The following is a 922746-nucleotide window of genomic DNA, read 5'->3' on the forward strand; positions in this document are numbered from 1 at the left end:
AATTTTCTAGTTTATTTCTTTTTCTTTTGTCTTGAAATCGAAGATTCGACGTAGTCAAACAAAAGAAACAAAAGATCAAGACTGGAAAGAAAGGCTAAAAATAAACGCTGTGCTCTAAAAATTCTAAACTTGCGCGGATCAGCTATGGGCGCTGTCTTTGAATTGTTTGTGCCGCGCTTCGGACAGAAGAATTTTCTTAACGTTCACAGCCTTTATTTTCTTAACACCTTTCTTTCCCAGGTCGATTTTAATGCCTGTTAATGAATAGTAGTCAAATTTAAAATCCGTTTACGATCTTAATCTAAAATTTAAAATCTAAAATTCAATACCCTTGTCTATCATCTCTCCGTCTATTATCTTTCATCTAAAATTCAAAATCTATAATCTATAATTCATAGTTCCCTGTCTATCATCTCTCCGTCTCTCATCTAAAATCTATAATCAGACTTCGAATTCTCCATCTAAAAAGGCTGCCCGTTTCCGGACAGCCTTTCACATCAATTAAGTTATAAAGATTACTGTTTAATAAATCTCTTGCTTACATCGCCCATACTGATTGTGTAAACGCCTTTAATCAGGCTGCTTACATTAACAGCACCGCGTTCGATCTGTCCGGACTGGATCAGTTTTCCGCCCATATCAAAAATCTTGTAGTCTTTAGCCGGGGCATTGGAAATGTTCAGGACATCTTTAACCGGGTTTGGATAGAGTTTAACGTCGGTCAGAAGGTCACCTGTACTGATTTCTCCTCTTCCTGATGAGACGATGTTCAGGGTATAGTCTTCTACCTGTCCGTAAGTATACGTTCCGCATGAAGATGAAGGGATAGAGTTGTACTGCATCATGACTCTCATTCTGGTGGATCCCAGTACTGCTGTAGACGGAATCGTAATACTTCCTGTCGCCGGAGAAGTGGTAGACCCGGATTTGGACCAGGCGAGTTCTCCGCTGTCGGTAAAGTCTCCGTCTCCGTTATAGTCAATATAGACTGCATAGGCTTCATTGTATTTTGTAGAAGTCCATACCGGGGTTACGGAGATGGTATAGGCTGTTCCTCTGGTTACATTCGTGGAAACTGAGGTGAAGTTTTCGTATCCTGCTGTTCCTGTTGACGAATTATTGATGGATCCGAACTTCACATTACTGATTCTTTCATCAGCCGTATTGCTGGCGGAAGCAGAACAGTACATAACGGTACTTCCTGCACTGGTGGTTACGGATACGGTATTGCTGGAAGATGAAGTATTTCCTGCGGCATCTTTGGCCTTTACGGTAAAGCTATAGGTTGTTGACGGGCTTAGGCTGGTAACGGTGTAGGATGCGGAGGAGGTAGAGCCCAGTAAGCTGCCCGCCTGGAATACATCATATCCGGTAACTCCGGTGTCATCTGTTGCTCCGGACCATGAAAGATTCGTGCTGGTTGCCGTGGTTCCGGAAGCTGAAAGTACCGGGGCTGTAGGCGCTGTAGTGTCTGTGGTACCGGATCCTGCATTGACCGTAATATTTGCGTTATTGACATCAAAGAAAATGTGGTTGGAACCTTTTACCATGATCCTTCCGGTAGAAGTTGATGCATTCGGGATGGTAACTGCCTGGGAACCGTCGTTAGGAGTACCGGACAAAAGGGTAGTCCATGTCGTTCCGCTATCCGTGGACCATAAAATATCAACATTGGATGCATTGACGCCATTGGATGTGGTTCCCGCTACATTCCAGGTAATGGTCTGGCTGGTTCCGCCGCTGTATGTCGTGGCGGAATTCTGTGAAGTTATACTGAAAGGCCCTGCCGTTCCGTTAACAGTAACCACCATATCATCAGAGTTGTTGCCGGAGCCTCCGGACCTGTTATCGCGAACCGTAAACCGGAAGTTTAAGGTACGGGCCACAGTAGGCACTGCTTCAACAGTAATTTCAGATCCCGCTGTAGTGGTTGACCCTGCTAATACGGAAGCCATTCTCGGGAAATACCGGACCGGAGAAGCGGTAGGCGTCCATGACCTGAACGTAGGCCCTGAAGTTTTGGTCCCGCTGGCCGCTGAGCTGGCTCCGGTCTGGGAATTGGAAGCATTGTCCATTTGTTCCCATACATACGTCAGTGCATCGCCGTTGGCATCGGTCCCCGTTCCGGTCAGCATAAATGGCGTTCCTTTAGGAACTGTATAATCTGCACCTGCGTTAGCGGTAGGAATGGAATTCCCTGTGCTGGTACTCACAGGGCATGTTTTCGATTTTATATTATCGGTAACCTGCTGAATGCTTACGGCATGGAAGAAGGCATCAGAATGCGGCTGTACGTCCTGGCTGGTAATTCCGGCGTATCCCATAATCGTTGATCCGGATCCCGGTTCCATATTTACCCCGGTTCCTTCATTGCTCATGGAGAAGGTATGGTTTCCTCCGAACTGGTGTCCCATTTCATGGGCTACATAGTCGATATCGAAGTTGTCTCCGGAAGGAACGGAATCTGCCGGAGAAGTATAGCCGCTTCCTTTGGAGCCGTTAACGCATACACAACCGATACATCCTGCATTACCGCCACCGCCAGAAGCTCCGAAAAGGTGTCCTATGTCGTAATTGGCTTCCCCGATTACGGAAGTCAGCGTATTCTGAAGCTGGGAATTCCAGTTGCTCATGCCGGAAGCCGGCGAATAAGGATCCGTAGAAGCATTGGTATAGATCACTGCGTCATTATTGGAGATCAGGACCATCCTCGCAGAAAAATCCTTCTCAAAAACGCCGTTTACGCGGGTCATGGTATTATTCATGGCTGCCAGGGCATTGGCTTTTGTGCCTCCGAAATAAGAAGCATATTCTCCCGTACAGGATAAGGCAAGCCTGAAGGTCCTCAGTTTGGCATCATCAGCATTGGGCCTCGCAGCGAGATCACTTCCCGCAACCCCTTTCTGGGCTACATCGATAACCGTACACTCGAACTTATTGAGGTTGTCTTTTTTGTCAGACTTCTTATAAACCACATAAGAAGATAAATCTTTGGTATAGGGTTCAATAAAAACCGCGGATTTGTCTCCGTAGATTTCCATGGATGACAAGCCTAATGGTGAGATACTGAAATATACCGTAGAGGAGGGATCTTCCAGTCCTTCCCCGACATAAGATTTTATTTCGGGATACTTTGCAGCAAGCTGAGGATCAAAGTTAGGGTTTTCACGGACTTTGAAGTTTTCCATTCTTCCATCGGCATTGGGAAATGAAATGATTACTTCTGATTTTTCTCCGATAGAAAGTCTCTGGGGTGCCGTGGCCAAAGTATTTTTTAATCCGTTGATGTCCAGGCTGAAAATTCTCGGCTGCAGGATACCGGTTTTATTTTCAAAGATGTCTGAAGATGTTTTTGGGGATGATGCTGACCACAAACGGTCGGTTTGCGCTGATGAAATACCGGATATAACAAGCATTCCAATCAATAATAATTGTTTTTTCATAAAATACCTATTTTGGTTATGGATTATCAAATCTAGTAAATTTAATACTACTAAAAATATATTATTTTAAGAAATATTTAGATATTCCGTCTAAATAGTTATGTTATGAATATGAAATCTGTGGTTTATGCTTTCTGTAAAAGAAATAGCACATGCATACAACATGTGCTATTCATGAATATAGGATAAGCCTGATCCGGAGAACCGACTGATACAATGTTTAAATTTTATTTTGTGATATCCCTTCCGATGACAAGCCTCTGGATTTCGGAAGTTCCTTCTCCGATGGTACATAACTTAGAGTCCCTGTAGAATTTTTCAGCCGGGAAATCTTTGGTATATCCGTATCCTCCAAAAATCTGAACTGCATTGTTTGCAATTCTTACGCATGCTTCAGAAGCGTACAGCTTGGCCATTGCACCTTCTTTAGTCATTTTCTGTTTGGTATTTTTCAGGGTAGATGCCCTTTGGATCAGCAATTCAGCGGCGTCGATTTCCGTTGCCATATCTGCGAGCATGAAGTTGATGGCCTGGAATTCTGAAATCGCCTTCCCGAACTGATGTCTTTCTTTAGCATATTTCAGGGCTGCTTTATAAGCACCTCTTGCCGTTCCTAAACTCAGGGCTGCAATAGATATCCTTCCTCCGTCAAGGATTTTCATCGCCTGTTTGAAACCTTCGCCTACTTCCCCTAAACGGTTGGCATCCGATACCCGTACATTGTCAAAAATAAGTTCTGCAGTTTCGGAGGCACGCATCCCCAGTTTATTTTCTTTTTTACCGGAACTGAATCCCGGCATCCCTTTTTCCAGGACAAACGCCGTGGAATTGTTCTTGGCACCTTTTTCACCCGTTCTGGTCATCACTACGGCGATATCCCCGGAAATAGCATGGGTAATAAAGTTCTTGGCACCGTTAATGATCCAGTCGTCACCGTCTCTTACCGCAGTAGTAGACATCCCTCCGGAATCTGATCCGGTATTGTGTTCGGTGAGTCCCCAGGCTCCGATTACTTTTCCTGTTGCCAGCTGAGGAAGCCATCTTTTTTTCTGCTCTTCATTCCCGAATTCATAAATATGATTGGTGCATAGTGAATTGTGTGCCGCTACAGAAAGCCCGATTGAAGGATCTACCTGTGAAATCTCATCCAGGATGGCAACATATTCATGATATCCCAAACCGGAACCGCCATATTCTTCAGGAATTACAATACCCATGAAACCCATTTCTCCCAGCTGATGAAACAGTTCCTTAGGAAAAGTCTGGCTTTCATCCCACTCCATAATATGGGGTCTGATGTTTTTTTCAGCAAACTCCTTTGCCGTTTCCGCGATCATTTTAATATTGTCAATAGTCTCTGTACTCATAAAGATTATAGTTAGTTCCCAAAGATACTTAAATTGCTGAAATGCCAAAAAAAATTATTCCTGTCATAGGATTTTGAGCATAAGCCTTTAGCTTTCAATTTTTTGAGCCTTAATATTTAATGGTTTCTTAATAAATAATACCGTATTTTGAGTTGGTTAATTTACTAATTTAGCCTCCCAATTATATAACATGAAAAAACTACTCCTCTCTGGTATTATATTTTCATCTTTGCTGCATGCACAGGCACCATCCGGTTATTATGACGGAACAGCAGGCCTCAGCGGGTATGCCCTGAAATCCAAGCTTCATGATATTGTCTCGGCCAGGAATATCAACTGGAATTACGGAGACCTTACCAATTACTATAACCAGACCGATCTGGACCGGTATTATGACCATGGCGCCAGCAATACCACGATTCTCCTGGATATGTATTCTGAAATTCCTTCCGGACCGGATGCATACGAATATACCACTGCCAATATCATAGGAAGTGCGAGTGCAGAGGGACAGGGCTGGAACAGGGAGCACATGATGCCTCAGAGTACATTTTACAGCAATTACCCGATGTATTCGGATCTTTTCTATGTTGTACCTACGGATGCGAGGATCAACCAGCTCAGGAGCAATTATCCGTACGGGATTTCAACCACAACCGCTTCCAATATCTATTATACATTTACCAACACATCGAAAATAGGGAAGAGTGCCATTCCCAACTGGGTGTATACCGGCCGTGTCTATGAGCCTATCGATGAGTTCAAAGGGGATGTAGCGAGGAGCCTTTTGTATTTTGCGGTGAGGTATGAAGGAAAATTAGGGACTTTCAATTTCGATAATAATGTAAGCCCTGCTTCGGATACCAATCCGCTGGACGGCACAGAAGAAAGGGCTTTTGATCCTGCCTATATTGCCATGCTTATGCAGTGGCATGCCCAGGATCCGGTTTCCCAGCGGGAGATTGACCGGAATAATGCTGTGTATGCTATTCAACATAACAGGAATCCCTTTATTGATAATCCGGCATGGGTCAGCGCCATCTGGGGACAGGCTCCTGATGCCGTTGCCCCTCAGGTACCGGGAAATGCAGCGGCGATCCAGACGGGAGCCCATTTTGCTACTTTAAGCTGGTCTGCCAGTACAAGCAGCGATGTCATCGGGTATAAAATCTATCAGAACGGCAATCTGGCAGGCGCTACCAGAGGTACTTCCATCAGTATAGATCATCTTACTCCTTCCACAGCCTATACATTTACGGTGAAAGCGTATGACAACGGCTATCTGTATTCCGCGGACAGCAATACGGTATCCGTGACCACGGCAGCATCTGATGCCTACGCTAAGGATCTGTTTATTTCAAAATACCTTGAAGGCACTTCCAATAATAAGGCACTTGAAATCACCAATAAGACCGGACACCCGGTTAACCTGAGTGATTACAGGCTTTCCATACAGATGCCAAGCAGCAGCAGCTTTTATTTTCCGGACCCTTACGAACTTGAAGGCATCCTCCAGAACAATCAAACGGCCGTCATCCTGAATCCCGGAGCGAATTTCTCCTGTTACACTCTTGATCAGGCAAGATTTGTGACGGCAGCTCCCCAGATGACCTTCTCCGGGAACCAGTATGTTGAGCTGAGATATAAAAGTAATGCGACTGTTGATGCCATCGGAGTGACAGGACAGAACAATTCCTCAGTGCTTGCCAATGTTTCCTTATATAGAAAGAGCAGCATTAACCAGCCTGCTGTTACATTCGATATCAACGAATGGGAGGTATACGGAACCAATTACTGCCAGAATTTAGGCGTTTTAGGAACTTCCGATATCCTGTCTGCGTCCAATGAAAATAACAACCTGAAGCTCTATCCTAATCCTGTTTCCGAAACTATTTTCGTGAACGGAAAAACGGATGCGGTCCGTACCGCAGAAATACTGGATTATTCAGGAAAACAGATCTACCTTGAAAAAGATCCTTTCAGGTACAAAAATAGTATTCCGGTTCAGGGATTGCCTACGGGATCTTATCTTCTAAGGCTTGACGATAAAACCTATCCGTTTATCAAAAAATAAGATCCTTACAATATCTGCACTACATGCTCTGATCTTCGGATGGGCAACAATACATAGACTGTTTCAATAGAAGCGGTCTTTTTTGTTCCCGATGCACCTCTGCTCTTAATGGTATGCGCATTGCTGCATTATATCCATTATCAATCATCAATTATTACTCATGAACATACAGCTTAATTCAAAAAATGCATTGGTCGGTGCTGCAACAGATGGTATCGGAGCAGGTATCGCAACAGAACTGGCCAGGTGTGGAGCCAATGTAACGGTCATGGCCCGAAATGAAGAGAAACTCAAAAGCTTTACGGCATCCCTTCCCATTGTACATCAAGGGCAGCACCATCGTTACCTGGTAGCTGACTTTTCCGATTTTGACAAATTCAGACAGATTATTACTGACTATTTCAATGAATCTGAAGTAGATATCCTGGTCAATAATACCAACGGTCCGAAAGCGGGTAAGGATTCAGATCTGAACACTGAAGATTACCAGTCTGCCTTCGACCTTTTATTCAAGACGGTTTGTGAAACGACCCATCTGGCCATTCCCGGCATGATTAAAAGGGGGAGCGGACGCATTATCAACGTATCTTCATCGTCGGTGAAAGAACCGATCCCGAATCTTGCTTTGTCCAATTCCATCCGTTCAGCAGTAGTGGCATGGGCTAAGACATTATCCCTTGAAGTGGGAGCGCATCAAATTACCGTCAATACTATCCTGACCGGATCATTCGATACCCGGAGGATTGAAAGCCTGATCAATGAAGAAGCTGAAAAAACCGGAAAAAGTATTGAAGAAATCAGAAAAGCCAGGGAAGACAAAATCCCGATGAAAAGATTAGGCAAACCTGAAGAATATGGCCATCTGGTTGCTTTCCTCGCTTCGGATTATGCATCTTATATTACCGGAACCAGTATTCCTCTGGATGGAGGAATGATGAATACGTATTAATGCTTTTACAAAGATAAACTTACAGCTCATCGCGTGCAGGTTCGGACAGAGTATAATGCAAAGCCTGCTGCCATAAGCTGAACATCTTTTCAAACTGGTAGCAGTTAATCTTGATTTAACCGGTTTGTATCACAATGCATTTTTATATTTTCAAATGTGATCATAATTCTTACGTGCGTTATCAGGTAATCACGGATGAGGTGGCAAAGTCGCTTCTGCGCTTGCTCAATCCCTCAATAATTTTTAAATTTACTCCTTAGTAAAAATAAAACACCAGTAATGGAACAAAAAATACATCAGGGACGCAATGTCAAACGCTTCAGGGAGATGCTGGGCGTTAAGCAGGAAGCCCTCGCTCTTGACTTAGGCGATGAATGGAATCAAAAGAAAGTTTCTCTCCTGGAACAAAAAGACGTCATCGAAGAGGCGATTCTTCAAAAAATATCCGAAATACTGCATATTCCCGTAGAGGCGTTTCAGAATTTTGATGAGGAGCAGGCGATAACAGTTATTGCGAATACATTTAACACTCATGACCAATCCAGTGGTGTAAGTATACATCCCATCAACAACATCAACCCAATTGAAAAATGGCTTGAAGCATTGGAAGAAATAAAGAAGATTAATGATGAAAAAATGAGTCTTTATGAACGAATGCTTAGAGAGAAAGATGAGGTGATAGTCAGATTAGAGAAGCTGATACAGGATAAATAATATCTGCCACAAACTAAATCTTAGTAAAACACAAGTAATGAAACACAAGATACACCAGGGGCACAATGTCAAACGCTTCAGGGAGATGCTGGGTGTCAAGCAGGAAAATCTTGCACTGGACTTAGGTGATGGATGGGACCAAAAAAAAATCTCCCTTCTTGAACAAAAAGATCTTATAGAAGAGATCCTGCTTCAAAAAATATCCAAAGTATTAAATATTCCCATAGAAGTTTTTCAGAATTTTGAGGAAGAACAGGCAGTGAATGTAATTGCGAATACGTACTCTTTCCAGGATTTTAAAGATCATGCTGTTGCTTCAGGATTCAGTTACCAGCCTTCATTCAATCCTATTGATAAAATAGTTGAATTATATGAACGTATGATTCAGCAGCAAAAAGAAATGATTGATAAGCTGGAAAATCTGATGCAAAATAAATAACATATCACCTGCTACAAAGCAAGGGTAGTGTATCATAAAGAGGGTCATCCGGTAATTCTTCTACTTTATATTCTTCAGTTCATGAAGCAAAGTATTCTGCTTGTTGATAAAACTGATCAGGCTATCCGGTTTCAGGCTATGGGCATCCTGATATTTCCTGATCTCCGGAAGGGTTTTTGAAATCATAAAGAGGGTGTGCTGATCATTGATCATAACCGCATTATTCTGAATGCTGCTGATCAGATCCCGGATGTGCTTTATCCTTGCATTGTACTGTTCTGAACTGGATGAAATCTGCTGTTCAATAGCCTGCCGGGAGACGGAGTCGGTAACCGATTTCGCAAGAGTACGCGCATCCTCATAATAGGTTTCGGACTGGGTAATGATATCTGTATATTTTGACGTCACCGCTGAGGTCTCTTCTTTTATGGCATCAATTTTTTTCTCAAGAGCCTGAAGTTGCGGGTCCTTTTTGACCAGTTCATTATAAATGCTGATCACACGGTTAACATTCCGGGAATAACTGTCGATCGAAGCGACGGATTCTGATTTGTTGATCGCCTGGTCTACAGCCGTCTTATTTTCCGCTGCAGGGCCTCCGCACGAAAGCACCACTAAAAGCAAACATGGAATTATTATTTTTTTCATAACCGGTTTTTGTATTCTGATTAGACTATACGAATATATAAAAAAAGCGGAGCCTGAAAAAATCAGGCTCCGCTAATGGTTATGTATCTTATTTACCCAGATAAGATTTAAGGATCTTGCTTCTGGTGTTGTGCTTCAATCTTTTGATTGCTTTTTCTTTGATCTGTCTTACACGTTCCCTCGTAAGATCAAACGTTTCCCCGATTTCTTCCAACGTCATCGGATGCTTTCCGTTAAGACCGAAATACAGTCTTACCAGATCCGCTTCTCTTGGCGTAAGGGTATTCAGGGCTCTTTCAATCTCAATCTGAAGAGATTCCAGCATCAGGTCTTTATCCGGGCTTGGAGATTCTCCTGAACGCAGTACGTCATACAGGTTGGAATCTTCTCCTTCCACCAACGGAGCATCCATCGACAAATGCCTTCCGGAATTTTTCATGGATTCCTTGATGTCTTCCTCACTCATGTCCAGAACTTCAGCCAGCTCCTCCGGGGAAGGCGGTCTTTCATTTTCCTGTTCAAGGTGGGCATATGCTTTATTGATCTTGTTGATTGAACCGATTTTATTCAACGGTAATCTTACAATTCTGGACTGTTCTGCCAAAGCCTGTAAGATTGACTGACGGATCCACCACACGGCATAGGAAATGAATTTGAAACCTCTGGTTTCGTCATATCTTTTGGCCGCTTTCATCAACCCCAGGTTTCCTTCATTAATCAAGTCGGGCAGTGAAAGACCCTGGTTCTGGTACTGTTTGGATACGGAAACCACGAAACGAAGGTTGGCCTTGATCAGCTTCTCCAGTGCGGCTCTGTCGCCGGCACGGATCCTTTGTGCCAATTCCACCTCTTCGTCTGCGGTAATCAGTTCCACTTTACCGATCTCCTGCAGATACTTGTCTAATGAAGCAGTTTCCCTGTTGGTTACCTGCTTAGTAATTTTTAACTGTCTCATTTATTTTTCCTCAAAAAAGAGTTAGTATATATAATACGCCTGAGAAGATGAAAAGGTTACACCATTTTTGAAAATATTTGTTTTTTTATGGATACCGATGAAAAATATGTTGTAATTTGTGCCTTGACATGATCTATGCGCTACTGCAATAAAAAAAGGTGAAGCATTCACTCCACCTGATGATATCTTAATTCTGATTATCCTGTCCGTTTCCTAGAACAGATCATTCAGCCATTTTGCCAGTCTCAGTCCTCCGTACAGCAATTGTCTTTCCACGGTGTCGTTGAATTTATACTGATAGTCGAAAGACAGTTTTGAACCGTCAGGTGTCTGAGCATAAATTCTGTTGGCAATGGTATGGGAATCATACAGCCAGTCTTCCAGGGTACCGGACTGGATTTTTTTCACTTCATCATCAGACTTGATGTCCAGAAGCCTGGAGTATTCCGTATAGCTGTATTTTTGCGAATCTACCAGTTTGCCGTCCCATACGGAATGAAGGTTGGTCTTTTCCCCGAAATAGGTAACGTTGATCTTGTTTCCGCCCAAATCTTCTGCGCGTCCCACATGCAGAGGCTGGGCAAGGTCACCCATAATGTGGATCAGGAAAATAAGCGCAATTTTACGGTCCTTTTCAGAGGTCCTGCTGTCTTTAATCTGGCTGGACAGGGTATTGACCTGTGTATACAGGCTTGGTCCTGCCTGCATCTTAAGTTTCTGTTCAAACGTTTTGAAGTCGGTCTGCGGGTCAATGTTCACATAATGCCATGCTGATGCCTGCTTCCATGCTCCCGTGGTATCGGATTTAATGAAATCCGGCCAGTTGGCCCAATACGCCAGCCTTTCGCGGCCCATCATCTTTTTGATTTCCCTCCTGGCTTTCCCGGAAAGGTGGTTTTCTGCAATTTCTGCAATAATCCTGTGCCCTGTCAGTCCCCACGCATAGCTGTATAACGAAGAGGAGATGAATGCAAGCATCAGTAATTTAGAATACATACTTTTCATTGTTCAGTAACATTTTGAGATGCAAAGATACGCTTCACACCGGTACAATGTATTCTGTACAATCAATTTATTGCAATAATAATTCTTAATATGGGTTTTTATACGGGCATTATCACAGTGTTTAATTATTGGACGGTCTAAGGCGGCTACTCTGTAAGCTATATATAATGTTCTCATAATCATAGGTAATGATTATCAGGTTATGATTTATATTTTCCTTTTTTGGCCTGACTGTTTTAAGATTAATAAAAAATGATTAATTTTAGGATGATATACAGGAAAAGTGTTTTTCTGTAGAAAGAGAAATATTACCTTTATCAGCCAAATTATCACAGAAACTATGATGTATGAAAATTCTGTTGCAACCCTGCATTATAATCAGCTCCAGACTGATTTTAAGGCGGAGGCAGTAGCGGTAAATCTTTTGAAATACCACAGGGCTGTCAGCAATATATTTATAGAACGCCTCGGCATCAATGACCGTGCTTATCTCAAAGATATCAGAAGGATTACCAGCCAGTACCTGGGATTCGATGAAGAGGTGTACACAATAGAGACTTACCGCGAAGGCATTTATGACTACCTTCCGGAAGGGCTTTTCCATCCGCCTTCGCTGGGCGCCTCACGTAAGAATGTAGACCATATCGTGAGGGAGATCCGTAAACAGAAAAAAGTAGAGGAGGATGCCCGGAAATTTTTCCGGCCTTTTGAGCTTGAAATTTTCTTTACGGAAGTCAGTGCGCTGCTGAAGGAATTCGACTTTGATATTGCCAGCGATACCCATACGCTTCTGAATACAGTCAGTGAGCTCTGGCCCCTGCTCCGCATGCTGGACCGCCATCATGCTTCCATCTTCATCTACATTCTTCCATTCTTCCATCAGATCCGCGGTGACAAGGCCTGGTTCGAGCGCTGTATGAGCGCATTTTTAATGGTCCCTGTGGAAGTAACCTTTGCCCCGAATGTCATTGATAGGATAGAGCAGGAAGATGATTCCATGCTTCTGGGCAATTCAAGGCTGGGGGTAACGTATATTCCAAGCGGCAGACACATGGACGGAGAACGCAACTGGGTAGTGAATATCGGGCCTATTCCATACATGGAAATGAAAAATTATATAGAGGGGAGCCCGTTTCGAAATGTACTCAGGGCGTTGTATGATCATTTCCTTCCGGTAACGGTAGATGTAGAGGAAAACTTCATCACGGAAAAACAGGATTTTTCTTTCTCCCTGGAAGATGATGAAAGAAATGCCAGCCGCCTCGGATACTCTACATTCCTGTAAAATATTTTAGTATATTTACATTGACCAACATAATATAAATTTGAAAAATTAAACATGGAAATTTCTTCAGTAAAAGGAGTCTTTTTAAGGTATATTCTTATGCCGTTACTGGCGGTAATCATGATGACCGTTCTCGGGGTTATCCGAAGGAACAAACCGGCCATCAAGATCAAGGTGATCATCGTATATGTTTTATTATGCGGCCTATGCCTTGCCTTACCCGGATTTTTCGGTTTTGCAGGGAACCTTTTCAATCCTTACTGGTATCTTATCGCACAGATTATTTTCCTGATTTTCGGAATCATCCATGTGAACCTGATGGACCATTATTTTAAGAAACACATTGAATCCGTTTCCATGAGCATCCTGTTTGAATCCCTGCTTACTCTTACCTGTATGGTAATCGGAGGGTATCTGTTCACGTTGATTTTCAACTGGATGGGCAAGGGAACGGGTTATGCAGCCATGGCGGCAACCAGCATGCTGATCTTCCTGGTGCCGATGGTTTTTTATTACTGCTACATCCAGTTCATTACGATTCCGTTCGATATTTATAAAACATGGCGGTATTCCCCGGATCAGAAGCTTCCTGATTTTGAAGGCGCGGATTTCGATCGCCTGATGGTACTGAACGTAGAACTGAGCAAGAACCTTGAAGATGCCAACCGATTCAGGATAAAAGCCAAGACGCTTCCTACGGGGGTAACGTTCGGCGACTGGTTTTACCGTGTGGTAGATGATTACAACCATAAAAACCCGAATTCGATCATCCATCTTACCGACCAGCAGAAAGAACCGTACTACTGGATCTTTTACACCAAGAAATCGTTTTTCAGCTTCCGTAAATACATTGACTTCAACGAAGATATAACAGCCAACAGCATTTCTGAAAATGAAGTGGTGATCTGCAAGCGGGTGATCCAGCATGAAGAGGAGGGAGCCAGAAAATCATAATCACACAATTTAAAAGGATATACTATGATACAGCCAATAAAACATTTTGCAATCAACTGGGTAGACGGCATGAAGGTTTCCCAGCGGCACCTGAATGACCAGGATAATTTCCTGACGGATATGATCCGGGATTCCAATTCCTTAGAAATCACCACTTACAATTACGGTTTGCTGCCGATTTCCAATGAATTTACAGACCGTACGATCTTTGATGTCCACAATACGGCAACCAATGATGTACAGCTGGTCATCAAACGCTGCAGTGCCCTGACGCTGGCCGGATACCGGATTGAACTTACCGACAGGAGAGTGAGTGTAAAGTCCCTGGCCCGGTCTATGAACGAAGAACAGGCAGACGGAGACTATTATATCCTGATTTCTGTCAATCCTTTTGATAAAGTCCCATTCGGTGATATCGACCCGGAAGAAATTCCGCCGCGCCACCCGAATGCACAACCGAATTACCATATTGAACTGCTTCCGGTAACTTCCCTGAACAGCAGCTTCTCGGGAGGAAATTACCTGATCATCGGTAAGGTAGACCTGAAAGGCAATATCGCCCAGGTAGATTCATCGTTTATCCCGCCATGTACCTCCATTCAGAGCCATCCGGCTTTGCTGGACTATTATAACGGCTTTGCCAAATCCATCGGTAACCTGCAGCAATATGCATTCAAGATCATCCAGAAAGCTTCCCATAAAAACCAGAATACAGCTTTAGCCCAGAATGTGAAGTTTTTATGTACCACGATGGTGAATACGTTCGGGGATATGTATTTCCAGTTCAGGAATATCATTCCGTGGCAGCCGCCTGTATTTCTGATTGAAAGCTTTGCCAAACTGGCCCTTCATCTGTACAATTCCACGCAAGTACTGGTTCCTGCAGAACTGGAAGAAATGCTGAATTACAGCCTTGAATGGAGCGAGATTGCACCGCATACGCTGCTCAACCAGCTATCCATTGTAGCGGAAACAAATTATGACCACCACAACTGCGGAGAACCGCTGATCTACATCCAGCAGATGCTGCGAAGCCTGGAAACGATTTTTTCCAAGTTAAGCGAACTGGATTACATCGGACAGAGAAAAGAAAATATCATCGTCAACGAACAGGAAGTTTCATCCAACAACAACCCGAAAAGAGGGTGGAGTGTGCTGGATTAAGCTTTGTGTCTATATCATCCTCCCGGTCTTGTGGCCGGGATTTTTTTTGTCCTGTGGAAAGGGAGTTCTACCGGATGAGGCTATTTCCTGACCAGGATTTTTTCAGTGGCTTTTTTGCTGAGGATTTCTTTTTTTCCTTCAATTTCTATAGTCATGGATTTATCAAAGTTCTCAATTTTGATGACCCTTATTTTGGTATCCAACAGAAGGTTGCGTTCATTGAGATAACTCAGGAAGGCATCGTCGGAAAGGGTAACAGAAGTGAAAACTACGGTCTCGCCGGTTTCACAGCTGCTGAGTTTCTGCAGGTCCTGGGCAATGATGTTACCGTCTTTATCGGGAATGGGCTCACCGTGCGGATCAAATTTAGGATAGTTAAGGATCTCATCCATTTTGTCAAAGAAAACCTGTGAATGGACATGTTCAAGCTGTTCGGCAATTTCATGGACATTTTCCCATCCGAAATTCATATTCTTTACGAGAAACATTTCCGTAAGGCGGTGCTTACGGACGACCAGCGCAGCTTCGCGCCGGCCTTTTTCCGTGACCAGGAGCGGTTTGTACGTTTCATAGACTACCCAGCCTTTATCAGCGAATTTCTTCATCATATTGTTGACACTCGGCATCTTTACATTGAGGAACTTGCTGAGCTCATTGATGGTCACTTTACCTTCTGGGTCAACAACATGAAACAGGGCTTTCAGGTAATTTTCTTCGGTTAAGGTTATTTTCGGCATGTTAGACAGTTTTCCTTACAAATCTAACAAAATAATAATTCAAACGCGGCCTTGCTATTTTAAGTTTTTTTAATTTTGTACCATGAAATTTTCATTTAAAAACGATTATTCCGAAGGCTGCCACCCGAATATCCTGCGGGCACTTTTAGAACATAATGAGGATCAGCAGGCGGGTTACGGAGAGGATCAATATTCCATGCAGGCTAAAGAGCTGATCAGAGCGCGCATGAACAGCCACACTTCAGATATTTATTTTATTTCAGGAGGGACGCAGGCCAACCTGATTGTTATTTCTTCCGTCCTACGGCCTTATCAGTGTGCAATTTCAGCTGCTACCGGGCATATTCTCAATAATGAAACGGGAGCCATTGAGGCTACCGGACATAAAGTTTTAAGCATTGAAACCAGCGATGGGAAACTGAAACCATCCGACATCGCTCCTGTTTTAGAATCGCACCGCAATGTACCGCACCAGGTAATGCCTAAACTCGTGTATATTTCCAATTCTACCGAACTCGGGACGGTGTACGACAGGGGAGAACTGGAAGCTTTATCAGCGTTCTGTACACTGCATGATCTGTACCTGTTCATGGACGGTGCCAGGCTGGGGCATGGGCTTACCGCTGAAACCAGTGATCTTACGCTGGAAGATGTGGCCCGGCTGACCGATGTTTTTTATATGGGCGGAACCAAAAACGGCGCATTGATAGGAGAGGCAGTGATCATCAACAATCCTTTGCTGCAACAGGATTTTGCGTTCAATATCAAGCAGAAAGGCGCATTGCTGGCTAAAGGCAGGCTGCTGGGAATCCAGTTTCTGGAACTGATGAAAGAAGATTTGTATTTTGACCTGGCGAGACATGCCAACGGACAGGCGATGAAGATTAAAAATTTCCTGAAGGAGCGGGGAGTACAGTTTCTGTCCGATACCTATACCAACCAGATTTTTCCTGTTCTCAGCAATACCCTTATTGAACGTTTATCCGAAAGCTTTGAGTTTTACATATGGAAAAAGATAGATGACCAGTCTTCTGCCATACGCCTGATCACTTCCTGGAATACCGGCGATGAATCGGTAAGCCGTTTTATACAGGTAATAGAACAGGCAATGCCTGAAATATAAAAACAGCCGGTAGGGCTGTTTAAACAGGGTAAAATTCCCCTGAAAATTTTTCTGCAATGCATAGGTTGTGATGATTCAATATATTGAAAATCAGCCTATTATTTTGTTTTTTAATCCTTTTTAGCCTTATTTGGGTTTCAGACCCGAAGAAAGTAGGGGAGTCAAAAAAATTTCAGGGGGATTCTGATATGTTCTCCGGCTGATTTATTTCAATGCCCTGGCCACAAGAGCACAGTCGGCAGCCTGTAATGTCTGGCCGTCTTTATAACTGATTTTCTTATCGCTTGAATATTTCATCTGCCCGTTTTCAGTCTTATGTTCGCCTATACCTTCGGTAAGCGTATTCCCTTTCTGTAGAAAATAAATATCGCTCTTGCTCTTGGTTCCCTCCGATGCAAATTCGTAAGTCAGTTTCAGTGTATCGCCGGACTTGAATCCTGTGATATCCCCTTTGGAACTGTCCTTTTCAGCATTTTTATACCGTAATTTCCCGGTAATGGTTCCCAGATTGTCATCAATGCTTGCAAAAACAGTATCTTTTCCCATTACTCCCATATAGCAGAATGTTTTCGGGCCTAATGTGTCTACCACAGGCTCCTCCGTCATGGCTGTTGAATCCGGCTTTTCTTCCGGGACCGGAGCTTCCGCCTTTTTGTTACAGCTGAATGCAACAACCGCTATTGCACCCATTAAAACCAATGTTCTCATATCTTATCTTATTTTCAATTGTACTGCTAAAATAATCATCCTGAACATTATAACCATCAATATAAATGAAAAATAACATATTTTCCATAATATTATGCTAAATAATAGAGAGATCTGCTTACAATTTCCACATGAAGAACAGGATATTCATACATAAAAATATGATGGTCATCGTATGGATCATATCTTCAGGCAACCTCTGAAACCTCTGGCTGCATAATAGGAATCGGCGCCATTATGATAGGTGAAGACCATGTCATAACGGAAATCACAAAATAAGGCTCCGCCCAGGTTCCGTACGGAATCAGGGGTTTTGATCCAGCTGGATGTTTTGCGGTCGAATTTTCCCAGCAGCTGAAGCTCACGGTATTGCTGTTCACTGAGGATTTCAACGCCCATTACTGAAGCCATGTCTACAGCGTTACCAAACGGTTTATTGGCTTTTCTGGATTCCCATGCCTGATGGTCGTAGCATAAACTTCGCCGCATCGGACTTTCCGGCGAACAGTCGATAAACAGATAAGTATGCGAATCCTGATCACATCGGATCACATCAGGCTCGCCGCCGGAGATTTCCATCTGATCCAGGGACCAGAGCTTTTCGGGATGCTGTTGAAGTTTTACAAGGATCTGCTGCCAGTCAAGATCTTTATGACGGTGCATATTGCTTGTAAAACGCTCCGAAAGGATTTCAATCAGCTCAAAAGTCCTTTCTGCAGATAGGTTATTTTTATGCATAATATATTATAATGGTTATTACGGGATAAATATAATAGAAGTTGATAGCCTGTACAAGACTTCTACACCATAATTATAAAAAGTCCTATAATTTATATTATGTTAAATTGTATATATTTCAAGATTATAGAAATCTGATTTTCGCTATCCTAATTAATTTGCTTTATGAATAAGTTCTGTATGTAAAAAGCTGCTGTTACCAAACGAACTCTATACTTGTTGATATTATCTGAGCCGATTTATCATTGAGAACTTTTATTCTGTTCTTTCATTAAGGAATTAATGATACATGATCATTCTTACTTGCTGCAATGCAGCATTTATTTTTGTATCTGAAGTATTCTGAAGAATTATTATTGTTTTGTCATTGTCCAGATGCCTTTCTATAAAAGTCGAATATCCTGGCCAACCTCCGGAATGATAGACAATTTTGCCATATTTTTTTGAATTTCCTATGAACCAGCCAAATCCGTATTGTGTTTCTTCTCCGTTTTTTGTCTTCACAGAATTGAATATAAGCTCTTTATCCCTTGAGTTAATCAGCTTGTCAGTATACAGTGCTCTGTCCCATTTTAACAAATCCTCCGTGGTAGAATTCACTGTTCCGTCACCCACAATTCCATCCAGATAATAGGTGTAAAACTCTTTCCCCAGACTGTCCGGAAGTATTTTATGACCTGAACTGTCAGTGATATACCCAAGAGCATAATTCTTTATTTCTTTTGTTTCAAATCTCCTTCTGTACACAAACGTATTTTCCATTTTTAACGGTTTAAAAATGCTTTCCTTCAAAAACTGTCCAAATGTTTTTCCTGACACTTTTTCTATGATCAGTGCCAGTACAGTATATCCTGTATCACTATATTCATATTTTTCGCCTGGTTGAAAGACAGGTTTGGGTTGGTATTGTACTAACAGATTGACAATATCCTGATTCGTGGCAATTTTTGTTTTATCCCATTTTTCTTCAAAAATCTTGATATAGTCAGGAAGCCCGTTGGTATGATTAAGCAGGTTTCTTATACTGATATTTCCATAAAAGCTTAATTCAGGAATATACTTCGAAATGTTATCGTCATATTTCAATTTTCCCTGTTTTTCCAACAGAACAATTCCCATAGCAGTAAATTGTTTAGAAATTGATGCTAACTCAAAAACAGTATTATTATCGAGTTTTTGTCCGGTCTCTTCATTCGCTAAACCATAATTTTTCTCGAATGTGATTTTTCCCTGATCTGCAATCAATACATTCCCGTTAAACATTTTTTTTACATACAAAGATGTAAATACGCTATCAATGCGTTGGCTCTGAGTTTTTTGCCCAAAAGAAATGTTTGAAATTGATACGATCAAGATGAGTGAAAATATTTTTCCCATACTCCCGCTTTTTAAATTACCTATCAGGGAAAACAGATTGGCGAGGGTAATGGATCTGAATAAAAACCGATTCAGACCGACACTGAGCCCATGTGTTTTCGCTGGGCTAACTTACAAAAATAAAGTGAATCCGGCATGCTCTAACAGATCAGCAGCCAGAGCATTTGAAGTTACCACTACTCTTCTATACGCCGCTTATTTATACCGCTTAATGTATGTATTCTACTGTCTTGCCTGTTATAATCAATTATATATTAATTCAATAGGATTATTGTCATGTATTTTACTTGCTTTTATTTTATCGTCCATATTTTTTAAAAATCCCTGCTTTTCTTCCTCAGTCTTAAAGATGATATCTCCTGTAAAAGCCTTTTTCTTAAATCTTTCCAAAGGGCTTTCCTGTGATATTTTTTCATATTCAGCCAGCGTCACACTTTTCGCCACTTTGTACGTAGGATCATTCAAAACAAGGTAATCGGATTTATTTTTCTGTATGGATACGATACTGAATGTATGGGTATTTGTATCATCAGATACTTCAAGAATAAGTCCGGGTAATCCGTGGAATTTATAAGGCCCGTCCGAAATAGGAAGTTCAGCAGTAAACCAGGCAGCCCATTGTCTTCCGCCAAATGTTGTCGTTGCTTTCCGGACGGTATACCCCATCAGGTTCCTTTTTTCATTGGATATCTTCCAGTTTAATTTTCTCTGTTCTTTAACTTTTACCACAGCATCCGGCGTGTGGTTGGGACTGTAAAAATATATCGGACCATCAGCAGATTTTTCTACTACATACCTGACTTTCATGGAAGGATCGGGAAATGCCATCACTCCCCTTTCTGCCTGTACCCTCATGGTTGAATCGGAAATGATATGCTTAAGGCCGGTAAATACAGAATGTTTTTCTTTTTCATTAAAATCTAAGACCACGAGTTCGTCGGAAACCGTATTTTTCTCCAAAGTATCCGCAACGAATTTATAGTTATAGGTAAATCTGAAATCCTGCGAAAAATACAGGAATGGCAAAAACAGACAGAAAAGAAGTATATATTTCATACGCTGACCAATAGATTAAAAGACCACTTATTTTAGCATTTTTTCAGATGAGTTCCAGCACCAATACAGAACAGGTCCTTATCATTACCATAGATCGCTGTACTGCATCCCATATAATTACAACAGCACCAATGATCCGATTCTTCCAAACATTTTTCTGCCTGTATATCTTTCATCCCGTTTCTTGAGATTCTCTTTAGGTATTTCATGGATATAGTTTTAGGATTAAGCGGTAAATATACAATTAATATGTCACTTGTAAGAGATTTTAAATTATAAACTCAGCTTTGATGATAATATTCCCCCTATTGAACAAAAGTGTATTATAAAAATACAGGGATATGAAACAAAAAAAAGAGACCCGAATGTACGGATCTCTCTATATATACAGCAGTATCAGTTATAAAGCTTTGCTGTTCAGATTGGTGTCGGCCACCTTTGTCAGGAGCTCATCACATTTCTTTTCTTCTTTCAGTGTCTGGAGAAGGTGCTGAAGGCACTCCTCTTCTTTCAGGACTTTGGCAAAAGCAGAAATGGTTCCGTAGGTAGCAATCTCATAATGCTCCACTTTCTGTGCAGCGGCAATGATTCCTGCATCCCTTACTGCTCCCGGCTCTGTTTCTTCGATGATGCTTTTCCCTTCATCCAGGATCCCCTGCATAGCATCGCATTTCTTGGCCTGTGCTTTTTTTTCCAATGCTTCAAAGCAGGCTTCCAGACGCTCTACATGGGTTTCTGTTTCTGCAAGGTGATCTTCGATCGCTTTTTTAAGCTTTTCATTGGTGGCATTTTTCATCATGTTCGGCAATGCTTTTACCAGTGCCTTTTCTGCCCAATAAATATCTTTTAATGAATCTTCGAAAAGATCTTTAAGTTCTTTGGCAGCATCTTTTTTGGCAGGTGTTTTCGCACTTGTTTTAGATGCTGTTGTTTTAGACGATGTTGTCTTTGATGCGGTTTTCGCAGGTGCTTTTTTAGCTGATGATTTCGTTTCCATAATACTATTTGGTGATTAATTGTGATTGCTGGTTATGATACAATTATAAGACCATTGTAAAGTAAAATATTCTTATTTAAGGAGATGTGGTATGTAATTTTTTTTTATTTGACTGCTGTCTGCTCTGATTGCTCTTATTTTATCGGTCAGAATATAGGTAATACAATAATAATTGCTATGACATGCGGCAACTCATAAACCTGCCTGAATTTTCCGGATACCTTTAGCTTACCATAACAAAGATCACAACTTATGCATACCCGTAAAAAACTTAATCTGACCCTGAAAATATGGCGCCAGAAAAACAGGAATACGAAAGGCCGTTTTGAAACCTACAGTCTTTCTGATGTCTCTACCGAATCTTCTTTCCTGGAAATGCTCGATGTCCTCAATGAACAGCTGATCAACGATGATAAGGAACCGATTGCCTTTGATCATGACTGCCGCGAAGGGATCTGCGGCATGTGCTCCCTGTATATTAATGGAAGAGCGCATGGTCCCGACCGGGGAATTGCTACCTGTCAGCTCCATATGCGCCGGTTTTCAGATGGAGAAACCATTGTGGTCGAACCCTGGCGCAGCGTTGCGTTCCCGGTCATTAAAGACCTGATCACAGACCGGAGTGCGTTTGACAGGATCATGGCATCCGGAGGCTTTATTTCCGTCAATACTTCCGGAAGTACGCTGGATGCGAATGCCATACTCGTTGATAAAGATGACGCCGACAAATCTATGGATGCCGCCGCATGCATCAGTTGCGGTGCGTGTGTGGCCTGCTGTCCCAACGGAGCCGCGATGCTGTTCGTAGGCGCTAAAGTTTCTCATTTTGCTCTTCTCCCGCAGGGTAAGGTAGAAGCGCAAAGGCGTGTCCTGAATATGGTAAAGGCAATGGATGAGGAAGGTTTCGGGAACTGCTCCGTTATCGGTGCGTGTGAAGTGGAATGCCCGAAGAGCATTTCCCTGGACAATATAGCCCGGCTGAACAGGGAATATATGAAAGCCTGGGTTAATAAGGGATAATATTTGACGCTTTATTTTTCGAGCCGGGCCCACGTCGGTGCATGGTCGCTTGTCTTTTCCCATCCGCGTACATATCGGTCTACGCCACCGGATTGTAGTGCAGATTTCAGATAAGGACTCAGTAAGATATGGTCCAGGCGCATTCCGGCATCCCGGTCATACGATCGGTACATATAATCCCAGAAAGTATAGATTTTTTCTTCCGGGAACAGGTTCCTGATAGAATCAAGCCATCCTTTTTTGAGCAGGCCCTGATAGGCTTTTCTCACTTCCGTCCTGTACAGGGCGTCATTTTCCCAGCGCTCAGGTTTATGGACGTCAATGGGTTCTGGAATGATATTGAAATCGCCTATAATAATGGCGGGGAGATCCATCTTTATCAGTTCATCGGTTCTTTTTTTCAGTCGCTTCAGCCAGGACAGCTTATACTCGAATTTGGGTCCGGGATAGGGATTTCCATTAGGCAGGTAAAGACAGCAGATGACCATCTGGTCTATAATGGCTTCCAGGTAACGGCTCTGTTCATCATCAGGATCTCCGGGCAGGGTGTCCTGCACTTTGGTAATATCCAGGCCTTTGGTGAGGATCGCTACGCCGTTCCAGCTTTTCTGTCCTTTCCAGATCGCATGATACCCTGCAGCATTGATCTCCTTTTCCGGAAAACGGTCCTGTGGTGCTTTCAGTTCCTGAAGGCATACGACATCCGGTCTGGATTCTTCCAGCCAGCGCAGCAGTACGGGAAGCCTGGCATTGATCCCGTTAACATTATAGGTGGCGATTTTCATATGCTCTGTTTTTAGATAGAACTTTTAAAAACGCAAGAAGTATTCCAGCAGTACGATAAAAACAGGCTTGTTGTGCATTATTTTTGCTCTCATATTTACCTGATAATACATAAACCCCGATTGATTAATGCTTATGAAGTTACCTGAAACCTACTACAGAAATCCTGATACGCTTTTCCTTGCCAAAGACCTTCTAGGAAAAGTACTGTACACCTGTTCAGACGGAAATATTTCAGCCGGCATCATCGTTGAAACGGAAGCTTATGGTGGAATATCCGACCAGGCATCCCATGCCTACGGCGGGCGGCGTACCGGCAGGACCGAAACCATGTACCGGAACGGCGGTGTCTCTTACGTTTACCTGTGTTATGGCATCCACTACCTTTTCAATGTCGTTACTTCTGTGGAAGATGATCCTCAGGCGGTGCTGATCAGAGCTATAGAGCCTCTGTCTGGACAGGAACTTATGCAGCTGCGCAGGAATATGCCGGTTTCCAAAACAGCCATTTCATCAGGACCGGGATCGGCAGCAAAGGCATTAGGCATAGACCGCTCTATGAACGGAAAAGAACTGACCGGAGATGAAATCTGGATTGAAGACCATGGAATTTCCTATGCTTCCGACCAGGTTGTATCCGGTCCGCGAATCGGGGTAGCCTATGCCAGGGAAGATGCGCTGCTGCCGTGGCGGTTTTATGTCAGGGGCAACCGGTATGTCAGTAAGCCCAGAAGCTGATCTGAAACTTAGAAAGGACATCAATGACTGGAATAAAAGAAACAGCTGACGTTGATTCAGCTGTTTCTGCATGAACTACAGTGAACAGTGTTTAAAAAGCAGTATTAGTATCTCTGAATATAATGACATAAGTATATATTATCCGGTGATATACTTACTCTTTTCACACGTGAAAAAAGGTTGTCAGCAACCTTATTAAATAAATTTCTCAAGATACAGTTATTCGTTATCGGTCTGTACATTGACCTTGTCTTGCCCATGTCTTGCCGTATCGGATACTTCATTCAGGTTCCGTATGGTATCAGATTCAGCATCATTGATGGTTTTACCCTCATTCTGAGTGCCGGGATATTGAGTTTCTGATTTGTTACAGGCCGTTACAGCACCTGCTAACAAAAGTATATACAGTAGATTTTTCATAATATTATAATTAGGTGATTTCAAACTTAGGAATTAATGCACTACCATGGATATGATGCCAGTCACAAAAATTCTATTTTTTTCGGTATTATAAAAATAGCCCGTCCGTGTATGACCGGACAGGCTATTTTATTTCTTTATGTACATTATTTACTGGAATCGATCAGCATATGCATATCCTGTTCATCCAGTTTTATATCCACTGCTTTGAACAGTGCCTGCAATTGGGAATCGCTCGTAGCACTTACAATGGGAGCCGTTACCGCCGGATTTGCCAGCAGCCAGGCTAACGCTATGGATGCCTGCCCTGCCTGATGCTTTTCACTGAGTTCATCCAGCGCTTTTAGCACTTTCATGCCTTTGTCATTCAGGTATTTCTTCATGCCGCCTCCTCTGGAGCTTTTGTCGAAATCAGATTCATCACGGTATTTACCGGTCAGAAACCCTCCTGCCAGAGAAAAATACGGGAAAACACTTAAACCGTATTCTTTAACCAGTGGGTGATAATCCTTTTCAAAGCCTTCCCTTTCCATGAGGTTATAATGTGGCTGCAATGCTACATACTTCGGCAGAAGATGCTTTTCAGCTGCTTCAAATGACTGCCGGATACGTTCCGGTGAGACATTGGATACTCCGATATATCGGACCTTGCCTGCTTTAATGATTTCATCGTAGGCTTCCAGGGTTTCTTCTACCGGCGTTTTACCATCATCAAAATGCGTGTAATACAGATCTATGTGATCGGTGCCGAGCCTTTTCAGCGAATCATCCACGGATTTCAGGATATGCTTTTTACTGATGTCAAAATCATGTTCACGGGTTTCAGAACCTACTTTGGTGGCAATAACCATGTCATTTCTGTTGGAGCGGCTTTTCATCCATTTTCCGATGATTTCCTCAGACTGTCCACCCTTGCCGTTGACCCACCAGGAATAGGTATCTGCGGTATCAATGAAATTGAAGCCGGCATCTGCAAACCGGTCCAGGATATGAAAGGACTGCTTCTCATCCAGGGTCCACCCGAATACATTCCCTCCGAAATTAACCGGCGCTACTGTTAAGTCTGTGTGGCTGATTGTTCTTTTTTCCATAACATTTACTGATTACTATTAGAATGATCACCCGGAACCTGTGCTTTTTCATAGATCAGTCCTTCGGATTTCAGCTCTTTCCAGAAGTCCGAAGGAATTTCAGCGTGAAGGGCAATCACGTTGTCCTGTACCTGTTCAGGCGTACTGGCGCCCGGTATAATGGAAACAAACTCGTCTGCAGCGAGGACGAACTGAAGGGCTGCATGCACGATATCGGTATTGTATTTCTGTGCGATTTCCTTAATTCTGTCGCGTTTTTCAGTCATTCCTTTAGGAATAAGCTCCTTGTAATTGTACCGGTTCCTGCCGGCAATAAACCCGGAATTGTATCCTGCTCCGGAAACCAGCTTCACACCAGCTTTCTTTACGGCCGGAAGCAGTACGTCTACGGCGAAATCATGATCGAGGATGGAATACTGGGTTGCAGACAGGCAGATGTCGGGGTCAGCATCATCAATACAGTCGAGGATGGGTTCTATTTTATTAACGCCCATTCCCCAGCCTTTGATAACCCCCTGGTCACGCAATTCCGAAAGCACTTTGAAAGCCCCTTTCTTAGCCTGCTCAAGAAAGTAAGGATAGCGGTCTCCCACCTGGTCTTCGGAAAGGTCATGCACATAGACGATATCAAGACGGTCCATTCCGGTCCTTTCCAGGCTTTCTTCAATTGATCTTTTAATGGCATCTGCAGTATAATCATGCCTGAAATCATAATTCAGCGGGTTTTGCCACATGGTTGGCGGCACATCCGATTCCGGCACTTCGGTAAAGATTCTTCCTACTTTGGTAGAAAGGATGAAATCTTCCCTGTTTTTATCCTGTAAAAAGGCCCCGAACCTCCTTTCACTTTTCGTAAGCCCATACCATGGAGAGGTATCATAATACCTGATGCCTAAATCCCATGCTTTAGAGAATATTTCATTGGCCTGTTCATCGGTAATATCGGCGAAAGCAGTTCCTATGGCAACTCCTCCCAGCCCAAGCCTGTGGTTTTCATTTAAAATTTCTGGTTTCATATTTCTTATATTTAAAAATTTGGCTGTTATGGACGTGCAAACATCGTGCACATCTACGATGCCACAGGTTTAATTTCACGATTTTTACAGGGTGTTTGGTCTTATTATTGAATGAAAATAGGCACACACCACAGAATATTAATCATATGAAAAAGCATATCGTCATCGTAGGCGGAGGTTTTGCAGGGATTAACATGATCAAATCTCTTAAAAACGATCCCAGGTTCAGAATTACTCTGGTCGACAAGAACAATTATCACTTCTTTCCCCCGCTGATCTACCAGGTAGCCACATCATTTATAGAATCATCCAACATCAGCTATCCGTTGCGGAAGATGTTCGCCAATTATAAGAATGTCCATTTTCATATGGGTAGCCTGGAAAGTGTAGATACGGCTGCACAGCTCCTGCACACGGATACGGGAAGTATCGGTTATGATTACCTTGTTCTTGCTCTGGGAACAGAGACCAACTTCTTCGGAATGAACAATGTACAGCGCTGTGCCCTTCCGATGAAAACCATTGAAGAAGCCCTTTACCTGAGGAATTATATGCTTCTTACCCTTGAGGAGGCTGCGCGGAATAAAGATGTTAAAAAAGCTGAAAAGCTTCAAAATATCGTGATTGCCGGTGGAGGTCCTACCGGAGTGGAACTGGCCGGGATGATCGCCGAAATGGGACAATATATTGCCCAGAAGGAATACCCGGAAATTAAAATGAGTTTGTCTAACCTCTATCTTATTGATGCACTTCCCACCCTGCTGTCTCCAATGAGCAAAATGGCTCAGGAAGATGCGTATGAAACACTGACCAGGCTGGGGGTGAAAATCCTGCTGAATGTATCGGTAAAAGATTATGTAGATTGTAAAGTCATTCTTTCTGACGGCAGAACGATAGAAACAGAAACCCTGATCTGGACATCCGGAGTCATAGGACGCGAGGTCAAAGGTTTACCGGAAGACAGCATTGGCCGTGGCCGCAGGATTCTCACAGATGCCTACAATAAGGTCAAAGGAACAGAAAATGTCTATGCTCTTGGAGATATTGCTCTCCAGCTAACCGATCAGGAATATCCGAAAGGACATCCGCAGCTCGCGCAGGTGGCTATACAGCAGGGAAAAAACCTGGCAGGAAACCTGATCCGGATGGAAGAAAATAAAGAACTCAAGCCTTTCAGTTATCATAATAAAGGAAGCATGGCCATTATTTCAAAATTCAGGGCGGTAGTGGATCTCCCGAAATTTTCCTTCAAAGGCTTTATAGCATGGCTTACCTGGCTGTTCATCCATATTATTCCGCTGGTAACTTTCGGAAGTAAAATACGTTTGGCATTAGATTGGATGCGCTTATTCGTAACAAATAATCCTTCGATCAGGCTTATTTTAAGGCCAAAGAAAAATACAGGTAAGGATTAGAAACATTAACCATGAATACTCATTAACATCAGAATAAATATCTATGAACTGACTTCACCCATCACATACATGTTTTCCATCGTTGGAACATCGCTGCCCCCTTTCTTTTCAAGGGTAATAGCGAAGGCCTGAGCCTGAGGGATGGTAGAGAGCGCAATTTTAGCGTCCTTATCCTCTGAATACATTCCTGCACTCACCGGCTTACCCCCTTGTATAGCCCAGAGCTGATACTGCATGCCTTCAGGCGCTTTCGGTAAAGTTTCTGCGGATAGGTATACTTCTTTTGTTCGGGTATCCCAGAAAACCATGGCTTTAGAATCCGTATGCTTTTCAACACCCTTCAGCATCACCATTTTCATTTCAGGACTTGAAATCATTGTCCATTTCTGCTGCATGTTCTGCAGGGCAAGCGCATTGTTTTTCTGTTGAGCCTCAAGCTGTGCAATCTGCTTTTTGCTTTCGGAACGCTCATTCATCCAAAAAAGGTTAGCCGCTGTACTCACAAGGAATAATGCTGTTGCAGCAACCGCGTACGTCTTCCAGCCGGTTTTCCTTTCAGGAGCTGTACGGATATCATGAACCGGTTTTATATGCGGTTCATGCTGCACGTCATTAGCAATAACAGGTTTTGGAAGTTCAACAGTCTGTTCTTCTTGGATTTTATCCCATATTTTGGATTTCAGATCAGCAGGTGGTGCTACAGCCTGAGCTGTGGCAAGATCTTCCAATACTTTCTGTGCTTCTTCAAATGCTGCTTTTACTTCAGCATTGTTCTTCATCACACACTCCAAAATACCTGCTTCTTCAGGGGAAGCAAGACCTAGAATATAAGATTCTATAATTCCGGATGATATGTATTCTTTAGTATTCAATTTATTGGTAATCTTTTAGCAAGTCTTTTAATTTCATCAGTGCGCTTCTCATTTTGGTCTTTACGGTTCCCAATGGCATCTTCAGTTTTTCGGAGATTTCATTCTGCGTATATCCCTGGTAATAGGCCATATCTATGAGTTGCTGCTTATCTTTTTCAAGACTTCCGAGTATACTGCTGAATCCGATATGATCAGACGTATGGTCCTGAACAGAAAGCTCTGCAGAATCATATACGAAATCCGGAAGCGATTGGTTTTTAAGTTCGTTCTGAAAAGATTTTGATTTTAAATAATCGATCGCGGTATTTCTTGCAATATTGATCATCCATGTATAAAACCTTCCTTTGCCGGCATCATATTGGGCAATGGAGTTCCATATCTTAACAAAAACGTCCTGGATGATTTCTTCAGTATACTCTTTGGATTGTACGATCCGGAGGATGACCCCATATAAAGCGCCCGAATAATGGTCATAAAGGTAATGAAAACCATTTTCGTTTTTATCCTTAAGTAGAAGGATAAGCTGCTCTTCCGAATAGTAGTTTGTTTTAATAAGTAAAGTATTTCCGTTCAAATGTAGTGAATAAAATTCATATCATACAAAAACCGGGCAATCTTTTATGTCGTACATAAATTTTATAGAATTTAATTTCAACGATATGAAAAACATACTCATAAAAGCAATGGCGATATGTCTTCTGAACATGGCTGCAGCCGGCTCGGCACAGAATACCCGTTTTAAAACGAAGAATCCTTATTATTCACGCACTTCCACTACTCCGCTTAAAGTAAGCAACAGCGAATGGAAAAAGATACTAAAGCCAGAGCTGTACCAGGTAGCCCGGGAAGGTGCCACTGAGATGGCATTCACAGGGAAATACAGTGAGTTTGATGAGAAAGGAACGTACTACTGCGCCGTCTGCGGAAATCCTCTGTTCATGTCTACTTCCAAATTTGCCACCACGTGCGGATGGCCCTCTTTTTACCAGCCGATGGCTAAAAACAGTGTAAAGTACAGAAAAGACACTTCCTATAATATGGAAAGAACGGAAGTTTTATGCGGAAGATGTGATTCCCACCTGGGACACCGATTCGATGACGGACCAAAACCAACCGGAAAACGTTACTGCATGAATTCTGTTTGCCTTGATTTTGTTCCGTTTAAGAAAAAATAATATTCTGTTTATCAGTAATTTACATAAAAAAATAATAAAGTTTTCAATAAAGTAAATCCGGATGAAAACCGGTCTCGTAAATGACAGTAAGAGTTTAATACAACAATAGTTTAACACATTAATTAAAATAAAGATGAACACTAGAACAAAAATCACAGCATTGACCATGGTCGCATTATCATTCGCATTCAGCGGACATGCAAATGCACAGATGGCAAAAGAGAAAACAGTAATGGTAGGCGGTGCACCGATGTACCCTTCCAAGAATATTATTGAAAATGCGGTCAATTCCAAAGACCATAAAACATTGGTAGCCGCTGTAAAAGCAGCAGGATTGGTAGAAACGCTTCAGGGCGCAGGACCATTCACTGTGCTGGCTCCAACAGATGCAGCATTTGGCAAGCTTCCTAAAGGTACTGTTGAGACCCTGGTAAAGCCTGAAAATAAGGAAATGCTGACTAAAATCCTTACCTATCACGTACTTCCCGGAAAATACAGCGCCAAGCAGATCTGGGCAGCCGTGAAAGCAGGAAACGGAAAGAGTATGATGAAGACTGTGGAAGGTGAAGAACTGACGTTCTGGACAAAAGGTAAAGACCTGTATGTAAAGGATGCCAAAGGTAACAGCGCTAAAGTAACGATTGCTGATGTTAATCAGTCCAATGGTGTAATTCATGTAATAGATACAGTGTTGATGCCGTAAGAGTGGTTTGTTAATTGAAACAGCATAATTCCATTTATGCTGTTTTTTTCTTTATCGTTTACAATTGTATAGATCAGTTATATCTTCATACAGACTGGTCTCAGCATATTTAACCATTAAAAAATAATATTATGAAAAAAACGATCAGTGTGTCTAACCAGGGAGCGACTCTGGATACAGGCAGAAGAAACTTTCTAAAGCTCAGCGGCATCGGGCTTGCTATGGCAGGACTTACGCTGGTAGGCTGTAACGATGACGATTTCGAGGATATGAACGGAAGAGTGTTCGACCTTGGAAGCGGTGATATAGGTGTACTGAATTATGCCTATGCTCTTGAACAGCTGGAAGCCGATTTTTATACAAAAGTGGTAAACAATTTCTATTCCGGCATTTCAAGTGTTGAAAAACAAGTGTTTACGGATCTGTATAATCATGAGGTGATCCACCGTGATTTCTTTAAGGCTGCGATCAGCGGTGCAACGTCCAATGTTCTGCCTACGCTTGAATTCCAGTATCCTAATGTGAATTTCAACAGCAGGGACTCTGTTCTGGCTACAGCTAAAGCCCTTGAAGATACAGGTGTTGCTGCCTATAACGGTGCCGGTAAATATATCACCAATGCAGCCTATCTTGTGATCGCGGGTAAAATTGTTTCTGTAGAAGCGAGACATGCGTCTGCGATCAGGGACCTTATTAATCCTGGAACAGCAGCGTTCTCCGGTGATGATGTTATCGATTCCAACGGGCTTGACCTTGCGAAAGAGCCTAAAGACATCGTGGCAGCAGCCGGCGGCTTCATAAAAACTCCTTTTACCTGGATAGAAAGAGGCATCATGTAATTAACCACCTTAAAAATCACTATTATGAACATTCTTAAATTACTCGATAAGCTTTCTGATGATCAGTTTTTTTCTACAGAAGCGACCAGATTGCAGACCATTACAAAAATATCCTCATTTGGAAAGAAAGCAGCCGTAGCTGCGGTTCCCCTTGGGCTCGGAACCTTATTGTCCACTCCGGCAAAAGCAGCAGAGACTGAAACTTCAGCTTCTTCTTCTTTCCTGAAGTCTACTTTGACGGATGCCCTTCAGCTGGCATTGGTTCTGGAATACCTGGAAAATGAATATTATGCCATCGGGCTTTCTACCGCAGGACTGATCCCGAATTCCGACAGGACTGTTTTTATGCAGATTGCCAAACATGAATCTGCCCACGTTACTTTCCTGAAAAGTACATTAACCTCTCTTGGGGTAACACCGGGTGCAAAACCTACATTTGATTTCACCGCTAACGGCAGTTTCACTCCTTTTACCAATTACAACCAGTTTCTGGTGCTTGCACAGGCATTCGAAGATACCGGAGTGAGAGCCTATAAAGGCCAGGCAGGGAATGTGATGTCCGACAAAACCGTATTGCAGGCTGCATTGCAGATTCATTCTGTAGAGGCAAGGCACGCTTCCCAGGTAAGAAGGATGAGAGCCAACAAAGGCTGGATCGAGCTTGCCAACGGCGGAAATATGCCGGCTGCAACCAATGCGGTATACAACGGTGAAGATAATACCAATCAGGCAGGATACAACACTGCAGCCGCATTCGGAGCTGCTGCGGGTTCTGCTTCATTTGACGAAATACTCACTGGAAGTGATGCCCAGACAATAGCCTCTTTATTTATTGTCTGATCCTTTCATAATATTTAGGTGTGATCCTTTCCCGGCTGTCCAGGAAAGGATTTTTTATGCTGTAAATCAGGGATATTTTTTTATCCTAATGATAATATTCCTTACATTTACTGCTTATAACAATTCGGTTACCCTAATCTTACACAGGTGAATATTCATAACAGGAAGAAATATCTGAGCTTTCTTAAATTTAAAAGAGATTTTCAAAAGTACGGACTGGAAAAGGCACGCAGTTATGAGCTTGTATTGCACTGGCTGAGCAACCGGCTGAGCAGGAACCAGTTTCTGATCCTCTCCGGGATCATTGTGGGATGTACCGCAGGACTTGCCGGAGTAGTGCTTAAAACACTGGTTCATGACATCCATTATTTCATTGTCAATAAAGTCCATTTTGAATACCAGATCCTGTTTTATATTGTTTTTCCGTTCCTTGGGATTGTTCTGACCACATTGGTAGTCCTTACGATCTTTAAAGGACAGGATAAAAAGGGAATCGGGGCAATACTGTATGAGATTGCGCGGAATTCGAGCATTGTCTCTTCAGTAAAAATGTATTCCCAGATTGTGCAGAGTGCCATAACGGTCGGACTCGGAGGATCCGCCGGATTGGAAAGCCCGATTGCGGTTACCGGGGCTGCCATTGGCTCCAATTACGCCCAGACCTACCGTCTGAGCTATAAAGAACGCACCCTTCTGCTGGCAGCAGGTGCTACTGCGGGGATCGCCTCTGCATTCAATGCGCCTATTGCAGGAATTATGTTTGCTTTTGAGATCCTGTTGACCGGTGTTGTATTTACCGATTTTATTCCCCTGGTGGTTGCTGCGGTCTGCGGAAGTCTTTTATCCAGGATCTTATTGCAGGAAGATATCCTTTTCAGGTTCCATACCCGGGAAGCTTTCAATTATAAAAATGTGCCCTATTATCTCCTGCTGGGTATTGTTACCGGACTTTATGCACGTTATTTTGTGATCATTTCCCAGAAGGTCGAGCATTTTATGAAAGGCCTGAATATGTCACGCCTCCGGAGAGCCATGGTAGGTGGTGCGGTTCTGTCATTACTTTGTGTGCTTTTCCCGCCTCTTTTCGGGGAGGGTTATGAGACAGTGAAGGAATTTACGAATGGCGATACAATTTCTATCATAGAAAACAGCCTGTTCAAATATTTTGATATTACAGACTGGACGGTGATCATATTCCTGCTGATGATTGTATTGCTGAAGGCTTTTGCCACTTCCATTACCATCTTCAGCGGAGGGAACGGAGGTAATTTTGCCCCATCGCTTTTTGCAGGCGGCACGGTAGGGTTTTTATTTGCGGTGATCTGCCGTAAAATCGGGTTTGAGGAAGTTCCTGTTACCAACCTGATCCTTGTAGGCATGGCCGGTGCCATGAGCGGTGTCTTATATGCCCCGCTGACCGCAATTTTCCTGATTGCAGAATCCAGCTCCGGTTACGACCTGTTTATCCCACTGATGATTGTTTCGGTTATTTCCTATCTGATTGCCAGATGGTTCTCCCCTATTTCCCCGGAACTGAAATCACTGGCCGATCAGGGTAAGATATTTACGAATGAACATGATAAAAACCTTTTGTTCTCACTGAGGACAGAAGACTTTATAGACCGCCAGTCACAGACGGTGCCGAAAGACATCTCTGTTACCGAACTGTTCGAACTGCTTAAAGATGGCAACCGTAATATTTTTGCGGTCGTGGACGACCAACGTATTTTAAAAGGTATTTTCAGTATTGATGATATTAGACCGTATCTTTTTGGGAACAGTGACCAGCTGAAAAGCATCGGTCAGATCATGAGGGCTCCTGCTGCGCTCATTAGCCCCGAAAGCAAGCCACTGGAAATTTTACAGGTATTTGATAATACAGGAGTGTGGAACCTACCTGTGGTGGACAGCAATAATATGTTCATAGGATTCATATCGAAATCATCAATCCTGATGAGCTACAGGCAGCTTCTGAAAGACTACTCTAACTGATTCTCTTCTTATTGCTGGAAAGGACCCATTCATCCTTACCGCATTTATCACATCGGGTTTCATCCTCTGCCGGCTTCAGTTTGGTATTGCCGCAGAATATGCATGAATAATGCCCTGCCGAAGGTACCCGTGTAAAGGGATGATCCAGAGATTTAGGCATAATGGGAAGACCATATTTTGTCTCTTCAACCTCATAAAAAAAGATGCTGATCTCACCGGAAATCTCTACGATAGCCTCTTCTACCTGCCCCAGATGGGAGATGTTGTTGATTCTTAATTCCGCAAAAAACTCATCAATTCCGAAATTTTCTTTCCTGAAATCCCCGATGGAAAACTCGCCGTCTTTGATCAGGCACATCGGTTTACCTTCCACTACTTTTTCAAAGTTCTTGCTTTTTGCAATGAAGAAGGTAATGACACTGTATAAAAATATGATCACTATGAAGACGACAAGGGATGAAACTATTCCTACTTCTTTGTAGAACATGGGATCGCCGGCGGCAGATCCCAGCCCGATAATGACGACCAGTTCAAAAACCGAAAGCTGCTTAACTCCTCTTTTTCCCAACAATCTCAATCCAAGAATGATTGCAAGGAACATAATCACCGTACGAAGCACAATTTCGATCAGGAACGGCCAGTCTTCCTGTCCGAGTAACAGCTCTTTCCAGTCGATCTGCAGAAGAAGTAATGATTGCATAAAAAGTTTATGACAGAAGTTCAAAAAACAAGCCAATCAACTGTTGTTTTTCAAGCTTGTTATCTTCTTGAAGCTACATCTGGGAGGTATTGAAAAGATCCATGACTTCAAGGATATTCCGGTACAGAAAATCCAGTTCTTCTGAGGTAATGCAATACGGCTGTACCAGATACATGATGTTTCCAAGCGGACGCATAATGATTCCTCTGTTCAGAAAAGCATCATAAATCCTCTGCCGGTCTGTATTGAAATAAGAAACCGATTCGCCTGATGCGAGGTTCCACGCCAGAATAGTGCCGGTCTGCCGGACTTCTTCAGCAAGCGGATGGTTTTTCATGACTTCTGCAAACTGGGCATGCTTTTCTGTAATCATCCTGATTTGTTTCTGCGTATCTTCCAGCAGCAACAGTTCCATGCTTGCCAATGCCGCAGTACAGGCCAGAGGGTTAGCTGTAAATGAGTGTCCGTGGAATAATGTCCTGTGCTGGTCGTCCGAAAGGAATGCATTAAAGATTTCCTCTGAACAGCTGGTAATTCCCATCGGCATCGTGCCGCCGGTTAAGCCTTTTGAAAAGCACATGATATCCGGCTTTTCCGTCAGGTGATCTGCCGCGAATAGCTTTCCCGTCCTTCCGAAACCGGTGAATACCTCATCCTGGATCAGCAGGATTCCGTTCATCCGGCAGCATTTCATCAGCTGCGAAAGTTCTTCCGGATTGTGCATCAGCATTCCCGCTGCTCCCTGGACCAATGGCTCATAGATCAGGCATATCGTATCATCGGCCAGGGATTCAATCTGCGAGAGGATTTGTTGTATATTTCCGGGTTCAGGTGTATCGATAAACACCACTTCAAACAGCATTTCACCGAATGGTTGTGTCCAGGTGCTCCTGCCGCTTACAGACATGGCGCCGAAGGTGTCACCGTGATAGGCATTCCGGAATGCCATGATTTTTTTCTTCCTGCTGCCGGCATTGAATGCGTACTGAATGCACATTTTAAGGGCCACTTCAACCGCCGTTGAGCCGTTATCCGAATAAAAAACTTTTTTCTGGTTGGCAGGCAGCAGCGCAAGCAGGTTTTCAGCGAGTTTTACGGCCGGTTCGTGGGTAAAACCGGCAAAAATCACCTGTTCAAGCGTATGCAGCTGTTCCGATACTCTTTGGGCAATATACGGATGGGCATGGCCGTGCAGCGTCACCCACCATGAGGAGACAGCATCCAGATATTCTGTTCCGTTTTCGTCATACAGGTAAATTCCTTTTCCTCTGGTTATGGGAATGCTTGTTCCGGCCGTTTTCATCTGGGTATACGGATGCCAGACAATGGCCGCGTCTCTTTGTTGTAGGTTGGGCATGGATGATTGATGATAAATGATGATTGATGATCGATATTGATAATTGATAATTGATAAGTAATAGGTAATGAGTAATGGGTAATAGATGGATGATATAATTTAGAATCTATAATTTAAAATTCAAAATTAATCAACTCCTACCTCTTCCCGGCTCCCCATCGGTTTCAGGCCCAGCGTATTGAGCAGGTGCATGTCTTCAGAGACGCCAGGATTCGGGGTAACGAGTAATGTTTCCCGTTCACCCGTGAAAATGGAATTGGCTCCAGCCATGAAACACCAGGCCTGTTCAAATTCAGTCATCTCTACCCTTCCGGCACTGAGCCTCACCATGGATGAAGGCATGATGATGCGCGCAGAAGCAATCATTCGCACCATCTCCCAGGTATCCACCTTCGGATTTTCTTCCAGTGGCGTCCCGGCAACTCTTGCCAGCGCATTGATCGGTACAGATTCGGGATGTTTCGGCATGGTAGCCAGTGTCAGCAGCATCGAAATACGGTCCGCATGGGTTTCTCCTAATCCGATGATCCCGCCTGAACAGACGGTAATTCCGGCTTTCCGCACATTATTGATCGTATTGATCCTGTTGTCAAAAGTCCGGGTGGAAATAATCTCTTCATAATACTGTTCAGAAGTGTCCAGGTTATGGTTGTAGGCATATAAGCCGGCTTCCTGAAGCCTGGCTGCCTGTTCTTCCGTAAGCATGCCGAGAGTGCAGCATACTTCCATCCCCAGGTCATTGACTCCCTTCACCATATCGATGACACGGTCGAAATCCCTGTTGTTGCGTACTTCCCGCCATGCAGCGGCCATACAGAAGCGGGATGAACCGCTGTCTTTGGCTTTTCTCGCATGTTCCAGAACAGTTTCAGTGGAAAGCAGTGCCTGGACTTTGATATCAGTGTGGTATCTCGCTGCCTGTCCGCAGTAAGAGCAGTCTTCAGGGCATCCGCCGGTTTTGATAGACAGCAGGGTTGACATCTGTATCTTTTCCGGATCATGCCACTCCCGGTGCACCGTCGCTGCACGGTACACCAACTGCATTAACGGTGAATGGTAAATTTCTTCTATTTCCTGCTTGGTCCAGTCGTTTCTTACTGATGCTTTGTCATTCATGATTTTCAATACTTATTTTTTTTGCTATGTTTGTAATAGATGCTCTGTCCGGGTTTTTAGTCTCCGGAATTCTTATGATAGCGGTGCTTTTATCGGTGTGCTTAAGAATAATGCGTTCTGTATCAGAAGGAAAAGATCCGTTCAGGATGAGGTATTTAAGGTACAGTCCGCGCTGCTGTAAAGCCATTAATGACAACAGCGTATGGTTGATGCAGCCCAGATAATTCCTGACCACCAGCGCTACCGGCAGAGCCAGTTTTTCGATCAGGTCAATCATCAGCGCGTTGTCAGAAAGAGGAACCATAAGTCCGCCGGCCCCTTCTATGATCAAAGGATGTGAAGTTTCCGGGAGCCTGAAATCATCCAGGCGGATGGTCAGTCCTTCTGCTGCTGCAGACTGGTGGGGTGATGCCGCCAGTTGCAGGCGGTATGTTTCCGGATAAATGGTTACATCCACTCCTGCCCAATCATCTATCTTCATGCTATCTGTATACTGTAAATCTCCCGATTGTACAGGCTTCCAGTAAGCCGCCTGATAACAGGCAGTAAGAATGGCAGAGCAGACAGTTTTACCGACTTCGGTACCAATTCCGGTAATAAAAATTTTCATGATATTCTTTTATGCTGATTCTTTTATGATTTCGCAAAGCCTGATGATCTCTTTTTCTGTATTAAAGCTGTGCAGGCAGATCCTGAGCCTTTCCGTCCCTTCTTTCACGGAAGGACTGTATACCGCATACGTCAGAAACCCTGATTCAGCCAGACGGTTTTGTAATGATTTCAAACGGTTTCTGTCTGGAATAATGACCGCCTGTACCGGACTGCCCACTGCAGAAGGTGTTACGATTCCCTGTTGCCTGAATATCCTTATGTTGTTTTGCAATGCCTGCTGAACCGGTTGATGCTTCGAGAGGAATTCATACCCGGATCTGATGCCCAGCCATTGTACATCGGGAGATGACGTCGTATAGATTAGCGGTGCAGCGAAATTGATCAGATAATTCCTTACAAGGTTACTGCTCAATACGGCTGCTCCATGCATACCTAAAGCTTTTCCGTACGTGACAACTGCGGCAGTCACCTTATCCTGCAATCCGTAACGGTCTATCAGTCCGTATCCGAAAATACCGAAAGCATGGGCTTCATCTACAATCAGGCCGGCTCCGTAATATTCTGCAAGGGCAGCAATCTGTGCTAATGGGGCAAGATCGCCTTCCATGGAATATAAACTCTCAATAGCAATAAGGCAGTTTCCTGATTCTTTCTTCAGAAGCTGTTCCAGATGGTCCGTATCATTATGCCTGAACTTCAGTTTTTTTGCAAAAGAAAGCCTGCATCCGTCATAGGCTGAGCGGTGGATCTGTTCATCCGTAATGATGGTATCCTGCCTTCCCGGCAATGCAGAGAACAGTGCAAGGTTAGCCTGGTATCCTGATGAAAAAAGCAATGCCGCAGGAAAACCGTGTACTTGTGCGATGTATTGTTCGGTTTTGTTTATATAAGCCGTATTGCCGCTGATCAGCCTTGATCCTGTAGTTCCTGACAGCCATTCAGTATGTCTTGAAACCTCATCCAGCATGATATTCTGCAAATCAATGTTGCGCGCAAATCCAAGATAATCATTAGAGTAAAAGTCACTACCCTGGGATACTGGTTTTACTATCCTTAAGGTTCCGTTTTCGCTTCTTTTATCCAGTTCTTTCTGCCACCGATCAAACATAATCATGATGACGGATTTCATTGCTGATAGAATTCAGCCATTCATAATAAAGTTCTTCTTCTATGTTTACAATACAGTTCGCATGGTCTTGCCAGTTTGAAGAAAATTCATACAGCTGGCTGATCATTTCTTCCAGATGGCCTTCTTCTTCCAGAATAATGGATTTTACCATGATCTTTGACCCTGCTTCGGTAAGGATGTCCTGATAGACCGGATAGAGCCGGTCTGCCCTGACTTCTATAGCATACGTGACAAAAAGATAGGCCGCATACTTTAATTCATCAGGACTAGGCCTGTAGTGGTTACGGAGGTAACGGCAGGTTTTCACGTCAAGCGCATGAAGGTACTGCCTGGTGGCTCTGGCCGCAAGCAATTCATTATTCTCGTAGCTTTTGCACAGATCAGGGCTGAGTTTGCCGATCTGCTTTTTGAGGTAATAGGCATGCCGGTGTTCTTCCGCGGCGTGCTTCAGCTGGATCAGGCTTACTTCAGAGGCATGTTCAGAAGCGGAAATTTTCCTAGCACCTGCATTTTCCATAAAAGAAAGGGTATTGAGCCATTTGGCATGGAGTTCCGTATGTGAAATGATGTTCTTTAGCAGGCTGTACACGTCCATATGTTTTAATTTGGTTTCAAAAGTAGTATATTGCCGGATGGTTCAATAGTGCCAGTTTTAAGATTATGGATAGTCCGGTTACTGTTCCTTATACCAGTTTTATCAAAATAGACCGAAAATCTACTACTCCTGTATATATGCAGGTCAGTAATCAGCTGATTAATGCCATCCAGCGGGGCGTTCTTCCCACCGGCACAAAACTACCCGGCACGCGGTCCATGAGCCAGCTTCTGGAAGTGCACAGGAATACCATTGTCAACGCATATGATGAACTGCTGGCGCAGGGATGGATCGAAAGCCTGCCTAACAAAGGAACTTTTGTTCATGGAGAACATACAGAGATAAAAAATCCTTACAGGAATTTTCATAAAACCGACCTTCAGAATTATCCTAAAACAACCGGATTCACTTTCAAACACTCAAGCATCCTGGACAATCCGTTTGAAAAATCGGGATGTGAATATATCTTCAATGACGGTATCCCGGATATCAGGCTGACGCAGATTGACCAGCATTCAAGGATTTACAGCTCTATCCTTAAACGCAAGGCCCATAAGATCAACCAGTACAATCATGACGGAAGTGAATTTTTCAAAGAAAACCTTTCAAGGTACCTCACCCTTTCCAGAGGGCTACCCATAAGTACAAGTAACCTGCTGATTACCCGCAGTACGGAAATGAGCATTTATATTGCTTCCCAGATCCTCCTTTCAGAAGGCGATATTGTATTGGTGGGCGAACTGAGCTATTTTTCCGTGAATATGATTTTCCAGCAGTCGAAAGTTGATATACGCCGTATTCCTGTAGACCGTGATGGCATTGATGTGGAAGCCGTACGTGAAATCTGCAGCAGGCAGAAAGTACGGATGCTCTACCTTACACCGCATCACCACTATCCTACTACGGTTACCCTGAGTGCGCAGCGAAGGCTGGAACTGCTGCGCCTCGCCGATACGTATGGCTTTATCATCCTGGAAGACGATTACGATTATGATTTCCATTATGATAAATCCCCCATCCTGCCGTTAGCAAGTGCAGATACTGCAGGGATGGTCATTTACATCGGTTCTTTCGGGAAGTCACTGGCTCCCGGATTCCGTACGGGCTTTATCGTTGCCCCGGAAAACCTGATGGATGAAATGCGTAAGTATCTTGGGATCATCGACCGGCAGGGCGATATCCTGATGGAACAGGTTTTGGGTGAAATGATCGCAGAAGGTGAGATTCACCGGTACCTGAAAAAATCGGTTAAAGTATACCGGGAAAGGCGGGGTGCTTTTGCGTTGCTGCTGAGGGAATACCTGGGTAGTCATATTCATTTTGAACAGCCCTCCGGTGGTCTGGCAGTCTGGGCAGAATGGAAAACCCCTGTTAACCTGATGCAGCTCAGCCGTCACTGTGCGCAGCACAATCTGTTTATCCCTAAAACATTATTATACCAGAACCGGAATCTCACTGCCCTACGGCTGGGATTCGGAAACCTGAATCCGGAGGAAATGGAGAATAGTGTGAAAATACTCTCAGGGTGCGTGGCAGGACTGATATAAGGATTTCAACGATAATCCATACAGGCATCGACACGATGTCCAACCACATCCAACCTGCTAAAAAAGATCTGCCTGAAAAATAAATCAGGCAGGTGTATCTTAATAAAAACAGATTATTCCAACGGTTTTTTCATCATGAGATCAGTCTGTTCCTGGCTGCCGAGCCTGAAGACATGTTTCCCGAACTCGGAAAAGCCGTTCTTACGGTAAAAGCTGAGTGCTTTATGGTTTTCTTCCCAGACCCCGAGCCAGATGTAAGATTTCTGAAGCTCACGGGCAACTTCAATGGCTTTGTTATATAACAGCTGTCCGATTTTTTTACCCTGATGGCTGTTTTTTACATAAATCCGTTCAATTTCCAGGGCAATTTCATCCTGAAGTTCCGTCTGGGCAGTACCGGAGTTGAGCTTAAGGTACCCTACCGGACGGTCTTCTTCCCAGGCAATGAAGAAAAGAGAATCGGGATTGCTGAGTTCCGACTGTACTTTTTCCGTAGCGAAACTTTCATCCAGGTATCTCTTCATTTCCTCTTCATCATTGCTTGCTGAGAAGGTTTCCGAGAAGGTCTGCCTTCCTGTCTGCTGAATGGTTTCAAGATCGCCTGAAGAGGCTTGCGTTATAATTACTGACATGATATGCTGGTATTAATCAAACAATATTTTTTTAAATGCTAATGAGGCCAGATGGACCTGAACTGCCCAGTCTGCTGCGGCATCGCTTCCGGCATCATCAGAAATATATTTCAGGCATACGAAAGGGATGCCTGCCTTCTGAGCGATCAGCGCCAGAGGATATGCTTCCATATCCACGATATTGTAAGCCGTTTCGGCATGGTTCATTTCAAAGCTGTCGCCACTCCCGCAGATGCCCTGAGGCAGACGGTCAACAGGAAGGCCATATTCCAGCACAGGCGGAATTCCTGAAAGCGGTGTTTCATACAATGCAAAGCCCAATCCTCTTACATCCATGTCCCGCTGGATAAATTTTGTACAGCAAACCACCTCACCTTTGATGAAGCCTTTACTGCCTGCGGAACCTAAATTGACAATGAGAGAGGGCTTCCTGACCTGAATTTCTTGGGTAAGGGCAATCGCTGCATTTACTTTCCCGATTCCTGTTATCAGCTTATTGGTGTGGTCAAATTCTTTTCCCGCTTCAGAATCCAGGGCAAAGACAAAAAGCGTTTCCGAAACGGGAAAGTGAAGGTGTTCGTTGATTCTGATCATAATGCCAATTTATATCGTGCATCCGTCCGTATCACAGGTACCGCCCTGTGCTGAAGGATTTTTTTTCCCTGTTTCTTCATAGGTCTGCTGGAGCGCATCTTCAAAAAGTGCAGTAGGCTGGGCTCCGGAAACGGCATATTTCCCGTTCAGGATAAAAAAAGGAACACCTCTTACATTGTTATGCTCTGCCTCCATCATATCCTGGTCGACCTGTTCGTCAAACTGATGCGACGTAACCGCTATTTTGGCCTCATCCCTGTCCATTCCTACGGATGCTGCAATGCTGAGAAGCACTTCCGTATCCGCAACATTTTTTCCATCTGTAAAATGCGCACGGAAAAGAGCTTCTTCCGTTTCAGATGAGCAATGGTATTTTTTTGATAAATGCAGTAGCCTGTGTGCAGGGTATGTATTGGTAATCTGAACATCACTGAAGTTAAAGTCGATCCCTGCATTTTTACCTGCCTGGGTGACCTGGGAGATCATCTGTTCGGCCTGGGCTTCAGGAAAGCCTTTTTTCTGTTTAAAATAATCAAATGTACTGATGGTTTTTGCGGGATCCAGTGTACGGTCCAGCTGGAAGCTCTTCCATTCTACCTCTACGTCATCCCTGAACGGCAGTTTTTCCAGTGCCGCCTCGAAATTCTTTTTACCGATATAGCAGAAAGGACACATCACATCCGACCAGATCTCTATTTTCATTGCCATGATATCATTGTTTTAAAAGATCAAATTTAGCCTAAAAATTCCACACCTCCGAATCCTGTACGAACTCTCATCCCAGTAATTTGTCCGGCCAGTGAACCTGATATAAATGAAAACGGCAGCACAAATCCGTATTAAGGATATGTACCGCCTTCTTTATCTGACATCTGGGACCATGTCCCGTGATTACAATGAGACTATAAATCGTTAAACCATTTGTAGATATCCATCTCTGATGGGATGGAAAGCTTTTTCCTAAGCCTGTTTTTACGGTTCTGGATAGCTTTCGGGGTTACGAATGTATAGGTTGCTATTTCCTTTGTCGTTAAGTTTAACTTCAGGTAGATGCAGAAAATCAGTTCGGAATTTTTAAGATTTGGCTGTATAACAGATATTCTTTCAAAAAAATCCGGGTGTACAAGTCTGAATTTATTCAGAAGGCGCGGGGAATTCTCCTTGGCCAGCACAATAATTTCATCTTGAACAAAACTTTTCTGGTTTAAATCTTCTAAACTGAATTCAGGTTTTTCGTTTTTCATAATGTTTTTCTCATCTCTACTAATTTCTGCAGTGCTCGTACTGCAGAATAAATCCGCTTTTCTCTTCATACCTCGTCTGTTTCTTCATGGATACAGGTAGCCGGCACGTTCTTCATCTGACATTAATTTTCACACGCTATCACTAGTCGTTTTCTTTATCTGTTTTTTAAGCCAAGTCCCATCAGGAATGAAAATTCCGGAATTATAAATGAAGACAAAGAAAAAAAAAATGATTAGAATTTTGTTAAATTGAAATACCACATAGGTACCACGCGTCCTGCAGAAACCTCACAATTTTTTAATTTTGATGATTTTTAAGCCTTTGATGGCTGTTTATTTTTTTTTAATTATACAAATTTAGGCTAATGCTCATTTATTTTTTATGATTCTGATCAATGTTTATCATTTTGTTAAATATATGCTTGAAATATATTGAAAAAATTCATAACCTTACATTGTGTGGTAGATTTGTGGTATGCTTTTTTATAGTTAATATTGTAAAAAGTTATTTCTTTATTATTGAATCTGAAATCTTATCCTGTTGAACATTATCTGTTACGGTAATGGGCATGCAGAAAAGGCAACGGAACATCACACCAAAACCATAGTAATAGTAAACAATAACCAATTTCAACTCATGGACATTCATCTACTACATACCAGTTTCTGGACCGCACAGAAAATAGAAAGTACTTATATACTCAGTATCAAAGATAATATCAGCATCGTAGCTGCATTCAAAGATTTTATCACCCGGCAGAAGATTCATTCTGGATGCATTTCCGGCATGGGACTCGTCAAGGAAGCCCGGCTGCGACTCAATGATCCGTTTTCAAAAAAATCCATTGATGCAGTCACGGAAGATGTCATGGAAGTTCCGGAAATATCGGGCTGCATCAATCATAACGGAGCATCGGCGGAAATTCATCTCAATGCAAGGCTCGTCTCTAATGACACCAGCCTTTCCGGATCTCTGATCGATGCGAAAGTATATGATAAAATGGAATTCATTATCCGCCCTGCCAGGAGCATCACCACTTTTTTCGGACAGGGAGACCCTTATTGTAACTGATCAGTCTGCTATCACCGTAATAATATTCTGTTATTCCATATCCTGAGATATTAAAATAATCCTAATTTTTATTTTCCTTGCTTGCTCATTTGTGCGTTAATTTCTAACTTGAATTGGATTTAAAAAATAGAACATGGAAAAATTAGGATTTATAGGATTGGGCAATATGGGACATCCTATGGCCAAAAATCTTGAAAAAGCGGGATTCCCGCTATCAGTATACAACAGGACACCGGAAAAAGCAGCCGGTTTCAGGGAGCAGTCAAGAGTGTGCACCAGTATTGCAGATCTGGTGGAGAACAGTGATGTGGTTTTTACGATGCTCACCAATGATGATGCCCTGAAAGCAGTATATGAAGAAATACTTTCCCTGAATATTACCGGTAAACTCTTTGTAGATATGAGTACGGTATCCCTTGAAGCAACCGCGCATACTGCTGCTGCTATCATTGTAAAAGAAGCCTCTTTTATAGACGCTCCGGTAGCAGGAAGCACCAAACCGGCAGCGGAAGGAACCCTGATCATCATGGCCGGCGGTGAAGAAAAAGATATTAAGCGTGCCGAACCCTATCTTCAGAAGATGGGAAAACTGATTAAGCACCTGGGTAAGAATGGTAACGGAATTGCAGCTAAGTTATCGGTGAATTACTTTATATCGGCTATTTACCAGGGATTGGCAGAAACCGTTCTCTTCTCCGAACGTCTGGGTCTTGACCGAAGAGATATGCTTGAAATCATTAATGAAAGTGCAAGCGGAAGCGGGGCAACAAAGGTAAAAACCCCTTTGCTCATCGAGGATCATTACCCGCCAGCATTTACACTGGACCTGATGCTGAAGGATATTTTGCTGGCCCATAAAGCAGGTGCAGATTATCCCCTGTCAGAATCACTGATCAAAACCTACCAGTCGGCTCATGATGCCGGTTTCGGAAAGGATGACGTAATTGGCATTATCAATTACCTCAAAACGCTTTAAATGACCCTGAAATAAATACAAGTACAAATCAAATCTACCTCATATGAGCTCTGAAGACACCTCCCCTGAAACCTATCTGTTTGAAAACGATCGAAATATCCCTAACAGCGACTATCCGCTTCTGGTATACCGGAATGTTTTTTCCGGCACAGGCGGTGAGGGTGCTGCCTGGCTGGAACATCTCTTCAGTGAAAACGGGTGGGATAACTGCTGGAGGTGGACCATCTACCCCTTCCATCATTATCACAGCAATACCCATGAAGTACTGGGAATCTTTCAGGGGTCGGCAGACCTATGCATTGGCGGTCCGGCAGGAAAAAAGATGACGGTTAAATCAGGAGATATCCTGGTTATTCCGGCGGGTCTGGCCCATCGCTGCATTTCCTCTTCTGACGGTTTTACGGTGGTCGGAGCTTATCCGGGAGGAAAAAGCCCGGATCTGATCAGGGCAGAAGAATCCGACCATGATACTGCCGTAAAGCGTATCCGGCAGGTTGCCGTTCCTGACCGTGATCCTGTATTGGGAATAACAGGGGGTCTGGTTAAACTTTGGAAATAATTTACTATGAGAGATTTTAAAACAGCCTATTTCTTTTTACGCCTTCCCATTGCCATATCACTGGCGGGCCACGGGCTGGTACGGCTGCCCAAACTTCATGCTTTCAGTGACTGGATGGTGAAAACCATGGAAAAATCGGTCATACCTGACCTATTGATTATTCCTTTTAGCTATCTTCTCCCTGTTGCAGAAGCGGTAATCGGGATTTTCCTGTTGGCAGGATTTAAAAACAAGCTGACGATATATTCAGGTCTAACGCTGATGAGCATCCTGGTTTTAGGAAGCTGTTCCATCGAAAACTGGAGTGCTGTAGAGTCACAGCTGCTGCATTCTGCTTATCTGGTGGGCCTGTTCTGGTTTTTCAGCAGATATGCAGATGAAAGATCTGATCCGAAAATTTCAGCATGATCCTATTGATGAAATAAAAACAGGTATACTTATCATCACCGGATCTGAAACGCAGGTCCGGTGATGATTTTTAAGACTTTGGTATACTGGTCATCCGCATTCATTTATATCCTGAATTTTCTTTGGGAAACGCTGCTTTAAGGCGCAGAAACGGCATTTTCAGTGACCATTAATGATTGGTTAGGTTTTTGAAGCATGATAGTAAAATCAACCACACTTTGAAACTGATCACTTTTACCAATAAAGGCATTTACTGTCCGAGAGGCAAGTTCTACATTGATCCATGGCGACCTGTAGATTTTGCCGTCATTACACACGGGCATGCCGACCATGCCCGCTGGGGAATGAAAAAATACCTCTGCCATCATTTTACCAAGCCGATCCTGCATCAGCGCATCAGCCCGGATATTGTTTGTCAGAGTGTGGAATACGGTGAAGCCATCAATATCAACGGAGTAAAAGTTTCCTTCCATCCTGCGGGACATATCATCGGGTCTGCACAGATCAGGCTGGAATACAAAGGTTATGTAAGTGTGATTTCAGGTGACTATAAAGTACAGGAAGACGGATTGAGCACACCTTTTGAGCTTGTCAGATGCAACGAATTTGTTTCGGAAAGTACTTTCGGGCTTCCGATATATAACTGGCTCGAGGTGGATGACCTTAACAAAAGGCTCCAGAGCTGGGTCCTGAAAAACAAAGAGAACGGAAAAACTTCCGTATTTGTAGGATATTCCCTGGGAAAAGCACAACGGATCATGAAAGCGGTGGAAGAATTGGGCAAAATCCATGTCCACTATTCCATCGGTAAGCTTAATGAAGCTTTTGAAACCGTCGGAATAGATCTGCCGGAATATGAAATCCCCGATTTCAGGGAAAGCGTGAAACATCTCCTGGGCGAAATAGTCATTGTTCCGCCCGCGTTGCTTGACAGTAATGTGATAAAAAAGATCCCGGAAGCCGCAACGGCCATCTGTTCCGGATGGATGCAGGTGCGCGGGGCCAGGAGATGGCGCAGTGCGGATGCCGGTTTCCCGATGAGCGACCATGCCGACTGGAAAGGCCTGTTACAGGCTATCAAAGCAACGGAAGCAGAGATTGTGCATGTGACCCACGGACAGACGGAGGTATTTTCAAAATACCTCAATGAAATCGGGATCAAAGCCGATGTGGTAGAAACCTTATATGGCAATGATGATGAAGAGGCAGAAGCAGAAATCCCAGAAACCCAAAAGGAACAGCCATGAAACATTTTGCAGATCTCATCAATGCCCTCGAAAGCACGAATAAAACCAATGCCAAGATCGATGCCATCATAGATTACCTTGAACGTGCCCCGGATGAAGACAAAGTATGGTTTATCGCTTTGTTTACCGGTAAAAGGCCGAAAAGGAATATCAATACCAATTATATGAAAGAATGGGCGCTGGAAATTACAGGCCTACCCTTCTGGCTGTTTCAGGAAAGCTATTCGTCGGTAGGTGACCTGGGAGAAACCATTTCCCTCATCCTGCCGGCACCGACACAAAAAATAGACCGTTCCCTGACGGAATGGATGACCGATATCCTTCATTTGAAACAGAAAACCGATGCGGAAAAGAAAGAATTCGTACTGAGTTCATGGGACGGACTTGATTATACCGAGCGCCTGATCTTTAATAAGCTGTTAGGCGGCAGTTTCAGGATTGGGGTATCGGATAAGACCCTTATCAATGCGCTGACAAAGTTTTCCGGTCAGGAATCAAGTGCTTTAATGCACAGCCTGATGGGAAAATGGCAGCCTGAAGACGCTTCATTCCGTGAACTCATCTCTGCTGAAAACATCAATCCTGACAATTCCAAACCTTACCCGTTCTGTCTTGCTTATCCGCTGGAAAAAGACCTGCACGACCTGGGGAGTCCCGATGAATGGCTGGTAGAATACAAATGGGACGGAATCCGGGGGCAGATCATCCGCAGGAATGACGAGGTATTTATCTGGTCGCGCGGAGAAGAACTTGTTACCCCTCAGTTTCCTGAAATCGAGGAGACCGTAAAAGCCATGAAAGGCAATTTTGTGATTGACGGCGAGATCCTTGCGGTGAGCCACGGAAAAGTTTTAAATTTCAATGAGCTCCAGAAACGGCTGAACCGTAAAACCCTGACTAAAAAAATGCAGTCGGAAATCCCAGTGGAAGTATTTGCGTATGATCTTCTTGAACTGGAAAATAATGATCTCCGGGAAAAGCCGATTTCAGCCAGAAGGGCGATGCTGGAAGAGCTGCTGCTCAATCAGGCTCCCGGGAATATAACGCTTTCCCAAACCGTGGATTTCGGTGAATGGAAAAATCTTAACCTGATCCGTGAGGGATCCCGGGACATCAACAGTGAGGGACTAATGCTGAAACATAAAGATTCCCCTTACCATTCAGGACGTAAAAAAGGCGACTGGTGGAAATGGAAGATCAATCCGTTGACGATCGATGCCGTACTGATCTATGCCCAAAAAGGAAGCGGCCGGAGAAGTGCCTATTACACCGACTACACATTTGCCGTCAAAAACGGAGAGTCTCTGGTTACGATTGCCAAAGCATATTCCGGCTTAACCGATAAGGAAATCATGGAAGTGAGCCGGTTTGTGAATAAAAATGCCATCGAAAAATTCGGTCCGGTCCGTACGGTTAAAGCAGAGCTTGTCTTTGAAATCGCTTTTGAGGGCATCGGTTTCAGTAATAGGCATAAAAGCGGTGTAGCCCTGCGTTTTCCAAGGATCTTAAGGTGGCGGAAAGATAAAACGGTGAATGAGATCGACGACCTGGAAGAAATTAAAAAACTGATACAATAATAACTTGGCTGCATTCGAAGATACCAATGGTTACAGGATCATCCGTCAATGGATGGATGATAAAGGGAATTACCCATTCAAATTCCAGGTGGATACCTGGAAAAAATTCGGCAATGGATACAGCGGAATGGTGATCGCCCCAACCGGTTTCGGAAAAACATTTTCTGTATTCTTAGCGCTCGTCAGTGATTTCTTAAGCCATCCCGAACAGTACGGCAAAGGCCTGAAGATGATCTGGGTCACTCCTCTGCGTTCACTGGCGAAAGATATTGCCAAAGCGATGCAGGAAGCAATGGATGAAATCGGCCTGGACTGGGTCGTCGGTGTACGAAACGGCGATACAGATCCTAAAGTACGTCAGCAGCAGGTGAAAAGCATGCCTGAAATCCTTGTGGTAACCCCGGAAAGCCTTCATTTACTGCTGGCACAGAAGAACCATGAACGGTTTTTCACCGATCTGAACTGTATCGCTGTCGATGAATGGCATGAACTCTTAGGATCCAAACGCGGAGTAATGATTGAACTGGGGATTGCCCAGCTGAAAAAATACGTCAGAAACCTTAAGATCTGGGGGATCACGGCTACCATAGGCAATCTGGATGAAGCGATGGAAGTCCTTATTCCTTATGACATAAAAAAAGTAAAAATTACAGCCAAGGAACATAAGAAGATCGATATCCTGCCGGTCTTCCCGGATGAAATAGAAATCCTTCCCTGGGCAGGGCACCTCGGTGCCAAGATGGCGGATAAAATCGTTCCGATCATCCTGAACTCACAATCTACCATTGTATTTACCAATACCCGGAGCCAGAGCGAAATGTGGTACCAGCTGCTGCTGGATGCTTACCCGGATTTTGCCGGGCAGCTCGCCATCCACCACAGTTCCATCGATGCGCACCTGCGGATCTGGATCGAGGAAAACCTCAGCAATGGAAAGCTGAAAGCGGTTGTTTCCACTTCATCCCTGGATCTTGGTATCGACTTTAAACCGGTAGACACGGTAATCCAGATCGGATCCTCCAAAGGTGTGGCTAGGTTCCTTCAGCGAGCCGGGCGGAGCGGTCACTCCCCTTTTGAAACGTCACGGATCTACTGTGTTCCTACCCATTCCCTAGAACTGATTGAAGTAGCCGCCCTGAAAGAAGCGGTAAAACAGAAAGTGATCGAACCGAGGGAACCTCAGGTACTGTGCTTTGATGTGCTCGTTCAGTTCCTCATGACACTAGCCGTAGGAGACGGCTTTAAGCCTGATGAAGTCTATCACAGGGTGAAAGAAACCTTTGCCTTCCGGGATATGAATGACGAGGAATGGAAGGGCATGCTCGACTTCCTGACGATTGGCGGGAGCGTCCTTAAAAGCTACGAGGAATTCCACAAAGTTGTGATTACGGATGAAGGATTGTATAAAGTAACATCCCGGAAAATCGCCATGCTCCACCGGATGAATATGGGAGTGATTGTCAGCGATGCCATGCTGAAAGTTAAATTTATTTCCGGCGGCTACATCGGGATGATTGAGGAATACTTTATTTCGAGGCTGAAAAAAGATGAAAAGTTCATCCTTGCCGGGCGCACACTCGAAGTAGCCATGATCAAGGACATGACGGTATTTGTGCGCGCCACCAGCGGAAAAGCCCTGGTTCCAAGTTACCTGGGCGGAAGGCTGCCTTTAAGTTCCAACCTGAGTGTATTCCTGAGGGAAAAACTGTCCGGAGCATTGAATCCCAAAGCTTCCGAAAAGGAGCTGAAATTCCTGCATCCTTTACTCGCAAAACAGGAAGAGCGCTCCCATATTCCTAAAGATGATGAATTTCTGGTGGAACTGATTAAAAACCGGGAAGGCTATCACCTGTTCATGTATCCTTTTGAAGGACGACTGGTACATGAAGTGATGGCTGCGCTTATTGCCTACCGCATTTCCAAACTTGCACCGATCTCATTTTCCATGGCGATGAATGATTACGGATTCGAGCTTTTCAGTGACAAGGAAATCCCGTTGAATGAAGATAACCTCCATAAGATATTGACCCGGGAAAATCTGATGACCGATGTGATCTCCAGCATCAATGCCGCTGAAATGGCCCGCCGGAAATTCCGGGATATTGCCGTAATTTCAGGAATGGTCATTCAGAATTATGCAGGGAAACAACGCTCGAATAAATCGCTGCAAAGTTCCGCCGGCCTGATTTTTAAAGTGCTTGAAGATCATGACCCGAACCATTTCCTGGTGCGGCAGGCCTACACGGAAGTGTTTAATATCCAGCTTCAGGAACCCAGGCTTGTAGAGGCTTTCAAGCGGATTGAACATTCGAGGGTCATCCTTAAACAGGCCAAAACATTTACACCGCTCAGCTTTCCGATCAAAATTGATAGCTTACGGCAGACTTTATCCAGTGAAGGCCTGGACGCAAGGATCCAGCGTTTGCTGAAACAGGCCAACAGAAGCGGATAATAAAAACCATCAACGAATTAAACCTGTCCTTCAAAAGATCCAGATACATGAAATCAATGGAGCACTTCTTTTGAATGTTCCGGTGAATGTTTAATTTTGCACATCCCTTAATGGCTGAAATGCGGACACGAAACAGATTGAAGCCGGCCGTTGAAGCTTACATTATGAATATCGCAACCAAACCTATATCCATCCAGCAACAGACTTTTATACTCACCAATCAGCGTGCAGCCTTCTGGCCGGGACAAAAGGCACTGATCCTTTCGGACCTGCATATCGGGAAAACCGCCCATTTCAGGAAAAACGGCATTGCCCTCTCCGACCAGGTAATGAAAAAGGATCTTGATCGTCTTTCGCAGCTGATCAGCCACTTCCGGCCGGAGAAATTCATTGTTGTAGGAGACCTGCTGCATGCAGGCGACAACTCAGATGTAGACCAGTTCTGTGCCTGGAAGGAACAGTATCCTGAGGTCTGCTTCTACCTGGTGGAAGGGAACCATGACAGGATCTCCAGATCGCTTGAGCAGAAGCTGTGTCTCGAATTTAAACAAAACAGTTTAGACCTCGATGACTTTACTTTTCTCCATGATTTCAAAAAAGGACATCCTAAATTTCAGATTACGGGGCATATCCATCCTGGTATTGTGCTCAATTCCAGAGTAAGAAGATTCAGGCTGCCGTGTTTTGCGCTGACGCCCCATCAGCTGCTGCTTCCTGCCTTCAGTGAATTTACAGGGCTGGACACATTGAATACGCCTAAGAAAGGTACCTTTTTTGTTTTTACGGATTCAGAAATCCATGAAGTTTAAAGGATGTAATTTAGTGCAGCCAGGTTTTATTGATGACCTGTAATTTCGTTAATGCATTCAGGCATCTTCTGATACAGGTCCTGTATTTGACTTTCATTAAAATTAATCGTTCCTTTGTCAACATCTTATCCAGCCATTATGAAAAAATCTGAAACAACCCGTCTGATGATTCTCCGCAAAGCTTTTGAGCTGATCTATATCCACGGCTATCAGACGACCAGTGTGGATGAAATTATTGCCACCACGCAGGTTACCAAAGGAGCCTTTTATTATCATTTCAAAACCAAGGATGAAATGGGACTGGCTATCATTAATGAGCTGATGAAACCTACCATGGCCTCCGCTTTTATTGAGCCATTAAGCGGTGGAGGCCATCCGCTGGATATCATTTATGACCTGATGCATGCCCTGCTGATGGATAATGAAAATTTAAAGGTGGAATACGGCTGCCCTGCCTCCAATATCACTCAGGAAATGGCTCCCTGGAATACTGAGTTTACAAAGTCGCTGAACAGCCTTTCCAGGCAGTGGGAAGAAGCCATGATAGAAGCCATTGAGAGCGGCAAACAAAAAGGACTGCTTAAAGCCGGAACAGATGCCAGGGAAGTGGCGGTTTTTGTGATATCAGGCTATTGGGGAGTCAGAAATCTGGGTAAACTGGAAAATTCCAAGAATGTGTATCTTATTTATTTAAAGGGACTTCAATCGTACCTCAGTTCATTAAGATAATTTTTTTCATTAAAAACATACTAATTAGTATGTTTTTAATTTACCTTTGCTGCATGATAAATTTTCAGATCATGTATCAGACGCTTACATTTTTACATTCCATCGTCCGATGGTTGGTTTTAGTCAGTCTGGTGTATGCTTTATTCAGGGCATACCGCGGTTATTTTTCCAACAGGCAATATTCAGCAGCGGATGATTCGGTACGCCACTGGACGGCAACCATTGCCCACATCCAGCTTATTCTGGGAATCCTTCTGTATTCCAGGAGCCCCATTATTTCTTATTTCTGGAAAAACTTCCATACGGCCAGGGCGGATTTCGAGCTTCTGTTCTTCGGGTTGATCCATATTTCACTGATGCTCATATCTATCATTATCGTAACCATTGGATCAGCACTTGCGAAACGTAAAGAAACGAGCCGGGAAAAGTTTAAAATCATGCTGATCTGGTATGGCATCGCATTACTGATTATTTTCATAGCCATCCCATGGCCATTCTCCCCTCTTGCAAACAGACCTTATTTAAGATAATTATGACTGATCTATTAAAAACCAAGACCGGAAGGCTGAGAATTCTCGCCCTGTTGGAAGGCATTTCCTTATTGATCCTGCTGTTCGTTGCCGTTCCTTTTAAGTATTTTTTGCACCGGCCTGACTTTGTCAGTATTATGGGGCCTATCCACGGTACCCTTTTTCTTCTTTTCCTTTTTAATACACTGAGTGTGGGTGTGGAGCAGCGATGGAAATTCAGAGAAACAACCTGGAAAGTTATTCTTGCCTGTTTTATTCCTTTCGGGACTTTTTATATTGACCATAAAATCCTGAGCAGGGTATGAAAGGAGTATTTATTTTTTGCGGAATACTCATCGCAGTGTATACAGCATACAAGATTTACCGGTACCAGACTCTTGATGACGGATTGGATAAAAAGCTGCGGAACGGAGCGGTAATCCTGGATGTACGGACAGAGAAAGAATATCACACCGGACATATCAGCGGCTCACTGAATATTTCTTTAGGCACGATACGGGAAAGGTATACGGAACTGGATCCCAATACCACGTATATTACCGTATGTTCCCACGGACTGCGCAGTGTGAAGGCAGAAAAAATACTGAAAGAAAAAGGATTTAAAAAGGTGTACAACGGCGGTGCCTGGACTGACCTCCGGCACAGCCTGAAACTGAATTAAATATCGGAAAGGTGATCAAGCCTTTCCGATCCTGATGGCTGCAAGATGAAAAATTATGATTTACTTTCCAGGATGGACCCAAAAGCAGCTATTCCTGAAATTATGAGAATTCAATTCTGATCTTCTTCCGGTTTCAGCCAAATTACTTTCTGTTCAGGCTTGTGTTCCATACCGATGATCTCCCGGTACAGATCCGGCCTTCTGGCTTTAAGATAGCGGTAGCCTCCTGCCTGAGTCAGTTTTTCAGGATTGAGTACTGCGGTAACAAAGCTGTCTTCAAAGGAACGGCACTCTGCGAGGATGTCCCCAAAAGGATCAATGATCATCGAACAGCCGTTTTTAAGCTGGTCATCATCCATGCCGACAGGATTTGAAAATACCACATAGATACCGTTGTCGTAAGCGCGGGCAGGCAGCCACTTTATCAGCCAGTCCCTGCCCTTCATCCCGTCAAATTCCAGGCGTAAAGATGTTGGATCTGTTTCACGGTTTTTCCAGAGCAAAGGATCAACAAAGCCGGCTCCGGGCCTGGAAGAAGGCGTACACATCGTTACATGCGGCATAAAAATTAGGTCTGCGCCCAGAAGTCTTGTGGCGCGGACATTTTCGATGATATTATTATCATAACATATTAAAATTCCGCACTTCCATCCGTGGATTTCAAAGATGCAGTATTCAGTCCCTGCAGTGAGGTAAGGATTGATGAAAGGATGCAGCTTCCTGTATCTGGCTACCAGCCCGTTCTGATCTACACAGACGTAAGCTTTGAACAGGTTATACTGTTCATCTTTTTCAAAAAGGCCCGCGAGTATGGTAATATTGAATCTGGCAGCAATTTCCTGTAGCCTCCGCAGGCTTTTTCCTTCCGGAATGGTTTCAGCTAGATCCAGCATCTGTTTCCTGCTGAGCTTTCTGGCAAATGTATAACCGGTTACAGAACATTCATGAAAGGCAATCACTTGTGCGCCTTTTGCAGCAGCCTCACCGCTCAGTTTCTCAATAACTGAGAGGTTATAGGCTTTATCGCCGCTCCTGTTTTCAAACTGTGCCGTAGCAATTTTAAGATTGACCATTTTTTTAGGTAAAACTAAATGATCCCGAACTTAAAAAATTGTAAAAAACCGACATGCCGTTTTAATCTTTTTACCAGAATTTTAAAATAATCAGATGCTACCTTATGGTACTTTCCGCATCACCTGGAATCTTCACCAGTCTACAATCTCAATGCAGCTCGATAAAGTTGACGGCCAGTTTGTTTTTTGTTTTTATATACTGTGTAGGCGTTAATCCGGTGATGCTTTTACAATCCCTGATCAGATGGGACTGATCAAAATATCCTGCTGAATAGCAAAGTTCTGCCATGTTTTGTTCAGGCGCTTTATTTTTGGCCAGGCTTAAAAAATGATGAAGCCTTATGATTGAATTGTACTTTCGGGGAGCTATTCCGATATGGTTTTGAAAGGTTCTTTCAATATGGCGTTCGGAATACCCTGAAAAATGTTCCAGCATTCTCAGCGATGCCATTCCTTTATTCAGGAGCATATATTGCTGGAGTTGTATTACCCACAGATCAGCATTGTTTTTTGAAGCAATTAAATGGGTAAAAAAACTGTTGAGTCCGGAAATTAACATCCGGGGAGCCGATTTTCTGTCCATAGCTTCCTGGAACGGAGCCAGCCGGTCTTGTATAATGTCTTCTGCGGGAATGATCTCATTTCTGATTTCTTTCGCGGCAATACCGAAAAGGAGATTGAAAAAGTAAGGCTGGAAAACCACGGCCAGCAGGGAAAAGGGACCCTCTGTACCAAGATTTTTATAGGACGTGGGCTGTCCGTAAAAAAATGATAACGGCAGGAAATTCCCTTCAGCATCATGCATGTGCATATCGGCAGAGATGATCATCCCCGTGTTTCCGTCAGCAAATAACCGCAGGTTTCTATTGTTCTTCTGGGAGTTTTCCAGAAAAATATAGTGTTTGATGAACCCGGCTAAATGCTTTGGCGGAGAAATCTGCATAGCCAAAATTAAGTAAAATACACAATAAGCCGGCTTATTCTTTTTTGAACTAACTGTAATTTTTTAGCGGGTATATTTTTCTTTAAGAATTACAACTTTTATGGGACCGATTACCCTTTTCTACCTGAAAGAAATTTTTTACTTCGTATTTAGCGGTAACAACGTACAAGCTTAAGATTTCGCATACATAAGAATGTCCCGGTTTTGCCGGGGTATTTTTTGTTGATACTACTGGATTTAATTTATCTAATGAAAAATACATCCGTAAAATCCCGGATGCATTTACCGTGAAAATCCGGATACCTTACTAGGAAATTAATTGTTATATTTGTGCCGAAAATTTTAACAATACATAGCGTAAGCTATCGTGTAGGATAAGGAAAACTGCGAATCTTCTAACGCCCGAACTCGATAGACTTACGCCCGTGCTTACGATATGGGTGCGGGCTAAGTCATTCTGGGCGTAAGGTTCTTCGCAGTACCTCCTTGTCGGTTTGTATTTAGTCCCGCACCTTCTGCTATTTCGGAACCAGGAAAACAGTGAACTTAAAAGTATTGTAATATTCTATTTTTAAGAGTATGACTGTTTTATGATAGAATAAAAGTAAACTGGAACAGTGCTTATTGTGTATATAGATCTGAATTAATACGAAATAAATTTTAATACGACATAGTTTCTCGCTTTATGATAGTAGCTTTGCGTCAGACCGATAAGTCAAAGAAAACGAAATGATTCTAAAGGTTCCATTAGAAATAAAACTAGAAAATAGGTTTAAAGATAGAAATTTAATAACGATGAAAACTGTTTGAAATTTATATGGCTTAAGGGTTCCCGTATTTTAATTAATAGAACTCTTTTTAATTTGCAAATGAAATGAAAAATAAAATGTAAATATAACATGAGAAAACTTTACACAAGTGCAATTTACTTATCTGCATTCCTGGGAGTACCTGCTCAGACTGTACTTTGGCAGAAAGACATTAAATCTTCCTCACAGGATTTCCTGTCCCAGGTAACCACCACCATTGACCAGCAGTACTTAATTACCGGAAGTTCCATTCAGTCCAGAAAGCTTTCTGGGGAAAGCAATCAAAACCTGGGCTACGACTATCACCTGATAAAACTTAACCAGTCAGGAGAACAGGTTTGGGAAAAATATTTCTCAGGACAAAACCATGATTTTCTTTCGGCTACGGTGAATACCCAGGAAGGAGGATTCCTTCTGGCAGGGACGAGTTTTTCAGGCAAAGGCTTAGATAAGAAGGATGATTCTAAAGGTGGATCAGACATTTGGTTGGTTCGGATCAATGAGTTTGGAGACGAAGTCTGGCAAAGGACTTTAGGCACTTCTTCGGATGAAGAAGCCAGGTCGGTGATCCAGACCACGGACTTAGGCTTTTTTGTGGCCGGGAATATCCATAACTCAGAAAAAGGCTATGGTTCCAAAGATGCCTGGATCATCAGGCTGGATAAAAACGGTAAGGAAATCTCCCAGTTGATCTTAGGCGGCAGAGGCCTGGATGAGGTGGAAAAGATGATCCCGACAAAAGACGGCGGTGCCTTATTAGGGATATACTCCAGAAGTGGAAAGGCTAATATAAATGATGATCGATCATTGATAAATGATAAAATCACTCATCAATCATCACTCATCAATTATGCTAAGTCGGTTGAAAACTACGGTGAAGGTGACTATTGGATTGTCAAGCTGTCTAAAGAAGGCAAGGTCGAGTGGGAAAAGAATTTTGGTGGCAAAGGTGACGATCATTTAAGAACCCTTGCACTAACTTCCACCGGCTATCTGATTGGCGGGGAATCCAGATCGGAAAGATCAGGGAATAAGATGGTAGGCATAGAAGAAGGGACTGATATATGGCTTATCGCGTTAAATGAGAAAGGAGAAGAAAGCTGGCAGAAGTCCTACAGCTTTAAGAACCGGGATGTGCTGATGGGGATGAGTGTGGTGAGTAAGGTTAAGAGCCAAGAGTCAGGAGCCAAGAACCAGGATGGGCAGGATACTACTAAAGGGATTTTATTAGGTGGTTATACGCAGGCAGAAGGAAGGATAGAATCTGATGATGAAAAATTCTGGATGCTGTACTTAGATCAGAATGGTAATGAGCAGTGGCGCAAGCATGTGAAGGGAGAATCTAACAAGAAAGAAGAACGGCTATCAGATATTAAGCTGAACCGTGACGGCTCCATTATCCTGGCCGGAACCAGCGCAGAGGAATTGGGTAAGGAAAACTGGAAGATCGTGAAGCTTGGCGACAGCCATATCGACCAGCTGATCGAGAAGCAGGACATTAAGATCTACCCGAACCCGGTGAGTGATTATGCGTACGTTGAGTTAGGGTTTGAGGGTCACAGAGCGGGAGTGTCTGAGGCTGAGATCAGCGTGTATGATATGGGGGGAAGGCAGCTGCAGAGCATCAGGACGAAGACTCCGGTGACTAAAATTAATACCCAGGCCTTGGTGCAGGGCGCTTACCTGGTGAGCGTAAAGACCAGCGATAACAAAACAGCAAGTGCTAAACTGATTAAAAAATAAACTGAGATGAAGAAAATAACAATACTGTTTTTAACTTTGTTATTAACTATAACAAACGCTCAAAATCAACCAGCTTCGAAATCAATTATACAAAATGCAGTAAATAATACCGCTGTAATATCTCCTAATGCTGCGGCATTATTCAGATATAGTGAAACTCCTGTTTCATTATACACAGGGGTTCCTAATATTACAATTCCCATCTATACAATTAAAGAAGGTGATATTGAAGTTCCAATTTCAATTTCTTACCATGCAGGAGGTATAAAGGTAAATGATGAAGCTTCTTCAGTAGGTTTAGGTTGGTCCTTAAATGCTGGTGGTAGAGTTTCTCATATCGTAGCTGGAGCAAATGATTTTAATATGTATGGCTATTATAACATTTTTCCTAAAAGTGCTTCAGGATATGTAGGATCGATACTAGGTTGTCCAATAACAACTTGGAATAATAGTTCTCAAACAAATTCTTTTTATACCAATGACTTTAACTCAAATAATGCTAATTCAGGGATTTATACTGGAATGGATTTCCAACCAGATTTGTTTCTGATAAACCTTCCTAATAAAACGCATAAAGCATATTTAGATATGTCAAAAACAGTTAAAACCGACTATCCTAAATTTGCTATAGCTGAACAAGATAATATTGATTTTAAATTACTTCCTACTGGAGGAAATTCCTTATACAGACCGGGTAATAGTGGCAATTATAATTTTAAAGTAACTGATGAAAAAGGAATACTTTATTCTTTTGATGGTATAAGAGAAGTCAGTTCTTCAGCAACGGGAAATTATGGAGGTGTCACAGGAGTGTCTAAATATCTAACAAAAATTATAGATCCTGCAGGTAAACAAGTTAGTTTTTATTATACACCAGTTTTACGAAGTGACCGATTAGCAGGGTGTAAAAATACTAGAGCAGCTGTAAGTTATTCAACTGACTTTCCTGGAAGTGTAACTGGAATAAAGGAAAATGGTTTGACTCGTTGTAATAAAGAATCAATAGATGAAAGTTTTATTGAAAGAATTGAATTTTCTAATAGAAAGATAGAATTTTATTGGTCTAATAGGGATGATGTCAATAATTCAAAAAAGTTATCAGCAATCAAAATTTATAATAATTATAGATTAATTAAACAATATGATTTTAATTATTCTTATTTTGTTGCAACAGATAATCTTGATACTAGTTCATTAGTAAATTGGTTAAATTCGAATCCCCTGATTGGGTGGTCTGGTGCAACAAGTAAGATCTTCACCCATAGGCTTAAACTATTAGGTGTGACTGAATCCTTATCAAATGAAAAATATACATTTGATTATAATACCACATATAACCTACCAAATAAATTAAGTTATTCAAGTGACTTTTGGGGTTATTATAATGGACAAAATAACAGCGATACCTTTATACCTGACCCAAACAAATATTTAAAAGGACAAAATATTTTTAATGTAAATTCATTTAATAATGATCAATCTGGTTACTGGTATAGTGAAACAGGACCAGCACCAGGGTCAAACGTATATGATAGTGATCAAACATATGTAAATTTTTCATCTGATGGTAAACATTATCTATCAGATAGAAGAGCATCATTGGCTTCCTTAGCAAATATTTTAACTAGTATTTCATATCCAACCGGAGGCAGAACAGAGTTTGAATATGAGCTTAATACATTTTCTAATTTTCCACTACAATCTTTATTAGATTCTAATTTACCAGGTATATTAAAGGAATACAGTTATGGTGGTGGAGTGAGAATAAAGAAAATAAAGTCAACGGAGAAAGTCGGATCAACGCCTATAATTAAAAATTATGTATACGATGAAATCTCTGAAAATGGCACAAAAATAATTTCAAATGGAAATTTGGCTGAACTTCCCAGATTTTATGAAATAGAAAATAGGTGCTATAAAAAAAGTGACTATTTGATAGCGAGTATGGGACAAGTTCACGATGCTTATACTCAGTTTACTTCTCAGCCAAACTGTATATTTTTTAAAGAGATGTTTAAACTATCAATTTATGAAGGATCACCATCTTCTGGTGTGTCCACCCTACCTCAAGGAAGTCATGTAGGTTATTCTAAAGTTATAGAAGAAGTTTCAGGGAAAGGAAAAACTGAAACATATTTTACAAATAATTATAACCAAACGTGTTTAAGTATGAAGCCTAGAGGAAGTTATTTAAATATTGGGAATGGTGATGTCAAAATTCAACGTTATTACGATAATAATAATAGATTAATAAAAGAGTTAACATATAATTATAAATTAAATTACCCTGATAATTTAAATACATATTTTATAAATGCAGCCATTATAGAACCACTAACATCGTTCGTTTCAGGTTCATTGGGAACAGCTTATGGTAATAATACTATTTATAGTGGAAATTTTCGGATTGACGAGCCTGTTCCTGGATTAATTCATAATTATAGTATTAATCTTTATAAATCTTTATTAGAGACAACAACAACGAAAGAATATTATCCAGCAGGATCCAATAATTTTGTAGAAACAAAAACTTCGACGACCTATAATAATAAGTACCAGCCAAAAGTGCAGAAGATTATTCATTCTGATAATTCATATACTGAAACCGCTTACAATTATGCCCAAGAAAAAGGAAACCAATTATTGACGGATAAAAATATGGTTGGGATCCCGTTAGAAACAATTATAAGCAAAACGGATAATGGAGTTACAAAGACTTTGTCAAAAACAGAAATAATTTATCCAACTTCTTTACCCGATGCTTAAACCGGCGATTCTGCATTACCAAAATCTGTTGCAACCTTAAATCTTATAGACAATTCAATTTCGGCGGAAGTTACTTTGGACAGATATGATATCAAAGGAAATTTAATTCAGTATACAACTAAAGATAGCAATATTCCTGTTTCTGTTGTCTGGGGATATAATTATACATTACCTATAGCAAAAATCGAGGGTGTACAATATGATAATATTGGAATGTATGTGAATGACATTATATCTTTATCAAATGCAGATGCTTTAAATCCGAACAAAGAGCAGGAATTACTAAATGCGGAGGATAATTTGAGAAAGAATGCTAATTTGGTAAATTATCAGATTACGACTTATACATATGACCCTTTGATTGGCGTAACAAGTGTAACACCTCCTTCTGGCATTAAAGAGTATTATAGATACGATACTACCAACAGATTAGAGAAAATTGTAGATGCCAATAACAATATACTTAAAGAATTTAAATACAGATATGCAACTGCTTCACCGATAACCTACTTTAATACTGAAAAAAAACAGACTTTTACAAGGACAAACTGCTCAAGTAATCAAGTAGGAGGCACTTATACGTATACTGTTCCTGCAGGAACATACACTTCAGATATAAGTCAACTGGCAGCAGATCAAAAAGCTTTGGACGATATTAATAATAACGGACAAAATATAACCAACCAGAATGGATCATGCAGTACAAATGTTTCCTGCCCATTTACTTTTTCATCAGTGGTATCCGGTGCTCAGTACAAGTATAATAATATTTCAACTTTAAATAACAATGTGAATTTTAATGTTACTTTCTCACCCTATGGAATCTGGCAGAACTGGTCAAGCGGAGTGAGTATTGGTACGATTAACGGTGATTGCAAACCTGCAGTCAACAAGGAAATTGTATATTCTGAACAAAGCAATAACAGGCAATGGAAAGTCTTTATTAACGCAAACGGTAATTGTACTGTTATGTTAATCTCTGGAAACTTAGATGGCTCCTCTAGCAATCCTGTCGCATTCAATTTTCAATATCAAAAGTAAAAACCAAATCATGAAAAAAATACTCATTCCGGTAGGAGCACTTCTTATCTCAGGGCTCTATCATGCACAAATTAGTTCTTCGGAAAATTATATACAAAGCCGGACCTATTTAGAACCCGTTTCTTCAAGTAGTTCCACAGCTAGGCAAATCGAGACCGTCCAGTACTTTGACGGTCTTGGAAGGCCAAAACAGGTCGTGAATGTCAAGGCCTCTCCCTCAGGGAAAGATTTAGTGACCCCCATTCCCTATGACGGGTTTGGAAGGCAGGCAGACTCCTTTCTCCCTGTTCCCATGGCTACCCAGAACGGAGGCATCCAGTCAGGAGTGGAAGTCTCGGCCCAGGGCTATTATAACGATAGCTTTCCGTTTACGCATAAAAACCTGGAGAACTCCCCATTGGACCGGGTACTCTCCCAGGTCCAGCCCGGCTCGGACTGGCAGAATCATCCGGTCAGCTTCCGGTATGACGCCAATGCAGCAGGAGAAGTAAAAAAATATGCAACCACCACCACTACGGTAAATAATGCCACTTCTTCTTCCTTGAGTTCTTCCGGTACTTATGGAGCCAGCCAGCTGTATAAAAACACCGTAACCGATGAAGACGGCAATATAACCACAGAGTTTAAAAACGGACAGGGCCAGACCGTACTGGTCAGGAAAGTACTGAGTGCCACAGAAAATGCTGATACGTATTATGTGTACAATGAATATAATCAGCTGGCATTTGTGATACCTCCCCTGGCTTCTGTGGGCTCAGCTTTAGATCAAAGCACTCTGGATAACTTATGTTACCAATACCGTTATGACGGCAGGAACCGTCTGGTAGAAAAAAAGCTTCCTGGGAAAGGCTGGGAGTATCTGGTCTACGATAAAGCAGACCGGCTTATTTTCACCCAGGATGCTGTGATGCGTCCTACGGCCAAATGGCTGTTTACCAAATATGATACTTTTGGGAGAGCTATTATCACCGGGATTGTTCAGGGAGGAAGCAGGCTCGAGATGCAGGATATGATCGTGGGTGTGGTTACGGAAAACCGTGACAATACAGGTTTTGCCAAAAGTGACGGGATGCAGATCTATTACACCAACGGGCACTTCCCTTACTTTGATAAGGCATTTTCCATTAATTATTACGATACCTATCCTGCGGGTTCTCCTATAACGACTTCCCAGGTGCTGGGCCAGGCTCTACTTCCCCAGGCAGGACCGGGCGTAGCAGTAAGTACCAAAAGCCTTCCTTTAGCGTCTTATCTAAAAAATATAGAAGATGACAACTGGACCAAGAATTATACAGGCTATGATATGAAAGGAAGACCGGTCATTACTTATTCCATTAATCATTTAGGCGGTTATACCCACACGGAATCCCTGCTTGATTTTGCAGGGATTCCTCAGCAAACCATTACCAAACATAAAAGATTATCTACGGATACGGAGCGGGTCATTACCGAGACCTTCCAGTATGACAGCCAGAACAGGCTTCTGGTCCATAAGCATAAAGTGGATAATAATCCTGAGGAAATCCTGGCGCAGAATACCTACAATGAGCTTTCACAGCTAACCAATAAGAAAGTAGGCGGCGTATCTGCTTCAAATCCGTTACAGAGCATAGATTATGCGTATAATATCCGCGGATGGATGACCAAGGTCAATGATCCGGATAACCTGGGAAGTGATCTGTTTGGGTATGCCATGAAATATAACAATCCTGAGAACACAAGCCTTTCAACCGGCAGGTTCAACGGGAATATTGCAGAGATCGACTGGAGAACCTCTACGGTAGCCAATGACAATAAAAGAAGGTACTCTTTTACGTATGATAAACTTAACAGGCTCCAGCAGGGCATTTACTCCGAACCGGGATCATCGGTGGTCAATAACAATAATTATAATGAACAGCTCACTTATGATTTGAATGGCAATATCCTTACCCTGAAAAGGTTCTCCAAACCTTATTCAGGCACAACCCCGGAGCTGATTGATGACCTGGTCTATAATTACACCGGGAACCGACTGGATAAGATCACCCTTCCTTCGGGAACGGTAAATAATGCTTCGGGATACAATGCCTTACAGAATGCCATTACCTATAATGCCAATGGCAGTATGGTCAACCAGCTGGATAAGAACATCGCTTCTATTGACTATAACCATTTAAATTTACCAAGGCTGTTTACTACAGGAAGCGGAAAGTTTAAACAGACTATCGCTTATACCTATAGGGCTGATGGTGTAAAAGTTGGAAAAAACGTAGGAGGAAGGCTTTTCTTCAGCACCACTACGGATTACCTGGATGGGTTCCAGTATCAGGTGTCATTGGTAGGCGATGGTCAGGATTCAAGTAATTTCCTTCAATTCTTTCCTACTTCGGAAGGCTATTTTGATTTCCAGCAAAATAAGTATATTTACAACTATACAGACCATTTGGGAAATGTACGATTGAGTTATTTCAATAATGGAAGTGGCACAGAAGTTCTTGAAGAGAATAATTATTATCCATTTGGTCTGAAGCACGGAGGATACAATGAATTGGCGGGAAACCCGTCATATCAGTATAAGTATAACGGAAAGGAGCTGCAAACAGAGACAGGAATGTACGATTATGGGGCAAGGATGTATATGCCGGATATTGGTAGATGGGGTGTGGTGGATCCTTTAAGTGAAAAATACCGAAGACATTCTACTTATAATTACGCTGTAAACAATCCAATAAGATTTATTGACCCCGATGGTCGTGGTGTAGAATGGTTTGGTAAAGAAGCAGAGAAAAAAGCCCAGGCTCTTGAAAAAAAATTAGACAGTCAAATAGCAAAATTAGACAAGGGCAATGCTAGTGATAAAGCTGATAGAATTGCTGAATTAAATAAATCGAAATCTGACATTTCTGATATGAGAAATGATAAGAACACAGAATATAAATTTAGCGAAGCAGGTGGAAAATCTGATGAAAATAGTATCAAAGGAACATATAATACTAAACAAACGAGCGATGGTGTTGTGACAATGTTCGTTGGAAATGATACGGCATTAACTCTTCACGAAGTAAAACACGGAGGACAAAACGCAAGAGGTGAATACAATGTTGGAACAGGTCAAGGTTATGGTGTTAATGATGAAGTTGCTGCATACAAAGCGCAATATTCGTATGATGGAAAATTTATTTATAACTCACATAATATTAAAGACCAAGGAAATGTTTTAAATCAAACTTTGTTTAAAAACGGAATATTTCCAACGACTTCTGTTTCCAATGTTAATAATGTTAATGCTAATATGGTTAATGATATTGGCGTACCCGCTCAATCACCACGCATTCCTGGATTTATTGGGGTTATTCCATTATATCCGCCTGAAGGAATAACGGAAGAACAATTTAATTCAAATTAATAAAATGAGAGAAAAAATTTTATTCCTATTTTTTTCGTTAAGCTTAATATCTTGTAATAGTTATTCTGAATATGTTTTTAAAGATAACTTTGAGAATAATTATCAAATTAAATTATTGAGCAACACTAAAAGTGTAATTTATTTAATTGAAAATGAGAAAAAAATAGACTCTACTGAATTTGCTTACAAAAAAAGTTTATTGAAACTAAATTTATCGAAAATTAAATTTAATTCTTATACGCAAAGTAATAAATATGTAAAAGTTGGAAAAAAATTTAAAACAATTTCTTTTGGTAAAAATTTATCAAATAACTTGCATTTTAAATTTTTCGAAAACACTCGTTTTGCTATTGTAAATAATAACCTTTCAACAATTGATAGTATCTGGCTCAAGAATTCTGAAGATAATAATATGTCACAATAGAGAGCCTCCCCGCTAACCGGGCAAAATGAGGTAAGGAATGTAAAATTAGATTACCTGTACCGGGCCGATGAATTAAAGCTCAGAAAAAAATACACCTATTTTTTTCCAAAAAGCTCTACAGAAAGGTTAATGGTGACCGATTATCTTGATGGCTTTCAATATACAATTTCATATAATGGAAGAACATCATTAGATTTTATTTCCACTTCAGAAGGTTATTTTGATTTCCGGCAAAATAAGTATATTTACAACTATACAGACCATTTGGCAAATGTACGTTTGAGTTATTTCAATAATGGAAGTAGCATAGAAGTTCTTGAAGAGAATAATTATTACCCTTTTGGACTTAAGCACGGAGGATATAATGAATTGGCAGGAAACCCGGCATATCAGTATAAGTATAACGGAAAGGAGCTGCAAACAGAGACAGGAATGTATGATTACGGAGCAAGGTTCTATATGCCGGATATCGGAAGATGGGGGGTAGTGGATCCACTGGCGGAAACTTCGAGAAGATGGTCAACTTATACGTATGCTTACAATAATCCGATTAGGTTTATTGATCCGGATGGAAGAAAGCCGTTAGATTGGTTTGTGAATAAGTATACAGGAAATGTTGTAAAGATTCAAGGTGTTAGTAACTTATCTCAATTAAGCAGTTCACAAATAGAAAAACTTGGTTTGGGTAATCCAAAAGCATATGAAAGATTAGGAAAAGACAATATGTTTGGCAAAGATGTGCAATACAAGGGGATGAAATTGGGAGAATCGAAATTCGTTATGTTGAATAGCGAGTCAAAAGGTTTTATGAAAGAGAATGGGTATGTCTCAGCTGATAGAGTTGTTGTAAAGGAAACTTTAAGTATTCAAAAAGGAAGAATGGGTTCTGAAGAGAATATAACTCATTCGCAAAGTTCCTTAAAAGAAATAAGTTCAACAAAAACATATGTCAAGCCAGAAAAAATCAATACAAGAGAGAACGAAATGTTGAAAGTTAGTAACTACACTTTTAGTAGTGTTTCAACCGCAACTTATGATTATCTAAGATATGGTACAGACATTGGACAGACCCCTCAAAGTATTACAAACACATATTTTTATGATAATAATCCACAAAAGACATCAGATGGAGAGAATATCATATTACAGACTGCTAAAGAAGTAATTAATGTGTTGTCCAGTTTTTTAAATAAGTAAAAAATAAATATGTATAAATTAATATTACTAAGTATATTGTTGTTAATATTGTCATGCGAACCAAAAAAGATGTCTTCAAATGATAACAGATTAAATAATAAAATATCAAAGTTTGATAGTAAGTTAGTAAATCATTTTCCTGCGAAGAAAAGCGGTAATAATTCTGATACTATTGTAAACGAAAATATAAGAAAGAATACAGTAGGAATATTGCTTTATGAATATGAAGTGCCTAACAGCGCGCTTGATAGTTTAAACAAAATATATACTAAAAGAGCAATTGCTAAATATAGTAGTGCAGATACTTGTTTATTAGTTATAAATAAATTTGAAACTCCAAAAACATATTCAGAATCTGAAAATGTATATATAGATTTTGAAAAAAGGAAAAATTTAGTTAATAAAAATTGTTACTTAAATAAATATCCAATTCCAAAATTTCTTGATTATAGATTTCTTGAAAAAAATACCGAAACATATTTAAGCAATGATTTTGATCTTTATATTCTTGAAGCTAATAATAGTGATTTTTTTGAAAAATATAATTTAATTCCTAATCCACAAATGTCAGATAATTGGAGTAATGGATATTCAAAGGGGGTTGCAATAAGCAAAAAATCTAAATGTGTAATATTTTGGGGTGTAATTTGGTAAATATAGAACAGTAAAATTTATATGTTCCTTGAAGTAAAATCCTCGCAAAATGCGAGGATTTTTGTTTTATAGTGCAGCTACATTTTATTAAAGAAATCTTTAAATTTTTAGTGAGATTCGATAACCTGGGAAATGATCTGTTTGGGTATGCCATGAAATACAACAATCCTGAGAACACAAGTCTTTCAACCGGCAGGTTCAACGGGAATATTGCAGAGATCGACTGGAAAACCTCTACGGTAGCCAATGATAATAAAAGAAGGTATTTTTTTACGTATGACCATTTTAACAGACTCCAGCAGGGCATCTACTCCGAACCGGGCTCATCAGTGATCAACAATAACAATTATAATGAACAGCTCACTTATGATTTGAATGGCAATATCCTTACCCTGAAAAGGTTCTCCAAACCTTATTCAGGCACAACCCCGGAGCTGATTGATGACCTGGTCTATAATTACACCGGGAACCGACTGGATAAGATCACCCTTCCTTCGGGAACGGCAAATAATGCCTCAGGATACAACGCCTTACAAAATACCATTACCTATGATGCCAATGGCAGTATGATCAACCAGCTGGATAAGAACATCGCTTCTATCGAGTATAACCATTTAGATTTACCGAGGCTGTTTACTACAGGAAGCGGAAAGTTTAAACAGACTATCGCTTATACCTACAGGGCTGATGGTATCAAAGTTGGAAAAAACGTAGGAGGAAGGCTTTTCTTCAGTACCACTACGGATTACCTTGACGGGTTCCAGTACCAGGTATCATTAGTAGCCGAGGGTGATGATTCAAGTAATTTCCTTCAATTCTTTCCCACTTCGGAAGGTTATTTCGATTTCCAGCAAAATAGGTATATTTACAACTATACAGACCATTTAGGAAATGTACGTTTGAGTTATTTCAATAACGGAAGTGGCATAGAAGTTCTTGAAGAGAATAATTATTATCCTTTTGGACTCAAGCACGGAGGATACAATGAATTAGCTGGAAACCCGGCATATCAGTATAAGTATAACGGAAAGGAGCTACAAACAGAGACTGGGATGTACGATTATGGAGCGAGGTTCTATATGCCGGATATTGGAAGATGGGGTGTGGTGGATCCGCTGGCGGAAAAGATGACAAGATATAGTCCTTATAACTATGCTTTTAACAATCCTATAAGTTTCATAGATCCGGATGGTAGAGAAGGGAAAGGTTGGATACATCAACAGTTTGAAGATGGCAGTACTAAATTAACTTATAAATCTAATATTAATACTGTTCAAGAAGCAATGGAAGCCGGTTATGTAAATGTTTATGGAGTTTCTGAAACAGGTGAGATAACAAATACAAATGATGGCTCAGTTGCATATTCTTTAAATGCAGATGGAACCGTCACTGATGCAGCAGGAGAAACAACCAAAGGGTATTTATCTACTTCAGGTGGGATTAATATACAAGCAAAAGACGCTTTTGATCTTACAAAATGGTTATCGCATTTAGGTAATGAAGGTGGGGACTTTTATGCAAATCTTGGAGGGGCGGCTCCTCAGGAATATAGTAATCCTTTCTTTAGAGGTGATATAGATAAAATAGTTGATGCCGGAGGTTACTTTGGAGGAATGCTTAATAGTTTAAGCAGAGGAAATGATGGTAGAGACCTGTTAGGGGGCATGGGGGATATTATGTCGTTAATTGACTCCGGTGTTAATGCCTTAAAAGGAAATAAGAAAATTGATTCTGTTTATTATAATACTTGGACAGTTGACAAAGAGGGTAAAATTAAAGATACACTTCCGGGGATTCCTATGGGAAAAAAATGGGATAGTGAAAGATATATTCGTTTTATGACAACAACAGATTCTGCAAGAAGTGCAAAAATTAAAGCTTTAAAATAAGATGAAAATTAACTTGCTTAAAAGATTATTTCTTCTAATAATCACGATTATATTATTATCATGTAAAAAAGATAATAAAAAAGATGTTCTATCTTCAGATTATTTTTCAATTGCTACTAATTTAAAGACATTAACAAATTATAAGGATGTATCCATAAATGATACAGTAAAAAAAGTATCAGGTAATTTCAATCAGTATGAAATTAGGGGATTTATAAATAATTTAGGTCAAAAAATAAATTGGTGGAATATTGTTGATTTAAAAAAAGATGCCGGATATAATGTAAGGCTTGAATACAGGATTATTGATAATAAAGAAAAAGTAAACCAATTTATTTTTTATCATCCTAAACACGGCATTTACAAAATAAATAGTAAATTTTATTTAAAGAAAAAAAATAAAAATATTTTGACATACTCTTTCTATACTCCTAGTGAATACGAAAAAATTAACTCTGTAGGTAAGTTTGAATATTATATTTTTATTGACAATAAGTTATTTATAAGTAAAATTGCTGAATGCAAAAAGCAGGATAATGCTTTTTTTATTGATATTCCTTTTCCTAAAACAAACAAGCATGTTATTTTAAAAGGTTTATTTTCGGAATTATTTGAAGATAAAGATAAAAAACTCGGGCAAAATGATATTTATGTATTGGATAATCTGAGTGTAGGTCAAAAGCCTCCACTCCAAAGTGTTCAGCTTTTTACTCCAAAATAAATAGACTGCACTCAAAAGTTTAGGCAAAATTAAACAATAAATTTAGGAAAGAGTTCGGTACTGTACTGGGCTCTTTCCTTTTAAATTAATTCTTATTCTATTGCTGTTATAGTTAGATCAAATTTAGAAGCTATTAATCACTGATAAAATGATACCTTCGGGAGAGCCATTATCATCGGGATTGTTCAGGGAGGAAGCAGGCTGGAGATGCAGGATATGATCGGTGGGAATGTGATTACGGAAAACCGTGACAGTGCAGGCTTTGCCAAAAATGACGGGATGCAGATCTATTACACCAACGGACAATTCCCTTATTTTGATAAGGCCTTTTCCGTTAACTATTACGATAACTATTCTCCGGATTCTCCAACTGTGCATTCCCAGATCATAGGTCAAAATGTCCTTCCCCAGGCAGGAGCGGGCGTAGCAGTAAGTACCAAAAGCCTTACATTGGCATCTTATATTAAGAATATAGAAGATGATAGCTGGAACAAAAATTATAATTGTACGATGTAAAATCAAGAAGTATCCGGAGCTATTCAATCAATTATCTGAGTGGTTATACTAAGACAGAATCGCTTTTGGACTTTGCAGGAATAGTACAGAGAACTAAGACTTATCATCAGAGAAAAGCATGTGATATAGGTAATTATTCAGGAACGATTTATTTATGATGGCCAAAACCGGCTCTTGCAGCATTTCCATCAGGTAAACAACAAACCTGAGGAGCTACTGGTAGAGAATTCTTATAATGAACTTCCCAGCTTACTAATAAAAAAATCTGCAAAACATAGATTATGCCTATGATATACGCGGATGGATGACAGGGATCAATAAAGATCAGATGACTTTGGCGGACCTTGGCGGAAAACTCTTTTTTTACAAGATCAGGTATAACGAGAAGCTGAGTATTGATAATCCTGACCAGGGGATGTTTCCAGATAAGAATGTGATGCCTAGGTAGAATGGCAATATTGCCGAGATAGACTGGAAGAGCATTGATAACATCGATCAGTAACAGGTCATTTACAAAATATAATAAACAGGTACATAACAATCGTTTACCTCTGTTTTTATGCTCTGTTTCCCGATTGGTCGGATTTTTGAAGCGTACTAGTAAAAATAATCACTAAAATATTACTATTATGTCTACAGAAAACCTAACGCACGCTGATGCGATCAAAAAAATCAAGGAACTTTCCGAAAATGCCAAAATCTGTATGTTCTGTACGGAACTGGATAAAGCACCGATCAATTCCCGCCCGATGAGCCTGCAGGAAACTGATGAAGAAGGAAACCTTTGGTTCATCAGCAGCGATACGAGCAATAAGAACTTTGAAATCAAGGAAGATAAAAAAGTTCAGTTATTCTTCATGAATAACGGTGACTACCAGTATCTTTCCGTATACGGCGATGCCTCTGTTTATAAAGACAAAGCAACCATTGACGAAAAATGGTCTGAAAAAGCCAATGCCTGGTTTGACGGAAAAGATGACCCTACCGTTTCCATTATCCGGGTAGAACCTAAAGAAAGTTACTACTGGGATACTAAAGCCAGTAAGCTGGTAAGCATCCTGACTTTTGTAGCGGCAGCCATTACCGGGAAAAAAGCAGACAATTCAGATGGTGTGGAAGGAAATGCTACAGTGTAATACCACATTACTTCAGTTATAAAAAATAAAAAGCAGTGAAGATTTTTCACTGCTTTTATTATGAACTGCTCAACCGGAATTTATGCTTTTTGAGTGACCGGTGGTGGTATATGAGATAAAAGATTCAAGACATAAAAAACAGACCTCAATAATAAAATCTACATAATATATTCCTCTGAGCGTACCTTGCAGGTAATGGTAAAGTTCAATACATCCGATCCCGAATGCAATCAGGCTACCCACTACGGCATGAACCTGTAGAAGCCTCCTGGTAAACGCCATATAAAAAAGGATGCTGTATGAAAAGATCAGCACATCAACCATTTGCACCAGCCACACATCCGTCCTCGGTCCGGTCACTTCAAAAAAAACTTTTCAGGTGGATCAGCGGCCATAACCCTGTTACAAAATAATAAACAGCCTGTAAAAAGGGTGTGAAACGGAGCTTTACCATATTTTTTCTCTTTATGGATTTTCATGATGCGGCATATCTACCGGTTTGGATTCCGGAGATCCTTTTTCCCTGAGCCAGATCGATAAAATCACAATGGAAGCTACTGCCAGAAATTCGCTCTGCCAGTTCTGGAAAGATTCAAACCAGAACCTTGATCCTGAAATATATTCCAGCACATGGACCTGAGGTTCCTTTTTAGCCACCTGTTCATTATTATATGTCAAGAGGCTTCCGTAAAAGTGCATGGAGAAACTCGCAATGAACAACAAAGCAAAAGCAATGGACAGCGAATGTTTATAGAGCTTTAACCATACACCGCCTTTACGTACCGGCCACGGCGCATCAGGATGCGGCTTGGGCTCCCGGTCCACTTCTTCTTTTCCGGTCAAGGATTTTGATTCACTGGAACCTTTCTGCCTGAGGGATACCGTAAGTACAATATACAGCATCATCTGCAGGAATTCACTTTCCCAGTTTTCGAAAGTTGCCTGGATAAAATGCCCGCTGTACAGGTATTTTCCTAATGATAATGCTGCCTGCCCATTTTCAGCCAGTTCCCTGTTATGGGTTGACCAGCCTGTAAAAAACTGCCCCAGCAGACAGAAAAGCATCATGATGACCAGGACAATGCTCAGCCCGTTACGGTAAAAAAAACTCTGCTTATCCATATATGACTTTATTCAACTGCTGAATCTTCTTCAGGATCAATTCTCTGGAGGTCTTTGACTGTCGGTCCGGTAAGCACTTTTCCGTTCACATTGAACCTTGATCCGTGGCAGGGACAATCCCAGGAGATTTCTGCGCTGTTCCACCGTACCTCACATAAAGCATGGGGACAGGTGCTCTTTACCAGGTGCACTGTCCCCCCCTTTTCTTTGTACAAGGCAAAAGATTCACCTTCATATTGAACTACTTTGGCTTCACCTTCACTGATTTCGGCAAGCGATGTAATCTTCTCCCTGAATAGTTTGTCTTTCACAAAATCAAATGCCACTACGGCATTTTCCTTGACAAAATCCGTAAATCCTGCTACAGGCTTGATCCTTGAAGGACTGAAAAGATGTTCATATGTACTGGATCCATGGACGATGATATCAGTCAGGATCTGGGAAGTAAGAGTCCCGAAGATCATTCCGTTCCCCCTGAATCCTGTAGATACATAAATCCTTCCGCTGCTTGACGGAAGCTTCCCGATATACGGAAAACCGTCAGACGGCTCATAATACTGGCTCGACCAGCTGTAATGTACCGTTTCTACGTCAAAATGTTCCCGGACATAGTTTTCAAGCCTTGAAAAGCATTCTCCGGTATCTTCCTCATGACCGGTCTTATGGTCCTCGCCGCCTGCGATAAGCAGCTGCTGCCCGTCAATTTCCTGGAAACGGTAGTACCGGTAAGGATCGCAAAGGTCATAACCCAGCTCCTTCTCCTGAGGTTCTTCCTTCATGCTGAAAGCCATGGCATAACTCCTGTACGGAGCATTCATGGTATGAAGGATGCTGATTCCGGGTGGGATATGCGTCGCATAGATCACATGCATAGCCTGCACTGTTCCTTTTGTAGTATTCAGCTGAACAAAATCTTCCTGTTCATCATGGCTTTCACAAAGGCAATCCTCATGAATTACCCCTCCCGCATTCCGGAATGCTTCACTTAAAGCCCGGATGTACTTTATCGGATGGAACTGTGCCTGATCGGGGATCATCACTGCATCCTTGAAAGGAATCGGGAACGGTACCTCACGGGTATAAAGCATCTCATGCCCGACCTTATAAGCACCGTCTACAATGTCAGCCAGTTCTTTCTGCTGTTTATCGTCGAGTGCGAAAAGGTATCCCTTTTTCCTCATGAAATCACAGTCGATTCCATATTTCTGAATATTATTCTCTATAATAGAAATGGCTTCCTGTCCGGCTCCTGCAAATAATTTTGCATTGTCAAGCCCAAAATCGCTGATCGCCTGGGAAAATGTCGTATCGAAAAAATCGTTCAGATGCGCGGTAGTACCACCGGTAGTCCCGAATCCGATATTGGAGGCTTCCAGAATGATGCATCTTTTCCCTGATTCCTGTAGTTTGATGGCGGTGGAAATACCGGTGATCCCTCCGCCTACGATCGCAACATCAAATAATTGCCCCATAGCGCTTTCCGAAGGAAATCTTTTGATTTCTTCCTGCCATATGCTTTTTCTTGCACCGTCTCTGTACATGATTGTATTGTTTTAGTTTATAAAATGATCAGTAATGCCTGATCCCTATCGTGTCATTCACTGTCCTTTCGGCCGGGTCTGATTGTTCTGTTCTCACAGGCTCATCCTCTTCGATCTCGCATTCCGCACATAAGTTCAGGCTCATCAGACCCAGGATACTCAGAATTAATGTTGTTGTTTTCATATCATATTTGTTATCAGTGATATTCACTTATCCGTTCACTACGATCCCGCCATTGGGATGCAGTACCTGGCCGGTAATCTGAGCAGCATCATCTGAAGCCAGGAACAGGAAACTGGAAGCTACTTCCTCCGGAGTTGCATTTCTCTCGAAAGGCGGCTTATTCGGATCATCTTCTTCCTCTCCGAAGGTGTCTTTGGTAAGCGGTGTCGCTACCGGACCCGGAGCAACGGCATTGACGCGGATGTTTTTAGGTTTGGACTGTAAAGCCAGTGAGCGGGTAAATGCCACAATGGCTCCTTTGGTTGCCGAATAATCCACCAGCTCTTCATGGCCCTGATAGGCCGTGGCAGAGGTGGTATTGATGACACTGCTGCCGGATGAAAGATAAGGAAAGACTTCTTTGGTCAGCATGATCATACCAATGATATTAGCATCAAAAGTTTTCCTGATGTTTTCTACTTCCAGTTTTTCAATGTCATCGCATGGTGTTTGTGTTCCTGCATTGTTGACAAGAATATCTATTTTCCCGAATGCATCAGCTGCCTGTTTTGCTGCCTGTTTACAGAATTCATGGTCACTGATATCTCCCGGTATGATGATGCATTTACGGTTCATAGACTCAATCTCCTTCTGTACTTCTTCGGCTCTTTCCCTGTCCTCGTGATAAATGATCGCGATATCGGCTCCTTCTTTGGCGAACCGTAAAGATACCGCCTTACCGATTCCACTGTCTCCTCCTGTGATCAATACCGATTTATTCTCTAATCTCATACAATTTATTTTTCTGTTTTTGGTTTCTGCATTTCTGACATTCTGTGGGCAGCCATACTGTCTGTTGTGATATTGGTCATGGCAACCATCATTTTATTTTTTACTCCTGAAACTATTTTGTCATCACCGTTCATCAGGGCATCGAAGCCGTCCTTAGCTACCTCTTCCGGTGAAGAAAGGTTGCCCGGATCTTCCAATATCTTGCTTTCGTTCATGCCGGCTTTATTGAAAAAGTCGGTTGCTGTAGGACCAGGCAAAAGTGCTGTTACAGTGATTCCCGTATCTTTCAGCTCTTCGCGGATGGCCTCAGACCATGACAGGACGAATGCTTTGGTTCCGTGGTATACGGAATGCCAGGGCCCGGGTGCCTTGCTGGCTATGGATGCCAGATTGAGGATTTTTCCGGAACCTTTTGCTATCCGGTCTTTCAGAAAGAGTTTAGTGAGTATGATTACCGAAAGGATATTCAGGTTCACGATATTGATCTCTTTCTGTATATCGGTGTCAATGAATTTACCGTAAGCGCCCTGTCCCGCATCATTGACCAGAACCGAAGGGCTTATGCCGTTCGCTTCCAGCTCAGTATATATTTCATATACCTGATCCTGGCTGAAAAGGTCTTTGCAGATGACGGTAACTCTAGCCCCAAGTGACTTAAATTCTTCTGCCTTGTGATTCAGTTGCTGCTCATCTCTGGAGACGATAGCAAGGTCATACCCGTTTTTGGCCAGCAGCTTGGCCAGCTCATACCCGATGCCGCTTGTAGCACCGGTAACCAGAGCATATTCATTTTTACGTTCCATGTGGTTTATTTTAAAATTAACAGCTGATTGATCTCACTCTTAAAGCAGCCCAGGATAAATTCTGTATAATACAGCTGTGCATTCAGCGCCTGGGTTTTAGGATGAAGCTCAAGTTTTTTGGTAACCACTACTTCTCCTCTGAAGGAAATACAGTAGTAGGCAAAAATTTTATACAGCGAACTCCGGTTAGGCGTGCAGTATCCCGTAGTGGCAATAGACCAGTCGGTTTCAAAAAGCCTGGCCACATTCAGGGCCATAGTCTTTGCAATATTTTCTGATACACAGTCACACTCTTCCGCCTCCTGTTTGTCGACCTGAAGAAGTTTTACTTTTTCAGACAAAGCATACGCCGTAACTCCTCCCCTGTAAAATAGGGAGGCATTCGGCATTTGTGAAAAGGCTAACTGTAAAAAGCCTGACGTCACACTTTCTGCTACAGAGACGCTCTGATCAGCTGTGATCAGCGAATGGCTTATGTATTCTAAAAGATTCTTCTGAAAATCCATAACATCATATTTAGGTGGTTTGTTGGGTGATAGATCTCTCTGACGGGTTTATTTCCACGGATCAAGGACTACTTTTACGCAGCCGTCATCCTTCTTATCGAAAATTTCGTACCCTTTGGATACTTCATCCAGCGAGAGGCGGTGGGTAATGATGTCATCCAGGACTACCCTTCCGGACTGTATATGGTCCATAAGCTCATCGATGATCGGATGTACATTACACTGGCCTGCCTTGATGGTTATTCCTTTGTCAAAAATCTGCCCAAGCTTGAAATTGTCATAATTCACCGGGTATACTCCGACAATGGAAACAATCCCGCCGCGTTTCACGGCACTCATACAGGCTTCAAGAACCTTAATGGACCCTTTCTCAAAATTTACGACGGCTTTTGCCCTGTCCAGAAGGTTTCTTTCCGGCTCAAAACCTACAGCATCAATACAGACATCGGCGCCTCTTCCGTGGGTCAGGTCCCGGATCTTTTCTATGGTGCTTTCAGCATCTTCCCAAAGGATGGTTTCGCAGCCGGTCAGCTTTTTAATCTGGTCCAGCCTGTATTGCAGGGTATCTACAACAATAATTTTCCCGGCATTATAAAGGATAGCACTTTTCACTGCCATGGAACCCACTGGCCCCGCTCCGAAAATAGCTACGGTTTCCCCGCCTTTCAGTTCACCCCATTTAACGCCGGTATACCCTGTCGGGAAGATATCCGTAAGGAATAGCACCTGCTCATCCGTTAAGTTATCGGGGACAATCCTCGGTCCGAAATGAGCGTAAGGAACCCGCACATATTGGGCCTGTCCGCCGTCATATCCTCCATAGAGATCCGTATATCCGAACAGCGCACCCCCTTTTTCAGTGAAAATGCCGCCTTCCGGGCCGTAAAATTCAGGATTGCTGTGTTCACAGGCTACAGGAAGGTCGTTCTGGCAGAAATGGCAGCTTCCGCATGCCACCGGGAATGGGACTACTACCCGGTCGCCAACTTTTAGGTTGGTGATATTTTTTCCTGTTTCTTCCACAATCCCCATGAATTCATGGCCCATCACCATAGGACGTGCCTGAGGAATCCCGCCTGAGTAAATATGAAGATCGCTCCCGCATATTGCAGTAGAAGTTACTTTTAAAATTATATCATTGGCATCCTGGATCTGCGGATCATCTATCGTATCACATGTAATATGGCCAGGTGCATGAAAAACTGCCGCTTTCATAATATTACTATTTAGTGTTTGATGTTTACTTTTTCTTTACGAATTCCTTTCAAGCTCCAGGTCCCAGACCCTGTGATTCGCAATGGCATTGATGAACTTTGTTGCCTGGTCTGCATCTTCCGACGTAATGATCGCAGGATCTTCATGCTGCCTCATGGAAGGATTGCTGAGGTTATAGATAGCCTCTGTACCTTCTCCGAAATAAATGGATTTACAGTGCTTATAGGCATCGTTGATGAAGCTCAGCACAAGGTGTTTATTTTCGGCGTTCATCAGCTGTAAAGTGGACTGCTCGCCGGCACAGATGTACAGGGCATCAAAGCAAACACTACCCGTTGTGGTCAGGGAATGCTTCGGAACCAATACAGATCCGTCATGCGCAGTAATAGGAGCTACACTGGTTCCTATAATTTCCACTACAGCTCCTTTTCCTTCCAGCGTAATCATCAGCTCTTTAGCGGCTGCTCCGTCAGCCCCGTTGGCCATTATAAAACCTACTTTACGGCTGCTGATCGTATTTTTGATGGTATTCATCATGCTTAATGCTTCCGAATATTTGGTTTCCGGCTCTCTTTCCTCGCTCTGCAGTGTAGCAGGATCAGCATCTGCCGGGATACTCTGATTTGGCATGTCCAGAGCCAGTACTTCAACCCCCAGTTTTTGCGCTACATTGGCGGCCAGGACCTGGTCAACATAGGCCAGCTGGGATACCATCCTTTCGCGGATTGCCGGAATGGTTACTTTCGACAGTTCAAAAACAAGGGCATTCTGAAGGTGCATTTTTTCCGGTTCCGACTGGCTGTTGTAAAACAGTTTAGCCTGCGAATAATGGTCCACAAAGCTCCTGCTTCTCCTTCTTACTTTAGGGCCGGAAACGGTTTCCTGGTGAGAAGCAAAACCATCTTCAGACATCATGGCCTGGAACGGGCAGCCTCCGCCCATGGAATTGGGATGATAACTTACTTTCCCTTTATCAATCTGTTGCCTCATGTAGCCTTCGCGCTGGTTGTTGTGAACCGTTTTGACGGAACGGTTAATCGGGATCTCATGGAAATTAGGTGAACCGAGCCTGATCAGCTGCGTGTCGGTATAAGAGAAAAGCCTTCCCTGTAACAGAGGATCATTGCTGAAATCTATTCCGGGAACGACATGGCCCGGGTGGAAAGCAATCTGTTCCGTTTCACAGAAAAAATTATCCGGGTTCTTATTCAGGGTAATGGTTCCTACCAGTTCAACAGGCACCACTTCTTCAGGGATGATTTTGGTAGGGTCAAGAAGGTCAAAATCAAATTGGTCTTCATCTTCTTCCGGAATAACCTGAACCCCGAAATCCCATTCAGGATACTGGCCGTTCTCAATAGCTTCCCAAAGATCACGTCTGTGGAAATCCGGGTCAAGCCCTGAAATTTTCTGGGCTTCGTCCCAGGCTACGGAATGGACCCCAAGTCTGGGTTTGAAATGGAATTTAACGAAATGTGCCTTACCTTCATCATTGATAAACCTGAAAGAATGCACTCCAAAACCTTCCATCATCCTGTAGCTTCGCGGAATGGACCTGTCACTCATGACCCACATGATCATATGCATGCTTTCCGGCACCAGCGAGATGAAATCCCAGAATGTATCATGGGCAGAAGCTGCCTGCGGGATTTCATTGTCCGGCTCCGGCTTCAGGGCATGGACAAGATCGGGGAATTTGATGGCATCCTGGATAAAGAATACCGGTATATTGTTCGCAACAAGATCATAGTTTCCTTCATCAGTATAGAATTTTACGGCAAATCCCCTTACGTCCCTGGCCAGGTCGGTACTTCCCCTGTTTCCTGCTACCGTTGAAAAACGGATGAAGACAGGCGTTTCCTTTTCTGTATCCGTCAGAAATTTAGCTTTCGTATATTTTGAAAGGCTTTTGGTAAGCTTAAAAACACCGTGCGCTCCCGAGCCACGGGCATGAACGACTCTCTCAGGAATCCGTTCATGATCGAAATGCGTCATTTTTTCCCTGAAGATGAAATCTTCCATCAGTGTAGGGCCACGGTCGCCGGCGGTAAGGGAATCCTGATCATTATTGATTTTCAGTCCCTGGTTGGTAGTCAGTTTTTCGTTTTCGTTGGATACGCTGTGCTGATCCAGCTGGTCGGTTTTTTTGTTGTTTGGTGTGAAGTCTTTCATATCAATTCATATGGTTTGTGGTGTGTTATGGTGATCAGCCTATGCTGTTGCAGAAGGTTATTTTTCTGCATCCTGAATAAGCTTGCTGATAATTTTGTTACGGTACTCTTCTTCCTTCAGGACTTTCTGATAGGCGGTTTTTGCATACAGGGAGAAAGAGGGATTATCCATCTTTATTTCTGCTTCCAGATCCGGAAGGCCGGTTTGGTCATGATTGCCCACATCCAGGATATATTCTTGAATATAATGATCAATAACGCCCCTGATCACCTCACAGTGGGTGCTGACCTTGATTTTTTCCAGGGACTGGATTAAAAAGGCGGTGACTCCGTAGGAGTTAACGGTACCCGGAAATGAAGATTGGTATTCATCTTTCTGATCAGGGAGTCCGGAAAGTGGTAAAGCGTCGTTTTCAGGGATCATACAGTGTATCAGGTTTATCAGTTATCAGATGCGTGAAGGAAGGTCTCGAAATGCCTGAGGTCTTTCTTGTTTTTAATGGTCAGGCAGAACATGATCTGTTCAGGTTCTTCAAAACCAATATTCTGAAAACGGTCGAAGCAGGCAATCTGCGCCTGTACATTTTCTATATCCGTTTCCTTGAGGATAATGAAGAGCAGGAAAACATGGTCCTTTATTTCTTTTGCATATACGGTTGCGTCTTTTTCAAAGCAGTTTCCCCGATGGTTTACCTGGATAAAATGCTCAGACTTCAGTGTTTTTACTATTTGTTGGCAGTTCATACCGTAAGTATTCAGGGTTAAAAACAAGCCATACAGAACAGAAATCTGTTCCATATGGCTTTAAGTAAAACTAATCTTCTTGTTCTGCATCAAAATTGATGAATGTCTCTGCGATGTCCGTAAGATTGTAATCTGTATCTTCTTCTTCCTGCAGTGTTTTTTCCAGAAGGTCGGCCACTTTATCATGTCCCATGGTAATAGCCAGCTGAGCAAGTCCGCCGTAGGTGGCAATCTCGTAATGCTCCACTTTCTGTGCGGCAATGATTAATGCGGCATCACGGGTCATGCTGCCTTCTTCTGTTGATTTAATGATTTCCTCACCTTCCCTGATGATACCTTTGATGGCCTCGCATTCTTTTTTCTCTGGAGTTTCCTCAAGGAGCCTGAATATTTTTTCAAGGCGGCTTACATGCTTCTGGGTTTGAAGCTGATGGTCTTCAAAAGCTTCTTTCAGCTCTTCCGTGGTTGCCGCTTCCTGCATTTTTCCCAGTGCTTCGATAATCGCATTTTCTGCGAAATAAATATCTTTCAGGGCGCTCAAAAAGAATTTATGCAGCGGTGAGTTTTTCATTTTGTCTTCATTGACCGTTGCATTGTCTACCTGTGTTGTTTTTTTTGAAGATGCCGTTGCAGGAGAATTGCTGCCGGCTGTGGTGTTAGTATCTGTTGTTTTAGTTGCCATAATGTGAAGTGGTGTTTGATGGATAAAGATTACCTCTTTAAAAATAGTAAAGAGGTAATCGTTTAAATAGAATTATGAATTATTACGTCTGCCTCCGAATCCTGATCTGCCTGAAGATCTTCCGCCTCCATGGGAAGCCTGGCCTCCCATACGGGCAATTCTGGTACGCTCAGCTTTGCTCATGGAAGCAAAACCTCTTCCTGAAGAACCGGATCCTGAATTCGATCCCCTGCCTGAACCTCCGTTGCCGGAATTGGAACCGCGTCCTGAATTACCATTGGATCCCGATCTTCCCCTTCCTGATCCTGAACCTGATCCACGGCCCGAATTTCCGGAACCGCTGTTTCCTGATCCTGATCCTCTGTGGGAAGCCTGTCCGCCCATACGGGCAATTCTTGTTCTTTCAGCTTTGCTCATCGAAGCAAAACCTCTCCTGGAAGATCCGTTACCGGATGAAGAAGACCTTCCTCTGCCGCTGCCGGACCTTGATCCTCCTGATCCCGATCCTGAACCTGAACGGCCTCTGGAACCTCCTCTGCCGCCACCGGATGTGAATCTTCCCTGATTATCTCTCTGCTGGTTTCCTCTTCCTCTGCCCCTGCTGCCATTGTCATCTTCATCGTCTTCATCGTCATAATCCTCATCATCATAGTCTTCGTCGTCATAATCTTCATCATCGTAGTCCTCATCATCATAATCTCCGTCGTCATAGCTGTTGTCAAAGTCATCTTCATAATCTGAAAAATCGTCATCATATTCTTCATCATTGGATCCGTCTTCGTACCCATGCTCATAGCCTAGCTGGTAAATTTCCTCGAAACTGTCTGATGCGTTGGAATTGCCTCTTGAACCACGATTGTTTGAATTTCTGTTGTTCATAACTGAATTTTTTAGTATTAATATTAAGTGATGGTTATTGCAGTCCGTGACTAGTATGAGACGGCAATAGATTTGGTTTAAAATGAATTAATTTCCCGATACCGGGTGAGGGAATATGAAGTAATGTTCTATTTCAAATATAGCAGACAAATAATTCACACTATTATGACTTCAGTCATAATGGAGCCTGTTTAATATAAAATTTTGCGGCCCTGTATTTTCAAGATGTTATTTTTCTCCATGGCCTTGATAGTCCTTATAGCTGTTTCTACACATAATCCGGTGAGGCTGGCCATTTGTTTTCTGGTTAAAGGAACCATAAATGAATAAGGCTTTTTGTCACTCTCGAAACTTTTCAGGTAATCCATCAGCCCTTTCAGCCTGGTGGTAGGATTCTGGGAGGAAATGTTTTGCATCATGATAAACTTGTGGTACAAACCCTGTGAAATGACATTGCTTATTTCCAGGCATAATTTTGGAGATTCATTCAGAAGGCTAAAGAAGGCAGCCTTTTTAAGCCTGATTACCTTACAGTCTGTAATGGTTTCAGCGTTCATCGGATAGGGCTTGTCAATAAAAAGAATGCTTTCGCCGCAACTCTGGCCGGCAGCCAGGATATCCTGAATGAATTCCTTGCCGTCTTCATTATAATTGTTAAGCTTAATCTCTCCGCTTATAATCTGGTAGTAATAATTGGGCTGCTCACCTTCATTAAAAATGAATTCCGAAGGACCATAGTCTTTTGCAGTAGCTCCCATTGAATATAATATCTCTTCTTGAATAACCATAGCTTTACTTTTAGTTGTGCATCATTTACTTAATGTTAAAGTAAATTCATTGGGAAATACATAAAAACACATACAAATATCGAACCGTCAGTTATGCATAAAATCGTTAAATATTGTTAAATAAATAAATTTTTAAGTATATAAATATTTATATTTTTAATTAAAAATAAATATTTAGTTTATTTATTAACTAATATCTTACCACGTCCGTATGTTTTTCACACTGGACGAATCATATGTCAGATTGTTGCATAATTAGTCTGTTATTCAACTAGAAACTATCAATTTTCTGAATATCGAAAGATACTGGTATAAAGAAATGATCCTGATTATGAAGACAGGTATTCCGGGCAGCTATATCCTCATGTGGAATGAATGATATTGTATATTTCATAATATTTAATTTGATGGTGTATTTCAAATGTATAAAAACCCCTATTTAATATTTATGACCTAAATCATAAAATCCTGTTATATAACATAATTTTAAGGCTAACCAGCTAAAAATATGAAATTTTAACACAAAAAAAAACAGAGTATATAACTCTGCTTATATGAATATATGATGATATTTCTTTAATCCGGAACAAAATTCTTCCGTGCCAGTTCTTTCCTTACACGGCTTAAGCTCTCAGGCGTAATGCCAAGGTACGAGGCTATCATCCATTGCGGAACCCGTAAAAGTAGATCAGGATACATTCTGATGAACTTCAGATACCGTTCTTCAGCGGTCTCTCCCAATAAGGAATTGATCCTGTCCTGAAGGCTCCTGATATGTTTCTGGGCAATAATGTCACTCTTTTCAATGCTGTTCGGGAACTGTTCTACCAGCCGGCTGAAAAAATCAGGATGCAGGAATAAAACCTCAGAATCTTCTACGGCTTCTATATAGTAGATTGATTTTTCATTGAAGTAGAGGCTGCTCCGGTCGGAAATCAGCCAGCTTTCCGGTGCAAACTGTATGATGTGCTCCTTACCGTTTTTATCGATAGAATACATTTTCAGCAACCCTTTTTCAACGAAATATATATTCCTGCATATTTCACCGTACTCCAGGAGAAACTGGTTCTTGGAAACCTTCCTGCTCTCATAGTGCAGGCTGCACATATTGACCTTCTCTAAAGGGACTTCCAGTACCCTGGCGAGGTAAGCATTAATATTGTCCATCAGTCAAGTTGGCTTATAGATATACTTTGGTGGGAAGCATTATTTAAAGCTTTCCCATGTTCAATAACAATCAGCTGCGGGCTTTGATGCGTGATGCCGAAATCCTCCGCAATCTTATTTGAAATCGGCCTGTATGCCAGCAGGTCCAGGTAATACAGTTCTGCATCGGGTGCTGCCTCGGCTATTTCTTTTTCAAAGTTCCTCAACACCGTTTTACTGATGAAACAGCTGGTGGAGTGCTTGAAGATTGCGATCTTTTTATGATGGGACTGTTCAATGGCTTCGGCCAGTTCCTGTTCAGATTCTATCGGTTTCCAGAATGATTTTGTTTCCGGCTTATCTTCATTACCGCCGAATATTTTATTAAAAAAGCTCATACGTCGAATTGTTTAAGGTGATGGTCGAGATGTTTAAATTCCAGAAAGCCCCAGTCTTCAGTGGTCATGCTGCCGAAAAGAATATGCCGGCCCGGCAGACGCTTGTGGTCATATGCAGTCAGATATTCTTTCATGGTTTTCAGCAGGTTTTCTTTCGATTCCTTAAAGTCACATTCAAAATTAACGATTAGTTTTTGAAAAGTGGGCATATTTCTCGGAATTCCGTTATTAAAAATTTTCATTTCATATTTAGTGACCTTGCCTATTGTCCTGAAAATCGGGTTAATTTCGGGAAGATTTATCTTATACAGAGGAATCTGAAGGACCAGGTCACAATGCCTCATCATCTGGGAGACATCCATTTTACCCCATTGTGCTTCTGACTCTTCTGTTAAACATGAAATCCTGCTGATCAATTCTCTGAAACAGGCAGGATCATGCAGGCTTTTCTTTACCAGCATTGGTCTCGTTTCAGATTCTCAATATGGGCGAAATGATGGTTGCAGTGCCATACGTACAAAGCAAGATAATATCTCAGGTCATGGTCTTCATGATGTTCAGGATGATGGAAAGTCCTTTCAAACTGCCGGTTGGTAAGGGTTTTAAGAAGGAAATACCATCGCTGATGCGTGCCTTTGAGCATTCTCATAGCCGGCTTTACGGAGATTCCCGTGCTGTCCTGAAGTTCGGCCCATCGGGCTTCATCATAAGGTTTTATGGTCGGATTATCTTCCGTAAGCGCCAGTTTGAAGCGGATAAAGCTGTTGGCATGGCTGTCTGCAAGGTGGTTAACCAGCTGCCTCACCGTCCAGCCCCCCGGCCGGTACTGGGTATCCAGTTGTTCATCGCTGAAATCCTCAATCAGGTTTTTCAGCCTGCCGGGAAAATTTTTGATTACCCTGATATGCTGCTCCAGTTCTGCATCTGAAATGGATGCCGGTGCAGTGAATTGCCCGATAGGAAATTTCTTTTTTTCTAGATCATTCATTGTTGCTGATGGTATTGCTCTATTCTGTTATTCATGCGGAAGGCACACATTTTTCCTGAGTGGCCGATTTGTCCGATTATTCTTTTCTGGACAATTTTTTGAGGTTAGTTTTTGTAAATTTATCAAAAATTCGAGAAATCTAAATATGAAAAAAGCGTTAATCATCGTAGATGTGCAGAATGATTTCTGCGAAGGGGGTGCCCTTGCAGTTCCTGAGGCCAACCAGATTATCCCGTACATCAATCTGCTTATGGAGGAAAACGAATATGACCAGATTGTCCTTACCCAGGACTGGCATCCTGCCAACCATAAAAGCTTTGCCAGCAATAACGGCAGAAAAGTGGGAGAAAGCATCATCCTGAACAGCATCCCGCAGTTTATGTGGCCGGACCATTGCGTGCAGGGCACTTTCGGGGCAGAATTCCACAAAGACCTGAACCGCGATAAAGTAACCCACATCATCCAGAAAGGCAAAAATCCCGAAATCGACAGCTACAGCGGTTTTCAGGACAATAATCATTTTATGAAAACCGGATTGGACGACTTCCTGAAATACCATGACATCCAATTGCTTGAAATTGTCGGGCTGGCTATGGATTACTGCGTAAAATTCACGTGCCTGGATGCCGTAGCTAATGGTTATGTAACCTGCCTGCACTTCAACGGGACCAAAGCAGTGAATGTAAAACCGGATAACGGCAGGGATGCGCTGTATGAAATGATCCAGAAAGGGGTTACGGTACTTGGGTAACCTTATTTAGTTATGAGTTTTTGCAATGCACATCATTATGTAGACCTTATATAATCTTAGTTATCTAAAAAATAAGAGTGCAGATTTAGTTACAAGTTATGAGTTTCTGCAATACTCCTGATTTTTTCAACTTTATAAAAAAATAAAACCGCAGGAAATTCCCGCGGTTTCTTCTATTTTGAAATAAAATTACAAAGTGAAAACTAACTCATCACTCATAACTTTTAACTCATAACTCTTAAAGCATTTTAAGGTTATTCACCTCAAGCTCAGTCAAAATCCTCCAGTGGCCTCTTTTGATATTTTTCTTGGTAAGGCCTGCAAACATCACCCGGTCCAGAGCTTCCACTTCATAGCCCAGCCTTTGGAATATTCTCCTGATGACACGGTTCCATCCGATATGGATTTCGATTCCGATTTCATTTTTAGGCTTTCCTTCAATATAGGAAATCTGGTCTACGGTGGCTATCCCTTCTTCAAGACGGATCCCTTCGCCAATAGCCTTCATATCTTCACCGGAAAGCTTCCTGTCCAGCGTTACATGGTAGATCTTCTTAATATCGAAAGAAGGGTGCGTCAGTTTCTTGGTCATGTGCCCGTCATTCGTCAGCAGGATAACCCCTGTAGTGGAGCGGTCCAGTCTTCCGACAGGAAATACGCGGTAAGGTGATGCGTTGGCAACCAGATCCATTACCGTTTTTCTTGCTTTGTCGTCTTTGGTGGTAGAAATATACCCTTTTGGCTTATTTAAAAGCACGTATACCGGTTTTTCCGGCGTAATGTTCTGTCCGTCAAAAACCACACGGTCTGTTTTCTGTACCTGGTATCCCATTTCCGTCACTACCTGGCCGTTTACTTCTACAAGGCCCTTGATGATCAGGTCATCCGCTTCCCTCCTGCTGCAGATTCCGGAATTAGCGATGTACTTATTCAGACGGATGGTATCTTTATGAAGGTCCTTGCTTATTTTATCAAGCTTTCTCTTCTGGATGTAAGATTTTGCACGGTCATCATCCCTGTCCGTTTTACCGAAAGGTTTTTTGCCGAATTTAAGGTTGCCGCGTTCGTATTTGTCCCTGCTGTCGAAGCTTTTACCGCCTCTTCCGCCGGATCTGGAATTACCGAACTGCTTACGCTCCTCACTTTTATGCGTGATATAAGATCTGCTCTCAGATTTGGATTCACCAGAGTTGTCGTTCCTTTCAGAACTTTCCTGAGGCTTTTTGAAAGAAGTCTTCGGGAACTTGCTGCTGCTGCCTTTATGCTCACTGTTTCTTTCTCCTGCTTTCGGGAAAGGTTTTTTAAATGATTTCTGTCCTGAAGAATTTCCAGACTGAGAACCACGAGAACTTTCAGAACTTTTCCTGGCTGAAATTCTTGGTCTTTTCGGTTTTTCTGAATTATTATTGTCTCTGCTCATTCTAAAAATTTCTGCAAAGATAGTAATTTAGTTACGAGTTAAAAATTAAGAATCATAACTTTGTAGCTTTTATAAGTAATAATCTGAAGAAATACAGAACCCATGATAACATTCCTAGATGACCAGTTCTCCCAGCTGAATGATTTTCTCCTCGAAAAGCCTTTCAGTAAAATTTTTATTCTCACAGATGAAAATGTCCATGAATATTGCCTTCCGGTACTGCTGGGAAACCTGAATACCGATATTGCCTTTGAAATTCTGGAAGTAGAACCGGGTGAAGAAATGAAAAATGTGCAGACGGCCAACCAGCTCTGGGAAATCCTTACGGAAATGCAGGCAGACCGGCAGGCGCTTGTCATCAATCTTGGCGGAGGCGTTATCACGGATATGGGCGGATTTGTCGCCTCAACCTACAAGCGTGGCATACGGTTCATCAATATCCCCACTACCCTGCTGTCCATGTGTGATGCATCCATAGGGGGCAAAACAGGCATTGACCTAATGCATTACAAAAATATGGTAGGGACTTTTTCCTTTCCCGAACAGATTTTCGTCTATCCTAAATTCCTGGAAACCCTTCCTTTCAAAGAACTGAGAAGCGGTTTTGCAGAAATGCTTAAGCACGGACTGATTGCCGATAAAATCCACTGGAATGAACTTACCCAGCTGAGCAAACCGGACAGTGAGTCGCTGATCCCGTATATCCAGACTTCCATGGACATCAAACAGGATTTCGTGAATAAAGACTTTCAGGAAAAAAACATCAGGAAAACGCTGAACTTCGGGCATACTATAGGCCACGCCATCGAAAGTCTATGCCTGGAGCAGGGAAATCCGGTACTGCACGGCGAGGCGGTAGCCGCCGGCATGATCTGTGAAGCGTATCTTTCTTATCAGGAAGGACTGATCTCAGAGGAAGAATCCGATATCATCATTGATGCATTAAAAAAATATTACACTTACCTGGACATCAGTGATTTTGATGATGAGGCTATTCTATCACTTCTGTTAAATGACAAGAAAAATACAGACCGCAGGATCAATTTTTCATTGCTTACCAGTATAGGTTCATGCAATTTTGACTATCAATGCGATGAAAAGATGATCAGAATGGCATTGAAATTCTATCGTGAAATGAATAATATCTGACATTTTAAAGCATAAAAATCCTCTAAAAACCCAATTTTATTGACTCTATAGCCGTATTGGTTATAACTGTATTATATTCAGTTATTTAAGCATAAAAATTTTTATATTTCAGGCTCAAAAACACGTGATATTTATCATGAAAACCGATTTTGGCAAGCAATTTGAAAGATACTGTTCGTCCAAAAGGACAAGAGTAAAATTTAAAATTAGAGAAATAGTAAATATTAAAAATTTAGGTCATGAAAAAAGTAATTTTAGGATTAGCTATCACAGCAGGATCTTTAGCATTTGCTCAGACAACTTCTAACTCGTCGATGTCAGGATCTCCTGTAGCATTCGGTATTAAGGCTGGTATGAACGTATCTTCAATCACTAATGATGGAGGTCTTGAAGATCAGGGGTCTAAAATCGGATTCAATGCAGGTGTATTCGCCAACATTCCAGTAGCTGAATCATTCAGCATCCAGCCGGAAGTTTTATATTCTCAATATGGGGATAAATATGACAGAGTTATCGCAGGAAACAGATATTCTTATGCAAGAAATCTCGATTATATTACAGTACCTGTAATGTTCCAGTATAACTTCATTCCTAACCTTTATGTAGAAGCTGGTCCTGAATTCGGGTTCTTAGTGAATGCAAAAAATAAGCTTAAAAATGAGACCAATAACAATACCATTACTGAATCTGGTAACTATAAAGACCAGCTTAGTGGATTTAACTTTGGTCTTGGATTAGGTGCTGGGTATTATTTCACGCCTAATATAGGAATTACCGCAAGATATGTAGCAGGTCTTACAGATATTGCTAAAGACAGACCAAGCAATTCAGATGCGATCAGAAATAATGTGTTCCAAGTAGGATTAGCATTTAAATTCTAATTGCAGAATACAGAAATTTAAAGAATTTTGATTTCAATAAGGCTCAGGTTTATTCGTAAGCCTGGGCTTTTTTTAGATAAAATGCAGAGCATAATGATAACAGGGTAGTTTCTTAAAAAACCCTTAAAAAGCTCATTCAGAAAGCATTTTGGCAAGTCTTTTGCAAAATATACCCGGTGTGATTGATATCACACATTTTCAAATAGTAAAATTTAAACGTAAAATTATGAAGAAGTTATTTCTAGGACTGGCTGTGATGGCCGGTGCTGTTACCTATGCACAGGAAACAACTACTACTACGGTAGCCGTTATGTCTACCCTGAAAGAAAAAGAGCCGGTAAGATTCGGTATTAAAGGAGCAGCCAATGCATCCCAGTTCAGCGAACAGCAACTGAATACCAAAAATCAGAAGTTAGGATTTAATGCAGGTGTTTTCGTCAATATTCCCCTTGCCAAACAATTCGCATTGCAGCCGGAAGTTTTGTACAACCAGATGGGTGCTAAAAGTGTTCTGACTTCCTCTGAAGTGCAGAGTGGAAATACTACAGTAAAAACAGAGCAGAACGTAAGCACTACCCTGAATTACATTTCAGTGCCTTTAATGGTTCAGTTTAAACCTACAGATAATTTTTATTTTGAAGCAGGCCCTGAATTCAGTTATTTTATCAACGGTAAAGATAAGGGTGAATCCATGGTTTCATCCACAACCAACGGAATAACCACCACACAAATCCAGTCTGCATCCAGAGATATAGATAAGGATGCCATCCAGCGTTTTAACTTTGGCTTGGGACTTGGACTGGGATATTACTTTACGGATCATTTAGGAGTCAATGCAAGATATGTGAACAGTCTTACCCATATCTACAAAGATACTCCTGTAGGACAAAACCCGAATACCAACAGAGTATTCCAGTTAGGATTAAATTATAAATTCTAATCAACTCTAAAGATACCCAATTAACCTTTTATAAAAATCCGGATCTGCCTATTTTGCAGATCCGGATTTTAATTATTATCATCAACCTGAATCAGGTTTTAAAAAAGTTCAACTTCCTCTCCTTTTCCTACCGGATACTTTTCTGTAAAGCATCCGAAGCAGTGGTCTGAAGATCCCAGGATTTCCTTCAGGTTATCCGTGCTCAGGAATTCAAGAGAATCTACGCCCAGATAATCTCTAAGTTCTTCCGTGGTCATATTGGCGGAAATCAGGTCATCTTTTGACGGAGTATCGATTCCAAGGTAACATGGTGCGATAATCGGCGGCGATACACTTCTGAAGTGGATTTCTTTGACGCCGGCTTCCTTAAGGATTTTAACAAGCCTTTTGGAAGTGGTACCCCGTACGATGGAATCATCAATGATAACCACCCTTTTATCTTTGATCTCAGAAATAATAGGATTCAGCTTCAGGTTGACTACCCTTTCCCTCATTTCCTGGGTCGGAACGATAAAGCTCCTTCCGATATACCTGTTCTTAATCAGGACAGGCCGGAACGGTATTCCTGATGCTTTGGAAAAACCGATTGCCGCAGGAACGCCGGAGTCCGGAACTCCGATTACCACATCAGCTTCCACCGGTGCCTGGTGCCAGATTTTCTCCCCGGATTTCTCCCGGATTTCATATACATTGATGTTCTCCAGGGTGGAATCGGGCCTGGCAAAATAAATATATTCAAATGAACATATCCTCTGCCGCCCTTTTTCGCTCACCATATAAGAATGCAGTTTACCCGGTTCATTTTCATTGGTGTAAATGATTTCTCCCGGTAAAATGTCACGTACGTACTGAGCTCCTACCGCATCCAGCGCTACGGATTCAGAAGCAACCACATATGATTTCTCATCAATCGCTCCTAAAACCAGAGGACGGATCCCGTTGAAATCCCTGAACGCAAAAAATTTATTCCTCGTCATCCCTACCACGGAATAGGCACCCTGGATTTTTTCCATGGTGATTTTAATTGCAGCGCGAAGTCCGAGGTCAAGGTTTTTCTGGATCAGTCTCAGGATTACTTCAGAGTCTGAAGTGGCACGGAAGACGACGCCTTCCGCTTCCAGTTCTGCTTTAAGTTCCTTGGCATTCGTCAGGTTACCGTTGTGGGCAATAGAAAGGATGATCTGGTCGTATTCATTTTTGGCAAAAAACGGCTGGAAATTATATTTCTTCTTATCTCCTGCTGTTGTATACCTTGTATGTCCGATGGCAGAGTTCCCCATATAGGCTTCAGGGTCCTGAATTTCTTTATAAACATCCAGTACAAGGCCTTCATCTTTCAGGTTGGTAATTCTTCCGTTTTTTAAAACCGAAATACCACAGGCTTCCTGGCCTCTGTGCTGTAGTGCAAAGAGCCCGAATTGTGAGAGGGAAAATGTATCAAGATCATTATCCGAATACATTCCGAAGATCCCGCATTCTTCATTAGGGGCATCCAGTCTCTCCTCTTCCTGAGTCCTGAAAAGATTCCGTCCGTAAGGCTGATCTTTAAACTGTTTTAAATATTCACTTTTATGAATGTCTAAACTTTCCATTTTTTCTATATGTTAGAAGTTACATATTAGATGCCTCAACGGCGGCTAAGTTAACTTCAAATTTAATTTTGTTTGATGAACGGGTCCGTTCGGTGCTGAAGATCAGCTGTTATATCCGTATGGGTACCAGATTATTGAGCCAACAGATTTTTCAGCCTGTTGTAAATCTCCACATAGGCTTCCGTTACTTCCCCAAGATCCCTTCTGAAACGGTCTTTGTCCAGTTTTTTCATGGTATCTTTATCCCACAACCTGCAGGTATCCGGAGAGATTTCATCTGCAAGGATGATCTGTCCGTCTGAAGTTTTACCTAATTCAATTTTAAAATCTACCAGGATAATGTTGATCTGGTCAAAAAGATCGATCAGGATTTCATTGATCTGTCCGGTAAGCTGGTACATCTCGGCAAGTTCCTCATAGGTAGCAGCACCCAGGAAAACGGCATGGTGGTCATTGATCAGCGGATCCCCCAATTCATCTTTCTTATAACAGATATCGAATATGGTTACCGGCGACTTGATTCCTTCTTCCACACCCAGCCTCTGAGCCATACTTCCGGCAGAATAGTTCCTTACTACCATTTCCAATGGAATGATAGATACTTTTTTTACCAGCTGCTCTCTCTCATCAAGCTGCTTGATGAAATGGGTTTTAACTCCTTTGGCATTTAAGTATTCAAAAATCAAAGTTGTGATGGCATTGTTCATTTCCCCTTTCAGATCCACCTGTCCTTTCTTCTGAGCGTTAAATGCTGTAGCATCGTCTTTGAAGCGTACGATTACTTCATCAGGATTATCAGTAGCAAATACCTGTTTTGCTTTACCTTCATACAACATTTCTTTTTTTTGACTCATAATTTTACTTTTCTAGATTGTCGTTAGATTTATTGATTGTTTTATTACAATTCCCGTTAAAACGGCCAGCCCGAAGCTGAGGAGCGTACCGATAAGCACGTATTCCGTAAGTTTTCTCTGTTTGGCCTGGGCCAGGTCGCTGAACCTGAATACAGATTTCGCCGCCACCATAAAACCTACGCCTTCCCAATGGTTTACCATAATAAAAGTAAAAACCAGGAGGCGTTCCAGGTAGCCGATGTATTTTCCTGCATTGCTTAAAGATTCGGTCTGCAGGTGGTCTTTCGTATCCGGGACCGGAGTCCAGGAAGACAGAAGTATTTTGATGAAAACAGATGCTGGTGCCGTTAAAAATAAAGCAGCAGCAATAATTTTCAGCAATTCTCTATTCATCAGGGTGTTGATGCTGAATTCGCCGAAGTTCCAGGAGAATCCGGCAATAACCAGGATATGCAATATCTGGTCTGCGAAAAACCAGCGCTTCCTGGTTTTGATGGTCTGAAAGCTCAGTTTGCAGGCATCAATAATAAAATGGGAAAAGCCGTTCAGTAACGCAACCCACCAAAGATCTGCATCCCAGAGAAAAATAAAGCTTAGAATGGTATGCAGCAGTACATGAATATAGAGATAACGGCTTTTTAACTGATGATTTTCTTTGTCCCGTACCCATGAATCCGGCTGCAGAACAAAGTCTCCGAGTAAATGGGCCAATATGAGTGGAGTAAAAATCATGTTAGAGTTCTGCAATTTTCTTTTTGAAATACTGGTTGGTTTCTACGATCAGGTCATAATGTGCCCTTTTCAGCCTCTGGCTTACCGAGGACTGGGAAATAGCAAATTTCCTGGCTAGGTCTTCCTGCGTGCTGCTGTTGTTCATAATCATCTCATGGATGATTTCCGAAGTAGCTACCGTCCAGCTGTCAAAATCTTTGGATGACCATTTCAGGAGGATATTCAGATCGCGGTTAACAGAATCGCTGGAGGTTTTAATAGCCACAGTGCAGCCGTCTTTTTTAAGCTCGTCCAGCAGCCTGCCGGAATTGATATAGGCAGTCCCGTTGGATTCCGTAATCTTTCCTGCTGAATAATTCTCTTCCCCGATGCCGATGGCAATCCTTACATCCAGGTTTTCCTGACTTCTGATTAATGATTTGATGGCCAGAAACCGCCAGAACGCATCATCTATACCGCATTTGAGCTGGAATTCATCTCCTCTGTAGATCTCCCATGCGTCCGGTGCATTTCCCCAATGTTGCAGAAGATCTTTCAGCCTGGTAATCCAAACTTCTGTCTCTGCCTGTTGCGAATTTATAATATCACCGGTAATGACCGCTATCATGATGCAAATATAAGCATATTTACTTATATATAAAATATTTTATCAAGAAGGCGTATAGAAAAACATAATCACCCGTACTTCTTCTATCAATGATTCAAGATAGATCAGAAAAATATGAATTATCTTCAGGATTTCAAATCTCTTTCAATGGAGGGTTTAAATGGGAACTGTGGTATTAAATCAATAAAAATCCTGATTAGCACAACCGCAATGATCAGGATTACTTGTATTTTTAAAAGTAAGGACTACTTAATCGTACTTTTCACTGTTCCGCAGGTCAGCATGGAACTTCCGTAATACGGATTCACAATTTTTTCTTCGTTGCTCAGCCAGCCTGCTTCTGCCATAGGGCAATACTGCAGGTATACAGGCTTTTCGGAAAAGCTGAACTGCCTTGATAAAGCGTACATATCGTCTGAAAGATGGTGGAATATTTCCCTTTGTGACGATATATTTCCCGTTTTTGCAATGCCCGCAGCCTCATTTTTTAATGTAGCCAGGTTCTTTACAGGTATGGTATTGTTTTTCACCGTTGAAGCGGTCTGAACAAATTCAGAAGCTGATTTTGCTGCTTTACCGGCATCATCGGAAGCCAGTGCAGCTTTAATGGCAATATAATTCTGGTACAACTTTGAAACCTGCGCATCCTTTTTCTTCTGCGCTGCTGCAAAGCTCATTGCCAGTATGGTAAAAGTTGCTGTAATGATCTGTTTTTTCATTGTATGATACTCATGAGGCCAAACGCCTATAGACGCAGGCTGATTGATATTTTATTTAATTCTGAACTCAAGCTTTACATTAAAAAACCTTCCGGTAAGCCGCACCGGGACAGGGTACATCAGGCTGGTGGTAGCATCGGTAATCCATTGGTTGGATACGGTATTCCTGATGTTGAATGCATTGAATACCTGAACACCTAGTGTAAGTTCTTCAAAATTCCCCCAGAAGCCGTATGCTTTGTCTTTGCTTTTAGGATCAATGAATACTTTGGAAAGCCCGATATCCACCCTTTTGTATGACGGAAGGGTTTTCTGGTACGTATACGGATTGGTAAATACAGGTGCTCCGGTCGGAAGTCCCATAGCGTATACCAGCGTCAGGTTAACCCGCATGGACGGAAATTTCGGCATATAATCCTGGTAAAACATAGCAAATCTGAATCTCTGATCCGTAGGCCTCGGGATATCGCCCTGTCCGTTGATATTCTCAAACACCCTGGCATAGCTGGCCGAAAGCCAGGAATCCACTCCCGGTACGAATTCCCCGAATAGCCGGGTATCAATACCATACGCATATCCGGTGGCATTGTTTTTCCCTGTATACCGGATCCTTACGTTGTCCATATAATACGGGATCAGGTTGTCCATTTTTTTATAGTAGGCTTCAGTAGTCAGCTTAAACGGCCGGTCATACATCTGAAACTCGTAGTCATTGGCCATGATGACCTGAATGGAACGCTGGGACTTGATATTGCTGTTAAAGTTTCCTTCCAGGTCTTTGATTTCCTTGTAAAAAGGAGCCTGGTAATAGATTCCTCCGGAAAGCCTGAACAGCATATCCGTATCCCAGTCCGGCTTGATGGCAAACTGCGCTCTCGGGGAGAAGATGGTTTCATTATTGAAGCTCCAGTGAGCAACCCTTGCTCCGGCATTCACAAAAACCTTGCTCGCACCCCAGAAAAACTTCTGTGAATACTGGGCATAGGCCGATAATCGCGTCGGCTGGATATGGTTGTTTCCGGCAATACTGTAGAACAGTTTAAGGTCGGAAATATTGCCAAGCCTCGGATCGTCTACCGGAATCGGAGTGCTGTAACCGGCAGAATCTACCAGCTTCCATTCATTCGTAAGGTCTTTCAGGTTTTCCTTCTCATATTTGAATCCCACCTCAATATCCGTATTCACATTAGGAGAAAACCGGGTTCGGAACTGGGTTCCGTACGTCCTGACGAACAGGTCGTTCCTGGCACTTTCAATCTGACCACCCGCATCGTACGAGGTTACAGGGTTTCCGGTAATAGGATCAAAGGTCTGAAGGATATAGGCAGAGGCGATGGAATAATATTCACGCTCACGGTTCTGGTACGCAAAGCTGTCCAGCGTAAACCTCCATTTGTCAGAAGGCTTATAATTCATGGAGAAGGTCCCCATCATATTTTTATACTTGTCATCTTCGCGGCCGGCATAGTTTACCGTGACATTAATCGGCCTCTGAAGCGATCCGAAGTCCACACTTCTTTCCTTTGGGATCATCTCATAATCATTCTTGGAATAATATCCGATGAATGACATGGTAAATTTCGGGCTGAGATGATAATTGATATAGGACTGGAAGTCATAATACTTAGGATTGAAATCCGTATCTTCATTCAATGTATTGAGGACCAGGTTGGTATTCCTGTACCTTCCGGAAAATATAGCGGTAAGCTTTTTGTTTTCCGAAGCGAACCCGGTCGTCAGGCGTCCGCCGATCAAACTTCCCTCCCCGGAAACTTCGAATTTTTCCGGCTCACGGTAATAAATATTCAGTGCAGAAGACATTTTATCACCGTATCTCGGTTCAAAACCTCCAGCAGAGAAGTTAACGGTTGACACCATATCAGGGTTGATAATACTGAGTCCCTCCTGCTGTGAATTCCGGATCAGGAAAGGACGGTAAATCTCAATATCATTAATATAGATCAGGTTTTCGTCATAGTTTCCACCACGCACCATATACTGGGAAGAAAGTTCCGTATTGGAGTTAACGGAAGGAAGGGTCTTGATTATCCCTTCGATCCCTCCCGAAATACTGGCCACATTCTGAGCGTCCTTCGCCGAAATTTTCACCGTCGTTATATCCGTGGTCTGTCCGGTGACTTTTTTCTGGAAAACAACCTCCTCAATATCGGTTACTTTTGCGGTATCTCTTTTTTTAGTCTGGGAGAACACCAGTACGGGAACCATAAGGCTTAGCGGTAAAACTAGTTTTTTCAAAAGAAATGTTTTAAGAATTTCTAAAATTAAGTAATTTTTAACAATTACAAAATCGATTCTCTAATTCTTGTCAATTTTTGTAACAAATCTTCTAATAAATCCAGCCTTAACATATTGGCTCCGTCTGATAGGGCCGTTTCCGGTGTAGGATGCGTTTCAATGAAAATCCCGTCTGCTCCTACAGCAATTCCCGCTTTGGCTACGGTTTCAATGAGATCCGGCCTTCCTCCGGTAACGCCTGAGCTCTGGTTAGGCTGCTGTAAGGAATGGGTGACATCCAGGATCACGGGAGCGTATTCCCTCATGGTAGGAATTCCGCGGTAATCCACGATAAGGTCGGTATAGCCGAATGAATTTCCCCGTTCGATGATCGCTACTTTATGATTATCGGAATCCGTTACTTTCTGTACGGCAAATTTCATGGATTCCGGAGACAGGAACTGTCCTTTCTTAAGGGTTACGCATTTTCCGGTTTTGGCAGCCGCTACCAGAAGGTCTGTCTGACGTACCAGAAATGCCGGGATCTGCAACACATCTACATATTGCGCTGCCAGAGCCGCATGCTCATTCTCATGGATATCGGTTGTCGTAGGAATATTAAAAGTCTCGCCCACTTTTTTCAGAATCTCAAGCGATTTCTCTTCTCCTATGGATGTAAAAGAATCCACACGGCTGCGGTTGGCTTTTTTAAAGCTTCCCTTGAATATATAAGGAATTTGATACTTATCGGTGATCTGAATTACTTTTTCGGCAATCCTCAATGCCATATCCTCGCCTTCTATAATGCATGGGCCGGCGATCAGGAAAAAGTTTTTGGAATCTTTGTGACGGATGTTATCTAAATACTGGATCATTTTTATTGTAATTAAAAAGTTCAGTAAAATTACTGGAAAAATTATACACTAGGAAATTAATTTCCTGGGGGTGGTGATATCATGCTCATACTCAATATTTACAGGTCAGCAATTTCCCGGAATTGTGTATCTTTATGGTATGAAACCCAAAGAAACATTATCGGAATTTTATGCTTTGCACGGGCAGGAACATGCAAAGTCCGGGCAGTTTAATGTGTATCGGAGGGAAGACTTTACCTGCAGCCGGCAGCTTGATCCGGTGTACCGGAGGGACTTTTATAAAATCTCATTGATTGCTGAAGGAACAGGCGTCATCCATTATGCAGATCAGTCGGTTAAGGTTGAACAGCCTGCGCTTACTTTCATGAATCCGCTCATACCCTATTCCTGGGAACCGGGATCTGAAAGACAAACGGGCTACTTCTGTATTTTCACGGATGATTTCGTCAATGGATCGTTAAAAAATGAAAGCCTTTCCCAGTCTACTCTGTTTAAAGCAGGCGGAAACCATGTCTTTTTTCCTGATGAAACCTCCCTGAAAATTGTACAGGCTACTTTTGAACATATGATGCATGAAGTAGAGTCAGGATATTCTCATAAATATGAGCTTGTCCGCAATTATGTACAGATTATTATGCACGAGGCGATCAAAATGCAGCCTTCAGACCGGGAATACCCTCATGCTAATGCCTCGGAGCGTATCAGCTCATTATTCCTGGAGCTGCTGGACCGGCAGTTTTCCATCGATGCGCCACACCAGACCATAGCCCTCAAAAATGCCAATGAATTTGCGGCACAGCTGAATATCCATACCAATCATTTAAACAGGGCCTTAAAGGAAACCACAGGAAAAACAACTACCCGTCTGATTTCGGAACGCTTGGTCAGGGAGGCTAAGTCGTTACTACAGTTCAGTCACTGGAATGTCAGTGAAATAGCTTATTGCCTGGGGTTTGACTATTCTTCCAACTTTATTGTGTTCTTTAAAAGGCAGACCGGCGAGTCGCCCAACCAGTTCAGGAGTAAGATTGTTTCAATTTCATAATTTCCTGTTTGTTTCAAATATTCCTTTTATCCTTCAGATCCTGAACTTTGTTCTTATAAAATCACAGGATTATGTTACAGGAAACTTTAAAAGGAAAAACAGCCCTTATTACGGGTGGAACTACAGGGATCGGCTTTGCTGCGGCGAGTTTATTCCTTAAGCACGGAGCACAGGTCGTTGTTGCGGCCAGAAGACAGGAACAGGGAGAAAAAGCACTGGAAGTTTTACAGCAAATCAGTGCTGAAGTACGCTTTATCAGTACCGACGTATCAGAAAGCCGGGAAATTCAATACCTTATCAATGAGACCGTAAAACAATTCGGAAAACTGGATATCGCATTCAACAATGCCGGGATTGAAGGAAGTTTTTCTACGATCGGTCAAACTCCTGAGGAAGAATATGACCGGGTGATGGGAATCAATACCAAGGGCGTATGGCTTGCCTGCAAATATGAAATAGAACAGTTTAAAAAGCAGGGAACCGGAGGATCCATCGTGAATACTTCTTCATGGCTGGCCAAGGGAGCAAATTCAGGATCAGGGGTTTATTCTGCAAGCAAAGCTGCATTAGACGGATTAACAAGGGCATTGGCTGTAGAAACTGCCGGGGATGGCATCCGGATCAACAATATCCGTCCGGGCTATATCCGGACACCGATGTTTGACCGTTTCTTTCCGGAAAATGCTGCTGAAAAAGAACAAGCTATTGAACCTTTTAAGAAACATGCACCGATTGGGCGTTTTGCAACACCGGATGAAGTAGCGGAACTGGTGTTATGGCTCAGCAGCCCGGCCGCATCTTTTGTTACAGGCGAAAACATCCTGATAGACGGAGGACTCGCTATTGCAGGGCAAAGGTAATTGAAAAGTACGCATGAAAACAGGATGCATTTTGGGATTGTTGATCTGTATAATCCCTATTCACGCACAGCTCACCATTAATACCCAACATAACATGTCTGATCATCAACCAAACACCATAGTATACAACAGGCTATACCAGTATGGGATAGCAGATGCATTTGTAGGCGGGATCTACAGAGGTACGCTTCCCCTGGAAGATTTGAAACGGAAAGGTGATTTCGGATTAGGAGCTCCCGATCTGGTAGATGGAGAGCTGACCATGTTCGATGGCAGGTTTTACCAGACCAAAGCTACAGGAAAGACGGCAGAACCGGACGGCCATCTGAAAACCTCTCTATTCTTTATCACCTTTTTCAAGCCGGAAATATTTTTCTCCGTCAACAGCAGAACGGATGAAAAATCATTGCAGCAGAGGATTACAGATGAGCTTAAGCATAAAAACAATATCTATGCGATCAAAGTATCCGGAAAATTCAGCCGTATGGAAACCAGAGCATTCCCTCCGATGGAAAAGGAACCGTTTCCACCTTTGAGTTCTGTCGCCAATACACAGAATGTTTTTGATTTTTCTGATGAAAAAGGTATTCTGGTAGGATATTATATTCCGGAGTATTTAAACGGGATCAATGTAAAAGGTTTCCACTTCCACTATCTTTCCGAAGACAGAACGCATGGCGGACACGTGTTAGCTTTTACCGGGGAACACCTGAACATAGAGATCGCAGAAATGAAAAGCTTTGAACTGGAAACCTCAAAGGACGATAATTTCCAGAATTTCAGATTCAAGACACAGGGACATGAAGATCTTGAACAGATAGAACAAAGGGATTGATTTCCCCGTTATTTTTAAAAACAGGCTGTCTTAAAGGGCAGCCTGTTTCTATTGTCCCATCTTTTTAAGGATTTTCTCAAACGTATTGATGTTACGGCTCGTGAACCGTTCCTTAAGATTTTTCCTTCCTAAAATTTTTCCGAAGGAAGAGTCTAATATATTGCCTTTAGGGACCTGCCAGTACAATGCATGATTGACCACGGCAGCCTTTTCATGTTCTGCTTTGGACGCATCGTTGAACTCCTGCATCAGTATTTGCTCTATGCCCTGATCACCAACAAAAACATAGACATGGAGGTCATCATTTTTTTCAAAAGGATTTCCGTTCCTTAGGTTCTCTGTTTCTTCCTGAGATTTGATAAAGAGGAAAGCATCGTAAGAAAAATTTTCTGACATTGCTTTTTCAAGAACCGGCCTTAATTCTTCAGCGTTTTGATCAGAACTGAAGATAATGTTTCCGGAGGCCAGTACGGAGTTGACGTCTTCCATTCCGGCACCGGCAAATACCTGACAGACCTCTGCCATCTTCGTATTGGTTCCTTTTACATTGACGCCGCGGAGAAATGCACAGTATTTCATGATTTATTTTAATGGTATGGTTATTTTATTTAATCCCTGGTTTTTACATACAGATTGTAATCTGTGCCTGAAGGCTTCAGAATATAAATCTTTTCCAGCAACGGATTGCTGCTTTTCAGGTGGTCCTTCACCCTGAACTCTTTCAAAAGCCTGTAATGCATTCTATAATAGGCAGCATCCTTTCGTTCAAACAGATTATCATACGAAAGCAGGTATTTGGGTTTTCTTTTCTTTACGGTATTGATCCAGTAATTTTTTTTGTCCTTTCTGATCTCGTTCTGTATCCCCTTGTCTACCAGCCCCACTTCATCAATGGCTTTCAGGCCTGAAAAGTACGGTACATAACCGGCAGGTTCCAGCAGAATCCATTGGTTCTTATCTTTTTCATAGCGATTAAGAAATAATCCGATGGTCCTGCGGTAATTCCATTCTCCATTGCCTGTGGCAATAGAATGTATGGTCTGGAAGGCCAGCATCGGCAGGATGTAAAACAGGATAAACAGTCCCAGCCAGAGGTATTTCCGTGTTTTCTGTTCCAAGATAAAAATGACTGCCGGAACAAAAAGCAGGATCTGCGGCACCCAGTAGTACCAGTCGAAAAGGCTTTTCTGAGAAATGAAGATCAGCTGCTTGGCCCATCCGAATAAAAAGATCATCCACAAAAAATAGTTCCTTTTCTTCGGCTGCCGGATCAGGTAGATGAAACACAGCAGCTCAAAAATCAGGACCAGTATGGTAAAAGGATTGAAATTGCCCGGTAATTTCAGCATACCCCAGAAATTCCCGTAATTCATAAGGAAATAATCGATGTTCTGAGCCAACGTGTAATCGCTTCCGTACATCAGTTTTTTGGCGATAATGGTATTGTTAACAAGTTCACCGAAATAAAACCAGTTGAAAGCCATTACAGAAGCCAGTCCGATAACTCCTCCCAGGATATAGTTCCACCTTACTTTCTTAGAATAGAAAATGTCCACGATGAACACCACGCCTAAAAATATGAGCGTATCAATACGGGTCATGATGATCAATACCGGAAATACAATCAGGGCCCATTTTTTACCTTTCTGAAATCCGTAGTATAGCAAGGCCATTTCCAGGAAGAACAGCAGTCCGTATTCCATTCCGAGGATTGAAATTTTAATGGAAGGCGGCAGGATTCCGATCAGGAAAATAAATAAAGCTTTATGAAATGGATTTTTAAGGATGAGATGGGATAAAAATAAGGTTCCTACCGTGAAGAGGACGGAGTTAACAATCAGCAATGGTTCTATGAAATGTTCTTTTCCAAATACCAGATTGAACAGATACGAAACAAATACATACAGATGGGTAGTGGAAGCCGATATTTTCGTAGCCCCATTAAAACCGATCACTCCGTAATCCATCAGGTTCTGGGCTACCCTCCAGGTAATAAAAGCATCTTCCTGAATATAGTGAGTAAGAAGAAAAATCAACTTGAACAGCACTGTAAAAAGTACAGCAAAAAAAGGAAGTTTGGGATGGTTAATTCCTGTCATCATGTATTTATGTTGCACAAATATAATCCTAAAATTTTTGAATCCCATAACAAAAAAACGGAACCGAAGTTCCGTTTTAAAGTTTTTACTGAGTCGCCTTGATGATGGCGTTGGTAATTTGCGATTCTTTCTCTTTAGAATAGGTGGAATCAAAAGGTTCCATTATGTCAAACAGATACTGGTAGAAAGGCGTGATCTTCTGTACGTTCTCAGACTCCGACATAGCTTTCTCCTTGCCCATCTGCTGGAGATCCTTGATGAAGACATTGAATTTCTTGTCAATCGGTTCAATTGATTTCACCAGGTAAGCATAGGCTTTGTCTTTCTGTCCGAGCTTTTCATAAGCATCGGTCACTGCTGAAACAACAAGCGAATACTCCATCGGTTTTGCCCTCATCTGCCTCCTGACATAAATCTGATCGGTTTTATTAAGGCTCAGGTAATAATCATATTCGCTGAAAATCCCTTTCTTAAGGATTTCTGCCAGCTGAAGTCCTTTCTGCTCCTGTCCGGCAACGATGTATCCGTATACCATAGAACTTAAAGAACGCGGGTCATTGTATTTTTCAGCAGGAATTTCTCTTGCAGCAAGATCAAGAAGTTCGATGGCCTTCCCTTTCTCTCCCATCGTTGCCAGTGCAGCTGCCGCTCTGCTCGCCGAACCTCTGTAACTGATAATATTGGATGTTGCCGTTTCATCGAAATGGGCATTCAGATCCTTAAAGTTCCCCCATCGGAAGTTTTTCACTACATTATATAATGAATTGGCATCTACCCTTCCCATATTACCGTCAGCCGTCGGCGGCGTATGGATCGGTACCAGTCGGTAGCTGAATCCGTCAAACTGAAGGTATTCGTCCAGGTAAAACACATTTTCGCTGTCGTAAATTCCTCCTGAAGAAAAGTTGATCGGCCTTTTCCAGTCGAAATTCGCCAGGATGTCCATCATAATCAGGTTATTCTTATAGAGGGTATTTGCTTTATAGGTAACCATGATCTGGTTAACGGTACTGCCAAGGTCAGAAGCATTGATGATTCCTGCTCTTACAGCATTGTCCTTATTCACCGGGAGGATGAATTTGTGCACCGGCAGGATATTGTATTTTTCATATTTTTCCTCTCCAAAGTACAGCTTCAGCAGCTCATCTTTGGCCGGAGATTTATATTTGATGAACCTCATGGCATCTTTCAGGGTCATGGAATCCTGAACCAGGTATTTCCTGAATTCTGCAAAAGTGGATTCTGCGCCCTGCTCTTTCGCCATAGAGAATAGTCCCTGCCAGTCTTCTTTCTTCATCATGTAGATCTGGTCGTTCACTCCGTCCCTGTAATCATCATGGGTCAGCTGGCTCGGAATAGGCTCTGCATTATATGTCTTTCTTTTGATCTGGTCGATATTCCACGGTGTGGATGCCAGGGTGAAGTTAACTACTTTTACATCATCCCTGAACCTTTGTGTTTCCTGAATGGCCCAAACCGGATAGGTATCATTATCTCCGTATACGAACAGGATATCTTCTTTCGGTAATGATTTCAGTACTGAATAGGCATAATCGTATGCGGTATACCGGTTGCTCCTGTCGTGAACATTATAGTTCTGGAAGCCCATCATAAAAGGGACTCCAAGCAATACAACCCCTGCCGCAATATTGGCCGCATTGGATTTAACCTTAGATTGAAGGAACCATAAAATAGCACCTGCTCCCAGTCCGATCCAGAGGGCAAAAGCATAGAAGGAACCGACCATTGCATAATCTCTTTCTCTCGGTTCAAAAGGCTTTACACCGGTGTAGAATACGATCCCGACACTGGTCAGGATGAACAGCGACAATAAAGCATAGAACCTTCCGAAATCTTTATTCAACTGGAAGAAGAAGCCGATCAGTCCTAAGATCAATGGCAGGAAGAAGAATTTCACCGTGCTTTCATTCTTGAATTTTGCCGGCATCTTATCCTGGTTTCCCCATAACGCATTATCAATGAAAGAGAACCCTGAAATCCAATTGCCTTTGGTATTCTCCATATTTCCTTCAAGATCATTCTGACGGCCTACGAAGTTCCACATCAGGTAACGGATAAAGTAATAGCTGTTCTGGAAGCTGATGAAATAATCCATATTCTGTGCAAATGAAGGCTTCTGAACGTTGATCAGGTTGTAAGGCTTCACTTTGAGATAATCTGAAGCGGTGATCGACCTGTCCTCATATTTCTTTCTCAGCTCTTCAAAAATTTGCTTGGCTTCAGGGCTGTTGGCCACATCTTCATTGTCATAATTGAAGGTAAAATCAGGAGCACCATACATCGAAATATAATTGGCCATCACATCTTTGTCTTCGCTGAACATTCTCGGCATCAGGCTGACCTGTGATTTGCTGAATACATAGTTAAAACGGTCTCCGGTTTTTCTGTAGGTACCGGTCTTTTCGTCCTTTTCATAAATTTCCCCGGTCTTGGTCGTTTTGAAACTTCCGTCTTCATTCTTTTCAATTCCGTTGGCATCAAGGAAAGCGGTATAGTTCTGCCCGTAGAACGTTGGCCAGTCACCGTACTGCACCCTGTTGTAATAATCCAGCATACCGATCGCCGTATCCGGGTCATTCAGGTTCATTGGCGGATTGGCATTTGCACGGATCGGGATAACCATCCAGCACGAAAAACCGATCAGCATGAATACAATCGATAGTGCTGCAGTCTGATAGATCTTCTTCTGAATCTTCCTTGCATACTTAAGTAATAAATAGCAAAGCACCACAGTTATGATAAACGCGGCGATGGTACCTGAATGGAACGGCAGCCCCAGTCCGTTGACAAAGAATATTTCCAGCTTCCCGAACATGGTCATGATCAGCGGGAAGATAATTTTAAATACAAGGGCAAGGATCACCAGGGTGATAACGTTCGCCCAGATGAAGTTTTTCCACGTGAATGTATAATTCCTGGCGTAATAAACCAGGCATACAGCAGGCAGCGCGAGCATACACATCATGTGTACGCCTACGGACAGACCCAGGATGAAGAAAATCAGGATGATCCATCTTTCATTTCCCGGCTCTTTATATTCATTTTCCCATTTGGTAATGAGCCAGACCAGCAAGGCAATAAACATGGAAGCCATGGAGTATACTTCCCCTTCCACGGCAGAAAACCAAAAGGTATCTGAAAAGGTAAAGCATAAAGCCCCAATGGCTCCTGCAAATAAAATAGATATTTCCTGATGCCTGGTTACTTCTTCAAAATCCTTATTCAGCAACCTTCTGAGGAAATGCGTAATGGTCCAGAACAGGAACAGGATAGTAAGCCCACTGAACAGGGCAGACATGGCATTGATGACGATCGAATAATTTTCGCCATTCCCGAATGCAAACATGGCTGCAACCGCACCTACAATCTGAAACAAAGCCGCTCCGGGAGCGTGGGTAACTTCAAGTTTTACGGCAGAGGAAATATACTCGCCGCAATCCCAGAAGCTGAAATTGGGTTCTATGGTTGAGAGATAGGTGAAAAATGCAATAAAGAAAATGATCCATCCCGAGACGGTATTCCATTGCCTAAAGGTCCAGTTTTTCATAGTAGTAATATCAATTACGCGAAAATAACGCTTTTATATGATTTTATATTCTTTTTAACAAAATTTAAAAATTTGGCTCGCTTTTTGAAAACTCTCATCTTTGATGACAGCTGTAAAAATAAATTTTATCTCCTGCACGCTGAGAAATCAAACAAAAGTTTAGAAATTATTTATTTTTTTGTATTTTTGCCGTCAGATTTTTATTGAAAATAACACACTAATGAGCAATGTTTACGATAATATCCTTGGCCTGGTAGGAAATACTCCTATGGTGAAGCTAAATACTGTTACTAAAGATATTCCTGCAACCGTTTATGCCAAGTTAGAGTCATATAATCCTGGACATTCCACTAAAGATAGAATTGCGCTTCATATTATAGACAACGCCGAGAGAAAAGGTTTATTGAAAGAAGGTTCTGTAGTTGTAGAAACCACTTCCGGAAATACAGGGTTCTCTCTTGCCATGGTATGCATCATCAAAGGATATAAATGCATCCTCGCAGTAAGCGATAAAACCAAGCCTGAAAAGATTGCCTATCTGAAGGCTCTGGGCGCTACCGTTTATGTATGCCCGGCCAATGTTCCGGCTAATGATCCGCGTTCCTACTATGAAGTAGCTAAAAGGATAGCCGCAGAAACACCGAATTCAGTTTATATTAACCAATACTTCAATGAACTGAATATTGATGCACACTACCAGACCACCGGACCGGAAATATGGGAACAGACCCAGGGAAAAATCACCCATCTTTTTGCATGTACAGGAACCGGAGGAACCCTATCGGGGTCCGCTAAATTTTTAAAGGAAAAGAATCCGGATATCAAAATCATCGGAGTAGATGCCGACGGTTCTATTCTTAAAAGCTATCACGAAACCGGAGAAATCCATAAAGAAGATGTACATCCGTACCAGATTGAAGGTATGGGAAAAAACCTGATCCCTTCTGCCCTTCTCTTTGATAAAGTAGATGAGTTCGTACGGGTAAATGATGAAATGTCTGCCTACAGAACAAGGGAGATTGCCTTAAAAGAGGCCATAATGGGCGGATATACTACCGGAGCGGTTACACAGGCCCTCATCCAGTATGCACAATCTCACCAGTTTGCTGAAAATGACCTTGTGGTACTGATCTATCCTGACCACGGCTCAAGGTATATCACTAAAGTATACAGTGACAAATGGATGGCTGAACAAGGATTCATCAACAACTGTGTTCACAACTATGATGAAGTTTTCAAGACAGAATTCATTAAGTAATAAAACAACCACGATACAAATCAGGCCTTTTGATTATAAAAGGCTTTTTTAATTAAAAAAATATTATTGAAATGTTGGATATTTTTGAAAGAATAAAACAAAATCCTGGTCCTTTAGGACAATTTGCCGATTACGCTGAAGGATATTTTGTTTTTCCCAAGCTGGAAGGTCCTATCGGTCCGAGAATGAAATTTCAGGGTAAAGATGTTATCTTCTGGAGTGCCAATGATTATCTGGGACTCTGCAACCATCCGGAAGTTCTGGAAGCTGACGCCAAAGCTGCGGCAGAGTACGGAATGTTCTATCCGATGGGAGCCAGAGCCATGTCCGGAGAAACAGAACAGCACCAGCAGCTGGAAAAAGAACTGGCAGAGTTCACCCAGAAGGAAGCGGCTTATCTGCTTAACTTCGGGTATCAGGGAATGGTTTCCACTATTGATGCTCTGGTGACGAGACACGACGTTATTGTATACGATGCAGATTCACATGCGTGTATCGTGGATGGTGTACGCCTGCACATGGGAAAAAGTTTTACTTTCAAACATAATGATATTGCCAGTCTAGAAAAGAACCTGGAGCGTGCTACTAAGGTAGCGGAAGAAAACGGAGGCGGAATCCTGGTCATTACGGAAGGCGTTTTCGGAATGCGCGGAATGCAGGGGAAACTGAAAGAGATATGTGATCTCAAGTCAAAATTCAACTTCAGGTTATTGGTAGATGACGCACACGGATTCGGGACTTTGGGTAAAACCGGTGCAGGAGCAGGTGAAGAACAAGGCTGCCAGGACCAGATCGATGTCTATTTTTCTACATTTGCCAAATCTATGGCCGGTTTCGGAGCATTTATCTCCGGGAATGAAAATATCATCCGATACCTGAGATACAACCTTCGCTCCCAGATTTTTGCCAAATCCCTTACCATGCCAATGGTTATCGGCGGACTGAAAAGACTCGAACTGTTAAGGACCCGTCCTGAAATCAAAAATAAATTATGGGAAAATGTCCGTAAACTTCAGAACGGACTTAAAGAGAGAGGATACAACCTAGGAAATACGAATACCTGCGTAACGCCTGTTTTCATTCAGGGAACCACCATTGAGGCTACCCTTCTGGCTAAAGACTTACGTGAGAATTATGGTATTTTCACTTCTGTAGTCGTTTATCCGGTAATTCCTAAAGGCATGATCCTGTTGAGATTAATCCCAACCGCTTCCCATACTGACTCCGAAATCAACGAGACATTAGAGGCATTTGACGGAATCAGGGAAAAATTAACGTCCGGTCACTACAGGGAAATGGAAAAACAGATGGATATCGAATATAAACAGATGTAGATTGCATTATCCATTAAAAATATACTGCCGCTGAAGTTTTTCAGCGGTTTTTTATTTCTTTAAGGTTTAAATTTTAAATAATTAGCAATTCCAAAATTTTAACTTTTTTTAACTCAATATCGCCGGATATGATCGTAATCATGTTATATTCTGTTAAAAATTAGGCTCTTAACATTAGTAAGGGTACATTTGCTGGCATAATTTCAGAACCTACAATTATGAAACAACCCTTAAAGTACTTAAGAATTGTAATTTTGAGTTTAGTGTTAAGTTTAACTTCTACAGTGAGCCAGGCGCAGACCCATAAATACTTAGAAAAGAACAGAGCCATCGCTTCTGAACTTTCTGCAAAATACGGAATCCCGGCAGCCGTCATTCTTTCTGTAGCATTCGTTGAAACCGGTGGCGGTACCAGTAAAAGTTCTACCGTATACAACAACCACTTCGGCATCGTTGGAAAAAACAACTCTCATTCCAAATACAGAAGCTTTTCCTCAGTCAGAGAATCTTACGAAGCTTTTTGCCAACTCATCATTAAAAAAGATTATTATTCAGCCCTGAAAGGCAGCTTAGACTTCTCAAAATGGATCAAAGCCATTGCTTCAGCAGGATATTCCACACGCCCCGCGGAATGGATGCGAAGAATTAACCTGATTATTTCAAAATACAAGCTCGCAGATCAGTAAATCAATGAATACAGACTATCAATAAGCCCCATCACCGGGGCTTATTTTTTTGGATTGCTATTGTAGGGATTAAATTATCTGATTAAATTAGCTAAAAATTTCCTGGAGCTTTATGAATGCAAACAGAAATTGGAGGGTAGTCGTTTTACTCACCTTATGCTTTGTTATTTACTTCCTTACCTCGATAGCCATTTCTGTTTTGGATGTACACTGGAAACCATTACAGAATGTAAACCTGATATCGGAAGTCATCAATCCTGATAAAATAAAGGACAGAAATCTGTCACACGACAGCCTGGCGAATCCTAAGCTGCAACAGGCAAACAGGGAAAAAGATTTTGAGCTCTACGAGAAAGCTGATCTGATCACCGATTTTTCCAAGGGAGACAGCCTGACTGCATTGCCACATCTGGCAGAGAAGCTGTACCAGCTGAAAAAGACCGGAAAAGGAAAAATAAGGATTGCCTATTTCGGGGACAGCATGATCGAAGGGGATTTGCTGACACGTACATTAAGGAAACTGCTTCAGAAGGAATTCGGAGGCAGCGGCGTAGGCTTCCTCCCGATTCAGAGCAAGGTAGCTCCGGTACGGGAATCTGCTGAGATTAAAGCATCCGGCTGGAAAACAGTCAACTTTATGGATAAGAGTGCCCATAATATGTACATATCCGGCTTCAGCTTTACAGGACCGGGAAGTACCCATTTCACCGATAAAACTTTACAGAAAGGTATTATTACCAATAAATATTTTATTTTCGGACGCGCTTCCGGCGGAGCCGCAATCAATTATGACGGCAGCAATATTCCCCTGACCGGACCTGGATTGGTTAACAGACAGCTGATGGCTAAAGATACCCTGCAGTCTTACACACTTAAAAGCGGCAATTCACAGGTGCCTTGTTATGGGGTAAGCTTTGAATCGGATAACGGTATTTTTGTAGACAATTTTTCGTTCCGCGGAATTACAGGGGTAGAATTCAAGAAAATAGATGAAGATTTTTTAAAGGCTGTACAGCAGGAAAATAAATATGACCTTATTGTGATGCAATATGGCGTGAACCTTCTTTTCAGGCCAAATGATACGGATTATTCCTATTATGCCAAAATTATGACGCCCAACCTGGTAAAGTTCAAAAGTGCATTTTCAGGAAGTGATATCCTGATGGTCAGTACTGCTGACCGTGCTTTCCGGTACAATGGCGAATACCAGTCTGCAAAAGGGATCCATCAACTGGTACAGACCCAGGCTCAGATGGCATTTGATAACGGGCTTTGCTTCTTTAACCTTTTCAAAACCATGGGAGGTGACAACTCCATTGTTCAATGGGCTTCAGCTGACCCGCCGCTTGCCAATAAGGATTATGTGCATCCCAACGGTAAAGGAGCAGACATCCTCGCAGAAAAACTATACCGTGTTATGATGAAAGATTACCATAATTATACTTCTAAAAAAAGAACTGTACAATGAACCGGGTACAAGATCTCCTCTCTACTTTCGACTGGAAAATGTTTTTACACCAGTTCGTATACGACAGCAAAAACCCCTTGCTCTTCAACAATGGGTTCTTTGTGTACTTCTTTACGCTATTCATCATTCTTTTCTATATTTTAAGGAACCATTATACCGCCAGAAGGTATGTTTTTACATTCTTTTCCCTCTACTTCTTCTATAAGGCCAGCGGATGGTTCGTAGGACTGGTGATTGTTTCGGCCATTGTCAATTATGCGCTATCCAATGTCATCTTTCACAGCCGGAAGAAAGGCTGGAAAACCATGCTCCTGGTCCTGAGTGTCATCTTCAATCTTGGACTGCTGTTTTATTATAAGTACACCAATTTCTTTATTACACTCTATAATGAATTCACCAATGCTAATGTCCACCCGCTGAACATCCTGCTGCCGATAGGGATTTCTTTTTTCACGTTTGAAAATTTAAGCTATACCATAGATGTGTACCGGGGAGATTTCAAGCCGGCAAAAAAATTTACGGATTACCTGCTCTTCCTTTCCTTCTTTCCTAAGCTGATGATGGGACCTATCGTGCGTGCCCACGATTTTGTGCCACAGATCAGCCAGCCGTATTACCTGTCTGAAAGGGATTTTGCCATGGGTTTTTACCTGATTATTTCAGGGCTGATCAAAAAACTTATTATTTCCGATTATATTACGCTGAATCTCGTCAACTATATCTTTGATAACCCTGCCCTGCACGTGGGCCTGGAAAACCTGTTTGCCGTATACGGTTATGCGATGGTGATTTACTGCGACTTCAGCGGTTACAGTGATATTGCGATCGGGATTGCCTTATGGCTGGGAGTTAAAATTCCGGCCAATTTCAGGTCGCCGTACCAGAGTAAGAATATTACCGAATTCTGGCGCAGATGGCATATTTCATTGTCTTCCTGGCTGAAGGATTACCTGTATATTCCTTTGGGCGGAAACCGGAAATTTTCCATCGCTTCGTTTATTTTCGTACTGGCATTCCTGTCTGGGACGTATTTCATGTCTGTTAACCTCTTTAAGCTTGCCCCGCTGTATGCCGGCCTGATTACGTTGCTGATGCTCATGATCTTCATCCTTCCGGCTATCATCACAAAAAATACTAAAGGTATTGCTGCGAATTTCAACCTGCTTACGACCATGCTTCTGGGCGGATTCTGGCACGGTGCCAGCTGGAATTTCATCATTTGGGGAGCCATCCACGGAATCGGTTTAGGACTGCATAAAATATGGATGTTGCTTACCGGAAAGTCATTTTCCCGATTCAATAACCATATCGTTTACAGGGTTTTTATGGGAATCATTACCTTTCATTTTGTCTGCTTCGGATGGATTTTCTTCAGGGCAGAGGACTTTGATATGGCAGTCTCCATGCTGAAACAGATCTTCTTTAACTTTGATATACAGGCTTTTGCGCCGTTCTACGAAAATTATAAAGGCGTTTTGGGAATGATTGTCCTGGCAATGGCTATCCATCTTATTCCGGAAGATACCGTCGACAAGCTGATCGCCAGAAGGGAAAGATTCCCGATGATCATCTACATCATCATTTTCTTTGCCTTCCTTCTGCTATACGGATATTTCAAGTCTGCTGAACAGGTGCTGCCGATCTATCTGCAATTCTAGTTCCTCCCATCAGTAAAGAGTTTGGAAAAAGCTTTCCAGATCAGTTCAGCCTGGCTTTCGTAACCGGGCTTTACATAATGTACGCCATCGCCACTCGCCTGCTTCTTTACCTGCGCTTTTCTGAATGATCCCTTCCCTCCGCTTGCTGTGTACAGATCAAAAAATGCTGTTTGATTGGATACTGCGGCTTCCTTCATCCAGCTGATGATCTCAGGAACCCGGTTCTGCTTCGGCATATTATCCGGAGGCGAAACCAGCAGGACCGGCAGGCCGGGTGATGCTTCCCTGAATTTCCGGATCAGCGTGGAGATATTACTCTGGAATTCCTCTTTTTCAATGGGTGCAAATGCTTCATTGGTTCCCAAAGCAATAATCAGGATATCAGGAGCAATCGTCTTTAGCTGCTCCACCTGCAAAGGATATTTAAGGAAATCGCCATAGGTTGCTCCGTTAACGCCTACCGTATTGAAGACGACCCCTCTATCTGTGTTCTTCAGGAACTGGAATCCGTAAAATATACTTCCGGGAAGGCTGGTACGCATCAGAAAAACATTCCGGGGCTGTGTAAAATCTACCTCGGTTTTAAATCCGGTAAATTTCTGTTTACGGATCAATGTGATGTAATTTTCAAAATCAGAATTGTAATCGAAATAATTTCTTTCCACTTTATATACGTTTCCCGGTACCGGATGCATGATCTGATCCCCGTTAAGCTGCCTGAACCTGGTCGTTGTATTATTATACTTTGAGACTATTTCATGGAACGTTTCTCCCTCTGCAGCCGTATGATTAAGCCGTTCTGTCTTCTTCACGATAAAATTCTTCAGCGGCTGCTGCTCAGTGTATACGCTGAATTCCTGTCCGTCCATACTTCTGTCATGATAGATAAAAAGTTTGTCGAATCGGTCTGCAGGGTTTTTAAAGGTGATTTCCAGGAAAGGGTTTTGTTTGCTGCCGATGACGAATCCGCTGGCTCCCATTTCAGGAAACAACTTCTGTTCGTGAACCAGACGGAAAGTTTCCCAGGCCTGATTGCTCGCAGATTCAAAATCTTCGGCGCCATTCGTATTGGCAACATGGTACGGAAAAACAAGCCCTCTGCCTGCATTGCCGTAACGGTCCTGGAATTTTTTCCTCAAATATGAAGTGAGCCAGTCGGCCTGGATGTGGGAATCTCCCATGAACAGGATTGTGGAAACCGTATTTTGTTTCAGTTTTTCTGTGAAAGGTTTAAGGACCTCACTGTTCTCTATTTCCTGAGCCTGGCCGTTGAATAAAAACAATATAAAAAGAAAGCTGATGCTTTTTCGGGTAATTTTCATACCGTGAATTTATACATTTTTCTGCAAAACCTACAGTAGCAAACAAAATAAGTAAGTCTGAATTTTAAATCTTAACTTTGCAAAAATTTTCCTGTTGAAAGACCTGCTCCTGATTACTCCCCCTTTTACGCAGCTGAATACTCCCTATCCGGCTACAGCCTACATCAAAGGTTTCCTGAATACCAAAGCTGTTTCATGTTATCAGTCAGATTTAGGTATTGAAGTCATCATTGCGCTATTTTCTAAAAAAGGACTGGCCAATATTTTTGATGTGCCGGTTAACCTTCATGAAATTTCAGACAATTCGCAAAGGATTTTCACACTGAAATATGAATATATCAAAACCATCGATCAGGTTATTCTCTTTTTGCAGGGTAAAAATCCTACTTTAGCACGGCAGATCTGCAGCATGAACTTTCTTCCCGAAGCTTCGCGTTTCAACCAGCTGGATGATATGGAGTTTGCTTTCGGGAACATGGGGATGCAGGACAAGGCCAAACATCTGGCGACCTTGTATTTGGAAGATATTTCGGATTATATTGTTGAAAATATTGATAGCGATTTCGGATTCAGCAGGTATGCGGAACGGCTGGGAAAAAGTGCGTATTCCTTTGATGAATTATATGCAAAGCTCACCGGAAAGACAACTTTTATTGACGGGATCACCCTACACATCCTTAAAGAAAGAATGGAAACGGTACAGCCGAAACTGGTTTGCTTTTCCGTTCCATTTCCGGGAAATTTATATTCGGCATTCCGGTGTGCACAGTGGATCAAAACCCATTATCCTGATGTGAAAACCGCTATGGGAGGAGGATTTCCGAATACGGAGCTTAGGGAAATCAAAGACACAAGGGTATTTGAGTTTTTCGATTTCATTACCCTTGATGATGGGGAACTTCCTCTTGAACTTTTATGTCAGAATATTCATGCATCGGAAAATCAGGAATTCAAAAGGACTTTCCTGGTGGAAAACGGACAAGTAGCCTATAAAAACAATTCTACGAGAAAGGATTACCGGCAGGCGGATATCGGGACACCCGATTATTCGGATCTGTTGCTGGACCGGTATATTTCCGTGATCGAGATTGCCAATCCCATGCACAGCCTCTGGAGTGACGGCCGTTGGAATAAATTAACCATGGCCCATGGATGTTATTGGGGGAAATGTACTTTCTGTGATATTTCCCTGGATTATATTAAAATCTATGAACCGATCTCTGCGAAGATCCTGGTGGACCGGATGGAAGAACTGATCCTTACCACCGGAGAAACTGGATTCCATTTTGTAGATGAAGCGGCCCCGCCGGCACTGATGCGCGAAGTAGCCCTCGAAATCCTGAGAAGGAATCTGGTGGTTACCTGGTGGACGAACATACGCTTCGAAAAAAGCTTTACCCGAGATCTTTGCTTTCTGTTAAAGATGTCCGGATGCGTTGCGGTTTCCGGCGGACTGGAAGTAGCCGGTGACCGGCTGCTGAAACTGATCGATAAAGGAGTTTCCGTAGCTCAGGTTGCCGATGTAACGCGTAATTTTACCGAAGCCGGAATTATGGTCCATGCCTATCTGATGTACGGTTACCCTACGCAGACCGTTCAGGAAACAGTTGACTCCCTGGAGATGGTACGGCAGCTGTTTGAAATGGGTATTGTACAAAGCGGTTTCTGGCACCAGTTTGCCATGACGGCCCATTCCCCTGTCGGGCAGAACCCTGAGGCCTTTGGCGTCATCCCGGTACGGCAGGAAATTCAGTTTGCTCACAACGATGTAGATTTTAAAGACCAAACAGGAATTGACCATAACCGTTTCAGCTTCGGACTGAAAAAATCCCTGTTCAATTATATGCATGGGATTAATTTCGAACTGCCGCTTCAGGAATGGTTTGATTTTAAGATTCCGACCACTACCATCCATCCGGATTACATTCATGACTGTCTGCTGGACAACGAAGACTTCAAATTCAAACCCAACTCAAAAATCGTCTTTTTAGCCAAAAACGTAATCGCTGAGAATCGCGTAAAAATAAAAAAGAAATACTCTGGTGCATATACGCTGCTTACATTCCACTTAAAAACCAATATTGTAAAAGCGGAAATGGAACAGGAACATGCAGAGTGGCTAATGGGCATTTTAGAAGAACATGATATAGAAAACCCTAAAAAGCTTATGCTTCAGCAACTTAAAGTTTATTTTGAAGAGCAGTTTGAAAATTTTGAGCTGTTCTGGTTTTCAAAACCGATGCAGCAATTGAAGGAAAACGGTGTCATTCTGTGTCTTTAAATTTTCGCAAAACCTGACCGCAATTTTCTCTTATTAAATTTTTTTCGGATATCAATCAGAATTTTATTCCTTTTTTAAAGTCTATCTGCAATAAGGACATTATAATCATAAAAATTCCCGGATTAACCGGGAATTGTTTTGTACTATAGTCAGGATTATTTCTGCACGCCGTCTTTTGTCACTTCCCCTACAATCACTTTTTCCTGAACTTTAATAAAGTTCGGATCCATGATGGCCAGACGTTCCGCAATGGCTTTATAGGTCGGGACTTTCAGAAGAGAAGCTCTTCCCGATATTTCGCGGTATAAGGTAAAGGTTTTACCTCCGGCGGTCTTAATCTGTTTGGTCGTCGTAATGTATTTGCCGATATACTTGCTTTTCGCATCATATATTTCAAGGTCGACAAATGTCTTTTCAGAAATGGTATTATCCGATCCGAAACTGACCGGAAGATTGGTAAAATATCCCACGGGTACACCATTGCTGAGGATTTCGCCAACATTATTGACCTCAATTTTAAGCTTGTCAATTTTACTCCTTACCGTATAGGCATCTTTCGTTTTCGCATCCAGCTTCCTTTTAGGTGGGTTTTTGAAAAGCTCATCCAGGTTCCTGATGTTGATTCCCCGGTTATCAATGATCTTAAATCCCTTTACGGAAGTATACACCGCTGATTTTTCTTCACCCGAAAATGCAGATGGCGAAATGTAGTCCAGTTCTAGCGTCTTGTCGTTATTGTAGATCCGGGTTAATTTAATGTAGCTGTCGCGGACGGAATCCACAATACTTTTATCAATAAACTCCATGGTATAAGTAGGAGTTTCCTTGAGATCCATAAAAGTATATTCACTGGATCTGTGGGATATTTTGGCTACCGGAATGCCATCCAGCTGTATCACGCCATGTTTGGTTTTTATATTCTGGGCATTGAGAAACAGGCCCAACACTGTAAAGAATATGATAATACCTCCTTTCATACAATCAGATTTCTACATCACAAAAAAAAGTGTAACCAAAGTTACACTTTCTTGAAAATATATTTAGCTTTTCATTTAATTATTCGCAAAGAATGATTCCTTTGTTATGATTAAATTCTACAACACCACTGGTAATAGGATAAGAAAAAACAGAATCTTTTTCATTTTCTTTGGTGAAATTCTTAGCATAAGCTTCATTGATGGCTTTCGCATACAGCTTTACTTTACCTCCCACTAAAGAAGAAACGATGCCTGCGTGGTTTTTCATGATGTGAAATTCACCATGCTTGCCCGGCAACAGTACAGAATCTACTTCTCCTTCAAAAACTACGTATTCTGGTGTTAAAATTTTTATATTCATTTTTTATGAATTATAGATTATAGATTTTAAATTTTAAATGATATTATCAATCTAAAATCTAAAATTTAACATTTAAAATTTCTTAAGCGTTTTCAGCTAACATTTTTTGTCCGGCTTCAATAGCTTCTTCAATGGTTCCTTTAAGGTTGAAAGCAGCTTCCGGTAAGTGATCCAGTTCTCCGTCGATGATCATGTTGAAACCTTTGATGGTATCTTTGATATCTACCAATGATCCCGGGATCCCTGTAAACTGTTCTGCAACGTGGAAAGGCTGAGATAAGAATCTCTGAACTTTTCTTGCACGGTATACAACAGATTTATCTTCTTCGGAAAGTTCTTCCATACCAAGGATAGCAATAATATCCTGAAGTGCTTTATATCTCTGAAGGATTTCTTTTACTCTTTGTGCACAGTTGTAATGCTCTTCACCGATGATTTCCGGAGCAAGGATTCTTGACGTGGAAGCCAAAGGATCTACCGCAGGATAGATACCCAGTGAAGCGATCTTTCTGTCCAGTACTGTAGTGGCATCCAAGTGGGCAAACGTTGTAGCAGGAGCCGGGTCAGTTAAGTCATCCGCAGGTACGTAAACCGCCTGTACGGAAGTAATGGATCCGTTTTTAGTGGAAGTAATCCTTTCCTGCATCGCTCCCATCTCAGAAGCAAGTGTCGGCTGGTAACCTACCGCAGAAGGCATACGTCCAAGAAGTGCAGATACCTCAGAACCTGCCTGGGTGAAACGGAAGATGTTGTCTACGAAGAACAGTACATCTCTACCCTGTCCGCTTTCTCCACCGTCTCTGTAATATTCAGCCAAGGTAAGACCGGAAAGGGCTACTCTCGCTCTTGCACCTGGTGGCTCATTCATCTGTCCGAAAACGAAAGCTGCTTTAGAATCTTTCATGGCTTCTGTATCCACTTTAGAAAGATCCCATCCTCCGTTTTCCATAGAATGCATGAAATCGTCACCATACTTGATGATTCCGGATTCCAGCATCTCTCTTAAAAGGTCATTTCCTTCTCTCGTTCTTTCCCCTACACCGGCGAATACCGAAAGACCTCCGTGTCCTTTAGCAATATTGTTAATCAACTCCTGGATCAGTACGGTTTTACCTACACCGGCACCACCGAACAAACCGATTTTACCTCCTTTTGCGTAAGGCTCAACAAGGTCGATTACTTTGATACCTGTAAATAAAACTTCTGCAGAAGTTGAAAGCTGATCAAATTTAGGTGCTTCTCTGTGGATTGGTAAACCTCCCTCTTTGGAAACATTCTGCATTCCGTCGATAGCATCACCTACTACGTTGAAAAGTCTTCCGTTTACAGCCTCACCGATAGGCATGGTAATAGGATTTCCGAACCCGATGACATCCTGACCTCTTTTAAGACCGTCAGTCGCGTCCATTGCGATACATCTTACTGTATCTTCTCCAATATGCTGCTCTACCTCTAAAACTACTTTTTCACCGTTTTCTTTGGTAATTTCTAACGCGTCATAAATACTTGGAATAGCTTCCACATCTGTAAAGACTACGTCGATTACCGGACCAATAATTTGAGAAATTTTTCCTTTAATTTGGTTTGCCATTGCTAAATTTTTTCTTGGTGCAAATATAATGATTCTTCATTAACCCGCAATTGTTAAAAAACAGATTTTTATCATACTTTTATCAATGCAGGAAAATAAGAATTTAATGCGGTCCCAACGGATAAATCCACCGCTGTTATTGGTCAGCCGTTATCTCGGTACATTCTTACATTATTTCCTATATTTGCAGTCAAAATTTTTCCGTTTTGAACGTTTATAAAAATTTCAGCGATTATACTTCACACAGACCTCTCGCATTGTCTTTAGGGATGTTTGACGGTGTGCATATCGGCCATAAAAGCATTATTGATGAACTGAAAAAGACCGGACATGAGAAAGATCTGGAAACCGCTATCCTTACTTTCTGGCCGCATCCGAGATTTGTTTTCAATCCTGACGAAGACCTGAAACTCCTGAATACACTGGATGAGAAGACTGTCCTGATGGAAAAGTACGGCATTCAGAACCTCTTCCTGAAAGAGTTTGATGCCGGGTTCAGGAACCTTACCGGTGAAGAATTTGTCCGTCAGATCCTGGTTGATGCCCTGCATGTAAAATATCTGATTATCGGTTACGACCACTCCTTCGGGAAAAACAAAAGCGGAAACTTTGAACTGCTTCAGAAGCTTTCCGGGGAGCTGGGCTTTGAAGTCGAACAGATGGAGGCGATCAATATCCACGAAAATAACATCAGCTCCACTAAAATCCGTAAGGCACTTTTAACGGGAAACATCAGGGAAGCCAATGAAATGCTGGGATATTCCTATTCCGTTTCGGGAACTGTTGTTCACGGGAAGAAGATCGGGAGGACCATCGGCTATCCTACCGCTAATATTGAAACGGATTCCATTAAGCTTCTTCCTAAAAAAGGAGCGTATATCGTTGAAGTCTTTGTACAGGGCAAGCACTACAAAGGGATGTTGAGCGTGGGAACCAATCCGACCGTTAACGGAGAGAAACTTACCGTAGAAGTATACATCCTTGATTTTGCAGGAGATATTTACGGAAAAGACATCACGGTGAGATTCCGGGATTTCCTGCATGACGAAATTAAGTTCGAAGGCATGGACAAGCTAATTGAAAGACTGGATGAAGATAAAAGATTAACCGAAGAATTTGAATTCTAACGATTTATAATTTCTTCTTTCGCTTTTTTCGTCAGCGAATTAAATACCAATTCATACGACTGATCGATTAATTTAAAAATCAGGTCTCTCTTTAAACCATCCGTCATCACCGAATTCCAGTGGGTTTTATTCATATGAAATGCTCCGTTGACCTGCGGATATTGCTCCCGAAGTTCTGCACTCCATTCCGGATCTGTTTTTACATTGATCTGAAGCGGCATTCTTTCCAGCGGCATCAGAAGGAACATTTTACCGCCAACCTTTAAAACCAGGGTTTCATTATCGAAAGGAAAACTTTCGGTTACCCCTTTCTTCGCGAGGCAGTAGTCAAGAATTTCATTGGCATCCATACGGTAACAGCATAGTATTTGAATAACCAATATTATTAAAATTTTATAAATTAAAGCAATCAATTTGCGATTAATTTCAACCCATAACCCTTCAATGATATGAAAGCCCTAGTTATCGGCGCTACAGGTGCCACAGGAAAGGATCTGGTACATCAGCTGTTAGAGGATCACGACTTTGATCGCGTCGATATATTTGTAAGAAAACCGGTGGATATCCGGCATCCGAAGCTTACCGTTCACGTCATCGATTTTGATGCCCCTGAACAATGGAAACCGCTTGTTACCGGTGATGTCGCATTTTCATGCCTTGGTACCACACTTAAGGCTGCCGGAAGTAAAGAAGCGCAGCATAAGGTGGACTATGATTATCAGTACCGGTTTGCAAAAGCTGCAAGAGAAAATGACGTGGAAGATTATGTGCTGGTTTCGGCCTATGGCGCGAATCCGAAATCCAAAATATTTTATTCCAGGATGAAAGGCGAGCTGGAAGAAGCGGTGAAGAGATTACATTTCAATAAAATCACCGTTTTTAAACCGGGAATGCTGGAAAGAAAGGATTCAGACCGCACCGGAGAAGTCCTGGGAAGCCGGATCATTAAATTTGCCAACAGGCTTGGCCTTCTGGAAAGCCAGAAACCATTGCCAACTGATGTGCTGGCTAAAGCCATGATTAATTCATCGAAAATAAAAAGCAATGGCTACTCCAGTATTAAGCTGGGAAATATTTTTGGTTTTGCGGAAAAAGCTCATAATACTGTAACAATGAAATAATGTAACAGTGTAACAGTGTCAAGATTGGTCAATTTTAACACTGTTACATTATTACATTGAATGATCTATTTCAGGTATTTCGTAATGGCCTCGTCCGTAGGTTTTGTAGTACTTACGAAAGAATCAATCAGCTTACCGTTTTCATCGATCAGGAATTTCGTAAAGTTCCATAGGATGGTCGTATTTTTAACACCGTTCAGATCTTTTTCAGTAAGATACTTGAAGATCGGTGCAGTATCATCCCCTTTTACCGAAACTTTAGCAGCCATCGGGAAGGTTACCCCATAATTTTTCTGGCAGAAAGCACCGATTTCCTTATTGGTTCCCGGCTCCTGTCCGCCAAAGTTGTTGGCAGGAAATCCAACAATGACCAGTTTGTCTTTGTATTCCCCGTACAGTTTCTCAAGATCTGCATACTGAGGCGTAAATCCGCATTCTGATGCCGTATTGACCACAAGGATTTTCTTTCCTTTGAAATCTGCAAAATTGATTTCTTTTCCGTCCAGACTTTCTACTTTGTAGTCGTAAATGGTCTTTCCCATAAGCGCTTTGGTTTTTGTTTTGGATGCTTCACTTTTCTTCTGGGCACAGCTGTTGAAAAAAGCCATGAAAGAAAGCAGCAGTAAAAAGATTTTTTTCATAATGGATGTATTATTTAAATTTGAAGGTATTCGCCGGGAATACTTTATTGGTATCGATCCTGTTGATCAGCATTACGTAATCCCCGTCTTTCTTGGAACTGGAAGACTCTATCCTAAACGGCATCATCAGGTTGCCTACTTTTTTGTAGTCTGAATAATTCAGGGTTTCATCTTTCTTGATTTCCTTTAAAAGCATATAGGTTTTGGTATCGAAATAATAGATGTTATTATTGAAATTTTTAGTCAGCTCGACTTTATGGCAATAGATATTCCCGATTTTTTCCTTTCCCAGGTATTGTGCAGTAAATCCTTTGTTGTCCCAGTCGATAAAGTCATTATCAAAATTTTCAGGGACATATTCGGCGTACTCCTGCAGCTTATTGGCTGCATAGTTCATGGCATACCCTTTCGTACCGTCATATCCTTCAATCGCAGTCTCCTTATTGCCGATGGTAATCACCGTTTTAGTGAGGTTGGGACGTTCCTGATAGATCCTGATCGGGTATTCATCTTTAACGCCCAGAACAACCTTTCCCTGAAGCATTACCGAGTTAAGAAGCTTCCAGTTCGTAAGTCCTCCGGACAGTTCAATATTTTTATCGATAATTTCCTTTGCCGTCTGAGCCAAACACCACTGGGAACAAACCAGAATAAATGCCAACAGTAATTTCTTCATTAATTCTTTTTATAAGTTCAAATATAATGCTTTTTAATTTGAAGTTTTTAATTAGGTTATTTGAAAATGTGGTGCTTGTCTGATATTTTCAAATTGTTTCACGTTCAAATGTTCAAATTAATTGTCTGGCTTTCTCCAGATCTTCCGGTGTATCGATGCCTACTCCGATAAAATTGGTTTCTATCATCTTGATTTTCATTCCGTATTCCAGGTATCGGATGCATTCGATCTTTTCAGCAATTTCCAAAGGCTTCATTTCGAGGCTTGAAAACTGGATGAGCGCATGCTTCCTGAATGCATAAACCCCGATATGCTTAAAATAACTCACCTCGTAAGCCGTTTCCCTGTGAAAAGGAATGACAGAGCGGCTGAAGTAAAGCGCAAAGCCATTGTTATCCGTAATTACCTTTACATTATTCGGGTTTTCAATCTCTTCTTTGTCATGCAACCTTATTTTTAAGGAAGCGAGGGAAATCTCCTGGTTATGGTCTTCCCTGAAAACTCCGATCAGCTGCTGTAAAGGTTCCAGCTTCAGAAATGGTTCATCACCCTGAACATTGATGACAATATCACAATCGATGTTCTGGACAGCTTCTGCTATACGGTCGCTGCCGGTTTCATGCTGGCCGGTCATCACCGCTTTTCCACCATTACCGACAATCTCATTGAAGATTATTTCCGAATCCGTAGCGACAAAAACTTCTTCAAACAAACCGGTCTCCACCACATTCTGATAGGTGGTAGTAATGACTGTCTTGTCTCCCAGTGTCTGCATCAGCTTGGCCGGAAAACGGCTGGCTTCATACCGTGCAGGAATTACAGCAATGATTTTCATAAAATAATAAAAATGTAGCAATATAACAGTGTAATAGTGTAGTAATTGATTATTAAACTATTACATTGTTACACTGTTATATTGGTATATTAAAATAATAACTATTTAAGATTATTCAAACTATTCTCAAGCTTCGGCATCATGGCTGAAATTTCCTCTGTAGCCAATCCTCCTACGGAAGCTCTGAACCAGGGCTCGGATTTTTCCTCCCCGAAAGCTGAGAATGGAACCAAGGCAACCCCCGCTTCGTTAATTAAGTAGAATACCAAATCGGAAGAATTTTCGATCACCGTTCCGTCAGGCTTCGTTTTTCCGATATAGTCAAATTTTATCGTAAGATACAGGGCTCCCATCGGTTCGATGCTGTCTACGGCAAGGCCTTTATTTTTAAGGTCCTGGATCCCACTGTGAAGTACTTTCAGGCTCTGTTCCAGTTTCCCTTTGAAATCTTCCACAAAGGCATTCACGTCTTCAGGGTTTTCATAATATCTTGCCGTGGCCTCCTGCTCCGGTTTCGGTGCCCATGCACCAACGTGCGTAAGGAGCGCTTTCATTTTGTCAATGATAGGTGCAGGACCGAATCCCCATCCTACCCGTACTCCGGTTGCAGCCAGGCATTTGGAAATCCCGTCGATATAAATGGTGTAGTCTTTCATTTCCGGGAAAAGGGAAACAGGATCTACATGCTCTGCCCCAAACGTAAGGTTGGAATAAATCTGGTCATACATCAGGTAAAGCGGCTTTTCATCTTCGCCTCTTTTTTTGTTTTCGGCCAGGATCAGTTCACAGATCTCAGAAAGCTGTTCCCTGGTGAACATGGTTCCGGTAGGATTCAGTGGAGAACAAAGTGCTACCAGTACAGCACCATCCAGATGCGGTTGAAGATCAGCAGCAGTCGGAAGGAAGTTATTCTCAGGCGTTGTCTTTACTTCTACAGCGTCGGCTGAAGTAAGGTAGGCGTAGTGGTTATTGTTCCATGAAGGGATCGGATAGACTACTTTATCCCCTTCATCAACAATGGTCTTGTAAACGGCATAAATCAGGGGTCTTGAACCTGCTGTAATGAGGATGTCATCAGGCGCATAATCCAGGTTCCATCTGGTTTTAAGGTCTTTGGAAACCTCTTTTCTCAAAGATAAAAGTCCGTTAGCCGGCGGATAATTCGTCAGGTTATTCTGATAGGCTTTCTGAATTTCTTCTTTCAGTTTTGCCGGTATCGGATAGATATTAGAATTCAGGTCTCCAATGGTAAGGTTGGCAATTTCAGCACCTTTTGCTTTCAAATCATTGACTTCATTACCAATTTTTACAATTTCGGAACCAATCAGGTTCGCCGCTAATTTTGAAACTTTCACTTTATTTTTATTTAATAGGATTAATGGAATAACTTATCCATGCAGCAGTTTAACAATCATTGGTATATTATTAAACTGCTGTACAGGTGCATTATTTTATGTTAATTGCAGGTCTCTTTTTACCTGCTCTGCTTTTTCTTCGAGTGCCTGAAGGGTATCTGCAAACTCAGCTTCTGAGGCCAGTGCTCCTTTCACAGAAATGTAGAATTTAATTTTAGGTTCTGTTCCCGAAGGCCTTACGCAAACTTTTGTCCCGTCCTGTGTATAATAAATCAATACATTGGATTTAGGAATGTCGGTGATAGCCTTACGTTCCCCTTTAGAGATCAGGAAGCTGGTCTGCTCTTTAAAGTCCTTTACTTCTTCCACAGGTGAACCGGCCAGTTCTTTCGGCGGATTTTCCCTGAAGTTTTTCATCATGTCCAGAATTTCTTCTGCTCCTTCCCTGCCTTTTCTGACCAGGTTAACCAATGCTTCGTAGTACATTCCGGTTTCCTGATAGATCTCCATCAGGTACTGGTACATGGTCCTGCCATTGGCTTTGCACCATGCTGCAATCTCGCAGGCCAGGAGGATGCTTCCGCATGAATCTTTATCTCTCACAAAATCGCCGGTCATAAACCCGAAGCTTTCTTCGCCTCCGCATATAAATTTTTCTTTACCTTCGAAATCACGGATCATCTTTCCGATCCATTTAAATCCGGTCAATCCAACTTTGCAGCCTACGCCAAACTTCTGGGCAATATCAAAGAAGATATCGGAAGTTACGATGGTAGAACCGATGAATTCTTTTCCGGTAATTTTTTCCTGCTTTCTCCACTCATTAAGAATGTAATAGGTCAGAATCGTGTTGGTCTGGTTACCGTTCAGCAATTGCATTTCACCTTCAAGGTTCCTTACGGCAATTCCAAGACGGTCTCCATCCGGGTCAGTACCGATCACGATATCCGCATTGGTGATCTTAGCAAGATCCATCGCCATTTCCAGGGCAGCAGGCTCTTCCGGGTTCGGAGAGTCTACCGTAGGGAAATTCCCGCTTGGGATCATCTGCTCAGTCACCAGGTCGATTTTTTTGAATCCTGCTTTTTCCAGTGCTTTGGGAACGGTAGTATACGTAGTCCCGTGGATGGACGTGAACACGATGTTCAGGTTTTCTTTCCCAACATTCTGATAGGTGGAATGTTCAATGCAGGCATCGATATAGACATCATCCTGCTCTTCACCGATCCATTCGATCAGGTCATCATTTCCGTTGAATTTAATTTCATCAAATTTTACGGAATATACTTCACTGATGATGGCTTCATCATGCGGTGGAACAATCTGTGCCCCGTCATTCCAGTATACTTTGTAGCCGTTATATTCCGGCGGGTTATGGGAAGCCGTAAGAACAATCCCTCCGTTGCATTTTCTGTCACGTACGGTAAAAGACAGCTCCGGTGTCGGCCTGTGATCTTTGAAAAGAAGGACTTTTATTCCGTTGGCTGTTAAAACATCAGCAACCAGTTTTCCGAACTCTTTTGAATTATTTCTTACATCGTAGGCAATCGCTACTTTAATTTCTTCATTGGGAAACTGCTTTAACATATAGTTTGCAAGTCCCTGTGTAGCTTGACCTAACGTGTATTTATTTAAACGATTGGTTCCTACACCCATTACGCCACGCATCCCTCCTGTCCCGAATTCCAGTTCCCTGTAAAAAGAGTCTTCAAGATCCGGAGAATTGCCTTCAATCAGAAGCTGGACGGCTTTTCTTGTTTCTTCATCGAATGATTCGTGCAACCAAAGTTGTGCTTTTTCTAATGTTGTCATATTATATTTTGTAGTCGTTTGTAATGTATTGAATTTTGAATAAAATAAGTATTATCTGAATAATAAAACAGATCAGTTCAGCAGTTTCCGTTCGATACGCGCAGTTTTATCTGCCTTAAAAGCTTTGATCGGCTCATTGTAATACAATAGTTTTGCCGTGTTCTGAACATTTCCAGATAAAGAATCTTTTACATTGAGTTCAGCATAATTTCCGTTTTTCGAGTCGAGTTTCAGGTTGTCTATTTTCCAGTAAGGAGCGATAAGGCTTGCCGTATCTGAAATCTTAATGACTGCCTGTTTGGTCTGACCTAAAAAATTAGCCCTGCTTTTGTTCAGCATTTCTACTTCTGCTTTTCTGGTGTTGATGGAACCCATGAAAATAGCATTATTTTTAAGACTGAGCTTAAAATTATCGGTTTTGATCTCGCTGGAAATATTCATCTCCACGGAATCCGAAATACTGATCTGTGCCGGACTGTATTTTGAATAAACAGTCACGTTATAGAAATCCACTCCTTTCACGCCTCTCTTTTCTTTAATGGAAAGGGTTTTGTTGTCAACATCTACGTCGAGGTTACCGGCAATATTCGGATAGGTTTCTATCTCAACAAAATTTTTCGGTCCCCGGGCATAGAACACCCGGAATTTACCTTCCAGGTTAATGTTGTTAAAATCTTCGACCTCAAGATCTTTCTTTGTAATATTTCCTTCCGGTGATATTTTACCGCAGGAAATCAGAAATAAAAATACAGTGAGGAGTATATAAAAATATCTTTTAGTCATCTTAATAAAGGGTAGAATAAATTAAAACTGCTACAAAAATCGTACACAATACGATCCCGATGATTAACGGTTTCCATATCGGCTTTTTATCATACTGGGTTTCATCCGGAAAATATTTCGGGAAGAAGTAAAAAGCCAGTAAGCATCCTCCTGTAAACCCGCAAAAATAAGCATACGTGCTTTTGGGGTTTTCCTGAAGGTTGCCGATCACGATGGTAATAATGGTCACCAGTACAGAAACAGCCAGGACAATATAAGATTCCCTGTCTTTTTTGGCTTCCCTTAAATTCAGGAATAATAAAATACCACCAAAAAGCGTAGAGAAAAACACAGAAAAACCGATGATGGCCTGCTTGGAATATATTCTCGGCCTGTTGTGATCCATACTCATTAAATTACTTCGTCGATATTGTAATTTTTATGCTCTCTGTTGGTCCTGATGATCATTTCTCCCAGGAAGCCGGCAATGAACAGCAATGTTCCCATAATCATCATGGTCAAAGCGATGAAAAACCATGGATTATTGGTGATCAGGTGTCCGTAAATACCTCGCGCAACATCAATCAGCTTGGACAGTCCCAGCCATAATGCAGACAGAAATCCTACAATGAACATGATGGTTCCTACGGCACCGAAAAAATGCATCGGCCTTCCGCCAAAACGGCTGACAAACCACAGGGTTACCAGGTCCAGGAAACCTCGGATAAACCTTTCGGTTCCAAATTTAGAGGTTCCGTACGGCCTTGCCTGATGCTGTACCTCCTTTTCCGTAATTCTCCTGAATCCTGCATTGGCAGCCAGTACAGGGATGTACCGGTGCATGTCGCCATAGACATCGATCGACTTCACCACCTGTTTTTTATAGGCTTTCAGCCCGCAGTTGAAATCGTGGAGATGGACACCGGATACTTTTCTCGCTGCTGCATTGAAGAGTTTGGACGGAATATTTTTGGTCATGACATTGTCATACCGTTTTTTCTTCCACCCGGAAACAATATCGTAGTTGTCTTGCATGACCATGGCATACAGCTCCGGGATTTCTTCCGGAAAATCCTGAAGATCGGCATCCATAGTAATCACCACTTCCCCGTTGGCCCGGGCAAAAGCGGCGTGAAGAGCCTGGGATTTCCCGTAATTCCTGGAAAATTTAATACCGTGGATCTGCGGATGCTGTATCTTAAGATTTTCAATAATATTCCATGAAAGGTCTGTGCTGCCGTCATCTACAAACCAAATTTCATAGGTTAACTGGCTGGTTCTGCACACGGTATCGATCCTGGAAAAAAGTTCTTCCAGGGAAGCTTCTTCATTCAGCAGCGGAATAATGATGGATAAATTCATTGAATGGTAATACGTTTATTCTTGACTGTTTTCCTGGTACACGGTTCTCGTTCTGAAAAATGCTCCGAAAAACAATGACAAAACTACGTAAAATATCAGTATTGCGGCAAAATATCCTGAAAAATGACTCGCCGTAAGCATATCTTTTCCTTTAACGGCATCCGGTGAAAAACTCTGCACCCTTTCTTTGTATTTCTGGTCCAGCTCATCAATGTCTTTCTGGTGCTTTAAAATTGTACGGGCAGAGGTATATTCTTTGTCCAATTCGGATTTCTGCCTTTGCACATACTGGTAATTCAGAAGCTTTTTGGCATCAGGATCTGCAAAATTCAGATAGGCATATATGCTTACAATGGAAAGGATGCCCCCGATGAACATGGGAACAAAAGCTCTTTTGAATGCCTGCTTGAAGCTTACTGTGCTGTGATTGTTCCAATAGGATTTCACAGACCAGAAAGCGGTACCGGCATACAGTATCGGCAGCACGAAAGCGTTCACTTTCAGGGTGGTATCGAAATAGTCTACACCTGAGAAAAAATAATAGACCACAAAGAAGATGATCATAGTGGCTGCGAAAAGTATAATTCCTAATGTTGAAGGGCTTTTTGTCATGTCTTTTGTTTTAGAAAAATCCTGAAAAATTATTGCGCTTAATCTCAGCATTTTAGCACTGAAAGCTATTTTTTAGCAGAATTTTTCTTTGATAATATTTTTAAGTTTACAATTTATTCCTATCTTTGCACCGGCAAGTCCTACACAACCAGCTCCTGAGAATCCTCCAGGGTGGGAACGCAGCAAAGGTAATTGGTCGTAGCGGTGTGATGTAGATAGCTTGCCATTTTTTTTTGGTACTAAGTGAAGAGAGGTAATTTGAAAATTATCTTTTTTTGTTTCCATACGGTCCAACATTTTCATTTTCAAATTACCTTTATTTCTATATTAAAATTCGAACTCCTCGCCCAGTTTCGGTAAAACAAGTTCCGTATTCTTATCGGCAAAATGCTTTAATGCTTCCTCGTGGCTGATTTCAATAGCCGGGAAAGTATCAAAATGACATCCGATTACTTTAGGCGTTCTCAGCAATTCAGCAGCCGCAAATGCCGCCAGTTCCGCATCCATGGTATAATGTCCTCCGATAGGCAGGATGGATACATCCAGGTTACCGTACAGCTTCTGGAAAAGGCCCATATCCGCCATAAGTCCGGTGTCCCCTGCCAGGTATATGTTTTTACCTTCAGGAAGCCTGAAAATATAGCCTACAGGCACGCCGCCATAGCTACCGTCTGAAAATGAACTGGTATGCTGGGCAGGAACCATGGAAATCTTTAAATCATCAATGTCTGCTGTACCCCCGAGATTGAGGTCAATTGTATTGGCCGCATTTTTAAAGTGACCGCAAACTTCCGGAACCCCGATCACTGCTGCCTGCGGATGGTATTGCAATACTTCTTCCACATCTGCGGTGTGGTCCCCGTGCGCATGGGTGAGAAGGATATAATCTATCTTCTGTGCGGTAATATCGAATCCAGATTCCGCTTTTTTGTAGCTGTAAAAAGGATCTGCCAGGATAGTTTTATCCTTGTAGGTAAACAGAAAACAGCTTTGTCCTAAAAATTGTATTTTCATTTTTTATTATTATTTAAAATTACTCCATCAGTGTATGATGGTTTGGGATTAAATTCCGTTGACTGCCAGCCGGAAACATGGATGACAGCAATCTGAAAGACCGCCAGAAAAGTCCCGGCTATAAGCTTTTCCGGAAAATCAGTATAAATAGAATACTTTCAATGGCTGTAAAGACCATCACAACATAAGCCCCAATAGACATTTCAGCGATAGTCAATCCCATTAGCCGGCTCCACCTTCAATCACAGAAAAAATACTGCAGCCGGCAAAACGATATCCTTGAGGGTATCTTAGGCGGCATATGTAAAAGATCTAATGACTTACCTGAAGAAATTAAGCCCGATAGCAGTAAGCGCAGCCATTGCAAATGTCATGATGCCTACCTGCTTCAGGAAAGGATCTAATTCTCTTGGTTCCTTAATGGCCATTATTTTCCTTCTGACCTTCATCATCGGCAACAGCAGGATCATCACGATAAATACGTAATAATTTTGTGACTGGAAAAATCCGTTAACCCCTAAAAACATCAGCATCAAAATTAACGGAAGCTGTAGCAGCACCATTTCGTAGATCATGGCATTTTTGTAGCCGATCCTTAAAGCAAAGCTGTGTTTCCCGGATAAACGGTCGCTTTCTATATCGCGCATATTATTGAGGTTCAGTACGGCCATGCTCATCATTCCAACAGCTGTCCCCGGAAGAAGCATGTCCCAGCTGAACGTTTTGGTAAACAGGAAATAACTTCCGCATACGGAAACAAGCCCGAAAAAGATGAAGACAAAAAGATCTCCCAATCCCATATAGCCGTAAGGCTTTTTCCCTATCGTGTATCCGATGGCCGCCAGAATACAGGCTACGCCCAATCCGATGAATAGATAAAATTCATTAAGGTATCCGCCCGGAATAAAAGCCAAGTACAATAATGCAACGGTTGCCAGAAACGAAAAAACCGATAAAATAATTACCGCATTCCTCATCTGGCCGGCTGTGATCCTTCCTGAGGCCACTGCCCTCGATTCCGCTTCCACTACTCTTTTGGCATCGGTTCCTTTTACTCCGTCACCATAATCATTGGCATAGTTAGACAGGATCTGGTACAGTAAAGTAACCAGAAGAGCCAGGGCAAATATCCTCCAGTCCCAGGTTCCTCCTTCTCCGTACAGCCTCCATTTGGCAATGAAAGACCCCATAATAATTCCGCTTAACGACAGCGGCAGTGTTCTCAGCCTTGCGGCTTTAATCCAATCCTTCATAGTTTATAAGTAATGGGCAATGAGTAATAGATAATCAATAATGGAATTAAAATTGCTCATTACTCATTACCTATTACTCATAATTTTATGTTACGATATCCATTGATCTTCCCCGAAATTGGGCTTTCTCTTTTCCAGGAAGGCATTTCTTCCTTCTTTAGCTTCCTCCGTCATGTAGGCCAGCCGGGTAGCTTCTCCGGCAAATACCTGCTGCCCGACCATCCCGTCATCGGTAAGGTTCATGGCAAATTTCAGCATCCTGATGGAGGTAGGTGACTTCGCCAGGATTTCCTGGGCCCATTCATAGGCGGTATCTTCAAGTTCGGCATGAGGAACGACTTTGTTGACCATTCCCATTTCAAGAGCTTCCTGTGCGGAATAATTCCTTCCGAGAAAGAATATCTCACGGGCTTTTTTCTGGCCCACCATTTTAGCCAGATAAGCAGATCCGTAGCCTCCGTCGAAGCTGGTTACGTCCGCATCGGTTTGTTTGAAGATCGCATGCTCTTCACTCGCTAAGGTCAGGTCGCATACCACATGAAGCGAGTGCCCACCGCCTACAGCCCATCCCGGAACTACGGCAATCACTACTTTAGGCATAAAGCGGATCAGGCGCTGAACCTCCAGGATATTGAGGCGATGCCTTCCGTCTTCTCCTACATATCCCTGATGGCCCCTGGCTTTCTGGTCTCCCCCGCTGCAGAATGCCCAGCCTCCGTCTTTAGGGCTCGGCCCTTCACCGGAAAGCAATACTACTCCGATCGAAGGATCTTCATAGGCATCATAAAAAGCATCGTACAGCTCAGAAGTGGTTTTCGGGCGGAAGGCATTTCTGATTTCCGGCCTGTTGAAGGCAATCCTTGCCACCCCGTTGGATTTTTTATAGGTGATATCTTCGTATTCCTTAGCGGTTTTCCACTCGATCATTTTGTAAAAATTTTCCTCAAAGATACGGAATTGGAAAGAATTTCGGGATTGTAATTTCAGGATTATCACCGGGAATCTGCGGTTTTTTAAACACAAAAAACCGGGACTGCAAGATCCCGGTTCCATATGATTTTCTTAAAGAATTCTTATTTAGGCTGTTTGGCCTGAAGAGCGGCTTCTTTAGCCTTCATTTCAGTCATTTTTGCCTGGTTTTTGGTAATCCCGTAAATATCCTTCAGCATGGATACAGCATCCAGGTTTTCAGGGTTGGACTGATACCATTTTTCAGCATAAGGAAGCGCTTTGTCAAACCTTGCTCTTCTCGCTTCGATCAACTTGGTTGCTTCATCCGGCTTGGTTTTTCTCAGCGCATTGATCTCTTCTACTGCTTTAGAATCATCACCGATGGAAGTCAGCACCAGGTTCTGGTAAGCATTGGAGAAATCCGGCTTAAGCTCGATTGCTTTTTTGAATGAAGCTTCCGCCTCTGAAGCAGTAGCAGGATTTTTAGACTGTAATACCCCAAGGTTATACCAATTGGTTGCATCATTAGGATTTTTAGCCAGCTGCTCCTTAAGATTAGCCATAAACTTATCCGTATTGCCGGAAGCATATAGGGCAGATCCCTGATATTCCTTTAATTTGGCACTATTAGGGAATTTGGCAAGCCCTTTTTCAATGATAGCCAGTGCCTCGTCATTCTTTTTGGCGTTGATCAGCAAGGTAGACAGCGTTTCATACAGGTCAGACTCTACACTTGGGGTCTGTTCTGTTTTGAAATCGGAATAATCCTTGGAACTTTTCTTAAGCAGGTCCCAGGTATTCTTATCATACGTCATTACCTGACCGGTCTTGTTATCCTTTGCGGTATACGTAGTCTGAACTCCCGTATATCCGGAGTTGATAAGATCACTATATATTTTGATCGCCTGTTCTGAGTTGTTTGCCAAAGCATAGCTCAGTCCCGCGTAATACATATATGTTTTATCATCCTGGCCGTTAGTCTTCAGCAGGTTATACACTTCCATAAACTTGGGAGCCGCCCCTGCGTAGTTTTTAGCGTTGTAGGCATCCATAGCTTCTTTGTTGGCAGCCTGTAACTGGGCATTGACATCCCCTTTCTGTCCAAAAACAAATGATGATGCTATGATCGCCATTCCTAAAATCAGCTTTTTCATAATCACTATTTTATAATTAATTGTACAATATTATTCTTCAGAACCCGGATTCTCAGTGTCCGTTGCCGGATTTTCATTTTCCGGATCAGCAACTGAAATGTTTTCCTGGTTATTTTCTACAGTACCGCCTTCTTCATTTTCTTCTGCATCATCTTCCACATCTTTATCTTTCTCCACTTTGGCAATCGCTGCAATTTCATCGTTTTTCTTCAGGTTGATCATCCTGACACCCTGGGTATTCCTGCCCATCACACGCATTTCATCCATTCCCATACGGATGGCAACACCGGATTTGTTAATGATCATCAGTCCGTCTTCATCCGTTACATTCTGGATGGCGATCAGGTCTCCTGTCTTTTCTGTGATATTCAAAGTAATAACACCTTTTCCGCCTCTGTTGGTTTCCCTGTAATCGAGAACGGCTGTCCTTTTACCATATCCTTTTTCAGATACCACGAGAACCGTATCATTGTCAAGATCATTGACCACAATCATGCCGATTACTTCATCATTGTCTTCCAGTGTAATTCCGCGCACCCCGATAGAGCTACGGCCCACTTCCCTTACTTTTTCTTCCGGGAAACGGATACATTTACCTTTTTTGGTTGCAATCATGATCTGGGATGTACCGTTGGTAAGGTATGCACTCAGAAGCTGGTCATTATCCCTGATTTCGATAGCATTTACCCCGTTTACCCTAGGCCTTGAATACGCTTCAAGCGAAGTTTTCTTAATGGTTCCGTTCTTCGTTACCATCACTACGCTCATCTGGTTCACATACTCGGTATCTTTAAGGTTGTTGGTACGGATGTATGCTTTGATCTTATCATCCGGTTCGATATTGATCAGGTTCTGAACGGCTCTTCCCTTGGAAGTTTTGGATCCTTCCGGAATTTCGAATACCCTCAGCCAGTAACATCTTCCTTTTTCCGTAAAGAACAGCATGTACTGGTGGTTGGTTGCAGATACAATGTACTCCAGGAAGTCTTCGTCCCTGGTGGTCGCTGCCCTGTTTCCTACACCGCCCCTGCTCTGGATCTTATATTCTGAAAGGGAAGTCCTTTTGATGTATCCTGCGTGGGAAATCGTAAGAACGACGGATTCGTTCGGGATGATGTCTTCAATAGACATTTCACCACCGGAATAGTCGATTTCCGTTCTTCTGTCATCTCCGTATTTTTCTTTTATTTCGATCAGCTCATCTTTAATTATCTGGAATCTCCTTTCTTCATTGGCTAAGATATCTTCAAGGTTGTCGATCTCTTTCATGATCGCCTCATACTCATCACGGATCTTATCCAGCTCCATTCCGGTTAAACGCGCCAGACGCAGATCAAGGATCGCCTGGGCCTGGAGGTCCGAAAGCTCGAATGCTTCTATCAACCCTTCTTTGGCGGCCTGCGGATTAGCGCTGTGACGGATAATGGAGATCGCTTTATCAAGAGAGGCTTGGCTTCCGATCACTTTCATGAATCCTTCAAGGATATGGGCCCTTTCTCTTGCTTTCTTAAGCTCAAACTTAGTCCTTCTTACGATCACCTCATGTCTGTGCTCTACAAAATGATGGATAATGTCCTTCAGGTTCAGCTGCTCCGGCCTTCCGTTCACCAAAGCAATATTGTTAACGCTGAAAGAGGTCTGAAGAGAGGTATATTTATATAAAAGGTTAAGAACGACATTAGGAATAGCATCGTTTTTCAGCTCGTATACTACACGAAGCCCTTTTCTGTCCGATTCATCCCTGATTTCATAAATGCCCGGGATCTTTTCGTCTTTTACCAGCTCTGCCGTCCTGGCAATCATTTCGGCTTTGTTGACCTGGTAAGGAATCTCAGTAACGATGATGGCATTACGGTTGCCTATTTCTTCAAAATTAACCTTAGCCCTCAATACAACCCTTCCCCTTCCTGTATGGAAGGCATCCCTTACGCCGTCGTAGCCGTAAATGATTCCTCCGGTAGGGAAATCCGGGGCAATGATGTGCTGCATCAGCTCATCAATGGAAATATCTTTGTTATCTATATACGCACAGATCGCATTGATTGATTCTGAAAGGTTATGTGGAGCCATATTGGTCGCCATCCCCACCGCAATCCCGGAAGTCCCGTTCACCAGGAGGTTCGGAACTTTGGTTGGCATAACAGTAGGTTCCTGTAAGCTGTCGTCAAAGTTATTCTGGAAATCAACCGTTTCTTTATCCAGATCGGAAAGAATTTCGTCGGATATTTTTTTCAGCCTGGCTTCGGTATAACGCATTGCTGCCGGCGGGTCGCCGTCCATGGAACCGAAGTTCCCCTGTCCGTCTACCTGAGGGTAACGCAGACTCCATTCCTGGGCCATCCTTACCATAGCATCATATACAGAGGAGTCCCCGTGCGGGTGATACTTACCCAGAACATCCCCTACAATTCTCGCGGATTTTAAATATTTTCTGTTAGAAAAAACCCCCAATCCATACATACCGTAAAGAACTCTTCTATGAACGGGTTTCAAGCCATCTCTTACGTCAGGTAATGCTCTGGAAACAATTACAGACATCGAATAATCGATATAAGATGACTTCATTTCATCAACAATGTTGATAGGAATCAGTCTTTCACCTTCTTTTTGCATAAACAAATTATTACAATGATCATCAGGCCCTTAGCAGGAAGCCTGAAAATTATTTATTTTCCATTTTAATTAACGGGCTAATTTACGAAAAAATTACCGATTTTTGGCTCAGAATTTGTCTTAAAATTATTAAAAATTCATAAAAAATGAGCGTACTGAGCATCACCTTTCACTGCACTAAAAATAATCTTGAGGAATGGGAAAATTATATGGATGATACCCTTGCCCTGATGGCAGAAAACCTGATGGACGTTAACCAATATATCCTGTCTGAAGTAGGAAGTGATTATATTGAAGACGGAAAAAACTATAACCTTCTCCTGGTGTTTGATACTGATGTACTGAGGACTGATTTTATGGAAAGTGAGCTGCTCAATATTACGGAAAGGATAGAGACCAGGTTCGGGCAGGAAGTTATGATTTTTAATACATTCCTGAACCCGAGGATCAACAAACTGTAAAACCTGTATCAGATAAAAAAAGCTGCACCGGTATGAATCGGTGCAGCATTTTAGCGTGGTCCGGGCGGATGCGGATGCGCAGGAAGCCCTCTTTCATGCGGAGGAACCGGCGGTTTACCATGTGGCGGACGCGGCGGTGCGGCACAGGATCCAACGGCAAAGATCACAACCGCTAAAACAGACATTTTTGTTAACTTTTTCATAGGTATTACATTTGTTCCTTTCTGACAGATCAACACTGATGCCAAAAACAGAAGTATAAAAAAGCACCAGCTGTACAGCTGGTGCTAACTTTTTGATTACCGGTGCCTGTGATGCCCCGGAGGATGATGCCCTCTCGGCGGACCCGGATGCCTGTGCCATTTCTTATGCATATGCTTGCGGTGCCCGGGAGGTGGTCCACGATGCGGACGTGGCGGTGGCGCGACACATGATGCCATCATCAGGACGACGATCATCATACTGATCATTTTCATTAAACCTTTCATTATTTTCATTTTTCAAATTCAGCGTAGATAGGATCAAGGGTGATGCCAAAGATGTTTAATTGTACATTGTATGCTGTAAAATGTACAATGTAAAAAGTAAAATGTATTTATGTATCTTGTCGGATTAACATGGCCAGTAATGCTTCATTTCTTCAGGATTCTGAGGTAATTTTCAATTTAGGTAACAGTCCGGCACAGTTTTATGGCATGGATCTTAACCGTATCCGGATGGCATTTTATTGTTAACCGTATTTTCCTTATTCTTTTTTGAACTGATGCTGAATCACGATCAGGGTGTACAGCATTTGATCACGGCAATTTCCGGCATAAAAGAAATTTATAGACCGCGTTTACGGGCAAACAGATTAATTGTTCTATATTCGTTCAAAATTAATTTTAAATCTAAAATAACAGGACACAATAATGAAAGCACTCTTCTACTCTTTCTGTACTTTTTTAGCCCTTGTAAGTTGTAACAACAATAAACCCGAGGCGGCCAATGCGAAGGCTGAAATTTCAAGAAAGGTCAACCAGCTCTATACGGTATACGGAAAATCCGGGAAAGATATTTATTCACAACCTGTGCCAGGTGACTTATTTACGTCTGATCTTAGCAGAATGCTGGACCAGTCTATTGAAATCTCCAAAACAGATATCGAACGGGTTAAAAATAGCCTTCATCCTGAAGATAAGCCATTGCTGCTTGAAGGACCTTTATTTACAGGACTTTATGAAGGGTTTACTTCCTATCATATTCAGTCTATCGATGTTTCCGAAAGTATTCCTTCCGTATATACTGCAAAAGTGCAAGTGGAAATGGAAAATTCAGAAGTTTCCCCAACTGTGAAATGGACAGATACCGTATTGTTAACCGACGGACCGGATACCGAATGGAAGGTGGACAACATCAACTTCGACAGTATCGGCAGCAGTACCGACCTTAAAACTGAACTTAAGAATTTTATTGAAGCTGCAAAAGCGAATTAAAATTCATTCATCATAAAAAAGGCTGCTTTGAAATTTCAAAGCAGCCTTTTATTTTTTAAGGACACTGGACGATATGCGCTTCACTGCATACCAGCTTGTTGAGCCTTTCACAAAATACACAGTATTTCTTCGGTTCGCCTCCATATACGGATTTCAATTGTGCTTTGTTAAGCTTTTTCAGATTTTTCATAGGTTTTGATTGAATGATTTGTATCTGTTAAACGAAAATTATATCTAATTATTGTTTTTAAAATTTAAATTATCATCAAAACACAATTTTAAAATTAAAATAAGAAAGCTCAACCTGTACGTTGAGCTCTTATAATTTTTAGGAAAAATAATCTACAGTTCCCTTTTCAAAAATTTCCCCGTAAGGCTTTTCTTTGATTTTATAATTTCTTCCGGGGTTCCCTGCACCACAATCTGTCCGCCGTGCTTTCCGCCTTCGGGGCCTACATCAATAATATGGTCTGCCAGTTTAATTACATCCATATTATGTTCAATGATGATGAATGAATTCCCTAAGGATACCAGCTGATTGATGGCGTCCATCAGGATCTTCACATCCTCAAAATGAAGCCCTGTGGTAGGTTCATCCAGGATGTACAGCGTATTCCCGGTCTGGCGCTTGGCCAGTTCCGTAGCCAGCTTGATCCTCTGTGCTTCCCCACCGGATAATGTGGTTGACTGCTGTCCTAAAGTAATGTATCCTAAACCGACATCCTGCAAGGTTTTTACCCTGGCAAAAATCTTCGGAATCGGCTGGAAGAATTCTACGGCTTCATCAATGGTCATATCCAGGACGTCAGAAATTGACTTTCCTTTATACCGCACTTCCAGGGTTTCCCTGTTGAATCGTTTTCCGTTGCAGGTTTCACAATGCACATATACATCCGGCAAGAAGTTCATTTCAATCACTTTCAGTCCGCCGCCCTGACAGGTTTCGCATCTTCCCCCTTTTACATTGAAAGAGAATCTTCCCGGTTTGTATCCCCGGATTTTACTTTCCGGAAGCTCCGAGAACAGGTTTCTTATATCGGTAAACATTCCGGTATAGGTTGCCGGATTGGAACGCGGGGTCCTTCCGATCGGGGTCTGGTCTACGTCTACGATTTTGTCAATATGCTCCAATCCTTCTATAGATTTGTACGGCAACGGTTCCTGTACCGCACGGTAAAAATGTTTATTGAGGATCGGATAAAGTGTACCGTTAATAAGGGATGATTTGCCGCTTCCTGAAATTCCAGTTACCACCACCAGTTTACCCAAAGGAACATTCAGGGTAACATTCTTAAGGTTGTTTCCGCTTGCTCCTTTCAGAATGATATGCTTGCCGCTTCCTGCTCTCCTCTCCGCAGGAATTTCTATTTTCCTTTTTCCATTGATGTACTGAGCCGTGATGGTATCTGCCTTCACAAGATCCTTCGGTTTACCCTGCCACAGGATTTCACCACCGAATTTACCCGCTCTCGGACCTACATCCAGCACCTCATCAGCTTCCAGAATCATATCTTTATCATGTTCTACGACCAGAACTGAGTTTCCAATATCCCGGAGATTCTTCAGGGAATTGATCAGGCGCTCGTTGTCTCTCTGGTGCAGCCCGATGCTCGGTTCATCAAGAATGTACAGTACGTTTACGAGTTGGGAACCAATCTGCGTTGCCAGACGGATCCTCTGGGACTCTCCTCCGGAAAGGGTCCTGGAGCTTCTGCTTAGACTGAGGTAATCCAATCCGACATCAAGAAGGAACTGGAGTCTGGTTTCAATCTCTTTCAGGATTTCATGAGCAATGATCTGTTTTTTCTCGGAAAACGTCCCTTTGATATCGCTCAGCCATTCTTTAAGGTCCGAAAGGCTCAGCGCATTCACTTCAGCAATATTTTTACCGTCGATCTTGAAGCTCAGGCTCGATGCCTGCAGACGCGTACCTTTGCATTCAGGACAGGTTTCTTCTGTGGTAAAATGCCTTTCCAGCATCACAGCTTCATAGGAATCTTTTTCGTCGATAATTTCTTCCATGAAAGAAATAAGGCCATCGAAACTGATTTTGATTTTTTTAGTAATGCCTGCATACTTCAGGTCTTTGTTAAATTCTTTATGGCATCCATTGTAGATATAATCCAATGCTTCTTCCGGAATATCCTGAATAGGCGTAGCCAGTCCAAGCCCGAAAATTTCAAGGATATTTTTAACCTGCGTAAGGATCCATTTATTGGATTTGATATCCTCCAGCGGAAGCAATCCTCCCTGGTTAACGGATAATTTAGGATTGTCTACGAAATAATCGGTATTGATCTTCTTGATTGTTCCCAAACCTTTGCAGGAAGGGCAGCTTCCCTTAGGCGAGTTGAATGAAAAGGTATTCGGCTCCGGCAGCGCCAGTGAATGACCTGTTTCTGCATCCATCAGGTTTTTGGAAAAATATTCAATATCGCTGCTTCCCAGTTTCTGGATCCCGATAATTCCTTCACCCATATCCATCGCCGTGCGCAATGACTTTTCCATTCTGGCTTCGGAAGCGCTTTCCCCTATAATCCAGCGGTCGATCACAATATCGATATCATGGGTTTTATAACGGTCGAGTTTCAGGTCATATTCGATATCCTGAAGTTCGCCGTCAATTCTAGCCTGCCCATACCCTTTTTTAGCCATCTGTACGAACAGCTCATGGTAGTGCCCTTTCCTGGAACGGATCACAGGAGCCATCAGCATGATCTTTTCTCCCTGATAGTTTTCTTTAATAGCATCGAGGATCTGGTCTTCCGTATAACTGACCAGTTTTTTCCCTGTAGACAGAGAATATGCATCCGAGACTCTCGCAAAAAGCAATCTCAGGAAGTCATACAGTTCTGTAACGGTTCCTACGGTAGATCTCGGGTTTTTATTGGTTGTCTTTTGCTCAATGGCAATCACCGGGGAAAGCCCTTCGATCTTATCTACGTCAGGACGCTCGAGACCGCCTAAGAACTGCCGTGCATAGGCAGAGAATGTTTCGATATACCGGCGCTGCCCTTCGGCAAAAATAGTATCAAATGCCAATGATGATTTCCCGCTTCCCGATAGTCCGGTAATGACTACCAGCTCATTGCGGGGGATTTTCACATTGATATTTTTCAGGTTGTGTTCACGGGCTCCGTAAACTTCAATATATTCTGTTGATTTGCTCATAATTTGTGGCGATCTTACCTTAAAATCACGCAGCGCAAAATTACGGATTTTTTATGGAATCTTTTGTGTTAAAAACCGTTATGAATTAAAGCCATTAATACATTCTATGGCCGTATTGTCTGCTGCTGTTCAAAGGGGAAAATATCATTGAGCATTCAAAAAAAATGCCGGTGAAAATCACCGGCCCTATTTTTTTAAATGTGCTATTTTACAAAGATGTTGTAAGAATTCAGTACGGCATCATAAGCATAGCCAATACTCTGGATATCACTATCCGAAATCTTTCCTGAATCCTTGGCATTTCTCATCAGTCTCCTGTACGTATCCAGGAAGCTCTCGGCATTCTTGTTGACACTTTCAAAATTACTTTTTTTGTGGGTATACATAGTATTGCTTACCTTAAAATCCAGTTTGGAGTTCTGCTCAACAGCGGCAGCCAGTTCATCATACTTCTTCTGGGCTTCTGCGGCATTGAAATCGGTTTCATGCTGCTTGTTCAGGGTGTCATATGCACTGTCCAGTGCATTCATCACTTTTTTGGAAGAGATAATGTACTCCTTCATCGGATGATCTTTCAGGATGGTTTCCTCAGCAGCATCCGTTGCAGGCTTGATATTGGTGATAATACGTTCTCCTGTTTCAAACAGTACCTGTGCTTCAGCCTGGATTTCCTGGTTGAGCGTTTCGGCCTTTGCTCCTTTGTCATCCTTGAAGTCTTCGGCACTCATATAAGATTTGAGCTCCTCAAACTTCTTGTCGATGCTTTCCTTTTTAGCTTTGTAGGTCTGGAAATCCTTTTCGATGGCAGCTCTGTTTTTATCAAATCCGGAAGGCACATCTTTGATTTTACTAATGGCATAGTCTACGGACCCGGTTACCATCGGCATGATCAGTACGTCTCCGCCTTTGGCTTTCGTCACGGCGGCATCAGCATATTTCATGATGCTTTCCACACGATCAGAGGTCATTTTGTAAGAATCGAGGAAATCATTATTGAAACCTATGACGGCATCCGCTTCATTTTTCCCTCCGTTGAGGACCGTACTCCCCAATTTTCCGATTTCTTTTTTACAGCTTACCGGCACAGCGCTCAGCGACAGTGCTACAGCAAGCATCATTAATTTTTTCATATGTGATATTTAGGTTGAAATTCTGTTTTTTACAATTCCGCGTCCTCATTGGAAACGGTAACGCGGTATTCAATTCCGTCAATGGCTTTGGAAACGATCTGGTTTCGCAAAATATGGGCCATATTTTCCCAGTAGGCCCTCCCGTAAAAGGTATAGTTCTGTGGGATGATTTCAACCTCCACAGTCCTGATAAATCCTTCCTTGGGTTTATTACTGATCATGGTGCCTCTCTTTACGCGTACTTCCTTTAGCTCATCTTTCAGCATCATCCTGCAATAGCTTTTCACATCTTCCAGGGAAATGATTTTGTCCCTTGTGGTCAGCGCGTACCGGTAGGCCTGAATACTGTCTGAACCTTTCTGTTCTTCGGCGCCTCCTATGGTTTCCGTAAGAAGTACCAGGGACTGGGATTTCAGCTGGTTGGAGAGTTCCGTTCCCGGGCGCATATGGTTGGCAAGGGTACAGTGCGTTATCCAGAATGCAGCATAAGTATGGTCTGTTTTTTCTACGGGTTCCATGATCACATAATTCAGTTCCTGCCTGATGTTTCTTTTGGCATTGTTCACTTTCTGGACCATGGATTTCATTTTATCTGACATTTCGCTCAGAATGCCTTTTACATTATCCCGGTTCAGGAGTGAAAAAGCGGCGATTTCATCCCGCGTCAGTTCAAGGACGTTCGCAATCATATCCACAGCATTCCTGTTGGTAAAACGTTCCATTCCGCCCTTTCTTACGGTATACAACCCTTTGCTGAGCTGGTCTCCCGGCGTGAATGGAATTTCCTTGTACTTCCTCCCTTCTCCGTCCTGCACTTCGTCTACATACAAAAAATGTTCGCCTTCATCTGTCACCAGCGGAATATTATTGCCCATGATATCCAGGCTGTATTCCGTTTTCTTCCAGCCACGGTTATAGACCGGGAAAGCATTCAGTACAAAAGAGAAATTATCCAGGATTTCGGCGGAGAACTGCGGCGGAAATTCAAATGTCAACCACAGGTAGCGTTTTCCTTCCAGGTATTTCAGTATCTCGTCTTTATAATCGAGGAAATCCAGATTCTGCGGAAGGGCTCCTGCTTCTGAAATCAGGCTGTCTGAGATTCCGGTTATTTCTATGAATTTATGACGGTAAATGCTCTGGATGTCCTGAACGGTCTTTACCCTGATGGACTGCTCGTGGAACATCTGCTCATAGCCTTCTGCCTGCTGGCCTTTAAGGTAGGTGATGCCTTCCTTCACAAAGAGCGGATTTCCGTTAGCCGTTACCGTGAGATACGGAAGCAGCCTGTAGACAAAATCGAGGTGTTCAAAAGCCGGGTTTGAGCAGAATATACTGAGCGATTTGGGAAAGTTTTCACTGATGTATTTAGACGCATCGATCCCTATCGTTACCTTTCGGTAATCCTCAGGCCTGCCCTGGAACCTTGCGACAGGAATTTTATTCAGCCGTTCATCGATACTGTAACAGGTATTGCCTACAAACATTACAGCCGTCTGCATTTTATGGATCCTGACATTGCCTACCGGCGTAAAAGGAATATTGATCTGCTTATCTGATTCTGATTTTATGGTGGATGTCATCTGCTTCCTGAAAAAGAATTCCGTATGCTCCAGCAAAATCTCCGAAGATTCCTGCGGATGGGTAAAAGCTACGGCATGGGCCGGAAGCGGATGGGTATAGATGGATGGCGTAAGAAGCTTGGCCATCTTTTCCAGGATCCGTGCATTGACGGTCTGGATCTCATTATTGGCCTTAAAGACTTCGGTGCTGAATGCATCAATAAGCAGTTTGACAAAGGGATCCAGAGACTGCGGGCTTTTCAGCCCCCATACTTTGGTGGCATTCTGAAGCATTCTGGCTTTTACAGATTCTTTGGAATAGATATTCTGATCTAAATTCATATCAATATTAAATGTGGTGGAATATTAATCGATGGACATCGGGCTCAGGAACAGCTCGGTGGAAAAAGTAAAGCGTTCGCCACTGGACTCCATTTTGGCATTGATCGCAATTTTCACTTTCTTCTTGATCTCCGTATGCTCTTTGGTATCGTAGTTATGCTCTACAAACTGGATATGGGCATCAATCTGGGGCTGAACGATCCGGGGTTCATATTCCTGGATCTGCCGTTTAAGGCTTTTCACAAAGATGCTTTCCCAGGTCGCACTGGTCACTCCGTTATCAAACTCGAGGTTCCATACATCATTGCCGTAATTTTCATCATACCTGTTCTCCCCCTTCTTGGTAGTGATGAGCAGCATAATGTTATGGGCAATGCTTTCGCCCATGTCGCAGGTATCTATGCTGCCGCCTTCCGTCATCAGGGTAGACGGTACAAAAGGCATTCTGTAATTGGGTGTGTCCATAAACTGTGTCTTTATTGGTATATCATAGCAAAATGGAATACCAAGTTAAGCAAATTCGGATAATTAAAGAAACAGATAAGCCAATATTCTTTGATACATCCATCATTTGTACCACAAATACCACATCCTCAGAATAGCTGGTACTATACTTGTTCTGAGAATCTGCAAATCTAAAACTATTACTATGGTTCCAAAAGGAAGATTATTGATTATTGGTGGAAAGGAAGACCGTCACGGATCTTCTTCGGAAATGGAAGATAAAAACCATAATTTTTCACCCCATGAGATCCTCAAAGACCTCATTACCTCAAAGGATGACCGTATTGAAGTTATAACAACCGCCAGTTCGGAGCCGGAAAGTATGCGGGATACTTACAGGAAAACGTTCAACGAGATCGGGTACAGCAATTTCGGATTTATTCATATCACCGAAACAGATTCAGAGCATAAAAAGGAATATATGGACCGGATCAGAGCTGCTAAAACCGTCTTTTTTACCGGAGGAGACCAGGCTAAGATCTGCGGTATCCTTAAGAATTCGGAAATCAGTAACCTTCTGTACGAAAAATACCGGCATGAGGAAGGTTTTATGATTGCCGGAACCAGTGCAGGAGCCATGTGTATTCCTGAAATCGTTATTTGTGAAGCAGAGAATGGTGAAGCTATTATAAAAGATGATATTGAAATTTCTTCCGGACTCGGTTTTATTAAAAACTGTATCGTGGACACCCATTTTGTGCACCGCGGCAGGTTCGGCCGGCTGGCCCATGCGGTAATGCTGCATAAAGAATGCTGGGGACTGGGCATAGGGGAAGATACGGCACTGCTGATAGAAGAAGGTGCAGTGGCCACCTGTAAAGGTTCAGGGATGGTGGTTGTGATCAGTGCCGGCGAGATCAGGCAGACCAATATTGAATTCGTCAGTAAAGGATGCCCGGTCTATGCTGAAAACCTAAAAGTGCATATCCTTACAGACGACTGTATCCTGAACCTGGATACCGGAGCCTTTAAAGGAGATAAAAGCGAAAACTGCTGACCCTGGTCAGCAGTTTTTATATTATTTGGCAGAAGACTGTTTCCGGTTGATCAGGTAATATACCGGAAGTCCCAGCAGTACGATGATAAAACCTGGCCATGTGTACTGCTGCTTGTAAATCAGCAATAAAATACAGAAGCCTGTCCCGATGATGAGGTATACAATAGGCGTTACGGGATACAGCCATGTTTTGTACGGCCTTTGCAGTTCCGGCTGTTTAATCCTCAGGTAAATCACTCCGAAGACTGTAATCATATAGAACAGCACGATAACGAAAGAAATCATATCCAGAAGGTTTCCATACTGCCCGCTCAGGCATAACAATGACGCCCAGATACCCTGCATCCACAGTGCATTGCCCGGAACTTCATTGGTATTGTTTTCTGCAGCGGACCTGAAAAACATCCCGTCCCTGGCCATGGTCTGAAAAACCCGTGCCCCGGCCAGGATTAACCCGTTGTTGCAGCCGAAAGTGGAAACCATCACCAAAAGAGCGATAATAATGGTGCCCGCACTCCCGAAAATATTCTGTGACGCGGCCACTGCTACCCTGTCATTAGCTGCAAATGCCACGGTATCCCTGTCCAGCGCATTAAGGTAAACCACATTCGCGGCGATGTATAAAACCATTACGGCAGACGTCCCGTATATCATGGACTTTACCACATTCTTTTTGGGATTATCAATTTCTCCCGATACGAAAGTCACGCTTTCCCAGGCAACGGAGCTGAATACGGAGCCTACCATAGCGGCGGCAATCCCACCCAGCAAAGTCATGCCGCCTATACGTTCCCAACCGTAATTAGTAAGGTTTCCAAGCGCATCTTTTCTGATGTTACTGAATGCATCCCAGCCAAAGCTGAAATTTTCGGAAAGGTGGGAAACATTTACGAAAAAGAAACCGGCCGCAATAAGCCCCAGCAAAGCCAGGATTTTAGAGCCGGTAAATATATTCTGCAGCAGCTTGCCGCTTTCTACGCCACGCGTATTGATGTAAGTAAGCAGCAGGATCACCAGGATCGCTACGATCTGTATCCAGGTAATCTTAAATTCCCCGCTCTGAAAAATGGGTGCTGCGTCATTGAGCGCCGGGATCAGGTAGGCGGTATATTTCCCGAAAGCTACGGCAACTGCTGCAATCGTACCGGTCTGGATAACGGTAAACAGTCCCCATCCGTATAAAAATCCCATTTTCTTGCCGAAAATTTCTTTCAGGTAGGTGTATTGTCCGCCGGCTTTAGGGAATAATGCCGACAGTTCACCGTAACTGATGGCTGCTGCAATCGTCATGACCCCGGTAATGATCCAGACTACAATAAGCCAGAATCCGGAGCCCAGGTTCCTCATGATGTCGGCACTTACAATAAATATCCCGCTCCCGATCATGGATCCCATAACGAGCATGACGGCGTCCCAAAGTTTTAGTTTTTTATGCATATTCAGATATAGGTGCCAAATATAAACAATTATGGAATGTTTTTTATCAATCTGCTATTGAGATTGAGATTCAAATTTTATTAGTATTTTTGAAAAAATATTAAACATGAAATATAAAGCAGTACTATTTGCCGCTGCCCTGAGTGTTTCGGCACTGGCTTTTTCACAGGAATCTTCATCAAAGAAAATAGGACCGCCTGCCGGTAATGCTATGGTTGGTGATACGTACGGGTCCGCAGTAAATGCGTCTGTAGAATCAAAAGCGATCAGCGTAGAAAAACTGAACAAAAAACTTAAAAAAGAGAACAAGAAAGTAGAGAACGTTGCCATCAAGGGAAAAGTAACGGATGTATGTGACAAAAAAGGCTGCTGGCTGACCATTGAAACGGAAGACAATTCTCAGTTTTTTGTTAAGATGAAAGACTACGCATTCTTTGTTCCTACTGCTCTCAAAGGTAAAAATGTGGTCCTGGAAGGAAGTGCTGAGAGAAAAGTAACTTCGGTTGATGAACAGAAGCACTATGCAGAAGATGCCAAAAAAACTCAGTCCGAAATTGATGCCATTACCCAGCCGAAAGAAGAAATCAGGTTTGTGGCTAACGGAATAAAAGTGGTGAACTGATTTCAATAGGTTTCAATTCACTCATTAGATATAGAACATCCTATAGCAGGCATTTTAAGGCCTGATAAAACAATTAAACCGACTGCCACTAGGGTCAGCCGGTTTTTTAATTTTTAGTTCATTTTTGCACCGTTTACTTTCGAAATTAGTTTCAGGCAGACTATAGCTGTAAATATTTTAATCTTCAAACGTAAAGTCAGCGATCGAATCCAGTTTCGGATATTTCTTTTCCGATCTGAATTTCTTTCCGGTACAGTCTATTTCCACCCAGCCTTTTTTCTTTTTCACATCCCCGGCTTCCATGACATAGGGTACAAATGAGATCTCCTCTTTGTCGTCCTCCTTGACTTCCCTGTATTGCACGGCGATATCCAGGACGCATTCATGTTCCGTATTCAGTTTGACATTACGGTAAATGATATCATAATGGGTTTCCTTGTTTTCCGGAATCTCAAAATACGTTTCCCAGCCCTCCGTGCCGGACTTAAGATCAGCCATGGCTTTCAGTGCATAGTATAGAGCAACCGTATAATACTTCCGTGTTCCCTTTCTGGTGTAATCATTTTCAAAATGTCCGCCTTCGAATAAAATAACCGGCAGCCCTTCCCTGATGAAATTATCGCCCGTTGAAGAAGGATAGAATTCATCCGTATACCTTCCGATCTGTTCCGGGATAAGATCTTTGAGATGATGATACACCTCTGCAATCACAGCCATGCATTTTTTCCTGTTTTCGGTTACGGTACGTTCCACATTTTCGGAAGGGGCAAGAAACGAAAGCGTGGCAGGATGAATGCCGTCCGTGGTGAATATGGTCCGCTGCTCATGAAGATTCAATGCGTAGTCATATTTTTTGTCAGCGACGGCCTGCTTCAGGTATTTGATCTCAACGCTCGCTTCATTATGGAAATCACGATTGAGATCAATGTCCATGGCATTGAGCCGCGTCCATCTTTCCGAACCGTCAGGATTCAGCATAAAAATAAAATCAAACTCCAGCTGCCTCAGTATTCCTTCTGCAAGTTCAGGGTATTTGTGCCAGGTCTCAAGAAGGTCTAGCATGGCATGGGTAGCATTTGACTCATTGCCGTGCATCTGAGACCAGGCAAGAACTTTAACCGGACCTGAGCCGATGGTAAGCTTATAAACAGGCTTTCCTAAAAAAGAAATGCCTATCTGTTGCAGCGAGTTACTAAAATTAGCCCGGAGATACACAAAAAGTTTTTCAGGGAGAATATAGCGATGTAAAAAATCAGGATGTGAAGTATAAACGTGTTCAAATTGCATTTACAAAAGTTTACTGTATTCAAAGGTAAAAATTTTTATCAACTTGATAGGTGATTTACATTTGTAAATAAATTAAACAAATAGATCTGCCAGATTGTCTGTTGATAAAATTGTGGATTGCTAAATTATTAATGATAACGTTTCAAAGATTTATAAATCAGATAATTATAAATTTTAACTAGATGATTTATTTAATGTTACTTTAAGTATAAAATCACGTATTTATCCATATTTAAGGGTTATTCACTTAAACATAGGGATGCGGATAATTATTGTTTATAATTATCATATACAAATGTAAACTGTTAGTAATTTTACGATTCCTGGTGCGGAGTGTATATAAATTTTGTTCAGTTTACCGTTCCTATTTGTGTTCAGTCTTTCCTGATTGCATCAGACAGCGGATTGATGTATACTGTTGCAGTATGATATAGATTATAGAATACAGTAGTTTATTCATTCCTTTTAAAACGAGGTATAGCACTTATAATAGCTCATACCCTTCCCCTGCCCTATAATCAGGTATCCAGATGATCCTGATTCATTTTTAATGGCATTATGCAGCCCATAAATCAGGATTTTCCTGATGCAAAAGTATCATATCATTTAGATTTTCAGTTAAAAATTTAATAACACCCATTGCGGAAAAGATGTTTAATAAAATATGCAGTATAATTTTATCAACAATAATAAGTACTGTAAATCAAGTCATTAAATAGTTTACAGCTGTACATTTTAATAATTTACATTTGTTTACAAATGTATTTTGTTGTTTTATATTTATTCTTTACATTTGTAAATACGTAAATATACAAATGTAATGGGCTTAAATGAGCGGATTTCCAAGGTCATTGAATATTCTAAACTCACTCCCTCTGAATTTGCAGATGAGGTGGATGTACAGCGATCATCCATCTCGCATATTACCTCGGGAAGGAACAAACCGTCCCTGGAATTTATTATTAAAATCAAATCGCGTTTTCCGGAAATCCTCTGGGATTGGTTAGTCAATGGCGAAGGGGAAATGCTGAAATCCGAATTGCCTGAGGACAGCGATCCGGATCTGGAACCTGAGCCGGAAGAAGAGATCATCGCTGACGAAAAAACAAAACCTACTCCTTTGTCAGATCTTTTTACGATGATGAATGATGAAGAAGATTTCGGATCAGATGAGCCGCTTACGGAGCCTTCTGTACAAGTGCCCCGAGAAGCCGTTATACCGGCCAGGACTGAAAGCATCCCTAAAATATCGGATTCTCAGCGATTAGCCCCTACTAATGAAGAAATATTAGGTCAAGTCATTGAAAAACAGACCAGTAAGATAAAGCGTATTGTGCTCTTCTATGAAAACGGAAAATTTGAAAGTTTTGAACCTTAACATGCGCTGTTAAGGGTATTATTCAATACCTGTTCAATACAAAAAAAGTAAACCCCGCATAGTTGCGGGGTTTACTCTTATATAAAGATTGAAAATTATCTGCTTCTCTTCCTTCTCTCCAGTTCTTTGCTGATCAGCCCGAGTTCCCGTCCGGTTTGCCCTGCTACGGAAGTATTTTCCTGGGCCCTTCTTGTCAGGTAAGGCACAACATCCTTCACGGGTCCGTACGGAAGGTATTTGGTGGCATTATATCCTTTATCTGAAAGGTAAAAAGTGATATTGTCACTCATCCCGTACAGCTGTCCGAAAAAGATATGAGGATTGTCATTGTCAAGGCCTCTGGCCTTCATTTTATCCATCACCAACTCAGAAGAGATTTCATTATGGGTACCGAAAAATGCCGAAAGCCTGTCCGGATGATCCATTACAAAATCAATTCCAGCATTGTAGTTTTTGTCCGTAGCTTCCTTATTCGGCTGGATAGGATCCGCATAACCTTTCTCTGCTGCTCTTGCCCGTTCCTTTTCCATATAGGCTCCTCTAACGATCTTATATCCGATAAAATAGCCTTTTTCATGTGCCCTCTGAAGATGGGACTGCATGTATTCGAGCCGTCCAGTCCTGTACATCTGGATGGTATTCCAGACGATCGGTTTTTCGCGGTTGTACTTTTCCATCATCTCCTCGCACAGGTGATCTGCTGCATCCTGCATCCATGTTTCCTCCGCATCTACCATTACTTTTTTATCATGCTCATGGCAAAGGCTGCATACTTCATCAAACCTTTTGACCACCCTTGTCCATTCTTCTTTCTGGCTGGAAGTAAGCTCTACGTTCTTCCCCACAGCTTCATACAGATCTATCCTCCCGAATGCCGTAGGCTTGAATACGATGAACGGAATGGCAGGATTTCCCACTGAAAATTTTACGATATCCTTGATTTCCGTGCAAACTGCATCAAACGTTTCCTCATCTTCTTTTCCTTCAATGGAATAATCGAAGATGCTTCCCACGCCTCTCTTGAAAAGCTGTTTCACAACTTTCATGCTTTCCTCACGCGTTTCGCCACCGCAAAACTGTTCGAACAGGGTATTTTTTACAATTCCGGTTACCATCGGAAAATTATTGTGGACAGTAAAATTCAGAACGGATGTTCCGATTTTGGTAAGGGCCGGCTGTTCAATCATTTTGAACATCCAGTATGCTTTCCTTAGCTGTGCATCAGATTTGTCTGCAAAAGCAATTTTAGTATCGTTAAAAATGGGCATTACTCGTATTAGATTAGTTCTGCAAAGGTAATGATAACCCCTGTTTTATTAAAGGATTTTTTTACAATTTGTTCTCAATTCCATTCAGGAGCATGGCAAGGATGCCGATAAAAACCCAGAACCGCAAAATATTGAGGGTAATGAATTTAGTCTTTCTGGTATACCTGATCATCAGATACATGCATACAGCCATAACCAATAATCCCGCTTCAAAATAATATCCCATGATTCCGGAAATACCCTCTTTATCAATCAGCTTCACGGAAACCCCCATAATCACAACGAGCAGTGCGCCGATAATGATCTTTGAGGTTTGCGGCTGGAAACTGTTTGAAATCGTATGATATCCGAAAGCCTTGTCGACACTCCTGGTAAGTGTATCTTTTACGATATCAATGCATAACAGGACTAGGAAAAGGAAAACAGCCATCAGCAGCACCTTCCAGGAAAACGTCTCATAATAGACCATCATCCCGAAAAACGGATATAACGTAAGGCTGACAAAAGTAAGGTTGTTAAGGATCAGGATACGGCTCAGCTTATGGCTGTAGAACCACATAAAAAACTGGTATACAAGGAAAAAAAGGAATACCCGGTAAGAGATGACAAGTGCCACACCTAAGGAAATGATCCCTAAAAACAGATAGACATAGAGGAAATACCGCTGCGATATAAAGCTCTGGATCCTTGTCCTGAACGGCTTGACCACATGGTCTTTCTCAAAATCGTAAAACTGGTTGATGATTCCTCCTGCCAGAATAGTGAGGACGGTACAGAAAATAATGCCGTGAACTTTGAAATCGAAGACGAATTTCCTGAAGGATTCATCCCGGTTAAAGAGGAAAAACGTAGACACATACAAGGCAAAAGTAAGCAATGCAGCTACGAAGAACCTGGTGCCGACCATGAAGCCCACCAGTTGTGAAAATCTGTAAAAAAGAGATTTGGATGCAGGAGACGGGGTCCGCAAATTTTCTTTTTCAGAATTCATTCAGGTCTTTTAAAATCTGTATATCACTTCTTTCTGGAATCCTTCAAGCATTTTTTCAGCCTTCTCGTAGTCTTTGGTAAACCCGAGGATATAGCCACCGCCTCCGCTTCCGCAAAGTTTCAGGTAATAGGCATTGGAATCCAGGCCTTTCTTCCAGATGTTGAAAATACTTTCCGGAATCATCGGGCGGAAATGTTCATAGGCCCAATGGGATAGCTTTTTCAGATTTCTGAAAAACGGATTCATGTCTTTTTTAAGGAATGCGTCAATACACGCATTGTTATAACGGATAAATTCTTCTTTCAGCGTTTTACGGAATCCTTCGGTTTTCATCTTCTCGAAGAAAATCTGGATCATTGGTCCCGTTTCACCGGTCATTCCCGAATCGATAAGGAAAATGGCTCCTTTTCCTTCCTCTCCGTCCGGTATAGACACCCGGTCAAGATTTTCCCTGTTCTCAATCAGGATCGGCAAGTTCATATAACAGATCAGAGGATCCATACCTGAGCTCTTACCATGGAAATAGCTTTCCATTTCGCCGAAAACAGCCTTTAAATTTTTCAGGTTCTCTTTGGAAATGTTTTCAGGATCGTGCTTGATCAGGGAATATTTCTCAAAAATGGCAGCAACAAGTGCACCTGAGCTTCCTACGCCGTATCCCTGAGGAATATTGGAATCGAAGAAAAGCCCTGCGGCAATATCATCTTTGAAACGCTGTACATCCAGGGTAAAGTCTTCCGGCAGCTGCAGTTCCTGAAGGAAATCAGCATACTTCTGAAGGTGTCCGTTGGATCTGGCCTCAAATTCCGAATGGCTTTCTGAGAACTTTAAAGTACCCTTATAGAAACTGTAAGGTACCACAAGTCCCTGGGAATCTTCAATCATTCCGTACTCCCCGAATAAGATAATCTTAGCGTAAAATAGAGGGTTGGTCATACCGTTAATAAATCTTTTGCAAATTTAGCAATTATTCCATTCATTACCGCAAAATCCGCGCCGAATATGACCAGAGTCACCTTTTACAGGAATTTTTAAAGCAATCAGATCAGATCACAATCAAAACGGTATGCAACAGTAATCATATCGTCTAAGATTTATTTCAAAATGGATCATTCAGGTGCATAAAAAAAGCTGTTGTAAAACAGCTTTAAATCTTATAACGTTTCCTTATGGCTAAGGGTTTTTAATTTCAGAAACCGGATCAGCACCAGCCCGACTCCAAAGAAAATGGTCATGGAGAGTGCTGCAATCCGCATATTATTGAAATGCTCAATCAAAGTAGCAAATATGAATGTTCCCAAAATGATCGCCAGCTTTTCCAGCACATCATAAAAACTGAAAAAGGTTGTGTTTTCCATGGAATCCTGCGGCAGGAGCTTGGAATACGTGGAACGCGACATCGCCTGAAGCCCTCCCATAACCAGACCTACAACGGCAGCAACCCCGTAGAACTGATATTCTACCGTAGGGTTTTCCTTGTTCAGGAAAAAAGCCCAGATACAGGCAATGATCCATAAAAATACGGCAATGGAAATCACGTTTTTATTACCGATCCTTCTGGATAGCCTGGAGAAAATCACGGCACCTATGATGGCCTCGATCTGAATGACCAGCAAAGTACCAATCAGCCTATCCTGTGCAAGGTTGATCTCACTTTTCCCGAATAAGGTCGCCATCAGGAAGATGGTCTGCATTCCCACACTGTAAAAGAAGAAGCTTGAAAGGAAAAACTTAAGGTTCCTGTCCTTGAACAGTTCTCTTCCCACTTTAAACAGTTCATGGAAACTCTCTTTGGCAATATCCTTATAAAAACAAAGGTTGTCTTTCAGCACTTCCATAAATCCGCCCTGGTCTTCATGTCTTTTGAAGAGGTTTTTGTAATTCAGCAATACCAGGTCTTTCGGCAGTTTATCCTTGACATCCCCGAACTGCGGCAGATGCTTGAAGGTATACTGTGAAAACCCGAACCACCATGCTCCCGTAAACAGGAAGCTGATCCTGGTAAAGAGCAATTGCTGGGCAGCGCCTTTGGCAAAAACCTGGATCAGGAGCAGACAGATCACCACAAGGATCACAGAACCTATATACCCATACACATATCCTTTGGCAGAAAGGGCATCCTGCTTATCCTGCGTAGCGATATCCGGTAAAAACGAATTATAAAATACAAGGCTCCCCCAGAATCCCACACTGGCCGTTATACTGAATAAAAGCCCGAGGAAGACATTCTGCATGCCGGTAAACATAGCAAGCCCCATACAGGAAGTCGCTCCGAGATAGCAGAAAAACTGAAGGAAAGATTTCTTATTCCCGATAGTATCTGCCAGTGAAGACAGAAACGGGGACAGGAAAACCACGATCAGGAAGGAAATGGTTAATGAATATCCATACACTGCATCCGGCTGGTATTCTTTCCCGAATATGGTGATCATATGCCGTACCGGGACATCAATCCAGCGTTTGCTTTCTGCTACATATTCCTTTTTCTCATATGCAGTGGTAAGAATAGAATAGTAGATGGGAAATATGGTTGATGTAATAACCAGTGAATAGACGGAGTTCGCCCAGTCATAGACCGCCCAGGCCTTCATGATCTTCGGGTTATTTTTTATATTCTGCGGTTGCGGATTCTCAATTTCAGACATTTCAAATAAAATATTAGTTGCACAAAAATAGAAAAACCATTAAGAAATGGATAAAGTTTTATAAAAATTATCCGTTTCTTAATGGTAGTATATTCTTAAGCAGTCGGTTATATATTCTCAATAACAATGGCAGAAGCCCCGCCGCCGCCGTTACAGATGGCTGCAGCACCATATTTACCGTTGTTCTGCTTCAATGCATTGATCAGGGTAACGATGATCCTAGATCCTGAACTTCCCAGCGGGTGTCCTAATGCAACCGCCCCTCCGTTAACATTTACTTTCGCAGCATCAAGGCCAAGGATTTTGTTATTGGCCAGGCCAACTACGGAAAATGCCTCATTGAATTCAAAGATATCAATATCAGCGATTTCAAGGCCTGCTTTTTTCAGCGCGATCGGCAATGCTTTAGCCGGTGCTGTAGTAAAGTTTTCCGGTTCCTGGGCAGCATCAGCATAAGAAACAATCTTAGCCAGAGGCTTCAGTCCGAGTTCCTCCATTTTTTCCTTTGATACCAGGATGAGGGCAGAAGCTCCGTCATTCAGCGTGGACGCATTGGCAGCCGTTACCGTACCTTCTTCTTTTTTAAATACGGTAGGAAGGGTAGAAATCCTGTCAAAGTTTACCGCTTTGTATTCTTCATCTTCGGCAAAGATTACAGGTTCTCCTTTTCTTTGTGGGATTTCCACCGGCACTACCTCATCCGAAAATCTGCCTTCGCTCCAGGCTTTTGCAGATCTTTTATATGATTCAATAGCAAAATTGTCCTGATCTTCTCTGGAAAAGCTGTAATCTGCTGCACACTTTTCAGCACAAACGCCCATATGCACTTTATTATAAACGTCGGTTAGGCCATCAAGCACCATACCGTCCTGCATTTTCACATCCCCCAGTTTGGTGGCTGTCCTGGCATGGTAATAATGCGGAACCATAGACATGTTTTCCATTCCTCCAGCTACAATCACCTCAGCATCACCGGCTTTGATAGCCTGCGCTGCCATGGTTACCGCTTTCATTCCGGACGCACATACTTTATTAATGGTGGTTGCCGGGGTACTGATGGAAAGTCCTGCTCCGATAGCAACCTGCCTTGCCGGTGCCTGGCCCTCTCCTGCCTGCAACACGTTCCCCATATAAATTTCCTGAACTTCTTTAGGATCAAGGCTGATCTTATCTAATGCTCCCTTTACAGCCACGGTTCCCAGCCTGGTGGCCGGAACAGCGGATAAACTCCCCATGAAACTTCCTATAGGTGTTCTAACTGCAGAAACAATGAATACTTCTTTCATGTGTATATAAATCTTTTTATTGTAGTATTAATTAGAAATGCTGATCCTATTCTATCGGCTTCTTATTTTTAGCCAGAAGCAGCAACAGAGCGCCTGCAAACTCCACCATCCATCCCCACTGCAATTTCACCACTCCGGCCAGGGTTTCGCTCCAGGACTTAAACGGCATAAAGCTGAAATACTGTAATGCCTGTACCTTAACGGCAAAGAGTGTAAAAATGAAGAGAAGGATCAGCAGGATTGCCGAAATCCTGATTATTTTTGACCGGCTGTTGATAATTCCCCATAGTGCCAGCGCACAGAGCATCCAACATCCTGAAGCCAGGAAATGGTCAAGCTTCCAATAGTTCCAGTTCCCGATTACAGGAATGTGGACGAGCGGAAGAAAACTGCCGATGACCACCAATAAGACTGCTGATAACTGAATATTTTTCATATTTCTTATCTTGCCAAAATACAAAAAAAATTATATTCCTCGTCACAGTAATATAAAAATGAACCTTGCAGAGCTATTTGCTCTAATACTCGAAAATACTTCATCTATAATTAAACATTCCATACTTTTTAAGCCTTATCATTGAGGATTTGACACATCCGCATTTTGATTGATAGGGTCCAAACAGACATTTTAATGTACATATGCTAACGGTGCATGAACATTTTTCATATTTTTGCTTAAAAATTAGCAATATGAAAAAAAAGGTTGTGCTGATTCAGGATAATGAAGACATCCTTAATATTATGGATGAAATCCTGGAAGACAAGGGTTTTGATGTAACTTCATCCCTGACTACGGAACCTATTGACAATATAGAGGAAATTGATCCCGATGTAGTTATTGTGGACGACTATATCAAAGGCGATAAAAAAGGTTCTGAAGTGATCAAAGACCTTAAAGAAGACCCTGAAACGGAAGATGTTTCCTCCGTATTAACCTCCACGTCTACTGAGCTCCCGCAGATTGCCAAGGAATGCAAAGCCGATGACTTCATTGAAAAACCTTTCGATATTGATCATATGGTAGATGTAGTCAAAAGGAATACATAAAATATTTAAATGCTGCCGTTTCATACCGGTACAGAAACCTTTGATTTCTTCTATCCATACCCTGATATTTAGATATGGATAATCATTACACCCATTATTTAAGCAATTGAATTGATATCTTCCGCAAAAGCTATATTTTCCGGATCCTCCTGAAGATAAAAAATCTCCCTTTCTTTCTGCCGTATGGTTTGCAGTTTTATCAACGGGACAATTCTGGTCAGTGTAACCTGATGTATTTTCCCTGAAGAATCCGCATATTCCAGGGTAAACCTGAACTGTGGGTTCTCATTGATATACGTTCCTGTCTGTTCTGTTTTGAAGATCTTTGCCATTGTTTTGAGGCCGGCAAATTTCAATCTCAGCAGGTCTTTACCAGCGATGAAACCGCCTCCTTTTCCCAGGAGCTTAAAAAAGATCAGCCATATCAGCAGGATGATCCCATAAATTACGAACGGAGATACAATCAACGGATGCCCGATCTCCAGGAAACGCCATCCGTACCCATGGTTCTCCAAAGAATATGCATATAAGAAATATCCGGTTACCAAAACAGCAAACATCAGCCACGCAACATAGAGACGATAATTGATCCGGGTCTGTATGCCATCCAATACTATATAAGGTTGTTTTCTAAAGGTTTCGTCTACCCATAAATAGATCGTGTTTCCTGTTTCGAACCTTTTCTGTGCCGGTTTTGAATCATTGATTTCCATGGTGTGCCATACTGTTGTACCGCGCAGGTTGTCAAACTCCATGATAATGGATCTACGTTCAAACTTACTTGAAATAGATCCCAGCGTCTTGGACTCAATGATTTCCGCACTTATTTTTTTGCCGTGTTTTGAAATGTAGCCAATATTCCGCTGCGCCTGAAAAGAATACTTGTAAATCATGTACAATGCCAGCAGGAAAATACCCGTCCAGAGCGTAATGCTGAGGATCAGGTAGAAAATGGCCGTACTGCCGCTTCTGTTTGCCAAATCACTGTAATGAACCGTACTGTAATAGATAATAGCAGGATGGACAAAAATAAAATACAGAATGATGATCACCCAAAATAATCCTAAAGCTCTTTTAATCATACCCCTTTTTCATGTGTTTAACCGGATCATGAAATGTAAACTTCCGGAATCAAATAGTATGCCTATTGCAGGGATACAACAGGCATAATGAGGTCCTACGACCGATAAGACCAGTTCAACAGTTCTTTATTTCGGCAGATCGATAGCACCAAAACCAATTATAAATACTGTTATGCATACTTTGAGATCCTGTATTATTTTAAACCATCCAGGATATTTTTCACGATCATTTCCGCATCTTCTCCCGCACCATACACCAGTCCGGATTTCTTCTTCCTTACCCATGGAAAACCCAGGCAGTAGACACCGTCTTTTATTTTGCCTTCTGTGTACCTGGGAATTCCACTGGTATCAAGCCAGGAGTCCGGCAGATAGGTAAAATCAGATCCGAATCCCGTTGCCCAGATGATGGTACTGATGTGATCCGAATCAAAAGCCAGCTTATGAATCCCAGATGCAGCGTGGAAATGTTTATCAGGAATGTCTGCTTTGTCATGCTCTACAGGAGGCATGGAAATCGCACCAGACTGATGTTTCAGGTAAGCATCGATTGCCTTTTTTATTGATGTTGAAGCCTCATCAGCAAAACGGATATGCTCTTTTGCATTGTCAGCAAAATATAAACTTCTGTTTCCCGTATCTTCCATATTCCCTAAGACACTCACACCAAGCTGAAACAGCCCTCCGTTTCCAATATCTTTAAGGCTTCCTAAAATAGTTACGCCGAGGTGATGCAAAGACTGGTAACTTACCGTATGTCCCAGAATGCCTACACCTGAGCTCTGCGGCTGTGTGGCACCCAATTCCGGCTTCTCTTTCAACTGGGACGCTGTGATGTCGTGACTACCGATCATTTCCATCCATTCCATGATATCTTTTCCCCTGTAGCGTCTGGGTGCACGCGGTACTTTGCTGCTTGCCAGATATACGTTGCGTCCTGAAACGGCGAGTTCTTCTGCGATCTGACAGCCCGACTGTCCTCCTCCCACCACTAAAATATTCCCGTCAGGAAGCTGACCCGGGTTTTTATATTCTGAAGCATGCAGCTGAAGTATATCCTGAGGGACATTTTCGGATAATTCCGGAAACCGGCTGCGGTTCATCATTCCCGAAGCAATAATGACTGCTTTGGCACTCCACTCACTACAATAACCTCCTCTTTCAGCCGTGATAATAAAGCGGCTGCCTTCATCATGGATACTCATTACTTTACAGTGTTCCTTTATCGGCAACTGAAAGGTGTTTACGTATAATTTAAGATAATCTGTAAAGCTGTCTTTTGTCATGAACTGATCCCTGATCTTTTCCTGAAGCTTCAGTCCCGGAAGCCATGTCATCCAGTTCGGCGTATTCATTTTGAATGAATTCCACCGCTGTGTGCTCCATGAGCTGCCAATGGTATGCTGCTCCAATACACAATGTTGTATTCCTTTTTGATGAAGAAAATAACTGGCGGCCAATCCTGCCTGTCCGGCTCCTATGATAATCACATCCTGTTTAAAATCCATTTGATTATAGAATAAATTATTACTTTTGTACAAAGTTGGGCGTTGAGGTTGGGATAGAGATAACGCAGGAATGATTAAAAATGACGCGATCATGCAAAAACGTAAAAACGTATGTATAGAACGGCAGAATCTGCAGGACAGTTTTTTTGTGCCATATATCGAAAAACAGCATTCGCTTACCAGGGATTCCAGCTCCTTTTCTTTCCGCGAAACAAGTTTCAACCATCTTCAGTTCATTGAATGCGGCTATCAGTTATACAGTGATGAAAACATATGCATAGACGTTGAAGATGAAGTACTGGAAATGCACTTCCGCCTGCAAGGGTCCAGCAGCATAACGAGGAATGGCAGACCGGTAAAACTTCAACAGGCAAACCATATGCTGACCTTTCAGCAGGAAAACCGGCAACAGGTTCAAATGCATCCGGTACAGAATGGAGACTTTTATGAGATCAGGATCGGTGTTTCCCATTTTGAGAAACTGCTGAGTGATTTTTACCAGCCTTCTATGGGGTATTCAGGAGCACCTTTACTTCTTACTCCGGAAATGCATCTGCTGATTTCCCAGATGAAAGGAACTGCCTACACCGGCAAGATGAAATCTTTATTCCTTGAGGCAAAGATGACTGAATTATTTCTCCTCCAACTGCAGCAGAACCAAGCACTTGCTTCGGGCAGAGATTTCAACATCAGAAATTCGGAAAAAGAAAAAATGCATCAGGTCAAAGAACTGATTGAACAGTATACTGATCAGTTTTTAACCGTTTCGGAACTGGCCCTACATTCTGATCTCACCCCCCGAAAACTCATGCAGGGATTTAAAGCATTATTTGGCTGTACGGTATATCAGTACATCATAGAACTGAAAATGCAGACTGCAAGAAGACTTTTACTTAATACAGATAAGTATGTCAATGAAATAGCACAGGATGTAGGATATCAGAACCCCCAGCATTTTATTGCTGCTTTCAAAAGAAAATTCGGTATCTCACCGGGGAAATTGAAAAATTGATCGTGTTTATATACCTATTTACATACAAAACCAATATCACAGAGTATGAATCCAAAACTTAAAAATGAAATCCTTCAGCTGTACAGAACGTTAAAGGAAGAAGACAACAAGAAAGAAAACAGGTTAGACCGCTGGAGGAACCTTGAGCCTGAATCAGCAGAATTTATTTCGATCATTATCAAAGGACAAAATACCCGCAATATGCTGGAACTGGGAACGTCTAACGGTTTCTCGACATTATGGTTTGCGGATGCCCTTGGAAAAACAGGAGGCCAATTGGTTACGGTAGAGATAGACCGCCAAAGGACGCAGCTGGCCAAAGATCATCTGGCTGCCTACGCTATTGAATCCGATGTTGAGTTCATTACCGGTGACGCCAAAGAATTCCTACATACTGCGGAGCCGGTTTATGATATTATATTCCTGGATGCCGAAAGGAAGTTCTATACGGAATACTGGAAAGACCTGAAAAGGCTGCTCAGCTTGAAAGGTTCTATGCTGATCGTTGACAATGTAGTTTCGCACAAAGATGAAGTACAGGACTTTATTGCCCTTATTGAACAGGAGCATGCCTATTCCCTTTCGATACTGCCGGTAGGTGCAGGATTGTTATGGGTAACTCTAGACTGAACACAGGATATGCTAATATTAATTTAAAAACTACACCCTGGCTTTCGTTCATAAAAAAATTGCACCTGATCAGGTGCAATTTGTATTGAAGTTACATGTATTATTTTAATGCTTTACCTTAGAAATCTCCTCAGGATGATGCTTATGCTTAAATAATACTGCGAACAGGATGGCTAAAACCAATGCATAAGCTGCAAAAGAAAGCCAGATCTGATGCCAGTCTTTTACCATGACGATGGATGATAATGTCCCGTCCGGCTGAACCGCTGCATTGAAGCTCTTTTTAAGGATTTCCAGGAATGTAGGGTTATCCGGCGTTGTCTGGAGATAAGCGGAAAGTTCCGATGCGCTGGTGAATTTATGGGTGAAAAAACGGTCAATAGCCCAGCCAGCGATATAGCTTCCCAATACGGCTCCAAAACCGTTGGTCATCATCATAAACAGCCCCTGTGCAGAGGAACGGATCTTTTTATCCGTGGTCGTCTCAACAAACAGAGAGCCTGAGATATTAAAGAAATCGAAAGCCATTCCGTAAACGATACACGAAGCAATAATAAGTATCAGGCCGAATCCATCAGGAATCCCGTAAGCAAAAAGCCCGAACCTCAATACCCATGCAAGCATGGACATCAGCATTACTTTTTTGATCCCGAATTTCTTCAGGAAAAAAGGAATCGCAAGGATAAACAGGGTCTCTGAAACCTGTGATATGGACATGATGATGGTTGAACGCTGTACCACGAAGGAATCTGCATATTTCGGGAAATGCTCAAACTCGCTGAGGAAAACATCCCCGTAAGCGTTTGTTAGCTGCAGCGCAGCACCCAGAAGCATGGAAAACAGCAGGAATAATGCGGTTTTATAATTCGCGAACAATTTAAAGGCATTCAGGCCCAGCTGCTGGTACAGCGGTGCTTTCTCGTCAATGAGTTTCTGTGGAGGACATTTCGGCAGCGTCAGGGCGTAAATCCCAAGGACAACAGCTACAGTCCCGGCAATATAAAACTGCCCTTCCGTCGCTTTGTTACCGGTAAGATTAGTGATCCACATGGCCACGATAAATCCTACGGTTCCCCATACGCGGATCGGTGGGAAATCTTTAACGACATCCAAGTCACTGTTTTTCAGGATCGTATAGGAAATGGAATTCGCCAGAGCGATGGTAGGCATGTAAAAGCACATGGCAAGCAGCATCACATAGAAGAAAGAATCCGGGGTGAGGGTATGCGGCAAAATAAACAATACCACACCATACAAAATGTGGAGTACCGAGAAAATCCTTTCTGCATTCACCCAGCGGTCTGCAATAATCCCGGTGATGGTCGGCATAAAAATGGAAGCTATCCCCATGGTTCCGAATACGGCTCCAAACTGGGTTCCATCCCAATGTTTTGTTCCGAACCAAAAATTGGCCATCGTAATCAGCCATGCTCCCCAGACAAAAAACTGGAGGAAACTGAGGATGGTCAAACGTAATTTTAAATTCATAAGTCAGTTATCAGGTATCTTAATCTATTTTTTTCTTTCTCCTCTTGATCTCCTCCTGGATTTCAAGTGCCGTATCATAATCTTCATCTTTAACAGCTTCATCAAGCAATTTCTGCAGCTCTTCCATTGAAATAGACTTCAGGTTGTCTTCAGCAGGCAGTGTTTCTGAAAATGACTCCTCCTCTTTTGAAACATCTTCAAGTTCCAGAAGGATTCCGGCCTCATTCAGGACCTGCTGGGTGGTGAAAATAGGGGCATCAAACCGTACTGCCATGGCAACGGCATCCGAAGTTCTGGCATCAAGGATCAGCTCTTCGTCATTCACCTTATTTCTGAAATTGATATTCGAAAAGAAAACACCGTCTACGATCTGGTAAATAATTACTGAAACCAGCTCATACCCCGTAGAAGCGATGAATTTTGAAAAAAGGTCATGGGTAAGTGGCCGCGGAGGATGGATATCTTTCTCCAGGCCCAGAGAAATGGATTGTGCCTCAAAATTTCCTATCACAACAGGTAATTTTATATGAGATTCTTCATGTTCCAATAGCAATGCGTACGCTCCTGATTGTGTCTGGCTGTACGATATTCCGCGAATAATTAACTGTTTGTAATCCATAAGTACAAATATAGATTAATTTTTCAAAGTTTTTTTTACTTTTTAGACAAAAATAAAAGCCCGGAAACGGGCTTTCATAAGCGAATGGTGAATTAACTCTGTTGTCAATTTTGCTTCGCAGGTGAATCTCTAAATTGACTTTAAAATTGACAGGCAAAGCGAATTGACTATTGACGATTCACTTTTTTTATCCTTTCAGGGCTTTGATCTTCTGCGTTAATGCCGGAACGATCTGGAATAAATCTCCTGCTACCCCGTAATCTGCAGATTTGAAGAACGGTGCTTCAGGATCATTATTGATCACGACGATGGTTTTGGATGAATTCACCCCTGCAAGATGCTGAATAGCTCCAGAAATTCCTACAGCGATATACAGATTAGGTGCGATCGCTTTACCGGTTTGCCCAACGTGCTCGGAATGCGGTCTCCATCCGATATCTGATACCGGTTTTGAACACGCGGTAGCTGCTCCCAGTACATTGGCAAGGTCTTCAACCATGCCCCAGTTTTCAGGCCCTTTCATTCCTCTTCCTGCTGAAACTACTACTTCCGCTTCCTTCAGGTCCAGCTTTCCTGAACTTTGCTCATGCGAGATCACTTTGGTATCTTCATTGGCAACAGAAAGATTTTTTACCTCTTCCGAACCTGATACTGCATTCTCTTTCACTCCGAAAGCGTTCTGCGAAACGGTAACGATTACTCCTGTTCCTTCAGCTTTTGCATGCATGAAACCTTTACCCGAAAATGCCCTTCTTTTCACCTGGAATGGGGATGTGCTTTCCGGAGCTTCAAGAACATTGGTAATTAAAGAATAGTTCTTCATTACAGCAAGCATCGGCGCAATGGATGAAGCATCTGTAGTATGAGGGAATATGATGATATTACCATCTGCTACTTCATGAACTGCCTGTGCATAGGCTTTTGCTGAAAAGCTCTTAAGGCCTTCGTCTTTGATATTGATCACATGGGATGCACCGTATTTATACAATGCGTCTGAAGAATCGGTTGGGTTTACCGTGATTGCTGTAACAGTATCTCCTGTCTGGTCTGCTACTGCTTTTGCGTATGATACAGCTTCAAAAGCCGCCTTTTTGTAAACTCCGTTTATATTTTCTGCGTATACGAATACTGCCATTTTTTTGGATTTAATAATTAACAATTAAAATATTAAAAATCGAGAGCCTAACAATCAGCCCCTGATTTTGAATTTAGATTACTTTAGCTTCCTCGTGCAGCAATCTTACCAGTTCGTCAAGGTTATCTGCAGAAACCATTTTGACCGCAGCCCTAGGCGGAACACTGTCAAATGATACTCCCTGAACTTTCACTTCTGAAGAAGAAGGCTCAACCACCTGAAGAGGCTTGGTCCTTGCAGACATAATTCCCCTCATATTCGGAATGATGAGTTCTTTCTCATCTACCAGCCCTTTCTGTCCTGCAATAACCGCAGGCAGCTTTACGGAAATTGTTTCCTTCCCTCCTTCAATCTCTCTCACTGCTGTTGCCTCGCTTCCGTTGACATCCATTCCTACCGCAGCATTTACGAAAGGCAGGTTCAGCAATTGTGCCAACATCCCCGGTACAGAACCTCCGTTATAGTCAAGGGATTCTTTTCCGCAAAGAATGATGTCGTATCCTCCGTTCTGAGCCACTGCAGCAATTTCCTTAGCAGTAGAAAAGCTGTCCTTAGGATCAACGTTGATCCGAATAGCATCATTTGCACCGATAGCTAGAGCTTTCCTGATCACAGGCTCGGTAGTAGCATCCCCTACATTAAGTACCGTTACGGTAGCTCCCTGAGATTCCTGAAGCTTTACGGCTTTTGTTAAAGCGAACTCATCAAGCGGGTTGATTACCCACTGAATTCCGTTTTTGTCGAAGGCAGATTTATCTGCTGTAAAGTTAATTTTGGAAGTAGTATCCGGAACACTACTGATACAAACTAATATTTTCATATGTTGTTTTAATTTTTTTATTGCCTTATGCAGCCGTGAGGCCGTATGCGGAAATTCTTATATTTAACTCCTGCTAATATAATTAAAAAATATATTATGCATGCATAATACTTATAGATTTATTATTCAATACATTAGAACTTTCATCAGGCCGGTTTGGTCGCCCTGAATTCGATCTTGCTCGGTAAAACTCTCGGATTCATCTTTAAAATGTCCAGGATAAGGTTTCCCATATCTTCGGGCTGGATTTTCCAGCTGTCTTTTTCTGAAGGGATATTCCCGTTAAAGTTCGTGGCAACGGATCCGGGCATGATCACTGTGGATTTGATATCGTATTTCCTGAGGTCGATCATGGCTGCCTGGGTGAAGCCTACCACCCCAAATTTGGATGCATTATATCCTGCTCCGTTTTCAAAGAAATTGGCTCCCGCAAGGCTTGCAATGGTAATATAATATCCTTTGCTCTTCTTGAGTTCTTCCACGGAAGCTTTCAGCGTGTAGAATACACCGGTAAGATTGGTTTCTATCATATCGTTCCATTCTTCTGCTGTAAGCTGATCTACAGGTTTAAAAACACCCAGTCCCGCATTGGCTATGACAAAGTCCAGCCTGCCGAATTTTTCTTTTGCAGCATCAACAGCCTGCTGCTCGCTTTCCAGGCTTCGTACATCAGAAACAATTCCCAGAACATTCCCGGAATACTGTTTCAATTCTTCTTCCGCTTTCAGCACATCTTCCTTTTTCCTTCCTGAAAAGGCTACAGATACTCCGTTTTTCAGTAAAATTTCAGCAATTCCGAAGCCGATTCCTTTTGTTCCTCCTGTAATATAAGCGACTTTATTTTCTAACATAGTATTTTGGATTTAGTTCCTAAAAATAAGAAAAACGCTCCAAACGGAGCGTTTTTACTAACTAAGATTTGTCAGTATTTATTTTTTAATGAATTTTTCAGATACCTTTCCGGCCTTTGTCTCAAAACTGATGATATACGTTCCGGCATTGAGGTCTCTTACATTTATTCTGTTTCCTTCCAATGCCACTGGTACTTTTCTGCCTGTAACATCAAAAATCTCAACAGCATTGATTTTTTCTTCTGTAAGAATATTTAAGTAATCAATAGCCGGATTTGGTCCTATGGCAATTACTGAGGTCTTAGTATTTTTAACATCGTCTGTAGCTAATGTAGCATTACTAGAAGCTTCCACCACATAATTGTCGATACCAAAAGTTGTAGGTCCTGTATTGGCAGGATCCGTTGCTGAAGATACCGTAGGAGAACTATATACATCGAATTCCGATGGATCCAATCCCGCAACTGTGCTTGCTCCAGTAACAGCTAATGTTTGAGAGCTTCCCGCAATATTATAAGTAATTGCTCCTGTCGTTTTGTTATAACTGTACCCCACTTTAATCCACGTATTGGCAGGATATGTATTGGTAGTTAATCCCGTAATACTGTAATATCCATTCGATGGTGGATTTCCATTAACTTGTAAATAGGCTAGTCCATTGATGGTTTTTGTCTGAGAATTATATCTGATTCCTACAATTCCATTTGTTGCACTTACAACAGATACCCCTGAAGAATGTTTATTGGTAGAGGTCCCTGTATAAATTTCGACAGATCCTTTTATAATGTTATTGCCAGAAACCCTGTTAGACCAGGCAGTAGCCAATCCACTTTTAAAAACGTATCTTGAAGAAGTAGCAGTTCCGTCACTACCTCCGGTAACTTGCAAATATTTAGCGTGGGTAGCATCACCTGTCACAATTTGATAATTAGCGGCTGTTCCACCGTAAGCATACATTCCCCCTTGTCCGACAGTAGTACCGTCTACTGCAGTTGTTAAATTTCCAACATTGTAAGAATTATAATTATCTGATTCCAATACTTGAGCAGATAAAGAAAAACTAGCTGAAAGAGATAAAGCAATTAATAAAGTTTTATTCATAATAATGATTTTTTTTGTTGTTTAGTAAATGTAAATAAAAAAATATATTCATTAAAAAAAATTATGTTAAAATTTTATTTTTAAATACTGATAATCAGATAGCAATACTAATTATATTAAAAAATCCCTGAGTTTTGCTCAGGGATTTTTAATTTATTTATTATTTCGCATAATTCTCAAAAAACAGCGGTATACTCTCAATTCCTTTATAGAAATTAAAGAGGCCGTAATGCTCATTCGGGGAATGGATGGCATCGGAATCGAGACCGAATCCCATCAGGACAGATTTGGCACCCAGGACTTTTTCAAACATGGCTGTGATCGGGATGCTTCCTCCTCCCCTGTACGGAAGAACTTCTTTGCCAAACGAAGACTCCATTGCTTTTTTGGCCGCCTGGAACTCTTTTGTATCCGTAGGCAATACGTATGGCATTCCACCATGATGAGGAGTGACTTTTACTTTTACGGTATCCGGAGCTATTTTTTTAAAGTAAGCCGTAAATTTCTCAGTAATCTCTTCAGGAGTCTGATACGGGACTAAACGCATCGAAATTTTGGCAAATGCCTTGGAAGGAATTACCGTTTTGGCTCCTTCTCCTGTGTAACCGCCCCAGATTCCGTTGCAGTCCAATGTAGGACGGATGGAGGTTCTTTCCAGAGTGGTAAATCCCAGTTCACCTTCTACATTACTCAATCCGATTGATTTTTTAAATTCTTCCGGATTGTCTTTCAGCTTATTCATTTCAGCTCTTTCTTCATCGGAAACATCTTGGACATTATCATAAAAGCCATCGATGGTGATCTGACCGTCTTCATCAATCAGCTGCGCAATCATCCTGGAAAGCACGTGGATCGGGTTAGGTACAGCTCCACCGTACAACCCTGAATGGAGATCCCTGTTCGGTCCTTCCACTTCTACTTCCACATAACTCAGTCCTCTTAATCCTGTAGTTACCGTAGGCTGTTCGTTGCTGTAGATATGGGTATCTGAAATCAGGATGCAGTCACACGTTAATTTATCTTTATTTTCGTTCACAAAATCACCCAGGCTTACAGAACCTACCTCTTCCTCTCCTTCCAGAATGAATTTGACATTGCAAGGAAGTGTATTGGTCTCCATCATGGCTTCAAATGCCTTCAGGTGCATAAAAAACTGGCCTTTGTCATCCGCAGATCCCCTGGCAAAGATGGCCCCTTCAGGATGAAGCTCGGTTTTTTCAATATAAGGTTCAAAAGGAGGTTTTTTCCATAGTTCCAGCGGATCTGCAGGCTGAACGTCATAATGTCCGTAAACCAATACGGTAGGAAGGCTCTGATCCAGTATCTTTTCACCGAAAACAATAGGATATCCTTTAGTCTGGCATACTTCAACGTTATCGGCACCGGCATTTTTCAGGTGCTGTGCACATACTTCAGCGCATTGTAAAACATCATTTTTATAGGCAGGATCTGCGGAAATGGAAGGAATTCTCAGTAATTCAAATAATTCATCCACGAAACGCTGTTTATTTTCGTGAATGTAATTTAGGGTCTCTTGCATCGTAAAATTTATTTTGTTAAAAATAAAAAAAATGCCCTGCTCGGGCAACAAAAAACTGAGAATTCTGGGCTATTGTCTCTAAAGGATTACAGACAAAAAAATATCCTGCAGATCAGCAGGATATTTATGATGTATGGGTAATATTAATGTCCGGTTTGTGGAGTATTCGTTTCAGCCGGCTTTCCAGCTTCCGCAGGTTTGGCTTCATCAGCAGGTTTTGTAGCTGCAGTATCCGTTTTGGCAGGGGTTTCATGGCCTCCGTGCATATCTGCCCTGTAGTCTGAAAGTTTATCCTGTTCACCGCTGGTCTGCTCATCATCAGAATACCTTTCCACACCTTCTTCCAGCTTGATTACTTTTTTATTACCGCCGGCCTGTACTTTCTTACAGCTTACGGCCATGGCTGCAATAGCTGCACATATGATTAATTTTCTCATGCTCCAATTTTTGATTGTCCAAAAGTAAGAAATATTGCATTTTTCGGCAACATTTTCAGACTGATTTTAAAATAATTTTACCTTTTTTGGATTGTGTAAAAATAAGATAGTGTTCCCCTCCATCTTTCAGCTGGTATTTCTTCCTGATTTCCTCAGGTTTGAGAGGATGGTTTCTGGAAATAATATTAAACTGGCTTTTTTTCTTAATATCCTTGCTTTCAACACATTCTACTTCCAGGATCCTTCCCGGAAAATCTCCTTCCCTATGATCTGAAGTATAAAAATGGGTATTGGGATGCAGTTTTTTCAGGTTAAATCTTTGGGAGACCAGATTAAAAGTTCCGGCCTTCAGTATTGCATTATTCGGGATGTAAAGGTATTTTCCGGGCTCCGCATATTCTGCATGGGCAGTTTCTTCATCACCAATGGTATAGGTAAACGGTGGTTCACCGCTTTCCAGATTGACACACCAACAGCTGATCTGATTATTCTGGCGGCCCGACAGGAATATCACCACTTCTTTGACATCATTTTTTACGGCAATAATATCGATCCTGAAAGTTGAAGGAAGGACCGAAAGAAGATAGGTAAGGTCAATAAGGGGTGACAGCTTGATAACAACAGTTTCGGAAATCGCCAACAGCCTGTCCTGGATATCCAGAATATTCGGGGAAAGGTCTTCCAGAAGGAAAACTTTATTTTTCTGTTGGTCGCGCCTGGCCGGATCGAGATAGATAATATCAAAATGCTCTTCATTACCCTGTAAAAAATCCTCAAGCTGACCACTGATAAACCGTGCTTCCCTGCCAAGTATATACCAGTTATGTTTAACCGTTTCCAGCAGTACGGAATTTTGTTCTACCAGGGTAACTTCTTCAAAACCTTCTGAAAGGTAAAAGGCATCAATGCAGAAACCGGCAGTAAGATCAATAAATTTTTCACCTTTGAGAAGGTCTGCCTTATACCGTGCTGTTTTTTCAGATGATGCCTGCTCGAGATTGATCTGAGGTGGAAAAATAATACCTTCTTTAAGCAAGAAAGGAAATTTCTTTTCCGCAACCCGTTTCCCTTTGATCTGCTGGACGATTTCCTGCATGGTCACTTCAGGGAATGGGGACTTTTTTAATAGTAATGAAGGAAGATCAGCATTGATATTCGTCCGGATATATTCCTGAATGGTAGGGTCTAAAATCTTAGTCACAAATGTATTATAAACTGTTAGCAGCAATCTTATGGTTACCTATATAAAGGTCCGATCTCATGATGACAGATCATTTGCGGGTAATTACCAATTATAAAAAATATAATCTGCCGGTACAGGATCAATACCGCTGCTTTTCATCAGCATATTAATCTGCCCTCTGTGATAGGTAGAATGATTAACGGCATGAAAAAGCATTTCGAAAATACTGTTTTCAAAGGTTGTTCCTTTTGAATTATGATACTGAATTCTCTGATCTAAATCGGAGTCCCTGATGATTCCGGTACTTTTCTGATGGTTGCTGGTATTGATTTCTTCAAGATTTCCAAAAGGATTGATCTGCCAGACATCAAATGTCTTTTCACCAAGGATCCTTGCGTTCCATATTTGCTGGGCATTCAGGGTATGGTTGATCAGTCTGATTATTTTTTCATCGGTCTTGGAGATATTTCCTGCAATGGCCTTGATCACTTCATGGTTGAAATAATGGGTATATTCAAATATATCGATCAGCTTTTCCTTCATTACTCAAACATTTCTGCCCACCGGACAGGTTGTATTTCTTTTTCGCTGTAGAGTTCCTCTGCTGTTCTTTTAACCTCCAATTTCGGATACAGATTGACCCCGATCAGTTTGATCCTGCCATCCTGCACCCACTTCTGTTCTTCAACAGCATGGTTATAGATTTCTTTCTGGATCCAGCCTTGTCTCAGGAGCTTAAGATATCCTCCTTTTTCTTCAACAGACACAAAATAGGCCCAGGATTTTTCAGCGATCTGCCTCGTTAGGTCTTCCACATAATAACTGCCGTTGGCTGCATCTTCAAAGACATTGATGATGCTTTCATAAGCCAATACAATCTGCTGTTTAAAGGATATTTCTTCTGAGTTTTCCGTGCTTCGATCCACCAGGTAATTAGTGCTGAAGACCGCATCTGCCCCTCCGATCATTGCCGCAGCCAGCTCCAGGGAAGACCGGATAAGGTTGTTTTCCTGATCGGCCACAGATTTGTTTCTTAGGGAAGTTTCAGCGAAAATATAAGGGATATCGTCTTTTCCGTATTCTTTTGAAAGCTGGTTGAAGGCCAGCCTGAATGCTCTGAGCTTGGCCATTTCAAAAAAGTAGCTGGCTCCTACTGCAAGCCTGAATATCAGCTGATCCAGGATATCCGGTCCGTATACTTCAATAAGTTCTTTGGTTTTCGCCAGCGCCATTCCTAATTGCTGGGTGATGGATGCACCCGCATTCTGATGCAGTGAAACATCCACTGCGATCTTTCTCCTGAAGTTTTTGGCCAGCAGTTCTTTGGTCAGCTGGTCATCGATCCGTGCTTCATGTTCATCAAAACCATCAATCAGGGAAAAATACTGATCTTCCTCTTCGGGACTGATGTGTCCGGCAAGATCTTTATTATTAACGAAGATCGTCTTCTGCTCCAGATTTTCAACATTATGATCAATCAAAAAGGCAAAAACATCTTCCTCAAGGCTTTCATGATACCGGGCTACAAGATGGGTATTTTCCTCAACTTTGGCTATATTGGGCAGTGGTTCCTGAACGGCATCGTAAAAGGGCTTTACTTCAAGGCCTTCCAGATTTTCTTTTCTGAGAACGGCATCAATATCTTCAGTCTTCAGTTGTTTCTTTACCAGGCTTTCCCAACGGGTGAATGTATCTGACATAATTTGTTTATGATTTATCAATGGCGGATAACGGACGGTTAACAGTCAATGGTGAATGGTCAGTTAGTATCAGCATGATTCATTCACGATTGATTTCTAACAGTTACTTATTTTTCGCAATATGCGTACTGTCGGCAACGAGGATAAAAATCTCTTCATTCGGTTTTTTCATGAAGTAATTCTCCCTTGCGTATTTCTCTTTTTCAGATTTGTTGTTCATGAGCTTTTTATAAAACGCATCGTTTTTCTCGTATTCGGTTTTATAGTACTGCAGCTGTTCTTCATATTTCCCGATCTCACCGTTAAGCTCATTGATCACGAGAAATGAAGTTTTATCAAAGAAAACCATCCATACCAGGAACAAAGCTATGGTAATCGTATATTTATTCAGAACATATTTCTGAATCAGTCTCAGCGTCTCTGATTTCGGCTGGATGTCTTTAATTAATTTTTTTGCTGACATGTCTAATGTTTTCTCAGTGAATTCTTAATGACGGTCGTTAGAAAATCAATGGCAACGGAGTTCTGTCTCATATTCGGGATGATCAGATCCGCTTCGTTTTTTGAGGGTTCGATGAATTCCTGGTGCATCGGCTTTAAAGTGGTCTGGTACCGGTGTAGTACTTCATTCAGGTCCCTTCCCCGCTCCTGTGTATCTCTCCTGATCCTTCTGATCAGCCGTTCATCCGAATCAGCGTGAACAAAAACCTTCAGGTCAAATTCTTTCAGCAGTTCCTTGTTGGTCAGAACAAGGATTCCCTCTACAACCAGTACATTTTTAGGCTCTACCGTTACATGGTCTCCGGTCCTGGAATGGGTGACGAAGCTGTAAATCGGCTGCTCAATGGGCTGGCTGTTTTTAAGTGCCCTCACATGCTGTATCAGGAGATCAAAATCTATGGATTTCGGGTGGTCGTAATTCAACGCTTCCCGCTCTACCAGGGTTAAGTTATGGTTGTCGTGGTAATAATTATCCTGTGAAAGGATATTCATTCCTTCAATGTCAAGCTGCTGAATGATTTTATCAACAACCGTAGTTTTGCCGGATCCTGTTCCTCCTGCAATTCCTATTACAAGCATTATTTTATCTTTTCTTATCTTTTTACAAATATAGTATTTTCGATAAGACGGGAGAAGGGCGGAAATTAAAAGATTGAATTAATTGAAAAATTAAAAGGATTTAATATTTAAAAAATTGAAAAATTGAAAAATTGAAAGATTGCCGGATGACAAAACGAGTGCAAGTTTTATTATTTTAAGCATAAAAAATCCGGCATACTGTGGTGCCGGATAGTTTTTTATACGATTTCGCTCGTCAGTTCCCTTGAAAGCAGTTTCTCATGCATGGGTTTCAGAAGATCCATTGAACCTGTCTTTACCGTACACTTGCCTTTGTAATGCACCAGCATGGTACATTGTTCGGCCTGTTCCAGGGTATGTTTGCATATTTCTATAAGACTGTCGATAACGTAATCAAATGTATGCACATCATCATTATGCAGGATGAGCTTATATACATCATCGGTATCATCCATTACGAGAACTTCTTCTTCATACTGGCGTTTCGGATCTTCATAATCTCTAATGCTGTTATAAAAAATCATTTACTTACGTATTTTTATACTTCACCGATGGTATCGGCTAAATTGTTTATGATATTAGGTTCTTCATAGACCAGTTCCACGAGCTCCACACTTTTGTTATTCATCTTCAGAATTTTAAAATGGTAGCTTTCCAGATCAAATTCCTGATTCTCTTCAGGGATATCTTCCAGCGCGTGGAGGATAAATCCTGCAAGGGTATTGTATTCACTCTCCTCCGAAAGGGTTAGTTTCTTAGGTAAATGTTCGTTGATTTCGTCCAGTGGCTGGGTAGCCTGTACCCAATAGGTATTGTCACCGATTTTATCCACCACTTTGTCCTCTTCATCTTCTTCATCCTGAATTTCTCCTACAAGCTCTTCCAGGATATCTTCCAGGGTTATGATCCCTTCGGTACCGCCGAATTCATCAATAACAATGGCTAAATGCTGTTTCTTCTGCTGAAAGATTTTAAGAAGGTCAGAAATTTTCTTGCTTCCGACTACGAAGAAGGCATCACGCATCAGTTCTTTAAGGTCCTCATGGGTCAGCTCCCCTTTCCTGCGTACAAATTCCCTTATAATCTCCTTAGTATATAAAATACCGATGACATTATCTATGGAATCCAGATACACTGGAATACGCGAATATCCGCTTTCCATAATGGTATTGATGATCTCATTGACGTCTTCTTCAAAATCAATGGAAGTTATATTCTGCCTCGGAACCATAATCTGCTTGGCAGAGTGATCCGTAAAATCGAAAGCATTTTTAATGATCTCATAATTTTCCTCTTCAATTTCCCCGCTGTCGGCACTCTGCTTTACCAGCAACTGCAGTTCTTCAGTGGAGTGAATCTCCTGTTCGGAAGCAGGATGGATCTTAATAAGCCTTAAGAAACCGTTGGACATTAAGTTCATCAGCCATATAAACGGTTTGAATACCGTATAGAAAACCCTCAGGGGTACGGCTGTAGCCATAGTGGTGGCTTCAGACTTACGGATCGCAATCGATTTTGGGATCAGCTCACCGAATACGATATGCATAACTGTGATCAGTACAAAACTGGTAATCACAGAAATGGAGGTTATGGTCGCTGCACTTAAAGTAATATGCAGGGAGTTGAATGTATTTTCCACCACATGATGCAGGGCGCTTTCTCCTACCCAACCCAAGGCAAGAGATGCTAAGGTAATACCTAATTGTGTGGCGGAAAGGTATTCATCAAGGTGTTTGATGATATGTTCCGCCTGCTTGGCCATAGAATTCCCTTCTGCGGCTTTTATCTGGATTTGTGAGTAACGAACTTTAACAATCGAAAATTCTGCGGCTACGAAAAAGCCATTAAGTAAAACAAGAAATACGGCTAACAGTAGCCTGACTATGTCCGAGTCCATTTAGAAATGAATATAAAATTTATGGGTACAAATATATACAAAATAAAAATAACAAAAAAAGCACCGAATCATCGGTGCTCTCGTATTTTATTGGTATTGTCCGTTAAGATCCTTTCAGTGCCTCCGCTCCGGAAACAATTTCAAGGATTTCATTGGTAATAGCCGCCTGTCTTGCTTTATTATAAAAGATCACAAGATCATTTTTCAGCGCCTGTGCATTATCTGTCGCTTTATGCATTGCGGTCATTCTTGCCCCGTGTTCAGATGCTACGGAATCAAGGATGGCCTTAAATACCTGGGTCTTGATGGACTTAGGGATCAGGTTATCCAGGATTTCAGCCCTGTTAGGTTCAAAGATGTAATCCGTTTCCACCTGGGGTTCTGTAGTTTCAGGCATTGAAATCGGAAGAAGCTGCTCTGTGGTTACTTCCTGAGTAGCCGCATTCACGAACTTGTTATAGATAAGGTACACTTCATCAAACTTCCCTTCTCTGAAGCTGGTCATTACCCCTTCGGTAACGTTAGCCACTACATCAAAGTTCAGATTGTCATAAACCGCACTTTCATTAGCAAATACCTTACGATTTTTTCTTACTGCATCATACGCTTTCTTACCGATAGGCAGTACTTCAACTTCATACTGGGACTGATTCTGGAACTGGATGTTCAGTTCTTTCACAATGGATGAATTGAAAGCACCTGCAAGACCCCTGTTTGATGTAACAGCAATGAAAAGCACTCTTTTCACAGGTCTTTTCTGGGCATATATGGAAATCTGATCAGGATCTGAGCTGGAATTTACATTCTCAATCAGTTCCTGCAGTTTTTCTGAGTACGGTCTCAACATCACGATGGCATCCTGTGCTTTCTTCAGTTTCGCTGCCGAAACCATTTTCATGGCACGGGTAATCTGCATCGTTGATGAAATTGACGTAATTCTGCCTCGTATTTCTTTTAAGTTTGCCATATTGGGTTTAGTTGTTGGTTGTCGGCTGTTGGCTGCTAGTTCTAGAAAATTCTGTCAACTATCAGCCAACAACCATCAACTAATTTTAGTTATATTTTGAAGCCAGATCATTAGCGGCCTGCTTAAGGACGCTGGTAATAGAATCATCGATCTTACCTGCTTTGATTGCAGCCATAGTATCCGGATGCTTGGATCTTAAGAAGTCGATATATTCTATCTGGAATTCTTTTACTTTTCTGATCGGAACGTTTCTCAATAAGTTTTCTGTACCTGCGTAGATCATCGCTACCTGGCTGTCTACCGGAAGCGGAGAGTTTACCGGCTGCTTAAGGATCTCCACGTTTCTTTCTCCTTTGGAAATTACCGCAAGAGTGGAAGCATCAAGGTCAGAACCGAATTTAGCGAATGCTTCAAGTTCCTTGTACTGAGCCTGGTCAAGCTTCAATGTACCGGATACTTTCTTCATAGACTTGATCTGAGCGTTACCTCCTACCCTGGAAACAGAGATCCCTACGTTGATCGCAGGACGTACTCCTGAGTTGAATAGATCGGATTCAAGGAAGATCTGCCCGTCTGTAATGGAGATTACGTTGGTCGGGATATACGCGGAAACGTCACCAGCCTGAGTTTCAATGATCGGAAGGGCTGTTAAAGATCCTCCTCCTTTCACGATTGGCTTAAGGGATTCCGGTAAGTCATTCATCTGGCTCGCGATATTGTCGTCAGCAATTACTTTAGCTGCTCTTTCTAATAATCTTGAGTGAAGGTAGAATACGTCTCCAGGATATGCTTCACGGCCCGGTGGTCTTCTTAACAGAAGGGAAAGCTCACGGTAAGCAACTGCCTGCTTGGATAAATCATCATAAACGATCAAAGCCGGTCTTCCGGTATCCCTGAAGAACTCACCGATCGCAGCACCTGCCATAGCAGAATATACCTGCATAGGAACCGGATCTGATGCGTTAGCCGCAACAATTACCGTATAAGCTAAAGCTCCTTTATCAGAAAGGGTTTTAACGATCTGTGCAACGGTAGAAGCTTTCTGTCCGATCGCTACATATATACAATATACAGGCTTGCCTGCTTCATAAAATTCTTTCTGGTTGATGATCGTATCGATCGCCACCGTAGTTTTACCGGTCTGTCTGTCACCGATGATCAGCTCTCTCTGTCCTCTTCCTACAGGGATCATAGAGTCGATCGCTACGATACCGGACTGTAACGGTTCGGTTACCGGCTGCCTGTAGATTACTCCGGGAGCCTTTCTTTCCAATGGCATTTCATATAAATCCCCGGTAATAGGGCCTTTACCATCGATAGCGTTACCCAGGGTATCCACTACTCTTCCTAACATTCCTTCTCCTACTTTGATAGAAGAGATTCTGTTGGTTCTTTTTACGGTATCTCCTTCTTTTACCAATTTACTTTCTCCTAATAAAGCAACACCTACGTTGTCTTCCTCAAGGTTAAGTACAATACCTTCCACATCACTAGAAAACTTTACCAACTCTCCGTATTGTACGTTTTCTAACCCGTAAACACGGGCAATACCATCACCGATGGTTAAAACTGTACCTACTTCCTCAACATTGGATTGAGTGTCGAAGTTGGCCAATTGCTGTTTTAAGATCGCAGATACTTCTGCCGGATTTATTTCTGCCATTGTATGGTTGTTTTTTCTTAATTATCAATAATGTATATTCAAATTAATTTGAATATTAATTAGTTCAAACGGAAATCTTTCTTAATGTTGTTAAGCTTAGACTTTACCGATGCGTCTACCTGCTGGTCACCTACTCTCAGGATGTAACCACCCAGGATTTCAGGATTCACATTTACTTGAAGATCAAATTTAGAATCATGTTTAACCAGATTGGTAGATTTTAAGATCTGATCGATGTTCTCTCTGGATAACTGTGTAGCAGTAGTAAGAGTAATTCTTTGTACTCCGTTGATATCTTCTACTTTTTTAATGAATTCCTGAGCAATATTTTTGATCTGATTTTCACGTCCGTGTCTGATGACCAAGGTAATCAGGTTTTGAGAAGAAGCAGAAAGTCCTTTAAAAATCAGGGATGCCACTTCCACTTTCTTTTTGGTATCTATATAAGGGGTGAGGAAAAACTTATTGAGGTCTGTGGACTCAGACATCAGTTTTGCCACATCCTTCATTTCAGAAAATACGGTAGCCGTCTGGCCTGATTCGTTGGTAAAATCAAGCAAACCCTGTGCGTATCTTTTAGCTACTTTAGAGGTAAGCATTCTTAGTTAAGGTTTGATTGGTTTAAATAATTCTGAACTAATTCGTTCTGTGCTTCACTGTTATCCAGTTTTTGCTTCAGGATAGACTCGGCAATATTTACAGAAATAGCTCCGATCTGAGTTTTGATATCAGCCATTGCTGCATTTTTCTCAGTCTGAATCGTTTGCTTGGCTGCCTCGATCATTCTGTCTCCTTCTGCTTTAGCTACATCTTTAGCTTCTCCTACAATTCTGTCTTTGATTTCTCTCGCCTCTTTAAGGATCGCATCTCTTTCGATTTTAGCCTCACGGATAATTCTTTCGTTATCTTCTTTCAGCGTTTCCATTTCTTTTCTGGCCAAAGTAGCCTGATTAAGGGCGTCCACTATAGAAGTTTCTCTGTCATTAACCGCATTAACGATAGGTTTCCATGCAAATTTTGCCAGAAGAAACAATAGGATAACAAACGTAAGCGTCATCCAAAACAAAAGTCCAATTCCAGGTTCAATAATTCCCATATCTGTAAATTCTTTTTTTGATACTAATTTTTTATGGATTGTTTAAAAATTCTTAGCAGCAGCCAACCGCTCACTGCTAAGAATATTTTTTCTGAGGATCGATTACTTGATGAAAGCACCGAAGATGATCGCGATAAGACCAGCACCCTCAATAAGACCAGCAGCAATAAGCATTGCTCCCTGAATCTTACCAGCTTGTTCTGGTTGTCTAGCGATAGCATCCATTGCGTGACCACCGATTTTACCGATACCAAGACCTACTCCTAGTACTGCTAAACCGATACCTACGTAAATTAATCCTGCTCCAGTTGATAAATCCATAATGATAAATATTTATAGTTAAAATTTATTTTCTTATTAATGAGCTGCTGAATGTTCGTCGTGATGACCATGTTCGTGCTCGTGTTCTGCTACTGCGATACCTATGAATAGGGCAGATAAAACAGTAAAGATATAGGCTTGTAGCGCTGCAACCAATAATTCAAGTACAGATACAAATAATGCCAATGGTACAGATGCAAATCCTAAATAAGGCGTTTTAAAAATAAAGATCAGGGAAATGATCGCAAGGATCATAATGTGACCTGCTGTAACGTTGGCGAAAAGTCGCATCATCAAAGCAAAAGGCTTTGTAAATACCCCGATGATCTCAATAGGAACCATAATCGGATATAGCAAGATCGGAACCGGCGGCATGAAAATATGCTTCCAGTAATCTTTATTAGCGCTGAACAAGGTAATTAATAAAGTGATAATAGCCAGTACAGCTGTTACAGCGATATTTCCGGTAAGGTTAGCTCCTCCAGGGAAGAAAGGGATCAATCCGAAAAGGTTATTGAACCAGATAAAGAAAAATGCGGTTAGAAGATAAGGCATATATCTTTTGTACTTTACAGATCCGATATTCGGGATCGCTACTTCATCTCTGATGAATACAATAACCGGCTCCATTACTTTCCCGATACCTTTAGGAAGCTGTGATTTTTTATATCCTCTCGCCATTCCCATAAATACGACTGCCATAAAAATAACAGATAATAACATGGAAGCTGTATTCTTAGTAATTGACAGATCGAAGAAAACTTCATTTGATTTTTGTTTTCCGCTGATCAGCGCAAAAAGAGTTGCTTTCTGGATTCCTTTGGTAGAAACAACCTGTCCGTGCTCTAAAGTATATCCGTCATGTTCGTGACCGTGGGCGATATCTTTAGAAAGAAACGTATGCCATCCTTCATTATCCTTAATGATTACCGGCAACGGAATTGAAACATGATGTTCTTCACCGCTATCATCTTTTGTAGTCCACAAATGCCATTCATTGGAATCGCCAATGTGCTCCATGATCATTTCAGTAGCATTAAAACCTTCCTTATGTTCAATTTTTTCAGCCGGCATCTCGCCTTCAGAAGTATCTTGAGCAGTAGCAAAACCACTCAGCAATACAAATAAAAATGCGAAAAATAATGAAGAAATCTTTCTGTTCATATCTCTTTTTTAATCGTGTGCAAATATATTGATTTTATTAAACTTTACCAATATTAAAAATTGATTTTTATCATCAAAAAAATCACGATTTATTAATGCGTTTTATTACCGATCCATAAATAAGTATGGAAGCAGCAATGAAGCAGATGACAATAAATAAGAAATTCTCTCTGGTCTGATCAACAATCATCAGGGAAACGACAAGCCAGACGATATCTTTGAAAATGTTAACAGCTAAGAATTTCATACCTGCATCCGGCTTTCCGTAGAAGTATTTACGAAAAACCATATATACAATAATATTCAGCAAAACTGCCAGGAGCAGGACAATTAAACAGTTCCCAATATTCATACTGCGAAATTAGCATTATAATATATATAAAAAAAGCCCGTCGATGTGTTAGAGAAGATTATGATGAACATAATGGCAGGTTCAATCATTTAAAAATACTGCATTTGAAATATTTTAAAAATTATTCCGTATTTTTGTACACCTATAATGTACAATAGATTATGTTTAATAGTTTACAGGAAAAATTAGACAAGGCGCTTCATAATATTTCCGGACGTGGAAAAATTACGGAAATCAATGTAGCGGAAACCGTAAAGGAGATCCGGAGAGCATTGGTGGATGCCGATGTTAATTATAAAGTAGCCAAGGATCTTACCAAAAGGGTTCAGGATAAAGCTTTGGGACAGGACGTTCTTACTTCCCTGACTCCGGGACAGCTGATGACCAAAATTGTTCACGATGAGCTGGTGGATCTTATGGGAGGTTCTCAGGAAGGCATCAACCTTTCGGGAAAACCGTCCGTTATTCTTATTGCGGGACTTCAGGGTTCCGGTAAGACCACCTTCTCCGGAAAGCTGGCCAATTATTTAAAAACGAAAAAAAATAAAAAACCTTTATTGGTTGCGTGTGACGTATACCGTCCTGCTGCAATTGACCAGCTTAAGGTTTTGGGAGGCCAGATCGGTGTTCCCGTATATACTGAAGAAGGAGCAACCAATCCTTCTACGATTGCTGAAAACGGAATTAATTTCGCTAAATCAAATGGTCACGATGTGGTAATCGTGGATACCGCCGGACGTCTGGCGATTGACGAGCAGATGATGAACGAGATTAAATCGGTTCATTATTTCATCAAGCCTAGCGAAACACTGTTTGTGGTAGACTCCATGACGGGCCAGGATGCCGTGAATACAGCCAAGGCATTCAATGAAGCCCTGAACTTTGATGGTGTGGTCCTTACCAAACTGGATGGGGACACCAGAGGGGGTGCCGCCTTAACGATCCGTTCCGTCGTTGAAAAGCCGATCAAATTCATCTCTACAGGAGAGAAAATGGAAGCGCTTGACCTGTTCTATCCGGAAAGGATGGCCGACAGGATTCTCGGGATGGGAGACGTTGTTTCCTTAGTGGAAAGAGCACAGGAGCAGTTTGACGAGGAAGAGGCCAAGAAGCTTCATAAAAAAATTGCCAAGAATGAATTCGGTTTTGATGACTTCCTGAAACAGATCAACCAGATCAAAAAAATGGGGAATATGAAAGACCTGATGGGAATGATCCCTGGTGTTGGAAAAGCTATCAAGGATGTAGAGATCAGCGATGACGCATTCAAACATATTGAAGCCATCATTTACTCTATGACCCCGGATGAGAGAAGAAGACCTTCCATCATCAATACACAGAGAAAACAAAGGATTGCCAAAGGCGCAGGAAGGAAGATTGAAGATGTGAACCAGCTGATGAAGCAGTTTGATCAGATGGGTAAAATGATGAAAATGATGCAGGGGCCACAGGGAAAACAGATGATGCAGATGATGAGCAAAATGCCGAATATGCCAGGTATGGGAGGCATGTTTGGAAAATAATTACTAAGACTTTTTATAAAATATCAAATCCGGTTCTGATGAACCGGATTTGTTTTTGTACCCAGACCTGACATGTTCATCATTTTAAAAGGCTGATGCGCCTGAGCCATCAAGCCTTTCTGTTCTGCAACAATCCAGTCCCATTACAACGTAATCCAACAAAAAAGCCCCGGGAAAACCCGGGACCTTTACAGATATATGTTCGTTTATTATTTTGCGAATACATATTTAACACCGAAGGTAACAGAAGACAATTTTAAACCGAAGTTATAATTGTTGATCGATTCACCGTCTTTTGGTTTTGTATTGCTGTAACCAAATTCACCGATAGTAGCTTCGATTGACCAGTTTTTGTTAAGGAAATAATCCAGACCTGGTTTTACGGTTACACCAATCTTAGTGTATTTAGCTTCAGTAGAAGTTGAGCTGGTCCCGGTAGTACCGTTTGTATTGGTAAGTGTAGTGCTGTTTTCAGTTTCAGTTTTCCCGAATTCCATTGGTACAGCCAGTTGTCCGAAGATGTATAATTTATCACCTAAAGTCCAGTACTTTCTTACAAAAGGGCTTGCTACAAAAGCAGGTCTTTTTACTTCATTCTTAGCAGTAGCTGTTGTATTAGCCAATACTGTAGTAGAAGTTGTCGTTGTTTTTTCAGTCTGATATCCTATTCCAACACCAATTGCTACATTTGTTCCTACGAAATACCCTACTGTTGGCAATACATTGAAATTTTCTTGTTTAATGTTTCCGTTTTCTCTTTCTTCCTGAGAATACCCAACTGATCCTGAAAGATAAGTTGTACCTTTAGAAATCTGAGCGTTAGATAAACCGAATAGTGCGATTGCACCTGCTAATAATACTTTTTTCATTGTATAAAATTTAATACTTTCAGGAGGCAAATTTAGAGTGACCACCTCTAATATTAAAATTTGTTAACATGATTGAAATCACCCATGAATATTAGCTTTTTCAACATTTAATTCTACTCTGCGCTATCCTTTTTTGTATTGTCATTTTTTTCAATAAAAAAACTCCAATTTTTCAATTGGAGTGAAATATGGCTGATTTTTTAATTCTTCTATTTTAAGAAGAAATTGTATCCGATGTTCACTGCACCTACATTCCAGCTGTATCGTACAGGTCCCAGATCACGTTTATTGCTGATGGTCTGATAGCCTAGGTAAAGCTCTCCGGTAGACATCTGATACCCGAACTTCGGCTGTGCATAAAAACCTCCGTCTACACCATCTTTAACGGAAATACCATATCCCAGGTCCAATCCTACAAATATAGGTGCCCCAGAAAACCTGTACTTCCCTGCAACGGCTACAGGAATAAATCCGAAATCATCGAAATGGTCTTTTCCGAAAAAGTGGGAATATCCGGTAGCGACTCCCAGATCAAGTCCTTTTACGATGTTCCACATATAGGCTCCATCAATACCTAATGTAAATGAAGATGCATCTCCTGCATCTGAAACCGGAATACCGATATGCCCTCCCAGTTTAAAACCTTCCTGGGCATGCGCTGCTCCACCGAGCAATGCAAATGCTCCTAGTAATAATAACTTTTTCATGTTCTAATAATTTAATTTGATACCCAAAAATAAGAAATTATTTTGGAAAGAAAACCAACCGCAATAAAAAAGCAGAACCTGCTGGTTCCGCCTTATCATATACTTTACTCATTTCTTAGAAAGCAAAAAACCTTAAAAGGTGACCTATCAGTCCTTTTTTACCCGCTTTTCTTCATCATTATAAGCTAGGATAATCTTTCTGACCACCGGATGCCTTACTACATCCTCTTCAGTAAGGTGTACAAAGCCTATTTCTTTCACGTCCTTCAGGATTCTCATCGCCTCCTTCAGGCCTGATTGCTGCTTCGGCGGCAAATCCACCTGGCTCGGGTCGCCGGTGATGATGAATTTGGCATTCATCCCCATCCTTGTAAGGAACATTTTCATCTGCGAGTGGGTCGTGTTCTGTGCTTCATCAAGAATGACAAAGGCATCATCCAATGTCCTTCCTCTCATAAAGGCCAGAGGCGCAACCTCAATGACTTTTTTCTCCATAAATCCTTCCAGCTTCTCGTGTGGAATCATATCGCGGAGTGCGTCATATAAAGGCTGTAAATAAGGATCCAGCTTTTCTTTCAGGTCACCGGGCAGGAATCCAAGGCTCTCCCCTGCTTCTACGGCCGGCCTTGTCAGGATGATCCTTTTAACCTCTTTATCTCTTAATGCCCTTGCAGCAAGTGCCACACTGGTATAGGTTTTTCCTGTACCGGCAGGTCCTATCGCGAAAACCATATCTTTTTTCTCTGTCTCTTTAACGAGTTTTTTAAGGTTGGTGGTTTTAGCCTTAATGATTTTGCCGTTCACACCTTTTACAATGATATCCTGATCGAATACCAGCTGTTTTTCGTTTTCATCCTTGATGTTAAGGATGTTTTCTACGTCTTTAAGCTCGATAGAATTGTTTTTGGAAATAAATTTTACAATATCATCAAGTTTCTGCCTGAATATATCCAAAGCCTCCTGATTGCCCATTGCAAATATATAATGGTCTCTGCCGGTAATTTTCAGAGTGGGAAAAGTAGATTTAATTACATTGAAATATTGGTTATTAACTCCATAGAAGATTTTTGCGTCTATATCTTCCAAATCATACGTCAATTCAAACATGCAAATAGTTTTATATTAGATTTTAAATTTAAAGTTTTTTTCTAGATTAATATCAAATTCTTATCCACAATCTTCAGAGCTTTCTTTAATTTTAGATAAATTTGCATAACGACCTTCTATCAAGTACAATGTCAATAATTACGCTTACGTCAGATTTCGGAAATGTAGATTACAGAGTTTCGGCTATGAAAGGCAAAATCCTTTCCCTGAACCCGGAGGTCAATATTGTTGACATCAGTCATGACATCCAGGCATTTAACCTCATCCAAACCTCATATATCGTGAGGAATGCCTATAAATACTTTCCTAAAGGAACCATTCATATCATTTCTGTAGACAGTTTTTTTCATAAATCAAGGAAGAACATCCTGTATAAAGCAGACGGATCTTATTTCCTGGCTGCCGATAACGGACTGCTGAGCCTGGTGTTCTTTGACATCAAGCCGGAAAGCATTTATGAAATCACGCTGAACAACAGGTTTGATGATATCGTTAACTTTACTTCTACGGACATCCTGGTTCCTGCAGCGGTACATCTTGCCAACGGGGGGCTTCCTGAAGTTATCGGAAGGAAAATTGACACCGCCAAACAACTGCTGTTCCCTAAGCCTGTATTCAACGAATCTGAAAAAATGATTATCGGTGAAGTGACTTATATTGATAATTTCGGAAATATTATTTCCAACATCAATCAGGACATGTTTGAAACCATCAGTAAAAATTACGACAATTTCACGATCAAATTCCGTAACCTGAGCCTTTCAAGAGTCTTTTCCAGCCATACCGAAGTGGTGTCCGACTGGGATCGGGAAACTGAATTTCATGGGCAATCCGCAGCAATCTTTAACGACAGCCAGCTCCTGGAACTTACCATTTACAAAGGCAGCCGCAAGAACGGAGCAAAGACCCTTTTCGGACTGAATGTGGGGGAAAATATCTATATTGAGTTTTCCTAAAATTAAATATTTCATAAAAAAATCGTTTTTTTTTATATATTTGTCAAAATCTAAAAATTAAAAATGGCAGAATACAAATTATTGCTTCCTTCCATGGGAGAAGGTGTTATGGAAGCGACAATTATCACCTGGTTATTTAATGAAGGTGACAGTGTAAAGGAAGATGACTCTGTAGTAGAAATTGCAACAGATAAGGTAGATTCAGATGTTCCGACACCAGTTTCGGGGAAAATTGTGAAAATCTTAAAACAAAAGGATGAAGTTGCCAAAGTAGGTGAAGCCATAGCTATTTTAGAAATTGAAGGGGAAGGCGGAAATGCTGCACCTGAGGAACTTGCCGCAGAAACCGCTGCTGCTCCGGATACTGAAACATTAAAAACTATCGAACAGCCGTTACAGGCCAATTCAGGTCAGAGCACCGAATTTTCGGGTGATCTGTACCTGTCTCCGCTGGTAAAATCCATCGCACAACAGGAAAACATTTCCGAGTCTGAACTGAAGTCCATCAAAGGAAACGGTCTGGAAGGAAGAATTACCAAAGAAGATATCCTGGCTTATGTAGCCAACAGAGGAAACCAGCCGCAGCCAGCCGCACAACAGGCTGCGCCGGCCGCTCCTGCCCCACAGAAGACTGCAGTTTCATCTCCTGCCTCTACGGTAACAGCTGCTGCGGGTGATGAAATCATCCCTATGGACAGAATGAGAAAGATCATTGCTGAAAATATGGTTAAGGCCAAGCAGATTGCTCCTCACGTAACTTCTTTTATTGAAACGGATGTGACCAATGTGGTGAAATGGAGAAATAAGAACAAAGGACCTTTTGAAAAACGTGAAGGCGAAAAACTGACGTTCATGCCGATCTTCGTAAGAGCTGTTGTGAAAGCCATTCAGGACTTCCCTATGATCAACGTTTCAATTAACGGAGAGAACATCATCAAGAAGAAAAACATCAATATCGGTATGGCAACTGCCCTTCCGGACGGAAACCTTATTGTTCCGGTGATTAAAAATGCTGACCAGCTGTCACTTTCAGGACTGGCAAAAGCCATCAATGACCTGGCCTACAGAGCGAGAAACAAGAAACTGAGACCTGAAGATACGCAGGGAGCAACCTACACGATTTCCAATGTAGGAAGTTTCGGAAACCTGATGGGAACGCCTATCATCCCTCAGCCACAGGTGGCCATTCTGGCTATTGGTGCAATCGTTAAGAAGCCTGCAGTTCTGGAAACCGCAGACGGAGACGTTATTGCCATCAGGAACCTGATGTTCATGTCCCATTCATATGACCACAGAGTGGTAGACGGTTCTCTTGGCGGAATGATGCTGAAGCACGTTCATGACTACCTTGAAAACTGGGATCTGAACACAGAAATATAAGCAATGAGTAATTGGTAATGCGTAATCTTTACCGGTTTAAAAATAAAGGCCTTCGGATTTTCCGGAGGTTTTTTGTTTGATTCATTATTAAAATAATTCTATCTTTAAGCAAATGATCCCTCTGCATGGATCCTGATTTAAGAAGATAGCTCAATTAACAAAAATTAAAATAAGACCTTTATCAACAATACATTTTACATTTACAATAAAAAATAATGCTGAAAGTCATCACCCGCCTCCGCGAAAGCATCAGGAGATCATTTGACAACATCCGGAATGAACAGCTGAAACATAATTTGCTTCAGGCTATTCCGTTCTGGATCGGTTCTGTGATTACCGGTTTCATAGCCGTGCTGTATGCGAAACTGTTTGCGTGGGGAGAGAGCCTTTTGCATTTTATCCTGAACTGGCACGACTGGATGATATTTATTATGGCTCCCATCGGGTTTGTTCTGTCATGGTGGCTGGTCAAAGAGTTTGCACCTAATGCCAAAGGCAGCGGAATCCCTCAGGTAATGGCTGCCGTGGAACTGGCGAATCCTAAAGAGCACAGAAAGATCCGGAGCCTTCTGAGTTTGAAGATCATTGTTTTTAAAATTCTTTCATCAGTAGTATTGGTCATCGGTGGTGGTGCTGTAGGTCGTGAGGGTCCTACTATTCAGATTGCAGGATCGGTATTCCGTAAAGTCAATGAATACCTGCCTGAATGGTGGCCTAAGATCTCCAAGAAAAATATGATTATGACCGGCGCAGCGGCAGGTCTGGCGGCAGCGTTCAATACACCGCTGGGCGGAATTGTCTTTGCCGTGGAAGAGCTGTCCAAAACCCACATCAATTACTTCAAAACAGCGCTCTTCACGGCTGTTATTATCGCTGGGCTCACCGCACAGACGCTTGCCGGCTCTTATCTTTACCTCGGTTACCCCAAGACGAATGATGTATCTCTGATGGTGATGTTTCCTATCATCCTCGTGGCAGGTATTGCCGGCATCCTGGCCAGTCAGCTTTCGGTAAACATGATGAAAATCAATGCATGGAAAAAGAAAACCCTTACATCAGATCGTTCTCAGATATTATTTTTAATCGGCTGTGCCCTGGTGATCGCTTTTGTATCCGTATTCATCAGCCGGGAAATCCTGGGATCCGGAAAAGAAATCATGGAACGCATCCTGTTCACTGAAAATAAACATGAAGAATGGTATATTCCCGTACTCAGGATTTTTGGCCCTGCCCTGTCCTTCACGTCAGGAGGAGCCGGCGGTATCTTTGCTCCTGCCCTTACGGCCGGGGCCAGCATAGGCTCTGTGATTTCAGGAGCGCTTCATTTAACGCCGCACGAAACCAATGTCGTGGTACTTGGCGGTATGGTTGCTTTTCTGACCGGAATTACCAGGGCTCCTTTTACTTCTGCCATTATTGTGCTTGAAATGACCGACAGGCATTCCCTGATCTTTCACCTGATGCTGGCAGGGATGGTCTCTTCCATTGCATCCCTCCTGGTTGTACGCCACTCACTCTATGATATGATCAAAACCCAGATGCTGGCTGAACTCAGAGGAACTAAAAACTGAATGTGGATTACAGATGTTATGATGCTACTGATCATGTCTGTTTGAAGTAATTCTGAATTCTTATTGCACAACATAAATATTTTATTTATTTTTGCACCTCGAAATAATTACTAAATTTATTTACATTATGAACAATTACGAAACTGTTTTCATTTTAACTCCCGTTCTATCTGACTCACAGGTGGAGGAAGCAGTGAAAAAATTTGAAGATCTTTTAAAAGAAAGAAACTGCGAAATCGTTGTCAGAGAAAACTGGGGACTTAAGAAACTTGCGTATCCAATCCAACTGAAAAAGAACGGATTCTACACATTGATCGAGTTTAAAGGAGAAGGAAACGTTGTTGCTGATCTTGAATTGGCATTCAAACGTGACGAGAGAGTAATCCGTTACCTGACTACAAAACTGGACAAGCATGCTGTTGAGTACGCTGTAACTAGAAGAGCTAAAGCAAAAGCAGCTAGAGCTTAATTATTAACCCAATTTTATTAAAAAAGACAAGACATGGCAATAGACGAAATGGCTAAACAAGCCTCAGCTGGAGGGGAATCTGAAGTGAAATTCCTTACTCCGCTTGATATCAATACAAAATCTGAAAAGAAATACTGTAGATTCAAAAAATTCGGAATTAAGCACGTTGATTACAAAGATGCTGATTTCTTATTACAGTTCGTAAACGAGCAGGGTAAAATCTTACCAAGAAGATACACCGGGACTTCTTTGAAATACCAGAGAAAAGTTTCTGCTGCTATCAAAAGAGCAAGACACCTTGCATTGCTTCCTTACGTAGCTGACTTATTAAAATAAAAAATATTGCAATCAGCCATTAGCCTTGTGCTTTTGGCTTTTTGTTGCTGAATACATCATTAATTCTAACTTGATTTTAGAATTCTAAAATCTAAAAAAGGACAACAACAATGGACATTATCCTAAAAAAAGACGTAGAGAACTTAGGACTTGAGTTTGATACAGTAAGCGTAAAGCCTGGTTATGCCAGAAACTTCCTGATCCCTCAGGGATACGCTCTTTTAGCAACCCCTAAGAACAAAGCAGCTCTGGAAGCTACTTTGGAAGCAAGAAAAGAGGAAGAAGCTAAATTAATCGCAACAGCTAACGGAATCGTAGATCAGTTGAAGAAAACGTCTATCACCATCCCTGCAAAAGTAGGTTCAGGTGATAAATTATTCGGATCTATCAACAATGCAGACCTTTCTGCTGCTCTTGAAAAAGCTGGTGTTTCTGTAGAGAAAAAATACATCAAAATTCCAGGAAACACAATCAAGAGAACCGGTAAAGTTACCGCAAACATCAGACTTCACAGAAATGTTGAGTACAATTTCGAATTTGATATTGTATCTGATGCTCCAGTTGCCCCTCAGGCTCCTGCTGCTCCTAAAAAGGAAGCTGCTCCGTCTGAAGAAGCTTAATACAAAGCAGAATACTATATTCGCATATTTGCTGTCTCTCCGGAGACAGCATTTTTCATTTACACCTGTCTGAAATACAACAGATAAAAAATGGTAGACATTATATAGCTTCAAAACCACGCAATACAAATCCTTCCTAAAACCTGCTTTACGACATCTTTCATTTTCGATACTTTTGTCACATCTTTTAGAAAAAAGAATAGATCCGACTTTATATAAAGACTGTAAAAGAGATCGCTCTACCTTCAAAAGATTTCACCTAAAATTATAATAACCGGCTAATGAAAGTACATCTATCTGGAGTCCTGCTATTGGGAAGCATAGCTTTTATGCATGCTCAGTATGACAAAAATGTAGGGATCAATATTCCCACCCCCACGGCCACCCTGCACCTTAAAGGGAAAGGATCTGACAACACCACCCAAAGTTTAAAGATTGAAAATTCCGTCGGCACCAATTTGCTTACGGTAAATGATGACGGTACTGCTTCCGGATCTGTCCTGGCCGGTCTTGGCGGCGGAAGTAATGGTAAAAATGCTCTGGTAAGAACCACCCAGGAATCTGCAGGCAGCAACTGTGCGAATGGAGGGATCAAAGTTGAAACCGGTCTCGATACCAATGGGAACGGAACACTTGATACGTCAGAAATCACCGATACACGCTATGTCTGCAACGGAAGCAACGGACAGGGCCTTTCCAATGGCTCAGCAGGCGGACAGGTTTACCTTACTTCAGCAACATCTCCTTATTCGGTTCAGGCTCCTAAAACGATGACAGGAGATATCAGCATTACCGATAACGGTGCAACCACCATTGCAGCGAGTGCAGTGACTACCGCAAAACTGGCTAACCAATCCGTAACCGTTGGAAAAATATCAGCAACCGGTACGCCTGGCTCGTCTACTTTCCTGCGGGGAGACGGATCATGGGCTGCAGCCGGGGGCAGTGGCGGAGGCTCTTCTGCCATACCTTTCAAAAAAATAACCATGACTACCGGTAATAATAATTATACGGTAACAACAGCAGATTTTGGCGGAATCCTTCTTTTCGACTGGGCAGCCATACAGGGAAACAATACAGGAACGATCAATTTAACATTACCTTCACCTGCTACCGCAGGGAGCGGAGTGAAATTTAAAATTTCGTATACCTCCTTTCAGGGTGGAACGAATTGGGCCTGTAATGCAAGAACGCCCTCCGGATCTATGTATGCAGGCAACTCTGTAGCTCCTGCCAATACGTACGTTTCCGTTTATTTTACTTCAGAATTCTTCTGCGACGGAACCAACTGGTATGAGATTCCTGAAAGCTAATCGTATAGAGGTAATATCAATAAGTTCACAAGACAATACTACATAAGAAAACCGGGATAATCCCGGTTTTTTTTATGATTTTGACACCCAGTTTTGAAAAAATGTTTTGACTTTCTCCAAACTGTATCCTTTACCTTCTTCAAGAACATCGCTTGGCTGTACATGAATCATTTTGCCTCTTTTATCAAGCACGATAAACACCGGATAGCCGTACTTATCACCAGGATTTCCATATTGGGAAAATATTTTCTCATTTTTATTATCCGGAGAATAATTTAAATGATAATACAGGTAATTATCGTCTACTATCTTCTTAAGCTCCGGGGTGGTCTGTACAAAATTATTGAAGCGCAGACACCAGATACACCAGTTGCCTCCTGCCTGGATCATAATATTTTTGTTCTCTTTCGCGGCTTTTGAAATCAATTGCTGAAGATCAGCCCCTGCATCTGCTTTCGCATCGTAGGGTTTAGGCAACTGTGCCTTTTCCTGAGCAGCTTTTATTCTGGCTTCAGTGTCTGCATCCGTTTTAGCCGGCACAGCCTTTGAGCTGTTGCTTTTGTTTTCCGTATTGCCCTTTACTTTCTGTGAGAACACCGCAGTGCTCAAACTCAGGAAAGCAATTAATGATAACTTTTTCATTATATAAATGTAAAAAAATAATACTTATGCGCATCAAAAAGAGCACCATAATTTTATAATGCGTAAATTTGTACGTTTTATGAATTTTCTTATCCGCATCATTTATCTGGTCTCAAAACTTCCCCTGAAAATCCTGTATGTTTTTTCAGACATCATCTTTTTCCTGAACTATTATATTGTAGGATACAGGAAAAATGTCATCACCCGGAATCTTGAACGATCATTTCCCGATAAAAGCAAAGCTGAAATCCGGGACATCAAAAAGAAATTCTACCGTAATTTTTCAGATTACCTGGTGGAAACCATTAAATCTTTCAGCATTTCCGAAACTGAGTCCAGGGTGAGGATGCAGCATATCAACCAGGAAGTCTTCCATGAAGCCAAAGCAGAAGGCAAGAACATCATCCTCCTTGCCGGACACGTCTTCAACTGGGAGTGGATCAACGCACTGGCAACCCTTGTCCCACAGGATCACTGCCATCCTGTTTACCGTAAAGTAAACAGCAATTTCTGGGAAAACCAGATGAAAAAGCTGAGGAACAGGTTCGGGAATGAAGCCCTGGAAGCCAATGAAGTGATCCTGAATATATTCAGATCTAAAAATGATGGAAGTTCTGCGTATATGTTTGTTGCGGACCAGACCCCACACTTCGCACACATCACTTACGGAACGGAGTTCCTGAATCAGAAAACACCTGTTTTTAACGGTTATGATAAACTGGCCACCCGTATGAACCTGGTCTTTATTTATTGCGAGATGAAGAAAGTAAAACGTGGGTTCTACCAGGTTAATTATCACAGGATCCATCCGGAAGGGGAAAAATTCCAGGAGCATGAGGTAGTGAAAAAATTCCATAAGCTGCTGGAAAATACATTGCATAAACATCCCGATAATTACCTTTGGTCACACCGTAAATGGAAGTATGAAGATTCAATTAAAAACATGATTTAATTATGGCACAGATACAGCAAAAACTCGCTGTTGTCATCCTAAACTGGAACGGGAAGAACTGGCTGAAGAAATTTCTGCCGGATATTGTACGATTCACTAAGGATGCAGAAATTTTTGTCATAGACAATCTGTCTACAGACGATTCCGTCCCCTACCTGCTACAGAACTTCCCATCCGTTAAAATTGTTCGAAATGCCAAGAATTATGGTTTTGCCGGAGGATATAATGAAGGGCTTAAATCTATTCAGGCTGAATTTTACTGCCTTCTTAATTCTGATGTGGAAGTTACAGAGGACTGGACACAGCCTGTCCTCCGATTATTGGATGCTATGCCTGAAGTTTCTGCTGTGCAACCGAAAATACTGTCCTATGATCGTCCGGAGTATTTTGAATTTGCCGGGGCTGCCGGTGGCCTGATCGATAATTTAGGCTATCCGTACTGCCGCGGAAGGGTTTTTGATGATCTTGAACAGGACCACGGACAATATGATGATGAAACCGAAATTTTCTGGGCATCAGGCTGCTGCTTTTTTATCCGTTCGGAAGATTTCTGGGAACAAAACGGTTTTGATGAGCGGTTTTTTGCCCATCAGGAAGAAATCGATCTTTGCTGGAGGCTGATTAATTCAGGAAAGAAAATCTATTACACGGGAAAATCCAGAATATATCATGTAGGTGGCGGTACCCTTAACAAACAGAGCCCGACAAAGACCTATCTGAATATCCGGAACAACCTTTCCATGCTGCTTAAAAACATGCCCTTTCCAAAGCTTATTCTGACGCTGTTTTTAAGGATGTGCCTGGATGGTTTGGCTGCGCTTTATTTCGGCTTTAAATACGGCTTTCCTCACTTCTGGGCTGTAGTGCGGGCGCACTTTGCCTTCTACGGACAAGTACCCGGAACATGGAAGAGGAGGAACAGCCATCAGAAAGAAAACTTCTACCAATCGAAATGGTTGATCTTCAAACATTTTTCCGGCACAAAGATCAACTCTTAATGTATAATTCATAACTTTATCCAATGGATTTCTGCGCTATAGACTTTGAAACGGCTACCCATGACAGAAGCTCTGCCTGTGAAATGGGAATCTGCATTGTGCAGGACTCAAAAATTGTGGAGACCAGGACCTGGCTGATCAAGCCGCCAAGCTTCCCGTATTTCAGTCCGAGGAATATTGCCGTTCACGGTATTAATCCGGAAGATGTTCAGGATGCACCTACTTTTGATGAAATCTGGTATGAAGCAGATGAAATGATGTATGGCACCCTGATGATTGCCCATAATGCGAGTTTTGATGCAGGGGTACTCAGGGGATGCCTGGGCCATTACGGAATGTTTTCCCCTAAACTCAACTATTTATGCAGCATCCAGCTGGCTAAGCAGTCATGGAATTACCTTCCAAGATATGGATTGAAACACCTGGCAGAATACCATGAGATTAAATTCAACCACCACCGTGCCGGTGCTGATGCAGAAGTCTGTGCAAAAATTTCCCTGCTGGCCTTTGAAAAACTGTTTCTTACCAGTAATGATGAAATCCATGACTTTATGAAACTGAAGATTAAAAAGCTGTAAGTTTCAAAGCACTGTCAATGCCTTAAGTGTACAATAAGATAAGGCTTTAATTGCTCAATACCTCAGAAAGCAGATTGAATTTAGGGATATCCACTTCAAAGCTTTCTTCTGTTTCCATATTTCTGATGAGGTATTTCCCGCTCATATTCCCCACTCCGGAGCGGAGCATGACATTGGAGAAATAATCGAACTGATCACCGACAGCAATTTCAGGAGTGAGTCCGATAACCCCGTCGCCTACGATTTCCGTATAGCCGAAGCCGACATCGAAAACCAGCCATTTTCTCTTCAGGATTTTTATGGGAAAACTACCTGAATTCTCAATGGTGATGTTGTACTTAAAAACGTACCGGTTTTCCGAGGGATAACTGTTTTTAGTGTCGTATTCAGGAACCACTGAAACTTTAATGTTTGAAGTCGTTTTTGAGAACATACCTGGTATTTTCTCAAATCTATACAAAAATCTCGCCTTTTGCAAGGCGAGATTATAAGTTTATCTGATATTGATGAAAATTAAAGCTCTAGTGCTTTTCTCTCATCACCTCCCATTAATACTGCTACAGGGTTGTCGATAGCTTCTTTTACAGCTACCAGGAATCCAACAGATTCCCTTCCGTCAATAATCCTGTGGTCATAAGACATCGCTACGTACATCATCGGGCGGATTACAACCTGTCCGTCTACGGCAACCGGTCTCTGGATGATGTTGTGCATGCCCAAGATAGCAGACTGCGGCGGGTTAATGATCGGAGTAGAAAGCATAGACCCGAATACTCCTCCGTTAGTGATCGTAAACGTACCTCCGGTCATTTCGTCTACGGTAATCTTTCCGTCTCTTACTTTTTCAGCAAGATTCTTGATGTTTGCTTCCACTCCTTTAAAGGTCATGTTCTCTGCATTCCTCAATACAGGAACCATCAATCCTTTAGGTCCTGAAACCGCTACGGAAATATCGCAGAAATCATAATTTACTTTGAAATCACCATCAATGGATGCGTTCACATCAGGATACATTTGTAATGCTCTGGTTACCGCTTTCGTAAAGAAAGACATGAAACCAAGGCCAATCCCGTGTTTCTGAGCGAATTCGTCTTTATATTGTTTTCTGATTCTGAAGATTTCAGACATGTCTACCTCGTTAAAAGTCGTCAGCATGGCAGTCTCATTCTTCACAGAGACCAATCTTGACGCTACTTTTCTTCTTAAAACAGAAAGTTTAGTAGTGGTTGTAGATCTTGATCCGGTTGCAGTAAGGGAAGTTCCCCCCATAGCAGGAACAGCAGCCAGTTCTGCGTCAGTCTTAGTGATTCTGCCGTCTCTTCCTGTTCCGGATACCTGACCAGCATCCATTCCTTTTTCATCTAAAATTTTCTTTGCGGCAGGAGACGGAGCACCTGTAGCATATGTCTGTGTTGCAGCTGCCGGCTGAGCAGCAGGTTTTGGAGCTTCCTGTTTTGCAGGCTCAGCTGCTTTAGGAGCTTCTTCTTTTTTCGGAGCTTCGGCAGCAGGAGCCGCAGGGCTTCCTCCTTCAGGTTTAGCAGCGTCCATATCAATTAAACAAACGACCTGGCCTACCTGTACCACGTCTCCCTCTTCTGCCTTTAAAGTAATTATACCGCTTTGTTCAGCAGGCAATTCAAGGGTGGCTTTGTCTGAGTCTACCTCAGCGATTGGCTGATCTTTTTCTACATAATCACCATCTTTCACAAGCCAGGTTGCAATTTCAACTTCTGTAATTGATTCGCCCGGTGAAGGAACTTTCATTTCTAAAACTGACATATCGAGTATTTTTATTTTTAATGGATTATTATTTAATTAAGCGGTTACCGGTCTTTTAGCAGGCATATCTTCTCTGTCGAACACCCTGTTGATTACCATATTCTGATTTTTCTCAAACATTTTATGGCTTCCAGGTGCCGGTGCTCCGCTCGGTACAGGGGCAATTACCTGGATTCCTGTATCTCTGAAGTTTCTCAGGATGTAGGACCATGCTCCCATGTTTTCAGGTTCTTCCTGAGCCCAGATCAGCTGTTTCCTGTTTCCGTATTTGCTGAAGATCTGTTCGATGGCATCGGCCTGTAACGGATACAACTGCTCAAATCTTACCAAGGCTACATTTTCAGCATTCAGTTCTTCTTTCTTCGCAAGGAGTTCGAAGTAAAGCTTACCTGAACACAGAACCAGTTTCTCAACTTTATCAGGATTAGCGGTAGCATCATCCAAAACAGGCTGGAATGAACCGTTGGCGAAATCTTCCAGCGGAGAAACCACTTTCGGGTGTCTCAGCAATGATTTCGGGCTCATAACGATCAGCGGCTTCCTGAATGACCATTTCAGCTGTCTTCTCAACAAGTGGAAGTAGTTGGCTGGTGAAGTAATATTGGCCACCACCATATTCTCATTGGCACAAAGGGTAAGGAATCTTTCCAGTCTGGCGGAAGAATGCTCTGCACCCTGCCCTTCCGAACCGTGAGGCAACAGCATTACCAACCCGTCCTGGATTTTCCATTTCTCTTCTGCGGCAGCCAGATACTGGTCTACAATAATCTGCGCCCCATTCACGAAATCACCGAACTGTGCTTCCCAGATCGTCAGGGTATTGGGTGAAGCCATGGCGTATCCGTAATCAAATCCTAACACCCCGTATTCTGAAAGGTGGGAATTGTACACGTCAAACCTGTTGTCGGAAACATGCCTTAAAGGGATGTATTCTTCTTCCGTATCTTCCGTTTTCACAACGGCATGCCTATGGGAGAATGTACCTCTTTCCACATCCTCACCGGAAATCCTTACATTATGTCCTTCAGTAAGAAGAGTTGCATAAGCAAGCCATTCCCCTAAAGCCCAGTCAAGGGAATTCCCTTCAATTGCTTTGATACGGTTATCGAACAGCCTCGTAATCTTATTGATGAATTTCTTGTCTGCCGGAAGCGTGGACATTTTAATGGCCAGTTCCTTCAGTTTCTCAGGGTCATACTGAGTATTAACAGCTTCCTGAACGGCTCCTCTTTTGGCAATCGGATAATTAGTCCAGTCGTCTGCCATGAATACATCCATCACGTTCTTTTCAATTTCTTTGGATGCGTCAAAGTCTTTATCTAAAAGCTGCTTGAAGTTTACTTCCATATTCTTAAGAACATCGTCGGAAATAACACTGTCGTTGATCAGCTTGTCTTTATAAATTTCTCTCGGGTTCGGATGCTTGGAGATCAGTTTATACAAATTAGGCTGTGTGAACCTTGGCTCATCACCTTCGTTGTGTCCGTATTTTCTGTACCCTAGCAGGTCGATGTAAACATCTTTCCCGAATTTCGCTCTGTAATCTGCAGCGAAATGGATGGCATGCACCACTGCTTCAGCATCATCTGCGTTCACGTGCATCACCGGTGATTCCGTTACTTTGGCGATATCCGTACAGTATGTTGAAGACCTTGCATCGGCATAATTCGTGGTAAATGATACCTGGTTATTCACTACGATATGAACGGTTCCTCCTGTCCTGTAGCCTTCCAGGGTCATCATCTGGGCAACCTCGTAAGCAATACCCTGTCCTGCGATAGCTCCGTCACCATGGATGACAATCGGTAGGATCTTGGAATAATCCCCTTTGTATTTATCATCCACTTTAGCACGGCAGATCCCCTCTACAAGAGCGGCAACCGTTTCCAGGTGGGATGGGTTCGGAGTAAGGTTGATGGAAACTTCTTCTCCAGACGCTGTTTTTATTTTTTTAGAAGAACCTAAGTGGTATTTCACGTCACCGGAAAATACATCTTCCTCAAATTCTTTTCCTTCAAATTCTGAGAAAATCTGTTTGTAGGATTTCCCGAAAATATTGGAAAGCACATTCAGCCTTCCTCTGTGGGCCATGCCTAAAACCACTTCATCCACACCCAGCTGGGAAGATCTTGAGATCAGCTGATCCAATGCAGGGATCAGTGTTTCTCCTCCTTCGAGGGAGAACCTTTTCTGGCCTACGAATTTGGTGTGAAGGTAATTTTCAAAAGCAACTGCCTGGTTGAGCTTTAAAAGAATTTCCGTTTTTTCGTTTGCCGAAAGGTTCGGATGGTTCTCATTAACCTGCAGCCATTGCTTGATGAAGTCCTTTTCTTCCACATTGTTAATGTGCATGTACTCTACTCCGATGGAATCACAGTAGATGTTCTCAAGATGGTGGATCAGCTCCTGTAATGTAGCAGGACCTTTCATTCCGGTTTCCGTAGCGCAGTTGAATTTGGTATTCAGGTCTTCTTTGCTGAGACCGAAATTTTCAATATCCAGAGTTGGGGCATAATGCCTTCTCTCTCTTACCGGATTGGTTTTAGTGAAGAGGTGTCCTCTTGTTCTGTATGCTTCGATAAGGTTAACAACCTTAAATTCTTTTTTGATATGTTCAGGAACTTCTCCGTTGGAAACCGCCTGAGCCATTTGATTTACCGCAGGGGCTGACTGAGCTGCGGGTGCCTGAACGTACTGGACATTATCTTCATCACCGTAAGTCTCCAAAGCAAAATCAAAGCCCTGAAAGAAGGCTTTCCATGATGGTTCCAGAGAATCCGGATATTTTAAATACTGTTGGTATAAATCCTCAATTAACTGAGAATGAGCTGCGTTTAGGAATGAAAATCTGTCCATTATTACAGTTTATCTGTTATTAAAATTTGTTTGTCGAATTAATCTTCAAATGTAATAAAAAAAACCGAGGTGGCACAGGCTCAAACCATTTAAAAAAACTATGGATACAGAAACTATTTATAGACAGAGAGAGACAGTTTCATATTGACTTCCTGGTCTTCCAGAGGGCGTTCTATAAACATCTGGCGGATATCCCCGAAACGCATTTCATTCTTCTTTGCCTGTTGGATAAGCTGCTGAATTGCTTTCACCCTTCCTGCATAGGTCCCTTTATAATACATGACGTAATTTTCCGTCGCATTAATCGTCCTGAAACTGAAATTATTGTCGCTGACTCCGGTTTTGTTAGACAGCGGAATCCCCATAAAATAAGATACTTCTTTGTCTTTGTAATTATCGGCATCGGTAACCAGGACAGCATACCCGAATTCATCATCTTTCTTACCCAGGTCCATTGTTACATAGTTGTACACTTTATTGTAGTTCATGACAATATTTTTGTACAGGGCATCATTTTTATTCGATGCACTTACATTGACCCCCAACAGCAGCTGGGATTCGTCCTTTTCCACCATAAGGCTGTCGTACTTTATGGACGCCAGCTGATTGTCTTTTTCAACCTTATTCCCCAGGACATTTTTGAGCTTAATCATGCTTTTGTCAATATTATCGGCAAAACGGTCTTCCGTCCAGAAATTCTCTACACGCCTGAACAGTGAAAGTTTGGGTGTAGAAACGCGCCAGGTAATGCTTGTTTTCTGTGGCGACAGGGATTTAAATTTCACATCAACCAAAGTAGGGTTTTCATTGCGGTCTTCAAAAAGCTGGTATCTAAGGGTTTTTCCCGGATTTTCATACCGGATGAACATTTCGCCATCGGTTTCATTTTTTGGATCGACATAGCTTATAGAGCTTCCCTGTCCTTCGTAGGGCGTATAATAATCAATATCGATGGAAGGAGAGCTGCTGAAAAAGTTGTTCCAGCGGGTGAAGCTCTGCAGGTTGTTGAACTGGGAAAAGACTTTGTCTACCGGATAATCGATCTCTTTTTCGATGGTAAAGCTTTTGCTTTCATCAACAAAATAATACATGGAAAGGGCATAAGCTCCCACCAGGATAATCACAATTACACTTAGGATTCTGAAAACACGCATCACACAAAAGTAAGACAAATAAAAAAAGTGACCAATATCTGATCACTCTAGTTATAGCTATATGTAAATTTCTTATCCGATATGGGTTCCCGCAGGAAGCACAGCTCCTTTTTTCACGACTACGATCCCGTCCTGTACGGCATGTGTCCCGTAATCTCCGTCTTCTAAGTGCCTTCCGCCAATAATCCTTACATTGTCTCCGATATAGCAGTTTTTATCGATAATGGCTTTTTCTATATAACAGTACTTGCCTATTCCCATATTCGGGAAATTGGTCTTTTCATTGGAAACGATATCGGCGGTAGTCTGGTAGAAATCCGCACCCATCACATAGGAATTGACAATGGTACTCCCCTTGTCAATCCTCATCCGGTTACCAATGACAGAATTCTCTATCTTGTCAGCCATAATGATACATCCGTCCCCGAAAACTGCCTTGCTTACGTAAGAACCGTTGATTTTAGACGGCGGGAGCATTCTCGCCCTGGTATAGATCGGTGATGTGGAAAACAAGTTGAATTTGGGAAAATCCTGGCAAAGATCCAGGTTAGCTTCATAAAAAGACTCAATGGTTCCTATATCCGTCCAGTAGCCTTCATACTGATAGCTTAGGGTAGTATATTTCCCAATGGAGTTGGGAATGATATCTTTTCCAAAATCATCTCCTGCTCCTTCTTCAAACATCTTTTTAAGAATGTTTTTATTGAAAATATAGATTCCCATGGAAGCAAGATATTCTTTACCCAGATGCTTGTTTTCTTCTGACACTTCAGACTTAAGATCCCCCAGCTCATCATAAGCCGGTTTTTCCCAGAAAGAAGTGATATTCCCTTCATCATCAGACTTTAAGATTCCGAAGCCGGTAGCATCTTTGGCATTTACCGGAATTGTGGCAATGGTAACATCACCGCCTTTTTCCATATGGAAATCCAGCATTTCCCTGAAATCCATCTGGTATAGCTGGTCTCCCGAAAGAATTAATATATGGTCATAATCATACTTTTCCAAATGTTTCATGGATTGTCTTACTGCATCGGCTGTTCCCTGGTACCAGCTTTCATTTTCCACATTCTGCTCGGCAGCAAGGATGTCTACGAAACCTTTGCTGAAAATATCAAAATGGTAAGAATTTTTGATATGTGAATTTAAAGAGGCTGAATTAAACTGGGTTAACACCAGGATCTTATTCAATCCTGAATTCAGGCAGTTAGAAATAGGAATATCCACGAGCCTGTATTTTCCGGCGATTGGAACTGCCGGCTTTGATCTGGTATAGGTAAGAGGGAATAATCTCGTTCCCCGGCCTCCGCCTAAAACAATGGAAATGACATTGCGTTTCATAAATATCTTGCGTTTATTTTATTAAGTTTACTGTTCTGCTTCCGGTATCTACCTGCACCGTAAAGCATCTTTCATTATTAGCTTTAAGTTCTTCATTATAGATGGTAACTTCATAAATATTATCCTTCAACATTCTTACCATTTTGTTTACATTATCAATTTTTATACAATATTTGTCCAATTGTTTCCGGAACATGCGGCTGGTGATCAGAATATCCATAATTGTTGCACTCGTTAACGGAAAATTCCTGATATCTTTATCGTATCTTTCTTTCCAGTTTTTTCCATATTCCTGTTCAAGTACAGCATAGGTTGCCTCGTTCATTGTGTTGACACTGTCAACTAATTTCTGATCAACCATACATTCCGCAACTGCATCATATTTTATTTTCCAGTAATCTGCAATTGCAACTCTGGCTTTGGTAGCATCTGTATCAGGATATCCGTAACCCAGAATTCTGTAATATCCTTTGCTGTCCTTTAATGCTTGCTTTCTGCAAGAGGTGAATAAAATGCACAGAAAAAAACAAATGAGCCACCTGTACATGATTATTTTCTATAGAGTGCAATATATTTTTCTGCCGATTTTTCCCAGGCAAAATCAAAGCTCATATTGGCATGGATCAGGCTGTTCATCATCTCTTTGCGGCTGTAGATGCTTAAAGCTCTTTCCATAGCATGAACAATGTCATCTACTCCGGCATAACTAAAATTAAGGCCTGCCCCTCCCGTTGAAACATCCTGTACCGTATCCTTGAGCCCACCGGTATAGCGGACCACCGGAACCGTTCCATACCTCATGGAATACATCTGGTTCAGTCCGCAAGGCTCTACCCTGGATGGCATCAGGAGAAAGTCGGCAGATGCATAAATTTTATGGGACAGATACTCCTTATATCCCAGGTCCACCGCAAAATTGGAATAGATATAATCAAATTCTTTTAGTTTGTTCTCAATCGCTGCATTGCCGGATCCGAGAATCATAATATTCAGTGCCCCGCTTGTCTGCGTGATGCTTCTCCAGACCATGTCCGGCAGAAGGTCAGCTCCTTTTTCAGTGGCAAACCTTCCGATAAAAGCAAAAAGCGGAAGCTCAGGCCGCAAGCCGTATTCCTTGCAGAGTTTTTCCTTATTTCTTTTTTTCTGTTCTACAGCATTACGGATATTGAAGTTATAGTCCAGCATCGGATCCGTCTCAGGATTCCATACTTCCGTATCAATGCCATTGATAATGCCGTAAGCTTTTCCATATTCATTACGGATCAGATGTTCCAGTCCGTGGAAACTTACATACAGTTCCTCAAGATATCCCTGTGAAACCGTTGTAAAGGAATGGGAACATTTGATCATGCATGCCAGCGGATTGATCAGCCCGTTCCAGTCCAGAAGCCCCCATTGATAGGAATCGAATCCCGGCATATATTTCGCCATTTCCCAGCTCATCATCCCCTGGTATTCCCCGTTATGGATCGTCGCAATGGTTTTCACCCCCCGCAGGAATCCGAATTCCGGGCAGTGCTCAATCATGAAAGGCACCAATCCTGTATGATAGTCATGGCAGTGCAGTACATCCGGACGGATCTGCATGGCGCTCAGCCAGTGCAGTACAGCATGCTGAAATGCAATAAACTGAAAGTTTTCATCCTGGTAACCGTACGGGTTATCCCTGTCCAGAAGACCGGGAACCTTTACCATATACAATTCAAATCCCAATACACTGGTTCTTTCCTTCATAACCAGGACTTGGAGCATAGTAGGTCCCTGATGGATGAAGCCGTCGAAAACAACATCAAATTCATGCTCATGAACGAATGGCTTATTGTACCATGGCATGACCACTTTTGCATCAATATTTTCGATCGTATTCTGATATTTCGGAAGCGCCCCTACCACATCCGCCAGTCCCCCGACTTTTGCTACCGGATAACACTCCGTACTGAGATGATAAATAACCATTGTACTTTTATCTTTTGTGTAATTTAATTCTTTTTTGTGCGTGTGCCTTCTCCTTTTTCTTCTTCAGCACGATCCCTGCAAGCGGAGATATCCTGATGCTGATGGATTTGGGATGATTCATCCAGTCTTCATCATCTTCCCGGAAAATCTCCGGATGTACGCCGCTTCCGGCATACTGTTCGTCATCGGAATTGAAAATCACCTTCCAGTGCGTTACCGCATCTACCCCGATCTTATAATCCATTACGTTTGGGGTAAGATTGAGTATGACCATGCAGACATCGTCCTTAAGCTTTCCTTTCCGCAGATAAACGTATACGGAGTTTTCCTGGTCATCGGCCTGTACCCATTCAAAACCGTCACTGCTGAACTGGTTTTCATACATCGCTTTTTCGGTTCTGTACAGTTGGTTCAGATCCTTAACCAATGCCTGCAATCCTTTGTGCACGCTGTATTGCAACAAATGCCAGTCCAAACTCTGCCGGAAATTCCACTCCCGCGTCTGCCCGAACTCATTTCCCATGAATAAAAGCTTTGCGCCCGGATGGGTAAACATATAAACGTAAAGTGCGCGGAGATTGGCAAACTTCTGCCACTCATCCCCTACCATCTTGTAAATCAGGCTGGATTTCCCGTGTACCACTTCATCGTGCGACAAAGGCATCATGTAGTTCTCATTAAACATGTACATGGAGGCAAATGTCAGCTTATGATGAAAAAATTTTCTGTCTGAAGGATATTCTTTAAAATAATCCAGCGTATCATGCATCCATCCCATCATCCATTTCATGCCGAAGCCTACTCCGCCAGAATGAACCGGCTTGGTGAGCATCGGGAAATCTGAGCTTTCCTCGGCAATGGTCATGATGCTGTTACCAAACTCGCCGTAAACGGCTGTATTGAATTCCTGAAGGAAAGTTTTGGCTTCGAGGTTGACGTTTTCGCCATAAATATTAGGCTCCCATTCCCCCTCGTTTCTCGAATAATCAAGGTGAAGCATGGAAGTTACCGCATCCACCCGCAGTCCGTCTGCATGATACCGGTCCAGCCAGAACATCGCGTTTGAAATCAGGAAAGATTTCACTTCATTTCTTCCATAATTGAAAATATAGGATTTCCAGTCGGGATGAAAGCCTTTCCTGGGATCTTCATGTTCATACAGGAAAGAACCGTCAAAACGGTACAGGCCGTTGGCATCACCGGGAAAATGGGACGGTACCCAGTCCAGGATCACACCGATATTGTTTTTGTGGAGCTGATCAATCAGGAACATCAGGTCCTGCGGAGAACCGAAACGTGATGTCGCTGCATAAAATCCGGTAATCTGGTAGCCCCAGCTCGGATCATACGGATACTCCATCAAAGGCATGAATTCTACATGGGTGAATCCCATTTCAAGGATATAGGGAACCAGTCTTTCGGCAATATCCCTGTAATTCAGCACCCGTTCAGGATCATTCTCATTCTTCATCCAGGAAGCCAGATGCATCTCGTAGACGGAAATAGGAGCGGTAATGCTGTTTTTTTTCCATCGCTCAGACAACCACTTCTCATCCTCCCATTCATACCACGTTGTAGAGACCAGTGAAGCAGCCTGGAGATTCTGCTCCCAGCTCAGCGCATACGGGTCGCTTTTTTCCAGGATTTCACCGTGTGCGGTTTCTATGGCATATTTGTATAAAGTCCCCCAAGTAAGTCCGGCAATAAACCCTTCCCAGATTCCTGAGCCGTCCCATCGGGGAAACAGGATATGCTCCCGGTGGTTCCAGCCATTAAAATTGCCGATTACCGAAACCTTTGCGGCATTGGGTGCCCAGACAGAGAAATAAACACCCTGTATCCCTTTATTTTCTACGGAATGTGCCCCGAATTTATCATACAGCTTGTAATGCTTACCTTCTTTAAAAAGGTAAATATCATGTTCCGTAAAAAGACTGTGTATTGTCACCGAATCCATCAGTTGTGATCTAGTTATTATATATTTTCATTGAAAATACGAAAAATATCATTATCGACTGTTAACTCTCAATGAATATTTGCCGCATTGATTTTATGCTTCAAAAGCTCATCAAATATATCATTTTTTCTTTGAGAGATTTGTGACTCGGGATACCCTTCTTTCTAAAGATTTTTCATAGATTTAACGGTTAAATTTTATGAAACGCTCATGATGAGGTTTGAATTGCATACCGGCAAAACAGATGAAAGGCCGGTTTACATCACCGGAAATTTCAACGGCTGGAACCCCCGTGACGAGCGGTGCAGGATGAAGCCGCTGGATTCAGGCATCTACTGTATTGAAAAAGACCCGGAAGCTTTACCGGAATATATAGAATATAAGTTTACCCGCGGCGGATGGGAGAATGTTGAACTGGATAAAAACGGCAATATCACCCCAAACCGCAGAATCCCGAAATCAGCAGGGAAAACTTCCGATACGGTGGACAACTGGAGGCTTAACTGGGGACCGTTTAAGAAAGAATATTTCCCTGTAGCAGAAGTAGTTTCAGAGCAATTTTATATCCCTCAACTGGACCGCTACCGTAAAGTATGGGCACTCCTGCCCCATGACTATTATACTTCTGAAAAAAAATATCCTGTACTGTACCTGCAGGATGCCCAGAACCTGTTTAATGAAGGAAGCGAATACGGAAACTGGGAAATCGATAAAAAACTATCCGTACTGGCTGAATATGGCCGAGGCGATCTTATTGTCATTGCTGTGGACCACGGAAGCAAGGACCGTATCAAGGAATATATCTTCGATAATGACCATGTTTCCAACGGTTCAGAAGGCAAAAAATACATCCGTTTCATTACCGATACGTTAAAACCTCATATTGACCAGCACTACCGCACACTGAAGGACCGGGACAATACGGGGATCGGCGGAAGCTCGCTAGGTGCGCTCATCAGCATTTACAGTGGTTTCCTCTATCCTGAAGTCTATTCAAAACTGCTCATCTTCTCACCCTCTTTGTGGGTAGAACCGAATAATAATTTCCCCATGATGAATTTCCGGGTACCGTTCAAAACTAAAATTTACCTCTATGGCGGTGGCCATGAAGGATCTAAAATGGTCCGCAGGATCCAGATGTTTGAAGAATCCCTGAAGAAATGGGAAGACCATAATCTGTTTGATTTTGAATTCCGAACCAGCATTAATCCTGAGGGAACCCACAGCGAGTTTTACTGGTCCAGGGAATTTCCCAGAGCTATAGAATGGCTGTTTTACGATAACAGTGAAAATCCAGCCGAAGTTCCGCCCCAACAACAAAGCGCAAAAAAACAATCCAATGAAACTGATCAATAAAAAAAACAGGAATTATACCCAGGTCTTTCATCTTTTTACCGAAGAGGAATGGACAAAGATCAACAAAAATTTTAACCCGGGCATTTCTACATTCTTCAGCGGAAAAAAATATGAGGTCTTCATCCATGTCCATGAGGAAGGCACCGCTTATTTTATCGGGCTCGGAAAAGCAGATCTCCGTAATTTTGAGATTCAGCAGGTTGCTGTAAAATTTTCCCAGACCCAAAAAGCGACCCTGAAGGCTGTTCCAACATTACTTCTGGCCGATTTCCTGAGTGAAAAGCAGTTCGAAGAGTGGATCAAAGGCCTGCTTACCGGAACGTACGAATACCCTTTTGAGAAGAAACATACAGTCTGGGATCCTGCATTTGAAATTCATTCCCAGAACATCAGCCAGAAAAAACTGGATCTCATTACACAGCGTGCCCATGCTTTATGCAACGGCCAGACTGCCTGCCAGGAATGGCTGAATAAACCTGCAAACCTTAAAAAACCCGATGTATTCGGTGCTTATCTTAAAAATACAGCGAAAAAATACGGTTTTAAGTACACCGCTTTCAACCGGAAAAAATGTGAGGAACTCGGATTAGGCGCCTATCTATCCGTCAATCAGGGAAGCGCTTACGATGCCGCCTTTACCATCCTGGAGTACAGAACCCAGATTAAAAACGCAAAGACTTTCGGCCTGGTCGGAAAGTGCGTACTTTTTGATACCGGAGGAGTCTCCCTGAAAAATCCGGATAATATGCATTATATGAAATCCGATATGGGAGGAGCAACAGCTGTTTTGGGAACCCTCATTTATGCCGCCGAAATGGAGTTGCCGGTGAATATTATTGCGATACTTCCCGTAACAGACAATGCCATATCCGAGAAAGCTTTCCTTCCCAGTGATGTCATCACAGCTTACAACGGGAAAACGATTGAGGTGCTTAATACGGATGCCGAAGGCAGAATGATCCTTGCAGACAGCCTGTCTTACCTTGCCAAGAACTACACAACTGATCTTCTGATCGACCTTGCCACCCTGACCGGAAGCTCGGTAAGGATGTTCGGAGATACGTGCGGTGCGTTATTTTCCAATGATGAGTCCCTTAAAAACCTGTTGCTGAAAAGCGGAGAAGCCACTCACCAGCGATTGTGGAACCTTCCTTTGTGGGACATCTGGAACGAGGATATCCGGTCTGATGTGGCAGATATCAAAAATATCTCTATGAAGCCTGTCGGCGACTGTATTATTGCAGCTAAGTTCCTGCAGAACTTCATCGAAGGCCATCCGAAATGGGCCCATCTTGATATTGCCGGAGTTGCGTTCGGAAACGTGGGCTATGCCAAAGAGAAAGGAGCAACCGGATTCGGTGTACAGCTGCTGATCGATTTAATTGAAAATTATCATTAAAAATTAGCGTATTAAGAAAATTCTCTGTATCATTGATATGGATTTTCAGATCATTATGTTCCCGTAAGTTTTGTTGTAGAATATATACTGATGACAGGCTTTCATTTCTGAAAATTCACCAAATATCAAAAAACATGGTATGAAGGAGAAAATCATTGTGTGCATTTCCTGCTATTACAAGGGTTACGATTTCATGGATGAAATGCAGAAACTCGGTAACAGGGTTATCCTGATCACTTCAGAAAACCTGAGGGACAAGCACTGGCCATGGCATGCCATTGAAGAAACCTTCTACATGCCTGAGTCAAAACCATCTGTCTGGAACCTCGATCATCTTGTACAGGGGTTTTCTTACCTCATGCAGACCAGAAAGGTGGATGCTGTAGTGGCTCTTGACGATTATGATGTGGAAAAAGCCGCACTCATCCGCGAAACCTTCCGTATTCCCGGAATGGGACAGACTACCCACCGGTATTTCAGGGATAAACTGGCGATGAGGCAGAAAGCTGATCAATCCACGATCAATGTTCCGGAATTCACTGCTGTCTTTAACAATGATGAGATCCATCATTTTACGCAGGAAGTATCGGCTCCATGGGTATTGAAGCCCCGTTCCGAGGCTTCTGCTTCAGGAATCAGGAAGATCAATTCTGAATATGAGCTCTGGGAAGCCCTGAATGCTCTCGGTGACGAACGCCATCTTTTTTTACTGGAAAGCTTCAAGCCGGGTGATGTCTACCATGTAGACAGCCTTACTTTTAATAACGATACCATTTTCACTTCCGCATCTCAATATCTTGCCCCTCCAATGCAGGTTTCCCATGAAGGCGGCGTCTTCATGACCAAAACCCTGGGAACGGATTCAGATGAATTCATGGAACTCAGCGATCTGAACAGCCAGCTGCTTACAGCTTTCGGCCTCAAAAACGGTGCTACCCATACGGAGTTCATCAAAGGGAAAGATGATAGGAAATGGTATTTCCTGGAAACCTCATCAAGAGTGGGAGGAGCCCATATCCCGGACCTCGTGGAGGCGGCCACTCATATCAATATCTGGCGCGAATGGGCCAGGATTGAAGATGCACTGCTGAAAAATAAAGAATACAAAATAGCTGATCCGGAAGGATATTATGCAGGACTGATCATAGCACTCATCAAAGATCAGAGTCCGGATTACCGCGATTTTGAATCTGAAGAAGCCATAAAATTCCTTCCGATCGATTATCACATCGGAATTGTATTCCGGTCGGATGATCCGGACGTCATTCAGGAAAAGCTGGACGATGCTGCCGTTACAATACAAGAGGAAATGCTGAGTATCCTCCCTCCGAAAACCAAGCCGACCAGTTAAATCAAGTTTACCTTTTATCCGTTTACCATGCCTCATATAGAACATTCTGATTATTACTCGAATATTTTAGGCCTTCATATCCCGGTAGAAATTACAGGGCATTACGGCTATCCTGTCATTATGTTTCCTACTTCACAGGGATCCTATACACAGAATAATGATTTCCACCTTAACGGAAGCGTCAGATGGCTTGTCGAGCAGGGGAAAATTAAGCTGTACAACCTCCAGACTATAGACAGCCGCAGCTTTTATGACGACGGTATTCCTCCACAGGAAAGGATCAGAAATTATGAACGGTATGTTCAGTTCCTGGTTCAGGAGTTTGTGCCCTATATACAGAAGCTCCATCAAACCCACCGTGTAGCGGTGGCCGGAGCAAGTTTCGGAGGCTATCACGCAGCGAATTTAGCCTTCAGGTTTCCGGATCTGGTGTCCCATCTGATCTGCCTTTCGGGTGCTTTCAGCATCAGGAATTTTATGGATGGTTATTCGGATGACCTTGTGTATTTCAACTGTCCCAATGAATTCGTAAAAAATGACGAAGCGTGGAAGTACAGGCATATGCATATTGTACTGAGCACTTCCGATCAGGATATATGCAGGGATAAAAACATCGACCTGGCAGAACTCCTGAGAGCCAAAGGCATTGATTTCTGGTATGACGAGCGGAAATGGATCAACCACGACTGGCCGCTTTGGAGAATGGTGTTCCCCATGTTTATGGGCCGTTTTTTCTCCTGATGAAGCTTATCCAAATATTAATATAAAAAACAACAATTATGGCAAAAAAGGTGGGTATACTGTTCGGTATGGAAGATACTTTTCCATGGGCATTCATTGACCGGGTGAATCAATTGGGAAAGGGAGAAATCACTGCTGAACCTGTAATGATTGATCAACTTGAACAGGGTGCTGATTACGGCTATGCCGTTATCATTGACCGGATTTCACACGACGTTCCGTTCTACAGGGCATACCTTAAGAATGCGGCATTAAACGGAACATATGTCATCAACAATCCGTTCTGGTGGAGTGCAGACGAAAAATTTTTCAATAATGCTCTGATGACCAAGCTCGGAATCCCTTTGCCCAAGACCGTATTGCTGCCGTCCTTTGAAAGGCCTTCCAATACCTCGGAAACTTCATTCAGGAACCTGAAGTATCCTCACAACTGGGAATATATTTTTGATTACATCGGATTTCCGGCATACATGAAGCCCCATGACGGAGGCGGATGGCGGAATGTCTACCGCGTGGAAAGCCCGGAGGACCTTTGGAACAAACTTTCTGAAACGGAACAGCTGGTGATGATGGTCCAGGAGGAGATTGTTTTCACCGATTATTACCGGGTATATTGCCTCGGCAGGAAACATGTGCATATTATGCCTTATGAACCCCGAAATCCTTCGCACCTAAGATATGTTACCACGCATCAGACCCAGGGCAAGGAACTGGAAAAACTGCTGAAAACCATCCATGATTATACGATCCTCATGAACGAAGCTTTAGGCTACGATTTCAATACCGTAGAATTTGCCGTGCGGGACGGTATTCCTTATGCCATCGATTTCTGTAATCCTGCCCCGGACGCCGACAGAAATTCCGTAGGAGAAGAGAATTTTGAATGGATTGTGGAACATGCGGCCCAATTCGCTATAGAAAAGGCAAAGGACTATGTTCCGGGAGAAGCCCATATCAGCTGGGGAACTTTCGTGCAGGACTCCATGGAAAAATAAGACTATGAAACACAAATAAATATGAAAAACGTATGCAGCATCAGTTTACCATAGGCATAGAGGAAGAATACCAGATCATTGATGTGGAAAGCCGGGATCTTATTTCCCATGTTTCCAAGATCATTGAAGGCGGAAAGGCGATCCTCAGTGAGAACTTAAAGCACGAGATGCACGAATCCATGATTGAAATGGAAACGGGCATCTGCCGGAATATCCAGGAAGCCAGGACGGAGCTCACCAACCTCCGGAGACATCTGATACAGATTGCCCGTGAACAGGGACTTCGGGTTTCCGGAGGCGGGACCCATCCTTTCTCGCACTGGTCCGCCAATACCATCACCCAGGGAGAGCGGTATACCAAAATTGTGGATGATATGGGAGATGTGGCGCGTGAAAATCTTATTTTCGGGCTGCATGTTCACATCGGGATCCCCAACCGGGAAGAAGGCGTCCGGATACAGAATGTCATGCGGTATTTCCTTCCGCATGTGTATGCGCTGTCTACCAATTCGCCGTTCTGGATCGGAAGGTACACCGGCTTTAAATCCTACCGGCAGGAAATTTTCGTAAAATTCCCGCGTACCGGGATACCGAGTTATTTCAATTCCCTTGCAGAGTTCGACAGTTATGTGGATCTGCTGATCAAGACAGGGACCATCGACAATGCCAAAAAAATCTGGTGGGACCTTCGGGTCCATCCCTTCTATCCTACCATAGAATTCAGGATCTGTGACATGCCGATGAGGATTGACGAAACCGTTTGCCTTGCCGCCATTATGCAGAGCCTGGTTGCTAAGATTTATAAGCTTCACCAGCAGAACCTGAGCTTCAGGAGCTACAGGAGACTCCTGCTGAACGAAAATAAATGGAGGGCTTCCAAAAGCGGGATTGAAGCGCACCTGATTGATTTCGGGAAAGAGGAATCCGTTCCTTATCCGGTTCTGCTTAAAGAATTGCTTGAGTTTATTGATGATGTGGTGGATGAGCTGGGATGCCGCTCAGAGGTGGAATATGCCTGGAAGATCCTTGAACACGGAACGGGAGCCGACCGTCAGCTGAGCATTTACAGGGAAACGGGAGACCTTACGAAAGTGGTTGACTATATGATCTCTGAGACCGAGTATGGCATCACACACGGAATCCCTGCTCCATAATATTTAATACCTTTGAAGAAATAAGAACCAGCATGACCGATATCCGCATTGCCTTGCTCGATATGAATAACAACCATGTCAATCAGGGATTCAAGAATATCCTCGAGATTTCAGAGGCATTCCGCCAGCATTCCGAAGAAAATATAAGCATTGAAACATTTGACGTCCGGTACAAAAATGAAATGCCGGATCCTGATGCATTTGATATTTTTATCTCTTCAGGTGGACCGGGTGATCCGCACCGGGAAGGCCTGGAATGGGAAAACCGGTTTGCAGGTTTACTGGATTCTGTTTTTAACCATAACCGGAATCATTCTTCCAAAAAATACCTTTTCCTGATCTGCCACTCCTTTCAGCTGGCAGCCATCCACTGGGAACTGGGGAATATCAGCAAAAGGAAATCGTACTCGTTTGGCATTATGCCAGTGCACAAAACAGAAGATGGTGAAGATGAATTTTTATTCAGGAACCTGCCGGACCCGTTTTTTGCGGTGGATTCCAGGGCTTACCAGTTTATTGAACCGGATTATCACCGCTTTGAAGAGTTGGGTATGAGCATCGTGGCCATTGAAAAATTCCGCCCCTATATTGATTTAGAAAGAGCGGTTATGGCAGTTCGTTTCTCAGATGAAATTTTCGGCACCCAGTTTCATCCTGAAGCCAATCCCGAGGGGATGCTTGAAAACCTGAAGGTTGAGAAAAATAAGAATGCCATGATTGAAAATTTCGGGATTGAAAAATACCTGGAAACGCTGGACAGAATGGATGATGAAGACAAAATCAAGCTGACCCAGGCTCAGATCCTTCCCCGTTTCCTTCAGTCGGCAATTCAAAACATTATGAAAAAGGCCGCCACAGAATGAAATTCCAGCTATTCTATGACCGATAATAAAACACAAATTCTGATCTAAACACTTCAATATATGATCCCAGAATACAGAGAACAGTTCAACCGGGAATTTTCACAGGAAAAATATACATCCCTTAAAAATATCCTGAAGGAAAAAAGCGGCATAGAGCCCGCATTCAGGATTTCGGAAAGTCCGGTGTTTCTTTCCCACACCTTAAAGCTTCAGCTTATTGAAGCTGCTGAGAGCATTATTGACCAGATCAAAGCTATTCCTCCTGAAACATTGGATAAGGCGGTTCCTGACCGGTATACTATTCCCAATGATACACAACAGCCTCATTTTTTCACCATCGACTTCGGAATCTGTGCTGATGAAAATGGTAATATCCTGCCTCAGCTGATCGAACTTCAGGCCTTCCCGTCCCTGTATGCCTTTCAGAAAGTATATGAAGATGCCTTCTGTGAAACCTACCCTTTTCTTTCAGGAATAAAGAATACCATGACAGAGGAGATTTATATCGATCATCTGAAAAAAATCATCCTTGGAGATGAATCTCCCGAACATGTCGTCCTTCTTGAGATCTTCCCTGAACAGCAAAAGACAGCTATTGATTTCCTATGCACTGAAAAGATGCTCGGCATTGAGACCGTATGCCTTACCAAAATCAAAAAACAGGGCAGGAAATTGTATTATGACTATAACAGCAAACAGACCGAAATAAAGAGAATCTATAACCGCGTCATCTTTGATGAACTGGAACAGATCACTGACCTTAACCCGGGATTTGATTTCCGTGAGGACCTCGATGTGCACTGGGTGACTCATCCTAACTGGTTTTTTAAGATTTCAAAATTCATCCTGCCGTTTTTAAAGCATCCGCTCGTTCCGAAAAGTTATTTTCTTCACGAGTTTCCGGATCATGAGGATCTCGGCAATTTTGTATTGAAACCCCTGTTTTCCTTTGCAGGGTCCGGTGTAAACCTTCATCCTGTCCCTGCTGTTGTAGAAGCCATACCGGATAAAGAAAATTACATCCTGCAGAGAAAAGTGCAGTATGAGCCGGCATTTAAGGATATCAACGGTGATCATTCCAAAGCGGAAATCCGTCTGCTTTATGTATGGCATGAAGATCAGGAGCGGCCTGTCCTGCTCAATAATCTGGTAAGGATGACCAAAGCGGATATGGTCAACGTAAGCTTTAATAAGAAAGATGCCATATGGATCGGAAGTTCGCATGCTTTTTTTACAAGAGAATAATCACCAGGTAATCCTATTGATCTATTAATTCCGGAAGTTTTCCGGCTAAGCTGTTATCACAATATCCTACTGGAATATTTTTCTTTGTCTTTATTTTTACAGCTTAATACACCATCTGTAAAATAATTCATTCTTATTTGATAAAATATCAGATGCTTTCTTTTCCGGAAAACAAAATATAGTATCTTTGGGAACAGACGAGATATCAATTTTAAATCATTGTACTTCATGAAGGAAAAATCTACTTTTCAAGAGTTTGAAAATACCTATCATCCGCATGCAAGGAGGAAATTATTGCCTGTGTGGATTAAAATTTTCATTTGGATCTTTATTATAATGGGGACCATAGCTGTGTTTTTACCTTTGACGGGGTTGTTTTCAAATGATACCAATCTGTCTATTTATGGTATTGAAAGCACACAAATCTACTCACCAGCCGGAATATTCATTATCAGCATCCTGGTTTTCAAAGGCATTGTTGCCTACGGCTTATGGTTTGAACAGGAATGGGCACCGAAAGCAGCAATTGCTGATGCAGGTTTAGGTATTGCCATATGCGTGATCATGATGCTTGTCATTCCTTTTACGGTAGATCATATCACTTTTACCATCAGGTTTGAACTGGTCCCGCTGTATTTTTATTTTAAGAAAATGAGACAGATCCAGAATATTTGGGAATCGGTTTAACAGGAAAAATGGGGAAGCAAAGCATTGCATCATTAAAATAAAAATTTCGGGCGTATTCAAAGAATCCGCCCGAAATTGTATGTTATCGTTTACAGTATTTTACCGTCTTCCAGCAATTCACGCGTCTGGTATTCCTGCACCAGTTCAATGGCATTGGAAATCACATCGCTCAGCGCAGTAATGAAGGTGCCTTCTTCTGCCATGCTCATGGCATGCTTCAATGCTTCAATCTCCTTCGGAATAATCTCATAGCTGACATCCCTTCCTGAAGACTGCATCCCTTCGATAATCAGCCCGTTGATCTCATCTTCCGTTCTTCCGCGGAGGTGTTTTTCATTTCTGATGATGATGTAATCGAACATCCTTCCTGCGATCTTTCCGCATTCACGGATATCGTTATCCCTTCTGTCGCCGACACCGGAAATAATTCCGATCTTCTTGGTGGATTCCACATTTTTCAGGTAATCTTCAATGGCTTCGTAACCGGCAGGATTATGGGCAAAATCGATCAGGACCTTAAAATTCTTGAACTTGAAAATATTAAGCCTTCCCGGGGTAAGCTGTGCGCTTGGAATAAAAGTCCTCAGGGAATTGGAAATATCTTCGATACCAAAACCATGCAGGTAACAGGCTAAACTGGCCGCGAGAACATTCTGGATCATAAACCTCGCCTTTCCTTCCATCGTGATCGGAAAATCTTTTGCTTTGCCTATCCTGATTTTCCAGTCCCCTTTTTTAATCGTAACAAAGCCTTCCTCGTACACGCAGGTAATTTTCCCTTCTTTGGCAAATTTCCTGATGTGGGAATTATCTTCATCCATACTGAAGATCGCAACCTGGCTGTCGATATCATGAAGGATTCTCATGGAATATTCATCATCGGCATTCATCACGCTCCAGCCATTCTTTTTAACACTGTCCAGCACCACCCTTTTTACCCTTGTCAGGTCTTTAAGGTTGTGGATGTCATTCATACCCAGGTGATCTTCCTTAATATTGGTCAGTACGCCGATGTCGCATTGCGAGAAGCCCAGTCCGGACCGTAAGATCCCGCCTCTGGCAGTTTCCAGGACGGCAAATTCTACGGTAGGATCCTTCAGGATAAATTCTGCGGAAACCGGCCCGGTGGTGTCCCCTTTGGTCAGCATCGTATTCTGGATGTAAATACCGTCGGAAGTAGTAAAGCCTACCCTGTGCCCGTTGCTTTTAACAATATGGGCAATAAGCCTTGTCGTGGTGGTTTTTCCGTTGGTTCCTGTTACGGCAATAATCGGAATGGTAAACGGTTTTCCCGGCGGATACAGCATATCGACAACCGGCGCCGCTACGTTTCTCGGCAGTCCTTCACTCGGAGCCAGGTGCATCCTGAATCCGGGTGCTGCATTGACTTCGATGATGGCACCACCGCTTTCCTTTAAAGGCTGGGTTAAGTTTTCAGCCATGATGTCGATACCGCATACATCCAGGCCGATAATTTTAGAAATCCTTTCCGCCATTGTAATATTTTCAGGATGTACCATATCGGTAACATCAATGGAAGTTCCTCCGGTAGAGAGATTGGCAGTGGATTTCAGATAAACCACTTCCCCTTTCTGAGGAATCGTTTCCATGGTATACTGAAGCTTAGAAAGCAGTTCGAGGGTATCTTTATCTACGGCAATATCCGTCAGGACATTTTCATGGCCGTACCCTCTTCTCGGGTCTGTATTTTCTTTATCAATAAGCTGCTGGATATTGTGCTCGCCGTCTCCCACAATATGGGCAGGAACCCTTCTGGCTGCAGCTACCATTTTATTGTTGATGACCAGGATCCTGAAATCATATCCTGTAATATATTTTTCGACAATGACTTTTTGAGAATATTTTTGGGCATGCTCTAATCCTATCAGGGCATTTTCCCAATCGGTAACGTTGATGGAAGCTCCTTTCCCGTGATTCCCGTTCAGTGGCTTAAGTACAATAGGATATCCTATTTTCCTGATCACCCTGTCCAGATCCTCTTCGTGCATAACGAGCTCTCCCATTGGTACCGGGATTGCCGCATCATGAAGCATTTTCTTGGTGAGTTCTTTATTGCAGGCGATATCTACGGCAATAGAGCTTGTTTTACCAGTGATGGTTGCCTGGAAACGCTGCTGGTTGACACCGTATCCCAATTGAACCAAAGAATTGTTACCCAGCCGGATCCATGGGATTTTCCTGGAAACCGCTTCCTGGACAATACTTCCTGTAGAGGGCCCCAAACGTTCCCTTTCACGGATTTCCTTAAGGGTCTTGATGCACTCATTCATGTCATATTCATGACCTTCAATCAGGGCTTCTGCAATCTTTACGGATTGCTCCGCCGCATAAATACCGGAATTTTCTTCGATATAATTAAATACGACATTATATACGCCGGGGGTTTTGGTCTCACGGGTACGTCCGAAACCGACTTCCATCCCTGCCAAGGTCTGGATTTCAAGAGCAATATGTTCAATCACATGCCCCATCCAGGTACCGGTCTCCACACGGTGGAAGAAACCACCTACCGTTCCTTCAGAACACCTGTGCGTAATAAGCGAAGGGATCAGTTTTTCGATCCTTTTCCTGAATCCGTCTATTTTATTGGTAGGAAAATTCTCCATTTCCTCAAGATCCAACCTCATCTGTATCAGCTTCTTTCTTCTGATACTCCAAATATTCGGGCCGCGCAGTGCCTGTATCTTCTCAATTTTCATATATAATACCCAAATTTTCCTAGTTAATTATACCTATAATATTACCAAAGATAATGCAAAACCCTCTAACAAAAACCATACTACAATGAAGTTTTTCAAAAAAAAGAGCAAAAATTATTAATAATTTAAAAATGTCTGAAATCAATTTGCTTCCCCTTATATTTCCCCACCTATGAATTATTTTTTAAATTTGTGCCATGATGAAACCCGTTGGAAAATTAATCGTTATCGGAGGCGCTGTAAACAAAGGGAGTTTTTCAGAAACCGATTTCGACCAGAATATTGAAAAAAACCTCAATTTTTTTGAAAGAGGCATCTTAAGGAAAATCATTAATGAATCCAAGCATAAGGAGAATTCCGTGATTGAGATCATTACTACGGCTTCCCAGATCCCCCAGATTGTAGGCTCCGAGTATAAAAAGGCATTTGAATTCTTAGGTGCCAAAAACGTTAATATCCTTGACATCCACAACCGGGAAGAAGCCAATTCGGATGCTATGGTGGCCAGAGCCAACGCAGCCGATGTGGTGATGTTTACCGGCGGTGACCAGCTGAGGCTGACCTCCATTCTGGGCGGAACCAGGTTTCACGATACCATCCTTTTAAAATACCAGGAACAGAATTTCATTTATTCGGGTACTTCTGCCGGTGCTGCCGCCGCTTCAGAAAATATGATTTACCAGGGAAGCAGTTCAGAAGCCCTGCTGAAAGGCGAGATCAAAACCACTCAGGGACTGGGATTAATTGATAATGTGATTATCGATACCCATTTTGTGCAGAGGGGAAGAATCGGCAGGTTATTCCAGGCGGTAGTCAATAATCCGAGAACGCTGGGAATCGGCCTGGGAGAAGATACAGGACTTTTCATCCATGATGATGTAATGACGGCGGTAGGTTCCGGACTGGTCATTATTGTAGACGGAAGGTTCATCAAAGATACCAACCTGACCAACATCAACCTCGGAGAGCCTATCTCCATTGACAACCTCACGGTACATGTGATGTCTATGAATGATCATTATGACCTGACTACCAGGACGCTGACCATAGAAAATTCGCAGTTCAATCCCATACCACAGGATAAATAGCGGTTACAACAAATTAGCGAAAAAGCATAAAAGCTGCATTAAAGTGCTGAAATGATTCAGCGCATTGTTTTTATCCGGCTAAATTTCTAATTTAACCTCCGAAATTATTCATCATTTATCCTTATCACCTATGAAAATTATTATTCACGGCGGTTTTTTTTCTGAAAGCGATCAGAGCACTGAGGTAAAAACAGCCAAACAGGATTCTTTACAGCGCATTGCGCGCGCGGCATTTGACTATTTACAATCTAATTCTGCATTCGATACGGTAGCTTATGCCGTTTCCCTGCTGGAAAATGATCCTTTATACAATGCCGGTACAGGCTCACAGATCCAGGGCGACGGTATTATCCGGATGAGTGCCGCGGTAATGGATGGGCAAACCCAGAAGCTGAGCGGTGTCATCAATATTCAGGATGTGAAAAACCCCGTTTTTGTAGCGAAATCACTGATGCAGGAAGATGACAGAGTACTGGGCGGCGAAGGGGCTAAAATATATGCTGCAACGCACGGATTTGAGGACTATTCCACGGAGATTCCTCAGAGAAGAAAAGAATACGAGGAAAAACTTAAAAGCGGAGGAAAAGGCACGGTAGGCTGCGTAGCTATTGATAAAAACGGCCATCTTGCAGCAGCTACATCTACCGGAGGAAAGGGCTTTGAAATCCCGGGAAGGATTTCAGATTCGGCTACCGTAGCCGGGAATTATGCCAATCCGTTCTGTGCCGTCAGTTGCACAGGTGTGGGAGAAGATATTGTAAGCAACGCGACTGCTGCAAAAATCGTAACCCGTGTTACAGACGGAATGGATCTTAAAACTGCTTTCGACCGGACTTTTGAAGAACTGAAGGCGGTGGATGGATTTGCAGGGGCCATTGCTATAGACCGAAATGGAAACGTCTATCATCAGGATTCTTATCCCACCATGGTATTTGCAAGTTTTGACGGAACAGAGTGTACGGTTTTCAGCTAAATTGAAATTTTAACATTTTTTTATATATCGCTTCAGTTTTTTGGCATGCATTTTACATGATAACTAGCAACAAATCTTAATATTAACTTTAAAAAGAAGAAATCATGGGAAATAAAACAAAAGGCTTATTAGCTTTAGTAGGTTTAGGTGCATTAGCGTATTGGAAATACAAAAAATCAACTCCGGAGGAGCAGCAAAAAGTGAAAGATAAAATCAACACTGCAAAAGATAATTTCAACAAGTGGGGAAATGATTTGAAAAGCAAAGCTAATGACGTAGCTTCCCAGGTTCAGAATAAAGCTAATGATGTAGCATCTCAGGTGCAGAATAAGGCTGAAGATGTAAAGTCTCAGGCAGAAAGTGCCATCAACTAACAGACTAGTTTTTTAACATTCATATATAAAAAAAGTCATCGTAATTTTGTATTACGATGACTTTTTTTGTGCACTCAGTGCATAGACCAACGGAATTTTATTCCCGAATTTTTCAATGCGCCATTTGCCTTTTTCAACCTCAACCACGTGCCTGAAACAAGGATATGGTGACCAGTCGAACTCTTTGAAATCTTTCAGTTCCAAGCCATATGAAAGCAGGTTCTGAAGCACTTCCGCCAGAGAGTGGTTCCACATTACATATTGCTGCACCAGATCTGCTGAAGGATCTGCATACGTTCCTACATAGGTTTCGGTAATGGGTTTTTCATTAAAATAATTATAATTGATCCCCTCAAAGTCATCATCAAACATCCAGACTACAGGATGAAACTCTGCCATAATGAATCTTCCGCCGGGTTTCAAAAAATGATTAATAACACCAGCCCATTTTTTAAGGTCGGGAAGCCAGCCAATTGTCCCATAGCTGGTAAAAACAAGATCAAATTTTTCATCCAAAACATCCGGAAGGCGATATACATCCGAACATATAAATCGGGTATCTGTCCGGCATTGATCAGCCAGGTCAGCAGCTTTTGATATGGCCTGATCAGACAGGTCAATCCCTGTCACATCGGCACCCAGCCTGGAAAGTGAAATAGAATCCTGACCGAAATGGCATTGCAGGTGTAGAATCTTTTTATCCTTAACATCTCCCAAAAGCTCCAGTTCAATAGAATTCAGGGAACTTCTTCCTTGTATGAATTCATCAACAAAGTAAAAATCTGATTTCAGGTGCGGTTCCACTTTGGCATTCCAGGATTTCCTATTGATTTCAAGATAATTTTCCATAATGCATTTTTATTTTTATTAATAATCAGATGGGATCACCACCGAAGTGTATATGCTATACAGTTTCCAGCCTAATAACTCATATAGAGATCTTCCCTGTTCTGTGGCTACCAGAAAATTATATTGTATTCCTTCCGATAATGCCATATCTTCCAGTACAGCCATGATTTTTCTTGCAAGCCCCTTTCGCCGGTGCCTTTCTTGCGTAACAATCCGGTCATAAACTGCTATCCCATCAACGATAATAAGCGTTCCGATCGCAGCTTCCTTATTTCCATACAGATCCTGACGATACATTTTTCAGGACTACAACGCTGAATATCGATGCTGTAACCATCAGGCAAAACACTGTTGCCAAAATTCATCCTGCTGTTGCAGTACACCATGTATCCCTGGAGCTGTACGATCCAATCTTTGGGAATCAACGACCTGAATTCTTCATATGGAGCACATACCTTCAGAAAAACCCATGATTCGTCAACAGTTTTGGCCAGCGAGAAAAAATCATTATTTAATTCCGGAAATACGCAACGGACTTTTTGTTTCGGTGCCCCGACATTGACACAGTATCCGGAAGCATATTTTTCAGGCATAGGCAGGTCTCTTGACAAAGACCATGCTCTCAGCCACTTTTCAACGATCCCTTCAGATACCTCTGGTTTCACAATCAGGCCAGGAATTCATCGACAGAAATTGTTTTCTGTTCCCCTTTTTCAAGGTCTTTAAAAGTTACTGTCTTATTCTTGATTTCTTCCTCTCCCAAAAAAACCAGGTTCCTGATTCCTTTTTTCTCTGCATAGGTAAACTGCTTGGCAATTTTCGCATTTTCAGGATATAATTCCGCTGAAATCCCTTTGGCACGAAGCTGCATAATCAGTTTCAGGGCTTCCGACGTTCCTTCCGGTCCAAAGTTAGCAAACAGGTAGTCTGTTTTTGAATCTGCACCTTCAGGGAACAGTCCCAGTTCTTCAACCACCAGGTAAATCCTGTCGAGGCCAAAAGAAATGCCTATACCGGGAATATTTTTTACTCCGAAAACTTCAGTCAGGTTATCGTATCTCCCGCCTCCGCCAATGGAGCCCATCTGCACATTGTTGGCTTTAACTTCAAAAATGGCACCGGTATAATAATCCAGGCCTCTGGCTAAGGTAATATCAAAGACCAGATTTTTGGCATCCGCACCAAGCTGAATGGATTGGTTCAAAACAAATTCAAGCTCCTCCACTCCTTTCAGTCCGGTCTCATTGCCCTGAAACTTGTCTTTCAGCTGGCTGAGGTTTTCCAAAGCGTTATCGGACTGGGTGAACAGGAAATCCAGTTTATTGATGGATTCCTGACTGATCCCTCTTTCCAGAAGTTCTTTGGTTACCCCCTCTTTTCCTATTTTATCCAGTTTATCCAGGGCAACAGTGAAGTCGATCAGCTGATCTGTAATCCCGGCATATTCTGCCAGTCCGGAAAGGACTTTCCGGTTGTTGATGTGGATCGCTACAGAAAGACCGAGATCAGCAAATGATTTTAAATACAGCTGCACCAGGTCAACTTCCTGCAACAGGCTTTCACTACCCACCACATCAGCGTCACACTGGTAAAACTCCCTGAATCTTCCTTTTTGCGGACGGTCTGCCCTCCAGACCGGCTGGATCTGATACCGTTTGAAAGGAAAGGTCAGCGTATTATGGTTCATGGCCACGAATCTTGCAAAAGGTACGGTAAGGTCATAGCGGAGTGCCTTATCCGAGATCTGGGAAGTCAGTTTCTGATGGCTTTTATTTGCCCAGTCGTCCTGGTTTACTTTAGCCGTATAATCCCCTGAATTTAATATTTTAAAAATCAGACGGTCTCCCTCTTCTCCGTATTTTCCGGTTAATGTAGAAAGATTTTCAAAGCTCGGAGTTTCCAAAGGCTGGAAGCCGAAAAGCTCAAAATTCCGCTGTAAAGTATTGATGATATATCTTCTTCTGGAAACTTCAAGAGCGGTAAAATCCCTCGTTCCTTTTGCTAAACCTGATTTCATTGTATAATTGATGAATAATTAATAATAATGCTGCTGCAAAAATAGTGAATTGAGCGGACTTACCGGCACAATAAAAGCCGGAACGGCATTTGCGCTCCGGCCAGATCATCATTTGTGCTGTGTGTCTTATACGTTTTCCAGGATCTCGAGGATTTCTGCTCCGTAATTTTCTATCTTATGTTTCCCGAAGCCTTTGATATCCAGCAGTTCTTCTTTCCTGGCCGGCTTGTATTTGGCTACAGACAGCAGTTCTTTATTGGTGGCAATGAAATATGTAGGAAGGTTCTGTTCCCTTGCTTTCTCCGAACGCCAGAACTTCAGGGCATCGAGGATTTTTTCTTCATCGGTGTTCAGCTCATCGCTGTCTGCGGCAGAATATTTTACCGTCTTCGGATCCCTGACGGTATTCTGAGAGCTTTTAAGCTCTTCAAAATACAGTACAACAGACCAGTAGTTCTCATCCTGTACAAATGCTGTTTCCACTTTTATGATTTCCCGGGTTGCCAGAAAGCTATCCAGTGCTCTCTGATCATCATAGAGAAATTCTTCCGGAAGTCTGATTTTAAAAATTTTTACTTTCATCATGCATGTTTTTACGGTTATTTGCCTCCTAACAGCAGTATTTCATCCACTCTTATTTCGGTAATGTATCTCTTGATGCCTTCCTTATCATCATAAGATCGATACATGAGCTTTCCTTCTACGGAAATTTCTTTGCCTTTATGCACATACTTCTGGAAGATATCCGCTACTTTTCCATAGGCTACCAGCGTATGCCATTGGGTCTCCTCTACTTTCTCACCTTTTGCGTTGGTGTAATGGTCGCTTGTTGCAAGCGATACCTGAGCTTTTACATTCCCGTTGTCGAAGTTTACCATTTCAACTTCTTTTCCTGTGTACCCGATCAGGGTTACTTTGTTTCTTAGTGACATAATATTAATTTTTAAAAGATTAGTTTTCAGATCCTTGACGCTCACTGTTTTTCCGGATCTCTGTTGCAAAGATTGCAGATGTACACTTCCATATCCGGTTAAAAACTATTTAAATTCATTTGTAGTCGTTTGCAAACGGATAATTACGTATATTTGAATGGAAGAAGGGATGCTGACGGTTTACCAATACTAGATCAATCAATTTTATGCAGCGTCATTTTTTCCTTCATTCGACATTTATGAGTTTACAGCAATGAAAAAAACAATACAAAGAACATTCAGGGTTTCCAGATATGTCATTTACCGTGAAACACTGGTTGATTACAGGGAACACTTCTGGTCTTTCCTCGGAGCTTTCTTCGGAATCGGCATCATTGCCTTTATCCAGTCGCATTCTCTCGCCGCTACGGAAAATATTTTTCTGATCGGATCTTTCGGGGCTTCCAGCGTGCTGATTTACGGAGCGATACAAAGCCCGCTGGCACAGCCGAGGAACCTTGTGGGCGGCCATGTGATTTCAGCATTGGTAGGAGTTACCATTTACAAAATTGTTCCGGATATCATCTGGCTTTCGGCACCTCTTGCCGTGGCCTTTTCCATCATATTGATGCAGTATACCAAAACCCTGCATCCGCCGGGAGGTGCTACTGCCCTCATTGCAGTAAGTTCTACCGGAAAAATCCCTGAGCTGGGCTATTGGTATGTTATTTCTCCCGTCTTAAGCGGCTGCCTTATCTTATTGCTGACCGCCCTGTTCTTCAACAACCTGACGCCTAACAGAAGCTACCCTGCACACAACCGATTTAAGAAGCTGCTAAAAAAAAGACATCAACATTCACATCCTGTTAAAAAGATCAGCCATGAACTGTTTAGAATGCGGCGAAAAAATCATCGGCCGGTCAGACAAAAAATTCTGCAATGATGCCTGCCGGAATGCCTATAACAATAAGCAGAATAAAGACTCGAGCAACCTGATGAGGAATGTGAACAACAAGCTGCGGAAAAATTACCGGATCCTCAGGGAAGTGAATACGGAAGGAAAAACAAAAATAACCCGGTCAAAACTTGATGGCTTAGGTTTTGATTTTGATTATTTCACAAATCTTAAAGTGTACAAAAACGGTTCGGAATATAAATTTATCTATGATTACGGATATAAAATCCTGGAAGAAGATTTTGTTTTAATTGTCAGAAACCAGGGATAGCCCGACAAAAATGCCTATTATGAAAGAAATTATCCTGATTACCGGAGCCAACGGATTGATTGCCCGCAAACTGGCCGAAAAGCTGGACAAAGAATATAGAGTCAGGTTCCTAACGCGCAAAAAAAAGAAAGCCCATGAATTTGAATGGGACCTGAAAAAAGGCACAGTAGATCAGGCTGCTTTCGACAATGTTTCCCATATCATCCATCTTGCCGGCGCCAATATTTCTGAAAAACGATGGACCGATGAAAGAAAAAAGGAACTGATTTCCAGTCGTGTTGATTCTGCCCGGCTTCTGATGGAAGGTGTCAGAAACCGGAATATCAAGCTGAAATCCTTTATTTCCGCGTCAGGGATCAATTATTACGGTACGGAAACTACTGAAAAGATATATACTGAAGAAGATCCGGCAGGAAAAGATTTCCTGAGTGAGGTCGTCGTCCTGTGGGAACAGGTTGCCGATGAATTCACTGAAAACGGACTGGCCGAAAGAGTCGTGAAGCTGCGCACGGCGGTGGTCCTTTCTGAAAAAGAAGGCGCTTTAAAAAAGTTGATGGTTCCTGTGGAATACGGGATCGGTTCTCCCCTGGGCACCGGAAAGCAGTATATGCCCTGGATTCACCTTGAAGATATCGCCTCAATGTATGAATATGCCGTAAAAAACAATTCCGTGGAAGGCGCTTATAATGCCGTTGCTCCACAACATACTACCAATGCTGCTTTTACGAAAGAAGTGGCCGGAATACTGAACCGTCCGTTTATCATGCCGAATGTACCGGCGTTCCTGTTGAAATTGATTTTCGGCGAACTTTCGGTAGCCGTACTGGAAGGTTCAAGGGCTTCAGCAAAAAAAATAATGGATTCCGGATTCGATTTCAGGTTCCCGGATCTCCATACTGCTTTACAAGATTTATTAAAAGATAAAATTAACAAATAAGAAAATCAGGAGACTTATTGAATAAACCTGCTTTTACGTATTTCAAACCTATTCATTTATGCAAGACAATAAAATCCATATTACCAAAACTGAAATCCTTTCTGACCAGTGGTATACCCTGAAAAAAGTGACGTATGACAAAACCATGCATAACGGAAGTGTCAGGACCCAGAGCAGAGAAGCGTATGACCGTGGAAACGGTGCCGCTATTCTGCTGTATGACAAAGAACGGAAAACCGTCATATTAACCCGTCAGTTCCGGCTGCCTTCTTTCCTGAACGGAAACCCTACCGGAATGCTGATTGAGGTATGTGCCGGGCTGCTGGATAACGATGATCCGGAAGCATGCATCCGAAGGGAAACTGAGGAGGAAACCGGGTATAAAATCTCTCATGTGGAAAAGGTTTTCGAAGCGTATATGTCTCCCGGTGCCGTTACAGAGATCCTGTATTGCTTTATTGCGGAATATGCCCAGGATATGAAAACAGCAGAGGGCGGCGGTCTTGAAGAGGAAGGTGAAGACATCGAGGTCCTGGAATTCGGGTATGAAGAGGCACTGCGGATGGTAGACACCGGAGAAATCAGGGACGCGAAAACTATTATGCTGATACAGCATCTGAGAGTTAAAAATATTTTATAAATTATTACGTTTTACTTTAAATCCTTTTTTCATGAAAATATGGTATACCCTTAGTCTTTCTATCCTGTTTTGCGCACCTGCTTTTGCTCAGAAGGCGGAGAAACTGGGCGCAAAAGACAAGGCAGCAACGGAACATTTCCAAAACAGCTATAAAAAGAAAAATTATAAAAAATTCGATGGTAAAATAATCCCTGGCAGTAATGAAGTCCGGTTTGATGATAAAGTGGTTTATTATGACACTTCGGATAAAACCACTGCCCTGCTGCTTAAAGAGGGACTCATTTATCCTCAGCTGCTGACTGACTACCAGATGCAGAAATTCATTGACGAAACCACCGACCGTACCCAAAAAAGGTTTTTAAAGCTGCAGAAAGATCCCAGAGCGGGTTTTGATGTAAACCAAGTGAAACTTGGCCCGATAACTGAAGCCAGCTTTCTGAAAACCGGTCCGCAGGTAAGGCGATTCAAAATGATCTGCAAAGACAGCAGGTTCCCGAATTCCATCATCTATTTTATCGAACTCACCAATAAAAGTGCGACTGATGCTACGCCAACGGAACAATTTATTAAGGAAGCCAAACTGACGCATATTTATCAGCAGGAATAACATATCTATTACCCTGGTGTTATATTGATGAATCATCATAGATTAATGACTGCTGAATACCAAAACATGAGTTTATATTTCAATGCCATCTGTGAGTTCAGGCAGTTGAATCCTGTGGTCAAAGGACAGCCGTTACGGACCAATGATCCCGGTATGATGAGCATCAGGGATTCACTTCTTGGGTTAAAGCATGCGTTAGAACAGCAGTACACATCAATAGATAATATTGATTGCTCTATTCAAATCTCAAAAGGGATCACCAATCTTCCTCATATTCTGTATGCCTGTATCCTTCCGCCTGGCCAGTTGGTTCCGAACGGTATCTACACAGCCATTTGTTTTGATATTCTGGGCAGAGGTGCCCTGGCAGGATGTGTTGAGTCTAAAGTAACGGCTAAAGGGTTAACCACAGTGCACAGGAAGAAAGGCGGCAAGCTCCTCGGTATCGATGTAGATGGTGCCAGTGAAAGAACACAGTACAACAATGTATTCGTCAACCCGAAAGAATTTTATTATCCTCTTGAGAATACTGTAGAATTAGATCTGCACATTAAAGCTTCACTGAAGCTGGCCATTGGTTTTCTTGAACGCTGATGGTATTGTAAACAACAGCAACTTAAAGTTAGCTTTAAAAGGTATATCAGGAACTGATTTAACAGACTGTTATTGTTCAAAAACTTCTCGATACACTCCGCTGCGCTGCATTACTCGAAGTGACGAATGAGATATTTTACTGAACAAATACTAAAGTAGTAAATTAATAATTAAAATTTACTTTGTAAACAGCCGTCACTTCGAGTAGCTTGAAAAAGCGTATCGAGAAGTGATTTAACAGAACACTATTGCTCAAAAACTTCTCGATACACTCTGCTACGCTGCGTTACTCGAAGTGACGGAGGAGATATTTTACTGAACAAACACTAAAGTAGTAAATTAATAATTAAAATTTACTTTGTAAACAGCCGTCACTTCGAGTAGCTTGAAAAAGCGTATCGAGAAGTGATTTAACAGAACACTATTGCTCAAAAACTTCTCGATACACTCCGCTTCGCTGCGTTACTCGAAGTGACGCAGGAAATAATTGTATGAATTAGAAGCTTGAGTGAGTTTGGAATCAAAAATTTATACGATCAACCTCCGTCACTTCGAGTAGCTTGAAAAAGCGTATCGAGCAAGTGGTTTAACAGGGTGCTATCGCTCAAAACTTCTTAAAGCTTCTTGATATACTTAGCTCAGATTTGCTACTCAGACTTGCAAAGAATACCATCTTTTTACATACTTTGCAATAAAACACCTCCAAAACTAATTACATCCGGTTTTTCAAAACAAATAATTCCTACATTTGCTCCAGAAAACAGTTCTTTAACATACTTCATCAAACGGAAAAGGTTTTACGTAAAGTAGATTAATAGGGAATCGTGTGAGAATCACGAGCTGTCGCGCAACTGTAAGTAATACCCCAAAGGTTTTTGTCCTAGTATATCCACTGTGAAAACGGGAAGGATGACAGAAACTGTTACAAGTCAGGAGACCTGCCTGTTCCGGATTGACAATGCTCCCGCGGTCCGGAGTTTTGGTCATAAAGATGATACCGGAATGTATTGGTTAAATTTATCAGGACTGAAAACAGAGTTGCTTTGGCACAGATAACACTAAGCCCTAAGCTGTTCAACCATCTTTAAATTTACCTGTAAAACTCATGCCGTGCTGCATGGGAAAATATATTTCAAAGTATCATTCCCAATGGATCAGATCCTGTTTGCGCTGGCATTGCGAAGCATCTGAAGAACTTTTAATAATTGTTTTATTTAAAAGTTTAAGAACATGCAAACGCACATTCTGGGCTATCCGCGTATTGGTAGCCAAAGAGAACTCAAAAAAGCCTGCGAGCAGTATTGGTCAGGCAAAATTTCACTGGATGAACTGCTGGAAACCGGCAAAAATCTCACCCTACACCACTGGAAAAATCAGCACGAAGCAGGCATCGACCTGATTCCCTGCAACGATTTTTCGTATTACGATCAGGTGCTGGATATGACGCTTACTGTAGGAGCCATTCCGCCACGGTACCTCGAAATTGCTTCCCGGAAAACAGAGACTGATTTGTACTTCGCCATGGCAAGAGGGTTTCAGCAGGAAGGTCTGGACATTACCGCGATGGAAATGACGAAATGGTTCGACACCAACTATCATTACATTGTCCCTGAATTCCATAAAGATCAAGAATTCTCGCTGTTTTCAGACAGGATCATCAGGGAATTCACCAGAGCAAAAGAAGCAGGCATCAAAGCAAAGCCTGTCATCATCGGATTACTGACTTATCTCCTGCTCGGAAAAGAAAAGGAAGAAGGTTTTGATAAACTGGATTTAGCGCAGAATTTACTTCCGGTATACCTCCGGATCTTGAAGGAACTGGAACAGCACGGCGCGGAATACATCCAGTTTGATGAGCCATTCCTCGCAATGGACCTTACTGAAAAGGCTAAAGAAACCTATGAATTCATCTATGCTGAAATCAGAAAAGAGTTCCCGGATCTGAAATTGATCATTGCCACCTATTTTGAAGGTTTAAGGGATAACCTTACCCTGGCGGTTTCCCTTCCTGCCGATATTCTGCATATCGACCTGGTCCGTTGCCCCGAACAGCTGAATGAGGTATTAAGGATCCTTCCAAAAACAATGAGTCTATCCCTGGGAATCGTGGACGGAAGAAATATCTGGAAAAACAATTTTCAGAAATCCCTCCAGGTTATCGAAAGAGCAATCACAAAAATCGGTACCGATAGGATCCTTATTGCACCTTCATGCTCTCTGCTCCACACACCTATTGACCTGGATCTGGAAAAGAACGAGAACATTTTATATCCGGAAATCAAGCATTGGATGGCTTTTGCCAGGCAGAAATTGAGTGAAGTCGTAAGCCTGAAAAAACTGGCATCCGGAAATGCCAATTATGAGGTATTGCTTGAGTATGCCCATAATCAGAAAGCCGTTGAAGATCGTGAGGTTTCTGCGCTGATCCATAATGAAGACGTAAAAATACGTGCGGAAGTCATTACCAGTGAGGAGACGCATAGGGAGCATCCTTTTTCCATCCGGAAGAAAATCCAGCGCCATGTGCTCCAGCTTCCTCTTTTCCCCACCACAACCATCGGCTCATTCCCGCAAACCACAGAAGTAAGGAACTGGAGGTCCAGATTTAAAAAGGGAGAGCTGAATGCAAAACAGTATGACAAACTTCTGAAGCAGGAAACCAAACGCACCATCCGCTGGCAGGAAGACATCGGGATCGATGTGCTGGTTCACGGTGAATTTGAGCGCAATGACATGGTGGAATATTTCGGGGAACAGCTGGCCGGATTTGCCTTTACGCAAAACGGCTGGGTACAGAGCTACGGAAGCCGCTGCGTGAAACCACCGGTAATTTACGGAGACGTACACCGTCCGAACCCAATGACGGTCTACTGGTCCGAATATGCGCAGTCTTTAACCAAAAAATGGGTAAAAGGAATGCTGACCGGACCGGTTACCATTCTTCAGTGGTCGTTTGTGCGTGATGACCAGCCGCGTTCGCTTACGTGCAGGCAGATTGCACTGGCCATCCGCGATGAAGTCTGCGATCTTGAAAGAGCCGGGATCCGGATCATCCAGATTGACGAGCCTGCGATCCGCGAAGGGTTGCCGCTAAGAAAATCCGACTGGAAGAATTACCTGAAATGGGCCGTGGAAGCATTTCGGATCTCGGCCAGCGGCGTAGAGGATGCCACCCAGATCCATACGCATATGTGTTATTCTGAATTCAATGATATCATCCAGGATATTGCCGATATGGACGCCGATGTCATCACCATAGAATGTTCCCGGAGCCAGATGGAACTTCTGAATGCCTTTGCTGATTTCAAATACCCGAACGAAATTGGTCCCGGCGTGTACGACATCCATTCGCCAAGGGTTCCGTCCAAAGAAGAAATGGTGGAGCTGCTGAAAAAGGCACAGGCCGTTATCCCGGCAGACCAGATTTGGGTAAATCCGGATTGCGGACTGAAAACCAGGCATTGGGAAGAAACCGAAAAGGCGCTGATTGCCATGGTGAAAGCCTCAAAGGAAATGAGCGGGCAATTTAAAAAAGAAAAAATGGAATATTAGAATGACAGGAGCTTTAGGGCTCCTGTTTTTATTTTATGGTTTAAAAAAATACAAGGCTGTTTAATAATCTAAACGCTGCCTAAACCTTATAGGTTTTGAAAACCTATAAGGTTTAAAATCTATAAGCAGAAATTAATTCTGATTGTCTTTCAGCCTTTTGACTTCCTCTTTGAGTAAGCCGATATACTCCTGCAGGTTTTTAATAATTTCAATGCTTAACTCATTGTTGAATGTCTGAATATTTGAGCCTGCCGCAGGACTATCATTGAATGTTGAGTTGTTATTATTGATAATCATTGTTCCTTCCTCTTCCTCATAAATTTCTTCTACCGGGACATTAAGGAAGTTGGCGATCTTTTCCCATTCTTCATGGATGATCTTCACGTCACCACCTTCTTTCCTGCAATAATTGGATACATCGGTAGCAATAACCTCGGCAATCTGCTGTTGGGTGTAGCCTTTCTTTTTTCTGATCGAACGTAATTTTTCTTTTTGCATAATCTGCTTTTTACAAATATAAAAAAAGACTTTTGTTTTTCAAATGCTTTCATCCGTTTTTGATTTTGCTGCTATGTATTCACAAAAGGCATGATACACAAATAATTAACATTAAATAACACTTCAGTTTAAATTAAAAACCCTAATTTTGCACTCCGAAATAAGGATTCAACCATATGAAAAAATTAGGCGAATACAGAAAGCTTCTGGAAGTAGATAAAAATGTGACATTAAAGGAGCTGAAAACCATTTACAGGAATACGATGAAAGATACGCATCCTGATAAATTCATCAACGATGAAGCCGGCAAGCAGGAAGCGGAAGAGAAAAGTAAATCTGTGATTGAAGCCTATCATTTCCTGGTAAGCATCAACCCGGAAACACAGGAAAAATATAAGGAAGAATATACGGAAACCACAACGACATCCAATATTCAGGATTTTTACCTTGAAAAATCAATCCTTACTGTTCAGCACCTGAACGGAAACATCTACGAATACCTGGGTGTCCCGAGAAACACCTACATCAAAATGGTGAACGCCGATTCGCCGAGCCGTTTTGCCAGGAGGCACATTTACGGAAGTTTTGTATACCGGAAAGCGGGCGAAGCCATGGAGGCTTAAGCTTCAGCTCAACATATTTGAAAGGCTTCCGGGATTCCGGAAGCTTTTTTTGTTTGCAATTTATTTGATATCCCGTCACTTCGGGTAACGCAGCGAAGCGAAGTGTATCGAGAAGTTTTGAACAAATAGCACTCTGTTAAATCACTTCTCGATACGCTTTTCAAGCTACTCGAAGTGACGGAAGTTGACATACAAATTTTGATTTCAAATTCACTCAATCTCTAATTCATTTCATACAACTATTTCCTACGTCACTTCGAGTAACGCAGCGAAGCGGAGTGTATCGGGAAGTTTTTGAGCAGTAGCATTCTGATAATCCACTTCTCGATACGCTTTTCAAGCTACTCGAAGTGACGGAGGTTGATCGTATAAATTTTTGATTCCAAAGTCACTCAAGCTTCTATTTAATACAACTATTTCCTACGTCACTTCGAGTAACGCAGCGGAGCGGAGTGTATCGAGAAGTTTTTGAACCATAGCACTCTATTAAATCACTTCTCGATACGCTTTTCAAGCTACTCGAAGTGACGGAGGTTGATCGTATAAATTTTTGATTCCTAATTCACTCAAGCTTCTAATTCATTTCATACAACTATTTCCTACGTCACTTCGAGTAACGCAGCGGAGCGGAGTGTATCGAAAAGTTTTTGAACCATAGCACTCTATTAAATCACTTCTCGATACGCTTTTCAAGCTACTCGAAGTGACGGAGGTTGATCGTATAAATTTTTGATTCCTAATTCACTCAAGCTTCTAATTCATTTCATACAACTATTTCCTACGTCACTTCGGGTAACGTAGCGAAGCGGAGTGTATCGAGAAGCTTTGAGCAATAATAATCTATTAAATGACTTCTCGATACGCTTTTTAAGCTAATTGAAGTGATGGAGTTGTTACAGAATTACTTTTAAAGACGAAAAAAAGCGCATCATTTCTGATACGCTTAAGGTTAATTAAAAGGTGGATCTATTAATCCGTGTGTTTTGGAGTAAATCCGTCTTCACTGAGTTCCCTATGCTCATAATCGGCTTTCATTTCGGCTTCATAATCTATCTTTTCATTTTTGCCCATTCTTCTTAAAATGGAATCAAACAGAGAGTATACAACCGGTACGATGATCAGGGTCAGGAAGAGTGATGAAGTCAGACCCCCGATGATTACCCAGGCAAGTCCGTTATTCATTTCTGCTCCGGCTCCTTTGGCGATCGCAATCGGGATCATCCCGAAGATCATCGCAATAGTCGTCATCAAAATCGGACGGAGACGGGCATGGTTTGCCTGAATCAGGGCATCATGGGTATTGGCTCCTGCAGCTTTTCTCATATTGGCAAAGTCGACAATCATAATCGCATTTTTCGCCACCAGACCAATCAGCATGATCATCCCCAGCATCGTAAAGATGTTCAGCGAGTTTCCGGTGATGGCCAGGATCACCATAACCCCGATCAATGCCAGTGGAATAGAGAACAGTACCACAAACGGATACACAAAGGAATCATATAAGGAAACCATTACGAGATATACCAATACGATGGCTGCCAGCAAGGCAATTCCCAATGTACCGAAACCTTCGGTCTGGTTTTCCATGTCTCCGCTCCAGATATACGATACTCCGGCAGGTTTTGTTTTTTCATTATCCATGAACATGGCTGCCCATTCGTTGGCCACATCCCCTGACGGACGGCCAACTACTTTGGATTTTACCTTTACGGAAGGAGCTTTGTCCCTACGTTCCAGCAAGCTTGGCCCGGAACCCATTTTCACATCGGCAAACTGGCTCAGCCTGATCTGCTGCCCCTGAGGATTGGTAAACATCAGGTTTCTCACATCATCAATCGACTGCCTGTTGGCATCGCCGAAACGGATGTTGATATCATATTCATATTCCCCGGCTCTGAACTTCCCATCGGTATTTCCGCTGAATGCCGTCTGCATGGTTTGTCCGACACTGGAAAGGTTCAGGCCTAAAGCGGCCATCTTATCACGGTCGATATTCACCTGAACTTCAGGGTTTCCGGAATCGGTAGACAGTTCTGCATCTACAGCACCGGGAACTTTTTTAAGCAGTCCAAGGATCCTGTTGGCTTCCTTGTTTGCGGTTTCATTGTCCTGAGCGGTAACCACCAATTCGATCGGAGCATTATCCGCTCCCATCAATCCGATAGGTGCAGTCTTAAATTCTACTCCAGTGAATTTTTCTTCGAGCGCCCTTTTGATCTTCGCTGACTTGATATCCGTACTTTCGTTACGCTTGGATTTATCCACCAGGATCACCTGGATTTCCGATTGGTACAAGGTAGCCTGAGCGCCTCCGAATCCGGAAGACTGTTGACCAACCGTGGTAATCATATCCACCACATCTTTATCGTTTCTCAGGAATTTTTCAACTTCCAGGGTTACCTGGTTGGTTTTCTCTACAGAAGCGTCTTTCGGCAATTCCATCTGAACCAGAAATTGTCCCCGGTCCATTTTAGGGAAGAATTCACCTCCGATGAATCCGAATGCTACCAGCATGAAGGAGGAAAGCAGGATGATAAATGTGATGATCACCGTCATCACTCTTCTCAAAGTGGTTTTTAAAACCCATTCCAGAATGCCCGTAATCCAGTGGGTAAATTTCTCCAACTGTTTCTCGAACCAGAGAATGAATCTTTCAAAAACGTTCTTCCCTGTAAGATGCACGAGTTTACCGTACCTTGAAGACAACCAAGGAATGATGGTAAATGAAGCCAGCAAGGACAGCAGGGTCGCAATAACTACCGTTACACAGAACTGGGCCAGGATATCCGACACCAATCCTGAACTCATCGCAATCGGTAAGAATACCACCACAATAACCAGCGTAATTGCCGTTACGGTAAACCCGATTTCTGAAGCTCCGTCATAAGCGGCACGGATCCTGCTTTTCCCCATCTCCATATGCCGGTACACGTTTTCCAGTACCACAATCGCGTCATCCACGAGGATACCTACCACAAGTGACAGTCCCAGTAAACTCATCAGGTTAAGGGTATAACCCATTAGGTACATCCCGATTACCGTGGCAATCAGAGACATTGGAATGGAAACCATAACGATAAAAGCGTTCCTGATGTTGTGGAGGAACAATAACATCACCACCGCTACCAGGATAATCGCCAGGAATAAGTCGAAAATTACGTGATCGGCTGCTTCCAGGGTAAAATCTGTGGTATCATCTACAATATTCAGCTGAATTCCCTGAGCCTTATAGTTGTTCTGAACCTGGGCAATGGTTTTCTGAACCAGTTCCGAAACAGCCACCGCATTCGCATCCGATTGTTTTTTCACCTGAAGCAAAATGGTAGAATTCTGGTTGTACCGTGCGATTTTCTCTACATCTTTCTGTGAATCGAAAACCGTGGCAATATCAGAGAGACGTACCTGGGCTCCGTTTTTATTGGAAACCACAAGGTTGTTCAGTTCAGCTACATCTTTATATTTTCCGGACAGACGGATCGTTGATCTCGATGTCCTTGTTTTTAATGCTCCTGTAGGGAAATCCAGGTTGGAAGAAAGGATAGCCTGCTGCACATCGCCTATAGAAAGGCCATATCCCTGCAGTTTCTTTTCATCCAGGTTCACCTGAATCTCTCTCTCCTGACCACCCACTAAAGTAACCTGAGCCACCCCGTTCACACGGGAAAAGATCGGTTCTATTTTCTTGTCTAAAAGATCGTAAAGCTCTTTATTATTCAGCTTGTTGCTGGTAATACTCAGCGTCATGATCGGAAGGTCATCCAGCGAGAATTTCTGCAAAGACGGCGGGTCTGCATCATCCGGAAGGTCTGCCAGGATAGCATTCACCTTTCTCTGGGCATCGTTCAGCGCATAGTTGACATCGGCTCCTGTGTTCAGCTGAACCATGATTACCGATAAACTTTCATAAGATGAAGATTCTACTTTCTTTACATTCTCCAGAGACCCTACGGCATCTTCAATTTTCCGGGTCACGGACGTTTCCACCTCTGCAGGCGAAGCTCCGGGATATACCGTAGAAATGGTGACCACATTGGTTTCAAACTTCGGAATCAATTCATACCCCATCATGGAGTAGCTTAACAAACCGCCCAGCGTGAGGATCGTAAAGAGTACGATCACCAGGGACGGCCTTTTAATGGATATTTCTGCTAACTTCATCTTATCTTACTTTACGATATTGATTTTGGAACCGTTATCCAGGTTGATCTGTCCGCTGGTAATCACCTGTTCGCCGCCTTTAAGGCCGCTTAAGATCTGAACTTTATCACCATATACTTTACCGGTCTGAACAGTAATTAATTTTGCGGTTCCGTTGTTGACAATAAACAGCTGTCCTGAGCTTACTCCATTCACGAAGGCTTCCGCAGGAACCGTCAGCATATTCTGGGTTTCAGCACCGTTGTTGGTTTTGAATGTTGCCGTAGCGTACATCCCGGCCTTCAGGTTTCCTCTGTTCTGCACCTCGATCTCTACGGGGAAATTTAAAGAAGCATCACTTTTAGGGGCGATGAAGGTAATCCTTCCGCTGAAAGAGTCATCCGGCAATACATTGACCTTGATCGGCACTTCCTGACCCAGCGCAATCCTTCCGATCTGGCTTTCATCCACGAGTACGGAAAGCTTCAGGGAATTGATGTTTACGATCTCGAACAATGCAGTTCCGGGAGCGACCACCATTCCGGGTTCCACCATTTTTTTGTTGATGGTACCGCTGATTCCGGCACGGATGCTTGCATCATTCACTCTTACACCCTGCGCACGAACTGCCGCCTGAGCATTTTTCAGCTGTAGCCTGGAGTTATCAAGCTGTTGTTTGGTAACCCCTCCGGTTTTGAAGGCATTTTCATACCGCTGGTTGTCTATGATGGCGTTCTGCAAATTGTTCTGAGCCTGGGCAACATCCACTTCAATCGCATCTTTCTTGATGGTTGCCAGCACCTGGCCGGCGCTTACTCTGGATCCTTCTTTTACCAGCACACTCACAATCCTTCCTGAAATTTCAGAGGACTGGTTAGACTCCTGCTTAGGGATAAAAGTTCCGTTAGCAGAATAATCCGTATCTATATTTTCTCTTGAAACGGTGATCACATTCACATTGATCTTGTCTACCTGCTTGGCTACTTCCTGTACCTCCTTCGTCTGTTTTTCTTTGTTACCTGCAATCTTGTATGCGGCTAAACCGACCAATACAGCTGCTACGATGATATATATTAAAGTTTTTTTCATTATAGTTTATTATGGGTTTTGTAATGTGTTCAGTTGTCCTTTTGCTTTGATGAGTTTTATTTCAGCCTGTTTATAATCCAGTAAGGCATTGGCATAATTCTGCTTGGCCTGTGTCAGCGCATTTTCAGTATCCAGTACTTCGGTGAGCGGTGCAAGACCATACTGGTAGTTAGACTGGGTATTCTTCTGTACCTTCTCGGCCAGTTCTACATTATCTTTCATGCTCTGGATGTTAATAATAGCATTCTCCATATTGCTGATGGCATTCTTATAGTCCAGGTCCAGGCTCTGTCTGGTATTGTTGATGTCCTGGTCAAGGTCCTGAATGTCAATTTCCGCCTGCTGGATCTGTGCTTTGGTGGAACCTCCCATGAAAATCGGGATTTTTATCGCCAGGCCGATGGATGCATAATCGCTCCAGTTGGTTCCCTGGGACGATCCTGTAAAATACGGGAATTTATTCCCCAGTCCCTGCCATCCGTAGTTCGCCTGGAGGCCTACTGTAGGATACAGCAAAGCTTCGGTAGCCTTTTTATTGTACTGCAAAAGCTCTCTCTGCTTGTTAAGTACCCTGATTTCGGAACGCTCTTCCAGATTCGCTGCGGTACTCAGCAAAGCCGGATTCGGTTCGATGGTTTTTTCTTCCAGTTCAATCGGGGTGCTGATCGGTATTCCCATATAGAATTTCAGGGCATTCTTGGAAACTTCCACCGCGTTTACCAATTGCTGCCTGTTTGATCCGATATTGGTGAGCTGGACGTTGGTACGGTCAAGGTCAATGGATTTCGCCAGCCCGTTATCCACGAGGCTTTTGATCACATTCCTCACCCTTTCCGTGTTGGCGTAACTTGATTCAACGGTTTTAAGGTTTTCCTCCTGTACGAATACCTGATAATAAGCGGTCGCTACATTTTCAATGATCTGCTCATTGGTAAGCTCTGAATTAAGGATGTAAAATTCCCTGGTTGATTTTGCCGCTTTAAGCCCTGTGAAAACCCTCTGGTCAAAAATGTTCTGATACAGTGATACAGAATTCACCGACTGCCATTTGGTTCCGAACGTTACCGGAATCATCTGTCCCGGCATACCAAGGATCTCTCCCGGAAGCACGGACTTCTGCAGAATCGGATTGAACGTATTGCTGATGTTGGCACTGATCTGCGGAAGTGCTCCGGCCCTTGCCTCATCAATCTTATATTCCGCTTTTTTCACCTGCAATGCTGCCTTTTTGGCTTCTGCCTTATTCTGGAGCGCCTGTTTAATAGCCTCCTGAAGAGACACCTGCTGCTGCGCAGAGATGGATGAAAAACCGAAAATCATAAATGCCGCGGCTATCCCTAGTCTGAGCCTTTTAGCAGTTATTCGTTTTCCTTTCATAATGTTATACTTCGTTTATTTTTTAATATAGTTGTGTTGTTTACAGTTTTTATTTCTAAAGGACGGTTCATTTCTTAAATTACTTTAACATTTTTTACTTTTTGAACAGCATATTGAGAATGATGTCTTTCCTTTCTGAAATAATCTTGTCGAATTCTTCTTCTCCGATCATCAGGTTTTCCATCAGCAAAGGCCGTATGGCACTTGGGAAAACCAACAGGGAAATCATGTTCAGGACAAACTGAATAGGTTTCATCTTTTCGATATTTCCCAATTCCATTTCGCTCTCAATATCTTTGTAAAGCTTTTCAAGCTCGCCTTCCTCAATATCCTTTTTATGGCAATTGCCCTTGTTGATCTGTGAAACAATGTAGGTTTCCAGATAAGGATACTGGAGACTTGTTGACAGGCTGCTTTCTATGAACTGGGCGATTTTTTCCTTAAAAGGCAGGTCCGAGTTCATAATGATATTGGACTTTTCATGTTCCACTTTGTGGGCCTCATCAAAAATGATCTGGATGAGGTTGTCCCGTGACCGGAAATAATAATTGATCAGTGTCCGGTTGACTCCTGCCTCGTCCGCAATTTCCTGCGTTGTAGCATCAAATTTCCCTTTAACAAAGAATAAATTCTTCGTGGTTTCTTTTATCAGTTCTTGCGTCTGGTCTTTTTTTGTTTGATTTGACATTTTTGTTAAACAAATTTGTGAAGCAAAATTAATTCAAATTTTATTTTTGACAAAATTGTTAAACAAAATTATTAAGAAAAAATAGTATGATATGCATCATGTTTTTTTAAAGCACGATAAAGTGTAAGATTTAAGGCATTATCCTGACTGTAATTCACAAAGAAAACCCGACAAAAGTATATTTTGTCGGGTTCAATACTATCGATTGAAAGAGAACAATTTTGATGTATCAATCCTTCTATTCTTTAAGAAGAGATGGCAAAATAGTACCCATGAATAAAAAAACCATGTGACAAGTCCGGGAATTTCCTGATCGTATTCTACCAACGTATTTTCAGCATGGATTATCGTCAGTTTCCGGACAACAGGTAATGGTTATGGCATTTAATATGGTGAATGAACAGGAGACTTTCAGTTTTGTATAGTACCAGCATCGCTTGTTACCGATCACGGGCGGTAACTTGCCAGATCCTTTTTCAGCCCGTTAGCTTGTCTCAGGTAATCGGTACTTTCCTGATCTTGATCCGGCTTGCCTGTTGCTTTGATCAGCTTTTCGTTCCTGTAGTAATACCTGGCTTCTGATAAAAGTTGAGGCTGTTTAAGGTATCCGTTTTTCCCGGCGGTCTGATATTTTTTCACATACACAAAAATCAGATGATTATGATCAAAAAAATATTCCGTCTGGTACTTCCATGCAGATACTCCTACCGAATATTCCATTTTCTTAAGTTCACCGTTTCTGTAAAACCCTTTAAGTTCAATCCCGTTATCCGTCACCCTGTTTTTGCCGGCAAAATATTCAGCGGGAACTGTTGTAACCGTGTAGTTTTTGGTTTTGGTAATCTGTTCGACAGATTTCCGGATCACCGTTACATCCTGGCCTGAGACTGAAACAGAAAAAACAACGGAGAGGATAAGGAATACATACCGCATCTTTTTTTATGGAAGATACAAAATAAAATCAGGCCGTAAGCCTTTCTTTATCTTATCCAGGTATCTGAATGACATACAAAAGAAACGGGCAGAAAACTCTGCCCGTTCTTTATAATAATCTTATCTTATCGTCTGAAAGATCAATGATCTTATCTTTATACAGTCCGCCAATGGCTTTCTTGAAATTCTTCTTGCTCATCTGCAGCTCATCTTTAATCTCTTCCGGACTCGACTGATCGGAAAGGTAAAGCAATCCGTAATTTTCTTCCAGCTTATCCAGGATCTTCTTTTTGAATTCATCTATATTTTCAAATCCTTCCGGCTGCAGGGAAACATCAATCTTTCCATCTTCCCGGATCGCTTTGATAAATCCTGTTTCTTCGGATAAAGGATAGAGCTTTTTAAAAACATCGGATGCATAGATCAGTCCGATATATTTTTTATTGATCACTACATTCCAGCCCAGTTCGCTTTCGTTCATCATGATCAGGTCTACTTTATCGCCTTTCTGAAACGGCAGATCCTGGTACTGCGGGTTCCTTTTGAATTTGGTAGTACCGGTAATCAGTTCAAGTTCATCATCGATATAAATGTGAACCAGGTATCTTTTTCCTTCAATAATCTTGGTTTTCTGCTGCTTATACGGGATAAACAGGTCTTTGATGATTCCCCAGTCCATAAATGCGCCGCTTGGCAGGCTCTGAACACAGCTCATCACCGCAAATTCCCCTACTTCCGCCAAAGGAACTTCAGTAGTAGCTTTCAGCTTACCGTCATCCTGATACACAAAAACTTCAATCTCATCATTGACTTCCTGTTCATCGCGGATGAAAATTTTAGGTAAAAAAGCCTTCTCGCCGGAATCATCCGTTAAGATCCATCCTGAAGTGTTCTTTTCTGAAATTGTTAAAGTCTGTGTCTTTCCCGGTTGCATAGATGAAAAAATTAGCTGACAAAGGTACGGAAATAATCGTAAGTTTAGAATATGGAATTTAGAGCAACATTCTTCAAAAAATCATCATCACTATCTATGGCTGCCAGAATTATTAAATTTTTAAATCCTTCAATCCTTAAATTTTTTAATTTTTAAATCTTCAGATCCTACCAGTATTCCAATAAAAGAGCTACCATTCCCATAACGACAGCCATAATCCTTAAATCCTTAAATCTTTAAATTTTTAAATTCTACTCTATAACCCAACAAAAAAGCCACCGTCAATACAACGGCAGCTTACTTTTATATACTTAAGTTTTTAAACTTCAAAACCTTACATATGGATCGGTCTCTTCGCCGTAGCATCCAGTGCAGCTTCCTTGATGGCTTCAGCATAGGTAGGGTGAGCGTGGGAGCTTCTCGCAATATCTTCTGCGCTGGCACGGAACTCCATGGCAATTACGCCTTCTGCAATAAGGTCAGCCGCTCTTGCGCCAACGATGTGCATTCCCAGGACTTCATCCGTTTTTTCATCAGCAATGATTTTTACCAGACCGTCTACATCACCGCTTGCACGGCTTCTTCCCAAAGCTCTCATCGGGAAAGAGCCTACTTTATAGGATACGCCTGCTTCTTTAAGCTGCTCTTCGGTCTTCCCTACTCCTGCAACTTCCGGCCATGTATAGACAACACCGGGAATCAGGTCATAATTGATGTGAGGTTTCTGGCCTGCTAATGTTTCAGCGACAAATACGCCTTCCTCTTCTGCTTTGTGAGCTAGCATGGCGCCTTTAATGACGTCCCCTATCGCATAGATATTGGCAACATTGGTCTGTAAATGGTCATTCACCTTTACTCTTCCTCTTTCATCAAGTTCAACCCCTGCTTTTTCAAGACCAACACCGTCGGTAAACGGTTTCCTGCCTACGGAAACCAGGCAGTAGTCACCTTCTACGATTACTTCTTCCCCTTTTTTATCTTTTGCGGTAATCTTTACGGTATCCCCATTTCTTTCAACAGCAGAAACTGCGGTGGATAGCATAAACTTCATACCCTGCTTTTTAAGCACTTTAAGAAGCTCTTTGCTCAGAGTACCATCCATTCCAGGAATAATTTTATCCATGAACTCAACCACGGTCACCTGGGCACCTAATCTCAGGTACACAGATCCTAATTCAAGACCGATTACACCGCCGCCGATCACGACCAGATGCTTAGGAATTTCTTTAAGGTTCAGTGCTTCAGTAGAAGTGATCACCCTTTCCTTATCCAAAGTAATGAAAGGAAGAGAAGATGGCTTGGAGCCTGTTGCGATGATGGTATATTTGGATTCGATGGTTTCAGATGAACCGTCGTTTTTGGTTACTTTGATCTGAGTAGCGGATTCAAAGCTTCCCACACCTTCAAAAACGGTAATTTTGTTTTTGTTCATCAGGTAGCTGATCCCGTCTGTATTCTGCTTGATAACCTCATTCTTACGTTCAACCATTCTGGCAAGGTCTGCCTTAGGCTCATTGATAATGATCCCGTGGCCGGCAAAATTATGCTTGGCATTCTCGAAATGCTCGGAACTGTCCAGAAGCGCTTTGGATGGGATACACCCTACGTTAAGGCAGGTTCCTCCCAGGGTTGGATATTTCTCGATAATGGCAGTATTGAAGCCCAATTGTGCGGCACGGATGGCCGCTACATAACCACCGGGACCTGAACCGATTACGGTAACATCGAATTGACTCATGTTATTGTATGAATTTGTTTATTATTATCTTACTTGATCTTACAAATTTACTGATTAATTACCACCTGAGAAAGTGAGAGCTGTCCAAATTTCGCGATGGCCAGCTGATGCTTACAGGAAGTGCTAACAAAGATCCTTGATGTCTTTATATTTTTCAATAATTTCCAGGCATTTTCTGTAAAGCAAATCCCTGTACTTTTCATCCACGGCTTTTAACTTCCTGTCCAGCCGTTCGAGAAAATCCTTACTGTATAATTGCCTTTCCTGTCCGACAGGATGAGACTGAATTTCAAGGTAATATTTCCTGAATATGCTCAGATCAAGGTCTTCTAATGCTCTGATGTCCTCAATCCTTCCTGAAAGGTAATTCATTTTAAAAAATCCGGAATGCATATCAATCTGATGAGTGGTAATGGCAATAGCATTGGAACGCAATTTTTTAATCAGCCGGTTCCTCTTTAAGGTATCCAATTCGTTCATTACGTCTAATGCTGATCAGCCAAGATTGATCTTTCCCTCACCAATGGCACCCGTACTGTTAAAAAATGAGCCTCCGTACAGATACCATTCCAGGCTTTCCAGGTAGTCTACCGTATTTTCAGGCGTGATGGCCGGACGCTCCTTTTTAGACACAATCCCCCTATACCATCTTCCGGAGTTGGAAAAATGCTCATATTCGAGAAGGTAATGTATCCAGATCCTCTGGCAAAGTTTGCATTGCAGAATGCTTACTTCGGCATGTCTTCCGTCGGTATTGTCAGTTCCCAATGCTGAACTTCTGAAATCATGATGGCTGAAAGGCGGCTTTTCGCAGGCACATCCCAGCTTCGGTATTTTTTTCATTGAATGATTTAATTTTTGCTCAAATATAAGAAATGAGCGGTACTGCATTCCGCAATATTATTTTTTTGTCAGGTCCAGCAAAGCTTTCTCATACTGATCCAGAATAATATGTTTTGAAAACCTTGACCGTATGGAGCGCTGAATGGCTTCATGGTTGTGCTCAGCCTGCAATGCCTGAATGATCCTTTGTGCAAATTCATCGTGGTTGCTGATATCACAGATTTCCCCGTTAACAGATTCCTGAATAATCTCATTGATGCCTCCCGGACAGTTATTGACCAACGCATAGGTCCCGCAGGCTCCCGCTTCCAGAAGCACGTTGGGAAAGCCTTCATACCTTGATGAAAGCACAAATAAATCCGCATATTTGAGAAATTTATAGGGATTATCCTGCCGCCCGTGGAAAATCACGTTTTTCAGTCCCATGAACTCTTTCATCTGATGCAGCAATTCCCGGTCTTTGCCGTCACCGAGGATATGCAGAAGGATATTTTCATTGTCCAGCCTGGAAAATACTTTCAGGAGACTGTCAAATCCTTTCCGTGCAGACAGGTTTCCGATGGCGACTACATTCTTATAGTTGTATTTGAAGCATGAAGGCTTTTCTGAAACGGACAGCTTCGCATCGATAAATTCAAAATCGACAGGATTATTGATCTTAACGATCTTATCCCGGCTGATGCCGAAATGGTCTATCAGGTCATGCTTCATGTCATTACTCTGGGCGATGATCCGATGGTAATTGTTGTAGAAATTGTAAAAAAACCTGATTTCCTTACGCTGAATATGTTCGGAAACCACATTGGTTTCCCTGGCAATGAATTTCACCTTGGGGAAAATTTTAATGAATAAGGACAGGTAAGCATTCACTTCCCCGAATCCGGAGAAAACAATATCCGGCCTCCTCCTGTAGATTTCTTTCAGGATCGGTTTTAGGGAATGCCTGATCCTGGGAGTCTGGATAGCGATGATCTCTACATCTTTTTTTACCAGGTCGAGGTAGCCTCCTTCTTTTCGCAGGAGCAGTATTTTTGGCTCAAAAAGATCCCGGGAAAGGTGGTTGGCAAGAGTCGTTACAATCCTTTCCGCACCTCCGGTTTCCAGGTCTGGCAATATAAATATGATGGAAATCTTCTTCATGCCTATAAAAACCTTCCGGGAAGGAATAGGTTCTGTTTTAAATTAGTTTGCTACATCACTGATGAACTTAATCCTGAGCATCCTCACTTCCTCATCAGACAGTTCATCGCCAAACTCGTCAAGCAGCACTTTCATGCTGTCACTTTCAGATTCGTTCATGAATTCCATGAACCCGTCCACGATATCCTCATCAAAATTATCCTCGATATAATAATCGATATTCAGTTTGGTTCCCTGGTAGACAATACGTTCCATTTCTTTCAGGAGTTCGTCCATCGAAAGGTTTTTAGCCCGGGCAATATCTTCAAGATCGATCTTTTTATCGGTACTCTGGATAATGAAAACCTTATGGCTGGATTTATTGGCCACCTGCTTCAGCACCATGTCCTGGGTACGTTCTATGTTATTTTCTTCGACATAGGCTTTAATAAAATCGGCAAATTCTTTTCCGTACTTCTTAGCTTTTCCTTCGCCTACCCCGTAAATTTTGTTAATTTCTTCCAGGTTTACCGGATACTGTACGGTCATGTCTTCCAGGCTCGGGTCCATAAAAACCGTATAAGGCGGAATCCCGTATTTTTTAGCTACTTTTTTCCTCAGTTCCTTAAGCTGGCTGAACAGGTTCTGATCCAGCCCTCCTCCGGCCTGCATCTGGGTCTGTTCACTCTCGGCACGGGTCTGGTTCAGGTCAAACTCACGGTCTTCTGCAATCAGGAATGTTTCTTTGTTCTTATGATCAATTACCTGCCTGCCTTTATCTGAGATTTTCAGCACGCCGTAGGTTTCAATATCCTTTAAAAGGAATCCCTGCACGGTTGCCTGGCGCAATATGGTTTTCCAGTAATTGTCCTTTTCGTCCTTTCCGAATCCGAACTGGGAATGCTGTTCCAGTTTGTACGATTTCGTCACGGCGGTCTCTTTTCCTACGATGACGGAAATAAGGTCTTTTGATTTGAACTTCTCGCCGGTATCCCGGATCAGTTCAAGCACCTTTTCGAGATCGGAAGTAGCGTCTTTGAGTTTTGGAGGATTGGATACGTTATCACACATCCTTGCTCCGTCTCCATTGACCGGATCAAAGTTTTCCCCGAAATAATACAGGATGTACTGCCTCCTGCTCATGGAAGTTTCCGCATACCCTACCACTTCGTTCAGCAGCTGGAGTCCGATTTCCCTTTCCGAAACGGGTTTCTGGGCCAGGAATTTTTCCAGCTTTTCGATATCCTTGGGATCATAAAAAGCAAGGCAATAGCCTTCTCCGCCGTCCCTTCCGGCACGTCCGGTTTCCTGGTAATAACTTTCCAGGGATTTCGGGAAGTCGTAATGGATCACAAACCGTACATCCGGTTTATCAATTCCCATACCGAAGGCAATGGTAGCCACAATAACGTCCACTTCTTCCATCAGGAACTTATCCTGATTGGTTACCCGCATCTTTTGGTCAAGTCCTGCATGATACGGAAGGGCATTGATGCCGTTCACCTGGAGAAGCTGGGCAAATTCTTCCACCTTTCTCCGGCTGAGGCAATATACAATTCCGGATTTCCCTTTATGCTGATTGATAAACCTGACAATTTCTTTATCGACATTTACTTTCGGCCGTACTTCATAATACAGATTGGGACGGTTAAAGCTTTCTTTGAACACCTGTGCATTGGTCATGCCTAAAGTTTTCTGGATATCGTCCTGGACTTTAGGCGTAGCGGTTGCCGTAAGGGCAATGACAGGCACATCGGCAATCCTGTCGATGATCGTTTTAAGGTTCCTGTACTCCGGACGGAAGTCGTGCCCCCATTCAGAGATACAGTGTGCTTCATCAATAGCGAAGAAGGAAATTTTCACTTCCTTCAGAAAATCAAGGTAATCTTCTTTGATCAGAGATTCAGGGGCAACGTACAAAAGTTTCGTTTTTCCTTTTTTAATATCGTCAAAAACCTGTTTGGTCTGAGTTTTGTTTAATGATGAATTCAGTACATGGGCAACCCCTTCTTCAGATGAAAGCCCGTTAACAGCATCCACCTGGTTCTTCATCAATGCGATGAGGGGCGATACCACAATAGCGGTGCCTTCTGAAATTAACGCCGGCAATTGATAGCATAATGATTTACCTCCGCCTGTAGGCATGAGAACAAATATATCGTTTCCATCCAAAAGGTTTTCTATGATTTGCTCCTGCTGACCCTTGAAAGTTGAAAAACCGAAATATTTCTTCAGCTCGCCGGATAAATTGGCTTTTTTTGCGTTCATCTAATTTTCTATTGCTAAATTTGCATCTATTCCAAAGTTAATAAATTTTTGTCTAAAATAAAAGCGAACGAATTTATAAAAAATAAAATTTATATAAAATTTCCTTTTAATGTTATAACATTTTTTACTGGAATTTTTATATACCCAAACGTATGAAAATGGAAAAAGACGGCATTATCTCAATAGCGAAAAATACCCTGGACATAGAAATCTCAGAACTTCAGAAATTAAAGAACAGGCTGGATGACGAATTTGTAAAAGCCGTTGACATCATCCGGTCCGCACAGGGGAAACTCATCATTGTAGGCATCGGAAAGTCGGCCCATGTGGCTAATAAAATCGTCGCTACCCTTAATTCTACCGGTACTCCATCCCAGTTCCTGCATGCTTCCGAAGCCATTCACGGAGATTTGGGTGTAATCCAGAAGAGCGATGTCGTACTCTGCATTTCCAATTCAGGGAATTCACCTGAAATCATCAATCTGCTGCCTTACCTTAAAAATTATTCTTCAGCCCTGATCGGCATGACCGGCAACAGGAACAGCAAGCTTGCTGAATTTTCCGAAGTGATCCTGGATACGCATGTGGACACAGAAGCCTGCCCGAACCAGCTGGCCCCTACAAGCTCCACCACTTTACAGATGGCATTAGGCGATGCGCTGGCGATCGTACTGATGGAGCTTAACGGCTTCAAAGCCCATGATTTCGCCAAATTCCATCCGGGCGGAAGCCTCGGCAAGAACCTCTTGGCCAGAGTGAGCGATTTCCTTTCTTCCCAGAAACCACAGGTTGCCGAAACGGCATCCATCAGGGATGTCATTATTTCTATCAGTGGCTCAAGGCACGGAATTACCGTGGTCACCCGGGAAGATGAAATTATTGGTGTGATTACCGATGGGGACCTTAGAAGGATGCTGATGAAAGGCGAAGACCTTTCCACCATCACGGCCAGGGAAATTATGTCGCAGAATCCTAAGACCATTGAAAAAGATGCGCTTGCGCGTGAAGCCCTCAGGATTCTTAAAGACAACAACATCGGACAGCTTGTGGTAACGGAAAACGGAAAATATTTCGGGATCATCGATCTCCATAAATTACTGGACGAAGGCATCAATTAAGCACGAAACAAGCAGTTCCGGACCACGGTACACCATCGGTGAATACAATCATTAACATAGCTGGCCTTTTTTCTGTGATATCGTGCGCAACGTGCTGCTTAATAAGAACTTTTTTTCATACATTTGGGTCTTAAAAATTGTATTCTGTGAGTGAGGGAAAAGAAATGTCTTTTTGGGGGCATATCGGGGAACTAAGGGGTCATCTGATCCGTTCAATCCTGGCAATTGTGGTTGCTGCGTTTGTTATTGGTTTCAATATCAACTGGATCATGGACCATATCTTTTTCGGTCCTACGCGTAATGACTTCCCTACGTTCAGGGTAGTCAATCATTTCTCCAGAATGATTCTGGGTGAAGACAGCATCCATCTGCCGAAAGATTTCCCTGTGCGTGTACAGAGGCTTTACCAGCAGTTCAATGTGATGATGGCCGTATCTATCTTCGGAGGTATCGTGGCGGCTTTCCCATATATTGTATGGGAATTATGGAGGTTCATAAGCCCTGCCCTGCATCCTAAAGAAAGAAAAAATTCTATATTCATCATCAATTCCGTATGGATTCTTTTTATGGTCGGTGTATTATGCGGATATTTCCTGATCCTGCCGTTTGCCGTGAATTTCGGGGTAATTTTCAAGATTTCGGATATCATTGTTCCACTGTATGACCTGAGTGATTATACCACATTGTTTTTACAGGTTATCTTGGGGATGGGCATTATCTTCCTTTTCCCGGTACTGATATACTTCCTGACTACATTAGGCATTCTGACACCGACATTCATGAAAACCTACCGTCGCCATGCGATCGTACTGATCATGGTCGTAGCAGCAATCATTACCCCTGCAGATGTTTTAAGCATGATCATGGCAGCACTGCCGCTGATCATCCTCTATGAATTCAGCATTATGATGTGTGCCTATACGCATAAAAAGCTCCAGAAAGCAGCTGCCAATCTACCGGCTGTACAAGAATAACTGATCAGATCAGAATTAAAACAGATCCCGCAGGCACCTGCGGGATTTTTTATTGCATCCTGATGCCGGTATTTCCTCTTGGCAAAACGAGATTACATGAATTAATTTTATATTTTTGGTTGTATTATTTAATTGCAATGAAAAAGCTGACTTTTACGCTTGTTTTAATTTCAGGACTCGCCTTCGGGCAATTGTCCGAAAAAAACAAGGTCTTTACCCGACAGGATACCCTAAAAGGATCAAATACAAAATTCCGTGATTTCTGGGACGTTAAAAAGTATGACCTGTCCGTTGAACCTGATTTTGAAGCCAAAAGCATCAGGGGTAACAATATAATCAGCTTGCAGATTACTAAGGACATTGCCAATCCTGTCTTTCAGATCGACCTCCAGCAGCCAATGAAGGCCGATAAGGTTGAAGCCTCATTCCCGATGGAATATAAACAGGATGGTGACTTTATTTTTATTACCGCTAAAAAAACCTTCAAAAAAGGGGAACAATATACCATTACTGTACAGTATTCCGGAAATCCCAGGATTGCCAAAATGCCGCCTTGGGACGGCGGATGGGTATTCACCAGGGATGAAAAGGGAAATCCGTGGATGAGCGTTGCCGACGAAGGTATCGGTGCTTCCGTCTGGCTTCCTACCAAAGATATCTGGAGCGATGAGCCGGACCAGGGCATGATTATGAAAATTATTGCCCCGAAAGGCCTAATAGGTGTAGGAAACGGCAGGCTGACCAGTACGAAAACAGATGGCGATAAAACTATCTATACCTGGGAAGTGAAAAACCCGATCAATGCGTATTCCATCATCCCGAGCATTGGTAAATATACCAACTTCAAGGATACCTTTAAAGGCGAGAAAGGCAAGCTGGACCTGGATTACTGGGTACTCGACTATAATATTGACAAGGCTAAAAAACAGTTCCGGCAGGTACAACCGATGCTTTCCGCTTTTGAATACTGGTTCGGCCCCTATCCTTTTTATGAGGATTCCTACAAATTGGTGGAAACCCCTTATCTCGGCATGGAACACCAGAGCAACGTAGGATATGGAAACGGATATCAAAACGGATACTTAGGAAGGGATCTTTCGGGAACGGGAGTCGGGCTTAACTGGGATTTCATCATCATCCATGAAAGCGGGCACGAATGGTTTGCCAACAATATAACGGCAAAAGACCAGGCGGATATGTGGATCCATGAAAGCTTTACGAATTATTCTGAAGTTCTGTTTACCGAACGGTATATGGATAAAAAGTCAGCAGAAGCCTATGCGTTGGGAATCAGGAAACTTATTCAGAACGATACTCCGATTATCGGTAAATACGGTGTGCGGAATGAAGGCAGCGGAGATATGTATCCCAAAGGCGCAAGCATGATCCATACCATCCGCCAGGTTATTAATGATGATGAAAAATTCAGGCAGATCTTAAGGGGGCTGAATAAGGATTTCTATCACCAGACCGTAAGCACACAGCAGGTAGAGCAATACATCTCTAAAAAGTCGGGTATTGATTTTTCTACGGTATTCAGCCAATACCTGAGAACGACCAAAATTCCTGTCCTGGAATATTCGCAGAAAGGAGAAGCACTGACATTCCGGTACACGAATGCCATTAAAAATTTCAGGCTCCCGATAAGGACAGAGTCCGGAGAGACAATCAACCCTACTGAAAACTGGCAGACCGTGAAACTCAACAGCGGAACACCCGTAAGCTTCAATAAAAACTACTATATCAACTATAAAAAAGTTCAGTAGCCGACTGGTTATTTAAAGTCGATCCGTTACAGGATTTGCTTTCTTTTTTTCATCAATACCGGCAAATAGGTGACCTTTATTGATGTTTGATGATCAAAATTAAGAAAACTTTAATATTCTTTCTGTAACAAAAATATAATTTAACCAACTTACTCAATAAATGTAATCTCAATGAAAAAATTAGCACTGAGTGCAGGTATACTGGCCGCTTTCTGGGCCCATGCACAGTCTGTAAAGACGACCATAGACCTTGTGAACGTAAAGGATGACAAAGTGGCCGTGACCATGGAGTTTCCTGCCATGAAAACCGGGGATGTCAAGTTCCATTTCCCTAAAACGGTTCCCGGAACGTATTCGGAAGATGATTACGGAAGGTTTATCGAGGGAATTAAGTTTTATGACCGTAAAGGAAAAGAGCTTACCTATACAAAAGTCGATGACAATACTTATGCCCTGAAAAATGCACAGGCCCTGAACAAGGTTACATATCTGGTGAATGACAGTTTTGATGACGAAATGGATGCCTCCAAGCATAAAGCGGTTTTCTCACCGTCCGGAACGGACATCGAGGAAGGGAAAGTATACCTGATCAATACCCATGGGTTTATCGGGTATATTGACAATATGCAGGATGTACCTTACCAGCTGGTGATTCAGAAGCCCGCCGATTTCTACGGAACCACTGCTCTGGTTGACCAAGATAAATCTGATGCTACCGATACTTATACGCTGGCCAACTATGCGAAAGTAACGGACTCTCCGCTGATGTATACCAAACCGGATTATATTACCTTCAATGCAGGGGGAATGGATCTTGTCCTGGGTATCTATTCGCCTTCGGGAACGTATAAAGCCGCAGATTTCAAAGACAACCTGGAAAAAATGGTGGTTGCGCAGAAAAAATTCCTGGGCGACATGAACACCAACAAAAAATATGCGATCATGCTGTATCTGGCAGGTCCGCAGGGTCCTCAGATCAAAGGTTTCGGAGCATTGGAGCATCATGAGTCTACCAGCGTTGTATTGCCGGAAATGATGCCGAAAGACATGATCGACAAGACACTTACCGACGTGGTATCCCATGAGTTTTTCCATACCGTAAATCCGCTGAAGACCCATTCTGAGGAAATCCATTATTTTGATTATGCCAATCCTAAAATGTCGCAGCACCTGTGGATGTATGAAGGAGGAACGGAATATTTCGCCAACCTGTTCCAGATACAGGAAGGACTGATCGATAAGAATGAGTTCCTGAAAAGGATGAATGAGAAGATCACGAACTCCAAGAACTATGATGACACCATGCCGTTTACGGTCATGAGCAAAAATATCCTGAAAGAGCCTTATAAAGACCAGTACAGGAATGTATATGAAAAAGGAGCGCTTCTGGCCATGTGCATGGATATCGAGCTCAGGAAACTTTCCAATGGCGAAATGGGCTACCGGGATATGATCCGTAAATTATCCCAGCGTTTCGGTGAAAACAAGCCTTTCAAGGATGACAAACTGATTGACGAGCTGGTAACCATTACCGGGTATCCGCAGGTGAAGGATTTTTATAACAAATATATTGCAGGCAACCAGCCTACGCCTTACCAGCAATACCTCAGCATGGTAGGTGTAGAGGTAAAAAAGCAGGAAACTCCGCCGGTATTCTGGTTTATCAAGGATCCTAACCAAACGGGATATAACGAAAAGAACAAGACGTTTATTTTCGATGAGAATTCACCGCTCTCCCCTTTCTCAAAGAGTATCGGGTTTAAGATTACGGATGAGGTCCTTGCGCTGGACGGTAAAACTGTGAATATCCAGAATGTACAGGAGTTCATCAATTATTCCAAGACGATCAAGGAAGGACAGCCGGTTACGGTAACTGTTTTAAGAAAGAACGGTGATAAGACGGATAAAATTGAACTGAAAGGAAAAGCCATCTTAGATAAGCTGACGATGGAAACGCTGGAATGGAAAGAAACCCCTAGTCCGGAAGAGCAGAAGCTGCGCGATCAGTGGCTGACCGGTAAGAAATAACCGGACCCGATATCCATATACATATAAAAGCAGGGAAATGATCCCTGCTTTTTGTTTTTTTATGATTTCCTGATGGTAATCCTGAATGTTGTCCCTTTTCCCACCTCCGTATGGGCAATCCTGATATCGCCGTTGTGGTATTCCTGTACCACTCTTTTTGCTAGTGAAAGGCCCAGTCCCCATCCCCTTTTCTTGGTAGAATACCCCGGTTTGAAAGCATTGGATGCCTGCCTTTTGGTCATGCCGGTTCCGGTATCTTTCACTTCAACCAGGATATTTTTATTCTTCTCAAATACGGACATGATCAGTGTTCCTTCTCCTTTCATGGCATCTACTGCATTTTTTACCAGGTTTTCAATCACCCAGCTCATTAGGATTTTATTATGTGGCACCTGGATGTCATAAGCCGGAAGCTGAAGGCTGAAATTAACTTTTCTTGAAATCCTGGTTTTCAGGTAATCGTAATTGTCCTGTATGGTGGTATTGAAATTCCTGTCGTTAAGTTCGGGAACAGAGCCGATTTTGGAAAACCTTTCCGAGATGGTCCGGAGCCTTTCAATATCTTTTTCGATTTCATAGACCCCTTCGGAATCCGGATGTTCCAGTTTCATGATCTCGATCCATCCGATCATAGAAGATAAAGGTGTCCCGATCTGATGGGCGGTTTCCTTGGCAAGGCCTGCCCAAAGATAACCTTCATCAGTCTTTTTAATCGTCCTCAGGAACCAGAAAGAAAAAAGGAAATAGCTTAAGATAAAAAATCCCAGGATATATGGGGAATACCTAAGGTTGTTCAGTAACCTGGAGTTATCATAATACACAAACTGATTATTCTGGTTGGGAAATTTCAGTTCGATAGGCGGATAATGCTGCGCCATCTGTTTGGCCATCAGGATAATCTCCTTAGGGTCATTTTCAATTTCCCGGGGAATATTTTTAGAATCGATAATCTGGTCCTCTTTATCGAGGATAATGACCGGAATAGTGGTATTTGAACTGTAGATCTGCAGGATTAGCGACTGGATTTCCAGGCTTGGCGTGGTTACCTCCTGCTGAAATTTCAGGGCGCTTACCAGAATATCCACCCTTTTGATTTCTTCTTTCCTGAGGAAATTGAACAGGATGGTTGAGGCGATGACAATAGTAACTACCACGACCGTCATCAGGGAAAAAATGATCCAGTTATTTAACCGTGCTAAAATGGATTTTCTCAAAACATTTTTTATTTTAATACATTCAGGATTTTCTGGAGTTCGGTACTGCCGCTGCCCTGGTAATTATTGATAATAATGGAAAACACATATTTCTTTCCGTCACCTGCTGTCTGATAGCCTGCGTAGGATTTGGTATCTCGCATGGTGCCGCTTTTCATTTTCATTCCGTTGTCCTGAACCGGGAACCCGTCGTAATAGGCTTCAAACCAGGGCTGTTTTTTAGCATACAGCAGGGCCTGCACTTCTGCTTTGGCAGAAACGTAGTTTTGCGGAGAGAGACCACTGCCGTCTGCAAAATTAATCATATTCCCGTTGATCCCTTTGGACCTCCAGAATTCCTTAAGATACGCTACGCCGCTTTTAAAAGAAGGATTACCGGTTTTCTCCTTTGCCAGTGTCTTGATCAGCGTTTCTCCGTATAAATTGATACTTTTACGCAGGAACCAGTAAATAATATTTTTTAAAGGTGGTGATTGATACGTGAAAACGATGTGTTTTTTCTCATCCGATGGTATTGTTTCGCCATCCGCCTCCATGCGGGAAACTGTTTTAACCTTTCCTGAATATTCAATCCCCGACTCCTTTAGCCACTGCCTGATCTCCACACCCAGTTGCAACGGAGGGTCCGGTGTTGCCCCTGATACGGTCACCGTTTTTGCGGCAGGTAATGTCCCGTTGATCAGTGCCACATCGGAATGCGGCGCAGTAAAAATAAGGCTGTGGTCTGAATTTCCGTCGGCCTTCAGGTCATTAAGCCACCTGACGCCTTCAAGCGGGTAAGAAAAACTTCTGAACTCAGTTCCTTTGATGTTGATATCAAACTGGTTTTCGCGCCAGTTGATTCCCCATACGCCGGCGCCGTAATAATTCCCGAGGTCATCCCATGGCCATCCGCCCGGAATGGTCTGATGATCAAAGTAAGAATCATCAATGATCAGGTCACCGGTAATTTTGGTGATTCCTGAATTATGAAGGGCTTCAATCAGCTTCTTCTTGAACTGTTCCGGCTTATAGCCGTCATACCGCCAGCTTCCTAAGGTAGGATCTCCGTTGGAGCTCACAAAGAGATTCCCATTGAGCACCTGATTGGCAATCTTCCCGGAATGGCTGACCGTTGTCGTATAGGTGTAATTGCTGCCTAATATTTCCAGGGCGGCCGCTGCCGTAAAAATCTTCTGTGTGGAGGCGGTGGAAAGCCCGCGGTTCCCGTTATACTCATAGACTTTGTTTCCGCTTTCATCGGAGACATAGAATGACAGGCCGGATGAAACTGCGGCCGGAGAATCCATCAGGCTCATGGTGGCTTTCTCAAGCTTCTGTGCGGTATCCTGGGCAAAAACGGCCTGTGCAGAACACATCAGGACTATAAAAGTCTTCTTCATGAAAATTTCAGATTAAATTATGCTTTCATCCAAATGTAATAAAAATTAAAAGACAGAAATGGCATATCCATGACTACAGATGACTGCATTATATAAAGATATAAGATTTACAATTCACTTCCCGGACCTATTTCATAGGGTTCTTTTCCGGGTTCGAAAATCCGTGTCAGTTCACTTCCTTCAACCGTTATCGTATTTCCTTTTCTCCTGATCCAGTTGCCTTCACGCAATCCTACCACCTTAAGGTTATTTTGGGTAAGGAACTCCCGGATTCTGGTTTCCCGGGTCTCACCATTGTGCTTTAATCCCGGATCCGGATCCAGGTAATGAGGGTTGAGGTTAAAGGGAACCAGCCCCATACAGTCGAAGCTCGACGGATATACGATTGGCATATCATTCGTCGTTTTCATATTCTGTCCCCCGATATTGCTTCCGGCACTGCAGCCGAGATACGGCTTCCCGCTTTCTATGTTTTGCTTAAGAAGCTTCATCAGGCCCTCTTCATGAAGGGTTTTAACCAGCAGGAAAGTATTTCCGCCTCCGGTAAAAAAAGCCAGGGCATGATCGACAGCCTGTTTCATGTCTTCAAATTCGTGCAGTCCCTTAACTTTTATATTCAGGGTTTCAAAAAACGCCCTGGCTTTTGCCGTATAGTCGTCATGGGAAATCCCGCCGGGCCTGGCAAACGGGATGAATACAAGTTCATCAATCCCGGTGTAGAGATCAGTTAATTCTTCCCGTAAATATTCCAGATAAGAGCCTCCGTATAAAGTAGAGGTTGATGCCAGTATGATATTCATATAGTGTAATTGCATTAGATTGCCTCACAAAGATAGCCAGGATCGGCATGAATCAAAAATTAATATAAAAAAATATGTCAACCCGTTAATATTTTCTAAAAAAGCTTAAGGGTTCTAAATTTAATTTTTTTAATAGGATTTTTATTGGTTACCTTTAATCAAGTTTTAAAAATATAGGAATTATGAAAATGAATAGAATGAACAGCAAAAACCTTTTATTAGGACTCATGCTAACCGGAGGTGCATTTTTTGCACAGGCACAGAATACACAGACAGATACTGCTGCTGCAGCCACGAACACCACTGCTGCGGTACAGCAAACCCCGGCTGGTTCCGGAATCGATGATCTGAAAAAGAAAATCGAAGCCAACCCGAAAGATATGGAATCCATGGCAAAACTGGCTACTGCATATCAGGATGCATCAGACTGGACCAATGCCATTGATACCTGGAAAAAGATATCAGCCATCTTACCCGACTGGGCACCGTCATACTATAGCCAGGCATATGCCTATCAGTCTGCCAAGGACGATGCCAATGCAAAAATCGCTTACGAAAAGTATATTGCAACTGTGAAGCCCGGAGAGGTAGAACAGAATAAGAAAAATTTAGCCTATGCTTATTTTTACCTGGCCTTTACCGAACAGCAGAGCAATAAAGATAAGGCTAAAGAGCATATCGCCAAATCCTTACAATACGATCCTTCCAATCAGGATGCCTTAAAGCTCAGCAAAGCTTTAAATTCATAAACAAAGAGATCCGGAAAGCTCCGGATCTCTTTGTTTTAACGTATTCTATCCTCATCAACTTTAATTTGAGAGCTTAGATTTTACCGGCTGTAGATGGAAATTAGGCGTAAAGCTTTCGCAAATTAATTTCCCACTCAGGAAGGAATGTTTATCTTTGCACCAATAAATCTAATAGAACGAATGAAATTTTTTATTGACACTGCTAACTTAGAGCAAATCAGAGAGGCTAAAGACCTTGGAATCCTTGACGGAGTAACCACTAACCCATCGCTTATGGCGAAAGAAGGTATTCAGGGTGCTGAAGCGATTAAAAATCATTATAAAGCAATCTGCGAAATCGTAGATGGTGATATTTCTGCGGAAGTTCTTTCGACGACTTATGAAGAAATGATCAAGGAAGGTGACGAACTGGCTGCTATCCATCCGAATATTGTTGTAAAGATCCCAATGATCAAAGACGGGATCAAAGCATTAAAATATTTTTCCGATAAAGGGATCAAAACCAACTGTACGCTGATTTTCTCTCCGGGACAGGCACTTCTTGCTGCCAAAGCAGGAGCCACCTATGTTTCTCCGTTCTTAGGAAGACTGGATGATATTTCTACAGACGGACTGAACCTGATCCAGGAAATCCGACTTATTTTCGATAACTATATGTACGAAACGGAAATTTTAGCAGCTTCTATCCGTCATTCAATGCACATCATCGACTGTGCGAAGATTGGTGCGGACGTGATCACGTCACCACTGCCTCCGATCTTGAGCCTTCTGAAGCATCCTTTAACAGAAAGCGGGCTGGCTCAGTTTATTGCAGATTCACAGAAACTGGCTTAATTTTATAGCAAGATAAAAAAAGATTCCGGCGAAACTTCGTTTCGCCGGAATCTTTTTTTATGGCTCAATCATCTTGACCACTTTGCAGGGATTGCCTACGGCTACGGCATGATCAGGAATATCCTTTGTTACCACGCTGCCGGCACCAATGACTGCATTATTGCCTATGGTAATCCCGGGAAGTACGACCACATTCCCTCCGAACCAAACATTATCCCCGACTTTGATCGGACGGGCGTATTCCAGCCCTTCATTACGCTGCTTTGCATCCAGAGGATGCCCTGCGGTATAAAAGCTGCAGTTGGGTCCTATAAATGCATTATCCCCGAAGCTGACTTCAGCACAATCCAGGATCACCAGGTTATGGTTGGCATAAAAATTTTCTCCGAGCCTGATATTGTATCCGTAGTCGCACCAAAAAGAAGGTTCAATGCAGATGTTGGTTTTTGAATCTGGAATAATCGCCTTAATCAGCCGGCTCCGTCCTTCCGTATCCGTATTTTTCAATTGGTTGTATTCCAGGCACAGGTCTTTGCAAGCCATACGTTCCTTAATCAGTTCCGGATCATAATTGGCATTGTACAGCAACCCTTGTGCACATTTTTCTTTTTCTGTCATAACAAGGTAATTCAATATTAATGGGTGTTCTGATGACTAAAGATAAAAAAACAGGCGGAAATAATCTGCCTGTTTCATATTAAAATACCTGTATTAACGGTATAAATCCGGTTCTATAGGATTATTATCCTTGGCCAGCCTCTCTTTGGTACTCTTCTCCATTGCCCGCAATACCTGGTTGGGATCGGAAATTTCTTTTCCGCTGGCATCTTTGAATTTGAACGTCATTTTCATGTCACCGTTACCCGCCATCATCTGCCTCATATTCTTTGAAGGATCATTCACATAAGCTTTCCATACTTTTCTGAACTGGTCTTCGGTAACCTCGATCTCTTTTCCGCCCACTCCAAGCATCACCATTCCGGCAGGCAGCTTGAATTCCGCGTCCGATGAAGGATTTTGTATTTTCTTATTCCCGACCAGTGTCATGATATGGGAACCGGTGGTGTCTTCCATCTTTACGATCAGTCCCGGCAACCCGTAAAATTTATAAGGGCCATCCTGAAAAGGGATCTCGGCAGTGAACCAGGCTATCCAGTCTCTTCCGCCATAGGATGTGGTGGCCTTCTGTGCCATATATTCTCCTATTTTCTGCTTGTCGGGAAGGATCTTCCAGACAAGTTTCTGGTCTTCTTTCACTTTATACTGGTCCGTAGATATTTTGGTTGACAGGTAAGTCCTGAAATCGGGATAGTCCTTGACTACCTTATAATTTATCTGGCCGGGTTTATCATGCCTGTTGATTTGAATGTTTCCCGATCCTGATTTAGTCTGTTTTTCAACATCAGCGACAATGGTAGAATCTGAGATAAATTTGTCATAGCTGTAATAGCTGGAGCCTTTGGGAGTGATATCCAGCTGCATCATTTCTTTTTTTACATCATCTTTGTTGTTGACATCGGGGATAAACTTGTATTCGTAAAAGAACCGGTTGGTCTGTGCCTGAACAAATGCGCTGAATACAACAAACAGCAGAACTGTGTTTTTCATGAGTGTATGGATTATTTGTTTTTACTTTTAGTTTCGATCCTGATTTCATTGTTCATCTTACCGTCGTCATTTTTTTTGTAGACCGTAACACTCCGGATAACAACCGGATCCAAAGCCTGCATTTCCTTTTTGGTTACTTCGGTACCATCTATGAAAATTCTGATATCCTCATCCTTATCGAATACATTGTTTTTATTCGCAGTAACAATCACTCTATTCGCGGGATTTCTGATATTTCCGTTTCCGCTGATTACTTTTGTATCGGCACTACCTGTACTGTAGAAATACGATAACCTGTTGCCGTCCAGGGATCTTCTTTCAGCTTCCAGTTTTGCCCTCTCACCTTCCAGTTTAGCTCTCTTTTCTTCCAGTCTGGCCCTTTCTTTTTCAACTTTAGCCCTCATTCTGGCAGTTTTTGCAGATTCTTTTATACCCTTTCCGTCAACAACAACTTTATCACGATCAGAATACCATGACAGGCCATCTTTATCTTTGAACCTGTATACCTTTATAGAATTATGTTTTAATGAAGGAGTAATTACCAGGTTAGGAAACTCATTTTTAAGGTCATTCATTTCCTGGATGTTGATGTGCATATTATCCAATTTTTTCATTTTATCCTGCCATGCTTTGGAATCCACGAAATCTGCTGACTTTGTGACATCAAAATCCATGGTATAGATCTTTTTCAATTCATCCGAAGCGGCAATCTTCCCGATTTCACCTGAAAGATTTGTAATCTCATTCAATTTTTCATGGAATTCAGGGCTGTCCGGCTTCAACTCTTTAAGCGCCTTGCTTCTTTCCTGGATTTTCTGTCCGAGATCGGCAATCTTTTTCTGGCTTTCAGCAGATGTTTTAATCGGGAGGTTCTCAGGAGACTTTTTCTTTTCGGGGACTATGGTATCTCTTTTAATCTGCGAGACTGCTTTCGCAATCTCCGTATTGGTGGCTTTAATCTCCTGATTTTTGGCATTTATGAGATAGGCAAACGCCACTGTAAATACTACCGGTAATGCTAAAATCCTACGCGCATATCCGAATTTGGTTTTAGGTTTCTGTAACATCTTTAATCTTTTTTTGAGGTTTGAACTGAGAAACGGACTGGCAGCCGGCCACTGGGTTCCGGAAAAGTGGCTGGCCAGAAGCATCTGCGCAAATGCTTTGGTGTCCGATTGCCTTACGGCCTTTTTATCGGCCAGGTATTCATGTATTAAACTAAGTTCTTTTTTTATGATATGGAAGAATGGATTGAACCAGAACAGGGCGGTGATCGTTTCCATAAAAATTTTGTCGTACGAGTGCTTCTGTTCTATATGGACCATTTCGTGCTTCAGGATCTGCCTTCCCACCTCTGAATTGAGGACAATGGTATCTTTCCAGAAAAGGCTTCTGAAATAGGAAAAAGGAGCTTCCGTAAGGTTGGTGTGGTAAAAGCTGATGCCTTTTTTACTTTCCTTCGGGAATGTTTTTTTGAACTGCCGTATTTTTAAAATGCCGTAGAGCAGCCTTACTGAAAAACAGAGAGAAACCAGGCCCAGAACTGAAAAAGCAATTCTAAAATAAATGTCGTCATGATCGATGGTTTTAGCGGTATTAAAATTACTGATCCTGTCCATCATCAGGTACAGATCATTACTGACTTCTACGGTAAAGTCATCCACCTTAATGAAGGGAAGCAATATGGACAATACCGTTGCAGACAATAAATAAAACCGGTTGTAATGATGGAAGGTCTTATCTTTTAAAGACAACCGATAGTACAAAAATGTTACACCGGAAAAAATAATCATTTTGATAAGGTACAGACTTACGGTTTCCATGATCAGTCTTTGTTTTTAAGTTCATTTAGGAGAAGTTCAAGGTCTTCAACGGTCATTTCATTCTTTTCAACCAGGAAAGAAACAGCGCTTTTATAAGATCCTTTAAAATAATTTTTAACCAGGCTTTTCATGGTTTTACCGGAATACTGCTCCTTCGAGATCAGCGGGAAATACTCATGCTGGCGTCCATGCACTTCGTAATCTACAAATTCTTTATCCTTCAGCACCTTAAGAATAGTAGATACGGTATTGGTATGCGGTTTAGGATCAGGGAAGAGTTCGAGCAGGTCTTTCAGGAAACCCTTTTCAATCTTCCACAAATACTGCATTACCTGTTCTTCCGCTTTTGTCAATGTCTGAATTTTCATATCTCTTTTTTAGTATGGACATACCCTTTCGGACTATATCACTAATTAAATAGTTATACAAATGTATAAATAAATTCTATCCAGACAACTATTTTTTTAGTGATAAGTGAAATAAAATAGTAATAAATTGATAATCAGTATAATAAAATTTTATCAGAAATATTAAATATGAATCTCAATGCACTCTAACCCTATTTAGCTTTCAATATAATAACGAGAAATCAATATAAATTCTTAAAACTTGTTAATTTTTATTAAAGAAAATGAAAAGGAATGAACTGTAAGTGGGAAAATATATTTATTTTAGTGCTTTAAAAATTTCTCATGAAAAGATATAATTTACTGATTGTACTATTACTGCTTATTTTCAACATTACTAACGCTCAAAAGAAAAACACTCCTGCCGCTGATCTAAGTGTGGTAAAAGAAACCAAAACAAAGATAGAAAATACGGTTCCTCTGGTTATCGGACACCTACAGGCCATAGCGACCAAAGAAGGGGACAATAATATTCTTACCAACGGGAAAACAGCTCTGGGAAAAGAATATGCAAAGCTGGAATCTGAGTGGATGCTTTACAGGGGAAATATGAACAACTGCATCCTTAACAATTCTTCTAAAAAAGCAAAGAAGTGTATGGAGTACCACACTCAGTATCTAAGAAATACCTTTATCAACTATAAGAATTACATTACTTACCTGACGAAGAAGAACGGGTATTTAGGAGTGGAAGGCGATACCAAAATCGATTTCAACCCTTCTGAAATTACCACTAAACTGAGTGAAGCTTATTTCAATGCCAACGATGCAGTAGGAAGAATGAAGGGAAGCCAGAAAAAAGAATTCCTTGGACAGACCATGGCACAGGACAATAACCTGAGACCTTATGCTGAAGTTGCCCAGTAATCCTGCTACAAAAATAACAGGCCGCCTTTTTAGAGGCGGTTTTTTTATTCCCACACGGGATCAGAACATTGGCACAGAAGATGATCATCATAGCGTATCAATCTTTAAATACGGCACAATGAGCAACCTGAAAAAAGGAGACATGGTAAGATGGAATTCCAGCAATGGTGAAACGCACGGCAAAATCACGGCTGTCCACACAAAGGATTTTACCTTTATGGATAAACAGAGGCGTGCTTCCGAAGATGAACCACAATATGAAGTCATGAGTGAAAAAACCGGTAAATCGGCCGTGCACAAAGCATCAGCACTTAAGAAAATGTAAAAATTGCCACGAAATTGTGGCAATTTTATCTGGTATGCATGACGTGCCGATGAAAACTTTTTTTTATACATTTGCACTATGCATTATTCAAATACAGCAATGATCGCCAAACCCTGGAATTACTGATCCAGGTGTCACTTTAATGCACTTCCCTTTTAGAAGACAATATTGATATTGCTCTTCCTGTTTTTCCGTATTATTATTTCATTACATTTTTAACTTATCATACCCGTTCATACTGTTCAAACTGCACTTGTTATTGTCAGGTTTGGAGCACGGGCCGGCTAAAGCATTGTTGTTTAGAATTATCAGTAGTGCTTATGCAACTGGTAATATAGAATTGAGGGTTTCTAACATAGGGATATCAGGAAAAGTGACATGATCAGCGGTGAAATACCGCAATTCCTTACGTATAATTTATCCAAACAATCTATCCCATTGTAGAGCGGATAGATCTAAAACAAAAGATACAATGACTATTAAAGATATTCAGAAACTTGCTTATGAGCATGGACTATTATTAACAGAAGATATAAGATTTAACGAAATGGGTGTCGACTTTAAAGTCGGTTTTGCCATAGATGATAAAGGACAACGGTGGTTACTCCGGATTCCCCGCCGCGATGACATGGGTGAACAGATTGATCTTGAGAAAAAAATTTTACAACTTGTCAAAAAATACCTGTCTGTACAGGTTCCCGATTGGAAAATTATATCTCCGGGCCTGATCGCCTATCCCCTTATCAAAGAAAAGCCTGCGCTCACCGTTGATGCTGAGACTTCTCATGTAGTCTGGAACATGGCTAAAGATAGCCCAAAGTACATACTATCATTAGCAAAAGCCCTGAAACAACTGCATGATATCCCAGAGGAAGCAGCATTAAAAAACCATCTGAAGGTCATGCGCCCATATGATTTAAGACCAGAGGTTGATCATCAGTTACAAATGGTAAAATCGGAGCTGGGAATAAGTCGTGAACTTGAATCCCGTTATAAAAAATGGTTGGATGACGACACCTTATGGCCGGATTTTACACAATTTGTGCACGGTGATTTATATGCAGGACACGTGCTTACCTCAGAGGATGGCACTGTTGCCGGAATTATTGACTGGTCAACAGCCCACATAGGTGACCCGGCGATTGATTTTTCCGGTCATATGACAGTCTTTGGCGAAGAAAGCCTTAAAAAATTAATCAAAATATATGAAGATACAGGTGGCAGAAGCTGGGACAAACTTTTCGAACATGCGGTAGAAAGAGCTGCTGCATCAGCATTAGCATATGGTTACTTCGCATTAAAAACCAATGACAACCATCACATTATGGGAGCGAAAGCTCAATTGGGTATACTTTAATTGCTTTTCACCAATCAGGGCGGAGTTCATCCGCCTTGATTTTTCTGCCCAATAATTGATTCATCAGTTATTCAATACGAGATAAAAATCCGCAGAAAATTTGTGATTTTTTTGTAACGTTGTTCCATGACCTGTCACGTTCTTACCATCGAAAATGTCTAACGTATACAATTCAATTATGGACGATCTGGAAACATTGAGCAAAAAACTAGTTCCCTATGCTTATAATATATTAATGAATATTGACGACAGCCAAGACGTCATTCAGGATATATTGATAAAATTTAATGAAAAGGATGTTGGTTTAATATCCAATCAGAATGCATATTTAATAAAAGCAGTCATTAACCAATCAATAAACTTAAAGAGGAAAAAAGACAGGGAAAGGCAGCACAAAATCACGTTGCCCGAACCCATGGTTACCAATCAGGGCGAAAGTAAAATTGAGTCAGATGAAATACTCAGTTATTCAATGCTTGTTTTGATCGACGCTTTAAATGCAAAAGAAAGGGCTGTTTTCCTGCTCAAAGAAGCTTTCGGTTACGGGCACGATGAAATTGCTGAAATACTAACCGTTTCCATAGACAATTCACGGCAGTTGCTAACCAGGGCCAAGAAGAAACTGAAATCGAGGAAGCCGTATGATATGATAACCTCTCCGAAAAAAGATAAAAAATATATAGAGAAATATGTAGAAACCATTCGTAAAGGTGACGTCAAAGCTTTGGAACAAATGCTGGCAGACGAAGTGCAGGTTATAGCAGACGGTGGAAATAAATTAACTGTTGTGGCTCAATTCACTTCCGGAATTAAGGACACCATTAAGCTCATGACTTATCTTTATGAATACTATCAGAAGGATTTTGAAATCAAGATCGAAGAAATAAATCATCAGCCTGCATTATTGTTTTACAAAGACACGACATTGATCAACTGTCAGGTATTCGAATTTAATCCGGACGGAAAAATTGCCCATATTTTTTCTGTTATTGACCCCGATAAACTCATGAGAATTTAATTGTTGATCTCTTTTGTCACGCTTCATCATTTTAAACTGTCTTATAAGAAATTGAAGAAGTGAACAGACAGATTGTACGTTTCGCTGGCACCTTAATGTTTATTGCCATTCGGAATACATAATTTCATGCCCACCATTCAGGATACCCTAATTCATCAACTTCAAAACAACAGAAAAATGATTGTAGTAAAAGTAACGTACACCGTAAACGATGCATACGTCAACACAAATAAAGAAATGATAGAAGCATTTCTCACAGATTTCAGAAAATTAGACGGGTCACCATTTGTGTATTCCGTCCTTCAAACAGAAGACTGCAAAACCTTTGTCCATATTTCTCAATACAAGGACAAAGTAATACAGGACCGTTTATTAAGCACACCAAGCTTTCTCCATTTCCAGGAACAAAGAGATAACAACCTAATGTCCGAACCCAGGATTGAAATCCTAAATTTTATCGGAAGCTCACAGGATATTTTCGACAGTTAATAATGTGCGAAATAGTGAAAGAACCCCTACAGGAAAACATTTATGGGAACACTCCAATGCAAACATCTGTAATGAATCATTCTCTGATAAAGGAGAAATTACCGGAGATTCCTGTAAAAATAAAAAATCCTTACTTTAAAAGCAAGGACTATACATAGTACCTGACAGAGATTTTTATAATCACAATGTCAGATTAAGTATTGACTAATTCACTGTCAGATCAGTCATAATAGTAGATTTTATGTCTGTTTCCTTATTTGATTTTGTCATAAATCAGTTTGGTAACCACCGCCCCGAAAAGATAATAGGCAACGGTCATCACTTTCTTTTCAGTCGTTTCGGCCACAGGAGCATCATCGAGGCCCATTTTCTTCGGTAATGCAACCGCGCCGATTCCTGCAAGCAATCCGGATGCAATATTAAAGCTGCTGGTTGCGGTAGTCGCATAATAAATCCCGTTGCTGATGACATCTCCCGCCAGGGTAGCGGCATACAGCTGATCAGGATTCGTTATTTTCATGTCCGCTTTATCCAATGCCTTATTCAGGGCTTCCTCTCCTACTTTATTGACTTCCGGAACATTATTAAAATTCTTTCTGATGGTTTCGTGCAGCAGGTTGAGTGCAATAGCACCTCCTAAACCTGCAAGTATTTTCTTATACATAAACTGTGATTTGGTTGTTGATCATTTCTATTGTCTGCCTGTTTCTTACAGATCCTGGCCCGTTGCCACCCAGTGTTCTGCCTTATTGTATTCTTCTTGATCATATCCCCTGAATTCGCCGATCATTATCTTGCTGACCATATCGGTAAACTTCTGTACACTTTCTTTATCGGTCACAATTGCGCACCGGTTCCATTTGGTGATATTCTTAATTCCAAGCCAGGCATCATTCATCCAGGCAGCAAAGGTGAAGTTTCTCAGTGGCGTATCAAGCTTCAGCAGATAGTTCAGTTCACCTTCCTGTTCTATTTTCTCATCAACAATTTTGATCACACGGTCAAAATCTTCTTTTGTAACTTCGCCGGATGCTTCAAATGCGGCAATATTCCTCGGGGCTGTGGTGATGGGTTGTAACATATGATTTTTTCAACTCAACTGCATAAACTGCGCCATAAATTATACGCTGATCACCTCAAATAATATTAAAATTTATGCTTGATCATCCTTTATGTATTTATTTTAAACTTAAAATCAATAATATACCATAAAACATTTAACCATTAACACAGATTACTCAACAAATTAAAATGAACTTGATTAGAATGACTAAACTTTAAACCTTGTCAGGATTTTGGAACCCTGATAAGGTTGTACGTCAATTGAATGCAAGCTATTGATGCTTGTCAACAGATCCGTAAAAATCCAGGCCCGTTGCTGTAGGAGAAATATCAGGAGATAAAAAATCCGGTATGACAGCGTCATACCGGATGTATTTTAGTAGCGGGAACCGGACTCGAACCGATGACCTTCGGGTTATGAGCCCGACGAGCTACCTACTGCTCCATCCCGCGGTGTATTTTTAAAACGCTTACCGAAAGCGTTAACTTAGTAGCGGGGACACGACTCGAACGTGCGACCTCCGGGTTATGAGCCCGACGAGCTACCTACTGCTCTACCCCGCGGTGTATTTTTAAAACGTTACCACAAACGTTTACTTAGTAGCGGGAACCGGACTCGAACCGATGACCTTCGGGTTATGAGCCCGACGAGCTACCTACTGCTCCATCCCGCGGTGTATTTTTAAAACGCTTACCGAAAGCGTTAACTTAGTAGCGGGGACACGACTCGAACGTGCGACCTCCGGGTTATGAGCCCGACGAGCTACCTACTGCTCTACCCCGCGGTATATTTTTAAAACGTTACCACAACGTTTACTTAGTAGCGGGAACCGGACTCGAACCGATGACCTTCGGGTTATGAGCCCGACGAGCTACCTACTGCTCCATCCCGCGATATTGGATTGCAAATATACGACAATTTTTTAAAAATCTTAATTTTTCTTGTAAATAAAGGGCTTTTATGAAAACTATGGGATTATTCGTATCTTTGTGATATGGCAAAAGTATTGAAAATTTATCCGGATAATCCACAGGAAAAGCTTATCAACGAAGTTATTACCACCCTGAATAACGGTGGTCTGATTATTTATCCATCAGACACTGTCTATGCGCTGGGCTGTAATATTTTTGACATCAGGGCTATGGAAAAGCTCGCCCAGATCAAAAAAATGAAGCTTGATAAAGCCCAGTTCTCTATCATCTGTAATGACCTGAGCCACCTGTCAGACTTTACCCGGCCCATTGACACGTCAGTTTTCCGTTTCCTAAAAAGCCACCTTCCGGGTCCGTTCACCTTTATCCTTGAAGCGAATAAGAGCCTTCCGCTGGCCTATAAAAACCATAAAACCATCGGCATCCGTGTTCCGGACCATCCGATTCCTCAGCTTATCGTAGAGAAGCTGGGCCATCCTATTGCCTCTACATCCATCAAGGATGATGATGAAATTATTGAATATTCCACAGATCCCGAGCTGATTGCTGAAAAATACGAGCACCTGGTGGATATTGTGATTGACTCAGGTTATGGAGATAATGTGGCTTCCACTATTGTAGACCTCACTTCCGGTGAACCTGAAATCATCAGACAGGGAAAAGGCCAGATTTAAATTTAAACCGGATCAGCTGACCTTAAACCATGACTATTGACAGGCTAAGCTGCTGATCAGATTCAGATTATTTACCAATGAAAATTATAACATCCCCTGCCAAATTAATGAATACGGAGTATTCTTCAGGCCTGCTGAAGCCTACTGCACCGCGTTTCATCGAACAGGCAGAAGAGATACAGTCCTATCTTCGCGAGAAATCCCCGAAATACCTTTCTGAGCTCATGGAAATCTCTTCCAAGCTGGCAGACGAAAATTGGGAAAGAAATCAGAACTGGAAGGCCAAACCTTCTGCAAAAGAATCCGCTCCGGCTTTATATGCGTTTACAGGAGAGGTTTACAGAGGCCTTGATGCCCAATCATTAGATCAGAATGCAGTGGATTACCTCCAGAAAAACTACCGGATCCTTTCCGGACTGTACGGATTGCTGAGACCGTCCGATAAAGTAATGCTATACCGGCTGGAAATGGGAAGGCCGTTCAGTTTTGAATCTTATAAAAACCTGTATGCCGTATGGACGGAGACTGTAACGGCTCAGCTGAAATCCGAAATGAAAAAAGGGGAATTTTTGCTGAACCTGGCCAGCAACGAGTATGGCAAAGTAGTAAACCGTAAGATGCTGGACCGTCCGGTAGTTGATGTAGAATTTTACCAGCTGAAGGAAGGCAAGCTTAAAACCATTGTCGTATACACCAAACATGCACGGGGAATGATGGCAAGGTTCTGTGCGCAAACCAATGCCAAAACGCTGAATGATGTCAAAGCATTCAACTATGAAGGTTACCTGATTGATGAAGAGAAGTCCACCGACAACAAACTGGTTTTTGTACGATAGATCAATGACGATTGCAGATTTTAAAAAGTTTTTTAAGGCAGAACTGACCGAGCAGTATTCGGATTCGGAAATCAAGTTCCTGTGTACTGTTTTTGTCCAGAAGACGGTAGGGTTCAATCCGTACCTGCAGAGAAGGTTTTCAGATCAGGAACTGCTGATTTCAGATCAGGAAGAACTGCTTCATGCCGTAGCCGGATTAAAATCCGGTCGTCCTTATCAGCATGTGCTTGGGGAAACCGAGTTTTTCGGAATGACTTTCTCCGTCAATGAGCATGTCCTGATTCCGCGTCCCGAAACGGAAGAGTTGCTGGATCTGGCTGTAAAGGCCATCAGCAGATCATCCCTGAATCTACAGGGTATGAAGATCCTGGATATCGGAACAGGAAGCGGTGTGATTCCTCTGGTCCTGAAAAAATACTTTCCGGAATCGGATGTAACCTCTGTTGACTTTTCTGAAAAAGCACTGGAAACCGCCCGGAGAAATGCTTTACACCATAAGCTGGCGATCAATTTTATCCATGCGGATTACCTGAATTTTGAGCTGAACCGGAACTTTGATATCATCATTTCCAATCCGCCGTATATCGGGATAGACGAAAAGGATGACATTGCTGATTCAGTGAAAGGGTTTGAGCCTGAAATGGCTCTTTTCTCTCCTACTTCCGATGCACTGATCTTTTACAGGAAGATCGCTGAAGATTCTTCAAAACACCTGAACCCGGGCGGACTGCTGTTTTTAGAGATCAACCAGAAACTGGGTCCGGAAACCTATGGATTGTATACAGATCACTTTTCCGAAGTCCAACTGATCAAAGACCTGTCAGGAAATGACCGGTTCATTACCGGAATCAGATAACCATCAAACCTGATGTTCAACCTGAATTTATTTTTATAGATCAGCTAGGCATCGATCACTTTTAATTGCTTTGAAGGCTCATCTCGATGCCTAGCTTTACATTTATTTTACTATTTCTACTGCAAAATAATGTACAAATTGCTTTTTCAGTCACTGTCAGGAAGCAAAATTTGTACATAAAAATTTCAGGTACAGACTTCAACCTTCTGGTTACTGACGCATACTTTTTTAGTCATATTCCTGTTACAGGACATTCTTATTTTACTTCTTCAATGTATCATTTTACGCTGAAAAATTATCCTTTCAGTTGTTTACAGATATGCAAAATTGCATACAAATCGTACAACAAAATTGCACACAAAACGCAACCGATATTTCTCCTTCCATAGATTTTAATCTCTAGTTTTGATCCCATCAGTACTGATCATTGTAAGGCTGTAACCGTATAAGCGCAATACGCTACAGCCTTAAATCCCAATGCCGGGGTTTATATGGCACACACAATTATTCACAATTAAAAAATTAACAAGATGAAAAAGTTAACAGGAATGAAGAAAAGTTTTTCTTCGTTAGAGAACAAGAGATTGCAAAATCTGAAAGCGATTACAGGAGGAGCGGCAAGTTCAAGAAAGGCAGAATCCAATGCAGGAGGACAGTGGGATCAGGATTATTATAGTGATGATACTGCCGGTGATTGGAAATGGGTAGGAAGACATACTCTGTCATTTGATGCGGGATAGTAATTGTTACAAAGGCTGCTTACTTATAAAGCAGCCTTTGATAATTTTTATAAACAATTATACGGCTATGATTGATAAAAAAAGATTAGCGTTGATTCTTTCATGTTTTTTTTTGCTTATAATCTCCTGTGAGAAAAGAGAACAAGAGATCAATTCTATTTCTTACTATAATAAGGTGAATGAAATAGACAGTATTTACAGAATAGCAAAAAATCCTGAACTGGCAGCAAAAGAGTATAAAGCACTGTTTAAAGAATACGCTCCAAAAAATCAAGAATATATTGAAGAGTATGAAACTTATATAAAACTATCAGAACAATATAATATTGATTTCGGAGGCAAAGAAAGTTTATATAAGCTGATCACTTTAATTTCACCTTCTGGAAACACCTATAAAAAATATCTTCCGCTTTTTAAGAAATACGGGATTGACAGTACAGAAGTTAAACAAAGAACAGCCTTATATAAAAATAGTCTGAATCATATACTAATAGATTCTCTTACGGTCGCATCACACCGTGACCAGGAAGCCAATCGGCAAGATATGATGATCATGCTTAGAAATGACCGTAAAAATTTAAACCTTTTCTTACGGATTTTCGATCAGTACGGTTACCCTTCTGAACAAAAGATCGGAACTGTAGGAAACGATGGAGAACCTTTAGCAATAGTTACGATCCTTTCTCATCTGATCTGTTTGGATCATAAAAAAATTTATCCAAGACTGGAAGAATATCTTAAAAAAGGAGAAATTCCTCCCCGTGTATTTGCTCTTATCATAGATAAATATTATTTGTGCCAACAAAGTGAACATTATTTTAATGTGTCTTCGGGATTATCTTCACACGAAGATTCACTAACGATTAACCGTAGACGCAAGACTATCGGTCTTCCCAGTCTCACACACTATTCTAAGATAAGAGAAGATTTTTTACATTCAGCTCAGCGAAAAATGAATTACTGAACTATCATTTTCTATTGCTGTAAATAATTAACGATTCCTGAAAATTGGCAGGAACCGTAAAAGGGCTTCCAAGCCTTAAGCATAGTGCGAAAATCTGAAAGATTATTTCAATTGATTTAAATAAGAAGCAACACCACGAAAACCAATTTCAAAGTAATGAAAGAACAGACTCAGAAGAGAATACGTGAAAAGAATAATCCTGTTGAATTAAATCATAAAGCAGTATTCAAATAAGTTCAGGATGATATTGATTATAACTAAAAAAAATGACATAAGCACCTTGGAAGTAATGAAATGGCTCAACAGGATGGATAAACCCTACACTGTTATTCAGGAAGATGAAGTGTTTGAAATCAGGATCCTGGGAAAAAGACTGTATCTGGAAAGTCAGCGCAATGTATTTTTTACTGATGACATCAGCAGTGTCTGGTACAGAAGAGGGGGAATACAGTTCGTACGCAAACAATATGACAATCCATCCGTCAATATCCATATGAATGAAGCTCAGCACTGGCTTGAGGATTATGTTATGAATGCATTAGAATCTAAAAAGCACATCAGCAAACAGCGCAACAGCCATGTCAATAAACTTCTGGTCCTGGAAAAGGCACAAAATACCGGATTGGATGTTCCTGCCTTTTATCTTGCGAAAAATACAGAGGATGTAACGCCTGGTAAGACCATTACCAAATCGATTACCGGTAATGTAATCCTGGAATGCATAGATTCTGAGTCAGACGGCATTATGTATACTTCTGTGATTGATGAAAAAGAGAGTGACGACTTCTTCATATCCTTCTTTCAGGAAAAAATTGAGAAAGATTTTGAAATACGCTCCTTTTATTTAGACGGCAGAATATGGTCTATGGCCATTTTTTCACAAAATGATGAACAGACCAAGACAGATTTCAGGAAATACAATACAGAAAATCCGAACCGGAATGTCCCGTACAAGCTTCCGGATCATATTGAAGAAAAGATGATCAAACTGATGCAGGTCCTGGATCTAAACTGTGGTTCATTAGACTTTATCAAAACCGGAGACACTTATTACTTCCTGGAAGTGAATCCGGTGGGACAGTTCGGAAACATTTCATTCGACTGCAATTATATGCTTGAAAAGGAAATAGCAGATTACCTATAATGATATACCCTACTTAAACACACAAACTAATGAAACATCTATTTAATGAGAAAAACCAGCTTCCAATTACATTTAAATATATTGAACTGATCAAGAAAAATAAGCTAAAACAGAGTAACAAAAACATAACCTATTATGTTCCGTGTGAAAAATACCAGACTTCCTTTTATGTGAGGGAAAAGCCATTTAAACACTTAGTCAGAATGTTATGAGTCATTTTTTTATCAAAAAAATTAAGTTTCCTCCAAACAGGATTTTACTTGTTACACTCATAAGCCTATACGTTCTCCTCATAACTGTTTCCTGTAAACATAAATCTCTCAATTATATTACGTATTATAATAGGGTCAATGAAATCGACAGTATATATAGATTTGAAAGAGATGCCCTCGAAACGATTAAACAGTACAAAAAGCTTTTTAAAGAATATCCTCCGAGAAACCAGGAACGCATACAGGAATTTGAGACCTTCATCACGCTTTCTGATCGATATCACAAAGATTTCGGAGAGAAAAAAACATTATACAAATTCATTCCGCTGATTGCACCTTATGGGAACGCATATAAAAAGTATTTACCTCTTTTTAAAAAGTATGATATTGACAGTATGGAAGTAAAAGAGAATATTGCAGATTGGAAAAAAAATCTAGATAAAAGATTGGTAGACTCTTTTTCAGTTGCTATGCTCCGGGATCAGGAAAAGAGGCATATAGATACTGCAGTGCAGGCAAAAAATGTCAGAAAAAATGCAGAGCTTTTATCATGGACATTTAAAAACTATGGTTTTCCTTCAGTACAAAAGATAGGAACAATGCCGATGCATACCTTATTAACGCATATGAATGAGTCAAAACAATATTATCCAATTATCAGGACAAAACTTATTGATTATGTAAAATCAGGAGACTGCCCTCCCTTATCCTATGCCATGATGTTTGACAGCTACCATGTTAATGTTGAAAAGGGAAATACGACTTATGGTTATAATAGTTTTACTGCTATTATGGATTCTGTGCAGATAAATCGCAACAGAAAAAGTATTGGCCTGCCAAGTTTAAAACACAGTGACAGAATCAGACAGGATTTCATGGCTGAGCTAAAGACAAAATAGAAAATTAATTAAAATCCTGTGAATAAAAATTATTTTAAACTATAATCAGAACGCTATGAATTACTTCAATTTATTCAGCAACATCATGGTCACAAAAGGGATCACCAGGGTTCTGGTTTCGGATCTTCAAAGGAACACTTCGGAACTGTACCCTCTTGAACTGCATGAGCTGATAGAAGAGCTGAAAACCACCTCTGTAGAGGAAGTCCTTAACCATTATGATCAGGAATCTAAAGTGATCGTACAGGATTACCTTGATTTTTTGCTGGAAAAAGAATTCGGCTTTATAACCCAAAACGGTTGGGACAGAAACTTTCCGCCCCTCTCTTATGAATATCAGGACTATAATATCCTGTCGAATATTTTTGTTGAACTGGATGACATGTCCATTCTTCAATCCCTGAAGCAATCCATAGAAAATCTTGAGATAAGGCATCTGGTCATTTACTGCCGAAGGACACTTCTGCTGGAAGAATTGATGCAGATTGACAGAATGTTTTCACACGCTCCTTTAGAGGGCATTGAGATTTTCTCGCAGTTTCATGATGCTGTAGACCAACATTTCATTGATACGCTCAACAGGAATACCGCAAGAGTGTATAGCCTGGTTTTTTACAGCTGTGGAAAAGCGCCGTTCAAAGATAATGACAGTTTAAGGTTTACGGTTAACTTTACCGATCAGGCCCTGACTATTTCATCGTGCGGAAAAGTAAACCTGGATTATTTCAGCACCAATCTTCCGAAAGTCCTGGAAGCCGTCAACCATAATTCCTGCCTTCACAAAAAAATAGGGATAGACATCCATGGCCATATTAAAAACTGCCCGGCTATGCCTGAAAGCTATGGCAACATCAAAAACACAACTTTGGAAGAAGCATTGAAACACCAGGATTTCAAAAAGTACTGGAACCTTACCAAAGATCATATTGACGGCTGCAAAGACTGTGAGTTCCGGTATATCTGTACAGACTGCAGGGCCTTTACGGAAAGAAACCATACCGACCGGAACGGACTGGATACGTCAAAACCGTTAAAATGCGGCTATGATCCTTATACAGGAACCTGGGAAGACTGGAGCACCCATCCGATGAAACAGAATGCAATTGCACATTACGGATTACTGCACAAAACAAAAGTCAGCTGAATGTGCTGACTTTTATTGTATATTTAAATCTATCCTATTCTTTTCCTGATAAAGATTTCGTAGCTCAGGTAAATCAGCGGGAGTGCCATGATTCCTATGTATAAAGCATTGCTCATCGCCATGGCCGGCTGCGTTAAAACAGCATAGACTACACCGAAAAAAGCACCTCCCAAATGGGCGGCATGCCCGATGTTGTCATGCGGTTTCGGATTCAGCATCATGTATACGGAATACCCGAAATAGACCAGCCCGAAAACAAATCCCGGAATGGCAATCGGGATAAAGAAAAAGTAAATTCCGATGTTGGGATACATGGCAATCGCTGCAAACAGGATCCCAGATACTCCTCCACTGGCACCGATGGCAGAATACCAGGGCTGTTTCTGATACAGGAACAGTGAAAAGATGTTCCCGAGCAGGATAGATCCCAGGTAAATAATAAGAAAGCCTATATTACCGAAAGCCTCTATGACCACCGGACCGAAAAAATACAGCGTAATCATATTGAACGCAAGGTGCATGATGTCCGCATGCAGGAATCCCGCCGAGATCAGGCGGATATATTCTTTCCTGTTCCGGATGGCGCCTACATTAAACTTGTATTGTTCAAAAATTGCGGTATTGTTAAAAGCAATAAAGCTGATAACGGCAGTTATAATAATGATGAGTATAAGAATATTCATAATCTTCCTAAATATTAATTTTCAAACAGGTCCCCGATCATTCCCCCTTCATCATCTATATTTCCGCTGCTTTCAGGTTCTTCCTCAGGTTCCGGTTCTTCTTCTTCATTCGTTTCCGGGATGGTGATATTGATGGCTTTTACCTTGAACTTGGTGAACTGGTTTCCGATGGCCTTAATCCCTTTTACGGCAATAAACTCATCGATATTCACCGTTTCCGGTTCCCGTTCCTTCCCTTTGTCTTTTGCAAAAACAATTTCAGCCGTTGCATGGTTGGCCGCGATTATATTTTCGATGAATGACTTCGGATGTTCAGACGGCATGAAAGTCTGTACATTAGGCGTATTTTCAAGCAAGAACCTTTTGATGAAATACATTTCTTTATCGGCATCGTAATAAATGCAGGTAATCGGCTGCCTCGGCCTCCATTTTTCAAGGATCAGGTAATCATCATCAAAACGGTTGCCAAGATCGAAGGATACGAGTTTGGCTTCTCCATTGGTATTGACCGTCAGAATCCTGTCATCCCCTTTGAAGTTCCCCAGCAGGCTTCCCCGTCCGTCGGCATTCAGCCTCCTTACCGTATCATCGAACCATATTTTTCTCGGAGCCAGGGTGGAGACACCTTCTTCTTTCAGGTCTACTTTCTTCACTGCATACTTGGTCACCAGATTTCCTTTTGTATCCCTTCCTTTGATGCCGAGATCAGAAAAATCGACATCCATTTTATTCTTCCGGATCCTTGGGTTAGGCTTAAGGAGAATGGTTACCTTTTCCGCTTCGCCGTTCGGATTGGCAGAGAAATACAGGAATTCCGAGCCTTTTTTATCTGAGGCCAGGTGATAGTCGGTATTCCGGGTTACCGCCGTCACAGAAAACCTTTTCATATAGTACGGCCCTTCCTTACCTTCACGGTAAATGGTATTGTATACCGTTCTTTTATCGTTTTTCTTCCAAATGGCTACATGCAGCAGGTCTTTACCGATGAATGTTTTCGGTTCCACCTTCACGACTTTCATGCTTCCGTCTTTCCTGAACGTTATAATATCATCGATATCCGAACAGTCAAACAGGTACTGGTCTTTCTTCAGTGAGGTTCCGATGAACCCTTCCTCAAAATTAGCGTAGAACTTTTCATTGGCTACGGCTACCTTAGTGGCGTCAATGGTATCGAAAATCCTCAGTTCGGTTTTTCTCTGCCTGTCTTTGCCATACTTTTTCTGGATGTTCTGGTAATAGCTTACAGCATAGGCGATCAGGTTGGCCAGATGATGTTTCACCTGTTCAATCTTTCCTTCGAGGGCTGCAATATTCTCTTTGAATTTATTCAGGTCGAATCTGGAAATCCTTTTGATCCTGATTTCGGTAAGCTTCAAAATATCCTCTTCGGTTACGGCACGCAGCAGATGCTTTGTATGAGGCTCCAGGCCTTTATCTATCGTTTTAAGGACTTCTTCCCAGGTTTTCACCTCTTCGATATCATGGTAAATCCTGTTTTCGATAAAGATCCTTTCCAGAGAGGAGAAATGCCAGGTTTCCTGAAGTTCATGAAGCTCTATTTCGAGCTCTTTCTTCAGCAAGGAAACCGTATGGTCCGTATTCATCCTCAGGATTTCGGAGACATTCAGGAACATCGGCTTATCGCCAACGATTACACAGGCATTCGGTGAAATGGTTACCTGACAGTCTGTAAATGCATATAACGCATCAATAGTCTTGTCCGGGGAAACATCATTGTGAAGATGGATCAGGATCTCTACACTGTCTGAAGTATTGTCCTCGATCTTCTTGATCTTGATTTTCCCTTTTTCATTAGCCTTAAGGATAGAATCGATCAGGTCACTGGTCGTTTTGGAATATGGCAGTTCGGAAATAACCAGGGTATGTTTATCCGTCTGTGTAATCCTTGCACGGGCTCTGATCTTGCCGCCCCTGTGCCCGTCATTGTATTCTGAAACATCAAGGAAACCTGCGGTAATAAAATCAGGAAACAGCTCAATTTTTTTGCCTTTGAGATACGAAATCGAGGCATTGATCAGTTCATTGAAATTATGGGGCATAATTTTGGTCGAAAGCCCTACTCCGATCCCCTCCACACCCTGTGCAAGCAGCAGCGGGAATTTTACAGGCAGGTCGATCGGTTCATTATTCCTTCCGTCATAGGATTTGGCCCATTCCGTGGTCTTGGGGTTGAATACTACCTCAAGCGCAAAGGGGGTCAGCCTGGCTTCGATATATCGGGCTGCCGCAGCAGAATCCCCGGTATAAATATTTCCCCAGTTTCCCTGGGTATCAATCAGCAGTTCCTTTTGCCCGATCTGCACCATTGCATCTGTAATGGAAGCATCCCCGTGCGGGTGGTATTTCATGGTATTTCCCACGATATTGGCCACTTTATTGTAGCGGCCGTCTTCCAGTTCACGCATAGAGTGCATGATCCTACGCTGAACCGGTTTGAAACCGTCATATACGGATGGGATGGCCCTATCCAGGATCACATAGGAAGCATAGTCAAGAAACCAGTCTTTATACAGCCCCGAAACTTTTTTAAGGCTCTCGCTGTCATGCGGGTTTTCATCTGTCATCTTCTTTCAGTCTTTTTTTCATTGTTAGCTTTCACTACTTTATTGAGGGATGTTTTCAAATCATTAATTTCTTTTCCGGTCAGGTATGAAATTTCATATTTCAAAAGAGCTGACCCGCTGTTTTTACTGGTAACCCGTACATATAGCCTTTTTATAAAAAATATCCTCACTACATCAAAACCGATCAGCTTATACTTCGGAAACTCATCGCTCAGGGGTTTTCCCAGGAAAGGGATAACATTCCTGTTCCGGAAATGGAGGGCTTCCCCGTCACTGTCATACTCAAAAATCTGTCTTCCGCTGAAATAAAACGACAACAGCAGAAAAAGCGGTATGATGATGAACAGTGCACTCTCCCAGCCCATGATGTCGAATTTATATTCTTCTAAAAAGAAGGCTGCGAAACCCATCGCTGCAATGATCAGCAGTAAGGTGCTGATAAAATTATAGGCTGACGCCTTATTACGGTTACTTAGTCTCATATTTGGTATTAGTCGATTTGGTGGTTTGCTTTTACAGGAACCGGAATTTATTCATTCTGAACGTCCTGCAAAATTTCTTTCTTATCTATGTCCGGGTCTTCAACAACAAGGTTTTCAAGGATGAAGGTCTGCCGGTCAGGGGTATTTTTGCCCATATAAAATTCCAGCAGCTGATCGATGGTCTGGTCTTTACCAAGAACGACCGGTTCCAGCCGGATATCTTTTCCGATGAAGTGCTTGAATTCATCCGGTGAAATTTCCCCTAATCCTTTGAATCGGGTAATCTCAGGATTCTTGCCCAGTTCATTAAGTGCTTTGATCCGTTCTGCCTCACTGTAGCAATACCGCGTTTCCTTTTTATTCCTTACCCGGAACAGCGGTGTCTGTAAAATGTACAGATGGCCGTTCTTAATCAGGTCCGGAAAGAACTGAAGGAAAAATGTGATCATCAGGAGGCGGATGTGCATCCCGTCCACATCGGCATCGGTAGCTATGATAACGTGGTTGTACCTCAGGTCTTCCAAGCTTTCCTCAATATTGAGTGCAGCCTGAAGCAGGTTGAATTCTTCATTTTCGTATACGACCTTTTTGGTCAGCCCGTAGCAGTTGAGCGGTTTCCCTTTCAGTGAAAAAACCGCCTGGGTTTCTACATCCCTGGACTTGGTAATAGATCCTGAAGCAGAATCTCCCTCAGTAATAAAAATCTGGGTATCCCCTTTTCTTTCAGCCTTCTGATCATTGTAATGCTGCCTGCAGTCACGGAGCTTCTTGTTATGAAGCGAAACTTTTTTAGCTCTTTCCCGGGCCAGTTTCTGGATTCCGGAGAGTTCCTTCCGCTCTCTTTCGGAGATGAGGATTTTTCGCTGGATGGCTTCGGCGACCTCGGGGTTCCTGTGCAGAAAATTATCCAGTTTGCTTTTCAGGAAATCGATAACAAATGTCCTTACGGTAGGGCCGTTTGGGCCCATATCATTGGATCCGAGCTTTGTTTTGGTCTGGGACTCGAACACCGGTTCTTCCACATTGATGGAAATGGCAGCAATAATGGATTTACGGATATCCGAAGCATCGAAATTCTTGTTGAAAAATTCCCGGATGGTCTTCACGTATGCTTCCCGGAAGGCATTCAGATGCGTACCTCCCTGGGTGGTATTCTGTCCGTTGACAAAAGAAAAATAGGTTTCGGTCTGGGATTTATCTGAATGGGTGATGGCCAGCTCGATATCTTCATCCTTCAGGTGAACGATAGGATAAAGGATATCACTTTCCAGCTCTTCTTCCAGCAGGTCTTTCAGTCCGTTTTCGGAAAAATAGGTTTCCCCGTTGAAAATAATTTTCAGTCCCGGATTCAGGTATGCATAATTTCGCAGCATCCTCTCGATGTATTCTTTCCGGAATTTGAAATGAAGGAAGATCCCCGAATCCGGAACGAAAGAGATTTCTGTTCCGTTACGGTCGGAAGTATCTTTTTCTTCGTGGTTTTCTACAATCATCCCTCTGGAGAACTCAGCAGCTTTCATCCTGCCGTCCCGGAATGACCGTACACGGAAATACTCGGAAAGGGCATTCACAGCTTTCGTACCCACCCCGTTCAGTCCAACGGATTTCTTGAAGGCTTTACTGTCATACTTTCCACCGGTATTCATTTTGGAAACGGCATCTACTACTTTACCCAGAGGAATTCCCCGGCCAAAGTCGCGGATGCTTACTTTTCCGTCATCCACTTTTATTTCAATTCTTTTCCCTGCTCTCATCCTGAACTCATCGATAGAGTTGTCCAGAATTTCTTTCAGGAGGATGTATATACCATCGTCTGCCGAAGACCCGTCGCCCAGCTTACCGATGTACATCCCGGGACGCAGGCGGATGTGTTCCTGCCAGTCCAGGGTTCTGATATTATCTTCGGAATAAATAGGATTTGTTTGTTGTGACATATGTAATTTAGAGAACACACAAAGATACGAAATTAAAGAAAAATATCCCAGTTTTCCATTGTGTTTTCGATAATTTTTAGTTATTTTTTATTGCATATCTCCCGGATGAATATTACATTTACATTATTCATTTATACACAGGTAATTATTAATTTTATTACATTAATAATCCCAAATCAAACCTTATAATTTTAATTCAACCATCATATTAAGAAAATCATGAAAACATAATACAGAACCGTCATTATAAAACTAATCACCAAAACTCAATTTTTATGAAAACAAAACTACAGGCCTGCATTATCAGCGAACAGGACGGCGGCGAGGCCATTGCCCGTTTGCTCAGCAGTGAGTTTCCCGAATTTGAAATTGCTTTCCGGAGCAGCAATATCCAATGCGTTTCAGATTATTCCCCAAACAGCTTTCCCGACCTCTTTTTTCTGGAGACCCAACTGATCAATGATCCTTCAGACCTTTTCAGGTATTTCGGGGAACATCTGTCCCATATCATTTTCATTACAGATTCCGAAAAATCAGCCATTAAGGCGGTTAAAACGGGCGTCGGCAGCTGCCTGATGAAACCGGTCAGAGATCTCGAATTCGTTATCAGTGTTAATAAAGTCCTGGACAGCATCCGCACCACCCGTACCTTACCGCATGTTTCACCCTGCAATAAGGTCAACCTTCCTACCCTGCAGGGATTTAAACGGGTATCTGTAGATGAAATCATCCGCTGCGAGGCAGATTCCAATTATACATTCATCTATCTCGCAGACCGATCCAGAGTTGTGGTCTGCCGGACATTATGCGATTTTGAAAAATCATTTTCTGAACACAGCTTTTTCAGGATCCATCACAAACACCTCATCAATCTCGAGCATATGAAAGAGTACATTAAAGGCAAAGGCGGACAGGTGGTTATGACAGACAACTCAGTGCTGGATGTTTCGGTACGCAAAAAATATGATTTCCTACAGAGGTGCTTATAAACGTCGGAAATACAGTTATCTGCATAAACGTTACACTTGCTCAGATAGCAGCGGGCACTTAATCACCGGGCCTGGTACAGTTACCGGAAGAAGTTTACTTTTAACAGACAACAACCAAAAACTATTACTATGAAAGCACATGTATTTTCTATTAAAGCCCTGGTGGCAGCCGCACTTATCCTTTCAGCAGAGATCCAGGCACAGGTCTGGTATGTTAACGGGAACTGGGGTACGAACAGCAGTAATTACGTGGGAACAATCGATCCTGCACCCCTGTATTTCAGAGTGAACGGACAGGATCCGAATCCCGGACAGGCCATACTGAGTGAAACAGGATCATTCTTAACTGAAAGTGTAAACAATTCCAATATAGCGAAAGCAAAAGGAAGTTTTGTTGCAGGCTCAGACAATGTTTTAGGACAGAACGCCAACAGCTCCTTAGTTGGCGGATGGGGCAATGATTTATCAGATGCCGGAGGAGCCAATCTTGTTGCAGGTCAGTCTAACCGGGTGGTGAACCAGGCCGGAAAATCGGTTGCCCTGGGCTGGAATAATATTGTAAGAAATGCCAACCAATTTGCGATAGGTGTGGGCGTAGACCTGAAAACTGAATACTCAGGAGGGTTCGGAGTCGATCTTATCGCTACAGGAAATCGCTCATTCGTCATTGGATCGGGATCCCATGCTTCAACCAAATTAACGAATACGATTCCCTATTCCATCATGCTGGGCATGTCCAATGTATCCACGATGCTCATCAAAGATCAGCAGGTGGGTATCAGGACGACGACGCCTACCGCCAACTTTCACACTGTAGGAACGGTAAGGCTGCAGGGTTTGCCCAACGGAGCAGGCAGAGCCCTGGTGGTTGACAATGACGGAAATGTGATGATGGCCAACACCGTGCTGTATAAGCAGTCCAACCAACAGGACACCGACCTGCAAGGCCAGATTGATGAGCTTAAAAAAGAGGTTCAGGAATTAAAAGAATTGTTAAAACTGAGCAAGACCAATGTAGACGTCAGCGCTGTCAGTACCCGTGAGCCGAAGCTTTTCCAGAACGTTCCCAATCCAGGCAAAAGTGAAACCACTATTCCTTACTATCTGCCGGAGGGATCGGGAGAGGCAGCCATTTCTATCTACAGCATTTCCGGCCAGCTGGTAAAAACGATCGCTCTTAAAGAAAAAGGCCGTGGCAGCCTTACCATTACAGGCCTTCAGGGGGGATCTTATGTATACCAGATGAGTATTAACGGGCAAAGTATCGACAGCAAAAAAATGCTGATGAGGGACTAGGCATATCATTGTAACTTTAGTATAATCAAGCTATTCCGCTCCGGGATAGCTTTTTATTTTTGTGTGGGCCCGGTTGAATCATTATCCTACGCAGATGACCAGAAACATTTTATGGTGTTGGATTACAGGAAATCAGGACCACCTTTATACAGGATAACATTACACTTAATCAAAAGATTGTTACACATAGATACCGGTCATTGACTACAGTGAAGGTTATCATTAGACTTGCATGATAATCATAAAACTTTTACCATGAGACACAATTTTATTCTCCCTTTGCTGATATCTGCGATGACGGGAGTATCTTACGGACAAAATATCGTAAGGAATCCAAGCTTTGAATCCGGCCCGGCTCTATGCAATCCCAACGACCCTAATGGAAACGGTCCATTTTATCTTGCCCAGAATTATGCAGATTACTGGACAGGCATTAATCCTGCCGAACCGGGTAACCATCCTGTCAACACAGGCAATATAAGACAAAACGGACCTACCTGTTTCTATTCTCAGTTCCCTGCAGGACTCAGTGCGAATAACGGTGCCCGGGCCATATACATCAATCTGGAACACGTATGGGATATCCATGACAGCAGAGCAATTGGCCAGTTGACCACCGGGACCATCAAGGGTGGTACGTATAAAATATGCCTTGCTGCGGTGGGCTTTCCTAACCTGCCCTATCAGGTTCCGAATAACAGAAACATGCTTCAGGTCGTTTTAATAAAAAACAGCACCGGCCAGGAAAGAATCATCAGCGAATTTACCATTCCCAAAAACACAGGAACGCAAAGCTGGAGAAATTATGGAAATTCGTTCACTATTTCACCGATAGAATCAGGTATTTACGACAGGGTCCAGCTCAGAATAAAGCCTGCATCCGATATCCAGTTTCCGGCGGGAACGTCTTACAGTGAAGGTGCTTTCATAGACAATGTGATCATAGGTCCTGTTAACAGTACTGTATCCCCCTGTGACGGAACATATGACCTGGCAGCTTTTGACAACAATACAGATATAGGGGCGGAACCTTATGAGCCTGGCGCTAACTGGCAGGTTTGGCAAAGCAATGATTTATGGAACAGAGCTACAAACGGTGGTTCGGTAAGCAGTAATCTGATTGCTGAGAATGTAGATTCAACTCCCGGCCACAACAATCTTCTGCGTTTCAGGGTAAGGAACAGAGGTGTTTCAACCAGTAATCCTTCCCATGCACGGCTGTACTGGACTGTGGGAACAACCGGCGGAGAACCCTGGCCTAAAGCATGGGACGGCAGCATAGCAATCAATCCTAACGGACAGACCACTCCCGGAGGTATGCCTATTGGCGGTGAGATTACAACAGCCTATCCTACAAGTAACACTTCCTCAGCCCAGATTCCCATGATAGGCAACGGGGTCAATATCACGATACATTCTACCTATTCGGCATCCGGTTTTGATATCCCTCCGTTAAAACCCGGTGAAGAGTATATCATCAATGCCTTATGGGATCCGAAAACTCCTCAGGAATTCGGATTAGATCCGGCAGCCAATCCACAGATCTGCTTTTTAGCCCGGATTGTAGACCCTAACGATCCTATGTATGATGAGCGTGTAACCAGCCCGTCTTACGGATTCAGTGATAATGTAAGGTCCAATAACAATATCGTTACCAGAAATTCTACCTTCGTGAATTTACCTGGCGGAAATATTTTTTATAAGGGAACCGGCAGCATATTTTTCAGTAACTATGCTGATTTTGAAAGGAATTTTGATTTCAGAATCAGAGAAATCTCCGGAACTGATATCCCGTTCAGCCAATACGGCAACCTCATCATTACATTGGATGACATTCTATTCCAGAAATGGGTACAAAGCGGGTCCGATGCGGAAGGCATTGAAATACAGGACTGGGAAAAACATGAACTCAGGGTCATGGATATGGCCAATGCAAAATTGAAAAACATTAGTCTGGAGCCGGGAGAGCACAGATCCATTTCTTTATCATTTGCCCTTACCCAGCCTACAGGCATGATTGAGAGTTTCCATTTCACAGTGACCCAGAACCCTACCGAAAATCCGGAAGAGGAATACGGAACCGCATGTAACTTCATTGTTGCCGTTAATGCCGATATGCCTGATACCGGCGAAAGTTTTTACAACAGCGACGAAGGAAGCTCAAAAAGCCCAGCATCGGCATCCGTATTTGGCGGAGAAATCATTTTATCACCTAACCCGTCCTCAGGAACTTCTGTTCTGGAATTCACGCTGAACGATGACGCCATACTCAATATAGATTTGCTTGATTCGTTTGGTAATACTGTGAAAAGCTTTAGCAGGAGGGAAAAGTTCAGGGCCGGAAGGCAATCTGTAATGCTTGATTTTCCGGATACGAACCCTGGCATCTACCGATTACTCATTCATACGCCTACGGAAAGAAAAATAATTAATCTGATCAGAAAATAGGCGTTATCTCCTGATCTGTCTTTACGGCATCTGCTGCTTGGAAAACAGGCTTAGGATAAGGTAGACATTATAAGGCGTTGCTGAGCCATACTACAGTAGGGATCAAATAATGACTATAGGCTGGCCTATGGTCATTATGATACGGAAATACATCAGTTCAAATCCGGTTGATGTTCCATAGCAACCATATTACATCTGCTATCGGAACAGGTACATTTAATCAAAAACATCATGCACTTGCTATCCGGCTGTAGCATCCTGAAGATTTTACCGGTACATTTAAGCAGACATAACTACAAAAACTTTAATTATGAAAACGTATTTACCAAAGGAATGCATTAAGCATTCATTACCCAACTTCAGGAAATTCATCTTGGTTTTTCTGATGGCCCTTTCTGCCCCCATTGATGTTTCGGCACATGCTTCCACGATTACAAGGAAATGGTGCGGCGGCTTCTTTCACAGGAAATTTGTTGCACGGGCGCAGACTTCTGCTCTGATATTCACAAAATACCAGTCAGGTTACAACTGTATAGGTCAGTACATCGGTACAGCCAATATCGGAAGCTACGGAGTTACCTGCAGTGATGAGAGCAAAGGATGCTCCAGGCCTCAGGTAGCTACCTGCAGCAAAAGCGGCGTTGTATATGACAGGCTGTACGGTGCCAGCGGATGCACATTTCAGTATACCGCTCCCCATTCTTACTCAGCGTATGCTAAAGCTCAGCATCTGGTAGGAGGAATTTATCTTACCTATTCAGCTTCCGGAAGAGGCGGCGCAGGATTTCCTGGTATTTTCACAGACGGTACCGGAAACATTGCAGCTGCTGATAACGGTACTTCGTTCAGTGAAATAACAGGTGAAGTTGATATCGATGATGCCAACAGGCTTATGGTAAAGAATATGAATGGCAAACTGAGCATTACCAGCGGCACCAATTATTTCAGCAACATAAAAATGGTCATCATCAAAGAAAAAGAGGGTATTTCTGATGATGAAGCATTGCAGAATGAAGAAGCGGTTCAGAACGGAACCTATCCTGACGTGGTCTATACTTCCCGGCTGGATGTTTCCAAAAACGGAATCAGCCATTCAGGGATCTTCTCCAAAGGCCTGGCCAGTGGAACGATAAAGGAATTTTCCGCAAATCAGGAAAACGGAGTGAATTTCAACGGATTTTCCATTGTGCTTCCTGTGCAGGTCAGCCTGCAGCCTGATGAAAAACTGACCCTGGTAACGGTTGTTGACGGAGCGCTTGATCCTGCTGCAGGTCCGGAAGACAAAAACAGTGGTGCTGAATACTCCAAAAATAACGGAACAATACCCGGGATCCAACTATATCCGAATCCGGCCAGAGAATATGTAGATGTGCATACCCATCTTACCGCAAGGGAAACGATGACTTTCAGTCTGGTCAATCCATCCGGAAAAGAATTCATAAAAGAATCGCATACGGTAGAAAGCGGCCGCCAGAGCACGCGCCTGAATACACGGCATCTCTTACCGGGCGTCTATCTCCTGGAGATCAGAACACAGACTAAGACCGACACTCAGAAACTCTTGATTTCACCATAAAACATTGGGACACAAAGGACTGCTTTAATTGTAAAGCAGTCCTTTTTTTATGGCATGACCTGCAATTCAGAATTAACCCCCTGGGGTGGCTGTTGATCGGCTCTTACATTCACATCTTACAGATTCCCTGACGAAGATCAACAATGATCTTTTTATCCACAACCATTGTTAAAACAGTCTTTCTCCCTGAAACTATTCGTATTTTTGTTGATACAATTTTTTATCATGTCAATTTTTTCAGAAAATATCAGGCTTTTGCGCAGCAAATCAGGAAAGACGCAGCGCGAACTGTCCGAAAAGATACAAATACCTCCTTCCCGATACAGCTCCTATGAAAACGGTAAATCAAGGCCTCCTGCCGATGTGCTGATCAGGATGTCCAGGATATTCAACGTAAGCATTGATCTGATGCTCTCAGTAGATTTAACGAAACATCCCCTGGAAGATATGCTGACACTTCCGGATAACAGGATTGTCCTGCCGGTTGTGGTGGACCAGAACGGAGAGGAAAGTATAGAAATCGTGCCTCAGAAAGCCACCATGGGCTACCTCCGGGGATACGGCGATCCGGAATATATTGAAAGCCTGGAGCGGATCTCGTTGCCATTTCTGAAGAACGGAAAGTTCAGGGCTTTTCCGGCAGACGGAGATTCAATGCCGCCGTTCAAGGACGGTTCTTTTATCATCGGGAAATATATGGAAGGCATCAATGACCTGAAGTCCGGCAACACCTATATTTTCATTACCCTTAATGAGGGGATTACCTACAAACGGCTAAGGTCCAAAAACGCAACTTCATTAACAGTAGCCTCTGACAATACGTTTTACGAACCGTATGATATACCGCTGAATGAAATCATTGAGGTCTGGAAATATGCTACCGGAATCTTCCCGCAGGATTTCTGATCTGTACAATCGCTATGGATATCGTGATGTCAAATATTGGATTGGACCGGACCTGGGAAATCAATATAAAAGTATCCGGTTTTCTTTTGTGATACGAAAATTCCGAGTAAATTCGGTATACCAAAAAATTTGATTCCATGATACAACTTCCTTTATCCAAGCTTTCCGATGTCGGGACCACTATTTTCAGCCAGATGACACAGCTGGCTCAGGAGCACGAGGCCATCAACCTTTCACAGGGATTCCCGGATTTCATGCCGGATCCTGCCCTGCTGGATTATGTGGACCATTTCATCAAAAAAGGATTCAATCAGTATGCACCTTTGGGCGGCATGATCGGATTAAAGGAGGAAATTGCCCGGAAAATCGAGGATAGTCATGGAGCCGTTTACCATCCCGATTCGGAGATTACGGTAACGGCAGGCGGAACACAGGCGATCTTTACAGCCATTGCAGCATTGATAAAAAAGGATGACGAAGTGATTATCTTTGAGCCGGCCTATGACTGCTATGAGCCTACCGTAGAGCTTTTCGGAGGTATCGTAAAGCGTTTCGAAATGAAAGCCCCAGATTATGAAATCGACTGGAATGCGGTGAAAGGGCTTGTTTCAGACCACACCCGGATGATCATCATCAACAACCCGAATAATCCGGCAGGAAAGATTCTCCATGAAAATGACCTTAAGGAACTGATCAATATCGTAAAAGATACCTCCATCCTTATCCTGAGTGATGAGGTTTATGAAAATATCGTTTTTGACGGAAAAGCGCATCTGAGTGTCAGCCAATATCCTGAGCTGAGGGAAAGAAGCCTTATGGTAGCCTCATTTGGGAAACTCTTCCATGTCACGGGCTGGAAAACCGGCTATTGTGCCGCTCCGAAAAACCTGATGGATGAGTTCAGGAAGGTACATCAGTTCAATGTTTTTTCCGTCAATACCCCGATGCAGCTCGCTCTGGCTGAATACATGAAAAACCCCGACCATTACCTGCACCTGGGCAGCTTTTTCCAGGAGAAAAGGGATTTCTTACGGCAGGGGCTTGCCGGCACCTCTTTTGAGCTGCTGGATTGTGAAGGCACATACTTCCAGGCGGTGAGCTACAGTGAAATTTCAGATCAGGATGACCTGGACTTTGCCACGATGCTTACAGAAAACCATAAAGTGGCTACGGTACCGTTTTCTTCTTTTTATAAAAACAGGCTGAATGAGCATGTCATCCGCTTGTGCTTTGCCAAAAAACAGGAAACACTGGAGCGTGCGCTTGAGCACCTGTCCAAATTATAAATAATACGGCGGCTGAGATTATCAACCGCCATATTATTTTTAGTTCAATCTATATCAGACAAATGCTATAAGAACATGCCGCCGGAAGCTTCAATTCTCTGTCCGTTGATCCAACGTGCCTCTTCTGTACAAAGGAATGCCACGATGCCGCCGATGTCATCCGGGACTCCTGCCCTTCCCAGAGCCGTAGCATTCGCAATCATGGCATTTACCTGCTGGTCATCCCGCGTTCTTCCGCCGCCGAAATCCGTTTCGATAGCTCCCGGAGCAATCACATTGGCTTTGATTTTCCTGGGTCCCAATTCCTTGGCCATATATTTCGTCAGCATTTCCACTCCGGCTTTGATTGAACCGTATACGGATGACCCCGGTAACGGAAAACGGGCCAATCCAGAGGAAATATTGATGATTCCGCCCCCTTCATTGATAAACGGCAGGAACTTCTGGGTGAGGAAGAATACCCCTTTAAAGTGAATATCCACAATATCATCCAGCTGCTCTTCGGTAACTTCAGGGATGGGTGCATACAGCGCAGTACCGGCATTGTTGATCAGGTAGTCAATGTTCCGGCTGCCCGTATTGGGTTCCAGATGGTCGCCTACGGTTTTTACAAAATCGTCAAAGCTTTTGATGTCTTTTGTATCTAGCGGATAAGCAATGGCTTTTCTTCCCAGTGCCTGGATTTCACGAACGGTCTGTTCCGCCTCTTCCCGGTTGGTTTTATAGGTAAGGATAATGTCAAGGCCTTTCGCAGCGGTCTTCAGGGCTGCATTTTTCCCTAATCCGCGGCTTCCGCCTGTAATCAATGCAATTTTTGTTCTGGATTCCATATTTCAATTGTTTTTTAATGGGACAAAGTTCCACATTACACGAAGCAAATCCTTTGCCCGAATCAAACTGAAATTTGCAAAATTCAAATCAGGAACGGAATTCTACCGGGGTCAATGCCGTTTTCTTCTTGAAGAAATTGGAAAAATGGGCGATCTCTTCAAATCCCAGGGCATACGCTATTTCAGAAACATTCCACCGCGTCTGTCTGAGCAGGATTTTGGCTTCCTGCACTACCCTTTCGGCAATGATCTCAGTAGTGGTTTTCCCGGTGCTTTCCTTCAGCTTTTTATTCAGATGGTTGACATGGACGGCCAGCCGGTCTGCATAATCTTTGGCAGTCTTCAGCTGTAACCTCCGGTCTGTACTTTCAATGGGAAACTGCCGCTCCAGCAGTTCAAGAAAGAGGGAGACCACTCTCAATGAAGCGTCATTGGCAACAGGAAGTTCGGCGGCCGGCTGCAATTTCTGCCCATAATGGATCAGTTCGGCAACGTAATTCCGGATCAGGTCATATTTAAATGGGTAATCGGAATCTATTTCCTTTTTGATTTTACCGTACAGCAATTCTATCTCATCAGCCAGTTCATCATCAATCTCAAACAGCGGTACTGCTCCGGGCTGGAAGATCGGCAGCTCCTCAAGAATATTGCGGGGCCGGTCCTTACTCATGAAGTCTTCCGTAAACACACAGAAACTCCCCTTCTGGGCCGAATCTTCCGGGATCCAGTGGTATGGCACCTTAGGCGTGGCAAACAGCAGGGCATTCTTCTCGATGCGGATGGTTTTATCGGCATATTCTGCCCTGTTTCTTCCGCGGATCAGGCTGATTTTATAGTATTTCCTCCGGTTATAAGGCATCTCGGAGGTTAATTTGACCTGCCGGAGGGTTTGTGCGATATCAAAAACATTAAAGTGCCCGATTTCCTTATGAAGCCCTTTGGGAAAAAGGCTGTCGATATCTTTACCGAGCTTCAGGGTCATTTCCCGGTAGAAGTCTTCCAGGGAACTGTGTGAGGTATGGACGGTTTTTTCCATGGTGAGGATTTGTACAATTCAAAGATATGAAAATAGGAATTTCTATCCGGAATGCACGATTTATGGTTACAATTTATTTTTTAGAATGGTATATGATAAGCAGAATTTAGGGCGATTACTTCCGGAAGAGCGATGCATGTGTCATGTTACCGGAATCGGATTATGAAGATTCTCTATTTATTGAATAAGATAGCACACCTACGGCGTGCCTTAAATGTACTACTGTTTATGTACTGTTTATGTACTACATAGATACTGCTCCATCCGGAGCAGAATTTTTAAAATAAAATTTCTAACAAGTTTAAGTTAATATAAAAACTTTTAAAATAAAATTCGCTCGCAGATCAGGCGGATTATGCAGATCCGAATACAAATCAAAATCTGCGCAACCTATACAATCAGCGAGTTATAAAAACAGATTTCGCAGTTATGGCAAACAGGCAGAAAAAAGCGCTTCCAATAAGATCATTGAAAGCGCTTTTATATAACTAATCTCAATCGTATTTCTAAACGTTGAATCTGAAGTGCATGATGTCCCCGTCTTTTACGATATATTCTTTTCCTTCCACGGAAAGTTTACCGGCTTCCTTCACTTTCGCCTCGGAACCGTAGGTCATATAATCGTCATACTTGATCACTTCCGCACGGATGAATCCTTTCTCAAAATCGGTGTGGATTACCCCTGCTGCCTGTGGTGCTGTCCATCCCTGACCAATGGTCCAGGCTCTTACCTCTTTAACCCCGGCCGTAAAATAAGTCTGCAGTTTCAACAGGTCATACGCCTTTCTGATCAGACGGTTTACACCCGGCTCTGTCAGTCCAAGCTCCTCAAGGAAAATCTCTCTTTCCTCAAAGGTTTCAAGCTCGTTGATGTCAGCTTCGATCTGTGCAGCCAGTACCACCACTTCTGCACCTTCATTCTTGGCCATTGTTTCAATTTTACCGATCCACTCATTGCCGTTTTTGATGGAATTCTCGTCTACATTACAAACATAAAGCACAGGCTTGTTGGTCAACAGCTGAACTTCGGAGACAATAGTCTGCGCGAAATCATCCATCGGAAATTCACGTGCATTTTTGCCATCTTCCAGGAACTTCTGAAGGTTCTGCAGTATTTCATACGTAAGCAGGTCTTCCTTTTTACCGGATTTAATGAATTTCTTTGCTTTCTCAACTGCCTTTCCTACGGTTTCAAGGTCTTTCAGCTGAAGTTCGATATCAATGATTTCTTTGTCTCTTAACGGGTCTACAGAACCTTCTACATGGACGATGTTCCCGTTGTCAAAACATCTTAATACATGAATGATGGCTTCGCACTCCCTGATGTTGGCCAGGAACTGGTTCCCCAGTCCTTCTCCTTTGCTGGCTCCTTTTACCAGGCCTGCAATATCAACAATCTCCACTACCGCCGGCAAAACCCTTTCAGGCTTTACGATCTTTTCAAGCTCGAATAAACGCTGATCCGGTACGGATACGGTTCCGAGATTGGGCTCGATGGTACAGAAAGGATAATTGGCTGACTGTGCCTTTGCATTGCTCAGGCAGTTGAAAAGAGTTGATTTACCTACATTCGGCAAGCCTACGATTCCACATTTCATATTGTAAAATTCTAAGTTTTAAATTTATCGCCCGGGGTTAACAATAGTTCCTTATCAATATGGAAACCCCGGGCTTTCAGGCCGCAAAGATAGTGATTTTAAGGACAGTTTCATAATAAAAAATCTGCCGGAAAACCGGCAGATCGTGACTGTATTGTGTCGAAATTTGTTTTATGTTATGGATTTGCACCAGTAGCATCCTGTGCCTGTTCTGCATCGTCCGGAAGCGTTTCAAGCGTTTTATCCAGTGCAAACAGCGATTCGTCCGTTGCCCTGTCTCCCCCTGCAATTTTCAGTTTATCAATCAGGTTCATGGCAAATGTTTCTTCTTCAATCTGTTCTTTCACGAACCACTGAAGGAAATTCCATGATGCCCAGTCTTTCTCTTCCAATGCCATATCAACCAGTTTATAGATGGCGGTCGTATTATCCACCTCATGCTGGAAAACAAGGTCGAAGCAGTGCGTTAGGCTTTTTGGTTCTTCTCCCGGAGCTGGCAATTCGGTAATTTTAGGCTTACCTCCTCTGTTCAGTACATACTGCATGAATTTTACGGCATGGTCCCTTTCTTCCTGGGCATGGCGAAACAGAAAATTTGAAATTCCACCGTATCCTTTATCGGCAGCCCAGATTCCGTATGAAAAATAAACTCTTGACTGTAAATCTTCTGTATTCATCTGGTCGCTTAGTGCCTTTTCAAGCCTCGGTGAAAGTCTGTTGGTATTCATAATTTATATTTTTGATGATTATGCCAGATAAGATGCAAAAATAGTTCCGTGAAAGAACCGATCAGTTATAGCAATCTTTAAACAACACAAACAACCTATTGAAAAACAATCATTTACCCTTTAGTTTATAGTTATTCTAAACTTCATCCGGCGATTAAACCTGTATTTTGTGGCGAGATCTTCTCTTTTTCAAGCTTTATCAATTCTTAATTCCGGGAGCTTTTTCCTGCTTTCCGCTGCAATCTTTTTTTCAAAAAGGATTTCCGCTTCAATCAGGGCTAGGCTGGCGGGATTTTGTTGAGGTATAGGCCGACAATGGTATTGATAATTGATCATTGATAATTGATGATTCATTGCGTAGAAACAGTTACCCTTAAACAGCAAAAAATCCCGCAGAAAAACTTACGGGATCATGTATATACTTTTATACGGTTTATTTTATTTTCCGGGCCATATAATCACTTTCATTTCCAAGGCGGTCGATCGCTTTAACGGCTACGCCATTCAGTACTTTTCCGCCTTTGGATTTCGGGATGTCTCTGGAAAGCTGGTCCAGGGTCAGGATTTCCGTTTCCCATACACCGTTATACTGGGTGAACAGCACCCATTGGAAAACTTCCTTGAGATTGGAAGTACTCCAGCTTGCCCGTACAGCATTTCCGGCGTCAGCCACAAACAATGTCGGCGCCTTTAGCGGGACAGCTTTGATCCAGGGTGATTTAGGCACCAGGACTTTCTCTTTGTACGGACCATTTTTAAGCGCAGACAGCATACCCGGATTTTTCGTAAGCCCGGCAATGCTCCAGTGGATCTCACCGGCATCACTGCCCAAAACCTGACGGGAAATATCGATCTGGTTTCGGATCTCAGAAGGTCGGTCATGGGACTTGACCTCAATGGTATTCAGGCCAGGCCATAAATGCCGTTTCATGGTATTTTCAGATGCCCACCAGTTGAGCAGGGCACCGAAGCCCTGTCCTTTGGAATCTACCGGCCAATAGAGCTGGGGCGAAAAATAATCTACCCAGCCTTTATTCAGCCATAATTTTGCATCGGCGTACAGCTCATCAAACTGGGATGAACCCACAACCCCCTGAGGATATCCCGGTTTCCAGATCCCGAACGGGCTGATCCCGAATTTTACATAGTCTTTTTCCGCATGGATCTCTTTGTAGATCCGCTCTACAAATCTGTTGACGTTATCCCGTCTCCAGTCGGCCCTGGATAAGGTACCTCCGCTGCTTAGGTAAGCATTCCAGCTTGCCGTATCCGGGAAATCCGCACCGCGGTTGTAGGCGGAATACGGATAAAAATAGTCATCAAAATGTACTCCGTCTATATCATATCTCTTTACCAGGTCTCTCACGACATTGGAAACGTGGCCCTGCGTTTTGGGATTCGCGGGATCGAACCAGTACATTCCGTTTTTAAGCCTCACCACCATATCGGGAAGCTTATTGACCATTGAAAGGCTGCTGACCGGTCCGCCGTTGGAATGGTGGGCACGGTAAGGGTTCAGCCAGACATGCAGCTCAATCCCTCTTTTATGCGCCTCTTCAATCCAGAACTGCAGAGGATCATAATTCGGGTAAGGGGCACGGCCTGTTTCGCCGGTCAGGAAGTAAGACCAGGGTTCGATTTCACTGGTATATAAAGCATCCGCTGAAGGACGTACCTGGAAGATGACGGCATTAAAATTATTATCGGCAAGCATATTCAGCATGCCTATCGCTTCGGCTTTCTGCTGCTCTACGGATAAATTGTTCCTTGACGGCCAGTTGATATTGGCGACACTGGCCACCCAGGCGCCGCGGAATTCACGGCCGATCACCGGAAGATTGGTCCTGTAGTTTTCTTCCGGCTCTGCTTTTATAGGAGGCGGTTTAGGAAGGGATGCTGTCTGAGGAGCCGGTTTCCTGCCCGTACTGGAGGTCGCTGCTTTCTGTGAAGAGCACGATCCCATGGCAATAGCTGAGAAAAACAGGGCCGGATAAGTGATATTTCTGATGTTCATAAAGCAAAAATAATGTTATTCCTTTTTATTAGGAAATAGGATGGTCCCAAAATGATGCATGGAATATGAATTAACGGTTATTTTTTTTGATTGCTGTCATTATTCAAGTCTTTCCTGAAGCACGAATCCTTCCCTGCCATCCTGAATTCGTATATGGTACCATGATCCGGTTACCGCAAGGATCCGGACGGAAGTTTTGTCATTCAATACATCCAGGACTTCATACTGAATTCCCGGACCTGAACGAAGGTTGGTTCCCGCTTTACTATATTTCGATTCAGGAACAGTGGTTTTTGAATTCAGTTGAGGCACCGGCCGTGTCCTGATGTAAGGATAAGGATCCACTGCTCCTCCCATAGTATAGATTCCGAAATGGAGATGTGTCGGTCCTCCTGCGGCATTTCCTGTATTGCCTACCCAGCCCAGTGTGTCGCCGGTCTTTACCTTTCTTCCGCTTGCGGTCAGGATGCTGTCGAGATGTGCATAGTAAAAGGAATTTCCCAGCACTGCATCCCGCTGCCACACCTGTTTACCACCCAGCCCCTGATTTCCGGTACGGGTAATCAACCCATCGGTCACTGCAACGACCGGCGTTTTTCTCGGCGCAAAAATATCGACGCCTTCATGACTCCTGCCGCCGCCGTCCCGGCTCGCGCCCCAGAAACTCTGGACATTACGGTTTCCTTTGCCTGCCACCGGGAAAGCCAATGATGGCTGTGTATACCATATCAGCCCAAAATTTTCGGAAAACTGTATTTCCGGCTGTATGACCACTTTATACAAACCGGTATTTTCTATTGAGGCTGAAAACTTATTGTTAGCCATCAGGCTGCTTTCAGCCTGACCAGCTCCTGAACCCGGAGCCAGGATGTCAACAAAAATCTTTGTGTTGGGGTTGCTGACATTGCTTTCAATGATGAGCTGCTCGCCTTTTTTCAGGTCCAGTGAATAGCCGATGGCGTTTCTGCCGGTTAAATCCGCCGCCATCGTGAATGGAGTTCCTTCAGGAATAGTAAGCCGGTTCGCTACCGCTGTGGAAAAACTTCGTTTCCAATTGGCCATGGCAGTATCGGATCCAGAAAAGCTGCGCTCGTATTTACTGCGTTCAGAAGTTTCAAAAATATTTTTGGGCACTTTCAGTCCGTCACAGGATAGCAACAGGAGCATGGTTCCAACGAACAGTGATGCGGGTTTCAGTTTACTCATGACTGGGAAAATGCAAAAATGCAGCCGTGGCAAGAAATGGCGGATGATTGCTTAAGCAACTGATACAAGCTTCCGGAAATGCTGAAAATCCTGGATGAGAAGATCAGAAAATAAAAGTCGAACTTTATGCGGATCAACAGGCTTTTAACGCAATTGCATAAAAAGCTATTGTCTGGTTTGGTTATGGTCCGGCTATATGTTATTAAGTATAAATCAAACCTTCAAGGTTTTGAAAACCTTGAAGGTTTAATCCGATCATACAGTAAATGTTATTGTTCAAAAAGAAAATCTTTGTACGCACTTTTTTATGCAGGAAGATTATTCATCTGAACTTCTGATCCTTTTAAAAATAAATTCCCTGTTATTTTTGATGACCCGTAATGTATCTCCTTCAGCTTTCTTTATGATCCTGAACGGAAGCTCCACCTCCCTCCAATAGACCGGAAAATCACTATCCTGAAGGCTGCCTGGAGTCAATAACCTTCTCTCTTCAAAATTTGCGGGATAGTAAATGAAGTTATATTTTTCATTGATGTACCTTTCGTCATTAATGATAAAAGAGTGTCCGATATTAAACATGCCTTCCCCCGGAATCTCTGCATCGAATGTATAATGGTTGAAATCTTTCAGATCGGTTTCTTTCTGATGGCATCCTACCATCATAAAGCTGAATACCACCGCCATAAAAAGCACATAAAATTTGTTCATATTCATCCTATTTTTCAGTGTAAACGGGAATTTAAAAAGCCTCCCGTATGATACGGAAGGCTGATATGATATGCTGAAACCATCAGTTTTCAGTGATTGTTGAAATTAAGCTTTTGCGCCTCTTTCCACTCTTTTTCTTTCTTCTTCGGAAAGGATTTTCTTTCTCATACGGATGAAATTCGGTGTCACCTCAATGGCTTCGTCACCCTGGATGTATTCCATGCATTCTTCCAGTGAGAATAAGATTTTCGGAGCGACTCCGGTATCTTTATCTTTTCCTGAGGCTCTCATGTTGTTCAGCTGCTTCGCTTCCACAATGTTTACCACAAGGTCTCCCGGCTTGTTCTGCTCACCGATGATCATTCCCGCATAGATTTCCTCACCCGGATCTACGAAGAACTTACCTCTGTCCTGTAATTTAGCGATGGAATATTCCGTAGCAGGTCCCTGGGTTTTGCTGATCAGTACCCCGTTGTTTCTTCCCGGAATAGCACCTTTGAAAGGCTTGTACTCTGTGAAACGGTGTGCCATGATCGCTTCTCCTGCCGTAGCGGTAAGCATCTGGGAACGCAGTCCGATGAGACCTCTGGAAGGAATTTCAAATTCCATATGCTGCATTTCACCTTTGGTTTCCATGATGTGAAGGTCCCCTTTTCTCTGGGTAGCCAGGTCGATTACTCTCGAAGCATATTCTTCCGGAACATCTACTACCAAAGATTCATAAGGCTCCAGTTTTTGTCCGTTTTCGTCTTCTCTCAGGATCACCTGCGGCTGACCAATCGTCATTTCGTAGCCTTCTCTTCTCATCGTTTCGATAAGAACCGATAAGTGAAGAATACCTCTACCGAACACAAGGAACGTGTTGGCATCATCCGTCTGCTGAACTCTCAAAGCAAGGTTTTTCTCCAGTTCTTTGGTTAACCTTTCTTTCAGGTGGTTGGACGTTACATATTTACCGTCTTTCCCGAAGAACGGAGAGTTGTTGATGGAGAACGTCATGTTCAGCGTAGGCTCATCGATAGCCGTTCTTTCCAATGGCTCAGGATTTTCAAGGTCTACGAATGAATCACCGATCTGGAAGGCATCGAAACCAACTACGGCACAGATATCACCGGCCTGTACTTCGGTTACTTTTTTCTTTCCTAATCCTTCGAAAACATATAATTCCTTTACTTTTCCTTTTACAATCTTTCCGTCTGCCTGGGCAAGACCGATCCACTGGGATTCTTTGATCTCTCCTCTGGTTACTTTCCCGATCGCGATCCTTCCTAGGAAAGAAGAGAAATCCAGGGAAGTAATCTGCATCTGAAGGGTTCCTTCGCTCACTTTAGGAGCCGGAACATATTGCAGGATACCATCCAGTAACGGTAAAATATCTTCGGTCTGCTCCAGTGACGTGTTGAACCATCCCTGTTTTGAAGACCCGTAGAACGTTGGGAAATCCAGCTGCTCTTCCGTAGCTTCCAGGTTGAAGAACAGGTCGAATACCTGATCGTGAACTTCATCCGGACGGCAGTTCGGTTTATCTACCTTGTTGATAACCACCAATGGCCTTAATCCCAGTTCCAGGGCTTTCTGAAGTACGAAACGGGTCTGTGGCATCGGACCTTCAAAAGCATCTACCAACAGGATCACCCCGTCTGCCATTTTCAGAACCCTCTCTACCTCACCACCGAAATCGGCGTGACCAGGGGTATCGATTACATTAATTTTTGTGTCTTTATAAGTAACAGAAATATTTTTGGATAAGATGGTGATCCCTCTTTCTCTTTCAAGATCATTGTTATCCATGATCAGTTCTCCACTTTCCTGATTTTCTCTGAAAATGTTTGTAGCATGAATGATTTTATCAACCAGAGTCGTCTTCCCGTGGTCAACGTGTGCGATAATCGCAATATTTCTAATGTTTTGCATGAATGATTTTTACGGGTGCAAAAATAGTGATTTTAAACCAAATATAACGTATGTTGTATAATTATTTAACAATTTAATAATGAGTGGATTATTTATAACAAGCATGTGAAAACCCTGCGATAGCTCTATTCAGGCATATTTATCTGAGCACAGGGGTGTAGTGATATACAGAAGCCCGGATCTTCGATCCGGGCCTCTGCTGACTTAATATATGCAGTTGAAATGCAGTACGCTTATACGGTCTGCTCTTCGTGTTTTCCTTCGTTGATTTCCTCAACGAGCTTTTTGTTGAATGCCGGTAAATCTTCCGGAGTCCTGCTCGTTACCAGTCCATGGTCGGTAACTACTTCGCTGTCTTCCCAGTCTGCCCCGGCATTTTTTAAATCTTTGCTGATGGATTTTACGGAAGTCATATTTCTTCCTTTCACAACTTCAGCACTGATCAGGATCTGTGGCCCGTGGCAGATTGCTCCTACCGGCTTGTGCTGTTCAAAAAAGTCTCTTACAAAGCTTAATGCCGTATCATTAGTTCTTAAGGTATCCGGATTGATCACTCCTCCGGGTAACATCAGGGCATCATAATCTGAAGCGGAGGCTTCGTTCAGTGTTTTGTCTACGGTATATTCTTTACCCCAGTCTTTTTCAGCCCATGCTTTGATGGTTCCTGCTTCAGGGCTGATGATGTGGGCGGTCCAGCCTTGCTGTTCCAAATGTTCTTTTGGTGATTTCAATTCGCTTTCTTCAAATCCGTGGGTGGCCAAAATGGCAATTTTCTTAGACATAATTTTTAATTTGGTGTTATATGGTTAATGACTAAGAAAAAATGGTGCCGTGAGAAAAATACAAATGCTAAATGTTTGTTAAAAGATAAATTGTTTATTTACATGGGTAAGATTTCAAACGAGGTGGTCGTTAATCTCTTTTAAGTATTTGAACATATTTTTGGTCACAAAGGTCTTCGAAAGACTCAGCATAACCTATTTCACTTAGCAAATGATAGCCCTGTTTAATGATCTATGCTTTTTGTGATGAGCAAAAACAAAAAAATCTGCGTGTGAATAAAAAAACCGTTGATGGGACCAAATTCTTTGAAAAGGATGTTTCAGTTTCAAAAATGATAAAGCAGCGCATAAATGATCAAACTCTGCAGGAGGATGACCAATGCGGTTTTGAAAAGAAAGGATTTTTTAGAGGTTTTATGCCGGTAGGAAATCATTCCGAGGATTGCGCCGGCGGTTCCGCCAAGGAAAGTCAGAAAAAGGAGTACCGATTCCGGAATTCGCCGCTGATGCTTTTTAGCCCGGCGTTTGTCGAGGCCGAATGTAAGGAAGGTGATCAGCGTGGAGATAATGAAAAAATACTTCATGAGGGGCAAAGATAGGAATATTCCGGGGAAGTTAATGGCGAAAGGCTGATCGTCAATGGTGAGTTTTTGCAGCGGTGCGAGAGAGATTTCAACACAAAGTTCTCTTAACGCCGGCGCGTATCTTAAGGGAGCAAAGAATGGCGGCAAGCCGCTGATGAAGCGCGGGGTATAAAGTTTATGAAGTCCGGTGGGTGTTGGAAAGTGCAATGGCACAGGAGGACTTTAAAAGCTTTGCATAAAAGGCGCTGAGATTTTATCTTTGATAAAATTGTGTACTGCAGAAATACCTTAACCGAAATTCCCCTCCGAATTTCGGGGGGGGTGGCAAAATTCAAGGAATTTTTGACGGGATGCTTCTGGAATGAATGGCCGGTAGTGAATGTAAATGGCCACAGTATTTTCAATGGTCTTTGCGGCTTTGCAAAATTCCAGCCTTCAATTCAGAATTTCAGACCGGTTGGAAATTGCCGCCGGAATTTTTTATTTTTGCTGTATCTAAATTTGAATATCAATGACCGTACACGATCTGGTGGGCAGCTATACTGTCCAGGGCAGCAACCAGGAAGCAGGCGATCTGGCAACCTACAGAGGCATCCTGACCTTAACCCTTGATGAAAACAACCGGATCATTGCGCAATGGATCATCGGTGACCATGAGCAGAACGGGACCGGATTTTACAAAGACGGAATTGTAGTCATCAACTTTCATTATACCGGCGATGATGGCCAGGTATATAAAGGGGTCGCAGTGTACCGGTGCATCAGCAATGATACCTTGGACGGTTTCTGGTCTGAGAAATATGGCGATCCGAGGTTCCTGGGGAGCGAATACTGCGTGCGGATCCAGGATTCGGAATTCCTGAACTGATCTGCGCCGTTGAAAGATCAGTTCCAGAGTTATGTATTCTGTAGATTTTTACGTTCGATCAGCTTTCTGATCCTATCCATCAGGCAGTCCAGTATTTCATCCATGATGAGCAGCTTCTCCCCGGAATAATAGTCGATGTTGTCGGTGTACCGTAACCCGGCATCTATGGTCCGGTAGAAATCGGGGCTCAGCTTACCGAACAGGAACTCGATTTTCTCCATCGAAGGGTCTGCGAAAACACACAGTTTCCAGATGCTGAACGCATTGAGGTAATGCGGCATATACGAATGCAGGGAACCGTAGAGGAACACCCGGAAGGCATTCATCACACACCGGGCAAAAACGGCTGCAAAACCATATCCTTATCATTCTCAACATGTTTCCGCATGGCAAAATACTGTGCAACATAGCCCTGTAATGCGACATGGTATAAATCCATATCCCCGTATTCAGCGATGTGCGGTTCCTCCCAGTGAATATCAGGATGCAGGTCATCGGTGGTGAACATCCTGTTCTGAACGGTCATGATCTGCCGCATCAGATGCTGGCCGTTGAATAAGTGTTCCTGAACGGAAATCCTGCTGTGGCTTAAGATGACAACACCGGCTGATCCGCAGCTTTTCGCCTGTACCGAATCCTGGATCCGGATGATTTTCTCATTGCCCAGCCCCTCCCCGATCACCAGAAGGTAATACAGCCTGATCTTCCGCTTGTTCTCAAAGGTATCTGCCGTATGAAACAGGAAAATTTCCTCCGGATCTGCTGTTTTACAGATGGAAGTGATGATCATGTCCAGGTTTTCGTCGTTGGTTTTGTTTTCTGGAATTTCCGCTTCGGCAGGTAAAATGGGAAATTCCGGTTCCAGCATAGCCTTCAGTTCTTTGAACCGGTGTTCTATCAACAGGTATAATTCCGATTCCAGATGCTGTATCGCGCTGTACAGTTCCGTCCGGATGTCCATTTCATCCCCCGATTCCGCAGCGTTTACGGCAGCCTCCAGTTTTGAGATCAGGTAATAGGTATTCCCGTTTTTCCTTACCAGCAGCTTCTGCAACAGAGGAATATGCAGGGTTAAATCTTTTATTCTCTGATGCTTGTTTTTATGGTCCCTCCGGTCTCCCAGATACAGATATTCCAGGTAATCCAGATCATGCTCAATCAGCCTGATGTACATCAGATACGTGCTGATGGGTGAATGCAAGGCGTGGAACCGGTCGGCTTCCGACTTCAGCAGGTCATGGTCGTGGTAAAATTCTTCCCTGAAAGAGGCATACCTTTTCATCCGCTGTTTTCCGGTTTTATCCGTATGGTAACAGGCCCGAACAGGATCTTTACTGTAGATCAACAGTGACGGATGGGTATAGCAGTACACCAAAGGATAGCCTTTCTTCAGCCGGTACTCTACCGTTTGGGGGCAGGAGACATATACTTTTGTCTGATGCTCCGAAAAGGCTTTGGTGACCCATTTTCTTCCGCGGATCAGTTCAGCATCCTTATGCGATTGGGTCATGAGAAAGAGATGGCCATAGCCTGTCTGATCCGTAGGACGGTAATAGATCTGTATCACCATATTATTGAGGCATTCCTGCCGCAGCTGATTCCGCAGGTAGTCATTGTCCAGGGGAATCATCATTTTTTTTGTTGTGTCCATTGTTGTGTTTTTTTAGATGGTGAAACGAATTTCCCATACGCGGACAGGTTATCCAAGTTTGCGTAAGACTATGAAAGCCGGAAAAACGGATGTTCCATCCCTTCAGAACGGTTATTATTCCTTTCTGCTACTTTTTTAGTTGGTCAACTGAAAAAGGTCTCATTCAACAAGTCTTGATACACTCCACTTCGTTGCGTATTCGAACAGACGACGACGGAAATCAATCTATGACCAACACTGCGGCATCGTCCGTTCGAGTTTTTTTCGCAGCAACGCGGAGAAAAATGTATCGAGAACCGGTGAGTAGCAAACAAAAGTGTAATCCTTTTCAACAAGTTCCCGATACACTCCACTTAGTTTCGTACTCAAACAGACAGAGACGAAAATCAATCTCTGACAAACACTGCGGCACCGTCAGTTCGAGTTTTTTTCGCAGCAACGCGGAGAAAAATGTATCGAGAACCGGTGAGTAGCAGACAAAAGTGTGATCCTTTTCAACGAGTTCCCGATACGCTCCACTTCGTTGCGTACTCAAACAGACGAACCCGGAAATAGATCAATTATAATCACTACAGCCCCGTCAGTTCGAGTTTTTTTCGCAGCAATGCGGAGAAAAATGTATCGAGAACCTGTGAATAGCAGGCAAAAGTGATCCTTTTCAACAAGTTCCCGATACACTCCACTTCGTTGCGTATTCGAACAGACGGCGACGGAATCAATATCTGACCAACACTGCGGCACCGTCCGTTCGAGTTTTTTTCGCAGCAAAGCGGAGAAAAATGTATCGAGAACCGGTCTGTATTAAACTGAAGTTGGATTCTTTTCAACAAGTTCTCGATACACTCCACTGCGTTGCGCACTCGAACAGACGGCGACGGAAATAGATCACTGACAAACACTGCTGCCCCCGTCAGTTCGAGTGTTTTTCGCAGCAACGCGGAGAAAAATGTATCGAGAACCGGTGAGTAGCAAACAAAAGTGTAATCCTTTTCAACAAGTTCTCGATACACTTCACTTCATTGCGCATCCGAACAGACGGACATTCAACAGTGTCATCCATTAGTCTTTTCAGCATAGGATCGAAATAGGTATCAGAAAGTACTTAGTTTTTGCTTCCCTGTTAGTTCATGCCTTTCCGCAGAAGGCATACCCATCAAAACTACATCCTGAAAGTGACTACCATAGTCATTGGGTTAGGATTTTTACCGGATAATTTATACCTTTACTCGTCACACTTTTAAAAGATTGGCTGTATCTTTACGGCTCAGAAAAACAAAACACATGGAACAGAAAATACATCAGGGACGCAACGTCAAACGCTTCAGGGAAATGCTGGGCGTCAAGCAGGAAGCCCTCGCCCTCGACTTAGGCGATGAATGGAACCAAAAGAAAGTTTCCCTCCTGGAACAAAAAGACGTCATCGAAGAAGCCATCCTTCAGAAAATCTCCGAAATACTGCATATTCCCGTAGAGGCGTTTCAGAATTTTGATGAGGAACAGGCGATTAATATAATATCAAATACAGTTCATAACAGTGATAATGCTTCAGGTAATTCTTTGTTTAGTTATTATCCAACTGTAAATCCCATTGAAAAATGGATTGAAGCTTTGGAGGAGATTAAACGGCTGAATGCGGAGCTGCTGAAGGCTAAGGATGAGCAGATTAGAATGATGGAGAAGTTGATACAAGATAAATAGATAAATCCTGAGCATGGTCTCAGGATTTTATATTTTAATTACTACAACGGTAATTCATTTAATATTCTTTTCTGAATGCGCCAGTTCGGCAAAAACTTATCCATCAAAATAATGAAGTTCTTGTTATGATTTCTTTCTAATAAATGAACAAGTTCGTGCACAACAATATATTCTATACAATCAATCGGTTTCTTCGCCAATTCAATATTAAACCAAAGCATTCGTTTTTCGATACTGCAGCTTCCCCATTTGGTTTTCATTTTTCTGATACCAAAATTGATATCTGTAACATTCATTAATTTAGCGTAATCGAAAATTAAGTTTCCAATTTTTGCTTCTAATTCTCTTTTGTACCAGTTATAAAGGGTATTGTGTTTTTGCTCTAAAGTAGCATTTGGTGTTGCATATAGTTCAATTGCATTATGTTTTAGAACTAATTTTGGCCGATTGGCTTCAATAACTTTTAGTAAATAACGCTTCCCTAAAAACTGATGACTTTCTTGAGTAATCATTAATTTAGGCTCTTCACGCTCTTGGCTTCTGATTTTATCCTGCTCTCTTTTAATCCAGCCTAACTTTGTAGCTGCATATATCTTCACCTTTTCCAAATCATAAAAATCAGGAGAAGCAATAGTTACTTTTCCATAAGGCGGATGAACACTTAAATGCAGGTTTTTTATTGCTTTAAAAGTGACTTCTATATCTACCGAACCGATATGTAAAATTTCAGTGGTCATTAATATTCGTCTTTATGAGCTTCAATGATTTTATAAATTTCTTCAACCTTACTTACATCATCCAATACATCAAAAATAGCCTTCTTTACCAACTTTTGCTTTGCTAGATTTTCTCTGAAACCTTCCTGCTTAGCATATTGAACTTTTTCTTCAAGTACCAGCGCCAATTTCTCATCTCCATCTAAAGTGTGGTACAATGCTACTTTACCCTTTGTATTTAGTGATTTTGGAATATCATCTTTCTTACCTTGATTAACTTGGCGGATGACTTCTGCCATCTCTTTCAAATAATCTCGGTAATTGATAGTCTCTTGTTTTCTTCGTTCAATCAATTCTTGCAATAAAACTGACATATGATCGAAATATTTAGGATCAAATAAATGATCTTCTACAATCTTGCTACGGACATTATTTTCTATGACCTCAGCAACTGCTTCCTGATTACCTTTGATCTCTTTTGGCAAACTATCAATGGCTTTATCCATATCCGTTTCCAGTAAATCCAATAACGAAATATTCTCGAAAGGAGAAATCACCTCTGATTCTTCAGCTTTAATATATGTATCTATCAGGAAACGCATATCTGCTTCATAAGCTTTTAAATCAATGCTTTCACCCGAAGCAATACGAATGATTTCACGAAGGTTTAGATATTCATCAAGTTTATCATTAAACCTTTTTATTTCTGCATCCGTAAATTCTGCTGCAATAAAATCTGCTTTTACATTTGAATAAGCTCTGATGTATTCTACAATAGCTTTATATAAAGCCATGCGTTTATACTCTGTTGCTTTTAAGTCTTCCGGATTTTCGGTATTGCCACAAAAGTAGTGAATATAGGCTAAATCATTTTTTGGAGAAGCAACATTTTCACAAATGCTTTCTACTGTTTCCAATGCTGTGAATAAACGGTCTTTAGCTATTTTCAGACGGTCTTTCAATTGTACGCTTACCTGCTCATCAGTAAATCCTTCGCTATCTAATTCAGAAGTATAAACATTGATAGCATCAGTTACATTGCCGAACAATTCCATATAATCAATAATGTAGCCGTAATCCTTATCGTCGGTATCCAAACGGTTGACTCTGCATATTGCCTGAAACAATGTATGATCCTGCATTCGCTTGTCAATATAAATGTAGGTACAAGGTGGTGCATCAAAGCCTGTCAATAGCTTAGAAACTACAATCAACAGCTTCATTCTTGCTGGTTCTTTACGGAAACTCTCTTTAGAATCCGTTTCGTAGGTTTCTGTTTTAGATTTATTTCCTTTTGGACTTACATTCTGTAAAAGATCTGTGTACGTTTTATAAATAAACTGTTTATCTGTTTCGCTATCTGCTCCTGTATCTTCCAGTGAAACATCTCCAGCATTAGGATTATAAGAAGTGATGATAGCACATCTATTTTTAAGTTCAGTATTTAAAAATAAATTATAGTATTTACAAGCCTCATAAATACTGGATGCTACAAGAATAGCATTTCCATTTTGGGATATCAATCGTGGTTTAACAGAGAAATCAACCACAATATCAGCAACAATCTTTTCCATTCTGCTTTTAGAACTCAATACGTTTTGCATCGTACCCCATTTCTTCTTAAGTTCATTCTTTTGGAAATCATTTAAACCTGCTGTCTTTGCTTCAAACCATTGGTCTACTTTGGTTTGAGACGTCATATTTTGTTCAATAGAACGACCTTCATACATCAGATCTTTCACAACCCCATCTTCTACCGCTTCATTAAATTTATAAGTATGAATGTACCTTCCAAACACATCCATTGTTGTTTTCTTATCCTCTTTTAATAATGGTGTTCCTGTGAAGCCAATAAAAACAGCGTTATGCAAAACTGCTTTCATTACTTGGTTCAGCTTACCGCTTTGCGTACGGTGACACTCATCAATAAAAACAAAAATCTCTCCCTGCGTTTGTACAGGATTGTCTTGTAAATCTTTGATAAAAGCATTAAAATCAGTTTCTGTTTTATTACCAAACTTATGAATAAGCGAACAAACCAACCTCGGTCTTGAAGAAGTTAAAAACTGCATCAATTCTTTTCCTGATCTTGTTTTGGCAACATCGGTTTCGCCCACATCTTTAAAGACCCTTTCTATCTGATCATCGAGTTCGGTACGGTCGGTTAAAATGACAATTCGTGAATTGGAAACATTTTCTAAAATCCATTTTCCGAGCATCACCATCATCAGTGATTTCCCAGAACCTTGCGTATGCCAAATGATACCGCCTTCCTTTTTACGTACAAACCTTTGAGCTTCTTTCAAAGCAAAATACTGGTGTGGGCGAGGTAATTTCTTTATACCTGCATCGAACACTACACCATTGAAAATGATATCAAGAAGTCGCTCTTTAGTGCATAATTTTTTAAGATACTTATCTAATTTATAACCTTCATTATCTGTTTCATCTTCTTTCCAGGACAAGTAATATTTTGATTTGGTCTCTATAGTTCCGTATTTCAAACCCTGTGTATTGTTACCTGCCATCAGCAACTGCACGGTAGTATAAAACCACTCGTTAAACAATACTTTTTGGTTGGAAATAGATTGGTTGATGCTCTCAGAAATATCAGTTGTTCCTCTTTTCAGTTCTAACACACCAATCGCAATTCCGTTGATATATAAAACGACATCCGGACGGCGGTTGTTTTCACCTTTCGTGAGCGTCACTTCTTCTGCAATGCCAAATTCATTTTTATCAAAATCATTCCAGTCAATCGGGAAGATTGTATCAAACTGCTCACCCAAATCTGGTCTTGCTTTCACTCCATACCGCAAAAGTGAATACATTGCTTTGTTACGATTATATAAATTACCGGAATTGGTAGTCGCCAAATCATAGACTTCTTTTACCGCCTTCTCTGCCAAGGTTTCTGAATAACCTCGTTGAAGCAAATTATGCTTTAGAATTGCTTCTTCTACATTACTGTTATTTTCTTTTTTTTCCCAATTGCCGTAATTGGTATAGCCCAATTCTTTTTGAAAGAGTTGGATAATGCGGTTTTGGGTAATGCGTTCTATGGGGTTGATCATTGACTAACGGTTTTAAGTTCCAAACAAATAATATCTAGTTCATTTTCTATTTTATCAAAAGGAACAGATTTAAAATAATGTTTGAAGTTGGAATCGAAAACAAAACTGAGATTTTCTAAACTAACATCGGCTACTCTATTTTCTATTTCTTCTTTATGAAAAAATAATAATTCAAATTCTTCTTTTGTTTTTGAATATCTAATTTCAAGTTTGTAGTTTCTATTATTGTGGCTAAATCCTTCAAAATAAACACCGGGATGTCCGTCTGTATTTTTATCCTTAAAATACCAAAATTTAGTAAATGGAGAAAATTTAGCTGGGGAAATCCTGTTATCTTTCGTAGCACTTTTGTCTTTAAACTCTAGAAATAAACAATAGCTCCTTAACTCACTATGATAAGCAAATATTGGAAAACCTTTTAATAAGCGAATATCATTTTCTGATTCCTTTCGAATTGCAGTTTCTTTACAATAACTAATAGCTTGAGGAAATTTTAAAAACAAATATTTCCAATTAGATTTTTTTAAGTTACTTGATTCAAGGTAATCAGAAATATAATTTGTAAGTAATTGAGGGGTAATTTGATTGTCTTCTAATTTATCAATTACTTCTTTTAGTGCGTTAATTTTACTTCCTTTAAAAAACATTCGCCAATTTTCGTTTTTAGTTCTTAACCCACCTAAAGAACCGCTGCAAAATATATAATCTGATTTGTAATTCGGGAGATAAAAGTCTTCACAAAGTAAAAACCGTTCTAGAATTTTTTCAGCATTCTGTCTTATTTCTTTGCTATACAAGTTCATTACGGCACTACCATACCTAATAAAATCGACTAAAGAATAATCTCCTGATTCATCTTTTGCAAACTCTAACACAAAATTAATTTGCCCATAGAGATAGGAATGATTTTCAAGTAGTTGAATTTGTTCTTTCCAGCCCTCCTCATTAATCAGCACAATTTTTATCTTTTCTTCTTCAAATTGGCTGTTTTCAAAAAATACATTTTCTACCTTGTTATTTAAAAGGGCATCATTAATCTGGAATTTTAAATGCTCAATATTATTGATCTGCTTCAACGCACTATTGAAATTCTCTGGACTTTGAATGTATGTATTATATATAATGTTTCTAGTAAATCTTAACCAATTCTGTAAACCTGTTACTGTAAATTCGTTTTGATTTCTATCATTAATGAAAATAATAAAAGAGTAATAAAACACTGAATGCCACAAAGTTGGTGTAAACAAATTTGACTTTAAGAAAAAATCAGAAAGTAAATTTTCAATAAATGGATTACAAACTATATTCGGTAATTCAAATTCTTTAATTCTGTCATTTTGCTCTAAATAAATCAGAGAATCAAAAGTTTGTTCAATAAATTTTAGCGAATCGGCATTAAATAAAAAATAATTATTTTCTTTATTCTCATTGTCAATCCATTTTATAAAATATTTCTCTAATGGTATATAGGATATCTTCTGATTGTCGTAGACCTCTGTATTTCTAATTAAATTATAGCTTTCTCTAAGTTTTTCAAAAGGGATTTCTTTATTATTTGCCAAACAATACATTAATGCCAAATTCTTAATGTAATTATAGAAGAAATCGTCTAATGCACTAAAATCAGAATCTATATTTCGCCAAAAGTAATTCAGCCAAACAGTATCGAGCTTTTTCCAAAAAGATTCCATCCAAACATTATCTTCAGTTTCTTTATGATATTCTTGCAGCCAAGATTTAAAATGCTCATAATCTGACAACTGCTTTCCTCTGGAATTCATTTTCACGTACAAATCATCTGTTTGATTTAATGAATCTAAATCCATAAAATCAAAAGTGAAAGGCAGTTCTTTAACATTTATTTTAGAATAATCAAAATCAGAATCGAAAGCACTTTCTATAGATAACAACATTTCGAGCATTCCACTTACAGTTGAATCTTTACTCCATTTTTTCAAAAAGAAACTTGAATTGGTAATCAACTCTTTTATGTTTATTTCAGCATTCTTTTTTTGCTTTTTTCGTAGAGAGTCAATATTTTCTGCATTGACTAACTCTTTACAAAATGATAGAGAAGATTTTCTATTTGAATATTTAAAATGGCTAAGCCAATCGTTATTTTTTGATTTGGCACCTTTGAAATATAAGTACCAGTATAATAAATACAAGGTTGTTAATCTTTGCTGGCCGTCCAAAGGAATAAATTTCAAAAGATTTTGATTAGACTCTTCATCTTCTGTTTCTTCTATATTCGCAGAAATTTTAAACTCTAAATTGTGTGCATAAAATTTAACAGCTTCTAATATTGACGAGACAGCTTCTTTATTTAATATTTTTCTCTTGAGATTTTCTTTTCCTTCAATTTTTCCGTACACAAATCCAAGATGTATTTCTTCATTATTTATGATTGTTTTAGCAAGATCAGTGACAAACCTTTTCCTGATAGATTTTACCTTTTCAGTATTTCTGCCCTGTGCATACTCTCTTTGTATTATTGGTACTTCAATAATATATTTACTTACAATGTCATAAAAAGATTTAGTTTGCTCCATCTTTTTCGTGTTTTAAAAAGTTGTTGATCGTAATCTTTATTATATCATCATAATATTTTCTATCTTTTAAACTCCAGTAATTAATTTGATAAAACTCTGATGGTGTCGATTTTTTGGAAAATACATATTTTGTTCCTATTGGAATATAAGCGTCTTTTTTTATTTTAATTTCTAGATCTAAGTTCAACACGATGTTCCTTTTTCTTCTGAATGGCTTTTTACCAACTTTTATATTGGTTGATTGGTCCAAAAGGCATAAATTATTAAAGTCATCAATACTAAAAAATTCTGCTATTTTGTCGTTTATTTCTTTAATTTTTCTTTTACATTCTGCTTTTTTACTTGTATCAATTAATTGATATAACTCGTCTAATAGATTTGTTATTATGCTTTTATTTTCTTCACTTATTTCTTCCTTAGCTGATACTTCTAATAAAGACTTAATATCATTATGAAAACTGCTGAATTCCTCAAATGTCTCCAAACCATCATCATTCTTAGCCAATATGTGTTCTATGTTCCAATTCTTGGCATCATAAAAGCGATAAAAGGGGAAAAATGAATCTTTTTCATCTACTTCAGTAAGAGCAATATTGTACAGAAACAACACCTTAAAAATACCGGATTCATTGTATTTGATTAGTTGAGGGTCAAACCCTTTTTTCCACGTTCCATTATCTTTAAAAAAATCAGATAAAATACTTCGAAGGTTGTTTCGAAATGCTTTCTTACTGTCAGATTTCACAGCAGTTTCAAGAATTTTTGAAATATTAAAATTGGTGAGATGAATGATTGCACCGGTTAAATGATAAGAAGTTCTATCAAAAAACCATTCTTCTAAACTATTGTACAAAGTGGTGATTTTGTCCCAATTAAGTTTATCTTCAACTATTGTTGTTTTAGATGATTTCTCAAATTTTCTGTAGTTGTAAAAATGATCTTCCGCTTTTCCAAATCCATTGTGTAACTGAAACAAAAGATTGATTTTATTGGATATGTTTTTATCATTTTTATTATTAGAAATAAATTGCCAAAACTTATCATCTCCCATTTGATGTTCTATCAAATTCCAATCATCAGCAAAGTGATTTTCATCGTATTGACGTTGAATAACATTTGGATTCTTTAAAATATCAAGTACGAATAATGCTTTAATAAGCTCAGCCTGCTCTAGTTCAATTTTCCCTTCATTAAAATCAATGAATTTCTTGATGATTTTTTTATCGGATGACTCTTCATTTTCTACGTACCAGATTACTTTAATGAGCGTCAATAATTTTTGTAGAAACTCTTGTTTTGACTTTTCATCAAATGGATTGAACCAGTTTTTTATAACACAAAAACTTCTATAAAAATAAAAATTGTCAACGTTATTAATATCAGGATTATTCTGTGTGATTTTCTCTTTCCAATGTTTAGAAATTATATTGTCAAAAGCTTGAAAATCTTCCAATTCATTATTTAACAGAAATTCAGGAGTTGATAAATCTGTTATACTTTCAAAAAAAGAATTAATCCCATTTTCTTCTGTATTTCTGGTAGAATATAAAAGTTGAAATCTTTTAGAGTCAAAGAAAATCAGTATCAAACAAATAGTTGTTGCTCTTTGCTGTCCATCAATTAACTCAAAAGTTTTATCATCCAATTTTTTCACGACCAAAGGTTGCAAACAATAGAACGATTGAAATTCGGGTGTAAATTCATTAATATCATTCAACAAGCTAAATACCTGTGTAGTATCCCATCGGTAACCACGTTGATAAGTATCGATTAGAAAATTATAGTCTAAAAGTTCTTCTATTTTTTTTAGATTCTCAATCATTAATGAAGTGTTATCTGAATTGATGTGTAGTTGAGGTGGATATCTTGATATTCATTTACTTTCCGACCTTTTAAATTCTAAATATCTTCTAACACTTTGCCTTAATGTTGCCATTCCATCAACATAGTTACCTTTAATATCAATTCCTTCAGGCAAAGGCTTTGTTTCTCCTTTTGCATACTTAAGTTGTATCATCAGAGATTCTAATTTATCATTTTCAAAATGTTGATCCAAATCCCCTAAAGCATTTTCAACTTTTTGCGCATTACTTATTCTATTTTCAGCTGAACCAGCATTCATTCCTTGCCCCTCCTTATAATCATTGATTAACCAATTCTTAAATTCTTCTCTTTTCATAGTTTTAGTTTTTATACTTTAGTTTTTTATTATTTCCCTACACCAACCGCACTCTCCCCGTCAGCAATTCCTGCATCATTCCTTGTTTTATCTTTCTTGCTTTGTCCAATTGCGCTTCCAAAGCTTCCAGCTCTGCATCCATATCCGCTAATATCGTGGCGATACGTATTTGCTCAGTGAGGGATGGAAAAACAAATTTTCGATTTACCATAGATTCCTTTGTAATATGAATCATTGTTCCTCCTTGTGATTGCTTTACAATACTTTCTTTATCTTCAATTAATAAATAATACAGAAAATACTTATTTACAGATTTCATCACTTCAAGTTTCCAAATATGATAATGATAAATTGTTTTTTCTCCATTCCAAAATTTTGGTCCAAAAGAGGCTGACCAAGCATACATCAAATCTCCATTATCAACATAAAACTTATCTCCTAATTCTAAGTTACTCCAATACCATTTTTCACTAGAAAAAAAATTGCCCACTCGAAGAACTTTATATTTACCTCTGTTAAGCAATTCATTTTGTGAATACGCTCTACCATTTAATACTTCACAAACCTCTCCCAACTTCTTCACTTCCCAATCCTCCTTTGCCGTCAACAATTCCTGCATTGCTCCTTGTTTGATGAGGTGTTTTTTGGCGATGAGTTGCTCCAGGCTTTCTATCCAGGCATCGGCATCACTCAAGGCTTCAGCTATCGCTTCTTGTTCGGGTAAGGATTTTGGAAATGGTATTTTAAATTCTAAAATATCCTTTGGACTAATGTGAGGAATTGCAGAGGACGTTTTATTATTATCACAGTGAGCAGTGAAATATTCGCTACAATAGTATTGTTTGAGATAATTTGTATGAATTTTAGTTCCTCTTAACCTTGCAACACGTTGAACTAATAGGCAAGGCAAGTCAAATTCTCTAATTTGTCCAAAACTTCTTCCTACAAGAGAACCATCCATTGAAATAATAATATCACCATCTTTAAGTAAATATTTATTTAAAGAAAAATCTACATTGTCCCAATACCTAACCAAATCTTCATTCCAGACAACCTCGTTTCTCTTGACATTTGAACCTCTTAATAATTTGGTTCCTTGGTTAGAAAACAAATCACTTTTAAAAGGAAATCCTGTTAAAAAATCAAGATATTTCCCTGCAAAATCATATTCCCAATCTTCAGGAATTAATCCAATCTCCGTCTGCTTCGTCCTACTTTCTTTTACCATACCAATCCCATTTTTTGTAGGTGAACCAAAACTTTTTGTGAAGCTTCCGCAGTTTGGTCTTCCAAAGCTGGTAAAGCCTGTTGATAGCGCACTGCCAGTTCCTTAATGCGTTTTGTAAGGTTTTGGCTCAGCTTTTCCTGTTCGCTGTTCAGGGCATTTTGCAATACGGGTGTCCATTTGTGGTTAATCACCATATCTTTTATTTCGGCTTCGGTTAATAAAGGATATTGCGCCACCACTTTTACTTCCAAGTTCTCTTTTGCAATTTTTATCAGTTTGGTAATGCCACCCAAAGCTTCCTGCGTATCGATGTAGTTTTTAATGTATTTCAATTCTTCCTTAGAGGTATTTTCTGCTTTACGTTCTTTGTAAAAGTCTTTTACATTTTTAAGATTGATTTTTTCCAAATCACTGAAAATGCCTTCCTCTCCGCTGTTTTCCTCTTCTATTTCGGCAAGGGCTTCCTGCGTAAGGTTCAGCTGGTTTTCTAAATCCTGTAAACTGTCATTTTGTTCCTTGAAGAAATAATGTATCATCATTTCCGGCGTTATCATTCTGCCTTCAATACCTGCCAAACCTGCAATCTCTTTGTCTTGTGCAGTTTTACCGTCTTTTCCTTTTTTACCTTTGATGACCAATCGGGTGTATTCATTCCCTGCCTTCCAGCCGTCTAAAGCAATCGAATAAAAATCGTCCTGCATCACTTCGTTCCAGTATTGCATCAGGTGTTGGTACATCGCATAACGGTTCACCAAAGCATTGTCTTCGAAATGTTCCAAAATGCCCTGTGCCGATGTTTCAATGGCTTCTTTTACTGCAAAACCTTTATCTAAATCATTCCACTCCGTTTGTTGTTCGTTCAACCATTTATCAAAAGCGGTGTGCATTTTTGTATTAAAAGCTACAAATTCGGGATGGTTGAAAATGGTGGTTTTAATGGTTTCCGCAGGTACTTTCAATTCAAAATAACCTGCTCTTGCCGGGCTAAACAAATCGGCTTTCATCGAAGGAAACAAATCCCAATAGGCCTGCAAACCGTCCACATCTTTCTGCGGAATACCACCCGACAAATGCCCCGCCAAATCCTGAATATCTTCCGCTTCCTGCGTATTGATATACCGTGGAATGTTGAGGTTGTAATCGTTTTTAGGGTCGGCAATTTCCGTCATCGAAACCATTCGGCTAAACTTCGGTACTTCCGCAAAAGTATCAAACACATCGGTAATTTTACGAATGTCCTGCTCCCGTAATCGGTTTTTGTTGCCGTCTTTCACAAAGCCCTTGCTCGCATCAATCATAAACAAACCTTTGCGCTGCTCGGCATTTTCTTTATCCAACACAATGATACAAGCCGGAATGCCAGTACCATAAAACAAGTTGGCAGGCAAACCGATGATGGCTTTGATGTAGCCTTTCTTTAAAATATTCTTACGAATTTCTCCCTCGGCATTGCCACGGAACAAAACGCCGTGAGGCAACACCACTGCACCTTTTCCATTGGCTTTTAAAGATTGTAAAATATGCAGAAGAAAAGCATAATCACCATTCTTTTCCGGCGGAACACCTAATGCAAAACGATTGTGTTCATCGCTGTCCACATTCACACCATTGCTCCAGCTTTTCAAAGAAAAAGGCGGATTGGCAACCACATAATCAAACTTTTTAAGTGAGCCATTTTCTTCTTTATAAAACGGGCGGCTCAAAGTATTATCTGCAATAATGGTAGCGGTTTCCGCACCGTGCAGAATCATATTCATATGCGCTAAGTTGGCAGTGGTGGTTTCTTTTTCTTGTCCGTACAGGTCAATGTTTTTGCCTGCTTCATTCATCACTTTCAGCAACAGCGAACCCGAACCACAGGTCGGGTCGTAAGCCATTGTTTGGTGCGAAGAATTGTTTTGGTTAATGCCAATCACTTTTGCCAGCACCCTCGAAACTTCGGCAGGCGTATAAAACTGTCCTTTCGATTTTCCGCTTTCCGTAGCAAAATGGCGCATCAAATATTCGTACGCATCGCCTAAAATATCGTCGCCTTCAGCAGAATTTTCCGAAAAATCTAAACTCGGGTCGTTGAAAATACGTACCAAATTAGAAACCGTATCTACCAAATCTTTTCCTTTACCCAATTTACTTTCGTCATTAAAATCAGGAAATTCATTGAGTTTATTAGCTTCTTTGATTGGATTCAGAATCTGCTTATTGACCTTATCGCCAATCTCAGCATTTCCAATCAAATCCACCATATCATCAAAAGATGCTCCCTCTGGAACAGTGATGGCACCATATGGGTCACCTTTGTATTTATCGGAAATATACTTTACAAATAACATTGTAAGTACATAATCTTTATATTGAGAGGCGTCCATACCTCCTCGTAATTCATCACAACTAGCCCATAATGAACTGTATAGCTCAGATTTTTTAATAGCCATTAATTCTATTTCAATTTAAGCGTTAAATATAACCAAAAAAGCAATTTTTAAACTATATTACGCTTATAAATACAGACTTTTTAACCTGTTATTTATCATTGTAACCTTTCTATCGACTCTTAAGTTTCTAAAAAAGTCGCCTGTCCGTAATCAATAGATACGGTCACCTTATTGCTGAGGAACATCTATTCCCCGACAATCTTGGCGTAGACAAATTTTGGAACGGATTGCGCATGCAGGAAGGAAAGGACACCGCACAGGGCGGTCAGGAAAAAACAGTTTTTTCACGGTTAAAGTTTTGCCAAATATAGCTAAAAAATCAATCCCTATGAGATGGGAAGCCGTAAAAATAATTCAGGCTGTTATGTTCCAGTGCAACTCATAGCTGCCAGAAGACAACTTGTCGATATACTCCACAAAAAAGCCCGGCAACAACCGGGCTTTGATCAGCTAAGATTTGTTATTCTGTTTGTGGCTTTTATATCAAAACCTTACTCCTGCATTTAAGCCTCTGCATTCTTTTCAAACCAGGCAATATACGCTTCTACCGCTTCTTTAATGAATTTTTTGGTTTCGCCTTCTTTCAGGGCTCCGCTGTCATCGAACAATTCGTTGGCTTTGGCGATGTAGACTTCCGGCTGCTGCATGGCGGGCATATTCAGGAATACGAGGCTCTGCCTCAAATGGTGGTTGGCCCCGAATGCGGAAATATTTCCCGGGGAATTGCTGAAGATCGCTGCAGGTTTTTTGTCCCAGACACTTTTACCGGCCGGCCGGGAACCGATGTCGAGGGCATTTTTCAGGACGCCGGGTACAGAACGGTTGTATTCGGGAGTGATGAAGATGATACCGTCTACGTTCTGCATTTCTTCCCGGAAAGCTTTGTACGATTCCGGGACCTGATTATGGTCGTCAAAATCCTGATTGTAGACTTCCAGTCCGTCTAATGAAACAATCTGAAACCGGTAGCCTTCCGGTGCCATCGGTACAATGGCTTGTGCAATTTTCTTTGAAAACGATTCTTTACGCAGGCTTCCTGCAAGAATTCCTATTACTTTATCCATATCGATATAATTTAGTGGTCTCTGTGCAACGGATCAGGCTATATCCCGATCGTTCACAACAGTACAAGTTTCTTGCCGCAGCGTATGGCTTCGGGAGCTTCAGCCACCGGCCTGTTCATTCATGAAACGAGATCTGGATTTCCGGAATACTGGGATCAGGGATTATCAGTAGCATGTAGTAAAGCTTTATGCTTTCTGGCGGATCAGATCCTGCCACCCTTCTACCCGATCAATATCTCCCAATATTAAGATAAACATAAACGCTTTTTTTTGTAAATTTCACAAAATTATCACCATTAAAACTAGAAAGCATGAACATTACACCCATTTGCCACGCCATCAAAAGCTGGAAAAAACTGATTGATACTTACCGAATACATGATGATGATGAAAGCGGCAAAAAGATCCTGAGGCTTCTGAACCAGGGATCTCATTTCTCCGTCACAGCCTCTGAAATCCAGCAATGGACGGAACGCTTGGCCAATGCATCTAATCCGCTTATCCATGTCTATGCGGGCGTTGATAACGAGGCATTCAAATTGTTTCTCATCGACTCTGTAAGTGATGCAGCAAAGGATTTCAGTTATATTGTGACCAAAGAAATGGACCGCGATCTTCCTTCCTTCCATACTCCAGACCCTCAACAGGTCTGCACGCCTATTTCTTCTGAATCGGCGATCTACCGTAATTTCATGTTCAATATGTATGGCCATGCGTGGATGGCAACACAAAAGGAAAACTTTTTCCAGGTCATTTCAATCCCTTTTGAAGACTACCGGAATATGGAGCTGAAAAACGGACAGTCCTGCATTTCATTTTTCGGGCTTACCGATGGTCAATCGGCCCCTGCTTCCCTGGATAAATACCATATCGAAATCATCACGATGAAGGACCTGGAAATAAACAGCATCAGCAGTACTGCAGAAAACTGTTCCACACCCCGTCCGCCGTTTACGGCCGAAGATCCTGTCGAAAATTACCAATTATTGCAGGAAAGCCATGCCTGCATATAATGCGCTGTCTTTTTATCTTCAGTTTACCATTAACATTACCTTGCTCACGGGATTTTTCCTGTTCCTGAAAAGAGGAAAACACGCCAGGAAGCTCCTGTTGATCTTCCTTGTGGGTGAACTGACCGCTGAACTGTCGGACCTTATTTTCCGGCTTATGAAAGTTAATACCGCCAATATGTACCTTTATCCGCTTAGCCAGAGCTTTGGCTTACTGATGATGACTGAGATATACAGCACGTATTTTTTTAAAATTCCGCCTTCCGTAAAGTGGATCATTTATCTGTTTACCGGCACATCACTGGTCATCAGCCTTACCGGCAGCGGGGCTGCCTCCTGGGTTACGTGGTATTCCAATATCATTAAGGATATCATCATCTGTAGCCTGGCAGCAGCATATTTCCTGCATATATTTAAAAATCCCGGCAGTGACAGGAACCTGATTACCGTCAACATTCTGATCTTTCTGTTTTTTTCCATTGAAAGCATTATTTCGACGACCTTCAGTTTTCTGATTCACCATCACCTGCAGTGGGTAGCTCCGGTATGGCTCTTCAGGGGCGTCTTATTATGGCTGTTCTATATCGCATGTATCAATCTGGGATGGAATACGGGAAAAACGAAGGCGTGATCCTGATGTGGATATGGATCGGGATCGGATTGTCAGTGCTCATAACGGCTTTTGTTACATTGCTGATCCTGCGTTATATCAGCCATGTCAGAAAAAATAAACGGAAAGCTTCCCTGCTGATCCATAAAATGCAGGTTGAATACGGGGAAAACACCCTTTACCTGCAGGAAAGAGACCGGGAAAGGCTTGCAGGCGAGCTTCATGACAACATCATTTCGCGGCTGAACCTCATCCGGCTGAATGCTCAGGGCCGGGATATGCACGAGTTCCATCTGGACCTGAAAAATTCAGTGCGGCATATCCGGGAACTGAGCCATCACCTGACTCCTCCGGATCTCAGTGAAATCGGACTGGAGGACCTGGTTTCAGATTATCTGGAACAGGTAAAAACGAATATTCAGGTACGATATTATCCGTCAGTACAGGCACCGGACTGCATCGGCAGTCCCGTGAAACTGAATTTTTTCAGGATCCTCCAGGAGGTAATCAACAATGCTCTGAAACATGCTGATGCTTCTGTGATTACCATTTCATTAAGGATTTCGGAACGGTATCTTTTTCTGAAAGTGGAAGATAACGGCAAAGGATTCACCCCGGGAACGGTTAAAGCAGCAGGTATCGGAATGCAAAGCATCCGGCTGAGAGCAGGACAAATGAATGCCCGCTACCGGTTTACATCTGAACCTCAGAAAGGAACCCGGTTTATCATCATCAAACATCTAAATTAATTTCATATGGAAAACTCAAAAATCAAAGTAGGCATCGTAGACGACGACCTGATGCTGGTTCAGCTTTTAAAAAATTACATCAACAGCACCACCAATTATGAAGTCGTGCTGACCTCAACCGGAGGCCATCATTTCCTGAACGAAACCGACATCAGCCTGCCACAGATACTCCTGCTGGATCTCAGAATGGCCCAGGGTGACGGCCTTGAAGTCCTCTCTTCTTTAGCTGATCAACCTGAAGCTCCCAAAATCATTGTTTTGTCGAGCTTTTACCGCCGTTCTTTTATGGGTCAGATGCTGAAAATGGGCGCCCATGCTTTCCTGCCTAAAGAAACCGACCTGGAAGACCTGGTGAAGATCATGCATACGGTCTATCACCACGGGCACTATTTTTCGGAGGAGCAGGTTGAAGTCATGCGCAGCCAGCTGTCCAATAAGCTTCCCGAATTCCATGCGCTCTCCAAGGACGGGCTTACGGAACGGGAAACCGAGGTGCTCCGGCTGGTCTGCCAGCAGTTCAGTACAAAAGAAATCGCGGATACCTTATACCTTTCCCCAAAAACAGTAGAAACCCATAAAACCAGCCTGATGCTGAAAACCGGTGTAAAAAATATGGCGGGGCTGGTGATCTATGCCGTACAAAATCATATTGTAGATGCTGATGAGATTGTGCTGTTTGATAAATGAACTAATTGTAATTGGTTATTTAGTAATAATCAGGCATAAAATTAATCAGCTCGATGTTTAAAAGGAATCAGATGACTGATGATTCTTTTTTTGTAATATACTCAACCGTATGATCAATTTCAGGTAGCTGAAGCAATTTTCTGTATGCTTTCACATTTGCTTTTCCCATATTAGGGAATAACCAACTTCCGAAAGTCTGATTCAGAGATGCAAAGTTATTTGGTCCACCTCCTTTAAGGATCATATATGTCTTCCCACCTTCATCTACGTAACTGATATCTAAATATCCTCCACTGAAAACATGTCCTGACTCTGCATAATTTCGCATGGTCATTTTTTCATCATCATGAGTTGTCCTTACCGGCCCACCGAATATTGCTGTAGTCAGTTCATCATTCCCTCTTCTCCCCATCAATACGCCGTTCTGGCCTCTCATAGCCCCTGGTACTGTCTGTCCTACATAACGTTTTGAGAACTCAAAGAGCAAACGGGCATTAAGTTCTGTGCTGGTAGTTCCTGCCAGTATTCTGAATTCAAAATCGTGTTCGCCATAACAGGCTTCAGCACCTAATAATCTTCCGGACATGCGGAAAGGTTCCATTACTATAGATCCGACTCTTCGTGACGATAGCATTTCATCAACATAACGAAGCTGGGGAGTAAGCCTTTGCAATTGCAGAAAATTACTGTAATTGAACAATGTGTGCCTATTATGATATACCATATATCCGCCAGATAGTACTGGAAATACATATTTTAAATATCTCATATCAATTTATTTCTAAGTGATCATTTATTGTTAAAAATCAGGGAGGATACTATACCCTCCCTGAAAAAGAATCTAAAAACACTGAGGTTAGGAAGGATTCATCATCCTGGCGATAGAGATGGCATCTGCTACGGTATCCAGACTGTAGATCTGCATTACGCCCTGGGTGGTGGCTGCCTGTCCCAGAATATTCTGCTGGTTCTGGTTGTTCACTGCATTCTCAAACATCAGTCCCGTGGAATGGGCTGCGGTCTGGTATACATTTCCTAAAGCCACAGCAGGGGCTTCTGCTACTACTTTTACATTGGTTTGCGTTACTGCGTCGGTAATTTGTTCATTGACGTTTGCCATAATTAAATTTGTTTAAGGTTTGAATAACCGGATTTTCCGGTCATGGTTATAGTATTGGAGTTGTTTTAAAAAGCAACCGGAATGGTTCCGGCTGCCCAATAGCTGTAATGTGCGGATTACGGATTAGGATTCATCATCCTGGCGATAGAGATGGCATCTGCCACGGTATCCACACTGTAGATCTGCATCACCCCCTGAGTGGTGGCTGCCTGTCCCAGAATATTCTGCTGGTTCTGGTTGTTTACTGCGTTTTCAAACATGAGTCCCGTAGAATGGGCTGCGGTCTGATACACGTTTCCTAAAGCCATGGCCGGAGCTTCTGCCACTACTTTTACATTGGTCTGCGTTACTGCGTCTGTGATTTGTTGATTTACGAATGCCATAATTACATTGTTTTAAGGTTGATATAACCGGATTTTCCGGTCATGATGGTTAAGGTTTAATGAGTTGGTTGTATCAGCAGGTTCACTTTTTCAAGGCTGCTGAAATGTCCGGATGAGTTTAAATGCCATCCTAAGGATTAGGGTTCAGCATCCTGGCGATAGAGAGGGCGTCTGCTACCGTATCAAAGCTGTAAATCTGCATGACACCCTGTGTCGTAGCCGATTGTCCTAAGATGTTCTGCTGATTCTGCGTATTGACCGCATTTTCAAACATGATTCCCGTTGAGTGAGCAGCGGTCTGGTAGACATTCCCCAGCGCTATCGCCGGAGCTTCTGCCACTACTTTTACGTTGGATTGCGTTACCGCATCTGTGATTTGTGCATTCACTGCCATAATTGTACTTGTTTTTTTGAGATAATCTCGGTTAATAATTATTTGATTTTAAACTAGTTTCGGATCAAAATCCATCTTCCGCAACAGGCATTAGGGCATCGACTTAAAATGATTGTTTTAAGACTAAAAAGATTTTATAAATCGTTAGGATGGGTTCTCGGTACAATGGTTGGAAATCCATGCCCGTGCCTTTGCAGAAACTGAAGATATTGTAAAAAAATGCGGACATTGACACCAGGCTGTAGAAATTACAGCTCTGCAGAAGTGATGATGCTGTGTTAAGAAAATGTCCGCATCTTAAGAGGCCGTTGTTTACATTAAATATCGAAACGGCCTTTCCTGAATGCGTGCAACTCTCTTTTTAATCTGATGGAGCTGATTTTTTTTATTCCCATGGCGGAATTGCTCAATCCGATCAGCGAGTCCCGCTGCTGATTCAAAACGGATTGTTCATACATAAGTCCGGTAGAATGTGCATTGGTCTGCATTGAGATGGCGGCAGGGACCGTAGCGGACATTCGTACGACTTCTAGGTTGGTTTCATTGTGGCTGTCTGTCATAGTATTTAATTTGAATTTGATGTTCATCTGCGGACGCCGGCAAATCTTGCCTGCAGCTGGCTTAAACGTTCAGCAACCTTCAGTTCTTTTTTTCTGAATATCTCCTGGAGGTTTTTCAGACGGTCCTCCTGGCTGCCCGGAATGAGGCCTCCCGGTGCTGAAGCTGCCTGAGCCTCCTGAACGGCCTGCTGTTGCTGTACTGCTTCTTCCAGTTTTTCCAGAAGAGGAGCTAAATGGTTCATGGTTTCTTTCACGGCTTTTTCTTTAATATGGTTGATGATTTCCTCTTCATGGCTGATCACGAAGGGCATAACTTCTTCTTTTTCCACTATCTCTGGCGCTACCGGCTCTACTTCTATAACGATCGGTGATGAATTTTTCTCCTGGCCGGAAGATTTTGTCATGGGGTATAATACTCTGCGCATACATCCTGGTTTTTAATGTTGATTGATGGAAGATCTAAATAAAGACGACTCAGCTAGAGCAGATAGCCTATAAAATTACCGGCTGCCGTCCAGTCCCTGTTGATATCCTTGATGACATTGCTTCCTACGATTTCCAGCGCAATAGATCCGGCTATGGCGTTGGCCGTAATCATTTCTTTCAGCTGGTCATTGGGCAGGTTGAAGATATAATCATCCGGGATAAGAGGTAATTTTCCTGTATTGGCAGGATTCTCATTGATAATGATCTCCAGGATTCCGTAAAAATAGTGGGCAATTAATTTGGTTCCCTGGAACTCCAGCTCTCTTTTCAGCTCTACCAATTCACTCTGGGTAATCAGGTCCGATACCGCATTCACATCCACATCATGAGTGGAATACAGCGCTTCTCCCGTATTGGATGGGACGATGGTGATGTCTGTCTTCAGGATGCTTTTCGATCGTTCAAGATTGACCGTAAGGAGCCTGGAATCGGTTTCCGGTTCTGCAATATCGCTTAAGGTATTCAGGGGAAGGATCCTTACGTTGCAAAAGAAGGTCTGATTTTCTTCTAATTTGATCATGATTACTGCAATTCCTGTCGATCTGTCTTTAGGCTCTACTACAAAAGACTGGTAATTGTTGTATCTTTTCCCTTTGTTGGTACAGATGACCTGCCTGATCTGGGGCTCAATACTGACATCGGTTGTAGACAGGGCAAAAACGACACGGTCACTGTTGTTCTCCGGCTTTTTTACGCTGTAATAGGCATTATCACTGCTTCTTTTCAGGTAAAGGCTCTCATTCACTTCCTTCAGGGTACGTAAGTTCAGGATTTTTGCCGGTTTCTGTTCGCTTGAGTAATTCATTGTATTATTTTTTTTTAAGTTGAGTCATTAATTTTCCAAATATGGACCGCTTTACCGTCCTGCTGGTATGTATTTCTGCGGGCAATACAGCTTCTTCCCGCTTCGCAAGTGCGGATAGCTCCGATTTTTCATCCGGTTCCGGCAGCTCCTTTTCCTCATGGTTTTCCGGGACAGGCTTTTCTTTTATATGATCGCCTATCTCTTCCGGGACTTCTATATGTTTTTTTTTTCGGGATCTGGAGAATGTACGGGACTATCAGAAAACGAGTCTGACGGATGCGTTACAGGAGTATTCGGATATAAACCGGTGGGCAGGGCAATAGCATTGGAAATCTTTGCCTTGGCTTCTGCATACTCACCTACTATTTTAAATAAGTCCCGTATCATTTCATTTCCCTGTACCGGCTTGACGTCTGCATCTGTTGCCGGTCCCGTAGGTGTAGGTTCTTTTTCGCTCCATGTTCCGTAGGTCAGGAGATTATTGGCCAGCCTGCTCAGTGCAATTAATCCCAGCTGTTCAAAGCCTTTCAGAAAGGACTGTAAATCCTGAACCATCATCCCGGCAGACTGATCGATCATCACTTTGGCCATGCCGCTCATCGGAGAAGCCGTTGGTGGCGCCAGTACCTCGGCATTGATAAACTGTACCGTTTGTTCTGCAGGAGTTACCGCATTAGCCGTTTCCTGAGGTGCTGTTGTTTCATTATTGTTCTCGTCCATCCTGGTCAGGTTTTAATTATCCTTTTAAAATCTTAATGGCATCTGCAATAATGGCAGGATTAAGCTGATTGAGGTTCTGTTGATTGGACACTGAGTTCTGAATGGAAATTCCGCTGGCATGGGTGGCCATCTGATAAAGCATACTCATCGCCTGTGCAGGAGATTCTCCCAGCACGGTAACATTGGTCTGGGTAACGGCATCTGTCGCCTGATTGTTTACTGTGTCTGCCATATTCTGTTTAATTGGTTTGATGTATTAGTTTTTATCTTTATTCCGGAAATCCTTTAGCTTCGTCAATGCTTTTGTAATCTCTTACTTCATCAACAGGCTTCTTATCCCGTTTGTCTGATACAAATTTCACAAATCGAAACGAGTAATCATTCAGGGAAAAAACTGAATTTCAGAAAATCGGGGAATTCCCTTAGAATTTTTATGCCGCGCGTGAACGTATCTTTCTTATAAGAAATGACCGGGATATGCTATCAAAAAAAGCTGCCCCAAAAAAGGGCAGCTCTACAAGATTTATATCTAACAATATTATTTTTTCGCTTTTACATCAACGGCAATCTCGATATCTTTGCTGATCATCCATTCTGCAGGATCGGTTTCGGAAGTTCCGAACTTGATTCCCCAGTCCGCTCTGTTAACCGTGAATTTCGCCTGGACTGACGCTGCATTGTCCATAACCTCTACTTTAGCCGGGAAGGTAACGTTCATCGTTTTTCCTGAAAGGGTAAGGTTTCCGCTTACGGTTTTGTTGGCTCCGGCAACCGCATCTTTAGAAGCATCCTTAAGATCGGTTACAGCAGTGATCTTGAAAACTGAAGTAGGATTTTTAGCCGTATCGAAGAAATCAGGATTTTTCAGGTGCGCTTCCAGGTCAGTGTACTTTTTATCCTTTTCCGTTACGGAAGCAGGGTCTACCTTCAGGGAGTTCATATCAATAACGAAGCTTCCTGCGGTCAGCTGGCCGTTGTCTACATCCAGGTCTCCTGACTGTACTTTAAGGGTTCCCCAACGAGGAGCCATTCCGCCTTTGTGGAATGCTTTCCAGTTCACCACTGATGCAGCCGTATCTACCGCAAGTTTTTCTCCCTTCCCTTCAGCTACCGTCTGCTCCTGGGCAGTGGCAGCCTCTCCGGCCGCTTTGTCTTTGTTACAGGATGTTGCCATCAATCCGATAGCCATTATGGCAATGACACTTAGTTTTTTCATATTATGTATTGTTTACAAGTTGTTTTTCAATCAAAAATAAACGCAGCATGCATTTTCAGCAGTGCAAGCGCCAAAATTAAAGAACTTCAGCCGTTCATTTCTTATCATACGTCAAGAAATTAAATATAGAACTTTAAAATTAAATAACAGTTATCAAGCTTAAAGATTTCCATTACTAAGGATCATATCATTTTTAATGATGTAATACTTTTTTTTGTTTGGCCTAAAAAAAATTAATGTAATTTTATACCCGATTTAAACACAAATATCCATTTATATGTTAAAAAAACTAATTCCGGTACTTTTTATTTTAATATCTTCCAGTAACGTTTGCGCACAGGATAAGGCTGAGAAAGCTCTAGAAATATTTTCTGATAAATATCCCCAGGAAAAAGTACATCTTGTCTTTAATAAAAACAGTTATATTGCAGGTGAAAATTTATGGTTTAAATCATTTGTTTTCGAGGATTACAACCCATCTACTATTTCCACTTCTCTGTTTGTAGAACTGTATGATAACAACAAAACGTTAATCAGCAAAAAATTAATCCCTTTAATTGACGGTGAAGGCAATGGAAGCTTCAAGTTACCCGATACTTTACAGGAAGGGATATATTACATAAGAGCATATACAACATGGATGGCCAATTTTAGTGAAGATTTTCAAGCTTTAAGGCAGATTGCACTATATAATCCATTATCTCCCGAAGGGCTTACTATTAATGATAACGCCCCATGGACAGCGGCTCTATTTCCCGAAAGCGGAACCTTTGTGGATGGCATTAATACAAAATTTTCAGTACGCCTGCAATCACCGGGAACAACTCCTTCTGAATGGAGCGGATTCGTAGTTGAAGCCCGGAATCCTGACGTAAAACTAACATCCTTTAAGAGCTTCGACCAAAATGTAGGTTCTTTTTTCTTAACACCCAAATATGGTACGAAATATCAGCTGATTGCTGAAGATACAAAAGGCAATAGACAGACAGTTGACTTCCCTGAAGTAATGGCTTCCGGAATCAACCTGCAGGTTAAGACTGACAATGAAGCAGTAAAGTTTTGTTTAAAAAATAAAAATATAACTCCTGGAACTGTATATAAAGTTATCGGAACGATTAACAATCAAGTCGTATTTAAAGCCAGATCATCAAAAATATTGGATCAGACATATTCCATACCTACTGAACAGCTGGTTAATGGGATTTTACAGCTTGCAGTATTTGATGAACAGGAAAATGTGGTAGCACAGAGGCTTTGCTTTGTTCAACCTGATTTACTGAAAATAAAACGGCCGGCACTTTCCGCTTTGAGCCTGAATGAAACTCCGAGAGCTTCAAACACATTTGAAATCGCCCAGTTTTCTGATAATAAAGCCTATACTATTCTCGTACTGGATGGAAAATCTGAAAGCTCAGAAGATGAAAACAGTTTATTGAGCACCCTTTGGCTTGTTGGCGATATCACTTCAAAAATATATATGCCTTCACAGTATTTTACCAAAACTCATAATTCTGATGCATTGGATGCTCTTCTGATTTCGGAAAAATGGAAAAGGTTTAACTGGAAAATGATTATGTCCGGAATATATCCTGTTATCCGCTATCAACCACAGCCTTACATTTCTTATAAAGGGAAAGTAACTGTACAGGGAAAGCCTGTTTCCAATACGGATATGAATTTATTATTTGATAATCCAGGACAAGGTATAAAATTTTATCCCGTTAAAACTGATGCTAACGGATTTTTCACATTAAAAGGTCTGTATTTCGAGGATGCCATTAAGTTTTCGTACCAACTAAACGATGTAAAAGTTCCTAAAGAGCAGGTTCAGGTGATATTTCAGCCCGATTATGCTTTCGTACCTTTTAAAAGCAGCCTTCCAAAAAGTAGTTACACAGTAAAACAACGTACAATTACTGAAAAACCTGACAAACAAATACAAAGATATGTTGAGGCTAAAAAATTCCAAAGTATCATCGGCGAAAAAGAAACTCTTATAGAGGAAGTAAAGCTAAAAGTAACAAGAAAAGATAAGACAAGAGAACTCAATGAAAAGCTCAGCAGCCCATTATTCAAAAGTATCAATGAAACGGTATTTGACCTGGTAAATGACAACAATAACGCATCAAGCTCCATGAACATCCTTCAATGGCTTCAGGGAAGAGTGGCCGGACTGACCATAGAATCTAAGATGGGCAGTTACAGTCCGAAATTGAGAGGAAGTGCCGTAAATATCTACTTGGATGAGATGGTGGTTGACCCTTCTTCGATCAGTTCTATCTCAACATCAGATATTGCTATGGTGAAAGTAATCAAAGGTACTTTTGCTGGCGGGTCTGGTGGTGGAAACGGGGCTATTGCTATTTATACGAAACGTGGTGGTACAACAGGATCACTTTCAGATGTATCGGCTCCTACCAAACTAAAAAGAATTACGTTAAACGGATTTGATAAACAAGAACCTTTCTTAGTACCTGCTTACAATAATGATGTTTTCAAAACAGTTTCCGAGGATTTGCGTACGACTCTTTATTGGAATCCGTATTTTTCACTACAGCCGAATGAAAAGGCAAAAGTCCAGTTTTTCAATAATGATGACAGTAAAGACTTTAAAGTGATCATAATAGGCTATGATGAAAAAGATTATATGCCGATTTATTATAATGAAATCATTAAATAATTTTAAAACAGATTAATGTAGTTTACAAAATTGAAAATCTAATAAAAAAACACCGCAAAAATGTGGTGTTTTTTATTAGATTACCGGATCTATTTATAAAAAGGATGTATTTTAGCCGCTTAATTTTTACCATGACCGCCACAAGCTTTATACAACAATCCTTATCGATATCTGAAAAAGGCATTCAGGCTACCCTGAAACTCTTATCCGAAGACTGTACCATCCCATTTATTTCCCGGTACCGGAAAGATGCTACAGGGAACCTTGATGAAACCCAGATCGAACAGATATCCAAGCTCAGCCAGCAGTTTGAGGACATTGTGAAACGCAAAGAAAGCATCCTGAAATCCATGGAGGAACAGAATGTACTCAGTGATGACCTTCGTAAAAGGATACAGGACAGTTTCAGCCTGCAGGAGCTGGAAGACCTGTACCTGCCCTATAAAAAGAGAAGGAAGACGAGAGCTGATGCAGCCAAAGAAAAAGGACTGGAACCTTTAGCCAGGATCATCATGAGCCAGAAAGGCAATGACCTGATGTCACTGGCCGGAAAATACATCAATGATCAGGTAACTTCCGAAGAGGAAGCCTTCCAGGGCGCACGCGATATTATGGCGGAATGGATCAATGAAAATATGTACGTCCGCAAGAACCTGCGCCGGATATTCCAGCGTAAGGCGGTGATCTCATCCAAAGTTGTGAAGGCTAAACAGGAAGAGGAAGGAGCCCAGAAGTTTGCCCAGTATTTCGATTGGGGGGAACCATTAGGCAAAATACCTTCCCACAGGCTTTTGGCCATGCTGAGAGCGGAATCCGAAGGCTTTGTGAAAGTCAATACGGGTATCGATAAGGAAGAAGCGATTGACTTCATAGAACAGGCGGTTATCAAATCCAGGAATGAATGTTCGGAACAGATTGCTTTAGCCATCAAAGACAGCTATAAAAGGCTTCTGGAACCTGCCATTTCCAATGAAACCTTACAGGAGGCCAAAGAGAAAGCCGACCATAAAGCGATTGAAGTGTTTTCCGAAAACCTGAAACAGCTCCTTCTTGCACCACCCTTAGGAGAGAAAAGGATCCTTGCCATAGATCCGGGATACAAAAGCGGATGCAAAGTAGTCTGCCTGGATGAAAAGGGAGACCTGCTCCATAATGAAACCATCTACCCTCACGCTCCGCAGCATGAGACGGGAATGGCCATCAAGAAAATACGCTCTATGGTCAATGCGTATAGTATTGAGGCCATCTCTATCGGAAACGGCACCGCCAGCCGCGAAACGGAATTCTTTATCAAAAAAATTGCATTCGACAGGCCGTTACAGGTCTTTGTGGTCTCGGAAGCCGGAGCATCCGTGTATTCAGCGAGCAGGATCGCACGGGAAGAGTTTCCGGGCTATGATGTGACGGTCCGTGGATCGGTATCGATCGGGAGAAGGCTGGCTGACCCGCTGGCTGAACTGGTAAAGATCGACGCGAAATCCATAGGGGTTGGGCAATACCAGCATGATGTGGATCAGGCCCAACTGAAAAGCGAACTGGATGCAACAGTTATGAAATGCGTCAATGCTGTCGGGATCAATCTGAATACAGCCAGCAAATCATTGTTGTCATATGTTTCTGGAATCGGAGAAAAAATGGCCGAAAATATCGTGAACTATCGAAGTGAAAACGGAGCATTTGAAGACCGCAAGCAACTGAAGAAAGTTCCCAGGCTGGGCGAAAAAGCTTTTCAGCAGGCAGCTGCGTTTGTCAGGATCCCGGGAAGCAAAAACCCGCTGGATAATTCGGCTGTGCATCCCGAAGCTTATGGATTAGTGGAGAAAATGGCCCGGGATCTCGGCATCAAAACCCATGAGCTGATTGCCAATAAAGAGAAAATTGCAGCCGTTAAGCCGGAACATTATATAACTGAAACCATCGGTATCCTGGGCATCAGGGATATCCTGAAAGAACTTGAAAAACCAGGGCTTGATCCCAGGAAAGCTGCCAAAGTATTTGAATTTGACCCGAACGTAAAAAGCATTAAAGACCTTAAACCCGGTATGGTCCTGCCAGGGATCGTCAACAACATTACGGCTTTCGGATGTTTTGTCGACCTTGGCATCAAAGAAAGCGGCCTGGTCCACATTTCCCAGCTAAAGGATGGTTTTGTATCCGATGTCAATGAAGTGGTTACAATGCACCAGCATGTCCAGGTAAAAGTGACTGACATCGATGAAGCCAGGAAGAGGATCCAGCTGAGCATGATTTTATGACATTGATGTATAAAGCGGGAGATTAAATTTATAGAATTATATAAAATTTCAACCCGGTCATTATTTAAACAACAAAGCCGGCTTAGCAGCCGGCTCCATTATTATTTTTTAGACTCCTCAACAGAAACTTTTCTGAAATCCTTGAACAGTTTGCTAAGTTCTAAAGCTGACTTACGGGCTCTTGTCCCTGCTGCTTTATTTCCTTTTTCAGCCTGTTGGTTAGCTTCAGTGGTAAAAGCTTCAAATTCCGCATTGATTTTTTCAATTAATTCTTTCATTATTTATAAAATTTAGGCTGCAAATATAGGTTTTATGGTGATTCCAGCCTAATAGTAGAGGGAAAATTTAGTATAATTAATAAAATTTAATGCATGATCAGGGCTGTTTCTGACAAAGTGCAGGATTATCACCCATCCTAACCGCTCAAAACTGCAAAAGAATCATAATTTTTAACAGAACCACTTCGATCCTGATTTGTCATCTTAAAAAGTATTCCCTGTCTTTTAACAGATTGTGCACAACATATCTGTTATGTTAAAACTGAGTTCATATCATAAAAACAAAACCATCATAAATTACTGAAACCGGCCATTTCTTAAAATAATATTAAAAGTAATTTTTACCATATCTATGGCACAATTTTGACTGATATCAAATCACTCATGTTTAATTTGAGTTTTCATGGTTATTAGTTTTTATCCCCGGCCCACCCGGGGATTTTTCTATGCATATGATTGGTTGGAATATATACGAAAGCATATATGAGAACCTCTAATTGATTGTCCATATAAATATTGCACAAACCTGAATACCATTCAGAAGTAAGGGATAACTTATCATACGAAATCAGCTATAATAGCAGATGATGCAGTAAAGGCATCACAGAAATTTTTCTGTCGAATAATAGATCAGGGGAATTTAATAGAACAGTCGGGATGACTTAAAATATTTCCACTATGGGCATCAAACCGCTTCCTGGTCAAGTTTTATTTTATCGAGCTCCAGCTTGAAACATCCTAGGATGAATTCACTGTAATAAAGCTGTGCCTTTAGTGGAAGAGTTCTGGAATGCAGATCTAATTTTTCCGAAACGATAATTTTTCCATGACGTGATATGGAAAAGAATGCATAAAGCTTATTCTGGGATTCTTTAACAGGAACCGTATAGCCTGTTACCGCAACTGACCAGTCGCTCTCATATCTGGATGCTACCTCCAGAGCCATTTCTTCTACAATATTCGGGGATACCCCGTTACAGAATGAGGCTTCTTCATCGCTGATATGGAAGAGGCTGATGTTTTCTTCAAGCGTGTAGGCCGTCATTCCCCCTTTGAAAAAACGGGCCGCATCCTTCACCTGAGAAAAGGAAAACTGTAAAAAACCTGAAGTAACGCTTTCCGCGACAGAAACCGTTTCATTCAATGCAATCAGCTCATCCCCTATGAATTCCAGAAGGTTCTGAAGCTCCACAAGAAAATGAACAAATGATTTCACATGAATCTGTTCAATAGTTAGATCTATTTTTGAAGGTTTTAAAATCATACAGCAAACGTTTTATTGTACCCTTTCTTTTTCATTTGACGTTCTCCATATTCCAGTTACAATATCCTGCAGATAGTTAACAGATGAGAAATATATCTATTTGTGTTAGTGTTGTAGAGCACCATCTAAAATCAAGCCATTATTTGCTAAAAAATAAATATTTATAAGGTTGGTAAACAACTGTTACCGATCAGCTTAGCAATCATATCACGGAGCGGTATGTATGCAGAAGTCATCAAATCTTAAATTTTGAGTTTTTTCCGGATGCTCACAGAATGAATGAGCTGGGTAATGATCACAATGACCAAAGGAACTGTGATAATCATTAAAATATCGGATATGCATTGTAATGTTAATGGGTCTATATGGAATGGCTCTATGCCTTGCATGGGAATAATCATGGGTTTCATCACTTTTACTTTCTTTATTTTCTTATATCTGTAAATCAAAATATCCGCCAAAATATTTTTTAACAGATGATTGTTTGTATAATGATGATATAAAAACCGATTAACCGGTGTCAAATTATACCTGATGAAAGATTTAAAAAACGTTTAACAAAATCAAACCTCCTGCCACCCTGCTGTCACTACCCTCCGTTACCTTTGAGGAAATTTAAAATTATGAATATGAATTTAGTGTCCATACGACTCATCACAGCAGATATTGATGCACTGGTATCATTTTATGAGCAGATCACCGGAATATCAGCCATCAGATATACTCCTGATTTTGCTGAGTTACAAACGCCGACTGCTACGCTTGCCATCGGAAGTACAAGAACGGTGCAATTTTTTGGTGGTGGATCTACTGCTGTGCCTGCTGAAAACCGGACGGCTATCATAGAGTTCCTGGTCAGTGATGTAGAACACATTTTCGGACAACTGGAAGAATTTTTGATTCCTTATCTGATACAAAAGCCTACGGTGATGCCCTGGGGAAATCAATCGCTGCTGTTCAGGGATCCGGATGGTAACCTGGTCAACTTCTTTACTCCTATAACAGAAGCGGCTGCTGAAAAATTCAGGCATTATAGCAAAACAAAGTAATTTTCCTGTTATATGTACCCAACAAAACAATCTGCTGTACCAAAGCAGATTGTTTTATAAGCAGATATGATTGTATGATATCAGACGGATGATCTTACTTTTTATTTTTACTTCCCGTAAGCTTATTCAGGTATTCATTTCCCAAAGGAGATAGCTCATAACCGATCGTATGGCTTATGGTCAGACCCATATTTTTCAGTTTCCGGATATTAATCTTCAGCCATTCTTTTTCAAAACCGGTCAGGTTCGCAATACCGGCAGCAGGGAGATGGGGATGATCTTTGATACGTAATAAAACCTGATTTGTCCAGGGCCCATTCTTGCTGTACTGATCCAGACGTTTTAATTTTGTCGTGACCTCTTCCAACTGCTCAGCCGAGAGTTCTGCCTGCTCCCTGAGTTTAATCCGTGGGTCTTCGGAATGATAATGGAGGGATATCTTAAAAATTTCACCTTCATGGTTATGAGGAAACGATTTCAACAGCTGTTCTTTATCCGTGAATCCTGCCTGTTGCGCATCTTTATCTGTAATGTCATTTTCGTTAACCGTTTCAATGTTGTCAATTCCCAATAACCCGACAGATGTGTTTAAGAGGCTCCCCTTTTTAACGGATGCCTTTTGCCACTTACGGAATGCCAGTGTAATTTTTCCTGCTCTGATTCCCTTCAAATGTACTCCTTTGAAAAGCATAAATATATTTTTTGTTTAAATCAGATTGATACGGACATCATTTCCAAGGCTCCGGCCATACTGCCGGATGAATACTACAGGCCTCTTATGGCAAACTTATGCTGCGCTCTTTGCTGCTATTGACCACAGGATTGGCATACATACCGAGAAAACTCTTCTTCAGTTCTGCATCTGAGCTGTCGATCCGCATTTCAAGGCGGCGCTCAAACAGCTGTTTTTCTTCCTCCGTATAATGTCCTGAATACTGATCCGTATTATTGAGCAAATCAAAAGCAATGTAATTCGTCGGCCAGAGCCTGTAATGCTGAATAATAGAATGGTCTATCAGTTTTGCAATCGCCTGGAGCTGCTTATTTTTACTTTCGGATGCACAGGCCAGCTGATCAAACTCTGATTCCAGGACCTTACCGGCATGCAGATGGATGCGTTTTTTCTGGCCCAGGATTCCGCTCAGCATGGTTTTAAAATCTTCATCACTGCTTTTGATGTAGACTTCATTTTTGGATTTGGCCATAATCTGCGGCATTTTAAGCGCATCAGTGGGATCATATTCATATGAAATGGAAAGGGGAACAATTTTGAGCTTTTTGAAAAACTCAGGAAGCGGCTCCCCTTCTGCCGCCATTGCCAGCATCTTTAAGACGCCCTGCTGTGTTGCATCATTACCGTCTTTGGTACGGCCTTCCCGCTGGGCGATCCAGACAGAACGGTTTTCGGAATGCAGCAGATAGTCTATATATTCTGACATCAGTTTGGAGCTTTCCAGCTGTTCCCGCACGGATAAGCCGCGCTGGACTAAAAAGTTCCGGTTCAGTTTCGCCAGCACATGCAGGAAGGTCTTCTGAACAAGATTATCTCCGATAGCGGAAGAAGTCATGATCAGTCCTTTATCCAGCAGGACAAGGTTCAGCAATGAAGTGTCCAGGACAATATCCCGGTGATTGGAGATGAACAGGTAAGCGGTATTTTTATCCAGCTGATCAAATCCTGATGTTGACAAACCTTCCGAACTCTGGCGGATGATCTGCCGTACGGTCTGTGCTATAAAACGATGCTGGAAATCGCTTATGGAATGGATGTCTTTAAACTGATTTAGCCAAAATTCTTCTTCTTTACCCGGAAACGTGAACTGCATCAGTGTTTTCATCATCGGATGCCTTGCTATACTGTTTAAAGCATTATTCACTTCATGATCATCATAAGGCCTGATCTCATCGAATTTCGACATAGTTATATTTAAAAATTAAATGGTTTGTAAAATAACAAAAATTTTGCCGGGTATGCTGCCTAATTTATATTTTAATTATGTATCGAACTACGGTTGTTTTTTATCACCTCAGATGCATCACATGTACTGATATAAATTTAAATATTTAATCCGTCTTTATGATGGATAGCCTTTCTTAAAAATTGGTCATCAAATGTCCTCGGAAAAGGATTGCAAATCCATTTTTTATGATAATGAACCAACATATGAAAGGTATTAAAGCCTGCACCGGAAAATATTTTCTCCGCATGGTCCAATAAGGATTGAGAAGGTTTCTGATGGTAAAGAACCAGGTCTTCAGAGCTGATGTTTTCCTGAGGAATATCAGTGGCCGTTAAAATCATAATTTTCTGATGGGTCCTGTACATCTTTGCAAGCTTATAAAGATGAAGCACTTCCGTTAAAGGCTGACTATGGATAATGAGGTAATACGGTATTTCAACCGGTATAGGAATTCCTTCTGAAACATTTTCCTGATGATCTAAACAGAGTATTTTTCGGGATCGAAGCCGGGGGAGGTATGCCCCTTTTTCCATGATGTAGATCTCATCAAAATCAGGAAGATTAGGATTTTTGTCGAAATAAGAATTTGATAAAATCCTCAACAGTAATATTTTTTTTCCTGCAAAATGACTTAGTGATGAAGACAGTTCGCCATAAAATCCTGTGGGGAAAACATCGACAATAAACGTGTGGACATTATTTTCAGAGATTAATTTTCTGATAAAAGGCAAAAATTCCGCAGAAGAAAAAAACAAACTTTCTTTCTGAATTACAGTCCAGCCCGATTCCCAGAATTCTGAAAACTCGGAGTTGGTCAACAGAATACAGTGTTCCGGAGCATACTTTTGACGTTTCAGAAAAGAGGTCACCCTTTTGAGATGACCTAATCCTGAACCATATGCATAAATCAGTATCACTTTTTCTGGTAAAGAAATTCGGTAAGAAGCAATAATCTCTGATCCATAGGAATCTGATCTATACTCAATATTCCCAAAGCAAAACTGTCAGACGTTTTTGAAATTTTGTAGGCAGGCTGCCCGTTGACAGAAATTTCATTTCCTGTCACCTTCATGGTATTGATGACTTTTCCGTCTTTAGATACTTCGATTGCGCCGTTGTTATTTTTAACTTCATAAGGATTCAGATTCTCTTCGTTATCGGCAATTTTGATTTTGTCCGGATAGGTTTTTACTTTCCAGAGGAGTTTGGAACCTGCATCTCTCAGCTTGTAGGTATCATCTTTCAGCTTCACTTCGTAGCGTTGTGTACCATTGCTGTAATATTTCCTTTTATCTTCTTTTTCTTTTGCGGTATACGTTTCCGATCCGAGCTGAACTTTCGGAGGATTCACCGTAAAACCAGCGATTGCCTTCCCGTCTTTATCGGAAATAATGTAGTCTGCCGTGTAGCCGCCAGCTTTGGTTGCTGTTTTCTCAGTAGCTGGGGGATTAGCGGTCGGGGCTTCTTTCTTGCAGGAATTCAGGCTTAAAAAAGACACCAGAAACAGGATGGTAATTTTTTTCATAAGAATAGATTTAGGTAGTTCTGTATTTCGTTTTGTTCTGTAAAATTCTGATTAATCGTGTTATACAATTCATTTTTCATCAGTTCTTTTTTATCCTCAGCTAAATGATGATGTTGAATCAAAACATCCAGCAATGCGTTGGCTTCCAAAGGATGATATAAAAGTCCCGATCTTCCATGTATGATGACATCCGGAATACCGCCAACTTCAGAAGCAATAATCAGCTTTTTTGAAGCACCGGCTTCTAATAAAACATTAGGCATCCCATCATACAAAGACGGAATACACACCAGGTCTGCCATCGCGTAAAAGCTGCGCATTTCGTATTTGGAGGCAAACGGAAAGAGTTTGACATTCAAATCAAAGTTACCGATAAAAAGTTTGACTTCTTCGGGCAGATCACCGATCATCCAGAGTTCATAGTCACTTTTAAAATGAAATTGATCAAAGGACTCAATGAAATGGCGGATTCCCTTCTTGAATTTAAGTTGTCCCGCAATGAGGATAACCTTTTTGTCCGTTAGGCCTTGCTTTCTCTCATCAGTCTTCCTTATTTCATTCTCATTCAGGTTCCAGAAAGAGGCATCAATTCCGTTTGGTGTATAAACGACTTTTTTTGAAGGGAACAATTTTGCAATTTTTCCCTGCTTCTCTGTACAGACAGACAATATAGCCTCCGAATGTTCCAGGGCATAAAAAAGTGAGTTCCTCTTCCTGGAAAATAAACCTTCGTCAAAATCATTTCCCCGGATACAGGTGTACAAAGGTTTTCCGAAAAACTGACTGATGACAGGCGTCCACATCATAGGCAGATATCCGCCAAAGGCAACAATCGCATCAACCTCTAAAAATTCCTTTTTCTTTTCCAGGAATAATGCCGCCAGATTCAGCGTATATTCTTCTGTATCATAGATCCCGAGCGCACTGTAGTTTCCGCCGGCTTCCGTTTTTATCACATAAGGCTTCTGCCGGTTGGAAAAATGCAGGACATGGACTTCACAACCTTTTCTTTTCAGGTTCCGGACAATCCTTCCGCAGGATTCTGCCATTCCACCTCTGGACGGAGGATAGTTTTGGGTTACCAGCAAAATTTTCATAAAATTCAGCTGTCAAAAGGTGAGGAATCACCCGAGTGATTGGAAAAATCTGTGAACGAAACCGTGTCAAACAATGCACCGTACTGGCTTGCCATCGTCACCAGAAACGGATATTCCGTATGAAACCTGTTCATCATTTTTTTTCTCCAGACAGGCCGGTCGGGCGAGTATAATTCGATCCTGGAAGTCAATCTGGGATCCAGAACGGCTTTACAGGTCAGACAAAGCTTTTGGTTTTTCCCATTTTCATTCTGAAGGAAGATGTGATTTTTGCAAACCTTCTTGTTGCAGTTTGCGCATTGTTCCGTGGCGACAGCAGGACAATCGTCCACAAGAAACAGGCCTAGTTTTTCCTGGCAATTTATATTCTGGTCCATAGTCTCAGTCTTATTTCAGGGTAAAGCATCCATAACAGATATTAAACAAATTAACCACTTCCAAAGAAAAATATTCTACAGAGAATAATGGAGTGGAACGGTACTGATAAGCACTGTAACCATCAGGATTTTCGTCTTTGATATCAAATTTCCTCCGTGCTTTCATATAATAAAAAGAGTCATCCTCTTCCATTTGTATATCCGCTTTATCAATGTCCGTTTTTAGCTGATAAACAGATTTCGGAAGCTTTAATTTCAGAATAAAAGGATAGACGGATTTGTATTTCTGTTTGGTTTTCCTTTTCCCGCTGGTTCCTCTCTTCTTGATAATGCGTTTTCTCACTTTTTCCACAAAGCTGAAGCTAACCTCTGCACTATCTTTCAGTGTGCAGTATCCCTGTGCAATTTCTTTTTCATAAAACTCTTCTTTACCGGAGATGAAGCCGCGTGTTTCAAATGTAGCGTCCTCAGAGGATTTCAAATATTCTACGCCTGCCAGTGTTTCCTTGACATTCGCCGTAAAGTGGATCGTTCCCAATTGCGGAAGCTCTTCTTCTATCAATGTAAATAAGGCGGAAAAATAATCCGAGAAAAAGTCATAGCCATCGGTATAATTCTTTCTGAATTCTCTCCGGTATCTGGCATCCATTATCAAAGCCACCACAAATAAGATGATGTTGACGGCAATCCAGTAGCCCGGAACCAGAAAGATCATTGCCGCGGCAATGATAAAATAGGCAATCCAAAGGGTATACGAGTTTTTCTTTCTCTTTTTCAGGGACAGTTCACGTTGTAACACACACATTCTGAAAAACCTGATCCATTTCAGGGGCGTTTTTTTTGAACTGAAACCACGGTGCAGATGTGCTCTTTCAATAGGCGCCATATCTTCCGTAGTCAACTGGATATTATAATATTCTGCCATAGCTTTACATTAGATTGTGATATACTTTTTGTAAATGTTCATTATGATGATCCCAGGTAAACTGCTGTTGGAATCTGTGGAATGCATTTTCGGCTTTCTCATTTGCCGGTCCGGGATTGTCTAAAACGAAACGGATGCATCGGCTGAGGTCCTGCTCATCTTCGGGCCAGAAAAAGTAAGCTTCTCCTTCTGCCAGCAATTCTTTGGTTACGGGCAGTTCTGCTGCAATAATCGGTGTTTTACAGGCCATAGATTCAAGTATTTTGATCGGGCAACAGCCTTGTACCACATTTCGGTCTCCAAATTTCAGCGGAGCAACCGATGCTTTTGCGTGTTGTATGATGGCATAGAGATCATCTTTTTCCAGTTCATACATAAAAATGACCTGATCCTGAATGCCGAGATGTTCAATTAATTTATGATAAGGTCTTGCTGCCTTTTCTTTCACGGAAGAGCAGATGACCAGGTTCAGGCTTTCATAATCTTTCAGATACCGGAAAGATTTCAGCAGAACATCCAATCCCTGCCAGGGTTGCAGGGCACCGAAATAAACGATGTATTCTGCAGGAAGGTCAATGGGTTTATCCTTTTTTGAGATAGTCTCCGCACCATTGGGGATAACGGATATTTTTTCCCTGTCAATAGAAAACTTTTGTGTCAGATACTTTTTTGTGACGGCAGACGGTGTTACGATATGATCGCAGGCCTCAAGGCAAGCCAGTTCAATATTCTGTATTTCAGCAATGAGAGAAGGCGTTAAAAGAGGAAACCTCACCGGCAATTCTACAGATGTTAACGCATTGACTTCAAAAACCGTTTTGAGATGGGTTTGTTTTATCATTCCCAGCCCGCTCCAGATATCACGAAACTGCCCAATTCCTTTCTCATGGGAAAGTGCAGTACAATAATATACCTTTTCAGAAAAAAGCCGCGCTCTTTCCAGGTAATTCTGAGCTTCGTTTTCGTAGAAGAAAGGATAAATTTTTACATTCTCCGCAAGCCTGGTATCTATGGCAGAATTATTACCTTGCAGACAATACACATCTACTTTATCCGCAATTCCGGACAGAGCCTGCAAACTGTGGCAGATATGTGTGGATGCCCCTTTGCTGGTAGGGAAAGCATCAAAACTGGCGTAGTAGGATTTCATTGTTCGAAGTTAGAAATTAACTTTCACCACCTCGCGCTCACTTGCATTTTGAATTTCGAAAAATTCCGCTTTCTCAAATTTGAAAGCATTGGCAATCACATTGGAAGGGAAAACTTCTATCGCAACATTATTTTCCTTCACTGTGCCGTTATAGTATCTTCTCGCCATCTCGATATCATCTTCCAGGGCATTCAAATCCTGCTGAAGAGAGATGAAATTAGCATTGGCTTTTAAGTCGGGATAATTTTCTGCCACTGCAAACAGGTTCATCATAGCATTTTGCATTGCAGATTCCGCCACGCCCTGCTCTTTTGCAGACTGCGCTTTGCCAGACAGGTTTCTGGCCTCCACTACATTTTGTAAAACAGACGATTCATGCGTTGCATAGCCTTTTACGGTTTCAACAAGATTGGGAATCAAATCATTCCGCTTTTTCAGAAACACATCTATTGAGCTCCATCCTTCCTGCACGCTGACCTTTTTATTGACCAATCCGTTGTAAACCGAAACAGCCCAAATGATAGCAATAACTAAAATGGCAACGATAATTCCTATTGTAATCATGATTTATTTTTCTACAAGTTAAACAAAATACCAAAATGAAAGAAAAAAATATTGAAAAATCACTTCAGGCTACAACATTTTATAATGCAATAAGGATTTACTTTGTAAAGGACTTTACATCATTTTGGCCTTTTTGAATTTTGATACCTGCCCTGAAACCAAAATGTCCTGACTCCCCTCTCCTGATCTGGTACGTTTTACTACCAGAACTTCCACCATTTTTTGGAAGTTCCGAATTCATTGCTATTTATTTTTAGATGGAAGATGCAGATCTGGTCTGTTAAATAATCGTAGACATCATCTTCCAGACAGGGATATTCTGCTTTCATTAGCTTTTTAACTGCATCCGTTATTCTTTTAATGTCATCCTTATTGGTCTTCGTAAATGTAGTCAGGTTTTCTAAAATAAACTCCGCAAAAGCTTTATGGTTTTTTGAATAATTGGCATTTCCGTTTCTGTATGCTTCATCCTGCAAAATATCCAATCCGCGAAGCATCTCTCCTTCTATCGTTTCTGCTTCTCCTCTAACGGGGATTAAGTTTGTGCGGATATGGCGGACTATTTTCGGAAATCTATAATTTGTAGGAAAATCCGGCTGGACGGTGGAACTTTCGGTATACCCTGGGTTTAATTTTTCGCATTGCTCTACCAGTAGCCTCAGGTCTTCAGGTGAACGCTTTAGCCAGTCTCTTGGGGCAACGCCAAACTTATTTTTTTGATCAAGATCAGCACCTAACATCATTATTTTTCCTATAACTTTTAAATGCTGCTGCCTGACTTCACCTTCCGTTCTCCACGGAAAACTCTGAATCGCCCAATAAGCAACAGAGCTTCCATTCTGATCTGTAGCGTTTACATCACCACCAAAGTCCAGCAATAGGTCGAGAGATCGAACCAACTTTTTCTGCTGTACCGCAATATGTAACGAATTATACCCCGATTTACAGTTCAGGTTCGGATCTGCTCCACGATTAAGAAAAAACAGCAGTATCTTCAGTCTTTCCTCTTCATTTTTTATTCCAAATGAAGTAAGAACATCCATGATGACAGGCGAAAATGAATCATCGTTGTAAGAATTGACATCAATCCGGTTGCCTTCAATAATCTTTTGAATGCTATCCATATCTGCATTGTCAATTGCAGATAATAAAGCGCGTTTGTATGGTTCCGGGATAAGCTGAATCATGATTTGTCGGTATTAATGTTACGGTATGTATACTCTTTCAAACCATGAACCAAAGCAATATGCTGGATAAACAGAAACTATGACCTGTCAGATTAAACGTTCAATTTAAAACATTGCAGAAGAACCAGATGATGCGAAGAGCCGATTTCGCTTTTACAATTTTGTGGAGATTCCTAATGCTGGTTTGTTTCAACCAATTTTTTACCTGATTGAAAAATTAAAGTAGCGCAAGTTGATCTGTTTCAGTTTCTCACGATCGTTAAGTAAAATGACGAATCTTGAGCACACAATCCTCATTCAAATCAGTTCCTGTAACTAGGAATACTCCAAAACTAAGTATCATTGCAGATGGCTCATCATTGCTATTATCAGGTTATCTATGTTGTTGAATTGATCTCAGAACAAAATAATCCTTACATTAGAACTGAAAAAATCACTGGGACAGAGAATTGAATTTCCCTGAGGATGACACCATTTTTCTGAATGACGAACCAAAAGATAAACTGTTTGAAAAGGATAAAATAAGCATTGATACCTTAACCAAAATACCTAAAAAATGAGCTACGACATTTCATTGTACAGAATCGAAACCAAAGAAAAACAAAAAGCCTACTAGCTTACAACTCTGCACTGATGGATAATGAATCTGTATTTACGGCTGTCAGATTAAACGTATGTGGATGCAATGATGTATTTTCGGCAAAACAGATGTTATGTAAACACACGGTGTAAAAAGCTAAAAGTCTGCGGTAATTCATCATTAATATAAAACAATATGGAAACTCTTGAAAAATATGGCATTGTAGAAGCCGGAAAAGACTATATCCTGTTCGATTGCGAAAGGTTTGAAGAAGTTGAGGCTTATGTTGAATTGATTAAAAATTTATCATCCATCAGCAAAGGTATATTTTCACCTCAAAATCTCGCCGTTGAAAACGAAGGCTGGACTGGCAACCGTGAACATTATATCGCTGAAATAAGTTTTGCATTAGGTAATGAAAAGTATCAGATCAGACTTTTATGTGAAGAATGGTTCGACTTCGACCTGATACTGGAACTGAATTATCTACTTTCGAAAAAAGGCATTATGAAACAGTTTCTCCCAATCAGTACCGGCGATCAATCTCTGATTATAGTTTTTGGTGATGCCTTTCTTAAAGAAAAACTGGCAGGCGAAAATATCCTGGAAAACGCCGATCAACTGATTGTAAAGAAGCCATTAAACTTTAAATCGTTAAAAATCATCTAAAGGGTTAGATGGGTACATCTTTAAGACACATCGGCGATGACAAAACAGAAGATTTAAACCCTAGTCCAACAGGCCAAAATGAATCAGAGCCGACTCAATACCATGATCATCCACATCATCCGTCACAAAATCTGCTGCTTCTTTGACATGATCTCCGGCATTTCCCATTGCAACTCCAGTTTTTACAAACTTCAGCATTGAAATATCGTTTCCTCCGTCTCCGAAAGCCATCGTTTCAGAAATATCGATATTAAAATGATCACAAAACTGCTGCACACCGTTTTGCTTACTGATTCCTCCCGGGTTGACATCAGCAAATAAGGATGTCCATCGGGATGATAAAGAATTCGGCATCACTTCTTTCATAAAAGAATCTTCATATTCAGGGCCGATGAAAACGTTAGCCTGCAAAACATTTTCGAAATCAGGAATTTCTTTGCTGTATAATGGAGGAACAGGAAGGTTGACGTGCTCATATAACTCCAGCACTTCTGGAGATTCGTGGCTGATTCTCACTTTATCTTCATACATGAGTGAAAAGCTGACATTCGATTTCTCAGAAAACCTGATCAGGTTTTTGATATCCTCTGAATGAATGGTCTGACGGAACATCACTTCACCGTCCACTGTCATACAATATCCTCCATTGAAGGTAAGAAATCCATCAAACTCCAAATGCCTGATATGATGAAGATCATTGATGGAACGACCGGTCGCAACAATAACTTTTATTCCCTTTTTGCGCAGATTTTTTAAAGCCTTTTGAGCCGACTCAGGGATGGACTTGGTTTTTAAACTGAAAAGAGTACCGTCTATATCGAAAAAGACAGCTTTAACATTTGGTTTTTGTACGGCGTTCATAGTCAATAATTACAACATCATTTATACCCTAAAATTACAAACAAAAAATAGCAAATCTCCGCAAAACCTAATTTTTTTTAAATTTAATTAAATGACCTGAACTCCATAAAACAACCCTATCCTGGCGTTCTCTGGCAAAATTCCAGACAAAGACGCTTGCTTGCTGCTTTTTTGTGATCTGAATCTTCTGTTTTACCCGTATTTAAAATAAGGAAAAGCAGATATAAAAATGTCTTCGATCATCTAATTGGCCAAATCGTTATTTTCAATTTTTCTCCTTGTACTTTTAATCTCATCCCTAAGCTTTCCAAATTTATACGTGATATTGAAACTAAATGACCTGTAATAATCCCTGACATAATTATTCTGATAAAAATCAGTTCCGATTGTTTCCGTAACGGCTTTTCTGAATGTATTAAAAGGGTTATTAACGGATGCTGAAAATGACATTTGATTATTTAGAATACTTTTGCTGAAACTGAACGATGAGCCTGTAAAAGCATTGGTCGTGCTTTGAAGCCCGGCAGGCATTCTACTGTTCAGTTCAAGATTTGAACTGGCATTCCAATGATTTTCAAACTGATAACTGGCTGAGAGATAAACATAGTATGTAAAAAGATTATTTTCAACTTCAATATTGTTGATTTTACCCTTGATAAAGAAGAAGGCCGCATTTCCGTTGACCCCAAAAGTAAGTTTCTTGGTAACAGGATAATTCAGGTTATAATCCAGACCGAGCCGGCTTACGTTGCTTGAATTTTCATAGGTGGTGTTGGTAATATTTGTCGTAGGATTATAGGTTGAAACTTTAAGGTCAGTTTTATTAGAAAATGAATACCCCAATCCAAGATTCAGACTGATCCTGTGGTTGTAGGAATAATTCGCCATCAGATCATTATTGATAACAGGCTTCAGGTAAGGATTTCCACTGACCTGGATATAAGGATTCGATTGATTGACAAATGGATTCAGACGGTTGATGCCCGGTCTTTTAATTCGCTGTGAAAATCCGAAGTTGATACCGTGATGTTCTTTCCAGGTTTTACTGATGGATATATTCGGAATCAGATTCAAGTAATTCTGATTAACCAGGGTATCGGTAGAAGTAAAATTGACATTCGTAACCGTGCTTTCCACTCTTAATCCCGTTTGGAAATTCCATTCTAAAAAACTGAACTTTGTGGTGACATAAGCTCCGTAAATATTTTGTTGGTTCGAAAATTCATCCGAATTTAGAAGGCTTTCCGGAACGGTTGTGTATTGACTGCTGTTCTTCCTGAGTATGGCTTTTATACCGGTTTCCAGATAGACTTTTTTAATGTTCTTTACGAAATCGACCTGAAAAGTATTTTCATTATTTTGATTATCATTATTCTGATTGATAGTATTGGACATATTGTTCAATCTATTTTGAAAATCCGTAACACTGTTAATACCATAATCGTAACTGTTGAACCTGTAAGACAACGTCAAAAGCTGGCTTTTATCATTTCTGAACCCCATCTGATAATTGAAAGAAGCCTCAAAACCTTTTCCGTTACCGTCTGAATTGCTGATAGAATTAATATTTTCTTTGAGATTGTTTTGCTGGAAAAAACCTGAATTAAAATGGTCTTTTGCTGTGTTGTTGGCAATATTTGAACCCAGCTGAATGTTCAACAGATTCAGACTATCGATTTCATAGCTCGCATTAACATTGAAATAGCCTCCGTTTCCTTTGCCTGAAGTACTTCCATTCTGAAATAGATTATTGGATACGGTGTATTGGGAATTTTGATAACTGATCTCAGGACTGTTTTTAAGATAACCACCGCCATAAACAGAAATCCCAAATTTATTGCGTTGAAGATTCATTGAAAACCCAGCATTGTTTTCCTGCTTTGGAAACCTTGAGCTAAGATTGACGGATGCATTGTAACCATCCTTCATTTTCTTAGCTGTAATAATATTAATAAGCCCAGATACTCCTTCAGCATCATATTTTGAGGAAGGATTAGTTATGATCTCGATATTCTGAATCGTGTTGACAGGCATACTTTTCAAAAAATCTTTGGGACTGTTCGTCAGAAGCTGTGTTTCTTTTCCATTGATCAGAATTTTAAAGTTGGTGTTTCCTTTGAAAAGGATGTTTTCGTCAGCATCCACAGACAGGTAAGGCATTTTTCTCATCATTTCCAGCAGATTCTTGGATTTGCTTTCCGGATCCGACTGCACATTGTAGACCAACCCATCAATTTTTGTTCTGATCAAAGGTTTTTTTCCTTCAATAACAACCTCCTGAATCGAAGATTCCTGATTTGATATAAGAGAATCTTTTACCTGTTCCTGAGCATTCAAACTGTTGAATAAAAAGATAAAAGATAGTACTGCTATTATTTTTGTTTTCATAATTATTATTTTAAAATTTGGGCATAAGTATCCTGAGAACAAGATTTTGTTCTTTAAAAAAGTGGAATGTTAAGATTGATTAAAGAGAAAAATTATTTCTTCTTATTTTTCATCAGGAAATAGTAGCTTAGGAAACCCAGTGAGACGAAGATAGTCATCACACCATAAGGAAGCGGCGAATCTTCATTATAAGGAAGAAATTCCAAAACGATTAAACCAATTCCTCCAAACAATAGGATGATCCCCCATTTCAGCATTTCAGATCCGAAGTCTGTCAGATTATTGAGGATAATGAACATCTTATCATCTATATTTTCTTTGTTCAGTATCTTCTTTTTAAGGTCATAATTTGTTAAGACTACGATTACAACGGAGATTGCAATTAATATTGCGATCATTACTATAAAGGGTGCAAGATGTTTCATTGTGGATGATTTAACCAATAGACAAATAAATGCATTTCAGGTTACAAAATTTTAAATATATTAGAAAATTGTAACCGATCTCCAATTCAGCTGTCTAATAGAATATGTTCGATGAAGACAAAGTCATTTCTGATATTTTAAAAGGCAATCTGAATACTTTTCAGATCGTTGTCAAACAGTATCAGAACCTGGTCTACTCTATTCTGAACAGGATGCTGACAAATGATGAGGATATCGAGGATATCGGTCAGGAAGTATTTATGAGGGTTTTCGAGAATCTGAGGTTATTTAAGAAAGAATCCAAATTATCAACCTGGATTGCCAGGATCACCTATAATATCGCCATTAATTATCTAAAAAAAGAAGTTAATAAAAAGTATGATAATTTGGATCACAGTATTGATTTTCAGTTTTCTTCAGAAACACCGGAATCTAGGCTGATCGGAAAAGAATTCGATGCCTATCTGAATAAACTGATCCGTGAACTTCCGTTGCAGTACAGAACGGTGATCACGCTGTATCATCTGGATGAGCTGACTGTTCAGGAGGTTCAAAAAATTACAAAATTTCCTGAAGGAACCATAAAAGTATATCTGCTGCGGGCCAGAAAATTATTAAAAGAAAAATTACAGAAAGATGGATATCCCTAAAAAAAAGATCAGCAAAGATCAAAAAGAAAATACGGCCAATCAGCAAATTTCAGAAGTTGATTCAGAAATTTACGATTTTCTGGACAGCGAATTGGAAAAGGGAAACCCCAATGGATTTTCATCAGGATTTTCAAAGAATATCATCCGTAAAATTGAAACAAAACAACAGCGTAAGTTGAATATAAAGATGTATACCCTTATCTCAATTTTAGTATTAATAAGCATTTCTTTATTGATCAGTTTTCTCAATACAGAATTTATTTCAATGTTATGTACTGTTTTTCTGCACTACAGATTTTTAAGTATTTTTTTTCTCGTTACAGTAGTCTTAATACAGTTTGGTGAACGATTGATCAACGCCAGGAAAGGAATCAATTGATTACCTATAAAAATGTATGCTTTGTATCCATGTAATAAAAAGTCAACTCTGTTTGTCTCTATAGTATGAAAATCCACATATTGTTGTTATTTATTTCATTACAGGTTTGCGCCCAGCAGACCAGGGCCCGTGTTGATGAAATCATTAACAGAGAAATGAAAGAACGGAAGATCCCGGGCCTGCAGATTGCCGTTGTACAAAATGGAAAAATTGTTTTAAGCCAATCCTATGGAGCTGCCAATCTGCAGTATTCTATTCCGGTTACCAATACAACCATTTTTCCGATCAACTCCAATACAAAGGTTTTCACCGGGGTTGCGGTGATGCAATTGGTTGAACAGGGTAAAATTAATTTGAATGATCCGATCAGTAAATATCTGGATCATCTTCCCGATGAATGGCAGAAGATCACTATTGACCAGCTCCTGACCCATATTTCAGGGTTGCCTGACATCCTGCAACTTCTTGATCCAGCCACGGGTAATATTGGACCATTGAAGAATGAATCAGCAATTTGGGAAAAATTGAGAACACTCCCCCTGGATTTTAAAGCAGGCGAACAATTCAGTTACAATCAAACCAACTATTATCTGTTGGGGAAAATCATTGAAAAAATCTCCAAAGAACCTTTTAGCGCCGATTTCAAAAAAAATCAGTTTCAGATTGCTCATCTTACCAATACAGTATTCGGAGATTCGAGGGACATTATTCCCAACTATTCGGCATCTTACCGCTATAACAATTTTTTCGATGGCAGAAAAGGAGAGGCAAAACTTACCAATACCTACACAGAATTTCCGGATTTCGTCCGGACCGGAGCTGGCCTCAACAGTACTGCTGAAGATATGGCGAACTGGTTCATCGCATTACAAGCCGGCCGTCTTTTCAAAAACCCGGCCACTTTAGAGATGATGTGGTCACCAGGTCAATTCAATAATGGAACACCGACCAACTGGGCAAGAGGCTGGGGAATTACAAAACCACGAAAAAACCACAGAGCAGTCGGAATGTCCGGCGGTAACAGATCTGTCATAATGGTATATCCTGATGATCATATGGCCATTATCGTATTAACCAACCTCGCAGGAAGCGCTCCCGAAGACTTTGTTGAAGAAATTGCAGGTTGCTACGATCCTGATATTGTGAAGGCAGATCCATTGACCTATTTAAGAAAAAATCTGAGAGAAATAGGATTCGGTAAAGTAATCGATTTTGTAAAAACAGAACGAAAAACAAATCCTTCATTTACTCCCAACGAATCTGAGCTGAACGATTGGGCCTACCGAATGATGGCCAATAAGCAAGAAAAAGAGGCTTTGGAAATTTTCAAGCTCAATGTTTACCTATTCCCGAAGAGCTGGAATGTATATGACAGTTATGGAGAAATTTTATTGAAGATGGAAGATAAAAACAAAGCCATTGAGATGTACAGAAGATCCATCCAATTAAATCCGGAAAATGAAAATGGAAAAAAAATACTTAAAAAACTGCTTTCGGAATAAGTCTAATCGTACAAATGGTGCTGAAATTATTGTATCGCCCGTTATTATTGGTCTCCGGAAGACAGGGCTTTTGTTTCACAGCAGGACCCGGTTCTTAATATAACGCTTTATCAGAAAATTTGAAATCCTGTATTTTAGGCAGCGGTCTTATGATAACTCTCTTTTTTCTTATTTTCAGTGGTTTGGCTGAACGTAATTTTTCATCAGTTTCGATCCTGACCCCTGTAACCAGATCAAATTGAGTTTCCGTGAATATTGTATTTTCATCGGTATATCCTTTTGTCGCATTGTTAGTGATCCTGGTAACATGAATCAATTCAAAATTACCATGGTTATATTTGAAATCGCAGGTTATATTTCCACCTTTGATTTCACTCCACATTTTTAGAGTTCCATCTTCAATCATAAAACTGGGAATCTGATAGCCATTGAATTTTCCTTTTTTCTCCACAGGATATTGCGGTTCTATGATCTTGGACGAAGATACTGCCAAAATTAATCTTCCATTAGGCTGAGACAGGAAAATCTGTACTTGTAATGGTCTTGTCTTATCAACGGTATCCATCTTAACCGTTACCCTATCCGCTTTTCCATCATTATTCAAATCACCAGATTCTTCCCTGACCAGATGGGTATAATTATTTTTGATCTTACTGTTTTGGGCTGGTAAACTCACCGGAACTGAAATAAAAAGGAATAAGGAGTACACGCAGATGATTTTCATTTCGTTTGATTTTGGCTGTTTTTTTTCATTTCACCTAAAAGTTGATCAAGAAAGCTTTGCTGTTGTACATCGTCCTTAAAAAAGCGCTGATAAATTACACTGCAATCCGAGATATCAGCAATATTTTTTACATTAAAGCTCCAGTCATCCGGATTTTTGACGAGAACTCCTAATTCCCCCTCACAACTTTGCCACATTTCCGAAAACCGGGTTTTCTTTTCATCACGTAATTGTCCAAAATCGGGGCTGACAGAATATCCCTTCATTTCAGGATTGGAAAATTTCATGATCATATACACAGGGACGCCGCCCCAATCGATCGTTTTCCCTTTCGGCAGCTCAATAACAATCAGTTTTTTTTCATCCATAATCCGGTCCTGCTGTCCTTTCCGGAAAAGCTGTTCCTCATAGGTCAGTTTCGTTCCTTTCGGCAATTTTAAATTTTTAACCGTCAAAGGCCCGGTGGTCATGAAATAAGGGTAATCAGGCGCCCTGCTTCCGTTCGGGTTTCCCATACTCCTCAACCCCTCCAGCATGAGCAGAACTCCAATCGCTAATGAAGCGATCAATGCTAATATTCCTATAATAATGTAATTTCTTTTTTTCATTAGTCTTCCAGATGTGTATTGGCAATGGTGATATTATTGAAATTCCCGACCGCAATCTCCTTATTTGCAATCAGGCTAATTTACTTTATTTTTTATGCTGAACCAGAATTATTTCAGGCTGTTGAACTTCTGAGGATTGGTATTAGAAATTTTACTTCGTTATGCAGCCATACAACCGGTGAATCCTTAATTTTTAGAATGCTGTCTGATACATGATCAGGGATTGGGTTTAATACTCTGCGCTTTTACATTAAAGAAGATTGTTATCAACTCACATGGAACCTGAATGCCCTGATTCAGGAAGATGTTGCAATACTGCCGCTGAATCTTCTAATGCTAAAATCAAAACTTCAGAGCGCAGCTGAGAGGTTTTATGGACACAGCATTCTTTCTGTTCAGATCAACTCAACTTTTTGCTTAGCCCCCAACTTTTGCCCTTAATCCGACTTCTGTAACTGATCCTCCATCCAGTTCATACAGCAATAAAAAAGGGACAGTCCTTACTAAAGACTGTCCCAAGTGACCCCGGAGGGATTCGAACCCCCAACCGTTGGAGCCGAAATCCAATATTCTATCCAGTTGAACTACGGAGCCATTTTGTATAGATGATGATTGATGATTTATAAATGATCATTCATCATCTATCAATTATATCTAGAATGTAATCTTCACCCCTCCCAGTACCTGTGCACCTAAAACTTTATAGCCTTTGTACGTCTGGTACTTTGAGCTCAGAAGATTATTTCCGAGTGCAAAAATACTAAAATTTTTGTGAATTTTATACTCTGCGGAAAGATTTAAATCAGCATAACCGCCAACTTTATCATTCCGGTCTTCCGTAGACCTGAAGATCATCCCGGAAGGTGCCGCTGGAGTCTGAACCGCTTCTATGGCATAAGAATTTGTGGTTCTGTCACTTGCGAAAATTCCTTTGAAGCCTAATAAGAGTTTTTTATCCAGCATGGTATACTTGGCTCCTATGCTTGCGGTAAGCAAAGGAACGTTATAAATATCTTCATAATTTTTCAGATCGTACTTCTGAAATCGGATTTCTCCGTCTAAACTCAGGTTGGCCAGCGGAAAATACTGTACGCTTCCCTTAATATCACTCACATTTCCGTCGTCATAAACAGCCGAAAAAGTATTGGCAAAATTGTATGCTGAACGGTTCAGGGTATAATCATTATCGAACAGCCCGTTAGCCTGGAAGAACATCATATTTCTTATTTTTCCGTAGCCTGCGGAGAAATCGTATTTTACCGTTTCATCAAAATCCCCTCTTAAACCTGCATAGAAATGGTACTGGGTTTCCGTAGGCCTCAGATACTGGTCAGAAAGAATAAAAGGATTCTGCTGCAAAAGGTCTGAATAGGTATTGAGCTTCAGGCCGCCGTCTACTCCACCGTAAAACTTGAACTCCTGGGCTGCAGCCAGCTGGAATTCAGCCTGCGGGAACCAGTAGGCTTTGTTATTCTTCATCTGTTCAGCCATAAGGGCATTATTGTTCTTGGCATTCAGGAAGGTAAATGATGAACCTAGCATCAGATAGGATTCGCCTTTTCTGAACGTTAATTTCGGTGTCAGGTTCGTGTTGAAAAAGCTGGATGAATTTTTATCCCTGATAGCAAAATCCGTCTTTACGGTTTCCAGGCCTACCCCAAGGTCCGCATTCATCACAATGCCGGATTTACCCAGCTCCACTGCGTGCTTTGAGAAATTAGCCAGAATAGAAACCTGGTTTTCCTGAGCATCGAAATGGTCTTTTACGAAGGATGATTTTACCCGTACGTCATTAAGGATCTCATTGGAATAAAAATCATAGTATCCGTTCACCTTAAACTGATTGACTTTTTGCTTCAGGTCCACATCCGCAGAAGGCTGTAAGGCATAAATTCCATAATAATTATAGTTGTCCAGATCGTACTCCGCATTAAGATTGAATTTACCTTTATCGCCGTAGGAGTTCAGGAATGCCCCTATAGTAGCGGTGCTCTGCCCTGATTTCCAGTCATAATCTTTCTTAAGGCCGTTGGTAGAGAGCACGTGTACATCCCCTCCTACTTCCAGTTTATTTTCCAGGGTCTTGGAAATATTGGCATCCCCCAGGATTTTACCGTAATTCCCCATTCCGAACTGGAAATAATTGTTCTGGGCCGTAGCATCAAATTTAGGTGCCACATCTTCGCCCTGAATGGTTGAGGTCTTAAAGTCTGAAACCGTAGGAACATCTGTAATGGTATAGCGTACCGGGTTCTGGGATTTTTCTTCCGGCGGGTAGTTTTTAATCACTTCCACGGAAGTCTTCTTTTTCTCGATCTTCTTTACTTCCGGTTCCCTTTTTTTATTAAGAATCAGTTTCTCTTCCTTGATCTGGGAAAAGGCTGCTGATGAAACCCCTAAAAATATGATGGATAAAATTTGAATCTTTCTGTTCATTTCTTTGGTTGTATTAATGTATCATGTCAGATGCGCACTGCATATCATCTTAAATCTGGTGCTCCGCGTTCTGTATGGTACAGGGTACAATATTACTTTTTAATCTGTTTTTTCACTTCCCGGGCCTCCGCTACGATATCAGGGAAATCCTTATAGTTTTCGATAATCTGGTCACAGGTATAACTGGCCTGGTAGTTGTCTTTAAGACCCAGATAATTTTTCGCCATCACCACCAGCGCCCTGGCTCCCCAATATTCTTCTGAAGCATAGTTATTGGCCAGCTTAAAGATGGTTTCATTGGAAGATTTAAATGCTTTTGCCTTATTCTGGTAATAAGCTTTTGCATACAGTGATTCTGCTGCTACGGAAGTATTGGATGATTTTTCAAGCGCTGCATAAGCAGATTGTGCATCTTTATCTTTTCCGGCATTCATCAGGCTTCTGGCCTTAATGGCTTTAGCGGTTTCGATCACAGCTGCGGAATTTTTCGCATTTCCGATAACGGCATCCGCCAGCTTCTCTGCCTGGGAGAAATCTTTTTCCTCTGCATAGATTTTCATGAGCTCTACGTTGGCGTAATTCCTGATGCTCACATCTGAAGAATTCCTGATGCTTTCCAGTGACTTTTTGGCTTCAGCTGTATTTCCCTGGGCCATATAGATCTGGGCAAGACGGGTCTGCGCATCATCCTGATAGTCGTTCTGGACACCTGCCACTTCCTGTAGGACCAGTAATGCCTTTGTACTGTTGCTGGTCTGGTAATAACTTTCGCCCAGCTCATATTTGGCCTGGTACAGTCCTTCTCCGGTTGGGTTTTGCGTCAGGTATTTTTCGTAATACTGGATGGCATTTTTGTAATCCTTCTTCGTGAAATACTGCTTGGCCGTAGACAGGTTGATCTCATCAATTTCAGAAGCGTCTACATTTACGCCTAAGTTTCTAGCAAAGGTTTCGTAACCTGATACGTCACCGTTCTTGGTGAATATTGGTTTCGCTGCCTGCACAATTTTTTCTGCGTAGGCTGTATTCTTATACTGCTCTCCCAAAGCTCTCAGTTCGGAAAGTGCTTTATCATTTTGGTTCAGGTCGATATAATTCTGTGCCCTGTAGATCGATGCATTCGCTACCAGGTCACGGTCGGAGGACGTTTTGATCACTCTTCCGAAATAGTCATTGGAATTGGAGAAATCATCCTGCGCCGCATAAGCGGTACCGATTTCATATAATGCATCGTCATAATACTCGGAATCCGGATATTTTGACAACAGGTTTTTCAGGCTGTTGATTTTAGCCTGCGTATCGCCTTTGAAGCCCAGTGCCATCGATTTCTGGAACAGCGTGTAGTCTGTAGCATCTTCGGTCTTGTCGTAAATGGCAATAGCGTCATTCAGGTCATTATTGGCGTAATAAATATCTGCCAGACGGAGTTCTGCGTCGTTTTTGAATTCAGGTTTCGGATTGTTCAGGTACTGCTTGAAATACGTCTGCGCCTGATCGAATTTCTTCGATTTAAAATAAGCATATCCCAGGTCATACGGCAGCTGCTGTTTTTCCGGGAAATTTTCATTCGTAAGTTTTTCATAACGGGCAATCGCTGAAGGATAGTTTCCTTTCTGATAGTATACCTGGGCCAGCCAGTACAGAGCCCGGTTATAAAATTCCTTATTGATATTGAATTCAAGGCTTCTTAAAAAGTATTTCTCAGCCTCATCGTAATTGCCTTTGTTAAATTCCTCCGTACCCAGAAGATAGGACACTTCCTGATCGATCTTGTCAATGTCACGGGATGAATTCTGCAGCCTGTCAATCGCATTCAGGGTTTCTTTATAGTTCCCGGAATACAGGTAGGATTTCACCAGCATAGACCGCATTTCAGCCAGGTTGGCTGCGTTCGGGTTCTGGGTAATATAATTCTGGATAACCGTTGACGCACTTTCAAACGGGTTACCGATGTCATAGCTCAACTTAGCATACTGCTCATGGGCCAGCCTTTTTACCTTGGCATCGTAATCCATCTGGTAAGAAGAACGGAATGCCGAAAGGGCTTCCTGCTTTTTGTCTACTGCGAGGTAGGCATTTCCCAGCTGGTAATAAGCATTCTGAGCCAGAGCGGAATTGCTGTTGATCAGCTGATTATAATATGAAACCGCTTCATCATACTTTTTAAGCTGTGCCGCTACAAAGCCTATTTCATACAGGTCGTTCTCAGAAGGGTTCTGCTGAACGCTCAGGTAATCTTTGAGGTGGGGATACGCTTCGGCATATTCATTTTTCATGAAGTAGCTTTCCCCGATGATCTTGTGGACCTCAGCTTTGTAGGATTCAGAAATATCTTCGTTCAGCAAGGCATTTCCTTCTGCAATGGCTTTGTCATAATCCTTATCATTATAGTACATCTGTACATAATACGGACGTACCAGCTTTGAATATTTCGGCTGGTCTTTTATAGAATCAAAATAGCGGAACGCCTGGTCATTCTGACGGTTGGAATAGTACAGGTGGCCAAGCATATAAGCGATATCGCCTCTCTGGGATTCATCTGCAGATTTATAGGCTTCTTCCAGGGCATCGGTAGCCCCTTTGGAATCCCCGGTCATGAATTTGGCATAACCGAGTTTAAGAATATACTGCGTATTTTCCTCTTTAGATAACTGGTACTGGTTCACTTTGCCTAAAGTTTCCAGAGCCTTTTCAAAATCCTTTTTAGCCAGGTAATAATCTGCCAGCGGTAAATTCGCCTGGGCAAAGTAGGCTGAATTGGGATATTCCTTGATAAAGGCAGTCAGCCCTTCTTCCGCATGGTTTTTCTGAAGGATGACCCCAATTACCTGATCAAAAAACTGAGCAGCTTCTTTTTTGGACCTGGACAGATTCTGATTGTAGAAATATTGTCGCGCATATTCATACTGGGAAGCATTGTATATTTTGGTCTGGTAGAGGTTTTCGGCTAAGTTGAATCGGTAGTTTTCTCTTTGCGCAAAGTACTGAGACTGTTGCGCCCCGGCGATCCCGAAATAGAATACGGCAGCCGCTAGAAGTATTTTTTCTGATTTCATTCTTTTTTGAATAAAAAAATTAGTCTGTTATGTCAACGAAAGTATTGAAAACTTATTGTTTAAACAAGCGCAATGGAGGATTTAAAGGAAAAAAGGAGAAAATTTAGCTATTTTTTAACATACTTTTGCCGTGAATCATTACATTTGTTTTTTTCAAACAAAAACAGGTATTAATGGGTCATCTTTTTAAGAGAAAAGTTTATTCTGAGACCGATACATCCACTCATTTATCGAGGGTTCTGGGTGTTTGGGACATCGTCTTTTTCGGCATTGCAGCCATCATCGGAGCAGGGAGTTTCAGCAGTCTGGGAGAAGCTGTTTTCCGAGGAGGACCCGGAGTAATCCTACTTTATCTGATCTGCGGTTTTGCCTGTGGATTTACAGCCCTCTGTTACGCAGAATTTGCCAGCAGGATCCCTACGGCAGGATCTGCCTATACCTATGCTTATGCCAGTTTCGGTGAGCTGATTGCCTGGATCATCGGCTGGGCACTGATTATGGAATATTCTTTCGGAAATATATATGTGGCCTTCTCCTGGTCGGATTACTTTACCAGCTTTCTGGAACGCATGGGCATGCACATCCCGGATTATATGACCTGCAGCTATACCGAAGCCAAGAAGGCATTTATGAACGGCTCCGAAAACCAGGAATTGATTAATGCCTGGAAGACCGCACCGCTGATCGGGAGCCTGAAATTCATTGTGGATATTCCTGCACTGGTTATTAACGGTCTGATTACCTGGCTGTGTTACGTAGGAGTAAAAGAGAGCAAAAATTTCAACAATGTCCTGGTGATCCTGAAACTTGCCGTGATTATTCTTGTCGTACTGGTAGGTTTCGCCTACATCAACACCGATAACTGGACACCGGTAAATCCGCAGACCCATGTGGAATCCTTCATGCCGAACGGCTTTGCAGGCGTCATGAGTGCCGTTTCCGGAGTTTTTTTCGCCTATATCGGGTTTGACGCGCTGAGCGTACTCTCGGAAGAGACCAAAGACCCTCAGAAAACCCTTCCGAAAGGAATGATTATCTCTCTTGTTTTATGTACTGTCATTTATATTGCCCTCACTCTGGTATTAACAGGAATGGTTGATTACAGGAAGTTTGACGGTGTAGGTGATCCCCTGTCCTTCATTTTTGAACAAGGAAATGCCAATGTAGCATGGATGGAGCTGACCGTTTCATTTGTTGCGATTGTTGCCATTACTACCGTATTGCTGGTATTCCAGATGGGACAGCCGAGAATCTGGTATGTGATGAGCCGTGACGGACTGATGCCTAAGAAATTCCAGACCGTGCATCCTAAATATAAAACACCTTCCTTCGCAACAATCATTACGGGAATTGTCGTTGGAGTACCGATATTGTTTACCGATAAAAGCTTTATCCTTGACTTTACCAGTATCGGAACCATATTCGCTTTTGTACTGGTGTGTGCGGGCGTGCTGATGCTGCCTGCGAAACAGAAGATCAAAGGCCGGTTCCATCTTCCGTACATCAACGGCAGGTTTCTATTCCCGGTGATCTTTATCGGCGGGCTGATTGGCTTTTATATCCTGCAGCCATCTTTCTTTGAAAACCTGATGGACTGGAAAGATCCTGCTGAAGGCGAATTCAGGGCCTCGATATTTTTCTTTATCCTGATCAACCTGGTGCTGTGTGTTATTGCATTTGTAAAAAAACTTTCGTTAATCCCTCTGATCGGCTTAAGTTCATGCCTGTACCTCCTGACAGGGATGAGCCATGACAACTGGTTCTGGTTCGGGCTTTGGTTTGCCATTGGGTTGGTTATTTATTTCTGCTACGGATACCGGAACAGTAAACTGGGCAAACAGTCTTAAAAGGCCATCGTTACCGATGGGTATGCAACGGTATTTTTATTGAACTGATTCGTCTTTTGGCTGACTTATTGCACTGGTAGTTCATAATTATAATACTAGTGTCATGTCCGCAAGAATACAAACCTATAAAGAGTTTTACCAGTTTTACCTCTCTGAGCACCATAAAACCGGTACAAGGATATTCCATTTTATCGGAATACTGCTGGTTTTCTTTGTGATCGCTTATGTCATCAGCTCAGGAAAAGAGCGGTTTTTATGGTATGTCCCGATTTTCGGATACGGGTTTGCATGGTTCAGCCACGCAGTTATTGAGAGAAACAGACCTGCTACATTTAAATATCCTGTCTGGTCCCTGATTTCAGATTTCAGGTTGTTTTTTGAACTGCTGATCGGAAAACAGAAATTCAATGCCGGTCACGAAATCCCAAAAGATACGGTAAGGCATGTTGAAGCCTATGCTGATTAAGACGCATTACATTAATAAATATAAGATATTCCGGTTTTGCTTTGCAAACCCGGAATATTTGTTTAAAAGCATTTTTTCATCGGACATTTAAGCTGGCATAGTAACTTCTGTTGCAAATACAGGCCAATTAATACCGCTCCTTTATGCGCCTATGCAGGTTAGCAGTATCCTTAACCAATCTCAAAAGAACATAGAAGGCTGACCAACAGGCCAGCCTTGTGTATTATATGCTATAGGATTAACGCCTTATCAAATCTATAGCTTACTTAAAACGCTTTTTAAAATTGAACTTCAGCATATTCATGAATCCGGGTTCGATAATATCCAGCCCTAATCCGAAATTACTGTCTGCTACCGTATGGTGGGCTTTTCTGAATTCTTCGAAATCTTCGGCAGGAATTTCAACATTAACAAGCGGCTGGTATTCTATGAATACGGTACCGCCGTTCTTACTGATATTTTTGCGGCTGGTATAAGTGAAATACGGGTTATTGATATTGCTTTCCTGTACGGTATATTTTTCTTCCGTATCAATCTTCTGATCGGTAGAGAGATGGATTTCATACTTTTCACTATCGAAATTATGCCAGAACAGGAAATCCTTATGCGTATAATCCCTGACGGTGGATTTAGTTACACTCCGGTCAAAGTACATCAGAAAACGGTTGTTCTGCGCATCGGTAAAATAAGGGTTATCGATGGTTGCGGTATACCGGATCTTCAGTTCGTTCTGCACTTTATCGTCACTGACGATATCGATTGCAGCATCACGAAAAATACCTCTTACATCTGTCCCGTTGCGGTCACCGGAGTAATTGAGGGTATAAAACAGGGAGTTATTCCAGGAATCAATGATTTCCCTTTTATTGGTGTGCTTGAAATACCTTCTTAAGCTGTTGGCGCGGTTTCCCCTGTAAATAGTATCCATTTTTAATGTTCCCGTATTGCCCTGAACGCTGAAATCCACTTTTTCATCAATGCTGTAATACGGGAAACGGTAAGATTTCCTCTGCTGAAGCTCCAGTCCGGGTTTCACTTCCAGATAATACAGGAAGTAGATAAACCCTCTTTTTTCAATCCTTCCGAATTCATCCCGCATCGTCGCATCCACAAAATAATCTTCCCCTTTATAGCTGATTTTATTGATGACATGGTTGAAGGAAAGCAGGGACGGCAGGTAATATTTCATATAGTAGTCTACCCGGAAATTTACCAGGACCACGGATGATTCCACACCGATGTAATCAAGAATTACCTTAAGAAGCACGGATTTGGCCTTGCAGTCGCCCTGTTTGTTCTGATACGTAATAGCAGGATCCTGCGGCCAGTGCCCATTCATTTCATCGGCATTGAAGATATAATAGATGTTGTTCTGTACATATTCGATGGCAAACTGCAGCTTTTCATCCAGGTCAGTGATGGCATCCAGTTTCTGTACAAGATCCGGAGCAAATGCTTCCAGGGATGCAGTATCAAAAATGTCCTGGTAAATGCCGGCAATATAACCTGACAGGTCTTTCCACGAATTTTCCGTCGCAAAATCAATAAACGGAAAAATTTCCCTTCCTGAATCTACCGTATTGATGTAATCCTTTTCCTCAAAGGTAAAACGAGCTCCTTTTTCGAGCCGGTTAAGTTCAGGCTCGGCGACCTGGCCCTGTTCATCCCGGAAGAACATTTTTTTATAGGCTACCGGTTCTTCACGTTCATTAATGAAGGTAAATTTATAACTTCCATATCCCCAATAATTGTCCGGACTTACCCAAACATATTTTGAGAACTTTTTACGCATAAAATCACGTTCTGTGAATACTTTGACTCTTGAGTCTTCAAGGATCAGGATATCATACAGCCTGAGGTCCCTGATGGTAACATTGATTTTTTTATTGCTGCTCAGGATTCCCCCGCTGCTTTCATTCTCGCTGTCCAGGACTTTGATCTTCGTGTCCGGGATCTTATCGATCAGAACTCCGTCCCTGAGTACGCTGATCCTGTGGATCTGGTATACTTCGTTTTCCTCTACCACGATCTCCATCACCGAAGCCCTTTCAAGGTTGGACGGTTCATTCAGCGTATAGGCCATGCAGCTGTATTCACTGTTCTCCTGATTGGTGGTATAGTGAATCCTGTTGAGGAAATAACAGTAATCCCTACCTTCACCCATCTGCTTCTGCGCAAAGTCAGAATCTCTGATCGCCGCTGCAATTTCCTGATCTTCCATACTTCCCGCCCACACTGCAGGTTTCACAATGCTGTAATTTTCCGCCACCATTTGATTTTCCATAATAGTTGATTCTTGTTGATGTTGATTTTAAACTATTAAATTACTTAATAAAAAAATACAAACCAAATACCAACTGCGGTATCTTATGAAAAACTGATGATCATCATGCCCAAAATGATCATCCGGACCGTTTCAATTGATATATGTACAAATCAGTTTCAGATATGGGCGGGGAAAGGGTCATCAAACGCCCTATCCTGCTCAAACAGGTACTTTTCATCCTCTCGCAACAGGCAGTTTTCCAGATCGGCAATCATTTTTTGCGGGTTCAGATCCTGGCCGATGAATACCATTTCATTCTGCCGGTCGCCCCAGTCTTTGTCCCACCTGCTTTCTATGAATTCCTGATTTTCTGCGAAAGAAGCATACCTGGCGCGTTGGCTCATCGGCATGCTGCACCACCATACGCCTGCTTTCTCCAGCCGGAAAGACCCGCCTGCCTGCGAAAAGTTCAAGGCATCCTCCGGCCTGGAAGCCAGCCAGAAAAGCCCTTTAGCCCGGATGACTCCTGTAGGATACTCACTGTTCAGGTAGTTCCAGAAACGTATGGGATGGAATGGTTTTTTATGCCTGAATACAAAAGACCCTATTCCATATTCCTCTGTTTCAGGTGTGTGATGGTCTTGCCGGAGTTCTTTTTGCCAGCCGGCCGAATGCTGTGCCGTTTCAAAATCGAACAGCTCCGTATTCAGGATTTCTTTCGGGTCTATCTTTCCGAATTCTGATTTGATGAATCTTGCACCCGGATTGAGCTTCCTGAGGGCAGCCTTAAGAAAATCCACCGTTTCTCCGTTTACCAGATCGGTTTTATTAAGGATGATCACATTGGCAAACTCCACCTGGTCGGTCAGCAGGTTGACAATAGTCCTGTAATCCCCTTCCATATCAGTCAGGTCCCGGTCCATCAGCAACTCATCCGAACCGAAATCCTTAAAGAAATTCAGGCAGTCGACTACCGTTACCATGGTATCGATATAACTGAACTTTGACAGGTCGATCCCACTCTCATCATCGATATACGAAAATGTCTGGGCAATGGGAACCGGTTCAGCGATTCCGGTTCCTTCAATCAGCAGATAATCAAAACGGTTTTCACGGGCCAGGCGCTCTACTTCCAACAGCAGGTCGTCCCGCAGCGTACAGCAGATGCAGCCATTGCTCATCTCCACAAGCTTTTCTTCTGTCCTTGATAGCGAATTCTCATTTTTAACAAGTCGTGCATCAATGTTCACTTCGCTCATATCATTGACGATAACGGCAACTTTCAGGTTGTCCTTATTATGGAGGACATGATTGAGCAGGGTTGTTTTTCCAGCCCCCAGGAAACCGCTCAGTACGGTTACAGGAATTCTTTTTTGCATTTTTGAGGTTGATTTTCTATTTAACAATGATTGACTGATCAAAGACACAGGAAGAATTCAGGATATCCAGATCCATTTTGTCCGAACTCTTAAGCATCCCGACCAGGCCAATTCATGGCAAAAATAAAAATTAATCTTCTTTAATGCAATAAAGTTGCAATAAAATTAATACATTAAAATGAGTTTCTATCAGATAGAAAAATTATATCTGAATGATGTTTTGTTAATAAAGAAAGAATTGTACGCACTAACGAAAGAATTTTCGAAGGCGAAGGCAAAAGTAAGGTCATAATCCGGTTCCGGTATATTGAACCGGACTATCCCTTTTTCCATAAATGAAAGGTTTCTCTCTGTTTACCGCTTTCCAGGATCAGCGCTTTTCGCGGAAACTGATCCCTATGCAGTTTTGAGCAGAACAGAAGCTAGTCTTGATCGGAAATATCTGTCAGTTCACTGAAGTAATGCTGAATAGCGGTCATATGTACGTCATACTCAATGATGGTGCAGATTGTATCGTTCTAAAGTCCAGTTCTTCTTCAGCATTATAAACAGCAGAATTCCGTATTATTTTTCATAGTCTTTTTTCTCCGGTGCAGGATAGTTGCCTTTGCTGGCCTCTCCTACTGTGGTGGCAGTAGTCATCGCCACGACCAGGTCATTCAGCATATTGCTGGCCGCTGTAGGTGAATTCGGAAGCAGCACCAGGTTGCTTCGGCTGCTCGCACCCACTGCCTGTAAGGTATCATAATGCTGCGTTACGAGGATTAATGCAGAGGCTTCATGTGAATTGATGTTGACGCTGTTCAGTACGCGTACGGATTCTTCAAGACCTCTGGCAATTTCCCGGCGCTGATCAGCAATCCCCTGCCCCTGAAGTTTTTTCGATTCAGCTTCCGCCTTTGCTACAGCTACAATCCTGATTCTTTGGGCTTCAGACTCATATTCTGCGGCTGTTTTTTCCCTTTCCGCAGCGTTGATCCTGTTCATGGCATGCTTTACCTGCTCATCAGGATCTATATCCGTTACGAGGGCCTTGATGATATCATACCCATAACTCTGCATCGCATCCTGCAACTCGCTTTTCACGGCAATGGCTATATCGTCCTTTCTTACAAAAACATCATCCAGCTTTGTTTTCGGGACTTCAGCACGTACCACATCAAATACATACGATGTGATCTGGTTTTCAGGGTTTTCCAGGCGGTAGTAGGCATCTTTCACGTTTTCCCTGATCACCTGGTACTGGACGGAAACTTTCATTTTGATGAAAACATTGTCCAGGGTTTTGGTATCGATGATCACATCCAGCTGCTGGATCCTCAGATTCAGCCTTTTGGCGATCTGGTCAATAATCGGGATCTTAAGGTGCAGGCCGGAATGCCGTACGGCCAGGAATTTTCCGAAACGCTCCACAATGGCTGCCGTTTCCTGCTTTACCACGAAAAAAGAAGCAAAGAAAATAATGAGTCCGAAGAAAAAGACGGGTACTAAAAGGTAAGTCATAGTTTAAATTTTGGATTAAAATATTGTATGCTCCCTAAAGATACCCATTTTATTTTAAAACTTAGACTGTCATCCCGATATCGATCCCTTTGATTTTCCGGTACAGGTCGGTAGCATAATTATCGGTCATGCCGGAAACAAAATCGACCACTCCAAGCACCTTCTGGTAATCCGTGCCTTCCTGGTAAATAAATTGTTTCGGAATCAGCTTCAGGGCTTTTGTATCATAGGACTTCAGCTGGTGTGCAGGCTTAACGATTGACGGGATAAAATGATCCAGCAGTTCATACATAACATTATAGCCGGCATTCTCAATTTCCACCACTGCTTTGTGGTTGTAAATCTTTTCAATGGAGAAGCTTTCAATGTCTTTCAGGCTGTTGTTCTCACATTTATACATATCCAGCAGGGCTTTATCCAGTGTTCCGGACAGGATCGCATCAAAGTTCTGTCTATAGCTTTCAATGGATTTGTTAATCAGTGCATTGATGACCTTTGCACGCAGATAGGAAATCTGTTCATTCTCATTGGAAATGGAGCTCAGCTTGCGCTCTATTCTTGCTGCATCATCAGTTTCAGATTTCACCAGTTCAAAAAACAGGTTTTTACAGTCGGCGGTAGAAACGATACCCAGGCGATGGGCATCTTCCATATCTATAATATTATAACAGATATCATCTGCCGCTTCCACCAGCCATACAAACGGATGCCTTTTAAAAATGTAGGGTTCTTCATTTTCGGTGATGAGATGAACGGCTTTGGCTATATCGAGGAATATCTCTTTTTCATTCTGGAAAAACCCGAATTTTTTCCTGTGCAGGATCTTTTTGTCCCGTGCCACTGCCTCACAGGGATATTTGGCAATACTGGCCAGTGTGGCAAAAGTCAGCTGGATCCCGCCGGCATCTTTACCCTGCTGTTGCTGCCCCAGCACCCTGATCGCATTGGCATTCCCTTCGAAATTCACCAGATCTGCCCATTCTTTCTCTGAAAACAAAGGCTTCAGGCTGTTTTCATTGCGTTCAAAATAACTCGCAATCGCATCTTCACCGGAATGCCCGAATGCAGGATTGCCCACATCATGGCAAAGGCACCCCGCAGCGATGACGTTCCCTAAATTATGAAGGTAAAAGCTTTTGGAATCTTCGGTAAGCTCAGAAGCATAATGTTCAGCGATGAATTCCCCGATCACACTTCCCAGGCTCCTTCCCACGGAAGATACTTCCAGTGAATGGGTAAGGCGGTTATGCACAAAGACACTCCCCGGTAACGGGAATACCTGTGTTTTGTTCTGCAGCCTCCTGAAAGGGGATGAAAAAATGATCCTGTCAAAATCCCTCTGAAAGTCTGTTCGGGATGCTTTCGTATGCGGATTATTGCCGGTGCGCTGATTGGTGAAAATCTGGTTTAAATTCATCATTGTTCAAAAATACTTTAAATTTTATTGTTACGGAACACTATTTGACTATTTGTAGAAAAACCAGATCATGCCCGAAGGTCCTACCATACTATTAATGAAAGAATGCCTGCAGCCCTTTAAAGGTAAAACCGTTACCGATGCGGGCGGCGATGCAAAATTTGATAAAGAACCCTTAACAGGGCAGACTTTACAGGATATCAGAACGTTCGGGAAGCAGACCTACCTTGTATTTGATACCATGGTCGTGAGGATCCACCTGCTGATGTTCGGCTCATTCAGCATCGATGAGCAGATCCGGCCTGATGCACGCCTAAGGCTGTCTTTATTTTTCGGGAAAGATTCCATGTACTTTTATACCTGCTCCGTAAAATTGGTCGATCCGGAATTTCTGGATACGATAGACTGGGAAGCGGATGTAATGAGCGATTCATGGAATCCTGCAAAGACCAAAAAGAAACTGAAGTCCAATCCGGACATGATGGTCTGTGATGCGCTGATGGACCAGGACATTTTTTCAGGCGTAGGCAACATCATTAAGAATGAAGTGTTGTTCCGCATCGGTGTACAGCCTGAAAGCCTGCTGGGAAAGATGCCTGATAAAAAACTGAAAGAACTGATGGAAGAGGCCCGGAACTATAGCTTTGATTTCCTTCGCTGGAAAAGGGATTCTGTCCTGAAACAGCATTGGCTCGCGCATACCAAGAAAACCTGTCCGATCTGCGGTGGAAAAATGATCAATAAACAGACCGGTTTAGGAAAGAGAAGGAGTTTCTACTGTGAGAAAGATCAGAAGCTTTATCATTGAATCTCCATCTGATGTATCAGTTGTATAGTACTTTATATTTCACTTCATAATTAACCGTTTACAAAATCAGATCAGCACAATATATCTGGTCTATATATCAGTGTGTTCCCATTTTTGAAAACAGATGAATGATGATCACGCCAATAATAATCAGCGCCATTCCTATAATGGCAGGCCCGTCGGGAATTTGCTTGAATGCAATAATTCCGATAACGGTAATCGCTATAATACCCACTCCTGACCAGATGGCATATGTAATTCCCACCGGAATATGCCTGAGCGTAATGCTCAGGAAATAAAATGCTGCAGAATAGCCGACAATCGTTACTACAGAAGGCAGCAGCCTGGTAAACTCTTCCGATTTCTTAAGAAATGTTGTGGCTACAATCTCGCACACAATAGCCAGCAACAGATATACATAACTTTTTCCCATATCAGTTTTCTTACTGACAAAAATAAGCAATTCCGACAGCAAATGCTGTCATAATGCGTCTGACGGCCATTTTTGCACCTTTATTCCCGTTTACTGTCAGGACAAAGAACAATAAATTTTGTTCATATGGAACCTAAAACATGATTTTTATCAACCTATAACGATGTAATTTATTGAAATCTGCCGGATTTGAGATTTATCAATTATCAAACAGAGTCTGTGAAAGTTTTAACAGATCAATAATTTTTACAGATAAGACAATAAAAGTATATATAATTTCTTAATAATACATTAAATTAATGTAAACAAAATGCACTGCATATTAACATTACTATAGTGTAATAAACTGATATACATCAGCATTATACGTTTTGGCATCCCATTTGAAAGTTGTAGTTTTGTCATTGAAAAAATGATAAAAAAAAGTCAAATAATTAAAAATTAATCAAAATGATCACTTACATCGGAATCGCAACTTGTTTAGTAGTTTTTGCTTCTTATTTTACTACCGTAAGAAGAGAAAGAAACTAGTGAGCTGCTCTTGAGCCTTCTTAAGAGCCTCCATATGAAATTATATTGTTAATGTTTTAGCCTTTACGGAGGCTGCTCTTTTACTCAGGGAGTAAAAGAGCATACAAAACATTGCAAAAGACCCATACAGAACAATTTTAATTTTTATAGCCGTAAGGTCGGATCCCAGGTCCGGCTTTTTTTATTTCCCCTTATCTTTGTACACCAATTTATTTTTACTTAATGAACCTGTACAATCTTATCATCCAGGACAAGGAAGAGATCGCATTAGATGAAGTATTCCTCAGTGAAGGCAATCATCATCAGTTCCGGCAGCTGATCAAGGAACACACTTATATCAATGAGCTCCGGGAATACGGGCTCCCTGTCAACACCAAGGTACTCCTGGAAGGAAGTTCGGGCTGCGGGAAGACGATGACGGCAAAAGCGATTGCCCATGCCCTGGGAAAAAACATTATTATCCTTAACCTGAGCAATATTGTTTCCTCCAGGATCGGTGAAACTTCCCAGAATATTAAAATGATTTTTGACAAAGCAGCACGGGAAAGGTCTGTCCTGTTCCTCGATGAGCTGGACCAGATCGGGAAAGCAAGGGGAAGTGATGATAAAGATGTCGGCGAAATGAGGCGGCTGGTCAATACACTGCTCCAGCTGATCGATTATTACCCGGACAATGCCTTGCTGATCTGTGCGACCAACCACGCTGAGATCATAGACACCGCCCTGCTGAGGCGCTTTCAGCTTAAAATCAGGTATGAACTGCCATCAGAAGCATTCCTGGACCGTTATTATGATCACCTCCTTACGCGATTTCCGGAAGACCTCAGAGCTGTAGACCGTACATACGGTATTTCTTTCGCTGAAGCTAAAGATTACGCGCTGACCATGGTTAAAGGCAACCTGATCCGGAAGCTGGAAGAAAATACAAAGGGTTAATTCCGCTACTTTTCTGAGATTCTGATCGATCGGGATATTTTTGGTTTAAAACTCTCATATAGGGTCTGGCCAGGTGATCTTTAGGTAGCCACAAGCCTGCATTTATCTGTATTTCCTACTTTTTATATCCGTACTTTTACGGCTGCTTATAACAATTGAAATGAAGACATTACTAAAATATTTGAGGCCCCATCAATGGCTGCTGATCTTATCCTTACTTTTGGCAACCGTGAACCAGGTATTTTCCCTGTTTGGCCCTGCCATTACCGGAAAGATCCTGGATCAGCTGGTGACGCATCCTAACTTTTTCGATAAGGAAAAAACTCTACCCAGAAGCCTGAATGATTACCTGTACGGTACGGATATCTATCACGGTGTATTTTATTTCCTGGGGCTTCTGATTGCCACAGCCATGGTCAGCAGGATTGCCAAAGCCTTTCAGGATTATGTGGTGAATGTGATTACCCAGAAATTCGGGGCCAGCATTTTCACAGACGGACTCAAGCATTCAATGGCACTTCCCTATCAGGAATTTGAGGACCAGCGAAGCGGGGAAACGCTTTCCGTACTGACTAAAGTAAGGGAAGACGGTGTAAAATTCATCACCAATTTTATCAATATCTTTTTCGGGATCCTGGTAAGCATCATCTTTGTCTCTATTTATGCCATCCGCCTGCACTGGTCAATTATGCCGGTCTATGTGGTAGGGATTTTCCTGATTGCCTTTATCACCAACCTGCTGAGCAAGAGGATCAAGAACATCCAGAAGACCATAGTTTCTGAAACCACCGCGCTTGCCGGAAGCACCACTGAGAGTCTGCGGAACATAGAAATCGTAAAAAGTTTAGGGCTGACCCAGCAGGAGATCAGGCGGCTGAACAATAATACCTACAAAATCCTCGGTCTTGAACTGAGGAAAGTAAAAAGCATCCGGTCTTTGAGTTTCATCCAGGGAACCATGGTGAATTTCCTGCAACAGCTGATCACCCTGACTTTGCTGCTTCTGATTTTCAAAAACATCGTGACGCCGGGAGAATACCTGTCGCTGATGTTTTACGGTTTCTTTATTTTCGGGCCGATGCAGGAAATCGGGAATATCATTATTTCTTACCGTGAAGCAGAGGCATCGCTGAATAATTTCGACCGCCTCATGAAGAAAGACGTAGAGGAAAAACCGCTTACCCCAGAGAGGATCGGAGCGATCAGCGAACTTGAATTCAAAGGAGTTTCTTTTCAGCACCAGACAGCATCCTATAAAGCCCTGAATGCCATCTCCTTTAACGTAAAGAATGGTGAGACCATAGCATTCGTAGGGCCGAGCGGCTCCGGAAAAAGCACTCTGGTCAAGTTGCTGGTGGGGCTGTACCGGCCTAAAGAGGGGGCCATTTTCTATAATCATATCAACGGCAATGCATTTGATTTCGATGAACTGAGAAACCAGATCGGTTTTGTTACCCAGGATACCCAGCTTTTCGCGGGGACGATCAAGGAGAACCTGCTATTCGTCAATCCGGATGCTACAGAAGCAGATCTTCAGCTGGCCCTGGAACGGTCCAGCAGTACTGCGCTTATTGAAAGGGCTGAGAAAGGCATTGATACCGTTATCGGAGAAGGAGGACTGAAACTAAGTGGAGGCGAAAAGCAGAGGATTGCTATTGCCAGGGCTCTGCTCAGAAAGCCACATCTCCTTATTTTTGATGAAGCTACTTCTGCCCTGGACAGTATCACCGAAGAAGCTATTACCTCTACCATTAAAGACATCTCCCGGGAAAAAGACCAGATCACCGTGCTGATTGCCCACCGCCTCAGTACCGTTATGCATGCAGACCGGATCTATGTGCTTGAACGCGGGCAGATTATTGAAACGGGATCCCATGAAAACCTGCTGGCTTTAAACGGGCTGTATTATGCCATGTGGCGGCAGCAGATTGGGGAACGGAAGACTTCAGGTCCGGGTGCTGATCAAACTGTGACACTGTAACTTGAAATTAAAAATATTGCAAACGCCGGACGTATTGTCCGGCGTTTGCAATATTTATGCATCATCACTGATCATCAGCTTTTGTTTTCTACCATTCTTTTCCATCGGGAAACCGTATTCCTGCTGAGCCTGAAATGGGCTGCAAGCTGCATGTTGTTAAACCCGGATTCTTTCTGAAACTGCAGAATATCCCTGATGGCTTTTAAATCATAGGCCTTGAGTTTCTGGTTATTCCTTACCTGTTCGGTATCCGTTTTTTCTGAGAGGATTTCATCCAGCCGGATGACATCCATAATCTGTATCTGCTTTTTGCTTAAAATAGGCTGGCAAAGCTGTTCTTTATCAGGATATTTCAAAGCGATCATATCACGATAGATCTTCTTGTAGTCAGGTGTATTTTTCATCTTCTATACCATATTATTTGTTTTTACTGATCCATTTGTACAATGTGGTTTTGGGAATTTTGTACTCCTGTATCACCTGATTAGGCGTCTTTTTTCCGGTCTGAATCTGTTCAAGGATAAAGCTGATTATCTGTTGGGTGTAAATGTTCTTCCTGAACACGGGCAGACCCGACTCTTCAGTGTTGCGCGAAGCATTTTTCTTTTTATCGGCTCCGGATGGCGGAGCATACAGGATAAGGTGTTGGCTGTACAGCCTGAAGAAATCATATTCCAGAAGCTTGCTCCAGCGGAGCAGTATCCCGGTTTCCAGATCCGGGGAATCGTACATTGCTAAAATTTCCGCCTCTGTCTTTTTAAGGAAATTCATGATCCTGGGCATCTCTATACCACTTTCACGGACTTTCCTCACGATCAGCTTGCCGATGTGAATGTCTTTGAACATCATTTGTGTTTTTTAATGTTTAGGGATGCAAGTTAACATTTTGGCCGGCAAAACGAAAATTTTCCGGTATGATTTTACTCTTATCGCACCATCCCTACATGACCATTTTTATCAGTCCGCACGACCCAGAAATCGAATCCGCCCTGTTTATTGGTTCCTGCCTGATTGCCGGTATTGAACGATCCTTCCGCAGAAAAGCCTCCGAACAGATAGCCATCAGGCGTTTCGGAAATGCTGTAGAGGAAATCATCGGCAGCACCTCCATACCTCTTCTGCCACTGGATGGCTCCTGAATTATCTGTCTTCAACACCCAGTAATCGTTGCCGCCGTATCCGGGAGAACCGGCCTGAAGTCCTGTGTTGGCCGAGTTGGCATCAGAGAATCCTCCGATCATATAGCCGCCGTCTGAAGTCTGCCGGATCGCATAACAATAATTAGTAGATGCACCTCCATACCTTTTCTGCCACTGAATATCGCCGGTACTGCTGATTTTAACAATCCAGTAGTCAGTATTTCCATATGGTGTAATACCAGACTGGTCACCAGACAGGCCAAGACCATAAGATGAATGCCCTGCCATGATATAACCGCCATCACTGGTTTGTCTGGCATCGTTCAGATTATCATCACCCATAGATCCGTAATTTCTCTGCCATTGTATCGCTCCGGCATTATTAACCTTTACCAGCCAATAATCCATATTTCCGTTGGTGTTTAGCCCGGACTGATTACCTCCTGCTACATTAGAATTTCCACCTATAACGTATCCTCCGTCCTGTGTTTGCTTTACAGAATACAGATAATCGTCGTTATTGCCTCCATACCTTTTTTGCCATTGAATGGCTCCTGATGCATCAGTTTTCAGTACCCAGTAATCATATCCTCCGTAATTGGTGCTTCCTGCCTGGTCTCCCGTATTCGCTGAGGCTGCCACGGAATACCCACCGATGAAAAAACCTCCGTCAGAAGTCTGGACAAGGGAATTAGCACCATTCACTACATCATCCCCTGCTCCGCCATACCTTTTCTGCCACTGGATATTGCCGGAGGCATCGGTTTTAATGAGCCAGTAATCTATTCCTCCCTTTCCTGCAGTTCCGGCTTGGTCTCCGGTAGATGCAGAACTGGCGTCTGACCTTCCCAGCATGACATATCCGTTATCGCTGGTCTGGACAATGCTGTACAGCTGGTCATCTCCGGTTCCTCCATATCGTTTCTGCCACTGGATATTGCCGGTAGTATCCGTTTTTACGATCCAATAATCCAGTCCGCCTTTGCCGGTGCTTCCTGTCTGATCCTGTGATCCGGATGATGCCGCAGCAGAATAGCCACCCATGATGAAGCCTCCGTCTGAAGTATTATTCACGGAGTACAAATAATCCTGGTCGGTCCCACCATACCTGGCCGTAACCGCATAAAAAGACATTTGCGGGCTCCCGGCCATCTGTGCTTTACTATGTGCCGTTACTGCCATTACAGCATAAAAGATACAGGTAAGGACGTATTTTTTTATCATATTATTTCTCATGTCTAGAATCCTGAAATCATATGGACATATACTGTGCTTCCCATCACCATCAACGTATACAGGGTCTCTTTATCGGCTATGGTTGCTGTATTATGCACATACTTCACGGTAAATCCCGTAGCTGTAAATGCAGAGGTTCCTGAAGCGGCTCCTCTTACGCTTAAGGTATAGGTTCCGCCATCCTTGATATTCTGAAGCGTAAAGTTCCCCGCAGAAGCCGAAGTGTACGCCAGGTTGCTTTTGCTGTAATCGATGGTCGTACTGCTTGCCGCATTGTAAGCAGACTTATTGGTGGAAGCACCGTCAATTTCAAGTCTTGAGGCAGGAGATGTGGTTCCGATCCCTACGTTGATCGCTAAAGCACCCGTACCGCCTAACACAAGGCTGTTGCTGGTGCTTACTATAGCGCCGTAACCGATCGCTGTAGCATTGGTGAGATTGTTTGCTGCTGCGTCCGCGCCGTTTCCAACAAAAGTATTGTTGTCACCGGTAGTAATCGTTTTACCAGCCAAAGTTCCTACCGCAACGTTTCTAACGCCTGTAGTATTCCCTTCCCCGGCCCGATAACCCACGAAAGCGTTGTATCCTCCCGAAGTATTAGCATTTCCGGCCCAGGTTCCTAAAAAAACATTGGCATCACCGGTGGTATTGCTTCCGGAATTATATCCCATAAGTACATTAGAGTTGCCGCCGGTATTGGAAGTCCCTGAGTAGGGTCCGACAAAGACATTGGAGCTTCCTACAGTGTTGGCGGAACCTGCGTTATTCCCTATAAAAACATTCAGGTTGCCTGTGGTAGTGGCTTTTCCGGCATTAACCCCAAGCGTAAGGTTATCCGAAGCTGCTGTCCCGATATAACCCGCTAAATTACTGTTGGTTTTGATCACAAATGAACGCGCATCAGTAGTTCCGATGAATTTTGTTCCCAAAGCATTGATCGCCGTAGCGTCAGTACCACTGTTTCCAGTCACTGCCCAGGCCGGTATGCTCTGCCATGTCGCGAGTCCGCTGGCATCGGAAGTAAGTACTTTCCCGCTTCCCTGTGTGCCATCAGCTATTTTTACAGCTCCGTTCCCTGTCCCGCTGTTAATGTCCAGCCTTACAGAAGGTGAAACGGTTCCTAAACCGACAAATCCGGCAGCCGTGACCGTAACGTCATCCGACTGCTGAAGTGCCGAAGGTATACCTGTGGAAGGGTTATTTTTACCTCCGTCAATGTGAAAGGTTCCCTGGGGATTGGTCGTATTGATTCCAACTTGGGAAAATGCAGAAATCGGTAGAGCTACCGCTACTGTGAGTAATTTTTTTTTCATTCCTGTAAGGATTAAATAAGATGCGGATGACCACTCTGATCATCCGCATTGGAAAGTTGTATTAAAGAATTATTTGTCTATGAATCCGAAAGCATTTTCAAACATATGCCCGATGACCGGGAGCGGCTTTTTCTCTTCATTGGCTGCATTGATAATGCCGATAATCAGCAGAATTAAAAAAATGATCCCGATGAAATTGATGAAACCCAGCGACGGAACGATAGCCACCACTACTGACATAAGAATATTGACGATAAAAGATACAATGAAAAGGCCCAGCCCCTGCTTCAGGTGATACACCGCCAGGTCACTTTTAGGATTCAGGTCCTTGCTTTTTACATACGCTATGATCCACCCTATGATGGTTACATAAGATAAGATTGCTACAGTTTTATTGCTCATACAATTGCTTTTATTTGCGGCAAAATTATAAAGAGCTGCAAGGAATTCTGCACGTAATTGGAATTATGGCATTTTGGATTTATATTGAGTACATATGACCTTGTGTTTTGATTATCCTGCTGCTTATCCTGGTGCATAAGCAGCGGTTTTATGAGGGTTTCGAAGATTAAGCCGTTGCTAACGGATTTATATTTTATTCCCGAAGTATATTTTTGCTTATTACATATTTCTTTATCTTTACTTTCAACCCTTCATGTCATAGCGGACAGATAATCTAAACCGAAATTAAAAATGATGCAGGAAAACAGTAATCTCTATACAAGCAGCAGAATAGAAGCCCCGGAAGAATTCAGTGATGTTTTTTCGCACTTTTACCAGGCACAAAATACTTCTTCTGAAAGTATCTCAAAGATGCTGCTGCCGTCATTCCAGACCATTCTGATTTTCAGTTTCGGATTACAGCCAACGATGATTCATACCTTAACTGATACCCGGATAGATATTGAACGTTGCCTGGTTTTAGGCCCGGTTAAAAAGGCATTCCGGTATTCCCTTCCTCCAGGTTCGAATATTCTTGTTGCCAATTTTAAGAATGATGCTTTCTTCCGTTTCTTCGGACAGGCTGTTATTGCGGAACATTTTTCTGTCCATCCGGACCATCTGCTGGGAGAAAACTGCTTTACCGATTTATGGACCGAACTCAGCACCCTGAAAGATACTCACGAAAGAATCCATTATATCCTTGAATACTGCAGACCATATATGAGACCCAGAAATACCGTTGCAGAAGCGCTGTCTGATTTTAGTCATGAAAGCCTTAATCCGGTTAAAGCGGTGGCATCCTTACAAAACCAGACGGAAAGAACGGTACAGCTCAGCCATAAAAAATTCCTGGGCTACACTGCTAAAGAAGCCAACCGTTACCGCAGATTCCTGAAAGCGGTTATGCACATTCAGGATGTATTGGAAGCCTCGGGCAAAGTTGAATGGTTTGATATTATTTCCGAATGCAGCTATTATGATCAGAGCCAGCTTATCCATGATTTTAACCACTACCTCCACATCAGCCCTACCAGGTACCTGAAGTTTCAGGAGGACATCTGTATCTCCGAAAACCGGTGATTCGTTTCGTTTTCTTACAATTTTACCACCGACTGCCATTTTATCTTTGTCCTGTACAATTAAAACAGAACAATGAGACACTTAATTATTTACAGTCATCCGAATGACGAAAGTTTAAACCACCACTTTCTTAACACCGTTACAGAAATCCTGCAAACACAAAACCATGAGATTAGGATCAGGGATTTATACCATCTTGATTTCAATCCTGTCCTGTCCCGGCAAGACCTTAAGGATCAGCGGTCCGGCCAGTTGTCGGAGAATATAAAAGAAGAACAGGAGCATATTTTATGGGCAGACCATATAACCTTCATCTATCCGATCTGGTGGACCGGAATGCCTGCGATAATGAAAGGGTTCATCGACCGTGTTTTCAGCTATGGTTTTGCCTACCGTTATGATCAGGGCATCCAGAAAGGCCTTTTAAAAGGGAAAAGGGCAACCATCATCAATACACATGGAAAATCCAAGGCAGAATATGAAAGCATGGGAATGGACCGGGCGCTAAGCCTGACCTCTGACAAAGGTATTTATACGTATTGCGGCCTGGAAATTAACCGGCATCTGTTTTTTGACAGAGCGGATAAGGCCACGGAAGAAATGATTAAGGAATGGAATCGAAATATTGAGGAGGCTTATTTGAATTGATTGCTGATGATTACACCAACGAGAACCGGTGATTAACAGACAAAAGTGTAATCCTTTTCAACAAGTTCTCGATACGCGCCACTACGTTGCGCACCCGAACGGACGACGACGGAAATCTATCCCTGACCAAGATTGCGGCACCGTCAGTTCGAGTTTTTTTCGCAGCAAAGCGGAGAAAAATGTATCGAGAACCGGTGAGTATCAAAAGTGTAATTCTTTTCAATAAATTCTCGATACACTCCACTGCGTTGCGCACTCGAACGGACGACAACGGAAATCAATTTATGACAAACATTGCGGCACCGTCAGTTCGAGTTTTTTTCGAAGCAACGCGGAGAAAAATGTATCGAGAACAGGTGAGTATCAAAAGTGTAATTCTTTTCAATAAATTCTCGATACGCTCCACTGCGTTGCGCACTCGAACCGACGACTACGGAAATCAATTTATGACAAACATTGCGGCCCCGTCAGTTCGAGTTTTTTTTCGAAGCAACGCGGAGAAAAATGTATCGAGAACCGGTGAGTAGCAGACAAAAATGTAATCCTCTTCAACAAATTCTTGATACTCTCCACTGCGTCGCGCACTCGAACTGACGACGACGGAAATCAATTTATGACAAACATTGCGGCACCGTCAGTTCGAGTTTTTTTCGAAGCAACGCGGAGAAAAATGTATCGAGAACCGGTGAGTATCAAACAGAAGTGTAATTCTTTTCAACACGTTCCCGATACGCTCCACTTTCGTTCCGCAACGGAACGGACGACGACGGAAATCTATCCCTGACCAACATTGCGGCACCGTCCGTTCGAGTTTTTTTCGCAGCGAAGCAGAGAAAATGTATCGAGAACCGATGATTGATAAACAGAAGTGTGATTCTTTTCAACAAGTTCCCGATACACTCCACTGCGTTGCGCACTCGAATTGACGAAAGCAGAAATTAATCTCTGACAATCACTGCCAACTTGTGATTCAGATCAAAAAAATCCCTTTCACTGCTGAAAGGGATTCGTTATATTATATGAGATTGAATTACATATAGGCTTCAATCGGTTCACAGGTACAAACCAGGTTTCGGTCTCCGTAGGCTTCGTCTACTCTGGAAACGGAAGCAAAGAATTTGTGGTCTCTCACCCACTCCAGCGGGTAGGCTGCTTTTTCCCTGCTGTACGGTTTATCCCAGGAATCGGAAATTACGATCTGCTCTGTGTGAGGAGCATTTTTCAGGACATTGTTATCCTTATCGGCTTCTCCGTTGGCAATTTCATCAATCTCATGCTTGATCGCGATCAATGCTTCTGCGAAACGATCGATTTCAGTTTTGCTTTCAGATTCCGTAGGCTCAATCATCAGGGTTCCGGCTACCGGGAAAGAGACTGTTGGTGCGTGGAATCCGTAATCCATTAATCTCTTCGCTACATCAGCCACTTCAATACCCAATGACTTGAACTGTCTGAAATCTACGATACACTCGTGAGCCACTTTTCCGTTTTCGTTGGAATACAGGATCGGGAAATGCTCGGCTAAGATTTCTTTCAGGTAGTTCGCATTCAGGATGGCATGCTCTGTTGCTTTTTTGAGTCCGGAAGTTCCCAGCATTTTGATGTAGGCATAGGAAATATTTAAAATCAATCCGGAACCGTAAGGGGCTGCAGAAATTCCTTCAATGGAATCTTTAGATCCTACTTTAATATTGGCATTGGAAGGCAGGAACGGAACCAGGTGCTTAGCCACACAGATCGGTCCTACACCAGGGCCTCCTCCTCCGTGAGGAATTGCGAAAGTCTTGTGCAGGTTCAGGTGGCAAACGTCTGCTCCGATGTTCCCCGGGCTGGTGTAACCTACCTGAGCGTTCATATTGGCGCCGTCCATGTATACCTGTCCGCCATGCTTGTGGATCAGGGAAGTAATTTCTTTAATATTAGCATCGAAGAATCCGTACGTAGACGGATATGTGATCATCACACACGAAAGGTTTTCGGAGTGCTGTTCTGTTTTGGCTTTTAAGTCTTCGAAATCGATCTCCCCGTTCTCCAGGTTTTTCACAACTACGATCTTCATTCCGGCCATCGCTGCGGAAGCAGGATTGGTACCGTGTGCAGATTGAGGAATCAATACAACATTCCTATGTCCTTCACCTCTTGAAATATGGTATTCCCTGATCACCATTAATCCGGCATATTCACCCTGTGCTCCGGAATTCGGCTGAAGGGAAGTTCCTGCAAAACCGGTGATTTCCGCAAGGTCTTTTTCCAGCTCACGGATCATTTCCTGGTATCCTCCGGCCTGGTCAACCGGCACGAAAGGATGGATTGCACCCCAGTTATCCCATGAAAGCGGAAGCATTTCCGTTGCTGCATTCAGCTTCATGGTACATGACCCTAAAGAGATCATGGAATGGGTCAATGATAAATCTTTTCTTTCCAGACGCTTGATGTAACGCATCAGCTCTGTTTCTGTATGGTATCTGTTGAATACTTCTTCGGTAAGGATTTCGTCTTTCCTCAAATTCTCCTCCGGGATGCTGTATCCTTCTTTGATTTCTAATTTAAACGTCTGCTTGTCTTTGAACTGGGCAAAAGAAGCCATCAGATAATTCAGCTTATCCAAAGTCGTACTTTCGTTGATCGCGATGCTTACTACGCCTTCCGTGAAATAGTTCAGGTTCAGCTTGTGGTCCAGCATCATTCTCATCAGCCTTTTCTTGTCATCTTCACTGATGGTGATCTTCACCGTATCGAAGATCGGCTCTTCAACAATTTCGTATCCTAAGGCTTTCAGGCCGCCTTTGAGGGCATTGGCCTTAAAGTGGATCTGGTCTGCGATATAATTTAACCCCTTCGGACCGTGGTAAACGGCATACATCCCGGCCATTACGGCTAAGAGAACCTGAGCGGTACAGATGTTTGAAGTCGCTCTTTCTCTCTTGATGTGCTGTTCCCTTGTCTGAAGTGCCATTCTCAGAGCACGTCTTCCGTACATATCCTGGGAAACCCCGATGATCCTTCCCGGAATATCTCTCTTATATTCTTCCTTACAGGAGAAGAATGCAGCGTGAGGACCTCCGTAACCTAACGGAATCCCAAATCTCTGCGTTGTTCCCACGGCGCAGTCTGCCCCCATGGAAGCCGGTGACTTCAGTTTTACCAGCGCCATCGGATCACAGGCAACAACTACCTGAAGGTCTGATTGTTTATATGCTGCAATATCTTCCGTATAATCCAGTACAATTCCGTTTTTCCCCGGATATTGTAACAGAACACCATAGTAAGATCCGTCGAATGTGTGCGTTTTGTGGTCTCCTTCAACGATTTCAATTTCCAGTCCTTCTGCTTTTGTCTTAAGGACGGAAACGGTCTGAGGCAATACCAGGTCTGAAACAAAGAACTTGTTGGCTCCTGCTTTTTTCTGGTCTTTGGTCCTGTTGTTGAAGAACATGTGCATCGCTTCCGCAGCGGCCGTAGATTCATCCAGCAATGAAGCATTGGCCAGGGCAAAACCGGTAAGGTCACATATTACAGTCTGGAAGTTCAGAAGTGCTTCCAGCCTTCCCTGTGCGATCTCTGCCTGATACGGCGTATAAGCAGTATACCAGCTCGGATTTTCAAAAATATTCCTCTGGATAGCTGCCGGCAGGATGGTGTTGTGGTACCCGAAACCGATGTAGCTTGTGTAATCCGTGTTTTTAGACGCCAGTTCTTTCGAGTGGTTCAGCATTTCATATTCTGAAAGCGGCTCGGAAATATTCAGGTCTTTCTCTAAACGGATGGAAGAAGGAATAGTCTGAGAAATTAACTCTTCGATGCTTGAAACGCCCACTTTTTCCAGCATAGCCTGCTTATCGGCTTCATTCATGGAAATGTGACGGCTCACAAACTGTTCTGTATTCATTTTTATTTATTAGATTTTGTTTGTAAAAAAGATGGGTAAAATTACGATTTTCTGAACGATTGTACAACAGCCTGAACCGTAACTCTGTCATCCGGAAAAGTAATTCTATCTGATTAGAAATTAATGGGTTTTTAATGTTGCTCTAAGCTATCAGGAAGTTAATATTATTTTATTGCAGCGTACATCCGGCCATCTGTCCTGTTAGAACGCTGTTTTCAAAGGTTTTATTTAAAGCATCAACGCCTTTCAGGCCTACAGTCAAATATCATCTCATCACCCTTCCAAATATAATAACTGATAAAAGTCATCAAGTCATCAAATCTTTAAATCTTTTAAATTTTGAAATCCTTAAATCCTAAATGCTCAACATTTTCCACGCCACATTCACTAAACCCCAACATCCTAATTATTTATAAAAAATTATTAATTATATTTATTCTAAATTAATATATTTGCAGTATGAATATGATCGTTCCATTCAAAGTACCGCCATTGGCTCCTGCTTTTTCTTACCGTCCGGAAGAAATGCACTGTGAAAAGAAATCATGCTGTAAAAAATTCAAAAAAGGCAAAAGATGTAAGAAATGTCCGGGGAATAAGAAAATTTCTTAGGATCTACACATTTTTGATCAGGAAGTAAACGGCCAGTATCAGGAGCAGTACGGCGATCATGATCTTCATGATTTTAGGCTGCCCATGAGGATTGGCAACAGTTCTGGGCTGTGATTTGAACAGTTCTTCTGCCTGATCCCTGAACTTTTCACCTCCGCTCTCAAAGACTTCGGTAATGGTGATTCCCTGTACTACGGTTTTGTGCAGTAATGAATTGGTTGCATGCAGCAGCAGCTGGAATTTACCGTCTTTAAATTCCGTGATTTTAAAAATCCTTTCCCCATACGGCTTTTCGAGGCCGAACGGTAAAACTTTTACCACATCGGCATTCTGCGTCTGCCAGCTGATGATGATTTCCTCCCCTTTTTTCGCATGGATTTTATTGGATGTAAATGTTTTTATGGAAGGCGGAACATGATACCTGAAACTTTTCTGCTGGCTGTCCAGGTTCTCATCATAGGTCCGGCGTTTGGCTTTATCACTGAGCAGTTCGTACGCTTCCTGGATCTCCCGGAACCGGCCGGCAAAGAATTCGTCATTTTCATTCTTATCGGGATGGTACTTTAAGGAGAGCTTGCGATAGGCCTTTTTGATGTCTTCTTCCGAAGCATCCTGTGAAACACCGAGAAAATAGTAGTAATCTTTCATGAACCTATGCAAAAATAAGGATTTTTATTTTCTTCTGCCTGCCGGAAATGATAATAATGGTAGAAATAGCATTCATATTGATAAGGAGAAAACAATAAGCGGCTGACTTTACAGCCAGCCCCTTCAGTTTATTATCAGCGAAGTGAATATGAATTGAGAAATACAACCGGTCAGGGTCCAAGATTACCTAATCAATAGTCCTTATTAATAATGTCTCACTAAGGTCGAGGCTTGTTTCCTGACATGATGTTTATTTAGGACTGCCTATTGTTCGTATTCTCCTACCAGGATTACGGCTTGATGGTTGTCCCGGATTCGGAATCTTCAATGGCCTTGTTGGTTATAAAAAAGTTCCGGGGCAGAAAGCTTCGCTTTCCCGCCCCGGAACCAACAATTTCAATTTAGTATTTTTCCTTTATGCCTCGGTAAGCTGATCTTTCTGATCTTCCCTCCTGCAGCATTTCGATGCAAATTCTTTCCTGAATTTCCCTTTCAGTTCCTGATACTGATCTTCATCCATTTCACGGATCTTATCAGCAAGCCCGAAAGGCGATCTTTCCTTAATCCCGTATTCTTCAAAGATACTTTTTACAAATCTTTTTCTTTTGGCTGCTTTTTTAACGATCAAAGCGACGCCTGCTACGGCTAATGCTCCCAGAGCTCCTTTAACGACTGAATTTTTCATTGTTCAAAATTTTAAATTTTACTACTTCTTATATTGAGAGGGTCAGTACGGATGTTTACTTTACTACTTCTGAAATTCCGCTTATTCCCTGTTCGTTCTGTTCCTGCCGAAGAATCCGTTTTCGCAGCGGTTCTTCCATACTTCTTTGAATTTCTCCCTTTCTTCCGGGGAGAGGCTCATCATTTTATGCCTCATTTTTCTTTCTTTGAAGTCTCTCATCCCTCTTCCGAAATGAAATCCCCCGAAAAGGATCTTGCTTAAGACCAGTATTCCCATGGCCTGCCAGAAAGTGATTGCCCTGACGCCGATAATATCCGGCAGGAGCGAATTCCATAAGGCCATGACGATCCAGGTAATCCCCAACAAAATCAACGGCGGGCAAAGAAGTAAAAAGATCCATCCTTTTTTATGTTTATGATTCATATCTGTTGTTTTTCTAACTGTTTAAATCTTCGTATAATTTTCTTAACCGGCTCCTCAGATGCTTCACAGCGTAATTCTTCCTGCTGATGATGGTTTTGATGTTTTCTCCCTGCTCATCCGCAATCTGCTGTAGTGTCTTATCATTCAGTTCATTTTCAACGTACACCAGCCTTTGTTTTTCCGGAAGTTCGTCCAGGGCTTCAAAAAGCTTCTTCCAGATCTCATCCTGGAACATTTTTATTTCGGGTCCGGCACTTTCATCCATCAGCAGGATATCTTTAATGGAAAAATCACCGTCTTCATCTTCGTACACAAAGTCTTCCAGGTTTTCCGTTTTCTTTTTGCGGTACTTATCGGTAATCTTATTGGCGGTTACCCTGTAGAGCCATCCTCCTACATTCACAATTTCCGAGAGGTTGGTGAGACTGCTGAACTGGTACCAGACTTCCTGCAGAATATCTTCCGCATCTTCGGTATTTTTCACTTTAGGACGGATGTATGACATCAGCTTGCCCCCGTATTTGGATACGGTCTGCGAAATGATATTTTCCTTTTCCTTCTGTGGCATTGTTATTTTATCGACAACCTCCATATGGGTAAGACGGCTGTCTGTTTTGTTTTACTTTAATGAATGTAAAATATTTTTCCTGAAGTATCAGCATATTGCTGTTAATTTTATCCCTGTAGGAAAATATTCATTGTCAGATCAGGCTTAAACCAGTATAAACAACTGAAATTAAACCAATTATAAAAGTTCAAAAAAAAATATAGAAATGATGAAATCAGGTTCTATAATTCCGCAGAAATCGATCACTATCAATATGCATCCAAAAGAAATCCGGACCATTAAGCCCGGATCTGTATGTTATCTATGTTTCTTTTAATATGTTTTGGTCATATCGGAAGGAATGATGAGATTGAATGTGGTCGGTATATACTCTTTTTCAGGGATTTTAAGTTCGGGAGAGTCGGATTCGAAAACGGAGATTACCGCCATCTTCAGGTCAGGCCTTTTCTGCATGATGTACCAGTAAATGCCTCCGAATTCTTTGGAATGGTAGTTCCCGTTATAATGGATGAAAGTTTTTCCCGGCCCCAGGTTCCTGAGTATGGATTCTGCCATGGTGGCATCCTTAACGGCCTGTGCGGAAATAAAGTTCATCACCCGGGTACCTTCCGCATGCTCCCCAATCATGGTTTTCATTTCCGTATATCCAGGAGTATCCAACGTTACTTTTATCGGCAGCTCTGCGATATAGGTTTTCTCTTTTGCCGTAAGGGCATCCAGTGATTCAAGGCCTTCTTTAGCTGTTTTAGAAGCATATTTCCTTGGAATATTGGTTGCGATAAACGGGAGTTTCTTTGTTTTGGCAAAATCCAGCAGAGGCTTGTAATCGGTAGCATAATTGGTCCACAGTCGCACCGAATCCTTCAGGTTTTTAGGATCAATCCTTCCCGCCAGGTACTGATCCAGCTGAGGCTGGTTATCCCGTTCGAACATTTCGGCTCCCAGGACGAGCTGCCCGTTCTTCCGTTGATATACAGCTTCGGTAACCTTCAGCTGCAGCCAGTGGATGATTGAGCTGTTGTGGTTTTCACCGAAGAAGACAACATCATAATCCGCCAGTTCCCTGACGAGCTTATCCGTATTGATTTTCTTGCCTTTCTGGTTGTAAAACTGGTACGCTTTAAAGTCCTGGGCGCCTATAAGGCAGAACCCGGAAATCAATATGATGGTTAATATTTTTTTCATTCTTATTTATTAAACACAAGTTACAGAACTATCTGTGAATAGCATCTATTTTCACGTATTTTCCTTAAGCAGTATGTCAAAAAAGCCGTCTTGCACAATACAAAACGGCTTCATTCAAATCATCTAACTATTATTTCTCAAGATCTGCTACCAGGTCTTTCCATTCCTGTAATTCAGGGATTCCCGGCTTTCTTTTTCCGAAAAACTGGACGATAAAGTCTCCCTGCTTGTTGAACACTTCAATAGCCGTTACCTCACCGTCTTCCGTTGGTTTTTTGACGATCCAGGCTTCGGCAATTTTGGTTACATCCAGATGCAGGTTGAAATCAGGGTCCATCACGTTGAACCACTGCTGATGCCACAGCGTTTTCTTCACCAGCCCGGTATGGATCTGGATGATCCCTCTGTTACCGACAAAGATCATGATCGGAAGTTTCTTTTCAGAAGCGTCTTCAAGAACATTTACCACTTTTGCATTGTCTATTTTCCTGGCAAATCCTTCCGGAGCCAGCCTTAATGCCTGGGTCCTGCTTACACCGTATTTTCTGGTCATCATGAAGAAATCGTGGGTATCTTTCAGCTCTTTCCATGCTTTTTGGAATCCTTCCACATCTATTTCTTCATCTGATTTTTCAGTAGTTTTTGCTGCTACCGCTTCATATTCAAAACTGAGGATCTGTTCATCAGCCTTATATCGTTCTATAAGGGTATCGAATGCCTCTTCAGAGCTGTCTTTGGTAAGGTAGATTTTATGAAGGGCCAGTCCGTCCTTCCCGAAGAACTGCAGGCTTTTTTTATCTCCTTCCACCACGGCAAATGCCAGCTTCCAGTGGTTAAGGAAGATTCTCAGGTCGATATCTTCCCCTACGAAAAGCTGAGCATGCGGACTGCTGAAATCAGGATTCTGATAGACTCCTTTTCTCTCATGCACACATTCGTCATTACGGGTGAGCGCCATTACTTTTCCAAGCTGTTCCGCATCTGTTAAAATAGACTGAAATTCCGGCTTCAGGACCGTTACCCCTTCAACGATATTGGTAGCCAGCAGTTCCGCTTCGCTTACTCCCAGCTGTGCTGCTGCATTTCTTATTCTCATATGTGGATTTTCCGCTTTCAGCGCTTCCCATTTTTCTTTCAGATCGTTCACTAATGTGCTCATTTATTTATTTTTTTATGGTTAAAACTGTGTATGTTCTTGTTATGGTTTTCTGGCTGGTTTTACTGGATACCTGTTCTTCCTTTTCAGAGATTTTCATCCTCTTGAACGGACTGCCGGAAATCAGCTCTTCCATTTCATCATTGCTGTATAAGGTGAAATCGTATTCTGTGAACGGAAGCTGCTCCATGGAATGCCTTTGCCCATAAGTGAGGACAAAAGTTCCGTGTTTTTTCAGGACCCGGTAGATCTCCTTCAGGAATGCAGCAGGCTGTTTCCAGAAATAAACGGTGTTGACCGTACATATTTTATCAAAGGTTTTGTCTTCAAACGGCAAACGGTTTCCATCATAGAGGATAAACTGCGCCTGGCTGCCAAATTTTGCATTCTTGCTTCTGGCTTCGTGATGCATGGTTGCCGATATGTCAATCCCTGTATATCGTATACCCTTCGCTTTATCCAGGATAAGCTCTACGTGTGCTGCATTTCCGTGACCGATTTCCAGGATGTGTTCGTGATCTTCGATGAGAAGGGCATGGATGCTTTCCATGGTCATCCCCATATTTGTCCGGTGCATCATTTCACCGACTTCAATGCCGGTTTCCCCTTCGGGCCTGGCCAGGTTCTGCGCCAGTTTTTTTAGTTCTTCCTGTTCCATGTCAGCCAAAAATAATCATAGGGTTATGGTGTATGGGATGCGGGCATATGGTGCATGGAAAATTGTAGGCATCCGTGATATGCTCTGCAGTAAACACTTCTCCGGGTTTCCCATACGCAGCAGCCTTACCGGATTTCATCAGCAACACTTTATCGGCATACTGCGCAGCAAGGTTAAGGTCATGCAGCACGACCACCGCACTGTTGCCTTTACGGGTAAAGTTTTTTATGATTTCCAATGCCTTGTATTGATGCTTTACATCCAGGTTATTCAGCGGTTCATCCAAAAATATAACCTTGTGCGCAATGGGATTCTGAAGCTGTGCCATCACCCTGGACAGGTGCACCCGCTGTTTTTCACCTCCGGAAAGGGTATTGTATTCCCGGTCTTTCAGGTGGATCACATCGGTTTCCTGCATCATCCTGTCTGAAGCGTCATAATCTTCTTCACGCGGCTGTGCATCAAAATAAGGATACCGTCCCATCATGACCACATCTTTTACTTCCAATGGAATATCATTGCTGTTGTGCTGGGAAAATTTAGCTTTATGCATGGACAGTTCGGAAATTTTCCAATCGTGGACCGGTTTATTTTTAAACAGGATGTCCGGATTGTCAGATTTCACCTCGTTGGCCAGGATACTGAGCAAACTTGACTTTCCTGCTCCGTTGGGTCCGACAATAGCCAAAAATTCACCATACTCCAGAGAGAAATCGATATTTTTCAGGATGTGAAAATCCTTATGCCTGTAGTTAATCTGATGGGCTGTGATCATGACAATGATTTTTTGGATTTCACCAGTATGGCAATAAAAATAGGCCCTCCCATTAATGCTGTGAGAATACCGATTGGCAGTTCCGAAGGAGCTACAATGCTCCTGCTGAACGTATCTGCCGTCAGCAGCAAAATACTCCCGCAGACAGCGGATAACGGCAGTATAAATACATAATCCGACTTAAAAAGCAATCTGAGGATATACGGAACAATCAGTCCCACAAATCCTATAGTCCCGGAAAATGCGACGCAGGTCCCGATCATCAGTGCTGTAACCACAATAATCTGTTTCTTAAGTTTTTCTACGTGGACTCCCAGGTGCTGCGCATCTTTTTCACCCAGCATCATCGCATTCAGAGCTTTTCCCTGCGGGAGGATCATGGTATAGGAAATGCACAGGACCACCGCCAGAATACCGTTCTTCATCCATGTGGCGGCAGCAAGGCTGCCCAGGTTCCAGAAAGTGAGGTCCCTTAGCTGCTCATCTTTGGAGATATAAATCAGGAAGCCGGTCACGGAAAAGCCGATGGCAGTAATGGCAACGCCGGTGAGCAGCATCATCACCACATTGGTTTTACCACCGCTGGTAGAAATCCTGTATACCAGCATCATGGATAAAAAAGCCCCTGTAAAAGCAGCAATACCGACCAGTGAAAATTGTACTGTTTCAGGAAGGTAATGTTTAAAATACCCTCCTAAAACAATGGCAATAGCAGCCAGTAATGTTGCTCCTGAAGTGAGCCCGATCAGGTCGCCGGTAGCCAGAGGATTTTTGAACATTCCCTGCAGGCCTGTTCCTGAAACGGCGAGCATGCTTCCGATAAGGATGGCCATAACAATCCTGGCCGCTCTTACATCCCAGATCACATATTTATGGCTCAAAGACAATGCAGGATCGCCCTTGATATACTGCCACAATGTGCTGAACGCAGAATTCCCTCCGAAATCATACACCCCGGTATTAAGTGCCGCTACTGCGATCAGGATCAGCAGTACGGCACTTAAAATGAGATACAGGTAAAGTTTATTTTGTGTTTTCAACTAAAAGCTTGTTTAATGCTACTGCGGCTTCTCCTAACCTTGGACCGAATGCGGAAACCAGTCCTCCGTCCATGGCAATAATCTTCTTATTTTTCCCGGCATTGGTCTGTGCCACACCCGGCATTTTTAGGGCTCCTTCATTGCCTCCGGCTCCCTGCAGTCCCGTAGTGAAGAAAAACAGTACATCAGGATTGGCTTTAACAACGGCTTCAGGAGTCAGTGGCTTGAAATCTTCAAAGTCATTGACTGCATTTTCACCGCCAGCTAACTGTATTAACGAGGCCATCGGTGTATTTTTTCCTGCAACCATCAGCATATTGCCTCTTGCATAGATGAAAAGTACCTTCGGTTTTTTAGAGATAGGCTGGATCTGCTTCAGGTCAGCATCAATTTTGTCATTCAGCTTCTGGTAATCTGTATTACCCAGGGCTTTAGCCACGTCAGCAATTAATTTCTTAGTTCCGTCAACAGTAAATTCCTGTTTGAAGATCTCCGTTTTGATTCCTGAAGACTTGATTTTACCCATCAGTTCAGGATTGATGTCTTTATCGGATGCTAATATAAGGGTTGGGCTGACTGCCATAATCGGTTCAATCGTCATGGATCTGACATGCCCCAGATCCTTAGCCGTAGCTTTCAGGGATTCCGGATATGTGCTGGTTACATCGGTTCCCACGATCTCTTTTTCATGTCCTAAAGCACTTACGATTTCCGTAATACCTCCATTCAGAGTTACTATTTTGTTGTTGGATTTCGGGCTTTCCGAAACAGATTCAGTGGTATTTTCCTTTGCAGTACTTTGTTCTTTTTTGCATGAATACACAGCAACCAGCACAGAAGCGGCAAGAATGAATTTTTTCATGATATACGTATTATTTGATTGATTTATAGAGGAGCGAATTCAAAATTAGGATACCCGCGCACACCGTTCTGGGTCATGGCATTGAAGCGTATTTTGTAGTAGAAGCCTTCTGCATCTTTCAGGACGAAAAACCGGTCGCTATAAGTCTGAGGGCCATTTGCTCCTGTTGTCGTTCTCCATTTGTCCCCCAGTGCCCTCTGGTCGTTAAAGATGAATTTGGACTGGCTGACATCATTCAGCTTAAACTCTCCATATACCTGATCCAGTGTTTTTCCGGCAGGAACATCTACCTGGTATACCCCTACACCGCTTACGGTATTCGTGATGATAAAGTCCGCATAGAAATAGCTTCCGGCGCTTTGCCCGGGTCCCATAAAGACTTCATTGGTAAAGGTTGTGAATGCCATATCCCAGTTGTGCTTCTGCGGCTGGATCTGAACCGGCTGGCCTTTCTGAAGGCTGAAGAAATTAAAATTGTAATCCGGATTCTTGTTAATGATCTGTTCTTTATACTGGTCATCATTAAGGTCTGCGTATCTCAGTTTGTATCCGTTGCCCGATCTCAGGATCTGGATTTTTTTCCATCCCCTGGAATCTCCGGTCAATGATACGGAACCCGGAGCAACCGTAGCGGTAGAAAGTGCTTTGCCCATGTTCACCAGGTAAACCGCATTATCTGCATCATTGGCTTTTATTTCTGCAATTCCCGTGGTCTGGGTAAGAAAATTGCCGTTAGGGTTATCAATGTATTCAAGATTGCTTGCGGTAAAAGTACCGATCTGTACCACTCCCATCAGAGAAGAAACATCTCCCGTTTTTACGGTATTGATATTGGTAGCGCCGGGAATTTTAGCCACCGCCATTCCGATGGACCCGTTGATGATCACACGGAATTCATCACCATTATAAAATCCTAATTCCCAGTCGGTCCTTAGGTTCGTTTTTTGTCTCGGTTCTTTCGTTACCGGATCTATATCGCTTAAATCGATCCACACCTGATTAGGCTGATTGGCTCCCCCAACAGCAGGCTTGGCTGTGGCTCCCGTCATAGGCGGCACAGCGACAGGGTCTTCATCCGCTGAAAGACAGGATTGCGCCGCAATGATTAAAGCGATAGACCATAGTTTTAAATATCTCATGCTGTAGTTTTATTAGAATTGATACATTAATCTTGCAAAATAGCTCCTTCCGTAATACAGGTTAAGTCGGTCTGTAGCGGCATTATGCCCGGTTGCCGTGCTATTGGTACTGTTGATGGTCGTTACATCGAATATATTTTTGATCCCGACTGAAAGTTCAAGGCGGTCTTTCCAGAACGGCTGGCTTACGATAAAATCCATCATATGGAACCCGTCTGTCTTAGCCAGCCGGAAACTTTCATTTTCTATCACATAAAGCCTTGCCGGCCCTGTGTATTTGTAATACAGGTTGAATGCGGTATTGGAACCTTTTACTTTGTACCCGGCATTTGCCCCGGCCTGGAAATTATACTGGAAATCTTCCGGGGTCCTTACATCCATTTCCTGCTTGGAAACCGAAATTCCATTCAGTGAGGTTCGTACTCCCAGTGAAAACTGGTCTTTGACGATATTCGCATTCGCTCCGAACAGAAGGCTTCTGTATTTATCCAGGTTCATGTATTTATAGGTGGATGGACGGACAATCATGACGTTTTCAATCTTGTCGTTGAGGTCTACGTACAACGCTTCCAGGTTATAATTGAATTTCCACCCGTTCCCCAGGCCAAAGCCTTGGTCCCAGAATAACCCTGCTGAGTACCCTGTTTCAGGCTTCAGGTCCGGATTTCCCTGGATATCGTGGTTGACATTAACAAAGTAGGTAAACAACTCATCATAGGTAGGATAACGGTTAGCCGTACCAAACACTCCTCTTATGTTAGAGTTTTCAGACGTCTTATACCTTGCAGAAAGTGAATAGTTGAACTGATTGTTGAACCTGTTGCTCACAGAGAACCTTGTTCCCGGCCTCAGTGAAAATTTATCGGAGATATTCCATTCAGCGGAAAGGAACGTTCCGTAAGTAAAAATTTTCCTGCTGATGTTGTTCCCGTTAAATTCCCCGGCAATCAGCGCAGCATAGCCATCTGTATGGTCAAGTTCATACCCTAACTGGAAATCGAATGTCTTATTATCCAGGAAATTACTGAACATCCCCCTGGAGTAGATCACATCTGTTTTATAGTACGACTGTTCATTATAATTGGGATCTTTTTTCCTGTTGGGAATATCATAGTTGTAGTCGTAGAATTTCCTGTTCTGGTTCTGATAGGAAAAGTCTCCCATATACCGGATCTGCCCCAGTTGGGTCTGGATATTGAACTGATGGATCCAGCGCTCCGTATCATAATTCCGGTCAAGGCTTTTATATATGACACCTCCTGCTCCGTCATTCAATGGGATCCGGTCTACTTTCGGGTTGTAGTAATTGAACGTCTCATTCAGATAAGAAGCTTTATAATACAATGAAGTCTTATTTTTGGAATATCTGATCAATGCGTTGGCTTCATACTGGTCTTTAGGATTCCAGTCGTACCCCCGCAGGTTGTCCTGTTCAAAGTATTTGTATCCTTTTTTCTCTCCTTCGTAGCCCATAAACTGGTTATGGTTGAAACTGATATTCGTGAACCAGTGGTCATTGAAGTTATATCCAACATTCAGGTTCTGGATATGCCTGCCATGGCCTTTTTTCCTGAGATTGTAGCTGTCACGTACCGTTTCCTCCTGGAGGCCTGCACGAATGCTCAGTTTTTTGGAGCTGCTTTTCTTAGTGATAATATTGATAACACCGGCGAGAGCTCCGTTACCATATTCTACCCCCATGCTGCCTTTGACGATTTCAATCCGCTCTATATTGGTAAGGCTAAGCTTTGTCAGGTCAATATTGCTTCCCAGTCCGGTGTCTCCTACTACGGGAATATTATCGATCAGGATTTTAACATACTGTCCTCCCAAACCTAAAATATTCGCCGTGGAATTCCCAGAATTGGTATCCGGCGTAATCTGGATATTCAGCGACTGGTTCAGGACTTCAGCCACATTGGTGACCGCCATGTTTTTAATCTGCTGTGCATCAATCACCTCAACTTTATAGATCGATTTGTTGATGGACTGCTGCATGTATTGTCCGGTGATGACCACCTCCTCTATTTTCTTCTGGCCGAGAGAATCTTTTTCCTGTGCATTCATCCATAGAACAACGGATACGGATAGAATGGAGAGCACTTTCTTCTTCATAGATTCAAAAAATTTCCGACAAATATAATGCTTTATTTAGAACAGTTAAAAATAAATATGTAATTTTGTGGAATAATTCTAATTAAAAATAATATTATGAAACTAAGACTACTTATTGGAACTATGATGCTTACAGCACTTACGGCGCATGCACAGGTAGCTTCTATTAATGAGAATTTCGAATCGTTCAATACAGGAGCAGGAAGCCCGTTGCCACAAAACGGATGGACAAGTGTACTGGCAGGACAGAGAATGTATCCGGATGCCTCCAATGGAAATAAATATCTCCAGGCCTACACGTTCTTTACTCCCAATGTACCTTTTTATGCCATTACACCACAGATTATTGCTCCTACAGGCAATCAGACGCTGTCTTTTAAAGTGGCTCTGACCACCGGATCCGGAGGATCCGGTTCAATACAGGCCGGACTTGTTTCCAGTAATACAGATATGGCAACATTTACCCCCATAAGCGGTGTGGTAGCCGTTTCTTCAACTACAGTCCAGACCTTAACCTATAGCGTTCCTGCATCCTCCTCCCAGTACATCGCTTTCAAATTTATCGGAAATGTTGCCCATGCTGCGATCCTTATTGATGATGTATCTTTTACCACTTCCACCTCTTTAGGGGTTTCAGATCTCTCAGGTTCTAAAAATGATGTACGATTTGCAGTCAATACAGACCATACAGCTTTACATTTTGTAACCAGCAAAGATCCGAGAAGGATTCAGATCTATTCTGCGGCAGGGCAAAAAGTAAGTGAAGGAAAACTGTCAGATAAAAATTATGATATCAGCACCCTTCAAACCGGAGTTTATTATATTATTATTGAAACGGCGGAAGGTCAGACAGTAAAATCAAAGTTTATCAAAAAATAATTTATCAGACCCACATACGTGAGACGGCCCGTGATTTTTACGGGCTGTTTTTTTAGATGTCTTGAATTCCTGGTTACGGGCATCTGTACTGATTCAAACTGGAAAATTCTGAACCTGACTACGAGATATAAATTTTAAAACACGACAAAAATCATATTTTTATTTAGAACTATTAAAAATAATTATTTAGTTTTGTAGAATAATTCTAAATAATAAATTAACAAACAGATTATGAAAACAAAATTACTTCTTACTGCCATGCTGGCCCTGTGTGTACAGCAGACCACAGTAGCTCAAGTGGATACCAACGGCTATACCACCGTAAATATGACAATGGGGCCTAGCTATCAGAACCGTGTATTCTTTGACCTAAGTGCCAATGCAACGGTTTCACAACCTGCCAATACGTGGGACATTGCTTTTTACAGAAATTCAAATATGAGTTTTGGAACAAGGATTAACGATGCCCAGAATATTGAAGTCTACCAGGCATCGAGTAACCCAAGCGACTGGAATTCCATTACCTCAAACTCCGTGGCTACTTACGGTTCACCGCTCTATAATCCGGATAACAGTACGGTACTTCAGAAAGGGGCTTTTGAACTGGGAACAGCAACCTACGGATGGGGAGAATATAATTCCATGAACCATCACATAGAAGGAAAAGTGATCTTTATCCTGAAATACGCGACCGGCGATTATTACAAATTCATGATTGATGATTATTTCGGAGGCTATACTTTTAAATATGCCAAATGGAACACAGCTACTTCCGCATGGGATACGACACAGACCAAAACCATTGCGAACGGTACCGATGATGCCTATTTCAACTATTTCTCATTTGCCACCAATGATAAGGTAAGCAATATGGAACCGCCGAAAGCCAACTGGGACCTGATGTTCACCCGTTACTGGACTTTCTATGCCAACACCATGATGTACAGGATGGCAGGCATCATCCAGGGACCTAATGTTTCCGTAGCCAGAGTACAGCCGGAAACCCAGGAAACCTCAGGCTCTACCCTTCCTGCATCAATCGCATTTTCCTCAACCATTACCACCATAGGACACTCATGGAAACCGACCAGCGGGGTGTATTCGGATGTTGTGTATTATGTAAAGCAGGGATCAGATTACTACAGGATGTATTTTATTTCCAACGGAGGAACCGGTACAGGGAATATGTATTTCAAATATAAAAATATCACTTCCACATTGGGCATTACGGAAATCGGTAAAAAAGCATCTTTCGGAATCTATCCCAATCCGGCCACGGCAGACAAAAGAGTAACTGTACTGTTTGATATCAAAGAAAAAACCGGGAATAAAGGAAGTGTTGAAGTGTACGACCTGACCGGGAAAAAAGTGTATGCTTCGGAACTGACCAATCAATCCGGCTTCTATAGACAAGACCTGAATTTATCCCATCTACCATCCGGAAATTACCTCGTAAAAATAACATACGGAGGACAAACAGAAACCAAAAAGCTGATTGTAAAATAAACCACATCCGCAGTTCATTTAAATTATAATACTTTCTATTTTTCTATAAAGGCTGTTTATCTGATGATAGGCAGCCTTTTTTTGATGGTAGATATCAGATGTTAGATTTCAGACATCAGATTTCAGACACAAATACAGGATATCTGCTGTTTTAATAGATTCTGAAACCTTTGTAGACCTGTATGGAACTTTCCAGGATTCTTGAGGCATCGCGCCTGAAATTCAGCAGGTGGTCCTGGCCGTTATGCCGGTTATGGTGCTCTACGGTTTCCCACAGTTCGATCAGGAAAAAAGTCCCTTTATTATCCTTATCCTCAATAAGGTCGTACTGGAGGCAGCCTTCTTCTTTCCTGGTTTCTTTTACTAGGTTCTGGAACAGTTCCACAGCTTCCATGAGATCACTTTCATTAAATTTAAAAAGCGCCACGATATGTAAATTCATTGTTAAATTTTTGTGCTGTAAAAGTAGAATATTTTCAGGCAGAAAATGATTTTATCCCGGTATTTTTATGCGATCAAAATAGTGCTTAACTGAAGACTGATTTATAGATGGTTATGGAACTCATGACAATAACCAGGGTACCGATAATGATAAACATTTTCTTCACCGGCAATTTAGCTGTCAGCATCGCAGAAAAGGGTGCGGTAACAATCCCGCCGATCAGCAGTCCGAGAATGATATTCCAGTGCTGGACGCCCAGCGTAATGAAAAAGGTAATCGCAGCCGTAAGGGTAAGAATAAATTTTGCCACTGTAGAACTTCCTACGGCAAACCTTGGGGTAAAAGCATTCTTAATCAGCGTCCCGGTAACCAGAGGCCCCCATCCTCCGCCGGCAAAAGAGTCGATAAAACCTCCGATCACGCCCAGCCGGGTAAGATTGGTTTTCCGCTTCAGCTTTTTGCTCTGTTTTTCTTTGAACGCATTGGAAAGAATCTGAAAACCAAGGTAGAGTGTGTAAAACGCAATAATAGTTTTGGTGAGCCTGGCATAATACTCTCCCAGGTAAGTCAGGCACACCGCACCGATAATGGCACCGATAACTGCGGGGATCGCCAGTTTTTTCACCAGACTTTTGCTTACGTTTTTAAGCCTGACATGGCTGATGCTTCCTGCCGCCGTTGTAAAACTCTCTGCAGAATGGATGCTTGCACTCACAACATGCGGCGGAATATTCAGGAACAGCAGTGTCGTAGTACAGATGACACCATATCCCATTCCCATAGATCCTGCAACGATTTCAGCAAGGAAGCCTACAAGCATCATCCAGTAGAAAATATAATGGTCTTTAGCCAGAACAGTGCCCAGCTGATCCAGATATCCTGTTTCATATAAGATAAAAACGGTTAAGGATAAAATGGCGAGGGTAACAAAAAGTATGTTCAGCCTGATCTGTATTTTTCTTGAGACCACCATCTTATACAATCATTACGGCACCCACGGTAGAATGGCTGGTTTCATCAATAAGAATAGCATTTCCGGTAGCTTTACTTTCCCCGAAACGGTCAAAAACCAACGGGGAAGCCGTTTTCAGGCGCAGCTTTACCACTTCGTTCAGCCGGATGCCCGATCCTGCCAGAGTCTGTTCCAGGGTATTGACATCAATCTGATATTCAATTTCCTTAACCATTGCCTTAATCACTTTGCTCTTATGCTGAAGGTAATATCTGTTGCCTTCCGTCAGTTCTTTCTTATCCAGCCAGCATACTACAGCTTCCACTTCCTGGCTGACTTCCGGCAGGTCATCTGAATGCACAAGGAAATCCCCGCGGCTTATATCAATATCATCCTCAACATGAATCACAGCCGGCTGGTTCGCAAATACCGAATCCGTTTCTTTTCCACCGGTCTCGATTTTTGAAATCCGGGTCGTTACATTCTGTGGAAGCACAGTAATCGGGTCTCCCTTACGGTAAACCCCTGAAATAACCTGCCCGGCATATCCCCTGTAATCATGCAGTTCCTCAGTCTGAGGACGGATAACATACTGTACCTGAAACCTCGCTTTCCCGGAATCTGCCTGCTGGTGGATAGGGACATGTTCAAGATAATCCAGAAGTGTTGTTCCCTTATACCAGGGCATGTGTTCGGAATATTCAACAATATTGTCTCCCTCAAATGCCGAGATAGGGAAATAAGCCACTTCAGGCAATCCGAGCTTCTCTGCTACCAGTCCGTACTGTGCTTTAATGTCATTGAACACTTCTTCAGAATAGCCCACAAGATCCATTTTATTCACCGCTACCACCACTTGCTGCATTTTCAATAACGATGCAATAATCGAATGCCTCCTAGTCTGCTCGATCACTCCCTGCCTTGCATCAATGAGGATGACAATAAGCTGTGAATTGGATGCACCGGTAATCATATTTCTCGTGTACTGAATATGTCCCGGAGCATCGGCAATGATGAATTTCCTTTTCGGGGTTGAAAAGTAACGGTATGCCACATCAATGGTAATTCCCTGTTCCCTTTCCGCCCTTAAGCCGTCGGTTAAAATGGCCAGGTCTATCCCGTTCGCGTTTTTGTTTTTCGATTGCTTTTCCAGCGCTTCAAGCTGGTCAATCAATATATTTTTGCTGTCGTACAGGAGCCTTCCGATCAGGGTACTCTTCCCGTCGTCCACGCTTCCCGCAGTAATAAATCGTAGTATATCCATGTTGTTGTTATGAGTAATGAGTAATGGGTAATAAGTTATAAGTTATGAGTTATGAGTTATGAGTTATGAGTTATGAAAGGTAACTGATCCATGGTAAGTGAAATTCAAAATTTAAAATCTAAAATTTAAAATACATGGTCTCTGTCTCTCATCAATCCGTCTATTATCTCTCACCTAAAATTTATAATCTATAATTTAAAATCTAATTTAAAATCACATTCCCCCTCTTTTCTTTTGTCTTGATACAAAAGAAACAAAAGATCGAGACTGGAAAGAAAGGCTAAAAATAAAGCCTGTGCTCTAAAAATTCTAAACTTGCGCGGATCAGCTGTGAGTACTGTCTTTTAACTTTCCAGCCGCGCTGCGGACAGAAGAATTTTCTTAACGTTCACAGCCTTTATTTTCTTAACGCCTTTCTTTCCTAGGTCGATTTTTAACGTCGGTTAATCAACAGTAGTCAAATTTAAAATCCTTCTACCATCTTAATCTAAAATCTATAATTTAAAATCTAAAATTCAAGATCTCTGTCTCTCATCTATCCGTCTATTATTTCTCCTCTAAAATTTAAAATCACATTCCCGCTCTTTTCTTTTGCCTTGATACAAAAGAAACAAAAATTCAAGACTGGAAAGAAAGGCTAAAAATAAACGCTGTGCTCTAAAAATTCTAAACTTGCGCGGATCAGCTATGAGCACTGTCTTTTAACTTTCCAGTACGCGCTTCGGACAGAAGAATTTTCTTAACGTTCACAGCCTTTATTTTCTTAACGCCTTTCTTTCCCAGGTCGATTGTAATGCCTGTTAATCAATAGTAGTCAAATTTAAAATCCGTCTACCATTCTAATCTAAAATCTATAATTTAAAATCACATTCCCGCTCTTTTCTTTTGTCTTGATACAAAAGAAACAAAAGATCAAGACTGGAAAGAAAGGCTAAAAATAAAGCCTGTTCACTAAAAATTCTAAACTTGCGCGGATCAGCTGTGAGCAATGTCTTTTAACTTTCCAGCCCGCGCTTCGGACAGAAGAATTTTCTTAACGCCTTTCTTTCCTAAGTCGATTTTTAACGTTGGTTAATCAACATCTGCCAAAATTCATTATCAACGTCTCTCGTCTTTCCGTCTATCATCTTTCATCTAAAATCTAAAATTTATAATCTAAAAATTTCCCGCTCTTTTCTTTTGCCCTGAAGCAAAAGAAACAAAAATTCAAGACTGGAAAGAAAGGCTAAAAATAAAGCCTGTGCTCTACAAATTCTAAACTTGCGCGGATCAGCTATGAGCACTGTCTTTTAACTTTCCAGCCGCGCTGCGGACAGAAGAATTTTCTTAACGTTCACAGTCCTTATTTTCTTAACGCCTTTCTTTCCTAGGTAGCCTGTTAATCAATAGTAGTCAAATTTAAAATCCGTCAACGATCTTAATCTAAAATCTAAAATTCAAAATTCCCTGTCTCTCATCTATCCGTCTATCATCTCTCATCTAAAATCTAAATTCAAGACCTTTCCCCATCAAAAGTAACCGCCCTTTTTCCGGTCTTCCATAGCAGCTTCCGTTACGCGGTCATCAATTCTGGTTTCTCCGCGTTCAGAAATCCTGGAGGCAGTAATTTCACTGACCACCTCATCCAGAGTTTCTGCTGTGCTTTCCACCGCTGCTGTACACGTCATATCTCCTACGGTCCTGTACCGTACTTTTTTGCGGATGATCTCATCAGTTGCGTCGATGCGGATAAAATCTGAGACGGCAATGAGCTGTCCGTCGTATTCAATGACTTCACGGTCATGGGCAAAATAAATTGGCGGAAGCGGAATCTGTTCTTTCCTGATGTAATTCCATACATCCAGTTCCGTCCAGTTGGAAATGGGGAACACACGGACGTTTTCTCCTTTATTGATCCTTCCGTTGTAGATGTCCCATAATTCAGGCCGCTGAAGTTTCGGGTCCCATTGCCCGAATTCATCCCGTACCGAGAAGAAACGCTCTTTGGCTCGCGCCTTTTCTTCATCCCTTCTTGCTCCCCCGATACAGGCATCAAACTGGAACTCTTCAATGGTATCCAGTAAGGTATGGGTCTGCAGCCAGTTCCTGGAAGCAAATTTCCCTTTAGGCTCGGTCAGTTTTTTATTCCTGATGGTATCTTCCACGTTTCTTACAATAATTTCGGCACCGATACGCTCAGCGAGCTGGTCCCTGAACTGCAATGCCTCCGGAAAATTGTGCCCGGTATCGATATGGACCAATGGAAACGGAATTTTCATCGGTGCAAAAGCTTTTATAGCAAGATGGACGAGGGTAATAGAATCTTTCCCTCCGCTGAACAGCAAAGCAGGTTTTTCAAACTGTGCTGCGACTTCCCGCATAATATAAATGCTTTCAGCCTCCAGCTGTTCCAGGTAATTAAGTTGGTCGTTCATGATTTGAAGGTTGTTTATCCGTTAACTGTGCAGTCCGCATTCTTTCTGTGAGGCTTCCCACCACCACCGGCCGGCCCGGGGATTTTCCCCTTCTGCGATGGCTCGTGTACACGGCTGGCATCCGACGCTGATGAATCCCTTTTTATGCAGGGAAAGTTCCTGTATGCCGTGATTTTGAAGGTAATCCAGCACATCCTGGTAACTCCAGTGCATGAGCGGATTGTATTTATACAGCTGCCGTTCCTCATCCCATTCAAGGACAGGCATATGGCCGCGGTTTTCCGACTGTTCCGCACGGAGGCCGGTAATCCATACCGTTGCATTTTCCAGGGCTCTGTTCAGGGGTTTTACTTTGCGGATGTAGCAGCACTCTTTCCTGTTCTCTACAGAATGGTAAAATGCGTTGATGCCTTTTTCATTCACAAACTGCTCCACATCAGACGATTCCGGAAAATAGACCTTCGTACTGGTTTTGTATTTTGAATTGTTATTGGAAAGAAGTTCATAATGCTCATAAAAAAGCCTTCCCGTATCTAAGGTAAAGACTTGTATGGGAAGCTGGTTTTTAAAGATCATATCAGTGATGACCTGGTCCTCCTGCCCCAGTGAAGTGGAGAAAACTACTCCGGAATGAAACCTTGAAGCGATAAACTTCAGCCCCTCCTCTGCCGGAAGCTCCTTCAGTATGTCTGCATCTTCTGTTGAAATCATTGATATTCGTTTAGACTGACACAAATATCTGATAAAATAATTATCCTACCAAACAAGTAGACTAATTATTCAAAAAAAAGGATTTAAATCAGTCGATCAAATCCATCAGTGTTTTTTTCTCCAGAATATTCAGCGAGGCATCGCGAACCTCGATCAGCACGTCGTGCAGTCCGCAATGATCTTCATTGCAGTCATCACATTTTTCGTAAAAATTAAGGCTTACACACGGAAGCAGGGCAATGGGTCCGTTCACCAGCCTGATGATTTTTGCCAGCTTCACATTTTCAGGATTTTCCCTGAAAAAATATCCGCCTCCTTTCCCTTTTTTACTGTCGAGGATATCTGCTTTTTTAAGTTCAAGCAGGATATTCTCCAGGAATTTCAGAGGTATTTTCTTGTGCTCTGCAATTTCTGAGATCAGGATAGGTCCTTCATTCCTTTTTTCAACAAGGTATGAAAGGGCCTTAAAAGCATATTGAGATTTTTTGGACAGCATTACAGCAAAATTAAGAAATTTGTTTTGATGGAGCAACGGGAGAATCCTTTAAATTTCGAAGACGGAATGGCTAAGATGATCAGGAGAAGGACGAAAGCACCATTCTTTACCATCGCTAACCTTTTTCCTCATCATATGAGCGGTCTCATTTGCTCCTTTGCTTTTCTCCCCTCAAATCACTAAGTTTGTTTTATGTTCAGCAAACAGGAAGCACAGCAGTTAAAAAAGGAGTTTTGGACGGCTTTCGGAAAGTCTTTCCCAAGGAAATGGATCTTGTATGATACCAAGATCAAGGATATGTCATTTAAGTTTTACGCAGACAACAAAAAGGCCGAAGTTTCGCTGGATATCGAAATGAAAGATGAGGTTTTCCGTAATGCTTACTATGAAAAAATCTGGTCCCTGGAAGACATGCTGAAAGATTTCATCGGTGATTTCCACAAAGAAGAATATTTTACGATGGAAAACGGAAAGGTCATCAGCAAAATCTGGGTCGAGCTCCATGGTGTTTCAATTTTCAATAAAAATACCTGGCAGCAGATCTTCGAATTTTTCATGGACAAGATGGATGGCTTCGAAAGGTTCTATTATGAATATGAAGATTTCATCAAGGATGTTTAGCTATGGAAATTATTGTTGAATTTATGATCCATATGGCTGCAGGAATCCTCAGGTTTCTTGCAGAGATTATTTGTCAGGTAGTGATAGAATCTGCCTTCCGTTCCTTATGGGATACGATTCAAAAGGTGTATCATAAATTTTAGTCCTTCCTCTTTTTATTTTTTACCAAATGGCAAAAGCCGGTCCCTTATCTTTCTCTAAATTGCACGCATGAAAGAATTATTTGATTTTATCCTGACCTTTGGGAACCTCAATCAGCAGCAGATGGATTTTATTGCGGAAAAAGCAACGGAAATCTGCCTCCCAAAAGATGAATATTTCTCAGAAGCCGGAAAAGTAGCCCGCAGAATCGGATTTATTTATGAAGGTATCCTTCGCGTATGCTATTACAATAACACGGGTGACGAAATCACAAAGTATTTTATTGATGAAAACAATCTCGTTGTAGACCTGGAAAGCTTCGATCATGAAATCTGTTCCAGCGCCTATGTACAGGCCGTTACCGACTGCAGGATGATTGTTTTTTCAAAGAAAGACTGGACGGAACTTCTGCAGACCATTGTTGGTTTTGATGCTATAGTACATAAGATCATTTCAAAGGCACTGATACAAAAAGTAGAACGGCGCAGTCCATTGGTTTCTGAAGATGCCACAACCCGCTACCTGAAATTCCTTGACGTCTATCCCAATGCAGTCAACCGTATTCCGCTTTCCTATGTCGCTTCTTACCTGGGCATTACCCAGTCTTCTCTGAGCAGGATCAGGAAAGGAGTACGATGAATCGGGCAGGTTAGAAAGAAAGTTGGAGGATTTTAGGGTGTTAGAGTTTTAGAATTAGGGGTGTTTTGTTCTTTTTGTCAAATGGCAAATGCCAGTCCGGGAAATTGATGGAATTTTGCTTCAACATTAATTAAAATTAAAAAAGACATGCAAACCGTACTGATTACAGGAGCCAACAGAAGCATCGGGCTCGAAACCGCAAAACAGCTTTCCAAAAAAGGATTGCTTGTATATTTAGGAAGCCGCGACCTTACCAAAGGAGAAGAGATTATAGAAGATCTTACCGAAAAAGGATTTCAGAACCTCAGGGCTATTGAAATTGACGTCACCAATCCGGAATCTGTCCTCAATGCCAAAGAGCGCATCAAAAATGAACAGGGAAAACTTGACATCCTGATCAACAATGCCGGCATTTTAGGCGTTATTCCGCAAACTGCAGAGAATACGGCCGTTGAAGACATCAAAACCGTTTTCGAAACCAATTTCTTCGGCGTTATCAGCGTTACCCAAACGTTCCTGGACCTTTTGAAGAAATCTGACCAGCCGAGAATCAGCAATATCACTTCCGGGTTAGGATCCCTTACTCTGCACAGCGATCCTTCATGGAAATACTATCATGTAAAAAATGCTGCTTACGGTCCTTCCAAATCCGCTTTGAATGCTTACACCATTGTCCTTGCCTACGAACTTCGGGATCTTCCTTTTAAGGTCAACGTAATCGATCCCGGATATACCGCAACGGATTTCAATCATCACAACGGGCCGGGTTCCGTAGAAAGTGCTGCATCTTTCATCGTCAAACATACTCTGGCTGATGAACATGGTCCGACCGGCCAGTATTTCAGCAATGACATTGAAGATGAGGATGGAATCAGTCCTTGGTAATGGGATTTGGTATCGATGCACCATCTCCTATTTCAATAGGGATCATAATATATAAGATGCGTTTATTTAAGCGCATCTTTTTTGATACCGTGTTTCCGAAAAAGTAATTTTCTTGATGTTTACAGCCTTTATTTTCTTAACGCCTTTCTTTTCCAGGTCGATTGTAATTCCTATTAATCAATAGTAGTCAAATTTAAAATTCGTCTACCATCTACCATCTCTCATCTAAAATCTATAATTTAAAATCTAAAATTCAAAATTCAAAATTCTCTGTCTATCATCTATCCGTCTATCATCTCTCATCTAAAATCATATGCCCCCCTCTTTTCTTTTGTCTTGATACAAAAGAAACAAAAGATCAAGACTGGAAAGAAAGACTAAAAATAAAGCCTGTGCTCTAAAAATTCTAAACTTGCGCGGATCAGCTATGGGCACTGTCTTTGAAGTTTTTGTGCCGCGCTTCGGACAGAAGAATTTTCTTAACGGTCACAGCCTTCATTTTCTTAACGCCTTTCTTTCCCAGATCGATTGTAATGCCTGTTAATCAATAGTAGTCAAATTTAAAATTCGTCTACCATCTACCATCTCTCATCTAAAATCTATAATTTAAAATCTAAAATTCAAAATTCAAAATTCTCTGTCTATCATCTATCCGTCTATCATCTCTCATCTAAAATCATATTCCCTTCACGATTCGGTTACATCACCGGTGGATTGGGTTAGTTTTTCTGTGCTTCCGCTGCTGATCTTTGTACCATCATTCAAAATAAATATTCACAATGGAAACAAACAAAGTATGGTTCGTTACAGGAGCCTCAAAAGGATTAGGATTTGAACTGGTTAAAAAGTTATTATCGGAAGGATTCCGGGTGGCGGCCACGAGCCGCAGTGTAGGTTCTTTGGTTTCTTCTTTCGGGGAGGCGTCAGAAAACTTCTTGCCATTGGGCATGGATATTACGGATAATTCCGATGTACAATCTTCCGTTGCCAAAACGGTTGAGCATTTCGGAAACCTGGATGTCATTGTCAACAATGCCGGTTACGGCCAGTTGGGAACGTTGGAAGAACTGACAGATGAGGAAGCCAAAGCGAATTTCGAGGTCAATGTTTTCGGAAGCCTGAATGTGATCCGGAATGCGATGCCCTACCTTCGGGAACAGAGATCAGGGAAGATTTTCAACATCTCCTCTATTGGCGGTTATGCAGGGAACTTTCCGGGCTGGGGAATTTATTGTTCCACTAAATTTGCTGTTGCCGGATTTACGGAAGCTCTGGCGGAAGAAATCCGGCCGTTCGGGGTTCATGCAACCGTGGTGTACCCAGGATATTTCCGCACCGATTTTTTAACCCAGGAATCAGCAAAAACGCCTGCCCATGCGATCGAAGCGTATGAATCGGCCAGGAATTCCGAACAGGCACACCTGAATGAGATCAACGGAAACCAGCCGAACGATCCTGTAAAAGCAGCGGAAGCATTGATCGCATTAAGCAAAGAAGATCATCCACCGGTTCATTTCCTGCTTGGCATCGAAACCCAGGAGTTTCTGAACAATAAGATTGACGCAATTACGAAGGATGCAAAAGCTTGGGAGAACCTGACGGTATCCACGGCTATTTAATGTTCTTTTGTCTTGAAATCGAAAATTTGACATTGTCAAACAAAAGAAATAAGTTGCCTCCGTAAAGTCGGTGAATTTCACCTCAAGACTCGAAAGAAAGGCTAAAAATAAAGGCTGTTTACTAAAAATTCTAAACTTGTGCGGATTGACTAAGAGCACTATCTCTGAAGTTCTTGTGCCGCGCTTCGGACAGAAGAATTTTCTTAACGTTTACAGCCCTCATTTTCTTAACGCCTTTCTTTCCTAGGTCGTTTCTGATCGTTAGTTAATCGACATCCTTCAAAATTCAAAATCTATAATCTAAAATCCAAAATTGATTGTCTAATGTCTATCATCTCTCATCTAAAATCTAGATTGAACATCCAAAATAAAAGAATGCATTCTTTTTAATTTAATTAAATAACTTAGTGCTTATGAAAGAGACGTTCCGTTTTAATTCGATTTCGGATTTCCATGCATTCTGTGGCCTGCCGAAACCTGAACATCCGCTGATCAGCCTCATTGATTACAGCAAGGTGCAGTATCCGGTCAATGATGACGAAATGAAATGGATCCAGAACTATTATTCCATAGGCCTGAAAAGGAACGTGAATGCCCGGTTTAATTACGGACAGCAGGAATATGATTTTGATTCCGGCGTGCTGTGCTTTGTGTCCCCGCTCCAGTTTCTTCGGATTGAAATGAAGCTGGATGTGGAAGTAGCGCCCACTGGATACCTGCTGCTGATCCACCCCGATTTTCTTTGGGGAACGTCCCTGATCAGGAAAATGAAATCCTATGAGTTTTTCAGCTACCGGATCAATGAAGCCCTGTTTCTGTCAGAAAAAGAAGAGAATATCATCGTTGACCTGTTTAAAAATATTGAAAAGGAATACCGGAACAACATCGATAAGTTTACCCAGGAACTGATAGTTGCCCAGCTGGAACTGTTCCTGATCTATTCTGAACGGTTTTATGAACGGCAATTCCTTACCCGGAAAAAATCCAGCCATGAGCTGCTTGACAAATTCGAGGAAGTCCTTTCCGGTTATTTTGAAAATGGAAGCCTTCTGGAACATGGTATTCCTTCCGTCACCGCCATTGCGGAACAGCTGAATATCTCTCCCAATTATCTCGGCAGCCTGCTGCGAATCCATACGCAACAGAATACGCAACAGCATATCCAGAACAAGCTGATCGATTATGCCAAGGAACGCCTGAGCACTACGAATTTATCTGTGAGTGAAATTGCTTATGAACTGGGATTTGAGCATCCGCAGTCGTTCAGCAAGCTTTTTAAGCAGAAAACCAGTCAATCGCCGCTGGAATTCAGGAAATTGTTTCACTGAGTTTCTCCATGATACAAAAGACAGAAGCCAGGATGGCTTCTGTTTTTTTAATGATTTAATTTCCATTAATAATTCGACTGGATGATGTTATTGATAAGACCGTTTTCAACAGGGTTATCGCCACCGTTGTTATAAAAATCAAGCGGAATAATACCTAACCGTTTCTTCCCGGAATACCGGGTATAATCCCGCAGCCACGGATCCATGGCGGGATCTATCCCTAAACCGCCCCAGGCATACTGGTAGGGCGTATGATGCATGAATCCGACGGCAATACTATTGAACGTTAGATAAAGAATCTGCTGATTAGCGGCATCCGTTTTTACTGCTCTTTCCAAATTAGCCTGTACCAGTTCTGCCTTTTTATGGGTATCATAGCTCTGGTAGTTGTCTTCAATGTAAAATTTCTGCTGGTTGGCGTTTACCGATTCAAATGTCTGATCATCCTGCCACGGCCCGAAACGGACTCCGACCGCATTTTTATCGATTCCGGAAGTTCCCACATTCAGGTCAAACCGGTAGAAAAATACGATTTTCCCTCTCGCCTGCTGAAGGTCAGGGATTGTATTGCCTTTGTAATACAGGGAATCATATTTCTTGAGGTAGGTAATAAAGTTGGCAGAAATATCCTCCCCTCCCTTTTCATTATTTACAGACATCAGGATTACTTCGGATGGATGGCTTTTCAGGAAAGCATCACAGGCATCGAGTACCTGCCCGAAACTTACATCGCAGGAAACAAATCCATGATACAGCACCAGAGGATCTGAAGTATTGGAATCGTTCACCAGCCGGATGTCCTGAAAGCGTATGCCGTCTTCAAGCTGCCTTCCAATGTCATAATTCTGGCATCTTGCTCCTACAATTACGGAAGATATTTTATAGGTTCCGGAATCATGGGTTCCCGGCACGCTAAGGGCCAGCAAAGAAGTATTCTGGCTGAGCTTGCCCATCCATTCCGTCATATTGAGGGAAAAATAAAACTCGTTGACCCCGGATACTGCAATATTGCAGTTGAAATCGGTTCCCGGATCTGTAGAAAGCATATAAACATTCCCGGTTTTCTTAAGTTGCCGGCTGCCGATCCACCAGTTGTTCTGAGACATCCAGTTGTGCCCCTGTCCGATCACGACGCCGTTGATCTGGCAATGTTTATTATTGTAATCAAAAGAAAGATTACAGGTGAAAGCAAAATTCAATTCAGCGGGCATGCTTTCGGAAGTGCTGCATCCGATAGCAATGCCGCCTGAGATCTGGTTTCTGAACCAGCCGGCTACTCCATCGCTGCCTTTTCTTCCGGCCCGCACCATAATTTCCCAGGCATTGCTTCCTTTATTAGTTACCGAAGGCGTATTTTCCCAGGGCTGCCCGGAAGTAATGGAATGATCTGTAATAGAGATCTGTAAATTGCTTACCCCATCCATTACATGAAGGATAAAGGCATTGTCACGAATTGTTGGCATAATATTTAGGATTTAGGTTAAAACTGATAAACAAGATTTTCGGTTATAAATTCCTTCTTCATTACCTCAAAATTAGACGGAAATGCACAAACGCAACTGAGGGTAAATACTGATTTTCAAAAACGGGGGTTTTTACTTATTATTCAATCAAAGTATCCGGAATATCCGGACAATTACAGCCATGCATTTTACATGAACACAATTTTCTCTATATTTGTACAAAGCACGAATACCGCAACTATGGAAAAGCTAAAAAATCTAAGAAAACAAAGAGGAATCTCTCAGGAAAAGCTGGCAAGCGTCATCTCAACAGATCCATCCAACTACTCCCGGAAAGAAAGAGGGGAAGTAAGAATGTATGATGATGAATGGGAAAAACTGGCCAAAGCACTGGAGGTGGAAGTGGATGATATCAAAGAGGAAAAACCCCTAAATATCGTTAACAACAATCCTATTTTTCACGATAATTCCGGAAACTTCAATCAATATTTTAATGTACCGGAACATGTACTAGGGAATCTTAATGATTATATTAATTTATTGAGAGAACAGAATGAGGCTTTGAAACAGGAAAATGAAAGGCTGAAAAACAGTTAGAAACATGGAGAGACCAATAGGTTTCTCTTTTTTTTTTTTACGATACCTCAGATTTATCATTTACAAAGCTCAAAACCTCACTGAAGGAAGATAACAGCCTTTATATCTTATTGATAAAGACTATTTCGTATTGAATATAACATTAAAAATTAATTTGTATTTTTGATTAAAAGATATCAGTTATGGATCTTCAAACAAGAAAATTACATTTGATCACTTACCTTGCTCAATTGCAGGATGAGCTGTTTTTTGACAAAATTGAAAAATATGTTTTTTCAAAATCAGAGAAAGAAGATTATGTTCAGCCTTTTTCTATGGAAGAATTCAATCAAAGAATTGACCGGTCATTAGATGATTCAGACAACAATAGAGTAACCGAATCTGATGAATTGCTTTTTGAAATAAGGCAATGGGAATGAAAGTATTCTGGACAGACTTTGCGAAAGAACAATTAAAAAACATTTTTGATTACTACAAAGTAAGAGTGAATCAGAGAATTGCGAAGGATCTTATCACCGGAATTGTGAAAAAGACAAAAACGCTCGAACTTCAAAAAGAAATGGGACAAAAAGAAGAATTGCTTTTACCCAGAAAAGAGAATTTCAGATATTTGGCTTATAAAAATTATAAAATTATCTACTGGTGTAACACAAAAGTAGACAGAATCGAAATTACTGATGTTTTCGATACCAGACAAAATCCTGGAAAAATGCAGGAAAGACAATAAAAAAGAGAAGCTTACAGGCTTCTCTTTTTCTATATCATTTATTTATTCAAACTTCTTTTTCCTCAGCCAGAAGAACAGTCCTCCCAGCAGTCCGATGATGGCAAGCGGCAGCAGTAAATTCAGCCATTGCCAGTTGGTTTTTTCTTCGGTAATCCTCTGCCGGTCGAGAAGCCTTTCTTCGATGTTGCGGTTTCTCAGTTCCATAAGGTTGCTGTCATCCAACAGATAATCCAGGGCATTTCTGAGGAACTGTTCGTTTCCGAACTGTTCATTGGTCAGCATATCCACGCCTAACGGCAACGGCTGTCCCTTGATGACTTTATTCCGTCCTACATCACCGTCCGCAATCACGATCATTTTATTCTCCGGACTCACCGCTTTAAAACCGGGATATGATTTCCGTTCAATCCTGGATGCATAGGCAGACGTGAATTTCCCTTCAAGGGATACGGCATATATTTTCGGAGTGCTCGGCTTTTCCATTTGTCCTAAACTGTCTACGCTGGCGATTTCCTTCAGGTCTACATAATTCGGGACCTGTTTCAGCAGGGTTCTTTCGCTGGATTCGAAAAGTACGTTGGTTTTGATGTTTTTCCTTCCGAGCGTATCGATGGAAGTCGGGAACTCAAATTTTACCGGATTGATATTTTTGGTTACCGGGTTATCTTTTTCAGCGATTCCTAATGGGAAATACGGCCAGGGAAGGCTGGTGTACTGCGGGTTCCCGCCTACTTCACCGGTGACCAGCCTCAGCAGGGCAAATTTCTTCACATCCTTTACCAGGGCAGGATTGATCCTGATCCCGTAATTGAAGAAGAAATCGGTCATATTGATGTCTACCGGGAACGGCATTACCTTTTTGGATCGTGTCAGGGTATCCATTTCGGCATTCACGGCATCAATCATCCATAAGGTCCTGCCTCCGTTCATGATGTACTGGTCCAGGATCACCTTTTCATTATCGGTAAAGGCTTTTCTGGGCTTGGCAATCACCAGTGCGCTCATCTGCTTCAGCAAAGGCACATCGGCAAGGCTCAGTTCTTTCTGGTTTTTAGGGATGATCGGTCCGGCATCATAATTTTCCAGTGCCAGATGCATGAATCCCTGGAACTCATCCGGGCTCAGCTCATCCTGATTGACCAGGACGCCGATTTTCTTTCTTTTATCAGCCGATACGTTTTTGATGTTGGAAACCAGGTTGTATTCCAGGTTTTCAATGGATTTATTGAGCTGTGCATCCGCATCTATCCCGGTCTGCTGCACCACCAAAGGAATGGAAACCCCTCTGTTGTTGTATTTGATCACGGCATACGGAAACAGGTAGATCTGCGAGACTTTCCCGTCTTTGATATCCGGCAGCACAGAAGGCTGCATGCCCATAGCCATCAGGGTATCCTGTGAGATCTTGCTTTTAATGGGATCTATAAATTTAAAATCGATCTTCGGATTGATCTTCCTGAATTCTTCCAGCATGAAACGCGTCTCACTCTGAAGCTGCTTGAAGCTCGCCGGGAAATCTCCTTCGAGGTACACATCCACCGTCAGCGGTTTCTTTACGGATTCAAGCACTTTAACGGTATTCTCAGAAAGTGTATAGCGTTTTTCTTTGGTAAGGTCAAGCCTGATCCCGGAAATATAGAGGACCACGGCGAGCGGAAGGATCAGGAACAGTACAATGCCCAACGGAGACCTGAATGAAATCTTCTTCATACGTTTACTTCTTTTTTTGGATAAAATGGTTGGACAATACTAAGGTAATACCGATCATCAGGACAAAATAGGCGACATCTTTGAAATCAATCAGCCCTCTGGTAAACCCTAAAAAGTGCTGGTAAAAACCTATGCTCTGCAGGATGAAGTCTGCACCGCCCAGCAGCTTGTAACTGGCCAGCTGCTCGATCCCGAAATACATGATGAAACACATGAAAACGCCCAAAAGGTAAGCCATGATCTGGTTCTGGGAAAGTGATGAAGCCAGGATTCCCACACCTGAAAAGGCTGCAATTAAAATAATTAACCCGATATAGCTCCCGAAGGTCATCCCAAGGTCGATATTCCCGGCAGGAACGCCTAATACATATACGGTGTACAGGTAGATCAGTGAAGGGATGAGGCAAAGAATACCCACGATCCATACCGAAAGGAACTTCCCGAAAACAAGGTCCGAAACTTTCAGAGGCTGCGAAAACAGCCAGTTCAGGGTCCCGGTCTGATGCTCTTCGGCAAAGGTCTTCATGGAAAGGGCCGGAATAATGAACATCAGCAGCCACGGCACCAGCACAAAATAACTTTGCAGGGAAGCCATCCCGATTTCGAAGATATTGGAATCGTTATCGAAAAAAAACAGGAAGAGCGTAACGATCAGGCTGAATGCCGCCATAATCACCCAGGCGCTCCAGTTCCCGAAATAACTCCAGAGTTCTTTTTTTAAAATTGCAAACATAGTTTTTATAGTAAAAGGTAAAAAGTATTTATGTATTCAGGAATGCACCGGTTTGCAGCCAACTGCATTACCTCTTCAACAATTTTATTTTTTCTTGTTTTTATTCACCAGCTTCACCGTCATCATGATCAGCACTACCAGAACGAAAAATCCGGTAATTAATTGCCACCAGTATTCAATCACCATAGATTTCAGGATCACGGTAAACACGACCAGGAAGAGAATAAAAGTCGCAATCTCATTAGCCTGCCTCAATTTGATATTTGCGGTTTCAAGGGTTTGCCCGTTAAGCTCCTTCAGCCGCAGCACTTTCTTCCAGCACCAGTAGTGGTACGCAGCCAGCCCTACCAGGAAGGTAAGCTTCAGGTGGAACCAGGGCGTTTTCATCAGTCCCGTATTCAGGAAAATCATGATGATCCCGCATACCGCCATAATCACTCCGGCAGGGACCGTGATGATGTTCCACAGCCTTCGCGCCATGAAAATATACTGTTCCCGTAAAATGCGTTTCTTGTCTTCCGGAAAGGCATCGGTATCCTTGTAGTACACAAAGATCCTTACCAGGTAGAAAATCCCTGCAAAATAGCTCACCATGAAGATAATGTGCAGTGCTTTGATAATGGTGTACAGCATCCTGAAAATTTGTTTGCAAAGATAGTTTATTTCACAAAAATTCAGCATTTAATATAAAAAAATGACGGGAAAATAAGGGTTACCGGAGAAAGTAGGAAAAAATAAAGCCTCCGCTGTAACAATAGATTTATTTAAAAAGACCTGGTTTAAGAATCTGTGATTCTGTAACCAGGCCCTGTAATTATATCAAAACTTAAAGATAAATTTGATGTCTACATTAAAATGCGGACGGAAACCTTCCTGTTCCTTGTCCCTGTCGTTCAGGAAACCAAATACATTGATGGGTTCAACCCCATATTCTTTGCCTTGTACATTCCGGTACCTGATGTTCCGGTGGGCAATCCCGATTCCTACCTTCGGCATAAAACCGAACCATGAAGATTCCCTGTGCAGCAAAATGCTGTAATTGATGCTCAGTGCCTGGCGTGTCCTTTCATAATCCGCAGACTGGAAATGGTAGTATGAACCTGTTTCATCACTGTATTCTTCATTGATTTTTTTAGACTGATGGTTAAGGTAAGAAAATTCAGCAGAGATAAAATGTTTCAGCTTGGAATCCGGTGCAAGGCTGTAGTAGACTTCCGGCTTCACCTCAAAGATGGTATGGTCGTTTTCTTCAATATGATAAGGGGTCATCCCCTTCCGTCCGTAGGCTACTTCTGTACCGAGCCACCAACGTTCATTCAGGCGGTGCATGTACCCGACATTCCAGCGATAATCTCGGAGCGGAGCGAATCCGCTCACGGTAATAATGGAACGGTAATCACCCTGCTGGGCAGAAATCCCAAGTCCAAGTAAAAGAAAAATAAAACAGGTAAATTTTTGTATCATAGATTTTAAATAGTTATCAGTTGGTTTCTACGGTCAAACCTTTGGCCATTGAGATGCTGTCTGCTTTACTGCCCTGATGATAGATCTTGATGTAAGACAGCCTGCCCTCCTGAGTATAATATTTCCATGGGCCGAAATAAAACCAGTGCCTTTCACGGGCCGAAATTTCAAGCTTGGACTGACCTGATTCCATCACCTTACCATTGGGAAAATACCGTTTGGTTTTTGTGATGTCTTTCCTGATCTTATTTTTTTCGTACAGCCTATTCCCCAGGAATGTTTTCCAGGTTCCTGTTTTCTCTCCGTTCCTGTACTTTCCTATAGCAACCAGGGTTCCTTCATCAGCCGAATATTCCTCTTTCCATTTCCCATGCCTTTTACTGACATGATGATCGTCTTTGATATACTGATTCATTTTGGTTGTGCAGGAAGCCATGCATAATACCATTAAAACAGGAACAAGTATTTTATTCATAAAAAAAACAGGATTTCCACAAATATAGAAAATCCTGTTTAATTCCACTCAGGTAGAAATATATTAATTTAAGAAATCACATTCAGTGCCTTACCTACTTTTTCAAAAGCGGCAATGGCTTTATCCAGATGTTCTCTGGTATGGGCTGCGGAAAGCTGTACCCTGATCCTTGCTTTTCCTTTCGGCACCACCGGATAGAAGAACCCGATCACATAAATGCCTTCATCCATCAGCTTTTCAGCCATTTTCTGAGCGAGAGGCGCATCATACAGCATCACCGGAACTATAGCAGCGTCCCCGTCCGGGATATCAAACCCCTTTGCTTTCATTTCGGTCCTGAAATAGGCTGCATTTTCCATGACACGGTCACGAAGAGACGTATCCTCAGAAATCATATCCAATACTTTCAGCGCAGCCCCAACGATTCCCGGAGCCAGTGAATTGGAGAACAGATAGGGTCTTGAACGCTGTCTCAGCATATCAATGATCTCCTTTTTACCAGAAGTAAATCCGCCCAAAGCTCCTCCAAGGGCCTTTCCTAAAGTAGAGGTAATAATATCTACCCTGCCCATTACTTCATTGGCTTCGTGCGTTCCGCGTCCTGTTTTTCCTATGAATCCTGTTGCATGGGAATCATCAACCATTACCAGCGCATTGTATTTATCCGCCAGGTCGCAAACGCCTTTCAGGTCAGCAACAATACCATCCATGGAAAATACTCCGTCCGTTACAATGATTTTAAACCTGTGATCTTTCTCGGATGCTGCCATCAGCTGCGCTTCCAGGTCTTCCATATTGTTGTTTTTGTACCGGTATCTTGCCGCTTTGCAAAGACGTACCCCATCAATAATGGATGCGTGGTTCAGTTCATCTGAAATAATGGCATCTTCTTCCGTAAATAACGGTTCAAAAACCCCTCCGTTGGCATCAAAACAGGCTGCGTAAAGAATAGTGTCTTCCAGCCCGAGGAAATCAGCAATCTTCTGTTCCAGCTGTTTGTGGATGTCCTGAGTCCCGCAGATGAAACGCACGGAAGACATTCCGTAGCCATGGGATTCAATCATATCCTGGGATGCTTTCATCACATCAGGATGGTTGGATAGTCCCAGATAATTATTGGCGCAGAAATTCAGTAATTTCTTTCCGTTGGCTTCAATCTCAGCACTCTGCTGGGAAGTGATGATGCGCTCTCTTTTGTAGAGTCCGTCATTTTCAATATTCTCAAGTTCGTTCTGTAAATGCTGAAGGTATTTTTCAGAGATCATTATTGTTAATTTTAGATGTGCTAATTTAAGAAAAAGGCAGTAAACTAAAGAGCCCTCTACTTTTTATTCTTCCCGGCGGAAACAAAGGGCTTATTTAACTAAATTAGTCTATTTAAAAAGTAGACTAATCATTATCTTTGTGAGTCTAAATAATGAAGTATGAATCTATCGCCCATACCGAAGGTCAGGCAAATGAATGCCGGAGATTTCCTGAAAAACCATATGAAGACAGCCAAGCCTGTAGTACTGGAAGATTTTGTTGATCCCGGAAGCCCTGCCTTCCAAAAGTGGAATTATGATTATTTTAAATCTATCGCCGGAGACCATCAGGTCAATATTTACGGCAGCGAAATAGAATCTCTCGACAGGGTGGCCAGCAAGCCTGTACGGCAGAGCACGTTCTCCGAATACCTTGACCAGATCCGTACCGCGCCTACTGAAGAACGGCTTTTCCTGTTCAATCTCCTGACCATAAAACCGGAACTTAAAAGCGACCTTCAATATCATGATGTTACCGATGGCAAAGTCCTGAAATGGCTGCCTTTTATGTTTTTCGGAGGCGAAGGCTCTGTGACCCGGAACCACATTGACATTGATATGTCGCATGTTTTTATCACACAATTCCAGGGCATCAAGCGCATCTGGCTTTTCCCATGGGAACAGTCTGACCTGATGTATAAACTGCCATACAATTTCCACAGCCTTGCGAATGTAAAAGAACCGGATTATGATGAGTTCCCCGGACTGAAATACATCAACGGTTATGAAGCGGTCATCCAACCCGGCGAGACCCTGTATATTCCTTCAGGCTGGTGGCACTACATCCAGTACGAAACGGAAGGCTATTCGGTTTCTGTCCGTGCCCTGCCTTCCAGCTGGCTGGAGAAGTGGCGCGGATTCAAAAATATGGTTGTCATCCGTAACTTTGATAACCTGATGCGTACCATTTTCAAAGAGCGCTGGTTCAGGCATAAAGTGAAAGCAGCCAGAAGAAGGGCTGATAAAGCCATTAAAAAACAAAAGAGCTTTCAGATCTAAACTGAAAGCTCCTGTATGTTAGTATTTGATAAATTTTATATCCTTGTCCTTAATCCTGAACATATAGGTTCCCGGAACCAGCTCAGCGATATTGACTGCTTTGCCAGGCTCGTAGGCAGCCTTTCTAACCAGCTTTCCGTCTGTAAAGTAGATGGTATAATCCGTTTTTTGGAAGATTCCTTTTATGTTCAGCTCATTGCGTGCCGGATTAGGATAAAGGGCAAATGTTTCGGTTGGGAGATCTGCTGTTCCTAAAGTCGCATCCTGGGCCACTGTGGAATTTTTCTCCAGGATCTGGTATTCATAATTGAACTCCACACTGGCTACCGGGAAAGATACGGTCTGCGTAAAATACTGGTTGTTGGTGGTATTGTTCAGGGCAAAATAAGCTACCTGTCCACCGGTTCCGTTTACTTTTATGGGTAACGGCATTTCAAAGAAACTTACCGTAGGGCTGCTCTGCACCTGGGAAGCCCTGAAAGTAACCTGATTTCCGTTCTGTTTCCAGCGGATGGTATACGTAGGATACCCTTCTCCGTAGATCCAGTCGTTGAAGAATTCCGTAAAATCCTTGCCGGTTGACTGTAGTAATGAGGTATTAAGATCCGCGGTCTTAGCATAGCTGTAGGCCAGGTTGGGCCTGGAATGATACTCTTTTAAGGCCTGGTAAAAAGCCGTATCGCCTAAAATCCACTTCAGCATCCTGAGAACATAGCCTCCTTTAGCATAAGACAGCCTGCTGCTGAAAATCACTCCGATATTGTCCAAATTGGAATCGTCCACATACACGCTTCCTCCCGGCGCTCCCGTAATATAATTTTTCTGCCCCAGCAGATAAGTCATGAACTGGGTATTGGTCATCAGAAGTTTTTCATTGGCCAGGTGTTCGCCGAAGGTGGCAAAGCCTTCATTCAGCCAGATATCATTCCACGTGCCGCAGGTTACCTTATCGCCAAACCACTGATGCGCAAGTTCGTGGGCAATCACTCCCCTGTCCCAGCTGCTCATGGAAGACATGGTCTGGTGTTCCATGCAGGTCCCGCCGTACTGGAATTCCATATGCCCGTATTTCTCATTCCTGAACGGATAAGCTCCGAAATAAGTTTCAAAAGTATCCATCACCTGCTTCGTCCAGTTGATATTGGACATCGTTGACGTATTATTGGCCGTGGTTGGGTATACATAGTTTACAAAAGGGAACGGCGGCGATCCCATGGTATCATTCAGTTTGGTAAAATTGGTGATAGCCAGGGCGACGAGATAAGAAGCCATAGGATACATGGTCCTCCAGAATGTGAGCTTTTTCCCATTCTGAAGCTGGGTCTCAGACATCAGTTTACCGTTGGCTGCCACATTGTACTGTGATGGTGCAGTAATTTTAAAGTCGAAACGGTCGATCTTATCATTCATGCTTTGTTTTGTCGGGAACCAGTCCTGGGCTCCGTAAGGCTCGCTCAGTGTGGAAATAATGGGTGTCCCGTTCTGTGATCCGCTTGAAAATGCGTTGTTATCAGTAGCCGGCGGTCCGGAATAGGTAATCTTTAATGAGTCCGTCACATTAGCCGGAAGCGAAGACGCGAAATCAATCCTGACTTCCTTTGTAGGCAGCTGCTGGAAAATGAGGTTGGTCCCGTGATACTGCACCTGAGAAACCGTCAGCGTATTGGCCAGGTCAAAATAGATGCTGCTCATGCTCTGCGACGGCTTAAAATGCGATGTGACAGAGCCGGAAATATTGTAAACAGCCGGATCCAGGCTGACCTCCATCCTTTGGTACAGCAGGTCATAGTTAAGGGTATTGGGATTGACATTATAGGCAGTCATCTTTTGGGTAAAAGATTTCATTTCCTTATCAACCAACCCTTTGTGTTCTGCACTCAGCTGTTGGGAGAATCCCTGCTGACTAAACAATAAGGTTACTGCTAAAAGGGAAAGTTTTTTCATATGGAGATCATTATTTTGCAACCAAAGATAAAAAAAACCTTTCAATCCATGATTAAAAGGTTTTATCTTAATGAATTTTTAATTTTTTCTATAAATCTAATGCAGGTTCAAGAATTTTCTCCATTCTTTTTTTCACCATATCCACAGATCCTGCATAATTATTAACCATTAATGAGAAGACCAATGTCTTTCCAGTATTGGTTTTAAGATATCCTGCAAGGGTTTTCACTTTATTCAGAGTTCCCGTCTTCGCAAATACCTGCCCGTTTCCGGTTCCGATGAACATTCTTTTCAGTGTGCCTGACTGGCCGCCTACCGGTAGAGAATGGAGATATGTATTGTAATATTTCTCATCCATCAAAGAAGTCAAAAACTTGGCCTGGGCAATAGGCGTTACGTGATTGCTTCTTGAAAGCCCGCTGCCGTCCATATAGTTCAGCCCCTGTATATCAAAATTCCGCTCTCTCAGATGTTCCGTTACCACAACTCTTCCGGACTCCGAAGTCTGGTCACCCAGTTTCTGGAAGCCTACCGTTTTAAGAAGCGCTTCTGCCAGGGAATTGTCACTGTGCTGATTGGTATAGTAGATGATATCACCGAGCGTAGGTGATTTGTACATGGCAAGCATTTTACGGCTTTCAGGATTGGCATCCGTCATTTTCGGGGTTACCTTTCCGGTTACGGCAATACCGCTTTTTACAAGAGTCGTCCTGAAGGTATTGGCAAGATAAGCCGGAGCATCAGGAAGCTTTGTCGTCAGAATGCCGTTGCCTTCGTATTTGTCTGCGTACACTACTTTCTTCACATACGGTGAAACATAAAAGTATTTCTTATCCGCAGAAAAACCGGTGCTGTTTTTAACAATCAGTTTCTCGTTGGCCGGATTGATTTCCTGAGTGGTCCCTGCCGGGAGGTAGTAATTATTATGTTCCAACCAAACAACATTTTCCGGAAGCCCTGAAATATTGCCTTTGAAAAGCGCTGTCTGGATTATAATATCACCATTTACCTTTTTGATCCCCTCACGTGACATTCCGCCCATGAAATCTGAAATAATATCCCTGTACGACCATGCACCCGCCTTGTTGGTTCCCAAAGAAGGGTCGCCGCTTCCTACAAGGTAGAGGTTTCCGTTCAGCACTCCATTTTCATCAATACTTCCGGAATACTCCAGCTGGGTCATCCAGCGGTAGTTTTCTCCAAGCAGGTTCATGGCCGTCTCGGTGGTCAGGAGTTTGGTGGTGGAAGCAGGGACCAGCGGTGTGGTTTCGTTATACGAAGAAATCACCTTCTTCGTTTTCGGGTCATATACCACGAAGCCCCAGGTTGCATTCTTAAGCACCGGATCCGCCATCATGGTATTAACATTGATATCCACGAGCTCTTTGGCTGACAAAACGGTCTTCTCTACTGCAGCAGTGACAGGAGAAGGAAGATTTAAAGTGCTTTTCTGATTGTCGTAAGCCTGTGAATACAGTACTGTGGAAACGGTAGATTGGGCAAAGAAAAAACCAGTGGCCAAAACCGTAATACCTGAAACATATTTTCTGAAATTTACCATCTATTTTCTCATTTTCTTATAAATTTGATCGGCTAAGAATCAATAAGTTAAATTAATAACATCCGGTCAAACATATAATCAACGGTCAAAAGTAGAGAATATTGCTTAAAGTAGGACTTGGTGGCCCCTATAAAACCCTATAAAGTTTGTTAAAAAATGTTAATAATCCACAAAAATATCTTTTTTCACACTTTGATAAGCTATTATTTCATTGAACTCCTGAACACTAACCGCCACCAATTGCTTAAATGCTTCATATTTCTTTCCGCGCGGCAGTTTAAGCATAATCTGAAACTGATAAAGGTTGTTCAGTTTAGCAATCTGAGCCCTTTCCGGGCCTAGGACACATTCTTCCGGCAGGTACTTCCTGAGCACAGAACCCAAAAATTGGGAGGCACGGTCGACCCGGTCCTCTTTCCTGTGCTTAAGTTCAATCATCATGAGCCTCGTAAATGGCGGATAGTGGAATTTCTTCCGCTCATCCAGGAAATATTCATAGATTTTCGCAGGATCATTCATGGTGATCAGCTGAAAAACGGAATGTTCGGGATGATAGGTCTGAATGATAATCTTCCCGTTCCCGGAAACCCGGCCGGCCCTTCCGGAAACCTGTGTAATCAGCTGATATGCTCTTTCCTCTGCCCTGAAATCCTGTACATACAGCATGGAATCTGCTTTAGGAATGGTTACGAGTTCTACATGATCAAAATCCAGCCCTTTGGAAATCATCTGGGTTCCCACGACGATATCCGTTTCCCGGGATTCTATTTTCTCATACAGTTTTTCATACGCAAATTTTTTCCGCATGGAATCTACATCCATCCGGTCCACCTCCTGATCGGGGAATAGTTTGGATACTTCCTCATGGATCTGCTCCACGCCCACTCCTCTTTCATTCAGGTTCTCCGAATGGCATTTCGGGCAAACCCTGGGTTTTGACGCCCGCTGTCCACAGTAATGGCACTTCATTTCATTGGCTGCTTTATGGTACGTCATCACCACATCGCAGTTGGAACAGTAGTTAACATATCCGCAGGTTTCACATTCCACGACATTTGCGTAGCCGCGGCGGTTATGCAATACCATGACCTGATTATGCTCATCCAGCGTCTTTTTGATTTCATCCGTCAGTTTCAGGGAAAAATTGCCGGTCACTTTTTTGGATTCCTGGGCTTCTTTGAAATTAATGATTTCATAGGATGGCAGCTTTACATTTCCAAACCGTTCATTAATCAGGACATAGGTAAGCTTGTTTTTTTTGGCGAGATAATAACTTTCCACAGAAGGCGTTGCCGATCCTAAAATGACCCGGGCACCGTACAGTGGCCCGAAAACCAATGAAGCATCCCGTGCATTGAAATACGGCGATACTTCTCTCGGACGGTATGCAGAATCATGTTCTTCATCCACAATAACGAGTCCCAGGTTCTGAAAAGGCAGGAACAGGGCATTGCGGGTTCCGATCAGGATCCTGAGGTCATTCTGGCGTACCTTTTTCCATACTTCCACCCGTTCGAAATCCGTCAGTTTCTGATGGTAAAAACCAAGCAGCTTCCCGTATTTTTTCTCCAGCCGCTGGATGATCTGTTTGGCCAGTGACGTTTCAGGCAGCAGGAACAATACGTTTTTACCCTGCTGAATGCATTCTTCAATTTTTTCCAGGTAAATATGGGTCTTACCGGAAGAGGTAACGCCATGCAGCAATACATTTTTGCCTTCTTCAAAAGCAGCGTCAATATCGGACTTCGCTTTTTTCTGTGCATCGGAAAGTTCTTCAATGGCTTCTATATTGCCCTCGTAACTTTCCAGCCGGTCCTTGCGGAGGTAATATTCTTCCACCAGGTGCTTATCGGCAAGCGCTTTAAAATGGGAGGAGGCAAAAAAGCCGTCTTCAAAGAGGTCTGACTTTCTGATGGGCTGATCGGGATTCTCGGTCTGCTTTTCCAGGATAAACAGGAAAAGCTCCTTTTGTTTTACCGCCCTGTTCAGCTTTAACAACACCTCCATCAGGTTCATATCCTTGATAATCTCATCGCGGACCTTTACATAAGCGACTTCTTTCGCTTTATACTTTTCTGCAATTTTCTCATCAATTTCTATGTATTGGAGGTCAATCAGGGAATTGATGGTTTTGATGATATCTTTCTTGGGAATAAAAGCCTCAATATCCGTAAGGTTAATGAGCTGCCTGACTTCCAGGGCCTGGATCAGGTACATTTCATTCACATCAAGGTTTTCAAAATCGATGACCGCATTGGGCTTTAGCTTCAGGTAGGTTTCACTCTCCAGCTTCAGGGAAGATGGAAAAGCAAAACGGTAGATCTCACCCAGGCCGCACAGATAATAGTCTGACAGCCAGCTCCAGAATTTAAGCTGGGCTTCCGGCACAATGGGCTGTTCGTCCAGAATACTGATGATATCCTTGGCCAGAAAGCCTTCCGGCTGATTTTGATGCAATTCAAAAACAATCCCGGTGTAAATCTTTTTGCCACGAAAAGGGACCAATACCCGCATTCCCTTCTGAATCTGCGGTACAAGTTCTTCAGGAACGGTGTAAGTAAAAGATCCTTTTAAATTTAACGGTAAAATAATCTGGGCGTATTGCAAAGGAATAAATTAAACGTAAAATTAAGGGTTTATTTATACAATTGCAATTATTTCTTACTTTTAAAGCTGTAATATCCATCTGAAAGATCCCATGAAAAAACACCTTTGTATTGTTGCCTTATTTTTCACGTTCCTGATTCAGGCCCAGGAAAATATCATTCTCAAAAAGAATGAAATAACCATTCCGCTGGGAAAGAAGATCATCCTCATCCCTGAGTTGGAAGAACACAAAGTCATTGCTTTCAAAAGGATTTCTGAAGATGACATCACAGAAAAAAAAGATATTTTCCTGATCCTGAAAAACTTCAAAAAGAGCAGCCTTAATGATAACACGATTGAATTTGAATTTTCCGAATCGGAAATGATGAAGTCTCCCATTATCACATTGGTTACAGTACAGAAAACCGGTAAAAAGATGGGTTTTAAGGCTAAAATCAGGTTGAAAGGGTCTCCGCTATATCAGCCGACCTCCATTGTACCGGCACACAGCAATATGGTTTCCGTAGAACAGTGGAATGATCCTGTCGATTCTATTTTCCTGTACGATTTTAAACTGGAAGATTAGAATAACAGTACCGTTATCTGGTACCAGAGCGCAGAAGTTATGAATCCGACGATGATGCTGAATCCGATAATCAGGTTGGTAAGTTTCGTATTGAGCCTGAACTGTTCTGCAATAATGCTGGAAGTAACTACTGTAGGCATCGCAGCTTCGAAGACCGTAATTTTTGCCACATCCCCTTTAATGCCAATCAGCAGCGCCAGGCCCAGAACGATCGCCGGCGCCAGGATAAGTTTGTAGAGCATAGATACGGACATCTGAGGAATGAGCTTTTTCCATCCGTTGAATTTAAGCTGCAACCCGACAGAAAACAAAGCCAGCGGACTTACCGTGGCGGCAAGCTTGTCGAAAAACGGTTCTGCAGCAGTAAAATCGATATACCTCGACAATACCAATGCTGCCAGGCAGCCTAAAAGCGGCGGGAAGGTCAGCAGCCTTTTGAGAATAAATGCCGCACTTACTTTTCCTGATTTGCTTCCACCACGCACAGCCGCAATAATTCCCAGCGTGGAAAGGGCAAAAAACATCGTCTGGTCACAGATGATCGCAATGCTTAGCAGGCTTTCCCCGTAAAAAGCGCTGATCAGAGGAAAGCCGATGAACGAGGTATTGCTGTAGCCGCTCACCAGTTCCATGGTACTTCTCGACCTTTCCGAATAGCTTTTGCTCCTGCTGTATATTTTCATCACGAAGAAACAGACCACCGCGATGAGAAAAGTGGCGACAATAGGAAAAAGCATTTCTTTGGTCCACTGCACTTTAGGCAGGTATTTAAAGGAAACCGCAGGAAGCGCAAGGTACAGGATCCAGGTATTGATCCCTTTATGCGCATCCGGGTGAATAGACTTTGTTGCCTTAAATACCATACCTGCAAGGATACAGACTGCGATCAGAACAAAATTAACCATAGTTGACGAATAGGGTGCTAAGGTACAAATGAAAGATCTTTCAAGGGTAAAATATCATTCTTTTTTTGCAGCAACCATCCTGAAAATAAGGCATGATGATCTGCAAACAGGAATTGAAAAACCCATCTAAAGATCAATCCATACTTCCGGATTTAATTCATCGTATCCCATAACGTCATCACTCTTATTTGCTCCAAAGGTTTTGACAGGATGATCTTTTTTGAGGTATTGGGAAGCACATCAAAAAAATTATCGCTGAAATGGGTATTTCCGATCAGGTAAACATCTTTAGCCAGAACATCAGTAGAAACCTCTATTTCTGTCGGGGATATTTTCTTTACGCGGACGTTGGGTTTAACCAGCTTTAAATCTTTTGGCTTAGAGAAGAAATAGTTGCTTTCCGTAATCATATGATTTTTTGCATCCTTTAGCATTATATGCAAAAAAATCTCATTTCTGTCCGCCTCTCCAATGATTTCTTCCAGCGAAAAAGAATCCAATTTCAACACTCCGTTGGGTTCCAAAGTTTTCGTATCAGCGGTTCCTGCCGAACCTTTTTTCTCCCCATTCAAGGTCAGGATATCAAAATCCAACGATACATTCTCAAACGTTTTCAATTCATCATTGATCACATAAAAGTTTAAGACTTCATTTTTTTCTTCCGGTAAAATCACCTGATTTGCAAAGCTTCTTTTCACTTGGTAATTCAGTGCTTTCCAGTTGCCCAGGTAATCGACGGATGACCAGGAAACTACCGGCCAGCAGTCATTCAGCTGCCAGTATAAAGTCCCCATATTGTACGGCCGCGCCCGGCGGTGGGCTTCGATGGCGACCTGCATTCCGCGGGCCTGCAAGAGTTGGGAAACATAATTATACTGAGTAAAATCTGCCGGGACTTTGTAATCGCGTGCCATATAGGTATTGATGATCTCCCAGCCCCGCGCATGTTTCTCATGGGCTTTGATCACGGCGTTATCCAGACTTAGATCCGGTTTTCCCGAGAACATGGATCTGGTGGTTTCAATCGTTGGCATTCCCTGGAAACCGTATTCCGACATAAAGCGCCCCACTTTCTCATTGTATATTTCAAAGGGCTGCTCGCCCCACCAAACTCCCCAGTAATGGGAATCGCCTTCGGTAAGGCTTTCTTTATGGCCCCAACCGATCGAGGGTGAACTCGGCCAGTACATGGCTTTATCGGAGGCTGCATATTTTTTTACCGCATTGGGAATGACTTCATGGAATATTTTCCTGTAGTCTTTCCATACCTGCATTGAATCTTCCCCGGAATATTTGAACTGCTTCTGATAGCCCCAGTTGACAATGGCTTCATCCACTTCATTGTTTCCGCACCACAGAGCCAGCGAAGGATGATTCTGAAGCCTTCCCACCTGGTCTTGTACTTCTGCTTCCACATTCTTCTGAAAAAGTTCGTCTGCCGGATAGAAACTTCCTGCAAACATAAAGTCCTGCCACACCAGGATCCCGTTTTCATCACAGGCTTTATAAAATTCATCATCTTCATAGATCCCGCCGCCCCAGACTCTGACCATATTCATATGGGCTTCCTGACAGTCCCGGATAAGTTTCTGATATTTTTCTTTCGTTATTCTCGGTGAAAAACTGTCCGCGGGAATCCAGTTGGTCCCTTTGATGTACATCGGATTTCCATTCACTTTGAAATAAAACGATTTTCCATGCTCATCTTTTTCCTGTACAAGTTCTACCGTTCTCAAACCAATTTTCTGAAAACGTTCATCTACAGTTGCAGCGCCTTGCTTTAGGGTCACCGACAATTCATACATGTCCGGCTTCCCCCATCCGTTCGGCTGCCATAGTTTCGGATGATTGATTTTGTATGGCAATACAACAACATTCAGTCCCTGTTTTAAAGCCACTTTTTGGGATTTATAGTTGACATTCAGGATATAATCTCCCGCCTTTTCCGCAATAATTTCTGCCCGTATGTTCAGTTCTGCTTTCTGTTTTGTTAATGATTTCTGCTCAATCCTGACCTGCTTCAGCCTGGCCTGGTTCCAGAAATTCAGGTGTACGTCTTTCCATATTCCTGCTGTTACCAGCCTGGGTCCCCAGTCCCATCCGAACTGGTATTGTGCTTTCCTTACGAAACTCCTGGGCGATTCCGGCATCATGAAAGGAACCTTTTTGGCCAGTTCTTTCCCCGCCTGTACCGCAGACCTGAATTTTACCTGTACTGTATTATCACCTGCTTTGAGGTATGTTTTAACAGGAATTTCCCACGTCCTGAACATATTGTCCGTGGTTGCCACCTGTTTTCCGTTAATATAAATTTCCGAGAAAGTATCCAGTCCATGGAATACCAAATCAATGTTCCGGTTTTCCAGCTCCTGTGAACTGACCTTAAAAACAGTCCGGTATTCCCAGTCTTCATTTTCAACCCACTGGACTTTCTTTTCATTCTCATCTTTAAAAGGATCGGGAATGATGCGGTTCTGCATGAGGTCCAGATGAACCGTTCCGGGAACCTTTGCCGGAAGCCAGGTATGGTCCTTGGTGTTTTTAAACTGCCACTGTTCTGAAGACAGGTTCCGCTCGGAAAACTGGGCATCCATAAAAGAATAAATGAAAATAAAGGCAAAAAGTAATGTTTTGTTCATGGTACAATTTAAGTAAATCGGATGAAATGGTAAAGGCCATTTGTAGACCTCAAAAATACTGATGTTTATGAATTTATTATTAACCACAAAAGTCACAAAAGTTTTTTTGACACTTTAGAATTTATGAAGAGAAGAGCTCTGAAAAAAGAAGAATACATAAGTTTAAAAAATCTACGATTTTTTTAATGCATGAAAATCTTTGTGATCTGTTAGATCCGCGAGAGTTAAAAATTGAGCATAGCGTTGGATAATCAATAGCTTCAGTTTGTGAAATATCCATAACAGTGACAAAAGTTTTTTCACACATAAGAATAATGAAGAAAAAAGCTTTGAAAAAAGATGAACACATAAGGTTAAAAATCCACGATTTTTATATGCGTGAAAATCTACGTAAACCGTGAGATCTGTCAGAGTTTAAAATTAGGCACAGCTTTGAATGATCAGTAGATTCAGCTTGTGAAATAACCATAACAGTGACAAAAGTTTTTTCACACATAAGAATAATGAAGAAAAAAGCTTTGAAAAAAGATGAACACATAAGCTTAAAATCTACGATTTTTTTAATGCATGAAAATCTTTGTGATCTGTTAGATCCGCGAGAGTTAAAAATTAAATACTATCACTATTTTGACCGTCACTTCGAGTAACGCAGCAAAGCGGAGTGTATCGAGAAGTTTCTGAATACTAGTTCGCTGTCAACACTTCTCGATAAGCTTTCCAAAACTTTCCTATTCGAATAAACAGATGATTAATTTTACACAGTAGTAAAGTAACCTTTACCGGCTGTCTGGACTTTGACTTTCTTTCTAAAGAAGCCTATAATTTAATTTTTGCGTTCAATATTAAGCATTCTTCAACGCAACCACCTCATCAGCATCAGCGACAGCTCCGCCGTCCGTAATAGCCGAAGAGTGAAAGTATGTTGCTTTGGTAAACTCCCGGATGCCGGCAATATTGGCAGAGCGCAGTCCGCCGCCGACCAGGATTTCAATTCTTCCATCAGATAATTCCACCAGCTTTTTTAAATTTTCTTTGCCATCTGACACATTGGGTTTCTGGCCGGAAGTAAGGATCGTTGTAAAACCGCATTCGATTACCTGCTCCAGGGAAGTCTCCAAATCTCCGGCGCGGTCAAAGGCACGGTGAAACGTACAGGGATAAGGTTGCGCCAAGGCAATAAGCGCTTTATTCTGAACGGTATTCACTTCATCATTTCCATCCAGGATTCCGAATACAAAACCATCGACTTTCAAGGTCTTCAGCCGGATCAGATCCGATTTCATCTGTTTAAATTCCTCTTCCGAATACATGAAATCCCCGCCACGCGGACGGACCATCACGAAAATAGGGATGTTGATTTTTTCCCTGAGCTGCTTTACGGTTTCAAAATCAGGGGTGGTTCCGCCTTCGCTCAGCCCGTCACACAATTCGATCCGGTCGGCTCCGTTCTTAAAGGCAATCATTGCAGATTCCGGATTAAAGCAGGCTATTTCTATTTTTGACATCAATATTCAGTGTTTACTTGAATTAATTTTAACTTCTCAATTAAATTTACTTTTATTTCAGGGCAAATTCAGGTTTTTCAAGGCGGTTGCCTTTCTGATCATAGACGGCAAAGTTGAATCCGTCCTGGATGCAGTAAGAGCCATATTCCCCTTTTTTATTCAGGGCAATAAAGCCGACCTGGATGTCTTTCAGGTTTTTGTTTCTTCTTTTGGTAATTGCTACGATTCTTTCTACCGCTTCTTTACAGGCCTGCTGCGGATTCCTGCCCTGCCGCATCAGTTCGACCACCAGATGGGTCCCTACCGTGCGGATCACTTCTTCGCCATGACCAGTTGCCGTCGCCGCTCCCACTTCATTATCCACAAACAGTCCTGCCCCGATGATCGGGGAATCCCCCACTCTTCCATGCATTTTAAAGGCCATACCGCTGGTGGTGCACGCCCCGGAAAGGTTCCCCTGGGCATCGAGGGCAATCATACCGATAGTATCGTGATTTTCAATATTGACAATCGGCTGGTACTGGCTGGTTTTCAGCCATTCCTTCCACTCTTGTTCAGATTCAGGCGTCAGGATGTTTTCTTTTTTAAATCCCTGTGAAAGGGCAAACTGCAAGGCACCGTCTCCTACCAGCATAACGTGCGGGGTCTTTTCCATCACTGCCCTGGCTACGGAAATGGGATTTTTAATATGCTCCAGGCAGGCCACAGATCCGATATTATAATTCTCATCCATAATGCATGCATCCAGCGTTACCCTTCCGTCCCTGTCCGGGCGCCCGCCATATCCTACACTTCTTTCAGTAGGATCTAGCTCTACGAGACGCACTCCTTTTTCTACCGCATCAAGAGCCCGTCCACCTTTTCCTAGAACGGTCCAGGCTTCGGCGTTGGCCTGCAAGCCGAAATTCCAGGTTGACAGGACGATGGGTTTATTAACGGCAGTCAGTTTCTCCTGCACAGGTTCAGTGGCTATCAGGTCCAGTGGGTTCAGCGCCAGCGCCAGTGATGCTACTGCTGATCTTTTTATAAATTTCCGTCTTGAATTCATTGATGGTTCATTTTTAAATCTAAGTTTACAATGCTCCTATTTCGTCCACAAAAAGCCATGCTTTGGAGTCGGCACCAGGATTGCCTGCCGGAATGATGCCTGCATTTTCTATCCTGATTTTAAGGTACCTTCCCATCTGTTGACCGACTTTAAGCTTCATTTTTCCTCCTGCCTTCAGTATGTCGTCTTTATTTGCTTCACCAATGAGCTTAAAATGGCTGTTATCATCAGAAGCGTAGACCTGAGCAGACTTGGCCAGATGGATCCAGCTTCCTTTATTGTCCAAGGTATTGAAATACACTTCCGTGAAATCCGTATTTTTTCCAAGATCGATTGTGGCTACGACATCTTTCCCCTGAAAACCAAGCCAGGTTTTTCCTAATTGCCTTGGATTTCCGATGATGCCATCTACGAGAGTAAATGCTCCCCCGAAAGCATAATTCTCACTCGGCTGCTGTTCCAGCGTAATGGTTTTGCCGGTTGTTTTGGATACCGTAAACTGCTGTGAGGAAACAGCACTTTTCAGCTGTCCGTTTTCAAAGTAGGCTGATTGTATGGTAGAGGATGCTGAAACAGGAATGGCTTTCTCATAAGTCATTGACTGTATTGTAGGATTTTTCCCGTTCAGAGTATAGCGTATGCCGGATGGATTTTGTGAAGTGGAAAGCTCATAGGCTACACCGCCGGCCGCCGGAATGACTTTCCCTGAAATATTGTAAATACTTTTTGCATAATTGACATGCATCCTGTCCAGCTTTTCAAACTGATGGATGACCCTGCCTTCAAATTCCTTGTACTTTTCGGGCTGCGAAGTTCCCCACGCCACTTCGGAAAGAGCCATTATCCTTGGGAAGATCATGTATTGTACCTGCCTGAAATCGGTGATGTATTCGGTCCAGAGGTTGGCCTGGACTCCCATAATGTATCTGGCCTGCTCAGCATTCAGTTCTTCAGGAATGGGATGGTAAGAATAGACTTTATCCAGTGGCGTATACCCTCCGAATGCATTGGGTTCGGCCTGCGGGTCTCCCTGATAATGGTCGAAATAGCAGTAAGCTCCGGGGGTCATAACGGCAAAGTGCTTGGTTTTGGCAGCTTCTATTCCGCCATTCACGCCTGTCCAGCTCATTACGGCAGCATTGGGTGCAAGGCCGCCTTCCAGGATTTCGTCCCAGCCGATGATTTTCCTGCCTTTGCTGTTGACGTATTTTTCAATTCTCTGGATGAAGTAGCTTTGAAGGCCGTGCTCATCCTTAAGGTTATACTTTTTTATAAGTTCCTGGCAGTGCGCACATTCTTTCCATCGGGTTTTCGGACATTCATCGCCTCCGATGTGAATGTAGGCAGAAGGAAATAGTTTGATGACCTCATCCAGCACATTTTCCAGGAAGGTAAAAGTCTCTTCTTTCGGGCAGAACACGTCATCGAACACGCCCCATTTTGTGGCCGGTTCAAAAGGGCCTTTGGTGCACGCGAGTTCCGGATAGGCCGACAACGCTGCCAAAGCATGCCCGGGCATTTCTATTTCGGGGACCACTGTGATATGGCGGTCGGTGGCATATTGCACCACTTCCCTGACCTGTTCTTGGGTATAGAAATAAGGCCCGTACGGTTTCCCGTCAAACGTATTGTCCACATACGCACCGATCATGGATTCTTTTCTTTTGGATCCGATTTGGGTGAGCTTGGGGTATTTTTTAATTTCAATCCTCCATCCCTGGTCATCGGTAAGGTGCCAGTGGAATGTATTGAGCTTGTACATCGCAAGGTAGTCGATGTACTGTTTTACTTCATCAACGGTGAAAAAGTGGCGGCAGACATCGAGGTGCATCCCTCTCCAGGCGAGTTTCGGCTGATCCTGGATTTTCATGGCAGGAATGGTTTTGTCGGCTTTATGTTCTTCCAACAGCTGGATCAGGGTCTGCAATGCCCAAAAATAGCCCTGATCGGTATAAGAAATGATGTGAATACGGTCAGGGGTTATTTCCAGGGTATAGGATTCATTAAGAGCTTCAGCACCTGCGGGCTGTTTCAGCTTAATATAGGTCAGCTGTGCCTCTGTTTTTCCGGATTCCCCGAAGCTAAGACCTGATTTCTGCTTAAAGTACTCTGTTTCCTTAACAGGAAGTCCGGGAGCCAGGCTAAGGTTTCCGGGGATTTTAAATGTACCTCCGGTGATCCTGATGGAAACCGGTTTGGGAATCAGCTGGTCTTGGGCGGAGGCATTCAGGCTTAAAAAGGCCAACGCCATGATGGAAAGGAATTTTTTCATTCAGGATGTAAGAGAATCGGTTTAGATAAAGAAAGCCGAAACAGCACTGGACTGTTCCGGCTGTATAAGGTTAGATCGCCATTTCAGGAATGTCTCCTTCAATAATCAGATCGGCTTCCGTTGCTTTGATGATATCTTCCACAGAAACGCCGGGAGCTCGTTCCACAAGCTTAAAGCCTGCCGGAGTAATATCCAGTACCGCTAATTCGGTAACCACTCTTTTTACGCAGCTAACCCCGGTTAACGGAAGGGTACATTTTTTAAGGATCTTGCTTTCGCCGGCCTTATTGACGTGCATCATAGCGACAATAATGTTTTCGGCAGAGGCCACAAGGTCCATGGCGCCGCCCATTCCTTTCACCATTTTTCCCGGGATCTTCCAGTTGGCAATATCTCCGTTTTCAGAAACTTCCATGGCACCGAGAATGGTAAGGTCTACTTTCTGGCCGCGGATCATCCCGAAACTGAATGCGGAATCGAAGAACGAACCGCCAGGCAGGATGGTGATGGTCTGTTTTCCTGCGTTGATGATGTCGGCGTCCTCTTCTCCTTCGTACGGAAACGGCCCCATCCCGAGCACGCCGTTCTCACTCTGGAATTCCACGGAAATATTATCAGGAACGTAATTGGCTACAAGGGTAGGAATCCCGATCCCCAGGTTCACGTAATAGCCGTCCTTAACTTCTCTGGCAATGCGTTTTGCTATATCTTCTTTACTTAACATAGTAATAATTTGAAATTTTTAATGGGTCAATCCGGATATTGACATTGAGTGCTGGTCTGTTTGCAACCGGGATTATTTTTTCCGGACTGTTCTCTGTTCAATCCTTTTTTCAAACTTCTCTCCCTGGAATATCCTCTGCACCATAATCCCCGGGATATGGATTTCATTTGGGTCCAGCATTCCCGGTTCTACCAGTTCTTCCACTTCGGCAATGGTAATTTTCCCTGCTCCGGCCATAGGATGGTTGAAGTTCCTGGCTGATCCTTTGAACACCAGGTTTCCTGCATGGTCGCCTTTCCAGGCTTTTACGATGGAATAATCTGCTTTAAATGCATGTTCCAGAATATGCGGCTTACCGTCGAAATCTTTCACATCCTTACCTTCGGCTACTTCTGTTCCGTACCCCGCCGGTGTATAGAAAGCAGGGATTCCCGCCTGTGCTGCCCGGCATTTTTCTGCAAGGGTGCCCTGGGGAGTCAGTTCCACTTCAAGCTCTCCGGAAAGCATCTGCCTTTCGAATTCTGCATTTTCCCCGACATAGGATGAAATCATTTTTTTGATCTGTCTTTTATGAAGCAGAAGACCCAGCCCGAAATCATCTACGCCGGCGTTGTTGGAAATGCAGGTAAGATCTTTTACATTGCTTTCTACGAGAGCATTGATTGAGTTTTCAGGGATACCGCAAAGACCGAAGCCTCCAAGCATCAGCGTCATGCCGTCTTCAATGCCTTCTATGGCTTCCTGTGCATTTTTTACTCTTTTATCTATCATGAATATCAGATTTTCTGTTGGCTAAATTTAATGATTTTTCTTATAACTGCACTATCCCGTATTGCCCTGAATCCCACAGCTTTTAAGGACTTACCCTAAAAAAAGAAAACCATTCTCACGAATGGCTTTGGATATCTGAAGCAAAAATTACATTTGCTCATAAACGATTTTATTATCCTTTTTCAACCTGTAACGGTCCTTTTTATACGCTTCCAGTACATAACTGCCGTTTTTCCAGATGGCACCGTTAGCCTGCCTGGCCAGGACCATGCTGCCGGACTTTGCCGCAGGAAGGAAAATTTCAGCCTGTTTCATATCTTTGCTGAAAATAACTCCTGACATAAAAGCTGCACTTCCCGCAGGTTTTGCTTCTTTGAGCCGTATCCTTTGTTCAAACGGCCGTATGCACTTATGACTGATCTTCGAATAGGTATAACCTGCCGAAGCTTTACAGCCATGGGCATCTTTGTCATTACCCACTTTATCCAGTACGATCGTTTTCTGGCCGAAAGCCATGAAGCCCAATACCGTGGCTCCGAATACAATTGCCTTTTTCATATTTTGCTTTTTTAAAATTTGAACTGATCAAAAAATGAACCAAAATAGGGTGCGTTTAGGCCGGCATTCCACAAAAAAGCCACCCGTAAAGAGTGGCTGATGGAATTTATTTCGTCCAGTTGATTTTGAATGCTTCACCTCTTCGGAATTGGTCCCGATCATGATGTCAAATTCTCCCGGCTCCCAGTCGTACTTGAGGTCACCATTGTAAAATTTCAGGTTTTCAGGGGTGATATCGAATGTTACTTTTCTTGATTCTCCTTTTTTCAGCATGACTTTCTGGAAGCCTTTCAGCTCTTTTACCGGTCTGGTGATGCTTCCTACCATATCCCTGATGTACAGCTGCACCACTTCTGCCCCGTCATAGTTCCCGGAATTGGTCACGGTTACGGACGCCTGGATGCTTTGGTTGCCTTTAGGATTGGCATTGGAAACCGTAATGTCTGAATAATTGAATTTCGTATAGCTTAATCCATATCCGAACGGATAGAGCGGTGTGTTGCACTCATCCATATAATTGGAACGGAACCGCTGGTATTCGCATTTGTCAACCAGCTTCTGATCCAGCGGACGACCGGTATTTTTAGCATTGTAATAGATCGGCACCTGTCCAAGGCTTCTCGGGAACGTCATCGGCAGTTTTCCGGATGGGTTTACTTTTCCGAAAAGGACATCCGCGATGGCGCTTCCTGCCTCAGAACCCGGGAACCAGGCATTCAGGATGGCATCCGGTGTATCTTTCACATTGGTTAAGGCTAAAGGACGACCTGTGAACAACACCATAGCAATCGGTTTTCCGGTCTTCTTAAGTTCGTTGAGCAAGTCCACCTGCGACTGAGGGATGGTAATTTCTGTCCTGGAAGAAGATTCACCGCTCATTTCCGCTGATTCCCCGATGGCCAGTACAATGACATCGGCTTTATTAGCTATGTCCACCGCTTCTTTCAGCAATGCTTCTTTTGAACGGTTATCCCGGTCGGTCTTTTTACCGTGTGCCGCGTAAATGTCTTCTAATTTGGCATCGTAATCGATGTTGGCTCCTTTAGCGGAAAGGAATTTCACATCTTTCCCATAATTTGCCTGAAGGCCCTGCATCAGGTTAACGGAAATGGCGTGTTTTGTTGCTACACTCCATGTTCCGGCCATGTTCATTGAATTGTTCACCAACGGACCGATAACAGCTACAGTACCTGATTTTTTCAACGGCAGCACCTGGTTGTCATTTTTCATCAGGACCATGGACTGAGCTGCCACATTCCTTGCAATATTCCGGTTTTCCATGCTGTACACTTCTTTAGCTGCCAATTTTGCATCCCCGTGCTTGTATGGATTATCAAATAAGCCTAAATCATATTTTGCTTCAAGGACTCTTCTGGCTGCCATATCAATTTCAGCCTGGGTTACCTTTCCTTCGGATAATGATTTTTTAAGCGTGGTTAAAAAACCTTCCCCTACCATATCCATATCGATACCGGCTTTCAGCGCCAGTGCAGACACCTGCTGGAGGTCTCCCATCCCGTGGTCTACCATCTCATTGATACCAGTGTAATCCGTTACCACAAACCCTTTAAATTTCCACTGGTTCCTCAGCACTTCAGTCTGAAGCCACCTATTGCCGGTTGCCGGAACGCCATCCACTTCATTGAAAGAGGCCATAACCGAAGCTACTCCAGCGTCTACCGCTGCTTTGTACGGCGGAAAATATTCGTTATACATTCTCACGTGGCTCATGTCCACGGTATTATAATCCCTTCCGGCTTCTCCGGCTCCGTATAAGGCAAAGTGCTTCACACAGGCCAGGATGTTGGTTCCGTTCGCCAGGTCTTTCCCCTGGTATCCATAGACCATATTTTTAGCGATTTCGCTTCCTAGGTACGGATCTTCACCGGAACCTTCGGAAACCCTTCCCCATCTCGGTTCACGGGAAATATCCACCATCGGCGAGAACGTCCAGTTGATTCCGTCTGCCGCAGCTTCTTTCGCCGCTACTCTGGCTGATTGCTGCACCAGGTTCATATCCCATGATGAGGCTAAACCTAAAGGAACCGGGAATGTGGTTTCGTATCCGTGGATCACGTCCATCCCGAAGATCAAAGGAATTTTCAGGCGGCTGTTTTCAACCGCAACTTTCTGCACGGCTTTGATCTTATCTGCTCCTTTTATATTGAATAAACCGCCGACTAATCCCTGTTCCACTTTTTTACCGATGTCTGAGCTCTTCGCCAGCCCGGTGGTAAAATCGCTTGAGCTCGGTAAGTTGAGCTGCCCGATTTTCTCGTCCAGCGTCATTTTGGCCAGAAGGCTTTCAACGAAGGCTTTTTTCTTAGCCTGGTACTGGGCGGTCTGATAAGCCTGAACAGGCTTGGTTACCATTTCCTGTGCCGAAAATACAGGAGCAAGAGCCAAAGTGGCGATTACAATTAACTTTTTCATTACTTCTTCATTTTTTGATATTCGTGAATAATTGACTGATGATCAATATTCTTAAATTATAGTTTCTTTTGGTTTTGATTCTGATTGGTAAACGCATCAGCACCCTGCTTTATTTTTATATATGGAGCACTGAACCGTATTTACCATCAGGAATTTAAAGCTTTAAAGCAGTTCTGATCCGCTAAGATCGTGAAGATTCCCTGAATTATGATGAATTTCAGATGAATTATCGTTCTTTTTTCTTGGACAGCATCCAACGGTACAGTTCCGGATTGGAATAGGTTGAGTCCCATGAATTATGGTTGTCATTCGGGAAAATGGTCAGCTCTGCAGACGGATTCACCGGATGGAGCTTCTGGTAAAAATTAAAGGCATTTTCCGGAAGCACCACATCATCCATCCCACCGTGGAAAATTTTGATGTTGAGATCCTTGTACTGCTGGATGTTAGCGTACATCACCCGGTCTGTAGGAGCACACACCGAAACCACCGCAGCGAACATCTCGGGATGCTCCATAGCCAGCTTCAGGGTTCCCCAGCCTCCCATGGAAAGCCCGGTAAGGTAGATCCTGGAAGCATCCACTTTGTATTTGGACTGGATTTCCTTAATCAGATTGTATACCGTTACGGTATCCCACCAGGTATTTTCCGGACACTGCGGTGCCAGAATGGCTACCGGTTCCTTCAAAAGGTTTTTATAGGTAAAAGGACTGTGCGCTTTTACCATTTCCAGGTTATTCCCCCTTTCCCCTGAACCGTGAAGGAAAACGATCAGCGGGATATTGCCTTTTGCGTTCTGCGGATAATCCAGGATGTAAGAGATTTTTTCCTGTCTCTTAACTTCCTTATTGAGCTCTGCCTTGATCTCCTGGGCATTTACAGCCAGGGAAAAGGGCAGGAATAAAAACGGAATGTATTTCAGTTTCATGACGGAAATTTTTAAATTATACATGATTGAATGCTGTGATTTCTTTCACTATTTATATTTCAAAGTAATAGACCCTACTGTACCAAACCAGGTTCATAGCCCCGATTGAACGGCCTGTCTGAGCTCTTTTTACCTGAAGGCAACCGGCGACGGCGTAAAAAAGCGAGTAGTGAAAGCGGGAAACAGCTCATAATAATAAGTATTCATGTCAGGTAATTCCTGATGTTTTATCTGATGTTGTATTTTGGTGATTTGAAACTCAGCTTCTTCAGTCCCTGCTGGATTTCCGGTGCGTTCATGAACAGTTTCCAAAGGAAGCCCGTCCTGTAGTTTTCAATCATCGGGGCAATTGTCCCCTGATCGATGGCGAGGTACCTCGGCGTTGTCCAGTTGTCATAATGGATGGAATTGGCATCATAAGGACCGGCAGAACCGATGAACTCAGGTTTCTGAGTATACAAAAACCTCAGGAAATCCATGGATTCCTTTGGCGTATACGGGAAACTGCTGAGTGCCGCCGTTGGTGTGATCACCCCGCGGTCATTCTGCGGGAAATGGGCATCATATCCTACGCTTCCGTCTTCATTCCTTGAATAGCTTGCGGTCAGGCCCCAATAATCAGGTCCGTATCCTTTCCAGTGCTTCGGGTTTTCAACGCAGTATTTATAATCGATCAGCACCTGGTTTTTGTTCAAATCGAAATAGTTTTTGATCAACTTATCGGATAAATTGGTCGGATCAAGTCCAATGTAAGAATAATGCGCCCAGAACAGAGGTCCTCCATATTCCTGCGCCCCGTTATGCTTAACATACATCGGAAGGCCGTATTGTTCCTTATCTGAAAGGTAAGTCCCGTTTCTTGTCCAGCCTTTGTAATAAGTTTCTGCATCGATTGGGTAAGTAGGTGACGATGCAGCCAGAATGTAGGTGATCAGGCATTCATTATAGCCTTCCAGAGGAAAATTCATTTCCCACTGATAGTCCGGCGACCAGTGCCAGTACAGGACTTTCTCCCCTCCTTTGGTATACCAGCTCCACTGAATACCCTTCCAGAGCTCATCGCACTTTTTAGCCAGGGCCTTTTCTTCTGCATTCCCGTTTTTAAAGTATTCCCGCACCATTAGGATCCCTGAGGTCAGGAATGCGGTTTCCACAAGATCACCACCGTTATCCTTTTTCCCGAACGGAACCGTTTTTCCGGTTTCCCCGTTAATCCAGTGAGACCAGGCTCCTTTATGACGGTCTGCTTTTGCGAGAAAATCCATCATTGTGGTCAGCCTTTTTACGGCTTCCTGTCTCGGCACAAAGCCTCTCTCAATCCCGACCAGAACAGTAGCCAGCCCGAATCCGGAGCCTCCTGTAGTTACTACATGCTTATCATTATCCGGATAAATATTATCTTCATGGTACCTTTCCCTTCCCAGCTTTGAGTTCGGTTCTGCATAATCCCAGAAATACTTCAGGGCCTGTTTCTGGACGTTGTCCATAAGCTGGTCATCTGTAACATTCTTTACCGTCTTGTTATTCTGAATATTTTCTTTCTGATGAACTGCTGAATTTCCGCACGATACCGTACAGAATACAGAAGCTACAGCGAGCGACATGACAATCCTTTTCATAATTTTGAGATATTAGAATTAAATGCTAAAAGAAGAGGAGAACTTTCATTCTCCTCTAAAGTTGGTATCTGTTGATTTTTAGTAGCCAGGGTTCTGTGTAAACAGCCCGTTACTCTGATTAATCGCATCCAAAGGTATCGGGAATAATTCATTTTTCCCGGCTTTGAATCCGTAAGAAGCCAGAACGGTTGCTGCCTGACCTGTTCTTACCAGATCTACGAAACGATCGCCTTCCATAGCAAGCTCTACCCTTCTCTCACGCCAGATTGCCGTACGTAAAGCAGCCTGAGTGGTTGCTGTAGTAGCTGCCAGCTGAGCCCTTGTTCTTACTTTATTAAGGTTAAGGGTTGCCGTTGCAATGTTCCCCATTTCGTTGGCTGCTTCTGCATTGATCAAAAGGATTTCTGCAAATCTTAAAATCCTGATGTTTTGTCTGGAACCATATCCGCAGGCGTTATTGTTCTGAGAAGTCGGAACATATACTTTCTGGTTGTAAGTCGTTACAGAGTTAGGATCTCCCATAGCGATGAGATCACCTTCAGGTGTTGTTTCACCATTTCTAAGGATCGTTAATTCTTTACGGATATCTCCCGGTTCAAATGCATTTTCCAAAGCCTGTGAAGGCGTAAAGAAGCCCCATCCGAACTGGTTTCTTACCCCCTGAACTTCTGCGTACTGGCTACCTCCGAACTGAGGAGAACACTCGCAGTTAACTTCAAATACGGATTCTGAACCGAATTCTCCGGCTATTCTGAATAAATGGTTGAAATCAGGATCCAGAGCATATCCCATGGCAATAACCTGATTGGATGTATCATAAGCTTTCTGCCAGTCTTTTTTATACAGGTATACTTTTGAAAGTAAACCTAAAGCAGCTCCTTTAGTAACCCTTCCCTGATCTCCGGCTCCATAAGACTGCGGAAGATCTGCAGCTGCGCTGGTAAGATCTGAGATGATAAAGTTATATACCTCATCTACAGAGCTTCTAGGGATGTTGTTGTATGATTCTTTCAGAGAATCCAGGATCGGAACTCCTCCATAAATCCTTACCAGGTTAAAATAGAAATATGCCCTCAGCATTCTGGCTTCTGCAAGAAGCCTTGTTTTCAGGGCAGCATTCATTTCTATAGCAGGAACCTTGGTTAAAACCTGGTTACATCTGTTTACAGCCTGCCACTGGCCGATCCAATATCCTCTGATCCCTTCATCACTGGTAGTATACGTGAACTGGTCATAGGCATTGATAAAAGAGGCATCTCCTGGGTTAGATCCTTTTACCACATCATCTGCAGGTACGCCAAATACAAACTGATATGGGAATGCAGAATTTTCCCAGCTTCTGAGGAAACTGTAAATCGCATTCGTACCTAGCATGGCATCGTTTTCAGTTTTGAAGAAATTTGAGGCATCGGTGGCCCCTTCTACAGGTATATCTAAGTAATCATTGCAGCTTGACATTATCGTCAATACGGCAATTGATAAAAATATCTTTTTCATGTTCTCTTAATTAAAATGTTAAATTCATACCAAAGGTATAGATGGCAGAGATAGGGGCAATGTTCTGGTCGATTCCCATTTGTACTCTGTCTGTATTCAGGATCTCAGGTGAAAAACCATTGTACTTAAAGCTTGTCCAAGGGTTCTGTGCACTAACGTACAGTCTTAACCTTGTTAAGGCCATTGATCTTGCAAAATCTTTAGGCAGGTTATACCCTATGGTAACGTTTCTTAATCTGATATAACTTCCATCCTCAACAAAGAAGCTGTTCGGCTTGATGATGTCCTGGTTGTTGGTGGTCATAGGATACGTATTGGATGTTCCCTGACCTCTCCATCTGTTGTTGTAGAAATCAAGATCCCAGTTTTCGTTACCATAACGCTGTTCACGGTTATAGTTATAGATCTTATTGCCATATACTCCCTGGAAGTCTACCGCGATATCGAAATCATATACGTTTAAATTGATACCGAAACCATACGTTCCTTTTGGAATCGGGCTTCCTAAGAATGTTTTATCTCTGGAATCAATTACGCCGTTACCGTCGATGTCTGCAAATTTAAACCCTCCCACAGTAGCATTGGTCTGTTGTGCCCATGCATTTACATCAGCCTGATTCTGGAATACTCCTGATACCTGATAACCATAATAAGAACCAACAGCCTGTCCTTCCTGTAATCTGATGATAGGATTTCCGAATAAGCTTGCTCCTGTTTCTAAGTAAGAACCTCCGAATACGGATGTGATCTTATTTTTAAGAGTTGTTAAGTTTCCGTAAACCCCTAACCTTACTTTGTCCGTAATTTTAGTATCGTAATTAACATTTACTTCGAAACCTCTGTTGTTGAATGAATAGGCATTAGTAATATAATTGTTCCAGTTTCCGGCACCGGATACTGTTCCCTGAACGACTCCGTAAACTACATCCTTGGAATCTTTATCGTAATAGGTTCCTTCAATTTTAAGTTTATTATTGAAAAGGGCCATTTCCACACCTACATCTCTACCCGTTGTTGTTTCCCATCCGATATTCGGGTCAATAAACTGGTCTATGGTCGCTGCAGGATATCCCGTGTTTCCGTAATACGCTCCTGAATTAATAAAGGTAACCAATTGTGTGTAAGCACGAGGCACGTTAGGATTACCTAGTTTACCCCAGCTGGCCCTTAGTTTCAATAAATTGAAAACATTCTGACCGCTCATGAAGTTTTCTTTTGAAATTACCCAGCCTGCACTCACTGCAGGGAATGTCCTGAAACGGTCGCCTGAAGAATACTTGGATGTACCGTCTCTACGAACGGATCCGTTCAAAAGATATTTTCCTTTATAATCATAGTTAACCCTCGCAAATAAGGATTCAATCCTGTCCTGATAAGGAACTACGTCTCTGCCTACATCATAAGTTGTTCCTACTATACCGGTTCCATTAAAGATATTCAAGGATTCATTGGTACCGTTATAATTTACATTTAAAGCTTCAAGATAGCTCTGCTGGTAGGAATTCCTTACTCTGGAGAACCCTGCCAGTACTTCAAGATTATGATCCCCCAACTGTTTCTTCCATCCTAAAGTATTATCCCACACGTAATTTCTTGTCCTGGAATCCCTTGTAAGAAGCTTCGTCGGCTTTTGCTGATCTTTAGGAAGATAGGTAAGTACAGGTGTGTATTCATACTGATTTGTATTGTAATTATCAGTAGTATAGCTTACCCTTAAAGTGAAATCCTTAAGGAATTTATATTCTGCCCAGACATTATTAAGCAGCCTTTCCTCCCTTGTCTGTCCTCTGAATAAATCCAGTACAGCTATTGGATTGGCAATAGAATACCCGTTGAAAAACTGGTAATCACCGGTGGCTGCATTCATAGGACTGAATATCGGCGGCGCGTTATATGCATTTAACAGTGGGTTATTGATTGCATCTGTCCTCGTCTTGGAAAAAGTAAAATTATCTCCAATGGTTAGATTATCTGTAATCTTATAACTAAGATTTAACTTTGAACTGAATCTGTTAAACCCGTTTCCTGAATTGATGTTATTACCGGCATTAAAATTCCCTTCATCCTGCAGAAGTCCTAAACTCGCATAATAATTCAGCTTACCTAAGCTTCCTGAAGCTGAAAAATCGTTGGCATTAATAATGCTTGTTTTTCTGAAAATTTCATTGAACCAATTGGTATCTGCCGGGAAATTAGCTCTTGAAAGTGAACCGTTACTGGATCCTGTATCATTGATGAGCTTTTCATTGTACAACTCAATATACTGGTCAGAATTAGCCATTTTTGGTATATTGGTAATCTTCTTGAACCCAAGATAAGAATTGAAATTGTAAACAGGTTTTCCTTTTCCTGTTTTTGTTTTGATAATTACCGCACCGTTTGCAGCCTGGGCACCAAAGATCGCCAAACTGGACGGATCTTTTAGGACGCTCATGGATTCAATATCCTGCGGATTTAAAAATGAAATATCGTTTGTGATAGTCCCGTCAACGATGAAAACAGTATACCCGCTTAATGAACCTACTCCTCTGATATCAACCCTCGGAGAACTTCCCGGTGATCCGGAGTTAACAATGTTCACACCGGCAAGTTTTCCCTGCACAGAACTCATTGGGTTGGCATTCGGCTTATCTGCAAGATCTTTGGCAGACACTACACCGATACTCCCCGTCACATTTTCTTTTTTCTGCGTACCATATCCCACAAGCACTACCTCCTCGATCTTCTGCTCCTTGGCAGTCGTATCTCTTGGGGTGGTCTGTGCATTGACGTTCATACCGAAGTAAAGAACAGCAATGAGACATGAATACTTTAAATCACGTTGTTTCATATAGTTTAATTTTATTCGTACAATCACACTCTAAAGCAGTCTTCTGAACAACAGCCTAAAAAAAGGCGTTTATTTTTTCAAAAAAAGACATTAGACCCAAAATTATAAAAATATCCGAAACAACGTTAAAATCTCTTAAAAATTTTAAAATTTATAGTTAAAATTAAAAATATGATATAAACAGAGCACTTAGTGTAAATTTATCTTAAAATTACTATTAATTAATTGTAAATTATTCAACATGTTTTACCGCTTCATATCATAAAATCATCCCCGATATCTTAAGCGGTAAGAAGATTTTGATAAATGTAAAGGTCTGTTTAAATTTGGTCGGATATTTGAATAACCCACAAAATGAATCTAACGAAATGAAAAAGTATATCATTATTGTCGCACTGGCCTTAGGTACCGGCGCAGTCATTAATTCTGCCATGCAGTCATGCACCAGCCTCGCCACTACAGATCTCGGATTATCCGTGATCAAAAGGTTACTCCTTAACGGTATCGACAAAGGCATGAATATTTACAGCAGCAAAGAAGCTTTCCTTCAGAATAATATGGTAGACCGTGCTTTACCGAAGCAATTGCGCGATATCAACAGTACGCTGGAAAAAATTGCTCCCTCCTTAGTAGCCAAAGAAAGGGAATATATAGCAGAAGCTGCTGCCTATACCGTAAATACTTCAAGGCCTATCCTGCAGAATGCTGTCAACAGCCTTACGGCCCAGGATGTAACGAGGATCATCCAGGGAACAACGGCAACGCAGATCCTAAAGGAAAAGGCATCCCAACAGCTCATTGCCGCCATTGCCCCAAAAGTGGATGAAAAACTCAACCAATACGGCATTGTAAAAACCATCAATACGGCACTTTCCGGAAACAGCTTATTAGGCGGGCTGTTAGGCGGAAGCAGCAGCAATACAAGGGTTAATGCGGGCGGACTGAGCCAGCTGGCCTCGGAACAGCTGGTTAACGGCCTGTTCTATATCATTGAAGACTATGAGCAGCAGAACTCCAGGGCACTGCTCGGGCCCCTTGGAAAATAAGATATTTTTAGGTATCTTTACGTAATAAGATAAAATTTGCAGATGGACATACTTCAAGGAAACCAGCACGCCAGCCCGGAGGATTTTTATAAGTCCTTGAAGGCTAAACTGGAAGATCACCATGATTTTCCGGAGGATTATTTATTTAAATTCATTATTCCTACCGATCAAGCCAAGTTAACGGAAATTTACAAGGTTTTTGACGGTATTAAATTTACCCTGGGAAACCGGGAAAGTAAAAACGGGAAATATACTGCCTGCAACATCAATGCATTTGTACTGGATGCAGACCAGGTAGTAGACATATATCAGCAGGTCGCTAAAATAGAAGGCGTCATGCTCCTGTAAAAAACAAAGTCAGCTTGTTAAAAGCTGACTTTTCTGTTTTAAGATGATAAATCTTTATTTTTCTATAAAATACTTTACGTTTTCAACCGGCCTTCCCAGCATGGCTACCGAACCTTTAATCAGTATAGGTCGCTGAATCAGTGAAGGGTTTTCAGCCAGGATTTTGATCCATTCTTCTTCTGAATAATTTTTACCCGCAAATTTCTCGATATACAGCCTTTCATTTTTACGGATGATATGGAATACGCTCTGGTTGAGTTTTTTCAGTACTGTTTTCAGTTCTGTAATGCTCAAAGGGTCTTCAATGATGTTGATGATTTCAAAAGGCACCCCGTTCTCGTCCAGATACTCGAGTACTGCTTTTGATTTTGAACAATTGGCATTATGTAAAACTTTAACCAGCATTAAGATTTGATTTTAAAAGACTAAGCGTATACCTACAAATATAAGAATTTTTAAAATAATATCCCGCGGCTTTTAAAATAGCTGCGTTAAAACAATCCGTATAGCTCCGCCTCTATTTTCTCCAGGATAAACCCGAAATCTTCTGGCTTCTCTACAAAGTCAAGATCGTCTACCTCAATGATGAGGAGCTTCCCTTCTGTATAGCCGGAGATCCATTTTTCGTATTTCTGGTTGAGCTTGGACAGGTATTCAATGCTGATGGATGCCTCATATTCTCTTCCTCTTTTGTAAATCTTTTTTACCAGGTTAGGAACATCCGATTTAAGATAGATCAGAAGGTCCGGCGCTGAGATAAAAGCTTTCATGAGGTTAAATACGGAAGCGTAATTATTGAAGTCCCTGTCTGAAAGGAGCTTCATGTCATTCAGGTTTTCTGCAAAGATATGGGCATCTTCATAGATGGTGCGGTCCTGGATGATATTCTTGCCGCTTTCCCGGATTTCTTTTACCTGCCGGAAGCGGCTTCCCAGGAAGTAGATCTGCAGGGCAAAGCTCCATTTGCTCATATCCGCATAAAAATCTTCGAGATAAGGATTATGGTCTACATCCTCAAATTGTGCATCCCATCCGTAATGTTTGGAGAGCATGGTAGTTAATGTTGTCTTCCCTGCTCCGATGTTGCCTGTAACTGCAATGTGCATATATTTTCCCCTTAGTATTTACTGATTAACAAAACTAAACTCCCGCTGCCTGAACCTCCACACTTTCCTCCATCAGCTTTCTCAATGGATCCTCTGCCTGCTGTTCAGCAGCGCTCTGTTGCTCCGGCTCTTTCTTCTCTCCGGTTTCCCCTGAAGTTTTTTCAGCCGGCTGGACAGGCTGCTTTTCAGTGTTGATTTTTAACGGTTCAGGTTCTTTTTGTTCCTGTGTGTCATCCGGTTGTTTAAGGGTGTAAAGATAAAGGTTGTTCGCTTTGATTTCAAAGAAAGAAAGGATATTTTTATCCACAATCTGTGCACCGGGATCAGTGAAAACCGTGGCCAGCTCCTTTTCCGGAATATATTTCAGGATAGCCTGGGCAGTGATGACCAGGATGGCTTCATTCTCCCGCCGGAAACGTTTCGCATTCTCTGTGGCGGCTTCAAAAATCTTTTCAAATTTTAAATTGTATACCCTGATATTTTTTTTGGTCAGGATGTAGACTTTGTTTTCATATACGAGAAGGTCCGTCAGTTCATCAAAGCTGCCGTCAAACGGATAGGAATTGATAGTGGTATCATTCCTGAAATTGTACTGGATGAGCCGCTTTGAGCTTTCATCCAGAAGCCATAACTGCTGCAGGTCTTCCGCATATGCCATTTTGATAAAGCCGAATTTCTGACGAAAGTCTACCCGCTGGATTTCATTCAGGTTCTGGTCTACGAACTTCATTTCCTGGGCGTTTTCAGAAAAGAGAGGGACACTCAGCGGATTCTGTACGCTTTGAACTTTATACGGAACCGTAAGCATCATTTTTCCAAGCTGCTTTCCAAGGGAATCATATTTGGTAAAGCTGAAATCTTTATTTTTATAGATGTACAGATTGCCGTAATCATCTGCATGCAGGTCATCTGCATCCTTCAGCTTCAGCGTGTCGAATGCCAGTTTTTTCTGCGCAGATAAAGAGCAGAAAAGCAAAACCGATAGTAAGTAGAATATTCTCAAAGTGATTACAAAGATAGCGCTCCTGAGGAACGCTACCAATTTACATTTTATTTTAATTGAATTTGCTTTTTTATTGCATTACTGTATTTCAACTTCATAAATCTTAGACCAGTTCTTTCCGGTAACCAGCATATGATCTCCTTTAAAGGCAATCCCGTTCAGGACATCATCGCTGCCTTTGGTATTCTTCTGGGCAATTTCCGTAAAGTCAAATTTACCTACCACCTCGCCGTTCGCAGGATTGATTTTTAATATGAAAGGCTTCTGCCATACATTGGCATATATGAATCCGTTGTGGTATTCCAGCTCGTTTAACTGATTATAAATATCTTTATTTCCGCCTACGGGAACTTTTTTCAGTACCTTCGACGGATTATTAACATCCAAAAAGTAAAGATCATTAGATCCTGAATCGGCAATCAGGTTTGTGCCGTCATAAGTAAGTCCCCATCCTTCTCCGAATTCATTAGGCAGCATAAATTCAGCCAGCTTCTTTAACGTATGTTTATCGTATATAAACCCAATTTTATTCTGATAGGTAAGCTGAAAAATTTTATCTCCTGCCATAGCACATCCTTCGGAAAAGATATCGTTCGCCTGCCTTTCTACAATGTCAGGAGCCGTACTTCCCAGCTTATATTTTATTAAATGAGAAGACTTGGGTAAACCGTCACTTTCATAAACGTCATTTCCATCCAGGAAGAAGCCTTCTACAAAATTTCCGGGATCATGAGGATATTCTGAAGTGATCTTATATCTGATATCCTGTTCCGGAATTTTTGAAAACACATTGATAGTTGCGTCCTGAGACAGAGTTTCGCCGCTTTTGGTCTTAATATTAAATGTCAAATCGTTTTCACCAAATTCAAAGAATTCCGGATTAATGCTTAGATCTGCAGTTTCCCTATCACCAAAGCTTATAGAGATACTTTCTGCATCTTCAGTTACCTGCTTCGGCAGATTGATTTGATCTCCGAAATGATATTTTTTCTGCTCCATAGAATGGTTATAATCTGCTAATGAGTCCAGTATTTTCCGGTCATTTTTACAGGATATGAGCAGCAGTATCAGAGCAGCAAAACCAGCCAGCGTATTTTTCACTTAACTATCTTTTGATATATTAAGAATTAATTGATCTCGACTTCATAAATCTTAGACCAGTTCTTTCCGGTAACCAGCATATGATCTCCTTTAAAGGCAATCCCGTTCAGGACATCATCGCTGCCTTTGGTATTCTTCTGGGCAATTTCCGTAAAGTCAAATTTACCTACCACCTCGCCGTTCGCAGGGTTGATTTTTAATACGAAAGGCTTCTGCCATACATTGGCATATATGAATCCGTTGTGGTATTCCAGCTCGTTCAGCTGATCGTAAGCCTGGGAACTTCCCGCAACAGCAATATACTTAACCAGTTTGGAAGGATCTTTCGGATCAAGGAAGTACAGCAGCTTACTGCCGTCTGAGGCAATGAGGTTTTTCCCGTCATAGGTCAGTCCCCATCCTTCTCCCAGAACATTAGGATACGGAAACTCAGATAGAAGTTTCAGGGTATTTTTGTCATAGACATATCCTTTTTTGCTCTGCCAGGTCAGCTGGTATACTTTATCCCCTACAATGGTACTTCCCTCAGAGAAATCCTCCTGGGCCTGTTTGGTAGACATGAGAGGTGTTGTAGTTCCGAGCGTGTATTTCAGGATCTGGGAAGAACCGTTCTGGCCGTCGCTTTCGTATACCGTATTCCCTTCAAGCTGGAAACCCTGGACAAAATTCTTGGGATCATGCGGATATTCCGAAATAATCTTATACGGGATATTCTTTTCAGGGCTTTTGGCATATACGTTAATAGTGGCGTCCTGATTGAGTGTTTCCCCGCCTTTTGTTTTGATATTAAATGTTACCGGATTGTCTCCCAGGGTGAAAAATTTGGGATCAACCGTCAGATTTGATGTTTCTTTGTCCCCGAAGCTGATGGTAATGTTTTCCGCATTATCGGTTACATCCTTGGGAAGGTTCAGTTTGTCTCCAAAGTGGTATCCTGTAGTCTCCATAGAATTGTTATAATCATTCAGGGATTCCAGGATCTTTTTATCGTTTTTACAGGAGGCCAGAAGGACCAGGGCTGCAAAACCTGCTATGATGCTTTTTTTCATTGAAAATCGAAATATTTTCCTCAAAAGTAAGAAAAATTTATTTCCGGGCTTGCACTTAAGGGCCGGATTAACCAAATTATAACGTATGCAGGGCATCATGCATCAGTCATGGCTGAAACCCGTCACTTTCGCTTCATCGAAATCCAGCTGCATTTCAATCGCTCTCAGGACATGGTCATCAAAGATCTTTTCCCGTTTCAGATAATGGAGCTCATTACGCTGAGCCTGGATCAACTGCCGCAGTACATCCTTATTTTCATTAACCGCTTTGGAAAAATCCACTGCCGAAGCCATACACTGCGCCTTATCCGCCATCAGCATCATTTCATTTTCGAGCTTGTATTTCTGGTGGCGGACCAGATTATTGGTTTCTACCTGTTCTGAAAAATCGTCATTGATTTTCCGGAGCGCCGTTTCTTTCAGCTTCCGCATCAGGATGACTTCCTGCTTTTCTTCAGGAAGCTCACTTCCGGCATCTTCCATCTTCAGCAGTTTAAGGATGGGAGCAAGTAAAAGCCCCTGCCCTACGAGGGTAATCAGGATAATGACAAACGTTACAAACAGAATGATGTTCCTGTGAGGAAATGCTTCACCGTTGGGCAGGAATGCCGGAATGGAAAGTGCCGCAGCCAGGGATACCACACCGCGCATGGCAGCAAAGCTGATCACGAAAGGTTCCCGCCAGTCAGGCTTCGGCATTTTCATCCTGAGCTCTTTGGAACATATCCGCGGAAAATACATAAGGGCATAGCTGTACATGATCCTGGTGAAAATAATGGCTCCTCCAATAACAATGCTGTAGAAAATACCTTCTGAAATCGTATAATTTTCCATTCCGGCTACCACTACGGGAAGCTCCAGTCCGATCAGGATGAAGATCAGTGTATTCATCAGGAAGATCAGTACGCTCCATACATTTCCGGACTGAATCCTTGACGTATGGCTCAGGTAGCAATGGGAATTATAGGACATCACCAGACCACCGGCAACCACCGCCAGTACACCTGAAAAATGAAAATGCTCGGCACCGATATACATCACATAAGGAACGATCAGCGTAATAATAGTGTCAATAGTGGAATTGGAAGGAATGATCTTCAGCAGCGCTCCAAATAACAGCCCGGCTCCCACTCCCACGGCAATGCCTCCGATCGCCATGCTGAAAAAATCCTTTACCGCTTCACCGAAGATGAACTGCCCGGAAATGACTGCCGCCAGGGCAAATTTAAAGACGATCAAACTGGATGCGTCGTTGATTAAACTTTCACCTTCCAGGATCGTAGTGATTTTCTTGGGAATTTTCATATGCTTCAGCACAGACGTTGCCGCTACAGCATCGGGCGGGGAGTTTACACCGCCCAGCAGGAATCCCATAGCCACCGTAAGTCCCGGAATAATAGATGATGAAAGATAAGCGACCACAATCGAGGTCAGGAAGACCAGTCCGAATGCCATGGAAAAAATCTGCTTCCTCCATTTGTGGAAATCCTGCCATGAGGTAAACCAGGCCGCTTCAAATAAAATAGGCGGAAGAAATATCAGGAAGACGAGGTCCGGCTCAATTTCAATATGAGGCATCCCCGGAACTAGGCTTATGAGCAAACCCGCAATGACCAGGAAAATGGGATAAGCTACCTTCATTTTCTGCCCGATCATGACCAGTATCATCACAGATAACAGAACTGCAATAGATACAATAACATAGGTGTGAATCATGGTTTGTGTAGTATTAAAATTTTATAGGCTAAGATGATAAAAAAATCGTTATCATTATTTAGAAAACGGAATATTATTGTAGAAGCCGATCTGGATCTGGCCACGGTTTTTATTTTCCTGGATCTGATTCATATATCCCGCTTCTATCCTCAGGTTTTTACTGATGACATATCCCAGGGCACCATACACCCTGTTCCTGTCAAAGGCCGGACTGTCCAGATGAAGGAAAATTTCATTGTAGACGGATGCATAGAATGTTTTAGGAATCATTTCCTTATTGTTGATCGGGATATTGAAATTAAGGTAATAGCGGAACCGCATCCGGAAGTCCTCTTCCAGAAAGCGCTCTTCCAGACGGTACCTGTGCTGGATGTTAAAACGCCCGAATTTCTGTTTTGTAATGTATTGCTGGAATATCCTGTGCTCAATATTTTCCTGCTTTTCACCATCCATATAAGGCTGGCTCAGGATGAACCCGTATCCCAAAAGGATATTGTTGTTGTTTTCACTGAGGTCATACCCGATACCGGTGCGGATCAGGAGCTGTTCGAGATCTGTGCCTCCGTCAAAACTCCGGTACTGGATTTCGTTGTGCCAGTTTAGTTTTTTGCTGATCTTATTGTTCCCGAAATACATATACCATGCCCCCAGGTCATTCTTCTGTGCAAAGCAAAAAGTAGTTACGGTCAGGGCCATGCCCAGAGCCAGTAATTTTATCATTCTCATATCTCAATGTATTGTTGTCATCTATCGTTTACAGGATTTCCATATGAATTATCAATAATAAGAAAAATATTTGCGGTACGGAAATTTTAAAGGAATAATCATGAGTAATCTTAAGCTACCTATGAAAAAGGACAGCTTTACCGTGGGTAAAGCTGTCCTTATCAAATGAACAATATAAAGGGAAATCTTATGCTAATTTCACATTAACGGCATTTAAGCCTCTGTCTCCCTGTTTTGTTTCAAAAGTAACCTGGTCGTTTTCGCGGATAAAACGGGTACTAAGACCTGAAGAATGTACGAAAATATCTTTGCTCCCGTCTGCCGGGGAAATGAATCCGAAGCCTTTTGCTTCGTTGAAAAATTTTACTGTGCCTTGTTGCATTGTAATCGTTATTAAAATTATTATGGGGCCGGGTTCTGCACGGTTCAGGCTTTTTTACGTTCCTGTGATGCTTCCCTGGCTTTATTCTATGCTCTGCCGGTTACCAGCAGGCCTGTTGTATATTTCTGTTTTATGAAATCTGCGGGCTGCTGGATATTAACAGCTGTTCTGCGGTCATTCGTTATATTGATTTCCAGAGGGTTCCTGAGGATGATGTCTGCCATGGCTTGTATATTTTTGAGCCTGGTTTCGGAAAACAGAACCAACTGCCTTCTTTTCGGCATCAATTGGATAAAATGCCTGAGCTTGTCTTCACACGCCTTTTCCTGCAACATCCTGTCTGCCTCATCTGCCACCATGATTTCAATGCCGGATAGGTCTACAGATCTTTTTTCAATCAGCTCCATGAGCCTGTCAGGAGTGGCGATAAGAATATCGATGCGCTTTTTGAGGGCGGCGAGCTGTCCGGTAGCTTCTATTCCTCCGAAGACCGAAAGCTGGGATAACGGAAGGTACTTGCTGTAAAGGTTCAGATGATCCTCCATCTGCAAGACACGTTCTTTTGTCGGTACCAGGATAAGGGCGCGGATACGGTTGTGCTCTGCACTCTTTTTCTTCAGCAGCTGGAGGACAGGCATCATAAATGCGGCTGTCTTTTCGGTTCCCGGCTCTGCATATCCTATAATATCCCTGCCTGCCAGAATAGCAGGAATCACTTCACACTGCATTTCTGTAGGCCTGGAATATCCCGCTTCTGTAACAGCGCGGATAATAGGGTTGATTAAATGTAATGTTCTGAAATTCATAGCAAATTTGCCGGTATGGGATTTATGGTAGCGGATTCTGATCCGGATAGGTAAGGTTGTCGTGTAAATTGTTGTTTACTCCGACATGCTTTGCACTGTACATGCAAATTCATTAAGAATATAGCATCCATGCAATGGGATGTCTGTTTGCAGCAGTCGTATATTTTAGTGATAAGAGCTGCTGCCGTTAGTCAGCTGAATGGCTTTAACGTCGGATATTGATGCATTGGGTTTGATCTGCTCAGTCTGTCCATAATGTATTGATTTAAATTAAGCGGGCAGCTGAAAAGCGAAACTGAAAGAAAAAATAGATATTTAAACTGTGACAGTACAGCGAAGGCAGAAACCTGTTTGATGAATACCTGGCAAATGTAAGATTAAATAAATGAACAAACAAATTTTAATGAATTGATTATCAAAAATTTATTCGTAGCTTCCCGAATTGAACAATTATTTGCATTATGCGGATGATTATAATCCATATGATACCAATATCCTACGCTATCCCGGAACCTCAAATACAGCCTGTACCTTTACGGATTTCAAGACCGGTAAAAATCGCCTACTTTATTATGGTTCACCATAAGCCGCAGGCATTTAAGGAACTGTTCCGGCAGATTTATACAAAAGACCAGTTTTACCTTATCCATATCGACCGGAAAGCAAAACCTGATGTAACGGAAGAAATCCAGCTTTACCTGATTCAGTTTCCCAACGCCTATGTCCTTGAAAGCATGAATATTGTTGCAGGAGGGTTCAGCATGATTCAGGCTGAGCTCAATGCTATGGAATACCTTCTGAATGTAAGCCGCGAATGGGATTATTTCATCAATCTCAGTGGTGAGGATTATCCGCTCAGGTCACAGAAGATCATCCGGCAGTTTTTAGGGCTGCAGAAAGAGCGGAACTACCTTTTTTACTATGACCAGAAATTTTACCGGCCGGATACACTGCAGAGGATACAGAACCATTTTACGGAACTTACCCATAAAATCTCTTCCATGATTTACAAAAGGGAGTTTATGAAAGGGGTTATCCCTTACATAGGTGGGAAGTGGCTGATCCTTACCAGGACCGCCTGCACTTTTATGACCAGCAACAAAAGGGTCATGGATTTTGAAGACTATTACCTCCATACTTTACTGCCGGCTGAATCCTTTTTCCAGACGGTCTTTATGAATACCGAATTTAATGAAATCATCATCAATGATGATAAAAGAGCGGTCATGCAACCCGAAACGTTATTCAGCAGGAAACAGGATCCGGATGAAATAATTACCGGCCTGAAATCAAAAAACCAGCTATTCATCAGAAAAATGGAGCCTGAAATGCATGAAGCCGTGTTCAGCTATATCGAAGAAAGTTTTGATCAGCCCCTGCCGGAAATCAACGAGATTGAAAGGGAACTGAAAAAAGGCCGCCACCAGGATAACTGACGGAAGCCTTTTGTATTTTAAAACTGATAAACGACTGCGTTGATGTTCATCCCAGCGCCTACGGAAGCAAACAGAACCACATCGCCTTCATTGATATCATGGGTATCCAGTTCGTCTTTAAGGATCATGGTCAGTAAAGTGGGTATGGTAGCCACACTGCTGTTCCCCAGCTTATGAATGATCATCGGCATAATATGTTCAGGAGCCGGCATATCATACAGCTGGTAAAACCTGTTAACGATGGCTTCGTCCATCTTTTCATTGGCCTGATGGATGATGATTTTTTTCAGCTGGCTGATCTCGTAACCGCTCTTATCAAAACACTGTTTCATAGCTTCCGGCACTCTCAGCAAGGCAAATTCATAAATTTTCCTGCCGTCCATTTTGATGTATTTGGTATCCGGGCAGCTTTCATTATTATAAGATTTCCCGAAATACAGAAAGTCTTTTTCATTAAGGGTGTAAGATGCTGACAGATGGGATTTGATCCCGGAACCGTCCTGTTCATTCTGTTCAATCACTACTGCACCAGCACCATCGGCGTAGATCATGCTGTCGCGGTCATGCACGTCGACTACTCTCGAAAGTGTTTCTGCACCAATCACAAGGCAGCGTTTGGCTATTCCGGATTTTATAAATGCGTGCGCCTGGATCATCCCTTCGATCCAGCCAGGACATCCGAACAGCACATCATAGGCTACGCAAAAGTTGTTTTTGATTTTCAGCTGGTGCTTTACCCTGGCAGCGAGGCTGGGAACGGCATCCGACTGTATGGTTCCGAAACGCACATCCCCGAAATTATGGGCGAAGATAATATAGTCCAGCGTTTCAGGATCTATGCCTGCATCTTTGATTGCAGCTTCGGCGGCTATCAGGCCCAGGTCTGAAGTGACCTGATCTTTTCCTGCATACCTCCGCTCTTCAATGCCTGTAATTTTTTTCAGCTTTTCAGTAATGGACGCATTGTCGTCCTTCAATGGAATTCCGTTTTCACTAAAGAAAACGTGTTGATCAAAAAAAAGATTGGTTATTGTTTCTCCCGGAATATAGTTGCCTACCCCTGTAATTTTACTGGTCATCTTTTATGTTTTAATGAATGAAAAGCCAATCAGCTTTCATTGCTTTAATTATGTATTTCCTTTTAAACAATACCTCCTGCTTCTGACAAGAGCACGAATGAATCTGTGTTGATTCTGATTTATAGTTTGCAAAGTTAAAGATAAACTAATAAAAACAGAATCCCGCATAAAAATGAATGTATTTCAATATTTACTACATAAGAACAGACCGGAAAATAAAATCAATCTTCCGGACAGCTAATTTTTTTGCAAAAATGATTTTTTAATTACGCATGCTGCTGCATGGTAGCCGGATCATCGTAATTGACCATCCAATGAATGCCGAACTGGTCGGTAAACATCCCGAAATAGGCACCCCAGAAGGTATCGGCAACAGGCATCGTTACTTTCCCGCCTTCGGAAAGCCCGTAAAACAGGCGGTCCGCTTCTTCCCTGGATTCGGTATTGATGGATACTGATACATTGTTTCCCTGTATGAAACCGGAAGACCATGCACTGCCGGTATCGCTTCCCATCAGAACGGTTTCACCGGAAATCGGAAGAGTAACGTGCAGGATTTTATCCTTGTCTTCATCCGGAACAGGATGATCCTCCGAAGGCGGCATATCTCCGAATGTCCCGATGTATGGAAATTCCCCGCCGAAAACGGATCTGTAAAATTCAAATGCTTCCCTGCAGTTACCGTTAAAAGTAAGGTATACATTAACTGTGGCCATAGTTGTTTTATATTTTGATTTGCTAATATTATCGGTGCTGGTCGATCAGGATCATGTTCCCGTCCGGATCTTTCAGGAAGATGTGCTCCGGGCCAGACGAAGATTCATCCGCTTCTTTTTCCGGTGTGATGCCATTCGATTTAAGGTGCTTCTGGATATCCCGCACGTCATCGAATGTTTCCAGGTTACAGGCATTTTCGTCCCATCCCGGATTGAAAGTAAGCATATTCCCGTCGAACATCGCCTGGAAAAGCCCGATCAGGGTGGTCCCGTTTTTCATGATCAGGTAATTCTGTTTCATATCCCCGCCCATGGTACTGAATCCCAGCTTTTCATAAAACTGCTTCGATTTTTCAAGGTCTTTCACACTGAGGCTTATAGAAAAGGCTCCTAATTTCATATGGTTCTGTTGAATGATTAATCTTTTTTGCCAGGCTATTCCTGGTTTTTCATATGGGTTTTAAAATCCATCGTTCCGTCATAGCTTTTCCAGGTTCCGGTAAGTTCAATGAACTGCCCTTCTGCCTTTTCCGTTTTGGGATTCCAGCGGAACGTATAAATGAATTTACCCCTGAACAGGCCGGAATGTTTCCCTTTGTCTTCTTCCGCAAGTTCGTAATCGCCGTACACCACTCCTTTTTTATTGGAATCTTTGTATTTGGTAATGGTAAAGGTACCTTCAAACTTTGTATAATTCTTATCCACCAGTGAATAGCCGGAGACAAAATATTGCTGGTCGTCCTTTTTATTCTGCTCGGAAATATTGATTTTCATCCGGATGACTTCACCACTGTTCCCGATTGTCCCGTTATAGGGACGGCTTTCGTTCAGCCAGACGTTGGAGATATCGGGCATCTGGGAAAAAGCCAGACAGGACATGAGACTGAATAATACAATAAGTTTTTTCATGGTTATTTGTTTTTTAAACGCCGAACTGCGCCAAATGATGGTTCAGGTGTTTGGCGAGCATATTGTTCCATTCCTGGCTCGTCAGCTTCCCGAAAGAAAAGGACTCTTTACCGTCAAATGCAGAAGCACCCAGCTGCTGGGTTTTCTGGATGAACCCGATCAGTCTTTTCTTTTCGGCTTCAAAATTTTTAGGTTCCGTGATCAGGAACTGCGGTGAGGTCGGTCCGTTTTTAGCGTAGGCTTTTTCGCCTACCACTTTAGGCTTCACAAAGTTTTTCAGGATAAATTTGGCAATGGAGCCCGGTTTTTTATGTTTTTCCGGTTCGTAGATCATTTCATAGGAGACACAGCAGTGTGCGAGCATCTGGTCTACCGTCATTTTCCCCCATAAAGACTGGGTTTCAGGTGTAAGATGGTTGATCCTGTCAATGTAATTCTGAGCTTCGCGGGCATCAAATATATTTTCCATAGTTGTTTATTTGTCCGGTCACAAATATATCAGTTTTTTTGCGATGATATGATCTATTGAGGGATTAACAGGATAAATCCAATAATAGATAAAAAGCTATGAAATATGCAATCTATTTTTAATTGATCCGTTTTGCAGTTTCATATAAAGGATTTACTTAGAAATACAATTATATTTCATTATGATTCAATTATTATCATCATAATCTGTTTTTAAGTTTACTTGTTAATTGTTACTTCATTTAAAACATCACGTTTAAAACTTCTATGGAATCAAACATTCATTACACACAAAAGAAAAAACCACTATAAAAGTGGTTCTGTATCAATGGATAAATATTTTCTGAATCTGCGGAATCAATTCACACGGATGAAAGAAACTTTGCCATCCAGGCCGTTCTTTCTGAAAAACTGTACCTTAACTTCACTGTCTTCAAATGAAGTCTCATAACTTGGGATAACCTTGTACGGGGTAAACTGTTTTACGGTGATCACGCAATAATCGTCGCTGGCATCCCCTGCAGGAGCATCATACACAGACAGAATTGCGCCTGCCCTCACATTCTGGAGAATAACTGAACGCGTTTCGTCATTGGAACCGATGTAGGCGGGCGTTTTTGCTTTCAGGTTGTACCATTGTCCCGGTGCATCCGTGATCTGGGCCACTGTGTTTTGTGAACCTCCGTTGCCTTCTTTGAAAATTAGGGTACCTGACTGGGCTTTCACGGTGGACATACCCAGCAATAGTGAGCCGATAGCTACTGCTTTAAAAATTGTTTTCATGGTATTACTATTTTGTAAACCAATATTACAATAAAATATTCACATTATTATGACAAATTAAAAATATTTTACTCATAATAAATATTTAATTTTAAATTTGTATTTATTATGAGAACAGCTGCAGGGATATAAGATACAATATGTTATCGCAATATATGGCTGTTTTTGTTTTATGATGATACTTATAACCAAAAGAAAACTTTTTTGTTTCAAATTAATGTGAATATCCCCATTGCATTGCGTGAGAAATACTATATAATCATAGTTTTCCTGCTCAGTCAGATGGCTGTGGGGCAGAGGAAAATTCCGGTACAGGTCAGGGATTCAGACACGCATCTCCCCGTAGAGGCTGCTACTGTAGTACTGACGAAGAAAAGTGATACCCTTGTAATGCGCCAATTGCAATCGGACAGAAACGGATATTCTACTTTTACCGGTATTCCTGTGGGAAGGTATCAGCTGCGTTTCAACAAGCAGGGTTACAAGGAATTGAAAACCAATATTGAAATCCAGAACTCCGACCTTAATCTACAGGAGGTGCACATCGGCCTGCAGGAAACCGTTATCGACGAGGTAAAGATAAAACCCCTGTCGGTAAAAGTACATTCGGATACCGTACAGTATAACGCTGCACAATATACAACCAGGCCTGATGCCCGCACGGAAGACCTCCTCAGGCGCCTGCCGGGAATTTTCGTGGATCATGACAGCAATGTATTGGTCAAGAGTAAAGAAGCGGAACAGATCCTGGTGAATGGCGAAGCTTTTTTCGGTGATGACAAAAAAAGAGCCATCCAGATGATCCCTGCTGAACTGATTGACAACATACAGGTCTACTCTTCTGCAAAGAAAGAAAGCGGACAGGGTATTCCGGATGAAACCAAAATCACGACCATCAATATCATCACCAAAAAAAAGCAGTCTTTTTTCGGTGACGTGCAGGCCGGGACCGGGTTGGTGAAACGGCACAACCTATCCGGTAACATCAGCACCTTGGGTAAAAAGGCCAACTACAGCATCATTGCACAGGATGACAATGCAGGCCTTACGGGCAGCGGCAGCCATAAGATGCCTTCAGGAAACAGTCCGCGGTCCATACAGAAAAGGCTTGCAGGAATTAATATATCCTATTCCAAATCGCCTGCACTCCGGTTTTACGGAAGCACTGAAATTGATGACACCAGGAGCCTTTCCAGGGAATCCGGCAAGTTCCGGACGCTGCTGCCGGGTGGCGTGGTGCAGTATAACAGTACTGAAACCAATTCTTCGTTACACAATATTTCCTTGCGGTTCAATTATACGCTTAATGCCCGGATCGACTCCCTGACAACCCTGAATGTCAATACCAACATTTTAACAGGCCGTACATTAACACAACAGAACAGCCAGTCTTACATCATGCAAAACCAGCTCCCTGTCAATACGGTCCATAATACCGTAAACGGAAAACAACGGACAGCCAGCGGTTACCTGAATGCCTATATCAGCAGGAAGTTCAGAAAAAAAGGAAGAAGTATTTCAGCAGGCTGGCATGCAGGCATCAACCGCCTCCGGCAAAATGATACCATCAGTGTATTTTCTATGGATAATCCTGTTTCAACACAGCTGAATACCGGTGATAACATGAGCACCTCAGTTTCCGTATCTGCACAGTATACCGAACCTGTACACCAATATGGCAGCATGACCGTAAGTTACAGCCTGTCCAAGTCATACAACACCAACAACAGGAACATCGTTCAGGACTATCCCGGTTTTTCATCCGTTTTTCTGGAGACAAAGACAACTACCCTTACTCAGCAGGCACAAACACGGTATGCATATCAACGTGAGCGCTATGAAATTTCAGGCGGCCTCAACCTACAGCAGACGGAACTGGATACCGGGAGCAACCATACCACCAAAAGCATGCAGTTCTCTCCTGACCTGCACTTTACTTACAGGCCCAATACTGTACGTTCTTTTGTCCTGAATTACCGCAATATGATGACCCCGCCTGCCGGTATTTTGTTGCAGCCCATTATAGATAATACGAATCCGTTGTTCATCCGGTATGGAAACCAGGACCTGAAGCCTTCCCTCACCCACTTCCTGGATTTCTCTTACAACACCGTTAACAGCAACTCACAGCCTTTTCTGATCAACCTGAATGCGGTCCTGTACGAGAATGAGATTGTGGAACAGGTTACAGCTGATGCGGCGGGCTTCCAGAGCACAAAACCCATGAATTTCAGCGGCAATTATTTATTTTCATTCAATATTTCTAAGTCTGCCGAGCTCAAACGCAGCGAAATCAATATGAATTTCAATACCAACGTGATGTACAGGTATTCGGGGAATATCGTCAATGGTGTAGAGAACCATACTAAAATTTCCACGATCCGGGAGACTATTGCAGCATCAAAGACTTTCGGGGAGGCGTTAGATGTAAGCCTTAATTTCCAGCCATCGCTGATCATCAGCACCAATACCCTGGATGCATCAAAAACATCATTCTTCACCTATACCTCAGGGCTTGATCTTTCCTGGAGCAATGACACATGGAAGCTGACAGGATACGGATCGCATTCCCATTATGGCCGGTTCAATACCAGCCGCAGCCGGTCTTTTTTTATGGCCAACCTTTTTATTGAACGGAAAATTTCCCAACTGCGACCCTTATACCTTCATCTTGCCTATTATAATATCACCAATTCCAAGGATTATATCAACAGGATCATTTCAGGAAACACCCTCCTGGATTCAGCTAAAGAAATGATGCCGCCCTACCTTATGTTCGGTGTCAAATGGAATATCCTGAAAAATAACTGAAAACCGCCACTTATTTTTTTTGCCACATCGAACCTTTCAGTGCTGTTCTCTTCATCATTCTTAAGTGTTAAAAAACTTTACTACCTGTTATAATCATTTATTCATGATCATTAAACCACCCCGTCAAAAATCATTTGAATCTTCGACACCCTTCCAAGGGAGGGAAATTGTTTAAACCGTTCAATATTTCTATATAGTAGGCAGATTATGCAGACGTTTTTTCATGCATTCTAAAAATCTAAGATTTTAAAAAACTCATATGCTCTTCTTATTTTCATAGCTAGTAACTTCAAAAATCTTAAGTGTCAAAAACTTCTGTGACTGTTGTGTTTTTATCTCCAGATTATTTTCCACGCATTTAAAAACCGCAGGTTTTTGAAAACTAATGTGTTCTTTCTGTTCTCAAAGCTGGCTGCTTAGATTCTCATATGTCAAAACTTTGCGGCCTGTTATAATCTTTTATCCATGACCAATAAACCACTCCGTCAAAAATCCTTTGAATTCTCGACAGAGACTGACTCACTTTTGAGACAGCCTCTTCTGTTTTTAAGACTTTAGATTCTTAAGTTAGTATATTTTAATCGAAAATTCATTGATGGGCAAACGAGCTTTTGGAACTGATGCCAGGTAATCATTTTCTTTGTCCCTATAACCTAACGAAATAATGACTGATGCATGAAGACCCTTTTCAGACAGGCCTAAAACTTCATCAAATAATTTCGGATTAAAACCTTCCATGGGAGTGGCATCCACTTTGAGTTCAGCAGCGGCAATCAACGCTGTTCCCAGACCGATATATGCCTGTTTACTTGACCAGATTGCATTTTGTTCAGGGGTTTGCAGAGAGAAATGGCTTATTAGGGTATTTTTCAGAATGTCAAGTGCCCCTTCTTCCAAATTTCGTTGCCGCTCCATCATCTCTACGTAGGTACTAATGTAATCATTGGTTATTGTATTGAATCCGGCAAAAACTAATAAGTGAGAAGAAGCATAAATCTGTGAGTTGAAAGATCCCTCCCCTAATTTTTGTCTTACTTCAGAATTGGCTATTACAAACAGTCGATAAGGCTGTATTCCGCAGGAAGAGGCAGTTAGATTTATGGCTTCAATTATCTGGTCAATTTTATCCTCGCTGACTGACTCATCTGAGTATTTTTTAACCGCGTAACGCCAGTGCAAATTTTTGATTAGATCCATTTTTTATTATTTAAAATTAGATCGGCAAAGTTATCGTTTGGATGTGTATATTTGTAACTAAGTGACAAAAAGATATAGTGACAATCGGGTAACCAGGTGAACAATATGGAACAAGAATTTGATTTAGTAAAAGATTGCAGCCAAAAAATTTTGGCTATCAGCGATACCATGGAAATTTTAAATGGAAAATGGAAGATGTCTATTATTGCATGTCTGTGTTATAAACCAATGCGGTATTCCGAATTACTGAAAGAGGTTAAGGGTATTTCTGGAAAAATGCTTAGCAGAGAGCTGAAAGATTTGGAAGCAAATGAGTTGATTATGCGTAACGTACAAAGCACAGCACCTGTTTCCGTAGAGTATACAATAACGGACTATGGACAATCACTTAAGGATTTGACAAATGTAATAGCGGATTGGGGATTTATCCATAGAAAGCGCATTATTGCAGGAATAAAATCATCATTTAAAAATTAGATAATTATTAATCGTACAGATAAAAATAGATATTATTAAACCTTAAAAACCATCCTATGCATTTTCTTTGCAAACCTGATTCTGAGACTTGTGATATCCGGCATCAGGAGAGGCTGCGGCAAGATTGCTCACATATTTTTTACTTTTTGGTTAAAAATAACCATTGACTTTATCTGTCCGATTGCTGTACATTTGCTTCAGATATCAAGCAATTGATCTTCAGAATGTTTGTATGATTCAAAAAAGGACATCATAAAAACATCCCTGAATCAGAAGTTTCTGAAAAAAATCAAATCATATCATTCAATCACAAAATGGAGTGTAGGTGAATTCCTTGCTGCGTTTGTTCATCATCAATCTATAAAATCATTCCTTATGAAATTTCTCTTTTTTCGCCTTGCCGTAATTTTCTCTATCGCCTGTTCAGTCCAGAGTAAAGCCTGCTCCGCTTTTTTACTGACCGGAAAAGAGTATAATGTCGTTGGTTTCAATGAAAACTGGAAAACAATGCCGGGAATGATCGTGATCAACAAACGTGATGTGCTGAAAAGGAATATCAGCTGGCAGAATCTGACCACTGATCAGACACAAGCCGATAAACAATGGACCTCAAAATTCGGTTCCGTTACCTTTAATCTCTTAGGATATGATTTCCCCTGCTATGGTGTCAACGAGAAAGGCCTCTTTCTGGTCGAATTATACCTGGAAGAAACAACCAGAGTTTACCATCCCAAACAGCCCGATATGTTCTGGGCACAATGGATCCAGTATCAGTTGGATCATTACAAAACGGTAAAAGAAGTGGTGGATCATCTGAATGACGGACCCAATATAGACTGGTGGCCCAACGCGGCCGGAAGTCACTTTTTCCTGACCGATGCAAAAGGAAATGCTGCAACGATTGCCTTATTGAACGGGAAATATACCGTACTTACCCATAAGGAAATGCCCATGCCTTTGCTGTGCAATAATCAATACCAAAAGGATCTGGCTGCTGCCAAAAAGTTTGATTTCCTGGGCGGAAATATAAAGTTTGATCCGGATCAGAACAAAAACTGGGAAGACCGTTATAACCGGGCCTATTACATGCTGAAGAATTACACGTATGATCAAAAACCCGTTGATTATGCCTGGAATATTTTGAATTCCATACACCCGGGTGAATGGCAGACCGTTATTGATACGAAAAACATGAACCTGTACTTCAGATCCGACCTTAAAAAAGAGGTAAAGACCATCGATATCAGCAAGCTGGATTTTTCTAAAAATGCCACGATAAAATACCTGGATATCCACACGGATGAAAAAGGAATCGTTAACGCCTCCTTTCAAAACCTGACGATGGCAAAAAACAACCAGTATGTGGAACAAGGATTTCCTATCGGGTATGACAATAAAGAATTTGGAACTTCTTCAATTTTCGGGAAACTGAAAAAAAATATCGTGAAATTCTTTGAAAACATCTTGCCTGAATCTTAATTTCAACATGTGTGTTTCACGCTGTAAGGGTATTCTGAAAGGGATTATAACCATCTCTCTGAACCTCACACGGCCAGACCGATGCAGCAAAGGCAACAGGCCAATATTCTGCTAAGAGCTACAATTACGGATTTATCCTGAAGCTTTTATCTTTAGAAAAAATCCTGCTGAAAGGTGGACCTCATGAATCGCCGACGATACGATCCCATTACCTCTGTTATGACCCATGCGATCAAAAATTAAAACAGGCGAGAATAATAGCTGTTAATGATTTTCTGAGATTATTTCATTGAATCTATTTAAATATTTTTCTGAAAATATAAAGAAAAATTATATGCAAATGGTAATTTATAGTACGACAGCTTTAAAATAGAAATAACAGCAATTTATATACGCCCTCAACACTTTCTAAGTGTTGAGGGCTTTTCTATTAACGAATACATGTAGTTATTTTACTACATCAACTTCCATATTCCACTACAAAGAAACTTTTACTGCCGCCGTAGATTTGTATTGTTCAGAAGAGAACAATTAATCAAGAATAAATAATACGATCATGATAAAACAAATCTCCATCGCAGCCTTAACTATCACAGCTTTCATATTAGGAACGAATACTATTCAGGCTCAGAATACGACTGGAACCACAACCGTAAACATTACCCTGAACGATGTCATCTCTATCGATGCAGGAAGTACAGCCATCGGGAATACGGTTGACTTCAACTATGCCACTGCAGCAGACTACAACTCTGACCAGACGATTACCAAAGCCAATTCTTTAAAAGTGACTTCAACGAAGAACTTTAATGTTAAGGTAAAAGCAGGAGGGGCAAGCTTCGTCAACGGAACCAACCTGATCCCTGTCAATGTCCTGACCATCAAAGCCGCTTCCGCTTCCGGAACTATGGGTGGTACAAAAAGCGCGGTGGTTTTATCTGCAACGGACCAGACTTTAGTCTCCAATGCTCCGCTGGGAAGCGCATTGACCCTGAACCTTGACTATACCATTCCAGCGGCGAAATCATCATCTTCCGATATCTTAGGGAAACCGGCCGGAACGTATACGCAAACCGTAACCTATACCGCAACAGCTTTATGATATGTACAGTACAGGAGGATTCCAGATAAAAGTGAAAACTGCCAACGTAGCTTTACAGAATAGCGTTATTCTCTTTATAAGAAAATGATACACTCATAATTGTATATGTATATAGTAACAGATGAGCTGAAACTTATAGGATTTAGCGTCAGTACACTGCAGAAGCTTGTACAGAAGAATAGCGGTATAAGAAAATTCAATACTTTAGATTACTTTTGTATTTATATCGTTATGGAAGACCTTACGATGGAGGTGGAAGATATCCCTTACCAGATCAAGCCTCACCATATCATTTTTATAGGTCCTGAAAAAAAGGTTTTCTTTAGGGAATCAATAGGAGATCAAATCTATGTCATTTCATTTTCGTCAAGCTTCTATGAGCGATCCTCAAAAGATAGTTTATTTTTGAATTCCAATCTTTTTTCAACTACAGTTCTGATATCTTTGTTGCTCCATTCAATAATCCTGAAGAAAAAAAAGTTCTGTTTATTAAGCGTATGAAACATTTTCAGCTCGTGGATGAAAGCCTTTATATTTCCGCTGCCCACAATGCGATAGAAAGCCTTATTCTTGATGCATTTTTGTATGCGAATAGTACTGAAATCAATAAAGATGTAAAGTTTGATTATCTTTATTATGTAAACAGATTTAAGGTTCTTCTGCAGAGGTGCTTTAAGATAGAAAAAAAAGTGTCATACTATGCGGGTCAGCTTCATGTATCATCAAGGAAACTGACAGAGATGACAGAATATATCTTAGGAAAGACAGCAAAGCAAGTTGTGATTGAAAAAATTACAAGCGAATGTATAAAAGCTTTAGAATCCTCAAATCAGACGATCTCTGAAATTTCATATGATCTAGGGTTCAGCAATGAAGCAAATTTTACTAATTTTATCAAGAAACATACAGGAAAAAAACCATCAGAAATAAAATCAATAACCATGGTTTTTTGAGATTATATGCTATTTTTTCTATACTTCTCAATTCTTAGCTTTCGTTTAACATTAACTTTATCAAGTTCATGTTTTAAGTCTTCAATTGGATCCCAATCGTTATATATCTTTTTTCTGATCCCATATTTTTCACAAAGATCATCAGATAATTTATACGCCATTAATCCAAATTGACTATAATAAAATCTTCTTTCTTCAAACCACTCCTCAAAGTTTGGAGGACCTGTTATTTCTAGGGCTGCCTTAATAACTCTTTCTCCATCTGTGACTTCTGAAGGAAAAGAGAGAAGTTGAAACATTAACTCATGATGTATACTTTTCCAGTCAACATCTTCTGGATAAACTGGAGGTCCTGGAGCTTTAACTTGTGGTTCCAGATATCCTTCAATTGTTCTTTGGCCATATGAAAGTCCATCATCTTTTACAACTGAAACACAGTCTTCAAGATATTTGTCAAGTATGCATACTATTCGTATCGCTAGATATTTAGCATTTTTATTTGCTGTCCTTTTGTCCAACCAGTAAGACTGAAACCATGCAATTCCAGATCCGACAAATACTCCGATTAATCCAAAAATTGCTTCTGTCATATTCTAGTTTTTAATTTGGAGGTCATAGTTACTTATTATCGTTTTTTGAGACTAAAATAAGAAATAGTTTCTTTTAATTTAGTTATGACCTGGGTCATAATATTAATAATCGCCATTAATTACTTTCACTAAGTGATTTTATAATTATATTATAAGTGTAAATTCTTTTTTCAAATTCATGAAAAAGGAATTTTTTAATCAATATCAGTCTTTATTTATTGTTTTGTGAGACTAATTATCAGTAACTTGCAAATATACTTAGGATAGTAATTTATATTGTATTAATTATTGTTTTCTCGTTGTAGTACATATTAAATTTTATCTCTTTTTTAAGATTTCTATATTATAATTTTATTTTAATACTTTTTATTTTATTTTGACCAGGATTAGTAATTTCAGTACTTAAGTTGACAGTTGCATGCTTATTAATGAATATTTTTATCATTGACTGTAGTTCTTCAATTCTAGTGCTATCATAATTATTTGCTGACGCATAACTTTTTAGATCTGACAAAGCTTGATAGTATAAATTTAAATAAACTGAAAATATTTTTGAAAATTCCTGATTATATCTACTAAAAGTATTTTTATAAAATTTATATGTTTTTGAAAGTTCATATGCTTTTTTCACTTGATCATTATCAATAATATCTCTGTAATTACTATTATTTACATTTAGTAAACTGTTTACTTGAATTGTTAAACTAACTCCTGGTTTGGTTGGATTTAAAATAGTTGATCTTAATTTAATATTCTTTTCTGAAGCCTCTTTTCTATTCTCTTTTAAAATGACTTTGTAAACTTCTAACTTTTGTGAAACTGACCTGTCTGCAGCTAGTATTTTATCATAATAAACTACAAATGGTTGAATTTTATTTGAAAATTCCTTTATCCTATCTTGTTTGATTGATTCAGTATACTTTAATGTTTTCTCGCATAAATTGCACCCATCTATTTTTTGACTTACAAAGTTTGATGCTGAATTAATAACTTGTGTAACTAACGATCCGACCGGATTTGAATTAATTATGGAACCTACAATTGGATTAGATATTATTTTATTTAAAATACTCAAGAAACCATTTTTTGTTTCGCCATTTAAGTCTTTCAATAAAAGATTACTCGCCTCTTCTTTAATAAATGTCGTATACGATTTACCTAAAATGAGTTCATTGTTAGGATTTGCAGCTTCTGTAAGTTTGGTAAATAAATCAGTAAAATCAGATTTTGTATCTAAAATTTCGTAATCTTTGATTAATAGTGGGAAATTTTCAGTAGCCTCAAAAATGGTTGTTGAAATAGAATCATAATCTTTTTTTTCCAATTTTCTTCAACTGAATTTCTAACTGCGTAATACGCTCACTATCGGATTGAGCAATAATGTCAGAAGATATTACTAAAAGTAATAAAAAAATAATTTTAAGTTTGGTCATGATTATAGTTTTTAAATTAAGTAGAATTGATTAGTTTTAGCTAAAGTACAAATAGAATCAATATTTATTACATCAAAAGGGCTTAATTTATTAGCTAATGCTGTTGATGCTGTTTTGATAAATACAGCCTGCCAACATCAACAAGGTAATATAACTGGTATAAGAGCAACGGCTGATGCAGTAATGGGAGTTATTGGATTTCTTGGACCTTGGGGAGCAGCTGCATCACTAGTATATTTTGGTTGAATAGCAATTTATCAGAGGAAATTTAATGATTGCAAATCAGTATTTTAGCATGATCAGATTTATAAGATTATTATTTTATCATATTTATATATATTATGATAAAACAGAAAAAGGAGGAAAGTTTTTAACTAAGTTTTCTACATTTGCAGTATTTATTGTTACATCCTCTCTTCTATTTATAAATATTTGTAATTTAATCCTTCAGTATCATGATGTTAACTATACCTCCTTATCTGGCAATACTTATGTTGTTATTTGCGTAACACTTGGCTTTGTGATAGCTTATTATTTAGCTAAAGAAGAATTTAATGATTTTAATAAATATACAGATTATAATAAAAAATATTATTTATACTTCTTTCTGATAGTACTATTAACCATTTTTCTTATTATATATACAGGTAATATTAGTAGGGCAAGAATTTTTAAACAAAGAGCAGTAGTACAGAAGGAAAGCACATCTCATTAAGTTTGTAATCCGTGATCAATACGAATAAACCCGCCGCTTTTGCAGTGGGTTTATTCGTATTGAAACTTTATTCAGTTTATTAAAAATAGAAATAAGAACACTGTTGTTAAAGGCTTTATCATATGGTTAATAATCTTTTTTTGAGACTAATATAAGAAATAGTTTCTCTTGAAATTTTCATCTATGACTTGGGCCATAATACTAATAGTCGCCATCGCTTATTTTTTCTAAATGATTTATAATTATATTATTAAGTGTAAATTTCTTCTTCAAATTCATGAAAAAGGAATTTTTGATTAAGATTAGTTGTTACTTATCATTTAATATCTAGTCATTTCTTTATTCAACTTACAACTTGGGTTAGCTCTTATAATATCAATCGAACTCCACCCAACTCGTCCACTCTATAACTGAATTTTTCGCCTGGACTGCTGATAAACATAAAATTTTTGGGAATATTCCATTTTTTACTTAAATCATCAACGAGTTCAGGGGTAAACTTTCCTACCAGAATAATATACTCCATATCCACATCAGGATAAGCTCTGTCCAGGGTATCGAAATCTGCCAGAAATTTCGGATCCGGTTGTTGGTGCTTATCCAAAACGCTAACTATTTTAATTTTATTGGTGACTTCATTTTCGTGCAAATACATCATTACCTTGTTAAGGGTCGCTATATCATCTCCCTTGGAAAAGAATATAAAATTTTGCTGATATAAACGGGTAAGGCTCCGGTTTAAAGTCCTTTGCCTTGTAAGGGTATATTTTTTATAACTTTTTGATACAGACTGTAGTGCATTAATAATAAAATGCATAATGTCCTTTCTCATCAGCATGGCCAGGATGATCAGTACAGAAGGAACGAAATACTGAAGAAACGTAACAAGATACTGCGGTTTAGTTTTGACAGTTCCATAGAGAGCAATAATGATGGCAAGAAGTGCGATTATTACAGTGCCAGGACTGGCGTAATCAGGCCTGGGAAGACGAGACCGCCGTAATTTTAAAAGAATATTACCAACGGCAAAAGATGCCATAACAGTCAAGAAGGATAAGGCATATACTGCCGCCAATGGAGCCAGTTGCCCTCTTGTAACCAAAAGCACTGAACAGCATAAAAGAAAGAATAGAATAAGAATCCTGTAAGTACTTCCCCTTTTGTTTTCTTTCAGGAAGTAATTAGGAAGAATTCTATCGAGGGTCATTCTCTTGATAAGACCGTTCACTCCTACAAAAGAAGTTAGAACCGCTCCGCTGAGTACCGAAACGGCATTGATGGAAATAAGGGTTGCCAGCCATTTACCCCCAGTCAGTGTTCCAACATAACTTAAAAATGAGTTTTGATGTGCCTCTACTGATGATATTGGAATGATACAGATCACTAAAAATGCAATTACAGGGTTGAGAATTGAAACCGCAATCCACATATTTCGTAGGGTTTTTGGGAAAATTCCTCTTTTCTGCTCCTCGACGAAATTGGAAGAACTCTCAAAGCCTGAAATACCTAACATAGCAGCAGAAAAGCCAAAAAAGATCGCCGTCAAAATACTGCCACTTTTTACCGGCAAATGAAAATTATCTAGAAGAATATCTATACCATTACTAAAGACAAAGTAAATACAGGATCCTATTAAAAGAAGCATGGTCGCCAGATGGAAAATAAATATAATAAGGGCTACTATCGCACTTTCGGATATACCTTGGATCGTAAGACCCAGAAAAAACAAAAGCAGGAGAAAGGTAGCGATATTAACATTAAAATAAGGAAATATGTGATGCAGGTAATGCATGGCTTCGCTTGAAGAAATAACCGCAGTTGCCATGTACGAGAGTATCGTTAAGCATGCAGCTATTGAAGCGTTGCTTTTAGTGGTCGTGTTTAGCAGAACATTATAAGCACCCCCATTTAGCGGAAGGGCGCCAACCACTTCCCCATAAATCTTTCGAAATAAATACAGGACTGCAGCAACAAGAAGCAGTGCGATCCATGCATATTGACCGGCTGCTACAATGGCCAGGGCGGAAACATACAGGCACGAAGATGTTATATCATTTCCACAAATTGCTGTAGCAGACCATTCACCTAGTTTTTTTGTAGACATATTCTTTGTAGTTTAATTAACAGGCTTTAATATTATAAAAATTATTTTTTGAGATTGAAAAATTTCAAAAAATAATTAATAACTATAATTAACCCGGAGATTGCTATAATTCTCTTATTGCATATAGAATCCATAAATTTGTGCTACAAATAATATGCTATGGATCATAAAGACACCCTAAAACCTATCGATAAAATTGTAAAGCCTGTCCAGCGGTTTATTCAGCAGGAAAAATCAGGCGGGCTGCTATTGGGAATCAGTGTCATTGTTGCCCTGTTGCTGGCAAATACACCACTATCACATACGTATCACGAAATCCTTGAGCAGTCATTCGGCTTCCAGTGGAACGGCAACACCTACTTCGAGTACAACATCCACCATTGGATTAACGACGGTTTGATGTCTATCTTTTTTTTCGTGGTCGGACTTGAGCTAAAGAGGGAAATTATAGGCGGTGAGTTGTCCAACCCAAAGAAAGCTTTACTCCCAATTATTGCAGCAGTAGGAGGAATGCTGATACCTGCCCTTATTTACCTTTTGTTCAACCCTTCGGGTGAACCGCATAAAGGCTGGGGTATCCCTATGGCAACCGATATCGCCTTTGCGCTGGGTGTCTTATATCTTCTGGGGAGCCGGATTCCGCTGGCACTGAAAGTATTTCTTACCGCCCTGGCCATTGTAGATGATCTGGGAGCCGTATTGGTGATCGCATTCTTCTATACTGACGACATCAATATGATGTACCTGATGGTTGGACTGATCATTCTCGCTGTCATGTATCTGGGCAACAGGCTCGGCGTACGGTCTATTCTTTTTTATGCATTGCTTGGAATCTGCGGCGTATGGACGACTTTCCTGCTTTCAGGAGTTCATGCCACTATTGCGGCGGTGCTGGCTGCTTTTACTATCCCTGCCGATGTGAAGATAAAAGAAAATGTATTTATTTCTAAGATACAGCTTTACCTGGAACGCTTCAAGAATATTGATCCTACCGAAAATACACCAACTTTAACCAACGAGCAGCTGCATGTTCTGGAGCAGATTAATGAAGCGACGCTGGCTGCAACACCGCCTTTACAAAGGCTCGAACATGCCATGCATCCGGCCGTATCGTTTTTAATTATTCCTATTTTTGCTATTGCCAATGCAGGAGTGTCACTGGATATCGACTTCGAAAGTCTTTTTAATAATAATATTGCACTGGGCACCGCATTCGGGCTTATCGGCGGTAAAGTATTGGGCGTCGTAGGCTTCAGCTATGCTTTCATCAGGCTGAAGATTGCCCATGCACCGGAAGGAATGACTTTCAGAAACCTGCTAGGGCTGGGGTTTCTGGCCTCTATCGGTTTTACCATGTCTTTGTTTGTCACATCCCTTGCCTTCACGCATGAAGAATACCAGACCCAGGCCAAGATCGGTATTTTTGCAGCTTCGCTGATCGGTGGGATTATGGGCTATATTATTCTTAATAAAAATGCGAAACAGACCGATCAATGATAAACAGTATTTTTAATTTCATCAATCTTCATAATGGAGAAGAAAAAAAGGATAAGGTCCTGGAGAATGTGATCTCAAACATTTCGTTTCGCGGTTCCAACCTATGGATCCTGGCCTGTGCCATTATCATTGCATCCATTGGCCTTAACGTAAACTCTACCGCTGTAATTATCGGCGCTATGCTTATCTCTCCATTAATGGGGCCGATCGTAGGTGCAGGTTTTGCCTTAGGAACCTACAATTTCAGGCTCCTTAAAAAATCGATCAAAAGTCTTCTGATTGCCACGTTTGTAAGTCTTGCCGTATCAGCTCTCTACTTCTACCTAAGTCCCTTCAAAGATGTGCAATCGGAGCTTTTGTCCAGAACGGCTCCAAATATCTATGATGTGATGATTGCCTTTTTTGGAGGCCTGGTTGGAGTCATTGCTATTACCAGGGTGGAGAAAGGGAATCCGATTCCCGGAGTGGCTATCGCTACGGCCCTGATGCCCCCTCTGTGTACGGCAGGTTTCGGATTGGCGACTTTTAATTTTTCATTTTTTTTTGGTGCATTTTACCTCTATACGATCAATTGTTTTTTTATTTGTATCGCGACTTTTTTTGTTGTGAAATTTCTGAAGTATCCTTCCTCGATTATTGATAACAAATACGAAAAGCGAATCCGGTACGGGATTTCAATCCTTATTCTGGTCATGATCATTCCGAGTTTTTATCTGGCCTATAATCTTTATAATGAGAAGAAATTCACTAAGACTGCTGAGCAGTTTATCCAGAAGGAGTTCGAAAATAACGGCTATACCATCATCTATAAGAAAATAGCGTACAATGCCAGCCCTAAAACCATTGATATAGCCTTCTTAAATAAAACTTTCAATAAGGAGCAGATGGCTTCGTATAATAAAATGCTAACGGATAATGGATTGTCTAACACTAAACTGAACATTCGTCAGGACGATACTGATATCAAATCCCAGATCTTAAGCGAAATCAATAAGTTCGATACCAATATTTCAGAAAAGGATGTAACCATTTCAAACCTGCGCCGGCAACTCGATACCTACAGGATTTCCGATTCATCATTCCTGAAAGAAATAAAAATTCTTTATCCCGAAATGCGTAATATATCTTATGGCAAAATAGAACAGTATCCCGAAACAGACAGTGCCAGACTGCAGTTCACCCTTATGTATTCCGGGAATAGCGACGCTACCAGGCTTAAAAACTGGCTTCATGAACGGCTTAATGAAAAAAACATTACCTTGGTAAATATTGCGGATAATACTGCAAAACCATCCAATACCCGAACCGATAAAAAGAAATAAAGATTTTTAGAATATTTTGGAAAAATCAGTTCTATAGTATATCAAAAACAGGCTACATTTTTGTGAAGCCTGTTTTGTGTTTAAGACCGAAAAGCCCGATGTTACATTTTTAGCAATAGCTAGTAAGGGATCCCGATTCAGACAGCTGGCGCTGAATCATTTACCTGAACCTGTGATTGGAATCGCTACTGATAAACAGGGTGTTTTTTTCTTCTGATATGATTTCGATGAATCGCTCATAATGCTTCAGAACATCTGAAATCAGCTCATTCTTAGTAAAAAGTTTTACGTCATATCCTTCCCTGGTGTCTCCGAAATAAGACTTTGGAAAATAAATGATATTTTCTTCCGATCCGGGAAGATTTTCTTCATTCAGAAGGTAGTCTGAAAGAATCTTGCTTTCACTTTTTACCCCGTAAATAAAATTATTGATCACATCATACCTGATCTCAATTTCTATTTTTTGCGGACTTTCATTTGAATTGATCTTAGCTTCGATACCGTTGACCGCAAACTCATTTACCAGTTCCTCAAATGCCTGTTTTACGGTTGTCTCAATGTACTTTTCAGTAGAAGCTTGATCATTAAATGAAGCCATCTGTCTCAGCCTTTCCTTCCAGTGTTCTCCTGACCATGGAACGGTGGCAGATGAGAAGTCTTTTTCATAGTAATTTTTGTCAATCATGAGTGCTTTGGTAAGGCTGACAATAAACAAGAGCATAATGACCGAAAACGGCAGTGCCGTAATCAAAGTCATGCTTTGTAATGCAGCAAGACCCCCGGCGTTGAGCAGCATCAATGCAAGAACCGCAAGAAGAACTCCCCAGCCTATGGTCTGCCATCGCGGAGACACCCTGGAATTTTTAGTAGCAATACTGTTCATGACGAAAATACCGCTGTCTGCTGATGTGACAAAGAAAATGATAATGATGCCAATCACAAGGAAGCTGACTAGTTTTGTAAAAGGAAGATATTCAAGGAACTGAAACATTAACCCATCAGGATCTTTGGCCATAGAGCTAAGAAACCCATCTGCCACATTGATATCCAACCATATAGCACTATTCCCGAACACGGACATCCAGATAAAATTAAACAGCGTCGGTAAAATCAATACCGCTGCAACAAATTCCCGTATAGTCCTGCCCTTTGATATCCTTGCAATGAACAGTCCTACATAAGGAGACCATGAGATCCACCAAGCCCAGTACAGGATGGTCCAGTCATAAAACCAGGTCTGGGTATTTTCCTCATAAACGTGCGTATTGAATGTAAGGCTGAAAAAGCTATTGATGTAGGTCCCTATGCCTTCGGTAAAGCTTCCTATTAGGTAGACAGTAGGTCCGAGAACCAAAACAAAAAGCAGCAGGACAATAACTGCAATAATATTGATGTTGCTCAGGATTTTTACGCCTTTATCCAGCCCCGACACGGCCGAAAATATAGCGAGCGAAACTAGAATACTAACGATAAGTACCTGATAAATAAAGCTGGTTTCCGGCAGAATATTAAGGGTAACAAGTCCGGAATTGATCTGAACAACACCGAATCCAAGTGTTGTGGTAATCCCGAAGAAAGTACTGCACAAGGCAAAAATGTCAATCACGTTTCCCCATTTCCCTTTAATCTTATCTTTCAGCAACGGATAAAAACAGCTTCTCAGAGACAATGGCAGCCGGTAGCGGTAGGAAAAATAGGCCAGTGCTAGACCTACTACCCCATAAATTGCCCATGCATGGATTCCCCAATGGAAGAAAGTATACAGCTGTGCATTCTGAACGCGTTGCACAGGAGATTTATAGGCAAATATTTCATTTGAGTAATGCTGCATCGGCTCAGCTACGCTGAAGTACATCAGTCCGATCCCCATTCCTGCTGCAAAAAGCATGGAAAGCCATGAGAAAAATGAGTATTCAGGTTTACTGTCATTTCTGCCCAGCCGGATATTACCGTAACTGCTTATCATAATATACACCAGGAATATAACGAAAATGGTTACGGCCCAGATGTACACCCAGTTGAGATTAACAAAGATAAAGCTCTTAACAACCGTTAAGAGGCCATTGGTAAGCTTTGGAAATATTGCCGATATCATGCATATGCCTATAATGAAGATCAGGCTGGGAATAGTAATCCCTTTTTTAAGAGTGGTTCTGATTTTTGTGTTTTGTGGGATGTTCATTTCATAAAGTTACTTAAAAACAATAAAAATGCTGTAAAAGTGTACCATTATTTATCATGAAAATTGACCGGTAAAATCATTGTACAAATCAGCAGATCTAAAATTATTGAAATGGGTATAAGCATTAATAATGCCGAACATTTGCTATCGTGCAGATGCAAGGCTTTTAATTTAACTCTGGCGGGCTTCCGGACCGACTTCTGGCGGGATATTTGCCATAGCAGGGAAAGTGCCCGTATGGTAGCCGTTATCTGTATCTGTAATATCATACAATATGCATTGAAGAGAAAAAAATGATACATGTATGGATCAATATTTACTTAGTATAACGATAATAGGTGCAGCAACAACTCTTATGGCCTGGATGCCGGGGTTCTCAAAAAAAACAGGAATATCCTATTCTTTATTGTACGTTATTGCAGGCGTCCTGCTCTATCTGGCTGTTCCCCAATACCTTCCGGATCCTCTTCCTGATGACAACGAAAATCTGACTCTTCATCTTACTGAATTGATTGTCATTATTTCTTTAATGGGGACGGGAATCAAAATAGACCGTGCCTTTTCTTTTAAATCATGGTCAGCTCCGTTGAAGCTGATCGGTATTACCATGTTGTTCTGTATTGCTGCTGCAGCCGTTATGGGCTATTACTTTTTGGGGCTGGGTATAGCTTCGGCCACATTACTTGGTGCAGCACTGGCTCCAACAGATCCGGTACTGGCTTCGGATGTTCAGGTAGGACCTCCTAACGATAAAGAAATGTCGGAAGTCAAATTCACACTTACCTCTGAGGCAGGCCTGAATGATGGAGTCTCATTCCCTTTTACCTGGCTTGCCATCTCTATCGGTTTGCTGTTGGCGGGTACTAAGGTCAGTTTTGTGGAATGGTTTGCGTTTGATGTCCTGTACAGAATAGCAGCAGGAGTTGTAATGGGTTTTTTATGTGGTAAGGCTATCGGATTTATATTGTTTAGGCTATCGGGACAATCAGGTGTAGTATCGACCAGGGACGGTTTCCTTGCCATTGCTGTAACCCTGCTGGTCTACGGACTTACGGAATTTGCGTGCGGTTACGGGTTTATATCCGTATTTATCTGCAGCATTACCTTGCGGCATTACGAAAAAGACCATCGTTACCATCAGGAACTACACTCCTTTACAGACCAGATTGAAAGATTGCTGCTGAGCTTACTGATGATATTGTTCGGAGGTGCGATAGCATCAGGTATTTTAAAGCCGATAACCTTACCGATGTTCCTGTTTTCAGCCGTGTTCCTATTGCTGATCCGGCCGCTGTCAGGACGGCTGGCATTATCAAAATCCAACATGAGCCCGAAAGAAAAATGGGCAGTGGGTTTTTTCGGAATCAAAGGGTTAGGATCAATTTTTTATCTTTCTTTTGCTTTCAGCAAATTCAATTTCGAGTATAAGGATGAGCTGTGGGCTATCGTCTCCTTAACCATATTATTGTCCATCATCATACATGGTTTATCCGCAACAACGGTGATGAAAAAGTTCAAAAAAACCGATCAGATGCAGTAGAGTACGATATCCTGCTGCAAATTCTGTTCAACAATTTGTTCTAAAAATAATTCTGTCTGTTTCAAGTTATGGCTGCCTGAAAACAGCATCTTCTAACTTCTTAAGCCAGGAAGGAATATCATTGAACAGGTCATTTTTCCCATGGAAATATGGCCTGCTATTCGGTACCATACCTTTCGACTCCGGTTTTTTCCGGACTGGCTGTCAGCAGACTGAAGATAATCATTATCATCAAATTATACGTAGCTGATCTTTCCCGATTTACGGAGTAATCCAAAGCTACTTATCCCCCACAGCACTGGTTCGCTTGGACGAAAGCACCGCGCGATATTCAGCGCAGTAGTAAATTCTTCCATGTTTCGCTGGCAAATGGTTATTGAAGACGACATTATTATCTTTTTGATAAGAACATTATATTCCAAAAAATATAACTTTTATTTTAATTATCATTTAGAGTAATTTTTTTCCCAATTTAAAATAGGCTATTTCTTATGAAATAGCCTATTTAAATTTTTGTGCTTTGACTGCTTTTAAAGTTTTAATGAATATTCTCCGGCCAGGAAACATCTAAAGTCCGTATTGGAAAAGGAATTGTAATATTATTCTGATCAAAGGATTTCTTTATAGCAATGATTGCGAGATGCCCTACTTTCAAATACTGCGGCTGCTCGGAGGAACTGTACCAGATACGAATCGTAAAGTTAATCGAACTTTCTCCAAATTCCTTGTAAAATAAAGTAACTTCATCCTCAGATGAGAGGCCTTCAATATCTTTAACGGCATCAATGGCCAATTGTGCGGCTTTCTCCAAATCGTCATTATACGATACTCCAACTTCCAGGTCTATTCTTCTTTTTCCCAGGATCGAATAATTTTCGATCGGATTCTGAAAGACATCTTTATTTGGAATGATAACCATTTTACCCTGAAAAGTGAGAATGATGATATCCCTGAGATTAACTTCTTTCACTTTACCCATATAGCCCTTAATCGAAACAATATCTCCAACTTTCAATGGGTGCCAAAATGAAATAAAAATTCCGGATATAAAATTTGCTGCAATATCCTGGAAAGCAAAAGCCAACGCCGAACCAACGATTCCAGCTCCGGCAAGAATTGAGGTTACCGCTTTGTCTAATTTCAAAATACTCAATGCTGTAAAAATGATTATTCCAAATGAAAAAGATGAATAAAGGTGGAAAATAATCGTGTGATTGTAATATTCTCCGTAAACTTTGAAATCAGTTTCTTAGATATTTCCCGAAGCCATTTTGAGATATAAAGTCCAATAAGAACAACGATAATAGCCACAGCTAAATTCGGTAAAATCTTTACCAATGCCCGAAACCACAATTCTAATTTTTAATTTATTAAGTGAAAGGCTTTTTCAAAATCAATCATAATTCTTGATATAAATTAATTATACCTATTCTAAATATACAATTTTTAAGCTCTTACACAGATTATCCTTTGGAGAATATTTATAATTTATTCATCACTTTTAAAGATCAAAATTTTATTATTTATTGCCAGTTTATCTGTTCATAATTTCATGGGGCATGGTAATTGTACATACCCGCAGGTATTTTAATGATGATTTTGAATCATTTTCTCCCGCTTATGTGATGTAAAATTGCATGGGTATAATCTATAAATTCAATAGAATAAAATTTGGATATTTAATTTTTAAGGGATCCTGAATGGTTTGCAATAGATGTATAAGTAATAATCTCTAACGGTTATTTTACAAGCACCTCATATTTTATCATATCAATATAAAAAACTGCATTTTGGATTTTAAAACATTTACTCAACGCTGTATTCTTGTAATTTCCTTGGTCATTGCCGTCCTGTTAATCGCATTTGGTATTGATTTCTTTTTCATGCTTTTTGCCTCGGTTGTTTTGGCTGTATTTCTGATTTCAATCGCCGTAAAAATAAAAAGCTGGCTGAAAATAAAGTATGGCTTGGCACTTACCATTTCCGTTTTGCTGATCGTTATCATCACCGTCGGAACCGGATTTCTGATCTATCCTTCGCTCAACGAACAGGCAGCACAAATGCAGAAAGAAATTCCGCAGTCAATAAATAAACTTAGAGAACATTTATCCCAAACTTCCTGGGGTAAAGACCTGCTGAAAAACATTGAAGATCAAGGCGGTATCGTAAAGGGAAATAAAAAAGACATCGTAAACAGTGCCACTGCTATATTTTCAGCTACTATATCATCGTTTGCCAATATTTTTGTTGTGCTGGTTATTGCGCTATTCTTTGCCGCAGATCCGCATCTGTATAAAAAAGGTTTGCTATATCTGATTCCAGCCCGGGCAGTACGAAAAGCGGATAAACTGATTCACAAATGTTATGAAACCCTGGCTAACTGGCTCAAAGGGAAATTCCTGTCAATGGGAGTGGTCGGCGTGCTTACCTATATTGGGCTTATCGTCTTAGATTTTCCGATACCGCTTGTTCTTTCACTAATTGCCATGGTTCTTACATTCATTCCTAATATCGGTCCGATCATTGCTATGGTGCCGGCCATGCTGATCGGCTTGGTAAAAAGTCCCGAACAGGCCCTTTATGCAGCTGTGCTTTACATGATTGTTCAGACCTTGGAGAGCTATCTTATTACGCCGTACATTAATAAGAAGGCAGTCGATCTTCCACCAGCCCTTACGTTGGCATGGCAGGTATTCTTAGGGATTTTCCTGGGCGGGCTTGGACTTTTTATGGCCACGCCGCTACTGGCTATCATCTTTGTTCTGGTGAATGATTTGTATGTAAAAGACTACCTGAAAAAAAGAAGCGCAGATCTCTCCTGATCTGCAATATCTTGTAAGTTTTTTTGGATTAATTTGACATTAAAGCTTAGCAGAATTTTGCGATTTACTTTTGTAGCGTTGATAAAAATTAAACTTCTGATTGGATTGCGAAGGTATCAGAAGCAAGATAATAAAGAGTTCTTATAGAGCTAATTGTTGTCAAGTATTTTCATTTGGATTAAACTTCTTAGATCATCAGAAGATGGTTCTTCAAATATTTCTAAATCAAAATAATGAATGGCCGCAAAGAGATGGTCAAAGATATCAGACATGGTATCCTCGTAGAAGACCCAGTTCGTTCCATTGGTAAACATATACAACTCAAGGGGAAGACCTTTCGAAGTGGAAGGTAACTGTCTGACCATTAAAGTCATTTCTTGATTCACATCGGGATTGCTTTTAGAAAAGAACGTAATGTACTTTCTAAAGAGGCCGATGTTTGTCATTCTTCTTCCATTAACCTTTATATTAGTATCAAAATTATGCTGCGAATTATATTCTTTTATCTGCTGTTCTCGTTCTTCAATAAATGAATTCAGTAACGCAATTTTTTTTAGTTCTAAAATATCTACATCCTCAAGATATCGAATGGTGGAAATTTTTATATTTATTGCTCTCTTAAGACGCCTACCACCAGTGTCCTACATCCCTCGGTAATTTTTGAAAGAATCACTTAAAAGCGTATACGTCGGAATCGTTACAATGGTTTTATCGAAGTTTTGTACTCTGACATTATTTAAATTAATCTCAAGAATATCACCATCTACGCCATATTTTGGCATTTCTATCCAGTCACCTACCCTTACAGAGTCATTTGCCGAAACCTGTATGCTTGCAACAAATCCTAAAATTGTATCTTTAAATACCAACATCAGGACAGCTGAAGCAGCTCCCAGTGATACAAGGAAAGACCATGGTGAGCTTCCCGTAAATATTGAAACCGTAAGGGTGATTAAAATAAAAATCAGAAGTATCTGTAGTACCTGAAGATAGCTATCAACTGGTTTGTTAGCAAATGCCTTGCTCATTCGTAAAACATCCCTTCCCGTTTTTAGAAGACCGTTTAATAATTTAAAAAGAAAGAATAAAATAAGTACGCTGAGAATTTTATAAAGCAGACTATTGAACGACGGAAAGCCGTTGAAAATAATCGGAATAAGCTGTTGCGTGACTGCTGCAAGGATTAACCTCGTTAAATAGGTTAATATTTTATTTTGAACCAGATAATTTCCCCACTGATCATTTGTTTTCCGGATAAGTTGAAGGAGCGTAGAGTGCAAAAAAAAACGGAGAATATAATCAACCAGTAAAATAAATAACAGCAATGAAATCAGCAGAATACACACTGTGCTTATTTGTGCGGCCTGGTCATTAAGTCCTATTGATTTTGAAAGATTTAGTGTCCAATCATAAATTGCGCTAGTCTCATCGTTAATGCTAAACATAGTAAATTTTTAGAATTAACAAGCTAACTTACAAAAAATCAAATTTTTGAACTTTAATCATCTTTATGATATTGCTAATCAATTAATTAATCTTTTAACATTTTATTAATCGAATTGCTATAATTGAAAATACTTACACTAAATACCTAAATTATATTTATTATCATAGATTTCCCTTATTTTTTTAAGATTTACTCTCTTAAGTTTATAAATTAAATTTAAATCAATATTAATTTATGACAAATGAACTCTCAAGAGCAGATAATTTATTGCTTAAATTTTGCCTCTTTTACCTTAAAAGATTATTTTTGCATTATTCTTATGAATTTATTCAAAACTATATCTTCTCAAGTTACACCGCCTTGATTTAACAGGCTCACTTTTATATAATATCCAAAAATTCCTTTTGGATAATTTTTCTTATACATTCAACAATAAATTTTAAAACAATATCCCTTATTCTGTTATGGGATAAAATGCAGATTATAATTATGGAAAATACTTCTTCTGGTTTTCGATTACAAAATATTAATATTAAAAATGAAATTTTAGCAGGACTAACGGTTGCTATGACTATGATACCGGAGTCGCTTTCTTTTGCAATCCTGGCAGGCCTGTCCCCGCTGACCGGTCTCTATGCTGCATTCTTAATGGGAATTGTCACAGCACTTATTGGAGGACGGCCGGGCATGGTCTCAGGAGGTGCAGGTGCCACAGTAGTTGTCCTTATTGCCCTTGCTTCTTCTCATGGAGTTGAATATCTTTTTGCGGCCGTTATCATGGCAGGAATAATCCAACTCTGTGTCGGTGTACTGAAACTAGGTAAGTTCGTAAGACTGATCCCACAGCCTGTGATGTATGGTTTTTTAAATGGTCTTGCGGTGATCATCTTTATGGCACAGGTAAACCAGTTCAAGGTAATGGAAAATGGAATCAGTTCCTGGATGGAAGGTTCTGCCCTCTATATTATGGCCGGATTAACCCTTTTAACCATTGCAATCGTCTTTTTCTTTCCGAAGATCACTAAGGCTGTGCCTTCATCACTGGTTGCCATCATTGTAGTTTTCGGACTGGTATATTTTCTCGGTATTGACACCAGAAAAGTGCTTGATATTGCATCGGTTAGTGGTTCTCTGCCATCTTTTCATATCCCGAGAATTCCATTTACTTTAGAAACTTTAAAAATCATTTTTCCTTATGCCTTAATTATGGCAGGGGTCGGAATGATAGAATCTTTACTGACCTTGAATATGGTAGATGAAATTACCAATACAAAAGGAAACTCCAACAAGGAAGCATGCGCCCAAGGTGTTGCTAACATTGCTAATGGATTTTTCGGAGGAATGGGAGGTTGTGCCATGGTAGCACAAACGCTGGTTAATATTGATGCTGGTGCCAGAACCAGGATTTCTGCAATAATCGGCTCTTTGGCTATTTTAACTATAATCCTGGTGGGAAGTCCTGTTATCGAGCAAATACCAATGGCCGCTTTGGTAGGTGTAATGATGATGGTAGCGATAGGTACTTTTGAATGGGTTTCTTTTCGCATCATCACAAAAATGCCTAAATCAGATATTTTTGTGGGCATGCTCGTAGCTATTATTACTGTCTTGCTACATAATCTTGCCTTGGCCGTCCTGATAGGTGTTATTATATCTGCTTTGGTTTTTGCCTGGGATAATGCGAAAAGAATTCGTGCGAGAAAATCAACAGATCAAAACGGAAGTAAAATTTACGAAATTTACGGACCATTATTTTTTGGCAGCACCACAGCCTTTACTGATAAATTTGATGTCCTGGATGACCCGGAGAAAATAATTATTGATTTCAAAGAATCCCGTATAGTCGATATGTCTGCTATTGAGGCCTTGAAGAAGGTGACAGACAAATATAAATCACAAGGTAAAAAAGTTGTTTTAAAGCATCTTAGTACAGACTGTATTCAATTACTAGATAATGCCAGCGGCTTTATAGAAGTAAATCTTCATGAAGATCCAACCTATAAAATAATACCTAAAAAATAGTATACTCTCATTTGGCAAAAAAAACTGGTAATTTACATGTTATCAGTTTTCCTTTATTCGACAATACAATCAATCGTTTTTTGAGATTTTAGAAAGAGTTCACTTGAAGCTTATTCCAATTACTTAACAATTCATCACCATTTAACGGTTAAAGGTTCACGATGCCTCTCGTTGAATACTGTTTACATTATCATATGCCTATTTACATGTGCAGTATAAAAATCGGGAAATGCTTTTTGATCTGCATTAAGATTTACAAATATATAATCATGATTCAGATCTATTTTATCCTTCATTAATGGCCATCTATACTCTTTGTAAATTCCTTTAACTTAAATAATAATTATTGATCATATCTTTCTACAAGAATATTGATTGATTTCGCATTCCCATTGTAATTCCTACACTAAATCCTCTTATAAGCAGTTCTGCTGCTACAAAATTCTCTCCTGAAAGTCCAGTATTATTTCTTAAATTCTGCCGTACTGATATTTGTTTTTTGAAAATATTTTAGTTATATAAGCATTATAACTAATTTATTTAAATATATAATTAACAAATTGCTACTATAAAAACACACCAAACATTCAGCAATCTACAACCGTTTTGGCATACTATAAAAATCATACGGAATTAACCTAACACATCTGTTGATCTATATTTATATAATCCTTACCCATATGCTCAATCGAAGGCGCTCAGCCTCGCTTTTGACAAGCCTGGTTAACTGTGGTTTTATTTTTTAAGATTTTGTTTTTCCCATGGTAAACTTCCCTGTTTTTTATTCTCTACATCTATATCTCTTTAGTAGCTCCAGGGACGATAACAGTTTCTGGTGCGGCCATTATCCTGGATATCGCTGGATCCAATCTCCCGGAATTGGTCAACTGCCTATCTTGTCTTCCTTCAGCAACTTACTAAGGAACTGATTGAGTTCTATGGTGCGGACAGCATCACGGATATAGTTAATACAACTATCATTGTACTGCTCATTTCGTTTTAAACTCCGTAGGTCTCATATTTGTCAGTTGCTGAAAGTTATTGCTAAAAGCAGATATATTCGAATAACCAATTTCATAGGCTATCTCCGTCATGTTTAAATCTGTATCCTTAATCAATTCCAGCGCCCGGATAATACGCAGCATCTTTACGTATTGAACAAAAGTTATATGCAATTTCGTTTGAAATAACCTTGTCAGGCTACGCACACTCATTCCCGATTGCTCAGCAATAATATCTAAATTTAGATTTTCATTTAACCTGTCTCTAAAGCTGTCGATAATTGCATTGAGCCGTTTATCGTTTGTAGTAGGAAGCTGGATGGAGAATTTTTTAAGATTTTCCTTTGATAACACGCTTTTAAGAGTTAATAAAAATTCAAATTTCCACGAGCCTTTAAAATAATTTCCTTGCCATTTCTCACTAAATGAGAGCATTTCTGCAAGAAGATTACTTACAGGATAAATACCCAGTTCATCATAAAAACCAGCTGTTGTCTTGTTAGGAAAGTAAATATTAATGATATACAGATCCTGTGTATTAAACATCAGGTTGTGAGGATAATTTTTGGGTATCCAAATGTAATGATTTGACGGAATATAAAAATCCTTTTCGTCTGTCTGCAAATAAGCAATCCCGCCATAAACCAATAGTAACTGAGCCTTATCATGCCGATGAGCAGGCAGGCGCTGCTCCGTCTGTTGCCTCATTACAACGATGGAATCGGGATTTTGATCCACAATCTTTATTAATTCACTCAGAATTTTCATTTGGCCAAATATAACAAATATTAGGCTAATTATATATAATGATAGCTTGGTATGTTAGGTAATTTTGTTGTGTTACTGAGAGAGAAATCGTTATGGAAAATAACATTATTAAACCTGACAAAGATTTTGAGCCTGAATCGAAAACCAAAAAATCTGAACATCAATCAACTGATAAAGAAGAAAGTGATAAAGATAGCATCTACTGGCAGGCTTGTAGATATTCGGGCCCCTTTATGTCAGAGATAGATTTAAGATTTGCTTTTGTTGAGTTGAAAAATCTGCTAATACAATGGCTGGAAAAAAGAAAGAAACCAAGTATTTATAAAAACGAAACTAATGAAACAATATAAAACAGCTCAGATTTTGGGAATACTGTTTCAGTTGATTGCATCATCCATTTATGCCCAGCATACCAAAAAAGCCCAGGCTTTAAGTTTGGAAGAAATATGGAAAGTTGCAGAAATAAATAGCCGGCAACTGAAACTTTCCGATCTAAACTATCAGCAAAGTAAAATAGAAATATTGGAAGCCAGAGACCGTTTGCTACCGGAGCTATCGGTTGGTGGAGACGTAAAACTCAATTCCAAATTTCTTATCTATGACAATGGGTTATTCTCTTCTCCGCAGGATGTGCCTGTAAAAGGCTATGGATACGGAGTGGGTTACAACTTTAACTTTAACCTCTACAATGGTGGTAAAGACAAAAGGAACATCACTCTAAGAAAGGAAGAGGAGACGCGAAAACAATATGAACTGGATCTGCAAAAGCATAGCGTAAAATATAATGTAGCAATTGCTTATTTTGATTTGTATAAGTTTTTACATTTCTATGACTTTATTAATGCGGAGATTGAAGCAGAAAAAAAGCAGTCGAGATTAATAGAAAGTCTGCATAAAAACGGTACTGTTCTAAAGAGTGATGTACTGCGAACCTCGGTGAAATTGTCTGAACTGGAACTTAGTCTTTCCGATGTTAGCAAAAAGATTGAAATAGCCAAACAACGCCTGAATATACTGATGGGACATGAAAATGATCTGGAGCTGGCAATCAGATACCAAGATACAATTGAATTAAGCGGCATTACAGGTGGTGACTACAACGATTATGTAGACATCGCTTTTAACAGATCTCCGGAATATAAAATGGTTGGCAGCGATATTAAATGGAGTGAACTGAACCTAAAACAAGTGAAAGCTACGCTATTGCCCAAAGTTTCCCTGTACTCCAATTACAATTATACTTATCCGCAGATTTCCTTTTATCCGTATTCAAATGATTTGTGGGCATTTGGTCAGACAGGAATTAAGGTACAGTATTCTATTGATAATCTTTACAAAAGTAAGCATACCATTGCTCGTGCTCAGGTTGCCAGCAATCAGGCTAAAGAAAAAGCAGAGATGAAGAGGGACGAAATATCTCTTCAGGTAAAAGAAACCTATTTGCAGCAACAGCAGGCTTTGGAAACTGTCGAAACAGCAAAACAAAATATTATTAAAACTACCGAAACCGTTCGTGTGATCAGAAGCAGCTACTTAAATCAGGAATCACTACTGACAGATCTCTTAGAAGCGGAAAACGCTTTACTGAAGTCAAAATTCAATCTGACAACAGCACAGGTAAACGTAAAAGTAACCCATATCAAACTATTGGCAATTATAGGAATTCTTTAATACAACTATGATGAACAAAAATAAAACAGATAAAATTGTTGTAACCCTAACCAAATGGTTTGGAATTGCATTATTCGTAGGGATCATTATTAGGTGCACTATCTATTTCCTAAAAGGATATCGCTATGAACAGACTAATGATGCACAGGTGGATGTTTACCTATCACCGATAAACACAAAAGTGGGTGGCTATATCAGCAAAATATATTACAAGGACAATAAAGTTGTTAAAAAAGGTGATACGCTAGTAGTCATTGAATTAGACGAGTATGGACTTAAAAGAGATGCTGCATCAGCAGAACTCATGAGTTCAAACGCCAAATTACCGATTTTATCCGCGAATGAAGAAACTCAACTTAAAAGTATTGAGGTTATAAAAGCTCAATTAGCAGGAGCTAAAGCGAGATTGAGCCAACAGCAAAGAGAGTTTGAACGTTATAAAAATCTACTGTCGGACGAATCTACCACACAACAAAAATTCGACAACATCAGTGCTTCTTTAGCCATTGCACAATCAGATTATGATCAGGCTGAAGCTTCTTTACAAGTAGCCGAATCCAAATTGAATGATTTTAGAGCACAACATCATGCAATACAGGCGGAGATAAAAATCAAAGAAACACTTCTTCAAAGACAGGAACTGGACATTCGATATACGGTTATCACTGCACCATTTGATGGACAAATCGGTAAAAAGACCATTCAGGAAGGTCAACTGATACAACCTGGGCAAACATTAGCTTTTTTGGTGAACACAGCCGAGGAAAAGTGGGTGATTGCAAATTTTAAAGAAACACAGATTAGCGACTTCAAAACCGGGCAACTGGTATCCATAGAAGTTGATGCTTTTCCAAATGAAAAGTTCAATGGTACCATTGAATCACTTTCGCCAACCACAGGTTCGCGTTATTCACTACTTCCACCAGATAATGCTACAGGTAATTTTGTTAAAATCATCCAACGGATTCCTGTAAGAATTAAACTGACTGATAAGCCTGAAAAATTGGGAAAACTCTCTGCCGGAATGAATGCCAATGTTTACGTTTTAAAAGATAAATGATGCAAGCACACAAAATACCGGTTTTTAAATCCTGGGTATCGGAATGGGTGGCGAGATCCGTCATATTTGCCATTCTGATGGCCTGCTTGTTTAGCTTCGCTTTTTACGGCAATCCAGTTGCAGCAATGGGTTTTTACGGGATACAGTCTACCGATGTACAATATGGTATGGTCGTTATTTATGGTTCTACTGTAGCTTTCCTGGCACTTGATTTTCGTATCGTAAAATATTTTACACCTCGGAAATATTTATTGATTGCTATAGCCGTAAATGTACTATGTTCTGTGCTCTGTTTTCACTTTAAGGATTGGATGTTGTTTGTTATTTGCCAGTTTTTTCAAGGAATTACCTGTGCATTAATGTCAGGCATCGTATTACAACTTATATTCCCAAGATTGCAGTCTGTCCGAGGCCGAGTGATTGCCTTTAGCTTGCTATATGGCAGTATACAGATTGCCGTTCCATTTTATTCTATTTTTAGCGGCGTGGTCATTTATTTTTTTGATTTCAACTGGTTATTCTACGGGTTTATTATCATACTCATCATGCTAACAGTTACTATATTGCTAACCATGAACAGTAAGGCCCGGTTTACCAAAAAAATACCACTTTATCAGGTGGATTGGATAGGTTATTTGTTTTATGTATCTTTTATCTTAATCCTGGGATACATCCTTGTATATGGGCGACAACTGGGATGGTTCGGCAGTTCGTTAATCATTACATTTACTATAGTTAATCTAACTATTCTTTCACTTTTTGTTCTTAGAGAATTAAAACTAAAAAGACCATTGATCAACTTACAAATTTTCAAGACCAAGAATTTTGTGATTGGGCTATTACTGCTTTTTACATTTTATATTTTTAAGGGAAGCACAGGACTAGCCTATGGTTACCTTGAAGTAATTTTAGGAAATGATCCACTGAGCATCATTCCTATATGGACGGCTGTCATTTTAGGAACAATAGTGAGTATGTTCGTTATTTCCAGATTTATACTGATGGGTTACAACTTAATCAGGATGATTATTGTTGGCTTTGGAATAATGGGGGTTTATTATGCTTATATGATACTTTTTGTTTCTGTGCAGGGCGAGACAGTTGATTTCATCTTTCCAATGTTTATTTATGGTGTAGCAACAGGAGTCTTATTTGTTCCTATAGTTTCATTTACCACTTCATCAGCACCTCCCAAAATCGCCATCAATGCATCGCTTTGGGGTATACTGGCCAGGTTTACAGGTTTTACAACTAGTCTGGCACTGAACAACGAACTCCAATTGTTTGCAAAATCCGGGGTTCGGGAAAAGATTCGGGAATCACTCACAGAAACCAACCCTCAATTGCAAACTACCTTAATGGATATTCAAAATCAATATGTGAATGCAGGAAGTGATATCTATACTTCCAAAGCAGTATCCACAGGCTATTTTAATCAAATGATAGGTCATCAGATATTAGCTCGTGCTACTAGAGATTATTATGATTTGATGTTAACAGGTGTGATTTTTGTAATTGTTGCTTTGCTACTCTTGCCACAAATTCAACATGTTGTTTTGAAATTAAGAAAAGGTAATATTCCTTATTGAAAATTTGTTTGGAATGTAAACTTATGAAATGGCAATCTATCGTTTTTTGAGATTATATATTTTGGAGTATTTTTTTTGCCTTCTGAAATTCAGCAAGATTCTTTTTACAATCTGCAACAATTTCTTTAGACATTTCATCTAACTTTTTCTCATTGTTTTTGATAGCATTTTTATACCATCTAATTCTTTCATCTAAAACCAAAATCACTTGTTGCATCATATCTTTTTTAGAGATTAATTATTTATACCCTTATTGATCAAAGGAATTTTAATTATAAAAGATCCAGAATCACATTTGATGACAATATCATAATTTTAGGAGAGAGATTCCTAGCCCAATTTACCTCGGTACCGGCTTTCCTTCTGCCATCCAGGTTCACCATAAGTATCCACAAAACATACCTTGACCTGCGCCATACCAACAGAAGTAAAAATAACACAACATGTTGCATCCTGCCTATTACGGGTAATAAACCACCGTGCATCGACAACAGCGAGTCCTGGCGAAGAAACCCGATAAACCAATAAATCTGCTTCACCCTGGCTGACGAGTGCCACCCTGATATGGGCCTCTCCCATTACTGATGTTTGATATATTCTTGACATTTAAATATTTAAAGCTGTTTCTATAACTAATCCTTCTTTACCGAACCTGTCTTCAGTTTTGTTGCCTGCGATTGATACTGTTATGAGGTAATTAAAGCTAATATTTCAATTTGCCCTATAGTACTAATCTTCATTGTTCGAAGTTTTTTTTAAAACTTGCTGACCGCAAAAGGGAAGTCTTCTGTTCCAATGATTTCCGGATTTTGTTCCTTATCAATTTCTTTTTTCGTTAATCCCTGAACATTTGTTTTTACAAATTCCATTAACGCGCATATTCCTAAAGTTTGGAAGTGATTTTGACTACTTAAATGCCAATTGAAAGCAGCCTGTAGTAATGAAAAAGAAAAATAGTAGTTCCATGCACTTCCACCTTTACTACAGGCAAAACATACAGTTACACCATTATTACATTTCAAAATTCTATCATTGTAAAGTTCTTTAGCTATGTCTCTATTTATTGGTGCTCTTATTATTCCACCATACTCGAATTTAGGTAATCTATCATTTAGGTCAATTTGAAATACTTTGTTGAGGATATCTCTACAACTTTCAACTATTATTAACTGTTTTTCAATATTAAGTTCCAACTGACCAGCTTTAATAATTTCGTCTTTATTTATTTGGAATGCTTGATTTTCGTTCGTTGTTGCTCCGTGTCCGATAAGTACAATAACTGCGTAATCTGAAATAAAATTTTTTGTTAAAGATTTTAATTCTGCTGATTTTGGTTGTTCATAAATAATAATCTCGTCTTCATCGTAAGCTCCACCAGAATTTCCTCTAAAATAATTATAGTAATAATTAAGATAGAAATTAAAGGAATTCTTATCTTGTTCGTTTTGTGGATGTCCTGTAATTAAAATTATTCGTCTAATCATTCAAATTCCTTTTTTGGGTTAAATTATACACTGCTCACATCGGCTACATATACTTATCTTACTCTTCTCAAGCTATCAGGTAAAAATTTATCAATCTCTTCATCAGAAAATGTAAATTCTTCATTTTTTTGTAAAGCTCTTGAAGCAATCTGATATGCTTTGTTTATTGTTTTTGGAGCTCCTCTATATGTACTGATTAATTGCTGACTTAGTGTATTTCTAGTTTCTTGCAAAATTGCAAGATCAATATTTCCAATTTTAATATCTACTAGTAAGGACAATAATTTTTCTCTTACTTCGAGAATATCTAAAGCAGCTTGTTTATGCTTTTCTGCCAAAGCTAATAAATTGTAATCTTTTGAATATAATGTTAATCCAAGTAAAATAGTAGAAAATAATGCTGCCAAAAATTGAAATATTTTTCCCTCTCCAAAAATTACTACTAAAATACTTGTAGTTGTTAATACTGATAAAATTATTTCAATTATTTTTAATGAATCATTTCGGTTTTTTAATACATCCGCGCATTTTTCGTGCGTCTTGTGAGTATAGATCACTCTTCCATAAATTTCTCTTATTTGAGACTCAAGTAAAATTTTGCTTTCAATCATAATATTTTTATTAATAATTAACCTGAAATAGGAACATCAATTGAATCTTTTGCAACTACTATGTTATCTTTAATAATATAACATTCAACAAAATGTCCGCCTTTAAAACTTGAACTTTCAATTCTTTGTTCATAACCGCCATCAGTTGTTATTTGTCCTCTGATACAATTCTTCTTAATCGCTTCATTACCTCTATTTGTAACTTTCCATTTTACGATGTAAGGGTGTGGAACATCAATTTCGGAGATAAAAAAACGAAGTGATTTTCCCGCTATCAATGGATATCTTTTCCTTAAATATTCTCTGAGTAGTCCTTCTCTATATCCATTCTGTTTAACTTCACAATCAATTTCAAGGTTGTATTTTATTTCAACAAAATGTAAATCATCTATGAATTCTTCGGTATTTTCATAATGCAAATTAATTGCTTTTGCTTCATTCTCTTCATTTTCATATTTAGGGAAAGCACTTCCATATACATCTCGCCATTTATTATGTTTAGTTTGATCAGATGTTGATCCAATAGCCTCATTAGCTAAATTATACGCCTTGTTAGCTTTTTTTTTAAAAGATTTTTTAACTTTTACATGTTGTTTACTACCTAAAGCTCCATAAATTGTTTGATCCTTTGGTTGCTCATACAGATATTTAAAAAAATCTCGACTCATTTCATCGTAGTAATAATAACTTTTAGTATCAAAATATGTTGTAGAATTTAAAAAATTGTATGCTAAAGTATCAATTAATAAGCCCCCCATACAAACACCATTTTTGTTTTTCCAAGATCTTGCCATTTTACATAATCTTCGAAGGTTCTTATTTATATTGTCCGAAGCCTCTAACATTGCATCCATCTCTTTTCGTGGTTTTGTGATTTTCCATGATCCATCACCATAAGTGTCTGGATATTTGTAATCTTGATCTTCCATTTCGAAAGTAGGCTGTACATCAATATGGGTACCGTCAGAAAATTTCACAGTGACTACACATCTATCCACTTTAATATCCGATGCTGAGTATGTATTTGAGATGGCAGTTTTAGTATCCTGTAATAATTTTAACTGTCCTCCTTTTTGGTTATAATTATCCCATTTTGATGCCGGAATCACATATAACATGTCAAGATCTGAAATACCTTTTATACCACTATATCTACCATAAGAACCTACTTGTAAGCTATTTGCAATTGTGGATTCGGTAGTACGAAAATATTTGTTTAAAGCTTTGGTAATTCTACCGTATCTATTAGAAATTGTTGACGCCTTTTCGTCACTGATTTTAATATTGCCTAAAAATTCTTGAAAAGTTAAAGATACATTCATATTATATTAGTTAGTTTTTTTTGAGATATGGCACAGAGTTAAACGGTAATGCTCGTATGTTTTTTATTTTGAAACCGGAAGCACGGGTTTAGTGCCAAAGTATCTAAAACATATATTTTGTAAAAAGATTATATTGTGTACCATTTTTTGATTTTAAAATCAATTAAAAAAGTTTTCCGGCCATAATTCTTCGGGTAAATAATATCTAATCATTTCAGCTTCTCGTTTATAACCTCGAGCATCTAGCTCTCTCAAAAAATATGGTAAAGGTGGAATATTACTTCTATAAACATCAGTGGATAATGTTGACATTCCGCCGCCAGATAAAGTTGATAAACCGCCACCCCGCAATGTGGATAAACCTCCGTATCTTAATGTAGAAAGTCCACCGTATCTCAATGTTGATAACCCCCCATAACGTAAAGTAGATAATCCTCCATTTCTTAACGTCGACATTCCACCACCTCGAAGTGTAGACAATCCGCCACCTCTCAATGTCGACATTCCACCATCACGTAATGTTGACATTCCACCACCTCTTAAAGTCGATAATCCACCACCTCTTAATGTACTTAGATTTCTTGGCCAAGTAATTAATCCTTCGATAATTGGTTTACTCATAATTAATTTTTATTATTTTATATTATTACTTCCTAAAATCACACATGGCATTATTCTTTTAAAAAACTTTGCTCGCTTAGAAAAAATCTATCTATAGATCAATTCACAAACATAATAATAAGAAATATTTCATATTTACGGCAATCCGTATTTATACTGAATTTAGTATTATTTTCTGACTGCCATCTTCTTTATTTCTTCATCCGTATGATTATCCAAAATTTTAGCATACCTATAAAATGTTGCCCTTGTCAATCCAAACGGTTTATAAATTTCTTCCGGACGTTTCGTTACATCCTTATATATATTACGTAAAAGCAAAAGTTTGGAAATTGTTTCTTGAGTATACCCTTTTGGTCTTCCTCCTAATCTACCTCTTGCCCTGGCAGATTGTAAACCGGCATTGGTTCTCTCCCGGATCAATTCCCGTTCATATTCAGCAAGTGATGCCATAAGATTTAAAAAGAGTCGGCCATTTGCAGTAGCAGTATCTACTCTATCAGTTATACCTTTTATAATAATACCCTTATCATTTAAACTTAGAACAAGGTCAATGATATTTTTTAAGCTTCTTCCTAAACGGTCCAGTCTCCATACATAAAGTTCATCACCTTCTCGAAAGTGTTCAATCATCTTATCAAGCTCCGGACGATTTTTTGTTGTACCGGAAATTTTCTCCTGGTAAATTTTTTCGCAGCCTGCTTTTTCAAGCGCTTCAATTTGTAAATCTAAATTTTGGTCTTTAGTCGAGACCCGGGCATATCCTATTTTCATAATTTGTTACATTAAACTCATACTTTGTAAAATTATGAAACTTTGTTTAATGACACGACATATTGAGAAAACATACTAAAAAAATAAAGTGATTAAACCCGGCCACTTTAAAAATCTTACAAAACCACCGTTTTATTAGATATTAAAAGAAATCTATAGATAAAGATGAAGACCTGAAATAAAATTTCAGGCCTTTTATATTTTTTTATAGTACAATAATAAAGCGCAATGAATAGTAGGACACTTTCTATGCAAAGACACCTTTTTTTTCCTAAAAAGTAAAATTCATCTAATTTTCTTTACATTTTATAAGATATAATTTTAGTAATTTTGTAATTAAAATTATAAAACGTATAGCCAATGAAACAAAAATTAATTCTGAAAGCTTTCATGCTTTTAGCCTTTCTCACCCTGGTACATTCCTGTATCCATGATGATCTCAATTCCGGATCTGATCCCGGTAATCCTTTATCATATGACGCTAACAAGGAATATCAATCAAAAAGCCCCTGGAAAGAGGATGAAAAGTATATCAAAAATGTAAAAGCCGTTTTTGATGCGTATGCGGATAAGAACTATTTTAGCGCAAACTCCGGAACCATATATTGGGACTACTCGGTGACGATGGGAACAGAGGAAACTTTTCTGGAAGCACCGGTAATTAAAAATGGAAAGGTAAACTATATCCTTGTCGTCTATAAAGAAGGAGACCGGGTATTCTTCAAACGAAAAGATGATGAAGGATCCAAAAAATTCTTCAGCGCCTTAGTTTTTTATGACAGGACAAAACTTACAAATTCAGATTGAATAATCCGTTAAGCCATCAGGCAAAAGGAAGATGCATAACGATTGAAACCACCTGGACGTGGACCAATGAAGTTACTGGCGCTATTGAAATGGAGACGACTTACAGTGAAATGTACTGCACTCCTTCCGGACCATCCTTACCCTGCCAGAGCGTGGAAGTAAACGGGAACTGCGGTGGTTCCACTGGGGGTAATGGCGGTTCTGGCGGTAGCGGTTCAGGAGGAGGGGGATATCCCTATACTCCGGAAATAAAGCAGCTGGTCGATAATTGTAAGATAGTTAAAGACCAAACTACAAATACAACCTTTAAAAGCAAAATTACAACTTTAGAAGGCAATACAGGATTAAAAGGTGAAACAGGATATATCCAGCGGACTGATGGAAACTACACCTACAAAGATACGGCAGGGCAAACGGAAAATTCCAATACCTTATCCTTACCTAATTCAAGCTTACCGGAAAATAAAAATATAATGGGGTATTTACATACCCATCCAAATGATTATACCTATACAGATTCAAACGGTGACGAAATTAAAAGGAATGGAATCAAAATGTTTTCCCCGGCTGATATGTGGTATTTTATGGATATGCTAATGAACGCACAGGAAGCAGGCAGGCCATTAACGGATGTTTATTCAGTTATGGTTTCCAGCTCCGGAAATTATCAGATCCGCTTTACCGGAAACCAGTATCAGATAAAAAGCTTTACAAAAAAACAGATCGAAGATTTTAAAATTAGTTATGTAGATTACATGAGTAAATATGAAAATGACTTAGAAAGTGGATTTCTAAATTTTATCAGTGAAAAAATGAACATTAAAGCTATCAATCTATACAAAATGGATAAGAATGGTACCAATTATGAAATAAAATTGACTGCAGAGAAAACTAAAACAACAACTGGCTGTCCAGGTTAAAAAACAAAAATTATGAAAAACATATTAAATATTATTGGCCTAATCCTATCTACTTACTTTACCGCACAAACAGTCTCACTTGAAACAATGGCTCAATGTATACCAGGAAGTTGCCCTACAACTACCTATGTGAAAGATGTTAATAATCTGCTGGATAAATATGTCGGAACCTGGAAAGGTTCACTTAATGGCAAAAACTACGAATTCAATTTTATTAAAAGAGAAAATTTCGGATTTGAAGATAACTTAAAAAGAGACAGATTAATAGGTAGACTAAAAATCACAAATTCCAATGGAATTGTTGAATATGATAATTTTGCTAAGCAAGATAATAAATTAGACTTTTATGGGATGAACTTTCAAAAGGACTTGAAAGTTTATTTAGTGTATTTTAGTGGAGGGAAAATTGATTGTATAGATTCTGGTTATACATATCTACGAATAAAGCCAGAGACCCCAAATAATATGAGTATATTATTTTTACCGGATACTGATATTGTTACTCAGGATTGCACAAACTTTAAAACTACAATTCCAACAGAAAAACTTATTAATTTAATAAGACAATAAAAAGACATATTGAATAACTCTACAAAAATTAAAAATGAGGATGTCCAAACTTTAGGACATCCTCATTTTTTGTTAAGATTATTTCTGAAAATTTTAAAGATCGTCATAGAAGCCGTTTAGTAAAAGGTCATACATTTCTTTCGAATTAGTAGTTTCTGAATAAGCTCCAATATAGGTTAAATCTCCGTTTATTCGTATATATGTGCCGTACGGGGCAAATTCTCCACTTTCAATTAAAAATAACTCTGTACCTATTCTTTTATAGCATCAAGTAGTTTTTTAGCAGTATTCATCTAATCTTCTACCAGATTTAAAACTTTCCAATTACCATCTTTAGATAGCCATACCCATAATTTATTAAATGTATAATTTCCGTTTTGATAGATAACTTTTTCTTCAATTAATCGCTGATCATCTTTTTCTTCTAATATAGTAAAACACCTTTCTATATTTTCAAAATTTGGAAATTCGCCTGATTGACAAGTTTCTATTAAAGATGATTTTAGTGCTTGTGATACTTTACTTATTGTCTCTTCGGTAATAATTGCATCTCTTTCTTTAAGTAAATTTTCTGCTTCCATTTCAGAATCTTTAAAAGCAATAATACCTTCTAAGTCGTTATTTGAATAATAATTTTCAATTCTAATAATTGTACCTTCCGGAGTTGATGAATCAGGCTTGAAAAAATCATTTCTATCATCAATTTTAACTCCAAAATCAATATCAAAATTTATTTTAGCTTCATCATTAAGAGTATCTCTATAATGTCGTATGGTATAACCACCATTTTAATTACAATTAAATGTATAAAAGCTTAAATGTTTCTTTTCCCCGCTTGCAATGCAAGTATTATACTCATGCATTTTTTCAGCAAAAAATATAGATACGGAAGACACTAAATAACCTTTTTTCTCCCTGTATCATTGAATAAGTACAAAAGGCCATAAAAAGAGCGCAGTATCTGGAAACTTCTACTCTACTACATCAATTCCTATAAAGCAGATCACAGATCCCAAGCTACCTTTCCCCAAGAGAATAGTTACCCCATTACTACATCAAAGTATTGTAGATACACCTATCTGATCCTATCCTACAGTGCCGCCATCTCCTGAATGATTCCATGCATCTCTTCCGGAAGATACAGTTGGTCCGGTTATTGATTTCCATGCTCCGATTTCAATGTATAAACCATTGAAATTGATTATTAACAATTAGTTAACAAATAACAACAAAAGCTATTGATATGTCAGATAATAGTGTTAGATTTGATATAAATGATATTTATAAATGTAATTTAATTTTTACTGACAGCATATAACACCTTTAAATTTATCACATCATGAAAAATCAAATCATTATCGCTGCATCATTTCTGGGAGCCATCGTTTTAGGAAATCACCAGGTTCTGGCACAAGGTCAGGCTACTACCTCCGTCAACATTAATTTAGCAGATGTTATTTCAATGGATATTGGATCTGTTGCTTCAGGAGGTACTGTAGATTTTAATTATGTGAATACAACCGACTATAATTCTTCAAAAAGTGTGACGGTACCGAATAGTTTAATCATCATTTCATCCAAAAATTTCGATGTAAAAGTAAAATCTGAAGGCGCAAACTTTGTGAACGGCGCCAATGTCATTCCTGTAGATGTATTACAGGTAAAAGCCATAGCAGGCGGAAGTTTAACGGGAACCCTGAATGAGGTCACCTTATCTGCAGCCGATCAGGTCCTGGTCAGCAACGCAAGTCCGGGGGCAAAACAATCTTTAAATATCGCCTATTCTATTCCGGCAGAAAAAGCATCCAAGGTACTCCTGGGAAAACCTAAAGGAACGTACATGCAAAAAATAACGTATACTGCCACTGCATTATAAATAAATACCAATCTTATTATACGCCCTCAACACTTCTCAGTGTTGAGGGTTTTTCTTTTAAACCCAATGAATCATCCTGTAGTTATTTTACTACATCAACTTCCATGTTCCACTACAAAGAAACTTTTATGGCCGCCGTAGATTTGTATTGTTCAAAAGAGGACAATTAATCAGGAATAAAAAATAAAATAATACGATCATGACAAAACAAATCGCCATCGCAGCCTTAACGATCACAGCTTTCATCTTAGGAACGAATAATGCCCAGGCTCAGAATACAACTGCCACCACTACGGTAAACATCACCCTGAATGATGTCATCTCTATCGATGCGGGAAGTACGGCCATCGGGAATACGGTAGACTTCAACTATGCTACTGCAGCGGATTATAACTCTGATCAGACGATTACCAAAGCCAACTCTTTAAAAGTAACTTCAACGAAGAACTTTAATGTTAAGGTAAAGGCAGGAGGGGCAAGCTTCGTTAATGGAACCAACCTGATCCCTGTCAATGTCCTGACCATCAAAGCCGCTACCGCTTCCGGAACTATGGGCGGAACAAAAAGTGCTGTGGTTTTATCTGCAACGGATCAGACTTTAGTCTCCAACGCTCCGCTGGGAAGCGCCTTAACCCTGAACCTGGACTACACGATTCCAGCGGCGAAATCATCATCTTCCGATATCTTAGGTAAACCGGCCGGAACATATACACAAACCGTAACGTATACTGCAACAGCTTTATAATAAAAAACACAGCAAATTTATATAAGCCCTCAACACTTTATAAATATTGAGGTCTTTCTATTGAAATCAAACGAATATTCTATCGTTATTTTACTACAGGAACGAGTTCAAAAGAGGGTAATTCAACAAGAATACAAATCAACTATTAAGATTATGACAAAACAAATCGCCATTGCAGCCTTAACTATCGGAGCTTTCATCTTAGGAACCAACAATGCCCAGGCACAAAATATGACTGCAACCACCACCGTAAATATTACCCTGAACGATGTCATCTCAATCGACGCGGGAAGTACGGCTATCGGGAATATCGTTGCCTTCAACTATGCCACTGCAGCGGATTATAACTCTGATCAAACGGTCACCAAAGCCAACTCTTTGAAAGTGACTTCAACCAAGAATTTTAATGTTAAAGTAAAGGCAGGAGGCGCAAGCTTCGTTAATGGAACCAACCTGATCCCTGTTAATGTTTTGACCATCAAAGCCGCTGCTGCTGCCGGAACCATGGGCGGAACAAAAAGCGCTGTAATTTTATCTGCGACAGATCAGACTTTAGTCTCCAATGCTCCGCTGGGAAGCGCACTGACCCTGAACCTGGACTATACCATTCCAGCCACAAAGTCATCATCTTCTGATATCTTAGGTAAACCGGCCGGAACGTATACGCAAACCGTAACGTATACCGCAACAGCTTTATAATAAAACACGGTAATTATATATACAAGGCTGTCTCAAAAGTGAGTCAGCCTCTTTTTATGTATATCCAATGAATCGTCCTGTAGTTATTTTACTACATCAACTTCCATGTTCCACTACAGAGAAACTTTTACCGCCGCCGTAGATTTGCAGTATACAAAAGAGGATAATTAAATAAAATTAAATATCATGAAAAAACAAATCGTAATCGCAGCCTTAACTTTTGGAGCCATCATCTTAGGAACGAATAATGCCCAGGCTCAGAATACTACTGCCACCACTACGGTAAACATCACCCTGAACGATGTCATCTCTATCGATGCAGGAAGTACGGCCATCGGGAATACGGTTGACTTCAATTATGCTACCGCAGCAGACTACAACTCTGATCAGACGATTACCAAAGCCAACTCTTTAAAAGTGACTTCAACGAAGAACTTTAATGTTAAAGTAAAAGCAGGAGGAGCAAGCTTTGTCAACGGAACCAACCTGATCCCTGTCAATGTTCTGACCATCAAAGCCGCTTCTGCTTCCGGAACTATGGGCGGAACAAAAAGCGCTGTGGTTTTATCTGCAATGGATCAGACTTTAGTCTCCAACGCTCCGCTGGGAAGCGCCTTAACCCTGAACCTGGACTACACGATTCCAGCCGCAAAATCATCATCTTCTGACATCTTAGGTAAACCGGCCGGAACGTATACACAAACCGTAACCTATACCGCAACGGCTTTATAATATTTTTTTTAGCCAATAAAGATTCTATTATTGTGTTTTTCAGTAGTTTTGCAAATCTTTATTAAAAATTTACACCATGCGCACATTCATCCACCTTTTCATTCTCTTTATCCTTGCAGGATCTTCCACAGTTCTGGCACAAAGCATCTCTATGTCGCCTACCCGCCTGTTCTTTACCGGTAACCCGGGAGAAAAAGTAACACAGACCGTTACGCTCCAAAACAGCTCGGATAAGGATTATGTTTTTAATCTGAACTATAAAGATTGGGCCAGAGAAGAAGACGGAAATAAGGTTTACCTTGATGCAGGCAGTTCGAAAACCTCCAATGCTTCCTGGATATCCACCTTAGAAAACACGGTAACAGTTCCTGCGAGAAGTACCAAGGAGATTGCAGTAACCATGCAGATCCCGGCCAACGCATCCCAATCTGCCGTTACGAACAGCATGCTGTTTTTCACCCAGCTTCCTCAGCAGGCAGATCAGGCACGTATTCAGAACGGTATTGGTATCATCACCTTATTTGAGGTGGGGCTCCACATCTTTTATACTCCGACGGGGAACCGTGTAAAAAGCCTGGATATCACCAATATTGCAGAGGTAAGCAGTGGGAATACAGCAAACAAGAAAGTCGCGGTAAGCATCCATAATGACGGGAACACCATCAATGATGCCAGCGTTGCGTTTGAACTTACTGATACAGACAGTGGTAAGGAAATAAAATTACCTGCCATTTCCATTTCCATGCTTCCGGATACCCAGCAGACCGTTCAGTTTTCTTTACCGGAGAACATTTCAGGGAACTTCCTCGGGGTGGCGATTATCAAAATGGCAGAATCCAATGATGTACGCGTAGGCGAAAAAAACTTTAAATTTTAAAAAATTCAGTCTTGAAACCACAAAATGGCATATCGATATCAGTCCTGAGGAGAACAATCTTATGCTTTGCATTTGTTCTCCTGCACTCTTCCCTGGCCTTTGCGCAGGAAAAGAAGGATATCCGGATCCATTTTGAAAATGACAATGTGGCTGTTGAGAAGGGATCTACTTTTACTAATTTCCTGGTTATTGAGAATACAGGTCAGGAAGGGGTTACCATTCAGAATATCATACCTGGCGAACAATATCCCGGATTACTTTTCTATCCCCAAAACAGCTTTACATTAGGAGCAGGTCAGTCTAAGAATCTTCCTGTGAAACTGATCGCCAACGTGGATTTCATGAAACTGAGATCCAATGAGGTCAGATTCCAGGTTTCTTACACTACCCCAACGGTCACCGGAAATGGAAGTGCCTCATTCTTCGTTAACAAAAAAGAGAATAAAAACATCGCTATTTATACGGCCACCTATGAAAATTTCATTAATCCTGCTGCCCCCGAATCCTCCATCCTGCTGATGGTAGAAAATCAGGGCTACAGCAAACGGACCGTCAGGATTGATTTGCAGTCCATTCCCGATGGTTTGGAAATGATGCCCAACCAACCGACCGTCTCTCTGGAAGGTTTGGAAAAACAAACGGTAGAGATCAAAATCAGGGTCAGGAAACAGAATACACTTTATCCGGAATTTAATATCAATGCAACTGCCACCGACCTTCTTGACAATACCATCGTGGGAAGCAACACGCTCAACTTAGTCATTCTATCCCACAACAGACAAATTGCACGGGGAAACGAGGCGATGAACGGAAGTAATTTTGCGGAAATGAGCTATAATGAAAACAGCTCAGGCTTTAATTTTCTTCAATTGAGGGGAAATACAGCATTCAGCGTGACCGAAAATTTGAAATCGCGCTTCAATATGGGTGCGGATTACTATCTTGACGGCCGTTATAATGTGTATGATACCTGGCTGGAACTGCAGAGAAAAAATACGGTATTACGCGTGGGCAATGTAAACAGTAACGATTACGACTACCCGGTTTTCGGGAGAGGCGGGAAAGTTGCCACTCAGCTGGGTAAGAATAATCAGATTGAAGTTCTTGCTCTGGAAAATAATTATAACCTCTACGGTACGTATTTCCAGCAAATAAAAGGATCTACCATGGCGGGGGCCAAATATGGCTTTGGGAATGGAAAAACTTTCAATGGGAAAGTATCCTACCTATTCGACCATGATCCGCGCTTCAACGTAGACACCCAGGTGGCCAACGCGGTATCATCATTTTTAATTAATTATAAGCATACCATCCGGGCGGAGATGGGACTGAGCCACGAAAAGGGGCTTTCCAACAAAGATGAAAACGAAGGCGCTTTAATGGGAGCCCATTACGAGGGAAAAATAGGAAAATGGGAAATACAGTCCGTTAATTCCTTCGCCACCAAAAGCTATGCAGGGATCAAACGGGGATCTTTGATCTCCAACCAGCGGATCAGCCGCCAGTTTTCGGATTCCCGGCGCGCTTTCATACAATACCAGAATTCGCAGGTAGACCCTGAGTTCCTGAGTTTCCAGAATGCACCCATCCAGGCTGGAAATACGGCTAACCTGCGGTATTATTTCAACAGTACGGAAGCTTTGGCGTCAGGGTACCAGTTTTCTGTAAAGAATTGGAATTTCCTGCTGTCTCCCAGGATTGAAAAGCAAAAAACAGCCAGTTTTTATACCTCGCATGAGCTTTTCTCATACCGGCTGGAGACCAACATGAGCACTACATTGGGCGCTCACACACTGAACCTGACGGCTGAATATTCTTATTCAAAAGCGGATAATAACCCGGACTGGTTCAACAGCCTGAAGACAACTTTATCTTACCGGTATAAATCCTTCTCCCTCAACGGGACGGCGCAATGGAACGCAACCAATGTCTTTGATTTAACTTCTTATTACAATACAGACCGTAATTTCGCCAACTACAATGTATACGCTTCGTATAATTTCCAGATGATGAATCATAATCTGACCGGAGCTTTTTCAGCCGGAGCTTCCTATTCGGAACTTTACAAAAACCTGAACAGCAACGTGAGCGGGAACCTGGAATATAAGATTTCGCCATCCTGGTCCACTACAGGGTATGTTAATTTTTCCGGGTACAAATCGACGGCTGAGTTTGCAAGCAGCGGCGGTTATTACCAGTTCAGAGTAGGGATTAAAAAATATTTTACTACCGCTACGGCCTTTGGAAATCATAAAGTGACGCTCCAGTTGTTTGAAGATAAAAATTCCAATGGACTCCTGGATGCCGGCGAACCGGTCCTTGCCAATGAAATAGTGAAACTGGACAATTTTGTTGCCTTAACCGACAAGAACGGAAAAGTAGTTTTCCAGAATGTGCCTGAAGGAATGTACACCCTGAAGGTGAACGAAAGTGCGGGTGCCCGGTTGATGATGGATCCTGTAATGATGGTCAGTAACAATATCAACCGCAAGGTAGGCCTGGTAAAAAATATCAGGGTAAGCGGGAAACTAACAGAGGTAAAACAGGCCTACGATGATCTGGAAACGGATGTAACCGGAATCGTGGTGTACGCAAAAGGTGAAGATGGTAAGATCTATACCGCCGTGGTGAACCAGAAAAATGAGTTTGAGTTTTTCCTGAAAGACGGAATATACAACCTCTATATTGAAAATGACAAATACAGCTATATACAACCCAACCAAACGATTAAGGTGACAAAAGAAGGGTATTCACAAACCGTAGTTTTTGAATATAAGAAGAAAGACACCGTGATAAAGGTGAAAAAGTTTTAAATTTAAAAGTATGAAAACGATGAGGGCTTTTCTAATAGGAATTTTTATTGTGTTCTGCGGGTCTACAGCCACGAAAGCTCAGGATGTGTACCTTTCGATACCTGAAAACAATATTTTTAACAGGATTGAATTTACCTCAGTACCTACCAGGGTAATGACGAACGCGAACAGGACAAACTGGGATTATGTTTTTTTTGGATTTTCGCCTATAGCTCCTACATTTACATCTGTGTCCGGACCCTCTTTTACGCACGCTTCTTCCTCAGCGACTTTGCCCGCCTCCACTCTTCTGTGGCAGCTGGAAAGCATGGGCGGGCAGCTGCCGGCTACCGGATACTCGGGTTACTTACCCGGTTTTCAGTCGTTCAATACAAGTGCTGTGAGATGGTTTGAACCACCAGGATCCATTATTTTCGGCGGAGGATTCAACCGGGGGAATATCAATTTCACATTCAAAATACCGGCTGCTCAGTTTGCAGCCAATACCTTCAGGGCCGGAAATTATTCCATGGATATCAGTCAGAATTATTATGATTTCACGCCCCGTAACTTTAAAACGATTTTAGTCATTCCTTCATCCATCAGATGGATGACCACTTCGTTGACAAAATACATAGAAATATCTTCTTTAAATGATTACCGGATTTCCGGTAACCGGGTATTCAGCTTAGACAATGCGGAAATCGCACAGACCGTCGATTTTAACGTATGGGCGAAAGCTGCGGCCACCAATATTCAGTTCACTTCTTCAAAAGGCGTTCCCGGAACCAGAAATATAGGAACCCTCAAATTGGGCAGTAGCGGATCCACACTCACGACCAAAGCCTTATCTGCCGATTTTCAGAATTTTTCCGCAGCCAATTTCAGTGTGTCAGGTGGAAACCGAAACAGCTTCAGTCCGGAACTTTACGTATCTGCGGAAGATTTTAAAAACTTTTTTTTCGAAGCCGGAACGTATACGTTCGAATTGAACTTCAATGCCAGGAGTACAGACAATTCCATTAACAGTTTACAGAATACGGCAGTTCAGTTGAAAGTGCTTCCTCTGTCGGAGATCACCATCCCCGGTTCCGGGCGAAATGTAAACTTCAATTTCAATACCGCTGAACAGTATACCAATGGTCAGTCGCAAATGATTCCCAACCAAATTATCCTGTCCAATAATGAAAGTTTTGAGCTTTATGTAAAATCGGACGAAAATTATTTCAAAAAAGGCGGCCTGCAGACCGACATCAGTTCCAACCTGTTACAAATTGGCGTGGATGGAGGTTCTGCCAATGTTCCCTTATCCAAAACGCCCCAAAAGATACTCTCTAACGGAACACCGGTTCTGGACCGGGGGCTGAACGTAAGATACACCATTCCCCCTGCCGGTGCCCAAAGTCTGGTCGGGAAAGAAAATACCACCTATTCCGTCAATGTGTATTATAGCTTTACGGCAATTTAAACAATATCGGAGTCATGGAAAACAACAGCAGTAAAGCTTTGCTTTTGATCATGGACAAGTCCGAATTGATGGGACTGTTAGAGATGATCATAAGACTATTATGAATGGGGATTAAAACCATTTTAAAAATGAAAACAATATTTCGACGCTACCTTGTAGCGTCGATTTTTGTATTGTACAGACCAATTGACAGGATTCCTATGACGATTTTGAAACGGAAAACAGGCTTACCAATCCCATTCGGATGAAACATATATACGCGTTTTATCCACCTTAAAGAATCCGGAAACGAAAACCCCATATTCAGATGCCCTATCTCAATGGCATTGAATCAACTCAAAAAAAATAAAAGCCTTGGAAAAAATATCTAAATTCCTATTTTTGCATGAACGGCATTTCATCTTTGCCGTGAAGAACAAAAATGCCTTCAGGCCGGAATATCAGAACTTTTAATCAGGACTTTATCAAAACATATCCTATACCCTGTCTGATATCACTCAAAAATAGTTTGGCATGCAAACCGAAAAAAAAGCTAAATAATAAAGTGTTATTTAAAAAATATAGCATATTTTTAACTTTTGATATTGAATCCATGAATGATTGTATGAACGAACTACAATTAAAAATCGAAAGACTGGAAAACGAAATCAATTTTAAGAACGGATTGATCTCGATATTATCTCATGACCCAAAAGAACTGTTTGGAAATTTTCTTTGGCTTATAGAAGCGCTGGAAGAAAAGACGATCAGTGAGGAAGATTTTTTTAAGTTGCTGCCGCAGATCAAAAGCGATGCCCGGAAGAATCTGCAAACGGTGCAGGACAGCATTGCCTGGCTAAAAACACAGTACGGGGAGTTTAAGGTTAAACCTGTTACCATCATGGTGACGGATCTTTTTCACCAGCTGGAAGAAAACTATTCCACAAGATTAAAAGAAAAAAATATTACATTTCACTATAAAGGAGATCACAACGCATTTCTTATCACTGACCCACTGTTGCTCAAGTATGTATCGGAAAAAATCTTTGATAATGCGGTAAAATACTCCCTGCCGGGACAAGACATTTATTTAAACAGCATTACAGAAGGTGATCAGGTCATCCTTTCTATAACTGATTCCGGAACGGGAATGAGTGAAAAGTACATCTCTGGGATCTACACTTATGATAACCCCATCTTTCTGGGAACTGCAGGCGAGAAGGGAACTGGATTAAGTTTGAAAATTGTCAAAAATTTTATCTCCCTGATGCGCGGAAGCATCGAAATCATTTCGTCTGAAAGTAACGGCACAACCGTTTCTCTATTTTTACCTAAATTGAATGAATGAAGGATTTGAAATTAAATGTTCGTATTGTAGTAGCAGATGATCATGGTATTGTACGCATGGGGTTGATCCAAACGATCAGACGGCTCATGCCCGATGCCGTCATCTCAGAAGTAGAGGATTATAAATCCCTGTATAAACTCATCCTGAATGAAGAACTGCATCTGGCCATTCTGGATGTGAATATGCCTAATGGTACTGTGCAGGAAGCCATAGATTACATAAAAATTCATCAGCCTGAATTAAAAATCCTGATCTTTTCTTCACAGGATGAAGAGCTGTATGCAATGCGATACCTGAAAATGGGCGCTGGCGGCTATCTGAGCAAGCAGAGCTCCAGTGAAGTAGTTGAGGCTGCTTTAACGGCGATGCTCAGCAAGGGCCGGTATATCAGCGATCAGGTGAAAGAAGCGATCCTTTCGGAATCATTAACCGGCGCGGCAAAAAACTCTCCCTTTGAAGCACTATCAGACCGCGAACTGCAAATTGCCAATAAGCTTGCAGAAGGTCTTCCCCTTAAAGAAATTTCCAATCAGCTCAATCTGCATTCATCGACGATCAGCACGTATAAAAACCGGCTGTTTGAGAAGCTGAAGATACGGTCCGTACCCGAATTGGTGGAAATTCTCAGGATGTATAATCAGTAAACATTCGGTTGTTTTCCGCTTTTCCATCCCGAAGAATTGAAGGATCTGTTGTACATCATAATAAGGTTCTTCATTCACTCCACGGCTTCCTGGGAATGTTCCGTGAAATAACGGTGTACAGGCATAACAAAAGAATCAGCTCATCGTCTTCGGCCACCAAAATCAGTATGCTTATGTGATTTTAGTGTATTAAACCTTTAATTATTTCTGATCCTACTCTTATTTCTTCACTTATTTCCCCGTAAAGCGATGTAAAATCAGAATTCTTACTTAATTTTATTTCCCAATCCCTGGCACATTCCGCCAGTCTGAAAAGTCCTGCCGTTCCTGCCGTCCCCTTCAGCTTATGAAGGATCACCCCCATATCTGATCCGTTGTCAGCATCCTGCGCAATTTTAATGTCTTGCACTGCCTGATCCAGCTGCTGAACAACGAGGTTCAGAAACAGATTCCGAAATTCTGCATCATCGCCTATTTGTTCATTGAGCATATCCATATCAATGTATTGATCCAGAACATCCGTATGGGTAGTACCAACAGACTGACCAGTGACAGGAAAATATTTTTTCAGCATCGCTTCCAGATCATTTTGTTTTAAAGGTTTTGGGAGGAAGTCATCCATCCCGCTGGCCAGGCATTTTTCTTTTTCGCCCAGTACATTTCCGGCCGTAACCCCTATAATCGGAACGGTTTCATATCCCGGTAACAGGCGGATCTGTTTTGTCGCTTCCATACCGTCCATTACCGGCATCTGCACATCCATCAGGATAATGGAAAATTGTTTTATCCTGCACTGCTCCAGGGCTTCAAGTCCGTTTACCGCTTCTGTAAGATCAAAACGGGATGAAATTGCTTTCATCATCCTGTTGTTCAGGACCATATTGACCGGGTTATCATCCACGAGCAATACATCCATTTCCTGAAAATCAGATCCCTTGTCTGCCGCTGTATCTTTTACAACAGATTCATCTTTAAAATTATTCTTCTCCACACGATTGAGCGTTTTGTACAGTTCTTCGGATTTGATAGGTTTCATCAGGAAATAAGAATTATCTTCTTTCCGGAAGGAATTGATGACATCGTGCTCTTCGGAAGAAGTATGGAGAATGACCAGAGGTGAAACCTCGTTGCGCTGGCTAAACAGCTCTTTGATTTTATCTATAGTATCCAGGCCTGAGATCATCGGCATATGGTAATCCATCAGTATGACATCAAAACGTTCCCCTTTCAGTAGCATCTCCAGGGCTTCCGTACCACTGGCTGCAAGTACGGATTCTACATTTTTAAAGGCAAGCATATGCTTCAGGATGATTCTGTTTGCTTCATTATCGTCAACAATAAGCACCCGTTTTATCGAAAGAAGTTTGTTATCGTCTTTTATTTCGGATGTCTCATACGGAACCTCTATATCAAAGAAAAATACGGACCCTTTTTCCGGAGTACTGATTAAGGAAAGATGGCTCCGCATATACCCGAGAATATTGTTTGATATGGTGAGTCCAAGGCCTGTTCCTCCATATTGCTTACTGATCGAACTGTTTTCCTGCGTAAAAGCATTAAAGATATACTTTTGTTTATCCTGCGGGATTCCTATTCCTGTATCTCTTACTGAAAAACGTAATTTGATATTCTGATCGTCAATGTTCAACTTTTCAACCTTCAGTTCAATTTCACCTTCTTTTGTGAATTTAACCGCATTGCCGAGAAGGTTGATCAGGATCTGCTTCAGCCTGGCTCCATCCAGAAATAAAGTTTTCGGGAGTCCCGGCTCGATATTAAGGAGCAGCTCAATATTCTTTTTCTGCGACTGGTAAAGAATCACATTGATTACCTGGCTTACCATGTCGTAGACATCGTAAGGTTCTATCAGCAGTTCCAGCTTGCCTGATTCTATCTTAGAGAAATCAAGAATATCATTGATGATGTTAAGCAGGTTTTCCCCGGATTCATTGATGTAATTCAGATATTGAGTCTGTATTTCATTCAGCGGTGTCCTGAGAAGGAGGTCTGAAAAACCGATAACCCCATTTAAAGGTGTCCTGATCTCATGGCTCATATTGGCCAGAAATTCAGATTTTGCTTTGCTGGCTATGTCTGCAGTTTCCTTGGCATTTTTCAGTTCCTCATTGATTTTTACTGCCTGGGTAATATTCTGTACGGAAATAATGATGCCGCCTACTTCATCTTTTGCAAGGTACCAGGGTCCGACTTTAAGATCATAATGCTGAATTTCTTCTTTTCCTTCAACTTTTAGCGGAAAGTCGCCGTTGACGTACGTTTTTCCCAGCAGCGCATTCTTGTAAATCTCTTTTCTCTCTTCGGGAATATTGGGAGATATCGTTAAAAGATTGTGACCGATAAGATCTACATTATTCATACTAAATTCCTCTCTCCATCGGCTGCTTACCGCAACATAGTTAAGGTCCTTATCAAACATGGCCAGAGGAACAGGAACATCAGTGGCAAAGGACTGCATGATAGCCTCCTTCCGGGTCACTTCCAGAAACATTTTTTTTAAGGCATCAATATCCTGAATGGTTCCGAAGACCCTTTTGCAGGTGCCCCCTTCAAATTCGGGAATACCTTTTATTCTTACCCAGATCGCAACGCCGTCATTACGCAAAAGCTGAAGCTCCTCGTCAAAAGCAATTCCTTGCTGTATTGCATTGTTAAAGAGATCTTTTATTTTCTCTCCGCTTTTTCCCTGGTAAAATTCAAGGGCATTTTCAAAAGTGGGCTGGAAATTATGTTTTACTTTATGAATTTCTCTTGTACACTGAGACCAGAAGAGCTTTCCGGTCTCCCTATTGGCTTCCCAACCTCCCACCTGGGCTACCGAACTTGTTTCCTCAAGCATTTCCTTAGTGTAGGACAGATCTTTTTCCAGCTTATCACGCCGGATAAGATCAGATTTCAGTTGTATATACACAAAAACGGTGGTAACAATAGCTGCAACGGCAGAAAAGATGATGAATAAAACAGTCCAGTTGGAAGACCTGTTCAGATATTTATTTTTTATGGCAAGCTGAGCCTCCTCGTATTTTACAAATTTCTGAACCAGCTGGCGGCATTTGTCCATAGCTTCCTTGTCTTGCACAAGTTTATCCGGGGTTATTACTATTCCCTTTTTACGATTCTCAATAAGCAGGACATACCCTTTCATCATCATTTCTGAAGTACGAAGCAGTTCATTCAGGATGGTAACCTGATGTTTATCGTTGAGATTAAGTCTGTTGATGTTAGAAACCAGCAGCGGATATTCATTCCTCCCTTCATCAAAAGGTTCAAGAAAATTGTTCCGGCCCGTAAGCTGATATCCGCGATTGCCTGTTTCGGCATCTAACAGGGTATTTAAGACATCCTTTACCAAACTTATAGATTCCTTGCTTTTTAAGAAGCTTTCCCTGTTCTCCATCTGCTTCCGTATGCTGATATAAGATGCTGCAGAACTGGCAATCAGCAGTATCAAAGAAATTAATACTCCTATCTGAAGATTTCTTATAATTTTTTTCGGCATTAAAAAGCAGTTTAAGGATCAGGGATTAAAAGTAGGTCATTTTATAATGAGTCACAAATTAATTTTAAAAAATGGACATGATATACATCAATGGTCCTATTGTTAGTAGTGTAAAAAAAGGTATTTAACGAAAAATATTTGCTTAATCACCCTCAAAAATCCAATATTTTAAACTTAGCAAACTTGTGAATCATAAAAAGAGGACTGAATCAGCCCTCTTTTCAATTTTGTTATGCTTAGCTGTGCTTAACCAGCTTGCGCGAGCATTATACCCGTACGTCTTTTTACCATTTAAGTTAAAAACTAAAGGTATAGAAAATATTGAATGTCCTTCCTCTTCCTTTATAATTGAATAACTCCGGAAGGCCGTAAGAAGAGTACAGTACCTGCGAACGCTTGCTCCAGATAGTCTGATAATCCGTATTGAACAGATTCTGGATCCCCAGGTTGATTTTTCCCCAATGGAATTGATATCCCATCAGCAGATCAGAAGTATTATAACCCTCGATCTCATTACTGATATCATCCCTCAGTTTAAAGTTCTGCAGGGACTGGAACCGGAATGACCACCTGCTGATATTATATCCGATAAATGATACCAATTTCGAAGGGGAGGCATTGTAGATTTCCTGTTTCTGCCAGTCTTCTTTATTGTGTACCTGGGACTGAATCAGCAATCCGCTGGCTCCGAAATAGACGCCGTTATTCATGCTGTAGGAAATTTCGGCCTCAATTCCGGTATTTCTTAATTTCAGATCATTGACCAGGATCTGTAACGTAGTTCTGTCCACCGTAATATTTTTATCGGAAGCGCTCAGGAAGCCGGCAATTTGTGCCTTTAATCCGCCGCTGCTGATTCGGTACCCCACCTCAAACTGATTCGTTTTTACCGCCTGCAAAGGCTGTTCCTGTACATTGATGCTTGAAGTGATATCCCAGTTTCCGGTAGCGGTGTTAAGCTTATACGCCCCGATTCCATAGTATTTGGAGGGATCGGCTAAGCTTACCCCTTGGGAAAAGGTTCCCCAGACCTGATGTTTTTCGTTGAATCTATACATCAGTCCTGCATTAAATAAGCTTACATTGTAGGAACTTTCTCCTCCTGGAATGGCAGAGGCAGAGGCGCCGTATCCCATAGCGACTTGGGTCTGCTGCTGCGACCCCACAAAATCATCCACTTTAACATTAATAGTCTGATACCTTATTCCGCCGTTCAACTGTAATTTCGGTAACAGATTGTATTTTGCCTGGATATATCCTGCGTAACTTTCAGAATTGTTCGTAGGATATCTTCCGAGGCTGTATTTTGTCTGATTGACCAGGCCTCCGCTGGCCATGGTGAGATCCGTATCATATACGGATTGGTTTCCCTCAAACCGTTCCAGATCGACGTCTAGCCCATAGGTAAAGTTCAGGTTCTTCCATGATTTGGATAATAAAGCCTTAATCCCGGAATAAAAGGTATTTTGCTGGGAAGAAGACAGGTAGGAAGTATTAGCGGGTAGCTTTACCGTTCCGGGAAAAGGATAAAAGCCTAATTTCTCACCTCTTGTCGCGAACTGAACATACAGGTCCTGATTGCCCAGGATGCTGCTCCCCTTATACGTTACCGTTCCCATATACCGTTCCGTACCGATATTTTTATCGGATGAGAAACCATCTCTCATTTCCAGCAGGCCTGCGTTTTTTGTTGTAAAAGCGGCAATATCCGGACCTAAGTACAAGCTGCGATCGCCATTAAATTTGGAATTATAATACTGAAGAGAAGCGGTAACCGTATGATGGCGGTTGAACGTATATCCTCCGGTAGCAAGAATGTCCAGTGATTGGTTGTACTGAAGATCGGTTTGGGTAATATCTGTAAAAACCTGTTTCCGGTCTGCTCCGTACACCCCTCCATTCTGCTGGTAAGCAATGCCCAGCCTTCCGAAAAGCTTTTTTCCTTTTAAAGCTAAAGACTGCGCTGCGCGCAAATCATGATCCTCACCGCTTATGAAACCGCTGCGGAGGCCCACTTCCGTCTCACCGCTGATCCCAATTTTCGAAGGGATTTTAGTAATGATATTGATGATTCCTCCTGTTGCATTTCCTCCATAAATGGAACTTGCACCGGAAAGTACCTCAATTCTTTCGATATTGAAAGGATCGATTGCATCCAGTTGGCGGCTGATCATACGGATGCTGTTCAGGGACACCCCGTCAATCATGATTAAAGCAGACCGCCCGCGCATATTCTGTCCGTAATTGGTCCTGCCCTGAGGACCGATATCGATACCGGGAACCAGAATAGATAACATTTCTTTAATAGGAACCCCACTCTTGGCCTGTTCCTGGATTTTCTCCTTCTGAACGACCCAAACCGTTCCCGGGATTTCCGAAATTTTCGTAGGTTTCCTGGACGCTACAATAACTACGTCTTCAATATTTTTTGAAGCTAATGAATCTGTAGTGTCTTGGGAAAATACAAGACCTGAGATCAGCAAAACAACCTGAGTATAATATTTCTTCATCTTAAATCAGCAAAATTTTCGCAAAAATAATTTTTATTTAGAAGAAGTAAAAATAAGCAGGTATGATATTTTTCATTGATGGAATATTCATCGGTATGGTTGGCCTGCCCATTAAAGGCGCTACACCCTACCCTGATATACAATACATAAAATGCCTGAAAGCATCATTTTACTTTTGGGCATTTTATGTATCCGGTACTGCCTTTCTATCTAAAGCTGCTTTCCAAAGATGAACAGCTATTTAAAGGCATCAGATGGTCGCCTTAGGATAAGTAATGTATCCGTTTTCTTCCCCTGAATAATAGGTATTTCTGTCACTTTTTGCCAAAGGCACCCCTTGCTTAAACCTTTCAACCAGATCCGGGTTAGCAATAAAAGGCTCTCCGAAAGAGACCAGATCCGCAGTACCCTCTCTTAGAATTTCATCGGCACTATCCTTAGAGAAACCTGAATTGGCCAGAATCCTTCCATGGTAATGCTTCCGGAAATGAGCAAAATAATGATCCTGCAATGCTTCCACAGGTGTACCCGTCAGATTTTCTGACGGTCCTACGAGGTGTACAAAAGCCAAATTATAATCCTCCAGTTGATGTAAAATATACTGGAATAAAGCAATGGTTTCTTCATCCGGTTTCACAATTCCTACACTGCTTAACATCACAGGGCTGAACTTTACCGCGATACGGGTACTGTCCCAAACTTCAGTTGCTGCATCCAATATTTCAAAAATGATGCGGGCACGGTTTTCAATAGTTCCGCCATATTCATCCGTACGCTTGTTGGTGGCAGTACTGAGAAACTGTGGAATAAGCATTCCCGCGATAGCATGGATCTCAATACCGTCAAAACCGGCGTCTTTTGCATTTTTGGCAGCATGCTTATAATCCTCTATCGTATGACGGATCTCTGCGACCGACATTTCATGGGGTATTACCGTTTCTTTAAAACCTTCCGGAGTAAATGATTGTGATTCTATATTAACTGCCGACGGCCCGACAGGAAGTTTACCCCCTTGCAAATCGGGATGCGCTCCCGCACCGATATGACCTAACTGTAAAAAGATCAGGCCATCATGGTCATGGACCGCTTTGGTGACCGTTTTCCAACCTTCCACCTGCGCTCCTGTATAAATGCCCGGAACATTAATAAAGCCAATTGATTGCGGATTTACCCAGGTTCCTTCGGATAAGATCAACCCGGCAGAAGCACGTTGCGCATAATATTCAGCCATCATGGCCGTTGGAATCAAGTCCGGATTGGTAGCTCTTCCACGGGTTAAAGAAGCCATAACCACTCTGTTTTTTAATTGGAGATTTCCTAACTGATAGGCCTCCAGAAGAGGTTGTGAGGTAGTATTCATCTGTTCTCTGTATGTATTAAAACAGTGACAAAATTCGTCCAATGACGATAAAATAACAATATAGGATAAATTAATATCCTAGGGATAAATTTGTCCCTATACGGCTTTCGGATATATAACGTATTTTTGTACAAATGCCCTTTTATGTACGAAAGAAAAATTCCGCTTACGATTGATTGCGGCCTGCACCTGACCAGAGAGGTCCTTAACGGCAAATGGAAACCGGCATTGCTCAATGCTATCTCATTAGATATTAAAAGGCCCAGTGAAATGTTAAGAATGCTTCCCGGCGCAACCCGCCGTGTCTTAAACGTACAGCTCAAAGAACTGGAGGACCATGGAATCATCAAAAAGAAAACCTATCCGCAGTTGCCTCCCAAGGTTGAATATTCACTTACCGAGATAGGCTGGTCTTTAATGCCGATTATTGATGCCATGAATGCCTGGGGTGATCATAACCGTGACTTTCTGGAAAAAGTCATTGCTCAGGATCCGAAAGTCAAGGAAGTAGTAAAGTCGCCTTGTGAGCTCATACAACAGAAAAGTAAATAAAATACCATTATTCCAGATAGTAATGCAACCTAATTACCCTCCCACATTATAAGCGATTACAGATGGATGATCGGCATCCTTTTTACTTGATGTGGCTCCTGTAATTGTCAAGGATCAGTTTGGCCACCAGTTCCGGATTCTGGAAATAAATCCCGTGGCTGTATTTAGGCAGCAGTACGATCATGCTCCGGTCATTATCTTTGATCAGCTCAGAATAATGCTGTATCCGGAGGTCATCATATTCTTTCCACCAGGGTTTAAAATTAATTCCAAGATGGAGCTTTTGGTTCAGCTCCTCATCAGGCGCTTCAATATTTTTATTGTATGAAATAATCACTGTAGCTGCAATGCTGCTTTTTAGCGGAGGAAGCTCACGGTATCCTATAAAATAACCTGCTTTCAGGGCTCTTGCCGCATCATACCGCGCTCCGGGCCTGAAGTTTTGGTTCTCCGACATGGATTTTATACTGATTGCGGAAACTTCCCGATAGCCCGTAGCACTTTTAGATCTGATCATTGCTTCTTTATTTTCATCGGCGCTAAGCATAAAATCCGTGGGATCAGAAAAAACAAGTCCGCAAACCTCATCCGGGTATTTAGCGGCAAACAGTCTTATGTAGGCTCCGCCAATGGAATGCCCCACCAGTAAATAAGGTGGTTTAACAGCCAATGTCTGCAACAAAGCATGCAGGCGCTCCACAACCTGAGTATCAGAAACGACCCGGGAATCCTGTTCAGACTGGCCTATACCGTTCCGTTCGTACTGTATCCCTGAAACCGTACCGGGAAAAAATCCAAGCAGAGGATCAAAAGTACCCCCGCCCAGTCCGGTTTCAAACACTAAAACAGGCTCACCGGCTTTTCTTTTCTCAAGATTGAAGGTCCTGTAACTTAATTTTTTTCCGTCGACCACCGCTAATTGGCTTTCTCCCTGTTGTGCAATGATTGAACTGCTGCTGATCAGGGAAAGCAAAAGTCCCAGGATGAACGTATTGATACTTTTCATGGGGTTTATTATTTAACTTGGGTACTCGAAATGCCGGGCATTCAGGATTTTAATAATTTTCTTGAAATTTACGTTTTTTTATATTCTAATGTTTGGCTTTCTGCAAAAACCTGAATTTTGAACTCAGCTACACTGTACACTGACAAAGAACTGTTAGCAAAGCTTTGCAACCCATACCCCGTTTAATTATTCAGGCTGATCAGGAATTCCGTATCCTGACTATTAATTAAGCAATTCCGAAATCTCCCGTATCGTACTGACACCTGCATTTTATTGATTAAGGAACTTTAAAAATAGATTAAAATGATCACCATACAGTATATATAATAAAAGCTTTACTGATATTTGTATAAATATTGAAATTATGATTATTCAAGCTATTGATCACTTGGTTTTAACAGTAGAAGATATTGATGTGACCATTAATTTTTACACCAGTATTCTGGGTTTTAATGCGGTTACTTTCGGTGACAACAGAAAAGCACTTGTCTTTGGGAATCAAAAAATTAATTTGCACCAGAAAGGAAAGGAAATTGAACCCAAAGCAGAGCACCCGACTCCTGGATCCGCCGACCTGTGTTTCATTGCAGAGACAAAAGTTGAGGAAGTATTACAGGAATTAAAGGAAAAAAACGTAACCGTTATTGAGGGGATTGTGGACAGAACCGGTGCGTCAGGCAAAATAAGGTCAATCTATTTCAGAGATCCTGACTTGAACCTGATCGAGGTAAGCAATTATCAGTAATATCTGAATAAAAATGACAAAAACGGTCATACATCCTGCTGATTCCAGTATCATAAAAAGCTTAACAGCAAAATTTTGAATAGGTTCTACATCTTTATAATCGGGAGTTATCAATCATTATTTTTTCTTGGATCAACTATCCTTTTAATTTTACTTCCAATCAGGATACAAGGAAGAATTCCTACCAGCAATAATGCCCAGAACCATGACGGATGAATGGTGGTTATCCATAACCAGATTACGACCAAAATTATGATGGCTCCGGTAATATACTGCTGTTTATATTCCCCGCCACACAGAGATACCACGACACCTCCTGCGATATAGCTTACATAAACGCATACCAATTTGATAATGAGCTGAATAATATCTTCAGAAGTCCGGGTAAACTGATCAAAAAGCTGCATTGAAGCCGGAAATAAAGCGCCCTGTATTTTAGCAAATACCGAACTTAAAAGGCCAATCGTTCCAAAGCCGGTGAGTATGGAAAGTATTTTTTTGAAGTTCATCATTTAGTTGATTTTAAAATTCAACTGATCTTCAGTGAGTACGATCGGATCGGTCATAATTTTTTTCAGTTCAGTGTCGGACGCTGCTCTGAAAGTATTAACAAACTGATCAAGCCGCTGCGCATCAGCAGGGATAAAAGCAGAAGCGTTATTTCTGGCATTGCTTTGGAATTTACGGATGACAGGCTGCATCAGCATATTATAATTGTTGCAGGCAGACCTCAGATCACCAGGTGTTTTGCTGATAAAATGCGACAATGCCTTTGCTCCATAGATGGAAAGCGAGGCTCCCATCCCGGAAAGGGCTGTCGGGCAATATCCTGCGTCACCCAGCAGAACCATATTTCCATTAACCAGGTCAGGTGCGTTTACCATACCCATTTTATCAATGAACATCAGGCCTTCTTCAGCAAAACGATTGAGCAGACCCTTTACCTCCATGCTGTAATCACGGAAAGAACTGAGCAATAGTTCCCCTGATCTTTGTTGTATCGTAGCAAAATCACCCGTATGGTGGATGTAGCACTGGATGGCGATTTCATTCTTTGCAATCGGGTAAATAGAGAGCATTTTGTTCACATCAATATAAATTTGAAAAGCACCCACAGGATAAGAGTGTTCCGTATGCAGTCTTCCCCCCATGTACAACGTATTGAAATCTTCCATTTGTGAACCGGTAAAATAACGTTCCCGCGTTGAAGAACGTAAACCTTCGGAAATAATAATAAGATCAGCGTCCATCTTATTCCCATCTGAGAACCTTACTTCGGTTTTTTCGCCTGTTGAAGTCATCCCGGAAATTGTTGTACTGAACATTACCTGTATATGATCTTTCAGATGATCATACAAGACATTATGCAGTCCTCCACGGGAAATCAGCACTGAACGTTCAATGTTCTCGTTCATTTTTTCATAGCTGATGCGTTGAACAACCTGCTCATCTTTTTTTAGAAAGCTTACCAACTCGGATGGAGAAGATGCTGCCTGCAATTCTTCCATTAAGCCGAGTTCTTCCATGATGCGGACCCCAAAACTCTTCAGGGAAATCAGGAAACCAGCCTTTGTAAATGATGTGGCCCTGTCAATCACCGTAACAGTGTGGCCTTGCTCTGATAATAATTTTGCGGCTGTCAATCCTGCAATTCCTCCTCCTGATATCAGAATTTCCTTTTTCATTGTATAATTTTTTAAGTATTTATTGCAAAATTAGCTTTACATTTAAGCATAAAATAGTCTTGCCTGGAATAAAAATAGTCCATAAAATGAATTTGACTGATCATAAGAAACAGATGCTTGACCTGGCAGAAAAATTGGGACTGCCCGCCTCTGAATTGAGTAGTACGCTGGATCTTTTGCGTCTTAATGAAATTCATATCGTCGATATGCTTCCGGAAATGATGCTGATGATCCGTTCTGTAATTGCAGAAGAAACAGTTACATACAAAAGAAAATCTATTGATACCGTTAAAAAAGGCCTGCTTTTTTCTTTTCAGAATATGTTCAGTCATTCCTCTGCTGATGATCAGAATCAGGATAAAGAAAAATTACTTCAAGCCCGGCCTCACGTCCGGATAACGCCTTTTCATCTGGAAAGTGAAGTGATATTTCCTAAAGGATCTACAATCACCCAGATCACAATATTGATCGGGCTTGATTTTCTCAAAGGTTTTATCGGTAAAGATCAGGAGGCCTTCAACTATCTTTTCCATGATGAAAAAACATTACTGATCGAAGAATTTATGTCACCTGAAATGGCTGATCTTGTTAATGAAATTGCCGCAACGCCCGTATTACCTATACTTTCTGAAGCATATTATAAATTGAAATCACTGGAACTGCTGTACCTGCTTTTTAAAAACCTATCGAAACGGCAGCATATCAAACATCAAAGTCTCCGTGGGGATGAAATAGCAGCACTTTACCGGGTCAGGGATGCGGTTGCATCTTCTCTTGAACAGCCTTTGACACAGGATGAGCTGGTAAAAATAAGCGGTATGAATATCCTTAAACTGAGAAAGCTTTTTACGCAGGTTTTTGGAAAAGGCATCTATGAATATAGCCAATACCTAAGAATGCAGGAGGCAGTAAGACTGATAAGGGATGAATATCTTTCAGTTTCTGAAACCGGATATCAGTTAGGCTTTACCAATTTGAGCTATTTCGGAAGGCTGTTTGAGCAGCATTTTGGAATGAAACCTAAAAAATGGAGCGCCCAGCATCGTTTGAAAGACAGATGAGGCAACTGCTTGTGAGCATTCGTTTATGCCATTTCTTTTATCATAATGTATTCTCTTCTAAGATCAGGCTATGAAGACTATACAAATCTTATGGAACAGGAGATCATCAGGCTGCAGAGATTTTAGGAGCTAAATCCTTAAGCGACAGCCTGCACACGGATGACAACAGATCAGTTTCATATCATACCGGCAACTTCTTATACTTGTATTTAATTTTCCTTAATGCATTGTTTTTAAAATGCATGATGAGTACATATTCCCTGTTTTTATATCTGTTGACAACATATTTCCCTCTCTTGTCAATGGGAAATGATATACTGTCTTTTTCAAATAAACTGATGATTTCACTTTTACTCTTCCCTACTAATGTATCATTGATGATCACATCATAGATATAGACCGGTTCACCACCGAGAGGAATCTGCCAGAAATATTCTTCCGGTAGAAATTTTTTCAGATGTTTAATAAAAAAATTACCAATCATATCAGGTTCAGACTTTATATTGGATATATTGCTATTAAAGTGGATGGGCTTTTTGCCTGAGTTATAGATAAAATTGCCCTTACAGGTAATCTTATATAGTTGGCTTATAGGATCTCAAAGAATTGATTCCTGCAACAGGCACAATGAGATCATTCAGAGCTGGTACAGCCCTGTTGTTCAATGTTACTATAACAGATCTGGAGTGACTGTAGAAAAGCTTTCCTGTCCGGAAAGATCCGGTAAGAATATTCCGTTCCGGGTTACTGCTGTCAAATCCGTTATTTATTTCCTGTCAGACATATCACTACATGAAGGTGGTCAGCTTGGTTTTTGCCAACAATCCGGTGGTGGCAGGCCTACAAACATGGAAGTGCTACATGGGGGAACCTGAGTTATTTCAGGCTGTAAAAAAGAGGATGCAGGTCTGTGGGATTTATTTGGTTCATATCCGCCTGTGTGACGGCAGGTGATCCGCATAAAAAGAGCATGTGAAAAGATGTTCTCATATTAATAGTTTTTTTGGTTGATTACAAAAATATTAAATTTTTATGCAAAAACCATATATTACGAAAAATTTAATACAAAAAGTCGATATAAAAACAAAGTAAGCTATTGATATTCAGAAATATATAAAAAAATTACCAAATACCAACCAATTCTCTATCCTTTGACATTCCTTGCTGAACGGCGGTATTCGTCCCAAAAAAGGGCTTACAATCGTGGTCAGGCCCGTTATGACGGTCTCCATTTTGCTCTTTATCTGCAACACCAACAAAAATATTACTCTATGTTAGCAATGAATTTCCGCGGATCTTTTCGCGTGCGTGCAGACCGCAATATGCCGGAGCCGCAGATAGAACATCCGGAAGACGCCATTGTGCGGGTTTTAAGATCCTGCATCTGCGGCTCGGACCTGCATCTTTACCATGGCCTTGTTCCCGATACACGTGTCGGCTCTACATTTGGGCATGAATTTATAGGAGAAGTGGTTGAAATCGGCTCTTCTGTACAAAAACTGAAAGTCGGCGATAAGGTGATGGTACCTTTCAATATTGCCTGCGGAAAATGTGCCTTTTGCAAGCAGGAACTTTACGGCAATTGCCATGAATCAAATCCGATGGCAACCGCAGTAGGAGGTATTTTCGGTTATTCCCATACGGCCGGCGGCTATCAGGGCGGACAGGCAGAATACGCCCGGGTACCTTACGCAGACGTAGGCCCGACCGTGATTCCTGACTGGATGGATCCCGATGATGCAGTGCTGCTTACCGATGTAGTCCCTACGGGCTATCAGGCGGCAGAAATGGCAGGTATTCAAAAAGGCGATACCGTAGTGGTTTTCGGCGCGGGCCCTATCGGTATTATGGCAGCCAAATGTGCATGGCTTTTTGGCGCGGGACGAGTGATCGTGATCGACTCCCTGGAATACAGACTGGATTTTGTAGCTAAATATGCTCAATGTGAGGCTTATAATTATAACAGTATCGGCGATCCGGTGGTGTTTATAAAGACACAAACCGATTCTCTGGGTGCAGATGTCTGTATCGATGCTGTAGGCTGCGAGGCCAAAGGAAATCTGACCAATACCATCCTGGGAACCAAGTTACTGTTACAGGGCGGCTCTACTACGGCGCTTCATTGGGCCATCAACTCTGTGAAGAAAGGCGGCATTGTTTCTGTGGTAGGGGTTTACGGGCCTACAGATGCTCTGGTCCCAATAGGAAATGTAGTGAATAAAGGAATTACCATCCGTGCCAATCAGGCAGCGGTAAAACGTCACCTGCCTAAACTCATTGAGCATGTGAAAAACGGTATTCTTGACCCGAAACAGATCATTACTCACCGGGTTCCGCTGGAAGAAGTAGCCGACGCTTACCATATATTTTCACGCAAGCTGGACGGTTGCATAAAGACCGTGCTTATTCCGCCAACTGCTTAATAAGTTTTAACTAAAAAATTACGACATGCTTACAGACGAAACAAAGCCATCAGATTTTAAAAGAAGTGAACAGGCAGATCATAGCCAGATTAAAGGTTGGGGAATAGATGCAGATCCTGAAAATGATCCCGTTTATCCCATGAAGAAACGTACCAACGAAGAACATGAGGGTTACTCATGGGAGCGGCCGCAACAGCAGCCTGAAGAGGTTGAAATCCTGCAGTCCGTAGAGCGGCCGAATCTAACCGCTGTTTTTGGAACTGCATCACCGCCTGAAGGCATTAACGGAGCCATCAGGAAATTTGCTTTCCGTTACAGTGAATCCAGCTACAGCAGATGGCTGCCGTTGGTATTGGCAGACCGTGTGGGCGCAGTTGAAGGCATTATTGACGACTTAAAAAACGGTCATTTGCCCAACATCTTTGCTGAACGCGGCTGGGGAGCCGAATGGAAGTACAATAAAAAGAATTTCCTTTTGAAAATGGCTGTCGCAGCCGCAGTAACAGCGGTTGCCGTAACCGTCCTATCCTCGAAAAAGAAGAACGACGACTGATGGACTCATAGTCAGAATTTTTCCGTTCATCATATTGAGAAGCATTATCTACAACCCAATACATCAGTATCTTTAACATAAAATTCCCGGTTTTGAGTCGGGATTTTTGTTTATATGCAAGACCGTTTAATATAATTAATTATTATCTCTATGATTTTATTAAAACGGTCTGAGCTACAAAGTATTACAAAACAGTTGTTATTAATTTTGATAACGTCTGTTTTTAATCTTTTTCCGGCTGGTTTCATAAGTTTCTATACTTGCTAGTATCATGTTTAAACAATATTGCTGTATTAGTTCTGCTAAGAACTTTTTACTTTTTCCTGACTGTTTTTTATATTTGTATTAAACTGATAAGCCATGAACAAAAGAATTACTTCACCTCTACAATCAAAAGCTATTTACATTGATGGCAAAGACAGAACCGATGAAGTAGAATTATATACTTTCGATGGAAGCAGATGTGTGGTGACCTATAAAAACAGTGATAAATCCTATTCATATCATCAGGATAAGGTAAAAATCGTAAAGTCAGCAGTACAGAGTGTAGAAGCCCGATCAGTATTCAGTTACCTGAAGCAAATTGCAGAAACTGTTGGGCTAAAGACTGAGGAAGGGAGTAATATTCTGGCTCATAGCTACGGCAGGCTATCATTTATTCCTGAGACCACAGTGCTGTCGTATTATCTTAATGGGAAAGAACCGGTGACAGACATTTACTCCTCTCCTGTTGAGATTTTCCCGTTTGGTTTTAATCTCAGTCAAAAAGATGGTGTCAATAAAGCCTTCTCAAGTCCTTTAAGTGTTATTGAAGGACCTCCCGGAACAGGAAAAACACAAACTATCCTCAATATTATCGCCAATGCGGTGATGAATAATCAAAGTGTGGCAGTGGTGTCAAGCAATAATGCCGCAACAAGGAACGTTTTTGAAAAACTGGAAAAGAATGGGATATCTTTTATAGCAGCCCTATTAGGAAGTTCCCAAAATAAGAAAGACTTTATAGAATCTCAGGCTGAAATCCCGGATATATCTGAGTGGAGCTTACAGATAGAACGGGCCACTTCCCTTCGGGAATCCGCTATGCAGCTTTTTGCGCAGATTTCGGAAAAACTCCGATTTAAAAATGAACTCGCTCTACTGAAACTGGAAACAGAAAATATAGAGACTGAATACCGCCACTTTACTGCGTCTGTAAGCTTATTGGCGCATGTCCGTTTTAAAAGTAACGTTAGTTCTGATCAATTGCTTTCCCTTTGGATCACCCTTGAAAACTATGAACAATCCGGTAAAAAACTCAACTGGTGGCGCAAACTGATTTTTCCTTTTCTATACGGTGTCAGAGACAAAAAGTTTTATGAACTCTCTTATCAGGAATTGATCAGATTGGTTCAGTCAAAGTATTATACCACAAAGATTTCGGAGCTTACTTTAAGGCAACAACAGTTAGAATCGGAATTACAGGATTTCTGTTTCGAAGAAAAAATGAACACCTATACGGAAGTTTCCATGCAGCTCTTCAGAAATCTGCTTTATCAAAGGTATCAGGGGAAAGAGCGTCCTGAATATACGGTACAGGATCTCCATCTGAGATCAGAAGAATTTATTAGAGACTATCCGGTAATCATGAGTACCACATATTCCCTCAGAAGAAGCCTTGACGAAAAAGTGGTTTACGACTACGTGATCATTGATGAAGCTTCACAGGTAGATCTGGCTACGGGTGTATTGGCTTTATCCTGCGCCAAGAGAGCCGTGATTGTAGGAGACCTAAAACAGCTCCCCAATGTAGTGGATGCACAAACAGCAAATAAGACTGATCATATTTTTCATACCTTTCAGCTTCCCGAAGCATACCGGTATTCCAACCATAGCTTACTTTTATCGGTGACGGAATTGTTTCCCGATATTCCTAAAACTCTTCTAAAAGAACATTACCGCTGCCATCCTCAGATCATTGATTTCTGTAACCGGAAATTTTACCATAACCAATTGGTTATTCTTTCCGAAGCCAAAACGGATCGCAATCCCCTGGTCGTCTATAAAACCGTGGCAGGAAACCATGCGAGGGACAGAATGAATCAGCGGCAGATCGATGTCATTCTACAGGAAATTATTCCTCAGCAATGCCTTGAAGAAGTAGATCTTGGAATCGTCACTCCCTATCGTAATCAGACTTTAGCGTTGCAAAGTACATTTCAGGGGACCCGTATTAAAGCTGATACAGTAGATAAATTTCAGGGAAGGGAAAACGATGTGATCATCCTTTCCACCGTCGACAACGAAATATCAGATTTTACCGACCATCCTAACCGCCTGAATGTAGCCGTTTCCAGAGCAAAAGATCAGCTGATTCTGGTTGTTAACGGAAATGAAAGCGACAAAGACAATAATATCTCTGACCTCATCCGTTATATTGATTATCATAATTTTACCATCATCAATAGTGAGCTCCACTCTATTTTTGATTATTTGTATAAAGGTTATGAAGAGAAACGAAGGGAGCTGTTAGCCGGGCAAAAGAAAAAATCGGTTTTTGACAGTGAGAATCTCATGTATCGGCTGATTCATGAAATCATATCACAGGATGAATTTTCCAAATACGATGTGGTCCTGCATTTTCCTTTAAGAAACCTGATATCAGATTTTTCGAAACTCAGTACTGAAGAACAAGCTTACGCCAGTCATTATGCTACCCACCTTGATTTCCTGATCTTCAACAGGCTTGGCAAAAATCCTGTACTGGCCATTGAAGTAGACGGTTATGAATACCATACGCGAGAAAGCCGGCAAGGGAGAAGGGATGCTATGAAGAATGAGATTATGGAGAAATACGGAATCCCACTGATCAGGTTTTCAACAACAGGAAGCAGAGAAAGAGAGAAACTGATTGACAGGTTAAGACAATTGTAAAAATACTGTGATAAGCAGACCCGGAACCAGCCCTCTTTCGATGTTGCTATTGATGCCAATGAAGTTATGCTTGCCTCTTTTAGTTAACCTTCATTCTTAATACGGCATATGATTCTACATTGAGCAAGATTACCTGATCCGTAGGCAGTTCGCGGTACAGATTTTTTGACGTTATTCCAGATTTCAAAAGTTTTCCATCCACCGAAAACACCTTGTATGATTTATTTTCCGGAATCAATTTAAGGTCTTTGATCACTTCCAGGGCAGATAATGTCGCTGAGTTATATGTACAGGCCTGGTTGCCAAACTGTATGGTAAAATTATTGATATCCAGAGGCTGGCCTGAAGTATTCGTCCAGGAGGCATAAAATGTATTGGCCTGATTCCAGTGGCCGGCATTTACAAACGAAAGATTGTTGATGGTTTTGGGATTCCCGCTGTCCGGAATAGCAGAACTGCTGCTGTACAGTAAGTAATAAGGGTTGCTTTGTGATTTGATAAAATTGGGGCACTGAGATTTTGCGCCGATTCCCATTGCTAACGCAAGGGCAAAAAATAGATTTTTCATCTGTTTTATTGTAGTTATAGATTATTCTTGGTTTAGGAATACAATGCCGGATAATGTATGCTTCACCTTGAACAATCTATAGCTTTTCACATGGATCATGCAGGCAGTGACTGATCCTCTATCAGCAATATCATTCATTTTAATTATACTGAAAGTAAAAGTATGGAGCTGTAAAAAATCTGTTCAATAAATGCATCCTACTCCGCTTACATATGATTTTCTTTTAAAAATCATTTCATCCCATGGTACAATGACAGCATATTCAGGATTTTAGGCTTCTACTTTACATCAATCCTTCTTTATATTTTCCTGTGTGCAAAAGTGAGGAATACCATTGTAAAAAGGATCAGTATAAATACTGCTTTTCAGCCAGGAATCGGATAATAGCCTTTTCTCCGCAATGGCATCTGTATTGTAATTCATGTATATATAAATTTGATTCCTATGAAAAAACTGATTTTAACAGCAGCAGGTCTGATTGTACTGTCAGCCTGTAACAAACCTTCTGAAACAAACACGGCTACCGTCAAAAATGAACAGAGAGCGGTAGGTGCTGACCAGGACGACCATGGATGCAAAGCTTCGGCCGGACAGACCTGGAGCGAACTGAAGCAGAACTGCATCCAGGTTTTTAATGAAGGATTTCGGCTGAATCCTGTAATCCCTCCGAAAGAAGGAGCTGTAACCAGTGCATTTATCCTGATGAGCGATGACCAAAATAAGGCGGAACTCTTTTTACCGGACCAGGCTGATCATCATTCCATTATTTTAACCAAGGATAATAAGGGCATCTATGAAAACGGACAGTACCGATTTGACCAGGTTAAGTCCGTCCTGTTCTTCAATGGCAAAGAACAATATAAAAGGAATGTAGAATAGTAGATCAAACATTGAGATAGCTGTTATAAAACCCTGGCTTATGATATGACTAAGCCAGGGTTTTAATCAGAACCAGAGACAAAGAACATCTCATTATTCCTGTACTAAATTAGAGGCATTATATAGTTCTTTAGCATTAAATGGAGATAAAACATCATGGATAATGCTTAAATCCTTTCCTGGTATAAAATTATATCTTTCAAAACCTTAATACCTATTATCATGATCAAGAGAATTTTGACAGGCCTTATCATCTATACGATATGTATTGTTCTGATCATTTCATTCCTGCCATCAGAAAGCGGTACTTTTATTATAAGCCTTGTTCTCACAGGATTATTGTTCGGGATTTTTATTGTGTATGAGGTCTATAAAAAATATTCTTCGGATCTTTTACCTTCTGCAACAGTGATGCTTCCCTACACAGATCATCCTGTCAGCGGTTTACGTAAAATTTCATATAAGCCATTTTTATTTGGATTTGAGAAAAAAATAGTTTCCGGTGATGATCTTTACTTCGACCCCGATTCGATTTACATGGTCAATCCAATGGGAAAGTCCGCGAAGTTCAGCCTGTATGAAATTACAGCACTTAAGCGGACATCGGTCCGGATTAATAACAGTACGATCTGGCAGATCAGTTTAATGGACGATGGAAAGCCCGTTACTGTTAAATTCGCCCCTAATTTTTCTCTTGCCAATAAAAACTTCCTGCAGTTTTATACCCTCCTGAAGGAAATTAATCCGAATGCTGTCCAATCGGAATGGAATCTGTGGAAAATATAGAATTTAAATCCTGCCGTTCCGTCACAACCTTTCAAAAGAGAACGTTTATATCCACTGTATATCATTTCCATCATCCTGGCAAACCCTTATGCTGGAAAATGCTAAGGTATTGTGCCCGATATGAATTTCCTGATCTGATGTACCGTATTCAGGGAACATCCGAAAATCCGGCTACAACAATGACCAATCCAACTACTTTTTATAGAACCGTAATCAGGAATTTTGTACCTGAAACTGAAGTCGGTTTATTAATATAAAAAATTATGCAAAAAAGAACATTAGGGAGTAGCGGATTGGAAGTTTCTGCACTGGGCTTCGGCTGTATGGGCTTAAACTTTCTGGACGGAAAAGGAATGGAGAAAAAAGAAGCAATGAAGCTTCTTCACCAAGCGGTTGAGAGGGGTATCACCTTTTTTGACACTGCGGAGGCTTACGGGCCTTATACCAATGAAGAAATTGTCGGCGAAGGATTGCAGCCTTACAGAAAAGACGTGGTCATTGCCACAAAATTTGGCTGTAAGGATGCCCGGCCCGCATCTGGACTAGACAGCAGGCCCGAAACAATCAGAGCAGTCATGGAGGCGTCTCTGAAAAGATTGAAAACAGATTATATCGATCTGCTCTACCAGCACAGGGTTGATCCCAATGTTCCGATAGAAGATGTTGCAGGAACAGTAAAGGATCTGATACAGGAGGGAAAAGTAAAATATTTCGGACTGTCCGAAGCCGGTGCCCAAACCATACGGAGGGCACATTCGGTTCAGCCTGTAACAGCACTGCAAAGCGAATACTCCCTGTTCTGGCGTGAACCTGAGCAGGAGATTATCCCTACCTTACAGGAGCTGGGCATCGGTTTCGTCCCCTTCAGTCCGTTGGGTAAAGGTTTCCTTACAGGCATGATCCGTACAAAATTAGCAGATATCGACCGCCGGAACATCCTTCCCCGCTTCACCGAAGAAAATATAAAGGCCAACCAGGTTCTGGTGGAAACGATTTCTGAAATCGCGAGGCAAAAAAACATCACGGCCGGGCAATTGGCATTAGGCTGGCTGTTAGCTCAAAAACCCTGGATTGTGCCCATTCCCGGGACGACAAAGCTGCACCGCCTGGAGGAAAATATCGGAAGCACAAATGTTATATTAACAGCGGATGACCTTGCCGATATTGATGCCAAAGTAAGCGGAATTACCCTGGCCGGTGACCGTTATCCTCAATTTTTAGAACAACAGATAGACAAATAAACACGTACAATAATGGAAAATATTACAGGAAAAGTAGTTGCTGTTACAGGCTCAAGTGCCGGAATAGGCAGAGCCATTGCTATAAAACTGGCTGAAAAAGGAGCAACAGTGGTTTTAGGCGCCAGGAACATCGGAAAATTAGAAGAACTGGTTGCAGAGATTAAAGAATCGGGCGGTGAAGCCAGCTGTATTGAAACGGATGTAAAGCATAAGGCCGATCTGGTCCGGCTGGTGAATACTGCCGTTGAACGGTACGGAAGGTTGGATGTGTTGGTGAACAACGCCGGCGTGAGTCAGTTAAGCCGCATTGAAGAACTGGATACTGACGGCTGGGAAGATATGATTGACATCAACCTCAAAGGCGTCCTGTATGGGATGGCGGCGGCTATTCCTATTTTCAGACAACAGCAATCAGGACATATCGTCAATATTATTTCAACATCAGGGTTAAAGATTGTACCGATGCAGGGGGTGTATGCAGGAACCAAAAATGCCGTCCGCACCATTGCGGAGGCATTTCGGCAGGAGTCAGACGGAAGCATGCGCATAACAGGCATTTCACCCGGATTCGTAAAGACTGATTTTGCGGAAAATATAAAAAATGAAGCGATGAAAACCATGGTCCGGAAAGGGATGGAACAGATGGGCATTGATCCCGTAGCGATTGCTAACGCTGTAGTATATGCGGTAAGCCAGCCGGACGATGTTGAGATCGGTGATATTGTTATTCGTCCATCAAAACAAAATTGATTACATTAGTCAGCGAAAATGCAACAGCCAACAGACATCAACCGGATCAAAAGCATATCGCAGCTGTTGCGTATGCTCGACCTGCCGTCACCATTGCACCCGTTGATTGCATTGGTAGATTATGACCGTGTGCCGATTGAAACGTTTCCGCAAGGGCAAAAGATAAGTCTTGATTTTTACAAAATTTCCTTCAAGACTTCATTCAGGGGGCACATAAAATACGGACAGGACTATTATGATTTTGAAGAAGGAGGATTGGCATTTCTGAAGCCTAAACAGATCGTTTTCTCACCTGAAGATGCAGGAAGCTATGAAGGGATTGCTTTATATTTCCATCCGGACCTTATACGGAATTATCCTCTGGGAAAAACCATAAATCAATATGGCTTCTTCTCTTACGATGTTTCGGAAGCCCTGTTTTTATCGGCGAAGGAAAAAGAAATCATAGCAAGCTTATTGGCTGCCATAGCGGTTGAGCTAAGCAACAATATTGACTCCTTCAGCCAGGACGTCATGGTGTCCCAGATCGAATTGTTACTGAACTACAGCAATCGTTTTTACAACAGGCAGTTCATGACCCGAAAAGCGATAAATCACGACATCATCACAGCTCTTGACACATTTTTGAACCGGTATTTCGAAGAAGAAAGCAGCCTTAAAAACGGATTGCCATCCGTAAAATATATCAGCACGGAACTGAAACTGTCACAACGTTACCTGAGTGATATGCTGAGTTCACTGACCGGACTCAACACCCAGCAATATATTCAGAACACCATCATCGAAAAAGCCAAAGAAAAATTATCTACAACCCATTTATCCGTGTCGGAAATTGCTTATGAACTGGGCTTCGAGCATTCACAGTCTTTCAGCAAACTTTTCAAGAACAAAACCCATGTCTCCCCCCTGGAGTTCAGAAAGTCGTTCGGGTAAGAAAGATGCCGGGCAGCTATCGTTGGTGCTTTTTTATCGAACAGATATCTATTCAACTGCTAAAATAGTGGATGAGAATCATGGATCTTACTAACAGTTCTCATCAGAATTGACTAGAACTGTTAGTATTTTTTGACGCCAATCAATTTAGAATCGATGTCTTTCTTCAGTTCATAACGATCTGTCCTTCTATTGGTATGACAAATGAGAAGGTAGTGCCTTCGCTTTGGGAACTCCGGACCCCAATTGTTCCGCCATGAAGCCTGATGATTTCTTTGCAGAGATAAAGCCCGATGCCAAATCCTGCCACTGATGCGTTTTTGATGTCCTTTACCCGGTAGTAGCGCTCAAATATCCGCTGCTGATCGTCTGGTGAAATCCCTTTACCCTGATCATGAACACTGATTTCCAAATGATGATCATCTAAGCTGTGGTAATCGACTACGATGGATGTTCCCACAGGCGAATACTTCACCGCATTTCCAATCAGGTTATTGAGTACCTGGGAAATCTTTTCGCGGTCTGCCAGTACGGATTGCGGACCGGAAGTCCTGAAATCAAAATGATGCGTATGGATGGTTGAAAGCACTTCATCTTCAATCTCAGAGAATAATGCCTGGAAATCAAAGGCTGTTTTCAGAATATGCATCTGTCCTGAATCCAGTCTTGAAACATTAAGGAAACCATTGATCATGCTGTTCATACTATCCACCTGCTTTAAAGACTTTTCAAGCGTATTCTGCTCCAAAAGGTTCTCTGCCTTTACAGCCATTCTCTGCAAAACCTGCAGATAAGCCTTGAGTGATGTGAGCGGTGTTTTCAGTTCATGGCTTACCATACCCATAAAATCATCTTTCCGCTCCTCCTCTTTTTTCTGTTCGGTAATATCCCTGAGGGTACCGTTAAGGCTTACCGGATCGCCCTTCTGATCATAGAAAACCCTTCCATTTGCCTGTAACAGCCTGATCTTTTTATCGGTATTATTCTGAATCCGGTATTCTACAAAGTAACAGCCGTCAGAATCTTTACTGAGAACATTGGTAATCGCTTCAATAACCCGATCCCGGTCTTCCGGCACTATGACTGCTAATGCCAGGGACAGGTCTACATCTTCGTCGGAAGATAAGCCGAACCAGGATTTAAGCAGATTGTTTCCGGAGAAAAGGTTGGTTGAAGGCTGGTAATAGAATGTAGCGAGTTCGCCGGCATCTATGGCCATAGCCAGCATCTGCTGGTCATTTTCGTTCTTTCTCCTGTCCAGCACCTGCTGGGTAATTTCTTCAAGGATAATCAGGACTCCGCTGATCTCGCCGTCTTCAGAAAATATAGGCTGATATATGGAATTGACAATAGCCTCTCTTAACCCATCTTCATGCCGCAGTTTCACCATGAATTCATTATTGATCCTCGGTTTCCCACTTTGATAGACTTCTTTAAGCCACTGATTTACCGGCTGGTCCTGTAACTCCGGACGGGCATCTTCATGCGGGAAGCCAATAACTTCCTGCTCTGTTCGCCCCCAGATCTTAAGGATGGCTGGGTTGGCAATTTCAATCATATGTTCCGGCCCCTGCAGCATGGCAATTCCAACAGGAGCCTGCTCAATAATGGCCCGGACGTGTTCCCTGCTGTGGGCAAGCAGCTTAACAGAGTCATTGAGTTCTTCGTTGGTTGAAGTCAGCTCTTCAAGAGTGGCAGCCATTTCCTCATTAAGAGCCTGCTCCCTCTCCTCCTTCTCCTGTATCCTTTGCAGGAATTCCTTCCGTGAGGTTACGTCCAGCGCGGTATTGAGTATGCACCATGTTTTTTTCTGGTGATCGGTAAGGGCTTTATATTCGTAATCAAAATAACCAAGCGTCTCTTTTCCGTTTTTGATCAGTTTTGCCGGGGCATCGGATACCGAATAGGTGGTACCGGAATGCCATACTCCCCGCAGGAGTTCCAGAAAAGGCTGCCCCTCCAGTTCAGGGATGGCTTCCATCAATGGCTTACCGATAACGGAAGCATCTTTGCCCCAAAGCGCCAGCATGCCTTCGTTCGCAAAACGGATAACCATATCTTCCCCTGAATAAATAGAGGTTGGTGCCGGAGAGGAAGCCAATGCCTGAATGATCAGATCCAGGCTGAAGTTGTTATCGGACAATGTTTCTCGGGTAATCATAAATTCAGCAAATATAGGAAAAAGTACGTTGACGCCCCCGAACAGTGGTATGTGAAATACCCAAAGGAATATCAACTCATTATAGCATTGAAAGAAATAACAACGAAATGACAAAGACAGATACTGCTGTAATTTTTTTATTATCAAATTGATTTCATATGCATTCATATCAACACCATGATCAGAAAAATATGAGATTCAATATTATTTTATTAATTTAATAATTATCACACACTATAATTAAAATTATACTAATACGAAATGATATGTTTAAAATAATAAAATATTTTGGCTTAATTATTGAGCAATTGTCAATGCATTAATTAAAAATCACATCACTATTTATGAAAGAATCTACCAACCCGAAATCGGAACAACTGGATCATTCAACAACCGATAATACGGATCAGGCTTTAACCACCAACCAGGGCCTGAAGATCAATAACGACCAGGATTCACTGAAAGCCGGTGAAAGAGGACCAAGCTTACTGGAAGATTTTATCCTGAGAGAAAAAATCACTCATTTTGACCATGAACGAATTCCTGAAAGAATCGTACACGCAAGAGGGTCCGGAGCACACGGTGTTTTTAAAATCAACAAAAGCCTTTCAAAATATACCAAAGCAAAATTCCTGGCTGAGGAAGGAAAAGAGACCCCTGTATTTGTGCGTTTCTCTACGGTTGCAGGAAGTGCGGGAAGCACTGACCTGGCGAGGGATGTAAGGGGTTTTGCCGTTAAATTTTATACGGAAGAAGGCAATTATGACCTGGTAGGAAACAACATCCCGGTATTTTTCATCCAGGATGCCATTAAATTCCCGGATTTAGTACATGCCGTAAAACCTGAGCCTGATAATGCTATTCCCCAGGCCGCCTCTGCCCATGATACGTTCTGGGATTTCATTTCTTTGATGCCGGAAAGCATGCACATGATTATGTGGGCCATGAGTGACCGGGCCATTCCGAGAAGCTACAGGATGATGGAAGGTTTCGGCGTCCATACCTTTAAATTCATTAATGGAGAAGGGAAAATGCATTTTGTGAAATTTCACTTTAAGCCAAAATTGGGCGTGCATTCAGTAGCCTGGGATGAGGCCACTAAAATTTCAGGAAAAGATTCGGATTTCCACAGAAGGGATCTGTGGGAAGCTATTGAAAACGGCGCTTTCCCGGAATGGGATTTTGGCGTACAGATCATCCCTGAAGAAGATGAACATAAATTCGATTTCGACCTGCTGGATCCTACAAAACTGGTTCCGGAAGAAGAAGTACCGGTAGAACTGGTAGGAACCCTGACGCTGAACAGGAATCCTGATAATTTTTTCGCAGAGACTGAGCAGATCGCTTTCCACCCGGGGCATCTGGTTCCCGGGATAGATTTCACCAACGATCCTTTGCTTCAGGGCAGGCTGTTTTCTTATACCGATACACAGCTTTCAAGATTAGGATCACCGAATTTCCATGAAATCCCAATCAACAAATCGATCAACACCGTTCATAACAACCAGCGTGACGGGCATATGCGCCAGCAGATCATGAAAGGTAAGGTGAGCTACGAACCCAATTCGATGGGCGGAGGATGCCCGTTCCAGGCCATGATGAAAGACGGGGGATTCGCATCCCAGGAAGAACGCGTAGACGGCAAGAAGATCAGGACAAGAAGCCAGAGCTTTGTTGATCATTATTCTCAGGCCAAATTATTTTACAACAGCCAGTCCGGGCCTGAAAAGACCCACCTCCAGAATGCATTGATCTTTGAATTGTCTAAGGTAACCATTCCTGCGATCCGTGAAAGAGTGGTTGGACAGCTGAATTTCATCAATAAAGAACTCGCAGCAGCAGTAGCCAAAAAAGTAGGCGTGAATGTAACCGTACTGGAACAGCCTAACGGAAGCATCCCTGCAGATGCTGACCCGAAATCGCTTCAAAGCCCTGAAAAAGAACCTTCCACGAAAAGTTCTGATGCTTTAAGCATGAAGAATACGGTTAAAGATACCATCAAAAGCAGGATCATCGGTTTTATGATCGAGGATGGCGTGCATGCACAGGATGTCAATGCACTGAAATCAAAACTTGAACAGGAAGGTGCTGTTGTACAGATTATTGCAGGAAGCCTGGCCGCTGTAAAAGCAGATGACGGCACTTCGTTTGAGCCGAAACATTCCCTGACCAGCACAGCCAGCGTGTGTTTTGATGCGTTGTATATCGGAAGTGGTAAACAATCAGCGGAGAACCTTATGAATGAGGATAATAAGCCGGGTACGCTTTTATTCATCAATGAAGCTTATAAGCACTGTAAAGCGATCTATTTCGGTAAAGGAACCGATGATATTTACAATGCAAGCAATGTCAAACAGAAGAAGCACGAAGATCCTGCGGTCATCATTTCAGACCAGAACGATTCCGATGCATCATTTATCAAAGCGGTAGCGCAGCACCGGGTTTGGGAACTGGAAAAAGCCAGAAACAATCCTGCCTAATCGGCACACGATTTACATCACTGCTCAGCCTGTCATTAAAGATGATCAGCTGAGCAGTTATTTTTTATAAGAATATCTAAACTACGGTTATTATAAATCAGGGAACTCTAATTCCCTGCACTTTCCGGAATTTGTTTTCTCCTGATGAAGATACAGATCAGAAATAACCCGAACAGAGCTACCCACACCCCAGATATTACCCCTATAAAAATGGGCCTGATAGACGGATGAAGATAATTCGGATGGTAAAACAGCCGTTCAAGCGTTGCCAATTTCTCTTTCAAGGCATTCCTCTCAAAATTATTCCGGATCGCATTCAGCGGTTCCTGCCTATGGTCACGGTAATAGAAAACGTCCCGGGTAAGTTCTTCGGGAACGATCTGGTGCTCTATATGGTATTTGCTGAGCAGACCATTAAGTTTTCGGAACGAATGAAGCAGGGAATCCTGAGGATATTTGTACAGCAGGTTGTAGCGGGTTACTGCATTCCGGTATTGCTGATGCGGTCCCGGAATATGATGGACCGGCATGAAAAGGCTTTTGTTTTCAAGAAAGATGCAGATATCCCCATCATAATCAGGATGCACTTCAATTCCTTTGTAAAGCACTTGGGTGCTGTCCCCTGTTTCTTTCCTGGAAATAACCCTCTTTTTCAGTTCGTTTTCATCAATGCCGGCCAGGGTCAGCAATGATCGTGACTTCCTGCTTAGACTTTTGAAATCTCCGCGAAGCATCTTTAAGGTATCAATGCTGTAGTAGGTCGTTTGTGTCGAGTAATAATCCCTGTTACCAGGATCATAATACACCGTATCCCTTTGTGCGATCACCGGATATGGCTCTGGAAATAAAACATTTTCAGGGTTAAACAGTTTTTCTGAGCTGTAGGATGTATAAGAATACAGGAAAGGTTGCAGGACGTTGAGCAGTGTTTTGTCTTCATTAAAAGCCTTCTCCGGAAGTTCCGTCCTGATTTTGGCATTTCCTCCCAGGCTGTAGCTGATAAAGAACGTTAATGAAAACAGGGAGATCATAAGCAGGGCAGCTCCGATCCGCAGTAACGCCGGTCCCGTATACCTGTTTCCCGAATGATTTCTGAGGAGCACGACAAGAAACACAAACAGGAACAGACCGGTAATAAAAAAGTGCGAGATGGAAACATCATCATAGAATTTGAACCGGTAAAATTCTGTATAGGGATCAGCCTGCCTGATTCCGTCGAATGTAAAGTATCCGTATATAAAATAGCCGAGATGGATCAAGGCCAGTATGGCAAAGGATCTGATCAGCATTCGTTTCAGTTTTCTGGTCATGGGATGATGTTAAAATGGTATTCTGAAAAATAAACATTTTTTACATGAGATAGAAAATTATTATTAAGCTTTTTCTACACCGGTATTGTTCATGATAATTATGCAATTTTCAGTAGGTTTAAATCTATGTGCTCACTTACTTTCAAGCTATTCACTTTAAGATTCTGATTTGATCAGAAGATTCATTTACACTATTATGCCAAGAATATTTTGGAAGAGAATATTAGGCTGATTGAGGCTGAATAAAAAACAATAGATAAGCTATTGGTTTTCTTTACCAAATATTACAGATATGCCAGCGCCCAAGATTACTAAGATCTATAAGAGCGATGGGATATTGAAGTATGTTTTAAGTTTATAAAACAACATCTCTATTTTAACCAATTTATAAGCTACAGTGAAAATGGGATTAAGGTGATGATGTATATAGCAGCTATATTGATGATTATTTACAAGAAGCTTAACGAGATAGAAAACCACAATATGGCTAAGTAGGAATTTATTAAAGAATTAAAAATGGAGATCATCAAAGAAATCATGCCCATCTGTGGTGGGGATCCCGGAAAAACACCCAGATACGGCAGCAATTATATCTTCCGAACAGTAGTGTTTTTAAAACCTTGAAGGTTTGGAAGCGGAAAAAGTTTTTCAGATGAAATGCTGATCCGCTTACTTGATTTCTCACACGCTTATTTTGCAGTAAGAAACCTCATAGGTTTTGGAAATCTATGAGGTTTGTACAATAGAAATTTCCAGCATGAATTCATAAAAAAAGCTGCAATAACAGGTATTGCAGCTTTTGGGTTTATGATGAATGAGTTTACTCGGAAATCGTCACCTGAGTTCCCTGGGTATGCGCATTCATCTGAGGCGCATAATAATTCTGGATAGTCGTGATTCCGTTCGAGAATTTCCCGGAAGCATTGGCGACCACATCGTATTCAAATACGTACTTCCCTTTTGGCATGGCCTGGATGTAAAAGTTGGTGGAGGCGTCTTTGGTCGACTGGTAATAACTCAGTCCGTTTTTCCACTCGTATCCTGATAAAACATCTACCGGCTCAAATCCTGCGGCACGCATGTCTTTGATGTGGATGAATTCCATCGGACGGTCGGTATTCAGGATCATTCGTACAGTTACGCGGTCTCCGGTTTTCAGGGGGGTCTGCGCTGAAATCGGCTGCAACTCTTCTCCGTTCACGGTCTTGATTTTCCTGTACAGCTCTTTGCTTACGGAAAGGTAAGTTTCGGAAGACCTGATCTTATCCAGGTCTTCATAATACTGCCAGAATAATCCTCCCTGCACGATTCCCGGACCTGGTTTGGTCACTGTAACCGTAGCCAGGTTTTTATCCAGTACATCGCTTTTCACCGTTGATTTTACATAGCCTGTTGCCTGGGTCTGCGGCTGGATCTGTTTCCCGCCCCATACAATGGTTGCCTGATTGCTCTCGGTACCGGTCCATGACTGCCCTGAATTCAGGATGGTAAAGATCACTTCCGCCGTAGCCCTTGAACTGCCCCATGAATTGACTTCTTTCTGGGTTACCAGCCATATTTTCAGGTCTTCAATAAATGACTGATCCTGCGGCTTCAACAGGCTGAATGCTTCAATGGCTCCCGCATGGTTCACCACTTTTGAGCTGAACCAGCCCCAATCGTCCAGGTTCTGTTTCCAGTATGTTCCCTGGGCTTTTGTTTCTGTAGAGGTTTCTTTCAGGTAGTTCATCAGCTTAGCGGAAACTTCCTTCTGGCCATAGTTGTTCATCAGAAGTGCTATACGGTGCAGTCCGAAAAACGTCAGATCGGTCATTTTTACGGTTTTGGCCTGCTGCTGAACCAGGGTTTTCAGTTCGGCACCTTTTCCTTTCAGAGGATATTGCTGCTCCCAGTAATTTCTGGTATTCAGGTAATCCAGAATCAGGTTGTTCCATACTTTATCTTTGCTGCTTACACCATTTGCATATTTGCTGATTTCGGTATCGGCATACTGAACCAGTTTGGCTACCATTGCATTCTGTGCCGAATCCTGGTAGTCTTTCATATTTCCTTTCAGCCACTGGTTGATTTTGCCCAGGTTTTTAAGGATATAAAGGGAAACACTGTATGAGCTCGGATATCCAGGATACCAGGAGAAGCCGCCGTCCGGATTCTGAAGGTTTTTCAGCTCTTCCCAATCCTGCATCGTAGAATTCTTCATGTTGTTGGCATCAAACAGCAGCGCCAGTTTCTGCATCTGCTCCTGTTCATTGCTGCTTTCCAATACCCAAGGTGTTTCTTCCAGCAACAATTGTTTCAGTTCCTGGTTCTTTTCAAGATTGGACTGTAACAGTCCTTTATTCTGGTATTCCTCAAAAATGGTCTTCATTTTCGGATTAGCCCTGAAGATCTCAGAGGCTAAGACATCGGCAAACCATTTGTCGAAAACAACGTCTGAAGAATTGTTCAGGTCGTTTTTCATGGAAGGAAGCGCAAACATAATTTCCCATACCGGATTGGTGGTCAGCTCAAGCGTATTGGACACATTGGAAATGGTCTTTGAGCCCGTATTTTTAAGCTGGTCCAACACGAATGTTTTGGTTTCACCCTGTTTCACAAATACAGGAACGGCATCGGTGACCAGCATCCTGTTCGGAAGCACGGCAACGGCCTGCTGCTCACCATCGGAGTACTGGCCTGCTTTCGCCACCACTTTAATGATGATGGAAGAGATGTTTTCAGGAACTTTCAGCTTCCAGGTCAATGCAGCATTTCCATTTTCAGCCAGTTCAAAATTCTGTACTCCTGCATTGATACCGAATTTAGAGGATACATCCTCATTGGTAAAGGCATCCAGGATTTGCAGGCTTGCCGAACCGTTCAGCTTTTTATCTGTCAGGTTAGACAGTCTCGACTGGAGGTTCAGTTCATCTCCTTCTCTTAAGAAACGCGGATAATTAGGGGTTACAGAAAATTCTTTCTGGGTAACCACTTCTTTTTCCAGAGTGGCTGCTCTGGCATCTTTGGTATGCGCCAGGAACATCAGCTTCCATTTGGTTAAGGCTTCCGGAGAAGTGAATTCAAAGCTGACATTGCCTTCGGAATCGGTTTTAAGGTCCGGATAGAAGAATGCTGTTTCATTGAGGTTCTGGCGAACGGCTACTTTATCAAGTTCACCCATTTCAACTAAGCTGTCTGCGGTAGATTCCTGATCAGCATTTGGCATAGCCACTTTGCTTTTATATCCTGTAACTACCACTTCTTCTAAAGCAGCTTCCTTTTGTACTGCCGCTGGTGCAGCCACTCCCCGGATTACCATTCCCTGAACTCTACCGTCCAACCTATTAAGGATGGATCTGTTGGTCAGATTACCATCAAACCAGTTGAAATCCGGAACTAGGACATTCCTATTATTGAAATATGGCATTCTTTTCTGGTAGTATTCCGATAAGAGGTTCGGGTTCATGGTATACGAAGTAATGCTAGAATACGGTACATTCATGCTCCTCCAGTCGAACCGGTTGGCCGCGAACTGATCCAGAGCCATATCATACATATTCGCCAGCACTTCAGCATTGATCTTTTCTTTCTGGCTGCCTGTCACTTTTACCGACCATTTTTCTTTGGTTCCCGGCTCGATTTTATCCCTGAACGTAACCGTTTCTATTTTTAATGGTGCTTCGGAATCTTTGATCTTGAGTGTAACGGATTCTGTCTGGATGTCGTTAAAAGCCACAACCTGAAACTGGATGTTCAGTTCGTTAACCGCTTTGTCATTCGGGATATCTGCCTTATATTCCAACACCCCGTTTTTCATCTGGCGGACTTCCGGAACCGTTTTGCCGGAACCGTCCTGGACAAAAATATTCACCAGGGCGTCAGAGACTGCGGAATAGGCATAGATTACCGCACTTCCGCCACGAGAGAATTCTCCTTTAGGCGCTACCACACTTAAAAATGGTTTCTGACCTGTATTTAAAGCTTTCTTATCCCAGACACTGAAATACTGTACTGTTTTGATGGTATCTTTACCTTCGATATTATACAGTTCAAGCTTATAGTCACCGGCCTGAAGCGGACCAAGGTCAAGCATTTGCTGGTTCTTCTCTGCACCGTTCAGCACTACTGCGGACACTTTTCGTTCTTTCGGTTCGTCATTTTTATCATAGAAATCATGCGGGAATTTGCTGATGAATTCAGGTTTTGACAACTTCGGAAGATCCTGTACTGCTGCCTGGAAGTTGTTCCTGAAAATCCTGTCGGCACCCTGCAACCTGGAAAGGTTTACCCTGTAGGCTTTTTTCAGTTCCTGGTCATTGTAATTTTTCGTTTCTACTTTGGTTTTTACATTTTCCCCGGCAAAAACATTATTGATTTCATCGGCTTTGATATAATGCGACACTGAAGCTACCTTAAGCTGGGTATCCGCAGACTGGGTTTCACCATTGATATCGGTTACGGAAGCATTGATTTCATAATTATCGATCTGGACACCTTCCCTTTTCTCATCTTTTTTAAGGTCGACACGGATGGTAAACTCCCCTTTTTCATTGGTTTTTGCTTCCCCGAGAACAGAGTTTTCATTGTTGCTGCCGTTATCATACCAAGGGAAATATCTCCAACGGATATCGCGTTTTTTTATTTCATACTGTACCGTCGTATTGCTGAGCGGCACACCGGAGAACATCATGGCTTTTCCTTTGAGCATAATGGTCTGGCCGTACTGGTATTCTTCCTTCACCGGTTCAAATGTTACTTCAAATTTCGGCCTTTTATACTCTTCAACCCGGAAGTCTTTTTCTCCTTCCTGATCTCCGTCCGTCCTCAGGTAAAAAGTACCGTTCAGCTTACCTTTGGGAAGGATAAAGCTGCCGTTGTAGGACCCGAACTCATTGGTGGTGAATGTCTGCGAAGAAACATTCTCATCATTCGCATCCACCAGCGTGATCTTTTGTTTCAATCCGGCCACTACGGATTCGGTTTCTTTCCTGATCCGGGTGTTGATGACCTTAAAGTAAACGGTCTGTCCGGGACGGTAGATGGCGCGGTCCGTAAAGATCTGTGCCATGCTGCGGTCTTTCTGCTCAGCATTATTTTCCGGACTGTTGTTACCATAGGAACGCATGATCTGGAAATCATTGGTTGCCGGCTGGTGGATCAGGAATGTTCTGTAATACTGCCCGTTTTTGGTAGCCGGTAGCCTGAATGTTCCGTCTGAATCGGTGTTTCCGTTGGTTGTATTGAAGCTTGCGTTTCCGGCATACTCGTAAAACGTCAGTTTTTCGGTTTTTACCGGTTTCCCATTTTCACTGCTGACCAGTTTGAGGACATCTGAGTCGCCTCTGTCCTCTCTTTTACTCTGGTAAATGATTTTATGATCGGAAACCAGGAACCAGAAATTCTTTTCCTGGTTTTTATCTTTCAGCTCATCGCCCGGAATAGTACATTCAACCATATAAATCCCTGACGGAAGCGGCTTTATTTCCAAAGCCGTGGTATGGTTATGGAAGTCCTTAAGGTCCGGCAATGTGTAGTCCTCTTTCCTCACAAGCTTTTTAGGAACCTTATTTACGGAACCCCCGTAGGGATTGGACAGATACTGCATAAATGGGAGGATATCCTTTATTTCGTAAATATTCAGTGAAAATGCTGAAATGTTCTTATGCTCTGCCACAAGCTGGATCGGAAGCTTACTTTGCGCCTCCTGCTCATATTTCAGCTGCAGGTACGGATTGGTAATCTGGTTTTCGCTGTTCCTGATGTTATCCAGGAAGAGCGATTCAGGATAACGGCTTTTGGCCTGCTCTGCCACTGCCAATGCTTCTTTCTCTTTGTGCCTGCCGATAAGTTCCTGCATGATTTCCTGCATGATGACCACTTTGTAATCTCCTTCCACGTCAGATTTCAGCAGGTCCTGAAGTCCTTCCAGACGGTTTTTACATGCTGAGAAGCTGCAGTTCTGCGACCATTTGCGGTGCATGAAGTACAGTTTTGCATTTCCTGTATTATCTGCAATCAGCCCGTCATACCGGGCATTGATTTTTTTCTGGTTATCTGTCAGTTCATTCTTTGTAAAAAGGTTTGAATTGGACAGGAATTCGATCTCCTGTACTCCATACCAGTCGGACAGTGTAGGAAAATAAGCCAGGTCAGCCTTCTCCGGGAAAAGGTCTTTATAGGCTGTCATAGAAATCTGCCGCATTTCCTTTTGCTGCGCATCCAGTGCCGCAAAGTTTTTGAGCAGGTAATTTTTAAAGGCCAGCCTGCTCCAGGTCTCGATCTGTGAGAAATCCTGCGTATCCAGGTTGGTACGGCCGTTGATCCTCCATGAGTTATTGTTATAATAATTCATGAAAAATTCATTGGCAAGGGTATCATACAAAAGTTTTTCCTTTCCTTTCAGCTGCTTCCCGGCAGTCTGGATCTTCGCAAAAAAAGTAGAAACCGCGTTGTTGTTTTCCTGGTCTCCGGTCTGGTTGATGATGCTGAATTCCGCTTTCAGGGAACGGATCAGCTGAAGTACATTGTTGTCTTTCATGGCCTGATTTTGGATGTCCAAAACAATAGGAAGACTGGATTTGAAGGTCCCCTTCCCGACGTTTGCTTCTATCTTTTTCCATTGTTCGTCATAGTATTTCTGCGCAACAGCCCCGGAGGAAACCAGCAGCAGAAGGAAAAAGACAAAAGTCTTGCAAAGTCTTTTCATAAGTGTTATTTTTGATCTGATGAATTTATTAAAAATACTGAAAAAATCCATTATAGACAGCCAATTGTATGTCTCATTAATGGGAACTCTTTTTGCAGTATTCTTCATGCTAGAGCAAAACACGTTCCGATGGCCTACCGTACTCTTTATTTTCATCACCTATTTCAGCGGCTACCTGTATACCAAATACCAGAATACGAAACATTTCCCGGCCATACTGGTCCTGAATGCTGTGGCAGGAATCGTCTGTGCCCTGCTGATTATTTACAACCATAACGGGGTCAGGCTTCTGAAATGGCTGGTTATTGTGATCTTAGGACTCCTGTACAACAGTTTTTTCCTCGATGTTTATATCCGTAAGATCTCTTTGCTGAAAGTCTTTTATGTAGGACTGGTCTGGGCACTGGTGAACTGCTGGCTCACACTGCCGGAATTCAGCATCCCTATTTTTGTGATCAGCTTCTGTTTTATCACAGCGCTGGTACTACCGTTCGACATCCGGGATATGAAGAGCGATACGGTGGAAACTTTTCCTAAGCTGATCGGGGTACGGAACACCAAATATATAGCTTATCTCCTGGTGTTTATCAGCCTGCTGACCGCCATTTTCCATCTGGAATACCAGCATGGGGTCGCCTTTTTTATGGCCTGTACCGTTACTTTCGGGTTTATTTACGGTTCAAAGAATGACAACAGCGATGCTTATTTTTCTTTCGGGGTAGAAAGCTGTTCGGCACTTCCCTTTTTATTTCTGGCTATAATACAGTATTTTTGACGTATGATTATCAAAAGACTTTCCCTGTACAATTTTAAGAACCACACCGAAAGAAGGTTTGTGTTCTCACCACAGATCAACTGCTTTGTGGGCAATAACGGTGTAGGGAAAACCAATATCCTGGATGCCCTCCATTATTTATCCGTCGGGAAAAGCTTCCTCGGGAACACAGACCTGAACAACATTAAAAAAGACGAGGATTTTTTCACCCTCGATGCGGATATTATCAATGACGGCAGTGAAGACCAGATCAAAATCTTCCAGCCTAAGGAATCCAAAAAAGTCATCAAGAAGAACGACAAGAGCTACGACCGGATGGCCGACCATATCGGCTACCTCCCCAGTGTCATGATTTCGCCCTACGATTCCAACCTGATCTCAGATTCCGGGGAAAGCAGAAGGAAGTTCCTGGACTCAATGATCTCACAGACGGACCCGGAATACCTTTTTGACCTGATCCAGTACCAGAAAACCATCCAGCAAAGGAATGCCCTGCTGAAATATTTCGCCAAAAACCGCGTGTTCGACCGTGATTCACTGGAAATCTATGATGATCCGATTACCGGGCACGGCACCAAGATTTTTGAAAAGCGCAGGGAATTCGTCACCATGCTTAACCCGATTGTACAGAACTTCTATGGCATCATTTCAGGCGGAAAGGAAACCGTTTCCGTGCAATATGAATCCCACCTGCTTGAAGGCCGTTTTGAGGACCTGCTGAAGGACAACCTGGAAAAAGACCGCATGCTGACCTATACCTCCAAAGGCATCCATAAGGACGACCTCCTTTTTGAAATGGATGATCACCTCATCAAAAAGACCGGTTCACAAGGCCAGCAAAAGTCTTTCCTGATTTCCCTGAAGCTCGCCCAGATGAGCCTGATCAAGGAACTGACGCATAAAACCCCGATCCTCCTGCTCGATGATATTTTCGATAAGCTTGATGATACAAGGGTTTCACAGCTGATCGAGCTCGTTAACCGGGAAAATTTCGGACAGATCTTTATCACAGATACGCACCGGGAACGGACGGAAAACGTGGTGAAGAAGATCAATGAGGAGAGCATTATCTTTGAGTTATGAGTAATAAGTAATGGGTAATGAGCAATGGGTAATAAATGATGGGATATTTTTCAAAATATTGATGTTGGTCTGATAAAAAAGAATTTAGATGAGAAAGAAGAAACGGGAATATCAATCCTCCGAGCTGGTGAAGTCTTTTGCCAGGATCTACGGCTTTGAGGACAAGCTGCTGGCTTTTGAAATCAAGGATTTCCTGGAGGATTACCTTGATGAAAGTCTGTTTGCCGAAATCATCAGTGTCAATCTTTCAGATAAAGTGGTTTCTATCAGGATCGGATCGCCGCTTCTGAAAAACGATTTTAAGATGCGTAAAAGCTTTTACCTGAAAAAATTCCAGGACCAGTTCGGCGAAGAACTCTTTACCGATCTTCAGATTTTGTAGTTACTGTACTGCTCATCAGCTCATCTGCACGTTTATCCAGTCCGGACCGGATCGGCAGGAAGAATTTAAGCGGATGCTTAAGGAAATACCTGAAAATCTCTTTGTAAATTTCACTGACCTGCCCGAAGTTCAGCTTCCTGGAACGGAATGCCAGGAACATGGATAGGGAAAAACTGACCAGGAAATTAAAAAATCCGATCAGGAATACGGTAATAAAGGAAATCCAGAATGTATAGCTATCCACGGAAAAGTCTTTTCCGTACAATCCCAGCGCAAAATTGCCCGCTGCAAAGGTAATGTGGCGGATATCCAGGTCAAGTCCCAGGAAAAGCCCAACCGGAGCCGTGGCGCCCAGGAATACCCCGAACCAGAAGTTGGATACGATCCCCGGCCAGTTGCGCGCATAATATCTGGAAAGTCCCTTCGCAAATTTCGCCCCCAGGAATTTCCTTATCGAAAGGTTTTTGGCAATCCGTTCAGGGATCTGGTAAAATACGGAGTTGTTCCCGATATTCCCGGAAATAATTCCTGAAATAAACAGGTAAAAGCCGGCAATACTGGCGTGAAGGATTGCTTTTGACTTAAACGGATCCAGGTCCATCAGGAGCTTGTCTGAGCGGTCAATGGCCAGGTTCTGGGAAAAGAATACATCCAGGCCGTAAATAATGGCCAAGGCCACCGGGAACGAAAGCAGGACATTGCCGACAAAAGCAATGAACTGGCTCCTGAACAGCTTGGAAACCAGATGCGCAAACTCCTTACGGTTTCTTTGGGTGTTCCCCTCTTCAGAAAGCACTTTCGTCATGGTTGCTGCCGTCATAGCCGGCTGTTTGGTAGCCAGCGTAAACCGCATCAGATAGATCATGACAAATCCCATCGCATAATTCAGGGAATAGAAAAAGGCATGGAAAAAATCACTTCCCGGTATATATCCGTACAGCACTTTCAGCACACATAAGGCTCCTACGATAATGCCTCCTCCACTCGCTTTATAAAACATGGTCATGTACTCCTTCTTGGTAGAAGTAATGTAATGGCTCCCCGTTTCTGCGGTATGGTTGGTAATCAGGTGGGAAATCAGACGCGTACTGTCGTTGATGAGTTCCGAGATATTATTCTTATGGGATTTATAGCTCAGGATATTAAAGATCAGCTGCTTGGAATTGCGCGTAATATCTGCCTCAGTATCGATCACCAGCAATTGTATGGTTTCAAAAATACGCTGGATCTGCTGCCGGATCTTCAGCAGCGACTGGTTGATCTTTCCGGAAATCCCGTATTGCGAGGAATTCTTGAATGCGATATTCACAAATTCCAGGCACTGCTCGATATAGATTTTGATCTGCTTGTACCGGCTGTCCCTGGAATCCAGCTGCAGCTCAGGATTCTGCTCCAACTCTTCCGCAAGGTCTTCCAGCTCGTTCTGCAAAGCCAGGAAAGGGTTATCAAAATTCCTGTATTCCGGGGCCATCCTCACCACATCCACTTCCATTGCCATTCCTGTAACCCTCCAGGAAAGGATGTTCATGGAGAAGATCAGCTCCTTTTTTACTTCAGGTTTAATAATGAAATCTGCGGCACCGATAATCTGCAAAAATTCGTTAAACTCATTTTCGGGAAGATTATGCAGGAATTTCAGTTCACTTCTCGGCGTGAGGCTGACGTTGTCAATCAGGTACCAGACCGTATTCTCATGCTCTACCGGAGGAAGTACCTTATTCAGGATCCTTTTTTTAAGTTCAGGAAAAAAAGCATTTTCTGAAAGGATATTGGCTTCTGTCAGCGAAAGGTTGAATGGGCGTTCCCTGAGGATGTTGTGGATATAATACCCGAAGTTGTCCGCAATATTGGGATTGCTCCTGAAGGAATTGAGGACTTCTGTAAAATCAGCTCTTTTGGCACTGTCGAGAAACTCGGCAAAGGGCTCCAGCGAGAGGGTTTCGTTCCTGAAAGAAAAATATTTCTTAAGAACTGATTCGAAATGGATACCGGAATTGAAAAGTTTCATGGGTACAAAGATACTATTTCAGGCTTATATTCCTCATCTGTCTCATAATCCAGTTATGTTTCCTGCTGAGGTAGGCTGATGGGTTATTAGGATCATATTTCTTAGGGTTCGGCAAAACGGCAGCGATCCATGCCGCTTCCGAAGTCGTCAGATCTTTGGCATGTTTCTTAAAATAATACTGGGATGCCGCTTCGATCCCGAAAACGCCTCGTCCCATTTCAATGGAGTTCAGGTACCTTTCCAGGATCACATCCTTACCCCATATTTTTTCGATGATAAAGGTATAAAAAGCTTCCAGCCCTTTGCGGAACCAGCTCCTGCCCTGCCACAGGAAGATGTTTTTGGCTGTCTGCTGTGAAATGGTGCTCCCACCTCTCAGCTTCTTGCCTTTTTCATTGCTCTTCATGGCCCGTTCAATGGCTTTATAGTCAAATCCGTCATGGATGAAAAAATTCTGGTCCTCCGAAGCGATGACGGCTTTTTTCACCTTGTCTCCCATTTCATCCGATGAAATGTAATCCCGCTGCAGTTTGCCGTATTCAAGGATTCCTCCGATCTGGGTAATCGTAATGGGAGGATTGAAAAACCTTCCCCAGACGATGAATACCACATTCAGGATCAGGATAATAAATATCAGTTGTTTGATTTTTTTCCACATAATCTTCGTAAACGAACTACAAAAATAAGGAATAAGTCCGATTTACGGCAGTTCTTTCATATAAGTAAGCCGGTAACCGGGGAAAAGTGAGGGATGGAAGATCTTGATGTAATCTTTCAGCACCACATCGGCACGCACTACTCCGCTTTCAAAAAAATCATTGGCTTTCTGCCTTTCACGGCCGGTGATCACGTATATTTTGCCGTTGTTAAATACATTCAGCCTGCTGTACAGCGGATTGATGCTGAGCATTTCTTTCTTTAAGACATGATTTCCGGCATTCACCCAATACTGGACGGAACCTGCTTTCGCATAGACTTCCTCAAAGCTCATGGTTACCGCTTTTTCATCAGTATTGTTCTGAAGGATGTAGTCCGCATGGGCATCGGTGATAAAACGCGCAGAAGACGTCCTGCCCCCCGGAAGGTACCAGACATCGCCATACATTTCATTGGCCAGCACCACCGGCTTTTCTTTGGTTCCTGCTGCCGTTTTCTTCAGGCTGTTGTAATTCTGTTCTATTTCCAGGTATTTCTTTTCGGCTTCTTCGCTTTTCCCCAGCAGCTTTCCGAACAGCTTCAGGTAGGCTGCTTTTTCCAGCGGCTGCTGTTCCAGGTACTCGTCGAGAAAAATTACCTGAATGCCGTTGTTTTTCAGCAGTTGGTAGGTATTGTCGAAGCTGGCGATATAATTCGTCAGGACTGCATCAGGTTTCAATGCCAGGACCTTTTCTACATTATACTTCTGCTCATTGCCCACATCCTGTATTTTGCCCTGCCGTACAAGCTGCTGGATTTTTTCCGAATATATATATTCCGGACTGGATACTCCCGCAATGGCATTTTCGATGCCCAGCTCAGCGATGTACCCGGCCATGCTGGCGTTCAGCAGTACGATTTTCTTAAACGGGACCTTATTTTCATCAATGGAATAGGTGAAATTCCCTGATTTCAGCTCCAGCTTCTGATCGGTCTCCCGGTACTGGAGCCTTCCGGAAATAGAAGTCCAGTCTGCCGATGAAATTTTTGGTTCTCTTTTACAGCCAATTAGCGTCCAGGCCGCGAATAATACTAAAATTTTCAGTTTCATCTTTCAAAGAAAAGAAAAAAGTGCTATATTTGCAAACCATTAAACAATGGCCTCGTGGCGCAACTGAATAGCGCATCTGATTACGGCTCAGAAGGTTACAGGTTTGAATCCTGTCGAGGTCACAAAAAGCAAAATTACGCCAGCTGAAAACAGTTGGCGTTTTTTTTTATTTCTGTATGGTACTTTGATCCAGAATAAGTTGGGAAGTATATCCGGAAACTTCAATTTACCGAGATAATTATTGCCCCAATATCTTTTTTCTGTGGTTTGAGCCCCAGTTATGCAGCTCTTCAATTACTTTTTCAAGAGTAAAAACATAATCTGTTGCGGTGTACTCCACTAATACAGGCGATTCATCATATACGGTCCGTTTAATCAGCTGATGCTCCTCTAAATCCTTCAGTTCTTTGGCCAGAACCTTTGAGGAAATTTTAGGAATGCTCCGTTCTATTTCCCTGAAGCGTTTATGGCCGCTCATGATGGAAATAATAATGAGTATTTTCCATTTGCCGCTTACCACATCAAGGGCATCACGGACGGTCAGCATTCTTGCCAGACATTCGGTTTGGGTACTCTCTGGAAATTGATCTGTCATATTGCTTACTTTAAGGTAACTGCTTACGTTGGGGTAACTGCTTACAAAATGTAAGCAAATGTACGTAATTTTGTACCATTAAAGAATATCAGACAGAAATTTCCAACCCTTAATTTTTTAACAATGACAAAACAGATTGACTTCGCTCAGAATCCTGATAAAAAGGCAAAACGGATTTATTGGATCATCACAGGCATTACCATGGCTTTGATCATTTTGCCCTCCTATTTCGCACCCAGAGAATACCTCATCCAGGCAGTTAAAAATTTACAGTTTCCGGATTACTTCACTCTTGAACTGGATATCCTGAAAATCGCAGGAGCTATCGTTATCCTGATTCCTGCTATTCCAACGATGTTCAAAGAATGGGCTTATGTAGGATTTGGAATCCTCTTGCTGTCAGCAAGCCTGGCACACGGTATGGTGGATGGGTTTGCCAAAGGTGTTGCTCCGCTTGTTCCGTTTGCGCTGCTCGCGGTATCCTATTATTATTTCCGGAAACTGAATTATGAAAAGTAATTCACTGGCTGCTATCTTCTCCTTGCTGTTCTTTATGGCATGCGGCCAGGAACAGCATCAACAACCATTAACACAAAGAAAAAACAAGACAATGGAAAATAAGATGAAAATAGAAATATGGTCGGATATTATGTGTCCGTTCTGCTATATTGGAAAACGTAATTTCGAGAAAGCATTATCACAATTCCCCGGTAAGGAATTCATAGAAGTAGAATGGAAAAGCTTCCAGCTTGACCCGGCTATGCCCGAAGTACCAAAATACCAGGAGGATATGTATATGTTCGTGGCCGACCACAAAGGCCTGAGCTATGAGCAATCCAAAACGATGCACCAGGACCTGATCCAATATGCCCAAAGTGTAGGTCTTGAATATAATCTTGATCGAGCCCTGGTCACCAATTCCATGAAAGGCCACCGCATTATACAGTTTGCCAAAACTAAAGGGTTGGGTGAAAAAGCGGAAGAAATTTTATTTTATGCTTACTTCACACAAGGTAAAAACCTCAATGACCAGGCAACCCTCATTGGGCTGGGAAAAGAGATCGGTTTAACGGAAAGTGAGGTGAATACAGCCTTTACAGATCCTGTGTATGCAGAGCAGGTAGAGCATGACAGCCGCGAAGCACAGCGTTTAGGAGCCACAGGAGTTCCCTTTTTCGTACTGAACCGAAAATACGCCATTGCAGGGGCGCAGCAGCCCAATGATATCCTGCAAACCCTTGAAAGGTCTTTTTCCGAATGGCAGAAAGATAATCCGCAGACCAGACTGGAAACCATACAGGGGAAAAGCTGTTCAACTGAAGGAGAATGCAATTAAACACCATAAAAAACAATACATTAAATCATTAAAAATGAAAACCATAGCAATAGTTGGGGCAGGTACCGGATTGGGTCTGTCCATTGCAAAGAAATTTGGTAAAAATGGATTTCAGGTAGCCCTTATCGAACGAAACCAGCAAAAGCTGAATGACCTGGTCGCAGAATTGAAACAATCCGGAATAGAAGCTTCTGCTTTTACAGCCGATATTCTGGATAAAGCCCAGATCATTTCCGCCTTTAATGCCATTAAGGAAAAATACGGTTTCATAGATGTCCTTGAGTACAGCCCGGTACCGAGTGTCCAAAATTTGGCGGGAACTTTAGATGTCAACGAAGAAAATGCGCTCCATCAGTTTCAGTTCAATGTATTGGGAGCCATTTCATCCATCAACGAAGTCCTTCCGGCAATGCTGAAAAAAAACACAGGGGCATTGCTGTTTACTACCGGAGGCGCATCAATACATCCAACCCCTATGATGGGCAATGTTGGTATTGCCATGGCAGGACTGCGTAATCATGTCCTGAATCTGAACACCGAGTTATCTGGCAAAGGTATTTACGCAGGTCATATTGGTATTGGTGTCTGGATGCAGGAAGGCTCCGGTGTACAGGATACAATCGCAGAAATATGGTATGATATGTATATCAGGCGGGACAGAGCCGAAGAATATATTTCAGAAGATACAGTGAGATCATTATAATTGAACCCAAAGCTGCCACGTCAGTTCAAATTGTCACCATATCCAGTATTTGATCTGCATGTGTCAATAATTGATTTGATTACAATCCTGTCGAGGTCGCAAAAACCGACATCTGAAGATTTTTCGCTTCTTTGTCGGTTTTTTTATTCCCTAACTCCTGATCAGGAAGATAATTTGTACAACAGTATTGATCTTTTCGGTGTTTATCATTATTACGGTGTTGTACCTTATGGTTTACTTCCACCAATAGTAATAATTATGATTGCCGTCGTACTCAAAACCGCAACGTGGATAGAGTTTGTTGCCGATGTCGTTTGTTTTCTCGGTTTCCAGCATCATTCCGCAAGCCCCCGTTTCATCGCACCATTGTTTTGCCCGGTCTATCAGTGCCACCGAAAGTCCGTGCCCTCTGTAATCAGGATGAACGAACAAATCACTTAATAAATATTGTTTTGCCAGTCTGATGTAATGATAGAGTTTGTACAATTGAACAAAACCAACTGCTTTGCCGTCTGCATACACCACAAAAATGTTGGATTGGTCGTGGTCCATTCGCTCCCTGATAAACTGTTTGCATTGCTCATAATTATCTTCCTGACGGTAAAAAACCCGGTAAAGGTTAAATAATTCTGCGATCGTGTCCAATTCGTTCAGACCTGCTGTTTTGATACTAAATTCCATTTTTTATGATTTTTATTTTGACAGTACAAAACTATCGGATTACAGGATGAGCATTGTGGTACAGTTTATAGACAAACAGCTGGTCCAGGATGCCCGCTAATAGTCTTCGAAAACCGTAAGTATATCATCGCATGGACTCAAAGCCCATCATATCTGAGGTGTACTTTCGTGTACCGGAGCGGATACACCAGCCAATATCAGCCCTTCTTGCAGATGCGGATCAGATAATACAGAGTTCCTGCTTAAACGCACTTCTCATTCCTCGAATTTTCACACACAAGTACCGCAGGTACCTCTGCAAAATAAATACAGCACATTCATACCGATATTTCACAGTGCTTCCAGTCATGGTATCTGCTTATTCCATAAAAGGTAGTTGTTTGCTCCGTTTACTGTTACCTTTACGTTGACCATATCGGATAGAGAATCTGTTTTTCATAGGAATCATTCACCTGTTTTTCCAGCATTATATTTCATTTTTCGATATCGGTCAAATAAAAAGCCCGAAAGCTTTGTAGGGCTTCCGGGCTTTAAAAACAATCTATTTCAGGTCTTCAACCGAAGCTCCAAAATTGATGTGTAACACATTTCCATTGGCCAGTACCAGTGCCGGGACAGATTGTACACCAGCCGCTTCCGCATCCTTTACTTTGGCTTTATCCTGTCCCAAATGGATGACTTCGACCTCACTTTCAGGAATGAAATTTAAAATGTCTTGTTCTGCGCTGACGCATACAGGACAACCTGCATGATAAAAAATTGCTTTTTTCATTTTGCTTTATTTTTAGAGATTTAACTTTGATAAACTTGATTTTCTATGGCGGAAAGGATGCCGTCCAGTTCTGCTATTTCATTTTGTCTGAGTGGCTGAATAGGACTTCTGAATCCTCCACCATCAACACCCAGAAGATCCAGTCCGGCCTTAATGGAACGTGGCAAACCTTTGGTTACGATGAATTTCAACAGATCAACCTGCCGGTAGAATATCGCTCTCGCTTTGTCCAGATCGTTATCCTGTATGGAATCATACAGTGCTATATTCAGTTCAGGGATCAGGTTTGGGGCAGCCGTACACCACCCTCTTGCACCGGCAGAAAAAGCAGCTAATGCCAGGGGATTCGAACCGTTGAAAAAAGCAACCTCTTCGCCTAATTCCTTTCTCAGATAGTGCATCCGCTGTATATCGCCTGAGCTTTCCTTGATCATCGTTACGTTCGGAATCTCCAATAAGCGCTTCAGCAATGCAGGCGACATATCCACACCGCCCGTAGCCGGATTGTTATACGCCATAATCGGGATGGAAATTGTAGAGGCTACCTGGTCATAGTGTCTTACAATTTCGTCATCGGTTAGTTTCCAATAACTCATCGGGATGATCATTACTGCTGTTGCTCCTGCCTTTTCAGCAAATTTTGCGTGATAAAGAGTTCTCTCCGTCGTGAGGTTAGAAACGCCTACCAGTGTAGGCACCCTGCCTGCCACCTGTTGCATGGTTGCTTCCGCTATGGCTTCTTTTTCGGCATCATTCAGATAAGGCATTACACCGGTACTTCCCAGAGGCGCGATACCGTGAGCACCTGTGGTTACCAACCGTTCCACATGTTTTTTGAATAGAGGAATGTCGATGTTTTCATTTCTGTCAAAGGGGGTCACCGGATAAGCGATCACGCCTTTAAAGGGTACATTATTCATTTATAATCTTATTAAAAAGTTAAAAGTCCCTGCCTTCTTCCTCACGCAATGCTACCCCAAGATTTTGAAGTTGCGGTGCATTTTCGCAAGCAATATATTTGGCAGGTTCGCTCTCGCTTAGATTCTGATGCTGATGCCAAGCCCAGGACGGGATGTAAACGGCATCGCCTGCTTCCCACTCTACAGTTTCATCTTCTACTTTTGTCCAGCCTTTACCTTCAAGTACGTACAAAACAGTTTCATAGGTATGGCGGTGCAAATGGGTTTTCTGTCCGGGCAGTAAACCACCAATGGTCATACTTACATTTTTACTCGGCAGATCCACGAAGAATACCGGGTGTTTTCTCTCCTCCGAAAATTGATTGTGTACGCCTGCATTTTCAACGTTCTTATGAATAACGTGCGAGGCCTTTACATAGGTGGGGCGGGCAAAGGTCTGATGAAAATCTTTTGAGCTGAATTGCTTTTGCTCCGCGTGAATGGATTTCTTTACTTCCGTAGATGTTTCTGATTTTGACATAACTTAAAAATTATTATTGATTACTGCATTATTGCACTACAAAAGTATCGTATCTTTGGACTGTTATAATAAGACAGTTTTCACAAAAACACATGGTCCAGATGTTGCGGGATTGGAAATTTGAAATACAGTTGGATGCACGATCAGATAAAGCTGTTTATCTGCAAATAGCCGATGCGCTTATCAAAGACATCCATTCGGGCAGGTTAAAATCCGGCGATGCATTGCCCGGCAGCAGAAACCTTGCACAACTGTTAAAAGTCAACCGGAATACGGTTGTAGAGGCGCTTAATGTGCTGCTGATTGAGGGCTGGCTGGTTTCAAAAGAAAGGCAGGGAACCTTTGTTGCCGACACATTGCCAGATCTTAGAAAAATTAAATCAGACACGAACGCTGCCGCTACGTCGAAAAGCATACAAAACAAGCATTACCGCCTTCAGTTTGACGACGGACATCCTGACACTAAGATCGCTCCTGTTATGGAGCTGGCAAGGGCTTACCGGCAGCTATTCAATCAAAAGGCAAAGTGGCAAATGATGGGTTATGGTGATGAATTTGGCAATCTGGAATTCCGGAAGGCGATTGTCCAAATGCTCAATCATCAGAGAGGGATGCAGGTTAATGAACAACATATCTGCATCACCAGAGGAAGCCAGATGGCGATGTACCTTACAGCTCAGTGCCTTTTGACTAAAGGTGATCATGTTATGATAGAAAATCCCGGGTACAAACCTGCATGGAAAGCATTTGAAAATGCCGGTGCAAAGCTCTTACCCGTCAATGTGGATAAAGACGGTTTGATTACAGAAGAGGTTAAAAACCATCTGAAATCACGTAAAAAGATAAAGGCGATATATGTAACCCCACATCATCAATACCCTACTACAGCAACACTGAGTTTAAAAAGAAGGCTGGAATTGATACAACTTTCTAACCAATTCGGATTTACGATTATCGAAGATGACTACGATAATGAATTTCATTTCGGGTACCGTCCTCTATTGCCTTTATCCAGTTTTACAGAACTGAAAAACTACGTTTATATTGGTACGATGAGTAAGGTGGTGGCGCCTGCCCTGCGTATTGGTTATTTGGTCAGTAACAATGATGCCCTCATTGAAAAAACAGGTAACCTGAGAAAGATCATAGATGTACAAGGCGACGGTATAATGGAACAGGCAGTCTTGCAACTAATCAAAGACGGTACCATCAAACGGCATATCAAAAAGGCCACCAACCACTATAAAGCCAAAAGAGATTTTATGGTGACCCTATTGGATAAATATATCTCCAGCCAAGCGGCTTATACTTTTCCTGAAGGTGGCCTGGCATTTTGGATCGTACCCCATCAGCCGGTAAATTGGCCAAAAGTTTCCAGGAAATTAGATGCGATAGGAATTAAGATCATTACACCGGATACGTATAGCTTCGATCAGCCTGTGAATGGCATTCGCCTGGGTTACGGGTCCCTTTCTACCATAGATTTAGAAGATGGGATTATGATATTGGCTAAAGAGGCTTTTGGAAAAAGCTGTCCTGATGATGTTTGATATGTGCAGTACGATCTACTACTCCTTTTTATTTTATATGTTCAAATACTTTTTTTATCATAAAAAAAGTCCGTTTTCACTAGTTATGTGACGGACTATTTTTATGATAAAACACTACAGACAAAAGTGATAAAGCGATACTCTCACCCATTTTCACATAAGTCTCAAATCCTTGCTGGTGTTTTCAATTAGATGATGATCGACTTGTATAAGATGATTGTATTATGCCTTTACCAAATCCTGCATTCCGTAATAATGGATTGCTTTTTCTTTAAGCGGATTGGTACTCCATTCTTCCCATTCCCCTAGGTATGGATTATATCCGCATTTTAAAGGTTTTGAAGTATCTAAACCTTCAGAATCAGTATGGGTTCTTTCTGTATAAGCTCTGCAATCTGTACAGATATACCGAAATTCACAATCTTTGCAGACGTCTATGCTGTCTTTGGTTAGGTTCCAGTATTTTTTGAATTCAGGCTGGGATAACGCATCTTCTAAGGGAGTATCTTTAATATTCCCAAAACTTTGAGGCATGGAAGGGCAGTTTCTGATGTTGCCTTCAGAATCTATGGAAATTTTTTTGTAGAGGCAGGAGTTGTGGTTGTTGGATAACGTATAGGTTTCGAGATTGGAATTAAAATAGTTGGAAGAAATCAGTCCGCAATTTTTTTTATTTATAATTTTATCTTGAACATACAGTACAATTCTATTCAGATATTTATCTTGTTTACCTTCATTACATCCGAAATAAATTAGTTTGGTAATTTTATCATTTGATTTAATAATATTTTTACTTACCAATCTATTTTCTGATTTTATTGTATACGGGAGGATTATTTCAATACCCTTTAAGGTAGTGTCAGACAGATTATTCAAAAATGTTGAAAACATATTTAAATCAATTACATCATAACATCTGATCTGTAATTGCTTTACTCTGTTTGCATCAATAAACTTTGCGATCTGAACAGAATCTTCAAGAAAAAAAGATTCTGTACTGACATCAATTATCATATTGGAGATGGGTTCAGCTACCTTGTAATGTAAATGTAAAGGGATGAGCTCTTTTATAATCTGATCATCGATAAACCCTATTTCATTGGCTAATAAAAAATTTAAATAATCTTTTAAATATTTTTCATTTTCTTTTCCATAATTCTCAAAAATTTCTTCAATGGAAAAATTTGGAAACTCTTCAGTAAGTAAAGTATATAAAGAATTTGGAATCAGGTAATAATTATTTCGCTGTACATCGCAAATTACACTTCTTGTATGCCCATAAGTCACTAAGCAACAAGCAAATTTATTAAAATAAGTCATCTTATATTATCATCTAAAGGATAGGAGTCCGGTTTTAAAATATATACCAGGAGTTCTTTGCTAAAATTAATTTCCATACAAGAAGTTGGAAGTAAAACGCATCATATTAATTTAACAGTTAACTGATTATTTTAGATATCACTATTCTAGAACCTTCCACAACATAACCTCTTGTTTGATACAAATCTGAATTAGAATACATCATTGCAATATCACCCAATTTCTTATTTGATAATTCTTTTTGTATATTCCAATAAGGGAGAGGAAGTTTTTTATTTTTAAATTTCGGTCCTGTTTTCTTCATAATTCTTTAATATATATAATGCCATTTGTTCTTCTAAATAATAATTGCAGGGTTTGGAAACCATTCCAAACTGCCCTACAGGATTTATTTCAAGAAAATAGTACTCGTCATCTGTTGAAACGATCATATCTATCGAGCACGTTTTCAGATTTAATTCTTTAACTAGTTCTTTTAAACTTGATTCTATATGTAGCGGTAGTTGATAAGGTACATTCCTGTTCCTTTTCTTAAAATTATAATTCCTGAAATCCACCTTAGTCTTATGGTCATTCTGAGAAAATATAGCCATAGAATAAAAAACATCGTCTATATAGAATATTCTAAGTTCAAATTTTTTATCTATTTTACTTTGAAGTTTGGTAGGAAAAATATAACCATCTTTTTTTATCTCATTTACTTCGCTGGTATACATCATATAATGAGAATCATCATCAAAAAGTATTACAGCATCGCTTATGGGCTTTGTAATCAGATTTTTATCTACTGCTAATTGGTTAATAGTCTCTATTTTGTTAGTTATATAGGTGCCTGGAATTTTCAGACCATGTTTTTCAGCAAGTTGAAGTGTTTTCAGCTTATTTAAACTGTCACTGTATTTATTAATCCAGACTGAATGTTCTAAAAACGATTCTAAAAACCTATATATTGTTCTTAACTCGGAGAATAAATGATTTTCAAGGGTTTTGTTATTATGAAACTCATTAAAAATTTTAGGTTCAATATGTAGAAAGTCTTCATCAAAAGTACGTCTGAACCAAATCGTATGTACAATTTGATTATCTATTTTTTGATTATTGAAATTAAATTCGGAATTGGAAATATCAATATAAAAGTCTTTATTTAGTAAATCATCACCATTTATTCTAACTACTGCTTCATTGTCTTTTTTATGATGGTACAACCAGTTTATTACATCATCTGTTGTATTTTCACCGTAATTTTTACTAAAAATAATTATCATAATGTCAATCTTAAAATTAGGCTATTTGTAATAAATACAAATAGCCTATTTTAGTTTTCACCCTCGATTTTAATCATATTTAACGGTGTCAGTAACATAACGGGTTCCGTTATAGGTATAGTCAGCTTTATAACTATCTTCTCCAATACCTGTTTCTGGTCCTATTCCTGTTCCAGTCTTTCCTCCCTTAATATTTTGCATTTTAAATTTTTTCAGCTTTAAGCTCTCTAACTTTTTCATAAAATAATTTTTAAAGTTTAATAATATTTTTTGCCATATAAACCCTGACATGGGTTTTGCTGATCAGCAGTAATATTTAAATTTTGTACTGTGCACTCACAAAATCAAAATATAAGTTTTAAACACTCACTCTTCTGTGTAATATTTTCAAATCTATCAAACATAATTCACACTAAAAAGCAAAAATTATAGCTTTTTATAGGCTTTTATTTTGTGTTAAAAAAAATATTGTATACTTTAGTTTTATTAATTTTTTCACCAAACAATGAACAAGAAGTTGATTACTGTACGAAAAGCTAGAAAAATTACGCAGGCTGATATTGCAACTTACCTTAAAATGAGCCAGACTCAATATCAGAAAAGAGAAACAGGAAAAATTATAATATCGGATCAGGAATGGAAAGATATTGCCAGGCTGTTAGATGTTTCCGTAGAAGAAATTTATGAAGAATATGACAATCAACACCTTATATTACAAAAGAAAATAGAAATCTTAGAACTGCAAATAAAAGCATTGAGGGCAGGGAAAAAAAAATAGAAATTTTGCTTAGGTTTTTTTAACCATTATTGACAGAAATCTACGCATATATCAATACCTATTAAACCCCTATCAACTAAGGTATAGAATTAATCACTGTTAGACTTTTTGAAATAACAATTTAGAGTTGCCTCAATTGTAATCTTTAATCGTATTAAAACCACAAACAAAAAATCCCGGCCACAGCCGGGATTTAACTTTTAAAATTCAAATTACTTAATCTCCACAGGAACAGAGATTTTATCCCAATCCATGGTGAAACCATTATTGTTGATTTTGTACACCAGGGTTTCCTGGGTGGTTGGTAAAGCTTTAGTTTTAACGTCCACTCTTAACGCATCTTTGGACTGCTCGTATTTGTAGGCGCCCCATTGTTTGGCTTCTTTGTTGAAGATGGCGGTCCAGGTTCCGCTGGCTTTAGGGATCAGGAAAAAGCTGTATTTACCGGCAGGCAGTTTTTTGCCCTGAACGGTGATGTCTTTATCCGTTTCAAAAGTGGTGGCTTCATTGGCACCGGCACGCCATACTTTATCATAGGCCTCCAGGCCGCCCCAGATGGTACGTCCTTTCACCGAAGGGCTGCTGTAAGCGATGGTGATGTTGGCATCTTTGATTTTTCCTGTCGCCGTCATGGGTGGACTGGCCGGTTTCTTGGTTTCTTGCGCAAAGGCATTTACAGAGATCGTCATCGCCGCAACAAGGACGGTCGCCGATTTTAGGATGGATTTCATACTATTCTTATTGGTTTATGTATTATTGTTAATCGTTTACGAATGTACTGCTTTCTTCTTATATCTGCCCCAACTTTTTTATTGAACCCCAAAGTAAAAATAAACTGTCATCTGTGTAAATCTGTGGAGGGGTTTTAGTCACAAAAGACACTGATGCACTAAAAAGTTAAATACGATGCTGTAAAAAAAGCGCACAAAAGTTTTAAAAAAATCTTTGATTTTTAATCTGATGTGTTCTGAATGTTTTCAAGCTATTCAAATCTTCTCTGTGACTTATGTATTAAGAACTTAAGGTTTCATCATCCATCCTCTTAAAGATATCTTTTGTGGCTTCTGACTTCGGCGAACCTTAGGTTTTGTGGTTTAATTTAAACCAACTTCCTGTTAAACAATAACCCGATGGCAGAAAATAGGATCACCGCCGCAGACCCGATGACATTCAGCCAAAGGAAAGAAATGATATCCAACTGGTAGATGGCAATCACCGTTATTTCCGATAGAATGGCGGAAACAAATACATTGGCGCCGTTGATCTTTTTAAAGTAAAACGCGACCAGGAAAATCCCCAGGATCGGACCATAGAAAAGGGAACCCAATACATTCACTGCTTCGATGAGGGAACCCATCTGCGTAGCAAACATTGCGATGGCAATGGAAAAAATCCCCCAGGCCAGCGTATGCAGGCGGCTGTACTTCAATTCGGTTTGCTCATCAGGCACCTCTTTGCTGAATATCAGATGGACATCTTTTAACGAGCAGGCGGCAAGGGAATTCAGCGCGGCCGAAATGGAGCCCCAGCTGGCCAGGAAAATGACGGCAAACAGGAGGCCGATCATGCCGACCGGCAGGGTATTCTTTACGAAATACAGGAAAATATAATTGGTATCCGTTTTCTCCGCATTGTAATTGGATTGGTTGATGGCTTCCTCTACCCTGTCATGAAGCGCTTTGACCTGGGTTTGCGTGTCTTTAAAACCCTTAATGGCTTTGGTAAGCTGTGGGGAATGTATTTCTTTCAGCTTTAGAATTTCTTTCGATTCTGCGTTGAATTTAACCTGTAAATCCCGGTGTTCTCTTTCAAACACAGCCGCCTGTTCAGGCTGTGCTTCCTTCAGGTTCTCGTAAGAGCGTTCGTTAAAATAAATCGGTGCCGGTTTCAAAGAGAAGAAAGCAAAAAGCAGAGCACCGATCAGGAGGATGGCAAACTGCATCGGAATCTTCACCAATCCGTTCAGCAGCAAACCCATTTTGGCGTTGGTATTGTCTTTAGCAGTGATATACCTTCCGACCTGGCTTTGATCAGTCCCGAAATACGAAAGCGCCAGGAAAAAACCTCCGATCAGCCCGCTCCAGATATTGTACTTGTCTTTCCAGTCGAATTCCGTGGTGATGACGTTGAGCTTTCCGGATTTCCCCGCCAAATAAAGCGCATCTTTAAAACCGATGCCGCCCGGCATATCCTGAATCAGCAAATAGCCGGCAAAAGCCATGGTTCCCAGAATGATCAGGAACTGTAGTTTTTGGGTATGGGCGATGGCTTTAGCTCCACCGACATAGGTGTAAATCAACAGGATGCCGCCTGTTAAAACATTGGTGAGATAAATATTCCAGTTGAGGACGCTGGCCAGGATGATGCTCGGCGCATAAATGCTGATTCCCGTGGACAAGCCCCTGGAAAAAAGGAACAGCAGCGAGGTGAGCACCCTTGTTTTTTTATCAAACCGGTTTTCCAGGTATTCATAGGCGGTGTAGACATTCAGGCGCTGGAAAATCGGGATGAAGGTGATGCAGATCACAATCATTGCCAGAGGCAGCCCGAAATAATACTGGACAAAGCGCATCCCGTCGGTATACGCCTGTCCCGGTGCCGAAAGAAAGGTAATGGCACTGGCCTGTGTCGCCATAATCCCGATAAGGACAATATACCACGGCATTTTACTGTCTGCTTTTAGGTAGGAAGCATTGCTTTTCTGGCCACGGCCGATGAATACGCCGTAAACTACCACAGCCACGAGGGTACAAATAAGAACGGCCCAATCGATATTACTCATGCCCAGAATTTAGTAAACCAATAATACAATATGATCTGCAATACCAGCGCAATGGCTAATAGCAGGTACCAGAGAGTCCAGTTTTTAAGTTGCTTGTCCATCAGTTTTTCTGTGCAGATAAAAAGTTCAGGAACAAACGTGCCGCCCCGGCATTTCCGGCAGGCAACTGCCGGAAGAAGGCTAACGGGGTATAAATAAAATTACCTTTTCCATATTTGGTATATAAAGTGGATCCCTGCAGTGGCTCTTCACCGGTGTCGTGCATTTCGAAAAGCGGTTCATACGCCGCATCCCATTGGTCGGGGAAATAGGCACCGCGCTCCTGTACCCAGCCTTTAAAATCATCGGGGGTAATTTTGTTCGGGAAGCTGAGCAGTTTATGGTTCGGATTTAAAAAAGTAACCGCAGCATTTTCTTCGGTTACCCGTTTATTGGCAATGTTAAATGGGTACATTCCCAATTGATCGACCGTTTTGTCCTGGTTGGTGTTGTACTGCATCACCAGGTTCCCTCCCGTTTTTACATACGCCCATAAAAAAGGCATCCAGCGGCCCAGCTTTTTCTCTGTGTTGTTGGCACGGACCCCCAGTATGATCGCATCATATTGCGATAATCTGTTCTGACTGCCGTTTCCGCCAGCCGCATCGGTGCTGCCATAAAAATCTTCGTCTTTCAGTACATCTACCTGAATACCGGCGATGTGCAGGAACTCAGGAATGAAGTCGCCCGCTCCCTGGATGTACCCTACTTTTTTAACCGTCGACCGGATATCGCCTTTCATAACGGCAACTGTCGCCGGAGCAAAATACTGTAATGAAGGCAAATGCGGGTACTGGATCAGTACCTGTTTTTTGTTATACGTAAGTCCGTCTGCAACATAATTGGCATCAAGCTGCAAACGGTTTGAGCGTATGGACGCAAGCTTAGCTTTCGGGATGATGCAATCTATGGTAACATCTTTCCCACTGATTGAAGGTACATCCGCTCCGCCTAACCGTTCCCCGCTGTACATCAGGTTCAGCTTACCGTTGCTGAACTTTTGATCTGAATTCACCTTCAGGTTAACACTCAGATGTACATCTTCATTGTCTTTGACCAGATACAGCGGTTGGGTAAATTTCAGTTCCAAAGCAGGAACCATGCGCAGGGCTTCCACCACATCACCACGAACCGGGTCTAATTTCTTGAACGATAAAGGAAGCTTCACCTGAAACTTTTCCGAACCGATTTTTAAGCCTAACGTCACATTCAGCGGTGATTCTGCCTCCGGCAAACCGATTAAGGTATCATTCGGTACGGAGAAAGTCGCTGCGTCCACTGTCGGTCTGGCCAGCCAGTACGGCTCCGTGAGGGCTGCATCAGACGGGATCCGGATGTCATGCCCGATGGTGATTAAAGAATCTTTAGCCAGTTTCCTGTTCAGGTTTTCCGACTGATTCAGCCATTGTATATTTTCCAGGATAACCGGATTTTCAGCTCGTGAAATCAGGTTTAATCTGAAATTGTACTGATTCCCTGCAACCGCTTCCGGCTGGTTGGTTACCGCCTCGCCCATAAATCCGGCACAGCTTAAGATGATCCGGTCAAGGGATTTGATTTTATCTTTTTTAAGTTCAGTATCCTGTATCGCCATGACCTTTTTGCGCAAAGCCAGCAAAGCAGGCAAGCTGAGATCAGGATTGTTGAAATTGAAAGCGGCAATAATTTTATCCAGGGATTGGTCGATATCTGCATTTCCTTTGGACGTCCAGGTTTTAACGACGCCATCCAAAAGATTGGCTTTGGCGGGCTCACCGGCCACATGGGAAAAATATTCCGTCCTGATTCCGGCGACCGACTGTGTTCCCGCACCCTGACTTTTGTGTAAGCTCCTGCTCAATCCGGCCACTTCGCCATACCCCATTCCGAGCTGCGCATCATATTGCCCGACGGTAACTTTCAGCTGGTTTTCAGCAGTGGTATTCACGGCGCCAAACCGGAAGGTATTCCATAACAACCGTTTCGGCTGCCAAACATTGACGTATCTGAGCTGCTCCGGGAAAGCCGTTTTATCACCGGCCAGCTTAAAAGCTTTTTCCGCCACCACGGCTGAAGCTGCATGCTGTCCGTGCCCCGCCGCCGCCGTAGGAGGAAACCGGCAGATGATCACATCCGGACGGAATTTACGGATCACCCAGACCACATCCGCAGTAATGCTGTTTTCATCCCACTGCTTAAAAGTATCGGTGGTATTTTTTGAAAACCCGAAATCAATCGCGCGGGTAAAAAACTGCTGCGCACCGTCCAGCTTTCGTGCCTCCAGGAGTTCATGCGTCCTGATTAGGCCCAGCGCAGCCCCCTGCTCCGTCCCCAGTAAATTCTGTCCGCCATCGCCCCGGGTTAACGACAGGTAGCCCGTCTCCAGGTTCTGGTCGTTGACCAGCCAGGAGAGCAATCCTGTATTTTCATCATCCGGATGCGCCGCCAGGTACAATACTTTCGGCAGGTGCTTCAGGGTTTTGAGTTCGCGGTACATTTCAGATGATTTGGTAGGACGGACCTGCTGGGCCGAACAAAGAACCGTAGAAAAGCCAAGGATACAGCCAAGGAATACTTTTTTGAACATTTGAATTTGCTTTGCGGGGCAAATATAAGTAAATCATCTTTCTTTCAGTCGTAAAAGAATAAGACGCTGAATTTTACATAAAAGCTGTATGTCTTTCTGAACCACAAAAGCCACAAAAGATTTCAAGCACTTAAGATAGTTAAGTTATAAACTTTGCGCATAAGAAGTACACTAAAGTTTTATTGAAAATCAAAGATTTTCTGCTTACGTGAACTTAATTGTGCGGTATCTTATGATACTTTCTAAAGTGGACTAAAGTATAAAAAAGCTTTTGTGCCTTTGTGGTTTAATACACTTAACCACAAGAGATTTTAAGCACTTAAGCTATTTTAAGTTTTATACTTTGCGCAGATGAAGTGCATTGAAGTTTATTGAAAATCAAAGATTTTCTGCTTACGTGAACTTAATTGTGCGGTATCTTATGATACTTTCTAAAGTGGACTAAAGTGTTTAAAAAGTAAAAAAGCTTTTGTGCCTTTGTGGTTTAATAAACTTAACCACAAAAGATTTTAAACACTTAAGCTATTTTAAGTTTTATACTTTGCGCAGATGAAGTGCACTAAAGTTTTATTGAAAATCAAAGATTTTCTGCTTATGTGAATTTAACTGTGCGGTATATTATCATGCTTTCTAAAGTGGACTAAAGTGTTTAAAAATTAAGACTTTTGTGCCCTTGTAGTTTAATAAACTTAACCACAAAAGATTTCAAACACTTAAGCTATTTTAAGTTTTATACTTTGCGCATAAGAAGTACACTAAAGTTTTATTGAAAATCAAAGATTTTCTGATTATGTGAACTTAATTGTGCGGTATCTTGTGATACTTTCTAAAGTGGACTAAAGTGTTTAAAATTATTTTTGATTTAAAAATCAACGCAAAGTTTATTGATTATTCCGCGATATTATAAGCAGGCAAAGGTAGGCAACCTGGTCGCTGATGAAGCGTATGGATACAGCATACGCTTAGGCGGATCAATGGAGTTGATGCTATACTTTGCCTTTTTATAATCAATAGGTTCATAAATGAACTTTGCGTCAGAAAAATATAGGATTACTTGTACCCTTTATTCCCAATCTTTTACAGACGATCAAACTTCCGATCCTGAATGACTCTCCGCCATGTTTTTCTCCCTCCTCCGCTGAAGAATGAGGTGTGCAGCATCCAGCATTTTAACCGTATGGATATAAGGCATGACGATATTGCTTTCCGGCAGGTTTTTAAAGGCGCCCATCGAGAAATAGATGATTCCGGACATAAAATAATCGAATTCCCTGATGCTGTATTCGCTGAATGCTTTTTTGAATACCAGCAGAGGGTTCCGGTATTCCTTCTCCGAAAGCAGGCCCAGGACCGATGGCGCAATCTTTTCCGGCCGGGTATCGATTGTCCACTTCCTCTCCTTCTGCATCACGAGATGTCCTGCCCGGACCAGCAGCCTCATCGACTGGTGAAACTGAAAGATCACCGCAGGATCTTCGCGGATCCAGCTATGGTTCTTTACCGCATACTTCATAATCTTGCTAAGCCTTTCTTTGGAAACCTCCAGCGCATTGAACTGGAAGAAATGGTCCATCAGCTCCAGCCCGAAGCCTTTCCCGTTGGTCCAAAACCGGTCCTCGAAATCTGGGTTTGTATTTTTCATGGGTTTGTATTTTTTTATAAATGTAAGAAAAAAATATAAAGAACACATATATGTGTTGATGAAAAATATTAGAAAGCTCAACCTTTACTACATGTATAAATGGGAAATAGAAGAATTAAAGTTTCAAATTGGCAAGCTTATTCAGTTGCATAGGCTCAAAAGACAGCTTTCGCAATTACAACTTGGGAATGAACTCAATATTTCAAGCAACCATGTCGGCAGAATTGAAAGGGCTGAAACCAATCCTACCCTTGAAAGTCTTCTCACAATCTGTAATTTTTTCGAGATCGATATTTTACATTTATTTAGAAAACTAAATGACGAAGAATTAAAGAAGATAGAAAGTGAAATTGATCAGCTACAAAGAGAATTTAAAAATCAAAATAAGAGAAAATCCTGATAAAAATTTGATTATCTTCTAGTTTTAAACTTTTTTAATAAAAATCCCGAGTGCTTCCTCAGCGGCTCGGGTAAACTTAGTTTATGTTAGTGAGGATGCCGAAGCAAATAAGTATACCTATTTTTGATCTTTCAAATATATTTATCCTTATTTCATTATACCTTCCCTCCAAAGGAATTACAAATTTAGAAATTTAAATGAATATAAAAATTAAAAACATAAATCAATCTAAACTTGACTTGTCAAACTATGGGTTAAAAGATATCCCTGAAGAAGTTTTTGAATTAAAAAACTTAAAAAAATTAATATTAAGAAATAATAAAATAAAAAATATTCCTGCTGAGATTGAAAAACTAAACAGGTTAGAAACTTTGGATTTATCAGGAAATAATATTTCATTATTTTATGCAAAAATTTGCTCACTCAAAAATTTAAAAACATTAAATCTAAATAATAATCAATTAAAAAATACGCCCTTACAATTAACAAATCTAAAAAAGTTACGTAGCATACATCTATCCAATAATAGATTTAGGCAAATACCAAGTAATATTTTTTCTTTACATAATTTAAGAGAGCTGGATATAAGTAATAACCCAATCGAAATTATTGATTCTCGAATTGAAAATTTAAACAATCTTCGAAAACTATGGATAAACAACCTGAAAATCAATAATTTCCCTATTAAATCAATAGGCAATCTTAAAAGTTTAGACGCACTATATTGCTATTCTAAAAGAAATGTAGATGATCTGGATCTTGATACATATTTTAAAGTATTATCAATGATAAAAGGTAATTCAATGAAAAAATTAAATGCGTTGATTGCTAATAGTAAAAGCACTGAAAATAAAATACTTATGAAAAACAAAATTAGAGAAATTAAAAAAGTTTTTATTACTTATGCCTGGTCGGATGAGGAATTTAATACAAAAATACTTTCATTTGTTGATTTCTTAAGAAAGAAGGGGTTTGATGCAACTCTTGATAGAAAAAAAAGTCAAGAATCGGTCGCAATAAATTTTAATAAAATGATGATCGATGGAATTGTGAATAGTGATAAAGTTATTGTAGTTTTAAATAAAAAATATAAGGAGAGGACTGAAAAATTTCTTGGGGGTGTTGATACAGAGTTTCAGATTATTTTTGAAGATAAAAAAGCGAATCCTAATAAATATATTTTTGTTTCATTTGGAGATGAAAACGTAAAAGATATTTTACCACTGGCAATTGGTGGCACTGAAATTCTCAATCTCAAAAAAGATCAAGATGATAATAATTTTAACGTATTATTTAGCAAAATTAAAGAAGAGCAAATTATTAAGTTCTCAAATGTTCATGATAAAGAAGTTGAGGTTAGCAGAGTTGATATAGAACCGTTTAAATTGTAGAATATTTTCGAAGCCTCTTAACTTTGTAGTAAGTTAAAGGTAATAAATATAGCTATTAGCTTAAAGTAAGGGGACTTTTTGCATCAAAGAGATATGTTAATAAAATTGGTAACCGCAGTAATTTAATATATATCTCGGACCCAAGTTAGATTCACCTTAAATCTCATAGCTTGTAAAGTTCTAATTTTGTCTTCCAAAGCCATTTTCGAAAAAAAAGTTAATCTATCTTGTGACTTCTCATTAAGAATAATGTAGTGAACCGTAACATTATCAGGTTGAGGAGAAAGATGATTTGCAACATCAGGTATGTGTACATTAACTGCTTCTGCATATTTACTCGTAAATTCTGCATATGATTTAGCTGATACATAACCCTGATTAAATAAATGACTCAATGCCGAAGCACCATAATTATACTTTACGTGAAAAAAACTATTTTGATGTAGGACATCACAAACTTCAAATCTATCATCATAAAGATTAATTTGTTTAGCTGCTTCGTCAAACAAATAACCATGAATGTGATTTGATAAATGTGTATTAAAGATATTTTCTTTATTAATTTTTTTATTTGGCTTTTGACTAACAGCTTGTCTAATCTCTGCCTTTATATTTTCTTTAATATGATTAGGTATAACAAAATCAGTATCAATTATTTCATCAATTGCTTGACTAATACGATCATATTTATCTTTAGATACTTCAAACCATTCACCAGCAGATAAGATATAATTTGTATTATTTTCTTCAATTTCTCCATACAAGCATTCCAAAATAGACCATTCCTTAATTATATCATCATCTTCATTTAGGAAAAATATCTTGTCTTCAATCAGATTTTCAAAACTAGGTTGAGGATTTTTCATCAGATAAGAGGATAGAGATAATTCATCGTAAAATTCATCTCCAATTTTAATCGTTGCAACGAGGCTAAGATCATAATCTATTTCGGGTTCAAATAAAAAAAATGTGTCGGTTGAAGTAATTAATTTGTTAGGTAATTGCTCGTTTAAAGTCTCTGCTTCTATACTATTAAGAGGATAAATTCCCTTGAATAGTTTTTTAATATCATCAGTAGAAACAGAATTATAGATATCTAAAAGTCTGCTTAATTTTTGTTGAAGATATTGAAAGCAGGGTATTTCAGTATTTTTAAAAAGAAATTGAACATTTAACGAACTATATTTCCCAATCATTCTCGAAAAATCCTCTGACGCATAACTAATTACAGCTAGTTCCTTAAGAGCTTCATTATCTTCCATCGAAAGGAAAAGTTGATTATTGGATATATCTGACCCGTATTGACGTTGTTTATTAATGGGATTTGTTTCATTTACTCGACTATGAGCACTTTTTATTGTTGCTGTTAAATCATTGTTTAATAATTTATTAGCTGTATAAATTCCAAATGTTTTTTCTATCACATTCTTATTTATATTGAAACGTCCCAGCGTTCCAAAGTTAATCGCAAAAATTCTATTTTGTACTTCAATAAATAATGTTACACCAGAACTTTGATTAGATGGAAAATCACTATCAAAATTCCCAACAATTTTATTTTTTAAATTTTTAACCCACTTAGGTTCCCTGTAGATACCTAACTTTTTATAAAGAATAGCATTGATATTTCCCCTATTGAAAATAATTTCTTCGTCTTGTTTATAATTTTCAATAAATGTTTCAGGAGCTCCAATGTTTAAATTATTTTTTAAAAGAACTACATTTAATTTTATTTTCTTTTTAGCCATCTGATTACCTATTTAATTAAATAAAAATACTTGTTATTTATGAAATTAAAAATTTTTTGTTACAATTTACATTGGAAATAAAAAATCATAACACAAAGATCATTATAAAAAACATATTTATTTTACGGTTTTCCGTAATTAAATATTAAAACAAATCAGAGTTTGAAATATAAAACTTGGAGGCCGAAAGTGAAATATTCTCATTGCCTATCAATCCGTAAGGTCAACACCAAAATAAACAATAACAAAGCAAAGTCTAACCATTAGCCGGCTTTGTATTTTGCATGAGAAATCCCCTTTAAAATCTTGATAAGTCGCAATATTGTGACATTTTATACTTCATTATGATAATAAATGATTAATTAATTACACCATTCTAATCCATATAAGAAAAGGTATTGCGCTTCATTTTAATGTTGAGTTGTTCATTAAACACTGCTGGATTAAAATGAATGCTTTCGTACTCATGTTGAACGGTTTTTTTAGCTTCTTCCAGGCTTTGCCTGCTTTCCCAAATGGCTATGGTCAGTATGGTGAACCTATCTGATTGGTCAGTATTGATGATCACTTCATCTTTTACAAAACCTTTTAATTTCTGTATCAAATTCCGGTTATCGTCTAATTTGGTTTTAAATTCTTCGTAGGCTTTTGCAGGGACTTCAAATTCATCTACGAAATAAACCCAATCCTTTTTCGCTGCATGTTTAGAGATAAAGTCGGTGGGGATCATGCCTAATTGTGTAAAAAAAGACAGTTTGTCAGGTATGGCTGTACTATTGATGATTTTACCGCTTTTAAATTCATAGATGCTGACTCCCTGTACGGTTATTTTTCTATGGGTAGCCGGTATTTTTTGGTATTCGCCCAGATGGCTTCCTTCCCAATCATATACGGTAACCACCTTATTATCGTCTTCAAAGATTTCTTTGATGGTAAACCGGATGTCCGGAAATGCAGATAATAAGGGTCGGTTTATATTTTTAAAGGTCTCCAGATAGCTGCGATCAATATATTGTTCAAGAGCTCCGGTTTGTTTTTGGTTTAAATAGGCCTGATACATTTTTGTAACGACCTCCTTGTTGGAAATAGTTGCCATAACGTTATAGGTGGGGGTTTTTACCTGGGAATACAGTGTTTTTGCAGGGATGATGCATAACAGGAGGATCAGGAAAGTGATGTGCTTATGTACCATGATGTGCTTTTGTTTCATGCGTCCTTTTTTAAGGGGAGATCAGCGAACCGTGTTTTGGTGCAAATTGAGCATTTCAGATAAAAAAAGTGTGGACGGAACGTTCCATTACCCGGACACATCGTGCATGAGTTTTGAGCGGTATTGCTGGGGAGAAATGCCCATCACTTTTTTAAATAACCTGCCGAAATAAGAAGGATCGTTAAAGTTCAGATGGTAGGCTATATCCGATACAGACAGGGAAACATCCTGCAAATACTTTTGGGATTGGGTAATGATGAACTCCTGCATACACTGCCTGGCAGATTTGTTCCAGACATTCTGAATACAGCGGTTCAGGTAGTTGGGCGAGATATTGAGCAGGCGGGCATAATCGCTGATGCTGTACTGTTCCAGATAGTTCTTATATAACAATTCCCTGAAAGAAATGGCAATATCAAACTGCCTTGATAATCCTTTTTTGGATTCCGAAGATTTAAGCAGCTTTATGAGCAGCGCCTGAAAAAGACAGGTGATAATCTGTTCATCCGGCATCGGTGTTTTCAGTTCCTGAATAAGCAGGTTGCCCATATGTTCAATAAATGTACTGTCATCAGTGCTTAGCCGAATGATGGGCGCTGCGGTAAACAGTTTGATACAATAAGGGTAGTCTTTGGTCTGCTGTACAATTGCATCATCAAATGTGATATAATATCCTTTTACATCGGGAGACTAACGCAATAATGCAGTGACTTCCCCCTGCAGGACCAACAAAGCCTGATGGGCAGATACTTTTTTTATTTCATTTCCCACCTGCTGCTCAAAGTTCCCGTTGGCAGCAAACACAATGAAATTGAAATCGGCCTTCAGCAGCGGTGTGGGCGTAACCAGATTTTTTACCGACAGATCATCCATATCATAGACCTGGACAGGCGTTTGCAGGTACCGGAACTCATCGGGGAAATTCCGGATATAGGTTTTTGTGAATTCTTTAAATGTGATGCCGGTATTTTCCACGTAACTGTTTACCTATAATTAAACCCCGTTTCTTATGAATATCAATACTAAAATTCTGCAATTATATATTGGCTTCCTTCCGGAGGTAACGGGTTGATCGGAATAGGCCTTTTATAGTGACTTACAGGCATTCTGCACAAAGTTCAACAGGGTTCTCCTCTTGAACTTTGCGCAATGCTTACAGAAGCCATTCGGCAAACCTTTGTTGGCCGGTGGTACCTGTTTTAGTAGTCGTAATAGGTTTTTAACCAGTTCCGGAATTCTTCATCATAGGTTTCCTGAGCGTTTTTGACAATCTCATCCGGATTTTCTGTGGTTTCGATACCGTATTTTTCCAACACCCATTTTTTGTATTCCTCCGTTTTCTCGGTGGGCTCATACTCATCTTCATCCTTATAATAATAGATGTCGTCCCAGCCGATAGCGGGTTCCACATCAAAGGTTAAGATCTGCAACAGTTCCCGGATGTTTTTGGCAACAATATGGATCCCTCCTTCGCTTCCAAAGGCCAGAACCGGAGCTTCGCTTAAATTTTTATGGTTGTTCCGTACCCAGAACGCATACGTTGAGCCACTGCCGTCTGCCATGGCAAATTCTATGATGGAACCTGTAAATCCTTCATCGTCCGAGTACCCACTGATCCCGCTTTTATCCGAATAATCCCGGCCGATATAAAACTGGTCTGCAAAATTTTCATCATCGGCAATGGAGTCCTGGAACTTCACCAGCTCCGTTAATTCTTCCGGGATCTCAAAATTTTTGAAGTTCGCTTCAAATGCACTTAAATTAACCATGCTGACTGATTTTAATAGATATGATTTATATTATTCCGGCATTCCTGCCCGCTTTACATGTGGCATCAGCTCCGACCTGAATTCCTTTTCTCCCGAAAATAAATGAATAACCATTCCCAAACCGTATTCTTGGCCAATGGTCTGATCGGGATGGATTTAGGTTCAGGCATCAGTGATGCTTCGGTTCAAATACCTGGTCTAAAATAAGAAAAAAATGTACAGGTTCAGCCTCAGATATTACGAATTAAATTCTTCCTCTGAGACATGCTCCTCCATTCTTTTCAAAATCACTTTCCTGAGCCTGTCTTCATTCTGATCGCCCCAATTTCCCAATGCAGCAATGACGGGAATTACGGTTTTGCCGAAATCGGTCAGGAAATATTCCACTTTCGGCGGAACCTGGGCATAGATGGTCTTGGTAACAAGTTCGTGCTCTTCAAGTTCTTTCAGCTGGATGTTTAGGACACGCCTGGAGGCATCCGGGATTTTCCGCTGCAATTCACTTGGACGCAGGTGGCCCTGATGGATAAACCATAACAGGCGGATTTTCCATTTGCCGTACAGGACCTCGCCGATCAGGTCGAGGCCGCAGTTTAAATTCAAAGGTATTTTTCTTTCGTGCATATACAAATGTAACCCAATGGACCAATTTGGACAATAGGGGAAAAAATTGTCCCTATGCGATTCGGTTTTCCGTTATTGCCCGCAACAGGGATACTTCGGAAATTTGTATCAAAGAATTCAACAATGGAAAATCAATTCAATTACAACAACGAACTGCAGGGTGCAATTGCCCTGGTTACCGGAGGAACCAAAGGAGCCGGAAAAGCCATTGCAGAAAGGCTTCTGCAGGCCGGAGCAACGGTGATCATCAGCGCAAGGAATGCCCCCGAAAAAGAAAACAGCAGCCTGCATTATATTCCGGCTGACCTAAGCCATGCCGCAGGAACACAAAAACTGATTGACGAAGTGCTGTCAACCTACGGCAGGCTGGATATCCTTGTGAACAACCTCGGTTCTTCATCCACACCGGCCGGCGGTTTTACCGTATTGACGGATGAAGACTGGGAATCTACCCTACAGGCCAATTTGCTTGCGCCGGTCCGGCTGGACAGGGGATTTTTGCCGCAAATGATCACGCGAAAAAGCGGGGTCATCATCCACATCGCATCCATCCAGGGCAAACTGCCGCTGTACGATTCCACTTTGCCGTATGCCGCTGCAAAAGCAGCATTAAGAAACTACAGTAAAAGCTTATCCAACGAAGTCACGCCTAAAGGCGTCCGCGTACTGACGGTTTCCCCGGGATGGATCAATACGACCGCATCGGAAGCCTGGCTGGGCGAAATAGCAAGAAAGGCAAACAGCACCGTAGAAGAAGCGCAGCAAGGGGTCATGGATGCATTGGGCGGAATCCCTTTCGGAAGGCCTGCCGAACCGGAGGAAGTGGCCGAACTGGTCGGGTTTCTGGTTTCCCCGAGAGCCCGTTATTTAACAGGAACCGAATTTATTATCGACGGCGGTACAATACCCACCGTTTCATAACCCTACAATACAATATTATGAATTTACCCCACGCAATCTCAGAATTAGTACAAGCCCAAAACGAATTTGACAGTACAGCGTATGCCAACTGTTTTGCTGACCATGCAGAAGTATTCGATGAAGGCAGGACCCATCACGGAAAAGCAGAAATTGAACGCTGGATTGACAAAGCCAACCAGGAATATCAGGCCACTATGGAACCCATAGATTATGATGAAAAGGAACAGATCCTGTCGGTGAAAACATCAGGGAATTTTCCGGGGAGCCCGATTGTCCTGAAATATCATTTCCAACTGTCTGACGGGTACATTCAGTCCCTGAAAATAAGCGGTTGATATCCAGGTAATAAAAATCAATAAAAGCTGAGGTGCAGACTTCAGCTTTTCCGGCCTGGGAAATACCTCAGCAAGATGACGGTTGAAGACAAAATAATATTCTTATTTTTTTTCTGATATAAATAGCGGACTGAACCCATTGCCCGCTATTCTTTGAGCAGGAAAATACTACAGGCAGGATTCTTCAGGCGAGATAAATCTCTATTCTTTCTTTATCTTTTCCCTGCCTGTTCCTTTTTAACTGTAAAGCACCAAGTTCACCTGTCTTCCTGATATGCGTCCCGCCACAGGGAACCTGGCCGAAACCGTCAATCCTCCAATACCGCCTCTCCTCCTCTTCGTCACTGAACGCGCTGATAATGTCCTTATCTGCCTGGATGATTTCCCTGATCTTTTCGTCCAGTACAGGAAACATCTCGGAAATATTATTGGGCCATATAAAGTCGATCCTTGATTTTTCTGAGGTTATGTTTGCACCGATCTTCTGAGGCCTGCCGAAGTGCTGATTGACGAGTTCCAAGACTATTTCCGCCGCAAAGTGAAGCTTCATAATTTTATACCGCTTCTCCCAGTCGATCTTTAAAAGTACCGTATCACCCGGTTTCAGGTGATGCCCTTCCTCAAGCGTGTAGAAGATTTCTTTGCCCGATTTCTGGGCTTTGACGATTTTAAAACCATTGATCGTGCCGTCGTCTGACTGCTGGCCACCGGAAAATGCATAAGCAATGGTCTCCTGTAAGGTGACTACAGTATCAGATACACCGGTAATTCGTGTTGTCAGTTCAGTCTGATAAGGATCCTCCCAAAAAATTTTTCTTACTGGCATTGTGAGATTGTTTATTAAAATTGATCGGATATACTCTGTTTCTGAGGATTAAAAAGCTCCCCAGGCGTTATCCTATGTTTTTGTAAAGATCATACAGGGCGTCGATATTCCTGTCGCACAGCAATGGTATCGCTTTCTTCAGGAGCTCTTCATCCCAGTGCCACCACTGCATCTCCAGGAGCTTCTCAATATGTTCTTCTGAAAATCTTTTTTTGATTGTTTTTGCAGGATTGCCGCCAATAACCGCATAAGGTTCAACATCTTTAGTTACCAAAGCCCTGCTTCCGATGACAGCTCCATCCCCAACGGTAATACCGGACATAATCATGGCCTCACTGCCAATCCACACATCATTTCCGATGACGGTATCTCCCGATCTTTGAAATCCGTCAGCTGCATTTCTAAAATTGTCTTCTTCTGACATATAAAAAAACGGGAACGTTGAGATCCAATCGTGCCGGTGACCCTGGTTTCCAGCCATGATAAAACTTGCACCGCTGCCTATTGAACAGAAGGAACCTATAATGAGCTTATCCACATCATCCCGATCCGGCATCAGGTACCTTGCGCACTCATCGAAAGAATGGCCGTGGTAGTATCCCGAATAGTAGGAATATTTACCAGCAATTATATTCGGGTTTTTAACATGCTCTGCAATTATTTTTCCCTTAAAAGGGCTTTCGAAGAAATTTTCCATGATCAGATAGCTGTACTGTTATTGCGCAAATTTATAAAACAAAAATCCATCCTGCCCGAATTGACTGTTCCATAAGCCCATGCTGCATGTAATCTCCAATGGTCCGCCAAAATAGATGTGTTATTCTTTGGAAATATTTACCCATCTTATGCATTCTGAAATCTGTTCCAGTTCCTCAGGAGATAACTTTATAGCAGAATTGCCACTGCCGCAGGCCGGATATACCCACTTAAAACGCCTGAGTGAATCGTCCAGGTAAACTTTAACTTCCGGCTTGACTCCAAAAGGACAGACCCCGCCTACCGGATGCCCGACCAATGGCTCCACGTCTTCAGAGGAAATCATTTTTGCTTTCAGGCCAAACTCGTCCTTAAATTTCCTGCCGTCTATTCTGGCTGTACCGGAAGTAACGATCAGGATGGCTCCCCCGTTTTTATCGTAAAAACTAACCGACTTTGCAATTTCACCGCCCGTTACCCCCAATGCCTCAGCAGCGAGGTCAACGGTTGCACTTGACTGGTCAAGGATCATCATGTCATTGTCCTTGTTCCACCTGCTTAAATGTTGTTTTGCTGTTTCTATGCTCATTGCCCAGATAGATTTTAATTTTTCACCTGATGTTCAGTACGGCAGCCCCTGATCATTCATATTCCCTTCCCGGCAACAGCCAATGCGGTTCTGCACATGCTTGGAATACCTGTACACCTGAGTCGGTTTTCTTTAATTCCGCCCAGTAAATAACACATACATGATGCATTATACTGAACGAAAGCCCTTACCAGGAACCCGGTGACTGAACAAAAATACAAAAAATGAAATCATGAGGTTAGTTCCTGCCGTCAAAATTAGTCCTCTTGCTTATGGTCCCCGTCAGTAACGAATATTTAACAGTATGGGATTGATCCGGACCTCAGTATCTGCCGTGGATCCACCGGCCACCATCTTTATTTTGTAAATTTGCGGAACCCAAGCCTGATAGGCTTGTGGTATGGATGAGATTTGAGCATATTAAATTGAGTACAGGAATGAGTGCAATTCTGAGAGAACAGTTTTCAAAATATACCGACCTTACCGATGGTGAGTTTGAGTATGTCCTGAGCCATTTCACTTACAGAAAACTCAAAAAGCACCAGTTCCTTTTGCAGGAAGATGAATGGGCCCTCAATGACTACTTCCTGCTTTCCGGCTGTGTAAAGTCTTATTATACCGATGTATCCGGAAAAATGCACATTCTTCTCTTTGCCGTTCAGGACTGGTGGATCACGGATTATGAAGCCTATTACGATCAAAAAAAGGCAAAAGTGAATATCGATTGCGTGGAAGACACCGAAGTGTTATGCCTTACCGCTGAAAACAGGGAAAAGCTTTGCCAGGAGCTGCATCAGGTGGAGCATTTTTTCCGGAAGAAAACCAACCGCCGGAATGTTGCCCTGCAGAACAGGATCCTGTCTTTGCTAAGCAGTACAGCGAAGGAACGGTATGAAGCATTCGTCCGGGAATATCCTTCATTGGTACAAAGGTTACCTAAACATATACTGGCAGCTTATCTCGGCGTGACCAGGGAAACCCTGAGCCGGTTGTATTCGTCAAAATAATTGACCTGCCTCACTTTTTTTATGTGAGGTACATCCTTCTTATCCTTCCTTATTACCCTGAATTTTGTCTTGTCAAATTAAAAATCAAGAACAATGACAAGATTTAACATTCAGACAGAAAGCAGCACGGTTAACTGGACAGGAAAAAAGGTCCTGGGCCTGCATACCGGAACCATCCAAATCAAAGAAGGTTTTTTAAGCTTTGAAAACGACCGGATTACCGATGGAAAGATCGACATCGACATGACCTCCATCGTCATTACGGATATTGCCAATAAAGCAGTCTGCAAAGAATTTTTTGATCACCTGAACCATGATGATTTTTTCGCGGTCAACCGATTTAAAACGGCTTCTCTGACAATCAGGAACGGCATAAGGAGCGATACCCATTATACCATTAGTGGCGACCTGACCATCAAGGATATCACCCACCCTGTTGAGTTTACGGCAACGGCAGAAATATTCACCGATTTCCTGCACATGTTGGGCGAAATGAACATTGACAGGACCCTGTACAACATACGGTATGGTTCCGGTAAATTTATTCCGAACCTCGGTGACAAACTGATTTATGATGAATTTGTACTGCAATTCAAACTGATCGGGCAACGGTAAATGCATGCGTATGTGGACAAAAACAAAATTTACCCGGCTTACGGGAACTGACTTCCCCATTATTCAGGGCCCTTTCGGCGGAAAGCTATCGTCTGCTGAGCTTACTGCTGTGGTCTCAAATGCCGGCGGGTTAGGTTCCTATGGTTGTCAGCCCTACAGTGCTTCGGAAATGGTCACGATTGCCGGAAACATCCGGGAAAAGACCTCAAAACCGTTTAATCTTAACCTTTGGGTGAATGATCAGGACGATGCGGTGAAGGAATTTGACAAAGACCGGTTCCGGAAAGTCATCGGGATTTTCCAGCCTTATTTTGAAGCGTTGGGAATAGATCCTCCTGCATTTCCATTACCGCAAAGCCCTGCATTTGAGGACCAGGTGGAAGCGGTCTTTGAAATAAAGCCGGCCGTTTTCAGTTTTGTATACGGTATTCCGTCTGGTGAGATTCTGGAGAGGTGCCGTCAGCTGGGCATCATCACCATAGGAACGGCAACGACCTTAGACGAAGCTATGGCCATTGAAAATGCCGGAGTGGATGCTGTGGTAGCTACAGGATCTGATGCAGGCGGTCACCGGGTCTCTTTTCTGGAGCAGCCTGAAGATAGCCTGGTAGGAACATTTTCCTTAATTCCACAGGTGGCGGATGCCGTAAAAATCCCGTTGATTGCTGCGGGAGGGATTGCCGATGCCCGTGGCATAAAGGCCGCAATGGCATTAGGGGCAGATGCCGTACAGATAGGCACTGCTTTTCTGGCTACCCGCCAGTCCGGGACCAGTACCATCCACCGTGAAAAGCTGTTCTCAAAAGAAGCCCGCTACACCACCTTGACGAAAGTGTATACCGGAAGGTTGTCACGGGGCATAAAAAACCGCCTGACAGAGGAATTAAAAGATTTCCAAAGCAGTTTTGCCCCTTATCCCCTCCAGGGAAAAATTGTCGGCAAGCTGGGTGCTTACCCTGCCAATTCTGAGTCAAATCCGGAACTTAAAGCATTTTGGGCAGGCCAGGCAGCACCCGTACTTCAGTACCATGATGCCGAACACTTCATTGCAGCCATTATCTCTGAAATGGAAAGCTGAACTGCGGTGATTTTGCTGACCAGAGGAACTGTATAAGGCTTGTGATTTTGATCATGGGCCTTTTTTGCAGGTCAATCCTATTGATCACTTCATCAGTTGAAATTCTATGGTTTTACGATTGCCCAGCCTTCATACTGTCTCAGAATTATTTCCCCGTTTCCGCTTGGCGTGTAATTGATAAAGTCGTATAATTCGGACTTGTCGATCTTTTTCTCGCGAAGGGTATTTTCGCATTGCACCATCACCACCCCTTTATCTCTCAAAGCAATAAGAAGTTCCAGATATGGGTTTTTCTTCCGGAACATTTCCACGCCGCCTCCGAACGCCAGTAATTCAACATTCAGCTTACCCCTGAGTCTCGGATCTTCAAGGGCGTTGTTGATATTTCTGATGACGGCCCTGATTTTCAGGTCATCCGCTTCATTAATAACATACAATACCTTATATTCTCCAGCAACGGCTTTTGCAGGACTATAGCCTGCTGGCTTTTTCTGGCCATCAATTAAAATGGCACCCAGGAAAAAGGTTAAGCCCAATAATTTCATTGCATTTTTCATCATTGTTCATGTAAAAGCTCATTGATTTCTTCGTAGAAAGAATCTTTACTGTAATCTGCCATTCCCGTGTGATGCATCCTGATTTTCCCCGATTTATCCAAAATGACAGTCGTGGGAAGCGAACCGTTAAAAAATAGCTCCGGGACAGAAGCTTCCGGAACTAAAAACGGTACGCTATACTGTTCTTTTTTGAGGTATATTTTTCCGTTTACCGTTACATCATCCATATTCACCGTGAGGAAAACCAAATCTTTATTTGTTTTATAATGATCATAAAAATTCTGAATCGAAGGAAACTCTGCACGGCAGGGCGGACACCACGATGCCCAGAAATTGATAAACACAACTTTTCCCTTAAGTCCGGAAGTATTGATCACCTCCCCCTTCTGATTCCTGACACTTAAATTTTCAGTGATTGCCACAGGATTTGATTCACTGGCAGATTCCGCTTTTTTCTCTTCTATCTTTGAGTTCAGAAGACCGGTTGAAATGATCTGTCTCATCAGCCACGCCTTTGCATCAGGGCTCACCATCAACACGATGAATATTGAAACCAGAATTGCAGTACTCCAGTTTTTCCGAAGCCATATTTTAAATTTTTCCATGATTTTATTATTTCCTTTGAATGTATTTTCAGTTAGTTGGGTGTAGGTATTTCTTCCACGCAGGCCTGCACCAGGTTACCCGGAAATTGATGAAGACTCCTATTTCCCTGTCAATATATCAGGAGATTTTATAATGGAATAGTATTGAATAATCCTGCTCTTCACCTGCTCTTCGGGCACAAAACCCAGGTTTTCCCAAACCACTTTGCCATTTTTGTAGAGTTTCAAAACCGGAAGGGCGGAAACATTCAATGCTTTGCAAAGTTCTGTGTTTTCATCAGCATTGATTCTCACAATTTTCACTTTATCGGGCATTTCGGTGGCCATTTTTTTAAGGTACAGCTCCATTTTTTTGCATGGTGCACACCATTCTGCATAGAAATCCACCAAAACAGGAATATCGCTTTTAAGCATTTCGTTGTAAGTATCAAGGCTCATTCCGGCATAGGAAGGTACTTTGATTTCCGGAAGATTGGCATTCTTCCATTTCATCATTCCTCCCTGCATCTCACAGACATGTCTGAAGCCCATTTCCTGAAGTTTTACCGCCGCCGCCGTGCTTCTCGGTCCGCTCATGCAATATACAAAAACAGGCCTGTCTTTGTCCAGCGCTTTTGCCTTTTCAGAAAAATCGCCTGCATTCCAGTCGATATTCATGGCGTTTTTAAGATGTCCGTTCCGGAATTCTCCCGGTGTCCTCACATCCACCAGCTGCGCGTCTCTGGCCTGGTCCAGTTTTTTGGAAAATTCTACGGCAGAAAGATGGCTTCCGCTCTTATGACTCTGGGCCTTTCCGCATCCCGTCAATACCATGAAAAAAAATATGACCATTAGGTTTTTATACATTTTCAGCTGTTTTGAATGATTAACCGCTCCAGCTCATCCGCCTGAAAAATGCCGGATTGCTTCCATTTAACTTCACCGTTCCTGAAAATCAGCAGCGTCGGCACGCTCCTGATGACGAACTGCTCAGCAACAGCCTGATTTTTATCGATATCAATTTTAATGACACCAGCCATCTCACCGATCTTTTTCTTCAACTCCTGAAGAATGGCAGCCTGCATTTTGCACGGACTGCACCATTCTGTAAAAAAAGCCACCAGAACAGGTTTATCCTGACTGATAATTCCTGAAATTTATTCATGTTATTCTATTTTTATTTAATTTCCTCGTACGGCACATCATCATGCCTGCTTTTGGAACGGCGGGCAGGAACGGAACAACTTCCGGCTGTACAGCAGCCGATATTCAAGACCGGCATTGCTGTAAAAACGGCTCCTACAGCCACCAAAACCCACATTTCCGATCTCACGGCTTCCACAACAAGGACAATTCCCATTGCCAAACGAAGCAAACGCACAACGTTCCAGTTTTTAAATATATTCTGTATCATTTTTTTTATTTAATAATGTCATAACAGGAACGGTAAGAATAGATCCCGCCAACATTTGAGTATATTTATTAAAATTATAATCTGCTACCATCAGTGAATTACTATGATGCGCAGAAATATTTAGCATCAAAATGACCATTTTGAAACTATCTATCCGGAACATTTTGCTCCGTATTTTTTCACGCCCAGCTTATTGAGAACCACATACATCAAACACCAATCGGTTAAAGCATGAATCCACATATTGACTCCCACAAATCCTGTCAGCCAGAACCAGTTCTGATTGACATAGATTCCTACTAATAAACTTACTACAATGAAAGTTCCTGCGATAGCATGTACTATTCTTGTCTGCATAATATTCTGTTGTTTTTAATCAATGCTTTTGATCTTTTCCAAAAGCGGATATAAGAAGGTAAACCCCATGAATTTAAAACCTATGAGGTTCATTGTTCTTATGCTTCAAAAAATTTGTCGTCTGATCCGGATTTTTTCTCCCATTTTTTCTTTTCTGTAGCATAGTAGACCAGTGGCACGACAACCAATGTAAGCAAGGTAGAAACAATTGCTCCGAATACTAAAGAGATTGCCAATCCCTGGAAAATAGGATCGAAAAGAATAATGACCGCACCAATTACAACGGCTCCCGTTGTGAGTAAAATCGGGGTTGTCCTCACCGCTCCCGCTTCGATGATGGCCTGCTTCATGGGAATACCTTCTTTGAGGCGGATTTCGATAAAGTCGATCAGGAGAACGGAATTCCTTACCATCACACCTGCCAGGGCGATCATCCCGATAAATGAAGTTGCGGTGAAGAATGCGCCTAAAAGCCAGTGTCCTAAAACGATTCCAATGAGTGAAAGCGGAATGGCAACCATCATGACCACCGGGGTCTTGAAATTCTGGAACCAACCGACAATCAGCATATAAATAATGATAATCACCACCGCAAAAGCAGTTCCCAAGTCACGGAAAACTTCTAAGGTGATCTGCCACTCTCCATCCCATTTTACCGTGTAATTGCTTTCATCTTCAGGCTGGTTCATGTACAATTCATTCATTGAATACCCATCCGGCAGCCGGATTTTTTTAAGTTTTTCATCCATTCCGAGAATAGCATAGGCCGGACTTTCCAGCTTCCCTGCCATATCCGCAAGGACGTACACTACCCTTTTCTGATCTTTTCTGTAAATGGTTTTATCCAGTTCTTTTTCTTCCACTTTGACCAGGTCACTTGCCGGAACCATTCCCATCTGTCCTTTGATTTTCAGACTTGTGATATCCTGAATGGTCGATTTATCGGCATCGTTCAGCTTGATAACAATATCCACGGGGTCATTGGATTTTTCATCATACAGGTTTCCGATCGGATGTTCTCCTATCAGATAGGTCATATTCCCGACAATCTGCTGGGGAGCGATGCCGTTCAGCATTGCTTTTTCCTTATCCGGAACAAGCTTGAATTCTTTCTGGGGCGCTTCCACCATCCAGTCAATATCAACCACATCATCGGTTTTCTTCAGAATATCCTCTACCTGCCTGGCTACTTTTACCTGCCCTTCGTAATCAGGTCCGTAGATTTCCGCGACAATGGTTGAAAGAACCGGCGGGCCGGGCGGAACTTCCACTACTTTTACATTAGCTCCGTATCTGGCAGCGATTTTCCGGATCTCAGGACGCATTCTCTTAGCAATATCGTGGCTTTGTGCATCGCGGTCTTCTTTGTGCAGGAGATTCACCTGAATGTCTGCCGTATTGCTGTTTCCGCGCATATCATAATGACGGACGAGGCCGTTGAACGTAATCGGGGCAGAAGAACCTACATAATTCTGATAGTTCACCACTTCCGGAACAGTTTTCAGGTATTGTGCAATGTCCTGCGCAACCGCTGAAGTTCTTTCCAGCGTTGTCCCCTCCGGCATATCAATGACGACCTGAATTTCATTTTTATTGTCAAACGGGAGCATTTTTACGGCCACCCATTTGGTGAAAAATGCTGCAACAGAAATCAGTAATAAAACCAAAGTCACCGCCATCATTGTCCATCTTTTTGATTTTGAATCCAAAAGGGGCTGTTCGATCTTTTTATAAATTCTGTAAATCCTTCCTGTCTCAATGCCCTGCTCTTCTTTGTGGTGCTGCTCGTCTTTTACCTTCAGCAAATGATACCCGAGATACGGCGTAACCGTTAAAGCAACAAAAAGCGAAAGCAACATGGCTATAGAAGCCCCGATGGGCATTGGTGACATATAAGGCCCCATCATTCCGCTTACAAAAGCCATTGGCAGGATTGCAGCGATCACGGTAAATGTTGCTAAAATGGTAGGGTTTCCCACCTCATTGATGGCGTAAATGGCGGCCTGCTTAAACGGCAGCTTCTTCATGTGGAAATGCCGGTGCATATTTTCAGCAATGATGATGCTGTCATCCACCACAATCCCCACCACGAAAACCAAAGCAAATAATGTTATCCTATTGAGCGTATATCCTAAAATATAATAGCTGAACAACGTTAAAGCAAACGTCAGCGGAACGGAAAAGAAGACCACCAGGCCGCCTCTCCAGCCCATTGCCAGCATGACCAGAACCGTTACCGCCAGTATCGCCACGCCAAGGTGCATCAATAATTCGGAAACTTTATGGGATGCGGTTTCACCGTAATTTCTGGTAACTTCCACGTGCACATCATCCGGAATGAGATTTTTCTTTAATTCATCCACTTTGGTAAGAATATGCTCAGAAATTTTCATGGCATCCGCACCTTTTACTTTGGAAACCGAAACGGTAACGGCCGGATATTCCGACTTAAATTTTTTACCGTTCTCCACTGCATTTCCATATCCGAAACTTACATAATTGGAGGGATCGGAAGCACCATCTCTGATCGCAGCCACCTGTTTCAGGTACACCGGCATATTCTGTGAGGTCCCAATCACGAGGTTTTCCACATCTTCAGCAGAGTTCAGGAATTGCCCTGTTGTTAAAAGATATTCCGAATCCCCTGAATCAAATTTCCCGGATTGGGAACTTCCATTGTTGGCCTGGATCATCTGCATCACAGAAAGTGCGTCAACATTCAGTTCTGCCATTTTATCCTTATCCAGGATCACCTGTAGCTGGCGGTTTCTGCCCCCGATGGTTCTGGTAAGAGAAACGTCTTTTATTTTTTTTATTTCAGAAGACAATTCTTCTCCGATCTGGCGAAGCTGAAAATCATTGTAATGGGAATTATCACTCCATAAGGTCAGTCCGAGCATCGGAACATCGTCAATAGAACGTGTTTTTACCATTGGTTCCATCACCCCTTCCGGAAAGATGTTTTTGTTCTTCATCAGCTCATCATAAAGCTTTACGTAGGAACGTTCCGTATCTTCTCCCACATAAAACTGAACAATGATCATCGCCTGCCCGTTCATGGCCATCGAATGGATATGTTCTACCCCTTTGATATTGGAAATGATTTTTTCCAAAGGCTTTACTACGCGGCTTTCAACCTCTTTCGGGCTGGCTCCGGGGTAACCGACCATGACATCCGCCATCGGGATGATGATCTGTGGTTCTTCTTCTCTTGGTATTAATGTCGAACTGTATACCCCGATAATCATCAAAGCTATCATTAACAAAATGGTTAATTTTGAATTGATGAAAAATTCGGCGATACGTCCTGCGAATCCTTTTTCCATAATTTTTTTTTAATGCAGCAATGAATCAACCGAGCAGTGTAATAATGGTTTCATTGGTAAATTGGTAAATTGCTACATTGATATATTGTTACACTATTTTACCTGCACTTTTGCGCCGTTATACAATTTTCCTGTGGAAGACACGATGTATGATTCTTCAGGACTTAAACCTGACAACACCTCAACCTGCTCCCCGATTGTTTTACCTGTCTTGAGCCACCTCAGAACTGCCGTGTTTTGTGAGCTGACCACATAAACGCCTGTAAGCTGACCGTTTTTGACCAACGCAGCTCTTGGAATCATCATACTTTCCTCAAAACTGTGACTGATCTTTCCTGATGTTTTAACCGGAAACTGCACATTCACAAACATTCCCGGAAGCAGGCCGGAAGCATTGTGAATAGTAATTTTCACCCGATATTGCCCGCCTGTACCGGCCGCTGATTTACTGATTTCCGATACTGATCCTGAAACAGTCCTGTTCATTGATTTTAAAGTAACGTCTACAGGCATTCCGTTGGAAATCGTGGTGATATCCTGCTCGGAAACCAGAACCTGCGCCTGCAACAATGATGGTGATTCTATGGTCAGCAGGGGCATCCCCGGGCTGGCCATATCGCCCTGCTCTGCGAATTTTGCCGTAATGGTTCCGGAAATAGGTGCCGTAATGTTGGCATAACGGTATTGCGCACTGACCTCATTTTTCATCTGTTGTGCCGCCTGCAATCCAGCCTGTGCCATTTCATAACGGGCTCTCATATCATCCAGTTCTTTCTGGGAAGCACTTTGGGATCTGTACAGATTCTGGAATCGTTCGTAATCTTTCCTGGCAATATTGTAGCTGGCCTGAGCCTGGGAAATCTGTGCACCGGCCTGTCCGCCTTTCGCCTGGATATCCGTTGCATTGATGCTTACCAGAAGCTGCCCGGCTGTAACGTTCTGTCCGACTTCGGCTTTCATGGAAGTAATGTAGCCCATCATCCGGGTGGAAACATTGACGGAATTTTTAGCTACCAGTTTTCCGCTTGCAGTGAATGATGAGCCTTCGCCACCCATACTTGTCCGGCTTACCGTAACCGAAACGGGCGCATCATTATTGTGTGCAGATTTTTTCTCTTTTGAACAGCTTCCCAACAGGAGCGCACTGAGAATAAAGGTTGAATAAAGGTATGTTTTCATTATTAAATTTTTATTTACTGATATCCACAGGTTCACCTGAGTTTATTGTTGTTAAATCTTTTGGGTTTTTGTTTTGAACATTCATTTTATTTTAAGTCTGAAGATTTTATTGGCTGAATAAGATCATTAGCCCCGATGGGAACGGCATCCTTTTTTGGTATTGCGATTGCCTGATGGTTCAGGGATTGCTTCACTGTGTCCGCAATGACAAAAAAGATACAGTGGACAGCGGGAAAAAGCTCCTTATCATTATTTAGTTAAAAACTTCTCATATTCCCCGGCCACGTTATACTCAAAAACGGCCTGCTGATATTCCAGTTCTTTTTGGGACATCAGGGTCTCTGCGGAAAGGAGGTGGGCGGATTTTTCAAGTCCCTGGTCATAACGGTTTTTCCGGATCCTGTAGGCTTCTTTGCTTTGTTCCCACGCCTGTTTCGTGAAATTGATCTTCGATGCCGCATCTTCAATCTGGCGGCCGGCTTTGTTCAGTTCCAGCTGGCCTTTTTTGATATACTGTTCGATTTCCGTCTGCGCCCGGGAACGTTCAGCTTTGTATTTTTCCTGTTCACTTCGTGACTTCAGCCCATCAAAAACATTCCACGAAAGCTGGATTCCGGCCAGGTAACCGTTGGCATTGAACCGGGCGATCTTATGATCATACATCTCAAAGCTTCCAAACGCGTTGAGCCTGGGAAGAAATTTTGCCTTTGATGATTTGATCAGCCAATCGTAGGCTTCCAGAGATTTTTGGTAGGCCTGCAAATCTTTTCGGTTCTGATTAAGCTTCATTCCGGAATCAGTGATATATTCTGTATATTCCAATGCTTCCGCAGGTTTCAGGATTCTGTTTCCCGGATCTTCGTCCAAAAGGAAGTACAAATAATCGGAAGCGTTTCTGATATTGGATTTTGCGGTCTGGATCTGGCTATCAATTTCGCTGATGCGGACGTCCATATACAGCACTTCTGATTTCTGGATCATCCCGTTTCTGTAATAATTATCAATGACCTTTTTGTTGGCGATGGTTGTTTGCCTAGCATCTTCCAGCGTTTCCAGCATTTTGTAAGCCAGCTGAAGCATCATATACGATTTCCTGAGCTCAAACTGGACATATTCTTTTGTTCTTTCCGTTTTGATGTTCAACACCTCTGCTTTTACCTGTCCCGCTTTTTTCAGGTATACGGCATCCATATTGATGATCGGCTGCCGCACCTCTATTTTTGTTGCAAAATTGGATATGCTTTCCGGGCTGTTCAGATGATCGGGATCGAAATCCGTCATCGTGATCCTTTCCTGGTTGAGCTTGGTCCCGAAGGCGTACAACGGATTATTGGTATTGGAAAAGGTATATGATGCGTTCACATCAGGAAGATACACAGACCTGGTCCCGAGAAGCTCGGCCCGGGCCAGCTCTGCTTCTTTCCTTGCCATTTTCACCTGAAGGTTATGGTCTGTCGCCTTAGTTTCCAGGTCCGCTCTGGCAATAGAAACAATCTCCTGCGAAAAGATTTCCGTATATGCCGTGAATACTAAAACAAGTAGGGCTATTTTTCTCATTTCTCTAATTTTAAGACAAAATTACACGCATGGAATCTCCTGCACAGTAACCAACATCACACAAGCATATTTTTCCCGGACGAACATAAAAAAACCGCTCATGAAGAGCGGTCAACACTAAGAACAAGGAATACTACATTAGTTGTATCTGCGGAACCGTCATAATTTTTGATTTCTCGGAATCGGATATCAGACCATTGGCTTCGGACTTCTGAAGAACCCTTTCTGCCTTTTCCCGTTCGGATTTATTTTTAATCGTAACAACGGGTTCCTGAATCACATCAGTCATCAGGAATTTGCCTTCCAGCTTTCCCTGAGATGTACATTATAAGACCGAAAATTGCAACTTTGAGTTTCCGCTATCGCCAGAAATATGGTCATCGGGCAGCTGCCTGCCGCTGCGGTGAAAAGATGTTCCGGAGACCACAGGCCATCTATCCCTTCAGGAAATTCCGGGCAGTTCAGGAAAGGACATTTCACCTTTACGGTCATTTCCCATCGTGTATCTACGTTATGATCATGAGCATCCAACGGGTGTCACATCTTGTTGTTTAAACTTGTCCAACCGCCACCGTTATAGACATTCTTATACCCGTTGTTCTGCAGAATACTTTTAGCAGAAGCGCTTCTTATCCCCGATGCACAACAGGTAATAACAGGTTTGTTTTTATCCTTCAGCTTTGAAAGGTTACCCTGAAGCTGGTCGACAGGGATATTGACAGAGTTTTTAATATGTCCTCCGTCATATTCGCTTTTGCTTCTTACATCCAGGATTACCGCACCTTCTTTTAAAAGTGCTGCATAGTCGGTTTTATCCATTCCGAACAGGTTTTTTATTGCATCTAACATTTTATTGATTTTTACATTAATGATGCAAATGTAAGGCGCAGAGAAAAGCCGGTCAGTGATGAAGGTTACAATAGGCTGATTTTATTTCGGGAAAGTTTTATTTTGCCTTCGCTCTCTATAAGCTTGAGAACACGGCTCACCGCTTCCCGGGTAATTCCGAGCTCATCGGCCAGCTGCTGATGGGTAACATGAAGTTCCTTCGATTTGTAGAGCTTAGATTTCTGATTCAATAAGTTGAGAATTCGTGTATCCACTTTCTGGAAAGCAATTGAATTCACCATCATCACCAGATCTTCAAACCTTTTGTGGTACAGCTCAAAAACAAAAACCGACCATTCCGGGTATTTCGTAAGCCATTCTTTGGCTTTAACCAGGGAAAGCATAAGGATTTCTGCATCTTCCTCTACCACAGCCTTAATTTTAGAGGTGCCCTGTGTTAATCCTGAAAGGATGGATGAGATACAGCTTTCCCCGGGAATGAGATAGTACAGAAGGATTTCCCTTCCGTCCTCTTCTGTCCGCACTACTTTTACACTCCCCGACATGACCAGGGGAATATAATTCACATAGGAATCAATATCCAGAATTACAGTACCGGCAGGGAACAATTTTAAATCCCGGCTCTCTGCAATTTCTTTCTTTAATTCCGGATCTAATATTTCATGAATATTCATTCTCAAATATAAAAATAATACATGTAGATTCTTCTCTTTTACCGTTCATGGCTTACCACTTTCAAGGATTAAAAAAAAACATCAAGTTTAATCCCATATAAATTCAGAAACGTTATATCATCACATTAACCAACTTTTCAACAGTAAACACCAAATTATGGCTGCTAAAGCATGGTTGCCACGCTCCTGCATAATCCACTATAATTCCAGTGAACAGACGTTTTTCCACCCGCAATTACCTTAACTATTCCGTGATTTTTTGCCATTGTGATGGTAAACAATTCACTTTTTCTTTCCTGTTCCGGTTTTGCCATTGAAAATTATCAGAGCATTTACCCTCCTACATTGTACATTTCTAAATAATTACAGGCATCCCGGATTTATCATGATCCGCTTAATGGAATTACAATACATAAAGATGAAACTCCGGAAGAATCATTGAGGTTGTTGGATCAGCCGGTAAAGATATTTGAGAGTAAGCAAAGACCCGGTTATGAATATACTTTAAAGTAAATCACCCTCCTAATGATGAGAGGGTGACTTGTACTCATGCATAAAATTGATCTTAAGGCATTCTAAGGATTGCCTTTAATATATTTCCTATTTTTTTTATTATATACTTCATGTTTTTTAATAACATCCAAAAAGCAACACCGAGCTTTTCTGGTTCTGTTACGGAATTTGTAATAAACGCGCAATATCCAAAACTCATCAGATTATACAGTATTGCCTGTTATTCTGCCTTTGGCTACGCAACTATCTAAAACAAATATCGATAAAGCTTTTTCTGATTAAAAGGTCTATATCTGACCGATAATGGTTAAATTTCGGCAACTTAAATAGCTGCAACTATACCTGATTACCCTACCATGCCTGCAAACACAATTAACATCATCCGTATAACCATTCTGCTCATGTTTGTTTTTATTAACAGCTTTGCGCAAAGGAATCCTGATACTTTAGCATATGAACGATTACAATATGTCCAGAATTTAAAAAATTATATTGCCAAAAAAGCCTGGAAAGACTTTGACAATAACCGGGTAACACAGGTATATTTTACCGACTCGTCAAGTTATTTTTTTAATGCTGATACCAGGATTTTGCAGAAAGTGAAACAAAAGACCCGTCCGCTTAAAGGAATCGATATGTTTAAGACCCAACGTATCGATGAAAACCCGTTTCACATGGAAACTGCTGTAGAATTTACCGATAGTACAGCATTGTATTTTCAGAAACCTGTTGTGATGTTCAGCGACTTTGACACGGCTAAAGAAAAAGCAGGTGACCTGCAAAGCCTCCAGCAATGGGCATCCATGGTGGTTCACGAGCTTTTCCACGGATATCAGCTGCAGCATATCCCTACGCTGCAATACAGTAATCAGGTCATCCATTTACGCAGCAGTCAATTGCAGAAATTATATGTGGAGCAAAAATGGTTTGCAGAAAGTATACAGCTTGAAAATAATCTGCTGATTTCTTTATTAAAGGTAAAATCCGGAAAAAAACTGCGAAAAGGACTGGAACAGTACCTATCCCTCCGCGATGCGAGACAGAAAAAAGCAGAGTCTATTCTGAATGATTTCAGTATCCATGAGAACTTTTATGAGAAAATTGAAGGCAGCGCAAAGTACGTTGAACTGGCTTTACTCGAACACTACAAATATTTTCCTGAAAATACATACCTGCTAACAAACGATCCTGCCTATAAAAAGAATGCCTATCAGAACTTTAACCTTGAGGAAGAACCCTGGCAATACCAGACTGAGGGGATCAATTACTTTTATTCCACAGGATATAATCTATTCCGGATCCTGGATAAACTGAAAGTTGGCTATCAAACCAATTTCTTCAATACCCATGATACGCCGTACGGAATATTAAAAGCATACCTGAAAAGTAAAACCCAGCTTAAAAAACATTCAATATAAAACTGTCTGAAATAAAAACTGATCTGTTGAAGCGTATAAAGTGCCTCATACATTTAAATATCCTCTAAAGACCCTATCAGATTCACATAGTTCAGATTCAAACTATTTATCATAGTTTTACGCCATGAAAATTAGTCCACAAGAGCAGTTGTACAAAGTTTCAAGATTGATAGAGACGATGCGCGATATCAGAAAAGTGGTGCGTACACAGTTCATGAAGAAAATGAAGGATCATGATCTTGACCTGACCATTGAAATGCTGGAAGTATTGCATATCCTCTGGAACCAGGATAACGTCAACCAACAGGAAATCGTAGATAAGACCAACCGGAATAAAGCCAGCATCACCTCTCTCATCAGTAATATGACCGCCCGTGGCCTTGTGCAAAGAAATCCCGATCCGCTGGACAGGAGGAACAGGCTGATTTCGCTGACACCGGAAGGTGAACGCTACCAGCAAAAGCTGATTCCCCTGCTGGAAGAAGTCTACGCACCCTTACTGTCCGCAGATATGATCCGGGAGATTGAGCATACAACAAATCAGCTTCAGAATATCCTCCAAACGATCAGCGAATGAGCTGTTGCGGATCAGGGATGTTATTTTAATATCAGCACCGGCCGGCTGACATGCTGGTATAGTGCCTCTGAAATGCTGCGATTGGCCATATGATAAAGAAAGCTGTGCTCTCCCGGTAAAGCAATGATGAGATCCGTTCCATGGTACGCTGCAAAAGAAAGTATTCCCTTTACGATTTCTTTACCGAAAGAATAATGAATGCTGAAAGGTATATTTTTCAGATAACCGTGCACGTAATCTTCCCAAACCTCTTTATTCTGATCCCTCACATCCTTATTCCCTTTCGTATCTATATAAAGCAGCATGAGATGATGGTTCTTATTCTTCAAAAATGACTTATAATCCGAAAGCCTCTCCAGGTGATCCGCGCGGCTGATATCACATGGAATAAGGACATTGACTACATCTTTAAAATGATAGCCGGCGGGAACAATCAGTGTTTTAACCCGGCTTATCCTTCCGATGCTTATGATGTTTTCTGAAACAGTACTGTCATTACTGCCTGCCTGACCTTCACTTCCTAAGATGATTAGTTCTACGGTAGGATCTGCTTTCAGACGGGTATTAATGCTGCGCAGCAGGGTAAGCTGACTGGTAAACCTGGATACGGTATGGCTAAAACCTGTTGTTTTAATCAGGTGGTCCAGCCGGTCAAACAATGCTTCCGTATGTTCACGGGCGCTATTCACGGTTTCTTCGTTCACAATCGTATAGCCCTCTGAAATATTGATGTAGTCAAATATGGAATCATATGTTTTCATGAGGATGATATGATCGTAGCCATATTTTTCAGCCCATTCCGCGGCAAATAATACTGCATTTTCGGTTGTCGCCGTTGAATCAACCGGTACCAATATTGTTTTCATAACTGATGTATTTTCTTCGCCTTCAACAAGTTAGATGTCAGAATGATGCACAAGGATCGTATTCAGTGTTGCATTTTAAGAGATCAATATCTGTGTTACAGCACTAACAAATATACATGAATTAGTTTAAATTCAAACTAATTTTAATGGACTTTAGTCTGAGAAAAATTAGGTTTCACAGCACTCTATGGTCAAATCAATTATGCCAGGCAACAGAACTGATGGCTATGCTTTATCTGCCAAAAAACTTTTTTTAAGTATTTGAATAGATCCCCGTTCTTTCCCATGAATTTTATCAATCACAACCCTTTATCGTTGCTACTGATACCGGAAATTTTAAAATTATTTTACCTCAGGTCTGGAAGATACAAATGTACGATCAATCTTCCCTGGTAACTTTCACATCCGTAAAATGGCCTGATGTACCAGGGCCGATCCATAACCCGATGCTTCCCCGAAGATCTTTGCCCTGCTTCAGGTCATTGACGATCAGCGTTGGCTGGGATGCCCCATTGACATACAGCCTGGCCGTTTCATCCTTTACCACAATTTTTACTTTGATCCATTCCGCAGGCAGTATATCCACATAGGACTCATACATTCCCGGTGTTTCCTTTCTTAATTTCTCCCAGGGATATCCCGGGATAGAAATATACTGGCTGGAATGGTTTCTGCGCAGCTGATCATCCGCACGGCCATTGGTAGGACGTAAATAGAACACCTCCATTTTAGAGGCATCTGAAGCGGCCCTGAATGCAATCCCAACAAACCCGCGGGCGGTTGACCCGGCACTGGCAAGCGGCTGCCCGGAGACCATAGCTTCAATGGTACCGTTATGGAAGTCAATATCTTTTAAAATCGCTACGGTTTTGTCTCCGTCAGCCTGACCTTTTATTTCCAGGGCCAAGGCACTTTTGCCCTTATAAAAGGTTTTTTCGGCGGTTACCTGAAACGGGAGTAGGTCGGTCGGGAGTATGGTTCGGTTCTGTGCTCTGCAGCTGAAGCCAGATACCAGGCTTAACAGGAATATAAACAGCAAATTTTTAGTCATGACGGAGATAGAATTTTGATGCCTCTAAAATAAAAAAATAAAACGGTCAAAAACACATTATTCATTCACATGACATGATCCCATCTTTTATGATCCCTTTTATAAATGATTCTATCTGCTGATCTATTTTTAAGTTTTGACTCATACAGGACAAATTTTCCCTCAGCAAGTATTACCGTTCATAAGAGAGGGAATTTATATATTAGATTTTCTTAAACAGTCTTTCAATCACTTTTTATTGTTCCTGATATTATATCCGGCACACACCTTTTCACGCTTCTTAAATTAATTTGTTATCTTGGAGATTAATTTCCCAAAATGAATATTCTCTTAGTAGAAGATGACGAAAGAATAAGCAAGTTCCTCCTGAAGGGACTGGGCGAAGCCGGGCATCAGGTGAGCCTTGCCGAAAGCGGTGAATCTGCCCGAGAGATGATCGGTTCCTATGATTTTGATGTAATTCTGATGGATATAATGCTTCCCGGCCTAGACGGCGTACAGCTGACGCAGCTGATCCGGTTTAAGGAAATCCACATTCCGATCCTCGTATTAAGCGCACTGAACAGCCCTGATGACAAAGTAAAAATGCTGGATATGGGCGCCGATGATTACCTTACCAAGCCTTTTCATTTTGATGAGCTGCTTTCCCGGATCAATGCCCTGACCCGGCGCAACCGGCTGTCATACCAGAAAAGCTCGGAACTGCTGCATTGCCGGAATATCACCATCAACAAAGACCTCCACACTGTTACTCAGGATGCCCGGCCGGTAAACCTATCGCCGACGGAATACAAACTCCTGCTGTTCCTGCTGGAAAATAAGAACAAAGTGCTGAGCCGGACCCAGATCCTGAACGGCGTGTGGGGCATCAATTTCGACAGTACCACCAACGTCGTGGATGTGTATGTATCGTATCTCAGAAATAAAATCGATGAATCCCAGGGACAGATTATTTATACCGTAAAAGGAGCCGGATACCTGATCAAAGAGTGACTATGACCTTAAGAAACCGTTTTACCGCCATTTCCAGCCTGTCGTTCGGCGTTGTTTCGATCATTACGTTTGTGGTGATCTTTATCGCCTATTATGACAGTACCAAGATTTCCTATTTTGACCGGCTGAAAAATACAGCGCTGATCTCGGCCATTTACTACCTTGAGAAGGACGAGCTTCCCAAACCCATGCATTCCCAGATCAAAAAGGAGTACAACCACCTGATCCAGAACCGGCAGGTAGCCGTGTACAACCAGAACAATGCAGTCACCTTCGGGATGAACCTTGACGATAAAAATATTACCCCTGAATACATCAGTAAGGCCAGAACCGACGGAAAGGTGCAGTTTATGGGGGATAACAATTTTTATTACGGAATTTATTACCCGGATAACCAGGGAAATTTCGTTGTCTTCGTCAAGTCTTCCAGCGATTCATTTTCCTCCCAGATCATCAGGCTTCTCATTATTATGCTTTCCGTACTGGCCGTAGGACTGCTTATTATTTACCTGCTGAGCAGGTATCTTTCCAAAATTGTTTATAAACCCGTATCTGATGTCATCCGGCGGATCAACAGTGTGGATAATGCCGATATTTCGCAAGCCATCACCTCCACCCATACGCATGATGAAATTGATGAGCTGATTAAATCCTATAACCGGCTTCTCGGAAGAATCGGCGAAAACATGCTGCTGCAGCAGAACTTCATCAATTATGTTTCCCATGAATTCAAGACGCCGCTGGCCGCCATTTCGGGCAACCTGGAAGTGTTTGCCCAGAAGGAACGGTCGCCGCAGGAATACAAACAGGTAGCGGAAGAAGTCCTGGAAAATGTCTACGAAATCGAAAGCATTCTCAACAACCTGCTGCTGATGTCCGGGCTTTCGAAAATTGAAAAACCCCACCAGCTTTTCCGCATCGATGAAGTGATCTGGAAAGTTCATGAAAAGCTCCAGAACCACCGGAACCGTAACCATGCGGTTATTTCCGTAAAGCTTGAGGTGAAGAATTTTTCCCTGCTTGAATACCATGGCAACGAAACGCTGCTTTACCTGGCGCTCTATAATATTGTTGAAAATGCACTGAAGTACTCGGATAACAGTCCGGTCGTTATCCGGATCTATGAGAAAGACGGGCATCTGGCAGTTGACGTTCAGGACCTCGGTGTCGGAATCGACCCGGAAGATCTTCTGAAAATCACGGAGACGTTCTACCGGGGCAAAAACGTAGGCACGGTAAAAGGGAGCGGCATCGGATTGTCGCTGTCTGAAAGCATCCTCCGCCATCACGATATTGGAATGACCATCGAATCCGAATTGGGAAAAGGGACAACGGTCTCGCTGGTTTTTGGCAGGGATTTGACTTGAGGTTTTGTCTGAGTTTTTACTGCTTTTTGAACTGATTATTCTTAAACCACCCCGTCAAAAATTCTTTGAATTTTCGCCACCCCTCCAAGGGAGGGGGTTTTGATTAACAGTAGTTTATCACCCACCTATTTAAGTTAAAGATTGAACATTTAATATGCAGATGCATAATGCTGCGTTGTTTTTTTAACGCAAAGGTTTTATTTTCATAACGTATAATTTAAGGAAGCAAAGAAGGATCAGCGAGCTGATCTGATGAAGCGTCTGGATCAACGTGCGCTTCATCAGCGGCTTTGCCGCTTTTCTTTGCTCCCTTGAAAATACGCGGAATCCTTATTAAAACTTTGCGTTAAAATTTATGCGTTTTTAAAGCATCAATAGGAATGGGCTTCAGCCCATTTACCTTGTAATACATGACGATCGGCTTTAGCCGAAACTTATCCTGTATTTTGGCCGAAGCCGGTTTTTAATGGCAACCATATCATCCATCGGGCTAAAGCCCGGCGCTATTGATAATCACATAATAAACTATATATCTTACGATTAGATTTATGTCAATAAAAAGACAATTGACCATACTCTTAACTACAAAAAACTTCCAGCTTCCAGCATCCCTCTCCCAGCCTATCAACTCTTCATACCCCAGCCTAACCCATACCAAACCAAAAAACCGTCAATCCTGCCAGTAACCACAAAAACTTCCAGCACCCAGCATCCCGCATCCAGCCTATCCATTCACCTTCTAACCAAACTCTAATGTTGGATTAAGCGAATCTTAATCCGGCTTGACATTCCCTCTAATCTGCCGGAAATAACTTTGCAGCCTAAATAAAAGGCTTTGAAGAAAATTATTTTTACAATACTCTGCATTCCGCTTTTTGCGTATGCTTCCGCACAGGTAAGCGATACGATCAAGATCAGCAGATCCGAAGCAGAGTCTGCATTCCTTGAGAAAAATATTGACCTTATTGTCCAGAAGCTTGAGATTTCCCAGGCGGAAGCCCAGGTATTACAGGCTAAATACTGGCCGAATCCAACTTTAACCGTAGATGAGGTAAACCTCTGGCGTACCTATGATATCGAGGCACAGCCTGCGCTCATCGGCAACTGGGGGAAAAGTTCCCAAGTCTCGGTGCAGGTTGAGCAGGTAATCAAAACCGCCGGTAAAAGAAGGAAAAATATCGAGCTCCAGAACATTGAAGTGGACGGCGAGAAATACGAATGGCAGGAAGTGATGAGGGAACTGAAAAAGCTGCTTCGCAACACCATGACGGAGATGGTTTATAACCAGGAACTGCAACGGTTGTACAGCAGCCAGATCTCTTCCATCACAAAGTTGACGGCTTCCTATAAAAACCAGCTGACCTCCGGAAACATCAGCAAAGCCGAATACATTCGGCTAAAGGCACAGGAAGTGGAATTCAAGAAGAAACTCGTTTCCCTGCAGCAGGAAGCGGAAGAACACCAAACGGAACTGAAAGCATTGTTGATGTTGCCAGCGGACCGTTACGTCATTATCAGTGATCCTTTGAAACAGCCTTCGGGAGATTTTTCCGAGCTTGATCTTAATCAATGGCTTGCAGAATCTGCTGAAAACAGGCCTGACATCCTGCTCTCCAAAAACCAGGAAAAGCATGCCCTGAAAAACCTTGAGATACAGAATGCCCTGAAAACCCCGGATCTTACCTTTTCGGTGGGCTACGACCGCGGCGGGAATATCATGAAGGATTTCGTAGGTGTGGGCGTTTCCCTTGATCTGCCGGTTTTCGACCGGAATAAAGGCAATATCCAGGATGCCAGGATTGAGGTCGATAAATCAGGCTATGAGACGAGAAAAAATATCCTGAAGTCACAGAACGAAATCAGTTCCGTATACCACAATTACATCAGGACAAAAAAGATCTCCGCCGAACTGGACGACGAGTATGAAAGTACACTGGATTCGCTACTGGTCAGCCATGAGAAAAATTTCAGGCTGAGGAACATCAGCATGCTGGAGTACATGGATTTCCTGGAAACCTTCATCGACAATAAAATGATCATTCTCGATACCAAGAAGGAACTGAACGAATATTTTGAAAACCTGCAATATGCAGTAGGAAAAGACCTTTAAAAAAATGAAAACAAAAAATTATATTGCCGCTTTCGGCTTTCCCTTCCTGCTGGCGCTTTCGGGCTGCTCACAGAAAGATAACCAGGAAAAGAAAGAAACAGCAGCCTACTGCATCAGCCCGGAGCTTAAATCCAATCTAAAACTTGCTACCGTTGCCATGCAGCCTATCGAAGAGAGCATCACGCTTACCGGTGAGGTAGAAAGCAATTCAGACAGGACCGTCCCGTTTGTCAGCCTGGTAGACGGTGTGGTAACCCAGACGTTCTTCTCACTGGGCGACCATGTCTCCAAAGGCCAGGTGCTGGCCAGCGTGAAAAGTGTTTCCCTGAATGAAATGCAGGATGATACCCAGACCCTGGAAGCCCAGCTTGCCGTGGCCAAAAGAAAGCTGGCCTCGGTGGAAGCGATGTTCAAAGATGATATCGCATCCCGGAAAGACCTGGAAGAAGCACGGTCTGAAGTGCAGATCCTGAGATCCAACATTTCCAAGACCCAAAAGAACATGAAGCTGTATTCGGCCGGGAAAAGCGATTTCCTCATCAAGTCGCCCGCAGACGGATATGTCATCGAAAAAAACATTTCCAACGGAATGCCGGTTTCGGCGGGCGGCGACAAACTTTTCACCATATCCAACCTGGATAAGGTCTGGGTGATGGCGAATGTCTATGCCACGAATATGCGCCATATTTATGTCAACCAGCCCGCAGTCATCAAAACACTGGCGTATCCCGACGAAAGCTTTACCGGGAAAATCGATGCAGTATCACAGGTTTTCAATGAAAACGAAAGGGTCTTAAAGGCTAAAATCGTGATGGATAACAACAACATGAAGCTCCGCCCGGGGATGTCCGCGGACATTGTACTGCCCATCAATTCACAGAATGTAAGCGCCCTCGCCGTCCCGACCAAGGCGCTGATTTTCGACAACAATCAAAGCTATGTGCTGGTCTACAAACAGGACTGTGACCTGGAAGTGCGGCACGTTACCGAAATCGTTTCAAACAATACTGTCACATATGTAGAAGGCTCACTGAAAGAGGGTGAACGCGTCGTAGCGACCAACGGCCTCATCATCTATGAAAACCTGAAAAACAAAACCGTTAATCCTACCAAATAATGCGAAAATTCGTTCAGAATATTGTGTCCTTCTCACTGAAAAATTCCCTGATTGTCCTCCTGGGAACTTTTCTGCTGCTGGCCGGGGGCATCTATTCTTACATCCATACGCCCATCGAGGCCTTTCCGGATGTTACCAATACCCGGGTGCGGGTCATTACCCAGTGGCCGGGAAGAAGTGCCGAGGAAATAGAAAAATTTGTCACCCTGCCCATCTCCAAAGAGATGAACACCATCCCGAGCAAAGCTTCGGTGCGTTCCATTTCGTTATTCGGGCTGTCTGTGGTTACGGTGACGTTTGATGACCATGTTGATGATTTTTATGCCCAGCAATACGCGTCTAACCGGCTTGGCAATGTAGACCTGCCCAATGGTGCCGATTTCAGCATCGAGCCTCCGTCCGGGGCGACCGGGGAAATTTACCGGTACATCATCAAAAGCAAGCTGCCGATCAAGGAAGTGACTTCCATCCAGGACTGGGTGATTGAAAGGGAGCTGCTGGCGGTTCCCGGCGTGGCGGACATCGTGAGCTTTGGTGGGGAGGAAAAGATCTATGAGATCAGGATCAATCCCACAGAGCTCCAGAATTACGATCTCTCCCCTCTTGATGTGTACGAAGCGGTATCAAGGAGCAACGTGAATGTCGGGGGCGATGTGGTTTCCAAGGGCGACCAGGCCTATGTGGTCCGTGGGATCGGTCTTCTGGAAAGCAAAGCAGACATTGAAAATATACAGATTGAAGTCAAAGGTTCCACGCCGATCCTGGTAAAGCATATTGCGGAAGTAAAAGTTTCGGCCAAGCCGAGATTAGGCCAGGTGGGCTACAACAAGGAGGATGATGTGGTTCAGGGGATCGTGATCATGCTCCGTGGCGAAAACCCGAGTGATGTGATCGCCAGGCTGAAAGACCGGATTGCAGAACTTAACGGAGGAGAGCTTCCCGGAGACGTCAAGATCGTTCCGATCATTGACCGTACGGAACTGGTGAACACGACCGTGCATACCGTAACCAAAAACCTGATCGAGGGAATCATCCTGGTGTCCATCATCGTTTTCATCTTCCTGTACAACTGGAGGACGACCTTTATTGTGGCGTCGGTGATTCCGCTGGCTTTTCTTTTCGCCATCATCATGCTGAAAATACAGGGACTGCCGGCCAACCTCATCTCCATGGGCGCGTTGGATTTTGGGCTTCTGCTTGAAGGAACCTTAGTCATCGTAGAGCACGTCTTCGTCGCGTTGGAACATAAAGCCAAGAAGGTCGGCCTCGAACGGTTCAACCGGATGTCGAAGCTGGGGATCATCAAAAAAAGCGCGGGAAGCGTCGCCAGCTACATCTTCTTTGCCCTGCTGATCCTGATCGTTGCGCTAATGCCTATTTTCTCTTTCCAGAAAGTGGAAGGAAAAATGTTTTCGCCGCTCGCATTTACCTTAGGGTATGCCCTGCTGGGATCACTGATCCTGAGCCTGACGTATGTTCCGGCGATGTGCAAGCTTTTGCTGACCAAAAATATTGAAGAGAAAGAAAACGTGATTTCCCGTTTTTTCAGGGTGAATGTTTACCGGCTGTATACCTTTGCAGACCGTCACAAGAAAGCATTCATGATCGGATTCGGTGTTTTGCTGGTGATCTGCGGCCTTAAGTTTTCCAACTACGGCTCGGAATTCCTGCCTAACCTGAACGAAGGCGCGATCTATGTGCGGGCTACCCTTCCGAACAGCGTCAACCTCGACGAATCCGTGAGGCTGACCAAGGAAATGAAAAAGACCCTGGAAAATTATGATGAGGTGAAATTCGTCATGACCCAGACCGGCCGTCCTAATGACGGAACCGACCCTACCGGATTTTTCAATATCGAATTCAACATCCAGCTCAAACCGGAAGGTGACTGGAACAACAAAGGTTCCAAAGAAGACCTGCTGGAAAAAATGCGGGTTTCACTGGAGAAATACCCCGGAATCAATTTCGGTTTCAGTCAGCCCATCCAGGATAATGTGGAGGAATATGTCGCCGGTGTAAAAGCACCCCTGGTGATCAAGATTTTCGGGAACGACCTTTTCGAGCTGGAAGATTATGCCAATCAAGTGGCCAATTCCATTAAAACGGTGCCGGGAATTTCGGACGTGAATGTTTTCAAAAACATCGGGCTGCCGGAACTGAGGATCCAGCTGCACGACTCCAAGATGGCCAAATACGGGATTTCCACCGCAGACGCCCAGGCGGTGATTGAAATGACCATCGGCGGCCAGGCGGCCACCAAATTTTATGAGGAAGAACGAATGTTTGATGTTACGCTCCGTTTCGAAAAACAATACCGGGACAATCCGGAAAAAATAGGCAACATCCTGATTCCGACGAAAGACAGTAAAAAAGTCCCGCTGAAGGAAATCGCCACCATCGATTACCATACAGGCCCGTCCTTCATCTACCGTGAAGGCAGCAGCCGGTACATTGGTGTCGGGTTCAATATTGAAGGCCGCGACCTGGGAAGTACGATTGAAGATGCGAAGGCCAAAGTCGCCAGGGACGTCCATATCCCCAAAAAGCACAAGATGACCTGGGCCGGTGAATTCGAGAGTAAGGAAAGAGCCGCGAAACAGTTGATGATGGTGGTACCCGTATCGCTGATCCTGATCCTGATGCTGCTTTATTTCAACTTCGGGAATATGAAAGACACGCTGATCTCGTCGGTCACCCTGGCCTTTGCGTTCATCGGCGGGTTTTTATCCCTCTGGTTTACCGGGACTATTTTCGGGATTTCCGCCGGTATCGGCTTTATCATCCTCTTCGGGGTGGCTACTATTGACGGTATCGTGCTGATCGGTGTCATGAAAGAAAACCTTCAGAACAAAATGCCTCTGAAAAAAGCGATTGCGGAAGGCGTCAAAAGCAGGATCCGACCAGTGGTGATGATTGCCCTGATGGGTTCAATGGGACTTTTCCCCGCAGCGATCTCCAACGGAATGGGATCTGAGATCCAGAAACCTCTGGCTATTATGATTGTCGGCGGACTGATCATCTGTATGGTCCTTTCGTTTACAATCCTACCGCTGGTGTTTTATTTTGCCTACCGGAAGAAGTATGCCAGCTGACAAACTTGCCTTTTCTTTACTTTTTCTATGCCGGATGCCTTATGTATCCGGCTTTTTTATGCATTTAACCGATTTTTTTAAGTTCACATTCAGATAGCACGCCTACGGCGTGCTTTGATCATAAAAATTGGTTAGTGCTACACAGATGATGTTCTTACGGAATATTATTTTGAACACCATTACGTTTAATACATTGATATAATATCCATTAATATATCCTGCACATTTAGGCAAAAGGCTTTTTTAAATATGGCTGAAAGATAATCTCCAGCAAATGATTTTGCCGAATCATGCTCATTCAGAATACCCAAATGATGCCGCCTGAAGACAGACGGCACCATTTTTTGATACTTTTGCATTGTACGTAATAAAAGTAAATATACTGACCTTGAAGTTTCCGGCTACAGCAGTTCAAAGTTTTTCCCTAAATGTTCTTCTATCACAAAAAAAGGATCTTCCGTAAGGGTATGTGCCCTCATATCAATAAGGCTTACCTTGCTCATCATACGAAGCATAATCCTTCTTTCACAGGTATTTTCCACTCCGTTGATATTCCTGACCCCTGCCTTGAAAGCAGATCTTCCGTGAGCACATAAATGATTGTTAACCAATATCACATCTCCCGCCTGCGGAGTAAATCCCGAATAAATCAGATGCCGTGCCTCTTCCCAGAATTCAGTCAGGTAATGATGGGCTTCTTCAGTCTGTCTGATCCCCGGATTGAACAACTGTTCCGCCGCATCAAATCTCATGAACGGAAGCTGATGATTACCGTATAAAACCGAGTCCAGGGCATTTTCTTCATCTTCACTGATTTCCAGATTGGCATCTTTAGGGATTTTGTACATCTTGTCAAAAAGAGCCTTATGTCTTTTTCCGATCGATTCATGTGAACGGATAGAATACAGGGTTGAGGGAACCTGCTCTTCATTTCTGATATACATGAAGCTTAAAAAATCAGCCTGATGCTTCAGGAATGCGTCTTCTGTGTGCACATACAGATCTGTTGAAGACCCTGATCCCGTTTGTGTTTCCCTCATTTTCTCGTCGGGAATGATGGCATGAATCAGCCCTCCTCCTTTCCGTTGCGAATAATACTGCACAGGTTTCGAGGGCAGTGCCCCGTGAATTAAGGCACAGGCAAAACCGTACAGATTAAATTTCGAGTAATCTGCTGACTGCCAGTTAGGCGGTGTGGAACCGATACTTTCCTGGTCGACATCCATCAGCCCTTTGAAGATTAAAGCTCCGTATTGGGTTTCAGAAAAATCACTGGAAAAATCAGCGGCTGTATTTAAAATCCTTTCGGGTAAAAAATAAGAGGAAAGCTGATGAATCTGCTTTATGAATTCACGGTTTTCATAGTCTCCGTATTTTTTCTGGAGATTCTTCGCCGCGTCTCTGATCATTTTCCGTTCCTGCGAAGTAATTTCAATCACTTCCGGAAGCACTGTTACCTGAGTTTTTGGGGTCTCTTTTAAAATTTCTGTAAAATTCATAGGAAATAAATTTGGCGTTTGATAATAATTAATATATTTGTTTTTAATTATTCTAAATAACAATAACGAATTCAAATTTAGGAATAATTTACCAACCACCAAATAAAATATACAAAAAATGAAAACTTAAAAAACTGATTACCAAATCACTATACTTCCATGCATGGAATAACAGACCCTATTTCTATTTTACAACATCACTCTATAAGAACTTTATGAATAACAATATAACATCCCCGGGAGCGCTCACCGACGCTGTTTTATCTCAGGATTTGGGGAATTTTGAAAATATCTTTCATCCCGGTAATTACCATCATTACAGAAATGCTATCAATGCAACGGCCGATCTTGTCCAGGAGTTCCTGTACAGAAATACCCAACCGTTCAGCGGCATAGAAGCCAAAGAAATGAAAGGAAAAGTGCAGGAAATTGATCTCAATCAAAAACTTTCCAGCTACCACGAGCTTCTTTCCGAGGTAGATGATATTTATGTAAAGCATGCCACGGCTTTCCACCTGCCCCAATATGTGGCACATCTTAACTGCCCTGTTGTGATTCCGGCTCTGGCGGGAGAAATCCTGGTCAGCGCCATCAATTCTTCTCAGGACACTTACGATCAGAGTGCGGGAGGCACTTTCATGGAAAGAAAGCTTATTGACTGGACAGCTGACCAGATTGGCTATGACCTGAATGACAGTGACGGAGTTTTCACTGCAGGAGGTTCACAGAGCAACTTAATGGGCCTCGTCATGATGCGTGACTGTTTTTCACAGAAAAGGTACCACCACAACATTAAAGCGGACGGCTTACCGCCGGAAGCGGACCGGTTCAGAATATTTGTTTCTGATAAATCCCATTTCAGCAATCTGAAAAATGCTTCCATCATAGGATTGGGTGAGAAATCCATTGTAAAAGTACCGACCGATGAGAGGTTCCGCATGGATATTTCTTTACTGAAGAAATACATGAAAAGAGAAGAACAGATGGGCAATATCCCTATCGGCATTGTCGCCACGGCAGGCACAACAGATTTCGGTAATGTTGATCCCTTAGACGATATTGCCGATATCGCAGAACAATACCAGATATGGATGCATGTAGATGCGGCATATGGCTGTGCACTATTATTAAGCGAAAAATACCGTTATCTCCTGAACGGCATTGAAAGAGCCGACTCCGTAACGGTTGATTACCATAAATCTTTTTTCCAGCCGATCAGCAGCAGTGCTTTTATCGTAAAAAACAAAAGAGAGCTGCTAATTCTTAAGCATCACGCAGATTATCTTAATCCAAAAGAAATGGATGAAGAAGAGATCCCTGCTCAGATCAACAAATCCATTACCCAGAGTACCCGCCGGTTTGATGCTCTAAAACTATGGTTCACCTTAAGAATGATGGGCAAAGAGCAATTGGCAGAATATACCGATACCGTTATTGATCTCACTAAAGATACCGCCTTAATCATTTCTGAAGATCCTGATTTTGAACTCCTTTCCGATTCGGACCTGAGCGTGCTCGTTTTCCGGTATACCAGACCGGACATTGCGGATACTGATGCACTGAACCAGTTCATCAAGATGAAGCTGTTTTACAGCGGAGAAATCATGTTAGCCAGCACCAAAGTTAATGGAAACTTCTATCTGAAGTTCACTTTGTTAAATCCAATCACAACGACAGAAGACATTCGTCAAATCCTCAATAAAATCAAACTCCATGGAAAAGACTTTAGTCCAGAAAAATAATACCAGAAGAAGAGCCCAGGAAATCACCCTCAGGATATTGCTCAACGGAATGCTGAGAGAGCTGGGAAACGGAAAGTTTTACCAGGGCGTTCCGAAATATGATCCTTTAACAGCCCGGGCTCTTGAACAAAGCAGCTATTCCCTTCATATGAGATTTGAGATGAAGAAAGGCGGCGTATTCCTGTTCGCTCCCATTTCATACCGGTCTGCTAGTGCTTTTCATGACTATGATTTCCCGGTATGGGTGGTTGACCATAAGAATAATAAAGCTTTTGAAGTCCATCCGGAAGAACTGCCTGGAATGATTTACAGAGAGTTTTGCGATACTTTTGATGTAGAGGGAGCAGAACGTTTTACCGAAAGGATCAGAAGCAGTGTAAGAAATCTTCAGCTCACCTCAGCAGCGATTTCGGAAAGGCAGAAACCAATCGGCTATTCATTTCTTGAATCGGAACAGATGCTTCCTGCCGGTCATAACCTTCATCCTTTCACCAAATCAAGAATGGGATTCTCCGAAGAAGAACAAGAGCAGTATGCTCCTGAGTTTGAGAACGGTTTCCAGCTGGATTATTTCCTGATCCACAAAGAGTGCATTTCCGAACAATCTCTTCCCGGAACCTCTGCCAAAGAGATTTTCGCCACACTGGCTTCTGTCCCGGAAAAATATGACTTCGACCATATCGCTGATTACTATATCGTTCCCTGCCATCCCTGGGAAGCACAATACCTGATGTCAACGGAAGAATATCCGGAAATGATAGGATCAGGAAAAGTAATCCACATCGGTCAACTGGGAGAGGAATTTTATGCGACCTCATCGATCCGGACGCTGTACAGCCCTACGTTCAACTGGATGCTGAAATTCTCCCTGCATGTTTTGATGACAGGATCCGTAAGGACCAATAGCCTGAAAGACCTCAGAAGAGGATATGCTTCTTCCGTCTGGTGGAATGACAGGAAGGAGGCCTTTGAAAAGAAGTTCCCGAACTTTAAACTGCTCTCCGAGCCTTCTACCCTGAGCGTTTATTTTAACGAACACAATATTGACAGCTTTAACATCTTAATCCGTGAAAACCCTTTTTCAGCTCAGGATAAAGTACTTTTACTGGCAAGATTATGTCAGAATGAATTGACCGGCCAGGATCAGTTTGCTGCTTATTTCTTCAGAAATCTTGCTGAAACGTTAGAGATAACACCGGAAGAGGCTGTTATTACCTGGTTTACACGGTATGTTCAGCTGCTCCTTTCTCCTTTCAATACTCTGTTTAAAGAATTCGGGATGGCTCCGGAAGTCCATCAGCAGAATATTCTTATCCAGCTGAATGATGATTACCTTCCCAAGACCATTTACATACGGGACGGACAAGGGTATCTTCTACGGGAGAGCTTTAAAGCAAATTATAAAAAATCAGTAGAAAAATGTCCTGAAATCGAAGAGCTTTTCATCCGGGACAGCCGCCTTCTGGATATCATTTCCCATCATTTGCTGGTCAGTAATTTTGCAGCATTAATATCTTCATTAGGCAAGACAGGACTGATCAGGGAACAGGGACTGATCCATATCCTGTATGCTGAATTTGCCCGTCTTCATGAGTCTGATCCTTCTGATTTTACGGATTATGCCTTACACCAGCGCTATTGGGCTGTAAAATCGAATCTCCGGTCCGCTATTCTTGATGTTGACGGAGGGATTAACGCCTCTTCCATTTCTTACGCCAAAGTTCCCAATCTTCTTCACAGGCATTTCTTTTCGGAGCAACTGATCCACCCTGAAGGGACAGACATTTTCTTTAAACGGTATTTCGCCAAGGAAGACGTCACAATGAGCGTGAGGCCCATTGATCTGGACCAGGACCTGGAAATGCTTCATGAATGGTTCAACAGGGAACATGCCATAAAAATCTGGCAGATGAACTGGCCCATTGATGAGCTTGAAACCTATTACCGGTTAATGCTGCCCGGTGATGAAGCCCACAGCTATATTATAGCCGGTAATGATGAACCCAGCTGTAATATTGAAGTGTACTGGGCATGCCAGGATATGGTCGGGGATTATTACGAAGTGCTGCCGACGGACTACGGAACCCATCAATTCATAGCACCTACCGATCCGAAGAAAAAATACGTATCGCCCTCTACACAATCTATGGTAGATTATGTATTTGCACAGCCGGAAGTAGGAAAAATGGTCGGTGAAGGATCTGTAGATTCACTTGCTTCCATGATGAATAAAGCACATGTAGGCTTCAAAGTGGATAAAGTCATTGAAATGCCCCACAAAAAAGCCAACCTTAATTTCTGTTACCGGGAATGGTACTGGGAAAAATTTCCACACAATAAAAATATAGCAATCACTACAAACACCACCAAAAATGAATCATGAACCCATTTATAATGTTATTGGCATCGGAATAGGGCCATTTAATCTGGGGTTAGCCGCCCTATGCGATCCCATCCCGGAATTAAAGACGCTCTTTCTTGATCAGAAAGACGGTTTTAACTGGCATCCCGGGCTGATGATCGACCATGTTACTTTACAGACCCCATTTTTATGTGACTGTGTTTCCATGGCAGATCCTACTAACCGCTTAAGTTTACTGAATTATTTGAAAGTGACGGGAAGGCTGTACAAATTTTTTATCCGCGAAAATTTCTTTATTCCGAGAAAAGAGTACAACCGTTACTGTCAATGGGTTATTGAACAGCTTCCTCAATGCCGGTTTTCAACCCAGGTTTTGGATATCCGGTTTGAAGACGGCCTTTATCTGGTCACAGCAATTCATACCAAAACGAAAGAAAAAACAGTGTTCAGGACAGAACGCCTGGTTTTAGGAACCGGAACACAGCCTCATATTCCTTCGTTCATTCCTAAGGATGATCCGCGCATCCTGCATACCGGCAGCTACCTTTACCGTAAAGAAGAGCTTCTTTCAAAAGGCCGTAAAATAGCGGTGATCGGTTCAGGGCAAAGTTCAGCAGAAGTTTTTTATGACCTTCTCCAGAACAGATCCATAGATACGGAACTCGGATGGTATTCAAGGCCGGACAGATTCTTCCCGATGGAATATTCCAAACTGACGCTGGAACTTACTTCTCCAGATTATGTTGAATATTTTTATAACAGAAATACTGAAGCAAAAAGGGCTATTTTAAGGAAGCAGCAAAGCCAGTTCAAAGGGATCAATTATGATCTCATTAATGATATTTATGATTTTATATATGATCTCAATATCGATAATGCTGACCCGAACCTTAAGATTATCCCGAACAGCCAGCTCAACCGGGTTGATAACAGCAGTGACCACCTTATCACTCTTGGATTCACCCAATTAGAGCAGGAAATCCCTTATGAACAACAAGCAGATTATCTAATTCTTGGAACCGGATATCGTTATCAGGAGCCTGCATTTTTAGAGAATATTCAATCCAGAATTAAAAGGGATGCCAATGGTCTGTTTGATGTCAACAGAAATTATTCCATAGATCATCATGGTAGGGAAATCTACGTTCTCCATGCTGAAGTCCATACTCACAGTTACATTTCAACCGACCTTGGAATGGCTGCTTACCGCAATTCCTTTATCATTAATGATATCCTGGGAAGGGAATATTACCCTATGGAGAAAAAAATTGCTTTCCAGGATTTTGATGTAGAAAAATATGCTCAGATACCCACCACCCAAATCTAACAGAACAATGAATACTACCCTAAAAAACACCATAAGCAAAGAAAACTGGCAACAGGCCAATAGAAGTTTAATGGCAAAAACAATTGCAGAACTCATGCATGAAGAACTTCTGAAACCCGTCTTTTCCTACGAGGATGAAGCCGGATATTCTGTTTTTACCATAGCAACAGGTTTTGAAAATATCAGCTACCGCTTCAGAGGACAGGAAAGAATGATGGATTATTGGCATATTGATAAAGACAGCATTACAAAAACTGAAAACGGAGACCCAGACTCTGTCATTGAAGTAACTGATTTCTTCAGAGAAATGCAGGCCGTATTTGACCTTGACCCGAATACGCTAGCCAGGTATACAGAAGAACTGCTCCATACTTTATACTGTGATGCTTTGATTTTATCCAGAGGGATCATTTCGTCAAGAGACCTGGCAGTGGCCGATTACCAGACGGTTGAGCACAGTATGACAGGACATCCGTGGGTGATCGTCAACAAAAGCAGGCTTGGATTTTCGCCCCGTGATTTGAAAACCTTTGCTCCTGAAGCCCGGGAAAACCTGAAGGTCATCTGGCTGGCTTCACATCGCAGCAGAGCAACATTCCAGGCACTGGAACATATCGACAGAGAAGAATTCTATCGTTCGGAGATCGGCGATGATTTATACAAAAGCTTCGCGAAAAAACTGGCTGATGAGGGAAGAATCGTTGATGATTATCTTTTCATTCCTGTCCATCCCTGGCAATGGGAGCATAAGCTCCAGGTCCAGTTTGCGGGAGATATCGCCTCCGGACTTCTGGTTAATCTCGGTGAAGGAAATGATGTTTACAGCCCGCAGCAAAGTATCCGTACCTTGTTCAATACAGACCATCCTGAAAAAAGATACCTGAAAACTGCCGTTTCTATTCTGAGTACCGGAAATATCAGAGGACTGTCTCCCAGACAGATGAAAATAGCGCCGTCCATTACGGACTGGGTGAAAAGCCTGATCAGAGATGATGCGTATCTTAAAGCCAGAGGAACTATATTTTTAGGAGAGGAAGCTTCAGTCACGTACCTGCATCCGCAATATGCATCCATAGATCAGGTACCGTATCAGTATAATGAGTTTCTTGGGGCTTTATGGCGTGAGAGCGCTGAAAATTACCTTCAAGAAGATGAAGAAATGGTCACGATGGCCTCGCTGCTGTATGTAGATGATCACGGGATCCCTTTGGTACAGGCTTTTGCTGAAAAAGCAGAAATAAGTATTCAGGAATGGCTGAAAAGCTATCTTGACGCTTACCTTACTCCCCTGCTTCATATCTATTACACCCATTCACTCTGTGTCACTCCGCATGGGGAGAACATTATGATTGTCCTGAAAAACGGGATCCCGCATAGGATCGTCATCAAAGATTTCGTAGATGACATCGTGCTTACCAAAGAAGCCAGGGAAAAGCTTCCCGCGCACCTTGCCGACGGGCTTATCCAGTCTTCTAATAAAGACAATATACCGCTTTTTATCTTACTGGGGGTTTTTGATGCTTTCTTCAGATACCTTTCAGACATACTCCATACCTATTCCCATGTGAAAGAGCAGACTTTCTGGACGCTTGTTCACCATTGTGTGGAACAGTATAAAGCAGAAAATGCCCACCTGCAGGAACGGTATGAAAAATATGACCTGTATGTCCCTGAGTTCAAAAGGTTTTACATCAATAGCCTCCGACTGAAAAACAACGGTTACAGCGAAAATAAGGCATTTGCCATCCCAAGGAAAGACGGCGCACTGTCGAATCCTCTATATCAGATTGCCAATAAAAACCCGGTGTCTGTACTATGAGGAAATTCCTTAACATCCTAAAAGAAGGATCGGTTTTTACTTACGGGGCTCTGGCCGGGAAAAGAACTGAGCTGACCTCCGGAAGTATCAATCGTTCCCTCTTTAGTCTGGCAATTCCCATGATGATGGAACTGGTTATGGAGTCCGTATTCGTGAGCGTTAACCTTTTGATCATCGCTAAATTGGGCGATAAAGTCCTTGGGCTGGTCGGAATTACGGACAGCTACATCAATTTTGCGTATGCCATTGCCGTAGGTATCGGTATTGCAGCAGCAACCTTAACCGCAAGAAGAGCGGGTGAAAAAGACCATGAAGGAATGGCAGGAACAGCACAATATATCATTGTACTGGCTTTGTTTTTTGCCGTTTTGATCGGTGGGCTGTCATGTTTATTCTCGTCTGATATTGTGAATTTTCTGGGATTAAACAGCAACAGCGTACCTGACGGATTGTTGTTTTCAAAGTTGGTTTTCCTGAGCATAGGGCTTATCATTATCCGGCTTTCTGTTAATGGACTGTTCCGTGGAGCAGGTGATGCAGACATTGCCATGAAATCTCTCTGGATCTGCCATATTTCCAATATCGTCTTTGCCGTTGTCCTTGTTTTCGGGCTGGGCTTTATACCAGCTTTCGGATTGATGGGGCTGGCTTATGCTGCCTTGCTGTCCAGATTCATTGGTGTTTTGTATCAGGTATACATCTTCCTGTCAGGAAAGACCAGTATCCGCATTATGACTCCTTTTCAATGGGATTTTCCTTTGATGAAGAAGATTATGAAAATTGCTTTCGGAGGGCTGGTACAATACATCATCCCTACATCAAGCTGGCTGATTATGGTTAAAATCATTGCCACTTTCGGGACCACCGCTCTTGCCGGATACATCATTGCCCAGCGCATTGCTTCAGTGGCAACAATGCCTGCCTGGGGAATCGGGAATGCAGCGGGTATTCTTACCGGGCAGAATTTAGGCGCCGGGAATTCAGAACGGGCGGAAAAAACCGTTTGGCGTGCAGGAACCATCAACATGACGTATCTGATTGCCGTAGCCTTATTCTGGCAGGTTGCTGCCGGATATGTAGTACAGTTCTTTACTACAGAAACGGAAGTGGCCGGATATGCCGTACAATATATTCACGTGGTTTCCATGGCTTACCTGCTGTTGGGTTTTACCATGGTGATCAGCCGCGCATTGAATGCTGCCGGAAATATTATGCAGGTAACCCTGCTCTACATCATCATGTTTTATGTCATTCAGCTTCCTATGGCTTATATCCTGGGTGTAAGGCTGCAATGGGAACTGAAAGGAATCTTTGCCGCCATCGTTTCTTCGGAGATTGTACTGGCTGTATTATTCCTGATGATTTTTAGAAACGGAAAATGGAAAACTATAAAAATATAATATGAATACCACAGAAGAATTTTATGACCTTATCGCGACTGCTATCGCAGTAAAAAAAGAAGTAATCACTGAAGACCTTACCTATCAGGGAATCCCGGAATGGGATTCTATGTCGCACCTCCTTATTGTAGAAGCTTTAGAGCAATATTATCAGGTTAAGTTTGACTTTAATGACATTATGGAAATGGGCACTGTAGGAAAGATCCGTGAAAAAATGAAAAAATACGAAGTCTTCGTAGAAAATTAATATCATGAAAATTTTAGAAAACATCATTGCCAATACAAGCCTCCTGTTTACGGAGGCTTCCAGCGGCAGGACCATTCCCGTAGGAAAGCTGTACCGGTCTTTGGGACTCAACCCCGTAGAAAAAGGGCTGCTGTTCCTCTATAATGACAATTTGCTGCACAGCATCGAAACACTGCTTAACTTTTACGGGACGGCACATACCATTGCTCTGCTGGGACAAAAACTACATCCGGATTTTAAAAACCGGCTGGAGGGTGAATACCTTCCGAAATACATCTTTGATCCTCAAAGACATGACATTGAGGGGTACACGCTGAAAGAATTTTCAGATACGATTAAGATCTTTATGAAGGACGATTACAGGCATGAAACTAAAATTAATCCTGAAATTAAAATCCTCCTGAGCACTTCCGGAACAACGGGGACACCGAAACTGGTGAAGCTGTCAGATGAAGGTCTCTATCAGAATGCATTAAGCATTCTTGAATATATGCCGATCCTTGAATCTGATGTCGTTCCTTTGAATGTTCCCATCAATTTTGTGTATGGTTTCTCCATATTGACCACAAATTGCATGCGTGCCGGAAGAATCGTATGCTGTGATAAAGACATCATGCAGAAAGAGTTTTGGGAAGACATGGACCGATATGGCTACAGCACTTTAGGCGGGGTCCCCTATCTGTATGAAAACCTGAACAGAATTGGATTTTTCAGGAAAGATTCTTCGAGCTTACGATATTTAACCCATACAGGCGGCACCATCAATAACGAGCTCAGAAAAATCATTTTCTCCTATTGTAAGGAATACAATAAGGAATTCTTTGCTCAATATGGACAGACCGAAGCCGGAGGAAGAATGGCGTATCTATCTACTCAGGGGCTTTTAAATGAAGAGACCTCTATCGGGGTTCCGGTAAAGGGCGGAAATTTCACGATTGACGAAGAAACGGAAGAGCTGATTTTCTCTCATTCCAGTATTTTCGGAGGATATGCCGGTACGCTGGAGGACCTTGCGGATTATGATCAGAAACCTGTGCTGCGCACCGGAGATACAGCCCGGGAGGATCAGGATGGGATCTACTACATTACGGGAAGGATCAAGCGCATTATCAAACTTTTCGGCATACGTCTTAACCTTGATGAGGTTGAATTTATCCTTAAAAATGAACTGCAGGGAAGCACCTTTGCCTGCCTGAATGACAGGGATAAAAAAATTGTGGTGATGTATGATCATAAGGAAACAGATCCGCAGGCCATTAAAGATACCATCAAAAATAAACTGCACATCCATCCGCAATATGTACAGACAGAGTATATTGAATCATTCCCATTATCGCAGAACGGTAAAATCAACTACCCCCTTTTACAAAACCTACAACATGAAAATCCTTAAAATTATTGTATTCTTTTTCATATGGGCCATGTGTCCACATAACCTTTCAGCACAGCAAACCGACCGTATTTATGGTAAAGTAATGTTGTCTGAGCAGGTACCGGTTAAAAATGCCATTTTAAGACTTATCAATACTTCATACCAGGCAAAAACCAATCATTCAGGGGAATACCATTTTGATAATGTAGAGCCCGGTAATTATATGCTACAGGTTGTCCTCAATGATATTGAATTGATGCGTCAGACGATTACGGTTGAAAAAGATCAGGAAGAGATCGCACCCATTTATGTATCGGAAAAAAATAACCTTATTGAAGGCATTACCATCTACGGCTTCAGCAGGAACAAATTCCTGGATAAAGACAGTACATCGGTTTCTAAAATGCCCCTGAAAAACCTTGAAAATCCTCAGGCTTATACGAGTATCAATCAGCAGCTGATGAAAGAACAGCTTACGTACGATGTTTCGGAGGTACTGAAAAATGTCCCGGGAATGATCAAAATGCAGGGAAGCCCGGGAAGGGGGTCAGGAGACGGCAGCTTTTATTACAGCCTCCGGGGTTTTCCCACCAGAGTTTCTATGGTAGACGGAGTGCCTGCCAATACCAACGGGGAAATAGATCCTTCGGATATTGAGCGTATCGAAGTGATCAAAGGGCCATCCGGTACTTTATACGGAGGTGCGGTAACTTCTTTCGGCGGGCTGATCAATGTCGTAACCAAAAAGCCTAAAGACTATTTCGGCGGAGAAGTTTCATACCTAATGGGAAGTTACAATCTGAACAGAGTAACAGCCGATGTGTACGGACCTGTTACAGATTCCAGGAAAACTTTATTCCGGCTGAATGCTGCTTATCAGTATCAGAACGGGTTCAGGGATTCAGAATTCAGAAAATCACTGTTTGTGGCTCCTACGTTAAGCTATGAGGTGAATGACCGGTTGAAATTTGATTTAGGTGCGCAGATCTACAATTATGAGGGAACCAATACGCCTATTATTTTCCTTCCCAGGACCAGAGCTTATTTTGCGCATAATCCGGATGAGCTGGGATTCGACTGGAAAAAATCCTATTCCAATAATGACATCACGTTAAAAGCTCCGTCAATCAATGTAAAAGCTGAAGCCAATTATAAAATTTCCAGTCGTTGGAATTCCCAAACGCTGATTTCAAGGAACTACAGAAAAACGGAGGGACTCTACCAGTACCAGTTCATCAGGGGAAATACCAGCGATGCCATGCTGGAGCGCAACCTGCAATGGCAGAACTCAGAGGCTTCCTCTACCAGTATCCAGCAGAACTTTAACGGAGAATTCAACATCGGAAAAATCAGAAATAAAGTGCTGTTAGGACTGGACTTCCTCAACCAGTCGCTGAATAATAACCACTCCCCTATTGTTGCCTATGATAACATCAATGGACAGACTTTACAGGGGTATGCAAACATTTCCCGGGATTTGGTTCTCCAGAAGATCCAAACCTCTGCAGCGCCCCTGGTAAGGAACAATACTTCTTCCAATCTCTACGGAGCCTATATTTCAAACGTAACGTATATTACCGACCGTTTAATTACCCTTTTAAGCGTACGCATGGATCATTATGAAAGCAAAGGACAGCTTAATTTTAATACGAACATCCGTACCGGAGAATTTAAACAGACAGCCTGGTCTCCAAAATTGGGATTGGTGTATCAGATTATCAAAGACCATTTATCTGCTTATGGAAATTATATGAATGGTTTTAGCTATGTAGCACCTGTAACCCAGCAGCTGCCTGATTACAGCGGAGATATGAAGCCATTAATGGCCAATCAATGGGAATTAGGCGTGAAAGGGAACTTTTGGAGGAATAAAATTAATTTTACCATCGGGTACTATGATATCCTGGTTGACAATGTACAGAGAGGAGCCGGGGTCATCCGTGACGGAAAAGAATACAACATTACGGTTCAGGACGGAAAACAAAGGAGCAAAGGCATTGAGATAGAAACCATGATGAATCCTTTTCAGGGGCTCAATATCGTGGCCGGATATGCTTATAATGACAGCAAGTGGGAAAAGGCTGATGCTAATGTGGAAGGGCTCCGCCCGGAATCCGCAGGTCCGGCCCATGTGTTTAATTCCTGGATCAGTTATATTCTTCCTATAGAAGGGCTGAAAGGATTAGGGGTAGGCTTCGGGGTCAACCGGGTAGGTAAACAGATTACCGGAAATAAAGTGGTTACCGGTCAGTTTGTTTTTCCTGCCTACACTTTAATCAATGCTTCAGTTTCACTTGAAAAGGAAAGGTACAGGATCGGATTTAAAATGAATAACCTGGGGAATGCACAGTATTTTGCCGGCCAGGGAGTGGTGGTAGCCCAGATGCCCCGGAATTTTGTAGCAGAAGTAAGTCTTAAATTTTAATGATGAAACTGAAACTAAGAAAGATTGCATATCAGTTACATGTATGGCTCGGACTCACGTCCGGGCTTATCATTGTTATCTTGGCAGCAACAGGATGTATCCTGGCTTTTGAAGATGAGCTGAAACCACTCATCCATCCCCGGAGGTATTTTGTGGAACAAACAGGAAGCGAAAAATTACCTCTTTCAGAGCTTAGCCTCAGGGCAGAAAAAGCACTCCCAGACAGCCTTACCATAAAAAGGGTTCAAATCTCCTCAGACCCTTCCAGGACCTATGTTTTCCGTACTTTGAAAATGAATAATGATGCGGCTACCTTTTGGGGAACATATATCTATTATTACAGAGTATATGTGGATCCCTACTCCGGGCAAGTCCGTGAGGTGGAAGATGCTAAAAAAGATTTTTTTGAAATTGTGCTCAATCTTCACCGGAGGCTTTTATTAGGAGAAAAAACAGGAAAAACGATTACAGGATATTCTACCCTTATTTTGATGATCATATTACTTTCCGGACTTGTAATCTGGTATCCAAGGAAAATGAGCAGGGCGATGCTAAAAGGGATGTTTTTCATCAAAACATCCGCCAACTGGAAAAGAATCACTTATGATGTTCACAATGTTTTAGGGTTCTATGCGGTCATCCCATTATTATTCATCTGTTACTCGGCACTGATATGGAGCTTTAAAGATGTTGATCAATGGGTGAAAAATACCTTGAACGGAGGTATTGCCAAAGAAAAAAAAGCGGAAAGTAAAGTCCCTGAAGGAACATTTACCCGTCAGAAAGACATTTTAGACCTGGTAGGTAACAGAGTGCTCAAAGATCTTCACGGCAGGAAATCAGCGCTGATCAGTTTTCCGAGGAGCGAAGAAGGAACATACTATACTGAACTTACCACAGACAACAGGTACTATCGGAATATCAATTATAATTCCGACCAATATTCAGGAAAAGTCTTACAATATCGGTCCTATAAAGATCAAAAGGGATCCGGCTCAGCATTAAGGGAGAGAAACTACGACTTACATACAGGAAGCATTCTCGGGACTCCGGGCAGGCTGATCTATTTTTTAGCAGCAATCATCGCAACATCCCTACCCGTCACAGGTTTTATCATGTACCTGAACAAAAAGAAAAAGAAGCCTAAGAAGAAATCCAAAAGTTAAGGTTTGAAGAATTGATATGCCTTATCCGTTAATTGTCCTGCATTAGTCAGCACATAATTCTAAAAAGATAAAATCACCCTTTTATGCAGGGATGCACCTTCTGTTCCGGACCTTTTTTAACTTTCAGGTTATCGTCAGTCTTATTTTTTATGCAATAGCTCAGCATGATATCACTTTTTGTGACAGCTTGAATTCTTTACTTCCTAAAATTTTAATGCTGATGCATTATTTTTCTGACTTCTTTGCTTCCACAAAGCTCTAAGTGCCAAATAAAGAAAAGAAAGGTTAAAGGCCAGACAGATGATAATTAATGCATCAGCTTTCATCTGCAGTACAACCGTAATGAGATATAAAAATGCCGAAATCGGAACTGTGAGCATAAACGCCAGCAGAAACCTGAAAAACTGGATTCTGGCCTGATCAAAAGCATTGATAAAGTCGTAATAAAAGCCCAATATAGTAAAGCCTAAAAAAATAACTGCCATTGTCAGTAAACCTGTATTATCAATAATGTGCCGGTTGGCTGTTGTAATTATATCGGCTATATTTCCTAATACATTTTTGAAAATCAATACCGGTATCCCGAAGACGGCAAGCAGCACACCTATGTAAACGATCCAAAAAAAAGATTTTTTTGAGAGTTTTTCAGTTCCACCTTCTTTGTAGCTCTTAACAATGATTTTGCTAAACCGGGAAGGTCTGAAACTGTATATAACGATGAGGAAAAAATAAAATTCAAGCTGAAAAATGGTCAGTTGATAACCATTATTGGTGTTCCTGACCAAGCTTTCGTTAGGTGTCTGAATAATGAAAGAATAAAATAGCGAGCATACGGCATAGCACCTAAAAAAAAGGAAGTAGCAAAACAGGGCAATTGAGATTCTTTTTGCAATCATTGCTTTTACAAGGGTTTTCTAATGATAAAGATGGGTTAAAATTTCTTTAATCATTTTTTTTACTTTATAAACTTGTTTAAAGTGAGAACTTCACCTTTATTTTTCCTGTGAAAAGTTGCCTGTTCATAGATTAGGCTTTCTGTTTCATCACCAGAAGTAAATTTTTAATTTGATTTGTTTATTTCGGATTCTAATTTCGACTAATTTTACTTCACATAAAATATTATTTGATAATTTTTGATAGGCATTTAAAATATTTTCAGCTTTTGGCAGACGAACTTTAGAACGTTACGGCTGGTTCTTATTACCATCTTTGGACAACACAACACTGGATAATCATCTTTTAGAAGGTTACCTGGTTTAATAACTGATCCTTATTTCTATGGGCAGACCTGAGCATTGGCCTGATAAATGGCAAAAACCAGGTATCTAATGTAACCAACGGAGATGTCTTCAGATAGAAATGGTTCTGGAACAGGAAAAGATAATCCCTGGCTATCAATATCTACCGTTTGAAGGATAAGCAGGCAGGAACTGGTCTGGTTTATAGGGAAGTTGAACAATACGGTTTCTTCAAAGATTCTCGCATGATTTCTTGACCGGTGAATGATACTTTTATATATTTGCCTATCACTATAAAAATAGTTTTAAAATGATCAGAAATAGATTCATCTTTTTCTTTTTTATCTCAGCTGTATTCTCATTTTCCGCACAGAAGCCCAGTGTCGTTGTTTTAGGAGTAGGACATTCGACACAGCTGATCAATGATAACCATCAGCCGGCAGTAATCAGGGCATTCATCGATAAAGTTAAGCCATCAGCAATTTGCGTTGAACGCTCACCGGAAGAGTTTTCGCGCAACGACTTTTATGAATTCACCTATGAACAGCAATATACTGTGGTTCCCTACGCCAGGGAAAAAAACATACCGCTTTATCCTATTGACTGGCTTCCTTCTGAGACCGATACGGAATTAGGCTTTGGAGTAAAAGACCTCGGTGTTCCGAGATTTGTAAGACAGAAGGAAGGATTTTTAGGGTTTACTGTATTTACGGAAAAATCCGACTTTGAAGACGACCTGTATTTTGCAGAAAAACAGGATTACATCAACCGTATAGCCTCCTGGTATACGAAACAGTCTGAAAAGACATCTTTGGATCTTCCCAGACGTTTGTTTTTGTACAGGACATTTTTGCAATCGAAGAGAATCCAGAAAGTGCTTGAGAATTATTCTTCTGCCGATACGGTATTGGTAGTTATCGGTGCTTTTCACAAGCATGATATCGAGCAGAACCTTGCGGAACAGGGCTATACGATAGTCCAGCCTTCTGCATTCGGACGGCTCAGCCAACCGGATATAAAAGACCATTTCAGAAAACAGGATGCCTATGCGATCCTGTCATTTAACCTTTTGGGCATGCAGAGTCAACTCATGAAAATCAATAATACACTTGTTGATTACGCCATGGAACAGCTTGGAAATGACCAATCGAATGAACTGGAATTTTTCAGGATCAGAAAATCCGTTATATCAGGAAAGATATCACCGAAACAGGCACAGGCAATGTACCAATCGCTGCTCGATAAGGCTGGCAGTGAAAACTGGACCTGGACCGGGGTTAAGGACAACAGCCGTATTGATTCCTACTTCGATCCGTTCGGGAACCTCTCATTGAAAGACAGGATACGGCTGGAGATAGCACGGGAATCTATCAAGCTTTCGCAGCAGAAAGAGTTTAAAAATCAGATTGATATGATTGATCAGGGACTGACCTCTTATAAAAAATCAATGCTTCATTTCTACATTGAGAAATATTTAAAATAATCCAAGGTTAAAATGATAGCCAATACTTACCGCTACCAGCGAAATTAATGACTCTTCAGATAATCATAAAAATGGGTATAAAGCTGCTGGAATGAATCTCACAGCTCTATACCCAAATAAGATGTTTAAAATGATTCTGGATCATCATCTGTTTCGATCAGGCCACATACTCCCCTTCTTCATCCTTATGCCAGAAGGTAACCCGCTTGGCACTTACTTTTAACAAGCAGATTCCCGGTGTTTCAATGCCTTCCGGAAACCACTGCTCAAGGCCGTCCACCCATTTTTCTTTCAAGGTTTCTTTATCTTTGACTACTGCTGCGGTACCGTAACACGCTATGAACAGCATATCGTCAGTCTGATATACGAGGCTTACTTTGTTATCCTTCTTAATCTGGTCAACTTTGTTGCTGTCTTCGAATGTAAAAAACCAGGAATCCCCGTCGTATTCCACCTTACCGTTATTGCTCATCGGCCTGGAATGAGGAACCTGCCTTCCGTCCTGTGTAACCATCATGCAGAAGTCCAGGTCTTTCATTTTTTCTGCAATGGTTTTTAATGATGCTTTTTTCATATTAATTTTTGTTTATACTGTCTTGGCGACTATTTTATAAAGATTGGGTTCTATGTTCTGTCAGTTTTCAGTACTGGATTCCTGCCATTTTAAGAGTATAAGAATACGGTATTGTCATATGTAACCAAAAGGTATACCGATATATGAATAGTTTAAAATGCAGAATCAATACAATTAATGCCGAGTCATTTTTTTTCCGGGAAACCGTTCTGTACAGGAAACAGAATGCAAGATTAACAATCACGTTCTTATCACCAGGAATTTCCGTACCCTTCCCTCAATTATATTTTATCTCGAATTTGTAAAAGATATCAGCAAATACTAGGATATCTTTTCTAACATACAACTCTAACAGGCACTCATAAGATCACGCCAACAATGATTTCAAGTTTAATCCATAACTGAAAAAATGATTATTCTGAACATAATGGCTACGCATTACAACTGTTTAAGCACGATATTCTCTAACCTTTCCAGCCTTGCAAGAATATCTGTCAACGTACTGTTTTTGCCTGCAGAAATGTGGCCTACTATGTTGTACAGCAGTTGATGGCTACCGCTTTTCCCTGACTGTTCATTAGCAAAATGAAGGTATCCGTTGCCATCAATCCATACGCTATGTGACGGGTGACCGGCTTTTTCCAGACTTAAAAATAATAAATCTCCATCAGTATAATGGGATTCCTGATCATGGTATTTTTTAAACTCATGAATCAGATCAATGTTTGCTAATATTTTTTGCAAAATATTTTTCTTTACAGGACTGCCGTCTTTATAATGCAGGACTTCTTCCTGCCTGTCGGCCCTTTTATCAGACTCAAACATTAAACGGTCTATATCGGAAACACTTGCCAACTGATTGACCTGTAATATTTCAGTCAGCAACTTATCCAAATCTAGGTTAAAGTAATTGGCTACTTTCAGGATGGTTTCTATTTTAGGCTCTGCCCTGCCTTCTTCATAAGAGCTGATCACCCCCCTGTTCAGATCAAACAAATCGGCAAATGCTTTCTGGCTCAAGCCTTTTACCTGTCTTATTTTCTTAATATTGGTTCCGAAAAAACTCATAAGCCTATTTTTTTAGCAAAGATAAACATTAAAACAAAATTATGCTAAAAATATTTGCAATTATCAAATTTTGATTTATATTTGTCTTATACAATTTGAATAAAAATACGATCATGAAAAATCAAATATTCAGAACGGTTAAAGAATGGTTGTTAGACTATGAGTTCAACATCACCCTGGAGGATGAGGCTCAGAGAATCTTAATCATTGAAAAGGAATCCAACGGAATCAAAAATATGATTTTGATTATTTCTGATTCCATACTCATTATGGAGCAGTTTCTTTTTGAAATTAAAAATCCGTCGGAAACCATTTACCGGTCATTATTAAAAAAGAACAGAGACATCGTACACGGTGCGTTTGCACTGGACCAGACGGGCAAAAGGGTTATTTTCCGGGATACCCTGCCTACTGACAATATGGCACAGAATGAAGTAATGGCATCCATTAATTCACTGGGAATTCTGGTAGGGGAATTCAATAATGAAATGATTGAAATGAGTAAATAAAATCACTTAAAAAAAATCAAAATGAACATTTTTGCACGATTATTCAAAATAGGAAAAGCTGAGGTCCACTCGGTGATTGACGGCTTTGAAGACCCCATCAATCTTACTGAGCAAGGAATCAGGGAAATGAAAGAACAGCTGGTTAAAAGTACAGAGGCGCTTGCGCAGCTCAAGGCACTTTCAATAAGAAAGAAAAATGAAGCAGAATCTGAGCAGCAGACCGCCAAAGATTACTACAATAAAGCTGTTATCATAGTCCAGAAAGCAGAGAATGGTGAAGTGGATGCAACAGAAGCTGACCGCCTGGCCAAAGAGGCCCTGAAAAAACAGAGCTCAGCTCAGGAAAATTCTGGACACCTTGAAGGCGAGCACGCAAAGCTTCATGTTGAATGCGAAAAGATGCAGGGAAACATCAACAACCTGAAGTCAAATATTTCTAAATGGGAGAACGAACTGAAAACACTTAAGGCAAGAGTCCAGGTAAGTGAGGCGACCCGTGATATCAATAAAAAAATGACCATGATGGACACCGGAAGCACGGTCTCCATGCTTGAAAAGCTGAAAGAAAGAGTAATCCAACAGGAAGCCTTGGCAGAAGCCTATTCCGATATATCCAACGCAGGAAAAACAATTGATGACGAAATTGATGCCGTTGTCAATAACTCTGACATGCAGGCTGAAGATGCCTTAAAAAAATTAAAAGAATCACTTAAAAAGGACTAAACGATGACCTTTCAGGAATTTTTGGACGTCGCATTCTCACCCGTAAATACTGTTTTGAGCGTACTGCTTGCCATGACAGTAATTTACTGGCTGTTTACCATCTTGACGGGTTTGGATATTGACATAGGTATTGATTCGGATCTGGATGCAGACCTGGATGCTCCGGATGGACATATACACCTTTCGGACGACCCGTCCATGTGGCTGCAGTTCCTCAAGTTCCTGAACCTGGATATTGTACCCATGGCTTACTTCCTGACCATCAGTCTGCTGATCTCATGGCTGATCTCTTTTTACCTTAATTTCCACCTTCCGCTTCCGACATGGCTGGGCGTGGTAATTTTGATCCCCGTTTTGATTTCCAGTGTTTTGGTCACCAGGATCATCTTAAAACCTCTGACTCCGTTTTTCAGGGAGATCAATCATAAAGGTGAGAAAGCCTACGATTTTCTTGGGAGGCAAGGCAGACTAAAGTCAGGCATCCAGGGAGATAAAATAGGTATGATGGAACTGTTCATCGGAAATGATCCTATGACGCTTATGGTAAAGAGCAAAGGCGGTAAACTGCTTGAGCACGGAGCATACGTGATGATTGTGGATGAAGAGCCTCAGAAGCGGATATATTATGTAGAACGGATCATTCAAATCTGAGAAGTGCCATGTTATATATCTTCTTCATCGTACTCAGTACTATCCTGAGCATGCTTTGCCATGCCTGATCATATAAATATATTTTCAAATAATTAAACTTTAAAACTATGAATTTACCATTAATTACAGGGATTGTTGTTGCGGTAATCGCTTCAATCGGATTGATTTTCTGGGTGCTGTCCATGTACAAAAAAACCGTACAGGGCATCGTTATCCTCAGGACCGGATATGGCGGAACAAAAGTATTCTTCAATGCCGGGATCGTGATCCCGATTATACACCGGATGGAGTCTATGGATATTTCGGTAAAAAAATTAGAAATTGCCAGAGAAGGAAGAGCCGGCCTGATCTGTAAAGACAATATGAGGGCAGATATCCAGGTGGCATTCTTCATACGGGTAAATAAATCGGTGGATGACATCGTGAATGTAGGACAGACGATAGGCTGCCAGAGGGCATCCGATATCCATACCCTGAGAGAGTTGTTCGAAGCTAAGTTTTCGGAAGCGCTGAAAACGGTAGGCAAAAAGTTTGAATTCATCGAACTGTATGAAGCGAGAAGTGAATTCCGTCAGGAAATCCTGGATATCATCGGGACAGACCTGAACGGATATGTCCTGGATGACTGTGCGATCGACTACCTGGAGCAGACCTCCATAGAAAGCCTGGATAAAGATAACATCCTGGATTCAGAAGGGATCAAAAAGATTACGGAATTAACCGCTACCCAGAATATCAAAGCCAACCAGGTGCGCAGAGATGAGGAAAAAACCATCACCAAGCAGAATGTTGAGGCGAGGGAAGCCATTTTAGAGCTTGAAAAGCAGCTGGCTGAAAAAGAAGAATCTCAGAAAAGAGAGGTAGCCAACATCAAAGCACGTGAAAACGCTGAGATCCTGAAAGTGAATGAAGAGGAAAGGCTGAAGTATGAGACAGTACGCATAGCCACCGAAGAAAAACTTCAGATCGCTGAAGAAAATAAGCTGAGACAGGTGGTGATTGCCGCTAAAAATAAAGAACGTGCCGACCTGGTTGAAACAGAGCGCGTGCAGAAAGACAAAATGCTGGAAGCCACAGAAAGGGAAAGAATTGTTTCCCTGGCCCAGATTGAAAAAGAAAAAGCGATCGAGCTGGAAAAGAAAAACATCCAGGATGCCATCCGTGAGCGTTTAACCATGGAAAAAACAGTAGTCGAAGAACAGCAGGTGATCAAAGACCTGGAAGCTTTTAAGACAGCTGACAGAATGAAGCAGGTAGAAATTACACTGGCCAACCAGGAGGCCGAAAAGAAGCTGATCCAGGAGACAAAAGCTGCGGAAGCCAGGAAACTGGCGGCTGAAAAGGATGCCCAGAAATATGTCATCGAAGCCCAGGCGAAGAGAGATGCTGCCGAAAAAGAAGCGGAAGCCCGTAAAATAATCGCTGATGCTAAAGCAAAAGAAGAAGCTACAGTGGGATTATCTGAAGCCCAGGTCCTCCATGCAAAAGCTGACGCTGCGGAAAGACAGGGAATTGTGGAAGCTGTGGTGATAGAGAAAAAGGCAGATGCCATTAAAAAAGAAGGCATCGCCCAGGCAGAAGTCATTAAAGAGAAAGCGCTGGCGGAAGCTGCCGGAATTACCGAAAAGGCAGAAGCCATGAAAAAGCTGAATGACGCAGGAAAAGACCACGAAGAGTTCAGGCTTACCCTAGCAAAAGAAAAAGAGGTGGAACTGGCACAAATCTCCATCCAGAAAGACATCGCCCAGGCTCAGGCTGAAGTATTGTCGCAAGCGTTTAAGTCTGCAAAAATTGATATCGTAGGTGGCGACAACACTTTCTTTGACAATGTGGTCCGCCAGGTTTCCGCAGGAAAAGGATTGGATAAATTTATCAGCCACAGTGAAAATGCGCAGCTGGTGAAAGAAAACCTCTTAGGCGACGGTGAAAATATTATTGAAAAAGTAATGGGAATGGTTGATAAATACAACATTTCATCTGAAGACATCAAAAATATGAGCATTGCAAACCTGATCTTTAAGCTGAACGGTGTAGCCAACATGCAGGAAAGAGGCCTTCTTGACAGGGCCATGGACATGGCAAAAAATCTGGGGGTTGACCAGAAGCCTATCAGATAAAGCACAATCAATTATATTGTAAAACTCTCATTGTTTTCTCCTGTGGTACCTTGAGAGTTTTTCATCCTGCCTGATTCAGCTAAAAGCATTGTAGCACAGAGATAACAGACTGAAAGAAGGTACATAACATTTTAACATCTTATACTATGTCAGAACAATTACATTCAGGGACATATGAAATTATACAGAGCCGTCTGAACGAGCAGAAAAGCGACCTTATCCAGAGGCTTCAGAAGCTGAATGAAAAGCGTAAAGAGATTTTCGGCGGAGTCGATTTTTCACTCATCGCCAATGAAAGGATTTCTACGGAACACAATTGTGTAGCCAAAGATATTTTTTCACTGGATAATATCCTGATTTTCGGTTCCAATGCTCATCTGGGCTTACAGACGGAAATCAACATCACAGATGTTTTCTCAGTCTATACCATCAATAATGGCCGTTTTGAACCCCAGGATGCTTTCTTAATACATGACGAAACATTTACTGACGAATTTAAAAACCTTTACAAATACTACAGAAATACCTTCTTTGCACGTTTTCATTTTACGGAAAACTATCTGTATATGGTTTTCCAGCTGTCTGAAAGTCCTTCTGACACTAAAGCATTCAAATGGCTGATCAAAGATTCACGGCTTACGTATGTGGACTCACGGAGTGGATCCGAAGTTAGCTATCCGCCGCAACATGATTTTGTATGGACAAAAGCAACCAGGGATATGCAGCGAAGCGGAAAATTCCCGCACGTTTCCCTGGCAGACAAGGTCTTTGTAGAATCTATAGGCGGCGATCTGACGATAAAAATTGAAGACAATACCGATACGGGCAAAGGGATTTATTCCGAAGATGTCATTCATAAAGACCAGAACCTGGATGATGCGGAAATCCATTTCTGCGACCTGGACAACCTGGTTCTATTTAAGATTAAACCTTATCAGGAGACGGAAAGATATTTTATTTATAATCATAAGGAAAAGACAGTTTCAAGGGTGGATACTTTGAAACACTCAGCAGTTTTGCTTCCGGAAAACCAGGGCGTTCTGTTTTCAAACGGATATGCCTTGCAGACCGGCGGGCTCAAGGTCATTTCCCAGGATGTCAACCGGCTTCATTACCTGAAAACCGTTCAGGAGCCTAACGGTGAAAATTTTATGTATGTTTTCTATGATGACAAAACGAATAATTATCAGCTGATTTCCTACAACATCATTACCCAGACGATTGAAACACCGATACGATGCAGCGGCTACACACTGCTTAATGACGGAAAACTTATCTATCTGAGGGAAAGCCTAGAGACCACAAAACACCATCTGGCGCAGATCTGGCAGACACCCTATGCTAAAGAACTCCTTCCGGATACGGCTCAGTCAGACACACTCCTGTATAAGATTGGTAACAAGGATATTGTACGGGTTATGGCGGAAAGCCAGGAACTGATTACGCTGCTCAATAAGAAAGATTCTTACAGCGGACTGTATGATGACATCGTAAAACTCTCCACCACGATTTTAGATGCCTATTACTTCCTGGATCAGGAAGAGGTGGAAAGTCTCGACCGCCCTCTAAAAGAAATCAGGAATATCGCCCACTCCGCCATCAACGAATATGAGAAAGTCGTCGAGCAGAAGAAAAATACGGGCGAAGCTATTGAAAAAATCAAATCAGCCTGCGAGAAGGTTTTAGATGACACCAAAAGGATCCACTATACCCAGCTGACCGAATATATCGATATGCTTTCCCGCATCAGGGCATTGCGAGGTGAAATTACCGGAGCGAGGGAACTGAAATATGCAGACGCAACTGTTCTTGATACGCTGGAGCAATCCCTTGCTGCTAGATCGGAGGAACTCTCCGGTGCGTGTGTGGGCTTCCTTCTTCAGGAGGATGCACTCCTTCCCTATCAGAACAGGGCCAATCAGATCTCAGAAGCTATTATTAATGTACAGAAAGCCGTTGAATCAAAAACGATTGAGGAAGAAATCAACAACCTGTCCGGGCAACTTGAACTGCTTGTAGATATAGTCAATAACCTTAAAATTGAAGATACTTCGCAGTCAACTCAGATCATTGAGAATATTTCGGTCATTTTTGCAAGACTGAACCAGGAAAGGTTAGAGCTGTCCAAGAGGAAAAGAGAAGTTTCAGGCAAAGAACTGTCTGCGGATTTCCAGGCTCAGATGACTTTATTTGACCAGTCGGTCATTAACTTCCTTGAACTGTCCCAGACACCTGAGAAATGCGACGACTACCTGACCAAACTATCCATCCAGCTGGAAGAAATGGAGACGAGATTTGTTGATTTCGATGAATTTGTTAAGAAAATCGGTGAAAAAAGAGAAGAAGTGTACGGTCATTTTCAGAATAAAAGAGTTCAGTTGACCGAAGCCAGGAACAGACGCACCCAGCGCCTGTATGACTCTGCCCAGCGGATTTTAAAATCTATTCAGACCAAAGCAGAATCCTTCGGTTCCGAGAATGAGATCAACGGCTATTTTGCTACCGATTTAATGGTTGAGAAAGTCAGGGATCTTTCAAAGCAGCTGATGGAGCTGGACGATTCTGCTAAAGCGGAAGAAATTCAGACCATACTTAAGACTTCCCAGCAGGAATCAGCAAGAAAACTGAAAGATAAAAAGGAGATCTATGCAGACGGAGACCATGTGATTGCATTAGGGGATTATAAATTTGCGGTCAACCGTCAGAAGCTAGACCTCACCCTGGTCATGAGGAATGCGCAGTACTATTATCACCTTACAGGAACTGCATTTTATGAACCTTTGCACTTTGAAGCCCTTTCAGAATATAAGGAAGTCTGGAATCAGGAATATATTTCGGAGAACGATCACGTGAAACGTTTTGAATATCTGGCATGGAATGTCTTTTCGCAAAATAAAGGCATTATTTATGAAGAAAATAACCGGATAGCCATTCAGCAGTTTATGACGGAACACTTCGGGGAAGGCCTGGTAAAAGGGATCCACGATGAAGATGCACTGACCATAGTTTCAAAACTCCAGCAGATGGCCAATGAATTGGGACTAATGCAGTTTGCTTTTAAGGAAAGGGCCTTGGCACACCTGTTCTGGTATTTCCTGAATACGGAAAAAAAAGCCTATTACCAAAAACAGTTTGAAGCTGCAGACCTGATTTCCAAATCATTTACAACCGATAATGGTTTCCTTCACCTTACTAAAGAATTGTCAGAGGAGCTTAGGTCATTCGTTCACCACACCCAACTGTTTACAGGCGTTAATGAACTGAATGCAGCTGTTTATCTCAGAAAAGAAAATAAATCGTCATTTCTGGTTTCAGAAAAAGCAGGCTCATTATATGAAATGTTTTTAAAAGATCTGAAAGAAAAAGGCAAAGACCTGGAGTTTACCGACCAACTGAATGGATTAAAGCAATACCCTGCGGCGTGTTTCTCCATTGCAGAAAGTGCCCTGAGTGCTTTTTTACAAAATACTGAGACAGAGTTTGACGATGATGTTAAAAAAGAAGCAGCCGTTTTCCTGGTAACACAGGATTTTGATGCTAAAAATATTCTCCATACCGGTTATGAAACCGTTTTGAAGAATCTGAAGTCCTTGGAGAAAGATGCTGATTATCCTTTAAACTACTATGCGTTCACCTCCCGTTTATCCTATTTTAATGAGTCGATTGTCCCAAAATACAGACAGCTTCAGGAGCTCAAAGCAAAATGGGTACAGGAAAAAAAGAAAGCTCTGAAAATTGACACATTCAAATCTCAGGTCTTAAGTTCTTTCGTAAGGAACAGGCTGATCAATGAAGTGTACTTTCCGCTGATAGGAGCTAACCTGGCCAAGCAACTGGGAACAGCAGGCAATGACAAGCGCACCGACAGGATGGGCATGCTGCTTCTGGTCTCACCTCCCGGTTATGGAAAGACAACGTTGATGGAATACATGGCAGACCGGATGGGATTGGTTTTCATGAAAATCAATGGGCCGTCAATCGGTCATGATATCGTTTCCACAGACCCCGCTGAAGCAAAAAATGCCGGTGCAAAACAGGAACTGGAAAAATTAAACCTGGCACTGGAGATGGGCGATAACGTCATGCTGTATCTCGATGATATCCAGCACTGCAATCCTGAATTTTTGCAGAAGTTCATTTCCCTAGCAGACGGGCAAAGAAAAATTGAAGGCATTTACAATTGTGAGAGCAAAACATATGATTTAAGAGCAAAACGGTTCTGCCTGGTGATGGCCGGAAATCCTTATACGGAAAGCGGAGAAAAATTCAGAATCCCTGATATGCTGGCCAACCGTTCCGACACCTATAACCTGGGAGAGATTTCAGGCAGCAAGACGGAATTGTTCGATTTAAGCTTAATAGAAAATGCCCTGACGTCCAATGAATACCTTAACCGGTTGACGCAGTACGGAATGGAAAATCTTTACCGTCTCTATGACAGCATCCAATCCGGTTCAATGAATATAGATCTGACAGGAAATTTCAGTCCGAATGAAGTTTCAGACTTCAGGAAGGTGCTTGAGAACAGTCTGAAAATAAGGGACATTGTTCTGAAGGTCAATAAGCAGTATATCGCTTCCGCAGCAATGTCCGATGAATACAGGAACGAACCCGCCTTTAAGCTTCAGGGTTCTTACCGGAATATGAATAAGCTGATCACACAGGTACAGCCGATCCTGAAAGATGAAGAAGTGATTCAGGCCGTATTGAATCATTACCAGAACGAATCCCAGACCTTAACCACAGGAGCGGAATCAAACATGCTTAAATTGAAGGAAATGATAAACCTTATTTCTGAAGAAGAGGCTCTGCGATGGAATGAAATAAAAAAAACATTCCTTAAAAACAAAAGTATAAAAGGCTTTGGCGAAAATGACCGGATGGCGCAGGTAATTGCCATGCTTTCCCAGTTCAGCGAAGGCCTCAACGGAATAAAAGAGGTTTTAAAGAAGAACTGAGAGTATTTTTATATTGAGATCAAAGAGTCCGTCTCACACCTAGTGAAACGGACCTTTTTATAATTTTTCTCGACCTCCTGTCGGAAAATGGTTTTAGCACTGTCGATTCTCAATCCGCATCATTGAGGTGTGAGACTTACTGTTTGATTATTGTGCTTTCTAATAATTTTCATTCTGTTATTCATGATCAATCAACCAATACTTCTTTTCCCAATATTGATTATACGGGCAGTACTTTTGAAGACTTGATTTGAAGGTTTCTTTGAACCAGCTTAATTGTAACGGCGAGTTTTTAGGATCTCCACATGACTACAGTCGGATATTTTTTTAGTTAGTACTAATACACCCATTTTCTTTTCTGGAAGGTCCCGGAACGCATGGCGGTAAAATAACCTAGCCCTCCGGCCCCTCTGTTCTCGCCGGTGATACTTCCAGCTATTCTTCGCAGAATCACCGTTTGGAACTGCTTTGAACAATGTTATGTCAAAACAACCTGATGAGTGCAAGATCAGGAAGCAAAGAGCACAAAAAAGGATGACCGACTGTTGATCAGACACTCTCAGACCACTCGTTTTTCCGGTAATTTTAAAGCATGTAAACTGATTATTCCCTGTTAATTTGGCTGACCGTGTATTCTTTCTGATTTTAATGATATTTAATATGTTGAATATGAACAGATAGTATACACAATTACCCACGAACCGTCTATTTTCCCCATTTAACAGGTGTTTACGGCTATACATAGACCTTAATTTGCCTATCTTTGCAAAAATTTTATACGCTTTTATAATGAGAAGAAATTTACTTCTGGTAACTCTGTTATCAGCAGGTTTTATTAACGCCCAGGTTGGGATAAATACTACCTCTCCCAGAACTACTTTGGACGTGGCTCCAAAAAATACGGATGGAACTACTGCTGAGGGTGTTATTGCTCCGAGGCTCACCGGAAATCAGCTATCAGCTGCGGATTCAAAATATACCGCGGCCCACGCAGGGGTTATTGTATATGTTACTTCAGTACCCTCACCTGTTACTGCTAAAACCGCTAATATCACCGCTCCCGGCTATTATTATTTTGACGGCAGCGTATGGCGCGGAATGGGTGCACAGAGCACCACCACGACGTTAAGTATAAGCTCTGTAATCGATCCCAATATCCTCGGTTATGTACCGAGCAACACCGCTACCGCCGGCAGCAATGCACCAGCTACAGTTAACGTCAATGGAATTACCGCTACACGTACGGGTATTACCAATTATAACGGTCACAGCTATGCTGCTTATTCTGCGGGCGGAGCCGGAATCACCTGGTATAATGCGTACAATGCAGCTAAAAATATGGGCGGCTACTTAGCTACTTTTACCACTGATGCAGAATGGCAACAGATTGAAACGAATCTTCTCAGTGCTGCAGCATTCGACACCCAGCAGGCATGGATAGGCTTTGCGAAATTTTCCTGGTTTGCCGGAGTCGCACTTACTCCTGATCCCGAAGAAAAATGGATTACAGGAGAACAGCCCTTACATGACTACAGTGCCGGAGGCACCAGCGCAGTGAGGAAATCCAACTGGTTTAACACGGGGGAACCTAACAATTCCGGCGGAACAGAAGGATTCGTCATTACTTTACAAAAGAACAGCGGCGGCACAAAAACATACGGCGGATATACCTCCACCCATACCTGGAATGATGTGGTCGCCAACTCAGCAAATACCACGGGATTTATCGTAGAATTTCAACAGTAGATCAAGATGAACAAATATCTATTATTACTGTCCTTTACAGGATGCAGTATAAGCCTTTCTGCGCAAATGGGAATAGGAACTTCCAATGTCATTTCCACTCTCCAGGTAGACGCTTTGAAAAATGACGGAACCACATCAGAAGGAATCGGAATACCGCGCCTGACCGGTGACCAGATCAAGAATGCCGGACCAAAATATTCGGCAGCACAGACCGGCGCTATTGTCTATGCTACCTCAATTCCAACGGCTGCCGATACCAAAACGGCTAATATCACATCGGCAGGATGTTATTATTTCGATGGCAGCATCTGGAGAAGCTTAGGTGCTGTGATCAACACTACGGTTCTGAGTTATTCAACATCAGTAGATTCCAATATTCTGGGTTATGTTCCCAGCAAGACGGCAACCGCATCATCAGCTCCTGTGACGCTTACGATCGGCAACAGTACCTATACGAAGCAGGGCAACATCAGCTATACCGTAAACGGGCATACGTATACCGCTTATTCCGGCAGTGCCGCCCTGAGCTGGTTTGATGCCTATAATGTTGCTAAAAACATGGGCGGGTACCTGGCTACTTTTACTACGGACACTGAATGGCAATATATAGAGCAGAACCTGTTAAGCAATAATACCGTTTTCGATAGTCAGAGGGCATGGATCGGATTTGTGAAGTTTTCATGGGAAGCAGGATCAGCCCTGACTCCGGACCCGGAAGAGAAATGGATTACCGGCGAGCAGCCTTTACATGATTATAGTGAAGGAGGTCTTTCAGCCGTCAGGAAAATAAACTGGTTTGCCAGTGCTGAGCCCAATAATGCCAATTCAGGCGAAGGCTTTGTACATACGTATGGAAAAAATGACAATTCTACTGTAGTAAAGAATGGCTATACTTCTATCCATCCGTGGAACGACCTTCCGGCTAATAATGGGAGCATCAATGGCTTTATTGTGGAATTCCAGCAGTAAAACATTTAAGTTTAATCCTGAAGCTAACCTGATTATCAGCAATCAACAAACTATTCCCCGGATTGACAGGTCCGGGGAATTTTCAGTACTTTAAAATCGGCTATCCGCAAAGGATCAAAGGATACATTATTGAGTTGCTGATATCAATACTTTTACATCCCTGTTGGGCATGTTTATTTTCTGAATTTCCGATGGATCTTTTAGTATACTGAAAGTTTTGATTTTACCGTTCTTAACCCAATAAGAAAAGCGGTCCCAGGAGCATTCTTTATGATTGACCAATACCAGGATGTGTTTTTTTTGCTTTTCCCAATCTTTAGTGTTTTCTATAAGTAATCTACCCTGTTCATAACTTATGTTTGTACCGATAATGGACGGTGCCATTCTTTTACCACAACTGCTGATACAAAGCAATCCTGCAATCAAAATAGGTCTGACCATATGTTTTTAAGTAAAGATAGCATAAGATTAAAAGTTCTCATTACGGAAAACCGTCTTATGACATGATAATGAAATATCCCAGCATTTGCAGAGATGTAATCAGTATGACAGTTGAAAAATGTAAGGACGGAAAACCGGTAGTAATTGTATTCGGTACGGGATATTGATGCTAATTTCTCAGCAATGGTTATCAGATAACAATTCCCTCAATCCGGATTCAAACAGCTTCGATCTGGATACAGCATTCGCTACGGTAATCCCCATCTTTGCCCTGTAACACGTAAATACAATATCATGCAGACAAACGAGAATAAAGTGGCACTGGTATCAGGTGCCAATACCGGAGTGGGTTTCCAGATTGCAAAAGCCCTTACAGACAATGGTTATACGGTCTACATAGGTTCCCGTGACCTACAAAAAGGTCAGGCAGCCGTTGATAAACTGAGTGGAAAAGCCATAGCTGTTCAGCTGGACATAACCGATAATGAATCCATCCTCTCGGCAGTAAAGACGATAGAAAGTGAATATGGCTACCTTACATTACTGGTTAATAATGCAGCCGTTTCACATGCCGGTACATCCGGCCGGACCATGGAGGAAGTACTTGGAGCGCAGCGCGCCAGCATTGCATCCATCAGTGAGCTGAAAACGGTTTGGGACACGAATGTATTCGGAACCCTTGCATTGACGCAGGCATTTTTGCCGTTGCTGAAGCAGGCATCCAATGCACGTATTGTAACAGTTTCCAGTGCACTGGGATCTCTTACTATCAACGCTAATCCAGAGAATCCGTACCGATCAAATTTTGACGCGGTTTATGGGGCTTCCAAGACTGCGCTGAACGGGATATTCCTTTCCCTTGCGATTGAGCTGGAACCTGCCAATATAAAGGTTCATCTTGTCAGCCCGGGATTTACGGCTACGGCACTCAACAATTTCCAGGGAACGGATTCCGTGGAAGAAGGTTCCAGGGAACCGATCAGAGTCGCTTTGGCGGAAGACATTCCGACAGGAAGCTTTACCGGTCCTGAAGGGTTTAGCGGAAAAGATAACATCCTTCCCTGGTAATTTTTAATGAAGAAACCTACGACAGTGATGTTCGTAGGTTTTTTATACATTTATACCATGAAAAACAAAGAGGATAAACTGATACGCTTTATATCGATATCCCAAAGCCATCAGGCCTTCGGGCTTCCTGCACCGCAGCATCCGCTGATCAGCCTTGTACATTTCAATGAGGATAACCCTTTCAATACAAGGATGGCTCCTATTTATGACATCCTGAGCTTTTACAAAATAACGTTTATCACGAAAAATAGCGGCAGGCTGAAATACGGCCGGGATTACTATGATTATGATGAAGGCAGCATGCTGTTCCTGGCGCCTAACCAGCTGGTAGGAAGCACCGATTACAACAGTGAAACCTATTGCTACATTCTGCTGATCCATCCTGATTTCCTGCTGGGACACCCTTTAGCCCAAAAGATAAAGCAGTATGGCTATTTCTCCTATTCATCCAATGAGGCGCTGCATGTTTCAGATGCAGAAAAAGAAACCATCCTTTCCGTGTTCAGGATTATGGAAGAGGAACTGAACAGCCGCGTTGATGAGTTCAGCCAGGAAGTAGTGCTTGCGCAGATCGAACTTTTGCTGAGTTATGTCAACAGGTTCTACAAGCGCCAGTTCATTACCCGGAAGGTGGTTAACCATCATATTCTGGAAAAAGCCGAAACCATTCTTGATGAATATATCAACAGTCTTAAAACGCTTCATCATGGACTTCCGACCGTTCAATACCTGTCTGACCAGCTGAATATCTCGCCCGGCTATCTGAGCGATGTTTTGCGTTCGGTGATCGGCAAAAACACCCAGCAGTATATTCGGGAGAAACTTACTGAACAGGCAAAGGTAAAGCTGATGTCCACCGGTCTGACCATCGGTGAAATCGCTTATGAGCTGGGTTTTGAGCATCAGCAGTCCTTCAGCAAAATGTTTAAGGCTCAAACGGGTCTTTCGCCAGTGGAGTTCAGGACGTCATTCAACTGAAAGCCTTCAACTCTTATATCTGAACTGACGATAACATTCCGTTAAAGGGTAGTTTCAGGCTATTTCTTACCTAAGAACCAATGACGGCATCTTACCTAATTTTTATCTTTCAAATCTTTAGATATGGTCTTCTCAGCCGCTTTTGCATTCTGTTCCTGGGCTTCTTTTTCCCTGCGCTGCTGCCTCCTGGTCTTTTTCTCGGCACGTCTCTCCTGACGGATCACTTTGTTGGATTTTTTATTGTAGAGGGCATCAATAATTCCCTGGCCAGTCTTACTGAAAATTTTCACTTTCGGTTTTTCATGCGTTCCGGTAACCACAACAGGAAACCCTATGATCCCTCCGGGCAGGATCCCGACCCTGATTCTTAAATCCAGCAATCCGTTAAAACTGGTGGTACCACTTACCGTCGGCCTTAAAATAGAAACTTTAAAGGTAAATTTATCAACGTGAATCAGATTGTTTTTACTGTGGGTCTCGATATTCACCCCTTTCATATCAGGATCATTGAAGGCTTTTGCTCCGATGTTATCTCCGACGGCAGAGAGCATTTTCAGATTCTTAACCTCCACATCCCGGAGATTCACCACTCCTCCACCCTCCAGGGAGGGATAAATAGGCTTCATGTTTTTATCGAAATCTCCTTTTAACTTGTAGTCTATGGATACAATACCCTTCACATTTTTTGCTGCGGTGGCCATTTCCCGGACCATATCAATTTCCTTATAGGCCCGCTGCACATCAAAATCCAGAACTTTCAGGGCGATATCGTAATTGGCAGTGATCGGGGATTCATCCTGGTAGCGTGCATCAATAGTCATCCTGCTTCCTACCACACCTAAAGAAGTGTTTTTAAGGTACACCTGCCCCCGGTCTACAGAGGCTAAACCGAAGACATTATTAAGCTTTAATCCTTTGAATTCAACCGTTTTTGCATCAGCTTCCAAAGAAACATCCAGGTTCTTCGGAACAATCACTACCCCGCTGCTTTTAGGATTCTCTACTTTGGCATAATCCACTTCTATGGACTTCCTGGAATTATCACCCTCTTTTAAAGCCATGAATTCATCGATCAGAATATACCTTGATTTCAGCTTGAACTTCCCGTGAAGCGTTCCTTTCCTTTCAATAAAGTAATTGATGGTATTTAAAAGATAGCCGTTCAACGCAAAATCCGACTGACCGTATGTCGTAATAAACTTCCTGAACCACATCTTCTCATTTTCAAACTGGAAGTTCCCTTCTTTGATGTAGAAGGATTTGGGAAGGTATTCTGTAGTAGCTTTTATATTTTTTAAAATCAGATTCCCTTTATTATCCAGTTTGTTATACTGACCGGTCGTGGCATAACTCTGGCGGCCGTTCAGTGAGAGGTCAGCGATAATAAGGCCGTTGACGTCAAAGCCTTTCTTTGCAAACACCTTATAAATTCTTCCTATGTTCAGCACGCCTTTCGCACGCACTTTGTACAGGACATCTTCAAAATTCTGAAGGTCTGCATTAACGAATACGGGATTTCCTTCAAAATCAAATGTAAACGGATTCAGCCGTACGCCTAAGCTCTTAAATGTTCCGTCCGTGTTCGTAACATTCGCCATAATCTGGATATCCTTAATCGGATTAGGATAGTATTTGGTTTTCAGCCATCCGTTTTTTACATGAAGGTAGCCCTGGGTTTTCGGAAACAGTTTTTTATCCAGGCTGAACAATCCGTTGGCTTTGATGTTAGTATCCAACAGGCCTTTGATCTCCATGTTTTTCAGACCCAGGGCCTGGCTCAGGGTCTGTAAATTGACTGCCCCTTTCACATCGGCAAATACCTGCATTTCATTTAAGCCCTTAGTCCTTACTACCGCTTTGAAATTGTTGCTCTTCCCTAAATCAAAACTTAAATTTTTCAGGTCCAGCCCAAGCTGGTCTGTATTCAGGTCGGGAAAGTCTACATTCAGGTCCATATTGAAATTATTCATGGGAACCGGTGCTTTTCCGTTGGAAACAAAGCCATCTTTCACCAGCAGCCTGGCCTGTAACCGGGGCTTCAGTTTTTTAGGTTCGCTGAACCGGCCTTTAAGGCTGAAAAACAGATCGCTTTTCCCTTCAATCCTGGTATCTTTTGCCCAATCCAGGTATTGCGGCGGCAGAACAGAAATCATGTTACGGACGGTGGTTTTTTCCGAAGCTGCATTGATATCAAGATTATATCCGTCTTTCAGGACACTCACGAAACCGGTAAATTTCAGTGGCAGGTCATTAATTCTCAGCTCGTTCTTCCGCAGGACAAAAGTCAGTGCATTGGTATTGATCCTTGTTATCAGATCCGCATGCAGCGATTTCTGTTTTGCATAATACGTTCGGTTTAAGCTGAAATCAAGTTTATCAATATCAAGATAAGTAGTCAGGTCAAAGATGTCTTCGCTTAAACCGCCCTTCCCGGTATAGTTCAGGCCTTTGGCGTCCACCAGGACCCGGGCCGAATGGTCATTGTATCTGACATTCCAGTTTCTCAGCTTAATCAGGTCCAGCTTTATGGAAGTACCTGTACCGGTTGTATCCTTTGGTTTTTCAGAAGGCTTTGCAACGTAAACATTGTAGTTGGCCTCTCCTTTGGAATTGACAAAAACATTTGCATAAGCATCGGTAACGTAGATCTCATCAATTTTAACATGTCCGTTAAAGATCAGGTTTTTAAGGTTAATCCCCACAGCAACTTAGCGGGCCGACAATAACGTATCGTTCTGAAATGGTTTTGACCCTTTAAGCAGGAAATCATCCACAGAAACAGTGAGTGAAGGAAAATGCCTGAAAAATGTAAGGTGGCTTTTTTTATAGTCGAGTTTGCCGGCAAGATGTTTATTGGCAAATATTTTCACCTGCTCCGAGATGGTTCCCGGAAACAGCGCAGGGATGATAAACATCAAAAGAAGAATAGAACCTACCGCAATTCCTGTCCATTTCAGAATTTTTATAAAGATCTTTTTAACTTCCATAGAATATTTTTTTACTAGTAAGCTGATCATCATAAATTAAGCCACTTACGATATCATTCTGAGCAGCAGATCGCAGGTAACTATCATGCATGCTATTGAATACAACAGCACTTGTATTCAATCCTGCTCTAAAAAAACATCGGGAATTCCTGATGTACATGAGTATATGCGGGACATCCGGATAGTGAATTCATCCGGCTTCCTGCCTAATTAAGTTCTATAGTATTGTTATTTTCCTTAAACTGATCCTGTATTCTCCTGATTCTCATCTTTACATATTCGGCATCCGAGTAAGAGCTTCCGTCAGGTAAAGTGGTTGTAATGCCGGTAACATTATTTCTCTGCATGAGCTCCTTCAGTTTACTCAGCGGATCCCTGAGGTAATTTTCAACGGCTTTTTTATACTGCATTTCTGTAACGGGAATAGATTTCGAAAAGTTAAGTTTTATACTTCTGAACTTTTCAATGCCTTGCAGCTCCCAGACATGTTGTTTTTTGGTGTCCTCGATCTTCACAATCAGGCCCGGAAGTCCACGAAACTTATAAGGTCCTTCGGAAATGGGAATTTCATCAGTAAACCAGGCATGATAGGTTCTGCCTCTGTATTCCATTGTGGCAAGCTGACATTTTTTACCCTGTATCTCATTCGTTTCTGCCTGTATATGCCAGTTGTATGTAATATGCTGAGTGATTTTAAACCTGTCACCACCTAAGGACCGGTACGTTACCACTTCATCTGATTGCCGGTTTTTCTGAATAATTTCCGTAATTTTTTCTTTCGGGAAGGTATTTAATGAAACTGACATATTTGCAGAGGTGCCGCCTGACTCCATCTTTTGTGCAATGGCCGAGTCTCTCTTTGTTTTTCTCAGGCTGAGATAGGCGGATTCGTTTTTGTCTACAAACAATCCCATCAGTTCAGTTTCAGTTTTCTCCAAATGTAAAGAGTCCGGCCTGAAAGTATACCCGTACGTAAAAGAGTACTTTTGACTACAACAGAACAGCGGAAGTACAATCATGAAGATAAATAATGTTTTTCTGATCATGGTATAGCGCTATTAACTTAAACATTCAGCAGGAATGCTGCTGTTGAACGTCTCATGTACTAAAAAAGCAGTCCGGCAGCCCTGCTTCCCGGCTGATTTCAGGTTTATTTTAATGTCCTCAACTTATTGATGTTTAAAGCGTTCCGTTTTATCCATTGAACGGATATATCAAAAGGCTGTGCATTACCGGCAGATGCCGTATTGTGGCCCAATGCTGAAAACAGCGCATATTCAAAAGGTTTACCCTGAGCCTTGAATGAGTTCAATTGCTCAATGCACAGGGGGACGGGAATTTGTATATCTTTTTCTCCAAAAAGCCAAAGTCCCGGAATGGAAATATTTCTGAGCTCAGTTTTTGGGTCGGTTGCTGCAAACTGATACCTGTCCGGATCATTTTTAATATGCTCACGGGCATCTGCGTCTGTATGGTTTTCCCAAAAATGACTGTCGCCATTGGTATAAAACTGAAATCGCAGTTGTTCTAACGTAGTAATGGTAGGGCAACTGAATAATACCATGAATTCTACCAGTGGGTTCTTGCCGGCCGTCATGGGAATGATCCATCCTGCCTGGCTGAAACCTACTAATCCGATGGGTATTTTTTTATCTTTCAAATAGGTCCGAAATATATTCACGGCAGCATCTGCATCATCAGACAACAGATTAAGATTTGCATGATCTATATTATTAGTACCCACCGACGGACCTACGTAGATACCTCCGGATGCCCCAACCCCGCGTTTATCATAGGTAAATACCGCAATACCTTCTTTAGCCAGGCGCTTGGCAAATTCCAGTTCTCTTTTTACCGGGTCTGACCCATGGACAATGACCACTGCTGCCAATGGGTTTTCAGGCTTTACCATTGAGCCGGCAAGCGTAATGCCCTGACTTTGAAACTTCACCTCCTGAATGGCAAGGTTTGTCGATTGTGAAAATGCATGTACCGGTAGGGCCGTCAGTAATGCCCAAAAATATAACTTATAAAAAAGGTTGATGTTCATTTTGTTTTAAAGATAATTGATTCTACATGGTCCTTTCCGCAATACATAAAACCTGAAATACAGGTATGTATTCTTTGGTTTTTCCTGATGCTGAAATTTTATTTTCAATCCATATATGCTGCAGTTTTAATATGCTTTTCTAAAATGCCAATATAAGAAAGTTAATGACCATGAACGCAAAAGAATCATCAGCTACCCATAAAAAAGAATAAAGTCATGATCTACCGTCACATTCATTCTCTGTCATTTGGCTCATTGTGATGGCTGAAGGATGCAATATTACCCGTTATAGTACCCGAAAGTATCATCCAGCCAGTCAAACATCACCTGATGGAAGAGTTCGTGGCTGCCTTCCTGACAATGTTCCAGAAAACACTCTGCAGAAGATCAGGAAGAAATAGGGTTACCCTTACATTGGAGCAGAAACTGCAGCTTCAAACCTGTCCTTTACTGGCATTTAGTAGCGGTGGATAACGATCTACAAACAGTCCATTGATATGAAATCCAAAAAAATAACGTAAATCTTTCAGTGACACAGAGAAAGGAAACAATTTATTTTACAACTTCATGTAACAATCTGGTTGTTAAAACTGTTATATCAGTAACTGAACCACTAAAATAATTTGCATGAACAAGCCATTCCGATCCATCAGAATTATATTTCTGCTATTGGCAGTATCATTTTCAAAGCAACTGACTGCTCAGAGCAGAACGGACAGTATCGATTCGTTCATCAAAGGAAAAATGACGCAGCTGCACATTCCGGGCCTTCAGCTGGCGATCCTCCGGAATGGAACATTGGATAAACTGGAAAACTACGGTTTTGCCAGCCTGGAACATCAGGTGGTCACAGGTTCAGAAACAACTTTTTCAATCAACTCCATGACCAAGGCCTTTGTAGGCGTGGCAGTACTACAGTTGCAGGAGCAGGGAAAATTGAATGTAAAAGATCCGATATCCAAATATGTGGACGATATTCCGGACCAATGGAAATCAATAAGGATTGAACAGGTTTTAAGCAACACTTCCGGTTTTCCCAATAATATTGACGAAAAAGAACAGGTATTGGGAGATGGCAGTGAAAACAACAACTGGGAAATGGTGAAGAAGTTACCTATGGAATTCAGGCCCGGAGAAAAGTTCAGTTACAATCAGACAGGATATTATATTTTAGGGAGGATCATAACCGGACTCAGCGGTCAGCATTTCACAAAGTTCATTGAAGAAAACCAATTCAAAACCTGTGGTATGACTTCTACCCGATTTGGTGATTCCAGCGATATCATTCCGAATAATTCAAACTCGTATTCAACCCTGTACAATGACAACGGAAAATGGATCAATGATGGTAAACTGCATAATTCCTTTGCTGTTTTTCCTCTGTTTTTCAGAACGGCAACAGGAATCATTTCAACATCCAAAGACCTGAGTAAATGGCTTCTTGCTCTGCAAAGAAGAGAACTGCTGAAAAATCAGTCAAGCATAGATCAGATGTTCGCTACAGCAAGACTGAATGATGGGAGCATCGGCGGATTCAACAAGCTGACCAACGGATATGCTTTGGGCTGGCCGACAGTAGTCAGAGAAGAGCACCCCGCACTGGCGCCCGTCGGCGGAATGCGCTCTGCATTGTTCCTATATCCTCAGGATAACCTGTCCATAATCGTTTTAACCAATCTCCAGGGCTCAAGTCCTGAATGGTTCATAGATGAAATTGCGGGTTTCTATCTTCCGGATATGAAAGTGAAAAACGGTTTCGGGTTAAGTAAAAATTTAAAGTTTCTGCGTCAGGAACTTCTGAAGGGTGGTTTTGAAAATGCAGAGAAAATTTTTAATAAAATCAAGAAAAGCCATAAAAACTTTACCCTGACAGAAGATGAATTGAATGCCTGGGGTTATCAGCTTGTGGAACAGGACAAAAAAAATGAAGCATTGCAGGTTTTCAAGCTGAATACCCTGCTGTTTCCCAAAAGTTCCAATGTGTATGACAGCTATGGCGAAATACTTGAAGCGATTGGAAGCAGGAAGGAGGCGATCCTTAACTACAGGAAATCTCTGCAATTGAATCCGGAGAACACCAATGCAGCTAATTATTTAAAAGATAAAAAATGAGAATGCCTCTGTGGAATACATCTCTTGATAAATTTAAACCTCTATGAAAAAGCTTGTTTTAACGGCCACTTTTATAACATGCGCAGCAGGTTGTTTTGCTCAGACAGATCAAATAAAACTGCCTTCTGATAATACATTAAAAACAGCATTCGATTCGTTGGCGGATTGATCGTTACGGGCTCATTCTGTTAATGGCTGTGTATCCTAAATGTCTTTATGCAGCAGGCAAATTAATTTGATGTCATATTCTTAAATAATCCGTAGATTAAAAACCTAAAAAACCCAAGAAATAATGACCGGAATACTCCCAAGATTGTATCTGTTTTTTTACTGCCTGATGATCTCCTGTACCCTGTCAGCTCAGAAAAATGCCGTAAGCTACGTTGAAGAGGCCATCACGCTGATGAAGAAAAACTCAGTCAATAAAGGGACGGTGGACTGGACAAAGCTCTCGGAAGAAGCTCTGGCTTCTGCTGCCGATAAAGGAACAGCCAGGGAAGCCTATCCGATCATTACTAAAAGCCTTGAGCTGCTTCAGGACCAGCATTCCGGATTTTATCCTCCGGAAATGGTCAGTGCCTACATGAAGCGCTACACGGAATCCGGACTGGAGTTCCCGTATTCAAAAGACAGCCTGATCAATGGCCAGCTGGCCTATCTTTCGGTTCCGGCCATCGGCAATCTGAACCAGGACGACTGGAAGCTGTACGTGAGTGATTTTTATAAAAAAATAAAAGCCCTGGATGCCCGCAACCCAAAAGCCTGGATCCTGGATCTCAGGAACAACGACGGAGGAATGTTTTCTCCGATGTTCAAAGCCGTACAGCCGTTTTTAGACAGCGAAAAAGCTGTTGGATCCATCGATAACAGCGGCAGGACCAGCTATTATGCCAACCGCAAAAATGATGTGCTTTTCGGCCAGACGGTGATCGCCACCATAGAGGTTCCGGCAATTACCCTGCAACATAAAAAAATCCCGATCTATATCCTGGTCAGTAAAAAGACCGCAAGTTCCGGTGAATTTGTTACCGCGGCTTTTGCCGGGCAGAAAAACACCACGATCATCGGAACCCATACCCAGGGACTCACTTCTGACAATTCTGAGTTCAGGATGTCAGACGGTGCCATTCTGAAGCTTACCACAGGAATCCTGGTGAACAGGAAGGGGGATCAATACAAGGAGGTTGGAAAAGGTATTGCTCCGGACCGGTATGTCAAGTCCAAAAACCTTCAGGATTATATTGCTGTCTTGCCGGAAAACCGTTAAAATCCAGAAATTCCGTGCACGGTTTCTACCTGCATACAATGCTTTTATTCAGGTAGAATCCTGCAAAAACTGCAGTTTTATAATTAACAGGCCTGATCATAATTTTATGAATTTAATACAACCGGATATAAATAAGTCCAGATATGCTGAAAACAAATTACCGTGAAACAGTGCTGAAAAAAGTCCGCAGGCTCAGGAATATTATACTGGGAATCGTTGGATTCTGTATTGCTTTTATCGCCGCAGGAATGGGCATTCTCCTCTACTACGGATACATAACGAACGGTAACAGCACTTCCGTGTATATGATGCTGCCCGGATTTCTGATATTCATTGGCCTGGCTGTTTTCATGCGATCTTTTTTCAAAGGATATCTTGAGGTGATCGAAGTGATGACGGATGAAGACCTGGAAACTATGGAGAGACTGGGAAAAACCAGATGGTGGATGGAGAAACAGCTTCCTTCTTTCATTATTTATTCAGGGAAGATCAGGGTTTTCAAACTGTATAGCCAACCTGATTTTTCCTTTACAGAACTCAGTGAAATTTCAATCCGCCCCAATTACTTCAGCAGAGGCAGGCAAAATAAACTGGTCATTTTCAAGAAAGCAAGAGGCGGAAGCTTTTTCTTCGGTATGGACAGCAATCCTGCGCAGGAACAACATCTCGTTGATAAAGCCCTGGAATATAATCCGGACATCATCATCAAAAACAGATAAACCGCAGGCATTCCTTTCTTATGAACGGACGAAATTCCAAAGTGGTTATCTGACCAATATAAATAGCGATTCAGTTTATATTGAAGGAGATTACCGATCAGGTGAGTAAAAATCCGATGAATTCATCTCCGGTCATTCATATCGATGCATATCGGCACAAATTATGAACTGTACCCTGGGTATTTTCCAGCAGTAACAATAGCCAGTAGGACTGCTGCAGACAGCAGGCATCAACCGCATAACAGCTTTCAAAAAATTGGTTCGAAACCCCGAAAGCGAAATCATTCCTGCTGATTCAATACTAACCTGGAAAATTACAACCCAATAAGGACTAAAATTCAAACAATGGAGGCAATCGTCATTACAAAATCCGGAGGTCCGGAAGTACTACAATTAAAGGAATACCCAACTCCCCAAATATCCGCAGACCGGGTGTTGATAGAGGTAAAAGCAGCGGGCATCAACCGTCTGGATGTTTTTCAGCGTGAAGGCAATTACCCGCCGCCGCCCGGGGTCCCGGCAGATATTTTAGGAGTGGAAGTTGCCGGAATAATCGCTGAATGCGGGCCGGATGTCTCCGGTTTTAAAGTGGGTGACCCTGTCTGTGCTCTTCTGGAAGGAGGCGGTTATGCTGAATTCGTCAGTGTACGCGAAGGACAGTGCCTTCCGGTTCCTGACGGCCTTAGCTTTGCCGAAGCCGCAAGCCTGCCCGAAACGGTATGTACGGTGTGGTCAAATATCTTTCAAAGAGGAAAACTTCAGCCTGGGGAAACGTTATTAATCCACGGAGGAAACAGCGGCATCGGCATTACGGGAATCCAAATAGCCCACGCTTTGGGTTCAAAGGTGATTGTTACGGCAGGATCGGAAGAAAAAGGTAAGATATGCCTGGATCTGGGCGCTGACTTATTCATCAATTATAAGACTCAGGATTTTGAAAAAAAACTTCAGGATGAAGGGGCAGATGTCATTTTAGATATGGTAGGCGGTGATTATCTGGGCAAGAACATCAGCATCCTGAAACCGGAAGGAAGGCTGGTGCATATCAATGCTGTAGATGGCAGCAAGACGAATCTTGATATCACCAAAGTGATGCAGAAACGCCTGACAATTACCGGAAGCACCCTCAGAAACAGGGAATATGAATTTAAAAGACAGCTGACCGGACAGGTTCGGGATCATGTCTGGCCATTGATTGCAGCCAAAAAGTTCAGGCCTGTGATATTTAAAACCTTTCCTTTCTCTGAAGCTTCCGAAGCACACCGATTGCTGGAAGGAGGTACCCATACCGGTAAGATTATCCTGGTAAGATAAGTCGTACCCCATCAGACAATACAAGAGATCAGTAATGCCGGCATGATTTTCCATGCCGGTTTTTTATGTCCCTATTTCGCAGTTCCCGGAAACTGATTGTTAATGGCCGCATTGATGTCCCGGCTATCCTATTCAACCGCAGTATTCACATTTTTTTATTCAAAATGAACGATATTACCATAGATTAAGATGCATTGGATTCAACTATCCTACATTTGCTAAAGAATAAGGACAGAAAAAATATCAGAATATATTAACCACTTTAAAAATTAACAACATGAGTACATTGAAATTAAAAGACGGCACAGAGATTTTTTACAAAGACCAGGGAGCAGGCCCGGTTTTAATGTTCCACCACGGATGGCCCTTGTCTTCAGATGACTGGGATGCGCAGGTAATATTTTTCCTGCAGAGAGGCTACAGAGTAATAGCACACGACAGAAGAGGCCATGGACGTTCCAGCCAAGATATATACAACCACACCATTGAACAGTATGCTTCTGATGCAGCTGAACTGGTTGAATTTTTAGATCTGAAAGACGTGATCCACATCGGCCACTCAACAGGCGGCGGCGAAGTCATCCGCTATGTGAATAAATATGCCCACGGAAGGGCAAAAAAAGCGGTCTTGATCAGTGCCGTTCCACCGGTAATGGTGAAAAGCGAACACAATCCTGACGGTGTCCCGATGGAAGTTTTCGACAATATCAGAGACCAGACTCTAAACAACAGAAATCAGTTTTTCATCGACCTGACCTTTCCTTTCTACGGCTACAACAGAGAAGGTGCCGATGTGAAAGAAGGCGTACAGAGGAACTGGTGGAGACAGGGAATGATGGGCGGCATCGTAGCACATTATGACGGGATCAAAGCGTTTTCTGAAACCAATTTTACAGAAGACCTGAAAGCGGTGGATATCCCTGTTTTACTCCTTCACGGTGAAGACGACCAGATTGTCCCTATTGAAAATTCAGCTATAAAATCCGCAAAACTGCTGAAAAACGGAACGCTGATTACCTATCCCGGCTTCCCGCACGGAATGCCCACCACAGAGCATGAAACCATTAACAGGGATCTTCTGAAGTTCATTGAAGCCTAGAAGATTATATTAAAGCCGTCTCATTCTGAAATGAGGCGGCTTTAATATAATCATAAGAAAAAAGTTAGTCATGCTGCTTATGTATGATTAAATACAATGATAAATTATTTGAATTTTATCAACAATAAGATAAGAATTTTATTTTGGGTAGTTAATCTTTTTATTTAATTCGATAGGATTGTTATACTTTTTTATAACAGAGCGTAGGTGTTGATTAATTTCTCTTTTATTAGCAGAATTAACTTTTGTTCCATCATTTAAGAAAAACTCATCATTCTTAGATACAGAAACTCCATTTCTAATGAAATCTATTGGAGATTCATAATACTTCATTTTGGTAAGCTTATACTTTTCCCAGGATACTGGAATACCCTTTTGCTTTGTCATCTTTATAAATTGGTTGTCAACTATATCATTAATTTTCATCGACTTTACCAATTCAAACCGATAATTGCTTTTTGTATCATATATTTCAAATATTAAGCCCGGCAAACCATGAAATTTATATGGTCCTACTGGAAAAGGTATTTCAGAAGAAAACCATGCAACCCATTCTCTCCCACCCCAATCTGTCGTAGCTTTCTGTAATGTGATATCCTTTATTTGTTTCTTTTCATCACTAAGTCTCCAGTTTTGAGAATCGGTCGTTTGCAACTTTAAAACGTTATTTTGTAAAATATCATATTCATCAAAATTATCGTTTCCAACCTGATAAGATATAATATTGGATGTTTTTAATTTCATATCATCAGGAAACGGAATGTTGTTCATAATAAGCGAATCTGCTACAAAAAAATCGTTAGAATAATATAAAACATCTTTGCTATGAATATCTAAAATATAATTTTCTTTTGTAAGTGTATTGGATGCCGAGTCTTTTTTAAACTGCACATCATACATAAATCTATGCGTTTGGGATTTACCTATGAAAAAGAAAAAGAAGATAATGGGCAATAAATTATTTTTCATCTGTTGATACATTTAAAAAATTAGCTTCTTCTTCTGATAAAAGCAAGGGATCTGTTTTTTTATCATTGGTTGGAATATTATCCCAGAAGTCTTTTGTAAAATCAATTTTAGAATCTAATCCATCATTGTTTGAAGGTGTAAATACATTATATATTATTTGTTTTTCAAATTTTCTTGTTAAAGTTTTGTTGTCCATAATCATTAAGAAATTATCCCCCTTAAAGTTGTATCGTGAAGGAATATATTTTCCGTCTTTAAGGTAAAAATCAAACATTAATGAAGCAATTCCCATTTTATAATCATACTCTTTACCATCTGCTGCCTTTTTCTTCATAATAGGGAAATCACTTTGATCATACGTTACTTCAAACCGTGACATTCCTCCATTTGAAGTATTATAAGTGAAGTTTCCGGAAATAGCCGTTCCATTCTTTTTACTGATTTTAAAATTAATAAATTGATTATACCCTTCCTGAGAAACAACAGTTCCGAATATTTTTTTATCTGCAGCTTTTAATGCACCGATAAGCCTTGAAAGTTCATAATTAAAAAAATAATTTCCTATGATTTCGTGAGAAAACTCATTTGTTCTGCCAGAAAAAAGACTATCTCTATTGGTCTTTTTTAAATACCTTATATTATTTAATTGTAATTGTAGGATGTTATCGAAATTTTTTCTAAATCCCTCTTTATAATTATACTGATTTGTTTTTGTCCAGAGCTTTCCATCTGCAATTACTAAGAAGTTCAGCTTATTATCATAATAATTTTTTTGTTTGTAAACTATATCATACAAAGAGGGTTGGTCATAATATATTTTAGCATAATTTTTCAATACATTTTCAAAAATATCTTTAATATTTACATTTACCATTTTTATCTCATCAATAGTTTTATAAAATGGTTTCAGCCTAATTTCTGAAGTGTAATTCTCAATTTTTTGGTTCTGGTAGTTGGGTGCCGAAACTTCAAAATTCTGAAATTTTTCCGGGATCAGAACTAGACCGTCATCATTAGTATAGTATACCTTATTGTCCTTTAAAATCCTCGCGTTTTTAATAGGATTTAGATTTTCGGCATCTACAATTTTCACTTTGTTGTTTTGAGCAAATAAGACTTTCAGAAAAAGTATAAGGAATAAGCAATAATATCTTGACATATTGTATAATATTTTATTATGATCATTAACAAAAGGCCTCAATACTCATTATGTATTAAGAAATTTAGTAATTATTGGAAAATCATTCTACGTAATTTTGCATTATGCTGAAAGCAGTTTCAATAAATATGTGTTAGAAAAGCCTATATACTTAAACTAACCTGATATTGATAAGTACAATTACTATAATTCTTTTCCTAACAGCTTATACAAGTAAGTTGATTTCCTGATGTTCCTGGATTAGGACCTGGACACCCGGAATTTGTAATATCAGTTTCATTCCCTCCTGTGCACCAGCAACAGGTAAAATCATGCCTTGAGCTTCCGGCACTTCCTGTTCCATTGTCAGTTTTTTTTCCTCCTGTTATAGATTGCATATCTGAATTTGTTAAAGAAGAAATTTTCTCTTTCTTTAATGATAGTTTTTTTAGATGTTTCATTACTAATTATTATGGGTTAATGATATATATTTTTTAGTTTTTATAGCTTTAAATAAGAAAAAATAGAATACTCTAGTATTTACTAAGAAATTTAGTAATTATTAGAAAATCATTCTGCGTAATTTTGCATTATACTGAAAGCAGTTTCAATAAATATGTGTTAGAAAAGCCTATATACTTAAACTAACCTGATATTGATAAGTACAATCACTATAATTCTTTTCCTAACAGCTTATACAAGTAAGTTGACCTCCTGATGTTCCTGGATTAGGATTTGGACATCCGGAATTTGGGTCAGTAATATTAGTTCCATTCCCTCCTGTGCACCAACAACAGGTAAAGTCATGTCTTGAGCTTCCGACACTTCCTGTTCCATTGTCAATCTGCTTACCTCCTGTTATAGACTGCATGTCTGAATTCGTTAAAGAAGAAATTTTCTCTTTCTTTAATGATAGTTTTTTTAGATGTTTCATTACTAATTATTATGGGTTAATGATATATATTTTTTAGTTTTTATAGCTTTAGATAAGAATGAATAGATTAGATATTCATATAATCTATTCTCATTTTGAACTACTCTTATAATATGCATGTGTATAATATTGCTTAAATTAATAAAAATTTTGTCCTCATCATCTTTCGAGATCTCTTTTATTTCTTCTAATATATTTCTAAAATTTTTATCTTTTACATTTAAGCTGAATTTTTCATGAATAACAATATCCTGTATTTTTTTAATATTATTATCATACTTTAAATTAATTGACTTCGTTGTAAATTTATCTGCATTAAACTCTTTATCAAAAGAGTTTTTAAGCACCTCAACATATTTCAGAATGAGTTCCGTTTCAGATAAGACATTCTTTAATAATATATAGATGTATTCTAAACAATAAATCCATACAGGAGTTTCATTTCCTTTACCCTTTTTAATCATCTCAATAGACAAAAGACTATCATGATAAAATATTGTTTCAAAATTTGTTACTTTTTTCCCATAATATCTTAAAACTTCTCTTTCATAGGTCTCAATTGAGAATTTTATAACTTGTTTATTGTTTATATACTTTTCTATATACGGTACAACTGTATTCAATAAATGAACATAATCTGACTTATTCATAAGTAAAAATCGGATTCTTAACTGAAATGATCCTTCTACATATTTAATATAGAAAAATTTTTCGATTACTTTATCCGCCAGTAATTTCTTAACTAAAATATAAAGGCCTAACAAGAAGTTATCAACGGTTTTATTTCCTATATCAATTTTAAAATAAACCCATTCTGAATACGGAGTTAAGTGACTTTTCACTTTATAAGCTTTACTTTTTCTGATATCTGTAATAGGCATTAATAACGGATTGATTGTATTCTTCTTCAAGAATAAAAACTCATTATTATAGGTTGAGGAACCGTCCTGAGATTTCACTATAGAATTAAGTTCATTAGGCAACCATTCATAGATGATCATTGATTTTTTCTTTTTCAGTTCATTAAAGAAAATTTCGAGTGATATCGCGTTTTTATAATTGATAACTAATTCATTATCACCATCTGCTAATACAAAATGAACAGGGATATTTCTTTTACTCAAGTAGGCTTTAATTTCAGTAGCTAGCTTTTCTGTAAAAACTGTTTCTTTGGAAATATCTAAGCTATCTATTACAATCGCCCAGCTTTCTCTGTAAAGAATAGTATTATTTATAGTAATTCGCGGAATATGATTAAAAAATGTGTGATAATGTTTTATGTCAAAAAAATTTGCATTCGTAATTTCAAATTGGCTCAGTACATCAACAAGCAATTCAAATAAGGGTAAGTTTTTAGGGTGGCTTACATTAAAAGCATTGGAGAAAAAAGGCAATATTTTTTCTCCTTTTTCGGTTAGTAAAACAACCTTATTATTACTGATCTGAATTAATAAATCATCTATAGAAATATCTTGTTGAGTCCCGGCCAGAAATGACATTTTATAGTTTCTAAATTGTTCTCTATGAATCACATTTCCTAAAGATGATTCTGGGATGTAATCAAGTTCAACACAGGTATAATCAGAATAATAATTTTCTTCGTAAGCTGCAATTTCACGAGCTAAATCTTTGATCTCATTATTTCCATTAGTGAACCGTCCTACCAATCTTGTAGCGTTACCACCAATATTGTTCAGGTAAATATATTTTTTTTCTTCGTCATTCTCATAGATATTAGCCATAAAGGAAAATGTTGCTCCTTCAAAATTTCTATTTTTGTTTTTTTCTTTAAAATGCTGTAATTCTTTTTCTTCTATATCTATGGATTTGGAATCAATATTATTTTTTATTTTACTAATGAGAAATAAATCAATGTCTGTTAGTTCAATGGAAGAATTAGGCATGGTAGTGTTCTTTAATCCTGATAAGATACTGCTATCATCAATTCCTCCGGAATTTAAAAAATTACCGTATCCGATACCAGATTCTATATCTATGACATCAGTGAGTTTTCTAACCGTATCGCCATATCGTTTACTATAAGTTTCAACAAATTTTGCGATCCTGGTGTTGGAAGGATTAATTTTTTGTCCAAGCAACTGTGCATGTTCCACGGCATTTCTAATTAACTTAGAATCTTCAAAGTTAAATTCTGCGGAATCAAAATATACTTCTTTATGAAAATATAAACCATCACTTTTAGATGTTGTCCTGCTTAATAAAAGGTTTTCGAGTTCTTTTGTCTTACTGAAGGAGGTTTGAAAATCTGTGTGATCAATTTCAGATAACATGTCGTTAACACATTTCAAAAATTTGAATTCATTTGAATTTTCATTTTTTTTGTATTCATTCAACAAAAACTTTTCTGAAGTTTCTCCTATGGTAGATACTGAAAAATTATTAACTATGATTTGGGATTCAATTAAGAGATCAATATATTCTCTAGAATCTTCCATTTCATAGCCTTCATCTGCTACCAGTCGCACTATATCAACATAGTAAGCACCTTTTTTACAGAACTTAATTATTTTATTGAGTATTGCATCCGATTCAATCTGCGATAAAATATATTTCCTTTTACCAGAAAATTTTTCAGATTCATATTCAGTATATCGAAACACTTTCCCCAATTTATATAAGCTCGTATTGGTGTAATACCTTATTTCTGATTTTTCAAATGTACTGAAAGATTCATGTAGTACATGATAATAATTAGAATCTAACCTAGTATGTGTTTTGATAGAATTATTTCTAATTAAATGTGAATTTCCAGCTGTTTTCTCATGATTTATAATATTAACCCCAGAAAATAAACCGAATGGAATACACCGGGTACACATTCTAGTATAGTATTTATAGCAGCTAAGCAGTATCTTACTATGTAGTTTTTCATCAAAATCCTGTATTATGGTAAGAGAATCATAAAGGACCGGAGAAGATGTATATAAAGCGTATAGAAAGAATTCATCTTTTTTTAAATACTCAAAAAGAGATTTTTTATCTAAGTCAGAAATATTTTTATAATCTTCAAGAGAATAAATGGGCGTTCTTAAAAGACTTTTTGAAAATAAATTGTTCATTTTGTTAAATTATAAATAAATCATACCATGACTTTCTTTCAGAATTAAATGCATCTAAAAGAATAAGCCCAACACCCGCTACACCTGTTAAAATTCCATAACTCTTCTCATACTGCTGATTAATCACCGCCCTTTTATATCCTGCTACATTATCTTCAGCCTGCTCCTGAGATAATAAATCCATCATAAAAAAATCATAGTTCTTATAAAACTGCTCATCCTGAGTAATATTAAACCAGATTTTATTGTATAGCGCCACAGACCCTACTCCATGACATAACATATAGTCATAAAAGTGATCATTATTTAAGGCTTTTTTAATAGTATCCCTTTTCTTCCAATGATCTGCAATTTTTAAAGAAAACTGCGCTAATTTCTCATTATTCTGAAAATAGGCGATATTGTGCAGAGAGGTAGAAATAGTCTGGTCACCATAGCACCAGCCTAAATGTACAGGGTGCATTTCAGCATTGATACTGAAATCATTAATAGGAGAGATACTTGGATATAAAGATGAAGATTTGAAATCAATTCTTGGATCTGTAAATAAAGTACAGCATAAATCCAGGCATTCCCTGGAAGTCTTACAATTAGGGTCGAAATGTGCTAAATATATTTTTATGACATTCATTATTGAACAAAGCCCATGAGCCAGGCCATAATTTATATTTAATTCAATACTGCTTTTCGCCTTATCGATATATGAAATAATGTAATTAATGTTTTTGATATAATTGACCCTAAATTGATGATCATTAATTTTGAAAAAAGAAAAATAATAAAGCAATCCAAAAGTACCGTGCAAAAAGTCTGTATTCATATCATCATTTTCAGACAGCTTCTCCAGGTGATGAATTAAAACAGAATCTATATCTTCAATAAGATCATCTAATTCATATCCATATTTAGTGAGTAAAGGATGGTATTTTCTGAGTATAAAGGCTATCCCACACAGTCCATCACAGTACGTAAATGAATATTCTTCTGTATTAAGTTTATCGACTAAAAGTTCGATCAAGTAGATAAAGAATTCTTTATCTTTTTCTGTTGCTGATATAGAATTTATCTTTTCAAAAAAGAAGTAAGACACTCCTCCTATACCCTGAAACAGAGAAATCGGCATATTTTGATAATCTATTTCATATAAGCACTGGGTTACTTCATTTAATTTTTCTCTTAATAGGGTATTGTCCATTTATACATTTTGTGATTAAATATTATTAAGTATATTTTATATATCTATGAAAAGAGAGATATTTATTTTTTTTCTTCCTTTTAATTTTTTTATTTTACAAATATATATATATTTGCAGCACAATAACTAAATATATTGTGAATTATTCTATGAAAAAAGGTAAAAAACTTTCTCTGAAGAAGGAAAAAATTTCTTCTTTAACGAATTCAGACATGCAGTCTATTACAGGAGGTAAGCAGATTGACAATGGTGCAGCTAGTACCAGACATAACTTTACATGTGACTGGTGTACAGGAAGTGATAACTCAACTGACTGTTCTACGTATACCAAGATAACCACAGGTGGTCAGCTTACTTGCGTTAGCTGTCCTTAGTCCAGTCTGATTTTAGAATTATTGAGGAGCCTGTTTGAAACAGGCTCCTTTTTAATAAAATTAATATGTTACACATTCTAAAATCTATAAGATTAAATATTGATCTCATATATAATCTTATTTTAAATTTGAGATTTTATCATCTGAAACTTCCATTCTTTTCATTTTAATCCGTAAGAATTCATACTATTATTTCATTATAAAACCCAGATTCTTTATAGCTTCATAAGCTATTATTACAAAGTTCTTAGCATAAGATTTATAAAATGCTAAGAGAAAGTTAACAATATATACACTTTTAAATAATTAACTAATACTTGTCTTACTCGTATCAGCTATTAAGGACAGGAGTTCCATTATAAAAATATGTCACTACGATAGTTTAATATATATAGGTACGAATTTTGAATGTTTCCAGAAATATTTTAAATATTATTTTTAATTATAGATAATATTTTAAACCTAACACCCAAATATATGAACGCTAAAAACAACTTCTGGAACATCCTGAAAGATACCTATAAAGACTGGAGTGCCCGCGACTTGGGTACGGAAGCAGCCAGCCTTGCGTACAATGCTATTTTTTCAATTCCCGGACTGCTCATCATCATCATCTGGCTCACAGGGATTTTCTTCGGTGAGGAAGCGGTGCGTGGTGAAATCACCAAGCTTATCGGCAGCATGATGGGGAAAGATGTCGGGAAAAGCCTTGAAGAAATGGTGATCGGCGGGATGGTTGACAAAAAGAATATCGTAATGAAAATTGTGGGAATAGTTACCCTGGTATTCGGTGCCACTTCCCTGTTCTTCCAGTTCCAGAAATCCCTCAATAAGCTCTGGGATGTGGTGGCAGCGCCTAAAAAAGCATGGGAAAAATACCTTCTGGACCGTGCCAATTCCTTAGGAATGATTGTAGTGATTGCATTTTTGCTGCTGATCACCCTGTTGCTGAGTTCATTCATCGGACTTGCCAATGACTGGATCGTCCGCCGGTTCAACCTGGAGACTTTGGTTTTAGTCAACATCCTTAACATTGTGGTAGGCTTTGCCATTACCCTGATCCTTTTCGCGGCCATGTTTAAAATCCTTCCGGATGTTGAGATCCAATGGAAATCGGTGTGGATAGGTGCCGCAGTAACTGCCGCATTGTTTACGCTTGGGAAATACCTCCTGACGTTTTACTTCGACACCTTCAATCCCAGCTCTGCATTCGGGACCGCAGGGACCATTATCCTGTTGTTGCTCTGGATCAATTATACCTGCCAGATTATTTTTTTCGGAGCCGAATTTACCAAAGTATATGCAAAAAATAAGGGTCATGAACTCAAGCCGTCGAGGCATGCAAAGTTGAGCCCGCAGATGGTAGCTAAAGAGGATAAAGACGATATCGTAGAAGGCGTTGAACCTGCTCAGAAAAAATCTTGAATCAATTGTAGCTTAATAAGCTATTCAACAGAAGGAAATTCGTAGTGAGAAAACCTACCAGGTTTTAAAAACCCGGTAGGTTCAATTGAATTAGTCAATGCTTAATCAGGTTGTCTGCTTTTATCCTCGCAGATCAGCAGATTACGCAGATTTTTACGCATTTAAAAATCATAGATTTTTAAAACTCCTGTGTTCTTCTGTTTTCAAAGTTAGTTTCTTAAGATTCTAAAGTTTCAGAAAAGACTTTTGTGACTATTGTGGTTTTATCTCCAGATTATTTTTCCACAGATTTTAAAAACCGTAGGTTTTTGAAAAACTGATGTGTTCTTCTGTTTTCAATATTGTTCTCTTCATGATTCTAATGTGTTAAAAACTTTGCAGCATGTTATAATTCATAATCATTAAACCACCCCCGTCAAAAATTCTTTGAATTTTCGCCACCCCTCCAATGGAGGAATTTTCCCAACCGCTATTTCCAACAAACCGCACAGATTTCACGTTCATATAAAAACCGCAGGTTTTAAACTTAAGTGCTCTTCTGTTTTCAAAGCTCTTAATCTTAATGATTCTTAAGTGTCAAAAGCTTTTGTGACTGTTGTGGTTTTTATCCTCTCGCAGATCAGCAGATCACGTAGATTTTTTCATGCATGTAAAAACCGTAGGTTTTTGAGACTTCTGTGTTCTTACTGTTTTCAAAGTTGTTCTCTTCAAAAAATTCTTAAGTGTCAAAAAAAATGAGATTTTAAGCTTCACTACCACACTCTTCCTCTCCACTCTCCAACTCTCGATCCCGAATAAATCCCACTGCAAAAGGAAAACCGCCTTATTGTACCAATAAGACGGCTTCACCAAAACACTTCACTCTATATAACATGATGAATCAATACGATTTAAAATTATAACAGTCTTATTATAGGTTATGTTGAATATAACTACAGCTGTAAGTTAAAATGGATTTTTTTGCTCAGCCATGACCATCAGTCATCCAAAGATATACATTTTTATAGTATTTCAAAATAAAGGGATAAATAAATCAATGACCATATATTCATTAAACTGATTATTAGCATATTAAATTTATTATAAATCACCTTAATTAGTTTTAAACGATTATTTACAATATCTAAAAAGTCATATGTCATACACCACCCCGTCAAAAATTCTTTGAATTTTCACCACCCCTCCTCGGAGGGGAATTTCCCCAACTGCTATATCCCGCTAACCGAACAGATTTCATGCGCACATAAAAAACCGCAGGTTTTAAAACTTCTGTGTTCTTCCTATTTTCAAAGCTGATTTATTAAGATTCTAAAGTGTTAAAAAAACTTTTGTAACTGTTGTGGTTTAAACGTCTCGCAGATCAGCAAATCACACAGGTTTTTTTTCACGCATTTTAAAAATCGTAGATTTTTAAAAACTAATGTGCTCTTCTGTTTTCAAAGCTGTCATCTTCATGATTCTTATGTGGTAAAAACTTACAGCCTGTATCATCTAGGATCATCAAAACCACCCCGTCAAAAATTCTCTGAACTTTCGCCATCCCTCCTCGGAGGGGAATTTTTCCAACAAACAGTACAGATTTCACGTTCATATAAAAACCATGTTTTTGAAGAGATTGCTCATAAGGATGAGAATGAATACTGTAAATTAATTTGTGGCTTAATACCAATTACGGAAACTGAGTCTTGGTTATTTGCAGACAAGAATTTACTTAAACGAGTAATAGGTACAGAAAAGTCTGATTCTGATTTAAATATAACTGGAAACCCAGAAACCTTTACTGATCCAAAAACTAGAATTGCGGAAGCAATCAGAATTGGAAGATCAGAATATCCAAAGAAGATACGTAATCAACTTTCAATTGCGGATTTATATTCTCCAATTGGAGAATCACTAGACATCAATACTCTAAATAATTTTGAATCATATAACAAGTTTAGAGAAAATATTAAAGAAATTTTCAAGAATCTAAATTTATTATAGAGTTTTGTTATATAGTTCATACCATATCTAATTATGATTATAATGATTTAAAGTATCATGCAAAATACAGCTTGCATTGATCAAATAGTTTAAACTTTAGAGAAAAATAATTCTACTGAAGAAATTATTCACTATATCGTACCCCTTTATAATAATCATAACCATCTGATAACTCAATATGATTAAAGCCTTTTTCGTGGATCATGTCAAAATAGCCTTTAGTTTCAAATTTTCTGAACCAGACATCATTAAATAGGACATAAGTTAACTTTATCTTCTTATTATCTTTTCCAAAAACTTTAACCTCAATATCAAAACTTTTGTCTAGTAATAAATTTCTGAGATCTTCTCCATATTTAAGCCGCATTTGAGATTCCTCTGCAGATTGCTTTTTATCAAAATCAGCAATTTGCTTTTGGCCAATAGCATCTTCATATTTAATCAGTGAATCCCTGGTTTTTTCAACTCTTTTTTCAAAGTCAGAACCCTTTGTCTTTTTAGCCAGTCCGGTAAACCTTAGTATTTCAGTATCCACAAAATATTTCTGTGATTTCAAAATAGAATAAGCATTTCTCACTTCATCAGATAAATAATTTATTGGGATTTCATGTTGCTGTAAAATTTCAACTTCCTTTTCAGTTAGTCCCAATCTTTTTATTTCATTGGATTCTGCCTGTTTTTTACGGGAAAACTTATCCAATTCTTCTTTCTTTTCTTTTTCAGCTAATATTTCTTTTTCTGATTTATAAAAAAGATTAATAAACAATATGATTAGAAATATGAGAGAAAATCCTATACTTAATACTTTATTTCTAATCTTCTCGGTTGATTGTAAATTTTGATCTTCAGTTTGATTGGGAAACTTAGTTTTTTGAGATCTTAGTATGATGAGATTTATTAAAAACAAAATAAATGAACCTACTAGAAATGTTACAAGACTTATCATGATAATTAGATTTTATATTATTTTTCAAATATAAATAGAAGCATAATGCAGAAATTATGGGAACCCGTAACGATACCTTTAGAGGTATTTAATTTTCTGCAAACTGAACTTTATATTACCAATTATTTTTATATCCAGTGTTTAAATCCCCCAACCCCATGTAACAAACCACCCTCCAAAGGCGTCTTATCATAAAGATACTTTTCACCAAACTATGAGACATGAATATTAACGCTAAAATTTTCGGGATCACCACTGTTGTGGTATCCTCCATTATGATGAATGCACAGACCCAAACCAGCAAGCTGCCGGGAGACCCTACCCTGGTTTCCACAAAGGCCACCTTCGACCAACTGATTGCGTACGATAAAGGCAACTACCAATACAAAGTAGAGGATTATTTTGCCCGGCCGAAAGCCTCTCAGTTCAGGGTATCGCCGGACGGACAATACCTTTCTTACAAGGAAAAAGATAAAGACGGCAAGAACCATGTGTATGTAAAGAACATTAAGACCGGAACCGTCACCAAAGCCATTGAGGAAAAAGATGACCTTATCAGGAACTACGGCTGGCTGGATAAAAAACGACTGTTCTTTACCCAGGACCGCGGCGGGAATGAAAATATCCACCTGTATGCCGCCGATATTGATGGGAAGAACCTGAAAGACCTGACGCCTTTTGAAGGGATTACCCTGAACATGGTGCATGCGATTAAGGATACTCCGTTTGTGATCGTGGCGATGAATAAGAACAACAAGCAGATCTTTGAACCGTATAAAATCAATTTCAATACGGGGGAAATGACGCAGCTGTATGAAAACAAGGATGTCAACAGCCCGATTGACAATTATATTTTCGACAAGGACGGAAACCTCCGCGGGTACGCAGTCCTGGAAAACGGACTGACCACAAAGCTGTATTACAAAGACCTGAAAACGGGGAAATTTAACCTCCTGAAATCCACCGACTGGAAAGATAATTTCTACATCATCAGTTTCAATGAAAACTCCGGCAACAAGGATGAAGCCTATGTGGTAACAAACCTTGACAGCGATAAATCGAGGATCGTGCTGTACGACCTGAAGAAGAATGCCGTGATCAGGGAAGTCTATTCCAATCCGGATTTCGATGTAAGCTCCATCAGCCTGGCCGGGAAAAACAGGAAGTACGAACTGGATTATATCAGCTATAACGGCATTAAAAACGAGACGATCCCGGTGAGCCCGTTTTATAAGGAAGTCCATAACAAACTGGTTTCCGAATTCGGCGACAAGCAGATTTCCGTGGTTTCATCGGATGATAAGGACGAAAAGCTGCTGGTAGTGGTAGACAGCGATAAGCTATACGGAAAATATTATATCTACGATACGAAAACCAAAACCACCAAGCTCCTTTTCGACCTGATGCCGCAGCTGAAAGAGCAAGATATGGCGGAAATGCGCCCGATAGAATTTAAAAGCAGGGACGGTGTGACCATCCACGGTTACATTACGCTGCCGAAGGAAGCCGTACAAGGTAAAAAAGTACCGCTGATCGTCAATCCGCACGGCGGTCCGCAGGGCATCCGCGACGACTGGGGCTTTAACCCGGAAACGCAGCTGTTTGCGAGCAGAGGTTATGCTACCTTACAGGTGAATTTCAGGATTTCAGGAGGGTACGGAAAGGAATTCCAGAAATCCGGCTACAAGCAGATCGGACGGAAAGCGATGGATGATGTGGAAGACGGGGTAAAATATGCCATTGCACAGGGCTGGATAGATAAAGACAAAGTAGCGATCTACGGCGGAAGCCACGGCGGTTACGCAACGTTGATGGGACTGATCAAAACACCGGACCTGTATACCTGCGGCGTTGATTATGTAGGCGTATCCAATATTTTCACCTTCTTCGATTCTTTCCCCGAATACTGGAAGCCTTACAAGGAAATGGTAAAACAGATCTGGTACGACCTGGACAATCCTGAGGAAGCTAAAATTGCCAAAGAAGTGTCACCGGTGTTCCAGATCGATAAGATCAAGAAGCCGCTGTTCGTAGTTCAGGGCGCCAATGACCCGAGGGTAAACATCAACGAATCCGACCAGATTGTAAAAGCATTGAGGGCCAAAGGCTTCGAGGTACCGTATATGGTAAAATATGATGAAGGCCACGGATTCGGGAAAGAGCATAACCGCATCGAGTTTTACAAAACCATGCTCGGCTTCTTTGCTGAAAACTTTAATAAGTAGGAAATCCTTTTCCATCATTTATAGAAAACAGAAAGCCAGACATTGGCTTTCTGTTTTTGTTTTTACATCCGTGATTACAGGTTTACCGTTTTACAAGCCCGGGGAAATTTCATTACGGTGATCTTGCACTGTTCCTATGAAAATTTATACCGCTCCAGAATACTTTCCTCACCCATTTAATCACAATGGATATGGAACGGGGCAAAGCATTTTCGTCCAAAATAATGCAGCCTTCCTGATAGGATTTTCGGATCCCGTTTATTAACCAGTTCAGGAGAAAAGATGAATCTCAGATGGTAAAACAGGATTTTCCATACTGCCGCAAAAATTAAATAATTTATCCAAAGCCAGTTGATGTATGAACTGCTATTTTTAAATAGTAACCCACATCAGGTCGGTATCAATGTATCAGGTTTTTACAGTATGGAAATAAGCTGTATGGCAGAGATGATCCTATTTATTTTTCTTCACCATTTTTGAAGCAGCTTCCTCCACTGTCATTTGCCTGTCCCAGATTACTTCTGATTGATAGGCTTTATTCAGCATCCCGATGTACTCCTCCATAGAGGGTAAGCCCATCTCCTTACGGCGGGCATCCAATCCTGCTTCATTATCTACCGGCCATACATAAACCTCTTTGCCTGTCTTAAGAGTCTGGGTACCGTACACCTGCTTCTTTCCGGTGAGCATCTGAACCCGGTCGCGGATGGTGGCCAGGTCACTTTTTGAAACGTTTCCCGCCTGGGCCTGTTTTTCAAGTACCGGCAGGTATTTCTGCATGAAAGTAAGGTCTGCATGGTCGATAACCAAAAACACGGTACTGCTCTCTTCCGCAGTCAATCCCTCCGGCCAGCCACACTGGTCCAGCAGCTGGCTGATGTATAGCTGGTTCTTCTTGTCTGACGCTTTCATTTCCAGCGCCATCTGTTTAATTTTGGAAGCATCGCCGGACGGCATTTCTTTTTTGATCTTCGCACGTATCTGCTGATCGGCTTCATGGATGCCTTTCAGTTTCTCTTTCACTGATGCATTATCTTTACAATTGATTTCCTGGGCGGAAGCCGAAAAAGCCCCGGTCATGATCAGCAGTGCAACAGCCGACTGAATTATTTTTGTCATAAAATTATATTAGAATAAGAATGGTTAAAAGTATTGAAATCCGTGCCTTAAATATATCCCTATTTTTAAGTATTTTTTACAGCTACAGCAGATCCCGGTCATGTAGCATTTTTTGACACTTGATGATATTGACATTTCTTATCTATAGATAAATTCCTAAGATCACCTGTACACTCCGTAAAATTTATAATGCATGTTATTTATTTTGCTGAATAGTTATATATTTAGATTATAAAATAGTTTTCATCTCATAATCCAGACATATGCCTGTACCGCTTCATTCTTTCCTGCATCTCCTGTTCATCGGGATCATAGCCCTTTTCCCGGTGGTTAATCCTATCGGTTCTGCCCTTATCATCAGCCCGTACCTGTCCAGGCTTTCGGAAAGCCGGAAGAAAAATGCAGTGCGGAAGATTACGATGTATGCCTTTTTTATCTGCATCATTTCTTTATTTGCGGGCCACTGGATCCTGGAACTGTTCGGGATTTCAATTCCTGTCATCCAGGTGGCCGGCGGAATCCTGATCTGCAAGATGGGATGGGTTTCGCTTTCCTCTGACCAGCAGCAGGGCAGTGACCAGGAGAAGGAAGATACGGAAATCAGTACCGCTGATATCTCAGACCAGCTCTTCTATCCGCTTACGTTTCCTATCACTACAGGCGCTGGCACGATTTCCGTACTGTTTACCCTGAGTGCACACAGTGCCGACAAAAACTGGGAAACGTACCTGATCAACACCTCTGCCATCATCCTGGCCATCATCATCATGTGTGCCCTGGTGTTTTTCTTTTACAGCCATACCAAAACCATCATACAGAAACTGGGAGCCAACGGCCAGAATATCGCCAACAGAATTTTTGCCTTCCTGATCTTCTGTGTTGGCCTGGAGATTGCCGTTACGGGCGTGAAAGCTATTTTCCACTGATATTCAGGCCTATAAAATACCATTGATACTCCATGTAACCGGCAACAGGTTGATGATGATATCATCAGATACTGGACGCAATAGTTTTAAAATTTACTTGAGCTGTAAAGATCCGATCAAATCCCTCCATTGCTGCGCAATTTTATCTTCACTGTAAGATTCCATGGACGTACGGGCATTGATCCCCATTTCCAGCCTTAACGTTTCACTGTTCATGAGCTCTTCCAGGCGTTGTAACATTTCGTTTTCATCCCGGCAAAGAAAGCCCGTAACTTCGTCTTTGATCAGCTGGTTAACACCGGAACAGTCAATAAAGCCCAAAGAAGGCAACCCTGAAGCCATTGCTTCGGTTAAAGCCAATGGAAAGCCTTCATACCGGCTGGGAAAAATAAATATATCGGCATGGCTGAGCTCTTCCAGCGGACGGCTTGTAAATCCCCGCAAAAAAATCCTGTCATTAAGATTATAATCATCTATCCGCTGCTGCAGTGTATCATAGTCTGCACCGATCCCGAATAAATGCAGGTCCCATCGGTCGTATTTTGCCGATAGCCTGCTGAACAGGTCTATGGCGATGCTTTGCTTTTTACAGTCATCTACGAGGGAACCGATGTTAATGATCCGGCACCGCTCTTTTTTCTGCCGGTTTACCTGGCTCTCCGGGCTGATCGCAGGAACAGGATTAGGAATCACCACGGTTGTCCCGTGAAATGTCTCCGGCAGGAACGCCGTATAGCTTTCAAACAGGACCTGGATGACATCCAGTTTTTTAAAAGACTCTTTCAGCAGGGCCGTTTCAATTTGCTTTCTGGGCCATAATACATCGGTATAATCATAATCCGGCCTGCCGTTAACAGAGTTTACGATTGGAACATCATATGTATTCTGGTAAGTGATTTCCAGCAGCGATCCAATAGACATGGTAATGATGACATCCGGATTCATCTCATCGATCCGGGATTTCCAGTATTTTGACCTGCATGAAAGGTTATAACGGTAAAGCCCGTCCGGCCCGCCCTTACTCTGAATCAAACGTTGATTCCGGAGCTTATTTCTTTTCTTTTCTATTTTACGGAGCACCCACCGGAAAGGGTTTTTACCTTTATAGTTGTACAGAGGGAATAAATGAACCTGACCAATATCCGGATTAAAAATATTGGTCACCGTTACCTTATCTTCGAGGGGATATACCGGTTTTCCCGAAATATCCTGGTGAGTGGCAATGGTAACCTGATGTCCAGCCAGTGACAGTGTATTAGCCAGAAAGCTGCATATTTTTTCTGTTCCTCCGGCTCCGTTGATGAAATGTTCATGCTGTACGAGTAAAATTTTCATCGCTCAAATTTTTCTCTCATTGTTTTTCTCATATTCGTCCTGAGGGCTTTTAACGGAATGCATTTAATAAGGAAGAAATAAAGCTTCTTTTTCATTTTCTCCTTCTTTACATAATCGTCATAATAGACCTGGAAACCTGAACTGTCTTCTATACTTACAAAATGTAAGAATGGCCTGCTGATATTCTTTTTCTGATCTTCGCTGATGTAAGGCATCAGTTCAGCTACATAAGATTTTATCATCTGGTGCAACTGGCTCTTTTGCTGATCCGTTAAATTCATAGCCAGATACCGCAACCCGAACGGTTCGTGTTCCAGGAACAGAATCAGGTGCAGTGCGTGGGTATCCAATAAATCGTATTCCCTGTAGAAATTACGCAGAATGTTGATCCAGGCAGGAATCTGGCTCATAACGCTTCCGGTATTGCCGTTGATCATGCGGTGGTTTTGAGATTCATGCTGCCTGTAGAAATAAATCCCTTCAGGATTAGTCCCTACAGCTGATGTAAGTGCAAGCAGCTGATGGGAAAACAGCCCGTCTTCGCAGGGCTGAATTTTCTCCGGAAACCGGATATCCGGATGTTTTTCCAGGAATTCCCGTTTCAGGAACTGCGCGCACGTGGGCAATGCCGCCAAACCGGCCCGGCGTTTACAATGGTAAGGCCCGACAATAAGGATATCGCTGTTTTGCTTTTCCGCAGCGTCAAAAGAGGTTTTCAGAAAATTTTCCTCAAGGCTGTCATCAGAATCGAGAAAGTAAACATATTTTCCCCTGGCACGGGACAATCCTGCATTTCTTGCAGCAGAAACCCCTGAATTATTCTGATGATAATAGGTAATTCTTTGATCAGAATCAACGTATCCACGGCATACAGAAGCACTGTTATCATTGCTCCCGTCATCAATCAGCAAAATCTCAAAATTGCGGAAACTTTGTTGCAGTACGCTTTCTATTGCTTCGGAAAGGAACTTACCTGTATTATAAATCGGAATGATTACCGATACGCCGATAGTGTTATTTTCAGACTGATCAGGATTCAATTCACCAAACATGCCTCTAACTTTAACTTATTCAATTGAAATGTCCGGTATTTGAAAACACCCGATTTCAATCCGACGATCGCCCCGAAGTCTATATTGTCATTATCGGTATGCATCGGGAATATGCAGGACCTGTAAGCATTATATTCCACTAACGGTTTAGGGAAAACCTTAAAGTTGTACCCGTCTTTTGAGACCGCAATATACAGGGATTCTGAAGTATATTTTTTCACTTCACCCACGGCAATGCATAAGAAATAATAACCATCCACATAAGTTGCCTGGATATGCCATGGAGCATACTGAGCGTTGACATTCACCCAGGGTTTATTTACGAAATTAACCACTTTGCTTTGCTTGAACGCTGAAAAGTTAAGTCCGTCACCGGATTTCCTGCTGATGACATAAGAAGGATCATTTCCCGGGAAATTCGGGCTTAGATTGTTCTCCACCTCATAGCTGATGTAATTTTTACCGTTGAAAACGATACTGGGAGAAATGATATGGTTATTCTTCGGCGAAAAAGGGAAATTGCTGGTATATACTGCTTCCATGGGTGACCAGGTAACTCCGTCTGCCGAGGTCTGCCTCACAATGGTACGCTGTGCATCGGAGGTAAGCTTCATAAAATTGTTTTTGTTTTTAGCCCCTCTTTTTTTAATGGCTGCCGCCTTGATAAAGCTTCCTCTGTAATACAGGGAGAATTTCCCGTTCTCATAGATCCAGTCCACATCAGACCAGAAGCCCTGTTTGGGTTCATTCTTCTTTTCTGCAAAGCTTTCCTTAAGCGAAGGTACCTTCTGCAAAGGTCCCGACTGCCCGTTAGGCCCGGCCCAGTTTAACCCGTCATTGGAAACAACAATAGTGGGATTTTCATATCGTTTTGAAGAGTCGTTCGTTCCTACACTCCCAAAATAAGGCGTAAATACCATCCAGTATTTATAACCATGGAAACCGTTGGGAAAATACTGTACGTCAGGATGGCAATATCCGAAATTGGGGCTGTTGATATTTTTAATGAAAGCTGGATTGTTCTCTCCGGCATAATTTCCGTTAGCCATGGTGTTGATGCTCACCGTACCCAGGTCGGTAGAATAATTCAGCAGGCCGGAGTATTCCGATTCGTTCTTGATATTTGCCGGAACATTTTCCGCAAAGAAATCTTCATTGTCTTTTGTACACGAATAACTGATCAGAGAGAGGGTTAATAGGAATAAAGAAGCCCCCAATCCGTATCCCCTCGATGTTGTAATACCCATTTATAGCATTTGTTATGAATCTGCAAATTTATACGAATTATCCATACAATGCATTCAATTTAATGTTTATTATATTAAAAAATACTTAATTAAACGAATTATTATGTATTGTATAAAAATTAAAGGAAAATATCAATGATGAATAATAAGGTACAGGCAATTGAATTCTTTAAGCACGGGATTTGTATTGATGTTACAGCAATCATTAACCCTGCCTGATCCTGCCGGTAATAAGAATCACCTGAGGGATATCGCAAAAGAATAAATCAATAATATTTAGGTATACCGCAATCTGTTTCAGACAGCTTTCGTTTAAAATATACATATATGCAGGAAGACAATAAAAACAACATCAGTAACCACCTTGCTAATGAGAGGACATTCCTGGCCTGGGTCCGGACTGCCATAGCGATGATGGGCTTTGGATTTATCCTGGTGAAATTCTCCCTTTTCCTTAAACAGCTATCGCTTGTGGCTGGAGAAAACATCATTATTCACAGTCAGAAAGGCTATTCGGGGCTGACCGGTATCCTGTTGGTAGCAGCCGGTGTGCTGACACTTCTGATGTCGTATATAAATTATCAGAAAACCAAAAAACAGATCAGCAGGAATACGTATGAGGGGAACAGTACAATGCTGCTAACGTTAACGGTATCCCTTATTGCCTTAAGCGTTTTCCTGATCTATTACCTGGTTACCGGTATCTGAGAGCCGTTACCGGTTTACAAATCCAGTTAATCACCTGGCCAAATCAAAATCCTTTGATAGCTTTAACTTTTTCCCGGGACCTTAAGATTATCAAGCGCACTGTGTTCTTCATGGGCGCCATTCCTTTCAATCACACTGATTTCCCCATTCGGCTCGATGACTACGGCAAGGACATCCTCAATTTTTGCAAGGCCTTCCTTACGGATGACCGCGAAAATTTCGTTTTCGGTAATCGCTTCTTTTTTCATGCTGTCTTCAAGGTAACTTCCTTTTTAAAACAAAAGCCTTGGCGAAGCGTTAAGCACTTTGTCCATGGCGTCCGATTCCCGCGAAAGCCTTGCGAAAAGATATTGCAGGCCTATGATCAGCAGTAATACCACGACTCCTTCAGTAAAGGTAATCTGAGCCAGCATCATATAGGCCAGTACGGAACCCAATGCCACCGTAACGATAAAATCAAAGGCGTTGAATTTAGCCAGTGTCCGTTTGCCGGAAATCCTGATCAGTATAAAGAGAGTAATAAAAGATATAACCGTCATCAGGGCCATATGCCATACATTAGCCCAGTTTTCAAAAAAAATATATCCCATCTGTTGATTTTTACAGGATTAACAAAAAAGCCATTGATCTTAAAACCAGCCGATACCACGGAAGCGGCATGATCAGAAAATTATTCTGATTTTTAATGAAAAAGGCCGGCTGTTCACGCAGCTGGCCGTTAAAGGTCTGTGATCATTTCAAATCTAGTAAAAAGCCGGCAGAATCTATATGACTCCAATCACATCGGGAAACAGCCGTGACTTTTAAAACCTCCGATGATGGGAAGGCTGAAATAACAGATGATATCATTAATGTTTCTGTCTTTTCAAGCTGTTTTTAGCCTTCATAATAAATAGATCTGTCAATGATATTTATTGCAACCTTCCTCCCAATGCTTTAAAAAGCAAAACATTATTCCGGGTATTTTCATGCCTGAACCTGAGCAGGTCAAGCTCAGCCTGGAGCTTACTTCTCTGGGCATTGATCAGTTCAAAGTAGTTTGCATAGCCGGTAATATACAGGTCATTGGATACTTCGATCCCTTTATCCAGGTGCTTCACCTCTTCCTCCTTCAGCTCCAGGACACGGTGGAAAATCCGGGTCTGCTTCAGGATCGACTGGAGTTCATTGAATGCTGTTGTCACGCTGTTCTGGTAGTTGAGGAATGCTATTTCCTGTTCGCTGTCTGCAATTTTGAATTCATATTCCAGCTGTCCTCTGTTGAACACAGGAACCATCAGCCCGCCCAGGAGCTGCCCCGCCAGTGAAGCAGGCCTGAACAGGGTGCCCGCAGAAAAAGCATTCAACCCGAATGTGGCACCGAGGTCAATTTTAGGATAGAATGCTGCCCTTGCCGCCTTTGCATCCGCATGCGAGGCCTGGAGGGAATAATAGTTTGAAATGACATCCGGCCGTGAGTGGATAACGGCATCTACATTAAGGTCCGAATTGAGTATTCCGAAGTCAGTGGGTAAAAGCACATCGCTGCGTTCTACATCTCCGCCATACACCCCGGTGAGCGTTGCAATAGCCTGTTTCACTGTAACGATCTCCACTTTAATATGTTCGATCTCGGCCAGCCAGTTGTTATTCTGGGCCCTGAACTGCTGTACTGCCAGTTCAGTTACCTTCCCTACTTCACGCTGTGCCTTAATGATTTCAAATGCCCGCTTCTGGAGGTTATAGTTATCCTCATAGATCTTCAGCCTTTTATCCAGGGCAATAAGGTCGTAATACAGATTGGCAATATCGGTAAACAGATCGGTCTGCAGGAGTTTAAGCCCTTCCTCCGATGCCAGGAATTTATTCAGGGCAGCTTCCTTCCTGTTCCTGAGTTTTCCCCAGGCATCAATCTCCCAGCTGCTTCTTGCTCCCAACCAGTAATTCGGAGTGAAAGTCGTGTTGATTTTCTGGTCTTCCGTAATGTTGGATGAAAGGTTGGTATCATAGTTCCCTACCCCTTCCATGGTATATTTCCCGTAGCGGTCACCGGAAACGATTACACCTACATCCAGTGAGGGCAGCATTGCTGTTTTGGAACGCCTCAGCAGGCTGTTGGCCATGGCGACACGCTGCCGGGCGATCTGAAAGTCAGGATTGGCTTTTTTCACCTTTTCAAAAAGGGCCAGCAGCTTCGGATCCGTAAAATAGCTTTTAAGATCAATACCGGTAAAGTTCGTTCCACCGTTCAGGCTGTCTGCAATAACGGCTCTTTCAGGCAACGGCTTTGTTTCTTTTACCGCTGTTACTTTCGGTACTGCACAGGATGCCAGCATTAATACTGCGGCACCATAGAGCAGAGATTTGAATTTATGATGTCGTTTCATTCTTCTTTCTGTTTTCAAGGGTTGCGAAAAAAATGTATAATCCAGGAATGATGATGAGCCCGAAAACGGTCCCGATCAGCATCCCTCCAGCAGCGGCGGTCCCGATCGAACGGTTCCCCACGGCTCCTGCCCCGGAAGCCACACAGAGCGGGATCAGCCCTGCAATAAAGGCAAATGAAGTCATCAGGATCGGGCGTAGACGCTGTCTGGCCCCCTCAATGGCGGAAGGAATGATCCCGTTGCCTTCCTTATAGCTGGCAATGGCAAACTCTACAATCAGGATGGCATTTTTAGCCAGAAGCCCGATGAGCATGACGAGGGCCACCTGCGCATAGATATTATTGTCCAGGCCGCAGACCAGCAGCGCAATATAGGACCCGAAAATACCCGTCGGCAGGCTCAGCAGCACCGGCATTGGCAAAAGGAAGCTTTCATACTGCGCCGCCAGCAGAAGGTAGACGAATACGAGGCAGACCAGGAAGATATATACGGTCTGATTACCGGAGAGGATTTCCTCCCGGGTCATTCCCGACCATTCTATCTCAAAACCTTTCGGAAGAGTTTCCGCAGCTGCTTTCTCCACGGCTGCAATGGCATCTCCGGAGCTGTACCCGTCTGCCGGTTCACCGTTGATCATGGCAGACATATACATATTGTATCGTGTAAGCACCTCAGGTCCGTACACACGCTCTATCGTGACGAAGGTGGAGAACGGCACCATTTCGCCTTTGTCGTTTTTCAGGTATAAATTCAGGATGCTTTCCGGTGTATCGCGGTATTCCGGGCTTGCCTGAACCATTACCTTGTACATCTGCCTGAAGCGGATGAAATTGGTTGCATAATAGGATCCGAGCATCGTTTGCAGGGTAGACATGGCATTATCCACAGAAATCCCTTTCTTGGCCGCCATATCGTAATCCATATTGATCATATACTGCGGGAATGTCGCATCGAAACTGGTGAAGCTGTTCTTAAGCTCGGGGCTTTCATTCAGCTTTTTTATGAAATCCCGGGTAACAGCATCCATATGGTCTATGCTTCCTCCGGTACGGTCCAGAAGCCGGAGTTCAAAGCCGCTGCTGTTCCCGAATCCGGGCACAGTGGGTGGCGCAAACGCTTCGATCTCGGCATCGGAAATTCCCTTTGTCTTTTTATTTAGTTCCCTGAGGAAATCATTAACCGATACACCCCGTTCCTTCCAGTCTTTAAGGCTGATCATGGCCATTCCGTAAGATGAGCCTGCAATTTCCGTGATGACATTGTACCCTGCCAGGGTCGTCACATTTTCCACCCCATCCATTTTTTTGGCAATGGCTGTAATTTCATCCAGTACTTTTTCAGTCCTTTCCACAGTTGCACCCTGCGGCGTAGTCACGCTCACGTACGCCATCCCCTGGTCTTCCATTGGGATAAACCCGGATGCCAGGAACTTTGTACTCCCCCAGGTAAGCAGGATAAAGGCAACCAGAAGGCCGAAGGTAACCATCGTTCTGGTAGCAAACCTAGATAGGATCCTTACGTACCCGTTGGTCACTTTTTCGAGGAAAGCATTGAAAGAACCGAAGACCCGGTCCATCAGGTTTTTTTTACGGCCGTGCACATGAGGCTTTAAAATAAGCGCACATAAAGCAGGGGTAAGCGTTAAGGCATTAATCCCGGAAATCACGATACTGATAGCAAGCGTCAGGGAAAACTGCCGGTAAAATACGCCTACCGGGCCATCCAGGAATGCTACGGGAATAAATACTGCCGACATCACCAGGGTAATGGCCACCACAGCGCCTGCGATCTCTTTGGTCGAAATGATGGTAGCTTCCATAGGCTGATATCCTTCTTCCATTTTTACATGGACTGCCTCTACCACTACAATGGCATTATCCACCACAATACCGATGGCCAGCACAAGGGCAAACAGAGTAAGGAGGTTTACTGAGAAGCCGAGCATGTTCATAAAGGCAAAAGTCCCGATCAGTGCTACCGGAATAGCCAGTACAGGGATCAGGGTGGAACGCCAGTCCTGTAAGAACAGGAAAACAACAATCGCCACGAGTACAAAGGCCTCTAAAAGCGTTTTTATAACCGCGCTTATAGAAGCATCCAAAAACCTGGAAACGTCATAGGCCATATTATAATCCATCCCGGGAGGAAAGGAACCTGCTTTCAGCTCTGCCATTTTATCTTTTACATTCTGAATAACTTCGGAAGCATTGGAGCCCGGTCTCTGCTTCATCATGATGGATGCGGAAGGCCGGCCGTCGGTTTTGGAAATCATGCCGTAGGTCATGGCCCCGAATTCCACTTTGGCAATATCTTTTAGCTTTAAAATAGTTCCTTCTTCATCAGCCCGCACCGGAATTTCTCCGTACTGTTGAGGCTCAAAGAATTTTCCTTTGTATTTAACGACATACTGAAGCTGCCCGGCCTGCTTACCGGAAGATTCGCCCACCTTTCCGGGCGCAGCGGAGATATTCTGTTTCTGGAGTGCCTGTACCACTTCATCTGTGGAAATATTGTACACCGCCATTTTCTGGGGATCAAGCCATACCCGCATGGAGTATTCCTTCTGCCCCATAATTTCAGCTCGTCCTACCCCATCCAGCCGCTTCAGCTCCTGAAGGACATTAATGTCTGTGAAGTTATAGATAAACTGCTCGTCCTGACTGGGATCCGTGCTGGTGATGTTCAGGTACATCAACATGCTGTTCACTTCTTTCTCGGTAGTAACACCGGCCCTGATCACTTCTTCAGGCAATTCATCCAGGATTGTGGTTACCCTGTTCTGCACATTGACGGCAGCGAGATCTGGATCCGTTCCCACTTCAAAGAATACCTGTATGACAGTTAATCCGTCATTTGATGTAACGGTTGACATATAGGTCATGCCGGGCACACCGTTGATCGCCCGTTCCAGTGGCAGAGCTACCGCATCTGCGGAAACTTCGGCATTGGCACCGGTATATTTGGCCGTTACCGTTACCGACGGAGGAACGATATCGGGAAACTGCGTAATCGGCATTTGCGTCAGGGCCATAATCCCCACCAGCACAAAGACAATGGAAATCACCAGCGAAAGGACCTTCCGCTTGATAAACATTTCTACCATAATTGATTATTTAGGGTTACAGCTTCTTTTTAACGATGATCATGTCGCCGTCTTTCAGGGACTGGGTACCTTCAAACACAATCCGGTCTCCCGGTCTGATGCCGCTTTCTACCAGATAAGCATCCTTCAGGGAAGTGCTTACGGTAACATTGGTCATCTTCACCTTGTTATCTTTTCCTACCCTGAAGACATAGGTTTTGTCCTGAATGGAAAAAGTGGATTTCTGCGGGATCAGCACCGCATTGTTCTCTACCTCTGAAATCGTCAGCTTTCCTGAGGTCCCGTGTTTGATGAGATGGTCAGGATTCGGGAAGAGTACTTTGTAGCGGATGGATCCTGTGGCACGGTCAATCTCGCTTTCGGCTGATTTCAGGGCACCGTTGAACTGGTAGGCCATCCCGTTGGGAAGCACCAACTGGATCTTCTGGTGTTTGCCCAGCTTATCTTTAGACAAAAGCTCAAAATACAGATTTTCCGGAATGGAAAAATAGGCATATACCTCATCCAGCTGGGAAAGTGTGGTCAGCAGAGTACCATTGGTAACCAGGCTTCCGTCTTTGTGGGGTATGACATCAATGACGCCGTTGAAGGGCGCGGTTACCGTTGAAAAATTTATTTTCTGCAATACGGCTTTCCGCTCTGCATCGGCAAAAGCGTATTTACCTTTTGCGGATGACAGCCTGGCTTTCACCAGTTCCAGTTCATTGCCTGCAACAAAACTTTTGTCATAGAGGCTTTTGACCTGCTTCAGCTCAACTTCTGCAATGCGCAGGTCGGCTTTTGCCTGCCTGCACTGGGCTTCCGCTTTCAGGAGGTCCATTTTAAGTTCGGCATCATTGATCTTGAACAGTGGCTGACCTTTCCTTACGGACTGTCCTTCATTAACGTAGATATGATCGATAATCCCGTCCACACGGGAGCGGAGCTCTACGTTTCTCTTGGCCTGAATGTCTGTTACAAACTGGCTGCTGATCAGGGTATCTTTTTGTTTGACCTGAAATACAGGTACTTCCTTATTTTCTTTATGGTGACTGGTATTGCTTTTGACACATGAGTATGCGCATAATAATGCAGCAATGCATACTATGAAACTTTTTGTATTCATGATAGAATTTTATAACTGAAGTTCGACGAAAAATATTGGGGGACAATACCCGTCTCAGAACAGCTGCAACAGGTGCAGGTAAGATTTTACGGCACAGAATACCGCCGGCGCAGGCATCAGCCTGGTACAGGCTTCCGTATTTAAAAACTGTTCGGCCATTCTCTCCGGAGTATCTGCCGGGGCCATAGCACAGATATTCTTAAAGAAATTCTTGGTATAAACCTGTACAGCTTTTACATTATAATACGATTCTACGACAGGATTAATGCCATTGCTGACCGTATTTCCCTTCACGGGAATATTCATCAGTGATTTCTCAGCCCAGTCCGAGTTGAAAAACGAAAACAGTATAACGAGATACACACCGATAAAAGACCTGATCAATAACATTTAGTAGAAATTGCGAATTGTAAACATGAATATGTTTAAGACCACAAATTTAAGGCATTTGCTTTTAAGTTTTTTTTAATTAATGTTAATAAAAACTTAACACAAAGTTAAATAAGCATAATTACATAGATATTTTAAGCTTTCAGACGATAAAAGGATTTATTGATTCAGTATCGATAGAATGGTCCGACACCACCACTTCGCCCCCTATCGCATAAATGGCAAACCTCTATTTTATTCTGTAATTCTCAGCTCTATAACTCTCACGCTCTCCCACTCTTTAACTCTCCTACTCCTTAATCCATCGCGGATCAGCAGATCAAGCAGATTTTTACGCATTGTAAAAACCGTAGGTTTTTGAAAACTGATGTGTTCTTATGTTTTTAAAGCTCTTATCTTTATGATTCTTATGGGTCAGAAAAACTCTATGCGTATTATGATTGTAGCCCCAACCCTAATGCATTCTAAAACTTTAGTACACTCAAACGCTTAAACACTCAAACGCTCCCAAAAATTCCTGCTGCAATATCTGAAACCGGAATCTAATGGTGTAAAGTCATCCTTCAGGTCTTGGAAGAAATCCCTTATAATGCTTATATTTGTTATAGGACAACTTATGATAATTATATAATGAAGTACGGAGCTGTCGCATTCTGGGGATTGTTTATCGCTTATTTTATCCTGGTACACCCCTGCATCCTGTATTACAATGCTTACCATACCAGCAATAATACTCCCGACGGGATGCTGGCCCTGGTTTTTCTGGTGCTGAGCATCCTGTTATGGTCAGTTGTGCTGGTATTCATTCTGCAGCTGATTCTTAATAACGGGATTTTAGCCAAAAGGAACCTCAGGTACATTGAACAGTATGGAAAAAGACTGGATGGAATGATCAGGGAATCAAAAGTACTCCGGGAACATGGTTCCGGGCCTGCATTGCGTGAAATCATTCTGGAAATGACTAATTTTTCGGGGCACCGCATCCTCCATACCATGACCATTACTGATAGCAGGCCTGAAGAGAACAGGTTTACACCCGGGAAATCCATCAGCCTCAGGATTGATCCTTCATTCAGGCGAAATCCTTACTTTTTCCTGGAAGGTTCCCATTCGAAAGTGAACTATATGCTGTTCCTGCCGTGGTTTATCATATTGGCCGGAGTCATTCTGTATTACAGATACGCGTATGCATCTGAAAGCGGCGGGCTGGGCTGGCGGTTCCTGGAACTCTCCCATCCCCTTATCGTGATACCGGCATCCTCCATTTTTGCTGCCGGCATCATCTATTTCATCATCAGAGTTTTCATTATGGGGAACAAAACAACCGCAGAACGATTAAAGCTGAAATTCCTCGGGGAAGTAACCGTTGCCGATATTGTGGAGGTTACCCAGACCGGGACCTACATCAATAACCAGCCTCAGGTAAAGTATACCCTTGAATTCAAAGATAAAAAGGGAACCCTGATACGTACCGGCAAAAAGCAGATCGTTTCCCTGATGGATATCGCACAGGTTAGCTCCATAAAACAGAAGGAAGTCATCTATCTGCCTGACCATCCTGAAAACTTCAGCTTTTTTGATGAAATTAACAATTAGATTCCAATGAAAAACTTTTTACCTGCCGCCATGGCGGCTATCATGCTCATAGGCTGTAAAGATTTTAAAAAGAGCATTGATGATACCTTAAACAGCCCTGCCGAAACTGCAGGATCCAGTACCGGAGACGCTGCTAATACCCCGGCTGCCTATCCCTCCGCTTACAGTGGTCATTCGGGCACAGCAGCGACACCGGAAAAACCGGTTTATTTCACCTCTCAGAAAGACAAGCTACAGGAAGCGGAAAACAAGCTCCGTGCCCTGCCGCAGTTTGCTGGCAAGCCGATTTTCATTTATCAGTTCATCCATTTTTACGATGACGGCAGGATCATAACCAAACTTCAGAACCCTGATACCCCGGAGTATATAGATGAATATACCTATGATGACGGGATGTGGCAGAAGCCGGAACCTGTAGTCCTTTCAAAAAATGATAATGTTAAAGAGGAACTTATCCCGCTGGACAGGATCCCTTTTGAACATGCAGTCAATGTCTATCATGTCCTGGAAGAAAAAAGAAAAGAAATCGGAAGCCAATCGCAAGATTATACCCTGTATGCCGGAAAACGGAAAGGTAAAATCCATTGGTACCCGGGCAGTATTCAAAACGAACGTTCATCCTACGATATTGAATATAATGAAGACGGCACCTTAAAATCTTTTGAACAGAGATAAAAGGCTGCTTCATTATTAACCGATAAGATATAATTTTTATTAGGCTGTTATACAACAGAAAGAATTTTCTGACGGATCGGTCTTTAAATACGATCGTTTCCCAAATGAGACCGGAAATTCCTGCCGGTTCCCTATAAATAAAAGCCATTCAGATGATCTGAATGGCTTCCTGTTAAGCTATGATTAATATGGTTTATTAATATACAATATTCATCATTGGTTTCATTACTTGCTCTTTTCTGTGGTGAGCTTCCCTGCTAATTTTGAAACTTTAAGTAGTCCTTTTCCTAACTTTTTAATGGAAGCGCTGTCTTTTGTGTTTTCTGCTTTTTCTGCCGCTTCCACGGTAGCATTGCCTAATTTTTCAAGCAGGCTGCAGATTTTTTTGTTGTCCTTATCAGCCATGGCCTCTTTCAGTTTCTCCAGATCGTGCAGGATCGGTGCAAAGCCTCTGCGGTCTTTCAGGAGCTTGATCCAGCTGGTGATGTTTGGCGCAGCACCGGTTTTGGATTCTTTTTCAATACCGGTTTCTACCAGTTCAATTGTTTTTTCAACGTGTTCTAATTCAGATTTTTGATCGTTCATAATTTTGTTTTTTGATGTAAATTGCATAGGACAATAGATGTGCCAGAGTTAGTATTTTTTTCAAATATTAGTATATAATTATACTTTTATTTTTCAAGATCTTGGATTATCATAAAACTGTAAACCCACATTGTGAATCATGGCTGAATACCGATGCCATGCATACAGTATTATAAAGGGTAATTCGTCAAAGCCTGAATATTTGGCATATAATTGGTTCAGGAAGGAAAAAAAATAAATATTATGATTAAAAAAATTCTTACACTGATGTTGTCTTTGTGCTTCCTGAGCATTTCATTAATAAGCTGCGACAAAGATGATATAGAAGTCCCGGTGCCTTTTGACATTCCGTTAACGGTTGAGCAGGATCTGCCTTTTGCTACAGTACAGACCAGCTCTTACCTGCGCTATCCGGAAATTGCCCTGAATTTAGACCTTGATGCCACCATTAAGGAAAAATATCCGAAGCTGTCTATTAACAACCTGAAAAGTGCCAAGCTTACAGGCTTTACCATAGATTATATCAGCTCTAAACTCGGAAACAAACTCGATGTGATTAACAGTGCCAAAATCTATATTAAAGCGCCTGATTTACCGGAAGTGCTGGTGGGTACTGTAGAAAACAACACCAATCCGAACCAGCTGGTGATCAATACCGTGGATACTGAACTGATCGACTATTTTAAATCCAAGCAAAACTCATTGATTCTTGAAGTAAAAGGAGCAAAACTAAGCCTTGATGAGCTGAAAGTTAACCTGAAGCCTGTCTTCAAAATTTCTGTAGGGCTATAGTAATTCAGATTTTTAAATTTATATATATGCAGGAACTTAATCCTGCATTTTTTGTAAAAACCTGTGTTAAAAATTTCTTTTGGCTGATCTTTTGCGGTACAGATACAGGAAGTTAGTGATTTGAAATTCAGCACTGCTCCATTGATGTCTAATCTTTAATACCAACCATTATGGGAATAAAACCAGGACCAAAGAAAACAGCAGCATCTACCGGTGAAACCGATAAGCGCCAAAGGGATAACAAAGAAACGCCTAAAAACGACCCGTCGCTAAAGCCTCATAAGCATAAGAAAGGCGACTGACCGTAACTGAATGTGTATTTTAATCCGACCATAGTAATACTGTGATCAGGATTAATTTATAAACCCAGATGTGTGACCATAAAAGGGATTAAAAACAAACTTTATAATCTGTAAAACGGCTTCTATGAACATAGGAACCGTTTTTTGATACATATTGTCCGGATAAATACATTTTTGGATCCTTTAATGCAGTATGAATCCAGTTCATCATTAGATTAAAAATCATGAAAAAAAATACCACATATCACATTTATTCATTACCATGGCTCTTTTTTTGAGGCAGAGCAATTAATATATATCATCTAAGCCAAAGAAGTTTTGACTACGCAGATGATCAGATAATGGAAAATCCTGAACCGGCAAGAGTTGTCATAAAACGCCATATGGTATACTAGGTACTCCAATAATTTTTTAATTAATTTCTGAAACCATGAATAAAAACAAATATTTTTTTACTTCCGTTCTTGCCCTGTTGCTTCATTCTTTATGTGCCGGACAGCAGCAGAATGCCGAATCGCATTATTCGCTGTTTAAACCTGTTCCGAAAGCACTGATGAGAGAAATGGAAACCGACCGTCCTGATGTAACTGAATCTCCCTACACTGTGGATGCCGGACATTTCCAGTATGAAACCGATATCGTTAACCTGGTTCGTGAAAGAACTGAGCTGCAGAAGACCAGTACCCTGCTGATCAATCATGCCAACATAAAAATCGGAATTACCGGCTCCACTGCCATACAGATAGGTTTCCCAACCTACGGCATACAGAAGGAAACCGATCTGGTTACCGGTGCTGTAACCACAGCCCGTGGCTTTGGAGACATCAGCCTCAGGGTAAAACAGAACCTGATAGGAAATGACAATGGGAAATTTGCCCTAGCCGTTCTGCCCTACATCAAACTCCCGACTTCCGGATATGACGACGAAAGCCGCCTGGAAGGAGGGCTGATTGTCCCAATGCTCTATAAACTGCCCGGGGAATGGAAAATCGGGATGCAGGTAGAAGTTGACAGGCTGAAAGATACAGACCAGCCGGCCATGCATACGCAATTCCTGCAGACCCTTACTCTCAGCCATCCCCTGGTAAAAAGTGTGGAGGGAATTGCAGAAACCTATTATACCTATGATTTCAAAGCCCATCATCTATCCAATTACGTTAATGCTGCGGTCCAGATGGAAGTAGCCAAGGATTTTAAGGTTGATGCGGGAATCAATTACGGGCTCCAGCACGATGCGGAAAAACATTATTTTGTCGGTGCCTCTTACCGGCTGTAATCAATAGTCGAGACAGATTTTATTTTTCTGAATATGAATGCGTCACGGTTTGTCGCGTAAGGATTCCTTTTTTCATCTAGTTAAAATAAAATCTGTTCCTATCTTAGAAAACTGCTCAAATAATTTCATGCAGTTTGATTATTCCTCTATCCATACCAGTTATTTAATCCCTGAAACCTTATCGTCCAGGTCGCGTATGTCTCTCCTCAGCTCCATGAACATATCTTTGATATTGTAACTTTCATAATGATCAGGCTCAAAATCCTCAGGGAATATCCCCGAAGCATACTGCCATACCTCCACAATTTCCCCTAACGGAATATCGTAAGGCTTATAAAACGGGTTGTCGGCAGCTACGGTAACAGATTTCCCTTTCTTAGCTTTAAACCGTTTATAGGAAATACCATCGTTTAAAGTGACAAAAACATAACTTTTACCGGTCTTAAGGTCATTGATGTCTTCAACATATTTGCCGATGATATAAGATCCGTCTTTAAACGGAGGCATGGAATCGCCCTGCGCCGGGAATGCCCTGTATTTACCGTTGACCAGAAAAGGCAGTGAAATCCGCTGTAAGCTTTCAATGTATTCAGGGTCACTGTACCCGGACAGATAACCCATCGATGCCTTCTGAGGTACAATTTCAATACTGTTGTTCCCGAGTTTATCCACAATAACGGGCAGCACGATCCTGTTATCCGGAAGTTTTAAAATATCCTCCAGAGGATATTTGCGGATATCAACCGTCAGCAGCAGATCGATGCTTACATTGAAATATTTTGAAATCCTGATCAGAAGCTCATACGGAGCCTCGGAACGCCCGTCTTCGTATTTGGAATAGCGCACCCTGCTCAGTAAAATTTTATCCGCCAGTTCCTGCTGGGATATATTTTTCTGAGCCCTTAAAAACCTGATGTTTTCTGAAAAAATAGACATTGATACAATTTGTATCAGCAAATATACAAAAAATGATACAAATAGTATCTAGTTTTGTACCATGAACCGTGCAATTGTACATATGGACCTGGACGCCTTCTTCGTATCCTGCGAGAGGCGTAACAATGATGCCCTCAAGGGAATCCCGCTCATTATAGGAGGCGGAGACCGGGGCGTTGTAGCATCCTGTTCCTATGAAGCACGGAAATTCGGTGTACATTCTGCCATGCCTATCCGGATGGCATTAAGGCTTTGTCCGGAAGCAAAAATCATCAAAGGCGATCATGAACTCTATTCCAATCTGTCTCATACGGTAACCGAAGTCATCCGGGAAAAAGTTCCGTTGATGGAGAAAGCGAGCATCGATGAATTTTACCTGGACCTGTCCGGGATGGATAAATTTTTCGGATGTTTCCGCTGGACCCAGGAGATGGCGTTATCCATTACCAAGGAAGTGGGTCTCCCAGTCAGCTTTGCATTGTCCGCCAATAAAACGGTTTCCAAAATCGGGACCGGTGAATCCAAGCCTGAAGGCAGGCTGAAAATCGCGGAAACGGAGATCCGGCCTTTTTTGAACCCGCTATCCGTCCGGAAAATCCCGATGGTGAGCGACCGCACATTCCAGCTGCTTTCCCGGGTAGGCATCCGTACGATCCATACTTTATCTGAAATGCCCGTCCTGGTCCTCCAGCAGATGATCGGGGCCAACGGAAAAGAACTGTGGAAGAAAGCCAACGGCATCGATGAAAATCCGGTCATCCCCTATTCCGAACGCAAATCCATCTCCACAGAAAAGACTTTCGCTACCGATACCATCGATATCCCGGACCTGCAAAGGATCCTGAACGGGATGTCGGAAAAGCTGGCTTACCAGCTGAGGCAGGAGAAATGGCTAACCTCTACCATAGTGGTGAAAATCCGGTACGCCAACTTCGATACAGAGACCAAACAGAGCAGGGTCGCCTATACCTCAGCGGACCATACCCTGTCAAGGGTTGCGCTGGAACTTTTCAACCGGCTGTATACGCGCAGGATGCGGATCCGGCTTATCGGCCTGCGATTTACCGATCTTGTCCACGGAAGATACCAGATGAACCTTTTTGAGGATACCGAAGAGCAGATGAGCCTGTACCAGGCCATGGACCGTCTTAAAAACCGTTTCGGAGCGGATGCTGTCGGCAGGGCTTCGGGCTTTGATTTTGAACATAAAAACCTATTATAATATTTTTCCTATGTATATCAACTGTCACTCCTTCCACAGTCTGCGTTACGGAACCCTGTCCGTAGAAGAGCTTGTACAGAAAGCCCAAAGCCTGGGCATCAAAGAGCTGGTGCTTACGGATATCAATACTGTTACTGCCATTTACGAGTTCAAAAAGCGATGTGATGATGCCGGAATCAGGCCCATCGCCGGAATGGAAATCAGAAAAGACAACAGGCTGCTGTATATCGCCATAGCCCGGGAATTTTCCGGGATCGGGGAAATGAACCGGATGGTCACCGCCCATAACTGCGACGGAGCAGCGCTTACGGAAACAGCCCCGGATTTTGAAAATGTATTCGTGGTGTATCCATTGCAGAATATGCCGGCAATGCTTAAGGACAATGAATACATCGGGATCCGTGAAGAGGAGCTTAATTTCCTGATCCGTCCTGAACTGAAAAAGCACCTTCACCGCATGGTCATCCTTCAGCCGGTAACCTTCAGCTCCCAGAAAGAATACAACCTGCACCTTATTTTAAGGGCTATTTATAAAAATACCCTGTTATCCATGCTTTCAGAGCAGGATACCTGCCGGAAATCGGAATACATGAAATCCGAAAGGGAACTTACTGAAGAATTTCAGTATTACCCTGAAATTATTGAAAACACCAAAAAGCTGTTGGCGGCATGCAGCTTTGAATTCGATTTTAAAAAAGTCAGCAACAGGCAGTCGTATACACGGTCCAGAGCATCAGATCTGAAGATGCTGACCCGGCTGGCTTACCTGGGGCTTAAAAAACGTTACGGCAATGATCATGAAGAAGCTCGCAAAAGAGTGGAACGCGAACTGGAAGTCATCAATACGCTTAACTTCTGTTCCTATTTCCTGATTACCTGGGACATTGTCCGCTACAGCAACCGTATGGGGCTCATGCATGTGGGAAGAGGGAGCGGTGCCAATTCCATCGTCAGCTACTGCCTGGGCATTACGGACATCTGCCCGCTGGAACTCGACCTTTATTTTGAACGCTTTCTGAACCTGAACCGGAATTCACCACCGGATTTTGACATCGACTGGAGCTGGCAGAACAGGGACACCATACTGGAATATATCTTCAAACGCTATGGAAAAGAGCACGTGGCCTTCTGCGGCACGAATGTGCAGTTCAAATACAAATCGATCTTCCGGGAAGTAGGAAAAGTATTCGGACTTCCTAAAGAAGAGCTTGATGGTTTGGCTAACCAATCAGTGGAAACCCATGACCGCAACTCGGTAGTGAAGCATGTCCACCGCTACGGTGCCATGATGGAGAAATTCCCGAACCAGCGCAGCATGCATGCCTGCGGAATCCTGATTTCCGAAGATCCCATCACCAATTTCACTGCCCTGGAAATGCCGCCCAAAGGATTCCCGATTGCCCAGTTCGATATGGATACGGCGGAAGATATCGGACTTGAAAAATTCGACATCCTTTCTCAACGCGGACTGGGCACCATTAATGACACGGTAGCCCTGATCGAAAAGACGAGAGGCATTACCGTAGATATCCGGAATACCGCCCTGTCCAAAAACGAAGCAAAATCCAATGAATGCCTGGCTGTAGGAAAGACCATCGGATGTTTTTATATTGAATCCCCGGCCATGCGCGGGCTCCTGAGAAGGCTGAAGTGTTCGGATTACCGGACTTTAGTCGCTGCTTCTTCCATCATCAGGCCCGGCGTAGCCCAGAGTGGGATGATGCGGGAATATATTTTCAGGCATAACCACCCGGACCGGTTTGAGTACTTCCACCCTATTTTTGAGGAAAACCTGAAGGAAACTTACGGCATTATGGTATACCAGGAAGACGTCATTAAGATTGCCCAGTATTTCGGAGGTGTGTCACTGGAAGATGCAGATATCCTCCGCAGGGCCATGAGCGGAAAAGAAAGGTCGATTAATAAACTACAGGAAGTAAAAGCCAACTTCTTTTTGCAATGTAAAGGACAAGGTCATTCTGAAGCCCTTACCCGGGAAGCTTTCCGGCAGATCGAATCTTTTGCCGGGTATTCCTTCTGCAAGGCCCACTCAGCTTCCTATGCCATGGAAAGCTACCAGAGCCTGTACCTGAAAGTATATTATCCGCTGGAATTCATGGTCTCGGTCATTAATAACCAGGGCGGTTTTTACCGCACGGAAGTCTATATCCATGAAGCCAGGATGTCAGGAGCCGGCATTCAGGTTCCTTGTGTGAACACCAGCGAATACCTGGCTACCCTTAGAGGAAATGAGATCTACCTGGGTTTTATGCTCATGGAAAGGCTTGAAACAAAAGTAGCCCACAGAATTGTGGAAGAACGTGAACGTAACGGGACTTACAGCTCGCTGGAAGATTTTATCCGGCGTATCCCGGCCGGTATTGAGACTATTCAGACGCTGATTTTCATCGGGGCATTCCGGTTTACCGGGAAACCGAAGAATGAACTGCTCGTGGAAGCGCGGATGCTGCTGGTTAACTTCAAACCTGAAAACAGGGGCATGATGCTGATTGAAGAACCGGTACAGTCTTTTCAACTGCCTGAACTGAAAAGGGAGCCTTTAGAAGATGCTTTCGATGAGATAGAGATCATCGGATTCCCGGTTTCCTGCAGTCCGTTTGATTTATTGCAGACCTCGTACCGCGGTTCGGTTTATGTGAAAGACCTGCCCCGTTTCCATAAACGCCAGGTAAAGATGCTGGCCTACCTGATCTCCAGGAAACACGTTCCCACAAAAAAAGGAGCCATGTTTTTCGGGACCTGGATCGATGTGAACGGGGAATATTTTGACACGACCCACTTTCCGGACAGCCTTAAAGATTATGATTTTCAGGGTGGGGGCTGTTATATGCTGCTCGGTACCGTAGAAGTGGATTACCACTTTCCTACCGTTACCATCCATAAAATGGCAAAACTGCCGATGATACCGGATCCGAGGTATGCTTATGCCCAGGAAAAAGAGTATGATATCTACCAGAAAATCCGGGAAGATGTCAGCATGACTTCAAGAAAACCTTATCCACAGGCACAGGAGATCAATTTGCCGCGGTACAGGATCAACAGGTAGTTCAAATCCCGGATTTCATTCCGGTTGTATAACAAAAAACCCCGGCTGAAGCCGGGGGCGAATTTTTCAATAACTAATAACTCTAAATTAGATTTGAGCTGCAAAGGTAATAAGAATTTCTGTATCCGACAGCAGAGTCTGGATTTTTCCACGTATTATTACATCCGGTATACAGCGTTCAGATCCGGAATTCTATTGTAGCAATAGGGAAAGAGACTCATACTTAACAAATTAAAAGGAGACCTTTCAAAGCATAAAATAATATGTTTAGCATAATTTATTAGTCATATTATCCTTTATTCCCTATCAGTTCAATTTTCCTTTTATCCTGTATCACTTATTTTGTCAGGTATGAGCATATGATTTCAGCGACAGCATCCGGATTTTCTTCGAACATGTAATGCCCTGTATCCGGAAGGTATACAAGTTCGTACTGTTCAGCTGCCATCGGAAGTGCATACTGGTAGAAACCGTAAGAAACATTGCTGGCAATCCCCAGCACAGGCATGGTCAGCTTGCTGTAATCTTTACTGTCTTCAATATCCTGATTAAAAGCCTGATACCAGGCATTGGAAGCGCGGATGCGTTCCGGCTGATTATAAACAGCGGCATAGGCTTCTTTTTCAAATTCAGATATTTTGCTTTCATCAATCATGACATACCGGAAAAGCCAGTCCAAAAGATCATAATAACGACCTTCCAGAAGCTTTTCAGGCAATCCCCGCACCTGATTGAAGCCCATCCACCATGTGTATGGATGAACAGGATCTATCTTATCCCTGAATGTACCGGCGGCAGGGATCAGCGGCATCTGGAGCATGCCTTCATTGGGATGGAGACCATCGGCAACAATCAATCCGGAGACCACCTGAGGATAATTATAAGCCAGGCTCATCGCCACCATCCCGCCGATATCATGGCCAAGCACAAAAGCTTCCTGAAGGCCCAGCTGAATGATGAGACCGTAAATATCCGATGCCATCGTCTTTTTGTCGTAACCCGATTCAGGTGCCTCTGAGCTTCCCATTCCACGGATATCCACTACAAAAACCCGGAAATGTTTAGCCAGCTGCGGGGCGATCCTGTGAAATGAATACCAGGTCTGCGGCCATCCCGGAAGGCAGATCAGAGGAGATCCGCTGCCTCCTTCCACATAATGGAGCTGTATTCCGTTTACATTAATGGTATGATTGATAAATCCTTCCCAGTTTTTAATCAGTTCTTCGTCTGTATATTCGGTGTGCATAGCTGTAAAGTTAAAGTTTAGAGATATTATTTTCCTGCTAAGGCTTCTTTAGCGGTAGTCCAGGTGAGATCAGGATAACGTCCGTTGTCCAGCGTATTGTGATGGGCCGCAAACATACTGTACAAATACTGCATCTGCTGCCACGCAGGATACAGCTCGCGTTCGCCTTCAGGGTGTTGTTTCCTGATTTTTGTAATCATATCCATAAACTGATCCATGGAGCCTTGGTTCTGAAGTTCAAACGGCACTCCGAATACGCGTCCGGTCAGAGGCACCAGATCTTCCGGACTCACCCGGAATCCGGCAATGCGGAGGTAGCGCGGAGCTGTATCGTCCAATGCCGCAGCAGCTGTAAAAGCAGCTGTATCATCCAGGGTCGTGAAATCAATTTCCCATCCGGATTTACCCTCATAATAAGCAATGGTGCGGTTTTTTGTATTCATAAGGGGAATATCATATTGCAGGACATATGCAAAAGCACCGTTAAAAACTGAAGTAGCCTGAATAGGACGGCTATCGAGAATATCGGCAAAAATTTTACGCAAATCGAAATTTCGGTTGCATCCTTCAGGCAGCTGCGCATAATCTGTACAGAAATCCGAAGGAATAAAACGCGGTACGCCTGTACTAACAGCGGCATCCAGGAGTTTAGCCTGTGTTTCTACGATAACGTCACGGAGTCCTGCCAGGGAAGATACGACACAGGATACGCCGGAACAGGCAGACTCCAGCATGGAAGCATCATTAAAATCAGCCTGAATAACATTGACACCCAGAGCCTCCAGCGCATTCACTTTTTCAGCATTACTTTCTGCGCGTACTACTGCTTTCACTTCTGCTCCCCGACGGATCAGTTCACGGCAGATTTTTTCTCCAAGGCTCCCGGTGGCACCGGCAACCAGAATTGTTTTTTCCATAGTGGTCATATTTGTTGATATGTCAAAACTATGAATTATCGGAGCCCATGAAACTACCATTTGGTAGTTTAGAAAATCTTAACGTATGTTTTTGCGGATGCGGCTCAGGGCATTAGGTGTGATGCCGAGATAGGACGCCAGCTGTTTTACAGATACATGCTGCATGAAACCGGGCTTTTGTAAAAACTCAAGGTAACGTTCTTCCACGGTAAGGGTCTGGAAACGGATGATTTCGTCAATCATGCGGATGGCCATTGATTCCCAGATCTTCCTGCCGAATTCCTGCCAGGCGGGAAGTTCACGGTACAATAATTCCATATCAGCCTTTTCGATATAATACAGTTCGGCTTCTTCAACAGCTTCTACATTGAAACGGGTCGGTTCCTGGTGTTTAAAGCTGGTAATTTCTGTAAAAAATTCATCCGGCAACACCACCCAGGCTGTCAGTTCCCGGTCTTCGCCATATACAAAACGCAGGGCTCCGCTCCTGATATAATAATACCGGCTGGCCACCTGCCCCTTCTTTAACAACAGCTGTCCCTTCCGGACTGTTTTCACATGGAATCTGGAAAGGATCATCCGCAGGTCATCATTAGAGAAATGACCATACCGGGCTATAAAATCTACAAATTCCTGCATGACGGTGATGGATTAATTTTTATGACTGATCCGTGTCGGTTCAATAAGCAAATGTATAATAAAAGTTGGATAATTAATCCCAGGCAAAGATTTTACAATAATCTTATATCAGGAACTGTCCCTGTCTGAAGCACAAATTCAAATACTCATTTACGGTAATCCACAGGGAAACAGGGAATATCCTATCTATTTTTGTATGAAGATTAATCTATTACACAGCAAAAAAGACCCATAAAGCACAAATGATGAAAACCATAAAGCCCTGTACAGGTACAGGGCTTTATATTCAGGAATAAATCAGGAAGGTTGCTTATTTCACTGCTGTGGCTTCCAGCTCCACTTTCAGGGTTTCAAAAAGGCTTTTTACTTCCAGCACGGTAGAAGCCTGCCTGATCCCGTTTTCGGTGAGCCATTCCTGTATAATACCGAAATGTTCGAATAGTTCTGATGCTGAGGTTGTATAGATGTTCAGCCGCACAATATTGTTCAGCTCATATCCTGCTTCCCGGATTACTTGTTCAAGATTCCGGATGGTATGGATCAATTGCGATTTCATATCCTGATTGCTTGAAATGCCTTCATCACTGATGGCAGTCTGGCCCGAGACATATAAAGTACTTTCGACATTCCTTACTTCCACAGCCTGGACATAATTCCTTGTATCCTGCCATGTCCAAGGATTGATTACCTGTTTTTCCATTTGATAGTTATTTAAACTTAGGAGGCAAAATTCCTGATATTGTATGGATGATGACTGTGATGCAGATCACTTTATGTATTCCTGTTTTTGTACAGCCGGCTCAGGGTCTCCCGTGAAACACCGAGATACAGTGATAATATCGATTTCGGAATTCTCTGGATCAGTGAGGGATAGAGCTGTAAAAACTGTTCATACCTTTTCTTTGCGGACAACGTGAGCAGCGAAAGAATCCTTTTCTGATTGGCGATATGTCCTTTAACGGACTTATCAAGAAAATATCCTGACAAATGCGGATAACGTTCGGTAAGCATCCGGTAATCGTCATAGTGCAGGCTGAAAATTTCACTGTCTTCAATACACTGTAAGCTGGATATCGCCGGAACCCGATGGTAAAATGCAGAAAAATCTGTTTCCCACCAGTTTTCGAAAGCAAAAGACAGAATACATTCTTTCGCTTCATCATCTGTATAGAACAGCCTGACCAGTCCGGAAGCTATAAAGTAGATATAGCTGACCTTATGCCCTTCCCGGAAAACATAGCCTCCTTTATCCAGCTTTTGATGATGAAATAAATCTTTAACTTCAAGAAATTCCTGATCAGTCAGACGGTCAAACAGGTCTATGGTGTTTTTTGATACTTGCTCCATTTTTCTTAACTTTGATCTGAATAATTCTATCGGACTATAAAGTTTCTTCCCTTTTTTCTGTTAGCCCGGTTTCCAACAATATACGCATTAAGTTTCATTACTATCCCGTTTACCAACAAATACATCCTCCAGGTTTTACCAAAACAGCTGTATGATCCAATGCATTTTAAACTTATCCATCATCATATTAATACCCCTTTATTATGAATCAGAAAGAAAATATGAAAATAATCATTACCGGAGGGCCCGGGATGGGCAAGACCTCAATTATCGGCTCCCTGAAAGAAATGGGATATTCTACTGTACCGGAGTCCGGGAGGGATATCATCAGGAACCAGACTGAAATCTGTGGAGACCGGCTTCCATGGAAAGACCGGAAAGGATTTGCTGAGGAAATGTTCCATCAGGCCATTGAAGATTTTAACTGTGCAGGCCGGCATGACAGCCTTACTTTTTTTGACCGGGGCTTACCTGATGCCATCGGTTACCTGATGCTTTGCAGCCTCCCTGTACCGGAAATCATGTGGCTTGCCGCAAAAGAATACCGTTACCATAAGAAAGTCTTCATAACGCCGCCGTGGAAAGAGATTTACATCCATGATGAAGAGCGCAGGCAGACTTTTGAGGAGGCCATGGCAACATTTGAAGTCATGAATACACTCTACCGGGATCTCGGGTACACCGTGATTGAAATTCCCAAAACTGCCATTTCTGAAAGAGCCGGATTTATACTTCAGGAAACCGTGAAGTGATAACGCTATTTCGATGATCAAATTTTAACTTCATCGTTTTCCAGATTCCGCAGCCGGCGTGAGGCAAATCCTGAAAAAGCAATCAGTCCGCCCAGGAATCCAATCCCGATAAACAGCCCGCGTATTCCCAGCCATTCTCCGAGAGGATTAGCTATGAGAAGGCCTACAGGCGCTGCAAGTCCCATAATCATATTCAGTAAAGACAGTACCCTGCCCTGGATCTGGTTGGGGATTACCGTCTGCAGCAATGCCGTCAAAGGGGCATTGGCAAAAATAAACGTCAGCGAACTGATCGTCCACCAGAATACGGCAAGCCAGAAAAGACCGGCAGGCATCAGTGCCACAAAGCTGATGGCAAAGCAGGATAAACCCAATCCGGTAAGAATCCATATCATTTTACGCTTTGGAGCTATTAGGGTAATGATAATTCCTCCGGCAACCATACCCACGCCGGCAAGTCCTTCCATGATGCCTACTTCCCTGACACTTCCTTTAAAATAATCCTTTACCAGAAGCGGTACAAACGTAAAAGTAGGCATGATAACGAGGACAATGCAGCCCAGCAGCAGGAAAAGCCTTTTCAGTCCCTGATGTTTCCATACAAGAACGATCCCCTCCTTTAGTTCTGATGCAATATTATGCAGAAGCGGCTGACCGTTCCCGGGTTTCCTGTATTGCGGAATTGAAAAAAAGAATAATGGTGCAATACCCAGCAGAGCGGTAAAAACATCGATGCTTAAAGCCCATCCTAAAGGCATGGTACTTACTGCCAGCGCACCCAGCGGAGCACTCGCTACAAGTGTGGCTCCGTACAGTATCTGATTCAGGCCTGCAGCACGCGGCAGAAAGTCTTTGGGAACAAGCATTGCCGCGCTGGCTTCGGCCGCCGGAGCCTGGAAAGCCTGCATCCCTCCCCTGATGCCCATCATAACGTAAATATGCCATAATTCTATCTTATCTGTGATAAACAGAAGCATCAGCCCCGCCATACAGACCGCACTTACGGCATCTGCAACGATCATGATCATTTTCCGGCTGTACCGGTCCGCAAATACACCTCCTACAGGGCTCAGCAATGCCTGCGGTAACAGGGCAACCGTTCCGGCCATGGCAAGTTTGCTGACACTTCCGGTAGTATCGGCAATCCACCACATCAGCACAAACTGTGTGAGTGCAGAACCGATAATGGAAAAGGCCTGTCCGGAAAAAATACACCAGTAACGCTTCTGCCAGCCTGTCCCTGTTAGGCTCAGTTCATTTTGAGTATGTTCTTCATCTGAAATCATAGCAATGTTACTTTTTATACTATACTGACCGTTGCATTACCTGTCCAGCCACAATTTAAACTGTGGCATCCTGATGCGGCTGACAATGACTTCCGCATCCCGGTTTCTCTTCAATATGATTTTTGCTTTTTCACCAAAATACTTGTGGATGCTTTCTATACTGTTAACATGCAGGATATACTGCCGGTTCACCCGGAAGAAAAACTGCGGATCCAGCTGCTCTTCCAGTTCATCAAGGGTATACGGAACAGCAACAGAACTACCGTCCAGCACCACGAAATAGACGATCTTATTCTCCAGGCAGATATAATCAATCTCTTCGGTGGGTATTATCTTATACGTTTCCCGGTAATGCAGCAGAAAACGGTTCCGGTAGGTCTTCTGCCGGGTCTTCAGCATTTCCAAGATTGCGCCCGCATCGTCCCCGGAGAACTGCGGACGGGTGGTACGGGTTACTTTTTCAAGGGCCTCTTCCAGCTCTTCCCGGACAATAGGTTTCAGAAGATAAGCTGCGCCGTACACTTTGAAAGCCTGCAAAGCATATTCATCATAAGCTGTAGTAAAGATGACCGGTGCCCGGACATCTGCTCTTTTGAAAATCTCAAATGATAAACCATCCGCAAGCCGGATATCCATAAAGATGACATCAGGCTGACGGTGGGAAACCAGCCAGTCCACACTGTCCTGTACGGTGGGAAGAACGGCTAGCATATGGGCCTGATCCGTTGTCTTCTCTACCATGCTCTTCAGCAATTCTGCATTATGCTGTTCGTCTTCTATGATGATATACTCCATACTATTCCGTTATAAATTCAATAGGGGCAAAACCACCTCAAAAGAGTCCGGGGTTTCTATGATTTCCGGGGTTACATTGTCCAGTAACTGGTAACGTTCCCGGATATTTTTTAATCCCAGTCCGGTGCTTTTATAATCGATATTGATGCGCTGAAGATTATTCCTCACGGTGATCTTACCGTTTCCGAGACTTTCCAGAGACAGCTTCAGCGGCTGCCTGAGTGTTGAAATGTTGTGCTTGATGGCATTTTCCAGCAACAGCTGTAAAGTGACCGGCGGAATCCCTTTTCTTTTATCTTCTTCTGTAATCTGCACCGAAAGCTGAATGGTTTCCCCATGCCGTATCCTGATCAGATGGAAATACAGATCCACAAATTTCATCTCTTCTGCCAGCGTTACCACATCTTTTTTAGCGGTAGTCAGGATATAGCGGTACACCCTGGATAAATTGGACAGGAACTCCTGCGCAGCATTCCGGTCCGTTTCAATCAGCTGGGTAAGGATGCTGAAATTATTGAACAGGAAATGAGGGTCCAGCTGAAGCTTCAGTACCTGCAATTCGGCCTGGAGCGCATTTTCTTTCAGCTGGTGGGACAGCAGTTCAAGGCTGGCGGTTTCAATTACCTTGGCTTTCCAGCGGGCAAAAAAGAAAAACGAATAATAAAAGCTGTTGACAAATGCAGCAACCACGATGTTAACCACCAGGTAAGCACGGACCGACAGCTCGGTTTCTTTATCATCCACTGAAGGTCCGGGCCATATCCAATCATACACAGCATCCTCCAGATACAGCAGCAGGCACATACAGGCAATGACTACGATGGTGGTAATGATAAAGTGCACAAGGATATTATTGCCGTACACTGCCCGACGATGAACCCATCCGGAGAGCAGCCGGATAACACCGAAAATAACGGCATACATCAATATGCTTCCGGAAAGGGTCAGTGCGATTTCAAACCACGCCGCTTCACTATAGAAATCCCACCATTTGCTGGAAGGGTTCAGAAGGTACTGGATCAGGATAGCCAGCCCCAGTGAGACCGGCACGCCGCTCCACTGGAAAAGCCTTTTCCCGAATAAACCTGTGTTTTCCCTGCTGTGAATACTCATTTAATTTCCGCCTAAAGATTTGTAAAGAGCAATATAGGTATTTATTTCTTTCTGTGCCGCTGCCGTATAGGCCAGCTCTGCCTGGAAAGCACTTTGCTGTACCGTTAAAACTTCCAGGTAATTTGCCTCTCCGTACCGGTAGAGCAGCTGTGCATCTGCAATAGCTTTATCCATTGCTTTTTTACGGTTGTTTACCTCATACAGCTGTTCCTTCACCTGGATTATATTATTCAAGGCTGAACTCACTTCTTCTACTGCCCCTACCACAGATTTCCGGAAGGCATGTACTGCAGCTTCCCTTTGGTGGACGGCCTGTTCATAGCCTGACCGGATACTTCTCCTGTTGAACAGCGGCTGTGTTAATCCAGCAGCCGCAGTCCCGAACAGGGATCCCGGAATGGAAAACCAATTGGCCAGGTTAGTAGCGTTGGAACCGCCCTGTGCCGTAATCTTCAGGCTGGGGTAAAATTCGGTTTTGGCTATACCAACCCGTGCGGAAGCCGCCTGCAACAATAATTCCTGCTGTTTTACATCCGGGCGGTTGGCCAGGAGGTCAGCCGGAATTCCGGCTTCAAGATCTGCTGCAAAGGCATAACTCCCGAACTGCCCGGAGCGCTTTACGGCATCAGGATAATTTCCTGCCAGAGCCTGTAAGGCATTTTCCTGTGCTTTGATGCTGGCTGTGATATCCGGGATCAGTGCACGGGTCTCAGCCAGCTGGGCTTCTGCCTGTTTGATGGCCAGTGCCGTCACATCGCCTACTGCATACTGGGTTTTCAGCATCGCAACGGTTTCCTGCATGCTTTTTTCAACCTGCCGGGTAATTTTCAGCTGCTCATCCAGGCTCAGGAGGTTATAATAGGCCTGTGCCGCCTGCGCGATCAGCTGTACACGCAAGGCCCGCCTGTTTTCAGCTCTGCTGAGGTAGTTGGCCAGCGATTCTTCCCGCTGTCTTTTCAGTTTTCCCCAGAAATCGATATCCCAGGAAACTACCGGCGCAAAATTATATTCCTGAAAAACCACGCCGCCACCGAAGGAAGCCTGCATACTGTTTTTAGACAGCCGCTGTATCCCGGTGTTAACCTGTAAGCTGATATCGGGAAGGTAATTCAGTTTTACACTTTTCAGCTGGGCTTCAGAAGCCAGGATTTCCTCCGAAGCCACAAGCAGGTCCGGATTTTTTGCCATCACCTGATCCAGCAGGGCAATCAGTTCCCTGTCCTTGAAAAAATCACGGTAGGTTGGGATTTCGGATGTTTTTGCAGTTTCCGGAGACCCGTTAAATGATGCAGGCATACCAAGTTCCGGCCGTTGATAATCCTGGGTTACCTTGCAGGATTGCAACAGCCCGGAAAGGGCAATGGCTATCAAACTATATTGTGTGAGTGTTTTCATCTCTCTGGTTTTTATTGATTGATACTTTATCCTGCAGCCACTGGAACACCATATACAGAACCGGGATGATCACCACCCCCAGGATCACGCCGCTTAAAATTCCTCCGGCTGCACTGATGCTGATGGAGCGGTTACCCATTGCAGTTCCGCCTTTGGCAAACATCAGCGGTATGAGTCCGGCAACAAAGGCAAAAGAGGTCATCAGGATCGGACGAAGACGCATTTTTGCCCCTGCTATGCCGGCTTCAAAGACAGACAGCCCTGTTTTGCGCTGCTGAATGGCAAATTCCACGATCAGGATGGCATTTTTAGCCAAAAGCCCTACAAGCATGATCAATGCGATCTGGACATAAATATTATTATCGATACCGGCGAATCCTGTGGCGATAAAGACCCCTAAAATCCCTGTCGGGAGGGACAGCATTACTGCCAGGGGCAACAGGTAGCTTTCATACTGGGCAGCAAGCAGGAAGTAGACAAACAGGATGCTCAGACCGAAAATAAAGATCATCTGCGAACCCGAATTACGTTCCTGCAAGCTGAGCCCCCCATATTCATAACTGTAGCCTTTCGGCAGTTCTTTGCTCAGCACCTCATCGATTACGCTCATGACCTTCCCGGTACTGGCCCCGCCGGCGGCATTCGCATTCACCGAAATGCTGTTATAGAGGTTATACCGGCTGATTACCTGAGGCCCGTAGACTTTTTTAAGGCTGACCAGTGTAGATACCGGAACCATTTTATTGTCGCGGTTGCGGATCATAATGTTGTCCAGAGAAGCTTCGTTTTTCCGGAATTCCGCTTCAGACCGTACGTTGACCCGGTATAATCTTCCGAAACGGATGAAATCTGTCGTTTGGGAACCGGTTAGGTACAGCTGCATCACATCCATGATTTCTTTGGGAGTAAGGCCCAGCTGCTGCGCTTTGTCTTCATCCAGCACCACTTCATACTGCGGATAATCGCTTCGGAAACTGGTGAATGCAGTCCCGATCTCCGGCCTTTTGCTTAAAGCGTCAATCACTTTCCTGCTGACCTTTTCAAAGTCGGCAATACTTCCTGAAGCCCGGTCCTGAAGCACAAACTCCACACCTCCCGCATTTCCGAATCCTTCCACTGCCGGATTCCTGAAAATCATGAATTCTCCTTTAATTTTTCCTTTGACTGCAGCCTGTATTTTTTCCATCACCTTATTCATATCAGATACTTCTCCCCTGGCTTTTGGATTTTTAAGGGTAATGAACCCCATGGCGGAATTGGGTGAAGCTGCTGAGCTGAACAGGTTAAACCCGGAAACAGTACTGATACTTTTCACCTCGGGCATCCGGCGGACAATTTCCGTTGCCTTTTCCATTTCGCGCGTGATGTATTGCAAGTTGGCACCGGCCTGAAGGTTGACCACGAAAGTAAGGTTATTGTCATCCTCCTCCGGAATAAAGCCTTTCTGGGCATTGTTCATCAGGAAGAACGCACCAAAAGCAATGAGTGCTAATGCCCCGAGGGCAATGATCTTTCTTTTTCCTAAAAACCGGATCGCACCTACATACTTATCGGTCAGCCGTTCAAAACCGGCATTGAAAGCGCTGGCAAACCTTTGGGTAAACTTTTTGTTTTTCCCTTCATTTTCCGGATGATGGTTTTTCAGCAGTAAAGCACATAAAGCCGGGCTTAAAGTAAGGGCATTAACAGCTGAAATCAGAATCGCGATAGCCAGTGTATAAGAGAACTGTTTATAAAAAACTCCGGCCGGACCTTCCATAAAACCTACAGGAAGGAAAACGGCCGACATCACGAGGGTAATCGAAATAATAGCCCCGCTGATTTCACTCATGGCCGAAGCGGTCGCCGTTCCGGCATGTTCACCGGTCTCTTCCATTTTTGCATGGATGGCTTCTACCACCACGATGGCATCATCCACCACAATTCCAATGGCCAGCACCAGCGCAAACAGGGTGAGCACATTCACCGAAAACCCGATCAGGTACATGAAAAAGACGGTCCCGATGATGGATACGGGAACGGCAATGGCCGGAATGATAGTCGACCTGAAATCCTGGAGAAACACCAGCACTACGATGAACACCAATACAAAAGCTTCGATCAGGGTGGATTTCATTTGTGAGATGGACGCATCTAGACGGTCTTTCGTATTCTGGATGATCTCGAACTTAATGCCGTCCGGCACGCCTGTCTGGAATTTCTTCAAGGACTCCTGAACTTTGATGGCAATTTCGTTGGCGTTGGAACCACTGGCCTGGATGACAGAAAATACCACTGAAGGCTTTCCATCCGTAAAAGTATCGCTGGAATAATTGGACAGCCCGAATTCAATCCTGGCTACATCCGTCAGCCGCAAGACAGAGCCGTCCGTTTTCGAGCGCAAAATGATCCTTTCAAATTCTTCAGGCTTGTTCAGTTTTCCTTTGTACCGCAATACGTATTGCAACTGAGCATCCGATTCTTCTCCCAGAGCCCCGGGCGAAGATTCAAAGCTGTAGTTCTGGATCGCCGTTTCCACATCGGAAGGAACCAGACCGTAAGCGGCCAGTTTCGACGGATTGATCCAGACCCGGACGGAATAGTCTTTGGCTCCGTAAAGCGTAACATTTCCTACTCCGGGAATCCTTTTCAGTTCGGGAACCAGGTTAATATTAGCATAATTCTGAAGGAAAGCCTCGTCATACAGTTCCGGTTTCTCACTGTTGATATTCACGACCATCAGGTTGCTGGTCTGCTGTTTGGTCGTAGTCAGCCCCAAACGGATTACTTCCACAGGAAGCTGGGCATTGACCTGTGCCACCCGGTTCTGAACATTGACGGCCGCCTGATCCGGATCTACCCCTTGCTTAAAAATAATGGTAATGGAAAAACCTCCGTCGTTCGAAGCACTGGAAGTCATGTACTGCATGTTTTCCACTCCGTTGATCGCCTGCTCCAGCGGTGTGATCACAGAACGGATCACACTCTCTGCATTGGCTCCGGGATAAACACCGGATACAAAAACGGTAGGCGGAGCAATCTCCGGAAATTGCGTCATCGGGATGCGTTGCAGACCTACAACGCCCAGCAGCACGAGTATGATGGAAATCACCGTTGCCAGAACGGGTCTTTTAATAATTTTGTTCAACATAATTCAGCAGTTTTACTTGAAAGCTTTTGGTGTGATGACCGAATTTTCAGGAATGGAGGCTAGCTCGTTGGCAATGATCCGGTCCCCGGGTTTAAATCCGGATCTGAGCAGGTAAAAATTTCCCGACCGGATATAGTCTTTCAAAGCAAGCCTTATCATTTTGTTCTGATGGTTGACCAACCCTATAAATATCTTATCCTGGACTTCATACGTTGCTAAAAGCGGAATTTTATATACATTCTGCTCGGTAGTCCTCAGCACGATACGGCCGGTATTTCCGGTACGGAGTAACCCTTCCGGATTCGGGAACGATGCCCGCAGCGACACTGAACCGGTATTCGGATCGAACTGCCCGTCCATCATATCGATTTTTCCAGTATGGCTGTATGGCTTACCATCAGCAAGCAATAAGGTGATATTCTGGAAACTTTTCAGCTTCTCAATTAAGGTTTTCCCGGGACGGGATGCATTGATGTTCAGGATTTCTCTCTCAGGAAGGGAAAAATACACATAGATCTCACTGACTTGCGAAAGGGTTGTTAAGGCCTGCGTATCATTAGGGCTTACCAGTGCTCCTATCCTGTTGGGGATCCTGCCAATGTATCCGCTGACAGGCGCTTTAACGACTGAGAAACCCAAGTTGAGGTCAGCAGAAGCAACGACGGCCTGCTGCTGTTTTACTGCCGCCAGTGCATTGTCATAATTGGTTTTGGCTTTACGGTACTGAAAATCTGCCACCACTTTACTTTCACTCAGGACTTTGTATTTATCGAGTTCCAGCTTTGCAGAGGCAAGCTGTGATTTTGCCATTCCTAATGCGGCAATAGCCGTATTCTTCTGCTCCCGGTATACATTGGCGTTAATCCTGAATAAAGGCTGCCCGGCTTTTACAAAGGCGCCTTCATCTGCATATATTTTATCAATATACCCGCTGATCTGGGGCCGAAGCTGAACATTGTCTTTCCCCTGGAGACTGGCCGGAAAAGCCTGCTCTATCACTGCTTCTCCCGGATGCAGCGTAAGCACTTCTGCCTGTACAGGCTCCGCCTGCGTGGCCTGATCATTCCGCATTCCATCTTTACAGCTTTGGGCCAGTAATAGAATAACTATACATAATCCTGTATTCAATATGCTATGGTTCCTGATGTACTTCATTTCTGTTTTTCTTGAAATCCGGGACAAAAGTATAGTAAGAAGTACCCTGAATGCCTTTTTTGTGACTGAAGTGCGGAAATTAGCGATTGAAATGAGAGAATAAGATCATGAATTAAATATACTTTTATCAGTTTTCAATACCGTATTTACGTCGTTTTAATATACCGGACTGTTTTATAAACAACATAGGCACCAAAAATGATAAAAGTGAGCCATTGCCCAATGGTGAGAAAGAATAAGCCGCTTAGGATGCCATTGTTTTCCGGATGGCCGGTTTCAAAATAGATGGTGATCTCCTCGCCCACAGTGCCCCACAAAATGCTGCCGGCACTGCCATCCAACATTTTTCCACCATAATTGAACTGATAGGTAGCATGGTTATCATATTTTTGATGAAAATTAGTAAGCAATCTGGCTTTGGTGATCGTATAATCATTAGGATGTATGATGTAAATATTGAATAGCTTACGGCCATTCTGGATGCCGAGCGCGAGCAGTGGAATCAGTATGGCAACCGACAATAGGAAGAATGGACTGAACAGCTGTTTCTTTTGACGTTTCATTTCTAAATAACAAATTGAGCTTATGATTGTTTCCCTTTCATTGCATACCATGATTGCAAAAGCAACTATTAAACCATTAATAGCTTCTTTGCTGCATCTTCTCTCGATTCCGGATTTACTTTGCAGTATGTATCGAAGCTAACAGTGGAACCTGGAAAATGTTGAGTTCAGTGGAAAGAGAAAATATTGGCCGCAGAACAGTTATGAAAGGCCTTGGATTTCAATATTAGGTTACGAGCAGCCGATAATATGGCTCCGGCAATGGTTAACCATCAGCCAGCCACATATTGGTATTTTAAAAATATCGACCAGCCTATGAAAAGGTTAATGATAGAGCTGTCCTTTACTACTTTGAAAAAGACATAGCTTATCAAACAAAAATGTTGATTCCCAAAATATTATGTCCTGATTCATAAGTATAAAAATATTTTTATTACTTTAACCAAAAAATAAAACCACGTTTTAAATGCGGCCACACCATAAAATTTTTAAGTTATGAAGCATCTAAAATTACTTTTTCTAAGTGCATTGACTGCAACGATCTTTATTTCCTGTGACCAGATTATTGATAATATGCGGTTAAAGGAGGAACAGCAAGCCCAAACATCCGCTTATATGGGAAGATGGTCCGGAAGCTACAGCGGGGATGAAAGCGGTACCCTGGTCCTTGACATCAAAAAAAGCGGATCGGTAGAAGTAATCCGATCTTCTAACGGTGTCGAGGACAGGTATTATACTGAAATTTTTTCCGGAGCAAGCCTTCACGTTGCTTCATCTCCCAATTCCGGATTTACTTTATACGGAAATATGGAAACCCATAGCGGAACCTGGAAAATGGGAAAAAGCAGTGGGACGTGGAGTGTGAATAAGCAATGATGACTTTCAGCATCTGAAATTTGATTTTATTTAAAATGTTTTATGAAAGAAAAGCTTCCTATTTGGTAGGATAGATTCTCATTCAATAGTGTCGAATATTATATTTCATGCCAGGAATCATATAGCTTTTTCATAAGCCATAATATAATGATCATGAATATGATTTCCTGCCAGTAAGTGTGCATTCTGATCCAGAAATTTTTTAAGTCCGTTAAAAGGGAGTAAAACAGGAATAGTTTCAGAACCCAGATAATGGATTGAATCTGAAAGCTTAACCACATCAAATCCCATCAGTTGTAACACTCTCAGAAGTTTAACGTCACATTCCGCCAAGACTACTGAATTATGTATTTTGCAGACCTGATTGATCGCAAATGTTATAAGTGTTTTGAAAATCAGAAAGCCGGTTATATCAGTGTTCTGCTTTATAGCAAATCTTCCGATATGCCAGATTTGAGATCCCTGTAATCTGGTTCTTAATCCATTGATATTAAGAAATTTCTGTATCGGAAGAATATCTTTATAATTCCATCTCGTAACTCTTATTGAGCCATTGATAGAAAGGTCTTTATCACATGCCAGATAGACCTTAGAGTTTGAAAGTTTTTTTTCCTCCTCATACATCATTTCAATTTCTTCAGCAATAATTTCAGATTCTTCTGCTTGATTATGATGGTGATAATTTTCCTCTACAACAAATTTTGCCAGATAAAACAAGTCACCACTATTCAAATTACAATATTTTTCAGCTTCCATGTTTACTTATTTTTGTAAATATATTCGGGGAGAGTCATAAAATAACTACACTTTTGTGTAGATTTGTTATTAACACCAAACAACAAAAACGAAATCATGGAAAGTAATAATGATCGACTGAATCAGTTTTTCACTGAAAAAAACACCGTTAAGAATATTCAAAGCAATGACTTTATAAACACCGGTGAATACCTGGATATTATCAGGGCATTTGCCAGAATTACGTATAAAAGCATATACATTATAGACTATCAGAAGAAAGCGTTTGAGTATGTATCAGATAATCCACTTTTTTTATGCGGACTGGAACCAGAGCAGGTACAAGAACTGGGTTATGGTTTTTATTTCAGAAATGTAAAATCTGAAGACCTCAATTTATTGGTCCAGATTAACGAAATTGGATTTGATTTTTACGAACAGATCCCATTAGATGATCGTAAACTGTATACCATCTCCTATGATTTTCACCTGATCAATGAAAAGGGTAAATCTGTACTCATCAACCATAAATTAACACCGATGTTTCTTAACGAGGAAGGTAAGATATGGAAGGCCATGTGTATCGTAGCGCTTTCAAATAACCAGAACGCCGGCAATATTTCTATTAACCGACATGGTTCTGACGTTTTTTGGAGTTTTAGTCTGGAGACAGGGAAATGGAATTCAGAACAAAAAGCTAAGCTTTCTGAAAGAGAACTGGAAATGTTAAGGTTATATGCCAGAGGATTAACAATAAATGAGATAGCCGAAAAAATGTTTCTATCAGCAGACACTGTAAAATTTCACAGAAGAAAATTATTTGAAAAAGTAAATGTTCAGAACATTACCGAAGCACTAGCTTTCGCTACCAATAATAAACTGATTTAATTTCCACATTAAATTAAAAAAATATATGCATTATACCGATGCTATATTATATCTAACCGATTCAGACTGTTTAATCATCAGATAAAATGTAACCTTTATCCCGAAATCTAATAATGTAATCCGTATGACTATGCGCTGATTACATTATTTCAGTACAGTTAGCTGCTTTCAGTTTTCATTTTCTTATTATATGGGTATTATATTCAATAAAAAAACTACACATAAGTGTAGCAGATGAAATCCTGTAGCCTTATATATTTGTAAAAAAGCAATCAAACAGAATATCATTTAAAATTATCAAGTAGGTTATTCAGTTGAACTAAAAACATTCCATGCAGTTCGTCTTTTGAATAAAAATAATTTCCCATAGGAATTACACCGTAAACTAAAACCATAGCATTATAGTTTTTATTAAATAACTTAAATGGTGCGTAATATTTTATATAATTTGAATAATGAAGATTAGAATTACAGCATTTATTTTTTTTCTTGGTTTTTTATCATTTTATAATGCCCAGAGTATAACCGGTAAGATTTCTGATGATCACCAAATCGCAACACCATATGCGGAGATCATTTTAAAAAAAGACAAAATAACAAAAAGCGCTATCAGCGATGAAAATGGGAACTTTACAGTACAACTTCCTGAGAATGGAATGTATCAACTGAATATTCTACTCGATGGAAATGTAGTTTATTCTGAAAACCTAAATGTAGACAGTAACATTGATAAGACCTTTACTGTAAAAAAAATGTACGCAGGTCAAATTCAGGAAGTAAAATTAACGGCACGGAAGAAGGTCATTGAGCGAAAAGTTGACAGAATGATCTTTAATGTGGAAAACTCTATAGCCTCTCAAGGTATGAGTACATTAGATGCCCTGCGAAATACGCCTCTAGTCAGAATACAAAATGACAATATATCTATTGTAGGTAAAAATGGAGTTAGTATCATGATTAACGATAAAATTGTCAACCTTTCAGGAACAGAACTGATCAACTTCATACAGTCATTACGGTCTGATAATGTTTCTAAAATAGAAGTTATTACTACCCCACCCTCAAAATATGAAGCACAGGGGAACAGTGGTATTATCAATATAGTGCTTAAAAAAAACACCAATCTTGGCTGGAGCGGGAATTTCTCTACGAGTTATGTCCGAAGGTCCGAGAACGGATACTCTAATAATGCAACGTTGAATTACCAGAATCAGAAATTAAACTCATCCTTGAAACTGAGGCAGTATGATAACAGGAAACGTTCATCAGAAGTAAACTCTATTGAAAGTTTCAATTCTTTATTCAGCGATGACCAAAGACTGGATATGAATAAAGGAATAGGAATCAATATAAGTACAGAATATCTGCTTTCTGATAGATCGAAAGTTGGTTTTATCTATGATTTTGGAGATGGAGATCAAAATATGGACATCAGAAACATTTCTGAATATAAAACCTCAGCCAAAACCGATTCTTTGCTATCTACGTATGCTGAGCACAGGCAGAAATCAAAGACGCATATGATGAACCTGTATTATGATTATAAAATCGACAGTTTAGGCAGGAAACTATCCTTCAATGTGAATTACTTTGCTAATGACCCTACAAACGAAATAAATTTTGTAACAACCAATATGACCAGCCAGCTTAGTGAAAGGTACAGAAGTTTCAACGGCACAAAATATAAAGTTTGGTCAGCACAAAGTGATCTGACGCTCCCGCTTCAATGGGCTACAGTAGAGACCGGTTTAAAATTATCTATTTTTGATAATAAATCAGACCTTAGATATTATAAAATAGATGATGTACCCATCATTCTGCCTGGGGGAACCAATCTTTTTAATTATTATGAGTCTAATTATGCCGCTTATTTCAGTGCTGAAAAGAAAATTTCAGATCAGTGGACAGCAAAAGCAGGTTTGCGTTATGAATATTCAGTTATTGATGGAGAAAGTCCATTAACTGCAGAACATGAAAAATACAAGTACGGCCAGTTATTCCCTACAGCTTACGTAGCTTATAAGCCGAATAACGATAATGTTTTCACAATAAGTTATTCACGACGGATCAACAGACCTTTTTTCAGAGCATTAAATCCTAACAGATGGTATACAAATCCCTATACTTTTGCCAAAGGAAACCCTTTATTAAGACCTTCCTATAATAATAACATTGATTTCGGTTATTCATTTAAAAGTAAACTAAACCTATCATTATATTATCAACGTACAAGCAATGCGTTTTCACAATTGGTAACATATGTCAACACCATAAAAACGATAGATTATGCTAATATGTACAATGAAAACAATATTGGTATAGATGCAAGCTATTATGACACTTTCTTTAAAATATGGGAAGTTAATGTAACAGCAAATGCCTATCACACAAAAAGCGTCAATACCATCCCTCAGATTGTCGGCCAGAAATCTTTTAATTTTTATTACAGTATAAATAATACGGTTTCTATCGGCTCGTCTAAAAATGTTCAGTTATTTATGAACTACAGCCAGATGCTGCCAGGTACATTTGGAAATTACAGATCTGACGGCTATTCCATGCTTAATATCGGTGGCAAGTTGTCACTTATGGATAAAAAAATGCAAATCAATGTTTTTGTTGAAGATGTATTTAAAAAGGCTATATCTCAAGGACAATCGGTTTATACAGATTTTATCATGAAAAACAGAAATTATTATGATTTGAGAAGCTTTAACATCAGTGTTAATTATTCATTCGGAAACAGTAAAGTAAAGGGTGCTAACAGAAATATAAACTTTGATGAGAAAAACAGAGCAAAATAATATTGGGGAAATTTTACCTGAATTAGAAAGAGTTGTCAATCTCATTACTAATACTGAAGTTGATTACGAAATTCTGCACGAATATGATGCTTCTCAGATATATGTTGAACTATCAAGAGGTGAAGCCCGGGAAAATCTGACAGAAGATAAGGAACTTTTCGAAAAGTATTTTGAAATTTCCACAGCGATTAATAATCTGGCCGGGCTGATTAATTCTGGGAAAAACCTGGATGATATACGCCAGCAGCTCGATTATTTTAGTACTGAGATCAATACAATTACGAATAATGAGGATGGATTAAAAAAATATGTCCAGCAATGGCAGTTCTCAGTAGAAGCTCTTTACTATTACAGAACAGGCGATTTTGAGAAAGCTATTTCATTAACATATCAGGCAATAGAGATTATTGATGAACTGATTACAGAGTATAAAATCTATTCGTTTATTTTCAGATTGGTATTGCAGTATTCTAACCTTTCCAATGTTTATTTTAAAATTAATGATTTTGATACGGCTCTTACATACCGAGAAGAAATTCTGAATTATTTGTTCAGAGGATCCTGTACTCTACCGGCAAGATCATTTAAAAATGATGACCTGTGGAATGAAATGGCATTTATACGGGAATATAATGCAATTTATTTTTTCAAAACGACTGTTGATAGACTTAATACCTTAAAAAAGAAAGATATGACCAATTATGCCCGGTTATTCAAAAGAACAATTGATCCTATGGGTGATATTGAAGTTATGACACTGGAGCGGTATTATATCTCAACCTGGATCAGAATAGAATCAGAGTTTATCAAACAAAACTACGATACTTTTTTACACTTAGTAGAAGACTTTTTTGAAGGGGGTATCAATAGCTTTTTTAAATTTCTGGTTGTCTACATACTGGAAAGTATTGAGATAATAAGCGGAGATATCGATCTGAATCCACAAGGTTTACTTAAAGCAAAATTGAAATATCAAACCATAAATGAAGATTTGTTTCATGAGAAACAATTATAAATACTTCTAAAGAAAAAACGCGCGTTAGGGGGAAATCTCGAAAACCCTTTAAAAGAGTAGAGATCACAATTTAAATTTTATTAACATGAAAAAGAGATCCTTTAGTCCTTTAAAATTGGACAAGAAAACAATTGCAAAATTAAACGACGAACAACTGAAAACTCTTAAAGGAGGTAACAGAGGAGTTGACGGTATTTCACAACCTGGAACAACTGTAAATACATCTGGATGCACAAGTAATTCTTGTAACTAGTATGTAAATCCATTGAGGGGAGAAAGAATAATCTTCTCCCCCTTTTTTAAATAACTCATCTAATGCTAAGACCATCCGATTAAATCTTGAAAACCCTTTAAAAGAGTAGAGATCACAATTTAAATTTTACTAATATGAAAAAGAGATCCTTTAGTCCTTTAAAATTGGACAAGAAAACAATTGCAAAATTAAACGACGAACAACTGAAAACTCTTAAAGGAGGTACCAGAGAAGTTGAAAGTGTTTCACAACCTGGAACATCTGCAAGAACATCTAATTGTGTACATCATTCTTGTATCTAATATGTAAATCCATTGAGGGGAGAAAGAGTGATCTTCTCCCCCTTTTTTAAATAACTCATCTAATGCTAAGACCATCCGATTTCTACTTATTCCGATCACCGGCATTTTCACATGAAGATTTATGTGAACTTAATGCAGCCATATACAATAAGGACATCCATGCATTAAAGAAAATCTATTCTGACACCTATTTTTTAAATGCCTTATTTTTTGCTTCCAAGGAATTCTATCATACGGTAAAAAACTGGTTGATAACGACCTCTGAGTTCAGTGATAAAGACAGAATATTGATTAGCTTATATAAATACTATAACAGAATCTGCATAAGAAGCACACCATACGGGCTCTTTGCCGGCTTCTCACTGGGCGATATTTCTGAAGAGGCATCAAAATTTAACAGAAATCCTGAAAAACCTTTTCAGGTATATGTAAGACCTGATATGTCTCGGGTAGAAGACCTTATTCAAAAAGCAAATTCTGTCTCTTACTTAGAAAAAATAACATTTTCCACAAATAATACATTGTATCGTGTAGCTGATAAATTAAGATATATTGAATCAGATGCAAATAAAAACTACAAAATCACACAGGTTCAAAACAATGACTTCCTTGCTAACCTGCTCAACTTTACTGAAAACGGACAATACTTATCAGATATAAAGGAATATATCCGCTCTCTTCTTCCCGATGCTGAAGAAGATGAAATAGATTCCTATATTACAGAGCTCCGGTCATCCCAGGTTATAACAGCTCAATTGCCCCCTTTTATCACCAGCAATTTCGATCTTCTGGAGACGCTCGAAAAAAATTTGTCTGATCATGATGAGATTCTTGGTGAGTTAAAAAATATTGCTGAAGCATGTGATGAAATTAAAAGTACATTAGAAGATCAAAAACCCATAGATAAGTCTAACTATTTTAACAGTCAGCATAGTGCGTCAGATCAGGACTTCCAAGTTGACCTTACATTAGACATTCCCCAAAATAAGATCAATAACAGAGTGACTCAGACACTTTTGAAATCTGTCAATGAAATTGTACAACTTCCCAATGCACCCCATCACACCAGAATAACTGAATTTAAAGACAATTTTGTTGAACGTTTCGGAACAGAAGAAATAGCACTCATTCATGCACTTGATCCACAGCTTGGCGTTGGTTATGACCTTCAGGTAAGCGGAAATATTGAAGAAGTACCATTAATTGATCATATAGACTTTTCTTTGCCTGTAAAGAAAAAATCAACCACCCATAACGAATTGGTTGATTATGTACAGAGAAAATTTCAGTCGAACTTCAACTATTTATATCCTTCACCAATACAGCTGGAAGAAATTGATATCAGGAACAACATTATGGATCATGGCAGGAAACGCTTCTTTTCCGACTATTATATTTTAGGAGAGCTGTCTGCTGAAAATATGGAAGAACTGGATAAAGGAAATTTTAAATTCTACTGTACATCTGCTGTACCAAGACCGTTCATGGCAACGGTTCTATCGCGGTTTGCCTATTACAATAACTCTATCGCAGAAAAGATCCGTACCGAAGTTAATAAAAATACAGACTGCTTAATGGCAGAAGTGGTGCACCAGCCAGATGGGAGAATAGGAAATATCCTTTTACGCCCAAGCTTTTATAAACATGAAATAGCATATTACAGTCAGCATAACCCTGAGAATGTTAATATTTCTATCAATGATTTATATATAAGCGTTAACGGTAACGATATCATATTAAAATCAAAAAGCCAGGGTAAAGTTATTTTGCCAAGGTTATCTTCTTCCCATAATTTCCACATTGCGCAATTGCCGATGTACAGATTCTTGAGTGACCTCCAGTATTATAATATGAATAATGGTTATGAATGGGATTGGGGACATCTTAAAGAAAGCATTTATCTGCCCCGTATTGAGTATAAAAATTTAATTCTTAGTGAAGCGAGGTGGAAATTATTTTTTCACGAAGATTTAACTATTGATGCGTTAAAAACGAAAATCGACGAACTTAAAATCCCCCAATACTTTAAAATTAAAGACAGCGATAATATCCTTTTACTCGATTCTAAAAACACAGTATGCCTGAATATTCTATTTAAAGAGCTAAAAGATAAAAAAAAGGTATCCGTATATGAGGTCATTGAAAATAGCTCTTTTATTCAAAATAACTCAAAACATTATTCCTCTGAAATAATTCTTCCTTTGATACATGATGAGCCTTATTCTGTTAAAAACCCATCAATAAATAATAACCACCAAAGCAAATATAAACGGAGCTTTTTCCCGGGTGAGGAATGGTCATATTTTAAGATCTATTGTTCACATGTAACGTGTGATAACATTATATCAGAGATTTTGCCTAATATAATGGCTACCTTATCAGGTGATCATATAGAATGGTTCTTTTTACGGTATGACGACCCTCATCATCACCTGAGACTACGTATCAAAAACAGTGATTCCAACAGGCTGTTACAATTACTTTTGAGTGAATTGGACTTTTATATCCAAAACAGATTAATTTTCTCAATGACACAAGACACCTACGTCAGGGAAATTGAAAGATATGGTCCTGAAACAATTGAGGATACAGAAAACTTTTTCTTCCATGACAGTATTTGTACAGTACATTTATTACAGCTGATCAATGACTATGATGAAAAGGAAGAAATAAGATATCTTATGGCCCTGCAATCTGTTGACCGTATTCTTGAGGATTTTTCCATGAGTATTTCAGAGCGCAAAAATTTGATGGAAACAATGTTCCACGGTTTTCAGGAAGAATTTGTAGATATTAACGACAGCCGGTTGAAGAAGATGTTTAAGAAGTCTATTGATAAAAAGCTAAGGGATCACAAGAATATAATCAATGATCTTTTGATTAACAAGAAGTATGAAAATGTTTTTGCTGAAGTGCATGAGATTCTGAATGAGAGATCGCAAGCAGTTACAGGTTTAGCAGATGAAATATCCGGAAAGTTTACTCAAAAAGATATTTTAAACTGGTTAAGCAGCTGTATCCATATGAACCTGAACCGAATATTTTTCACCCATGCAAGACTGCACGAAACCATTGTCTATTTCCTTCTTTATAAAACTTATGTAACTCTTGAATATAAATATGAGCACGGACCAAAAAAAGGAAGCATTATATTCGATTAATCAGTATATAAACGAGAATTCAGAGGCTTTTCAGGACTTTTCATTAGACGGAGGAAAATTAGGGCTGGCTATCTATTACTATTTTCGCTATAAAGCTTACGGTGAAGAAGAGTCTCTTGAAACCGCAAGAAATACTGTTGAATCCTGCATCAATGCTCTTGAAGACAGTATTATTAATTATTCCAATAAATATCTGACGGATTCTTTATCCAATTATTTAAGTGGCATAGGGAAGGCATTGCTTTTTATAGAGCATCATTTAGATCCTGAATATGATTTCACCGATATACACTATTCTCTTCAGGAATTACTTATTGAATTAAACATACAAAATTTTGAAAATAAAGATTTTGACATCAGTAGCGGCGCCATGGCTTGCGGCCACTATTTCATCAATCATTTTACTTACAAAAAAGATGATGTAAGCCGCAATCATCTTCTTGAAATTGTCAGTCAGATACAAAAAAGTGCACTGTCCGATGATGCTGGAAAAACCATCTACTGGAACTCTCCTTCTCTTAACGACAAGGTATATATAGGTCTTTCTCACGGCTCTTCCCTCATTATTAATTTCTTAACCAAACTGTTCAGACTGCAGATTTTAGACCCAAAAAACCAGTCAGATACTGATTTACTTAGTAAAGCTGTTGATTTTGTCCGGGATCAAAAAAGAGATTTTAAAACCGGATATTTCCCTACATTTTACCCAAACCATGAAGGCATTATTACCACTCAACTGAGTATGTGTTATGGCGATTTAGGTGTGGCATATGTTTTATATCAATCTTCTCTTGTTCTTTCGTCAGATCAATTAAAATCTATGGCCTTTGAAATTTTATCGTCTTGTGCAAGAAGACCTTTGGACAAGCTGTATACTTTTGATGCAGGACTTACCTACGGTGCTTCGGGACTTTATGTGATTTTTGAAAAATTGATCAGGGAATGCGGAATTGAAGATTTCAGGCACGTTGCCGGTTACTGGGCTGACAGTATACTTCAATTCAGAGACTCACAAAAACAGGAATATGCAGGATTCATCAACAGATTTGATAAAAACATTGATGATAAACCATTCAATATGTCCTTTGGTTGGGGAATTATAGGTGTAGCTATTTCTTTAATGATTAATCTGGATAAAAACTTACCGGTAATAGATGAATTAACGATAATCGGAATCTGATTACATCTATCAGATATCATCTTATCTATGCAAGGTGTAGGGTATACGATTTAGTTTAAAATATATTTTTCACCTAATATTAAAAAACAATTTTTGAATTATTTTTCACCAAAATATAAGTTTTACCCTCAACTTGACCAGATGGATTGCGGGCCGGCGTGTCTTGCGATGATCTGTTCATACTACGGAAAAGATTTCGGATTAAACTATCTTCGGGAAATAAGCTTTATATCCCGTGAAGGCGTCTCACTATTAGGAATAAGCCAGGCTGCACATACGTTAGGTTTTAAAACTACAGCAGCCAAACTGAGTATTACCGATTTAAAGGATGATATTCTGCCTTGTATTATTCACTGGAATCAAAATCATTTTGTAATTCTGTATGGAATATCAGAAACACTTTTCAGTAAAAAAAAGATATATCGGATTATTGACCCGGGCCATGGATTCATTTCACTATCGAAGGACAAATTTGAAAAATCATGGACTTCTGATCAGGATAAAGGAGTCGCTTTATTTCTTGAACCAACTGAAATTTTCTTTTTGCAGGAGCCAGTTAAGGAAGAAAAACTGACCGTAAAATATCTGCTTAATTATCTGAAGCCACACAGAGGCCAGATGCTGAAGCTATTTTTGCTCTTACTCCTGAGTACTGCGACCACACTATTCTTTCCGTTATTAACACAAAAACTCATTGATGATGGAGTTGGAAAAAAGAATATCTCAATGATTTCCTATATACTCTTTGCTCAATTAGGTTTTTTTCTGGGAAATATAATATTCAATATTTTCAGCAATTGGATCATGCTTATCGTAGGAACAAAAATAAACATCCAAATTATTTCTGAGTTTCTTAAAAAACTTCTCCGCCTCCCTATAAAATTCTTTGATACTAAGATGATGGGCGATTTTAACCAACGGATCCAGGACCATGAACGAATAGAAAGCTTTCTTACTTCCCAGAGTCTTTTAACTGTATTTTCGATGATTACATTTTCAGTATTCTTCGGTGTGTTATGGTATTATGATTTCAGGATACTGCTGGTTTATTTAGGCTTAACCGGTATTTCAATCATCTGGTCATTGTACTGGATGAGGAAAAGAAATATCTTGGATTATTTTAGGTTTCAGAGAAGAAGCGAGAACCAGGAATCTATCTATGAGATTATTAACGGAGTCTCTGAAATGAAACTCAACCAATTTGAGGAATTTAAAAGAAAAGAATGGGAAAATATTCAGCAAAAACTTCTTCAAATTAATATCCGGATCTTAAAACTGGATCAGATGCAACTCTCCGGATTTGAATTCATTAACCAGCTAAAAAATATCGTCGTAACCTTTTTAACAGCTTATCTGGTCGTCAATGAAAAAATGACCCTAGGTGCCCTGCTAAGTGTTTCTTACATTATCGGACAGATGAATAATCCTGTAAATCAACTGATAACTTTTTTCAGATCCCTACAGGATGCAAAGCTAAGTCTCATAAGGCTCAATGAAGTACAGAACCATCCTGAAGAGGAAGCAGGAAGTTTAGTCGCTGTTAATATAGGCAGCACCTCAGAGAATAGAGAAAACAAAGGGATTAGCCTTAAAAATGTCTCATTTCAATATGAAGGTCCAAAATCTCCGTACATTCTAAATAATATCAATATAATAATCCCGAAAGGCAAGGTTACGGCGATCGTTGGGTCCAGTGGAAGCGGTAAAACTTCTTTAATGAAACTCCTGCTGAGATTTTATAATCCTACCCATGGTAAGATCTGTTTTAACGGAAGTGATATCTTAACACTATCCCCTAAGAGCATCAGGGAAAACTGTGGTGTAGTAATGCAGGATGGATATATTTTTTCAGATACCATTGAGCGTAATATTGCTACTGAAGATGGTGATATAGATAAAAAAAGACTCGAGCATGCTGTAAAAGTTGCTAATCTCGAATCCTTCATCCATAGCCTTCCATTAGGATACAACACCAAAATTGGAACTTCCGGAAATGGAATTTCAGGAGGTCAAAAGCAACGTATATTAATTGCAAGAGCGATTTATAAAAATCCTCATTTCATTTTTTTTGATGAAGCTACCTCAGCCCTGGATGCAAAAAACGAAAAAGTCATACATGACAATCTTCAGCTTTTTTTTAAAGGTAAAACAGTTTTAATAATAGCCCATCGACTCAGTACGGTTAAAAATGCAGATCAAATAATTGTTTTAAAAGATGGGCAGGTCGTTGAAACAGGCAATCATCATGAACTGGTTGATCAAAAAAATGAATATTATAATCTTGTAAAAAATCAGCTGGAGCTAGGAAGTTAATATTACGAATTGATCACTAATCTGATAAGGTATTAAAATAAAATTCCGGAAATTTTTTAAATGATTTCCTTGTAGCTATCTTGAACAGGATATCTGTACACATTCCGGCAACAATCCATGATGCGACAGGTAATTGAGGAGGCGGAAGAAGTTCCGGTTCGTTTTTGTAATCGTTAATTATCTTTTCAAGCCATTCGCAGGGACTGTTCCAGAATCTCAGGTAGTCAGATACATATTCAACCATTTTCAATTCATTAAAATTCTGTGTAAGAGTCAAACTTTCCAATCCTAAGCTATCCGGAGTAATAACAGTAACCAATCCTCCCCATCCCAGATTATAGGGATGCAATACATCAATACCTTTTTCCTGGCATAACTTATCCAATTTAAGAGGTATCCCTGTAGTAAAATCCAGAGCATTTACAGCAATTTTCTGTCCGTCCAGCATTTCTTCCAGATTATCCTCAGAGATAAAATCATTTTTATATCTGACATCAGCATTAGGATTTATCGATTTTAGTCTGTGATAGAGGGATTCGGCTTTATAGCGCGAAATATCATGATGTATGTAATTTTGCCTGTTAAGATTGGAGGCTTCAACACGGTCGCCATCCACAACGGTTATGTTTTCAAAACCAAATCTTAATGCACATTCCGCTATGTTACTGCCAATGCCACTTCCGGCCAATATAATGGGAATTTTTTTTATTGCTTCCTGTTCATCCCTACTAACATACAGCCTGTTTCTAGAATATATTTCCACTTTTTTTATCTCAAAAATAAATATAATGACCTACTGACACCCTATACTGACGTGAAAAAGTTTAAAATAACTTTGTTTGCAAGATATTTCTAAAAGTTAAGTATCCCACAATTATAAAATTCCGTAATTTACAGGTGCATAAATTAAGGTGAACCTATGGATATTTTCCCTGTATTAACCACCGAACGACTGATCCTGAGGCAATTCCGGGAAGATGACATTGAAGAAGTATACCGGGGCCTTTCTCATCAAGAGGTCATTAAATATTATGGAGTGCAGTATGACAGCTTGTCTGCAACCCAGGAGCAGATGGACTGGTTTAAGCAGATTGAAGAGGATGAAAAAGGAATCTGGTGGGCCGTCTGCAACCGCCATGACCATACCTTTCTCGGAGCGATAGGATTTAATGACTGGAGCAAGGACAACCGGAAAGTTGAAACCGGGTACTGGCTGTTACCTGAAAACTGGGGCAAAGGGATTATTACGGAAGCCGGCCACACCGCATGCCGCTTTGCTTTCGACTCCATGTCAGTTCATCGCATTGAAGCAGTGGTGGAAACGGAAAACCTGGGCAGCAGGAAGGTCATGAAATCCCTTGGCTTTGAATACGAAGGGACCATGAGGGACTGTGAGATTAAAAACGGCAGATGGATCAGCCTGGAAATGTATGCTAAGCTAAACAGCCGGTAATAGAGTTCCGGCGATTGCTATATATTGAGCATACATACATTGTTGTCAGATAAGCAATCTAAAATCAGACTATGAATGACTACGAAAACCCACCAGCAGGTTTTACTGACTTTGCAGGATCCCTTTCTTATCTGGAACACGAAGTAAAGGACATACTTGCCTCAAAACTGTATGAAAAACGATACAGGAAGGGCGAACTCATTCTGGAAACAGGGATGGTGTGCAACCGGATCTATTTTATAGACAGCGGACTGGTCAAAACTTTTTTTTATACGGATACCCGTGAATTCATCATGCGGTTTTTCCCTGAAGGAAATATGTTCACAGTCCTCGACAGTTTTGTAATTCAGAAACCATCTGGGTTTTCGGTCATGGCACTTGAAGATACGGTGGTCACCTGCCTTAACCATGATGACCTGGAAATTCTCTGCACGCGCTACCATTCTGCAGAAACATTTTACAGGAAACTCCTTTCACTGGCAGCTGTGAATATGATGGACAGGATGGGCGGCATGCTGGAGGAAAAAGCGTATACCGCTTACCATACATTCCTGAAAGAAAACGGACCGCTTTTACAGCGGATCAGCCTTGCGGATCTTGCTTCTTACCTGGGCATTACACAGGTATCCTTAAGCAGGATCCGCGCTATGAAGTAGCTTTTTATCATTTGATAAATGCAGGACGGTAGAACTGCGGTACCTTCGGTACAAATCAAAACATTATGAAAAAGCCTTTATCATCCGCTCAGAAATTAAGCCTTTTAGCCGCAAGTATTTTCACGATTGTTGCTCCCGTTATGGGCTACTTATCCATTGGGCTGGCGCCTGTTATCATTGTTGGAGGCTCAGCATTAATCGGTCTTTTCTGCTGGTATTTTACCTATCTGAGAAAGCCTTTTGAGCCCAATATTATCCTCCCTCTGTTTATCCTTACTGTTGCCGGGCTTCAGATTCATATTGTTGAAGAGTACCTTATGGGCTTTGCACCGGCGATGAGCCGGCTGTTTGGAATTCCGTGGAGTGAGAAAAGTTTCCTGATGGTCTTTGCCCTTATAGGACCGGTAATTTATACGCTAACCTCGCTCGGGCTCTATTACAAGGTTCCCATCGCCGGATTTATAGCCTGGTTCATATTCATCGGCCCCGGTGTGGCAGAGTTTACCCATTTTATTTTCCCGCTGATCACCCCGGATCTGCTTCCGCACGATCCGCACCCCATAACCGCATCTATTGACGGAGCTACCATCCGGGAAATGCCTAATTTTTATTTCAGAACTACCGGGCACTACTATTTTCCGGGTATGTGGACAGCAGTTCTTCCTATGATCCCGGGCTGTCTGGCTATTTACCGCTTGCTGATCAGGAGAAGGAATGATTTAAATCAACAGGGATCGGCTCTCCTTTAAGATTTGTTTTCGTACTTTTAATTATTCAAGATCATCAATCACGATTTAATGAAAATAATATCCGTCAAAAAAAATCCTGAATATAAAGACCAGGCCATCCGATACTTTCAGGACAGCTGGTCCGAAGTGCCTCCTGTCATTTATGAAGACTGCATTTCCCATTGTCTTACTACAGAACAGGCATTACCTCAATGGTACCTGTTAGAGAAAGATGATGAAATCATCGGATGTGCCGGGCTCATCACCAATGATTTTATCAGCCGGATGGACCTGTATCCCTGGCTGTGTGCTATGTTTATTGATGAAAAGCACAGAGGTAACGGTTACGGGAAACGGTTTATCGAACAGGCAAAAAAAGATGCAAAAGAATCAGGTTTTGCCTTCCTGAATCTCTGTACGGATCATACAGGGTATTATGAGAAATATGGGTTCAGCTATATCGGACAGGGGTATCATCCATGGGGCAAAGAATCACGGATTTACCAGATCAGCGTGTGAGTTCAGCAACAGGTGTTATTAATAAAACGGAGCCTAATGGATGAAAGAATCATTGATCGAATCAGGCAGACTGAACATGGCTTTAAACACATCATAGAAGCCGGGGACCAGATTTTAACTGATCAGGATCTACAGCATGTAGACCTTGCCATACAATATCTTGCTGATGGCAGCTATCAGGTGAGAATGCTGGCTGCATACCTGTTGGGGCAGCTTTCCCCAACCCGTCCGGAAGCGCTCTCTATCCTTGAAACCCGGGTGGCAGATGACCCGAACTGGCGGGTGCAGGAAATGCTGGCTAAAGCTTTTGACTATTACTGCAAGACCAAAGGATATGAGGAAAGCCTTCCTGTTATAAAAAAATGGCTCTCAGATCCTCATCCCAATATTAAAAGAGCGGTTACGGAAGGGCTCCGGATCTGGACGGGCCGTCCCTACTTTAAAGATCATCCGTCCGAAGCTATTGCACTTATCAGTGCAAATAAGGCAGATGGCAGCGAATACCTCAGGAAATCGGTTGGAAATGCCCTGCGTGACATCAGCAAAAAGCATCCGGAAGAAGTATCCGATGAATTGGCCACCTGGAATTTAACCGATAAAAAAACGGCATTTACCTATAAACTGGCGAAAGGAAAATAAATTATTTTTGATACGATCAGCCCTTATGATCCTGATTATATGTCAAACGTCATCTTCCCAGATTATATGGGCAATTTTCCACCCACCGGTCTCTTTCATCAGGTGGAAAAACTTATGACCGCTTCCTTCAAAGTATACTCCGTTCAGCCATCCTTTTTTTTCATATTTTGAATAATGCTGTGCGATGTTCCCTATAATCCGGGTTTCACCATCTGTTTCAAATTCACTGAACTGCTGTAATGTTCCGTCTGTCAATATTTTTTTCCTGGGTTCAATAAAGGATTCCTGTCCGTACAGGTCTGTCTGATAACCGGATTTCCGGATGATGCCGACAGATTCCGTGCACAGCTCATCTATTGCTCTGAAATCAGGCTCCTTCAACGTATTGTCAAACAGATTAAAAAATGAACGTATGATTTTTCCGATCCGGATTTCATCTGCACTTAAAGCATACTGTACCAGTGTTTTTCCGTCTGATTCTATCCTGCCTTCATAGATGAACTTCAGCTTTTCCAGAAGGTTTACAGACCTGTGGTTGACTTCTGTGGTGATGGCCAGTATTTTATCTTTCAGTATTTCATCAGGAAGCACTTCCAGTATAGCTCTGGTCGCTTCGGAAGAGTATCCGGATCCGGTATATTGCGGCAGGAAAGCAAATCCTATGTCATAATGTTCGAGATAGTCCCTTTTTACGAGGGTGATGATTCCTGCCGGCTGATGATCTTCCTTCAGTTTCACGATCCAGTACTTGATATGAGAACTGACTGTAATTTTTTCAATATAAGCTATAGCATCTTCTGGTGTGCGTATATTTCTGTCACCGATAAATTCCAGCCAGCCGGGGGAATTGACTAGTTCAAAAATAAAGGCGTGGTCGTTCGCCTGGAGTTCATTCAGGATCAGCCTGTCCGTCATAATTTCTTTTGTGGTAAACATAAGGATGTATTATATGTATTTTTTATCAGCCATTCTGATGCTGGAGGATATTGATGAGTTTCCCGAACGGATCCCTCACATAGAACCGCCGCACATTCCAGGGTTCATCCGCAGGTCCGTACTCCACGGAAAATCCGGATTCTTTCATACGATGATAAACCGCATCCACGTCATTGACTTCCACAGACAAATCGGGAACTTCCGTTCCGGAGCCCCCTTCTGTAGCAAAGCTCACCTGTATGTCCATCTTTTCATCATTGCCGTAAGTGGTAATCCAGCCGTGGTCCATCAAGACTTCCAGCCCGAGGATTTTACCATAAAAAAGTTCAGCGGCAACCGTATCGGGTGTAGGTATATTGGCAACGATTCTTTTTACGTATATGGCTTTCATCTCACCTAAAAATTAATGGGTTTATTTAACGAATGTAGTGAATTACCACAACATAGAAAATACAAAGCAGCTGTGATATAAACTACACATTCCCTTTATATCTGCTTATCACTATGCTCATTTCTAAAACATGATCATCATCCTACGATTCCCAGCCGGCTTGCGGCCATCATCAGCTCAGCAACATTTTTTACCCCGAATTTCTGGATCAGGTTCCTGCGGTGGGTATCGATGGTGAGCGGACTGAGGAAAAGCTCTTCACCAATGATCTGGCTTGTTTTTCCTTCTGCAAGCATCGCCAGGATCTGTTTTTCACGGCGGGTGAGTTTCGGAGGGCCTTCAGAAGCATTTTTTGATGGACGGCTGATAATTTCAATCACTTCCCTGCTGTAGCATATATTTCCTTTTACCGCTTCATCAATGCATTTCCTGAGCTCCGGAAGGGAACTGTTCTTCAGAAGGTAGCCGCTGGCACCGTTCTGTATGGTCTGTAAAATAATGCTCCGCTCTGTGTGGTTGCTGAGGATGAGGATAAGGGTACTTTCGGATATTTCCTTGATCATCAGGCAAAGATCCATCCCGTTAATATCCGGAAGGGAAATATCCAGCAAAACCATGTCGGTGCGGTGGGTCCGCATATAGCTGAGCAGTTCACGGCCTTTGCAGAACCCTTCTACAATGTCAATATTGTCTTCATGGGAAAGGAGGTTTCTGAGGCCTTCAATCACGATAGGATGATCATCAACGATCACAGTGCGTAATTTATCCATCTGTCGTAGTACTAAGTTCAATATTAATGGTAGTTCCTTCGCCCGGTGCCGAGAGGATTTCCATATCGCCTTTCAGATAGGCGATCCGGTTGTTCAGGTTATCCAGCCCCATTCCTTTTTTGTTCCTGACCGCTTCCTGATCAAAGCCGGACCCGTCATCCTCAAAGGTGATAAAAATGGAAGACCCGTTCTGGCTGCACTGCATCAGGATATGGGCAGCTCCGGAATGCCGGATGGAATTGGAAATCAGCTCCTGGATGATTCGGTAAACATTCAGCTGTACCGTAAGGGGAATATCTTTCCGGATCCCGAATGATTCGCAGGAAATCTCCAGTCCGTCCCGCATATAAAACTCACAAAGGTCTTTCAGTGCCGTTTCCAGCCCGAATTTCAGAAGGGTATCCGGGACCATGTTCCGGGCAATACGACGCAGTTCGCTGACGGCCTCGTCAAGCTGGCCAACGGTCCTCCGGAAGCTTTGATCTTCCCAGACATCAGACTGGTCTTCCGCCCATGAGGAAAGATTGATCCTGACTCCCGCTAACATTCCCCCAAGGCCGTCATGAAGATCCCTGGCGATACGCTCACGTTCCAGTTCTTCTCCATCCAGCATGGCTTTGGCTACTTTCAGCTGTTGCTTCTGTTCCATTTCACCCAGCTGCTGCTGGTAATTGATTTCTTTCTGTTCAGCCAGCTTACGTTTATTACGGGCATTAAGGATGGCAAACCCTAATACCGCAAAAAGCAGGAGGCAGCCAATGCCTAAGATACCGGTGTACAGCCGTTCATTTTTGGTATTTAAAGCCGCCTGACGGTTCTGGGCCTGCAATGCGGCAATTTTCTGGCGGCTCTGGGCTGAACGGTATTTGGTTTCCAGCTCATTGATTTTCAGCTTGCTTTCGCCGCTGTTGATGCTGTCCGTAATATTCCGTTGCAGGTTCAGCCAGCGGTAAGCCGACTGATAATCTTTAAGCTGCTCGTTGGTTTTGGCCAGCTCGCCATAAATCATTGCCTTATCTAGGCTGTTGCGCATCAAAGTCTGGTCCTTTACGATATCCATCAGGATGTTCCGTGCATTTCTAAAATCCTTCTGCTGGCTGTAGATGTTATATTTCCTGAATACCAGCTGCTGACGCATCTGATGCTGATGAAATCTATCTGCAAGAGCAATACCCATGTCCGCACTTTTCAAAGCTTTTTCCAGGGCATTGATTGTGGTATAGTATAGGGTTTCATTGTAATAATAAAGGGTATTGTTCATTGAATCCGGATACGGAAGAAGCAGTTTTCTTGCTTTCTGCAGCAATGTAAGGGCTTTCTCACCCTGTGCGGTGTAACAGTATATGCTTACACCGCTCAGATAGGCGAAGAGCAGGGTGCTTGATGCCGGTGCTGTTTTTTCCAGCAGCTCAACGGCTTTCTGATTATAATCCGATGCTTTGCTGAATTGTGCATTATTCATCAATATCGTAGCCAGCTGAGTGTAAAAATGTCCTTTCATTACGGGATTACCAGCCTTTTCAGCATAAGGGATTGCTTTTCCGATGGTAATTCCGGCAATGAAATCGTACCCTTTTTTATCTTTATTCATCAAGGCATAATTGTACCATGCAGAAGCCAGCTTTGCATAAGCTCTCCTGTCATGGAAGACGGACAATTCCTGTATGGCTTTTTTAAATACCGCAGAAGCTTTTCCGGGATCTGAGCTGAAGTAGTACTGCCCTTCATAAAAAGGAATGACCGCACGGTAATAGGGATATTTCTGTGCCAGCTTTTTACCTGCTACCAGATTGATCCTGCTTTTAGCCGTATCCCTCAGTTTCCAGTACTCTACCAATGCAAAACGGGCATCAGCCTTGATACTGTCCGGCCTGTCTGACCACAAGACTGTCTGAAGGCTATCCAGATACCTGGTTTCATCCAGCGGAATCTGCTGCTGAGCCGTTAACCCTAAAGGAAGCCAAAGTAACATCAGAACCCAATAATAATTTCTCATTGTATCGCATCAAAATTTTAAGAAAGACGAGTGCCTCCCTTTATTCCCGGATGTAAATATGCGGCAAAAATCTTCATGATACTTCATTTTCATTAATTTATACAAAAAACTACTTAAAAATCAGTAGAAAAAAATTACTGTGAAGCCGGTATTTCATATCGGTTTTTCTTGCCCTAGCTTTGTGTTAAACCTCATTAACACGAAAAAATATGAATACACCTGCTTTAAAAGAAAACCTGACGGGACATCGGGTCCGCACTTCATTGCTGCGACTTATTCTGTGCCTTGCCATGTTAGGGATCGGAATGAGTTCCTGCTCAAATGATGACGATACCGGAGGAGATTCGGACGATTATTATTTCCGGGCATCAATCGACGGGAGAAAAGTAAATTTCCATAATGTCAAATTCCAGGGCGGAGGCAATGATAACCGATGGGAGCATATTGTAGTCGGTGGAAATGAAGCCTCTTACCCTACGGATGGCAGCCTGCCCTCCCCGTCTCTTGATTTCGAGATATGGAAAACAGGAGGTAACATTACATCAGGCACCTACACCACTCCGGCAGAGACCGGAATGATTGCACGCTATGCCATCCAAAAAAAAGAAGGGACCCTTATATACAATACGTCCTATGGCGATGATGTATTCAGCGTCAACATCGAAACAATCAGTAAAGACGGTATTAAAGGGACGTTATCAGGAAAAGTAAGGTCTATGGAAGGCTCCGTAATCAATGTCACCGAAGGATCTTTCAACCTCCCTTACGACACCATAATCAATCCTTAAAATAAAATAAAAAAAATATGAAAAACACATTTTTAACTCTGATGATCGCTGCCGGAACGATATCACCGGTGGCTGTTGCTGCCCAATACAAGGAGCCGGAGAAAAAAGACAAACAGGAAATTTTCTATCCGCAGGTTTCATTCGATTCCCTTCAGGCTAAGAAGATGCTTGCAAGAGGAAGTGCAACCATTAAGGGAGTGGCGTTTACCAAGGCAAAAGATAAAAACTGGGGAATAAAAATGGGCAAACGGATCTTAGCCAACCAGATCAGGGTGGTTCTTCTGCCGGTAACCCCTTATTTCAATGCGTGGTACCAGCTCAGGAAAGAAAAAGAAAATACAAGAAAAAGACGTTACGTATACCTTTCCAATGAAGCCTACCGGTACAGGCTGGAAGCGATTACCAACAGCAGCGGTGAATTTACTTTCCCTGAAATGAAGCCTGGAACATATTTCCTCCAGGGGTTCCTGCCGTACACACAAAATGGTTATTACCATGAATATACCGGAGCTGCGTACAACGGCTATAACCGCACCAATTATTATGAGCTGAAGCAGTACAGCGTAAATCATGAAGACCGGATCGAGGCCTTTGTTGAGGTTAAGGAAAACGGTGAAATCGTAAACGTGAAGCTTCACTAACAAACCCAGTATTAAGACCACCAAATCAATCGACATATGCTATACGCTAAATTACCCGTCCGTTTCGCCTGCCTTCTGCTGCTGTCTGCATCACTGTATTCCCACGCGCAGTTGGGGGCGCTGTGGCAGAAAGCCAAAGAAAAAACAGAAAAGGCTGTGGATAAGGTTATTGCTAAAAAAAGCAACAGCCGTACGGTAGAAAAGGGAGAATCCGCTCCTTTTGTCCAGGGAAATATGCCCCTGTTTTCTGAAGATTTTTCAGGGTATGCTGCAGGAGCCACCGTAAGCTCCGTTAAAAGTAACGGACTGGCTTCCGTAACCGGCCTGAAAGAGCATTCCGGAAAATGGATGCCTCTCGAAGACAAAGCCATCTACAAACTGAACAAAGCCATCCCGTATCCGGAACATTTCACCGTTACATTTGACCTCCTGGCAACGGGTGATCAGGTAAAGGATATTGCACCCTTATCCTTCGGGTTCGCTCCCGACAACAGTACGAAAGAATATACCAGCAATTCCGGCGCTTATGTGGAATTACAGTACTATGATACTGATATGGTGAATACCGGAAGCAAAAACCCTGAGAAATATGCCAACAATACATTTGACCTGGAGCCGTATCTCAATACTGTACTGAAGGCAAAACTTGAAGTAAACGGTGAAAGGATGACCGTATATCTGGGCAACAGGAAAATTGCAGACGGGATTTTCTTTGCGCCTTCAGCGGGAAAGAATTTTTACCTATCTGCTCCATGGCAATATGACAACGGAGCAAAGGTATTTGTAAGCAACATCAGAATAGCAGGTTTCAGCTAACAGGAATTAAGGCTGACATCTGATCATGCCGGTACTCATTAAAACCGTATCAGCAATCATTCATGCAACACTCAATCATGATTAAATAATTATCAGATCCGTTTCACTACTTTTGTGAAACGGATTCTTTACCATACCCTATGAATAAGATCTTCCACCTGGCTACAGGATTTTTACTGGTATTATTGAATTACAGCTATGCGCAGACCCCTGGAGCAGACCTAAGGAATGACAATATAGACAGCATCATAACAGGAGAAATGGCCCGCACCGGCATAGCAGGACTGGGTGCCGCCGTGATTGTCGATAAAAAAGTGGTCTGGAAGAAAGGTTATGGCTTTGCAGACCGGGAAAAACACATTCCTTTTTCCCCTTCTACGCTGATGAATATTGCTTCGGTGTCCAAAACCATTACGGGAGCCTGCATTATGAAAGCCGTGGAACACGGGAAAGTTTCGCTGGATGAAGATATCAATATGTATCTGCCGTTTAAAATAGTCAATCCTTATGATCCGGATTCCAAAATTACCCTCCGGCACCTGGCTACCCATACCTCGGGGCTGACTGACCGGTACCCTTTTTATACGGACAGCCTGTATACGAATGGCAGGGATGCGGAACTGCCCTTAGGTGAGTTCCTGAAGAACTATTTCGTTCCGGGCGGGAAATACTACAGCAAAAAAAATTTCCTCAATCATCAGCCGGGCACATACCGGGAATATTCCAATATCGGCGCAGGCCTGGCCGGCTATATCGTAGAACTGCGGACAGGAATGAAGCTGAATCAGTACAGCAGGAAGCATATCTTTAAACCGCTGGGCATGGCGCATACCGGATGGTTCCTTTCAGAAGTTGACCTGAAAAACCATTCTAAGCTTTATTCCAAAGACAGCAATACCGTAAAGCAGATTCCCCTGTACGGCTGCGTCACTTATCCGGACGGCGGGGTACGGACTTCCGTGGATGACTTATCTAATTTTTTCATTTTTCTCCTCCAGAACGGTTCTTATAAGGGGAAACAGCTGTTCAGGGAAAAAGATATAAAGGAAATGCTCAGGTTCCAGTTTACAGGAGACCATATCCCTGAAAATATTAATCCGGACACATTAAATTCAGGAATCTTCTGGGCGACGAAAATGGGAGGAAAACGCATCGGCCACAACGGATCTGATCCCGGTGTACGGACTTTCATGCTTTCTGATCTTAACAGGGAAGTTGCAGTCATTTTATTTTCCAATACTTCACTCAGCGAAAAAGAAGAAGACGTTTTTTTCAATCTTTATGATGTCCTGTATGCCATGGGGCTCAGAATAAAAAACGCCGGACATTCCCAAAAAAACACCCTTAATCATTCTGTTTTAACAGGAAAATCAGTGAATCAATCCAAATAAATAATGATAATTCCAATAGTATCAATCAAGCAAACCATATCCTTTTACCTATGAAATCTATTTTAAAGACATCAGCCATTATTGCATTCCTGATCCTGCAATCCGGCTGCAATCCACAGAAAAACCAGGCTTTTAAACCTTCAGTCATCTACCATTCCGATGATCTGATTATTACCCAGATATCTGAAAACACATTTGAGCATACGTCTTTTTTGCAGACCAATGACTTTGGGAAAGTACCCTGTAACGGGCTGATTGTAAGAAACGGCGCAGAAACCGTTATTTTTGATACCCCGAGCAACGATAAGGATGCTGAAGAACTGATCGGATGGGTCCAGGAGAAGCTTCACTGTTCCATCAATGCTGTTATTCCGACTCATTTCCACAATGACTGCCTTGGAGGCTTGCAGGCATTTCATAACCATAAGATTCCTTCCTATGCCTATGCAAAAACGATTGAGCTGGCTAAGAAAAACCATTATGCAGTTCCGGAACACAGTTTCGCAGATTCACTCAGGTTCAAGGTGGGACAGGAATATGCTACCGCCAGGTTTTTCGGTGAGGGACATACCAGAGACAATGTGGTAGGGTATTTCCCGGAGGAGCATATCATGTTCGGAGGATGCCTGATCAAGGAAATGGATGCCGGCAAAGGATACCTCGGAGATTCCAATACCTCTGAATGGTCGGCTACCGTTGAAAAGGTAAAGAGGCAGTACCCTGACGTAAAAACAGTCATTCCGGGCCATGGGGATTACGGAGACCGGAAGCTGCTTGACTACACAATTGCCCTGTTTAAAAATAAATAAATCTCACTGATACCTGTTCTCATCAATATACCATAAGGCTGCTCTGTTCGGGCAGCCTTATAGTCTTAAAAGGCAAGTTTAAAAAGTAAGCACCACTTTACCGATATGCTTACCGTTCCTGAAGTATTCCATCGCTTCAGTAATATCTTCCACAGAAAAAATCCGGTCAATATAGGGATGCACATTATTGAGACCGAAAGCCCGGATCATGTCTTCAAAAGATTTTTTCGAACCCACCTGTACACCCTGTATAGCCAGGCATTTCTGGATGACCGGAAACGCAGAGATTTCTGTGAACTGACCTCCCAGCAACCCTACTACGGCAATTCTTCCGTTCAGCTTCATGGCTTCTGCAGTTTTGTGCAATTCTGACCAGGACATTTCTATGGCTGCATCCACACCATCCCCATCTGTAAGTTCAAGGACCTGCTGTTGCCATTCCGGATACTTCCGGTAATTGACTGTGATATCTGCACCGAGTTTCCGTGCAATGGCCAGTTTTTCATCAGATCCTGAGGTGATGATTACTTTAGCGCCTATCATTTTCCCGATCTGCAGTGCAAAGACGGAAGCTCCTCCTGTTCCCTGGATCAGCAAGCCCTGTCCCGGCCTGATCTGTATGGTGTTCACAACGGCTTCCCAGGCCACTAGTGCAGCAATGGGCAGCGTTGATGCTTCTGTAAAACTCATGCTGTCTGGAATTTTAACCAAAGCCTGCCCGCTGAGGGAAATGTATTCAGCAAATACACCGTTTACGCCGGTTCCCAGCCTGCTTTTAAGGTATTCAGCTTTAAGCTGACCATCCTGCCAGTCCTGAATAAAATGGGTACAGACCCGGTCACCTACAGCAAAATGTTTTACGGAACTGCCCACCTGTACTACCACGCCAGCGGCATCAGAACCCAGGACATGCGGCAACGGAGTGCCGAATATGCCTTCCGCAACAATAATATCGAGCTGGTTCAGGGAAACAGCATGCACCTTTACCAGTACCTCATGCTCCCCTACTTCGGGAACTGGATTTTCCGTAATGGTTATCCGGTCTAATCCATATCCATTTTCTACTTTAATTGTTCTCATAATATCTTGTTTATTGCCGCAAATTTATTTTATCGGTATATTTGAGTCAAGTATGCACTTTTTGGTATCCTACATACCGAAACTATACTATTGCTGATTATCAATGAGAAAAATTTCGTTATGAAAACAAAATTTGCTGATGAGCCGGTGTGCTCCGTAGACTATGCGTTTAAAAGAATAGGAGGAAAGTACAAGGGAAGGATCATCTATTACCTTCATCTTAAAAACGTGATGCGCTATGGTGAACTGCGCAGGATCCTCACCGATGTCACCCCGAAGATGCTGACCCAAACATTGCGCGAACTGGAAAATGACCTGCTGGTCACCCGTAAAGTCTACCATGAGGTCCCGCCTAAAGTAGAATATGCGCTAACCGATACTGGCCGAGAACTGATTCCATTCATTGAGCACCTTAAACAATGGGGCGACCGGCAGATCGAAAAGGAAAAAATGAATGGAATTTCATGTCAATAGCTTAATAGTATCTAAAATTCACAATACTGATTTTTAGCACGTTAATAATAATCCATATAGGTTTAACTTAAAATTTGGTTCATACTGTTGATCAAATTCAAATTTATTTATATATTTACATAACTGATTATATAATTAATTATTTTAAAATGGAATTTTTTAATAAAACGGGTAAAATGGCCCTGGGAAGCAGGTTACGCTTACTGACGGCAAAGGTTACGGAAGATTCTTCCAAGATTTATGAGCTTTATCAAGTTGCATTTTCTCCTAAATGGTTTCCCGTATTTTTCATTCTCTCTGAAGAAGGGTCGAAAACCATTACGGAAATAGCAGAATTAATCGGGCACTCACAGCCTTCCGTAACCCAGATCATTAAAGAAATGACCAAAGCAGGACTGGTTGAAAACAACCTTCTTTCTACAGACAAACGACGGAATGTTGCCGGACTTACTGATGAGGGAAAAGAAATTGCCCAACGGATGATCGAAGGACAATGTGCAGATATAGAAGCAGCGATCAGTCAAATTGAACAGGAAACAACCCACAATCTTTGGGAAGCCATTGCAGAATGGGAACACCTGCTGGAACATAAACCGTTGTACAAAAGAGTGCAGGAACAGAAAAAGATCCGCGAAAGCAGGGATGTTGAGATCATACCGTACTCCAAACAGTACCAGAATGCATTCAGATCGCTGAACGAAGAATGGATATCTACTTATTTTGAAATGGAAGAGGCAGATTATAAGGCTCTGGATCACCCGGAAGAGTATATTCTGGACAAGGGAGGGAAAATATTTGTCGCTCTTTATCAGGATGATCCGGTAGGTGTCTGTGCCCTGATTAAGATGGATGATCCTGAATATGATTTTGAAATGGCTAAAATGGCCGTTTCACCCAAAGCCCAGGGCAAAAACATAGGTTATCTTCTTGGGAAAAAAGTCATAGACGAGGCTAGGGCATCGGGAGCCTCAAAGATCTACCTGGAAAGCAATACCATCCTGAAGCCCGCTATCAGCTTATACTATAAACTGGGATTCCAGAAGATTTCCGGGAGACCGACGCCTTATCAGCGCTGTAATATTCAGATGGAGCTGAAGCTGAAGGATTAAGGATTATATGTAGAAGGATAGAATTGCTCGAGCAAACGGCTATTAATTAATTCCTGACAGACATTGTAGCGCCGTCAGTCCGAGCGTTCTTAGCGAAGCGGAGAAAAATGTATCGAGGACCAGTGAGTAACAAACAAAACCGTGATCCTTTTCAACAAGTTCTCGATACGCTACACTTCGTTTCGCACCCGAACGCACGACGACGGAAATAGATCCCTGACGAACGTTGCGGCCCCGTCAGTCCGAGTGTTCTTCTTAGCGAAGCGGAGAAAAATGTATCGAGGACCAGTGAATAACAAATAAAAGCATGATCCTTTTCAACAAGTTCTCGATACGCTACACTTCGTTTCGCACCCGAACGCACGACGACGGAAATAGATCCCTGACGAACGTTGCGGCCCCGTCAGTCCGAGTGTTCTTCTTAGCGAAGCGGAGAAAAATGTATCGAGGACCAGTGAGTAACAAACAAAAGCGTGATCCTTTTCAACAAGTTCTCGATACCCTACACTTTGTTTCGCACTCGAATGCACGACGACGAAAATAGATCCCTGACAACATTGCAGCGCCGTCAGTCCGAGTGTTTTTCGCAGCGAAGCGGAGAAAAATGTATCGAGGACCAGTGAGTAACAGACAAATCAGAATCTTTTAGCTGGTTTTTGACACACAACACTTCGTTCCGCACTTGAACAGGAAGGTTTTCCGTTTTGTTTAATAAGAATAAATGTAAACTGAAAACCACGGATGCAATATTATACTTTCTGTACCGGTAAGGTAAACCAAAATGTACTTCCTGCTCCCAGCTCACTATTGACCCCTATCTCCCCGCGGTGCTTCTTAATGATTTCGGCACTGATATACAGCCCGAGTCCAAGTCCGGAATACTGTACGCCTGAATAATCCGCCCGGTAATACCGGTCAAAAATATACGGAATCTTATCGGCAGGAATCCCAGGCCCGAAATCTTTTACGGATACTTGTACCTTACCCTCTGTTTTTTCTACGGATATATGGATTTCACGCTGGTCGGGAGCATATTTAACGGCGTTGTTCACAAAGTTCACCACTACCTGTTCAATACGGGCTTCATCGGCTTCAATGAATATGTCTTTGCTGCCCTGCAAAATCAAACGGTACTTTTCCCTCATGCGGATATGACTACAGCAGGTTTCGAGCATTTCATAGAGGTTGAAGGATTTATAATTGAGATGCAGCTGGCCTTCTTTGGTGCGGGTGGTATTAAGCAGGTCATCAATAAGCCCGGTAATTTTCGTGACGCTGGTGTTTGCATGATCAATCAGCTTGATGACCATCGGATGCTGCATATTATCACGGTAACGGTTTAAAAGCTGTAATGAGCCTTTAAGGGTGGTAATCGGTGTTTTGAGTTCATGGCTGGCAATGCTCAAAAAGTCATCTTTGCGCTGCTCTTCCAGCTTTTTCCGGGTAATGTCCTGTACGGTACCTGAAAAATTGGCTTTGGTAAAAATATCGCCATGATAGAGCTTGCCGGTTGAGCGTACCCAACGGATGTCCCCGTCCCGGTATCCTTTAATTGAGTACTCCATGTCTATATTGCCGCCGGTTGTTAAAGCTTCATGCAGTTCACGGGTAACAGTCTCCCTGAATTCCGGGGTGATTTGTTCAAGGGCAGCTTCAAGAGGCATCTCTTCATCAGAATAAAATCCGAATATCTCTTTCAGCCTTTCTGAAGCCGTAAGGACATTGCTTTCTGCGTCAATAAACCAGGTGCCCAGTTCGGACGATTCTATGGCCAGCCGAAGCTTGGCCTCTGCCTCTTCAACAATTTTCCTTGACCGTACTTTTTCAGTGACATCCAGTACGGTAGCGAGCACGGCAATGATGCTCCCACTGAGATCCGTCATGGGCTGATAGAAATAATCCACATACACTACCCTGTCCTCCCCGGTTACCTTGTTTTTAAATATGACTTTCTGCTCACGTTTCTGAAGCATGGATCCTTTTTCAAGGACTTCTTTCCAGAGTGAAGGGAACACCTGGTTTTTAAGTTCCGGGAATACTTCCAGCATAGGCCTGTTCAGCACTTCCTCTTTGGTACGGTTCCAAAATTTGAGCAATGCCTGATTGACGGTAGAAACGATATGTTCAGAACCTGTTAAGACTACTACCGGTGCATGGAGGTTGCTCAGGATATCGGTAAGCCGGTTTTCGCTGGCTTTTAAATCCAGGTTGGATGCCAGCAGGAGTTCCTGTGATTTGTTCAGCTCTTCGTTGATGGCAAGGAGCTCTTCATTCAGCAGCTGTATTTTATTTCTTGATAATACCTGCTCCGTAACAATACTTGCCGTAATCATGATCCCGTTAACCTTTTCCGAATCATCCCTTAAAGACTTATAAACGAAGTTAAAATAGACTTCTTCAATCTTCCCCTGCTGTTCCAGGAGGGCCTTCATCTCATTGCCATAATAGGCTTCTCCGGAAGCATATACATTATCGAGAATCTGAAGGAATTCCTGCCCAATAAGTTCCGGGACGGCTATATGCAGAGGCAAACCTATGATATCTTCCGACTTGCCCCAGGCTTTAAGCACTTCCTTATTCGCTGATTCTATAATCAGTTCCCTGCCCTGAAAAACAGCAATGGCAACTGGTGCATCGGACAAGAGATAACGCAGGCGGCTTTCTGAGTGTGAAAGTGCTTCAGTCCGCATGGCGACACGGGTTTCCAGTTCCTGATTTAAAGCATTGAGGCTTTCCTGGGTGATATAGAGTTCCTCATTGGTAGCGTGAAGTTCTTCATTGGCTGCCGCAAGCTCCTCATTCATGGCCTGTTCCCTTTCCAGAAGCTCCTCACGTTCCCTGGCCACCTGAAGTTCTTTCTGATCCAGGACTTCCCGGGTAACATCTTTTGCCGTATGGTAAATAGCATATACAGTTCCCTGTGCATCTTTAACGGCAATATAGGAATAGTCAAAATAATACAGCTGAAGCTTCCCATCCACGATCAATTCTGCTGCAATGGCTTTTCCGATATTATCCACTCCGGTATTCCATACTTCCTGCAGCATGCCTACGAAGGGCTGATTGGAAATTTCAGGCAATGCTTCGGACAGGGTGAGCCCGACTACAGATCCGGATTTACCCCAGGCAGCCAACATGGCGGGATTAGCCAGTTCGATACGTATTTCCTCACCCGTGTAGACGGCCACCGGATGTTCGGCATGCAGGCAGAGAATGTTTAATAGGTCTGTGTTTTCCAGTCTGGTAGGACGATACATAATTGGGTGCGGGAAGTTCGTTAATGGTGAATCTGAACGTCGATTCTGCTGATAAGGTCATCAATATCGAACGGCTTAGAGATAAAGTCATCTGCTGAACAGAGACCTTTCATACGTTCCATGTTGGCATTGGCAGTCATAATGATCACGGGAATATGTTTCGAGGCTTCATTATTTTTAAGGGTATTGCATACTTCAATTCCGTTGCCATCCGGCAACATGACATCAAGCAGGAACAAATCGGGACCGGTTTCCGGATGTCCGGTCATAAATTCAGAAACCGTCGGAAACCCATGTACATTATAATCCTGCTCCAAAACCATTTGGATGAGCTCCAGGATTTCTTCACTGTCCTCCAGGACACAAATATTCTTATTCATTCATTAATCAGTAAGCTCAGGTACATGATCAGCATTTCCTGTACCTTAAATTTTCCCGTGTACATAACACAAACCCTATGTGAATCAGTATCATTGCCTTATTGCAGCATAATTAAATCCATATGCATTGATAACCGGTTTGATTAGAAGCAAAATTTATTCCATATGATTAAAAATCAAGGATATTTTAATGGATTTTTAACAAAGCTGACAGATCTTTTTTAAAGCATTACGCAGGAACCTGAAACCTTATTTCTAATCAGTTGCCGTTTTATATAAGATTAATTTCATCCCTTGTTGCGACCAGCTTTCTGGCATTGAATCTTATTTCATATTATTTTAAAACTGATTCCCCATTAAAATCATATGCTGAACAAGAATATTTTAATACCTTCAAAATAAAAAACTGATTTTCAGGTTATGAAATAAGAATTGATATTTCATTACACCAACCTTATGAACTGTAAACTTATTATGTATTGTATATGAGCCGGTTACCAATCCCGATATTTACTGATGTAAAACTGATTCCAGGCGTTATGATGTTTACCGCGGGAGGTAAGCTGTTTATTACCAGGAAATTAATATATCACTAAAGGTGCAATGCAACACATACGATCATCAAGATAGGTCTGTGCAATATTAAAAAAAAGTATTATTTTTGCTTAAGTACAGGATTATTTCCATACTCTTTCACCCATCATTTTGAGCCTATTCCATATTTATAGAATATTAAAAATCAATCACATGAGAAAAATAATTTTACTCTTCCTATTTATCCTAAGTATTCCCGTTTTCTCTCAGATTAAAGTACTGAAAAATGAAAGCCTTGTAGAAATCGGTAAAGATAATTCTGTGGGCCTTTATAAAAAAGGAGATAAATTCACGGTTAATTATCAGGATCTGAATACGGCCAACCTGAATACATTCAGGTCTTTTTCTTTCCAGAACATCAACGGCGATGTATCGGGGCTGTATAAAATGATCACCGACGGGTTTATTGATACCCCTGACGGAAATATTGTACTGGAGATGCCGAACGATATTATTGAGCTGCATTATGAAAAAAATTACGGGCAGCCTACTGTTCAGATTATTCAGTTCATTAATAAAAACAGGAAGTACATGGGTAAATCCCAGTTCCTGAATAAGAAACAGATCGATAAAATATTCGGGAGATCGAACGGCAAATTTACACTTTACGATAAACCTGCATCCGTCAATGGTACTGCCGGACAGAAACAGGCAGTGAATCCTATGCCTGCATCATCCCCTGCCCCTGCCAACAGCGGAAAAGATAGAAAATCCAAAAAATAATCTTAATCTGATGATATCGCTTAACTCATTCTTCGTGAATGAGTTTTTTTATTTTATTTTTGCAAAAAGATCTTTATCCATTATGAGCCTTCAAATACAACACCTGACCAAAAAATTCGGAGAACAGACTGCTCTCAGCGACGTCAACATCTCTATCGGAAACAATGAAATTATCGGGCTTTTAGGTCCTAACGGTGCAGGAAAATCCACTCTGATGAAATCTATCGTAGGTGCCCTGAAAATAGATGAAGGTGAAATCATATTCAATGGTAAAAATATTGCCGAGCATGAAACCGAAAGTAAAAAAAGCATCGGGTTCCTTCCGGAAAACAATCCGCTGTACCTGGAAATGTATGTTAAGGAATACCTTCAGTTTATTGCCAATATCCATCAGCTTCCAGAAAACAGGATTGAAGAAGTGATTGAACTGGTAGGCATCACGCCGGAAAGGTCAAAAAAGATCGGCCAGCTTTCAAAAGGATACAAACAGAGGGTTGGCCTCGCACAGGCCATCATCCATCAGCCTGACCTGCTGATCCTGGACGAACCGACCAATGGTCTTGACCCGAATCAGATCATTGAGATCCGTAACGTTATCCGTGAGATAGGAAAAGAAAAGACGGTGTTGCTTTCCACACACATCATGCAGGAAGTGGAAGCCCTGTGTTCCCGTGTCATCCTGATCCACAAGGGACATATCCTCCAGGACTGTCCGATCGGTGAATTCAAAGGAAGGTTCGAAAGCTTGGAAGAAGCCTTTACCAGCTATACCCGGAACGCAGCCGCCAACTAATGGCTTTATATTTGATCGGAATAACCATAACAACCCATCAAATACACCACCATGATCAAAACAGTTTTGGCAGTAATCTGCCTGACAGCAGTCTCTTCAGTATCATATGCGAATATCTCTGTGACTGAAGCCGTTCAAAGCGAATACACACAGAAAGTACCGAAAACGGTCATCATCAAAACCAAAAAGTTCAAGATCAGGATTGACCAGCAGCCCAACGGACAATACCTGTATCAGTCGTGGCCCGTTAACGGCAGGCTTACCTCAAAGCCGAGCATGATCATCAGCAATGGTGAAATGATTCTGGACGGGAGCGGCGGCAATTATTATTACGAATTTCAGAACGAAGGTTATACCTATCAGGTCTGGAGGAATTACCTGACCGATTCTGCAAAAAAGGCTCCTTACACCCTGAAGGTTACAGATCCTGAAGGCCAGGTGGTAGCCAGTGATAGTGGTTATATTGTTAAGAATTAATATGCTCCGGTTCCTATTGAACCGGAGTTTTTTCTGGAATTTCTGATGATGGCAGAGCTGTAAAAAACCTGCTTGTCACGAAACTTTCCCCCGCTGCCTGATAACCGATGTTGAAGATCTGCTCCAGGCGTTCCTTTCTTCTTTCAAATGTACCGTATGTAGACAGTTCCTGTGAGGAAATAAACCAGTCGCAATGGTCAAATTTAATTTTCTCAACCCGGTAGGACAGCAGGTCATAGGATCTTGAAACAATCGATTTTATAGATTTCAGATCATCGATTTTAATATCGTGGGGAGGGGAAACAAAGACTCCGATCAGCCTGTCACATTCTGCCCGGATGATATCAGCGGGAAAATTATTCAGGACGCCGCCGTCACAGTACATTTCATCATCAATGATATAGGGGGTGGTAATCCCAGGAATGGAACAGGAGGCAATAATAGCATCCACTACCCTGAAGTCCTTACTGAATACCGTTTCTGTTCCTTTTATAAGTTCTGTAGCAACGATCCTTACTTCCTTATTCAGGTCTCCCAGCTTCATATCCCCGAAAATCGGGTTCAGGTAATTCCTGAAAATCACCGATGAGACCAGTCCCGGCTGGTTGAATGCAAAATGTTTCCAGTTGAAGAAGTAAACGGATTTGAAAAATTCAAGAATCTCTTCCGGGGTCTTGCCTACCGCATACAGGCAGCCCACAATAGAACCGGCACTGCAGCAGGAAAGGATATCTATTTCAATGTTTTTCTCACGTAAGAATTTCAGGACTCCTGCGTGAGCAATCCCCTTGGTTCCCCCGCCGGATAAAACAAGTCCGGTTTTTTCAAAATTCATTGGATAAATGTAAGAAAACATCCCTGAATACAGGATTTAAGGTTTCTAAATTTATGTTAAATGTTTTTGAATCCTCTGTAACGTTTCAGAGAAATAGAGATAAGAACTTATGAAGAAAAATCTTATCCTGTTTGATACTCACCGGTCCTCGATACATTTTTCTCCGCGTTGCTGCGAAAAAAAACTCGAACGGACGGAGCCGCAGTGTTTGTCAGGAATAGGTTTCCGTCGCCGTCCGTTCGAGTGCGCAACGCAGTGAAGCGTATCGAGAACTTGTTGAAAAAGAATCACACTTTAGTTTATTAATCACCAGTTCTCGATACATTTTCTCCGCTTTGCTGCGAAAAAAACTCGAACGGACGGGGCCGCAATGTTTGTCAGGGATAGGTTTCCGTCGCCGTCCGTTCGAGTGCGCAACGCAGTGAAGCGTATCGAGAACTTGTTGAAAAAGGATCACACTTTAGTTTATTAATCACCGGTTCTCGATACATTTTTCTCCGCCTTGCTGCGAAAAAAACTCGAACTGACGGGGCCGCAATGTTTGTCAGGGTTAGATTTCCGTTGTCGTCTGTTCGAGTGCGCAACGCAGTGAATCGTATCGAGAACTTTTTGAAAAAGGATCACACTTTAGTTTATTAATCACCGGTTCTCGATACATTTTTCTCCGCTTCGAAAAAAACTCGAACGGACGGGGCCGCAATGTTTGTCAGGGATAGGTTTCCGTCGCCGTCCGTTCGAGTGCGCAACGCAGTGAAGCGTATCGAGAACTTGTTGAAAAAGGATCACACTTTAGTTTATTAATCACCGGTTCTCGATACATTTTTCTCCGCCTTGCTGCGAAAAAAACTCGAACTGACGGGGCCGCAATGTTTGTCAGGGATAGATTTCCGTTGTCGTCTGTTCGAGTGCGCAACGCAGTGAATCGTATCGAGAACTTTTTGAAAAAGGATCACACTTTAGTTTATTAATCACCGGTTCTCGATACATTTTTCTCCGCGTTGCTGCGAAAAAAAACTCGAACGGACGGGGCCGCAATGTTTGTCAGGGATAGATTTCCGTTGTCGTCTGTTCGAGTGCGCAACGCAGTGAATCGTATCGAGAACTTTTTGAAAAAGGATCACACTTTAGTTTATTAATCACCGGTTCTCGATACATTTTTCTCCGCGTTGCTGCGAAAAAAAACTCGAACGGACGGGGCCGCAATGTTTGTCAGGGATAGATTTTCGTTGTCGTCTGTTCGAGTGCGCAACGCAGTGAATCGTATCGAGAACTTGTTGAAAAAGGATCACACTTTAGTTTATTAATCACCGGTTCTCGATACATTTTTCTCCGCCTTGCTGCGAAAAAAAACTCGAACTGACGGGGCCGCAATGTTTGTCAGGGATAGATTTCCGTTGTCGTCTGTTCGATTTCTATGACATATGCAAACGATTTTCATACACTGAATTATTTTTAATAATGGCGTAAACCCGGTGTATTATTTTGTTTCTGATTGCATTTAATACGGACATCTTATTTTTTCCCTCCAGGACTTTTCTCTGATAGTATACAGCAAGATCGTTTTTTAGTCTTATAGAGCTTAAAGCTGCCAGATGTAAAATCTTTTTTAAATCCTTATCAGCCATGGTAGAGACTCTGGGTTTGTAGTAAATGGATGATCCCGAGCGGTGTTCAAAGGGAACCACACCTGAATAACATGCCATTTTCCTGGCTGATTGTATTTCAGTAAAGCCATTGGTCTTAACAAGTAACAGGCTGGCCAATACCTTTCCAACTCCGGGAATAGTCTGGATCCTTTCATATTGATCCTTTAATATTTCGTTACATTCAATAATTTCTACGATCTTCTTCTCAATAGATTTAATCTGCTTATCGATCAATAAGATCATTTCCTGATTCAATTTCAGGATGTCCTGATCTGTGTGATGCTTCAGGAATTCCAGATCCTTCATCTGTCTTGATAAGCCTGATCGTATCTTTACCCTATGCCTGCGTTCTGCATTAAGCAGGCTGAGCTTTTGGATATCCGGTGATTTGCAGACCCAGGGTGCCAGGTCCATGTAGTTTTTCTCAATAAAAAGACAGATTCTCTGACTGTCGATTTTATCATTTTTACCTCTTAAAAGTCCGATGCTTTTCTTGAGATGAAGGGGGTTGATAACATATACCAAAAGCTTCATACGGCTGAGCACCTCATAAAGCTCAAAGTTATACCGTCCTGTATTTTCCATAGCCACAATGGTATCCGCATTATCCGCATAGCGCTTTAAAAATCTTTTGATATCCTTAGAGCTGTTATTGATCTGGCAATGTTCTGTCACCGCATTTTTACGGATACAAATATCCAGGGTTGATTTACTGATGTCAATTCCAATAAAAACTTTTTCCATACATTTGTTTTAATCAATTAAAGAGAAATTTATCATGAACTCAACTCCTTAATAATGGGTTTTAATCCCGAATTTCTATCTGAGTTTTTGATAAAAGAGTGCTTAAGTCTGAATCGAACGATGAGTTGTACTCTGAGTAGGGCAATAGTTTACTTAAGCACTTTTCTCTTATTCTAAAATATTACTTTTTTCTTTATACAAATCTAAAGGAGTACGCAACGCAGTGAATCGTATCGAGAACTTTTTGAAAAAGGATCACACTTTAGTTTATTAATCACCGGTTCTCGATACATTTTTCTCCGCTTTGCTGCGAAAAAAACTCGAACTGACGGAGTAGAAATTATTGTTATATGATTGGTTTATTGACAGTTTATCATAAAAAAGGCCCGGAAAATCCGGGCTTTGCTATATAGAATAATTAATATTGATGTGAATACTTAGATATGAATCACCTCACCGTAAGCAGCAGCGGCAGCTTCCATAATCGCTTCGGAAACGGTCGGGTGCGGGTGGATAGACTTGATGATCTCATGTCCTGTGGTTTCCAGTTTCCTGGCGACTACAGCTTCTGCAACCATATCGGTAACGCCGTCACCGATCATGTGGCAACCTAACCACTCTCCGTATTTGGCATCGAAAATTACTTTGATGAAACCATCGGTATTTCCGTTGGCTGTTGCTTTTCCGCTGGCAGAAAGAGGGAACTTCCCTACTTTGATTTCATATCCTTTTTCTTTAGCCTGTTTTTCAGTAAGGCCTACGGAAGCTACTTCCGGATGGCAATATGTACATCCTGGGATGTTGCCATAGTCGATTTTCTCTACATGCATTCCCTTGATCTTCTCCACACAGGTGATTCCTTCTGCGGAAGCAACGTGTGCCAGAGCCTGGGTAGGGATGATATCCCCGATGGCATAATATCCCGGTACGGAAGTTTCATACCATTCGTTCACCAATACCCTTCCTTTATCTGTCTGGATGCCCACTTCTTCAAGGCCGATATTCTCAATGTTCGCAGCAATTCCTACCGCAGACAATAAGATATCCGCTTCAAGAGTGATGTTGCCTTTAGCTGTTTTCACAGTAGCCTTAACTCCTTCTCCGCTGGTATCGACACTTTCTACAGATGCATTGGTCATAATCTCGATTCCGGTCTTCTTAAGGGATTTCTCCAGATGTTTAGAGATTTCCTCATCTTCCACAGGAACGATGTTCGGCATGAATTCAACGACGGTCACTTTTGTCCCCATCGTGTTATAGAAATCGGCAAACTCAACCCCAATCGCTCCGGAACCTACTACGATCATAGATTTCGGTTGTTCAGGTAAAGACAATGCCTGTCTGTATCCGATTACTTTTTTACCATCCTGAGGCAGGTTCGGCAATTCTCTGGAACGGGCTCCTGTAGCGATGATGATATGGGTCCCGGTATATTCCGTTACTTTACCTTCCTGATCGGTTACAGAAACTTTTTTGCCCTTCTGAACTTTCGCTGTTCCCAGAATGACATCGATTTTATTTTTTTTCATCAGGAATTCAATCCCTTTGCTCATTTTGTTCGCTACGCCACGGCTTCTCTGAATAACATTCGGGAATTCAAAGCTTCCTTCTACTTTATTCAGTCCGTAATCTTCAGCATGGTTGATATAATGAAATACCTGAGCAGATTTCAGCAAAGCTTTAGTAGGAATACATCCCCAGTTCAGGCAGATCCCTCCAAGGTTTTCTTTTTCGATGATCGCAGTCTTGAAACCCAGCTGTGCCGCTCTGATTGCTGTAACGTATCCACCAGGACCACTTCCGATGACAATAATATCGTAGTTCATTAGTATAAAATTTTTATGCGAATTTAAGGAAAAAATATCGGATAAGAAATGAAAAAGCAACCGGTAAAGGCTGCTTCTGTGATTTTGAATTTATTTTTTGCTGTAGGAGACCCTCCATACGATTCCGCTTACATCGTCTGCTACCAGTAACGATCCGTCAGCAAGCTGCAGGACACCTACAGGACGCCCGTACACATCGCCTTTTTCCTTATCCGCTATAAAGCCTGTTAAAAACGGCTCATAAGATCCGGAAGCCTTTCCATTGGCAAACGGCACAAATGCAACCTGATAACCGGCCAGTGAAGATCGGTTCCACGAGCCATGCTGCCCAATGAATGCCCCATTTTTATACTTCTGCGGAAACCGGGTTCCTGTATAAAAATCCAGTCCCAGCGATGCGGTATGGGAGCCCAGTGGCACGTCGGGAACAATGGTCTTGGCTACCAGATCAGGTCTCTCTCCTTTTCTTCTCGGGTCTTCATGATTCCCGAAATAAGCATACGGCCAGCCATAAAATGCCCCTTTCTTAACACTGGTCAGGTAATCCGGAACGAGTTCGTCGCCCAGCTCATCCCTTTCGTTCACTACGGTCCACAATGCTCCTGTTACTGGGTTCCAGCTCATTCCTACCGGATTCCTGAGTCCTGATGCAAAGATTACTTCCCCGCTTCCGTCAGGATTTATTTCCAGTATATTGGCTCTCCGTACTTCATTTTCCATTCCGTTTTCGCCCACATTACTTCCTGAGCCAACCGAAACATAGATTTTCGACTGGTCTTTATTGGCAATTAAATTTCGTGTCCAGTGATTGTTATAGCCTCCGGCCGGAAGGTTCAGGATTTTCTTTCCCGGCTGGGATATTTTCAGTTCGCCCTGCTGGTAAGGATACATCCAAAGGCCGTCTGTATTGGCAACATAGAATTTATTCTTGATGACCAGCATCCCGTAAGGCTGGTTCAGATTGTCCAGGAAAACGGAAGACGTTTCCGGAATACCGTCTTTATCAGCATCCCTGTAAACCAATATCCTGTTGGCCGATTTACCGCCCACTTCCGCACCGCTTTTTCCGCTGATGTCATTTTTAACTTTCTCTGTAGCAGACCGTTCAGAATTGGACAACACCACAAAGACATCCCCGTTCGGTCCCTGAATCATGTTCCGCGGACTTTTGATATTTTCCGCAAAGCGGGTAACCGTAAAGCCTTCAGGAGCCGTCGGAGTTTTTCCTGCCGGCCATCCGATCACATTGCTGAATTTATTTTTGGCTCCTTTTTCATCCGGCGCCGGAAGTTTCAAGGTATCGGTCTGGGTAGCCACTTCACTTTTGGATGTGGTATCCTGCTTTTTCTGGTCTTTGCAGCCAGCCAGCAGAACCATAACAGAAGGTAGAAGGTATTTTTTCATAGGTATAAGTAATTTTTAATCGGTGGATAGAATATTCCTTATCTCTGTTACAAAAACCATTCCCTGTTTTGGAAAGAAAGAAATACGGTAGCGTGATCAGCCAAAAGGTAGAAATTGACCCATTTAGCCATTCACCCTTTGCTTTTCGCGCGGCCTCCGGCCGCGCGAAAAGCAAAGGAATTCAAAATGACTCATTCATATCACTGTATAACCGCATGCACAATATTCTTCCTGTTCCAGGTATACGAGACATGAATGGTACCGTCTGAAGCCTGGATCACGGAAGGATAAGAATATTCATCACCGTCTTTACCATTTTCCAGCACCAGGACATCTTTCCATTGCTGACCGTCCTTAGAAATGGCCACATTGAGCTTCGTGCGTCCTTCCCACCAGTTTTTCCCGCTGATTTCAGGATTATATACAATAAGCAGCCAGTTATTTTTCAGCCGGATGGCATCAGTCCCTGAATTAGGATTGGCAAGGCTGGTTTCCTTCCAAAGCGTCCACTGCCTTCCGTGGTCATAGGAAAATGAGGTCATGACTTTGTTCTGCTGGCTACGGGCGAGAAGCTGAAGTGTGCCGTTCCTGTATTCAATAATGCTGGGCTGGATGACCTGCACGTCTTTCTGGTTGTAGTTAACGGGAATAATTTTCCAGGTCTTTCCGTGGTCAGTGCTCCATTCGAGATGAACCTTCCAGTCCTTTTCGGTAAATTCTTTGCTGGAAGGTGATACAAGATCTCCGTTCCTAAGCATCAGCGGACGGTTCTTTACCGGTCCTATCAGGCCTTTCAGTCCCTGAGCTTCCGACCAGGTTTTTCCGTTATCAGCCGAGGTGTTGAGCCAGCCGCTCCACGCCCTTGGATTGGGTCCTGCTTTATAAAACAAAAGTACCGAATCCGTTTTGGGAAGGGTATACAGTACAGGATTCCATGTTGGATAGGTCGTGTTCCCTGATACTTTTCCGTCGGCAACAGCTTCGGGAACAGACCAGCTCTGATGATTCCATCCGGACAGCCAGATTTTTACTGAAGGGGCTCCCTCATGGTCACCTCCGAACCATGAACAGAGGATGTTCCCGTCTTTTGTTTCCGTTAATGTGGAAGCATGGCACTGGCGAAATCCCGCCGTGTTTTCCGTAAATATTTTTTCCCTGGAAATCAAGACAGGCTGATAGCCTGTACAGGAAGCCAACAGAAGAAGAAAATATATTGAAATCCAGGGTTTCATCAGTGGACGGTTATGTTCTGCTTCAGAGGCAGGTTTTTCGACGAGTTGCCCACCATAATCCTGTAGGTTCCTTTTTCCACCGTCCACTTCATCTTTTCATCAAGGAACTGCAGCTGCTGTACGGGAACCTCGATCATTACCTGTTTGGATTCTCCCGGTTGTAAATGGACTTTCTGAAAGCCTTTCAGCTCAATAACCGGCCGGGAAACCGAAGCCAGGAGGTCTTTAACATACAGCTGGACAACTTCGCTGCCTGCTTTTGACCCCGTATTTTTTACCGTTACCTGTGCCTGTATGGTGTCAGCCGGAGCATATTCTGACCGGTTAAGCTTCAGGCCAGAGATCTCAAATGTGGTATAGCTTAATCCGAAACCGAACGGATACAATGGCTCGCCGCTCAGGTCATAATAATCGTTTCCTCTTCCGGTAGGATGGTGGTTGTAGCTCAGCGGAAGCTGTCCTTCCTCAACCGGGAAGGTTAACGGAAGCTTGCCCGAAGGATTTTCTACTCCGAAAAGTATTTTAGCAACGGCATTCCCTCCTTCTTCACCGGGATACCAGACATCTAAAATAGCCCCTGCCTTATCTTTCCAGGAAGTTGTCTTAATGGCTGAACCTCCTACCAATACCACGGTTACCGGCTTGTTCAGCTTGGAAACTTCGCTGATGAATGCTTCCTGGTTACCAGGCAGGCTCAGTGACGACCTGTCCTGGAATTCTCCTTCGTGAATGCCTGCCGCTATGATGATGTAGTCAGCATTCTGAGCCATCTTCACGGCATCACTAAAATCTTTCTGATAGTTTTTAAGCCCGTAATTCCAGACCAGTTCTATATTGGCTTCACCCCGGTCTTCCCGGAACTCAACCTTCAGATCGTACTTTTGGCCTTTTACGAACTCAACTTCAACGGTTTTGGTGGAATAGCTCAGCTTTTCCCATTGATCGATCATCAGCGTTCCGTTCAGGTACATCCTGAAACCATCATTTCCACGAAGGCCTATGTGGTATTTCCCCGTTTCCGGTGCTTCCAGCTGCCCTTTCCAGCGGACACTGTATTGGTCGGGCTGAAGCTTTTCAGGATTCGGTGAATACAAAGTCCATTTAAAATCCAGCTGCTGGTCCAGCCTTTCAAAAGCAGGGCTGCCGCTCAGATCCGTATCCGAGAAATAACTTCCTTTCAATCCTTTCAGGGTATTAACGGATAAGAATTTTGCCGGAACGGTAGTCAGGTTTTTTACATCCCAGTCAATTCCTCTGGAATAATCGATTATAATATTTTTGTCTGCCGTAAATTTTTTAATTCCTTCCAGGATGCTTGTTTTCCCATTTCCGGGACCGGAGTATCCGCCCAGCCTTGCGTCTGCGGCATCAGTACCGACGACTAAAATATGTTTAACCGTTTCCGGAACCGGAAGGGTATGGTTGTTATTCTGTAGCAGGACAAATGATTCTAAGGCGGCTTTTTCAGCAACAGGCTTGTGGTTCAGCAGTTTCAGCTGCCTGATATCTTTACCGGAAACATACGGGTTTTCAAACAGTCCCAGTTCGAATTTGGCTCTCAGCACGCGGGAAACGGCATCATCAATGCGTTCCCGGCTGATCCTTCCGTCCAGAAACGGCGGAATAAAAAGTTTGTAGTGCTGGTATTCGGTCTGGAAAATCACATCCAGTCCTGCATTGATGGCCTGTGCAGAGGCATCATCATAATCTTTGGCCGTAAAATGCAGGACATTGGCCCCGCCTACAGCGCTTGCATCGCTGATGACAAATCCTTTAAAGTTCCATTCCTTTTTCAGTTTTTCGGTCAGCAGCCACTCATTTGCCGTGGAAGGCCTTCCATCCAGCAGGTTATAAGAAGTCATCACCGAACGGCTTCCTCCCTGGATAAATGCCTCATGAAAAGGAACCAAATGGGTTTCTTTCAGGTACCTGCGGCTCCAGTGGATCGGGTAAGAATCCCTTCCGCCCTCACCTACATTGGCTAAAAAGTGCTTTGGCGTGGTAATGATCCCGGCCTGTTCAAAAGGAGTGACAAAACTTACGCCCATCACCGAAGTGAGGAATGGATCTTCGCCATAGGTCTCTTCCGTCCTTCCCCAACGGACATCACTCGCTAAGTTCACCACCGGTGTCAGGATCTGGCGGATCCCTCTCAGCCGGGATTCCCGGGCAATGGCCGAAGCGACTTCTTTCATCAGCTCCGGATTAAAGGAGGCAGAAAGTCCGATTGCCTGCGGAAAAGCCGTAGCTCCTTCCCTGACCAGCCCGTGCAAAGCCTCATCAAACGGGATGACAGGAATGCCCAGCCTTGATTTTTCAACAAAGTATTTCTGGATCGCATTGATTTTCGCAGCCAGGCGTTCCGCCTTCTCATCGGCATTGTATTTCAGCATCTGCCCGGCAGCCCCTCCACCGCTATTGGCAGCGCTGACCTGCAATCCGAAAATGCCGTGGCTGTACTGGCCTTCAGGAACACGGTCCAGGTCTCCGGGAATCATAAAACACTGCCAGAACTTCTCCTCCGGTGTCATCCGGCTCAACAAGTCTCTGACCCGGACTTCCACCGGCTGTTTCGGGTCTTTGTATAAAGGTTTCTGTGCCTGGATCAGCACAGCCTGAAACAGGATTAAAATTGCTGTTGTCCTGAAACGGTACCTCCTCATAATTCTGTCATTTGAATTACGGTTGAATAGGTAAGTTTTGCGCTTTTAGGAATCATGACTTCCACCGTATTGCCGGATTGTTTCCACTGGATTTTTGAGGAAGTTCCCAATACATTTAGTTTTTTGGGCCTGTATTGTTCAGGAAGGGTAAAGCTGATGGTTGAGGGAGCTTTATAATCTGAAGATTCACTGATATGGAAGACATTCACTGTTTTTCCGTCTTTGCTCCGGGTAAAATATATCTGCCCCTCATGGTATGGTGCAATACTTCTGGTGCCGAATACTGCCGATCCGTTGACGTCCATCCATGCGGCAATTTCCTTCAGCCTTTCATAGACCACAGAATCATAGTCTCCGTTAGGACCGGGAGCAATATTCATCAGGTAGTTGCCTCCCCTGGAAATGATCTTAATAAGGGTTTCAATGATTTTCTGCGAGGATTTATAACGGTCGTTTGGGACATAGGAAAATGAATCACCCATGGTGATGCAGCTTTCCCATGGAATAGAAAGAGCGTTTTCGGGAACTGCCTGTTCAGGCGTCACATAATTTTCCCATTTTCCGGGCACGGTCCGGTCCACGATGATGATTCCCGGCTGGTTCCTGCGTGCCATGGTCCCGATTTTATCCATATCAATGTCCTGCTCTACTTTGATGGTCCGCTGCCATTCCACTTTGGGATCTATGGTATTGAAAGGTCGTACCCAGCCTCCATCCAGCCACAGGATATCTACTTTTCCGTATTTTGAAGTGATCTCATTCAGCTGATTGAAGGTAAATTTTTTGAAGCTTTCCCAACGTTCGGGATATTTTTTAGGGTCGTAATTCACATTTCGGTCCTTAGGCGGGAAATAGGGCCACCAGTAATTATCGGAATGCCAGTCGGGTTTGGAAAAGTAAGCCCCGATCTTAAATCCGTCCGCCCTGAATGTATTGAAGATTTCTTTGGTCACATCCGCTTTCGGGTTTTTGGAAAACGGGGTTTTCGGGGACGTGATCTTATAATCGGATTCCTGGGTATCAAACATGGCAAAACCGTCATGGTGCTTGGTAGTAAATACCACATATTTCATTCCTGCCTTCTTCGCTGCCTCTGCCCATTTCTTCGGGTTGAACTGAACGGGATTGAAGGTCGTCTGGAGATTTTCGTAATTTGTGACATAATCGTTATAGGTTGCGCCATGTTCCGGCTTGCGCTGCGTCCAGGATTCATCTTCCGGGCACAGGCTCCAGCTTTCAACGATGCCCCACTGGCTGTAGGTCCCCCAATGCATGAACAGTCCGAACTTCAGGTCCTGCCACTCTTCCAGATTCTGCACCACCAACGGATCATCCGGCTCCCGATACCCTTCAGACACATTATGCGCCTGCGAAAAAAGAGTTGTAGAGCCCATCAACAAAGAAAAAAACAAAGCTGCAGTTTTGCACTTCCGGATCATACAGTATACTTTCCGCTAAAGTAATCATCCTGCGATAATCTCACAACTGTAGGGATTGGAATATGTTGGAAGAATTTGGAAGCTTACATTATATGGAAGAATGTAATTGGTTATTATTATTTAATGCTTCTTTTGAAAGGTTTAAAGGATTCGAATAATCAGTGGATCTTTTCAATAGATTTATTTAATCAGGTCCTTCAGAGCAGCCTCCATATCCGGATAAGCAAAACTGAACCCGCTGTGCAACAGTTTTTCAGGATAGACATTCCGGCTTTTCAGCAGAAGTTCGGTTTCAGTCCGTAGAAAGAAAGAAGCGATTTTCAGTTGCCATACCGCAGCATTAAGTCCGAATGGCATCTTCATCCGCTTCCTGAGCTTATTCATCATTTCCGCATTGGTCAGCGGCTGTGGTGCAGTAACATTGATCACTCCTGAGATTTCTGCATGATCAATGATCCATTCCAAAGCCCTGCAGAAATCACCGATGTGGATCCAACTCACTTTTTGTCTGCCACTGCCTTGCCTTCCGCCAAGGAAAAGTTTCGTAACGGCTTTCAGTTTCGGAAATGCGCCTCCGCTGTTGCCCATCACAATGGAAGTCCGTAAAGCCACTTTCCGGATTTCCGAGTTTTCTGCCCTGAAAAATTCAGCTTCCCAGCTTTTGCAGATGTTCATTGAAAAATCATCCCCGATGATGCCGTTGGCTTCTGTATTCAGATGCTGTTCCGAATGGTCATAAATCGTTGCCGAACTGGCATTCAGCCATATTTTGGGGGGATGGGCGCATTGGTCGACAGCCTGTTGTAAAACCCTTGTACTGTCAATCCTTGAAGTATAAATCTCCTGTCTGTTCTTTTCGGTGTACCGGCAGTCGACGGACTTCCCGGTAAGGTTGATCAGCACATCCGCTCCCTCAAGATAGTCTTTCCAGTCTCCCAGGGTGCGGGCATCCCAATAGATTTCATGTTCCTGTCCAGGCTGACGGGTCAGAATGAATACGCGATGTCCTCTTGATGTAAAAAACTTTTTCAGGCGGTCTCCAAGGAATCCTGTTCCGCCGGCAATGATGATTTTCATGATGTGTTGTATTGTATTCATGTACAATGTATTAATGTATCGGTAGGTTCAATTGATGGATTTAGATCAAAGGTAAAGAATGGATCAATGTTGTTGATCTTATTAGAGATCTATTCATTACTGACCCATGATTAATCAAGCCGGATCCGCTAGGCGACATATTTTTTGACTTTCACTTCCACCGCCGAACCTTCTGCGAGCATGACGGAGATAGGCTGTTGCTGGCCGAGGCAGGCAAAGTCAGTTCCGTACATCTTCTGGAAATCGAGGTCCAGTTGATGGTCTTTCACCGGGTACCAGTCCCACTTCGGATGGCAGACCTCATATTCCGAAGTCCTGTTTTTCATTTTGGTAAAGCCGTAATAATGTTCGGTAATAAATTCAAACTCCGAGTCTGAGTCCATTGGTAGTGCCCTGTTTTCAGCAATCACTTCCATAGAATGCCAGCTTTTGAGGAAATTCATATTTTGTGTATTAATGTATTTACGTATTAATGTATAATGTATAATGTATAATGTTTAATGTATAAATTTATAGTGCTTTAACATTAATCTATAATCTATAATAATTTTCAGGGTTTGTCACGTGCTTTCGGCACATTGCTTCAGATAGCGGTTCCTGTCCTCCAGAAGATTTTTCAGATAACGGGTCAGATAAAGTGCATTGAATGCCTTGCCGATGATTCCGAAAGGGGATTCAAATTCAAAAATATCCGTCATCACGGTTGCTTTTCCTTCAGTCCTGAATATATGTTGATGGTGCATGGACCGGAAAGCGCCCTGGATCATGATATCGGTGAATTCATAGGGCCTTTTCATACTGATGATTTTTGAAGTGAGTGTCTGCTGTATGCCCAGATGCCGTGCTTTCCAGGTAACTGTCTCACCGGTTTCAATCAATCCTGATGTCCGTCCGGCGATAGCTATTTCTTCCGTATCCGACATTGAGCTGCGATGGACATCAATATTCCTTGCCAGCTCAAATACGGTATGGATATCAGCATTGATCTTTGTTTTGAGGGTAACGACAGGCATCGCTTTTAATGATTATGATTATGTTTCAACATTTCATTTTCTTTTACATTCCGGTAATCCCGATAGCAGATCAGGTAATAAGCGATGGCAAGCACCGGTGTACCGAAGATGCCAAACGCAAACATACCATACATAAAACCGACTATTGAATCCTGGAGTTTTAAAACGCAGGCAACGATGAGGATCAGGAACAGCAGCATAAAAGCCATGCTGATCCTGTGATAGATTTTGAATGCATTGGATTGAACATATTCTTTGTTAAAACATCTTTTGGTAGAACTTATGATGTGTGCCAGGGCTATCACAAAATACACCATAACCGATGCGGCTGAATGCAATACGGCGATATCTATGACGAGAATAATAATAAAAGTCAGGATAAGGTACAACTGGATATTGAAATCCAAAACAATAAAATTTTTCATAGCACAATGTTTCTAAGATTGGTTTTAATACCGGCAGGGATTTAAAAATTCAGGAAATCCCCGCGGGTTCTTTCGTTCTGAAGTTTGAATGTAACGTACATCCAGATTTTAAAAAGTATATTTTTCATTTTTACGGATTGGTTTTATGGGAAGCATGTCTGCGGCCTTTGAGGAATAACAGAAGGTTCAGGAACATCATGATGCCGAGGTAAATGGAAAACTTGCCGATCTTTTCGCTCAGGCTGACCACCAGGCTTTCTACGGTTTCAATACGGTACAGTTCGATGATGCAGAGCGCAAAGCCGATATTCAGAAGGTAAAAGCCGATTTTAAACAGGGAATTGGTCGCCATTGCAATGTCCTGCTTCTGGTGGAAAATATCCATCATGAATGTTTTGGAGTTTTTAAAAAGAAACTGGGATACGGTAACGGTAAGGATGAGCACTACCGGAAGGTAAATCATGTACGCTGAAAAGTTGTACGTTGCGGGGGTTAAGATGGTTGCTGTCATGATCATTTATTTTAGGATTATTTTTTTTCTTAAAAAATACAGGGCAAACAGGTTGATATAATGCAGGACACAGAGGATGAGCACCATATTCCCGATGCGTACCGCCGTCACGGAAAGCAGCTGTTCCGCAGAAGCTATCGGTGTCCAGGCAGTCAGGCTGATGGCAATATACCCGAGATTGATCAGGTAATAGCAACCCAACAGGATCCTGTTGATGGTTAGGCAAAGTTCCGGATCATGGATCAGATAGTTCAGGTAATAGGTTCCGGCATGGTAACATCTTCTTCCCACATCCACCGTGATGTATGAGCTCACCGCAAGGAATATGACGTATGAGACAATATTGAACATCTTATAAATATTATACTTTCAATAATTTTTGAAAATTAAAATGAAATAAAAAAGGATCGATATCCTTTCTATTTCAACAGGTTGGTAATTTTACCTACCAACCAGTGGTCGTCGCTCTTGATGGCCAGATCCATGATGTTGTTGATCTTTCCGGTTACGGAGCTGAAATCCTCCATCAGCCGGATAAACTCTTTAGCTTCATCGGAATCTTTGTCATCGATATTCTTCAGCTCTTCAAGGAAACCGATCACCGGTTCTATTTCCCTTTTCCTACGTTCTTTGGTAATCTGCTTGAACAGGAACCAGATGTCTTTCTCTGCCACAAAATACTCTTTCCGGTCGCCTTTTACAAATTCCTTGCGTACGATTCCCCAGTCCATGAGGGCCCGCAGGTTCATATTGGCATTTCCCCTTGAAATTTCCAGCTGCTCCATTACCTCATCGGTAGAAAGCGGCTTTACTGAAGATATCAGAAGGGCATGCACCTGAGCCATCGTCCGGTTGATCCCCCAGTTGGTCGCAAAGGTTCCCCAGGTCTGAATATATTTTTCTTTGGCTTCTGAAAGTTTCATTGTCTTCTTTTTCTTTTTGAACGTTAATCCAGCCATTCCAAGGCCGGTATCAGCTTCAATTCCTGTTACAAATATAATTATATTTTTTGAACTTTCAATAATTTTTGAAAATAAATTATGCTTTTTTTTATTTCCTTAAACAGTCCGGGCGGCTATAAACTTTTACCGATCATTGCATCCAGAACGGAGATATTCAGATCCCCGGAATACAATATGACGCCTTGTTTATCAATAAGAATGATTTGCGGGAACGCGGAAACCCCGTAGTTTTTATTAACCGATGCATCACCATTCAAAGTATCATAGCTGACTTTATGCCTGTCCACAAACTGATGGATAGCCTGTTGGCTGTCCGTCGTATTGATGGCCAGCACCTTTAAGCCTGAAACTCCGTAGCGGGTATTCAATGTATTGAGTTCAGGAACGGCTTTAATACAGTAACTGCAGTTCCTGATCCAGAATTCAAGCAAAACAGGATGCCCCCGGAACTGCTGTAAACTCACTTTTTCTCCGGTCTCATTGTGTACCAAGGTGAAATCAGGAGCGACCTGCCCCGTATCAATCAGTTTTACCGATTCTTTTTTTTTTCCTTATATTCTTTCAGATATGTTGAGTAATACCAGCTGTTTTCTTTAGGCTCTGCGGGATTAAGAACCATATGAGAAAAGTCTGTCCGGTTAACATCCCTGCTTCCTCTTTTAAGCTGGATATAGCTTACCGGCAGAAAACTTTTCCTGTCAATGATTATTTTATGGTAAAACGTTATCTTTTCTGTGGTTAGCTTAAATCTTTTCCCAAGGTAATCCGGATACCGGTCCTGGGTTTGGAAATTCAAAAGATAGTACTGTTTCTTACCGATCAAAGTATCCTTAACCTGCTTTACCATGCTTTGGTCACTGATAACAGCCGGCAAAATATTCCTGATCGTAATGATTGAGTTGTACAGTGCGGACAGACCTTCAAAATCTGCAAGCACAACTTTATTTTTAATGTGAATAGTCCTGTCTTCTTCAGATGTTTCGAAAAGCTCGGTATTGTTAAATACAGAAAGCCCTGTTTCATCTCTATACTGATACCGGAATCCTGCAAGGTCATTATCTTTGCTGAAATCTACATACATTTCACCTTCCGATTTGCTGTGATAATCCTCCGCAGGATACGTAAATTCTCTTGTATAATGATAGGCAATTGTTTTTACGGATTGTAGTTTTCCTGAAAGTTTCCTGAAGATATTCAGCTCATTTTCAGGGGTACCGGCACTAATCTCTGTGCTTATTACTACGAATAACAATAGTGTGAGCCTGAATGGATAACAGAAGTTTTTCATGATCTATTTTTACTGCACCTAAAAATACACAAATTTGCTTCCCGGCGGATAAAAATGTGAAATTCAGATTTCCTGATGATGAAACGAATACAATTCCTTAGGCGTAAAAAAGCTGCCTCCTTCCGGAGGCAGCTCAACCACTACTTCTGAATTCCCCTGTACGCATCTACAAGTCTTATCAATTCCGATCTGTAGCCTTCATCATCTCTGTTTTTACCTTCCCGGGCCAATGCCCCGACCGCTTTGAGGTCTTTCTCTTTAATCAGCTGAGAATCCCTGAGGATCAGCCCGAACCATGCTACGGCAGAGGCGAACCTGAAATCGGGACCCGACTGTTCTATGGTTACCGGCACATTCTTCACCACCTTCACGATTTCGCTGCTCTGGTCACCTTCCGGCTTTTTGTATCGGAATTTGATGGTGGCCAGTTCATTGCCGAAGTTCAGTTTTTTCGGAGGTGCCGAATACTTCAGCGTGTTTTCTTTAGGAAGGAATTCCGAATGGGCATCGGCCGGAATTACCTCATAAAGGGCAGTTATCGTATGCCCGCTTCCCAGTTCGCCGGCATCAATAGCATCATTGGTAAAGTCTTCGTTCCTCAGCTTCCGGTTTTCATACCCGATCAGCCGGTAGGATTTGACGAATTTAGGATTGAACTCGATCTGGATCTTCACATCTTTGGCTATCGCATACATGCTTCCGGCAAACTCTTTTCCGAGGAATTTATTGGCTTCCTGAAGGTTATCGATGTAGGCATAATTCCCGTTGCCTTTGTCAGCAAGGGTTTCCAGGCGGTTGTCCTTGTAATTCCCCATTCCGAAACCGAGGCAGGTCAGGAAAATCCCTGTCTTTCTTTTTCCTTCGATGAGTTGTTCAAGACCCTTTTCTGTGGAAACGCCTACGTTGAAATCTCCGTCCGTAGCCAGTACTACCCTGTTGTTCCCGCCTTTGATGAAGTTTTCCCCGGCCAGCTTATATGCCAGTTCTATGCCTTCGCCGCCGGCTGTACTTCCGCCGGCCTGAAGCTTGTCCAACGCCATTAGGATGGTTTCCTTGTCTTTTGCAGAAGTCGGGGGAAGCACAACGCCGGCACTTCCGGCATATACCACGATGCCTACCTTATCCTGAGGCCTGAGCTGGTCGAGCAAAACCCTGAAAGAGGATTTCAGCAACGGAAGCTTATTCTCATCACTCATGGAACCGGAAACGTCGATGAGGAACGTAATATTGGAAGCCGGAAGGTTATCAAGCGGTACTTTTTTACCCTGAAGCCCGATTTTCAGCAGTTTGCTGCCTGGGTTCCATGGTGCATCGCTGTATTCAGTACTGATGGAAAAAGGAGCTTTTCCTTCAGGCTGGGGATAATCATATTTAAAATAATTGATCATTTCTTCAATCCTTACCGCATCCCTATCTACAGGAGATCCGTAATTGATCATCCTCCGGATATTGGAATAGGAAGCATTGTCCACATCAATGGAAAAAGTGGACAGCGGCTGGTTTATCGTGAGCTCAAACGGATTCTCTACCCATCTATTGTATTCTTCATCATTGACCTCCGGCTGGATTCTGACCGGATTTTTTCCTTTCTGTTTTACGGCCGTCTTTTTAATATAAGCCTTATTGGGTGAGGCACTGATCTTCAGCCCGCGTGCATATCCCATAACGGCTGACTCATTAACTGATATCTCAGAAGCCGTTACCATCTTGGGCTTAGGGCAGCCATTGTATTCCGGCATTCCGGGAACAGTCGGACAGGCATCATCTTTATCCAGGATACCGTCGCCATCAGTATCGGGCCACGGACAACCGTTATTCTCAGGCGGACCGGCAACAGCAGGGCATGCATCGTCCTTATCAATGATTCCGTCACCATCGGTATCCGGCCATGGGCAGCCGTTGTTTTCCGGAGGGCCGGGCTGTTCCGGGCACTGGTCGTCTTTATTCGGGACACCATCCTGGTCGTGATCCTTCCGGAGGCTCAGAACTGGTTTACCGTCTGTTGAAGGAGTTGTTTTTGTTTTGCAGCTGATCATAAAGGCCAGTACGGCAAGGGTTATACAGATTTTTTTCATTGTAGTTAGGTTTAATTATGGGGTTAAATATGGGCAAAGGATATCCTGCTCTCCGCCAGGGAAAGCTTATTCTGAAGCAATGATTGGGTTAGGCTGAAAGAAGTCTTATCTGTTTTCCGAAGAATCTTTTTTCAATGCTTTCCTGACCTTTTGTACTGCTCCGGAGAAGAATTTTTTGGTTTCCGTGATGACTATTCCGCGCGAAGCTTTTTTACCATACATCGATATGGCTTTCTTACCTGTAAGAACGGTAACGGATCTGATATTTCCGGCATTTAGTGTCCTGAACCTTTCGATTCCGGCCGTTTCATCATCAATGACATACAGGCAGTCTTCCGCTGAAAATGCAGGATCTGAACCCTGAATGGTAAGCGTACCCCCCTGCGCAGCCGGAGCTACCCTGATGCTGATGCCGGGAGATAAGATCTGTACGAAAGCCGGCTTATCCGGGTCTTGCGTGATGCTTTCTGATGAAGAAGGCGCAGCATCTGCAAGGGAAGCTTTACGGGAAATTCCATGTTCTGAACCTGAAAGATTATTAAAACCGGAGGTCGCAACTTTAGCTTTCATCTTCTGCCCCACAGCTTCGTCACCTGCCGTGCGCTCTTTTTCATACGCTTGCTGATCTTTCTCATTTACAGCCATAGATTGCCGGAACTTATGGTCATTATTCTCAAGCTGTACAGCCGATTCAGCAGATGTATATCCAGCTTCGTTTTGTACCACCGGTCCTGAAAGAGGCGATGGAACGATCCCATCCCTGGTTATTGTATTTCCGGAAGCCCTGCCCGTATTTTTTTCCCGGACCGCTGCCGGAACCTCAACATCTGCCGGCAGGCTATTTTGGGAGCCTGGTACTTCGATTTTTGAAGGCTGAGATGGGGTTTGAGCCACTACCGTTTTTGCCTGCTGATTATCTGCCTGGTTTTCACCGGTCAGGAAAAAGATCCCGCTTCCGATGATTATGCTTGCTGCAATCCCGTACGGAATCCATGACGGCACTTTTTTAGGTGCCGGATGCAGGTGCTGATCCAGCTGCCTGTCCACTTTGTCCCAGACTTTTTCAAAACCCGGAAAAGTGACTGGTTCCCCGGAAGCTTTGGAAGCTTCACTGAATGCAGTATCGATATCGTTTTGGTTGTCCATTGTTGTAAAAGTTTAAATGTTCCTGCTGGTTAAAAGTTCCTGCAATTTTTTCCTGGCAAAATTCAGCTGTGATTTGGAAGTCCCTTCGCTGATGGAGAGCATGGCGGCAATTTCTTTATGGGGATAGCCCTCGATCGCAAAAAGGTTGAAGATGGCCCTGCACCCTTCGGGAAGGAAATGCAACAGTCCGAGGATGTCTTTCTCAAAAGAGGCTTCTTCATAAGATTCGTCAGCAATCATAAGGTTGTCTTCCAGGGAAACATGGAGCTTTTTATTGGCCCTGAGTTTCTGTAAGCATTCGTTCACCGTAATTTTTTTTGCCCAGGCCTCAAAGGTTTCCAGATCCTGAAGCTGGTTCATTTTCGTGAATATTTTAAAAAACGTATCGGCAAGGACTTCTTCGATATCTTCATCGCTTTTAAGATACCGCCTGCAGACTGCATACAGTTTTCCTGCAAGTTTTTCATAGACCTGCCGCTGCGCATTCCGGCTGTTGCGCCGGCATTCCATCAGGAGTTCTTTATCCATACATCGGGGCTTATACTACTATAGATGCAGGTAGTTTCAGAAAGGTTGGAAACATGGCTGACTTTTTTTCAAAATAACGAAAAAAAACAACATCCGGGCCTCTCATATTGAGGATGGGCATTTAAATCCAACCTGAACACATTTAACTTTACCGGCTGTAACGAATCTCAGATACGAACGACTATTCATAATATAATTTTTACAGTAATGAAAAACACTAAATTTATCTCATTACTTTTTGTTTTGTCTGCAGGAAGTATGATGTTTGCGCAGGATGACCTGATCAACAAGCTGAAAAGCAACCAATCCCAGAATGCCAATTTCCAGTTTACCACCCTTAAGGATGTAGGGGCCACGTCGGTGAAGAACCAAGGTTCGTCGGGAACGTGCTGGAGCTATTCCGGGAATTCGTTCCTGGAATCTGAAATGCAGCGTATGGGCAAAAAGCCGGTGGACCTGGCAGAAATATTTACGGCAAGGAATTCTTACCACGACAAAGCAAAATTGTACGTCCTGAACAGCGGAGCCATCAACTGGGGCGACGGCGGGGAACTGCACGATGTCATCAATATGTATAAAAAATACGGTGCCGTACCTCAGGAAGCGTATAGCGGACTGAAAGCCGGGCAGACCACCAACAATTTCTCGGAGATGCAGTCAAAACTGAAGCCGGTCCTGGACAGCCTCGTTCAGGCTTCACAAAAAGGCAGGCTTACCGACAACTGGATGTCCTCCGTAGATGCTGTACTGGATGAATACCTGGGAAAAGTCCCTGCTAATTTTACATACGAAGGAAAATCCTATACCCCAAAAACCTTTGCGAAGGAAGTGGTAGGCATCAACCCTGAAGATTATGTTGAATTATCATCTTATAAGGATTACCCATATTTCCAGAAATTCGTAGTGCCGATCCCGGATAACTGGAGCCACGATTCCGACTGGAACGTGCCGATGAAAGACCTGACGGCTATTGTAGACAATGCCGTTAAAAAAGGATATTCCGTAGGCTGGGCAACCGATGTTTCCGAACCGTATTTCTCTTATAAAAACGGCGTTGCCTACGTTCCGGATGTCAACCTGGACCAAACGATGACCCCGGAAATGAAAAAGGAACTGTTCACAGAGCCTAAAGCAGACAAAACCATTACGGAAGACATGCGCCAGAAAGCCCTTAACGACCTTTCCACTACCGATGACCACGGAATGCATATCGTTGGCCTTGCAAAAGACCAGACCGGAAAGGAATATTATATGGTTAAAAATTCCTGGGGGGTAACCAATGATTTCAAAGGCTATATCTATGTGACCAAACCGTATGTGGAATATAAATCAACTGCTATCCTTGTCCACAAAAATGCAATTCCGAAAAATATCCTGAAACAGCTGAAGCCTAATACCGGCATCGGTCTGTAATCCTGAACATTCAGTACCATTTTAATATATTTAACTGTAAAATCCCCGCTACGTAACCGTAAGCGGGGATTTTCAATAAAATGAATAGATAGGTAAATTATGCTAATATAAAGTTGACATGCTTGCCGGTGAAAAATCCGACAGTTCTTCCATTCTGCCTTCTTTCACCTTCTGCACCCATTCCGGATCCTGTAATAAAGCTCTTCCCACGGCTACCAGGTCAAAGTCGCCTCTTTCCAGCCTGCGGGTCAGTTCAGACAGATCAGTGGTACCGGTACCTTCGCCGGCAAATGCAGCCATGAAATCTCCTTCCAGTCCTACCGAGCCCACGGTAATGGTCGGCTGTCCGGTAATCTTTTTAGCCCAGCCTGCGAAATTCAGGTCGGAACCTTCAAATTCAGCTTCCCAGAAGCGGCGTTGTGAACAGTGGAAGATATCTACACCGGCTTCTTTCAGTGGCAGCAGCCACTCTTCCATTTCTTCAGGAGTCTGAGCCAGCTTTACGGAATAATCCTGCTGTTTCCATTGGGACAACCGGATAATAATGGTAAAGTCCTCTCCTACCGCAGCCCGGATTGCTTTTACGATGTCTACGGCAAAGCGGCTTCTTTCTTTTAAAGTTTTCCCTCCGTATTCGTCGGTCCTGGTATTGGTTACCTCCCAGAAAAACTGGTCAATCAGGTATCCGTGTGCTCCATGGATTTCCAGGCAGTCGAAGCCGAGGTCCTTCGCAGACTTGGCTGAAACTGCAAATTGTGCAATGGTATCCCGGATGTCTTCCAACGTCATATCCGATGCTTTTTCCATCGGTACTGACGGGTAATCATCTGAACTTCTCGTATCGCCCACATGCCAGATCTGCGGGCCCATTTTACCACCGTTGGCATGAACGGAATCAATGACATTCTGCCATCCATCCAGCGCTTCGGTTCCGTAAAAATCAGGGATATTCTGCATATTCTTTGAAGCCGGCCTGTTGATGACCGTCCCTTCTGAAATGATCAGGCCTACGCCTGCGGTAGCCCTTCTGGAATAGTAGTCGGCGATCTGCTGTGTCGGAACACCGTTATCTGACTGTGCCCTGGTCATAGGAGCCATAACGATCCTGTTTTCAAGGGATAAATTTTTATAATGAAAAGGTTTGAATAATGATTCTGTACTCATTGGTAATACGCTCTGTTTTGTAATTGTTACACAAAGTAACTAATAATAGTTCTTATTTGTATCTCATATATCAAAAAAACTGGTAACTTTGCAGTAACCGATGATAGTAACATTGAAGTAACGGTGAAGATATGCACATGATTGTTTGCCCGGCCAACTCAAAAGCCCTTTCCTATGAAAAAGAATGAATTAATGGAATACAGCTGCCCTTTAGGCAAAGCCATGTCGGCATTAGGCAGCAAATGGAAACCGATTATCGTGCTGGTGATCAAAGACCGGAAATTACGTTTCGGAGAGCTTGCGGTACGGATCCAGGTGATTTCACGAAAGGTGCTCACCGACCAGCTCCGGGAAATGGAAGCCGACGGACTGGTGATCCGGGAGGAATTCAAAGAGCTGCCACCTAGAGTGGAATATTCTTTAACGGAGAAAGGGCTTGCCCTGCTGCCGATCCTGTACCTGCTGGAAGAATGGGAGCAGAAATACCAGGTTAAAGGAAAAGATGATGGTAAGAGCTGTAATGTTTTGAACAGTCCGGAGGTGACAAGTATGCTTTAGCATAAATATCCTGGCTTTAAATTACCTAGCTCTTATTTCAAAAAAAACCGCTTCCCATAGAAAGCGGTTCAAAATTTATCTAATTTTCCTTAAAATATCGCAGGATATTTCTGAGGATTGGTTTCATTAAACATGGCGTAGATCCTTTCTACCATATCATCTGCCGATGGCTTGCTGAAATAATCTCCGTCACTTGCATACGCCGGCCTGTGGTCGTTGGCAGCGATCGTTAACGGATCGGAATCCAGATATCGGAAAGCTTTTTGTTTCTCCAGGATCTGTTGCAGGATGAATGCTGAAGTTCCGCCTTCCACATCTTCATCAATAACCACCAATCGGTTGGTTTTCTTCACGCTTTCAGCAGTCTCATGGGATAAGTCGAAAGGAATCAATGACTGAACATCGATTACTTCTGCAGAAATACCAAGTTTTTCAAGTTCTTTAGCTGCTTCCATAACGATTCTCCAGGTAGAGCCATACGTTACCAGAGTAACATCGCTTCCTTCTTTAGTTACTTCAATCTGACCCACCGGAACAGTGAATTCCCCTATATTATCCGGTTGCTTTTCTTTCAAACGGTAACCGTTCAGGCATTCAACAATTACTGCCGGCTCATCAGCCTGAAGCATGGTATTGTAGAACCCGGCAGCTTTGGTCAGGTTCCTCGGTACCAGCACTAAAATTCCTTTGGAAAGGTTTAATATTCCGGCCATCGGAGATCCGGAATGCCAGATGCCTTCCAGGCGGTGTCCCCTGGTCCTGATGATCAACGGTGCTTTCTGGCCCCCTTTCGTCCTGTACTGAACGGTAGCCAGGTCATCGCTCATTCCCTGCAGGCAATAAAGGATATAATCTAAATACTGGATTTCTGCAATCGGCCTTAAACCTCTCATTGCCATTCCGATTCCCTGTCCGAGGATGGTTGCCTCGCGGATTCCGGTATCGGCAACACGCAGTTCACCGTATTTTTCCTGCATTCCTTCCAGTCCCTGGTTTACGTCACCGATGTTTCCGGCATCTTCCCCGAAGACAAGGGTTTGAGGATATTTTTCAAAAATTTTATCGAAGTTGTTTCTTACCACTACCCTGCCGTCAACGTCTTCAGAGCTGTCCGAATACACGGGCTTAACCTCTTTAACATTCGTGGCCTTCCACTCAGACTGGGAGTATAAATGGGAAGAATAATTGTCTTTTTCTGTTTCGAATACTTCGTAGTATTTCTGCATCAGCTGATTTCTCTCTGCAGAATTGGTTCCCCTGGTTGCCAGCAAAGCCTTTCTCGCCAGATGGAATACGTCTTTCTTAGCTTTGGATACCAGTTTGCTGAACTGGCTGACATAGCCTTCGATCTCCGTATTCTGTGTTTTAAGGTTTTCCACTAAAGGCAATACAGCCTGCGTCAGCTCCCGGATAGCATTCTGGTAGTTTTCCCAGGCGGCTTTCTGACCTGCTTTTACCATCTTTTTGGCCTCTTCATCAATCGCATCCAGCTCTTCAGCAGAAGCGATGATCTCTTCTTTGCCGTCGATTTCAATGGAATAGTTGGAAATCCATTCCCTGAATTTTACCAAACCGTCAAACGAGGCTTCCCAGGCCAGCCTTTCTTCATTTTTATATCGTTCGTGGGATCCTGAGGTAGAATGTCCCTGAGGCTGGGTAACTTCAATCACGTGCACCACTACCGGAACGCTTTCCATCCTGGCAAACTGTTCTGCCCTTGCGTAGGCATCCAGCAGTGCCGGATAATCCCAGGCTTTTACCTGGATGATCTCACAACCCTGGAATTCGCCTTCTTTTCTCTGGAAACCGCTCAGCATCTCAGCGATATCCGCTTTTGCCCTCTGCTTCATGGTAGGAACGGAAATCCCGTACCCGTCATCCCAGATCGATACGATCATCGGCACCTGAAGTGCACACGCTGCATTCAGGGTTTCCCAGAAATGGCCTTCCGCAGTGGAAGCATCACCAATGGTCCCGAAAGCCACTTCATTACCACCGTTTGAAAATTTTTCCGAACCTTCAAAAGTTACGCTTTTATATATTTTGGAAGCCTGTGCCAATCCCAGTAATCTCGGCATCTGCCCGGCTGTAGGTGAAATATCTGATGAGATATTTTTTTGGGCCGTCAGGTCTTTCCAGCTGCCGTCCTCATTAAGGCTCCGGGTAGCAAAATGCCCGTTCATCTGTCTTCCGGCAGAAGCGGGTTCTCTTTCCACGCTTGTATCTGCATACAATTGTGCAAAGAAGCTTTCTACCGTTAAAGCATCTACAGCCAATGCAAAGGTCTGATCCCGGTAATATCCGGAACGGAAATCCCCGTTTCTGAATACTTTTGCCATTGCCAGCTGGGGAAGCTCTTTACCATCCCCGAAAATTCCGAATTTAGCTTTCCCTGTCAGCACTTCCCTTCTTCCCAGATATGACATTTCACGGGAAATCCTTCCCAATTTATAGTCTTCAAGTATCTGATTTTTAAAGTCCTGAAAAGAAATCTGCTGTGTTTCAATATAGGTTGTCTGCATAGCCCAATATAAAATTTTTACGTTCCTGAAGTATTTTGCTAATATACACTTTTTAAATTAATTTTAATTTTTAATAATCTTTTTTAAAAATTTGATAATAAGGAAAATTGTGCTTTATTTTGAAAAAAATTGTACGCCGTGGAAAAGAAATCGCCGCACATCCTCAATGCTTCCAGTAACCTGCTCGGCTTTTCACTGGTCATTATTACCTCGCTTAAGATCAGCAAAATAAGCCAGACGACCCATCTGGATGAGTTTGCCGGCATTGCATGCCTGTTTTTTGCCTTCAGCTGCTTTTTTTCGTTTCTTTCGATCCGTACTGCAAAGGAAATCCGGAACATCCAGTTTGAAAAAATTGCAGATTATTTATTTTTAATTGCGTTATTATGCATCGTATTATCAGTTCTGATCCTGATCATAAAAATAATGTAATCAATTTACATAATCCTTAAAAATAACACACTTTACCAACAATACCGGCAATAAAAAAACCGGAACAATGAGTCCGGTTATATGCAGGTTAAAATTTTCTTTCAATGACGTAATCAAGCATGCTGTGCAGGGATTTCCTGGCCTCCGAATCCGGGAACTCATTGAGGATATCCTTCGCTTTCTGCTGAAAATCCTTCATTACCGTAATGGCATAATCCAATCCGCCTGAACTCTTGACAAAAGCAATCAGTTCCTTGACTCTTTTCTGGTCGTTATTGTACCGCTTGATTGTTGTAAAGAAGTATTTCTTATTTTTCTCATCCGCTTTTTCAAGGGTGTGGATCAGCGGAAGGGTCATTTTCTGTTCCTTAATATCGATCCCTACAGGCTTTCCGATGACATTGGAACTCAGGTAGTCAAATAAATCATCTTTAATCTGGAATGCCATCCCGGTATAGGTTCCGAAATCCATCATTTTTTTAGCCAAAGCTTCATCCGCACCATTGGACAATACTCCGATTTCACAACAGGCCGCAATCAAAGTGGCCGTTTTCTGGCGGATGATCTCATAATAGACGTCTTCTGTAATATCGAGTTTCCTGGCTTTTTCCAGCTGAAGCAGCTCACCTTCAGACATTTCACGAATGGTACGGGAAATCACGCTCAGCAGATCATAATCCTTGTGGTCTGTAGACAGTAAAACAGATTTGGATAATAAATAATCGCCTACTAGAACGGCAATTTTATTTTTCCATAAGGCATTGATGGAAAAAAAATTACGCCTCTTGAAACTCTCATCCACCACATCATCATGAACCAGGGTCGCCGTGTGGATCAGTTCGATCATAGAAGCACCACGGTAGGTTTTCTCATTCACTTCACCGATCAGCTTGGCACACAGAAATACAAACATAGGACGCATCTGCTTCCCTTTGGTGGTTACAATAAAACGGGTGACTTTATCGAGCAACGGAACTTTGCTTTGCATGGACTCATAAAACTTCTGCTCGAAAAGTTTCATTTCATCATTGATCGGTCGCTTGATTTCTTCTACAATATTGGCCACAATCGGTGAATAATGGGTAAAGAGTTATTAATTCACAAAGATAATTTTTTTCATTCAATTTAAAGAGAAAATTAATCTTTAAGCTTTTCTTTCGGAATGAAGTACAAACTCTGTGCTGCATGGGTTACGGAAACTTTGAATTTTTCACCGGAAATATAAATCCCGGTCCCGTCTACGGCAATACCTTCAATCTGCCCGATGGATAAAGCACTTCCCAGATAATATTTCTGAGGAGCTTCACTGAAAAATACGCCGGGCTCTGTCTCTTTAAAAACCTCCAGGAAAACCTCCGTTTTCTTGGTATAGCCAATCAGGTACAGCCTATGCTCAAAGTAAGCGGCATCGGTTACCATAAACCCTGTTTTGAATGACTCCTTTTTCTTTGCTTCCTGTACCCCGGGAACCTCCGGATCGATCTCATAACGGGAGGTTGCTTTCGAGCTCCATTCCTTCGTGAAAATATGCAGTTTACCGTTAAGGTAAATCATAGCTTCGGCATCAAAATCCGTTTGGCCGTAGTCCGGCACAAATTCCTTCTGTTGAGGATAATAAAACCGAATGGTTTCAGGGACATCCGTGTTCAGATTTCCTTCACTGAACGGAACCTTATAAACGGTGAGGTCCTTTCTGGTCCCTGCATTATTGCCGAAGTCGCCGATGTAGAAATTCCTGCCGTCATTAGCCAGCGCTTCCCAGTCTTTATTCTCCGCCTGTACAGGCAATTTGCGGATGATGTTTCCTGAAGTCCGGTCAACCTGATAAATATCCGGTGTATTGCCGCTGTCATTAAAGGTGTACAGTTGCCCGTTCATGAGGTCAAGCCCTGAACTTTCCTTAAGCTGCTCATCCAGATGGCTTACCCTGTATTTCCTGATCTTCAGGAAATCTGTTTTTTGTGCAGAGACCTGGAGATGGATCAGCAACAGGAAAACCGGAATCATCTTTTTCATTCTGTAAATGTAAAACTTTATTCAGAAACAGTGCAATGCCGCTGTGGTTACCATCCGTTTTTCATAAAGGCAAAAAACTTCTCTTTATTGGACCTGGAAACAGGAATGTGGCTATTATCTGCCATATGGACCATGCCTTCTTTTGAATAACTCGCAATGTAATTGATATTGACGAGGTGGGACTGATGCACCCTGAAAAATAAGGGGGCCGACAGAAGTTCTTCATAATACTTCAGTGACTTGGATACCATGATCTTTTTCTGGTCCGTAAGAAAAAACAGCGTATAGGAGCCGGAAGATTCGCAACGGATGATATTTTCTATTTTCACTACATGCATCGCTTCCTGAGTAGGAATGATGATGGTATTCTGGATTTTGTTGGTCCGCTCCGCAAGCTGCTTGAGCTGAATGTCCTGCATAAAATTCTCTCTTTCTGAAATGCGTTTTACAGCCCGTTTAAGTTCTGTAAGATCCACAGGCTTAAGCAGGTAATCGATCGCATTGAATTTGAATGCCCGTATGGCATGGGATTCATAGGCTGTGGTAAATATCAGGTGGAAATTCTTATGCTGTATCCGTTCCAGCACATCGAAACCACTGCCATTATTAAGCATGACATCCATAAAAATCAAATCCGGCTGCTGATCATCAATCATGCTGACGGCCTGCTGAACTTCACCGGCATACCCTGTTATTTCAACAGTATCCGGTGCAACGGATTGCAGCATGATAGACAAGCCTTTCTGCAGATGATGCTCATCTTCAACAATAATGGTTTTATACATAATTTAAGAATAAATAGGAATTATGATGGTAGCCGTACATCCCCCTTCTTCATTTTCCTGGATCCTGAATCCTGCATGGGAATTTTCCGTGGACATAACGGAAAGCCTTTCGTAGGTTATGGTATTGGCCAGGGAGGTATGGCTGTTCTGGTTTTTGCGCCGTTTGGATTCAGTCAGCCCGATGCCGTTATCCGTAACAGAGCAGATGATCACGCGCTTTTGATCATCCTGCCTGAAGCAAAGGATTAGACGGCCGGTCCGCTCAGACATAGCCGGCTTCAGACCATGTTCCACAGCATTTTCAATGGAGGGCTGTATCAGCATGGAGGGGATAAGCGACTGAACCTGTACATTTTTATCACAATGTATTTCATAATCGAATGCATCATTAAAACGCACTCTTTGCAATTCAATATAATCTTTCAGGGTAAGGATTTCGTCTTCGAGCGTAATAAACTCATTACGGGAATGTTCCAGGACCTGACGGGTAAGCCGCGCAAACTTACCGAGATAAGACACTGCATTGTTCTGATCATTCTGCAGAATCATTCCCTGGATATTCCCAAGGGCATTAAAGATAAAATGGGGGTCCATCTGGGACTGCAGCAGCCTTCTTTCGAGGGAGAGCTTTTCCGTAAGGCTTTCAAGGCTCTCCTTTTCAAGCAGCTTCAGCTTAAGCTCGCTGTTGGCCTGTTGCTGCCGCAGGTGATCTTCTGTTTTCCGGAAATACTGCCTCCTGTAGTAGAAAAAAAGATAGAGAAGGATCAGGACGACCAGTAAAATTCCCGCAATGGCAAATCCCAGGAAGGTGTTTTTTTTCTGAAGCCTGTTTTCCTTTTGCAGCTGGAGGATCTGGCCTTTCTTTTTTTCTGTCTCAAACTTAAAATCCGCATACTGAATCATCTTTTGTGCCTTATCGTTATACTCTGCCTTGAAATAGGGAATAAAGAGCGTATCATAATGATAATACGATTTAAAATCACCCCTCTTTGCAGACAGGTTTTTCAGGCTCCGGTAAAAATCTGACATCAGATCATTATCCTTATAAGGCAGTTTGGCCGCTTCAGCCAATCCCCTGTTATAGAACTCTTCTGCATCATCATACCTGCCCTTTTTCTGATAATACTCACCCTGAAGGCCCATCAGATTCCGGTAGATGGATTTCATTTTATATTTCCTGGATGTATCTATCGCTTTCTGGATATGGTAGAAAAAGATCTCTTCCGGCACAGAATCAGGACTGTTAAGTTCAAGGTTGGCCAGGTTCAGATAGGCGATGGCAATATTGCTTTTAATCGTAATCCGGCTTTCATGAGCCTCTGCCATTTTTATGGTTTCCATGTAATAGGATACCGCCTGCTGCCAGTATTGATGATCAGCCTTGAACAGCTCGAAAAGATAACTGCCCACAGCAAGCCTTGCGTGGAGAATATTGTCAGGATCGGCGCTTAATCCGGCATACCTAAGGGCTTCATAAGAATATTTTCTGCATTTAACCATATCGTGTGGTGAAAACAGATAAGATACATCTGAAAGGATCCTTGCACAAACCCCGTATTCCTTAAGGCGGTCAAACAGACGGTAGGCCGTCAGGAAATAGTTCAGCGCATCTCCTTCCGTAGAATTGTCAATATAGGTATTCAGGTAGCCCATAACCATATTGGCATAGGCCAGTGCACGATGATCTCTGGTATAGCTGGCTGTATCATAAGACATTTCCGAATAATGCCTGAATCTGTCCAGGTCAGAATAACGCCTGTAGGCCAATGCGGTCAGAGCATAATTTATTGCCTCATCCTTTCTGCTGTCCTGCTCTTTTGCCAGGACAGCCGCCCTTTCCAGTACGCGAAAACACTGTGTGCTATCCTTGAAACGCAGGTCATATCCCTTCCAGGACATGTTTTCAACTGCCGATCTTTTCTGAGCGACAGCAAAACATGCTAAAAAACAGCATACCAGCAATACTAAAGGTCTGTATGCTTTTCTTCCCGGAACTGCTGCAAAATATTTCATGTGAAAATATAATTTCCTGGCAAATGTAGCTAATTTACAACTACTTTATGAATAAATTTAAGCTACACTACATAAGTCTGATGGATCAATATAAGATAATACACATTTGCCTTCCGGAAGAATAACAACCCATATTTACCATTGACCAACCAAAAACCGCCAATTAAAAAATAAAGCTTTTTAATTTTTAACTAAAATATGTAATTTAGTGTAAAATAGTATTATGAATTACCTGATGCCTAAAGCAAAAATGATCGCAGCTGCTGTTTTTATATCGGCCCTACCCAATATGTACCTTGCACAGGAAGCAGCAGAAACTTCCAAGAAAATTGAATTCACCATCAGTACGGGAAGCAAGACACTGTCCACTCCCCTGAGGTCAGCTTCCATGCAATATTATCCATCCATGGGAATGCAGGAACCTAAAGCCCAGGCTGGCTCCAAAACGGAAACAAAGCCGGCACAGTATTTTTATATTACTATGGAAACTGAAAAACTCAGCCCTGACTTTCTGAAACTGCTCAACCAAAGCAGAGCTAATTTTGCAGCCACCATAAAAATTGCAGGCCCGTCCGGCAACAAGCCTGAAAGGCTTATCCAATGCCAGGAAGCATCCCTGGATACGATGAGTGAACAATATACCGGTGACTATGACAGTTCTATGATCAGTTTTACCTGCCGGAGACTGAGTGTTGACGGAATACAAATGAATTAAATTATGGAACAGCAATTTCGTTATTTTATCAAAGAAGGAAATACGTATCATCTTAAGAAACAATACGGCTTTTCAGGAATTATTATTGTGGGCCTTGCTATTGTTGCGATTATAGGGTTTACGGCGCACATTCCTGCCCTGGGATGGATTGCAGGCATCTTTTCCCTGCTCTGCCTGGTGTCGGTAATGAATGAAAAAGTGGTCATAGATATGAATTCACGGCAAATGCTGGTCAAGAAAGGCCTTGTGAAACCCGCTGCCGCAATCCCTCTGGACTCCGATCTCAGTTTTGAAATCTCACGTCTGATCTACATCTTTATCCCGGTCAATACGGCACTTAATCTATGGTACCGGTCCGGTGGAAAGGAACATGCCGTGATGATTTCGCAGGGGTTCTCTAAAAAAGCAATGCAGGAGCTCCTGAATGAAATTGAAGCAATTACCAGATAATGTTGATGTCTGTACGAAAAAAATATGCTGTTTCCGAAACCCGGGAACAGCTGAGTTTCTTTCCTGACCGGCCATTGGTCAAAAAGTACCTTTGGCTGCTTTCCTGTACGGTGGCAGCCATCATTGGTGTATGCATTTTTTACACGCAGCTGAATGAAGGCATCCGTATTCTTGCGTGCATATTCCTGACTTATTTTTTAATCACAAGCATTTATACGCTCGTACACCGTTGCAGCATCTGCATCATTTTTGACAAGCAACAGAAAACAGTCCTGCGGAAAACCCGGTTTTTTAAGCCGGGAAAACTGATGCACTTCAATGAAGCGGTGATCATTATCAAGCGGGATACGGGTACAGTACATTATGCATTGGGGGCCAAAAAAACTGAGCTGGTAAAAAATTACCGCATCAGTGAGGATTTCAGTACGTTCAGTACAGAATCAAAGGCTCACCAACTTTACAAAGCTGAAATTTTAAATGCTGTGGGCAACCTTATAGGAAAAGAGAATCCCTGAGATACGATCAGGCTGATTTTTTATTGAGAGCATGTTTCTTCGCCGCCTTTCTGGCCAGGTACTCCTTCTGAAACTGCCGTACCGTTTTTCCGGTTCCGTCATGCCGCCATCCTGGTGAATTGAAAATATAATTGATCCGGTCTGAAAACTTCAGTCCGGGCTGCCTGATGTCTTTCCAGATTTTCCTCCATTCGTACAGGAGGACCGTATCCGGCCTGTTATCCGGCATTTTTGGATAGATGCCATACTTTATGGGAACATTCGGATCTTCTTTCTCAAAAGTCCCGAACATCTTATCCCAGATGATCAGGCACATGCCCATATTCCGGTCCAGGTACTTGATGTTGCACGCATGATGTACCCTGTGATGAGAGGGAGTCACCAGAATATATTCCAGGATTCCCATGCTTTTTACAGCCTGTGTGTGTACCCATGTCCCATATACCTGCCCTATGGCGTATACCACCATGATATGCCAAGGATTGAACCCGAGGAATGCCAGCGGCGAAAAGTACAGGTATCTGTATAACGGCTGAAGCACCGGGCTTCTGAATCCTGTGGTCAGGTTGAAGAATTCCGAGCTGTGATGGGTAATATGGACCGCCCAGAATGCCCTGGAATGATGGTCAATATAATGGAGCACATAATACGCAAAATCGGTTACGACAAAGCAGATCAGCCAATACCAGACATTGAATTCCCAGGAAAAAAACCTGTGGTTGAAAAAGAAGAACATAACGCCCATGGCGAAGGCTTTCATGATAAAGTCCAGCCCGAAATTCAGCAGGGCAAGATAAACATTGGTTGCCACATCTTTGCCATTGTAGAGCTTAGCTTCCGAAACATGACTGTAAATCATTTCGGCAAGAATAACGGTCGCGTGAATGGGAATAGACCAGGAATAAATATGTTCCAATCCGTCTTCCCCCCAAAAGTAATCCATCATCTCATGCAGATTTTATCCTGCAAAGGTATGATTTTAAGATTCTTTTAAGAAAAGTTTCGGTTGTTTTTAATGAAAATTTAATCGGTTGTTTTATTGGCCAGCTGCCCGCAGGCTGCATCGATGTCGCCGCCGCGGCTTCGTCTTACCATAACGGTAATTCCTGAGTTTTCCAGCTGACGGATGTAGTTTTCTTCCGCCTGTTTATTGCACTGGTCGTACTTTCCGTCACCAATAGGATTGTACTGGATCAGGTTAACCTTGGAAGGTACCTGTTTACAGTATCGGATCAGTGCTTTGATATCCTCATCGCCATCGTTGATATTTTTCCAGACACAGTATTCAAAGGTAATCACAGAACCGCTTTTCTGGTACCAGTACTGGAGGGCCTCCATAATTTCCGTCAGAGGAAACTTATCGGAAAACGGCATGATCTCATTACGCTTGGATTCGATGGCGGAATGCAGTGACAGTGCGAGCTTTACTTTCAGCTCTTCGTCAGCCAGCATTTTGATCATCTTCGGGATCCCGGATGTGGAAACGGTAATCCGCCTTGGGGACATCCCCAATCCTTCCGGCTGGGTGATCTTCCGGATGGCCTCCACCACATTCTTGTAGTTCATCATCGGCTCGCCCATGCCCATGAAAACAATATTGGACAGCGGCCGGTCAAAATACATTTTGCTCTGGCTGTCGATCAGGGCTACCTGATCCACGATTTCCGCAACTTCCAGGTTCCTCATCCTTTTGAGCCTTGCCGTAGCACAGAATTCGCAGTTCAGCGAGCATCCTACCTGGGAAGATACACAGGCCGTAGTCCTGGTTTCCGTAGGTATCAGGACCGATTCTACCAGCAGGCCGTCATGGAGCTTTACTCCGTTCTTAATGGTTCCGTCCGTGCTTTTCTGGAGCTGGTCCACAGAAACGGGATTGATGGTATATTCCTCTGCAATGCGTTCACGGAGCGGCTTCGAAAGATTGGTCATCTCATCAATCGAATGGAGGTTTTTACTCCACAGCCAGTCGTAGACCTGTTTCGCACGAAATGGCTTTTCCCCCAGGGAGACAAAATAGTCTTTCAGCTGGTCGAGTGATAAGGTACGGATATCTTTCAAGACAATAGGGATTATAGATTTTAAATTATAAATTTTAGATTACAATCCTTTACAGAAGTTAGGGACATAATCTAAAATTTATAATTTATCATTTAAAATTAAAATGTATTACAAAATAAGCATCGCGTCTCCGTAAGAGTAGAATTTGTATTTCTCTTTTACGGCTTCTTCATACGCGTGCATGATGAAATCTTTTCCTGCAAATGCTGCAATCATCATGATCAGAGTGGATTTAGGTGTATGGAAGTTGGTGATCATACAGTTGGCTACCCCGAAATCATGCGGCGGATAAATGAATTTATTCGTCCAGCCATGGAATGCTGAAATTTTCTTGTTCGAGGAAACGGAAGTCTCAAGTGTCCTCATTGTGGTGGTTCCTACAGCACAAACCCTTCTGTGCGAATCAACGGCGTTGTTGATGATCTGGGCATTCTTTTCATCGATGAAAATCTCTTCAGACTCCATTTTGTGCTTGGAAAGGTCTTCCACCTCAATCGGGTTGAAGGTTCCCAATCCTACGTGAAGCGTTACCTCAGCAAAATCGATCCCTTTGATCTCCAGCCTCTTCATCAGGTGCCTGGAGAAGTGAAGACCTGCTGTAGGGGCTGCTACGGCTCCTTCTACTTTAGCGTAGATCGTCTGGTATCTTTCTGCATCTTCCGGCTCAACTTCTCTTTTGATGTATTTAGGAAGCGGGGTTTCACCCAGCTCTTTTAATTTTGCCCTGAATTCTTCATAAGAACCGTCAAATAAAAACCTCAGCGTCCTTCCTCTGGAAGTAGTGTTGTCTATAACTTCAGCTACCAAAGACTCGTCTTCAGTAAAGAACAGTTTGTTTCCGATTCTGATTTTCCTTGCAGGATCTACCAGGACATCCCAAACGCGGGTTTCCTTATCCAACTCCCTTAAAAGGAAGACCTCGATTTTAGCTCCTGTCTTTTCCTTATTCCCATACAGACGGGCCGGGAAAACTTTGGTATTGTTGAAGATAAAAAGATCTCCTTCATCGAAATAGTCTACCACATCTTTGAACAGCTTGTGCTCAATGGTTTGCGTTTTTCTGTCCAAAACCATGAGTCTCGCATCATCTCTGTGCTCAGACGGGTGCTCTGCCAATAATTCCGCAGGAAGATCAAAATTAAAATCTGATGTTTTCATTTTTTAAATTACGGTTTAAAAATTTATCAAAATTACAGCGTGTAATTTTCGGACTGCAAATATACGACATAGGATACCCCTTTGTCAAGTTTTATTTAAATGATTCACAAAAAACTGCCTGCAGGGATTTTAAAAACAGAAAAAAAGAGTATTTTTAAGTGAAAAAATTACACTATGAGCAAATATTCGTTAGAAGCATTCGTTAATGAAACCAAAGAAAATCCACAGGAACGAGATTATTTTGAACTGGAAAAACCTCAGCTGCTGGAAATTAACCTGAATAACCAATCGGTATGGACCAAGGCAGGCAGTATGGTAGGTTATGTAGGCAACGTCAGTTTTGAAAGGCAGGGCATGTTCTCCGGCGGATTGGGGAACCTGCTTAAAAAAGCCATCAGCGGAGAAGGTGCAAAGCTGATGAAGGCTGAAGGTACAGGAAAGCTGTATGTGGCAGATTCCGGCAAGAAGGTGCGCATCCTTTACCTGAACAATGAATCGGTATGCGTGAATGGAAACGATGTTTTAGCCCATGAATACAATATTAAAAGTGACATTACCATGCTGAAAAGCATCGCAGGGGTGATGTCCGGCGGATTGTTCCAGGTCAGGCTTTCCGGGACCGGCCACATCGCCATTACCACGCACGGCGATCCGCTGACGCTGATGGTAACCCCTGATGCTCCTGTATACACCGACCCGAATGCTACGGTTGCATGGTCAGGAAACCTCAGCCCTGACCTTAAAACCAATGTTTCGCTTAAAAGCCTGATCGGAAGAGGAAGCGGAGAAGAGTTCCAGATGAAGTTTTCCGGTAACGGATGGGTGCTGATCCAGCCGTATGAGGAAGTGTATGTGCTGGAGAAGTAGGGAAAACATGAGTAATGAGTAATGAGTAATAAGCAATGGGTAATGAATTGCATGCTATCGAATAGGATGTTGTAGGAGATTTAATCCATTGGGCATTTAAATAAAAGCTGTTTCAACTCACTGAAACAGCTTTTACTTTTTATGCTGTACAATCCGGAGGAATGTATATTTTTCATTGAATCAATCAAGGTATTCTGCAATTTTTTTCCAGCTTTCCAGTTTGTGTTCCAGTGAAACGGTATGCAGCGGGCTGGTGGATGGCAACAGGAATACAGGCAGCCTGTAATCTTTCCCCAACATTTTCTGCACGTTTTTATAAGATTTGCCACCGTTACAGAAAACAGCTTTGATTTTCGGGTGGTCATTTAACAACTCATCAACGCGGTTGGCTTCTTCGTTCCTGATCTCAGAATCCAGGCTGCCTTTCCTTTCGCAGGAATCGATGACATCCCATAGGGCTATATGGTGTTTCTTTAAAACGGCAATCCTTCGGGTGTAATCTTCTGTGAACTCTTCATTCAGCAGCTCAAACATAATTTTCCAGAATTTATTCTGGGGATGGGCATAATACTGCTGCTTCTCCAGGGATTTTACTCCGGGAACGGAACCCAGGATTAAAATTTTTGAATTTTCATCAATGATGGGAGGGAAAGAGGTGATACGATCAGACATTTATTGATCTTTTTTATAATTTTCAAATTGTTTTGCGACCATCTGCCGGATATTATCAGGTAATGAAATTTTTTTTTGAATAGCTTTTAATTCAATTAACTCTTCTGTAATTATATATCCATTTCTATAATCAAACTTTGCTTTTTTAACAACATAATTTTCTCCATGTAAAACTCTTCTGAACTCAGACAAAAATTTTTTTTCAGTACATTCTGGAATATCAGGCAATTGAAAATATATGAGATCAGAGTCTGATTTTTCAAGCTCGATATCAATAGTAAAATTTGTCTTTTTATTTCTAAGCGCCTTAATAAGATATGTATTTTCACCTGTCTTTTCGATTTCAACATGATTTACAAATCTTCTGTTTTCTTTATCATCGCGGATGAATCTTCTTGCATACTGATAAGTATATCTATCATATCCGTTTTCTTTTTCCAAAACATCAAATCTGTAGCTTAGTTCAGCTTTAAAATCCTTTATCCAATTAACTTGCTGTTTATTGAGACTATATGAATTCATATCATAGGAATGATCTTCTGAATTTATATATACTTTATCATCATCCAGCTGTTTTGCTTGCGGCTTCACGCGATTGACTTTATAAGTAAGCAAATAGTTAAACTCATAATCCTGACTAAAAACAAGACAGGAAATAAGCATAAGGGATAATAAAAGAATTTTCATAACTTTTATCGGGTAGTTGAAGTTTTAAATTTATAAAAATTGCGACCGAAAGAATTCAATCGCAATATAAATGTTATTTTAATTTTAAAGCGTTTCCTTAAGCCAGTCGAAGAACTCTCTTTGCCAGACCAGTCCGTTCTGCGGATGCAGCACCCAGTGGTTTTCGTTCGGGAAATAGACTAATTTGGATTTCAGCCCTCTCAGCTGTGCAGCCTGGAAAGCTTCCTGTCCCTGTTCGTAAGGTACGCGGTAATCGATTCCGCCCTGAACGATCATAATCGGTTTATTCCACCGATCTACGAAATTGCTAGGATTGAATTCTGTATATGCTTTCGGAAGCGGTTTTTCCCATGGCGATCCTAGATCCCAGTTGGCAAACCATAACTCTTCCGTGGTCAGGTACCATGATTTCATATCAAATAGTCCGTCGTGGGCGATAAAGGTTTTGAAACGGTTGTTATGGATTCCTGCCAGCATGAATACGCTGTATCCGCCATAGCTTGCTCCTACTGCCGCTACCCTGTCTCCATCAACGTATGGCAGTGTTTTAGCATAATCGGTTGCTGCAAGGTAGTCCCTCATCGGCTGGCCGCCCCAGTCGCGGGAGATTTCCTCGTTCCATTTCGTTCCCCATCCCGGCATTCCCCTTCTGTTCGGAGCTACAACGATGTAGCCGTTGGCTGCCATAAGAGCAAAGTTCCAACGGGTGCTGAAAAACTGGGTAAGCGCGGATTGCGGACCTCCCTGACAATACACCAGTGTCGGGTATTTTTTATTGGGATCGAAGTTCGGCGGATAGTGGAACCATACGCCCATTTTTTTACCGTCTGATGTCTTGACCATTTTCAGCTCAGATTTACCCTGAGCCAGGGAAGCATAGATATCTTTATTGGCATCGGTCACCTGCTTCATATCACCGTTCTTTACATTGACTGTAAAAAGTTCGGAAGCATGGTTGATGTCGGTTCTGGATACGAGCAGTGCATTTTTGTGATCCGTGTAAATTTCGTTCACGTCAAAATCACCGCGGGTAATCTGCTGCACTTTGGAATTTTTAGGATCCAGCGAGAACAGCTGTTTGGTTCCCCGGAATGCTGCTGTAAAATAAATGGTTTTAGAGTCTGCTCCCCAAAACACCTCTCCTGAAACACTTTCATCCCAGTTTTTGGTCAGGTTTTCCGTTTTACCGGATTTCCAGTCCATGATCTTGATGTCATTTTTATCCGCTTCAAAGCCGTCTCTTGCCATGCTCTGCCACACCAGGGATCTCCCGTCCGGGCTGAATTTAGGATTTACATCGTACCCTTTATTGGATTCGGTAAGGTTCTTTGTCACCCCTGAAGCCAGGTCATAGGCAAAAATATCCGTGTTGGTGCTGGTTGCATAGTCTTTACCGCTTTTGGGCTTGGTCACATACAGCAGCTGGGAAGAATCCGGGCTCCAGATGAAATCTTCAGCGCCTCCGAAAGGCCTTTGAGGAGAGTCCCACATCTTACCTTCCAGCAGGTCTTTGGCTGCATCTGCCTTTTCTGAAATCTGGACGACAAAGATATGGTTGTACTTCCCTTCATTGAAGTAATCCCAGTGCCTGTGATTCAGGTCAGTGTAGACTTGAGCTGTTGTTTTCGGCGTATCGGCATATTTGTCTTTCCCCATTACTTTTTCTACCAGAACCTGCCTGCTGAAAGCAATCTTCTTTCCGTCCGGGGAAATCACGATGTTATCTGCGTCTGTTATGGTATAAAAGTCCGTCCATGTTTTCCCGTTGTCTTTGGAAAGCAGGATCTGGTCGCCTTCCTGGGCATACATCCCATTCTTATCCCACTGGATGATTGCTTTTTTCCCGAAATCCGTTTTTACGGACTGCTGGTTAATGGCATTGAGGAAGTAACTTTCGTTCTTGGTTTTTTCCGTTTTCAGATCTACCTGCCCTACTTTATAAATAAGCGAAGACTGATCCGGTGACACCGCCTGCACTCCTACTTTTTTTAAAGTCCAGAGGATTTCAGGGGTCATTACTTGTTGTGCGTTCATTAAAAGCGGTGCTGCCAGAGCCAGCAGACTGTTCTTAAGTTTCATAAATTCCTTTTTAGTCAAAGATGGCCAAAGGTACTTAATTTTGATGAAACGGGAATGTGTCTGGCGGAGAAGGAGGAATTCGGAAATTTGATAATGAATAATGATAGGGAATACCCGTTTCTTTCTATAATTTAAGCCTGCAATGGATTTCATTTCCTTTCCCGCTCCATTTTATATTGTTCTGATTTAGATATAAAAAATCCGTCAATTTCATTGACGGATTTGTATGGTCATTTTTTTGTGTACTGCATTAATCTTTATCAGAGAACAGGGAGTTGGCCAGTGATGTGATCACTGATAACAGGATACTGAACAGGAATGCCCACCAGAACCCGGCTACCGTCATGCTGTCAATAAAATAATCAGCAATAAGAATGATCATGGCATTGATCACCAGGGTAAATAACCCTAAGGTAATAATGGTTAAAGGCAGTCCTAAGATATTCAGGACAGGCTTAACAATTAAATTCAGTAATGCTAAGACAATGGCAAAAATAACAGCAGCGGAGAATCCTGTGAAGTGAACTCCCGGCAGAATCTTAGTCAGCAGAAATGCTACTATAGCGGTAATCAGAAGGCGGATAATTAAGTTCATATTATTTTTTTTTAGTTTATGGATCTTGATGTACAAAATACATTCCAATAGTCCCCAGTAAACCGGTATAAGCTTTACCTGATTTTCATCATCGTTACCAGAGAAGTCGCCACATGGCTTTCGGAACCGCCGTTCCCATCCACCGTATAAATCTCAGTCCGGATCACGCTGATTTTCGCACCGCCTTTAATCACATAAGATTTTGACACCAATGCTTCGCCCATCGCCGGCCTGAGATAATTGACTTTCAATTCTACGGTGACTACATAGCAGTCTTCTTCATAATGGCTTACCGCAGCATAGCCGGAAGAAACATCCACCAGAGAAGCAATCATAGCGCCATTGAACATTCCTGCTTTCCTGGTCATCAGGTCCATTTTCGGGATTTTCATGGAGATGAAATCCGTTTCGGCTTCCAGCAGCTCAGCATTATAGAAACGTAAGGTTTGGGAACGGTTGAAACTATCGGTGATCAGCTGTCTTTTTTCAGGTGTCATTGTTTTTGGTTTGATACAAAAGTAAGGTAACAAAAGAGAAGATAAAAGCTTTTGGCACCGAAATGACATGCAGGATCAATGATTCCGTTTATCGCCCTGGTCTCCAATTTAAGATCAGCAATGCTGTATAATCAGATGATGTAATACCATGAATAGAATAGCCTGCCGTGAATAGTAATATCAGGGCAGGCTATATCATTATTTTTGCAACAAAACTCTTTTACTTCTTTTTTATAAACTCCAGCACATCTTTATTAAGCTCTTCAGCTCTTTCTACCGGAACACCGTGGGAAGCACCTTTATAGATCTTGATCTCGGAGCCCGGGATCTCTCTGGCAATGTATTCGGTATGGGAAGGCAGGATCATATCGTTTTCCCCGGCTACCACCAATACTTTCGCACGGATTCTGTTCAGCTGTTCCCTGGTGATTTTAGGTTCGTCAATCATCAGCTGTGCGAGCCGGATTTCAGATTCAGGTTTATGCTGAGCAGTTTTCTCAGCCACTTCATTTTTCATGTCCTGCAAGACTTTGTCTCCAAGGCCTTCCGGAACGACATTGGCACCGCTGGTAATGATTTTGCTTACACGATCCGGGTATTTAATGGCAAACTCAATCCCGGTATTGCCGCCGTCACTCCAGCCCAGAATATTGATTTTCTTCATGCCCAGCTGATCTGCCAGAGCTTTTACATCATCAGCAAACCGGATGTAGGTTAACGGCCCGGTACTAGCATCCGTGCTTTTACCCTGTCCGCGGGTATCCATCGCAATGACCCTGAAATGCCTGGACAGCTCCGGAATCTCTTTTGAGAAATCACTGATGCTCCCGCCGTTTCCATGCAGCAGGAACAAAGGTTCTCCTTTGCCGTATGACTCATAATAAATATCGGCATCATTCAGATGGAGCACTTTTCCAGCTGTCGCATTGCTGCCGAAATCACTGCTTTCGTCGCTTTCGTTTTTTGCCGACTTATCCACTTTAACATCTATATTGATCGCGGGTGCTGCAATCGATACTTTTTCCCAATCGCCGTAAAACTGCCTCAGGTAGCCGGTTTTGAACAACGCTGCACTCAATCTTACATTTCCGTCAAATGCCTTCAGAAACTGGATCCCGACATAAAATTTACCCTGAACCCAGATATTCCTGTCGTTAACGTCCAGAGAGAATACGCCGTCTTTGATCCGGTCTGCAGTAAGTTCTGCGGTTATATCTTCCTGCAGGATGCTTTTCCCGGGCATGTTGTTGTCGTCACTGTAAATAGAGTACCGCATCGCAACCGGTTCTTTAGCATTGAACTGAGCCACATTCAGGTTGATGCGCTTGATCTTTGCTCTTTTTTTGGTGGTAAACTGTAAAGCGGTTTCCCCCAAAAAGTTTTCTTTGTTAAATTCCGGATTCACAATATAATTGACGCTTTTGCTTTTTGTATTGACGCCCCAGTTTTTGTCGACGAGTTTCTTCGGACTGATTTTTACCTCTTTGATGTTCGTTATTTTTTCCTTCAACACAATCTGATGCGGATTTTGCCTGATGAAATCCGCTATGCTCATTGAGAAGGATTCATAACCGGCCAGTTCAGCCCGGATATTTTTACGCGTATCAGCAGACGACACATCCAGCAAAAATTTCCCTGAAGCATCGGAAACGGTTCCCAGGCGGTCCTTTTCTACCCCTATATTGACATACGGTATCGGTTTGTTTTCCTCTTTGGACCATACGGTTCCAGTAATGACCTGAGCATTCATGATCACGGAACCGGTAAACACTGCCATAAGAAAGGCGAGTTTTTTCATAGTTTCTATCTTTACCGCAAACTTCTGAAAATTTCTGTTCAGAGCATGTCAAAGAAAGGTTAAATGCGGGGATGGTTTAGTTAAATTTTTCAAAACAAATATTGCGGTAGACCGGTTATGATTAACCACAAAAGTCACAAAAATTTTTAACACATTAGAATCATGAAGAAAACAACTTTGAAAACAGAAGAGCACATCAGTTTTCAAAAACCTATGGTTTTTAAAATCCGTGGAAAAAACTATGTGCTCTTACGATCTGCGAGAGAATAAAACCACAATAGTCACAAAAGTTTTTAACACATTAGAATCATGAAGAAAACAGCTTTGAAAACATAAGAACACATGAGTTTCAAAAATCTATGATTTTTAAATGCGTAAGAAATGGGTAAAAATTAACATGCCAGGAGAGTGTGTCAACTGTTCCTGAACAATTGACGAAAAACATTAAGCGAGGCTTACGGTGAAATTTTCATCTATAGACAGGATTCCTTCTGTTACTGCATCCGGGTGGGCACTAAATCCTTTCAGCTTTGAGGTTTTGCCTTTGATGACAAGGTCCATCAGCTGTTTATCGGATAATTTTTTGCCGAATATTTCAAACGTTACTTTGAAACCGCAGTTTTTGAAATCTGAACACCCAACGGCAGTTTTCCCTTTGATCAGATGATGCGATTTGCACTTCGGGCATTTGGTTTCCTCCCAGGTCGGCAGTTCTTTTTTTACGGACGGTTCCCTTTTCTTCTTTTCCTTTACTTCCGGTTCTTCCTGAAGGGTAATGATTTTCGCTTTTCCATCCACCACTTTTTTGGTCAGCGCAGTGACCATCTGGATAAGCTCTTCCTTGAACAGGTTGGCTTCATACCCCCCGCTTTCAATCTTACGCAGCTTGGATTCCCATTCGCCGGTGAGCTCCGGGCTTTTCAGCAGTTCATCTTCAATGGTATCGATCAGCTGGATCCCGGTCTGGGTGGCAATCAGGTTTTTTCTTCTTTTCTCAATGTACTTGCGCTTGAACAGGGTTTCGATGATGTTGGCGCGGGTAGAAGGCCTTCCGATCCCGTTGTTTTTCAGCATTTCACGCAGTTCCTCATCTTCCACCTGCCGGCCGGCGGTTTCCATAGCTCTCAGGAGTGTGGCCTCGGTGTACGGTTTCGGCGGTGAAGTTTTTCCCTGGTGGATCATCGGATCATGCGGTCCGGTCTCCCCTACCTTGAATTCGGGAATGGTCTGTTCCTCCTCTTTCTCTTTTTCTTTATCCGCAGGTTCTTCTTTGGGTTCTTTGGCATAGACGGCTCTCCATCCCGGTTCCAGGATCTGCTTTCCACTGGTCTTGAACGGAATGGTACCTACTTTCCCTTCAACGAGCGTGTTTGAAATCTTACATTCCGGATAAAATACGGCAATGAAACGCTTGGCCACCAGGTCGTAAATGAGCTTTTCTTCGCGGGTAAGGTTCTGTGAAGGCGGTATTTCCGTCGGGATAATGGCATGGTGATCCGTTACTTTGGCATCATCGAAGACGGCTTTGGATTTCGGTATCGGCTGTTCCAGCAACGGCGAGATCCATTCCTGATAGAAGGTCATGCTCTTTAAAATCCCTCCGATCTTCGGATACAGGCTTTCGGAAAGGTAGGTAGTATCTACACGCGGATAGGTGACGTGTTTTTTCTCGTACAGGCTCTGGATGTAGTTCAGGGTATTTTCTGCAGAATAGCCATATTTTTTATTGGCTTCCACCTGAAGCCCGGTGAGGTCGAAAAGCCTCGGATTCTTTTCTTTTCCTTCTTTAATTTCAAATGAAACAATTTCAAAAGGGTTCTGCTTCAGGTATTCCAGACCTTTTTCTGCCCGATCCAGCGTCTTTAAACGGTCGATGGCTGCGTTGAAAATGACATCACGGTACCTGGTTTTGAGCTCCCAGTATTCTTCTACCGTAAATGCATCAATCTCTTTCTGTCGCTGCACGAGCATAGCCAATGTAGGGGTCTGAACCCTTCCGATGGACAAAACCGCTTTATTGCCGCCGAATTTTTTGGTAAAGAGGCGCGTTGCATTGATTCCCAATAACCAGTCGCCGATCGCCCTTGCATTACCGGCCAGGTACAGGTTCCTGTATTCTTCTGCAGGTTTCAGGTTGGAAAATCCTTCTTTAATGGCCTCTTCGGTCAGGGAAGAAATCCACAGGCGTTTAACAGGCTTATCGCATTTCGCTTTCTGAAGGACCCAACGCTGGATAAGCTCACCCTCCTGCCCGGCATCCCCGCAGTTGATGACTTCCTCACATTCGCCGACCAGCCTTTCAATAACTTTGAACTGGTTCTCCACGCCTTTGTTCGGAATCAGCTTGATCCCGAAGTTACCGGGAATGATCGGCAGCAGGAAAAGGTTCCAGGATTTGTATTGCGGACCGTAATCATGCGGCTCCTTAAGGGTGCAGAGGTGCCCGAACGTCCAGGTTACACAGTAGCCGTTTCCTTCCATATAGCCTTGTTTGGGCATGGTAGCGCCCAGGACTTTGGCAATATCTCTGGCAACACTCGGTTTTTCGGCAATACAAAGTTTCATGAACGGGTCTGGATTTTTTGAAGAAGACAAAAATCGGGATTTTTTTTGACTTAAAAAAAGCAGTCAGCAATAATCCCGGTAATTCAACAAAAAGCCAGAGTGATGAATCCATGATCAACCTGATCCCGTTACCACACCATCGGCACTTCCATCAGAAGGATTTCTGTATTGCCTGATGTTGCCTTAATGTGTATTTCATCCATGCCATATATTCCGAAGCCATCCCTTCTTTCAAGCTTCTGGCCATCGATTTCTGCACTTCCTTCAATAATGAAAGCATACACACCATTTCCCTTTTTCATGATCTGATACCGGGTTTCGAAAGCATCATCAAAATGGCCCAGGTGGAACCATGCATCCTGATGGATCCACACCCCGGCATCTTCAGGATCGGGAGAAAGGATCTGCTGGAAGCTGTTGTGGCTTTTCGCAGGATCAAGGGTGATCTGGTCATACCTCGGGGTAACGTTTCTTTGTTTCGGATACACCCAGATCTGGAGGAACTTCCCGAAACCGCCTTCATCCTTGCTGAATTCACTGTGCATGACGCCTGTTCCTGCGCTCATGACCTGGATATCGCCGGGCTGAATTTCCGTTTTGTTTCCCAGGTTGTCTTCATGGATCAGGGTGCCTTCCAGCGCTATACTGATGATTTCCATATTGTCATGCGGATGGGTACCGAAACCTTTTCCGGATTTTATAATATCGTCGTTCAATACTCTTAAAGCACCGAAATGGATGCGTTCCGGATCATAAAAATCGCCGAAGCTGAAGGTTTTCCCTCCGGAAAGCCAGTCAAGTGCTGTCTTTTCCCTGGAGTCTGCCTTATGCATGATATGGTTTCCTGGTTTTTGAGGTTCTGAAAAACAGGCCTCCACTTCGCTCAGCAAAAGCCCACTTCCGCCACCGTAATGTTCGATCACTTTTATATTCTGATCAGGTTCATGGCAGAAAGTTTTGATATCCCGTTCAAATGTATCCTGCAATCCGGAGCTCAGCAAAACGATATCAGGTCGGTGTGACCTGACCGCATCATAGGCCAGATTCTCATCATTGACGAGAATTGCTTTCCAGCCTTCATTCTTTTCAATGATCCTTTTTAAGGTGTCCAGGATCACCTGGTCTTTTCCGATTATTAAGAATTTCAGTTGTTTCATTGTACGTTCGATTTAAATGTAATACTGACTTATCGATAAGCCATTATAATTTTTCTTTTAACCACACGTCATTGTATTCCTCCGGATGGCGCTTGAACTGGGCATGAACATACGGGCACAACGGAACAATCTTCAGGTTATTCTCCCTGGCATAGGAAACCAGTTTCTCCAGCAGTATTTTGGCAAAGCCCCTGCCTTCATACTCTTCACTGACTTCAGTATGATATACCGTCAGCTTTTCGCCGATGACGGAAATATCCATTTTACCGGCTTTCTGATCATCAGAAAAAAGCTGGATTTCCCCTTTTACGTTTGCTAGGACTACTTCTGTTCTTTCCATATTTTAGATTTTAGATTTTAGATTTTAGATTTTAGATTTTAGATTTTAGATTTTAGATAAAATTAAGGACTTCAGAACGGCTGGCTCATGACCTATGGTAATTTCGGCTAAAATTTCTGATGTGATGGTGTGGCATCTTCTTTTTATTTCCCTATCTAAAAAAAACAGGAATTAAATCATGATTATCAAGCACTTAAAAACCCATCTCAAAAATTTATTCAAAAAGTCTACTTAATCTATGGACTAATAAAAATATATGTCCTATCTTTGCCCCCGTAATCAGGTAAGGATATGAAAGCAGGATCACAGTTCAGATACAATTCAATGAAGAAGATGACCATCAATCATATGATGGTGTATTGCTGTATGCCTTTGTATAGGAATTTTCGGAGTTGACCTTACTTTATGATGACCTATTTCTAAAGGCTTTACTCCACAGTAAAGCCTTTTTTATTGAAACTATATGATTAACATTCCATGATAGAGATTAAAAATATTTCAAAAACCTTCCACCGGAAAAAGCAGTCGTTCAAGGCACTGGATGATGTCAGCCTGAGCGTCAGCAAAGGTGATATTGTCGGGATCATCGGATTTTCAGGAGCCGGGAAAAGCACACTGATCCGTACGGTCAATCTCCTGGAAAGACCTGACAGCGGGCAGGTGATGATCAACGGTACGGATTTCACGCAACTGAAGCCCGGCCGATTGGCCAGGGAACGCAAAAAGATCGGGATGATCTTTCAGCATTTCAACCTTTTGTCGTCCCGAACAGTCTTTGACAATGTTGCACTGCCTCTGGAACTGGACCAGGCCAGCGCTTCAGATATCCGTGAAAAAGTCAGCGGGCTCCTGAAGATCGTAGGACTGGAAGATAAGGCGAATGAGTACCCGAAAAGCCTTTCCGGAGGGCAAAAACAAAGGGTGGCCATTGCCAGGGCCCTGGCCAATGATCCTTATCTCCTGCTCTGTGACGAAGCGACCAGTGCACTGGATCCGGCGACCACACAATCCATCCTCCAGCTCCTGAAAGATATCAATCAGCGTCTCGGCATTACGATCCTGCTCATTACCCATGAAATGGAAGTGATCAAATCCATCTGTAACCATGTTGCGGTGATTGACCAGGGGAAACTGATTGCAAAAGGTACTTTAAGCGAAATTATTACAGACCGGAACCATCCGGTAATCAGACAATTCATTAATTCAGATATCATGACTATTCCACAGGAATTCAGTAAAATATTACAAAAAGAGCCCCGGGAGGGTTTGTACCCCCTGGTAGAAATAGAACTCAACGAAAAGATCAGCGTAGAAGAACTGCTTTCAGTGATCTACCATGATTACCATATTCCCTATAAGCTACTCAAAGCAGATGTGGAGTATTTCGGAGATGCCAATGTAGGAAAGCTGCTTCTCCAGCTTCAGGGCAAGGAAGAGGAAAACGAAAAGGCCATCTATTATTTCAACCGGAATAAAATTCAAAATACAGTACGAGGATATGCTTAGTGAGACAGTAGTTTCCCTGTTGCTTAAAGGGATATGGCAAACGGTTTACATGACTTTTGTTTCCGGGTTTTTAGGTTTTGCCATCGGGCTGCCGGTAGGGATTTCTCTCTTCCTGACCAGGAAAGGGCAGCTGCTGGAACATGTTGCCTATAACAGGATTTTATCGGTAATGGTGAATATCTTCCGGTCTATCCCATTCATTATCCTGATTGTCTGGATGATCCCTTTTACCAGGATATTGGTAGGGACTTCCATAGGGATGAATGCAGCCCTGGTGCCGCTGAGCATCGGTGCCGCGCCATTTATCGCCCGACTGGTGGAAAACAGCCTTCTTGAGATCCCTCACGGATTGATTGAAACGGCCAGGGCCATAGGCGCCACTCCTTTCCAGATCATCCGGAAAGTACTGCTTCCGGAAGCTTTGCCTTCCCTGATCAACAATGCGACCATTACGCTGATTACCCTGGTGGGCTATTCCGCCATGGGCGGTGCCGTGGGAGCCGGCGGACTGGGACAGATTGGTTATCAGTACGGTTATATCGGCTATGACGCCTTGATCATGAATGTGGTGCTTGTCCTGCTGGTTGCCTTAGTATTCATCATCCAGCTTTCCGGTGACCGGCTGGCGAAAAGGGTTGACCATCGGTGAATTTGTGTGGGAGAGTTTTAGTGTCAGAGAGTAAGAGTGAGAGAGTTTTAGGATGCCGCCTTCTTTAAGAATGTCGTTTAAGATGACTGTAATGGATTTCGTTGAGTTCAGTCTTGCTTACGGTTTACAGATAGATAAAAATTAACAATGAAAAAAATAATGATTGTAACGGCTGTCATGGCCATACTGACCGGAATTACTTCCTGTCGTTCCCCTAAAAATGAAGATCTTAATTTTATCAGGGTCGGTATTACGTTCGGCCCGGAACAGGAAATTGCCGAAACGGCTAAAAAGGTAGCCAAAGAAAAGTACAATCTCGATGTGGAGCTGATCTCTTTCAACGATTATGTTGTACCGAATGAAGCGCTGAACAATTCGGATATTGATGCCAATGCTTTTCAGCATGTCCCATATCTTAATGAACAGTCGAAGCAGAGGGGCTACCATCTTGCTGTTGTGGGCAACACCTTCGTCTACCCTATAGTTGCCTATTCTAAAAAAATCCGCAATATCAGCCAGCTCCGGGACGGCAGCACCATTGCCATCCCCAATGACCCGACCAATGGCGGAAGGTCTTTGCTGCTGCTCCAGAGCAACGGACTGCTGAAACTGAAAAAAGGGACCGGCCTGCTCCCGAAAGTAACTGATATTGCAGATAATCCCAAACAGCTGGATATCATAGAAATTGAAGCACCACAGCTGCCAAGGGTACTGGACGACCAGAAAGTCGTAGTAGCCGTTATCAACAATAATTTCGCTGCCCAGGCTGGACTGGATATCAACCGCTACGGCATCCTGAAAGAAGATAAAAATTCTCCCTATGTGAACACCATTGTGACCCGCCAGGATAATAAAAATGCTGAAAATGTAAGAAAATTCATCAAGGCATACCAATCGGATGAAGTGGACAGGAAAGCCCAGGAGGTTTTTAAAGGAGGCGCGGTGAAGGGATGGTAGGATGTTGATGGGTAATGGGTGATGAGTAATGGGTAATAAATGATGATTGATGATTGATGAGGTTGAATGTTAAAATTGAGGCAGATTTGCCCGAATTACATTTTCTCAATTTGAGATAATAAAAATTTCCTTATTTTTGCTGTTCATCAATAAAAATAAGGTTTTTATGTTTAAGAAAACTGTTGTCATAAGTTTAATCACTCTATTTTCTGCTTCTTCCATGGCTCAAAATACTGCCCTGCCGGTCTATCTGGATGATTCCAAGCCCGTTGAACAGCGCATTCAGGATGCCCTGTCGCGGATGACGCTGGAAGAAAAAATCGCTATGATCCACGCACAATCGAAATTCAGCTCCGCAGGTGTTCCGAGATTGGGAATTCCTGAATTCTGGACTACAGACGGCCCGCATGGGGTACGTCCTGAAGTATTGTGGGATGAATGGAACCAGGCAGGCTGGACCAATGACTCCATCATCGCTTATCCTGCCCTGACGGCTTTATCCGCCACCTGGAATAAAAAAATGTCCTGGAACTACGGAAAAGCATTGGGTGAGGAAGCACGCTACAGAAAGAAAGATATCATCCTCGGCCCAGGTGTGAATATTTACCGTACGCCGCTGAACGGAAGGAATTTTGAATATATGGGCGAAGACCCGTACCTGACGTCTAAAATGGTAGTTCCGTACATCCAGGGCGTTCAGTCTAATGGTGTGGCCACTTCCGTGAAACATTTTGCCCTGAACAATCAGGAAATGTTCCGTCACACCAGCAACGTAAATGTAGACGACCGTGCCCTGTACGAAATTTACCTTCCGCCTTTTAAGGCGGCCGTAACAGAAGGTGACTCATGGACGATCATGGGCGCTTATGACATGTATAAAAACCAATACGCCAGCCAGAACAAATACCTTCTGAACGATATCCTGAAAGGGGAATGGAAATACAAAGGGGTTGTGGTTTCCGACTGGGGAGCCGTCAATAATACGGAACAGGCGATCCACAACGGCCTCGACCTTGAATTCGGAAGCTGGACCAACGGGCTTTCCGCCGGGAAATCCAATGCCTACGACAATTATTATCTTGCTGACCCTTATCTTCAGCTGATTAAATCCGGTAAGGTAGGCACCAAGGAGCTCGATGACAAAGTCACGCGACTTCTCCGTTTGGCGTATAAAACGACAATGAATAAGAACAAGCCCTTCGGGAATATCGCTTCCGAAGAGCACAAGGCCATAGCCAAGGAAATCGGTGAAGAAGGGATCGTCCTGCTGAAAAATCAGGGAAATATCCTGCCGATTGATCTTAACAAGACCAAGAAAATAGCCGTAATCGGTGAAAATGCCATTAAGATCATGACCGTGGGCGGAGGTTCATCTTCCCTTAAAGTAAAATATGAAACGCTTCCGCTGGAAGGGATCAAAAACCGTTTCGGTAAACAGTCAGATGTACAGTATGCAAGAGGATATGTTGGTGATGTAGGCGGGGAATACAATGGGGTAAAATCCGGACAGGACCTGAAAGACAGCCGTTCTGCATCCGAGCTGATGAATGAAGCCGTAGAGCTGGCTAAAAAATCTGACTTTGTTATTTTCGTTGGCGGACTGAATAAAAGTGACTTCCAGGACAGTGAAGGCAATGACCGGAAAAGTTACGGGCTTCCGTACAATCAGGACCAGCTGATCGCTGCACTGGCTAAAGCCAATAAAAACTTTGCAGTGGTCATGGTGACCGGGAATGCCGTAGCCATGCCGTGGATCAAGGAAGTTCCTGCTGTTGTTCAGGGATGGTATTTAGGCTCTGAAGCAGGAAATGCCCTGGCCGCTGTTCTCGCAGGGGATGCCAATCCTTCCGGGAAACTGCCGTTCACATTCCCGGTAAAGCTGGAGGATAATGCTGCCCACCAGCTGGGTGAATATCCGGGCAATAAAGAGGAACTGGCTGCGGGAAAAGGAAAAGATCAGCAGCACCCGATCAACATCACGTACAACGAAGGTATTTTCGTAGGGTACAGATGGCATGATACCAAAAAAATCAAACCTCTGTTCAGCTTCGGGCATGGACTGAGCTATACGACCTTTGAATTCGGAAAAGCCAAGGCTGATAAAACGAAAATCGGTCAGGATGATACCATTACCTTCACGGTAACCGTGAAAAATACCGGTACAAAGGCAGGTGCTGAAGTAGCCCAGCTGTATATCAGCGATCTTAAATCTTCGGTTCCGAGACCGGCCAAAGAACTGAAAGGCTTTGAGAAAGTTTACCTGAATCCCGGAGAATCCAAAGAAGTAAGCTTTACCATTGACAAAACAGCGTTGAGCTATTTTGATGCCGGGAAACATGACTGGGTGGCAGAACCGGGAGATTTTGAAGCCCAGATCGGAAATTCTTCCGATGCCATCAAAACAAAAGTGAAGTTTACTTTGCAATAAACCTATATCATCTATTCTACGAAAGAGCCTGCTGAAGGCTCTTTTTTTATTCATACCTTAGGAAACCGGATTCAGATTTCTATAATGAGTTCCCCGTCAAAACCGTTATCAGGTTCGCTGATGTAGCCGTGTGGATTGCAGATTACTTCAGTTTTGCCTATGGTGTACTTGCAAGGTGTATGGATATGACCGTGGATCCAATATGCAGGGCTGTATTTCAGGATAAGTTCTTCAAGGTTGGAAGCATAAGCAGCCGTAACCGGATCCTGAAGGTATTTTTCCGGTACCGAATGGATAGACGGTGCATGATGGGTCACCACTATGCTGGTTAATCCTGAAGCCTTTTCCAGGCTTTCTTCCAGCCAGATTTTTGACATCTGGTGAATTTTAAATGTATCCAGTGTCCTCATTTTTGAATAGGAAGGATCACGACGGATCATTTTATAATCGTTCATTTGCGACTGGCAAAGCATCCCGTACTGAACGGGATTCCCGAAAATGGAAAAATCCGTCCATAAAGTTGCCCCGTGAAATCGGATTCCGTCGATATCCACCGTATTATTTTCCAGCACATGGACATTGGATCCAAAGGCAGCCTCTTTGATCCTGTTGAGTGTTTTAGAATAAGATCCTTTATAATACTCATGGTTTCCCAGCACATAGATCACAGGGCGATCCGGAATCTTATTCTTGATCCACTCAATCCCCTTGATCCCGATATTGATATCTCCTGCGAGGATTACGGCATCTGCCGAATCGAAGGAAAGATCCGTCTGCCCGAATTCCTGGTGCAAATCACTGATGACCTGTATTTTCATGCTGCTAAAGTATAAAGAATCACGCTGAATACAATAGAACAACATTATAGAATCAGTCCAGGATTACCGCAACAGCAGGTTTTCCTGATTTTGAATGCCTGAAAGCAAAATAAGTCAGAAGGATGATGATACTTATAGCATACAACATAAGGATGATGAAATTCAGGTCCCCCACAGCATGGTCAGAGGGAAAAATCTGATTGAGGAGAGACATCAATGACAGTCCTAAACCGGCACCCAGGAAATAGCTGGTAGAGCCCATTCCCGAAGCCACGCCATAATGCGTAGGTTCTACATCACGGATCCCGAGTACGGACAAGGCAGTAAAACAAAAGGTCATCCCGATGCCTGAAATACAGGCAGCACCCATAAGGACAATGGTTAAAGGGTAATTAAAATGGACTGATAAAATCAGTAATACTGATCCTGTAAGCATAAAGCTCCATCCCATAAGCCCCATCTGTCCTGAATTCAGTCTTTTGGAAACCAAAGGCAGCACGAATTTAGCCAACAAAGCAGACATGATACTGAACGGCACCAGCAATAAACCTGAAGCCGCTGCTGTATATCCCATATCCTTTTGAAGCATCAGGGATATCAGGAACAGGAAACCTATAAAAAACGCTCCCAGAGCGAAAAAAGCAATGTTAGAAACATTCAGGGACCTGTGTTTTAAGATCTTGAGATCAATAAGGGGCTGCGCAGAATGCCTTAGGCGGAAAACCACAGCAGATAACAGCAATATGGAAGCAAGCAAAGATCCGCCGACCGGCAACGGCTGCTCGGTAATATGGATGAACTCGTGCGTGCCATAGGTAAGGCTTAATAAACCTGCCACAAGCAATATCCCGGAAAGGACATCCGTTTTGGCCGGTTGTTCCCCTTTATCATCCGAAGGAAGGTATCTGAATGCGAAAATAATGGTGATCAGCAGAACAGGAACATTGATCAGAAATACCCAATGCCAGCTCAGGTAAGTACTGATAATCCCTCCCAATGAAAGGCCGCTTCCTGATCCTATGGCTGCAAATGAACTGAAGATTCCTACAGCACGGTTTCTTTCCTGCATTTCCGTAAAGGCATGGGTAACAATGGATAAGGCAGAAGGCATAATGAATGCGGCTCCTAATCCCTGCAGTGCACGGAAAATCGCCAGGGTCCTGAAATCCGCTGATAACCCCGCTCCTAAAGACGTCAGCATAAAGATTGCGGAACCGATCAGAAATATTTTTTTCCTTCCGATCTGATCGGAAAGCTTACCTCCGATAATCAAAAATCCTCCGAAAAATAAAACGTATAAGGTCTGCAGCCACTGTACGGTTTCTGCACCAATATTGAACTGCTCCTGGATCGAAGGGATCGTCAGATTGATAATGGCAATGTCTAATGCCTCTACAAATGTTCCTACCGATGCCAATATTAAAATCAGGTTTTTCTTTGTTTCCATACCATATAAATTCCCTGCAAAATTAGTTTTTACAGTACAGGTATGAAAATAATAGCTTACATTTGGAACATAAGGTAGTATTAGGAAATCATAAAAGAACATTCGTACTTTCACGTATTTATTCAATCATAAAAACAGAACAGATGTCAACAGAACATTACAATCCGGATAACAAAGACCTTTCTATCCTCAGGTTGCTGCAAAAAGATGCCAAACTGAGTGTCCGGGATATTGCGGCACGGATCAACCTGAGTGCAACACCTACCCATGAACGCATCAAACGTTTGGAACGGTTGGGAATTATTAAGGAATATACTACCGTCGTAGACCGTAAAAAGGTCGGTAAGGGCATGATGGTAATCTGTATGATTGCACTGAATGCACACAATAAAAAAACAGCAACCCGCTTTATTGAGGAAGTCACTCAATTTAAAGAGGTAGTAGAATTCTACAATATCAGCGGCGATTTTGATTTCATGCTCAAAATCCTTGCTCCGAATATGGATGAATTCCACGAATTTTTCGTCAATAAACTCTCTGAAATTGAAGGCATCGGCCAGACAAAAAGTATTTTTGTGATGAACAGCATCAAGGAGAGTGGGAGGATTTTGTGAGAGTTTTTTTAAGGCTGTAGAGTTTGAGGGCTGTAGCGTTTGAGAGTCTTAGCGTTTTAGGAGTTTAGGGTTGTAGAGTTATAAGTTATGAGTTCAGTGTTGTTTGTATTATCTGGAATATGTGATGATAATCAATTGATAGTAGCATAATGTCTGACCTGAGTAACGCCTGATGCTTTGGCCTTTGCTTGTTGGCATTCTGATCTATCATGTAAAAACATAAAATGTAATCTCTAATCTCTTTGATTTAGCATTTCTGTCTTGATTCTTGATTCTTGATTACTGCCTCTGTTATCTATCTTCTATCCGTCTATCCTCTATTGGTCTATCAATTGGTACTTTATTGTTTTGTGTTTGATCCGATATCTAATATCTGATATCTGATATCTGGTGTCTGATGTCTGACATCTTGCCTCTTGATTCCTGGTTCTTGACTCTTGGTTCTTGATTCTTGTCTCTTCTCTGACTTCAGGGCATAAAAAAACCTCACACATTGCTGTATGAGGTTTATAAAAAAACTGGCGGCGACCTACTCTCCCGCTTGTCGCAGTACCATCGGCGCTGGTGGGCTTAACTTCTGTGTTCGGAATGGGAACAGGTGAGCCCCACCGCTAAAACCACCCTAAATAAGGTATATAATGTAGAATGTACTGTTGTATTGATGTAAAACGTATTCATGATTTTCATTAATACTTTTTACAAGGGTACATGTTACATATTTTATCGGTAAATTTCATCACAAAGGCAAAACCAGTAGCGCACTTATAAGGCTTGGCTTACAGCATACTGCTTTAAGCTTACTGCAACCTTATAGGCTATAAATCTACGGGTAATTAGTACTACTCGGCTATGCTGTTACCAACTTTACACCTGTAGCCTATCAACGTGGTCATCTCCCACGACCCTTAAAAGATGTCTCATCTTGAGGCGAGTTTCACACTTATATGCTTTCAGTGTTTATCTCTTCCAAACGTAGCTACTCAGCGGTGCACCTGGCGGTACAACTGATACACCAGAGGTTTGTTCAATTCGGTCCTCTCGTACTAGAATCAAGCCCTCTCAAACATCTAACGCCCGCAATAGATAGAGACCGAACTGTCTCACGACGTTCTGAACCCAGCTCGCGTGCCACTTTAATGGGCGAACAGCCCAACCCTTGGGACCTTCTCCAGCCCCAGGATGTGACGAGCCGACATCGAGGTGCCGAACCTCCCCGTCGATGTGAGCTCTTGGGGGAGACTAGCCTGTTATCCCCGGAGTACCTTTTATCCTATGAGCGATGGCCCTTCCATACGGAACCACCGGATCACTATGTCCTGCTTTCGCACCTGATCGACTTGTAGGTCTCACAGTCAAGCACCCTTATGCCATTACACTCTACGCACGGTTACCAAGCGTGCTGAGGGTACCTTTGAAAGCCTCCGTTACTCTTTTGGAGGCGACCACCCCAGTCAAACTACCCACCACGCAATGTCCTTCTAAAAGAAGTTAGGCTCCAAGTAAGTAAAGGGTGGTATTTCAACGTTGGCTCCACCGACACTAGCGTGCCAGCTTCAAAGCCTCCCACCTATCCTACACATTACTTACTCAAAGTCAATACGAAGTTATAGTAAAGGTTCACAGGGTCTTTTCGTCCCATTGCGGGTAATCGGCATCTTCACCGATACTACAATTTCACCGAGCTCGTGGCTGAGACAGTGCCCAGATCGTTACACCATTCGTGCAGGTCGGAACTTACCCGACAAGGAATTTCGCTACCTTAGGACCGTTATAGTTACGGCCGCCGTTTACTGGGGCTTCAGTCAAACGCTTCGCTTACGCTAACGCCCTTCCTTAACCTTCCAGCACCGGGCAGGTGTCAGACCCTATACAGCATCTTTCGATTTAGCAGAGTCCTGTGTTTTTGATAAACAGTCGCCTGGGCCTCTTCACTGCGGCCAGCATTGCTGCTGGCGTCTCTTCTTCCGAAGTTACGAGACTATTTTGCCTAGTTCCTTAGCCACGACTCACTCGAGCACCTTAGGATTCTCTCCTCGACCACCTGTGTCGGTTTTGGTACGGGTTGCTTCACTTCGGCTTTTCTTGGATCCAAGTTCACTACAGCAGCTTCGCCCGAAGGCTAGGCCTTGACTATTCCGTCAGTCTCCAGTAGCTACATTGAACCGTCCCCTTTTTAGTGTGAGCAAGTATGGGAATATTAACCCATTGTCCATCCACTACCCCTTTCGGGTTCGCGTTAGGTCCCGACTAACCCTCAGCTGATTAGCATGGCTGAGGAAACCTTAGTCTTTCGGTGAGGGGGTTTCTCGCCCCCTTTATCGTTACTTATGCCTACATTTTCTTTTCTATAAGCTCCACCAAGCCTCACGACTCAGCTTCTACGCCGATAGAATGCTCTCCTACCGATTAATTTAATTAATCCCATAGCTTCGGTAATATGCTTATGCCCGATTATTATCCATGCCGGACCGCTCGACTAGTGAGCTGTTACGCACTCTTTAAATGAATGGCTGCTTCCAAGCCAACATCCTAGCTGTCAATGCAGTCCAACCGCGTTGTTTCAACTTAGCATATATTTAGGGACCTTAGCTGTTGGTCTGGGTTCTTTCCCTTTCGGACATGGACCTTAGCACCCATGCCCTCACTGCCGACCATCATTTATTAGCATTCGGAGTTTGTCAGGAATTGGTAGGCGATGAAACCCCCGCATCCAATCAGTAGCTCTACCTCTAATAAACTATATATCGACGCTGCACCTAAATGCATTTCGGAGAGTACGAGCTATCTCCCAGTTTGATTGGCCTTTCACCCCTACCCACAGGTCATCCGAAGACTTTTCAACGTCAACCGGTTCGGTCCTCCACTCTGTGTTACCAGAGCTTCAACCTGCCCATGGGTAGATCACAAGGTTTCGCGTCTAATCCTACTAACTATGCGCCCTATTCAGACTCGCTTTCGCTCCGGCTCCGGACCTTAAGTCCTTAACCTCGCTAGTAAAATTAACTCGTAGGCTCATTATGCAAAAGGCACGCCGTCACACCATATCAGTGCTCCGACCGCTTGTAGGCGTACGGTTTCAGGTTCTATTTCACCCTTCTATTCGAAGTGCTTTTCACCTTTCCTTCACAGTACTTGTTCACTATCGGTCTTTCAGGAGTATTTAGCCTTGGAGGATGGTCCCCCCATATTCAGACAGGATTTCACGTGTCCCGCCATACTCATTTATCATCTATATATACCTTTCGATTACCGGGCTATCACCGTCTATGGCCGCACTTTCCAGTACGTTCTTCTAAATATATAAAGACTTTTGGGCTAATCCGCTTTCGCTCGCCACTACTTACGGAATCTCTTCGATTTCTTTTCCTCCGGGTACTTAGATGTTTCAGTTCTCCGGGTTTGCTCTCTAATAAATTAGAGTGACATGTCTTCAACATGCCGGGTTGCCCCATTCGGACATCTCGGGATCAATTCGTGTGTGCCAATCCCCCGAGCTTTTCGCAGCTTACCACGTCCTTCTTCGCCTCTGAAAGCCTAGGCATCCGCCATACGCCCTTAACGATTTCTTTCCTATTTTTAGGTTACTCAAGCACTTATAAGTGCTCGGTTTTCTCTTTGTGATGTCTTTACCGTTAATGTCAATGATCTTATTTGCTTGTACTTAAGTAACCAAGTAATATGTATTAATGACGGCTCCGTCATTATGTAGAATACACATATCCTTTTATTACCCTCATACATCATACTTCTGTACCGTAGTACTCCGTACAATATGTGGAGAATAAGGGAGTCGAACCCTTGACCTCCTGCGTGCAAGGCAGGCGCTCTAGCCAGCTGAGCTAATTCCCCCTCTAGTTAAGATTAAAAAATTTAGAGATTTTGAGATTAAGAGATCTGCTCGCGCTAATTTCTTAATTCCTTAATTTCTCAATATCTTAATCCCTTCAATTAGTAGTCTCGGGCAGGCTCGAACTGCCGACCTCTACATTATCAGTGTAGCGCTCTAACCAGCTGAGCTACGAGACTTCATGTAATTTTAAATTTTAAATTTTGAATTTTAAATTAATTTTCAAATCTAAAATCTATCATTTATAATCTAAAATCTCTTCCTCCCTTTTACTAATTTCTAGTGGGTTTGTATTTTTAATATAAATCAACCAATAAAAAAACTAAAGCTTTACTTTAAGTAAGTCCAACGTATCTTGCGATACTAATTTTGTTTATCGTCTATAAGACGCTCTAAAATGAGATGTTCCAGCCGCACCTTCCGGTACGGCTACCTTGTTACGACTTAGCCCTAGTTACCTGTTTTACCCTAGGCAGCTCCTTTTACGGTCACCGACTTCAGGTACCCCAGACTTCCATGGCTTGACGGGCGGTGTGTACAAGGCCCGGGAACGTATTCACCGCGCCATGGCTGATGCGCGATTACTAGCGATTCCAGCTTCATAGAGTCGAGTTGCAGACTCCAATCCGAACTGAGACAGGCTTTCGAGATTCGCATCACATCGCTGTGTAGCTGCCCTCTGTACCTGCCATTGTATTACGTGTGTGGCCCAAGGCGTAAGGGCCGTGATGATTTGACGTCATCCCCACCTTCCTCTCTACTTGCGTAGGCAGTCTTACTAGAGTCCTCAACTTAATGGTAGCAACTAGTAACAGGGGTTGCGCTCGTTGCAGGACTTAACCTAACACCTCACGGCACGAGCTGACGACAACCATGCAGCACCTTGAAAATTGCCCGAAGGAAGGTCTATTTCTAAACCGATCAATTCCCATTTAAGCCTTGGTAAGGTTCCTCGCGTATCATCGAATTAAACCACATAATCCACCGCTTGTGCGGGCCCCCGTCAATTCCTTTGAGTTTCATTCTTGCGAACGTACTCCCCAGGTGGCTAACTTATCACTTTCGCTTAGTCTCTGAATCCGAAAACCCAAAAACGAGTTAGCATCGTTTACGGCGTGGACTACCAGGGTATCTAATCCTGTTCGCTCCCCACGCTTTCGTCCATCAGCGTCAGTTAAGACATAGTGACCTGCCTTCGCAATTGGTGTTCTAAGTAATATCTATGCATTTCACCGCTACACTACTTATTCCAGCCACTTCTACCTTACTCAAGACATGCAGTATCAATGGCAGTTTCACAGTTAAGCTGTGAGATTTCACCACTGACTTACACATCCGCCTACGGACCCTTTAAACCCAATAAATCCGGATAACGCTTGCACCCTCCGTATTACCGCGGCTGCTGGCACGGAGTTAGCCGGTGCTTATTCGTACAGTACCTTCAGCTATTTACACGTAAATAGGTTTATCCCTGTACAAAAGAAGTTTACAACCCATAGGGCCGTCGTCCTTCACGCGGGATGGCTGGATCAGGCGCTAACCCATTGTCCAATATTCCTCACTGCTGCCTCCCGTAGGAGTCTGGTCCGTGTCTCAGTACCAGTGTGGGGGATCACCCTCTCAGGCCCCCTAAAGATCATCGACTTGGTGAGCCGTTACCTCACCAACTATCTAATCTTGCGCGTGCCCATCTCTATCCACCGGAGTTTTCAATATCAAATGATGCCATTTAATATATTATGGAGTATTAATCTTCCTTTCGAAAGGCTATCCCCCTGATAAAGGCAGGTTGCACACGTGTTCCGCACCCGTACGCCGCTCTCAAGATCCCGAAAGATCTCTACCGCTCAGCTTGCATGTGTTAGGCCTCCCGCTAGCGTTCATCCTGAGCCAGGATCAAACTCTCCATTGTATGTTTGTCTTGGCTCACTCAAAGTTTTTTAACGCTTTAGTTTTTCCTTACTTGGTTGTTATATTGTATGTCAATGATCTTTTTTCTTTCGCTTCCTACAAAACTACTTTCTCTCTGTCAGTGTTTCGCTTCGTATTTGCGAGTGCAAAAGTAAAACTTTATTTTGATTTGACCAAATGTTTCTGAAAGAAATTTTAAAGTTTTTTTTTCTTAACCTTAACCCTCTCTAAACCCTTAGGTCATCTACTCCTGCGCTCCCGTTGTTTGGGATTGCAAAGATACAAAACTTTTTAACTCCCACAACTTTTTTTTCAAAAAGTTTTTCAGCAATCAATCCGATTTCATCGTATCTCTAAAGTAACTCTCTTAAAATTATACCGCTTATCTAAAAGCCCTTCTGCGCTTACTGATATACTCTCGTTTTCAGTGGGGCAAAGATAGAAACTCTACACCCCAACTTCCAAATTTATTTAACATAAAGTTCACAATAATGTCATATTTACCGGTTAACGGGCTGAACTATAGGTTAAAAAATTTCGCTCTTAAATCAGGATCAGATAAGTCTTTAAAATAGGCATCCGTCAGTGTCGGAATAAACATGATTGCGATATAGATAATCATATCAGTCAGTTAAGCCTGGAATGCTTATTTTTGATGCACCATCAAGGCAGAAAAAGTATATGATATAGGAACCTATTAACAGCAGCAGCAATACCATTGTTGCAATTTTAAACCTGTCAACAGATGATTCTTTCTTTCTGTAAGACTTGTCACGGGGTCCATCCGTTGCCCAGGCACCCATAGGATGAAGATGGGATACAGGGCCTCCCCTGCTTTTAAAAGGTGATGATGATAGAGAATCCAGAAACGGGATGTCTTTATTTTTGGTAATCGTTTCCGCAAATGCCTTCTGCTGATCCTGGTGCCGCTTTTTCACCGTTTCAATTTTGCCTTCCGTCTTCAGCGCGCTGATCAGTTCATCGATTTTCCCTGCGTATTTATTATATTCAGTCGTCACTGTCCGCACTTGCTCCTTAGAATCCCGGATACTTTTTTCATTCTCACGGTGACGGCTTTCATTGCGGCTGATGCGCTCATTCATATCCTCCACTACCCTTTTACGGTCATGCTCAAGCTGCTGCTTTTCGGCTTGCAGGCTGTCAATGGATTGTTGAACAAGGAAAAACCTACCACATCGGCAAAAAAAATACTGCCTCAGAGAAGCAGTATGATATAAGGTTGCGCGATGACCGTTTCAGCAGCCCGCTTATTTTTTGTATTGTTGCAGTTCCTCTTTCAGGGATTCTACCTGCTCTTTCAGGAGTTTAATGTAATCCTGTTGATTATCTAAAATAAAATCCGGGATATTACAATAGGTATAATTGGTAGATTGAAAATTTCCGGAATGATCATTAAAGGTACTACCATTATTGTCATTGTTTTGAACATTACCTGTTTTTCTTTCTTCCTTAATCTCCTCTACCGGCACATCCAGTGCTTTGGCCAGCTTTTCCCACTCATCATCAAAAATTCTCACGTCACCGCTCTCCTTCCGGCTGTAATTGGAAGCATCCGTAGCAATGATCTTGGACATATAATCCTGGGTATATCCCCTCTGTTTTCTTAGATTTCTTAGCTTTTCCATAACTGTTGTTGCTGTGTTTTCGTACAAATATAGAGAATTTTGATGGGTTTGGGGAAACCGGAAGGAGATTTGAATATATAATCACCGCAGCCCCGATCAATCCTGAACTTTCAGGCTTGTTACACCGTCAGTTCATCATTCCGGTGTACAAAACTGCTTACCGTTAACCGGTGTACGCCCAATATCCTGCCGATGGCTGAATAGGATACTTTTCTGTCTTCCTGTACAAACGGAAAACCTTGATCACCAATATTTTTAGCATATTCCAACAAAAAAGGTTTCCTCCTTAGAGAAAACCTTTTATTAATATTAGATTGAACTATAAATATTTTATTTCTTCTGCGTCGTTCCCAGCGCCCAGGCCACCAGCAGCGGCTGCATAAACAGCCTGCCGAGCCTTTTCTGGTCTGTATTCAGTCCGAAGCTGTCTTTTCGGTTGACGTATTGTGAGATGTTGCCCGGGAAGATGGCAGTGAAAAATCCTGCGGCTACCTTGCCGATCAGTTTCTGCTGCTCTTCCGAGGCTCCGATGATGGATGCTCCCAAGGCAATTTCTGCTATTCCGGAATAGAAAACGGTGTCATCTTTTTCCAGAGGGACCCATTCCGGGACCTGCGCACGGAAAGCTTTTCTGGCAAATGTAAGGTGACCGATACCGGCCGTGATGAGCATTCCGCCCAAGGCGTATTTTCCGATATTTTTTAATGTGTTGGTGTTCATATGTTTTTGTGTTAATGTTAATCGTAAGATTCTTCAGAATCGGAATTCTTTTTCATCAGCATATAGGCAATGCCGAGGCCGAGGCCTGCCAGAAGGGCTATTTTGGTTTTTCGGGAAGGAACCGGAAGGATGGTTTCACCATAGATGCGGTGCGGTTCCGGAGAAGGTTTCAGAATGTTTCCGCTGTCATCCGGTGCGTTTTTGATTTTCATCATCAGCCTCATGCCTGCCGAAGCAACGTTGATGACCGGCTTTGGAAACAGTCCGTACACGGTTTTCAGGAACACGGATGTCGCATCCGGGAATTTTTCTTTTTTCGGATGCTTGGCCAGTTCCACAATGCTGGCTGCCGTATCGCGGGGATCGGCGGCAAACGGAGGGATTTTAAAATCCAGTCCGGAATATTTCGCGGAATGCATATTCCCGGTAGACCGCTGGATCTGTGGGTAGATATTGCAGATATGGATATCCGCGAAGTCTGAAATTTCACCCTGAAGGCATTCCATCATGCCCCTGATCCCGAATTTAGTGGAGGAATATACTGCACTGTAAGGTGCAGGCATGAATCCGCCGATCGAAATATTGTTAATGAGGATTCCCTCCTGCTGCCTTTTGAAAACGGGAAGCACGCTGTAAGCGCCGTGCATATATCCGAAAAGGTTGGTTTTGATCACCTGCTCATTCACTTCCATAGGGATCTCCTCAAATTTCCCGCTGGACATTACTCCGGCATTGTTGACCCAGATGTCTATTCTTCCGTTGAACTGTAAGGCCGTTTTTACCAGGTTGTCCACTTCTTCCGCAACGGATACATCTGTAGGCACCCCGATAACGGCTACTTCCAGCTCCCTGCACAGGGCAACGGTTTCATCCAGTGCTTCCTTGCCCCTGGCTGCAATAACAATATGGCATCCTTCGAGGGCAAACGCTTCTACGGTAGCCCTGCCTACCCCGCTGGTTCCGCCGGTAATGACCACCGTTTTCCCGCTGAGGCTTTTTCCTGAAATATCTTCTGATTTCATTGGTGAATGGTTTAGATTGTGAATGTTGTTTCCTAATACTTACCTATTATTATGCCAGAAAGGGAATGGAACGCCGCTGAATGGAAGGCGTGGAATAATAAATACAGAAAGGCAAAGGATAGCAAGAACGCTGAGAAAGTACAGGACTGAAGGATACTATGATTGACGCTGAACGGTATTCTGTACATCGTGAAGAAGCAAATTTGCAGATCTGCTTGAATCATTCCCACAAAAAACCTCCGCACTGGCAGAGGTTATGTTGTAAATAGTTCAATTTAATTTCCTGTATCGGGATCTAAAGAAGAAGTACAGGTTTTCGTAATGGTCTGCGCAGAACCGTAGCAGGTGACCTTCCTTTCATTGGCGGCACAAGGCCCGTCGCAGTCGGGAATGGTTACGCAGCCATTGCTGCAGGCGACAGAAGCTTTTGCAGCTCCCGTAAGGGTTTTCATTTTGTCTCGTGAGATTTTTTTCAGATGTTTCATGGTATTGAATTTAATAGCATTAAAGATAACCATAAAATGACCGAATGCAAAATTTAATACAACGAAATCAATCAGTTACGATATTAATTATCTCAGAATACTTTGTTCAGGACGATCCTGCTCTGTTCCAGCGCTACCCCGAAAACCAGATGGGAACCGAATTCCCATACCCACCATGAAGCAGGCATTTCACTTACTTTATCCTGCAGTCCGAGTGCCGGAACCAGTGATCCGTGCGTAGCAGCCCAGATTACGGTTCCTGCCACCAATCCCTGGGCAGGTATGATGCGGCCTTTTTTCCTCAACGCCAAAAGGTAAGCGACTCCTATAACCGCTCCTAAAGTATAATGGATCCCCGTCATAGCCTGCTGGGTCTGTTCACCGGAAAGCTCCTGATGGGTGAATTCCTTATATACACTTTTTGCCAGGACTGCCGGCGGCATATTTTCAGGTCTGTGGGTTACATCGGCGCCTTTGAGTTCAAGCTGTCCGGGTTCAGGCGGGAAATAATCCTCACCTATTTTTTGTAAAGGTGGTTCTGCGATGGATTTGATCCAGGAAGCCAGCAATCCTGCTGCTACTCCTTTCAGAATTGTTTTTGTAATGGTGTTCATACTTATATTGATGTTTTTTGGTACCTGTTGATGGGCAGGTCAGTGCATAAATCATTCCGTAGGAATAGGATATGGTTGATGAGGATAAAACTTTACCCTCAAAAAACGAATACTGAAATTTTATAATCTGCATCCCAAATGCATCTCTGATGAATTATTTAAAGCATTTACAGGATAATCCGGGAAACATCTGAAAACAGAGCCGGATTTGAAGTCAAAATTCAAGTGAATTGGAATACCATTTGATTTGTTAAAGAAATGTGAAAATTTCATAGGTGATGGAAGAAAAACCTCTACAAAAGAAAAATAACCGGAAAAAATGGCTTTTAGGAACCGGCATTGGTATTGTTGCAATGATCCTGATCTTTCCTTTTGCCCTGGATTTCTATCTCCAGCGGAAACTGCCGGATGTCGTCAATACCAGGACGCCTTACCGCCTGAAGCTAAAAGATTTTAACCTGAGCCTTCTGTCCGGGAATTTCACAGCAACCGACCTTACGATATCTACCAAAAATCCTGCTGATCCTAAAATCACCCAGATTAACGGTACGGTAAAAAAAATTCAGATCCGTGACTTTGGCATCTGGAAAGCCCTGTTCAGCAAAGCCTATCATGCCGATCAGTTTTTACTGTCCGATGCACAGCTCAGGGTAAAGCTGGCGCCGAAGAAAACTAAAGATACGGCCGGAAAAGCACAGAAGGATATCCATATCAACAATATTGAACTCAATAATGTATTCGCAGATGTAACCGGTTCTGACGGGAAGCCTGTCTTCCAGGGGAAAAACATCAGTGTCCGCCTGAAAGACATCCGCCAGAGTGGCAATGACGCTAAAATCCCATTGGCATTTAAGGAATTCAAGGTCAATGCCTCAGCCGTAAAAATCGGTGTGAATGATTTTTACGAAATCAATGCAGACCGCATCCTTGCTGCCGATAAAACGCTTGACCTGCAGAAATTCCATCTGAAACCGACGCAGAAACCTCAGCAGTACAACGCTAAGAATGTTTTTGATTTTTCATCAGAACGTTTACTTGCTAAAGATTTTACCATCAGCCAGGATTCCCTGATCGTTTCTGATGTTATTTTCAACCGGCCGGATCTCAAGGTAATGTCTACCGGAAAAAACACCGTGGAAAAAGAGAAGAACCCGAAAGAAATCGAAATGAAAATCGGGATGAAAAATATTGATTTCCAAAAAGGAAAAATCATGGTATTGCAGGCCAATCAGGACAAAACCGCTTCCGTAGACAATTTTAACTTCAAGCTCAGCAATATAGTCTTTGACAAAAATACGGTGAAGGAAAAAATACCGTTCCGGTTCACCAACCATGATATTGAAGCGGATAATATCTATTTTAAAGCCAACCCGCTCCAGGCGTTAAGAATCAAAAAGATCTCCTCCAACAATGCGGACATCATGATAGAGCAGTTTGAAATGCTGGCTCTGGGCAAAAGTGCAGACAAAGACCTGTTCAATATCCGCACAGATCAAATCAGGATCCTCAATAACCGAACAAAATATGTAGGGCAGAAACTCAACATTCTTCTAGGCGGAATCGACATTCAGTCACCGGATATTAAAATAGTCTCCGCCACCCGCAAGACTGTAAAAAAGAGCAAAAAGGATTCGGCAGATCCGGATTTTACGGCACAGCTGGGATTCATCAATATCTCCAAAGCGAAAATTACACAGATCAAACAGGGAAAAACCCATCTTGCAGTAGCACAGCTGGATGCTAGGCTGGATCAGGTTACTTCCGGTAAGGAATACCTGAAAAACGGACTGCCTTTTAAAGCAGTCAAACACCTGATTACGGCCCGCAATATTAATTTGGACGCAGGAAAATATTATTCATTAAAGGTCGGGGATGTGAAAAATTCAGGAAATTATACCGAGATCCGAAACCTGGCCTATCTGCCTAAATATTCCAGAGCAGCGTTCAGCAGGGTGATTGCAAAGGAAACCGACCTGTATACGATCCGGGTAAAGAAAATCGGAGTTACCGACCGGCAGTCGGAACTGTTTAAAGATCCTGTCATTGATATCAGCCAGGTGAACATCGACGGTATTCACTGTAATATTTACCATGACCTTGCCCCGCCAGACGATAACAGCGCACGGTACCTGTTCAGCAAAAAGCTGAGAGGCGTAAAAATCCCGCTTTTCGTTAAGGACATTCATATCACCAATTCAAACCTGGAGTATGAAGAGAATGCGGAAAACAACAATATTCCGGGGAAAATTACCTTTAATAATTTCAATGGTAAAATCAGTGATGTGAACAATGCGAAAATCAAAGGAAGGCCAACTACCGTAAAGGCGGATGTGAATTTTGCCTTTTACAACAATGCCAGTACCGACGTGCACTGGAAATTCGATGTCAGCAACCCGCAGGATCAGTTTACCATTAACGGAAAAATCAGCAAACTCTCTGCAGACAATGTGAACCTTTTTGTACGTCCGTACCTTAATGTAACGCTTGATGGTAAAATAGACTATATTAAATTCGACTATTACGGCAGCAATGCCGGGATTGCCGGGAAGTTCTATTTCAAATACAGCGATATGTATGTGAACCTCCTCAATAAAAAAGGCAATGAAAGAAAACTGCTCTCGACGGTGGCCAACTGGTTTGTGAAAAACGAATCCACCGGTGAACCGGAATATGTCCTGATCGAGAAGAAAAGAGACCCTGAAAGAAGCTTTTTCAATATGCTGTGGCAGGGCATTATGGAAGGACTTAAAAAATATGTTATCTGATGATTCTAATACCTGCTGCTGTTTACATGGCAGCAGTTGTCATTATGGTCCTCTGCATTGAATTAAAACCCCGGTCCCACCGCCGGAAAAAACCATCAAATTATAATGAAGATAAAATCCCATTTTACAGCTCAGCTCAGTTTTGCCCCGGAAAGTAAAGGCGGCAGAAGCACACCGGTATCATCAGGCTACCGGCCGACCATCCAGTTTCCTCCGCAACAGGAAATGATGACCTGCGTACAGAATTATCCTGATGCAGAACTGGTTTTTCCCGGAGATACCGTACAGGCGGAAATTGCCCTGCTGAATTCAGATGAGATCCTCAGCAATTTATATGAAGGCCAGGACTTCGATTTTTTTGAAGGTCCTGATCTGATAGGCCACGGAACCATCACCAGAATACATTAGCCTTTCCGCCTGAATGCCGGAAGGCTTTTATATAAAGGAGATCCCCACTCTATCTTTAGATACCACATAACAGTAAAACAGACCACTTTAGCACGGTTTTCTCACACAGTTTGCTATATAACACCTTTAACTTTGCACCACTCAACGATCATGAAACCTATGCCCACCAAAATCAAGAATATAATTGTTACCACAGACTTCTCCGAAAAATCGGGAAACGCTGTTGAAATGGCCTTCCATATTGCCGTACGCCATCAGGCTGTCCTTATCGTACTTCACGTCGTAGACCAGTTTTACCTCATCGACAGGAGTTACAAGCAGGTCATCGGCAATGAGGTAACACAGGAAAGCATCAGCCTGGCTGAAAACAACCTGGCCGTCATACAGAAGGAACTTACCGAACGAAGCACTACGCTGAAGGTAAAAACAGAAATCCGTCACGGAAGCCTGATCCAGAGCATCAATGACCTGATTGCGGAAGAAGACACCGACCTTACCGTAGTAGGAACTTCCGGAGAACAGAAAATCAAACAGTTTATCCTGGGTTCCAATTCGTACAGCATACTCTCTGAAGCAAACAGCTCCGTGCTGATGGTCCCGAAAAGCTTTAAAAAATACCAGTTTAAAAACATGGTATTTCCGGTAAGGGTCACCCATAACCTCGATGACAAACTGGACTTTGCCTTATCGATTGCTGAAAGGAACAACAGCACCGTCGAACTTCTGGGCATCGGTGATACGGAAACTTCTGATGAACTGAAGAAAGAATTCGTCGGCTTAAAAAAGAAGCTGTATGAAAGGTCGGCAGACTACACGGCAGAGTTTTTCGAAGCTCCGGATAAAGCTACTGTGATCGCTACTTTTTCAAAAGCGGCCAAAGCTGATATCATCATCCTGAACTATCAGGATGAACAAAGCTGGAAAGCCCTTTTTGCAGAAAACTTCTTAAGGAAAATTATTAATACCACAGATGTGGCACTCCTGTTTTACAAACCTAAAACAGACCAAAGAAAAGATACCGGACAGGATACGCCGTATGATATCACGCTTCCTATCCCGGGATAAAAAATAACAATGACAGAACTATATATTTACAACGAACAACACCAAGCACAAGACAACATCCAAAAACAAATCGCCGGGTTCCTGTTCCGTCACCTGGAACAATATGGTGATCCTCAATCCGACATACAGAAAGCGGTAGATTATGCCCTGGGAAAAAATAACAGCCCCGGAGGGATTATCATCACTGCCGAAGATACCGGCACCCGTGAAATGACCGGCTGTGTGGTACTCAACAAAACCGGAATGCAGGGCTACATCCCTGAATACATCCTCGTCTACATTGCTACGGACAAAAATCAGCGCGGAAAAGGCATCGGAAAACAGCTGATGCAGAAGGCCATCGATATCGCAGACGGAGATATTGCGCTCCACTGCGAACCGGAAAACCCGGCAAGGCATCTGTACGAAAAGCTGGGCTTTACCAGTAAATACCTTGAAATGCGCTTAAAAAAATAATATGTCATACATTACTTTAAACTCCCCTAAACTTTTTCATAATTATCAGTACCTGGAAAAGCTCTTTTCCGATCACGAAATCCACTGGGCCATTGTAGTCAAACTGTTGTGCGGCCATGAAGACTTCCTGAAAGTGGTACTGCAAATGACCGGCAAAGACCTCTGCGACTCGAGGCTGAGCAACCTTAAAACGATCAAAGAACTGTCTCCCGGTACCCGAACGATATACATCAAACCTCCGGCACGCCGACTCGCTGCAAGTATTGTCCGGTTTGCCGATGTAAGCTTCAATACGGAACTGAATACCATCAAAGCCCTGTCTGATGAAGCCGTACAGCAGCAGAAAGTGCATAAGATCGTCATCATGGTAGAAATGGGCGAACTCCGCGAAGGCATCATGGCCAAGGATCTGCCTCAGTTTTTCGGGGATGTTTTAAAGCTGCCGAATATAGAAGTCGTCGGCATTGGTACCAACCTGAACTGCCTGAACGGCATCCTTCCCGATGAAAGGAAGCTTTTCAAACTGAACCGGTACAAAGAAATCGTGGAAGAAATGTACGGCAGGGAAATCCCGTATGTATCTGCGGGCTCCTCCGTCACGATTCCCCTCCTGTTTAAAAACCAGGTCCCTGAAGGCATCAATCATTTCAGGATCGGCGAAACACTGTTCTTCGGAACGGATGTCTATCAAGATTCTGTGATCAGCGGGATGTACCAGGATGTGTTTACCCTAACCGTGGAGATTATTGAAATGAGGGAAAAGCCGGTGGTTCCGGCCGGAACGGCCGGGACCAACCTGACCGGAGATACGCCGGTACATGATGAAAAAGACATCGGAAAAACATCCGTAAGGGCCATTGCAGATGTCGGGCTGCTGGACATCGACCAGAAGAATATCTGTCCGGTAGATCCGGAAGTGGAGATTATCGGCGCCAGCTCAGATATGATGATTTTAGACCTTGGAGACAATGCCAGCCATTTCAAGGTGGGAGATACCCTGGAATTTACCATGAATTACATGGCCGTCCTCAGAGCGATGAATTCTGACTATGTGGATAAAAAAGTGGTTCAAAAAGTCGCCGCTAACGACCTTAAAATACTTGAATTCAGGAACTGATGTTCTGATCATCATCAATATTGCAAAAACAGATGCCTGATCCTGAATCCACAATGATGATGCGGACCAGACTGTTCATCAAAGTTTCTCCTTATCTTTATGCCTCCATGCACTTCCTATTATGCTGAACCAGGACATCAGGACTTTTACTTTGACCCAAATAAGTACTCATCCGGTACTCAGGGGAGAACTCGTCATCCTTACAATTTCGGAATTTCTCCGTAAAGCCACAGACGGCAATCATTATAAAAATAAATTCTATACGGTACTGATGTTCAGCAAAGGAAAAGGAAGCCTTCAGATTGACCACCAGCTTTTTGAAATTCGCCCCAACAGCTTTTTTTTCATTAACTACCATCAGGCCTATAGTTTTACCGGCATCGAAGCGTGTGAAGGCAATGTGGTTCTGTTTACCAGATCTTTTTACAATTACATTTATACCGGCAACAGGATCATTAAAAGTGATACTGCCCTGGCAGATCTTTCACCCTGCATTACAGGGCTTACCGGTGAAAAAAGGAAAGACCTGTGGCAAAGTTCTGAGGCCCTGAAAAAAGAATATTCTACCCAAAATAGCCTGTCCAAAGAGATAGCCTGCCTCCAGCTTAAGGTGATGATGCTGAAATACATCCGGAATACACGCCCTGTTTATGCTATCCAGGAAGCGCCGGATCGCAAGAAAGAACTGGCTGACCGGTTTTCAGCATTGGTGAACCTGTATTTCAGGGAGCTGAAAAGCACTTCCGAATATGCGGGAAAACTTAACATTACGCCCAATTACCTCAACGCTGTCATCCGTGAACGCCTGGATATGACCGCCGGACAAATCATTAAGAACCGCGTGATCCTGGAAGCGGAACGGCTGCTGCTCCACACTACCCTCTCCATTGCAGAGATTGCCTATGACCTTGGATTCAGCGACAGGTCACATTTCGGGAAATATTTTAAAGCCGAAAAAAAACATTCCCCTAATGAGTACAGAAAAAAAGAAAGCCGGCCTGTGGACAACACATGACCGGCTTATAATATTCATAATACAGTGCTACAATAACTGCGGCTGTACCTCACCATAGAAATACGGCCTCAGGATATCCTCAAAATGGTATAACCCGTTTTCCTTATCCTTCAGGTTCCGTGCTGCAAATAAAGCCCCGTTCCCGAACGCTTCCCTGGAAATCGATTCATGTACCAGGCGTACGGTCTGATACGGGAACCCGAAGATCACTTCATGCTTTCCGACAATTCCTCCGGCCCGTACCGAATTGATGCTCTCCGTACGGATGTCCAGCGTTTCGGCAATCTTGACAGCTGTTCCGGAAATTCCGGCTTTGGCTTTGAAATGTTCTTCAATCAGTTCAATATCCACTTCCGGAGCTATTTTCTTCAGCATTGAAGCGGCAAACAACAGGTAATTGACGCCTAATGTAATATTCGGCGACCAGAATACCACCGTACGTTCCGAAAGCATCCTCAGGAATTCCTTTTCGTGTTCATCATAGTGAGAAATGGCCGATATGATTTTGATCTGCCTTTCAGCTGCCGCCTCACCGTATGTATAAATCCCGTCTTCCGTAGAGAAATCGATAATAATATCAACCGGATATGCATCCAGGAAGTCACCGACCTCCAGTCCCTGCTGTGAAACAATACGTGCAGGATCAGCCGCCATCATTCCCAACAGCTCTTTGGCAGAGCCGTTTTCCATCACCGTACTGTCTCTCAGCACCCATTCCAGGGAAAATTCTTCATGCTGAAGGATGACGTTAGCCACCGCTTTCCCTGCCTTTCCGAATCCTATTAAACCTACTTTCATATGATTATAATTTAAGTGAAACTTCTATGCTTAGAAACACCTCATTTTCTTCCAATACTTCATTTAATGAAAAAATTTCCGTGTGTGAGTACTTAAAAATACGCATTATTGTTGTAACAGGCAAATTACACATGATATCGTTAATGTTTAAAAAGCGGCAAAAGTGAAATGCAAATGTGAAACAGGACGGATGATGTTCCCCCAATCAGATTAGAGTACCTTCTTCGTCTGTTGCCACTCTCCTCGCGGCTCTGATCCTAATTGATTTATATTGTAAATAACATACATTGTATAATTATATACTTATTTAAATATAAAAGTAAAATAATTTACTAAATTTGATCAACCAAAAGATAATTATGGAAAATGAAACTTTGATCACGCGGGAAAAATTATTTGACCTGTATGGAGATGATATACTGAGCCATGGTGAAAGACCTAAAAACGTCTACCTCTTCGCCAAAAAGCACGGCTTTGAAGAAAAAGATTTTTACGATTACTTTTCCGGTTTTGAACATATGGAAAGAGAAATGCTGGAACACCTGTTCAGCAAATCCATTGAGCTGACTGAAAAGGTTGAGCACCGCGAGGTTAGTTCTGCCAAAGGGGTTTTACTGAACCTGTACTTTATATTCTTTGAAAACCTTACGATGAACCGCTCCCTTGTGCTGATGATCCTGGGCAGGGATTTCAGGCCGGGAGCAAAGGTCCTGAACAGCCTGCGGGAAACGCACAGGAAATTGATCAGGACCATGGATTTTAATGACCATGACCTGCCGGGAAAAACAGGGGAAAACTTCAGGAACCTGAATGAAAAAGCACGTGAGGAAGTGTTATGGCTGCATCTGGTTTCCTGCCTGGAGTTCTGGCGTAAAGATACCTCGCCGGCTTTTGAAAAGACCGACATCTATATTGAAAAGACAATTGATACGGGTTTTGAACTGGCCGACAACGAACCGGTGAGAAAAGCGATTGACCTCGGTAAGTTTTTGTGGAAAGAAACCTTTAGAAAGCATTGATATGAAGACCCTGAATACAATACCGACCGGAAAGATTGAACGCGCCGGAAACCTGCTGAAGGCAGGAGCAAAAGTAGGAGTCAATTACCTTAAATACTACGGAAACCGGATGACCGGCGACCAGGAAGAAGCCCGTAAAACGTTGCATGAAGACAATGCATCGGATATTTATGATTCACTGAAGGAGCTGAAAGGCTCTGCGCTTAAGGTAGCCCAGATGCTGAGCATGGAAAAAAACATCCTTCCGCAGCAGTACGTGGAAAAATTTTCCCTGTCGCAGTTTTCTGTTCCGCCCCTTTCCGGTGCACTGGTCAGAAAGACTTTCCGGAAATATTTCGGTAAGAACCCGGATGAGATTTTTGATGAATTTTCCCAGGAATCGGTTAATGCAGCCAGCATAGGCCAGGTGCATAAAGCTCAGAAGGACGGAAAAGAACTGGCCGTAAAAATACAGTATCCGGGCGTGCGCGAAAGCATATCCAGCGACCTGAAAATGGTGAAGCCCATTGCCATGAAGATGTTCAATATCCGCAAGGAAGGCTCAGAGGACTATTTCCAGGAAGTGGAAGACAAGCTGTATGAAGAAACGGATTACAACCTGGAACTCCAACGCAGCCAGAGCATTGCAGATGAGTGCCGCCATCTTCCCAACCTTCTTTTTCCGCATTACTATCCGGAATACTCATGTGAGAAGATCATTACGATGGACTGGATGTCGGGGCTCCATTTCTCCGAGTATGTAAAGCTGAATAATACCCAGCAGGACCTGAACCGCATCGGCCAGACCTTATGGGATTTCTATATGTACCAGATGCATATCCTGAAAAAAGTACATGCCGACCCGCATCCCGGTAATTTCCTTATTTCAGCAGACCATAAGCTGATCGTCATTGATTTCGGATGTATCAAGGAGATCCCGGCGGAATTTTATGTCCCGTATTTTGAACTGGCTAAAGAAGAAAACCTGAATAATCCGGAACGCTTCATGGAAAAGCTGTATGAGCTGGAAATCCTGCGTCCAGACGACAGTGCCGAAGAAAAAGCCTTCTTCTCCAAACTGTTCTATGAATTGCTCGAACTGTTTACCCGGCCCTTCAACAGAGAGACCTTCGACTTTTCAGATGAAGGGTTTTTTGGCGAGATTGCGGACCTCGGACAGAAATATGCCAAGCTGAGCGAATTCAAAGGGATGACTACCAATAGGGGTTCGCGGCATTTCATTTACCTGAACAGGACATTTTTCGGGTTGTACAATATGATGCATGACCTGAAAGCCAAAGATACCGTTATCAATAATTTTAAACAATATACCTCCTGACATGCCTGCCGGACTGCCGTCTAAGATCTGTGTATCCTGCGGGCTGCCTTTCAACTGGCGAAAAAAATGGAAAATGTGTTGGGATGATGTAAAATACTGCAGCGAAAGATGCCGGAAAAACAAAAAATCAATATCCTCTGGTACACCCGGGACCTAAGGGTTCGCGACCAGGAATCCCTGTACCGTATTATGCAGGAAGAACTGCCGTTTCTGGCAGTGTATATATTTGACCCAGATACCTATGCAGAAGGACCATACGGTTTCCGGAAAACCGGAAAATTCAGGGCAAAGTTTACCCTGGAAAGTGTTCATGAGCTGGAAAACAGCCTGAAAAGCAAAGGCATCCCTTTTGTGATCAGGATGGGGACCACTGAAAGTGTTTTCAGGGAATTGTCGGACATTTATGATATCCAACAGGTATTCTGCCAGGCGGAATGGACACGGGAAGAAACGGAAAGGCAGGATGCCGTAAAAAGGCTTCTAATGGGTACTTCATGGACCACATCCTATTCACAGCTGCTTACAGATCCGGATGCTGTCTTTACAAAAATGCAGAAGATTCCTGTACAGTTTACGGTCTTCCGGCAGAAACTTGAAAAGGACGGCTTACCGGTAAGGCAGGAATTCGGTTCTGAGGTCCTGATGTACCGGCGCGCTGTGCCCGAAAATAAAATGAGCAGCGATGAGGTATCCCTGAAAAAGCTGGGCTTTGCTGATTTTGAGCAGCCGGCATATACTGCCTTTCCTTTTTCCGGCGGTGAACATCAGGCGCTGGAAAGGCTGCATGATTATTTCCAGGTGACAAAAAACCTCAGCCGGTATAAAGAAACACGGAATGGTTTAACCGGACCGGATTACAGCAGCAAGTTCTCCGCCTGGCTCGCCGACGGAAGCCTGTCTGCCGTTACGGTGTACCATGAAATTAAACGGTATGAAACAGAATACGGAAGTAACGAATCTACGTACTGGCTGGTTTTCGAACTGCTTTGGCGGGAATTCTTCAGATATGTTTCCCTGCAGCACGGCAATATGATCTTCCAACGGAACGGAATCCTTAACAAAGGATATGTTTTCACGTATGATAAGGAAGCGATTGAGCAATGGACCAGCGGAACAACGGAGTCCGATTTCGTCAATGCCAATATGAAGGAGTTGATCACTACCGGCTATATGAGCAACCGGGGCAGGCAGAATGCGGCTTCGTATTTCTGTAAAACACTCGGCCAGGACTGGAGGACCGGTGCGGCTTTCTTTGAAGAAATGCTTGTGGATTATGATGTGCACAGCAATTACGGCAACTGGATGTATCTTGCCGGAGTGGGCAATGATCCACGGAACCGGACTTTCAATATGGAGCAGCAGGCAGCATGGTACGATCAGGACAAACAATACAGAAATTTATGGCTCAGCACAGACCCTCAGTAGCACAGCTGGTTTTTCCGCACCAGCTTTTTAAAGACACCGGCTATCTCGATAAAGATCAGCCGGTATACCTGATAGAGGAATACCTGTTCTTTAAACAATATACTTTCCACAAACAGAAAATCGCCTTTCACAGGGCAGGTATGAAATTTTATGAAGACTACCTGAAAGCATCAGGATTTACCGTTCATTATATTGAAAGCCAGTCTACATTGTCCGATATCAGGAAATTCATTCCGGAACTGGAAAGAGAAGGTTTTAAGAAAATCCGGATCACTGATGTATCTGATCACTGGCTGGAAAACAGGATCAGGAAAACCTCCCTTGAACTTGAAATCCTAGACAGCCCTTTATTCATCAACACCCGTGATGACCTGAAAGAATACTTTGACGGGAAGAAAAGCTACCACCAGACAGACTTTTACCGGCAGCAGCGCATGTCCAGGAACATCCTTATGAAAGCCGGAAAACCTGTAGGCGGTAAACTGACGTTCGATACCGAAAACCGGAAGAAGTACCCGCGGAACAAACAGCCTCCAGCCATCCGCTTTCCTGAAAACAATCCTTTCTATGAAGAAGCCAAAACCTACACTAACCGGTATTTTGACGATCATTACGGGACCCTGACCTCATACCAGCTGTATCCTGTGACTTTTGAAGAGTCGGAAGCATGGCTGAACCATTTCCTGGAAGACCGATTACCGGAATTCGGTGCTTATGAAGACAGCATTGTTGAACATGAGCATTTTCTGCATCACAGCATCCTTTCTCCCTTGCTGAACGTAGGCCTTCTTACTGCATCCCAGGTATTGGAAGAGGTTACGGAATATGCAAAAGAGTTTGATGTTCCGGTAAATTCCCTGGAAGGATTTATACGGCAGATTGTAGGATGGCGGGAATTCATCCGCGGAATATATCTGTATAAAGGCAGCTACCAGCGCAACAGCAATTACTGGAAGCATGACAACAGCCTTCCGGACTCATTCTATACCGGGAAGACAGGAATACAGCCCGTAGACGGTACGCTGAAAAAAATCCTGGAAACAGGATATGCGCATCATATTGAAAGGCTGATGATCCTGGCCAACTTCATGAACCTGTGCCGCTTCCGGCCGGATGAAGTCTACCAGTGGTTCATGGAAATGTTCATCGACTCATATGACTGGGTCATGGTGCCGAATGTGTACGGCATGAGCAGTTTTTCAGACGGCGGTATCATGAGCACCAAGCCTTACCTGAGCGGAAGCAACTACCTGAAAAAGATGAGCGATTACCGGGACGGAACATGGGCAGAGCAATGGGATGCCTTATTCTGGAATTTCGTGAATGACCACCGGATCTTTTTTGAAAAAAATCCGAGGCTGGGAATGATGCTGCGGACCCTGGAAAAAATGCCTGCAGAAAAAAGAGAACAACACTTTACAACCGCAAAAGAAACCATTAAGAACCTGAAATAATGAACAGCATATTCAATACGGAAGAAACCGACCGCATCATTGAGATGGCCTGGGAAGACCGCACACCGTTCGAGGCGATCCGTTTCCAGTTCGGCATCAGCGAAGCAGAGGTCATTGAACTGATGCGCCTGGAACTGAAGCCTTCCAGTTTCAAACTCTGGAGGAAACGTGTGAATTCCGGAGTAAGCCGGAAGCACCTGAAGAAAAGGAATCCTGAAATTATCCGGTTCAGATGCACAAGACAGAGAACCATCAGCCACAATAAAATTTCGAAACGATGAAAAATATAGTGATCATCGGCTGCGGCAAAGGTATCGGCCTTGCTGCGGCCCGGCTGCTTGCCAACCAAAACCACATTACGGGAATTTCCAGGAGCGAGGCACCGGAACTTCAGCATCCTAACATAGACTTCCACCGGAAAGACATCCTTACGGAGACACTGGATGACATTGTCTTTCCTGATGTGGTAGACGGCCTGATCTATGCGCCGGGAAGCATCAACCTGAAGCCGCTGAGCAGGTTGACAGAGGAAGATTTTAAACATGATTTTGAAATCAATGTCTTAGGCGCGGTAAAAATTATTCAGAAACTCCTTCCCCATCTGAAGAAGCCGGAAACGGCCTCTGTGGTCTTGTTCAGTTCCGTTGCCGCTCAGCTGGGCATGCCTTTCCATGCTTCGGTAGCAGCGAGCAAAAGTGCTGTTGAAGGGCTGGTCAGGAGCCTTGCTGCAGAATTTTCTGCCCAGAAAATACGCTTCAATGCAGTGGCCCCTTCTTTAACGGACACGTCACTGACCGCCCATCTGCTTTCCACCCCTGAAAAACGTGAGGCTTCAGCAAAACGGCATCCCCTGCAAAGGATCGGGAGTGCAGAAGAAATCGCCGGGCTTGCCGCTTTCCTGATTTCAGACCAGGCTTCCTGGATCACCGGTCAGGTATTGGGTGCAGACGGAGGAATGAGCCGCATCAGGCTGTAATTTTGGACTGAATATGTTAATCGTTTATCTTTACCCTTTAAAATGAGTGTATGAATACCGATTTTTTTATTGACCTGCTGCATGAAGTCAAGGAATTTGAGCATTCAGGATCCTGCAAACCCGGTCATACCGTAGAAGATTTCAGGCTGTGGCTGAATGATAAAAAGTACCGGAGTGAAAGCCCTGCTACGCTTTTCCGCAATGAGAACCATGCGGCGGCACTGACGGAAAATGAAATCTGCAAGCAGGTATTGCTGCTGAGCCGGTATTCCAGGCAGCTGGTCCGCAAAGGCCTGAGCAGTATCCCCGAACTGGCCAATGAAGAATTTACATACCTGTACCGCCTGAAAGATGAACCCTTACTGACGAAGATCCAGCTGATCGAACGCAACGGCCATGAAAAACAAACCGGCACCCAGATCCTGAAAAGGCTGCTGGATCACGGACTGATAGAAGAACGCCATGATGAAGTGGATAAAAGAAGCAAAAGACTGAAACTGACTGAAAAAGGAGAAGACCTGTTCCATCGTTCCGTAGAAAAGGTGGATCTGACCTCCCAGGTCCTTTCAGGCAGTCTGGATACCGAGGAAAAAGACCAGTTGCTGGTCCTTCTGAGGAAGCTGAATGAGTTTCACGCCCATGTGTATTCTGAACACAAGCATTCGGAAGTCAGCCGGATCTTTGAACTGATTCGCTGAGTAGTCTGCAAAAAAAATCTGCCGGACCTTTCAGGTCCGGCAGAATCACCAAAATACTTCACTCATCTTACTGATTCGTTACCGAAAGTTTCACTTCGATATTATTTCTTGTCGCGTTGGAATACGGGCATATCTCATGAGCTTTTTCCGTGATTGACTGGGCTTCCTCCTGGGAAACGCCAGGAATGTTCACGTCAAGCTCAACCGCCAGTCCGAACCCTCCGTTTTCCAGCTGCCCGATACTCACCTGTGCCGTCACGGAAGTTTCTCCGGTCTGGGTTTTTGAAAGGCTGATCACCCGGTTCAGGGCACTGTCAAAACAGGCTGCATACCCTGCCGCGAAAAGCATTTCCGGATTGGCATAATCATCATTGGCGCCACCCAGTGCTTTAGGCATTTTCACATCGGTATCAAGCACACCGTTTTCACTTTTTACACGTCCGTTTCTTCCGCCGGTTGCGGTTACTTTTGTGGTATATAACGCTTTCATCTTATTCTTTTAATGTTTTAATAATGTTCTGGACACTTTCTTTCAGCCGGATCAGGTCCTCAGGATCCACTTTGGTACTGGCAATGATTTTTTCGGGAACCGAACAGGCTCTGGATTTCAGCTGCTTACCTGCTTCCGTTACACATATTTCCACTACCCTTTCGTCGTCCTTTTTACGCTTCCTGGTAATCAGTCCTTTGGCTTCAAGCCTTTTGAGCAGAGGAGTCAGCGTACCGCTGTCCAGATAAAGCTTTTCCCCAATACAGCTTACTGTCATTCCGTTTTGTTCCCAGAGCACCATCATAACGAGGTACTGCGGATAGGTTATATCCAGTTCATCCAGGAACGGACGGTACAGACCCGTGATTTCTTTCGCAATCACGTAGAGCGGGAAACAGATCTGGTTTTCCAGCTTTAAGTTTTCTGGAGCTTCCATAGGCTGAAAATTAAATGGTTTTTACTTTTTAATGATGAATTCCTCCATAGGAACCCTTACTTTCTTCATCGTTGACAACCAGTCGTTCTGTTCATCACGGTATCCCAGGTACAGCAGGCTTACACTTTTAAGTCCTATGGCTCTCAGTCCAAGGATTTCATCCACGATCTCATTGCTGAAGCCTTCTGCCGGTGTACTGTCTACTTTAAGCTCGGCAGCCTGTGCCAGTGCAAATCCTAACGCAATATAGGTCTGCCTTGCCGTATGCTCAAAATGCTGTTCAGGAGTCTGTGCGCCATACATTTCCTTGATCTTATCGGTATAGCTTGAAAATCTTCCTCTCGGCAGATCCCTCACATCGGTATGGTGGTCATACACCTGGTCTATCTTTTCATCCGAATAGCTGTCCCAGGCTGCAAAGACCAATACGTGGGAACAGTCTCTCATCACTTCAGGATTCAGGGCACCCTGTACCATTTTTTCTTTCAACTCCTGATTTTCCACCACAATCAGGCGGAACGGCTGAAGCCCGGATGAAGTCGGTGCCAGTCTGGCAGCCTCAATAATTGTATGTAAATCTTCCTGTGATACTTTTTTGGAAGGGTCATATGCTTTTACAGCATGTCTCCAATTCAAATCTTCTAATAATGACATTGTTGTTTTATTTTATGTGGTACTTTAAATTAAGTTATAAAGTGTACTGCAAATATATGGCCAAATTAAATTTCACACAATTTAATTTTATAAAACATATCTATGGTAATGAATAGATTTTTCTAATGTAATATATCTTGAAGGGAAAATGAACAAGGATAACGAATAAGGAAAAGCTCATGTTTTAAAGGATCTCTTTTTCGACGTTTGACGAATTTACATCACTACTCTCCTTTTTTATTGCCTAGCTTATTGTCTTCCATCTTCCGCAGCCACGAAAAAAAATAATACAAATTTCATTATAACGACTTTTAAAATTAATTTATTCTTCAAAATAACGCACGCCAACTTATACTGGCAGGCAATTTGTTTGTTTCAATAAAAAATATACATTATGAACACCACATTAAAAATAACACTTGGGCTGCTTGCGGGAGGTACATTGGTCTATCTGGCCGGCAAAAGAAAAAAAGCGGCAGCCAAATTATTTACGGCTCCGGATGGCAATACATACGGAGAAAACCAGGTGTACCGCACCATTGATAATAAAATGTACAAAAACGGAAAAGAAATCCATTACGGACATCCTGAACCGGAAAATAATTCAGGTTCTTCAACCAAGCATTATGCTGAAAACGGCGATCAGATCCCTAAAAATTACCAGGCTGCCAATAAGAATATCAACTACCATCAAAAAGGAGTCAGACACCATTAAAAGCATGACTGATAAGCATAATAGCCCGGATGCACATTTCCGGGCTTCTTTATTGTAACAATTCAGCCTTTGTCTTTCTTCCACTGTTTCTTCATGTCCGCGTATCGGGGTTCTGCTTCTGCATCTTTCCACTGATCATAAAAAATGGCTGCTGCTTTGGCTTTTTCCGGGTCTCCCGTACCTCTTTCAAGCTGCTGATAATCCTTTTCTGCATCGTATTTTTTGCCGCCTTTATAATTGAAATACCGTCTTGCCCGGGTATAGCCCATCTGAAGGTATTTCCTGGCCATGTCCGCGCCCACAAAATCACCGTTTTCCAGGTAATCCATAAAAAGGCTGAAAATTTTCCGGGAACTTTCTTCGGCAATCGGTACGGTCCTGAAACGCCAGTATTGTCCGATCTCGCTTTTATAGGGTTCACAGATCAAAACGCCCTGCTCTCCTTTACCCACCCGGTACAGTTCCGGATGTAGCCTATAATCGATATCCGGCTTCCAGGGGTAACCGGCAGCATTGAAATTCAGGTAACTGGGACGTTCTTTTTTCATAGGATTGTTTTTGCAAAGGCTGTGCCTTGATTGTGTCTGTTATGGAACCATGAACAGACGGTCAATCTTTTTCCGGACCGCAGGCTCAGGACAGACGTTATAAAATTCCCTGATCAGGTCTGTGGAAACCGGCTTTTCAGGATACTGATGAAGCCGAAGGAAATTCCTGAGTGCCGTATTGACCTTTTTCTCACCGATAAGCTCACTCAGTTTCACCATGGCTACGGCTCCTTTGGAATAGGCAATATAATCATGGTCGGGACTTACCTTATCCAGAGGCTCATCACCGGACAATCCTTTTCCACGGTTGTAAATCTGTTCATGCATCTTTACTTTTTCCATCATTTCTGACTTTCCGTACATTTTTTTATACAGCATCATTTCAGTATACATGGCTAAGGTTTCCGTCAGCATAGCCGACCCTTCACGATCATCGGGATCTACCGAACTGTTCCCCCACCAGAGATGGGAAAGCTCGTGGCCGGCAAGCTCATTGATGACATCCTGGCCGAGTCCCGGGAGAATCCGAGTATGGAACAGCTTATTTTCAGGCATAAAGATTACTGAGGGGTACGATGTGGCGGCAAATCCTTCCGTAAAGGAGGATATTTCTGCAAAGCTGATGCTTTTGAAAGGATAGCGTCCGAAGTTTTCAGAACAATAGTCTAAAGTAAGCCGGGCATTTTCCAGCAGGCGGTGGACATTTTCACCATGGTCCGGATGGTACAGGATCCGGATAAGGATTCCGTTATGCATTGTTTCTTTAACGGAATATTTTGCAGAAGAAACAGCAAAACGGAAAGGTATGCCGGCAGCATGGTATTCAAAATAAGCCCTGCCCTTTTTCATGAAACTCCTCACCGGATCTCCGGTGCCAACAGCGGTCTGTCCTGCTTCTGTAGAGACCTGCATATTAAGATCAACAAAATCTTTCCTGAATACTTGCGGTGCGTTAAGTTTTTTAATGCCGGGATATTTTCCCAACCCGTATTTCCTGCGCTGGTCATCATCTGTGACTTCATAGCTTTCCTGATATCCGATAACCGGATAATACCTGCTGACCCGCATGAAGGAGCCGTTACTCAGAATGGCATTGAAAGGATCATGCCCATTCACCGGTACCGACTGATAGGCAATATCAAAGTCAAGAAATCCCGCATCTCCCGGAAGTAAAGGCTTTTTAAGATGAACGGCAGGGGTTTTTACGTTGATTTTAATGGTTTCTCCTGGCATTTTCAATACTGCCGATTCTAATTTGAGATCAGGATGAAAAGTAACCAGGATGCTGCTGATCGGGTGCCGACTGTGATTGACCAACGTATACGTTCCATGAATCCTGTATGTTTCTGAAGAAGGATACAGCATGATTTCCGTACGGACTTTTGCAATATCCGGCTGAGGGATAGTCCTGTACCTTTGGTACTGTTTTTCATAAGCAACAGCCATGCGGATATCCTCATCTTTATCTTTAGGAATATACCCGTGCAAGAAACTGACCGCACTGGAAATTCCCGCAGCCAGGATCAGCAGTCCGATGACTGAATGCCTTATATGTATTTTCCGGGTTACGATCCACCGATTGACCCTCACCAGTATCATGATGAGAGAGCCACCAAATATCAATCGCTGTGCAAATGCCAGGGCGTAAGTTCCGTACCCATTAAAATCACTGTAGACACCTTTATAATCTGAAAAGATCCTGAATACCGGAGAGGGAATCAGTATTTTTGAAACAGGGCCGGTCAATACTCCAACAGCCACTACGGATATCCCCAGCGCCACAAACCGGTTGCTGATCCGGTCATTAATAAGGAGCACCAATCCGGAAAACAGGATCAGCGGCAATGTGTTAAAAAGAATAATTCCGGCATATGCGATCCACCTGATTTTCAGGTAACTGAAGAAGATCTGGAATATCAGTGCTTCAAGAATGAGGACAGCAGTAAAAAAGAACAACAGTAAGCTTATGGAAAGCCAATGCCCGTAGGCTTTATTTTTTGTGAAGAATGCAGACTTCTCAATCACGCTGAATCCTGACAAAGAACTTCTCCAATACAGGTCATTGACAAAATAAGCCACTAACAACAGTCCTACCATATAAAAATTCTTAAGGATTACAGCCGACAGCAGTCCGGAACCGGCATACTGCTGTGGAATGCGGACGCCCTGATCAATTCCTGCATACATCTCCATTCCTATGTAAAATACGAGTAATACTGTTACCGCTACCCAGGCTACGCTTTTAAAAAGGTAAGTAAGGTCTATCCGCGCCAGTGAACCGACAGACTTCAGAGCGGAAACCATTCCGAAAGACGGCAATACGGATATGTATTCCTTAGTACGATGAAGGGGAAAGTCCTCTGCCGGAAACTGATCCTTTTTCTTTTTAAAAACCGTCAAGGAATTGGAAAACTTCCGGAATGCCAGCATCAGAAAAACTGCTGAAAGAGCAATGTACAGCATTCGGTTAGCCAGTAAGAAACCCGAACAGGAAACTATCGAAGTATTCCTCTGCAACACAGACCATGAAGCCGACCGGTAAAAATAGGCAGACAGGCCGAAAGGATCTGCCAGAGCGGATACCTGCTGTGCCCATTCAGACTGGGGCATGCTTCCTGACATAAACGGAGCATTGGAGAAGACGAGCAAGACCATATACACCACATACAGCAGGAGCCCGCCTACAATAACCAGCAGTTTTTTCCGGGACACCATCGCAATGTAAAACAGCATGCTGCAAACCAGGAATGTGTTCAGCGCCCCGAAGATCAACAACGGATACAGATAATGCCAGAGATGGAAACAGGGCTGCATTTCATTGCCTGAACGCAGCTGGTGACCGATTGCCATTCCCAGGACCAGGAGCGTAAAACTTAAAAAAGTCTGTAGAAAATAGCTCAGGAATTTCCCAGTAAGATAAGCCCTCCGGGAGAAAGGATAGGAAAACATCAGGATATCAAAACCGGAATCCCAGTCTTTGAACAGGATCCTGCCTGAATAGATCATGCCCATAAAAATTACCGACAGGCTCAGCAGCCCGGTCAGGAATCCGATGCTGTACGGAGAATTGAGGTAAATCCCCTTTCCTACTGAAAGATTAAACCGAATGCCGCAGAATATGCCTGCAAGAACCAGTAATGCAGCCACAAGATAGACTGACCAATGCCGTATAAGGCGCTGGATTTCGAAGGATAGCAAAATGTTCATTACTAAATGTTTTGGGAAAGTGTTTTGAAATAAACGTGTTCCAGCTGAGGCGTTACAGCATGGAATCCTTCAGGCTGATCTTCCGAAAAGACGGTAAGGTATAGCTTCCTGTTGATCAGCTGACGGCTGATGACCTGGTATCCGGCAGTTTCCGGTTCTTGCTGTACCAAAGATTTTGCCCATATCTTTCCATCCAGTCCGGCAATTAGCTGCTCAGGTTCTCCTGCGGTCAGAATCCGGCCACGGTCCATAACAGCCATTTCGGAACACAGGTTCCTCACATCTTCGACCAGGTGGGTGGAAAGGATGATGATGACGTCTTTGCTGATTGCATTCAGCAGGGTATTGAACCGGTTCCGTTCTCCGGGATCCAGGCCTGCGGTAGGTTCGTCGACAATGACAATCCTCGGATTTCCGAGCAATGCCTGGGCGATGCCGAAACGCTGCCGCATTCCGCCGGAAAAGGTCCGGACTTCTTTTTTCCTGAAACCGGTGAGGTTAACTTTCTCAAGAAGGCTATCTACCTGTTCATGACGTTCGGAGGTATTGCTGATTCCTTTCAGCAAGGCAATATGATGCAGGAGATCCTGTGCCGAAACTTTAGGATATACACCGAAATCCTGCGGCAGGAACCCCAGGTTCTGCTTCATATAATCCGGATTTTCCGAGATATCGGTCCCGTTCATCATCATGGTGCCGGAACTGCATTTCTGCAGTCCTGCCAGTGTTTTCATAAGCGAAGACTTTCCGGCACCATTTGGTCCCAAAAGCCCGAACATTCCGTTTCCGATCTCCAGTGACAGATCGTTGACGGCATGGAAACCGTTGCTGTATGTAACGGTCAGATGACTGATTTTTAATTGATTCATTGTGTTGGTTTTTAGGCATTACATATCCTGGCCGCATTTCCGCTGCTTCAGATAACCGTTAAAAAAGTATACAGAGGTGACGGCCGCTCCGGAAAGCCGCCACATAAGTCTGAATAACAGAATTGCCGAAAAACTCGGTTCAGGACCTGCTGCGTTTACGGCATTATTCCCGGTACTCGAGAATATCGCCCGGCTGGCAGTCCAGGATCTTGCAGATCGCTTCCAGGGTATCGAAACGGACACCCTTTGCTTTTCCGGTTTTCAGGATGGAAAGGTTAACGGGGGTGATGCCCAGCTTTTCCGCCAGCTCCTTACTCTGCATTTTTCTCCTGGCAAGCATCACGTCCAGATTGACTATAATCGGCATCTTATATAAATAGATCTTGTTCGTTTTGTAAATGGAGTCCCTGACTGAAAATATTGGCCAGAAAGAGACAGAAAATCCCCAGCATGAAATGGATGAACACCAGTCCCCAGATCACATGCTCTACTTCCACAAACCTTGCGGCAATCAGCGCGGCAGGCAGCGGGAAAAAGATGTTGTAAAGGTAGAATTTTTTCAGAACAGCGATATTCTTTTGCGTGAACAGTTTAAGTTGGAAGAACACTCTGAATACCCCGGCCGACAGCCCGAAAAATATCCCGTACGCCAACAAAACAATTAAAAATGAAAACAGAATATAGGCAGGATTATTTTCAATGGTAAACAATGAATGCCGTGCAAGAGGAGCTCCAATTTGCAGATACCGGTTATGATCATAAGAATGTACTGCAAAACCGGTCAGCAGGCATAACGCAGAATACAGGAATATCAGCATATACCCCGCCGATAGCAGCATACACAGGTAATAGAGGATTCTGGAAATAATTTTGGTCTGGTTCATCAGATAAGTATTACCCTGCAAATATATAATTAATTATCGTAAAACAATAATTAATTATACCAAATTTTTAATTTTAAATCATCAGCAGAAAAAAAACTTCCATACAATGACAATCAAACATGCAAAAAACCAGAAATTACTATGACGGCTGCTATAATCCTTCAATCTTTAAATTCTTCAATCTTTAAATCTTTAAATATTAAATCTTTAAATTTTTCAGTCTACCGCCTTAGCTTCACAGACATCGCAAAACCACCGCTTCTTGCCATATTGATTTTAATTTTCGATTTGCTGGTAACCGTCTTTTTGTAAATATGGTAGCTTTGCGGATTGTTGATGTAGTCTGCATCTTTACCGTCTTCGTATACCGTTACTTCATATTTCCTGCCTTTGTCCAGGAATGAGAAATCAACCGTATAATCCCGCCTGTTCTCATCGGTGATGCCGCCTACAAACCAGTTCTCCGTGCCTTTTGCCTTCCTGGCGGTGATGATATAATCGCCCGGTTCGGCGGATAAAATCTTTGTATCATCCCAGTCTGCGGCCACATCTTTGATGAACTGGAAAGCATCCATATGCTTCTGATAGTTTTCCGGTAAATCTGCAGCCATCTGGAGCGGCATATACATCACCACATACAGAGCCAGCTGCTTGGCCAGGGTAGTCTTCACAAAACGTTTGTCCCCCGGGAAGTAATAATCCAGCTTCGTCTGGAAAATCCCCGGCGTGTAATCCATAGAACCTCCGATCCATCTGGTGAATGGAAGAATAGTCTGATGGTCCGGATTATTGCCCCTGAATGCTTCATGTTCGGTTCCTCTGGCAGCTTCGGCTGAGATCCAGTTCGGATACGTCCTGCTCTCCCCGCCCGGACGAACGGATTCGTGGGAATTCACCATGATTTTGTATTCATTGGCTTTTTCAGCGATGCGGTAATAGTGGTTGACCATCCATTGGGAATTATGATGTTCCCCTCTCGAGATAATGTCACCCACATAGCCGGTTTTTACAGCATCATAACCATAATCGTTCATCAGTTTAAAAGCTTTATCCGCCCATCGCTCATAATTCGTTGCAGAACCGGAAGTTTCGTGGTGCATGATCAGCTTAATGCCTTTGGAATGGGCATAGTCATTCAGCATTGTAAGATCGAAATCGGGATATGGGGTGATGAAATCGAAGACAAATTCTTTGTTATGCCCTACCCAGTCTTCCCAGCCTACATTCCATCCTTCTATCAGGAGGCCGCCGAAACCATTGGCCGCCGCAAAGTCAATGTATTCTTTCACTTTCGTATTATTGGCCCCATGTTTTCCATTTGGTGTCAGCTTGCTGAAATCGGTTTCCCCGATATGGACATTTTCTGCAGTAGAATACTTCCACTGGGATTTGCCAATGATCATTTCCCACCATACGCCCATGTATTTCGTAGGATGGATATAAGAAGTATCTTTATATTTGGTCGGTTCGTTCAGATTGAACATCATTTTGGAAGCCAGCACCTCTTCTGCTTTCGGGGAAACGATAATCGTCCTCCACGGCGATACGGTTGAAGTCTGCATATAGCCTTTGGCTCCCTGTCCGTCAGGAGTAAGATGGGTTTTAAACTTAAAATTGACCGCATCCACTTCAAGGTTGGAAGCCGGGTAATCCAACACTGCCGCTTCTCCGATATTGATGTACAGCGGATATTTTCCTTCTTTTTTCAGCATCAGCGGCGACTGGACGGCATTCCTGATCAGTGCTTGGGAGGAATGGGGATCATGGCCCTGGTCCCAACGCGCCGGGATTTCAGACACCAGAGTCGTCTGCGGCTGGTATTCCTGGGAATCGTAATCGCCAACGATCCACCAGGCTTTCATATCGGTTGGGAAATCGATTTCAGAATCCTCTTCACGGATCACAAAATAGTTCAGATTTTTCTGCTCCGGAAATTCATACCTGAATCCCAATCCGTCATTGAACAGCCTGAATTTAACCATCATATCCCGGTCAGTTGCATCCTGGTGCAGGGTAACCGCCAGTTCATTATAATGGTTGATGTAGCTTTTCTTCTCGCCCAGTACCGGTTGCCAGCTTTCATTTTTGGAATTCCGGTTCTCAGCTTTTTTAGTGAATCCATTATTCAGATCGAATGTAGCATCTTCCGGCTTCGCAATGTCAGAGGCAAACTTAACAGCGGTATCTTTAAACAACCTCAGCCCAAGCTTTGATTCTTCCACGACCACTGCTCCGTTGTATTTCAGGTTGTAATACGGGATTCCCTGCTTCAGCTGGAAGTTCATTTCAAACTTCCCATCCGGCGACTGCAACGTCTGGGCATGAATGCCTGCAGATATAACGGAACACAGCAGTGCTCCCAGGATTAATTTTTTCATAATGATGATTTGGTGCTGTAAAATAAACAAAGTTTTGCCTTCCCGCAATGATTGCAGTCTGAAGCAGCCATACAACTTAGAATACCCACTGCCAAAAATAGTATATACACTGAAATACAAGCATAAAAAAAGCTACTCAAAAGTAGCTGTTAAATGGTATGCGTATGAAATTAGAATAAAGAATTCTGCTTCAGGCTTCCGGATGCACCTTTAGGCAGGAAAACTACTTTCCTGTTCAGCATTTTGGCTTTTTCAAGTACTGCCAATGCTTTCTGACGTTCGATCGCTTTATTCGTGTGTGTAGGGTTATCCCATTGTGTAGAAGTGCTCATAATCAATAATTTTTTTAGTGTTAATGTGTTAAACAGCCACAAACTGCTTATGATTGATTTAGCATAAAATGGGCCAATTCTGAACAAAATCTCAATTAAATCATTAATGTTCATTAAGTTTTGTTCAATAACGTATTATTCTACCTGCAACCCGCTCTCCACTGAAATGGAAGACGAGGTAATGCATTCAGTTATCTGCACGTCCGATACCGCACATCAGCGTATCTGATCAACTGATAATTTCATTTAAGAACAGTTTTTTCCACCTGGTTACACTATTTCTGCTTAGTTTAAAATGCCTGGCCAGCTGACTGTTGTTCAGCCGGTTCTTTTTCTGGTACTCCAGCATTTCACAAATAGTCTTCTTATCATAGGATTTGAGTTTCTGGTCAAAACGCGAATCGGCATGTCCTTTTTTACCGCATATAATCTGTTCCAGCCTGATAATATCCATGATGTCAATTGTCTTTTTTTTGAGTATATTACTACATAGAGGAGCTTTTTCAGGATATTTTATGGTAAGCATATCCATATAGATTCTTTTATAATTGGGTAATGTTTTCATTTTTTCCATTATTTTTATTTTGTTTGCTGATCCATTTATACAGAGTGGTCTTAGGAATCTTATATTGCTGTATGATTTCCGGTTTGGTTTTCTTTCCTGTTCTGATCAATTCCAAAATGAAATCTATAATTTCCTTGGTGTAAATGTTTTTCCTGAAAACCGGAAGCAAGCTTGATCTGTTTTTCATGAGATCTCTTTTTTCCGGTCCGGGAGGGGCATAGAGTATCAGATGTTGTGTGTAAAGCCTGAAAAAATCATATTCCAGAAGTTTGCTCCAGCGAAGGAGAAGGTCTGTATCTAATGACGGCGCCTTATACATCTCGGAAATCTGAGCTTCCGTACAATGGATAAATTTGCAGATCCGGTATGATTTAATTTCGCTTTCCGCGACTTTTTTTTCAATCAGGCTTCCGATGTGAATGTTTTTGAAATTCATGGGTTATTTGTATTTATTGACAGAATATTTCTTCCTGTTTTGATTTTTAATAATAAGCCTGCCCTGCATTATGGTCAGATATATGATAATCTTGCACTATGCTATTTGATCGTTATTATATCAGATAATAACCATGGACGGTGTGGATATAATCTTTTCCAATTTGAATGTGAAACAAATATCAGGGAACTATGAAAATAGTTGTGACAGATTTTTCCACATGGATAACATCAGATCCATTTTATAAAGTCCTGCATTAGTCTTTTACAGACTAATAAAAAATTCACCTTTCTATGCCTTAGTATATTATGCTACAAACAATTCTTAATACAGTAACAAAAGTCCCAATTTGTGCATATCATTAAAATTTATATCATTTATTAAATAATATCATTAATAATAATAAATATTTATATTACAATATTTTACTAATATACACTTGACCAGTATTATTTAATTATTATCTTTGTTATGTTAGTCTGTAAAAGACTAATTATTTGTACTATTTTTGGGATTGTTAAGTAAAATTTTTAATTCTTCATCTATGATTTTTTTTTATTTTTTGTCCCAAAAAGCGGTAGCTTTTAACAATCCCATATACCTCTCTATTGCTTTACATCACAAAATTTCTTACCGGCTTAAACTCCCTTTCACCATTGCATTAAAAGATTGGGATCCTGAGAAACAGCGTCCCGTAAATATTTATTCCAAAAAGCATAAAGAGCTCAATATTCTGCTTAACAGAATCAAAATCCACCTTGCGGAATACCTGCAGGACAAGCCTGGAATCTCCAGTAAAGAAATCTCGGAGGAAATCAAAAAAATATGTTCTGAAAAAACAACTGCCTATCCTGAAGGCTCATTTCTTTTTATGATGTCTTCCTACCTTGAAGCCAAAAAAGAAAGTCTTTGCCTTTCTACTTACAGAAGATATGTGGTATTTCTCCGGATGATGGAAAAATTCGAAGGATTTATAGGCCGGAATATCATTACCGAAGAAGTAGATTCTACCCTGATCAGGCAGTTTTATACCTTCGGAAAAATGGAAGAATATACGGAAAGCACCCTGAACAGAACAGCAGAATTCATCAAAACCATCCTTAATTTCGCTGAACGGCAAGGCATTATCACCCAGGTAAGACAGCTCGAAATCCCTAAGCTCAAAACGGTAAGACGAATACTTGTCCTGGATGAAAAGGAAATTGTAAAAATCCGTAAAACAGCTGTTCCCACGGAGCTCAAAAGAGCTAAGGACTGGCTTCTGATCAGCTGTTACACCGGTCAGAGAATCTCGGATTTTATGCGTTTTAATACAGGACAGCTGATCAAAATCGATCATAAGCCGTGCATCTCATTCATCCAGCAGAAGACCGGAAAAGAAATCATCCTTCCCTTGCATCCTGAAGTCCTGAAGATCATGAAGAAATACGGCGGGACATTTCCCCAAGCCATAGAAAAGGCTGTGTACAACGTCCAGATTAAGGAAGTGGCATTGCTTGCAGGAATCAATGAACCGGTCAAAATGCGAAAAAGGAAAGGCTTCAGAGGAAAGGAAACCTGTGCAGAGAAATGGGAAAATATCAGCAGCCACATCGGCAGAAGGAGTTTTGCGTCCAATTTCTACGGAAAAATCCCGACTCCCCTGCTGATGCAGGCCACAGGCCACAGCACAGAGCAGATGTTTCTCAACTATATCAATCCAATACATCATTCCAGAATCGTTTCACTAGCGGAATATTTTGACCGGCTTTACAACGAGAGAGCAGGCTCATAGATATAGATTAAACACGTTGTTCTTCACGCATTCAAAAAATCGTATTTTTTGAAACTTATAATATTTTTGATTTCTCGCAGATCGACAGATCGTATAGCTTTTTTCATGCATTTAAAAATCGTAGATTTTTAAAACTCATGTGCTCTAAATGTTTCCAAAGCAGGCTTCTTAAGATTCTCATGTGTCAAAAATTGTGCAGCCTGTTATAATACAGGATCATCAAAACCACCACGTCAAAAATTCTTTGAATTCTCGCCATCCGAGGGAGGTGAATTCCCCAGATGCTATTTCCCAAAACCGCAAAGATTTTACATACGCACAAAAATCGTAGATTTTTAAACTCATGTGTTCTGACTGTTTTCAAAGCTGTACGCTTCATAATTCTTAAGTGTCAAAAACTTTTGTGACTGTTATGGTTTTTACCTTTCGCAGATCATCAGATCACACAGATTTTTACGCATTTAAAAACCGTAGATTTTTAAAAACTAATGTGCTCTAAATGTTTTCAAAGCAGGCTTCTTAAGATTCTCATGTGTCAAAAATTGTGCAGACTGTTATAATCCAGGATCATCAAAACCACCAAGTCAAAAATTATTTGAATTCTCGCCATCCGAGGGAGGGGAATTTTCCCAGGTGCTATTTCCCAAAACCGCAAAGAATTTACATACGCACAAAAATCGTAGATTTTTAAACTCATGTGTTCTGACTGTTTTCAAAGCTGTACGCTTCATAATTCTTAAGTGTCAAAAACTCTTGTGACTGTTGTGGTTTTTACCTTTCGCAGATCGTCAGATCACACAGATTTTACGCATCTTAAAAACCGTAGGTTTTTAAAATCTTATGTGTTCTGACTGTTTTCAAAGCAGGATTCTTAAGATTCTCATGTGTCAAAAAATTATTGTGGCTTTTGCGGCTTGAAATCTCACTCAAACCCTCCCACCCTCTCAATCTATAACTACAAAATCATCCCACTCTGTTAATCTACCATCCCAAACCCTGCAATTCTCAAACAAAAAAATCCCGCTTTTCAGCAGGATTTCAAACATTATTAGGTTGCAATTATTTTACAGCTTTTTGTGCTTTCTCAGATTCCATAAGGTGATGTTCCAGTGTCGGAAGTGTTTTGCTTGCGAAAGATTTCAGCGATGCATCAGAACCGTCGGAAGCTTCTTTCTTGAAGTTCGCGATGGTTGTCTGGTGATCAGTAACCATCATATCTGCATACATACGGTCGAATTCCGCACCTTTCTTCATTTTCAATGCATCGTATTTTTTCTGCATATCGGCATCTAAAGCTGTTGGAAGAGAATATCCAGCTTTGGAGGCCCATGCTTTCAGCTCATCGTTAGCTTTGGTATGATCTGTTACCATCATTTGCCCCAGTGATTTTACGGTAGCATTGGTCGCATTGGTCGATGCCAATTGTCCTGCCATCACTTCCATCATTCCGCCCATGGCTGCAGCATCAGCGAATTTCTTATCCTGGTCGTTCAGGTTGCTCTTAGCATTGGCATCCATATTGCCGGACATGGCGGTTGAATCTGTACCTGTATTCATCATTCCTGAATCAGCAGGTGTGGACATTGCCGTACTGTCTGCGGACGTATCCGTTGCTGTGGTTTCATTTTTCTTACACGCTACCATAGCTGCAACAGCTAAAATAGCTAAAATTGAGTTTTTCATATTGTATATCATTTAAGAGGTTGTAAAATGGTCGGCAATACGCGATTGCTTCATCTATGGTAACAATTTATTTGCCAAAGTGTTAATAATTCACCGTTATAGATTTAATTCTTTACATTTTACAATATTGACCAGATTCTGATAAGATATTTTTTTTAAAACATACACTCATTAAGAATACAATTTACTTATGGCCGGCATCGCAGTAAAACAATTGAAATTAAAGGCACATGAGCAACAGGCTTATGATTTTAGTATTACTTCTCTTTAACGATAATTTTCCTGATCAGGGCATTTCCTGTACCTGTGGTGAGTGCCTGCGGTTTCCCGTTAGCCCAATACAGGGCTGCAGATCCTCCGCCCGGGTTTTCCTGATATCCTGCGGCATATACATCGGTACCTAAAACGTCAATAGTCAATGCATAAGAAACACCTGAACCCACCACTACCGGCGAACCGTTCTTCCAGTATTTGGCAACATTTGAATTCCCGTTGGACGACAGTCCGGATCCTGAAATATAAACATCATTATTTCTCACTGATATCGCATTTCCACTGACACTTGAAGCCCCATCCTGAATCAGCGTGGGAGCAGACAGGTTTTTAGAATACCGCGTCTGCGACTGCCCCGAATTATTGTAAATCACAGACCACATCATATAGACATCATTCCCCGAAACGGCAATATCCTGATGGTCTGCCGTAGTACTCTGGTCTGAAATATCGGTTCGCTGGCCGTTTTTCCAGTAACAGGTAACCGGCGTAAGCCAGCTGGTCATCCTTCGTTCTCCGATCACATATACATCGTTACCAACAACAGCGATTCCCTCAGCTACGGCACTCTGGCTATTATCTGTCAGCACAACCGGGATACCATTTTTCCAGTATTTGGCGATATAGGTGGTACCGCCCGCAATCATTTCCTGCCCTGAAACATAGACATCATTTCCAATGACCGCAATATCAGTGGCGAATGCATCCTGAGAACCGTCCGTTAAATCTGTAGCCACTCCGTTTTTCCAGAATTTTGCCACATACTTTCCATTGGCCTTCACTTCATAACCGGCGACATAAACGTCGTCACCTATCACTTCCATCCCCGTAGCAAGAGAAGAGCCCGACCCGGTCCCCAGGACGACTGCGGTTCCGTTTTTCCAGTATTTGGCTTTATAATCTTCACGGCCGGCAGCGTATACAGTCGGTCCGTTCTGGGTCTGATCCGGCTGATCGTCGTCGTTGCTGCAACTGAGGGCAGAAATGCCCGTTAAAAATGCCATAGGCAAAAGGCAGAAAAGAGATTTTATATTCATCGTTGATTATTTATGGTCTCTTACTCAAAAACTGAGCCGAATATCAGCAGGACAGGATGAATAATTGTTAAGATGAAAAATGTATTATTGATATCACCTGGTCCGTAATTCGGTCTTTATTTTACGATATGAAAAACATTTCGCTTCTTTATTTCCCATAACCTCTCAGTGCTCAGAATATTTTTGCCAGCACGAAACCCATAATCAACGCAATCACCGCTGCAATAAGCAGTTTGATATAATCGGTTTTCGGTTCCTCCAACTGCTTTTGCATGCGTTCGTTGTCCTGTTTCAACACGTCCAGCCCAGCCTGTAGTGATGCCGTTTTCTCGCTGATGGCAGACTGCATGTTTTTCTCATACAGGGCTGCAATTTCTTTCCGGCCGGCTTCCATCTCTTCCTGACGCTGTTTCTGCTGTGCCGTAAAATGTGCATTCAGCTCCTGGATCTGTTTAGCCGAATTTTCCTGCAGTTTCTGGACGTCTTCATTCCTCTTGGCCAGCTGCTCCGTTAACGTCTGCACCTGCTTTCCATACGTTTCTGAAATTTCTTTTTTAAGCTTTTCAACCTCCTCATTCCTTACTTTCAGCTGTTCATTGAAGGTTTTGCTCTGATGCTCTACCTGCTCCTTAAAGGTTTTCTGGGCTTCCAGGAATTCCTCGTTTTTCTTTTTGAGCTGTTCGGAAAGCGTAGTTACCTGTTCCACGAATTGTTTGGAAACATCTTTCCTCACTTCCTCAATCAGCAACGCCCTGGAGTTTGATTTTTCCTCTGTGAGCTTGTTCAGGATCGCATGAAGGCCAGAGCCGTAATCATGAGGGAGATGGTACCTTTTATCAGCGAGCTTATCCAACAGGGTTTCATCTGCGGTATGGCCCAGTGCCGTAATGGTAATTGATGGGAGCGCGATAAACTGTTCTGCCAGGCTGAGGTTATTGAATACCTCAAAGCTCTGTTTGTCCCCGCCGCCGCGTACCAGGGCAATCACATCATATCCGCCGGCTGAAATTTTATTCAGGACATCTGAAACGGAAGTCGCTGAGGTAATATTGCAGGTATATTCGTCAATATCGAAATCTTTGGACGAAACATCGAGTCCCTCATAAAAATCTTTCTGCACAATGGCATTATGCCCGTAGATATTGGCGATCCTGACTTTCTCAGACTGAAGCACTTTATTTCTGATGAAGGTTTCCAGGTCCTGTGAACCCTGCTCCAGCTTCCTCTGGATGAGATCGTACCGCTTCAGGTCCTCTTCGGAAACGGTTTTTTCTTCCTGGGAAATGATTTCATCAACCACAAAAACCAATTCGATGCTGGAATTCTTGACTCTCTTCTCTATGAATCCGCGAAGGGTGTAGAGTTCATTGTTCATGATTTTGCTCCTGAGCAGCCCGGGCATTTTAACCCCGATCGAGGTACTGTCGCTTTCGGAGTATAAAAAGTCATAGTAATAATTGACATAGGCTTTACCGCCTCCGTAGGAATACCGGCCTTTCAGGTAGATCAGGTTAACGGTTGCATTGAGCTTCAGGGCATTGTTGAACAGGCCGATAACGGCTGCCGGGGAATAGATCTGGTAAGTAGGTTCGCTGCCCTGCATAGGATGATGGTGTAATAATAGGAAACTGGTGCAAAGATAAGACTGTCTGCCGGATATTCCTGCTCATCCGGCTCTTAAATTATTCCTGAACATCTCACAGGTACAGCATCCTAAAGAATTCCCATTCATGTGGTATCAGATTTGTACCTCTCTGGCAAAGGCGGAGTACCGCTTACCTTGTCTTACCATCTTTTTCAACACCTTTTTACAATTTATTAACCACAATACTCTATGAAAATATTTCTTACCGGCGCAACGGGATATATCGGTAAAAGACTTCTGATTCAGCTTCTGAGTGCCGGCCACGAGGTCATCTGCTCTGTACGGGACAAAAAACGTTTCGATGTATCTCCGTATAAAAATTACGATCATCAGCTGAGCGTGGTCGAACATGACTACAATGATCCGGCTACCTTATCCGATATAGATCAGGATATTGATATTGCCTATTATCTCATCCATTCCATGTCTGCCAATGCGGATTTCAGTAAAGCCGAAAAAATATCCGCTAAAAATTTCGCGCAGACTATTGAAAAGACGAATTGTAAACAGGTGATTTACCTGACCGGTATCGTGAATGAAAAAGAACTTTCGAAGCACCTTCAATCCAGAAAAGATGTTGAGGAAGAACTCAAGTCCGATTCTTATGCCTTAACCGTGCTGCGTGCAGGGATCATCATCGGTTCGGGATCTGCCTCCTTTGAAATTATCCGCGACCTGGTGGAAAAACTTCCTGTGATGGTAGCCCCGAAATGGTTGAAAACACTGTGCCAGCCTATTGCAATCAGGAACGTCATCGAATTCCTGATAGGGGTCATTGGAAAAGCCTTTACGTATAATAAGCATTTCGATATTGCCGGCCCGGATGTGCTTTCCTACAAAGAAATGCTGCTTATCTTTGCGGAAGAACGGAAACTGAAGCGGACGATTATCTCCGTACCGGTCCTCAGCCCTAAATTATCGTCTTACTGGCTGTATTTCATCACCTCAACATCATATGTACTGGCCAAAAACCTGGTTGAGAGCATGAAGATCAATGTTGTGGCAGAAAAAAATGACCTTGCCGAACAGCTGGGCATTCATCTACTCACCTACCGTGAAAGCCTGAGGCTGAGTTTTGACAAAATCGAACAGAATGATGTGCTTTCTACCTGGTACGACTCGTTCGGGAATTACCGGTACTCCAAAAATATGTGGGATTTCCTGGAAGTTCCTACCATGGGGGTTTTTAAAGATAAAAAGACAAGAAAGATCAAAGATGAGCAGAAAACCCTGGACAAGATCTTCGGTATCGGAGGAAAAAACGGATGGTACCATGCCAATTACCTGTGGAACCTCAGGGGAAGCATCGATAAGCTTTTCGGAGGGGTCGGGCTGAGAAGGGGCCGTAAAAATTCCAAACTGATCAGTGCAGGGGACAGTGTGGATTTCTGGCGCGTGCTGTATGCCAGCAGGACAGAGAAAAGGCTGCTGCTGTTTGCAGAAATGAAAGTGCCGGGTGAAGCATGGCTGGAATTCAGGATTAAAGACGGATGTCTGATCCAGGAAGCTACTTTCCGGCCGGTAGGACTCTGGGGAAGATTATACTGGTATGCAGTACTCCCCTTCCACGGCTATATATTCAACGGAATGATCACAAAACTCACGGATGATAAGGATTAATATTCTCTGCATCAATGCATGCGGACAGCATTTGAAGAAAATTTAAAATATTTCCGACATCTTTTTAAAATTGGCTCCGTTTTTGCCAAGCCAACACTATGAAGACTATTTATATCCTGGAAGATGAGACAGGCATCAGAGATGCACTCCAATTACTCCTGTCATTTGAAGATTACGATGTGCGTTCTTTTTCTACCGTAGAAGCATTCAACAACAGAGATACTTCAGCTGTGCCTGACCTGTTTATCCTGGATGTAATGATGCCCGACGGATCCGGAACCGAAGTATGCAACCAGCTAAAGAACGAACCGGCAACTTCCGGTATCCCTGTAATGATCATCAGTGCTCACGCCAAAGCGGAACAGGTAACCAAAGCCTGCAATGCGGACATGTTCGTCAGCAAACCTTTTGATATTGATGATGTTCTGGTTAAAATAGAAAACCTGACCAGTTCTGAAGCAGGGGTTTAAGGTCTCAACCTCAGATATTGATTATTCCACATAAAAACTCCGGAGCTTTTGGTTCCGGAGTTCATGTATATGAGTTTGATATCTTTTACGCTGATTTTTCCCCTGTACTTTCAGGCGCACTTTTTTCAAGGTATTTCCTGATGCTTTCTTTTGGAAAAAGATCAAGGACCTGATCCACATCAATGATTTTATGTTCATTAATGATGCTGTCTACCGCTTTTGCAGCACCGGGCTGATTAACCAGCCGCTCCAGGAGCCCATAGGTATTCACCATCTTCTTATGGGTATTCTCCTCATCGCCTCCAAACCAGGAACCGTTAAAATGATGGCTCACATAATTGCTCGGGAGATCCTGTGAGAAATACACGGACGGATACAGCGTTACGTCATGCTTAAGCTTTTGTATGGTATCGCTGTAACGGTCGGCACCGTATTCTTTTTCCAGCATTTCAGAGAAAATGTCGGTATTGATGCGTTCTACAAAGCCTTCCTGCCGGTCATAATAGGCCACAAAGTCTTCTGCCAGCTTGTGTTTAGGTTCGGCCATCCAGAATGCGGAATACGGTACGCCTTTTACCTCAAACCCGCAGACCGCTTTCTCATCCAGGAATTCATCCAGAGGGAGTTTGAGCTCCATATCGGTATCCATGTAGATACCACCGTGTTCGTACATTACTTTGGAACGCACATAATCAGACACGAATGCCCATTTTTTCTGTTCAAAAGCTTCTTTTACATAGTTGTTGTCCTCCAGCGGGGCATTGCTCTCGTTCCATTCTACCAGTTCGTAATCCGGATGGATTTTCTTCCAGGAAGCGATGCAGTGTTCAGCCAGTTCATGTTTCGGGTGACCGCCAAACCAGCAGTAGTGTATTTTCTTCGGAATCATATTATTTATTTTTTTTGGTGTCGAATTCAGGCGGGCATCTGCCGCCTCGGTATTGTTTGCAAAAATTAAACCTTAATGGGTTGTTTCAGAAATATTTTTCCTGCCGGACACCCTTTTCTGCATGATTAAAATTAAAGGTGAGATCCATAAAGAATGCATTTCTCTTAAAAACAATATCCGGCACTTAAGATCCTATGGCAAAAAATCACAGTTATGATTGATCAGTCGGTTGAAAATGGTACATTTATTTCTTACTGAATAAGGAATGATAATCGATTATTTTACCTGTATATACTTATGGAGCAACCTTATCACCCCCGTTACCTGCCTAAAAAATATGTAGAGATCACCCCCCCGGACTGGATCAAGAACGCTACGGTCTATGAGCTTAATATCCGTCAGTTTTCAGAGGAAGGCACTTTTAAAGCCATAGAAAAGCAGCTTCCCAGACTCAGGCAAATGGGTATTGACATCATCTGGCTGATGCCGGTACAGCCTATCGGAAAACTGAACCGCAAAGGAAGCCTTGGAAGTTACTATTCGGTAAAGGATTACCTTGAGGTCAATCCGGAATTCGGCTCAGAGGAAGATTTCCGGCACCTGGTGCAGGCCATCCATCAGGAAGGCATGTATGTGATCCTGGACTGGGTAGCCAATCATACCAGCTGGGATAATGAAATGGTGACAAAACATCCGGAGTGGTACCGGAAATCCAGGAAAGACACTTTTCAGTCTACCCGCTGGAGGGACTATGATGACATCATCGAGCTGGATTACCGGTATCCGGAACTGCGTGAATACATGACCGAAGCCCTGAAATTCTGGATTAAAGAATATGACATCGATGGGTACCGTTGTGATATTGCCAGCTTTATCCCGATTGATTTCTGGGAAAATGTCCGCATGGAACTCGATACTATCAAACCTGTGTTTATGCTGGCAGAAGCCGAAGACCGCGAACTCCACCGCAGGGCATTTGACGTGACCTACAACTGGACGCTCTGGAATATCCTGCATCAGCTTGCCCTCAATGAAAGAAGCGTGAAAATACTTACGGAAGCTTACCTCGCCGAGCACGTCTCTATTTTCCCGAAAGACGGGATCAGGCTGAATTTCATCGACAATCACGATAAAAATTCATGGGAAGGCAATCAGTACAGCAATTTTGGTGATGCCCTGGAAGCCGCTACTGTCTTTACTGTGATGATGGACGGAATGCCGTTGGTCTACAGCGGCCAGGAAGCAGGGCTCGACCGGTCTCTTCAGTTTTTTGAAAAAGACCCTATTGAATGGAAAACCCATCAGAATGAAGCCCTCTATACCACCCTTTTCAGGCTGAAGCATCAAAACCAGGCCCTGTGGAACGGAAGGTACGGCGGCGAAATGGTGAGGATTATGAATGACAGGATGGATCAGGTGATTTCTTTTGTACGCGAAAAGAACGGTGATAAAGTCCTTACTTTCATGAACCTGAGTAAAGACTCGGTCATGGTGCAGTTTGATACATCCTTCGATATTGGCGATTATACCAGCCTTTTTACCGGGCAGCCGCATACCGTGCCGGAAACCATGGTCCTCAATATGGCTCCGTGGGAATACATCATCCTGCACTGTGAACATCATGAATAAATCTTTCATCAGGATACAATAAAATAAATATAGCCGCTTCTTTCTTGTGTAGGAAGCGGCTATACTTTGGTTACCGGAATAAAAGGATCCTGTATCCTTAACTATTTGGAATTTCCTGAAGCAGTTTCAGAAAGTACCCTGGCACACATTTCCCCGAATGCATTGGCTGCCAGCGGGCTGTCGCCAGTCACCAGCTTCCTGTCCGTATGGCAGGCTCCGGATATTCCTTCGTTTAAAAATTCAACACCCAGGTTTTTGAGCTTTTCGCCATAGAACCACGGCATTTTTCCGGGCTGGTATCCTATTTCAGGAAGTGTTTCATCGATACTGTCCGGGAATCCGTTGATAGCATATCCTTTGTAAGGGAAATTTTCAGGATCCTCCTGATCAGTAGCAGCCAGCAATGCAGCCGGGCCATGGCAGATCGCAAACATCAGTTTATCCTTTTCCACTACCCAACGGATCACTTTTTTCAGGTCCTCATTTTCAGGCAATCCCAACATAGCACCATGACCACCAGGAAGGAATACGGCCACATAATCGGTCTCAGACGTGAAATTTCCTTCCGTGAAATCCCTGAGGCTTTTAGGATGTGCAAGCTGTTCCGAATATTTTTCGATGATATTGCCCACGGCAACGTCCTGTAACGGAAGTGCCCAAAGCTCCAGCTTTACGGAATCCCCTGTCGGCGTAAAGAAATCCACTTCATACCCGGCATCCTCAAAGTGAAGGATCGGCACAAAGGTTTCCACAGGATGGTTTCCGGTAGAAAATTTTTTCCCGTCTGCCATTACCATATATTTCTCTTCCGTACAGACCACTAATATCTTCTTATTCTTATCCTTATTGCGGTTATGGTGCTCTACCGCTTTATAATCCGTTTTCGGAGCGACAAACTGAGATCTTGAAAATAATGACGGCTCATATCCTGTTCCGTCAAAAACCGCTGCTTTGCTTAATTCATTTGACATATTATTTCTATTTTAGGTTAATGTATACTGGTGAATCCTTACATTAACAGGCTATTGAGAAGCCTATTAACAATTATTATTCATACTGTAAAATTATACAGACCGGTTCGTTATCCCAAGGACCTATGTCACAAATAAAATGTGATGCGGATCACATCTGCAGCCTGCTGAGCGTTTCCCTGCTTACGCCCAGATAATTGGCCAGCAGCTGCTTGGAAATCTTACGGACAAGATCCGGGTACTGGTTCAGGAAGGTATCATAACGCTCCCTGGCAGAATGGGACATCAACGAGACGATCCGCTTTTGCAAAGCGATATATCCGAAATTAGATTTAACCCGGAAAAAATGCTCCATCTTAGGAAGCTGTGCACACAATGCTTCCATATCCCTGTAGGATATGCCGATCAGTTCTGCATCGGAAAGGCACTGAACCGCCAGTGTGGACGGCTCCTGCCTGAAATAAGCCTGAAAATCTGAAATCCACCAGTTTGTACAGGCAAACTGAAGGATATGTTCTTTACCCGCTGCATCAATCAGCCCGCATTTCAGTAAACCTTCCGAAACAAAGTACATATGCTCTACATGCTGGTTCTCCTGAATAACAAACTGATGCTTCCTGAATTTGAAAGAAGAAAAGTAACGTTCTATCACTTCATATTCCGCTTCATTGAGCTCAATAATTTCAAGGAGGTGGTTACGGAAGGTGTCATTCATTATCATGAGAATTAATGGGTGAGAATAAAAGTACGGTTTTTTATGTGCATTAAAAAAATTTTACATTTTACAGAAAATTAGCCGCTGGGAAAATTACCTTCCCTTGGAGAGTGGCGAAATTCAGAGAATTTTTTAACGGGTGGTTTTAATAACGATTAAAGTGTTTTGATCCTTTTGAAATTAAGATCATTTTAAAATATAACCACAACACTTACAAAAGCTTTTGACACTTAAGAATTATGAAGAAAATAGCTTTGAAAACAGAAGAACACATTAGTTTTTAAATCTAGGTTAAATTGAACATTTGTATAATTTGATTTCATGATGAATATAAGAATTACAACTATTTTCAGAAGTAAAAACCGACTTAGGAGTCTGGAGCGTTAAGACCAGAAGGCTTATAAACGTTAAGAAAATTCTATTGTCCGAAGCATGGGACTAACTTTGAATCGGAGCTATACTATTGCTACCACGCAAGTTTAGAATTTTTAGTGCATAAGACTTTCGGTTAGCGGAAGAATCCAGTCTTGATCTTTTGGTTCGTTTTGCATTAAGGCAAACCCGCAGGGTTCGCTGATAAGATAAAAGAATAAACAAGAAAGAAAAGTCACAACAGTTGAGCCTCTAGAATCTTAAGAAGATAGCTTTGAAACAGGAAGAACATATAAGATTTAAAACCTACGATATTTTATACAAACTGCCATTAAAGATAAGACTTTACCATTTCTTCAGCCATACATCTGTTTCTTTTTAAAACTATGGGTATCAAATCTAATGACCCGGTATCGAATATCTTAATATAGAATAGACTGAATATGAGCGGATATGAATTGGAAAAGGAAGCATTACAGTCATGCTTCCTGATTTGATGTATTGATAAGCGGATTCAGACCCGAAGCGCATTACTAGCCTTAAGGGCATCAGCGATTGCAGCAGTGAGGCTGTCATCTTGCTCGCCCCTGAATGATGAAGCGAAAAGCGTCTGTATGTTAAAACACTGAGAGGAGCCGGAATCCGGCTCCTCTGTTTTATAATCAGACTGTTTCATTTAATGGATAGAGTCTATAGCATAACCAATAGGTTTAAAGGAATAATTGTTCGACATTTCTGCTGAACACGCTGTCATTCCTATAATAAGGTCCATTTTAGCTTCGATGACGATATGGTCGCCTGCTTTGCTTTTTGGAGGCAGGACACTGATCTTTCCTGTTTCACCATCTACTGCAACATGCATAAAGACGTTAAAACAGATCGGAATCTCATCCGGACTGATACCGAAAGGCTGTAACGCTTCACAAAGGTTCCCGAAACATCCCCGGTGCGGATTGGTATCGCCGTAAATGATACGGAAAGTATCAGCACTGCAGGGTGTAAGAAGAAAATCATGGCGGCCTACGGTATCTTCCACAATATCAAACATAATATTGCTCCTGTTGGAATAGAAAGGATTTCCTTTGGTGAGGAAAATCGTTTCAGCATAGTCGATGGTTCTGCCGGAAGATAAGTATTCTTTGGTGTCATGCTGGTTAAAGCAGATAAAATCGGACACCTGTTCGCCCTGGATGTCAGTAATCATAAGGCGCTCCCCTTTTTTAAGGATAAAGGCTGTTCCGCTGCGCGGTGGTATGGTATTCATAAATGTTTGGGTTTAAAAGGACATTGCCAGCTGTTATCGTACTGCATTCCGCTGTACTGGTATACTTCAGAGGACGCTCCGAAATCCTGCAGCATCGGGTTGATGGATCCGCTGAGCTCAACATCTTTCTTACGGACGATATTTTTCATTTTATCATAGCGTTTCAGATGGCGTAACTCTTCAAACTGCTGGTGAGGATTAAACACAAGAGCCGGATATTTAAAGCGGCGGGCAGGCCTGCTGCTGTCAGGATTGAGACCGATCACGAAAAATGCCTCTTCTTTAAGGCTGAAGCTGAACTGATCCGACTGAGGGTCCGGACTTACCCTTTTGTCATAGGAATAATTTTTCCCGTCGAGGTCAGAAAGTGCCTGAAGGCGCATCCAGAGCAAGCGCTCAAATAAGGCTTCATCAATACCGGTAGCGTCCGGAAAGATAACACAGGCGGTATGGAAGTGATTTTCTGCATTGCGGTAAGAATCTACAAAATCATAGATAAACTCAAGGATTTGCTGGTCATCTTTCGGACAGGCAATATGCCCTGCAACAAAAATTCTCATCTGATCTCTGTTTAGGGCTGCCTTGGCTGCTACACAGGGAAATGAGGCATCATCAATAAATGACGCAAAAGCTTCTCTTGCGAGTTCTTCATGATTTTCTGATGTCAGAACATGATCTGTTGTTGAAGTGATTTCGGTGGGTCTCATGCTGAATCAGGTCTCAAAGTCTGTGCCAGCAAAAAAACTGAATTACAATAGGATAGCCATTACAACCATTGTAAGACACTGATTGACAATATTTAAATTATTTAAAATTGGGTATATTAAATATTTTATATTTAAAACCAATTAGACAAAATTTTATTTTACAAATGGCTATAAAAAGTTAATAATTAAAATAAAATAACCATCAAAACGGGAAAATTAGATCATTATTTTGTCAGTTTAAATCATAAAATGGAAAATATGATATATTTTTAATTACAGAAATCAAAATACATACATATAGTAAACTTTTGCTCTATCTTAATTAACAACATCCTTATACTTCAAAGATCGGTCCGAAATATTTCCATCACTCAATCTGATTCGCTTGAACTGAATATCATACTTTTTGAATACCATCTTTCTGCAACACATAAAAATTATCAGCACAAGCCTCCAATGGCCTGATATTTTCTTATCAAAGATTCAATAAATAAATCAGATAATTTTTATCTGATATTTTGCTATTTTTTACTTTCTCACTAAATTTGTAAAAATCGAATTCATGAACTATAAGTTTGAATTAAAAGGGCAGGGATCTAGTTCTAACATTGTTTTTAATACTATTGTATTTGACACATTCAAGATAAACATCATCGAAAGATATGCAGGGCGCCCTAACGCGCTTAAATTGTCCCATGTACTGTTTAAAGTGCGGACACTGGACGATCAGCTGATTAACCGAAAAGACGGCAACATCAGGGTGAAAATTAAGGATGAAAATCTTGAAAAGTATAAGGAACTGATCAAAAGGCTCTATTCATACGACTATAAGAACAAGCTGATCAACAGAAAAGAAGCAGATCAGGACTATGTCTATTTTATTCTGGATCTGGTGATCCGTAATTACCAGCTGAACTAAGGACTGTATTGTCCGTCTTGACAGACCATTTGCTGTATGAATTGACGGCAGAAGAGTCCGTCTCCTGATGATACACGTAACACAGGGAAACTATTGCTGAATATAAGGCTGTAGCTTTCTGATGAATCAGCAGATATAAATTTCCCGCAGGCCAGGCGTACATGCCCCTGATCTGCGGGAAATTTTTGTGCCCGGATACCATGATCCGGATATATGATATTTACTCTGCCGTAAGACGGTTCCGTTTTAGGAAATGCCTGATCTCCGCCCAGGTCATCTGCCCTGCAATGGAATTCGGATTGCCATCATAGACATGCTCACCGTACGGTACCTCCATATAAGAAACCGGCAGCTTCATTTCCTTAGACTTGTTCACGAAATCCCGGATCGCTTCCACATTCACTACATGGTCAATCTCACCGGTCAGGATCAGTGTAGGAGAAATGCCTCCCGAAAGATGGTCTATCAGGTTCAGCTGTTTGAAACGCGCGGGAAACTGTACCGGGCTTCCTCCCAGATATTTGTTCATCGGGTCGTACAGGTCTACGGTTTTCCCTTCCCTGAGCTTCTGGTAAAGGTCTGAGAGGCTGACCGGCGGATACAATGCGATCACCGCAGCCGGCGGAGCGACTTGGCTTCCGTCATAAGAATGGGCGAAACCATCCCTTAACCCCAGATCAGCCTGCATCACAAGTGATCCTCCCGCAGAACCTCCAACCAGGATCATTTTTGAAGGATCGATATTGAATTCCTGTGCATGTTTCCGGATGTAGCTCATGCATGTTACTATGGAATTGACCGCACTTTCATAGGTCTGGCGGTCCTTTTTTGCCAGAGGATATTCAATCCCGAAAGAAGTATAGCCCCTTTGCGTAAACCAGTTCGCCGCGTATCCAAGCTGGTCTCTTTTCCCTTCGATAAAAGCGCCTCCATGAACCAGGACAACCGGGATAGTCGGTTTCCCTGATGGATTTTTCGGACGGTACACATCAAAGAGCTGCTTTTCACCATAGATCGTAAGGTAATGATGTGTTTCTGTAGGCTTAACAGGTTTTTCCAGACCTTTCAGGCTTGGGATAAGTGAAATTTCAGCATCATATTTTGACGCTGTGCGCAGCATGATCAGCATGAAAATGAGCTGGCCGGCCAGGAACAGTATGCCCAGGATCAGGTTAAATTTCCAGATCTTCCTCCCCGTATCCTGCTTTTTAAAAAACAGGAAGGCTGTGATGCATAAGACCAGCGCAAGAAGGATGAATCTCGAGTTGAACTGCGTTGCAAAAAGGCTGCTGTAGCCGCTGACCATCATAGGCCATTTCAGGTATACCGACAGGGTCAGAAGTGTGCACAGAAGCAGGATCACCATCAGGATCACTGCCAAAAACAGGTTAATAAACTTTTTCATTATTACGTTTTATTTTAAATTTTAATTTTTGATTTCCCGGAACTTTAGATCGGGCTTCATCAGGTTTCCGGTTTTCAGGACGGTCATTTGACCTGGAATGCCGAAAGAATTTTTCAGTATGATATGCCTTGAGGAATTTCCCAGCCTTACCTCATAATTTCCGGCTTCTATTTCCCAGGATGAAGTTGCCGGATTAAATGAAGCCAGGTCATAATATGGGATGCCGACAGAAAAGGACTGCGACCTGCCCGGTTTAAGGGTTTCCGTTTTCACAAAGGCCTTCAGTTCCTGAAGCGGGTGGTCTAGAATTCCTTTCGGAGCAGAAATATATACCTGTGCCACTTCCTTTCCCGCAACTTTTCCGGAATTGGTTACGGTAAAGCTGACGTGCAGCATTTTTCCAGCAGAATCATGCCTGAGTCCCAGGTTTGAAAAGTCAAACTGCGCATACGAAAGTCCGTATCCAAACGGGTAAGCGACAGGAACATGAAACGTATCATAATACCTGTACCCCACATAAATCCCTTCATTATATATTGAATTCACCGGAAAATCCGCAGGAGTGCCCGGAAAAGACCCGGCAGAAGGGACATCCGCATAATCTTTCGGAAAGGTCTGGGCGAGTTTTCCTGACGGGTTCACTTTTCCGGATAAGATTTCCGCCACGGCATCGCCTGCTTCCTGACCGGGTTGCCAGGACAGCAGTACCGCATCGGCAAGATCTTTCCAGCTTTGGGTTTCAATCACCCCTCCAATGTTCATGATGATGATGAATTTCTTATTTTTTCCATGGAAAGCCCGGCTGATTTTTTCAATCATTGATTGTTCATCCTGCTGAAGGTTAAAATCAGATACGGGACGGTCACCGCTTTCGCCGGCATTCCTGCCGATCGTGAATATGGCAAGATCAGTTTCTTCCGAAGCCTGAAGGATTTCCTGATCGGAAAAATCCATTTCCCGGATCCTGATGTACTTTGAAAGGCTGCCTTCGCGTTTTCTTCTTTCGGTCTGAAGGCTGTCTTCCCGCCTGATGTATGGCGAGTATTTATCGGAAAGCCGGTGATCGATTTCAGCACCTGCATTCTTCAGGCCTTCCATCAATGAAACGACATAGGCCTCGTTCACATCGCCGCTTCCGGTACCGCCGGAAATAAAATTATACGAGGTATTGCCGAAAAGCGCGATGTTCTTTCCTTTTAACTTTACCGGGAGGCTTTTGTTTTTACTTTCGAGCAACACCATGCTTTCGGTGGCAGCCTGCCGGGCAATCTGTGCGTGGGTTTTCAGGTCCGGACGGTCAGAATACGCATAATTCCTGAACACCGGCGACTGTACAATCATCTTCAGAATACGTCCGGTACTTTCATCCACCGCGGATTTCTTGAGTTTCCCCGATTTTGCCTGCCGTATTACCGCCTCAACCTGCTGCGGCGTTCCCGGCATGAGCCAGTCGTTTCCTGCATTGATCTGTGCGGCCACATCAGATACTTTGTTGGCCCTTACCTCATCCTCGCTTCCGTAACCGCCGAACCAGTCGGTCATTACCACGCCGCTGAATTTCCATTCGTCCCTTAAAATTCCGGTCAGGAGGTCTTTATTCTCAGAAGCATATATACCGTTGATTTTATTGTAGGACGTCATGATCGCCCATGGCTGCGCATTTTTAACCGCGATTTCAAAACCTTTCAGGTAGATTTCCCGTAAAGCACGCTGCGAGATATGCTCATTCACCCCAAAGCGGTTGCTTTCCTGGTTGTTGGCTGCAAAATGTTTCAGGGTTGCCCCTACTCCATTGCCCTGAACACCGTTGACATAAGCGGAAGCCATCGTCCCGCTGATCAGCGGGTCTTCTGAAAAATACTCAAAATTTCTTCCGTTCAGCGGATTTCGCTGGATGTTCATTCCCGGGGCCAGGAGCAGGTCCACGCCATATTCTTTGGTCTCTTTGCCTATGGCATGGCCTATTTCCTTAATGAGTTCCGGGTTCCAGCTGCTCGCCAGTGCCGTAGCAACCGGAAAAGCGGTGGCATAGTATTTCCGGGTGCTGCCGTCACGTTCCGGCCGTATGCGAAGCCCGGCCGGGCCGTCCGCCAGAATGAGTTCGGGAATATGGTATTTTGGAAATGCATGGTTCTTGCCCGCACTGCCGGGGACTTTCATTTTCGGAGGATCCGGAAGTTGGGTAAGCCCTACCCATCCCGGCATGCCGGTGCCGACCAGAAGCCTGGCTTTTTCTTCCATGCTCATGGAACGGACGACGTCCTTAACAGCAGTTTTGCCCAACTGTGACTGTTGGGCAGAAACTGCAACGGAGACCGTTGACACAAAAATGAAACTTATATATGAAAAACGCATGATTAAAACTTGTAGGTAACGGTTAGATATCCTGAAGTCGGCGGGATCGCTACGGTAAAGTAAGGCGTATTGTTGGCAACCGCGGAATCGTATTCCGCCTGTGTGAAGCTTTCAAATCCTGCCAGCTGCTGTACCAGGGATCCCGGGCGCTGATAGCTCATGACCCCGTATTTGTTCAGGACATTATTGACGTTGATAATGGCGCTCAGGTTTTTAGTAAAATTATACCCGACACCCAGGTCGAACTGGGAAAATGCCGGCAGCTTATAAATATTAGTATTGCTGCCTTCTCTTTCCCCGAGGTAGCTCCAGGTCACAAAGGCGAAGGCATTGCCTACCGTGACGTTTGGAGTGATGTTGGCAATGATCTTCGGGGTATAGGCCACAGTAGTTCCGGAATAGGAAACAATCTGGTCATCGGCAATTCCCGGCTTGTTAAGATTCCAGTAAAAGCCTTTCTTCACTTTCGGGTCCTGCAGTGTTAATACGGCACGGATGGTGAAATGCGAGCTGGGTTTTATATTGGTTTCCACTTCCACCCCCCAGGTTTCATTTTCATTGTACAGGGTTGGTGTGGTGTAGAATCCTCCGGCACCGTTATCCGCCATAGAACTTACCGGAATATTTTTCAGAATACTGTAGAACGGCGTTACAAAAGCATCAAAATAGGTGGTCTTTGCTTTAAGCCCCATTTCTGCCTGCTGGGTTTTCCTGGATTGGGGGTTCAGAAGCCCGATGGTGTCTTCCCGGTTGGAGGCAAAGAAAATATCCAGGTCCGGGGCTTTGCTTCCCTGGGAATACCTGCCGTAAATAGCAAACCTGTTGTTGAATTTATAATTAACGGCTGCAGAATAGGAAAAGTTATCGATCTGGCGGCTGTAGCTCACATTGGTCAGCCGCACCAGCGTATTGTTGTCATAAATGGTATACGGATTATTGTCCGGGCCACCCTGTAAGGATAACGTTCCGTTCTGCGTTTTCGTATTGTTAAGGAAAGTCCGTGTATTGTCTCCCTTGATCCATACTTTTTCATACCGTACGCCCCAGTCTACCGTTAGGTTTTCGGTAATATCCCAGGTGTGGCCGAAAAATGCGGCTCCCTGCTGCTGTTTTGCCCTGAACTCCAGCAAATCTCCCGTACTTCCCGCTCCCTGGGCGAAACCATCCTTATTGGTTACCTCATAGGCTCCTGGAATCAGGTTGAAAGGGTTGGAAACAGTAGGATACAGCAGTCCGCCGGTGAAATCAAGCGTCAGCATCCGCGGACGGTTTTCCAGTGTGGTCAGTGCAATTCCATTGATCCCGGAAAACCTCCAGACATCGGAATAGCCGTAATACCCGCCGAAAGAGAAATTCATATTCCTCCACTTTTTATTGATGGTCAGCTGCGACATAGACTCCTTTACTTTATTCTCATAAAAGTTCAGGGGTGACAGGATGATGGAATTATTCTGTACATTTTGCCCAGGCAGCAGGTTTTTGGTCACATTGTAGGCAACACCGGTAGCGCCTACTCCTGCATTCACAGAAGCCAGCTCCTGACCGGTAAGGGCATCACGGAAAGAATAGGTTCCCACCCCAACAGTCCCCATCAGCAAAGCATAAGGCACATTGTCCGTAAGGGAAGTAACAAAGGCATTCCCGATGCTGTTCTGGGCCACGCTGTTATCGGCATATTTGCTGGTAAGGAACAATTTCCAGTTATTTCCCAGGTCATGATCCCAATTGACCGCTACAGACCTGTACTGGTTCCCGACCAGCCTTCCGGAATTGAAATCCACATTCCCGCCATGGATGAAGTCCTGTGAATTGTACTGCAACTTCGGGATGAGCAGCGAAGAACTGCTGCTGAAGCCTTCCGCAGGTTCGGGATCCGTATAGTTTTTTGTAGGGATGAGCTGGGCGTACCCGTTATGGTCATCCAGGTATTTCAGAAATACTTTGACGCTTCCGCGGTTGTATTTCTTCATGATATTGGCTTTCACCTGCCCCCCGTTATTGAAAGGATAGCCGGGATACCTCGCACCCAGGTCATACCGGTAGAATCCACCGATATTGTAAAACCAGTTGTCTCCCAGTGGCCCGCCGAAATTGGCATCGATCCTGTGGAAACCTGAATTGTCAGCTCCCTGTACCCCGTATTTTGCACGGATCTCACCGGAAAATTTATTGCCTCCGGTTTTAGAGATGTAATTGAAGATACCGCCCGGGGCATTGGCTGCTGTAATGGAAGCCGGCCCGCCGCGTACGGCATCAATCTGTGCTATGGTAGCATCCGCCCTCAGGAAAAAATCGGGGCCGTAATTAAAATAGGTGGTATTGGTCACCGGAAGTCCGTCTTCCTGCATGGAGATGTATTCATAGGCAAAAGTCCCGTCTGCGGACCCCGCGGAAATCCCCCTTGAGGACACATTATTCCGGATTTCGCCCAGTGAGGAGTTTACATAGACACCGGGAACATTCTTGAGCAGGTCCGCGGCACTGTTGGGCACCTGGCGTTCGATCAGTTCACTCTTCAACACCGAAATGGCGACCGGAGCGTTCATCCGCGTCCTCTTATCGAATACTCCGGTGACGATCACCTCATCGATATTGGCTGTTTTGGTGGTATCCGTCTTTTTCTGCTGCTGGGCCAGTACCGTTGCGGAAGCAGTAAAAAAAAGCAGGGCAATACTTATTTTAGAATGCAGTATTTGAGTTGTTCTCTTCATAATAATGGTTAGTTTATTCCGTATTTATTGAGCCAGGACGTCATTTCCCTGAACTCCATCTGCTGGTCTGCCGGCTTTTTCTCGATCTGATGGCCGGCGCCGGGAACTACGACAAGCTTGTAAGGAGTACCCTTGGCTTTCAATGCTTTTTCAAGGATATAAGCCTGTGGGATAGGCACGACCTCGTCTTGGTCGCCATGGATGATCATGATCGGGATTTTACTGACGTAAGCTACCGGGCTTGTTTTGGCATACGCAGGCGGAACAGGATCTCCGGGCTTCCAGACCGTAGTATTGCCGGACATTTTATCCAGGACTTCAAAAAGGTTGGCCGCTTTGACGTATTTCAGGGTCGGGACATCGGTAAAGTCTACCGGCCCGCACCGCTCTATAATCGTCCTGATGTCAGGATTTTTTGTATAGGCATACATCATCGATACATGCGCGCCCGAGCTTGCTCCCGTAATGGAGAAGCCGCTGCTGCGGGTATTCCATTCCTTTGAATGATCAGCCAGGTATTTCACTACATGGTCAATATCATCCAGGAGCTCAGGAAGGTGGGTGTCTTCCCTATTGGCATACCGGTAGTTGATATTGGCTACTGCAATACCGTGGGAAACCAGGTATTCGGAAAGCTTTCCGTCAAATTTCCGGTCTCCCTGGGTCCAGGCTCCGCCATGGATATTGATTACAAAGGCGGTTTTCGGGGAACGGTCTGCCGGAAGGTAAACATCCATTACATTTCTTTCAAAATCTCCGTACCGCACATCTTTCAGGACTTCAGAAGACCAGCGGCGCTGTGCGGAGGCTTGCTCAGGAGTTTTCGGAGCTGTGGAGCAAGAGGCTGCACCGGTCATAGCCAGCGCAAGCATAAGAGCTTTACAATAGTTCATCATATCTTTTTTTCTGTTTTTAAAAGTTTTTTAAGGATTTTCCCGGTAGCACTTAAGGGCAGTTCATCAATGAACTCAATGATCCTGGGATATTTGTATGTTGCGATCTTCTGTTTGGTCCATGCCGTAATGTCACTTTCAGAAACGGTGCTTCCCGGTTTCTTTACCACAAAGGCTTTCACTTCTTCCCCCAGCTTTTCATCCGGATGGCCTACTACGGCTACCAGAGAAATATCGGGGTGCTTAATCATCACTTCCTCTACTTCCCGCGGATATACATTCATGCCGCCGCGGATGATCAGTTCCTTTTTGCGGTCAACGATAAAAAAGAACCCGTCCTGGTCTTTTACCGCAATATCGCCGGAGAACAGCCAGCCGTTTTTCAGGACTTCAGCCGTTTCACCGGGCCTTCTGTAATAGGATTTCATCACATTGGGACCGCGGAATATCAGTTCTCCCTTTTCACCTTCCGGCAGCTCGTTCCCGTCATCGTCTACAATCTTTACATCGACGCCCCAGATCGGTGTGCCGATGGAACCTGCTTTTACGCCTATTTCAAGCTGGTTGAAGGTAACGACCGGTGACCCTTCAGACATGCCATAGCCTTCGATGATAGGGACATCAAACCTGGTTTTGAACTCGTCAATGATTTTTACCGGTAACGAAGCTCCGCCTGAAATACAGATCCTGAGGTTTTTAATTGCGTTCCTGTTTTCTTCGGAATCCTCCTCATTCAGAAGTGCCCAGTACATGGAAGGCACACCGGCAAAAATTCTGATGCTGAATTTTTGTATCAGCTGATATACCGTTCCGGCTTCAAATTTCGGGAGAAGCACCAGATGGAGGGATTTGCGGATCCCGGCAAGCATCATCACTGTCAATCCGAAAATATGGAACAGCGGAAGCACGACCAGCTGGGCCTCAAATTCTCTGGACCCAACTATTCCGGTAGAGGTTTCGGCATTCGTAAACAGATTGAGGTGCGACAGCTCTGCCCCTTTAGGTTTTCCGGTGGTTCCTGAAGTATAGAGGATCACAGCCGTATCTTCCGCAGCGGTGGTATAGCATTCGAACGTCTCTTCTTCATCCCGGATAAAGTCATCCAGGCTGAGGATATCACCGGAAGAAGGACCAATGCTGATCAAATGCTTACAGCTTCCTGTTTTATCGAATCCCTCCTTACCCCATTGACCGGTCGGCAGTTCGGGTGTCCCGGCGAAGCAGAAAAAAAGGCTGCTTTCGGAATCGGAAAGGTGGTAGCTGATTTCGTCAGGTTTCATCAGGATGCTCAGCGGAACTACCGAGGCGCCGGTCTTCAGAATCCCGAAGAACACCACGGCAAATTGGGGAATATTCGGGCATAGAAGCGCTACTTTGTCGCCATGGCCGATTCCTTTCTTCGTTAAGGCATGGGCTACCTGGCAGACCTTCTTATGGAATTCCTCATAGGTTAAGGTGGTAGCACCAAAGCTCAGGGCCGGTCTTTCAGGGTTCCTTTTAGCACTCTGCTCCACTAAAAATGATAGGTTCAGCATACAAATCCGTTCATATTGGGTTAACATTTAAACGAAAAAGCCCTTATACAGGCACTTTCCGTGTTTTTTTATCCTAACTCCAAATTAATGATCTCACGGACAGGCGGTGAAACGAAAAGGAAATTTCATGATACGAAAAAGGAATTTGTACTGAGGTGTATAATACAACGGACGCTCAAAAACACATTGTTAATCATGGTTAATGAGCGTCCGCATATTGCTGTTTAATTTTTCAGAGGCGTTCTTCGGAGGGCAGTTTCCCGAAATATCGCTGGTACAGCTGGGAAAAATGCCCACGGTTATTATAGCCGATGTAATCTCCTATTTCGCCGATGGGCTTTTCGGTTTCCAGAAGCAGTTTCTTGGCCGTCTCCATACGGGTTTTGATGATGTACTGGCGGATCGGGAGTTGAGTATAGTTTTTAAAGCCTTTTTTCAGGTCGCAGTTATTCAGCCCGCAGTAGCGGCTGATCTCTTTGATAGCGAGCTCACGGAACGCATGGGTATCCACGAAGTCCTTGGCCAGCCTGATCTTTTCTTCCAGTGCTTTTTTACTTTCAAAGGCCTTCTCGTCAGAGAGCAGGTAATGGATCCAGTAGTTCAGGAATTCCAGGATACGGCTCTCCAGGATGATACTGTCTGAATAGTTTTCAAAAGGGGTATCAAAGATGGTTTTCAGCTTTTCGCGGCTCAGGTAATTGCGTTCGGCATTTTCGAGTTTCTCTTTCAGCAGGCTGTTGTCTTTTGAGAAAAGGGTTTTCGGGACAAAGATCCTCATGCCGTCCACATTGGTGGTATCGTGCTCGAATTCTTTTTTCCCGTTGATGAAATTGCTGCTGATCTTGCCATCTGTACTGATCCGGAAATCCATCAGGCCGTTATCGCCTACTTTATGCGGAGAATGGAAAATGGTTTTTTCCCCGAAATCCCATTTGCCCCTGAAGAAGTGGAAGTTCTTTTTGTTGAACAGGATCAGCTTTCCCGAACCCAGATCTTCAGGCATTTCCAGAAAGGTCGCATTCAGGAAATCCTTCTGATCGAAGCTGTAATTCTGAAGCAGGCCGTGTTTAAAGCCCTCAGCTTCAAGATAAGGAAGAACGAGTTCCATAGAAATAATTTTTATCCCGGGTAAGTTAACATTTTTTAATATATGACAAAAATCATGTGTGTTACCTGAATATTTTCTGTGAGAACTGATAGAGGCACCGCCTCCAGGTGAGCCATTCATGGTAGGTTCCAGGAGATTGATAGGCGGTGAAAGCATAGTGGTTACGATGGAAAAAATCAGTCAGGATACGGTTGAACTCCTCAAAACGGCTGCCTTCCTTTTCCCCGATTCCAATGAAGAAGTACGGCTTTTTACCGGAAGACAGCAAATTCTGAACAGGCAGCTCCTTAAACGGTTCGTTTTCCGTAGCTTCATAAATAACGGGACTGAACGCTCCGACAGCGGAAAATGTATCCGGATGCAGAACGCCGATCAGCATGGCCTGGTAACTGCCGCGGGAAAGGCCGGCTACTGCTTTCTGTTCGTCAGTCCGGTATTTCTTCTCTATAAAAGGCATCAGTTCGGAAACGAGCCACTGGTCAAGGTTTCTGGAGGAAAGGACCGTCCTTGGATAATTGTCCGGCATTTTTTCCTGTTCAGGCGTTAAGGCTACCCCGTAATCCATTACCACGATCATTTCCTTTGCTTTTTTCGCTGCAAAAAGATTATCGAGGATATGGCCGATATGGCCCTGCTTTTCCCATCCGGTGATGTCTTCCCCGGTTCCGTGGTAAAGGTAGAGGACCGGGAATTTGCCTTTGCCGTAATCGGGCGGAAGGTACACTTTAAACTTCCGCTGCTGCTGGGTGGTTTCAGAATACAGGCTGTCATTCACAATCCTGCCGTGCGGGACCTTTTTAGGAAAGAAGAAATCTTCACCTGACGGAATTTCAATCCCGCTGGTAGGCTGGCTGTATCCGAAATAAAGCCGGGTATTGGGATCATTCGTCCTTTTTCCGTCAACGTTGAACCAGTAATAGTGGAAACCGGGTTCCATAGCTGAAGTACGGACGGTCCAGTAGCCATCCTTTCCTTTAATCGGTGTAGACCTGATATCCTTCATACCGTCACCGCCTTCCAGGACGACAGATTTCGCGGTGGGAAAATATACTTTGAAGCTGGCTTCATGCTGAGCATTGATTTTTGGAGATTCCTTTCCCGGCAGGGCTGTTACCGACGTTTTCCAGCCTTGGGAAAAGAGGATTTGGGAACATAAAAAACTGATGAATATGGCAATTTTCATAGGTGATTTGTTGAAGATATTATTTGAGCTTAAATATATAGGAAAATTCATAATGTGAGTCATTGAGGAGGTATTGAGGATGGGGAAGCGATTTCCAGCTGTCGCCCCCTCCTACGCCGCGCTGTTTAAGGTCTATATTCAGATAGATATTTTTGCTTGGCGGAAGGTCTGTGGGATGCTGCTGTTTCTTGGTGGCGTTGTAATATTGGTTTTCTTTAGTGCCGCTGTAAATGCACGCAAAGACGCTCCATTGCGGTCCCGGTAATTTTTATACGAATCTCTTTCGCAATAACTATGGTGATGAAGTTCCCGACAGGCATCATCCAGTGATCAGAAATGTGGCATCCCAGTAAAAAAAGCACAAAGCCGGTATGCGGTTTTTCTTTTCCTTTCCCTGTATAAGAAGGATTTTCCCAATCGTTGGATTGGGAAAATGCCATTGAAAAAACTATATAAAAACCAAATAATAGTATCCGTGTCAGATGGACCATGAATGTGGGGTATTTCTTTTTTATATTGATGATGATGTGTTATGATACAGAGTAAAAGTGTCTTTGACTTGTAGTCAATCCATCCTCTTCTGCCTACAGAATACATATAGCTGATCCCCTTCTTACACAGCACAGCAGGACCTGATGATTGTGTTTTTATTGAATGTCCCGCTGCATCTGCATCAGGGTAAACCGGATTAATCAAGGTCCGGCTCCGATCAGCTTATAGGTATCCGGTTATATGTATGGTACGGAACTTTGCAGGTCCGTATTACTTCAGGAATTGTTTAACCATCCGGAAGATGACATCGGCACTTCCGGGCAGGGGCATGCCGTGGGCATAGCCTGCATAGACATGGAGCTCGGTAAAGTTGCCGGCTTTCATGAGGCGGTCTGCATAAGCGATGCCGCTGTCGCGCAATGGGTCGGTTCCGGCAACAAAGATCACGGTCGGCGGCAGATTGGACACATCGCTGATGTTGCCCGGCAGGACGTATTTTGCTTTTGAATTGCCGTTTTTGCCGATGTACATGCGTTCCATAATGGGGAAATCATCACTTTTCAGTCCGGGAACCCTTTTCAGCTCAATGGCAGACGGATAATCGGTGCGGAAGTCGCCCGGCAGGATTTCCAGGATTTCCAGGCCGATCTTCGGACCTTTTTTATCCCTGGCGAACTGGGCGAGGCTTCCGGATAGTCCGGCCCCGGCGCTGGAGCCGCCTACGGCGATCAGCGCCGGGTTGCCGCCGATGCTTTTCGCATGTTCAGATGCCCACAATAAAGTGGCATAGGCATCGTGAAGGCCTGCCGGAAAAGGATTTTCCGGGGCCAGGCGGTAATCGACGTTGATCACCACCATGTGTCCTTTTACGGCATAATCGGCACAGCGCTGGTGGTCCCATTTTGGGGTCCCGAAAATAAATCCGCCGCCGTGGAACCACAGGAATACCGGAAGGTTCTGCGCATTTTTAGGTTTATAGATCGTTACCGGAATATCTGGATCTTTGGGATCCATTCCGGGGATTTTAGATTGGGTGACTTCCACACTGTCCTTATTTGTAAGCTCGGGCCAGGGTTTCTCGGCGTGCTCCTTCCGCTGCTTTTTAATCTCGTCCAGTGTGATTTCCATAATCGGCGTATACACGGCCATGGCGAACTGCGGCAGCAGCCGCTTTCCGGTTTCTTTAATCGTCAGGGGTTTATATTCCTGGGAGAACAGGAGTCCGGAAACCAATACAAACATGAGTTTCAGTATGGGATTTTTCATAATGCTAAGGTGTTGTTCAGGAAATCAAATTTAACCTTATCCTGTTTTCCTGAGGATACGAAAAAGATATTTGATGATACGAAAGGGGAATTAACGGGTTGGTTTCTTTTGCTATTTCTCTTTTTAAACGCAAAGTTTTTATTCTCCAAATGCATATTTCAAGAGAGCAAAGAGAGGAATCAATACATTGATTCTATGAAGCATGCTTCTTAAACGGCTTCGCCGCCATAGCTTGGCCTTCTTAAATAAAGCAGGATAATAGATGATCTTTGCGTCAGAGAATCATCCTTGTTGGCCATTGGTGAAATGGCTCGTTAGAAAATTTGTTTCATTTCTTTACCCAATAAAAAAACCGCCTGCATGACTACAGACGGCTTTATAGGGTATTTTAATTTAGTTACAGTCCTGGGCACTGTTCAGCTCTTCGGTGCCGATATCGAAAACAAGGCTGTTTTCAGAATTGTTCAGCATGGAAGGGTTGTAATTATCATAATTCTCATAGCTCAGCAGACCCTGGTTGTTGGTGTAGGTGAGGCATTTATTAACATCATCGAATTTCACCAGGACTTTGGCTACCACTGCATTGTTACTGGCAAAAGGCTTGACGATCCCGGTTTTTGGACCATCATCCGATAAGTTTTCCACCTTGCTTTGTTGAGGATTAATTACAATGGCACGGATAACCATACCAGAGGGATCGTAAAAAATAAGCGCTATCCGGGAAGACGTTGAGTTGGTATAGGTATATTGTGTCTTTATAATGTAGTCTACATCGGAACGGCATGAACTTACCGTGAACAGAGACAGGATCAGAAGCATTAAAAACTTATTCATTGACAGGATTTGCTTCAAATATACAATAATAACTTCTTTATCCGGTGAAATACCTAATAAAAAAATAGTCATTTCCTGCTTGCCTTTTCACAAATCTCACTTTATCTATATATACCTCCTCCTATTCCCCTCCACCTGAAATTCTCTCACTCTCCACCCTCAAACTCTCCAATCTCCACTCTCCACTCTCAAACTCTCTACTCTCAAACCCTAAAACCCACCCACCCCACAACTCACCTCCTCCTAATCTCCCGCTCCACCAGCACCTGCGCTGCATCCAGCATTTTTGCCAGGTGGATAAAAGGGGTGATGAGGTTATTTCCGGGCAGCGTATGGCAGGCGACGAGGGAGAAATAGACGGCTTCGCTGAGGAAATCGTCGAACTCATCGAGGGTGTAGGCGGTGAAGGCATTTTTGAAGGTGAGGAAAGGATGGTGGTATTCTTCGTCGGAGAGGTTGCCTTGCAGGAGTTCGGAGGGGTGATCTGAGGGATCATCAAGGAGCCATTGCTTGGTTTTGAACTGCATGAGGTAACTGCCGCGGACAAAAGACCGTACGTAATGGCAGAACTCCAGGATTTCCCCGGGATCGCGTTGGATCCTTACGCGGCGTTTCATGGCGTACTGCATGATTTCGAACAGCAGGTTTTTGGCTTCGGGCAGATCATAAAGCTGGAAAAATGCAGTAATGAGCCTGAGCCCGGAATGTTTGATGCGGCGGGTATGCCCTCCGGATAAGAAATCTGGGGTATTTTTTTTCATAGCAAATGTTTTTTGTCGGGCAGCTGCCGGTGGGCGCAGAGGCTCCCGGAACCGTTCCCTGGATTGTCCTGTTCTGGTGTGCTGACAGGCGGTAAACCGCCTTGCTGTGTTTTTAAAATGCTTTCCAGGTGCCCTTTGGCAGGGAAAAGAACCGGGTAACCAAAAAAGGATCAAAGTATTGGCCGCCGGGCACCGGAAAGCAGGAAGCATACACGGCTGCAAACGCCGGTACACTACAAAAAAACACATTTAACACTCTACATGATACGTATGTTTTGGGCTGGCTTAGAAAAATGTGGAGAACACGAAGAAATAAAACGGCGTGAAACTCTACATATCCGCCCTTAGGTACTGGTATACCATGCATACAGATAAGAGAGCTCACGCCTAGGTCGTGAGCTTCATTACTTATCCTCTCGTATGCAAAAAATTACCAGTTTTAGGGCGAGATTCTAAGCAATAGCTTCTATTGTTCGTTGAAGTATCGCAAAGTTACTTTTGGGTAACTTATAATGCAAATATAATAAAAAATTACAATACTGGCATATATGCCCATAATATTTATTTTTTATAAATGCAATTTGTCATAAAGCACACTACTAATGGATTTTGATAAAGACTTGCGAATCTTAATTGGAAAACGTATTTCTGAAATTAGAGTAAAAAACAATCAAACTCAACATGATCTGGAGTTTTTGACAGGAATTGATTCAGCTGATATAAGCAAATATGAAAAAGGAAAAAGGAATTTAACCTTAAAGACGATGATAAGATTTTCTATAGCTCTACAAGTTCATCCTAAAGAGCTTTTCGAATTTGAGCTAGATATTACTAAGTATGAAATTGAAGATGAGATATAATATTATACTATTTTTAAATACCTAAATTATTTAACTTTATAGCAATCACTTTTATTTCATATTACGTTGGACACATTCAAAGGCCTAATGTAAGTAGTATACATTAAAATATCCTTAATCTTACTATTTGTTCATTTCATCATAAATGTCATTATTAAGTTTTTGTAATGAGACAAAATTGTAAATGTAATAGACAATACAAAACATCATAATAAGAAAAAAGAAAAATGGAAGATCTATTGTTATTTTTATTGAAAAAATCTTAATAGAAATCTCTGACAATTTAAATTCTCGGATATATTTATCAGCAATAAAAACTATGGTAGTTAAAGCAAAATATTTAATATAATTATCTCGAAGGTTATTCAAGTTATTTCTGAAATACTGTATAATACTCTTTTTTTTGATGCCTTGTAAATTAAATGTAACAATTAATCCTAGACCAATTGAAAACATTATACCAGATACTGTGAAAATTGTATTCATAAAAAAGTCGTCAAGCTTTATTCTAATAAAAGCTGAGATTAAAAAGAAAAAAAATATTACAGCAATATCTCTGATATATTTACTCATCACTGATCTCGTTTATAAAGTTCTCCATTTGTTGATAAAGTTGCTCCTCTGATATTTTACCGCTTTCTACAGTTTCAACTATTACAGTTTTAATTTTATGCAGATCTTTACCACTAATTGGCTGTCCATTCTTAGGATAAATAGTTACATTTTCTACATCGGATATAGGCTTCAAATACGCCCCCATAACTCTTTGATAATCAGCCGAATTAAACTTCTTAGACTTTTTAAATTTAATTAATAATTCTGCTGAAATCATGTCTTCAGCAAGAGCGTCATGAAGCGAACTGATATCATTAAATAACGACTCTATTACATCTAATGGAATTTTTTTTATTCTACTAAATATGTTATTTTCTTCGTAGTCTTCGTTAGTATACGGATTAATAGATGTATCATTTACTCTTATTTTTTTGATATCCTGCATTCTTAAATTTGGTTGCACTACAACAATTGGAGTAATTTCATATAGTGTCTGGCCTCTAAAGTTTCTTAATAACCAATTTATGTATGTTTGAAATCTTGTAATTGTAGTTGTTAAAGGTAAATTTGTAACCAAATATTTATTATTAAAAGAAAAATAGTAATGATTCTTATAAATTATATCTGAATTTAATTGTAACTTATCTAACTCTTTTATTACTATCTTTTCACTATTAAATAAACTATCTGGGATATTCAATACATCTTTGCTAGGAGCAATTCTTAACATTGAACCACTAACCAAAACTTCTCTTAAATTATAATCTGAAATCAAATCCTCTTCTTGATTCTCATCGTCTGGATTTAATCTTAAACGTCTGTCTTTAGCTAGACTATGTTCAAGTGATTTTATACAAATTTCAATAATATTTGTATTTGCTTGATTTAAAGTTTTGCTTTCAATTCTGAATGCTCTCAGTTTAATCGATTTACTCATGAAAGGTTTAGTTATTAGTTTCTACAAATGTATCAATTTTTTCAAAATAGATAGCTAATGCTTTATGTAGTAAATATAAATTTATAAAGCGACAAAACTCGTCGTATTAAAAAGTCTATTTAAAAGTTAATTAAAGTTTAAAAAAACTATTAGAAGATTTAATCTGCATTTTAGAAATTTTGCATCTAATTCTAGTACCGGTATGCAAAAATTATTTAGCTTTTGTAAAACCAATAAAAAAAATTATACCGAATGCATATTTAATTTATAATTATATAAAAAAATCTTATCTTAGATTATAAACTTAACCAAGAAAACTCATGTCTCTAAAACCAATTATTCTTACAGGAGAACAAAAAAAAGTTTTGTTCTTACAAGCTACTGAACCTATACAAATTAAAGGTGTGGCAGGCAGTGGAAAAACTACAATTGCGCTATATAGGGCTAAACATTTGCTTGATACTCAATCAAATTTATTTCAAGAAGCCAAAGTTGTAATTTTCACATACAATAGAACTCTTGTTAAATACATTGAAGCTATAATACCTTACATTTCTGGTGGTTATCACCAAAATAGTGATGAGATTATACCTAAAAACCCAGATGGAATAAATGTTTCTGTTACAAATTTTCATAAATGGGCATATCATTTTCTTAAAGAGAATAATTTCCCTCTGTTTAAACAAAATAATCAATCGAGAGTAATAAACGAACGGCAAAAAGCGGATTATATTACACACATAAAACTTAAATATTTCACTAAAAGTATTACAATTAAATCTACAGACTTTTTTATCGAAGAAATTACTTGGATAAAAGGAAAAGCTTTTAAAAATAAAGATGAATATATAGAATCAAGAAGAACAGGTAGGGGAATAAGTAACAGAGTAACAAAAGCTGATAAGGAAACTATTTGGAATATCTATAAAGACTATAAAAAAAAATTAGACGAAAATGACCAAATGGATTTTGAAGACTTTGCATTAGAATGTCTGAATATTATTGATTCTAATCCTAATTTCAATAGACCATTCACACATATAATAGTTGACGAAGCTCAAGATTTAAGTAAAGTACAAATTTTAGTAATTTCTAAGTTAGTCTCAGAGAAAACTCGAAGTATTTCAATTATTGCAGACGCTGCTCAAAGAATTTATAAAAGTGGTTTTACATGGGCAGAAGTAGGTTTAAATGTAAGAGGTGGACGTACTATAGAATTTAAAATTAATTACAGAAATACTATACAAATTGTTGATGCTGCAATTTCATTATTATCAAACGAAACTGAAACCGCAGAATTTACTGAGGTCAAACGTGCTATAAAAAATGGCAAAAAACCAGTTGTTGGCTATTTTTCTAATTGGGAAGAACAAACAGATTACATTGTTGAACAACTCACCATTCTTAAACAGAATAATAATCTAAATTCAACCGTTATTCTTCATAGGAATAGAAACAATTTAAAATTTGTTCAAAGCTTTTTAAAAGCAAATAACTTCGAAACTCAAATGCTTCAAGATGCTTACAACATTAATTTAGAAAGTGATAGTATAAAAATATGTACACTTTTCTCAGTAAAGGGACTTGAATTTGATAATGTTTTTATTATAGATTTAAATGATGATATAATACCTTATCCTCTAGGCTTCATAGATAAAGATGATGAATTTCATATATCAACCGAAAGAAGATTATTGTATACAGCAATGACAAGAGCCAAGGAACGATTATTTTTATTATCTAGTGGAAATCCTTCTCGATATCTTTTTGAAATTAATCAAGATTTACTTGAAATAGTTAATAATTAAAATTTGACTTATGAAACTAAAAGTTGATTATCTTGAGTTCCAAAAAGAAATAGAACAGAAAGGAATTGATTACTTAATACATTTTACACCTACAATCAATCTATTAAGTATTTATGAACAAGAAGGCTTGCTATCGAGATCTTTACTTGAACAATTTAATATTGACAATACAGATATTTTTGATTACGTGAATTTTACAGACGATATAAGATTTGATGATAAGCGTTATATTAATTTATCCATTCAACATCCAAACTCATTTCTTTTTAATCGTTTTCAAGAAAAAACATTAAAAGACACACACATTTATTGGTGCGTTCTTAAAATTGATAAGAAATATATATATAATGATGAAACACTATTTTCAGTAACAAATGCTGCAAATAGTTATAATAAACACTCAGTTGGAATATCAGGAGATATAAACAAATTTAGACTTTTATTTCAACCATCTCTAAAAATTGTCACCTCATATCAAACTAGGATTATTAATAGAAATGGCCTTGACAGCAAATACCCTACTGATGAGCAAGCAGAGGTTTTAGTAAAAAATAAAATACGTCTTACAGACATTTTAGAAGTGTGTTTCGAAAATGAAAATTATCTAGCAAGTGGAAAAGCAGCATTAAATGGATATAATACGGATAATTTTGTTGTTGATTCCTCATTATTTAATAAAGAAAGATTATAATGAATCCAGAAACAAAATATAAAGGAAGTCTTAAATTATCGGCCATAGGAGATGCTTTAGGCTGGATTACAGAATTTGAAAAAAATCAGCAATCTTTGAAAGATAAATTTGGCACTGAAAAAATTGAAAACTTCCAACCTTGGACAAAGACTGTTGGAGGAAGATTCTATGGTTACACAGATAATATTAGAGCCGGATCTTATTCAGATGACACACAATTGCTTCTCGCTGTTGCAAGAAGTATTAAAAATGATGGTAGTTTAGACCATGAGTATTTTGCTAAAAACGAACTTGTTAGTTGGTTAGAATATGAAAGGGGTGGAGGCAGAACAGTAAAAACAGCAGCTAATAAAATCCAAAGAAAATCAGCAAATTGGTTTAATAATTTTTATAGTTTAAAGATCAACAATGAAACTTATAACTATAAGCAAAGTGGTGCTAATGGTGCTGCAATGAGAGTATTACCAATCGCTTTAGCTAATTTGGGAGATAAAGAAAAAATTAGAGAGGAAATTTTTTGTAATAGTATTATAACTCATGGGCACCCAAGAGCGATTATTGGTGCTATGCTTTATGGATATGCTATTAATCAAATTATAATTTTCAAAACAGCAGATTTTACATGGGAAAAATATATTATACAACTAGGCTCTAACTTTAAAGAAAAATTTGACCTGTCACTAATTAAAAGAAAAGAAATTACGGAATGGATTAAACAATGGAATATAACAGAAAATAAATTGTTTGAATCTATTTATTTTGAAACTTTATTAGAGACTCAAAATTATTTAAGATTTATATTTCAGAGTTTGAAGCAAAACTTAAGTGTTCGTGAAACATTACAAAAATTGGGATGTTTTGCTCCCGCAACAAAAGGGTCTGGAATATCTACTGTAATTGCAGGGATATATTTGGCAAGTAAATTTCATGAATCCCCATTATCGGCAATAATTGAAGCCGTCAATGCATTAGGCTCTGACACAGATAGTATAGCCGCTTTTACAGGGGGATTAATCGGAGCTTTACACGGACATAGTATTATTCCTCAAAAATGGAGAACTGTTCAGGATTTAGAGTATTTAGAAGATGTAGCCAAACGGCTATTAGCTATTTCTGAAAACAGAAATATTGTTGAGCCAACAATCTCAATTAATGCTGATCTTAAACTATTAAACAAAATTCAAGAGGATAATTTTAAAGTTGATGAAAATGTATTATTCACTCCTTTAGGTGAAGGAAAAATTGTAAAAATTGATAGACAAAATACACAGACAAAGGGGAAATATAATTTATTAATTGAAGTTCAACTAAAAATTGGTCAAAGTATCTTAGTTTCTAAATCATTTGATCACACATATAATTATTTAAACACTAATGAGAAAAATAGCAAAGAAAAAATACTACAACTAGCTAAGAAAAATATTAAAAAGACATCATTTAAAATTTTAAGTCATTATTTAAACAATCATAAAAATATTCCAGAAGAGCATTTAGAAATTTTAATATTGATTTTAGAAGATAAACGCCAACTTAATAAAATATCCAGTTTAGATTCAAAAATTGAACTTCACTAAATTTTTAATTATTTAAAATTAAGTAATTTTTAAAACTTCAATAGTTTATACATTAGGTATTCAAAATTATAATTTGTTTCAAAACTCTGTAATATCTTTATAAAAACAGAGCCCACCATCCGGTGAGCCCTGCAAGAAAAAAATTAGCGATAGAGTTTATTATTTTTTAATGATATTGGGAGGCGTAAGGGGATTCTGGTCCCAGCCGCCGCCCAATGCCCGGTAGATGGCTACGCTGGCTTTCAGCTGGTTGATCCTTTTTTCCACCAGTTCAAACTTAGATTCCAGGGCATCGCGCTGGGTGAGCAGCACCTCCATATAATCGGCCCGGGCGTACTTGAACAGGTCGTTGGAAATGTCTATGGACTGGGTTAAGGCATCCACTTCCTGCGCTTTGATGTCGTAGCTGCTTTTCATATTATGAATTTTCGCCAGCTGATTGGCCACTTCGATGTAGGCGGCCAGGACGGTCTGCTCATAATGGTAGACGGCCTGCACCTGCTTCGCATTGGCGTTGTAGTAGGCGGCTTTGATGGCGGCGCGGTTGATCAGCGGTGCGGTCAGCTCGCCGGCCAGCGAGAACAGGAACGATTCCGGCTTGATGAGATAGGCAGGATTGAATGCCTGCAGCCCGATCCCGGCCCCGATGTCCAGCGAAGGATAGAACCTCGCCTTCGCCGACTTGATGTCCAGCCTGGTTGCGGCGAGTTCGTATTCCGCTTCCTTGATGTCCGGGCGGTTTTCCAGCAGCTCGGAAGGAATCCCGGCATAGACCACCGGCGGAACCACAGCATCGAAATTATCATGGCTGCGTTCTACCGGCTGCGGGAACCTTCCCACCAGGTAATTGATGCGGTTTTCGGTCTCCACAATTTTTTGCTGGATGTCGTACTGCATGCCCTGGGTTTTCAGCACGAGGGCCTGGAATCTTTTCACGGCCAGCTCATTGGAACGGGCGTTCTTTTTCAGTTCCTTGATGATGTTCAGCGCATCGTTCTGGATCTTGATGTTCTCATTCAGGATCACCTTCTCGTTATCCAGCGCCAGCAGCTCGTAATAGGAATCGGCAATTTCGGAAATGAGGTTGGTAACCATGAAGTTCCGGCCTTCGATGCTGGCCAGGTAACGCTGCACCTGCGCACGGGTGGCGTTGTGGAGCTTGCCCCAGATATCGGTTTCCCATTTCGCCTGCACACCGGCCCCGAAATCGAAGAGCGGATCCGGCATTTCTTTTCCGGGCTCGATCTCGGTATTGGCTTCCATAGCGCCGATATTGGTGTAGCGGCTGACCTTGTCTACGCCTACTCCGGCTTTCAGGCCAACGGATGGGAGGTACTCCCCTTTCCGGGCTTTGATTTCATTTTTTGAAATTTCGATTTCCTGAAGCATGATGTTCAGCTCCTGGTTGTTTTTCAGGGCCTCGGTGATGAGGGCCTGAAGGTTGGGGTCGCTGAAATATTCATTCCATTTCAGCTTCCCGGAATTGGTGGTGTTATTTTCGGCACCGGCATATTTTTCCGGCACAGTCCTGTTTTCCGCCCGCTGCTGGATGTCGACGGGCTTACACGCCGCAAGGCCGAGCAGCAGTACGGACCAGCCTGCGTATTGGTATATTTTTTTTCTGTTCTTATTCATAATGGATCATGTCTTCGCTTAATGGTGATTCGTCTTCGTCTTTGATCATCTTCCTGCCGTCTGATAATTTGGCAAAAATGTAGTAGAGCCCCGGGATCACAATGACCCCGAACAGCGTCCCGATGAGCATTCCGCCCAATGCGGAAGCCCCGATGGTATGGTTCCCGATCGCTCCGGCCCCACTGGCAAATACCAAGGGTACCAATCCGGCAATAAACGCAAAGGAGGTCATAAGGATCGGCCTGAAACGGGCTTTTGAACCTTCAATCGCCGCTTCCAAGATGGAATCTCCCGCCTGTCTCCGCTTCACGGCAAATTCCACGATCAGCACTGCGTTTTTCCCGAGGAGCCCGATGATCATGATGAGCCCTACCTGAGCGTAGATGTCATTTTCCAGTCCCATCGCTTTCAGCAATAAGAAGGAACCGAATACCCCCACCGGAAGGGACAGCAATACGGCAAACGGAATGATAAAGCTTTCATACTGCGCCGCAAGCACGAGATATACGAATACGAGCACCACCAGGAATACATAAATGGCTTCATTACCGCGCTGCGCTTCGTCATAAGACAATCCTTCCCAGGCTACTTTATAGCCGTGAGGCAGGCTTTTCGCCGCAGTTTCGTTGATCGCCTGGATGGCATCTGCCGTCGTATAGCCCGGCGCCGGAAGCCCGCGGATCGCTGCCGAATTGTACATATTGTAGCGCGTGATCTCATTAGGTCCCTGCGTTTTCTTCATCGTCATGAATGCGGAATACGGAACCATTTCATTGTGGTCGTTCTTCACATACAGGTTCATGATATCGGTAGGAAGCCTCCTGAATTCCGGCGACGACTGCACGTACACTTTGAAGAACTGCCCGAACCGGATGAAACCCTGTTCATAGGTACTTCCGATCAGGATGTTGAGGTTGTCCATCGCTTTACCAATGGAAACGCCTTTCTGCATCGCGGCATTATTATCGAAAACCAATTCGTACTGAGGGTAATTCGCTGCGAAAAACGTGAAGACGCCGCTCAGTTCCTTACGTTTTTTAAGCTGGGCGATGAAATCTTTATTCACCTTATCGAAATCCTGGTAATTAGTTGTTCTGTTCAGGTCCAGCAAACGTACGGAGAACCCTCCCGAAGATCCGAATCCCGGAACTGCCGGCGGCTCAAAGAACTCAATGGTCGCTCCGAGGTTTTTGGATTTTTCTTCCAGCTCTTCCATGATTTCCTTCACGTCATGCTTACGGTCGCCCCAGCTTTTCAGGTTGATCAGGCAGGTTCCGGCATTGGAACCGCGGCCTTCGGTCATGATCTCATATCCCGCCAGTGAAGAAACGGATTCCACACCATCCACGCCCTGACAGATCTTCTGCAATGCCCTGGAAACCTTATTGGTCTGCTCCAAAGTAGATCCCGGCGGCGTCTGGATGATGGCGTAAATGGTTCCCTGGTCTTCATTCGGGATGAATCCTCCCGGAAGGGTTTTATTCACGATGAAAATCCCTACGCAGAAGGCAGCCAGGATTCCCCAGGTCACCACCTTGCGGCTGACAATCTTTCTTAAAAAGGCAGCGTATTTCCCGGTAATTTTATCGAACCCGCGGTTGAAGGAATCCAGCGATCTGGTGAACAGGTTGGATTTTTTAGGCTTCCCGTGGTTGTTTTTCAACAGCATGGCTGCCAGAACCGGCGTCAAAGTAAGCGCCACCACCGCAGAGATCACGATGGAACTGGCCATGGTGATGGAAAACTGACGGTAAAATGTTCCCACCGGTCCGGTCATGAAGGAGATCGGGATGAACACCGCCACCATCACCGCCGTAATGGCAATGATCGCTCCGGCAATTTCGCCCATGACTTCTTTTACCGCCTTGTATGGAGATATGTTGCTCTCTTCCATTTTCGCATGCACGGCTTCAATCACCACAATAGCATTATCCACCACAATCCCGATCGCGAGCACCAACGCAAAAAGCGTCACGAGGTTGATGGACAACCCGAACAGCTGGATCACAAAGAAGGTCCCGATCAGGGAAACCGGCACGGCGATAATCGGGATCAGCGTTGAACGCCAGTCGCCCAGGAAGATGAAGACCACGATCGCTACGAGGATGAAGGCATCCCTCAGCGTGTGCATCACCTGCTCCACCGAAGCATCCAGGAACTGCGAAACGTCATAACTGATTTTATAATCCACTCCCGGAGGGAAGTTGGCTTTCATTTCCTCCAGCTTGGCTTTCACATCTTTGATCACATCATTGGCATTGCTTCCGTAGTTCTGCTTCAATACGATGGAAGCGGAAGGATGACCGTCGAGGTTGGAATAAATATCAAAGAACTCACTGCCCAGCTCTACTTTTGCCACATCTTTCAGCTTGATATTCTCTCCTTCGGAATTGGAGCGGACGATGATGTTCTCATATTCTTCCGGCGTGTTGTACTGGCCTTTGTAGGTCAGGACATATTCCAGCGACTGTGCCGCAATCCCGGAACTCTGCCCGATCCTTCCCGGACGCCCGATGATGCTCTGCTCCCCGATGGCTTTCATCACTTCATCCACGGAAAGGTCATAGGCACGCATCCTGTCCGGATTAAGCCAGATCCTCATCGCATATCTTCGGCTCCCCAGGATCTGGGATTTGGCAATCCCGTGGATCCGGTTGATTTCCGGGATGATGTTAACGGTAGCGTAGTTGTACAGGAATTTTTCATCCATGTCTTTGCCGGTGCTGTACAGGTTGACGTACATCAGCATACTCGGCTGGATCGGGTTCACCACTACCCCTTCTTTCTGCACGAGTTCCGGCAGGAGCGGCATCACCTGGTCCACCCTGGTTTTTACGAGTACGACCGCCTCATTGGGATTGGTGCCCGGATCAAAGACCACGTTTACGGTAGCTTCCCCGGCACTGGTTGCATCCGTAGTGATGTACCGCATCCCCTGAACCCCGTTGATGGCATTTTCTATGGTAATCAGTGATGATTTCACGAGTACATCTGCACTGGCTCCCGGATAGGCAATGGAAACCGCTACCGTAGTAGGCGCAATTTTAGGAAACTGCTCGGTAGGCAGCTGCTTGATCGCCAGTCCCCCGATAAATAAGATTACGACCGATATCACAATGGCGAAAACCGGCCTGTGTATTACTTTCTTAAACATAATGCTGCTTTTAGGTTACTCGGCATACAGATCCAGGTTCGACATTACTTTTTCCGGTTTCTGATACCTGGAACTGATCTTCTGGTTTTCCTGCACCAGCCTCAGACCGTCCAGCAGAATCCTGTCGTCTTTCCCCAGTCCCGAAGCCACCACGTAAATATGCGGCAGCTCGGCAGCCACTTTAATTTCGCGGGCTTTCACCTTGTTGTCTTTGGTGATCACATACACATATTTTTTCTCCAGCTCCTCAAAAGTTGCTTTCTGAGGGATCATGACCGCATGGGGATACGGAGCAGTGATGAGGATATTCCCAGTTTCCCCGTATCTGAGGAGTCCGTTCGGATTCAGGAAAGTGGCCCGGTAGGCAATGTTCCCGGTTTCATTATCGAAATCGGATTCTATGGTTTCCACCACACCCTGCTGGCTGAATTCTTTTCCATTGGCCATTTTCAGGCGCACATGGAGCGGCTCGTTTTTTCGATCCGCCATCTGGTCCAGATATTCCGCCTCCGGAACATTGAAATACACCCACATTTTGCTGTTGTCCGATAATTCGGTGATCAGCTCGCCATCATCCACCAGGCTGCCCTTCCGTACATGAAGTTTCCCGACAATCCCGGAAAAAGGAGCGCGGATTTCAGTGAATTTCAGGTGGGTATCGGTAGAGGCCAGCTCGGCTCTGGCTTTATCATACCTTGCTTTGGCCATCGCCATTTCCTGCGGCGCCACAATATTTTTGTCGGGAAGGTTTTTGGTATTCTGGTATTCAATTTCGGCATATTTGGCTTCCGCCTTAGCCCGGTTTACATCCGACTCATACAGGTTCGGCATAATCTTGAACAGCAGCTGCCCTTTTTTCACTGCCTGTCCTTCGTCCACATAAATCGACTGGATGTACCCCTTTTCCTGTGCGCGGAGCTCAATATGGTTGATGGAGCGGATCTGCGCCACATATTCTTTATCAATCAGCGTGTCTTTTACCAGAGGGCTCGTCACGTTGAACGTCGCCGCCTCGGCTTTTTCTTTCTTTTCAGACTGACAGCTTACGCACCAGAATATCAGGCACAGGTTTACATACATGAGACTTTTCTTGACCATGATCTTAATACATTTAAATAATAATTTGAAAATTTGAAAATAGGATGTCAGGCTCTCAGCGGAATGCGAAAGCCGTTAATTTGTTCTTGAAAAGCAGTATGGAATCACAATCGGATGACCCTGTACTGGATGTACAGATCATCACAAAGGGGCTTTAACAGCTCGGAATGAGCCAGTGAAACGGCAATTTTATGGTCGTGAAACGTAGTGACAAAATCCGAAATCAGGTGCCAGAAGCCATCCCTGAACAGCATCATCAGTCCTGAGGAAGCCCCGGTCTCTACGGTGTCATCGTTTTCAGTATCGTTTTCGGAAAGGTTGGCGCGGATTTTAGTGAAGCGCGGGTGTCCAATGGTCAGGGCACCGTCTGTTTCATGCTCATTGAGGAACATGACTGATTTTGCAGCATGCCTGTCCTGCGTATTCAGTATCTCAGCACCCAGCTCGAAAACAGAATCATTATCAGCGGAAATATACTGCTGCAGCTGCCCGTAATAAAAACCGAGAACGGTTAAACCGGCAAACAGCAAGCTATATAGATATTGATAAAATCTCCCTTTCATTGCAGTACAAATGTAATGAACTTCAGCCTCCCGGCCAAAATGGAAAGATTAAAAAATCTTTAAAAATTGGGTTTGACAGGTTATTTTAGCTTTTGCAGATGAACTCTTTCCAAGCATTTTAAAAAATCTTCGATTTTTAAAAACTTATGTGTTCTTCTGTTTTCAACGATGGATTCTTAAGATTCTTATGTGTCAAAAACTTTTGTGGTTATATGAAATTCCATTTTTTTAATTCGTTCATTTTGCTTCTTCCTAACTCGTTCATTTTGCCTTGATGCAAAACGAACCAAAAGATCAAGACTGGATTCTTCCGCTAACCGAAAGTCTTATGCACTAAAAATTCTAAACTTGCGTGGTAGCAAAAGGGTTGCTCCGATTCAAATTTGGTCCCACGCTTCGGACAATAGAATTTTCTTAACGTTTATAAGCCTTCCGGTCTTAACGCTCCAGACTCCTAGGTCAGTTTTACTTTTTAGGAATGGTTGCAATTCTTGTATTCATCATGAAATCAAATTATACAAATATTCGATTTCAGCCACCATAAAAATCGTAGATTTTTAAAAACTAATGTGCTCTTCTGTTTTCAAAGCTTGCTTCTTAAGATTCTTATGTGTCAAAAACTTTTGTGACTGTTGTGGTTTATATAAATTAATTCGTTCATTTTGCTTCTTTCAAGTTTATTTTTTTATTTGAATCAGCGAACCCTGCGGGTTTGCCTTGATGCAAAACGAACCAAAAGATCAAGACTGGATTCTTCCGCTAACCGAAAGTCTTATGCACTAAAAATTCTAAACTTGCGTGGTAGCAATAGTATAGCTTCGATTCAAAGTTAGTCCCACGCTTCGGACAATAGAATTTTCTTAACGTTTATAAGCCTTCCGGTCTTAACGCTCCAGACTCCTAGGTCAGTTTTACTTTTTAGGAATGGTTGCAATTCTTGTATTCATCATGAAATCAAATTATACACATGTTCGATTTCAGCTACCATAAAAATCGTAGATTTTTAAAAACTTCTGTGTTCTTAATGTTTTCAACACCGGCTTCTTAAAACTCTCATGTGTTAAAAACTTTTATGACTGTTGTGTTTTTATTCTCTCGCAGATCGGAAGATCTCGCAGATTCTTTTCACGCATTTAAAAAACCGTAGGTTTTTAAAACTTCTTTGTTCTTAATGTTTTCAAAGCTGGCTTCTTAACATTCTTATGTGTCAAAAACTTTTGTGACTGTTGTGGTTATATAAATTAATTCGTTCATTTTGCTTCTTTCAAGTTTATTTTTTTATTTGAATCAGCGAACCCTGCGGGTTTGCCTTGATGCAAAACGAACCAAAAGATCAAGACTGGATTCCTCCGCTAACCGAAAGTCTTATGCACTAAAAATTCTAAACTTGCGTGGTAGCAAAAGGGTTGCTCCGATTCAAATTTGGTCCCACGCTTCGGACAATAGAATTTTCTTAACGTTTATAAGCCTTCCGGTCTTAACGCTCCAGACTCCTAGGTCAGTTTTACTTTTTAGGAACGGTTGCAATTCTTGTATTCATCATGAAATCAAATTATACAAATATTCGATTTCAGCCACCATAAAAATCGTAGATTTTTAAAAACTTATGTGTTCTTCTGTTTTCAAAGCTTGATTCTTAAGATTCTTATGTGTCAAAAACTTTTGTAACTGTTGTGGTATTATTCTCTCGCAGATCAGCAGATAACATAGATTTTTCACGCATTTAAAAAACCGTAGGTTTTTAAAAACTCATGTGTTCTTCTGTTTTCAAGGCTGGCTTCTTAACATTCTCATGTGTCAAAAACTTTTGTGACTGTTGTGGTTTTATTCTCTCGCAAATCGGCAGATCACTCAGATTTTTTCACTCATTTAAAAAACCGTAGGTTTTTAAAAACTCATGTGTTCTTCTGTTTTCAAAGCTGGCTTCTTAAAATTCTTAAGTGTAAAAACTCTTTTGTGACTGTTGTGGTTTATATTTTAAATGATCTTAATTTCAGACTGGATCACACCACTTTAATCGTTATTAAAACCACCCCATCAAAAATTCTTTGAATTTTCGCCACCCTCTGAGGGAGGGGAGCTCTTTCTTGTGGTTGACTATCTGAACTCAAGTACCAGCTGAACTGATCGCTTACCATCTAACGCAGCATCAATGGGGTTGAATTATGCTTTAATCCTGATGATTCCCAGCTTGTCAAGCACCCGCATGGTCTGGAATCCCATATCCCATTCAAACCAGCGGGAGGCATTGTTGGGTCTTTGAGGATGCTTATGGTGGTTGTTGTGATAGGCTTCGCCCCAGAAAAGAAGATCTACCGGGAGGATGTTTTTAGAGGTATTGGACATGGGGTAGTTCTCGTACCCGAATTTGTGGGCCCACCAGTTGACGGCCATTCCCTGTAAAGATCCCATGATGATGGTGGCCGGCAGGAACAGCCATTGCCACCAGGCCGTTGCCAGCAAAGCATAGATTCCTACATACACACCGATCCAAAGGATGCGGGTGATATAGTTGTGGGCAAACCGGTCAAAGCGTTCCCAATCCGGCAGGTTCTTTTTGTACTTTTCAGGTGCATCGGTTTTCCCGATGTAGAGGTGGAAATAATTGGTCCTGGTGGTCCACATCATGAGGAAGGGATTAGGATCGTTGTGAGGCGAATGGGGATCTTCCGGCTGATCGGTATGCGCATGGTGCAGGCGGTGCATCAGGCCGTACGTGTAAGCGCTGATGTAGGATGAACCCTGGGTAATAAAGCAGCCCAGGTAAAATACCCGCTCCCAGAATTTCGACATGGTAAACAGATTATGGGCCGCATACCGGTGATGAAAAACCGACTGAAAAAATAACGACGCATACCAGTGTATGATGATGAAAATGAATAGTGCCATAAGATGAGGATTAAAAATTGAACAATTGATTTCTGAAACAGCCTGAAAAAGAGATGATCGTGATACCTGATGCTATGGCTGCTTACTTATATATACGACGCATCCGGCGACGCAGTTTTCTCGACCCGGGCAGAGGCATACTGATATCCGGCTAACATCCTATCAGACAGCCTTTAGAAATCAGGATAATAATGTATATTTGATGGGATTGCCGGCAGAACATTCCATAATGGGTAACATCTCCGTTGTAACGCTACCGGCTGAAACATAATGGCAAAGGATATGCATGATAAGAAAAACAACAAGAGAAACCCTGTAGAATGATCCCCAATAACCTTCCGGCTCCAACAGCACTGAATGGCCTTGTCCTGGCCGGCGGAAAAAGCAGCCGCATGGGCATCCCCAAAGATACCATGAACTGGCATGGAAAGGAGCAGCGTTACAGGGTTGCGGACCTTTTGGCTGCGTTGTGTCATGACGTCTATATTTCGTGTCGTCCGGATCAGAAGGAAGACATTGATCCTGCCTACGGTGCATTGCCTGATATTTTCCCGGATATGGGCCCGCTTGGCGGCATCCTGTCCGCCTTCAACGTTCAGAAAGATGTCGCCTGGCTCGTAGTCGCGTGTGATATGCCTTTGCTGGATGAAAAGGCACTGGATTTCCTGGTCAGGTCCAGGAATCCAGCCAGCATAGCCACGACGTTTGAAAGTCCCGTTGATGGCTTACCGGAGCCTCTGGTGACGATCTGGGAACCCGGAAGTTATCCGCTGCTGTTGAATTTTGTTCATTCCGGACCAGCTTCACCCAGAAAGTTTCTGATGCAGCATCGCATTTCAATCCTGAAACCGGAACATCCCGATACGTTAGTGAATGTCAATACGCCCGAAGAGGCTGATCAGATCAGGGAAATGCTGAAAAGAAATAGGAATCCAGAGTGAGGTGTTTAAACTGATAGATTATTTGATTCTTGCGTTACCTGATTTTGGAGTTTTTGATAACTGATGTTGAGTCAGTTATTTTTATCAACCACCCTGTCAAAAATTCTTTGAATTTTCGCCACCCCTCCGCGGAGGGGAATTTTGCAGCGGGTATTTCCGCAAACTGCAAAGATTTTATGTACACTTAAAAACCGTAGGTTTTTAAAAACTCATGTGCTCTTCTGTTTTCAAAGATGGCTTCTTAAAATTCTTAAGTGTAAAAAACTTTTGTGGTTACTGAACCTCGCGGCAAGTTAGTCCCTCTTTGCAGACAGCTTAAGTATAGCATAGTACATAATGCCGCCTATAAAGTAGCACATCGCATCTATTATATCAGCAGTATAAATATTTGAAATCTTCGGACTGATAACTTCAAAAGTTAGGGTAAGGTACAGTGCGGAAGATAATATAAAACGTAATGATGGATTCCAGGTATTGTCTATATACATATTGACAAAGATTTTAATGGTGTAGCAAAACATCGGTACACTATATAAATCAGTACAATGACTGTTGATACAGGGGATGATAATACCGTTTTTCCTGCATAACAGCACTATGATCCAAACCAATAGCCCTACAAAGTAGTACTTTGATATTTTGACGCTATCAATCATGCATGTACTATTGCCATTATTATACTAAGCAAAACCTGTAAGACTGTTAGAATAACTTCAACTGCAGATTTTTTAGGTTTGCTTTCGTTTTCTTCTTTTTGGGCTTTTTTGTAATCAAAATTATATGGATTCATCAGAGATATTTTTACAAAGCTACAAAATTAGAACAATTGTTCTAAATGATTTTTATCATTATATTTGTATCTATATGAATACAAAGGACAAAATCATACAGAAGGCATTGATGCTTTTTAACGACAGGGGATATACTGTAGTTACCACCCGGCATATAGCCCAAGAGCTCGAAATAAGTCCCGGCAATCTGCATTATCATTTTAAACATTCCGAAGAAATTGTCAGCGTACTGTTAACTGATTTGATTTGTAAAACCGAGTTTCTGATGAATAGCTTTAAAAGGGACTCAGGAATCAGCATTCCAAACCTTCAGCATTATTTACGCTCTGTGCTTGAACTTTTTTTTGATTACAGATTCATCTTTATTAATTTCAATGATGTTTTCAGGGATGTACCGGAGCTTAAAAGTAAATTTTTGGAGGTATACAGTAAAAGAAAGAAACAGTTTGAAGAGATTATACGTGAGTTTCAGCACATGAAAATATTCCGTGAGAACCTGCCTTTAGAACTTCTTGAAAGTGTAATTGCACAAATTTTTATCATTGCTGACAATTATATTTCTTATAATAGAGTGATTAATGAATTTGAGAAGAGCGAGGCCGTCCGATATTATTCACAAATCATCATGAATCTATTTTTACCGCTTTTTGTGGAAAAAGAAAGAACATATTATCTTCAAAATTACCTTTCATATTAATTGGATTACGGTTATCTATCGTTTATTGTGTTGAGGATATTCCACAGTCTCCTGTCAGTGCCGGCAGGTCGCACAGGTTCGAACCGAGATTTGAGATGTATATAAAAACCGTAGGTTTTTAAAAACTCATGTGTTCTTAATGTTTTCAAAGCTATCATCTTAAAATTATTAAGTGTCAAAAAAAGCTTTTGTGACTGTTGTGGTTATATAAAATTACATTTTTTTAATTCGTTCATTTTGATTCTTCCTAACTCGTTCATTTTGCCTTGATGCAAAACGAACCAAAAGATCAAGACTGGATTCTTCCGCTAACCGAAAGTCTTATGCACTAAAAATTCTAAACTTGCGTGGTAGCTAAAGAGTTGCTTCGATTCAAATTTGGTCCCACGCTTCGGACAATAGAATTTTCTTAACGTTTATAAGCCTTCCGGTCTTAACGCTCCAGACTCCTAGGTCAGTTTTTACTTTTGGGAATAGTTGCAATTCTTGTATTCATCATGAAATCAAATTATAAAAATGTTCGATTTCACTCACCATAAAAACCGTAGGTTTTTAAAAACTGATGTGTCCTTCCTGTTTTCAAAGCTGGCTTCTTAAAATTCTTATGTGTCAAAAAGCTTTTGTGGCTGTTGTGGTTATATAAAATCACATTTTTTTAATTCGTTCATTTTGCTTCTTTCTTGTTTATTTTTTTATCTGAATTAGCGAACTCTGCGGGTTTCCCTTGATGCAAAACGAACCAAAAAATCAAGACTGGATTCCTCCGCTAACCGAAAGTCTTATGCACTAAAAATTCTAAACTTGCGTGGTAGCAAAAGGGTTGCTCCGATTCAAATTCGGTCCCACGCTTCGGACAATAGAATTTTCTTAACGTTTATAAGCCTTCCGGTCTTAACGCTCCAGACTCCTAGGTCAATTTTACTTTTAGGAATGGTTGTAATTCTTGTATTCATCATGAAATCAAATTATAAAAATGTTCGATTTCACTCACCATAAAAACCGTAGGTTTTTAAAAACTAACGTGCTCTTCTGTTTTCAAAGATGGCTTCTTAAAATTCTTAAGTGTCAAAAACTTTTATGACTATTGTGGTTTAAAATCATCTTGCAAATCAGCAGATCACACCGGTTTTTACTTTACGCATCATAAAAAACCGCAGGTTTTTAAAACTCATGTGTTCTTAATGTTTTCAAAGCTATTATCTTAAAATTCTCATGTGTCAAAAACTTTTATGACTGTTATGGTTTCACTCCGACACACTCTAATTCTCTAACTTCCTCCCTAAAACACTCCCACATTCAAACGCTCTCACCCTACAACTCTTAAACGCTCCACTCTCCCACTCTACTCAGCCGTATTTGTTCCCGTAGCCGCCACAATGTCCTCATCCATTTGCTGATAGTGTTCAGGATAGTGTTTCCGGATTTTGATGCGTACGTATTTGGATGCCGGCATATTGGCCCCGTCAACAACGTTATTGATGGAAACCAAAACATTGGTTTCAGGGAAATAGGTCATGGTACTTTTCTGGGGAATCTGGTATTTAACAACGATGAACAGTGGAGCAATCCGTTCGATCCCGTCATCATAATTGAAGAGGTCTACTTTGTCGCCTTCTTTTAATCCGGCCTTTTCGATATCCAGTTCATTCATCATCACGATCCTCCGTTCGTTGAAAATCCCGCGGTAGCGGTCATCAAGGCCATAAACGACGGTATTGAACTGGTCGTGGGTACGGGTGGTGGCCATCAGGTACTCGTCATCTGCGAGAGAATTGTCAGGAACCGGAGTAATGTTGAACGCTGCCTTTCCGGGGAAATGTTCGCTGCTGAATTTTCCGTCCCGCGGATTGTTCGGCAGGTAGAATCCTCCTTTCTGTACGACCCTTTCATTATAATGCTCGAATCCGGGGATGCATTGGGAAACATCATCGCGGATGGCATCATAGCTGTTGATGAACCGGTCCCAGTCGATGACGGAACGTTCCCCCAATACGGCTTTCGCCATCCGGCATGCGACGTGGGTCTCATTGATCAGGTGTTCTGAAACGGGTTCCAGGACCCCTCGTGACCATTCCACTACGCCCATGGAATTCTCGGTGCTGATATGCTGGAGTTTTCCGTTAACGATATCTTTCTCACTTCTGGAAATAACCGGCAGGATCAGCGCTTCTTTGCCGTGGATCAGGTGGCCGCGGTTGAGTTTGATAGAGACCATCACCGACATTTCCAGCTTGCGCATGGCTTCAGCGGTATACGTAGTATCCGGTGCTGCCGACAGGAGGTTACCGCCCATGCAGAACATGAATTTCACTGTTCCTTCATGCATGGCTTTAATGGCTTTCACCACATCATAGCCGTCCTGGCGCGGCACTTTAAATCCATAGAATTTTTCCAGGGTATCCAGCTGTTCTTCCGTAGGCTTGTGATTCACCAGCAGCGTCCTGTTGCCCTGGACATTGCTGTGCCCGCGGACCGGGCAGACTCCTCCGCCTTTGATTCCGATGCTTCCTTTCATCAGAAGCAGGTTGACGATATTATAGATCATGTCTACGCCGTTATGCTGCTGGGTAATACCCATTCCCCAGCAAATGATGATCCGTTTCCTGGCCGCGATCATCTGTGCTGCTTCCCTGAGTTTTTCAACCGGAATACCACACTCAGCAGCGAGGAAGTTAAGGTCGTAGCGTTTGAGCTCTTCCACTAACGCATCAAATCCGGCTGTTTTATCTCTGACGAAATTATGGTCGATGACTTTGCCCGGATTGTTCTCCTCTTCTTCCAGCACCAGGATCTGTAAAGCTTTCAGCAAAGCCATATCGCCGTTAATTTTTACCGGCAAATATAAGTCTGACAGTTCAAAAGGTTTGGTGATCGCCGCAAGTGGTTTCTGCGGATCCTTGAATCCCATCAGTCCGGCTTCCGGAAGCGGGTTAATGGCCATAATTTTGGCACCGTTCTTTTTCCCTTTGGTAAGGGCTGAAAGCATCCTTGGGGAATTGGTTCCCGGATTCTGTCCTATGATGATGATGAGATCGGATTCATAAAAATCTTCGAGCTTTACGGAACCTTTTCCGAATCCGATGCTTCTGGTGAGTGCATACCCGGAGGTTTCATGGCACATATTGGAACAGTCGGGGAAATTATTGGTCCCGAATTCCCGCCCGAACAGCTGGTACACCCAGGTCGCTTCGTTGCTGGTCCTCCCGGAGGTATAAAATATGGCTTCGTCCGGAGAATCCAGGCCGTTTAGTTTTTCTGCAATTTTAGTGAAGGCATCATCCCAGCTGACCGGCTGATAATGGGTACCTCCTTTCGGAAGGTACATGGGTTCCGAGATCCTTCCCAGCTGGCTGATCTGATAATCCGTCATTTTTGCCAGGTCATAGACTGAATGTTCACTGAAAAATTCGGCCCCGATGGTTTTGGAGGTGGCTTCTTCAGCAAGCGCTTTCGCTCCGTTCTCGCAGTATTCCGCGATCTTTGAACGGTCGTGATCAGGATCCGGCCATGCACAGCTTGGACAGTCGAAACCGTCAAACTGGTTCATGCTGAACAATGCCCTGCCACCGCGGAGTACGGAAGCATCGCGTACCAGCTGCTCCAGCGAATGCATGACTGCCGGGACACCTGCCGCCCATTTTTTAGGGGATTCCAGCTTCAGGTCCAGCAGTTTATATGGTGATTCTGCGGATGGTGACTGGCTGGAGGGATGATCTGTTTTTTTATTCAATCCGTTATTTTCCATACGGCTGTGATTTTGAAGGTGTTGTATTTAGCATTTGGCATTCGGATTCGGGTAGTTGTCGCTCTGGTCTTCCAGGGTATTGTCCAGGCACACAAAATCCTTTTCTACCAGCAGGCTGATCTTTCCGGACTGCCCGTTGAATCCTACCTTATCCGTGGTAACCCATTCCCCGACCATAGCGGCCGGCATTTTTAGGACTATCCTGCTGTCTGTGAAATCGGCTGAAATGGTTTCATCTTCTGTTCTTTCAATCGCATATATCAATGTGCTGCCCGGAAATTCCGTATAGCCGGAAACCATTCCGTTCTTACTCAGTTCCGTTACCTCCGACTGTGTGAGGCGGAATCTTAAGCTATTGTCTTTAATTCTTATTTTCATTGTGTAAATCCTCAGATTGTAATGGATCAATTATGATGTGTTTTTTTATTGTACTGCAAAGTATCATTCAGATGCTTCATCATACCGGATGGCAGATTTAGCCGCTTGTTCATTTAATCCTTTCTATCCATCTCTATTTTTATATGGCTGCTTTCATGGTAGATATTGAACCGGTTGTCCCGAAGGAAGCCAAGAAGGGTCATATCAAATTCTTTCGCAAGGTCTACGGCCAGGCTCGAAGGCGCCCCTATCGCCACCACCACAGGGATTCCTGCCATGGCTGCTTTCTGGATCAGTTCAAAACTTGCCCTTCCGCTGAGCAGCAGGATCCGGTCTGTGAGGGGCAATTGTCCCGCCATCAATGCATTTCCGATCAGCTTATCCAGGGCATTGTGCCGTCCGACATCCTCGCGCAAAGCCAAAAGATTCCCGTTTACATCAAACAGTCCCGAAGCATGGATGCCGCCGGTTGCACTGAAATTATTCTGGAATGTCCGGAGTTTTTCAGGCAGCTGATAAAGCGTTTCCAACGCTATTCTCTGCGGTTTCTTTTCCAGATCCCGAAATGTACTCACGGTCCTGATGGATTCTATAGATCCCTTTCCGCATACTCCGCAGCTGGATGTGGTATAGAAATTACGGTCGGTATTCATGAGTTTGGGTGTATAGCCTCCTGCAAGCTCAACAACAACCGTATTCTCGCCGGTCCTGGAACAGACAGCCGGGGAATGATATACGTCTTTTACGTTTTCCCGGCCTGCAATAATGCCTTCGGTAAAAAGGAAGCCTACTGCCAGTTCAGCATCATTTCCCGGCGTCCGCATGGTAACGGAGATATTCCTGGTGATTTTCTGTAGCTCAGCGTCATAGGAAACCCGAATTTCCAGAGGTTCCTCCACAGAAATATCATCGGTACACGGAAAGCCCAGGCTGTCTTTCACTTTGACAATCTCTATCTTCTGTACGGAATTATGCTCCAGGATACCGGCTTTCATGTTTACGGAATTTTATCAGCTGCTGCCTTTTGTGATTCTGTTTTGATGACCATGAATCATCAATCTTGATACCACATTAGTAAATATACATATTTTTGTGCCTCAGATAAGATTTTAAAATCGAAAAAGACTGCCCAAAAGGACAGTCTGTATTGTATGCCTGTCCCCTGACAGGACTGCAAACTGATTTTACCGCGAAATGTATCGCTTAATCAGTATTTTCCCTGGCTTTCAGAAACTGACCTTCCTGATAGATGGCATTATGCTCTTTGCTGTATTCCACCGTTTCAAGGACAACCTTTTTTATGTCTTCCGTAACCCTTGAAAAGCCGAGCATCTTCACGATCAGCGGAACAAGATTATCCGGCTGTATGGCCACAGAATCCGAAACGACTTTTGTAATGGCCAGGCTGATTTCTTCGGGTGAAACCAATGCTATTTTGCGCGAACCGGACGGAAGCATGCTCCTGTTCCGGATGACAAGCTCTTTTTCCGGATCCCATAAAAAATCCCCTTTCCTGAGCAATGCTCCATGTTCAACGGCATAATCCGCCGCACCGGCTAAAGAAGAACGGATACGGCTTCCTATCTTTGAAATCCCGTTAGCTTCCGTGATCCTCCTGGCCACCTCTTCAAAATGAACGGGACTTTCTGCTTTTACCACTTCACAGATCCAGCTGCTGAGTTTTCCTACAGGATACAGGTGGAGCTCCTGACCTGCAATTTCCGCCGGCAGTACAGCCAGCTCATAGAAGGGAAAAATTTCAGGATTTTCTTCCACAGGCTCTTCACGCACCAGGTTTTTAAGTTCTGCCATCAGTTCTTCTTCCATGCTGTCATTATGTTCCGCCTGTGTTTTGGCCTTCTCAACAGCGTCTTTAATCAGCTTTAATTCTCCTGCCGGGTTCCTGAACCAGTCCAGGCTCCATACCGACAGGATATTCCACCCCATGCCTTCCAGCACAGCATTTCTCAACCGGTCACGGTCACGGGCCGATTGGGCATTCTGATAGGACCTGCCGTCGCAGCTGATGCCCAGCAGGTATCTGCCCGGATGGTCCGGATCTGCTATTGCCAGGTCTATGTAAAACCCTTCAGAACCCACTTTTTCACGGACGATGTATCCTTCTTTGCGTAACGTTTCCGCAACAATGTTCTCAAAAGGCTGAGGCTGGTACGGCTGCTCATCCTTATGGCTTTCGAACTTGCCATTCTCCGCGAAATAAAGGAAGTTCTTCAACGCCCTGATCCCGAATTTGGCATTCGGGCCGATCACCATATCTGCTGCCGTGATATTGGTGAATACCTCACAGCGGCTTTTGGCCCGGGTAATCAGTACATTCAGCCTGCGCTCCCCTCCTTCATTATTCAGAGGGCCAAAGCTCATCGGCACTTTTCCGTCTTCGGTCCTTCCGTAACCAATACTGATGAAGATAACATCCCTTTCATCGCCCTGCACATTTTCAAGGTTTTTAACAAAGAAAGGTTCGTCTGCATGACTACTGAAATAGCTTTCCACCTCAGGATTTTTCCTCCTCCGAATCTCTATGGCATTCTGTATGGCCTGCATCTGGGATGTACTGAATGCCACGACCCCGAGACTCAGCTTAGGATTGGTAAGGGCATGCTGAATCACAGCATCGGCCACTTTTTCAGCTTCCTTAGGATTGGTCCGTGTTTTTCCTTTATCATAATACGTATCCGGCAAATGGTTAAAAGCCAAGCCAAGCCTGTTTTTTGATCCCGGGCTCGGGAAAATGATCAGCCTGTTTTCATAAAACTCCTGATTGGAAAGGCTGATGAGGGATTCGTGCCTGCTTCGGTAATGCCACCGCAACATACGCTGAGGAGCACCCTGCGCATCACACATGCCGAGGATGCTCTGCATATCTGCCGTTACATTCTCTTCGTCTTCCGTATCCGTATTCAGCTTATCAAAGAAACTGGTGGGCGGCATCTGCCGGGTATCTCCCACGACCACGATCTGTTTCCCCCTGGCAATAGCACCCAGCGCATCAACAGGCCTTACCTGGCTGGCTTCATCAAAGATCACCAGGTCAAAATCGATGCTGTCCGGAGGCAGGAAATTAGCAATCGACATCGGGCTCATCATGATCACCGGCTTTATGGCCTGGATCGCCAGTCCTGCTTCCTGCATGAGCCTGCGTATCGGCATGTGGCGCGCTTTTCTGTTGAACTCGCTTTTCAGGATGTTGACCTGCCCGCCGCCGTCCTGTTTCGGAACGCCTTCCCAATGTTTTAAAGCCACCTTAGCCCTGTTGTAATACTGTTTAAGCACATCAATCCTCCTGAACCTGGCAATGGTTTCCTCATGGGTAGACCGTTCGAATTTCCTCAGTTCCGGACTGTTCAGCATAGCCTGTTCCAAAAGGTGCTCATACCATGTTTTCCGGAATGCGGTCTTCAGATGGATTCCTGCATCACCCCAGCCTTCAGCAGCTTTGATCAGAAATCCGGTACCCTGCTTTTCAACTTCTTCTTTCAGCACGTTCCATGATACGATCTTATGGATTTCAGGCAGCTGCTCTTTCCATTGACTCAGTACGGTAACCTGCGCAGACAGTCTGAATTGATCAATCCCGTTTCCGTCAAAATCCAAATGTCTGAACAATGACCGGAACATTTTCTGCTGTTCATCGAACAGGCTGCCTGCATCAACAGCTAAGGACCTCATCGTCTCTGTATTTTTATTCTTTTCCAGCAGTTCGAAAATTGCCGGATCGATATCTCCCTGCCTTAGATGGGTATGGATATCCTGTACATAAGCTGCTTTTTCCTTTAAATTTTCCGGATCGGATTTATGCCCGTTCCAGTTCTGTCCGAAGAGCCTGCTTCCCAATGCATCATAGGCAAGCAAAGCAGAGGACAATCTCTTTCCTTCCATTAAAGCATTGACCAGATCCAGCTTTTTCTCTGCATCGTCCGGCATTGCGCCCTGTAAAAAAGAGGCCAGTTTTTTGACGCTCTTTTTATAGTCCCCGATAATGAATTTATACCATTTCTTCCCATGTTCCATGATGTTCTGCCTGATGTCCAGTACATCCTGTGACCAGGCTTCCGGAATAAATACAGGGTCATAAGTGCTGTGGATCCGGGCTAATTTGCTGATGGTTTCCAACAGGTCTGCAATATCATTCTGATTATTCAGCCATGCCGGATCTGCTACCGGCATTGAGGCGGTTCCCGGATTTTTCGCTGCCCATTCTGCGGTATTCAGAAGCTTTTTGATTTCCGTTCCGTCAACAGGCTCCGGAAAATCCATGTATTCACTGAGTGTCTTTAAGGAATGGATAAGGTTTTCTGTAGTAAGAACAGATTCTGACAGGAGCTCCGCCGCCAATTCTTCATCTTTGGGAAGGAAAATGGTTAAACGGCTGCCGTAAAAAAGCAATTTCTCAGGCGGACCGATCTTGGTAAGCCTGGCCTGGACCTGCTCTGCAGCCTGCTCAATGTCCTGCACCCGTGCGGAGTCGAATGTTGACAGGTCAGGGATGGAAACCTTTGGAAATTTATAGCCTGGATTTTCAGTATTTATTTTCAGCATGTTCCCTATAAGGTCATGCACTGACAAACCGCTTTTTTCAATCGGACGGTTAATTTCAGCAGTATAGGCATTCAGCTCATGGACAATAGGTTCCAATAGCCGGATTTCATCTTCAAGATGGGCTACGGTAGGCCTGCCCAATTCAAGGATCCGTTTTAATTCTGCATGGAGTTCCCGTTTGTTTGCTTTGTTGCTGTGGAGTTCCAGGCAGGCTTCTCCCAGCCCTATACTGTCCAATCTTCGCTTCACTACTTCAAGGGCGGCCATTTTTTCAGCGACAAAAAGGACTTTTTTACCATTGCCTACTGCATTGGCAATCAGATTGGTAATGGTTTGTGATTTCCCGGTACCCGGAGGTCCCTGGATCACCATATTCCGCCCTTCATGCACCGCGAGCATGGCAATGACCTGTGAGCTGTCCGCATCTACTACCTGTAAAAGCTGATCCGCCTCCGTTTCTTCATCCAGCTGATGTTCTTCTCCTACGGAAGGCTGTGGTTCGGTAAACCCGTTTCCGAAAAGAGACTGAAGAATGGGATGGTCAAAAGGCTTTTTATGCTCCGGCCACTCGTCACTGTCGAGGTCATGGTAAATCATGAATTTCCCGAAAGAGAAGAACCCCAGCTCAATACGGTTATGGTCAACCGTCCAGTTTTCCAGGTGGGCAATATGCTTCTCAATGTCATTGAAATAGGCTGCAATATCGAGGTCTTCCTCGCCCGGAAGATCAGGAATGGTGAGATTGAAATCTGCCATCATTTTGGCCTGAAGCGATAAATTAGCTCCTATTTCACCGCCGGTATACCGCAGGCGGAACCTTTCGCTGGCACTGGAACGTTCAAGGGCTACCGGAACCAGGATCAGAGGAGCCATTCGTACGTCATCGTTATTTCCTTTTTCAAACCAGCTGAGCATTCCTAAAGATAAAAACAGGGTATTCACTCCCTGCTCTTCAATGCTTGTTCTGGCAGCGTAATAGGTATTCAGAATTTTAGACTGAAGCTTCTGTTCGGATTCATCCGTCTGCAGGCGGGTATCTTTGTATGCTTCCTGCAGTTCGGTATCAGACAATGGCGGCAGTTCAAAAAGCTCGTCATCATCCTTCTTTCCGGGCCTACCCAAAAATGTCATGGCTTTGTTCTGCCTTACCAGGATATCATAGATGGAAACCGACTGTTCCTGGACAATATGCAGTCCTCTTGCCTTGGGAATTTTATAGTTTAATAATGTGTTGCGCATCCCAAGATCCAGCAGCTCTTTTCTGGCTGCTTCCAGCTTGGGAAATATAACGTCTTTCATAGTTTATGATTATGGAGCTTCTAATGTAGAAAAAATTAGGGAGACTTTAATACGGGTTTACGTAAAACCATTTATGTACAGGAACTGCCCTAATGGTGATGCCGCACAACACTTGATGGTTGAAGGGTAAAAAACAACCCGTTACGGACCGGCTCGAACTTATGCTTTTTAATTCTGCAAAGTTTTCATTTTGTTCGTTATTTTTGTATATCCAATGTTCACCGGCAACCCTGATATTATGAACTACACCTTTTCTGAAAATCCTCAAATAGGAACCGTTTTAAGCTTTACCGAACTGATCCGTACGCAATTCACGGGCAGTATGAATGCGCTGTGCTGGCAACGGAAGGTAACCGGTGATTTTAAAGAGGTGGTGTCCAAACTCCGGCTGGAAGAAAATATCACAGAAATTTCTGCTGAAGATTTGCTGAGCCTGCACCTTTCGGAACAGGGTAATGCAGCAAGGGAAATTATCCTGAATGACCTGAAGCTGTTGCAGGACTTCGGGGCGCAGCCTTCCCTGAACCTGCTCAAATGCTATGAACGGGATGAAGAACTGGATTTTTTCCCAACCGATGTCTATTCCTACCATGTCGACCGTTCTCCCATCATGACTGATACTTTTCTGTGTACGTATCACGGAGCTGCCAGCGACATCCTACCGAATGACCAGGTAACCCAAAAAATCCTCATCCCTGAAATCCGTGAACAGCTTAAATCACTGCACGACGGCCCGGAAGCTGACTTTGAAGCATTCCTGAAAGAATGTTTCTTCGATCTTCATTATCAGCCCAAACCTGATGCACAGCCGGTCAATCTCGGGACCGGACACCTCTGGCGCCTCGCAGTAGACCATCCGCAGCAACAGGTGTTACCCTGTGTCCACCGGGCCCCTGTAGAAAATGACGGTGAATACAGGCTGCTGCTGATCTGCTGAGGATGAACGTTTATAACATTCACATCAATAATAGATGAAACATTAAAATAGATAACAATTCCGGCAATTGCTATCAATGTAATATTACTTAAAGGTTGAAAAAACAACGAACCATGAAAACGAGCTAAAATCCCTATTAACAATACGGCAAAATTCTCTATCTTAGTATCATAAAGACTGTATCATCACTTTAATCTCATGTCAATGAAAACATATGCTTTCCTTCTGGCTTTTAGTATGCTCAGCGTCTGTACTTCATGCCGGAATATCGGTGAACTGGTTAACGAACAGAAATCACGCTCCTATTTTATCGACTCAAAAAAGCAGATTTCCTACTGTATGAACGGCAACTGGTTCAGTTTAGGCATATCGCCGATGCCGGAAGCGGATGCGAAATCGTTTGAAGTGCTGGCAGAGGATATCGCCCGGGATAAGGATGCCGTTTATTTTCGTGCTATGAAACAAAAGCAGGTAGACCGCAATTCTTTCTATGTTGACAACCAGATCCCTAAAGACCGTTTTCATGCCTATTACACTGACATGGCTTTAGGCTTTAAAATTATTGAAGGCGCAGATCCCAAGACTTACGAACCGGTAGACCAACATGTCAACTGGGCCAGGGATAAAGACCATTATTTCTATTCCCATGATATGGTTCATGCGGACCGGAAAACATTTGCCTTCGTCAATCCCTTTTTTATGACAGATAAAGATTCTGTGTATACCATTCCTGATCTGGGCAAGTTTAAGTCGGTCATGCCTAATCCGGGAAAAGCCGAAGCCATCAATACCTATTACATGAGAATCGGAAACACCATTTATTATCCTTCTTTTCAGCAGGCTTCGGATGTTGCAACCAAGTCATTCGATGGGATACGTACTTTACGGCTGCTTGATGACAATACGCTTTGCATCAATGATGAAACCATACTGGTCCGGGGTAAAAATTTCAAATATACTGATGTTGACGCACCTTCTTTTCAGCTGCTTACTTTTACGGATAAGAATGACACCTACCCTTCCAACTATTATGCAAAAGACAAGAACAATATCTACTATGATCAGGAAGTCATTCCGGGTGCTGATGCAAAAACATTTACCCTGATCGGCCGTGATTTCGGCAAAGATGCAAGGAATGTATACTACCGTAACCAGTTGCTGAAAGGCGTAGATGCGGCCAGCTTCAAAAAAGAAGATAATTATTATAAAGATAAACTGGGGAATAAATTCAGTGCCCTGACTGGGAATAAAATATAAATTTTTACTGCCATCTTATTTCCACCTTCGAATTCTCCACATAGCATATCCGTTATTACAGCCATGTGTATCCGATTGATGGCATAACGCCAGACTAAAATTTTCATCCAAAGGTGTTTACTCACCTCAGCTTTATTTTCACCAGACCTGTAGAAGGCTTTGTTTATTCTTCACAGATCAGCATTGCCCTGCTGGAAACACTTTTCTTGCATTTCGGATTTTGCATACATCGTTACGTGAAAACAAATATATTAATCATTAAGTTTAATCTATAATATATTGAATCAAGGGCAAAAACGGACAATGAGCCTCAATAACAGCACGCTTATCTGCATGATCGTAATGATAATTTATCTGATTCAATCAAAATCTTTGGGCAATATCATTGCTAAATTGGCGTCTATTTTAAATAAAGGGGAACTCCATTTTTACTCATAAGAATGCTTTTGAGCGAAATCTGCCGAAACCTCAAATAGCAGTATCAATATTCCACATCCATACTATCAAAGATGGAGAAGCTCCCGTACAGTTTAAACCCTAATACACTCCCACCCTAAAACCCTCCCATTACAAACATTCCCCTTTAAAAACCCTATCCTCATTTGGCATGAATACCTTAACTTTGCAGCATGAATAACGATACCATTTGTGCACTGGCCACCGCCAATGGAATAGGAGCCCTCGGGATTATCCGTGTTTCCGGACAGGAAGCGCTTCCGGTAGTCCAGAAAAGTTTCCCCGGAAAGAACCTTGAAAAGCAGAAATCCCATACGCTGCATTATGGTTATTTCATGGATGGAGAGGAATCTATTGATGAGGTGATGCTGTCCATTTTTCTGGCACCGAAAAGCTTTACCACGGAAAACTCTGTGGAAATCGCATTCCACGGTTCGCCGCACATTGGAAAACGTATTCTTGAAACCCTGATTAAAAACGGAGCCCGCATGGCGAAAGCCGGGGAATTTACCCTGCGCGCTTTTATCAACGGCCGTATCGACCTTTCGCAGGCGGAAGCTATCGCCGATGTCATTGCTTCTGAAAACGAAGCATCCCGGAAAGTGGCCATCAGCCAGCTGAAAGGGGGCATCACCAATGAAATATCAGTTTTGAGGACCGACCTGCTGAATTTTGTTTCCCTGATCGAACTCGAGCTCGATTTTGCGGAAGAAGATGTGGAGTTTGCCGACCGCTCTGCCCTGAACCTGCTGCTGGATAAGATTGAATCCAAGCTGCATTCGCTGATTGACAGTTTCCAGTATGGAAATGCCATTAAGAACGGAACCGCCGTAGCGATCATCGGGAAACCGAACGCCGGAAAATCCACCCTGCTAAATGCTTTGCTGAAGGAAGAACGAGCAATTGTAAGCAATATTGCCGGCACCACCCGGGATACGATTGAGGAAGTACTGCATATTAAAGGGCATGCATTCCGTCTGATCGATACGGCAGGACTGCGTGAAACGGTGGATGAAATCGAGGCCATCGGTGTGAAAAAGGCCCGTGAAAAGGTCGCCAATGCCAATGTGCTGATTTACCTTGCCGATGCGGGAACGGAAGATTTTTCAGAAGATATCGAAATGATCCGCTCGTTGGTTCGTGAAGATCTCAAACTCATTATCTGCGCAACAAAAATCGATGAAGTCTTCCCTGCACAATACGAAAAGGCAGAAAGCATTTTCCGTGAGGCCATTCCTCAGGAGTTTGATTTCATAAAAATATCCGCAGTAGAAAACCAGAATATCCAAGACCTGAAAAATGAGCTTTCCTCTTACGTGGAACAGTTGAAGTCACAGGAAAGCAATATAGTCATTACCAACCAGCGTCATTACGAAGCCCTCCGCAAATCTATGGAAGCCGTTCATAAGGTGAAAGAAGCCATCACCTTCCGCATTTCCACCGAATTACTGGCCTATGAGCTTAGAAACGCCTTAGAGCATCTGGGAGAGATATCCGGGGAAGTCACGAATGATGAGGTGCTGGGGAATATTTTTTCTAAGTTTTGTATTGGGAAATAATCGCCATTTTCTAAGCATCATAATACAACAATACAACCCGCATTAATAAAGGAAAAACAGAAAGTGTTAAGTGACATTTTCTGACATTTGCTGACATATTTTATACCACTAAATGTGATACTCAGTTGTTTTTAATCTCTAAAAAAATGAATTTTAAGATACTCTAAGAGAAATTTAAACGGTAAATAATCGTAGATACACGCAAATACCGCTAAATATAGGGAGAGATTATTAACATATAGAAAATCGGAAAGTATCAAATGAGCAGTAACATTAAAATTGAGAAGATTTGTATCTTCTGTAAAGAAAAATTCATCGCTAAAACATTCTCTACAAAGTATTGTACTCAGATGTAATCAAAAGGATTATAAGAAGAAAGTTAAGGAGGACAAATTCCGAAAATCAGAAGAACAATTTTAAACAGATGTAAAACTTAAAGAACTGAAAGTTGTTAGGGAAAAAGGATTTAACAATAAAGATAATTATATTGTAGCAATAGATCCAACAGCACAAGTAATTTTCATAGGAATAAGAAAAGACAATAAAATAGTATTGTATGTAGAGGAGAAAATATTTCCAGATGAAATTTATCAGTGGGAAATTATTGAAAAAAATATAAAGTAGTGTTTTTTGAAAGTGAACGTATGTAAAAAGACATTTTAAAACAAATACAAGTTTGTAATCATTAGAAAGAATAAAATTGTAGAATCAGTTGATTTTATCATGATTGTGGAAAAGTCTTCTTTTGAAAAGAGGACTTTTATTTATGTAAAACCAAAAATACGACTTTGGTATAAATTACTTTTAATCAATAATTTAAAATTTATGTAAAATTCAACACACAAATAAACGCACAAATAAAAATAAAATAATTGTTAATGAAACAACTACTGTGGATAAAAAAGTTTAATTTTAAAATCAATATATTTGGATAGCAAAATACAAACAATTATATTTGCATTAATACTAACGATTATGGAGTTAAAATTCTTAAAACCTAAAGAAAATGTTTCCATTGCTAAAATTACTGTTCACAAAACAGGTAAATTGGGATTTTCAAGAGGAGCTGCTGAATTATTAAATATAGAGGGTAACAGATTCTGTAAATTCGGTATAAATGAAAAGGAAGAACTTTTTATAGTTATGTGTAAAGAAAATGATGGAGAAGCATTTAGTATTGCTAAAGCAGGTGAATATTATTATGTTACTGCAAAGTCTTTATTAAATGATATGGGTATAGATTATAGAACCAAAAACACAATAATATTCGACGTTTTTGATATTAAGGAAGATAAAATATTTAAAATGATACAGAGAGTAATAGAAAAATAATAATGATATTAAAAAAGAAGTCCAAAACTTTCTCAGGGTTGCGGGACTTCTTTATTTAGACCAAAGAGATATTCTGGCATTTGAAGTTTTGCTAGATATCCTGCTTTGTTTTGCAAACATACTATTTTTTATTTAAATATCCGTTTAAATACTGTTTAAATGTTGTTTAAATACTTATCCAATACTTTGCTTACATAGCACGACCATAGCTTCACTGTTAATCTTCTTTACAGTAATATAGGAGGATCATTCAAAATCTTATTAACAATGAGCAGAAAAGTTACAAGTAAATCAGTAGCAAAGAAAGCCTCTAAAATTCTAAGAAACCCAGCATCTTCTAAGGCAGCAAAATCAGTTGCAGGAAGTGCTTTAAGTCAAAGAGAAAAAAAGAGGTAATTTTTAATGTGAAAAGGTTTAGTGCTTACCTTTTACCCAAAAGCACTTATTAATTTATAATAATCTCTAAAAAAAAGAAAAAATGAGAGAAGATTTTTCGAAAAAACTGGAAAGTTTAAAAAATAGATATAATCCCGAGGGAAGCTATTTATATGAATCTTTAAAAGATATGGATTCAACTAAACTATCATATATTAATACTCCTGACATGTATGTACGAAGTGCAATGTCAGCCGTAGATAATAAATTTACAAGTGATATTATTCAGGCTGGAAATAATGTCAAAACTCACCTTAGCAGAAGTTTGGAGGATGTTGTGTATGAGTTTCAAGGATCTGTAATGACTAATACTCATATCAAAGCTAATAGCGATATCGATTTGTTAGTTATTTCAGATAAATTTTATAGAGTTCCTCCAAGAACCGAATTAGAAAGTTTGATGAGTAGTTTTTCATTATCTCCATCACAAAAAAATATTGTGCAAGATTTGATTAACACACCATCATTTAGTGGAAATTCAAATGACGTTCTATTAGATAATAGGCTTAAAACAGAAAAAACTTTACAAGCAAATTATGATGATTGTGATATTAGTAAAAGTAAATGTGTACGAATCTTTAACAAAAATCTGAAAAAACCAGTTGAGGCAGTAATTGCTTGCTATGAAGATGATGTCTTTTCTATTAAAAATTATCGTGAGAAAAAGTATAGAGGGATAAAAATATATGAAAAAAATATTGGAACTGGTAAGACAGATCATCCGTTCTTTACAATAGATTGCATTAATGAAAAAAGTACAAAAACAAATGGTCGCCTCAAAAAGATGATAAGGTTTTTAAAAAACTTCATGTTTGATTCGGATTATGAATATAATGAATTAAAATCTTTTGGAGTAAATATTATCTGTTATAATATCGAAACTTATAAATATAATTCATTACATTATGTAGGCTTGCTTTTCGTAATTCAGGAGCAATTACAAAAAGTTTGTGATGATATTGGATATATGGCATCGTTAACAAGTATTGATGGTTCTGAGAAACTATTTTATAACAATAGTGGGAATTTTTTAATAAAAAAATACAGTGAGGTTATTCAGCTGAATAAGGAGTTAAAAGAGTTATTAAATGAAATTTACTACAATTTTAAAAACGCAATATAATGAAAACAAGAATATTTATAGGATCATCTAAAGAGGGATTAGAAGTAGCAAATTATACAAAGAAAAAGTTTTTTGAAGCAGGATTTGAACCATATGTCTGGACAGATAATATTTTCGAAAATAACAAGAATACTTTAGAAACACTATTAAATGAAGCCAGTTTATTTGACTTCGGGATAATGATAGCTACAAAAGATGATTTCACAGCTTCGAGAGACGATATATTTGAAACAGTTAGAGATAACGTTGTTTTCGAATTAGGTTTGTTTTTAGGTAGGCTTGGTACAAACAGAGCTTTTGTATTACAGGAAAAGGATGCGAAACTCCCTTCTGATCTTTTGGGAATAACAATTCCAAGATTTGAAATTACAGGACCTCTTGATTCTAATTACGATTTAAATAAGGAAATTAACAATATTATTAAATTAATAAAAAGTAAAATTACCTTAGGTGAATTAGGATTATTGCCATCTACTGTTTTAGCTATTGGATATTTTGAAAATTTTGTTTCTATGGTTTGTGATGCATTGCACGGATCTGATAAAATAGAAATTAATGGTAAGGTTTATAAAGATTTTCAATTTAATATCGTTGTTCCAAAGGATCTTGATGCCGATATAAAAAAGAGAGCCAAAATATACTTTAAAAAGATGAAATTTGAAGAAACAAAGATTGAAACTAATGGTAGATCATATCCAATTTATATTCAATTCGATGAAGAAAATAGTGGGGATACTTTAGTTTTATTCGATATGCCAACAACAATTGGAGGAATTGATAAAGCAATTGAAATGTATATGAGAAAAGGTCATATCGGTAAAAGTGAACAACAACAGTTGCTTGAAGATAGAGAATTGCGAAACTTTAAAACTACGTTAGTTAATTTGGTAAATAATAACGCTTTTACTAAAGATACTGTGCGCGTAATTGAAGAATAAGTAAACTTCTATTTATTATATTATAAGTAGTATTGCAGTTAGTTTTATGTAATTGTGATACTATTTTTTTTAAACACCCCGTAATCAGGGAGAAGAAACTTTCTGTATCGGGAAATAATTTAACCTTTTAACTTGTTCAATAATCAGGTGATTATGTAAATTATTTATGAAATTTTTGCACTTGATTTTCGGGAGGTAAAATGAGATTATATGGCTTTCTTTTTATAATTTTATCATCTCTCAATTAAAAATGCTACACCTGAAGAATGCTGGTCAACAAATCTATAATAAGCGATATAAAAAGCATTATTGCAAATTCAAAAGACAGTGCTATTCGTGCTGTTGACCATCAACGGACTTTGATGTATTGGCATATTGGCAAACGTATTTTTGAAGAAGAACAGCAAGGTAAAGACCGTGCAGATTATGGTAAGTTTCTTATTAAATATCTTTCAGAACAACTACAACCTGAGTTTGGAAGTGGCTTTTCTACAAGACAAATCAACCTTTATCGCCAATTTTACAGAACATTTGAGAATGTGCATACACTGTATGCACAATTGAGCTGGAGTCAATATAAACTATTATTAAGTGTTGACAGTCAGGATAAAAGAGCTTTTTATATTGCTGAAACAGTGAAAAATAATTGGACTGTTCGCCAGTTGGAGCGACAAATTTACAGCAGTCTATACGAACGGCTTCTGTTGAGTAATGATAAAGAAAATGTTTTGGCAGTGGCAAGGAATGAGAAGCAGCCTTCTGATGCCAAAGAAATTATAAAAGACCCGATGTTTTTGGAGTTTCTTGGTTTAAAAAGAGAAGCATCTTACTACGAGAGAGATTTGGAAAGTGCCATCATTACGCACTTGCAGGATTTTTTATTAGAGTTAGGTAATGGCTTTTCATTTATAGCAAGACAGAAAAGAATACATATTGAGGGTGACGAATTTTTTGTAGATTTAGTTTTCTACAACCGTATTTTACAATGCTTTGTGATCATCGAAATTAAAACAACCAAACTTACCCATCAGGATATTGGACAATTGCAGATGTACGTCAATTATTACGACCGAATAGAAAAACTGTCACACGAAAATCCAACTATTGGAATTTTGCTTTGTGCCAATAAAAACGATGCCGTTGTGAAATTCACCCTTCCGGAAGGACAAAAACAAATTTTTGCAAGCCAATATGAATTGTACTTACCAACGGAGAAACAACTTTTGGAAGAAGTAAGTAAAGAGTTGGAGAGTTTTGAAAAAAAAGATCAGAAGAGTGAATAATTAATTGATTACTGAACAGCAATGAATAATTAAAACACTTTCAATTCCTTGTTTATAGGTCGTGAAGATGTGTTCGCCATTCATTGAAAATAATCAGCTCCTCTTCAGAGCTAAAAATCCATTGATCTTAAATTAATCAAATATCTCCTGATTCTAAAAGGCAGAGTGCATAACCGTCTGCCAGGCATCTCCAGTTCTTTTTAAAACATGGCTGGATTTTGTTTTTATACTATCCTGTTCAGGGTTTTTAGAATTGAAGGCTTCATAGATATTAGCAACCAAAATTATATCCGGATCTATAGAGGATACCAATTGGGTCTGGATTTTAATTTTTGTCCAGCCCTGATCAATAATCTGTTTCAAATTTTTTATAATATTCTCCCGATTCTGAACAACATCGTATCCAACCAGTATGGAATGCACTGAATATAGGTTGGACAATCCACTAAAGTCAGATTCATTCCATAATTTTTCATAATTTGAATTGAATTCGTTTGCAATGTTCATTATATTTTTCATCTTTGATTGTATGTACAATAAATATAAAAATATTTTCTGGAAAGAATTAAATATTTTATTCCTATCAGAAAGGTAATTGTTATCACTTCAGGACATTATAAAGATCAGGATAGATGGTCTTCCCACGACAGGTAATTGTTTAAAGCGAAATGAAGTAACCGGTAAATGTATAATTTTCCTGCCTGCATACTATTTTCTTTTATAATAATATTCGGATGATATTCCCTCTATCTATTACAATAAGACTGATCTTCGGAAAACTCATTAATAGTATGCATTAGGATAAAATCGTTAATTTAGGTGATAAACTAAATTGCAGATGGCAATAAAAATCAAATTCAAAAGATCTGAGATTGTAGCAAACATCATATTGAACCTTGCAGGGCTGGGCATTTGCTGTATTATGATGTTAAATAACAATGTATCGATGCCCGTAAAGAATTTGATTGTCAAAATCATTGTGCTTGCAGCAATAGCGGCACTTACTGCTAATCTTTGGGTGCACCTCCGGCGTTACATAAAAAGCCTCAACCATATATCTGCCCTGGAAATCGATCACCTCGGAATCTGCAACAACATCTCTAAACCTAAAATTTTAAGATGGAATGAGATCTCTTATGTTAAAACGAAAACAGTCCAGATGTCAAGTGGAAGACATTCTAAAATACTGGTTCATACCTATGATCCATCACGTTCCATGATCATCAATGCTGATGTATTAGATATTGATAAGAATGAATTACTGGATCTTCTTAATCAAAAAAAATAATCTGCATACATCATTATATTTAACATCAATTTCAAATGAGAAACTCCCCTATTACCTTGAAAGTCCTTTATTATACAGTATCCGCTTTTATATTCAGCTGTTTTCTGAGCTGCAAGGGAGATCATGCCCAAAGCCAGGGAAACAGAACTGCCTATCCGGAAGTCAAGGAAATCAAAAGCAGCCGGGCCCAAATATTCCTGGCCTATTTAGATGCCTTGGTAAAGCTTCCCGATGCAAAGTTCAGCGAGGCAGAGCTTAGGTCAATCAATAAAAAATATGCGAGCCAGTTGCCATTGGTCATGTATGATTCCACACAAGAGCAGAGCAGGCAGGATATTGTAATTCATTATTATAAAAATAATCAATTCGGCCCTGTAATGGAATCGGGCATCAGATTTCTTGTCCCTGAAACCTTGACAGATTCACTGGTGGTTTCAGATTTTACACGCTATTTTGGTAATGTTGAAGATGAAAAACCGCTGATAGGGATTACGGAACAGCCTCTTCCTGTCCATATACAAGTTTCTTCCGACAGAGAAATGAAGATAACCTTTAAAAATAATGTCAATAAAGAGCAGGCAGGCGTTACAATGGTCGATATCTTCAATTACAGGTAATTGATCCCGGATTTCAGAAGATGTAAACACACCCTTAAAAACGTTTTTTATTTGCATTGCGTTTATGTGCAGCTATCAGGGCACTGTCGAGTATGTTTTTGAGATCGCCATATCGGTCAATATGAGAAATATGCAGCTCTAAAAATGGCATCTCCATGGGGTACATTTTGTAATTTTTCATGTGAATTTTCATCCGCTCTGAACTGTATTTCCCTATATAACGATAGAACTCAAAATGATCAATATGCCGAAAATAAATAAATCCGAACTCAGCCGTCCACAGGCCGTTTTTAGAAACCCTCAAAGCCAGCTCCTTCTTTTTAAAACTGCCCTGTAAGAAAAATAAGCTTGGAATCATGATGAAGATTCCGTACATCCAATGAGCATTGAACATAAAATACAAGGCAAGCATAAACAATGAAAACCCAAAAACAGCTAAACCAAAGGGTGGCTTGCCGATATAAAAGTCATGATAAAATTCTTCCCGGTCAATTTCTAATTTCTTTGAAATTTTCCCTTCGTAATTACTTCTGAAAGCTTTGTAGTTTCTATTTTTCATCATTTCTTTGTTTGGCACCACCGACACGGATCATCGTTATTCAACATCCATAATAATGCCTGTTTTCCTGGAAGTTTGCTTATTTATTTTTTTTACTTCTAATCATCCATATGAACTATTAGTTCCGGCTGCCTTTCAATATTAATAATACCTATTTCTACTTTGTCGGCAACTTTACGGCAGGACTAAAATTGAATGTAAAGAATAAAGACCTGATGATGAATGTCTATATCTCCGATATTTCCAGGCAAAATAAAAAGCAAAAAAAATCACCCCGTTTCCGGGGCGATTGGTACTGCTTTAAATAAATACTGAGTTATATGAAGAGTGAAATGATGTTTCTCTGATGTATGACAAAGATACAGCTCATTTTCTTTCTGCGCCTCAGGGAAATCCCGGAAATTGCCTCCGGGTTTTTACGGAGGCTGTAAAAAATCCTGCGTGAAGCAGGATTTGGTTATATTTCATGTTGATCAACTGATTACAAAGGACTTACCAGTTCTGCGAACCATGTTTTTACTTCACCGTCCAGATATGGACCCAGTTTTTCTTCACATGTCCTGTGGTAAGCATTGAGCCAATCAACTTCTTTTTCCGAAAGAATATCTTTCACGATCGTATCTTTAAAGAACGGACACAGTGTAAGCGTCTCAAACTCGTAGAAGGTCCCGAAATCGGTTTTTTCCGCTTCCTTAACGGCGATTAAGTTTTCATGGCGTATCCCATACTGTCCTTCTACATAAAATCCGGGTTCATTGGAACACACCATGCCCGGAAGAAGCTCCTGCGGATTCATGTCTTTCCTGATGTTCTGGGGACCTTCGTGGACATTCATAAAGCTTCCTACTCCATGCCCGGTCCCGTGGTTGAAATCTTTCCCTTCCATCCATAACGGAAGCCTGGCAATGGCATCCAGGTGCACGCCTTTGGTTCCTTTCGGGAATTTTACCATCGATAAACGGATCATCCCCTGTAATACTAAGGTCGAGTTTCTTTTAAATTCCTCGGAAACCGCTCCTAAAGCCAGCGTCCTTGTAATGTCAGTCGTTCCTTCCAGATACTGGCCTCCGGAATCTACCAGGATGCTTGAATCGTTGGTCACCTCATGGCTGCCTTCGTTTTTTGCGGAGTAGTGCATGATGGCACCGTTGTCTTTATACCCGATGATGCTTCCGAAACTCTCCCCTACAAAATTCTCCCCCTGTGCACGGAAATCCCTGAGTTTTTCTCCGATAGAATATTCATTCATCGGTTCTTTTCCTGCCTGATGTGTCAGCCAGTACAGGAATTTCACCATCGCCACACCGTCTCTTACCATCACAGTTCTGAACCCTTCCAGCTCAGTATCATTTTTACGGGCTTTCATCAGGTTACCGGGAACCGGGCCTTTAATGAATGTATTGGCATATTTTAAGGCTTCAAAGATAGACTGGTTGCTGTTGGGAGAAACCAGTACTTTCTGGTCGCTGCACATTTTCAGGTGGCTGAAAAATTCTTCGTACGGCATCATTTTCACAAATGATTCATTCATCTGCTTCCTGGCTTCCACATCCAGTTTATCAAGGTCGGTAAAGAGGATTGCATCATTGATGGTGATGATCAGGTAACCCAGGAATACCGGATTGCTCTGTACATCACTTCCCCTCAGGTTAAGGGTCCACGCCACGTCATCCAGGCTGGAGATGATATGTACGGTAGTGCCCTGTTCCTCCATCGCATTACGGATGGCGGAAATTTTATCGGTTACCGACTTTCCGGCCCGTTCTACCGGATGTACGTAAATTGGGTTCTTGGAAGGGGTTCCGCGGTCTTTCCAAAGCTCTTTCAGGAGCGGGAGGTCTACCAGCGTAATATTTTTGGCACGAAACTTCTCATACAGCAGCTCCCAGTTGGCATGTGAAGTGGCCAGTGCATTCACGGCTACTTTTCCGTTTTCCGGAATTTCGGAAATAATCCAGTCGATATAGTGAGGAGTGCCTTCCATTCCGTCTTTGAACAGGTCAATCCCGGAATCCTGAAGCTCAATGGCAGCCTGGGTAAAATACCGTCCGTCCGTCCAGAGCCCTGCTTTGTCCTTAGTGATCACCACAAATCCGGCAGATCCCAGGAATCCTGAAAGCCATGATCTTTCCTGCCATTCTTCCGGCAGGTATTCACTCATATGCGGATCAGCAGAATAGACGATAAATGCGTCAACATTATTTTTCTGCATCTCTTCCCGGAGTGCAGCCACTTTTTCCTTTGAAGTCATTTTTTTGATTTTTAAAACCGAAAGTTACGAAAAATTGATTTCAGAAAGGGATTTAATCCAATATAAAAAGCAGGTATACAGAGCAGGAATATCACACCCCGAATAATTTTCAGGTGCTGGAACCCGCTATCGGAGCTGATATTTTCACCTTTGGAAAGATTATTGCTACATGCTACCTATGGAAACACAGAATTACAGCAATCACAGGAAGTTTTATGCACCTCATCACTTTGTTTACCTTCCCGCATTACTGGTTTTGCAAATCTTCGGAATCTATAAGGCTTTTAGTGATGGCAGTAACCTGTTGACCTGGATTCTGTTTTCTGTTGTTATTTTCCTGATCCTTTACCTGGCCATTATGGTGCGGCAGCATTATGCATTGGGACTTCAGGACCGGATGGTAAGACTTGAGTTTAAACAGAGGTATTTTGAGCTGTTCGGGCAACGGTCCGATGAAGTGGAAGCCAGGCTGAAATTCGATCAGATTGCCGCTTTAAGGTTTACCTATGATGATGAGTTTAAAGAACTGCTGTACCGTGCCCTGCATGAATCCGTTTCAGGCAACGATATAAAGAAGTCCATAAAAAAATGGAAACCGGACCATCACCGGATTTAAAAAGAATTGATCACCAATAAAAATAAATTATTATGAAAAAATGGAGCTTATACAGTATTACTTTTTTAAGTTTACTGATGCTGACCAGTTGTGAAGCAGTAGAAACAATTTTTAAGGCCGGAATGTGGTGGGGAATCATTCTCGTTGTAGCCGTAATAGGACTTTTATTATGGTTATTCTCCAGGGGTAAAAACTCTTAACCGGACTTTATGGAAAATTCAGATTTAGATATTATTTCTCACCTGAAGCCTTCAAAAATTGTCAAAATTATGAAAGATCCGGTGGCCTCTGCCAAGGCGGTACATCTTATTTATACCTCCGATGCAGAAACCGCCGGTATTATCCGGAAAAAACGAGGAAAGAAATTTTCTTATTATAAAGACGGCGAAAAAATCAAAGACAAAGATGAAATCAGCAGGATTAACAAACTCGTGTTGCCACCGGCATGGGAAAATGTATGGATCTGCGCGCTGGATAACGGCCACCTTCAGGCCACAGGAATTGACGCCAAGAAGAGAAAGCAGTACCGGTACCATCCCCTATGGAACGCTCTGAGGAACCACACTAAATTTTACCGTATGCTCCAGTTCGGCTACGCATTGCCTCAGATAAGGCTGCATATCGAGCAGGACCTTGCCTTGCGAAATTTAGAAAAAAGAAAAGTCCTTGCGCTGATCGTAAGCCTGATGCAGCGGACCAATATCCGGATCGGCAACAGTGCCTATGAAAAGCTGTATGGATCTTTCGGGCTTACTACCCTGAAAGACAAACACGTCAAAGTAAAAGGCCAGAAATTATCCTTCTCTTTCAAGGGCAAGAAGGGTGTGATGCATGATATAGACCTGAAAAGCAGCAGGCTTTCCAGGCTGGTCCAGAAATGCAAGGACATCCCGGGAAAAGAACTCTTCCAGTATTATGATGATGACGGAAACCGGCACTGCATAGATTCGGGAATGGTGAATGAATACATCAAGGAAATCAGCGGTGAAGATTTCACTGCGAAAGATTTCAGGACCTGGTCCGGAACCGTTAATGCTTTAATAGCTTTCAAAGAAATCGGCTATGCTGAAACCAATGCCGAATACAAGAAAAAAGTGAAGGAAGCCCTCGACATTGTCGCTTCCCATCTCGGAAACACCGTAGCGGTGTGCAAAAAGTATTATGTACATCCCCTGGTCATCAATTTATATGAAAACAATACCATCAAAAAGTATCTTGATGAGCTGGAAGTCATAGAGAAAAATGACGGCAAAGCTGACCTTACCCAGGAAGAAAAACTGGTTCTTAAAATCCTGGAAACCGAAAAGCTGTAATTCACGGCAATCAATTTTTTCTCCGAATTAAATGTTGTAAATTTGTATCATTCACAAATTAAAATATAATACAACATCATATGTCAAAAGCAATTTCGCAAGTGCCACTTGCTGTTAATGAGCCGGTAAATTCATACGTACCGGGTTCTCCGGAAGTAAAAAGTCTTCTGACCACCTATAAGAAAATGTGGGCAGAAAAAACCGAGATCCCAATGATCATCAACGGAAAAGAAGTAAAAACCGATGAAAAGGTAGCGCTTCAGTCTCCGCAGGACCATGCGCATGATTTCGGGTTTTATTACAAGGGAACCATGCAGCATGTGGATGATGCCATCAATGCCGCTTTAGCCGCCAAACAGCAGTGGAACGAACTGGGATGGGAACAGAGGGCTGCTATTTTCCTGAAAGCCGCTGACCTGCTTGCCGGACCTTACCGCGACGTCATTAATGCAGCGACGATGATCGGCCAGTCTAAAAACGTACACCAGGCTGAAATTGATGCTGCCTGTGAGTTCATCGACTTTCTACGGTTCAATGTAGAATTCATGACGGAAATGTATGCTGAACAGCCGGTATCCGATAACGGAATATGGAACCGCGTAGAATACAGGCCTCTTGAAGGTTTCTGTTTTGCAGTGACTCCTTTTAACTTTACCGCTATCTCAGGAAACCTTCCTACATGTATGGCAATGCTCGGAAACGTAGTGGTTTGGAAACCTTCTGATAAGCAGGTCTATTCCGCCAAAGTCATCATGGATGTTTTAACGGAAGCCGGACTTCCTGCAGGGGTCATCAACATGATTTTTACAGATGGTAAAGAAACAGCTGAAAAAGTATTGGCACACCGTGACTTTGCCGGACTTCACTTCACCGGTTCCACCAAAGTGTTCCAGGGAATGTGGAAGATGATCGGTGACAACATCCACCAGTACAGAACGTATCCAAGAATCGTGGGAGAAACCGGAGGTAAAGATTTTGTTATTGCCCACCCTTCAGCCAATGTAGAAGCGGTAGCCACTGCTCTGGTAAGAGGTGCGTTTGAATATCAGGGACAGAAATGTTCTGCTGCTTCAAGAGCTTATATCCCTAAGTCCATCTGGGCAGACGTAAAAAAAGTAATGGAAACGCAGATCGGTTCCATCAAAGTAGGTTCTCCTGAAGATCCGTCCAACTTCGTTAATGCCGTGATCGACAAAAATTCTTTTGAAAAATGCAAAGGATACATCGACAGAGCCAATGGTGCCGGTGATGCTACGGTAGCTATCGGAGGGAAATGCGACGATTCCAAAGGCTGGTTTGTACATCCTACGGTTATTGAAACAACCAATCCGCATTATGAAAGCATGGTAGAAGAGATCTTCGGTCCTATCCTTTCCGTGTATGTTTATGAAGATGAACAATGGAACGAAACCCTGAAATTGGTTGATTCCACCTCACCCTATTCCCTTACCGGATCTGTCTTTTCACAGGACCGTTATGCGATCAGTGAAGCATACAAAGCATTGGAAAATGCTTCCGGAAACTTCTATATCAACGATAAGCCGACCGGCGCCGTAGTAGGCCAGCAGCCTTTCGGTGGAGGAAGAGCTTCAGGAACCAATGATAAAGCGGGTTCTAAAATGAATCTTTTAAGATGGACTTCGGTACGAAGTATCAAAGAAACCTTTGTATCGCCTAAAGATTATAAATATCCGTATTTAGGATAATTATAGATGCATACATCTAAATAATTAAAGCTCGGCCGGAACTTCGTTCCGGCCGAGACTTTTATTAGTCATTCCCACATATCTTCATCTTCGTGTGTCTTTGAGAGGCTCAGCCACCGGATTTATCACAAAACTTTTGTGGCTATTGTGGTTTTTATCCTCTCGTTGAGTAGCAGATTGCACAGATTTTTTTCCATGCATTTAAAAATCGTAGATTTTTAAACCTAATGTGCTCTTCTGTTTTCAAAGCTTTTTCTACTAATTCTTATGTGTTAAAAATTTTGCAGCTGTTATAATACACGATCATTAAACCACCCCGTCAAAAATTCTTTGAATTTTCGCCACCCCTCCGAGGGAGGGGGAATTTTCCAGCTGGTATTTCCGCAAGCTGCAAGATTTTACGTGCACATAAAAATCGCAGATTTTTAAAAACTCATGTGTTCTTCTGTTTTCAAAGCTGGCTTCTTAAGATTCTCATGTGTCAAAAATTTTTGTGACTGTTGTGGTTTTTATCCCTCGCAGATCAGCAGATCAAGCAGATTTTTACGTATCATAAAAACCGTAGATTTTTAAACCTCATGTGCTCTTCTCTTTCCAAAGCTGGCTTCTTAGGATTCTAAAGTGTTAAAAATTTTGCAGTCTGTTATAATTCAAGATTATTAAAACCACCCCGTCAAAAATTCTTTGAATTTTCCCCACCCCTCCGAAGGCGGGGAATCGGTCCCAACCGCTGTTTCCGACAAACAGAACAAAGTTATGTCCACACAAAAACCGTAGGTTTTTAAAAACTAATGTGCTCTTAATATTTTCAAAGCTAGCTTCTTAAGATTCTAATGTGTCAAAAACTTTTGTGGCTGTTGTGGTTTTTATTCCTTGCAGATCAGCAGATCAAGCAGATTTTTACGTATCATAAAAACCGTTGTGGTTATCTTCTCTAAAACACTCAAACACTCAAACTCTCCCACCCTACAACACTAAACCCACCGGCTCTCAAACGCTCATCTTCGAAGCGTCAATTCATCAGTTATGCAAATAATTAACATACAGATCATTTCTCATTAAAATACATGGATTGTTAATATAAACTTAATGTAAATTATCCTAAAAATCGCAAATGGGAATGGTTATTGCTTACGCAAGGATACATTAAAAATAAAACGTTATGAAAAAAGTTGTTTTAATCCTGAGCATCGGGATTTTTGCAGTAAGCTGCGGAACTAAAGAATCTTCCATGTCTACCAGTGCAACAGATTCTACTGCAACAGACACCAGTGCTACGATGGATAACACCAATGCATCTACAATGAGCACGGATACAATGACCACAAAGACATCTAATGCGGACAGTCTTAAAATGAGAACTGATTCTTCAGCAACCACGACTGCCCCGGCAAGATAGTCTGAAAGCATCATGTACCCTTAAAAATCCTCAGATCTATTCTGCGGATTTTTTTTGCTATTGTCTGAAGGGTCCTTTTTTTGTTATGGTAATACTATATTGTGAACCACTAAAAAATATACTATGAAAAAGTTATGGTTGGGTGCTGCCATTGCAGCCATGTTCCTGGCAAGCTGTGCGCAGGATAAAGAGAAAAGAGAAGAGTTCAAGGATGAACGGGATAAAAATTTCATGAGAAATAATCTTGGCGATACTGCGGTCAGCCATTCCGAACCGGGGTCTTCCGCTGATACTGCAAGAGTAAAAAGAGACACTACCGCAAAGATGCGATAGCCATCATAAAGGAGCTGCTTAGAACTAAGCAGCTTCTTTTGTATGTTTAAAGAACACAGTTTATCCTGTTATTGAACAGTAATAAATCTTTGCTTTATAGCTGAATTCTACCACACCGGAAGTTTGATACGTATTAAATATTTCTTTCAATTCACGCATGATCTTATCATATATAACCCCGGATTTCGGAGTATAGGAAGATGACCGTGCACGGCCTTTGAAGCCTTCCAGATCAAACCACTGCCGATGATCAAGCTCCATATAACCCATTTTTTCAGGGCTAAAAAATGCTTTTATTTTCTCTTCATCGATGTTTTTATGATTGACATATGAATATTCCCTGATATTGTCATAAAGGACTTTTTCGTAATCATTCAGCAAAGGGGATGATGAATCCCTTTCGTTCCATACTAAAACAATATGCCCTCCAGGCTTAAGGATGCGCTTGAATTCTGTCTTGGTTTTTGGCAGGTCGAACCAATGAAAGGCCTGTGCAGAGAAAATGACATCAACACTGGAATCTTCTAAGGTTGTGTTTTCAGAAGCCCCGTTTACACTGATAAAATTTTCATAACCCCTGTAAATAGCTTCGGCGGCTTTCCTCATTTCATCATTAGGTTCAACACCGTAAACGGTATACTGATGTTCCAAAAAAGGTTTTGATGAAAGACCAGTCCCGGAGCCGATATCAGCAATAATTTTACGGTTATCAAGCCCTAATTCTTCTTCAAGTCTTCTCAGCATTCCACTGGGATAGTCAGGTCTGAACTTAACATAGTCCTGAACTTTCTGGCTGAACCTGTCATAATTATTTTCCATAGCTGTATTTTTAGCAGAAACTTTAACTGGGAAGACACTATGACCTGCTGGATGCAGCTCCATCAGAATTTACCGCCTTTCCGTAATTAAAGGTACGAAATACAGGACGAAATAAACATCATTTACCGTCTAAAACAAATCAACCCGGTTCATTTTCAACAATATATTAATTATGAATTTGCGGCGTAACATTTTTCATATGCATGCGACTTATGTGTCAACTTAATGATTACATTTGTATCGAAATGAAAATACACATGAAAAAAACAGCCATATTATCTTCTCTGTTCATCAGCGCACTGGCACTGGCTCAGGGAATCAAGTTTGAAGAAAACAATTTTGCGAATATCCTGGCCAAAGCCAAAAAGGAAAACAAACTGGTGTTTATCGATGCCTATGCCTCATGGTGCGGACCATGCAAGCTGATGGCTAAAAATATTTTCCCGCTTCAGGCAGTCGGAGATTACTACAACGGCCATTTCATCAATGCTAAAATTGATATGGAAAAGGGCGAGGGTGTGGACCTGGCCAAAAAATACAACGTAAAAGCTTTTCCAACCTATCTTTTCATCAACGGTAACGGTGAAGAAGTACACCGTACTTTAGGCTATGTGGAAGAAAAAGATTTCATCCAGTTTGCCAAAGATGCTGAAGATCCAAGCAAAAGGCTGACTTCACTAAAGCAGAAATTTGAAAACGGAGAAAAAGACCCAGAATTCCTTAAAAACCTGGCCGGTCTTACCATTTATAATGATGCTCCTTTTGCTGCGAGGGTGTTGGAGCGTTATTTCAAGGACAAAACAGCCCTTAACCAAGAGGACGTACAGATACTGCTTGCCGGTACCCAAAGTACGGAAAGCCCGCTGTATGCCATTTTCCAGGCTAAAAAAGCAGATATTACGAAAGTACTTCCTGCAGAGCGCTATGAGATGATCGACAAAAATATCAAGCTGAATACGATTGTAAAAAAAGCCTACGATGCCGATACCAAGAAATGGAATGATGCCTATTTCTTAACGGAAACACAGAAGTTCCTGACCAAGGATGAATCTGAGAAGCTGCTGAAAAGAGCCAAATCCAGCAGGGCATTAAAGGATAAGGATATGGCGACGTATGAGAAACTGAGCATGGAACTGTACAAAGATCCTTCCGCCGCCAGTTCTGAGGAGCTGAATGCCCTTGCGTGGAACTTCTTTGAAAATGTGACCAATAAGGCATCACTGGAAAAAGCCATTATCTGGGCACAGGAATCGGTGAAGAAGCATGAAAACTCTGCCAACACAGATACACTGGCCAACCTGTACCATAAAGTAGGCGATAACAAAAATGCCAAGATCTGGGCTGAAAAGTCGATCCAGCTGGCCAAGACCTCCGGTGAAGATTATTCGGATACTGAAAAACTGCTGAAAAGTCTCAGCATCAAATAAAAGTAAAAGGTTGTCCACTGAGGCAACCTTTTTTATTTAACTTCTTACCGGGACCGGAATTTTCAGAATTTATATTTAATGTCATATTGATTATCTTTCCAATGTATTATTAAATTTCTTTTTAAAATTCTCCAACTGATTACGCCTGTTCAAATCCATCGGTCTTCCGGGATAAGGATCGTTTTTAAACTCTTCCCTTTTCTTTACATATTCAGATCTTGAAACTGCAATGCCTTTTTGCAACGGTACAATTTCAGCTTTCTTTTTTTCAATTGATGCCGCTATGAAATGATCGTATCCATTGGCATCTTCTATCTCCAGGATTAGCCCCGGTAAACCTTTAAACCTGTAAGGACCTTCAGATATCGGAACTTCTTTTGTATACCATGCTGTATACGTCCTTTTATTAAAAGTGGTAGTAGCCTTTTTACATGGATATCCAATGATTATTTTTTCATCGGTATAATCTGTTTTCCATTTCTGAGAATCCCCTTCAAATGTATACAGATTACTTCCTATTCTACTGGTTACCCAGGCTTTGCCCTTACTTTTATACACTGAATAATCAATTTTAGGCCTTACCATTTTACGGGCATCGATATCTGCCATCTGCCCACTGTTTTTAGCAATTGCCAATTGGGTTTCAATGGCTTTTCTGCGTTCCAGAAATGCTTCGCTGTAATAGACTGATGTTTTGGAATTAAAATCCAGAACCATGACTTCGGTCATTTTTTCTCCTGCATGGGTAGTGTCTTTGGCTGTAGAGTACATGTATTTAACTTCAAGGTCTGAGATCTCTTTTTGAGCTGAGACAAGCCCTGCAGTTAGCAGGGCTATTAATAAATATCTTTTCATAATGTATTAAGCATATCCCCAACTTTCAAAAGGTGAGTAACAATCTTCTTCCATTCTTGCCATTTCAACCTCAAGACATTCTATCGGAGAGCCACCCAAATCGATGAACTCAGTATAACCGCAGGATGATGTTACCCTTATAGGATTGTAAAAGAGAATACTGATGCTTTGTTTCTGACTGGTTTGCATGGCTTTGACTTTGGTATTTTCAGCACTTAACACTCCTACGATTCCGAAAGCTGCCAATAAAAAAAATTTCTTCATTTGTTTTGAATTTTGAAATTAATAATAATTTTTTACACTAAAAGTATTTCGCGAAACTTTTCCCAAAGATGTAAAACAGTTCCCTAGCTAACAATTCCAATAGGAATAAAATGCTATTCCATTTGGAATAAAAATATTCTGGTAAAAACATTATATTTACAGTTCAATTTCCATTATTATGAACAGCAGTGTAGGATTTAAAATAAAAAAACTCAGGGAACAGAAAGAAATATCCCAAGAAGATCTGGCTTTCCGGCTTGATGTCTCCCAAAGCTATCTCAGTAAAATTGAAAATGGGGCCATTGAAAAATTAGACTTTATTTTCATGCAGAAAGTAGCCGACTTTTTCAAAGTAGAACCCCAGTATTTTTTGGAAGGTGATACTATTGTAAATAACAATATTGAAACAAGTACTAATTCTTCTGTAGGAAATATTGGTGATACAACAATCAACAGTACTGATCAAAATTTATTGGAGAATGTTATTAATAACCAACATCAGATCAATCAACTGATGGAAATGCAGAATAAGCTGATCGAAAAGCTGCTGAAAAATTAAAGCCCTATCAAAGCATAAAAAATCCGCGGTCTCTCCAGACAGCGGATTCTTATTTCAAAAAGTTTCATTTAATATTCAAAAAGTACGCTTCCCCAGGTAAATCCGCTTCCGAAAGCCGAAAGAAGAACAAGGTCTCCCCTTTTGATCTTTCCTTTCTCTATAGCTTCGCTTAAAGCGATCGGAATAGACGCGGCAGTTGTGTTTCCGTATTTCTGGATGTTGTTGAATACTTTATCATCCGGAAGCCCGAATTTCTGCTGTACAAACTGGGCAATTCTTAGATTGGCCTGATGCGGGATAAACATATCCAGGTCTTCTATTGTTTTTCCTGCTTTATCGAGCGCTTCCTGCATCGTCTCCGGAAACCGGGTTACTGCATGCTTGAAGACAAAATTCCCGTTCATGATCGGGTAGACTTCTTTCGAGGTCACCTGTTCAGGCTCTCGTCTCATCCTGTCGCTCCACCCGAATTTGGACCCAGGGAACTGGGTACAGAGTTCGTCTGCATATTTGCCTTCAGAATGCATGTTTGTAGCCAGGATGTCACCGGCCTGCTCATCCTGAGTGGCAGAGAGGACGATAGCACCTGCGCCGTCTCCGAAGATCACGGAAACCCCTCTTCCCTCATCGGAAAAATCCAGCCCGAAAGAATGGACCTCTGCGCCTACCACCAGAATATTTTTGTATGTTCCGGCTTTAATGAACGCATTAGCCACACCTACCGCATACACAAATCCTGAACACTGGTTCCTTACATCCAGGGCTCCTATGGTATCGCAGCCCAGCATGTCCTGGAGCAGGACGCCACAGCCCGGGAAATAATAATCCGGAGACAGGGTGGCAAAAACAATATAGTCGATATCTTTAGCCGTGAGTCCTGCATTTTCAATGGCTTTTTCTGAGGCCTTAAAGCCTAGATAGGCGGTGGTTTCCTGGGAATCGTTCCTGTTTTTGCGGTGCCTTCTTTCCTTAATCCCGGTCCGCTCAGTGATCCATTCGTCATTGGTGGTCATTAATTCCGCTAGATCATCATTCGTAACAACATTATCCGGGACATAGAATCCGATTCCCTTTATTGTACTTTTAACCATATCGTTTTTTAATTTTGGCAAATATAGAACTTATTGCATACATACTATTTCAAAATAGTAGTATTTTTACCTTATGCCAATGAATACCTTATACCGTGGTCCACAATGCGAATGGATTGATGTGGAAGCACCTGCACAGGAAGACTTAGACCTCCTGCACGAAAAATATAACATCAATACGCTCCTGCTGGAGGACACGATGGACCCGAACCACCTGCCGAAATATGAGGAGGACGGGGAGGTAAAATTCTTCCTCCTGCGCGAAAGCACGGAGATGGAACGTAAAAACCTAAACACCATCAGTGACATCAGTACAAAAATCGGGATCTTCATGGTAGGCCATACGCTGATTACGGTTCACAGGATGAAAACTAAAAGCATTACCGAAACGCTGCAGCAGCTGGAAAAAAGAAAGGAAGAAACCCGACCGCAGCATATTGCCCTGATGATTGCCCTGATCATTATGAAAACTTTTGATGATGAGTCCATCAGCCTGATGGAAACCATGGACAATATTGAAAATGAAATCTTCCTTAAGAATACCAACCATACCAACCAGATCAGGAGGCTGTACAAGCTGAAGCGCAAATCCGGACTGAACTCCAGGGTGCTTACGGTTTCTACGGATGCCGTTGATAAATTCCGGCTGCTTGACCTCCAGATTTCGGAAGTAATTGACCTGAAGGATAAGCATAAGGACGTTGTCGCGGATTTTGAACACCTCAACATCCAGATCACCAACCTGATTTCCATGTTCCTGGCGCTGTCTGACCAGAAAGCCAACCAGGTCATGAAGGTCCTGGCAGTGTATTCGGTCTATTTTTTACCGATCACCTTTATTGCCGGCGTCTACGGGATGAATTTCGACAATATGCCTGAGCTCCACCATCAATACGGCTATTATTTTACTTTAGGCCTGATGGCGCTGATTGTGATCATTACCTTCATTTATGCACGGAGGAAGCAATGGTAATGGTGCAGCAGATCTAATTTCTTATCGAACCCTGACAGAAATGACCTAATTTTAACTTCCTGAACCCACACACTAAAAAACTATGACAACCGAAGAACTTCAGACCATTCTCAGCGGAAATACCCTTTCCGGAGAGTCAAAAGAAAAACTGGCAGCGCTACATACCGCTATTTCCGGTAAGGAGTTCTCCGATATCCTGGATGCAGAAGGCCATCAGTATGTTGAGTTTGTGCAGGAAGGCGGCGGCGTATGGGGAACAGCACTGGTGGGTTACCTGTACGGACTGGAAATTTTCGGCATCCGCTTCCTGAAAGTGGCCGGGACGAGTGCGGGAGCCATCAACACGATGCTCATCGCCGCATGCAGGACCAAATCGGAAATGAAAAGCGAAATCATCAGGGATATCCTGCTCAGCTGGAACTTTGCAGATTTTATGGACGGAAGGCCCTTCATCAAGAGAACCGTACGCGCCATGCTCAATAACAAACATTTTCTCACTATCAATGCTGTTATTGCCGCAGTGATCATGGTTGTACTGGTCAGCATTCCTTTTGTCCTGTCTTCAGAGACGCCTTTAAAGGCCAAGCTGCTGTTCCTGATCCCGCTGATCCCTGTCCTGATCGTTGCCCTGATCATTAAAATGCTGTATAACAGCTTCAGGAAGCATAACAGCGGACTGAATCCCGGGGATGTTTTCCTGGATACCATACAGACCACCCTGGATGGATTCGGCGTACATACGGTAGCTGACCTGAACAGGAAATTCGTTCAGAAAGAATATGACCTCAATGTCAATTACCGCTACGGAAACGGGTATGAATATTATAATATCGCCCTCCAAGGCATTGAAGAAATCAAAAACAATAACCTGGAACATATTGACCAGACGCGGTACCGGATCTTTTACGAAAGTGCCCTGAACAATGATTACTACAAGAATAATCCTTTTTACCAGCTGAAATCCGAATACATCGTCGTTACCACGGATATCAATGCCAAAATAAAGGTGGAGCTCCCTACCATGGCCAACCTGTATTGGTCAGAAGAAGAACTGAAGCATATAAGCCCGGCAGAATTCGTGCGTGCTTCCATGTCGGTACCGTTCTTTTTTGAGCCTTTCCAGAAGAGGATCAATAAAGCAGAGGATTCGGTACAATATGCCTGGAAGTTCTGGATGAATACCAAACCGGAAGACATTTGTCCCGTAGGGGTTTTCATCGATGGCGGCAGCATTTCCAATTTCCCGATCGACCTGTTCCATGCAGAAGAGGTATTTTATCCGAGGATGCCGCTGTTCGGCGTACAGCTCACCAGTGATTCCGATATCCTTTCAGAAAAAGGAAAAACCAGCGAACAGATTTTAAAGACCCCTTTTTCCTATGCCGGAAATATCATTGACACGCTTAGGGGATTCAATGACAAATCGTTTCTTACCAAGCATACTTTTTACCACCTGTTCAGCATACAGACTGTGAACTGCGGCAAAAGCAGCTGGCTGAATTTCTTTATGAAGAGGACAGAAAAGGAAGAACTTTTCAACCGGGGTTTCCAGGCGGCGCTGGATTTCCTCAACCGGTTCGACTGGGAGAAATACAAATGTGAAAGGATGATGCTGACGATGAAGGAAAAAAAGATCCTGAAAGAAGCCGATACACCGACCGTAGGATAATTGCCGGTTGGCAAAGAGTTCGTATATTGACTATAAATTTTACCTCATGATCAGCAAATCAGATTTAAGAATTCCTCTGTCCATACCCATTAATGAAGCAAGCACGCAGGCAGAACGTTTCCAGAACCAGGTCCTGCGGCCCATACTGAAACTTCAGAATGACCTTTATATAGGCCTGTTCTCAAACTATGCATCCCGGCAGATCCCTGCGTTCAGCTCGCTCACTACGGAAAAGAAACATCTCCTGATTGAACAAAGCCTGCAAAAAGACACGGTGCTGAAAAACACCCTGATCGGAATCAGTATCGGCATGCTGACCGGCGAGGAACTGGAAACCTATATTTCCGACAGTAAAACCTTCAACAAGAGAATCGTGGCTATGATTACAGAGAGGATCAAGAGCCAGGTGAAATAACGTGGGATCGCTATAATGAATTACACATCTGCCCATTTAGGCTTCTGCTTTAAGACCTCATGATAGACCGGGCAGCTTTCATCATGGCACCCTTTCAGGTAGCCGGTGCTCATCAGAAATTCATTGACAATTTCCCCGCCGGTAAATTTAAAGGTCTTTTTAAACAGTTTCATCCATTCCGGCAGCGTTTTTGGGTGATGGTGATCAAGCCACTGACCGAAGGAACCGAATTCTTCCTGTAATGCCATAATGGTTTTGGCATTTTCGATAGCCGCATTCACTTTCAGCCTGTTCCTGATAATCCCGGAATCATTCAATAGCCGTTCACGGTCATCCTCTGTGTAAGCAGCTACTTTCTGAATATCAAAATTGTGATACGCTTCCCTGAAACCTTCCTCTTTCTTTAAAATTGTTTCCCAGCTCAGTCCGGCCTGGTTGATCTCCATCACCAATCTGCCGAACAGTTCATTATCGTCATGGATCGGGAATCCGTAATGATGGTCGTGGTACTTTTTATGAAGTGCTTTTCTGCTTTCAGGCTGCATCGTTTCTATGGCTGAACAATAACTCATCTTTAAGTATTAATTTAAAACAAAGATAAGGTGAGTTTGTGACAACTATCAGTCAGGAGGATAAATTAATTGTAGTCATTAATACCTTTTAAGGGAGAATTGATCCGGATACTTTTTTTGGCCAACCCATTCACAAGACAGTAAAACATTTACTCTATAATTTGTCAATATAATCCAGATACAGAGGAATGCTCGCTTCAACATGTTCTGATGAAGGGTCCTGTTCCAGACCATAATAGACAAACGGCCCGCGGTAATCGGCTTTTACATAGTCAAAGGTAAGTTCAAAGGGCCTGAGCAGCTCTTTCATTGTATATTTGTATCTTCCTGTGGCACTGAAATCCTTATCGTCAATCCCGGCAGATATTGCTAATGCGATTTTCTTTCCTTTCATTTTGAAGCCACTGCTGCTTCCGTAAGCCCAGCCGTACAGAAGTACCTCGTCAAACCATTTTTTCAGTAACGGCGGGCTGCTGAACCAATAGAACGGAAACTGAAATATGATTGTATCATAGGCTTCAATTAATTTCTGTTCTTTTTCTACATCAAACTTTCCGTCCGGATAGGCTTTATATAATTCATACACTGTATATTTCTCCGGGAACTGGTTCAGTACTTCAACCCATCTTTTATTAATAACAGAAGTCTCCATATTGGGGTGGATAACAATGATCAATGTTTTCATATTCTAAATTTCTGTTTCAAAAATAATAGATGTAACTTACATTTTCAATATAGGCAACCCATTGTACGGTACTATAAAAAATGTAAGTAATGACTAAAATAAAAGAGACATCAACAACTTTTGCCAATAAGAAAGCCCTTACGGAAGAGTGTCCTGAATTGTATGCCTCAAGGCTTATTGGCGGACAGTGGTCGCTTGCGATCTGCAGCTACCTTATCAACGGAAAATTAAGGTTCGGGGAGCTGAGGAAAAGCCTGGGAAATATAACCGAGCGAATGCTCACGCTTCAATTAAGGCGGCTTGAAGAAGATAACATTGTCACACGAACGGTTTATGCGGAAGTTCCTCCCAGAGTTGAATATGAACTGACGGAAATCGGCTATAAATTAAAACCGGTTATAGAAGAACTGGACAAATGGGGAACCATGCATAAGGCCAGCCTTAAAGACGTTTCCATTTAAATAAAAAACCTCCGAAAATCAATCGGAAGTTTAGTATGATTTGAAACAAAATTAATGTACGTTGCTGAGATCTATCTTTTCCTTGCTTTTCCTTTCCTTAATGAACAGGATAAACGGAATACAGATCAGGAATACCAGTCCCAGGTACAGGAACACATCCATATAGGAAAGCACGGTCGCCTGTTTGGTTACGGATAAATCCAGAATTTTGTAAGCAGCACTCATGGCTGCATCCGGTGACATGCCTTTTGCGATAAAGCTTGCTTTCAGTCCGTTCAGCCGTTGCTGCACATCAAAGCTGTTCTCATCCAGATGGGAAATCAGGTTGACCCTGTGCTTCTGGCTTTCATTGGCTATAAAGGTAGTGATCGCGGCAATACCGAATGAACCTCCCAGCTGCCTCATCATTCCGGTAAAAGCAGCTCCCTGTCCGATTTCCTGTCCTTTCAGCGTACTCAGTGACAGCGAGGTAATCGGGATGAACAATAAGCCTAATCCGGCTCCCCGTACGATCAGCATCCAGAAAAAAGCATCCTTACCGGTATCCGGGGTGAGAATTTTATATCCCCAGAAGCTGTAAATAAAGAATATGAAAAGCCCAAGCGCCACCAGGATCTGCTGTTTTGCTCCTTTAGTAAGCAGCTTTCCGATAATCGGCATCATGAAAGCGGTGGTCAACGCCGCCGGAATCATCAACGCCCCCGACTGTAAGGCTGTCCAACCCAGAATACTCTGGGTATAAAGCGGAACAATAAACGTGGAGCCATACAACCCGAACCCAAGCACAAAGGACATTACGGTACCGATCCGGAGATTCCCGTTTTTGAGTACCCTCAGCTCCACAATGGGATATTTAAAGGTAAGCTCCCGCCACAGGAAGAGAATAAACCCGATGACTGCCGTTGCCGTGAAGGCGATAATCATCCCGCTTTCGAACCAGTCTTCCTCATGGCCTCTTTCCAGGATAAACTGTAAAGAACCTACGGTAGCTGCCAGCAAAGCAATCCCGATCCAGTCTACATCTGATACTTTACGTTTCTCAGCATACTTCGGACTCCTCACAAACTGGAGCGTCATTAAGGTAGCTGCAATCCCGATCGGGATGTTAATATAGAAAATGTACGGCCAGCTGTAGTTATCCACAATATATCCTCCTAAGGGCGGACCTAATGTAGGGCC

At 41.9% G+C, this 922746-nt stretch carries 830 protein-coding genes, 9 tRNA genes, 3 rRNA genes, 1 other RNA gene, 4 pseudogenes and 1 riboswitch (1 of these 848 running past the window's edge); of the genes and pseudogenes, 342 read left to right on the plus strand and 505 right to left on the minus strand.

What is annotated here, in order from left to right:
• Positions 1-515: 515 nt before the first annotated feature.
• The gene (locus CGB83_RS01795) at positions 516-3443 is read right to left on the minus strand and encodes a reprolysin-like metallopeptidase (protein ID WP_100074237.1); all 2928 of its coding nucleotides are present in this window, start codon (positions 3441-3443) and stop codon (positions 516-518) included.
• 227 nt (positions 3444-3670) lie between these two features.
• A complete protein-coding gene (locus CGB83_RS01800; RefSeq protein WP_100074238.1) occupies positions 3671-4810 on the minus strand; it encodes an acyl-CoA dehydrogenase family protein in 1140 nt (379 codons plus the stop codon).
• 190 nt (positions 4811-5000) lie between these two features.
• Here CGB83_RS01800 and CGB83_RS01805 point away from each other — a divergent pair, with 190 nt between their 5' ends.
• The 4 genes from CGB83_RS01805 to CGB83_RS01820 all read left to right on the plus strand — a co-directional run bounded on the left by CGB83_RS01805 (position 5001) and on the right by CGB83_RS01820 (position 8986).
• Positions 5001-6884, plus strand: a complete 1884-nt coding sequence (locus CGB83_RS01805) for an endonuclease (protein WP_100074239.1) — start codon at positions 5001-5003, stop codon at positions 6882-6884.
• 160 nt (positions 6885-7044) lie between these two features.
• Complete coding sequence (locus tag CGB83_RS01810) at positions 7045-7833, plus strand: SDR family oxidoreductase (RefSeq protein WP_100074240.1); 789 nt, start codon at positions 7045-7047, stop codon at positions 7831-7833.
• Positions 7834-8112: 279 nt separating this feature from the next.
• Complete coding sequence (locus CGB83_RS01815; protein WP_100074241.1) at positions 8113-8547, plus strand: helix-turn-helix domain-containing protein; 435 nt, start codon at positions 8113-8115, stop codon at positions 8545-8547.
• A gap of 37 nt (positions 8548-8584) precedes the next feature.
• Positions 8585-8986 (plus strand): helix-turn-helix transcriptional regulator, encoded by a 402-nt coding sequence (locus CGB83_RS01820; RefSeq protein WP_100074242.1) that lies wholly within the window; start codon positions 8585-8587, stop codon positions 8984-8986.
• A gap of 60 nt (positions 8987-9046) precedes the next feature.
• Here CGB83_RS01820 and CGB83_RS01825 read toward each other — a convergent pair whose 3' ends face one another.
• From CGB83_RS01825 to CGB83_RS01835, 3 genes are all read right to left on the minus strand, one after another.
• Complete coding sequence (locus CGB83_RS01825; protein WP_100074243.1) at positions 9047-9634, minus strand: hypothetical protein; 588 nt, start codon at positions 9632-9634, stop codon at positions 9047-9049.
• A gap of 88 nt (positions 9635-9722) precedes the next feature.
• Entirely contained in the window at positions 9723-10589 is an 867-nt protein-coding gene (locus tag CGB83_RS01830; protein WP_002979276.1) for a sigma-70 family RNA polymerase sigma factor, read from the minus strand.
• 213 nt (positions 10590-10802) lie between these two features.
• Positions 10803-11585, minus strand: coding sequence for a S1/P1 nuclease (locus CGB83_RS01835; protein WP_374708806.1), 783 nt, complete (start codon positions 11583-11585; stop codon positions 10803-10805).
• Positions 11586-11934: 349 nt separating this feature from the next.
• Between CGB83_RS01835 and CGB83_RS01840 the strand changes: the two genes are divergently transcribed.
• Genes CGB83_RS01840 through CGB83_RS01850 form a run of 3 tightly spaced genes read left to right on the plus strand, consistent with a single transcriptional unit; the run spans position 11935 to position 14997 of the window.
• On the plus strand, positions 11935-12879 hold the full coding sequence (locus tag CGB83_RS01840; protein WP_228420047.1) for a type VI secretion system baseplate subunit TssG: 945 nt from the start codon (positions 11935-11937) through the stop codon (positions 12877-12879).
• 54 nt (positions 12880-12933) lie between these two features.
• Complete coding sequence (locus CGB83_RS01845; RefSeq protein ID WP_100074245.1) at positions 12934-13833, plus strand: TssN family type VI secretion system protein; 900 nt, start codon at positions 12934-12936, stop codon at positions 13831-13833.
• A gap of 24 nt (positions 13834-13857) precedes the next feature.
• Complete coding sequence (locus tag CGB83_RS01850) at positions 13858-14997, plus strand: hypothetical protein (RefSeq protein WP_100074246.1); 1140 nt, start codon at positions 13858-13860, stop codon at positions 14995-14997.
• An 80-nt stretch (positions 14998-15077) separates the two neighbouring features.
• Here CGB83_RS01850 and CGB83_RS01855 read toward each other — a convergent pair whose 3' ends face one another.
• On the minus strand, positions 15078-15734 hold the full coding sequence (locus CGB83_RS01855) for a metal-dependent transcriptional regulator (RefSeq protein ID WP_100074247.1): 657 nt from the start codon (positions 15732-15734) through the stop codon (positions 15078-15080).
• 82 nt (positions 15735-15816) lie between these two features.
• Between CGB83_RS01855 and CGB83_RS01860 the strand changes: the two genes are divergently transcribed.
• A complete protein-coding gene (locus tag CGB83_RS01860; protein ID WP_100074248.1) occupies positions 15817-16857 on the plus strand; it encodes a threonine aldolase family protein in 1041 nt (346 codons plus the stop codon).
• A 204-nt stretch (positions 16858-17061) separates the two neighbouring features.
• Here the strand turns inward: CGB83_RS01860 and CGB83_RS01865 are convergent, their stop codons facing one another.
• The 6 genes from CGB83_RS01865 to CGB83_RS01885 form a co-directional block, all read right to left on the minus strand.
• A complete protein-coding gene (locus CGB83_RS01865; protein ID WP_100074249.1) occupies positions 17062-17565 on the minus strand; it encodes a hypothetical protein in 504 nt (167 codons plus the stop codon).
• A gap of 180 nt (positions 17566-17745) precedes the next feature.
• Positions 17746-18303 carry a DUF4256 domain-containing protein gene (locus tag CGB83_RS01870; RefSeq protein ID WP_100074250.1) on the minus strand — a complete coding sequence of 186 codons (558 nt, stop codon included), beginning with the start codon at positions 18301-18303 and terminating at the stop codon, positions 17746-17748.
• Between the two features lie 279 nt (positions 18304-18582).
• Positions 18583-19566: a serine hydrolase domain-containing protein gene (locus tag CGB83_RS01875; protein WP_228420049.1), complete on the minus strand. Its 984-nt coding sequence runs from the start codon at positions 19564-19566 to the stop codon at positions 18583-18585.
• 357 nt (positions 19567-19923) lie between these two features.
• The gene (locus CGB83_RS01880) at positions 19924-20736 is read right to left on the minus strand and encodes a GLPGLI family protein (RefSeq protein ID WP_100074252.1); all 813 of its coding nucleotides are present in this window, start codon (positions 20734-20736) and stop codon (positions 19924-19926) included.
• Positions 20737-20768: 32 nt separating this feature from the next.
• On the minus strand, positions 20769-20945 hold the full coding sequence (locus CGB83_RS20070; RefSeq protein WP_157761266.1) for a hypothetical protein: 177 nt from the start codon (positions 20943-20945) through the stop codon (positions 20769-20771).
• A 191-nt stretch (positions 20946-21136) separates the two neighbouring features.
• A complete protein-coding gene (locus CGB83_RS01885; RefSeq protein WP_100074253.1) occupies positions 21137-21733 on the minus strand; it encodes a YciE/YciF ferroxidase family protein in 597 nt (198 codons plus the stop codon).
• Between the two features lie 252 nt (positions 21734-21985).
• On the opposite strand from CGB83_RS01885, the gene CGB83_RS01890 reads away from it, so the two are divergent.
• Positions 21986-22753, plus strand: coding sequence for a succinate dehydrogenase/fumarate reductase iron-sulfur subunit (locus tag CGB83_RS01890; protein WP_100074254.1), 768 nt, complete (start codon positions 21986-21988; stop codon positions 22751-22753).
• Positions 22754-22764: 11 nt separating this feature from the next.
• Here the strand turns inward: CGB83_RS01890 and xth are convergent, their stop codons facing one another.
• Positions 22765-23538: an exodeoxyribonuclease III gene (xth, locus tag CGB83_RS01895; RefSeq protein ID WP_100074255.1), complete on the minus strand. Its 774-nt coding sequence runs from the start codon at positions 23536-23538 to the stop codon at positions 22765-22767.
• A gap of 133 nt (positions 23539-23671) precedes the next feature.
• Here xth and CGB83_RS01900 point away from each other — a divergent pair, with 133 nt between their 5' ends.
• Positions 23672-24274, plus strand: a complete 603-nt coding sequence (locus CGB83_RS01900) for a DNA-3-methyladenine glycosylase (RefSeq protein ID WP_100077453.1) — start codon at positions 23672-23674, stop codon at positions 24272-24274.
• 219 nt (positions 24275-24493) lie between these two features.
• Here the strand turns inward: CGB83_RS01900 and CGB83_RS01905 are convergent, their stop codons facing one another.
• From CGB83_RS01905 to CGB83_RS01915, 3 genes are all read right to left on the minus strand, one after another.
• On the minus strand, positions 24494-24694 hold the full coding sequence (locus tag CGB83_RS01905; protein WP_100074256.1) for a hypothetical protein: 201 nt from the start codon (positions 24692-24694) through the stop codon (positions 24494-24496).
• 146 nt (positions 24695-24840) lie between these two features.
• The gene (locus CGB83_RS01910; RefSeq protein WP_100074257.1) at positions 24841-25785 is read right to left on the minus strand and encodes an aldo/keto reductase; all 945 of its coding nucleotides are present in this window, start codon (positions 25783-25785) and stop codon (positions 24841-24843) included.
• A 5-nt stretch (positions 25786-25790) separates the two neighbouring features.
• Complete coding sequence (locus tag CGB83_RS01915; RefSeq protein WP_100074258.1) at positions 25791-26801, minus strand: aldo/keto reductase; 1011 nt, start codon at positions 26799-26801, stop codon at positions 25791-25793.
• Between the two features lie 146 nt (positions 26802-26947).
• On the opposite strand from CGB83_RS01915, the gene CGB83_RS01920 reads away from it, so the two are divergent.
• The gene (locus tag CGB83_RS01920) at positions 26948-28216 is read left to right on the plus strand and encodes an NAD(P)/FAD-dependent oxidoreductase (RefSeq protein WP_100074259.1); all 1269 of its coding nucleotides are present in this window, start codon (positions 26948-26950) and stop codon (positions 28214-28216) included.
• 41 nt (positions 28217-28257) lie between these two features.
• Here CGB83_RS01920 and CGB83_RS01925 read toward each other — a convergent pair whose 3' ends face one another.
• Complete coding sequence (locus CGB83_RS01925) at positions 28258-29088, minus strand: anti-sigma factor (RefSeq protein ID WP_100074260.1); 831 nt, start codon at positions 29086-29088, stop codon at positions 28258-28260.
• A gap of 1 nt (position 29089) precedes the next feature.
• The gene (locus CGB83_RS01930) at positions 29090-29662 is read right to left on the minus strand and encodes an RNA polymerase sigma factor (RefSeq protein ID WP_228420051.1); all 573 of its coding nucleotides are present in this window, start codon (positions 29660-29662) and stop codon (positions 29090-29092) included.
• Positions 29663-29792: 130 nt separating this feature from the next.
• Here CGB83_RS01930 and msrB point away from each other — a divergent pair, with 130 nt between their 5' ends.
• From msrB to CGB83_RS01955, 5 genes are all read left to right on the plus strand, one after another.
• Positions 29793-30263, plus strand: coding sequence for a peptide-methionine (R)-S-oxide reductase MsrB (gene msrB / locus CGB83_RS01935; RefSeq protein ID WP_228420189.1), 471 nt, complete (start codon positions 29793-29795; stop codon positions 30261-30263).
• Between the two features lie 133 nt (positions 30264-30396).
• Positions 30397-30966: a fasciclin domain-containing protein gene (locus tag CGB83_RS01940; protein ID WP_100074262.1), complete on the plus strand. Its 570-nt coding sequence runs from the start codon at positions 30397-30399 to the stop codon at positions 30964-30966.
• 131 nt (positions 30967-31097) lie between these two features.
• A complete protein-coding gene (locus CGB83_RS01945) occupies positions 31098-31805 on the plus strand; it encodes a ferritin-like domain-containing protein (RefSeq protein WP_100074263.1) in 708 nt (235 codons plus the stop codon).
• Positions 31806-31829: 24 nt separating this feature from the next.
• Entirely contained in the window at positions 31830-32645 is an 816-nt protein-coding gene (locus CGB83_RS01950) for a ferritin-like domain-containing protein (RefSeq protein WP_100074264.1), read from the plus strand.
• A gap of 147 nt (positions 32646-32792) precedes the next feature.
• On the plus strand, positions 32793-34637 hold the full coding sequence (locus CGB83_RS01955; protein WP_100074265.1) for a chloride channel protein: 1845 nt from the start codon (positions 32793-32795) through the stop codon (positions 34635-34637).
• On the opposite strand, the gene CGB83_RS01960 is transcribed toward CGB83_RS01955, so the two are convergent.
• The 6 genes from CGB83_RS01960 to CGB83_RS01985 all read right to left on the minus strand — a co-directional run bounded on the left by CGB83_RS01960 (position 34630) and on the right by CGB83_RS01985 (position 40140).
• A complete protein-coding gene (locus tag CGB83_RS01960) occupies positions 34630-35337 on the minus strand; it encodes a DUF421 domain-containing protein (RefSeq protein WP_100074266.1) in 708 nt (235 codons plus the stop codon). The two genes, CGB83_RS01955 and CGB83_RS01960, sit on opposite strands and share 8 nt — an antisense overlap.
• Positions 35338-35410: 73 nt before the next feature.
• On the minus strand, positions 35411-36694 hold the full coding sequence (gene bioA, locus CGB83_RS01965) for an adenosylmethionine--8-amino-7-oxononanoate transaminase (RefSeq protein WP_100074267.1): 1284 nt from the start codon (positions 36692-36694) through the stop codon (positions 35411-35413).
• Positions 36695-36820: 126 nt separating this feature from the next.
• Positions 36821-37810 carry a biotin synthase BioB gene (bioB, locus tag CGB83_RS01970; RefSeq protein ID WP_100074268.1) on the minus strand — a complete coding sequence of 330 codons (990 nt, stop codon included), beginning with the start codon at positions 37808-37810 and terminating at the stop codon, positions 36821-36823.
• Positions 37803-38420: a dethiobiotin synthase gene (gene bioD, locus CGB83_RS01975; RefSeq protein WP_100074269.1), complete on the minus strand. Its 618-nt coding sequence runs from the start codon at positions 38418-38420 to the stop codon at positions 37803-37805. Before bioD ends, bioB begins: the two co-directional genes overlap by 8 nt.
• Positions 38421-38429: 9 nt before the next feature.
• A complete protein-coding gene (locus CGB83_RS01980) occupies positions 38430-39551 on the minus strand; it encodes an aminotransferase class I/II-fold pyridoxal phosphate-dependent enzyme (protein ID WP_228420053.1) in 1122 nt (373 codons plus the stop codon).
• The gene (locus CGB83_RS01985; RefSeq protein WP_100077456.1) at positions 39523-40140 is read right to left on the minus strand and encodes a hypothetical protein; all 618 of its coding nucleotides are present in this window, start codon (positions 40138-40140) and stop codon (positions 39523-39525) included. The genes CGB83_RS01980 and CGB83_RS01985 overlap by 29 nt, the downstream gene beginning before the upstream one ends.
• A gap of 71 nt (positions 40141-40211) precedes the next feature.
• On the opposite strand from CGB83_RS01985, the gene pdxR (CGB83_RS01990) reads away from it, so the two are divergent.
• Entirely contained in the window at positions 40212-41693 is a 1482-nt protein-coding gene (pdxR, locus tag CGB83_RS01990) for a MocR-like pyridoxine biosynthesis transcription factor PdxR (protein ID WP_100074270.1), read from the plus strand.
• 113 nt (positions 41694-41806) lie between these two features.
• Here pdxR (CGB83_RS01990) and CGB83_RS01995 read toward each other — a convergent pair whose 3' ends face one another.
• The 4 genes from CGB83_RS01995 to CGB83_RS02010 all read right to left on the minus strand — a co-directional run bounded on the left by CGB83_RS01995 (position 41807) and on the right by CGB83_RS02010 (position 44163).
• Positions 41807-42325 (minus strand): GNAT family N-acetyltransferase, encoded by a 519-nt coding sequence (locus CGB83_RS01995; RefSeq protein WP_418219567.1) that lies wholly within the window; start codon positions 42323-42325, stop codon positions 41807-41809.
• A gap of 12 nt (positions 42326-42337) precedes the next feature.
• Entirely contained in the window at positions 42338-42919 is a 582-nt protein-coding gene (locus CGB83_RS02000) for a 5'-methylthioadenosine/S-adenosylhomocysteine nucleosidase family protein (protein WP_100074272.1), read from the minus strand.
• A gap of 9 nt (positions 42920-42928) precedes the next feature.
• Positions 42929-43627 (minus strand): DsbA family oxidoreductase, encoded by a 699-nt coding sequence (locus CGB83_RS02005; RefSeq protein WP_228420055.1) that lies wholly within the window; start codon positions 43625-43627, stop codon positions 42929-42931.
• A gap of 194 nt (positions 43628-43821) precedes the next feature.
• Complete coding sequence (locus tag CGB83_RS02010) at positions 43822-44163, minus strand: helix-turn-helix transcriptional regulator (protein ID WP_100074273.1); 342 nt, start codon at positions 44161-44163, stop codon at positions 43822-43824.
• 637 nt (positions 44164-44800) lie between these two features.
• On the opposite strand from CGB83_RS02010, the gene CGB83_RS02015 reads away from it, so the two are divergent.
• The 12 genes from CGB83_RS02015 to CGB83_RS02070 all read left to right on the plus strand — a co-directional run bounded on the left by CGB83_RS02015 (position 44801) and on the right by CGB83_RS02070 (position 55183).
• On the plus strand, positions 44801-45235 hold the full coding sequence (locus tag CGB83_RS02015; RefSeq protein ID WP_157761267.1) for a PCC domain-containing protein: 435 nt from the start codon (positions 44801-44803) through the stop codon (positions 45233-45235).
• 133 nt (positions 45236-45368) lie between these two features.
• Positions 45369-46211, plus strand: a complete 843-nt coding sequence (locus CGB83_RS02020; RefSeq protein WP_100074275.1) for an NAD(P)-dependent oxidoreductase — start codon at positions 45369-45371, stop codon at positions 46209-46211.
• 43 nt (positions 46212-46254) lie between these two features.
• On the plus strand, positions 46255-46770 hold the full coding sequence (locus CGB83_RS02025; protein WP_100074276.1) for a cupin domain-containing protein: 516 nt from the start codon (positions 46255-46257) through the stop codon (positions 46768-46770).
• A 6-nt stretch (positions 46771-46776) separates the two neighbouring features.
• Positions 46777-47178: a DoxX family protein gene (locus CGB83_RS02030; RefSeq protein ID WP_100074277.1), complete on the plus strand. Its 402-nt coding sequence runs from the start codon at positions 46777-46779 to the stop codon at positions 47176-47178.
• Between the two features lie 218 nt (positions 47179-47396).
• On the plus strand, positions 47397-48425 hold the full coding sequence (locus CGB83_RS02035; RefSeq protein ID WP_100074278.1) for a ligase-associated DNA damage response exonuclease: 1029 nt from the start codon (positions 47397-47399) through the stop codon (positions 48423-48425).
• On the plus strand, positions 48422-50002 hold the full coding sequence (locus tag CGB83_RS02040) for an ATP-dependent DNA ligase (RefSeq protein WP_100074279.1): 1581 nt from the start codon (positions 48422-48424) through the stop codon (positions 50000-50002). Before CGB83_RS02035 ends, CGB83_RS02040 begins: the two co-directional genes overlap by 4 nt.
• A gap of 4 nt (positions 50003-50006) precedes the next feature.
• Positions 50007-52454 (plus strand): ligase-associated DNA damage response DEXH box helicase, encoded by a 2448-nt coding sequence (locus tag CGB83_RS02045; protein WP_100074280.1) that lies wholly within the window; start codon positions 50007-50009, stop codon positions 52452-52454.
• Positions 52455-52573: 119 nt separating this feature from the next.
• Positions 52574-53263, plus strand: coding sequence for a ligase-associated DNA damage response endonuclease PdeM (gene pdeM, locus CGB83_RS02050; protein WP_172954672.1), 690 nt, complete (start codon positions 52574-52576; stop codon positions 53261-53263).
• 138 nt (positions 53264-53401) lie between these two features.
• A complete protein-coding gene (locus CGB83_RS02055) occupies positions 53402-53992 on the plus strand; it encodes a TetR/AcrR family transcriptional regulator (protein WP_100074282.1) in 591 nt (196 codons plus the stop codon).
• A gap of 71 nt (positions 53993-54063) precedes the next feature.
• On the plus strand, positions 54064-54522 hold the full coding sequence (locus CGB83_RS02060) for a hypothetical protein (RefSeq protein WP_100077458.1): 459 nt from the start codon (positions 54064-54066) through the stop codon (positions 54520-54522).
• A 2-nt stretch (positions 54523-54524) separates the two neighbouring features.
• Positions 54525-54827 (plus strand): DUF3817 domain-containing protein, encoded by a 303-nt coding sequence (locus CGB83_RS02065; RefSeq protein WP_100074283.1) that lies wholly within the window; start codon positions 54525-54527, stop codon positions 54825-54827.
• Entirely contained in the window at positions 54824-55183 is a 360-nt protein-coding gene (locus tag CGB83_RS02070) for a rhodanese-like domain-containing protein (protein ID WP_100074284.1), read from the plus strand. The genes CGB83_RS02065 and CGB83_RS02070 overlap by 4 nt, the downstream gene beginning before the upstream one ends.
• 110 nt (positions 55184-55293) lie before the next feature.
• Here the strand turns inward: CGB83_RS02070 and CGB83_RS02075 are convergent, their stop codons facing one another.
• Both CGB83_RS02075 and CGB83_RS02080 read right to left on the minus strand, forming a co-directional pair.
• Entirely contained in the window at positions 55294-56256 is a 963-nt protein-coding gene (locus CGB83_RS02075) for a nitrilase family protein (RefSeq protein WP_100074285.1), read from the minus strand.
• 148 nt (positions 56257-56404) lie between these two features.
• On the minus strand, positions 56405-57199 hold the full coding sequence (locus CGB83_RS02080; protein ID WP_100074286.1) for an AraC family transcriptional regulator: 795 nt from the start codon (positions 57197-57199) through the stop codon (positions 56405-56407).
• Positions 57200-58098: 899 nt separating this feature from the next.
• Between CGB83_RS02080 and CGB83_RS02085 the strand changes: the two genes are divergently transcribed.
• From CGB83_RS02085 to CGB83_RS02135, 12 genes are all read left to right on the plus strand, one after another.
• Positions 58099-59751 (plus strand): T9SS type A sorting domain-containing protein, encoded by a 1653-nt coding sequence (locus tag CGB83_RS02085; RefSeq protein ID WP_100074287.1) that lies wholly within the window; start codon positions 58099-58101, stop codon positions 59749-59751.
• Between the two features lie 6 nt (positions 59752-59757).
• Positions 59758-62517, plus strand: coding sequence for a hypothetical protein (locus tag CGB83_RS02090; protein WP_100074288.1), 2760 nt, complete (start codon positions 59758-59760; stop codon positions 62515-62517).
• Positions 62518-62592: 75 nt separating this feature from the next.
• A complete protein-coding gene (locus CGB83_RS02095) occupies positions 62593-63558 on the plus strand; it encodes a DUF5977 domain-containing protein (RefSeq protein WP_100074289.1) in 966 nt (321 codons plus the stop codon).
• A gap of 10 nt (positions 63559-63568) precedes the next feature.
• Positions 63569-66946, plus strand: coding sequence for a DUF6443 domain-containing protein (locus CGB83_RS02100; protein WP_100074290.1), 3378 nt, complete (start codon positions 63569-63571; stop codon positions 66944-66946).
• 4 nt (positions 66947-66950) lie between these two features.
• Complete coding sequence (locus tag CGB83_RS02105) at positions 66951-67370, plus strand: hypothetical protein (protein WP_100074291.1); 420 nt, start codon at positions 66951-66953, stop codon at positions 67368-67370.
• A gap of 129 nt (positions 67371-67499) precedes the next feature.
• Entirely contained in the window at positions 67500-68567 is a 1068-nt protein-coding gene (locus CGB83_RS20690; RefSeq protein WP_100074292.1) for an RHS repeat domain-containing protein, read from the plus strand.
• 69 nt (positions 68568-68636) lie between these two features.
• The gene (locus tag CGB83_RS02115; protein WP_157761269.1) at positions 68637-69221 is read left to right on the plus strand and encodes a hypothetical protein; all 585 of its coding nucleotides are present in this window, start codon (positions 68637-68639) and stop codon (positions 69219-69221) included.
• 110 nt (positions 69222-69331) lie between these two features.
• A complete protein-coding gene (locus CGB83_RS02120) occupies positions 69332-71110 on the plus strand; it encodes an RHS repeat domain-containing protein (RefSeq protein ID WP_228420057.1) in 1779 nt (592 codons plus the stop codon).
• 1 nt (position 71111) lies between these two features.
• Positions 71112-71831: a hypothetical protein gene (locus CGB83_RS02125; protein WP_100074294.1), complete on the plus strand. Its 720-nt coding sequence runs from the start codon at positions 71112-71114 to the stop codon at positions 71829-71831.
• Between the two features lie 207 nt (positions 71832-72038).
• The gene (locus CGB83_RS02130; protein ID WP_100074295.1) at positions 72039-72347 is read left to right on the plus strand and encodes a hypothetical protein; all 309 of its coding nucleotides are present in this window, start codon (positions 72039-72041) and stop codon (positions 72345-72347) included.
• Positions 72348-72651: 304 nt separating this feature from the next.
• On the plus strand, positions 72652-72795 hold the full coding sequence (locus tag CGB83_RS20075) for a hypothetical protein (protein ID WP_157761270.1): 144 nt from the start codon (positions 72652-72654) through the stop codon (positions 72793-72795).
• A gap of 181 nt (positions 72796-72976) precedes the next feature.
• On the plus strand, positions 72977-73483 hold the full coding sequence (locus tag CGB83_RS02135; RefSeq protein ID WP_100074296.1) for a pyridoxamine 5'-phosphate oxidase family protein: 507 nt from the start codon (positions 72977-72979) through the stop codon (positions 73481-73483).
• Between the two features lie 69 nt (positions 73484-73552).
• Here the strand turns inward: CGB83_RS02135 and CGB83_RS02140 are convergent, their stop codons facing one another.
• From CGB83_RS02140 to CGB83_RS02225, 18 genes are all read right to left on the minus strand, one after another.
• Positions 73553-73843: a hypothetical protein gene (locus CGB83_RS02140; RefSeq protein ID WP_100074297.1), complete on the minus strand. Its 291-nt coding sequence runs from the start codon at positions 73841-73843 to the stop codon at positions 73553-73555.
• Between the two features lie 105 nt (positions 73844-73948).
• Positions 73949-74605 carry a DUF6766 family protein gene (locus tag CGB83_RS02145; RefSeq protein ID WP_100074298.1) on the minus strand — a complete coding sequence of 219 codons (657 nt, stop codon included), beginning with the start codon at positions 74603-74605 and terminating at the stop codon, positions 73949-73951.
• Positions 74606-74613: 8 nt separating this feature from the next.
• Entirely contained in the window at positions 74614-76146 is a 1533-nt protein-coding gene (locus CGB83_RS02150; RefSeq protein WP_100074299.1) for an FAD-dependent oxidoreductase, read from the minus strand.
• Between the two features lie 28 nt (positions 76147-76174).
• Positions 76175-76330 (minus strand): hypothetical protein, encoded by a 156-nt coding sequence (locus tag CGB83_RS02155; RefSeq protein WP_157761271.1) that lies wholly within the window; start codon positions 76328-76330, stop codon positions 76175-76177.
• A 27-nt stretch (positions 76331-76357) separates the two neighbouring features.
• On the minus strand, positions 76358-77101 hold the full coding sequence (locus CGB83_RS02160) for an SDR family oxidoreductase (protein ID WP_100074301.1): 744 nt from the start codon (positions 77099-77101) through the stop codon (positions 76358-76360).
• 5 nt (positions 77102-77106) lie between these two features.
• A complete protein-coding gene (locus tag CGB83_RS02165) occupies positions 77107-77904 on the minus strand; it encodes an SDR family NAD(P)-dependent oxidoreductase (protein WP_100074302.1) in 798 nt (265 codons plus the stop codon).
• Positions 77905-77909: 5 nt separating this feature from the next.
• Positions 77910-78410, minus strand: a complete 501-nt coding sequence (locus CGB83_RS02170; RefSeq protein ID WP_100074303.1) for a CinA family protein — start codon at positions 78408-78410, stop codon at positions 77910-77912.
• Between the two features lie 48 nt (positions 78411-78458).
• Complete coding sequence (locus CGB83_RS02175; RefSeq protein ID WP_100074304.1) at positions 78459-79625, minus strand: zinc-dependent alcohol dehydrogenase; 1167 nt, start codon at positions 79623-79625, stop codon at positions 78459-78461.
• Positions 79626-79661: 36 nt separating this feature from the next.
• Positions 79662-81797, minus strand: coding sequence for a catalase (locus CGB83_RS02180; RefSeq protein WP_100074305.1), 2136 nt, complete (start codon positions 81795-81797; stop codon positions 79662-79664).
• A gap of 57 nt (positions 81798-81854) precedes the next feature.
• Positions 81855-82220, minus strand: a complete 366-nt coding sequence (locus tag CGB83_RS02185) for a hypothetical protein (protein ID WP_100074306.1) — start codon at positions 82218-82220, stop codon at positions 81855-81857.
• 17 nt (positions 82221-82237) lie between these two features.
• Entirely contained in the window at positions 82238-82594 is a 357-nt protein-coding gene (locus CGB83_RS02190; RefSeq protein ID WP_100074307.1) for a hypothetical protein, read from the minus strand.
• 16 nt (positions 82595-82610) lie between these two features.
• Entirely contained in the window at positions 82611-83222 is a 612-nt protein-coding gene (locus CGB83_RS02195; RefSeq protein ID WP_100074308.1) for a ferritin-like domain-containing protein, read from the minus strand.
• A gap of 72 nt (positions 83223-83294) precedes the next feature.
• Positions 83295-84101, minus strand: a complete 807-nt coding sequence (locus CGB83_RS02200; RefSeq protein WP_100074309.1) for a KGG domain-containing protein — start codon at positions 84099-84101, stop codon at positions 83295-83297.
• Positions 84102-84292: 191 nt separating this feature from the next.
• Positions 84293-84889, minus strand: coding sequence for a Crp/Fnr family transcriptional regulator (locus CGB83_RS02205; RefSeq protein WP_100074310.1), 597 nt, complete (start codon positions 84887-84889; stop codon positions 84293-84295).
• A 576-nt stretch (positions 84890-85465) separates the two neighbouring features.
• Positions 85466-86056 (minus strand): Crp/Fnr family transcriptional regulator, encoded by a 591-nt coding sequence (locus tag CGB83_RS02210; RefSeq protein ID WP_100074311.1) that lies wholly within the window; start codon positions 86054-86056, stop codon positions 85466-85468.
• Entirely contained in the window at positions 86056-86433 is a 378-nt protein-coding gene (gene ytxJ, locus CGB83_RS02215; RefSeq protein ID WP_100074312.1) for a bacillithiol system redox-active protein YtxJ, read from the minus strand. The genes CGB83_RS02210 and ytxJ overlap by 1 nt, the downstream gene beginning before the upstream one ends.
• Positions 86430-86894 carry a DUF1569 domain-containing protein gene (locus tag CGB83_RS02220; RefSeq protein WP_100074313.1) on the minus strand — a complete coding sequence of 155 codons (465 nt, stop codon included), beginning with the start codon at positions 86892-86894 and terminating at the stop codon, positions 86430-86432. The genes ytxJ and CGB83_RS02220 overlap by 4 nt, the downstream gene beginning before the upstream one ends.
• Positions 86885-87421, minus strand: a complete 537-nt coding sequence (locus CGB83_RS02225; protein ID WP_100074314.1) for a YfiT family bacillithiol transferase — start codon at positions 87419-87421, stop codon at positions 86885-86887. The genes CGB83_RS02220 and CGB83_RS02225 overlap by 10 nt, the downstream gene beginning before the upstream one ends.
• Before the next feature lie 145 nt (positions 87422-87566).
• On the opposite strand from CGB83_RS02225, the gene pncA reads away from it, so the two are divergent.
• Complete coding sequence (gene pncA / locus CGB83_RS02230) at positions 87567-88172, plus strand: bifunctional nicotinamidase/pyrazinamidase (RefSeq protein WP_100074315.1); 606 nt, start codon at positions 87567-87569, stop codon at positions 88170-88172.
• A 238-nt stretch (positions 88173-88410) separates the two neighbouring features.
• Here pncA and CGB83_RS02235 read toward each other — a convergent pair whose 3' ends face one another.
• Positions 88411-89592 (minus strand): pseudouridine synthase, encoded by a 1182-nt coding sequence (locus CGB83_RS02235; protein ID WP_228420059.1) that lies wholly within the window; start codon positions 89590-89592, stop codon positions 88411-88413.
• Between the two features lie 102 nt (positions 89593-89694).
• On the opposite strand from CGB83_RS02235, the gene aroB reads away from it, so the two are divergent.
• The 3 genes from aroB (at position 89695) to CGB83_RS02250 (ending at position 92562) form a co-directional block, all read left to right on the plus strand.
• Positions 89695-90741: a 3-dehydroquinate synthase gene (gene aroB / locus CGB83_RS02240; protein WP_100074316.1), complete on the plus strand. Its 1047-nt coding sequence runs from the start codon at positions 89695-89697 to the stop codon at positions 90739-90741.
• A gap of 239 nt (positions 90742-90980) precedes the next feature.
• On the plus strand, positions 90981-91622 hold the full coding sequence (locus tag CGB83_RS02245) for a porin family protein (protein WP_100074317.1): 642 nt from the start codon (positions 90981-90983) through the stop codon (positions 91620-91622).
• Positions 91623-91848: 226 nt separating this feature from the next.
• Positions 91849-92562: a porin family protein gene (locus tag CGB83_RS02250; RefSeq protein WP_100074318.1), complete on the plus strand. Its 714-nt coding sequence runs from the start codon at positions 91849-91851 to the stop codon at positions 92560-92562.
• A 98-nt stretch (positions 92563-92660) separates the two neighbouring features.
• Here CGB83_RS02250 and purF read toward each other — a convergent pair whose 3' ends face one another.
• The 7 genes from purF to kdsA all read right to left on the minus strand — a co-directional run bounded on the left by purF (position 92661) and on the right by kdsA (position 100176).
• Complete coding sequence (gene purF, locus CGB83_RS02255) at positions 92661-94154, minus strand: amidophosphoribosyltransferase (protein ID WP_100074319.1); 1494 nt, start codon at positions 94152-94154, stop codon at positions 92661-92663.
• A 131-nt stretch (positions 94155-94285) separates the two neighbouring features.
• Positions 94286-95008 (minus strand): phosphoribosylaminoimidazolesuccinocarboxamide synthase, encoded by a 723-nt coding sequence (gene purC, locus CGB83_RS02260; RefSeq protein ID WP_100074320.1) that lies wholly within the window; start codon positions 95006-95008, stop codon positions 94286-94288.
• 12 nt (positions 95009-95020) lie between these two features.
• The gene (locus CGB83_RS02265; RefSeq protein WP_100074321.1) at positions 95021-95740 is read right to left on the minus strand and encodes a DUF3307 domain-containing protein; all 720 of its coding nucleotides are present in this window, start codon (positions 95738-95740) and stop codon (positions 95021-95023) included.
• A 1-nt stretch (position 95741) separates the two neighbouring features.
• On the minus strand, positions 95742-96347 hold the full coding sequence (locus tag CGB83_RS02270; protein WP_100074322.1) for a SatD family protein: 606 nt from the start codon (positions 96345-96347) through the stop codon (positions 95742-95744).
• A gap of 245 nt (positions 96348-96592) precedes the next feature.
• Complete coding sequence (locus tag CGB83_RS02275) at positions 96593-97066, minus strand: DUF3347 domain-containing protein (protein ID WP_100074323.1); 474 nt, start codon at positions 97064-97066, stop codon at positions 96593-96595.
• Between the two features lie 51 nt (positions 97067-97117).
• Positions 97118-99322 carry a TonB-dependent receptor plug domain-containing protein gene (locus CGB83_RS02280; RefSeq protein ID WP_100074324.1) on the minus strand — a complete coding sequence of 735 codons (2205 nt, stop codon included), beginning with the start codon at positions 99320-99322 and terminating at the stop codon, positions 97118-97120.
• Between the two features lie 44 nt (positions 99323-99366).
• On the minus strand, positions 99367-100176 hold the full coding sequence (gene kdsA, locus CGB83_RS02285; protein WP_100074325.1) for a 3-deoxy-8-phosphooctulonate synthase: 810 nt from the start codon (positions 100174-100176) through the stop codon (positions 99367-99369).
• Between the two features lie 139 nt (positions 100177-100315).
• Between kdsA and CGB83_RS02290 the strand changes: the two genes are divergently transcribed.
• The 3 genes from CGB83_RS02290 (at position 100316) to budA (ending at position 102916) form a co-directional block, all read left to right on the plus strand.
• Positions 100316-101221 carry a helix-turn-helix domain-containing protein gene (locus CGB83_RS02290; protein ID WP_100074326.1) on the plus strand — a complete coding sequence of 302 codons (906 nt, stop codon included), beginning with the start codon at positions 100316-100318 and terminating at the stop codon, positions 101219-101221.
• A 71-nt stretch (positions 101222-101292) separates the two neighbouring features.
• Positions 101293-102081, plus strand: a complete 789-nt coding sequence (locus tag CGB83_RS02295; protein WP_100074327.1) for an SDR family NAD(P)-dependent oxidoreductase — start codon at positions 101293-101295, stop codon at positions 102079-102081.
• A gap of 94 nt (positions 102082-102175) precedes the next feature.
• A complete protein-coding gene (gene budA, locus CGB83_RS02300) occupies positions 102176-102916 on the plus strand; it encodes an acetolactate decarboxylase (protein WP_100077461.1) in 741 nt (246 codons plus the stop codon).
• Positions 102917-102964: 48 nt separating this feature from the next.
• Here budA and CGB83_RS02305 read toward each other — a convergent pair whose 3' ends face one another.
• From CGB83_RS02305 to CGB83_RS02315, 3 genes are all read right to left on the minus strand, one after another.
• The gene (locus CGB83_RS02305; protein WP_100074328.1) at positions 102965-103495 is read right to left on the minus strand and encodes a DUF1697 domain-containing protein; all 531 of its coding nucleotides are present in this window, start codon (positions 103493-103495) and stop codon (positions 102965-102967) included.
• Positions 103496-103524: 29 nt separating this feature from the next.
• On the minus strand, positions 103525-105018 hold the full coding sequence (locus CGB83_RS02310) for a hypothetical protein (RefSeq protein WP_228420061.1): 1494 nt from the start codon (positions 105016-105018) through the stop codon (positions 103525-103527).
• Positions 105019-105100: 82 nt separating this feature from the next.
• Positions 105101-108583, minus strand: coding sequence for a protein O-mannosyl-transferase family (locus CGB83_RS02315; RefSeq protein ID WP_100074329.1), 3483 nt, complete (start codon positions 108581-108583; stop codon positions 105101-105103).
• A gap of 220 nt (positions 108584-108803) precedes the next feature.
• Here CGB83_RS02315 and CGB83_RS02320 point away from each other — a divergent pair, with 220 nt between their 5' ends.
• From CGB83_RS02320 to CGB83_RS02340, 5 genes are all read left to right on the plus strand, one after another.
• Entirely contained in the window at positions 108804-109841 is a 1038-nt protein-coding gene (locus tag CGB83_RS02320; RefSeq protein ID WP_100074330.1) for a PLP-dependent cysteine synthase family protein, read from the plus strand.
• A 74-nt stretch (positions 109842-109915) separates the two neighbouring features.
• Positions 109916-111175 (plus strand): aminotransferase class I/II-fold pyridoxal phosphate-dependent enzyme, encoded by a 1260-nt coding sequence (locus CGB83_RS02325; RefSeq protein ID WP_172954730.1) that lies wholly within the window; start codon positions 109916-109918, stop codon positions 111173-111175.
• 263 nt (positions 111176-111438) lie between these two features.
• Complete coding sequence (locus CGB83_RS02330; RefSeq protein ID WP_228420192.1) at positions 111439-111861, plus strand: glucosaminidase domain-containing protein; 423 nt, start codon at positions 111439-111441, stop codon at positions 111859-111861.
• 112 nt (positions 111862-111973) lie between these two features.
• On the plus strand, positions 111974-113329 hold the full coding sequence (locus CGB83_RS02335) for an SGNH/GDSL hydrolase family protein (protein ID WP_100074333.1): 1356 nt from the start codon (positions 111974-111976) through the stop codon (positions 113327-113329).
• Positions 113326-114987, plus strand: a complete 1662-nt coding sequence (locus tag CGB83_RS02340) for an MBOAT family O-acyltransferase (RefSeq protein WP_100074334.1) — start codon at positions 113326-113328, stop codon at positions 114985-114987. The genes CGB83_RS02335 and CGB83_RS02340 overlap by 4 nt, the downstream gene beginning before the upstream one ends.
• Here CGB83_RS02340 and CGB83_RS02345 read toward each other — a convergent pair.
• A complete protein-coding gene (locus CGB83_RS02345) occupies positions 114984-116309 on the minus strand; it encodes a GDSL-type esterase/lipase family protein (RefSeq protein ID WP_100074335.1) in 1326 nt (441 codons plus the stop codon). The two genes, CGB83_RS02340 and CGB83_RS02345, sit on opposite strands and share 4 nt — an antisense overlap.
• Positions 116310-116403: 94 nt before the next feature.
• On the opposite strand from CGB83_RS02345, the gene CGB83_RS02350 reads away from it, so the two are divergent.
• Complete coding sequence (locus tag CGB83_RS02350) at positions 116404-118590, plus strand: B12-binding domain-containing radical SAM protein (RefSeq protein WP_100074336.1); 2187 nt, start codon at positions 116404-116406, stop codon at positions 118588-118590.
• A gap of 155 nt (positions 118591-118745) precedes the next feature.
• Here CGB83_RS02350 and CGB83_RS02355 read toward each other — a convergent pair whose 3' ends face one another.
• The 3 genes from CGB83_RS02355 to atpD form a co-directional block, all read right to left on the minus strand.
• Entirely contained in the window at positions 118746-119567 is an 822-nt protein-coding gene (locus tag CGB83_RS02355) for a hypothetical protein (protein ID WP_100074337.1), read from the minus strand.
• Between the two features lie 79 nt (positions 119568-119646).
• Positions 119647-119928 (minus strand): FoF1 ATP synthase subunit delta/epsilon, encoded by a 282-nt coding sequence (locus CGB83_RS02360; protein ID WP_100074338.1) that lies wholly within the window; start codon positions 119926-119928, stop codon positions 119647-119649.
• Positions 119929-120010: 82 nt separating this feature from the next.
• Positions 120011-121519: a F0F1 ATP synthase subunit beta gene (gene atpD / locus CGB83_RS02365; protein WP_100074339.1), complete on the minus strand. Its 1509-nt coding sequence runs from the start codon at positions 121517-121519 to the stop codon at positions 120011-120013.
• 206 nt (positions 121520-121725) lie between these two features.
• Between atpD and CGB83_RS02370 the strand changes: the two genes are divergently transcribed.
• Positions 121726-122646 (plus strand): bifunctional riboflavin kinase/FAD synthetase, encoded by a 921-nt coding sequence (locus CGB83_RS02370; protein WP_100074340.1) that lies wholly within the window; start codon positions 121726-121728, stop codon positions 122644-122646.
• Here CGB83_RS02370 and CGB83_RS02375 read toward each other — a convergent pair.
• Positions 122643-122996 (minus strand): MmcQ/YjbR family DNA-binding protein, encoded by a 354-nt coding sequence (locus CGB83_RS02375; protein WP_100074341.1) that lies wholly within the window; start codon positions 122994-122996, stop codon positions 122643-122645. The two genes, CGB83_RS02370 and CGB83_RS02375, sit on opposite strands and share 4 nt — an antisense overlap.
• 99 nt (positions 122997-123095) lie before the next feature.
• Between CGB83_RS02375 and CGB83_RS02380 the strand changes: the two genes are divergently transcribed.
• The gene (locus CGB83_RS02380) at positions 123096-123767 is read left to right on the plus strand and encodes an NAD(P)H-binding protein (RefSeq protein WP_100074342.1); all 672 of its coding nucleotides are present in this window, start codon (positions 123096-123098) and stop codon (positions 123765-123767) included.
• A 65-nt stretch (positions 123768-123832) separates the two neighbouring features.
• Here CGB83_RS02380 and CGB83_RS02385 read toward each other — a convergent pair whose 3' ends face one another.
• From CGB83_RS02385 to CGB83_RS02425, 9 genes are all read right to left on the minus strand, one after another.
• The gene (locus tag CGB83_RS02385; protein WP_100074343.1) at positions 123833-124408 is read right to left on the minus strand and encodes a glutathione peroxidase; all 576 of its coding nucleotides are present in this window, start codon (positions 124406-124408) and stop codon (positions 123833-123835) included.
• 10 nt (positions 124409-124418) lie between these two features.
• A complete protein-coding gene (locus CGB83_RS02390) occupies positions 124419-125084 on the minus strand; it encodes a histidine kinase (protein WP_100074344.1) in 666 nt (221 codons plus the stop codon).
• 112 nt (positions 125085-125196) lie between these two features.
• Complete coding sequence (gene kdsB, locus CGB83_RS02395) at positions 125197-125919, minus strand: 3-deoxy-manno-octulosonate cytidylyltransferase (RefSeq protein WP_100074345.1); 723 nt, start codon at positions 125917-125919, stop codon at positions 125197-125199.
• 101 nt (positions 125920-126020) lie between these two features.
• Entirely contained in the window at positions 126021-127274 is a 1254-nt protein-coding gene (locus tag CGB83_RS02400; RefSeq protein WP_100074346.1) for a pyridoxal phosphate-dependent aminotransferase, read from the minus strand.
• Between the two features lie 96 nt (positions 127275-127370).
• Positions 127371-129086: a phospho-sugar mutase gene (locus CGB83_RS02405; RefSeq protein ID WP_100074347.1), complete on the minus strand. Its 1716-nt coding sequence runs from the start codon at positions 129084-129086 to the stop codon at positions 127371-127373.
• Positions 129087-129158: 72 nt separating this feature from the next.
• Complete coding sequence (locus CGB83_RS02410; RefSeq protein WP_100074348.1) at positions 129159-129869, minus strand: GIN domain-containing protein; 711 nt, start codon at positions 129867-129869, stop codon at positions 129159-129161.
• Position 129870: 1 nt separating this feature from the next.
• On the minus strand, positions 129871-130254 hold the full coding sequence (locus tag CGB83_RS02415; RefSeq protein WP_100077463.1) for a rhomboid family intramembrane serine protease: 384 nt from the start codon (positions 130252-130254) through the stop codon (positions 129871-129873).
• Positions 130255-130259: 5 nt separating this feature from the next.
• Positions 130260-131210 carry a glycosyltransferase family 2 protein gene (locus CGB83_RS02420; RefSeq protein ID WP_100074349.1) on the minus strand — a complete coding sequence of 317 codons (951 nt, stop codon included), beginning with the start codon at positions 131208-131210 and terminating at the stop codon, positions 130260-130262.
• Positions 131211-131225: 15 nt separating this feature from the next.
• Positions 131226-131822 carry a DUF4199 domain-containing protein gene (locus CGB83_RS02425; protein WP_100077464.1) on the minus strand — a complete coding sequence of 199 codons (597 nt, stop codon included), beginning with the start codon at positions 131820-131822 and terminating at the stop codon, positions 131226-131228.
• A gap of 131 nt (positions 131823-131953) precedes the next feature.
• Here CGB83_RS02425 and ffs point away from each other — a divergent pair.
• Positions 131954-132051: signal recognition particle sRNA small type (ffs, locus tag CGB83_RS02430), an RNA gene on the plus strand.
• Positions 132052-132149: 98 nt separating this feature from the next.
• On the opposite strand, the gene CGB83_RS02435 is transcribed toward ffs, so the two are convergent.
• From CGB83_RS02435 to gyrA, 5 genes are all read right to left on the minus strand, one after another.
• Entirely contained in the window at positions 132150-132836 is a 687-nt protein-coding gene (locus CGB83_RS02435; protein ID WP_100074350.1) for a metal-dependent hydrolase, read from the minus strand.
• A gap of 320 nt (positions 132837-133156) precedes the next feature.
• Complete coding sequence (gene menA / locus CGB83_RS02440; protein WP_100074351.1) at positions 133157-134089, minus strand: 1,4-dihydroxy-2-naphthoate octaprenyltransferase; 933 nt, start codon at positions 134087-134089, stop codon at positions 133157-133159.
• Positions 134090-134179: 90 nt separating this feature from the next.
• Positions 134180-135016 carry a 1,4-dihydroxy-2-naphthoyl-CoA synthase gene (locus CGB83_RS02445; protein WP_100077465.1) on the minus strand — a complete coding sequence of 279 codons (837 nt, stop codon included), beginning with the start codon at positions 135014-135016 and terminating at the stop codon, positions 134180-134182.
• A 146-nt stretch (positions 135017-135162) separates the two neighbouring features.
• Positions 135163-136194, minus strand: coding sequence for a tetratricopeptide repeat protein (locus CGB83_RS02450; RefSeq protein WP_100074352.1), 1032 nt, complete (start codon positions 136192-136194; stop codon positions 135163-135165).
• Positions 136195-136224: 30 nt separating this feature from the next.
• Positions 136225-138807, minus strand: a complete 2583-nt coding sequence (gyrA, locus tag CGB83_RS02455; protein WP_100074353.1) for a DNA gyrase subunit A — start codon at positions 138805-138807, stop codon at positions 136225-136227.
• A 146-nt stretch (positions 138808-138953) separates the two neighbouring features.
• Here gyrA and CGB83_RS02460 point away from each other — a divergent pair, with 146 nt between their 5' ends.
• Positions 138954-139268, plus strand: coding sequence for a DUF4286 family protein (locus CGB83_RS02460; RefSeq protein ID WP_100074354.1), 315 nt, complete (start codon positions 138954-138956; stop codon positions 139266-139268).
• Positions 139269-139318: 50 nt separating this feature from the next.
• Here CGB83_RS02460 and CGB83_RS20080 read toward each other — a convergent pair whose 3' ends face one another.
• A complete protein-coding gene (locus CGB83_RS20080) occupies positions 139319-139471 on the minus strand; it encodes a hypothetical protein (protein WP_157761272.1) in 153 nt (50 codons plus the stop codon).
• Between the two features lie 708 nt (positions 139472-140179).
• On the opposite strand from CGB83_RS20080, the gene CGB83_RS02470 reads away from it, so the two are divergent.
• Positions 140180-140743 carry a hypothetical protein gene (locus tag CGB83_RS02470; RefSeq protein ID WP_100074356.1) on the plus strand — a complete coding sequence of 188 codons (564 nt, stop codon included), beginning with the start codon at positions 140180-140182 and terminating at the stop codon, positions 140741-140743.
• A 55-nt stretch (positions 140744-140798) separates the two neighbouring features.
• Here the strand turns inward: CGB83_RS02470 and CGB83_RS02475 are convergent, their stop codons facing one another.
• From CGB83_RS02475 to CGB83_RS02495, 5 genes are all read right to left on the minus strand, one after another.
• A complete protein-coding gene (locus tag CGB83_RS02475; RefSeq protein ID WP_100074357.1) occupies positions 140799-140933 on the minus strand; it encodes a bacteriocin-like protein in 135 nt (44 codons plus the stop codon).
• Between the two features lie 152 nt (positions 140934-141085).
• On the minus strand, positions 141086-143914 hold the full coding sequence (gene uvrA / locus CGB83_RS02480; protein ID WP_100074358.1) for an excinuclease ABC subunit UvrA: 2829 nt from the start codon (positions 143912-143914) through the stop codon (positions 141086-141088).
• Positions 143915-144117: 203 nt separating this feature from the next.
• Entirely contained in the window at positions 144118-145044 is a 927-nt protein-coding gene (locus CGB83_RS02485; RefSeq protein WP_100074359.1) for a DUF3829 domain-containing protein, read from the minus strand.
• A gap of 29 nt (positions 145045-145073) precedes the next feature.
• Complete coding sequence (locus tag CGB83_RS02490; protein WP_100074360.1) at positions 145074-146948, minus strand: type VI secretion system baseplate subunit TssF; 1875 nt, start codon at positions 146946-146948, stop codon at positions 145074-145076.
• Between the two features lie 24 nt (positions 146949-146972).
• Positions 146973-147413 (minus strand): GPW/gp25 family protein, encoded by a 441-nt coding sequence (locus tag CGB83_RS02495; RefSeq protein WP_100074361.1) that lies wholly within the window; start codon positions 147411-147413, stop codon positions 146973-146975.
• 184 nt (positions 147414-147597) lie between these two features.
• On the opposite strand from CGB83_RS02495, the gene CGB83_RS02500 reads away from it, so the two are divergent.
• Complete coding sequence (locus CGB83_RS02500) at positions 147598-148449, plus strand: cyanophycinase (protein WP_100074362.1); 852 nt, start codon at positions 147598-147600, stop codon at positions 148447-148449.
• 21 nt (positions 148450-148470) lie between these two features.
• On the opposite strand, the gene CGB83_RS02505 is transcribed toward CGB83_RS02500, so the two are convergent.
• The gene (locus tag CGB83_RS02505) at positions 148471-149886 is read right to left on the minus strand and encodes an APC family permease (RefSeq protein WP_100074363.1); all 1416 of its coding nucleotides are present in this window, start codon (positions 149884-149886) and stop codon (positions 148471-148473) included.
• 106 nt (positions 149887-149992) lie between these two features.
• Between CGB83_RS02505 and CGB83_RS02510 the strand changes: the two genes are divergently transcribed.
• The gene (locus tag CGB83_RS02510) at positions 149993-150508 is read left to right on the plus strand and encodes a DUF4920 domain-containing protein (RefSeq protein WP_100074364.1); all 516 of its coding nucleotides are present in this window, start codon (positions 149993-149995) and stop codon (positions 150506-150508) included.
• Positions 150509-150685: 177 nt separating this feature from the next.
• Here CGB83_RS02510 and CGB83_RS02515 read toward each other — a convergent pair whose 3' ends face one another.
• Complete coding sequence (locus CGB83_RS02515; RefSeq protein WP_100074365.1) at positions 150686-151795, minus strand: M14 family zinc carboxypeptidase; 1110 nt, start codon at positions 151793-151795, stop codon at positions 150686-150688.
• Between the two features lie 820 nt (positions 151796-152615).
• Between CGB83_RS02515 and CGB83_RS02520 the strand changes: the two genes are divergently transcribed.
• Positions 152616-153173, plus strand: a complete 558-nt coding sequence (locus CGB83_RS02520; RefSeq protein ID WP_100074366.1) for a helix-turn-helix domain-containing protein — start codon at positions 152616-152618, stop codon at positions 153171-153173.
• A gap of 95 nt (positions 153174-153268) precedes the next feature.
• On the opposite strand, the gene CGB83_RS02525 is transcribed toward CGB83_RS02520, so the two are convergent.
• The 6 genes from CGB83_RS02525 to CGB83_RS02550 all read right to left on the minus strand — a co-directional run bounded on the left by CGB83_RS02525 (position 153269) and on the right by CGB83_RS02550 (position 159799).
• The gene (locus CGB83_RS02525; RefSeq protein WP_100074367.1) at positions 153269-154441 is read right to left on the minus strand and encodes a proline dehydrogenase family protein; all 1173 of its coding nucleotides are present in this window, start codon (positions 154439-154441) and stop codon (positions 153269-153271) included.
• A gap of 61 nt (positions 154442-154502) precedes the next feature.
• Positions 154503-155432: a UbiA family prenyltransferase gene (locus tag CGB83_RS02530; protein ID WP_100074368.1), complete on the minus strand. Its 930-nt coding sequence runs from the start codon at positions 155430-155432 to the stop codon at positions 154503-154505.
• Between the two features lie 9 nt (positions 155433-155441).
• On the minus strand, positions 155442-156368 hold the full coding sequence (locus CGB83_RS02535) for a mevalonate kinase family protein (RefSeq protein WP_100074369.1): 927 nt from the start codon (positions 156366-156368) through the stop codon (positions 155442-155444).
• Positions 156369-156586: 218 nt separating this feature from the next.
• Entirely contained in the window at positions 156587-158077 is a 1491-nt protein-coding gene (locus CGB83_RS02540; RefSeq protein ID WP_100074370.1) for an MFS transporter, read from the minus strand.
• 107 nt (positions 158078-158184) lie between these two features.
• The gene (locus CGB83_RS02545) at positions 158185-159363 is read right to left on the minus strand and encodes an acetyl-CoA C-acyltransferase (RefSeq protein ID WP_100074371.1); all 1179 of its coding nucleotides are present in this window, start codon (positions 159361-159363) and stop codon (positions 158185-158187) included.
• Between the two features lie 46 nt (positions 159364-159409).
• Positions 159410-159799 (minus strand): hypothetical protein, encoded by a 390-nt coding sequence (locus tag CGB83_RS02550; RefSeq protein ID WP_100074372.1) that lies wholly within the window; start codon positions 159797-159799, stop codon positions 159410-159412.
• Positions 159800-160053: 254 nt separating this feature from the next.
• Here CGB83_RS02550 and CGB83_RS02555 point away from each other — a divergent pair, with 254 nt between their 5' ends.
• The gene (locus tag CGB83_RS02555; RefSeq protein WP_157761273.1) at positions 160054-160410 is read left to right on the plus strand and encodes a response regulator; all 357 of its coding nucleotides are present in this window, start codon (positions 160054-160056) and stop codon (positions 160408-160410) included.
• 98 nt (positions 160411-160508) lie between these two features.
• On the opposite strand, the gene CGB83_RS02560 is transcribed toward CGB83_RS02555, so the two are convergent.
• Positions 160509-161492 (minus strand): hypothetical protein, encoded by a 984-nt coding sequence (locus CGB83_RS02560; protein ID WP_100074374.1) that lies wholly within the window; start codon positions 161490-161492, stop codon positions 160509-160511.
• Positions 161493-161686: 194 nt separating this feature from the next.
• On the minus strand, positions 161687-163000 hold the full coding sequence (locus CGB83_RS02565) for a flavin-containing monooxygenase (protein WP_157761274.1): 1314 nt from the start codon (positions 162998-163000) through the stop codon (positions 161687-161689).
• Between the two features lie 91 nt (positions 163001-163091).
• Between CGB83_RS02565 and CGB83_RS02570 the strand changes: the two genes are divergently transcribed.
• Together CGB83_RS02570 and CGB83_RS02575 are read left to right on the plus strand one after the other, a co-directional pair.
• On the plus strand, positions 163092-164012 hold the full coding sequence (locus CGB83_RS02570; RefSeq protein ID WP_157761275.1) for a helix-turn-helix transcriptional regulator: 921 nt from the start codon (positions 163092-163094) through the stop codon (positions 164010-164012).
• Positions 164013-164057: 45 nt separating this feature from the next.
• Positions 164058-164642 (plus strand): O-methyltransferase, encoded by a 585-nt coding sequence (locus tag CGB83_RS02575; protein ID WP_100074377.1) that lies wholly within the window; start codon positions 164058-164060, stop codon positions 164640-164642.
• Positions 164643-164747: 105 nt separating this feature from the next.
• On the opposite strand, the gene CGB83_RS02580 is transcribed toward CGB83_RS02575, so the two are convergent.
• From CGB83_RS02580 to CGB83_RS02685, 22 genes are all read right to left on the minus strand, one after another.
• Positions 164748-166130, minus strand: a complete 1383-nt coding sequence (locus CGB83_RS02580; protein ID WP_100074378.1) for a nucleoside permease — start codon at positions 166128-166130, stop codon at positions 164748-164750.
• Between the two features lie 19 nt (positions 166131-166149).
• Positions 166150-166749: a bifunctional nuclease family protein gene (locus CGB83_RS02585; protein ID WP_100074379.1), complete on the minus strand. Its 600-nt coding sequence runs from the start codon at positions 166747-166749 to the stop codon at positions 166150-166152.
• A gap of 187 nt (positions 166750-166936) precedes the next feature.
• Positions 166937-167884, minus strand: coding sequence for an electron transfer flavoprotein subunit alpha/FixB family protein (locus tag CGB83_RS02590; RefSeq protein ID WP_100074380.1), 948 nt, complete (start codon positions 167882-167884; stop codon positions 166937-166939).
• A 73-nt stretch (positions 167885-167957) separates the two neighbouring features.
• Positions 167958-168704, minus strand: coding sequence for an electron transfer flavoprotein subunit beta/FixA family protein (locus tag CGB83_RS02595; RefSeq protein ID WP_100074381.1), 747 nt, complete (start codon positions 168702-168704; stop codon positions 167958-167960).
• 146 nt (positions 168705-168850) lie between these two features.
• A complete protein-coding gene (locus tag CGB83_RS02600) occupies positions 168851-169555 on the minus strand; it encodes an SDR family oxidoreductase (protein ID WP_100074382.1) in 705 nt (234 codons plus the stop codon).
• Positions 169556-169633: 78 nt separating this feature from the next.
• On the minus strand, positions 169634-170656 hold the full coding sequence (locus tag CGB83_RS02605; RefSeq protein ID WP_100074383.1) for a T9SS type A sorting domain-containing protein: 1023 nt from the start codon (positions 170654-170656) through the stop codon (positions 169634-169636).
• 160 nt (positions 170657-170816) lie between these two features.
• Positions 170817-172196 carry a dipeptidase gene (locus CGB83_RS02610; protein WP_100074384.1) on the minus strand — a complete coding sequence of 460 codons (1380 nt, stop codon included), beginning with the start codon at positions 172194-172196 and terminating at the stop codon, positions 170817-170819.
• A 143-nt stretch (positions 172197-172339) separates the two neighbouring features.
• Positions 172340-172633 carry a hypothetical protein gene (locus CGB83_RS02615; RefSeq protein ID WP_100074385.1) on the minus strand — a complete coding sequence of 98 codons (294 nt, stop codon included), beginning with the start codon at positions 172631-172633 and terminating at the stop codon, positions 172340-172342.
• A 55-nt stretch (positions 172634-172688) separates the two neighbouring features.
• Positions 172689-173834 (minus strand): class I SAM-dependent methyltransferase, encoded by a 1146-nt coding sequence (locus CGB83_RS02620; protein ID WP_228420063.1) that lies wholly within the window; start codon positions 173832-173834, stop codon positions 172689-172691.
• Positions 173835-173918: 84 nt separating this feature from the next.
• A complete protein-coding gene (locus tag CGB83_RS02625; RefSeq protein ID WP_100074386.1) occupies positions 173919-174359 on the minus strand; it encodes a DinB family protein in 441 nt (146 codons plus the stop codon).
• Entirely contained in the window at positions 174359-175516 is a 1158-nt protein-coding gene (locus tag CGB83_RS02630; RefSeq protein ID WP_100074387.1) for a methylmalonyl-CoA mutase family protein, read from the minus strand. Before CGB83_RS02630 ends, CGB83_RS02625 begins: the two co-directional genes overlap by 1 nt.
• Positions 175517-175619: 103 nt before the next feature.
• Positions 175620-175979 (minus strand): FtsB family cell division protein, encoded by a 360-nt coding sequence (locus CGB83_RS02635; RefSeq protein ID WP_100074388.1) that lies wholly within the window; start codon positions 175977-175979, stop codon positions 175620-175622.
• 2 nt (positions 175980-175981) lie between these two features.
• Positions 175982-176596 carry a uridine kinase gene (gene udk / locus CGB83_RS02640; RefSeq protein ID WP_100074389.1) on the minus strand — a complete coding sequence of 205 codons (615 nt, stop codon included), beginning with the start codon at positions 176594-176596 and terminating at the stop codon, positions 175982-175984.
• A 218-nt stretch (positions 176597-176814) separates the two neighbouring features.
• Complete coding sequence (locus CGB83_RS02645; RefSeq protein ID WP_100074390.1) at positions 176815-177120, minus strand: ATP-dependent Clp protease adaptor ClpS; 306 nt, start codon at positions 177118-177120, stop codon at positions 176815-176817.
• Positions 177121-177134: 14 nt separating this feature from the next.
• A complete protein-coding gene (locus CGB83_RS02650) occupies positions 177135-178493 on the minus strand; it encodes a hemolysin family protein (protein WP_100074391.1) in 1359 nt (452 codons plus the stop codon).
• A gap of 103 nt (positions 178494-178596) precedes the next feature.
• Complete coding sequence (gene atpG / locus CGB83_RS02655; RefSeq protein ID WP_100074392.1) at positions 178597-179460, minus strand: ATP synthase F1 subunit gamma; 864 nt, start codon at positions 179458-179460, stop codon at positions 178597-178599.
• Between the two features lie 85 nt (positions 179461-179545).
• A complete protein-coding gene (atpA, locus tag CGB83_RS02660) occupies positions 179546-181123 on the minus strand; it encodes a F0F1 ATP synthase subunit alpha (protein WP_100074393.1) in 1578 nt (525 codons plus the stop codon).
• A gap of 59 nt (positions 181124-181182) precedes the next feature.
• Positions 181183-181722: an ATP synthase F1 subunit delta gene (atpH, locus tag CGB83_RS02665; protein ID WP_100074394.1), complete on the minus strand. Its 540-nt coding sequence runs from the start codon at positions 181720-181722 to the stop codon at positions 181183-181185.
• Positions 181723-181724: 2 nt separating this feature from the next.
• Positions 181725-182219 (minus strand): F0F1 ATP synthase subunit B, encoded by a 495-nt coding sequence (locus tag CGB83_RS02670; RefSeq protein ID WP_100074395.1) that lies wholly within the window; start codon positions 182217-182219, stop codon positions 181725-181727.
• Between the two features lie 102 nt (positions 182220-182321).
• Positions 182322-182540, minus strand: a complete 219-nt coding sequence (locus CGB83_RS02675; RefSeq protein WP_007844726.1) for an ATP synthase F0 subunit C — start codon at positions 182538-182540, stop codon at positions 182322-182324.
• A 36-nt stretch (positions 182541-182576) separates the two neighbouring features.
• Positions 182577-183704, minus strand: coding sequence for a F0F1 ATP synthase subunit A (gene atpB / locus CGB83_RS02680; RefSeq protein WP_100074396.1), 1128 nt, complete (start codon positions 183702-183704; stop codon positions 182577-182579).
• An 82-nt stretch (positions 183705-183786) separates the two neighbouring features.
• Positions 183787-184056, minus strand: coding sequence for a hypothetical protein (locus tag CGB83_RS02685; protein WP_100074397.1), 270 nt, complete (start codon positions 184054-184056; stop codon positions 183787-183789).
• Between the two features lie 161 nt (positions 184057-184217).
• Here CGB83_RS02685 and ffh point away from each other — a divergent pair, with 161 nt between their 5' ends.
• Positions 184218-185579: a signal recognition particle protein gene (gene ffh, locus CGB83_RS02690; protein ID WP_100074398.1), complete on the plus strand. Its 1362-nt coding sequence runs from the start codon at positions 184218-184220 to the stop codon at positions 185577-185579.
• Positions 185580-185788: 209 nt separating this feature from the next.
• On the opposite strand, the gene CGB83_RS02695 is transcribed toward ffh, so the two are convergent.
• The 3 genes from CGB83_RS02695 to CGB83_RS02705 all read right to left on the minus strand — a co-directional run bounded on the left by CGB83_RS02695 (position 185789) and on the right by CGB83_RS02705 (position 188262).
• Positions 185789-186448: an outer membrane beta-barrel protein gene (locus CGB83_RS02695; RefSeq protein ID WP_100074399.1), complete on the minus strand. Its 660-nt coding sequence runs from the start codon at positions 186446-186448 to the stop codon at positions 185789-185791.
• Between the two features lie 209 nt (positions 186449-186657).
• On the minus strand, positions 186658-187155 hold the full coding sequence (locus CGB83_RS02700) for a hypothetical protein (protein WP_100074400.1): 498 nt from the start codon (positions 187153-187155) through the stop codon (positions 186658-186660).
• Between the two features lie 147 nt (positions 187156-187302).
• Entirely contained in the window at positions 187303-188262 is a 960-nt protein-coding gene (locus CGB83_RS02705) for a PhoH family protein (RefSeq protein ID WP_100074401.1), read from the minus strand.
• A 128-nt stretch (positions 188263-188390) separates the two neighbouring features.
• Between CGB83_RS02705 and CGB83_RS02710 the strand changes: the two genes are divergently transcribed.
• From CGB83_RS02710 to CGB83_RS02740, 7 genes are all read left to right on the plus strand, one after another.
• The gene (locus tag CGB83_RS02710) at positions 188391-189218 is read left to right on the plus strand and encodes an SAM hydrolase/SAM-dependent halogenase family protein (RefSeq protein ID WP_100074402.1); all 828 of its coding nucleotides are present in this window, start codon (positions 188391-188393) and stop codon (positions 189216-189218) included.
• Between the two features lie 63 nt (positions 189219-189281).
• Positions 189282-190598 (plus strand): dihydrolipoamide acetyltransferase family protein, encoded by a 1317-nt coding sequence (locus CGB83_RS02715; protein ID WP_100074403.1) that lies wholly within the window; start codon positions 189282-189284, stop codon positions 190596-190598.
• 215 nt (positions 190599-190813) lie between these two features.
• Entirely contained in the window at positions 190814-192169 is a 1356-nt protein-coding gene (locus tag CGB83_RS02720; protein ID WP_100074404.1) for a chloride channel protein, read from the plus strand.
• Positions 192170-192296: 127 nt separating this feature from the next.
• Positions 192297-192638: a 30S ribosomal protein S6 gene (gene rpsF, locus CGB83_RS02725; RefSeq protein WP_100074405.1), complete on the plus strand. Its 342-nt coding sequence runs from the start codon at positions 192297-192299 to the stop codon at positions 192636-192638.
• 33 nt (positions 192639-192671) lie between these two features.
• Positions 192672-192974 carry a 30S ribosomal protein S18 gene (rpsR, locus tag CGB83_RS02730; protein WP_100074406.1) on the plus strand — a complete coding sequence of 101 codons (303 nt, stop codon included), beginning with the start codon at positions 192672-192674 and terminating at the stop codon, positions 192972-192974.
• 110 nt (positions 192975-193084) lie between these two features.
• Positions 193085-193594 carry a 50S ribosomal protein L9 gene (gene rplI / locus CGB83_RS02735; protein WP_100074407.1) on the plus strand — a complete coding sequence of 170 codons (510 nt, stop codon included), beginning with the start codon at positions 193085-193087 and terminating at the stop codon, positions 193592-193594.
• A 281-nt stretch (positions 193595-193875) separates the two neighbouring features.
• Entirely contained in the window at positions 193876-194907 is a 1032-nt protein-coding gene (locus CGB83_RS02740) for a DUF7151 family protein (RefSeq protein WP_157761276.1), read from the plus strand.
• Positions 194908-194979: 72 nt separating this feature from the next.
• Here the strand turns inward: CGB83_RS02740 and CGB83_RS02745 are convergent, their stop codons facing one another.
• Positions 194980-195549: a thioredoxin family protein gene (locus CGB83_RS02745; RefSeq protein ID WP_100074409.1), complete on the minus strand. Its 570-nt coding sequence runs from the start codon at positions 195547-195549 to the stop codon at positions 194980-194982.
• A gap of 79 nt (positions 195550-195628) precedes the next feature.
• Here CGB83_RS02745 and CGB83_RS02750 point away from each other — a divergent pair, with 79 nt between their 5' ends.
• Genes CGB83_RS02750 through CGB83_RS02760 form a run of 3 tightly spaced genes read left to right on the plus strand, consistent with a single transcriptional unit; the run spans position 195629 to position 198077 of the window.
• Positions 195629-196501, plus strand: coding sequence for a lysophospholipid acyltransferase family protein (locus CGB83_RS02750; protein ID WP_100074410.1), 873 nt, complete (start codon positions 195629-195631; stop codon positions 196499-196501).
• A 2-nt stretch (positions 196502-196503) separates the two neighbouring features.
• The gene (locus tag CGB83_RS02755) at positions 196504-197499 is read left to right on the plus strand and encodes a glycosyltransferase family 2 protein (protein WP_100074411.1); all 996 of its coding nucleotides are present in this window, start codon (positions 196504-196506) and stop codon (positions 197497-197499) included.
• Positions 197500-197522: 23 nt separating this feature from the next.
• A complete protein-coding gene (locus CGB83_RS02760) occupies positions 197523-198077 on the plus strand; it encodes a 3'-5' exonuclease (RefSeq protein ID WP_100074412.1) in 555 nt (184 codons plus the stop codon).
• Positions 198078-198123: 46 nt separating this feature from the next.
• Here CGB83_RS02760 and apaG read toward each other — a convergent pair whose 3' ends face one another.
• The 8 genes from apaG to glgB form a co-directional block, all read right to left on the minus strand.
• Entirely contained in the window at positions 198124-198510 is a 387-nt protein-coding gene (gene apaG / locus CGB83_RS02765) for a Co2+/Mg2+ efflux protein ApaG (protein WP_100074413.1), read from the minus strand.
• An 80-nt stretch (positions 198511-198590) separates the two neighbouring features.
• Complete coding sequence (gene odhB / locus CGB83_RS02770) at positions 198591-199856, minus strand: 2-oxoglutarate dehydrogenase complex dihydrolipoyllysine-residue succinyltransferase (protein ID WP_100074414.1); 1266 nt, start codon at positions 199854-199856, stop codon at positions 198591-198593.
• Between the two features lie 36 nt (positions 199857-199892).
• The gene (locus CGB83_RS02775; RefSeq protein WP_100074415.1) at positions 199893-202712 is read right to left on the minus strand and encodes a 2-oxoglutarate dehydrogenase E1 component; all 2820 of its coding nucleotides are present in this window, start codon (positions 202710-202712) and stop codon (positions 199893-199895) included.
• A 113-nt stretch (positions 202713-202825) separates the two neighbouring features.
• Complete coding sequence (locus tag CGB83_RS02780) at positions 202826-203866, minus strand: SRPBCC family protein (protein ID WP_100074416.1); 1041 nt, start codon at positions 203864-203866, stop codon at positions 202826-202828.
• A 72-nt stretch (positions 203867-203938) separates the two neighbouring features.
• The gene (locus tag CGB83_RS02785) at positions 203939-205207 is read right to left on the minus strand and encodes a glucose-1-phosphate adenylyltransferase (RefSeq protein WP_100074417.1); all 1269 of its coding nucleotides are present in this window, start codon (positions 205205-205207) and stop codon (positions 203939-203941) included.
• A 13-nt stretch (positions 205208-205220) separates the two neighbouring features.
• Positions 205221-205754: a hypothetical protein gene (locus CGB83_RS02790; protein ID WP_100074418.1), complete on the minus strand. Its 534-nt coding sequence runs from the start codon at positions 205752-205754 to the stop codon at positions 205221-205223.
• A 2-nt stretch (positions 205755-205756) separates the two neighbouring features.
• Positions 205757-207163, minus strand: coding sequence for a glycogen synthase (locus CGB83_RS02795; RefSeq protein WP_100074419.1), 1407 nt, complete (start codon positions 207161-207163; stop codon positions 205757-205759).
• A 7-nt stretch (positions 207164-207170) separates the two neighbouring features.
• Positions 207171-209120: a 1,4-alpha-glucan branching protein GlgB gene (gene glgB / locus CGB83_RS02800; protein ID WP_172954673.1), complete on the minus strand. Its 1950-nt coding sequence runs from the start codon at positions 209118-209120 to the stop codon at positions 207171-207173.
• 210 nt (positions 209121-209330) lie between these two features.
• On the opposite strand from glgB, the gene CGB83_RS02805 reads away from it, so the two are divergent.
• The 9 genes from CGB83_RS02805 to CGB83_RS02845 all read left to right on the plus strand — a co-directional run bounded on the left by CGB83_RS02805 (position 209331) and on the right by CGB83_RS02845 (position 218911).
• A complete protein-coding gene (locus tag CGB83_RS02805; protein WP_335621872.1) occupies positions 209331-210476 on the plus strand; it encodes an alpha/beta hydrolase-fold protein in 1146 nt (381 codons plus the stop codon).
• Positions 210460-211875: a leucyl aminopeptidase family protein gene (locus CGB83_RS02810; protein ID WP_100074421.1), complete on the plus strand. Its 1416-nt coding sequence runs from the start codon at positions 210460-210462 to the stop codon at positions 211873-211875. Before CGB83_RS02805 ends, CGB83_RS02810 begins: the two co-directional genes overlap by 17 nt.
• Positions 211876-212014: 139 nt before the next feature.
• The gene (locus CGB83_RS02815; protein WP_100074422.1) at positions 212015-213226 is read left to right on the plus strand and encodes an ATP-grasp domain-containing protein; all 1212 of its coding nucleotides are present in this window, start codon (positions 212015-212017) and stop codon (positions 213224-213226) included.
• A gap of 27 nt (positions 213227-213253) precedes the next feature.
• Complete coding sequence (locus tag CGB83_RS02820) at positions 213254-213967, plus strand: alpha/beta fold hydrolase (RefSeq protein ID WP_100074423.1); 714 nt, start codon at positions 213254-213256, stop codon at positions 213965-213967.
• Between the two features lie 38 nt (positions 213968-214005).
• Positions 214006-214962: an ATP-grasp domain-containing protein gene (locus tag CGB83_RS02825; protein WP_100074424.1), complete on the plus strand. Its 957-nt coding sequence runs from the start codon at positions 214006-214008 to the stop codon at positions 214960-214962.
• Positions 214963-214994: 32 nt separating this feature from the next.
• Positions 214995-216116, plus strand: coding sequence for a carboxylate-amine ligase (locus CGB83_RS02830; protein WP_100074425.1), 1122 nt, complete (start codon positions 214995-214997; stop codon positions 216114-216116).
• Positions 216117-216148: 32 nt separating this feature from the next.
• The gene (locus CGB83_RS02835; protein ID WP_100074426.1) at positions 216149-216979 is read left to right on the plus strand and encodes a type 1 glutamine amidotransferase; all 831 of its coding nucleotides are present in this window, start codon (positions 216149-216151) and stop codon (positions 216977-216979) included.
• Positions 216980-217039: 60 nt separating this feature from the next.
• The gene (locus CGB83_RS02840) at positions 217040-218224 is read left to right on the plus strand and encodes a hypothetical protein (protein ID WP_100074427.1); all 1185 of its coding nucleotides are present in this window, start codon (positions 217040-217042) and stop codon (positions 218222-218224) included.
• Between the two features lie 228 nt (positions 218225-218452).
• On the plus strand, positions 218453-218911 hold the full coding sequence (locus tag CGB83_RS02845; RefSeq protein WP_100074428.1) for a hypothetical protein: 459 nt from the start codon (positions 218453-218455) through the stop codon (positions 218909-218911).
• Between the two features lie 89 nt (positions 218912-219000).
• Here CGB83_RS02845 and cphA read toward each other — a convergent pair whose 3' ends face one another.
• Entirely contained in the window at positions 219001-221631 is a 2631-nt protein-coding gene (gene cphA, locus CGB83_RS02850) for a cyanophycin synthetase (RefSeq protein ID WP_100074429.1), read from the minus strand.
• Between the two features lie 200 nt (positions 221632-221831).
• Here cphA and CGB83_RS02855 point away from each other — a divergent pair, with 200 nt between their 5' ends.
• From CGB83_RS02855 to CGB83_RS02865, 3 genes are all read left to right on the plus strand, one after another.
• Complete coding sequence (locus CGB83_RS02855; protein WP_100077468.1) at positions 221832-222719, plus strand: cyanophycinase; 888 nt, start codon at positions 221832-221834, stop codon at positions 222717-222719.
• A 130-nt stretch (positions 222720-222849) separates the two neighbouring features.
• Positions 222850-223692 carry an isoaspartyl peptidase/L-asparaginase gene (locus CGB83_RS02860; protein ID WP_100074430.1) on the plus strand — a complete coding sequence of 281 codons (843 nt, stop codon included), beginning with the start codon at positions 222850-222852 and terminating at the stop codon, positions 223690-223692.
• 104 nt (positions 223693-223796) lie between these two features.
• The gene (locus CGB83_RS02865) at positions 223797-224066 is read left to right on the plus strand and encodes a YtxH domain-containing protein (RefSeq protein WP_100074431.1); all 270 of its coding nucleotides are present in this window, start codon (positions 223797-223799) and stop codon (positions 224064-224066) included.
• Between the two features lie 51 nt (positions 224067-224117).
• Here the strand turns inward: CGB83_RS02865 and CGB83_RS02870 are convergent, their stop codons facing one another.
• The 6 genes from CGB83_RS02870 to CGB83_RS02890 all read right to left on the minus strand — a co-directional run bounded on the left by CGB83_RS02870 (position 224118) and on the right by CGB83_RS02890 (position 227864).
• Positions 224118-224915, minus strand: coding sequence for a class I SAM-dependent methyltransferase (locus CGB83_RS02870; RefSeq protein ID WP_100074432.1), 798 nt, complete (start codon positions 224913-224915; stop codon positions 224118-224120).
• An 18-nt stretch (positions 224916-224933) separates the two neighbouring features.
• Positions 224934-225212: a GNAT family N-acetyltransferase gene (locus tag CGB83_RS02875; protein ID WP_100074433.1), complete on the minus strand. Its 279-nt coding sequence runs from the start codon at positions 225210-225212 to the stop codon at positions 224934-224936.
• Positions 225143-225580 carry a hypothetical protein gene (locus CGB83_RS20085; RefSeq protein WP_157761277.1) on the minus strand — a complete coding sequence of 146 codons (438 nt, stop codon included), beginning with the start codon at positions 225578-225580 and terminating at the stop codon, positions 225143-225145. The genes CGB83_RS02875 and CGB83_RS20085 overlap by 70 nt, the downstream gene beginning before the upstream one ends.
• 2 nt (positions 225581-225582) lie before the next feature.
• A complete protein-coding gene (gene hisS, locus CGB83_RS02880) occupies positions 225583-226932 on the minus strand; it encodes a histidine--tRNA ligase (protein ID WP_100074434.1) in 1350 nt (449 codons plus the stop codon).
• Positions 226933-227058: 126 nt separating this feature from the next.
• Entirely contained in the window at positions 227059-227517 is a 459-nt protein-coding gene (locus CGB83_RS02885; RefSeq protein WP_228420065.1) for an HRDC domain-containing protein, read from the minus strand.
• 14 nt (positions 227518-227531) lie between these two features.
• The gene (locus tag CGB83_RS02890) at positions 227532-227864 is read right to left on the minus strand and encodes a single-stranded DNA-binding protein (RefSeq protein WP_100077470.1); all 333 of its coding nucleotides are present in this window, start codon (positions 227862-227864) and stop codon (positions 227532-227534) included.
• A gap of 253 nt (positions 227865-228117) precedes the next feature.
• Between CGB83_RS02890 and CGB83_RS02895 the strand changes: the two genes are divergently transcribed.
• The 7 genes from CGB83_RS02895 to metE all read left to right on the plus strand — a co-directional run bounded on the left by CGB83_RS02895 (position 228118) and on the right by metE (position 235399).
• The gene (locus CGB83_RS02895; RefSeq protein ID WP_100074435.1) at positions 228118-228786 is read left to right on the plus strand and encodes an HPP family protein; all 669 of its coding nucleotides are present in this window, start codon (positions 228118-228120) and stop codon (positions 228784-228786) included.
• On the plus strand, positions 228725-229069 hold the full coding sequence (locus tag CGB83_RS02900; RefSeq protein ID WP_100074436.1) for a hypothetical protein: 345 nt from the start codon (positions 228725-228727) through the stop codon (positions 229067-229069). Before CGB83_RS02895 ends, CGB83_RS02900 begins: the two co-directional genes overlap by 62 nt.
• A 19-nt stretch (positions 229070-229088) precedes the next feature.
• Positions 229089-230006, plus strand: a complete 918-nt coding sequence (locus CGB83_RS02905; protein WP_100077471.1) for a TIGR01777 family oxidoreductase — start codon at positions 229089-229091, stop codon at positions 230004-230006.
• Positions 230007-230064: 58 nt separating this feature from the next.
• Entirely contained in the window at positions 230065-230646 is a 582-nt protein-coding gene (nudK, locus tag CGB83_RS02910) for a GDP-mannose pyrophosphatase NudK (protein WP_100074437.1), read from the plus strand.
• Positions 230647-230677: 31 nt separating this feature from the next.
• Positions 230678-231253 carry a hypothetical protein gene (locus CGB83_RS02915; protein ID WP_100074438.1) on the plus strand — a complete coding sequence of 192 codons (576 nt, stop codon included), beginning with the start codon at positions 230678-230680 and terminating at the stop codon, positions 231251-231253.
• Positions 231254-231319: 66 nt separating this feature from the next.
• Complete coding sequence (locus CGB83_RS02920) at positions 231320-231847, plus strand: hypothetical protein (RefSeq protein WP_157761278.1); 528 nt, start codon at positions 231320-231322, stop codon at positions 231845-231847.
• A 775-nt stretch (positions 231848-232622) separates the two neighbouring features.
• Positions 232623-232807, plus strand: a riboswitch (cobalamin riboswitch).
• Between the two features lie 270 nt (positions 232808-233077).
• A complete protein-coding gene (gene metE / locus CGB83_RS02925; RefSeq protein WP_100074440.1) occupies positions 233078-235399 on the plus strand; it encodes a 5-methyltetrahydropteroyltriglutamate--homocysteine S-methyltransferase in 2322 nt (773 codons plus the stop codon).
• Between the two features lie 132 nt (positions 235400-235531).
• Here the strand turns inward: metE and CGB83_RS02930 are convergent, their stop codons facing one another.
• Complete coding sequence (locus tag CGB83_RS02930) at positions 235532-235897, minus strand: helix-turn-helix domain-containing protein (protein ID WP_100074441.1); 366 nt, start codon at positions 235895-235897, stop codon at positions 235532-235534.
• A gap of 176 nt (positions 235898-236073) precedes the next feature.
• Here CGB83_RS02930 and CGB83_RS02935 point away from each other — a divergent pair, with 176 nt between their 5' ends.
• On the plus strand, positions 236074-236520 hold the full coding sequence (locus CGB83_RS02935; RefSeq protein ID WP_100074442.1) for a KTSC domain-containing protein: 447 nt from the start codon (positions 236074-236076) through the stop codon (positions 236518-236520).
• Between the two features lie 969 nt (positions 236521-237489).
• Here CGB83_RS02935 and CGB83_RS02940 read toward each other — a convergent pair.
• The 11 genes from CGB83_RS02940 to recQ all read right to left on the minus strand — a co-directional run bounded on the left by CGB83_RS02940 (position 237490) and on the right by recQ (position 251646).
• Positions 237490-240678 (minus strand): efflux RND transporter permease subunit, encoded by a 3189-nt coding sequence (locus tag CGB83_RS02940; RefSeq protein ID WP_100074443.1) that lies wholly within the window; start codon positions 240676-240678, stop codon positions 237490-237492.
• A gap of 6 nt (positions 240679-240684) precedes the next feature.
• A complete protein-coding gene (locus CGB83_RS02945) occupies positions 240685-241746 on the minus strand; it encodes an efflux RND transporter periplasmic adaptor subunit (RefSeq protein WP_100074444.1) in 1062 nt (353 codons plus the stop codon).
• A gap of 9 nt (positions 241747-241755) precedes the next feature.
• Positions 241756-243123 carry a TolC family protein gene (locus CGB83_RS02950; RefSeq protein ID WP_100074445.1) on the minus strand — a complete coding sequence of 456 codons (1368 nt, stop codon included), beginning with the start codon at positions 243121-243123 and terminating at the stop codon, positions 241756-241758.
• Positions 243124-243217: 94 nt separating this feature from the next.
• Positions 243218-243811 carry a TetR/AcrR family transcriptional regulator gene (locus CGB83_RS02955; protein WP_100074446.1) on the minus strand — a complete coding sequence of 198 codons (594 nt, stop codon included), beginning with the start codon at positions 243809-243811 and terminating at the stop codon, positions 243218-243220.
• A 447-nt stretch (positions 243812-244258) separates the two neighbouring features.
• Entirely contained in the window at positions 244259-244744 is a 486-nt protein-coding gene (locus CGB83_RS02960) for a hypothetical protein (RefSeq protein WP_100074447.1), read from the minus strand.
• Positions 244745-244853: 109 nt separating this feature from the next.
• On the minus strand, positions 244854-245678 hold the full coding sequence (locus CGB83_RS02965) for a CvfB family protein (RefSeq protein WP_100074448.1): 825 nt from the start codon (positions 245676-245678) through the stop codon (positions 244854-244856).
• A 334-nt stretch (positions 245679-246012) separates the two neighbouring features.
• Positions 246013-247416, minus strand: a complete 1404-nt coding sequence (gene lpdA / locus CGB83_RS02970; protein ID WP_100074449.1) for a dihydrolipoyl dehydrogenase — start codon at positions 247414-247416, stop codon at positions 246013-246015.
• Between the two features lie 123 nt (positions 247417-247539).
• On the minus strand, positions 247540-247896 hold the full coding sequence (locus CGB83_RS02975) for a DUF2489 domain-containing protein (RefSeq protein ID WP_100074450.1): 357 nt from the start codon (positions 247894-247896) through the stop codon (positions 247540-247542).
• A gap of 15 nt (positions 247897-247911) precedes the next feature.
• A complete protein-coding gene (locus CGB83_RS02980; protein WP_100074451.1) occupies positions 247912-248259 on the minus strand; it encodes a hypothetical protein in 348 nt (115 codons plus the stop codon).
• A 57-nt stretch (positions 248260-248316) separates the two neighbouring features.
• Entirely contained in the window at positions 248317-249399 is a 1083-nt protein-coding gene (locus tag CGB83_RS02985; protein ID WP_100074452.1) for a glycosyltransferase, read from the minus strand.
• A gap of 42 nt (positions 249400-249441) precedes the next feature.
• Positions 249442-251646, minus strand: a complete 2205-nt coding sequence (gene recQ / locus CGB83_RS02990; RefSeq protein WP_100074453.1) for a DNA helicase RecQ — start codon at positions 251644-251646, stop codon at positions 249442-249444.
• A gap of 158 nt (positions 251647-251804) precedes the next feature.
• Here recQ and CGB83_RS02995 point away from each other — a divergent pair, with 158 nt between their 5' ends.
• The 4 genes from CGB83_RS02995 (at position 251805) to CGB83_RS03010 (ending at position 257532) form a co-directional block, all read left to right on the plus strand.
• Positions 251805-252764 (plus strand): KpsF/GutQ family sugar-phosphate isomerase, encoded by a 960-nt coding sequence (locus tag CGB83_RS02995; protein ID WP_100077472.1) that lies wholly within the window; start codon positions 251805-251807, stop codon positions 252762-252764.
• A gap of 146 nt (positions 252765-252910) precedes the next feature.
• Positions 252911-253738 carry a twin-arginine translocase subunit TatC gene (gene tatC, locus CGB83_RS03000; RefSeq protein ID WP_172954674.1) on the plus strand — a complete coding sequence of 276 codons (828 nt, stop codon included), beginning with the start codon at positions 252911-252913 and terminating at the stop codon, positions 253736-253738.
• A 137-nt stretch (positions 253739-253875) separates the two neighbouring features.
• On the plus strand, positions 253876-255504 hold the full coding sequence (locus CGB83_RS03005) for a M1 family metallopeptidase (protein ID WP_100074454.1): 1629 nt from the start codon (positions 253876-253878) through the stop codon (positions 255502-255504).
• Positions 255505-255675: 171 nt separating this feature from the next.
• A complete protein-coding gene (locus CGB83_RS03010) occupies positions 255676-257532 on the plus strand; it encodes a M61 family metallopeptidase (protein ID WP_100074455.1) in 1857 nt (618 codons plus the stop codon).
• Between the two features lie 59 nt (positions 257533-257591).
• Here the strand turns inward: CGB83_RS03010 and CGB83_RS03015 are convergent, their stop codons facing one another.
• From CGB83_RS03015 to pepE, 3 genes are all read right to left on the minus strand, one after another.
• The gene (locus CGB83_RS03015) at positions 257592-258746 is read right to left on the minus strand and encodes a sensor histidine kinase (RefSeq protein WP_100074456.1); all 1155 of its coding nucleotides are present in this window, start codon (positions 258744-258746) and stop codon (positions 257592-257594) included.
• 8 nt (positions 258747-258754) lie between these two features.
• Complete coding sequence (dacB, locus tag CGB83_RS03020) at positions 258755-260128, minus strand: D-alanyl-D-alanine carboxypeptidase/D-alanyl-D-alanine endopeptidase (RefSeq protein ID WP_100074457.1); 1374 nt, start codon at positions 260126-260128, stop codon at positions 258755-258757.
• Positions 260129-260235: 107 nt separating this feature from the next.
• Positions 260236-260928 (minus strand): dipeptidase PepE, encoded by a 693-nt coding sequence (gene pepE, locus CGB83_RS03025; RefSeq protein WP_100074458.1) that lies wholly within the window; start codon positions 260926-260928, stop codon positions 260236-260238.
• Positions 260929-261110: 182 nt separating this feature from the next.
• On the opposite strand from pepE, the gene CGB83_RS03030 reads away from it, so the two are divergent.
• Both CGB83_RS03030 and fsa read left to right on the plus strand, forming a co-directional pair.
• Positions 261111-261677 carry a hypothetical protein gene (locus CGB83_RS03030; protein WP_100074459.1) on the plus strand — a complete coding sequence of 189 codons (567 nt, stop codon included), beginning with the start codon at positions 261111-261113 and terminating at the stop codon, positions 261675-261677.
• Between the two features lie 180 nt (positions 261678-261857).
• Positions 261858-262511 (plus strand): fructose-6-phosphate aldolase, encoded by a 654-nt coding sequence (gene fsa, locus CGB83_RS03035; protein WP_100074460.1) that lies wholly within the window; start codon positions 261858-261860, stop codon positions 262509-262511.
• Between the two features lie 57 nt (positions 262512-262568).
• On the opposite strand, the gene CGB83_RS03040 is transcribed toward fsa, so the two are convergent.
• The 4 genes from CGB83_RS03040 to CGB83_RS03055 form a co-directional block, all read right to left on the minus strand.
• Entirely contained in the window at positions 262569-263129 is a 561-nt protein-coding gene (locus CGB83_RS03040; protein WP_100074461.1) for a sugar O-acetyltransferase, read from the minus strand.
• 93 nt (positions 263130-263222) lie between these two features.
• On the minus strand, positions 263223-264119 hold the full coding sequence (locus CGB83_RS03045) for a GLPGLI family protein (RefSeq protein WP_100074462.1): 897 nt from the start codon (positions 264117-264119) through the stop codon (positions 263223-263225).
• A gap of 11 nt (positions 264120-264130) precedes the next feature.
• The gene (locus tag CGB83_RS03050) at positions 264131-265942 is read right to left on the minus strand and encodes a M56 family metallopeptidase (protein WP_100074463.1); all 1812 of its coding nucleotides are present in this window, start codon (positions 265940-265942) and stop codon (positions 264131-264133) included.
• A gap of 2 nt (positions 265943-265944) precedes the next feature.
• Positions 265945-266310: a BlaI/MecI/CopY family transcriptional regulator gene (locus tag CGB83_RS03055; protein ID WP_100074464.1), complete on the minus strand. Its 366-nt coding sequence runs from the start codon at positions 266308-266310 to the stop codon at positions 265945-265947.
• A gap of 324 nt (positions 266311-266634) precedes the next feature.
• Between CGB83_RS03055 and CGB83_RS03060 the strand changes: the two genes are divergently transcribed.
• From CGB83_RS03060 to CGB83_RS03080, 5 genes are all read left to right on the plus strand, one after another.
• On the plus strand, positions 266635-267216 hold the full coding sequence (locus CGB83_RS03060; protein WP_100074465.1) for a hypothetical protein: 582 nt from the start codon (positions 266635-266637) through the stop codon (positions 267214-267216).
• A 118-nt stretch (positions 267217-267334) separates the two neighbouring features.
• Positions 267335-267541 carry a hypervirulence associated TUDOR domain-containing protein gene (locus CGB83_RS03065; RefSeq protein WP_100074466.1) on the plus strand — a complete coding sequence of 69 codons (207 nt, stop codon included), beginning with the start codon at positions 267335-267337 and terminating at the stop codon, positions 267539-267541.
• Positions 267542-268013: 472 nt separating this feature from the next.
• Complete coding sequence (mph, locus tag CGB83_RS03070; protein WP_100074467.1) at positions 268014-268898, plus strand: Mph(E)/Mph(G) family macrolide 2'-phosphotransferase; 885 nt, start codon at positions 268014-268016, stop codon at positions 268896-268898.
• 178 nt (positions 268899-269076) lie between these two features.
• Positions 269077-269916, plus strand: coding sequence for a sigma-70 family RNA polymerase sigma factor (locus CGB83_RS03075; RefSeq protein WP_157761279.1), 840 nt, complete (start codon positions 269077-269079; stop codon positions 269914-269916).
• A gap of 177 nt (positions 269917-270093) precedes the next feature.
• Entirely contained in the window at positions 270094-270405 is a 312-nt protein-coding gene (locus CGB83_RS03080; protein ID WP_100077474.1) for a hypothetical protein, read from the plus strand.
• Positions 270406-270658: 253 nt separating this feature from the next.
• On the opposite strand, the gene CGB83_RS03085 is transcribed toward CGB83_RS03080, so the two are convergent.
• The 7 genes from CGB83_RS03085 to CGB83_RS03115 form a co-directional block, all read right to left on the minus strand.
• Entirely contained in the window at positions 270659-271069 is a 411-nt protein-coding gene (locus CGB83_RS03085; RefSeq protein ID WP_100074469.1) for a hypothetical protein, read from the minus strand.
• Between the two features lie 45 nt (positions 271070-271114).
• On the minus strand, positions 271115-271486 hold the full coding sequence (locus tag CGB83_RS03090) for a SpoIIAA family protein (protein ID WP_100074470.1): 372 nt from the start codon (positions 271484-271486) through the stop codon (positions 271115-271117).
• A gap of 361 nt (positions 271487-271847) precedes the next feature.
• Positions 271848-271920: transfer RNA gene (locus CGB83_RS03095), tRNA-Met, on the minus strand.
• A gap of 38 nt (positions 271921-271958) precedes the next feature.
• Positions 271959-272031: transfer RNA gene (locus CGB83_RS03100), tRNA-Met, on the minus strand.
• 37 nt (positions 272032-272068) lie between these two features.
• Positions 272069-272141: transfer RNA gene (locus CGB83_RS03105), tRNA-Met, on the minus strand.
• Between the two features lie 38 nt (positions 272142-272179).
• Positions 272180-272252: transfer RNA gene (locus CGB83_RS03110), tRNA-Met, on the minus strand.
• A 36-nt stretch (positions 272253-272288) separates the two neighbouring features.
• A tRNA-Met gene (locus CGB83_RS03115) sits at positions 272289-272361 on the minus strand.
• Positions 272362-272462: 101 nt separating this feature from the next.
• On the opposite strand from CGB83_RS03115, the gene CGB83_RS03120 reads away from it, so the two are divergent.
• The 8 genes from CGB83_RS03120 to gwsS (CGB83_RS03160) all read left to right on the plus strand — a co-directional run bounded on the left by CGB83_RS03120 (position 272463) and on the right by gwsS (CGB83_RS03160) (position 279869).
• Complete coding sequence (locus CGB83_RS03120) at positions 272463-273074, plus strand: L-threonylcarbamoyladenylate synthase (protein ID WP_100074471.1); 612 nt, start codon at positions 272463-272465, stop codon at positions 273072-273074.
• A 77-nt stretch (positions 273075-273151) separates the two neighbouring features.
• A complete protein-coding gene (gene yaaA, locus CGB83_RS03125; protein ID WP_100074472.1) occupies positions 273152-273910 on the plus strand; it encodes a peroxide stress protein YaaA in 759 nt (252 codons plus the stop codon).
• A 4-nt stretch (positions 273911-273914) separates the two neighbouring features.
• Complete coding sequence (gene prmC / locus CGB83_RS03130) at positions 273915-274766, plus strand: peptide chain release factor N(5)-glutamine methyltransferase (RefSeq protein WP_100074473.1); 852 nt, start codon at positions 273915-273917, stop codon at positions 274764-274766.
• A gap of 530 nt (positions 274767-275296) precedes the next feature.
• Positions 275297-275506, plus strand: coding sequence for a TIGR04139 family peptide modification target (locus CGB83_RS03135; RefSeq protein ID WP_100074474.1), 210 nt, complete (start codon positions 275297-275299; stop codon positions 275504-275506).
• Positions 275507-275573: 67 nt separating this feature from the next.
• Complete coding sequence (locus CGB83_RS03140) at positions 275574-276470, plus strand: hypothetical protein (protein WP_100074475.1); 897 nt, start codon at positions 275574-275576, stop codon at positions 276468-276470.
• A gap of 241 nt (positions 276471-276711) precedes the next feature.
• Positions 276712-277614: a grasp-with-spasm system ATP-grasp peptide maturase gene (gwsG, locus tag CGB83_RS03145; RefSeq protein WP_100074476.1), complete on the plus strand. Its 903-nt coding sequence runs from the start codon at positions 276712-276714 to the stop codon at positions 277612-277614.
• Between the two features lie 208 nt (positions 277615-277822).
• A complete protein-coding gene (locus CGB83_RS03155; RefSeq protein ID WP_228420067.1) occupies positions 277823-278725 on the plus strand; it encodes a hypothetical protein in 903 nt (300 codons plus the stop codon).
• 55 nt (positions 278726-278780) lie between these two features.
• Positions 278781-279869, plus strand: a complete 1089-nt coding sequence (gene gwsS / locus CGB83_RS03160) for a grasp-with-spasm system SPASM domain peptide maturase (protein WP_100074478.1) — start codon at positions 278781-278783, stop codon at positions 279867-279869.
• Positions 279870-279898: 29 nt separating this feature from the next.
• On the opposite strand, the gene CGB83_RS03165 is transcribed toward gwsS (CGB83_RS03160), so the two are convergent.
• From CGB83_RS03165 to CGB83_RS03180, 4 genes are read right to left on the minus strand one after another with little or no spacing between them, the layout of a single operon-like run.
• A complete protein-coding gene (locus tag CGB83_RS03165) occupies positions 279899-280552 on the minus strand; it encodes a rhomboid family intramembrane serine protease (protein WP_100074479.1) in 654 nt (217 codons plus the stop codon).
• 14 nt (positions 280553-280566) lie between these two features.
• Positions 280567-283137 (minus strand): DNA gyrase/topoisomerase IV subunit A, encoded by a 2571-nt coding sequence (locus CGB83_RS03170; protein ID WP_100074480.1) that lies wholly within the window; start codon positions 283135-283137, stop codon positions 280567-280569.
• Positions 283134-283619, minus strand: coding sequence for a hypothetical protein (locus CGB83_RS03175; protein WP_100074481.1), 486 nt, complete (start codon positions 283617-283619; stop codon positions 283134-283136). The genes CGB83_RS03170 and CGB83_RS03175 overlap by 4 nt, the downstream gene beginning before the upstream one ends.
• A 47-nt stretch (positions 283620-283666) precedes the next feature.
• Positions 283667-285553, minus strand: a complete 1887-nt coding sequence (locus tag CGB83_RS03180; protein ID WP_100074482.1) for a DNA topoisomerase IV subunit B — start codon at positions 285551-285553, stop codon at positions 283667-283669.
• A 275-nt stretch (positions 285554-285828) separates the two neighbouring features.
• Between CGB83_RS03180 and CGB83_RS03185 the strand changes: the two genes are divergently transcribed.
• The 6 genes from CGB83_RS03185 (at position 285829) to CGB83_RS03210 (ending at position 294054) form a co-directional block, all read left to right on the plus strand.
• Positions 285829-286542, plus strand: coding sequence for a LytR/AlgR family response regulator transcription factor (locus tag CGB83_RS03185; RefSeq protein WP_100074483.1), 714 nt, complete (start codon positions 285829-285831; stop codon positions 286540-286542).
• A gap of 129 nt (positions 286543-286671) precedes the next feature.
• Positions 286672-287838, plus strand: coding sequence for a T9SS type A sorting domain-containing protein (locus CGB83_RS03190; RefSeq protein ID WP_100074484.1), 1167 nt, complete (start codon positions 286672-286674; stop codon positions 287836-287838).
• Between the two features lie 255 nt (positions 287839-288093).
• Entirely contained in the window at positions 288094-290286 is a 2193-nt protein-coding gene (locus CGB83_RS03195) for a hypothetical protein (RefSeq protein WP_157761280.1), read from the plus strand.
• A 310-nt stretch (positions 290287-290596) separates the two neighbouring features.
• A complete protein-coding gene (locus CGB83_RS03200) occupies positions 290597-291862 on the plus strand; it encodes a T9SS type A sorting domain-containing protein (protein ID WP_100074486.1) in 1266 nt (421 codons plus the stop codon).
• Between the two features lie 225 nt (positions 291863-292087).
• The gene (locus tag CGB83_RS03205; protein ID WP_100074487.1) at positions 292088-292768 is read left to right on the plus strand and encodes an XRE family transcriptional regulator; all 681 of its coding nucleotides are present in this window, start codon (positions 292088-292090) and stop codon (positions 292766-292768) included.
• A gap of 137 nt (positions 292769-292905) precedes the next feature.
• Complete coding sequence (locus CGB83_RS03210) at positions 292906-294054, plus strand: methionine aminotransferase (RefSeq protein WP_100074488.1); 1149 nt, start codon at positions 292906-292908, stop codon at positions 294052-294054.
• Positions 294055-294119: 65 nt separating this feature from the next.
• On the opposite strand, the gene CGB83_RS03215 is transcribed toward CGB83_RS03210, so the two are convergent.
• From CGB83_RS03215 to CGB83_RS03260, 11 genes are all read right to left on the minus strand, one after another.
• Complete coding sequence (locus CGB83_RS03215; protein WP_100074489.1) at positions 294120-294884, minus strand: SDR family NAD(P)-dependent oxidoreductase; 765 nt, start codon at positions 294882-294884, stop codon at positions 294120-294122.
• Between the two features lie 88 nt (positions 294885-294972).
• Positions 294973-295920 (minus strand): helix-turn-helix domain-containing protein, encoded by a 948-nt coding sequence (locus tag CGB83_RS03220; RefSeq protein WP_100074490.1) that lies wholly within the window; start codon positions 295918-295920, stop codon positions 294973-294975.
• A gap of 506 nt (positions 295921-296426) precedes the next feature.
• Positions 296427-297518 (minus strand): redox-regulated ATPase YchF, encoded by a 1092-nt coding sequence (gene ychF, locus CGB83_RS03225; protein WP_100074491.1) that lies wholly within the window; start codon positions 297516-297518, stop codon positions 296427-296429.
• 176 nt (positions 297519-297694) lie between these two features.
• Positions 297695-298246, minus strand: a complete 552-nt coding sequence (locus CGB83_RS03230) for a ferritin (protein ID WP_100074492.1) — start codon at positions 298244-298246, stop codon at positions 297695-297697.
• 189 nt (positions 298247-298435) lie between these two features.
• Positions 298436-298600, minus strand: a complete 165-nt coding sequence (locus CGB83_RS20285; protein WP_172954675.1) for a hypothetical protein — start codon at positions 298598-298600, stop codon at positions 298436-298438.
• A gap of 79 nt (positions 298601-298679) precedes the next feature.
• Positions 298680-300260: a glycoside hydrolase family 10-like protein gene (locus CGB83_RS03235; protein ID WP_100074493.1), complete on the minus strand. Its 1581-nt coding sequence runs from the start codon at positions 300258-300260 to the stop codon at positions 298680-298682.
• A gap of 99 nt (positions 300261-300359) precedes the next feature.
• Positions 300360-301466 carry a M23 family metallopeptidase gene (locus CGB83_RS03240; protein WP_100074494.1) on the minus strand — a complete coding sequence of 369 codons (1107 nt, stop codon included), beginning with the start codon at positions 301464-301466 and terminating at the stop codon, positions 300360-300362.
• A gap of 318 nt (positions 301467-301784) precedes the next feature.
• Positions 301785-302174, minus strand: coding sequence for a hypothetical protein (locus CGB83_RS03245; RefSeq protein WP_157761281.1), 390 nt, complete (start codon positions 302172-302174; stop codon positions 301785-301787).
• Between the two features lie 105 nt (positions 302175-302279).
• A complete protein-coding gene (gene typA / locus CGB83_RS03250; RefSeq protein WP_100074496.1) occupies positions 302280-304088 on the minus strand; it encodes a translational GTPase TypA in 1809 nt (602 codons plus the stop codon).
• Between the two features lie 233 nt (positions 304089-304321).
• Positions 304322-304870, minus strand: coding sequence for a type 1 glutamine amidotransferase domain-containing protein (locus CGB83_RS03255; RefSeq protein WP_100074497.1), 549 nt, complete (start codon positions 304868-304870; stop codon positions 304322-304324).
• A 326-nt stretch (positions 304871-305196) separates the two neighbouring features.
• Positions 305197-305454: a DUF1294 domain-containing protein gene (locus CGB83_RS03260; RefSeq protein WP_100074498.1), complete on the minus strand. Its 258-nt coding sequence runs from the start codon at positions 305452-305454 to the stop codon at positions 305197-305199.
• 511 nt (positions 305455-305965) lie between these two features.
• Here CGB83_RS03260 and CGB83_RS03265 point away from each other — a divergent pair.
• Positions 305966-306322 (plus strand): hypothetical protein, encoded by a 357-nt coding sequence (locus tag CGB83_RS03265; RefSeq protein WP_100074499.1) that lies wholly within the window; start codon positions 305966-305968, stop codon positions 306320-306322.
• 29 nt (positions 306323-306351) lie between these two features.
• Here CGB83_RS03265 and CGB83_RS03270 read toward each other — a convergent pair whose 3' ends face one another.
• Together CGB83_RS03270 and CGB83_RS03275 are read right to left on the minus strand one after the other, a co-directional pair.
• On the minus strand, positions 306352-306651 hold the full coding sequence (locus CGB83_RS03270) for a hypothetical protein (RefSeq protein ID WP_157761283.1): 300 nt from the start codon (positions 306649-306651) through the stop codon (positions 306352-306354).
• On the minus strand, positions 306648-307973 hold the full coding sequence (locus tag CGB83_RS03275) for a hypothetical protein (protein ID WP_100074501.1): 1326 nt from the start codon (positions 307971-307973) through the stop codon (positions 306648-306650). Before CGB83_RS03275 ends, CGB83_RS03270 begins: the two co-directional genes overlap by 4 nt.
• A 1281-nt stretch (positions 307974-309254) precedes the next feature.
• Between CGB83_RS03275 and CGB83_RS03280 the strand changes: the two genes are divergently transcribed.
• A complete protein-coding gene (locus CGB83_RS03280) occupies positions 309255-309671 on the plus strand; it encodes a helix-turn-helix domain-containing protein (protein WP_100074502.1) in 417 nt (138 codons plus the stop codon).
• A gap of 41 nt (positions 309672-309712) precedes the next feature.
• Here CGB83_RS03280 and CGB83_RS03285 read toward each other — a convergent pair whose 3' ends face one another.
• The 8 genes from CGB83_RS03285 to CGB83_RS03320 form a co-directional block, all read right to left on the minus strand.
• On the minus strand, positions 309713-310408 hold the full coding sequence (locus CGB83_RS03285; RefSeq protein WP_100074503.1) for a M48 family metallopeptidase: 696 nt from the start codon (positions 310406-310408) through the stop codon (positions 309713-309715).
• Positions 310408-313461: a type I restriction endonuclease subunit R gene (locus tag CGB83_RS03290; RefSeq protein WP_100074504.1), complete on the minus strand. Its 3054-nt coding sequence runs from the start codon at positions 313459-313461 to the stop codon at positions 310408-310410. The genes CGB83_RS03285 and CGB83_RS03290 overlap by 1 nt, the downstream gene beginning before the upstream one ends.
• Positions 313458-316013, minus strand: coding sequence for a GmrSD restriction endonuclease domain-containing protein (locus CGB83_RS03295; RefSeq protein WP_100074505.1), 2556 nt, complete (start codon positions 316011-316013; stop codon positions 313458-313460). The genes CGB83_RS03290 and CGB83_RS03295 overlap by 4 nt, the downstream gene beginning before the upstream one ends.
• Positions 316000-317835, minus strand: coding sequence for a DUF262 domain-containing protein (locus CGB83_RS03300; protein WP_100074506.1), 1836 nt, complete (start codon positions 317833-317835; stop codon positions 316000-316002). Before CGB83_RS03300 ends, CGB83_RS03295 begins: the two co-directional genes overlap by 14 nt.
• A gap of 51 nt (positions 317836-317886) precedes the next feature.
• Entirely contained in the window at positions 317887-318192 is a 306-nt protein-coding gene (locus CGB83_RS03305) for a hypothetical protein (protein ID WP_100074507.1), read from the minus strand.
• A 37-nt stretch (positions 318193-318229) separates the two neighbouring features.
• The gene (locus CGB83_RS03310; RefSeq protein ID WP_100074508.1) at positions 318230-319420 is read right to left on the minus strand and encodes a restriction endonuclease subunit S; all 1191 of its coding nucleotides are present in this window, start codon (positions 319418-319420) and stop codon (positions 318230-318232) included.
• Positions 319414-321852 (minus strand): type I restriction-modification system subunit M, encoded by a 2439-nt coding sequence (locus CGB83_RS03315; protein ID WP_100074509.1) that lies wholly within the window; start codon positions 321850-321852, stop codon positions 319414-319416. Before CGB83_RS03315 ends, CGB83_RS03310 begins: the two co-directional genes overlap by 7 nt.
• Positions 321853-322355: 503 nt before the next feature.
• Complete coding sequence (locus tag CGB83_RS03320) at positions 322356-322916, minus strand: NADPH-dependent FMN reductase (RefSeq protein ID WP_100074510.1); 561 nt, start codon at positions 322914-322916, stop codon at positions 322356-322358.
• 311 nt (positions 322917-323227) lie between these two features.
• Here CGB83_RS03320 and CGB83_RS03325 point away from each other — a divergent pair, with 311 nt between their 5' ends.
• Genes CGB83_RS03325 through CGB83_RS03340 form a run of 4 tightly spaced genes read left to right on the plus strand, consistent with a single transcriptional unit; the run spans position 323228 to position 325972 of the window.
• Positions 323228-323929: a hypothetical protein gene (locus tag CGB83_RS03325; RefSeq protein ID WP_100074511.1), complete on the plus strand. Its 702-nt coding sequence runs from the start codon at positions 323228-323230 to the stop codon at positions 323927-323929.
• Complete coding sequence (locus CGB83_RS03330) at positions 323916-324557, plus strand: hypothetical protein (protein ID WP_100074512.1); 642 nt, start codon at positions 323916-323918, stop codon at positions 324555-324557. The genes CGB83_RS03325 and CGB83_RS03330 overlap by 14 nt, the downstream gene beginning before the upstream one ends.
• Positions 324530-325285: a sensor histidine kinase gene (locus tag CGB83_RS03335; protein WP_157761285.1), complete on the plus strand. Its 756-nt coding sequence runs from the start codon at positions 324530-324532 to the stop codon at positions 325283-325285. The genes CGB83_RS03330 and CGB83_RS03335 overlap by 28 nt, the downstream gene beginning before the upstream one ends.
• A gap of 6 nt (positions 325286-325291) precedes the next feature.
• A complete protein-coding gene (locus CGB83_RS03340) occupies positions 325292-325972 on the plus strand; it encodes a response regulator transcription factor (protein ID WP_100074514.1) in 681 nt (226 codons plus the stop codon).
• 67 nt (positions 325973-326039) lie between these two features.
• On the opposite strand, the gene CGB83_RS03345 is transcribed toward CGB83_RS03340, so the two are convergent.
• From CGB83_RS03345 to CGB83_RS03390, 10 genes are all read right to left on the minus strand, one after another.
• Positions 326040-326696 carry a hypothetical protein gene (locus tag CGB83_RS03345; protein ID WP_157761287.1) on the minus strand — a complete coding sequence of 219 codons (657 nt, stop codon included), beginning with the start codon at positions 326694-326696 and terminating at the stop codon, positions 326040-326042.
• A 132-nt stretch (positions 326697-326828) separates the two neighbouring features.
• Positions 326829-327092, minus strand: a complete 264-nt coding sequence (locus CGB83_RS03350; protein ID WP_100074516.1) for a RebB family R body protein — start codon at positions 327090-327092, stop codon at positions 326829-326831.
• A 116-nt stretch (positions 327093-327208) separates the two neighbouring features.
• On the minus strand, positions 327209-327475 hold the full coding sequence (locus CGB83_RS03355) for a RebB family R body protein (protein ID WP_100074517.1): 267 nt from the start codon (positions 327473-327475) through the stop codon (positions 327209-327211).
• A gap of 130 nt (positions 327476-327605) precedes the next feature.
• Complete coding sequence (locus tag CGB83_RS03360) at positions 327606-327869, minus strand: RebB family R body protein (protein ID WP_100074518.1); 264 nt, start codon at positions 327867-327869, stop codon at positions 327606-327608.
• 317 nt (positions 327870-328186) lie between these two features.
• Positions 328187-328429 carry a RebB family R body protein gene (locus CGB83_RS03365; RefSeq protein ID WP_157761289.1) on the minus strand — a complete coding sequence of 81 codons (243 nt, stop codon included), beginning with the start codon at positions 328427-328429 and terminating at the stop codon, positions 328187-328189.
• 23 nt (positions 328430-328452) lie between these two features.
• On the minus strand, positions 328453-328854 hold the full coding sequence (locus CGB83_RS03370; RefSeq protein ID WP_157761291.1) for a hypothetical protein: 402 nt from the start codon (positions 328852-328854) through the stop codon (positions 328453-328455).
• Between the two features lie 53 nt (positions 328855-328907).
• A complete protein-coding gene (locus CGB83_RS03375; RefSeq protein ID WP_100074521.1) occupies positions 328908-329720 on the minus strand; it encodes a hypothetical protein in 813 nt (270 codons plus the stop codon).
• A 213-nt stretch (positions 329721-329933) separates the two neighbouring features.
• A complete protein-coding gene (locus CGB83_RS03380) occupies positions 329934-330440 on the minus strand; it encodes a hypothetical protein (protein ID WP_100074522.1) in 507 nt (168 codons plus the stop codon).
• A gap of 16 nt (positions 330441-330456) precedes the next feature.
• A complete protein-coding gene (locus CGB83_RS03385) occupies positions 330457-330672 on the minus strand; it encodes a RebB family R body protein (RefSeq protein ID WP_100074523.1) in 216 nt (71 codons plus the stop codon).
• Positions 330673-330978: 306 nt separating this feature from the next.
• A complete protein-coding gene (locus CGB83_RS03390) occupies positions 330979-331656 on the minus strand; it encodes a YceI family protein (RefSeq protein WP_100074524.1) in 678 nt (225 codons plus the stop codon).
• A 277-nt stretch (positions 331657-331933) separates the two neighbouring features.
• Here CGB83_RS03390 and CGB83_RS03395 point away from each other — a divergent pair, with 277 nt between their 5' ends.
• Together CGB83_RS03395 and CGB83_RS03400 are read left to right on the plus strand one after the other, a co-directional pair.
• A complete protein-coding gene (locus tag CGB83_RS03395) occupies positions 331934-334336 on the plus strand; it encodes a hypothetical protein (RefSeq protein WP_100074525.1) in 2403 nt (800 codons plus the stop codon).
• A 131-nt stretch (positions 334337-334467) separates the two neighbouring features.
• Positions 334468-336591 (plus strand): Tex family protein, encoded by a 2124-nt coding sequence (locus CGB83_RS03400; protein ID WP_100074526.1) that lies wholly within the window; start codon positions 334468-334470, stop codon positions 336589-336591.
• 101 nt (positions 336592-336692) lie between these two features.
• Here CGB83_RS03400 and CGB83_RS03405 read toward each other — a convergent pair whose 3' ends face one another.
• Positions 336693-336869, minus strand: coding sequence for a histone H1 (locus tag CGB83_RS03405; RefSeq protein WP_034684091.1), 177 nt, complete (start codon positions 336867-336869; stop codon positions 336693-336695).
• Positions 336870-337554: 685 nt separating this feature from the next.
• Positions 337555-338133, minus strand: a complete 579-nt coding sequence (locus tag CGB83_RS03410) for a CinA family protein (RefSeq protein ID WP_100074527.1) — start codon at positions 338131-338133, stop codon at positions 337555-337557.
• Between the two features lie 623 nt (positions 338134-338756).
• On the opposite strand from CGB83_RS03410, the gene CGB83_RS03420 reads away from it, so the two are divergent.
• Entirely contained in the window at positions 338757-339182 is a 426-nt protein-coding gene (locus tag CGB83_RS03420; RefSeq protein ID WP_228420069.1) for a VOC family protein, read from the plus strand.
• A 94-nt stretch (positions 339183-339276) separates the two neighbouring features.
• On the opposite strand, the gene CGB83_RS03425 is transcribed toward CGB83_RS03420, so the two are convergent.
• The 10 genes from CGB83_RS03425 to CGB83_RS03470 form a co-directional block, all read right to left on the minus strand.
• Complete coding sequence (locus CGB83_RS03425; RefSeq protein WP_100074529.1) at positions 339277-339873, minus strand: ASCH domain-containing protein; 597 nt, start codon at positions 339871-339873, stop codon at positions 339277-339279.
• An 85-nt stretch (positions 339874-339958) separates the two neighbouring features.
• Positions 339959-341101 (minus strand): 1-acyl-sn-glycerol-3-phosphate acyltransferase, encoded by a 1143-nt coding sequence (locus CGB83_RS03430; RefSeq protein ID WP_100074530.1) that lies wholly within the window; start codon positions 341099-341101, stop codon positions 339959-339961.
• A 137-nt stretch (positions 341102-341238) separates the two neighbouring features.
• Positions 341239-341745, minus strand: a complete 507-nt coding sequence (locus CGB83_RS20090; RefSeq protein WP_157761293.1) for a hypothetical protein — start codon at positions 341743-341745, stop codon at positions 341239-341241.
• A 311-nt stretch (positions 341746-342056) separates the two neighbouring features.
• Entirely contained in the window at positions 342057-342668 is a 612-nt protein-coding gene (locus CGB83_RS03440; protein ID WP_100074532.1) for a hypothetical protein, read from the minus strand.
• On the minus strand, positions 342665-343765 hold the full coding sequence (locus CGB83_RS03445; protein WP_100074533.1) for a glycosyltransferase family 4 protein: 1101 nt from the start codon (positions 343763-343765) through the stop codon (positions 342665-342667). Before CGB83_RS03445 ends, CGB83_RS03440 begins: the two co-directional genes overlap by 4 nt.
• A gap of 5 nt (positions 343766-343770) precedes the next feature.
• The gene (locus CGB83_RS03450; protein ID WP_100074534.1) at positions 343771-344142 is read right to left on the minus strand and encodes a hypothetical protein; all 372 of its coding nucleotides are present in this window, start codon (positions 344140-344142) and stop codon (positions 343771-343773) included.
• 10 nt (positions 344143-344152) lie between these two features.
• On the minus strand, positions 344153-345067 hold the full coding sequence (locus CGB83_RS03455) for a bromodomain-containing protein (protein ID WP_100074535.1): 915 nt from the start codon (positions 345065-345067) through the stop codon (positions 344153-344155).
• Between the two features lie 4 nt (positions 345068-345071).
• On the minus strand, positions 345072-346217 hold the full coding sequence (locus CGB83_RS03460) for a glycosyltransferase (protein ID WP_100074536.1): 1146 nt from the start codon (positions 346215-346217) through the stop codon (positions 345072-345074).
• 9 nt (positions 346218-346226) lie between these two features.
• Positions 346227-346781, minus strand: a complete 555-nt coding sequence (locus tag CGB83_RS03465; RefSeq protein WP_100074537.1) for a LemA family protein — start codon at positions 346779-346781, stop codon at positions 346227-346229.
• 200 nt (positions 346782-346981) lie between these two features.
• A complete protein-coding gene (locus tag CGB83_RS03470; protein WP_100074538.1) occupies positions 346982-347968 on the minus strand; it encodes an ankyrin repeat domain-containing protein in 987 nt (328 codons plus the stop codon).
• 775 nt (positions 347969-348743) lie between these two features.
• On the opposite strand from CGB83_RS03470, the gene CGB83_RS03475 reads away from it, so the two are divergent.
• Entirely contained in the window at positions 348744-349217 is a 474-nt protein-coding gene (locus CGB83_RS03475; RefSeq protein WP_100074539.1) for a hypothetical protein, read from the plus strand.
• A 60-nt stretch (positions 349218-349277) separates the two neighbouring features.
• Here the strand turns inward: CGB83_RS03475 and CGB83_RS03480 are convergent, their stop codons facing one another.
• The 3 genes from CGB83_RS03480 to CGB83_RS03490 form a co-directional block, all read right to left on the minus strand.
• Entirely contained in the window at positions 349278-350078 is an 801-nt protein-coding gene (locus tag CGB83_RS03480) for a Cof-type HAD-IIB family hydrolase (protein ID WP_100074540.1), read from the minus strand.
• Positions 350079-350321: 243 nt separating this feature from the next.
• Positions 350322-352466, minus strand: a complete 2145-nt coding sequence (locus CGB83_RS03485; RefSeq protein WP_100074541.1) for an outer membrane beta-barrel family protein — start codon at positions 352464-352466, stop codon at positions 350322-350324.
• Positions 352467-352558: 92 nt separating this feature from the next.
• Positions 352559-352891 carry a DUF6249 domain-containing protein gene (locus CGB83_RS03490; protein ID WP_100074542.1) on the minus strand — a complete coding sequence of 111 codons (333 nt, stop codon included), beginning with the start codon at positions 352889-352891 and terminating at the stop codon, positions 352559-352561.
• 104 nt (positions 352892-352995) lie between these two features.
• On the opposite strand from CGB83_RS03490, the gene CGB83_RS03495 reads away from it, so the two are divergent.
• From CGB83_RS03495 to CGB83_RS03505, 3 genes are all read left to right on the plus strand, one after another.
• Positions 352996-353541 carry an RNA polymerase sigma factor gene (locus tag CGB83_RS03495; RefSeq protein WP_100074543.1) on the plus strand — a complete coding sequence of 182 codons (546 nt, stop codon included), beginning with the start codon at positions 352996-352998 and terminating at the stop codon, positions 353539-353541.
• Positions 353528-353920 (plus strand): hypothetical protein, encoded by a 393-nt coding sequence (locus CGB83_RS03500; protein WP_100074544.1) that lies wholly within the window; start codon positions 353528-353530, stop codon positions 353918-353920. Before CGB83_RS03495 ends, CGB83_RS03500 begins: the two co-directional genes overlap by 14 nt.
• Before the next feature lie 65 nt (positions 353921-353985).
• Positions 353986-355422, plus strand: a complete 1437-nt coding sequence (locus CGB83_RS03505) for a serine hydrolase (protein WP_100074545.1) — start codon at positions 353986-353988, stop codon at positions 355420-355422.
• 94 nt (positions 355423-355516) lie between these two features.
• Here CGB83_RS03505 and CGB83_RS03510 read toward each other — a convergent pair whose 3' ends face one another.
• The 5 genes from CGB83_RS03510 to CGB83_RS03530 all read right to left on the minus strand — a co-directional run bounded on the left by CGB83_RS03510 (position 355517) and on the right by CGB83_RS03530 (position 362246).
• Positions 355517-356146, minus strand: a complete 630-nt coding sequence (locus CGB83_RS03510; RefSeq protein WP_100074546.1) for a hypothetical protein — start codon at positions 356144-356146, stop codon at positions 355517-355519.
• The gene (locus CGB83_RS03515) at positions 356143-356754 is read right to left on the minus strand and encodes a YfcZ/YiiS family protein (RefSeq protein ID WP_228420071.1); all 612 of its coding nucleotides are present in this window, start codon (positions 356752-356754) and stop codon (positions 356143-356145) included. The genes CGB83_RS03510 and CGB83_RS03515 overlap by 4 nt, the downstream gene beginning before the upstream one ends.
• A 520-nt stretch (positions 356755-357274) precedes the next feature.
• Positions 357275-357348, minus strand: a tRNA-Arg gene (locus CGB83_RS03520).
• 60 nt (positions 357349-357408) lie between these two features.
• A complete protein-coding gene (locus tag CGB83_RS03525) occupies positions 357409-359190 on the minus strand; it encodes a TonB-dependent receptor (RefSeq protein ID WP_100074547.1) in 1782 nt (593 codons plus the stop codon).
• Positions 359191-359282: 92 nt separating this feature from the next.
• Positions 359283-362246 (minus strand): tetratricopeptide repeat protein, encoded by a 2964-nt coding sequence (locus tag CGB83_RS03530; protein WP_100074548.1) that lies wholly within the window; start codon positions 362244-362246, stop codon positions 359283-359285.
• A gap of 173 nt (positions 362247-362419) precedes the next feature.
• Here CGB83_RS03530 and CGB83_RS03535 point away from each other — a divergent pair, with 173 nt between their 5' ends.
• Both CGB83_RS03535 and CGB83_RS03540 read left to right on the plus strand, forming a co-directional pair.
• A complete protein-coding gene (locus CGB83_RS03535; RefSeq protein ID WP_100074549.1) occupies positions 362420-364093 on the plus strand; it encodes an APC family permease in 1674 nt (557 codons plus the stop codon).
• Positions 364094-364196: 103 nt separating this feature from the next.
• Positions 364197-364559 carry an Mpo1-like protein gene (locus CGB83_RS03540; RefSeq protein ID WP_100074550.1) on the plus strand — a complete coding sequence of 121 codons (363 nt, stop codon included), beginning with the start codon at positions 364197-364199 and terminating at the stop codon, positions 364557-364559.
• Between the two features lie 262 nt (positions 364560-364821).
• Here CGB83_RS03540 and CGB83_RS03545 read toward each other — a convergent pair whose 3' ends face one another.
• The 4 genes from CGB83_RS03545 to dgt all read right to left on the minus strand — a co-directional run bounded on the left by CGB83_RS03545 (position 364822) and on the right by dgt (position 371124).
• Positions 364822-366843 carry a DUF3857 domain-containing protein gene (locus CGB83_RS03545; RefSeq protein ID WP_100074551.1) on the minus strand — a complete coding sequence of 674 codons (2022 nt, stop codon included), beginning with the start codon at positions 366841-366843 and terminating at the stop codon, positions 364822-364824.
• A gap of 158 nt (positions 366844-367001) precedes the next feature.
• The gene (locus CGB83_RS03550) at positions 367002-368204 is read right to left on the minus strand and encodes a GTP-binding protein (RefSeq protein ID WP_100074552.1); all 1203 of its coding nucleotides are present in this window, start codon (positions 368202-368204) and stop codon (positions 367002-367004) included.
• 564 nt (positions 368205-368768) lie between these two features.
• Positions 368769-369707 carry an SPFH domain-containing protein gene (locus CGB83_RS03555; protein ID WP_100074553.1) on the minus strand — a complete coding sequence of 313 codons (939 nt, stop codon included), beginning with the start codon at positions 369705-369707 and terminating at the stop codon, positions 368769-368771.
• Positions 369708-369768: 61 nt separating this feature from the next.
• Positions 369769-371124, minus strand: a complete 1356-nt coding sequence (gene dgt, locus CGB83_RS03560; RefSeq protein WP_100077478.1) for a dGTP triphosphohydrolase — start codon at positions 371122-371124, stop codon at positions 369769-369771.
• Positions 371125-371194: 70 nt separating this feature from the next.
• On the opposite strand from dgt, the gene CGB83_RS03565 reads away from it, so the two are divergent.
• A complete protein-coding gene (locus CGB83_RS03565) occupies positions 371195-371932 on the plus strand; it encodes a DNA-formamidopyrimidine glycosylase family protein (RefSeq protein WP_100074554.1) in 738 nt (245 codons plus the stop codon).
• A gap of 97 nt (positions 371933-372029) precedes the next feature.
• On the opposite strand, the gene CGB83_RS03570 is transcribed toward CGB83_RS03565, so the two are convergent.
• Complete coding sequence (locus tag CGB83_RS03570; RefSeq protein WP_100074555.1) at positions 372030-372365, minus strand: DMT family transporter; 336 nt, start codon at positions 372363-372365, stop codon at positions 372030-372032.
• A gap of 753 nt (positions 372366-373118) precedes the next feature.
• Between CGB83_RS03570 and CGB83_RS03575 the strand changes: the two genes are divergently transcribed.
• On the plus strand, positions 373119-373832 hold the full coding sequence (locus CGB83_RS03575; protein WP_100074556.1) for an AAA family ATPase: 714 nt from the start codon (positions 373119-373121) through the stop codon (positions 373830-373832).
• Positions 373833-373992: 160 nt separating this feature from the next.
• Entirely contained in the window at positions 373993-375813 is a 1821-nt protein-coding gene (locus tag CGB83_RS03580) for an ABC transporter ATP-binding protein (RefSeq protein WP_100074557.1), read from the plus strand.
• A 74-nt stretch (positions 375814-375887) separates the two neighbouring features.
• Here the strand turns inward: CGB83_RS03580 and CGB83_RS03585 are convergent, their stop codons facing one another.
• The 5 genes from CGB83_RS03585 to CGB83_RS03605 form a co-directional block, all read right to left on the minus strand.
• Positions 375888-376217, minus strand: coding sequence for a helix-turn-helix domain containing protein (locus CGB83_RS03585; RefSeq protein ID WP_100074558.1), 330 nt, complete (start codon positions 376215-376217; stop codon positions 375888-375890).
• Positions 376218-376230: 13 nt separating this feature from the next.
• Positions 376231-376662, minus strand: a complete 432-nt coding sequence (locus CGB83_RS03590) for a transposase (protein WP_100074559.1) — start codon at positions 376660-376662, stop codon at positions 376231-376233.
• A gap of 77 nt (positions 376663-376739) precedes the next feature.
• Positions 376740-378176, minus strand: coding sequence for a T9SS C-terminal target domain-containing protein (locus tag CGB83_RS03595; RefSeq protein WP_157761295.1), 1437 nt, complete (start codon positions 378174-378176; stop codon positions 376740-376742).
• 14 nt (positions 378177-378190) lie between these two features.
• The gene (locus tag CGB83_RS03600) at positions 378191-379501 is read right to left on the minus strand and encodes a beta strand repeat-containing protein (RefSeq protein WP_100074561.1); all 1311 of its coding nucleotides are present in this window, start codon (positions 379499-379501) and stop codon (positions 378191-378193) included.
• A 69-nt stretch (positions 379502-379570) separates the two neighbouring features.
• Complete coding sequence (locus CGB83_RS03605; protein WP_100074562.1) at positions 379571-379903, minus strand: import component protein; 333 nt, start codon at positions 379901-379903, stop codon at positions 379571-379573.
• A gap of 291 nt (positions 379904-380194) precedes the next feature.
• On the opposite strand from CGB83_RS03605, the gene CGB83_RS03610 reads away from it, so the two are divergent.
• Positions 380195-381025 carry a helix-turn-helix domain-containing protein gene (locus CGB83_RS03610; protein WP_228420073.1) on the plus strand — a complete coding sequence of 277 codons (831 nt, stop codon included), beginning with the start codon at positions 380195-380197 and terminating at the stop codon, positions 381023-381025.
• A gap of 72 nt (positions 381026-381097) precedes the next feature.
• Positions 381098-381673 carry an NAD(P)H-dependent oxidoreductase gene (locus tag CGB83_RS03615; RefSeq protein ID WP_100074564.1) on the plus strand — a complete coding sequence of 192 codons (576 nt, stop codon included), beginning with the start codon at positions 381098-381100 and terminating at the stop codon, positions 381671-381673.
• A gap of 1030 nt (positions 381674-382703) precedes the next feature.
• Here the strand turns inward: CGB83_RS03615 and gcvP are convergent.
• The 13 genes from gcvP to CGB83_RS03685 form a co-directional block, all read right to left on the minus strand.
• Positions 382704-385562 (minus strand): aminomethyl-transferring glycine dehydrogenase, encoded by a 2859-nt coding sequence (gcvP, locus tag CGB83_RS03625; RefSeq protein WP_100074566.1) that lies wholly within the window; start codon positions 385560-385562, stop codon positions 382704-382706.
• A gap of 615 nt (positions 385563-386177) precedes the next feature.
• Positions 386178-386822, minus strand: coding sequence for a J domain-containing protein (locus tag CGB83_RS03630; protein WP_100074567.1), 645 nt, complete (start codon positions 386820-386822; stop codon positions 386178-386180).
• A gap of 415 nt (positions 386823-387237) precedes the next feature.
• Positions 387238-387507, minus strand: a complete 270-nt coding sequence (locus CGB83_RS03635) for a hypothetical protein (RefSeq protein ID WP_100074568.1) — start codon at positions 387505-387507, stop codon at positions 387238-387240.
• 81 nt (positions 387508-387588) lie between these two features.
• The gene (locus tag CGB83_RS03640; RefSeq protein WP_100074569.1) at positions 387589-387930 is read right to left on the minus strand and encodes a hypothetical protein; all 342 of its coding nucleotides are present in this window, start codon (positions 387928-387930) and stop codon (positions 387589-387591) included.
• 13 nt (positions 387931-387943) lie between these two features.
• A complete protein-coding gene (locus tag CGB83_RS03645) occupies positions 387944-388498 on the minus strand; it encodes an RNA polymerase sigma factor (RefSeq protein ID WP_172954676.1) in 555 nt (184 codons plus the stop codon).
• Positions 388499-388810: 312 nt separating this feature from the next.
• A complete protein-coding gene (locus CGB83_RS03650; RefSeq protein WP_100074571.1) occupies positions 388811-389683 on the minus strand; it encodes a ChaN family lipoprotein in 873 nt (290 codons plus the stop codon).
• Positions 389684-389813: 130 nt separating this feature from the next.
• On the minus strand, positions 389814-390842 hold the full coding sequence (locus CGB83_RS03655; RefSeq protein ID WP_100074572.1) for a hemin-degrading factor: 1029 nt from the start codon (positions 390840-390842) through the stop codon (positions 389814-389816).
• Between the two features lie 4 nt (positions 390843-390846).
• A complete protein-coding gene (locus tag CGB83_RS03660) occupies positions 390847-391497 on the minus strand; it encodes a class I SAM-dependent methyltransferase (RefSeq protein WP_100074573.1) in 651 nt (216 codons plus the stop codon).
• Position 391498: 1 nt separating this feature from the next.
• The gene (locus tag CGB83_RS03665) at positions 391499-392272 is read right to left on the minus strand and encodes a heme ABC transporter ATP-binding protein (RefSeq protein ID WP_100074574.1); all 774 of its coding nucleotides are present in this window, start codon (positions 392270-392272) and stop codon (positions 391499-391501) included.
• A complete protein-coding gene (locus CGB83_RS03670; protein ID WP_100074575.1) occupies positions 392269-393312 on the minus strand; it encodes a FecCD family ABC transporter permease in 1044 nt (347 codons plus the stop codon). The genes CGB83_RS03665 and CGB83_RS03670 overlap by 4 nt, the downstream gene beginning before the upstream one ends.
• On the minus strand, positions 393296-394174 hold the full coding sequence (locus CGB83_RS03675; RefSeq protein ID WP_100074576.1) for a heme/hemin ABC transporter substrate-binding protein: 879 nt from the start codon (positions 394172-394174) through the stop codon (positions 393296-393298). The genes CGB83_RS03670 and CGB83_RS03675 overlap by 17 nt, the downstream gene beginning before the upstream one ends.
• Before the next feature lie 23 nt (positions 394175-394197).
• On the minus strand, positions 394198-395313 hold the full coding sequence (locus CGB83_RS03680; protein WP_100074577.1) for an HmuY family protein: 1116 nt from the start codon (positions 395311-395313) through the stop codon (positions 394198-394200).
• 12 nt (positions 395314-395325) lie between these two features.
• Positions 395326-397428 carry a TonB-dependent receptor plug domain-containing protein gene (locus CGB83_RS03685; RefSeq protein WP_100074578.1) on the minus strand — a complete coding sequence of 701 codons (2103 nt, stop codon included), beginning with the start codon at positions 397426-397428 and terminating at the stop codon, positions 395326-395328.
• 96 nt (positions 397429-397524) lie between these two features.
• On the opposite strand from CGB83_RS03685, the gene CGB83_RS03690 reads away from it, so the two are divergent.
• Together CGB83_RS03690 and CGB83_RS03695 are read left to right on the plus strand one after the other, a co-directional pair.
• Positions 397525-398307, plus strand: coding sequence for a T9SS type A sorting domain-containing protein (locus CGB83_RS03690; protein WP_100074579.1), 783 nt, complete (start codon positions 397525-397527; stop codon positions 398305-398307).
• 231 nt (positions 398308-398538) lie between these two features.
• Entirely contained in the window at positions 398539-399813 is a 1275-nt protein-coding gene (locus tag CGB83_RS03695; RefSeq protein ID WP_100074580.1) for a T9SS type A sorting domain-containing protein, read from the plus strand.
• Positions 399814-399964: 151 nt separating this feature from the next.
• Here the strand turns inward: CGB83_RS03695 and CGB83_RS03700 are convergent, their stop codons facing one another.
• The 6 genes from CGB83_RS03700 to CGB83_RS03725 all read right to left on the minus strand — a co-directional run bounded on the left by CGB83_RS03700 (position 399965) and on the right by CGB83_RS03725 (position 406092).
• Positions 399965-400255: a putative quinol monooxygenase gene (locus CGB83_RS03700; RefSeq protein ID WP_100074581.1), complete on the minus strand. Its 291-nt coding sequence runs from the start codon at positions 400253-400255 to the stop codon at positions 399965-399967.
• An 85-nt stretch (positions 400256-400340) separates the two neighbouring features.
• Entirely contained in the window at positions 400341-401228 is an 888-nt protein-coding gene (locus CGB83_RS03705; RefSeq protein ID WP_100074582.1) for a sulfite exporter TauE/SafE family protein, read from the minus strand.
• A 1-nt stretch (position 401229) separates the two neighbouring features.
• On the minus strand, positions 401230-402471 hold the full coding sequence (locus CGB83_RS03710; protein WP_100074583.1) for a sulfate adenylyltransferase subunit 1: 1242 nt from the start codon (positions 402469-402471) through the stop codon (positions 401230-401232).
• Between the two features lie 1508 nt (positions 402472-403979).
• Complete coding sequence (gene cysD / locus CGB83_RS03715; protein ID WP_100074584.1) at positions 403980-404885, minus strand: sulfate adenylyltransferase subunit CysD; 906 nt, start codon at positions 404883-404885, stop codon at positions 403980-403982.
• A 21-nt stretch (positions 404886-404906) separates the two neighbouring features.
• Positions 404907-405596, minus strand: a complete 690-nt coding sequence (locus CGB83_RS03720) for a phosphoadenylyl-sulfate reductase (RefSeq protein WP_100074585.1) — start codon at positions 405594-405596, stop codon at positions 404907-404909.
• 88 nt (positions 405597-405684) lie between these two features.
• On the minus strand, positions 405685-406092 hold the full coding sequence (locus CGB83_RS03725) for an RrF2 family transcriptional regulator (protein WP_100074586.1): 408 nt from the start codon (positions 406090-406092) through the stop codon (positions 405685-405687).
• 192 nt (positions 406093-406284) lie between these two features.
• Between CGB83_RS03725 and CGB83_RS03730 the strand changes: the two genes are divergently transcribed.
• From CGB83_RS03730 to CGB83_RS03750, 5 genes are all read left to right on the plus strand, one after another.
• Positions 406285-406713, plus strand: coding sequence for a DUF4268 domain-containing protein (locus CGB83_RS03730; RefSeq protein WP_100074587.1), 429 nt, complete (start codon positions 406285-406287; stop codon positions 406711-406713).
• Positions 406714-406923: 210 nt separating this feature from the next.
• Entirely contained in the window at positions 406924-407493 is a 570-nt protein-coding gene (locus CGB83_RS03735) for a Crp/Fnr family transcriptional regulator (RefSeq protein WP_100074588.1), read from the plus strand.
• Positions 407494-407640: 147 nt separating this feature from the next.
• A complete protein-coding gene (locus CGB83_RS03740; RefSeq protein WP_100074589.1) occupies positions 407641-408378 on the plus strand; it encodes an SDR family NAD(P)-dependent oxidoreductase in 738 nt (245 codons plus the stop codon).
• Positions 408379-409157: 779 nt separating this feature from the next.
• Positions 409158-409997 (plus strand): SDR family NAD(P)-dependent oxidoreductase, encoded by an 840-nt coding sequence (locus tag CGB83_RS03745; protein WP_100074590.1) that lies wholly within the window; start codon positions 409158-409160, stop codon positions 409995-409997.
• Between the two features lie 413 nt (positions 409998-410410).
• Complete coding sequence (locus tag CGB83_RS03750; protein WP_100074591.1) at positions 410411-411325, plus strand: helix-turn-helix domain-containing protein; 915 nt, start codon at positions 410411-410413, stop codon at positions 411323-411325.
• A gap of 65 nt (positions 411326-411390) precedes the next feature.
• On the opposite strand, the gene CGB83_RS03755 is transcribed toward CGB83_RS03750, so the two are convergent.
• Entirely contained in the window at positions 411391-412788 is a 1398-nt protein-coding gene (locus CGB83_RS03755; protein ID WP_100074592.1) for a phosphatidylinositol-specific phospholipase C, read from the minus strand.
• A 240-nt stretch (positions 412789-413028) separates the two neighbouring features.
• Between CGB83_RS03755 and CGB83_RS03760 the strand changes: the two genes are divergently transcribed.
• The 3 genes from CGB83_RS03760 to CGB83_RS03770 all read left to right on the plus strand — a co-directional run bounded on the left by CGB83_RS03760 (position 413029) and on the right by CGB83_RS03770 (position 414112).
• Entirely contained in the window at positions 413029-413385 is a 357-nt protein-coding gene (locus CGB83_RS03760; RefSeq protein WP_100074593.1) for a helix-turn-helix domain-containing protein, read from the plus strand.
• Between the two features lie 182 nt (positions 413386-413567).
• Positions 413568-413804: a hypothetical protein gene (locus CGB83_RS03765; protein ID WP_100074594.1), complete on the plus strand. Its 237-nt coding sequence runs from the start codon at positions 413568-413570 to the stop codon at positions 413802-413804.
• Positions 413801-414112, plus strand: coding sequence for a type II toxin-antitoxin system RelE/ParE family toxin (locus CGB83_RS03770; RefSeq protein WP_228420075.1), 312 nt, complete (start codon positions 413801-413803; stop codon positions 414110-414112). Before CGB83_RS03765 ends, CGB83_RS03770 begins: the two co-directional genes overlap by 4 nt.
• A 42-nt stretch (positions 414113-414154) precedes the next feature.
• Here the strand turns inward: CGB83_RS03770 and gldG are convergent, their stop codons facing one another.
• From gldG to kbl, 6 genes are all read right to left on the minus strand, one after another.
• Positions 414155-415822, minus strand: coding sequence for a gliding motility-associated ABC transporter substrate-binding protein GldG (gldG, locus tag CGB83_RS03775; RefSeq protein WP_100074596.1), 1668 nt, complete (start codon positions 415820-415822; stop codon positions 414155-414157).
• 4 nt (positions 415823-415826) lie between these two features.
• On the minus strand, positions 415827-416555 hold the full coding sequence (locus CGB83_RS03780) for an ABC transporter permease (RefSeq protein ID WP_100074597.1): 729 nt from the start codon (positions 416553-416555) through the stop codon (positions 415827-415829).
• An 84-nt stretch (positions 416556-416639) separates the two neighbouring features.
• Positions 416640-417188 (minus strand): CopD family protein, encoded by a 549-nt coding sequence (locus CGB83_RS03785; protein ID WP_100074598.1) that lies wholly within the window; start codon positions 417186-417188, stop codon positions 416640-416642.
• Between the two features lie 186 nt (positions 417189-417374).
• Positions 417375-418019, minus strand: coding sequence for a hypothetical protein (locus CGB83_RS03790; RefSeq protein ID WP_100074599.1), 645 nt, complete (start codon positions 418017-418019; stop codon positions 417375-417377).
• A 16-nt stretch (positions 418020-418035) separates the two neighbouring features.
• Positions 418036-418494, minus strand: coding sequence for a toxin-antitoxin system YwqK family antitoxin (locus tag CGB83_RS03795; RefSeq protein ID WP_100074600.1), 459 nt, complete (start codon positions 418492-418494; stop codon positions 418036-418038).
• A gap of 68 nt (positions 418495-418562) precedes the next feature.
• Positions 418563-419759 (minus strand): glycine C-acetyltransferase, encoded by a 1197-nt coding sequence (gene kbl / locus CGB83_RS03800; RefSeq protein ID WP_100074601.1) that lies wholly within the window; start codon positions 419757-419759, stop codon positions 418563-418565.
• 159 nt (positions 419760-419918) lie between these two features.
• On the opposite strand from kbl, the gene CGB83_RS03805 reads away from it, so the two are divergent.
• Entirely contained in the window at positions 419919-420797 is an 879-nt protein-coding gene (locus tag CGB83_RS03805; protein WP_100074602.1) for a cupin-like domain-containing protein, read from the plus strand.
• 18 nt (positions 420798-420815) lie between these two features.
• Here the strand turns inward: CGB83_RS03805 and CGB83_RS03810 are convergent, their stop codons facing one another.
• The 3 genes from CGB83_RS03810 to priA form a co-directional block, all read right to left on the minus strand.
• On the minus strand, positions 420816-422741 hold the full coding sequence (locus CGB83_RS03810; protein WP_100074603.1) for a M1 family metallopeptidase: 1926 nt from the start codon (positions 422739-422741) through the stop codon (positions 420816-420818).
• Between the two features lie 88 nt (positions 422742-422829).
• Positions 422830-424302, minus strand: coding sequence for a D-alanyl-D-alanine carboxypeptidase/D-alanyl-D-alanine endopeptidase (gene dacB, locus CGB83_RS03815; RefSeq protein ID WP_100074604.1), 1473 nt, complete (start codon positions 424300-424302; stop codon positions 422830-422832).
• Positions 424303-424461: 159 nt separating this feature from the next.
• Entirely contained in the window at positions 424462-426909 is a 2448-nt protein-coding gene (priA, locus tag CGB83_RS03820) for a replication restart helicase PriA (RefSeq protein ID WP_100074605.1), read from the minus strand.
• 91 nt (positions 426910-427000) lie between these two features.
• Here priA and CGB83_RS03825 point away from each other — a divergent pair, with 91 nt between their 5' ends.
• Positions 427001-427474, plus strand: coding sequence for a hypothetical protein (locus CGB83_RS03825; protein WP_100074606.1), 474 nt, complete (start codon positions 427001-427003; stop codon positions 427472-427474).
• Here CGB83_RS03825 and CGB83_RS03830 read toward each other — a convergent pair.
• The 13 genes and pseudogenes from CGB83_RS03830 to CGB83_RS03890 form a co-directional block, all read right to left on the minus strand.
• Positions 427471-428379 carry an AEC family transporter gene (locus CGB83_RS03830; protein WP_100074607.1) on the minus strand — a complete coding sequence of 303 codons (909 nt, stop codon included), beginning with the start codon at positions 428377-428379 and terminating at the stop codon, positions 427471-427473. The two genes, CGB83_RS03825 and CGB83_RS03830, sit on opposite strands and share 4 nt — an antisense overlap.
• A 152-nt stretch (positions 428380-428531) precedes the next feature.
• The gene (locus tag CGB83_RS03835; protein WP_100074608.1) at positions 428532-431018 is read right to left on the minus strand and encodes a beta-mannosidase; all 2487 of its coding nucleotides are present in this window, start codon (positions 431016-431018) and stop codon (positions 428532-428534) included.
• 842 nt (positions 431019-431860) lie between these two features.
• Positions 431861-432523, minus strand: a complete 663-nt coding sequence (locus CGB83_RS03840) for a copper homeostasis protein CutC (protein WP_100074609.1) — start codon at positions 432521-432523, stop codon at positions 431861-431863.
• Positions 432524-432575: 52 nt separating this feature from the next.
• Positions 432576-433571, minus strand: coding sequence for an isoaspartyl peptidase/L-asparaginase family protein (locus CGB83_RS03845; protein WP_100074610.1), 996 nt, complete (start codon positions 433569-433571; stop codon positions 432576-432578).
• A gap of 25 nt (positions 433572-433596) precedes the next feature.
• A complete protein-coding gene (locus CGB83_RS03850) occupies positions 433597-435843 on the minus strand; it encodes a beta-N-acetylhexosaminidase (protein WP_100074611.1) in 2247 nt (748 codons plus the stop codon).
• Between the two features lie 70 nt (positions 435844-435913).
• Positions 435914-436567, minus strand: a complete 654-nt coding sequence (locus CGB83_RS03855) for a CoA transferase subunit B (RefSeq protein WP_100074612.1) — start codon at positions 436565-436567, stop codon at positions 435914-435916.
• Positions 436568-436639: 72 nt separating this feature from the next.
• Positions 436640-437338 (minus strand): CoA transferase subunit A, encoded by a 699-nt coding sequence (locus CGB83_RS03860; RefSeq protein WP_100074613.1) that lies wholly within the window; start codon positions 437336-437338, stop codon positions 436640-436642.
• A gap of 147 nt (positions 437339-437485) precedes the next feature.
• Complete coding sequence (locus CGB83_RS03865) at positions 437486-437896, minus strand: hypothetical protein (protein ID WP_100074614.1); 411 nt, start codon at positions 437894-437896, stop codon at positions 437486-437488.
• A gap of 106 nt (positions 437897-438002) precedes the next feature.
• Positions 438003-440329: pseudogene (gene bglX, locus CGB83_RS03870) on the minus strand (beta-glucosidase BglX).
• A 226-nt stretch (positions 440330-440555) separates the two neighbouring features.
• Positions 440556-441257, minus strand: coding sequence for a carboxylesterase family protein (locus tag CGB83_RS03875; protein WP_100077479.1), 702 nt, complete (start codon positions 441255-441257; stop codon positions 440556-440558).
• 227 nt (positions 441258-441484) lie between these two features.
• Positions 441485-442876: a glucoamylase family protein gene (locus CGB83_RS03880; RefSeq protein WP_100074615.1), complete on the minus strand. Its 1392-nt coding sequence runs from the start codon at positions 442874-442876 to the stop codon at positions 441485-441487.
• Positions 442877-442954: 78 nt separating this feature from the next.
• On the minus strand, positions 442955-444373 hold the full coding sequence (locus tag CGB83_RS03885; protein ID WP_228420079.1) for a RagB/SusD family nutrient uptake outer membrane protein: 1419 nt from the start codon (positions 444371-444373) through the stop codon (positions 442955-442957).
• A 10-nt stretch (positions 444374-444383) separates the two neighbouring features.
• Entirely contained in the window at positions 444384-447203 is a 2820-nt protein-coding gene (locus CGB83_RS03890) for a SusC/RagA family TonB-linked outer membrane protein (protein WP_100074616.1), read from the minus strand.
• Positions 447204-447571: 368 nt separating this feature from the next.
• Between CGB83_RS03890 and CGB83_RS03895 the strand changes: the two genes are divergently transcribed.
• Positions 447572-448249, plus strand: coding sequence for a DUF4197 family protein (locus CGB83_RS03895; RefSeq protein WP_100074617.1), 678 nt, complete (start codon positions 447572-447574; stop codon positions 448247-448249).
• 42 nt (positions 448250-448291) lie between these two features.
• Positions 448292-448597 (plus strand): DUF493 family protein, encoded by a 306-nt coding sequence (locus CGB83_RS03900; protein WP_100074618.1) that lies wholly within the window; start codon positions 448292-448294, stop codon positions 448595-448597.
• 54 nt (positions 448598-448651) lie between these two features.
• On the opposite strand, the gene CGB83_RS03905 is transcribed toward CGB83_RS03900, so the two are convergent.
• The 9 genes from CGB83_RS03905 to CGB83_RS03945 form a co-directional block, all read right to left on the minus strand.
• Positions 448652-449002: an ArsC/Spx/MgsR family protein gene (locus CGB83_RS03905; RefSeq protein ID WP_100074619.1), complete on the minus strand. Its 351-nt coding sequence runs from the start codon at positions 449000-449002 to the stop codon at positions 448652-448654.
• 86 nt (positions 449003-449088) lie between these two features.
• Positions 449089-449703, minus strand: coding sequence for a deoxynucleoside kinase (locus tag CGB83_RS03910; RefSeq protein WP_100074620.1), 615 nt, complete (start codon positions 449701-449703; stop codon positions 449089-449091).
• Between the two features lie 34 nt (positions 449704-449737).
• Positions 449738-450745: a hypothetical protein gene (locus CGB83_RS03915; RefSeq protein WP_228420081.1), complete on the minus strand. Its 1008-nt coding sequence runs from the start codon at positions 450743-450745 to the stop codon at positions 449738-449740.
• Positions 450746-450784: 39 nt separating this feature from the next.
• Positions 450785-451807, minus strand: a complete 1023-nt coding sequence (locus tag CGB83_RS03920; RefSeq protein WP_228420083.1) for a glutaminyl-peptide cyclotransferase — start codon at positions 451805-451807, stop codon at positions 450785-450787.
• Positions 451808-451833: 26 nt separating this feature from the next.
• The gene (locus CGB83_RS03925; protein WP_100074622.1) at positions 451834-452856 is read right to left on the minus strand and encodes a glutaminyl-peptide cyclotransferase; all 1023 of its coding nucleotides are present in this window, start codon (positions 452854-452856) and stop codon (positions 451834-451836) included.
• Positions 452857-452958: 102 nt separating this feature from the next.
• A complete protein-coding gene (locus CGB83_RS03930) occupies positions 452959-454572 on the minus strand; it encodes a Na+/H+ antiporter (RefSeq protein ID WP_100074623.1) in 1614 nt (537 codons plus the stop codon).
• A 54-nt stretch (positions 454573-454626) separates the two neighbouring features.
• A complete protein-coding gene (locus tag CGB83_RS03935) occupies positions 454627-455298 on the minus strand; it encodes a DUF2490 domain-containing protein (RefSeq protein ID WP_100074624.1) in 672 nt (223 codons plus the stop codon).
• 187 nt (positions 455299-455485) lie between these two features.
• Positions 455486-455680 carry a cold-shock protein gene (locus CGB83_RS03940; protein WP_100074625.1) on the minus strand — a complete coding sequence of 65 codons (195 nt, stop codon included), beginning with the start codon at positions 455678-455680 and terminating at the stop codon, positions 455486-455488.
• 86 nt (positions 455681-455766) lie between these two features.
• Positions 455767-456486 (minus strand): DEAD/DEAH box helicase, encoded by a 720-nt coding sequence (locus tag CGB83_RS03945; protein WP_100074626.1) that lies wholly within the window; start codon positions 456484-456486, stop codon positions 455767-455769.
• Positions 456487-456968: 482 nt separating this feature from the next.
• Here CGB83_RS03945 and CGB83_RS03950 point away from each other — a divergent pair, with 482 nt between their 5' ends.
• Positions 456969-457922: a beta-1,6-N-acetylglucosaminyltransferase gene (locus CGB83_RS03950; RefSeq protein ID WP_228420085.1), complete on the plus strand. Its 954-nt coding sequence runs from the start codon at positions 456969-456971 to the stop codon at positions 457920-457922.
• 17 nt (positions 457923-457939) lie between these two features.
• On the opposite strand, the gene CGB83_RS03955 is transcribed toward CGB83_RS03950, so the two are convergent.
• From CGB83_RS03955 to CGB83_RS03980, 6 genes are all read right to left on the minus strand, one after another.
• On the minus strand, positions 457940-459001 hold the full coding sequence (locus CGB83_RS03955; RefSeq protein ID WP_100074627.1) for a 3-oxoacyl-ACP synthase III family protein: 1062 nt from the start codon (positions 458999-459001) through the stop codon (positions 457940-457942).
• A gap of 266 nt (positions 459002-459267) precedes the next feature.
• Complete coding sequence (locus CGB83_RS03960) at positions 459268-459717, minus strand: VOC family protein (protein ID WP_100074628.1); 450 nt, start codon at positions 459715-459717, stop codon at positions 459268-459270.
• 28 nt (positions 459718-459745) lie between these two features.
• The gene (locus tag CGB83_RS03965) at positions 459746-460117 is read right to left on the minus strand and encodes a VOC family protein (RefSeq protein WP_100074629.1); all 372 of its coding nucleotides are present in this window, start codon (positions 460115-460117) and stop codon (positions 459746-459748) included.
• A gap of 35 nt (positions 460118-460152) precedes the next feature.
• On the minus strand, positions 460153-460626 hold the full coding sequence (locus CGB83_RS03970) for a hypothetical protein (protein ID WP_100074630.1): 474 nt from the start codon (positions 460624-460626) through the stop codon (positions 460153-460155).
• A 13-nt stretch (positions 460627-460639) separates the two neighbouring features.
• Positions 460640-461095, minus strand: coding sequence for a DUF1569 domain-containing protein (locus tag CGB83_RS03975; RefSeq protein WP_100074631.1), 456 nt, complete (start codon positions 461093-461095; stop codon positions 460640-460642).
• Positions 461096-461451: 356 nt separating this feature from the next.
• Positions 461452-461877: a hypothetical protein gene (locus tag CGB83_RS03980; protein ID WP_100074632.1), complete on the minus strand. Its 426-nt coding sequence runs from the start codon at positions 461875-461877 to the stop codon at positions 461452-461454.
• Between the two features lie 204 nt (positions 461878-462081).
• On the opposite strand from CGB83_RS03980, the gene CGB83_RS03985 reads away from it, so the two are divergent.
• The gene (locus tag CGB83_RS03985) at positions 462082-464688 is read left to right on the plus strand and encodes a TonB-dependent receptor (RefSeq protein WP_157761297.1); all 2607 of its coding nucleotides are present in this window, start codon (positions 462082-462084) and stop codon (positions 464686-464688) included.
• Between the two features lie 567 nt (positions 464689-465255).
• Here the strand turns inward: CGB83_RS03985 and CGB83_RS03990 are convergent.
• The gene (locus CGB83_RS03990) at positions 465256-465885 is read right to left on the minus strand and encodes a nitroreductase family protein (protein WP_100074634.1); all 630 of its coding nucleotides are present in this window, start codon (positions 465883-465885) and stop codon (positions 465256-465258) included.
• Positions 465886-465990: 105 nt separating this feature from the next.
• On the opposite strand from CGB83_RS03990, the gene CGB83_RS03995 reads away from it, so the two are divergent.
• The 4 genes from CGB83_RS03995 (at position 465991) to CGB83_RS04015 (ending at position 469896) form a co-directional block, all read left to right on the plus strand.
• Entirely contained in the window at positions 465991-466362 is a 372-nt protein-coding gene (locus CGB83_RS03995; protein WP_100074635.1) for a winged helix-turn-helix transcriptional regulator, read from the plus strand.
• 375 nt (positions 466363-466737) lie between these two features.
• Positions 466738-467841 (plus strand): linear amide C-N hydrolase, encoded by a 1104-nt coding sequence (locus CGB83_RS04000; RefSeq protein WP_157761299.1) that lies wholly within the window; start codon positions 466738-466740, stop codon positions 467839-467841.
• A gap of 556 nt (positions 467842-468397) precedes the next feature.
• Positions 468398-468943, plus strand: coding sequence for a peptidoglycan-binding protein LysM (locus CGB83_RS04005; RefSeq protein WP_100074637.1), 546 nt, complete (start codon positions 468398-468400; stop codon positions 468941-468943).
• A 497-nt stretch (positions 468944-469440) separates the two neighbouring features.
• Positions 469441-469896: a helix-turn-helix domain-containing protein gene (locus tag CGB83_RS04015; RefSeq protein ID WP_100074639.1), complete on the plus strand. Its 456-nt coding sequence runs from the start codon at positions 469441-469443 to the stop codon at positions 469894-469896.
• Positions 469897-469898: 2 nt separating this feature from the next.
• On the opposite strand, the gene CGB83_RS04020 is transcribed toward CGB83_RS04015, so the two are convergent.
• The 4 genes from CGB83_RS04020 to CGB83_RS04035 form a co-directional block, all read right to left on the minus strand.
• Entirely contained in the window at positions 469899-470486 is a 588-nt protein-coding gene (locus tag CGB83_RS04020) for a hypothetical protein (protein ID WP_100074640.1), read from the minus strand.
• Between the two features lie 343 nt (positions 470487-470829).
• The gene (locus tag CGB83_RS04025) at positions 470830-471810 is read right to left on the minus strand and encodes a hypothetical protein (RefSeq protein WP_100074641.1); all 981 of its coding nucleotides are present in this window, start codon (positions 471808-471810) and stop codon (positions 470830-470832) included.
• Positions 471791-471919, minus strand: a complete 129-nt coding sequence (locus CGB83_RS20565) for a hypothetical protein (protein ID WP_257790668.1) — start codon at positions 471917-471919, stop codon at positions 471791-471793. Before CGB83_RS20565 ends, CGB83_RS04025 begins: the two co-directional genes overlap by 20 nt.
• Before the next feature lie 1082 nt (positions 471920-473001).
• On the minus strand, positions 473002-474738 hold the full coding sequence (locus tag CGB83_RS04035) for an APC family permease (protein ID WP_100074643.1): 1737 nt from the start codon (positions 474736-474738) through the stop codon (positions 473002-473004).
• A 159-nt stretch (positions 474739-474897) separates the two neighbouring features.
• Here CGB83_RS04035 and nhaA point away from each other — a divergent pair, with 159 nt between their 5' ends.
• On the plus strand, positions 474898-476235 hold the full coding sequence (gene nhaA, locus CGB83_RS04040; RefSeq protein ID WP_100074644.1) for a Na+/H+ antiporter NhaA: 1338 nt from the start codon (positions 474898-474900) through the stop codon (positions 476233-476235).
• The gene (locus tag CGB83_RS04045; RefSeq protein ID WP_100074645.1) at positions 476232-477557 is read left to right on the plus strand and encodes a DUF389 domain-containing protein; all 1326 of its coding nucleotides are present in this window, start codon (positions 476232-476234) and stop codon (positions 477555-477557) included. Before nhaA ends, CGB83_RS04045 begins: the two co-directional genes overlap by 4 nt.
• Positions 477558-477717: 160 nt before the next feature.
• Here the strand turns inward: CGB83_RS04045 and CGB83_RS04050 are convergent, their stop codons facing one another.
• Entirely contained in the window at positions 477718-479739 is a 2022-nt protein-coding gene (locus CGB83_RS04050; protein WP_100074646.1) for a BCCT family transporter, read from the minus strand.
• A gap of 304 nt (positions 479740-480043) precedes the next feature.
• Between CGB83_RS04050 and CGB83_RS04055 the strand changes: the two genes are divergently transcribed.
• A complete protein-coding gene (locus CGB83_RS04055; RefSeq protein ID WP_100074647.1) occupies positions 480044-481279 on the plus strand; it encodes a cation:proton antiporter in 1236 nt (411 codons plus the stop codon).
• A gap of 538 nt (positions 481280-481817) precedes the next feature.
• Here the strand turns inward: CGB83_RS04055 and CGB83_RS04060 are convergent.
• Positions 481818-482423 carry a mechanosensitive ion channel family protein gene (locus tag CGB83_RS04060; protein ID WP_236847215.1) on the minus strand — a complete coding sequence of 202 codons (606 nt, stop codon included), beginning with the start codon at positions 482421-482423 and terminating at the stop codon, positions 481818-481820.
• A 23-nt stretch (positions 482424-482446) separates the two neighbouring features.
• Positions 482447-482590 (minus strand): hypothetical protein, encoded by a 144-nt coding sequence (locus CGB83_RS20700; protein WP_418219571.1) that lies wholly within the window; start codon positions 482588-482590, stop codon positions 482447-482449.
• Between the two features lie 479 nt (positions 482591-483069).
• Here CGB83_RS20700 and CGB83_RS04065 point away from each other — a divergent pair, with 479 nt between their 5' ends.
• A complete protein-coding gene (locus CGB83_RS04065) occupies positions 483070-484101 on the plus strand; it encodes an AI-2E family transporter (protein WP_157761301.1) in 1032 nt (343 codons plus the stop codon).
• A gap of 641 nt (positions 484102-484742) precedes the next feature.
• On the opposite strand, the gene CGB83_RS20640 is transcribed toward CGB83_RS04065, so the two are convergent.
• On the minus strand, positions 484743-485546 hold the full coding sequence (locus tag CGB83_RS20640) for a mechanosensitive ion channel family protein (RefSeq protein WP_100074650.1): 804 nt from the start codon (positions 485544-485546) through the stop codon (positions 484743-484745).
• A gap of 491 nt (positions 485547-486037) precedes the next feature.
• On the opposite strand from CGB83_RS20640, the gene CGB83_RS04080 reads away from it, so the two are divergent.
• Positions 486038-487570, plus strand: coding sequence for a SulP family inorganic anion transporter (locus tag CGB83_RS04080; RefSeq protein ID WP_100077483.1), 1533 nt, complete (start codon positions 486038-486040; stop codon positions 487568-487570).
• 989 nt (positions 487571-488559) lie between these two features.
• Here CGB83_RS04080 and CGB83_RS04085 read toward each other — a convergent pair.
• Positions 488560-489339 (minus strand): helix-turn-helix transcriptional regulator, encoded by a 780-nt coding sequence (locus tag CGB83_RS04085; RefSeq protein WP_100074651.1) that lies wholly within the window; start codon positions 489337-489339, stop codon positions 488560-488562.
• A 92-nt stretch (positions 489340-489431) separates the two neighbouring features.
• Between CGB83_RS04085 and CGB83_RS04090 the strand changes: the two genes are divergently transcribed.
• Genes CGB83_RS04090 through CGB83_RS04105 form a run of 4 tightly spaced genes read left to right on the plus strand, consistent with a single transcriptional unit; the run spans position 489432 to position 493659 of the window.
• Positions 489432-489689 (plus strand): hypothetical protein, encoded by a 258-nt coding sequence (locus CGB83_RS04090; RefSeq protein WP_100074652.1) that lies wholly within the window; start codon positions 489432-489434, stop codon positions 489687-489689.
• A complete protein-coding gene (locus tag CGB83_RS04095; RefSeq protein WP_100074653.1) occupies positions 489676-491010 on the plus strand; it encodes a TolC family protein in 1335 nt (444 codons plus the stop codon). Before CGB83_RS04090 ends, CGB83_RS04095 begins: the two co-directional genes overlap by 14 nt.
• Before the next feature lie 7 nt (positions 491011-491017).
• Positions 491018-492070, plus strand: coding sequence for an HlyD family secretion protein (locus CGB83_RS04100; protein ID WP_228420087.1), 1053 nt, complete (start codon positions 491018-491020; stop codon positions 492068-492070).
• Positions 492067-493659: an MFS transporter gene (locus tag CGB83_RS04105; protein WP_100074654.1), complete on the plus strand. Its 1593-nt coding sequence runs from the start codon at positions 492067-492069 to the stop codon at positions 493657-493659. The genes CGB83_RS04100 and CGB83_RS04105 overlap by 4 nt, the downstream gene beginning before the upstream one ends.
• A 52-nt stretch (positions 493660-493711) precedes the next feature.
• Here the strand turns inward: CGB83_RS04105 and CGB83_RS20095 are convergent, their stop codons facing one another.
• The 7 genes from CGB83_RS20095 to CGB83_RS04135 all read right to left on the minus strand — a co-directional run bounded on the left by CGB83_RS20095 (position 493712) and on the right by CGB83_RS04135 (position 498471).
• Positions 493712-493879, minus strand: coding sequence for a hypothetical protein (locus CGB83_RS20095; RefSeq protein ID WP_157761303.1), 168 nt, complete (start codon positions 493877-493879; stop codon positions 493712-493714).
• 110 nt (positions 493880-493989) lie between these two features.
• Positions 493990-494265 (minus strand): 7(1) septoil knot domain-containing protein, encoded by a 276-nt coding sequence (locus tag CGB83_RS04110; RefSeq protein ID WP_100074655.1) that lies wholly within the window; start codon positions 494263-494265, stop codon positions 493990-493992.
• A gap of 149 nt (positions 494266-494414) precedes the next feature.
• Positions 494415-495143: a hypothetical protein gene (locus tag CGB83_RS04115; RefSeq protein ID WP_100074656.1), complete on the minus strand. Its 729-nt coding sequence runs from the start codon at positions 495141-495143 to the stop codon at positions 494415-494417.
• A gap of 53 nt (positions 495144-495196) precedes the next feature.
• Positions 495197-495754: an SLATT domain-containing protein gene (locus CGB83_RS04120; RefSeq protein WP_100074657.1), complete on the minus strand. Its 558-nt coding sequence runs from the start codon at positions 495752-495754 to the stop codon at positions 495197-495199.
• 17 nt (positions 495755-495771) lie between these two features.
• Positions 495772-497076 (minus strand): nucleotide-binding domain-containing protein, encoded by a 1305-nt coding sequence (locus tag CGB83_RS04125; RefSeq protein ID WP_100074658.1) that lies wholly within the window; start codon positions 497074-497076, stop codon positions 495772-495774.
• A 159-nt stretch (positions 497077-497235) separates the two neighbouring features.
• Positions 497236-497697 (minus strand): hypothetical protein, encoded by a 462-nt coding sequence (locus tag CGB83_RS04130; RefSeq protein ID WP_100074659.1) that lies wholly within the window; start codon positions 497695-497697, stop codon positions 497236-497238.
• A 168-nt stretch (positions 497698-497865) separates the two neighbouring features.
• The gene (locus CGB83_RS04135) at positions 497866-498471 is read right to left on the minus strand and encodes a recombinase family protein (RefSeq protein WP_100074660.1); all 606 of its coding nucleotides are present in this window, start codon (positions 498469-498471) and stop codon (positions 497866-497868) included.
• A 360-nt stretch (positions 498472-498831) separates the two neighbouring features.
• On the opposite strand from CGB83_RS04135, the gene CGB83_RS04140 reads away from it, so the two are divergent.
• The 3 genes from CGB83_RS04140 to CGB83_RS04150 all read left to right on the plus strand — a co-directional run bounded on the left by CGB83_RS04140 (position 498832) and on the right by CGB83_RS04150 (position 500768).
• Positions 498832-499278, plus strand: coding sequence for a hypothetical protein (locus tag CGB83_RS04140; RefSeq protein ID WP_100074661.1), 447 nt, complete (start codon positions 498832-498834; stop codon positions 499276-499278).
• 152 nt (positions 499279-499430) lie between these two features.
• The gene (locus tag CGB83_RS04145; protein WP_157761305.1) at positions 499431-500198 is read left to right on the plus strand and encodes a hypothetical protein; all 768 of its coding nucleotides are present in this window, start codon (positions 499431-499433) and stop codon (positions 500196-500198) included.
• A 12-nt stretch (positions 500199-500210) separates the two neighbouring features.
• Positions 500211-500768, plus strand: a complete 558-nt coding sequence (locus tag CGB83_RS04150) for a DUF6705 family protein (RefSeq protein WP_157761307.1) — start codon at positions 500211-500213, stop codon at positions 500766-500768.
• Between the two features lie 293 nt (positions 500769-501061).
• On the opposite strand, the gene CGB83_RS04160 is transcribed toward CGB83_RS04150, so the two are convergent.
• Positions 501062-501349 (minus strand): hypothetical protein, encoded by a 288-nt coding sequence (locus CGB83_RS04160; RefSeq protein ID WP_100074664.1) that lies wholly within the window; start codon positions 501347-501349, stop codon positions 501062-501064.
• Positions 501350-502107: 758 nt separating this feature from the next.
• Here CGB83_RS04160 and CGB83_RS04165 point away from each other — a divergent pair.
• The 9 genes from CGB83_RS04165 to CGB83_RS04205 all read left to right on the plus strand — a co-directional run bounded on the left by CGB83_RS04165 (position 502108) and on the right by CGB83_RS04205 (position 511928).
• Entirely contained in the window at positions 502108-502644 is a 537-nt protein-coding gene (locus tag CGB83_RS04165; protein WP_100074665.1) for a peptidoglycan-binding protein LysM, read from the plus strand.
• Positions 502645-502843: 199 nt separating this feature from the next.
• On the plus strand, positions 502844-503389 hold the full coding sequence (locus CGB83_RS04170; RefSeq protein ID WP_100074666.1) for a peptidoglycan-binding protein LysM: 546 nt from the start codon (positions 502844-502846) through the stop codon (positions 503387-503389).
• Between the two features lie 153 nt (positions 503390-503542).
• Positions 503543-504088 (plus strand): peptidoglycan-binding protein LysM, encoded by a 546-nt coding sequence (locus tag CGB83_RS04175; RefSeq protein WP_100074667.1) that lies wholly within the window; start codon positions 503543-503545, stop codon positions 504086-504088.
• A gap of 186 nt (positions 504089-504274) precedes the next feature.
• Entirely contained in the window at positions 504275-504820 is a 546-nt protein-coding gene (locus tag CGB83_RS04180) for a peptidoglycan-binding protein LysM (RefSeq protein ID WP_100074668.1), read from the plus strand.
• A gap of 76 nt (positions 504821-504896) precedes the next feature.
• The gene (locus tag CGB83_RS04185) at positions 504897-505697 is read left to right on the plus strand and encodes a fimbrial biogenesis chaperone (RefSeq protein ID WP_228420089.1); all 801 of its coding nucleotides are present in this window, start codon (positions 504897-504899) and stop codon (positions 505695-505697) included.
• Positions 505698-505708: 11 nt separating this feature from the next.
• The gene (locus CGB83_RS04190) at positions 505709-508510 is read left to right on the plus strand and encodes a hypothetical protein (RefSeq protein ID WP_228420091.1); all 2802 of its coding nucleotides are present in this window, start codon (positions 505709-505711) and stop codon (positions 508508-508510) included.
• Positions 508511-508520: 10 nt separating this feature from the next.
• Positions 508521-509957, plus strand: a complete 1437-nt coding sequence (locus CGB83_RS04195) for a hypothetical protein (protein WP_100074669.1) — start codon at positions 508521-508523, stop codon at positions 509955-509957.
• A gap of 604 nt (positions 509958-510561) precedes the next feature.
• Complete coding sequence (locus CGB83_RS04200; protein ID WP_228420093.1) at positions 510562-511284, plus strand: sensor histidine kinase; 723 nt, start codon at positions 510562-510564, stop codon at positions 511282-511284.
• A complete protein-coding gene (locus CGB83_RS04205; protein ID WP_100074670.1) occupies positions 511281-511928 on the plus strand; it encodes a response regulator in 648 nt (215 codons plus the stop codon). The genes CGB83_RS04200 and CGB83_RS04205 overlap by 4 nt, the downstream gene beginning before the upstream one ends.
• A gap of 181 nt (positions 511929-512109) precedes the next feature.
• On the opposite strand, the gene CGB83_RS04210 is transcribed toward CGB83_RS04205, so the two are convergent.
• The 3 genes from CGB83_RS04210 to CGB83_RS04220 form a co-directional block, all read right to left on the minus strand.
• Positions 512110-515445: a response regulator gene (locus tag CGB83_RS04210; protein ID WP_228420095.1), complete on the minus strand. Its 3336-nt coding sequence runs from the start codon at positions 515443-515445 to the stop codon at positions 512110-512112.
• Positions 515446-515741: 296 nt separating this feature from the next.
• Positions 515742-517955 (minus strand): TonB-dependent receptor, encoded by a 2214-nt coding sequence (locus tag CGB83_RS04215; RefSeq protein WP_100074671.1) that lies wholly within the window; start codon positions 517953-517955, stop codon positions 515742-515744.
• 250 nt (positions 517956-518205) lie between these two features.
• Entirely contained in the window at positions 518206-519315 is a 1110-nt protein-coding gene (locus CGB83_RS04220; RefSeq protein ID WP_100074672.1) for an alkene reductase, read from the minus strand.
• A gap of 144 nt (positions 519316-519459) precedes the next feature.
• Here CGB83_RS04220 and CGB83_RS04225 point away from each other — a divergent pair, with 144 nt between their 5' ends.
• Positions 519460-519867, plus strand: coding sequence for a winged helix-turn-helix transcriptional regulator (locus CGB83_RS04225; RefSeq protein WP_100074673.1), 408 nt, complete (start codon positions 519460-519462; stop codon positions 519865-519867).
• Between the two features lie 82 nt (positions 519868-519949).
• Here CGB83_RS04225 and CGB83_RS04230 read toward each other — a convergent pair whose 3' ends face one another.
• Positions 519950-520873, minus strand: a complete 924-nt coding sequence (locus CGB83_RS04230) for an alpha/beta fold hydrolase (protein ID WP_100074674.1) — start codon at positions 520871-520873, stop codon at positions 519950-519952.
• A 364-nt stretch (positions 520874-521237) separates the two neighbouring features.
• Between CGB83_RS04230 and CGB83_RS04235 the strand changes: the two genes are divergently transcribed.
• Positions 521238-521618 carry a VOC family protein gene (locus tag CGB83_RS04235; protein WP_100074675.1) on the plus strand — a complete coding sequence of 127 codons (381 nt, stop codon included), beginning with the start codon at positions 521238-521240 and terminating at the stop codon, positions 521616-521618.
• A 110-nt stretch (positions 521619-521728) separates the two neighbouring features.
• Here CGB83_RS04235 and CGB83_RS04240 read toward each other — a convergent pair whose 3' ends face one another.
• The gene (locus tag CGB83_RS04240) at positions 521729-522130 is read right to left on the minus strand and encodes a hypothetical protein (RefSeq protein WP_100074676.1); all 402 of its coding nucleotides are present in this window, start codon (positions 522128-522130) and stop codon (positions 521729-521731) included.
• Positions 522131-523303 carry an FAD-dependent monooxygenase gene (locus tag CGB83_RS04245; RefSeq protein WP_100074677.1) on the minus strand — a complete coding sequence of 391 codons (1173 nt, stop codon included), beginning with the start codon at positions 523301-523303 and terminating at the stop codon, positions 522131-522133.
• An 86-nt stretch (positions 523304-523389) separates the two neighbouring features.
• On the opposite strand from CGB83_RS04245, the gene CGB83_RS04250 reads away from it, so the two are divergent.
• On the plus strand, positions 523390-524364 hold the full coding sequence (locus CGB83_RS04250; protein ID WP_100074678.1) for a helix-turn-helix domain-containing protein: 975 nt from the start codon (positions 523390-523392) through the stop codon (positions 524362-524364).
• Positions 524365-524545: 181 nt separating this feature from the next.
• Here CGB83_RS04250 and CGB83_RS04255 read toward each other — a convergent pair whose 3' ends face one another.
• Positions 524546-524848: a hypothetical protein gene (locus tag CGB83_RS04255; protein ID WP_100074679.1), complete on the minus strand. Its 303-nt coding sequence runs from the start codon at positions 524846-524848 to the stop codon at positions 524546-524548.
• Positions 524849-525635: 787 nt separating this feature from the next.
• Between CGB83_RS04255 and CGB83_RS04260 the strand changes: the two genes are divergently transcribed.
• From CGB83_RS04260 to CGB83_RS04270, 3 genes are all read left to right on the plus strand, one after another.
• A complete protein-coding gene (locus CGB83_RS04260; RefSeq protein ID WP_100074680.1) occupies positions 525636-526787 on the plus strand; it encodes a zinc-dependent alcohol dehydrogenase in 1152 nt (383 codons plus the stop codon).
• Between the two features lie 25 nt (positions 526788-526812).
• Positions 526813-527340, plus strand: a complete 528-nt coding sequence (locus CGB83_RS04265) for a hypothetical protein (RefSeq protein WP_100074681.1) — start codon at positions 526813-526815, stop codon at positions 527338-527340.
• A gap of 360 nt (positions 527341-527700) precedes the next feature.
• A complete protein-coding gene (locus tag CGB83_RS04270) occupies positions 527701-530253 on the plus strand; it encodes an AAA domain-containing protein (RefSeq protein ID WP_100074682.1) in 2553 nt (850 codons plus the stop codon).
• A 79-nt stretch (positions 530254-530332) separates the two neighbouring features.
• Here CGB83_RS04270 and CGB83_RS04275 read toward each other — a convergent pair whose 3' ends face one another.
• Entirely contained in the window at positions 530333-530821 is a 489-nt protein-coding gene (locus tag CGB83_RS04275) for a hypothetical protein (RefSeq protein WP_157761309.1), read from the minus strand.
• A gap of 288 nt (positions 530822-531109) precedes the next feature.
• On the minus strand, positions 531110-531244 hold the full coding sequence (locus tag CGB83_RS20570) for a hypothetical protein (protein ID WP_257790669.1): 135 nt from the start codon (positions 531242-531244) through the stop codon (positions 531110-531112).
• Positions 531245-531265: 21 nt separating this feature from the next.
• Between CGB83_RS20570 and CGB83_RS04280 the strand changes: the two genes are divergently transcribed.
• The 5 genes from CGB83_RS04280 (at position 531266) to CGB83_RS04300 (ending at position 535410) form a co-directional block, all read left to right on the plus strand.
• Positions 531266-531700 (plus strand): hypothetical protein, encoded by a 435-nt coding sequence (locus tag CGB83_RS04280; protein WP_100074684.1) that lies wholly within the window; start codon positions 531266-531268, stop codon positions 531698-531700.
• A 222-nt stretch (positions 531701-531922) separates the two neighbouring features.
• Positions 531923-532486 (plus strand): hypothetical protein, encoded by a 564-nt coding sequence (locus tag CGB83_RS04285; RefSeq protein WP_100074685.1) that lies wholly within the window; start codon positions 531923-531925, stop codon positions 532484-532486.
• Positions 532487-532749: 263 nt separating this feature from the next.
• Entirely contained in the window at positions 532750-533727 is a 978-nt protein-coding gene (locus tag CGB83_RS04290) for an aldo/keto reductase (protein WP_100074686.1), read from the plus strand.
• Between the two features lie 12 nt (positions 533728-533739).
• A complete protein-coding gene (locus CGB83_RS04295; protein ID WP_100074687.1) occupies positions 533740-534477 on the plus strand; it encodes an SDR family oxidoreductase in 738 nt (245 codons plus the stop codon).
• Positions 534478-534495: 18 nt separating this feature from the next.
• Entirely contained in the window at positions 534496-535410 is a 915-nt protein-coding gene (locus tag CGB83_RS04300; protein WP_100074688.1) for a helix-turn-helix domain-containing protein, read from the plus strand.
• A 166-nt stretch (positions 535411-535576) separates the two neighbouring features.
• Here CGB83_RS04300 and CGB83_RS04305 read toward each other — a convergent pair whose 3' ends face one another.
• Positions 535577-537571, minus strand: a complete 1995-nt coding sequence (locus CGB83_RS04305; RefSeq protein WP_172954677.1) for a PAS domain-containing sensor histidine kinase — start codon at positions 537569-537571, stop codon at positions 535577-535579.
• Positions 537572-537915: 344 nt separating this feature from the next.
• Between CGB83_RS04305 and CGB83_RS04310 the strand changes: the two genes are divergently transcribed.
• The gene (locus CGB83_RS04310) at positions 537916-540051 is read left to right on the plus strand and encodes a catalase (RefSeq protein ID WP_100074690.1); all 2136 of its coding nucleotides are present in this window, start codon (positions 537916-537918) and stop codon (positions 540049-540051) included.
• 107 nt (positions 540052-540158) lie between these two features.
• Here the strand turns inward: CGB83_RS04310 and CGB83_RS04315 are convergent, their stop codons facing one another.
• The gene (locus tag CGB83_RS04315; RefSeq protein WP_100074691.1) at positions 540159-541361 is read right to left on the minus strand and encodes a hypothetical protein; all 1203 of its coding nucleotides are present in this window, start codon (positions 541359-541361) and stop codon (positions 540159-540161) included.
• A gap of 820 nt (positions 541362-542181) precedes the next feature.
• Positions 542182-548046, minus strand: coding sequence for an alpha-2-macroglobulin family protein (locus tag CGB83_RS04320; protein ID WP_100077489.1), 5865 nt, complete (start codon positions 548044-548046; stop codon positions 542182-542184).
• A gap of 19 nt (positions 548047-548065) precedes the next feature.
• Between CGB83_RS04320 and CGB83_RS04325 the strand changes: the two genes are divergently transcribed.
• From CGB83_RS04325 to CGB83_RS04335, 3 genes are all read left to right on the plus strand, one after another.
• Positions 548066-548821 (plus strand): UbiA prenyltransferase family protein, encoded by a 756-nt coding sequence (locus CGB83_RS04325; RefSeq protein ID WP_100074692.1) that lies wholly within the window; start codon positions 548066-548068, stop codon positions 548819-548821.
• Between the two features lie 3 nt (positions 548822-548824).
• Positions 548825-549904: a DNA replication/repair protein RecF gene (gene recF, locus CGB83_RS04330; RefSeq protein WP_100074693.1), complete on the plus strand. Its 1080-nt coding sequence runs from the start codon at positions 548825-548827 to the stop codon at positions 549902-549904.
• 88 nt (positions 549905-549992) lie between these two features.
• A complete protein-coding gene (locus CGB83_RS04335; RefSeq protein ID WP_100074694.1) occupies positions 549993-550286 on the plus strand; it encodes a hypothetical protein in 294 nt (97 codons plus the stop codon).
• Here CGB83_RS04335 and CGB83_RS04340 read toward each other — a convergent pair.
• The 3 genes from CGB83_RS04340 to CGB83_RS04350 are packed head-to-tail and all read right to left on the minus strand — an operon-like array spanning position 550264 to position 554041.
• Positions 550264-552294: a recombinase gene (locus CGB83_RS04340; protein WP_100074695.1), complete on the minus strand. Its 2031-nt coding sequence runs from the start codon at positions 552292-552294 to the stop codon at positions 550264-550266. The genes CGB83_RS04335 and CGB83_RS04340 overlap by 23 nt on opposite strands.
• A 13-nt stretch (positions 552295-552307) precedes the next feature.
• Positions 552308-552952, minus strand: a complete 645-nt coding sequence (gene mtgA, locus CGB83_RS04345; RefSeq protein ID WP_100074696.1) for a monofunctional biosynthetic peptidoglycan transglycosylase — start codon at positions 552950-552952, stop codon at positions 552308-552310.
• A 42-nt stretch (positions 552953-552994) separates the two neighbouring features.
• The gene (locus tag CGB83_RS04350; protein WP_100074697.1) at positions 552995-554041 is read right to left on the minus strand and encodes an ABC transporter substrate-binding protein; all 1047 of its coding nucleotides are present in this window, start codon (positions 554039-554041) and stop codon (positions 552995-552997) included.
• Positions 554042-554089: 48 nt separating this feature from the next.
• Between CGB83_RS04350 and CGB83_RS04355 the strand changes: the two genes are divergently transcribed.
• Positions 554090-554163 (plus strand) — tRNA-Arg (locus tag CGB83_RS04355).
• A gap of 116 nt (positions 554164-554279) precedes the next feature.
• On the opposite strand, the gene CGB83_RS04360 is transcribed toward CGB83_RS04355, so the two are convergent.
• On the minus strand, positions 554280-554636 hold the full coding sequence (locus CGB83_RS04360; protein ID WP_100074698.1) for a winged helix-turn-helix transcriptional regulator: 357 nt from the start codon (positions 554634-554636) through the stop codon (positions 554280-554282).
• Between the two features lie 123 nt (positions 554637-554759).
• Here CGB83_RS04360 and CGB83_RS04365 point away from each other — a divergent pair, with 123 nt between their 5' ends.
• From CGB83_RS04365 to CGB83_RS04375, 3 genes are all read left to right on the plus strand, one after another.
• Complete coding sequence (locus CGB83_RS04365; RefSeq protein ID WP_100074699.1) at positions 554760-555155, plus strand: DoxX family protein; 396 nt, start codon at positions 554760-554762, stop codon at positions 555153-555155.
• Positions 555156-555246: 91 nt separating this feature from the next.
• Entirely contained in the window at positions 555247-555972 is a 726-nt protein-coding gene (locus CGB83_RS04370; protein ID WP_100077490.1) for a DsbA family oxidoreductase, read from the plus strand.
• A gap of 34 nt (positions 555973-556006) precedes the next feature.
• Positions 556007-556675: an SDR family NAD(P)-dependent oxidoreductase gene (locus CGB83_RS04375; RefSeq protein WP_100074700.1), complete on the plus strand. Its 669-nt coding sequence runs from the start codon at positions 556007-556009 to the stop codon at positions 556673-556675.
• 234 nt (positions 556676-556909) lie between these two features.
• Here the strand turns inward: CGB83_RS04375 and CGB83_RS04380 are convergent, their stop codons facing one another.
• The 4 genes from CGB83_RS04380 to CGB83_RS04395 form a co-directional block, all read right to left on the minus strand.
• Entirely contained in the window at positions 556910-557356 is a 447-nt protein-coding gene (locus tag CGB83_RS04380) for a GNAT family N-acetyltransferase (RefSeq protein WP_100074701.1), read from the minus strand.
• 541 nt (positions 557357-557897) lie between these two features.
• A complete protein-coding gene (locus CGB83_RS04385; RefSeq protein WP_100074702.1) occupies positions 557898-558128 on the minus strand; it encodes a thioredoxin domain-containing protein in 231 nt (76 codons plus the stop codon).
• 20 nt (positions 558129-558148) lie between these two features.
• Positions 558149-559048, minus strand: coding sequence for a dihydrodipicolinate synthase family protein (locus CGB83_RS04390; RefSeq protein WP_100074703.1), 900 nt, complete (start codon positions 559046-559048; stop codon positions 558149-558151).
• A 19-nt stretch (positions 559049-559067) separates the two neighbouring features.
• The gene (locus tag CGB83_RS04395) at positions 559068-559568 is read right to left on the minus strand and encodes a cupin domain-containing protein (RefSeq protein WP_100074704.1); all 501 of its coding nucleotides are present in this window, start codon (positions 559566-559568) and stop codon (positions 559068-559070) included.
• Between the two features lie 101 nt (positions 559569-559669).
• Between CGB83_RS04395 and pdxR (CGB83_RS04400) the strand changes: the two genes are divergently transcribed.
• Positions 559670-561118: a MocR-like pyridoxine biosynthesis transcription factor PdxR gene (gene pdxR, locus CGB83_RS04400; RefSeq protein ID WP_100077491.1), complete on the plus strand. Its 1449-nt coding sequence runs from the start codon at positions 559670-559672 to the stop codon at positions 561116-561118.
• Between the two features lie 222 nt (positions 561119-561340).
• Here the strand turns inward: pdxR (CGB83_RS04400) and gwsS (CGB83_RS04405) are convergent, their stop codons facing one another.
• The 4 genes from gwsS (CGB83_RS04405) to CGB83_RS04420 all read right to left on the minus strand — a co-directional run bounded on the left by gwsS (CGB83_RS04405) (position 561341) and on the right by CGB83_RS04420 (position 563943).
• Positions 561341-562438 (minus strand): grasp-with-spasm system SPASM domain peptide maturase, encoded by a 1098-nt coding sequence (gene gwsS, locus CGB83_RS04405; protein WP_100074705.1) that lies wholly within the window; start codon positions 562436-562438, stop codon positions 561341-561343.
• Between the two features lie 118 nt (positions 562439-562556).
• Positions 562557-562742 carry a hypothetical protein gene (locus CGB83_RS04410; RefSeq protein ID WP_100074706.1) on the minus strand — a complete coding sequence of 62 codons (186 nt, stop codon included), beginning with the start codon at positions 562740-562742 and terminating at the stop codon, positions 562557-562559.
• Positions 562717-563703 carry a grasp-with-spasm system ATP-grasp peptide maturase gene (gene gwsG, locus CGB83_RS04415; RefSeq protein ID WP_100074707.1) on the minus strand — a complete coding sequence of 329 codons (987 nt, stop codon included), beginning with the start codon at positions 563701-563703 and terminating at the stop codon, positions 562717-562719. Before gwsG (CGB83_RS04415) ends, CGB83_RS04410 begins: the two co-directional genes overlap by 26 nt.
• 69 nt (positions 563704-563772) lie before the next feature.
• A complete protein-coding gene (locus tag CGB83_RS04420) occupies positions 563773-563943 on the minus strand; it encodes a hypothetical protein (protein WP_157761313.1) in 171 nt (56 codons plus the stop codon).
• 265 nt (positions 563944-564208) lie between these two features.
• On the opposite strand from CGB83_RS04420, the gene CGB83_RS04425 reads away from it, so the two are divergent.
• Positions 564209-564481 carry a helix-turn-helix transcriptional regulator gene (locus tag CGB83_RS04425; protein WP_100074709.1) on the plus strand — a complete coding sequence of 91 codons (273 nt, stop codon included), beginning with the start codon at positions 564209-564211 and terminating at the stop codon, positions 564479-564481.
• A 212-nt stretch (positions 564482-564693) separates the two neighbouring features.
• On the opposite strand, the gene CGB83_RS04430 is transcribed toward CGB83_RS04425, so the two are convergent.
• The 4 genes from CGB83_RS04430 to CGB83_RS04445 form a co-directional block, all read right to left on the minus strand.
• Positions 564694-565212, minus strand: a complete 519-nt coding sequence (locus CGB83_RS04430; RefSeq protein ID WP_100074710.1) for a DUF2911 domain-containing protein — start codon at positions 565210-565212, stop codon at positions 564694-564696.
• Positions 565213-565580: 368 nt separating this feature from the next.
• Positions 565581-567263: a sodium:solute symporter family protein gene (locus CGB83_RS04435; protein WP_100074711.1), complete on the minus strand. Its 1683-nt coding sequence runs from the start codon at positions 567261-567263 to the stop codon at positions 565581-565583.
• A 100-nt stretch (positions 567264-567363) separates the two neighbouring features.
• A complete protein-coding gene (locus CGB83_RS04440; RefSeq protein ID WP_100074712.1) occupies positions 567364-569868 on the minus strand; it encodes a PIG-L family deacetylase in 2505 nt (834 codons plus the stop codon).
• Between the two features lie 1087 nt (positions 569869-570955).
• On the minus strand, positions 570956-571510 hold the full coding sequence (locus CGB83_RS04445) for a hypothetical protein (protein ID WP_100074713.1): 555 nt from the start codon (positions 571508-571510) through the stop codon (positions 570956-570958).
• Positions 571511-571568: 58 nt separating this feature from the next.
• Here CGB83_RS04445 and CGB83_RS04450 point away from each other — a divergent pair, with 58 nt between their 5' ends.
• A complete protein-coding gene (locus CGB83_RS04450; protein WP_157761315.1) occupies positions 571569-571910 on the plus strand; it encodes a helix-turn-helix domain-containing protein in 342 nt (113 codons plus the stop codon).
• A gap of 197 nt (positions 571911-572107) precedes the next feature.
• Positions 572108-573301: a leucine-rich repeat domain-containing protein gene (locus tag CGB83_RS04455; protein ID WP_100074715.1), complete on the plus strand. Its 1194-nt coding sequence runs from the start codon at positions 572108-572110 to the stop codon at positions 573299-573301.
• Positions 573302-573423: 122 nt separating this feature from the next.
• Here the strand turns inward: CGB83_RS04455 and CGB83_RS04460 are convergent, their stop codons facing one another.
• The 6 genes from CGB83_RS04460 to CGB83_RS04485 form a co-directional block, all read right to left on the minus strand.
• Entirely contained in the window at positions 573424-575049 is a 1626-nt protein-coding gene (locus CGB83_RS04460; protein ID WP_100074716.1) for a DUF6119 family protein, read from the minus strand.
• Between the two features lie 376 nt (positions 575050-575425).
• Positions 575426-576259, minus strand: coding sequence for an ester cyclase (locus tag CGB83_RS04465; RefSeq protein WP_100074717.1), 834 nt, complete (start codon positions 576257-576259; stop codon positions 575426-575428).
• An 87-nt stretch (positions 576260-576346) separates the two neighbouring features.
• Positions 576347-576808 carry a helix-turn-helix domain-containing protein gene (locus CGB83_RS04470; protein ID WP_100074718.1) on the minus strand — a complete coding sequence of 154 codons (462 nt, stop codon included), beginning with the start codon at positions 576806-576808 and terminating at the stop codon, positions 576347-576349.
• A 141-nt stretch (positions 576809-576949) separates the two neighbouring features.
• Positions 576950-577234 (minus strand): hypothetical protein, encoded by a 285-nt coding sequence (locus CGB83_RS04475; protein WP_100074719.1) that lies wholly within the window; start codon positions 577232-577234, stop codon positions 576950-576952.
• 224 nt (positions 577235-577458) lie between these two features.
• A complete protein-coding gene (locus CGB83_RS04480; protein WP_100074720.1) occupies positions 577459-578028 on the minus strand; it encodes a hypothetical protein in 570 nt (189 codons plus the stop codon).
• Between the two features lie 237 nt (positions 578029-578265).
• A complete protein-coding gene (locus CGB83_RS04485; RefSeq protein WP_228420097.1) occupies positions 578266-578631 on the minus strand; it encodes a winged helix-turn-helix transcriptional regulator in 366 nt (121 codons plus the stop codon).
• A gap of 144 nt (positions 578632-578775) precedes the next feature.
• Between CGB83_RS04485 and CGB83_RS04490 the strand changes: the two genes are divergently transcribed.
• Together CGB83_RS04490 and CGB83_RS04495 are read left to right on the plus strand one after the other, a co-directional pair.
• Positions 578776-579573 (plus strand): SDR family oxidoreductase, encoded by a 798-nt coding sequence (locus CGB83_RS04490; protein ID WP_100074722.1) that lies wholly within the window; start codon positions 578776-578778, stop codon positions 579571-579573.
• Positions 579574-579590: 17 nt separating this feature from the next.
• A complete protein-coding gene (locus tag CGB83_RS04495) occupies positions 579591-579908 on the plus strand; it encodes a hypothetical protein (protein ID WP_100074723.1) in 318 nt (105 codons plus the stop codon).
• A 184-nt stretch (positions 579909-580092) separates the two neighbouring features.
• Here the strand turns inward: CGB83_RS04495 and CGB83_RS04500 are convergent, their stop codons facing one another.
• The 3 genes from CGB83_RS04500 to CGB83_RS04510 all read right to left on the minus strand — a co-directional run bounded on the left by CGB83_RS04500 (position 580093) and on the right by CGB83_RS04510 (position 582019).
• The gene (locus CGB83_RS04500; RefSeq protein ID WP_100074724.1) at positions 580093-580734 is read right to left on the minus strand and encodes an alanyl-tRNA editing protein; all 642 of its coding nucleotides are present in this window, start codon (positions 580732-580734) and stop codon (positions 580093-580095) included.
• Between the two features lie 67 nt (positions 580735-580801).
• On the minus strand, positions 580802-581431 hold the full coding sequence (gene catB, locus CGB83_RS04505; protein WP_100074725.1) for a type B chloramphenicol O-acetyltransferase: 630 nt from the start codon (positions 581429-581431) through the stop codon (positions 580802-580804).
• Between the two features lie 120 nt (positions 581432-581551).
• A complete protein-coding gene (locus tag CGB83_RS04510) occupies positions 581552-582019 on the minus strand; it encodes a YbaK/EbsC family protein (protein WP_100074726.1) in 468 nt (155 codons plus the stop codon).
• 437 nt (positions 582020-582456) lie between these two features.
• Between CGB83_RS04510 and CGB83_RS04515 the strand changes: the two genes are divergently transcribed.
• From CGB83_RS04515 to CGB83_RS04525, 3 genes are all read left to right on the plus strand, one after another.
• Positions 582457-583026, plus strand: coding sequence for a Crp/Fnr family transcriptional regulator (locus tag CGB83_RS04515; protein ID WP_100077492.1), 570 nt, complete (start codon positions 582457-582459; stop codon positions 583024-583026).
• Positions 583027-583119: 93 nt separating this feature from the next.
• Complete coding sequence (locus tag CGB83_RS04520) at positions 583120-583641, plus strand: YceI family protein (protein ID WP_100074727.1); 522 nt, start codon at positions 583120-583122, stop codon at positions 583639-583641.
• Positions 583642-583651: 10 nt separating this feature from the next.
• Positions 583652-584719, plus strand: a complete 1068-nt coding sequence (locus tag CGB83_RS04525; protein ID WP_100074728.1) for an NAD(P)H-dependent flavin oxidoreductase — start codon at positions 583652-583654, stop codon at positions 584717-584719.
• 104 nt (positions 584720-584823) lie between these two features.
• Here the strand turns inward: CGB83_RS04525 and CGB83_RS04530 are convergent, their stop codons facing one another.
• The 9 genes from CGB83_RS04530 to CGB83_RS04570 all read right to left on the minus strand — a co-directional run bounded on the left by CGB83_RS04530 (position 584824) and on the right by CGB83_RS04570 (position 593693).
• On the minus strand, positions 584824-585279 hold the full coding sequence (locus CGB83_RS04530; protein ID WP_228420099.1) for a DsrE family protein: 456 nt from the start codon (positions 585277-585279) through the stop codon (positions 584824-584826).
• Positions 585276-585881 carry a TlpA family protein disulfide reductase gene (locus CGB83_RS04535; RefSeq protein WP_100074729.1) on the minus strand — a complete coding sequence of 202 codons (606 nt, stop codon included), beginning with the start codon at positions 585879-585881 and terminating at the stop codon, positions 585276-585278. Before CGB83_RS04535 ends, CGB83_RS04530 begins: the two co-directional genes overlap by 4 nt.
• Before the next feature lie 99 nt (positions 585882-585980).
• Positions 585981-586727 carry a thioredoxin domain-containing protein gene (locus CGB83_RS04540; protein WP_228420101.1) on the minus strand — a complete coding sequence of 249 codons (747 nt, stop codon included), beginning with the start codon at positions 586725-586727 and terminating at the stop codon, positions 585981-585983.
• A gap of 2 nt (positions 586728-586729) precedes the next feature.
• Positions 586730-587017, minus strand: a complete 288-nt coding sequence (locus CGB83_RS04545; protein WP_100074731.1) for a thioredoxin family protein — start codon at positions 587015-587017, stop codon at positions 586730-586732.
• A 20-nt stretch (positions 587018-587037) separates the two neighbouring features.
• Positions 587038-587274 carry a hypothetical protein gene (locus CGB83_RS04550; protein ID WP_157761317.1) on the minus strand — a complete coding sequence of 79 codons (237 nt, stop codon included), beginning with the start codon at positions 587272-587274 and terminating at the stop codon, positions 587038-587040.
• A 150-nt stretch (positions 587275-587424) separates the two neighbouring features.
• Positions 587425-587631 carry a YgaP family membrane protein gene (locus tag CGB83_RS04555; RefSeq protein WP_100074733.1) on the minus strand — a complete coding sequence of 69 codons (207 nt, stop codon included), beginning with the start codon at positions 587629-587631 and terminating at the stop codon, positions 587425-587427.
• A 98-nt stretch (positions 587632-587729) separates the two neighbouring features.
• Entirely contained in the window at positions 587730-590957 is a 3228-nt protein-coding gene (locus CGB83_RS04560; RefSeq protein ID WP_100074734.1) for an efflux RND transporter permease subunit, read from the minus strand.
• A gap of 93 nt (positions 590958-591050) precedes the next feature.
• Complete coding sequence (locus tag CGB83_RS04565; protein WP_100074735.1) at positions 591051-592136, minus strand: efflux RND transporter periplasmic adaptor subunit; 1086 nt, start codon at positions 592134-592136, stop codon at positions 591051-591053.
• Between the two features lie 249 nt (positions 592137-592385).
• Positions 592386-593693 carry a TolC family protein gene (locus CGB83_RS04570; protein ID WP_100074736.1) on the minus strand — a complete coding sequence of 436 codons (1308 nt, stop codon included), beginning with the start codon at positions 593691-593693 and terminating at the stop codon, positions 592386-592388.
• A gap of 373 nt (positions 593694-594066) precedes the next feature.
• Between CGB83_RS04570 and CGB83_RS20100 the strand changes: the two genes are divergently transcribed.
• The gene (locus CGB83_RS20100; protein ID WP_157761319.1) at positions 594067-594210 is read left to right on the plus strand and encodes a hypothetical protein; all 144 of its coding nucleotides are present in this window, start codon (positions 594067-594069) and stop codon (positions 594208-594210) included.
• A 20-nt stretch (positions 594211-594230) separates the two neighbouring features.
• On the opposite strand, the gene CGB83_RS04575 is transcribed toward CGB83_RS20100, so the two are convergent.
• Together CGB83_RS04575 and CGB83_RS04580 are read right to left on the minus strand one after the other, a co-directional pair.
• Positions 594231-594542 carry a rhodanese-like domain-containing protein gene (locus tag CGB83_RS04575; RefSeq protein ID WP_100074737.1) on the minus strand — a complete coding sequence of 104 codons (312 nt, stop codon included), beginning with the start codon at positions 594540-594542 and terminating at the stop codon, positions 594231-594233.
• Positions 594543-594607: 65 nt separating this feature from the next.
• Positions 594608-595216, minus strand: a complete 609-nt coding sequence (locus tag CGB83_RS04580; protein ID WP_100074738.1) for a Crp/Fnr family transcriptional regulator — start codon at positions 595214-595216, stop codon at positions 594608-594610.
• A 914-nt stretch (positions 595217-596130) separates the two neighbouring features.
• Between CGB83_RS04580 and CGB83_RS04585 the strand changes: the two genes are divergently transcribed.
• Both CGB83_RS04585 and CGB83_RS04590 read left to right on the plus strand, forming a co-directional pair.
• A complete protein-coding gene (locus tag CGB83_RS04585) occupies positions 596131-597147 on the plus strand; it encodes a hypothetical protein (RefSeq protein WP_157761321.1) in 1017 nt (338 codons plus the stop codon).
• A 124-nt stretch (positions 597148-597271) separates the two neighbouring features.
• Positions 597272-597724 carry a MarR family winged helix-turn-helix transcriptional regulator gene (locus CGB83_RS04590; protein WP_100074740.1) on the plus strand — a complete coding sequence of 151 codons (453 nt, stop codon included), beginning with the start codon at positions 597272-597274 and terminating at the stop codon, positions 597722-597724.
• A gap of 20 nt (positions 597725-597744) precedes the next feature.
• Here the strand turns inward: CGB83_RS04590 and CGB83_RS04595 are convergent, their stop codons facing one another.
• Together CGB83_RS04595 and CGB83_RS04600 are read right to left on the minus strand one after the other, a co-directional pair.
• Complete coding sequence (locus tag CGB83_RS04595; protein WP_100074741.1) at positions 597745-598590, minus strand: universal stress protein; 846 nt, start codon at positions 598588-598590, stop codon at positions 597745-597747.
• A 379-nt stretch (positions 598591-598969) separates the two neighbouring features.
• Positions 598970-599641, minus strand: a complete 672-nt coding sequence (locus tag CGB83_RS04600) for a hypothetical protein (RefSeq protein WP_100074742.1) — start codon at positions 599639-599641, stop codon at positions 598970-598972.
• Positions 599642-599959: 318 nt separating this feature from the next.
• On the opposite strand from CGB83_RS04600, the gene CGB83_RS04605 reads away from it, so the two are divergent.
• From CGB83_RS04605 to CGB83_RS04625, 5 genes are all read left to right on the plus strand, one after another.
• Entirely contained in the window at positions 599960-600634 is a 675-nt protein-coding gene (locus CGB83_RS04605; RefSeq protein WP_100074743.1) for a response regulator transcription factor, read from the plus strand.
• 2 nt (positions 600635-600636) lie between these two features.
• A complete protein-coding gene (locus tag CGB83_RS04610; RefSeq protein WP_100077494.1) occupies positions 600637-602001 on the plus strand; it encodes a HAMP domain-containing sensor histidine kinase in 1365 nt (454 codons plus the stop codon).
• An 835-nt stretch (positions 602002-602836) separates the two neighbouring features.
• Positions 602837-604111, plus strand: a complete 1275-nt coding sequence (locus CGB83_RS04615; protein ID WP_100074744.1) for a TolC family protein — start codon at positions 602837-602839, stop codon at positions 604109-604111.
• 4 nt (positions 604112-604115) lie between these two features.
• Positions 604116-605228: an efflux RND transporter periplasmic adaptor subunit gene (locus CGB83_RS04620; RefSeq protein WP_100074745.1), complete on the plus strand. Its 1113-nt coding sequence runs from the start codon at positions 604116-604118 to the stop codon at positions 605226-605228.
• Positions 605228-608320: an efflux RND transporter permease subunit gene (locus tag CGB83_RS04625; protein ID WP_100074746.1), complete on the plus strand. Its 3093-nt coding sequence runs from the start codon at positions 605228-605230 to the stop codon at positions 608318-608320. Before CGB83_RS04620 ends, CGB83_RS04625 begins: the two co-directional genes overlap by 1 nt.
• A gap of 401 nt (positions 608321-608721) precedes the next feature.
• On the opposite strand, the gene CGB83_RS04630 is transcribed toward CGB83_RS04625, so the two are convergent.
• The gene (locus CGB83_RS04630) at positions 608722-609819 is read right to left on the minus strand and encodes a TauD/TfdA family dioxygenase (protein ID WP_100074747.1); all 1098 of its coding nucleotides are present in this window, start codon (positions 609817-609819) and stop codon (positions 608722-608724) included.
• Positions 609820-610034: 215 nt separating this feature from the next.
• On the opposite strand from CGB83_RS04630, the gene CGB83_RS04635 reads away from it, so the two are divergent.
• Genes CGB83_RS04635 through CGB83_RS04675 form a run of 9 tightly spaced genes read left to right on the plus strand, consistent with a single transcriptional unit; the run spans position 610035 to position 623679 of the window.
• Entirely contained in the window at positions 610035-611561 is a 1527-nt protein-coding gene (locus tag CGB83_RS04635; protein ID WP_100074748.1) for a pyridoxal phosphate-dependent decarboxylase family protein, read from the plus strand.
• Entirely contained in the window at positions 611533-613944 is a 2412-nt protein-coding gene (locus tag CGB83_RS04640) for a GNAT family N-acetyltransferase (RefSeq protein ID WP_100074749.1), read from the plus strand. The genes CGB83_RS04635 and CGB83_RS04640 overlap by 29 nt, the downstream gene beginning before the upstream one ends.
• Positions 613934-615250, plus strand: a complete 1317-nt coding sequence (locus CGB83_RS04645; RefSeq protein WP_100074750.1) for a lysine N(6)-hydroxylase/L-ornithine N(5)-oxygenase family protein — start codon at positions 613934-613936, stop codon at positions 615248-615250. Before CGB83_RS04640 ends, CGB83_RS04645 begins: the two co-directional genes overlap by 11 nt.
• Positions 615251-615257: 7 nt before the next feature.
• A complete protein-coding gene (locus CGB83_RS04650) occupies positions 615258-617069 on the plus strand; it encodes an IucA/IucC family protein (protein WP_100074751.1) in 1812 nt (603 codons plus the stop codon).
• On the plus strand, positions 617066-618469 hold the full coding sequence (locus tag CGB83_RS04655; protein WP_100074752.1) for an MATE family efflux transporter: 1404 nt from the start codon (positions 617066-617068) through the stop codon (positions 618467-618469). Before CGB83_RS04650 ends, CGB83_RS04655 begins: the two co-directional genes overlap by 4 nt.
• A gap of 1 nt (position 618470) precedes the next feature.
• The gene (locus CGB83_RS04660; protein WP_100074753.1) at positions 618471-618716 is read left to right on the plus strand and encodes an acyl carrier protein; all 246 of its coding nucleotides are present in this window, start codon (positions 618471-618473) and stop codon (positions 618714-618716) included.
• Positions 618717-618720: 4 nt separating this feature from the next.
• Positions 618721-620109: an AMP-binding protein gene (locus CGB83_RS04665; RefSeq protein WP_100074754.1), complete on the plus strand. Its 1389-nt coding sequence runs from the start codon at positions 618721-618723 to the stop codon at positions 620107-620109.
• Positions 620096-622513 (plus strand): TonB-dependent receptor, encoded by a 2418-nt coding sequence (locus CGB83_RS04670; RefSeq protein ID WP_228420103.1) that lies wholly within the window; start codon positions 620096-620098, stop codon positions 622511-622513. The genes CGB83_RS04665 and CGB83_RS04670 overlap by 14 nt, the downstream gene beginning before the upstream one ends.
• The gene (locus tag CGB83_RS04675) at positions 622513-623679 is read left to right on the plus strand and encodes a PepSY-associated TM helix domain-containing protein (protein ID WP_228420105.1); all 1167 of its coding nucleotides are present in this window, start codon (positions 622513-622515) and stop codon (positions 623677-623679) included. The genes CGB83_RS04670 and CGB83_RS04675 overlap by 1 nt, the downstream gene beginning before the upstream one ends.
• A 203-nt stretch (positions 623680-623882) precedes the next feature.
• Here CGB83_RS04675 and CGB83_RS04680 read toward each other — a convergent pair whose 3' ends face one another.
• On the minus strand, positions 623883-624575 hold the full coding sequence (locus CGB83_RS04680) for a hypothetical protein (RefSeq protein WP_100074755.1): 693 nt from the start codon (positions 624573-624575) through the stop codon (positions 623883-623885).
• A 652-nt stretch (positions 624576-625227) separates the two neighbouring features.
• Between CGB83_RS04680 and CGB83_RS04685 the strand changes: the two genes are divergently transcribed.
• Positions 625228-626400 (plus strand): hypothetical protein, encoded by a 1173-nt coding sequence (locus CGB83_RS04685; protein ID WP_100074756.1) that lies wholly within the window; start codon positions 625228-625230, stop codon positions 626398-626400.
• 157 nt (positions 626401-626557) lie between these two features.
• On the opposite strand, the gene CGB83_RS04690 is transcribed toward CGB83_RS04685, so the two are convergent.
• Both CGB83_RS04690 and CGB83_RS04695 read right to left on the minus strand, forming a co-directional pair.
• Entirely contained in the window at positions 626558-626974 is a 417-nt protein-coding gene (locus CGB83_RS04690) for a pyridoxamine 5'-phosphate oxidase family protein (RefSeq protein ID WP_100074757.1), read from the minus strand.
• A 438-nt stretch (positions 626975-627412) separates the two neighbouring features.
• Positions 627413-628042, minus strand: a complete 630-nt coding sequence (locus tag CGB83_RS04695; RefSeq protein WP_100074758.1) for a helix-turn-helix domain-containing protein — start codon at positions 628040-628042, stop codon at positions 627413-627415.
• Positions 628043-628155: 113 nt separating this feature from the next.
• Here CGB83_RS04695 and CGB83_RS04700 point away from each other — a divergent pair, with 113 nt between their 5' ends.
• The 9 genes from CGB83_RS04700 to CGB83_RS04750 all read left to right on the plus strand — a co-directional run bounded on the left by CGB83_RS04700 (position 628156) and on the right by CGB83_RS04750 (position 642202).
• A complete protein-coding gene (locus CGB83_RS04700; RefSeq protein WP_100074759.1) occupies positions 628156-628551 on the plus strand; it encodes a YbjN domain-containing protein in 396 nt (131 codons plus the stop codon).
• A gap of 21 nt (positions 628552-628572) precedes the next feature.
• On the plus strand, positions 628573-629274 hold the full coding sequence (locus CGB83_RS04705) for a PspA/IM30 family protein (RefSeq protein WP_100074760.1): 702 nt from the start codon (positions 628573-628575) through the stop codon (positions 629272-629274).
• Between the two features lie 3 nt (positions 629275-629277).
• Positions 629278-629925 carry a hypothetical protein gene (locus tag CGB83_RS04710; RefSeq protein WP_100074761.1) on the plus strand — a complete coding sequence of 216 codons (648 nt, stop codon included), beginning with the start codon at positions 629278-629280 and terminating at the stop codon, positions 629923-629925.
• 107 nt (positions 629926-630032) lie between these two features.
• Positions 630033-632042, plus strand: a complete 2010-nt coding sequence (locus CGB83_RS04715) for a flotillin family protein (RefSeq protein ID WP_100074762.1) — start codon at positions 630033-630035, stop codon at positions 632040-632042.
• Positions 632043-632188: 146 nt separating this feature from the next.
• Complete coding sequence (locus CGB83_RS04720; protein WP_100074763.1) at positions 632189-637000, plus strand: DNA repair ATPase; 4812 nt, start codon at positions 632189-632191, stop codon at positions 636998-637000.
• A 789-nt stretch (positions 637001-637789) separates the two neighbouring features.
• A complete protein-coding gene (locus CGB83_RS04730; RefSeq protein ID WP_100074765.1) occupies positions 637790-638746 on the plus strand; it encodes a C-type lectin-like domain-containing protein in 957 nt (318 codons plus the stop codon).
• Between the two features lie 6 nt (positions 638747-638752).
• Positions 638753-639715, plus strand: a complete 963-nt coding sequence (locus CGB83_RS04735) for a C-type lectin-like domain-containing protein (RefSeq protein ID WP_157761323.1) — start codon at positions 638753-638755, stop codon at positions 639713-639715.
• 735 nt (positions 639716-640450) lie between these two features.
• Positions 640451-641224: an SDR family NAD(P)-dependent oxidoreductase gene (locus CGB83_RS04745; protein ID WP_100074768.1), complete on the plus strand. Its 774-nt coding sequence runs from the start codon at positions 640451-640453 to the stop codon at positions 641222-641224.
• Positions 641225-641281: 57 nt separating this feature from the next.
• Complete coding sequence (locus CGB83_RS04750) at positions 641282-642202, plus strand: helix-turn-helix domain-containing protein (RefSeq protein ID WP_100077497.1); 921 nt, start codon at positions 641282-641284, stop codon at positions 642200-642202.
• Positions 642203-642297: 95 nt separating this feature from the next.
• On the opposite strand, the gene CGB83_RS04755 is transcribed toward CGB83_RS04750, so the two are convergent.
• The 4 genes from CGB83_RS04755 to CGB83_RS04765 all read right to left on the minus strand — a co-directional run bounded on the left by CGB83_RS04755 (position 642298) and on the right by CGB83_RS04765 (position 647239).
• Positions 642298-644904, minus strand: coding sequence for an AsmA-like C-terminal region-containing protein (locus CGB83_RS04755; protein WP_228420107.1), 2607 nt, complete (start codon positions 644902-644904; stop codon positions 642298-642300).
• A 6-nt stretch (positions 644905-644910) separates the two neighbouring features.
• A complete protein-coding gene (locus tag CGB83_RS20430) occupies positions 644911-645189 on the minus strand; it encodes a hypothetical protein (RefSeq protein WP_228420110.1) in 279 nt (92 codons plus the stop codon).
• Between the two features lie 206 nt (positions 645190-645395).
• A complete protein-coding gene (locus CGB83_RS04760) occupies positions 645396-646235 on the minus strand; it encodes a GLPGLI family protein (protein WP_100074769.1) in 840 nt (279 codons plus the stop codon).
• Between the two features lie 104 nt (positions 646236-646339).
• On the minus strand, positions 646340-647239 hold the full coding sequence (locus CGB83_RS04765) for an alpha/beta hydrolase family protein (protein ID WP_100074770.1): 900 nt from the start codon (positions 647237-647239) through the stop codon (positions 646340-646342).
• Positions 647240-647569: 330 nt separating this feature from the next.
• Here CGB83_RS04765 and CGB83_RS20105 point away from each other — a divergent pair, with 330 nt between their 5' ends.
• The 7 genes from CGB83_RS20105 (at position 647570) to CGB83_RS04790 (ending at position 653750) form a co-directional block, all read left to right on the plus strand.
• Complete coding sequence (locus CGB83_RS20105) at positions 647570-647713, plus strand: hypothetical protein (protein WP_157761325.1); 144 nt, start codon at positions 647570-647572, stop codon at positions 647711-647713.
• A gap of 153 nt (positions 647714-647866) precedes the next feature.
• Positions 647867-649351, plus strand: coding sequence for a serine hydrolase domain-containing protein (locus tag CGB83_RS04770; RefSeq protein ID WP_100074771.1), 1485 nt, complete (start codon positions 647867-647869; stop codon positions 649349-649351).
• Positions 649352-649394: 43 nt separating this feature from the next.
• A complete protein-coding gene (locus CGB83_RS20575; RefSeq protein WP_257790670.1) occupies positions 649395-649520 on the plus strand; it encodes a hypothetical protein in 126 nt (41 codons plus the stop codon).
• 123 nt (positions 649521-649643) lie between these two features.
• Complete coding sequence (locus CGB83_RS04775; RefSeq protein ID WP_100074772.1) at positions 649644-650618, plus strand: S41 family peptidase; 975 nt, start codon at positions 649644-649646, stop codon at positions 650616-650618.
• A gap of 143 nt (positions 650619-650761) precedes the next feature.
• The gene (locus tag CGB83_RS04780) at positions 650762-651337 is read left to right on the plus strand and encodes a hypothetical protein (RefSeq protein ID WP_100074773.1); all 576 of its coding nucleotides are present in this window, start codon (positions 650762-650764) and stop codon (positions 651335-651337) included.
• A 345-nt stretch (positions 651338-651682) separates the two neighbouring features.
• Positions 651683-652651 (plus strand): NAD(P)H-quinone oxidoreductase, encoded by a 969-nt coding sequence (locus CGB83_RS04785; protein ID WP_100074774.1) that lies wholly within the window; start codon positions 651683-651685, stop codon positions 652649-652651.
• 277 nt (positions 652652-652928) lie between these two features.
• On the plus strand, positions 652929-653750 hold the full coding sequence (locus CGB83_RS04790; protein WP_100074775.1) for an alpha/beta fold hydrolase: 822 nt from the start codon (positions 652929-652931) through the stop codon (positions 653748-653750).
• A 138-nt stretch (positions 653751-653888) separates the two neighbouring features.
• Here the strand turns inward: CGB83_RS04790 and CGB83_RS04795 are convergent, their stop codons facing one another.
• From CGB83_RS04795 to CGB83_RS04810, 7 genes and pseudogenes are all read right to left on the minus strand, one after another.
• A complete protein-coding gene (locus CGB83_RS04795) occupies positions 653889-654719 on the minus strand; it encodes a GLPGLI family protein (protein WP_157761327.1) in 831 nt (276 codons plus the stop codon).
• Positions 654709-655812 (minus strand): hypothetical protein, encoded by a 1104-nt coding sequence (locus CGB83_RS04800; RefSeq protein WP_157761329.1) that lies wholly within the window; start codon positions 655810-655812, stop codon positions 654709-654711. Before CGB83_RS04800 ends, CGB83_RS04795 begins: the two co-directional genes overlap by 11 nt.
• A gap of 271 nt (positions 655813-656083) precedes the next feature.
• Positions 656084-656221: a hypothetical protein gene (locus tag CGB83_RS20435; RefSeq protein ID WP_157761331.1), complete on the minus strand. Its 138-nt coding sequence runs from the start codon at positions 656219-656221 to the stop codon at positions 656084-656086.
• 22 nt (positions 656222-656243) lie between these two features.
• A pseudogene (locus tag CGB83_RS20705) lies at positions 656244-656318 on the minus strand (class I lanthipeptide); the annotation flags it as partial.
• A 224-nt stretch (positions 656319-656542) separates the two neighbouring features.
• Complete coding sequence (locus tag CGB83_RS20710; protein ID WP_194294483.1) at positions 656543-656791, minus strand: class I lanthipeptide; 249 nt, start codon at positions 656789-656791, stop codon at positions 656543-656545.
• Between the two features lie 2 nt (positions 656792-656793).
• Positions 656794-659871 carry a lantibiotic dehydratase gene (locus tag CGB83_RS04805; RefSeq protein ID WP_100074778.1) on the minus strand — a complete coding sequence of 1026 codons (3078 nt, stop codon included), beginning with the start codon at positions 659869-659871 and terminating at the stop codon, positions 656794-656796.
• 4 nt (positions 659872-659875) lie between these two features.
• On the minus strand, positions 659876-661066 hold the full coding sequence (locus CGB83_RS04810) for a lanthionine synthetase LanC family protein (RefSeq protein WP_100074779.1): 1191 nt from the start codon (positions 661064-661066) through the stop codon (positions 659876-659878).
• A 149-nt stretch (positions 661067-661215) separates the two neighbouring features.
• Between CGB83_RS04810 and CGB83_RS20715 the strand changes: the two genes are divergently transcribed.
• From CGB83_RS20715 to CGB83_RS04825, 3 genes are all read left to right on the plus strand, one after another.
• Complete coding sequence (locus CGB83_RS20715) at positions 661216-661440, plus strand: class I lanthipeptide (RefSeq protein ID WP_100074780.1); 225 nt, start codon at positions 661216-661218, stop codon at positions 661438-661440.
• Between the two features lie 477 nt (positions 661441-661917).
• On the plus strand, positions 661918-662865 hold the full coding sequence (locus CGB83_RS04820; protein ID WP_100074781.1) for a YihY/virulence factor BrkB family protein: 948 nt from the start codon (positions 661918-661920) through the stop codon (positions 662863-662865).
• Positions 662866-664329: 1464 nt separating this feature from the next.
• Entirely contained in the window at positions 664330-664848 is a 519-nt protein-coding gene (locus CGB83_RS04825; RefSeq protein WP_100074782.1) for a hypothetical protein, read from the plus strand.
• 124 nt (positions 664849-664972) lie between these two features.
• On the opposite strand, the gene CGB83_RS04830 is transcribed toward CGB83_RS04825, so the two are convergent.
• Complete coding sequence (locus CGB83_RS04830; RefSeq protein ID WP_100074783.1) at positions 664973-665794, minus strand: hypothetical protein; 822 nt, start codon at positions 665792-665794, stop codon at positions 664973-664975.
• Positions 665795-666015: 221 nt separating this feature from the next.
• On the opposite strand from CGB83_RS04830, the gene CGB83_RS04835 reads away from it, so the two are divergent.
• Positions 666016-668019, plus strand: a complete 2004-nt coding sequence (locus tag CGB83_RS04835; RefSeq protein ID WP_100074784.1) for a S9 family peptidase — start codon at positions 666016-666018, stop codon at positions 668017-668019.
• 453 nt (positions 668020-668472) lie between these two features.
• Here the strand turns inward: CGB83_RS04835 and CGB83_RS04840 are convergent, their stop codons facing one another.
• The gene (locus CGB83_RS04840; RefSeq protein ID WP_100074785.1) at positions 668473-669138 is read right to left on the minus strand and encodes a DUF6624 domain-containing protein; all 666 of its coding nucleotides are present in this window, start codon (positions 669136-669138) and stop codon (positions 668473-668475) included.
• 263 nt (positions 669139-669401) lie between these two features.
• On the opposite strand from CGB83_RS04840, the gene CGB83_RS04845 reads away from it, so the two are divergent.
• Positions 669402-670064, plus strand: coding sequence for a MarC family protein (locus CGB83_RS04845; protein WP_100074786.1), 663 nt, complete (start codon positions 669402-669404; stop codon positions 670062-670064).
• Positions 670065-670157: 93 nt separating this feature from the next.
• Here CGB83_RS04845 and CGB83_RS04850 read toward each other — a convergent pair whose 3' ends face one another.
• The 3 genes from CGB83_RS04850 to CGB83_RS04860 are packed head-to-tail and all read right to left on the minus strand — an operon-like array spanning position 670158 to position 673698.
• Entirely contained in the window at positions 670158-671399 is a 1242-nt protein-coding gene (locus tag CGB83_RS04850) for a glycosyltransferase (protein ID WP_100074787.1), read from the minus strand.
• Positions 671396-672451, minus strand: a complete 1056-nt coding sequence (locus CGB83_RS04855) for a glycosyltransferase family A protein (RefSeq protein ID WP_100074788.1) — start codon at positions 672449-672451, stop codon at positions 671396-671398. Before CGB83_RS04855 ends, CGB83_RS04850 begins: the two co-directional genes overlap by 4 nt.
• The gene (locus tag CGB83_RS04860) at positions 672436-673698 is read right to left on the minus strand and encodes a hypothetical protein (RefSeq protein ID WP_228420112.1); all 1263 of its coding nucleotides are present in this window, start codon (positions 673696-673698) and stop codon (positions 672436-672438) included. The genes CGB83_RS04855 and CGB83_RS04860 overlap by 16 nt, the downstream gene beginning before the upstream one ends.
• Positions 673699-674025: 327 nt before the next feature.
• Here CGB83_RS04860 and CGB83_RS04865 point away from each other — a divergent pair, with 327 nt between their 5' ends.
• The gene (locus CGB83_RS04865) at positions 674026-674406 is read left to right on the plus strand and encodes a YidH family protein (protein ID WP_100074789.1); all 381 of its coding nucleotides are present in this window, start codon (positions 674026-674028) and stop codon (positions 674404-674406) included.
• Between the two features lie 62 nt (positions 674407-674468).
• On the opposite strand, the pseudogene CGB83_RS04870 reads toward CGB83_RS04865, so the two are convergent.
• The 6 genes and pseudogenes from CGB83_RS04870 to CGB83_RS04895 form a co-directional block, all read right to left on the minus strand.
• A pseudogene (locus tag CGB83_RS04870) lies at positions 674469-674663 on the minus strand (YetF domain-containing protein); the annotation flags it as partial.
• Between the two features lie 15 nt (positions 674664-674678).
• A complete protein-coding gene (locus CGB83_RS04875; protein ID WP_100074791.1) occupies positions 674679-674996 on the minus strand; it encodes a DUF421 domain-containing protein in 318 nt (105 codons plus the stop codon).
• A 321-nt stretch (positions 674997-675317) separates the two neighbouring features.
• Positions 675318-676772: a TolC family protein gene (locus CGB83_RS04880; RefSeq protein ID WP_100074792.1), complete on the minus strand. Its 1455-nt coding sequence runs from the start codon at positions 676770-676772 to the stop codon at positions 675318-675320.
• The gene (locus CGB83_RS04885; RefSeq protein WP_100074793.1) at positions 676756-679875 is read right to left on the minus strand and encodes an efflux RND transporter permease subunit; all 3120 of its coding nucleotides are present in this window, start codon (positions 679873-679875) and stop codon (positions 676756-676758) included. Before CGB83_RS04885 ends, CGB83_RS04880 begins: the two co-directional genes overlap by 17 nt.
• A 16-nt stretch (positions 679876-679891) precedes the next feature.
• A complete protein-coding gene (locus tag CGB83_RS04890; protein WP_100074794.1) occupies positions 679892-680980 on the minus strand; it encodes an efflux RND transporter periplasmic adaptor subunit in 1089 nt (362 codons plus the stop codon).
• 54 nt (positions 680981-681034) lie between these two features.
• Positions 681035-681370, minus strand: a complete 336-nt coding sequence (locus CGB83_RS04895; protein ID WP_100074795.1) for a hypothetical protein — start codon at positions 681368-681370, stop codon at positions 681035-681037.
• A 630-nt stretch (positions 681371-682000) separates the two neighbouring features.
• Between CGB83_RS04895 and CGB83_RS04900 the strand changes: the two genes are divergently transcribed.
• Entirely contained in the window at positions 682001-682966 is a 966-nt protein-coding gene (locus tag CGB83_RS04900; RefSeq protein WP_100074796.1) for a hypothetical protein, read from the plus strand.
• 6 nt (positions 682967-682972) lie between these two features.
• On the plus strand, positions 682973-683641 hold the full coding sequence (locus tag CGB83_RS04905) for a hypothetical protein (RefSeq protein ID WP_100074797.1): 669 nt from the start codon (positions 682973-682975) through the stop codon (positions 683639-683641).
• Positions 683642-683866: 225 nt separating this feature from the next.
• On the opposite strand, the gene CGB83_RS04910 is transcribed toward CGB83_RS04905, so the two are convergent.
• The gene (locus CGB83_RS04910; RefSeq protein WP_157761333.1) at positions 683867-684226 is read right to left on the minus strand and encodes a hypothetical protein; all 360 of its coding nucleotides are present in this window, start codon (positions 684224-684226) and stop codon (positions 683867-683869) included.
• Between the two features lie 243 nt (positions 684227-684469).
• On the opposite strand from CGB83_RS04910, the gene CGB83_RS04915 reads away from it, so the two are divergent.
• The 3 genes from CGB83_RS04915 to CGB83_RS04920 all read left to right on the plus strand — a co-directional run bounded on the left by CGB83_RS04915 (position 684470) and on the right by CGB83_RS04920 (position 686596).
• A complete protein-coding gene (locus CGB83_RS04915) occupies positions 684470-685018 on the plus strand; it encodes a hypothetical protein (protein WP_157761335.1) in 549 nt (182 codons plus the stop codon).
• Positions 685019-685188: 170 nt separating this feature from the next.
• Positions 685189-685320 carry a hypothetical protein gene (locus tag CGB83_RS20580; protein ID WP_257790671.1) on the plus strand — a complete coding sequence of 44 codons (132 nt, stop codon included), beginning with the start codon at positions 685189-685191 and terminating at the stop codon, positions 685318-685320.
• 430 nt (positions 685321-685750) lie between these two features.
• A complete protein-coding gene (locus tag CGB83_RS04920) occupies positions 685751-686596 on the plus strand; it encodes a transporter (RefSeq protein WP_100074800.1) in 846 nt (281 codons plus the stop codon).
• A 159-nt stretch (positions 686597-686755) separates the two neighbouring features.
• Here the strand turns inward: CGB83_RS04920 and CGB83_RS04925 are convergent, their stop codons facing one another.
• Positions 686756-687532 (minus strand): XRE family transcriptional regulator, encoded by a 777-nt coding sequence (locus tag CGB83_RS04925; RefSeq protein WP_100074801.1) that lies wholly within the window; start codon positions 687530-687532, stop codon positions 686756-686758.
• 61 nt (positions 687533-687593) lie between these two features.
• Between CGB83_RS04925 and dinB the strand changes: the two genes are divergently transcribed.
• Entirely contained in the window at positions 687594-688754 is a 1161-nt protein-coding gene (dinB, locus tag CGB83_RS04930) for a DNA polymerase IV (RefSeq protein WP_100074802.1), read from the plus strand.
• A 10-nt stretch (positions 688755-688764) separates the two neighbouring features.
• Positions 688765-691821 carry a DNA polymerase III subunit alpha gene (locus CGB83_RS04935; RefSeq protein ID WP_100077499.1) on the plus strand — a complete coding sequence of 1019 codons (3057 nt, stop codon included), beginning with the start codon at positions 688765-688767 and terminating at the stop codon, positions 691819-691821.
• 337 nt (positions 691822-692158) lie between these two features.
• Here CGB83_RS04935 and CGB83_RS04940 read toward each other — a convergent pair whose 3' ends face one another.
• The 5 genes from CGB83_RS04940 to CGB83_RS04960 all read right to left on the minus strand — a co-directional run bounded on the left by CGB83_RS04940 (position 692159) and on the right by CGB83_RS04960 (position 695970).
• Positions 692159-693067: an alpha/beta fold hydrolase gene (locus CGB83_RS04940; RefSeq protein ID WP_100074803.1), complete on the minus strand. Its 909-nt coding sequence runs from the start codon at positions 693065-693067 to the stop codon at positions 692159-692161.
• 26 nt (positions 693068-693093) lie between these two features.
• On the minus strand, positions 693094-693984 hold the full coding sequence (locus CGB83_RS04945) for an SDR family NAD(P)-dependent oxidoreductase (RefSeq protein ID WP_100074804.1): 891 nt from the start codon (positions 693982-693984) through the stop codon (positions 693094-693096).
• 78 nt (positions 693985-694062) lie between these two features.
• Positions 694063-694623 carry a Crp/Fnr family transcriptional regulator gene (locus tag CGB83_RS04950; protein WP_100074805.1) on the minus strand — a complete coding sequence of 187 codons (561 nt, stop codon included), beginning with the start codon at positions 694621-694623 and terminating at the stop codon, positions 694063-694065.
• 310 nt (positions 694624-694933) lie between these two features.
• Positions 694934-695323: a RidA family protein gene (locus CGB83_RS04955; protein WP_100074806.1), complete on the minus strand. Its 390-nt coding sequence runs from the start codon at positions 695321-695323 to the stop codon at positions 694934-694936.
• 71 nt (positions 695324-695394) lie between these two features.
• Positions 695395-695970 carry a Crp/Fnr family transcriptional regulator gene (locus CGB83_RS04960; RefSeq protein WP_100074807.1) on the minus strand — a complete coding sequence of 192 codons (576 nt, stop codon included), beginning with the start codon at positions 695968-695970 and terminating at the stop codon, positions 695395-695397.
• A gap of 203 nt (positions 695971-696173) precedes the next feature.
• Here CGB83_RS04960 and CGB83_RS04965 point away from each other — a divergent pair, with 203 nt between their 5' ends.
• Positions 696174-696722, plus strand: coding sequence for an AAA family ATPase (locus CGB83_RS04965; protein ID WP_100074808.1), 549 nt, complete (start codon positions 696174-696176; stop codon positions 696720-696722).
• Positions 696723-696739: 17 nt separating this feature from the next.
• Here the strand turns inward: CGB83_RS04965 and CGB83_RS04970 are convergent, their stop codons facing one another.
• The 7 genes from CGB83_RS04970 to CGB83_RS05000 form a co-directional block, all read right to left on the minus strand.
• Positions 696740-698008: an MFS transporter gene (locus CGB83_RS04970; RefSeq protein WP_100074809.1), complete on the minus strand. Its 1269-nt coding sequence runs from the start codon at positions 698006-698008 to the stop codon at positions 696740-696742.
• 36 nt (positions 698009-698044) lie between these two features.
• Entirely contained in the window at positions 698045-698803 is a 759-nt protein-coding gene (locus CGB83_RS04975) for a LytR/AlgR family response regulator transcription factor (RefSeq protein WP_100074810.1), read from the minus strand.
• A gap of 9 nt (positions 698804-698812) precedes the next feature.
• Complete coding sequence (locus CGB83_RS04980) at positions 698813-699916, minus strand: sensor histidine kinase (protein WP_100074811.1); 1104 nt, start codon at positions 699914-699916, stop codon at positions 698813-698815.
• A complete protein-coding gene (locus CGB83_RS04985; RefSeq protein ID WP_100074812.1) occupies positions 699917-701311 on the minus strand; it encodes an efflux transporter outer membrane subunit in 1395 nt (464 codons plus the stop codon). It lies immediately after the preceding gene.
• Positions 701289-704441: an efflux RND transporter permease subunit gene (locus CGB83_RS04990; protein WP_100074813.1), complete on the minus strand. Its 3153-nt coding sequence runs from the start codon at positions 704439-704441 to the stop codon at positions 701289-701291. The genes CGB83_RS04985 and CGB83_RS04990 overlap by 23 nt, the downstream gene beginning before the upstream one ends.
• Before the next feature lie 12 nt (positions 704442-704453).
• Entirely contained in the window at positions 704454-705596 is a 1143-nt protein-coding gene (locus tag CGB83_RS04995) for an efflux RND transporter periplasmic adaptor subunit (protein WP_100074814.1), read from the minus strand.
• Between the two features lie 146 nt (positions 705597-705742).
• A complete protein-coding gene (locus CGB83_RS05000; RefSeq protein WP_157761337.1) occupies positions 705743-706159 on the minus strand; it encodes a hypothetical protein in 417 nt (138 codons plus the stop codon).
• Between the two features lie 495 nt (positions 706160-706654).
• On the opposite strand from CGB83_RS05000, the gene CGB83_RS05005 reads away from it, so the two are divergent.
• Complete coding sequence (locus CGB83_RS05005; RefSeq protein ID WP_157761339.1) at positions 706655-707035, plus strand: hypothetical protein; 381 nt, start codon at positions 706655-706657, stop codon at positions 707033-707035.
• 117 nt (positions 707036-707152) lie between these two features.
• Here the strand turns inward: CGB83_RS05005 and CGB83_RS05010 are convergent, their stop codons facing one another.
• The gene (locus CGB83_RS05010) at positions 707153-707791 is read right to left on the minus strand and encodes a hypothetical protein (RefSeq protein ID WP_157761341.1); all 639 of its coding nucleotides are present in this window, start codon (positions 707789-707791) and stop codon (positions 707153-707155) included.
• A gap of 96 nt (positions 707792-707887) precedes the next feature.
• Between CGB83_RS05010 and CGB83_RS05015 the strand changes: the two genes are divergently transcribed.
• From CGB83_RS05015 to CGB83_RS05040, 8 genes are all read left to right on the plus strand, one after another.
• A complete protein-coding gene (locus tag CGB83_RS05015; protein WP_100074818.1) occupies positions 707888-708658 on the plus strand; it encodes a response regulator transcription factor in 771 nt (256 codons plus the stop codon).
• A 455-nt stretch (positions 708659-709113) separates the two neighbouring features.
• The gene (locus CGB83_RS05020) at positions 709114-711462 is read left to right on the plus strand and encodes a TonB-dependent receptor domain-containing protein (RefSeq protein WP_100074819.1); all 2349 of its coding nucleotides are present in this window, start codon (positions 709114-709116) and stop codon (positions 711460-711462) included.
• On the plus strand, positions 711440-712477 hold the full coding sequence (locus CGB83_RS05025; RefSeq protein ID WP_100074820.1) for a hypothetical protein: 1038 nt from the start codon (positions 711440-711442) through the stop codon (positions 712475-712477). The genes CGB83_RS05020 and CGB83_RS05025 overlap by 23 nt, the downstream gene beginning before the upstream one ends.
• An 85-nt stretch (positions 712478-712562) precedes the next feature.
• A complete protein-coding gene (locus CGB83_RS20720; protein ID WP_157761343.1) occupies positions 712563-712730 on the plus strand; it encodes a class I lanthipeptide in 168 nt (55 codons plus the stop codon).
• Positions 712731-712864: 134 nt separating this feature from the next.
• Complete coding sequence (locus tag CGB83_RS20725; protein WP_194294484.1) at positions 712865-713032, plus strand: class I lanthipeptide; 168 nt, start codon at positions 712865-712867, stop codon at positions 713030-713032.
• Positions 713033-713094: 62 nt separating this feature from the next.
• Positions 713095-716193 (plus strand): lantibiotic dehydratase, encoded by a 3099-nt coding sequence (locus CGB83_RS05030; protein ID WP_100074821.1) that lies wholly within the window; start codon positions 713095-713097, stop codon positions 716191-716193.
• Positions 716153-717373 carry a lanthionine synthetase LanC family protein gene (locus CGB83_RS05035; RefSeq protein ID WP_100074822.1) on the plus strand — a complete coding sequence of 407 codons (1221 nt, stop codon included), beginning with the start codon at positions 716153-716155 and terminating at the stop codon, positions 717371-717373. The genes CGB83_RS05030 and CGB83_RS05035 overlap by 41 nt, the downstream gene beginning before the upstream one ends.
• Before the next feature lie 93 nt (positions 717374-717466).
• Entirely contained in the window at positions 717467-719686 is a 2220-nt protein-coding gene (locus tag CGB83_RS05040) for a peptidase domain-containing ABC transporter (RefSeq protein ID WP_100074823.1), read from the plus strand.
• A gap of 16 nt (positions 719687-719702) precedes the next feature.
• Here CGB83_RS05040 and CGB83_RS05045 read toward each other — a convergent pair whose 3' ends face one another.
• Positions 719703-720449 carry a ThiF family adenylyltransferase gene (locus CGB83_RS05045; protein WP_100074824.1) on the minus strand — a complete coding sequence of 249 codons (747 nt, stop codon included), beginning with the start codon at positions 720447-720449 and terminating at the stop codon, positions 719703-719705.
• Positions 720450-720605: 156 nt separating this feature from the next.
• On the opposite strand from CGB83_RS05045, the gene CGB83_RS05050 reads away from it, so the two are divergent.
• The 5 genes from CGB83_RS05050 (at position 720606) to CGB83_RS05070 (ending at position 723681) form a co-directional block, all read left to right on the plus strand.
• A complete protein-coding gene (locus tag CGB83_RS05050) occupies positions 720606-721139 on the plus strand; it encodes a GNAT family N-acetyltransferase (RefSeq protein WP_100074825.1) in 534 nt (177 codons plus the stop codon).
• Positions 721140-721210: 71 nt separating this feature from the next.
• Positions 721211-721795 (plus strand): Crp/Fnr family transcriptional regulator, encoded by a 585-nt coding sequence (locus CGB83_RS05055; protein WP_100074826.1) that lies wholly within the window; start codon positions 721211-721213, stop codon positions 721793-721795.
• Positions 721796-721860: 65 nt separating this feature from the next.
• Complete coding sequence (locus CGB83_RS05060) at positions 721861-722544, plus strand: hypothetical protein (protein ID WP_100074827.1); 684 nt, start codon at positions 721861-721863, stop codon at positions 722542-722544.
• 48 nt (positions 722545-722592) lie between these two features.
• On the plus strand, positions 722593-723042 hold the full coding sequence (locus CGB83_RS05065) for a GNAT family N-acetyltransferase (protein ID WP_100074828.1): 450 nt from the start codon (positions 722593-722595) through the stop codon (positions 723040-723042).
• Positions 723043-723078: 36 nt separating this feature from the next.
• Positions 723079-723681 carry a DNA alkylation repair protein gene (locus tag CGB83_RS05070; protein ID WP_100074829.1) on the plus strand — a complete coding sequence of 201 codons (603 nt, stop codon included), beginning with the start codon at positions 723079-723081 and terminating at the stop codon, positions 723679-723681.
• Between the two features lie 42 nt (positions 723682-723723).
• On the opposite strand, the gene CGB83_RS05075 is transcribed toward CGB83_RS05070, so the two are convergent.
• The 4 genes from CGB83_RS05075 to CGB83_RS05090 all read right to left on the minus strand — a co-directional run bounded on the left by CGB83_RS05075 (position 723724) and on the right by CGB83_RS05090 (position 727774).
• Positions 723724-724617 carry a GNAT family N-acetyltransferase gene (locus tag CGB83_RS05075; protein WP_100074830.1) on the minus strand — a complete coding sequence of 298 codons (894 nt, stop codon included), beginning with the start codon at positions 724615-724617 and terminating at the stop codon, positions 723724-723726.
• A gap of 25 nt (positions 724618-724642) precedes the next feature.
• Positions 724643-725008: a VOC family protein gene (locus CGB83_RS05080; RefSeq protein ID WP_228420114.1), complete on the minus strand. Its 366-nt coding sequence runs from the start codon at positions 725006-725008 to the stop codon at positions 724643-724645.
• Between the two features lie 137 nt (positions 725009-725145).
• Positions 725146-725778: a response regulator gene (locus CGB83_RS05085; protein WP_100074831.1), complete on the minus strand. Its 633-nt coding sequence runs from the start codon at positions 725776-725778 to the stop codon at positions 725146-725148.
• Positions 725771-727774, minus strand: coding sequence for a tetratricopeptide repeat-containing sensor histidine kinase (locus CGB83_RS05090; protein ID WP_100074832.1), 2004 nt, complete (start codon positions 727772-727774; stop codon positions 725771-725773). The genes CGB83_RS05085 and CGB83_RS05090 overlap by 8 nt, the downstream gene beginning before the upstream one ends.
• A gap of 209 nt (positions 727775-727983) precedes the next feature.
• On the opposite strand from CGB83_RS05090, the gene CGB83_RS05095 reads away from it, so the two are divergent.
• From CGB83_RS05095 to bla, 5 genes are all read left to right on the plus strand, one after another.
• Positions 727984-728562, plus strand: coding sequence for a hypothetical protein (locus CGB83_RS05095; RefSeq protein WP_100074833.1), 579 nt, complete (start codon positions 727984-727986; stop codon positions 728560-728562).
• A 17-nt stretch (positions 728563-728579) separates the two neighbouring features.
• The gene (locus CGB83_RS05100; RefSeq protein WP_228420116.1) at positions 728580-729203 is read left to right on the plus strand and encodes a carboxypeptidase-like regulatory domain-containing protein; all 624 of its coding nucleotides are present in this window, start codon (positions 728580-728582) and stop codon (positions 729201-729203) included.
• Between the two features lie 36 nt (positions 729204-729239).
• Complete coding sequence (locus CGB83_RS05105; RefSeq protein ID WP_157761345.1) at positions 729240-730019, plus strand: hypothetical protein; 780 nt, start codon at positions 729240-729242, stop codon at positions 730017-730019.
• A 140-nt stretch (positions 730020-730159) separates the two neighbouring features.
• Positions 730160-731410, plus strand: a complete 1251-nt coding sequence (locus tag CGB83_RS05110) for a serine hydrolase domain-containing protein (protein WP_100074836.1) — start codon at positions 730160-730162, stop codon at positions 731408-731410.
• A gap of 50 nt (positions 731411-731460) precedes the next feature.
• Positions 731461-732219 (plus strand): subclass B1 metallo-beta-lactamase, encoded by a 759-nt coding sequence (gene bla, locus CGB83_RS05115; protein ID WP_100074837.1) that lies wholly within the window; start codon positions 731461-731463, stop codon positions 732217-732219.
• Positions 732220-732297: 78 nt separating this feature from the next.
• Here bla and CGB83_RS05120 read toward each other — a convergent pair whose 3' ends face one another.
• Positions 732298-733299, minus strand: a complete 1002-nt coding sequence (locus tag CGB83_RS05120; protein ID WP_100074838.1) for a zinc-dependent alcohol dehydrogenase family protein — start codon at positions 733297-733299, stop codon at positions 732298-732300.
• Between the two features lie 120 nt (positions 733300-733419).
• Here CGB83_RS05120 and CGB83_RS05125 point away from each other — a divergent pair, with 120 nt between their 5' ends.
• Positions 733420-733773: a winged helix-turn-helix transcriptional regulator gene (locus tag CGB83_RS05125; RefSeq protein WP_100077501.1), complete on the plus strand. Its 354-nt coding sequence runs from the start codon at positions 733420-733422 to the stop codon at positions 733771-733773.
• 149 nt (positions 733774-733922) lie between these two features.
• Entirely contained in the window at positions 733923-734882 is a 960-nt protein-coding gene (locus tag CGB83_RS05130) for a bifunctional helix-turn-helix transcriptional regulator/GNAT family N-acetyltransferase (RefSeq protein ID WP_100074839.1), read from the plus strand.
• Between the two features lie 749 nt (positions 734883-735631).
• Here CGB83_RS05130 and CGB83_RS05135 read toward each other — a convergent pair.
• Entirely contained in the window at positions 735632-738139 is a 2508-nt protein-coding gene (locus CGB83_RS05135) for a PAS domain-containing sensor histidine kinase (RefSeq protein ID WP_100074840.1), read from the minus strand.
• Between the two features lie 20 nt (positions 738140-738159).
• On the minus strand, positions 738160-738519 hold the full coding sequence (locus CGB83_RS05140) for a response regulator (RefSeq protein WP_100074841.1): 360 nt from the start codon (positions 738517-738519) through the stop codon (positions 738160-738162).
• Positions 738520-739266: 747 nt separating this feature from the next.
• Here CGB83_RS05140 and CGB83_RS05145 point away from each other — a divergent pair.
• The 3 genes from CGB83_RS05145 (at position 739267) to CGB83_RS05155 (ending at position 741106) form a co-directional block, all read left to right on the plus strand.
• Positions 739267-739836: a hypothetical protein gene (locus CGB83_RS05145; RefSeq protein WP_100074842.1), complete on the plus strand. Its 570-nt coding sequence runs from the start codon at positions 739267-739269 to the stop codon at positions 739834-739836.
• An 82-nt stretch (positions 739837-739918) separates the two neighbouring features.
• Positions 739919-740629 carry an ABC transporter ATP-binding protein gene (locus CGB83_RS05150; RefSeq protein WP_100074843.1) on the plus strand — a complete coding sequence of 237 codons (711 nt, stop codon included), beginning with the start codon at positions 739919-739921 and terminating at the stop codon, positions 740627-740629.
• 51 nt (positions 740630-740680) lie between these two features.
• A complete protein-coding gene (locus CGB83_RS05155; protein WP_100074844.1) occupies positions 740681-741106 on the plus strand; it encodes a hypothetical protein in 426 nt (141 codons plus the stop codon).
• A 13-nt stretch (positions 741107-741119) separates the two neighbouring features.
• Here CGB83_RS05155 and CGB83_RS05160 read toward each other — a convergent pair whose 3' ends face one another.
• The 19 genes from CGB83_RS05160 to CGB83_RS05250 form a co-directional block, all read right to left on the minus strand.
• Positions 741120-741941: a patatin-like phospholipase family protein gene (locus CGB83_RS05160; RefSeq protein WP_100074845.1), complete on the minus strand. Its 822-nt coding sequence runs from the start codon at positions 741939-741941 to the stop codon at positions 741120-741122.
• Between the two features lie 1412 nt (positions 741942-743353).
• Positions 743354-744331, minus strand: coding sequence for an IS110 family RNA-guided transposase (locus tag CGB83_RS05165; protein WP_100074846.1), 978 nt, complete (start codon positions 744329-744331; stop codon positions 743354-743356).
• Between the two features lie 437 nt (positions 744332-744768).
• The gene (lpdA, locus tag CGB83_RS05170) at positions 744769-746157 is read right to left on the minus strand and encodes a dihydrolipoyl dehydrogenase (RefSeq protein ID WP_100074847.1); all 1389 of its coding nucleotides are present in this window, start codon (positions 746155-746157) and stop codon (positions 744769-744771) included.
• A gap of 90 nt (positions 746158-746247) precedes the next feature.
• Positions 746248-747561 carry a PQQ-dependent sugar dehydrogenase gene (locus CGB83_RS05175; protein ID WP_100074848.1) on the minus strand — a complete coding sequence of 438 codons (1314 nt, stop codon included), beginning with the start codon at positions 747559-747561 and terminating at the stop codon, positions 746248-746250.
• A 200-nt stretch (positions 747562-747761) separates the two neighbouring features.
• Positions 747762-748793, minus strand: a complete 1032-nt coding sequence (locus CGB83_RS05180) for a sialidase family protein (RefSeq protein ID WP_100074849.1) — start codon at positions 748791-748793, stop codon at positions 747762-747764.
• A complete protein-coding gene (locus CGB83_RS05185; protein ID WP_100074850.1) occupies positions 748793-751456 on the minus strand; it encodes a beta-glucosidase in 2664 nt (887 codons plus the stop codon). The genes CGB83_RS05180 and CGB83_RS05185 overlap by 1 nt, the downstream gene beginning before the upstream one ends.
• Positions 751453-752895, minus strand: a complete 1443-nt coding sequence (locus CGB83_RS05190; protein WP_100074851.1) for an alpha-L-fucosidase — start codon at positions 752893-752895, stop codon at positions 751453-751455. Before CGB83_RS05190 ends, CGB83_RS05185 begins: the two co-directional genes overlap by 4 nt.
• Positions 752896-753075: 180 nt before the next feature.
• Entirely contained in the window at positions 753076-753993 is a 918-nt protein-coding gene (locus tag CGB83_RS05195; protein ID WP_228420119.1) for a TIGR01777 family oxidoreductase, read from the minus strand.
• A gap of 128 nt (positions 753994-754121) precedes the next feature.
• A complete protein-coding gene (locus CGB83_RS05200) occupies positions 754122-754436 on the minus strand; it encodes a DUF2071 domain-containing protein (protein ID WP_100074853.1) in 315 nt (104 codons plus the stop codon).
• A 117-nt stretch (positions 754437-754553) separates the two neighbouring features.
• Positions 754554-755006, minus strand: a complete 453-nt coding sequence (locus CGB83_RS05205) for an SRPBCC family protein (RefSeq protein ID WP_100074854.1) — start codon at positions 755004-755006, stop codon at positions 754554-754556.
• Between the two features lie 5 nt (positions 755007-755011).
• Positions 755012-755431: a hypothetical protein gene (locus CGB83_RS05210; protein ID WP_100074855.1), complete on the minus strand. Its 420-nt coding sequence runs from the start codon at positions 755429-755431 to the stop codon at positions 755012-755014.
• A gap of 130 nt (positions 755432-755561) precedes the next feature.
• Positions 755562-755942, minus strand: a complete 381-nt coding sequence (locus CGB83_RS05215; protein ID WP_100077502.1) for a hypothetical protein — start codon at positions 755940-755942, stop codon at positions 755562-755564.
• Between the two features lie 6 nt (positions 755943-755948).
• A complete protein-coding gene (locus CGB83_RS05220; RefSeq protein WP_100074856.1) occupies positions 755949-756293 on the minus strand; it encodes a hypothetical protein in 345 nt (114 codons plus the stop codon).
• A 68-nt stretch (positions 756294-756361) separates the two neighbouring features.
• Complete coding sequence (locus tag CGB83_RS05225) at positions 756362-756865, minus strand: GbsR/MarR family transcriptional regulator (protein WP_100077503.1); 504 nt, start codon at positions 756863-756865, stop codon at positions 756362-756364.
• 152 nt (positions 756866-757017) lie between these two features.
• A complete protein-coding gene (locus tag CGB83_RS05230) occupies positions 757018-757431 on the minus strand; it encodes a TlpA family protein disulfide reductase (protein WP_100074857.1) in 414 nt (137 codons plus the stop codon).
• A gap of 2 nt (positions 757432-757433) precedes the next feature.
• Positions 757434-758192 (minus strand): hypothetical protein, encoded by a 759-nt coding sequence (locus CGB83_RS05235; protein WP_100074858.1) that lies wholly within the window; start codon positions 758190-758192, stop codon positions 757434-757436.
• 140 nt (positions 758193-758332) lie between these two features.
• On the minus strand, positions 758333-760267 hold the full coding sequence (locus CGB83_RS05240; RefSeq protein WP_100074859.1) for a vWA domain-containing protein: 1935 nt from the start codon (positions 760265-760267) through the stop codon (positions 758333-758335).
• A gap of 105 nt (positions 760268-760372) precedes the next feature.
• Positions 760373-761413, minus strand: coding sequence for a hypothetical protein (locus tag CGB83_RS05245; protein WP_100074860.1), 1041 nt, complete (start codon positions 761411-761413; stop codon positions 760373-760375).
• A gap of 12 nt (positions 761414-761425) precedes the next feature.
• Positions 761426-761941 carry an RNA polymerase sigma factor gene (locus CGB83_RS05250; protein WP_100074861.1) on the minus strand — a complete coding sequence of 172 codons (516 nt, stop codon included), beginning with the start codon at positions 761939-761941 and terminating at the stop codon, positions 761426-761428.
• Between the two features lie 207 nt (positions 761942-762148).
• Here CGB83_RS05250 and CGB83_RS05255 point away from each other — a divergent pair, with 207 nt between their 5' ends.
• Complete coding sequence (locus CGB83_RS05255) at positions 762149-763354, plus strand: C1 family peptidase (protein WP_100074862.1); 1206 nt, start codon at positions 762149-762151, stop codon at positions 763352-763354.
• Positions 763355-763456: 102 nt separating this feature from the next.
• Here the strand turns inward: CGB83_RS05255 and CGB83_RS05260 are convergent, their stop codons facing one another.
• Positions 763457-764518 carry an NADH:flavin oxidoreductase gene (locus CGB83_RS05260; protein ID WP_100074863.1) on the minus strand — a complete coding sequence of 354 codons (1062 nt, stop codon included), beginning with the start codon at positions 764516-764518 and terminating at the stop codon, positions 763457-763459.
• A 174-nt stretch (positions 764519-764692) separates the two neighbouring features.
• On the opposite strand from CGB83_RS05260, the gene CGB83_RS05265 reads away from it, so the two are divergent.
• Positions 764693-765076 (plus strand): winged helix-turn-helix transcriptional regulator, encoded by a 384-nt coding sequence (locus tag CGB83_RS05265; protein WP_100074864.1) that lies wholly within the window; start codon positions 764693-764695, stop codon positions 765074-765076.
• Positions 765077-765165: 89 nt separating this feature from the next.
• Here CGB83_RS05265 and CGB83_RS05270 read toward each other — a convergent pair whose 3' ends face one another.
• Entirely contained in the window at positions 765166-767598 is a 2433-nt protein-coding gene (locus CGB83_RS05270) for an alpha-ketoacid dehydrogenase subunit alpha/beta (RefSeq protein WP_100074865.1), read from the minus strand.
• A gap of 138 nt (positions 767599-767736) precedes the next feature.
• Here CGB83_RS05270 and CGB83_RS05275 point away from each other — a divergent pair, with 138 nt between their 5' ends.
• Positions 767737-768030, plus strand: a complete 294-nt coding sequence (locus CGB83_RS05275; protein ID WP_100077504.1) for a hypothetical protein — start codon at positions 767737-767739, stop codon at positions 768028-768030.
• Between the two features lie 88 nt (positions 768031-768118).
• Here the strand turns inward: CGB83_RS05275 and CGB83_RS05280 are convergent, their stop codons facing one another.
• From CGB83_RS05280 to CGB83_RS05295, 4 genes are all read right to left on the minus strand, one after another.
• Positions 768119-769096: a polyprenyl synthetase family protein gene (locus CGB83_RS05280; protein WP_100074866.1), complete on the minus strand. Its 978-nt coding sequence runs from the start codon at positions 769094-769096 to the stop codon at positions 768119-768121.
• 71 nt (positions 769097-769167) lie between these two features.
• Complete coding sequence (locus tag CGB83_RS05285; protein ID WP_100074867.1) at positions 769168-770046, minus strand: hypothetical protein; 879 nt, start codon at positions 770044-770046, stop codon at positions 769168-769170.
• Between the two features lie 47 nt (positions 770047-770093).
• A complete protein-coding gene (locus CGB83_RS05290; protein ID WP_100074868.1) occupies positions 770094-770831 on the minus strand; it encodes a LytR/AlgR family response regulator transcription factor in 738 nt (245 codons plus the stop codon).
• A gap of 3 nt (positions 770832-770834) precedes the next feature.
• Positions 770835-772844 carry a sensor histidine kinase gene (locus CGB83_RS05295; RefSeq protein ID WP_100074869.1) on the minus strand — a complete coding sequence of 670 codons (2010 nt, stop codon included), beginning with the start codon at positions 772842-772844 and terminating at the stop codon, positions 770835-770837.
• Between the two features lie 223 nt (positions 772845-773067).
• Here CGB83_RS05295 and CGB83_RS05300 point away from each other — a divergent pair, with 223 nt between their 5' ends.
• Genes CGB83_RS05300 through CGB83_RS05310 form a run of 3 tightly spaced genes read left to right on the plus strand, consistent with a single transcriptional unit; the run spans position 773068 to position 774524 of the window.
• Positions 773068-773559, plus strand: coding sequence for a hypothetical protein (locus CGB83_RS05300; RefSeq protein ID WP_100074870.1), 492 nt, complete (start codon positions 773068-773070; stop codon positions 773557-773559).
• A gap of 3 nt (positions 773560-773562) precedes the next feature.
• On the plus strand, positions 773563-774009 hold the full coding sequence (locus CGB83_RS05305; RefSeq protein ID WP_100074871.1) for a hypothetical protein: 447 nt from the start codon (positions 773563-773565) through the stop codon (positions 774007-774009).
• 5 nt (positions 774010-774014) lie between these two features.
• Positions 774015-774524: a hypothetical protein gene (locus CGB83_RS05310; RefSeq protein WP_157761347.1), complete on the plus strand. Its 510-nt coding sequence runs from the start codon at positions 774015-774017 to the stop codon at positions 774522-774524.
• Positions 774525-774531: 7 nt separating this feature from the next.
• Here CGB83_RS05310 and CGB83_RS05315 read toward each other — a convergent pair whose 3' ends face one another.
• The 3 genes from CGB83_RS05315 to queA all read right to left on the minus strand — a co-directional run bounded on the left by CGB83_RS05315 (position 774532) and on the right by queA (position 777740).
• Complete coding sequence (locus CGB83_RS05315; RefSeq protein ID WP_100074873.1) at positions 774532-775470, minus strand: sterol desaturase family protein; 939 nt, start codon at positions 775468-775470, stop codon at positions 774532-774534.
• Between the two features lie 77 nt (positions 775471-775547).
• Positions 775548-776582 (minus strand): dual-specificity RNA methyltransferase RlmN, encoded by a 1035-nt coding sequence (gene rlmN, locus CGB83_RS05320; RefSeq protein WP_100074874.1) that lies wholly within the window; start codon positions 776580-776582, stop codon positions 775548-775550.
• A 108-nt stretch (positions 776583-776690) separates the two neighbouring features.
• A complete protein-coding gene (gene queA, locus CGB83_RS05325) occupies positions 776691-777740 on the minus strand; it encodes a tRNA preQ1(34) S-adenosylmethionine ribosyltransferase-isomerase QueA (protein WP_100074875.1) in 1050 nt (349 codons plus the stop codon).
• 174 nt (positions 777741-777914) lie between these two features.
• Between queA and CGB83_RS05330 the strand changes: the two genes are divergently transcribed.
• Complete coding sequence (locus CGB83_RS05330) at positions 777915-778607, plus strand: AIM24 family protein (RefSeq protein WP_100074876.1); 693 nt, start codon at positions 777915-777917, stop codon at positions 778605-778607.
• 180 nt (positions 778608-778787) lie between these two features.
• Here the strand turns inward: CGB83_RS05330 and CGB83_RS05335 are convergent, their stop codons facing one another.
• The 9 genes from CGB83_RS05335 to CGB83_RS05375 form a co-directional block, all read right to left on the minus strand.
• Positions 778788-779279, minus strand: coding sequence for a DNA-deoxyinosine glycosylase (locus CGB83_RS05335; protein WP_100074877.1), 492 nt, complete (start codon positions 779277-779279; stop codon positions 778788-778790).
• Positions 779280-779966: a hypothetical protein gene (locus CGB83_RS05340; protein ID WP_100074878.1), complete on the minus strand. Its 687-nt coding sequence runs from the start codon at positions 779964-779966 to the stop codon at positions 779280-779282. It lies immediately after the preceding gene.
• Between the two features lie 84 nt (positions 779967-780050).
• On the minus strand, positions 780051-782045 hold the full coding sequence (locus CGB83_RS05345) for a S9 family peptidase (RefSeq protein ID WP_100077505.1): 1995 nt from the start codon (positions 782043-782045) through the stop codon (positions 780051-780053).
• A 250-nt stretch (positions 782046-782295) separates the two neighbouring features.
• Positions 782296-782640 carry a phage holin family protein gene (locus tag CGB83_RS05350; RefSeq protein WP_100074879.1) on the minus strand — a complete coding sequence of 115 codons (345 nt, stop codon included), beginning with the start codon at positions 782638-782640 and terminating at the stop codon, positions 782296-782298.
• 74 nt (positions 782641-782714) lie between these two features.
• Entirely contained in the window at positions 782715-783137 is a 423-nt protein-coding gene (locus CGB83_RS05355) for a PaaI family thioesterase (protein ID WP_100074880.1), read from the minus strand.
• 220 nt (positions 783138-783357) lie between these two features.
• Positions 783358-784935 carry an alpha/beta fold hydrolase gene (locus CGB83_RS05360; protein ID WP_100074881.1) on the minus strand — a complete coding sequence of 526 codons (1578 nt, stop codon included), beginning with the start codon at positions 784933-784935 and terminating at the stop codon, positions 783358-783360.
• A 444-nt stretch (positions 784936-785379) separates the two neighbouring features.
• Positions 785380-787500: a type IA DNA topoisomerase gene (locus CGB83_RS05365; RefSeq protein WP_100074882.1), complete on the minus strand. Its 2121-nt coding sequence runs from the start codon at positions 787498-787500 to the stop codon at positions 785380-785382.
• 128 nt (positions 787501-787628) lie between these two features.
• A complete protein-coding gene (locus CGB83_RS05370) occupies positions 787629-788657 on the minus strand; it encodes a pirin family protein (protein ID WP_335621873.1) in 1029 nt (342 codons plus the stop codon).
• A gap of 43 nt (positions 788658-788700) precedes the next feature.
• On the minus strand, positions 788701-788997 hold the full coding sequence (locus CGB83_RS05375; protein WP_100074883.1) for a GNAT family N-acetyltransferase: 297 nt from the start codon (positions 788995-788997) through the stop codon (positions 788701-788703).
• Positions 788998-789474: 477 nt separating this feature from the next.
• Here CGB83_RS05375 and CGB83_RS05380 point away from each other — a divergent pair, with 477 nt between their 5' ends.
• The 4 genes from CGB83_RS05380 (at position 789475) to CGB83_RS05395 (ending at position 794537) form a co-directional block, all read left to right on the plus strand.
• Positions 789475-790503 carry a methionine ABC transporter ATP-binding protein gene (locus CGB83_RS05380; protein ID WP_100074884.1) on the plus strand — a complete coding sequence of 343 codons (1029 nt, stop codon included), beginning with the start codon at positions 789475-789477 and terminating at the stop codon, positions 790501-790503.
• Entirely contained in the window at positions 790496-791152 is a 657-nt protein-coding gene (gene metI, locus CGB83_RS05385; protein WP_100074885.1) for a methionine ABC transporter permease MetI, read from the plus strand. The genes CGB83_RS05380 and metI overlap by 8 nt, the downstream gene beginning before the upstream one ends.
• 147 nt (positions 791153-791299) lie before the next feature.
• The gene (gene metQ, locus CGB83_RS05390) at positions 791300-792109 is read left to right on the plus strand and encodes a methionine ABC transporter substrate-binding lipoprotein MetQ (protein WP_100074886.1); all 810 of its coding nucleotides are present in this window, start codon (positions 791300-791302) and stop codon (positions 792107-792109) included.
• A 166-nt stretch (positions 792110-792275) separates the two neighbouring features.
• Positions 792276-794537: a glycoside hydrolase family 3 C-terminal domain-containing protein gene (locus CGB83_RS05395; RefSeq protein ID WP_100077507.1), complete on the plus strand. Its 2262-nt coding sequence runs from the start codon at positions 792276-792278 to the stop codon at positions 794535-794537.
• Between the two features lie 71 nt (positions 794538-794608).
• On the opposite strand, the gene CGB83_RS05400 is transcribed toward CGB83_RS05395, so the two are convergent.
• Both CGB83_RS05400 and CGB83_RS05405 read right to left on the minus strand, forming a co-directional pair.
• Positions 794609-795355, minus strand: a complete 747-nt coding sequence (locus CGB83_RS05400; protein WP_100074887.1) for a metallophosphoesterase — start codon at positions 795353-795355, stop codon at positions 794609-794611.
• 52 nt (positions 795356-795407) lie between these two features.
• The gene (locus CGB83_RS05405; protein ID WP_100074888.1) at positions 795408-796802 is read right to left on the minus strand and encodes an MFS transporter; all 1395 of its coding nucleotides are present in this window, start codon (positions 796800-796802) and stop codon (positions 795408-795410) included.
• A 143-nt stretch (positions 796803-796945) separates the two neighbouring features.
• On the opposite strand from CGB83_RS05405, the gene CGB83_RS05410 reads away from it, so the two are divergent.
• On the plus strand, positions 796946-797416 hold the full coding sequence (locus CGB83_RS05410; RefSeq protein WP_100077508.1) for an Lrp/AsnC family transcriptional regulator: 471 nt from the start codon (positions 796946-796948) through the stop codon (positions 797414-797416).
• A 516-nt stretch (positions 797417-797932) separates the two neighbouring features.
• Here CGB83_RS05410 and rrf read toward each other — a convergent pair.
• From rrf to CGB83_RS05470, 12 genes and pseudogenes are all read right to left on the minus strand, one after another.
• Positions 797933-798041 (minus strand): 5S ribosomal RNA (rrf, locus tag CGB83_RS05415).
• A gap of 188 nt (positions 798042-798229) precedes the next feature.
• A 23S ribosomal RNA gene (locus tag CGB83_RS05420) occupies positions 798230-800985 on the minus strand.
• Positions 800986-801191: 206 nt separating this feature from the next.
• Positions 801192-801265: transfer RNA gene (locus CGB83_RS05425), tRNA-Ala, on the minus strand.
• Between the two features lie 103 nt (positions 801266-801368).
• Positions 801369-801442, minus strand: a tRNA-Ile gene (locus CGB83_RS05430).
• A 216-nt stretch (positions 801443-801658) separates the two neighbouring features.
• Positions 801659-803175: ribosomal RNA gene (locus CGB83_RS05435) — 16S ribosomal RNA — on the minus strand.
• Together the 16S, 23S and 5S rRNA genes with 2 tRNA genes alongside form the textbook arrangement of a ribosomal RNA operon.
• Positions 803176-803797: 622 nt before the next feature.
• On the minus strand, positions 803798-804277 hold the full coding sequence (locus CGB83_RS05440; protein ID WP_100074889.1) for a hypothetical protein: 480 nt from the start codon (positions 804275-804277) through the stop codon (positions 803798-803800).
• 165 nt (positions 804278-804442) lie between these two features.
• Positions 804443-804820, minus strand: coding sequence for a helix-turn-helix domain-containing protein (locus CGB83_RS05445; protein ID WP_100074890.1), 378 nt, complete (start codon positions 804818-804820; stop codon positions 804443-804445).
• Between the two features lie 119 nt (positions 804821-804939).
• A pseudogene (locus tag CGB83_RS05450) lies at positions 804940-805038 on the minus strand (invertase); the annotation flags it as partial.
• A 112-nt stretch (positions 805039-805150) separates the two neighbouring features.
• Positions 805151-805540 (minus strand): DoxX family protein, encoded by a 390-nt coding sequence (locus CGB83_RS05455; RefSeq protein WP_100074891.1) that lies wholly within the window; start codon positions 805538-805540, stop codon positions 805151-805153.
• 17 nt (positions 805541-805557) lie between these two features.
• Positions 805558-806562, minus strand: a complete 1005-nt coding sequence (locus CGB83_RS05460) for an SDR family NAD(P)-dependent oxidoreductase (protein WP_100074892.1) — start codon at positions 806560-806562, stop codon at positions 805558-805560.
• A 275-nt stretch (positions 806563-806837) separates the two neighbouring features.
• The gene (locus CGB83_RS05465; RefSeq protein ID WP_157761348.1) at positions 806838-807047 is read right to left on the minus strand and encodes a hypothetical protein; all 210 of its coding nucleotides are present in this window, start codon (positions 807045-807047) and stop codon (positions 806838-806840) included.
• Between the two features lie 92 nt (positions 807048-807139).
• A complete protein-coding gene (locus CGB83_RS05470; RefSeq protein WP_100074894.1) occupies positions 807140-807661 on the minus strand; it encodes a DUF1440 domain-containing protein in 522 nt (173 codons plus the stop codon).
• Between the two features lie 278 nt (positions 807662-807939).
• On the opposite strand from CGB83_RS05470, the gene CGB83_RS05475 reads away from it, so the two are divergent.
• The 6 genes from CGB83_RS05475 to CGB83_RS05500 all read left to right on the plus strand — a co-directional run bounded on the left by CGB83_RS05475 (position 807940) and on the right by CGB83_RS05500 (position 814487).
• Positions 807940-810426, plus strand: coding sequence for an AsmA family protein (locus CGB83_RS05475; protein ID WP_100074895.1), 2487 nt, complete (start codon positions 807940-807942; stop codon positions 810424-810426).
• Positions 810427-810531: 105 nt separating this feature from the next.
• The gene (locus CGB83_RS05480) at positions 810532-810834 is read left to right on the plus strand and encodes a hypothetical protein (RefSeq protein WP_100074896.1); all 303 of its coding nucleotides are present in this window, start codon (positions 810532-810534) and stop codon (positions 810832-810834) included.
• A gap of 159 nt (positions 810835-810993) precedes the next feature.
• Positions 810994-811899, plus strand: coding sequence for a universal stress protein (locus CGB83_RS05485; protein WP_157761349.1), 906 nt, complete (start codon positions 810994-810996; stop codon positions 811897-811899).
• A 9-nt stretch (positions 811900-811908) separates the two neighbouring features.
• Positions 811909-812355: a GNAT family N-acetyltransferase gene (locus CGB83_RS05490; protein WP_100074898.1), complete on the plus strand. Its 447-nt coding sequence runs from the start codon at positions 811909-811911 to the stop codon at positions 812353-812355.
• Position 812356: 1 nt separating this feature from the next.
• Entirely contained in the window at positions 812357-813472 is a 1116-nt protein-coding gene (locus CGB83_RS05495) for an alanine racemase (RefSeq protein WP_100074899.1), read from the plus strand.
• Between the two features lie 121 nt (positions 813473-813593).
• On the plus strand, positions 813594-814487 hold the full coding sequence (locus CGB83_RS05500) for an AraC family transcriptional regulator (RefSeq protein ID WP_100074900.1): 894 nt from the start codon (positions 813594-813596) through the stop codon (positions 814485-814487).
• Positions 814488-814514: 27 nt separating this feature from the next.
• On the opposite strand, the gene CGB83_RS05505 is transcribed toward CGB83_RS05500, so the two are convergent.
• A complete protein-coding gene (locus CGB83_RS05505) occupies positions 814515-815285 on the minus strand; it encodes a 4-hydroxy-tetrahydrodipicolinate reductase (RefSeq protein WP_100074901.1) in 771 nt (256 codons plus the stop codon).
• A 359-nt stretch (positions 815286-815644) separates the two neighbouring features.
• Here CGB83_RS05505 and CGB83_RS05510 point away from each other — a divergent pair, with 359 nt between their 5' ends.
• The 8 genes from CGB83_RS05510 to CGB83_RS05545 are packed head-to-tail and all read left to right on the plus strand — an operon-like array spanning position 815645 to position 822175.
• Positions 815645-816304: a heat-shock protein gene (locus tag CGB83_RS05510; protein WP_100074902.1), complete on the plus strand. Its 660-nt coding sequence runs from the start codon at positions 815645-815647 to the stop codon at positions 816302-816304.
• A 1-nt stretch (position 816305) separates the two neighbouring features.
• Positions 816306-817622, plus strand: a complete 1317-nt coding sequence (locus CGB83_RS05515) for an ABC1 kinase family protein (RefSeq protein ID WP_100074903.1) — start codon at positions 816306-816308, stop codon at positions 817620-817622.
• Between the two features lies 1 nt (position 817623).
• Positions 817624-817779, plus strand: coding sequence for a DUF2256 domain-containing protein (locus CGB83_RS05520; protein WP_100074904.1), 156 nt, complete (start codon positions 817624-817626; stop codon positions 817777-817779).
• A complete protein-coding gene (locus CGB83_RS05525) occupies positions 817731-819047 on the plus strand; it encodes a DASH family cryptochrome (protein ID WP_100074905.1) in 1317 nt (438 codons plus the stop codon). The genes CGB83_RS05520 and CGB83_RS05525 overlap by 49 nt, the downstream gene beginning before the upstream one ends.
• Positions 819023-820501, plus strand: coding sequence for a cryptochrome/photolyase family protein (locus CGB83_RS05530; protein WP_100074906.1), 1479 nt, complete (start codon positions 819023-819025; stop codon positions 820499-820501). The genes CGB83_RS05525 and CGB83_RS05530 overlap by 25 nt, the downstream gene beginning before the upstream one ends.
• Positions 820501-820782 carry a TIGR03643 family protein gene (locus tag CGB83_RS05535; protein ID WP_100074907.1) on the plus strand — a complete coding sequence of 94 codons (282 nt, stop codon included), beginning with the start codon at positions 820501-820503 and terminating at the stop codon, positions 820780-820782. The genes CGB83_RS05530 and CGB83_RS05535 overlap by 1 nt, the downstream gene beginning before the upstream one ends.
• Entirely contained in the window at positions 820779-821477 is a 699-nt protein-coding gene (locus CGB83_RS05540; RefSeq protein WP_100074908.1) for an SDR family NAD(P)-dependent oxidoreductase, read from the plus strand. The genes CGB83_RS05535 and CGB83_RS05540 overlap by 4 nt, the downstream gene beginning before the upstream one ends.
• A 50-nt stretch (positions 821478-821527) precedes the next feature.
• Positions 821528-822175: a MarR family winged helix-turn-helix transcriptional regulator gene (locus tag CGB83_RS05545; RefSeq protein ID WP_100074909.1), complete on the plus strand. Its 648-nt coding sequence runs from the start codon at positions 821528-821530 to the stop codon at positions 822173-822175.
• A gap of 67 nt (positions 822176-822242) precedes the next feature.
• Here CGB83_RS05545 and CGB83_RS05550 read toward each other — a convergent pair whose 3' ends face one another.
• From CGB83_RS05550 to CGB83_RS05560, 3 genes are read right to left on the minus strand one after another with little or no spacing between them, the layout of a single operon-like run.
• A complete protein-coding gene (locus CGB83_RS05550; protein ID WP_100074910.1) occupies positions 822243-822665 on the minus strand; it encodes an organic hydroperoxide resistance protein in 423 nt (140 codons plus the stop codon).
• A 1-nt stretch (position 822666) separates the two neighbouring features.
• Positions 822667-823101, minus strand: a complete 435-nt coding sequence (locus CGB83_RS05555) for a MarR family winged helix-turn-helix transcriptional regulator (RefSeq protein WP_100074911.1) — start codon at positions 823099-823101, stop codon at positions 822667-822669.
• Between the two features lie 21 nt (positions 823102-823122).
• On the minus strand, positions 823123-823755 hold the full coding sequence (locus tag CGB83_RS05560; RefSeq protein WP_100074912.1) for an NAD(P)H-dependent oxidoreductase: 633 nt from the start codon (positions 823753-823755) through the stop codon (positions 823123-823125).
• Positions 823756-824149: 394 nt separating this feature from the next.
• On the opposite strand from CGB83_RS05560, the gene CGB83_RS05565 reads away from it, so the two are divergent.
• On the plus strand, positions 824150-824470 hold the full coding sequence (locus CGB83_RS05565) for a hypothetical protein (RefSeq protein ID WP_100074913.1): 321 nt from the start codon (positions 824150-824152) through the stop codon (positions 824468-824470).
• Positions 824471-824532: 62 nt separating this feature from the next.
• Here the strand turns inward: CGB83_RS05565 and CGB83_RS05570 are convergent, their stop codons facing one another.
• From CGB83_RS05570 to CGB83_RS05605, 9 genes are all read right to left on the minus strand, one after another.
• Positions 824533-825018, minus strand: coding sequence for a DUF4385 domain-containing protein (locus CGB83_RS05570; protein ID WP_100074914.1), 486 nt, complete (start codon positions 825016-825018; stop codon positions 824533-824535).
• Positions 825019-825057: 39 nt separating this feature from the next.
• On the minus strand, positions 825058-828225 hold the full coding sequence (locus tag CGB83_RS05575; RefSeq protein ID WP_100074915.1) for an ABC transporter permease/M1 family aminopeptidase: 3168 nt from the start codon (positions 828223-828225) through the stop codon (positions 825058-825060).
• Between the two features lie 2 nt (positions 828226-828227).
• Positions 828228-829094: an ABC transporter ATP-binding protein gene (locus CGB83_RS05580; protein WP_100074916.1), complete on the minus strand. Its 867-nt coding sequence runs from the start codon at positions 829092-829094 to the stop codon at positions 828228-828230.
• Between the two features lie 163 nt (positions 829095-829257).
• A complete protein-coding gene (locus tag CGB83_RS05585) occupies positions 829258-829461 on the minus strand; it encodes a helix-turn-helix domain-containing protein (protein WP_100074917.1) in 204 nt (67 codons plus the stop codon).
• A 1-nt stretch (position 829462) separates the two neighbouring features.
• A complete protein-coding gene (locus tag CGB83_RS05590) occupies positions 829463-829978 on the minus strand; it encodes a DUF2975 domain-containing protein (RefSeq protein ID WP_100074918.1) in 516 nt (171 codons plus the stop codon).
• A 221-nt stretch (positions 829979-830199) separates the two neighbouring features.
• Positions 830200-832356, minus strand: a complete 2157-nt coding sequence (locus tag CGB83_RS05595; protein WP_100074919.1) for a glycoside hydrolase family 97 protein — start codon at positions 832354-832356, stop codon at positions 830200-830202.
• A 170-nt stretch (positions 832357-832526) separates the two neighbouring features.
• On the minus strand, positions 832527-832688 hold the full coding sequence (locus tag CGB83_RS20295) for a hypothetical protein (protein WP_172954678.1): 162 nt from the start codon (positions 832686-832688) through the stop codon (positions 832527-832529).
• 229 nt (positions 832689-832917) lie between these two features.
• On the minus strand, positions 832918-833253 hold the full coding sequence (locus tag CGB83_RS05600; protein ID WP_100077509.1) for a transposase: 336 nt from the start codon (positions 833251-833253) through the stop codon (positions 832918-832920).
• The gene (locus CGB83_RS05605) at positions 833231-833689 is read right to left on the minus strand and encodes a transposase (protein ID WP_100074920.1); all 459 of its coding nucleotides are present in this window, start codon (positions 833687-833689) and stop codon (positions 833231-833233) included. Before CGB83_RS05605 ends, CGB83_RS05600 begins: the two co-directional genes overlap by 23 nt.
• A gap of 544 nt (positions 833690-834233) precedes the next feature.
• Between CGB83_RS05605 and CGB83_RS05610 the strand changes: the two genes are divergently transcribed.
• Positions 834234-835463 carry a tyrosine-type recombinase/integrase gene (locus CGB83_RS05610; protein ID WP_100074921.1) on the plus strand — a complete coding sequence of 410 codons (1230 nt, stop codon included), beginning with the start codon at positions 834234-834236 and terminating at the stop codon, positions 835461-835463.
• 1059 nt (positions 835464-836522) lie between these two features.
• Here CGB83_RS05610 and CGB83_RS05615 read toward each other — a convergent pair.
• The 3 genes from CGB83_RS05615 to CGB83_RS05625 form a co-directional block, all read right to left on the minus strand.
• Positions 836523-837146 carry a DUF4142 domain-containing protein gene (locus CGB83_RS05615; RefSeq protein WP_100074922.1) on the minus strand — a complete coding sequence of 208 codons (624 nt, stop codon included), beginning with the start codon at positions 837144-837146 and terminating at the stop codon, positions 836523-836525.
• Positions 837147-837403: 257 nt separating this feature from the next.
• Positions 837404-838456, minus strand: a complete 1053-nt coding sequence (locus tag CGB83_RS05620) for a hypothetical protein (protein WP_157761350.1) — start codon at positions 838454-838456, stop codon at positions 837404-837406.
• A 172-nt stretch (positions 838457-838628) separates the two neighbouring features.
• Positions 838629-840059 carry an exodeoxyribonuclease VII large subunit gene (locus CGB83_RS05625; RefSeq protein ID WP_100074924.1) on the minus strand — a complete coding sequence of 477 codons (1431 nt, stop codon included), beginning with the start codon at positions 840057-840059 and terminating at the stop codon, positions 838629-838631.
• 231 nt (positions 840060-840290) lie between these two features.
• On the opposite strand from CGB83_RS05625, the gene CGB83_RS05630 reads away from it, so the two are divergent.
• Both CGB83_RS05630 and CGB83_RS05635 read left to right on the plus strand, forming a co-directional pair.
• On the plus strand, positions 840291-841721 hold the full coding sequence (locus tag CGB83_RS05630) for an SDR family oxidoreductase (RefSeq protein WP_100074925.1): 1431 nt from the start codon (positions 840291-840293) through the stop codon (positions 841719-841721).
• 98 nt (positions 841722-841819) lie between these two features.
• On the plus strand, positions 841820-842191 hold the full coding sequence (locus CGB83_RS05635; protein WP_100074926.1) for a response regulator transcription factor: 372 nt from the start codon (positions 841820-841822) through the stop codon (positions 842189-842191).
• Positions 842192-842276: 85 nt separating this feature from the next.
• Here the strand turns inward: CGB83_RS05635 and CGB83_RS05640 are convergent, their stop codons facing one another.
• The gene (locus CGB83_RS05640) at positions 842277-843146 is read right to left on the minus strand and encodes a glycosyltransferase family 32 protein (RefSeq protein ID WP_335621878.1); all 870 of its coding nucleotides are present in this window, start codon (positions 843144-843146) and stop codon (positions 842277-842279) included.
• A 231-nt stretch (positions 843147-843377) separates the two neighbouring features.
• Here CGB83_RS05640 and CGB83_RS05645 point away from each other — a divergent pair, with 231 nt between their 5' ends.
• Positions 843378-844709, plus strand: a complete 1332-nt coding sequence (locus CGB83_RS05645; RefSeq protein ID WP_100074928.1) for an alpha-amylase family glycosyl hydrolase — start codon at positions 843378-843380, stop codon at positions 844707-844709.
• A gap of 101 nt (positions 844710-844810) precedes the next feature.
• Here CGB83_RS05645 and CGB83_RS05650 read toward each other — a convergent pair whose 3' ends face one another.
• The 4 genes from CGB83_RS05650 to gntA form a co-directional block, all read right to left on the minus strand.
• The gene (locus CGB83_RS05650; protein WP_100074929.1) at positions 844811-845680 is read right to left on the minus strand and encodes a DJ-1/PfpI family protein; all 870 of its coding nucleotides are present in this window, start codon (positions 845678-845680) and stop codon (positions 844811-844813) included.
• 151 nt (positions 845681-845831) lie between these two features.
• On the minus strand, positions 845832-846395 hold the full coding sequence (locus CGB83_RS05655) for a Crp/Fnr family transcriptional regulator (RefSeq protein WP_100074930.1): 564 nt from the start codon (positions 846393-846395) through the stop codon (positions 845832-845834).
• A gap of 1048 nt (positions 846396-847443) precedes the next feature.
• The gene (locus CGB83_RS05660) at positions 847444-848031 is read right to left on the minus strand and encodes a DUF1989 domain-containing protein (RefSeq protein ID WP_100074931.1); all 588 of its coding nucleotides are present in this window, start codon (positions 848029-848031) and stop codon (positions 847444-847446) included.
• Positions 848028-848738, minus strand: coding sequence for a guanitoxin biosynthesis heme-dependent pre-guanitoxin N-hydroxylase GntA (gene gntA / locus CGB83_RS05665; protein ID WP_100074932.1), 711 nt, complete (start codon positions 848736-848738; stop codon positions 848028-848030). The genes CGB83_RS05660 and gntA overlap by 4 nt, the downstream gene beginning before the upstream one ends.
• 562 nt (positions 848739-849300) lie before the next feature.
• Between gntA and CGB83_RS05670 the strand changes: the two genes are divergently transcribed.
• Positions 849301-849657 (plus strand): prevent-host-death protein, encoded by a 357-nt coding sequence (locus tag CGB83_RS05670; RefSeq protein WP_100074933.1) that lies wholly within the window; start codon positions 849301-849303, stop codon positions 849655-849657.
• A gap of 220 nt (positions 849658-849877) precedes the next feature.
• On the opposite strand, the gene CGB83_RS05675 is transcribed toward CGB83_RS05670, so the two are convergent.
• The 12 genes from CGB83_RS05675 to CGB83_RS05730 form a co-directional block, all read right to left on the minus strand.
• Positions 849878-851062 (minus strand): alpha/beta hydrolase, encoded by a 1185-nt coding sequence (locus CGB83_RS05675; RefSeq protein WP_100074934.1) that lies wholly within the window; start codon positions 851060-851062, stop codon positions 849878-849880.
• Between the two features lie 21 nt (positions 851063-851083).
• A complete protein-coding gene (locus tag CGB83_RS05680; protein ID WP_172954679.1) occupies positions 851084-853387 on the minus strand; it encodes a beta-glucosidase family protein in 2304 nt (767 codons plus the stop codon).
• 32 nt (positions 853388-853419) lie between these two features.
• Entirely contained in the window at positions 853420-856128 is a 2709-nt protein-coding gene (locus CGB83_RS05685; RefSeq protein ID WP_100074936.1) for a TonB-dependent receptor, read from the minus strand.
• Between the two features lie 8 nt (positions 856129-856136).
• Entirely contained in the window at positions 856137-857024 is an 888-nt protein-coding gene (locus CGB83_RS05690) for a prolyl oligopeptidase family serine peptidase (RefSeq protein ID WP_100074937.1), read from the minus strand.
• Positions 857021-858556 carry a long-chain-fatty-acid--CoA ligase gene (locus tag CGB83_RS05695; RefSeq protein ID WP_100074938.1) on the minus strand — a complete coding sequence of 512 codons (1536 nt, stop codon included), beginning with the start codon at positions 858554-858556 and terminating at the stop codon, positions 857021-857023. The genes CGB83_RS05690 and CGB83_RS05695 overlap by 4 nt, the downstream gene beginning before the upstream one ends.
• Before the next feature lie 232 nt (positions 858557-858788).
• Entirely contained in the window at positions 858789-859664 is an 876-nt protein-coding gene (locus CGB83_RS05700) for a helix-turn-helix domain-containing protein (RefSeq protein WP_157761351.1), read from the minus strand.
• A 61-nt stretch (positions 859665-859725) separates the two neighbouring features.
• Positions 859726-860847, minus strand: coding sequence for an alpha/beta hydrolase-fold protein (locus CGB83_RS05705; protein WP_157761352.1), 1122 nt, complete (start codon positions 860845-860847; stop codon positions 859726-859728).
• Between the two features lie 19 nt (positions 860848-860866).
• Entirely contained in the window at positions 860867-861079 is a 213-nt protein-coding gene (locus CGB83_RS20585) for a beta-galactosidase small subunit-related protein (protein WP_100077510.1), read from the minus strand.
• The gene (locus tag CGB83_RS05715; protein ID WP_100074941.1) at positions 861063-861287 is read right to left on the minus strand and encodes a hypothetical protein; all 225 of its coding nucleotides are present in this window, start codon (positions 861285-861287) and stop codon (positions 861063-861065) included. Before CGB83_RS05715 ends, CGB83_RS20585 begins: the two co-directional genes overlap by 17 nt.
• Positions 861288-861609: 322 nt before the next feature.
• Positions 861610-862605 (minus strand): alpha/beta hydrolase, encoded by a 996-nt coding sequence (locus CGB83_RS05720; RefSeq protein ID WP_100074942.1) that lies wholly within the window; start codon positions 862603-862605, stop codon positions 861610-861612.
• Positions 862606-862998: 393 nt separating this feature from the next.
• The gene (locus CGB83_RS05725; protein WP_157761353.1) at positions 862999-863439 is read right to left on the minus strand and encodes a hypothetical protein; all 441 of its coding nucleotides are present in this window, start codon (positions 863437-863439) and stop codon (positions 862999-863001) included.
• Between the two features lie 233 nt (positions 863440-863672).
• Complete coding sequence (locus tag CGB83_RS05730; RefSeq protein WP_157761354.1) at positions 863673-864200, minus strand: hypothetical protein; 528 nt, start codon at positions 864198-864200, stop codon at positions 863673-863675.
• Between the two features lie 602 nt (positions 864201-864802).
• Between CGB83_RS05730 and CGB83_RS05735 the strand changes: the two genes are divergently transcribed.
• Positions 864803-865060 (plus strand): helix-turn-helix domain-containing protein, encoded by a 258-nt coding sequence (locus CGB83_RS05735; protein WP_100074945.1) that lies wholly within the window; start codon positions 864803-864805, stop codon positions 865058-865060.
• Between the two features lie 565 nt (positions 865061-865625).
• On the opposite strand, the gene CGB83_RS05745 is transcribed toward CGB83_RS05735, so the two are convergent.
• Complete coding sequence (locus tag CGB83_RS05745) at positions 865626-866552, minus strand: hypothetical protein (RefSeq protein ID WP_100074947.1); 927 nt, start codon at positions 866550-866552, stop codon at positions 865626-865628.
• A 320-nt stretch (positions 866553-866872) separates the two neighbouring features.
• On the opposite strand from CGB83_RS05745, the gene CGB83_RS05750 reads away from it, so the two are divergent.
• Genes CGB83_RS05750 through CGB83_RS05760 form a run of 3 tightly spaced genes read left to right on the plus strand, consistent with a single transcriptional unit; the run spans position 866873 to position 870625 of the window.
• On the plus strand, positions 866873-868360 hold the full coding sequence (locus tag CGB83_RS05750; protein ID WP_100074948.1) for a UvrD-helicase domain-containing protein: 1488 nt from the start codon (positions 866873-866875) through the stop codon (positions 868358-868360).
• Between the two features lie 10 nt (positions 868361-868370).
• Positions 868371-869051 carry a DarT ssDNA thymidine ADP-ribosyltransferase family protein gene (locus CGB83_RS05755; protein ID WP_100074949.1) on the plus strand — a complete coding sequence of 227 codons (681 nt, stop codon included), beginning with the start codon at positions 868371-868373 and terminating at the stop codon, positions 869049-869051.
• Entirely contained in the window at positions 869051-870625 is a 1575-nt protein-coding gene (locus CGB83_RS05760; RefSeq protein ID WP_100074950.1) for an ADP-ribosylglycohydrolase family protein, read from the plus strand. The genes CGB83_RS05755 and CGB83_RS05760 overlap by 1 nt, the downstream gene beginning before the upstream one ends.
• A gap of 159 nt (positions 870626-870784) precedes the next feature.
• Here CGB83_RS05760 and CGB83_RS05765 read toward each other — a convergent pair whose 3' ends face one another.
• The 5 genes from CGB83_RS05765 to CGB83_RS05785 form a co-directional block, all read right to left on the minus strand.
• On the minus strand, positions 870785-872260 hold the full coding sequence (locus CGB83_RS05765; RefSeq protein WP_100074951.1) for a TolC family protein: 1476 nt from the start codon (positions 872258-872260) through the stop codon (positions 870785-870787).
• Positions 872253-875414 carry an efflux RND transporter permease subunit gene (locus tag CGB83_RS05770; protein ID WP_100074952.1) on the minus strand — a complete coding sequence of 1054 codons (3162 nt, stop codon included), beginning with the start codon at positions 875412-875414 and terminating at the stop codon, positions 872253-872255. The genes CGB83_RS05765 and CGB83_RS05770 overlap by 8 nt, the downstream gene beginning before the upstream one ends.
• A 15-nt stretch (positions 875415-875429) precedes the next feature.
• The gene (locus CGB83_RS05775; RefSeq protein WP_100074953.1) at positions 875430-876512 is read right to left on the minus strand and encodes an efflux RND transporter periplasmic adaptor subunit; all 1083 of its coding nucleotides are present in this window, start codon (positions 876510-876512) and stop codon (positions 875430-875432) included.
• Between the two features lie 104 nt (positions 876513-876616).
• A complete protein-coding gene (locus CGB83_RS05780; protein ID WP_157761355.1) occupies positions 876617-877075 on the minus strand; it encodes a hypothetical protein in 459 nt (152 codons plus the stop codon).
• A 2163-nt stretch (positions 877076-879238) separates the two neighbouring features.
• Positions 879239-879964, minus strand: coding sequence for an acyl-CoA desaturase (locus CGB83_RS05785; protein WP_100074955.1), 726 nt, complete (start codon positions 879962-879964; stop codon positions 879239-879241).
• A 320-nt stretch (positions 879965-880284) separates the two neighbouring features.
• Here CGB83_RS05785 and CGB83_RS05790 point away from each other — a divergent pair, with 320 nt between their 5' ends.
• Positions 880285-880905 (plus strand): NTP transferase domain-containing protein, encoded by a 621-nt coding sequence (locus CGB83_RS05790; protein WP_100074956.1) that lies wholly within the window; start codon positions 880285-880287, stop codon positions 880903-880905.
• A 652-nt stretch (positions 880906-881557) separates the two neighbouring features.
• On the opposite strand, the gene CGB83_RS20120 is transcribed toward CGB83_RS05790, so the two are convergent.
• Complete coding sequence (locus CGB83_RS20120; protein ID WP_157761356.1) at positions 881558-881695, minus strand: hypothetical protein; 138 nt, start codon at positions 881693-881695, stop codon at positions 881558-881560.
• A 74-nt stretch (positions 881696-881769) separates the two neighbouring features.
• On the opposite strand from CGB83_RS20120, the gene CGB83_RS05800 reads away from it, so the two are divergent.
• Complete coding sequence (locus CGB83_RS05800) at positions 881770-882393, plus strand: TetR/AcrR family transcriptional regulator (protein ID WP_172954680.1); 624 nt, start codon at positions 881770-881772, stop codon at positions 882391-882393.
• A gap of 1342 nt (positions 882394-883735) precedes the next feature.
• Here CGB83_RS05800 and CGB83_RS05805 read toward each other — a convergent pair.
• The 4 genes from CGB83_RS05805 to CGB83_RS05820 form a co-directional block, all read right to left on the minus strand.
• Positions 883736-886138 carry an FdhF/YdeP family oxidoreductase gene (locus CGB83_RS05805; protein ID WP_100074959.1) on the minus strand — a complete coding sequence of 801 codons (2403 nt, stop codon included), beginning with the start codon at positions 886136-886138 and terminating at the stop codon, positions 883736-883738.
• A gap of 27 nt (positions 886139-886165) precedes the next feature.
• The gene (locus CGB83_RS05810) at positions 886166-886516 is read right to left on the minus strand and encodes a DUF7009 family protein (protein ID WP_100074960.1); all 351 of its coding nucleotides are present in this window, start codon (positions 886514-886516) and stop codon (positions 886166-886168) included.
• Positions 886517-886629: 113 nt separating this feature from the next.
• Positions 886630-887511, minus strand: coding sequence for a formate dehydrogenase accessory sulfurtransferase FdhD (gene fdhD, locus CGB83_RS05815; RefSeq protein WP_100074961.1), 882 nt, complete (start codon positions 887509-887511; stop codon positions 886630-886632).
• Between the two features lie 208 nt (positions 887512-887719).
• On the minus strand, positions 887720-892375 hold the full coding sequence (locus tag CGB83_RS05820; RefSeq protein ID WP_100074962.1) for a DUF3320 domain-containing protein: 4656 nt from the start codon (positions 892373-892375) through the stop codon (positions 887720-887722).
• 238 nt (positions 892376-892613) lie between these two features.
• Here CGB83_RS05820 and CGB83_RS05825 point away from each other — a divergent pair, with 238 nt between their 5' ends.
• The 8 genes from CGB83_RS05825 to CGB83_RS05855 all read left to right on the plus strand — a co-directional run bounded on the left by CGB83_RS05825 (position 892614) and on the right by CGB83_RS05855 (position 901695).
• Positions 892614-893312, plus strand: coding sequence for a DUF1826 domain-containing protein (locus tag CGB83_RS05825; protein ID WP_100077511.1), 699 nt, complete (start codon positions 892614-892616; stop codon positions 893310-893312).
• A 204-nt stretch (positions 893313-893516) separates the two neighbouring features.
• Positions 893517-894569, plus strand: coding sequence for a DKNYY domain-containing protein (locus tag CGB83_RS05830; RefSeq protein WP_100074963.1), 1053 nt, complete (start codon positions 893517-893519; stop codon positions 894567-894569).
• A gap of 629 nt (positions 894570-895198) precedes the next feature.
• On the plus strand, positions 895199-896584 hold the full coding sequence (gene mnmE, locus CGB83_RS05835) for a tRNA uridine-5-carboxymethylaminomethyl(34) synthesis GTPase MnmE (RefSeq protein WP_100074964.1): 1386 nt from the start codon (positions 895199-895201) through the stop codon (positions 896582-896584).
• Between the two features lie 975 nt (positions 896585-897559).
• On the plus strand, positions 897560-897916 hold the full coding sequence (locus CGB83_RS05840) for a hypothetical protein (RefSeq protein WP_100074965.1): 357 nt from the start codon (positions 897560-897562) through the stop codon (positions 897914-897916).
• A gap of 267 nt (positions 897917-898183) precedes the next feature.
• Positions 898184-898312 (plus strand): hypothetical protein, encoded by a 129-nt coding sequence (locus CGB83_RS20590; protein ID WP_257790672.1) that lies wholly within the window; start codon positions 898184-898186, stop codon positions 898310-898312.
• A gap of 82 nt (positions 898313-898394) precedes the next feature.
• Positions 898395-899474 (plus strand): nucleotidyltransferase-like protein, encoded by a 1080-nt coding sequence (locus CGB83_RS05845; RefSeq protein WP_100074966.1) that lies wholly within the window; start codon positions 898395-898397, stop codon positions 899472-899474.
• Positions 899474-900412: a CBASS system CD-NTase-associated NAD(+) hydrolase Cap12 gene (cap12, locus tag CGB83_RS05850; RefSeq protein ID WP_100074967.1), complete on the plus strand. Its 939-nt coding sequence runs from the start codon at positions 899474-899476 to the stop codon at positions 900410-900412. Before CGB83_RS05845 ends, cap12 begins: the two co-directional genes overlap by 1 nt.
• Before the next feature lie 266 nt (positions 900413-900678).
• The gene (locus CGB83_RS05855; RefSeq protein WP_100074968.1) at positions 900679-901695 is read left to right on the plus strand and encodes a PDDEXK nuclease domain-containing protein; all 1017 of its coding nucleotides are present in this window, start codon (positions 900679-900681) and stop codon (positions 901693-901695) included.
• 153 nt (positions 901696-901848) lie between these two features.
• On the opposite strand, the gene CGB83_RS05860 is transcribed toward CGB83_RS05855, so the two are convergent.
• The gene (locus CGB83_RS05860; protein ID WP_100074969.1) at positions 901849-902214 is read right to left on the minus strand and encodes a DUF4440 domain-containing protein; all 366 of its coding nucleotides are present in this window, start codon (positions 902212-902214) and stop codon (positions 901849-901851) included.
• Between the two features lie 319 nt (positions 902215-902533).
• Here CGB83_RS05860 and CGB83_RS05865 point away from each other — a divergent pair, with 319 nt between their 5' ends.
• Complete coding sequence (locus tag CGB83_RS05865) at positions 902534-902983, plus strand: hypothetical protein (protein WP_100074970.1); 450 nt, start codon at positions 902534-902536, stop codon at positions 902981-902983.
• 35 nt (positions 902984-903018) lie between these two features.
• Positions 903019-903600 (plus strand): hypothetical protein, encoded by a 582-nt coding sequence (locus CGB83_RS05870; protein WP_100074971.1) that lies wholly within the window; start codon positions 903019-903021, stop codon positions 903598-903600.
• A 34-nt stretch (positions 903601-903634) separates the two neighbouring features.
• Here CGB83_RS05870 and CGB83_RS05875 read toward each other — a convergent pair whose 3' ends face one another.
• Both CGB83_RS05875 and CGB83_RS05880 read right to left on the minus strand, forming a co-directional pair.
• Positions 903635-904162, minus strand: coding sequence for a hypothetical protein (locus tag CGB83_RS05875; RefSeq protein WP_100074972.1), 528 nt, complete (start codon positions 904160-904162; stop codon positions 903635-903637).
• A gap of 478 nt (positions 904163-904640) precedes the next feature.
• Complete coding sequence (locus CGB83_RS05880; RefSeq protein ID WP_100074973.1) at positions 904641-906410, minus strand: aminopeptidase P family protein; 1770 nt, start codon at positions 906408-906410, stop codon at positions 904641-904643.
• 178 nt (positions 906411-906588) lie between these two features.
• On the opposite strand from CGB83_RS05880, the gene CGB83_RS05885 reads away from it, so the two are divergent.
• The 6 genes from CGB83_RS05885 (at position 906589) to CGB83_RS05910 (ending at position 911777) form a co-directional block, all read left to right on the plus strand.
• Entirely contained in the window at positions 906589-907026 is a 438-nt protein-coding gene (locus tag CGB83_RS05885) for a DUF6526 family protein (RefSeq protein ID WP_100074974.1), read from the plus strand.
• A 32-nt stretch (positions 907027-907058) separates the two neighbouring features.
• Positions 907059-907226: a phosphatidate cytidylyltransferase gene (locus CGB83_RS05890; RefSeq protein WP_100074975.1), complete on the plus strand. Its 168-nt coding sequence runs from the start codon at positions 907059-907061 to the stop codon at positions 907224-907226.
• A gap of 9 nt (positions 907227-907235) precedes the next feature.
• Positions 907236-908339 (plus strand): DNA topoisomerase IB, encoded by a 1104-nt coding sequence (locus tag CGB83_RS05895; protein WP_100074976.1) that lies wholly within the window; start codon positions 907236-907238, stop codon positions 908337-908339.
• 80 nt (positions 908340-908419) lie between these two features.
• Entirely contained in the window at positions 908420-910045 is a 1626-nt protein-coding gene (gene pruA / locus CGB83_RS05900; protein WP_100074977.1) for an L-glutamate gamma-semialdehyde dehydrogenase, read from the plus strand.
• 1162 nt (positions 910046-911207) lie between these two features.
• The gene (locus CGB83_RS05905) at positions 911208-911444 is read left to right on the plus strand and encodes a cytochrome C551 (RefSeq protein WP_100074978.1); all 237 of its coding nucleotides are present in this window, start codon (positions 911208-911210) and stop codon (positions 911442-911444) included.
• A 123-nt stretch (positions 911445-911567) separates the two neighbouring features.
• Positions 911568-911777, plus strand: a complete 210-nt coding sequence (locus CGB83_RS05910) for a hypothetical protein (RefSeq protein ID WP_100074979.1) — start codon at positions 911568-911570, stop codon at positions 911775-911777.
• 60 nt (positions 911778-911837) lie between these two features.
• On the opposite strand, the gene CGB83_RS05915 is transcribed toward CGB83_RS05910, so the two are convergent.
• Positions 911838-912596, minus strand: coding sequence for a class I SAM-dependent methyltransferase (locus tag CGB83_RS05915; RefSeq protein WP_157761357.1), 759 nt, complete (start codon positions 912594-912596; stop codon positions 911838-911840).
• A 257-nt stretch (positions 912597-912853) separates the two neighbouring features.
• Here CGB83_RS05915 and CGB83_RS05920 point away from each other — a divergent pair, with 257 nt between their 5' ends.
• Complete coding sequence (locus CGB83_RS05920) at positions 912854-914023, plus strand: thioredoxin family protein (protein ID WP_100074981.1); 1170 nt, start codon at positions 912854-912856, stop codon at positions 914021-914023.
• A 90-nt stretch (positions 914024-914113) separates the two neighbouring features.
• Here the strand turns inward: CGB83_RS05920 and CGB83_RS05925 are convergent, their stop codons facing one another.
• Together CGB83_RS05925 and CGB83_RS05930 are read right to left on the minus strand one after the other, a co-directional pair.
• Positions 914114-914878 (minus strand): GLPGLI family protein, encoded by a 765-nt coding sequence (locus CGB83_RS05925; RefSeq protein ID WP_100074982.1) that lies wholly within the window; start codon positions 914876-914878, stop codon positions 914114-914116.
• 6 nt (positions 914879-914884) lie between these two features.
• A complete protein-coding gene (locus CGB83_RS05930; RefSeq protein ID WP_100074983.1) occupies positions 914885-915142 on the minus strand; it encodes a hypothetical protein in 258 nt (85 codons plus the stop codon).
• Between the two features lie 178 nt (positions 915143-915320).
• Between CGB83_RS05930 and CGB83_RS05935 the strand changes: the two genes are divergently transcribed.
• Positions 915321-915701: a helix-turn-helix domain-containing protein gene (locus tag CGB83_RS05935; protein WP_100074984.1), complete on the plus strand. Its 381-nt coding sequence runs from the start codon at positions 915321-915323 to the stop codon at positions 915699-915701.
• Positions 915702-915769: 68 nt separating this feature from the next.
• On the opposite strand, the gene CGB83_RS05940 is transcribed toward CGB83_RS05935, so the two are convergent.
• Positions 915770-916792 (minus strand): 3-oxoacyl-ACP synthase III family protein, encoded by a 1023-nt coding sequence (locus CGB83_RS05940; RefSeq protein ID WP_100074985.1) that lies wholly within the window; start codon positions 916790-916792, stop codon positions 915770-915772.
• Positions 916793-916865: 73 nt separating this feature from the next.
• Between CGB83_RS05940 and CGB83_RS05945 the strand changes: the two genes are divergently transcribed.
• The 3 genes from CGB83_RS05945 (at position 916866) to CGB83_RS05955 (ending at position 919849) form a co-directional block, all read left to right on the plus strand.
• Entirely contained in the window at positions 916866-917765 is a 900-nt protein-coding gene (locus CGB83_RS05945; protein WP_100074986.1) for a magnesium transporter CorA family protein, read from the plus strand.
• Positions 917766-917847: 82 nt separating this feature from the next.
• Positions 917848-919434, plus strand: coding sequence for a patatin-like phospholipase family protein (locus tag CGB83_RS05950; RefSeq protein ID WP_100074987.1), 1587 nt, complete (start codon positions 917848-917850; stop codon positions 919432-919434).
• Between the two features lie 46 nt (positions 919435-919480).
• Entirely contained in the window at positions 919481-919849 is a 369-nt protein-coding gene (locus CGB83_RS05955) for a glyoxalase (protein ID WP_100074988.1), read from the plus strand.
• A gap of 20 nt (positions 919850-919869) precedes the next feature.
• Here CGB83_RS05955 and CGB83_RS05960 read toward each other — a convergent pair whose 3' ends face one another.
• On the minus strand, positions 919870-920421 hold the full coding sequence (locus tag CGB83_RS05960) for a DNA-3-methyladenine glycosylase I (RefSeq protein WP_100074989.1): 552 nt from the start codon (positions 920419-920421) through the stop codon (positions 919870-919872).
• Between the two features lie 154 nt (positions 920422-920575).
• Complete coding sequence (locus CGB83_RS05965; RefSeq protein ID WP_100074990.1) at positions 920576-921106, minus strand: NAD(P)H-dependent oxidoreductase; 531 nt, start codon at positions 921104-921106, stop codon at positions 920576-920578.
• An 89-nt stretch (positions 921107-921195) separates the two neighbouring features.
• On the opposite strand from CGB83_RS05965, the gene CGB83_RS05970 reads away from it, so the two are divergent.
• Positions 921196-921567: a winged helix-turn-helix transcriptional regulator gene (locus CGB83_RS05970; RefSeq protein ID WP_100074991.1), complete on the plus strand. Its 372-nt coding sequence runs from the start codon at positions 921196-921198 to the stop codon at positions 921565-921567.
• A 51-nt stretch (positions 921568-921618) separates the two neighbouring features.
• Here CGB83_RS05970 and CGB83_RS05975 read toward each other — a convergent pair whose 3' ends face one another.
• On the minus strand, positions 921619-922746 hold the 3' portion of the coding sequence (locus CGB83_RS05975; RefSeq protein ID WP_100074992.1) for a DHA2 family efflux MFS transporter permease subunit. Its footprint extends 447 nt past the window's final position; 1128 of the gene's 1575 nt are visible here — the last part of the coding sequence; the start codon falls outside the window, past its right edge; it ends in the stop codon at positions 921619-921621.

The sequence above is a fragment of the Chryseobacterium camelliae genome, from assembly GCF_002770595.1.
Taxonomy (GTDB): domain Bacteria; phylum Bacteroidota; class Bacteroidia; order Flavobacteriales; family Weeksellaceae; genus Chryseobacterium; species Chryseobacterium camelliae.

What these genes read in the sequence shown, in the direction of transcription:
- CGB83_RS01795 (WP_100074237.1), bottom strand. Translation starts at nt 3,443, where the DNA reads ATGAAAAAACAATTATTATTGATTGGAATGCTTGTTATATCCGGTATT.
- CGB83_RS01800 (WP_100074238.1), bottom strand. Translation starts at nt 4,810, where the DNA reads ATGAGTACAGAGACTATTGACAATATTAAAATGATCGCGGAAACGGCA.
- CGB83_RS01805 (WP_100074239.1), top strand. Translation starts at nt 5,001, where the DNA reads ATGAAAAAACTACTCCTCTCTGGTATTATATTTTCATCTTTGCTGCAT.
- CGB83_RS01810 (WP_100074240.1), top strand. Translation starts at nt 7,045, where the DNA reads ATGAACATACAGCTTAATTCAAAAAATGCATTGGTCGGTGCTGCAACA.
- CGB83_RS01815 (WP_100074241.1), top strand. Translation starts at nt 8,113, where the DNA reads ATGGAACAAAAAATACATCAGGGACGCAATGTCAAACGCTTCAGGGAG.
- CGB83_RS01820 (WP_100074242.1), top strand. Translation starts at nt 8,585, where the DNA reads ATGAAACACAAGATACACCAGGGGCACAATGTCAAACGCTTCAGGGAG.
- CGB83_RS01825 (WP_100074243.1), bottom strand. Translation starts at nt 9,634, where the DNA reads ATGAAAAAAATAATAATTCCATGTTTGCTTTTAGTGGTGCTTTCGTGC.
- CGB83_RS01830 (WP_002979276.1), bottom strand. Translation starts at nt 10,589, where the DNA reads ATGAGACAGTTAAAAATTACTAAGCAGGTAACCAACAGGGAAACTGCT.
- CGB83_RS01835 (WP_374708806.1), bottom strand. Translation starts at nt 11,585, where the DNA reads ATGTATTCTAAATTACTGATGCTTGCATTCATCTCCTCTTCGTTATAC.
- CGB83_RS01840 (WP_228420047.1), top strand. Translation starts at nt 11,935, where the DNA reads ATGATGTATGAAAATTCTGTTGCAACCCTGCATTATAATCAGCTCCAG.
- CGB83_RS01845 (WP_100074245.1), top strand. Translation starts at nt 12,934, where the DNA reads ATGGAAATTTCTTCAGTAAAAGGAGTCTTTTTAAGGTATATTCTTATG.
- CGB83_RS01850 (WP_100074246.1), top strand. Translation starts at nt 13,858, where the DNA reads ATGATACAGCCAATAAAACATTTTGCAATCAACTGGGTAGACGGCATG.
- CGB83_RS01855 (WP_100074247.1), bottom strand. Translation starts at nt 15,734, where the DNA reads ATGCCGAAAATAACCTTAACCGAAGAAAATTACCTGAAAGCCCTGTTT.
- CGB83_RS01860 (WP_100074248.1), top strand. Translation starts at nt 15,817, where the DNA reads ATGAAATTTTCATTTAAAAACGATTATTCCGAAGGCTGCCACCCGAAT.
- CGB83_RS01865 (WP_100074249.1), bottom strand. Translation starts at nt 17,565, where the DNA reads ATGAGAACATTGGTTTTAATGGGTGCAATAGCGGTTGTTGCATTCAGC.
- CGB83_RS01870 (WP_100074250.1), bottom strand. Translation starts at nt 18,303, where the DNA reads ATGCATAAAAATAACCTATCTGCAGAAAGGACTTTTGAGCTGATTGAA.
- CGB83_RS01875 (WP_228420049.1), bottom strand. Translation starts at nt 19,566, where the DNA reads ATGTTTAACGGGAATGTATTGATTGCAGATCAGGGAAAAATCACATTC.
- CGB83_RS01880 (WP_100074252.1), bottom strand. Translation starts at nt 20,736, where the DNA reads ATGAAATATATACTTCTTTTCTGTCTGTTTTTGCCATTCCTGTATTTT.
- CGB83_RS20070 (WP_157761266.1), bottom strand. Translation starts at nt 20,945, where the DNA reads ATGAAATACCTAAAGAGAATCTCAAGAAACGGGATGAAAGATATACAG.
- CGB83_RS01885 (WP_100074253.1), bottom strand. Translation starts at nt 21,733, where the DNA reads ATGGAAACGAAATCATCAGCTAAAAAAGCACCTGCGAAAACCGCATCA.
- CGB83_RS01890 (WP_100074254.1), top strand. Translation starts at nt 21,986, where the DNA reads ATGCATACCCGTAAAAAACTTAATCTGACCCTGAAAATATGGCGCCAG.
- xth (WP_100074255.1), bottom strand. Translation starts at nt 23,538, where the DNA reads ATGAAAATCGCCACCTATAATGTTAACGGGATCAATGCCAGGCTTCCC.
- CGB83_RS01900 (WP_100077453.1), top strand. Translation starts at nt 23,672, where the DNA reads ATGAAGTTACCTGAAACCTACTACAGAAATCCTGATACGCTTTTCCTT.
- CGB83_RS01905 (WP_100074256.1), bottom strand. Translation starts at nt 24,694, where the DNA reads ATGAAAAATCTACTGTATATACTTTTGTTAGCAGGTGCTGTAACGGCC.
- CGB83_RS01910 (WP_100074257.1), bottom strand. Translation starts at nt 25,785, where the DNA reads ATGGAAAAAAGAACAATCAGCCACACAGACTTAACAGTAGCGCCGGTT.
- CGB83_RS01915 (WP_100074258.1), bottom strand. Translation starts at nt 26,801, where the DNA reads ATGAAACCAGAAATTTTAAATGAAAACCACAGGCTTGGGCTGGGAGGA.
- CGB83_RS01920 (WP_100074259.1), top strand. Translation starts at nt 26,948, where the DNA reads ATGAAAAAGCATATCGTCATCGTAGGCGGAGGTTTTGCAGGGATTAAC.
- msrB (WP_228420189.1), top strand. Translation starts at nt 29,793, where the DNA reads ATGGCTGCAGCCGGCTCGGCACAGAATACCCGTTTTAAAACGAAGAAT.
- CGB83_RS01940 (WP_100074262.1), top strand. Translation starts at nt 30,397, where the DNA reads ATGAACACTAGAACAAAAATCACAGCATTGACCATGGTCGCATTATCA.
- CGB83_RS01945 (WP_100074263.1), top strand. Translation starts at nt 31,098, where the DNA reads ATGAAAAAAACGATCAGTGTGTCTAACCAGGGAGCGACTCTGGATACA.
- CGB83_RS01950 (WP_100074264.1), top strand. Translation starts at nt 31,830, where the DNA reads ATGAACATTCTTAAATTACTCGATAAGCTTTCTGATGATCAGTTTTTT.
- CGB83_RS01960 (WP_100074266.1), bottom strand. Translation starts at nt 35,337, where the DNA reads ATGCAATCATTACTTCTTCTGCAGATCGACTGGAAAGAGCTGTTACTC.
- bioA (WP_100074267.1), bottom strand. Translation starts at nt 36,694, where the DNA reads ATGCCCAACCTACAACAAAGAGACGCGGCCATTGTCTGGCATCCGTAT.
- bioB (WP_100074268.1), bottom strand. Translation starts at nt 37,810, where the DNA reads ATGAATGACAAAGCATCAGTAAGAAACGACTGGACCAAGCAGGAAATA.
- bioD (WP_100074269.1), bottom strand. Translation starts at nt 38,420, where the DNA reads ATGAAAATTTTTATTACCGGAATTGGTACCGAAGTCGGTAAAACTGTC.
- CGB83_RS01980 (WP_228420053.1), bottom strand. Translation starts at nt 39,551, where the DNA reads ATGAAATCCGTCATCATGATTATGTTTGATCGGTGGCAGAAAGAACTG.
- pdxR (WP_100074270.1), top strand. Translation starts at nt 40,212, where the DNA reads ATGGATAGTCCGGTTACTGTTCCTTATACCAGTTTTATCAAAATAGAC.
- CGB83_RS01995 (WP_418219567.1), bottom strand. Translation starts at nt 42,325, where the DNA reads ATGTCAGTAATTATAACGCAAGCCTCTTCAGGCGATCTTGAAACCATT.
- CGB83_RS02000 (WP_100074272.1), bottom strand. Translation starts at nt 42,919, where the DNA reads ATGATCAGAATCAACGAACACCTTCACTTTCCCGTTTCGGAAACGCTT.
- CGB83_RS02005 (WP_228420055.1), bottom strand. Translation starts at nt 43,627, where the DNA reads ATGGCAATGAAAATAGAGATCTGGTCGGATGTGATGTGTCCTTTCTGC.
- CGB83_RS02010 (WP_100074273.1), bottom strand. Translation starts at nt 44,163, where the DNA reads ATGAAAAACGAAAAACCTGAATTCAGTTTAGAAGATTTAAACCAGAAA.
- CGB83_RS02015 (WP_157761267.1), top strand. Translation starts at nt 44,801, where the DNA reads ATGGACATTCATCTACTACATACCAGTTTCTGGACCGCACAGAAAATA.
- CGB83_RS02020 (WP_100074275.1), top strand. Translation starts at nt 45,369, where the DNA reads ATGGAAAAATTAGGATTTATAGGATTGGGCAATATGGGACATCCTATG.
- CGB83_RS02025 (WP_100074276.1), top strand. Translation starts at nt 46,255, where the DNA reads ATGAGCTCTGAAGACACCTCCCCTGAAACCTATCTGTTTGAAAACGAT.
- CGB83_RS02030 (WP_100074277.1), top strand. Translation starts at nt 46,777, where the DNA reads ATGAGAGATTTTAAAACAGCCTATTTCTTTTTACGCCTTCCCATTGCC.
- CGB83_RS02040 (WP_100074279.1), top strand. Translation starts at nt 48,422, where the DNA reads ATGAAACATTTTGCAGATCTCATCAATGCCCTCGAAAGCACGAATAAA.
- pdeM (WP_172954672.1), top strand. Translation starts at nt 52,574, where the DNA reads ATGCGGACACGAAACAGATTGAAGCCGGCCGTTGAAGCTTACATTATG.
- CGB83_RS02055 (WP_100074282.1), top strand. Translation starts at nt 53,402, where the DNA reads ATGAAAAAATCTGAAACAACCCGTCTGATGATTCTCCGCAAAGCTTTT.
- CGB83_RS02060 (WP_100077458.1), top strand. Translation starts at nt 54,064, where the DNA reads ATGTATCAGACGCTTACATTTTTACATTCCATCGTCCGATGGTTGGTT.
- CGB83_RS02065 (WP_100074283.1), top strand. Translation starts at nt 54,525, where the DNA reads ATGACTGATCTATTAAAAACCAAGACCGGAAGGCTGAGAATTCTCGCC.
- CGB83_RS02070 (WP_100074284.1), top strand. Translation starts at nt 54,824, where the DNA reads ATGAAAGGAGTATTTATTTTTTGCGGAATACTCATCGCAGTGTATACA.
- CGB83_RS02075 (WP_100074285.1), bottom strand. Translation starts at nt 56,256, where the DNA reads ATGGTCAATCTTAAAATTGCTACGGCACAGTTTGAAAACAGGAGCGGC.
- CGB83_RS02080 (WP_100074286.1), bottom strand. Translation starts at nt 57,199, where the DNA reads ATGCAGATTTCTCCGCCAAAGCATTTAGCCGGGTTCATCAAACACTAT.
- CGB83_RS02085 (WP_100074287.1), top strand. Translation starts at nt 58,099, where the DNA reads ATGAGAAAACTTTACACAAGTGCAATTTACTTATCTGCATTCCTGGGA.
- CGB83_RS02090 (WP_100074288.1), top strand. Translation starts at nt 59,758, where the DNA reads ATGAAGAAAATAACAATACTGTTTTTAACTTTGTTATTAACTATAACA.
- CGB83_RS02100 (WP_100074290.1), top strand. Translation starts at nt 63,569, where the DNA reads ATGAAAAAAATACTCATTCCGGTAGGAGCACTTCTTATCTCAGGGCTC.
- CGB83_RS02105 (WP_100074291.1), top strand. Translation starts at nt 66,951, where the DNA reads ATGAGAGAAAAAATTTTATTCCTATTTTTTTCGTTAAGCTTAATATCT.
- CGB83_RS20690 (WP_100074292.1), top strand. Translation starts at nt 67,500, where the DNA reads ATGGTGACCGATTATCTTGATGGCTTTCAATATACAATTTCATATAAT.
- CGB83_RS02115 (WP_157761269.1), top strand. Translation starts at nt 68,637, where the DNA reads ATGTCTTCAAATGATAACAGATTAAATAATAAAATATCAAAGTTTGAT.
- CGB83_RS02125 (WP_100074294.1), top strand. Translation starts at nt 71,112, where the DNA reads ATGAAAATTAACTTGCTTAAAAGATTATTTCTTCTAATAATCACGATT.
- CGB83_RS02130 (WP_100074295.1), top strand. Translation starts at nt 72,039, where the DNA reads ATGCAGGATATGATCGGTGGGAATGTGATTACGGAAAACCGTGACAGT.
- CGB83_RS20075 (WP_157761270.1), top strand. Translation starts at nt 72,652, where the DNA reads ATGACAGGGATCAATAAAGATCAGATGACTTTGGCGGACCTTGGCGGA.
- CGB83_RS02135 (WP_100074296.1), top strand. Translation starts at nt 72,977, where the DNA reads ATGTCTACAGAAAACCTAACGCACGCTGATGCGATCAAAAAAATCAAG.
- CGB83_RS02145 (WP_100074298.1), bottom strand. Translation starts at nt 74,605, where the DNA reads ATGGATAAGCAGAGTTTTTTTTACCGTAACGGGCTGAGCATTGTCCTG.
- CGB83_RS02150 (WP_100074299.1), bottom strand. Translation starts at nt 76,146, where the DNA reads ATGTACAGAGACGGTGCAAGAAAAAGCATATGGCAGGAAGAAATCAAA.
- CGB83_RS02155 (WP_157761271.1), bottom strand. Translation starts at nt 76,330, where the DNA reads ATGAAAACAACAACATTAATTCTGAGTATCCTGGGTCTGATGAGCCTG.
- CGB83_RS02160 (WP_100074301.1), bottom strand. Translation starts at nt 77,101, where the DNA reads ATGAGATTAGAGAATAAATCGGTATTGATCACAGGAGGAGACAGTGGA.
- CGB83_RS02165 (WP_100074302.1), bottom strand. Translation starts at nt 77,904, where the DNA reads ATGGAACGTAAAAATGAATATGCTCTGGTTACCGGTGCTACAAGCGGC.
- CGB83_RS02170 (WP_100074303.1), bottom strand. Translation starts at nt 78,410, where the DNA reads ATGGATTTTCAGAAGAATCTTTTAGAATACATAAGCCATTCGCTGATC.
- CGB83_RS02175 (WP_100074304.1), bottom strand. Translation starts at nt 79,625, where the DNA reads ATGAAAGCGGCAGTTTTTCATGCACCTGGCCATATTACATGTGATACG.
- CGB83_RS02180 (WP_100074305.1), bottom strand. Translation starts at nt 81,797, where the DNA reads ATGAAAGACTTCACACCAAACAACAAAAAAACCGACCAGCTGGATCAG.
- CGB83_RS02185 (WP_100074306.1), bottom strand. Translation starts at nt 82,220, where the DNA reads ATGATCCCTGAAAACGACGCTTTACCACTTTCCGGACTCCCTGATCAG.
- CGB83_RS02190 (WP_100074307.1), bottom strand. Translation starts at nt 82,594, where the DNA reads ATGGAACAGATTTCTGTTCTGTATGGCTTGTTTTTAACCCTGAATACT.
- CGB83_RS02195 (WP_100074308.1), bottom strand. Translation starts at nt 83,222, where the DNA reads ATGGCAACTAAAACAACAGATACTAACACCACAGCCGGCAGCAATTCT.
- CGB83_RS02200 (WP_100074309.1), bottom strand. Translation starts at nt 84,101, where the DNA reads ATGAACAACAGAAATTCAAACAATCGTGGTTCAAGAGGCAATTCCAAC.
- CGB83_RS02205 (WP_100074310.1), bottom strand. Translation starts at nt 84,889, where the DNA reads ATGGTTATTCAAGAAGAGATATTATATTCAATGGGAGCTACTGCAAAA.
- CGB83_RS02210 (WP_100074311.1), bottom strand. Translation starts at nt 86,056, where the DNA reads ATGGACAATATTAATGCTTACCTCGCCAGGGTACTGGAAGTCCCTTTA.
- ytxJ (WP_100074312.1), bottom strand. Translation starts at nt 86,433, where the DNA reads ATGAGCTTTTTTAATAAAATATTCGGCGGTAATGAAGATAAGCCGGAA.
- CGB83_RS02220 (WP_100074313.1), bottom strand. Translation starts at nt 86,894, where the DNA reads ATGCTGGTAAAGAAAAGCCTGCATGATCCTGCCTGTTTCAGAGAATTG.
- CGB83_RS02225 (WP_100074314.1), bottom strand. Translation starts at nt 87,421, where the DNA reads ATGAATGATCTAGAAAAAAAGAAATTTCCTATCGGGCAATTCACTGCA.
- pncA (WP_100074315.1), top strand. Translation starts at nt 87,567, where the DNA reads ATGAAAAAAGCGTTAATCATCGTAGATGTGCAGAATGATTTCTGCGAA.
- CGB83_RS02235 (WP_228420059.1), bottom strand. Translation starts at nt 89,592, where the DNA reads ATGAGCAGAGACAATAATAATTCAGAAAAACCGAAAAGACCAAGAATT.
- aroB (WP_100074316.1), top strand. Translation starts at nt 89,695, where the DNA reads ATGATAACATTCCTAGATGACCAGTTCTCCCAGCTGAATGATTTTCTC.
- CGB83_RS02245 (WP_100074317.1), top strand. Translation starts at nt 90,981, where the DNA reads ATGAAAAAAGTAATTTTAGGATTAGCTATCACAGCAGGATCTTTAGCA.
- CGB83_RS02250 (WP_100074318.1), top strand. Translation starts at nt 91,849, where the DNA reads ATGAAGAAGTTATTTCTAGGACTGGCTGTGATGGCCGGTGCTGTTACC.
- purF (WP_100074319.1), bottom strand. Translation starts at nt 94,154, where the DNA reads ATGGAAAGTTTAGACATTCATAAAAGTGAATATTTAAAACAGTTTAAA.
- purC (WP_100074320.1), bottom strand. Translation starts at nt 95,008, where the DNA reads ATGAGTCAAAAAAAAGAAATGTTGTATGAAGGTAAAGCAAAACAGGTA.
- CGB83_RS02265 (WP_100074321.1), bottom strand. Translation starts at nt 95,740, where the DNA reads ATGATTTTTACTCCACTCATATTGGCCCATTTACTCGGAGACTTTGTT.
- CGB83_RS02270 (WP_100074322.1), bottom strand. Translation starts at nt 96,347, where the DNA reads ATGATAGCGGTCATTACCGGTGATATTATAAATTCGCAACAGGCAGAG.
- CGB83_RS02275 (WP_100074323.1), bottom strand. Translation starts at nt 97,066, where the DNA reads ATGAAAAAACAGATCATTACAGCAACTTTTACCATACTGGCAATGAGC.
- kdsA (WP_100074325.1), bottom strand. Translation starts at nt 100,176, where the DNA reads ATGATCCAGTATTTAGATAACATCCGTCACAAAGATTCCAAAAACTTT.
- CGB83_RS02290 (WP_100074326.1), top strand. Translation starts at nt 100,316, where the DNA reads ATGAAACCCAAAGAAACATTATCGGAATTTTATGCTTTGCACGGGCAG.
- CGB83_RS02295 (WP_100074327.1), top strand. Translation starts at nt 101,293, where the DNA reads ATGTTACAGGAAACTTTAAAAGGAAAAACAGCCCTTATTACGGGTGGA.
- budA (WP_100077461.1), top strand. Translation starts at nt 102,176, where the DNA reads ATGTCTGATCATCAACCAAACACCATAGTATACAACAGGCTATACCAG.
- CGB83_RS02305 (WP_100074328.1), bottom strand. Translation starts at nt 103,495, where the DNA reads ATGAAATACTGTGCATTTCTCCGCGGCGTCAATGTAAAAGGAACCAAT.
- CGB83_RS02310 (WP_228420061.1), bottom strand. Translation starts at nt 105,018, where the DNA reads ATGATGACAGGAATTAACCATCCCAAACTTCCTTTTTTTGCTGTACTT.
- CGB83_RS02315 (WP_100074329.1), bottom strand. Translation starts at nt 108,583, where the DNA reads ATGAAAAACTGGACCTTTAGGCAATGGAATACCGTCTCGGGATGGATC.
- CGB83_RS02320 (WP_100074330.1), top strand. Translation starts at nt 108,804, where the DNA reads ATGAGCAATGTTTACGATAATATCCTTGGCCTGGTAGGAAATACTCCT.
- CGB83_RS02335 (WP_100074333.1), top strand. Translation starts at nt 111,974, where the DNA reads ATGAATGCAAACAGAAATTGGAGGGTAGTCGTTTTACTCACCTTATGC.
- CGB83_RS02340 (WP_100074334.1), top strand. Translation starts at nt 113,326, where the DNA reads ATGAACCGGGTACAAGATCTCCTCTCTACTTTCGACTGGAAAATGTTT.
- CGB83_RS02345 (WP_100074335.1), bottom strand. Translation starts at nt 116,309, where the DNA reads ATGAAAATTACCCGAAAAAGCATCAGCTTTCTTTTTATATTGTTTTTA.
- CGB83_RS02355 (WP_100074337.1), bottom strand. Translation starts at nt 119,567, where the DNA reads ATGAAAGGAGGTATTATCATATTCTTTACAGTGTTGGGCCTGTTTCTC.
- CGB83_RS02360 (WP_100074338.1), bottom strand. Translation starts at nt 119,928, where the DNA reads ATGAATATAAAAATTTTAACACCAGAATACGTAGTTTTTGAAGGAGAA.
- atpD (WP_100074339.1), bottom strand. Translation starts at nt 121,519, where the DNA reads ATGGCAAACCAAATTAAAGGAAAAATTTCTCAAATTATTGGTCCGGTA.
- CGB83_RS02375 (WP_100074341.1), bottom strand. Translation starts at nt 122,996, where the DNA reads ATGGATGCCAATGAAATTCTTGACTACTGCCTCGCGAAGAAAGGGGTA.
- CGB83_RS02380 (WP_100074342.1), top strand. Translation starts at nt 123,096, where the DNA reads ATGAAAGCCCTAGTTATCGGCGCTACAGGTGCCACAGGAAAGGATCTG.
- CGB83_RS02385 (WP_100074343.1), bottom strand. Translation starts at nt 124,408, where the DNA reads ATGAAAAAAATCTTTTTACTGCTGCTTTCTTTCATGGCTTTTTTCAAC.
- CGB83_RS02390 (WP_100074344.1), bottom strand. Translation starts at nt 125,084, where the DNA reads ATGAAGAAATTACTGTTGGCATTTATTCTGGTTTGTTCCCAGTGGTGT.
- kdsB (WP_100074345.1), bottom strand. Translation starts at nt 125,919, where the DNA reads ATGAAAATCATTGCTGTAATTCCTGCACGGTATGAAGCCAGCCGTTTT.
- CGB83_RS02405 (WP_100074347.1), bottom strand. Translation starts at nt 129,086, where the DNA reads ATGACAACATTAGAAAAAGCACAACTTTGGTTGCACGAATCATTCGAT.
- CGB83_RS02410 (WP_100074348.1), bottom strand. Translation starts at nt 129,869, where the DNA reads ATGACTAAAAGATATTTTTATATACTCCTCACTGTATTTTTATTTCTG.
- CGB83_RS02415 (WP_100077463.1), bottom strand. Translation starts at nt 130,254, where the DNA reads ATGGATCACAACAGGCCGAGAATATATTCCAAGCAGGCCATCATCGGT.
- CGB83_RS02420 (WP_100074349.1), bottom strand. Translation starts at nt 131,210, where the DNA reads ATGAATTTATCCATCATTATTCCGCTGCTGAATGAAGAAGCTTCCCTG.
- CGB83_RS02425 (WP_100077464.1), bottom strand. Translation starts at nt 131,822, where the DNA reads ATGACAAAAAGCCCTTCAACATTAGGAATTATACTTTTCGCAGCCACT.
- CGB83_RS02435 (WP_100074350.1), bottom strand. Translation starts at nt 132,836, where the DNA reads ATGAAAATACAATTTTTAGGACAAAGCTGTTTTCTGTTTACCTACAAG.
- menA (WP_100074351.1), bottom strand. Translation starts at nt 134,089, where the DNA reads ATGAAGGATTGGATTAAAGCCGCAAGGCTGAGAACACTGCCGCTGTCG.
- CGB83_RS02445 (WP_100077465.1), bottom strand. Translation starts at nt 135,016, where the DNA reads ATGATCGAGTGGAAAACCGCTAAGGAATACGAAGATATCACCTATAAA.
- CGB83_RS02450 (WP_100074352.1), bottom strand. Translation starts at nt 136,194, where the DNA reads ATGAAAAAGCTGATTTTAGGAATGGCGATCATAGCATCATCATTTGTT.
- gyrA (WP_100074353.1), bottom strand. Translation starts at nt 138,807, where the DNA reads ATGCAAAAAGAAGGTGAAAGACTGATTCCTATCAACATTGTTGATGAA.
- CGB83_RS02460 (WP_100074354.1), top strand. Translation starts at nt 138,954, where the DNA reads ATGAGCGTACTGAGCATCACCTTTCACTGCACTAAAAATAATCTTGAG.
- CGB83_RS20080 (WP_157761272.1), bottom strand. Translation starts at nt 139,471, where the DNA reads ATGAAAAAGTTAACAAAAATGTCTGTTTTAGCGGTTGTGATCTTTGCC.
- CGB83_RS02470 (WP_100074356.1), top strand. Translation starts at nt 140,180, where the DNA reads ATGAAAGCACTCTTCTACTCTTTCTGTACTTTTTTAGCCCTTGTAAGT.
- CGB83_RS02475 (WP_100074357.1), bottom strand. Translation starts at nt 140,933, where the DNA reads ATGAAAAATCTGAAAAAGCTTAACAAAGCACAATTGAAATCCGTATAT.
- uvrA (WP_100074358.1), bottom strand. Translation starts at nt 143,914, where the DNA reads ATGAGCAAATCAACAGAATATATTGAAGTTTACGGAGCCCGTGAACAC.
- CGB83_RS02485 (WP_100074359.1), bottom strand. Translation starts at nt 145,044, where the DNA reads ATGAAAAAATTAATGATGCTTGCTGTAGCACTGTCGCTGAGCGCTGTG.
- CGB83_RS02490 (WP_100074360.1), bottom strand. Translation starts at nt 146,948, where the DNA reads ATGAATTTAGATCAGAATATCTATTCCAAAGAATCTGTAAAAGCCAGA.
- CGB83_RS02495 (WP_100074361.1), bottom strand. Translation starts at nt 147,413, where the DNA reads ATGGACACACCCAATTACAGAATGCCTTTTGTACCGTCTACCCTGATG.
- CGB83_RS02500 (WP_100074362.1), top strand. Translation starts at nt 147,598, where the DNA reads ATGGTTCCAAAAGGAAGATTATTGATTATTGGTGGAAAGGAAGACCGT.
- CGB83_RS02505 (WP_100074363.1), bottom strand. Translation starts at nt 149,886, where the DNA reads ATGCATAAAAAACTAAAACTTTGGGACGCCGTCATGCTCGTTATGGGA.
- CGB83_RS02510 (WP_100074364.1), top strand. Translation starts at nt 149,993, where the DNA reads ATGAAATATAAAGCAGTACTATTTGCCGCTGCCCTGAGTGTTTCGGCA.
- CGB83_RS02515 (WP_100074365.1), bottom strand. Translation starts at nt 151,795, where the DNA reads ATGCAATTTGAACACGTTTATACTTCACATCCTGATTTTTTACATCGC.
- CGB83_RS02520 (WP_100074366.1), top strand. Translation starts at nt 152,616, where the DNA reads ATGGGCTTAAATGAGCGGATTTCCAAGGTCATTGAATATTCTAAACTC.
- CGB83_RS02525 (WP_100074367.1), bottom strand. Translation starts at nt 154,441, where the DNA reads ATGCCCATTTTTAACGATACTAAAATTGCTTTTGCAGACAAATCTGAT.
- CGB83_RS02530 (WP_100074368.1), bottom strand. Translation starts at nt 155,432, where the DNA reads ATGAATTCTGAAAAAGAAAATTTGCGGACCCCGTCTCCTGCATCCAAA.
- CGB83_RS02535 (WP_100074369.1), bottom strand. Translation starts at nt 156,368, where the DNA reads ATGACCAACCCTCTATTTTACGCTAAGATTATCTTATTCGGGGAGTAC.
- CGB83_RS02540 (WP_100074370.1), bottom strand. Translation starts at nt 158,077, where the DNA reads ATGTCTGAAATTGAGAATCCGCAACCGCAGAATATAAAAAATAACCCG.
- CGB83_RS02545 (WP_100074371.1), bottom strand. Translation starts at nt 159,363, where the DNA reads ATGAAAGAAGTATTCATTGTTTCTGCAGTTAGAACACCTATAGGAAGT.
- CGB83_RS02550 (WP_100074372.1), bottom strand. Translation starts at nt 159,799, where the DNA reads ATGAAAAATATTCAGTTATCAGCAGTCTTATTGGTGGTCATCGGCAGT.
- CGB83_RS02555 (WP_157761273.1), top strand. Translation starts at nt 160,054, where the DNA reads ATGAAAAAAAAGGTTGTGCTGATTCAGGATAATGAAGACATCCTTAAT.
- CGB83_RS02560 (WP_100074374.1), bottom strand. Translation starts at nt 161,492, where the DNA reads ATGATTAAAAGAGCTTTAGGATTATTTTGGGTGATCATCATTCTGTAT.
- CGB83_RS02565 (WP_157761274.1), bottom strand. Translation starts at nt 163,000, where the DNA reads ATGGATTTTAAACAGGATGTGATTATCATAGGAGCCGGACAGGCAGGA.
- CGB83_RS02570 (WP_157761275.1), top strand. Translation starts at nt 163,092, where the DNA reads ATGCAAAAACGTAAAAACGTATGTATAGAACGGCAGAATCTGCAGGAC.
- CGB83_RS02575 (WP_100074377.1), top strand. Translation starts at nt 164,058, where the DNA reads ATGAATCCAAAACTTAAAAATGAAATCCTTCAGCTGTACAGAACGTTA.
- CGB83_RS02580 (WP_100074378.1), bottom strand. Translation starts at nt 166,130, where the DNA reads ATGAATTTAAAATTACGTTTGACCATCCTCAGTTTCCTCCAGTTTTTT.
- CGB83_RS02585 (WP_100074379.1), bottom strand. Translation starts at nt 166,749, where the DNA reads ATGGATTACAAACAGTTAATTATTCGCGGAATATCGTACAGCCAGACA.
- CGB83_RS02590 (WP_100074380.1), bottom strand. Translation starts at nt 167,884, where the DNA reads ATGGCAGTATTCGTATACGCAGAAAATATAAACGGAGTTTACAAAAAG.
- CGB83_RS02595 (WP_100074381.1), bottom strand. Translation starts at nt 168,704, where the DNA reads ATGAAAATATTAGTTTGTATCAGTAGTGTTCCGGATACTACTTCCAAA.
- CGB83_RS02600 (WP_100074382.1), bottom strand. Translation starts at nt 169,555, where the DNA reads ATGTTAGAAAATAAAGTCGCTTATATTACAGGAGGAACAAAAGGAATC.
- CGB83_RS02605 (WP_100074383.1), bottom strand. Translation starts at nt 170,656, where the DNA reads ATGAATAAAACTTTATTAATTGCTTTATCTCTTTCAGCTAGTTTTTCT.
- CGB83_RS02610 (WP_100074384.1), bottom strand. Translation starts at nt 172,196, where the DNA reads ATGCAAGAGACCCTAAATTACATTCACGAAAATAAACAGCGTTTCGTG.
- CGB83_RS02615 (WP_100074385.1), bottom strand. Translation starts at nt 172,633, where the DNA reads ATGAGAAAATTAATCATATGTGCAGCTATTGCAGCCATGGCCGTAAGC.
- CGB83_RS02625 (WP_100074386.1), bottom strand. Translation starts at nt 174,359, where the DNA reads ATGAAGGAAAAGCTGATCGATATATTTGAATATACCCATTATTTCAAC.
- CGB83_RS02630 (WP_100074387.1), bottom strand. Translation starts at nt 175,516, where the DNA reads ATGTCAGATACATTCACCCGTTGGGAAAGCCTGGTAAAGAAACAACTG.
- CGB83_RS02635 (WP_100074388.1), bottom strand. Translation starts at nt 175,979, where the DNA reads ATGTCAGCAAAAAAATTAATTAAAGACATCCAGCCGAAATCAGAGACG.
- udk (WP_100074389.1), bottom strand. Translation starts at nt 176,596, where the DNA reads ATGCTTGTAATAGGAATTGCAGGAGGAACAGGATCCGGCAAAACTACG.
- CGB83_RS02645 (WP_100074390.1), bottom strand. Translation starts at nt 177,120, where the DNA reads ATGATTTTTTATAACAGCATTAGAGATTATGAAGATCCGAAACGCCAG.
- CGB83_RS02650 (WP_100074391.1), bottom strand. Translation starts at nt 178,493, where the DNA reads ATGGACTCGGACATAGTCAGGCTACTGTTAGCCGTATTTCTTGTTTTA.
- atpG (WP_100074392.1), bottom strand. Translation starts at nt 179,460, where the DNA reads ATGGCAAACTTAAAAGAAATACGAGGCAGAATTACGTCAATTTCATCA.
- atpA (WP_100074393.1), bottom strand. Translation starts at nt 181,123, where the DNA reads ATGGCAGAAATAAATCCGGCAGAAGTATCTGCGATCTTAAAACAGCAA.
- atpH (WP_100074394.1), bottom strand. Translation starts at nt 181,722, where the DNA reads ATGCTTACCTCTAAAGTAGCTAAAAGATACGCACAGGGTTTGCTTGAT.
- CGB83_RS02670 (WP_100074395.1), bottom strand. Translation starts at nt 182,219, where the DNA reads ATGGGAATTATTGAACCTGGAATTGGACTTTTGTTTTGGATGACGCTT.
- CGB83_RS02675 (WP_007844726.1), bottom strand. Translation starts at nt 182,540, where the DNA reads ATGGATTTATCAACTGGAGCAGGATTAATTTACGTAGGTATCGGTTTA.
- atpB (WP_100074396.1), bottom strand. Translation starts at nt 183,704, where the DNA reads ATGAACAGAAAGATTTCTTCATTATTTTTCGCATTTTTATTTGTATTG.
- CGB83_RS02685 (WP_100074397.1), bottom strand. Translation starts at nt 184,056, where the DNA reads ATGAATATTGGGAACTGTTTAATTGTCCTGCTCCTGGCAGTTTTGCTG.
- ffh (WP_100074398.1), top strand. Translation starts at nt 184,218, where the DNA reads ATGTTTAATAGTTTACAGGAAAAATTAGACAAGGCGCTTCATAATATT.
- CGB83_RS02695 (WP_100074399.1), bottom strand. Translation starts at nt 186,448, where the DNA reads ATGAAAAAAGTATTATTAGCAGGTGCAATCGCACTATTCGGTTTATCT.
- CGB83_RS02700 (WP_100074400.1), bottom strand. Translation starts at nt 187,155, where the DNA reads ATGAAAAAGTTATTATTACTAGGAGCATTTGCATTGCTCGGTGGAGCA.
- CGB83_RS02705 (WP_100074401.1), bottom strand. Translation starts at nt 188,262, where the DNA reads ATGTTTGAATTGACGTATGATTTGGAAGATATAGACGCAAAAATCTTC.
- CGB83_RS02710 (WP_100074402.1), top strand. Translation starts at nt 188,391, where the DNA reads ATGTCAATAATTACGCTTACGTCAGATTTCGGAAATGTAGATTACAGA.
- CGB83_RS02715 (WP_100074403.1), top strand. Translation starts at nt 189,282, where the DNA reads ATGGCAGAATACAAATTATTGCTTCCTTCCATGGGAGAAGGTGTTATG.
- CGB83_RS02720 (WP_100074404.1), top strand. Translation starts at nt 190,814, where the DNA reads ATGCTGAAAGTCATCACCCGCCTCCGCGAAAGCATCAGGAGATCATTT.
- rpsF (WP_100074405.1), top strand. Translation starts at nt 192,297, where the DNA reads ATGAACAATTACGAAACTGTTTTCATTTTAACTCCCGTTCTATCTGAC.
- rpsR (WP_100074406.1), top strand. Translation starts at nt 192,672, where the DNA reads ATGGCAATAGACGAAATGGCTAAACAAGCCTCAGCTGGAGGGGAATCT.
- rplI (WP_100074407.1), top strand. Translation starts at nt 193,085, where the DNA reads ATGGACATTATCCTAAAAAAAGACGTAGAGAACTTAGGACTTGAGTTT.
- CGB83_RS02740 (WP_157761276.1), top strand. Translation starts at nt 193,876, where the DNA reads ATGAAAGTACATCTATCTGGAGTCCTGCTATTGGGAAGCATAGCTTTT.
- CGB83_RS02745 (WP_100074409.1), bottom strand. Translation starts at nt 195,549, where the DNA reads ATGAAAAAGTTATCATTAATTGCTTTCCTGAGTTTGAGCACTGCGGTG.
- CGB83_RS02750 (WP_100074410.1), top strand. Translation starts at nt 195,629, where the DNA reads ATGAATTTTCTTATCCGCATCATTTATCTGGTCTCAAAACTTCCCCTG.
- CGB83_RS02755 (WP_100074411.1), top strand. Translation starts at nt 196,504, where the DNA reads ATGGCACAGATACAGCAAAAACTCGCTGTTGTCATCCTAAACTGGAAC.
- CGB83_RS02760 (WP_100074412.1), top strand. Translation starts at nt 197,523, where the DNA reads ATGGATTTCTGCGCTATAGACTTTGAAACGGCTACCCATGACAGAAGC.
- apaG (WP_100074413.1), bottom strand. Translation starts at nt 198,510, where the DNA reads ATGTTCTCAAAAACGACTTCAAACATTAAAGTTTCAGTGGTTCCTGAA.
- odhB (WP_100074414.1), bottom strand. Translation starts at nt 199,856, where the DNA reads ATGTCAGTTTTAGAAATGAAAGTTCCTTCACCGGGCGAATCAATTACA.
- CGB83_RS02775 (WP_100074415.1), bottom strand. Translation starts at nt 202,712, where the DNA reads ATGGACAGATTTTCATTCCTAAACGCAGCTCATTCTCAGTTAATTGAG.
- CGB83_RS02780 (WP_100074416.1), bottom strand. Translation starts at nt 203,866, where the DNA reads ATGCGTGTTTTCAGAATCCTAAGTGTAATTGTGATTATCCTGGTGGGA.
- CGB83_RS02785 (WP_100074417.1), bottom strand. Translation starts at nt 205,207, where the DNA reads ATGAAACGCAATGTCATTTCCATTGTTTTAGGCGGAGGCCGGGGAACG.
- CGB83_RS02790 (WP_100074418.1), bottom strand. Translation starts at nt 205,754, where the DNA reads ATGTACAGGTGGCTCATTTGTTTTTTTCTGTGCATTTTATTCACCTCT.
- CGB83_RS02795 (WP_100074419.1), bottom strand. Translation starts at nt 207,163, where the DNA reads ATGGTTATTTATCATCTCAGTACGGAGTGTTATCCGGTAGCAAAAGTC.
- glgB (WP_172954673.1), bottom strand. Translation starts at nt 209,120, where the DNA reads ATGGATTCGGTGACAATACACAGTCTTTTTACGGAACATGATATTTAC.
- CGB83_RS02805 (WP_335621872.1), top strand. Translation starts at nt 209,331, where the DNA reads ATGATGAGGTTTGAATTGCATACCGGCAAAACAGATGAAAGGCCGGTT.
- CGB83_RS02810 (WP_100074421.1), top strand. Translation starts at nt 210,460, where the DNA reads ATGAAACTGATCAATAAAAAAAACAGGAATTATACCCAGGTCTTTCAT.
- CGB83_RS02815 (WP_100074422.1), top strand. Translation starts at nt 212,015, where the DNA reads ATGAAGGAGAAAATCATTGTGTGCATTTCCTGCTATTACAAGGGTTAC.
- CGB83_RS02820 (WP_100074423.1), top strand. Translation starts at nt 213,254, where the DNA reads ATGCCTCATATAGAACATTCTGATTATTACTCGAATATTTTAGGCCTT.
- CGB83_RS02825 (WP_100074424.1), top strand. Translation starts at nt 214,006, where the DNA reads ATGGCAAAAAAGGTGGGTATACTGTTCGGTATGGAAGATACTTTTCCA.
- CGB83_RS02830 (WP_100074425.1), top strand. Translation starts at nt 214,995, where the DNA reads ATGCAGCATCAGTTTACCATAGGCATAGAGGAAGAATACCAGATCATT.
- CGB83_RS02835 (WP_100074426.1), top strand. Translation starts at nt 216,149, where the DNA reads ATGACCGATATCCGCATTGCCTTGCTCGATATGAATAACAACCATGTC.
- CGB83_RS02840 (WP_100074427.1), top strand. Translation starts at nt 217,040, where the DNA reads ATGATCCCAGAATACAGAGAACAGTTCAACCGGGAATTTTCACAGGAA.
- CGB83_RS02845 (WP_100074428.1), top strand. Translation starts at nt 218,453, where the DNA reads ATGAAGGAAAAATCTACTTTTCAAGAGTTTGAAAATACCTATCATCCG.
- cphA (WP_100074429.1), bottom strand. Translation starts at nt 221,631, where the DNA reads ATGAAAATTGAGAAGATACAGGCACTGCGCGGCCCGAATATTTGGAGT.
- CGB83_RS02855 (WP_100077468.1), top strand. Translation starts at nt 221,832, where the DNA reads ATGAAACCCGTTGGAAAATTAATCGTTATCGGAGGCGCTGTAAACAAA.
- CGB83_RS02860 (WP_100074430.1), top strand. Translation starts at nt 222,850, where the DNA reads ATGAAAATTATTATTCACGGCGGTTTTTTTTCTGAAAGCGATCAGAGC.
- CGB83_RS02865 (WP_100074431.1), top strand. Translation starts at nt 223,797, where the DNA reads ATGGGAAATAAAACAAAAGGCTTATTAGCTTTAGTAGGTTTAGGTGCA.
- CGB83_RS02870 (WP_100074432.1), bottom strand. Translation starts at nt 224,915, where the DNA reads ATGGAAAATTATCTTGAAATCAATAGGAAATCCTGGAATGCCAAAGTG.
- CGB83_RS02875 (WP_100074433.1), bottom strand. Translation starts at nt 225,212, where the DNA reads ATGTATCGTCAGGATCTGTATGGAAATAAGGAAGCTGCGATCGGAACG.
- hisS (WP_100074434.1), bottom strand. Translation starts at nt 226,932, where the DNA reads ATGAAATCAGGTTTAGCAAAAGGAACGAGGGATTTTACCGCTCTTGAA.
- CGB83_RS02885 (WP_228420065.1), bottom strand. Translation starts at nt 227,517, where the DNA reads ATGATGAAAGTAAAAATTTTTAAAATCAGACTTCCGGAAGAATTTCTC.
- CGB83_RS02890 (WP_100077470.1), bottom strand. Translation starts at nt 227,864, where the DNA reads ATGTCACTAAGAAACAAAGTAACCCTGATCGGGTACACAGGAAAAGAA.
- CGB83_RS02895 (WP_100074435.1), top strand. Translation starts at nt 228,118, where the DNA reads ATGAAAAAAACAATACAAAGAACATTCAGGGTTTCCAGATATGTCATT.
- CGB83_RS02900 (WP_100074436.1), top strand. Translation starts at nt 228,725, where the DNA reads ATGAACTGTTTAGAATGCGGCGAAAAAATCATCGGCCGGTCAGACAAA.
- CGB83_RS02905 (WP_100077471.1), top strand. Translation starts at nt 229,089, where the DNA reads ATGAAAGAAATTATCCTGATTACCGGAGCCAACGGATTGATTGCCCGC.
- nudK (WP_100074437.1), top strand. Translation starts at nt 230,065, where the DNA reads ATGCAAGACAATAAAATCCATATTACCAAAACTGAAATCCTTTCTGAC.
- CGB83_RS02915 (WP_100074438.1), top strand. Translation starts at nt 230,678, where the DNA reads ATGAAAATATGGTATACCCTTAGTCTTTCTATCCTGTTTTGCGCACCT.
- CGB83_RS02920 (WP_157761278.1), top strand. Translation starts at nt 231,320, where the DNA reads ATGAGTTTATATTTCAATGCCATCTGTGAGTTCAGGCAGTTGAATCCT.
- metE (WP_100074440.1), top strand. Translation starts at nt 233,078, where the DNA reads ATGCAAACGCACATTCTGGGCTATCCGCGTATTGGTAGCCAAAGAGAA.
- CGB83_RS02930 (WP_100074441.1), bottom strand. Translation starts at nt 235,897, where the DNA reads ATGCAAAAAGAAAAATTACGTTCGATCAGAAAAAAGAAAGGCTACACC.
- CGB83_RS02935 (WP_100074442.1), top strand. Translation starts at nt 236,074, where the DNA reads ATGAAAAAATTAGGCGAATACAGAAAGCTTCTGGAAGTAGATAAAAAT.
- CGB83_RS02940 (WP_100074443.1), bottom strand. Translation starts at nt 240,678, where the DNA reads ATGAAGTTAGCAGAAATATCCATTAAAAGGCCGTCCCTGGTGATCGTA.
- CGB83_RS02945 (WP_100074444.1), bottom strand. Translation starts at nt 241,746, where the DNA reads ATGAAAAAAACTTTAATATATATCATCGTAGCAGCTGTATTGGTCGGT.
- CGB83_RS02950 (WP_100074445.1), bottom strand. Translation starts at nt 243,123, where the DNA reads ATGAAAGGAAAACGAATAACTGCTAAAAGGCTCAGACTAGGGATAGCC.
- CGB83_RS02955 (WP_100074446.1), bottom strand. Translation starts at nt 243,811, where the DNA reads ATGTCAAATCAAACAAAAAAAGACCAGACGCAAGAACTGATAAAAGAA.
- CGB83_RS02960 (WP_100074447.1), bottom strand. Translation starts at nt 244,744, where the DNA reads ATGCGGTATGTATTCCTTATCCTCTCCGTTGTTTTTTCTGTTTCAGTC.
- CGB83_RS02965 (WP_100074448.1), bottom strand. Translation starts at nt 245,678, where the DNA reads ATGCAACCGGGAAAGACACAGACTTTAACAATTTCAGAAAAGAACACT.
- lpdA (WP_100074449.1), bottom strand. Translation starts at nt 247,416, where the DNA reads ATGAGTCAATTCGATGTTACCGTAATCGGTTCAGGTCCCGGTGGTTAT.
- CGB83_RS02975 (WP_100074450.1), bottom strand. Translation starts at nt 247,896, where the DNA reads ATGAACGAATTGGATACCTTAAAGAGGAACCGGCTGATTAAAAAATTG.
- CGB83_RS02980 (WP_100074451.1), bottom strand. Translation starts at nt 248,259, where the DNA reads ATGAAAAAAATACCGAAGCTGGGATGTGCCTGCGAAAAGCCGCCTTTC.
- CGB83_RS02985 (WP_100074452.1), bottom strand. Translation starts at nt 249,399, where the DNA reads ATGAAGAAGATTTCCATCATATTTATATTGCCAGACCTGGAAACCGGA.
- recQ (WP_100074453.1), bottom strand. Translation starts at nt 251,646, where the DNA reads ATGAACGCAAAAAAAGCCAATTTATCCGGCGAGCTGAAGAAATATTTC.
- CGB83_RS02995 (WP_100077472.1), top strand. Translation starts at nt 251,805, where the DNA reads ATGGAAAAAGACGGCATTATCTCAATAGCGAAAAATACCCTGGACATA.
- CGB83_RS03005 (WP_100074454.1), top strand. Translation starts at nt 253,876, where the DNA reads ATGAAAAAGCTGACTTTTACGCTTGTTTTAATTTCAGGACTCGCCTTC.
- CGB83_RS03010 (WP_100074455.1), top strand. Translation starts at nt 255,676, where the DNA reads ATGAAAAAATTAGCACTGAGTGCAGGTATACTGGCCGCTTTCTGGGCC.
- dacB (WP_100074457.1), bottom strand. Translation starts at nt 260,128, where the DNA reads ATGAAGAAGACTTTTATAGTCCTGATGTGTTCTGCACAGGCCGTTTTT.
- pepE (WP_100074458.1), bottom strand. Translation starts at nt 260,928, where the DNA reads ATGAATATCATACTGGCATCAACCTCTACTTTATACGGAGGCTCTTAT.
- CGB83_RS03030 (WP_100074459.1), top strand. Translation starts at nt 261,111, where the DNA reads ATGAAAATGAATAGAATGAACAGCAAAAACCTTTTATTAGGACTCATG.
- fsa (WP_100074460.1), top strand. Translation starts at nt 261,858, where the DNA reads ATGAAATTTTTTATTGACACTGCTAACTTAGAGCAAATCAGAGAGGCT.
- CGB83_RS03040 (WP_100074461.1), bottom strand. Translation starts at nt 263,129, where the DNA reads ATGACAGAAAAAGAAAAATGTGCACAAGGGTTGCTGTACAATGCCAAT.
- CGB83_RS03045 (WP_100074462.1), bottom strand. Translation starts at nt 264,119, where the DNA reads ATGAAAAACACAGTTCTGCTGTTTGTTGTATTCAGCGCATTTGTTCAG.
- CGB83_RS03050 (WP_100074463.1), bottom strand. Translation starts at nt 265,942, where the DNA reads ATGGAAACCGTAAGTCTGTACCTTATCAAAATGATTATTTTTTCCGGT.
- CGB83_RS03055 (WP_100074464.1), bottom strand. Translation starts at nt 266,310, where the DNA reads ATGAAAATTCAGACATTGACAAAAGCGGAAGAACAGGTAATGCAGTAT.
- CGB83_RS03060 (WP_100074465.1), top strand. Translation starts at nt 266,635, where the DNA reads ATGAAAAGATATAATTTACTGATTGTACTATTACTGCTTATTTTCAAC.
- CGB83_RS03065 (WP_100074466.1), top strand. Translation starts at nt 267,335, where the DNA reads ATGAGCAACCTGAAAAAAGGAGACATGGTAAGATGGAATTCCAGCAAT.
- mph (WP_100074467.1), top strand. Translation starts at nt 268,014, where the DNA reads ATGACTATTAAAGATATTCAGAAACTTGCTTATGAGCATGGACTATTA.
- CGB83_RS03075 (WP_157761279.1), top strand. Translation starts at nt 269,077, where the DNA reads ATGGACGATCTGGAAACATTGAGCAAAAAACTAGTTCCCTATGCTTAT.
- CGB83_RS03080 (WP_100077474.1), top strand. Translation starts at nt 270,094, where the DNA reads ATGATTGTAGTAAAAGTAACGTACACCGTAAACGATGCATACGTCAAC.
- CGB83_RS03085 (WP_100074469.1), bottom strand. Translation starts at nt 271,069, where the DNA reads ATGTATAAGAAAATACTTGCAGGTTTAGGAGGTGCTATTGCACTCAAC.
- CGB83_RS03090 (WP_100074470.1), bottom strand. Translation starts at nt 271,486, where the DNA reads ATGTTACAACCCATCACCACAGCCCCGAGGAATATTGCCGCATTTGAA.
- CGB83_RS03120 (WP_100074471.1), top strand. Translation starts at nt 272,463, where the DNA reads ATGGCAAAAGTATTGAAAATTTATCCGGATAATCCACAGGAAAAGCTT.
- yaaA (WP_100074472.1), top strand. Translation starts at nt 273,152, where the DNA reads ATGAAAATTATAACATCCCCTGCCAAATTAATGAATACGGAGTATTCT.
- prmC (WP_100074473.1), top strand. Translation starts at nt 273,915, where the DNA reads ATGACGATTGCAGATTTTAAAAAGTTTTTTAAGGCAGAACTGACCGAG.
- CGB83_RS03135 (WP_100074474.1), top strand. Translation starts at nt 275,297, where the DNA reads ATGAAAAAGTTAACAGGAATGAAGAAAAGTTTTTCTTCGTTAGAGAAC.
- CGB83_RS03140 (WP_100074475.1), top strand. Translation starts at nt 275,574, where the DNA reads ATGATTGATAAAAAAAGATTAGCGTTGATTCTTTCATGTTTTTTTTTG.
- gwsG (WP_100074476.1), top strand. Translation starts at nt 276,712, where the DNA reads ATGATATTGATTATAACTAAAAAAAATGACATAAGCACCTTGGAAGTA.
- CGB83_RS03155 (WP_228420067.1), top strand. Translation starts at nt 277,823, where the DNA reads ATGAGTCATTTTTTTATCAAAAAAATTAAGTTTCCTCCAAACAGGATT.
- gwsS (WP_100074478.1), top strand. Translation starts at nt 278,781, where the DNA reads ATGAATTACTTCAATTTATTCAGCAACATCATGGTCACAAAAGGGATC.
- CGB83_RS03165 (WP_100074479.1), bottom strand. Translation starts at nt 280,552, where the DNA reads ATGAATATTCTTATACTCATCATTATTATAACTGCCGTTATCAGCTTT.
- CGB83_RS03170 (WP_100074480.1), bottom strand. Translation starts at nt 283,137, where the DNA reads ATGACAGATGAAAACCCGCATGACAGCGAGAGCCTTAAAAAAGTTTCG.
- CGB83_RS03175 (WP_100074481.1), bottom strand. Translation starts at nt 283,619, where the DNA reads ATGAGACTAAGTAACCGTAATAAGGCGTCAGCCTATAATTTTATCAGC.
- CGB83_RS03180 (WP_100074482.1), bottom strand. Translation starts at nt 285,553, where the DNA reads ATGTCACAACAAACAAATCCTATTTATTCCGAAGATAATATCAGAACC.
- CGB83_RS03185 (WP_100074483.1), top strand. Translation starts at nt 285,829, where the DNA reads ATGAAAACAAAACTACAGGCCTGCATTATCAGCGAACAGGACGGCGGC.
- CGB83_RS03190 (WP_100074484.1), top strand. Translation starts at nt 286,672, where the DNA reads ATGAAAGCACATGTATTTTCTATTAAAGCCCTGGTGGCAGCCGCACTT.
- CGB83_RS03195 (WP_157761280.1), top strand. Translation starts at nt 288,094, where the DNA reads ATGAGACACAATTTTATTCTCCCTTTGCTGATATCTGCGATGACGGGA.
- CGB83_RS03200 (WP_100074486.1), top strand. Translation starts at nt 290,597, where the DNA reads ATGAAAACGTATTTACCAAAGGAATGCATTAAGCATTCATTACCCAAC.
- CGB83_RS03205 (WP_100074487.1), top strand. Translation starts at nt 292,088, where the DNA reads ATGTCAATTTTTTCAGAAAATATCAGGCTTTTGCGCAGCAAATCAGGA.
- CGB83_RS03210 (WP_100074488.1), top strand. Translation starts at nt 292,906, where the DNA reads ATGATACAACTTCCTTTATCCAAGCTTTCCGATGTCGGGACCACTATT.
- CGB83_RS03215 (WP_100074489.1), bottom strand. Translation starts at nt 294,884, where the DNA reads ATGGAATCCAGAACAAAAATTGCATTGATTACAGGCGGAAGCCGCGGA.
- CGB83_RS03220 (WP_100074490.1), bottom strand. Translation starts at nt 295,920, where the DNA reads ATGGAAAAAACCGTCCATACCTCACACAGTTCCCTGGAAGACTTCTAC.
- ychF (WP_100074491.1), bottom strand. Translation starts at nt 297,518, where the DNA reads ATGAAATGTGGAATCGTAGGCTTGCCGAATGTAGGTAAATCAACTCTT.
- CGB83_RS03230 (WP_100074492.1), bottom strand. Translation starts at nt 298,246, where the DNA reads ATGAATACCAACAGACTTTCACCGAGGCTTGAAAAGGCACTAAGCGAC.
- CGB83_RS20285 (WP_172954675.1), bottom strand. Translation starts at nt 298,600, where the DNA reads ATGAATCATCAATTATCAATGATCAATTATCAATACCATTGTCGGCCT.
- CGB83_RS03235 (WP_100074493.1), bottom strand. Translation starts at nt 300,260, where the DNA reads ATGAACATCAGAAATATCACTTATCCGGCCCTGTTTTTCTCAGCTATT.
- CGB83_RS03240 (WP_100074494.1), bottom strand. Translation starts at nt 301,466, where the DNA reads ATGAGTAAACTGAAACCCGCATCACTGTTCGTTGGAACCATGCTCCTG.
- CGB83_RS03245 (WP_157761281.1), bottom strand. Translation starts at nt 302,174, where the DNA reads ATGAACAAATTTTATGTGCTTTTTATGGCGGTGGTATTCAGCTTTATG.
- typA (WP_100074496.1), bottom strand. Translation starts at nt 304,088, where the DNA reads ATGCAAAACATTAGAAATATTGCGATTATCGCACACGTTGACCACGGG.
- CGB83_RS03255 (WP_100074497.1), bottom strand. Translation starts at nt 304,870, where the DNA reads ATGTCTAAGAAAATTGCCATTTTGGCCACCCACGGATTTGAAGAAAGC.
- CGB83_RS03260 (WP_100074498.1), bottom strand. Translation starts at nt 305,454, where the DNA reads ATGAAGTATTTTTTCATTATCTCCACGCTGATCACCTTCCTTACATTC.
- CGB83_RS03265 (WP_100074499.1), top strand. Translation starts at nt 305,966, where the DNA reads ATGACCGTACACGATCTGGTGGGCAGCTATACTGTCCAGGGCAGCAAC.
- CGB83_RS03275 (WP_100074501.1), bottom strand. Translation starts at nt 307,973, where the DNA reads ATGGACACAACAAAAAAAATGATGATTCCCCTGGACAATGACTACCTG.
- CGB83_RS03280 (WP_100074502.1), top strand. Translation starts at nt 309,255, where the DNA reads ATGGAACAGAAAATACATCAGGGACGCAACGTCAAACGCTTCAGGGAA.
- CGB83_RS03285 (WP_100074503.1), bottom strand. Translation starts at nt 310,408, where the DNA reads ATGACCACTGAAATTTTACATATCGGTTCGGTAGATATAGAAGTCACT.
- CGB83_RS03290 (WP_100074504.1), bottom strand. Translation starts at nt 313,461, where the DNA reads ATGATCAACCCCATAGAACGCATTACCCAAAACCGCATTATCCAACTC.
- CGB83_RS03295 (WP_100074505.1), bottom strand. Translation starts at nt 316,013, where the DNA reads ATGGAGCAAACTAAATCTTTTTATGACATTGTAAGTAAATATATTATT.
- CGB83_RS03300 (WP_100074506.1), bottom strand. Translation starts at nt 317,835, where the DNA reads ATGATTGAGAATCTAAAAAAAATAGAAGAACTTTTAGACTATAATTTT.
- CGB83_RS03305 (WP_100074507.1), bottom strand. Translation starts at nt 318,192, where the DNA reads ATGAAAAGAGAAGAATTTAAGAATTGGTTAATCAATGATTATAAGGAG.
- CGB83_RS03310 (WP_100074508.1), bottom strand. Translation starts at nt 319,420, where the DNA reads ATGGTAAAAGAAAGTAGGACGAAGCAGACGGAGATTGGATTAATTCCT.
- CGB83_RS03315 (WP_100074509.1), bottom strand. Translation starts at nt 321,852, where the DNA reads ATGGCTATTAAAAAATCTGAGCTATACAGTTCATTATGGGCTAGTTGT.
- CGB83_RS03320 (WP_100074510.1), bottom strand. Translation starts at nt 322,916, where the DNA reads ATGGATAAAGTAATAGGAATTCTTGCAGGAAGCCTGCGTAAAGAATCG.
- CGB83_RS03325 (WP_100074511.1), top strand. Translation starts at nt 323,228, where the DNA reads ATGAACATTACACCCATTTGCCACGCCATCAAAAGCTGGAAAAAACTG.
- CGB83_RS03330 (WP_100074512.1), top strand. Translation starts at nt 323,916, where the DNA reads ATGCCTGCATATAATGCGCTGTCTTTTTATCTTCAGTTTACCATTAAC.
- CGB83_RS03335 (WP_157761285.1), top strand. Translation starts at nt 324,530, where the DNA reads ATGGAATACGGGAAAAACGAAGGCGTGATCCTGATGTGGATATGGATC.
- CGB83_RS03340 (WP_100074514.1), top strand. Translation starts at nt 325,292, where the DNA reads ATGGAAAACTCAAAAATCAAAGTAGGCATCGTAGACGACGACCTGATG.
- CGB83_RS03345 (WP_157761287.1), bottom strand. Translation starts at nt 326,696, where the DNA reads ATGGTATATCATAATAGGCACACATTGTTCAATTACAGTAATTTTCTG.
- CGB83_RS03350 (WP_100074516.1), bottom strand. Translation starts at nt 327,092, where the DNA reads ATGGCAAACGTCAATGAACAAATTACCGACGCAGTAACGCAAACCAAT.
- CGB83_RS03355 (WP_100074517.1), bottom strand. Translation starts at nt 327,475, where the DNA reads ATGGCATTCGTAAATCAACAAATCACAGACGCAGTAACGCAGACCAAT.
- CGB83_RS03360 (WP_100074518.1), bottom strand. Translation starts at nt 327,869, where the DNA reads ATGGCAGTGAATGCACAAATCACAGATGCGGTAACGCAATCCAACGTA.
- CGB83_RS03365 (WP_157761289.1), bottom strand. Translation starts at nt 328,429, where the DNA reads ATGACAGACAGCCACAATGAAACCAACCTAGAAGTCGTACGAATGTCC.
- CGB83_RS03370 (WP_157761291.1), bottom strand. Translation starts at nt 328,854, where the DNA reads ATGCGCAGAGTATTATACCCCATGACAAAATCTTCCGGCCAGGAGAAA.
- CGB83_RS03375 (WP_100074521.1), bottom strand. Translation starts at nt 329,720, where the DNA reads ATGAATTACTCAAGCGAACAGAAACCGGCAAAAATCCTGAACTTACGT.
- CGB83_RS03380 (WP_100074522.1), bottom strand. Translation starts at nt 330,440, where the DNA reads ATGGACGAGAACAATAATGAAACAACAGCACCTCAGGAAACGGCTAAT.
- CGB83_RS03385 (WP_100074523.1), bottom strand. Translation starts at nt 330,672, where the DNA reads ATGGCAGACACAGTAAACAATCAGGCGACAGATGCCGTTACCCAGACC.
- CGB83_RS03390 (WP_100074524.1), bottom strand. Translation starts at nt 331,656, where the DNA reads ATGAAAAAACTAAGTGTCATTGCCATAATGGCTATCGGATTGATGGCA.
- CGB83_RS03395 (WP_100074525.1), top strand. Translation starts at nt 331,934, where the DNA reads ATGTTAAAAAAACTAATTCCGGTACTTTTTATTTTAATATCTTCCAGT.
- CGB83_RS03400 (WP_100074526.1), top strand. Translation starts at nt 334,468, where the DNA reads ATGACCGCCACAAGCTTTATACAACAATCCTTATCGATATCTGAAAAA.
- CGB83_RS03405 (WP_034684091.1), bottom strand. Translation starts at nt 336,869, where the DNA reads ATGAAAGAATTAATTGAAAAAATCAATGCGGAATTTGAAGCTTTTACC.
- CGB83_RS03410 (WP_100074527.1), bottom strand. Translation starts at nt 338,133, where the DNA reads ATGATTTTAAAACCTTCAAAAATAGATCTAACTATTGAACAGATTCAT.
- CGB83_RS03420 (WP_228420069.1), top strand. Translation starts at nt 338,757, where the DNA reads ATGAATATGAATTTAGTGTCCATACGACTCATCACAGCAGATATTGAT.
- CGB83_RS03425 (WP_100074529.1), bottom strand. Translation starts at nt 339,873, where the DNA reads ATGCTTTTCAAAGGAGTACATTTGAAGGGAATCAGAGCAGGAAAAATT.
- CGB83_RS03430 (WP_100074530.1), bottom strand. Translation starts at nt 341,101, where the DNA reads ATGTCGAAATTCGATGAGATCAGGCCTTATGATGATCATGAAGTGAAT.
- CGB83_RS03440 (WP_100074532.1), bottom strand. Translation starts at nt 342,668, where the DNA reads ATGAAAAAAATTACCATCCTGTTTCTGGTGTCTTTTTTAAGCCTGAAT.
- CGB83_RS03445 (WP_100074533.1), bottom strand. Translation starts at nt 343,765, where the DNA reads ATGAAAATTTTGCTGGTAACCCAAAACTATCCTCCGTCCAGAGGTGGA.
- CGB83_RS03450 (WP_100074534.1), bottom strand. Translation starts at nt 344,142, where the DNA reads ATGGACCAGAATATAAATTGCCAGGAAAAACTAGGCCTGTTTCTTGTG.
- CGB83_RS03455 (WP_100074535.1), bottom strand. Translation starts at nt 345,067, where the DNA reads ATGGCAGAATATTATAATATCCAGTTGACTACGGAAGATATGGCGCCT.
- CGB83_RS03460 (WP_100074536.1), bottom strand. Translation starts at nt 346,217, where the DNA reads ATGAAATCCTACTACGCCAGTTTTGATGCTTTCCCTACCAGCAAAGGG.
- CGB83_RS03465 (WP_100074537.1), bottom strand. Translation starts at nt 346,781, where the DNA reads ATGATTACAATAGGAATTATCGTTGCCATTTTAGTTATTGCTATCATT.
- CGB83_RS03470 (WP_100074538.1), bottom strand. Translation starts at nt 347,968, where the DNA reads ATGATTCAGCTTATCCCGGAACCATACAAACGCGCTTTATTATCTGCA.
- CGB83_RS03475 (WP_100074539.1), top strand. Translation starts at nt 348,744, where the DNA reads ATGGAAACTCTTGAAAAATATGGCATTGTAGAAGCCGGAAAAGACTAT.
- CGB83_RS03480 (WP_100074540.1), bottom strand. Translation starts at nt 350,078, where the DNA reads ATGAACGCCGTACAAAAACCAAATGTTAAAGCTGTCTTTTTCGATATA.
- CGB83_RS03485 (WP_100074541.1), bottom strand. Translation starts at nt 352,466, where the DNA reads ATGAAAACAAAAATAATAGCAGTACTATCTTTTATCTTTTTATTCAAC.
- CGB83_RS03490 (WP_100074542.1), bottom strand. Translation starts at nt 352,891, where the DNA reads ATGAAACATCTTGCACCCTTTATAGTAATGATCGCAATATTAATTGCA.
- CGB83_RS03495 (WP_100074543.1), top strand. Translation starts at nt 352,996, where the DNA reads ATGTTCGATGAAGACAAAGTCATTTCTGATATTTTAAAAGGCAATCTG.
- CGB83_RS03500 (WP_100074544.1), top strand. Translation starts at nt 353,528, where the DNA reads ATGGATATCCCTAAAAAAAAGATCAGCAAAGATCAAAAAGAAAATACG.
- CGB83_RS03505 (WP_100074545.1), top strand. Translation starts at nt 353,986, where the DNA reads ATGAAAATCCACATATTGTTGTTATTTATTTCATTACAGGTTTGCGCC.
- CGB83_RS03510 (WP_100074546.1), bottom strand. Translation starts at nt 356,146, where the DNA reads ATGAAAATCATCTGCGTGTACTCCTTATTCCTTTTTATTTCAGTTCCG.
- CGB83_RS03515 (WP_228420071.1), bottom strand. Translation starts at nt 356,754, where the DNA reads ATGAAAAAAAGAAATTACATTATTATAGGAATATTAGCATTGATCGCT.
- CGB83_RS03525 (WP_100074547.1), bottom strand. Translation starts at nt 359,190, where the DNA reads ATGAACAGAAAGATTCAAATTTTATCCATCATATTTTTAGGGGTTTCA.
- CGB83_RS03530 (WP_100074548.1), bottom strand. Translation starts at nt 362,246, where the DNA reads ATGAAATCAGAAAAAATACTTCTAGCGGCTGCCGTATTCTATTTCGGG.
- CGB83_RS03535 (WP_100074549.1), top strand. Translation starts at nt 362,420, where the DNA reads ATGGGTCATCTTTTTAAGAGAAAAGTTTATTCTGAGACCGATACATCC.
- CGB83_RS03540 (WP_100074550.1), top strand. Translation starts at nt 364,197, where the DNA reads ATGTCCGCAAGAATACAAACCTATAAAGAGTTTTACCAGTTTTACCTC.
- CGB83_RS03545 (WP_100074551.1), bottom strand. Translation starts at nt 366,843, where the DNA reads ATGGAAAATCAAATGGTGGCGGAAAATTACAGCATTGTGAAACCTGCA.
- CGB83_RS03550 (WP_100074552.1), bottom strand. Translation starts at nt 368,204, where the DNA reads ATGCAAAAAAGAATTCCTGTAACCGTACTGAGCGGTTTCCTGGGGGCT.
- CGB83_RS03555 (WP_100074553.1), bottom strand. Translation starts at nt 369,707, where the DNA reads ATGACTTACCTTTTAGTACCCGTCTTTTTCTTCGGACTCATTATTTTC.
- dgt (WP_100077478.1), bottom strand. Translation starts at nt 371,124, where the DNA reads ATGAATTTAAACCAGATTTTCACCAATCAGCGCACCGGCAATAATCCG.
- CGB83_RS03565 (WP_100074554.1), top strand. Translation starts at nt 371,195, where the DNA reads ATGCCCGAAGGTCCTACCATACTATTAATGAAAGAATGCCTGCAGCCC.
- CGB83_RS03570 (WP_100074555.1), bottom strand. Translation starts at nt 372,365, where the DNA reads ATGGGAAAAAGTTATGTATATCTGTTGCTGGCTATTGTGTGCGAGATT.
- CGB83_RS03575 (WP_100074556.1), top strand. Translation starts at nt 373,119, where the DNA reads ATGAACCTGTACAATCTTATCATCCAGGACAAGGAAGAGATCGCATTA.
- CGB83_RS03580 (WP_100074557.1), top strand. Translation starts at nt 373,993, where the DNA reads ATGAAGACATTACTAAAATATTTGAGGCCCCATCAATGGCTGCTGATC.
- CGB83_RS03585 (WP_100074558.1), bottom strand. Translation starts at nt 376,217, where the DNA reads ATGAAAAATACACCTGACTACAAGAAGATCTATCGTGATATGATCGCT.
- CGB83_RS03590 (WP_100074559.1), bottom strand. Translation starts at nt 376,662, where the DNA reads ATGATGTTCAAAGACATTCACATCGGCAAGCTGATCGTGAGGAAAGTC.
- CGB83_RS03595 (WP_157761295.1), bottom strand. Translation starts at nt 378,176, where the DNA reads ATGATAAAAAAATACGTCCTTACCTGTATCTTTTATGCTGTAATGGCA.
- CGB83_RS03600 (WP_100074561.1), bottom strand. Translation starts at nt 379,501, where the DNA reads ATGAAAAAAAAATTACTCACAGTAGCGGTAGCTCTACCGATTTCTGCA.
- CGB83_RS03605 (WP_100074562.1), bottom strand. Translation starts at nt 379,903, where the DNA reads ATGAGCAATAAAACTGTAGCAATCTTATCTTATGTAACCATCATAGGG.
- CGB83_RS03610 (WP_228420073.1), top strand. Translation starts at nt 380,195, where the DNA reads ATGATGCAGGAAAACAGTAATCTCTATACAAGCAGCAGAATAGAAGCC.
- CGB83_RS03615 (WP_100074564.1), top strand. Translation starts at nt 381,098, where the DNA reads ATGAGACACTTAATTATTTACAGTCATCCGAATGACGAAAGTTTAAAC.
- gcvP (WP_100074566.1), bottom strand. Translation starts at nt 385,562, where the DNA reads ATGAATACAGAACAGTTTGTGAGCCGTCACATTTCCATGAATGAAGCC.
- CGB83_RS03630 (WP_100074567.1), bottom strand. Translation starts at nt 386,822, where the DNA reads ATGAAAGATTACTACTATTTTCTCGGTGTTTCACAGGATGCTTCGGAA.
- CGB83_RS03635 (WP_100074568.1), bottom strand. Translation starts at nt 387,507, where the DNA reads ATGAAAAATTCAGTCGTTAAAGGAGCTCTGGGAGCATTAGCCGTAGCA.
- CGB83_RS03640 (WP_100074569.1), bottom strand. Translation starts at nt 387,930, where the DNA reads ATGAATCATAAACATAAAAAAGGATGGATCTTTTTACTTCTTTGCCCG.
- CGB83_RS03645 (WP_172954676.1), bottom strand. Translation starts at nt 388,498, where the DNA reads ATGCCACAGAAGGAAAAGGAAAATATCATTTCGCAGACCGTATCCAAA.
- CGB83_RS03650 (WP_100074571.1), bottom strand. Translation starts at nt 389,683, where the DNA reads ATGAAAAAAATATTAACCATCATATTGATTTCCGGGTTCTGCCTTATA.
- CGB83_RS03655 (WP_100074572.1), bottom strand. Translation starts at nt 390,842, where the DNA reads ATGAGCACATTAGTGAACGATCTGAAAGAAAAATGGGAAGCGCTGAAA.
- CGB83_RS03660 (WP_100074573.1), bottom strand. Translation starts at nt 391,497, where the DNA reads ATGGAACAGGAAGAACTAAAAAAACTGGCGCAGAACCTGGCCAGGCCC.
- CGB83_RS03665 (WP_100074574.1), bottom strand. Translation starts at nt 392,272, where the DNA reads ATGATCACAGCCCATCAGATTAACTACAGGCATAAGGATTTTCACATC.
- CGB83_RS03675 (WP_100074576.1), bottom strand. Translation starts at nt 394,174, where the DNA reads ATGAAAAAATTCATTCTTGCCGCTTCTGTGCTGGTTGCTGTGTATTCA.
- CGB83_RS03680 (WP_100074577.1), bottom strand. Translation starts at nt 395,313, where the DNA reads ATGAGATATTTAAAACTATGGTCTATCGCTTTAATCATTGCGGCGCAA.
- CGB83_RS03685 (WP_100074578.1), bottom strand. Translation starts at nt 397,428, where the DNA reads ATGAAGAAGAAAGTGCTCTCCATTCTATCCGTATCCGTTGTTCTATGG.
- CGB83_RS03690 (WP_100074579.1), top strand. Translation starts at nt 397,525, where the DNA reads ATGAAACTAAGACTACTTATTGGAACTATGATGCTTACAGCACTTACG.
- CGB83_RS03695 (WP_100074580.1), top strand. Translation starts at nt 398,539, where the DNA reads ATGAAAACAAAATTACTTCTTACTGCCATGCTGGCCCTGTGTGTACAG.
- CGB83_RS03700 (WP_100074581.1), bottom strand. Translation starts at nt 400,255, where the DNA reads ATGAATTTACATATCGTGGCGCTTTTTAAATTTAATGAAAGTGATCTC.
- CGB83_RS03705 (WP_100074582.1), bottom strand. Translation starts at nt 401,228, where the DNA reads ATGGTGGTCTCAAGAAAAATACAGATCAGGCTGAACATACTTTTTGTT.
- CGB83_RS03710 (WP_100074583.1), bottom strand. Translation starts at nt 402,471, where the DNA reads ATGGATATACTACGATTTATTACTGCGGGAAGCGTGGACGACGGGAAG.
- cysD (WP_100074584.1), bottom strand. Translation starts at nt 404,885, where the DNA reads ATGAACGACCAACTTAATTACCTGGAACAGCTGGAGGCTGAAAGCATT.
- CGB83_RS03720 (WP_100074585.1), bottom strand. Translation starts at nt 405,596, where the DNA reads ATGATTTCAACAGAAGATGCAGACATACTGAAGGAGCTTCCGGCAGAG.
- CGB83_RS03725 (WP_100074586.1), bottom strand. Translation starts at nt 406,092, where the DNA reads ATGCTGTCCAAAAAATCTCAATATGCTTTTAAGGCCCTTTCATACCTT.
- CGB83_RS03730 (WP_100074587.1), top strand. Translation starts at nt 406,285, where the DNA reads ATGTTCAGCAAACAGGAAGCACAGCAGTTAAAAAAGGAGTTTTGGACG.
- CGB83_RS03735 (WP_100074588.1), top strand. Translation starts at nt 406,924, where the DNA reads ATGAAAGAATTATTTGATTTTATCCTGACCTTTGGGAACCTCAATCAG.
- CGB83_RS03740 (WP_100074589.1), top strand. Translation starts at nt 407,641, where the DNA reads ATGCAAACCGTACTGATTACAGGAGCCAACAGAAGCATCGGGCTCGAA.
- CGB83_RS03745 (WP_100074590.1), top strand. Translation starts at nt 409,158, where the DNA reads ATGGAAACAAACAAAGTATGGTTCGTTACAGGAGCCTCAAAAGGATTA.
- CGB83_RS03750 (WP_100074591.1), top strand. Translation starts at nt 410,411, where the DNA reads ATGAAAGAGACGTTCCGTTTTAATTCGATTTCGGATTTCCATGCATTC.
- CGB83_RS03755 (WP_100074592.1), bottom strand. Translation starts at nt 412,788, where the DNA reads ATGCCAACAATTCGTGACAATGCCTTTATCCTTCATGTAATGGATGGG.
- CGB83_RS03760 (WP_100074593.1), top strand. Translation starts at nt 413,029, where the DNA reads ATGGAAAAGCTAAAAAATCTAAGAAAACAAAGAGGAATCTCTCAGGAA.
- CGB83_RS03765 (WP_100074594.1), top strand. Translation starts at nt 413,568, where the DNA reads ATGGATCTTCAAACAAGAAAATTACATTTGATCACTTACCTTGCTCAA.
- CGB83_RS03770 (WP_228420075.1), top strand. Translation starts at nt 413,801, where the DNA reads ATGAAAGTATTCTGGACAGACTTTGCGAAAGAACAATTAAAAAACATT.
- gldG (WP_100074596.1), bottom strand. Translation starts at nt 415,822, where the DNA reads ATGAAGAAGATTTCATTCAGGTCTCCGTTGGGCATTGTACTGTTCCTG.
- CGB83_RS03780 (WP_100074597.1), bottom strand. Translation starts at nt 416,555, where the DNA reads ATGTTTGCAATTTTAAAAAAAGAACTCTGGAGTTATTTCGGGAACTGG.
- CGB83_RS03785 (WP_100074598.1), bottom strand. Translation starts at nt 417,188, where the DNA reads ATGCTGTACACCATTATCAAAGCACTGCACATTATCTTCATGGTGAGC.
- CGB83_RS03790 (WP_100074599.1), bottom strand. Translation starts at nt 418,019, where the DNA reads ATGATACAAAAATTTACCTGTTTTATTTTTCTTTTACTTGGACTTGGG.
- CGB83_RS03795 (WP_100074600.1), bottom strand. Translation starts at nt 418,494, where the DNA reads ATGAATAAAATACTTGTTCCTGTTTTAATGGTATTATGCATGGCTTCC.
- kbl (WP_100074601.1), bottom strand. Translation starts at nt 419,759, where the DNA reads ATGATCTCTGAAAAATACCTTCAGCATTTACAGAACGAACTTGAGAAT.
- CGB83_RS03805 (WP_100074602.1), top strand. Translation starts at nt 419,919, where the DNA reads ATGAATCTATCGCCCATACCGAAGGTCAGGCAAATGAATGCCGGAGAT.
- CGB83_RS03810 (WP_100074603.1), bottom strand. Translation starts at nt 422,741, where the DNA reads ATGAAAAAACTTTCCCTTTTAGCAGTAACCTTATTGTTTAGTCAGCAG.
- dacB (WP_100074604.1), bottom strand. Translation starts at nt 424,302, where the DNA reads ATGGTAAATTTCAGAAAATATGTTTCAGGTATTACGGTTTTGGCCACT.
- CGB83_RS03825 (WP_100074606.1), top strand. Translation starts at nt 427,001, where the DNA reads ATGAAAAAACACCTTTGTATTGTTGCCTTATTTTTCACGTTCCTGATT.
- CGB83_RS03830 (WP_100074607.1), bottom strand. Translation starts at nt 428,379, where the DNA reads ATGGTTAATTTTGTTCTGATCGCAGTCTGTATCCTTGCAGGTATGGTA.
- CGB83_RS03835 (WP_100074608.1), bottom strand. Translation starts at nt 431,018, where the DNA reads ATGAACAAAACATTACTTTTTGCCTTTATTTTCATTTATTCTTTTATG.
- CGB83_RS03840 (WP_100074609.1), bottom strand. Translation starts at nt 432,523, where the DNA reads ATGTCAAAAATAGAAATAGCCTGCTTTAATCCGGAATCTGCAATGATT.
- CGB83_RS03845 (WP_100074610.1), bottom strand. Translation starts at nt 433,571, where the DNA reads ATGAATTCAAGACGGAAATTTATAAAAAGATCAGCAGTAGCATCACTG.
- CGB83_RS03850 (WP_100074611.1), bottom strand. Translation starts at nt 435,843, where the DNA reads ATGAAAAAATTCCTTTCCATCATGGCGTTGGCCTTTTTAAGCCTGAAT.
- CGB83_RS03855 (WP_100074612.1), bottom strand. Translation starts at nt 436,567, where the DNA reads ATGTTAAGTAAAGAAGATATAGCAAAACGCATTGCCAGAGAAGTTAAG.
- CGB83_RS03860 (WP_100074613.1), bottom strand. Translation starts at nt 437,338, where the DNA reads ATGATAGATAAAAGAGTAAAAAATGCACAGGAAGCCATAGAAGGCATT.
- CGB83_RS03865 (WP_100074614.1), bottom strand. Translation starts at nt 437,896, where the DNA reads ATGAAAAAGGCAATTGTATTCGGAGCCACGGTATTGGGCTTCATGGCT.
- CGB83_RS03875 (WP_100077479.1), bottom strand. Translation starts at nt 441,257, where the DNA reads ATGAAACTGAAATACATTCCGTTTTTATTCCTGCCCTTTTCCCTGGCT.
- CGB83_RS03880 (WP_100074615.1), bottom strand. Translation starts at nt 442,876, where the DNA reads ATGAAAAGGATTGTCATGTCGCTCGCTGTAGCTTCTGTATTCTGTACG.
- CGB83_RS03885 (WP_228420079.1), bottom strand. Translation starts at nt 444,373, where the DNA reads ATGAAAAAGATATTTTTATCAATTGCCGTATTGACGATAATGTCAAGC.
- CGB83_RS03890 (WP_100074616.1), bottom strand. Translation starts at nt 447,203, where the DNA reads ATGAAACAACGTGATTTAAAGTATTCATGTCTCATTGCTGTTCTTTAC.
- CGB83_RS03895 (WP_100074617.1), top strand. Translation starts at nt 447,572, where the DNA reads ATGAAAAAGTATATCATTATTGTCGCACTGGCCTTAGGTACCGGCGCA.
- CGB83_RS03900 (WP_100074618.1), top strand. Translation starts at nt 448,292, where the DNA reads ATGGACATACTTCAAGGAAACCAGCACGCCAGCCCGGAGGATTTTTAT.
- CGB83_RS03905 (WP_100074619.1), bottom strand. Translation starts at nt 449,002, where the DNA reads ATGCTGGTTAAAGTTTTACATAATGCCAATTGTTCAAAATCAAAAGCA.
- CGB83_RS03910 (WP_100074620.1), bottom strand. Translation starts at nt 449,703, where the DNA reads ATGCACATTGCAGTTACAGGCAACATCGGAGCAGGGAAGACAACATTA.
- CGB83_RS03925 (WP_100074622.1), bottom strand. Translation starts at nt 452,856, where the DNA reads ATGAAAAAAAGCATCATAGCAGGTTTTGCAGCCCTGGTCCTTCTGGCC.
- CGB83_RS03930 (WP_100074623.1), bottom strand. Translation starts at nt 454,572, where the DNA reads ATGATTCACACCTATGTTATTGTATCTATTGCAGTTCTGTTATCTGTG.
- CGB83_RS03935 (WP_100074624.1), bottom strand. Translation starts at nt 455,298, where the DNA reads ATGAGAATGATAAAATTACTGGCTCTGGGCATGGCCCTGACCGTAACT.
- CGB83_RS03940 (WP_100074625.1), bottom strand. Translation starts at nt 455,680, where the DNA reads ATGCAACAAGGCACAGTAAAATTTTTCAACGAAGCAAAAGGCTTCGGA.
- CGB83_RS03945 (WP_100074626.1), bottom strand. Translation starts at nt 456,486, where the DNA reads ATGAATTTCAGAACATTACATTTAATCAACCCTATTATCCGCGCTGTT.
- CGB83_RS03950 (WP_228420085.1), top strand. Translation starts at nt 456,969, where the DNA reads ATGATACCAATATCCTACGCTATCCCGGAACCTCAAATACAGCCTGTA.
- CGB83_RS03955 (WP_100074627.1), bottom strand. Translation starts at nt 459,001, where the DNA reads ATGACCAGTAAAATTACAGGGGTAGGCAACTATATTCCGGGAGAAACA.
- CGB83_RS03960 (WP_100074628.1), bottom strand. Translation starts at nt 459,717, where the DNA reads ATGGCCACAGTTAATGTATACCTTACTTTTAACGGTAACTGCAGGGAA.
- CGB83_RS03965 (WP_100074629.1), bottom strand. Translation starts at nt 460,117, where the DNA reads ATGAAATTAGGAGCCTTTTCTATAAGCCTCAGTGTGAAAGACCTTGAA.
- CGB83_RS03970 (WP_100074630.1), bottom strand. Translation starts at nt 460,626, where the DNA reads ATGAAAAAACTTATTGTATTATTCAGTCTCATGTCCTGTCTGGCTTTT.
- CGB83_RS03975 (WP_100074631.1), bottom strand. Translation starts at nt 461,095, where the DNA reads ATGGAAAATATATTTGATGCCCGCGAAGCTCAGAATTACATTGACAGG.
- CGB83_RS03980 (WP_100074632.1), bottom strand. Translation starts at nt 461,877, where the DNA reads ATGAAAACAATTTTTAAAGCAGTAGCTATCGGCTCACTATTGCTGGGT.
- CGB83_RS03990 (WP_100074634.1), bottom strand. Translation starts at nt 465,885, where the DNA reads ATGGATCTAATCAAAAATTTGCACTGGCGTTACGCGGTTAAAAAATAC.
- CGB83_RS03995 (WP_100074635.1), top strand. Translation starts at nt 465,991, where the DNA reads ATGGAACAAGAATTTGATTTAGTAAAAGATTGCAGCCAAAAAATTTTG.
- CGB83_RS04000 (WP_157761299.1), top strand. Translation starts at nt 466,738, where the DNA reads ATGAAATTTCTCTTTTTTCGCCTTGCCGTAATTTTCTCTATCGCCTGT.
- CGB83_RS04005 (WP_100074637.1), top strand. Translation starts at nt 468,398, where the DNA reads ATGATAAAACAAATCTCCATCGCAGCCTTAACTATCACAGCTTTCATA.
- CGB83_RS04015 (WP_100074639.1), top strand. Translation starts at nt 469,441, where the DNA reads ATGAAACATTTTCAGCTCGTGGATGAAAGCCTTTATATTTCCGCTGCC.
- CGB83_RS04020 (WP_100074640.1), bottom strand. Translation starts at nt 470,486, where the DNA reads ATGACAGAAGCAATTTTTGGATTAATCGGAGTATTTGTCGGATCTGGA.
- CGB83_RS20565 (WP_257790668.1), bottom strand. Translation starts at nt 471,919, where the DNA reads ATGACCAAACTTAAAATTATTTTTTTATTACTTTTAGTAATATCTTCT.
- CGB83_RS04035 (WP_100074643.1), bottom strand. Translation starts at nt 474,738, where the DNA reads ATGTCTACAAAAAAACTAGGTGAATGGTCTGCTACAGCAATTTGTGGA.
- nhaA (WP_100074644.1), top strand. Translation starts at nt 474,898, where the DNA reads ATGGATCATAAAGACACCCTAAAACCTATCGATAAAATTGTAAAGCCT.
- CGB83_RS04045 (WP_100074645.1), top strand. Translation starts at nt 476,232, where the DNA reads ATGATAAACAGTATTTTTAATTTCATCAATCTTCATAATGGAGAAGAA.
- CGB83_RS04050 (WP_100074646.1), bottom strand. Translation starts at nt 479,739, where the DNA reads ATGAACATCCCACAAAACACAAAAATCAGAACCACTCTTAAAAAAGGG.
- CGB83_RS04055 (WP_100074647.1), top strand. Translation starts at nt 480,044, where the DNA reads ATGGATCAATATTTACTTAGTATAACGATAATAGGTGCAGCAACAACT.
- CGB83_RS20640 (WP_100074650.1), bottom strand. Translation starts at nt 485,546, where the DNA reads ATGTTTAGCATTAACGATGAGACTAGCGCAATTTATGATTGGACACTA.
- CGB83_RS04080 (WP_100077483.1), top strand. Translation starts at nt 486,038, where the DNA reads ATGGAAAATACTTCTTCTGGTTTTCGATTACAAAATATTAATATTAAA.
- CGB83_RS04085 (WP_100074651.1), bottom strand. Translation starts at nt 489,339, where the DNA reads ATGAAAATTCTGAGTGAATTAATAAAGATTGTGGATCAAAATCCCGAT.
- CGB83_RS04090 (WP_100074652.1), top strand. Translation starts at nt 489,432, where the DNA reads ATGGAAAATAACATTATTAAACCTGACAAAGATTTTGAGCCTGAATCG.
- CGB83_RS04095 (WP_100074653.1), top strand. Translation starts at nt 489,676, where the DNA reads ATGAAACAATATAAAACAGCTCAGATTTTGGGAATACTGTTTCAGTTG.
- CGB83_RS04100 (WP_228420087.1), top strand. Translation starts at nt 491,018, where the DNA reads ATGATGAACAAAAATAAAACAGATAAAATTGTTGTAACCCTAACCAAA.
- CGB83_RS04105 (WP_100074654.1), top strand. Translation starts at nt 492,067, where the DNA reads ATGATGCAAGCACACAAAATACCGGTTTTTAAATCCTGGGTATCGGAA.
- CGB83_RS20095 (WP_157761303.1), bottom strand. Translation starts at nt 493,879, where the DNA reads ATGATGCAACAAGTGATTTTGGTTTTAGATGAAAGAATTAGATGGTAT.
- CGB83_RS04110 (WP_100074655.1), bottom strand. Translation starts at nt 494,265, where the DNA reads ATGTCAAGAATATATCAAACATCAGTAATGGGAGAGGCCCATATCAGG.
- CGB83_RS04115 (WP_100074656.1), bottom strand. Translation starts at nt 495,143, where the DNA reads ATGATTAGACGAATAATTTTAATTACAGGACATCCACAAAACGAACAA.
- CGB83_RS04120 (WP_100074657.1), bottom strand. Translation starts at nt 495,754, where the DNA reads ATGATTGAAAGCAAAATTTTACTTGAGTCTCAAATAAGAGAAATTTAT.
- CGB83_RS04125 (WP_100074658.1), bottom strand. Translation starts at nt 497,076, where the DNA reads ATGAATGTATCTTTAACTTTTCAAGAATTTTTAGGCAATATTAAAATC.
- CGB83_RS04130 (WP_100074659.1), bottom strand. Translation starts at nt 497,697, where the DNA reads ATGAGTAAACCAATTATCGAAGGATTAATTACTTGGCCAAGAAATCTA.
- CGB83_RS04135 (WP_100074660.1), bottom strand. Translation starts at nt 498,471, where the DNA reads ATGAAAATAGGATATGCCCGGGTCTCGACTAAAGACCAAAATTTAGAT.
- CGB83_RS04140 (WP_100074661.1), top strand. Translation starts at nt 498,832, where the DNA reads ATGAAACAAAAATTAATTCTGAAAGCTTTCATGCTTTTAGCCTTTCTC.
- CGB83_RS04150 (WP_157761307.1), top strand. Translation starts at nt 500,211, where the DNA reads ATGAAAAACATATTAAATATTATTGGCCTAATCCTATCTACTTACTTT.
- CGB83_RS04160 (WP_100074664.1), bottom strand. Translation starts at nt 501,349, where the DNA reads ATGGAAGCAGAAAATTTACTTAAAGAAAGAGATGCAATTATTACCGAA.
- CGB83_RS04165 (WP_100074665.1), top strand. Translation starts at nt 502,108, where the DNA reads ATGAAAAATCAAATCATTATCGCTGCATCATTTCTGGGAGCCATCGTT.
- CGB83_RS04170 (WP_100074666.1), top strand. Translation starts at nt 502,844, where the DNA reads ATGACAAAACAAATCGCCATCGCAGCCTTAACGATCACAGCTTTCATC.
- CGB83_RS04175 (WP_100074667.1), top strand. Translation starts at nt 503,543, where the DNA reads ATGACAAAACAAATCGCCATTGCAGCCTTAACTATCGGAGCTTTCATC.
- CGB83_RS04180 (WP_100074668.1), top strand. Translation starts at nt 504,275, where the DNA reads ATGAAAAAACAAATCGTAATCGCAGCCTTAACTTTTGGAGCCATCATC.
- CGB83_RS04185 (WP_228420089.1), top strand. Translation starts at nt 504,897, where the DNA reads ATGCGCACATTCATCCACCTTTTCATTCTCTTTATCCTTGCAGGATCT.
- CGB83_RS04195 (WP_100074669.1), top strand. Translation starts at nt 508,521, where the DNA reads ATGAAAACGATGAGGGCTTTTCTAATAGGAATTTTTATTGTGTTCTGC.
- CGB83_RS04200 (WP_228420093.1), top strand. Translation starts at nt 510,562, where the DNA reads ATGAACGAACTACAATTAAAAATCGAAAGACTGGAAAACGAAATCAAT.
- CGB83_RS04205 (WP_100074670.1), top strand. Translation starts at nt 511,281, where the DNA reads ATGAAGGATTTGAAATTAAATGTTCGTATTGTAGTAGCAGATGATCAT.
- CGB83_RS04210 (WP_228420095.1), bottom strand. Translation starts at nt 515,445, where the DNA reads ATGCCGAAAAAAATTATAAGAAATCTTCAGATAGGAGTATTAATTTCT.
- CGB83_RS04215 (WP_100074671.1), bottom strand. Translation starts at nt 517,955, where the DNA reads ATGAAGAAATATTATACTCAGGTTGTTTTGCTGATCTCAGGTCTTGTA.
- CGB83_RS04220 (WP_100074672.1), bottom strand. Translation starts at nt 519,315, where the DNA reads ATGAATACTACCTCACAACCTCTTCTGGAGGCCTATCAGTTAGGAAAT.
- CGB83_RS04225 (WP_100074673.1), top strand. Translation starts at nt 519,460, where the DNA reads ATGTACGAAAGAAAAATTCCGCTTACGATTGATTGCGGCCTGCACCTG.
- CGB83_RS04230 (WP_100074674.1), bottom strand. Translation starts at nt 520,873, where the DNA reads ATGAAAAGTATCAATACGTTCATCCTGGGACTTTTGCTTTCCCTGATC.
- CGB83_RS04235 (WP_100074675.1), top strand. Translation starts at nt 521,238, where the DNA reads ATGATTATTCAAGCTATTGATCACTTGGTTTTAACAGTAGAAGATATT.
- CGB83_RS04240 (WP_100074676.1), bottom strand. Translation starts at nt 522,130, where the DNA reads ATGATGAACTTCAAAAAAATACTTTCCATACTCACCGGCTTTGGAACG.
- CGB83_RS04245 (WP_100074677.1), bottom strand. Translation starts at nt 523,303, where the DNA reads ATGAAAAAGGAAATTCTGATATCAGGAGGAGGAATTGCAGGATTGACA.
- CGB83_RS04250 (WP_100074678.1), top strand. Translation starts at nt 523,390, where the DNA reads ATGAATTTGACTGATCATAAGAAACAGATGCTTGACCTGGCAGAAAAA.
- CGB83_RS04255 (WP_100074679.1), bottom strand. Translation starts at nt 524,848, where the DNA reads ATGATTGGTAATTTTTTTATTAAACATCTGAAAAAATTTCTACCGGAA.
- CGB83_RS04260 (WP_100074680.1), top strand. Translation starts at nt 525,636, where the DNA reads ATGTTAGCAATGAATTTCCGCGGATCTTTTCGCGTGCGTGCAGACCGC.
- CGB83_RS04265 (WP_100074681.1), top strand. Translation starts at nt 526,813, where the DNA reads ATGCTTACAGACGAAACAAAGCCATCAGATTTTAAAAGAAGTGAACAG.
- CGB83_RS04270 (WP_100074682.1), top strand. Translation starts at nt 527,701, where the DNA reads ATGAACAAAAGAATTACTTCACCTCTACAATCAAAAGCTATTTACATT.
- CGB83_RS04275 (WP_157761309.1), bottom strand. Translation starts at nt 530,821, where the DNA reads ATGAAAAATCTATTTTTTGCCCTTGCGTTAGCAATGGGAATCGGCGCA.
- CGB83_RS20570 (WP_257790669.1), bottom strand. Translation starts at nt 531,244, where the DNA reads ATGAATTACAATACAGATGCCATTGCGGAGAAAAGGCTATTATCCGAT.
- CGB83_RS04280 (WP_100074684.1), top strand. Translation starts at nt 531,266, where the DNA reads ATGAAAAAACTGATTTTAACAGCAGCAGGTCTGATTGTACTGTCAGCC.
- CGB83_RS04285 (WP_100074685.1), top strand. Translation starts at nt 531,923, where the DNA reads ATGATCAAGAGAATTTTGACAGGCCTTATCATCTATACGATATGTATT.
- CGB83_RS04290 (WP_100074686.1), top strand. Translation starts at nt 532,750, where the DNA reads ATGCAAAAAAGAACATTAGGGAGTAGCGGATTGGAAGTTTCTGCACTG.
- CGB83_RS04295 (WP_100074687.1), top strand. Translation starts at nt 533,740, where the DNA reads ATGGAAAATATTACAGGAAAAGTAGTTGCTGTTACAGGCTCAAGTGCC.
- CGB83_RS04300 (WP_100074688.1), top strand. Translation starts at nt 534,496, where the DNA reads ATGCAACAGCCAACAGACATCAACCGGATCAAAAGCATATCGCAGCTG.
- CGB83_RS04305 (WP_172954677.1), bottom strand. Translation starts at nt 537,571, where the DNA reads ATGATTACCCGAGAAACATTGTCCGATAACAACTTCAGCCTGGATCTG.
- CGB83_RS04310 (WP_100074690.1), top strand. Translation starts at nt 537,916, where the DNA reads ATGAAAGAATCTACCAACCCGAAATCGGAACAACTGGATCATTCAACA.
- CGB83_RS04315 (WP_100074691.1), bottom strand. Translation starts at nt 541,361, where the DNA reads ATGACCAGAAAACTGAAACGAATGCTGATCAGATCCTTTGCCATACTG.
- CGB83_RS04320 (WP_100077489.1), bottom strand. Translation starts at nt 548,046, where the DNA reads ATGAAAAGACTTTGCAAGACTTTTGTCTTTTTCCTTCTGCTGCTGGTT.
- CGB83_RS04325 (WP_100074692.1), top strand. Translation starts at nt 548,066, where the DNA reads ATGAATTTATTAAAAATACTGAAAAAATCCATTATAGACAGCCAATTG.
- recF (WP_100074693.1), top strand. Translation starts at nt 548,825, where the DNA reads ATGATTATCAAAAGACTTTCCCTGTACAATTTTAAGAACCACACCGAA.
- CGB83_RS04335 (WP_100074694.1), top strand. Translation starts at nt 549,993, where the DNA reads ATGAGAAAGAAGAAACGGGAATATCAATCCTCCGAGCTGGTGAAGTCT.
- CGB83_RS04340 (WP_100074695.1), bottom strand. Translation starts at nt 552,294, where the DNA reads ATGAAACTTTTCAATTCCGGTATCCATTTCGAATCAGTTCTTAAGAAA.
- mtgA (WP_100074696.1), bottom strand. Translation starts at nt 552,952, where the DNA reads ATGTGGAAAAAAATCAAACAACTGATATTTATTATCCTGATCCTGAAT.
- CGB83_RS04350 (WP_100074697.1), bottom strand. Translation starts at nt 554,041, where the DNA reads ATGAAACTGAAAATTTTAGTATTATTCGCGGCCTGGACGCTAATTGGC.
- CGB83_RS04360 (WP_100074698.1), bottom strand. Translation starts at nt 554,636, where the DNA reads ATGACAGATCAATTTCCAGAGAGTACCCAAACCGAATGTCTGGCAAGA.
- CGB83_RS04365 (WP_100074699.1), top strand. Translation starts at nt 554,760, where the DNA reads ATGACAAAACAGATTGACTTCGCTCAGAATCCTGATAAAAAGGCAAAA.
- CGB83_RS04370 (WP_100077490.1), top strand. Translation starts at nt 555,247, where the DNA reads ATGGAAAATAAGATGAAAATAGAAATATGGTCGGATATTATGTGTCCG.
- CGB83_RS04375 (WP_100074700.1), top strand. Translation starts at nt 556,007, where the DNA reads ATGAAAACCATAGCAATAGTTGGGGCAGGTACCGGATTGGGTCTGTCC.
- CGB83_RS04380 (WP_100074701.1), bottom strand. Translation starts at nt 557,356, where the DNA reads ATGGAATTTAGTATCAAAACAGCAGGTCTGAACGAATTGGACACGATC.
- CGB83_RS04385 (WP_100074702.1), bottom strand. Translation starts at nt 558,128, where the DNA reads ATGAAAAAAGCAATTTTTTATCATGCAGGTTGTCCTGTATGCGTCAGC.
- CGB83_RS04390 (WP_100074703.1), bottom strand. Translation starts at nt 559,048, where the DNA reads ATGAATAATGTACCCTTTAAAGGCGTGATCGCTTATCCGGTGACCCCC.
- CGB83_RS04395 (WP_100074704.1), bottom strand. Translation starts at nt 559,568, where the DNA reads ATGTCAAAATCAGAAACATCTACGGAAGTAAAGAAATCCATTCACGCG.
- pdxR (WP_100077491.1), top strand. Translation starts at nt 559,670, where the DNA reads ATGTTGCGGGATTGGAAATTTGAAATACAGTTGGATGCACGATCAGAT.
- gwsS (WP_100074705.1), bottom strand. Translation starts at nt 562,438, where the DNA reads ATGACTTATTTTAATAAATTTGCTTGTTGCTTAGTGACTTATGGGCAT.
- CGB83_RS04410 (WP_100074706.1), bottom strand. Translation starts at nt 562,742, where the DNA reads ATGAAGAAAACAGGACCGAAATTTAAAAATAAAAAACTTCCTCTCCCT.
- gwsG (WP_100074707.1), bottom strand. Translation starts at nt 563,703, where the DNA reads ATGATAATTATTTTTAGTAAAAATTACGGTGAAAATACAACAGATGAT.
- CGB83_RS04420 (WP_157761313.1), bottom strand. Translation starts at nt 563,943, where the DNA reads ATGAAAAAGTTAGAGAGCTTAAAGCTGAAAAAATTTAAAATGCAAAAT.
- CGB83_RS04425 (WP_100074709.1), top strand. Translation starts at nt 564,209, where the DNA reads ATGAACAAGAAGTTGATTACTGTACGAAAAGCTAGAAAAATTACGCAG.
- CGB83_RS04430 (WP_100074710.1), bottom strand. Translation starts at nt 565,212, where the DNA reads ATGAAATCCATCCTAAAATCGGCGACCGTCCTTGTTGCGGCGATGACG.
- CGB83_RS04435 (WP_100074711.1), bottom strand. Translation starts at nt 567,263, where the DNA reads ATGAGTAATATCGATTGGGCCGTTCTTATTTGTACCCTCGTGGCTGTG.
- CGB83_RS04440 (WP_100074712.1), bottom strand. Translation starts at nt 569,868, where the DNA reads ATGTTCAAAAAAGTATTCCTTGGCTGTATCCTTGGCTTTTCTACGGTT.
- CGB83_RS04445 (WP_100074713.1), bottom strand. Translation starts at nt 571,510, where the DNA reads ATGAAAAATACAAACCCAGATTTCGAGGACCGGTTTTGGACCAACGGG.
- CGB83_RS04450 (WP_157761315.1), top strand. Translation starts at nt 571,569, where the DNA reads ATGAAAAATATTAGAAAGCTCAACCTTTACTACATGTATAAATGGGAA.
- CGB83_RS04455 (WP_100074715.1), top strand. Translation starts at nt 572,108, where the DNA reads ATGAATATAAAAATTAAAAACATAAATCAATCTAAACTTGACTTGTCA.
- CGB83_RS04460 (WP_100074716.1), bottom strand. Translation starts at nt 575,049, where the DNA reads ATGGCTAAAAAGAAAATAAAATTAAATGTAGTTCTTTTAAAAAATAAT.
- CGB83_RS04465 (WP_100074717.1), bottom strand. Translation starts at nt 576,259, where the DNA reads ATGAAACAAAAGCACATCATGGTACATAAGCACATCACTTTCCTGATC.
- CGB83_RS04470 (WP_100074718.1), bottom strand. Translation starts at nt 576,808, where the DNA reads ATGGGCAACCTGCTTATTCAGGAACTGAAAACACCGATGCCGGATGAA.
- CGB83_RS04480 (WP_100074720.1), bottom strand. Translation starts at nt 578,028, where the DNA reads ATGGTTAATTTAAGTGCATTTGAAGCGAACTTCAAAAATTTTGAGATC.
- CGB83_RS04490 (WP_100074722.1), top strand. Translation starts at nt 578,776, where the DNA reads ATGGAAAATCAATTCAATTACAACAACGAACTGCAGGGTGCAATTGCC.
- CGB83_RS04495 (WP_100074723.1), top strand. Translation starts at nt 579,591, where the DNA reads ATGAATTTACCCCACGCAATCTCAGAATTAGTACAAGCCCAAAACGAA.
- CGB83_RS04500 (WP_100074724.1), bottom strand. Translation starts at nt 580,734, where the DNA reads ATGCCAGTAAGAAAAATTTTTTGGGAGGATCCTTATCAGACTGAACTG.
- catB (WP_100074725.1), bottom strand. Translation starts at nt 581,431, where the DNA reads ATGGAAAATTTCTTCGAAAGCCCTTTTAAGGGAAAAATAATTGCAGAG.
- CGB83_RS04510 (WP_100074726.1), bottom strand. Translation starts at nt 582,019, where the DNA reads ATGAGCATAGAAACAGCAAAACAACATTTAAGCAGGTGGAACAAGGAC.
- CGB83_RS04515 (WP_100077492.1), top strand. Translation starts at nt 582,457, where the DNA reads ATGAGTGCAATTCTGAGAGAACAGTTTTCAAAATATACCGACCTTACC.
- CGB83_RS04520 (WP_100074727.1), top strand. Translation starts at nt 583,120, where the DNA reads ATGACAAGATTTAACATTCAGACAGAAAGCAGCACGGTTAACTGGACA.
- CGB83_RS04525 (WP_100074728.1), top strand. Translation starts at nt 583,652, where the DNA reads ATGTGGACAAAAACAAAATTTACCCGGCTTACGGGAACTGACTTCCCC.
- CGB83_RS04530 (WP_228420099.1), bottom strand. Translation starts at nt 585,279, where the DNA reads ATGATGAAAAATGCAATGAAATTATTGGGCTTAACCTTTTTCCTGGGT.
- CGB83_RS04535 (WP_100074729.1), bottom strand. Translation starts at nt 585,881, where the DNA reads ATGGAAAAATTTAAAATATGGCTTCGGAAAAACTGGAGTACTGCAATT.
- CGB83_RS04540 (WP_228420101.1), bottom strand. Translation starts at nt 586,727, where the DNA reads ATGTATAAAAACCTAATGGTCATATTTTTTTTCATGGTATTGACGGGA.
- CGB83_RS04550 (WP_157761317.1), bottom strand. Translation starts at nt 587,274, where the DNA reads ATGATACAGAATATATTTAAAAACTGGAACGTTGTGCGTTTGCTTCGT.
- CGB83_RS04555 (WP_100074733.1), bottom strand. Translation starts at nt 587,631, where the DNA reads ATGCAGACAAGAATAGTACATGCTATCGCAGGAACTTTCATTGTAGTA.
- CGB83_RS04560 (WP_100074734.1), bottom strand. Translation starts at nt 590,957, where the DNA reads ATGGAAAAAGGATTCGCAGGACGTATCGCCGAATTTTTCATCAATTCA.
- CGB83_RS04565 (WP_100074735.1), bottom strand. Translation starts at nt 592,136, where the DNA reads ATGAAAACATACCTTTATTCAACCTTTATTCTCAGTGCGCTCCTGTTG.
- CGB83_RS04570 (WP_100074736.1), bottom strand. Translation starts at nt 593,693, where the DNA reads ATGAGAAAAATAGCCCTACTTGTTTTAGTATTCACGGCATATACGGAA.
- CGB83_RS20100 (WP_157761319.1), top strand. Translation starts at nt 594,067, where the DNA reads ATGGTCATCGGGCAGCTGCCTGCCGCTGCGGTGAAAAGATGTTCCGGA.
- CGB83_RS04575 (WP_100074737.1), bottom strand. Translation starts at nt 594,542, where the DNA reads ATGTTAGATGCAATAAAAAACCTGTTCGGAATGGATAAAACCGACTAT.
- CGB83_RS04580 (WP_100074738.1), bottom strand. Translation starts at nt 595,216, where the DNA reads ATGAATATTCATGAAATATTAGATCCGGAATTAAAGAAAGAAATTGCA.
- CGB83_RS04585 (WP_157761321.1), top strand. Translation starts at nt 596,131, where the DNA reads ATGTTTGTTTTTATTAACAGCTTTGCGCAAAGGAATCCTGATACTTTA.
- CGB83_RS04590 (WP_100074740.1), top strand. Translation starts at nt 597,272, where the DNA reads ATGAAAATTAGTCCACAAGAGCAGTTGTACAAAGTTTCAAGATTGATA.
- CGB83_RS04595 (WP_100074741.1), bottom strand. Translation starts at nt 598,590, where the DNA reads ATGAAAACAATATTGGTACCGGTTGATTCAACGGCGACAACCGAAAAT.
- CGB83_RS04600 (WP_100074742.1), bottom strand. Translation starts at nt 599,641, where the DNA reads ATGACTAAAAATTTGCTGTTTATATTCCTGTTAAGCCTGGTATCTGGC.
- CGB83_RS04605 (WP_100074743.1), top strand. Translation starts at nt 599,960, where the DNA reads ATGAATATTCTCTTAGTAGAAGATGACGAAAGAATAAGCAAGTTCCTC.
- CGB83_RS04610 (WP_100077494.1), top strand. Translation starts at nt 600,637, where the DNA reads ATGACCTTAAGAAACCGTTTTACCGCCATTTCCAGCCTGTCGTTCGGC.
- CGB83_RS04620 (WP_100074745.1), top strand. Translation starts at nt 604,116, where the DNA reads ATGAAAACAAAAAATTATATTGCCGCTTTCGGCTTTCCCTTCCTGCTG.
- CGB83_RS04625 (WP_100074746.1), top strand. Translation starts at nt 605,228, where the DNA reads ATGCGAAAATTCGTTCAGAATATTGTGTCCTTCTCACTGAAAAATTCC.
- CGB83_RS04630 (WP_100074747.1), bottom strand. Translation starts at nt 609,819, where the DNA reads ATGAATTTTACAGAAATTTTAAAAGAGACCCCAAAAACTCAGGTAACA.
- CGB83_RS04635 (WP_100074748.1), top strand. Translation starts at nt 610,035, where the DNA reads ATGAATAACAATATAACATCCCCGGGAGCGCTCACCGACGCTGTTTTA.
- CGB83_RS04640 (WP_100074749.1), top strand. Translation starts at nt 611,533, where the DNA reads ATGGAAAAGACTTTAGTCCAGAAAAATAATACCAGAAGAAGAGCCCAG.
- CGB83_RS04645 (WP_100074750.1), top strand. Translation starts at nt 613,934, where the DNA reads ATGAATCATGAACCCATTTATAATGTTATTGGCATCGGAATAGGGCCA.
- CGB83_RS04650 (WP_100074751.1), top strand. Translation starts at nt 615,258, where the DNA reads ATGAATACTACCCTAAAAAACACCATAAGCAAAGAAAACTGGCAACAG.
- CGB83_RS04655 (WP_100074752.1), top strand. Translation starts at nt 617,066, where the DNA reads ATGAGGAAATTCCTTAACATCCTAAAAGAAGGATCGGTTTTTACTTAC.
- CGB83_RS04660 (WP_100074753.1), top strand. Translation starts at nt 618,471, where the DNA reads ATGAATACCACAGAAGAATTTTATGACCTTATCGCGACTGCTATCGCA.
- CGB83_RS04665 (WP_100074754.1), top strand. Translation starts at nt 618,721, where the DNA reads ATGAAAATTTTAGAAAACATCATTGCCAATACAAGCCTCCTGTTTACG.
- CGB83_RS04670 (WP_228420103.1), top strand. Translation starts at nt 620,096, where the DNA reads ATGAAAATCCTTAAAATTATTGTATTCTTTTTCATATGGGCCATGTGT.
- CGB83_RS04675 (WP_228420105.1), top strand. Translation starts at nt 622,513, where the DNA reads ATGATGAAACTGAAACTAAGAAAGATTGCATATCAGTTACATGTATGG.
- CGB83_RS04680 (WP_100074755.1), bottom strand. Translation starts at nt 624,575, where the DNA reads ATGATTGCAAAAAGAATCTCAATTGCCCTGTTTTGCTACTTCCTTTTT.
- CGB83_RS04685 (WP_100074756.1), top strand. Translation starts at nt 625,228, where the DNA reads ATGATCAGAAATAGATTCATCTTTTTCTTTTTTATCTCAGCTGTATTC.
- CGB83_RS04690 (WP_100074757.1), bottom strand. Translation starts at nt 626,974, where the DNA reads ATGAAAAAAGCATCATTAAAAACCATTGCAGAAAAAATGAAAGACCTG.
- CGB83_RS04695 (WP_100074758.1), bottom strand. Translation starts at nt 628,042, where the DNA reads ATGAGTTTTTTCGGAACCAATATTAAGAAAATAAGACAGGTAAAAGGC.
- CGB83_RS04700 (WP_100074759.1), top strand. Translation starts at nt 628,156, where the DNA reads ATGAAAAATCAAATATTCAGAACGGTTAAAGAATGGTTGTTAGACTAT.
- CGB83_RS04705 (WP_100074760.1), top strand. Translation starts at nt 628,573, where the DNA reads ATGAACATTTTTGCACGATTATTCAAAATAGGAAAAGCTGAGGTCCAC.
- CGB83_RS04710 (WP_100074761.1), top strand. Translation starts at nt 629,278, where the DNA reads ATGACCTTTCAGGAATTTTTGGACGTCGCATTCTCACCCGTAAATACT.
- CGB83_RS04715 (WP_100074762.1), top strand. Translation starts at nt 630,033, where the DNA reads ATGAATTTACCATTAATTACAGGGATTGTTGTTGCGGTAATCGCTTCA.
- CGB83_RS04720 (WP_100074763.1), top strand. Translation starts at nt 632,189, where the DNA reads ATGTCAGAACAATTACATTCAGGGACATATGAAATTATACAGAGCCGT.
- CGB83_RS04730 (WP_100074765.1), top strand. Translation starts at nt 637,790, where the DNA reads ATGAGAAGAAATTTACTTCTGGTAACTCTGTTATCAGCAGGTTTTATT.
- CGB83_RS04735 (WP_157761323.1), top strand. Translation starts at nt 638,753, where the DNA reads ATGAACAAATATCTATTATTACTGTCCTTTACAGGATGCAGTATAAGC.
- CGB83_RS04745 (WP_100074768.1), top strand. Translation starts at nt 640,451, where the DNA reads ATGCAGACAAACGAGAATAAAGTGGCACTGGTATCAGGTGCCAATACC.
- CGB83_RS04750 (WP_100077497.1), top strand. Translation starts at nt 641,282, where the DNA reads ATGAAAAACAAAGAGGATAAACTGATACGCTTTATATCGATATCCCAA.
- CGB83_RS20430 (WP_228420110.1), bottom strand. Translation starts at nt 645,189, where the DNA reads ATGGAAGTTAAAAAGATCTTTATAAAAATTCTGAAATGGACAGGAATT.
- CGB83_RS04760 (WP_100074769.1), bottom strand. Translation starts at nt 646,235, where the DNA reads ATGATCAGAAAAACATTATTTATCTTCATGATTGTACTTCCGCTGTTC.
- CGB83_RS04765 (WP_100074770.1), bottom strand. Translation starts at nt 647,239, where the DNA reads ATGAACATCAACCTTTTTTATAAGTTATATTTTTGGGCATTACTGACG.
- CGB83_RS20105 (WP_157761325.1), top strand. Translation starts at nt 647,570, where the DNA reads ATGGAAGAGTTCGTGGCTGCCTTCCTGACAATGTTCCAGAAAACACTC.
- CGB83_RS04770 (WP_100074771.1), top strand. Translation starts at nt 647,867, where the DNA reads ATGAACAAGCCATTCCGATCCATCAGAATTATATTTCTGCTATTGGCA.
- CGB83_RS20575 (WP_257790670.1), top strand. Translation starts at nt 649,395, where the DNA reads ATGAAAAAGCTTGTTTTAACGGCCACTTTTATAACATGCGCAGCAGGT.
- CGB83_RS04775 (WP_100074772.1), top strand. Translation starts at nt 649,644, where the DNA reads ATGACCGGAATACTCCCAAGATTGTATCTGTTTTTTTACTGCCTGATG.
- CGB83_RS04780 (WP_100074773.1), top strand. Translation starts at nt 650,762, where the DNA reads ATGCTGAAAACAAATTACCGTGAAACAGTGCTGAAAAAAGTCCGCAGG.
- CGB83_RS04785 (WP_100074774.1), top strand. Translation starts at nt 651,683, where the DNA reads ATGGAGGCAATCGTCATTACAAAATCCGGAGGTCCGGAAGTACTACAA.
- CGB83_RS04790 (WP_100074775.1), top strand. Translation starts at nt 652,929, where the DNA reads ATGAGTACATTGAAATTAAAAGACGGCACAGAGATTTTTTACAAAGAC.
- CGB83_RS04795 (WP_157761327.1), bottom strand. Translation starts at nt 654,719, where the DNA reads ATGAAAAATAATTTATTGCCCATTATCTTCTTTTTCTTTTTCATAGGT.
- CGB83_RS20435 (WP_157761331.1), bottom strand. Translation starts at nt 656,221, where the DNA reads ATGGAACAGGAAGTGCCGGAAGCTCAAGGCATGATTTTACCTGTTGCT.
- CGB83_RS20710 (WP_194294483.1), bottom strand. Translation starts at nt 656,791, where the DNA reads ATGAAACATCTAAAAAAACTATCATTAAAGAAAGAGAAAATTTCTTCT.
- CGB83_RS04805 (WP_100074778.1), bottom strand. Translation starts at nt 659,871, where the DNA reads ATGAACAATTTATTTTCAAAAAGTCTTTTAAGAACGCCCATTTATTCT.
- CGB83_RS04810 (WP_100074779.1), bottom strand. Translation starts at nt 661,066, where the DNA reads ATGGACAATACCCTATTAAGAGAAAAATTAAATGAAGTAACCCAGTGC.
- CGB83_RS20715 (WP_100074780.1), top strand. Translation starts at nt 661,216, where the DNA reads ATGAAAAAAGGTAAAAAACTTTCTCTGAAGAAGGAAAAAATTTCTTCT.
- CGB83_RS04820 (WP_100074781.1), top strand. Translation starts at nt 661,918, where the DNA reads ATGAACGCTAAAAACAACTTCTGGAACATCCTGAAAGATACCTATAAA.
- CGB83_RS04830 (WP_100074783.1), bottom strand. Translation starts at nt 665,794, where the DNA reads ATGATAAGTCTTGTAACATTTCTAGTAGGTTCATTTATTTTGTTTTTA.
- CGB83_RS04835 (WP_100074784.1), top strand. Translation starts at nt 666,016, where the DNA reads ATGAATATTAACGCTAAAATTTTCGGGATCACCACTGTTGTGGTATCC.
- CGB83_RS04840 (WP_100074785.1), bottom strand. Translation starts at nt 669,138, where the DNA reads ATGACAAAAATAATTCAGTCGGCTGTTGCACTGCTGATCATGACCGGG.
- CGB83_RS04845 (WP_100074786.1), top strand. Translation starts at nt 669,402, where the DNA reads ATGCCTGTACCGCTTCATTCTTTCCTGCATCTCCTGTTCATCGGGATC.
- CGB83_RS04850 (WP_100074787.1), bottom strand. Translation starts at nt 671,399, where the DNA reads ATGAAAATTTTACTCGTACAGCATGAACATTTCATCAACGGAGCCGGA.
- CGB83_RS04855 (WP_100074788.1), bottom strand. Translation starts at nt 672,451, where the DNA reads ATGTTTGGTGAATTGAATCCTGATCAGTCTGAAAATAACACTATCGGC.
- CGB83_RS04860 (WP_228420112.1), bottom strand. Translation starts at nt 673,698, where the DNA reads ATGGGTATTACAACATCGAGGGGATACGGATTGGGGGCTTCTTTATTC.
- CGB83_RS04865 (WP_100074789.1), top strand. Translation starts at nt 674,026, where the DNA reads ATGCAGGAAGACAATAAAAACAACATCAGTAACCACCTTGCTAATGAG.
- CGB83_RS04875 (WP_100074791.1), bottom strand. Translation starts at nt 674,996, where the DNA reads ATGGGATATATTTTTTTTGAAAACTGGGCTAATGTATGGCATATGGCC.
- CGB83_RS04880 (WP_100074792.1), bottom strand. Translation starts at nt 676,772, where the DNA reads ATGAAACGACATCATAAATTCAAATCTCTGCTCTATGGTGCCGCAGTA.
- CGB83_RS04885 (WP_100074793.1), bottom strand. Translation starts at nt 679,875, where the DNA reads ATGGTAGAAATGTTTATCAAGCGGAAGGTCCTTTCGCTGGTGATTTCC.
- CGB83_RS04890 (WP_100074794.1), bottom strand. Translation starts at nt 680,980, where the DNA reads ATGAATACAAAAAGTTTCATAGTATGCATTGCTGCATTATTATGCGCA.
- CGB83_RS04895 (WP_100074795.1), bottom strand. Translation starts at nt 681,370, where the DNA reads ATGTTATTGATCAGGTCTTTTATCGGTGTGTATCTCGTTATACTGTTT.
- CGB83_RS04900 (WP_100074796.1), top strand. Translation starts at nt 682,001, where the DNA reads ATGAAGTACGGAGCTGTCGCATTCTGGGGATTGTTTATCGCTTATTTT.
- CGB83_RS04905 (WP_100074797.1), top strand. Translation starts at nt 682,973, where the DNA reads ATGAAAAACTTTTTACCTGCCGCCATGGCGGCTATCATGCTCATAGGC.
- CGB83_RS04910 (WP_157761333.1), bottom strand. Translation starts at nt 684,226, where the DNA reads ATGAACGATCAAAAATCTGAATTAGAACACGTTGAAAAAACAATTGAA.
- CGB83_RS04915 (WP_157761335.1), top strand. Translation starts at nt 684,470, where the DNA reads ATGATTAAAAAAATTCTTACACTGATGTTGTCTTTGTGCTTCCTGAGC.
- CGB83_RS20580 (WP_257790671.1), top strand. Translation starts at nt 685,189, where the DNA reads ATGGGAATAAAACCAGGACCAAAGAAAACAGCAGCATCTACCGGTGAA.
- CGB83_RS04920 (WP_100074800.1), top strand. Translation starts at nt 685,751, where the DNA reads ATGAATAAAAACAAATATTTTTTTACTTCCGTTCTTGCCCTGTTGCTT.
- CGB83_RS04925 (WP_100074801.1), bottom strand. Translation starts at nt 687,532, where the DNA reads ATGTCTATTTTTTCAGAAAACATCAGGTTTTTAAGGGCTCAGAAAAAT.
- dinB (WP_100074802.1), top strand. Translation starts at nt 687,594, where the DNA reads ATGAACCGTGCAATTGTACATATGGACCTGGACGCCTTCTTCGTATCC.
- CGB83_RS04935 (WP_100077499.1), top strand. Translation starts at nt 688,765, where the DNA reads ATGTATATCAACTGTCACTCCTTCCACAGTCTGCGTTACGGAACCCTG.
- CGB83_RS04940 (WP_100074803.1), bottom strand. Translation starts at nt 693,067, where the DNA reads ATGCACACCGAATATACAGACGAAGAACTGATTAAAAACTGGGAAGGA.
- CGB83_RS04945 (WP_100074804.1), bottom strand. Translation starts at nt 693,984, where the DNA reads ATGGAAAAAACAATTCTGGTTGCCGGTGCCACCGGGAGCCTTGGAGAA.
- CGB83_RS04950 (WP_100074805.1), bottom strand. Translation starts at nt 694,623, where the DNA reads ATGCAGGAATTTGTAGATTTTATAGCCCGGTATGGTCATTTCTCTAAT.
- CGB83_RS04955 (WP_100074806.1), bottom strand. Translation starts at nt 695,323, where the DNA reads ATGGAAAAACAGGTAATCAATCCTTGGACATGGCAGGATACAAGGAAT.
- CGB83_RS04960 (WP_100074807.1), bottom strand. Translation starts at nt 695,970, where the DNA reads ATGGAGCAAGTATCAAAAAACACCATAGACCTGTTTGACCGTCTGACT.
- CGB83_RS04965 (WP_100074808.1), top strand. Translation starts at nt 696,174, where the DNA reads ATGAATCAGAAAGAAAATATGAAAATAATCATTACCGGAGGGCCCGGG.
- CGB83_RS04970 (WP_100074809.1), bottom strand. Translation starts at nt 698,008, where the DNA reads ATGATTTCAGATGAAGAACATACTCAAAATGAACTGAGCCTAACAGGG.
- CGB83_RS04975 (WP_100074810.1), bottom strand. Translation starts at nt 698,803, where the DNA reads ATGGAGTATATCATCATAGAAGACGAACAGCATAATGCAGAATTGCTG.
- CGB83_RS04980 (WP_100074811.1), bottom strand. Translation starts at nt 699,916, where the DNA reads ATGAGTATTCACAGCAGGGAAAACACAGGTTTATTCGGGAAAAGGCTT.
- CGB83_RS04985 (WP_100074812.1), bottom strand. Translation starts at nt 701,311, where the DNA reads ATGAAAACACTCACACAATATAGTTTGATAGCCATTGCCCTTTCCGGG.
- CGB83_RS04990 (WP_100074813.1), bottom strand. Translation starts at nt 704,441, where the DNA reads ATGTTGAACAAAATTATTAAAAGACCCGTTCTGGCAACGGTGATTTCC.
- CGB83_RS04995 (WP_100074814.1), bottom strand. Translation starts at nt 705,596, where the DNA reads ATGAAGTACATCAGGAACCATAGCATATTGAATACAGGATTATGTATA.
- CGB83_RS05000 (WP_157761337.1), bottom strand. Translation starts at nt 706,159, where the DNA reads ATGAAACGTCAAAAGAAACAGCTGTTCAGTCCATTCTTCCTATTGTCG.
- CGB83_RS05005 (WP_157761339.1), top strand. Translation starts at nt 706,655, where the DNA reads ATGAAGCATCTAAAATTACTTTTTCTAAGTGCATTGACTGCAACGATC.
- CGB83_RS05010 (WP_157761341.1), bottom strand. Translation starts at nt 707,791, where the DNA reads ATGGAAGCTGAAAAATATTGTAATTTGAATAGTGGTGACTTGTTTTAT.
- CGB83_RS05015 (WP_100074818.1), top strand. Translation starts at nt 707,888, where the DNA reads ATGGAAAGTAATAATGATCGACTGAATCAGTTTTTCACTGAAAAAAAC.
- CGB83_RS05020 (WP_100074819.1), top strand. Translation starts at nt 709,114, where the DNA reads ATGAAGATTAGAATTACAGCATTTATTTTTTTTCTTGGTTTTTTATCA.
- CGB83_RS05025 (WP_100074820.1), top strand. Translation starts at nt 711,440, where the DNA reads ATGAGAAAAACAGAGCAAAATAATATTGGGGAAATTTTACCTGAATTA.
- CGB83_RS20720 (WP_157761343.1), top strand. Translation starts at nt 712,563, where the DNA reads ATGAAAAAGAGATCCTTTAGTCCTTTAAAATTGGACAAGAAAACAATT.
- CGB83_RS20725 (WP_194294484.1), top strand. Translation starts at nt 712,865, where the DNA reads ATGAAAAAGAGATCCTTTAGTCCTTTAAAATTGGACAAGAAAACAATT.
- CGB83_RS05030 (WP_100074821.1), top strand. Translation starts at nt 713,095, where the DNA reads ATGCTAAGACCATCCGATTTCTACTTATTCCGATCACCGGCATTTTCA.
- CGB83_RS05035 (WP_100074822.1), top strand. Translation starts at nt 716,153, where the DNA reads ATGAGCACGGACCAAAAAAAGGAAGCATTATATTCGATTAATCAGTAT.
- CGB83_RS05050 (WP_100074825.1), top strand. Translation starts at nt 720,606, where the DNA reads ATGGATATTTTCCCTGTATTAACCACCGAACGACTGATCCTGAGGCAA.
- CGB83_RS05055 (WP_100074826.1), top strand. Translation starts at nt 721,211, where the DNA reads ATGAATGACTACGAAAACCCACCAGCAGGTTTTACTGACTTTGCAGGA.
- CGB83_RS05060 (WP_100074827.1), top strand. Translation starts at nt 721,861, where the DNA reads ATGAAAAAGCCTTTATCATCCGCTCAGAAATTAAGCCTTTTAGCCGCA.
- CGB83_RS05065 (WP_100074828.1), top strand. Translation starts at nt 722,593, where the DNA reads ATGAAAATAATATCCGTCAAAAAAAATCCTGAATATAAAGACCAGGCC.
- CGB83_RS05070 (WP_100074829.1), top strand. Translation starts at nt 723,079, where the DNA reads ATGGATGAAAGAATCATTGATCGAATCAGGCAGACTGAACATGGCTTT.
- CGB83_RS05075 (WP_100074830.1), bottom strand. Translation starts at nt 724,617, where the DNA reads ATGTTTACCACAAAAGAAATTATGACGGACAGGCTGATCCTGAATGAA.
- CGB83_RS05080 (WP_228420114.1), bottom strand. Translation starts at nt 725,008, where the DNA reads ATGAAAGCCATATACGTAAAAAGAATCGTTGCCAATATACCTACACCC.
- CGB83_RS05085 (WP_100074831.1), bottom strand. Translation starts at nt 725,778, where the DNA reads ATGGATAAATTACGCACTGTGATCGTTGATGATCATCCTATCGTGATT.
- CGB83_RS05090 (WP_100074832.1), bottom strand. Translation starts at nt 727,774, where the DNA reads ATGAGAAATTATTATTGGGTTCTGATGTTACTTTGGCTTCCTTTAGGG.
- CGB83_RS05095 (WP_100074833.1), top strand. Translation starts at nt 727,984, where the DNA reads ATGAATACACCTGCTTTAAAAGAAAACCTGACGGGACATCGGGTCCGC.
- CGB83_RS05100 (WP_228420116.1), top strand. Translation starts at nt 728,580, where the DNA reads ATGAAAAACACATTTTTAACTCTGATGATCGCTGCCGGAACGATATCA.
- CGB83_RS05105 (WP_157761345.1), top strand. Translation starts at nt 729,240, where the DNA reads ATGCTATACGCTAAATTACCCGTCCGTTTCGCCTGCCTTCTGCTGCTG.
- CGB83_RS05110 (WP_100074836.1), top strand. Translation starts at nt 730,160, where the DNA reads ATGAATAAGATCTTCCACCTGGCTACAGGATTTTTACTGGTATTATTG.
- bla (WP_100074837.1), top strand. Translation starts at nt 731,461, where the DNA reads ATGAAATCTATTTTAAAGACATCAGCCATTATTGCATTCCTGATCCTG.
- CGB83_RS05120 (WP_100074838.1), bottom strand. Translation starts at nt 733,299, where the DNA reads ATGAGAACAATTAAAGTAGAAAATGGATATGGATTAGACCGGATAACC.
- CGB83_RS05125 (WP_100077501.1), top strand. Translation starts at nt 733,420, where the DNA reads ATGAAAACAAAATTTGCTGATGAGCCGGTGTGCTCCGTAGACTATGCG.
- CGB83_RS05130 (WP_100074839.1), top strand. Translation starts at nt 733,923, where the DNA reads ATGGAATTTTTTAATAAAACGGGTAAAATGGCCCTGGGAAGCAGGTTA.
- CGB83_RS05135 (WP_100074840.1), bottom strand. Translation starts at nt 738,139, where the DNA reads ATGTATCGTCCTACCAGACTGGAAAACACAGACCTATTAAACATTCTC.
- CGB83_RS05140 (WP_100074841.1), bottom strand. Translation starts at nt 738,519, where the DNA reads ATGAATAAGAATATTTGTGTCCTGGAGGACAGTGAAGAAATCCTGGAG.
- CGB83_RS05145 (WP_100074842.1), top strand. Translation starts at nt 739,267, where the DNA reads ATGAGAAAAATAATTTTACTCTTCCTATTTATCCTAAGTATTCCCGTT.
- CGB83_RS05150 (WP_100074843.1), top strand. Translation starts at nt 739,919, where the DNA reads ATGAGCCTTCAAATACAACACCTGACCAAAAAATTCGGAGAACAGACT.
- CGB83_RS05155 (WP_100074844.1), top strand. Translation starts at nt 740,681, where the DNA reads ATGATCAAAACAGTTTTGGCAGTAATCTGCCTGACAGCAGTCTCTTCA.
- CGB83_RS05160 (WP_100074845.1), bottom strand. Translation starts at nt 741,941, where the DNA reads ATGAATTTTGAAAAAACCGGACTTGTTTTATCCGGCGGGGGAACCAAG.
- CGB83_RS05165 (WP_100074846.1), bottom strand. Translation starts at nt 744,331, where the DNA reads ATGGAAAAAGTTTTTATTGGAATTGACATCAGTAAATCAACCCTGGAT.
- lpdA (WP_100074847.1), bottom strand. Translation starts at nt 746,157, where the DNA reads ATGAACTACGATATTATTGTCATCGGAAGTGGTCCTGGTGGATACGTT.
- CGB83_RS05175 (WP_100074848.1), bottom strand. Translation starts at nt 747,561, where the DNA reads ATGAAAAAATACCTTCTACCTTCTGTTATGGTTCTGCTGGCTGGCTGC.
- CGB83_RS05180 (WP_100074849.1), bottom strand. Translation starts at nt 748,793, where the DNA reads ATGAAACCCTGGATTTCAATATATTTTCTTCTTCTGTTGGCTTCCTGT.
- CGB83_RS05185 (WP_100074850.1), bottom strand. Translation starts at nt 751,456, where the DNA reads ATGAGGAGGTACCGTTTCAGGACAACAGCAATTTTAATCCTGTTTCAG.
- CGB83_RS05190 (WP_100074851.1), bottom strand. Translation starts at nt 752,895, where the DNA reads ATGATCCGGAAGTGCAAAACTGCAGCTTTGTTTTTTTCTTTGTTGATG.
- CGB83_RS05195 (WP_228420119.1), bottom strand. Translation starts at nt 753,993, where the DNA reads ATGAATACAATACAACACATCATGAAAATCATCATTGCCGGCGGAACA.
- CGB83_RS05200 (WP_100074853.1), bottom strand. Translation starts at nt 754,436, where the DNA reads ATGAATTTCCTCAAAAGCTGGCATTCTATGGAAGTGATTGCTGAAAAC.
- CGB83_RS05205 (WP_100074854.1), bottom strand. Translation starts at nt 755,006, where the DNA reads ATGCCTGTCGTTACCCTCAAAACAAAGATCAATGCTGATATCCATACC.
- CGB83_RS05210 (WP_100074855.1), bottom strand. Translation starts at nt 755,431, where the DNA reads ATGAAAAATTTTATTGTTTTGGATTTCAATATCCAGTTGTACCTTATC.
- CGB83_RS05215 (WP_100077502.1), bottom strand. Translation starts at nt 755,942, where the DNA reads ATGACAGCAACCATCTTAACCCCCGCAACGTACAACTTTTCAGCGTAC.
- CGB83_RS05220 (WP_100074856.1), bottom strand. Translation starts at nt 756,293, where the DNA reads ATGTTCAATATTGTCTCATACGTCATATTCCTTGCGGTGAGCTCATAC.
- CGB83_RS05225 (WP_100077503.1), bottom strand. Translation starts at nt 756,865, where the DNA reads ATGAAACTTTCAGAAGCCAAAGAAAAATATATTCAGACCTGGGGAACC.
- CGB83_RS05235 (WP_100074858.1), bottom strand. Translation starts at nt 758,192, where the DNA reads ATGAAAAACTTCTGTTATCCATTCAGGCTCACACTATTGTTATTCGTA.
- CGB83_RS05240 (WP_100074859.1), bottom strand. Translation starts at nt 760,267, where the DNA reads ATGAAAAAAATCTGTATAACCCTTGCCGTACTGGCCTTTATGATCAGC.
- CGB83_RS05245 (WP_100074860.1), bottom strand. Translation starts at nt 761,413, where the DNA reads ATGGACAACCAAAACGATATCGATACTGCATTCAGTGAAGCTTCCAAA.
- CGB83_RS05250 (WP_100074861.1), bottom strand. Translation starts at nt 761,941, where the DNA reads ATGGATAAAGAACTCCTGATGGAATGCCGGCGCAACAGCCGGAATGCG.
- CGB83_RS05255 (WP_100074862.1), top strand. Translation starts at nt 762,149, where the DNA reads ATGAAAAACACTAAATTTATCTCATTACTTTTTGTTTTGTCTGCAGGA.
- CGB83_RS05260 (WP_100074863.1), bottom strand. Translation starts at nt 764,518, where the DNA reads ATGAGTACAGAATCATTATTCAAACCTTTTCATTATAAAAATTTATCC.
- CGB83_RS05265 (WP_100074864.1), top strand. Translation starts at nt 764,693, where the DNA reads ATGAAAAAGAATGAATTAATGGAATACAGCTGCCCTTTAGGCAAAGCC.
- CGB83_RS05270 (WP_100074865.1), bottom strand. Translation starts at nt 767,598, where the DNA reads ATGCAGACAACCTATATTGAAACACAGCAGATTTCTTTTCAGGACTTT.
- CGB83_RS05285 (WP_100074867.1), bottom strand. Translation starts at nt 770,046, where the DNA reads ATGAAAAAGATGATTCCGGTTTTCCTGTTGCTGATCCATCTCCAGGTC.
- CGB83_RS05290 (WP_100074868.1), bottom strand. Translation starts at nt 770,831, where the DNA reads ATGTATAAAACCATTATTGTTGAAGATGAGCATCATCTGCAGAAAGGC.
- CGB83_RS05295 (WP_100074869.1), bottom strand. Translation starts at nt 772,844, where the DNA reads ATGAAATATTTTGCAGCAGTTCCGGGAAGAAAAGCATACAGACCTTTA.
- CGB83_RS05300 (WP_100074870.1), top strand. Translation starts at nt 773,068, where the DNA reads ATGAATTACCTGATGCCTAAAGCAAAAATGATCGCAGCTGCTGTTTTT.
- CGB83_RS05305 (WP_100074871.1), top strand. Translation starts at nt 773,563, where the DNA reads ATGGAACAGCAATTTCGTTATTTTATCAAAGAAGGAAATACGTATCAT.
- CGB83_RS05310 (WP_157761347.1), top strand. Translation starts at nt 774,015, where the DNA reads ATGTCTGTACGAAAAAAATATGCTGTTTCCGAAACCCGGGAACAGCTG.
- CGB83_RS05315 (WP_100074873.1), bottom strand. Translation starts at nt 775,470, where the DNA reads ATGATGGATTACTTTTGGGGGGAAGACGGATTGGAACATATTTATTCC.
- queA (WP_100074875.1), bottom strand. Translation starts at nt 777,740, where the DNA reads ATGAAAACATCAGATTTTAATTTTGATCTTCCTGCGGAATTATTGGCA.
- CGB83_RS05330 (WP_100074876.1), top strand. Translation starts at nt 777,915, where the DNA reads ATGAGCAAATATTCGTTAGAAGCATTCGTTAATGAAACCAAAGAAAAT.
- CGB83_RS05335 (WP_100074877.1), bottom strand. Translation starts at nt 779,279, where the DNA reads ATGTCTGATCGTATCACCTCTTTCCCTCCCATCATTGATGAAAATTCA.
- CGB83_RS05340 (WP_100074878.1), bottom strand. Translation starts at nt 779,966, where the DNA reads ATGAAAATTCTTTTATTATCCCTTATGCTTATTTCCTGTCTTGTTTTT.
- CGB83_RS05345 (WP_100077505.1), bottom strand. Translation starts at nt 782,045, where the DNA reads ATGAAACTTAAGAACAGTCTGCTGGCTCTGGCAGCACCGCTTTTAATG.
- CGB83_RS05350 (WP_100074879.1), bottom strand. Translation starts at nt 782,640, where the DNA reads ATGAACTTAATTATCCGCCTTCTGATTACCGCTATAGTAGCATTTCTG.
- CGB83_RS05355 (WP_100074880.1), bottom strand. Translation starts at nt 783,137, where the DNA reads ATGACACCTGAAAAAAGACAGCTGATCACCGATAGTTTCAACCGTTCC.
- CGB83_RS05360 (WP_100074881.1), bottom strand. Translation starts at nt 784,935, where the DNA reads ATGAAAAAACTCGCCTTTCTTATGGCAGTGTTTACCGGTTCCGTGATC.
- CGB83_RS05365 (WP_100074882.1), bottom strand. Translation starts at nt 787,500, where the DNA reads ATGAAACTTTGTATTGCCGAAAAACCGAGTGTTGCCAGAGATATTGCC.
- CGB83_RS05370 (WP_335621873.1), bottom strand. Translation starts at nt 788,657, where the DNA reads ATGAAACAACTGAAATTCTTAATAATCGGAAAAGACCAGGTGATCCTG.
- CGB83_RS05375 (WP_100074883.1), bottom strand. Translation starts at nt 788,997, where the DNA reads ATGGAAAGAACAGAAGTAGTCCTAGCAAACGTAAAAGGGGAAATCCAG.
- CGB83_RS05380 (WP_100074884.1), top strand. Translation starts at nt 789,475, where the DNA reads ATGATAGAGATTAAAAATATTTCAAAAACCTTCCACCGGAAAAAGCAG.
- metI (WP_100074885.1), top strand. Translation starts at nt 790,496, where the DNA reads ATGCTTAGTGAGACAGTAGTTTCCCTGTTGCTTAAAGGGATATGGCAA.
- metQ (WP_100074886.1), top strand. Translation starts at nt 791,300, where the DNA reads ATGAAAAAAATAATGATTGTAACGGCTGTCATGGCCATACTGACCGGA.
- CGB83_RS05395 (WP_100077507.1), top strand. Translation starts at nt 792,276, where the DNA reads ATGTTTAAGAAAACTGTTGTCATAAGTTTAATCACTCTATTTTCTGCT.
- CGB83_RS05400 (WP_100074887.1), bottom strand. Translation starts at nt 795,355, where the DNA reads ATGAAAATACAGGTCATCAGTGATTTGCACCAGGAATTCGGGCAGACG.
- CGB83_RS05405 (WP_100074888.1), bottom strand. Translation starts at nt 796,802, where the DNA reads ATGGAAACAAAGAAAAACCTGATTTTAATATTGGCATCGGTAGGAACA.
- CGB83_RS05410 (WP_100077508.1), top strand. Translation starts at nt 796,946, where the DNA reads ATGTCAACAGAACATTACAATCCGGATAACAAAGACCTTTCTATCCTC.
- CGB83_RS05440 (WP_100074889.1), bottom strand. Translation starts at nt 804,277, where the DNA reads ATGAATGAGCGCATCAGCCGCAATGAAAGCCGTCACCGTGAGAATGAA.
- CGB83_RS05445 (WP_100074890.1), bottom strand. Translation starts at nt 804,820, where the DNA reads ATGGAAAAGCTAAGAAATCTAAGAAAACAGAGGGGATATACCCAGGAT.
- CGB83_RS05455 (WP_100074891.1), bottom strand. Translation starts at nt 805,540, where the DNA reads ATGAACACCAACACATTAAAAAATATCGGAAAATACGCCTTGGGCGGA.
- CGB83_RS05460 (WP_100074892.1), bottom strand. Translation starts at nt 806,562, where the DNA reads ATGAAATCAGAAGATATTTCAGGAAAAAGCCTCAGCGGGAAAACGGTG.
- CGB83_RS05465 (WP_157761348.1), bottom strand. Translation starts at nt 807,047, where the DNA reads ATGAAACATCTGAAAAAAATCTCACGAGACAAAATGAAAACCCTTACG.
- CGB83_RS05470 (WP_100074894.1), bottom strand. Translation starts at nt 807,661, where the DNA reads ATGAACACCATTACAAAAACAATTCTGAAAGGAGTAGCAGCAGGATTG.
- CGB83_RS05475 (WP_100074895.1), top strand. Translation starts at nt 807,940, where the DNA reads ATGGAAGAAAAACCTCTACAAAAGAAAAATAACCGGAAAAAATGGCTT.
- CGB83_RS05480 (WP_100074896.1), top strand. Translation starts at nt 810,532, where the DNA reads ATGAAGATAAAATCCCATTTTACAGCTCAGCTCAGTTTTGCCCCGGAA.
- CGB83_RS05485 (WP_157761349.1), top strand. Translation starts at nt 810,994, where the DNA reads ATGCCCACCAAAATCAAGAATATAATTGTTACCACAGACTTCTCCGAA.
- CGB83_RS05490 (WP_100074898.1), top strand. Translation starts at nt 811,909, where the DNA reads ATGACAGAACTATATATTTACAACGAACAACACCAAGCACAAGACAAC.
- CGB83_RS05495 (WP_100074899.1), top strand. Translation starts at nt 812,357, where the DNA reads ATGTCATACATTACTTTAAACTCCCCTAAACTTTTTCATAATTATCAG.
- CGB83_RS05500 (WP_100074900.1), top strand. Translation starts at nt 813,594, where the DNA reads ATGCTGAACCAGGACATCAGGACTTTTACTTTGACCCAAATAAGTACT.
- CGB83_RS05505 (WP_100074901.1), bottom strand. Translation starts at nt 815,285, where the DNA reads ATGAAAGTAGGTTTAATAGGATTCGGAAAGGCAGGGAAAGCGGTGGCT.
- CGB83_RS05510 (WP_100074902.1), top strand. Translation starts at nt 815,645, where the DNA reads ATGGAAAATGAAACTTTGATCACGCGGGAAAAATTATTTGACCTGTAT.
- CGB83_RS05515 (WP_100074903.1), top strand. Translation starts at nt 816,306, where the DNA reads ATGAAGACCCTGAATACAATACCGACCGGAAAGATTGAACGCGCCGGA.
- CGB83_RS05520 (WP_100074904.1), top strand. Translation starts at nt 817,624, where the DNA reads ATGCCTGCCGGACTGCCGTCTAAGATCTGTGTATCCTGCGGGCTGCCT.
- CGB83_RS05525 (WP_100074905.1), top strand. Translation starts at nt 817,731, where the DNA reads ATGCCGGAAAAACAAAAAATCAATATCCTCTGGTACACCCGGGACCTA.
- CGB83_RS05530 (WP_100074906.1), top strand. Translation starts at nt 819,023, where the DNA reads ATGGCTCAGCACAGACCCTCAGTAGCACAGCTGGTTTTTCCGCACCAG.
- CGB83_RS05535 (WP_100074907.1), top strand. Translation starts at nt 820,501, where the DNA reads ATGAACAGCATATTCAATACGGAAGAAACCGACCGCATCATTGAGATG.
- CGB83_RS05540 (WP_100074908.1), top strand. Translation starts at nt 820,779, where the DNA reads ATGAAAAATATAGTGATCATCGGCTGCGGCAAAGGTATCGGCCTTGCT.
- CGB83_RS05545 (WP_100074909.1), top strand. Translation starts at nt 821,528, where the DNA reads ATGAATACCGATTTTTTTATTGACCTGCTGCATGAAGTCAAGGAATTT.
- CGB83_RS05550 (WP_100074910.1), bottom strand. Translation starts at nt 822,665, where the DNA reads ATGAAAGCGTTATATACCACAAAAGTAACCGCAACCGGCGGAAGAAAC.
- CGB83_RS05555 (WP_100074911.1), bottom strand. Translation starts at nt 823,101, where the DNA reads ATGGAAGCTCCAGAAAACTTAAAGCTGGAAAACCAGATCTGTTTCCCG.
- CGB83_RS05560 (WP_100074912.1), bottom strand. Translation starts at nt 823,755, where the DNA reads ATGTCATTATTAGAAGATTTGAATTGGAGACATGCTGTAAAAGCATAT.
- CGB83_RS05565 (WP_100074913.1), top strand. Translation starts at nt 824,150, where the DNA reads ATGAACACCACATTAAAAATAACACTTGGGCTGCTTGCGGGAGGTACA.
- CGB83_RS05570 (WP_100074914.1), bottom strand. Translation starts at nt 825,018, where the DNA reads ATGAAAAAAGAACGTCCCAGTTACCTGAATTTCAATGCTGCCGGTTAC.
- CGB83_RS05575 (WP_100074915.1), bottom strand. Translation starts at nt 828,225, where the DNA reads ATGAACATTTTGCTATCCTTCGAAATCCAGCGCCTTATACGGCATTGG.
- CGB83_RS05580 (WP_100074916.1), bottom strand. Translation starts at nt 829,094, where the DNA reads ATGAATCAATTAAAAATCAGTCATCTGACCGTTACATACAGCAACGGT.
- CGB83_RS05585 (WP_100074917.1), bottom strand. Translation starts at nt 829,461, where the DNA reads ATGCCGATTATAGTCAATCTGGACGTGATGCTTGCCAGGAGAAAAATG.
- CGB83_RS05590 (WP_100074918.1), bottom strand. Translation starts at nt 829,978, where the DNA reads ATGAACCAGACCAAAATTATTTCCAGAATCCTCTATTACCTGTGTATG.
- CGB83_RS05595 (WP_100074919.1), bottom strand. Translation starts at nt 832,356, where the DNA reads ATGAAAAAATTAATCCTGGGAGCACTGCTGTGTTCCGTTATATCTGCA.
- CGB83_RS20295 (WP_172954678.1), bottom strand. Translation starts at nt 832,688, where the DNA reads ATGAGCACTTCTACACAATGGGATAACCCTACACACACGAATAAAGCG.
- CGB83_RS05600 (WP_100077509.1), bottom strand. Translation starts at nt 833,253, where the DNA reads ATGAAAACATTACCCAATTATAAAAGAATCTATATGGATATGCTTACC.
- CGB83_RS05605 (WP_100074920.1), bottom strand. Translation starts at nt 833,689, where the DNA reads ATGAATTTCAAAAACATTCACATCGGAAGCCTGATTGAAAAAAAAGTC.
- CGB83_RS05610 (WP_100074921.1), top strand. Translation starts at nt 834,234, where the DNA reads ATGATTTTTTTTTATTTTTTGTCCCAAAAAGCGGTAGCTTTTAACAAT.
- CGB83_RS05615 (WP_100074922.1), bottom strand. Translation starts at nt 837,146, where the DNA reads ATGAAAAACTCAATTTTAGCTATTTTAGCTGTTGCAGCTATGGTAGCG.
- CGB83_RS05620 (WP_157761350.1), bottom strand. Translation starts at nt 838,456, where the DNA reads ATGAATATAAAATCTCTTTTCTGCCTTTTGCCTATGGCATTTTTAACG.
- CGB83_RS05625 (WP_100074924.1), bottom strand. Translation starts at nt 840,059, where the DNA reads ATGCAGGGCAGCGAACCTACTTACCAGATCTATTCCCCGGCAGCCGTT.
- CGB83_RS05630 (WP_100074925.1), top strand. Translation starts at nt 840,291, where the DNA reads ATGAAAATATTTCTTACCGGCGCAACGGGATATATCGGTAAAAGACTT.
- CGB83_RS05635 (WP_100074926.1), top strand. Translation starts at nt 841,820, where the DNA reads ATGAAGACTATTTATATCCTGGAAGATGAGACAGGCATCAGAGATGCA.
- CGB83_RS05645 (WP_100074928.1), top strand. Translation starts at nt 843,378, where the DNA reads ATGGAGCAACCTTATCACCCCCGTTACCTGCCTAAAAAATATGTAGAG.
- CGB83_RS05650 (WP_100074929.1), bottom strand. Translation starts at nt 845,680, where the DNA reads ATGTCAAATGAATTAAGCAAAGCAGCGGTTTTTGACGGAACAGGATAT.
- CGB83_RS05655 (WP_100074930.1), bottom strand. Translation starts at nt 846,395, where the DNA reads ATGAATGACACCTTCCGTAACCACCTCCTTGAAATTATTGAGCTCAAT.
- CGB83_RS05660 (WP_100074931.1), bottom strand. Translation starts at nt 848,031, where the DNA reads ATGAATACCATACCACCGCGCAGCGGAACAGCCTTTATCCTTAAAAAA.
- gntA (WP_100074932.1), bottom strand. Translation starts at nt 848,738, where the DNA reads ATGAGACCCACCGAAATCACTTCAACAACAGATCATGTTCTGACATCA.
- CGB83_RS05670 (WP_100074933.1), top strand. Translation starts at nt 849,301, where the DNA reads ATGAACTATAAGTTTGAATTAAAAGGGCAGGGATCTAGTTCTAACATT.
- CGB83_RS05675 (WP_100074934.1), bottom strand. Translation starts at nt 851,062, where the DNA reads ATGAAAAAGTTTATTAACCTGTTTTTGGCAGTGATCCTGATGGTGATC.
- CGB83_RS05685 (WP_100074936.1), bottom strand. Translation starts at nt 856,128, where the DNA reads ATGAAGAGAACAACTCAAATACTGCATTCTAAAATAAGTATTGCCCTG.
- CGB83_RS05690 (WP_100074937.1), bottom strand. Translation starts at nt 857,024, where the DNA reads ATGATGAACTATTGTAAAGCTCTTATGCTTGCGCTGGCTATGACCGGT.
- CGB83_RS05695 (WP_100074938.1), bottom strand. Translation starts at nt 858,556, where the DNA reads ATGCTGAACCTATCATTTTTAGTGGAGCAGAGTGCTAAAAGGAACCCT.
- CGB83_RS05700 (WP_157761351.1), bottom strand. Translation starts at nt 859,664, where the DNA reads ATGGAACTCGTTCTTCCTTATCTTGAAGCTGAGGGCTTTAAACACGGC.
- CGB83_RS05705 (WP_157761352.1), bottom strand. Translation starts at nt 860,847, where the DNA reads ATGAAAATTGCCATATTCATCAGTTTTTTATGTTCCCAAATCCTCTTT.
- CGB83_RS05715 (WP_100074941.1), bottom strand. Translation starts at nt 861,287, where the DNA reads ATGGCATTTTCCCAATCCAACGATTGGGAAAATCCTTCTTATACAGGG.
- CGB83_RS05720 (WP_100074942.1), bottom strand. Translation starts at nt 862,605, where the DNA reads ATGAAAAATCCCATACTGAAACTCATGTTTGTATTGGTTTCCGGACTC.
- CGB83_RS05725 (WP_157761353.1), bottom strand. Translation starts at nt 863,439, where the DNA reads ATGAATAAGTTTTTAATGCTTCTGATCCTGTCTCTGTTCACGGTAAGT.
- CGB83_RS05730 (WP_157761354.1), bottom strand. Translation starts at nt 864,200, where the DNA reads ATGAAAAAAAATACCCCAGATTTCTTATCCGGAGGGCATACCCGCCGC.
- CGB83_RS05735 (WP_100074945.1), top strand. Translation starts at nt 864,803, where the DNA reads ATGGATTTTGATAAAGACTTGCGAATCTTAATTGGAAAACGTATTTCT.
- CGB83_RS05745 (WP_100074947.1), bottom strand. Translation starts at nt 866,552, where the DNA reads ATGAGTAAATCGATTAAACTGAGAGCATTCAGAATTGAAAGCAAAACT.
- CGB83_RS05750 (WP_100074948.1), top strand. Translation starts at nt 866,873, where the DNA reads ATGTCTCTAAAACCAATTATTCTTACAGGAGAACAAAAAAAAGTTTTG.
- CGB83_RS05755 (WP_100074949.1), top strand. Translation starts at nt 868,371, where the DNA reads ATGAAACTAAAAGTTGATTATCTTGAGTTCCAAAAAGAAATAGAACAG.
- CGB83_RS05760 (WP_100074950.1), top strand. Translation starts at nt 869,051, where the DNA reads ATGAATCCAGAAACAAAATATAAAGGAAGTCTTAAATTATCGGCCATA.
- CGB83_RS05765 (WP_100074951.1), bottom strand. Translation starts at nt 872,260, where the DNA reads ATGAATAAGAACAGAAAAAAAATATACCAATACGCAGGCTGGTCCGTA.
- CGB83_RS05770 (WP_100074952.1), bottom strand. Translation starts at nt 875,414, where the DNA reads ATGTTTAAGAAAGTAATACACAGGCCGGTTTTCGCCATTGTGATATCG.
- CGB83_RS05775 (WP_100074953.1), bottom strand. Translation starts at nt 876,512, where the DNA reads ATGGTCAAGAAAAGTCTCATGTATGTAAACCTGTGCCTGATATTCTGG.
- CGB83_RS05780 (WP_157761355.1), bottom strand. Translation starts at nt 877,075, where the DNA reads ATGAAAGGGAGATTTTATCAATATCTATATAGCTTGCTGTTTGCCGGT.
- CGB83_RS05785 (WP_100074955.1), bottom strand. Translation starts at nt 879,964, where the DNA reads ATGGCACTATTCATTTTCATCATCATACACTGGTATGCGTCGTTATTT.
- CGB83_RS05790 (WP_100074956.1), top strand. Translation starts at nt 880,285, where the DNA reads ATGATCCCCAATAACCTTCCGGCTCCAACAGCACTGAATGGCCTTGTC.
- CGB83_RS20120 (WP_157761356.1), bottom strand. Translation starts at nt 881,695, where the DNA reads ATGAATCCATATAATTTTGATTACAAAAAAGCCCAAAAAGAAGAAAAC.
- CGB83_RS05800 (WP_172954680.1), top strand. Translation starts at nt 881,770, where the DNA reads ATGAATACAAAGGACAAAATCATACAGAAGGCATTGATGCTTTTTAAC.
- CGB83_RS05805 (WP_100074959.1), bottom strand. Translation starts at nt 886,138, where the DNA reads ATGGAAAATAACGGATTGAATAAAAAAACAGATCATCCCTCCAGCCAG.
- CGB83_RS05810 (WP_100074960.1), bottom strand. Translation starts at nt 886,516, where the DNA reads ATGAAAATAAGAATTAAAGACAATAGCTTAAGATTCCGCCTCACACAG.
- fdhD (WP_100074961.1), bottom strand. Translation starts at nt 887,511, where the DNA reads ATGAAAGCCGGTATCCTGGAGCATAATTCCGTACAGAAGATAGAGATT.
- CGB83_RS05820 (WP_100074962.1), bottom strand. Translation starts at nt 892,375, where the DNA reads ATGAAAGACGTTATATTTCCCAAGCTGGAAGCAGCCAGAAAAGAGCTG.
- CGB83_RS05825 (WP_100077511.1), top strand. Translation starts at nt 892,614, where the DNA reads ATGAACTACACCTTTTCTGAAAATCCTCAAATAGGAACCGTTTTAAGC.
- CGB83_RS05830 (WP_100074963.1), top strand. Translation starts at nt 893,517, where the DNA reads ATGAAAACATATGCTTTCCTTCTGGCTTTTAGTATGCTCAGCGTCTGT.
- mnmE (WP_100074964.1), top strand. Translation starts at nt 895,199, where the DNA reads ATGAATAACGATACCATTTGTGCACTGGCCACCGCCAATGGAATAGGA.
- CGB83_RS05840 (WP_100074965.1), top strand. Translation starts at nt 897,560, where the DNA reads ATGGAGTTAAAATTCTTAAAACCTAAAGAAAATGTTTCCATTGCTAAA.
- CGB83_RS20590 (WP_257790672.1), top strand. Translation starts at nt 898,184, where the DNA reads ATGAGCAGAAAAGTTACAAGTAAATCAGTAGCAAAGAAAGCCTCTAAA.
- CGB83_RS05845 (WP_100074966.1), top strand. Translation starts at nt 898,395, where the DNA reads ATGAGAGAAGATTTTTCGAAAAAACTGGAAAGTTTAAAAAATAGATAT.
- cap12 (WP_100074967.1), top strand. Translation starts at nt 899,474, where the DNA reads ATGAAAACAAGAATATTTATAGGATCATCTAAAGAGGGATTAGAAGTA.
- CGB83_RS05855 (WP_100074968.1), top strand. Translation starts at nt 900,679, where the DNA reads ATGCTGGTCAACAAATCTATAATAAGCGATATAAAAAGCATTATTGCA.
- CGB83_RS05860 (WP_100074969.1), bottom strand. Translation starts at nt 902,214, where the DNA reads ATGAAAAATATAATGAACATTGCAAACGAATTCAATTCAAATTATGAA.
- CGB83_RS05865 (WP_100074970.1), top strand. Translation starts at nt 902,534, where the DNA reads ATGGCAATAAAAATCAAATTCAAAAGATCTGAGATTGTAGCAAACATC.
- CGB83_RS05870 (WP_100074971.1), top strand. Translation starts at nt 903,019, where the DNA reads ATGAGAAACTCCCCTATTACCTTGAAAGTCCTTTATTATACAGTATCC.
- CGB83_RS05875 (WP_100074972.1), bottom strand. Translation starts at nt 904,162, where the DNA reads ATGATGAAAAATAGAAACTACAAAGCTTTCAGAAGTAATTACGAAGGG.
- CGB83_RS05880 (WP_100074973.1), bottom strand. Translation starts at nt 906,410, where the DNA reads ATGACTTCAAAGGAAAAAGTGGCTGCACTCCGGGAAGAGATGCAGAAA.
- CGB83_RS05885 (WP_100074974.1), top strand. Translation starts at nt 906,589, where the DNA reads ATGGAAACACAGAATTACAGCAATCACAGGAAGTTTTATGCACCTCAT.
- CGB83_RS05890 (WP_100074975.1), top strand. Translation starts at nt 907,059, where the DNA reads ATGAAAAAATGGAGCTTATACAGTATTACTTTTTTAAGTTTACTGATG.
- CGB83_RS05895 (WP_100074976.1), top strand. Translation starts at nt 907,236, where the DNA reads ATGGAAAATTCAGATTTAGATATTATTTCTCACCTGAAGCCTTCAAAA.
- pruA (WP_100074977.1), top strand. Translation starts at nt 908,420, where the DNA reads ATGTCAAAAGCAATTTCGCAAGTGCCACTTGCTGTTAATGAGCCGGTA.
- CGB83_RS05905 (WP_100074978.1), top strand. Translation starts at nt 911,208, where the DNA reads ATGAAAAAAGTTGTTTTAATCCTGAGCATCGGGATTTTTGCAGTAAGC.
- CGB83_RS05910 (WP_100074979.1), top strand. Translation starts at nt 911,568, where the DNA reads ATGAAAAAGTTATGGTTGGGTGCTGCCATTGCAGCCATGTTCCTGGCA.
- CGB83_RS05915 (WP_157761357.1), bottom strand. Translation starts at nt 912,596, where the DNA reads ATGGAAAATAATTATGACAGGTTCAGCCAGAAAGTTCAGGACTATGTT.
- CGB83_RS05920 (WP_100074981.1), top strand. Translation starts at nt 912,854, where the DNA reads ATGAAAAAAACAGCCATATTATCTTCTCTGTTCATCAGCGCACTGGCA.
- CGB83_RS05925 (WP_100074982.1), bottom strand. Translation starts at nt 914,878, where the DNA reads ATGAAAAGATATTTATTAATAGCCCTGCTAACTGCAGGGCTTGTCTCA.
- CGB83_RS05930 (WP_100074983.1), bottom strand. Translation starts at nt 915,142, where the DNA reads ATGAAGAAATTTTTTTTATTGGCAGCTTTCGGAATCGTAGGAGTGTTA.
- CGB83_RS05935 (WP_100074984.1), top strand. Translation starts at nt 915,321, where the DNA reads ATGAACAGCAGTGTAGGATTTAAAATAAAAAAACTCAGGGAACAGAAA.
- CGB83_RS05940 (WP_100074985.1), bottom strand. Translation starts at nt 916,792, where the DNA reads ATGGTTAAAAGTACAATAAAGGGAATCGGATTCTATGTCCCGGATAAT.
- CGB83_RS05945 (WP_100074986.1), top strand. Translation starts at nt 916,866, where the DNA reads ATGCCAATGAATACCTTATACCGTGGTCCACAATGCGAATGGATTGAT.
- CGB83_RS05950 (WP_100074987.1), top strand. Translation starts at nt 917,848, where the DNA reads ATGACAACCGAAGAACTTCAGACCATTCTCAGCGGAAATACCCTTTCC.
- CGB83_RS05955 (WP_100074988.1), top strand. Translation starts at nt 919,481, where the DNA reads ATGATCAGCAAATCAGATTTAAGAATTCCTCTGTCCATACCCATTAAT.
- CGB83_RS05960 (WP_100074989.1), bottom strand. Translation starts at nt 920,421, where the DNA reads ATGAGTTATTGTTCAGCCATAGAAACGATGCAGCCTGAAAGCAGAAAA.
- CGB83_RS05965 (WP_100074990.1), bottom strand. Translation starts at nt 921,106, where the DNA reads ATGAAAACATTGATCATTGTTATCCACCCCAATATGGAGACTTCTGTT.
- CGB83_RS05970 (WP_100074991.1), top strand. Translation starts at nt 921,196, where the DNA reads ATGACTAAAATAAAAGAGACATCAACAACTTTTGCCAATAAGAAAGCC.